Origin of the sequence: Cellulosimicrobium sp. TH-20, from assembly GCF_002105775.1 — a bacterium.
In the GTDB taxonomy this organism is placed as follows: Bacteria; Actinomycetota; Actinomycetes; order Actinomycetales; family Cellulomonadaceae; genus Cellulosimicrobium; species Cellulosimicrobium funkei.
Genome location: NZ_CP020857.1, coordinates 1022392 through 1942965, shown reverse-complemented (window position 1 = coordinate 1942965; position 920574 = coordinate 1022392). Strand labels below are relative to the sequence as shown.

The 920574-nt window shown below is 74.8% G+C and carries 793 protein-coding genes, 8 tRNA genes, 3 rRNA genes, 1 other RNA gene, 10 pseudogenes and 4 riboswitches (2 of these 819 cut by a window edge); of the genes and pseudogenes, 345 read left to right on the top strand and 470 right to left on the bottom strand.

The window, feature by feature from the left end; genetic code table 11:
* Positions 1-738 carry the 3' portion of a DNA glycosylase AlkZ-like family protein gene (locus B8281_RS08635; protein WP_232322737.1) on the top strand. It extends 480 nt beyond the left edge of the window, so only the last 738 of its 1218 coding nucleotides appear in the window; the start codon falls outside the window, past its left edge; the stop codon is at positions 736-738.
* Between the two features lie 73 nt (positions 739-811).
* Here B8281_RS08635 and B8281_RS08630 read toward each other — a convergent pair whose 3' ends face one another.
* Entirely contained in the window at positions 812-4348 is a 3537-nt protein-coding gene (locus tag B8281_RS08630; RefSeq protein ID WP_085387499.1) for a bifunctional proline dehydrogenase/L-glutamate gamma-semialdehyde dehydrogenase, read from the bottom strand.
* A gap of 53 nt (positions 4349-4401) precedes the next feature.
* Here B8281_RS08630 and B8281_RS08625 point away from each other — a divergent pair, with 53 nt between their 5' ends.
* From B8281_RS08625 to B8281_RS08615, 3 genes are all read left to right on the top strand, one after another.
* Positions 4402-5160: an AraC family transcriptional regulator gene (locus tag B8281_RS08625; RefSeq protein WP_043653362.1), complete on the top strand. Its 759-nt coding sequence runs from the start codon at positions 4402-4404 to the stop codon at positions 5158-5160.
* A 91-nt stretch (positions 5161-5251) separates the two neighbouring features.
* Complete coding sequence (locus B8281_RS08620; protein WP_085387498.1) at positions 5252-6052, top strand: aldo/keto reductase; 801 nt, start codon at positions 5252-5254, stop codon at positions 6050-6052.
* 86 nt (positions 6053-6138) lie between these two features.
* Entirely contained in the window at positions 6139-7485 is a 1347-nt protein-coding gene (locus B8281_RS08615) for a Glu/Leu/Phe/Val dehydrogenase (protein ID WP_232322736.1), read from the top strand.
* Positions 7486-7569: 84 nt separating this feature from the next.
* Here B8281_RS08615 and B8281_RS08610 read toward each other — a convergent pair whose 3' ends face one another.
* The 3 genes from B8281_RS08610 to B8281_RS08600 form a co-directional block, all read right to left on the bottom strand.
* On the bottom strand, positions 7570-8403 hold the full coding sequence (locus tag B8281_RS08610; protein ID WP_043653356.1) for a tryptophan-rich sensory protein: 834 nt from the start codon (positions 8401-8403) through the stop codon (positions 7570-7572).
* Positions 8404-8623: 220 nt separating this feature from the next.
* Positions 8624-9358: a hydrogen peroxide-dependent heme synthase gene (gene hemQ / locus B8281_RS08605; RefSeq protein WP_061267467.1), complete on the bottom strand. Its 735-nt coding sequence runs from the start codon at positions 9356-9358 to the stop codon at positions 8624-8626.
* Between the two features lie 41 nt (positions 9359-9399).
* Positions 9400-10638, bottom strand: coding sequence for a ferrochelatase (locus tag B8281_RS08600; RefSeq protein WP_085388689.1), 1239 nt, complete (start codon positions 10636-10638; stop codon positions 9400-9402).
* A 201-nt stretch (positions 10639-10839) separates the two neighbouring features.
* Here B8281_RS08600 and B8281_RS08595 point away from each other — a divergent pair, with 201 nt between their 5' ends.
* Positions 10840-11880, top strand: a complete 1041-nt coding sequence (locus B8281_RS08595) for a DUF2804 domain-containing protein (RefSeq protein WP_085387497.1) — start codon at positions 10840-10842, stop codon at positions 11878-11880.
* Positions 11881-12043: 163 nt separating this feature from the next.
* Positions 12044-13351 carry an alkaline phosphatase gene (locus tag B8281_RS08590; protein ID WP_085387496.1) on the top strand — a complete coding sequence of 436 codons (1308 nt, stop codon included), beginning with the start codon at positions 12044-12046 and terminating at the stop codon, positions 13349-13351.
* 170 nt (positions 13352-13521) lie between these two features.
* Here B8281_RS08590 and B8281_RS08585 read toward each other — a convergent pair whose 3' ends face one another.
* From B8281_RS08585 to B8281_RS08565, 5 genes are all read right to left on the bottom strand, one after another.
* Complete coding sequence (locus tag B8281_RS08585; RefSeq protein ID WP_085387495.1) at positions 13522-14595, bottom strand: carbohydrate ABC transporter permease; 1074 nt, start codon at positions 14593-14595, stop codon at positions 13522-13524.
* The gene (locus B8281_RS08580; protein WP_085388688.1) at positions 14592-15557 is read right to left on the bottom strand and encodes a carbohydrate ABC transporter permease; all 966 of its coding nucleotides are present in this window, start codon (positions 15555-15557) and stop codon (positions 14592-14594) included. The genes B8281_RS08585 and B8281_RS08580 overlap by 4 nt, the downstream gene beginning before the upstream one ends.
* 161 nt (positions 15558-15718) lie before the next feature.
* Positions 15719-17119, bottom strand: coding sequence for an ABC transporter substrate-binding protein (locus B8281_RS08575; protein ID WP_085387494.1), 1401 nt, complete (start codon positions 17117-17119; stop codon positions 15719-15721).
* A 110-nt stretch (positions 17120-17229) separates the two neighbouring features.
* Positions 17230-19002: a glycoside hydrolase family 13 protein gene (locus B8281_RS08570; RefSeq protein WP_085387493.1), complete on the bottom strand. Its 1773-nt coding sequence runs from the start codon at positions 19000-19002 to the stop codon at positions 17230-17232.
* Positions 19003-19347: 345 nt separating this feature from the next.
* Complete coding sequence (locus tag B8281_RS08565) at positions 19348-20379, bottom strand: LacI family DNA-binding transcriptional regulator (protein ID WP_085387492.1); 1032 nt, start codon at positions 20377-20379, stop codon at positions 19348-19350.
* Between the two features lie 132 nt (positions 20380-20511).
* Between B8281_RS08565 and B8281_RS08560 the strand changes: the two are divergent.
* The 7 genes and pseudogenes from B8281_RS08560 to B8281_RS08540 all read left to right on the top strand — a co-directional run.
* Positions 20512-21819: pseudogene (locus tag B8281_RS08560) on the top strand (beta-N-acetylhexosaminidase); the annotation flags it as partial.
* Positions 21705-21989: pseudogene (locus B8281_RS19965) on the top strand (hypothetical protein); the annotation flags it as partial. The pseudogenes B8281_RS08560 and B8281_RS19965, both read left to right, overlap by 115 nt.
* A gap of 42 nt (positions 21990-22031) precedes the next feature.
* Positions 22032-22292 (top strand): hypothetical protein, encoded by a 261-nt coding sequence (locus B8281_RS19845; RefSeq protein ID WP_232322827.1) that lies wholly within the window; start codon positions 22032-22034, stop codon positions 22290-22292.
* Complete coding sequence (locus B8281_RS08555) at positions 22289-23941, top strand: amidohydrolase family protein (RefSeq protein ID WP_085387491.1); 1653 nt, start codon at positions 22289-22291, stop codon at positions 23939-23941. Before B8281_RS19845 ends, B8281_RS08555 begins: the two co-directional genes overlap by 4 nt.
* 49 nt (positions 23942-23990) lie before the next feature.
* Positions 23991-25367, top strand: coding sequence for an alanine racemase (locus B8281_RS08550; protein WP_085387490.1), 1377 nt, complete (start codon positions 23991-23993; stop codon positions 25365-25367).
* A 58-nt stretch (positions 25368-25425) separates the two neighbouring features.
* Positions 25426-25833: a RidA family protein gene (locus tag B8281_RS08545; protein WP_021483739.1), complete on the top strand. Its 408-nt coding sequence runs from the start codon at positions 25426-25428 to the stop codon at positions 25831-25833.
* A gap of 98 nt (positions 25834-25931) precedes the next feature.
* Positions 25932-27140 (top strand): AAA family ATPase, encoded by a 1209-nt coding sequence (locus B8281_RS08540; RefSeq protein ID WP_085387489.1) that lies wholly within the window; start codon positions 25932-25934, stop codon positions 27138-27140.
* A 54-nt stretch (positions 27141-27194) separates the two neighbouring features.
* Here B8281_RS08540 and B8281_RS08535 read toward each other — a convergent pair whose 3' ends face one another.
* From B8281_RS08535 to B8281_RS08525, 3 genes are all read right to left on the bottom strand, one after another.
* Complete coding sequence (locus tag B8281_RS08535) at positions 27195-28397, bottom strand: glycerate kinase (RefSeq protein WP_232322735.1); 1203 nt, start codon at positions 28395-28397, stop codon at positions 27195-27197.
* Between the two features lie 136 nt (positions 28398-28533).
* The gene (locus tag B8281_RS08530) at positions 28534-29061 is read right to left on the bottom strand and encodes a MarR family winged helix-turn-helix transcriptional regulator (protein ID WP_085387488.1); all 528 of its coding nucleotides are present in this window, start codon (positions 29059-29061) and stop codon (positions 28534-28536) included.
* A gap of 59 nt (positions 29062-29120) precedes the next feature.
* A complete protein-coding gene (locus B8281_RS08525) occupies positions 29121-29882 on the bottom strand; it encodes an isoprenyl transferase (protein WP_043655243.1) in 762 nt (253 codons plus the stop codon).
* Between the two features lie 266 nt (positions 29883-30148).
* On the opposite strand from B8281_RS08525, the gene B8281_RS08520 reads away from it, so the two are divergent.
* Positions 30149-30922, top strand: a complete 774-nt coding sequence (locus tag B8281_RS08520; RefSeq protein ID WP_085387487.1) for a hemolysin III family protein — start codon at positions 30149-30151, stop codon at positions 30920-30922.
* A 42-nt stretch (positions 30923-30964) separates the two neighbouring features.
* Here B8281_RS08520 and B8281_RS08515 read toward each other — a convergent pair whose 3' ends face one another.
* The 3 genes from B8281_RS08515 to mca are packed head-to-tail and all read right to left on the bottom strand — an operon-like array spanning position 30965 to position 33125.
* On the bottom strand, positions 30965-31771 hold the full coding sequence (locus tag B8281_RS08515; protein ID WP_085387486.1) for a carbon-nitrogen hydrolase family protein: 807 nt from the start codon (positions 31769-31771) through the stop codon (positions 30965-30967).
* A gap of 2 nt (positions 31772-31773) precedes the next feature.
* Positions 31774-32187 (bottom strand): hypothetical protein, encoded by a 414-nt coding sequence (locus tag B8281_RS19520; RefSeq protein WP_085387485.1) that lies wholly within the window; start codon positions 32185-32187, stop codon positions 31774-31776.
* Entirely contained in the window at positions 32184-33125 is a 942-nt protein-coding gene (gene mca / locus B8281_RS08505) for a mycothiol conjugate amidase Mca (protein WP_051028194.1), read from the bottom strand. The genes B8281_RS19520 and mca overlap by 4 nt, the downstream gene beginning before the upstream one ends.
* A 208-nt stretch (positions 33126-33333) precedes the next feature.
* On the opposite strand from mca, the gene B8281_RS08500 reads away from it, so the two are divergent.
* Both B8281_RS08500 and greA read left to right on the top strand, forming a co-directional pair.
* Complete coding sequence (locus tag B8281_RS08500) at positions 33334-33768, top strand: DUF4307 domain-containing protein (protein ID WP_051876692.1); 435 nt, start codon at positions 33334-33336, stop codon at positions 33766-33768.
* Between the two features lie 328 nt (positions 33769-34096).
* Positions 34097-34579: a transcription elongation factor GreA gene (gene greA / locus B8281_RS08495; RefSeq protein WP_021483866.1), complete on the top strand. Its 483-nt coding sequence runs from the start codon at positions 34097-34099 to the stop codon at positions 34577-34579.
* Positions 34580-34673: 94 nt separating this feature from the next.
* Here greA and ilvA read toward each other — a convergent pair whose 3' ends face one another.
* The 3 genes from ilvA to B8281_RS08480 all read right to left on the bottom strand — a co-directional run bounded on the left by ilvA (position 34674) and on the right by B8281_RS08480 (position 38564).
* Positions 34674-35939, bottom strand: coding sequence for a threonine ammonia-lyase (gene ilvA, locus B8281_RS08490; protein WP_085387484.1), 1266 nt, complete (start codon positions 35937-35939; stop codon positions 34674-34676).
* Positions 35936-37246 (bottom strand): AI-2E family transporter, encoded by a 1311-nt coding sequence (locus tag B8281_RS08485; protein WP_081600043.1) that lies wholly within the window; start codon positions 37244-37246, stop codon positions 35936-35938. Before B8281_RS08485 ends, ilvA begins: the two co-directional genes overlap by 4 nt.
* A gap of 79 nt (positions 37247-37325) precedes the next feature.
* Positions 37326-38564, bottom strand: a complete 1239-nt coding sequence (locus tag B8281_RS08480) for a cystathionine gamma-synthase (RefSeq protein ID WP_085387483.1) — start codon at positions 38562-38564, stop codon at positions 37326-37328.
* Positions 38565-38748: 184 nt separating this feature from the next.
* Between B8281_RS08480 and B8281_RS08475 the strand changes: the two genes are divergently transcribed.
* From B8281_RS08475 to B8281_RS08460, 4 genes are all read left to right on the top strand, one after another.
* Positions 38749-39543, top strand: coding sequence for an SDR family NAD(P)-dependent oxidoreductase (locus B8281_RS08475; protein ID WP_085387482.1), 795 nt, complete (start codon positions 38749-38751; stop codon positions 39541-39543).
* Positions 39544-39689: 146 nt separating this feature from the next.
* Positions 39690-40364 (top strand): peptide-methionine (S)-S-oxide reductase MsrA, encoded by a 675-nt coding sequence (gene msrA, locus B8281_RS08470; protein ID WP_043655228.1) that lies wholly within the window; start codon positions 39690-39692, stop codon positions 40362-40364.
* Between the two features lie 136 nt (positions 40365-40500).
* Positions 40501-41337, top strand: a complete 837-nt coding sequence (locus B8281_RS08465) for an aldo/keto reductase (RefSeq protein ID WP_085387481.1) — start codon at positions 40501-40503, stop codon at positions 41335-41337.
* A 97-nt stretch (positions 41338-41434) separates the two neighbouring features.
* On the top strand, positions 41435-42262 hold the full coding sequence (locus tag B8281_RS08460; RefSeq protein WP_034653394.1) for a CPBP family intramembrane glutamic endopeptidase: 828 nt from the start codon (positions 41435-41437) through the stop codon (positions 42260-42262).
* Positions 42263-42283: 21 nt separating this feature from the next.
* On the opposite strand, the gene B8281_RS08455 is transcribed toward B8281_RS08460, so the two are convergent.
* From B8281_RS08455 to B8281_RS08440, 4 genes are all read right to left on the bottom strand, one after another.
* Positions 42284-43111 carry a phosphatase PAP2 family protein gene (locus tag B8281_RS08455; protein ID WP_144722745.1) on the bottom strand — a complete coding sequence of 276 codons (828 nt, stop codon included), beginning with the start codon at positions 43109-43111 and terminating at the stop codon, positions 42284-42286.
* 134 nt (positions 43112-43245) lie between these two features.
* The gene (locus B8281_RS08450; RefSeq protein ID WP_043660541.1) at positions 43246-43905 is read right to left on the bottom strand and encodes an SRPBCC family protein; all 660 of its coding nucleotides are present in this window, start codon (positions 43903-43905) and stop codon (positions 43246-43248) included.
* Positions 43902-44294 (bottom strand): helix-turn-helix transcriptional regulator, encoded by a 393-nt coding sequence (locus tag B8281_RS08445; protein ID WP_186381269.1) that lies wholly within the window; start codon positions 44292-44294, stop codon positions 43902-43904. The genes B8281_RS08450 and B8281_RS08445 overlap by 4 nt, the downstream gene beginning before the upstream one ends.
* Positions 44295-44903: 609 nt before the next feature.
* Positions 44904-45791: a substrate-binding domain-containing protein gene (locus B8281_RS08440; RefSeq protein ID WP_085387479.1), complete on the bottom strand. Its 888-nt coding sequence runs from the start codon at positions 45789-45791 to the stop codon at positions 44904-44906.
* 144 nt (positions 45792-45935) lie between these two features.
* Between B8281_RS08440 and B8281_RS08435 the strand changes: the two genes are divergently transcribed.
* Positions 45936-46316, top strand: a complete 381-nt coding sequence (locus B8281_RS08435; protein WP_034650386.1) for a DUF5997 family protein — start codon at positions 45936-45938, stop codon at positions 46314-46316.
* 44 nt (positions 46317-46360) lie between these two features.
* On the opposite strand, the gene B8281_RS08430 is transcribed toward B8281_RS08435, so the two are convergent.
* Together B8281_RS08430 and B8281_RS08425 are read right to left on the bottom strand one after the other, a co-directional pair.
* The gene (locus B8281_RS08430) at positions 46361-46690 is read right to left on the bottom strand and encodes a SelT/SelW/SelH family protein (protein WP_369824970.1); all 330 of its coding nucleotides are present in this window, start codon (positions 46688-46690) and stop codon (positions 46361-46363) included.
* A gap of 182 nt (positions 46691-46872) precedes the next feature.
* Positions 46873-48267, bottom strand: a complete 1395-nt coding sequence (locus B8281_RS08425; RefSeq protein WP_198163187.1) for a DUF2252 domain-containing protein — start codon at positions 48265-48267, stop codon at positions 46873-46875.
* 88 nt (positions 48268-48355) lie between these two features.
* Here B8281_RS08425 and B8281_RS08420 point away from each other — a divergent pair, with 88 nt between their 5' ends.
* Positions 48356-49537: a methyltransferase gene (locus B8281_RS08420; RefSeq protein ID WP_085387477.1), complete on the top strand. Its 1182-nt coding sequence runs from the start codon at positions 48356-48358 to the stop codon at positions 49535-49537.
* Positions 49538-49595: 58 nt separating this feature from the next.
* Here B8281_RS08420 and B8281_RS08415 read toward each other — a convergent pair whose 3' ends face one another.
* Positions 49596-50006 carry an FKBP-type peptidyl-prolyl cis-trans isomerase gene (locus B8281_RS08415; RefSeq protein ID WP_009864026.1) on the bottom strand — a complete coding sequence of 137 codons (411 nt, stop codon included), beginning with the start codon at positions 50004-50006 and terminating at the stop codon, positions 49596-49598.
* A 136-nt stretch (positions 50007-50142) separates the two neighbouring features.
* Here B8281_RS08415 and B8281_RS08410 point away from each other — a divergent pair, with 136 nt between their 5' ends.
* A complete protein-coding gene (locus B8281_RS08410; protein WP_043653849.1) occupies positions 50143-51021 on the top strand; it encodes an alpha/beta fold hydrolase in 879 nt (292 codons plus the stop codon).
* The gene (locus B8281_RS08405) at positions 51014-51613 is read left to right on the top strand and encodes a TetR/AcrR family transcriptional regulator (RefSeq protein ID WP_043653846.1); all 600 of its coding nucleotides are present in this window, start codon (positions 51014-51016) and stop codon (positions 51611-51613) included. Before B8281_RS08410 ends, B8281_RS08405 begins: the two co-directional genes overlap by 8 nt.
* 23 nt (positions 51614-51636) lie before the next feature.
* Here B8281_RS08405 and B8281_RS08400 read toward each other — a convergent pair whose 3' ends face one another.
* The gene (locus tag B8281_RS08400; RefSeq protein ID WP_021483369.1) at positions 51637-53046 is read right to left on the bottom strand and encodes a cystathionine beta-synthase; all 1410 of its coding nucleotides are present in this window, start codon (positions 53044-53046) and stop codon (positions 51637-51639) included.
* A 147-nt stretch (positions 53047-53193) separates the two neighbouring features.
* Between B8281_RS08400 and B8281_RS08395 the strand changes: the two genes are divergently transcribed.
* Entirely contained in the window at positions 53194-53910 is a 717-nt protein-coding gene (locus B8281_RS08395; RefSeq protein WP_232322734.1) for a DUF5701 family protein, read from the top strand.
* 77 nt (positions 53911-53987) lie between these two features.
* Here the strand turns inward: B8281_RS08395 and B8281_RS08390 are convergent, their stop codons facing one another.
* Both B8281_RS08390 and B8281_RS08385 read right to left on the bottom strand, forming a co-directional pair.
* On the bottom strand, positions 53988-54506 hold the full coding sequence (locus B8281_RS08390; RefSeq protein WP_232322733.1) for a hypothetical protein: 519 nt from the start codon (positions 54504-54506) through the stop codon (positions 53988-53990).
* Positions 54507-54508: 2 nt separating this feature from the next.
* Positions 54509-55423: a Bax inhibitor-1/YccA family protein gene (locus tag B8281_RS08385; RefSeq protein WP_085387475.1), complete on the bottom strand. Its 915-nt coding sequence runs from the start codon at positions 55421-55423 to the stop codon at positions 54509-54511.
* A 375-nt stretch (positions 55424-55798) separates the two neighbouring features.
* Between B8281_RS08385 and B8281_RS08380 the strand changes: the two genes are divergently transcribed.
* Genes B8281_RS08380 through B8281_RS08365 form a run of 4 tightly spaced genes read left to right on the top strand, consistent with a single transcriptional unit; the run spans position 55799 to position 59857 of the window.
* On the top strand, positions 55799-56788 hold the full coding sequence (locus B8281_RS08380; RefSeq protein ID WP_085387474.1) for an ABC transporter ATP-binding protein: 990 nt from the start codon (positions 55799-55801) through the stop codon (positions 56786-56788).
* A complete protein-coding gene (locus B8281_RS08375; RefSeq protein ID WP_034655509.1) occupies positions 56785-57654 on the top strand; it encodes an ABC transporter permease subunit in 870 nt (289 codons plus the stop codon). Before B8281_RS08380 ends, B8281_RS08375 begins: the two co-directional genes overlap by 4 nt.
* A complete protein-coding gene (locus B8281_RS08370; protein WP_085387473.1) occupies positions 57651-59159 on the top strand; it encodes a sensor histidine kinase in 1509 nt (502 codons plus the stop codon). The genes B8281_RS08375 and B8281_RS08370 overlap by 4 nt, the downstream gene beginning before the upstream one ends.
* Positions 59156-59857, top strand: coding sequence for a response regulator transcription factor (locus tag B8281_RS08365; RefSeq protein ID WP_034655510.1), 702 nt, complete (start codon positions 59156-59158; stop codon positions 59855-59857). The genes B8281_RS08370 and B8281_RS08365 overlap by 4 nt, the downstream gene beginning before the upstream one ends.
* A 159-nt stretch (positions 59858-60016) precedes the next feature.
* Here B8281_RS08365 and B8281_RS08360 read toward each other — a convergent pair whose 3' ends face one another.
* Entirely contained in the window at positions 60017-63199 is a 3183-nt protein-coding gene (locus B8281_RS08360; protein WP_085387472.1) for an efflux RND transporter permease subunit, read from the bottom strand.
* 113 nt (positions 63200-63312) lie between these two features.
* Here B8281_RS08360 and B8281_RS08355 point away from each other — a divergent pair, with 113 nt between their 5' ends.
* On the top strand, positions 63313-63849 hold the full coding sequence (locus tag B8281_RS08355; protein WP_051028023.1) for a MarR family winged helix-turn-helix transcriptional regulator: 537 nt from the start codon (positions 63313-63315) through the stop codon (positions 63847-63849).
* A 55-nt stretch (positions 63850-63904) separates the two neighbouring features.
* Here B8281_RS08355 and B8281_RS08350 read toward each other — a convergent pair whose 3' ends face one another.
* Complete coding sequence (locus B8281_RS08350) at positions 63905-65137, bottom strand: MFS transporter (protein ID WP_051028020.1); 1233 nt, start codon at positions 65135-65137, stop codon at positions 63905-63907.
* Between the two features lie 95 nt (positions 65138-65232).
* Between B8281_RS08350 and B8281_RS08345 the strand changes: the two genes are divergently transcribed.
* The gene (locus B8281_RS08345; RefSeq protein ID WP_085387471.1) at positions 65233-65754 is read left to right on the top strand and encodes a MarR family winged helix-turn-helix transcriptional regulator; all 522 of its coding nucleotides are present in this window, start codon (positions 65233-65235) and stop codon (positions 65752-65754) included.
* A 21-nt stretch (positions 65755-65775) separates the two neighbouring features.
* On the opposite strand, the gene B8281_RS08340 is transcribed toward B8281_RS08345, so the two are convergent.
* Entirely contained in the window at positions 65776-66621 is an 846-nt protein-coding gene (locus tag B8281_RS08340; protein ID WP_085388683.1) for an oxygenase MpaB family protein, read from the bottom strand.
* Positions 66622-66741: 120 nt separating this feature from the next.
* Here B8281_RS08340 and B8281_RS08335 point away from each other — a divergent pair, with 120 nt between their 5' ends.
* From B8281_RS08335 to B8281_RS08315, 5 genes are all read left to right on the top strand, one after another.
* Positions 66742-67356 (top strand): transcriptional regulator, encoded by a 615-nt coding sequence (locus B8281_RS08335; protein WP_085387470.1) that lies wholly within the window; start codon positions 66742-66744, stop codon positions 67354-67356.
* Positions 67353-67595, top strand: a complete 243-nt coding sequence (locus B8281_RS08330) for a hypothetical protein (RefSeq protein ID WP_085387469.1) — start codon at positions 67353-67355, stop codon at positions 67593-67595. The genes B8281_RS08335 and B8281_RS08330 overlap by 4 nt, the downstream gene beginning before the upstream one ends.
* A gap of 229 nt (positions 67596-67824) precedes the next feature.
* Positions 67825-73851 (top strand): Ig-like domain-containing protein, encoded by a 6027-nt coding sequence (locus B8281_RS08325; protein ID WP_232322732.1) that lies wholly within the window; start codon positions 67825-67827, stop codon positions 73849-73851.
* 86 nt (positions 73852-73937) lie between these two features.
* A complete protein-coding gene (locus B8281_RS08320; RefSeq protein WP_043659111.1) occupies positions 73938-74603 on the top strand; it encodes a ClpP family protease in 666 nt (221 codons plus the stop codon).
* A complete protein-coding gene (locus tag B8281_RS08315; protein WP_085388681.1) occupies positions 74603-75208 on the top strand; it encodes a ClpP family protease in 606 nt (201 codons plus the stop codon). The genes B8281_RS08320 and B8281_RS08315 overlap by 1 nt, the downstream gene beginning before the upstream one ends.
* A 30-nt stretch (positions 75209-75238) precedes the next feature.
* Here B8281_RS08315 and B8281_RS08310 read toward each other — a convergent pair whose 3' ends face one another.
* The 3 genes from B8281_RS08310 to B8281_RS08300 form a co-directional block, all read right to left on the bottom strand.
* Positions 75239-76201, bottom strand: a complete 963-nt coding sequence (locus B8281_RS08310; protein ID WP_085387468.1) for a DUF6882 domain-containing protein — start codon at positions 76199-76201, stop codon at positions 75239-75241.
* 67 nt (positions 76202-76268) lie between these two features.
* Positions 76269-76751: a helix-turn-helix domain-containing protein gene (locus B8281_RS20035; RefSeq protein ID WP_009866253.1), complete on the bottom strand. Its 483-nt coding sequence runs from the start codon at positions 76749-76751 to the stop codon at positions 76269-76271.
* 113 nt (positions 76752-76864) lie between these two features.
* Entirely contained in the window at positions 76865-77617 is a 753-nt protein-coding gene (locus B8281_RS08300; protein WP_021483086.1) for a TenA family protein, read from the bottom strand.
* Positions 77608-77736: riboswitch (TPP riboswitch) on the bottom strand. (Overlaps the previous gene by 10 nt.)
* A gap of 86 nt (positions 77737-77822) precedes the next feature.
* On the opposite strand from B8281_RS08300, the gene B8281_RS08295 reads away from it, so the two are divergent.
* Together B8281_RS08295 and B8281_RS08290 are read left to right on the top strand one after the other, a co-directional pair.
* The gene (locus tag B8281_RS08295) at positions 77823-78749 is read left to right on the top strand and encodes a VOC family protein (protein ID WP_061268676.1); all 927 of its coding nucleotides are present in this window, start codon (positions 77823-77825) and stop codon (positions 78747-78749) included.
* 84 nt (positions 78750-78833) lie between these two features.
* Positions 78834-79229 carry a glyoxalase/bleomycin resistance/extradiol dioxygenase family protein gene (locus tag B8281_RS08290; protein ID WP_085387467.1) on the top strand — a complete coding sequence of 132 codons (396 nt, stop codon included), beginning with the start codon at positions 78834-78836 and terminating at the stop codon, positions 79227-79229.
* A 42-nt stretch (positions 79230-79271) separates the two neighbouring features.
* On the opposite strand, the gene B8281_RS08285 is transcribed toward B8281_RS08290, so the two are convergent.
* The 10 genes from B8281_RS08285 to B8281_RS08240 form a co-directional block, all read right to left on the bottom strand.
* Positions 79272-79348 (bottom strand) — tRNA-Leu (locus tag B8281_RS08285).
* Between the two features lie 152 nt (positions 79349-79500).
* Entirely contained in the window at positions 79501-80991 is a 1491-nt protein-coding gene (locus B8281_RS08280; RefSeq protein WP_043656236.1) for an NAD(P)/FAD-dependent oxidoreductase, read from the bottom strand.
* 191 nt (positions 80992-81182) lie between these two features.
* Positions 81183-82589 carry a hypothetical protein gene (locus tag B8281_RS08275; protein WP_085387466.1) on the bottom strand — a complete coding sequence of 469 codons (1407 nt, stop codon included), beginning with the start codon at positions 82587-82589 and terminating at the stop codon, positions 81183-81185.
* Positions 82589-82921 (bottom strand): PadR family transcriptional regulator, encoded by a 333-nt coding sequence (locus B8281_RS08270; RefSeq protein ID WP_034651541.1) that lies wholly within the window; start codon positions 82919-82921, stop codon positions 82589-82591. The genes B8281_RS08275 and B8281_RS08270 overlap by 1 nt, the downstream gene beginning before the upstream one ends.
* A 210-nt stretch (positions 82922-83131) precedes the next feature.
* Complete coding sequence (locus B8281_RS08265) at positions 83132-84166, bottom strand: Ppx/GppA phosphatase family protein (RefSeq protein ID WP_081600108.1); 1035 nt, start codon at positions 84164-84166, stop codon at positions 83132-83134.
* Positions 84167-84187: 21 nt separating this feature from the next.
* Complete coding sequence (locus tag B8281_RS08260; RefSeq protein ID WP_232322731.1) at positions 84188-84715, bottom strand: DUF501 domain-containing protein; 528 nt, start codon at positions 84713-84715, stop codon at positions 84188-84190.
* A gap of 41 nt (positions 84716-84756) precedes the next feature.
* Positions 84757-85578: a septum formation initiator family protein gene (locus tag B8281_RS19830; protein WP_232322730.1), complete on the bottom strand. Its 822-nt coding sequence runs from the start codon at positions 85576-85578 to the stop codon at positions 84757-84759.
* Positions 85579-85770: 192 nt separating this feature from the next.
* Positions 85771-87057: a phosphopyruvate hydratase gene (gene eno / locus B8281_RS08250; protein ID WP_021483383.1), complete on the bottom strand. Its 1287-nt coding sequence runs from the start codon at positions 87055-87057 to the stop codon at positions 85771-85773.
* Positions 87058-87264: 207 nt separating this feature from the next.
* Positions 87265-88044, bottom strand: a complete 780-nt coding sequence (locus B8281_RS08245) for a MazG family protein (RefSeq protein WP_232322729.1) — start codon at positions 88042-88044, stop codon at positions 87265-87267.
* Between the two features lie 124 nt (positions 88045-88168).
* Positions 88169-90355, bottom strand: coding sequence for a carbohydrate-binding module family 20 domain-containing protein (locus tag B8281_RS08240; RefSeq protein ID WP_085387465.1), 2187 nt, complete (start codon positions 90353-90355; stop codon positions 88169-88171).
* A gap of 258 nt (positions 90356-90613) precedes the next feature.
* On the opposite strand from B8281_RS08240, the gene B8281_RS08235 reads away from it, so the two are divergent.
* Positions 90614-90832: a PLD nuclease N-terminal domain-containing protein gene (locus tag B8281_RS08235; protein ID WP_085387464.1), complete on the top strand. Its 219-nt coding sequence runs from the start codon at positions 90614-90616 to the stop codon at positions 90830-90832.
* Positions 90833-90844: 12 nt separating this feature from the next.
* On the opposite strand, the gene B8281_RS08230 is transcribed toward B8281_RS08235, so the two are convergent.
* Positions 90845-91285 carry an adenylyltransferase/cytidyltransferase family protein gene (locus tag B8281_RS08230; protein WP_021483197.1) on the bottom strand — a complete coding sequence of 147 codons (441 nt, stop codon included), beginning with the start codon at positions 91283-91285 and terminating at the stop codon, positions 90845-90847.
* A 255-nt stretch (positions 91286-91540) separates the two neighbouring features.
* On the opposite strand from B8281_RS08230, the gene B8281_RS08225 reads away from it, so the two are divergent.
* The gene (locus tag B8281_RS08225) at positions 91541-92245 is read left to right on the top strand and encodes a hypothetical protein (protein ID WP_085387463.1); all 705 of its coding nucleotides are present in this window, start codon (positions 91541-91543) and stop codon (positions 92243-92245) included.
* A gap of 7 nt (positions 92246-92252) precedes the next feature.
* Here B8281_RS08225 and mfd read toward each other — a convergent pair whose 3' ends face one another.
* Both mfd and B8281_RS08215 read right to left on the bottom strand, forming a co-directional pair.
* Positions 92253-96005: a transcription-repair coupling factor gene (gene mfd, locus B8281_RS08220; RefSeq protein ID WP_085387462.1), complete on the bottom strand. Its 3753-nt coding sequence runs from the start codon at positions 96003-96005 to the stop codon at positions 92253-92255.
* Between the two features lie 110 nt (positions 96006-96115).
* On the bottom strand, positions 96116-97459 hold the full coding sequence (locus tag B8281_RS08215; RefSeq protein WP_232322728.1) for an oligosaccharide flippase family protein: 1344 nt from the start codon (positions 97457-97459) through the stop codon (positions 96116-96118).
* A 209-nt stretch (positions 97460-97668) separates the two neighbouring features.
* Between B8281_RS08215 and B8281_RS08210 the strand changes: the two genes are divergently transcribed.
* Both B8281_RS08210 and B8281_RS08205 read left to right on the top strand, forming a co-directional pair.
* Complete coding sequence (locus tag B8281_RS08210; RefSeq protein ID WP_085387461.1) at positions 97669-99132, top strand: polysaccharide biosynthesis tyrosine autokinase; 1464 nt, start codon at positions 97669-97671, stop codon at positions 99130-99132.
* Positions 99133-99150: 18 nt separating this feature from the next.
* On the top strand, positions 99151-100440 hold the full coding sequence (locus B8281_RS08205) for a hypothetical protein (RefSeq protein WP_085387460.1): 1290 nt from the start codon (positions 99151-99153) through the stop codon (positions 100438-100440).
* A 61-nt stretch (positions 100441-100501) separates the two neighbouring features.
* On the opposite strand, the gene B8281_RS08200 is transcribed toward B8281_RS08205, so the two are convergent.
* The 3 genes from B8281_RS08200 to B8281_RS08190 all read right to left on the bottom strand — a co-directional run bounded on the left by B8281_RS08200 (position 100502) and on the right by B8281_RS08190 (position 106655).
* Entirely contained in the window at positions 100502-104821 is a 4320-nt protein-coding gene (locus B8281_RS08200; RefSeq protein WP_198163186.1) for a LamG-like jellyroll fold domain-containing protein, read from the bottom strand.
* A 128-nt stretch (positions 104822-104949) separates the two neighbouring features.
* Positions 104950-105678, bottom strand: a complete 729-nt coding sequence (locus tag B8281_RS08195) for a hypothetical protein (RefSeq protein ID WP_085387458.1) — start codon at positions 105676-105678, stop codon at positions 104950-104952.
* Positions 105675-106655: a glycosyltransferase gene (locus B8281_RS08190; protein ID WP_232322727.1), complete on the bottom strand. Its 981-nt coding sequence runs from the start codon at positions 106653-106655 to the stop codon at positions 105675-105677. Before B8281_RS08190 ends, B8281_RS08195 begins: the two co-directional genes overlap by 4 nt.
* Before the next feature lie 205 nt (positions 106656-106860).
* Here B8281_RS08190 and B8281_RS08185 point away from each other — a divergent pair, with 205 nt between their 5' ends.
* Genes B8281_RS08185 through B8281_RS08170 form a run of 4 tightly spaced genes read left to right on the top strand, consistent with a single transcriptional unit; the run spans position 106861 to position 110972 of the window.
* On the top strand, positions 106861-107622 hold the full coding sequence (locus B8281_RS08185; protein ID WP_085387457.1) for a CDP-alcohol phosphatidyltransferase family protein: 762 nt from the start codon (positions 106861-106863) through the stop codon (positions 107620-107622).
* Positions 107619-108659, top strand: a complete 1041-nt coding sequence (locus tag B8281_RS08180) for a glycosyl transferase (protein ID WP_232322726.1) — start codon at positions 107619-107621, stop codon at positions 108657-108659. Before B8281_RS08185 ends, B8281_RS08180 begins: the two co-directional genes overlap by 4 nt.
* On the top strand, positions 108656-109975 hold the full coding sequence (locus B8281_RS08175) for a phenylacetate--CoA ligase family protein (protein ID WP_085387455.1): 1320 nt from the start codon (positions 108656-108658) through the stop codon (positions 109973-109975). The genes B8281_RS08180 and B8281_RS08175 overlap by 4 nt, the downstream gene beginning before the upstream one ends.
* The gene (locus tag B8281_RS08170; RefSeq protein WP_085387454.1) at positions 109959-110972 is read left to right on the top strand and encodes a glycosyltransferase family 2 protein; all 1014 of its coding nucleotides are present in this window, start codon (positions 109959-109961) and stop codon (positions 110970-110972) included. Before B8281_RS08175 ends, B8281_RS08170 begins: the two co-directional genes overlap by 17 nt.
* On the opposite strand, the gene B8281_RS08165 is transcribed toward B8281_RS08170, so the two are convergent.
* From B8281_RS08165 to B8281_RS19515, 9 genes and pseudogenes are all read right to left on the bottom strand, one after another.
* Positions 110903-112036 carry a glycosyltransferase gene (locus B8281_RS08165; protein WP_085387453.1) on the bottom strand — a complete coding sequence of 378 codons (1134 nt, stop codon included), beginning with the start codon at positions 112034-112036 and terminating at the stop codon, positions 110903-110905. The genes B8281_RS08170 and B8281_RS08165 overlap by 70 nt on opposite strands.
* Positions 112033-112887: pseudogene (locus tag B8281_RS19825) on the bottom strand (glycosyltransferase); the annotation flags it as partial. The pseudogene B8281_RS19825 and the gene B8281_RS08165, both read right to left, overlap by 4 nt.
* Positions 112888-113184: 297 nt before the next feature.
* Positions 113185-114303, bottom strand: a pseudogene (locus B8281_RS19820) (DUF1972 domain-containing protein); the annotation flags it as partial.
* A 162-nt stretch (positions 114304-114465) separates the two neighbouring features.
* Complete coding sequence (gene pth, locus B8281_RS08155) at positions 114466-115068, bottom strand: aminoacyl-tRNA hydrolase (RefSeq protein ID WP_085387451.1); 603 nt, start codon at positions 115066-115068, stop codon at positions 114466-114468.
* A gap of 121 nt (positions 115069-115189) precedes the next feature.
* Entirely contained in the window at positions 115190-115816 is a 627-nt protein-coding gene (locus tag B8281_RS08150; RefSeq protein WP_061268693.1) for a 50S ribosomal protein L25/general stress protein Ctc, read from the bottom strand.
* Between the two features lie 349 nt (positions 115817-116165).
* The gene (locus B8281_RS08145) at positions 116166-117308 is read right to left on the bottom strand and encodes an acyltransferase (RefSeq protein WP_198163185.1); all 1143 of its coding nucleotides are present in this window, start codon (positions 117306-117308) and stop codon (positions 116166-116168) included.
* Between the two features lie 165 nt (positions 117309-117473).
* Positions 117474-118196, bottom strand: coding sequence for a GPP34 family phosphoprotein (locus tag B8281_RS08140; RefSeq protein WP_085387449.1), 723 nt, complete (start codon positions 118194-118196; stop codon positions 117474-117476).
* 68 nt (positions 118197-118264) lie between these two features.
* Entirely contained in the window at positions 118265-118909 is a 645-nt protein-coding gene (locus B8281_RS08135) for an SIMPL domain-containing protein (protein WP_232322725.1), read from the bottom strand.
* A 281-nt stretch (positions 118910-119190) separates the two neighbouring features.
* Positions 119191-120696 carry a hypothetical protein gene (locus tag B8281_RS19515; RefSeq protein ID WP_198163184.1) on the bottom strand — a complete coding sequence of 502 codons (1506 nt, stop codon included), beginning with the start codon at positions 120694-120696 and terminating at the stop codon, positions 119191-119193.
* 227 nt (positions 120697-120923) lie between these two features.
* Here B8281_RS19515 and B8281_RS19510 point away from each other — a divergent pair, with 227 nt between their 5' ends.
* The gene (locus B8281_RS19510) at positions 120924-121742 is read left to right on the top strand and encodes a hypothetical protein (RefSeq protein ID WP_198163183.1); all 819 of its coding nucleotides are present in this window, start codon (positions 120924-120926) and stop codon (positions 121740-121742) included.
* A gap of 3 nt (positions 121743-121745) precedes the next feature.
* Here B8281_RS19510 and B8281_RS08125 read toward each other — a convergent pair whose 3' ends face one another.
* The 3 genes from B8281_RS08125 to B8281_RS08115 all read right to left on the bottom strand — a co-directional run bounded on the left by B8281_RS08125 (position 121746) and on the right by B8281_RS08115 (position 124578).
* Complete coding sequence (locus tag B8281_RS08125; RefSeq protein ID WP_021483711.1) at positions 121746-122729, bottom strand: ribose-phosphate diphosphokinase; 984 nt, start codon at positions 122727-122729, stop codon at positions 121746-121748.
* A gap of 67 nt (positions 122730-122796) precedes the next feature.
* Positions 122797-124476 carry a bifunctional UDP-N-acetylglucosamine diphosphorylase/glucosamine-1-phosphate N-acetyltransferase GlmU gene (glmU, locus tag B8281_RS08120; RefSeq protein ID WP_085387446.1) on the bottom strand — a complete coding sequence of 560 codons (1680 nt, stop codon included), beginning with the start codon at positions 124474-124476 and terminating at the stop codon, positions 122797-122799.
* Between the two features lie 30 nt (positions 124477-124506).
* Positions 124507-124578, bottom strand: a tRNA-Gln gene (locus B8281_RS08115).
* A 317-nt stretch (positions 124579-124895) separates the two neighbouring features.
* Between B8281_RS08115 and B8281_RS08110 the strand changes: the two genes are divergently transcribed.
* From B8281_RS08110 to B8281_RS08070, 9 genes are all read left to right on the top strand, one after another.
* A complete protein-coding gene (locus B8281_RS08110; RefSeq protein WP_085387445.1) occupies positions 124896-125498 on the top strand; it encodes a TetR/AcrR family transcriptional regulator in 603 nt (200 codons plus the stop codon).
* 166 nt (positions 125499-125664) lie between these two features.
* On the top strand, positions 125665-126270 hold the full coding sequence (locus B8281_RS08105; RefSeq protein ID WP_144723075.1) for a hypothetical protein: 606 nt from the start codon (positions 125665-125667) through the stop codon (positions 126268-126270).
* A 105-nt stretch (positions 126271-126375) separates the two neighbouring features.
* Complete coding sequence (locus tag B8281_RS08100; protein WP_085387443.1) at positions 126376-127350, top strand: ABC transporter ATP-binding protein; 975 nt, start codon at positions 126376-126378, stop codon at positions 127348-127350.
* Positions 127347-128555, top strand: coding sequence for an ABC transporter permease (locus tag B8281_RS08095; RefSeq protein WP_021482857.1), 1209 nt, complete (start codon positions 127347-127349; stop codon positions 128553-128555). The genes B8281_RS08100 and B8281_RS08095 overlap by 4 nt, the downstream gene beginning before the upstream one ends.
* A gap of 428 nt (positions 128556-128983) precedes the next feature.
* The gene (locus tag B8281_RS08090; RefSeq protein WP_021482856.1) at positions 128984-129484 is read left to right on the top strand and encodes a MarR family winged helix-turn-helix transcriptional regulator; all 501 of its coding nucleotides are present in this window, start codon (positions 128984-128986) and stop codon (positions 129482-129484) included.
* Between the two features lie 63 nt (positions 129485-129547).
* Entirely contained in the window at positions 129548-130876 is a 1329-nt protein-coding gene (locus B8281_RS08085; RefSeq protein ID WP_085387442.1) for a CynX/NimT family MFS transporter, read from the top strand.
* Positions 130877-131013: 137 nt separating this feature from the next.
* On the top strand, positions 131014-131961 hold the full coding sequence (locus B8281_RS08080) for an ATP-binding cassette domain-containing protein (protein WP_085387441.1): 948 nt from the start codon (positions 131014-131016) through the stop codon (positions 131959-131961).
* Positions 131958-132779, top strand: a complete 822-nt coding sequence (locus B8281_RS08075) for an ABC transporter permease (RefSeq protein ID WP_198163182.1) — start codon at positions 131958-131960, stop codon at positions 132777-132779. The genes B8281_RS08080 and B8281_RS08075 overlap by 4 nt, the downstream gene beginning before the upstream one ends.
* A gap of 156 nt (positions 132780-132935) precedes the next feature.
* Entirely contained in the window at positions 132936-133952 is a 1017-nt protein-coding gene (locus B8281_RS08070) for a TetR/AcrR family transcriptional regulator (protein ID WP_085387440.1), read from the top strand.
* A 70-nt stretch (positions 133953-134022) separates the two neighbouring features.
* Here B8281_RS08070 and B8281_RS08065 read toward each other — a convergent pair whose 3' ends face one another.
* On the bottom strand, positions 134023-134625 hold the full coding sequence (locus B8281_RS08065; RefSeq protein WP_085387439.1) for an NADPH-dependent F420 reductase: 603 nt from the start codon (positions 134623-134625) through the stop codon (positions 134023-134025).
* Between the two features lie 119 nt (positions 134626-134744).
* On the opposite strand from B8281_RS08065, the gene B8281_RS08060 reads away from it, so the two are divergent.
* Positions 134745-135230 (top strand): MarR family winged helix-turn-helix transcriptional regulator, encoded by a 486-nt coding sequence (locus B8281_RS08060; protein ID WP_085387438.1) that lies wholly within the window; start codon positions 134745-134747, stop codon positions 135228-135230.
* 26 nt (positions 135231-135256) lie between these two features.
* Here the strand turns inward: B8281_RS08060 and B8281_RS08055 are convergent, their stop codons facing one another.
* The gene (locus B8281_RS08055; RefSeq protein ID WP_085387437.1) at positions 135257-135583 is read right to left on the bottom strand and encodes a hypothetical protein; all 327 of its coding nucleotides are present in this window, start codon (positions 135581-135583) and stop codon (positions 135257-135259) included.
* The gene (locus B8281_RS08050; RefSeq protein WP_085387436.1) at positions 135580-137433 is read right to left on the bottom strand and encodes an ABC-F family ATP-binding cassette domain-containing protein; all 1854 of its coding nucleotides are present in this window, start codon (positions 137431-137433) and stop codon (positions 135580-135582) included. The genes B8281_RS08055 and B8281_RS08050 overlap by 4 nt, the downstream gene beginning before the upstream one ends.
* 161 nt (positions 137434-137594) lie before the next feature.
* Between B8281_RS08050 and B8281_RS08045 the strand changes: the two genes are divergently transcribed.
* Complete coding sequence (locus B8281_RS08045; protein ID WP_034654669.1) at positions 137595-138770, top strand: WXG100 family type VII secretion target; 1176 nt, start codon at positions 137595-137597, stop codon at positions 138768-138770.
* A 13-nt stretch (positions 138771-138783) separates the two neighbouring features.
* Here B8281_RS08045 and B8281_RS08040 read toward each other — a convergent pair whose 3' ends face one another.
* The 6 genes from B8281_RS08040 to B8281_RS08015 form a co-directional block, all read right to left on the bottom strand.
* Complete coding sequence (locus tag B8281_RS08040; RefSeq protein WP_232322724.1) at positions 138784-139758, bottom strand: carbohydrate ABC transporter permease; 975 nt, start codon at positions 139756-139758, stop codon at positions 138784-138786.
* Positions 139748-140635: a carbohydrate ABC transporter permease gene (locus B8281_RS08035; protein ID WP_232322723.1), complete on the bottom strand. Its 888-nt coding sequence runs from the start codon at positions 140633-140635 to the stop codon at positions 139748-139750. The genes B8281_RS08040 and B8281_RS08035 overlap by 11 nt, the downstream gene beginning before the upstream one ends.
* 2 nt (positions 140636-140637) lie before the next feature.
* A complete protein-coding gene (locus B8281_RS08030) occupies positions 140638-141984 on the bottom strand; it encodes an ABC transporter substrate-binding protein (protein ID WP_051028309.1) in 1347 nt (448 codons plus the stop codon).
* 54 nt (positions 141985-142038) lie between these two features.
* Positions 142039-143670 (bottom strand): FAD-dependent oxidoreductase, encoded by a 1632-nt coding sequence (locus B8281_RS08025; RefSeq protein WP_034650647.1) that lies wholly within the window; start codon positions 143668-143670, stop codon positions 142039-142041.
* A gap of 48 nt (positions 143671-143718) precedes the next feature.
* Positions 143719-144807: a LacI family DNA-binding transcriptional regulator gene (locus tag B8281_RS08020; protein WP_034650649.1), complete on the bottom strand. Its 1089-nt coding sequence runs from the start codon at positions 144805-144807 to the stop codon at positions 143719-143721.
* A gap of 249 nt (positions 144808-145056) precedes the next feature.
* Positions 145057-147048 (bottom strand): DUF1349 domain-containing protein, encoded by a 1992-nt coding sequence (locus B8281_RS08015; protein WP_085387435.1) that lies wholly within the window; start codon positions 147046-147048, stop codon positions 145057-145059.
* A gap of 258 nt (positions 147049-147306) precedes the next feature.
* Here B8281_RS08015 and B8281_RS08010 point away from each other — a divergent pair, with 258 nt between their 5' ends.
* Entirely contained in the window at positions 147307-148335 is a 1029-nt protein-coding gene (locus tag B8281_RS08010; RefSeq protein ID WP_085387434.1) for an acetylxylan esterase, read from the top strand.
* A gap of 58 nt (positions 148336-148393) precedes the next feature.
* Here B8281_RS08010 and B8281_RS08005 read toward each other — a convergent pair whose 3' ends face one another.
* The 4 genes from B8281_RS08005 to B8281_RS07990 form a co-directional block, all read right to left on the bottom strand.
* Positions 148394-149344 carry a 4-(cytidine 5'-diphospho)-2-C-methyl-D-erythritol kinase gene (locus B8281_RS08005; RefSeq protein WP_081600140.1) on the bottom strand — a complete coding sequence of 317 codons (951 nt, stop codon included), beginning with the start codon at positions 149342-149344 and terminating at the stop codon, positions 148394-148396.
* On the bottom strand, positions 149341-150282 hold the full coding sequence (rsmA, locus tag B8281_RS08000) for a 16S rRNA (adenine(1518)-N(6)/adenine(1519)-N(6))-dimethyltransferase RsmA (RefSeq protein ID WP_085387433.1): 942 nt from the start codon (positions 150280-150282) through the stop codon (positions 149341-149343). The genes B8281_RS08005 and rsmA overlap by 4 nt, the downstream gene beginning before the upstream one ends.
* 132 nt (positions 150283-150414) lie before the next feature.
* Positions 150415-151872 (bottom strand): resuscitation-promoting factor, encoded by a 1458-nt coding sequence (locus B8281_RS20030; protein ID WP_304441670.1) that lies wholly within the window; start codon positions 151870-151872, stop codon positions 150415-150417.
* Between the two features lie 341 nt (positions 151873-152213).
* A complete protein-coding gene (locus B8281_RS07990) occupies positions 152214-153221 on the bottom strand; it encodes a YafY family protein (RefSeq protein ID WP_085388674.1) in 1008 nt (335 codons plus the stop codon).
* Between the two features lie 138 nt (positions 153222-153359).
* Here B8281_RS07990 and B8281_RS07985 point away from each other — a divergent pair, with 138 nt between their 5' ends.
* A complete protein-coding gene (locus tag B8281_RS07985) occupies positions 153360-153746 on the top strand; it encodes a VOC family protein (RefSeq protein ID WP_232322722.1) in 387 nt (128 codons plus the stop codon).
* Between the two features lie 19 nt (positions 153747-153765).
* Here B8281_RS07985 and B8281_RS07980 read toward each other — a convergent pair whose 3' ends face one another.
* The 5 genes from B8281_RS07980 to B8281_RS07960 form a co-directional block, all read right to left on the bottom strand.
* Positions 153766-154932 (bottom strand): ubiquitin-like domain-containing protein, encoded by a 1167-nt coding sequence (locus B8281_RS07980; RefSeq protein WP_031316670.1) that lies wholly within the window; start codon positions 154930-154932, stop codon positions 153766-153768.
* Between the two features lie 177 nt (positions 154933-155109).
* Positions 155110-156117, bottom strand: a complete 1008-nt coding sequence (locus B8281_RS07975) for a TatD family hydrolase (RefSeq protein WP_085387432.1) — start codon at positions 156115-156117, stop codon at positions 155110-155112.
* A gap of 2 nt (positions 156118-156119) precedes the next feature.
* Complete coding sequence (metG, locus tag B8281_RS07970) at positions 156120-157913, bottom strand: methionine--tRNA ligase (protein ID WP_085387431.1); 1794 nt, start codon at positions 157911-157913, stop codon at positions 156120-156122.
* Between the two features lie 142 nt (positions 157914-158055).
* Entirely contained in the window at positions 158056-159342 is a 1287-nt protein-coding gene (locus B8281_RS07965) for a ubiquitin-like domain-containing protein (protein WP_232322721.1), read from the bottom strand.
* Positions 159343-159623: 281 nt separating this feature from the next.
* Complete coding sequence (locus B8281_RS07960) at positions 159624-160871, bottom strand: sorbosone dehydrogenase family protein (RefSeq protein WP_171468290.1); 1248 nt, start codon at positions 160869-160871, stop codon at positions 159624-159626.
* A 213-nt stretch (positions 160872-161084) separates the two neighbouring features.
* Between B8281_RS07960 and B8281_RS07955 the strand changes: the two genes are divergently transcribed.
* Positions 161085-161894 (top strand): SDR family oxidoreductase, encoded by an 810-nt coding sequence (locus B8281_RS07955; RefSeq protein WP_085387429.1) that lies wholly within the window; start codon positions 161085-161087, stop codon positions 161892-161894.
* Here B8281_RS07955 and B8281_RS07950 read toward each other — a convergent pair.
* A complete protein-coding gene (locus tag B8281_RS07950) occupies positions 161878-163062 on the bottom strand; it encodes an aminotransferase class I/II-fold pyridoxal phosphate-dependent enzyme (protein WP_043656102.1) in 1185 nt (394 codons plus the stop codon). The two genes, B8281_RS07955 and B8281_RS07950, sit on opposite strands and share 17 nt — an antisense overlap.
* Before the next feature lie 126 nt (positions 163063-163188).
* The gene (locus B8281_RS07945; protein WP_085387428.1) at positions 163189-163653 is read right to left on the bottom strand and encodes a MarR family winged helix-turn-helix transcriptional regulator; all 465 of its coding nucleotides are present in this window, start codon (positions 163651-163653) and stop codon (positions 163189-163191) included.
* Between the two features lie 84 nt (positions 163654-163737).
* On the opposite strand from B8281_RS07945, the gene B8281_RS07940 reads away from it, so the two are divergent.
* Positions 163738-164337, top strand: coding sequence for an isochorismatase family protein (locus B8281_RS07940; RefSeq protein ID WP_085387427.1), 600 nt, complete (start codon positions 163738-163740; stop codon positions 164335-164337).
* A 48-nt stretch (positions 164338-164385) separates the two neighbouring features.
* Here the strand turns inward: B8281_RS07940 and rsmI are convergent, their stop codons facing one another.
* Positions 164386-165276: a 16S rRNA (cytidine(1402)-2'-O)-methyltransferase gene (gene rsmI / locus B8281_RS07935; protein WP_076406250.1), complete on the bottom strand. Its 891-nt coding sequence runs from the start codon at positions 165274-165276 to the stop codon at positions 164386-164388.
* Positions 165277-165311: 35 nt separating this feature from the next.
* On the opposite strand from rsmI, the gene B8281_RS07930 reads away from it, so the two are divergent.
* Complete coding sequence (locus B8281_RS07930; protein WP_085387426.1) at positions 165312-167078, top strand: phospholipid carrier-dependent glycosyltransferase; 1767 nt, start codon at positions 165312-165314, stop codon at positions 167076-167078.
* 51 nt (positions 167079-167129) lie between these two features.
* Here the strand turns inward: B8281_RS07930 and B8281_RS19505 are convergent, their stop codons facing one another.
* The 3 genes from B8281_RS19505 to B8281_RS07915 form a co-directional block, all read right to left on the bottom strand.
* Entirely contained in the window at positions 167130-168818 is a 1689-nt protein-coding gene (locus B8281_RS19505; protein ID WP_232322719.1) for a hypothetical protein, read from the bottom strand.
* Between the two features lie 94 nt (positions 168819-168912).
* Complete coding sequence (locus B8281_RS07920) at positions 168913-170400, bottom strand: family 20 glycosylhydrolase (RefSeq protein ID WP_043659147.1); 1488 nt, start codon at positions 170398-170400, stop codon at positions 168913-168915.
* 105 nt (positions 170401-170505) lie between these two features.
* Complete coding sequence (locus B8281_RS07915; RefSeq protein WP_085387425.1) at positions 170506-172134, bottom strand: hypothetical protein; 1629 nt, start codon at positions 172132-172134, stop codon at positions 170506-170508.
* 199 nt (positions 172135-172333) lie between these two features.
* On the opposite strand from B8281_RS07915, the gene B8281_RS07910 reads away from it, so the two are divergent.
* The gene (locus tag B8281_RS07910; protein WP_085387424.1) at positions 172334-172825 is read left to right on the top strand and encodes a DUF4190 domain-containing protein; all 492 of its coding nucleotides are present in this window, start codon (positions 172334-172336) and stop codon (positions 172823-172825) included.
* 91 nt (positions 172826-172916) lie between these two features.
* Here the strand turns inward: B8281_RS07910 and B8281_RS07905 are convergent, their stop codons facing one another.
* From B8281_RS07905 to B8281_RS07880, 6 genes are all read right to left on the bottom strand, one after another.
* Positions 172917-173813: a formylglycine-generating enzyme family protein gene (locus B8281_RS07905; RefSeq protein WP_157446605.1), complete on the bottom strand. Its 897-nt coding sequence runs from the start codon at positions 173811-173813 to the stop codon at positions 172917-172919.
* Positions 173814-174001: 188 nt separating this feature from the next.
* Positions 174002-174074, bottom strand: a tRNA-Ala gene (locus tag B8281_RS07900).
* Positions 174075-174138: 64 nt separating this feature from the next.
* A complete protein-coding gene (locus B8281_RS07895; protein ID WP_085387422.1) occupies positions 174139-175365 on the bottom strand; it encodes a hypothetical protein in 1227 nt (408 codons plus the stop codon).
* Positions 175366-175426: 61 nt separating this feature from the next.
* Complete coding sequence (locus B8281_RS07890; RefSeq protein ID WP_043657664.1) at positions 175427-176077, bottom strand: GNAT family N-acetyltransferase; 651 nt, start codon at positions 176075-176077, stop codon at positions 175427-175429.
* Positions 176078-176243: 166 nt separating this feature from the next.
* Complete coding sequence (locus B8281_RS07885; RefSeq protein ID WP_085387421.1) at positions 176244-178700, bottom strand: GH36-type glycosyl hydrolase domain-containing protein; 2457 nt, start codon at positions 178698-178700, stop codon at positions 176244-176246.
* Between the two features lie 74 nt (positions 178701-178774).
* A complete protein-coding gene (locus B8281_RS07880; protein WP_085387420.1) occupies positions 178775-181015 on the bottom strand; it encodes an NTP transferase domain-containing protein in 2241 nt (746 codons plus the stop codon).
* Between the two features lie 180 nt (positions 181016-181195).
* On the opposite strand from B8281_RS07880, the gene B8281_RS07875 reads away from it, so the two are divergent.
* Entirely contained in the window at positions 181196-181828 is a 633-nt protein-coding gene (locus tag B8281_RS07875) for a 5-formyltetrahydrofolate cyclo-ligase (RefSeq protein ID WP_085387419.1), read from the top strand.
* A 57-nt stretch (positions 181829-181885) separates the two neighbouring features.
* On the opposite strand, the gene B8281_RS07870 is transcribed toward B8281_RS07875, so the two are convergent.
* The gene (locus tag B8281_RS07870) at positions 181886-184429 is read right to left on the bottom strand and encodes a penicillin acylase family protein (RefSeq protein WP_369824969.1); all 2544 of its coding nucleotides are present in this window, start codon (positions 184427-184429) and stop codon (positions 181886-181888) included.
* A 289-nt stretch (positions 184430-184718) separates the two neighbouring features.
* Here B8281_RS07870 and B8281_RS07865 point away from each other — a divergent pair, with 289 nt between their 5' ends.
* The 3 genes from B8281_RS07865 to mscL all read left to right on the top strand — a co-directional run bounded on the left by B8281_RS07865 (position 184719) and on the right by mscL (position 186561).
* Positions 184719-185033 carry an FmdB family zinc ribbon protein gene (locus B8281_RS07865; protein ID WP_034654287.1) on the top strand — a complete coding sequence of 105 codons (315 nt, stop codon included), beginning with the start codon at positions 184719-184721 and terminating at the stop codon, positions 185031-185033.
* 183 nt (positions 185034-185216) lie between these two features.
* Positions 185217-185942 carry an SAF domain-containing protein gene (locus B8281_RS07860; protein WP_085388671.1) on the top strand — a complete coding sequence of 242 codons (726 nt, stop codon included), beginning with the start codon at positions 185217-185219 and terminating at the stop codon, positions 185940-185942.
* Between the two features lie 130 nt (positions 185943-186072).
* A complete protein-coding gene (gene mscL / locus B8281_RS07855; protein WP_186325306.1) occupies positions 186073-186561 on the top strand; it encodes a large conductance mechanosensitive channel protein MscL in 489 nt (162 codons plus the stop codon).
* Between the two features lie 29 nt (positions 186562-186590).
* Here the strand turns inward: mscL and B8281_RS07850 are convergent, their stop codons facing one another.
* The gene (locus tag B8281_RS07850; protein ID WP_144723056.1) at positions 186591-186851 is read right to left on the bottom strand and encodes a hypothetical protein; all 261 of its coding nucleotides are present in this window, start codon (positions 186849-186851) and stop codon (positions 186591-186593) included.
* Positions 186852-186876: 25 nt separating this feature from the next.
* Entirely contained in the window at positions 186877-190914 is a 4038-nt protein-coding gene (locus B8281_RS07845; protein ID WP_369824950.1) for a hypothetical protein, read from the bottom strand.
* Positions 190915-191685: 771 nt separating this feature from the next.
* On the opposite strand from B8281_RS07845, the gene B8281_RS07840 reads away from it, so the two are divergent.
* A complete protein-coding gene (locus B8281_RS07840) occupies positions 191686-192744 on the top strand; it encodes a hypothetical protein (RefSeq protein WP_043654257.1) in 1059 nt (352 codons plus the stop codon).
* A gap of 87 nt (positions 192745-192831) precedes the next feature.
* On the opposite strand, the gene B8281_RS07835 is transcribed toward B8281_RS07840, so the two are convergent.
* Positions 192832-193461 (bottom strand): PAS and ANTAR domain-containing protein, encoded by a 630-nt coding sequence (locus tag B8281_RS07835; RefSeq protein WP_051028106.1) that lies wholly within the window; start codon positions 193459-193461, stop codon positions 192832-192834.
* A 284-nt stretch (positions 193462-193745) separates the two neighbouring features.
* Between B8281_RS07835 and arr the strand changes: the two genes are divergently transcribed.
* Entirely contained in the window at positions 193746-194156 is a 411-nt protein-coding gene (arr, locus tag B8281_RS07830) for an NAD(+)--rifampin ADP-ribosyltransferase (RefSeq protein WP_034654306.1), read from the top strand.
* Between the two features lie 96 nt (positions 194157-194252).
* Here arr and B8281_RS07825 read toward each other — a convergent pair.
* Positions 194253-194325, bottom strand: a tRNA-Arg gene (locus tag B8281_RS07825).
* A 104-nt stretch (positions 194326-194429) separates the two neighbouring features.
* Here B8281_RS07825 and B8281_RS07820 point away from each other — a divergent pair.
* Entirely contained in the window at positions 194430-195434 is a 1005-nt protein-coding gene (locus B8281_RS07820) for a nucleoside hydrolase (RefSeq protein ID WP_081599961.1), read from the top strand.
* A gap of 17 nt (positions 195435-195451) precedes the next feature.
* Here B8281_RS07820 and ehuA read toward each other — a convergent pair whose 3' ends face one another.
* The 4 genes from ehuA to B8281_RS07800 all read right to left on the bottom strand — a co-directional run bounded on the left by ehuA (position 195452) and on the right by B8281_RS07800 (position 198635).
* Complete coding sequence (gene ehuA, locus B8281_RS07815; protein WP_034654335.1) at positions 195452-196213, bottom strand: ectoine/hydroxyectoine ABC transporter ATP-binding protein EhuA; 762 nt, start codon at positions 196211-196213, stop codon at positions 195452-195454.
* An 85-nt stretch (positions 196214-196298) separates the two neighbouring features.
* Positions 196299-196940, bottom strand: coding sequence for an ectoine/hydroxyectoine ABC transporter permease subunit EhuD (gene ehuD / locus B8281_RS07810; RefSeq protein WP_034654309.1), 642 nt, complete (start codon positions 196938-196940; stop codon positions 196299-196301).
* Positions 196937-197665 (bottom strand): ectoine/hydroxyectoine ABC transporter permease subunit EhuC, encoded by a 729-nt coding sequence (ehuC, locus tag B8281_RS07805; protein WP_085387415.1) that lies wholly within the window; start codon positions 197663-197665, stop codon positions 196937-196939. Before ehuC ends, ehuD begins: the two co-directional genes overlap by 4 nt.
* 10 nt (positions 197666-197675) lie before the next feature.
* Positions 197676-198635: a transporter substrate-binding domain-containing protein gene (locus B8281_RS07800; protein ID WP_085387414.1), complete on the bottom strand. Its 960-nt coding sequence runs from the start codon at positions 198633-198635 to the stop codon at positions 197676-197678.
* A 233-nt stretch (positions 198636-198868) separates the two neighbouring features.
* On the opposite strand from B8281_RS07800, the gene B8281_RS07795 reads away from it, so the two are divergent.
* The gene (locus B8281_RS07795; protein WP_051028107.1) at positions 198869-199633 is read left to right on the top strand and encodes a GntR family transcriptional regulator; all 765 of its coding nucleotides are present in this window, start codon (positions 198869-198871) and stop codon (positions 199631-199633) included.
* 28 nt (positions 199634-199661) lie between these two features.
* Here B8281_RS07795 and B8281_RS07790 read toward each other — a convergent pair whose 3' ends face one another.
* The gene (locus tag B8281_RS07790; RefSeq protein ID WP_198163181.1) at positions 199662-200201 is read right to left on the bottom strand and encodes a dihydrofolate reductase; all 540 of its coding nucleotides are present in this window, start codon (positions 200199-200201) and stop codon (positions 199662-199664) included.
* The gene (locus tag B8281_RS07785) at positions 200201-200995 is read right to left on the bottom strand and encodes a thymidylate synthase (RefSeq protein WP_085388668.1); all 795 of its coding nucleotides are present in this window, start codon (positions 200993-200995) and stop codon (positions 200201-200203) included. Before B8281_RS07785 ends, B8281_RS07790 begins: the two co-directional genes overlap by 1 nt.
* A 268-nt stretch (positions 200996-201263) precedes the next feature.
* Here B8281_RS07785 and B8281_RS07780 point away from each other — a divergent pair, with 268 nt between their 5' ends.
* Positions 201264-202685, top strand: coding sequence for an NAD(P)/FAD-dependent oxidoreductase (locus tag B8281_RS07780; protein WP_085387413.1), 1422 nt, complete (start codon positions 201264-201266; stop codon positions 202683-202685).
* Between the two features lie 19 nt (positions 202686-202704).
* On the opposite strand, the gene B8281_RS07775 is transcribed toward B8281_RS07780, so the two are convergent.
* Together B8281_RS07775 and B8281_RS07770 are read right to left on the bottom strand one after the other, a co-directional pair.
* Positions 202705-203613: an RNA polymerase sigma-70 factor gene (locus B8281_RS07775; protein WP_085387412.1), complete on the bottom strand. Its 909-nt coding sequence runs from the start codon at positions 203611-203613 to the stop codon at positions 202705-202707.
* Between the two features lie 53 nt (positions 203614-203666).
* On the bottom strand, positions 203667-204410 hold the full coding sequence (locus B8281_RS07770; protein WP_085387411.1) for an SDR family oxidoreductase: 744 nt from the start codon (positions 204408-204410) through the stop codon (positions 203667-203669).
* Between the two features lie 167 nt (positions 204411-204577).
* On the opposite strand from B8281_RS07770, the gene B8281_RS07765 reads away from it, so the two are divergent.
* The 3 genes from B8281_RS07765 to B8281_RS07755 are packed head-to-tail and all read left to right on the top strand — an operon-like array spanning position 204578 to position 206524.
* Positions 204578-205096 (top strand): OsmC family protein, encoded by a 519-nt coding sequence (locus tag B8281_RS07765; RefSeq protein ID WP_085387410.1) that lies wholly within the window; start codon positions 204578-204580, stop codon positions 205094-205096.
* A gap of 22 nt (positions 205097-205118) precedes the next feature.
* Positions 205119-206036, top strand: a complete 918-nt coding sequence (locus B8281_RS07760) for a hypothetical protein (protein ID WP_232322718.1) — start codon at positions 205119-205121, stop codon at positions 206034-206036.
* 11 nt (positions 206037-206047) lie between these two features.
* Positions 206048-206524, top strand: a complete 477-nt coding sequence (locus tag B8281_RS07755) for an SRPBCC family protein (protein ID WP_051028110.1) — start codon at positions 206048-206050, stop codon at positions 206522-206524.
* 108 nt (positions 206525-206632) lie between these two features.
* Here the strand turns inward: B8281_RS07755 and B8281_RS07750 are convergent, their stop codons facing one another.
* Positions 206633-207574, bottom strand: coding sequence for a PadR family transcriptional regulator (locus B8281_RS07750; protein WP_085387409.1), 942 nt, complete (start codon positions 207572-207574; stop codon positions 206633-206635).
* 309 nt (positions 207575-207883) lie between these two features.
* Between B8281_RS07750 and ddaH the strand changes: the two genes are divergently transcribed.
* From ddaH to B8281_RS07725, 5 genes are all read left to right on the top strand, one after another.
* On the top strand, positions 207884-208810 hold the full coding sequence (gene ddaH / locus B8281_RS07745) for a dimethylargininase (RefSeq protein WP_085387408.1): 927 nt from the start codon (positions 207884-207886) through the stop codon (positions 208808-208810).
* Positions 208807-210111 (top strand): ornithine--oxo-acid transaminase, encoded by a 1305-nt coding sequence (rocD, locus tag B8281_RS07740; RefSeq protein ID WP_085387407.1) that lies wholly within the window; start codon positions 208807-208809, stop codon positions 210109-210111. Before ddaH ends, rocD begins: the two co-directional genes overlap by 4 nt.
* Before the next feature lie 10 nt (positions 210112-210121).
* On the top strand, positions 210122-211405 hold the full coding sequence (locus B8281_RS07735) for an aminotransferase class I/II-fold pyridoxal phosphate-dependent enzyme (protein WP_085387406.1): 1284 nt from the start codon (positions 210122-210124) through the stop codon (positions 211403-211405).
* Positions 211406-211658: 253 nt separating this feature from the next.
* Entirely contained in the window at positions 211659-212660 is a 1002-nt protein-coding gene (locus B8281_RS07730; RefSeq protein WP_034651234.1) for a daunorubicin resistance protein DrrA family ABC transporter ATP-binding protein, read from the top strand.
* The gene (locus B8281_RS07725; protein WP_051028222.1) at positions 212660-213511 is read left to right on the top strand and encodes an ABC transporter permease; all 852 of its coding nucleotides are present in this window, start codon (positions 212660-212662) and stop codon (positions 213509-213511) included. Before B8281_RS07730 ends, B8281_RS07725 begins: the two co-directional genes overlap by 1 nt.
* Before the next feature lie 48 nt (positions 213512-213559).
* Here the strand turns inward: B8281_RS07725 and B8281_RS07720 are convergent, their stop codons facing one another.
* The 3 genes from B8281_RS07720 to B8281_RS07710 all read right to left on the bottom strand — a co-directional run bounded on the left by B8281_RS07720 (position 213560) and on the right by B8281_RS07710 (position 216552).
* On the bottom strand, positions 213560-214507 hold the full coding sequence (locus tag B8281_RS07720) for a universal stress protein (protein ID WP_085387405.1): 948 nt from the start codon (positions 214505-214507) through the stop codon (positions 213560-213562).
* A gap of 187 nt (positions 214508-214694) precedes the next feature.
* Positions 214695-215507 (bottom strand): C40 family peptidase, encoded by an 813-nt coding sequence (locus tag B8281_RS07715; RefSeq protein WP_369824948.1) that lies wholly within the window; start codon positions 215505-215507, stop codon positions 214695-214697.
* A 7-nt stretch (positions 215508-215514) separates the two neighbouring features.
* Positions 215515-215704: riboswitch (cyclic di-AMP (ydaO/yuaA leader) on the bottom strand.
* Between the two features lie 137 nt (positions 215705-215841).
* On the bottom strand, positions 215842-216552 hold the full coding sequence (locus tag B8281_RS07710) for a metal-dependent transcriptional regulator (RefSeq protein ID WP_085387404.1): 711 nt from the start codon (positions 216550-216552) through the stop codon (positions 215842-215844).
* Between the two features lie 246 nt (positions 216553-216798).
* Here B8281_RS07710 and serC point away from each other — a divergent pair, with 246 nt between their 5' ends.
* Positions 216799-217941 carry a phosphoserine transaminase gene (gene serC, locus B8281_RS07705; protein ID WP_232322717.1) on the top strand — a complete coding sequence of 381 codons (1143 nt, stop codon included), beginning with the start codon at positions 216799-216801 and terminating at the stop codon, positions 217939-217941.
* Positions 217942-218033: 92 nt separating this feature from the next.
* Here the strand turns inward: serC and B8281_RS07700 are convergent, their stop codons facing one another.
* Together B8281_RS07700 and B8281_RS07695 are read right to left on the bottom strand one after the other, a co-directional pair.
* Positions 218034-219380 (bottom strand): MFS transporter, encoded by a 1347-nt coding sequence (locus B8281_RS07700; protein ID WP_085387403.1) that lies wholly within the window; start codon positions 219378-219380, stop codon positions 218034-218036.
* Positions 219377-219835 (bottom strand): MarR family winged helix-turn-helix transcriptional regulator, encoded by a 459-nt coding sequence (locus tag B8281_RS07695; RefSeq protein WP_021483075.1) that lies wholly within the window; start codon positions 219833-219835, stop codon positions 219377-219379. Before B8281_RS07695 ends, B8281_RS07700 begins: the two co-directional genes overlap by 4 nt.
* A 107-nt stretch (positions 219836-219942) precedes the next feature.
* Here B8281_RS07695 and B8281_RS07690 point away from each other — a divergent pair, with 107 nt between their 5' ends.
* Positions 219943-220407 (top strand): hypothetical protein, encoded by a 465-nt coding sequence (locus tag B8281_RS07690; protein ID WP_157446604.1) that lies wholly within the window; start codon positions 219943-219945, stop codon positions 220405-220407.
* Positions 220408-220479: 72 nt separating this feature from the next.
* Here B8281_RS07690 and B8281_RS07685 read toward each other — a convergent pair whose 3' ends face one another.
* Complete coding sequence (locus B8281_RS07685) at positions 220480-221223, bottom strand: DUF6270 domain-containing protein (RefSeq protein WP_085387402.1); 744 nt, start codon at positions 221221-221223, stop codon at positions 220480-220482.
* 10 nt (positions 221224-221233) lie between these two features.
* Complete coding sequence (locus tag B8281_RS07680; RefSeq protein WP_232322716.1) at positions 221234-222313, bottom strand: LCP family protein; 1080 nt, start codon at positions 222311-222313, stop codon at positions 221234-221236.
* A gap of 336 nt (positions 222314-222649) precedes the next feature.
* On the opposite strand from B8281_RS07680, the gene B8281_RS07675 reads away from it, so the two are divergent.
* The 7 genes from B8281_RS07675 to B8281_RS07645 are packed head-to-tail and all read left to right on the top strand — an operon-like array spanning position 222650 to position 230842.
* Complete coding sequence (locus B8281_RS07675) at positions 222650-223849, top strand: glycosyltransferase family 4 protein (RefSeq protein ID WP_232322715.1); 1200 nt, start codon at positions 222650-222652, stop codon at positions 223847-223849.
* Positions 223846-225594: a glycosyltransferase gene (locus B8281_RS07670; RefSeq protein ID WP_085387399.1), complete on the top strand. Its 1749-nt coding sequence runs from the start codon at positions 223846-223848 to the stop codon at positions 225592-225594. The genes B8281_RS07675 and B8281_RS07670 overlap by 4 nt, the downstream gene beginning before the upstream one ends.
* Complete coding sequence (locus B8281_RS07665) at positions 225591-226586, top strand: LCP family protein (RefSeq protein ID WP_085387398.1); 996 nt, start codon at positions 225591-225593, stop codon at positions 226584-226586. The genes B8281_RS07670 and B8281_RS07665 overlap by 4 nt, the downstream gene beginning before the upstream one ends.
* Positions 226587-226595: 9 nt before the next feature.
* Positions 226596-227522 carry an ABC transporter permease gene (locus tag B8281_RS07660; protein WP_085387397.1) on the top strand — a complete coding sequence of 309 codons (927 nt, stop codon included), beginning with the start codon at positions 226596-226598 and terminating at the stop codon, positions 227520-227522.
* The gene (locus B8281_RS07655) at positions 227509-228444 is read left to right on the top strand and encodes an ABC transporter ATP-binding protein (RefSeq protein WP_051876538.1); all 936 of its coding nucleotides are present in this window, start codon (positions 227509-227511) and stop codon (positions 228442-228444) included. Before B8281_RS07660 ends, B8281_RS07655 begins: the two co-directional genes overlap by 14 nt.
* Positions 228441-229556, top strand: a complete 1116-nt coding sequence (gene wecB, locus B8281_RS07650) for a non-hydrolyzing UDP-N-acetylglucosamine 2-epimerase (RefSeq protein WP_232322714.1) — start codon at positions 228441-228443, stop codon at positions 229554-229556. Before B8281_RS07655 ends, wecB begins: the two co-directional genes overlap by 4 nt.
* A 29-nt stretch (positions 229557-229585) precedes the next feature.
* A complete protein-coding gene (locus tag B8281_RS07645) occupies positions 229586-230842 on the top strand; it encodes a hypothetical protein (RefSeq protein ID WP_034651830.1) in 1257 nt (418 codons plus the stop codon).
* A 139-nt stretch (positions 230843-230981) separates the two neighbouring features.
* Here B8281_RS07645 and B8281_RS07640 read toward each other — a convergent pair whose 3' ends face one another.
* The 9 genes from B8281_RS07640 to B8281_RS07600 form a co-directional block, all read right to left on the bottom strand.
* On the bottom strand, positions 230982-232838 hold the full coding sequence (locus B8281_RS07640) for a hypothetical protein (RefSeq protein ID WP_085387395.1): 1857 nt from the start codon (positions 232836-232838) through the stop codon (positions 230982-230984).
* Between the two features lie 22 nt (positions 232839-232860).
* A complete protein-coding gene (locus tag B8281_RS07635; protein ID WP_085387394.1) occupies positions 232861-234864 on the bottom strand; it encodes a DUF6270 domain-containing protein in 2004 nt (667 codons plus the stop codon).
* A gap of 121 nt (positions 234865-234985) precedes the next feature.
* On the bottom strand, positions 234986-238654 hold the full coding sequence (locus tag B8281_RS07630) for a glycosyltransferase (RefSeq protein WP_085387393.1): 3669 nt from the start codon (positions 238652-238654) through the stop codon (positions 234986-234988).
* Positions 238651-239901 (bottom strand): UDP-N-acetyl-D-mannosamine dehydrogenase, encoded by a 1251-nt coding sequence (wecC, locus tag B8281_RS07625; protein WP_085387392.1) that lies wholly within the window; start codon positions 239899-239901, stop codon positions 238651-238653. Before wecC ends, B8281_RS07630 begins: the two co-directional genes overlap by 4 nt.
* A gap of 8 nt (positions 239902-239909) precedes the next feature.
* On the bottom strand, positions 239910-241817 hold the full coding sequence (locus tag B8281_RS07620) for a glycosyltransferase (RefSeq protein WP_085387391.1): 1908 nt from the start codon (positions 241815-241817) through the stop codon (positions 239910-239912).
* A gap of 101 nt (positions 241818-241918) precedes the next feature.
* The gene (manA, locus tag B8281_RS07615) at positions 241919-243271 is read right to left on the bottom strand and encodes a mannose-6-phosphate isomerase, class I (protein ID WP_085387390.1); all 1353 of its coding nucleotides are present in this window, start codon (positions 243269-243271) and stop codon (positions 241919-241921) included.
* Between the two features lie 9 nt (positions 243272-243280).
* Positions 243281-244756: an NCS2 family permease gene (locus B8281_RS07610; RefSeq protein ID WP_034651820.1), complete on the bottom strand. Its 1476-nt coding sequence runs from the start codon at positions 244754-244756 to the stop codon at positions 243281-243283.
* Between the two features lie 85 nt (positions 244757-244841).
* Positions 244842-245573 (bottom strand): hypothetical protein, encoded by a 732-nt coding sequence (locus B8281_RS07605; RefSeq protein ID WP_085387389.1) that lies wholly within the window; start codon positions 245571-245573, stop codon positions 244842-244844.
* A gap of 40 nt (positions 245574-245613) precedes the next feature.
* Positions 245614-247128 carry a sugar transferase gene (locus B8281_RS07600; RefSeq protein ID WP_051028379.1) on the bottom strand — a complete coding sequence of 505 codons (1515 nt, stop codon included), beginning with the start codon at positions 247126-247128 and terminating at the stop codon, positions 245614-245616.
* A 447-nt stretch (positions 247129-247575) separates the two neighbouring features.
* Between B8281_RS07600 and B8281_RS07595 the strand changes: the two genes are divergently transcribed.
* Positions 247576-247839, top strand: coding sequence for a DUF2530 domain-containing protein (locus B8281_RS07595; RefSeq protein ID WP_085387388.1), 264 nt, complete (start codon positions 247576-247578; stop codon positions 247837-247839).
* On the opposite strand, the gene B8281_RS07590 is transcribed toward B8281_RS07595, so the two are convergent.
* The 4 genes from B8281_RS07590 to B8281_RS07575 form a co-directional block, all read right to left on the bottom strand.
* Positions 247815-251006 (bottom strand): sacsin N-terminal ATP-binding-like domain-containing protein, encoded by a 3192-nt coding sequence (locus B8281_RS07590; protein WP_085387387.1) that lies wholly within the window; start codon positions 251004-251006, stop codon positions 247815-247817. The genes B8281_RS07595 and B8281_RS07590 overlap by 25 nt on opposite strands.
* Positions 251003-252136: a DUF3027 domain-containing protein gene (locus B8281_RS07585; RefSeq protein ID WP_085387386.1), complete on the bottom strand. Its 1134-nt coding sequence runs from the start codon at positions 252134-252136 to the stop codon at positions 251003-251005. Before B8281_RS07585 ends, B8281_RS07590 begins: the two co-directional genes overlap by 4 nt.
* 2 nt (positions 252137-252138) lie before the next feature.
* Positions 252139-252522: a cold-shock protein gene (locus tag B8281_RS07580; RefSeq protein WP_034651071.1), complete on the bottom strand. Its 384-nt coding sequence runs from the start codon at positions 252520-252522 to the stop codon at positions 252139-252141.
* Positions 252523-252654: 132 nt separating this feature from the next.
* Positions 252655-253383, bottom strand: a complete 729-nt coding sequence (locus tag B8281_RS07575) for a TetR/AcrR family transcriptional regulator (protein ID WP_085388666.1) — start codon at positions 253381-253383, stop codon at positions 252655-252657.
* Between the two features lie 119 nt (positions 253384-253502).
* On the opposite strand from B8281_RS07575, the gene B8281_RS07570 reads away from it, so the two are divergent.
* The 6 genes from B8281_RS07570 to B8281_RS07545 all read left to right on the top strand — a co-directional run bounded on the left by B8281_RS07570 (position 253503) and on the right by B8281_RS07545 (position 263073).
* Positions 253503-254441: an NAD-dependent epimerase/dehydratase family protein gene (locus B8281_RS07570; RefSeq protein ID WP_085387385.1), complete on the top strand. Its 939-nt coding sequence runs from the start codon at positions 253503-253505 to the stop codon at positions 254439-254441.
* 204 nt (positions 254442-254645) lie between these two features.
* Positions 254646-255623 (top strand): hypothetical protein, encoded by a 978-nt coding sequence (locus B8281_RS07565; RefSeq protein ID WP_085387384.1) that lies wholly within the window; start codon positions 254646-254648, stop codon positions 255621-255623.
* Positions 255624-255737: 114 nt separating this feature from the next.
* Positions 255738-258170: a helicase-associated domain-containing protein gene (locus B8281_RS07560; RefSeq protein WP_232322713.1), complete on the top strand. Its 2433-nt coding sequence runs from the start codon at positions 255738-255740 to the stop codon at positions 258168-258170.
* A 129-nt stretch (positions 258171-258299) separates the two neighbouring features.
* Complete coding sequence (locus tag B8281_RS07555; protein WP_085387383.1) at positions 258300-259979, top strand: DNA repair helicase XPB; 1680 nt, start codon at positions 258300-258302, stop codon at positions 259977-259979.
* Positions 259980-260134: 155 nt separating this feature from the next.
* Positions 260135-262180, top strand: a complete 2046-nt coding sequence (locus B8281_RS19960) for a TPM domain-containing protein (protein ID WP_085387382.1) — start codon at positions 260135-260137, stop codon at positions 262178-262180.
* Positions 262181-262269: 89 nt separating this feature from the next.
* Positions 262270-263073 (top strand): PspA/IM30 family protein, encoded by an 804-nt coding sequence (locus B8281_RS07545; protein ID WP_051028097.1) that lies wholly within the window; start codon positions 262270-262272, stop codon positions 263071-263073.
* Positions 263074-263085: 12 nt separating this feature from the next.
* On the opposite strand, the gene B8281_RS07540 is transcribed toward B8281_RS07545, so the two are convergent.
* Positions 263086-263850 (bottom strand): type 1 glutamine amidotransferase, encoded by a 765-nt coding sequence (locus B8281_RS07540; protein WP_232322712.1) that lies wholly within the window; start codon positions 263848-263850, stop codon positions 263086-263088.
* 115 nt (positions 263851-263965) lie between these two features.
* On the opposite strand from B8281_RS07540, the gene B8281_RS07535 reads away from it, so the two are divergent.
* Positions 263966-264565: an NYN domain-containing protein gene (locus B8281_RS07535; RefSeq protein WP_061268040.1), complete on the top strand. Its 600-nt coding sequence runs from the start codon at positions 263966-263968 to the stop codon at positions 264563-264565.
* Between the two features lie 25 nt (positions 264566-264590).
* Here B8281_RS07535 and B8281_RS07530 read toward each other — a convergent pair whose 3' ends face one another.
* Entirely contained in the window at positions 264591-265820 is a 1230-nt protein-coding gene (locus B8281_RS07530; RefSeq protein WP_085388664.1) for a winged helix DNA-binding domain-containing protein, read from the bottom strand.
* 155 nt (positions 265821-265975) lie between these two features.
* Here B8281_RS07530 and B8281_RS07525 point away from each other — a divergent pair, with 155 nt between their 5' ends.
* From B8281_RS07525 to B8281_RS07510, 4 genes are all read left to right on the top strand, one after another.
* Complete coding sequence (locus B8281_RS07525; protein ID WP_085387381.1) at positions 265976-266713, top strand: response regulator transcription factor; 738 nt, start codon at positions 265976-265978, stop codon at positions 266711-266713.
* The gene (locus B8281_RS07520; protein ID WP_085387380.1) at positions 266710-268398 is read left to right on the top strand and encodes a cell wall metabolism sensor histidine kinase WalK; all 1689 of its coding nucleotides are present in this window, start codon (positions 266710-266712) and stop codon (positions 268396-268398) included. The genes B8281_RS07525 and B8281_RS07520 overlap by 4 nt, the downstream gene beginning before the upstream one ends.
* Positions 268399-268631: 233 nt before the next feature.
* The gene (locus B8281_RS07515) at positions 268632-269363 is read left to right on the top strand and encodes a hypothetical protein (protein ID WP_021479889.1); all 732 of its coding nucleotides are present in this window, start codon (positions 268632-268634) and stop codon (positions 269361-269363) included.
* A gap of 126 nt (positions 269364-269489) precedes the next feature.
* Complete coding sequence (locus B8281_RS07510) at positions 269490-269783, top strand: WXG100 family type VII secretion target (protein WP_085387379.1); 294 nt, start codon at positions 269490-269492, stop codon at positions 269781-269783.
* Between the two features lie 108 nt (positions 269784-269891).
* Here the strand turns inward: B8281_RS07510 and groL are convergent, their stop codons facing one another.
* A complete protein-coding gene (gene groL / locus B8281_RS07505; RefSeq protein WP_031315159.1) occupies positions 269892-271517 on the bottom strand; it encodes a chaperonin GroEL in 1626 nt (541 codons plus the stop codon).
* A gap of 289 nt (positions 271518-271806) precedes the next feature.
* Between groL and B8281_RS07500 the strand changes: the two genes are divergently transcribed.
* Positions 271807-273276, top strand: coding sequence for a glycoside hydrolase family 15 (locus tag B8281_RS07500; protein WP_232322711.1), 1470 nt, complete (start codon positions 271807-271809; stop codon positions 273274-273276).
* Between the two features lie 46 nt (positions 273277-273322).
* On the opposite strand, the gene B8281_RS07495 is transcribed toward B8281_RS07500, so the two are convergent.
* From B8281_RS07495 to B8281_RS07475, 4 genes are all read right to left on the bottom strand, one after another.
* Entirely contained in the window at positions 273323-274828 is a 1506-nt protein-coding gene (locus B8281_RS07495; RefSeq protein ID WP_085387377.1) for an NAD(P)/FAD-dependent oxidoreductase, read from the bottom strand.
* Between the two features lie 19 nt (positions 274829-274847).
* The gene (locus tag B8281_RS07490) at positions 274848-275051 is read right to left on the bottom strand and encodes a cold-shock protein (protein WP_021482750.1); all 204 of its coding nucleotides are present in this window, start codon (positions 275049-275051) and stop codon (positions 274848-274850) included.
* 191 nt (positions 275052-275242) lie between these two features.
* A complete protein-coding gene (locus B8281_RS19250) occupies positions 275243-275893 on the bottom strand; it encodes a LytR C-terminal domain-containing protein (protein WP_157446603.1) in 651 nt (216 codons plus the stop codon).
* Between the two features lie 79 nt (positions 275894-275972).
* Complete coding sequence (locus tag B8281_RS07475; RefSeq protein ID WP_021482752.1) at positions 275973-276293, bottom strand: DUF3263 domain-containing protein; 321 nt, start codon at positions 276291-276293, stop codon at positions 275973-275975.
* Between the two features lie 231 nt (positions 276294-276524).
* Here B8281_RS07475 and B8281_RS07470 point away from each other — a divergent pair, with 231 nt between their 5' ends.
* Both B8281_RS07470 and B8281_RS07465 read left to right on the top strand, forming a co-directional pair.
* Positions 276525-277181 (top strand): uracil-DNA glycosylase, encoded by a 657-nt coding sequence (locus B8281_RS07470; RefSeq protein WP_085388663.1) that lies wholly within the window; start codon positions 276525-276527, stop codon positions 277179-277181.
* Positions 277182-277322: 141 nt separating this feature from the next.
* Positions 277323-278201, top strand: a complete 879-nt coding sequence (locus B8281_RS07465; RefSeq protein WP_083711973.1) for an SGNH/GDSL hydrolase family protein — start codon at positions 277323-277325, stop codon at positions 278199-278201.
* A 141-nt stretch (positions 278202-278342) separates the two neighbouring features.
* On the opposite strand, the gene B8281_RS07460 is transcribed toward B8281_RS07465, so the two are convergent.
* From B8281_RS07460 to B8281_RS07445, 4 genes are all read right to left on the bottom strand, one after another.
* Positions 278343-278418: transfer RNA gene (locus B8281_RS07460), tRNA-Thr, on the bottom strand.
* A gap of 116 nt (positions 278419-278534) precedes the next feature.
* Positions 278535-279386, bottom strand: a complete 852-nt coding sequence (locus B8281_RS07455) for a thioredoxin domain-containing protein (RefSeq protein ID WP_085387375.1) — start codon at positions 279384-279386, stop codon at positions 278535-278537.
* A gap of 89 nt (positions 279387-279475) precedes the next feature.
* A complete protein-coding gene (locus B8281_RS07450; RefSeq protein WP_085387374.1) occupies positions 279476-280051 on the bottom strand; it encodes a hypothetical protein in 576 nt (191 codons plus the stop codon).
* 55 nt (positions 280052-280106) lie between these two features.
* Positions 280107-281846 (bottom strand): serine/threonine-protein kinase, encoded by a 1740-nt coding sequence (locus B8281_RS07445; RefSeq protein WP_085388662.1) that lies wholly within the window; start codon positions 281844-281846, stop codon positions 280107-280109.
* 216 nt (positions 281847-282062) lie between these two features.
* Here B8281_RS07445 and B8281_RS19800 point away from each other — a divergent pair, with 216 nt between their 5' ends.
* The 5 genes from B8281_RS19800 to B8281_RS07420 all read left to right on the top strand — a co-directional run bounded on the left by B8281_RS19800 (position 282063) and on the right by B8281_RS07420 (position 289019).
* Positions 282063-283541, top strand: a complete 1479-nt coding sequence (locus B8281_RS19800; protein WP_232322710.1) for a trehalose-6-phosphate synthase — start codon at positions 282063-282065, stop codon at positions 283539-283541.
* Positions 283538-284392, top strand: coding sequence for a trehalose-phosphatase (gene otsB, locus B8281_RS19795; RefSeq protein ID WP_216607998.1), 855 nt, complete (start codon positions 283538-283540; stop codon positions 284390-284392). Before B8281_RS19800 ends, otsB begins: the two co-directional genes overlap by 4 nt.
* A gap of 278 nt (positions 284393-284670) precedes the next feature.
* Positions 284671-285795 (top strand): ABC transporter ATP-binding protein, encoded by a 1125-nt coding sequence (locus B8281_RS07430; protein WP_043660349.1) that lies wholly within the window; start codon positions 284671-284673, stop codon positions 285793-285795.
* A 214-nt stretch (positions 285796-286009) separates the two neighbouring features.
* On the top strand, positions 286010-287683 hold the full coding sequence (locus tag B8281_RS19495) for a discoidin domain-containing protein (protein WP_085387373.1): 1674 nt from the start codon (positions 286010-286012) through the stop codon (positions 287681-287683).
* A gap of 70 nt (positions 287684-287753) precedes the next feature.
* Positions 287754-289019, top strand: a complete 1266-nt coding sequence (locus B8281_RS07420) for a DUF4032 domain-containing protein (RefSeq protein ID WP_044144390.1) — start codon at positions 287754-287756, stop codon at positions 289017-289019.
* A gap of 69 nt (positions 289020-289088) precedes the next feature.
* Here B8281_RS07420 and rlmB read toward each other — a convergent pair whose 3' ends face one another.
* The 3 genes from rlmB to B8281_RS07405 form a co-directional block, all read right to left on the bottom strand.
* Complete coding sequence (gene rlmB, locus B8281_RS07415; RefSeq protein WP_085387372.1) at positions 289089-290105, bottom strand: 23S rRNA (guanosine(2251)-2'-O)-methyltransferase RlmB; 1017 nt, start codon at positions 290103-290105, stop codon at positions 289089-289091.
* A gap of 249 nt (positions 290106-290354) precedes the next feature.
* The gene (gene cysS / locus B8281_RS07410; RefSeq protein WP_034654010.1) at positions 290355-291785 is read right to left on the bottom strand and encodes a cysteine--tRNA ligase; all 1431 of its coding nucleotides are present in this window, start codon (positions 291783-291785) and stop codon (positions 290355-290357) included.
* Between the two features lie 74 nt (positions 291786-291859).
* Complete coding sequence (locus B8281_RS07405; RefSeq protein ID WP_085387371.1) at positions 291860-293128, bottom strand: alanine racemase; 1269 nt, start codon at positions 293126-293128, stop codon at positions 291860-291862.
* A 44-nt stretch (positions 293129-293172) separates the two neighbouring features.
* Here B8281_RS07405 and B8281_RS07400 point away from each other — a divergent pair, with 44 nt between their 5' ends.
* Entirely contained in the window at positions 293173-294582 is a 1410-nt protein-coding gene (locus B8281_RS07400; RefSeq protein ID WP_043653411.1) for a D-arabinono-1,4-lactone oxidase, read from the top strand.
* 46 nt (positions 294583-294628) lie between these two features.
* Here B8281_RS07400 and B8281_RS19490 read toward each other — a convergent pair whose 3' ends face one another.
* Positions 294629-295267, bottom strand: coding sequence for a TetR/AcrR family transcriptional regulator (locus B8281_RS19490; RefSeq protein WP_044144577.1), 639 nt, complete (start codon positions 295265-295267; stop codon positions 294629-294631).
* Positions 295268-295424: 157 nt separating this feature from the next.
* Here B8281_RS19490 and B8281_RS07390 point away from each other — a divergent pair, with 157 nt between their 5' ends.
* Entirely contained in the window at positions 295425-295994 is a 570-nt protein-coding gene (locus B8281_RS07390; protein ID WP_170982204.1) for an LpqN/LpqT family lipoprotein, read from the top strand.
* Between the two features lie 2 nt (positions 295995-295996).
* On the opposite strand, the gene ispF is transcribed toward B8281_RS07390, so the two are convergent.
* The 3 genes from ispF to B8281_RS07375 all read right to left on the bottom strand — a co-directional run bounded on the left by ispF (position 295997) and on the right by B8281_RS07375 (position 297896).
* Positions 295997-296566: a 2-C-methyl-D-erythritol 2,4-cyclodiphosphate synthase gene (gene ispF / locus B8281_RS07385; protein WP_085387369.1), complete on the bottom strand. Its 570-nt coding sequence runs from the start codon at positions 296564-296566 to the stop codon at positions 295997-295999.
* Positions 296563-297309 (bottom strand): 2-C-methyl-D-erythritol 4-phosphate cytidylyltransferase, encoded by a 747-nt coding sequence (ispD, locus tag B8281_RS07380; protein WP_043653426.1) that lies wholly within the window; start codon positions 297307-297309, stop codon positions 296563-296565. Before ispD ends, ispF begins: the two co-directional genes overlap by 4 nt.
* A 104-nt stretch (positions 297310-297413) precedes the next feature.
* Positions 297414-297896 carry a CarD family transcriptional regulator gene (locus B8281_RS07375; protein WP_031315710.1) on the bottom strand — a complete coding sequence of 161 codons (483 nt, stop codon included), beginning with the start codon at positions 297894-297896 and terminating at the stop codon, positions 297414-297416.
* Positions 297897-298316: 420 nt separating this feature from the next.
* Between B8281_RS07375 and B8281_RS07370 the strand changes: the two genes are divergently transcribed.
* A complete protein-coding gene (locus tag B8281_RS07370; RefSeq protein WP_044144199.1) occupies positions 298317-298748 on the top strand; it encodes a hypothetical protein in 432 nt (143 codons plus the stop codon).
* Between the two features lie 107 nt (positions 298749-298855).
* Positions 298856-299383, top strand: a complete 528-nt coding sequence (locus B8281_RS07365) for a septum formation family protein (protein WP_198163180.1) — start codon at positions 298856-298858, stop codon at positions 299381-299383.
* Between the two features lie 97 nt (positions 299384-299480).
* Here B8281_RS07365 and pstB read toward each other — a convergent pair whose 3' ends face one another.
* From pstB to B8281_RS07335, 6 genes are all read right to left on the bottom strand, one after another.
* The gene (pstB, locus tag B8281_RS07360; protein ID WP_034654020.1) at positions 299481-300260 is read right to left on the bottom strand and encodes a phosphate ABC transporter ATP-binding protein PstB; all 780 of its coding nucleotides are present in this window, start codon (positions 300258-300260) and stop codon (positions 299481-299483) included.
* Between the two features lie 15 nt (positions 300261-300275).
* Positions 300276-301259 (bottom strand): phosphate ABC transporter permease PstA, encoded by a 984-nt coding sequence (gene pstA, locus B8281_RS07355; RefSeq protein ID WP_021481980.1) that lies wholly within the window; start codon positions 301257-301259, stop codon positions 300276-300278.
* Positions 301259-302284 (bottom strand): phosphate ABC transporter permease subunit PstC, encoded by a 1026-nt coding sequence (gene pstC / locus B8281_RS07350; RefSeq protein WP_085387367.1) that lies wholly within the window; start codon positions 302282-302284, stop codon positions 301259-301261. Before pstC ends, pstA begins: the two co-directional genes overlap by 1 nt.
* Before the next feature lie 99 nt (positions 302285-302383).
* Positions 302384-303523, bottom strand: coding sequence for a phosphate ABC transporter substrate-binding protein PstS (gene pstS / locus B8281_RS07345; RefSeq protein WP_232322709.1), 1140 nt, complete (start codon positions 303521-303523; stop codon positions 302384-302386).
* A gap of 277 nt (positions 303524-303800) precedes the next feature.
* Positions 303801-304505 carry a response regulator transcription factor gene (locus tag B8281_RS07340; RefSeq protein WP_076406159.1) on the bottom strand — a complete coding sequence of 235 codons (705 nt, stop codon included), beginning with the start codon at positions 304503-304505 and terminating at the stop codon, positions 303801-303803.
* A complete protein-coding gene (locus B8281_RS07335) occupies positions 304502-305809 on the bottom strand; it encodes a cell wall metabolism sensor histidine kinase WalK (RefSeq protein WP_232322708.1) in 1308 nt (435 codons plus the stop codon). Before B8281_RS07335 ends, B8281_RS07340 begins: the two co-directional genes overlap by 4 nt.
* Positions 305810-306028: 219 nt before the next feature.
* On the opposite strand from B8281_RS07335, the gene phoU reads away from it, so the two are divergent.
* Positions 306029-306712 (top strand): phosphate signaling complex protein PhoU, encoded by a 684-nt coding sequence (phoU, locus tag B8281_RS07330; protein ID WP_021482507.1) that lies wholly within the window; start codon positions 306029-306031, stop codon positions 306710-306712.
* Positions 306713-306805: 93 nt separating this feature from the next.
* Here phoU and B8281_RS07325 read toward each other — a convergent pair whose 3' ends face one another.
* Positions 306806-307543: a phosphoglyceromutase gene (locus tag B8281_RS07325; RefSeq protein WP_085387365.1), complete on the bottom strand. Its 738-nt coding sequence runs from the start codon at positions 307541-307543 to the stop codon at positions 306806-306808.
* A gap of 174 nt (positions 307544-307717) precedes the next feature.
* Here B8281_RS07325 and B8281_RS07320 point away from each other — a divergent pair, with 174 nt between their 5' ends.
* A complete protein-coding gene (locus B8281_RS07320) occupies positions 307718-308158 on the top strand; it encodes a nitroreductase family deazaflavin-dependent oxidoreductase (RefSeq protein WP_085387364.1) in 441 nt (146 codons plus the stop codon).
* A gap of 33 nt (positions 308159-308191) precedes the next feature.
* Here the strand turns inward: B8281_RS07320 and mshA are convergent, their stop codons facing one another.
* The 20 genes from mshA to B8281_RS07220 all read right to left on the bottom strand — a co-directional run bounded on the left by mshA (position 308192) and on the right by B8281_RS07220 (position 330618).
* Positions 308192-309448 (bottom strand): D-inositol-3-phosphate glycosyltransferase, encoded by a 1257-nt coding sequence (gene mshA / locus B8281_RS07315; RefSeq protein WP_085388659.1) that lies wholly within the window; start codon positions 309446-309448, stop codon positions 308192-308194.
* Between the two features lie 69 nt (positions 309449-309517).
* Positions 309518-310729, bottom strand: a complete 1212-nt coding sequence (locus tag B8281_RS07310; protein WP_085387363.1) for a beta-propeller fold lactonase family protein — start codon at positions 310727-310729, stop codon at positions 309518-309520.
* Between the two features lie 116 nt (positions 310730-310845).
* On the bottom strand, positions 310846-311187 hold the full coding sequence (locus B8281_RS07305) for an Lsr2 family protein (protein ID WP_021483784.1): 342 nt from the start codon (positions 311185-311187) through the stop codon (positions 310846-310848).
* A 172-nt stretch (positions 311188-311359) separates the two neighbouring features.
* Positions 311360-311539 carry a hypothetical protein gene (locus B8281_RS07300; protein ID WP_021483783.1) on the bottom strand — a complete coding sequence of 60 codons (180 nt, stop codon included), beginning with the start codon at positions 311537-311539 and terminating at the stop codon, positions 311360-311362.
* Between the two features lie 27 nt (positions 311540-311566).
* Positions 311567-313102, bottom strand: a complete 1536-nt coding sequence (gene lysS, locus B8281_RS07295) for a lysine--tRNA ligase (protein ID WP_051027899.1) — start codon at positions 313100-313102, stop codon at positions 311567-311569.
* Between the two features lie 102 nt (positions 313103-313204).
* Positions 313205-314134, bottom strand: coding sequence for a carboxylating nicotinate-nucleotide diphosphorylase (nadC, locus tag B8281_RS07290; RefSeq protein ID WP_085388658.1), 930 nt, complete (start codon positions 314132-314134; stop codon positions 313205-313207).
* A gap of 187 nt (positions 314135-314321) precedes the next feature.
* A complete protein-coding gene (locus tag B8281_RS07285; protein WP_085387362.1) occupies positions 314322-316013 on the bottom strand; it encodes an L-aspartate oxidase in 1692 nt (563 codons plus the stop codon).
* Positions 316010-316468: an aspartate 1-decarboxylase gene (gene panD / locus B8281_RS07280; protein ID WP_051028700.1), complete on the bottom strand. Its 459-nt coding sequence runs from the start codon at positions 316466-316468 to the stop codon at positions 316010-316012. The genes B8281_RS07285 and panD overlap by 4 nt, the downstream gene beginning before the upstream one ends.
* Positions 316469-316512: 44 nt before the next feature.
* On the bottom strand, positions 316513-317511 hold the full coding sequence (gene panC / locus B8281_RS07275; RefSeq protein ID WP_085387361.1) for a pantoate--beta-alanine ligase: 999 nt from the start codon (positions 317509-317511) through the stop codon (positions 316513-316515).
* A complete protein-coding gene (locus tag B8281_RS07270) occupies positions 317508-318551 on the bottom strand; it encodes a Rossmann-like and DUF2520 domain-containing protein (protein WP_085387360.1) in 1044 nt (347 codons plus the stop codon). Before B8281_RS07270 ends, panC begins: the two co-directional genes overlap by 4 nt.
* On the bottom strand, positions 318548-320086 hold the full coding sequence (locus B8281_RS07265) for a PH domain-containing protein (protein WP_085387359.1): 1539 nt from the start codon (positions 320084-320086) through the stop codon (positions 318548-318550). The genes B8281_RS07270 and B8281_RS07265 overlap by 4 nt, the downstream gene beginning before the upstream one ends.
* Positions 320083-320601 (bottom strand): PH domain-containing protein, encoded by a 519-nt coding sequence (locus tag B8281_RS07260; RefSeq protein ID WP_043660504.1) that lies wholly within the window; start codon positions 320599-320601, stop codon positions 320083-320085. Before B8281_RS07260 ends, B8281_RS07265 begins: the two co-directional genes overlap by 4 nt.
* 67 nt (positions 320602-320668) lie before the next feature.
* On the bottom strand, positions 320669-321187 hold the full coding sequence (locus tag B8281_RS07255) for a DUF3180 domain-containing protein (RefSeq protein ID WP_021483259.1): 519 nt from the start codon (positions 321185-321187) through the stop codon (positions 320669-320671).
* Entirely contained in the window at positions 321187-323820 is a 2634-nt protein-coding gene (gene folK, locus B8281_RS19485) for a 2-amino-4-hydroxy-6-hydroxymethyldihydropteridine diphosphokinase (protein WP_232322707.1), read from the bottom strand. Before folK ends, B8281_RS07255 begins: the two co-directional genes overlap by 1 nt.
* A 120-nt stretch (positions 323821-323940) precedes the next feature.
* The gene (gene folP / locus B8281_RS07245) at positions 323941-324828 is read right to left on the bottom strand and encodes a dihydropteroate synthase (protein WP_085388657.1); all 888 of its coding nucleotides are present in this window, start codon (positions 324826-324828) and stop codon (positions 323941-323943) included.
* Between the two features lie 64 nt (positions 324829-324892).
* Complete coding sequence (gene folE, locus B8281_RS07240) at positions 324893-325546, bottom strand: GTP cyclohydrolase I FolE (protein ID WP_051876749.1); 654 nt, start codon at positions 325544-325546, stop codon at positions 324893-324895.
* Entirely contained in the window at positions 325546-327648 is a 2103-nt protein-coding gene (gene ftsH, locus B8281_RS07235; RefSeq protein WP_043659730.1) for an ATP-dependent zinc metalloprotease FtsH, read from the bottom strand. Before ftsH ends, folE begins: the two co-directional genes overlap by 1 nt.
* A 178-nt stretch (positions 327649-327826) precedes the next feature.
* Entirely contained in the window at positions 327827-328381 is a 555-nt protein-coding gene (hpt, locus tag B8281_RS07230) for a hypoxanthine phosphoribosyltransferase (protein WP_021479810.1), read from the bottom strand.
* A 5-nt stretch (positions 328382-328386) separates the two neighbouring features.
* Positions 328387-329487, bottom strand: a complete 1101-nt coding sequence (gene tilS, locus B8281_RS07225) for a tRNA lysidine(34) synthetase TilS (protein ID WP_085387358.1) — start codon at positions 329485-329487, stop codon at positions 328387-328389.
* A gap of 3 nt (positions 329488-329490) precedes the next feature.
* Entirely contained in the window at positions 329491-330618 is a 1128-nt protein-coding gene (locus B8281_RS07220; protein WP_232322706.1) for a zinc-dependent metalloprotease, read from the bottom strand.
* 85 nt (positions 330619-330703) lie between these two features.
* Here B8281_RS07220 and vapB point away from each other — a divergent pair, with 85 nt between their 5' ends.
* Positions 330704-330937, top strand: a complete 234-nt coding sequence (gene vapB, locus B8281_RS07215; RefSeq protein WP_021482085.1) for a type II toxin-antitoxin system VapB family antitoxin — start codon at positions 330704-330706, stop codon at positions 330935-330937.
* The gene (locus B8281_RS07210) at positions 330934-331356 is read left to right on the top strand and encodes a type II toxin-antitoxin system VapC family toxin (protein ID WP_021482084.1); all 423 of its coding nucleotides are present in this window, start codon (positions 330934-330936) and stop codon (positions 331354-331356) included. The genes vapB and B8281_RS07210 overlap by 4 nt, the downstream gene beginning before the upstream one ends.
* Positions 331357-331390: 34 nt before the next feature.
* Here B8281_RS07210 and dacB read toward each other — a convergent pair whose 3' ends face one another.
* On the bottom strand, positions 331391-332803 hold the full coding sequence (gene dacB, locus B8281_RS07205) for a D-alanyl-D-alanine carboxypeptidase/D-alanyl-D-alanine-endopeptidase (RefSeq protein WP_085387356.1): 1413 nt from the start codon (positions 332801-332803) through the stop codon (positions 331391-331393).
* A 260-nt stretch (positions 332804-333063) separates the two neighbouring features.
* Here dacB and B8281_RS07200 point away from each other — a divergent pair, with 260 nt between their 5' ends.
* Positions 333064-333567: an inorganic diphosphatase gene (locus B8281_RS07200; RefSeq protein ID WP_034655165.1), complete on the top strand. Its 504-nt coding sequence runs from the start codon at positions 333064-333066 to the stop codon at positions 333565-333567.
* A gap of 69 nt (positions 333568-333636) precedes the next feature.
* Here B8281_RS07200 and B8281_RS07195 read toward each other — a convergent pair whose 3' ends face one another.
* A complete protein-coding gene (locus B8281_RS07195) occupies positions 333637-335034 on the bottom strand; it encodes a C40 family peptidase (protein ID WP_085387355.1) in 1398 nt (465 codons plus the stop codon).
* A gap of 346 nt (positions 335035-335380) precedes the next feature.
* Between B8281_RS07195 and B8281_RS07185 the strand changes: the two genes are divergently transcribed.
* The 4 genes from B8281_RS07185 to B8281_RS07170 all read left to right on the top strand — a co-directional run bounded on the left by B8281_RS07185 (position 335381) and on the right by B8281_RS07170 (position 340069).
* Entirely contained in the window at positions 335381-336718 is a 1338-nt protein-coding gene (locus tag B8281_RS07185) for a bifunctional o-acetylhomoserine/o-acetylserine sulfhydrylase (protein WP_085387353.1), read from the top strand.
* An 88-nt stretch (positions 336719-336806) separates the two neighbouring features.
* Positions 336807-338057: a homoserine O-acetyltransferase gene (locus tag B8281_RS07180; protein ID WP_232322705.1), complete on the top strand. Its 1251-nt coding sequence runs from the start codon at positions 336807-336809 to the stop codon at positions 338055-338057.
* An 84-nt stretch (positions 338058-338141) separates the two neighbouring features.
* The gene (locus tag B8281_RS07175; protein WP_043659392.1) at positions 338142-339101 is read left to right on the top strand and encodes a Zn-dependent alcohol dehydrogenase; all 960 of its coding nucleotides are present in this window, start codon (positions 338142-338144) and stop codon (positions 339099-339101) included.
* Positions 339098-340069, top strand: coding sequence for an alpha/beta hydrolase (locus B8281_RS07170; protein WP_043659390.1), 972 nt, complete (start codon positions 339098-339100; stop codon positions 340067-340069). The genes B8281_RS07175 and B8281_RS07170 overlap by 4 nt, the downstream gene beginning before the upstream one ends.
* Before the next feature lie 155 nt (positions 340070-340224).
* Here B8281_RS07170 and rrf read toward each other — a convergent pair.
* The 4 genes from rrf to B8281_RS07150 all read right to left on the bottom strand — a co-directional run bounded on the left by rrf (position 340225) and on the right by B8281_RS07150 (position 347088).
* Positions 340225-340341 (bottom strand): 5S ribosomal RNA (rrf, locus tag B8281_RS07165).
* A gap of 97 nt (positions 340342-340438) precedes the next feature.
* Positions 340439-343545: ribosomal RNA gene (locus B8281_RS07160) — 23S ribosomal RNA — on the bottom strand.
* Positions 343546-344014: 469 nt separating this feature from the next.
* Positions 344015-345536, bottom strand: a 16S ribosomal RNA gene (locus tag B8281_RS07155).
* Together the 16S, 23S and 5S rRNA genes form the textbook arrangement of a ribosomal RNA operon.
* 538 nt (positions 345537-346074) lie before the next feature.
* Entirely contained in the window at positions 346075-347088 is a 1014-nt protein-coding gene (locus B8281_RS07150) for a YafY family protein (RefSeq protein ID WP_085387351.1), read from the bottom strand.
* Positions 347089-347182: 94 nt separating this feature from the next.
* Here B8281_RS07150 and B8281_RS07145 point away from each other — a divergent pair, with 94 nt between their 5' ends.
* Together B8281_RS07145 and B8281_RS07140 are read left to right on the top strand one after the other, a co-directional pair.
* A complete protein-coding gene (locus B8281_RS07145) occupies positions 347183-348280 on the top strand; it encodes an ATP-binding cassette domain-containing protein (RefSeq protein WP_085387350.1) in 1098 nt (365 codons plus the stop codon).
* On the top strand, positions 348277-349128 hold the full coding sequence (locus tag B8281_RS07140) for an ABC transporter permease (protein WP_085387349.1): 852 nt from the start codon (positions 348277-348279) through the stop codon (positions 349126-349128). Before B8281_RS07145 ends, B8281_RS07140 begins: the two co-directional genes overlap by 4 nt.
* Positions 349129-349280: 152 nt before the next feature.
* Here B8281_RS07140 and B8281_RS07135 read toward each other — a convergent pair whose 3' ends face one another.
* Complete coding sequence (locus B8281_RS07135; RefSeq protein WP_157446602.1) at positions 349281-350735, bottom strand: hypothetical protein; 1455 nt, start codon at positions 350733-350735, stop codon at positions 349281-349283.
* Between the two features lie 149 nt (positions 350736-350884).
* Positions 350885-351205 carry an MTH1187 family thiamine-binding protein gene (locus B8281_RS07130; RefSeq protein ID WP_021483491.1) on the bottom strand — a complete coding sequence of 107 codons (321 nt, stop codon included), beginning with the start codon at positions 351203-351205 and terminating at the stop codon, positions 350885-350887.
* An 85-nt stretch (positions 351206-351290) separates the two neighbouring features.
* On the opposite strand from B8281_RS07130, the gene cofD reads away from it, so the two are divergent.
* Complete coding sequence (gene cofD, locus B8281_RS07125; protein WP_232322704.1) at positions 351291-352238, top strand: 2-phospho-L-lactate transferase; 948 nt, start codon at positions 351291-351293, stop codon at positions 352236-352238.
* Entirely contained in the window at positions 352231-353094 is an 864-nt protein-coding gene (locus B8281_RS07120) for a 2-phospho-L-lactate guanylyltransferase (protein WP_232322703.1), read from the top strand. The genes cofD and B8281_RS07120 overlap by 8 nt, the downstream gene beginning before the upstream one ends.
* 20 nt (positions 353095-353114) lie before the next feature.
* Here B8281_RS07120 and B8281_RS07115 read toward each other — a convergent pair whose 3' ends face one another.
* From B8281_RS07115 to B8281_RS07100, 4 genes are read right to left on the bottom strand one after another with little or no spacing between them, the layout of a single operon-like run.
* Entirely contained in the window at positions 353115-353867 is a 753-nt protein-coding gene (locus tag B8281_RS07115) for a hypothetical protein (protein WP_085387345.1), read from the bottom strand.
* Positions 353864-354481 carry a nitroreductase family protein gene (locus B8281_RS07110; RefSeq protein WP_085387344.1) on the bottom strand — a complete coding sequence of 206 codons (618 nt, stop codon included), beginning with the start codon at positions 354479-354481 and terminating at the stop codon, positions 353864-353866. Before B8281_RS07110 ends, B8281_RS07115 begins: the two co-directional genes overlap by 4 nt.
* A 40-nt stretch (positions 354482-354521) precedes the next feature.
* Positions 354522-355085: an N-acetyltransferase gene (locus B8281_RS07105; RefSeq protein ID WP_085387343.1), complete on the bottom strand. Its 564-nt coding sequence runs from the start codon at positions 355083-355085 to the stop codon at positions 354522-354524.
* Positions 355086-355144: 59 nt separating this feature from the next.
* Positions 355145-356128, bottom strand: a complete 984-nt coding sequence (locus tag B8281_RS07100) for an aldo/keto reductase (RefSeq protein WP_085387342.1) — start codon at positions 356126-356128, stop codon at positions 355145-355147.
* Positions 356129-356238: 110 nt separating this feature from the next.
* Between B8281_RS07100 and B8281_RS07095 the strand changes: the two genes are divergently transcribed.
* Positions 356239-357894 (top strand): PLP-dependent aminotransferase family protein, encoded by a 1656-nt coding sequence (locus tag B8281_RS07095; RefSeq protein WP_085387341.1) that lies wholly within the window; start codon positions 356239-356241, stop codon positions 357892-357894.
* Here B8281_RS07095 and B8281_RS07090 read toward each other — a convergent pair.
* The 5 genes from B8281_RS07090 to B8281_RS07070 form a co-directional block, all read right to left on the bottom strand.
* Positions 357875-358267 (bottom strand): hypothetical protein, encoded by a 393-nt coding sequence (locus B8281_RS07090; protein ID WP_085387340.1) that lies wholly within the window; start codon positions 358265-358267, stop codon positions 357875-357877. The genes B8281_RS07095 and B8281_RS07090 overlap by 20 nt on opposite strands.
* A 31-nt stretch (positions 358268-358298) precedes the next feature.
* Positions 358299-360098: an oleate hydratase gene (locus B8281_RS07085; protein ID WP_085388656.1), complete on the bottom strand. Its 1800-nt coding sequence runs from the start codon at positions 360096-360098 to the stop codon at positions 358299-358301.
* 179 nt (positions 360099-360277) lie between these two features.
* Positions 360278-363196, bottom strand: coding sequence for an FAD-binding and (Fe-S)-binding domain-containing protein (locus B8281_RS07080; RefSeq protein WP_232322773.1), 2919 nt, complete (start codon positions 363194-363196; stop codon positions 360278-360280).
* Between the two features lie 801 nt (positions 363197-363997).
* Positions 363998-366100 carry a YhgE/Pip domain-containing protein gene (locus tag B8281_RS07075; protein WP_085387339.1) on the bottom strand — a complete coding sequence of 701 codons (2103 nt, stop codon included), beginning with the start codon at positions 366098-366100 and terminating at the stop codon, positions 363998-364000.
* Positions 366097-366990, bottom strand: coding sequence for a hypothetical protein (locus B8281_RS07070; RefSeq protein WP_085387338.1), 894 nt, complete (start codon positions 366988-366990; stop codon positions 366097-366099). The genes B8281_RS07075 and B8281_RS07070 overlap by 4 nt, the downstream gene beginning before the upstream one ends.
* Positions 366991-367103: 113 nt before the next feature.
* Between B8281_RS07070 and B8281_RS07065 the strand changes: the two genes are divergently transcribed.
* Complete coding sequence (locus B8281_RS07065; protein ID WP_085387337.1) at positions 367104-367814, top strand: TetR/AcrR family transcriptional regulator; 711 nt, start codon at positions 367104-367106, stop codon at positions 367812-367814.
* A gap of 41 nt (positions 367815-367855) precedes the next feature.
* Positions 367856-368899, top strand: coding sequence for an NAD-dependent epimerase/dehydratase family protein (locus B8281_RS07060; protein ID WP_076404548.1), 1044 nt, complete (start codon positions 367856-367858; stop codon positions 368897-368899).
* A 91-nt stretch (positions 368900-368990) separates the two neighbouring features.
* Here B8281_RS07060 and B8281_RS07055 read toward each other — a convergent pair whose 3' ends face one another.
* Entirely contained in the window at positions 368991-369434 is a 444-nt protein-coding gene (locus tag B8281_RS07055; protein WP_085387336.1) for an OsmC family peroxiredoxin, read from the bottom strand.
* A 114-nt stretch (positions 369435-369548) separates the two neighbouring features.
* Entirely contained in the window at positions 369549-370265 is a 717-nt protein-coding gene (locus B8281_RS07050) for a hypothetical protein (RefSeq protein ID WP_085387335.1), read from the bottom strand.
* A 297-nt stretch (positions 370266-370562) separates the two neighbouring features.
* Between B8281_RS07050 and B8281_RS07045 the strand changes: the two genes are divergently transcribed.
* From B8281_RS07045 to B8281_RS07030, 4 genes are all read left to right on the top strand, one after another.
* Complete coding sequence (locus tag B8281_RS07045; protein ID WP_198163179.1) at positions 370563-374165, top strand: S8 family serine peptidase; 3603 nt, start codon at positions 370563-370565, stop codon at positions 374163-374165.
* A gap of 186 nt (positions 374166-374351) precedes the next feature.
* Positions 374352-375044, top strand: coding sequence for a DUF4241 domain-containing protein (locus B8281_RS07040; RefSeq protein WP_163188632.1), 693 nt, complete (start codon positions 374352-374354; stop codon positions 375042-375044).
* Positions 375045-375129: 85 nt separating this feature from the next.
* A complete protein-coding gene (locus tag B8281_RS07035; protein WP_043658818.1) occupies positions 375130-375678 on the top strand; it encodes a hypothetical protein in 549 nt (182 codons plus the stop codon).
* A gap of 127 nt (positions 375679-375805) precedes the next feature.
* The gene (locus B8281_RS07030; RefSeq protein WP_085387333.1) at positions 375806-377035 is read left to right on the top strand and encodes a S9 family peptidase; all 1230 of its coding nucleotides are present in this window, start codon (positions 375806-375808) and stop codon (positions 377033-377035) included.
* Between the two features lie 10 nt (positions 377036-377045).
* Here B8281_RS07030 and B8281_RS07025 read toward each other — a convergent pair whose 3' ends face one another.
* From B8281_RS07025 to B8281_RS06990, 9 genes are all read right to left on the bottom strand, one after another.
* Entirely contained in the window at positions 377046-378464 is a 1419-nt protein-coding gene (locus tag B8281_RS07025) for an alkaline phosphatase family protein (RefSeq protein ID WP_085387332.1), read from the bottom strand.
* Positions 378461-379729, bottom strand: coding sequence for a metabolite traffic protein EboE (gene eboE, locus B8281_RS07020; protein WP_198163178.1), 1269 nt, complete (start codon positions 379727-379729; stop codon positions 378461-378463). Before eboE ends, B8281_RS07025 begins: the two co-directional genes overlap by 4 nt.
* Positions 379730-379746: 17 nt before the next feature.
* A complete protein-coding gene (locus B8281_RS07015; RefSeq protein WP_061267969.1) occupies positions 379747-380625 on the bottom strand; it encodes a TatD family hydrolase in 879 nt (292 codons plus the stop codon).
* On the bottom strand, positions 380625-381332 hold the full coding sequence (locus tag B8281_RS19480; RefSeq protein WP_198163177.1) for an EboA domain-containing protein: 708 nt from the start codon (positions 381330-381332) through the stop codon (positions 380625-380627). The genes B8281_RS07015 and B8281_RS19480 overlap by 1 nt, the downstream gene beginning before the upstream one ends.
* Complete coding sequence (locus B8281_RS19475) at positions 381329-382243, bottom strand: sugar phosphate isomerase/epimerase (RefSeq protein ID WP_232322702.1); 915 nt, start codon at positions 382241-382243, stop codon at positions 381329-381331. Before B8281_RS19475 ends, B8281_RS19480 begins: the two co-directional genes overlap by 4 nt.
* The gene (locus B8281_RS07005; protein ID WP_198163176.1) at positions 382240-383169 is read right to left on the bottom strand and encodes an SCO3242 family prenyltransferase; all 930 of its coding nucleotides are present in this window, start codon (positions 383167-383169) and stop codon (positions 382240-382242) included. The genes B8281_RS19475 and B8281_RS07005 overlap by 4 nt, the downstream gene beginning before the upstream one ends.
* Positions 383166-384413 carry an inositol-3-phosphate synthase gene (locus B8281_RS07000; RefSeq protein WP_085388652.1) on the bottom strand — a complete coding sequence of 416 codons (1248 nt, stop codon included), beginning with the start codon at positions 384411-384413 and terminating at the stop codon, positions 383166-383168. Before B8281_RS07000 ends, B8281_RS07005 begins: the two co-directional genes overlap by 4 nt.
* A 279-nt stretch (positions 384414-384692) precedes the next feature.
* Complete coding sequence (locus tag B8281_RS06995) at positions 384693-386165, bottom strand: hypothetical protein (protein WP_085387331.1); 1473 nt, start codon at positions 386163-386165, stop codon at positions 384693-384695.
* Positions 386166-386235: 70 nt separating this feature from the next.
* On the bottom strand, positions 386236-386799 hold the full coding sequence (locus B8281_RS06990; protein ID WP_051028536.1) for an RNA polymerase sigma factor: 564 nt from the start codon (positions 386797-386799) through the stop codon (positions 386236-386238).
* A 138-nt stretch (positions 386800-386937) separates the two neighbouring features.
* Here B8281_RS06990 and B8281_RS06985 point away from each other — a divergent pair, with 138 nt between their 5' ends.
* Positions 386938-388764: a DUF4012 domain-containing protein gene (locus B8281_RS06985; RefSeq protein WP_085387330.1), complete on the top strand. Its 1827-nt coding sequence runs from the start codon at positions 386938-386940 to the stop codon at positions 388762-388764.
* Positions 388765-388971: 207 nt separating this feature from the next.
* A complete protein-coding gene (locus B8281_RS06980; RefSeq protein WP_085387329.1) occupies positions 388972-389652 on the top strand; it encodes a hypothetical protein in 681 nt (226 codons plus the stop codon).
* Positions 389653-389740: 88 nt separating this feature from the next.
* Here B8281_RS06980 and B8281_RS06975 read toward each other — a convergent pair whose 3' ends face one another.
* From B8281_RS06975 to B8281_RS19470, 3 genes are all read right to left on the bottom strand, one after another.
* Complete coding sequence (locus B8281_RS06975) at positions 389741-390352, bottom strand: hypothetical protein (RefSeq protein WP_085387328.1); 612 nt, start codon at positions 390350-390352, stop codon at positions 389741-389743.
* 256 nt (positions 390353-390608) lie between these two features.
* Entirely contained in the window at positions 390609-392516 is a 1908-nt protein-coding gene (locus B8281_RS06970) for a glycosyl hydrolase family 18 protein (RefSeq protein WP_085387327.1), read from the bottom strand.
* Positions 392517-392728: 212 nt separating this feature from the next.
* Positions 392729-394774, bottom strand: coding sequence for a helix-turn-helix transcriptional regulator (locus B8281_RS19470; protein ID WP_198163175.1), 2046 nt, complete (start codon positions 394772-394774; stop codon positions 392729-392731).
* Between the two features lie 41 nt (positions 394775-394815).
* On the opposite strand from B8281_RS19470, the gene B8281_RS06960 reads away from it, so the two are divergent.
* From B8281_RS06960 to B8281_RS06950, 3 genes are all read left to right on the top strand, one after another.
* Positions 394816-395775: a hypothetical protein gene (locus B8281_RS06960; RefSeq protein ID WP_085387326.1), complete on the top strand. Its 960-nt coding sequence runs from the start codon at positions 394816-394818 to the stop codon at positions 395773-395775.
* 508 nt (positions 395776-396283) lie between these two features.
* On the top strand, positions 396284-396499 hold the full coding sequence (locus B8281_RS06955; RefSeq protein ID WP_085387325.1) for a hypothetical protein: 216 nt from the start codon (positions 396284-396286) through the stop codon (positions 396497-396499).
* Positions 396499-397524 (top strand): CorA family divalent cation transporter, encoded by a 1026-nt coding sequence (locus B8281_RS06950; protein WP_085387324.1) that lies wholly within the window; start codon positions 396499-396501, stop codon positions 397522-397524. Before B8281_RS06955 ends, B8281_RS06950 begins: the two co-directional genes overlap by 1 nt.
* Positions 397525-397576: 52 nt before the next feature.
* Here B8281_RS06950 and B8281_RS06945 read toward each other — a convergent pair whose 3' ends face one another.
* From B8281_RS06945 to B8281_RS06905, 9 genes are all read right to left on the bottom strand, one after another.
* Positions 397577-399217 carry a glycosyl hydrolase family 18 protein gene (locus B8281_RS06945; protein ID WP_085387323.1) on the bottom strand — a complete coding sequence of 547 codons (1641 nt, stop codon included), beginning with the start codon at positions 399215-399217 and terminating at the stop codon, positions 397577-397579.
* 222 nt (positions 399218-399439) lie between these two features.
* Entirely contained in the window at positions 399440-399880 is a 441-nt protein-coding gene (gene dtd, locus B8281_RS06940; protein ID WP_076404536.1) for a D-aminoacyl-tRNA deacylase, read from the bottom strand.
* Positions 399877-400959, bottom strand: a complete 1083-nt coding sequence (locus B8281_RS06935) for an asparaginase (RefSeq protein WP_085388650.1) — start codon at positions 400957-400959, stop codon at positions 399877-399879. The genes dtd and B8281_RS06935 overlap by 4 nt, the downstream gene beginning before the upstream one ends.
* Before the next feature lie 8 nt (positions 400960-400967).
* Complete coding sequence (locus B8281_RS06930; protein ID WP_308200541.1) at positions 400968-401306, bottom strand: DUF2516 family protein; 339 nt, start codon at positions 401304-401306, stop codon at positions 400968-400970.
* 10 nt (positions 401307-401316) lie between these two features.
* The gene (locus tag B8281_RS06925; protein WP_043660314.1) at positions 401317-401754 is read right to left on the bottom strand and encodes a type II toxin-antitoxin system VapC family toxin; all 438 of its coding nucleotides are present in this window, start codon (positions 401752-401754) and stop codon (positions 401317-401319) included.
* Between the two features lie 10 nt (positions 401755-401764).
* Positions 401765-402097 carry a type II toxin-antitoxin system prevent-host-death family antitoxin gene (locus B8281_RS06920; protein WP_061267982.1) on the bottom strand — a complete coding sequence of 111 codons (333 nt, stop codon included), beginning with the start codon at positions 402095-402097 and terminating at the stop codon, positions 401765-401767.
* A gap of 64 nt (positions 402098-402161) precedes the next feature.
* A complete protein-coding gene (locus B8281_RS06915; RefSeq protein ID WP_085387322.1) occupies positions 402162-403304 on the bottom strand; it encodes an aromatic acid exporter family protein in 1143 nt (380 codons plus the stop codon).
* Entirely contained in the window at positions 403301-404443 is a 1143-nt protein-coding gene (locus B8281_RS06910; RefSeq protein ID WP_085387321.1) for a folate-binding protein YgfZ, read from the bottom strand. The genes B8281_RS06915 and B8281_RS06910 overlap by 4 nt, the downstream gene beginning before the upstream one ends.
* A 64-nt stretch (positions 404444-404507) precedes the next feature.
* The gene (locus tag B8281_RS06905) at positions 404508-405104 is read right to left on the bottom strand and encodes an FABP family protein (RefSeq protein WP_043654723.1); all 597 of its coding nucleotides are present in this window, start codon (positions 405102-405104) and stop codon (positions 404508-404510) included.
* Positions 405105-405358: 254 nt separating this feature from the next.
* Here B8281_RS06905 and B8281_RS06900 point away from each other — a divergent pair, with 254 nt between their 5' ends.
* Positions 405359-405751 carry a DsrE family protein gene (locus tag B8281_RS06900; protein ID WP_232322701.1) on the top strand — a complete coding sequence of 131 codons (393 nt, stop codon included), beginning with the start codon at positions 405359-405361 and terminating at the stop codon, positions 405749-405751.
* 51 nt (positions 405752-405802) lie between these two features.
* On the opposite strand, the gene B8281_RS06895 is transcribed toward B8281_RS06900, so the two are convergent.
* From B8281_RS06895 to B8281_RS06885, 3 genes are all read right to left on the bottom strand, one after another.
* On the bottom strand, positions 405803-406189 hold the full coding sequence (locus B8281_RS06895; protein ID WP_143311102.1) for a DUF4395 domain-containing protein: 387 nt from the start codon (positions 406187-406189) through the stop codon (positions 405803-405805).
* A 129-nt stretch (positions 406190-406318) separates the two neighbouring features.
* On the bottom strand, positions 406319-406807 hold the full coding sequence (locus B8281_RS06890; RefSeq protein ID WP_043654718.1) for a thioredoxin family protein: 489 nt from the start codon (positions 406805-406807) through the stop codon (positions 406319-406321).
* Positions 406804-407538 carry a hypothetical protein gene (locus B8281_RS06885; RefSeq protein ID WP_085387319.1) on the bottom strand — a complete coding sequence of 245 codons (735 nt, stop codon included), beginning with the start codon at positions 407536-407538 and terminating at the stop codon, positions 406804-406806. Before B8281_RS06885 ends, B8281_RS06890 begins: the two co-directional genes overlap by 4 nt.
* 358 nt (positions 407539-407896) lie before the next feature.
* Between B8281_RS06885 and B8281_RS06880 the strand changes: the two genes are divergently transcribed.
* Together B8281_RS06880 and B8281_RS06875 are read left to right on the top strand one after the other, a co-directional pair.
* Positions 407897-408679 (top strand): response regulator transcription factor, encoded by a 783-nt coding sequence (locus B8281_RS06880; protein ID WP_051028149.1) that lies wholly within the window; start codon positions 407897-407899, stop codon positions 408677-408679.
* Positions 408676-409620, top strand: a complete 945-nt coding sequence (locus tag B8281_RS06875; protein ID WP_043654714.1) for an alpha/beta fold hydrolase — start codon at positions 408676-408678, stop codon at positions 409618-409620. Before B8281_RS06880 ends, B8281_RS06875 begins: the two co-directional genes overlap by 4 nt.
* A 33-nt stretch (positions 409621-409653) precedes the next feature.
* Here the strand turns inward: B8281_RS06875 and nth are convergent, their stop codons facing one another.
* Entirely contained in the window at positions 409654-410379 is a 726-nt protein-coding gene (gene nth, locus B8281_RS06870) for an endonuclease III (protein WP_043654712.1), read from the bottom strand.
* Positions 410380-410477: 98 nt separating this feature from the next.
* On the opposite strand from nth, the gene B8281_RS06865 reads away from it, so the two are divergent.
* A complete protein-coding gene (locus tag B8281_RS06865) occupies positions 410478-411155 on the top strand; it encodes a Crp/Fnr family transcriptional regulator (protein ID WP_021481784.1) in 678 nt (225 codons plus the stop codon).
* Positions 411156-411251: 96 nt separating this feature from the next.
* Here B8281_RS06865 and B8281_RS06860 read toward each other — a convergent pair whose 3' ends face one another.
* The gene (locus B8281_RS06860; RefSeq protein WP_085387318.1) at positions 411252-411740 is read right to left on the bottom strand and encodes a RidA family protein; all 489 of its coding nucleotides are present in this window, start codon (positions 411738-411740) and stop codon (positions 411252-411254) included.
* Positions 411740-411904 (bottom strand): hypothetical protein, encoded by a 165-nt coding sequence (locus B8281_RS19465; RefSeq protein WP_021481786.1) that lies wholly within the window; start codon positions 411902-411904, stop codon positions 411740-411742. The genes B8281_RS06860 and B8281_RS19465 overlap by 1 nt, the downstream gene beginning before the upstream one ends.
* A 138-nt stretch (positions 411905-412042) precedes the next feature.
* On the opposite strand from B8281_RS19465, the gene B8281_RS06855 reads away from it, so the two are divergent.
* The 4 genes from B8281_RS06855 (at position 412043) to B8281_RS06840 (ending at position 416993) form a co-directional block, all read left to right on the top strand.
* On the top strand, positions 412043-414376 hold the full coding sequence (locus tag B8281_RS06855) for a transglycosylase domain-containing protein (protein ID WP_085387317.1): 2334 nt from the start codon (positions 412043-412045) through the stop codon (positions 414374-414376).
* Positions 414340-415320 (top strand): metallophosphoesterase, encoded by a 981-nt coding sequence (locus B8281_RS06850; RefSeq protein ID WP_369824946.1) that lies wholly within the window; start codon positions 414340-414342, stop codon positions 415318-415320. The genes B8281_RS06855 and B8281_RS06850 overlap by 37 nt, the downstream gene beginning before the upstream one ends.
* 228 nt (positions 415321-415548) lie before the next feature.
* A tRNA-Pro gene (locus tag B8281_RS06845) sits at positions 415549-415625 on the top strand.
* 132 nt (positions 415626-415757) lie between these two features.
* A complete protein-coding gene (locus B8281_RS06840) occupies positions 415758-416993 on the top strand; it encodes an NAD(P)/FAD-dependent oxidoreductase (RefSeq protein ID WP_085387316.1) in 1236 nt (411 codons plus the stop codon).
* Between the two features lie 119 nt (positions 416994-417112).
* Here B8281_RS06840 and B8281_RS06835 read toward each other — a convergent pair whose 3' ends face one another.
* From B8281_RS06835 to B8281_RS06820, 4 genes and pseudogenes are all read right to left on the bottom strand, one after another.
* Positions 417113-418246: a bifunctional 2-methylcitrate synthase/citrate synthase gene (locus B8281_RS06835; RefSeq protein ID WP_085387315.1), complete on the bottom strand. Its 1134-nt coding sequence runs from the start codon at positions 418244-418246 to the stop codon at positions 417113-417115.
* 79 nt (positions 418247-418325) lie between these two features.
* Positions 418326-419243: a methylisocitrate lyase gene (gene prpB / locus B8281_RS06830; protein ID WP_085387314.1), complete on the bottom strand. Its 918-nt coding sequence runs from the start codon at positions 419241-419243 to the stop codon at positions 418326-418328.
* 98 nt (positions 419244-419341) lie between these two features.
* Positions 419342-420856, bottom strand: a pseudogene (locus tag B8281_RS06825) (MmgE/PrpD family protein); the annotation flags it as partial.
* Between the two features lie 29 nt (positions 420857-420885).
* Positions 420886-421614, bottom strand: a complete 729-nt coding sequence (locus B8281_RS06820; protein ID WP_171468370.1) for a GntR family transcriptional regulator — start codon at positions 421612-421614, stop codon at positions 420886-420888.
* A 107-nt stretch (positions 421615-421721) separates the two neighbouring features.
* Here B8281_RS06820 and B8281_RS06815 point away from each other — a divergent pair, with 107 nt between their 5' ends.
* Complete coding sequence (locus tag B8281_RS06815; RefSeq protein WP_198163174.1) at positions 421722-422477, top strand: SDR family oxidoreductase; 756 nt, start codon at positions 421722-421724, stop codon at positions 422475-422477.
* Positions 422474-423409, top strand: a complete 936-nt coding sequence (gene sigJ / locus B8281_RS06810) for an RNA polymerase sigma factor SigJ (RefSeq protein ID WP_157446600.1) — start codon at positions 422474-422476, stop codon at positions 423407-423409. The genes B8281_RS06815 and sigJ overlap by 4 nt, the downstream gene beginning before the upstream one ends.
* A gap of 19 nt (positions 423410-423428) precedes the next feature.
* Here sigJ and B8281_RS06805 read toward each other — a convergent pair whose 3' ends face one another.
* Positions 423429-424169, bottom strand: a complete 741-nt coding sequence (locus B8281_RS06805; RefSeq protein WP_082774512.1) for a DUF2625 family protein — start codon at positions 424167-424169, stop codon at positions 423429-423431.
* A gap of 214 nt (positions 424170-424383) precedes the next feature.
* Here B8281_RS06805 and B8281_RS06800 point away from each other — a divergent pair, with 214 nt between their 5' ends.
* Positions 424384-425874, top strand: coding sequence for a DUF4232 domain-containing protein (locus B8281_RS06800; protein WP_157446599.1), 1491 nt, complete (start codon positions 424384-424386; stop codon positions 425872-425874).
* A gap of 4 nt (positions 425875-425878) precedes the next feature.
* Here B8281_RS06800 and B8281_RS06795 read toward each other — a convergent pair whose 3' ends face one another.
* From B8281_RS06795 to B8281_RS06775, 5 genes are all read right to left on the bottom strand, one after another.
* Positions 425879-427885, bottom strand: a complete 2007-nt coding sequence (locus B8281_RS06795; protein WP_157446598.1) for a cytochrome c biogenesis protein DipZ — start codon at positions 427883-427885, stop codon at positions 425879-425881.
* 157 nt (positions 427886-428042) lie between these two features.
* Entirely contained in the window at positions 428043-428744 is a 702-nt protein-coding gene (locus B8281_RS06790; RefSeq protein WP_085387309.1) for a fasciclin domain-containing protein, read from the bottom strand.
* Between the two features lie 133 nt (positions 428745-428877).
* A complete protein-coding gene (locus tag B8281_RS06785; RefSeq protein ID WP_085387308.1) occupies positions 428878-429645 on the bottom strand; it encodes an anti-sigma factor domain-containing protein in 768 nt (255 codons plus the stop codon).
* Positions 429638-430210, bottom strand: coding sequence for an ECF RNA polymerase sigma factor SigK (sigK, locus tag B8281_RS06780; RefSeq protein WP_085951324.1), 573 nt, complete (start codon positions 430208-430210; stop codon positions 429638-429640). The genes B8281_RS06785 and sigK overlap by 8 nt, the downstream gene beginning before the upstream one ends.
* A 163-nt stretch (positions 430211-430373) precedes the next feature.
* Complete coding sequence (locus tag B8281_RS06775; protein ID WP_034652063.1) at positions 430374-431456, bottom strand: 3-deoxy-7-phosphoheptulonate synthase; 1083 nt, start codon at positions 431454-431456, stop codon at positions 430374-430376.
* Positions 431457-431841: 385 nt separating this feature from the next.
* Here B8281_RS06775 and B8281_RS06770 point away from each other — a divergent pair, with 385 nt between their 5' ends.
* The gene (locus tag B8281_RS06770) at positions 431842-432339 is read left to right on the top strand and encodes an NUDIX domain-containing protein (RefSeq protein ID WP_034652029.1); all 498 of its coding nucleotides are present in this window, start codon (positions 431842-431844) and stop codon (positions 432337-432339) included.
* On the opposite strand, the gene B8281_RS06765 is transcribed toward B8281_RS06770, so the two are convergent.
* Both B8281_RS06765 and B8281_RS06760 read right to left on the bottom strand, forming a co-directional pair.
* Entirely contained in the window at positions 432313-433878 is a 1566-nt protein-coding gene (locus B8281_RS06765) for a PP2C family protein-serine/threonine phosphatase (protein ID WP_085387307.1), read from the bottom strand. The two genes, B8281_RS06770 and B8281_RS06765, sit on opposite strands and share 27 nt — an antisense overlap.
* A complete protein-coding gene (locus tag B8281_RS06760; RefSeq protein ID WP_085387306.1) occupies positions 433878-434690 on the bottom strand; it encodes an alpha/beta fold hydrolase in 813 nt (270 codons plus the stop codon). The genes B8281_RS06765 and B8281_RS06760 overlap by 1 nt, the downstream gene beginning before the upstream one ends.
* 79 nt (positions 434691-434769) lie before the next feature.
* Here B8281_RS06760 and B8281_RS06755 point away from each other — a divergent pair, with 79 nt between their 5' ends.
* Positions 434770-435228, top strand: coding sequence for an Rrf2 family transcriptional regulator (locus tag B8281_RS06755; RefSeq protein WP_034652034.1), 459 nt, complete (start codon positions 434770-434772; stop codon positions 435226-435228).
* Between the two features lie 120 nt (positions 435229-435348).
* Positions 435349-436278 (top strand): sulfite exporter TauE/SafE family protein, encoded by a 930-nt coding sequence (locus tag B8281_RS06750; RefSeq protein ID WP_085387305.1) that lies wholly within the window; start codon positions 435349-435351, stop codon positions 436276-436278.
* Positions 436279-436372: 94 nt separating this feature from the next.
* On the opposite strand, the pseudogene B8281_RS06745 reads toward B8281_RS06750, so the two are convergent.
* The 6 genes and pseudogenes from B8281_RS06745 to B8281_RS06720 form a co-directional block, all read right to left on the bottom strand.
* Positions 436373-437106, bottom strand: a pseudogene (locus B8281_RS06745) (glutamine amidotransferase).
* Between the two features lie 117 nt (positions 437107-437223).
* A complete protein-coding gene (locus B8281_RS06740) occupies positions 437224-438033 on the bottom strand; it encodes an ABC transporter permease (RefSeq protein WP_043654394.1) in 810 nt (269 codons plus the stop codon).
* Positions 438030-439112 (bottom strand): ABC transporter ATP-binding protein, encoded by a 1083-nt coding sequence (locus B8281_RS06735; RefSeq protein WP_085388647.1) that lies wholly within the window; start codon positions 439110-439112, stop codon positions 438030-438032. Before B8281_RS06735 ends, B8281_RS06740 begins: the two co-directional genes overlap by 4 nt.
* A gap of 88 nt (positions 439113-439200) precedes the next feature.
* A complete protein-coding gene (locus B8281_RS06730) occupies positions 439201-439992 on the bottom strand; it encodes a hypothetical protein (protein ID WP_085387304.1) in 792 nt (263 codons plus the stop codon).
* Positions 439989-440972 carry an ATP-binding cassette domain-containing protein gene (locus B8281_RS06725; protein WP_085387303.1) on the bottom strand — a complete coding sequence of 328 codons (984 nt, stop codon included), beginning with the start codon at positions 440970-440972 and terminating at the stop codon, positions 439989-439991. The genes B8281_RS06730 and B8281_RS06725 overlap by 4 nt, the downstream gene beginning before the upstream one ends.
* 5 nt (positions 440973-440977) lie before the next feature.
* The gene (locus B8281_RS06720; RefSeq protein WP_031316974.1) at positions 440978-441397 is read right to left on the bottom strand and encodes a GntR family transcriptional regulator; all 420 of its coding nucleotides are present in this window, start codon (positions 441395-441397) and stop codon (positions 440978-440980) included.
* A gap of 191 nt (positions 441398-441588) precedes the next feature.
* On the opposite strand from B8281_RS06720, the gene B8281_RS06715 reads away from it, so the two are divergent.
* Positions 441589-442281: a hypothetical protein gene (locus B8281_RS06715; RefSeq protein WP_085387302.1), complete on the top strand. Its 693-nt coding sequence runs from the start codon at positions 441589-441591 to the stop codon at positions 442279-442281.
* Positions 442282-442406: 125 nt separating this feature from the next.
* Positions 442407-442814, top strand: coding sequence for a VOC family protein (locus B8281_RS06710; protein WP_085387301.1), 408 nt, complete (start codon positions 442407-442409; stop codon positions 442812-442814).
* 99 nt (positions 442815-442913) lie between these two features.
* Here the strand turns inward: B8281_RS06710 and B8281_RS06705 are convergent, their stop codons facing one another.
* The 8 genes from B8281_RS06705 to B8281_RS06670 all read right to left on the bottom strand — a co-directional run bounded on the left by B8281_RS06705 (position 442914) and on the right by B8281_RS06670 (position 450479).
* Positions 442914-444032, bottom strand: a complete 1119-nt coding sequence (locus B8281_RS06705) for an aspartate-semialdehyde dehydrogenase (RefSeq protein WP_085387300.1) — start codon at positions 444030-444032, stop codon at positions 442914-442916.
* A gap of 23 nt (positions 444033-444055) precedes the next feature.
* Complete coding sequence (locus B8281_RS06700) at positions 444056-445393, bottom strand: aspartate kinase (protein WP_043654409.1); 1338 nt, start codon at positions 445391-445393, stop codon at positions 444056-444058.
* Between the two features lie 138 nt (positions 445394-445531).
* Positions 445532-446326 (bottom strand): formate/nitrite transporter family protein, encoded by a 795-nt coding sequence (locus tag B8281_RS06695; protein ID WP_034652057.1) that lies wholly within the window; start codon positions 446324-446326, stop codon positions 445532-445534.
* A gap of 167 nt (positions 446327-446493) precedes the next feature.
* Positions 446494-447258 (bottom strand): ABC transporter permease, encoded by a 765-nt coding sequence (locus B8281_RS06690; RefSeq protein ID WP_085387299.1) that lies wholly within the window; start codon positions 447256-447258, stop codon positions 446494-446496.
* On the bottom strand, positions 447255-448091 hold the full coding sequence (locus B8281_RS06685; protein ID WP_085387298.1) for an ABC transporter ATP-binding protein: 837 nt from the start codon (positions 448089-448091) through the stop codon (positions 447255-447257). The genes B8281_RS06690 and B8281_RS06685 overlap by 4 nt, the downstream gene beginning before the upstream one ends.
* A 31-nt stretch (positions 448092-448122) precedes the next feature.
* Positions 448123-448965, bottom strand: coding sequence for a DUF4097 family beta strand repeat-containing protein (locus B8281_RS06680; RefSeq protein ID WP_043654371.1), 843 nt, complete (start codon positions 448963-448965; stop codon positions 448123-448125).
* 73 nt (positions 448966-449038) lie between these two features.
* Positions 449039-449569: a histidine kinase gene (locus B8281_RS06675; RefSeq protein ID WP_085387297.1), complete on the bottom strand. Its 531-nt coding sequence runs from the start codon at positions 449567-449569 to the stop codon at positions 449039-449041.
* A gap of 94 nt (positions 449570-449663) precedes the next feature.
* The gene (locus tag B8281_RS06670; RefSeq protein WP_085387296.1) at positions 449664-450479 is read right to left on the bottom strand and encodes a TSUP family transporter; all 816 of its coding nucleotides are present in this window, start codon (positions 450477-450479) and stop codon (positions 449664-449666) included.
* Between the two features lie 114 nt (positions 450480-450593).
* Between B8281_RS06670 and B8281_RS06665 the strand changes: the two genes are divergently transcribed.
* Positions 450594-450959 (top strand): helix-turn-helix transcriptional regulator, encoded by a 366-nt coding sequence (locus B8281_RS06665; RefSeq protein WP_043659923.1) that lies wholly within the window; start codon positions 450594-450596, stop codon positions 450957-450959.
* Positions 450956-451510, top strand: a complete 555-nt coding sequence (locus B8281_RS06660) for an SRPBCC family protein (RefSeq protein WP_085387295.1) — start codon at positions 450956-450958, stop codon at positions 451508-451510. Before B8281_RS06665 ends, B8281_RS06660 begins: the two co-directional genes overlap by 4 nt.
* A 33-nt stretch (positions 451511-451543) precedes the next feature.
* Here the strand turns inward: B8281_RS06660 and B8281_RS06655 are convergent, their stop codons facing one another.
* From B8281_RS06655 to ffs, 7 genes are all read right to left on the bottom strand, one after another.
* Positions 451544-452113, bottom strand: coding sequence for a DUF5063 domain-containing protein (locus B8281_RS06655; RefSeq protein ID WP_085388646.1), 570 nt, complete (start codon positions 452111-452113; stop codon positions 451544-451546).
* Between the two features lie 15 nt (positions 452114-452128).
* On the bottom strand, positions 452129-452728 hold the full coding sequence (gene recR, locus B8281_RS06650) for a recombination mediator RecR (RefSeq protein ID WP_021483478.1): 600 nt from the start codon (positions 452726-452728) through the stop codon (positions 452129-452131).
* 121 nt (positions 452729-452849) lie between these two features.
* The gene (locus B8281_RS06645; RefSeq protein WP_085388645.1) at positions 452850-455993 is read right to left on the bottom strand and encodes a DNA polymerase III subunit gamma and tau; all 3144 of its coding nucleotides are present in this window, start codon (positions 455991-455993) and stop codon (positions 452850-452852) included.
* A 78-nt stretch (positions 455994-456071) separates the two neighbouring features.
* Entirely contained in the window at positions 456072-456734 is a 663-nt protein-coding gene (locus B8281_RS06640; protein WP_021483094.1) for a methionine ABC transporter permease, read from the bottom strand.
* On the bottom strand, positions 456734-457939 hold the full coding sequence (locus tag B8281_RS06635; RefSeq protein ID WP_167405764.1) for a methionine ABC transporter ATP-binding protein: 1206 nt from the start codon (positions 457937-457939) through the stop codon (positions 456734-456736). The genes B8281_RS06640 and B8281_RS06635 overlap by 1 nt, the downstream gene beginning before the upstream one ends.
* A 170-nt stretch (positions 457940-458109) precedes the next feature.
* Positions 458110-459012: a MetQ/NlpA family ABC transporter substrate-binding protein gene (locus tag B8281_RS06630; protein ID WP_043652304.1), complete on the bottom strand. Its 903-nt coding sequence runs from the start codon at positions 459010-459012 to the stop codon at positions 458110-458112.
* Positions 459013-459485: 473 nt separating this feature from the next.
* Positions 459486-459582: signal recognition particle sRNA small type (ffs, locus tag B8281_RS06625), an RNA gene on the bottom strand.
* 166 nt (positions 459583-459748) lie between these two features.
* On the opposite strand from ffs, the gene B8281_RS06620 reads away from it, so the two are divergent.
* From B8281_RS06620 to B8281_RS06600, 5 genes are all read left to right on the top strand, one after another.
* Positions 459749-459834, top strand: a tRNA-Ser gene (locus B8281_RS06620).
* Between the two features lie 291 nt (positions 459835-460125).
* Positions 460126-460827, top strand: coding sequence for a TetR/AcrR family transcriptional regulator (locus B8281_RS06615; protein ID WP_085387294.1), 702 nt, complete (start codon positions 460126-460128; stop codon positions 460825-460827).
* Positions 460824-461759, top strand: a complete 936-nt coding sequence (locus B8281_RS06610) for an ABC transporter ATP-binding protein (protein WP_085387293.1) — start codon at positions 460824-460826, stop codon at positions 461757-461759. The genes B8281_RS06615 and B8281_RS06610 overlap by 4 nt, the downstream gene beginning before the upstream one ends.
* Positions 461756-463420 (top strand): ABC transporter permease, encoded by a 1665-nt coding sequence (locus B8281_RS06605; RefSeq protein WP_198163173.1) that lies wholly within the window; start codon positions 461756-461758, stop codon positions 463418-463420. The genes B8281_RS06610 and B8281_RS06605 overlap by 4 nt, the downstream gene beginning before the upstream one ends.
* Before the next feature lie 64 nt (positions 463421-463484).
* Positions 463485-464312: a hypothetical protein gene (locus B8281_RS06600; RefSeq protein WP_061268970.1), complete on the top strand. Its 828-nt coding sequence runs from the start codon at positions 463485-463487 to the stop codon at positions 464310-464312.
* A gap of 28 nt (positions 464313-464340) precedes the next feature.
* Here the strand turns inward: B8281_RS06600 and B8281_RS06595 are convergent, their stop codons facing one another.
* The 8 genes from B8281_RS06595 to B8281_RS19460 form a co-directional block, all read right to left on the bottom strand.
* Positions 464341-464835, bottom strand: a complete 495-nt coding sequence (locus tag B8281_RS06595; protein WP_085387291.1) for a hypothetical protein — start codon at positions 464833-464835, stop codon at positions 464341-464343.
* A gap of 131 nt (positions 464836-464966) precedes the next feature.
* Positions 464967-465677, bottom strand: a complete 711-nt coding sequence (locus tag B8281_RS06590; RefSeq protein WP_021483553.1) for a response regulator — start codon at positions 465675-465677, stop codon at positions 464967-464969.
* Entirely contained in the window at positions 465674-468187 is a 2514-nt protein-coding gene (locus B8281_RS06585) for an ATP-binding protein (protein WP_085387290.1), read from the bottom strand. The genes B8281_RS06590 and B8281_RS06585 overlap by 4 nt, the downstream gene beginning before the upstream one ends.
* Before the next feature lie 2 nt (positions 468188-468189).
* On the bottom strand, positions 468190-468804 hold the full coding sequence (gene kdpC / locus B8281_RS06580) for a potassium-transporting ATPase subunit KdpC (RefSeq protein WP_061268974.1): 615 nt from the start codon (positions 468802-468804) through the stop codon (positions 468190-468192).
* Between the two features lie 26 nt (positions 468805-468830).
* Positions 468831-470984 (bottom strand): potassium-transporting ATPase subunit KdpB, encoded by a 2154-nt coding sequence (gene kdpB, locus B8281_RS06575; RefSeq protein WP_085387289.1) that lies wholly within the window; start codon positions 470982-470984, stop codon positions 468831-468833.
* A gap of 3 nt (positions 470985-470987) precedes the next feature.
* Positions 470988-472661, bottom strand: a complete 1674-nt coding sequence (gene kdpA / locus B8281_RS06570; RefSeq protein WP_085387288.1) for a potassium-transporting ATPase subunit KdpA — start codon at positions 472659-472661, stop codon at positions 470988-470990.
* On the bottom strand, positions 472661-472750 hold the full coding sequence (locus tag B8281_RS19225; protein ID WP_021480408.1) for a potassium-transporting ATPase subunit F: 90 nt from the start codon (positions 472748-472750) through the stop codon (positions 472661-472663). Before B8281_RS19225 ends, kdpA begins: the two co-directional genes overlap by 1 nt.
* Positions 472747-472884, bottom strand: a complete 138-nt coding sequence (locus B8281_RS19460) for a hypothetical protein (RefSeq protein WP_163188684.1) — start codon at positions 472882-472884, stop codon at positions 472747-472749. Before B8281_RS19460 ends, B8281_RS19225 begins: the two co-directional genes overlap by 4 nt.
* A 229-nt stretch (positions 472885-473113) precedes the next feature.
* Here B8281_RS19460 and B8281_RS06560 point away from each other — a divergent pair, with 229 nt between their 5' ends.
* Genes B8281_RS06560 through B8281_RS06550 form a run of 3 tightly spaced genes read left to right on the top strand, consistent with a single transcriptional unit; the run spans position 473114 to position 474745 of the window.
* Positions 473114-473410 (top strand): type II toxin-antitoxin system VapB family antitoxin, encoded by a 297-nt coding sequence (locus B8281_RS06560; RefSeq protein ID WP_021480409.1) that lies wholly within the window; start codon positions 473114-473116, stop codon positions 473408-473410.
* Between the two features lie 25 nt (positions 473411-473435).
* Positions 473436-474086: a LytR C-terminal domain-containing protein gene (locus B8281_RS06555; RefSeq protein ID WP_043652283.1), complete on the top strand. Its 651-nt coding sequence runs from the start codon at positions 473436-473438 to the stop codon at positions 474084-474086.
* Between the two features lie 50 nt (positions 474087-474136).
* Positions 474137-474745 carry an N-acetyltransferase gene (locus B8281_RS06550; RefSeq protein WP_085387287.1) on the top strand — a complete coding sequence of 203 codons (609 nt, stop codon included), beginning with the start codon at positions 474137-474139 and terminating at the stop codon, positions 474743-474745.
* A gap of 78 nt (positions 474746-474823) precedes the next feature.
* Here B8281_RS06550 and B8281_RS06545 read toward each other — a convergent pair whose 3' ends face one another.
* The 3 genes from B8281_RS06545 to B8281_RS06535 all read right to left on the bottom strand — a co-directional run bounded on the left by B8281_RS06545 (position 474824) and on the right by B8281_RS06535 (position 477636).
* A complete protein-coding gene (locus B8281_RS06545; protein WP_085387286.1) occupies positions 474824-476158 on the bottom strand; it encodes a uracil-xanthine permease family protein in 1335 nt (444 codons plus the stop codon).
* A 99-nt stretch (positions 476159-476257) separates the two neighbouring features.
* Positions 476258-477181, bottom strand: coding sequence for an LLM class F420-dependent oxidoreductase (locus tag B8281_RS06540; protein WP_031315298.1), 924 nt, complete (start codon positions 477179-477181; stop codon positions 476258-476260).
* A gap of 155 nt (positions 477182-477336) precedes the next feature.
* Entirely contained in the window at positions 477337-477636 is a 300-nt protein-coding gene (locus B8281_RS06535; RefSeq protein WP_021480414.1) for a Dabb family protein, read from the bottom strand.
* Positions 477637-477685: 49 nt separating this feature from the next.
* On the opposite strand from B8281_RS06535, the gene B8281_RS06530 reads away from it, so the two are divergent.
* The gene (locus B8281_RS06530) at positions 477686-478132 is read left to right on the top strand and encodes a hypothetical protein (RefSeq protein WP_043652274.1); all 447 of its coding nucleotides are present in this window, start codon (positions 477686-477688) and stop codon (positions 478130-478132) included.
* Positions 478133-478142: 10 nt separating this feature from the next.
* Positions 478143-479036, top strand: a complete 894-nt coding sequence (locus B8281_RS06525) for an LLM class flavin-dependent oxidoreductase (protein WP_085387285.1) — start codon at positions 478143-478145, stop codon at positions 479034-479036.
* Positions 479037-479066: 30 nt separating this feature from the next.
* Here the strand turns inward: B8281_RS06525 and B8281_RS06520 are convergent, their stop codons facing one another.
* Complete coding sequence (locus B8281_RS06520; protein ID WP_157446597.1) at positions 479067-479360, bottom strand: hypothetical protein; 294 nt, start codon at positions 479358-479360, stop codon at positions 479067-479069.
* A gap of 136 nt (positions 479361-479496) precedes the next feature.
* On the opposite strand from B8281_RS06520, the gene B8281_RS19455 reads away from it, so the two are divergent.
* Entirely contained in the window at positions 479497-479697 is a 201-nt protein-coding gene (locus B8281_RS19455; protein ID WP_021482786.1) for a DUF2510 domain-containing protein, read from the top strand.
* Between the two features lie 36 nt (positions 479698-479733).
* On the opposite strand, the gene B8281_RS06510 is transcribed toward B8281_RS19455, so the two are convergent.
* Together B8281_RS06510 and B8281_RS06505 are read right to left on the bottom strand one after the other, a co-directional pair.
* Positions 479734-480333 (bottom strand): dihydrofolate reductase family protein, encoded by a 600-nt coding sequence (locus B8281_RS06510; protein WP_085387282.1) that lies wholly within the window; start codon positions 480331-480333, stop codon positions 479734-479736.
* Between the two features lie 103 nt (positions 480334-480436).
* Complete coding sequence (locus B8281_RS06505) at positions 480437-482272, bottom strand: ABC transporter ATP-binding protein (protein ID WP_085387281.1); 1836 nt, start codon at positions 482270-482272, stop codon at positions 480437-480439.
* A 154-nt stretch (positions 482273-482426) separates the two neighbouring features.
* Here B8281_RS06505 and B8281_RS06500 point away from each other — a divergent pair, with 154 nt between their 5' ends.
* The 3 genes from B8281_RS06500 (at position 482427) to B8281_RS20025 (ending at position 483844) form a co-directional block, all read left to right on the top strand.
* The gene (locus B8281_RS06500; protein WP_157446596.1) at positions 482427-483062 is read left to right on the top strand and encodes a TetR/AcrR family transcriptional regulator; all 636 of its coding nucleotides are present in this window, start codon (positions 482427-482429) and stop codon (positions 483060-483062) included.
* Positions 483059-483346, top strand: coding sequence for a hypothetical protein (locus tag B8281_RS06495; protein WP_232322700.1), 288 nt, complete (start codon positions 483059-483061; stop codon positions 483344-483346). The genes B8281_RS06500 and B8281_RS06495 overlap by 4 nt, the downstream gene beginning before the upstream one ends.
* A 237-nt stretch (positions 483347-483583) precedes the next feature.
* Complete coding sequence (locus B8281_RS20025) at positions 483584-483844, top strand: hypothetical protein (protein WP_061268988.1); 261 nt, start codon at positions 483584-483586, stop codon at positions 483842-483844.
* A 168-nt stretch (positions 483845-484012) separates the two neighbouring features.
* Here the strand turns inward: B8281_RS20025 and B8281_RS06485 are convergent, their stop codons facing one another.
* Positions 484013-484474, bottom strand: coding sequence for an MOSC domain-containing protein (locus tag B8281_RS06485; protein ID WP_085387279.1), 462 nt, complete (start codon positions 484472-484474; stop codon positions 484013-484015).
* Between the two features lie 83 nt (positions 484475-484557).
* Between B8281_RS06485 and B8281_RS06480 the strand changes: the two genes are divergently transcribed.
* The 5 genes from B8281_RS06480 to B8281_RS19955 all read left to right on the top strand — a co-directional run bounded on the left by B8281_RS06480 (position 484558) and on the right by B8281_RS19955 (position 489558).
* Positions 484558-485316: a TetR/AcrR family transcriptional regulator gene (locus B8281_RS06480; RefSeq protein ID WP_085387278.1), complete on the top strand. Its 759-nt coding sequence runs from the start codon at positions 484558-484560 to the stop codon at positions 485314-485316.
* A 182-nt stretch (positions 485317-485498) separates the two neighbouring features.
* A riboswitch (FMN riboswitch) is annotated at positions 485499-485624 on the top strand.
* A 149-nt stretch (positions 485625-485773) separates the two neighbouring features.
* Positions 485774-486484, top strand: coding sequence for a nicotinamide riboside transporter PnuC (pnuC, locus tag B8281_RS06475; RefSeq protein ID WP_051027656.1), 711 nt, complete (start codon positions 485774-485776; stop codon positions 486482-486484).
* 166 nt (positions 486485-486650) lie between these two features.
* Positions 486651-487892 (top strand): acyl-CoA dehydrogenase family protein, encoded by a 1242-nt coding sequence (locus B8281_RS06470; protein WP_043652250.1) that lies wholly within the window; start codon positions 486651-486653, stop codon positions 487890-487892.
* Positions 487893-488022: 130 nt separating this feature from the next.
* Positions 488023-489234 carry an acetyl-CoA C-acyltransferase gene (locus B8281_RS06465; protein ID WP_085387277.1) on the top strand — a complete coding sequence of 404 codons (1212 nt, stop codon included), beginning with the start codon at positions 488023-488025 and terminating at the stop codon, positions 489232-489234.
* 195 nt (positions 489235-489429) lie between these two features.
* Entirely contained in the window at positions 489430-489558 is a 129-nt protein-coding gene (locus B8281_RS19955) for a hypothetical protein (protein WP_255179672.1), read from the top strand.
* 44 nt (positions 489559-489602) lie between these two features.
* Here B8281_RS19955 and B8281_RS06460 read toward each other — a convergent pair whose 3' ends face one another.
* A complete protein-coding gene (locus tag B8281_RS06460) occupies positions 489603-490100 on the bottom strand; it encodes an NUDIX domain-containing protein (RefSeq protein WP_085387276.1) in 498 nt (165 codons plus the stop codon).
* A 161-nt stretch (positions 490101-490261) separates the two neighbouring features.
* Between B8281_RS06460 and B8281_RS06455 the strand changes: the two genes are divergently transcribed.
* The 3 genes from B8281_RS06455 to B8281_RS06445 are packed head-to-tail and all read left to right on the top strand — an operon-like array spanning position 490262 to position 492106.
* On the top strand, positions 490262-490657 hold the full coding sequence (locus B8281_RS06455) for a RidA family protein (RefSeq protein ID WP_085387275.1): 396 nt from the start codon (positions 490262-490264) through the stop codon (positions 490655-490657).
* A 55-nt stretch (positions 490658-490712) separates the two neighbouring features.
* Complete coding sequence (locus B8281_RS06450) at positions 490713-491411, top strand: phosphatase PAP2 family protein (RefSeq protein ID WP_157446595.1); 699 nt, start codon at positions 490713-490715, stop codon at positions 491409-491411.
* The gene (locus B8281_RS06445) at positions 491411-492106 is read left to right on the top strand and encodes a phosphatase PAP2 family protein (protein ID WP_085387274.1); all 696 of its coding nucleotides are present in this window, start codon (positions 491411-491413) and stop codon (positions 492104-492106) included. Before B8281_RS06450 ends, B8281_RS06445 begins: the two co-directional genes overlap by 1 nt.
* Positions 492107-492249: 143 nt before the next feature.
* On the opposite strand, the gene B8281_RS06440 is transcribed toward B8281_RS06445, so the two are convergent.
* Positions 492250-493992, bottom strand: coding sequence for a glycosyl hydrolase family 18 protein (locus B8281_RS06440; RefSeq protein ID WP_085387273.1), 1743 nt, complete (start codon positions 493990-493992; stop codon positions 492250-492252).
* Between the two features lie 141 nt (positions 493993-494133).
* Between B8281_RS06440 and B8281_RS06435 the strand changes: the two genes are divergently transcribed.
* Positions 494134-495627, top strand: a complete 1494-nt coding sequence (locus B8281_RS06435; RefSeq protein ID WP_198163171.1) for a DNA polymerase IV — start codon at positions 494134-494136, stop codon at positions 495625-495627.
* Here B8281_RS06435 and B8281_RS06430 read toward each other — a convergent pair.
* Positions 495522-496451 (bottom strand): YbfB/YjiJ family MFS transporter, encoded by a 930-nt coding sequence (locus B8281_RS06430; protein WP_085387272.1) that lies wholly within the window; start codon positions 496449-496451, stop codon positions 495522-495524. The two genes, B8281_RS06435 and B8281_RS06430, sit on opposite strands and share 106 nt — an antisense overlap.
* Positions 496452-496573: 122 nt before the next feature.
* Positions 496574-496984 (bottom strand): annotated as a pseudogene (locus B8281_RS20100) (MFS transporter); the annotation flags it as partial.
* Positions 496985-497005: 21 nt separating this feature from the next.
* Between B8281_RS20100 and B8281_RS06425 the strand changes: the two are divergent.
* Together B8281_RS06425 and B8281_RS06420 are read left to right on the top strand one after the other, a co-directional pair.
* A complete protein-coding gene (locus tag B8281_RS06425) occupies positions 497006-497596 on the top strand; it encodes a TetR/AcrR family transcriptional regulator (protein ID WP_085387271.1) in 591 nt (196 codons plus the stop codon).
* Positions 497597-497678: 82 nt separating this feature from the next.
* Entirely contained in the window at positions 497679-499349 is a 1671-nt protein-coding gene (locus tag B8281_RS06420) for a DHA2 family efflux MFS transporter permease subunit (RefSeq protein ID WP_157446592.1), read from the top strand.
* A gap of 62 nt (positions 499350-499411) precedes the next feature.
* On the opposite strand, the gene B8281_RS06415 is transcribed toward B8281_RS06420, so the two are convergent.
* Positions 499412-500077 (bottom strand): Type 1 glutamine amidotransferase-like domain-containing protein, encoded by a 666-nt coding sequence (locus B8281_RS06415; protein WP_085388641.1) that lies wholly within the window; start codon positions 500075-500077, stop codon positions 499412-499414.
* Between the two features lie 544 nt (positions 500078-500621).
* Between B8281_RS06415 and B8281_RS06410 the strand changes: the two genes are divergently transcribed.
* Complete coding sequence (locus B8281_RS06410; RefSeq protein ID WP_043656487.1) at positions 500622-500915, top strand: hypothetical protein; 294 nt, start codon at positions 500622-500624, stop codon at positions 500913-500915.
* 215 nt (positions 500916-501130) lie between these two features.
* On the opposite strand, the gene B8281_RS06405 is transcribed toward B8281_RS06410, so the two are convergent.
* The 3 genes from B8281_RS06405 to B8281_RS06395 form a co-directional block, all read right to left on the bottom strand.
* Positions 501131-501220, bottom strand: a tRNA-Ser gene (locus B8281_RS06405).
* A 202-nt stretch (positions 501221-501422) separates the two neighbouring features.
* Complete coding sequence (locus B8281_RS06400) at positions 501423-502445, bottom strand: iron-siderophore ABC transporter substrate-binding protein (RefSeq protein WP_085387269.1); 1023 nt, start codon at positions 502443-502445, stop codon at positions 501423-501425.
* An 8-nt stretch (positions 502446-502453) separates the two neighbouring features.
* Positions 502454-503293: a siderophore-interacting protein gene (locus tag B8281_RS06395; protein WP_085387268.1), complete on the bottom strand. Its 840-nt coding sequence runs from the start codon at positions 503291-503293 to the stop codon at positions 502454-502456.
* Positions 503294-503515: 222 nt separating this feature from the next.
* On the opposite strand from B8281_RS06395, the gene B8281_RS06390 reads away from it, so the two are divergent.
* From B8281_RS06390 to B8281_RS06375, 4 genes are all read left to right on the top strand, one after another.
* A complete protein-coding gene (locus tag B8281_RS06390; protein ID WP_198163170.1) occupies positions 503516-504199 on the top strand; it encodes a DUF4956 domain-containing protein in 684 nt (227 codons plus the stop codon).
* Complete coding sequence (locus B8281_RS06385) at positions 504196-505092, top strand: polyphosphate polymerase domain-containing protein (RefSeq protein ID WP_232322699.1); 897 nt, start codon at positions 504196-504198, stop codon at positions 505090-505092. The genes B8281_RS06390 and B8281_RS06385 overlap by 4 nt, the downstream gene beginning before the upstream one ends.
* Positions 505092-507191 carry a carbohydrate-binding domain-containing protein gene (locus B8281_RS06380; RefSeq protein WP_085388640.1) on the top strand — a complete coding sequence of 700 codons (2100 nt, stop codon included), beginning with the start codon at positions 505092-505094 and terminating at the stop codon, positions 507189-507191. The genes B8281_RS06385 and B8281_RS06380 overlap by 1 nt, the downstream gene beginning before the upstream one ends.
* A 481-nt stretch (positions 507192-507672) precedes the next feature.
* Entirely contained in the window at positions 507673-508476 is an 804-nt protein-coding gene (locus B8281_RS06375) for an NAD-dependent protein deacetylase (RefSeq protein WP_114554285.1), read from the top strand.
* Between the two features lie 144 nt (positions 508477-508620).
* Here B8281_RS06375 and B8281_RS06370 read toward each other — a convergent pair whose 3' ends face one another.
* Entirely contained in the window at positions 508621-509052 is a 432-nt protein-coding gene (locus tag B8281_RS06370) for a nucleoside deaminase (RefSeq protein WP_074804208.1), read from the bottom strand.
* Positions 509053-509377: 325 nt separating this feature from the next.
* Here B8281_RS06370 and upp point away from each other — a divergent pair, with 325 nt between their 5' ends.
* The 3 genes from upp (at position 509378) to B8281_RS06355 (ending at position 511873) form a co-directional block, all read left to right on the top strand.
* On the top strand, positions 509378-510013 hold the full coding sequence (gene upp / locus B8281_RS06365) for a uracil phosphoribosyltransferase (protein WP_021482058.1): 636 nt from the start codon (positions 509378-509380) through the stop codon (positions 510011-510013).
* A gap of 314 nt (positions 510014-510327) precedes the next feature.
* On the top strand, positions 510328-511011 hold the full coding sequence (locus tag B8281_RS06360; RefSeq protein WP_061268839.1) for a winged helix-turn-helix domain-containing protein: 684 nt from the start codon (positions 510328-510330) through the stop codon (positions 511009-511011).
* A 139-nt stretch (positions 511012-511150) separates the two neighbouring features.
* A complete protein-coding gene (locus B8281_RS06355) occupies positions 511151-511873 on the top strand; it encodes an NAD(P)-binding oxidoreductase (protein ID WP_034651883.1) in 723 nt (240 codons plus the stop codon).
* Positions 511874-511904: 31 nt separating this feature from the next.
* Here the strand turns inward: B8281_RS06355 and B8281_RS06350 are convergent, their stop codons facing one another.
* Positions 511905-518117, bottom strand: coding sequence for a sigma-70 family RNA polymerase sigma factor (locus tag B8281_RS06350; RefSeq protein WP_198163169.1), 6213 nt, complete (start codon positions 518115-518117; stop codon positions 511905-511907).
* Positions 518118-518340: 223 nt separating this feature from the next.
* Here B8281_RS06350 and B8281_RS06340 point away from each other — a divergent pair, with 223 nt between their 5' ends.
* On the top strand, positions 518341-519108 hold the full coding sequence (locus B8281_RS06340; RefSeq protein ID WP_043657794.1) for a hypothetical protein: 768 nt from the start codon (positions 518341-518343) through the stop codon (positions 519106-519108).
* 107 nt (positions 519109-519215) lie between these two features.
* On the opposite strand, the gene B8281_RS06335 is transcribed toward B8281_RS06340, so the two are convergent.
* The 9 genes from B8281_RS06335 to B8281_RS06295 all read right to left on the bottom strand — a co-directional run bounded on the left by B8281_RS06335 (position 519216) and on the right by B8281_RS06295 (position 529134).
* Positions 519216-519524, bottom strand: coding sequence for a DUF1540 domain-containing protein (locus B8281_RS06335; protein ID WP_021482763.1), 309 nt, complete (start codon positions 519522-519524; stop codon positions 519216-519218).
* 158 nt (positions 519525-519682) lie between these two features.
* Entirely contained in the window at positions 519683-520084 is a 402-nt protein-coding gene (locus B8281_RS06330; RefSeq protein ID WP_051028413.1) for a heat shock protein transcriptional repressor HspR, read from the bottom strand.
* Positions 520085-520227: 143 nt separating this feature from the next.
* Positions 520228-521223 carry a DnaJ C-terminal domain-containing protein gene (locus B8281_RS06325; RefSeq protein ID WP_043657778.1) on the bottom strand — a complete coding sequence of 332 codons (996 nt, stop codon included), beginning with the start codon at positions 521221-521223 and terminating at the stop codon, positions 520228-520230.
* A gap of 153 nt (positions 521224-521376) precedes the next feature.
* Positions 521377-522039: a nucleotide exchange factor GrpE gene (grpE, locus tag B8281_RS06320; protein WP_051028412.1), complete on the bottom strand. Its 663-nt coding sequence runs from the start codon at positions 522037-522039 to the stop codon at positions 521377-521379.
* On the bottom strand, positions 522036-523919 hold the full coding sequence (gene dnaK / locus B8281_RS06315; protein WP_085387265.1) for a molecular chaperone DnaK: 1884 nt from the start codon (positions 523917-523919) through the stop codon (positions 522036-522038). Before dnaK ends, grpE begins: the two co-directional genes overlap by 4 nt.
* Positions 523920-524076: 157 nt before the next feature.
* Complete coding sequence (locus tag B8281_RS06310) at positions 524077-525471, bottom strand: alanine--tRNA ligase-related protein (RefSeq protein ID WP_085387264.1); 1395 nt, start codon at positions 525469-525471, stop codon at positions 524077-524079.
* Positions 525472-525649: 178 nt separating this feature from the next.
* Entirely contained in the window at positions 525650-526603 is a 954-nt protein-coding gene (locus B8281_RS20020) for a cold-shock protein (protein ID WP_085387263.1), read from the bottom strand.
* Positions 526604-526690: 87 nt separating this feature from the next.
* Positions 526691-526945 (bottom strand): hypothetical protein, encoded by a 255-nt coding sequence (locus B8281_RS06300; protein WP_043657787.1) that lies wholly within the window; start codon positions 526943-526945, stop codon positions 526691-526693.
* A gap of 98 nt (positions 526946-527043) precedes the next feature.
* Complete coding sequence (locus B8281_RS06295) at positions 527044-529134, bottom strand: hypothetical protein (RefSeq protein ID WP_157446590.1); 2091 nt, start codon at positions 529132-529134, stop codon at positions 527044-527046.
* 271 nt (positions 529135-529405) lie between these two features.
* Here B8281_RS06295 and B8281_RS06290 point away from each other — a divergent pair, with 271 nt between their 5' ends.
* Positions 529406-530584 carry an APC family permease gene (locus B8281_RS06290; RefSeq protein WP_157446700.1) on the top strand — a complete coding sequence of 393 codons (1179 nt, stop codon included), beginning with the start codon at positions 529406-529408 and terminating at the stop codon, positions 530582-530584.
* 7 nt (positions 530585-530591) lie between these two features.
* On the opposite strand, the gene aspA is transcribed toward B8281_RS06290, so the two are convergent.
* The 6 genes from aspA to B8281_RS06260 form a co-directional block, all read right to left on the bottom strand.
* Positions 530592-532124 (bottom strand): aspartate ammonia-lyase, encoded by a 1533-nt coding sequence (aspA, locus tag B8281_RS06285; protein WP_085387260.1) that lies wholly within the window; start codon positions 532122-532124, stop codon positions 530592-530594.
* Positions 532125-532172: 48 nt separating this feature from the next.
* The gene (locus B8281_RS06280) at positions 532173-533753 is read right to left on the bottom strand and encodes a glycoside hydrolase family 43 protein (RefSeq protein WP_085387259.1); all 1581 of its coding nucleotides are present in this window, start codon (positions 533751-533753) and stop codon (positions 532173-532175) included.
* On the bottom strand, positions 533750-536200 hold the full coding sequence (locus B8281_RS06275) for a glycoside hydrolase family 3 N-terminal domain-containing protein (RefSeq protein WP_085388637.1): 2451 nt from the start codon (positions 536198-536200) through the stop codon (positions 533750-533752). Before B8281_RS06275 ends, B8281_RS06280 begins: the two co-directional genes overlap by 4 nt.
* A 169-nt stretch (positions 536201-536369) precedes the next feature.
* Positions 536370-537263 carry a carbohydrate ABC transporter permease gene (locus tag B8281_RS06270; RefSeq protein ID WP_043657187.1) on the bottom strand — a complete coding sequence of 298 codons (894 nt, stop codon included), beginning with the start codon at positions 537261-537263 and terminating at the stop codon, positions 536370-536372.
* Positions 537263-538291: a carbohydrate ABC transporter permease gene (locus B8281_RS06265; protein WP_074803268.1), complete on the bottom strand. Its 1029-nt coding sequence runs from the start codon at positions 538289-538291 to the stop codon at positions 537263-537265. The genes B8281_RS06270 and B8281_RS06265 overlap by 1 nt, the downstream gene beginning before the upstream one ends.
* Positions 538292-538299: 8 nt before the next feature.
* Positions 538300-539589 (bottom strand): ABC transporter substrate-binding protein, encoded by a 1290-nt coding sequence (locus tag B8281_RS06260; RefSeq protein ID WP_085387258.1) that lies wholly within the window; start codon positions 539587-539589, stop codon positions 538300-538302.
* A gap of 191 nt (positions 539590-539780) precedes the next feature.
* Here B8281_RS06260 and B8281_RS06255 point away from each other — a divergent pair, with 191 nt between their 5' ends.
* The 3 genes from B8281_RS06255 to B8281_RS06245 all read left to right on the top strand — a co-directional run bounded on the left by B8281_RS06255 (position 539781) and on the right by B8281_RS06245 (position 543269).
* Complete coding sequence (locus tag B8281_RS06255; protein ID WP_085387257.1) at positions 539781-540782, top strand: LacI family DNA-binding transcriptional regulator; 1002 nt, start codon at positions 539781-539783, stop codon at positions 540780-540782.
* Positions 540783-541460: 678 nt separating this feature from the next.
* Positions 541461-541880, top strand: coding sequence for a hypothetical protein (locus tag B8281_RS06250; protein WP_034652356.1), 420 nt, complete (start codon positions 541461-541463; stop codon positions 541878-541880).
* A 105-nt stretch (positions 541881-541985) separates the two neighbouring features.
* Entirely contained in the window at positions 541986-543269 is a 1284-nt protein-coding gene (locus tag B8281_RS06245; RefSeq protein ID WP_232322698.1) for a PrsW family intramembrane metalloprotease, read from the top strand.
* Here B8281_RS06245 and B8281_RS06240 read toward each other — a convergent pair.
* A complete protein-coding gene (locus B8281_RS06240; RefSeq protein ID WP_085387256.1) occupies positions 543229-543927 on the bottom strand; it encodes a helix-turn-helix domain-containing protein in 699 nt (232 codons plus the stop codon). The genes B8281_RS06245 and B8281_RS06240 overlap by 41 nt on opposite strands.
* Before the next feature lie 83 nt (positions 543928-544010).
* On the opposite strand from B8281_RS06240, the gene B8281_RS06235 reads away from it, so the two are divergent.
* Positions 544011-545228 carry a benzoate/H(+) symporter BenE family transporter gene (locus B8281_RS06235; protein ID WP_085387255.1) on the top strand — a complete coding sequence of 406 codons (1218 nt, stop codon included), beginning with the start codon at positions 544011-544013 and terminating at the stop codon, positions 545226-545228.
* Positions 545229-545365: 137 nt separating this feature from the next.
* Here the strand turns inward: B8281_RS06235 and B8281_RS06230 are convergent, their stop codons facing one another.
* Positions 545366-547705 (bottom strand): LLM class flavin-dependent oxidoreductase, encoded by a 2340-nt coding sequence (locus tag B8281_RS06230; RefSeq protein WP_085387254.1) that lies wholly within the window; start codon positions 547703-547705, stop codon positions 545366-545368.
* Positions 547702-548649, bottom strand: coding sequence for an LLM class flavin-dependent oxidoreductase (locus tag B8281_RS06225; RefSeq protein ID WP_085387253.1), 948 nt, complete (start codon positions 548647-548649; stop codon positions 547702-547704). Before B8281_RS06225 ends, B8281_RS06230 begins: the two co-directional genes overlap by 4 nt.
* Before the next feature lie 90 nt (positions 548650-548739).
* On the opposite strand from B8281_RS06225, the gene B8281_RS06220 reads away from it, so the two are divergent.
* Positions 548740-549279 (top strand): MarR family winged helix-turn-helix transcriptional regulator, encoded by a 540-nt coding sequence (locus B8281_RS06220; protein ID WP_081895781.1) that lies wholly within the window; start codon positions 548740-548742, stop codon positions 549277-549279.
* A gap of 135 nt (positions 549280-549414) precedes the next feature.
* Here B8281_RS06220 and B8281_RS06215 read toward each other — a convergent pair whose 3' ends face one another.
* The 3 genes from B8281_RS06215 to B8281_RS06205 are packed head-to-tail and all read right to left on the bottom strand — an operon-like array spanning position 549415 to position 553003.
* The gene (locus B8281_RS06215) at positions 549415-550857 is read right to left on the bottom strand and encodes an MFS transporter (RefSeq protein ID WP_085387252.1); all 1443 of its coding nucleotides are present in this window, start codon (positions 550855-550857) and stop codon (positions 549415-549417) included.
* Positions 550854-551792 carry a polysaccharide deacetylase family protein gene (locus B8281_RS06210; RefSeq protein ID WP_232322697.1) on the bottom strand — a complete coding sequence of 313 codons (939 nt, stop codon included), beginning with the start codon at positions 551790-551792 and terminating at the stop codon, positions 550854-550856. Before B8281_RS06210 ends, B8281_RS06215 begins: the two co-directional genes overlap by 4 nt.
* Entirely contained in the window at positions 551789-553003 is a 1215-nt protein-coding gene (locus B8281_RS06205; RefSeq protein WP_085387251.1) for an ROK family transcriptional regulator, read from the bottom strand. The genes B8281_RS06210 and B8281_RS06205 overlap by 4 nt, the downstream gene beginning before the upstream one ends.
* A gap of 142 nt (positions 553004-553145) precedes the next feature.
* Here B8281_RS06205 and B8281_RS06200 point away from each other — a divergent pair, with 142 nt between their 5' ends.
* The 3 genes from B8281_RS06200 to B8281_RS06190 all read left to right on the top strand — a co-directional run bounded on the left by B8281_RS06200 (position 553146) and on the right by B8281_RS06190 (position 555836).
* Positions 553146-553727: a 1-acyl-sn-glycerol-3-phosphate acyltransferase gene (locus tag B8281_RS06200; protein ID WP_082774840.1), complete on the top strand. Its 582-nt coding sequence runs from the start codon at positions 553146-553148 to the stop codon at positions 553725-553727.
* Positions 553728-554104: 377 nt separating this feature from the next.
* On the top strand, positions 554105-554857 hold the full coding sequence (locus B8281_RS06195) for a lytic polysaccharide monooxygenase (RefSeq protein ID WP_085387250.1): 753 nt from the start codon (positions 554105-554107) through the stop codon (positions 554855-554857).
* A gap of 241 nt (positions 554858-555098) precedes the next feature.
* Positions 555099-555836: a lytic polysaccharide monooxygenase gene (locus tag B8281_RS06190; protein ID WP_021483737.1), complete on the top strand. Its 738-nt coding sequence runs from the start codon at positions 555099-555101 to the stop codon at positions 555834-555836.
* Between the two features lie 140 nt (positions 555837-555976).
* Here B8281_RS06190 and B8281_RS06185 read toward each other — a convergent pair whose 3' ends face one another.
* Positions 555977-556354, bottom strand: coding sequence for an RNA-binding S4 domain-containing protein (locus B8281_RS06185; protein ID WP_034651673.1), 378 nt, complete (start codon positions 556352-556354; stop codon positions 555977-555979).
* Between the two features lie 170 nt (positions 556355-556524).
* On the opposite strand from B8281_RS06185, the gene B8281_RS06180 reads away from it, so the two are divergent.
* From B8281_RS06180 to B8281_RS06170, 3 genes are all read left to right on the top strand, one after another.
* Positions 556525-556791: a GlsB/YeaQ/YmgE family stress response membrane protein gene (locus tag B8281_RS06180; RefSeq protein ID WP_009865881.1), complete on the top strand. Its 267-nt coding sequence runs from the start codon at positions 556525-556527 to the stop codon at positions 556789-556791.
* A gap of 126 nt (positions 556792-556917) precedes the next feature.
* Entirely contained in the window at positions 556918-558102 is a 1185-nt protein-coding gene (locus B8281_RS06175; RefSeq protein ID WP_085387249.1) for a GNAT family N-acetyltransferase, read from the top strand.
* A gap of 289 nt (positions 558103-558391) precedes the next feature.
* Entirely contained in the window at positions 558392-559267 is an 876-nt protein-coding gene (locus B8281_RS06170) for a GNAT family N-acetyltransferase (protein ID WP_085387248.1), read from the top strand.
* 27 nt (positions 559268-559294) lie between these two features.
* Here the strand turns inward: B8281_RS06170 and B8281_RS06165 are convergent, their stop codons facing one another.
* Positions 559295-559873 (bottom strand): dienelactone hydrolase family protein, encoded by a 579-nt coding sequence (locus B8281_RS06165; RefSeq protein WP_021483513.1) that lies wholly within the window; start codon positions 559871-559873, stop codon positions 559295-559297.
* 210 nt (positions 559874-560083) lie between these two features.
* Here B8281_RS06165 and pgi point away from each other — a divergent pair, with 210 nt between their 5' ends.
* The 7 genes from pgi to B8281_RS06130 all read left to right on the top strand — a co-directional run bounded on the left by pgi (position 560084) and on the right by B8281_RS06130 (position 568117).
* On the top strand, positions 560084-561811 hold the full coding sequence (gene pgi / locus B8281_RS06160) for a glucose-6-phosphate isomerase (protein ID WP_043653468.1): 1728 nt from the start codon (positions 560084-560086) through the stop codon (positions 561809-561811).
* A 269-nt stretch (positions 561812-562080) separates the two neighbouring features.
* Positions 562081-562920: an STAS domain-containing protein gene (locus B8281_RS06155; RefSeq protein WP_043653447.1), complete on the top strand. Its 840-nt coding sequence runs from the start codon at positions 562081-562083 to the stop codon at positions 562918-562920.
* Positions 562917-563321 (top strand): STAS domain-containing protein, encoded by a 405-nt coding sequence (locus B8281_RS06150; protein ID WP_021483159.1) that lies wholly within the window; start codon positions 562917-562919, stop codon positions 563319-563321. Before B8281_RS06155 ends, B8281_RS06150 begins: the two co-directional genes overlap by 4 nt.
* Positions 563318-563740 (top strand): anti-sigma regulatory factor, encoded by a 423-nt coding sequence (locus B8281_RS06145; RefSeq protein ID WP_034651654.1) that lies wholly within the window; start codon positions 563318-563320, stop codon positions 563738-563740. Before B8281_RS06150 ends, B8281_RS06145 begins: the two co-directional genes overlap by 4 nt.
* A complete protein-coding gene (locus B8281_RS06140; RefSeq protein WP_085387247.1) occupies positions 563737-564777 on the top strand; it encodes an ATP-binding SpoIIE family protein phosphatase in 1041 nt (346 codons plus the stop codon). The genes B8281_RS06145 and B8281_RS06140 overlap by 4 nt, the downstream gene beginning before the upstream one ends.
* Complete coding sequence (locus B8281_RS06135) at positions 564774-566510, top strand: ATP-binding protein (RefSeq protein WP_043653465.1); 1737 nt, start codon at positions 564774-564776, stop codon at positions 566508-566510. Before B8281_RS06140 ends, B8281_RS06135 begins: the two co-directional genes overlap by 4 nt.
* Entirely contained in the window at positions 566507-568117 is a 1611-nt protein-coding gene (locus B8281_RS06130; protein WP_051027903.1) for a fused response regulator/phosphatase, read from the top strand. The genes B8281_RS06135 and B8281_RS06130 overlap by 4 nt, the downstream gene beginning before the upstream one ends.
* Here the strand turns inward: B8281_RS06130 and B8281_RS06125 are convergent.
* Entirely contained in the window at positions 568075-568695 is a 621-nt protein-coding gene (locus B8281_RS06125) for a dihydrofolate reductase family protein (RefSeq protein WP_009863654.1), read from the bottom strand. The two genes, B8281_RS06130 and B8281_RS06125, sit on opposite strands and share 43 nt — an antisense overlap.
* A gap of 202 nt (positions 568696-568897) precedes the next feature.
* A complete protein-coding gene (locus tag B8281_RS06120; RefSeq protein WP_232322696.1) occupies positions 568898-569353 on the bottom strand; it encodes a DUF6069 family protein in 456 nt (151 codons plus the stop codon).
* 221 nt (positions 569354-569574) lie between these two features.
* Here B8281_RS06120 and B8281_RS06115 point away from each other — a divergent pair, with 221 nt between their 5' ends.
* Both B8281_RS06115 and B8281_RS06110 read left to right on the top strand, forming a co-directional pair.
* Positions 569575-570834: a sensor histidine kinase gene (locus tag B8281_RS06115; RefSeq protein ID WP_085387246.1), complete on the top strand. Its 1260-nt coding sequence runs from the start codon at positions 569575-569577 to the stop codon at positions 570832-570834.
* A 134-nt stretch (positions 570835-570968) separates the two neighbouring features.
* Positions 570969-571556: a response regulator transcription factor gene (locus B8281_RS06110; RefSeq protein WP_128957751.1), complete on the top strand. Its 588-nt coding sequence runs from the start codon at positions 570969-570971 to the stop codon at positions 571554-571556.
* Between the two features lie 3 nt (positions 571557-571559).
* On the opposite strand, the gene B8281_RS06105 is transcribed toward B8281_RS06110, so the two are convergent.
* The 4 genes from B8281_RS06105 to B8281_RS06090 all read right to left on the bottom strand — a co-directional run bounded on the left by B8281_RS06105 (position 571560) and on the right by B8281_RS06090 (position 575957).
* Complete coding sequence (locus B8281_RS06105; protein ID WP_232322695.1) at positions 571560-571784, bottom strand: DUF4235 domain-containing protein; 225 nt, start codon at positions 571782-571784, stop codon at positions 571560-571562.
* 162 nt (positions 571785-571946) lie between these two features.
* Complete coding sequence (locus B8281_RS06100) at positions 571947-573044, bottom strand: ABC transporter ATP-binding protein (RefSeq protein WP_369824968.1); 1098 nt, start codon at positions 573042-573044, stop codon at positions 571947-571949.
* Positions 573045-573046: 2 nt separating this feature from the next.
* Positions 573047-574762: an iron ABC transporter permease gene (locus tag B8281_RS06095; protein ID WP_137280810.1), complete on the bottom strand. Its 1716-nt coding sequence runs from the start codon at positions 574760-574762 to the stop codon at positions 573047-573049.
* Positions 574763-574865: 103 nt separating this feature from the next.
* Positions 574866-575957 (bottom strand): thiamine ABC transporter substrate binding subunit, encoded by a 1092-nt coding sequence (locus B8281_RS06090; RefSeq protein ID WP_085387242.1) that lies wholly within the window; start codon positions 575955-575957, stop codon positions 574866-574868.
* Between the two features lie 82 nt (positions 575958-576039).
* Positions 576040-576144, bottom strand: a riboswitch (TPP riboswitch).
* Between the two features lie 309 nt (positions 576145-576453).
* On the opposite strand from B8281_RS06090, the gene B8281_RS06085 reads away from it, so the two are divergent.
* The 4 genes from B8281_RS06085 to B8281_RS06070 all read left to right on the top strand — a co-directional run bounded on the left by B8281_RS06085 (position 576454) and on the right by B8281_RS06070 (position 581613).
* Positions 576454-577224, top strand: a complete 771-nt coding sequence (locus tag B8281_RS06085; protein ID WP_232322769.1) for an ABC transporter ATP-binding protein — start codon at positions 576454-576456, stop codon at positions 577222-577224.
* Complete coding sequence (locus B8281_RS06080) at positions 577221-579758, top strand: ABC transporter permease (RefSeq protein WP_369824944.1); 2538 nt, start codon at positions 577221-577223, stop codon at positions 579756-579758. The genes B8281_RS06085 and B8281_RS06080 overlap by 4 nt, the downstream gene beginning before the upstream one ends.
* Before the next feature lie 106 nt (positions 579759-579864).
* Entirely contained in the window at positions 579865-580140 is a 276-nt protein-coding gene (locus B8281_RS06075) for a DUF4235 domain-containing protein (protein ID WP_009861813.1), read from the top strand.
* Positions 580141-580197: 57 nt separating this feature from the next.
* Positions 580198-581613 (top strand): hypothetical protein, encoded by a 1416-nt coding sequence (locus B8281_RS06070; protein WP_085387239.1) that lies wholly within the window; start codon positions 580198-580200, stop codon positions 581611-581613.
* Here B8281_RS06070 and B8281_RS06065 read toward each other — a convergent pair.
* The 6 genes from B8281_RS06065 to B8281_RS06045 all read right to left on the bottom strand — a co-directional run bounded on the left by B8281_RS06065 (position 581602) and on the right by B8281_RS06045 (position 585728).
* On the bottom strand, positions 581602-582039 hold the full coding sequence (locus tag B8281_RS06065; protein WP_081600302.1) for a GntR family transcriptional regulator: 438 nt from the start codon (positions 582037-582039) through the stop codon (positions 581602-581604). The two genes, B8281_RS06070 and B8281_RS06065, sit on opposite strands and share 12 nt — an antisense overlap.
* The gene (locus B8281_RS06060) at positions 582036-582995 is read right to left on the bottom strand and encodes a hypothetical protein (RefSeq protein ID WP_157446589.1); all 960 of its coding nucleotides are present in this window, start codon (positions 582993-582995) and stop codon (positions 582036-582038) included. Before B8281_RS06060 ends, B8281_RS06065 begins: the two co-directional genes overlap by 4 nt.
* A gap of 85 nt (positions 582996-583080) precedes the next feature.
* Complete coding sequence (locus tag B8281_RS06055; RefSeq protein ID WP_157446588.1) at positions 583081-583638, bottom strand: hypothetical protein; 558 nt, start codon at positions 583636-583638, stop codon at positions 583081-583083.
* Positions 583635-584276: a hypothetical protein gene (locus B8281_RS19215; RefSeq protein ID WP_043659136.1), complete on the bottom strand. Its 642-nt coding sequence runs from the start codon at positions 584274-584276 to the stop codon at positions 583635-583637. The genes B8281_RS06055 and B8281_RS19215 overlap by 4 nt, the downstream gene beginning before the upstream one ends.
* Entirely contained in the window at positions 584273-584971 is a 699-nt protein-coding gene (locus B8281_RS06050; protein WP_085387236.1) for a hypothetical protein, read from the bottom strand. The genes B8281_RS19215 and B8281_RS06050 overlap by 4 nt, the downstream gene beginning before the upstream one ends.
* A 52-nt stretch (positions 584972-585023) precedes the next feature.
* Entirely contained in the window at positions 585024-585728 is a 705-nt protein-coding gene (locus B8281_RS06045) for a DUF1361 domain-containing protein (RefSeq protein WP_021482839.1), read from the bottom strand.
* A gap of 118 nt (positions 585729-585846) precedes the next feature.
* Between B8281_RS06045 and B8281_RS06040 the strand changes: the two genes are divergently transcribed.
* Entirely contained in the window at positions 585847-587094 is a 1248-nt protein-coding gene (locus B8281_RS06040; RefSeq protein WP_085387234.1) for a nitrate/nitrite transporter, read from the top strand.
* 621 nt (positions 587095-587715) lie between these two features.
* On the opposite strand, the gene B8281_RS06035 is transcribed toward B8281_RS06040, so the two are convergent.
* Positions 587716-588201 carry a DUF6328 family protein gene (locus B8281_RS06035; protein WP_085387233.1) on the bottom strand — a complete coding sequence of 162 codons (486 nt, stop codon included), beginning with the start codon at positions 588199-588201 and terminating at the stop codon, positions 587716-587718.
* 93 nt (positions 588202-588294) lie between these two features.
* On the opposite strand from B8281_RS06035, the gene B8281_RS06030 reads away from it, so the two are divergent.
* The gene (locus B8281_RS06030; RefSeq protein ID WP_085387232.1) at positions 588295-589026 is read left to right on the top strand and encodes a PAS and ANTAR domain-containing protein; all 732 of its coding nucleotides are present in this window, start codon (positions 588295-588297) and stop codon (positions 589024-589026) included.
* Positions 589027-589036: 10 nt separating this feature from the next.
* Here the strand turns inward: B8281_RS06030 and B8281_RS06025 are convergent, their stop codons facing one another.
* From B8281_RS06025 to B8281_RS06015, 3 genes are all read right to left on the bottom strand, one after another.
* Positions 589037-589828, bottom strand: coding sequence for a GAF and ANTAR domain-containing protein (locus B8281_RS06025; RefSeq protein WP_228074952.1), 792 nt, complete (start codon positions 589826-589828; stop codon positions 589037-589039).
* A gap of 265 nt (positions 589829-590093) precedes the next feature.
* Positions 590094-590954: an SDR family oxidoreductase gene (locus B8281_RS06020; RefSeq protein WP_085387231.1), complete on the bottom strand. Its 861-nt coding sequence runs from the start codon at positions 590952-590954 to the stop codon at positions 590094-590096.
* Between the two features lie 50 nt (positions 590955-591004).
* On the bottom strand, positions 591005-591754 hold the full coding sequence (locus B8281_RS06015) for a PAS and ANTAR domain-containing protein (protein ID WP_061267802.1): 750 nt from the start codon (positions 591752-591754) through the stop codon (positions 591005-591007).
* Between the two features lie 105 nt (positions 591755-591859).
* On the opposite strand from B8281_RS06015, the gene glp reads away from it, so the two are divergent.
* Complete coding sequence (gene glp, locus B8281_RS06010) at positions 591860-593188, top strand: gephyrin-like molybdotransferase Glp (RefSeq protein ID WP_085387230.1); 1329 nt, start codon at positions 591860-591862, stop codon at positions 593186-593188.
* A gap of 18 nt (positions 593189-593206) precedes the next feature.
* Here glp and B8281_RS06005 read toward each other — a convergent pair whose 3' ends face one another.
* The gene (locus tag B8281_RS06005) at positions 593207-593878 is read right to left on the bottom strand and encodes an AIM24 family protein (RefSeq protein ID WP_074803386.1); all 672 of its coding nucleotides are present in this window, start codon (positions 593876-593878) and stop codon (positions 593207-593209) included.
* Between the two features lie 97 nt (positions 593879-593975).
* On the opposite strand from B8281_RS06005, the gene moaC reads away from it, so the two are divergent.
* From moaC to B8281_RS05990, 4 genes are read left to right on the top strand one after another with little or no spacing between them, the layout of a single operon-like run.
* Positions 593976-594446: a cyclic pyranopterin monophosphate synthase MoaC gene (gene moaC, locus B8281_RS06000; RefSeq protein ID WP_085387229.1), complete on the top strand. Its 471-nt coding sequence runs from the start codon at positions 593976-593978 to the stop codon at positions 594444-594446.
* Positions 594443-595174, top strand: a complete 732-nt coding sequence (locus B8281_RS19210; protein ID WP_232322694.1) for a molybdenum cofactor guanylyltransferase — start codon at positions 594443-594445, stop codon at positions 595172-595174. The genes moaC and B8281_RS19210 overlap by 4 nt, the downstream gene beginning before the upstream one ends.
* Positions 595171-595464 (top strand): DUF6457 domain-containing protein, encoded by a 294-nt coding sequence (locus B8281_RS19205; RefSeq protein ID WP_157446587.1) that lies wholly within the window; start codon positions 595171-595173, stop codon positions 595462-595464. The genes B8281_RS19210 and B8281_RS19205 overlap by 4 nt, the downstream gene beginning before the upstream one ends.
* Before the next feature lie 3 nt (positions 595465-595467).
* Entirely contained in the window at positions 595468-595704 is a 237-nt protein-coding gene (locus B8281_RS05990; protein ID WP_085387228.1) for a MoaD/ThiS family protein, read from the top strand.
* 107 nt (positions 595705-595811) lie between these two features.
* Here B8281_RS05990 and B8281_RS05985 read toward each other — a convergent pair whose 3' ends face one another.
* Positions 595812-596321: a molybdenum cofactor biosynthesis protein B gene (locus B8281_RS05985; RefSeq protein WP_163188754.1), complete on the bottom strand. Its 510-nt coding sequence runs from the start codon at positions 596319-596321 to the stop codon at positions 595812-595814.
* A 213-nt stretch (positions 596322-596534) separates the two neighbouring features.
* Here B8281_RS05985 and B8281_RS05980 point away from each other — a divergent pair, with 213 nt between their 5' ends.
* From B8281_RS05980 to B8281_RS05960, 5 genes are all read left to right on the top strand, one after another.
* Positions 596535-600485 carry a nitrate reductase subunit alpha gene (locus B8281_RS05980; RefSeq protein ID WP_232322693.1) on the top strand — a complete coding sequence of 1317 codons (3951 nt, stop codon included), beginning with the start codon at positions 596535-596537 and terminating at the stop codon, positions 600483-600485.
* Positions 600486-600540: 55 nt separating this feature from the next.
* On the top strand, positions 600541-602391 hold the full coding sequence (gene narH, locus B8281_RS05975; RefSeq protein ID WP_081599827.1) for a nitrate reductase subunit beta: 1851 nt from the start codon (positions 600541-600543) through the stop codon (positions 602389-602391).
* On the top strand, positions 602388-603143 hold the full coding sequence (gene narJ / locus B8281_RS05970; protein ID WP_081599828.1) for a nitrate reductase molybdenum cofactor assembly chaperone: 756 nt from the start codon (positions 602388-602390) through the stop codon (positions 603141-603143). The genes narH and narJ overlap by 4 nt, the downstream gene beginning before the upstream one ends.
* Positions 603140-603898, top strand: coding sequence for a respiratory nitrate reductase subunit gamma (gene narI / locus B8281_RS05965; RefSeq protein ID WP_085951293.1), 759 nt, complete (start codon positions 603140-603142; stop codon positions 603896-603898). The genes narJ and narI overlap by 4 nt, the downstream gene beginning before the upstream one ends.
* A gap of 152 nt (positions 603899-604050) precedes the next feature.
* Complete coding sequence (locus tag B8281_RS05960) at positions 604051-604626, top strand: DoxX family membrane protein (protein WP_198163168.1); 576 nt, start codon at positions 604051-604053, stop codon at positions 604624-604626.
* 116 nt (positions 604627-604742) lie between these two features.
* Here B8281_RS05960 and B8281_RS05955 read toward each other — a convergent pair whose 3' ends face one another.
* Entirely contained in the window at positions 604743-605231 is a 489-nt protein-coding gene (locus B8281_RS05955) for a GNAT family N-acetyltransferase (RefSeq protein WP_043652481.1), read from the bottom strand.
* A gap of 352 nt (positions 605232-605583) precedes the next feature.
* On the opposite strand from B8281_RS05955, the gene B8281_RS05950 reads away from it, so the two are divergent.
* On the top strand, positions 605584-605916 hold the full coding sequence (locus tag B8281_RS05950) for a hypothetical protein (RefSeq protein WP_043652484.1): 333 nt from the start codon (positions 605584-605586) through the stop codon (positions 605914-605916).
* 121 nt (positions 605917-606037) lie between these two features.
* Here the strand turns inward: B8281_RS05950 and B8281_RS19950 are convergent, their stop codons facing one another.
* From B8281_RS19950 to B8281_RS05930, 5 genes are all read right to left on the bottom strand, one after another.
* Complete coding sequence (locus B8281_RS19950; protein ID WP_255376430.1) at positions 606038-606166, bottom strand: hypothetical protein; 129 nt, start codon at positions 606164-606166, stop codon at positions 606038-606040.
* Positions 606163-606381 carry a hypothetical protein gene (locus B8281_RS05945; protein WP_157446586.1) on the bottom strand — a complete coding sequence of 73 codons (219 nt, stop codon included), beginning with the start codon at positions 606379-606381 and terminating at the stop codon, positions 606163-606165. Before B8281_RS05945 ends, B8281_RS19950 begins: the two co-directional genes overlap by 4 nt.
* Positions 606382-606390: 9 nt before the next feature.
* Positions 606391-606744, bottom strand: coding sequence for a lipopolysaccharide assembly LapA domain-containing protein (locus B8281_RS05940; protein ID WP_081599829.1), 354 nt, complete (start codon positions 606742-606744; stop codon positions 606391-606393).
* Between the two features lie 125 nt (positions 606745-606869).
* Entirely contained in the window at positions 606870-607880 is a 1011-nt protein-coding gene (locus B8281_RS05935) for an acyl-CoA desaturase (protein ID WP_232322692.1), read from the bottom strand.
* A 70-nt stretch (positions 607881-607950) separates the two neighbouring features.
* Positions 607951-608403: a hypothetical protein gene (locus tag B8281_RS05930; protein ID WP_085387227.1), complete on the bottom strand. Its 453-nt coding sequence runs from the start codon at positions 608401-608403 to the stop codon at positions 607951-607953.
* Here B8281_RS05930 and B8281_RS20095 point away from each other — a divergent pair.
* The 4 genes from B8281_RS20095 (at position 608402) to B8281_RS05905 (ending at position 612985) form a co-directional block, all read left to right on the top strand.
* Positions 608402-609022 carry a DUF6221 family protein gene (locus B8281_RS20095; protein ID WP_369824967.1) on the top strand — a complete coding sequence of 207 codons (621 nt, stop codon included), beginning with the start codon at positions 608402-608404 and terminating at the stop codon, positions 609020-609022. The two genes, B8281_RS05930 and B8281_RS20095, sit on opposite strands and share 2 nt — an antisense overlap.
* 510 nt (positions 609023-609532) lie before the next feature.
* A complete protein-coding gene (locus B8281_RS05915) occupies positions 609533-609937 on the top strand; it encodes a molybdopterin-binding protein (RefSeq protein ID WP_085387225.1) in 405 nt (134 codons plus the stop codon).
* Entirely contained in the window at positions 609934-610785 is an 852-nt protein-coding gene (gene modA / locus B8281_RS05910; RefSeq protein ID WP_085387224.1) for a molybdate ABC transporter substrate-binding protein, read from the top strand. Before B8281_RS05915 ends, modA begins: the two co-directional genes overlap by 4 nt.
* Before the next feature lie 25 nt (positions 610786-610810).
* On the top strand, positions 610811-612985 hold the full coding sequence (locus B8281_RS05905) for an ABC transporter permease (protein ID WP_085387223.1): 2175 nt from the start codon (positions 610811-610813) through the stop codon (positions 612983-612985).
* Positions 612986-613052: 67 nt separating this feature from the next.
* On the opposite strand, the gene B8281_RS05900 is transcribed toward B8281_RS05905, so the two are convergent.
* Positions 613053-613757 carry a FadR/GntR family transcriptional regulator gene (locus B8281_RS05900; protein ID WP_034655362.1) on the bottom strand — a complete coding sequence of 235 codons (705 nt, stop codon included), beginning with the start codon at positions 613755-613757 and terminating at the stop codon, positions 613053-613055.
* A gap of 165 nt (positions 613758-613922) precedes the next feature.
* Here B8281_RS05900 and B8281_RS05895 point away from each other — a divergent pair, with 165 nt between their 5' ends.
* Both B8281_RS05895 and B8281_RS05890 read left to right on the top strand, forming a co-directional pair.
* Positions 613923-614498 carry a gluconokinase gene (locus B8281_RS05895; protein WP_081599830.1) on the top strand — a complete coding sequence of 192 codons (576 nt, stop codon included), beginning with the start codon at positions 613923-613925 and terminating at the stop codon, positions 614496-614498.
* A 130-nt stretch (positions 614499-614628) separates the two neighbouring features.
* Positions 614629-615984, top strand: a complete 1356-nt coding sequence (locus B8281_RS05890; RefSeq protein WP_232322767.1) for a GntP family permease — start codon at positions 614629-614631, stop codon at positions 615982-615984.
* A gap of 64 nt (positions 615985-616048) precedes the next feature.
* Here B8281_RS05890 and B8281_RS20015 read toward each other — a convergent pair whose 3' ends face one another.
* The 3 genes from B8281_RS20015 to B8281_RS05875 form a co-directional block, all read right to left on the bottom strand.
* Complete coding sequence (locus B8281_RS20015) at positions 616049-617737, bottom strand: hypothetical protein (RefSeq protein ID WP_085387221.1); 1689 nt, start codon at positions 617735-617737, stop codon at positions 616049-616051.
* Between the two features lie 87 nt (positions 617738-617824).
* Positions 617825-618991 carry a hypothetical protein gene (locus B8281_RS05880; RefSeq protein WP_085387220.1) on the bottom strand — a complete coding sequence of 389 codons (1167 nt, stop codon included), beginning with the start codon at positions 618989-618991 and terminating at the stop codon, positions 617825-617827.
* 106 nt (positions 618992-619097) lie between these two features.
* A complete protein-coding gene (locus B8281_RS05875; protein ID WP_085387219.1) occupies positions 619098-620264 on the bottom strand; it encodes a VIT1/CCC1 family protein in 1167 nt (388 codons plus the stop codon).
* A gap of 168 nt (positions 620265-620432) precedes the next feature.
* On the opposite strand from B8281_RS05875, the gene B8281_RS05870 reads away from it, so the two are divergent.
* A complete protein-coding gene (locus tag B8281_RS05870; protein WP_043659735.1) occupies positions 620433-620813 on the top strand; it encodes an FKBP-type peptidyl-prolyl cis-trans isomerase in 381 nt (126 codons plus the stop codon).
* 155 nt (positions 620814-620968) lie between these two features.
* On the opposite strand, the gene B8281_RS05865 is transcribed toward B8281_RS05870, so the two are convergent.
* Complete coding sequence (locus B8281_RS05865; protein ID WP_085387218.1) at positions 620969-621715, bottom strand: DedA family protein; 747 nt, start codon at positions 621713-621715, stop codon at positions 620969-620971.
* Positions 621716-621999: 284 nt separating this feature from the next.
* On the opposite strand from B8281_RS05865, the gene B8281_RS05860 reads away from it, so the two are divergent.
* Positions 622000-622587 (top strand): ribonuclease H, encoded by a 588-nt coding sequence (locus B8281_RS05860; protein WP_085387217.1) that lies wholly within the window; start codon positions 622000-622002, stop codon positions 622585-622587.
* Positions 622588-622744: 157 nt separating this feature from the next.
* Positions 622745-623827 carry a DNA-3-methyladenine glycosylase gene (locus B8281_RS05855; protein ID WP_232322691.1) on the top strand — a complete coding sequence of 361 codons (1083 nt, stop codon included), beginning with the start codon at positions 622745-622747 and terminating at the stop codon, positions 623825-623827.
* 78 nt (positions 623828-623905) lie between these two features.
* On the opposite strand, the gene B8281_RS05850 is transcribed toward B8281_RS05855, so the two are convergent.
* The 3 genes from B8281_RS05850 to B8281_RS05840 form a co-directional block, all read right to left on the bottom strand.
* Positions 623906-624085: a hypothetical protein gene (locus B8281_RS05850; RefSeq protein WP_021483013.1), complete on the bottom strand. Its 180-nt coding sequence runs from the start codon at positions 624083-624085 to the stop codon at positions 623906-623908.
* A gap of 162 nt (positions 624086-624247) precedes the next feature.
* Positions 624248-624946 (bottom strand): DsbA family protein, encoded by a 699-nt coding sequence (locus B8281_RS05845; RefSeq protein WP_085387216.1) that lies wholly within the window; start codon positions 624944-624946, stop codon positions 624248-624250.
* 48 nt (positions 624947-624994) lie between these two features.
* Complete coding sequence (locus B8281_RS05840; RefSeq protein ID WP_085387215.1) at positions 624995-625621, bottom strand: DinB family protein; 627 nt, start codon at positions 625619-625621, stop codon at positions 624995-624997.
* Between the two features lie 499 nt (positions 625622-626120).
* Here B8281_RS05840 and B8281_RS05835 point away from each other — a divergent pair, with 499 nt between their 5' ends.
* The gene (locus B8281_RS05835) at positions 626121-626768 is read left to right on the top strand and encodes a histidine phosphatase family protein (protein WP_085387214.1); all 648 of its coding nucleotides are present in this window, start codon (positions 626121-626123) and stop codon (positions 626766-626768) included.
* 22 nt (positions 626769-626790) lie between these two features.
* Complete coding sequence (locus tag B8281_RS05830; protein ID WP_043659328.1) at positions 626791-627348, top strand: PH domain-containing protein; 558 nt, start codon at positions 626791-626793, stop codon at positions 627346-627348.
* A gap of 3 nt (positions 627349-627351) precedes the next feature.
* Here the strand turns inward: B8281_RS05830 and B8281_RS05825 are convergent, their stop codons facing one another.
* Positions 627352-628092, bottom strand: coding sequence for an MOSC domain-containing protein (locus B8281_RS05825; RefSeq protein WP_081600313.1), 741 nt, complete (start codon positions 628090-628092; stop codon positions 627352-627354).
* Positions 628093-628125: 33 nt separating this feature from the next.
* Complete coding sequence (locus B8281_RS05820; protein ID WP_198163166.1) at positions 628126-629649, bottom strand: FGGY family carbohydrate kinase; 1524 nt, start codon at positions 629647-629649, stop codon at positions 628126-628128.
* A 37-nt stretch (positions 629650-629686) separates the two neighbouring features.
* Between B8281_RS05820 and B8281_RS05815 the strand changes: the two genes are divergently transcribed.
* The 12 genes from B8281_RS05815 to B8281_RS05760 all read left to right on the top strand — a co-directional run bounded on the left by B8281_RS05815 (position 629687) and on the right by B8281_RS05760 (position 640302).
* Complete coding sequence (locus B8281_RS05815) at positions 629687-630319, top strand: bifunctional 2-polyprenyl-6-hydroxyphenol methylase/3-demethylubiquinol 3-O-methyltransferase UbiG (protein ID WP_085387213.1); 633 nt, start codon at positions 629687-629689, stop codon at positions 630317-630319.
* 3 nt (positions 630320-630322) lie between these two features.
* Positions 630323-630610 carry a hypothetical protein gene (locus B8281_RS05810; RefSeq protein ID WP_009863765.1) on the top strand — a complete coding sequence of 96 codons (288 nt, stop codon included), beginning with the start codon at positions 630323-630325 and terminating at the stop codon, positions 630608-630610.
* Between the two features lie 36 nt (positions 630611-630646).
* On the top strand, positions 630647-631537 hold the full coding sequence (locus tag B8281_RS05805) for an aminoglycoside phosphotransferase family protein (protein ID WP_085387212.1): 891 nt from the start codon (positions 630647-630649) through the stop codon (positions 631535-631537).
* Positions 631538-631710: 173 nt separating this feature from the next.
* Positions 631711-632007 (top strand): lactococcin 972 family bacteriocin, encoded by a 297-nt coding sequence (locus B8281_RS05800; protein ID WP_085387211.1) that lies wholly within the window; start codon positions 631711-631713, stop codon positions 632005-632007.
* A gap of 94 nt (positions 632008-632101) precedes the next feature.
* On the top strand, positions 632102-632728 hold the full coding sequence (locus tag B8281_RS05795) for a hypothetical protein (protein ID WP_043655937.1): 627 nt from the start codon (positions 632102-632104) through the stop codon (positions 632726-632728).
* Positions 632721-633752: a peptidoglycan-binding protein gene (locus B8281_RS05790; RefSeq protein ID WP_157446584.1), complete on the top strand. Its 1032-nt coding sequence runs from the start codon at positions 632721-632723 to the stop codon at positions 633750-633752. The genes B8281_RS05795 and B8281_RS05790 overlap by 8 nt, the downstream gene beginning before the upstream one ends.
* Complete coding sequence (locus tag B8281_RS05785) at positions 633749-634351, top strand: ABC transporter ATP-binding protein (protein WP_232322690.1); 603 nt, start codon at positions 633749-633751, stop codon at positions 634349-634351. The genes B8281_RS05790 and B8281_RS05785 overlap by 4 nt, the downstream gene beginning before the upstream one ends.
* Positions 634352-634425: 74 nt before the next feature.
* On the top strand, positions 634426-635415 hold the full coding sequence (locus tag B8281_RS05780) for a hypothetical protein (protein ID WP_144722122.1): 990 nt from the start codon (positions 634426-634428) through the stop codon (positions 635413-635415).
* Positions 635412-637256: an AMP-binding protein gene (locus tag B8281_RS05775; protein WP_198163165.1), complete on the top strand. Its 1845-nt coding sequence runs from the start codon at positions 635412-635414 to the stop codon at positions 637254-637256. Before B8281_RS05780 ends, B8281_RS05775 begins: the two co-directional genes overlap by 4 nt.
* A 256-nt stretch (positions 637257-637512) precedes the next feature.
* On the top strand, positions 637513-638829 hold the full coding sequence (locus B8281_RS05770) for an NAD(P)/FAD-dependent oxidoreductase (protein ID WP_228485103.1): 1317 nt from the start codon (positions 637513-637515) through the stop codon (positions 638827-638829).
* A 123-nt stretch (positions 638830-638952) separates the two neighbouring features.
* Positions 638953-639507 carry a PASTA domain-containing protein gene (locus B8281_RS05765; RefSeq protein WP_157446583.1) on the top strand — a complete coding sequence of 185 codons (555 nt, stop codon included), beginning with the start codon at positions 638953-638955 and terminating at the stop codon, positions 639505-639507.
* A 111-nt stretch (positions 639508-639618) separates the two neighbouring features.
* Positions 639619-640302, top strand: coding sequence for an SDR family oxidoreductase (locus B8281_RS05760; protein ID WP_085387206.1), 684 nt, complete (start codon positions 639619-639621; stop codon positions 640300-640302).
* A gap of 112 nt (positions 640303-640414) precedes the next feature.
* On the opposite strand, the gene B8281_RS05755 is transcribed toward B8281_RS05760, so the two are convergent.
* The gene (locus B8281_RS05755; RefSeq protein ID WP_085387205.1) at positions 640415-642205 is read right to left on the bottom strand and encodes a M28 family peptidase; all 1791 of its coding nucleotides are present in this window, start codon (positions 642203-642205) and stop codon (positions 640415-640417) included.
* Positions 642206-642427: 222 nt separating this feature from the next.
* Here B8281_RS05755 and B8281_RS05750 point away from each other — a divergent pair, with 222 nt between their 5' ends.
* Positions 642428-643747, top strand: a complete 1320-nt coding sequence (locus tag B8281_RS05750; protein ID WP_198163164.1) for an exonuclease domain-containing protein — start codon at positions 642428-642430, stop codon at positions 643745-643747.
* 27 nt (positions 643748-643774) lie between these two features.
* On the opposite strand, the gene B8281_RS05745 is transcribed toward B8281_RS05750, so the two are convergent.
* Positions 643775-644221, bottom strand: a complete 447-nt coding sequence (locus B8281_RS05745; RefSeq protein ID WP_137280844.1) for a PASTA domain-containing protein — start codon at positions 644219-644221, stop codon at positions 643775-643777.
* Positions 644222-644357: 136 nt separating this feature from the next.
* Between B8281_RS05745 and B8281_RS05740 the strand changes: the two genes are divergently transcribed.
* The 5 genes from B8281_RS05740 (at position 644358) to B8281_RS19195 (ending at position 648713) form a co-directional block, all read left to right on the top strand.
* Positions 644358-645323, top strand: coding sequence for a hypothetical protein (locus B8281_RS05740; protein ID WP_157446582.1), 966 nt, complete (start codon positions 644358-644360; stop codon positions 645321-645323).
* 102 nt (positions 645324-645425) lie between these two features.
* Complete coding sequence (locus B8281_RS05735; protein WP_085387202.1) at positions 645426-645953, top strand: Hsp20/alpha crystallin family protein; 528 nt, start codon at positions 645426-645428, stop codon at positions 645951-645953.
* 184 nt (positions 645954-646137) lie between these two features.
* Positions 646138-646722, top strand: a complete 585-nt coding sequence (locus B8281_RS05730) for a hypothetical protein (protein WP_085387201.1) — start codon at positions 646138-646140, stop codon at positions 646720-646722.
* Complete coding sequence (locus tag B8281_RS05725) at positions 646719-647852, top strand: OmpA family protein (RefSeq protein WP_085387200.1); 1134 nt, start codon at positions 646719-646721, stop codon at positions 647850-647852. The genes B8281_RS05730 and B8281_RS05725 overlap by 4 nt, the downstream gene beginning before the upstream one ends.
* 126 nt (positions 647853-647978) lie before the next feature.
* Positions 647979-648713: an excalibur calcium-binding domain-containing protein gene (locus tag B8281_RS19195; protein ID WP_157446580.1), complete on the top strand. Its 735-nt coding sequence runs from the start codon at positions 647979-647981 to the stop codon at positions 648711-648713.
* A 4-nt stretch (positions 648714-648717) separates the two neighbouring features.
* Here B8281_RS19195 and B8281_RS05715 read toward each other — a convergent pair whose 3' ends face one another.
* Positions 648718-649215, bottom strand: a complete 498-nt coding sequence (locus B8281_RS05715; protein WP_085387199.1) for a heme-degrading domain-containing protein — start codon at positions 649213-649215, stop codon at positions 648718-648720.
* A gap of 25 nt (positions 649216-649240) precedes the next feature.
* On the opposite strand from B8281_RS05715, the gene B8281_RS05710 reads away from it, so the two are divergent.
* Positions 649241-650611, top strand: coding sequence for an ADP-ribosylglycohydrolase family protein (locus tag B8281_RS05710; protein WP_232322689.1), 1371 nt, complete (start codon positions 649241-649243; stop codon positions 650609-650611).
* 39 nt (positions 650612-650650) lie between these two features.
* Here the strand turns inward: B8281_RS05710 and B8281_RS05705 are convergent, their stop codons facing one another.
* From B8281_RS05705 to B8281_RS05675, 7 genes are all read right to left on the bottom strand, one after another.
* The gene (locus B8281_RS05705; protein ID WP_085387198.1) at positions 650651-652801 is read right to left on the bottom strand and encodes a metallophosphoesterase family protein; all 2151 of its coding nucleotides are present in this window, start codon (positions 652799-652801) and stop codon (positions 650651-650653) included.
* Between the two features lie 236 nt (positions 652802-653037).
* Positions 653038-654726: a collagen-binding domain-containing protein gene (locus B8281_RS05700; RefSeq protein WP_085387197.1), complete on the bottom strand. Its 1689-nt coding sequence runs from the start codon at positions 654724-654726 to the stop codon at positions 653038-653040.
* Between the two features lie 227 nt (positions 654727-654953).
* Entirely contained in the window at positions 654954-656150 is a 1197-nt protein-coding gene (locus B8281_RS05695) for a PaaX family transcriptional regulator C-terminal domain-containing protein (RefSeq protein WP_085387196.1), read from the bottom strand.
* Entirely contained in the window at positions 656147-657445 is a 1299-nt protein-coding gene (kynU, locus tag B8281_RS05690) for a kynureninase (protein WP_085387195.1), read from the bottom strand. Before kynU ends, B8281_RS05695 begins: the two co-directional genes overlap by 4 nt.
* Positions 657442-658488, bottom strand: coding sequence for a hypothetical protein (locus B8281_RS05685; RefSeq protein ID WP_085387194.1), 1047 nt, complete (start codon positions 658486-658488; stop codon positions 657442-657444). The genes kynU and B8281_RS05685 overlap by 4 nt, the downstream gene beginning before the upstream one ends.
* Positions 658485-659354, bottom strand: coding sequence for a tryptophan 2,3-dioxygenase (locus B8281_RS05680; protein ID WP_085387193.1), 870 nt, complete (start codon positions 659352-659354; stop codon positions 658485-658487). Before B8281_RS05680 ends, B8281_RS05685 begins: the two co-directional genes overlap by 4 nt.
* 104 nt (positions 659355-659458) lie before the next feature.
* Positions 659459-660148, bottom strand: coding sequence for a histidine phosphatase family protein (locus tag B8281_RS05675; RefSeq protein ID WP_085387192.1), 690 nt, complete (start codon positions 660146-660148; stop codon positions 659459-659461).
* 79 nt (positions 660149-660227) lie between these two features.
* Between B8281_RS05675 and B8281_RS05670 the strand changes: the two genes are divergently transcribed.
* Positions 660228-661169 (top strand): ribonuclease Z, encoded by a 942-nt coding sequence (locus B8281_RS05670; protein WP_085387191.1) that lies wholly within the window; start codon positions 660228-660230, stop codon positions 661167-661169.
* A gap of 176 nt (positions 661170-661345) precedes the next feature.
* Here B8281_RS05670 and B8281_RS05665 read toward each other — a convergent pair whose 3' ends face one another.
* Positions 661346-661771: a ChaB family protein gene (locus B8281_RS05665; protein ID WP_085387190.1), complete on the bottom strand. Its 426-nt coding sequence runs from the start codon at positions 661769-661771 to the stop codon at positions 661346-661348.
* Positions 661772-661886: 115 nt separating this feature from the next.
* On the opposite strand from B8281_RS05665, the gene B8281_RS05660 reads away from it, so the two are divergent.
* Positions 661887-662558, top strand: coding sequence for a hypothetical protein (locus tag B8281_RS05660; protein WP_085388622.1), 672 nt, complete (start codon positions 661887-661889; stop codon positions 662556-662558).
* A gap of 93 nt (positions 662559-662651) precedes the next feature.
* Here the strand turns inward: B8281_RS05660 and B8281_RS05655 are convergent, their stop codons facing one another.
* From B8281_RS05655 to B8281_RS05640, 4 genes are all read right to left on the bottom strand, one after another.
* A complete protein-coding gene (locus B8281_RS05655) occupies positions 662652-663437 on the bottom strand; it encodes a glycerophosphodiester phosphodiesterase family protein (protein WP_085387189.1) in 786 nt (261 codons plus the stop codon).
* Entirely contained in the window at positions 663434-664816 is a 1383-nt protein-coding gene (locus B8281_RS05650) for an ABC transporter substrate-binding protein (RefSeq protein ID WP_085387188.1), read from the bottom strand. Before B8281_RS05650 ends, B8281_RS05655 begins: the two co-directional genes overlap by 4 nt.
* Positions 664817-664914: 98 nt before the next feature.
* The gene (locus tag B8281_RS05645) at positions 664915-665823 is read right to left on the bottom strand and encodes a carbohydrate ABC transporter permease (protein WP_085387187.1); all 909 of its coding nucleotides are present in this window, start codon (positions 665821-665823) and stop codon (positions 664915-664917) included.
* A complete protein-coding gene (locus tag B8281_RS05640; RefSeq protein ID WP_114554379.1) occupies positions 665820-666719 on the bottom strand; it encodes a carbohydrate ABC transporter permease in 900 nt (299 codons plus the stop codon). The genes B8281_RS05645 and B8281_RS05640 overlap by 4 nt, the downstream gene beginning before the upstream one ends.
* Positions 666720-667484: 765 nt before the next feature.
* On the opposite strand from B8281_RS05640, the gene B8281_RS05635 reads away from it, so the two are divergent.
* Complete coding sequence (locus B8281_RS05635; protein ID WP_085387185.1) at positions 667485-667895, top strand: DUF6318 family protein; 411 nt, start codon at positions 667485-667487, stop codon at positions 667893-667895.
* Between the two features lie 86 nt (positions 667896-667981).
* A complete protein-coding gene (locus B8281_RS19190; protein ID WP_157446579.1) occupies positions 667982-668821 on the top strand; it encodes a hypothetical protein in 840 nt (279 codons plus the stop codon).
* A gap of 126 nt (positions 668822-668947) precedes the next feature.
* Here B8281_RS19190 and B8281_RS05625 read toward each other — a convergent pair whose 3' ends face one another.
* Positions 668948-669829: a DUF4352 domain-containing protein gene (locus tag B8281_RS05625; RefSeq protein ID WP_085387183.1), complete on the bottom strand. Its 882-nt coding sequence runs from the start codon at positions 669827-669829 to the stop codon at positions 668948-668950.
* A gap of 348 nt (positions 669830-670177) precedes the next feature.
* Between B8281_RS05625 and B8281_RS05620 the strand changes: the two genes are divergently transcribed.
* Entirely contained in the window at positions 670178-671479 is a 1302-nt protein-coding gene (locus B8281_RS05620) for a sensor histidine kinase (protein ID WP_157446578.1), read from the top strand.
* 130 nt (positions 671480-671609) lie between these two features.
* Here the strand turns inward: B8281_RS05620 and B8281_RS05615 are convergent, their stop codons facing one another.
* The 8 genes from B8281_RS05615 to B8281_RS05580 form a co-directional block, all read right to left on the bottom strand.
* The gene (locus B8281_RS05615; protein WP_085387181.1) at positions 671610-673802 is read right to left on the bottom strand and encodes a family 43 glycosylhydrolase; all 2193 of its coding nucleotides are present in this window, start codon (positions 673800-673802) and stop codon (positions 671610-671612) included.
* Between the two features lie 174 nt (positions 673803-673976).
* The gene (gene mug / locus B8281_RS05610; RefSeq protein ID WP_085387180.1) at positions 673977-674558 is read right to left on the bottom strand and encodes a G/U mismatch-specific DNA glycosylase; all 582 of its coding nucleotides are present in this window, start codon (positions 674556-674558) and stop codon (positions 673977-673979) included.
* Between the two features lie 21 nt (positions 674559-674579).
* On the bottom strand, positions 674580-675233 hold the full coding sequence (locus B8281_RS05605) for a class II aldolase/adducin family protein (protein WP_085387179.1): 654 nt from the start codon (positions 675231-675233) through the stop codon (positions 674580-674582).
* Positions 675230-676480 carry a 3-oxo-tetronate kinase gene (otnK, locus tag B8281_RS05600; RefSeq protein ID WP_085388621.1) on the bottom strand — a complete coding sequence of 417 codons (1251 nt, stop codon included), beginning with the start codon at positions 676478-676480 and terminating at the stop codon, positions 675230-675232. The genes B8281_RS05605 and otnK overlap by 4 nt, the downstream gene beginning before the upstream one ends.
* Before the next feature lie 98 nt (positions 676481-676578).
* Entirely contained in the window at positions 676579-677586 is a 1008-nt protein-coding gene (locus B8281_RS05595; RefSeq protein ID WP_021482372.1) for a TRAP transporter substrate-binding protein, read from the bottom strand.
* 95 nt (positions 677587-677681) lie between these two features.
* Positions 677682-678938: a TRAP transporter large permease gene (locus B8281_RS05590; RefSeq protein ID WP_085387177.1), complete on the bottom strand. Its 1257-nt coding sequence runs from the start codon at positions 678936-678938 to the stop codon at positions 677682-677684.
* Between the two features lie 3 nt (positions 678939-678941).
* A complete protein-coding gene (locus tag B8281_RS05585; RefSeq protein ID WP_021482370.1) occupies positions 678942-679526 on the bottom strand; it encodes a TRAP transporter small permease in 585 nt (194 codons plus the stop codon).
* Positions 679523-680521 (bottom strand): zinc-binding dehydrogenase, encoded by a 999-nt coding sequence (locus B8281_RS05580; RefSeq protein WP_085387176.1) that lies wholly within the window; start codon positions 680519-680521, stop codon positions 679523-679525. Before B8281_RS05580 ends, B8281_RS05585 begins: the two co-directional genes overlap by 4 nt.
* Positions 680522-680756: 235 nt before the next feature.
* On the opposite strand from B8281_RS05580, the gene B8281_RS05575 reads away from it, so the two are divergent.
* From B8281_RS05575 to B8281_RS05565, 3 genes are all read left to right on the top strand, one after another.
* Positions 680757-681494, top strand: coding sequence for a FadR/GntR family transcriptional regulator (locus B8281_RS05575; RefSeq protein WP_051027509.1), 738 nt, complete (start codon positions 680757-680759; stop codon positions 681492-681494).
* Between the two features lie 73 nt (positions 681495-681567).
* Positions 681568-682254, top strand: coding sequence for a response regulator transcription factor (locus B8281_RS05570; RefSeq protein WP_198163163.1), 687 nt, complete (start codon positions 681568-681570; stop codon positions 682252-682254).
* 137 nt (positions 682255-682391) lie between these two features.
* Positions 682392-684089, top strand: a complete 1698-nt coding sequence (locus B8281_RS05565; RefSeq protein WP_085387175.1) for a DUF726 domain-containing protein — start codon at positions 682392-682394, stop codon at positions 684087-684089.
* 56 nt (positions 684090-684145) lie between these two features.
* On the opposite strand, the gene B8281_RS05560 is transcribed toward B8281_RS05565, so the two are convergent.
* From B8281_RS05560 to B8281_RS05510, 12 genes are all read right to left on the bottom strand, one after another.
* On the bottom strand, positions 684146-685402 hold the full coding sequence (locus B8281_RS05560; RefSeq protein WP_085387174.1) for a DNA sulfur modification protein DndB: 1257 nt from the start codon (positions 685400-685402) through the stop codon (positions 684146-684148).
* Positions 685392-688217 (bottom strand): RNA polymerase sigma factor, encoded by a 2826-nt coding sequence (locus B8281_RS20090; RefSeq protein ID WP_085387173.1) that lies wholly within the window; start codon positions 688215-688217, stop codon positions 685392-685394. The genes B8281_RS05560 and B8281_RS20090 overlap by 11 nt, the downstream gene beginning before the upstream one ends.
* Before the next feature lie 110 nt (positions 688218-688327).
* Entirely contained in the window at positions 688328-688795 is a 468-nt protein-coding gene (locus B8281_RS05550) for a hypothetical protein (RefSeq protein ID WP_085387172.1), read from the bottom strand.
* A 9-nt stretch (positions 688796-688804) separates the two neighbouring features.
* Complete coding sequence (locus B8281_RS05545) at positions 688805-690901, bottom strand: DEAD/DEAH box helicase (RefSeq protein WP_198163162.1); 2097 nt, start codon at positions 690899-690901, stop codon at positions 688805-688807.
* A 7-nt stretch (positions 690902-690908) separates the two neighbouring features.
* On the bottom strand, positions 690909-692249 hold the full coding sequence (gene brxD / locus B8281_RS05540) for a BREX system ATP-binding protein BrxD (protein ID WP_085387170.1): 1341 nt from the start codon (positions 692247-692249) through the stop codon (positions 690909-690911).
* Complete coding sequence (locus B8281_RS05535) at positions 692246-692869, bottom strand: restriction endonuclease (RefSeq protein ID WP_085387169.1); 624 nt, start codon at positions 692867-692869, stop codon at positions 692246-692248. The genes brxD and B8281_RS05535 overlap by 4 nt, the downstream gene beginning before the upstream one ends.
* A gap of 2 nt (positions 692870-692871) precedes the next feature.
* Entirely contained in the window at positions 692872-695562 is a 2691-nt protein-coding gene (gene pglZ, locus B8281_RS05530) for a BREX-2 system phosphatase PglZ (RefSeq protein ID WP_157446577.1), read from the bottom strand.
* Positions 695563-695579: 17 nt separating this feature from the next.
* Entirely contained in the window at positions 695580-699440 is a 3861-nt protein-coding gene (locus tag B8281_RS05525; RefSeq protein WP_085387167.1) for a hypothetical protein, read from the bottom strand.
* A gap of 70 nt (positions 699441-699510) precedes the next feature.
* The gene (gene pglX, locus B8281_RS05520; protein WP_198163161.1) at positions 699511-702096 is read right to left on the bottom strand and encodes a BREX-2 system adenine-specific DNA-methyltransferase PglX; all 2586 of its coding nucleotides are present in this window, start codon (positions 702094-702096) and stop codon (positions 699511-699513) included.
* Positions 702093-703112 carry a BREX-2 system adenine-specific DNA-methyltransferase PglX gene (gene pglX / locus B8281_RS19945; protein ID WP_198163160.1) on the bottom strand — a complete coding sequence of 340 codons (1020 nt, stop codon included), beginning with the start codon at positions 703110-703112 and terminating at the stop codon, positions 702093-702095. Before pglX (B8281_RS19945) ends, pglX (B8281_RS05520) begins: the two co-directional genes overlap by 4 nt.
* Positions 703109-707362: a BREX system serine/threonine kinase PglW gene (gene pglW, locus B8281_RS05515; RefSeq protein ID WP_085387166.1), complete on the bottom strand. Its 4254-nt coding sequence runs from the start codon at positions 707360-707362 to the stop codon at positions 703109-703111. Before pglW ends, pglX (B8281_RS19945) begins: the two co-directional genes overlap by 4 nt.
* A 26-nt stretch (positions 707363-707388) precedes the next feature.
* Positions 707389-708870: a hypothetical protein gene (locus tag B8281_RS05510; RefSeq protein ID WP_157446576.1), complete on the bottom strand. Its 1482-nt coding sequence runs from the start codon at positions 708868-708870 to the stop codon at positions 707389-707391.
* A gap of 247 nt (positions 708871-709117) precedes the next feature.
* Here B8281_RS05510 and B8281_RS05505 point away from each other — a divergent pair, with 247 nt between their 5' ends.
* The 4 genes from B8281_RS05505 to B8281_RS05490 all read left to right on the top strand — a co-directional run bounded on the left by B8281_RS05505 (position 709118) and on the right by B8281_RS05490 (position 716606).
* Positions 709118-710026, top strand: coding sequence for an ImmA/IrrE family metallo-endopeptidase (locus B8281_RS05505; protein ID WP_157446575.1), 909 nt, complete (start codon positions 709118-709120; stop codon positions 710024-710026).
* 139 nt (positions 710027-710165) lie between these two features.
* Positions 710166-711443, top strand: coding sequence for a DUF6361 family protein (locus B8281_RS05500; RefSeq protein WP_085387163.1), 1278 nt, complete (start codon positions 710166-710168; stop codon positions 711441-711443).
* Positions 711443-713329 (top strand): phospholipase D family protein, encoded by a 1887-nt coding sequence (locus tag B8281_RS05495; RefSeq protein WP_085387162.1) that lies wholly within the window; start codon positions 711443-711445, stop codon positions 713327-713329. Before B8281_RS05500 ends, B8281_RS05495 begins: the two co-directional genes overlap by 1 nt.
* Positions 713319-716606 (top strand): helicase-related protein, encoded by a 3288-nt coding sequence (locus tag B8281_RS05490; RefSeq protein WP_085387161.1) that lies wholly within the window; start codon positions 713319-713321, stop codon positions 716604-716606. Before B8281_RS05495 ends, B8281_RS05490 begins: the two co-directional genes overlap by 11 nt.
* Here B8281_RS05490 and B8281_RS05485 read toward each other — a convergent pair.
* A complete protein-coding gene (locus B8281_RS05485) occupies positions 716587-719001 on the bottom strand; it encodes a DUF262 domain-containing protein (protein ID WP_085387160.1) in 2415 nt (804 codons plus the stop codon). The two genes, B8281_RS05490 and B8281_RS05485, sit on opposite strands and share 20 nt — an antisense overlap.
* Positions 719002-719223: 222 nt before the next feature.
* Here B8281_RS05485 and B8281_RS05480 point away from each other — a divergent pair, with 222 nt between their 5' ends.
* Entirely contained in the window at positions 719224-719901 is a 678-nt protein-coding gene (locus B8281_RS05480; RefSeq protein ID WP_198163159.1) for a hypothetical protein, read from the top strand.
* Entirely contained in the window at positions 719898-721562 is a 1665-nt protein-coding gene (locus tag B8281_RS05475; RefSeq protein WP_085387159.1) for an SIR2 family protein, read from the top strand. The genes B8281_RS05480 and B8281_RS05475 overlap by 4 nt, the downstream gene beginning before the upstream one ends.
* Positions 721563-721628: 66 nt before the next feature.
* Here B8281_RS05475 and B8281_RS05470 read toward each other — a convergent pair whose 3' ends face one another.
* The 5 genes from B8281_RS05470 to B8281_RS05450 form a co-directional block, all read right to left on the bottom strand.
* Complete coding sequence (locus B8281_RS05470; RefSeq protein WP_157446572.1) at positions 721629-722543, bottom strand: hypothetical protein; 915 nt, start codon at positions 722541-722543, stop codon at positions 721629-721631.
* Positions 722544-722658: 115 nt separating this feature from the next.
* Positions 722659-723198 (bottom strand): hypothetical protein, encoded by a 540-nt coding sequence (locus B8281_RS05465; protein WP_085387157.1) that lies wholly within the window; start codon positions 723196-723198, stop codon positions 722659-722661.
* A 68-nt stretch (positions 723199-723266) separates the two neighbouring features.
* Positions 723267-724355, bottom strand: a complete 1089-nt coding sequence (locus B8281_RS19435) for a VWA domain-containing protein (RefSeq protein ID WP_198163158.1) — start codon at positions 724353-724355, stop codon at positions 723267-723269.
* A 46-nt stretch (positions 724356-724401) separates the two neighbouring features.
* Complete coding sequence (locus tag B8281_RS05455) at positions 724402-724788, bottom strand: hypothetical protein (protein ID WP_085387156.1); 387 nt, start codon at positions 724786-724788, stop codon at positions 724402-724404.
* Positions 724789-724869: 81 nt separating this feature from the next.
* A complete protein-coding gene (locus B8281_RS05450; RefSeq protein ID WP_157446571.1) occupies positions 724870-725109 on the bottom strand; it encodes a hypothetical protein in 240 nt (79 codons plus the stop codon).
* 127 nt (positions 725110-725236) lie between these two features.
* Between B8281_RS05450 and B8281_RS05445 the strand changes: the two genes are divergently transcribed.
* A complete protein-coding gene (locus tag B8281_RS05445; RefSeq protein ID WP_085387154.1) occupies positions 725237-726457 on the top strand; it encodes a trans-acting enoyl reductase family protein in 1221 nt (406 codons plus the stop codon).
* A 59-nt stretch (positions 726458-726516) separates the two neighbouring features.
* On the opposite strand, the gene B8281_RS05440 is transcribed toward B8281_RS05445, so the two are convergent.
* Positions 726517-727038 (bottom strand): hypothetical protein, encoded by a 522-nt coding sequence (locus B8281_RS05440; RefSeq protein WP_085387153.1) that lies wholly within the window; start codon positions 727036-727038, stop codon positions 726517-726519.
* Between the two features lie 270 nt (positions 727039-727308).
* Between B8281_RS05440 and B8281_RS05435 the strand changes: the two genes are divergently transcribed.
* A complete protein-coding gene (locus B8281_RS05435; RefSeq protein ID WP_085387152.1) occupies positions 727309-728184 on the top strand; it encodes an SHOCT domain-containing protein in 876 nt (291 codons plus the stop codon).
* 186 nt (positions 728185-728370) lie between these two features.
* On the top strand, positions 728371-729000 hold the full coding sequence (locus B8281_RS05430) for a glycosyltransferase (protein WP_157446570.1): 630 nt from the start codon (positions 728371-728373) through the stop codon (positions 728998-729000).
* 234 nt (positions 729001-729234) lie between these two features.
* On the opposite strand, the gene B8281_RS05425 is transcribed toward B8281_RS05430, so the two are convergent.
* The 3 genes from B8281_RS05425 to B8281_RS05415 form a co-directional block, all read right to left on the bottom strand.
* Positions 729235-731712, bottom strand: coding sequence for an Ig-like domain repeat protein (locus tag B8281_RS05425; RefSeq protein WP_085387150.1), 2478 nt, complete (start codon positions 731710-731712; stop codon positions 729235-729237).
* A gap of 108 nt (positions 731713-731820) precedes the next feature.
* Positions 731821-735822 carry a ThuA domain-containing protein gene (locus B8281_RS05420; RefSeq protein WP_232322688.1) on the bottom strand — a complete coding sequence of 1334 codons (4002 nt, stop codon included), beginning with the start codon at positions 735820-735822 and terminating at the stop codon, positions 731821-731823.
* Between the two features lie 105 nt (positions 735823-735927).
* Entirely contained in the window at positions 735928-737076 is a 1149-nt protein-coding gene (locus B8281_RS05415; protein ID WP_081896028.1) for a multicopper oxidase domain-containing protein, read from the bottom strand.
* Positions 737077-737610: 534 nt separating this feature from the next.
* Between B8281_RS05415 and B8281_RS05410 the strand changes: the two genes are divergently transcribed.
* The gene (locus B8281_RS05410) at positions 737611-739932 is read left to right on the top strand and encodes a glycoside hydrolase family 65 protein (protein WP_198163157.1); all 2322 of its coding nucleotides are present in this window, start codon (positions 737611-737613) and stop codon (positions 739930-739932) included.
* A gap of 46 nt (positions 739933-739978) precedes the next feature.
* Here B8281_RS05410 and B8281_RS05405 read toward each other — a convergent pair whose 3' ends face one another.
* Positions 739979-741025 (bottom strand): GlxA family transcriptional regulator, encoded by a 1047-nt coding sequence (locus tag B8281_RS05405; RefSeq protein ID WP_085387148.1) that lies wholly within the window; start codon positions 741023-741025, stop codon positions 739979-739981.
* 150 nt (positions 741026-741175) lie between these two features.
* Between B8281_RS05405 and B8281_RS05400 the strand changes: the two genes are divergently transcribed.
* On the top strand, positions 741176-741820 hold the full coding sequence (locus tag B8281_RS05400) for a hypothetical protein (protein WP_085387147.1): 645 nt from the start codon (positions 741176-741178) through the stop codon (positions 741818-741820).
* 28 nt (positions 741821-741848) lie between these two features.
* Here the strand turns inward: B8281_RS05400 and B8281_RS05395 are convergent, their stop codons facing one another.
* Positions 741849-742727 carry an alpha/beta fold hydrolase gene (locus B8281_RS05395; protein ID WP_085387146.1) on the bottom strand — a complete coding sequence of 293 codons (879 nt, stop codon included), beginning with the start codon at positions 742725-742727 and terminating at the stop codon, positions 741849-741851.
* A 117-nt stretch (positions 742728-742844) separates the two neighbouring features.
* Here B8281_RS05395 and B8281_RS05390 point away from each other — a divergent pair, with 117 nt between their 5' ends.
* Together B8281_RS05390 and B8281_RS05385 are read left to right on the top strand one after the other, a co-directional pair.
* Positions 742845-744077 carry a hypothetical protein gene (locus tag B8281_RS05390; protein WP_157446569.1) on the top strand — a complete coding sequence of 411 codons (1233 nt, stop codon included), beginning with the start codon at positions 742845-742847 and terminating at the stop codon, positions 744075-744077.
* 121 nt (positions 744078-744198) lie between these two features.
* Positions 744199-744879, top strand: a complete 681-nt coding sequence (locus B8281_RS05385; RefSeq protein ID WP_085387144.1) for a histidine phosphatase family protein — start codon at positions 744199-744201, stop codon at positions 744877-744879.
* Positions 744880-745003: 124 nt separating this feature from the next.
* On the opposite strand, the gene B8281_RS05380 is transcribed toward B8281_RS05385, so the two are convergent.
* Positions 745004-745462: a DUF6194 family protein gene (locus B8281_RS05380; RefSeq protein WP_198163156.1), complete on the bottom strand. Its 459-nt coding sequence runs from the start codon at positions 745460-745462 to the stop codon at positions 745004-745006.
* A 43-nt stretch (positions 745463-745505) separates the two neighbouring features.
* Between B8281_RS05380 and B8281_RS20085 the strand changes: the two are divergent.
* The 3 genes and pseudogenes from B8281_RS20085 to B8281_RS05370 all read left to right on the top strand — a co-directional run.
* Positions 745506-745655 (top strand): annotated as a pseudogene (locus B8281_RS20085) (hypothetical protein); the annotation flags it as partial.
* Between the two features lie 275 nt (positions 745656-745930).
* Positions 745931-746329 (top strand): MerR family transcriptional regulator, encoded by a 399-nt coding sequence (locus B8281_RS19740; RefSeq protein WP_232322687.1) that lies wholly within the window; start codon positions 745931-745933, stop codon positions 746327-746329.
* A 135-nt stretch (positions 746330-746464) separates the two neighbouring features.
* A complete protein-coding gene (locus B8281_RS05370; protein ID WP_085387142.1) occupies positions 746465-748354 on the top strand; it encodes a glycerophosphodiester phosphodiesterase family protein in 1890 nt (629 codons plus the stop codon).
* 99 nt (positions 748355-748453) lie between these two features.
* Here B8281_RS05370 and B8281_RS05365 read toward each other — a convergent pair whose 3' ends face one another.
* Together B8281_RS05365 and B8281_RS05360 are read right to left on the bottom strand one after the other, a co-directional pair.
* Entirely contained in the window at positions 748454-749821 is a 1368-nt protein-coding gene (locus B8281_RS05365) for a hypothetical protein (RefSeq protein ID WP_085387141.1), read from the bottom strand.
* A 46-nt stretch (positions 749822-749867) separates the two neighbouring features.
* The gene (locus B8281_RS05360) at positions 749868-750701 is read right to left on the bottom strand and encodes a VOC family protein (protein ID WP_085387140.1); all 834 of its coding nucleotides are present in this window, start codon (positions 750699-750701) and stop codon (positions 749868-749870) included.
* A 156-nt stretch (positions 750702-750857) separates the two neighbouring features.
* On the opposite strand from B8281_RS05360, the gene B8281_RS05355 reads away from it, so the two are divergent.
* Both B8281_RS05355 and B8281_RS05350 read left to right on the top strand, forming a co-directional pair.
* Positions 750858-752141 carry an endonuclease/exonuclease/phosphatase family protein gene (locus B8281_RS05355; RefSeq protein WP_085387139.1) on the top strand — a complete coding sequence of 428 codons (1284 nt, stop codon included), beginning with the start codon at positions 750858-750860 and terminating at the stop codon, positions 752139-752141.
* Between the two features lie 274 nt (positions 752142-752415).
* Entirely contained in the window at positions 752416-753561 is a 1146-nt protein-coding gene (locus B8281_RS05350) for a ScyD/ScyE family protein (RefSeq protein ID WP_085387138.1), read from the top strand.
* A gap of 45 nt (positions 753562-753606) precedes the next feature.
* On the opposite strand, the gene B8281_RS05345 is transcribed toward B8281_RS05350, so the two are convergent.
* A complete protein-coding gene (locus B8281_RS05345; protein WP_085387137.1) occupies positions 753607-755067 on the bottom strand; it encodes a pyridoxal-dependent decarboxylase in 1461 nt (486 codons plus the stop codon).
* 185 nt (positions 755068-755252) lie between these two features.
* Between B8281_RS05345 and B8281_RS05340 the strand changes: the two genes are divergently transcribed.
* On the top strand, positions 755253-756872 hold the full coding sequence (locus B8281_RS05340) for an asparaginase (RefSeq protein ID WP_232322686.1): 1620 nt from the start codon (positions 755253-755255) through the stop codon (positions 756870-756872).
* Positions 756873-757088: 216 nt separating this feature from the next.
* The gene (locus B8281_RS05335; RefSeq protein WP_232322685.1) at positions 757089-757739 is read left to right on the top strand and encodes a chitinase; all 651 of its coding nucleotides are present in this window, start codon (positions 757089-757091) and stop codon (positions 757737-757739) included.
* Between the two features lie 121 nt (positions 757740-757860).
* On the opposite strand, the gene B8281_RS05330 is transcribed toward B8281_RS05335, so the two are convergent.
* The 11 genes from B8281_RS05330 to B8281_RS05280 all read right to left on the bottom strand — a co-directional run bounded on the left by B8281_RS05330 (position 757861) and on the right by B8281_RS05280 (position 772665).
* Positions 757861-760353, bottom strand: coding sequence for an alpha/beta hydrolase-fold protein (locus B8281_RS05330; protein WP_157446568.1), 2493 nt, complete (start codon positions 760351-760353; stop codon positions 757861-757863).
* 122 nt (positions 760354-760475) lie between these two features.
* A complete protein-coding gene (locus tag B8281_RS05325; RefSeq protein WP_085387135.1) occupies positions 760476-761339 on the bottom strand; it encodes a CoA ester lyase in 864 nt (287 codons plus the stop codon).
* The gene (locus tag B8281_RS05320; protein WP_043657375.1) at positions 761336-762556 is read right to left on the bottom strand and encodes a CaiB/BaiF CoA-transferase family protein; all 1221 of its coding nucleotides are present in this window, start codon (positions 762554-762556) and stop codon (positions 761336-761338) included. Before B8281_RS05320 ends, B8281_RS05325 begins: the two co-directional genes overlap by 4 nt.
* Positions 762553-764616 carry an SUMF1/EgtB/PvdO family nonheme iron enzyme gene (locus tag B8281_RS05315; protein WP_085387134.1) on the bottom strand — a complete coding sequence of 688 codons (2064 nt, stop codon included), beginning with the start codon at positions 764614-764616 and terminating at the stop codon, positions 762553-762555. The genes B8281_RS05320 and B8281_RS05315 overlap by 4 nt, the downstream gene beginning before the upstream one ends.
* A gap of 52 nt (positions 764617-764668) precedes the next feature.
* A complete protein-coding gene (locus tag B8281_RS05310; RefSeq protein WP_085387133.1) occupies positions 764669-765649 on the bottom strand; it encodes a ribokinase in 981 nt (326 codons plus the stop codon).
* Complete coding sequence (locus B8281_RS05305; RefSeq protein ID WP_085387132.1) at positions 765646-767124, bottom strand: ADP-ribosylglycohydrolase family protein; 1479 nt, start codon at positions 767122-767124, stop codon at positions 765646-765648. The genes B8281_RS05310 and B8281_RS05305 overlap by 4 nt, the downstream gene beginning before the upstream one ends.
* On the bottom strand, positions 767121-768302 hold the full coding sequence (locus B8281_RS05300; RefSeq protein ID WP_198163154.1) for an ADP-ribosylglycohydrolase family protein: 1182 nt from the start codon (positions 768300-768302) through the stop codon (positions 767121-767123). Before B8281_RS05300 ends, B8281_RS05305 begins: the two co-directional genes overlap by 4 nt.
* A 183-nt stretch (positions 768303-768485) precedes the next feature.
* A complete protein-coding gene (locus B8281_RS05295; RefSeq protein ID WP_085387130.1) occupies positions 768486-769775 on the bottom strand; it encodes an ABC transporter substrate-binding protein in 1290 nt (429 codons plus the stop codon).
* Positions 769776-769846: 71 nt separating this feature from the next.
* Entirely contained in the window at positions 769847-770674 is an 828-nt protein-coding gene (locus tag B8281_RS05290) for a carbohydrate ABC transporter permease (protein ID WP_021481799.1), read from the bottom strand.
* Between the two features lie 3 nt (positions 770675-770677).
* On the bottom strand, positions 770678-771637 hold the full coding sequence (locus tag B8281_RS05285; protein WP_021481798.1) for a carbohydrate ABC transporter permease: 960 nt from the start codon (positions 771635-771637) through the stop codon (positions 770678-770680).
* Positions 771634-772665, bottom strand: coding sequence for a LacI family DNA-binding transcriptional regulator (locus B8281_RS05280; protein ID WP_021481797.1), 1032 nt, complete (start codon positions 772663-772665; stop codon positions 771634-771636). The genes B8281_RS05285 and B8281_RS05280 overlap by 4 nt, the downstream gene beginning before the upstream one ends.
* A 356-nt stretch (positions 772666-773021) precedes the next feature.
* Between B8281_RS05280 and B8281_RS20010 the strand changes: the two genes are divergently transcribed.
* A complete protein-coding gene (locus B8281_RS20010) occupies positions 773022-774020 on the top strand; it encodes a glycoside hydrolase family 19 protein (RefSeq protein WP_085387129.1) in 999 nt (332 codons plus the stop codon).
* Positions 774021-774111: 91 nt separating this feature from the next.
* On the opposite strand, the gene B8281_RS05270 is transcribed toward B8281_RS20010, so the two are convergent.
* A complete protein-coding gene (locus B8281_RS05270; RefSeq protein ID WP_085387128.1) occupies positions 774112-776001 on the bottom strand; it encodes an FUSC family protein in 1890 nt (629 codons plus the stop codon).
* Between the two features lie 85 nt (positions 776002-776086).
* The gene (locus tag B8281_RS05265; protein WP_198163153.1) at positions 776087-776881 is read right to left on the bottom strand and encodes a DUF305 domain-containing protein; all 795 of its coding nucleotides are present in this window, start codon (positions 776879-776881) and stop codon (positions 776087-776089) included.
* 48 nt (positions 776882-776929) lie between these two features.
* Between B8281_RS05265 and B8281_RS05260 the strand changes: the two genes are divergently transcribed.
* Positions 776930-778738: a carbohydrate-binding protein gene (locus B8281_RS05260; protein ID WP_085387126.1), complete on the top strand. Its 1809-nt coding sequence runs from the start codon at positions 776930-776932 to the stop codon at positions 778736-778738.
* A gap of 90 nt (positions 778739-778828) precedes the next feature.
* On the top strand, positions 778829-779275 hold the full coding sequence (locus B8281_RS05255) for a YchJ family protein (RefSeq protein WP_034653287.1): 447 nt from the start codon (positions 778829-778831) through the stop codon (positions 779273-779275).
* A 37-nt stretch (positions 779276-779312) separates the two neighbouring features.
* Here B8281_RS05255 and B8281_RS05250 read toward each other — a convergent pair whose 3' ends face one another.
* Positions 779313-779771: a VanZ family protein gene (locus tag B8281_RS05250; RefSeq protein WP_051876684.1), complete on the bottom strand. Its 459-nt coding sequence runs from the start codon at positions 779769-779771 to the stop codon at positions 779313-779315.
* A 119-nt stretch (positions 779772-779890) separates the two neighbouring features.
* Between B8281_RS05250 and B8281_RS05245 the strand changes: the two genes are divergently transcribed.
* The gene (locus tag B8281_RS05245) at positions 779891-780883 is read left to right on the top strand and encodes a TIGR03885 family FMN-dependent LLM class oxidoreductase (protein ID WP_085387125.1); all 993 of its coding nucleotides are present in this window, start codon (positions 779891-779893) and stop codon (positions 780881-780883) included.
* On the top strand, positions 780880-782583 hold the full coding sequence (locus tag B8281_RS05240; RefSeq protein ID WP_085388617.1) for an alpha-amylase family protein: 1704 nt from the start codon (positions 780880-780882) through the stop codon (positions 782581-782583). The genes B8281_RS05245 and B8281_RS05240 overlap by 4 nt, the downstream gene beginning before the upstream one ends.
* 90 nt (positions 782584-782673) lie before the next feature.
* On the opposite strand, the gene B8281_RS05235 is transcribed toward B8281_RS05240, so the two are convergent.
* On the bottom strand, positions 782674-782901 hold the full coding sequence (locus tag B8281_RS05235; RefSeq protein ID WP_051876683.1) for a hypothetical protein: 228 nt from the start codon (positions 782899-782901) through the stop codon (positions 782674-782676).
* A 128-nt stretch (positions 782902-783029) separates the two neighbouring features.
* Between B8281_RS05235 and B8281_RS05230 the strand changes: the two genes are divergently transcribed.
* Both B8281_RS05230 and B8281_RS05225 read left to right on the top strand, forming a co-directional pair.
* Positions 783030-784166 carry a low specificity L-threonine aldolase gene (locus B8281_RS05230; protein WP_085387124.1) on the top strand — a complete coding sequence of 379 codons (1137 nt, stop codon included), beginning with the start codon at positions 783030-783032 and terminating at the stop codon, positions 784164-784166.
* A gap of 18 nt (positions 784167-784184) precedes the next feature.
* Positions 784185-784685 carry a nucleoside deaminase gene (locus B8281_RS05225; RefSeq protein ID WP_085387123.1) on the top strand — a complete coding sequence of 167 codons (501 nt, stop codon included), beginning with the start codon at positions 784185-784187 and terminating at the stop codon, positions 784683-784685.
* 58 nt (positions 784686-784743) lie between these two features.
* Here B8281_RS05225 and B8281_RS05220 read toward each other — a convergent pair whose 3' ends face one another.
* Positions 784744-785694, bottom strand: coding sequence for a hypothetical protein (locus tag B8281_RS05220; RefSeq protein ID WP_085387122.1), 951 nt, complete (start codon positions 785692-785694; stop codon positions 784744-784746).
* 83 nt (positions 785695-785777) lie between these two features.
* Here B8281_RS05220 and B8281_RS05215 point away from each other — a divergent pair, with 83 nt between their 5' ends.
* Positions 785778-786206: an SRPBCC domain-containing protein gene (locus B8281_RS05215; protein WP_232322684.1), complete on the top strand. Its 429-nt coding sequence runs from the start codon at positions 785778-785780 to the stop codon at positions 786204-786206.
* A 95-nt stretch (positions 786207-786301) separates the two neighbouring features.
* Here B8281_RS05215 and B8281_RS05210 read toward each other — a convergent pair whose 3' ends face one another.
* Complete coding sequence (locus B8281_RS05210) at positions 786302-789904, bottom strand: DUF5979 domain-containing protein (RefSeq protein WP_085387121.1); 3603 nt, start codon at positions 789902-789904, stop codon at positions 786302-786304.
* 196 nt (positions 789905-790100) lie between these two features.
* On the opposite strand from B8281_RS05210, the gene B8281_RS05205 reads away from it, so the two are divergent.
* Both B8281_RS05205 and B8281_RS05200 read left to right on the top strand, forming a co-directional pair.
* Complete coding sequence (locus B8281_RS05205; RefSeq protein ID WP_369824940.1) at positions 790101-791315, top strand: glycoside hydrolase family 3 N-terminal domain-containing protein; 1215 nt, start codon at positions 790101-790103, stop codon at positions 791313-791315.
* Positions 791316-791344: 29 nt separating this feature from the next.
* On the top strand, positions 791345-792397 hold the full coding sequence (locus B8281_RS05200; RefSeq protein WP_085387120.1) for a LacI family DNA-binding transcriptional regulator: 1053 nt from the start codon (positions 791345-791347) through the stop codon (positions 792395-792397).
* Between the two features lie 88 nt (positions 792398-792485).
* Here B8281_RS05200 and B8281_RS05195 read toward each other — a convergent pair whose 3' ends face one another.
* From B8281_RS05195 to B8281_RS05180, 4 genes are all read right to left on the bottom strand, one after another.
* Positions 792486-792764, bottom strand: a complete 279-nt coding sequence (locus B8281_RS05195) for a hypothetical protein (RefSeq protein ID WP_034654462.1) — start codon at positions 792762-792764, stop codon at positions 792486-792488.
* 23 nt (positions 792765-792787) lie between these two features.
* Positions 792788-794065, bottom strand: coding sequence for an inorganic phosphate transporter (locus B8281_RS05190; RefSeq protein ID WP_081600229.1), 1278 nt, complete (start codon positions 794063-794065; stop codon positions 792788-792790).
* A gap of 200 nt (positions 794066-794265) precedes the next feature.
* On the bottom strand, positions 794266-795960 hold the full coding sequence (locus B8281_RS05185; RefSeq protein WP_085387119.1) for a hypothetical protein: 1695 nt from the start codon (positions 795958-795960) through the stop codon (positions 794266-794268).
* Between the two features lie 99 nt (positions 795961-796059).
* Positions 796060-796908, bottom strand: a complete 849-nt coding sequence (locus tag B8281_RS05180; RefSeq protein WP_085387118.1) for an NUDIX domain-containing protein — start codon at positions 796906-796908, stop codon at positions 796060-796062.
* Between the two features lie 97 nt (positions 796909-797005).
* On the opposite strand from B8281_RS05180, the gene B8281_RS05175 reads away from it, so the two are divergent.
* From B8281_RS05175 to B8281_RS05165, 4 genes are all read left to right on the top strand, one after another.
* A complete protein-coding gene (locus B8281_RS05175) occupies positions 797006-798049 on the top strand; it encodes an SPFH domain-containing protein (protein ID WP_043658139.1) in 1044 nt (347 codons plus the stop codon).
* 2 nt (positions 798050-798051) lie between these two features.
* Positions 798052-798315, top strand: a complete 264-nt coding sequence (locus B8281_RS19730; RefSeq protein WP_228485121.1) for a hypothetical protein — start codon at positions 798052-798054, stop codon at positions 798313-798315.
* A complete protein-coding gene (locus tag B8281_RS05170; protein WP_232322681.1) occupies positions 798306-798974 on the top strand; it encodes a hypothetical protein in 669 nt (222 codons plus the stop codon). The genes B8281_RS19730 and B8281_RS05170 overlap by 10 nt, the downstream gene beginning before the upstream one ends.
* A 186-nt stretch (positions 798975-799160) precedes the next feature.
* Positions 799161-799805, top strand: a complete 645-nt coding sequence (locus B8281_RS05165) for a zinc ribbon domain-containing protein (protein ID WP_198163151.1) — start codon at positions 799161-799163, stop codon at positions 799803-799805.
* A gap of 81 nt (positions 799806-799886) precedes the next feature.
* Here the strand turns inward: B8281_RS05165 and B8281_RS05160 are convergent, their stop codons facing one another.
* From B8281_RS05160 to B8281_RS05120, 9 genes are all read right to left on the bottom strand, one after another.
* Positions 799887-800849, bottom strand: coding sequence for a hypothetical protein (locus tag B8281_RS05160; RefSeq protein ID WP_085387117.1), 963 nt, complete (start codon positions 800847-800849; stop codon positions 799887-799889).
* A 39-nt stretch (positions 800850-800888) separates the two neighbouring features.
* Positions 800889-803273: a S9 family peptidase gene (locus B8281_RS05155; protein ID WP_085387116.1), complete on the bottom strand. Its 2385-nt coding sequence runs from the start codon at positions 803271-803273 to the stop codon at positions 800889-800891.
* Between the two features lie 55 nt (positions 803274-803328).
* Positions 803329-805053, bottom strand: a complete 1725-nt coding sequence (locus B8281_RS05150) for a PQQ-binding-like beta-propeller repeat protein (RefSeq protein ID WP_085387115.1) — start codon at positions 805051-805053, stop codon at positions 803329-803331.
* 21 nt (positions 805054-805074) lie between these two features.
* Positions 805075-806961 carry a PQQ-binding-like beta-propeller repeat protein gene (locus B8281_RS05145; RefSeq protein ID WP_085387114.1) on the bottom strand — a complete coding sequence of 629 codons (1887 nt, stop codon included), beginning with the start codon at positions 806959-806961 and terminating at the stop codon, positions 805075-805077.
* Positions 806962-807110: 149 nt separating this feature from the next.
* Positions 807111-807830: an ABC transporter ATP-binding protein gene (locus B8281_RS05140; RefSeq protein ID WP_021483127.1), complete on the bottom strand. Its 720-nt coding sequence runs from the start codon at positions 807828-807830 to the stop codon at positions 807111-807113.
* The gene (locus B8281_RS05135) at positions 807817-808881 is read right to left on the bottom strand and encodes an ABC transporter ATP-binding protein (protein ID WP_021483128.1); all 1065 of its coding nucleotides are present in this window, start codon (positions 808879-808881) and stop codon (positions 807817-807819) included. The genes B8281_RS05140 and B8281_RS05135 overlap by 14 nt, the downstream gene beginning before the upstream one ends.
* Complete coding sequence (locus B8281_RS05130; protein WP_232322680.1) at positions 808878-810272, bottom strand: branched-chain amino acid ABC transporter permease; 1395 nt, start codon at positions 810270-810272, stop codon at positions 808878-808880. Before B8281_RS05130 ends, B8281_RS05135 begins: the two co-directional genes overlap by 4 nt.
* Entirely contained in the window at positions 810269-811327 is a 1059-nt protein-coding gene (locus B8281_RS05125) for a branched-chain amino acid ABC transporter permease (protein WP_043657230.1), read from the bottom strand. The genes B8281_RS05130 and B8281_RS05125 overlap by 4 nt, the downstream gene beginning before the upstream one ends.
* Before the next feature lie 114 nt (positions 811328-811441).
* Positions 811442-812695, bottom strand: a complete 1254-nt coding sequence (locus B8281_RS05120; protein WP_043657227.1) for a branched-chain amino acid ABC transporter substrate-binding protein — start codon at positions 812693-812695, stop codon at positions 811442-811444.
* Positions 812696-813347: 652 nt separating this feature from the next.
* Between B8281_RS05120 and B8281_RS05115 the strand changes: the two genes are divergently transcribed.
* Entirely contained in the window at positions 813348-813551 is a 204-nt protein-coding gene (locus tag B8281_RS05115; protein WP_009861351.1) for a cold-shock protein, read from the top strand.
* 106 nt (positions 813552-813657) lie between these two features.
* Here the strand turns inward: B8281_RS05115 and B8281_RS05110 are convergent, their stop codons facing one another.
* Together B8281_RS05110 and B8281_RS05105 are read right to left on the bottom strand one after the other, a co-directional pair.
* Positions 813658-814404 carry a hypothetical protein gene (locus B8281_RS05110; protein ID WP_085387112.1) on the bottom strand — a complete coding sequence of 249 codons (747 nt, stop codon included), beginning with the start codon at positions 814402-814404 and terminating at the stop codon, positions 813658-813660.
* A gap of 245 nt (positions 814405-814649) precedes the next feature.
* The gene (locus B8281_RS05105) at positions 814650-818459 is read right to left on the bottom strand and encodes a bifunctional RecB family nuclease/DEAD/DEAH box helicase (RefSeq protein ID WP_232322679.1); all 3810 of its coding nucleotides are present in this window, start codon (positions 818457-818459) and stop codon (positions 814650-814652) included.
* Between the two features lie 396 nt (positions 818460-818855).
* Between B8281_RS05105 and B8281_RS05100 the strand changes: the two genes are divergently transcribed.
* Both B8281_RS05100 and B8281_RS19185 read left to right on the top strand, forming a co-directional pair.
* Positions 818856-819872 (top strand): hypothetical protein, encoded by a 1017-nt coding sequence (locus B8281_RS05100; protein WP_085387111.1) that lies wholly within the window; start codon positions 818856-818858, stop codon positions 819870-819872.
* Positions 819873-819954: 82 nt separating this feature from the next.
* Positions 819955-820167, top strand: a complete 213-nt coding sequence (locus B8281_RS19185) for a hypothetical protein (protein WP_128082896.1) — start codon at positions 819955-819957, stop codon at positions 820165-820167.
* 98 nt (positions 820168-820265) lie between these two features.
* Here B8281_RS19185 and B8281_RS05095 read toward each other — a convergent pair whose 3' ends face one another.
* From B8281_RS05095 to B8281_RS05060, 8 genes are all read right to left on the bottom strand, one after another.
* Positions 820266-821030, bottom strand: coding sequence for an amino acid ABC transporter ATP-binding protein (locus B8281_RS05095; protein WP_043656078.1), 765 nt, complete (start codon positions 821028-821030; stop codon positions 820266-820268).
* Positions 821031-821104: 74 nt separating this feature from the next.
* On the bottom strand, positions 821105-822112 hold the full coding sequence (locus B8281_RS05090; RefSeq protein WP_034655424.1) for an amino acid ABC transporter permease: 1008 nt from the start codon (positions 822110-822112) through the stop codon (positions 821105-821107).
* Positions 822113-822255: 143 nt separating this feature from the next.
* A complete protein-coding gene (locus B8281_RS05085) occupies positions 822256-823206 on the bottom strand; it encodes an ABC transporter substrate-binding protein (protein WP_021483556.1) in 951 nt (316 codons plus the stop codon).
* A 236-nt stretch (positions 823207-823442) separates the two neighbouring features.
* Positions 823443-823610 carry a methionine/alanine import family NSS transporter small subunit gene (locus B8281_RS05080; protein WP_076404313.1) on the bottom strand — a complete coding sequence of 56 codons (168 nt, stop codon included), beginning with the start codon at positions 823608-823610 and terminating at the stop codon, positions 823443-823445.
* A complete protein-coding gene (locus B8281_RS05075; protein WP_085387110.1) occupies positions 823607-825253 on the bottom strand; it encodes a sodium-dependent transporter in 1647 nt (548 codons plus the stop codon). Before B8281_RS05075 ends, B8281_RS05080 begins: the two co-directional genes overlap by 4 nt.
* A 129-nt stretch (positions 825254-825382) precedes the next feature.
* Positions 825383-826675 (bottom strand): FAD-binding protein, encoded by a 1293-nt coding sequence (locus B8281_RS05070; RefSeq protein WP_085388613.1) that lies wholly within the window; start codon positions 826673-826675, stop codon positions 825383-825385.
* A 103-nt stretch (positions 826676-826778) separates the two neighbouring features.
* The gene (locus B8281_RS05065; protein ID WP_085387109.1) at positions 826779-827930 is read right to left on the bottom strand and encodes a DNA glycosylase AlkZ-like family protein; all 1152 of its coding nucleotides are present in this window, start codon (positions 827928-827930) and stop codon (positions 826779-826781) included.
* A gap of 36 nt (positions 827931-827966) precedes the next feature.
* Positions 827967-828656, bottom strand: a complete 690-nt coding sequence (locus tag B8281_RS05060; protein ID WP_076404310.1) for a DUF2993 domain-containing protein — start codon at positions 828654-828656, stop codon at positions 827967-827969.
* 117 nt (positions 828657-828773) lie between these two features.
* Between B8281_RS05060 and B8281_RS05055 the strand changes: the two genes are divergently transcribed.
* Complete coding sequence (locus tag B8281_RS05055; RefSeq protein ID WP_085387108.1) at positions 828774-829559, top strand: LLM class F420-dependent oxidoreductase; 786 nt, start codon at positions 828774-828776, stop codon at positions 829557-829559.
* Between the two features lie 108 nt (positions 829560-829667).
* On the opposite strand, the gene B8281_RS19180 is transcribed toward B8281_RS05055, so the two are convergent.
* The 3 genes from B8281_RS19180 to B8281_RS05045 form a co-directional block, all read right to left on the bottom strand.
* Positions 829668-829808, bottom strand: a complete 141-nt coding sequence (locus B8281_RS19180) for a hypothetical protein (RefSeq protein ID WP_157446567.1) — start codon at positions 829806-829808, stop codon at positions 829668-829670.
* A 51-nt stretch (positions 829809-829859) separates the two neighbouring features.
* The gene (locus B8281_RS05050) at positions 829860-830633 is read right to left on the bottom strand and encodes a DUF1266 domain-containing protein (RefSeq protein ID WP_157446566.1); all 774 of its coding nucleotides are present in this window, start codon (positions 830631-830633) and stop codon (positions 829860-829862) included.
* A 169-nt stretch (positions 830634-830802) separates the two neighbouring features.
* The gene (locus B8281_RS05045; protein ID WP_061267910.1) at positions 830803-831363 is read right to left on the bottom strand and encodes a hypothetical protein; all 561 of its coding nucleotides are present in this window, start codon (positions 831361-831363) and stop codon (positions 830803-830805) included.
* A gap of 221 nt (positions 831364-831584) precedes the next feature.
* Between B8281_RS05045 and B8281_RS05040 the strand changes: the two genes are divergently transcribed.
* From B8281_RS05040 to B8281_RS05030, 3 genes are all read left to right on the top strand, one after another.
* Positions 831585-834134 carry a tetratricopeptide repeat protein gene (locus tag B8281_RS05040; protein ID WP_157446565.1) on the top strand — a complete coding sequence of 850 codons (2550 nt, stop codon included), beginning with the start codon at positions 831585-831587 and terminating at the stop codon, positions 834132-834134.
* Positions 834135-834210: 76 nt separating this feature from the next.
* Positions 834211-835656 (top strand): multidrug effflux MFS transporter, encoded by a 1446-nt coding sequence (locus tag B8281_RS05035; protein ID WP_085387105.1) that lies wholly within the window; start codon positions 834211-834213, stop codon positions 835654-835656.
* Between the two features lie 127 nt (positions 835657-835783).
* Positions 835784-836599, top strand: coding sequence for a uracil-DNA glycosylase (locus B8281_RS05030; protein WP_157446564.1), 816 nt, complete (start codon positions 835784-835786; stop codon positions 836597-836599).
* Positions 836600-836669: 70 nt separating this feature from the next.
* Here the strand turns inward: B8281_RS05030 and B8281_RS19175 are convergent, their stop codons facing one another.
* On the bottom strand, positions 836670-836834 hold the full coding sequence (locus B8281_RS19175; protein WP_157446563.1) for a hypothetical protein: 165 nt from the start codon (positions 836832-836834) through the stop codon (positions 836670-836672).
* Between the two features lie 320 nt (positions 836835-837154).
* Positions 837155-837583 carry a VOC family protein gene (locus B8281_RS05025; RefSeq protein ID WP_085387103.1) on the bottom strand — a complete coding sequence of 143 codons (429 nt, stop codon included), beginning with the start codon at positions 837581-837583 and terminating at the stop codon, positions 837155-837157.
* An 83-nt stretch (positions 837584-837666) separates the two neighbouring features.
* Between B8281_RS05025 and B8281_RS05020 the strand changes: the two genes are divergently transcribed.
* The gene (locus B8281_RS05020) at positions 837667-838404 is read left to right on the top strand and encodes a TetR/AcrR family transcriptional regulator (RefSeq protein WP_085387102.1); all 738 of its coding nucleotides are present in this window, start codon (positions 837667-837669) and stop codon (positions 838402-838404) included.
* Between the two features lie 18 nt (positions 838405-838422).
* Here the strand turns inward: B8281_RS05020 and B8281_RS05015 are convergent, their stop codons facing one another.
* The 7 genes from B8281_RS05015 to B8281_RS04985 form a co-directional block, all read right to left on the bottom strand.
* Entirely contained in the window at positions 838423-841551 is a 3129-nt protein-coding gene (locus tag B8281_RS05015; RefSeq protein ID WP_085387101.1) for an AAA family ATPase, read from the bottom strand.
* Positions 841551-842846 carry an exonuclease SbcCD subunit D gene (locus B8281_RS05010; RefSeq protein ID WP_085387100.1) on the bottom strand — a complete coding sequence of 432 codons (1296 nt, stop codon included), beginning with the start codon at positions 842844-842846 and terminating at the stop codon, positions 841551-841553. The genes B8281_RS05015 and B8281_RS05010 overlap by 1 nt, the downstream gene beginning before the upstream one ends.
* A gap of 65 nt (positions 842847-842911) precedes the next feature.
* On the bottom strand, positions 842912-843286 hold the full coding sequence (locus B8281_RS05005) for an STAS domain-containing protein (RefSeq protein WP_021483854.1): 375 nt from the start codon (positions 843284-843286) through the stop codon (positions 842912-842914).
* Positions 843287-843623: 337 nt separating this feature from the next.
* Positions 843624-844157, bottom strand: a complete 534-nt coding sequence (locus B8281_RS05000; RefSeq protein ID WP_034650291.1) for an aminoacyl-tRNA deacylase — start codon at positions 844155-844157, stop codon at positions 843624-843626.
* 60 nt (positions 844158-844217) lie between these two features.
* Positions 844218-844751, bottom strand: a complete 534-nt coding sequence (locus tag B8281_RS19725) for a DUF2087 domain-containing protein (RefSeq protein ID WP_232322678.1) — start codon at positions 844749-844751, stop codon at positions 844218-844220.
* 126 nt (positions 844752-844877) lie between these two features.
* The gene (locus B8281_RS04990; RefSeq protein ID WP_085387099.1) at positions 844878-846617 is read right to left on the bottom strand and encodes an ABC-F family ATP-binding cassette domain-containing protein; all 1740 of its coding nucleotides are present in this window, start codon (positions 846615-846617) and stop codon (positions 844878-844880) included.
* Positions 846618-846837: 220 nt separating this feature from the next.
* Positions 846838-848901 (bottom strand): D-alanyl-D-alanine carboxypeptidase family protein, encoded by a 2064-nt coding sequence (locus tag B8281_RS04985; RefSeq protein WP_085387098.1) that lies wholly within the window; start codon positions 848899-848901, stop codon positions 846838-846840.
* A 197-nt stretch (positions 848902-849098) separates the two neighbouring features.
* Between B8281_RS04985 and B8281_RS19170 the strand changes: the two genes are divergently transcribed.
* Both B8281_RS19170 and B8281_RS04975 read left to right on the top strand, forming a co-directional pair.
* A complete protein-coding gene (locus B8281_RS19170) occupies positions 849099-849617 on the top strand; it encodes a DivIVA domain-containing protein (RefSeq protein ID WP_198163150.1) in 519 nt (172 codons plus the stop codon).
* 171 nt (positions 849618-849788) lie between these two features.
* The gene (locus B8281_RS04975; RefSeq protein ID WP_085387096.1) at positions 849789-850361 is read left to right on the top strand and encodes a hypothetical protein; all 573 of its coding nucleotides are present in this window, start codon (positions 849789-849791) and stop codon (positions 850359-850361) included.
* Between the two features lie 243 nt (positions 850362-850604).
* On the opposite strand, the gene B8281_RS04970 is transcribed toward B8281_RS04975, so the two are convergent.
* A complete protein-coding gene (locus B8281_RS04970) occupies positions 850605-851414 on the bottom strand; it encodes a lipopolysaccharide assembly protein LapB (RefSeq protein ID WP_043653690.1) in 810 nt (269 codons plus the stop codon).
* 198 nt (positions 851415-851612) lie between these two features.
* Between B8281_RS04970 and B8281_RS04965 the strand changes: the two genes are divergently transcribed.
* On the top strand, positions 851613-852788 hold the full coding sequence (locus B8281_RS04965) for a GAF domain-containing sensor histidine kinase (RefSeq protein WP_232322677.1): 1176 nt from the start codon (positions 851613-851615) through the stop codon (positions 852786-852788).
* 21 nt (positions 852789-852809) lie between these two features.
* Here the strand turns inward: B8281_RS04965 and B8281_RS04960 are convergent, their stop codons facing one another.
* The 3 genes from B8281_RS04960 to B8281_RS04950 form a co-directional block, all read right to left on the bottom strand.
* On the bottom strand, positions 852810-853325 hold the full coding sequence (locus tag B8281_RS04960; protein WP_085387095.1) for a GNAT family N-acetyltransferase: 516 nt from the start codon (positions 853323-853325) through the stop codon (positions 852810-852812).
* 28 nt (positions 853326-853353) lie between these two features.
* Positions 853354-853827, bottom strand: coding sequence for a pyridoxamine 5'-phosphate oxidase family protein (locus tag B8281_RS04955; RefSeq protein WP_081599918.1), 474 nt, complete (start codon positions 853825-853827; stop codon positions 853354-853356).
* 145 nt (positions 853828-853972) lie between these two features.
* Positions 853973-854701, bottom strand: a complete 729-nt coding sequence (locus tag B8281_RS04950; protein WP_081599919.1) for a response regulator transcription factor — start codon at positions 854699-854701, stop codon at positions 853973-853975.
* 212 nt (positions 854702-854913) lie between these two features.
* Here B8281_RS04950 and B8281_RS04945 point away from each other — a divergent pair, with 212 nt between their 5' ends.
* A complete protein-coding gene (locus B8281_RS04945) occupies positions 854914-855813 on the top strand; it encodes a universal stress protein (protein ID WP_186325251.1) in 900 nt (299 codons plus the stop codon).
* Between the two features lie 50 nt (positions 855814-855863).
* Positions 855864-856874 (top strand): arginase family protein, encoded by a 1011-nt coding sequence (locus B8281_RS04940; RefSeq protein ID WP_085387094.1) that lies wholly within the window; start codon positions 855864-855866, stop codon positions 856872-856874.
* A 106-nt stretch (positions 856875-856980) separates the two neighbouring features.
* Here the strand turns inward: B8281_RS04940 and hutI are convergent, their stop codons facing one another.
* The 7 genes and pseudogenes from hutI to B8281_RS19430 all read right to left on the bottom strand — a co-directional run.
* On the bottom strand, positions 856981-858276 hold the full coding sequence (hutI, locus tag B8281_RS04935) for an imidazolonepropionase (RefSeq protein ID WP_232322676.1): 1296 nt from the start codon (positions 858274-858276) through the stop codon (positions 856981-856983).
* Positions 858273-859979: a urocanate hydratase gene (gene hutU, locus B8281_RS04930; protein ID WP_085387093.1), complete on the bottom strand. Its 1707-nt coding sequence runs from the start codon at positions 859977-859979 to the stop codon at positions 858273-858275. The genes hutI and hutU overlap by 4 nt, the downstream gene beginning before the upstream one ends.
* A gap of 31 nt (positions 859980-860010) precedes the next feature.
* Positions 860011-861624, bottom strand: a complete 1614-nt coding sequence (hutH, locus tag B8281_RS04925) for a histidine ammonia-lyase (protein WP_085387092.1) — start codon at positions 861622-861624, stop codon at positions 860011-860013.
* 150 nt (positions 861625-861774) lie between these two features.
* Positions 861775-862758 carry an Abi family protein gene (locus B8281_RS04920; RefSeq protein ID WP_034650320.1) on the bottom strand — a complete coding sequence of 328 codons (984 nt, stop codon included), beginning with the start codon at positions 862756-862758 and terminating at the stop codon, positions 861775-861777.
* 174 nt (positions 862759-862932) lie between these two features.
* Positions 862933-865318 (bottom strand): annotated as a pseudogene (locus tag B8281_RS04915) (ATP-binding cassette domain-containing protein).
* A 238-nt stretch (positions 865319-865556) separates the two neighbouring features.
* Positions 865557-865967 carry a VOC family protein gene (locus tag B8281_RS04910; RefSeq protein WP_031316030.1) on the bottom strand — a complete coding sequence of 137 codons (411 nt, stop codon included), beginning with the start codon at positions 865965-865967 and terminating at the stop codon, positions 865557-865559.
* A gap of 238 nt (positions 865968-866205) precedes the next feature.
* Positions 866206-866598, bottom strand: a pseudogene (locus B8281_RS19430) (helix-turn-helix transcriptional regulator); the annotation flags it as partial.
* Between B8281_RS19430 and B8281_RS04900 the strand changes: the two are divergent.
* The 8 genes from B8281_RS04900 to B8281_RS04865 all read left to right on the top strand — a co-directional run bounded on the left by B8281_RS04900 (position 866597) and on the right by B8281_RS04865 (position 874363).
* Positions 866597-867379, top strand: a complete 783-nt coding sequence (locus tag B8281_RS04900) for an IclR family transcriptional regulator (RefSeq protein WP_085387089.1) — start codon at positions 866597-866599, stop codon at positions 867377-867379. The pseudogene B8281_RS19430 and the gene B8281_RS04900 sit on opposite strands and share 2 nt — an antisense overlap.
* A 203-nt stretch (positions 867380-867582) precedes the next feature.
* Positions 867583-868551, top strand: a complete 969-nt coding sequence (locus B8281_RS04895) for a metal ABC transporter substrate-binding protein (protein WP_085387088.1) — start codon at positions 867583-867585, stop codon at positions 868549-868551.
* A complete protein-coding gene (locus tag B8281_RS04890) occupies positions 868548-869312 on the top strand; it encodes a metal ABC transporter ATP-binding protein (protein WP_085387087.1) in 765 nt (254 codons plus the stop codon). Before B8281_RS04895 ends, B8281_RS04890 begins: the two co-directional genes overlap by 4 nt.
* Positions 869309-870181, top strand: a complete 873-nt coding sequence (locus tag B8281_RS04885) for a metal ABC transporter permease (RefSeq protein WP_085387086.1) — start codon at positions 869309-869311, stop codon at positions 870179-870181. The genes B8281_RS04890 and B8281_RS04885 overlap by 4 nt, the downstream gene beginning before the upstream one ends.
* 134 nt (positions 870182-870315) lie before the next feature.
* Positions 870316-870816: a hypothetical protein gene (locus tag B8281_RS04880; protein WP_074803690.1), complete on the top strand. Its 501-nt coding sequence runs from the start codon at positions 870316-870318 to the stop codon at positions 870814-870816.
* A gap of 136 nt (positions 870817-870952) precedes the next feature.
* Positions 870953-872608, top strand: coding sequence for a bifunctional phosphatase PAP2/diacylglycerol kinase family protein (locus tag B8281_RS04875; protein ID WP_085387085.1), 1656 nt, complete (start codon positions 870953-870955; stop codon positions 872606-872608).
* Positions 872609-872778: 170 nt separating this feature from the next.
* Complete coding sequence (locus tag B8281_RS04870; protein WP_085387084.1) at positions 872779-873078, top strand: hypothetical protein; 300 nt, start codon at positions 872779-872781, stop codon at positions 873076-873078.
* 193 nt (positions 873079-873271) lie between these two features.
* Positions 873272-874363: an LLM class flavin-dependent oxidoreductase gene (locus tag B8281_RS04865; protein ID WP_085387083.1), complete on the top strand. Its 1092-nt coding sequence runs from the start codon at positions 873272-873274 to the stop codon at positions 874361-874363.
* A 160-nt stretch (positions 874364-874523) separates the two neighbouring features.
* Here B8281_RS04865 and B8281_RS04860 read toward each other — a convergent pair whose 3' ends face one another.
* Entirely contained in the window at positions 874524-875579 is a 1056-nt protein-coding gene (locus B8281_RS04860; protein ID WP_085387082.1) for an NAD-dependent epimerase/dehydratase family protein, read from the bottom strand.
* Between the two features lie 149 nt (positions 875580-875728).
* On the opposite strand from B8281_RS04860, the gene B8281_RS04855 reads away from it, so the two are divergent.
* A complete protein-coding gene (locus B8281_RS04855) occupies positions 875729-875983 on the top strand; it encodes a type II toxin-antitoxin system Phd/YefM family antitoxin (RefSeq protein ID WP_034651325.1) in 255 nt (84 codons plus the stop codon).
* Entirely contained in the window at positions 875980-876372 is a 393-nt protein-coding gene (locus B8281_RS04850) for a type II toxin-antitoxin system VapC family toxin (RefSeq protein WP_051876492.1), read from the top strand. The genes B8281_RS04855 and B8281_RS04850 overlap by 4 nt, the downstream gene beginning before the upstream one ends.
* 13 nt (positions 876373-876385) lie before the next feature.
* Here B8281_RS04850 and B8281_RS04845 read toward each other — a convergent pair whose 3' ends face one another.
* Positions 876386-877249, bottom strand: coding sequence for a siderophore-interacting protein (locus B8281_RS04845; protein ID WP_198163149.1), 864 nt, complete (start codon positions 877247-877249; stop codon positions 876386-876388).
* Positions 877250-877354: 105 nt separating this feature from the next.
* Positions 877355-878494, bottom strand: a complete 1140-nt coding sequence (locus B8281_RS04840; RefSeq protein WP_085387079.1) for an epoxide hydrolase family protein — start codon at positions 878492-878494, stop codon at positions 877355-877357.
* Between the two features lie 140 nt (positions 878495-878634).
* Here B8281_RS04840 and B8281_RS04835 point away from each other — a divergent pair, with 140 nt between their 5' ends.
* Positions 878635-879585 carry a YafY family protein gene (locus B8281_RS04835; RefSeq protein ID WP_085387078.1) on the top strand — a complete coding sequence of 317 codons (951 nt, stop codon included), beginning with the start codon at positions 878635-878637 and terminating at the stop codon, positions 879583-879585.
* A gap of 29 nt (positions 879586-879614) precedes the next feature.
* Here B8281_RS04835 and B8281_RS04830 read toward each other — a convergent pair whose 3' ends face one another.
* On the bottom strand, positions 879615-880043 hold the full coding sequence (locus tag B8281_RS04830) for a type II toxin-antitoxin system VapC family toxin (RefSeq protein WP_085387077.1): 429 nt from the start codon (positions 880041-880043) through the stop codon (positions 879615-879617).
* A complete protein-coding gene (locus B8281_RS04825; protein ID WP_085388609.1) occupies positions 880040-880327 on the bottom strand; it encodes an Arc family DNA-binding protein in 288 nt (95 codons plus the stop codon). The genes B8281_RS04830 and B8281_RS04825 overlap by 4 nt, the downstream gene beginning before the upstream one ends.
* 108 nt (positions 880328-880435) lie before the next feature.
* Between B8281_RS04825 and hrpA the strand changes: the two genes are divergently transcribed.
* The 5 genes from hrpA to B8281_RS19165 all read left to right on the top strand — a co-directional run bounded on the left by hrpA (position 880436) and on the right by B8281_RS19165 (position 888718).
* Positions 880436-885298, top strand: a complete 4863-nt coding sequence (hrpA, locus tag B8281_RS04820; RefSeq protein WP_085387076.1) for an ATP-dependent RNA helicase HrpA — start codon at positions 880436-880438, stop codon at positions 885296-885298.
* Between the two features lie 111 nt (positions 885299-885409).
* Positions 885410-885613 carry a hypothetical protein gene (locus tag B8281_RS19425; RefSeq protein ID WP_137280949.1) on the top strand — a complete coding sequence of 68 codons (204 nt, stop codon included), beginning with the start codon at positions 885410-885412 and terminating at the stop codon, positions 885611-885613.
* Positions 885610-886305 (top strand): ABC transporter ATP-binding protein, encoded by a 696-nt coding sequence (locus B8281_RS04815; protein WP_198163148.1) that lies wholly within the window; start codon positions 885610-885612, stop codon positions 886303-886305. The genes B8281_RS19425 and B8281_RS04815 overlap by 4 nt, the downstream gene beginning before the upstream one ends.
* Before the next feature lie 101 nt (positions 886306-886406).
* On the top strand, positions 886407-888605 hold the full coding sequence (locus B8281_RS04810) for an ABC transporter permease (protein WP_157446560.1): 2199 nt from the start codon (positions 886407-886409) through the stop codon (positions 888603-888605).
* Positions 888606-888616: 11 nt separating this feature from the next.
* Entirely contained in the window at positions 888617-888718 is a 102-nt protein-coding gene (locus B8281_RS19165) for a DUF3418 domain-containing protein (RefSeq protein WP_157446559.1), read from the top strand.
* Between the two features lie 46 nt (positions 888719-888764).
* On the opposite strand, the gene B8281_RS04805 is transcribed toward B8281_RS19165, so the two are convergent.
* Both B8281_RS04805 and B8281_RS04800 read right to left on the bottom strand, forming a co-directional pair.
* Positions 888765-889241, bottom strand: a complete 477-nt coding sequence (locus B8281_RS04805) for a hypothetical protein (RefSeq protein WP_144722295.1) — start codon at positions 889239-889241, stop codon at positions 888765-888767.
* A 92-nt stretch (positions 889242-889333) separates the two neighbouring features.
* Positions 889334-890182 (bottom strand): endo alpha-1,4 polygalactosaminidase, encoded by an 849-nt coding sequence (locus B8281_RS04800; RefSeq protein WP_085388608.1) that lies wholly within the window; start codon positions 890180-890182, stop codon positions 889334-889336.
* 282 nt (positions 890183-890464) lie between these two features.
* On the opposite strand from B8281_RS04800, the gene B8281_RS04795 reads away from it, so the two are divergent.
* From B8281_RS04795 to B8281_RS04785, 3 genes are all read left to right on the top strand, one after another.
* Positions 890465-891670, top strand: a complete 1206-nt coding sequence (locus B8281_RS04795; protein ID WP_085387073.1) for a beta-ketoacyl synthase — start codon at positions 890465-890467, stop codon at positions 891668-891670.
* A gap of 101 nt (positions 891671-891771) precedes the next feature.
* The gene (locus tag B8281_RS04790; RefSeq protein WP_085387072.1) at positions 891772-892350 is read left to right on the top strand and encodes an O-acetyl-ADP-ribose deacetylase; all 579 of its coding nucleotides are present in this window, start codon (positions 891772-891774) and stop codon (positions 892348-892350) included.
* A 93-nt stretch (positions 892351-892443) separates the two neighbouring features.
* Positions 892444-892662, top strand: coding sequence for a PspC domain-containing protein (locus B8281_RS04785; RefSeq protein ID WP_021482897.1), 219 nt, complete (start codon positions 892444-892446; stop codon positions 892660-892662).
* Positions 892663-892760: 98 nt separating this feature from the next.
* On the opposite strand, the gene B8281_RS04780 is transcribed toward B8281_RS04785, so the two are convergent.
* The 3 genes from B8281_RS04780 to B8281_RS04770 all read right to left on the bottom strand — a co-directional run bounded on the left by B8281_RS04780 (position 892761) and on the right by B8281_RS04770 (position 895712).
* Positions 892761-893609, bottom strand: a complete 849-nt coding sequence (locus tag B8281_RS04780) for a hypothetical protein (protein WP_085387071.1) — start codon at positions 893607-893609, stop codon at positions 892761-892763.
* The gene (locus tag B8281_RS04775) at positions 893606-894574 is read right to left on the bottom strand and encodes an ABC transporter ATP-binding protein (protein WP_085387070.1); all 969 of its coding nucleotides are present in this window, start codon (positions 894572-894574) and stop codon (positions 893606-893608) included. The genes B8281_RS04780 and B8281_RS04775 overlap by 4 nt, the downstream gene beginning before the upstream one ends.
* A 157-nt stretch (positions 894575-894731) precedes the next feature.
* On the bottom strand, positions 894732-895712 hold the full coding sequence (locus B8281_RS04770; RefSeq protein WP_085387069.1) for a hypothetical protein: 981 nt from the start codon (positions 895710-895712) through the stop codon (positions 894732-894734).
* A 612-nt stretch (positions 895713-896324) separates the two neighbouring features.
* Here B8281_RS04770 and B8281_RS04760 point away from each other — a divergent pair.
* A complete protein-coding gene (locus tag B8281_RS04760) occupies positions 896325-898586 on the top strand; it encodes a hypothetical protein (RefSeq protein WP_085387067.1) in 2262 nt (753 codons plus the stop codon).
* A 134-nt stretch (positions 898587-898720) separates the two neighbouring features.
* Here the strand turns inward: B8281_RS04760 and B8281_RS04755 are convergent, their stop codons facing one another.
* The 3 genes from B8281_RS04755 to B8281_RS04745 all read right to left on the bottom strand — a co-directional run bounded on the left by B8281_RS04755 (position 898721) and on the right by B8281_RS04745 (position 902641).
* Entirely contained in the window at positions 898721-899401 is a 681-nt protein-coding gene (locus B8281_RS04755; RefSeq protein ID WP_157446558.1) for a hypothetical protein, read from the bottom strand.
* Between the two features lie 71 nt (positions 899402-899472).
* Positions 899473-901191, bottom strand: coding sequence for a tetratricopeptide repeat protein (locus B8281_RS04750; protein ID WP_085387065.1), 1719 nt, complete (start codon positions 901189-901191; stop codon positions 899473-899475).
* 19 nt (positions 901192-901210) lie between these two features.
* Positions 901211-902641 carry a 26S protease regulatory subunit gene (locus B8281_RS04745; RefSeq protein ID WP_085387064.1) on the bottom strand — a complete coding sequence of 477 codons (1431 nt, stop codon included), beginning with the start codon at positions 902639-902641 and terminating at the stop codon, positions 901211-901213.
* Positions 902642-902801: 160 nt separating this feature from the next.
* Between B8281_RS04745 and B8281_RS19720 the strand changes: the two genes are divergently transcribed.
* The 4 genes from B8281_RS19720 (at position 902802) to B8281_RS04730 (ending at position 905832) form a co-directional block, all read left to right on the top strand.
* Positions 902802-903254, top strand: a complete 453-nt coding sequence (locus tag B8281_RS19720) for a hypothetical protein (protein WP_232322675.1) — start codon at positions 902802-902804, stop codon at positions 903252-903254.
* Entirely contained in the window at positions 903251-903607 is a 357-nt protein-coding gene (locus B8281_RS19715) for a transcriptional regulator (RefSeq protein ID WP_194216422.1), read from the top strand. Before B8281_RS19720 ends, B8281_RS19715 begins: the two co-directional genes overlap by 4 nt.
* Before the next feature lie 86 nt (positions 903608-903693).
* Positions 903694-904332 carry a DNA-3-methyladenine glycosylase I gene (locus B8281_RS04735; RefSeq protein ID WP_085387063.1) on the top strand — a complete coding sequence of 213 codons (639 nt, stop codon included), beginning with the start codon at positions 903694-903696 and terminating at the stop codon, positions 904330-904332.
* Positions 904333-904389: 57 nt separating this feature from the next.
* Positions 904390-905832 (top strand): L-serine ammonia-lyase, encoded by a 1443-nt coding sequence (locus tag B8281_RS04730; RefSeq protein WP_085388606.1) that lies wholly within the window; start codon positions 904390-904392, stop codon positions 905830-905832.
* 12 nt (positions 905833-905844) lie between these two features.
* On the opposite strand, the gene B8281_RS04725 is transcribed toward B8281_RS04730, so the two are convergent.
* Together B8281_RS04725 and B8281_RS04720 are read right to left on the bottom strand one after the other, a co-directional pair.
* The gene (locus tag B8281_RS04725) at positions 905845-906387 is read right to left on the bottom strand and encodes a DapH/DapD/GlmU-related protein (RefSeq protein ID WP_085387062.1); all 543 of its coding nucleotides are present in this window, start codon (positions 906385-906387) and stop codon (positions 905845-905847) included.
* A gap of 20 nt (positions 906388-906407) precedes the next feature.
* The gene (locus tag B8281_RS04720; RefSeq protein ID WP_085387061.1) at positions 906408-907712 is read right to left on the bottom strand and encodes a glycosyltransferase; all 1305 of its coding nucleotides are present in this window, start codon (positions 907710-907712) and stop codon (positions 906408-906410) included.
* A gap of 152 nt (positions 907713-907864) precedes the next feature.
* On the opposite strand from B8281_RS04720, the gene B8281_RS04715 reads away from it, so the two are divergent.
* From B8281_RS04715 to B8281_RS04700, 4 genes are all read left to right on the top strand, one after another.
* Positions 907865-908515, top strand: coding sequence for a TetR/AcrR family transcriptional regulator (locus B8281_RS04715; protein ID WP_232322674.1), 651 nt, complete (start codon positions 907865-907867; stop codon positions 908513-908515).
* Between the two features lie 39 nt (positions 908516-908554).
* Positions 908555-909154 (top strand): sulfite oxidase-like oxidoreductase, encoded by a 600-nt coding sequence (locus tag B8281_RS04710; protein ID WP_034654951.1) that lies wholly within the window; start codon positions 908555-908557, stop codon positions 909152-909154.
* Positions 909147-910004 carry a ferredoxin reductase gene (locus tag B8281_RS04705; protein WP_085387059.1) on the top strand — a complete coding sequence of 286 codons (858 nt, stop codon included), beginning with the start codon at positions 909147-909149 and terminating at the stop codon, positions 910002-910004. Before B8281_RS04710 ends, B8281_RS04705 begins: the two co-directional genes overlap by 8 nt.
* 114 nt (positions 910005-910118) lie before the next feature.
* Positions 910119-911450 (top strand): serpin family protein, encoded by a 1332-nt coding sequence (locus B8281_RS04700; RefSeq protein WP_085387058.1) that lies wholly within the window; start codon positions 910119-910121, stop codon positions 911448-911450.
* Here the strand turns inward: B8281_RS04700 and B8281_RS04695 are convergent.
* Both B8281_RS04695 and B8281_RS04690 read right to left on the bottom strand, forming a co-directional pair.
* A complete protein-coding gene (locus tag B8281_RS04695) occupies positions 911419-912021 on the bottom strand; it encodes a pyridoxamine 5'-phosphate oxidase family protein (protein WP_085387057.1) in 603 nt (200 codons plus the stop codon). The genes B8281_RS04700 and B8281_RS04695 overlap by 32 nt on opposite strands.
* A 94-nt stretch (positions 912022-912115) precedes the next feature.
* Entirely contained in the window at positions 912116-912574 is a 459-nt protein-coding gene (locus tag B8281_RS04690; RefSeq protein WP_085387056.1) for a hypothetical protein, read from the bottom strand.
* A 159-nt stretch (positions 912575-912733) separates the two neighbouring features.
* Between B8281_RS04690 and B8281_RS04685 the strand changes: the two genes are divergently transcribed.
* Both B8281_RS04685 and B8281_RS04680 read left to right on the top strand, forming a co-directional pair.
* Complete coding sequence (locus tag B8281_RS04685) at positions 912734-913804, top strand: App1 family protein (RefSeq protein WP_085387055.1); 1071 nt, start codon at positions 912734-912736, stop codon at positions 913802-913804.
* Positions 913805-913870: 66 nt separating this feature from the next.
* On the top strand, positions 913871-914728 hold the full coding sequence (locus B8281_RS04680) for a hypothetical protein (RefSeq protein ID WP_085387054.1): 858 nt from the start codon (positions 913871-913873) through the stop codon (positions 914726-914728).
* A gap of 185 nt (positions 914729-914913) precedes the next feature.
* Here the strand turns inward: B8281_RS04680 and B8281_RS04675 are convergent, their stop codons facing one another.
* From B8281_RS04675 to B8281_RS04650, 6 genes are all read right to left on the bottom strand, one after another.
* Entirely contained in the window at positions 914914-915858 is a 945-nt protein-coding gene (locus tag B8281_RS04675) for an aldo/keto reductase (RefSeq protein WP_043658937.1), read from the bottom strand.
* A 33-nt stretch (positions 915859-915891) separates the two neighbouring features.
* A complete protein-coding gene (locus B8281_RS04670) occupies positions 915892-916308 on the bottom strand; it encodes a MerR family transcriptional regulator (protein ID WP_081600290.1) in 417 nt (138 codons plus the stop codon).
* Between the two features lie 79 nt (positions 916309-916387).
* Positions 916388-917557 carry a hypothetical protein gene (locus tag B8281_RS04665; RefSeq protein WP_198163147.1) on the bottom strand — a complete coding sequence of 390 codons (1170 nt, stop codon included), beginning with the start codon at positions 917555-917557 and terminating at the stop codon, positions 916388-916390.
* A 115-nt stretch (positions 917558-917672) separates the two neighbouring features.
* A complete protein-coding gene (locus B8281_RS04660; protein WP_085387053.1) occupies positions 917673-918122 on the bottom strand; it encodes a MauE/DoxX family redox-associated membrane protein in 450 nt (149 codons plus the stop codon).
* Positions 918123-918158: 36 nt separating this feature from the next.
* Positions 918159-918806 carry a response regulator transcription factor gene (locus B8281_RS04655; protein WP_232322673.1) on the bottom strand — a complete coding sequence of 216 codons (648 nt, stop codon included), beginning with the start codon at positions 918804-918806 and terminating at the stop codon, positions 918159-918161.
* A gap of 26 nt (positions 918807-918832) precedes the next feature.
* The gene (locus tag B8281_RS04650) at positions 918833-920128 is read right to left on the bottom strand and encodes a sensor histidine kinase (protein WP_085387051.1); all 1296 of its coding nucleotides are present in this window, start codon (positions 920126-920128) and stop codon (positions 918833-918835) included.
* 106 nt (positions 920129-920234) lie between these two features.
* On the opposite strand from B8281_RS04650, the gene B8281_RS04645 reads away from it, so the two are divergent.
* Positions 920235-920574, top strand: partial view of a ZIP family metal transporter gene (locus B8281_RS04645; RefSeq protein WP_085387050.1) — the beginning only. The gene runs 410 nt beyond the window's last position; 340 of the gene's 750 nt are visible here — the first part of the coding sequence; the start codon lies at positions 920235-920237; its stop codon lies beyond the right edge, outside the window.

Here is a 920574-nt window from a genome sequence, read left to right as displayed (position 1 = left end):
GAGCCGCACCTGCGCTGGTGCGGGCCGTGCGGCGCCACCCACAGCTACGAGCAGACGTTCCGCCTCGCGGCCCTGCAGGCCGGGCTCGAGCTCGAACCGGGCTCGTCCCCGCCCGTGCTGCGGCGCGTCCCCGGCCTCGAGCCGCCGCTCTACGGGCGCCTCGGCGGCGACGCCCTGCCGCGCCTGGACGTCGTCCGCGGCTACCTGCGCTTCTTCCCCGCCGCCAGCGTCCAGGACGTCGCCGCGTTCCTCGACGCCCCGGTGAAGGACGTCCGGGACCGGTGGCCCGACGACGCGGTCCGCGTCGAGGTCGCCGACGTCGAGCCCGGCCCGCGGCCGACCGAGCGCTGGGTGCTCGCCGAGGATCTCGGTCGCGTCACGGGCGCCGCCGCGCGCGAGCGCGACGCGCGACCCGCGCCCGGCGCCCCGGTCGTGCGCCTCGTGGGCCCCTACGACCTGTTCCTGCAGCTGCGCGACCGCGCGACGCTCGTCCCGGACGTGGCGCGTGCCAAGGACCTGTGGCGGGTCCTCGGCCGGCCCGGGGCCGTGCTCGCGGGCGGCGAGGTCGTGGGCACGTGGCGGCCCCGCGCGTCGGGCCGTCGCCTCACGGTCCTCACCGACCCCTGGGTCCCGTGGGACGCCGGGCTCGCCGACGCCGTCGCCGAGCAGGCGGAGCGCCTGCGCGCGTACCGCGACGCGGCGTCCGTGACCGTCTCGCCGGTGCCGGACGCGCGGTAGCGACCGGGGTGCCGCGCGGTCGTCGCGGGAGGGGCCCGGCGGTGGCCGAGCCTCTCCCGCGCGCCGGGAGCGGTCAGCGCTTCACGTGGCCGTACCGGTGCGTCGTGCGGCTGACGGCCTGCTCGTGGAGCACGGTGAGCAGCTCGCGGCGCCCGCTCGCGACGACGGGGTGGTCGAGCACCGTGACCTCGCCGACGCGCTCGGCCGCGGCCTCGTGCAGCCCCGGCGCGGAGCCGACGACGCGGACCCGGCCCCGGACGGCGCCCGACGCGACGCGGCGCGCGAACTCCTCGTCGCTCACCGCGGCGTCGCCCGTGCTCGGCACGACGACGGCCGGCACCCCCGCGGTGCGCGCGGCGTGGAGCACGCGCTCGACCTCGACGGGGAGCGCGTCCGCGCCGACGCGCACGGTGAGCACGTCGACCGGGCGGTAGCGGAAGACGTTCGCCTCGACGTGCAGGCCCGAGGGGTCGTGGCCCACGGAGAACTCCCGCTCCCACCAGCGCGCGTCGTCGGCCTTCGCCCACGCGAGCCACGCCTCGGGCGCGGCCTCGCGCGCGGGCGGTACCGCGTCGTGCGTGCTGTCGGTGCCCGACGCCGACGCGCTCGTCGAGGTGTCGGGCGCGTCGCTCCAGCGCCCGAGCTGCGCGACGTAGTTCGGCCCGCCCGCCTTGGCGCCCGGCCCGACGGCCGACTGCTTCCAGCCGCCGAACGACTGCCGCTGCACGATCGCGCCGGTGATGTGCCGGTTGACGTAGGCGTTGCCCACCTGGACGGCGTCGAGCCAGCGCTCGACCTCGGCGTCGTCGAGGCTGTGGATGCCTCCGGTGAGGCCGAACGGGACCGCGTTCTGCAGCGCGATCGCCTCGTCGAGGGTCGCGGCCGTCATGATCCCGAGGACCGGCCCGAAGTACTCCGTGAGGTGGAACGGCGACCCGGGCGCGACGCCCTCCTTGAGTCCCGGCGTCCAGAGGCGGCCTTCCAGGTCGGGGCCGCCGTCCAGCAGCCGCGGCCGGACGAGCCAGGACTCCCCCGGCTCCAGCGTCGTCAGGGCGTGCAGCAGCTTGCCCGACGCGGGCTCGGTGAGCGGGCCCATGGTCGTCGCGACGTCGGTCGCCGGACCGACGGCGAGCGAGCGCACCGCGTCCACGAGCTGGCGCCGCACCCGGCGTCCCGTCTCCGTCCGCGGGTCGCCCGCCGAGCCGACGAGGATCGCGAGCGACGCGGCCGAGCACTTCTGCCCCGCGTGCCCGAACGCCGACCGCACGAGGTCCGCGACCGCGAGGTCGAGGTCCGCCGACGGCGTGACGACGAGCGCGTTCTTGCCCGACGTCTCGGCGAGCACCGGGCGCGACGGCTTCCACCGCGCGAAGAGCTGCGCGGTCTCGATCGAGCCCGTGAGCACGACGCGCGCGACGTCGTCGTGCGTGACGAGGCGGGTGCCGAGCTCGTCGTCGGGCACGCGGACGTACTGCACGACGTCGGTCACCGAGCCCGCGTCCAGCCCCGGGAAGTCACCGGGTGCCGCCGCCACCGCGTCGCGCAGGCCCGCGTGGACCGCCTCGACGGCGACCTCGAGGCAGCGCGGCGTCGGCGGCGCGGGCTTGGCGAGCACGGCCGACCCGGCCGCGAGCGCCGCGAGCACCCCGCCCACGGGTATCGCGACGGGGAAGTTCCACGGCGGCGTGACGAGCGTGACGCCGTCGGGCGCGAACCGGGCGCCGGGCACGTGGTCCAGCTCCTCGGCGGAGCGCGCGTAGTAGCGCGCGAAGTCGACGGCCTCGCTCACCTCGGGGTCGGCCTCGGCGACGGTCTTGCCGGGTTCGTGCACCATCGCGGCGACGAGGTCGGTGCGCGCCTCCTCCAGGCGCCGGGCGACGGCCCGCAGGGCGGCGGCGCGGGCCGCCGGGGCGACCTGCGACCACGCGGCGGTCGCGCGCACGGCGGTCGCGACGGCGTCGTCCACCTGGGCGGTCGTGGTGAGCTCGGGCGTGCGGACGGGGACGTACCCGGAGCCGGTCCCGGTGACGTGGCGGGCCCAGTCGCGCGAGGCGGCGACGGCCGGGTCGGTGTCGGGGGCGTTCGCGAACCCGGCGTCGGTCCCGCCGCCGACGGCGGGCCGGGGCGTGCGGCGCGGCGCGGCGTCGGTCTCGGCGTAGTGCACCCCGTGGCGCACCGACGCGCGGAACGCGGCCTCCTGGCGCTCCATGGGGCTGCCCGCGGGCGACCCGTCGGGCGCGAACATGGCGTGCAGGAAGTTCTGCTCGGCGGCGTTCTCCTCGAGGCGGCGCACGAGGTAGGAGATGGCGACGTCGAAGTCCTCGTCGCGCACGACGGGCGTGTACAGCACGACGCGGCCGCCGCGGCCGGCGTGCGGGCCGCTCTCGACGCGGTCGGCCGCGACCTCGTCGCGCACGGCGCGCGCCTCGCCGGGGGCCATGCCCTGGAGCATCTCGACGTCGAGCGCGTGGCTCACGCCGCGGGCCCGGCCGAGGAGCACGGCGAGCGCGACGTGGAAGAGGTTGTGGCTCGCGACGCCGATGCGCACGGCGTCGGTCCGCGGCGCGCGCAGGGCGTGGTCGAGGAGGCGGACGTAGTTCGCGTCGACGTCGGGCTTCGTGGGGTAGGGCGCCTGCGGCCAGCCGTGCAGCTCGGCCTCGACGGCCTCCATCGCGAGGTTCGCACCCTTGACGAGACGCACCTTGATCGGCGCTCCCCCGGCGGCGACGCGCTCGGTCGCGAAGCGGGTGAGCCCGTCGAGCGCGCCGAGCGCGTCGGGCAGGTACGCCTGGAGCACGATCCCGGCCTCGAGGTCGTGCAGGTCGTCGTGCGCGAGGATCTCGCGGAAGACCGCGGTCGTGAGCGCGAGGTCCTTGTACTCCTCCATGTCGAGGTTGAGGAAGACGCCGTGGTCGCGCGCCGCCCGGTACAGCGGCAGCAGCCGCTCGACGACGCGGGCGCACGACCCGTCGAGGTCCCACGTGACGAGCTGCGACGCGACGGACGACACCTTGACCGACACGTAGTCGACGTCGGGGCGCCGCACGAGCGCGAGCGTGCGCTCGAGGCGAGCGTCCGCCTCGGCCTCGCCGAGCACGGCCTCGCCGAGGAGGTTGACGTTGAGCGCGTAGCCCTCCGCGCGGGTGCGGGCCAGGTGCGGGCCGAGGCCGCGGCCGGCGTCGGCCACGAGGTGGCCCACGAGCTGGCGCAGGCGCACGCGCGCGGCCGGCACGACGACGCGCGGCAGCACCGGCGCGACGCCCGCCCCGACGCGCAGGAGGGACCGGTCGACCGGCCCGAGGAACGACCCCGCGCTGCCCGCGAGCTCGCCGAGGCGGCCGAGCGCCCGTGCGGCGACGTGCACGTCCTGGGGGCGCGCGACGTCGTCGACGAACCGGACCGCGAGCTCGAGGCCCGTGGGGTCGGAGACGAGCGCGCCGAGCCGCTCGGCGGTCCGGCGGGCGCGCGCGTCGCCCGCTCCCTCGCTGGCGGCGAGCCAGCGGCGGGCCAGCGCGACGGCGTCCTCGACGAGGTCGTCCGGGGAGGTGAGGCTCGTGTCGCCGACGGCTCCGGGGGTGGGGAGCGGCCGGGCGGGCGCGTCGTTGCTCATCCCTCCAGGGTGCCTCGGGTCGCGGTGGCTCGTCTTGTACGATCCAGGGCGACATGGCACCCGTCCGCGACAACGCCGAGACCTCGCCGCCCGCGGCGGACCAGCTCCTCGCCGCCCTCAGCCCCGCCATGGTCGCGCTCATGGACGAGCTGCCGGACACGATGTTCTGCGCGAAGGACGTCACGGGCCGGTACGTCGCGGTCAACCCGGTGTTCGTCGCGCGGACGAACGAGCGCTCGCGCCGCGCGGTGCTGGGCCGACGCGCGCGCGACCTGTTCGTCGCACAGCTCGCCGAGCGCTACGAGCAGCAGGACGCCGAGGTGCTGCGCGGGCGCGCGCTGCGCGGCGAGCTCGAGCGCATCCGGCGGCTCGGCGGCACGTCGGGCTGGTTCCTCACGTCCAAGCTCCCCGTGCACGACGACGCCGGTCACCTCGTGGGGATCGTCTCGGTCTCGCACGACCTGCGCGCGGGCGCGGCGGACGACGCGACGATGGACTCCCTCGCCGCGCTCGTCGCCGCGGTCGAGGCGGACCTCGGGGCGCGCTGGACGACGGCGCGGCTCGCCGAGGCGGCGGGGTGCACGCCCGCGGTGCTCGACCGGCGCGTGCGGCGCGTGTACGGCGTGACGCCGCGCCAGCTCGTGCTGCGCACCCGGGTCGACCACGCGACGCGCCTGCTCGCGGGGAGCGCCGTGTCGATCGGCGACGTCGCGGCGGCGAGCGGGTTCTACGACCAGCCGTCGTTCACGCGCACGTTCGCGCGCCTCGCGGGCGAGACCCCGGCCCAGTACCGGCGCCGCACGCGGCGCTGACCCGTTCCCGCCCGCGCGACGACGGGCGGGCCCGCGGTGCCGCGCGCGCCCGCGGTGGCGAGAGACGGCGTCGGGCACGGAGACTGACGGCATGACCTCCGCAGACACCGCCCCCGTCCCCACGGTCGAGCTGCCCGGCGGCCCGATGCCCCTGCTCGGCCTCGGCACCTGGCAGTCCGAGGGCGACGACGCCTACCGCGCCGTGCGCCACGCGCTCGACGTGGGCTACCGGCACGTCGACACCGCGACGGGCTACGGCAACGAGGCGCAGGTCGGGCGCGCGCTCGCCGACTCGTCCGTGGACCGCGCCGACGTGTTCGTCACGACCAAGCTCCCGCCGGACGCCGCGGGCCGCGAGCGCGAGACGCTCGAGGCGTCGCTGCGCGACCTCGGCACGGACCACGTGGACCTGTGGCTCGTCCACTGGCCGCCGGCGGGCGAGGCGTCGCCGTGGGTGTGGGAGCGGTTCGTCGAGCTGCGCGACGAGGGCAAGGTGCGCTCGATCGGGGTGAGCAACTACTCCGTCGAGCAGGTCGACGTGCTGTCCGAGCAGGTCGGCGAGACGCCCGCCGTCGACCAGATCCCGTGGAGCCCGGCCGACTACGACCACCGGGTCGTGCACGAGCTCGCGCAGCGCGGCGTCGTGCTCGAGGGGTACAGCCCGTTCAAGCGCACCGATCTCGACGCGCCGGTGCTCGCCGAGGTCGCGGCCGCGCACGGCGTCACCCCCGCGCAGGTCGTGCTGCGCTGGCACTTCGACCACGGGTTCGTCGTCATCCCGAAGTCCGTGACGCCGGAGCGGATCGAGGCGAACTTCCGGGTCACCGGGTTCTCTCTCACCGCCGACGAGCTCGCGGCGGTCGACTCCCTGGGGCACCACCGGGGCGCGTGAGGGGCGAGCGACCGCGCCGGGGGTAGCGTGACCCTCGGTGCCGCACACCCCCGCGGCACCGAGGAGAACCTCGAACCGGAGGAACCGTGACGACGACGTCCGTGCCGCCCGCCACCACGAGCGGCGGCCCCACCCCGACCGACAGCACCGATCTCCCCCGCGGCACGCGCCGCTCCCCCGACGCGGGGGCCCCGGCGTCCGCGCTCGACACCGCGCACGCGCAGCTCGCCGGCGCGGTCCGCTTCCTCGGCTACGACGACGGCCTGCACGAGATGCTCGCGACCCCGCGCCGCGAGGTGAACGTGGCCGTGCCGCTGCGGCGCGACGACGGCCGCACCGTCCTCTTCCACGGCTACCGCGTGCAGCACAACGTGTCGCGCGGTCCGGGCAAGGGCGGCCTGCGGTACGCGCCGAGCGTCGACATCGACGAGGTCCGCGCGCTCGCCATGTGGATGACGTGGAAGTGCGCCCTCGTGGACCTGCCGTACGGCGGCGCGAAGGGCGGCGTCGCGATCGACCCGCGCTCCTACTCCGACGCGGAGCTCGAGCGCGTGACGCGCCGCTACACGTCGGAGATCATGCCGGTCATCGGGCCCGAGCGGGACATCATGGCGCCCGACATGGGCACGAGCGAGCGGACCATGGCCTGGGTCATGGACACCTACTCCGTCAACCAGGGCTACACGATCCCGGCGGTCGTGACGGGCAAGCCCATCACGGTGGGCGGGTCGCTCGGCCGCACGACGGCGACGAGCGCCGGGGTCGTGCACGTCACCGCCGCGGCGCTCGAGGAGGCGGGCGTGCCGCTGTCCGACGTGCGCGTCGCCATCCAGGGCTTCGGCAAGGTCGGGTCGCACGCGGCCGCGATCTTCGCGGCCCGCGGGGCCCGCGTCGTGGCGGTCTCCGACCAGTACGGCGGGGTGCACGCCCCGGACGGTCTCGACGTGCGCGCCCTGGTCGAGCACGTCGCCGCGACGGGGAGCGTCGTGGGCTTCGACCGGGCCGACCCGGTGGACAACGACGCGCTGCTCGCGCTCGACGTCGACGTGCTCGTCCCGGCCGCGGTAGAGGGCGTGCTCGACGGCGACACCGCTCGCACCGTGCGCGCGCGCTGGGTCGTCGAGGGCGCCAACGGCCCGACGACCGCCGAGGGCGACCGCGTGCTCGCGAAGAACGGCGTGACCGTGGTGCCGGACGTGCTCGCGAACGCGGGCGGCGTCGTCGTCTCCTACTTCGAGTGGGTCCAGGCGAACCAGGCGTACTGGTGGACCGCGGAGGAGATCGGCGACAAGCTCGAGCACCGCATGCTCCACGCCTACGAGGAGGTCGCGGGTCTCGCGCGCCGAGAGGACCTGAGCCTGCGCGACGCAGCGCTCGTCATCGGCGTCCAGCGCGTAGCAGAGGCCCACCAGATCCGAGGCCTCTACCCCTGACGGACCACGCTCGGCCCCGCCGAGCACGGGGTCCGCGACCGTCCTGGGCTCGATCCGGTCGCGGATCCCGTGCTCGGCGGGTGATCAGGGGCGTAGGTGGCGGGTTGTCGCCAGGAGCGCCGACAGGAGGGCGATCGCGGATGCTGCGACGGCGGCCCAGGCGACGGTGGGGTTCACGAGCTCGCCCTGGAACCGCCCGACGGCGATCCACGCGAGGCCCCACGACATCGCGAGGCCGATGCCGAGCACGACCGCGCGACGCCCGGCGGCGAACGCCGCCCACGCGACGGAGAGGGCGGCGGCCGCCGCGACGAGCACGACCGACCAGCCCGTCGCGCCGAGGCCGAGCTCGCCGACGCCCGCGTCGGTGAGGGCCGCGGCGACGTTGGCGAGCGTCGCGACGCTCACCCAGCCGGTGTACAGGCCCATCGTCCCGTCAAGCACGACGGCCTGCGCCGTCGACTCGGGCCGACGGCGCACGAGCCGCACGACGACCACCGCGTTGACGGCGAGCAGCGCCGCGATGACGACGACGCTCAGCGGCACCCACCCGGCCTGCACGACGCCGATCCACGCGGCGTTGAGGACCATGGACACCAGGACCCACCACGCGGTCGCGCGCAGGCGCGGGCTCGTCGCGTGCCGCGGCAGCACCTGGTAGACGGCGAACGCGAAGAGGCCGAGGTAGATCACCGACCAGATGCGGAACGCCGGGTTGTCGGGCGCGACGGGCGTCGCGGTCGAGGACAGCGCTCCCCCGGCGGTCTGCTCGACGGACGTGCCGCCGAAGGCGCCCGCGCCGTACGCGGCGGCCCCGGCCGCGACGAGCGACCCGACGAGGACGACGACCTGGCGGACCCGATCGGAGGGAGCGGGGGCGCGGACGCTTCCCGCGGGGACGGCGGCTGCGGTGGTCATACCTCCAGCCTGACATCACTCAGCATGCTGAGCACCTTGGGAGCGTCGCCGCTCCCCCGCCGAGAACGACGCTGCTCGCCGACGAGAACGACTCTGCTCCCCGCCGAGAACGACTCTGGTGTCGGTATCGCGGAGATACCGACACCAGAGTCGTTCTCGGCCGCAGGCCCGGGGCGGGGCCGGGCCTGCCGGGCGGGCGGGTGGGGTGGGCGGGGTGGGGTCAGGCCAGGGGCTGGCGGTCCGCCCAGTCGGCGAGCGTCGTGCGCGGGCCCGTGAAGAACGGGACCTCCTCGCGCACGTGGCGGCGCGCCTCGGTCGCGCGCAGCTCGCGCATGAGGTCGACGATGCGGTGCAGCTCGTCGGCCTCGAACGCGAGGATCCACTCGTAGTCGCCGAGCGCGAACGACGCGACCGTGTTGGCCCGCACGTCCGGGTAGTCCTTCGCCGCGAGGCCGTGGTCGCGCAGCATGGTGCGACGCTCGGCGTCGGGCAGGAGGTACCAGTCGTACGAGCGCACGAACGGGTAGACCGACAGGTAGTCGCGCGGCTCCTCGCCCGCGAGGAACGCAGGCACGTGCCCCCGGTTGAACTCCGCCGGGCGGTGCAGCGCCACGTTCGACCACACGGGCTCGAGGTGCGCGCCCAGGCCGCTCGCCCGCAGGTGCTGGTAGGCACGCTGCACCGACTCGACCGTCGGGCCGTGCCACCACACCATGAGGTCGGCGTCCGAGCGCAGGCCCGCGACGTCGTACCAGCCGCGCACGACGAGGTCGCCGTCCGTCGCGGACGGGTCGTCGCCGCCGCCGACGGCGGCCAGCGCGTCGGCCACGAGGCCCGCGCGCTCGTCCGCATCGGCGGGCAGGGGCGCCGCCGTGGCGAAGACGGACCACATCGCGTAGCGGATGGTGGTGTTGATCTGCTCGTGGTCCGCGGGTACGCGCGCGGCGTCGTTCATCGGGCTTCCTCTCGGGTCCGTGCGGGGGTGTCCGCCGGGGTTCAGCTGTGGATGTCCGTGCTGCACAGCGCCGGGACGCCGCTCGGCTCGCCGTCGCGGCGCAGGCAGCAGCCCGGCGCGCACACCGAGCGGAACGCGGGCAGCGCACCGACCGTGGCCTGCTCGACGTCCTCGCCGCGTGCGAGCGCCGCGCGCTCGACGAGCAGGTCCACGAGGCCGCGCACGAACGGCTCGCGCGTGCTCACGGTGCCCGCGCGGACGGCGGTCATCCCGAGCCCCGTCGCGGTCTCCATCGCCTCGGTGTCGAGGTCGTACGCGACCTCCATGTGGTCGGAGACGAAGCCGATCGGCGACAGCACGACGTCGCGGACGCCGTCCTGCGCGAGGGCCTCCAGGTGGTCGTTCACGTCGGGCTCGAGCCACGGCTGGCTCGGCGGGCCGGACCGCGAGCAGTACGCGAGGTCCCACGCGACGTCGTGGCCCAGGCGCGCCGAGACCTCCGCGGCGATGACGCGCGCGAGGTCGAGGTGCTGCTCGGAGTACGTCGCGAACGAGATGCGCGACGCCGCCTCCATGGTGTCCGGGATGGAGTGCGTGACGAACACGAGCCGCGCGGCCGCGCCGTCGCCGCCCTTGTCCGCGAGCGCCGCGTAGCCGTCGAGCACCGCGTCGACGTTCGCCTGCGCGAAGCCCGGGTGGTTGAAGTAGGAGCGCACCTTGTCGAACTGCACGCCCGTGGAGCCGTCGGGGCCGAGCTGGCCGCGCCCGTCGAGCACGACCGCGAGGTCCTCGCGGTACTGGCGGCAGCCCGAGTACGACGAGTACGCGGACGTCACGAGCGCGACGGCGTTCTTCGCGCCCAGCGCCTCGAGCTCGTCGATCGCGTCGGTCGTGTACGGCTCCCAGTTGCGGTTGCCCCACACGACGGGCAGCTCGACGCCGCGGCGCGCGAGCTCGGCCTCGATCGCCGCCTTGAGCGCGAGGTTCTGCTCGTTGATGGGGCTCTTGCCGCCGAAGCCGTAGTAGTGCTCGCCGACCTCCTCGAGGCGCGAGTCCGGGATGCCCTTGCCCGCGGTGACGTTGCGCAGGAACGGCACGACGTCCTCGGGCTTGTTGGGCCCGCCGAACGAGTACAGCAGCAGCGCGTCGTACGGGCGCAGGTCGGGCGCAGGGCCGGGGTCGACGGCGCTCGCGGGGGTGGCGGCGGGCTCGACGGGCTCGACAGGCTCGGCGGCCCGGCCCGTGTCGGCAGTGACGTCCTGGGGGGAGAACGGGGGCATGCTCCCGATCATGGCACCCGCTCCTGAGCCCGCTCGCCCGGAAGCGGGCACCTCGGACGTGACATTGACGGGACAGAGTGTCACCTCGTCCCTCGCGAGGCCGGTCGCACCCTAGACTCGGGCCGCTCGTCCCTCGGGCCGCGCCGCGGGCACCGACGCCCGCGCACGAGCCGCCCGAGCCGACCACGTGGAGGTGGAGCCGTGCCGCTCCCGGAGATCACCGAGCGCGTGCCGCTCACGCGCCCCGACGGCCGCCTCGACCGCCGGGCCGTCGGCTGGGCCCGCCAGCCGCTCGTCGGCACCGACGCGATCGGGCGCCGCGGGGCGGGCGGCCCGCGCCGGTTCGGCCGGAACAAGCGCTGGGAGTACTGGGGCGTCACCACCCCGACGCACGTCCTCGCCCTCACCGTCTCCTCGATCGACTACGCCGCGGTGCACGAGGTGTGGGTCCTGGACCGGGAGTCGGGCCGGACGTGGGGTGCCGCCGCGACCGTGGTGCCGGCGCGCGGCGTCGAGCTCCCCGGCACGCTGGGCGCCGGCCCGGCGCGCGCCCGGGCGAGGAACCTCGCGATCGACCTCGACGAGGTCGACGGCGGCACGCGTCTGCGGGCACGCACGCGCGACGTCTCGTTCGACGTCGTCGCCACGCTGCCGCCGGGTCACGAGCGGCTCGCGGTGGTGGTCCCGTGGAGCGACACGCGGTTCCAGTACACGGTCAAGGACGTGGCCCGCCCGGCGCACGGGACGCTGTGGGTCGACGGCCGGACGGTCGACGTGCCCGCCGGGTCGTCGTGGGCCGTGCTCGACCACGGCCGCGGGCGCTGGCCGTACGACGTCCGGTGGAACTGGGGCGCGGGCTCGGGCGAGAGCCACGGCCGGGTCGTCGGGATCCAGGTGGGCGGCCGCTGGACGGTCGGCACGGGATCGACCGAGAACGCGGTCCTCGTCGACGGGCGCCTCCACCACCTCCCCGACGAGCTCGTGTGGGACTACGACCTCGCCGACCCGGACCGGCCGTGGCGCGTCACCGGCGGCGGCCTCGACGCGACGTTCGTGCCCTTCCACACCAAGGTCACGCGCACGCACCTCGGGGTCGTCTCGTCGTCGACCGACCAGTGCTTCGGGCACTGGTCGGGCACGTTCACGCCGCCGGCCGCGCCGGGTGCGGGCGGCACCCCGCCCGCGCCGGTGCGGTTCGACGGGCTCGTCGGCTGGGCCGAGGAGGTCCACAACCGCTGGTGACCGCCCCGCACCCCGGTCCGGCTTGCCAGTCCCCCGCCCCTGCCTAGCGTGGGGAACGTCCCGACGGCACCGACGCCGTCGGGCGTGCCCCGCGACGACGGCGACCCCGTCCGCGGCGGCCGTGCCGGCACCGGAGCCGGCGCCGGTGGGAAAGGGGAGTCTCATGCAGGCACGACGAGGACGGTTCAGCGCGGGGACGACGGGGGTCGCGGCCGCCGCGGCGCTCGTGATGCTCCTGCCGCTCGGCGGCGGTGGCGAGCGCGGCGACGACCGGGGCGGCGACCGCGGCGGCGGCCAGGGCCACGGGAACGACCGCGCCCGCAACGTCATCTTCATCCAGGGCGACGGGCTCGGGCTCTCGCACCGCGAGCTGATCCGGCTCGCGACGGTGGGCAAGGACGGGCAGCTCGCGATGGACTCGCTCGAGCACGCCGGGTGGACCACGACGGACTCGGCCGACCCCGAGGAGGCCGTCACGGACTCCGCGGCGGGCGCCACGGCGTTCGCGTCGGGGGTCCGGACGTACAACGGGGCGGTGGGCGTCGACGTCGACGGCAACCCGGTCCCGACGCTCCTCGAGGCGGCCCGGGGCGCGGGCAAGGCCACCGGACTCGTCACGACGGCGCAGGTCACCGACGCGACACCGGCGGCGTTCGGCGCGCACGTGCCCGACCGGGGCGACCAGAGCGAGATCGCGCGCCAGCTCCTCGAGGGCTCACGGCCCGACGTCGTCCTCGGCGGCGGCGAGGACTGGTGGTACCCGGCGGGCGACCCCGGCGCGTGGGAGGACAACCCCGCGAAGGACCCGACCGAGCAGAGCAAGGGGACGAAGGGGAACCTGGTCGAGCGCGCGCAGGACCTCGGCTACACGTACGTGAGCGACGCCGAGGGGCTCGCGGACGCGCGCGGGCGCAAGCTGCTCGGCCTGTTCGCGAACGAGGAGATGTTCGAGCAGCGCAACGAGGGCGAGGGCGACCTCTACGAGCCGGAGGTGCCGCTCGTCGACATGACGGCCAAGGCGCTCGACGTGCTGTCGCGCGACCGCGACGGGTTCTTCCTGCTCGTCGAGGAGGAGGGCGTGGACGAGTTCGCGCACCGCTCCAACGCGACGCGCACGATCCAGGCCGGGCAGGCGCTCGACGAGACCGTCGCGCTGGCGCTCGACTTCCAGAAGCGGAACCGGGACACGCTCGTGCTCGTCGTGGGCGACCACGCGACGGGCGGGCTCGCGATCGAGAACGTCGACCCCGACGACGAGGGCGGCGAGGGCGCGACGGCCGAGGACGGCCCGTTCGACCTCGCGGGCTCCGACCTGCAGTTCACCGTCGACTGGACGACGGGCGGCCACACGGGCGAGGCGACGCCGATCACCGCGCAGGGCCCCGGCGCCGCACGGCTCGCGGGCGCGCAGCGCAACACCGACGTCCACGACGCCGTCCTGCGCGCGATGCAGCCCCGCGGCCGCGGCTGAGCCCCGGGGCCGCACGGCCCCGCGCCGCCGACCACGGCCCTGGCGCCGCCGAGCACGGGGTAGGCGACCGGAATCGTCTCGATCCGGTCGCCGACCCCGTGCTCGACGGAGAGGTGGGGGCGGAGAGGGGGTGCGGGGCGGGGACCGAGGGGGCAGAGCGCCAGGGGGGGTCAGCCCTTGACCGCTCCTCCGAGGCCGGCGCCCTGGAGGAACATGCGCTGGAAGGCGAGGAACAGGCCGACGGGGATGAGGGTCGAGATCGCGAGCGCGGCGAGGAAGACGCCGAGGTCGGTCGACGCCTCGATGGACGGCAGGCGCACGGACAGCGGCTGGATCGCCGGGTCCTTGAGGACGAGCAGCGGCCAGAGGAAGTCCTTCCAGGCCGCGATGACCGCGAACACCGAGACGACGCCGACGATCGGGCGCGACATCGGCAGCACGACCGACCAGAACAGCCGGTAGGGCCCGGCGCCGTCCATGCGCGCGGCCTCGAACACCTCGCGCGGCAGGCTGTCGAAGAACCGCTGGACGAGCAGCACGTTGAACGCGCTCGCGCCCGCGGGCAGCCACACGGCCCAGAAGCTGTTGATGAGCGAGCGCCCCAGCAGCGGCGGGTCGAGGATCGTCAGGTACAGCGGGACGAGCAGGACGATCGCGGGCACGAACATCGTCGACAGCACGAGCGCCTGCACGACCTTCCCGTACCGCGGCCGCAGCACGGAGAGCGCGTAGCCGCCCGTCGTCGCGACGAGTATCTGCGACGCCCACGACCCGACCGCGAGCCAGATCGTGTTGAGGAAGTACCGGCTGACCTGGACGTCGTTCCACGCCTTGTCGAGGTTGTCCCACGCGATGCCGTTCGGGAAGACGGCCATCGGCGTGCGCAGGATGTCCTGCGTCGGGGTGACGGCGTACTTGGCGAGCAACAGCATCGGCCCGAGGCCCGCGACCACGAGGATCACGAGCAGCAGCACGTGCGTGGTGCCCATCCCCCACCGGATGGACGGGCGGCGCCAGTCCGCCTCGGAGAGCGCGCCGCGGTCCTCGACGCCGTCGAGCGCCTTGCGGCGGCGCGCGCGCAGCCGTCGGCGGTCCGCCTCACGACGGGTGCGGCTCGCCTCGGCGGCGCGGCGGGCGGCGTCCGTCCCGTCCGTCGGGCCCGTCGGCGTGCCGTCGGCCGCCGCCGCGGAGTCCTGCGAGACGACGCCGATCTCGCTCGGGTTGTCGGTGGGCGAGAGGGTCATGACGTGCTCCAGGACCGGGTGAGCCGGAAGTAGAGGACCGAGAAGACGGCGAGGACGGCGGCGAGCATGATCGACAGCGCGGTCGCGGCCCCGTAGTCGCCGCCCAGGCTGTTCTGGAAGGCGTAGCGGTAGATGAGCAGCAGGATCGTCAGGGTCGCGTTGTTCGGCCCGCCCCCGGTGAAGAGGTAGGGCTCGAGGAAGACCTGCGCCGTGCCGATCACCTGGAGGATCAGGGTGATGAACAGGACGCCGCGCAGCGCGGGCAGCGTGACGTGCCAGATCTTGCGCCACAGCCCGGCGCCGTCGACCTCGGACGCGTCGTAGAGCTCGGGCGGCACGCTCGTGAGCGCCGCGAGGTAGATGATGATCGTCCCGCCCGCGCCGGCCCACGTGGCCGCGAGCACGAGCGAGGGCATCGCGGTCGAGGCGTCCTGGAGCCACGGGTACGGGCCGAGCCCGACCCAGCCGAGGATCGTGTTGAACACGCCCGTCGGGCTGCCGTTGTAGAAGAACTTCCACAGCAGCACCGCGACGACCGGCGGCACGACGACCGGCAGGTACGCGAGCGCGGAGTACAGCCCGCGCGCCCGGCGGACCTCGCGCATGAGCACCGCGGCGACGAGCGGGATCGGGTAGCCGAACAGCAGCGCGAAGAACGCGAAGTAGAGCGTGTTCTTCACGGCCTTGCCCAGGAGCGGGTCGCTCAGCACCTGGCGGAAGTTGTCGAGCCCGACGAACGTCGGGTCGCTCACGAGGTTCGTCTCCTGGAAGCTCATGATCACCGCGCGCACGATCGGGAACCACGAGAAGACGCCGAAGATCACGATCAGCGGGAGCAGGAACACGAGGTTGCTCAGGCCGCCGCCGCGGAACCACGTCACGGGGCTGCGGCGTCGGCCGCCGCGGTCGGCCCGCGCGTGCGAGGCGGGTCCCCGTCGCGGCGGGGCGGTGGTGGCGGTCACGGGCGGACGTCCTTCGGTGCGGTGGGAGGTGCCCGACGGCGCGAGGTGCGTCGCGCCGTCGGGCACCGGCGGGGTACGGGTCGGCCGGCAGGGGGTGCCGCCGGCCGACCCGGGTCTGCGGGCCGGGACGCGCGGACGGTGCCCGCGCGCCCCGACGGGCGTCAGCCCTGGTCGAGCAGGGCCTGCGCCTCGGTGTTCGCCTGCTCCAGCAGCGCGTCCACGTCGGCGTTCTCGTCGGTGAGGACGGCCTGGACGACGGGGTCGAGCAGGGCGTAGATCTCCTGCGTCTTCTGCGACGGCTCACCCACGAGCGGCAGGTCGAACATCGTGTCCGTGTAGCTCGTCATCTGGTCGAGCGGGACGTTGATGTAGTCCTTGATCCACTCCTGGTTCTGCTGGTACTGCTCCGGGGAGAACATCGGCAGGACCGGGGTGCCGACGGGCTGGTCGTTCGCGACGAGCGTCTCGGCGTCGGCGACGGCGCGCTTCTCGTCGACGAGCTTGCCGAGGTAGAAGAAGTCGATCCACTTGATCGCGGCCTCCTTCTTCGCCTCGTCCACGTCCGCCGGCATCGCGGCGAGCGTGCCGCCGGTGAGGACGCCCGCGTCGTCGCCCTCGAGCGGCAGCGCCGCGAGGCCGTAGGTGGCGGGGTCGATCGCGTTCGTCTGGACGAGCGACGTGAAGACGTCCGAGCCCGACGTGTACATGGCGACCTGGCCCGCGGCGAACGCCTGGTTCATGGTCCCCCAGTCGAGGAGGAAGTTGCTCCCGAGGGAGTTGTCCTCCCAGCGCATGGCCTGGAGCCACTCGAGCGCTTCCTTGGTGCCGTCGTTCGTGAGCGTCGACGTGGCGGTGCCGTCGTCGGCGACCTCCTGCGTCCGGCCGCCGCGCGCGAACGTGTTGACCGTGAGCTGCCAGCCGCCCGTGTTGTTCTGCGACATCTGCATGTAGCCCGCCACGCCCGGGTTGGCGTCCGCGATCTTCTTCGCGTCCTCACGGACCTCGTCCCACGTGGTCGGCGGCTGGTCGGGGTCGAGGCCGGCGGACTCGAACAGCTCCCGGTTGTAGTGCAGGCCCACGCCGTACACGTTCTTCGCGGGGATCGCGTAGACGTGGCCGTCGGAGCCCGTCCCGGCCTCGAGGATCGCCGGGTTGAACTTGTCGGCGTACGGCAGGGTCCGGAACTGCTCGTCGAGGTCGGCGAGCTGACCGTTCTCGACGAGCGTCTTGGCGTCGGTGAAGGGGATCTCGAAGACGTCGGGCAGCGTGCCGGCGGCGAGCTGTGGGGCGAACGTCGTCGCCTTCCACTCGTACTCCTCCGGCTGCACGTCGATGTCCGGGTTCGCGGCCTCGAACTCCTCGACCTGCGCGTTGAAGGCGTCGATCGCCTCCTGCTCGGAGCCCGGCAGGAGGGACACCACCTTGAGGGTGACCTTCCCGTCGCCGCCCGAGCCGCTGCTCTCGTCGTCGCTGCCCGAGCCGCCGCTCGAGCACGCGGCGAGCGTGCTGAACGCGAGCGCCCCCGCGAGGGTGAGGGCGGTCGCCTGACGTGTGGACTTCATCGTCGCTCCTGGGTTCCGGTGGTGCTGGGTGGGTTACGGGGTGCTGGGTAGCGGGTGCGGGTCGGGGGGCCGGGGCCCCGCGGCCCGGGTTCTCGTGGCGGTCGCCGCGGTCAGGCCCGGAGCCAGACGGCGGTGTCGGTGGGCAGGCGCGCCGCGCCCGGCGCGTCGCTCGCGCGGGACACGCTCCCGGGCGCGTCGCTGCGCAGGAGGACCTCGGCGTCCGCGGGGAGCGGGACGTCGTCGGGCCCGAGGTTGACGACGCACGCGACCGCGCGTCCGTCGCCGTCACCGTCGCCGGGAGCCTCGCGGGCGAAGGCGAGCACGTCGTCGCCGAGCACGACCCCGCCGAGGGAGTCGAGCCAGCGGAACCCGCCGGCCCGGAGCGCGGGCTCGGCCCGGCGGGTCGCGAGGACGCGCCGGTAGAGCGTGAGCACCGAGGTCTCGTCGCCGGTCTGCGCCTCGACGGAGAGCTCGCCCCAGCCGTGCGGCTGGGGCAGCCAGGGCGCCGCCCCGCCGTCGGGCCCGAAGCCGTGGCTCGTGCCGCCGCGCGTCCACGGGAGCGGGACGCGGCAGCCGTCGCGGCCCGGGTCGACGCCGCCGGACCGCGCGTGCATCGGGTCCTGGATCGCGTCGAGCGGGAGGTCCTCCACCTCGGGCAGCCCGAGCTCGTCCCCCTGGTAGAGGTACAGCGAGCCCGGCAGCGCGGCGGAGAGCAGCGCGGCCGCGCGGGCCCGACGCCGCCCGGTCGCCAGGTCCGTCGGCGTGCCGAACCGCTTGGTGGCGAACGCGAACGAGCTGTCCTCGCGCCCGTAGCGCGTCACGGGTCGGGTCACGTCGTGGTTCGACAGGACCCAGGTCGCGGGGGCGGCGACCGGCGCGTGCGCGTCGAGCGTGGTCTGGACCGACTCGCGCAGCGCCTTCGCGTCCCACGGGCGGGCCATGAAGTCGAAGTTGAACGCCGTGTGCATCTCGTCCGGGCGCAGGTACCGGGCGAACCGCTCCCGGTCCGCGAGCCAGACCTCGCCCACGAGCACGCGCGGCTCGTCGTACGCGTCGGCGACGGCGCGCCAGCCGCGATAGATGTCGTGGAGCTCGTCGCGGTCGACGTGCGGGTGCTCGCCGGGGCCGGGGTGGTCCGGGACCTCGGGCAGGGCCGGGTCCTTGACCAGCTGCGCCGCCGAGTCGATGCGGATGCCCGCGGCGCCGCGGTCGAACCAGAACCGCAGGATGTCCTCGTGCTCGCGGCGCACGTCGGGGTGGTCCCAGTTGAGGTCGGGTTGCTCGGGCGCGAACACGTGGAGGTACCACTCGCCGGGCGTGCCGTCGGGGTTCGTCGTGCGCGTCCACGTGCCGCCCTGGAACTCCGAGACCCAGTGGGTCGGGACCTGCGAGCCGTCCTCGCCCCGGCCCGGGTGGAACCAGAAGCGCTCGCGCTCGGGCGACCCGGGCCCGGCCGCGAGGGCCGCGCGGAACCACTCGTGCTCGGACGAGACGTGGTTCGGGACGACGTCGACGATCGTGCGGATGCCGAGCGCGCGGGCCTCCGCGATGAGCTGCTCTGCCTCGGCGAGCGTGCCGAACTGCGGGTCGATCGCGCGGTAGTCGGCGACGTCGTAGCCGCCGTCCGCGAGCGGGGACACGTACCAGGGGGTGAACCAGATCGCGTCGACGCCGAGGTCGCGCAGGTAGCCGAGGCGCTGGCGCACGCCCGCGAGGTCGCCCGTCCCGTCGCCGTTCCCGTCCGCGAAGCTGCGCACGTACACCTGGTAGATCACGGCGCTGCGCCACCAGTCGGGCGACGAGGCTGCCGGCCGTGCCGCCGCCGTGGGGGCCGCGTCGGGGGTGGGCGCGCCGTCGGCGGCTCGGGGGTGGTCGTTGCTCACCGCGTCCTCTTCCGTGAGTGCGTGGCCGGGTGGTCGGGTGGTCGGGTGGTCGCCCCGTCAGGTCGGCGCACGGCGTTCGATGCAGTCCGGGATGGTCCCGGGATGGTCCCGGGACGGCCGTCGTGCACCGGGTGCCGACCGCGCCGTCGGGCATGACAGTAACTAGTCGACATCATCCGCGCAAGAACCTGACAGCAGCGTTATCGAAACGCTATCTCGGCGCGTCCAGACCGCGACGCCTTCGGCCGGAGGTGGGAGCGGCTCCCGCCGCAGGGCAGACGACGAGGGCCCCGGCCCGGCGCGCACGAGGCGGCCGGGCCGGGACCCAGGAGGAAGAGGGTGCGGTCAGGCGACCGTCGCGTCACGACCCGTCGCGCGCGCGGCGGCCGTCGAGCCGCGCACGACGAGCTCCGGCTCGAAGAGCAGCTCGTCGCGGGAGACGTCGGCGCCCGCGATCATGCCGGCGAGCAGGTCGACGGCCGCGCGGCCCATCGGCTCGATCGGCTGGCGCACGGTCGTCAGCGCGGGGTCCGTCGAGTTCATGAGGTTCGAGTCGTCGTAGCCGACGACGGAGACGTCGGCGGGCACGTCGAGCCCCGCGCGGCGGACGGCGCGGACCGCGCCGAGCGCGAGGGGGTCGCTCGCGCACACGATCGCCGTCGCGCCGGCCTCGAGGAGCCGGTTCGCGGCGGCCTGACCGCTCTCGAGCGAGTACTGGCTGTGCACGACGAGCGCCGGGTCCAGCGCGTGGCCGTGCCGCTCGGCGAAGGCCTGCGCGGCGGCGAGCTTGCGCTCGGACGGCACATGGTCGGCCGGGCCGAGGAGCAGGCCGACCCGCTCGTGGCCGAGGGACAGCACGTGGCCCAGCGCCTGGTTCATGGCGACGAGGTCGTCGCACGAGACGCGGGGGAAGTCGAGGTCCTCGACGGACGCGTTCATCAGCACGACGGGCAGGCCGAGCTTCTCGAGCCGGCGGAAGTGCGCGTGGTCGGCCTGGCGCTCGGCGTAGAAGCCGCCCGCGAAGATCACGCCCGACACGTGCTGCCCCAGGAGCAGGTCGATGTACTCGGCCTCCGTCACGCCGCCCGCCGTGCGGGTGCACAGCACCGGGGTGAACCCCTGCTGCGCGAGCGCGCCCCCGATGACCTCGGCGAACGCCGGGAAGATGGGGTTGACGAGCTCCGGGAGCACGAGCCCCACGAGGCGGCCGCGCTCCCCGCGCAGCTTGGTCGGCCGCTCGTAGCCGAGCACGTCGAGCGCCGTGAGCACCGCGTCTCGCGTGGCCTGCGAGACGCCGGGCTTCCCGTTGAGCACGCGGCTCACGGTGGCCTCGCTGACACCGACCTTGGTGGCGACCTCCGCCAGACGTCTCGACATGCCGTCGACTATACGTCCGGCTGCAAGCGGCTTGCGTGATCCTCCCTGCGGTCGACGCACGTTTGCGGCAGCGCTGCCCGTCCGTCCACAGCCGGGTAGGACCACACGGCGCGGGCCCGATAGGCTCGTTCGGTGTCCTTCCAAAAGGTGCCCACCTCGTCCACGGCGGACCCCGCCGGGATCCTCCCCGCCCCGGTGACGCTCGAGCCCGGCGCCGGGACGACCGTCGTCGCGGACGGGACGTCCGTCGTCGCGGACCCCGCCCTGCGCCCCGCGGCGCGCTGGTGGCGGCGCGTCACCGAGGACGCGTTCGGCCTCGACCTCGTGCCCGCCCCGGCGGGCGCCGCGCCCGCCGACGGCACCCCGTCCGTGGTCTTCGCGGTCGACGACGACCTCCCGCCGTCGGGCTACCGCCTCGTCGTCGGCGACGACGGCGTCCGGGTCGGTGCGGGCGACCTCGACGGCGCGCACGCCGCGGCCCAGACCCTGCGCCAGCTCGCCGGCCCCGCCGCGTTCCGTCGTGCTCCCGCCGTGACGGGCGCGGGCGGTCGCTCCACGCTCGCGCTCCCCCACGTCGCGATCACCGACCACCCGCGGTTCGCGTGGCGCGGCGTGCTGCTCGACGTCGCGCGCCACTTCCTGCCGAAGGCCGACGTCCTGCGGTTCGTCGACCTCGCGGCGGCGCACCGGCTCAACGTGCTCCAGCTCCACCTCACCGACGACCAGGGGTGGCGCGTCGAGATCGCGCGCTACCCCCGGCTCACCGAGGTGGGCGCGTGGCGGCGCGAGTCCGGGCTCGGCACCTGGCGCGCCGGCGTCGCCGACGGCCGTCCGCACGGCGGCTTCTACACGCAGGACGACCTGCGCGAGATCGTCGCGTACGCGCGCGAGCGCGGCGTCACCGTGGTCCCGGAGATCGACGCACCGGGGCACGTGGAGGCCGCCGTCGCCGCGTACCCGGAGCTCGGCACGCGCAAGCGACCGCACGAGGTCCGCACCACGTGGGGCGTGAGCACCGAGGTGCTCGACCCGTCGGAGGAGTCCCTGACGTTCTTCCGGCACGTGCTCGACGAGGTGCTGGAGATCTTCGACGCGCCGTTCGTCGCGATCGGCGGTGACGAGGTGCCCACGACGCTGTGGCGCGAGAACCCCGCGATCGTCGCGCGCGCGGAGGCGCTCGGGCTCGACGACGTCGCCGGGCTGCACGGCTGGTTCCTCGCGCGGCTCGCGGAGCACGTCGCGTCCCGCGGTCGGCGGGCGGTCGTGTGGGACGAGGCGTTCGGCCCCGCGCTCCCGCGCGACGTCGTCGTGACGTCGTGGCGCGGCTGGGCCGTGGGCGCGGACGCGCTCGCGGCGGGCCACGACGTCGTCATGGCGCCCGAGCAGGTCGTGTACCTCGACCACCGCGGCGGCGACACCACGGACGAGCCCGTGCCGGTCGGGTTCCTCACCACGCTCGACGACGTGTACGCGTTCGAGCCCCTGCCGGCCGAGCTCGCGGGTGCCGCGCGCGGCACGGCGGGCGGTCCCGCCACGGCCCCGCGCCGGGCGCGCTGCTCGGCGGGCAGGCGGAGCTCTGGTCCGAGCACCTCGACTCCGCGCGCCGCGTCGACTACGCCGCGTTCCCGCGCCTCGCGGCGTTCGCCGAGGTCATGTGGTCCCCCGAGGCCGACCGCTCCCCCGGGTCCCCCGCGGCGCTCGCGTTCCGCGAGCGCCTCGTCGCGCACCACCTGCCGCGCCTCGACGCGGCCGGCGTGGAGTACCGGCCGCTCGACGGGCCGCACCCGTGGCAGACCCGGCCCGGGGTCGCAGGCTGGCCGCGCGACCGCGCCGAGGAGCTCGCCGCGGGCGGCCTGCGCGGCGTCGGCGGCTGGGTCGAGGGTCGCGACGAGGACGCGGGCGGCCCGGCATGAGCGCCCTCGTGGTGCGCGGGGCGCGCCTCGTCGAGCCCGACGACGGCCCCTCCGCCCCCGTCGACGTCACCGTGCGCGCGGGCCGGGTCGAGGGCGTCGCGCCCGCGGCCGGTACCGCTCCGGCGGGCGCCGACGTGCTGGACGCGGACGGCCGGCTCCTGCTGCCCGGGTTCGTCGACGCGCACGTGCACGGGGAGGCCGCCGTGCTCGACGACGACGTGCAGCTCGCCATGCTGCGCCAGGGCGTGACGAGCGTCGTCGTCGGGCAGGACGGGGTGTCCTACGCGCCCTCGCCGCGCCCGGACGCCGACGGCGGGCCTGCGGCGTCGGGCCTGCACGACGCCGCCGCCTGGGCGAGCGGGTACTTCGCGGCGATCAACGGCGAGCACCCGACGTTCCGCGGCGGGTCCGTCGCCGACCTCCTCGCCACGTACGACGGCACGACCCGCGTCAACGTGGGCTACCTCGCCCCGCACGGCACGATCCGCTACGCGGTGCTCGGCGCCGCCGCGCGCCCCGCGACGCCCGCCGAGACGGACCGGATGCTCGCACTGCTCGCCTCGGCGCTCGACGACGGCGCGCTCGGCCTGTCGACCGGCCTGGAGTACGTCCCCGCGACGTACGCCGACGAGGCCGAGCTCGTCGCGCTCGCGCGCGTGCTCGCAGCCCGCGGCGTGCCGCACGTGTCCCACATGCGCGGCTACGAGGACCGGGCCGGCCCGGCCTTCGCGGAGCTCGTGCGCGTGGCGCGCGCGTCCGGGGTCGCGACGCACGTCTCGCACTACCACGGCCCGGCCGCGGAGCTGCTGGGGTACGTCGACGACGCGCACGCCGCGGGCCTGGACGTCACGTTCGACTCGTACCCGTACCTGCGCGGCTGCTCGATCCTGTCGATGGTGTCGCTGCCGATGTGGCTCCCCATCGCGGACGTCGACGCGACCGTCGCGGCGCTCTCCGACCCCGCGGTGCTCGAGCGCCTGCACCGCGAGCACTTCCCGCACCTGGCCGACCTGTGGCCGCGCGTGACGATGGCCGCGGTCCCGACCGGCCCCCTCGCCGGGGCCGCGCCGGGCCCGGCCGAGGACCTGTCGTGGACGGAGGGCATGACGTTGCCCGACGTCGCCGCGCGCCTGGGGCTGTCCCCCGCCGAGACCGCGGTGCGGCTGCTCGTCGCGACGCGGCTGCGCGCGTCGTGCGTGTTCGCCCAGCCGCCCACGAACTCCCCCGAGTCCGTCCGCGCCCTGCTGCGCCACCGGGCGCACGTCGGCGGGTCCGACGCGATCTACGCACCGGTCGGGGGCGGCGGCCGCCCCCACCCGCGCGGCTGGGGCGCGTTCGCGCGCTTCCTCGCCGAGCACGTGCGTACGCTCGGGGACTGGACGTGGCACGACGCCGTCACGCACCTGTCCGCGCGGCCCGCCGCGCGCTTCGGGCTCGCCGGGCGCGGTGCGGTCGTCCCGGGGGCGGTCGCGGACCTCGCGCTCGTCGACCCCGACCGCGTGCGCGACGAGGCGACGTACGAGGACCCGCGCCGACCGGCGTCGGGCGTGGACGACGTGCTCGTCGCGGGCGTGCGCGTCCTGCGCGACGGCGCGCTCACCGGCGCGCTCCCGGGCCGCCCGCTGCGCCCGGGCGCCCCGGCGGCGTGAGCCGCCCCCTGCACCCGTCCACGAGAGCCCCGTCCCCGAGGAGGACCCCATGACCGGCACGACGCACGACGCCGCGCGGCCCGCACCCGACCGCCCCTGGGCGCGCGACGTCGTCGGGCCCCGGACCAAGGGGCTGCGGCTCCCGGCCGGGACCACCGTCGCGGACGTGCTCGCGGGCTCGCCGCGCGTCACCGACGACGCGTTCTCCTGGCCGCTGCTCACGCTCGACGACGCGGCGCTCGACCACAACGTCGGCACCGTCGCGCGCGTGTGCGCCGAGCGCGGGGTCGAGCACGCGCCGCACGTGAAGACGACGATGTCGCGCGCGCTCTACGCGCGCCAGGCCGCGGCCGGGGCGTGGGGCGCGACGGTCGCGACGCCGTCCCAGCTGCGCACGGTGCGCGACTGGGGCGTGCCGCGCGTGCTGCTCGCCAACGAGCTGCTCGACCCGCGCGAGATCGCGTCGCTGCGCGACGACCTGGCGCGCGCCGAGGCCGCGGGAGGCGACGACGAGGTGTGGCTGTGCGTCGACTCGCCGCACGGGGTCGACCTGCTCGCCCGCGGGTTCGCCGACGCCCCGACGGCCGTCCGCGCGCGCCTCGGCGTGCTCGTCGAGCTCGGCGTCCCCGGCGGGCGCACCGGCGTCCGCAGCACCGCCGCGGCGCTCGACCTCGCGCGCGCGGTCCGCGCGTCGGGCCTGCGCCTGCTCGGCGCGACGGGGTACGAGGGCTCGGTCGCGGGCGGCACGACCGCCGACGAGCTCGCCGCCGTCGGCGCCTGGTGCGACGGGCTGCGCGAGCTCGGCGCCGCGTTCGTGCGCGAGGGTCTCGCGGGCGTCGACGAGCCGCTCGTGCTGTCGGCGGGCGGCAGCACGTTCCTCGACGTCGTGCTCGCCGGGCTCCCCGGCCCGGTCCCCGGCGCGGACGGGCGCGAGGTCGAGGTCCGCGTCGTCGTGCGCTCGGGCGCGTACGTGACGCACGACCACGGCTTCTACTCGCGCACCGACCCGTGGAGCCGCATCCCCGGCGCGGAGCCGCTGCGCGCCGCCGCGACCGTCTGGGGCCAGGTGCTCTCCGTCCCGGAGCCCGGGCTCGCGGTCTGCGGCATCGGCCGGCGCGACGTCTCGTTCGACATCGACCTGCCCGTCGCGCTCTGGCTGCGCTCGCAGTCCGACGACGGCTGGCTCGCCCCGCGCGAGCTCGCCGGCACCCGTGTCACCGCGCTCAACGACCAGCACCTCTACCTCGCGCTGGACGCGGACGAGGCCGGCGGCGGGCAGGTCGGCGGTCCCGCCACCGCCCAGGTCCGCCCGGGCGACGTCGTCGGCTTCGGCATCTCCCACCCCTGCACGACGTTCGACCGGTGGCGCGTCGCCGCCGTCGTGCGGGGCGACGAGGTCGTGGACCTCGCGACGATCGACCTCTGACCCACCCCGACGACCCCGCACGAGACCCAGACACCCAGACGCTCCGAGAGGACCCCGCATGACCACCGAGAAGACCGCGATCTCCACCCCCGACGCCCCGGCCCCCGCGCACACGTTCCACCAGGGCGTGCGCAAGGGACCGTTCGTCCAGGTCTCGGGCCAGGGGCCCGTCGACCCGGCGACGAACGAGTACCTCTACCCCGGCGACGTCGCCGCGCAGACCACGCGCACGCTCGAGAACGTGCGGGCGATCGTCGAGGCGTCCGGCGCCACGTTCGACGACGTCGTCATGCTCCGCGTGTACCTCACGAAGCGCGAGGACTTCCCGATCATGAACGACGCGTACGGCGCGTTCGTCGCGCAGCACACCACGAAGGGCGTGCTCCCCAGCCGCACCACAGTCTTCACGGGTCTGCCGCGCGAGGAGATGCTCGTCGAGATCGACGCGTTCGCGATCACCGACTGACGCGCCACGCGGCCCGACGCCGCCTCGCCTCGCACCGCGCCGGGGCCCGCGCCGCCGCGTGGGACCCGGCGCGTAGCGTGCCGGGCGGGAGGTGACCGATGCTCGCGACGATCGCGGTGGAGGGCTACCGCTCGCTGCGGAGCCTCGTGCTGCCGCTCGGGCGGCTCACGGTCGTGACCGGGGCGAACGGGACGGGCAAGTCGAGCCTGTACCGCGCGCTGCGTCTGCTGTCCGGGTGCGCGCTCGGCGGCGCCGTCGGCGCGGTGGCCCGGGAGGGCGGCCTGCGGTCGACGCTCTGGGCCGGGCCCGAGCAGGGCGGTCGGGCCGCGCGCGCGGGCGGCGCGGTCCAGGGCACGCGCCGGACGGCGCCCGTCGCGCTGCGCCTCGGGTTCGCGGGGGCCACGCCGGACGACCTGGGCTACGCGGTGGATCTCGGCCTGCCGCAGCACCCGGGGTCGGCGTTCGCCCTCGACCCGGAGATCAAGGTCGAGACCGTCTGGTCGGGGCCCGTCCCGCGGCCCGCGACGCTCCAGGTCGAGCGGCGCGGACCGGCCGTCCGCGTGCGCGACGACGCGGGCCGCTGGCAGTCCTCGCCCGCACGCCTGCGGCCCTTCGACAGCGTGCTCACCGAGCTCGTCGACCCGGTGGGCGCGCCGGAGGTCGTCGCGGTGCGCGAGCGCCTGCGGTCGTGGCGCTTCTACGACCAGCTGCGCACCGACGCCGACGCCCCGGCGCGCTCGCCGCAGCTCGGCACCCGCACGCCCGTCCTCGCGCACGACGGCGCGGACCTCGCCGCGGCGCTGGAGACCGTGCGCGACCTGGGGCGCGGCGACGAGCTGGACGACGCCGTCGCCCGCGCCTTCCCCGGCAGCCGGCTCGCGGTGCACGCCGACGACGGCCGGTTCGAGGTCGCCTTCCACCAGGACGGGCTGCTCCGGCCGCTCACCGGCGCCGAGCTCAGCGACGGGACGCTGCGCTACCTGTTCCTCGTCGCCGCGCTGCTCTCGCCGCGACCGCCCGAGCTCCTCGTGCTCAACGAGCCGGAGACGAGCCTGCACCCCGACCTCCTGCCCGCGCTCGGCGCGCTCGTGCACGCGGCGGGCCGCGAGACGCAGGTCGTGGTCGTCACGCACGCGCCGCCGCTCGTCGAGGCGCTGCGCGACGCGGCCGCGTCGGGCCCGGCGGACCTGTCCGGCGCGGACGAGCTCGTGGAGGTCGAGCTCGTGCGGTCACCGTTCGGCGAGACGACGGTCGCCGGGCGCGAGGGGCTCCTCGACCAGCCCGCGTGGGCCTGGCCGAAGCGCTGACGGCGGCACCGTCCCCCGGGAGCCGGCCGAGGGCAGCGGCGAGGGACGCGCCGGTCAGCGCCGCGACGCGACGTGCAGGCTCGTGACGGTCGCCGCGAGGTCGACGAGGCGGGACGCCGTGCGGTCGAGCAGCTCGTCGAGCGCGATGGGCCCGGGCGCGATGCTGAACGCCGCGGCGATCCCGGCCTCGCGCGCCTGGTGGGCGGGCAGCAGCACCCGGCCCGCGAGCACGACGACCGGAGGCCGGTGCGGTGCCTCCGCCGCGAGGGCGCCCATCGCGTCCGCGACCTTCCCGTTGACGGACTGCGAGTCGAACGACCCCTCGCCCGTGACGACGAGGTCGGCAGCGCGGATGGCAGCGGGCAGCCCGACCGCCTCGGCGACGAGGCGCGCGCCCGGCTCGAGCTCGGCGCCGAGGACGCCGACCATGCCCGCGGGCACGCCGCCCGCGGCGCCCGCACCCGCGAGCTCCGCCACGTCGACGCCGGTCTCCTGCGCGAGGACTCCCGCCCAGCGCCGCAGCGCGTCGTCGAGGAACGCCACGTCCGCCGGCTGGGCGCCCTTCTGCGGTCCGAACACGTGTGCCGCGCCCCGCTCGCCGTGCAGGGGGTTGGTGACGTCGACCGCGAGGCGCCAGCGGACCTCGCGCGCCCGCGGGTGCAGGCCGGACAGGTCGAGCCGCGCGACCCGCGCGAGGCCCTCCCCGCCGTCGGGCACGGGCGCGGCGTCGGCGTCGAGGAGCCGCGCGCCGAGGCCCGTGAGGATGCCCGCGCCGCCGTCGGTGGACGCCGACCCGCCGAGGCACACGATCACCTCGTCGACCCCCGCGTCGAGCACCGCGGCCGCCGCGGCGCCCGTGCCCCGGGTGTGCGCGTGCAGGGGCTGGAGCGCGACGTCGCTCACCTGGGGCAGCCCGCTCGCCTCGGCGAGCTCGACCACGCCGAGGCGGCCGTCGGCCGAGACCCCGTAGCGCGCGGTGCGGGGACGGCCGATCGCGTCGACCGTGGAGACCTCCCGGGCCGGGACGCCCCACACGGCGAGCAGGGCCTCGAGCGTGCCCTCGCCGCCGTCGGCCATGGGGAGCTCGACGACCTCCGCGTCGGGGACGACGCTGCGCACGCCCGTCGCGACGGCGCGCGCGACGTCGGCGGCGCTCAGGCTGCCCTTGAACGAGTCGGGCGCGACGACGACGCGCAGCGGGCCGTCGGCGCGGGGCCCGGGGACGGGGTTCGGGATGGTGCTCGGCGTTGAGGACACGCTCGCATCCTAGGCAGGCCGACGTGCGACGGCCCGTAGCGGAAGGGACGGACCGGACGTGTTCCGCGCCACAGCGCCGAGCGTGCGAAGCCGGTGCTGAGGCGCCGAGGTGCCCGCCTCGTCCGTGGGCGCGCGCTCAGGCGCCCGGGGCGCCCGCCGCGCGTCCCGGCGCGGCGTCCGGGATGTCCGGCTGCGCGGCGCGCAGCCGCTCGAGCAGCTCGCCGAGCGTGGCGAGGTCGGTGTCGTCGAGCGCGCCGCCCACGTACGTCGCGATGGCCCGGGCGTGCGCGCGGCCGGTCGCGCGCTGGAGGTCCCGGCCCGCCGGGGTGAGCCGGACGAGCGTGCCCCGCGCGTCGTCCGGCGGGGTCGCCCGCTCGACGAGGCCGCGCGCCGCGAGCCGGTCCACCATGCGGCTCAGCGAGGGCTGGCTGAGCAGGATGTACGCGTTGAGGTCGCGCAGCCGCATCCCGTCCTCGGGGCCCTTCGTCAGCGAGAACAGCACGTCGTACTCGCGCAGGGTCAGGCCGTCCCAGACCGGGTCGGACTGCAGCCGCCGCATGATCGCGACCTGGGCCCGGAAGAGGGACTCCCACGTCTCGACGGCGAGGCGCGCGCTCCCGGGGCCCGGCTCGGGGCCCGCGTCGTCGGCGTGCTGCTGCGTCATGTCGCCCCCGGACGGATCGGTCGATGCATTCGCATCGACCCTACCCGCCGGGTGACCGATCAGCGGCCCAGCCGGCGTTCGCGCTGCGAGTACGCGCGCAGCGCGCGCAGGTAGTCGACGCGACGGAAGTCGGGCCAGTACGCCTCGCAGAAGTAGAACTCCGAGTGCGCGCTCTGCCACAGCAGGAAGCCGCCGAGGCGCTGCTCGCCCGACGTGCGGATGACGAGCTCCGGGTCCGGCTGGCCCTTGGTGTAGAGGTGCTCCTCGATGTGCTCGACGTCGAGGTTCTCCGCGAGGTCCTGCAGGCGCGCGCCCGCGGCGGCCTGCTCGCGCAGGTACGACCGCACGGCGTCGGCGATCTCGTGGCGCCCCCCGTAGCCGATCGCGACGTTGACCTGGAGGCCGTCGACGGCGGCCGTGCGCTGCTGGGCGTCGCGCAGCGCCGCCGTGAGCCGCTCGGGCAGCAGGTCGAGCCGACCCATGACCCGCAGGCGCCAGCGGCCCGTCTCGGCGAGGTCGCGCACGGCGTCCTCGATGATGTCGAGCAGCGCCGACAGCTCCTCCTGCGACCGCGACAGGTTGTCGGTCGAGAGCATCCACAGCGTGACGACCTCGACGCCGAGGTCCTCGCTCCAGCCCAGGAACTCCGTGATCTTGTCGGCACCCCGGCGGTGGCCGGTCGCCGTGGACTCCCCGAACGAGCGCGCCCACCGCCGGTTGCCGTCGAGGATGACCCCCACGTGGCGCGGGACGCTCTCGCGCGAGAGGGTCGCCGCGAGGCGACGCTCGTAGAGTCCGTAGACGGGGCGGGGCAGGCGCACGCTGGTTCCTCGGCGATGGGCGGACGGGGACGCCCGGCGGGCGCGCCCCGGTGCGGGGCGCTCGGGCCGAACCCGCACACGCTACCGCTCGTCCGTGCCCGGTCCGGCGGGCCCGGACCGCTCCGCGCGCCCCTGCCCAGGATCTTCACACCGCGAGGCGGGGACCGGTCGCGAACCTACGTTGGCGTAACTTACGATGGCGTAGGTTGGCGTGGGAGCCCCGCGCCGGCCTCTTCCGTGCACGGACACACCACCGAGGAGACGTCGTGGACCGACCGACCGACCGCGACCGCACCCCGAGCGCGCCGCCCGCCGACCCGGGCCCGGCGCACGCACCCGGCACCGACGCGCTCGACTCCGTCCGCGAGAACGTGGGCGACGCGGTCGCGAAGGTCGCCGAGGTCGTCAAGCCGCGCCTGCGCGGCTGGATCCACGCGGGGACGTTCCCCCTCGCGCTCGTCGCGAGCATCGTCCTCGTGCTCGTCGCGCCACCCGTCGCGGGCAAGGTCGCGTGCGCCGTCTTCGGCCTCAGCGCGTGCCTGCTGTTCGGCACGAGCGCGGTCTACCACCGCGGCACGTGGTCGCCCCGCGTCGCGGGCGTGCTCCGCCGCGCCGACCACTCGAACATCTTCCTCATCATCGCGGGCACCTACACGCCCCTCGCCGTGCTCCTGCTCCCCCAGCGGACCGCGACGATCCTGCTCGCGATCGTGTGGAGCGGGGCCCTGCTCGGCCTCCTCGCCCGGATCCTGTGGCTCGACGCCCCGCGGTGGGTGTACGTGCCCATCTACGTCGCGCTCGGGTGGGTCGCGGTGGGCTACATGCCGCAGTTCTGGACGACGACGAACGGCCCGGCGATCGTCTGGCTCGTCGCCGTCGGCGGCCTCGCCTACACGCTGGGCGCCGTCGTCTACGGCATCAAGAAGCCCAACCCCAGCCCGCGCTGGTTCGGCTTCCACGAGATCTTCCACGTGCTCACGGTCGTCGGCTACGGGTGCCACTACGCCGCGATCCTCATCGCGGCGCTCGCCGCACGCTGAGCGCCCGTCGCGCTGAGCGCCCACCCGGGCGCCCCGCGCGGCTCAGTCCTTCGGGACGACGACGTAGCGCCGGTTCGCGAGCGACGGATTGCGCTCGCGCACCGCGGCCAGCGCGGCCGGGTCGAGGTCCGCGCTGCGCAGCTCCGCGCGCTCGCCGAGCTCCAGCCCCACCTGGCCGTCGGGGCCGACGAGCAGGGAGCGCCCGGTCACGCCCCGGCCCGCCTGACCCACGGCGAGCACGACGGCGGTGTTCTCGATCGCGCGGGCCCGCGCGAGGGTGCGCCACTGGTCCGCCTTGAGCTCGCCCGCCGCCCACGCAGCCGGCACCACCAGCACGTCGGCGCCCGCGTCCACGAGGCGCCGCGCGCTCTCCGGGAAGCGCAGGTCGTAGCAGGTCATCACGCCGAACGTCAGGTCGCCGACGCGCAGCACGAGCGGCGGCGCGGCCGGGTCCCCCGCGTCGAGCCGGTCCGACTCGCGGTGACCGAAGGCGTCGTAGAGGTGCACCTTGCGGTACGTCCCCACGAGGTCGCCCGCGGCGTCCACCGCCACGACGACGTTGACCGCCCGGCCGGACGCGCTGCCCGGCACGAGGGTCCCCGCCACGACCGCGACACCGTGCTCGCGCGCGAGCCGGCGCAGCGTGCCGACGAACGGCCCGTCCAGCGGCTCCGCGTGCTCCGCGCCGGTGCCGCGCGGGTCGAACGCCGCGGCGTACTCCGGCAGCACCAGCAGGTCGGCGCGCACGCGCGCCGCCTCCCGGAACGCCGCGCCGACGGTCACGAGGTTCGCGGCGTGGTCGGCCGAGACCTCGAGCTGCCCGATCGTGACGCGAGCGCCGGTCGCCACGGTCAGCCCTGCCGCTCCGGGCCGCTCTCGTCCGGGCCGCGCCCGTCGTGGGTGCCGCCGGACGTGGAGCTGTCCGGCGCGGCGCCGTCGGACGCGGAGCCGGCGGACGCGGAGCCGGCGGGGGTCTCCGGGGCGGTCGCGTCGACCGGGCCGTCCGGGCCGATCCCCTGGGTCTCGGCGTTGTGCCGCATGCGTCGGAGCTGGCGCGAGAGCCCGAAGAACAGGGCCACGGTCGCGAGCGCCACGGCGAAGATCGCGAGGAACCCGGCGAGGCCGGGCGACACGTCGTTCGGGTCCAGGTCCTCGCGCAGCGGGTCGTCCGACGGGCTCGGCGTCGCGGTCTCCGCGACGACGTCCGCCGCCCAACCCGGGCCGCCCGCGAGCGTCGGCACGTCGAGGAAGGGTGCCGCGCTCATGAGGCCACCTCCTCGCCCGCGACGAGCTCCCGCACGCCGGCGAACAGGTCGTCCTCCGGCAGGTCCGTCGGGACGCGCGACTCCGCGAGCTCGAACTCCTCGAACGGCCACACGTCGACCTCGAGGTCGCGCGGGATCGCGAAGAAGAAGCCCTCCGGGTCGATCTGCGACGCGTGCGCGATGAGCGCCGCGTCACGCTGGGCGTAGTAGCGCGCCACGTGGACGCGCGTCGTGACCTCGCGCTCGGGGATCTCCCGCGCGGACCGCGACTCGACCCAGTCGCCGAACGGCGACTCCAGACCCGCGCCCTGCATCGCCTCGTGGAGCGTGCGGATGCGGTTCATCGAGAAGTCGTGGTTGTAGTACAGCTTGAGCGGCGACCAGGGCGCCGCGCCGCCCTCCCGGCGGTAGCGCTCCGGGTCGCCCGCGGCGTGGAACGCCTCGAACGCGACGCGGTGGCACATGACGTGGTCCGGGTGCGGATAGCCGCCCGACGGGTCGTACGTCGTGACGACGTGCGGACGGAACTCGCGCACGAGCTCGACCAGCGGCGCGGCCGCCTCCTCGAGCGGCACGAGACCGAACGAGCCCTCGGGCAGCGGCGGCAGCGGGTCCCCCTCGGGCAGCCCCGAGTCGACGAACCCGAGCCACTGCTGCCGGACGCCGAGCGCGCGCGCCGCGGCGGCCATCTCGACGCGGCGCAGGGCGCGCATGCCCTCGATGTCCGCCGGGCCCTCGCCGAAGCTCGGGTTGAGGATGTCGCCACGCTCGCCCCCGGTGCACGTGGCGACGAGCACGTCCACGCCCTCGGCCGCGTAGCGCGCCGTCGTCGCGGCGCCCTTGCTCGACTCGTCGTCGGGGTGGGCGTGCACGGCCAGGAGACGGAGCGTCTCCGGCTGCTCGCGGTGGGTGGTCGATCCGGCCGCGGGTTCGGCCACTGGTCCTCCCGGGTGCGTCGTACGTCTCCTCGCGCGGCCTGGGACGCGGCACAGGACGCCGTGGGTGCACGACGAGGGCCGGGGCTCTGCGAAGATGGGTCGAGGACATGATCCACCACCGCGCCCACACCTGACGAACCGCCGGCCACCGCCGGCACCCGCCGGGCCAGCGACCGGGGCGCGGCGGCACCGACCACGGGACCGCACCATGACGAACGAGACCACCGCCCCGCAGCCGAGCCCGAGCACGCCCCTGCGCCCTCCGGCGGGCCGGTACGGGCCCGAGCCCACCGAGCGGCGTCGGCGCCTGGCGGTCGTCGGGATCGTGCTCGTCGCGGTCGTCGGGCTCGCCGTCACGTTCGTCATCGGGCTGCGCTACGCGAACGAGCCGGTGCGCTACAAGGACTTCGGGTACACCGTCGTCAGCCCGGAGCGCGTGGACGTCACGTTCGAGGTGTACATGGACCCGGGCACGACGGCGACGTGCACCCTCGACGCGCTCGCCGAGAGCTACGCGCAGGTCGGCACGGTCGACGTCACGGTCGGTCCCGTCGAGGTCACGGAGTCGCGCTACACCGTGAGCGTCGCGACGTCGGAGCTCGCCACGACGGGGATCGTCCAGTCCTGCCGCCCGGCCCCCTGAGCCGCCCGGCCGTCGTGCGGCCCGGCCGCCGCACTCCCGTCCGTCGTGCCGCCGGACCGGCCCGCCCCGCGCCGTCGGCACCTCGTGCTTTGCTATCCTGAGGGATTCCCGCACCCGACCGCGTGCGGCCCGCGGCCGGTGCTCGTGACAGGCGACCGACCACCGGGCGACCCGGCGGTCCGGCGGGAACCAGTCCTCCGCGCTGCCACCCGGGCAGCGTCACCGACCCGGGCAGGCAGGCGCTCGCGTGAGCACGCGCCCCGGCTGCCCGTCTCTGCACGGCCGTGCCCGGCGCGACCGTCGAACCATGGAAAGGAAGGAGCGAACCGTGACCGACACCACCGTCACCTGGCTGACCCAGGAGGCGCACGACAGGCTGCAGGCCGAGCTCGCCCACCTGTCCGGCGAGGGCCGCACCGAGATCGCGGAGCGCATCGCCGCCGCCCGTGACGAGGGCGACCTCAAGGAGAACGGCGGTTACCACGCCGCCCGCGAGGAGCAGGCCAAGAACGAGGCCCGCATCCGCGAGCTCACCGAGAAGCTGCGCAACGTGCGCATCGGCACGCCGCCGGACGACGGCAAGGTCGAGGCCGGCATGGTCGTCACGGCCGTCGTCGCGGGCGACGAGATGACGTTCCTCCTCGGCTCGCGCGAGATCGCCGGCACGACGGACCTCGACGTGTACTCGCCGACGTCCCCGCTCGGTGCCGCGATCGACGGCAAGACCGTCGGCGACGAGACCAGCTACACCGCTCCGAACGGCAACGAGATCGCCGTGAAGATCACCGCCGCGAAGCCCTTCGAGGGCTGACGCGCCCCCGGCGGCCGCACGCCGCCGGGCGAGACGTGAGAAGTGGCCCCTCCGACACGTGTCGGAGGGGCCACTTCTCGCTTCTCGGGTCTCGTCAGACCCGCGGCGACCCGCCGTCGCTGCGCTCGACGCGGTAGCCCGCGGAGCGCAGGTGGGCGACGAGCTCGTCACAGTGCTCGGGGCCCTTGGTCTCGACCTGCATGCGCACCCACGCCTCGCCGATCGCGAGGCCCACGTCGGTGCGGTCGTGGTCGATGTGCATGATGTTTCCCCGCCTCGCCGCGATCGCCTCGAGCATGCGCGCGAGGGCGCCGGGGCGGTCGTCGAGCAGCACCTGGAGCTGGATGTACCGGCCTGCGGCGGCGAGGCCGTGCCGCACGACCCGCAGCAGCACGAGCGGGTCGACGTTCCCCCCGGACAGCACGACGACGACCGGTCCCTCGACCGGGTCCGCCGCGCCGGCGTCGACCGCGGCCGTCCCGGACAGGAGCGCCGCGACGCCGGTCGCGGCGGCGGGCTCCACGAGCAGCTTTGCGCGCTCGGCGACCATGAGCAGGGACCGGGAGATCTCCTCCTCGGTCACGGTGCGCACCTCGACGCCGTGGTGCGCGACGATCCCGAACGGCACCGCTCCCGGGGTCCCGACCGCGATGCCGTCGGCCATCGTCCCGGCGAGCCGGGCCGTCGTCGGCTCTCCTGCGGCGAGCGAGCCCGGGTAGGCGGCGGCGCGCTCCGCCTGCACCCCGATGACGCGCACGTGCGGCGCGGCCTGCGCGAACGCCGCGGCGAGCCCGGCGACGAGCCCGCCGCCGCCGAGCGGGGCGACGACGGTCCGGACGTCGGGCACCTGCTCGAGGATCTCGAGCGCGATGGTCGCCTGGCCTGCGACGACATCGGGGTGGTCGAACGGGTGGATGAAGACGGCGCCCGTGCGGTCGGCCTCGGCGCGCGCGGCGGCGAGCGTCTCGTCCACGTCGGCGCCGACGAGCCGGACCTCGGCACCGTACTGGCGCGTCGCCGCGACCTTGGGGAGCGCGGCGTCGACCGGCATGTACACGACGGCCCGGATGCCGAGCAGTCCCGCGGCGAACGCGACGCCCTGCGCGTGGTTGCCCGCGCTCGCCGCGACGACGCCGCGCGCCTTCTCGTCGGCGCTCAGGCGCGCCATGCGCACGTAGGCGCCGCGGACCTTGAACGACCCCGCGCGCTGGAGGTTCTCGCACTTGAGCAGGACGCGGACGCCCGCCGCCTCGCTGATGGCCCGGGTGGTGTGGACCGGCGTGCGGTACGCGACGCCGTCGAGCAGGCGGGCGGCGTCGCGGACGTCGTCGAGCGGGACGGGCACGGGACCCGAGGTCACCGCGCCTCTCCCGGCGTGCCCTCGCCCGGTGCGTCGGCGACGCCGGCGTCCTGCGTCTCGACGACCGCCGAGCCGCCGGCGTCGTGCGCCCGGCGACCGGGGCGGCGGGCGCCCGTGTCGTCGAGGTCGGACTCGGCGCGCGCGATGACGGGCGGCTGCGGGCTGCCGCGCACGACGACGCGGTCGTCGGTGCCGAGCTCGGGGAACTTGTCGTGGCCGTGCAGGTAGAGCACCACCGTGTTGAGCACCGCGGCGATCGGGACCGCGAACAGCGCGCCGACGATGCCTGCGGCGAAGCTGCCCGCCGCGACGACGAGCAGCACGGCGACGGGGTGCAGCGAGACCGCGTGCCCCATGAGGAAGGGCTGGAGGATGTGGCCCTCGATCTGCTGCACGAGCAGCACGATGCCGAGCATGACGAGCGCCTGCACCCAGCCCTGCGCGACGAGCACCACGAGCACCGCGATGGACCCGGTGACGATGGCACCGACGATCGGGATGAACGACCCGACGAAGACGAGGATGCCGAGCGGCAGCGCGAGCGACGGCACGAAGAACGCGGCGCCGACGCCGATGCCGACCGCGTCGACGGCCGCCACGAGGATCTGGGTGCGCGTGTACGCGGCGAGCGTCACGATGCCGCGACGGCCTGCCTGGTGCACGCGGTCGCGGGCGCGCAGCGGGAGCAGCCCCACGACCCACGACCAGATCGAGCGGCCGTCGAGCAGGAAGAAGAACGTGCAGAACAGGGCGATGAGGGCCCCGGCGAGCACGTGGCCGATGGTCGTCGCCGCGCCCAGCGCGCCCGAGACGATCGAGTCCTGGTTCTCGGACACCGCGGTCCCCGCCTGGTCGAGCCAGTGCGAGAGCGTGGTGGAGTCGAGGCCGAGGGGGCCGTCGGCGAGCCAGTTCGTGAACTGCTCGAAGCCCTCGACGGCCTGGTCGCGCAGGTCCTGGAAGCCGCTGACGATCTGCTGCCCCGCGATGGCGATGAGCCCCGCGACCACGACGATGAGCGCGATGAGCGCGGCGCCCGACGCGAGGCCGCGCGACATGCGCAGGTGCCGCCGGAAGAACCGCTGGACCGGCGTGAGGAGCACGGTGAGCAGCAGCGCCACCGCGATCGGCACGACGATCACCTTGAGCTGCGTCACGACCCACAGCCCGGCCGCGATCGCCGCGCCGATGAGCAGCAGGCGCCACGACCACGCGGCGGCCGAGCGCACGGCGTCGGGCACGGCCGCTGCGCCGGGACGCGCGGGAGGAAGCGGGTCGGGGGTGCGGTGCTGGTCCGTCTGCGCGCTCACAGCGCAACCCTAGGGGAGCGGCCCCCGCCGCGCGCCCCTGCGCACGGCGAGCCCGCGCGGTGTGCGCAGGATCTCCCCGTCAGGCGAGCGCCTGCCCGAGGTCGGCGAGGAGGTCCTCGACGTCCTCGATGCCGACGGACAGCCGGACGAGGTCGTCGGGGACCTCGAGCGCCGTGCCCGCGACGGAGCCGTGCGTCATGCGGCCGGGGTGCTCGACGAGCGACTCGACCCCGCCCAGCGACTCCGCGAGCGTGAAGACCCGCGTGCGCGCGCACACGTCGAGCGCCTTGGCCTCGCTGCCCACGCGGAACGAGACCATGCCGCCGAACCCGGACATCTGGCGCGCCGCGAGCTCGTGGCCCGGGTGCGACGCGAGGCCCGGGTAGATCACCTCGGTCACGGCCGGGTGCGCGTCGAGGAACTCCGCGACCGCGGCCGCGTTCGCCTGGTGGCGGTCCATGCGCACCGCGAGCGTCTTGAGCCCGCGCAGCGTGAGCCACGCGTCGAACGGTCCGGCGACGGCGCCCGACGCGTTCTGGTGGAAGCCCACCGCCCCCGCGACGTCCGTGCCGCCCGCGGGCGACGAGAGCCCGCCGGGGAGCTGCGCGCCCGTCGCCACGACGAGCGCTCCCCCGACGACGTCGCTGTGGCCCCCGACGTACTTCGTGGTCGAGTGCACGACGACGTCCGCCCCCAGCGCGAGCGGCTGCTGGAGGTAGGGGGTCGCGAAGGTGTTGTCGACGACGAGCAGCGCCCCGGCGTCGTGCGCGACGCCCGCGAGCGCCGCGACGTCGCTCACTCCGAGCAGCGGGTTCGTCGGGGTCTCGACCCAGACGACGCGCGTCTCGGGGCGCACGGCGGCGCGCACGGCCTCGACGTCCGTGAGGTCGACGGGCGTGTGCTCGACGCCCCACGGCCCGAACACGCGGGCGATGAGGCGGTAGGTGCCGCCGTACGCGTCGTCGGGCACGATCACGTGGTCCCCGGGGCGCACGACGGCCCGCAGCAGCGTGTCCTCGGCGGCGAGGCCGGACGCGAAGGCGAACCCGCGCGCGGCGGGCGAGCCGCCGTCGGGGCGCAGGCCCCCGGACTCCGCGGCCGCGAGCGCCTCCTCGAGGGCGGTGCGCGTCGGGTTCGCGGAGCGCGAGTACTCGTAGCCGCCGCGCAGCCCGCCGACGCCGTCCTGCTTGTACGTCGAGACCTGGTGGATCGGCGGCACGACGGCGCCGGTCGTCGCGTCCGGGTCCTGGCCCGCGTGGATCGCACGCGTGGAGAAGCCGGTGGTGGTCCAGTCGGGGTGCTCGCTCGAGGTGGTCACCCGACCAGCCTAGGCGCACCCCCTGCGCCGAGCAGGCGGTCCTGGTCCGTCCCGCTACCCGGACGAGCGAGGACCACCTGCTCGACGGCGGCCGTGGCGGGGGCGGTGGCGGCCGCGACCGCCGCGGGGCACGGTAGGGAGGCGGGCGGCGGCCGTCGTCCGACGACCCGGAAGGAGCCCGCGCATGAGGATCGACCTGGACGGCAGGAGGGCGCTCGTCACCGGCTCGGCGCAGGGCATCGGGCTCGCGATCGCGCGCACGCTCGCGGCGTGCGGCGCGGCGGTCGTCGTCAACGGGCGCTCCGAGGAGACGGCGCAGCGGGCCGCCGCCGACGTGCGCGAGCACGTGCCCGGGGCGGACGTGCTGGGCGTGGCCGCGGACCTCGCGACCGACGAGGGGACGGCGGCCGTGCTCGACGCCGTGCCGCACGTCGACGTGCTGGTGAACAACCTCGGCATCTTCTCGAGCGCGGACCCGCTCGCGATCGACGACGCCACGTGGCGCCGCTACTTCGAGGTGAACGTCCTCGCGGGCGTGCGGCTCACGCGCGCGTACCTGCCGGGGATGACGGAGCGCGGCTGGGGCCGGGTGCAGTTCGTCGGGAGCGACTCGGCGGTCGTGATCCCGGCCGAGATGATCCACTACGGCGTGACGAAGACGGCGCTGCTCGGCGTCTCGCGCGGGTTCGCCAAGGCCGCGGCGGGCACGGGCGTCACGGTCAACAGCGTGCTCGCCGGGCCCACGCACACGGGCGGGGTGGAGGCGTTCGCGCGCGAGCTCGTCGGCGACGACCTGCCGTGGGACGAGGCGCAGCGCGTGTTCATGCGCGAGCACCGCCCGCAGTCGCTGCTCCAGCGCCTCATCGAGCCGGAGGAGATCGCGCACATGGTCGCCTACCTCGCGTCGCCGCTGGCGTCGGCGACGACCGGCGCCGCGGTGCGCGTCGACGGCGGGTACATCGACTCGATCGTCCCGTGAGAGGCTCGGGCCGGACGCCTCCCTCGACCCCCTCGGTCGCGGCACGTCCGCGGAACACCGACCGCCCCCGCCGCGTTCTACCCCGTGCCAGGACGATGCGTCGTGGGCCAGCGCCCCGGTCGTCCGGGCACCTCAGGAGGTAAGCGATGAACTCGATCTTCGACGCGATCTTCGGCTCGTCCGGCAAGACGACGATGATCGCCCCGGAGGACGCGCTGCCCGGGCGCCAGTCGCCCGTGCTGCAGACGCCGCGTCCCCACACCGTGCTCGGCACCTCGATCACCGGCCCGTGGCCCGAGGGCACGCGCGTGCTCTACCTGGCGATGGGCTGTTTCTGGGGCGCCGAGGAGATCTTCTGGCAGGTCCCCGGGGTGGTGAGCACCGCCGTCGGCTACATGGGCGGCACGACGCCGAACCCCACCTACGAGGAGGCGTGCACCGCGCGCACCGGCCACACCGAGACGGCGCTCGTCGCGTACGACCCGACGAAGGTCTCCGAGGAGGAGCTGCTCAAGATCTTCTGGGAGCGCCACGACCCGACGCAGGGCTACCGCCAGGGCAACGACGTCGGCACCCAGTACCGGTCCGCCGTGTACTGGACGACGCCCGAGCAGGAGCGGGCCGTCCGTGAGACGGCGGCGCGCTACTCCGCGGTGCTCGAGGCCAAGGGGTACGACCCGGTGACGACGGAGATGCGCCCCGCGGCCGAGGCCGGGCCGTTCTACTACGCCGAGGACTACCACCAGCAGTACCTCGACAAGAACCCGAACGGCTACCGCTGCCACGCGACCACGGGGGTCCCGTTCCCGAGCGCCGCGTAGCACCCGCCGAGAGGTGAGAAGTGGCCCCTGGTCCCGCCGGATCAGGGTTCCACTTCTCGCGTCTCGCCCGCGCGACGTCCCGCTGGCGCGTCCCGCCGAGGTGCGGGGCCGCCGGGGTCGCCCGCACGATGGGCCCATGACGATCCCCACCCTCGCGGCGCAGGACGGCACGACGATCCCCGCGATCGGACTCGGCACCTACCGGCTCCAGGGCGAGGAGGGTGCGGACGCCGTCGCGCGCGCGATCGACGCGGGGTACCGGTTGATCGATTCCGCGTTCAGCTACGAGAACGAGGGCGCCGTGGGTGCGGCGGTGCGCCGCTCGGGCGTCGCGCGCGAGGACGTGCTCGTGACGTCGAAGCTCCCCGGGCGCCACCACGCGCACGACGACGCCGTCCGGACGGTCGAGGAGTCGGTGCTGCGCACGGGCCTGGACTACCTCGACCTGTACCTCGTGCACTGGCCCAACCCGCGCGTGGGCCGGTACGTCGAGGCGTACGAGGCGCTCGTGGAGTGCCGCGACCGGGGCCTGGTCCGGCACGTCGGCGTCTCGAACTTCCTGCCGGAGCACCTGGACGCGGTGATCGCAGCGACGGGCGTGACGCCCGTCGTGAACCAGGTCGAGCTGCACCCGTACTTCCCGCAGCCGCTCCAGCGCGCGGCCGACGCGGAGCGCGGCGTCGTCACGGAGGCGTGGAGCCCGATCGGTCGCGCGAACGACCTGCTCCGGGACCCGGTCGTCACGCAGGTCGCGGCAGCGCACGGCGTCTCCCCGGTGCAGGCGATCCTGCGCTGGCACGTGCAGCTCGGCGTCGTGCCGCTGCCGAAGGCGTCGTCGCCGGAGCGTCAGCGCGAGAACCTCGACGTGTTCTCGTTCGAGCTGACCACGCACGAGATGAACGCCCTGACCGGGCTCGCCCGGGCGGACGGGCGCACGAACGGCCAGGACCCGGCGGTGTACGAGGAGCTGTAGCGCCGGGACCGCACGGCCCGGTCCCGGCGCGGCGGCGCGCGCCCCGGCCCGCCGGTCGTGGCACCGTGTGCGCGTGACCTCCCCGGCGCTCAGCCCGCTGCCCGACGCCGCCCGCCCGCCCTGGGCGGTCGGGTCGCCCCTGCGGCTGCTCGCCGCGGTCCTCGTGTCCGGCTCCGCGGTGCTGCTCTTCGCGGTCCACGCGCGCCCGCTCGGGTACGTCCCGCTCGTCCTCGGGGTCGCGCTCGGGCTGCTCGTGGACCGGCGCCTCGGCCGCGACCTCGCGCTGGTCGGCGTCGGGATGGGGATCATCTCGACCATCTCGCTGAAGGCCGACCTGTCCGACGCCGGCATGGTGCGCTTCGCCGTCGTGCTCTCCCTCGCGGTGCTCGTCCCGTGGGCGCTGTCCCGCTTCGTCTTCCGCGAGGACGCCGTCACGTTCCCCGTCGCGACGGGGCGCCGCTGGACGCGGGGGCAGGTCGTGTACCTGGTCGTGGTCGTCGTGGCGGGCTACCTGATCCTGCCGTTCTACTTCATCGGGTCGGGCGCGTACCTCAACTGGCCGCCGATCACGGGCGGCGCGGAGATCGCGCGCCTGTTCGTCGGCGTCAACGCGGTGGGCATCTGGGACGAGCTGTTCTTCGTGTGCGTGGTCTTCGCGCTGTACCGCGAGCACTTCGGGGTGTGGACGGCGAACCTGCTCCAGGCGACGGTCTTCGTGTCGTTCCTCTGGGAGCTCGGCTACCGCGAGTGGGGCCCGCTGCTCACCGTGCCGTTCGCGCTCGTCCAGGGCTGGATCTTCTCCTGGAGCAAGTCGCTCACCTACGTCGTGGCCGTCCACCTGCTGTTCGACGTCGTGGTGTTCGCCGTGCTCGTGCACGCCCACCACCCGGAGCTGTTCGACGTCTTCGTCACCGCGCCGCGCTGACGGCGCGGCCCGCGGGCGAGGTCAGGACGGTCGGGCGAGCAGCACGCGGCGCACACCGTCGACGCGGCACGCCGCCGCGACGGCCGTCGTGGCGGGACCGGCGAGCACCGTCACCGCCGCCACGACCACGGCGACGCCCACGGCCGCGCCGGCCACGACGTCGTGCGGGAAGTGCACGCCCTGGGCGACGCGGGCCGCCGCGACCGCCACGGCCAGCAGGGCCGGCACGACGACCCACACCGCGAGGTCGCGCGTGCGGGATCGGGTCGCGTGCCGCGCCGGCACGGCGCCGGGAACCCGCACGGCCGGCGCGCCGGCGAGGACGACGGCGGTCGCGAGGGCGAACGCGATCGCGGTGTGGTTGCTCGGGAACGACCAGTCGCCCGCCGCGGGGCAGTGCGCGACCTCGACCAGCTCCCAGCAGCCGCGCGGCTGCTGCACGAGCGACTTCACGGCCTCGCTCGCGGCGTAGGCGGCGACGGCGCCCACGCCGGCGACGAGCGTCGTCGCGACCGCGGGCGGGCCGCCCCGGCGCGAGCGCCAGGCCACGAGCGCGCACCAGGCCACGAGCACGAGCACGCCGCCCTCGGCGACGAGCTCCGTCCCGGGGAGCTCGGCCGTGCGCGCCGTGACGGCGAGGTAGAGGGACTCGCTCGGCCCGCGCAGCATCCGGGCGGCGAGGACGACGAGCGCCGCCCCGACGAGCCACGACAGCGCCACGAGCGCCTGCCCCGCCAGCCCGGACGACGGCTCGGGGGCGGTGGGTCCGGCCAGCTCGCCGTCGCTCTCGTCACGCGTCGGGACGGGGTCGGGCAGGGTCGTGGTGCGGGACGAATCGGGCGAAGTCATCGGACGAGGGTATGCCGGGTGAACCACGGGTGAACATCCGCCCCGCGGCGGACGTCCGCCGCGGGGCGTCCACCCAGGGCGGTACCTCGCGGGACCGCCGGCGCGACCCGCGACCGGCGACCGCGGGGGCGGCCCTACCGGGTGCCGGAGGAGTCCTCGTCCGCGGGGACGTAGAACGCCGTCGTGGCGGCGACGCGGGCGGCGACGTCGTCCGCGTCGAGCCCGTCGGCCGCGGCGAGCGCCGCTCCCCACGCCTCGCTGCTCGCGACGTTGAACGCGCGCAGCTCAGGGCTCGCGAGTACGGCCTCGGGGTCGAGCGTCGCCCCGCCGTCGAGGTGCAGCCCGAGGCCCAGCAGCGCGCCGTCCCACCCCACGCCGACCGCCCCCGGGCCGAACTGGTCCCACATCTCCGGCGGCACGACGGCGGTGTGCTCGAGCGTGAGGGTCGTGCCGCCGTCCGGCGCGGGCGCGAGCCGGACCTCGACGACGGACGAGTCCTCCGGCGTCGGCGGACCCATGACCCACGTGAGCCGCAGGAGCCGCGGGGCCTCGCACGCGCGGATCTCCCCGCCGGCGTTGCCCTCGACCTGGTAGGTGCCGCCGACCCGCAGGTCGCCCGTCACGGGCAGGAACCAGCGCGGGATGCGCTCGGGGTCGGTGACGGCGTCCCACACGTCCTCGACGTCGGCCGGGTAGGTGCGCTCGAGGGTGATGACCCGTGCGGCACCGGCGGGCAGGTCTCCCGTCCCGACGGTGCGCCGCGCGGCCTCGAGCTCGGCGATGAAGTCCTTCATGCTGTCCTCCTCGTGGTGTCGGTGGGGCGCTCGTCGTCCTCGTCGGCGCCGGGTGCCGTCGCTCGACGGCGCTCGCGGGCACCCCGGGCGAGCTCGGTCCCGAGCGCGTCCAGCCGCTGCTCCCAGAACCGGCGCAGGCCCGCGGCCCAGTCCTCGACCTCGTCGAGGGCCGCCGGGTCGAGCGCGTAGAGGCGCCGGGTCCCGTCCGGGCGGACCGACGCGAACCCGCTGGTCCGCAGCACGCGCAGGTGCTGCGACACCGCGGGCTGGCTGATGCCGAACTCCTCCCCCACGCGCGCCGCGATCTCGCCGGCGGGCTGCTCGCCGTGCGCGAGGTGCTCGAGGATCCGACGACGCACCGGGTCGCCGAGGACGTCGAACGCTTCCATGACCCCCATCTTTCAGCCTGCGCTTATATAAGTCAATGCCTATGTTGCGAGCGCGCGTGCCATGACCCGCTGCGGCCCGGCGCTCCCCCCGAGGTACGCGCCGCGGTCGTGCAGCCCCGCGCGCGTACGCGCGCCGCCCCGCCGCGTTGCGGTCGTTGACCGTGAGGACGAGCGCCCCGTACGGCGCCGTCCGCCCGCGCAGCGCCGCGAGCGCCGCGACCGCGCCGGGAAGGTCCCGCACGACGCGCGACCCGACGCCGCCGCCCTGCGCCGCGACGTCGACGAGGAAGCCGCGGAACAGCACGACGTCGTCCGGGGCGACGCCGTCGAGCAGCGCCGCGACCTCGGCCGGGGCACCGCCGGGGTGCAGCACGCCGAGCGCGACGGGGTCGCCGCCCGGCGGCCGGGCGACCAGCAGGTGCCGGCCCGGGTCGGCGTGGGCCGCGGCGACGACGTCGGCCGCGGGCGGCACGAACTCCTCCTGCCCGGGTCCCAGCCGGAGCCGGAGCGCGGCGGCGAGCAGCCGGCCCCGCTCGTCCGGGGGCACCGCGTCGAGCAGCACGAGCTCGACCGGGCCACCCGGAGCCTGCGGCGCGGGCGGCGGAGCCGTCACCGCCGCTTCCCGCCCCGACCGCGGGCGCCCCGGCCCTTCGGCGTGCCGCGGCCCTGCGCGCCACCCCCGCCGCGCCCGCCACCCGCTCCCGCACGACCGGCGCCCGCTCCCCCGCGGCCCGCGCCACCGCGCGCGTCGCGGTCGCGGCGCTCGCGGGCGGGCGCGGCGTCCTCCGCGGGCGCCGTCGCGCGACGCCCGCGCGAGCTGTTGGCCGTGCGGCCCCGCACGATCCCGACCATCTCCTCGACGAGGTCGTCGTCGCGGTCCGCGACCCACGCGAGCGCGACGGGGGCCGACGGCGCCCCCTCCAGGCGGCGGTAGGTGACGTCCTTGCGGTGGTGCAGGCGCGCGAGCGACTGCGGCACGACGGCCACCCCGACGTTCGCGGCGACCAGCACGACCGCGTCGCCGGTCGTCGCGGGCCGCTCGTCGGCGGGCCGCCCCGGTGGCTGCGGCGCGTCGCCCTCAGCCCCGGCCTCGCCCGCCCACGGCACGACGTCGTCGAGCGGCCGCAGCAGCACGTCGTCGGCGAGGTCGTCGAGCGCGACCGGCTCCTCGGGCTCCAGGGCGGCGAGCAGGTGGTCGCGCGACACGAGCACGACCGGCGCCTCCTCGTAGAGGCGGATCGCGCTCAGCACGTCGCGGTCGACGGGCAGGCGCAGGATCGCGGCGTCGGCCTCGTCGTCGCGCAGCGCCCGCTCCGCGTCGCCGGGCTCGACGGCGACGAGCTCGAGCGGCACGTCGGGGAGGCGCTCGCGCCACGTGCGCACCCACTTGGCCGGGGTCGCGCCGGGGACGTACGCGAGCCGGAACCGGCGGCCGGCCCCGTCGTCCCCGCCGCCGTCGGTCGTTGCCTCGGGAGCCGTGCCCGCGTCGTCGTCCACCCGGACAGCCTAGGCGCGCGGTCCCGCGCGCTCCCGCGCGACGTGCACCGGGCCCGGCTCCGGTCCGTCGCAGGCCCGCCGGACGCCCGCCGCGCGCCCGACCGCGGGCCGCCGGCACCCGACCGGCCGACTACCCTGGAGCCCATGACCCCCAAGCAGTCCGCGCAGACCATGAAGCCCGCCACCGCGGCGAAGAAGCTCGGGGTGTACCTGCCCGCCACGCCGCAGGAGTTCCAGGAGGGCACCATCACCCGGGCGCAGCTCGAGGAGATGGAGAAGAACCCGCCCCAGTGGCTCGCGGACCTGCGCCGAAACGGCCCCCACCCGCGGCCCGTCGTCGCGGGCCGGCTCGGCGTCTCCATCTCTGGCCTCACGCGCGGCGGCCTCACCGAGCCGCTGACCACCGACGAGATCGACGCGCTGCGCCAGGACCCGCCGGAGTGGCTGACGGCCGAGCGCGAGGTGCAGAAGAAGGTCCGCGCCGAGGAGGAGCGGCTCGCCGCCGCGCGCGCGAAGAAGGGCTGAGCCGCGTCCTGCGGGACCGCGTCTGCCGGGCGGCCCGACCGGCCTCAGTCCGTGCGCGGCGCGTCCGTCGCGGCGTCCGTCGCAGCGTCCGTCGCGGTGGCCGCGCGGTCGGTGTGGCCGAGCGACAGGTCGGGCGCGACGGCGTCGCGCACCCGGCGCTTGAGGTCCGGGATCTCGGGGAACCCGCCGTCGACGCGGCGGTCCCACAGCAGCACCGGCCCGTCCCCGGCGTCGAGCGTGACGCGGAAGACGCCGTCCGTGCCGGGCACGAGGGCCACCTCGCCCAGGCGCGTGCGGAACGTCTGCAGGAGCTCCTGCGCGACCCACGCCGCGCGCAGCAGCCAGCGGCACTGCGTGCAGTACTCGACCGCCACGCGCGCGGTCCCGCGCGCCTCGGCGGGCGCGGTCGGAGCCTCTGCCCGCACGGAGGACTCCGCAGGCGCCTCGGCGGGCGCGGGGGCGTGCGGGCCGGGCTGAGCGGCGTCGTCCGTCATGGCGCCCAGCGTACGGGCGACGGCGGGGCGCGCGGGTGGCCGTCCACCGCCGTCGGACCGGCTCAGACGCCCCGCTCGGCCGGGAGGCGGCCGCTCGTCACGGCGGCCTCGAGCGCGGCGTAGTCGCCCTCGACGACGTCCGCGTACGCGCGCGACCACCGCGCGAGGGACTCGTCGAACACGTCGGAGCGGCCGAGGTAGCCGTGCGCCACGCGCGCGCCCGGCGACTGGCTGTGCGCGCGGGCGAGCACGCGCCCGCACAGCTCCCCGTACCGCACGAACTGCGAGGCCGAGAGCCGGCCGAGCTCGACGGACCCCTTCATGTCGCGGAACTGGCGCCAGTAGAAGTCGACGCGCGGGCGGCCTGTGCGGTCGGGCGCCTCGACGGTCGTCCACCCCAGGAACGGGTCGGACTGCGCCTGCAGGATGCGCTGGGCGGCGACCACCCGGCGGCCCTGGGCGGGCACGGCACCGGCGGGCACGAGCCCGGACGGCAGGGCGTCGACCATCCCGCCGTACGTCGCGAGGACCGACGACGTCGCCTCCTTCACCTGCAGCACGAGCGGCTCCCCCGCGGGCCCCTCGAGGAGCACGATGTAGCAGCGCGTCCCGACGCTCCCGACGCCCACGACGCGCAGCACGAAGTCCACGACCGTGAACTGGCTCAGCAGGAGCCGGGCGTCGGCGCGCAGCGGCTCGCGGTACGCCTCGAACAGCGTCGTGAGCTCGTCGACGCTCGCCGTGTCCACGTGCTGGGTGACCGGCGGCTGGTCGACGATCCGCGTGCGGCCGTCGGCGGTCCGGCTCGTGATCTTCCGCACCACCTGCTCCGACGTGCGCCGCCGCGCCTTGCGCACGGTCCGCTCGAGCTCCTCGCGCCCGCCGTCGAGCAGCAGGGGCTCGATGACCGCGGTGTCGACGAGGAACGCGTAGCGCTCGAGGGCGTCGCGCGCGAACGCCTCGGCGAGCGTCTCGCGGTACCCGCGCACCGCGCCGCGCGCGGCGTCCGCGCAGTCGTGCTCGGCCAGGCCCTTGTCCCGCCCGCCCACGTACATGCTCGCCGCGAGGCGCTTGACGTCCCACTCCCACGGGGCGTCCGACGCCTCGTCGAAGTCGTTGAGGTCGAACAGGACCCGCCGCTCGGGCGACGCGAAGAGCCCGAAGTTGGAGACGTGCGCGTCCCCGCACGCGACGACCTGGACGCCGGTCCGGGGGCCGTCGCGCAGGTCGTGGGCCATCGTCGCGGCGGTGCCGCGGTAGAACGCGAAGGGCGACTCGAGCATCCGGCCGATCCGCAGCGGGACCAGGTCCTGGAGCCGGTCGCGGTTCTGCTCCTCGACGATCGCCACCGGGTCGCGCTCCGGCAGCAGCAGCGCGCCCTGCGTGCGACGCGGCACCCGGTCGCGCAGCGCGCGCCCGACGGCACGGGACTCGACCAGGGTTCGCGGGACGTCCACGGGTGCCTCCTCGCTCTCCGCAGTCGCACAGTAGCGCTCCGCCGGGCGCGCGGCGCGGCGACCACCGGGCGTCGGGGAGACTGGGGCGGTGACGACCTCGCCCGACCTCGCCGCCCTCCTGGAGCGCCTGCGCACCCACGACGTCGGCCCGGACCGGGAGGACGCACCGGTCGCCGTCGACCCGGCCGACCGCCTGCTGCTCGACGAGGCGTCGCCCCTGCTCGCCGGCGTCGCGCCGGGGGCCGTGGCCGTCGTCGACGACCGGTACGGCGCCCTCACCCTCGGCGCGGCGCTGCTCACCGGGGCAGGACCCGCCGCGGGGCGCGTGCGCGTCCACCAGGACGCGTGCACCGCGGAGGCGGCGCTCGACGCGAACGCGCGCGCGGTGGGGACGGCGACGGCGTACGACCGCCACGGCCTCGACGCGGGGCTCCTGGCCGGGGCGCGGGTCGTGCTGCTGCGGCTCCCCCGCGGCCTCGCGGCGCTGCGCGACGTCGCGGAGCACGTCGCGCGCGAGGCCGGGCCGGACGTCGTGCTCCTCGGGAGCGCGCGCGTCAAGCACATGACGCGCGCGATGAACGACGTCCTCGCCGAGTCGTTCGGCGAGGTGCGCGCGAGCCTCGCCCGGGGCAAGTCCCGCGTGCTCGTCGCGTCGGCGCCCCGGCCGGCGCGCCCGCTGACCTACCCGGTCGTCACCGACCTGGCCGACGTCGGCCTGCGGGTCGCGGCGTTCGGCGCCGCCTTCGCGGGCGCGGGCCTGGACCTCGGCACGCGGTTCCTGCTCGACCGGCTCGGCGCCGACGACGGACCGACCCCCGGCGCGCAGGGTGCGGCGCCGCGCGACGTCGTCGACCTCGGGTGCGGGACGGGCCTGCTCGCCGCGTGGGCGGCCCGGCGCTGGCCCGACGCGCGGGTGGTCGCCGCCGACCGCTCGGACGCCGCCATCCGCTCGACAGTGCTCACGGCGCGCGAGAACGGCGTGGCCGACCGCGTGCGCACGGTGCGCGACGACGCGGGCGCGACCCTCGCGGACGCGAGCGCCGACGTCGTGCTGCTCAACCCGCCGTTCCACGACGGCGCGGCGGTGCGCACCGACGCGGCGCACCGCATGTTCGCGACCGCGGGGCGCGTGCTGCGACCGGGCGGCGAGCTGTGGTGCGTCTGGAACTCGCACCTGCGGTACCGCCCCGCGCTCGAGCGCGCGGTCGGGCCCACGACGCAGGTCGCGCGCGACCCGCGCTTCACGGTGACGCGGTCCGTGCGGCGCTGAGCGGCGGGCGCCCGTCGTGGGTGATCACCGCGACGACGGGCACCCCGCGCTCACGAGGTCACTGGACGTCGACGACGTCCACGACGAAGACGAGCGTGTCCGTGCCGCCGATGCCGGCCTGCGGCACGCCGCGCTGGCCGTAGCCGTGCTCCGGCGGGATCGAGAGCAGCACGCGGGAGCCGACGTTCTGGCCCACGAGGCCCTTGTCCCAGCCGCCGATGACGGCGCCGACGCCGATGGGGAAGGCGATGGTGTCGCCGCGGTCGTAGGAGTTGTCGAAGACGTGCCCGCCCCAGGTCTGGCCGAGGTAGTGCACGACGATGTTGCGCCCCGACGTGACGGCCGGGCCGTCGCCCTCGGTGAGCACGACCACCTGCAGACCGCTGGGCGCGTCCGTCTCGGGGAAGGTGAGCGTCGGCTTCTCGCCGAAGGATCCCGAGGCGGTGGGGAGGGTGGGCTGGTCGGTCACGAGGTTGCCTCTCGTCGGGTGCAGGAAGGCCCGCGCGGGCGCGGGTCTCCCTACCCTACGCGGGTCGCCACGACCCGGCCGGGCGCGATCGCCGGAGCTCTTGCGCTCGTTGACTAATGGCATTAGCCTTGCAGCTATGACCACGAGCCAGCACCCGACCGTGCGCCACCTCGCCCGCGCCGAGGGACGCCTCGCCTACACCGACCAGGGCTCCGGCCCGCTCGTCGTCGCCGCGCCCGGCATGGGCGACCTCCGCGCCACCTACGACGACGTCGTCCCCCACCTCGTCGCCGCGGGCCACCGCGTGGTCGTCATGGACCTGCGCGGCCACGGCGACAGCGACACGACCTTCGCGACGCACGGCGACGAGGCGACCGCGTCCGACTACGTCGCGCTCGTCGAGCACCTGGACGCCGGCCCGGCCGTCCTGCTGGGCAGCTCCATGGCGGCGTCGGCCGCCGTCGTCGCCGCGGCCCTGCGTCCCGACCTCGTGCGCGGGCTCGTCCTGCTCGACGGGTTCCTGCGCGAGCCGTCGTCCCCCGCGAGGCTCCGCGCGATGCGCGTGCTCTACCGCGTCGCGCTCGCACGACCGTGGGGCGCGGCGTTCTGGGCCTCGTTCTACGGCTCGCTGAACAAGGGCCGCACCCCCGCACGCCTCGCCGCGCACCAGGCCGCGATCCGCGCCAACCTCTCCGAGCCGGGGCGCCTGCGCTCCTTCCGGGACCTCACCCTCCAGCTCGACCACCGCGTCGTCGAGCCGCGCGTCGCCCAGGTCGAGGCGCCCGTGCTCGCGGTCTACGGCGCGCTCGACCCCGACTACGCCGACCCGGCCGCCGAGGCCGCGTGGGCCGAGCAGGCGCTCGGCGCGACCACGCTCCTGCTGCCCGACGTCGGCCACTACCCCCAGCTCCAGGCGCCCGAGGAGGTCGTGGCCGCGACCCTCGACTTCCTCTCGGGGCTGCCCGACGCCGACGCGCGCCCGGATGCCGAGCGGTCGGAGGACGCTCGTGGCTAGGGCCGGGCTGTCCCACGACGCCGTCGTCCGGATCGCGCTCGACCTCGTCGACGCCGGCGGCCCGACGGGCTTCGCCGACCTCACGCTCGCCAAGGTCGCCGCGCAGGCGGGCGTCGCGACGCCGAGCCTCTACAAGCACGTCGGCTCGCTCGCCGCGCTGCGCCGCGAGGTCGCCGTCGTCGCCGTGGAGGACTACACGCGCGCCCTCACCGACGCGACGGTCGGCCTCGCCGGGCCCGACGCCGTCGCCGCCCTCGCGCACGCGACCCGGCAGTACGCCCGGGCGCACCCCGGCCGGTACGCGGCCGTGCAGGTCGCCCCCGACCCGGACGACCCCGCGGACGCCGCGCTGTCGGCGGCCGCGGGGCGCAGCGTCCAGGTCGTCGCCGCCGTGCTGCGCGGGTTCGAACTCCCCGAGGACCGCACGGTCGACGCCGTCCGGTCCGTGCGTGCGAGCCTGCACGGCTTCGTCGCGCTCGAGCTCGGCGGCGGCTACCGCCTGCCCGACGACCTCGACCGCAGCTTCGACCTGCACGTCCGCGCGCTCCTCGCCGGGCTGGCGTCCCTCGCGCGCCCGCCGGCCGGAGCCTGAGGCGCGCGGGGGCCCGGTGGGGATCAGCGCGCGGCGACGAACCCCAGGAGGTCGTGCCGCGTGAGGACCCCGACCGGGTCGCCGTCCTCGACGACGAGCAGCGCGTCGGCGTCGTGCAGCGCGGTGCGCACCGCCTCGACGCCCTCGCCCGCGCCGATGAGCGGGAAGCGGGGCTCCATGTGCTGGTCCACGCGGTCGGCGAGCGACGCGCGGCCGGAGAAGACGGCGTCGAGCAGCGCGCGCTCGCTCACCGACCCGGCCACCTCCCCGCTCTTCACGGGCGGCTCGGCGCCGACGACGGGCATCTGCGACACCCCGTACTCGCGCAGGATCTCGATGGCGTCGCGGACCGTCTCGCTCGGGTGCGTGTGCACGAGGTCGGGCAGGCGGCCGTCCTTCGCGCGCAGCACGTCGCCCGCGGTCACGCCCTCCTCGTCGGGCAGGAACCCGTAGGACCGCATCCACGCGTCGTTGAAGATCTTGGAGAGGTAGCCGCGCCCGCTGTCCGGCAGCAGGACGACGATGACGGCCCGCGCGGCCGCCTCCGGGTCCTCCTCCTCGAGCCGGCGCGCGAGCCGCAGCGTCGCCTCGACCGCCATGCCGCACGACCCGCCGACGAGCAGGCCCTCCTCGCGCGCGAGGCGCCGGGTCATCGCGAACGAGTCCGCGTCGCTGACCGGGATGACCTCGTCGGGGACCGCCGGGTCGTAGGCGGCCGGCCAGAAGTCCTCGCCCACGCCCTCGACGAGGTACGGGCGCCCGTCGCCGCCCGAGTAGACCGAGCCCGCCGGGTCCGCGCCGACGACGCGCACGCGACCGCCGTCGGAGTCCGCGCGATCCGCGGAGACCTCCTTGAGGTACCGGCCCGTGCCGGTGATGGTGCCGCCCGTGCCGACCCCGGCGACGAAGTGCGTCACGCGACCGTCGGTGTCGGCCCAGACCTCGGGGCCGGTGGACTCGTAGTGCGACGCCGGGCCGTTCGGGTTCGCGTACTGGTTCGGCTTCCAGGCGCCCGGGATCTCGCGGACCAGCCGGTCGGAGACCGAGTAGTAGGAGTCCGGGTGGTCAGGGGCCACGGCGGTCGGCGTGACGACGACCCGCGCGCCGTACGCGCGCAGCACGTCGCGCTTGTCCTGGCTCACCTTGTCCGGGCAGACGAAGACGCAGTCGTACCCCTTGCGCTGCGCCACGAGCGCGAGGCCGACGCCCGTGTTGCCCGACGTGGGCTCCACGATCGTGCCGCCGGGCCGGAGCTCGCCCGACGCCTCCGCGGCCTCGACCATCTTCAGCGCGATGCGGTCCTTGACGGAGCCGCCGGGGTTCACGTACTCGACCTTGGCGAGGATCGTCGCGCTGAGGCCTGCGGTGACACGGGACAGCCGGACGAGCGGGGTACCGCCGACGAGCTCGGACACGTGCTCTGCGTATCTCATGCCCCGATCATCCCCGATCCGGCGCCGCGCGCGTGCTCGACCGGGCACCGTCCGGACCGACGCCCGGCATGAGGGTCGCTCGCGACGGGAATTCCCGTACGGTGTAGAGCGTTGAGGCCGCCGACATCCCCGACCGAGAGGTGACCCGTGCCCGAGCCCACGACCGCCGCCACCCGTCCCGCGTCCCCCGCAGCGGCCTCCGCGCCGCCCGCGCTCCCCCCGCTGCCCGACGTCGTCGCCCAGGCCGAGCGCCTCGTCGCGCTCGGCGTCCACGACATCGCCGGTCTCACCGCGGACGCGTTCCGCGCCGCCGCGGCCGACCTCGCGGCGACCGCCCCCGCGGGCGCGCTGCTCGTCGTCGACCCGGCGCTCGCGCCGCCGTCGGCGCTGGCTCCCCTGCTGCGGCTCCCGGCGAAGGACGGCGAGAAGGAGGGTTTCGTCGTCGTCGACATGACGGACGTGGACCGCTTCACGCCGATCGAGGGGATCGTCGTCCCGCCGGGGCCGCTCTCGCTCGTCACGGACGTCGACCGCGGCGACGACCTGGCGAGCTGGTCCCCGGACGAGGCGCTGCCGGAGCTCACGGCGCGCGGCCGGACGCCGCTCCTGCTGCACGAGGGGATCCACTGGGCGCTCCAGGCGCCGGACGTCCTCGCGCGCAACCACTGCTACATGACGGTCGGCTCACGGCTGCGCAAGCCCGACGGCCGCCTCGACACCCGCACCCCCGCGCTGTGGATCTCGAACGGCACCGGACGCGACGGGCGCGAGCGCCGCGGCGCCCCGAAGGTCGGCTGGTGCTGGGCCGGGAACCGCCACACGTGGCTCGGCTTCGCCTCGGCCGCCGGCCGCCTCCCCGCCTGACCCCCGCTGAGTGCGGGAGAGAGTCGCGGCGGAGACGCCCGACCGCGGCTCTTTCCCGCACTCACGGGGTGGGGCCGTCAGCCGACGAGACCCAGGATCGCGACGAGGACCACGACGACGCCGAGCACGACGACGAGCAGCGGGCGGTCGGAGGCCTCGGGCGCCACGAGCCGGCCGAGACCCGCGCCGACCGCGGCGGTGACCCCGACGACGGCGGCCGCACCCGCGACGAGCGCACCGCCACCGCCAGCGCCGGCGTCGGCGAGCTGCCGGGCGATCCCGCCCGCGAGCAACGACCCCCAGAGCGCTCCGGCCACGAGGCCGAGCGCCGCGAACACGAGCGCGGCGCGGCGCTCGGTGGCGCCGCGCGTGATCCGGGTGCCGAGCCAGGCGACGGCGGCACCCGCCGTCGGGACGCTGAGCAGGATGAGGAGCGCCGCGAACGACAGCCACGCGGGCGGCGCGCCCGAGACGACCATGTAGAGGACCTGGACGCCGAGCATCGCGGCCGCCGCGACGACGAGCCCGGCCAGAAACACCGGCACCCGCGGCGGGAGGTCCGCCGCGGGTGCCGGTTCACGGGTGCTGCGCGCCACCGTCAGTCGCTGCTCTGCAGGATCGCGAAGAGGCGCAGGAACTCGAGGTAGAGCCAGATCAGCGTGACCATGAGGCCGAACGCGGCCGACCACGCGAACTTGGCGGGGACACCGGCCTCGACGCCACGCTTGATCGAGTCGAAGTCGACGATGAGCGACGCGGCGGCCAGGCCGACCGCGATGAGCCCGACGACGATGCCGATCGTGCCGCCACGCATGCCCCAGCCGTCGAGGACGCCGAAGAGCACGAGGACGACGTTGACGAGCGAGAACGCGAGGTACCCGACCATCGCGATGAGCAGCCAGCGCGTGAACTTCGGGGTGACGCGCACCTTGCCGGAGCGGAACAGGAACAGCGCGGCCGCGAACGTCGCGACGGTCGCGAGGACCGCCTGGAAGACGATGTCCGTGAGGTTCCCGCCGTTGCCGACGGTCATGGTGCCGAACGCGAGGCTGATGCCACCGAGGAACAGGCCCTGGGCCACGGTGTAGGCGATGATCAGGGCCGGGCTGGGGTTCCGCTTGAACGCGTTGACCAGGCCGAGCACCAGGCCGGCGATCGCACCCAGCAGGTAGAGGAACGGCATCTGCGGCGTGAGGTACCACGACGCCGCCCCGACGACGACGAGCAGCGCGAGCAGACCGCCCGTCTTCATGATCACGTCGTCGTACGTGAGGCGCTTGGTGTCCGCCGTGGTCGCCGACGGCGCGCTGTACATCGCGTGGAGCTGCGCCGCGTCCGCGGTCTGGGCGCCGTACGCACCCCACTGCGCGCCCTGCGGGGGCGTGCCGTACGCGGGGCCCTGGCCCTGTGCGGGCGGGCTCCCGTAGGCGGGCGCGGCCTGCGTGGCCGCCCCACCGCGCCGGTTCTTCGGCTCGCCGAAGACCGCGCTGTTGTTGAAGACGGGGTTGCTCATGAGCTCCTCCTGGTCGCGGCGTCCACTACCTCTCAGCGGGCCTCGTCATCGGCGTCTCGCCTCGAGTCGGGTGTCGCTGGCCTGTGTTCATCCTAGGGAACGTGCGAGTCCCGGCCACTGTTCCCGCGGGTTTTCCGCGCCTCGCGGGCGAAGTCCCGACCAGCGGACCACGCGCCGGGACGTCGCGTACGCCGCGCGGCGTACACACTCCGGGTCACGACGGCGGCAAGATACGTCGCAAGGTGGCTGCCCGGCACCGAGCCCGTCCGTAGGCTCGAGACGTACCTCGCGGTGAGGGGCCCGGCCGGACCGGAGCGACCTTCCCGCGGTGCACCAGGACCATCCCGGACGAACGACCCTCGGAGGGGCGAAGTCATGATCGAAGCACGCGGCCTGACCAAGAGGTACGGGCCCAAGACCGCGGTGGACGGCGTCTCGTTCACCGTGCGTCCCGGGACCGTCACCGGCTTCCTGGGCCCCAACGGCGCGGGCAAGTCCACGACCATGCGCATGATCATGGGCCTGGACCGCCCCACCGCCGGGACCGTCACCGTCAACGGGCGCCCCTACGCCCAGCACCGCTCACCGCTGACCGAGGTCGGCGCGCTGCTGGACGCCAAGGCCGTGCACACCGGCCGCTCGGCCTACAACCACCTGCTCGCGATGGCCGCCACGCACGGCATCCCGACCCAGCGCGTGGACGAGGTCATCGAGATGACCGGCCTGCAGCCGGTCGCCAAGAAGCGGGTGGGCGGCTTCTCCCTCGGCATGGGCCAGCGCCTGGGCATCGCGTCCGCGCTGCTGGGCGACCCCAAGACCCTCATCCTGGACGAGCCCGTCAACGGCCTGGACCCCGAGGGCGTGCTGTGGGTGCGCAACCTCGCGCGCTACCTCGCCTCCGAGGGCCGCACCGTCTTCCTGTCGAGCCACCTCATGAGCGAGGTCGCCCTCACCGCCGACCACATCATCGTCATCGGCAAGGGCCGCATCATCGCGGACGCCCCGGTGAGCGACATCGTCAACGGCTCGCAGCAGCGCACCGTGCGCGTGCGCACCCCGCACGCCACGCAGCTCGCCGAGCTCCTCACGAGCGACGGCGCGACCGTCACGAGCGACGAGCCGAGCCTGCTCGTCGTCACGGGCGCGGACGCCCCCGGGATCGGCGAGCTCGCCGCGGCCAAGGGGTTCGTGCTGCACGAGCTCACGCCGGTCACGTCCACGCTCGAGGACGCCTACATGGCCCTCACGGCGGATTCGGTCGAGTACCAGACCGACTCCGCGCAGAACCACATCGGCCACGGTGCCGCGGGCGCGACCGCGGGCGCACCGGCCCCCACCGACTCCCTCGAAGGAGCGCAGCGATGAGCGCCACGACCCTCGCCACCGGCGCCGGCCCGACGGCGTCCCGCACCTCCCCCTACCGCCTCTCGTTCGGCCACGTGCTGCGCTCGGAGTGGATCAAGTTCCGCACCCTGCGCTCCACCTGGTGGACGCTCGGCATCACCGTCGTCGTCATGGTGGGCTTCTCGCTCATGTTCGCGGCCGTCATGTCCTCCATGCAGTCCGCGGGTGTCTCGGCCGAGGAGGCCGGCATGGGGTCGACCGACGGGGTCGGCATCACCGTGATCACCGTCGGCTACACGTTCGCGCAGCTGGCCGTGGCCGTGCTCGGGGCGCTCACCGTGACGGGCGAGTACTCGACCGGCATGATCCGCTCCACGCTCTCCGCCGTGCCGAGCCGTCTCCCCGCGCTCGCGGCGAAGATGATCGTCGTCGGCGTGGTGACCGCGGTGACGACCGTCGTGGCCGTCGGGCTGTCGTGGCTCGTGACGTACCCGATCCTGTCGGGCAAGGACATGACCGTCGACTTCTCGTCCGCGGACGACCAGCGCGCCCTGATCGGCGTCGTGCTCTACCTCACGACCGTCGCGCTCTTCTCCGTCGCGGTCGGCGTGCTGCTCCGCAGCTCCGCGGGGGCGATCTTCACGCTCGTCGCCGTGTTCTTCGTCCTGTCGATGGTCCTCGGGATCGTCATGGGCGTGACCGGTGCCGACTGGGTCCAGACGCTCTACAACTCCCTGCCCGCGTCCGCCGGCGAGCAGATCGTGCTCGGCGGCAACATGTCGGGCAGCGACACGATCGCGCCGTGGCCCGGCTACGCCGTGCTCCTCGGCTGGACCGCCGCGCTGGTCGCCGCGGCCGCGGTCGTCCTCAAGCGCCGGGACGCGTGACCACCCGGCCCACCACCCCGCCGACGCCGGACGAGCAGACCGCTCGTCCGGCGTCGGCCGTGGCGCGCCCGGAGCCGGTGGAGCCCGCCGCCCCGGGGAGCCCGGGCTCGTCGACCCACCCCCTGCGCCCCGCGCCCGCTCCCTTCACCGAGCTCGACGCGCGCCGGCTCGGCCCCGTCCGCCGGTACTTCGCGCGGCACCCGGTCGTCATGGACTGGGTCGTCGTGGCCGTCTTCGTCGTGCCCGGCGTGCTGTACGCGCTCACCGCGTCGCAGCCCCGCGGGACGACGGCGCTGTCGCTCGTGTTCTTCCTCGTCGGCGGCGTGCTCCTGTACTGGCGCCGCCGTCGGCCCGTCACGGTCGCGCTCGCGCTCACCGTGGTCGGGGTCGTCGCCATCGGCGTCACCGGCGACACGGCCGGGTTCGAGGTCGCGGCGATGTTCGCCGTCTACGCCGTCGCGGCGTCGCGGCCCTCGCGCATCGCGTGGCCCGTGCTCGCGATCACCGTCCTCGCGCTCTCCGGCGCGACCCTGCTCTGGTACGACGTGGTCACCACCCCGGAGGGGGAGGTCCTGCGCCAGAGCGTCGAGCCGGGCCGCGCGACCGTCGACCGCATCGTCGGCATGCTCGTGACCACCATCCTCTGCCTCGTCGCGCTCGCGATCGGCACGAACGTGCGCGCGCGCCGCCAGCACGTGTCCGACCTCGTCGAGCGCGCCAACTCCATCGCGCGCGACCGCGACCAGCAGGCGCAGCTCGCCGCCGCCGCCGAGCGCACCCGCATCGCGCGCGAGATGCACGACGTCGTCGCGCACTCCCTCACCGTGATGGTCGCCCTCGCGGACGGCGCCAAGGCGTCGGGCGCCAAGAACCCCGAGCTCGCGGGCCACGCGCTCGACGAGCTCACCGCGACCGGCCGCGCCGCGCTCGCCGACATGCGGCGCGTCCTCGGCGTGCTGCGCGAGCCGGGCGGCGAGCAGACCGTGCCCCTCGCGCCCGCTCACGAGACGCCCGAGCTCGAGGAGATCGTCGAGCGGTTCCGTACCGCCGGGCTGCCCGTCCGGCTCGTGCGCTCCGGCCCGCAGCCGACGCCCGGCCCCGCCCTGCGCCAGACCGCGCACCGCATCGTCCAGGAGGCCCTGACGAACGTGCTGCGCTACGCGCCCCTGTCCCCCGTGGTCCTCGTCGAGGTGTCGCGCCGCGCCGAGCCCGGCGCCGACTGGCTCGAGCTGCGCGTCGTCAACCAGGCGGGCCGTCGTCCCGGGGAGGGCGCGAGCGCCGACGAGCGCGGGCTCCCGCCGTCCGTCGCGGAGCAGCACCCGCCCGGCGTCCCCGTCGGCACCGGGCGCGGGATCATCGGGATGCGGGAGAGGGCCGCGGTCTACGGCGGTACCGTGTCCGCGGGGCCGAGCGGGACGGGCTGGGAGGTGCGGGCGAGCCTGCGCCTCGACCTCGACCCCGGCCGCCAGGCCGGCGCACGCGACGACGGACGGGAACGCACATGACGGGAACGGGGGCACCGATCCGGGTGCTGCTCGTCGACGACCAGGCCCTGCTGCGCATGGGCTTCCGCATGATCCTCGCCGCCGAGGACGACATCGAGGTCGTCGGGGAAGCCGGGGACGGCGAGACGGGCGTCGCGCAGGCGTCCGCGCTCGCGCCGGACGTCGTGCTCATGGACGTGCGCATGCCCGGCACGAACGGCATCGAGGCGACGGAGCGGATCGTCGCCGCCCAGCCCGGGTCGCGCGTCATCATCCTCACGACGTTCGACCTCGACGAGTACGCGTTCGCCGCCCTGCGCGCCGGGGCGAGCGGCTTCCTCCTCAAGGACGCCAAGCCCGGCGAGCTCGTCGGGGCGATCCGCGCCGTCGCGAGCGGCGACGCCGCCGTCTCCCCGCGCATCACGCGCCGCATGCTCGAGATGTTCTCCGGCCAGCTCCCGCAGGACGGCACCGCCGCCCCGGCCCAGGCACCGACCGGCCGGGACGACCCGCGCCTCGCCGACCTCACCGCGCGCGAGCTCGAGGTCTTCGAGGCCCTCGGTGAGGGGCTGACGAACGCCGAGATCGCCGAGCGCTTCGTGCTCTCGGAGGCGACGGTCAAGACCCATGTCGGGCGCGTCCTCGGCAAGCTCGGCCTGCGCGACCGCGTCCAGGCCGTCGTGCTCGCCTACGAGACGGGCGTCGCCCGCCCCTCCTGACTCTCCCGACCTCCGGCGCCGAGCAGGTGGTTCCGGCGCGTCCTGGACATCTGACGCGCCAGGACCACCTGCTCGGCCGCCGGGGATCGCCTGGTCGGCGGTCCCTACGGGTCCGGGGGGTCCGGGGGGTCCCGGGGGGGCCGGGGATGGTCGGGCGGTTCAGGCGTTCGCCGTCGCCTCCTCGGCGGCGGCGGCCTTGTCGGCCTCGGCCTGGGCCGCGGCCTCTTCCTTGGCCGCCTTCCTCGCTGCGCGCTTCTCGCCGCGGCGCTCGGCGAGCGTGTAGAGCACCGGGACGACGACGAGGGTAAGCAGCGTCGAGCTCAGCAGGCCGCCGATGACGACGAGCGCGAGCGGCTGGGAGATGAACGCGCCGCCGCCCGTGATCCCGATGGCCATGGGCGTGAGCGCGAAGATCGTCGCGGCGGCGGTCATGACGATGGGGCGCAGCCGCTTGCGCGACCCCTCCAGGACGGCGTCGTCGAGCGCCCGCCCGCGCTCGCGGTACTGGTTGATGAGGTCGATGAGCACGATCGCGTTCGACACCACGATGCCGACGAGCATGAGCAGGCCGATGAGGGCCGGCACACCCAGCGGCGTCCCCGTGGCGAGCAGCAGGAGCAGCGCGCCCGTCGCGGCGAACGGGATCGACACGAGCAGGATGAACGGCTGCAGGAGGCTGCGGAACGTCGCGACCATGACGAGGTAGACGATGAGGATCGCGACGAGCAGCGCGAGGCCGAGGTCGGCGAAGGCGTCGGCCTGGTCGGCGGCGACGCCCCCGACCTCGACCGTCGCGCCGCCCTCGAGCTCGAGCCCGTCGATCGCGGTCGTCAGCTCGGCGGTCAGCGCGCCCAGGTCCTGCCCCGCGGGGGTGACGGCGATCGTCGCGCTGCGCTCGCCGTCGACGCGCGTGATCGACGTGGGGACCTCGACCTCCGCGACCTCGGCGACCTGCGTGAGCGGCACGGGGCCCGCGGCGGTGGGCAGCACGACCTGCTCGAGCTCGGCGACCGTCGCCGGCGCCTCGCCCGCGACCACGCGCACCTGCACCGGGCCGTCGCCGAGGTTCACCGTGCCGACCGGGGCCGGGGACATCGCCCCCGCGACCGTCCCGGCCACCTGCGTCTCCGTGCGCCCGACGGCGGCCGCCGCCTCGCGGTCGACCGTCACCTGGACGGTGGCCTGGGCGGCGGCGAGGTTGTTCGTCACCTGCGCGGCGCCGTCGGTCCCCTCCGCGAGCTCCTGCACCTCGGCGGCCGCCGCGGCGAGGGTGTCGGTGTCGGGCGCGCGGACCACGAGGTCGACCGTGGAGCTGCCGAACGCGGCGTCGGCGCCCGCGACCTCGATGCCCTCGCTCGCGTCGCCGCCCAGTCCGGAGACGGCGTCGCGCACGTCCTCCTGGGCCGCGACGGCGTCGGCGTCCGCGTCGAGCGTGACGGCGAACGTCGCCGTCGGGGACCCGCCGCCGCCGAAGAACGCGGCCTCCGGGCCGCCCGCGGTGCCGACGGTCGTCTGGACCGTGGCGACGCCGTCGACGTCGAGGAGCGCCTGCTCGACGTCGCGCGCGGCGGCGTCCTGCGCGTCGAGCGACGTGCCCGGCGCGAACGACTCGGTGACGGTGAGCGTGTCCTGGCCGGTGTCGCCGAGGAAGTTGGTCTCGAGCCGCGGCACGAGCGCGAGCGTCCCGGCGAGGATCGCGACCGACACGCCGAGCGTGATCGCGGGGTGGCGCAGGGCCCCCCGCAGCGTCGGGAGGTACGCGCGCTGCCACAGCCCACGACGCTCCTTGGCCTCCGCGGCGGCGCGGGCGCGCTCGCCCGCGAGGCGCGCGGCCTCCGGGTCGGCCGGGACGGGCGGCGACGTGATGAACCAGTACGCGAGGACCGGGACGATCGTCAGCGCGACGAAGAGCGAGGCCAGCATCGCGATGGCGACGGTGAGCGCGAACGGCCGGAAGAGCTCGCCGACCATGCCGCCCACGAGCGCGATCGGCAGGAACACGGCGACGGTGGCGACGGTCGAGGCGGTGATCGCGCCCGCGACCTCCTTGACCGCGCCGATGATGGCGCCGACCTTCTCCTCGCCGTACGACAGGTGCCGCTTGATGTTCTCGATGACGACGATCGAGTCGTCGACCACGCGGCCGATCGCGACCGTCATCGCCCCGAGCGTGAGGATGTTGAGCGTGTAGCCCGTGGCGTTCATGACGATGAAGGTCACGAGCAGCGACAGCGGGATCGACACGGCGGAGACGAGCGTCGAGCGCAGCGACGCGAGGAACAGCAGGATCACGACGACCGCGAAGAGGAGCCCGAGCAGGCCCTCGGTCGCGAGCCCCTCGATGGACTCCTCGATGAACGGGGCCTGGTCGAACACGACCTCGACGCGCACGTCCTGGGCGTCGAGCACGCCGGAGAGGCCGTCGACCGCGTCCTGGACCGCGTGCGACACCTCGACCGTGTTGCCGGCGGGCGTCTTGGTGATGGCGACGGCGAGCGCGGGCTCGCCGTCGAGCCGGGAGAACGACGTCGCGGGCTCGGGGCCCGCGGTGACGGTCGCGACGTCGCCGAGCGCGACGGTTGGGGTGCCGGGCGCCGCGGTCGGGGACACGAGGGGCAGCGCGGCGAGCTCGTCGACGGTCGTGACGGCCGTGCCGACCTGCACGCTGAGGGTGCGGTCGCCCTCCGCGACGGTGCCCGCGGGCACCACGACACCGTTGTCCTGGAGGATCGTGGAGACCTGCTGCGGGCTGAGCCCGGCGGCGGCGAGCGCGGCGGGGTCGAGGGCGACCGTCACCTGCTGGTCGGCGACGCCGCTCACCGCGACGCTGCGGACCCCCTCGACGTCCTCGAGCGCGGGGACGAGGCTCGACGTCACGGTGTCCGCGAGCGCCGCCTCGTCCGCGCCGCCCGACACGGCGAGCTGGATGACCGGGAGGTCGTCCACGGAGCCGGTCACGACCTGCGGCTCGACGTCCTCCGGGAGCTGGGACTGCAGCCGCGTGACGGCCGTCTGGAGCTGCGAGGCCGCGGCGTCCATGTCCGTGCCGTACGCGAACTGGACGGTCGTCACCGAGAGGCCGGTCGACGACGTCGACGTGACGTCCTCGACCCCCTTGACCCCGCGCGCGGCCGTCTCGACGGGGACGGTGACCTGCTGCTCGACGATCGCCGGGGCCGAGCCCGGGTACGCGCCGACGACGGCGGCCGTGGGGATCTGCAGGCTCGGGATGAGCTCCTGCTTGAGCGATCCCATGCTGAGGACGCCGAAGATCGCGATCGCGACGGTGGCGAGCGCGACGAGCGCGCGGTTGGCCAGCGACAGCCGGGCGAGACGGGACACGGAGCCTCCAGGGGTTCCAGGTCGGGCGGGAGACGACGTCGGCGTCGCGATTTCGTTAGCGTAACGCGAAGCATCTCGGGATGGTTCCCGCGCCCACCGATAGAGTCGGCGCCGTGACCCACCCCGCCGACGACGAGCGCGCGGCGCTCGCCCGGCGCCTCGAGGACGCCCAGCGCCGGCTCGCCGACCTGCTGCTCGCGCAGCGCCTCGAGCCGCTGCTCCGCACGACCCTGACGGTCCCCCAGCTCCGCGCGCTCGCCGTGCTGCAGCTCGACGGGGAGACGAGCTCGCACCGGCTCGCGGACGTGCTCGGCATCTCCCCCGCGACGCTCTCGGGGATCGTGGACCGGCTCGAGGCGGCGGGCATGGCGTCGCGCCGCCCCGACCCGCAGGACGGTCGCGTGCGCCTCGTCGCCGCGACCCCGCGCGGCGCCGCGGCGGTGCGCCGGCTCGTCGCGCAGGAGGACGAGCCCCTCACGGACCTCCTCGACCGGCTCGACGTCGCCGACCTGCGCGCGCTGACGGCCGGGATCGAGGCCCTCACGCGGGCCGCGGAGTCGGCCGCGGCCGACCCCGACCCGGCGACCAGCGCGCCGTCGGGCACCTCGGGCGACGGCTCGGCCGACGCCGGGACCGACCCGGAGGGCTGAGGGTCCCGGGCCGCGCGGCCCAGGACCCTCTCCCCCCGTCGGTGCCGCCGGCGGCTCAGACCTCGCCGAGCGCCTCCTCGGGCGTCCCCTCGACGGTCCGGGCCGTGCGGTTCCACCGGGACCACAGGACGCGCTCGCCGAGCTCGCCCGCCATCCGGTGCCCGTACGCCACGAACACGACGACGCCGAGCACGAGGATCCCCGCCCCGAGCCAGAACGGCGCGGTCGCGGACACCGGGTGCAGGAGCCCCGCGATGACCGGGGCGGGGGCGGCGAAGCCCCAGCGCACCAGGTTGAACGCGCCGGTGGTCACGCGGCGGTCCGGGTCGCCGAGCGCGAGCGAGAGGTCCGTGAGGTTGGCGTTCGCGATGCCCATGAACACGCCGGCACCGACGAGCACGACGACGGACCAGGCCGTCCCGAGGTCGAGCGCGAGGAGCACGAGCGCGACGAGGACGCCCACGACGGCCACGCCCAGCGTCTGGACGGCGCCGACGCGGTGCGCGAGCCGGTGCCCGACGACGAGGATCCCGACCGCGAGCCCCACGCCCCACGCGGTGAAGACGAGACCGAGCGGCACGACGTCGAGCCCGAGGAACACGGGGGTGTACCCGAGCACGACGAAGAAGCAGAAGTTGTACGCGGCGGTGACCGCGGCGAGCGCGAGGAAGCCGGGCTTGCGGAACAGGCGGAAGACCTGGCCGACGCGCAGCGGCGCGGGCTTCTCGGCGGGGTCCTTGAGGCGCGTCACGGACACGAGCAGCGCCACGAGCATGAAGACGCCGCACACGAAGAAGGGCACGCGCCACGAGATGCCGCCGAGCAGCCCGCCGAGGAGCGGCCCGACGGCGAAGCCGAGGCCGACGCACGTCTCGAAGAGCTCGACGACCCACTCGCGGTCGTTCGCCAGGGAGACGAGGAGGACCATCGCCGTCGCGAAGAACATCGCGTTGCCGAGACCCCACAGGCCGCGGAGCGCGGCGAGCTGGCCGATGCTCGTGCTCAGCGCCGCGAGCACGGCCGCGACGGCCACCAGGCTGACGCCCGTGGCGAGGATCTTCTTGTAGCCGAAGCGCCCGGTCGCCATGACGGCGGGGATCATGCCGAGCGCCATGACGGCGATGTAGGCGGTGAAGAGGAGCTCGATCTGCCAGGTCGACGCCCCGATCTCCTCGCCGATCACGGGGAGGATCGGGTCGACGACGGCGATGCCGGCGATCGCGAAGAACGCGGTGAGGGCGGTCGCGTAGATGGCGGTGCGGTTCGGTTCGTTGCGTGTGGAGGCCACTCGGTCGCACTTCCTGGTGAGGGAGGCCGCCGCACGAGGGGCGGCGGCGGGAGAAGTACCTGTATCTAGCAGGTAACTATCTGTAGAATACACCCATGACGGTTGCCGAGGGAAACGATCAGCCGCAGGCGGAGGCGCGCGGGGACGCGAGCGCGCAGGACGTGCTGGGCGCGATCGAGCTCGAGGTCGCCCAGCTCCTGCGTCGCGCGGAGCGCACGCGCGCCTCGGGGAGCCCCGGGACGTCGCGCCGGGGCGGCACGCTCGACCGGTCGGGCTACCTGCTGCTCCACACGCTCGGCACCCACGGCCCGCTCCACGTCAACGCGCTCGCCGAGCGCCTCGGCCTCGACGCCTCCACCGTCACCCGCCAGGTGGTCGCGCTCGAACGGGCCGGGCACGTACGCCGGGCCCGGGACCCGCACGACGGCCGGGCGGTCGTCGTCGAGCCCACGGGCGCGGGGCTCGACGAGCTCGCCGCCCACCGCGCGGCGCGCACCGCGCTCTACGCGGACGTGCTCGGGGACTGGTCGCGCCTCGACCGGGCCCTCCTCGCCGAGCTCCTCGGCCGGCTCAACGACGACCTCGACGCCTACCGTCGCCGCCGCGACGACGCCTGACCCGCCGGGTGCGCCTCGCCGTCAGGCCCCGGGGAGCGCCCACCGCAGCAGCCTCGTGACCGCCTCCCCCGCCGGGTGCGCCCACCGCTGGGGCAGTCCTCGCACGCGCGGCATGCCCGCGCGCGCCCAGTCCGGCAGGGACGCCCGCGCGGCCACCGCGAGCCCCGCGTACACCCGACGCACCGCCCACGGCAGCGGCGGCTCGACGAGGAGGAACCGCGCGGCGTCGAGCGCTGCCGGGGTGAGTCCGAGCACCGGCCGGTACCCGGCGACGGCGTCGTCCAGCTCGCGCACCGTGACCGGCACGTCCTCGACGCCCAGGGCGCGGCCGACCACGGCCGCCTGCGCGACGTACTCGTCGCACCCGGCGGCGTCGAGCGGGCGGTGCCCGAGCTCCTGGTGCGCGACGAGGAAGCTCTGCGTCTCGGCGACGTGGACCCAGCGCAGCAGGTCCGGGTCGCTCGCGCGGTAGGGGCGGCCGTCGGGCGCGACGCCGCGGACCCGCTCGTGGACCGCCCGGACGGCCGCCACGGCGTCGGCGGCGTCGTCGGCCGTGCCGAAGGTCGTCGTGGCGATGAACGTCGAGGTCCGCTGGAGGCGCCCCCAGGGGTCGCCCCGGTAGCCCGAGTGCGCGGCGACCCCGGCCATCGCGAGCGGGTGCAGACTCTGCAGGAGCAGCGCGCGCAGCCCGCCGACGAACATCGACGCGTCGCCGTGCACCCGCTGGACCGCGGACCCCGCCGGGAACCAGCGGGGGCCGGGCGTCTCGTGGATGCGCGCCCGCGTCGCCGCGGCGTCCGGGCCCGCGACCCGCAGGAAGATGGCGCGCTCCGCCGCGCCGCGCACCCGCTCCGCCACGTGCGTCATGCGCTCGATGCTCGCACCTCCCGCACGCTCCCGCTCCCCGCGCGGGCCGTCCGACACGTGCCAACATCTCGCTGCAAAGGAAGTCTTGCAAACAGTCGTTTGCATCGCTACGGTCGTCGTATGCCCACCGACAGCGCACCGGCACCCGTCCCGGCCGAACGCCACCCCGCGCTCGGCCCCGCGCAGCTCAAGGCGCTCGCGCACCCGCTGCGGGTGCAGATCCTCGACCTGCTCTCGACGCACGGCGCGCTCACCGCGAGCCGCCTGGCCGACCTCGTGGGCGAGTCCAGCGGGTCCACGAGCTACCACCTGCGCCAGCTCGCGCGGCACGGCTTCGTCCGGGAGGTCGCGGGCCGCGGGACGGCGCGCGAGCGCTGGTGGGAGCGCCCGCCGGGCGGGTTCACGGTCGACGTCCCGCACGACGAGGAGGACGCCGCCGCCACGCTCGCGGGCGCGATGGTGAGCCGCGAGTTCGAGTCCGCGAGGGCGCGCAAGATCCAGGCGTTCCTCGAGCGCTCCCCCGAGCTGCCGACGCGGTGGCTCGACGGCAGCCGTCTGACGACGGCGAGCATGTGGCTCACCGCCGACCAGATGCTCGAGGTCGCGGAGGCGTGGGACGCGTTCGACGCGACGCTCCAGCGGTTCCAGGGCCAGGAGCAGGCGCCCGGCGCGCGGCCCGTGCAGATCCACTTCAACGTCTTCCCGACGATCGACGGCAAGGAGAACCCCTCATGAGCGCGTGCTCCCCCACCCTGCCCCGCACGGCCGAGCCCCGTGGCACGGACCGTCTGCTCGTCCTCGTGGGCTCCGCCCTGGCCGACCTCGGCCGCCGCCGCGCGGCCGCCCGGTCCCGGGTGTCGACCGCCCCGCGCGCCGCGGCGGCCGCCGTCCGCCCGGACGACGCGTCGCTCCGCACGGCCGAGGACCGCACGCGCGACCGGGCCGCCCTGTCCCGTGCGTCCCTTCTGCCCTGATCACCGGAAGATCCCACCCCCATGGGGACTCCTCCCCATGCCCTGAGCGACCCGGCCTCGGTTACCCTCGTCGGGGCGTTCTGCGGGCAGTCTGCGGGCACCGGAGCACCCGTTCCCCTCGTCACCGCCGCTCGGCGGGACCCGGAGGACGTGTGCCCCGCCCAGGCACAGAGGAGCACAGGTGGGTCTTCTCACGACCATCCGCGAGCATCGTCGTACCGTCGCGTCGGTGAGCACCGTGTCGGTGTTCTCGACGGCGCTGGTGGGCATGGCGCTGCTCTACGAGGGCGAGGCCACGGCGGACGTGGACCTCAACGACTCGGGCGTGTGGGTGACGAAGACGTCGGCCGGCCTGGTGGGGCGGTTCAACTACGAGTCCCAGGCGATGGACGGCACGCTCAACGCGGGCAGCGCGTCGTTCGACGTGCAGCAGGACGCGGGCCGCGTCCTCCTCGACGACCAGGGGACGAGCACGTCGTCCCCCGTGGACGTCGCCCACCTCAAGCTCACCGGGCAGATCCGCCTGCCGGCCGGGGCGCAGGTCGCCTCCGGCGGCGCGACGACCGCGATCCTCGACGGCGAGGAGGGCCTGCTGTGGGTCCTGCCGTTCGACGGCGCCACCTCGTTCGACGCCGAGAAGCTCGACCCGACGGCCGAGGTCGGCGGTGACGGCGCGCTGACGGTCTCCGAGGACGGGACGGTCTTCGTCGCGATCCCCTCGACCGGAGCGCTCTGGACGGTCGAGACCACGAGCAAGGGCGCCGTCTCCGGCGATCCGACGTCGACGTCCCTCCCGGTCGGGAAGGGCGCCGAGGTCGAGGTGACGGCCGTCGGTGACGAGCCCGTCGTCCTCGACCGCTCGGCCTCGCAGCTCGTGCTGCCCGGCGGCCGGACCGTCGCGGTCGAGGGCGCGGAGCAGGCGCGGCTCCAGCAGCCGTCCGCCGGGTCGGGCGACGTCGTCGTCGCGACGACCGACGCGCTCGTGACCCAGCCTCTGAAGGGCGGCGACGCCCAGCGCCGCGCCGCCCAGGGCGTCCCGGCCGCCCCGGTGCGCCTCGGGTCGTGCACGTACGGGGCGTGGGCCTCGACCGGCCAGGTCATCCGCGACTGCGAGGGCACCGACCGCGACGTCGACGAGCGCCTCGAGGGGCTCGACCCCCAGACCCGCCTGGAGTACCGGGTGAACCGGCAGGTGATCGTGCTCAACGACCTGTCGGCGGGGACGTTGTGGATGGCGGCGGACGAGTACCAGAAGGTCGACGACTGGGACGTCCAGATGCCCGAGGAGGCCGAGGGCGAGGAGGCCGACGCGGAGCTGACGAACCCCGAGCAGGTGGACCAGTTCATCGCGGACCGGTCCCAGCCGAACCGGCCGCCGCAGCCGAAGGACGACACGTTCGGGGTGCGTCCGGGGCGCACGACGATCCTGCCGGTGCTGGGCAACGACGTGGACCCGGACGGGGACGTGATGACGGCGTCGCTCGTCGGGGACTCGCCGTCGAACGCGACCGTGCAGACCATCATGGGCGGCGCCGCGCTCCAGGCCGTGGTCCCCGAGGACGCCGAGGGCACGGGGTCGTTCCGGTACTCCGTGTCCGACGGCCGCGGCGGCGTCGCCGAGGCGGGCGTCACCCTCAAGGTGTCCCCCTGGGGCGAGAACGCTCCCCCCGAGCAGACCGGGGACCCGGTCCTGCGCGTCGCCCAGGGCGGCGCCGCGACGATCAAGGTGCTGCCCTTCTTCAAGGACCCGGACGGCGACGACCTGTACCTCGCGTCGGCGGCCGCGACGGTCGCGGGCGACGACGTGCGCTCGCGCCCCGACGGCACGGTCGAGCTGCGCGACGGCGGCGGCTCGACCGGGCGCAAGATCGTGACCCTGCTCGTCTCCGACGGCGAGCTGTCCTTCGAGGGCAAGCTGCTGGTCGACGTGGTGCCCGGTCCGCAGCCGCCGGTCGCGGTGAGCGACCACGTGGTGGTCCCGGCGGGGCAGCCGGTGACGGTCGAGCCGCTGCGCAACGACACCGACCCGAACGGGGACGACCTGCGCCTGGCGTCGGTCTCGGAGTCCGCCCCGGCGCAGATCACGCCGAACTACGACGCGGGCACGTTCACGTTCCTCTCGATGGAGCCGCGCTCCTACGACCTGACGTACCAGGTGACCGACGGCCCGAACGCGACCACGGGCCTCGTCCGGGTCGACGTCCTGCCGCCGTCCGAGGCCGAGGGCGCGCCCGTCGTCGTCACCGACACCGCGCTCCTCCCGGCGGGCGGGTCCACGCTCGTGGACGTCCTCGCGAACGACACGGACCCCGCGGGCGGCGTGCTCGTCGTGCAGTCCGTGCGCGTGCCCGCCGACGCCGGGGTGTCGGTCGCGATCCTGGCCCACCAGATGCTGCGGGTGACCGAGATCCGGCGCCTGGACGCGCCGGTGACGGTGGAGTACACGGCCTCCAACGGCACCGAGACCGCGACCGGCCAGGTGCGGGTCGTGCCGGTGCCGGCGCCGACGCGGTTGCAGCCGCCGAACGCGGTCGCGGACGAGGTGACGGTGCACGCGGGGGACGTGGTGACGGTCCCGGTGCTGAAGAACGACACGCACCCGGACGGGTTGGAGCTGTTCCTGCAGCCGGAGCTGGAGCAGGACGTGGATCCGGCGCTGGGCGAGGCGTTCGTGTCGGAGGACTCGCTGCGGTTCAAGGCGGGTCCGGAGGCGGGCACGGCGTACGCGATCTACCGGGTGCGGGACGTCAACGGGCAGGAGGACTCGGCCCAGGTCACGATCCGGATCCGTGACGGTGAGGACAACGCCCCGCCGCAGCCGCGCGAGATCGAGGCCCGGGTGCTGTCCGGGTCCAGCGTGCGCATCGCGGTGCCGCTGGACGGCATCGACCCCGACGGCGACTCCGTCCAGGTCACCGGCATCGCCACCCCCGCGGGCAAGGGCACCGCCCGGGTCGTGGACGGGATGATCGAGTACGCCGCGTCGAAGAACGCGACCGGGGCGGACACGTTCACCTACTCCGTGCTCGACGCGCGCGGCGCCACCGCCACGGGCACGGTCAACGTCGGCATCGCCCGTCCCGCGGACACCAACCAGTCGCCGGTCGCGGTGGACGACGAGGTGACGGTGCGCCCGGGGCGTACGGTCTCGGTCGCGGCGCTGGCCAACGACACCGACCCCGACGGCGACCAGGTCGGCCTGGTCCCGGGCGGGATCGAGGACACCCACGACCTGGACGCCGAGGTCGTGGCCGACCGCATCGTGCTGACCTCGCCCGACCAGGACGGCTCGTACTCGTTCTACTACCAGATCCAGGACACCTACGGCGCCCGCGCGACCGGCGCGGTCACCGTGAACGTCTCGGCGAACGCGCCCCTGCTGCCCCCGGTCGCGCGCGACGACACCGTGCCCGTGGAGGACATCCTGGGCAAGACCGAGGTCACCGTCCCCGTCCTGGACAACGACGAGGACCCCGACGGCGCCGCGAGCGAGCTCACCGTCACCACCGACGCGACCACCGCGAGCGTCACCCCCGACGGCGAGCTCACCGTCACCCTCACCGAGGGCCGCCAGGTCATCACCTACACCGCGACCGACATCGACGGCCTGACCGCCAAGGCCTTCGTCAAGGTCCCCGGCCTCACCGACCAGGCCCCGACCCTCCGTCCCGGCATCACGCCCCTGGAGGTCGTGAGCGGCGAGCCGCTGCCCATCGACATCACGGACTACGTCCTGGTCGTCGAGGGCAAGACTCCCCGGCTCACCACGGAGGAGAAGGTCACCGCGCTCGAGGGCACGCGCGAGGTCCTCTCGACCACGGAGATCACCTACACGTCCGCGCCGGACTACGTCGGTCCCGCCGCCGTGACCTTCGAGGTCACCGACGGCTCCGGTCCCGACGACCGCGACGGCCACACCGCGCTGCTCACGCTGCCGATCAGCGTCGTGCCGCCGGAGAACCTGCCGCCGGAGCTGTCGACCCCGACGCTCGACGTCGCGGCGGGCGAGGAGGCCTCGATCGACCTCGCGCGCTTCGCGACCGACCCCGACGGCGACCCCCTGGCGTTCCGGGCCACCGGCCAGGCCCAGGGCGTGACCGTGTCCGTCGAGGGCACCACGCTGCGCGCCCAGGCGACCCCGGACGTGCCCAAGGGCTCGGTCGTGCAGGTACCGATCACCGTCACCGACGGCGAGCACCCCCCGGTCGAGGGCACCGCGACCCTGACCGTCGTGGCCTCGACCCGGCCCCTGCCGCGCGCCAACCCCGACACCGTCGACGACGCGCACCAGGGCAAGGCCACCACCGTGCCAGTCCTGGCCAACGACTCCAACCCCTTCCCCGACACGCCGCTCGAGATCGTGGCGGCGAGCGTCGAGACGGGCAGCGGCGACGTGTCGTACAGCGGGGGCGACGTCGTCGTGACGCCCGCCGACTCGTTCGTGGGCGTCATGGTGGTCGTCTACCGGATCCAGGACGCGACGAAGGACCCCGACCGCATGGTCGAGGGCCGCGTCCAGCTCAAGGTGCTGGGCAAGCCCGAGGCGCCCTCGACCCCGCAGGTCGTCGAGGTCCGCTCCAAGACCGTCGTGCTCACCTGGGACCCGCCGAACAACAACGGCGCCGACATCACCGGCTACACCGTGCGCTCCCAGAACGGCTACGAGAAGGCCTGCGGCACCACCACCTGCACCCTGGACGGGCTGACCAACAACGTCGAGTACACCTTCACCGTCTACGCGACCAACGCCGTCGGCGACGGACCCGCCTCCCCGGCCTCCGCCGTCGCGCGACCCGACGAGAAGCCCGACCCGCCCGCCGCACCCACCCTCGAGTTCGGCGACAAGTCCCTCACGGTCACCTGGACCAACAAGACCTACACCGACCGCTCGCCGATCGAGACGGTCGACCTCGAGATCTCCCCGGCGCCGAAGGGCGGCGCCGTCCAGGTCACGGCGCTCTCGGGCACCCAGTACGTGTGGAACGGGCTCGAGAACGGCACCGCGTACAGCGTCCGGGTCCGGGCGAACAACCTCGCCCCCGACCCCTCGGACTGGGGCGAGTACTCGGCCGAGGAGATCCCGGCGGGCCTGCCGGACGTCCCGGAGACGCCGACCGCGGCCCGCGCCGCGGACTCGCCGCTCAACGGCGGCTCGATCGACGTGTCGTGGAAGGCGCCGTTCGAGAACGGCGACGCGATCAAGGGCTACACCCTGCAGCGGTACAAGAACGGCTCCCGCGACGGCGCCGCGCTCTCCCTCACCGCGACGAGCCACAAGGCGACGGGCCTCGACAACGAGTCGTCGTACACGTTCACGGTGACGGCCGAGAACAAGGCGGGCCGGACGGCGGAGAGCGCGGCGTCCGCGGCCGTGGTCCCCTACGGGCGCCCCGAGGCTCCGCCCCGGCCGAGCGTGCAGAACGTGGGCGGCGGCGGGCAGGACAGCGGCATCCCGCGCGTGTCCTGGGGCGCCGCCGACGCGAACGGCAGCCCGATCACGAAGTACACCGTCACGGCGTCGCCCGGGGGCGCGAAGAAGGACGTCGACGGCACGTCCGTCGACTTCACGGGCCTCCCCGCCGGGAACTACACGTTCACCGTCACCGCGACGAACAAGGGCGGCACGTCCACGTCGAGCCCGGCGTCCGGGTCGATCAGCGCGTACGGCAAGCCCAGCGAGCCGGGCGTGTCCGTGTCCCGACTGAGCGCGACCTCGGGCCGCTTCTCGATCTCCGCGCCCTCGTCGAACGGCGGCAACGGCGTCTCGCGCTACAACTGGCAGATCGAGGGCGGGTCCAGCGGCTCGGGGCAGACGGTCGACGTCGGGAACGACTACGACCAGACGTTCCGCCTCCGGGCGCAGGCGTGCAACGCCGCCGGGTGCGGGCCGTGGAGCGGCTGGGCGACGCACCGCACCGACCCTCGCCCGGTCCCGCCGACCATCTGGGTCACGCGTGGGCCCGGGAAGGCCACCGGCTCGTGGGGCGACTGCCAGAACACCAGCGTCTGCACGGTCTTCCGCGTCAACGCGAACGCGACGTTCCCCTCCGGCACCTACACCTTCGCGTGCTACTACGACGGGAACCGCATCGGCAGCTTCACGTGGACCGAGCACCTCAGCGCGGGCGGCTACGTCGACCTCGGGTGCATCCTGGGCAACCCGTACGGCACGCGGGCCACGGCCAAGGTCTACGTGACGATCAGCCCTGCACCGAGCGGCATCGTGGTCGAGCACCGGGACTGGCCCATCAGATAGCCCGGCGACGGCCGATCTGCCGTCGGCGAATGTGCCGACGGCAGATCGGCCTCCTCACGGGGCCCGGCCGGGCGCAGGGTGGTCGCATGACCACGCACCTGACCGGCCGACCCGCCGTCGGCGACCACCACCGGACCCCGCGCGCGGAGGCCGCCGCCCCGGCGGCCTCGTCGTTCGACGACCAGCTCACGACGCGCCTGCTCCACCAGCGCATCGTCGTCCTCGGCACGGCCGTGGACGACGCCGTCGCGAACCGCCTGTGCGCCCAGCTCCTCCTGCTCTCGGCGGAGGACCCGCGCGCGGACGTCGCGCTCTACGTCAACTCCCCCGGCGGCTCGGTGAGCGCCGGCCTCGCGATCTACGACACGATGCGGCTCATCCCCAACGACGTGTCGACCGTCGCGATGGGCTTCGCCGCGAGCATGGGCCAGTTCCTCCTGTGCGCGGGGACGCCGGGCAAGCGGTTCGCGCTGCCGCACGCGCGGATCATGATGCACCAGCCGTCGGCCGGGATCGGGGGCACCGCCGTCGACATCGCGATCCAGGCGGAGAACCTCGTGTACACCAAGGGGCTCATGCACCGGCTGCTCGCGGAGAGCACCGGGCAGTCCGTCGAGACCATCGCCGACGACTCCGACCGCGACCGTTGGTTCACGGCGCAGCAGGCGCTCGAGTACGGGATGGTCGACCGGATCGTCGAGAGCGTCGACGACGTCCGCCCCGCCCGCGCGGCCCGGAAGGTGGGTCTGTGATGGCGAGCTACACGATCCCGACCGTGGTCGAGCGCACGCCGCTGGGCGAGCGCGCGTTCGACGTCTTCTCCCGCCTGCTGTCCGAGCGCATCGTGTTCCTGGGCACCGAGATCGACGACGGCGTCGCGAACGTCGTCATGGCGCAGCTCCTGCACCTGGAGTCGGACGCCCCGGACCAGGAGATCGGGCTGTACATCAACTCCCCGGGCGGTTCCGCGACGGCGCTCATGGCGATCTACGACACGATGCAGTTCGTCCGCTGCGACGTCTCGACCATCTGCATGGGCCAGGCGGCCTCCGCCGCGGCCGTCCTGCTCGCGGCGGGCACGCCCGGCAAGCGGTTCGTGCTGGAGCACTCGCGCGTCCTGCTGCACCAGCCGTCGGGCGGCGGGGAGGGCACGATCTCGGACCTGTCGATCCAGGCCGAGGAGATCCTCCGGATCCGGTCCGAGACGGAGGAGGTGCTGGCGCGGCACACGGGCCAGACCGTGGAGCGCCTGCGCACCGACACCGACCGCGACCTGGTGCTCACCGCGCGCCAGGCCGTGGAGTACGGCGTCGCGGACGCCGTCGTCACCTCGCGCAAGCTCGCCGCGGCGGCGTGACGCCCGACCGCGGGGGTGACCCGGGCGTCGTCAGCCGCGTCGTCGGAACCACGACCGGCGGCGCGGCTCGGGGGTCGTCGTCTCCGCGGTCGACGGCTCGGGCACGGCCGGTTCCGGCGCCGCGGCCGCAGGCTCGGGCGCGGCCGGCTCCTCCGCCGGCGGCTCCGGGACGGTGAGCGCGGGCGCCGTCGGCGCCGAGGCGGCGGGGTCTGCCGCGGCCGGCTCCGACGCCGCGGCCTCGGGCTCCGCCGCTGCGGCCTCGAGCTCGGCAGCCAGGGGCGCGGCGGTCCGCCCGGACGACGCGGAGATGCCCGCAATCCGTCCGCGCTCGTCGAACCGCACGGTCACGGTGCCGTCGGGCACGTCCAGCACGACGGCGCCGGTCCCGTCCTCGACGGCCGGCAGGCCGCGCGCGCTCGCGTAGGACGCGACGGCGCGCCGGTGGTCGACGACCGTGACGGACAACAGCCCCTCGCTCAGCGTCCGCACGACGCGCGGCACGCTCGGGGCGGGCAGGGCGAGGTCGGCGTCGTCCAGGAGGAACCACGCCCGCGTGCCGCCGCCGACGGGGGCGCTGTAGTGGGCGAACGAGCCGGTCACGGCCTTGGCCGCGAGCGCGAGCCGGTGGGCGAGGTCGTCGGCGAGCGGGAGCTCCGGCTCGGCGGCCTCGCGCAGCCCGGTCCGGCGCGTGCTCTCGGCGGCGGTGAGCACGGCGTCGGGGAAGCCGTTGACGTTCTGCCACGCCCACATCCACGTGCCCGGCCCGGGCGCGGCCGTGCCGAGGAACTGGAGGCGGCACGTCGCGGTCCCGCCGTCGGGCGCGGTGAAGGTGAAGACCCCGGTGGTCAGGTCCGCGGCCCAGGCGTCGTCGCCGTGGAGGTCCGTCAGGTGGAGCTGGTGCTCGTGGGAGAGGAACGCGGCGTCGTCGACGAGGTCCTGGAGGGCCGGGACGTCCTGGGCTGCCGTGCCGTGCGCGGTCTGCGGCTCCGTCATGGACCGACGGTAGCGGCGCGCACGGCGCCCGGCCCCCGCACGACACGCGGTGCGACGGGACCGCCGCTCAGGCCGCGAGGAGCAGGACGTCGCCGGCGCGCGCCGTCGGACGTCGGAGCGTCTCGGCGACGGGGAGGTCCCGCACGGGCTCGCCCACCGGGGCGACGTGCCGTGGCGCGGAGAGGGCACCGCGCTCTCGCGCGGAGGACAGCACGCGGACGGGCGCGAGCGGCCGCAGCTCCTCGCCCGTGCGGGCGACGAGGTCGACGAGGCGCAGGCCGAGGGCGCCGCACACGGCGGCGAGGACCTCGGACGACGCCTCCTTGCGCCCGCGCTCCACCTCGGACAGGTAGGCGGTGGAGACGCGCGCGGCGGCCGCGACGTCGACGAGCGTGCGCCCCTGCGCGAGCCGCGCCCGCCGCAGGATCCCCCCGATGACGTGGCGCAGGAGGGGCTCCGCCCGTCCGCCCGCCCGGGAGCGGGGGCTCGGCGTCACCCCGTCCGGCACCACGTCCGGCAGCGTGCCCGGCACCGCGCTCGTCGCGTCCATGCGTTCACGCTACCCGCGGCCCACCCGGGTGCCGAGGCACCCGGGTGGGTATCTGCTGCTGGCGTAAGGCCGGGCGCACGGCGCGACGCCGGCCGCGCGCCCGGCCGGACGGGTCACCAGCGCTCGAGCGACCAGGCCATCTGCCAGAAGCGGATCTCGTGGCGGCAGCTCAGCTCGAACGCGCGCTCCATGCGCGCGCGCTCCGCCTCGCCCGCGTCCGCGGCGAGCGCGTCGAGGCGGGCGCGCAGGTCCGTGAGGACGTCCTCGGTGCGCTCGGCCGCGTAGAACTGCCACCAGCCCGCGAGCGGGTGGTCGTCGCCGAGGGCGCCGGGCGTCGTCTCGCGCTCGCCGAGCCAGAAGCGCCGCGCGGACCAGATGTAGGTCCACGGGCACGGCAGCAGCGCGGCGAGCAGCACGCCGAGCGAGTCGCGGCCGGCCGCCGTCATGTGGTCGACGTAGGCCTGCGCGCTGGGCGCGAGGCGGTGCGTCTGCGCCTCCTCGTACGTCACGCCGAGGAAGTCGCACATCGCGTGGTGCGCGTGCGACTCGTCGTCGAGGAGGAAGCCGGCCTTGTCGTGGAAGTAGGCCGCCCACGACCGGTCGGGCGCGAGGGCCATGCCGAGGCCGTAGCAGCGCAGGTAGGCCGTGAGGTACTGGTGGTCCTGGCCCACGTAGTGGCGGACCGCGGCGGGCTCGACGGAGCCGTCGCGCAGCCCGGCCAGGAAGGGGTGGTCGTAGAACGTCTCGAAGAGGTCCGCGTACCGGCGGGCGAGGTCGGCGGTGAAGCCGGTCTCCTCCTGCCGGACGAGCGCGGTCGGGTCGTCCGCGAGGACAGGGTTCAGGGTGATGGCAGCAGGCGTCGTCATGCCCACGTTCCTCCGCTCGTGCTAGCGAGATCAGGTTCGACGGGTCCGGGCGGCCGTACCGCTCGTCTCAGTCCCTCGGCCCGGGCCGTGGCCCGGGCGGGACGCCCCGCGTGGTTCGCGCCGACCCTAGCAAGGACGGCGCCGGTGCGGGAGCCCTCGCCACGGTGTGGGAATATAGTTGTAGCGACAACAAGTTGGAGAAGACATGACCACGAGCACGCCGGGCGCGCCGACCGACCGCCTCCTGTCCCCGTCCACGAGCATGGACGCCGTCACGCTGCGCGTGGGCGACCTCGAGCTCATGACCTCGTACTACACGGGCGCGTTCGCCCTCGCCCCGCTCGAGGAGCGGTCGCGCGGCGCCGAGGTGCACCGTGTGCTGGGCCGCGGCCGCACGCCCATGCTGCGCCTCGTGCACACGCCCGGGCTGCCGCCCGTCGACCCGCGCCAGGCCGGCCTGTTCCACACGGCCTTCCTGTTCGACGACGGCCCGAGCCTAGCCGCGACCGTCTACCGCGCCGCGCAGGACCGCCGCGGCACCTTCGTCGGGTCGAGCGACCACCTCGTCAGCGAGGCGTTCTACTTCACCGACCCCGAGGGCAACGGCGTCGAGCTCTACACCGACCGCCCCCGCGAGACGTGGGTGCGCGAGCACGGTCAGATCCTCATGACGACGACGTTCCTCGACCCGAACGCCTACCTGCGCACGCACCTCGACCAGGAGACGTTCGACGCCGGCCCCTCGCTCGCGGGCCGCGTCGGTCACGTGCACCTGCAGGTGGGCGACGTCGCGACCGCCCACGCCTTCTACGTCGACGCCGTCGGCTTCGAGGCGACGCTCACCGGGTACAGCGGGGCGCTCTTCGCGTCCGCGGGCGGGTACCACCACCACGTCGCGATGAACGTGTGGAACAGCGCGGGCGCCGGGCCCCGCGCCGCGAGCCTCGGGCTCGGCGACGTCGCCGTCACGGTGCCGGGCCGCGAGGACCTCGACGCGCTCGTCGCGCGCCTCCGTGCCCGCGGGCTGGAGCACGCGGACGACGGCCGCTCCGTCGTCGTGCACGACCCGTGGGGCACGCGCGTGACGCTGTCCGTCCCCGGCACCACGACCGAGGAGCTGCTCGCGCGCTGAGGCGCGGCGCCCCGGGCACGGGGCGCGCGGCCGGGGCACGAGGCGCACGATGGGAGGACCCGCCGAGCGCACCGAGGAGCGACCGTGTTCCGCAGCCTCTTCCCCGTCCTCACCGTGGCCGACCTCGACCGGTCCCTCGGCTTCTACCGCGACCTGCTGCGCGGGACGGTCGAGTACGCGTTCCCCGACGACGGCCCGCCCGTCTACGTGAGCGTGCGCGTGGGCCGGTCGCCGCTCGGGCTCGGGCAGGGCGACCCGCCTCCGGCGGACACCCGCGTCGTGCTGTGGGTGGACGTCGACGACTGCGACCGCGCCGTCGAGCACCTCGCGGCCGCGGGCGTGCCCGTCCTGGAGCCGCCCGCGGACCAGCCGTGGGGCGAGCGCGTCGCGCGCGTACAGGACCCGGACGGCACCGTCGTGATCCTCGGCCAGGAGGCCGCTCTCCCGGCCAAGCCGGAGGGCCCGACGGGGCTGTCCTAGCCCGGGGAGGCCTGGCGCCTCGGAGCCGACCGCCCGTCGGCATGGTGCCCCCACCGGGACTCGAACCCGGAACACGCCGGGTTTAAGCCGGCCGCCTCTGCCAGTTGGGCCATGGGGGCGCGGGCCGAATCTACCGCGCGCGCGGCGCTCTCCGGGCCCGTCGGCACGACGGCCGCCCGCCCGGGACCTGGACGCGACGAGGGGCGAGCCGCACGCGCGGCTCGCCCCTCGTCGTCGGGCACGACGGCCGGGCCGGGGCCCGGCCGCGACCTCAGGAGGCCTTCGCCGCCGGCGTCCGGTCGTCGGCGTCGACGGTGCCCGCACCGGACTCCGCCGCGGCCGCCGAGCCCTGCGCGGTCTGCTTGACCGGGTCGCCGTCCTTCTTGGGCGGGACGGACGCGGCGCGGAACTCCGCGCGCGGGTCGTGCAGCGAGCCGAGCGACACGAGCTCGCGGCCCATGAGGAACTGGCCGATCCAGCCGATGAAGATGCGGATCTTGCGGTTCCCCGTCGGCATCGCCATGACGTGGTAGCTGCGGTGCATGAGCCACGCGAGCGTCCCGCGGAGCTTGAACACGCCGAACAGCTCCGCGACGCCCTTGTACAGGCCCAGCGACGCGACCGTACCGACGCTCTTGTGGCGGTACTCGACCGGCGGCTCGCTGTGCAGCTCGAGCGCGAGGTTGTCGGCGAGGCGCGTGGCCTCGCGGATGGCGTGCTGCGCGTTCGGCGGGCAGAACTTGCCCGGGTTCAGCACGTCCGGGACGGCGGCGCAGTCGCCCGCGGCCCACGCGTTCGGCACGACGTTGCCGTCGGCGTCCGCGACCTGGAGCGTCGGCAGCACGGTGATGCGGCCCAGCTTGTCGACGGGGAGGTCGGACGACTCCTTGAGGACCGGGTTCGCCTTGACGCCCGCGGTCCACACGATCGTGTCGGAGTCGAACTCGACCCCGGTCGACGTGACGACGTGGCCGTCCACGCACGACGACAGGAACGTGCTGAGGTGGAACTCGATGCCGCGCTTCTTGAGCTCGTCGAGCGCGTACTGCGCCATGGGCTCGCTCAGCTCGGGCAGGATGCGGCCCGCGCCCTCGATCATGACGAAGCGGAGGTCCTTCTCCTCGATCGTCGCGTAGTTGCGCGTCGCGTAGCGGGCCATGTCCTCGATCTCGGCGAGCGCCTCGATGCCCGCGAACCCGCCGCCGACGAACGTGAACGTGAGCATGCGGCGACGCAGCTTCTCGTCCCACGTGGACGACGCGACGTCCATGCGGTTGAGCACGTGGTTGCGGACCGCGATGGCCTCCTCCACGTTCTTGAAGCCGATCGCGTTCTCCGCCAGGCCCGGGATGGGCAGCGTGCGCGACACCGAGCCGAGGCCGACGATCAGGTGGTCGTACGTGACCGAGTAGTCGTCACCCTCCTCCGGGTGGATCGTCACGCGGCGGTCCGTGTGGTCGATCGAGACGACCTTGCCCTGGAGCACGTCGACGCCCTTGAGCGCACGGCGGTGCGGCGCGACGACGTCGCGGCCGTCGATCGAGCCCGCGGCCGCCTCGGGGAGGAACGGCGCGTACGTCATGTACGGGCGCGGGTCGACGACGACGATCGCCGCCTCGCGGCGACCGAGCTTCTTGCGCAGCCGGCGGGCGGCGTACAGACCCACGGAGCCGCCGCCGAGGACGACGACGCGGGGCACCTTGCGGGGCCGCGGCGAAGCGGTCTGGGCACGGCTGACCGAGGTCAGGTCATTCTGAGGCATGGTTCCAGAGTATTACCGGTTGCGGCACAGGCGAGCCGGAGCGTCCGCCTGACGGGCGTGACGCGCCCCACGCCGCGCGGACGGACGGGGGCAGAGGCGGGCACACGCGGGCAGAGGCGACATTCCGCAGGGCCCGGGACCGGGGTGGTGCGCCGCCGTCCGCCGTCGGCGCACCACCCCGGGCCTGCCGGTCAGCCGATCGCGCCGACGACGGGCGTCGGGCCGGTCGGTGCGGGCGGCACCCCGCCCGCGGGCGGGGTCGCGGGGGCCTCCTGCGACGGCGCCGGGTCACCCTCGGCCGGCTCGTCGGCCGGCGCGTCGCTGGCCCCGCCCGTGCCCGACGACGTCTCCCCCGCCCCCACGCTCGACGGCACCGCGGTCGGCGCCTGGAGGAACGGCCACGGCATGTCGCGCGTGCGCGTCCCCGTCGCCGGGACGGGGCGGCCGTCGCCCTCGGGGTACTCGACGTCCTCCTCGGCGACCGCGCGCAGCGGGTAGACGTTCCACCGCTCGCGCCCGTCCGTCGCCAGGGCGGGCTGGAAGTACCACGTGCCCTCGACGTCGGGCACCGCCCACGCCCCGGAGGCACCTTCCTCGGTGATCGTGCGGACCTGGCGGCCGCGGTCGTCGAAGACCTGGACGTCGCGGAGCGGCTCGCCCGCCGCGTCGTAGACGAAGAGGTTGGACACCTGCGCGCCGTCGACCCACACGCCCGCCGTGCCCGGGGAGTCCCCGCTCCCGAACGACACGCTGCTCACCAGGCCGCTGCTCGCGTCGCTGCGACCCTGCTCGTAGCCGCGGTCCCACGCGTACGGGCTCGACGCGCCGGCGGCCGCGGCGTGGAGGACCAGCGGTGCCGCGACGACCGCGGCCGCGACGGACAGCGGGCGCACGACCTTCGGCAGCCACGTGGTGGGCAGCCATCGGCCCCTCCCCCACTGCACGCTCACCACGACCGCCGCGAGCACCACGAACCGCGCCGACAGGTCCGGAGGCAGCATCGCGATCTCGTACCCGCCGAACATCCAGAGCAGGAGCGTCGCCACGACCCAGCCGCGCAGGATCCACCACGCGGGCGTGAGGGCGCGCAGGAACTCGGCCGTCGAGGCCCACTGCGGCGACGTGGTGACGGGCTGCCACCCCGCGCGCCAGTCCGCCGCGAGCATCGCGCCGAGCCCGGCCAGCCGACGGCGCAGCCCGGGGCGCGGGCCCCGCGCGGCGCCCGGGGCGACGGGAGGCAGGCCGGCCGCGGTGCGCAGCTCGGCGGCGTACTCGGCGGGCGGACCGAAGAACGCGACGAGGTCGAGGCCCGTGTCGTCGAGCGCCTCCGCGCCAGCCGCGCCAGCCGCGCCCGCCGCGCCGGCCGGAGCGCCGTCGGACGACGCCGAAGCGGGGGCTCGGCGCGGGAGCGCGCCGGGCGCGTCGACGACCGCCTCGGCGAGGTCGGCCTCGAGCCCGTCGGCGAGCTCCTCGACCTGGTCGGGGCGCAGGTCGGCGAGGTGCGCGCGCACCTGCTGGGCGTAGGCGTGGACGTGCCCGTAGAAGGCCCGTCCGACGGGCGCGCCGGCGGGCGGCTGCGCGGGGGTCGTCGTGCTCATCAGGCGGCCACCTCTCCGGTCCGCAGCAGCGCGGACACGGTGCCCGCGAACGTCTGCCACTCCTTGCGGTGCAGGTCGAGCATGGCCCGGCCCTGCGGGTTGATCCCGTAGTACTTGCGGTGCGGCCCGGCGTCGGACGGCACGACGTAGGTGGTCAGCGCCCCGCCCGCGTACAGGCGCCGCAGCGTCCCGTACACGGACGCGTCCCCCACGTCCTCGAGCCCCGCCGCGCGCAGGCGCCGCACGACGTCGTACCCGTACCCGTCCTCGGCCTCGACCGCGGCGAGCACCGCCGCGTCGAGCACCCCCTTGAGCAGCTGCGTGGTGTCCATCCGTCCCTCCGTCGGGCGTGGCCCCGGTCCGTCCCGGTGCTCGGCCACCGGGATCACGGGATGCACACTACCGCGCGATGCGCAGTACCGTGCACACGACACGCCCCTCGCGCGGACACGCCGGAGCCCGGGCCGCGGGCACCGGCGTGTCCGGTGCCGCGACGCCGGGCTCGGCGGTCGGGCAGGAAGGGCCGTCGGGGCGGCCCCGGGTCAGGCGAGCGACCAGGCGATGCCGTCGAGGATGTCGTGCTCACTCGTCACGACCTCGGTGAGCGACCCGCCCGCGGCGGCGACGTCGTCGCGCACGCGGCGCACGACCTCCGACCACACGAGCGCGCCCGCGCCGATGACGTCGACCCGCCCGGGGTGCATGAACCCCAGGGCGGTGCGCTCGGCGCGCGTGCGGTGCAGCAGGTCGTCGCAGGCCGCGAGCACGGTGTCGACCGGCAGCACGGACCCGTTGATCCGGTCGCGGTCGTACCGGGCGAGGCCGAGCGCGTGGGCCGTGACCGTCGTGACGGACCCGGCGAGCCCGACGAGCGTCGCCGCCTGCCCGAGCGGCACCACGCGGGCCGCGTCGTCGAGCGCGGCCCGCACGTCCGCACGGGCCGCCTCCTCCTCCGCGGGGGTCGGCGGGTCGGAGCGCAGGTGCCGCTCCGTCATGCGCACGCACCCCACGTCCATCGAGTACGCGGCGTCGGGCGTCGTCGTGCCGAGCACGAGCTCCGTCGAGCCGCCGCCGAGGTCCACCACGACGTAGGGGCCGGGGCGCACGGCCGCGACGGTCGACGTCGCCCCGCGGAACGACAGCGCCGCCTCCTCCTCGCCCGAGACGACCTCGGGCTCGACGCCGAGCGCGTCGAGGACGCCCGCGACGAACTCGTCGCGGTTCTCGGCGTCCCGCGTGGCCGACGTCGCGACGAAGCGCGTCCGCGTCGCGCCCAGGTCGGCGATCACCTGCGCGTAGCGACGCGCGGCGTCGAGCGTGCGCGCGAGCGCCTCGGGGGCGAGGCGGCCCGTGCGGTCGACGCCCTGGCCGAGCCGGACGACCTCCATGCGGCGGTCCAGGTCGACGAGCGTCCCGGCCTGCGGGTCGACGTCGGCGACGAGGAGGCGGATCGAGTTGGTGCCGCAGTCGATCGCCGCCACGCGCGAGGCGCCGGGCGGGACGGGGGCGGGCGAGGTGGCCGGCGCGGTGGTCGCGCCCGGGTCCCGGGTGAGCGGAGAGGTGGAGCCAGAGGTCATGCGTCCAAGCGTGCCACGCGGTCAGCAGGTGCAGCGGTCGGGGCGCCACACGTCGCGCACGCGCTCGAGCGCCTCGTCGCCCAGCGGGTTGACGCCCGGGCCGGCCGCGAGCGCGTGGCCCACGAGGACGTGCAGGCACTTCACGCGCGTGGGCATCCCGCCCGCCGAGATGCCGTCGATCTCCTCGACGTGGCCGAGCGCCTCGCGCTGCGCGAGGTAGTGCTCGTGCGCGCGCCGGTAGGCGGCGGCGAGCTCCTCGTCCTCGGTGAGCCGCTCCGACATCTCCTTCATGACGCCGTTCGCCTCGAGCGTCGACGCGGCCGCGACCGCGCCCGGGCTCGTGAGGTAGAAGGTCGTGGGGAACGGCGTGCCGTTCTCGAGCCGCGGCGCCGTGCGGACGACGAGCGGACGCCCGCACACGCACCGCGCGGCGATGCCGACGACACCGCGCGGCGTGCGCCCGAGCTGTTCCGCGAGCGTCTCGAGGTCGCGCTCGGAGACGACGGCGTCCGGGTCGTCGGCAGGGATGGCCAGGCGGGCGTCGGGCACGGGACTTCCTTCGGGTCGGTCGGCGGCGTCGGGACGACGCCTCACCCATTCTCCCCGCTCGGCGGAGCGTCCTCGTCGCCGGCCGGTTCCTCGCCCGCGGGCGCGGTCCCGTCGGGCGTTCCCGCGTCGTCGCCCGCGGACGCGCGCGGACCGCCCGCGACCTGCACCGACTCCCAGATGGCCTCGTACCAGGGCGTGCCCTCCTCGTACCCCCGGACGGGTCCGTCCGTGATCGTCCGCCCGGTCTGCGGGTCGGTGTCGTCGACGACCGTCTCCGGGTCGAGCACGCGCCACGGCCGCTCCCCCGGCATGACGAAGTTGAGCCGGTCCCGCGCCTCGCGCTCGACGTACGCCTGGTCGTCCCAGCGGGCGAGCTCGGCCTCGAGCTCGGTGTGCTCCGCCTGCGCCTGCTCGAGGCCGGCGCGCAGCTCGCGCAGCTCCCCCGTCTGGTTGACGTACGCGCGCAGCGTCGGCAGCAGGAGCACCGCGGCGAGGAGCACGACGACGGACAGGACCAGGGTCCGGACGGTCACCACCTCGGGCAGGAGGAAGCCGTAGCGGCTCCGACGCCGGTCCTCGGGCGCCGGGCCGGCCGCACGACGCGTCGACGTCGCGCTGCTCGGTCGGGCGGCGGGGCGGCGCGCGCCGGACGACGACGGGGTCCGGGCGGTCGAGCCGCCGCCCGGGGACTTCGCCGAGGAGCCCGACGCCGTCCGCGGGGCGCCCGTGGACGCCGGGCGCGGGCTCGCGGTCCCCGAGGACGCGGAGCGCTTCGTGGGCTTCGTCCCGGACGTGCCGCGCGCGGGCCCGGAGCCCGGCCGCGCGGGGGCACCGGGGCGCGGGGGACGACGCGAGGACGGCATGCCCCGATTGTGCTGCCGCGAGACGCGGCGCGCCGGGAGCACGCGCGGTGCGCCCGCGAACGTGAGGCGATCGACACGACTTCTTCACCCGCCCGGACGCGCCGGAGCCCGGCGGGCCGACGAGCTGCCCTCCGGGCTCCGGGTGCCGGGTCACCCCGGCGAGGTCGTGCGTGACCGACGGTCAGCCGCAGGTCAGCCCTGCACCGTCCAGCGCGGGAACGCGCCACGGCCGGCGTAGCGGGCGGCGTCGTCCAGCGCCTCCTCGATGCGCAGGAGCTGGTTGTACTTGTTGATGCGCTCGCCGCGGGCGGGGGCCCCCGTCTTGATCTGGCCGGCGTTCGTCGCGACGGACAGGTCCGCGATCGTCGTGTCCTCGGTCTCGCCCGAGCGGTGCGACACCATCGCGGTGAAGCCGTTGCGCTGCGCGAGCTCGACGGCGTCGAGCGTCTCGGTGAGCGTGCCGATCTGGTTGAGCTTCACGAGGAGCGAGTTCGCCGCCTTGAGCTCGATGCCCTTCGCGAGACGCTCCGGGTTGGTGACGAACAGGTCGTCGCCGACGATCTGCACCCGGTCGCCGACCTCGGCGACGAGCTGCGACCAGCTGTCCCACTCGTCCTCGGACAGCGGGTCCTCGATGGAGACCAGCGGGTAGTCGCGCACGAGCTGCTCGTAGTAGGCGATCATCTCGGCCGGCGTCTTCGCGCCGCCCTCGAACTGGTACGCGCCGTCCTTGAAGAACTCGGTCGACGCGACGTCGAGCGCGAGCGTCACGTCGGTGCCCGGCGCGAAGCCGGCCTTCTCGATCGCAACGAGGATGAGGTCGAGCGCCTCGCGGTTGCTCGCGAGGTTCGGCGCGAAGCCGCCCTCGTCGCCCAGGCCGGTGGCCAGGCCCTTCTCCTTGAGCACGGACTTCAGCGCGTGGTAGACCTCGGCGCCGGTGCGCAGCGCCTCGCGGAACGAGGACGCGCCGATCGGGGCGACCATGAACTCCTGGATGTCCACGTTCGAGTCCGCGTGCGACCCGCCGTTGAGGATGTTCATCATCGGCACGGGCAGGACGTGCGCGTTCGGGCCGCCGACGTAGCGGTACAGGTCGAGGCCCGCGCTCTTCGCGGCGGCCTTCGCGACGGCGAGCGAGACGCCGAGGATGGCGTTCGCGCCGAGCTTGCCCTTGTTCGGGGTGCCGTCGAGGTCGATGAGGGCGGCGTCGATGAGGCGCTGGTCCTCGGCCTCGAAGCCGATGAGCTCCGGGGCGATGTCGTCGATCACGGAGTTCACCGCGCCCTCGACACCCTTGCCCAGGTAGCGGGACTTGTCGCCGTCACGACGCTCGACGGCCTCGAACGCACCGGTCGACGCGCCCGAGGGCACTCCGGCGCGGGCGAACGTCCCGTCGTCCAGGACGACCTCGACCTCGACGGTCGGGTTTCCGCGGGAGTCGAGGATCTCGCGCGCTCCAACGGCTTCGATGCTGGCCACAGGTGCTCCTTCGGGGCAGGGCTGCGGGCGCTTCGAACGGTGGTGGCGGACCCGGGCAGGGAAACCCGGGACGCCGCGTGCGCGCCCGCGACGATGGTGGGTTTACGACCACAGCCTAGTGCCCGGTTGTGACCTGCGCCGCTGCGTCCGGTCCGTGGGCCCCGGGTCGGGGACCTGCGCGTCGACGATCGGGACGAACGTCCCGCCTCAGCCCTGCGCCGCCGGGCCGGGCTCCGCAGGCGTCCCTGCCGACGTCTCGGCCGCGACGATCCGCGCCTCGACGCGCCGCAGCTCGCCCCGCAGCGCGGCCTCCGCGTCGAGCCCGTCGGCCTCCGCGCGGGCCACGAGCGCGAGCAGCTCGTGCCCGAGCCGCTCGTCCGGCGTCGGGCCGGCGCCGTCCTCGCCGACCGCACCCGGCCCGGTGCCCGACGGCGCCGCGAGCGCCGCGCCGACGACGTCGCCGAGGCCGCCGCGCCCGGCCCGGGACAGGACCTTCTGCGCGCGGGCGAGCGCCCCCTGCGTGTGCGAGATGCCCTCGAGCACCGACGAGCGCTGCTTCTCGGCCTTCTTGATCGCGTCCCACTGCCCGTGCAGGTCGGTCGCGTCGGCGTCCGCGAACACGTGCGGGTGGCGCCGCACGAGCTTCGCCGCGAGGTCGGCGGCGACGTCGTCGACGGTGAACGGGTCCGGCTCCTCGCTCGCGATGCGCGCGTGGAACAGCACCTGCAGGAGCAGGTCGCCGAGCTCCTCGCGCATCCCGGCGCGGTCGCCGGTCTCGATGGCGTCCGCGAGCTCGTGCGCCTCCTCGAGGAGGTACCGCACGAGCGAGACGTGCGTCTGCTCGCGGTCCCACGGGCACCCGCCCGGGGAGTAGAGGCGGTCCATGACGGCGACGACGTCGCGCAGCGGGTCGGTCGCGGTGCCGGGCGCGCGGTCGTGCGTGGGCTCGTGCGGGTCCGGGGCGGCCGAGGGCTCGGGGGCGGTCACCGCCTCATCGTAGGTTCGCCGGGCGCACGGTCACCGCCGGTCGAGCGTGCCGTCGCTGCCTGCCGCCAGCACGCGGTCGTGGCCCGGGCCGGGCCACGACCGCGTGGTGGGGATGGCGGAAGCGCTACGACCGCCAGGTGTCCGACAGCGTCACGGAGCCGTCGGCGCCGACCGTCGCCGTGCGGTTGCCGCCGCTCTCCCAGACGACGTTCCCGCCGCCGTCGCGCTTGACGTACTTGTACTGGAAGGTCGTGCCGGCCGGGAGGTCGACGCGCGCGGTCCACACCGGGTAGGCCGACGACGACAGCGGGACGCCGCTCGCGGGCGCCCAGGAGCCGAGCGCCGGGATGCTGCCGACGACGTGGACCGTCTGGCCCCACGTGGTGGTCGCGGTGACGGAGAACGACGCGTCGCCCTGCCCCTCGACCGGCCCGCCCGGCGACCCGCCGCCGTCGCACGGGTCGCCCGCCGTGACCGTCCCGCCGGAGACGGCGACCGCGGCGCCGGACAGGGAGTAGTCCTTGCCGCCGTTGCTGTCCCAGGCGCCCGAGCCGTTCGTGAAGGCGGCGGTGACGGTCGCGGCCGCGCCCGTCGCCCCGCTGGGCAGGCTGATCTGCCGCGAGACCCAGCCCGTGCAGGCCGCCGTCATCGGGACCCCGGGGACGGCGGTCCAGGCGCCCGTGCCGACCTTGTAGTGGACGTTGTACGCGTTCCAGCCCTTGTCGGTCGCGTAGTAGACGGTCGTCGTGCCGGCCGGGTCGACGGGCCCGGGACCCCCGGTGCCGCCGTCGCCGCGCGCCCCGACGTGGAGCGCGAGCGCCCCGTACGCGGGCACCGTCGCCGTGAAGGTGCCCGAGCCGGAGACGGTGACGGTCTTCGAGCAGTCCTTCGACGCCACGACGTCGCAGTACGTCCCGGCGGGGAGCGAGGTCTGGTAGGTGCGCGTCACGGCGTTCGCGGAGTTGTTGATCGTCACGTAGCCCTTGGCGCCCCGCCCGTAGGCGATGTGGTTGTTCCCGTCGTCCCACCAGCCCGTCACCGGGGTCCCGGCGACCGCGTTGTGGAAGCCGACCATGCCCGCGATCTCGGTCCAGCGCTGCGTGCAGACCCACGCGCTGTCGGCACAGCTCGCGTCGGGCACGGAGGTGGCGGAGGCGCCGGGCGCACCCGCGTCCTTGTCGCTCCACGTGTAGCCCGAGTAGACGCTCGGCGCGCCGTAGGGCCACGAGAGCATGAACGCGTTGGCGAGCCGGTACTTGGCGCCCCACTTGTAGTTCATCGTCTCGCCGTTGCGCTCGGTGTCGTGGTTGTCGACGAAGACGCCCGCGCGGTCGGAGGGTAGCTTGTTGTCGCCGATCGTGCGCAGGTCCTTGATCTGGCCGTCGAACCGGGACTTGAGCTCGCGCGCGTAGAAGAACTCGTGCGAGTCGCCGGAACCGAGGTACTCCGAGGGCTGGATCGGCTCGCCGCTCGCGCCGATGACCTCGTGCACCCAGAAGACGTTCGGGTTCGTGAGTCGCGCCTTGATCGCCGCGAGGTCCGCGGCCGGGATGTGCTTCGCGGCGTCGATGCGGAAGCCCGAGACGCCGAGCGACAGGAGGTCGTTGAGGTAGCCCGCGATCTTGCCGCGCACGTAGTCGGAGCCCGTCCGCAGGTCCTGGAGCGAGACGAGGCGGCAGTTCTGGACGTTGTACCGGTCGCCGTAGTTGCTGATGTTCGACCGGCAGTCGTTGAAGTCGTTCGGCCCGTACGGGACGCCGGGGAAGCTGTCCACGGAGTAGCTCGTCCCGCCGGTCCCGGTGCCGGACCCGGTATCGGCGCCCGCCGTGTGGTTGACGACCGCGTCGACGATCACGCCCACGCCCGCCGCCTTGCACGTGCTCACCATGCGCTGGAACTCGGCGCGGGTGCCGAGCTTGGACTCGAGCTTGTAGCTGACGGGCTGGTAGGAGGTCCACCAGGCCGTGCCCTGGATGTGCTCCTGCGGCGGCGAGACCTGGACGTAGCCGAAACCGGCCGGGCCGATGGTGCTGGTGCACTCGGCGGCCACGGAGTCCCACGTCCACTGGAAGAGGTTGAGGATCACGTCGCCCCGGCCGTTCGGGGAGTCGACGACGGGCGTCGGCACGGGCGGCGCGGCCGCGGCGGGTGCGGCGAGCGGGACCGCGGCCAGCGCCGCGGTCAGCGCGAGAGCCGCCGAGGCGCCCGCCGCGAGGACGCGGCGCAGGCGGCCGCCGCGCGGGCGGGCGAGGCGTCCTGCGGGGACGGGGATGGGCGCCGGGGGTCCAGCGAGGTCGGTGGTGCGCGTCATTGCAGCTCCTTCGAGGATGCGGCCGCCCCTCGCTCGGCGTCGAGCACGGACGGGCCACGCGGTGATGACAAGCGCCCCGGGGTGGCGGGCGCGACCGGCACCTGCGGCTTTGCAGGATGTTTCCGGATGTTGCTGCAACCTTACAGAGACCGGCGCGGGCTGTCACGACCCGTGTCGACGGGTCGTGCGGACGGGTCGTGCCGGTGCGGCGGCGGCCCGGACGGCATAGCGTCGGAGGACGAACCGAGAGGAGACGCCATGGGAACCAAGCGCCGGTGGAAGGACCTGACGACGGGTCAGCGGATCGCCGTCGGGGTCGTGGGAGCCGCCCAGGTCACGCTCACCGCCGCGGCGTACCGGGACCTCGTGCGTCGGCCGGCGGAGCAGGTGAACGGGACCAAGCTCGCGTGGGGCCTCGCGCTCCTCGTCAACTGGGTCGGGCCCATCGCCTACTTCCTCGACGGCCGCAAGAGCTGACCGCGGGAGGGCTCAGCCCTCGACCGTGAGCCCGGCCGTCGGCTCCAGCAGCGTCAGCGCGCGCCGCAGCGCCGTGCTCGACGTGTGCACCGTGTAGGGGAAGTAGACGACCTCGACGCCCACCTCGGCGAAGCGACGCTCCAGCTCGGCGCCCTTCGGGGTGCCGCGCCAGTCGTCGCCCTTGAAGAACACGTCGAACGGGCGCTGGCGCCAGGTCTCGAGCTTGTCGGGCTGGGTCTCGACGAACACCTCGTCGACGAACCGGACGTGGCGGACGATCTCCGCGCGCTCCGTGACGGGGACGACCGGGCGCCGGCCCTTGGCGAGCTCGAGCATGTCGTCGTCCACGACACCCGCGACGAGGTAGTCGCACTCGCTGCGGGCGTGCCGGAGGACGTTGAGGTGCCCGACGTGGAACAGGTCCCACGCACCGGGGGCGTACCCGACCTTCATGCCCGTCCTCCCGTCCTCGGCCGCGCGCCCCGCACGGCGAGGGGGCCGCGTCCAGGCTAGGACCGGGAGGAGGCCCGCAACCACGCCCTGCGAGGGTGAAGAAGGCGGCCCACCGGGTGAATTGTGGGCTCGACGAGCGCGTGGGAGCGCACCCGCCCGCCCGCCCGGCAGGGGCCCGATCGCTGCGTGCTACCTTCGGTCGGTCGCCTTTCCGGACGACGTCCCCGCGCACCGGAGGGAGTGCCGACCTCAGTCATGCCGTCCCAGGTCCTCACCGTGTGCACCGGGAACGTCTGCCGCTCCCCCACCGCCGAGAGGCTGCTCAGCATCCGCAGCGACACGAGCGTCACGGTGTCGAGCGCCGGGACGCACGCGCTCGAGGGAGCACCGCTCGACGAGCCGATGGCGCGGCTGCTGACGGCACGCGGCCTGGAGGCGTCGACGCACACCGGGCGGCAGCTCACGGCGGCGATGATCGAGCAGGCGGACCTCGTCCTCACGATGTCCCGGGCCCAGCGGGCCGCCGTCGTCACCCTCGTCCCCCAGGCCGTCCGACGCACCTACACGCTCCTGGAGCTCGCCGCGCTGCTCTCGGCGATCGAACTGCCCGTAGACCCGGACGAGAGCGACGCCGACCGCATCGCCCGCCTCCCGGAGATCGCGAGCGCCCAGCGCGTCCGGACGATCACCCCGCGCACGCCCCTCGACATCCCGGACCCGCACGGCCGCTCCGAGCGGGCCTACCGGCAGGCGTTCACGACGATCGACACCGCGGTCGCGGCGGTCGCCCGCGTCGTGCACCCGCCCGCCGCCCGGCGCCTCGAGTGGTCCCCCACCCTCACCGAGCGGGGCGCGCGCACGCCGCCGTTCCCCGGCGGCGGCGACGGCACCGACCCCACCGGGCGCGGCGGCAGCAGCTCCCCCCGGCACGGCGGCCGGCGGAGCTGGCGCCTGCGCTGACCGCGCGTCAGCGGGCCGACGACGTCCCCACCGTCGCGGCCGCGCTCACCTCGCCGAGCACCACGGCGTCGATGAGCTGGCGCGCCCAACCGAGCACCTCCGCGCCGCGCAGCGGACGGCCGCCGATGCGTGCCGTCGTCGGGTACGGCACGAGGATCGCGCGGATCGCGGGCTTGAGCAGCGTGCCCGGGTAGAGGCGCTTGAGCCGCAGCTGCGCCGACTCGGGGAGGTCGACCGGCGCGAACCGGATGAACTTGCCCTGCGCCGTGACGTCCGTGAGCCCCGCCCGGCGGGCGTGGTTGCGGAAGTCCGCGACGTCGAACAGCGCGGACGCGACGTCCGGGAGCGCCCCGTAGCGGTCGACGAGCTCGGCCCGCACCTCGGCGAGCTCCGGCGCGTCCGCCGCGGCGGCGATCTTCTTGTACGCCTCGAGCCGCAGGCGCTCGGTCGCGATGTAGGACTCCGGCAGGTGCGCGTCGACCGGGAGCTCGATCGAGACCTCCGGCTGCTCCTCGGGCCCGTCGCCGCGGTAGTTCGCGACGGCCTCCCCCACCATGCGCACGTACAGGTCGAACCCGACGCCCGCGATGTGGCCGGACTGCTCCCCGCCGAGCAGGTTGCCCGCGCCGCGGATCTCGAGGTCCTTCATGGCGACCTGCATGCCTGCGCCGAGGTCGGTGTGGGCCGCGATCGTGGCGAGGCGGTCGTGCGCGGTCTCGGTGAGGGGCCGCTCGGGCGGGTACAGGAAGTACGCGTACGCGCGCTCGCGCCCGCGGCCCACGCGGCCGCGGAGCTGGTGGAGCTGGGACAGGCCGAGCATGTCCGCGCGCTCGAGGATCAGCGTGTTCGCGTTGGAGATGTCGAGGCCCGTCTCGATGATCGTCGTGCAGACGAGGACGTCGAGCTCCTTCTCCCAGAACGCCCGGATCACCTGGTCGAGCTGGTGCTCGTTCATCTTGCCGTGCGCGACGCCCACGCGGGCCTCGGGGACGAGCTCGCGCAGCCGCGCCGCGGTGCGCTCGATCGTCTCGACCTTGTTGTGCACGTAGAACACCTGGCCCTCGCGCAGGAGCTCGCGGCGCAGCGCCGCGGCGATCTGCTTCTCCTCGTACGCCCCGACGTACGTGAGGACGGGGTGCCGCTCCTCCGGCGGGGTCGCGAGCGTCGACATCTCGCGGATGCCCGTGACGGCCATCTCGAGCGTGCGCGGGATCGGGGTCGCGGACATGGCGAGCACGTCCACGTTGGTCCGCAACTGCTTGAGCGTCTCCTTGTGCTCGACGCCGAACCGCTGCTCCTCGTCGATGATGACGAGGCCCAGGTCCTTGAACCGCACGCTGCCCGTGATGAGGCGGTGGGTGCCGATGACGACGTCCACCGTCCCCTGGGCCAGCCCGTCCACGACCTCCTCGGACTCCTTGGGGGTCTGGAAGCGCGACAGCGCCTTGACCGTCACGGGGAAGCCCGCGTACCGCTCGGAGAACGTCTCGAGGTGCTGCTGCACGAGCAGCGTCGTGGGCACGAGCACCGCGACCTGCTTGCCGTCCTGGACCGCCTTGAACGCCGCGCGGATCGCGATCTCCGTCTTGCCGTAGCCGACGTCGCCGCACACGAGCCGGTCCATCGGGACCGTCTTCTCCATGTCGGCCTTGACCTCGTCGATCGTCGCGAGCTGGTCGGGCGTCTCGACGTACGCGAACGCGTCCTCCAGCTCGCGCTGCCACGGCGTGTCCGGGCCGAACGCGTGGCCCTGCGTGGCCATGCGCGCCGAGTACAGGCGGATGAGCTCACCCGCGATCTCCTTGACGTGCTTGCGCGCGCGGGACTTCGTCTTGGCCCAGTCCGACCCGCCCATCTTGTTGAGGCTCGGAGCCTCGCCGCCCGTGTACTTCGTGACCTGGTCGAGCTGGTCCATGGGCACGAAGAGGCGGTCGCCCGGCTGGCCACGCTTGCTCGACGCGTACTCGATCACGAGGTACTCGCGCGTCGCGGCGTTGCCGCCCGTGCCGAGCGTCCGCTGCACCAGCTCGACGAAGCGGCCCACGCCGTGCTGCTCGTGCACCACGAAGTCGCCCGCCTTGAGCTGGAGCGGGTCGACGACGTTGCGACGCCGGCTGGGCATCTTGCGCATGTCGCGCGTGCTCGTGCCGGCCCGGCCCGTGAGGTCGGCCTCGGAGAAGACGGCGAGCCGCAGCCCCGGCGCGACGAAGCCCTTGCCGACCATCGCCGGCGTGACGAGGACGATGCCGCCCTCGGGCTCGTCGTCGAGCCGCGGCACGAGGCGCGCGGGCGTGTCGGCCGCGCCGAGCTGCTCGACCATGCGCTTGGCCGGCCCGTGGCCCTCCGTCGTGAGCACGAGCCGCCAGCCCGCGTGCTGCAGCCCGCGCACGTCGTCGAGCGCGCGCGCCACGTCGCCGCGGTAGGACTCGACGTCGCGCGCGCCGAGCGTGAAGGTCGGCACGCCGTCGGCGCTCTCGCCGACGTGGGCGGCCGTCGTGCCCGCGCCGCCGCTCGACGTGGCGGCGTCCGCAGCGGCGCTCCCGTCGGCGTCCGGCGGGACGTCGAGGTCGGGGTTGTCGAGCGCGAACGACGACAGCGTCCACCAGCCCAGACCGCGGCGCTGCGCGACCGCGCGCACCTCGGAGAACGTCTCGAACGACGCCGCGGAGAGGTCAACCGGCGCCTTGCCGCCCGCCACCGCGCCCGTCCAGGCCGCGGCGAGGAACTCCTCCGTGGTCGCCACCAGGTCGTGCGCGCGACGGCGCACGCGCTCGGCGTCGTCGACGACGAGGAGCGCGTCGTCGGGCACGAGCTCGAGCACCGGGACCATGCGGTCCACGAGCACCGGCGCGAGGGACTCCATGCCCTCGACCGCGACGCCCGCCGCGAGCCGGTCGAGCATCTCGGTCGCGCCCGGCAGGTCCTCCACCAGCGCGGCGGCGCGCGCCCGCACCGAGTCCGTGAGCAGGATCTCGCGGCACGGCGGCGCCCACAGCCCGTGCTCGGCGATCTCCAGGCTGCGCTGGTCCGCGACCGCGAACCAGCGGATCTCCGACACCTCGTCGCCCCAGAACTCCACGCGCAGCGGGTGGTCCTCCGTGGGCGGGAAGATGTCGAGGATGCCGCCGCGGACCGCGAACTCGCCGCGCCGCTCGACCATGTCCACGCGCGTGTACGCCGCCGCGACGAGCCGCTCCGCGACGTCGGTGAGGTCCGCCGTCGTGCCCGCGTGCAGCTCGACCGGCTCGAGGTCCCCCAGCCCGTCCACGACGGGCTGCAGGAGCGCCCGGACCGGCATGACGAGCACCCGGACGGGACCGGACGGGCCGACCTCCGGGTCCGGGTGCGCGAGGCGGCGGAACACCGCGATGCGCTTGGCGACCGTGTCCGCGCGCGGGCTCAGGCGCTCGTGCGGCAGCGTCTCCCAGCTCGGCAGCACCGCGACGACGTCGCCCAGCTCGTCCGGCAGGTAGGCGCGCACGCTCGCGGCCAGCTCGTCCGCGTCGCGCCCCGTCGCGGTGACCACCACGAGCGGGCGCGAGCCCGCGGCCCACGCCGGGCCACCCCCGCCGCCCGACGCCGGGGCGTCGCCGTCCGGCACCGGCCCCGTCGCGCGCGCCCCCGCCATCGCCGCGAGGAGCGGCGGGCGGACGCCGGCCGGGCCGACGACGTCGGCCTCGCCGCGGGCGCGCACGTGCTCGACCGCGGCCGCCGCGGCCTGGTCGGCGAGCAGCGCGGGCAGGATGCCGGTGAGGTTCATGGAGGTCCTTCGAGGAGAGGGCACGACGACGGTCCCGACCGGGGCGGGCGATCGGGTCCGGCGTCCACACTACGCGCGTGGACCCACATCGTTCCGCGCGCGGGCGTGCGTCAGGCCCCCGCCACCGGGGCTTCCTCCGAGCGCCCCGCCGCCGCGGCCCGCCGTCGGGCGCGCAGGTCCCGGGCGACCCAGATCGAGTTCGGCACCACCTGGAAGACGAGGATCGCGACCGCCGACCCGACGACCGGCCCGGCCGCGCCCAGCGGCTCGATGAGCACCCAGGAGAGCGCCACGTTGCTCACGGTCATGAGCAGGACGGGGACGACCTGGAACCGCAGGCCGCGCTCGTCGGTCATGTACATGCCCGGCGGGTAGTTGAGCGCCTGGACCGCGACGAGCGCGCAGTAGCCCAGGACCAGCGCGAGCGGCACGGTGATCTTGCCGTCGGCGACCACGTCCTGGAGGAACGGCAGGCACAGCGCGAGCACCGTCGACAGCAGCACGCCCCCGGCGAGGAACGCGAGGGAGATCCGGAACGGGCTCATCACCTCGTCGCGCGCCCGCGCCTGCGCGAAGTAGGGCCACATGCTGACGCCCGCCGCGATGATCGCCTGCATGACGAGCCCGAAGAGCTGGGTCGCGAACGTGTACTGCGCGAGCGCCTGCGTCGTGGACAGGTGGGACAGGAGCAGCCGGTCGCTCTGCATCGCGACCGGCATCGCGACGGACTGCACGAGCATCGGCACCGCGACCGCGGCCACCGGCACCCCGGGCACCGCCCGGCGCCGCGGGACGTCGCGGAACGCCCGGCCGACCTGGGGCGCGAGCAGGCGCGCCGCGACGCTCACCGTGATCGCCGACGCGAGCCCGGCCGCGACGTAGGAGACGAGGGCGACGTAGTCGCCGCCCTGCCCCTTGCCGACAAGGACGAGCACGACGACGCCGACGAAGAAGAGCGGCGACACGACGCCCTGGAGGAACGTCTGGAGCACGTTCTGCTTGAGCCCGATGAGGACCCGGATGCCGATCCCCAGCGGGAGCGACAGCCCGAACACGACGAGGCACAGCGTCGCGACGACGTCCCCGCCCGCGACGAGGCCGTCGCCCAGCAGGAGGGGCCACCACCCGAGGAGCTGGATCGCCACGCACACGGCGGCGATGATCAGGCCCGAGACGGTGAGGACGCGCAGCGCCGTCGTCAGCGTCCGGTGGACCCGCTCCGACTCGCGCGGGGACGACGCCTCCGCGATGGCGTTGATGACGACCGCGCCGATGCCCAGGTCGGCGAACGGCAGGAGGTTGCGCAGCCCGTTGAGCAGACCGTACTGGGCGTAGGACGCGACGCCGAAGTGCTCGATGATCAGGCGGCTGGTGACGATCCCGAGGAGCCCCGCCAGGCCCATCACGGCGACCTTGGCGCCGGCCGTCCCGGTCACCGAACGCCAGAGGCCCACTCGTCCTCCTCGTGCTCCCGGTGCGTCGCCCGCAGGCCCGAGCGCCGGTCCGCTGCCCGGAATTCACGATCTTAGGACCTTCTCCACGAGATCCGACCGTCGCGGGAGGGTGAATCCCGCCCGACCTGCGGCGTCCGTCCGGTGCGCCCGACTACGGTGGACGGCAGGGCCCGTCGCCGACGGTGCCGACCGGCCGCGGAGGGCGAGAGATGACGCTGCGCGAGTACGTGACCGCGGTGCTGCGCCACTGGGTCGTGGTCGCCGTGTGCGCCGTCCTGGGGGCGGTCGCCGGGTTCGGCTACGCGCGCTCGGAACCGAAGGTGTACCAGTCGTCGGCGTCCGTGATGGTCGTCCCCGAGCAGGGCGAGAACGCCGCCGAGCTCGTGCAGGGCTCGAACTACGTGCAGAACCTCGTGGCGTCGTACGCGGTGCTCGCGCAGTCGCCGTACGTGCTCGAGCCCGTGATCGAGGACCTGGGCCTCGACACCACGCCCGCCCGCCTGGCCCGCAGCGTCAGCGTGAACACGCCGCTCAACACGGTCGTCATCGAGATCGCGGTGAGCGACACCTCGCCGGACCGCGCGCGGGAGATCGCCGACGGGATCAGCGACCAGCTCGCGCTGGCCGTCCCCGAGCTGTCGCCGCAGCTGGCCGACCGCTCGTCGGCCGTGCGGATCACGACGATCGCCCCCGCGCGCCAGCCCGTGAACCCCATCGCGCCCAACACGCGCATGCTCATGATGGTCGGCCTCGCCGCGGGGCTCGCCGTCGGCGTGACGTACGCCGTCCTGCGCGAGCTGCTCGCGCGCCGCGTCGTCAGCTCGTCGTCGATCCAGTCGATGCTCGGGGTGCCGTTCCTCGGCGAGGTGGTCAAGGTGCCGTCGCGCACGTCGCTGCCCGCCGTCGTCGCCGCCGGTCCGGGGAGCCGCCCGTCCGAGAGCGTGCGCACGCTCGTCGCCAACGTGCGCTTCGCGGACGTCGACCACGGCCGCCGCGTGCTCATGGTCTCCTCCGGCGACGCGGGCGAGGGGAAGAGCTCGATCGCGATCAGCCTCGCGCTCTCGCTCGCCGAGGACGGGAGCAGCGTGCTCCTCGTCGACGCCGACCTGCGCCGGCCCTCGATCGCGCGCGTCACCGGGCTGGAGGGGTCGGTCGGCCTGACGAACCTGCTCGTCGGCGACGTGGCCCAGGAGGACATCGTGCTCCCCTGGACGCGCCCCAACCTCTTCGTGCTGCCGAGCGGCGTCCTGCCCGCGAACCCCGGCGTGCTGCTGTCCTCCGAGCGGCTCGTCGCCGTGATCGGCGACCTGCGGACGCACTACGACTACGTCGTGATCGACACCGCGCCGATCCTCCCGCTGAGCGACCCGCTCTGGCTCTCGCGCGCCGTGGACGGCGTGCTCGTCGTCGCCCGGGCCCGCAAGACCCGCATCTCGCGGCTGCGCCAGACGGTCGACAAGTTCGAGCGGGGCGAGGCGGACGTCATCGGCATCGTGCTCAACGACGTCAAGCCGCGCGGGCGCAGCGCCTACTACGTCAACGACTCCCGGGTCGGCGTCCCCGGCGCGTTCTCGCGCGAGGCCGGGTCCCCCGACGTCAGCCCCGCCGCGACGGCCGACGACGCGGCGGCGCCGCGCGCCGTCGAGGACGCGGACCGCCGCACGACGCCGTGACGACCGGGTGACGACGCGATGACGGCGCGCGCCGGGGCCGAGCCCGGGACCGGGCCTTCGACGACCGTCCCGACGGCGGAGCCCCTCCCGGGGGTGTCCGACGTCGCGACGCGCATCGCGGCCGGCGCGGCCGCCCTCGCGTGCGGCGCCTGGATCCCGATCGTCGCGGGGATCACCCCGGCGATCGTCGTCGGGCTCGTGCTGCTCCCCGTGTGGCTCCCCGTCGTGCGCCGGTCCCGGCCCGGCCGGTGGTTCGTGGGGCTCGGCGTCCTCGCCCTGCTGAGCGGCGTCCTGCTCACCGAGCTCTCCGCCCCGGACCGCGTGCTGTCGTCGCTGGCCCTGCGAGACGGTCTCATCACGCTCTCAGCGCTCGTCCTCGGCGCCGGGGTGCTCCTGTGGTGCCGCGCCGTCCTCGAGACCTCGACCGTCGCCGTCCTCTTCGGGGTCGGCGCGCTCGTCGCGGCCGCCCTGCGCACCGGCGGCGCCGACAACCCCTGGAAGTACACGTTCGGCATGCCCGTGACCGTGCTCGTGCTCGCGCTGTGCCTCAGCACGCGGTCGCGCGGGCTGCAGGTCGTCGCCGCCCTCGCGCTCGCCGGGGTCTCCGCGGTCAACGACTCGCGCTCGGCCGCGACGACGATGCTCATGGTCGCTCTCCTCGTCGCCTGGCAGGCGATGCGCACCGGCCTGCGCGTGCGGTCCGGCGGGGTGCGCGTCGCGACGCAGCTCGGCGTGCTCGCGCTCGTCGTCTTCCTCGGGATGCAGACCCTCGTGCTCGACGGCTACCTGGGCGCGGACGCGCAGCAGCGCACGGAGATGCAGATCCAGACGTCGGGCTCCGTCTTCACGGGCGGGCGACCCGAGATGGGCGCCGCGACCGCGCTGGTGGCGGCCCGGCCCTGGGGGTACGGCGCGGGCGCCGTGCCCAACCTCCAGGACCTGCTCACCGCGAAGACCGGGATGGCACGTCTCAACTACGACCCCAACAACGGCTACGTGGAGAAGTATCTCTTCGGGTCGGGCTTCGAGGTGCACTCCGTGCTCGGCGACCAGTGGATCCGGTTCGGGCTCGTCGGCATGCTGTTCGCCGTCGCGTGCGTCGTCGTCGTCTGGCGCGGCACGCTGGCCGACCTCGGCCGCAACGCGGCGTCGGCGCTCCTGCTCTACCTCGCGCTCTCGTGCGCGTGGGACCTGCTCTTCAGCCCGTTCTACTCGGTGTCCGCCACCGTCCTCATGCTCGGCGTGGCGATCGCGACCCCGTACACGCTGCCCGACCGCGGCAGCACCGTCCCGGTCGGCTCCCCCTGAGCACGCCGGTGCCCCCGGGTCGAGGACCCGGGGGCACCGGCGGACGTGCGGGGCGGCGGGCCTACGGCTCGCGCACCACCTTGACGTCGTCGAACGACACGCGCGTCGTCGGGTTGGTGGACGCCGAGCTCACGGCCACCTTGATGCTCACCGTGCCGGGCGACTGGAGCGCCGCCGTCGTGTCGGTCGCCTCGAGGTGCCACGCCTGCGCCGGGCCGGCCGCCGTGGGCCACACCTTGGCGGAGAGCGTCGTCGGGGACGTCCCGACCGCCGAGATCGACACGGTGTACCGCGTGCCGGGTGCGTACGTCGCGGGGAGCAGCTGGTTCCCGAGGAGCGTCTCGTCCCGGAGCAGGTACAGCCGCATGAGCCCGTTGGGCTCGAGGCGGACGCGCGCGGAGTACGTGCTCGTCCCGACCTGCCGGCCGATGAGCGTGACCGACGTCGTCCCGCCCACCGACGCGACGTCCGACCAGAACGTCGTCTCGGTGCGGGCCCGCGACTCCGAGACCCCCGCCAGGCGCGCCTCGCGCGTCCAGGAGGGCGACATCGTCAACGTGCCGGCCGAGTCCGCGACCGAGAAGGCCGCGGCCCCGCCGAGCGCGGACCACGCCGCGCCCGACGTCGTCGTGCCCCAGCCGGAGGTCACCGCGCGGTCGAACGTGTCGCGCGCGACGACGTCCTCCGCCGGCGCGGTCGCCACGACGTCGTGCGACACGGAGGACGTGCCCCCGCGGTCGTCCGTCACCGTGAGCGTGACCGTGTACGTCCCGGCCTGCGCGTAGGTGTGCGAGGCCGTGGCGCCCTCCGCGGTCGCGTCGTCCCCGAAGCTCCACGCGTACGACGCGATCGTGCCGTCCGGGTCGCTCGACGACGAGCCGTCCACCGCGACGGTGAGGTCCGTCGTGGAGGCCGTGAACGCCGCCTGCGGCTTCACGTTCGGTGCGAGCACCTTCACCGAGGTCGTGGCGGTGGCCGTGGCGCCACGGTCGTCGGTCACGTCGAGCGTGATCGTGTACGTCCCCGGCGCGTCGTAGGTGTGGGTCGCCGTCGCCCCGGTGCCGGTCGCGCCGTCACCGAAGTCCCACGCGTACCCGGTCAGGGTGCCGTCCGGGTCGCTCGACCCCGAGCCGTCGACCGACACCGTGAGCCCGTCGGCCTGCGCCGTCACGACCGCCTGCGGCGGGACGTTCGGCGTGGTGCCGGAGCCCAGCTGGAAGTGCTGCTTCACCTGGGCCGGCGTGAGCACGACCGGGTAGACGGCCGCCTCGTCGAGGTAGCCCTTCCAGTAGGTGTCGCCCTCCCAGCCGTTGTCGCCGCCGAGCCGCCAGTAGCCGGTGTTGTTCTCCGGCACCGCCTTGTCGTTCGACCCGACGAGCTCGCCGTCGAGGTAGAGCCGCATGCCCGCGCTCGACTGCGTCGCCACGACGTGGTGCCAGGCGTTGTCCCGGTACGACCCGGTGGTGCTGAGCACCTGCTGCGCGCCGTCGTACGTGCCGAACTTCACCTTGCCGTCCGGCGACATGTACACGTGGCGGTCGTAGTTGGAGCTCGTGCCCGTCCGGCTGCTGCCGAACCCGATGAGCTTCCCGCCGGTCGTGGTGTCGGTCTTGAACCACGTCTCGACCGAGTACACCGTCGGGTTGGCGTAGCTGCGCTGGCTCGCGACCAGCCCGCCGTTCCAGGTGCCGAAGATGTTCTTCGTCGGCTGGAAGCGCACCGCCTTGTCCGTCACGCCCGTGAGCGCGCCGGTCTGCGACTTCGTCACGGGGCCGGAGTACGAGCCGTCGGACGCGTCGGGGCCGGAGTCCTTCGCGACCGAGCCCGAGGACTCGCCGAGCCGCCAGTAGAGCGTCGGCTCGAGCGAGTAGACCGCCTGGCCGTACGCGTCCTGCGGTGCGGCGGCCCCGGCCGCGGGACGGCCGCTCGCCGTCCAGTGGTCGGAGACCTCGCCGCGGGTGAGCGCACGGTCGTACACGGCGACGTCGGAGATGGTGCCGTTGAAGAAGTTCGAGCTCCCGCTGTTCGGCCAGCCCGACTGGCTGTCCCCACCGACGCGCCAGTAGCCCGAGTAGGACTGCGCCGACGTCGTGTCGCTGCGCTGACCCGCCTTGACGCCGTCGACCCAGAAGGTCATGCCGGAGCCGTCGAGCGTACCGACCACGTGGTGCCACGCGCCGTCGTTGTACGAGGCGGCGGTCGTGATCTCGCGGACCATCCCCGGGTGGACGCCGAACGTCAGGCGCCCCGAGTTGTTCATGTAGATGTGCCGGTCGTAGCTCGACGACGTGCCGGTCTTGGCGTTGCCGAAGCCGACGATCTTGCCGCCCGATGTCGAGGTCGTGCGGAACCAGGCCTCGACGGAGAACCGCTGCGGTCCGGTGGTCGCGGTCGGGGTGCTCCCGGAGACGCCGTTGGCGCCCGAGAAGCGCGTCGCCTTCGCGGTCGGCGGGACGTCCTTGCCGTCGACGCCGCGGGTCGTGCCGTTCGTGAGCGCGAGGTCGGACAGCGAGGCCCAGTCGGTCGCGCTGCTCCCGCTCGCCTCGTTCATCGGCCAGTAGCTCACCGGCGAGTCGCCGAGCACCGAGTCGTTGTAGGCCGTGCTCGACCCCTGCGCCGCGATCGTGACCGGCGTCCAGTTCGAGACCGTGGAGTTGCCGTCGCCGTCGATCACCTTGACGCGGTACTCGACCGTGCTGCCCGGCGCGAGGCCGGAGTCGGTGTAGCCCATGGTCGGGCGCACCCAGTACGTGGACGACGCCTTCTGCGTGGAGATCGGGGCGGTCGTGCCGCGGCGGTACAGCTCGTATGTCAGCTCGGCGTTGTCCTGGTCGATGTTCGCCGGCCAGGAGACGCGGGCGCTCCCGCTGATGAGCGACCGGGTCGAGATGGTGTACTGCCCGCCCTGGATCGTCGGGCCGATCTTCGTCGGAGCGACGTCGCGCCGCGCGAACCGGACCAGGCCCTGCTGCCGGGCCCCGGCGACGCGCGTGAACTCGCCGCCGTACACGACGTACTTGTCGTTGGCCGTGATGTCCCACCCGGCCTGCGAGATCCCGGACGCGCTGCCCGTGCTCCACGTCGGGTACCAGTGCAGCAGCTTGCCCGCCGTCTGGCCCGTGAAGCTGCGGTAGCCCCAGATGTCCGGGGTGATCTTGCGGTCCGACGGCTCCTTGGCGAAGGCCAGCGAGTGGTTCACCGTCCAGGGGTCCGTCTGCGGGAACTCGCCGATGTTGCCGCAGTAGTGCGCGTGGGTCGCGACGTAGACGGAGTCACCGGCGGGGTACACGGAGTAGGTGTCGCCGTGGCAGTCCTCCATCCAGACGAGCGACCCGTCGGACCAGCTCGCGCGGAACGAGCCCTCGAAGTCGTCCTCCGTCTTGCTGCCGCCGTAGTCGTAGCCCGACCCGTAGACGCTGTCGCCGTCGGACGCGAGCGAGTAGATCGCGGCGTTGTCGCCGCCGTTGCGGATCACGGAGTTGACGGCCCACGGGAGCACGGTGCCCGTCGTCGCGTCGAGGGCCGCCATGCCACGGCCGGGGTTCGTCGACCCGTTGGTGCTCGTGAAGGAGCCCGCGACGACCACCTTGGCGCCGTCGGGCGAGATCTCGATCGCGCGGCCGCCGTACCCGCCGGCGAGCTCCGGCGCGAAGCCGAGCAGCGCGCCCGTGGACGCGTCCAGCGCGGCGATGCGGGCGCGCGCGGTGTTGTTGACGTTGGAGAACTCACCGGTGATGTAGACCGTGGAGTTCGTCGCCTTGATGTCGTAGACCGTGGAGTTTGTGCCCGGGTTCCAGCTCGAGACGAGCGCGCCGGTCGCGGTGTCGAACGCCGCGAGGCGGTACCGCGTCTGGCCGGCGATCTCGGTGAACGCGCCCGCGACGTAGAGCCGCTTGCCGTCCGGCGACGACGAGATCGCGAGGACGCGACCGTTCGTGCCCGGGTTCCAGGACGCGTCGAGCACGCCGGTCTCGACGTCGTACCGCAGGATGTTGGCGCGCGGGGTCTCCCCCGTCCCGGCCGCCGCACCCGCGGGGCGTGCCGAGGTGAACTGGCCGCCGGCGTACGCGCGGCCGCCGACGATGGTCTGCGCCCAGACGATCCCGTCGATCTGGGTCGTGGGCAGGGGGTCGGCCGTGACCGGGACGGTCGCGTCGGCCGGGGTGGCGGCCGCGGCGACCGGCACGTCGGGCGCGACGGCGGCGGGGGCCGCGGCGGGCGCCGCGCTCTCGACCGCGCCGGCCGCCGGGGCGACGAGGGCCGTCGCGACGAGGGCGGCGACGGTCAGCCCGGCGACGCGGCCGACGACGCGTCGCCGTCCCGGCGGCGCGCCCCGAAGAGAGCCCTGGACGACCGTCCGACTCACATCATTGTTTTTCATGGGTCACTCTCTTCGTCGCGGACCCGCGGAAATGCCGGTCCATCAGCCGGACGTTGTGACTGTAGCGCCGGCGAACCGGCCGCAGAACGGCGCGAGCGGGCGAAATTTACCGCCCCTTCCCGCGCGGGTCAGGACAGATCGCCGCGAAATACCACGGTCGACGTGCCCGGCGCGTACTCCACCGCGACGGTGACGTCGTCGCGGTCGGCGTCGGGGATGGAGAACAGGACGACGCCCGTCCCGCTCTCGCCCGGGGCGAGCTCGCCCTCGAAGGGCCGGCCGCCGGGCTGCACGAGGCGCCCGGCCGGCGCGCGGTCCTCGCCCGTGTAGGCGTTGACCACGGCGTAGGAGAGGTCGAGCGGGGCGTCGGTCCCGTTCGTGACCTCGACGGTGAGGCGGACGGCCGGACCCGAGGTCTCGCCCGCGGCCACGGCCTCGCCCTCGACGTGCTCGACCTGCGCGAGCCGCACGGTGACGCCGTCGGGCGCCTGGACCGTCTGGTCGGGCGCGGCCGGCTCGAGCTCGGGGGCCACGGGCACGACGGCGGGGTCCGCCCCGTCGGTCTCGCCCGTCCCGGCGGCCGCGTCGCCGTCCGCCGCGGCGCCGCCGTCCCCGTCGCCCGCGTCGTCCGCGGTCGCGTCCGCCGAGGCGTCGCCGCTCTCCTCCGGGGAGGCGACCGGCGCGGGCGTGACCGTCCCGCCCGGGGACTCGTCGCCGTCGGACCGCCACGGCTGCAGCACGACGAGGGTGACGGCGACCGCGAGCGCGACCGCCGCCCCGATCACCGCGACGGCACGGCGGGAGGGCCGCCGCGTCGGGGTGGCGCCCTCGGGGGCGCCGTCGTTCTCCGCGTTCATCGTCCGCCTCCGGTCGTGCTCCGTGCCGGCTCGCGCCGGTCCGCCGTCGCGGCGCCCTGCCGGGCCGCCCGCCGGCCGTCGCGCAGCCCGCGCCAGGCCGCCCGCAGCGGGACGACCGGCCGCAGGAACTGGCGCCGGCCGCCGCGCCGCAGGACCGCGCGGGCGTTGCCCGGCGCGCTGCGCCGCCAGCGCCGCACGGACACCTCGTCGAGGTGCTGCGCGGCGAACAGCATCCGGTTGCGGATGTTGTAGTAGTAGTACGTCTCCGACTTGGCCTCCGGCCGCTGCCGGCCGTCGCGGTGGGTCCCGCCCTCGTCGTGGACCGCGACGGCGTCCTCGACGACGGCGACCCGGCCGCCCGCGCGCTGCAGACGGTAGGACAGGTCGACGTCCTCCCAGTAGAGGAAGTAGGCGTCGTCGAACCCGCCCGTGCGCTCCCAGACCTCCCGGGTGACGAGCAGGCACGCGCCGCTGAGCCACTCCACGCGCGCGGCGCCCGGGTGCTCGTCGCGGCGCGACGGCGCGCGGAACGTGCCGTCGTCGAGGTAGACGTCGAGGCCCCCGAACCAGCGGCGCCCGGCGGGCGTGAGGACGACCGGGGACACGAGGAGCAGGCGGTCGTCCTGGACGGCCGCCCGCAGGGTCCGGACGTCGGCCGCGGCGATCGTCGCGTCGGGGTTGAGCAGGAGCACCTCGGCGGCGCCCGCGCCGAACGCCGCGCGCATCCCCAGGTTGGCACCGCCGCCGAAACCCAGGTTCTCCGCCGGGGTCAGCAGGTCCCAGCCGCGCTCGCCCGCCAGGCGGGAGACCCGCTCGCGCTCCGGCGTCGTCGACCGGTTGTCGACGACGACCACGCGGGCCTCCCCGACCGCGCCGCGCGCGCCGAGGTTGCGCTCGAGGAGCGCGGCGGAGCCGTAGCTCACGACCACGATCGCGAGGTCGCCGGAGGCGTCCGAGACGTCGTCCACGGTCGTCACCTCCAGGTCCTGGCACGTCGGCCGTCGCGGCGATCCTAAGCCCGCCGTCGGGCCGTGACGCCGGAATTCACCCGGGCGAGATACAACCTCACCCGCTGTTCACCCGCCCCCGCCTGGATACGATTCTCGGCACGGTCGGGGGCGGGCAGACAATCCGTCGCCGCCGCTTCCCAGAAGCTCCCCCCGTCTCTTTCGCGAGGTGCCCATGTCCGAGTTCGGCGCGGCGATGACGCGACTGCACGACGCGCAGAAGTCCTCGAGCGGCGCGGCCGCGTACTCGCGCTTCGTCAACCGCCCGCTCGGCCGCCCGCTCGCCGCGGGCGCGTACGTGCTCGGCCTGACGCCGGACGCGGTGACGCTCGTCAGCGCAGCGACGACGCTCGCCGGGATCGCGACCATCGCGCTCGCCGAGCCGACGCTCGGGTCGTCGCTCGCGGCCGTCGTGCTCCTCGTCCTCGGGTACGCCCTCGACTCCGCGGACGGCCAGCTCGCGCGGCTCTCGCGGTCGGGGAGCGCGGCGGGCGAGTGGCTCGACCACTTCTTCGACGCCCTCAAGACGGTGGCCCTGCACCTCGCGGTGCTCGTCTGCTGGTTCCGGTACTACGACGTCGACGCCGGCTGGCTCGTCGTGCCCCTCGCGTTCTGCGTCGTGAGCAGCACGTTCTTCTTCGGGATCGTCGCGGTCGACCTGGTGCGCCGCGCCAAGGGCTCGCCGGGCGGGGCCGCGCACGGGACCGGGGGCCGGCTCCGCGAGCACCCGCTCTACACGCTCGCGGTGCTCCCGACCGACTACGGCTTCCTGTGCCTCTCGTTCGCGCTGCTGTGGCTCCCCTCCGCGTTCCTCGTCGTGTACACCGCGCTGGCCGTCGTGAACGCGCTCGTCCTGCCCCTCGCGGCCGTGCGGTGGTACCGGTCGCTCCAGGCCCTGGAACGCGGCGCGGCGACCACGGCGGGAGTCCCCTCGTGAGGCCCGTGCGGGTGATGCAGTCGTTCCGCGCGCCGCGGCCGACCACGAACCCGTACATCACCCAGCTCGACGCGGCCCTCGCGGCGGAGCCGTCCGTGGAGCACCTGCGCTTCGACTGGCGCACGGCGATCGTGGGCCGCTACGACGTCTTCCACTGGCACTGGCCCGAGGGCAAGCTCGAGGGCACCACGTGGTGGAAGGCCGCCGCGAAGCACGCGCTCGTCGCCGCGATCCTCGTGCGGCACCGCCTGAGCCGCGTGGTCGTCGTGCGGACGGTCCACAACGTCGAGCTGCCCGACGTCCCGCGCGTCTCGCGCTGGCTCCTGGTCCGCGTCGACCGCTCGACGGACCATCGCATCGTCCTCAACGAGACGACCGAGCTGCCCCCGGAGCAGCCGCGCACCACGATCCTCCACGGCCACTACCGCGACTGGTTCGCCCGGTACGCCCGGGACGAGCGGGTCCCGGGGCGTGCGGGCTACTTCGGCGGCGTGCGTCGCTACAAGAGCGTGGGCGACCTCGTGCGCGCCTACCGCGAGGCGCGCGCCCTGCGCGACGACCTGAGCCTGGAGATCGGCGGGCGCCCGTCGTCGGCCGAGCTCGAGACCTCGCTGCGCGCGGAGACCGCGGACCTGCCCGGCGTCGAGCTGACCCTGCGCTTCCTCCAGGACGACGAGCTCGTCGCCCTCGCCTCGCGGTCCCAGCTCGTGGTGCTGGCGTACCGGTTCATGCACAACTCCGGGAGCGTGCTCGCCGCGCTGTCGCTCGACCGCCCGGTCCTCGTGCCGCGCAACGCGGTGAACGAGGCCCTCGCGAAGGAGGTGGGCGACGAGTGGGTGCTCATGTTCGACGACCGGCTCACGGGCGAGCGCCTCGTCGGGGCGCTCGCCGAGGCGGCCGCGATCCCGGACGGCGCGCGACCGGACCTGTCGCGCCGCGAGTGGACGGACGCGGGGGCGGCGCACGCCCGCGCCTACCGCTCCGCCCTGGCGGGCCGGCGGTCGCGTCGACGCCCCGGGCAGGAGGGGGCCGCGTGATCGCCGAGGCGGCGTTCCGCGCCAAGACCGCCGTCGTGGGCCGGGACAGCACGGCGCAGCTCGACGCGTTCGTGCGGCACGACGCCCTCCCGGGGCCGGCGCTCGAGCAGCTCTCGCGCGAGCGCGCGCTGCGGCACGCCCGGTTCGCGTCCGAGCACAGCCCGTTCTACAGGGACCTCTACCGCGACGCCGGGATCACGGCCGCCGACCTCCACGACGACGCGGTGCTCGACGCGCTCCCCCTCGTCGACAAGCCCGCGCTGCGCGAGCACTTCGACACGATCCGCACCGACGAGGCGACGGACCGCACGTCCGCGACGTCGCGCACGGGCGGCAGCACGGGTCTCCCGCTGCACGTGCTGCGCGACCTGCGTTTCCCGGCGCGCGCGCTCGAGTGGCGCCTGTTCCGGTGGTGGGGCGTCGAGCCGTGGGAGGACCGCGGCATCATCACCCGGCACATGCTGGAGGGGCTCGCGCGCGTCCGCCACGACCTGCAGTGGCTCCCGAGCCGCCGCGTGCAGCTCGACGCGTTCCGCATCACGGACGAGACGGTCACCGAGTTCGCGCGCCGCTGGAACCGGCTGCGGCCGCCCTTCCTGCTCGGCTACGGCGGGGGCGTGCTCGAGCTCGTCCGGCGCACCGGGCGGCTCGGCATCGAGCTCGCGCCGCCGCGCGCGGTCGCGGTCACGGCCGCGCCGCTCGCCCCGGGCGTCCGCGCGGAGATCGCGACGGCGCTCCGGGCCCCCGTCTACGACCACTACCGCAGCGCCGAGGTGCCGTGGATCGCGGGCGAGTGCGCCGAGCAGTCGGGGATGCACGTGTTCTGGGACGTGCGCCGCGTCGAGATCCTCGACGACGACGACCGCCCCGTCCCCGACGGGCAGGAGGGCAACGTCGTCGTCACCGACCTGACGAACCGCGTGTTCCCCGTGGTGCGGTACCGCCTCGGCGACGTGAGCAGCATCCGCCGCGAGACGTGCGCGTGCGGGCGGTCCCTGCCCCGGCTCGGCGCCGTCTCCGGGCGGGCGTCCGACGCCGTCCGGCTCCCGGACGGGACGACCATCGCCGGCGCGCTGGGCCACATCTTCGACCACGCGCCGCTCTCGGTGCGCCAGTTCGAGATCGTGCAGGGCCGTGACTACGCGGTGACGCTGCGCTGCATCCCGGCGAGCGACGAGCGCGCCGACATCGAGCGGGCCCTCGCGACGCTGCGCCGCGCGACGCGCGGGCTCGTGCCGGTGACGCTCGAGCTCGTCGACCACATCCCGCAGGTGGGCGGGAAGATGAGGTTCATCCGCAGTGACGCCCCCTCCTGAGCTCCGGCTGGTCGTCGCGGTCCCGACGTTCCGGCGCCCCGCGACGCTCGCCGGGCTGCTCGCACGGCTGCCCGAGCGGGTGGCCGAGGTGGAGGGCGCCCGGGTGGAGGTGCTCGTCCTGGACAACGACCCCGCTGGGTCGGCGCGGCAGGTCGTGCGGGACGCCCCGCTGCCCGTGCGCTACGTCGTCGAGCCGCGCCCGGGCATCGCCGCCGTGCGCGACCGCGCGCTCGACGAGACGGCCGACGCCGACCTGCTCGCGTTCCTCGACGACGACGAGCGCCCGCGCGAGCGGTGGCTCGCGGCCCTCGTGGACACGTGGCGCGAGACGGGTCGCCCGGCGGCCGTCATGGGCCGCGTGATCTCCGTGTTCGCGCACGAGCCCGACCCGTGGCTGCTCGCGACGGGCGTGTTCCGCCGTCGACCGCGCCCGACCGGGATCGAGATCCCCGTCGCGGCGAGCGGGAACCTCCTGCTGGACCTGCGGCAGGTGCGGTCGCTCGGGACCCGGTTCGACGTCACGCTGGGCCTCGCCGGGGGCGAGGACACGCTCTTCTCGCGCGCGCTCGTCGCCGCGGGCGGCCGGATCGTGTGGTGCAACGAGTCCGAGGCGGAGGACCTCGTCCCGGCCGAGCGCATGACCCGGGCCTGGGCCATGCGGCGCGCGTTCAACGGCGGGAACGGCGCCGTGCAGGTCGACCTCCGCCTCGCCCGGGGCCCCGCGCGCCGGGCGCTCGTGCGGGCTCGCGCGCTCGTCGGGGGCACGGGCCGCACCGTCGCGGGCGCGGCCCGGCACGTCTGGGGCCGCTGGACGGGAGACCTGGAGAGCGACGCGCGCGGCCTGCGCACGAGCCACCGGGGCCGGGGCATGGTCGCCGGTGCGTTCGGGCACCTGCACCGGCAGTACGCCCGCGACGGCGCGACGCCTCAGGGGGCGAGGCCCGCCTCCTCGGCGACCGGCTCGAACGACGAGACCGCGGCGGGGATCTCCGCCTGAGCGACGAGCGCCCGCGTGAGCAGCACGTACCGCGCGACGTAGTCCTCCTGCCGCAGGCCCCGCGCCCGGACGTCCGCGGCGCTCGTCGCCTCCCCCGGGCCGAGCGCGTGCCGCACCGCGTCGGCGAGCGCTCCTGCGTCGTGCGGGGCGACGAGCCGGGCCCGCGTCCCCGCGACGTAGTCCCGCACCCCGCCCGCGTCCGTCACGACGAGCGCGCGGCCCGCCGCCATCGCCTCGACGCACGCCGTCGCACCGGACGCGTGCCGGTTCTCGCGCAGCGGCACGACGACGACCCGGCAGCCCTCGTAGAGCCGCGCGAGCTCGGCGCGGCCCGTCGCGGGCGCGACGTCGACCCGGCCCGGGACCGCGACCCGGGCCGCGGCCGCCGACCGCGACGCGACGCGCGCGGTCACGCCGGGCAGCAGGTCGAGCGCGGCGCGCAGCACGGCCCAGTCCCGGTCCCGGTCGTTGCCCACGGCCAGCACCTCGGGCGCGGTCCCGGGGCCGTCGGTCCCGGCGGCACTCCCCTCCCCCGTCGCGGGCGCCGTCCCGAACGGGACGAGGACGACCCGACGACCGGGCACCCGGTCCAGCGCCACGCGCCGGTTGACGTCGCTGTGCACCGCCTCGACCGCGTGCCCGCGCAGCACGGCCGCGAAGAGACGGCGGCGGGCGCGACCGAGGTCGTCCCACCGGTCCCAGAGCCACACGGACTGCGCGAGGACGGCGGGCCTGCGGCGTCGGGGCAGCGTCGCGCGCACGAGGCCGACCGCGAGGTGCTCGCGCTCGGTGTGCGTCCACACGACGTCGGCGCTCCCCAGGAGCGCGCGGTTGCGCCACGCGTGCACGACGTCGGTCCCGAGCCGCGCCGCGAGCGCGCGCCGCACGCGCGCCACGGACGGCCGCTCGCGGTGGGACACGCTCCACGCGAGGTCGACCGTGCCCGCGGCGAGGTCGTAGCCGTAGGGCGTGCGGTCCAGGGTCTCCCCCGCCGCGTACCGCGCCCGCCACGCCACCGGGTCCTGCTCGTGCGCGAGGTGCACGACGACACGGGGCCGCGTCACGGGACGAGCCCGCGGAGCCGCTCCACCACGCGGTCCCACTCGTACCGGGCGAGCAGCCGCTCGCGCAGCGCGGCGTCCGGGGTCGTCCCCCAGGCGGCGTCCAGCGCGGCCGCGACGTCGCGCGACGGCGCGTCGAGCGGGACGAAGCGCGCGAGGCCGTCGGCGAGCTCGCGGAAGACGGGGGTGTCGGCCAGCACGAGCGGCGAGCCGAAGTGCGTCGCCTCCAGCACGGGCAGCCCGAAGCCCTCGTCGCGCGACAGGAACGCCGTGACGGCGGCGCGGGAGTAGAGCCACGCGAGCTCGGCGTCGTCGATCGCGCCGAGCAGCCGCACCGCACCGCTCGCGAGGAGCGCGTCCGTGCCGGGCGGGAGGTCCGGGGCGACGCCGGAGTGCTCGGCTCCCCCGACGACCAGGAGCGGCGCCTCGGGCCCCAGCCGCGCGGACAGCGGGACGGCGCGCAGCACGGCCTCGAGGTTCTTGCGGACGTTGAGGCGCCCGACGCACAGCGCGAACGGGAGCCCCGGGTCGATCCCTGCGGGCGGGCGCGGGACGGCGTCGGTCAGGGTGCGCGGCACGCCCAGCCCCACGGGCGTGACCGGGCGGCCGGAGCGGCCCTCGATGCGGTCCGCCTCCGTGCGCGACGACGTCGCGACCGCGTCCGCCGCGCGCAAGAGCGGGATCATCGGCGCGAAGTACGCGCGCTCGGTCCGCGAGAACCACTCGGGGTGGTCGCGGAACATCACGTCGTGGACGAACGTCACCGCCGGGACCCGCCCGACCGGCGTGTAGTTGTGGGCGACGACGACGTCCGCGTGGACCGTCCGCGCGAGCCGGCCGAGCTCGACCGCGTTCGACAGCGCGTGCGGGTACAGGCGCGTCCCGATCGTCCGCGCGCCGGGCGGCAGGTCCGACGGCGCAGCACTCTCCCCGCCGCGGACGGCGAGCACGAGCTCGTCCTGCGGGAACCGCTCGTGCCAGTGGTGGATGAGCGCGCGCTGGACCGACCGGTTCGAGAACGGCCCCCGGTCCCACCAGTAGGCGTCGAACAGGACCCGGCGGGGCGGGTCACCGAGGGCCGGGTCACCGAGGGCCGGGTCACCGGCGGCTGCGGCGGGGCGAGGCGCGTCCTGCCGGTCCGCGGCAGCGGCGCGACGGCGCGCGGTCCGCCACGGCCCGGGCGTGCGCCGGGCCGAGAGGTCGCGCGCGAGCTGCTCGTACCCGTCGGCGACGTCGTCCCACGAGTAGTCCTCGGCCCGCTTGCGGTTCGCGCGGCCGCGCTCGATCGTCCCGAGCTCGTCGCGCTCGGCGTCCTCCAGGATCCCGGCGAGGTCGTGCGGGCCGCGGAAGTAGAGGCCGGGGTCGCGCACGACCTCGCGGTTGAAGTCCACGTCGAACGCGACGACGGGCGCGCCGGCGCCGATCGCGCGCAGGAGCGAGGGGTTGGTCCCCCCGACGGAGTGCCCGTGGACGTAGGTGAACGCGGACGCGTAGAGGTCGTCGAGCAGCTCCTGGTCCCACACCGCGCCGAGCAGCCGGACCCGCTCGTCCCCCTGCGCGAGCCGGTCGATCCGGTCGGTGTACTCCGCGGAGTACGGCGCCGAGCCGACGACCACGAGGGGCTTCGTCGCGGCGGACCGCACGTAGCCCTCGACGATCTCCTGCACGTGGTTCTCGGGCTCGAACCGCGCGACGACGAGGTGGTAGCCCTCGGGCTCCAGCCCGAGCTCGGCGACGCGCGCGCCGCGGTCGTCGTCGAGCAACGGGGCGCCGTACGCGATGAGCGACGACGGGACGCCGTACTCGCGCGCGTAGTAGTCCTGGATGCCCCGGGCGTCGGCGATGATCGCGTCGGAGCACCGGACGGCCGTCGTCTCGGCCGCGCGATAGTAGCGGCGGCCCGCGGGGCCCCACTTCGCGCGCCGCCACTCGAGCCCGTCCACGTGGGTCGCGACCGGGATGCGCGCCGCGCGCAGCAGCGGCAGGAACGGGGCGTTGGCCGCGTTGAAGACGAAGGCCGCGTCCGTGCGGTGCGCGACGAGGTGGGCGACGGACAGGCCCGTGTGGCTCAGCGTCTCGAGCGAGCGGCTGCGCAGCGCGCCCGCCGTGACGACCTCCATGCCGAGGTGCTCGCGGACGACGTCCTCGGTGTTCCCCGTGCGCGTGTAGACGCGGACGCGGTGCCCGCGCGCCGCGAGGCGCGAGCCGACCTCCTCGACCGCCGTCTCGAAGCCGCCGTACCTTGCCGGGACGCCGCGCGTGCCCACCATCGCGATGCTCAGCGTCGCCGCCACCGTCACTCCCGCCCTGCCGCCCTGTGCCTTCCTGCGAGGCTAGTGGTGCGCGGGGCCCGTGGGGCCGGGTTCCCGGAGCCTCACCCGGGTGATTTCCCCGGCGGCACGGGGTGGAGGGGCCGTGACGGGCGGGGCGGGTCAGGCTCGGGCGTGGTACTTGCCCTGCGCCGCGAGCAGCCCCTCGGTGAGCAGCATCTCGACCGCGTCGGCCGCGTCGTCGAGGAGGAAGGGCAGCTCCTTCGCCTCGGTGCCCTTGAAGTCCTTGAGCACGTAGTCGGCGGTGTCCATGCGGCCGGGCGGACGCCCGACGCCGCCTCGGACCCGCACGTAGTCCTTCGTGCCGAGCGCCTTGGTGATGTCGCGCAGCCCGTTGTGGCCGCCCTCGCCGCCGCCGATCTTCAGCTTGACCGCGCCGAAGGGGATGTCCACCTCGTCGTGGACCACGACCACGTGCTCGGGGTCGATCCCGTAGTACTTCGCGAGGCCCGCCACGGGCCCGCCCGAGACGTTCATGTACGTCGTGGGCTTCGCGAGCACGACGCGCGGCCCGGGGCGCCCGCCGGGCAGCATGCCGAGGCGCGCCTCCGCGACGGCGGCCTGCGCGCGCGGGTGCCGCGCGAACCGGGCGCCGGCCCGGCCCGCGAGGACGTCCAGGACCATGTGGCCGAGGTTGTGGCGGTTGCCGGCGTAGCCGGAACCCGGGTTCCCGAGCCCGACGACGAGCCACGGCTGGTCGCTCATGTGCACCGTTCCTTCGCTGACGTCCTGCACGGTCCCGGCTCCCGACGCGCACGAGGCGTCCGGCACCAGGGTGCCGGACGCCTCGACGAGAGCATGGCGCGGACGACGTCCGCGCGGGGGGTCACTCGCCCGCGGTCGCCTCGGCGGCGGCCTCGGAGCCGGCGGCCTGCTCGGCGGCCTCGGCCTCGGCGGCCTCGATGTCCGCCGAGTTGTCCTGCGGCACGGAGATCGTCACGACGACGAGCTCGGGGTCCGTCGTGAGCGTCGCGCCGGAGGGGAGCTTCACCTCGCCCGCCGTGACGGTCGTGCCGGCCTCGAGGCCCTCGATGGAGACCTCGACGGACTCGGGCAGGTGCGTCGCCTCGGCCTCGATGGCGAGGGTCTGCAGGTCGACGAGGTGGATGGTGCCGGGGGCGGACTCGCCGGTGACGGCGACCGGGACCTCGACGGCGACCTTCTCGCCCTTCTTCACGATGAGCAGGTCGACGTGCTCGATGACGTTGCGGACCGGGTCGCGCTGGACGTCCTTGGCGATGGCGAGCTGGCCCTTGCCCTCGAGCTCGATGGAGAAGAGCGCGTTCGAGTGCTTGAGCGCCAGCATCGTCTGGTGGCCCGGCAGGGTGACGTGCACCGGAGCGCTGCCGTGGCCGTAGAGGACGGCGGGGATCTTGTCGGCGCGGCGGATGCGGCGCGCGGCGCCCTTGCCGAACTCGGTGCGGGCCTCGGCGGCGAGCTTGATCTCGGACACGTGGATCACTCCTGGAAGATGCGTTGCGGGCCGGCCGCCAGTGGGGGACGGTCGGCTGTCCGGACGGTGAGAGGGCCTCCCGGACGGGCGGTTGCGTCGGCGCGGGACGTGTGACGGGCGCGCAGGAGGACGACCGCCCAGTCGATAACGGAGATCCAACAGGTCTGGCTGACACGTGCGGTCCCGCGCCGCCGGTGTGCTCACCGGTCCAGCGCTGCCGGCCGTCAGACGTCCCTCGCCGAGGCAACCTGATAACTGTACCCGGGCGCGGCGCGAGTCGGAAACCCGCTCCCCGCCGCCCAGCCCGGAGCCGCCGCCGCGAGGCGCGCGGCCGTCGACGGGAAAGGCGTCAGGGCGTCGCGTCGGCCCGGGCGGTCTCGGGACGGGGCGCGGGCCGGCCGGCGAGCCGGCGCGCGAGGCTCCGGGGCAGCTCGTACAGCCAGTAGACCGGGGTCCGGGAGACGACGGCGTGCACGCCGACCGAGGCCAGGGTCGCGACGAGCGCCAGCACGGGCGGCGCGAGCGCGGCCACCGGGGCGGGCACGGCGTCGAGCGCGTCGCCGCCGACGAGCAGGATCGCGTGGATGACGAGCATGTGCGTGAGGTAGACGGGCAGCGTCCGCGTCCCGAGCGCGCGCAGCGGCCGCAGGCCGCTCGTCGCGACGCCGAGCACGATGCCCGCGGCCACCCCGAGCACGCACACGACCCACAGCAGGACGCCCGACGCCACGTGCGCCGCGAGCACGCAGCCCGCGACCCAGAGCGCGACGACGCCCGCGCCGGTCCACAGCGTCAGGCGCTCGGTCAGCCCCAGGACGCGGTCGCGCAGGAGGAGGCCGCCCAGGAAGAAGACGAAGTACTTCGGCGCGCTGTCCCAGGCGTTGTTCGGCAGCTCGAGCGCGAACGCGAACGCCGCGAGCGACACGGCCGCCGCCCCGACGAGCTGCACGCGCGGGGACAGCCCCGAGAGCAGCTTCGCGACGACGAAGAACACCGCGAGCGCCCAGAGGAACCAGCGGATCCCTGACGGCCACACCCACGCCGAGAGCGCGGCAGTGCCGACCTGCAGGGCGGGTCCGCCGTCGTCGGCCAGGCCGGGCGGGAGCTCGAGCCCGACGAGCGCCTCGTGCACCGGGTCGGGGTCGCCCGCGACGACGGCCCCGAGGAGGTAGCCGAGCGCCCGGACGAACGGCCACAGGAGCAGGAGCCAGGCGAAGAGCGCGACCTTCGAAGCGAGCAGCGCACGCCAGGGCCCGCGGACCCACTTCCCGGCGAACAGGCCCGCGACGGCGAAGAAGAGCGGCATGCGCATCGTGCCGAGCGCCGCGTTCACGCGGTCCCACCCGGCCAGGACCGTGCCCCAGGCGCCGGAGAGGTCGAGGTCGCCGAGCGCGCGCGTCGCGTGCAGCACGACGACGAGCAGGATGGCGAGGCCGCGCGCGGCGTCGGGCCAGCGCAGGCGTACTCGCTCGGCGGTCTGCTGCCGGGGCACGTCGTCACCTCCGGACGCTGCGGGCGGGTCCGCGCGGGCGCTGCCACGACCGGACCGGGAGACCCCCGGCCGTCGGGACCGACGCGGACCGTGCGAACCTACCCTCGCCACGGCGACGGCCACGAGGGCCTCGCCGTCATTTCACCCGGGCGAGATCGCGCGCGCTCAGCCCGTCGCGGTGGTCGTCGCGACGGTCGTGGCCACGGTCGCGCCGACGAGGATCACCGCGGTGACCTCCTCGACGTACGCGCGCACGGCCTCGCTCGCCCAGCTCTCGCGCGCGATCTCGCGCGCCCGGGCATCGACGTCGCGACGCCCCGCGGGGGTGCGTCCGGGCCCGCCGTCGGCGTCGCTGCCGCCGCTCGCGAGCACCCGGCCCGCCTGGCCCGTCGCGGCGAGCAGCGCGACGATCGCCGCCGCGCGCGCGTCCGGCGCCTGCCCCTCGACGAGGACGCGTCGGAGGTCGGCCCGCACCGCGTCCTCGTGGCGGGAGTCCGCCGCGGGGAAGCGCGTCGTCGGGAAGATGCCGAGCACGCGGCCCTCCTCGCGCCGCAGGACGCCGCGCTCCGCGAGCGCCGCGACCGCGCGGGCGGCGGGCCGGAGCCTGGCGATCGGCGCGACGAGCGCCTTCGGCGTGGAGCCCTCGCGCGCCCGCACGACGTCGAGCGCCTCGTCGAGCAGCGCGTTGCCGGTCGGGGACGCGTCCCGCACGACGATGCGGCCCACCCGGCCGCCGTCGCCGTCGCCCGCGAGGTCGGCCCGCCCGAGCAGGGCGAGCTCGACGAGCAGCGCGCCCGCGGCGACCTGCTCGCGGTACGAGGCGTCGACGACGGCCTTCCCGGTCACGTCGTCGAGCGTGAGCAGCAGGTAGTCCTCGAGGATGAGCATGGGTCCACGCTAGGACCGGGCGACGGGGCCGGGCACCTGCCGTTTGTCACCGGTGCCCGGTGCAGGTCTCACGCCGTCGGCGACGCCGGGCCCCGGTCCGCCGGGTCGGCGAGCTCCCACCGGACGGTGACGGTCGCGCGGACCTCCTGGCTGCCCGGCTCGACGACGAGCGCGTCGCTCGTCGCCTTCGCCGCGAGGACGCGCGCCACCGGGGCGGGCGCGCCGTCGTCCTCCCGGATCTCGACGACCGGACCGAGCGAGCGTCCGGCGAGGCGGGCGTACTGCTCGGCGCGGGCGCGCGCGTCGGCGAACGCGGCCTCGCGCGCCGCTGCCGCGAGCGGGGCGGGGTCCCCCACCGCGAGGCTGGTCGAGTCGAGCCGGCCCGTCGGGCCGGCGGCGTCGAGCGCCGCGCGCACGACCTCGCCGCTCGCCCCCACGTCGCGCAGCGTCGCGCGCAGCGTGAGGCGGGCGGTCGTGCGGGGGCCGTCCTCGCGCTGCTCGGTCCACGTGGACGTCTGCGACGTGCGCAGGTCGGACGGCGCCACGCCGTGCGCGACGAGCGCGTCCCGCGCCGCGGCGAGCCCGGCGTTGGCGCGGTCGAGCGCGTCCTGGACGCCGGGCGCGCTCGCTTCGGCGCCGAGCTCGACGACGGCGACGTCCGGCGTGGCCGTCACCGCTCCCTGACCGGTGGTCGTCACCCCAGAGCCGTTCATGGCCGTCATGCTCGCACGGACCGCCCGGCGTCGCTCCCGTTTCACCCGGGTGAGGGCGGCACGGACGGCCCGCGGCCTGCCACTCTCGTGTCAGAGGGGCACGACGTCGTGCCCGTCACCGCACCCGGGAGGTCCGCGTGAGACGTCTCCTCGCGCTCGCCGTGCTGCTCGTCGCGCTCGCCCCGGCCCCGGGGGCGGCCGCCGCGGACGCTGCGGGCACCGACCCGGCGGCCGCCACGACGCCGCGCGCGTGCGCCGACGCGCTCGCGCTGCTCGACGACTCACGCCCCCGGGACGCGCTCGCCCTGATCGACGCCTACCGCGCGACGGCCACGTCCCCCGCGAACCCGGCGGCGCGGGCCACGGCGTGCGCCGACGTGCGGGACGCGGCGGTCGCCGCGCGGGACACCGCCGCGACGCTCGCCGCCGAGGCGGAGGCCCTCGAGCCCGGCGGGGCGCGGCCGACGTCCGGGGAGGCCGAGTCCTGGGCCGCCGCGCAGGCCCGCGCGGAGCAGGCGCTCGCGCTCGACGCGCAGGACGCGCGGGCCGCCGCCGTGGTCCGCGCGGCGCAGGAGGAGGAGACGACGGTCCCGGACCGCGCGGCGTCCGCCTGGGACGGGTTCGTCGAGGCGGTCTCCCCCCTGGGTCCGCTCCTGCTCGCGCTCCTCGTCGGCGTCCTCGTGCTCGCCGTCGTCGCGCGGCTCGTCGTCCCCGTCACGCTGCGCTGGCCCGTCCTGTCCGCGGGAGAGCGCGTGCGCGCGGGCGCCGCCGGGTGGGGCGCCCTCGTCGCCGGCGCGGCGCTCCTCGTGTGGGGTCCCGCCGCGGGCGCGAGCACATGGACGGGCTCCGGCGTCGCGGGCGTGACCCTCGCGGTCGTGGTCCTCGTGCTCGGGTTCGTCGCCGGTGTCGTGGCGGTGGCGCTCGCCCTCGGGCGGCTCGTCGCGCCGGGTGCCGGCCCCGACCGCACCCGCTGGTGGGCGTGGGCGACCGCCGTGGCCGGCGTCGCCGCGGTCGCGGCCGTCGTGCTCTCGGCCCGCGCCCTCGGGGGCCCGGGCACCGTCGCGGCAGGGCCCGTCGCGGCGGGGTCCCTCGCGGCGGGGGCCGTCCTGGCGGCGCTCGGCGTGCTCCTCGTCGCCACGGTCCTCGCGACCCGGCTGCGGCTGACGATCGAGGTGACGTCGGGCCGCTCGGGCGACCGGACGACGTCGCACGAGGGGACGGGCGGGGCGCGCCTCGTCGCGCTCCTGGGCGAGCTGGGCGCCGAGCCGCCGCGCGGCCTGGAGGTGCCCCGCGGCACGGACATCAGCGCCCTCAGCGGGTCCGCGCTGTCCGAGCTGCCCCAGGGCGCGTTCGTCAAGGCGGTCGTCAGCCTCGCCCAGGGCGTCGTCGGTTCGGTCCCCTGGCGGGTCACGGTCGAGGAGCGGGACGCCGACCACCTGGCCGTCGTCGTCACGAGGAACGGACGGGCCGCGGGCTCCGCCGCGCTCGACCGGGCGGGGCTCCTGCGGTTCGACCCCGACGACCCGGCGTCGGCCGCCGCCGCGGCGCAGGTCGACCTCTACCGCGCCGCGGCGGCCGTCGTGCTGCTGACGCTGGCACGCCACCACGCGGGCTTCGAGGGGCTGTGCGGGGCGACGTCGTGGCGCAGCCTCGCCCTCCAGTACGTCGCCCAGAGCGACCTCACCGACGCGCCGGACCGGGAGCGGGAGCTCCTCGCGCGCGCCGTCGACGTCGACCCGCGCAACGACCTGGCCCAGGTCGCCCTCGCGCACGCCGAGGGCCGGCACCACACCCTGCGCGAGGACCTCGACGCGTACGGCCGCTGGCTCGACGGTTCGTCGCCCGGACGGCGGGCCGCAGCGGGTACCGCTCGCTGCGGCTGCGGGCCCAGTACTCGCGCGCCGCGACGACGGTCAACGCATGCTTCGCCCCGGGCCGCGACGGGGACGACCCGGCGGGCAGGCTCGACGCGACCGCCGTCGACGCGGTCCGCGCGCTGCTGGAGGCGCTCGCGGTGGAGCGTGCCGCGGGGCGGGAGGACGCGCTCGTCGTCCGGCTCCAGGACGCCGTCGAGAGCCTCTACCGCCAGGCGGAGGCCGCGGCCCGGGCGCTGGAGCCCGTGGCACCGCAACGGGTGCCGACGGCACCGGGGACGGAGCCGGGCGAGCCGAGCGAGACGGCCGAGACGCCCCGGGAGCGCCTGCGGCGCGCCTACCGGGCCGCCCTGGCCCGCGACCCCGAGGGCGCGGACGCGCCGTCCCCCACGACCCCGACCGGCGAGTACAACCTGGCGTGCACGTACGCCGTCCGCACGACGCCGCTCGGTGCCGCGGACGCGCTCCGCACGACCGACCACCTGCGGCGTGCGGTCGTGCTCGCCGACCTGCGCGCGTGGCTCCACGACGACCCGATGCTGGCCGCCTACCGCGAGCGGCCGGAGTACGCCGCGGAGTTCGGGCAGGACCCGCTCGACCTGCTCGCGGTCGCCCCGTTCGCCCGGTACGCGCCGGCCCTGCGCGCGTGGGGCCTGACGACGGAGCAGCGGATCGTGGCGGCCCCCCCGCCCGACCTCGCGGCGCTCCTCGGGACGACGCCCGAGGAGGCCGCGAGGGTGCGCGCCGCCGCGCACCTCGCGGCGGACCTCCCGGCGCTCCCGGGCCGCTGCGACGTGCTCGACGTGCTGCTCGCGCACGACGTGGGCGCCCTGCCCCCGGCCGGGCAGGGCCTCCCCGACGACGTCGCCGGCGCCCTGCGGTCACGCGTCGGGCGCCTGCGGCTCACGCCGTCGGAGCGCGACCGGCTGTGCGCCGCGCTGGCCGGGTGGCTGGGCTGAGCCTCAGCTGTTGCCGTCGAACAGCGAGGTGACCGAGCCGTCGTCGAACACCTCGCGGATCGCGCGCGCGATGAGCGGCGCGATCGAGAGCACCGTGAGCTGCGGGAACTGCTTGTCCGCCGCGATGGGCAGCGTGTCCGTGATGACGACCTCGCTCGCCCCGCACTCGGACAGGCGCTGGGCCGCCGGGTCGGACAGCACGCCGTGCGTCGCGGCCACGATGACCGACCGCGCGCCCGCGGCGAGGATGACGCGCACGGCCTCGGCGATCGTGCCGCCGGTGTCGATGAGGTCGTCGACGAGCACGCAGTCGCGGCCCTCGACGTCACCCACGACGCGGTTCGCGACGGCCTGGTTCGGGCGCGTGACGTCGCGCGTCTTGTGGACGAACGCGAGCGGCCCGCCCCCGAGCTTCGCGGCCCACTGCTCGGCGACGCGGATGCGGCCCGCGTCGGGCGAGACGACCGTGACGTTCGACGTGTCGACGCGCGAGCGCACGTAGTCGGTGAGGATCGGCATCGCCCACAGGTGGTCGACCGGCCCGTCGAAGAAGCCCTGCGTCTGCGCGGCGTGCAGGTCGACGCTCATGAGACGGTCGGCGCCCGCGGCGGTGAACAGGTCGGACATGAGGCGCGCCGAGATCGGCTCGCGACCGCGGTGCTTCTTGTCCTGGCGGGCGTACCCGTAGAACGGCTGCACGACCGTGATCGTGCGGGCCGAGGCGCGCTTCGCGGCGTCGACCATGAGCAGCTGCTCCATGATCCACTGGTTGATCGGCGCGGTGTGGCTCTGGAGGATGAAGACGTCCGAGCCGCGGACCGACTCGCCGAACCGGACGTAGATCTCGCCGTTCGCGAAGTCGTACGCGGTCGTGGGCAGCAGGTCGATGCCCAGCTCCCGCGCGACGTCGTTGGCCAGCTCGGGGTGCGCGCGCCCCGAGGCGAGGACGAGGGACTTCTCCCCGTTGCCGGCGATCGTGCTGCTCATACCAGTGGGTTCCTTCGGTGGGGTTTCCGGGTGCGGGGTAGGTCTGAGGTCGGCTGGCCGGTCGCGGTCAGTCTGTCGTGGTGGCGGGGCGACCGCCACGCAGCGCCTCGAGCGTGTGCTCGAGCTCGGGCGCGGGCGGCGGCGGGGTGGGGCGGTCGGCCGTCGCGGCGGCGCTCTGGTCCGCGAGCTGGGCCTGCGCCTGTGCGCCGAGCGGGGGCGCCTCCGGGTCCGCGGCGCGCGCGGCGGCCGCGGCCTCGGCGGCGGGCGTGCCGGCGCGACGCCGCTCGACCCAGCCCTCGATGTTGCGCTGCTGGCCCCCGCTCACGCCGAGCGCGCCCGCGGGCACGTCGCGGCGGATGACGGACCCGGCGGCGGTGTACGCGCCGTCGCCGACGCTCACGGGCGCGACGAACATGTTGTCCGCGCCGGTGCGGGCGTGCGAGCCGATGACGGTGCGGTGCTTGTGCACGCCGTCGTAGTTGACCGTGACCGACGCGGCGCCGATGTTCGTGTGGTCGCCGATCGTCGCGTCGCCGACGTAGGACAGGTGCGGGATCTTCGACCCCTCGCCGATCTCCGCGTTCTTCGTCTCGACGAACGTGCCGATCTTGCCCTGCGCACCGAGCACGGTGCCGGGCCGCAGGTACGCGAACGGTCCGACGGACGTCCCCGCGCCCAGGACCGCGAGCGAGCCGTGCGTGCGGGTCACGGTCGCGCCGGCGCCGACCTCCGTGTCGGTGAGCGTGGTGTCCGGGCCGACCGTCGCGCCCTCGGCGACGACCGTCGCGCCGTGGAGCTGCGTCCCGGGGAGGAGCGTCACGTCGCGCGCGAGCTCGACGTCGACGTCGACCCACGTCGTGGCCGGGTCGACGACCGTCACGCCCGCGCGCATCCAGTCCTCGAGGATCCGGCGGTTGAGCTCGGCGCGCAGCGTCGCGAGCTGCACGCGGTCGTTGACGCCCTCGACGACCGTCGGGTCGTCCGAGACGAGCGCCCGCACGACGCCGCCCTCGGCGCGCGCCGCGGCGACGACGTCCGTCAGGTAGACCTCGCCCTGCGCGTTGTCGCGGCCGAGCGTGCCGAGCCCGCGCCGCAGGACGGCGGCGTCGAAGACGTAGATCGACGCGTTGATCTCGCGGATCGCGAGCTCGTCGGCCGACGCGTCCTTGTGCTCGACGATGCGCAGGACGTCGCCGGTCGTCTCGTCGCGGACGACGCGGCCGTAGCCCGTCGCGTCGTCGAGCTGCGTCGTCAGCATCGTCACGGCGTTGCCGTCGGCGACGTGCGCCGCGAGGAGCTGGGCGAGGGTGCCGCCGTCGAGCAGCGGGGTGTCGCCCGCGGTGACGACCACGGGGCCCTCGAGGCCGTCGCCGACGCCGCGCCCCTCCTCGCCGTCGGGCAGGCCGTGGACGAGCGCCTGCGCGTGCGCCTTCGCGTCGAGCGCGGCGAGCGCGCACTGCACGGCGCGGCCCGTCCCCGGGATCTCGTCCTGGTCCACAACGACCGCGTCCGGGTCGACCGACACGGCGTGCTCGGCGACGCGGTCGCGCTCGTGCCGCACGACCACGGCGAGCAGCGCCGGGTCGAGCGAGCGCGCGGCGACGAGCACGTGCCCGAGCAGGCTGCGGCCCGCGAGCGTGTGCAGCATCTTGGGGGTGGACGACTTCATCCGCGTGCCCTCGCCTGCGGCGAGGACGATCACGGCAGCGGGGGCGACGGTGGTGTCGGTGCCCTGCTGAGCTTCCATGGGTGTTCCCCTCGGGATCGGTGGCACGAGCTCCGCCCCCAGGACTCGAACCTGGACCAAGGGCACCAAAAACCCTTGTGCTGCCGATTACACCAAGGCGGACCGGACCCGGCGACGCCCTGCTCGTCACGTGCTCGTCACGTGCTCGCCACCTGCCCGTCGCCGCGCCCCGGTTCGACCCGGGCCGCGGCGGGCGGGCCGGGTCCGGGAACAGTCTGCCAGGTCGGTCCCCGTGCCCGACGCCGCGCGTGCCCGTCTCGCCCCATCCGCGCCGGACGCGGGGCGTGGCCCGCACCACACCCGTGCGCGCGCCCGCCCGACGACGCCCGCGCCGGCGGGCGCGGACCCTCCGGCTGCGGCGACCGCCCGCACGGCATGATGGACCTGTGGCCGACTCCAGACGCACCCCCCGATCCCGCATGACCGCGAGCCAGCGGCGCGAGCAGCTGCTCGCCGTCAGCCGCAGGCTGTTCGCCGAGAAGGGGTTCGAGGGGACGAGCGTCGAGGAGATCGCCGCGCGCGCCGAGGTGTCCAAGCCCGTCGTGTACGAGCACTTCGGCGGCAAGGAGGGCATCTACGCGGTCGTCGTGGACCGCGAGGTGCAGGCGCTCACCGCGGCGCTGTCGGGCGCGCTCGACGAGGGCGGCCACCCGAAGGTGCTGCTGGAGCGCACGGCGCTCGCGCTCCTGTCGTACATCGAGGCGTCCGAGGACGGCTTCCGGATCCTCGTGCGCGACTCCCCCGTCGCGCAGGCCACGGGCACCTTCTCGAGCCTCATCGGCGACGTCGCGACGCAGGTCGAGCACCTCCTCGCGCACCAGTTCCGCACGCGCGGCCTCGACCCGAAGGTCGCGCCCATCTACGCGCAGATGCTCGTCGGCATGGTCGCCCTCACCGGTCAGTACTGGCTCGACGCGCGCTCCCCCAAGAAGACGGAGGTCGCGGCGCACCTCGTCAACCTCGCCTGGAACGGCCTCGCGGAGATGGAAAAGCGGCCGCACCTCATCACCACGAGGTCCTGACGCAGATCCGCCCTCCGAACCCGCGTCATGACAGCGGGGTCAGCCCGTCTCTCTGGCGGCAGAGCAGAACGACGAAGCGGGGCAGCGGATGCACGGGCACGACCGGTCGGCCGACCAGGGGTACGGCGACCCACGGGACGAGATCCGTCCCACGGTCTGGGGGTACGTGACCTGGACGACCGCACGGTGTCTGCAGGGCGACGTCCCGGGCTCGCCCGCGCGCGTCGTCCAGCGCACCGACGTGCTCGTCCCGGGCCTCACCCCCCACGAGCTGGACCGGGTGCGCCGGCACGCGGAGTGGCGCGCGTCGGTCGACGTGGTGCGGATCGGCCTCGTCGCGGGCGTGACCACCGCGCTCGCCGCCCTGGTCGCCGGGCGGAACCTGGCGGCGCCCGAGACGCTGCTCCTCGCCGCCGTCCTCGGGCTCGTGGCGGCGCTCCTCACCGTCGTGCTCCTGCACCTGACGGGCCCGCGCCTCACGCGGGTCGAGCGTCGCGCGCTGCGCCGGGCCGTGGAGATCCGGCGCGTGCGGGTCGCGCCCCCGACGTCGGCCGTGATGCGCGTGCTCGTCGCGATGAGCGCCGTCGAGTCGGTGTCCGGGCGGCTCGACGAGCAGGACGCCGCGCTCGCCCGCGAGCTGCTCTGGGTCTCGCTCGACGCCGTCCGGCGCGACGACGCCGCAGCCGTCGACGAGGCGACCGGGACGATGCTGCGCCTCGCCGTGCGGGCCGCGCGGACGCTGCCCACGGTGCGCGACGAGCACCTCGGCTGACCGGCGGGGCCCGACCTCGGCAGGGGCGCATCCCCTGCCTCCGCACGGTCAGGACGTGACATCTGTCCCGTGCCGCGCGCGCTCGCGCGTGGTTGTGTGGAGCGCATGGCGACACTCGAGATCGACTCGCTGACCAAGTCCTACGGCGACGTGCGCGCCCTGCGCGGCACGTCGTTCGACGTCCGCGCCGGGGAGATCTTCGGCTTCGTCGGCTCCAACGGCGCCGGGAAGACGACGACGATGCGCATCGTCCTCGGCGTCCTCGCCGCCGACGGCGGCGAGGTCCGGTGGGAGGGCCGGCCCCTCGACCTGGCCGCCCGCCGCCGCATCGGCTACATGCCGGAGGAGCGCGGCCTCTACCCGCGCATGAAGGTCGGCGAGCAGCTCGTCTACCTCGCCCGGCTGCACGGGCTGTCCGCCGCGGCGGCGAAGGACGCGATGGAGCGCTGGACCACGACGCTCGGCGTCGAGGCGCGCCGCGGCGACGAGGTGCAGAAGCTCTCGCTCGGCAACCAGCAGCGCGTCCAGCTCGCCGCCGCGCTCACCCACGACCCCGAGCTGCTCGTGCTCGACGAGCCGTTCAGCGGGCTCGACCCCGTCGCCGTCGACGTCATGAGCGGGGTCCTGCGCGACCGCGCCCAGGCGGGCGTGCCCGTCGTGTTCTCCTCGCACCAGCTCGACCTCGTGGAACGGCTGTGCGACCGCGTCGGCATCATCAAGGACGGCGCGATGGTGGAGGTCGGCACGATCGACGAGCTCCGTCGCACCGAGCAGGAGCGCTGGGTCGTGGACGGCCCGCCCGGCGCCACGTGGATCGGTGCCGTGCCCGACGCGCGGGCCGTCAGCCTGGAGGGGTCGCGCACCGTCGTCGAGCTCGTGCCCGGTGGGTCGACCGGCGACGGGACCGGGGGCGTCCCCGGCGGGCGCGAGCAGGCCGTGCTGCGCGCGGCGCTCGCCGCCGGGCCCGTGCACGAGTTCGCGCTCGTCCGGCCGTCGCTCACCGAGCTGTACCGCGACGTCGTGAGCGCCGAGGAGAAGCCGGCCGCGACGGCCGCCGAGACCGTGGAGGTGGGGGCATGAGCACGGGGACCTCGTTGACGTCCTGGGGCGCGATCCGCCTCGTCGCGGGCCGCGAGATCATGACGCGGCTGCGCTCCAAGTCGTTCGTGTGGCTGACCGTGATCCTCGTCGGCGCCGTCGTGCTCGGCGGGGTCGTGCTCAATCTCGCGAACGGGTCGGGCCCGAGCGCCGAGCGCGTGGGGGTCACGCCGCAGACCGCGGCGCTCGCCGAGGCGATCGAGACCACGGGGAGCACGCTCGGGACCGACGTCGAGACCGTCGACGTCGCGGACGACGCCGCGGGCGAGGCCCAGGTGCGCGACGGCGACCTCGACGCGCTCGTCACCGGGAGCGTCGGCTCCCCCACGGTCGTCGTCGACACCGAGCTGTCGTCGGGCCTCACGGCCGTCTTCACCACGCTCGCCCAGCAGACCGCGCTGTCCGACGCCGTCGCGAGCCTCGGGGGCGACCCCGCCCAGGTCGCGGGCGACGTCGCGACCGCCGCGCCGGACGTGCGCACCATCGGCGAGCCGAGCGAGTTCGACCCGGCGCGCTACGTCACCGGCCTGGTCACCGGCATCCTGCTCTTCATGGCCATCATGATCAGCGGCCAGCTCATCGCGCAGGGCGTCGTCGAGGAGAAGACGAGCCGCGTCGTCGAGCTCCTGCTCTCGACCGTGCGACCGTGGCAGCTCATGGCGGGCAAGGTGCTCGGCATCGGCCTCGTCGGGCTCGGGCAGGTCGCGCTCGTCGTGCTCGCGGGCGTCGGGACCGCGCTCGGCCTCGGCCTCGTCGACACCTCGACGATCGACCTCGGGACCGCCGCGGCCTGGGCGCTCGTGTGGTTCGTCGTCGGCTTCGTCAGCTACGCGCTGCTCATGGCCGGCCTCGGCGCGCTGGTGTCGCGCCAGGAGGACGTCGGCGCGGTGACCACGCCCGTCACGTTCCTCATGATCGTGCCGTACATCGTGGGCGTCTCCGTCGCGCCGTGGGCGCCGGACAACCCGCTCGTCGTCTGGCTGTCGTACGTGCCGCTGTGCTCGCCGCTGCTCATGCCGGTCCGCATCGCGCTCGGCAGCGCCGAGACGTGGGAGGCCCTCGTCGCGCTCGGCCTCTCCGTCGCGGTCATCCCCCTCCTCGTGTGGCTCGCGGCGAAGATCTACTCCAACGCCGTCCTGCGCACCGGCGCCCGCGTCAAGCTCACGGACGCCCTGCGCACGTCCTGACGGCGGGGCACGGCCCCGCCCCGCCGAGATAGAGGCGCGGTTCGTCGAGGTAGAGGCCTGGTCCGCCGAGGTAGAGCCCAGGTTCGGCGAGGTAGAGCCCGGGTCGGACGAGGTAGAGCCGGGGTTCGGCGCGGTGGCCAGGTCCGGTGGCCGACGACGGTGGGTCGCCCCACCCTGTGCTCATGTCGCCCTGGTAGGTGCGCGCCCAGGCACGGCCCGCACGACCACGCCTCTACCTCGGCGGACAGCGGCTCTACCTCGCGGGACCACGGCTCTACCTCGCGGGACCACGGCTCTACCTCGGCGGACAGCGGCTCTACCTCGCGGGGCCAGGGCTCTACCTCGCGGCGACGGGTCTTGCGGCGCGCCGCGGTGACTCCGAGCCGTCAAGAGTCTTGACGTCGAGACACGTCGAGTACCCTCGCGTCATGGACCAGCAGCACGAGGACGAGGTCGACCGCATCGTCGCGGCGTGGCAGCGCGAGCGGCCGGACCTCGACGTCGAGCCGCTCACCGTGTTCTCCCGGGTCGACCGGCTCGCCCGGCACCTGGACCGGGCGCGGCGCACGGCGTTCGCGCGCGGGCACCTGGAGACGTGGGAGTTCGACGTCCTGTCCGCGCTGCGCCGCGCGGGCGAGCCGTACCGCCTCTCCCCCGGGGCGCTCGTCACCCAGACGCTCGTCACGAGCGGGACCATGACGAACCGCATCGACCGGCTCGAGGAGCGCGGGCTCGTCGTGCGCCGCCGCTCGCCCGACGACCGGCGCGGCGTGCTCGTCGAGCTCACGCCCGAGGGCCTGGAGCGCGTGGACACGGCGATGACCGACCTCCTCGCCGTCGAGGCCCGCATCCTCGACGCGCTCGAGCCGGGCGAGCGACCTGCGCTCGCGGCGCTCCTGCGTACAGTCGGAGGACAGTTCGACGACTGACCGACGGCCCGGACGACCGGGCGGGCGTCGCCGCACGCGCCCGCACCCGGAGGTCCCCGCCCGATGCCGTCGTCACGGCCGCCCCGCCCGAGCACGTTCCGCGGCGGGATCGACGGGGTCCTGCTCGTCGCCGTGCTGCTCGTGGCCGTCAACCTGCGGGCGCCGCTCACGGCGCTCCCGCCCGTCGTCGCGGACGTCGCGGCCGACCTCGACCTCACCGCCGCCGCGGCGGGCCTGCTCACCGGCATCCCGGTGCTGTGCTTCGCGCTCGCGACGCCCGCCGTCGCGGGCCTGCTCGGGCGGTCGTCGCTCCGGACGGCGATCGCCGTCGCGCTCACGCTGATCGTCGCGGGGACGGTCCTGCGCTCGGCGGACCTCGCGGCGCTCGGCGCGGCCGGGACGTTCGCGGGCACGGTGCTCCTCGGGCTCGGCATCACGACGGCGAACCTCGCGGTGCCGATGATCGCCCAGCGCGACTTCCCCGGCCACGTCGCGACGGTGACGGGCCTGTACACGGCGGCGATCAACGTCGGCACCGTCGCGACGACGGCGCTCACCGCGCCGCTGGCGGACGCCGTCGGGTGGCGCTGGGCGCTCGCGTCGTGGTCGGTGCTCGCGGTCGTCGCGCTCGTGTGGTGGCTGCGCGCGGTGCCGCGCGAGGCGCGCGAGCCCCGGGACGTGCCGGCGGAGACCGTGCCCGGCCCGGCGGCATCGGAGACGGAGGCCAGGGCGGCCGGGGAAGCGGCCGAGGCGGACGCGCTGGCGGCGTCCGCGGCGGAGGGCGTCACGGGCACCGACCCGACGACGGCCCGTGAGCGCCACGTGCTCGCGACGCCGTTCACGTGGTGGCTGTGCGCGATGTTCGCGCTCCAGTCGTCGAGCTTCTACGCGCTCACGGCGTGGCTGCCGCTCGTCCTCGAGGACCTCGCGGGCATCCCGCGCTCCGCGTCGGGCGGTGCGGCGTCGCTGTTCCAGGGCTTCGCGATCGTCGGCGGTCTCGCGGTGCCGCTCGCCGCGCGCCGCCTCAGCCTGCGGCAGACGTTCGTCGGGATCGCGGTGCTGTGGCTGACGCTGCCCGTGGGGCTGCTCGTCGCGCCGGGGCTCTGGGCGGTGTGGGCGTCCGCCGCGGGCGTCGCCCAGGCGGCGAACTTCGTCGTGATCTTCACGCTCGTCGCCCAGCGGTACCCGACGGTCCGGCGCGGCCGGCAGGCGTCGGCGACGGTGCAGTCGGTCGGGTACTGCCTGGCCGCCGTCGCGCCCACCGCGGCCGGGGCGCTGCAGACGGCGACGGGGACGTGGACGGTGCCGGTCGCCGTCGTGCTGGGTGCGCTCGTGGTGATGACCGGGATCGGGCTGGTCCTCACCGGCGCTCCCCGTCGTCGCGCGGGCTGAGCGCGCAGCCCTTTCCCCGTGGGGCCTCCTCGCCCTTGACCCCTTCTCGCGCACGTGTTTATGGTGTACACACAGTTTATGGCGCACACGAGCAGTGTGCGCCGCACACGAACGGCCGACGGAGAAGGAGAAGGGCGATGACCGGACCGATGATCGCCGCGCAGGGGCTGGAGAAGTCCTACGGCGACCACGCCGTGCTGCGCGGCGTCGACCTGACCGTGCGCCGCGGCGAGATCTTCGCGCTGCTGGGGCCCAACGGCGCGGGCAAGACGACGACCGTCAACATCCTCACGACCCTCGTCCGGCCCGACGGCGGCACGGCCCGCGTCGCGGGCGCCGACGTCGTGCACGACGCCGCGCGGGTGCGCGAGACCATCGCGCTCACGGGCCAGTACGCGTCGGTGGACGAGTTCCAGACGGGCCGCGAGAACCTCGTGATGATGGGCGAGCTCGCGCACCTCCCTCGCCGGGCGGTGCGCCCGCGCGCCGCCGCGCTGCTCGAGCGCTTCGACCTCATCGACGCCGCGGACCGGCGGGTCGGGACCTACTCGGGCGGCATGCGCCGCCGCCTCGACCTCGCGATCAGCCTCGTGGCCGACCCGGCGGTGCTCGTGCTCGACGAGCCGACAACGGGCCTCGACCCGGCGTCGCGCGCGCAGCTGTGGGAGGTCGTGCGGGGCCTCGCCGCCGACGGGACGACCGTCCTGCTGACGACCCAGTACCTGGAGGAGGCCGACCGCCTGGCCGACACGATCGCCGTCCTGCACGACGGCCGTGTCGCCGCGCGGGGCACGGCCGCCGAGCTCAAGGCGCTCGTCGCGGGCGACCACGTGCGCGTGGCGTTCGACGATCCGGAGAGCCTGGCCGCCGCCGTCGGGCTCGCGCCCTCGATCGGGCTGGCCCGCCCGACCGCCGATGCGAAGGACCTCTCCCTCACCGCACCGAGCGACGACCCCGTCCGCACTATCCGCGACGTGCTCGCGGCCGCCGACGCCCACGCGCTCGCGGTCGTGGGGGTCAGCGTCGTGCGGCCGACGCTCGACGACGTGTTCCTCGCCCTGACCCGGAAGGAGGGCGCCCGATGAGCGCCGCACCCACGACCACCCTGCCCCGGCCGTCCCGCACCACGCGGCCGCGCGTGCGGCAGACCCCGGCCACCGCGGCGCGCGACGTCCGCACGATGGTCGGCCGCGAGACCCGCCGCCAGCTGCGCAGCGTCGACGGGCTCGTCACGGCCTTCGCGCTGCCCGTGATGATCATGCTCGTCTTCGTCGTCATCTTCGGCGGGGCGATCGGCGGGGACGACTACATCGACTACGTCGTGCCCGGCGTGCTCGTGATGTGCCTGGGGTTCGGCTCGGCGACAGCCGCGGTCGGTGTCGCGCAGGACATGACGTCCGGCACGATCGACCGGTTCAAGACCCTGCCGATCTTCGGGCCGTCCGCCTTGTGGGGGCACGTCGTGGCGAGCGTCGTGCGCAACCTCGCGTCCGCCGTCGTCGTCGTGGGGGTCGCGCTCGCGCTCGGCTTCCGGCCCGACGCCGGGCCCGCCGACTGGGCGGGGCTCGTCGCGTTCGCGGTCCTCGCCGTGCTGACGTTCACGTGGCTGAGCGTGGCGCTCGGCCTCGTGCTGAGCGTCGAGGCGTCGCAGTCGGTGAACTTCCTCTTCCTGTTCGTGCCCTACCTCAGCTCGGGGTTCGTCCCGATCGACACGATGCCGTCGTGGCTGCACGGGTTCGCCGAGAACCAGCCGTTCACGCCGGTCATCGAGACGTTCCGCGGGCTGCTCGCGGGCGCACCCGACGCGTCGACGGCCCTCACGGCCGTCGCGTGGCTCGCCGGCTTCCTCGTCGCGAGCTGCACCGCCGGCTCCCTGCTCTACCGCCGGCGGACCGCCCGCTGACCCCCCACGCTCTTCCCCCTGGCCCTCCCGCGCGGCCGAGCAGGTGGTCCTGGTGCGTCCTGCCGACCGGACGCACCACGACCACCTGCTCGCGCCACCGGGAGGGGCTGCTCGGCACCGCTGCCCGGATGCGGCGCCGTCGGGGAGGATGAAGCCATGACGGACGCACCCGACCTCCCGCCCCGGCTCGCGCTCGCGTGGGGCGTGGCCGAACGCCCCGAGCGCGCGCCGAAGCGCGAGCTGAGCATCGAGCGGATCGTCGACGCGGCCATCGAGATCGCCGACGCCGACGGGCTCGGGGCCGTGTCCATGGCGAAGGTGGCGCAGAGCCTCGGCTTCACGACGATGTCGCTCTACCGGTACGTCACGAGCAAGGACGACCTGCTGCTCCTCATGCAGGAGGCCGCGCTCGACATCGAGTACCCGCCCGCGCACGAGCCCGCCGACTGGCGCGCCGAGCTGCGCGAGTGGGCGCAGTTCACGATGGCGGTGTTCGCGTCGCACCCGTGGTTCCTCGACATCCCGGTGACCGGCGCGCCCCTCACGCCGAACAACCTGCGCGGCGCGGACGCCGGGCTGCGCGCGCTGCGGTCCACGCCGCTCGACGACGAGGAGAAGATGTCCGTCATCCTCCTCGTCAGCGGGTACGCCCGGAACGCTGCGCGGCTGCAGACCGACCTCGCGCGCGCCGTCGCGGCGGCCGGGGGCGACGAGGCGGTCCAGGGCGGCGCGTGGGCCGACGCGCTGCGCGGGCTCGTGGACGAGGTGCGGTTCCCCTACCTGCGCCCGCTCGTCGAGGCCGGCACGTACGCGGGCGAGGGCGAGATCGACGACACCGCATGGGGCCTGGAGCGGGTGCTCGACGGCATCGCCGTCTACGTCGACGCGCGGGCCGCCGGGGCGCCCGGCGCGGGCCGCGCGCCCGGGCGGCAGGACGCCACGGTCGCGGAGCCCGCACCGGCGCCGGACCCGCGCGACGCCGTCGCGCCCGTGGAGGTCGCGGTGCACGTCAAGGACGCGCGGGTCAAGAAGGCGACGCTCCGGCGGCGCGACGCGGAGCGGCGCGTGCGCGAGGCCCAGAAGAAGGTGCGCGAGCTGGAGAAGGCCCTGCGGGACGCCCAGAAGGCGGAGCACGAGGCGGCCCGCGCGGCCGTCGAGAAGGCGCGCGGCTGACGCACCGCGCACGACGGCGGCCGGTCACCCCGCGGGGTGGCCGGCCGCCGTCGTGCGTGAGCGGGCGGGGTCACTCGGCGAGCGCGAAGCCCGTCGTCCAGGAGGTCTTCTCCCCCGCCGCGAGCGTGAGCTGCAGGAAGCCGAGGGCCTCGAGCTCGTGCGCGCGCTTCAGCGAGCCGGCGTCGACGACGCGGACCCCGGACACGGCGCCCGCGAGGGCGGCCTTCGCGTCGGCGTCGTCGCCCGCGACGAGGACCGTCGTCGGGAGCGGCCCGACCTGGCCGGTGGCGAGCGTCGCCGCGAAGTTCGTGTTGAACGCCTTGAGGACCCGCGCGCCCGGGACGCGCTCCTGGATCTGCGCCGCGGCCGACGAGCCGTCGGGCACGACGAGGGAGTCGAACGTCGCGAAGTCGAGCGGGTTGGTGATGTCGACGAGCACCTTGCCGTCGAGGTGGCCCTCGTAGGCGCCGAGGACGTCGTCGAGCGCCCCGTACGGGAGCGCGAGCACGACGACGTCGCCCGTGATCTCGTCGCCGACGGTGCCCGCCGTGACGCGCGGGTCGACCTCGGCGGCCTCGCGGGTCAGGACCTGCACTTGGCTGCCCGCGGCGAGCGCGAGACCGGCGATCGCCGAGCCCATGTTCCCGGCGCCGATGATGGTGATGCTGCTCATGGTGGCTTCCCTTCCTCCGCCGGCCCGACGGTCGGCTATTAGTTGTTGCTACAACTAACACCGTACGCCGCTAAAGTTGTACCGTCAACTATGCGGATCGCCGCACCGGAGGAGGCACGATGACGACGGAACCCCGCTGGCTCGACGACCAGCAGCTCGACGCGTGGAAGCGGCTCGTGGCGGTCGTGGAGCTGCTGCCGGGCGTCCTCGACTCCCAGCTCCGGCGCGACGCCGACCTCAGCCACTTCGAGTACTACGTGCTGGCCATGCTCTCGGAGGCTCCGCGGCGCACGCTGCGCATGACCGACCTCGCGGGCGCCACGAACGCCACGCTCCCCCGGTTGTCGCACGTCGTCGCGCGCCTCGAGAAGCGCGGCCTCGTCGAGCGCGTGCCGTGCCCCGAGGACCGCCGCGCGACGAACGCGCACCTCACCGACGCCGGCTGGGAGAAGGTCGTCGCGACGGCGCCCGGGCACGTCGCGACGGTGCGCGACCACGTGATCGACGCCCTCACCGACGAGCAGGTCGAGCAGCTCGACGCCATCGCGGGCGCCATCCTCGAGCGCGTCGACCCCGACGACCGCATGGGCTTCCTCCGGCGCTGAGCCGCGCGCCCGGACGCCCCCGGCGGTCAGCGGGTCCGCACGGGCCCCGCGAGGACGAGCCTCCCGCCCGGCGCGAGCGCGCCGAGCGCCGCGAGCGGGTCGTCCACCGCGAGCTCGACCCGCCCGGGCAGGGCGGCGAGCACGTCGTCCCACTCCGGGGCGGCGTCGTCCACCTCGACGCTGTGCCCGTTCACGAGGTCGAACGACACGTACCGGGCGGTGCCGCCCGGGGCGCCGAGCGCGAACGCGGTGACGCGGCGCACGTCCGCCCACGGCGCGAGGACGCCGCCCTGACCGTCGTCGACCTCGACGCCGCGCGCGGACACCGCGACGCGCATCCGGTCGGCCGTCACCCGGCGACCTCGGCCGCCTCGAGCCAGGCCGCCTCGAGCTCGTCCTTCTCCGCCGCGAGGGTGCGCAGCTCGGCGTCGAGCTCCGCGACCGCCGCGAAGTCGGTCGCGTTCGCCGCGATCTTCTCGTGCAGCCGGCCCTCGGCCTCCGCGATCTTGCTCAGGCGCCGCTCGATGCGGTTGATCTCCTTCTTCGCCGCCCGCACCTCGGCCGCGCTCGGGCCCGGGGCCGCCACGGCCGGCCCCGCGTCCGGTGTCGCGTCGGCGCCGCCCGTGGGCGCGAACCCGGTCGACGCCGCGCCCGCGCCCGCGAGCGCCGCGCGCCGCAGCTCGAGGTACTGCTCGACGCCGCCCGGCAGGTCGCGCACCTGGCCGTCGCCGAGCAGCGCGACCTGGCGGTCCGCGACGCGCTCCAGCAGGTAGCGGTCGTGCGAGACGACGATGAGCGTGCCGGGCCAGCCGTCGAGCAGGTCCTCGAGCGCGGCGAGCGTGTCGGTGTCGAGGTCGTTCGTCGGCTCGTCGAGCAGGAGCACGTTGGGCTCGGCGACGAGCAGGCGCAGGAGCTGGAGGCGGCGCCGCTCGCCGCCCGAGAGGTCGCGCACGAGCGTCTGCGACCGCTCGCGCGTGAAGCCGAGCCGCTCGACGAGCTGGGACGCCGAGAGCTCCTTGCCGTCGACGACGACCGAGCGCTTCTCGTCCTCGATCACCTGGATCACGCGCGCGCCGGCGATGTCGTCGAGCTCGCCGACGTCCTGCGACAGCTCCGCGACGTGGACGGTCTTGCCGCGCTTGACCCGCCCGGAGTCGGGCTCGCGCCGCCCGGCGAGGAGCGCGAGGAGCGTCGTCTTGCCGGCACCGTTGACCCCGACGACGCCGTACCGGTCGCCGGGCCCCAGGCGCCACGTGACGTCGTCGAGCAGCACGCGCTCGCCCTGGCCGTCCTGGCGCGGCACCGCGACCGTCACGTCCTCGAGGTCGAGCACGTCCTTGCCGAGGCGCTTCGTCGCGGTGCGCGTGAGCTCGAGCGTGTCGCGCGGCGGCGGGACGTCGGCGATGAGCGCGGCGGCGGCGTCGAGCCGGAACTTGGGCTTGGACGTGCGCGCGGGCGCGCCGCGCCGGAGCCACGCGAGCTCCTTGCGCAGCAGGTTGTCACGCTTCTCCGCCGCGACGACCGCGGTGCGCTGGCGCTCGGCGCGCGCGAGCACGTACGCGGCGTACCCGCCCTCGTAGCCCTCGACCTGGCCCGAGCCGTCGCCCCGCACCTCCCACATGCGCGAGCACACGGCGTCGAGGAACCAGCGGTCGTGCGTGACGACCACGAGGGCGCCCTTCGCGCCCGGGCGGGCGAAGCGGTCGCCGAGGTGCGCGGCGAGCCACGCGACGCCCTCGACGTCGAGGTGGTTCGTGGGCTCGTCGAGGAACAGCACGTCGTGGTCGGCGACGAGGAGGGCCGCGAGCGCGACGCGGCGACGCTGCCCGCCGGACAGCGTGTCCGCCGGGGCGTCGAGGTCGAGGTCGCCCAGCAGCCCCGCGTGGACGGTGCGGACGCTCGCGTCCGACGCCCACGCGTGGGTCGCGGCGTCGCCGTGCACGAGGTCGCGGATCGTCGCGCCGGTGCCGACGTCGTCGCGCTGGTCGAGCAGGCCCACCCGCAGGCCGCCCACGCGGGTGACACGGCCGCCGTCGGGCTGCTGCGTGCCCGCGAGGAGGCGCAGGAGCGTCGTCTTGCCGGCCCCGTTGGGGCCGACGATGCCGACGCGGTCGCCGTCGTCGAGGCCGAGCGAGACGTCGTCGAGCAGGGTGCGGGTGCCGACGGTCAGCGAGATGCCGTCGGCGCCGAGGAGATGAGCCACACCGTCGAGCGTAGCGACCTCGGCGGCGTCCTCGTGCAGGGCGCCGGGCGCTCAGCCCGACCGCGCGTCTCGGCCCGATGGGGACTCCTCCCCCTTGCGCCGGGCCGCGCCATGACGAAGGGTGACCGTGACAACCGTCCCCCTGCCAGCAGAGGTTCACCATGTCCTTCTACGGTGCCGACGTCGCCGCGCTGCGCGGGCTCGCCGACACGTTCCAGGGCGAGTCCGCGAAGCTCGAGGCGACGACCTCGGCGCTGCGCGCCGCCGTCACGTCGACCCCGTGGGCAGGTCCGGACGCCGAGGCGCTGCGGGCACGGTGGCACGGCGAGATGGAGGCGGCGCTGCGAGCGGCGTCGACCCTGCTCGACGACGGCGCGCAGAAGCTCCGCGTGCAGGCCGAGCAACAGGACAGCGCGAGCGCCGTCGACGGCGGCGGGAGCAGTGGCGGCGGTGCTGGCGGCGGCGGCGGTGGCGGCGGGATCCCTGGTCTGCCGGGCGATCGCACCCTGCCCGACCTGCCGCCGATGACCGAGCAGCAGGAGCCGCCGACGATCGTCGCGACGGAGCACGTGACGTACGAGCAGGGCATCGGGGCCGGCCCGGGGGAAGGGAGCGCCGGGTTCGAGTACCGCATCGACGAGCTCTCCGACGGGACGTTCCGGGTCACCCAGCTCGCCGGGGGCAGCCTGGGGGTCGGAGAGGGCACCCCGACCCCCTACGTCGAGGGGCACGTGAACGAGCACGGCGTCAACCTCGGCGCGCAGGCGGGCGCCTCGGGCGGGGCGGTGCTGAACGTCGGGAGCGAGTACACCTTCGCGAGCCAGGAGGAGGTCGACGCCTTCCTCGCTTACCAGCAGCGCCAGACGATGCACTACATGGGGCCGGAGCTCGGGTCGTACGTGCCGCCGAGGCCCGACGCCACGATCGTCGAGGCGGGCGCCTACGCGACCGGGTCCGCCGGGGGTGCGGTCGTCCCGCTCGCCGGAGGCAGGGCCGAGGTCGAGGTCGAGGGCCTGGTCGGCACCCGAGTGGACAACAACACGGGCACCACGACGGTCTACGTCCGCGGCGACGCCGGCGCAGGCATCGAGGGCACGGGGATCGTCCCGGGCAGCACGGACCTCGGCGGGCCCGGCGTGTACGCGATCACGTACGACGCGAGCGGCAACGTCGTGCCCAACCCGCCGAGCTCGCTCATCACGACGCCCCCCGGCGGGACGGTCGTGAAGGAGCAGGGTGCCGGGTTCTCCGCCGGGACGCCGCTGCCCGTGGTCGGCGGCGGGAGCGTCTCGGTCGGAGGGTCGCGCACCCGCACCGAGTACCCCGAGCAGGGCTGATCGGCGGCCTCTCCTACTTCAGTCCCGTGTGCGCCAGGCCCTGGACGAACTGCTTCTGCGCGACGAGGAACACCGCGAGGACCGGCAGCACCGTGAGCGTCGTCGCGGCGAGCTGGACGTTCCACATCGGGCCGCCGTAGGCGTCGACGTACTGCGTGAGCGCCTGCGGGAGCGTGAACCGGTCCTTGCTGGACAGGTACACGATCGGCTCGAGGTACAGGTTCCACGACTTGAGGAACGTGAAGATCGCGACGGCCGAGATCGCCGAGCGCGACAGCGGGAACGCGATCCGCCAGAAGATCCCCCACCGCCCGAGGCCGTCCATGCGCCCCGCCTCCTCGAGCTCGCCGGGGAGCCCGAGGAAGAACTGGCGCATGATGAACGTCGCGAGGACGCTCGGCGCCCCGAGGATCGGGATGACCACGAGCGGCCAGTGCGTGTCGATGAGCCCGAGCGAGTTGACCATCCGGAACAGCGGGACGATCGTCACCTCCGACGGCACGAGCAGCCCGACGAGCACGAGCAGGAACAGCGCGTTCGCCCCGGGGAACCGAATGCGCGCGAACGCGTACCCGGCCATCGAGGCCACGAGGATCGTCCCGACCGTCACGACCACGGCGATGTAGAGGCTGTTCCAGTACTGCTGCGCGAACGGCTGCAGCCGGAACACCTCGCCGTAGGCCGCGAACGACGGGTCCTGGGGCCAGAGCGTCGGCACGGCCCGCAGGATCTCGCTCATCGGCTTGAGGCTCGACGTCGCCATCCACCACGTCGGGAAGACGAACGGCACGCTGAGCACCACGAGGAGCGCCACGAGCGCCGCGCGCCCCCAGCGGCGGCGCGTGCGCGCGCTCCCCGTGCGGCGCGCGGGCCGCCCGCCGCGGGTCGCCGCGCCGTCGGCGCCGCCCGTGCCCGACGCCGCGGGCCGGGCCGGGCCGTCGTCCGCGCCCGGGAGCGTGGCCGGGCCGGGCATCACGTCAGACTTCATGGAAGACCCACCTCTTGCGCGTCTGCCACTGCACGAGTGTCAGGACGAGGACGATGACGAACAGCAGGACGGAGATCGCGCTCGCGTAGCCGAAGTCGTTGAACCGGAACGCCTGCTGGTACAGGTAGTAGACGAGCACGGTGGTCGAGTTCCCCGGCCCCCCGCCCGTGAGCACGGCGATCTGCGCGAACACCTCGAGCGAGCCGACGATCGTGAGGATCGAGACCAGCAGGACGGTCGGGCTGATGAGCGGGAGCGTGATCGACCGGAACCGGCGCCACGCGCCCGCGCCGTCGATGCGCGCGGCCTCCTGGATCTCCTCGGGCACCCCCTGCAGGGCCGCGAGGAACAGGATCATGTTGAGGCCCACGTTCTTGAAGACCTGCACGACGATCACCGAGAGCATCGCCGTCGTCTCGCCGCGCAGCCAGTTCGGGCCGTCGACGCCGAGCAGCGACAGGAACCCGTTGATGCCGCCGTCCGCCTGGAGCAGGAAGCTCCACACGATCGTCCACGCCACGAGGGACACGACGACGGGCGAGAAGAAGAACGTGCGGAACGTCGTCGTGCCGGGGAGCCGCTGGTTGAGCAGCACCGCGAGGACGAGCGCGAGGGAGATGTTGAGCACGACGAGCCCGACGGAGAACCACAGGCTCGCGAGGAGCGAGTCCCGCAGCCCGGGGTCGGCGAGCATCCGCTCGTAGTTGTCCCCGCCCGCGAACGTGAACGTGTTCGCGAGGACGTTCCACTCGTGCAGCGAGTACCAGACGACGGCGACCAGCGGCGCGACGACGAACGCGAGCGCGCCGAGCACGGCGGGCGCGACCATGGTGTAGCCCGCGGCCGCGTCCCGTCGTGCGAGTGCGGAGGACGCCACGCTCAGTCCCCGAGCAGGGGCTGGATCGCCGCGCACGTGTCGGCGAGGACGCCCTCGACGTCCGCGTCGGCGGTCCACAGCGCGTCGAGCTGGGCGCGCACCGTGTCCTGCAGCTTGGCGAAGTTCTGGTGCGACGGCTTCGTCACGGCGCCCTGGATGCCGTCGACGACGACCGCCTGGAGCTGCTCTTCGCTGAGCTTCGGGTTGGCTGCCCCGAGCGTCTCGGCGGTGAGCAGCGACTCGCGCGGCGGCGGGAAGTACGCGGCGAGCGTCTCGGCGTTCTCCGGGTTGGTGAACCACGCGAGGAAGTCGGCCGCGACGTCGGGGTGCTCCCCGGCCGCGAAGACACCGATGCCGGCCTGGCCGATGACGTTCTGCTGGCCCGCCGGGCCCGCCGGGAGCGGCACGACGTCCCACCCGAACGAGTCGTCGAGCGACGACGCGCGGCTGATCTGCGTGATCGTCATGGCGGAGTCGCCCGCGAAGAAGTCGGCCGTCGTGCCGGGACCGGGCAGCGCCTTGTCGACGAACGTCGCGTCGTGGACCCACGTGAGCGCGTCGACCATCTCGGGGTCGGTGAACGTGCACTGCGTGCCGTCCTCGCTCCACGGCGCCGCGTCCCAGCCGTCCCAGATCGTCGACAGGTTCTCCCAGACCTTGTAGTCGAAGTCGCGCACCACGAGGCCCTGCTTGCCCGACGTCGCGGCGGCCGCCGCCGCGATCTCGCGGACCTGGTCGTAGGTCCAGTCGCCCGACGCGACGAGGTCGGCCGGGTTCGGCTGGCCCGCCGCGGCGACCTGGTCGGTGTTGACGAACAGCGCGAACGGCGAGTTGGAGAACGGGTAGGCGTAGAGGCCGCCGTCCTTCTCCCACAGCGCGAGCGACGAGTCGAGCAGGTCGTCGTACGCGTACCCCTCGGTCTCCTGCAGCTTCGGGCCGACGTCGACGAGCGCGCCGCTCGCCACGAACTCGGGCGCGTAGCTCTCGAGGATCCACGCGAGGTCCGGCGCGTTGCCGCCCGCGAGCTGCGTCGTGAGGGACGTCGTGTAGTCCTCGAACGGGATGGTCTCGAACGTCACGCCGGACACGAGGTCGGGGTTCTCCGCGACGTACGCGTCGGCGATCTCCTGGAACTGCGAGAGCTGCGTCTCGTCGGCCGTCCAGACCGTCATGCGCAGCTCGACCGGCTCGCTCGGGGTGCTCGGCTCGCCCGCGACGTCGTCGCCGCCGCCGGAGCACGCGGTGAGGACGAGGGCGAGCGCGACGCCGCCGGCGGCCAGGGGTGCGCCGACGAGGCGGCGTCGGCGCGGGGCGGACCGAGGGGCCGACCGTGGGGTGAGGGGGTGCATCAGTTCTCCTTCGGACTGAGGGTGGGCGGGGGTGCCGGGCGCGGGGAGCCCGGGTCAGTAGGGGTGGGCCTCGGCGGGCCAGCGCAGCTCGACGCCCGCCCGGACGAGCTCGTCCTGGTAGTCGGCGAGGAGGTCGGCCTTCGACTGGACGGCGTGCGGCGTGCGCCCGGTCGCGAGGCAGTGGGCCGCGAGGTGGCCGGCGGCCTCGCCGACGTTCCACTCGACGGGGTGCAGGCGGTAGCACCCGTTCGTGATGTGCGTCGTGCCGATGTTCTTGTTGGCGGCGAGCAGGTTGGTCACGCGCTGCGGCAGCAGCGCGCCGAGCGGGATCTCGAACGGCGTCGACGCGACGTCGATGTACGTGTCGCCGCCCGTCGAGGGGTGCAGGTCGATCCGGTACATGCCGACGCCGACCGAGTCGTCGTAGCGCGTCGCGCCGCGGTCGCCGCGCACGGCGTACGAGACATCGTTCTCCGTCACCGTCGTCACGGCGCGCAGGCGGCGGGACTCGCGGTGGTAGGCCGCCTGGGCGAGGCCGTCGGCCGAGCCCATGACGTCGGGCCGCAGGCGCAGGCCCGGGAAGCCGGTCCCGCCGTCGGCGCGCGGCGCCTCGGTCTGCATCCAGTAGAGCATCGAGAGGCTGAGCTGCCGGGCGTCGGCGATCCGGGCCTCCTCCACGTCGCGCGGCACGTCGAGCACGGGCTCGAGGAAGTAGTCGATGCTCGGCCAGTTCACGAGGCACAGGTCGCTCGCGTAGTGGCCCGGCGCGAAGAGGTCGCGGGCCGCGATACGCCGGAACGTCCAGAGGTTCCCGTCGCCGGGGTTCTTCGACTGGTCGGCGTCGACGGCGCGCGGGTCGTCGCCCGGGTTCGGGGTGAACGACCGCACGTCCATCGCGAGCGTGCGCGGGTTGGGCGCCTCCCACGACAGCATCCGGCGCCCGTTCCACGGGCCGGGGGTGTACGTGCTCCAGAAGTCGTAGCGCTCGGGGCGGTCGATCGTGTGGTCGCCGTCCACGTGCTCGACGGCGAAGCACACGCTGAGGGCCTGCACGTTGTCGGGCTGCGCCTCGTCCGGCGCGCTCGGCTCCCCGGTCTCGCGGTTCGACTCGAACCCGGTGACGTACTCGGTGCCCGTCAGCGGCAGGAGCTCGCCCGTCTCGGTCGCGTCGACGACGAACGCCGCGTGCACCGTCACGGCCGCGCCCGCGGCGTCGGCGGTGACCGGGGTGAGCGTCACGGAGGTGACGCGGTCGCCGTCGGTGGTGGCCGCCGTCGGGCGCACGCGCTCGAGCAGGCGGATGCGGCCCGCGGACCGCCACGGGGCGAGCATCTCCTCGAGCACGCCCACCGCGACGCGGGGCTCGTGGCACAGCTTGGAGACCCAGCCCGCGCCGGGGTTGAGGGCGTCCCACGTGCGCGCGGCGTCCGTGAGCGGGTAGGAGCGGCGGTAGACGTCGCGGATGCCGTCGCGCAGCGCGCGGTAGCGCGCGGTCACGCCGAACCGCTCGACCCACGGGCTCTCGTCCGGCGGTACCGCCTGGGACGTGAGCTGGCCGCCGATCCACGGGTGCTCCTCGGTGAGGACGACGCGGGCGCCGCGCTCCGCCGCCGCGAGCGCGGCGGCCACGCCGCCGAGCCCGCCGCCGACGACGAGGACGTCTGCCTGGAGGTCTGCATGGGTCACGCTGGGGTTTCCGTTTCTCTGGTGCTCGGTGGTGCGGTCTGAGGTCGGTCAGGCGGGTGCCGCGACGCCCGACGGCGCGGCGACGGTCTCGCCGTCGACGTCCACGCACTCGAGGAGCTGGTGGAGCTCGTCCTCCGGGACGGCGACGGCGCGCGACGCGCGGCGGTCCGAGCGCCCCGAGCCGGACTCGGCCGCGACGAGGCGGGACAGCAGCACGAGGGCGCGCGCGCCCATCTCCTCGCGCGGGATGGAGAAGCCCGACCAGCGGCGCCCGCCCGGGCGCCCGTGGTGCGGCTGGCCGAGCAGGAGCACGGAGACGTCCGCCGGCACGCGCACGCCCCGGTCCTCGAGCTCGTCGACGAGCTCCTCCGGGGAGTTCTCGGGCGCCACGACGACGGCGGTGAGCCGCTGGTCGACGATCTCGGCCGCCGTCGCAGGGACGTCGTCCAGCTCGACGAACCGGACGGTCAGGCCGTGCGCCTTCATCGTCGCGCGGTAGGCGTCGACGCGGTCGAGCGTGGGCTGGTCGGTGCCGCGCGGACCGACGTACCCGATGCGCTCGTGGCCGAGCTCGACGAGCCGCTCGACCTGGCGCGCGGTGGCCGCGACGTAGTCGGCGCCGACGTAGGGCAGGCGTCCGCCGTCGCTGCCGCGCTTGCCGATGAAGACGAAGGGGTAGTTCGTGTCCAGCAGGTGCTGGAGCTCGCCGCGGTCCTCGTGCTGGCCGAGCAGCAGGCAGCCGTCGGCGATCCCGAGGCGCTGCCAGCCGTCGCGCGTGAGGCGGCGGCGCCCGTCGACGACGCGTGCGCTCGTGAACAGCAGGATGTCGATGCCGAGCTTCTCGGCCGCGTGCTCGATCCCGACGAGGAACGGCCCGTAGAAGTCGCGACCGGAGCGCGGGAACGTCGCCTCGTAGGTGAAGACGCCGAGGATCTGGTTGCGCCCGCCCGCCAGACGCTGCGCGACGGGGTTCGCCGAGTAGCCCGTGATCCGGATCGCGTCGAGCACGCGCTGGCGCGTCTCCTCGCTGATCCGCACCCCCGCGGGCGTGGAGTCGTTCAGCACGAACGAGACCGTCGCCTGGCTGACGCCCGCCATGGCGGCGACGTCGGCCTGGGTGATGCGGTGCCTCGGCATGGATCCTCCTCGATCACGTCGTCGATGACGTGGAAGGAGTCTCGCCAGGCGAGGCCCAGCCGGTCAACGAGGTAATACGCATTATTACGTCGGGACCCGCGCGGCTCCGCGGGTGGACGGGCGTCGGGTGATCCGCATAATGCCGCACGGTCGTCGCCGTGGCCGGGCGTGCGGCGCGGGACGCACGAGGGGCCCGGCGCCGCACCGTGGTGCGTCCCCGGGCCCGTCGCCCCCTGCTTGCGCCGCGCGCTACCCGCAGGTCAGCGCGCCGTAGGGCGCGGTCGTCGTGCCCCGCCCGACGCCGTCCGCCCCCACGACCTCGACCGTCGCCTCCCCCGCCGCGACCGTCGTGGCCCGCGTCGCGAACGACTGGTACGCGCTGCGCCCCGGCGCGACGTCGGCCACGGTGCGCTCGCCGAACGGCGTCGCGAGCCGGACCGCCACCGCGTCGTCGCCCACCGGGCGCGCCGTCACGGCCACGTACGCGCGGCCCGCGAGGCACCGCGTGACGGCCTCGACCTCGACGGCGGGCTCGTCGTCGTCGCACGCCGCCGCCTCCTGGGCGGTCGGCGTCCAGCGGAACCAGTCGAAGGACGCGACGATCTCCGGCGGCGTCGCCGAGCCGCGCATCGCGAACGGACCGACGCCGGTCGCCCGGAGCGCCGCCACGTCGACCGTGCGGCCCCACGGCGCGAACTCGACGCCGTCGACCGACACCGACGCCTGCACGGCGGTCCCGTCGCTCGTCAGGCGCAGCCAGAAGGTGTCGCCGAGGCCCGCAGGCGGGACGACCGAGTCGAAGCCGGTGTTGCGGTCCGTACCGTTCTGGCGCCAGATGAACTCGACCCGCGGGCCGAGCGACCCGTGCACCAGGTCGAGCTTCGCGTAGTTCGCGTCGTCGCGGTACAGCAGGAGACCGCCCTGCTGGAACCGCTCCGTCGGGGACACGGAGACGGCCGTCGTGACCTCCCACGGCCCGGCGGGCACGGCCTGGAGCGGCAGCGCGGCGCCCGCGACGCCGGTCGGGTACGCCGGGACGCGCAGCGCGCCGTCCACGAGCTCGTGCCGGGCCGTCCCCGGCCGGACCACGGTCCAGCGCGCCGGGTCGAGCGTCGTGCCGTCGAACTCGTCGGACGCCGCGCCGCTGCACCGCTCGCGCAGCGGGTCGGGGTCCTGGCCCGGCTCGGGGGGCCGCACGGCGTCGGGGTCGCGCTGCGCCCACGCGATCGTCGCGCCCAGGCGGTCGCCGGACTCGTAGAAGAGGTACGTCTCGTCGCCGTCGGTGACGATCTCGGGGGCCGCGACCCGGCCCGTGTCGTCGCCCACGCCGCTCGCGCGGTGCAGCTCCCACCGCGGGCCGACCTGCGTCATCGTCGGGTCGAGCGTGCGGGCGAACGTGATGCCCGTGGAGCCGTGGTAGATCACGTAGAGCTGACCCTCCCACTCCCACAGGTTGCCGCCGGACACGTTGGTGCCGGTCGCGGCGTCGGGCACGACGAGCGGGTCCGGCCGCACGACCCAGGTCTTGCCGTCGACCGACTCGGCCAGCTTGATCCGCCGGATGTTGTCGGTCCGGTTCTGCATGTACGTCATGGCGAACCGGTAGCCGGACGACGGGTCCGGGTGCTCGACGACGCGCGCGTACGACGTCTCCGTGGTGCCCGCGCCGCTGTCGGCGTTCGTCACGGCGACCCCGGAGTCGTCGAACGCGAGCCCGTCGGGCGACGTCGCCCAGCGCGTCGTGGAGTTCTCGCCGTGGAAGTACAGGAGCACCTGGTCCGTCGCGTCGTCCCACAGGACGTCGGGCGACGAGACGTGCGAGACGCGCTCGTAGAACGGCAGCCACTCGTCGGCGACGATCGGGTTGTGCGTGTACTCCGTCCACGGGCCCTCGAGCGAGTCGGCGTACATGACCGAGATGCCGCCCGGGGAGTCGTGCGGGGCGTAGTAGAGGTACCACTCCCCCAGCGGGTCGTCGAGGTGCGCGCCCGCGTGGAAGACGCTCGGGAAGATGAACTCGTCCGTCGGGTTGTAGAGCATCGACTCCTTGTCGGTGACCACGCCGCGGTACTCGAACACGGGCAGGTCGGACGCGGACGGGCCGTCGGTCGTCGCTCCGGTCGTCGCCCCGGTCGTGGTGGCGGCCGTGGCCGCGGGCGGCGGTCCCGCGGCGAGGGCTGTCGCGGGGACGACCGCCCCGGCGGCGAGGACCGCCGTCAGGGTGGCGACCGCCGTCGCCACGGCGCGCGGTCTGCGGCGTGGTGCTGCTGCTCGGGTTCTCACAGGGGACCTCCGTCGGTTCCTCGTCGGCGGCGTCGTCGCCGCCGGGCGCCACGTCGAGACGTGGGCTGGTGGCAGTGTCGCCGGACGGGCACGCCGCAGGTCAAAGGGATGATGCGCATTATTAGCGTGCTCACGGTGCGCCGGGCCGCGACGCTAGAGTCGTCCCGACCGCACCTGAACGTCGGACATCAGACGTATTGACCGGAGGATCGCCCCGTGCCGCTCTTCGACCTGCCCCTCGCCGAGCTCGAGACCTACGCCCCCGCGCTCGACGAGCCCGCCGACCTCGACGCCTTCTGGGCGCGGACCCTCGCGGAGTCGCGCGAGGCGGGCGGGGACCCGGCCGGGACGGTGCGGCTGGAGCGCGTGGAGACCGGCCTCGACCTGGTCGTCGTCGACGACGTGACGTTCCCCGGGTTCGCCGGCCAGCCCGTCAAGGCGTGGCTCGTGCGGCCCGCTGAGGCCGCCCGCGCCGCCGCGGCCGGCGACGGCGCCCCGCTCCCCGCGGTCGTCGAGTTCCTCGGGTACGGCGGCGGTCGCGGGCTGCCCCACGAGCACCTCGCGTGGGCGAACGCCGGGTACGCGCACCTCGTCGTCGACACGCGCGGGCAGGGCAGCCAGTGGGGCAGCGGCGGCGGCACGCCCGACCCGGCCGGGTCGGGGCCCGCCGTCCCGGGCGTCCTCACGCGCGGCATCGAGGACCCGCACGACCACTACTACCGCCGCGTCTTCACCGACGGCGTGCGCGCGGTCGACGCCGTGCGCTCGGTGCCCGGCGTCGACCCCGAGCGCGTCGCCGTGCACGGCGTGAGCCAGGGCGGCGGCATCGCCATCGCCGTCGCGGGCCTCGCCGACGGGCTCGTCGCGGCCCTCCCCGACGTCCCGTTCCTGTGCCACTACCGCCGCGCCGTCGAGATCACGGACCGCGACCCGTACCGCGAGCTCACGCGCTACCTCGCCGTCCACCGCGACGCGGAGGAGACCGTGTTCCGCACGCTGTCCTACCTCGACGGGGCGGTGCTCGGCCGCCGCGCCACCGCGCCGGCGCTGTTCTCCGTCGCGCTCATGGACCAGGTCTGCCCGCCGTCCACCGTCTACGCGGCGTACAACGGCTGGGGCGCGGCCGCCGGGGCGGCACCCGGCGCCGAGCGCGCGATCGACGTCTACCGCTACAACGAGCACGAGGGCGGCCAGGGCTACCGCTTCGCCCGTCAGCTCGCCTGGCTGCGCGAGCACATCCGGTAGCCGCCCGCGGGTACCGCTCGGACGGCGCCGGACCGGGGCCTTCCGCCAGCAGGCCGGGTCAGTGCGCGACGACGCGCGCGCCCGCCGCGGGGGCCGTGGTGCACCACACGGTGTCGCACGCGTCGTTCGCGGTCCACGAGGCCGCGATCGCGAGCGCGTGCTGGCGGCTGCGGGCCAGCGCGGCGACGGTCGGGCCGGAGCCGGACACGATCGCACCCAGCGCGCCGGCCTCCGTCGCGACGTCGATCGTCCGCTGGAGCTCGGGCCGCAGCGCGAGCGCCGGGCCCTGGAGGTCGTTGCGCAGCACCTGCCCGAGCCCGACGGCGTCGCCCGCGCGCAGGGCCTGCATGAGCGCGGTGTCCTCCGCGAGGTCCAGCTCGGCGGGCCCGCCCACGGTCTCGTCGAAGGTGCGGTAGACCTGCGCGGTCGACAGGCCCTCGGCCTGGACCGCGAACACCCAGTGGAACTCCCCGCGCGTCATCGCGGGGGTGAGCACGTCGCCGCGCCCCGTCCCGACGGCGGTGTGCCCGACGAGCCCGAACGCGACGTCGGCCCCGAGCCCCGCGGCGAGGCGGACGAGCTCGGCGCGCGGCACGCCCGCGTCCCACAGCGCGTCGCACGCGACGAGCGCGGCGGCGGCGTCGGCCGACCCGCCGGCCATGCCGCCCGCGACGGGGACCTCCTTGTGGATCTCGAGCCGCACGTCCGGGTCGAGCCCCACGTGCTCCGCGAGCGCGACGGCGGCGCGCCACGCGAGGTTCGTCTCGTCGGTCGGCACGGCGTCCGCCTGGAGGCCCGAGACGCTGAGCGAGACCCCGGAGCCGGGCGGCACCTGGTGCGCGACGACGTCCTCGCTGAGCCCGACGGCCTGGAAGATCGTCACGAGCGGGTGGTAGCCGTCGTCCTGCACCGCCCCGACGCGCAGCGAGAGGTTGACCTTGCCGGGCGCGCGCACGCGGACGGACGGGGGCGGCGCGAGGGAGATGCTCGGCGGGCGCGGGGGTGTCACGCGTCCACTGTGCCAGGTCGGCCGGTGGGCCGCCCCGCGGCGGGGGCGGCGCCGCGCGCCGGACGGTCGGCGAGTCCGACGCGACGGACGAGCTGCTCGGCGACGCGCGCGAAGGCCGCGACGTCGAGCACCTCGCCGCGCGCCTGCGGGTCGACGTCCGCGGCCTCCAGCACCTCGGCCGCGACGCTCGCCGAGCCGGCGAGGCCGGACAGCGCCGAGCGCAGCATCTTGCGGCGCTGCGCGAACGCGGCGTCCACGACGGCGAAGACCTGCTCGCGGGTCGCGGCGGTGGCGGGCGGCTCGCGGCGGTCGAGCGCGACGAGGGCCGAGTCGACGTTGGGGACGGGCCAGAACACGGAGCGCCCGATCGTGCCCGCGCGCCGCGCGTCGGCGTACCAGGCGGCCTTGACCGACGGCACGCCGTACGTGCGCGACCCGGGGGGCGCGGCGAGCCGGTCCGCGACCTCCGCCTGCACCATGACGAGCACGCGCTCGAGCGAGTCGAAGCGCTCGAGGAACGTGAGCAGCACGGGCACCGCGACGTTGTACGGGAGGTTCGCGACGAGCGCGGTGGGCGGCTCGCCGGGCAGCGACGTGACCTCGAGCGCGTCGGCGCCCACGACCTCGAGCCGGTCGCCGACGTCGGGAACGTGCGTCGCGACCGTGTCCGGGAGCTGCCGCGCGAGGACGGGGTCGATCTCGACCGCGACGACGCTCGCGCCCGCCTCGAGCAGCCCGAGGGTCAGCGAGCCGAGCCCGGGCCCGACCTCGACGACGCGCTCGCCCGGGCGGACGTCCGCCGCGCGCACGATCTTGCGGACGGTGCCGCCGTCGTGCACGAAGTTCTGGCCGAGGGTCTTGGTGGGGCGGACGCCGAGACGCCCTGCCAGGTCACGGATCTCGGCCGGACCCAGCAGGGCGCCTCGGGTATCGCTCATGGGACGCAAGCCTACCGACCCGGCGCCGACCGCCCCTCGCCGGGGACGACGAAGGGCGGGACGCCGTGCGCCCCGCCCTTCGTCGTCGTCCACCGGTCCGCCCTCAGGCGGCCGGGTGCGTGCCGTGCAGGCTCAGAGGAGCCCGAGCTTGCGCGCGCACGCGGGCCACTGGCCCCAGCCCGAACGGGCCTGGAGCGCCTGGGCACGCTGCGTCTGCTCGGCCGCCGAGGCCTCCGACGGGAGGCCGGAGCCGCCCATCGCCCGCCACGTGGACAGCGAGAACTGGTAGAGGCCGTAGTAGCCGTTACCGGTGTTCGTCGCGGGGTTGCCGCCGGACTCGCACTGCGCGAGCGCGGACCAGACCCCTGCCGGGGCCGACCCGAGGTCGGCGGCCGGGGCGGGCGCCGGGGCGGACGAACCGCCCGACGAGGAGCCGCCGCCCGACGACGAGGACGACGAGCGCTGCGGCGCCGCCGGCTTGGGCTCCGGCTTGGGGCGCTCCTTGGTGCCCTGCACGAGGATCTTGTTCACCGGCGGCGTCGTGACGCCCTCGGAGACGAGCTCGCGGGACTCCTCCACGCCGTCGACCGTCGTGACGCGGTGCACGGTCGTGTGGACGCCCTCGGCGCCCTCCTGCTTGACGACCGGGTCGAGGTCCTTGAAGCGGTCGGCGTCCTCCTCGGTGACCGTCTCGAACGGGACGGCCGCGTCGGTGGCCACCTCCTCGACCTTGACGCGCTGCACGACGAGCGAGACGGGCGCGGCGTCCGCCGCGGCCTCGGTGTCCTCGGACGTCGCGGCGGCGGCCGGCTCCTCGGTGGCGGCCGCGTCGGCGGCGGGCGCCTCCTCGGCCGGGGCCGCGGCGGCCTGGGCCGCCTCGACCTGCTCGGTCTTCTCGACGTGGACGCGGTCGAGCTCGCCGAGCTGGACGCCCTGCTGGTCGAGGATCGCGTCGATGCCGATGCTGCCGTCGGGGGCGACCTTGGTCTCGCCGTCGACGACGACGTTCACGGGGCCGTCCGCGTCGAGGCGGATCGGGAGGGAGGCGCGCTCGCCGGAGCGCGACGCCACGAGGCGCACGTCGCTGCCGCGCGAGGCGAGGGTCGTGAGCGCCTCGTCCGCGTCGAGCGACGTGAGCCACACGGAGGACTGGGAGCCGTCGACCTGCACGGGCACCTCGCGCCCGTAGCGCACGACGACGTCGCCGCCGCCGCGCAGGGCGGAGTCGACGTCCGGGACGACGAGGTCGCGGTCGCCCACGGCGACGTCCTGCTCGGCGAGCAGGCCCTCGACCGAGCCGGCGAAGGTCGTGACGGTGGTGATCTGGCCGTCGACGTCGAGCTCGACGGTCTTGCGCGCCTGGCCGTAGGCGACGGCACCGGTCGCGAGGAGCACGACGGTGGTCGCGCCGGCGACGAGCGGCCAGCGGCGGCGACGGTGCGCGGTGGTGGTCGCGGGGCTCTGGGGGCTCTCCGCGAGGGTCTCGGTGGTGTCGGGGGTGATGTCGGCGCCCTCGGGGGCGCCGGCCGCGTCAGCGGTCCGGTGGAAGGGGTTCTTCACTCGGGTCCAGTCGTCGTGCGTCCCGGGCACGGAGGCTCGACGGCGCGTGGCACCACCCGTGGCCCACGGCGGACTGACGTCCTCCGCGGCGGGCGCACACGTGCGACCACGGGTCTCGAGCGGCCGATCCGGCTGCCGGCGCCACCCTCGGCACCCCTTCCCCAGGGCCCGTCGACGGCGCACCGCTCGCGTCGGTCCGGGCACGTCCCGCCGGTCCGGGTGGACCGTCGGAGCACGCCGTTCACGCGCGAGCGACGATCGACCGTAACCGATCTGTTATCGAAGTCCAACCCCTGGGGGGATACGCTGGCGAGTTCTGTCCGGATTTCGGCGTGAATGTCGTGCGCTCTCCACGAGTCCCGCACGCCGCCTCACGCGCCCTCCCCCTCCCCGTGCCCGTCCCCGTGCCCGTCCCCGTGCCCCCGCGCGCGCCCGGCGCGCGCGGCGCGCGCCCCGAGCCGCGCCAGGACCGTCGCGAGCTCGGGCGGGTCCAGCACGGTGACGTCCACGTCCAGGCTCAGCAGGAACCCCGCGACCTGGGCGAGCGACGTGCCCCCGGTCTCGAGCACGCACGCGTCGGGGCCGTCGTCGGCGAGCGCGCCCGCGACCGGGGAGAGCCGCTCCGCCACGACGCCCGCCGGGGCGTGCAGCCGCACCCGTACAGGCCGCGCCCACGCGGCGGAGCCGACGCCCCGCACGACGTGCGCGACGGCGTCGCCGCCCGGCACGGGGCGCGGGACGAACCGCGGGCCGCCGGGCGTGCGCAGCGTCAGCCGGTCCACGCGGAAGGTGCGCCAGTCGTCCCGGTCGAGGTCGAACGCGAGCAGGTACCAGCGGCGCCCCACGTGGACGAGGCGGTGGGGCTCGACGGCGCGGGACGTCGTCGTGCCGTCGTGCGCGCGGTAGTCGAGGCGCAGCCCCGTGCGCGCGGCGACCGCCGCCGCGACGTCGGCCAGCACCTGCGCCCCGACGGCGGGACCACCGCCGGGTGCGCTCGCGACGGCGGCGCGCAGGGCGTCCGCCCGGACGCGCAGGCGGGCGGGCAGGACCGTGTCGAGCTTGACGAGCGCGCGCGCCGCGACCTCCTCGACCCCGGCGATCGACCCGGTGGCCGCGGCGCGCAGCGCGACCGCCACGACGGTCGCCTCCTCGTCGTCCAGCAGCAACGGCGGCAGCGCCGCCCCCGAGCCCAGCCGGTACCCGCCCGCCGCCCCCGGGGACGACCGCACCTCGTAGCCGAGCAGGCGCAGGCGCTCGACGTCGTTGCGCACCGTGCGGGTCGTCACGCCCAGGCGGTCGGCGAGCTCGGGCCCGGACCAGGACGCGCGCGCCGGCAGGAGCGCCAGGAGGCGCAGGAGCCGGACCGAGGTGTCGAGCACGTCCCCATCGTGCCGCACGATGCGGAACCGCACGTTCCGCAGCGGGGTCTACGGTCGACGTGTCGGCCCCGCCAGGGGCGACGGGAGGACGGGACCGGGCACCGCCCGACGACGGAGGAGACGACGATGCTGCGTGGGATGGCGACGCTGAACCTGTGGGCCGACGACCTCGAGGCCGCGGCCGCGTGGTACGCGGAGGTGCTCGGGACCGAGCCCTACTACGTGGTGCCGGGCGGGTACGTGGAGTTCCGCGTCGGCGACCGGCAGGACGAGCTGGGCATCATCGCCCGGTCGTGGTCGCCGCGCCCTCAGCCGGGCACGCCGGGTGGCGCGATCGTGAACTGGCACGTCGACGATGTGCGGGCCGCGTTCGCCCGCCTCCTCGCCCTGGGCGCGACGGAGTACGAGGGCGTCGTCGAGCGCGGGCAGGGCGAGGGCTTCGTCACCGCCTCGGTCGTGGACCCGTTCGGCAACGTCCTCGGGATCATGCAGAACCCGCACTACCTCGAGATGCTCGGGCGGTAGCGGCGCGACTGCGGAGCGGTCAGTACCAGCCCTTGGCGACGGAGTGGGACCACGCGGAGCACGGCGTGCCGTAGCGGCCCTCGATGTACCCGAGGCCCCACGTGATCTGCGTCGCCGGGTTGGTGCGCCAGTCGGAGCCCGCGCTCGCCATCTTGGAGCCGGGGAGCGCCTGCGGGATCCCGTACGCGCTCGAGCTCGGGTTGTCCGCGTCGACGCGCCAGTTGCTCTCCTTGGTCCAGAGCTTGTCGAGGCACACGAACTGGTCGTCGCCCCAGCCGCGCTGCGCGGCGAGGGAGCGGCCCACCGCGCGCGCCGAGCCCGGGTCCACCGAGACCGAGACGTCCATCGTCCCGACCTTGATGACCTCGTTGCGCGGCTCCGTCGTGACCGTGCGCGTGAGGACCGTGCGCGACACCTCGGCCCCGCCGAGCGTCTGCACCGAGTAGGTCGTGACCGCCTCGCCGACGCGACCGGACTGCACGACGACGCGGTGGCCCTGCGGGAGCGTCGGGTCCTCGCGCTCCTCCGTCTCGAACGGCAGGACCTCCGTGACCGTGTCCGCCGTGGCCGCCGCGCGGCTCACGAGCACGAGCATCCCGTCCACCGCCGCGGCGTCGAGCGGCGCGGAGGTGCCGTCGCCCTCCGCCAGCACGATGCCCGCGGTCGCGAGGACCCCGCGCACCGTGGGCTCGGCCGTCGTGATGGGCATGACGGCACCGTCCACCGCGACGTGGACCGTCTTGAGCGTCGAGACCCGGATCGGCTCGCGCCCGAGGGCCTGCGTGCGCGACACCTCGGTCACGGCACCCTCGGCGCGCGGGCCGAGGTAGGTGAGCAGCTCACCGACGGTGCGGGCCGTCGTCGGGATCGTCTGCACCTGGCCGTCGATCTCGACGGTGACGTCGTGGCTCGTGCGCACGACGATCGTGCCGCCGTCGCGCGCCGGGTCGGCGAGCGCGGGCTCGACGAGGTCCTGCTCGCCGACCGCGACGCCCTGGTAGTCGAGCACCGCGGCGACCGTGCGCCCGTACGCGGAGACCTGGTGCAGCTCGCCGTCCACGTCGAGCGTGACGTCCTTGTGGAGCGTGGCGAACGCGCCGGTGACCCCGACGAGGCTCGCGACGACGAGGCCCTGGGCCGCGAGGCGCTGCACGCGCCGCCGGCCGGTTCCGTCAGGTGCGAGCACGCGGGCGGTCCCTTCTGCGGGAGGACGCCCGCCGGCGAGCGCCGGGGGCGAGGTGCGGGACGTCGTCGGCGCGGGGCGCACGACGCACGGACCCGACCGTAGCCGAAACGTGACCTGGGGCGAAACCTCGCAGCCCTCGCGCACCGGACGCGGTCGTCCCGCCCGGGTGCGCGGTCGTCACCAGGGGCCGTACACCGCGACGGAGGTCGCGGTCAGGCGCTCGCACACGTCCGCGAGCGGTCGGTCCACGACCTCGGCGAGGGTACGGACCGTCGTCGGCAGGACGTACGGCGCGTTGGGGCGCCCCCGGTACGGGTGCGGCGTGAGGTACGGCGCGTCCGTCTCGACGAGGACCTGCCCGAGCGGGACGGCGCGCAGCGCAGCCCGCAGCTCGTCGTTCGCGCGGAACGTCACCGGGCCCGCGAACGACAGGTACCAGCCCTGCTCCGCGCAGAACTTCGCCATCGCGGCGTCGCCCGAGTAGCAGTGGAAGACCGTCCGCTCGGGGGCGCCGTCGCGCGCGAGGACGTCGAGCACCTGCGCGTGGGCGTCGCGGTCGTGGATCTGGAGCGCGAGGCCGAGCTCCTTCGCGAGCGCGACGTGCGCGCGGAACGCCTCGCGCTGGACGGCCTCGCCCCGGGCACCGGTCCGGAACAGGTCCATCCCGGTCTCGCCGATCGCGCGCACGCGGTCGTTCGCGCGCGCGATCGCCGCGATCTCCGCGACCGCGTCGTCGAGCGGCACGTCGTGGTGGGGCCGCGGGTCGGGATCGAGCCCGTCCGGCCCGACCTCCCGCACCCCGCCGTGCAGCACGGCCTCGTTCGGATGGATGGCCACGGCCCCGAGCAGCCGCCCGACCCCCGGCGCCCCCGCGCCGCCGACCAGGTGGTCCTGGCTCGTCCCCGCCTCAGCACGCGCCGGATCCGCCTGTTCGCGACCCCAGACCGCCTGGTCGCCGCGCAGGAGGGCGTCCGTCCAGCGGGCCGCAGGCAGGTCGCAGCCCACCTGCACGACCCGGTCCACGCCGACAGCCGCCGCCCGGGTGAGGTGGTCCGCGACGGTCGGGGCAGGGGTGCCCTCGGGGAGGACGTGCGCGATCGAGTCGAGGTGCGCGTGGTTGTCCACCACCGGGACCGGCAGCGGCTCCGGGTCCGGCGGCCAGCCGCGCTCGCGCTGCTTGGCCACCGTCAGGCGTCCTCGCGCAGGCGGTCGAGCTCCTCCTCGACGATCGAGTCGTCGAGCTTGGTGAACACCGGCGTCGGCTTGCCGACCGGGGTGCCCGGCACGACGGCCTTCGGCTCCCACGTCGCCAGGCCGTCGGCGCGGTAGTCGCCCGTGATGACCGGGTAGTGGCGCGAGTCGTCGTCGAGGTCGGTCACCTCGTCGATGCGCGGCTGGGCGGCGAACGTGCCCGTGCCGCCGAACGCCTCGTGCACCTGCTGCGCCGAGTGCGGCAGGAACGGCGACAGGATCGTGTTGAGGTCGCTCACGGCCTGGGTCACGGTGTGCAGCACGGTCGCGAGCCGGTCCGGGTCGGTCTTGAGCTTCCACGGCTCGGTGTCCGACACGTACTTGTTCACCTCGCCGACCGTCTTCATCGCCTCGGCGACGGCGGCGCGCTGGCGGTGCGTCGCGATGAGCTCGCCCACGCGCCCGAACGCGGTCGTCGTCGTCGCGAGGACGCCCTCGTCGATCGGCTGGCGCTGCCCCGGCTCCGGGATCGCCCCGAAGTTCTTGTGCAAGAGGTTCGCCGTGCGGTTCACGAGGTTGCCCCAGCCGGCCACGAGCTCGTCGTTCGTGCGGCGCTGGAAGTCGGCCCACGTGAAGTCGACGTCCTGCGTCTCCGGACCGGCGGACGCCACGTAGTACCGGAACGCGTCCGGCTGGTAGCGGGCCAGCATGTCGCGCACGTAGATGACGACGCCGCGCGACGACGAGAACTTCTGGCCCTCGACGTTGAGGAACTCGCTCGACACGACCTCCGTCGGGAGCTGGAGGTTCCCGTAGGCCCCCGGAGCCCCGCCCTTGCTCCCCCGGCCGTCGTAGCCGAGCAGCTCCGCCGGCCAGATCTGGGAGTGGAACGTGATGTTGTCCTTGCCCATGAAGTAGTACGACCGCGCCTCCGGGTCGTTCCAGAACGCGCGCCAAGCGTCCGGGTCGCCGCTGCGCCGCGCCCACTCGATCGACGCCGAGAGGTACCCGATCACCGCGTCGAACCACACGTAGAGGCGCTTGCTCGAGTTCTCCTCCCACCCGGGCAGCGGGACCGGGATGCCCCAGTCGATGTCGCGCGTCATGGCGCGCGGGCGCACGTCGTCGAGCAGGTTGAGCGAGAACTTCAGGACGTTCGGACGCCACGCGGTGCGCGTGCGCAGCCAGTCCCCCAGCGCGTCGACGAACGCGGGCAGGTCGAGGAAGAAGTGGTTCGACTCGACGAACTTCGGCGTCTCGCCGTTGATGCGGCTGTGCGGGTTGATGAGGTCGATCGCGTCGAGCTGGTTGCCGCAGTTGTCGCACTGGTCGCCGCGCGCGCCGTCGTAGCCGCAGATGGGGCACGTGCCCTCGATGTAGCGGTCGGGCAGCGTGCGGCCCGTGGAGGGCGAGATCGCGCCCATGGTCGTCTGCTCGACCATGTACCCGTTCTTGTGGACCGTGCGGAACATCTCCTGCACGACGGCGTAGTGGTTGCGCGTCGTGGTCCGCGTGAAGAGGTCGTACGACAGGCCGAGCTGGTGCAGGTCCTCGACGATGACGCGGTTGTACCGGTCCGCGAGCTCCTGCGGGCTCACGCCCTCCTTGTCGGCCTGGACGAGGATCGGCGTGCCGTGCTCGTCGGTGCCCGAGACCATGAGGACGTCGTGACCCGCCATCCGCATGTGCCGGCTGAAGACGTCCGACGGGACACCGAAACCTGCGACGTGGCCGATGTGGCGCGGCCCGTTGGCATACGGCCACGCCACGGCCGAGAGGATGTGGGTCATGGTGCCCGATCCTAGTCGGGCAGCGCCGCGCCCTGCGGCGGCGTCCACCGCCGGGGAACGAGCGCCGCCGAGCACGGGGTTGTCGACCTTCCTCAGCCTGGGAAGGTCGGCAACCCCGTGCTCGGCGGGAGCGCGCTCGTGCTCAGTACCAGTTGACGGCCTGCGAGTGCGACCACGCGCCGCACGGCGAGCCGTAGGAGCCGGCGATGTAGTCGAGGCCCCAGGCGATCTGCGTCGCGGGGTTGGTCGCCCAGTCGGCGCCCTTGCTCGCCATCTTCGAGCCGGGCAGCGACTGCGGGATGCCGTAGGCGCTCGACGTCGGGTTGTCCGCCGTCGGGTTCCAGTTGGACTCCTTGGTCCACAGCTTCTCGAGGCACGTCCACTGCGAGCCGGTCCAGCCACGCTCGGCGGCCATGGCCTGCCCGATCGTGCGCGGGTCCTTCGGGCGCTCCTTGGTGCCGGTCGTGACGACCTCGTCCACGGGAGCGGTCGTCACCTCCTGCGAGAGCTGCTCGCGCGACTCCTCGACGCCGTCCACGAGGGTGACCTCGAACGTCGTCGTGGTGACGCCGTCGGCACCCGCCTGGGTGACGGCCGACTCGTCCGTGTACTTGGCGTCGTCGGGCTGCTGCACGGTCCCGTGCGGCACGGGCGTCGTGGTCTGCTGCTGCTCGACGACGACGCGCTGCACGACGAGCGACACCGCCGGCGCACCCGGCTCGGGCGACTCGACGCGCTGGACGCTCACGCGGTCCAGGTCGCCGAGCTCGATGCCCTGCTGGTCGAGGATGGCGGGGACGCCGATGCTGCCGTCGGGCGCGACCTTCGTCTGCCCGTCGGCCACCACGTTCACGGGGCCGTCGGCGTCGAGGCGCAGGTCGAGCGACGCGCGCTCGCCGGACCGCGACGCGACGAGGCGGACGTCGCCGCCGCGCTCCGCGAGGGTGTCGAGCGCCTCGTCGGCGTCGAGCGCGGTGAGCCAGACGTCGGACTGCGCGCCGTCGGTCTGGACGGTGACCTTCTTGCCGAGGCGCACCACGACGTCGTCGCCGTCGCTGAGCGCGGAGCCGGGGTCGGGAGCGACCTGGTCGCGCGCGCCGACCTCGACGCCCGCGGCGTCGAGCGCGCCGCCGACGGAGCCGGCGAGCGTGCTGACGGTGGTCGTCTCGCCGTCGACGTCGATCGTCACGGTCTTGCTGGCCTCGCCGTAGGCGACGGCACCGGAGCCGACGAGCGCGACGGCGGTGGCCGCCGTGACGATCGACCAGCGGCGCCGGCGCGTGGAGCGCAGGGTCCGGGCCGCGCGGGCGGACCGACGGGTGGGGTTCTCGGGGCTCTCGGCGGTCGGCACCGCCTCGGGCGTGGTCTCGGGGGTGTGCGCCGTGACGTCGGCCGTCTCGGGCGCGCGGGAACGGAAGGGGTTGTGCACAGTGGTCCAAGTCGTCGGGGGCTCCCGGGCACGGGGGTCGACGGCGCGTACGCGCCCGCGAGGTGCTCCGCAGCGTGGCGGGCGCACCCGGTTCGACCGGCCGATCCGGCGTCCTGCGGCCACCGGCGCCCTGGGCGCCCGAGCGAGGCCGCGTCCCACGGCCGGCCAATACACCTGTCCCCGGTGAGCGGCTACGCGAGACACTCGACCGTAACCGATTCGTTATCGCACACCAAACCGCCTGGTCAGCTCGCGCGTCCGGCGCGCACACTCCCGGGCGCTCACCCCGCCGGCGTCACCGTGACCCGGAGCAGCCGGTCGTCGCCGTCGCGCGGCTCGCCCCGACCGTCGGTGTTGCTCGTCAGCACGTAGAGCACCGCGCTCCCGTCGTCGCCGGGCGGCGTCGCCGGGTCGACGAGGACCGCGCGCAGCCGCCCCCGGTCCGTGAGCACCGCGTGCGGCGCGCCGAACGCCGCGGCGTCGGTGCCGCCGTCGGGCGAGGCGAACGGCACGCGCCAGAGCCGCTCCCCGCGCAGCCCCGCGAGGTACACACCCTCACGGGTCACGGCGATCCCGCTGGGCGAGGCGTCCGACGTCGGCCACGTCGCCACCGGGTCGACGAACCCGGCGTCCGCCCCGCCCGTGCCCTCGACGTCGGGCCAGCCGTAGTTCCCGCCGGGCACGACGACGTTGAGCTCGTCGAACGTGTCCTGGCCGAACTCGGACGCGAGCATCCGGCCCGTCGCGTCCCACGCGATCCCCTGGACGTTGCGGTGCCCGAGGCTCCACACCGGCGAGACCGGGTCCGGATTGCCGGGGGCGGGGTCGCCGTCCGCCGTGACGCGCAGGATCTTGCCCGCGAGCGCACCCGGGTCCTGCGCCGCCCCGCGCTGCTGCGCGTCGCCCGTCGTGACGTAGAGGTGGCCGTCGGGTCCGAACGCGAGCCGTCCGCCGTCGTGCGTGGAGGCCGCAGGGACGCCCTCGACGACCGGCGTCAGGGCGGAGAGCTCGCGCCCCGCGAGCGTCCCCCGCAGCACCTCGTTGCCGTCCGGCGCGGTCCGGTACACGAACACCTCCCCCGCCGCGGCGCCACCTGCCGGGCCCACCGCGACGCCGAGGAGCCCCGACTCCCCGCGCGCGACCGTGCCGTCGCGCAGGTCGTCCGCCCCCGGCCCGGTCACCGGCTCGACGGCTCCCGTCGCCGGGTCGACGACGACCAGCCGGCGCTCGTCGCGCAGCGAGACGAGCAGCGTGCCGTCCGCGAGCGCCGCGAGCCCCCACGGCGCCGGGAACCCGGTCGCGACCTCCGCCACGTCGACGCGCACCTCCGGCACGACGAGCAGGCCGTCGGCGGCCGGTGCCTGCGACGAGCCCGACGCGTCGGGCGTGCCGGGGTCGGCCGGCGCGGACGTGGCGGTCGTGACCGACGGCGCGGGGGCGGGCGCGTCGTCCGGCGCCCCGCCCGAGCACGCGCCGAGCACGACGGCGAGCCCGACGGCGAGCACAGGCCCGCCGGCCCGCGCGGGCACGGGGGGACCTCGCCGGGCGGCCCGGGTTCCGTGGTGGCGTCGCACCTGCCCATCGTCACCCGGGGCGGCGGCTCGCGCCGGGTGACCGCCGGCGGGGGACGACGGACCTTCGGCCCGCGCCGCCGGTCCTTCGGCGGCCACCCGGGCCGGGACGGCGAGGCATGCTGGAGGTGTCCCCGAGGTCCGGGGACGTGGGCGAGGAGGCGTGTGCACATGTCGCGGACGTACGTGGTGACGGGATCGGCATCGGGCGTGGGGGCCTGCGTGGCCGGGTTGCTGCGCGAGCGGGGCGACCGGGTCGTCGGCGTGGACCTGCGCGACGCCGAGGTCCAGGCGGACCTCAGCACCGACGAGGGCCGCGAGCGTGCGGTCGAGGAGCTGCTCGCCGCGACGGACGGCACGGTCGACGCCGTCGTCGCGTGCGCCGGGATCTCCGCGCCCGTCCCGACGACCGTCGCGGTGAACTTTTTCGGCGTCACCCGGTTCCTCACGGGCCTCCTGCCCGCGCTCGAGCGCTCGCAGGCGCCGCGCGTCGCCGTCGTGTCGTCGATGGCGACGCTCCAGCCGGTGTCCGAGGCGATCGTGGACGCGTGCCTCGCGGACGACGAGGACGAGGCCCTGCGCGTCGCCGGCACGCTCGCCGAGCAGGGCCCGCAGGTCGGGTACCTCGCCTACCCGTCGTCCAAGCGCGCGCTGTCGCGGTGGGTGCGCCGCGAGTGCGTGACGGCGGCGTGGGCCGGGCGGGGCATCCCGCTCAACGCCGTCGCGCCCGGGACGGTGCTCACGCCCATGACGACCCAGCTCCTGTCGACCCCGGAGTCGGTCGCGATGGTCGACGCCGCGGTGCCGATGCCCCTCAACGGGCACCAGTCGCCCGAGTCGGTCGCGTCGCTCCTGCTGTGGCTCACCGACGTCGCGAACACCCACGTCACGGGGCAGACGATCTACGACGACGGCGGCGCCGACGCCGTGCTGCGCGGCGACGACGTGTGGACGGGGACGGTCCCTAGCCCAGTCGCGTGAGCCCGCGGCGCAGGCCCCGGACGGCCTGACCGATGCGGTGCTCGTTCTCGATGAGCGCGAACCGCACGAACTCGTCGCCGCCGGGGCCGAACCCGACGCCCGGGGACACCGCGACGTCGCACTCCTCGACGAGGTGCGTCGCGAACTCGATCGAGCCCATGTCGCGGTACGGCTCGGGGATGCGGGCCCACGCGAACATCGTCCCGCCGGGCTTGTGGATGTCCCAGCCGATGCGCTGCAGGCCGTCGTACAAGGCGTCGCGCCGCGACTCGTAGACGGACGAGATCTCCTGAGGAAACTCCGTCGCCTCGTTGAGCGTGACGGTCGCGGCGATCTGGATCGGCTGGAACGTGCCGTAGTCGAGGTAGCTCTTGAGCTTCGCGAGCGCCCCGACGACGTCGCGACGCCCCACGAGGAACGCGACGCGCCAGCCCGCCATGGAGAACGACTTCGTCATCGAGTACAGCTCGACCGCCACCTCGCGCGCGCCCTCGCACTCCATGATCGACGGCGGCTCGAACCCGTCGAACGTCATGTCGGCGTACGCGAGGTCGTGCACGAGCACGACGTCCTTGTCCCGCGCCCAGTCGACGAGGCGCTGGAGGTCCTCCTTGGTCGCCACGGTCGTCGTCGGGTTGTGCGGGAACGACAGCACGACGACGCGCGGCTTGGGCCAGCCGAGCTCCCACGCCTCGATGATGCGGTCGATGTACCCCGCGGCGTCGGTCCCGTCGCCGATGGGGACCTGGCGGGCGTCGGCGCCCGCGAAGTAGGGGCCCCAGATGTGGATCGGGTAGCTCGGGGTGGGGACGAGCGCGACGTCGCCCGGCTGCAGCAGCACCCACATGAGGTGGCTGAAGCCCTCCTTGGCGCCGATGGTCGAGATGATCTCGGTGTCCGGGTCGAGGCTCACGCCGAACCGGCGCTGGTACAGCCCGGCGACGGCCTCACGGAGCTTCGGGATGCCGCGCGACGCGGAGTAGCGGTGGTTGCGCGAGTTCTGCGCGGCCTCGGCGAGCTTGTCGACGGCGACCTGCGGGCTCGGGAGGTCCGGGTTGCCGAACCCGAGGTCCACGACGTCGCGCCCCGCTCGGCGTGCCTCGATCTTGAGCCCGTCGATGATCGTGAAGACGTAGGGCGGCAGACCGGGGATCCGGCGGAACTCCATCGCAGTGCTCCAGCTCTGTGCGGCGCTCCCGGGCGCGGGGGTGCGCACGGGTCGCGGGTCTCGCAGGGTACGCCTGCCGCCCGACGACGTGACACCGCGTCTCGCGACCGGCTCACCGGCCGCGGGTCAGCCGGACCAGCCGAGGTTGCGCGCCATGCGCTCGAGCGTCGCGACCGTCCGCGCGTACTCCTCGCGGCTCACGCCCTCCGCGACGCGCTCGCGCGCGACCGACACCGCGTCGAGCAGGTCGTGGTACGCATGGTTGCCCGCGACCGTCACGGACAGGCCCTGGTCGCCGCGCGCGACCCAGCCGCGGCGCACGAGGTCGTCGATCTCCGCCGTCACAGCGCTCGCGCCGCCCGCCCCGGCACCCGTGAAGGGTGACAGCACGCCGTCGACGCTCGTCTCCTCGCTCACGCCGTCACGGATGGTGTTGAGCACCTGCCAGTGCCGGCGCGTGAGGCCCGAGTGCTGGAACACGGCGTCGAGGCTCTCGTCGATGAGCCGGTCCACGAGCTTGAGCCAGTACCCGAGGGGGCGTCCGGCGTCCGTGCCGGAGGTCGTCGTGGGCGTTTCCTGGTCCTCGGTCATGGCTGCCTCCCGGTCGGATCACGGCTGGGCCCCACTCTCGCACCCGCGCTCCCCCGGTGCCCGCCGGGGTGGCAAAGTGGGCGCATGACCGAGAGCACCCCCGCGCGGCGCCGCGCGCTGATCGTCGTCGACGTCCAGCCCACGTTCTGCGAGGGCGGCGAGCTGGGCGTCGAGGGCGGGAACGCCGTCGCCGAGCGCATCGCCGAGCACGCGCGCGACCACCGCGACGCGTACGACCTCGTCGTGACGACCCAGGACTGGCACGTGGACCCGGGACAGCACTGGAGCCCCGACCCGGACTTCGTCGACACGTGGCCGCCGCACGGGATCGCGGGCACCCCGAACGCCGAGCTGCACCCCGCGCTCGCCGACCTCGCGCCCGACGCCGGGGTGAAGAAGGGCGAGTACCAGGCCGCCTACTCGGGCTTCGAGGGCGTGGACGTCGCGGGCCGACCGCTCGCGGACCTGTTGCGCGACGCCGGGATCGAGGCGGTCGACGTCGTCGGCATCGCCGAGTCCCACTGCGTGCGCGCGACCGCGCTCGACGCGCACGCGCTCGGCCTCGCGACGCGGGTCCTCACCGACCTCACCGTGCCGGTGACGCCCGAGCTCGGTGCCGCCGCGCGCGAGGAGCTCGCCGCGGCGGGCGTCACGCTCGTGGCGAGCGACGCCGTCGGGCGCTGACCACCGCGGTCGCGGTCCGGGCGACCCCGCGGGACGCCCGGACCCCGCTCACCCGCGGCGCGCGTCCAGCGCGGCGGCGTAGAGGTCACGCTTGGGCACCCCGGCGCCCTGGGCGACGTCCGCGACCACGTCCTTGAGCCGCTCCCCGCCGTCGACGCGCGCCAGGACGGCGGGCACGAGCTCGGCGAGCGGGACCGGCCCGCGCGGCGGCGCCCCACCGACGACGACGCAGATCTCCCCGCGCAGCTGCTCCTCGGCGGCGCGCTCCGCGAGCTCGGCGAGGGGGCCGCGCAGCACCTCCTCGTAGGTCTTGGTGAGCTCGCGCGCGACGGCGGCCGGCCGGTCCGGGCCGAACGCGCCTGCCATCGCGGCGAGCGTCTCGGCCACGCGGTGCGGCGCCTCGAAGAACACGAGCGTGCGCGGCTCGTCGACGAGCGCCGCGAGCGCGCGCGAGCGGTCCCCTGCCTTGCGGGGCAGGAAGCCCTCGAAGCAGAACCGGTCCGTCGGGAGCCCCGAGAGCGCGAGGGCGGTGAGCACCGCGCTCGGCCCGGGCGCCGTCGTCACCGGGAGGCCGCGCTCGACCGCGCGGCCCACGACGCGGAAGCCCGGGTCGGACACGCTCGGCATCCCCGCGTCCGACACGACCAGCACCGTGCCGCCGCCGTCGACGACGTCGAGCAGGTCGTCGGCCCGCTCCGCCTCGTTGTGCTCGTGGAAGCTCACGACCCGCCCGCCGACCTGGACGCCGAGACGGCCCGCGAGCGCGTGCAGGCGCCGCGTGTCCTCCGCCGCGACGACGTCGGCCTCCGCGAGCAGGCGGCGCAGGCGCGGGCTCGCGTCCTCCGCGTTCCCGATGGGCGTGCCGCCGAGCACGAGGTGCCCGGCCTCCCGCCGGGTCGTGGGCGCGTCGGGGCCGGGCACGTCGGTCGAGGAGGACATGGCTCCCAGGGTTCCACACGTGCGCGGCCCCTACGATGGCCAGCGTGTCCCAGCCGCCCGCCGACGCGACCCCCGGCCCCCGCCCCCCGGCCGACGCCACCGACGCGCCGCCCGGCCCGGGCGACGACGCCGAGCCCCGGCCGGCGCCCGACCTGCCGGTCGACGAGCCGGCCGCGGGTCACGACGGCGCACCGCCGTCGGACGTGACGACGGACGACGGCCCCGCGCCGAGCCACCGCGAGCGGCTCCTCCTCGCGCTGCTCGGCCCGCGGCGTCTCGCGCTCGGCGCGACCGCGCACGACCGGCTGTGGGGGTGGCTCGGCGTCGCGATCGTCGCCGTCGTCGCGGCCGTGCTGCGGCTGTGGAACCTCGGTCGGCCCGGCACGCTCGTGTTCGACGAGACATACTACGTCAAGCACGCGTGGACGCTGCTCCAGGTGGGGTACGAGGCCGACTGGCCCGAGGAGCCGAACCCGGCCTTCGAGGCCGGGGACGTGAACTCGTACCTCCCCACGGCCGACTACGTGGTCCACCCGCCGCTGGGCAAGTGGATGATCGCGCTCGGCATGAAGGCGCTCGGCGGGGCCGAGAACCCGTGGTCGTGGCGGATCGCGTCCACCGTCGTCGGGGTCGTCGCGGTCGTGCTCGTCGCGCGCATCGCGCGCCGGTTGTTCGCCTCGACGGCGATGGGGATCGTCGCGGGCGCGCTCATGGCCGTGGACGGGGAGGCGATCGCGCACTCGCGCACCGGCCTGCTCGACAACATGCTCATGCTCTGGGTACTCGTCGCGTTCGGGTGCCTCCTGCTCGACCGCGAGCAGGCCCGGCGACGCCTCGCCGAGCGCTGCGGGGCGATCCTCGACGCGGGCGGACGCATCGGCCGCTACGGCCCCGGGCTCGGGTGGCGGTGGTGGCGCTTCGCCGCGGCCGTCGCGCTCGGGCTCGCGTGCGGGGTCAAGTGGTCCGGCCTGTACTTCCTCGCGGTCCTCGCCGTCGTCTCCGTGCTCTGGGACGCGACGGCGCGGCGCACCGCGGGCGTCGGGCGCTGGTGGGAGGACGCGCTCGTGCGCGACGCGATCCCGGCCGCGCTCGTCATGCTCCCCACCGCTGCGCTCACCTACGTCGCGACGTGGACGTCGTGGTTCCGCTCGCCCGGCGCCTACATGCGCCAGTGGGCCGTCGATCACCCTGGCGAGGGCGTCCAGTGGCTGCCCCCGGCGCTGCGGTCGCTGTGGGAGTACCACCTGAAGATGTGGGACTTCCACACGGGGCTCACGTCCGAGCACACGTACGAGGCGCACCCGCTCGGCTGGATCCTCCAGTGGCGGCCCACGTCCTTCTACTGGCGCTCGTACGAGGCCGGCGAGGCGGGCTGCGAGGTCGAGCGGTGCGCGCGGGCGATCACGTCGCTCGGGAACCCCGTCCTGTGGTGGGCGGCGGCGCTCGCGATCCTCGTCGCGCTCTACGCGCTCGTGCGGCTCAAGGACTGGCGCGCGCTCGCCGTGCTCAGCGGGATCGTCGCCGGGTGGGCGCCGTGGTTCCTCTACGCCGAGCGGACGATCTTCACGTTCTACTCGATCGTGTTCCTGCCGTGGGTCGTGCTCACGCTCGTGTACGCGATCACGCTCGCGCTCGAGCGCACGGAGGGCCGGGCGGTCGCCCGGGCCCGCGTGCGCGTCGGGATCACGGTGCTGCTCACGACGATCGGCGCCGTGAGCGTGTTCTTCTACCCGATCTGGACGGCGTGGCAGGTCCCGTACTGGTTCTGGCGGATGCACATGTGGCTGCCCACGTGGATCTGACGCGCTGACCCGGCGCGCCGACCGGGCGCCCCGGAGCGAGCCGCGCCGGCGTCACTGGTAGCTGACGAAGTCCGGGGTCGGGCTGATGCCCCACGTCTGCTCGGGCGTGAGCATGGGCGCGTCCTCGTCGTAGAAGTTCTTCCAGCCCCAGAACAGCCCCGCCGGCGCGTCCTGGTGCAGCGTCGACCACGTGGCCGCCTTCGCCTCCTGGCCGCCCTGGCCGTCGGCGTGGACGACGGTCGCGAGCTCGGGGTGGGCGGTGTCGAGGCGGGCGCGGTCGGTGATCATCGACGTCCGGAACTGGTGCAGCAGGAAGACCTTCTGCGGCAGGTCGCGGTCGCGCACGAGGCCCGCGAGATAGTCGCCGACGGCGTTCACCTCGTCGACCCCGACGGAGCCGATCTGGGCGAGGTGCACCTGGTCGGGGCCGAGGCGCCACTCCGGGTCGAGCGCGACGCCGACGTGCGGCTGCGCGACGAGGTCCTCGTACGCGCGCACCTGCGTGAGGAAGTCCGTGCGGCCCGGCTGGAAGTCCAGCACGACGTACACCCCCGCCTCGCGCGCGGCGTCCACGTAGGGCCGCACGAGGTCGGCGGCGCGCTCGTTCGAGTAGTTGCCGTCGGAGCCCGCGGACCCCGACGCGACCGTCGTGATGATCTCGAGCGTCGGCACCACGGGCTCGTCCGTGAAGCCCTGGTACCAGGCCGCGTGCTCCTGGGCGCGCGCGATCGTCGCGGCGACGTCCTGCTCGCCGAGCACGCCGAGCACCGGCGCCCCCGGCGACCCGTAGAGCGCGACGTAGCGCTTGCCGGGCAGGGCGAGCTGCCCGCCGCCGGGCAGCTCCGTGCCCGTCGCGGCCGCCTCGACGCGCCACCCGAGGTCGTCGGGGCTGCCGAACGACGCCCCGAGGCCCACGGTCGCCGTCGCCTCGGCCCCCGCGACCGCCTGGACGGCCTCGGACGTGGTGCGCGGGTCGCCGCCGGGGGCGTCGACGACCGTCGCGCCCGACGCGCGGGCCGTCGCGGCCGCCGGTCGGGCCGCGGCCCCGGCGTCGGGGTCCGTCAGCGCGAGGACGCCGGTCGACGTCTCGGCGTCGCCCGACGCCGGGAGGTCCTGGACCGCGAGGTCGGCGGCGCCCGCGAGCGACTCCTCGTCGACGGCGCCGTCGGGCGCGACGGCCGCCGGGTCGACGTGCACCGTGGTCACGTCGTCGAGGCCGGGGACGCTCGTCCCCTCCGGCGCGACGACGACCGCCTCGGCGGCGTCGAGGCGGGCCAGCTCCTCGGCGAGCGCCGCGTCGTCCCCCGCGACCAGGACGGGCGCGACGACCCGCTCGGCGAGCGCCGTGGCGACGCCGACCGCGGTCGCGTCCTCGGCGGCGTCGGCCGGCACGACGACCGCGACCGGCGCGGTCGCGAAGAACGTGCGGCTCGCCGCGAGCGCGAGCGCGGCGGGGCCTTCCTCGGTGAGGGTGAGGACGCCCTCGGGCGTCGCGGCGCGGGCGCCGTCGGGTTCGGGCTCGGCCTCGGTGCCGGCGGCGGGCCCCGTGCTGCTCGCGGCGGGGTCCGGGTCGCCTCCCGTGCACGCGGCGAGCGCGGTCGCCAGGGCCAGCGTCGCGGCGAGCGCGGCCGCACGACGGCGCGGGCCGCTCCGGCGCGCACGGGAGCCGGGGCGTGGGGTCGAGGAGGGACTTCCGGACGGGTCGTCGTGGCGGGCGGCGGAGAAGGTCACGAAGGCCATCGATCGATGGTCCGTCAGCCGTCGCCCGCCTCGCGACCGCAGGACGGGTTTTCCCCGGTGACGTCCACCACCCCGCGGGCGTCGCCCGCCCGCGTCACCAGTCGACCTGCACCGAGGGATGGAAGGGGGTGCCCGAGCGGCGCCACGCGTGCGCCTCGCGGGCGACGCGTCGGCGGTAGTCGTCCCAGTCCTTGCGGTCGGGGGCCGTCCAGGCGACCTCCGCGACGGCGCTCAGGCGCGGCAGGAGCATCGTGAACAGCGCGTCGAGCGTGGGGATGCGCTCCGTCCAGACCGCGGCCTCCACGCCCTCGATCGAGTCGGCCGGGAGCCCGGGGACCACCTGCTCGGGCTCCCAGTCGTACGCGTCGCGGACCTCGACGAGGCCCGCCCACTCCTGCCCGAGCGGGAAGTCGGCCGTGTACTTCATGTCGAGGTAGACGCGGTTCGCGGGCGACATGATGACGCGCGCTCCCGCCCTGGCCGCGTCGACGAGGTACGTGAGGTCCATGGGGTGGGTGTCCCAGTACTGCACGAGGGTGCCCGGGCGCAGGGGCGCCTTCGCCGCCTCCTGCCACGCGACCGGCTTCTTGCCCGCCTCGAGGATCAGCCGCTCGCACAGCTCGACGAAGCGCGCGTACTCGGCGGGCTCCATCTTCAGCACCTCGTCGCCGCCGAGGTGCACGTGCTCGCCGTCGGTCGCGTGGGCGAGGTCCGTGAAGACGTCGCGCAGGAAGGGCTCGGTGGCCGGGAGGTCGAACGTCAGGCGCGAGAAGCCCACCTCGATGCCGTGGTAGGCGTCCGTGGGGACGCCGTCGGGCATGAGGTCGCCGTACACGTGGGTCGCCGCGTTGATGTGGCCCGGCACGTCGATCTCCGGCACGACGCGCACGAAGCGCTCGGCCGCGTGGTCCTGCAGGGCGCGGAAGTCGGCGAGGGACAGGTGGCCACCCGTCCCGCCGGACGTGTCGCCGCCCGAGGAGAGCTTGGCGAGCTCGGGCCGCGACGGCGACTCGATGCGCCAGCCCTGGTCGTCGGTGAGGTGCAGGTGCAGCACGTTGAGCTTGTACGCCGCCGCGACGTCGACCACGGCCCGCAGCGCGTCGAGCCCGAAGAACGTGCGCGCCACGTCCACGGAGAGACCGCGCCAGGGGTAGCGCGGCGCGTCGTGCACGACGACGTGCGGCACCCGCGCGGGCGCCCCCTCACCCGGCGCGACGACGAGCTGGCGCAGCGTCTGCACCGCGTGGAGCAGCCCGGCCGGCTCGGGCGCCGTCGCGGTGACGCCGGCGGCGTCGACGACGAGGCTGTAGCGCTCGGGGCTCGTGGAGCCCTCCGGCCCGGCCGCCCCGTCGACGCGCAGGACGAGCGCGGTGCGCTCCCCGTCCGCGGCGGGAACCGCGACGGCGGCGGGGTCGTCATGGGTCGCGGTGACGCCGTCGAGGCCGGAGAGGACGCTCGCGGCGAGGTCGGCGAGCCAGGGGGCGGCGCCGTCGAGACCGACCGCGTGGACCTCCAGGGCACCGACGGGCACGTGGCCCTCACCGGGCTCGACGTGCAGGGGCTGGGGGATGATCGAGACCATCAGGTACCTCGTCGTCTGGGTCTGGTCGAATCGATTCGGCTTTTGCGAGCGGCACACCCTAACCCGCGCGCACGGGACCGACCAAGTGCCCTGCGGAGCGGATCGTCAGCGCGACGGCGCCACGTAGCGCGGGCTCGGGTCGAGCGACAGGACGCCCTCGACGTCCCGCGCCGGGTCCGCCGAACCCGTGGTCCAGCCGCCCACCACGCCTGCCGGCACGTCGTCGAGCAGCGTGCCCCACTCGCGTGCGCGGGCGCCGAACCCCGCCTGCGCCGTCGGCTGCAGCACGACGGCCGCCTCGCCCGCACCCACGTCGAGCGTGGCGGCGTCGAGCACCGCGTCGGCGTCGGGTCGCTGCACGACGACGAGCTTCTGCGGCAGGCCCTGCGTGCGCACGACCTCCCCGACGGCGCCGATCGCGGCGCTGAGCTCCGCCGCGCCCACCGTGCCGGCCCGGGACCCCTCGCCCGCGCGGCGCGCGTCGACCGCGAGCGCGACGCCCACGGTCGGGCGCGCGAGCAGGTCCGCGTACTCGGCGACCTGCTCGTCGAAGCTCGCGCGGCCGGGCTCCAGGCGCAGCACGACGAGCACCCCCGCGGCCGCCGCGGTGTCGACGAGCGGGACGAGCTCCTCGGCCGGGATCTCGGTCGAGTAGTCGCGGTCCGCGCCCGGGTTCGACGACGCCCGCGTCGCCGGCACCTCGAGCACCGGGACCACCACGTCGCCCGGGGCGGCCTCGGCGTACGCCGCCGCCGCCTCCTGCGCACGCTCGACGGCCTCCGTCGCCGAGCGCTCCCCCACCGCGACGAGGCCCGACGTCACGGCGTCGGCCTCCACCGCGACGTACCGGACGCCGTCGGCCAGGACGAGCTGCGAACCGCTGGGGAGCAGGTCGCCCGCCTCGGCCGACCGCAGCCGCCACGTGAGGTCGTCGGCCGTGCCGAAGCTCGCGCCGATACCGACGACGGCGAGCGCCTTCGCCGCCGAGATCGCGTCCACGACCTCGGCGGACGCCCGCGGGTCGCCCTGCGGCACCTCGAGCGGCACGGCGCCCGCGGCGCGCGCGGTCGCGATGGCGGCGGACTGCGGTCCGCCCGGCACCGCGAGGCTGCCCGGCTCCGTGAGGGCCAGGACCTCGGTCAGCGTCTCCGGCTCGCCCCGATCGGGCAGCGCGGCGCGGACCTCGTCGAGGTCGCGCTCGTCGAGCGTCCCGTCGGGAAGGAGCGCCCCGACCTCCAGCAGGACGCGCTCGACGCCGTCGACGTCGCCCAGGGTCGCGCGCGCGGGCTCCTCGCCCGCGTCCTCCTGGCCGGGGGGCGCGGGCGGCTCGCCCACCTCGACGACGGCGACCGTGCCGAGCCGGCCCAGCTCCGTGCGCAGCCCGCCGTCCGAGATGGCGCCACCCACGAGCAGCACGGGCGCGGCGAGCTCGACGGCGGCCGCGGCCGCGGTCGCGCGCGCGGCCTCGTCGTCCGCCGTCGCGAGCACGACGACCGGCGCGTTGGTGAAGAACGCCTGGCTGCTCGTCAGCGCGAGCTCCGCCGGCTCGGTCGAGCCGAGCACGAGGACGCCGTCGCTCGGCTCGGCGGCACGGGCGACGAGCCCGGTCTCACCCGAGGACGGCCCGTCAGCCTTCGCCGTCTCCGCGGCACAGCCGCCCAGCGCCACGACGGCACCGAGCGAGAGGACGACGGGGAGGGCGACAGGGACGAATCGGACCTTCCGAGTGTTCACGCCCCCCATCATCGCGTACCCGGCGCGGCTCGCCGACCGAGGGATGTGAGGGACTCGTGATGGTCGGACCCGACCGGCCGCGGGGTGGCGTGACCCCCGCCACCCGGACCAGCCGCCGGGCGCGCCGCGGAATCACAGGGCGGGCGGCGCCTCCGACCGGCATACTGGGCAGGCCCTGACCGAACGCCGAGGAGATCGCATGTCGACCCCCGACCAGCCCGACCAGAACCCGCAGCAGCCCGGCGGGACGCCGTCCGGCCCGCCCGCCTACGGCGCGCCGCAGCCCGGCGAGCCGCAGCAGCCGCCGCAGGCCCCGCAGTACGGCGCCCCGCAGGCGCCCCAGTACGGCGCACCGCAGGCGGGCGCCCCGTCGTACTCCGCCCCGGGCCAGGACCCGGGCAAGACGATGGGGATCGTCGGCCTCGTGCTGTCGTTCCTCGGCTGCCTCTCGATCGTCGGCCTGATCCTCAGCATCGTGGCCTTCAACAAGTCCAAGAAGGCGGGCTACAAGAACGGCCTCGCGCTCGCCGGCATCATCGTCGGCGCGATCGTGCTCGTCCTGACGATCATCGGCTCGATCGTGTTCTTCAGCACCGTCGGCGCCGTGACGCAGGAGGTCCTCGACGCGTGCTCCGGCGTGCCCTCGGGCACGGTCGTCGAGGTGCGTGGCGAGCCCGTCACCTGCCCCTGACCTCGTCGCGGCCACGCCGCTCCGCGAAGGCCCTCACCGCTCGGTGGGGGCCTTCGTCGTCCCCGGGCGCCAGCGGGTCACCGACCCGCGGTCAGCGGACGTCCGCGGCGCAGCGGAACCCGAGGTGCGTCGTCGCGCTGTCGTCGGACTGCGCGGACCGCGCCGCGGGCCGGTAGCGGCGACAGTACTCGGGCGCGCACAGGTACGAGCCGCCCTTCGTCACGCGCAGGACCTCCGGCGACGTCGTGGGCGCCAGCAGGTTCGGTCGCCCACCGGCGTCCGGCCCGCGCGTGCCCGGGACGACGTGGCGCGGCGTGAACGTGTCCGCCGTCCACTCCCACGTGTTCCCGATCAGGTCCACGAGCCCGTACCCGTTCGGCTCGTACGAGCCGACGGGCGACGTCCCGCCCCAGCCCGCGTCGTCGTACGGGAACCGGCCCTGCCACGTGTTGGCCATCAGGCGTCCGCCCGGTGCGAGCTCGTCGCCCCACGCGTACTCCGCGTCGTCGAGACCACCCCGTGCGGCGCGCTCCCACTCGGCCTCGGTGGGCAGACGCCGTCCCGCCCACTCCGCGTAGGCCGAGGCGTCCTCGAACGCGACGAGCACCACCGGGTGGTCGGGCCGGTCGTCGACGCCCGACCCCGGCCCCTGCGGCGACCGCCACGACGCCCCGGGCTGCCACCGCCACCACTGCCGCCAGTCGCGCAGGTCGACCGGGCCCGCCGTCGGGGTGAACACGAGGCCCCCGGGCACCAGGTCCGCCGGGTCGGCCCCCGGGAAGTCGGCCGGGTCGAGCGGACGCTCCGCGACCGTCACGTACCCGGTGTCCGCGACGAACGCCGCGAACTGCGCGTTCGTCACCGCGTGCCGCTCCAGGAGGAACGGCTCCACCTGCCGGTCGTGGGCCGGACCCTCCTCCGGGTAGTGCCGGTCCGAGCCCATGCGGAACGTCCCGCCGGGGACCGGGACCAGCACGGTGAGGGTCACGTCGCCAGGATAGGTGCGGCGCGCACCGGCGGCGCGGCGGCCACCGCGCTCGCCTCCCTCGCGCGCCGCGGGGTCCACTCGACGTCGGCGGCAGCGCGAGGGCCGCGATCGGGGCAGGAGGCTCCGGGAAAAAGACGAGACCCTCGCCGTCTCAGGTCGTCGACCTGGTCTGGCGAGGGTCTCTCCGGTGGAGCTAGGGGGATTCGAACCCCCGACCTTCTCATTGCGAACGAGACGCGCTACCAACTGCGCCATAGCCCCTCAAGCGAGGAACAGATTAGCACCCCGAGGGCGGGGTCTCGCAAACCGGCCGCCCCCAGGGGGTCTACTGCCCTGCCGCCCGACGACGCGCCAGGATCTCGTTGAGGTCCAGGCCGAGCGTCTCCGTGGAGGGCTTGCGCTCGTCGCCCGCGGCCGGGGCCGGGGCGCCGGACCGGGTCTCGGCGGCCACCACCGGCTCGACGCGGGCCGGCACCGTGGGCGAGACGACGTCGTCGTCCGTGAGCGGGGCGGGCTCGCGACGGGGAGCCGTGGGCTTCATGGTGTACGTCGGCGGGGGCACGGGCACGGGGTCCCACGCGCGGCCCGTCGGGACGCGCTCCGCGTCGACGGCCTCGACCTCGACGACCGGGGTCGTCTCGCGAGCGGTGGTCGGGTCGTCGGCCGCTGGGGCGGGCTCCTCGGACGCGGGACCCTCGGCCGGACCGGACGCGGTGGCCCGCTCGCGGGACGACGCGCCCGTCGTGGTCGGCGCGCCGGCGTCCGCGGAGGCCGCGGCGTTCGCCCGCGCGAGGTCCTGCGGCGTGACGCGCGGGATCATCTGCGTGCTGACCTGCGACCCGTGGACAGCGCGACCCGTGACGCGCGGCCGCGCGCCCCGGGGGGCGGGCGGTGCGCCGAGCACGGCACCGCGAGCCGCGCGGGCCGCGGCACGACGCTCGGCCAGCCACGCGGCGTCGGACCGCTGGGCGGCGAGCACCGCACGACGGCCGAGCACGAGCACGAGCCCGAGGAACGCCGTCGGGACCACGCCCGTCCACCACGGGACGAGCCCGAGCGCGACGACGACCCACACCCCGAGGGTCGCGAGGAGCAGCACGACCGTGAGCGCGAGACGACGGCGCGCCGCGGCGGCGCGCCGCTCGAGGAGCTCGAGGCGCGACTGCTCGGAGGCCGGCTGACGGCGCGGCGGTGCCCCGCGCGAGGGTGACGCGCTGACGGTGCTCCCCATGGCGTGCGTTCCCTCCTCGTCGTGCGTCCGGCCCTCGGACCGGCTCTGCGTCCCGGCTGCCCCGAGCAGGGGGCGCCCTCCGGCTCCGGCGGGACCGGAGGCGATCGCCGCGACGGTCGTGACGCCGTCGAGCCGGGCGTCCCAGCGGTCGAACCCCCCGCCGCCCGGGCCGGCGACGGCCAGGACGCGCAGGGAGCCGGAGAAGCGGTCGTCCGTGCGCGCGTCCAGCAGCTGCTGCCGGTGACGCACCCGGTGCGGGACGTAGAAGCCGACCCACAGCAGGAACACCGCGAGCGCGACGATCCCCGAGGCCGATTCCACATCACGACCGTAGGCGAGGCCCGCGGCCACGCTCCGCACGCGCCCCGGCGTGTCGGGCGGCTCAGATGCTCTCGCGGCGTGTCGCCTGCCAGCGCGCGAGGAGGCCGTCCGGGACCTCCTCGCTCGTGACGGCGAACGTCCGGTGGTCGCGCCACTCCCCCTGGATGTGCAGGTAGCGCTCGCGGACCCCCTCGTCGCGCAGCCCCAGCTTCTCCACGACGCGCAGGCTCGGGCCGTTCTCCGGGCGGATGTTGATCTCGATCCGGTGCAGGCCGAGGATCGTGAAGCAGTAGTCCGTGGCCATCGCAACGGCGGTCGGGATGACGCCACGGCCCGCGACGTGCTCGCTCACCCAGTAGCCGATGCTCGCGCCGCACAGCGACCCGTACGTGATGGACGACACGGTGAGCTGGCCGACGAGCTCGTCGTCCAGCTCGACGGCGAACGGCAGCGACGACCCCGCGCGCGCCTGCGCCGAGAGGACCCGGACGTACTCCGCGAACGTGGGCGGCCCGCCCGGCGTGCCGGGGCGCGGCGACGTGCCCTCCCACCGCTCCAGCCAGTCCGCGTTGCGCGCGCGCAGCCGCATCCAGGCGTTCGCGTCCCGGCGCCGCAGCGGACGCAGGACCACGGACCCGCCCAGGGTGTCGTCCCGCAGCGTCACGGGCCACGGCTTGGCGACGGTCCAGCCGCGCGCGATCTTGTGGGTCATGCGGCGGTGTACCGTCCTCGGCCTGTCGGTGGGCTTGGCGACGAGGTCCGGCGGTGCGCCCGGCCCTCGGTGCACAGGGTGACACCACCGGGCGCCCGCGCGCCACCGACCGGTGACGCGGGCACCCGGTGGTGTCCCCGTGCTCAGACCCTGCTCAGCCCCGTCCTCAGCCCAGCGTGACGACGACCTTCGCCTCCGTGCCCGCGGGCAGCGCCGGGATCGGGGTCGCCGGGTCGTGCTCGACGCCGTCGACCGTCACCGAGCGCACGCCCTTCGACACGTGGTCCGGGTTGCGGACCTCGATGTCGTAGACGGCGCCGCGCCACTCACGACGCACCTCGAACCCGTCCCAGTCCTTCGGGATCGACGGGTCGACGACCAGGCCGTCGAGCGCGAGGCGGACGCCGAGCACGTACTTGGTCACGGCGGTGTACATCCAGCCGGCCGTGCCCGTGAGCCACGGGTTCTGCGCCTTGCCGAACCACTCGTGGTCGCGGCCGTAGAGGAACTGGACGTACGCGTACGGCTCCGCCCCGCGGACCTCGATGTTGTCGTTCTGGTGGTACGGCAGGATCGCGTCGTAGAACTGCACCGCCTCGTCGCCGCGGCCCAGCATCGCCTCGGCGATGATCGGCCACGCGTTCGGGTGGGAGAAGATGGCCGCGTTCTCCTTGATGCCCGGGTACACGCGCGTCACGAAGCCGACCGTGTCGTCGACCTTCGTGAACGCCGGCCAGTTGAGGTGGTTGCCGTACTCGGAGCCGAGGAGCTCGCGCACCGCGTCCATCGACGCCTCGCCGCGCTCCTGGCTCGTGATGCCCGCGATGACGGGCCAGGCCTGGTGCTCGAGGAAGATCTTGCCCTCGTCGTTCTGCGCCGAGCCGATCTTCACGCCGTCGCGCGTGTAGCCGCGGATCCACCAGCGCCCGTCCCAGAGCTGCGCGTCCGCGACCTTCGCGATGCGCTCGCGCTCCGCCGTGAACCGGACGACGTCCGCCTCGGCGCGCTCGTCGCCCGCCGCCGCGAGCGGCTCCGCGACCTCGAGGAACGCGCCGATCGCCCACGCGTGGAGGAAGGTCACGAGCGACGTCTCGCCGCCGCCGAGGTTGAGGCAGTCGTTCCAGTCGGCGCGCAGGCCGAGCGCGACGCCGTTCTGGCCCACCTGCTCGGCGGAGAACTCGAGCGCGCGGACGAGGTGGTCGTAGACGGTCGCGGGCGTGCCCTCGGCGAACGGGATCTCCAGGTCGAGGAACGCGCGGTCGCCCGTCTCCTTGACGTACTCCACGACCGACGGCACGAGCCACAGGTGGTCGTCGGAGCACGTGTCCTCGAGGCCGTGGATGAGGTCCTTCGGGTCGACCGTCGGGACGATCGTCGGCGACGGGACGTCGGGCAGCTTCTCCGCGTCGGGGTCGAACGCCTTGGGGTCGAACAGGTGCAGGCCGTAGCCGGCCTCCGTCTGGGCCCGCAGGAGCTCGACGATGCGCTGCCGCGTCTTCGTCGGGTTCGAGTGGATGACGCTCATGACGTCCTGCGCCGTGTCGCGGTAGCCGAGCCCGGCGCGCCCGCCCACCTCGACGAACGACGCGAACCGCGACCACACGACGCACGTCTCCGCCTGGAGCAGCGTCCACGCGTTGATCATCGTGTTCATGCCCTCGTGGGGCGTGCGGATGCGCAGCTTGTCCTGCTTGGCGCGCCAGTAGTCGCGGAGCCGCTCGCGCTCGTGGTCGACGGCCGCGACGTCCGAGTACTTCGCCTGGATCGCGCGCCCGGCCGCGTCGCGCGAGCCGTAGCCGAGCATGAAGACGAGGCGCTTGGTCTCTCCCGGCGCGAGCGTCACCTTGTGCAGCAGGGCGCCACAGTGGTTCTGCGTCGTCGCGCTCGCGTTGGAGCCCTCGCCCCGCTCGATCGCGACCGGGTTGCGCTCGGTGCGGTACGGGCCGATGAAGCTGTCGCGCAGCGAGTCGTACGACGACGGCGTCTCGCTCGACGCGAAGTAGTGGTACGTCCAGGGCTCGTAGTAGAAGTCGTACTCGATGATCCCGTCCTCGTACGAGGAGCCGGACGCGTAGAGCGACATCTGCAGGTTCTGGTTGTCGATCGTGATCGTGTGGAACGAGAACTCCACGTACGACCCGACGGTGAGCTCGCGCACCTCGTCCGTCGTGTTGGTGACGCGCACGTCCCACAGCTCGACGTCGTCGTCGAGCGGGATGAAGACCGTCTGCTCGGCGTCGATGCCCTTGTACTCGGAGCGGAAGGTCGTGTAGCTCAGGCCGTGGCGCGTGGTCCAGCGCCCCGCGCCGCCGGCCGGGTCGAGCTCCTCGTCCGGGCCGACGAACGGCTTGCCGACCGGCTGCCAGGACACCGACCAGTAGTCGCCGTCCGCGTCGTCGCGCAGGTAGACGTAGTGACCGGGGCGGTCGAGCGGCACCCCGTTCTGGCGGAAGCGCGAGATGCGCCCGTACTGCGAGCTCTTGTAGTACGAGTACCCGCCGCCGTGGTGCGACAGGACCGTGCACATGTCCCGGGTGCCGAGGTAGTTCGTCCACGAGACGGGGACGTCGGGGCGCTCGACGACGTACTCGTCGTGCGCGGTGTCGAAGTGGCCGTAGCGCATCGTTGCTCTGGTTCCTGTCCTGGGGTGGGGCTGGGGGCTGGGTGCGGCGGGGGTGCCGGGTGGGGGCGCGGGCGTCAGACGCCGGCGGTGACGAACCCCTGCAGCCACTCGAGGAGCTCGGCGGCCTTCTCGGGGGTGTCCGCCTCGACGAACATGCGCAGGACGGGCTCGGTCCCGGAGAACCGCAGGAGCGCCCAGTTGTCGTTCTCGAGGAGGATCTTGGTGCCGTCCAGGTGGGAGACCGAGACGACCGGGTACGGCCCGACGTGCGTGAGGGGCTGCGCCTCGAGCCGGCGCGGCACCTCGACGCGCATCTCCGGGGTGGCCGGCACGCCCGCCTCGAGCGTGTACAGGCGGCCGGTGATCTCGTAGAGCATCGCGCGCAGCTCGGAGATCCGCTTGCCCGTGCGCGCCAGCATCTCGGCCACGAGGGCGCACGCGAAGATGCCGTCCTTGCCGAGGATCCAGCCGCGGATCGTCAGGCCACCGGACGACTCGCCGCCGAGCACGGCGCCGATCTCCGCCATGCCCGCGGTGACGTGCTTGAACCCGACCCTGACCTCGCGCGACTCCTCGCCGAAGTGCGCCGCGAGCCGGTCGAGCAGGTGCGTCGTCGCGAGGTTGCGCACCACGCCGCCCTTCTCCCCGCGGACCTCGTGCAGGTACCAGTACAGGAGGAGGAGCAGGTCGTTCGTCGAGATGTACTCGCCCGTCTCGTCGACGATCCCGATGCGGTCCGAGTCACCGTCCGTCGCCATGCCGAGGTCGTAGCGGCCGCCGCCCTGCTGGATCATCGTCACGAGCGTGCTGAGGCGCTGGAGGTCCGGTGCCGGCGCGACGCCGCCGAACAGCGGGTTGTGCGCCGCGTGGATGAACTCCGACCGCACGCGCATGTCGGACAGGATGGTGCCGAGCGTGAGCTGGCTCGTGCCGTACATCGGGTCCACGACGACCTGCAGGTCCGAGCCGCGCACGGCCTCGACGTCGATGATCCGCTCGATCGCGTCGACGTACGGGTCCGTGAGCGACCGGTCGACGACGACGCCCGTGCGGCGGGCCACGTCGATGTCGAGCGTGATGACGTCGTCGACCGACAGCGCGTTCGCCTCGTCCTGGTAGCGGTCCGTCTCGTCGTCGAGCGGGAGCGAGCCGTCCTGGCGGAACACCTTCATGCCGTTCCACTCGGGCGGGTTGTGGCTCGAGGTGACGATGATGCCGTAGGCCGCCCCGAGGTAGGGCGCGGCGAAGGTCACGAGCGGGGTCGGCACGTCGTCGGGCAGGAGGGTCACCGCGATGTTGTTGCCCGCGAAGACCTCGGCCGCGGCGATGGCCGACTCGCGCGAGAGGAAGCGGCGGTCGCCGCCGATCACGACGCCCTTCCCGTCCAGCCCGCGGCGGATCGTCTCGTTCGCGATGGCCTGGCACAGCCGGCGCACGTTGGCGAGCGTGTAGCCCTCGCCGATGACCGCGCGCCAGCCACCGGTGCCGAACACGATCTTCGTGTCCGTGTTCTTCTTCGGCACGAACAGGCGCTTGAGGACGATGTCCGCCGCCTGGGCGAGCTCGTCCGGGGTGTTGATGCCGCGGACCTCGTCCACGTCGACGATGCGGTACGACGAGATGCGCTTGCCCGCCCCGATGACGCGGCGCGCGAGCTCGGTGAGCCGGTGCTCGCCGTCGGCCGCCATGCGCTCCAGCTCGCCGAACAGCAGGCGGGGCGCCGCGACGTACGCACCCACGTTGATCTCGGTGCGCGGCTCGGGCGCGGCGTCCGCGACCTCGGACGACTCGAGGATCGCCGTGATCTCGCCCCCGGCGCGGACGACGCGCCCGTAGCCGTCCGGGTCGTCCACGACGGCGGAGAGCAGCGACAGGTCCGCGCCCGTGAGGGTGTGGCGCGTCAGCAGCCCGAGCAGCGACTCGGAGCGCAGCAGCGGCGTGTCCGCGTAGGCGACGAGGACCGGCTCGTCGACGCCCGGCCCGAGCACCGACGCGATCGCCTCGCGCGCCGCGAGGACCGCGTCGCCCGTGCCGAGCGGCGACTCCTGCTCCACGTAGACGACGTCCTCGCCGAGCAGCTCGCGCACGGTCGGGTCGTCGGGCGACACGACCACGACGATGCGGCCCGCGTCGACGACGCGGCGGACGTTCGCGACCGCCAGCTCGACGACCGTCGCGTCACCCAGGGGCCGCGACAAGAGCTCGCGCGACGCGTCGTCATGGCCCGCGGCGAGCACGACGGCGGCACGACCGGTCCTCGGGTGGGCGCCCCCTCGCGGGGTGGTCTCGGTGGGGTTCGCGGTCGTCGCGGTCATGGCGTCCTCACTGTCGGCACCTCTGTCGGACGGCGACCCATTTGTCAGGAGTCCGAACTACTGGCTCCCTCCGATCATAGGCACCCGGGACGCGTCCGCGGAAGCCGCTCCGGGCCTCCGGGGCCGAAGGTCACCCGCGCGGCGTCGGCGCGGACGCGCGCGCCGGGTGACAATAGGGACATGAGTGGCCCGGTCCAGCCATACCCCCTGCACGGAAGCATCGAAGCCGAGGACGCGAAGGAGATCCTCCGCAAGGCCATCCGCACCCACCGTCAGGCGCGGTCGGAGCGGCTCCGCAAGGAAGCGGACGCCGCCATCGCCGACGTCGTCGAGACCATCCCCGAGGTCGCCGCCGCCAGTTGCGTCGCGACCTACGCCGCGCGCCCGGGTGAACCCGGCACGTCGGCGATGCTCGAGCGCCTCGCCGCGCGCGGCGTCCGCCTGCTGCTCCCCGTGCTCGGCGCGGGGCTCCAGCGGGACTGGGCCGTCTACGACGGCCCCGCCGACCTGCAGGTCCGCGCGCCCGGGCGGCCGCCCGAGCCCGGCACCCCCACCCTGGGTCCGGAAGCGATCGCCGAGGCCGACGTCGTCGTCGCGCCCGCGCTGGCCGTCGACTCGCGCGGCGTCCGGCTCGGCCAGGGCGGCGGGTGGTACGACCGCGCGCTCGAGCACGTGCGTCCCGGCACCAAGGTCGTGGCCGTCGTGTTCCCGGAGGAGGTCTACGACGCGAGCGACCGACCGCTGCCGGTCGAGCCGCACGACCGCACGGTCGACGCCGTCGCGACGCCCCTGGGCTGGCGCTGGCTGCCGTAGCGGGCCGCGCCGTCCGCCACCGCGCCCGCGCACGGGGCGGACGCGCCGGCGGCTCCGCTACGGCACGAGGGTGAGCTCGTCCTTGCTCGCCTCGGCGACCGCCTCGGTGGAGAACGGCCACGCGTACGTCTCGCCGCGGGACCAGGTCTTCAGCTGGTCCGCGTAGTGCTTCGACGCCGGGTGCCCGGAGGTGCCCGTGACGGTCACCCACGTCGAGCGGTCGAGGTCGCCGAGGTCGACGACCATGCGCATCGAGGGCCCGGCCGTCACGTCGAACGACCCAGACGCGGCGTCCCACGCGGTCGCGTTGACGATCGACGACCCACCGGGCATGCCGACCGGGGTCGGGTTGACGTAGTCGCGCACCGGCCCCGGGATCGACTCGCCGCCCAGCACGGGGTGCTTCAAGGCGAGCACGTGGATCTTGCCCCACGCCCAGTCCGACGGCTGCTTGCTCTGCTCGACGGTGAGGTCGAGGCGCGCGGAGACGAGCGCCTGCGTGAGCACCTCGTCGCGCGTCTCGACGACGCTGACCGTCTGGCGGTCGTCCCAGAACGGGTCGGTCGGGTTCTCGAGGAGGTTCTGCACGACGGCGAGCCAGCGGCTGCCGCCACCCGGCCGCGCCGACTCGGGCAGGTCGTCCCAGAAGGTGAGCTGGAGCAGGTTCCGCCACACGGCCGCGAAGTACGCCGCCGCGGCGGAGTCGGTGTCGGTCCGGTAGTCCCAGTCCGCGAGGAGCTGCTGGCCCTCGGCGGCGAAGTCGTCGTCGATCTCCTGCTCGAGCAGGGGCTGGACGAGCACCTCGGCGTACGGGCTGCGGTCGTCGACCTGGACCTCGTTCATCGTGTCGACGTCCACGGTGCGCCCGGCCGAGATCTCGGCCTCCAGGAGCTGGCGGATGCGCTGCGAGCGGTACCCGTAGTCCCAGTCGGTCGTGAGGAACGGCGCGACGCCGTCCGGCAGCACCGCCTGGTTGGCGGCCACGATGAAGCCCTCGGCCGGGTCCACGACGCGCGGCATCTGCTCGCTGGGGACGTAGCCCTGCCAGTCGTAGCGCTCGTCGGAGCCGTCGCGCGGCCACGTGCCGTCGGAGGGCACCTCGGCGTCGGGGACCGCCTGGCGGACCGGGATCTTCCCGGGCGCCTGGTAGCCGATGTGGCCGTCCGCCGTCGCGAAGACGATGTTCTGGGCGGGCACCTCGAAGAGCGCGGCGGCCGCCTGCATGTCCTCGGCGTCCTGCGCGAGGTTGAACGCGAAGACGGCGTCGGCGGTGCGGCCCGGCTCGAGCGCGGTCCACTGGAGCGCGACGGCGTACTCCCCCAGCCGCGTGTCCAGCGCGGGCGTGTCGACGGCCGCGTCCGTCGCCGGGATCGCCTCGGAGACGATCGGCCCGTGGAGCGTCGAGCGGACCTCGATCTCGATGTCGTCGCCCCCGGCGACGCGCAGCGTCTCGGTGCGGGACTCCAGCGGGACCCACTCGTCGCCGCGGAGGTAGGTGTCGTCGCGCACGCGCTCGACGAAGAAGTCGGTGACGTCGGCGCCCATGTTCGTCAGGCCCCAGGCGAGCTGGGCGTTGTGCCCGATGACCACGCCGGGGAAGCCGGCGAACGAGAAGCCCGCGACGTCGAACCCGCACGCCGGGGAGACCTCGTTGCAGTGCAGCCCCACCTGCGCCCAGATACCGGGTGCCCCGAGGGCGAGGTGCGGGTCGTTCGCGAGGATCGGCTTGCCCGACGCCGTGTGCTCGCCGGAGACGACCCACGAGTTCGAGCCGGTGCCCTCGCCGCGCCCGATGAGCACGGGGACGGCGCCGAGCGCGCGGTCCGCGGCCTCGAGCGCGGCCTGGAGGTGGTCGGAGCCGTACTCCGCACGGGCCTGCGGACCGAGGTCCAGCGCGACCTGCTGCGGGTTCTCCAGCTCGCCGGGGTCGAGGATCGGCGCGTTGAGCTCGGACGGGTAGGCGGGGAACAGCTCCGCCACGCGCGCCGTGTCCTGGAGCGTGCCGTAGGCCAGCGCGCGGTCGAGCTCGTCGTCGTAGTTGCCGCGCAGGTCCCAGGCCATCGCCTTGAGCCACGCGAGCGAGTCGACCGGGTCCCAGGGCTCGGGCTCGGCGACGTCGACCTGCAGCCCCAGCACCGTGTACTCGAGCGCGATCTCCGACGGGCTGCGGTCCTCCAGGTAGGCGTTCACGCCCTCCGCGTACGCCTGCAGGTACGCCTTCGTCTCGGGGGAGACGACGTCCCACTCCTCCTCCGCGACCTGGCGCCAGCCGAACGTGCGCGTCACGGTGTCGGCGGCGATCGCGTCCGGGTTGTCGCCGACGAGCTCGGCGAGCCGCCCCGACGTGACGTGCCGGCGGTAGTCCATCTCGAAGAAGCGGTCCTGCGCCTGGACGTAGCCCTGGGCGCGGAAGAGGTCCTCGGGGGTGTCGGCGTAGATCTGCGGCACGCCCTGGGCGTCGCGCAGCACGGTCACCTCGCTGCCGAGGCCGGGCACGGAGATCTCGCCGGACGCCTGCGGGAGCGGGCGCCGGACGGTGACCACGACGAACGCGGCACCTGCGACGAGCGCGACGACGAGCAGTGCCGCCACGCCGATCAGGACGCGCCGTCGCGTGGACCGGCGACGGCGCCGCGGCGGGGCCGCGGCCTCGCCCGGGGTCGCGGGGTCGGCACCGGTGGCGGGGTCACCGGCGGGGGCCTCGGCGGGTTCGTGCGCAGACACGGATGCGAGACTACCCCGGCCCTGCCCGGGCGCCGGTCCGCGTATGATTAGCACTCGGAAGTTTCGAGTGCCAGGCGGTGTTGACACCGTCGACCAGGCCGAGACCGTCCCGATCCCGACCCGCCGGTGGCCGCCTCGACGGCCGTCTCGTGAACGAGGAGAACCCGTGCCCACCTACGCCTACACCTGCACCGCCTGCGGTCACGCCTTCGACATCCACCAGTCGTTCAGCGACGACGCCCTCACGGTGTGCCCCGAGTGCTCGGGCCGCCTGCGCAAGGTGTTCTCCTCCGTGGGCGTGACGTTCAAGGGTTCCGGCTTCTACCGCACGGACTCGCGGTCCGGCGGGAAGACGTCGACGGCGCCCGCCGCCTCGACGTCCAGCACGTCCTCGTCCTCGTCGTCGTCGGCGGGGTCGTCCTCGTCGTCGGGCGGCACGGGCTCGGGCGGCGCGTCGAGCAGCTCTGCCGCGTCGTCCTGACCTGACGCGGCGCCGTCGGGTCGCTCTCCCCTGACGCGCCCGGGCTCCGTCGTGGCACCGCACCGGTGCGCGGCCGACCACAGCGGGTCGGTCGGCTCACGGTGCGCGGCCCGCGTGCCGCGTCGTCCACAGACCGCCGCGCACCGCGGCCACCGGCTCGCCGCGCGCGGCTACGGTCGCGCCATGCCTCGCTCCTCCCGCCCGCCCGACCCGTCAGCCCACCCCGGCCGCGCCGCCGCCCGACGGCGGCTGCTGCACGGCCTGTGGTGGCGGTCCCGGTTCGTGGTCGCCGCGCTGTGCTGCGGGCTCGCCGCGTCGGTCGTCGTCGGTGCGCTGCGGCCCCCACCCCCGCCGACGGCTCCCGCCGTCGTGACGGCCCGCGCCGTGCCGCCCGGCACCACGCTCGCGGCACCCGACGTGCGGGTGGACCACGTCCCGGCCTCCCTCCTGCCCGCCGGGGCACCGGCCCGGGCCGACGACGTCGTCGGACGCCGCGCGACCGTCGCCCTGCCGGAGGGCACGCTCCTCCAGGACGGCCTCGTCGGCGGAGGAGAGCTCGCCGCCGGGGCGCCCGACGGGACCGTGGTCGCCCCCGTCCGGCTCGACCCGGGCGTCGCCGCGCTCCTCGAGCCGGGCGACCGCGTCGACCTGCTGGCCGCGGGCGACCCCGCGCTCGCCCCGGCACCCACGGAACCCGCGGAGACGGGGTCCGCTCCCCCGGACGACCCGTACCTGGCCCGCGCCGCGGTCGTCGTGCCGGCACCCGAGCCCGACGACGGCGGCGGCCTGCTCGGCACCGGTGGGTCAGGCTCCGACGTCGTGACCCTCGTCGCGGTGCGCCCCGAGGAGGCCGTCCGGCTGGCGGCGCGGTCCGGGCACGCCCCGGTCACGGCCGTCCTGGTCCCGTGACGACTCCGTGAGACCGCCGACCCGCCGGGCGAAGCCGTTGCCGGTCGCCGCGCCCGTTGGCAGGATCACGCGTGCACGTGTCGTGGCGCCGCCGCCACGCGTGCCCGTCGACAGGAGAGGGAAGCAGCACATGAAGGGCGTGTTCCAAGGGTTCAAGGAGTTCGTGCTCCGCGGCAACGCGATCGACCTGGCGGTCGGCGTCGTCATCGGGGCCGCGTTCTCCGGGGTCGTCACGGCGATCGTCGAGGACTTCATCAACCCCCTCATCGGGGCGATCTTCGGCAAGCCCGACCTCACCGGCCTGTGGGACATCACGCTGCGCGCGGGGAACGAGGCGAAGGACATCCCGCCCTCCGTCATCTCCGTCGGCGGGGTCCTCAACGCGATCCTCCAGTTCCTCATCATCGCCGTCGCCCTCTACTTCGTCATCGTCCTGCCGATGAACAAGCTCGCGGAGCGCCGCAAGAAGGACGAGGAGCCCGAGCCCGAGGCACCTGCCGAGGACGTGCGCGTGCTCCAGGAGATCCGCGACCTTCTCGCCGCCCAGGCCGGCAGCGGCCCCGGCGCGGCGCCCGGCGGGACGACGCCCGGCGGGCCGACGCCCCCGCGGCACCTCTGACGCCGCTCAGCCGGTCGCCCGGCGAGCCGTCAGTGGCGCCCGTAGTGGGGCGGCACGTCGCCCAGCAGGCGGTCGTCGTTCTCGCCCGGCACGCCGCGGCGGGGGGCTGACTCGTCGCCCCAGCCCTCGGCCCGCTCGTCGGCGCTCGTGCCGGGCACCACCGTGCTCTCGGTCCCCCGCCGCACGGCCCGCCGCGGACGCCGACGGCGCCCGGCCTCGGGCTCGGGACGGTCGCGCCCGTCGTCGGGTAGGTGCGACGGGTTGGGGCTCGGGTCGGCGGTCGTGCTCACGCGTCCCATGGTCCCACCGGCGGGGTTACAGGTCCTCGTCGCCGTGCTGCTCGTCGTCGTCGAGCACCGGCACGACGACGATCCGGTCGCCCCCGCCCGTCTGCGCGACGCCGCCCGTCTCCGGGAGCCGCGCGTCGCGCACGGCCTGCACGACCCGCCGGATGCGCTCGGCCTCCTTGGCGGGGTCGAGGAACGCGGCGGCGGACCAGACCTGCGCGACCGTCCAGCCGATGCGCTCGAGCCGCTCGGCGACCTGCCGGTCGCGCACGCGGACGCTGCGCTCGGCGACGTAGGCCGCGTCGTCGGTGAGGACGGCGACGAGGAGCTCGCCGGGCAGGTCCGGGTGGCCGACGACGAGCGGGATGCGGTCGCCGTCGCCGATGCCGTAGTCGGTCTCGACGACGAGCCCCGCGCGCCAGAGCCGCTCGGCGAGGTCCAGGACGAGCCGGTCGGGGCTGCCGCCGAGGTCGACGCCGTTGCCCAGCGTGACCTGGTCGGCGGCGCCGCTGCGCTGCTCGGCCAGGTCGAGCACCTCGGCGAGCAGCCGGGCGCCCGCGCCGCGCAGTCGCTCCGGGTCGAGGTCGCCCGCCGTGAAGCACGAGACGACGTGGAGACGCCGGCGTGTCGCCCCGACGGCGTCGAGCAGCATGGCCTCGGCGCCCGGGGTGTTGAGGATGCCGAACCGGTGCAGCACGCGGCCGTGCGGGGTCTTCCCGAAGCCGACGGACAGCACGATCGTGTCGCGCACGAGCCCGGCGACGCCGGAGACGTCCGCGACGACGACCGGCTCCGCGCGGGCGCCGGAGAAGAACCCGGCGAGCGCCGGGTTCTGCCGGACCTCGACGAGGAGCGCGTCGCGGATGCGGTCGGCGTGCAGGGGCGTGACGGTGACGATCGCGAGGGACTCGTCCGGCCGGGTGAGCGCGTGCTCGATCGCGACCTCGACGACGCGGTCGACCTCGGCCTGCGTGCTCTCGACCGCGCCGGACGCCGTGTCGGGCATCCCGGCGCCGTCGACGACGTCGAGCTGGACGAGGACCTCCGCGCGCGGCAGCGGCGACGGGCGCAGGACGCCCGCGTAGCCGTGCTCGGCGAGGAACGTGGTGACGAACGGGTCGCGTCGCGAGCCGTCGGCGAGCAGCGCGACCGTGGGCAGGAGCTCGGCGAGCTCGCGCACGGTGTCCGTGGACGCCGCCCGCGGGTCGCCGACGGCGACGACCTGGCGCCCGCGCGCGAGCGCCGACAGCACGAGCTCGACGGGCGTGTGCTCGATCGCGTCGAGCACCACGAGGTCGACGGTGCGGGTCGCCGGCACGAGGTGCGGGACGAGCGTCGGCGTGGCGACGAGCACGGGGCGCAGCCGGCGCAGCACGGCCGGGTGCTGCTCCGCCGTCTCGCGCAGGCTCACGAGCCGCCCTTCGAGCAGCTCGGTGAAGAGGGCCTCCGCCTCGTCACGGTGCTCGCGCATCGCGGTCCCGAGGTGGTCGCGGACCGCCGCCCGGACGGGCGCCGCGAGGGACGCGACGTGCGCGCGGTCGAGCTCGCGGAACCGGCGCGCGAGCGCGTCGAGGCCCGCGCCGTCCTGCCCGGCGAGCGCCTGGTCCTGCGCGAGGATCTGCTCGAACACCGAGCTCCACCAGGCGAGCTCGAGCTCGGGGCCCACCTCGTCGGGCTCGACGCGGCGCGCCGCGAGGTCGGTGAGGAGCTCGCCGAGGCCGAGGTCGGTGAGCCGGTGCTGGATCGCGGTCCGCGCCGGGAGCGCGTCGAGCGCGGCGGCGTCCTCCGCGAGCGCGTCGAGGCGGGCGGCGAGCGCGTCGAGCGGCATGTCGAGCAGCCCGCCGCCCGCAGGCGTGCCCGCGAGCACCGGCTCCAGCTCCTCGGCGTCGATGCGGACGGCCTCGTGCGTGTCCTCGATGGCCGACAGCCCCTCGGGCAGCACGGGCCAGCCGCCACGGGGGCACTGCTCCTGCCAGACGGCGCGCTGCGCCTGGACCTCGACGAGCGCGGCGTGCAGGTCGGGCACGCGGACGCCCGGCCGCACCATGTCGCGCGCCTGACGACGCAACCGGCGACGCGCGAACCAGCCCATCTCGATCCCGTGCTGCTCGCGCCACTGCTTCGTCGCGGTCGCCTCCACCATGTCCTGCGCGGTGCGCTCGAAGATGAGCGGCTGGAACACGTCGAGCGTCCCGCGCATCCCGCCGAGCATCGTGAGCTGGTCGCCCCACTGGCGGAGCGTCGTCGCGGTGGTGAGCCCGGTGCGCTCCGCGACCTGCTCGACCTGCGCGCGCAGCTGCGGGAGCGTGTGGGCGCGCAGCCGCTCCACGCGCACGAGGGCGTCGTGCGCCTCCTGCGGCGTGGTGAGCGCCGCGCCGTACCAAGGGGTCGACGTCGCGCGGGCGGTGAAGGCGCCGAGCATCGCGGCCTCGCGCAGCTCGGCGGCGACCCGCTCGCGCTGCGGCCCGACGGCGAGCACGACCTCGGTCGTGAGCCGCACCCGCGTGTCCGGCGCCGGGCGCTCGGCGGTGAGCCGCGCGAGGGCCTGGAGCGCGTCGTACGCCGACACGCCCCACGGGTCGCGCACGAGGTGCAGCGCCTCGATGTACCCCGCGAGCCGGGCGCGTGCACCGAGCAGGGCGTCGCGCGTGCGCACGAGGTCGTCGTCCTCGACCGGCTCCGGCTCGGTCGCCATCGCGGCGAGCAGCCGGTGCGAGGCGGTCTCCCGCCACGTCGGCTCGGGGGCGACGTCGAGCGCGAGCCCGTCGAGGCCCAGCGCGTCGAGGCGGGCGAGGAGCGCGTCGGCGGCGCGACGGTGGCCCGGCACGTAGAGGACGTGGCGGCCCGACGCCGCGGCCTCGGCGACGACGGCGGCGAGCGTGCCCGCGACGTCGGACCCGGTGGGGGCGTCGACGAACAGGTGCGAGCCGCTCGCGAGGACGTCGACGACGTGCCGCTGGGACGGGTCGAGGTCGCCCGCGCCGCGCTCGAGCACGGGGTCGGCGTCGCCGACGCGCGGCGCCGGGAGGTCGGCCCGCAGCGCGGCGGCGGACCGCTCGTCCCCGGCGAGCGCCGCGACGACCTCGTGCCGCTCGAGCGCGGGCGCGAGCTCGTCGAGGTCGTCGACCAGCACCTGGCCCGGGTGCACGAACGTCCCGACGAGGACCCGGTGGGTGAGGTCGAAGTCGTCGAGGACCGCCTGCCCGAGGGCCGCGATCCGCCGGGTCGCGTCGCCCGGGTCGAAGCCCGCGCCGGTGAACGTGGACCGTGCCAGCGTCACGGGGTCGAGGAGCGCGCCGTGCGCCCGGAGGGTGCGCGCGAGGAGCGGGTTGATCTCGGCGGTGGGCTCGAGCGTCAGCTCGTAGTCCGTCTCGCCGTCGCCGCGGGGCGTGACGGTGAGGGGGCGCAGCAGGACGGGCGCGCGCACCGTCCGGGGCGCGAGCTCCTCGTCGAGGCCCGCCACGCCGTCGGACCGGTCGCCGGGGTGCGCGAGCGGGGCGTCCTCGGCGTCGGGTGCCGCCGCCGCGGGCTCCGGGTCCGTCGGGGCGCTCGCGTCCCCGTCGCCGGGCACCACCGTGGGCGCACGACCGGCAACGCGGGCGAGCGCGGCGACGTCGTCCTCGGCGAGAGGCGCCGTCGGGCTCTGGGTCCAGGTCGCGACGCCGATGGCGAGGTACGTGGGGGCGACGCCGTAGCGCTGCGCGTGCTCGGCGGCCCGCACGACGACGGCGCGCGCGCGGCGGCGCGCGGCGGGCAGGGAGCCGCCCTCGCGGAAGAGGTTGGACAACCGGGTCGGCCGTCCCGCGAAGAGCTGCGCGACGCCCGAGGGGTGCGCGGCGGTGAGATCGACGACGGCGTCGCCGAGGAGGGAGACGTCGGCGAGCGACGACCCCCCGGCGAGCTCGACGAGCCCGGCGCGCCAGCGGGCGACCGCCTCCTCGACGAGGTCGGACGTCGTGGGCTCGGGCACGAGCACGGGGCGCGACGGCATCACGTCGGCGGCCTCGGCGTCGGGCTGGTCGGTCCCGCCGGGAGGGGTCGAGGGCAGCCGAGCAGGATCGGCCACGCTCCGGGCGGCTGAGCTGGTGCGGGCTGCGGCATTCACCCTCCGACGCTAACCGTCCGCCTCCCGCCGCTCGACGCGGCGCGCCGGGGAGGACGCGACCCGCTGCGCCGCACGGCGCCGGGCCGCGACCACACCTGGGCGCGGGCCGGCGCGAGAACGACGAACGGCCTCGGATCACGAGAATTCGTGTTCCGAGGCCGTCGTTTCCGAGCAATTCCGAGATGTTCTCCCGGAGAAGTGTGAAACAGCGCGCACCGCGCAGGGGGCAGGCGATGCGCGCTGTCGAGAACTATCTTGCACGGCGCGCAGCCCAGGCGTCAACACGGCTCGGGGCCCTGGACGCACGACTACCCGGCGAGCCGCACAAACGCCTGAGAACGACCTGGACGGGCGTCCACCAGAAGGCGCGGCATTCCGCGGGTCTCAGGCCGCCGGCCCGCCGTCGAACCGTGTGGTGCGCATCACACGGCGCCCTGCTCGGCGGCCGCCGCACGATCATGACGACTCCCGGCAGGATACGACCCTCCCCGCCGTCCGGCGCACCAGGGGCGCTTGGGGTCCGGCGGGTGCGGCGTCCGGGGCGCTGACCGGCGGCGTCACAGGATCTTCCCGGTTCCTCTGAGGGCCGGGCACGGCCCCCGTGAGCGAGGTCCACACGGACGTCCTACCGTGGAAGGACGCCCGTGGCCCGACGCCGGTCCCTGGCGCGCGGCCGTCACGGCCGGTGGCGGCGGGCGGACCAGCCCGCCGACGACCGGAAACCAGCACCACGTGACCACGCCCTCCGAGAACCCCCGCCTCGACCGCGACGCCCCGCGCGTCCCGCGCGACGAGCCCGGCCCCGACGCCGGACACCCCGCGGGACGCACCACCGCGGAGCCGGCTCCCGAGAAGGAGCGCGAGGCCCCGGCCCGCCTCTCGCTCACCCAGGTCATCGCCAGCGCCCTCGCCGCGGTGAGCACCACCGTGCTCCTGTCCTACTTCGGGACCGCCGGGACGATCATCGGCGCCGGCATCGCCAGCGCGCTGACCGTCGTCGCGAACTACGTCTACACGCGCTCGATCCAGAAGACGCGCGAGCAGCTCGTGCCCGTCGTCGGCAAGGTCGTGCAGGCCACCGCAGGCACGGGCACCACCCGTACCCGCACCACCACGGCGGTCGCGTCGGTGCCTCGCGGGGCCGTCGAGCCCGACGCGCGGGCGGACAGCGTCGAGACGGCGGTGGCCACCGCGGTCGGCTCGGCAGGGGCCGACGGCGAGGCGGCCGGGGCGGCCGGGACGGACGACTCCGAGGGTGGGCAGAACCGCTGGCTGCGGCTCATCGACCGGTACGGGCGCGGCCGCGTGCTCACCGTGACGGCGCTCGCGCTGTTCGTCGCCGTGATGGGCGTGGTCCTCGTCGTCGAGCTCGTCCTCGGCAAGCCCCTCGCGGACGCCGTCCGCGGCGTCGAGGGGTCGGGCACGACGATCAGCCACCAGCGGACCCCGAGCACCGAGGACCCGACGACGCCGGCGCCCAGCACGCCCTCGCAGGGCCCCGCGACCGTGCCGACGCCGGGCCCGAGCCCCTCGCCGTCGACGACGCCGTCCGACGAGCCGTCCAGCACGCCCACGCCCACCCCGGAGCCGACCGTGGACCCCACCCCCGACCCGACGACGCCGGAGGAACCCGCCCCGACGCCCTCGACGGGCCCGGGCGAGGGGGCCGGGGGCACCGGCGGCGGTACCGAGTCCGAGGCGGAGACCGGCACGGGCGACGGGAGCACCGGGACCGCGCCGACGCCGTCGACGCCCGGTAGCGCGCCCGCCCCGACGCCCGCGTCGGCCTAGCCGGACCGGGGGCGACCCGACCGCGTCCGCACGCGCGAGAGCCCCGCAGTCCCGTCCGGGAGTGCGGGGCTCTACCGTCTGCGGCGCCTACCGCAGGATCGCGTCGATGCGCTCGGCGCAGTCCCCGCCGGCGCGTCCCGCCTCGTCGACGACGACGGACGCGAGCTCGCGCAGGCGGACGTTCTTGTCGTTCGAGACCTGCTTGAGGCGGGCGAACGCCTCGTCGGCGCTCACGCCGTGCGCGGCGATGAGGATGCCCTTGGCCTGCTCGATCGGGCCACGACCCTCGGCCGCCGCGGTGATGTCCCGGCGCGCACGCTCCTGCGCGCGCCCCGCGACCGTCGTCGTGATGTCGACGAAGTAGCCCAGCAGCTCGACGACCTCACCCGACTCGCGGTCCCGGCGCCCCTGCCCCACGAGGACGACGTACCGCTCGACGCCGTGGGCGTCCATGATGCGGTGCACGCTCGAGAAGGGCTCGCCCGTGGCCTCGGCGTGGTCGAGGACCGCACGGACGTGCTCGCGGTCGTCGGGATGCTTGTGCGCCAGGACGAGCTCGGTGGTCGGCACCACGTCGCCCGGCTCGAACCCGTGGACCCGGTACGTCTCCGACGACCACCACCAGGTGCCGGTCTTCAGGTCGAGGCGGTACTGGCCGATCTTCTGGCCCGTCTCGCGGGTCAGGGATGGGTCGATGGCATGGTCGTCTACGGACATGTCGGTGCTCCGTCTTCTCCAGAGGATGAGGAGCCAGGTCCAGACTCAACCCTTCGACCGTACTCCCGAACCGTGAAGTCCGACAGGTGGCGAGCACGGGGAGACGGTTCTTAGGGTGTCCTTGCGGCCGAGGTGCCGCAGGGGGCACCGGCCCGTGAAGAAGCCCGCAGCCGGTGCGCCTCTGACCGAGCAGTGCTCGGCCAGAGGCTGCCGCCCAGGCGGGCTCCGCGAGACGTCGCGCCGCAGGCACACGACCGGGCCCCCGGCCTGTCTACCTTGAGCGGGTGAACCACGTGCCGGACGAGGGACCGTTCTTCCACGGGACGAAGGCCGACCTGCGGGCAGGTGATCTGCTGACCGCGGGGTTCCGGTCGAACTACCGGCCCGAGATCGTCATGAACCACGTCTACTTCACCGCGCTCGTCGGCGGCGCCGCGCTCGCCGCCGAGCTGGCGGCCCGCGACGCCGCCCCGCGTGTCTACGAGGTCGAGCCGACCGGCCCGTTCGAGGACGACCCGAACGTCACCGACAAGAAGTTCCCGGGCAACCCCACGCGGTCCTACCGGAGCAGCGCGCCCCTGCGGGTGGTCCGTGAGGTCGCCGAGTGGCCACGCCTGAGCCCCGAGGAGCTCGCGAGCTGGCGCGCGCGCCTCGCGGCTCTGCGGACCGAGGAGCGCGGCGAGATCATCAACTGACCAGAGCGTGGTGCGGATGACGACCGGGCCGACGTCCCGCAGCACGCGCACACCTGCCAGGGTCGGTGACGGGCGTTCGACCTCTGTCCTGCTCGGTGCGCCTGGCCAGATTCGAACTGGCGACACCCGCTTTAGGAGAGCGGTGCTCTATCCCCTGAGCTACAGGCGCGTGGCCCCGGGTCAGGGCCGCAGCACAGCCTAGCCGTCACGGGCGCCCGGAGGCGAAGCGCCCTGGCGGCCGCCCCGGCCCCGGGGACGCGCGAGGATGGGTCGATGTCCGCTCACGTCCCGGCCCAGCCCGTCCCGCCGACCCCTGACTCCCGCACGACCCCGCCCCGCCGGATCGTCCTCGACTGCGACCCCGGCCACGACGACGCGATCGCGATGCTCCTCGCGCACGGGAGCCCCGCCGTCGACCTGGTCGCGGTGACCACGGTCGCCGGGAACCAGACGCTCGAGAAGGTGACGCGGAACGCGCTCGCGGTCGCGGAGCTCGCCGGGATCGACGTCCCGGTCGCGGCCGGGTGCGACCGTCCGCTCGTCCGGCCCCGGATCGTCGCGCCGGACATCCACGGCGACTCGGGCATGGACGGGCCGGTGCTGCCCGCCCCGCGGCGCGCCGTCGACGACCGGCACGCGGTGGACCTCATCATCGAGACGGTCCTGGCGGCCGAGCCGGGCGAGATCACGCTCGTGCCGACGGGCCCGCTGACGAACGTCGCGATGGCGGCGCGCAAGGAGCCGAGGATCGTGCCGCGCGTCCGCGAGGTCGTCCTCATGGGCGGCGGGTACCACGTGGGCAACCGGACGCCGGTCGCGGAGTTCAACGTCCTCGCGGACCCGGAGGCGGCGCACGTCGTGCTCACCGAGGCGTGGCCGGTGACGATGGTGGGTCTCGACCTCACGCACCAGGCCGTCGCGACGGCGGACGTGCGCGACGGCATCGCCGCGCTCGGCACCGCCCCGGCCCGATTCGTCGGCGAGCTGCTCGACTTCTACGGCACGACGTACCGCACCGCGCAGGGTTTCCCCTCCCCGCCCGTGCACGACCCGTGCGCGGTCGCGTACGTCGTCGACCCGTCGGTCATGACGACGCGCCGCGCGCCACTGGACGTCGAGCTGCACGGGGGCCTGACGACCGGCATGACCGTCGCCGACCTGCGCGGCGACGAGCCCGGCCCCGAGGAGTGCCGCACACAGGTCGCGGTCACCCTCGACCACGCCCGATTCTGGGACCTCGTGCTCGACGCGCTCGGGCGCGTCGGCGAGCCTGCCTGAGCCGGGTCGCCGACTGCTCAGGCCCCGAGGACGGCGCGGAGGAACTCCTGGGTGCGCTCGTGCCGCGGCGAGGTGAACATCGTCTCGGGGTCGGCCTCCTCGACGATGCGACCGTGGTCGAACATGAGCACCCGGTGCGAGACGTCGCGCGCGAACTGCATCTCGTGCGTGACGATGAGCATCGTGATGTCCGTCGTCTCCGCGACCTCGCGCAGGACGCCGAGCACGTCGGCGACGATCTCGGGGTCGAGAGCGGACGTCACCTCGTCAAGGAGGAGGATCTCCGGGTCCATCGCGAGCGCCCGCGCGATCGCGACACGCTGCTGCTGGCCGCCGGACAGCTGCGTGCAGCGGGCGTCGCGCTTGTCCGCGAGCCCGACCTGCTCGAGCAGCTCCTCCGCACGGACCGTCGCCTGCGCGCGGGTGAGGCCGAGCACGTGCATCGGCGCCTCGACGATGTTCTCCAGCACGGTCATGTTCGGGAAGAGGTTGAACTGCTGGAAGACCATGCCGACGCGGCGCCGGATCGGGCGCCGACGCTTCTCGGGGATCGCGACCCGCTTCCCGTTCCGCATCTCGTGCGTGTACGGGTCGCCGTCGACGAGGATGATCCCGCCGTCCGCCTCCTCGAGGGTCATGAGGAGCCGCAGGATCGTCGTCTTCCCGGACCCGGAAGGCCCGATGAGCGTGACCCGGTCGCCGCGCGCGACACGGAAGTCGAGCCCGTCGAGCACGGTGTTGTCGCCGAAGCGCTTGACGACCCCCCGGAACTCGATCATGGGGACCACGTCGGGGTCGACGGAGGCCGTCTGGGCGGGGGACGTCGCAGGGACCGGCGTGCGGGCACCCTCGGGCGCGGTGGTCTCAGGCAAGGCGATTCTCCAATCTGCGGACGAGGAGCGAGGTCGGGTAGCTCGCCAGGAGGAAGAGCAGGCCGACCATCGTGAGCGCCTCGGTGTAGACGAACGTGCGGGCCCCGAACTGCTGCGCGGCGGTGAACATCTCCACGACGCTGATCGCGAAGAGGAACGGGGTCTCCTTGAACATGGAGACGGCGTAGTTCCCCAGCCCCGGCAGCGTCTTGCGGATCGCCTGCGGCAGCACGACCGCGCGCCACACGCGCGACCGCGGCAGGTCGAGCGCCTTCGCGGCCTCCCACTGGCCGCGGGGGACGGCGTCGATCCCCGCCCGGTAGACCTCCGACATGTAGGTCGCGTAGTGCACGCCGAGCACCGCGCAGCCGACCACCAGCGCCGGGACGCCCGGCAGCATGAGATAGACGAACACGAGCTGCACGAGCAGCGGCGTCGACCGGACGAACTCCACGACGAGGCCCACGGGGGCGCTGACCCACCGCGACGGCGAGCGTCGCACCAACGCGACGAGGAGTCCGAGCACCGCGGCGATCGCCGTGCCGACGACCGTCGCGAGCAGCGTGATGCGAAAGCCCTCCAGGATCGGCGGGAGCGCCTGCGCGGCACGTTCCCAGCTCCAGACGTCGTTCACGCGGCACCTCCCCTCGCCGTGGCCGGGACCGGTGCGAGGCGGAGCACCTCACGGAGCGACGGTCCGCGGCCGAGCCGGTGCTTCGCCCGGACCTCGAGGGCGTTCATGCCGAGCGTCAGCGCGTAGGCGAGCGCGAAGTAGACGAGCAGGCCTACGGAGTAGGAGAAGAACGTGTCCTGCGTGCCGCGGCGGAGCTGCTCGATGAAGTAGTTGACGTCGTGCAGCAGGATGTAGGTGGCGAGCGCGGACCCCTTGAGGAGCTGGATCAGCAGGTTGGTCAGCAGCGGGATCATGAGCGCCCACGCCTGAGGCAGGATCACGCGGCGCAGCCGGTACACGGGACCGAGGTCGAGCGCGACCGCCGCCTCCCACTGCCCGCGCGGCACGGCGTTGATCGACCCGCGGACCACCTCGGCTCCGTACGCGCCGTAGTTGAGCCCGAGCGCGAGGATGCCGCACGCGAGGGACTCCATGCGGAAGCCGAAGACCGGCAGGACGTAGAAGAGCCAGAAGAGCTGGACGACGAGCGACGTGCCGCGGAAGAACTCCACGACGACGCGTGACGGGCCACGGACCCACAGGCGGTGCGCACGCGAGCCGAGACCGAGCAGCAGCGCCAGGACGAGAGCGAGCGCGGCACCGCCCAGCGTGAGCTGGAGGGTGACCAGCACGCCCTCGCCGAGCCGCGGCAGCGCGTCGAGCAGCGTGCTGAGGTTGTCGGACACCCGGCGTCCCTCAGGAGCCCGCGCCGAGCTCCGGGGCGAGCTCGGTGGCGAGGGCGTCGAGGTCGCCGGCGCAGAGCTTCTCCGTGGTGAGGCCCTCCACGGGACGCTCGGCCGCGGTGAAGCCGAACTCCCCCACGATCTCCAGATAGCGGTCCTCGTTGGCGACGATCTCGGCGAGCTTCTCGTTGTACGCCTCGAGCAGCGCGGTGTCGCTCGTGCGGAAGACGGTCCCGCCGGCACCGATCTGGGGGACGCCGTCGATCTCGGCGACGAACGACTCGGTGACCTCCACCGGGGCGTCGGAGCTGTCCGCGAGGTGGTTGAGCGAGATGCCGGTGAGGGCGAAGGCGTCCGCGCGCCCGGCGACGACGGCGTCGAGACCGTCCTGCGGCGAGCCGACCTCGAGGTTCTCGATGCCGAGCTCTCGGGCGTAGTCGCCCTCGATGGCACCCGTCATCGTTGCCAGCCGGACACCCGCGTCGGCGGCGGACTGCATGTCCGTCAGGCCGTCGGGGTTCCCCGCGGGCGTCATGAACGCGGTGGTGTACATGAACTCCGGCTCGCTGAAGGCGGCTTGCGCGCAACGGTCCGGGAGGATCGACATCCCGGCGCTGACGGCGTCGAACCGGTTCGCGGTGAGCCCCGGGATGAGGGAGCCGAACTCGGTGTTCACACCCTCGACCGTCTCGATCCCCAGCTCGGCGAAGATCGCGCGGTGGAGCGCGACGGTCGCCCCGGTGAGCTCCCCGCCCTCCTCGTAGCTGTAGGGGGCCTCCCCGGCGAAGCCGACGGTGATGGTGCCGCGGTCCTGGAGCGCCTCCAGCGCGCCGCCGTCCGCGGACGCGGTCCCGGGCTCGCCGGCGCCACCCCCGTCGACGCTCGTGCAGGCTGCGGTGGCGGCGAGGAGGACGACTGTGCCGGCACCCAGCAGGGCGCGGCGCCGGTGCGCGGTGGTTCGCGTGGAAGTCATGGTTCCCTTCGTGCCCGTCGACGCCGGGGCGTGACGGTCGTGGCTGGTTGGACGGTCGACCACGTTAGCCCTCTGTCGACCGTTCGACAATCGAACGGTCAGAGCGTCTGATTGTCTACAATCGATGCCCACGTGCGCGTTCGTCCGATCGAGCGTCGCCGACAGGGGATGATGTGATACCCGATCGTGACCTCGATCGACCGCACGACCACGACCTCGGAGGGAGAGAGCCGATGAGCCCGGCCTCGCGCGCACCGCTCACCGCACCGTTCCTCTCGCCGGTGACCCGACCGTCGACGGTCGACCTCATCGCGCGCGAGCTGCGCGACGCGATCTACTCTGGCGCGCTGCGCGTCGGCTCACCCATCCGCGAGGTCGAGATCGCCGGGCAGCTCGGGGTGAGCCGCGGCCCCTTCCGCGAGGCGGCCCAGCGGCTGGTCCAGGAGGGCCTGCTCACCGCGACGCCGGGACGCGGCCTGAGCGTCGTGACCATCGGGCGCGACCGCATCCCCGCGCTCTACGCCGCGCGCACCAGCGTCGAGACTGCCGCGGCGCGGCTCGCCGTCGCCCGCGCCTCCGAGACCGACGTCGCGTCCGTCCGCACCGCGTACGACGCGCTCGTCACGGCCGGAGCCTCCCAGGACCCTCGCCGCATCGGCGACGCCGACCTCAACCTGCACTGGGCGCTCGTCGCGGCGGGAGGGAACCCGTGGCTCCTGCGGTGGATGACCACCCTCATCGTCGAGGTGCGCGTCGCCAGCTTCACCGTGAGCGACGAGTACGCCGTGCGTGCCGACTCGGCGGCGTCCCACGAGGAGATCGTGACCCGCCTCGAGCAGCGGGACGCCGACGGCCTGGTCACGGCGATCACCGCCAACCTGGACGCGGCGGTCGCGCGGCTCACCGCCCCGCAGGACGCCGACGTCGAGACGCTCGAGGAGCCCCACCCCGTCCCGCCGCCGCGCCTCGACCCCATCGAACCGACCGGCCTGCTCTGAGCCGCACGCTGCGGTCGCGCGGGTCTGATCAGCGAGACACGACGACGACGCGGTACCGCGTGCCCGTCTGCGAGACCTGCCACTCCCCGACGTCGCGCACGCTGCCCGCGGGGATCTCGGGCGCGTACGTGTCACCCTCGACCACGGTGTCGATCTCGGTGACCACGCACCGGTCCGCGTCGGCGACGGTCGCGGCGTAGAGCTGGGCGCCGCCCATGACCCACACCTCGTCGGAGCCGCTCGCGCGGGCCGCGGCGCGAGCGTCCGCGAGCGCCGCGTCGACCGACCCGGCCACGCGCACGGGCGCGCCGCCCTCGCCGGCGGGGCGGCCGCCGTCGGGCACCCATGCCTCCTGGCGCGTGACGACGACGTTGAGGCGCCCCGGCAGGGGCCGGAACCGCGGCGGGAGCGAGTCCCACGTGCGGCGGCCCATGACCACGGGGTGGCCCGACGTGACGCGCCGGAAGTGCGCGAGGTCCTCGGGCAGGTGCCACGGCATGGTGCCGCCCGCGCCGATGACGGGCTGCCCGGCGGCGTCGCGCGCCTGGGCCCAGATCAGTCCGAGCATCAGACCGCGATCGGCGCCTTGATCGTCGGGTGGTGCTGGTACCCGACGACCTCGATGTCCTCGTACTCGTAGGCGTCGATCGAGTCGCGGGGCGCGAGGCGCAGGGTCGGGTACGGGTACGGGTCGCGCGTGAGCTGCTCGCGCACCTGCTCGACGTGGTTGTCGTAGATGTGCACGTCGCCGCCGGTCCAGACGAAGTCGCCGACCTCGAGGCCGGTCTGCGCGGCGACCATGTGGACGAGCAGCGCGTACGACGCGATGTTGAACGGCACGCCGAGGAAGAGGTCCGCCGAGCGCTGGTAGAGCTGGCACGACAGCTTCCCGTCGGCCACGTAGAACTGGAAGAACGCGTGGCACGGCGGCAGCGCCATGTTCTCGATCTCCCCGACGTTCCACGCGGAGACGATGTGCCGCCGCGAGTCGGGGTTCGCCTTGATCTGCTCGATCACCTGCGCGACCTGGTCGACGTGGCGGCCGTCCGGCGTCGGCCACGAGCGCCACTGCACGCCGTAGACGGGTCCGAGCTCGCCGTCGGCGTCGGCCCACTCGTCCCAGATGCGCACGCCGCGCTCCTGGAGCCAGCGCACGTTCGAGTCGCCGCGCAGGAACCACAGCAGCTCGTACGCGACGGACTTGAGGTGCACGCGCTTGGTCGTGACGAGCGGGAAGCCCTGCGCGAGGTCGAACCGGAGCTGGCGGCCGAACACGCTGCGCGTGCCGGTCCCCGTCCGGTCGCCCTTGGGCGTGCCGTGCGCGAGGACGTCGCGCAGGAGGTCCTCGTACGGGGTGGGCACGGGCCCGGGCGCGCTGCCCGACGGCGCACGCTCGCCCTCGGTCGCCACGGCAAGGGTCGAGGAGGGTGCGTCGGGGGCCACGGTCGCCAGTGTCGGTCGTCGCCACGGGGTGGGTCAAACACCGCGGCCGGCCAGTCCCCACGTCGACGGTCCGCGACCTCGCGGCCTCGCGGTCGGCGTGACGCACGTCATGTCACGCGACGACGTCCGGATCGGTCGGAGGGGTAGGGACGTCGGAGAGGCGCCCACAAGCACCGGGAGGCTCGTGATGGAACGGATCGTCGTCGTCGGCGGGGGCTACGCCGGGTTCACCGTGGCTCGGGAGCTCGAGAAGGACCTGCGGCGCGAGCTGCGGCGCGGCGAGGTCGAGCTCGTCCTGGTCGACCCCCGCCCGTACATGACCTATCAGCCGTTCCTGCCCGAGGTGGTCGCGGGCTCGGTCGAGGCACGCCACGCAGCGGTCTCGCACCGACGCCACCTGCGCCGGACGCGCCTCGTCGACGGCACGGTCACGCGCATCGACCACGCGGACCGCGCGGTCGTCGTGCAGCCCCGGTCCGGTCCGGCGTACCGGCTGCCGTACGGCACCGTGGTCGTCACCGCAGGCGCGGTGACGCGAGTCTTCCCCGTCCCGGGCGTCGCAGAGCACGCGATCGGCCTCAAGCACGTCGAGGAGGCCGTCGCCGTCCGAGACCGCCTGCTCACGTCGTTCGACCGTGCCGCGAGCCTGCCGCGGGGTCCGGAGCGCGAGCGCCTGCTCACCGTGACGTTCGTCGGCGGCGGGTTCTCCGGGGTCGAGGGCTTCGCCGAGCTCCTGTCGCTCGCGCACGACCTCCTGCACCTCTACCCCGAGATCGCGGCGCCCGAGGTGCAGTTCCACCTCGTCGAGCGGAGCCCACGGATCCTGCCCGAGGTCACCGACCGCCCCGGCCGCTGGGTGGTCGGCCGGCTCGAGGCCCGCGGGGCGCACGTCCACCTGGGCGCCGGGCTCGAGTCGGCCGAGGGCGGCGTCGTCCGGCTCTCGACCGGGGAGGAGTTCGCCTCGGGCCTCCTCGTGTGGACGGCGGGGAACGCCGCGAACCCCGTCGTCGCGACGCACACCGACCTGCCCGTGGACGCTCGGGGGTACGTCGTCACGCGAGCGGACCTCCGGGTCGGCACCGGCGACGAGCTCGTCCCGGACGCCTGGGCCGCGGGAGACGGGGCAGCCGTGCCGGATCTCTCGACCGCCCGACCGGGTGCGCTCACCGTGCCCAACGCGCAGCACGCCGTGCGGCAGGGGCGACGCCTCGCACGCAACCTGGTCGCCGTCCGGCGTGGGCGCCCGACCCACCCCTACCGGCACCGCAGCCTCGGTGTCGTGGCGACGCTCGGGATCGGGACGGGCCTGTTCGAGTACCGCGGGCTCGTCGTGCGCGGCGCGCTCGCCTGGCTCGCGCACCGCGGGTACCACGTGCTCGCGATCCCCACCTGGGAGCGGAAGGTCCGGGTCCTGGCGGTCTGGCTGACCGCGGCGGTCTTCGGACGCGACGTCGTCTCGCTCAGCGCCGTGCAGCGTCCGCGCGCCGCGTTCGTCGCCGGCGTGCCGCGGGCGGACGTCGGCTCCACCGAGGCGAGCACCGCCGGGCACGCCGACGCCGCGCCACGGGCTGCGGCGACGCACGGCGACGAGCCGGCTCGCGTCGCCTGAGGCGGTACGCGGCCGCGCGTCAGGCCGCGGCCGCGTAGCCGCCGAGCTTCTCCGGGTTCACCTGGAGATACACGTGCTCGATCCCTCGCGCCGTCACGTCGAGCGACACCAGGGCGAACGGCGCGTCGTCGACGACGACGAGGAGCGCGGGGCGACCGTTCGCCTCGACGTCGTGCACCACGGCGTCCGCCCAGTACTTGCGCCACACGTTGTCGAGGAACAGCGACACCCGCGCGAGCCCGACGAGCTCGACGCGCGACGCGCGGACCTTCCCGCCGCCGTCAGGGCGGGCGACCACGTCGTCGGCCAGGTACCGCTCGAAGCGGGCCAGGTCGCCGTCGTGCGCGGCGGCCACGAACTCGTCGAGCAGCCGACGGTGCTCTCCGGGGTCCACCGGGACCGCCGGGCGCGCGCCGAGCCGCTCCCGCGCCCGACGCGCGAGCTGTCGGGCGTTCGCCTCCGTCAGGTCGAGGATCTCCGCGACGCGCCGGTACGGGTAGTCGAACGCCTCGCGGAGCACGTAGACGGCGCGCTCGACCGGCGCGAGCCGTTCGAGGAGCACGAGGGTCGCGATCTCGAGCGCCTCGGCCCGCTCCGCGCCCAGCGCGGGGTCGTCCGAGGTGTCGACGGGCTCGGGCAGCCACGGACCCACGTACGTCTCGCGGCGCGCACGGGCGGACGTCGCGGCGTTGATCGCGAGCCGCGTCACCGTCGTCGTGAGGAACGCCGCCGGGTTCCGCACCACGGACCGGTCCGCGCCCTGCCAGCGGACCCACGCCTCCTGCACGACGTCCTCCGCCTCCGTCGCGCTGCCGAGCATGCGGTAGGCGATGCCGAAGAGCCGGGACCGGACGCTCAGGAACGCGTCGAGAGCCCCCTCGTCCTCCCGGACGACGGGGCTCTCGGGCGTTCGTGGGCCGAGACTCATGCAGCCACGCTACGACGCGGACCAGGCTCGCGCGGCCCTGCCGCACGACGACGTCACGCGACGCGCTCCGCGTGCTGCGCGAAGGTCGTGGCACCTCGCAGGGACTCCCCCCGGGGCACGAGCGCGTCCTCGACGAGCTGCGCCCCGAAGTAGGTCGCCTCCGGGTCCGCGACCACCTCCCGGTCGTCGCCCTGCGCCGCGAGCGCCTCGCGGACGAACTCGTCGAAGCGGAACCGCTCCGGCCCCGCGAGCTCGACGACGTCCGCGAGCGGCACACCCGTCGCGACGTCGGCCACGGTGCGCGCGACGTCCGCCGAGGCGACGGGCTGGAACGCGACGGGCGGGATGTGCACCACGCCGCCGACGGTCGCGCCGTCCGCGATGGAGCGCGCGAACTCGAAGAACTGCGTCGCGCGCACGACCGACCACCCGTGCCCGGAAGCACGCACGAGCCGCTCCTGGGCGACCTTGGCCCGCAGGTAGCCGGCGTCGGTCCGGTCCGTGCCGACGATCGACAGGACGACGTGGTGCCCGATCCCGGCGCGGGCCTCCGCGTCGAGGAGCGTGCGGGTGGACGTCTCGAAGAACCGCAGGACGTCGTCGTCCGCGAACGACGGCGAGTTCGACACGTCGACGACCACGTCCGCACCCGCGAGCGCCTCGTCGACACCCGCGCCGGACAACGTGTCCACGCCGGTGCTGGGCGCGGCGACGACCACCTCGTGCCCGGCGTCGCGCACGTCCTGCACGACCTGGCTCCCGATCAGCCCGGTGCCTCCGACGACGACGACTCTCATGATGTCTCCTCTCTCCGGCGCGGCGGGTGCCGCGCACCACCCTCACGACCGGACGACCGTCCCCGGTGTGACAGGCACGCGCGCGCGGGAATCGCGCGCGCCCGCCGCACGTTCCCCGGAGGGCGGACGCTCCGACGCCGCGACCCGACGAGTGCGAGGATTCACGCATGACGACGCAGCCTGCCGAGAACACCCTGAGCGCCGCCGACGAGGCCGCGCACGACGTCCCCGCGCCGTCGCCCGCCCCGGCCGACGCGCTCTGGGTCGAGCGCACGGGCACCCGCACGTACACGGGCCGGTCGGCGCGCGGCGCCGAGGTCTCGATCGGCCCGGCGAGCGAGGGTGCGGTGTTCACGCCCGGCGAGCTGCTGAAGATCGCCCTCGCCGCGTGCGCGGGCATGAGCACGGACCGCACGTTCGCCCGCCGCCTCGGCGACGACTACGCCGTGACGATCCACGTCCAGGGCGACAAGCTCCTCGAGGAGGAGCGCTACCCGAAGATCACGGGCACGTACGACATCGACCTCACGTCGCTCGACGACGACGCGCGCGACCGTCTCGTCACTGTCGCCGCGCGAGCGATCGACAAGGCGTGCACGGTAGGACGGACGGTCAAGGCCGGCGCCGAGGTCGAGTACCTGTTCCAGCCGGAGGGTGCCGGCCGCGAGGTCGAGACCCAGGCCTGACCACGGGATGACGGGAGGCGCCATGGCGCACCAGCAGGACCCCTCGAGAAGCCCCGTGCCGCGCGGCGGCGTGCCCGAGTACGGGACCCCGCCCCCGGACGCCGGGCGCAGGGACCTCTCGACGCAGGACGCGGTCGAGTGGTCCGCCTACCGGCCGACGCCGCTGCTCGACGCCGCGCTCGACAAGGCGGTGACGATCCCGTCGCACGTCATCCGGGCGCACGTCGACTCCGTGCGCCGTCGCAACCCCGAGGCGAGCCCCGCGCAGATCGTCCGGATCCTCGAGCGCGAGTACCTGCTCGTCATCCAGACGGCGGGCGGCGCCGTCGGCGCGGCAGCCGCCTTCCCCGCGGTCGGGACGGGCGTGGGGATCGCGCTGACGTCGAGCGACGTCGCGACGTTCTTCGCGTCCTCGGCGGCCTTCGCGCTCGCGGTGGCGGACGTGCACGGCATCGCGGTGGACGACGTGGGCCGCCATCGGGCGCTCCTGCTCGCGACCGTGCTCGGCGAGAAGGGCGCGCGCGACGTCGAGCGCGCGACCCAGGGGTCGGGCCTCGCGTGGGGCAAGGTGCTCCTGACGAGCATGCCCGCCGGGACGCTCGTCAAGGTCAACAAGGCGCTCGGCAACCGGTTCCTGCGCACCCAGCTCGCGAAGCAGTCCGGCCTCGCGCTCGGTCGGCTCGTGCCGTTCGGCGTCGGCGCCGTCGTGGGCGTGGCGGGGGCGCGGGCGCTCGGGCACGGCGTGATCGCCCAGTCGCGGCGCGCGTTCGGGCCGCCGCCGTCGGTGTTCGGCCGGCTCCTCGAGGTCGTGGAGTCGCCCGTGCAGGACGCACCGCCGCGGCTCGTCCCCGTCCCCGAGGACGCGGAGCCGCGCCGCCGTCGTCGGCTGCTGCCGGGGCGGGGACGGCGCGACCGCTCCCCCGCCCGCGACGCCGAGTGACGACCCGGGGCGTGCGGCGCGTCGCCGTCGCGCGCGAGCTCGACGTCGACGCGTCCGTCGCGTTCGCGTGGGTCGCGGACCCGCGGACCCACCCGCGGTTCATCCCCCTCACCGTGATGACGACCCCGGCGGGCCGGGGCCCCGAGGTGGGCGACCGGTTCACCATGGTGAGCGGCCCGCTCGTCCGGCGCACGGGCCGCGGATTCCCGGACCGCATGGTCGTCGAGTCGCTCGACCGCCCGTCCGTGGCGGCGGGCCGCCCGGGCAGCACGCGGATCCGCAAGCTGGGCCCGGCGCTGCTCGGCGACGCGGGCTTCGAGGTCGTGCCGCTCGGCACGGGCCGCTGCCGGGTCGTGTGGTGGGAGGAGGCGTACCTCGCCGGTCCCGTCCCCCGCGGGATCACGGCGCCCCTCGTCGGGGTCGCGCTGCGCGTCATGATGCACGTCTCGCTGCGCCGCCTCGACGCGCGCCTGCGCGCCCGCCGGTAGCCGCGAGCGGCCTGGCTGCCGGGCCGCGCCCCGCGCACGCGACGGACCGGGGCCCCACGGGACCGACCAGCGTCGGTACCGCGCGACCCCGGGTCCGGGGTGGTGGGTTCAGGCCGTCGGCCCGTCCTCCACCGGGGCGTCCTCCACCGAGGTGTCCTCCGTCGGGCTGCCCGACGGCGCACGGTCGCCCGCGGCGGTCGTCGTGGCACCCGGCGCAGCGCCGGGCGAGGTGCCGGGCACGGCCGGGCCCGCGAGGATCAGGTAGAGCTCGCGACGCGTGCGCTCCAGGAGCTCCGCAGCGGCCGTCGTCTGCTCGTCGGTGCCGGTGCGGGCGACCTGGTGGACCGCCGCGGCCACGGCCTCGACGCCTGCGCGCAGCTCGCGCCGCGGGCGGCCGCCGCGACCGGCGGCGTCGGCGAACGGGTCGCCCAGCTCGTCGGCGTGCTCCGCGACGTACGCGGTGCCCGCCTCGGTGAGCGTCGCGAGGCGGCGCCCGCCGTCGGCCGAGAGCTCGACGAGCCCCTCGTCCTGGAGCAGGTTCAGGGCCGGGTAGACCGCGCCGGGGCTCGGGCGCCACTGGCCCTCGCTGCGCTCCGCGATCTCCTGGATGACCTGGTACCCGTGCATGGGCTGCTCGGCGAGGAGCAGCAGGACGGCGGCGCGGACGTCGCCGCGGCCGGCACGCCCGGGGCCGCGACCGCGGCCTCCGTGCCGTCGACCGCCGTGACCGGGACCGAAGCCGGGCCCGCCCGGGCCGAACCCGGGGCCTCCCGGCCCGGGGCCGAACCCGCGACGGTCGTCGGCCGGACCGCCGGGGCCGAAGCCCCGGCCGCCGTCGGCCGGTCCGCCGAACCCGCGCCCGCCACCGCGGCGGGCTCCGCCGCGGCCGCGGGGGCCGTCGCCGCGGAACCAGGCCGCGTCGTCGGGCACGGGCGGGAAGCCGTCGCGACGACGGCGGTCCGGGCGCGGCCCGGGTCGCTCGCCGAACGGCTGGGACATGTTCTGGACGTTCTCCGGGGTCCTGCCCCGGTGCTGGTGTGCGTGGTGCATGAGAGGTGTCTCCTGTACGTGGATGCTCGAGGGCTCCGGGTGATCCGCGGAGCGTGGCGGGCCGGTCCGGCCGCGCGGTCGTCGCGAGCCGCGTCTCGGGCTCAGCGATACGGTAACGATATATCGCTAGAATATCGCTGTCAACACCCCCGCCGCTCGCGTGCCGTCCCAGGACGCGCCCACCTCCCGGACGTACGCTGACTTCCAGCAGCCAACCGGCAGCCCACCAGCAGCACCGGACGCATCCCCCGTCCGGCACCCACCCGGGCCGCACCACCCCGGCGGCCCGGCTCCCGCGAGGAGGCGGCGATGCGCCCAGGCCAGCCCCGGCACTACCTGATGTGCCGGCCGACGTACTTCACCGTCAGCTACGAGATCAACCCCTGGATGGACCGGCACACACCGGTCGACACCGCGCTCGCGGTCGCGCAGTGGGAACACCTGCGCGACACCTTCCGCGACCTCGGCCACACCGTCGAGACGATCGACCCCGTCCCCGGGCTGCCGGACATGGTCTACGCGGCCAACGGCGCGACCGTCGTCGACGGCCTCGTCTACTCCGCGCGCTTCGCCCACCCCGAGCGCGGGCCCGAGGGCCCCGCCTACCTCAAGTGGTTCGCCGACCACGGGTACGTCACCCACCTCGCGGAGCACGTCAACGAGGGCGAGGGCGACCTGCTGCTGGCCGGCGACGTCGTGCTCGCCGGCACCGGCTTCCGCACCGAGCGCGCCGCGCACGCCGAGGCCGCGGCCCTGTGGGGCCGGGAGGTCGTGACGCTCGAGCTCGTCGACCCGCGGTTCTACCACCTGGACACGGCGCTCACCGTGCTGCGCGGCAACGAGGGCACCGCCGGCGCGCACGCCGACGACGCCGCCCACCCCGACGATGCCGCCCACCCCGCGCTCACCGGCCCGCCGGCCGTCGACGTCGTCTACGTGCCCGCCGCGTTCTCCCCCGCCGCGCAGGAGGTGCTGCGCGAGCGCTACCCCGACGCGCTCCTCGCGACCGAGGAGGACGCCGCCGTGCTCGGCCTCAACGCCGTGAGCGACGGGACGCACGTCGTGCACTCGCCGCGCGCGGGCCGCCTCGCCGCGGCGCTGCGCGAACGTGGCTACGAGACGGTCGCGGTGGACACGTCGGAGCTCCTGCGCGGAGGCGGCGGGGCAAAGTGCTGCACGCTCGAGATCCGCGAGCCCGCCGTCCACGCCCCGGCGCCGACCGGGAGCGCGTCGTGACCGCCCAGGAGGTCCGCGCGTCGGACGGCGGCACGGGCGCGAGCAGCGCCACCGGCCCGCTCGACGGCGGCCGGCCCGCTGACGGCAGCGGCGGCGGCGCGCTCGCGCACAACTACCACCCGCTGCCCGTGACGGTCGCGAGCGCCGAGGGGTCGTGGGTCACCGACGTGACCGGTCGCCGCTACCTCGACCTCCTCGCGGGGTACTCGGCGCTCAACTTCGGGCACCGGCACCCCGCGCTCGTCGACGCCGCCACGCGCCAGCTCGGTCGCGTCACGCTCACGTCGCGCGCGTTCGACCACGACCTCCTGCACCCGTTCGCCGAGGCGCTCGCGGCGCTCGTCGGGCCGCTCACCGCGGGCGGGGCGGACTCCCTCGTGCTCCCGATGAACACGGGCGCGGAGGCCGTCGAGACCGCGATCAAGACGGCGCGCAAGTGGGGCTACGACGTCAAGGGCGTGCCCCAGGGCGAGGCGACGGTCGTCGTCGGCTCCGGGAACTTCCACGGCCGCACGACGACGATCGTGTCGTTCTCCGACGACCCCGACGCCCGACGCGGGTTCGACCCGTACACGCCGGGGTTCCGCCTCGTGCCGTACGGCGACGCCGACGCGGTCGCCGCCGCGATCGACGACACGACCGTCGCGGTACTCCTGGAGCCGGTGCAGGGCGAGTCGGGCGTCGTCGTGCCGCCCGACGACTACTGGCCGCGCCTGCGCGCGATCACGACCGCGCGGGACGTGCTCCTCGTGGCCGACGAGATCCAGTCCGGCCTCGGGCGCGCCGGGGCGACGCTCGCGACCGAGACGTGGGGCGTGCGGCCCGACCTCGTGACCCTCGGCAAGGCGCTCGGCGGCGGGATCGTGCCGGTCTCGGCCGTCGTCGGGCGGCGCGACGTGCTCGAGGTGCTCACGCCCGGGACGCACGGCAGCACGTTCGGCGGCAACCCGCTCGCGTGCGCGGTCGGGCTCGCGGTCGTCGAGCTGCTGCGCACGGGCGAGCCGCCGCGACGCGCGCGCGAGCTCGGCGCCGCGTTCCAGGACCGGCTCACCGGGCTCGTCGACGCGGGCCTGCTCGACGGCGTCCGCGGCCTCGGCCTGTGGGCGGGCCTCGACCTCGACCCGGCGCGCGGGACGGGCCGCGACCTCTGCGAGGCGCTGCTCGCGCGCGGCGTCCTCGCCAAGGACACGCACGGCTCGACCATCCGCCTCGCTCCCCCGCTCACCATCGCGGCCGAGGACCTCGAGACCGGGCTGTCCGCCCTGGAGGACGCCCTGACGGACCTGGCGCGGGGTCGGTAGAGTCCGGAGGGTGACCACGCCCGAGCCCACCGCACCCGGTACCACCACCCTCGCGTCGTCCCTCGACGACCTGCGTCGCGCGTACGCCGACCTGCAGGCGCTGGGGCTGAGGCTCGACCTCACGCGGGGCAAGCCCTCGGCCGAGCAGCTCGACCTCTCCGAGGCCCTGCTCGCGCTCCCGGGCGAGGGCGTGCACACGGACGCCGACGGCACGGACGTGCGCAACTACGGTGGCCTCGACGGGCTGCCCCAGCTCCGGCGCATCTTCGCCGAGCTGCTCGGCGTGCCCGTCGAGCAGCTCCTCGCGGGCGGCAACGCGAGCCTCACGCTCATGTACGACACGCTCGTGTACGCGACGCTCTTCGGCGTCCCCGGGTCCGAGCGCCCGTGGGGCCGCGAGGAGAAGGTCCGCTGGATCTGCCCCGTGCCCGGCTACGACCGCCACTTCTCCGTGTGCGAGGCGCTCGGCATCGAGATGGTCACCGTCCCCATGACGGCGGACGGCCCCGACGCCGCGGCCGTCGCCGCGCTCGTCGCCGACGACCCGACGATCAAGGGCATGTGGGTCGTGCCGACGTACGCGAACCCCGACGGCTCGGTCGTCACGGAGGAGGTCGCGCGGGCACTCGTGTCCGTGCCCGCCGCCGCCCCCGACTTCCGCATCCTCTGGGACAACGCGTACGCCCTGCACCACCTCACCGACGACGAGGTCCGCAGCGCCGACGCGATCGCGCTCGCCGCCGAGGCCGGCCACCCGGACCGCGTGCTCCTCTACGCCTCGACGTCGAAGATCACGTTCGCCGGCGCGGGCGTCGCGTTCCTCGCGTCGTCCCCCGCGAACGTCGCCTGGTACAAGAAGCACCTGTCCGCCCAGTCCATCGGCCCGGACAAGGTCAACCAGCTCCGGCACGCACTGTTCTTCGGCGACGCCGACGGCGTGCGGGCCCACATGCGCAAGCACCGCGACATCATCGCCCCCAAGTTCGACGCCGTGACGAGCATCCTCGCCGACCGCCTCGGCGGCACGGGCGTCGCGTCGTGGACCGAGCCGAAGGGCGGCTACTTCGTCAGCCTCGAGGTCGTGCCGGGCACCGCGTCGCGCGTCGTCGAGCTCGCGAAGGGCGCCGGCATCGCGCTCACGCCCGCGGGCGCCCCGTTCCCGTACGGCAAGGACCCGGAGGACAAGGTCCTCCGCCTCGCCCCGACCCTCCCCCCGATCGAGGAGGTCCGCGTCGCGATGGACGGCGTCGCGACGTGTGTCCTCCTCGCGGCCGCGGAGCACGCCGCGCGGTAGACGGCCCCGGACCCGCGAGGTAGAGCCTCCGGTCGCGACGTAGAGCCCCCCGGGTTCTCCCTCGCGGCCGGGGGCTCTACCTCGTTCCGGCGCGTCTCTTCGCTCCTGGCGCATCGCGCTGGTCAGCCTCCCCTCGTCCGGCGCACGATGGAGGAGGTGCACGACCGATGAGTTCTGCCGGCCCGGGCGGTCGGTGGGTGCGTGGGTGGCCCGGACGCTCCGGGCGGCCCGTCGGCAACGGCCAGGAGGGGACATGACCGAACCTGCACGCGGCGACCTCGCCGTCGAGGCGCGCGGCCTCGTCAAGCACTTCACGACCGGGAAGTCGGTGACCAAGGCGGTCGACGGCATCGACCTCCTCATCCCCGAGGGCACCGTGTTCGGCGTCCTCGGGCCGAACGGCGCGGGCAAGACGACCGCCGTCCGCATGCTCGCGACGCTCCTGCGCCCCGACGCGGGCACGGCGCGCGTCCTCGGCCACGACGTCGTGCACGACGCCGACAAGGTGCGTTCCGTCGTCGGGCTCACCGGGCAGTACGCGTCGGTGGACGAGGACCTCACGGGCACGGAGAACCTCGTCATGCTCGCGCGGCTGTACGGGTTCCTCGGCGGTACGGCACGCGGTCGCTCGGCGGAGCTGCTCGACGCGTTCGGGCTCGGGGACGCGGGCGACCGCCAGGTGAAGACGTACTCGGGCGGCATGCGGCGGCGCATCGACCTCGCGGCGAGCCTCGTCATGAGCCCGCGCGTCATCTTCCTCGACGAGCCGACCACCGGGCTCGACCCTCGGAGCCGCAACCAGGTGTGGGACATCGTGCGCGTGCTCGTCGCCGACGGCGCGACCGTGCTGCTCACGACCCAGTACCTCGAGGAGGCGGACCAGCTCGCCGACCGCATCGCCGTGATCGACCACGGCAAGGTCATCGCGGAGGGCACCGCGACCGAGCTCAAGCGGTCGGTGGGCGAGGGCGCGGTGCACCTGCGCCTCGCCGACGCGACGCAGCGGGGCCGGGCCGCGGAGGTCGTGGGCGCGCTGCTCGGCACGGACATCACGCTCGCGAACGACCCGTACGCGTTCACCGCGCGCGTGCCCGACGACGGCGCGGCGGACGTCGCGCGGATCCTGCCCGCCCTCGGCGACGAGGGGATCGTGGTGCCCGAGTTCACGCTGGGCCAGCCGAGCCTCGACGAGGTGTTCCTCGCGCTCACCGGCCAGCCCATGGACGACGACGAGACGATCGAGGAGGTGGCCTGATGGCCGCGGACCCCACGACCACCGCCGCGGAGCTGCGCGCCCCGGAGGCGAACGCGCTGCGCGCGGCGGTCGCGCTCGACCGGCGACCGGACCGGCCGTCGCCCGTCTCGGCGACCCTGACGTACACGTGGCGCGCGCTGCTCAAGATCAAGCACGTGCCCGAGCAGCTGTTCGACGTCACGGTCTCGCCGATCATCTTCACGCTGATGTTCACGTACCTGTTCGGCGGCGCGCTGGCCGGCGACGTGCAGAGCTACCTGCAGTTCCTGCTGCCCGGCATCCTCGTGCAGGCGGTGCTCTTCACGACGATCTACACGGGCTACACGATGAACACGGACATCAGCAAGGGCGTGTTCGACCGGTTCCGGTCGCTGCCCGTGTGGCGGCCCGCGCCGATCGTCGGCGCGCTGCTCGGCGACACCGTGCGCTACACGATCGCCTCGGTCGTGACCCTCGCGCTCGGCCTCGTGCTGGGCTTCCGCCCGCCGGGCGGCGTCGTCGGCGTGGTCCTGGGGATCGTGCTGCTGCTCGTGTTCGCGTTCGCGCTCAGCTGGGTGTTCACGGCCCTCGGGCTCGTGCTGCGCTCCCCCAACGCCGTCATGGGCACGTCGATGCTCGTGCTCATGCCGCTCACGTTCGCGTCGAACATCTTCGTCGACCCGTCGACGATGCCCGTCGTGCTGCAGCGCTTCGTCGACGTCAACCCGGTCACGCACCTCGTCACCGCGGTGCGCGGGCTCATGGCGGGCGAGCCCGCGACGGAGGGGATCGTGTGGGTCCTCGTGGCGTCCGTCGTGCTCACCGCGATCCTCGCCCCGATCACCATGCGGCTGTACCGCAACCGGAGCTGACCGCCCGCCCGGGCACCACGCGCCGTGGTGCCCCGGCGGGCCGGCGGCTCAGCCCTCCTTGGCCGCCGGCTCGTCGTCCTCGCACTTCTTGGTCACGACCATGACGGGGCACGCGGAGTGGTGCAGCACGGCCTGGCTCGTGGAGCCCAGCAGCAGGCCGCGGAAACCGCCCCGCCCGCGCGAGCCCACGACGATGAGGTCGGACGCCGTGGAGAACTCCGTGAGGAGCTCGGCACCCGTGCCGTCGAGGACGATGCGCTTGATCGTGAGCCCGGGGTGCTCCGCCTCGTGGCGGTCGATGATGACGTTCAGCCCCTCGGTGACGTCGGCCAGGACCTGCTCGTGGTCGATCGACGCGGGCAGCCACGCGAGGAGACCCGCACCGGCACCGACGGGCACACCGGCCACCGCGACGAGCTCGGCGTCCCAGGCGCGGGCCTGACGGATCGCGTGCCGCAGCGCGATCTCGGCGGACGGCGACCCGTCCACCCCGACGACGATCCGGCGCAGGTCCCGCACCGGCGGCAGCTCCTGCGCGCCACCCTCGTCGTCCTTCCCGCCCGCGCGGTACGGCACGACGACCGTCGGGCAGTGCGCGTGCGCGGGCAGCGCCGAGGAGACGGTGCCGAGCAGCCGCTCGGTGAAGCCGCCGCGCCCCCGCGTGCCGACGACGACGAGCGCGTGCTCGCGCGACATCTCGACGAGGACCCCCGCGGCGTCGCCGGTCGTGACCGTCGCCGTCGTGCGGACCCCGGCGCCCTCGGCGCGGGCGCGAGCCTCTTCCAGGACGGCGCGCGCGCCCTCCTGGATGGCCGAGTCGTCGAGGGCCGCGTAGCCGCCGTCGAGCGACGCCGCCGTGAACGACGGCAACGAGTAGGTGCACACGATGTGGAGGGGCCACCCCACGCGCAGCGCGTACGCCGCGGCCCAGTCCAGGGCGTGGAGGCTCGGCGCCGAGCCGTCGACACCGACGAGGACGGATTCCGTGCGGGTCATGAGCGACTCTCCTCTCGACGGCCCGGTGCCATCGGACGACCAACCTAGCCGAGACCAGGCCCGGCCGTCCGTCTGCCACGAGTCACGAACACGTCAAGAATGCCACGAACCCCGCCCGCTCGCGCAGAGTGCGAGCGGACGGGGTTCGTCCAGCCAGTGACCGCGGGGGTCCTGATCGGGTGAGCGATCAGGCCACGCGGATGAAGGTGGGGTTCGACTGCCAGATCTGGCGGAACTGGACCGACTTCCCGGGACGCGGGGCGTCGATCATCATGTTGTCGCCCGCGTAGATGGCGATGTGGCCCGGCGTCCAGATGAGGTCGCCCGGCTGCGCCTGGTCGCGCGACACCTTGGTGCCGACCGAACCCTGGGCGCCCGACGTGCGCGGCAGGTTGATGCCGACCTGCGCGTAGACGTAGCTGGTGAAGCCCGAGCAGTCGAAGCCGTCGGGGGTGGTGCCGCCGTAGACGTACGGGACGCCCACGTAGCGGGCCGCGATCGAGACGATCGACGAGCCGTGCGCCGACGCGGGGGCGCCGACGGACGCCTCCTGCTGGGCCGGAGCCTGCGACTCGTCGGACGACGACGACTGCGTGGACTGGCGCTCCTGCGTGCGGCTCGTCTGCGTGGTGCGGACGGGCTCGGGCTCGGGCTCCGGCTCCGGCTCGGGGGCCGGGGTCACGGTGACCGGGGCCTCCTCGATGGTGAACGCCGCGTCGGCCGCGACGGTCACGGCCGGGGCGGCCTCGAGGGCCTGGCGGGCCTGCGCGGTGAGGGCGCTGAGGTCGACGGCGTTGAGCTTGCCGGACTCGTTGTCGACCGGGGCGGCCGTCGCGGGGGCGGCGGCGCCGATCATCGAGACGATGAGGCCGGAGGACGCGGCGACGACGGCGGTACGACGACCGACGCTCGACATCTGGTCCGATGCGGCCTGGGCGATGGTGCTGAGTGGCGTCACGGGACGCCGCGCCGCGCGGTGGCGGGCGCGAGTCGTGCTCACGGTCACTGTTGCCTCTCCTGGACGCCTGCGAGGTCAGCTGTCGGGTTCGGGTGGAAGAGTCACCCGGCCTGGCGGACCGGAGTCCGTCGGGCTTCACCCCAAGGGCGCTGTCTCCAGCACCCGGAAGTGGGTCCCCCGTCCCTGTCATCGGGTCGTCGTGGGCCTCTCGCGGTGACAGGGTTAGGCGTTCCGCGCGAGGTCTCCGCCAGATGGGTATCCCGACGGAGCAGGACGACCGTACAGGACCCCTCGGCAAAAGTCACGTTCCCATCACGACGGAACGCGGCCCCGCGCATCGCCGCAGGTCACGGCGTTTCCCCCGGTGAACGGGCGGCTATCCGCGGGCGACGAAGAGGTGGCGCGCGACGTCGTCGGGCAGGTCGAGGACGACCGGCGCACCCTCTCCCTGCACGGTGACCCCGCCGGCCGGTGCCGGTCGCACGACGAGCGTGCGGCGCGGCAGCACCCCGGCCTGGGCGAACCGCGCGAGGAGCTCGACGTCGACCTGGACCGGCTCGGCGATCCGCTGGAGCACGACGCGCACCTCGCCGCCGCCGAGGCCGTGCTGGGCGAGGTGGACGGGGAGCGACACGACGCCGTCGAGGAAGTCGACCTCCTCGAGCTGCTCCCCGAGCTCCGGCAGGCCCGGGATGGGGTTGCCGTACGGGTCGAAGTGCGGGTGGTCGAGCAGCCCGAGGAGCCGCTCCTCGACGAGCTCGCTCATCACGTGCTCCCAGCGGCACGCCTCGGTGTGCACGTACTCCCAGTCGAGCTTGATGACGTCCGTGAGGAGCCGCTCGGCGAGCCGGTGCTTGCGCATGACGCGCGTCGCCTTCTCGTGGCCCACGGGCGTGAGCTCGAGGTGGCGGTCCCCCGTGACGACGACGAGCCCGTCGCGCTCCATGCGCGCGACCGTCTGCGACACCGTGGGCCCCGAGTGGCCGAGGCGCTCCGCGATGCGCGCGCGCAGCGGGACGATGCCCTCCTCCACGAGCTCGTAGATCGTCTTCAGATACATCTCGGTGGTATCGATCAGATCGGTCACGTCACGCTCCCAGTCGCTCGTCGGCTCGGGGCGCCCGGTCGTCGCTCCACGGGGCGCCTGCCCGCACCGGCGGGCCGCTGGGGGTCAGTCTATGGCGAGCCCGTGACCCGACCGCGGTGTCGTCCAGAGGCACCCGTGGTGCCTGGTGGCCCGCGCCTCCCCGCGGGCCCCGGCGCGGACCGTGCGGTGACGCACGGCCTGTGGACGAGGCTCCCGGGGCGCGCCGCGCGCGCGTAGGGTGACGCCGTGCCCGATCTCGCGAACACCTCGATCACGATCCCCTCGGACCTCCTGCCGGCCGACGGCCGCTTCGGGTCCGGGCCGTCCAAGGTCCGCGCCGCGCAGGTCCGGGCGCTGTCCGACGCCGGCACCTCGCTGCTGGGGACGTCCCACCGGCAGGCGCCCGTCCGGTCGCTCGTGCGCCGCACGCGCGAGGGCCTCGCCGCGCTGTTCGCGCTGCCCGACGGCTACGAGGTCGTGCTGGGCAACGGCGGCTCCACGACGTTCTGGGACGTCGCGACGGCGTGCCTCGTCCGCTCGAAGGCGCAGCACGCGGCGTTCGGCGAGTTCGGCGCGAAGTTCGCCGCCGCGACGACCGCCGCGCCGTTCCTCGCGCCGTCCCAGGTGATCTCGGCCCCCGCCGGGACCGTCGCGCTCCCGGAGCCCGCCGACGACGTCGACGTGCACGCGTGGCCGCACAACGAGACCTCGACCGGCGCGATGGCGCCCGTGCGCCGCGTCCCCGGCTCGCGCGAGCGCGGCGCGCTCACGCTCGTGGACGCCACGTCCGGCGCGGGCGCGATCCCCGTGGACGTCGCGGAGACCGACGTCTACTACTTCGCGCCGCAGAAGGTCTTCGGGTCGGACGGCGGCCTGTGGCTCGCGCTGTGCTCGCCCGACGCGCTCGCGCGCGCGGACGAGGTCGAGAGCAGCGGCACCCGCTGGGTCCCGGAGTCGCTGTCGCTGCGCACCGCGGCGGTGAACTCGCGCCAGGACCAGACCCTCAACACGCCCGCGATCGCGACGCTCGTCATGCTCGCCGAGCAGGTGGAGTGGCTCCTGGGCAACGGGGGCCTGGAGTGGGCGGCCGCCCGGTCCGCCGAGTCGGCCGCGCACCTCTACGGCTGGGCGGACTCGCGCGAGTGGGCGGCGCCCTTCGTCGCGAACCCGGCGGAGCGGTCGACGGTCGTCGGCACGATCGACCTGGACGACGCGATCGACGCCACGGCCGTCGTGGCGGCGCTGCGCGAGAACGGCGTGCTCGACGTCTTCCCGTACCGCAAGCTCGGCCGCAACCAGCTGCGCGTCGCGATGTTCCCGGCGATTGAGCCCGACGACGTCCGCGCCCTCACCGCGTGCGTGGACCACGTCGTCGACCACCTCGCCTGACGAGCACGAGCGAGGTCCCGTCGAGCACGAGGCCGGTGCCGCCCGGGAGACCGGGGCGGCACCGGCCTCGTCGCTCGGCGGGAGAGGCGGCGTCAGGCCGCCCGGGCGGCCTCCTGCGCGTCCTCGGTCTCGAGCCGGCGTCGCGTCTCGGCGCGCGCGGAGCGGTCGGTCGGCGTCCCGGCGTCGAGGTAGCGCACCACGAGGTGCGGGCGCTGCAGGACGCGGTAGCGGACCTCGAGGTGCCAGTTGCGCACCGCCCAGACGGCCGCACCCACGGCGACGAGCGCCGCGGTGATCGACCCGACGCCGATCGCCCAGCGCGGGCCCCATGCCTCGGCGATCCACCCGACGAGCGGGGAACCGACGGGCGTCGCACCGAGGAACACGATCATGTAGAGCGACATGACGCGCCCGCGCATGACGGGGTCCACGGACATCTGGATGGTCGAGTTGGCCGCGGTCATCATGGTGAGCGACGCGAGCCCCACGGGGATGCACGCGACGGCGAAGGTCGCGTACGTGGGCATGAGCGCCATGACCCCCGTGGCGACGGCGAACCCGAACGCGGACCCGATGACGAGCCGGACGCGCGGGCGCTCCCGGCGCGCGGCGAGCAGGGCCCCGGTGAGCGACCCGATCGCGAGGATGGACCCGAGGATCCCGTACTCCCCCGGCCCCATGCCGAACTCGACCTTCGCCATCATCGCGGACGTGAGCTGGAAGTTGAGCCCGAACGTCGACACGACGCCGACGACGACCATGATGACGATGATGTCCGTCCGTCCGCGCACGTACCGGATGCCCTCGCGGATCTGACCCTTTTCTCGCGGGGCGCTCGGCAGCACGTGAAGCTCGCGCGTGCGCATGTACAGCAGCGCGAGGATGGTCGCCCCGAAGGTGACGCCGTTGATGATGAACAGCCAGCCGGAGCCGACCGCCGCGATGAGCAGGCCCGCGACGCCCGGCCCGACGAGGCGCGCCGCGTTGAACGACGCGCTGTTGAGCCCGACGGCGTTGGAGAGCTTGTCGGCGGGCACCATCTCGGCGACGAACGTCTGGCGCACGGGGTTGTCGAACGCCGAGACGACGCCGAGCAGGCCGGCGAACACGTAGACGTGCCACAGCTCGACGTTCCCGGACAGCACGAGCGCGCCCAGGCCGAGCGCGAGCAGTCCCATCGCGCCCTGGGTGGCCATGAGGAGCCGACGGCGCGGGAGCCGGTCGGCGAGCAGGCCCGCCCATGCGGACAGGGCGAGCACGGGCGCGAACTGCAGCGCGGTGACGACGCCGACGGCGACGCCGGAGTTGTCGGTGAGGTCGCTGAGGACGAGCCAGTCCTGCGCGACGCGCTGCATCCAGGTACCGACGTTCGCGACGAGCGCGGCGCCGAACCAGACGCGGTAGTTGTAGTACTGGAGGGAGGAGAACGTGGTGCTCATCGGGCGGCGATCCGGGTCAACAGCTCACTGGCGCGGGCCAAGGTCTCTCTTTCGTCAGGGGTGAGGGAGGACAGCTGCTGCGTGAGCCACGCGTCCCGGCGGCGCCGCGTCTCCTTGACCTCGCGCACGCCGGCGTCCGTGAGGCGCACGACGACCTGACGGCGGTCGCTCGCGTGCTCCCCCTTCTCGACGAGACCCATCTCGACGAGGGCGTTGACGGCGCGGGTCATCGACGGCGGCCGGACGCGCTCGTGCTCCGCGAGCTCGCTGGGCGACATGGCGCCGTGCTTGTGCAGGACGGTGAGGACGCCGAACCGCCCCTCGGGGAGGTCCGCCTCGCCGCGCTGGGCACGCAGCCGCCGGGAGATCCGGGTGAGCGCGACCCGCAGGTCGCCGCCGAGCGTCGCGGGCCGGTACTGGTTCCGGGTGGGAGCAGTGAGGTCCGCAGCAGGCATGATAGTTACCCTAACTCATTACCTTGGGTAAGGAAAGGCCTGCGGGTGGAGATCCCCGTCACGAGCGGGCGTCCGAGACGTCCCGGACGTCCGCTATGGTGTGCGCCGTGCACCAGGAACTGACCCTCGCCGAGACGCTCCACCTGCTCGGCCTCATGGGCCGCAAGCTCCCCTCGTTCGTCACGTCCGTGTCGGGTCGCGGGGACGCGCTCGAGGTCGTCGCCGACCCGCGCCAGGTGAAGCGCCTGCCCGCGCCGCTCCGGCTCGCGACGCGTCTCGCCCCGACGGTCCGCGCCACGCTGCGCGTGGTCGACGTGCAGGACGGCGTCGCGACGATCTCCGTCGACGCGAGCGCCGGCGGCCTGCCCGCCCACAAGCTCCTCGGTCTCGCGGCGAGCCGGATCGAGTCCGTCGTCGCGGCGAAGGGCCTCCCCGCCGGGTCCGTGCGGGTGCTCCCGGACGCGCGCGTCGCCCTCGACGTCCAGCGCCTCCTCCAGGTGCGCACCCCGGGTGCACGGGTGAGCGGGGTGGCGTTCAAGGACGGCGTCGTCGTCCTCGACGGCGTCGCCTGACCCTTCCTGCGAGAGCCCGGCTCCGGGGGAGCCGCGCCCCCTCGGCGGGCCGGCGGTCCGCCGAGGACCGCGTCAGACGGCGGCGCGCGTCGCCTCGTCGAGGAGGTCGAGGAACGCGCGGTAATAGCCCTCGACGTAGTGGACCGGCGACGGTCCCCACCGGTGGGCCGGGTCGCCGACCACGAGCCGGTCCGGGACCCGGAGGAAGCGGGCCTCGGCCAGGTCCTTGCGCATGCGCGCGTAGAGATAGGTGAGCGTGCGGTTCGCCGACTCGACACGCTGCTGGTCGAACGCCCCGCCCGCCGCGTCGCCGCGCGCCCAGTACGCCTCGTGCACGACGACACGACCCAGTCGACCCTGCCGGCGCGCGGTGGCCACGAGCGCAGCCCAGCCGACCTCCCACCGGACGAGGAACTCCGGCGACCCCGACGCGACGCGACGCGACCGCACGCCGTCGCCACCGGCCCGCAGGAACTCCATGGAGCGCGTCGCCACGCCGCCGTCCGCCCCGACCACGAGGTCGTACTGCTCGTCGACGAGGTCGAGCACGACGACGTCCGCGTCCGTCGTCCCGAGCCGCGCCGCGAAGTCCTTGCCCAGGTCCCGTTCGACCATGCGGCGCTGGAACGGGGACTCGACGCGGGCGACGTCGACCCCGGAGAGCCCCTCGGACGCGAACGCGGACGCCAGCGAGCTGCGTGCGTGGTAGTCGGCGAGGCGGAACCGCGTCTCCTCCGGCAGCGCGAACGCGTCGCGGGTGACGCAGCTCCCGTGGACGAGGACACTGCGCTGCGGGCTGCTGGAGCGGTCGGTCACCGGCGCCCGATCACTTGACCGTGGGCGGCAGGACCTCGAGCGCCTCGGCGTTCTGGACGAGGTAGTCCCCGACGGAGTCGTTCGCGATCGACGCCATGAGCGGGTCGAACCGGGCACGGTCGAGCACGACGATCGACTGCCCGTCGGCGCTGCGCCCGGTCCCGGAGTTGGGCGCCGTCATGAACGTGACGTCGTTCGTGCTCAGACCGCGGGCGCTCATGTAGAGGTTCCGCATCTCGTCGATGGTCAGGCCGTCGTCGGTCGCCACCGACTCGCTCACCGCGGTGAAGAAGCGCGTCATCATCGCGACGTCGTTGCGGTTGTTGTTGATCTTGCCGAGCATCGCGCGCATCCAGTTCTGCTGGCGCTGCACGCGGCCGAAGTCGCCGTTCACCAGGCCGTGGCGCTGACGCGTGTAGGTGAGGGCCTCCTCGCCCGTCATCTGGTGCACGCCCGCCTCGAAGAACACCTTCTTGCCGTCGCCGATGTCCTCCGGGATGCGGATCTGCACGCCGCCCAGCGCGTCGGTGAGGGTCGTGAAGGACTCGAAGTCGGTCACGGCGAAGTGGTCGATCCGGACGCCGGTGAGGTCCTCGACCGTCTGGATCATGAGGGAGGGGCCGCCGTACGAGAAGGCGGCGTTGATCTTCGCCTCCCCGTGCCCGGGGATCGGGACCCACGCGTCGCGCGGGATGGAGACGACCTGCGCCGTCTGCCGGTCCGCCGGCAGGTGCACGAGCATGATCGCGTCCGTGCGCTGCGCGCCCGCCTCCCACTGGGAGGGGTCCCCGGCCGAGATGCGGCTGTCGGAGCCGAGCACCAGGAAGTTCACGGCCTCCGTCGCGACCGCCGGGTCGCTCGGCGCCGGGTCGGGGCGGTTCTCCAGGCCCTCGAACGGGTCGGCGAGCTTCTCGATGTTGCCGTCGAGCTGGCGCTGGAACCACCAGGCGCCCCCGACACCGGCCAGGACGAGCACGGCGAGGAGCGACACGAGCACGACGAGCGCCGTCCGGCCTCCACGACGACGGCGCGCGTGCCGCCGGTCGGCACGCGGCTCGGGCGAGGGGTCCGGGAACAGGGTGTCGGCCACGGCAGGCATCCTACGGCGCGCGACCTGCTTCGACGGCTGTTTCGAGCGCCTGCGCCGGCCTCTTCACCCTCGGTGCTCGGCCGTCTCACGACTTCACCACGTTCCGGAGCGGTACTCTCGTACCGCTCAGTTCCAGGAAGGCACCGGCGGAGGGCGCGCCCCGGAGAGCCGTCGATCGCAGGGGGCGACATGTCTACGAGTGCGGCACGGCACGCTCGCGCGCGCCGTCGACCGGCGCCCCGACCGCGGCGTCGGGACCAGCACGACCACCTTCTCCTGGTCACCCACCACTACGAGCCCGAGACGGGCGCGCCGCAGCGCCGCTGGGGTGCGCTCGTGCCCCGCCTGGTCGGCGCGGGCTTCCGCGTGACCGTCCTCGCCCCGCCTCCGCACTACCCGGCAGGCGTGCTCGACCCCGAGCACGCGCACCTGCGCCCCGGGCTCGTCCAGCGCGGTCGCCACGGCGAGCGGATCCTGCGCGTCCGCTATCGCGAGCACTCGTCGTCGCTCGTGTCCCGCACGGCCGACCACGTCGTCGCGGCCGCCCACTCGGTCGTCCTCGGGTGGCGGCACCTGCGCGCCCGGGCGCACCGCCCGACCGTCGTGGTCGGCACCGTGCCCGGCATCCCCAGCATGTTCGCCGCGTGGGCCCTGGCCCGGCTCTTCCGCGCCCGCTTCGTCGTCGAGATGCGCGACGCGTGGCCCGACCTCATCCGCCCGGCCGGCGTCGTCGCCGACGGGTCCGGCCGCCGGGCGCGGTCCGCGGTGGTCGCGCTCGCGCACCGCGCGATCGTCCGGCTGCAGACCCGCAGCGACCTCGTCGTGACGACGACGGAGACGTTCGCCGGGGTCGTCGAGAGCCGGGGCGCCCCGAACGTCGGGGTCGTGCGCAACGGCACCGCGTTCACCGACCGCCTCGCCGACAAGGTGGACGACGAGGTCGACGCTCTGCCCGACGACGACGCCCACCCCCTGGGCCCGGACCGGCCGCTGCGCGCCGTCTACGTGGGGACCATCGGCCGGTCGCAGGGTCTCGAGGTCGTCGTGGAGGCCGCCGCCGCGCTCGCCGCGCGGGGCGTGCCGCTCGAGGTGCACCTCGCCGGCGCGGGGGCCGACATCCCCCACCTCAAGGCCCTCGCCTCGACGCTCGGCGCACCGGTGACGTTCCTCGGTCGTGTGCCGCACACGGACGTCCCCGCGCTGTACGCGTGGGCCGACACCGTGCTCGTGTCGCTGCGCGACTGGGAGCCGTTCCAGTGGACGGTGCCCTCGAAGCTCTACGAGACGATGGCGACGCGTCGGCACGTCACGGCGTGCCTCGCGGGCGAGGCCGCGGAGCTCGTGCTCTCGCTCGAGGCGGGCGACGTCGTCCCGCCCGGGGACGTCGAGGCGCTGGCCGCGCTCTGGGCCGGCTTCGTGGCCGCGGGCTCGGTCCCGGAGATCGGTCCCGCCGCCCAGGAGTGGGTCGCGCTCAACGCGGACGACGACGCGCTCGCGGCCCGCTACGTCGAGCTGCTCGACGGGCTGCGTCGATGAGGGCGGCGGCACCGCGCGACGCCGTCCGCGCCCTCGTCCTCGCGCTGTCCTTCGGGGCGCGCGCCGTCGTCGACGACCCGGTGTGGCTCGGGATCCAGGCCGCACGGCGCGCGCCCGCCCCGGTCCGGAGCGGCGTCGTCCGCCTGCTCCTCGTGGCGCGCGACCCGTCCGCGCGCCGTGCGCTCGGCCTCTTCCTCGACGGCTCCCCCGACGACGCGGCCCGCACCGTCGCCGCGGTGCTCCGCGCGCCCGGGTCGCGGCTCGCGCGCCGCGTGGCCGCCGAGGTCGCCGTCGCGGTCGGCCACCCCGAGCTGCTCGACGGCGTCCCCCACCCCGGCCCCGCCCGACTGCGCGCGCTCTGGCAGGCGGGCGACGTGGACGCGCTCGATCGCGCGACCGTGTCGGGCCGCGGCGAGCGCCGGACCCTCCGCGCGATCCGCGCCCAGGTCGACGCGCTCCGGCCCGACCCTCCGGCCACCGGGACCTCGCAGCGCGCGGTGCGGGGCGACGTCGGGCAGCCGCGGGTGCTCCACCACCTGACGAACTCGCTCCCCCACACGCAGAGCGGGTACACGCTGCGCAGCCACGCGATCCTCCGCGCGCAGCACGAGGACGGGCTGGGCGTGGCGGCGACGACGCGCGGCGCCTACCCGGTGACGATCGGCGTGCTCGGCGCACGCGCCGCGGACGTCGTGGACGGCGTGCGGTACGAGCGGCTGCTGCCGTGGATGCTGCAGGGCGATCCGGCGCGGCGCGCCGAGGTCGAGGTCGACCTGCTGGTGCGCGCGGCGCGAAGGTTCGCGCCCGACGTCGTGCACGCCACCACCCCGCACACGACCGGCGCGACGGCGCGCGCGGCCGCCCGACGCCTCGGCGTGCCGTGGGTGTACGAGGTGCGCGGCCTGCCCGAGGAGACCTGGGCCGCGTCGCACCGCACGCCCGAGGCGCGGCGCGCCGCCGAGGCCTCGGGCCGTTACGCCCTCGTCCGGGCGAAGGAGACCGAGCTCGCGCTCGCCGCGGACCACGTGGTGACGCTCAGCGAGACCATGCGGGCCGAGCTCGTCGGCCGCGGCGTGCCGGGCTCCCGCGTCACGGTGGTCCCCAACGCCGTGCCGACGTCGCTCCTGGACGCGGCGCACCCCACGCCCGACGCCGCCCGCGAGCGCCTCGGCATCCCGGCGCGCGGGCCCGTGGTCGGCACGGTGAGCAGCGTCGTCGACTACGAGGGTCTCGACACGGTCCTGCGCACGGTCGCCGCGCTCCGGGCGGACGGCGTCGACGCGACCGCGCTCGTGGTGGGCGACGGCGTCGCCCGCCCCGGCCTCCTCCGCCTCGCCGACGAGCTCGGGCTCGGCGAGCACGCGATCCTGCCGGGGCGCGTGCCGCGCGCCCTCGCCACGACCTACCTCGCGGCGCTCGACGTCGCCCTCGTCCCGCGCCGGGACGACCGCGTGACGCGCCTCGTCACCCCGCTCAAGCCGGTCGAGGCGATGGCCGTGGGCCGGCCGGTGGTCGCGAGCGATCTCCCCGCGCTGCGCGAGGCCGTCGGTGCCGCGGGACGCCTCGTGCCCGCGGGCGACGTCGCCGCGTGGACCGCGGCCGTCGCGGACGTCCTGGGCGACGACGACGCACGTCGTGGCATGCTGACGCGCGGTCGCGAGCTCGCGGCCACCAGGACGTGGGCCGCGAACACGGCCCGGTACCGCGAGGTGTACGCCCGAGCACTGGCAGGAGGAACGCGATGAGCACCGCCCTCCTGCGTCGTCCCCTCGGTGCCCTCGTCGCGACGGCACTGCTCGCCGGCTGCACGACTGCGGCGCCGGAGCCCGCGCCGTCGGCGACGAGCGCGTCCCCCGCGCCGACGCGCTCCGCGGCTCCCAGCCCGACGCCCACGCCGACAGGACCGGCGGACCCGCTGCCCGAGGGGCCGGTGAACGCGCTCCTCGTCGGCACGGACTCACGAGACCCGGCCGACCTCACGGGCAACGCCGACACGATCCTGCTCGTCCACGTGCCCGCCGACCGGCAGAACCTGTACCTCGTGTCCTTCACACGCGACATGTGGGTCGACATCCCGGGGCTCGGCGAGGGGAAGATCAACGCGGCGTTCTCGCGCGGCGGGACGGACACGCTCGTCCAGACGGTGTCCGGCCTGCTCGGCGGTGCGGAGATCGACTACGTCGTCCAGTCGAACTTCGCGGGGTTCATCGCCCTCACGCGCGCGCTCGACGGGTTCGAGGTGGACAACCAGCACGCGAGCACGGTGACCGTGCAGAGCACGGGACGCGTCGTCGACTTCCCCGAGGGGCGCATCACGCTCTCCGGCACGGACGGCCTCATCTACGTGCGCGAGCGCAAGCGGCTTCCCCTCGGCGACCTCGACCGCACCGAGCGGCAGCGCGCCGCCGTCGTCGGGATGCTCGACAGGATCGCGGAGCGCGCCGACGATCCGGCGGTGCTCGCCGAGCTGATGCCGATGCTCGTGCGCAACGTGAAGATCACGGGCGACCTCGACGTGGACGACGCGTTCGCGCTCGTCCCGCTCGCCGCCGAGCTCGAGCGCGAGGACGTCGTCGGGCTCATGGTGCCGATCACCGGGTTCGGCGAGAGGGGCGGCGCGTCGGTCAACCTCGTGGACGCGGAGCAGACCGCCGCGCTCGGTGACGCGGTGCGCACGGACACGCTCGACGCCTACGTCGCGACGTACGGCACGGCGTACGCGCCGACGGGATCCTAGGATGCCGCGATGACCGGAGAGACGAGCACCACCGAGAACAGGTCGCCTCGCGGCGACCTGTACTCGATGCTGTTCGCGGGCCCGCCGTCGACGACGGAGGTCGTCTCCGCGGGTCGGCTCACCCGCGTCGGGGCTCGTCCGCCGCTCGGGGTGTACCTGGGGCAGCTGTGGAACCGTCGGCACTTCCTGTGGGCCGAGGCCCGCGCGAAGGTGACGAGCGGGACGCGCGAGAACCTGCTCGGCACCGTGTGGCTCGTGCTCAAGCCCGTGCTCGACGGGCTGACGTACTTCCTCATCTTCGGCCTGCTGCTGAAGTCGTCGCGCGGCATCGACAACTTCATCGGCTACCTCATCGTCGGGGTGTTCCTCTTCTCGTTCACGACGAAGGCCGTGACGGGCGGGGCCAACTCCATCAGGAACGGCCGCAACCTCATCCGGGCGTTCTCCTTCCCCCGCGCCTCCCTGCCCATCTCGGTGATCCTGCGCGGGATGCTCGACATGATCCCGGTGCTCGGTGCCATGGTGGTGCTGCTCGCCGTCATGCCCCCCGCCGAGGTGTTCACCTGGCGCGTCGTGCTCGTGCCCGGCGTCCTCGCGCTCCAGGTGCTGTTCACCACCGGCCTGGCACTGCTGCTCGCGCGGTGCGTCGCCGTCGTGCCCGACCTCAACCAGCTCATCAGCTTCGGCATGCGGCTGTGGCTCTATGGCTCCGCGGTGTTCTTCTCCTACGACCAGTTCATCGACCACCCGACGGCGCTCGCCCTCATGGAGGCGAACCCGATGTTCATGGTGCTGAGCATGGTCCGCGACTGCCTGCTCTACGGCGTGACGCCGGCGCTGTCGTCGTGGCTCGGGCTGGGCGCCTGGGCCGTCGGGACGCTCGTCGTGGGGTTCCTCTTCTTCTACCACGGGGAGGAGTCCTATGGCCGAGCTTGACCCCTTCGCGTCCGCCACCGTCGCGGTCCAGGACGTGCACGTGCGCTACCGCGTCCCGTCCACGGACGCGGCCGAGCGTCGGCGCTCGAACCGGCTCGTCCGGGCCGCCAAGACCGTGCTCGGCCAGCAGCCCATGGTGCTCGTGCGGGCGCTCTCCGGGATCTCCTTCGTCGCGCGCTCGGGCGAGCAGATCGGCCTCGTCGGCCAGAACGGCTCCGGCAAGAGCACGCTCCTGCGGATCATCGCCGGGCTCGAGCGGCCCGCGCGCGGGCGGGTGCTCGCCGAGAGCACGCCCGTCCTCATCGGGGTCAACGCCGCCCTCGTGCCCGACCTCTCGGGAGAGCAGAACGTCCGGCTCGGCTGCCTCGCCATGGGGCTCACCCCCGAGCAGACGGAGAAGGCGATTCCCGACGTCGTCGAGCTCGCCGGCCTCGGCAAGTCGATCTACCTCCCGATGAAGACGTACTCCTCGGGCATGGGTGCACGTCTGCGGTTCGCGATCGCGACCGCCGCCAACCCCCACATCATGCTCATCGACGAGGCCCTCGCCACCGGCGACGCCGCGTTCAAGGAACGCAGCGAGGCCCGCATGAACCGGCTGCGGGAGAACGCCGGCACGGTGTTCCTCGTGAGTCACGCGGCGCAGACCATCGAAGAGACGTGCACGCGCGCGATCTGGCTCAACTACGGCCGTCTCGTGCTCGACGGCCCGGCGGAGGACGTCGCGCTGCGCTACCGCAAGTGGGCCTGGGCGATCGCCAAGGAGAAGCCCGACGAGGCGAAGAAGATCATCGAGGACGCCCTCGCGGAGAAGACCGAGACGCACGTGCAGGTGGAGGAGTCCCCTGGACGCAGCTACCGCCCCCGGCACGTCCGGGGACACGGCCGGGACGCGGCCGCAGCAGAGAAGAGAGAAGCATGACCGCTCGCATCATGACCGTCTACGGCACCCGACCGGAGGCGATCAAGGTCGCTCCCGTCATCAAGGCGCTCGAGGAGAGCCCCGACTTCGAGTCGGTGACCGTCGTGACCGGCCAGCACCGCGAGATGCTCGACCAGGTGAACGAGCTCTTCGGCATCGTCCCCGACCACGACCTCGACATCATGAGCCACGGGCAGACGCTGGCGCAGATCTTCGCGCGGGTCATCGAGGGGCTCGACCCGATCCTCGAGAAGGAGAGGCCCACCGCGGTCATCGTCCAGGGCGACACCTCCACCTCGACGGCCGCCGCACTCGCCGCGTTCTACCGGCAGATCCCCGTGGTGCACCTGGAGGCAGGCCTGCGCTCCGGGAACATCCAGTCCCCGTTCCCGGAGGAGGCGAACCGGAAGATCACGACCCAGATCGCCGCCCTCCACCTCGCTCCCACCGAGACCAGCCGGGCGAACCTCCTCGCCGAGGGGGTCGACGACTCGAAGATCGTCGTCACCGGCAACACCGTCATCGATGCGCTGCTCACCACGGTCGGCAAGGAGATCCCCTTCACCGACCCGCGCCTCGAGGACCTCGCGGCGTCGGGGCGGCGCGTCCTCCTCGTGACCACACACCGCCGCGAGAACTGGGGCGGCGCGATGGAAGGCGTAGGGCGAGCGCTGGCACGCATCGCACGGTCGTTCCCCGACGTGGAGATCGTCCTCCCGGCACACCGCAACCCCGTCGTGCGGGAGGCCGTCCTCCCCCAGCTCGAGGGCATCGAGAACGTCACCGTGACCGAGCCGCTGCCCTACGGCGAGTTCGCGCGTCTGATGGCCGCGAGCATCCTCATCCTCTCGGACTCCGGCGGCGTCCAGGAAGAAGCCCCCAGCCTCGGCAAGCCGGTGCTGGTCATGCGCGAGAACACGGAGCGCCCTGAGGCGGTCGAGGCTCGGACGGTACGCCTCGTCGGGACAGACGAAGCCCGGATCGTCGACGAGGTCACCGCACTGCTCACCGACGATGACCGCTACGGCGCCATGGCACGCGCGAGAAACCCGTACGGCGACGGCGACGCGGCCGAGAAGACGCTCGCCGCGCTTCGCGACTTTCCGCTGTGAGCAGCGGCGTGACGACAAGAGACACGCCCATGCACTCCCACGGCGAGCCGGACCTCAGGCAGTGGGGCGTCCACGTCGAGGACTGGGACGAGGACGAGTTCATCACTGGCAATCCCGCCGACGGGATCCACCGGTTGCACGTCGCCGACAATGGAGTCGTGGACGTGCTGCTCCGTGGTTCACCGCTCGGCGTCTCCAGCACGGTCGCTCGAGTGCCCGTGTTCTTCGCCGGGGCGGTGACGAACCGCGCGAACCGGCCGGGCCCCTTTTTCTCCGGCCACACCATCTCTGCCTCGCAGGGCCTCCCTGCGATCCTCATCGCCGACCCCACCATCACGGACCACCCTGAGCTCTCACTCGGGTGGTACCTGGGGTGCGACCGGTTCGACGCGCTGGGAGCGATCGCCCGTCTGCTCAGGAGGCTCGCCGCACGGTACGGGTGCCGCTTCCTGCTCGTGGGCGGTTCCGGCGGAGGCTACGCGGCCCTGGCGATCGCGGAGAGGCTCGAGGGGTGCGCCAGCGTCCTGTGCTGGAACCCCCAGACCGATGTCCTCGAGTACAACCCGCGAGACGTAACCCGGTACGTCGAGTCCGCATTCGACCGTGAGAGTGGAACCGTCGACCTCGCCGAGGCACGAGATCTCCTGCGGACGGCCGACAAGCAGACGGTCGTCGGTCGAGCCGACGTCGCCCGGGACATCCTGTACCTGCAGAACTCCGGCGACTGGCACGTCGGCAAGCACGTGGCGCCGTTCGTCGATCGATTGGGCCTCTCGCTCGATGGTGGCAGGGCATACCACCCGGACGGGAGCACGGTGGTCGGGTTCGGCTCCTGGGGCGAAGGTCACGCCGTCCCGCCGCGTGACGTGATCCTGCGTGCACTGACACTGATGGCACTGGGATCGACGCCGTTCGAGTGCCTCGAGCAGCTGCAGAGAGACCATCCCGCACATTTCCCTGAGCTTCCCAGTGCGGAGGATCACGTGCCCCAGTACTTCTGGGAGCGCACGCACAGCGCGATCCGGATCTCGGCGAAGGGCCCGCACCCCCCGGGAATGACCTTCGCGTACTACGCGATGGACGGTACGCGACGTGCGAAGGTGCGCTGGTACGAGTCCGACGCCGACTTCGTCTTCGATCCTCGCGAGCTGGGCGGGGTGGACAGCGTGGCGTGCTTCGTTCGAGATCTCGCCGGCAGCCAGCGATCCACCGTCGTCACGCTGATCGACCCCGAGCAGGGCGCCACGGATCGCGACGACGTCCCCGCGTCACGACCCACCCTCTAGAAGGTCGTCGTCCCCGTCCCCGCACGATCGGCGATGTCTCGCTGACCCGGGCCGGGGACCCGCCGAGGCTGCTGCAGCACGCGGGGCCTCGCTCCTTCGCTCATCGAGCGTCCGGCCGCGGTCCGGCGCGACCGGGTCATCAGTCCTGCCGCAACCCGGGTCCTGGCACCGCGGCAAAGGGAGGTGGCGCCAGCAGCGCATCGATGGCCAGGATGCGCATCGCCAGCTGATAGCCACGGCGCGCCGAGGCGTCGAAGAGCGCATCCATCCGGCGCTGCAGGGCGGCGGCAAGCTCTTCGGACAAGCCGATCTCCTCGACGCGTTGCAGCGCGCGCGTCGCCTGCAGGTGAATCCTCCCGGCCATCTCCGCCCAGACCAGACTCTGCGGCCCCTGGCGACGACGTGACGTGTGCACATGACGACGCCGCGTGGCGTCCGACCACGCTTCGGTCGACGCAGACTCCTGGATGTTGAGCACGATCCGCTCCGGGCCGCTCCGGAGCTCCCGCTGCACCCGTCCGAAGGGGTAGCCCCCGCCGAACGGCACATCCACGAGCGCGGGGTGAAGTCGGGCGAGCACGTCGAAGATGACGCGATTGCTGGATCGCTCGCCATGGTCGAGGCTGCGCGCCGCAGCGAACAAGTTGCTGGACAACAGCGGATACCACACCGCGCGCTCGTGGACGAGGGTGAAACCGCGCATGCCACAGTGCGACCTATTTCGATGGCGCAGGTAGTGGTCCTCCACCATGTCCTCCAGCGTCTCTCCAGCACCTCTCTCGAGGTCGGCCGCGAGATCGTCGGCGACAGCATCCAGGTAGGCGTGCGAGCGCCACTCGGGCTGCGACGCCGCCGACACCAGGCGGGTGGCGAGCTCGGCAGCCGTGGCGGACGTCTGGATGTGGTCCTGGACGACCTCCGTCCAGAAACCACGGAACAGCTCGCCGCAGGCTCCCCCGACGCCCAGCTCTGTTCTGTTCGCCCCGAGCGGGCTGTGAGAGGCCGCGCCGAAGCGGTGATACTCCCCGGCGTAGTAGCTGAGCCAGAAGTCGGTGTTCCACTCGAGCGTGACGGGCCGGAGCACGCTCTCGTCGTGCCCGGTGTAGAACCGCCCTCCGACGAGGTCGACCAACGTCGACGCGATCCGCACGTCGGGGCTCGACTCGGCGCCGAGCGTGTTGAACGAGACGCGGTCCTTCCATCCCGTAGACCCGAGGAGCGCCCCCAGCACGAGACGACTGTCCTTGCCCGCGGTGACGTCGACGACCGTCTGCTCGACAGACTCGCAGGTGACGGCAGCGCGGACCGAGGAGACGATCTGCTCGACGCCGAGTTCCAGCGAGGTGCCGTAGGAGTCGCTGCTCGTCAGCAACCCGGCATCGGGGTGCTGTCGGCGGACCAGCTGCCCCGCACTCACCAGCAACGTGTCGGTCGCTTCGGAGGGGCGCACGCCCTCCACGGCTGTACGGCTCAGCGCATTCTGCTGCGCGAAGAAGCCGTGCTCGCTGAACAACGAAGCCGTCACGTAGACCCAGTCAGGCTTGGGCGGACGCCCCAGGGCAGCCAACAGGATCGAGACCATGTGCGCGCGGTTGCTGACGATGGCGACGCCGTCCCAGGCGTACTCGAAGACGGTCCCGAAGCCGAAGACGTCGGTCTGCACCGTGGCCTCGCCGTCGCGGATAACGAAGCGGCTGTACTGGCCCTGGTCAGGGCTGAGCGCTTCGATCTGCTCCGGGCGCGCCGGAGCCCGCGCCATGAAGAGACCGTCGTTGAGCATGCCGAGCCCGGACACGCCACAGGCACCGCCGGGCCACCGGTGCACGCGCGCCGGCGCAGAGGAAGCCAGCCACAGGCCGTCCTTCGCATCCCCTACCGGCTCGAGATACAACGTTCCATCGGTGAAGGGCTCCGGTGCCAGGAGACCGGCCCGGTGCGGAGCCAAGGAGATCACGGCGAAATCGAGCATCGGGGCCGCGAGCGGGACGAACGGCACCGTACGATGGCCCGCCTGTGCCTCAAGAGCGCGCAAGGTACCCCTCCGCTCTCGTGAAGGCGGAAGCGAGCGCCGATTCGAACTGCTCCCTCGAGGCCGGGACGTGCCCGGGACCGAGGTCCACGGGCACGATGCGCACTCGACGATCGACAGACTCCCCGCCCTCCGGCGACAGGCCGAACACCGCTGCGAACGGGGCGCAATGTTCCGCGACGTGGTGATGATCGTGACGGTTGATGACGTAGTCGACGAGATTCTCGGTACCAGCGCGATACCTCTCCACGGCCGATACCCGCCGGAGAACGGTCGGGTCTGACTCTACGTCCGTCGAGCCGAACACCACCCGCGCGGCACTGGCCCAGTCCTGCGTCTCATATCGCGACAGGACCGTCTGCGGGGCGAAGACGACGGCGATCGACCTCGGCATTCGCGCAGCGAGCTGGAGAGCGGCGAATCCGCCGCCGCTCCCGCCGGTGATGGCGGTCGATCGCGCCCCTGACACGGCGGCGACCTTCTCCACCACCTGCTGGATGACGTCCACCAGGTCGTGCTCCGCTGTCCCCAGGAACCAGCCAAGACTCAGCTCCGGGTCCATCGTGAGCGTGGGGTCGGAGAAGAGCACGAAGGACCACGGGCTGTCCTTTCGAGACGCCATCCGCTCGAAGTAGGGGTACTCCGTGGTGCCGCGATCGGCCGCTCCGTGAAAACCTACGGTCAGGCGCTCGCTCGTCCTGATCCCCGCGGCCGCCCACAGCGTCAGACTGTCGGCCACGACGGGGTACAGAGCAACGAGTCCGGGGATCGGGTTGAAGGCAGCAACCGACGACGTCTCAGCGATCGGCAGCTGATAGCGCGAGTGCCAACCCTCGATCCAAAGGGTCTCGCCGCTTCGGGAGGCCGTGCGCTCGGCCCGATACTCTGCGAGCTCAGCGGTCCTCACTTCCAGGACCGCCGTACTGCTGGCCGCTCGACCACTTACGTAGAACCGGACCGCATCGACGTCGCCCGTGGAGTCGATCGCGGCGTCGGGAGCCTTCAGCACCGCCCGCGGGACAGCGACACGGATCCACGTTCCCTGCTCGACGGGCGCGAGAAGGATCCGATAGTACGCGCCCTCGATCATGTACCCGAGACCAACGTAAGACACGTCAGCCCACCCAGAGAGACGAAACTCTGCGACGAGCACGTCTCCGGTCGCGTGCTCCGGCCGGACGTCGAAGACGAACCGGCGGTCCTCACCGGACCGGGCGTGGAAGGTCGCAAGGACGTCGAGGTCCGCCGACGACGAGGAGCCGAGGCTCCTGACGAGCGCCGATCGTAGATGATCGTAGAACGCGTCCTGATAGTGGAACGGTGACCTCCCCCACTTGTGGTCGCTCGCCGCTACACCGGCGTCCTTGGCACTGAACGAGACAAACTGGTCCGCGGAGATGTCCTCGCTCATCCTGCTGTAAAGGCGGTCCAAGAACTCGTTGGCCCGCCGGATGCGGTCGGGTGCGTAAATGGCCGGGAACTCTGATCCGTCGTCGAGCGTCGTGGCCCACTTCGCGGCGTTGACACGCAGGTGCGCGCGCCGACCGCGCGCGTCGAGCATGGCCAACAGGCGCACCCACCCCTGCTCCCACAGGACGTAGAACTCATCGGAGCCGGAGGGGATCGTCCGTGAGACGGGCACGTGCGCGGCTCGCGAGAGCTCGGCGGAGAGCGTGCAGACCGCACCGCTCACCGGATGGACCGCGAGGTCGAATCGTTCGTCGATGGGGTCGTAGACGACGAGGTCCGAGGTGTCCTCCGCGAGGTAGCTCGCGAGGCTCTTTCCTAGGTCTTGCTCGACCATGCGCCGTTGAAACGCCGATTCGATGCCCGTGAGGTCGACCCCCGCATACTCCACATCCGACATCGCGCTCGCGAGCCCCGAACGGGCGTAGTACGCGCTCAGCTCCCATCGTCGGTCCGAACTGAGATCGAAAGCATCCCTCGTCACGCAGCTGCCGATGATGGTGAGGCGGACGGCTCTCTGGTTCATCACGATGCCCCTGCAATCAGCCCGAGACCTCGGGGAACGACGGAGTTGACGCGCTGGATCGAGCCGCGCTCGATCCGCATCCGCGCGCTGGGACGAAGCACGGACTCGGGAGGCCGCTCCACTATCGCGCTCCGGTCTTGCCGATGAGGTTCAGCTCGGACTGCAGCACCAGCGACTTGTCGACCTGGGATCTCACCCGTTCCGCGGCACCGCGGGAGAGCCGCATGAAAAGACCCGGGTCGCGCGCCAGCCGGAGCAGTGCCGCCGCCAACGACTCTGCGCTCTCCGGATCGCACAGCATGCCCGACTCCGAGTCGACGAACTCCGGTACTGCGGCAACGCGTGACGTCACAGGTACCAGCCCAGACGACATCGCCTCGTCCCGAGACACTCCTTGGGCGTCCATGCGGGTCGGGACCAGGAAGACGCCGTACTGCCGGTGCATCCGCGCGATCTCGTCGTGCGACAGGAAGCGTCGCTCCACCCGCACGTTCGCAAGACCTCGTATCGGCTCCAGGGTCGCGTCGAACAAGGGGCCGTCACCCACGAAGCAGAAGTGCATGTTCTCGAACTCAGGCTCTCCTCGGAGGAGGTCGACCGCCGCGACGCTCAGGTCGTTCGCGTACTTGGGGGAGGCGAACGGCCGGATCGACAACACCTTGAGCCGCGCGTCCTCCTCCTTCTGCGTGAAGGCGAAGAGGTCCGTGTCGACGGGATTGTGCACGATGCTGTAGCGCGATGAACGGAGCGTCACGCCGACGTCCTCCATCACCTCGTCCGCGAAGTACTGCGACACGAAGACGAAGTGGACGTCGACCGCGGTGTCCTCGAAGACCTCGCGCCAGAACGCGATGCGCGCCTCCGACGCACGCTTCGCCGCATCGAGCTCGTGGTCGCTCTGGTAGTTGTACGACCTACGCCACCATGGCTGCACCTCAGCGCCGTGTAACCACACGACGACGCGTCGGCCCCGGTGGTGCGTGCGAACGGACTTCCACATGGCGGAGTCCAGGAAGTGGATGAGGATCACGTTGTCAGCACGCGAGCGCAAGGCCATGTCGAGGACCTCGGGGGAACCGACCGCGACGTCGACGCCCTCGTGCTCGTAAGTCCGATAGGTCTGCCCGGGTTGCACCGCTAGGACGTCGACACCGACACCGGCGCGGGCGTACGCCAGCACGCGTGAGTGCACGAACCCGTTCCGATAGCGGTCGTCTCTCGACGGGTACACATTCGTCAGCAGAAGGGCGTCGCCCCGCAGCGGCATGAAGGCCGGGGCTTCCGACCGGTGGTCGAACTCCACGCTTCGCAGCTGGGCCGTACCCTCACCCGCCACCCGGAGCGCGACCCGCAGCGTCCGCGCGCCGACGGGCGGCGTGCTGACGGCGTTCTGATTCGCGAAGTGGACCGACGAGCCGATCCTCTTCTCGGCCGCGTCGTAGTAGATCACCGCGATCTGCACGTTGAGCCCAGGCGTGCACTCTACGTACAGCTTCAGCTGGTCACCCTGAACGAGCGTCGCAGTCTCGTGCTCCGACCGAGAGAACAGATAGTCGTGCGTGCCGACCTCGAGTGTCGACTCGATCACCACGCTCGAGCCCTCGGCATCGGTGCGTACGGCGGAACGCCGGAACCCTCCGAACCCCGAGACGATGTCCTCCTCGGCGTCGACACCTCGTGACCGCGCCTCGGACTGCGCCCCCAGTGCTTCGGCCGCCGCGTAGAGCTCTGTCATCGACAGCCCTTCGTCGCTCGGCGAGGCTTCGACCGCATCCGAGACGTCCGCGCCGCGCGCGCCACGGCAGTAGCCGAACGGCTCGACGGCGAGCCCGTCCGCGACGAAGTCCCACCCCTCGACCAGGTCGGCGAACCCCATCTGATCGCTGAGTGCCGCCGTACTCACGACAGCCGCACGAAGAGCGCCTGGTCCGACGATTCGGTAGCGAGCGCCGGGCCTCTCGACGACCTCGTCGGCGACGAGCTCGAACCCGCCGTCGATACCAACCGCCTCCGCGGCGGTGTATCGATGCGCGAGAGTCAGGTCGCGGAGCAGGTGAGGACCGTGGTAGTCGCCGGGTCGCCACACCGTGACGTAGTCGAAGCGTCGTCGAAGACGGCCGATGCTCTCCGGCGCACCCGTGCGCGTACTCGCGTGCTCCTCGACGGCGCCGGGGCGAAATGGCTGCAGGTCGCTGCCCCTCCACAGGAACGCCGTCGCGTGCACGCCCTGCTGCGCGACCAGGTCCGCCGCGAGGCTCTCCGGCTCGTCTGCTCCGCGTGCATCGACGAGGACCGCCACGCTCGGCGCGTACGCCTCGAAGCGGTCACCGGTGATCCTGGAACGTAGGTAGGAGAACCTGTCTGCATAGGTGTGCTCGCCCAGGACCTTGCGCAGCGCGGCGTGGCGCTTCTTGCGGACGTCCAGCTCGCTGAGGCGATCGATCAGCTCTCTCGCGCTGCCCCCGTCGTCCACGGCGACCGTGAGGTCGCCGAACAACGTCCGTACGCCGCGCGAGTAGTTTCCCAGGACGAGCGTCCCTGAACCCATGAGCTCGAAGACGCGTCGAGCGAACATAGTCGTCGACTGCTTCACGGAATTCATGTTCAGACCGAAGCGATACCTCTTGTAGGCATCGGGGACGTCGCCCGGGGCGAGCGTGCCGCGGATGTGCTCGGCGTAGCGGTCCGGGAACCGGTAGTCCTCGAGGTCCGAGCCGAAGTTCCGGTCATAGATGTCGATGGCGTAGGCGGGCGCGAGCTCGTCGACCATCGACTCGAAATCTTGGTTCCGTTCGGGATACCTGCGGTAGAACGCCCCGGCGAACATGATGGCCGCCTGCCGCTCGACGGTGGCGACCGGGTTGTGGATCGCGGGCTGGCAGGCGAAAGGCATCAACCACACGCGGTCGTGCCCGACGGCGTGCTTGTAGGCGGGGATCGAGTCGATGTCCGTTGTGAAGATGTGATCGAAGCGCGACGCGACGTTGAGGAACGTCGAGAAGTGAACAGGGTCTTCCTTGTTCCAGAACACGGTCGGCGTGCCGTGGGTACGGCACCACTCCAGTATCCCGGCGAGCTCCCGCGGCATGTGCCCGACCTGGTTCTCCCACACGTTGTCGATCCCGCGCCACGCGGACTCGACGAAGAGGAGGTGGGGCTGCCCGCTCTCCAGCTCCTCGCGCCAGCGGTCAGGCGTCAGATGGATGGCCTCGCACTCCGGCTCGAGAGACATCCGAGTGAAGTCGTCGACGATCATGGCGACACGCGGTCGCGAGCCGCTTCTCAGCGCTCTGAGGGCGGAATTCCGAGGGAGAGCGACGTCACCGGCGTCGGGAGCTGCCTCAGCGAGCCGCGATGCTGCACGAACGGCCTCCAGCCGCTCACGGTGTGCCTCCGCGTGGCGTTGCACCTTCGCGACCGCCCGCGCAGAGTCGTCCGAGTCGCCCCGGTCCCGCAGGATCCGCAGGATCGCGACTGGCAGACCGAGGAGCGCACCGGGGCCGCGCGCGGCGTTCCGGGTGGCCCGAGCCATCTTCACCGGCCGGCTCGACCTCAGCTTCGCGAGCGCCTTCTCTGCTCTCAGCAGCTCCGAGACGACCTCACTCTCGTACTGGCGTCGTACGCGGAGCTCTTCCTCGGCACACTGCAGAGCCTGCTCGAGCTCCGCAGCCCTCCGCTTGAGCTTCTTCTCGACCTGCATCGCCCGCCGGTACTTTTCGTTGGCCGTGCGGAGCTTCGTACGAAGTCGGCGGAGCTCGGGCTCGAGCTCCGTGTCCTCGCTGCGAATCACCTCCAGACCCCCTTGGTATCGACGACGATCTTCTCCCGCAGACGAAGCGGCTTGCGGTCCGCCTGCTTGAACTCGGTGTGGTCGACGAGCACCAGGACGATGTCGGCGTCGTCGACGGCGCTGTTGAGGTTCGTCAGCCGGACGTCAGGTCGGTCCGCGAGGACGCGCGGCAGCTCAAGGATGTGCGGTTCGACCGCGTAGATCGTCGCGCCCTCGATCTCGTCGGCCAGGCGGGTCGTGATCGCGAGCGCGGGCGACTCGCGGAGGTCGTCGATGTCCGGCTTGAAGGCCAGGCCGAGCACCGCGATGCGCGGCGCCTTGAACCTGTCGGCGTGCGCCTTGACCCGGGAGATCACGTACTCGGGCTTGGCGTCGTTGACCTCGCGCGCCGTCCGGATGAGCTGGGCGCGGTCAGGCACAGCGTCGACGATGAACCAGGGGTCGACGGCGATGCAGTGCCCGCCCACGCCCGGGCCGGGCTGAAGGATGTTCACGCGCGGGTGGTGGTTGGCGAGGCGGATCAGCTCCCACACGTCGATGCCGAGGTCGGCGGAGATGAGGGAGAGCTCGTTGGCGAACGCGATGTTGACGTCGCGGTACGAGTTCTCCACGAGCTTCGCCATCTCGGCGGTGACCGCGTCGGTGAGCAGGATCTCGCCCTGGCAGAAGACCTGGTAGAGCTCCTTGGCCCGCTCGGCGGCGTCTGCCGTCAGACCACCGACGATGCGGTCGTTCGTGACGAGCTCGATCATGACCCGGCCCGGGAGCACGCGCTCGGGGCAGTGCGCCACGTGGATGCGCGCGCGTCCCTCGGAACCGTCGAGCGACAGGTCGGGGCGCGCGGCGAGGATCCACTCCGCCATCTGCTGCGTCGCCTGGGGAGGGGACGTCGACTCGAGGATCACGAGGGCCTCGGCGGACAGGTGCGGCGCGATCGCCTCGGCGGCGGCCTGGATGTAGGAGAGGTCCGGCCTGTGCCCGTCGGTGAACGGGGTCGGCACGGCGACGATGAAGACGTCGGCCGGCTCGGGCTTCGTCGTCGCACGCAGCGTGCCCTGGGTGACGGCGCCGGCGACGTAGGTCGCGAGGTCGGGCTCCACGAAGGGCACGTCGCCTCGGTTCACCGCCTCGACGGTGCGTTCGTTGATGTCGACCCCGATGACCTCCACGCCGTTCGACGCGAGGATCGCTGCGGTCGGGAGCCCGATGTACCCGAGGCCGACGACGCACACGCTGGTGCTGCTCATGTTTCCCCTTAGATCAGGGCGTGCCGGTCGGCACGCCCGTAGAACTGGACCTCACCGCTCGCGAGCAGCTCGGCGTCGGACACGTCCCACGTGTGTGCCGCGCCCGCGCGCACCTGGACGAAGTTGTACCGGTCTGCGGAGAAGACCCGCGCCCCGGCGTCGATCGCCGACCGGAGGAACCCGGTGTCCTCGCCCCGGCCGACGGACGCGAACGGCACCCGCTCGGCGAGACCGCGGGTCGCGACGATCGTCGGGCCCATGACGAAGTCCGTGTACCGGTGCTCCCGCTCGGCGAAGCGCAGCAGCGTCGCGTCGAGCGACGCCACGTACAGGTAGTGGGCCTGCTTGCCCACCACGTCGGCGTCGGAGTAGGCCAGGGCGTCGAGTTGGTCGGACAGGTAGTGCTCGCCGTACAGGTCGTCGTCGTCCATCTTCGCGACGACGTCGCCGTCCGACGCCGCGACGAGGCGGTTGAGGCACTCCCCCAGCGGCACGTCCTCACCTGCCGTGAGGAGGACGAGGTCCTCGACCCCGGCCTCCTTGGCGCGCAGCCGCACGTCCGCCTCGTCCACGGCGAACCCGTGCGTGAGGAGCGCGAGCTGCACGTCCACGTCGCGCTGCGCGCCGACGGTCCTCAGCACGTGGTCGAGCTGGCCCGGGCGGTTGGTCGAGACCAGCGCGGACACGCTCGGGCGGGCGACCGTTCCCGAGTCGGCCAGCCCGACGTCGTGCAGCACGCGCTGGACCCGCGCCCCGTACGTGTGCTCGCGCCAGATCCGCCGCTGCCCCCGGTGCGTGGCGCGGTCGCGCAGCTCGCGCGAGCGGACGAGCGCACGGATCGTCTGCGCCGCCTCGGCGCGCTCCGCGACGACGAACACCTCGTCGGGCGGGAAGAACTCGCGGATGGCCGCGCTCGGCGTCGTCACCACGGGCGTGCCGCACGCCGTGATCTCGAAGACACGGCGAGCGCACATGCTCGGCGAGTCGACGACCGAGTTCACGTTGAGGAACACCTTGTACTCGCGGTACGCGGTGAGCATCCGGTCGTAGTCGAGCGACCCGACGACGCGCGACCCGAACGGCTCCGGGAACTGGTACCGCTCGTCCCCGCCCTGGAATCGGGAGAAGATCTCGAGACCGTGCTCCATGCGCGGCGAGACGTCGACGGCCGCGCCCAGCAGCAGGTCCATCTGCGCCCGACGCTCCGGGTACTTGTGCGCGAAGTACATGCCGCCGAACGCGACGTCACCGGACGGCCCGTCTCCGTGCGCACGCACCGGGTTGTGGATCGCGGGCTGCGCCCCGAAGGCGAGCACGCCCACGCGGTCGTGGCCCAGCCGCTCGCGGTACGCGTCGATCCGCCCGACGTCGGTCGTGTACACGTGGTCGAACAGCGCCGCCGCGTCGAGGAAGTCCTCGAAGTGCGCGGGGTCCTCCTTGTTCCAGAAGACCGTGGGCACGCCGACCTCGCGGCACGCGGCGACGAGCTCGGCGAACGCGGGGCGGGGGGCCGAGGTCCCCGTGAGGTGGTACTGCCAGGCGCCCCCGTTCCCGTTCCACGCGGACTCGACGAACAGCAGGTCCAGCCCGGGGCGGCCGTCGCGGTCGCGGTCGAGCTCGTCGCGCCACGACGTCGGGGTGAGGGCGACCTGGTCCCACTCGAACCCGAAGGCGAGCCGGGAGAAGTCGTCGAGGATCACCCCGACCCGCAGACCGGGGCGGGCGGTCGCGCGCTGCGAGACCGTCCAGGGCTCGAAGGTCACCCCGTGGTCAGAGCGGATCGCCCCCGAGGAGCCCGCGGGACGCGGCACGCCACGACGGCGGAGATACGTACGGAACTGGGACAAACCACCCCGGCGAAGGTGCCAGAGGGCTCTGCGTGCGTCATCGAGGCGAGAGCCCCCCCGTGCGTCCATGCCACCATCTCGTCCGGCGTCAACCGGAGCTCACGTCGCGCCCCGGCCGCGCACATGGTACCGCTGTGCCGGTACCCCGGGAACACCGGTCCGGGCGCCGGTCACGGCACGTACGCGACGACGACCTCGCCCTCGCCACGCACGACGACGGCCCCCGTGCCGTGCGGGACGAACACGGACTCCCCCCGCACGAGCCGCGTCCCGGCCCCGGCGTCCGCGCTGGACGCGGCCGCGAGCGTCACCGCGCCGTCGAGGCACAGCACGACGCGCGGACCGGTGGCGGGCAGCGGCACCGCGCCCGTGACCCGGCCGGCCCGGAGCGCGAACTCCGCGACGGGCGGGCGGTAGGCGACGAGGCCGGTGCCGTCGTCGACGAGCCGCGGTCGCGCGGCCGGACCGGGCGTGCACGTGGCGCACTCGAGCAGGGCGTCGACGTCGACGAGCTTGCTCGTCAGCCCGGCCCGCAGGACGTTGTCGGAGCTCGCCATGATCTCGACGGCGCACCCGGACAGGTACGCGTGCACGTGCCCCGAGGGGACGAACATCGACTCCCCGGGCTCCAGGGTGACGCGGTTGAGCATGAGGGACACGACGGCGCCCGGGTCGCCCGGGTGCTGCTCCGCGAGCGCGAGGACGGTCGCGTCGGCGCGGCGCGACGTGCGTCGGCCGCCTGGCGCGGGCACCGCCGGCTCACGTTCGGCCCGGGCCCGCACGGACGCGACGGTCAGCGCGAGGTCGGCCGCGACGTCGGGCTCCGCGCGGGCGTGGAGCGCGAGGGTGAACGCCTCACGGACGCCCGCCTCGGTGGGGTGGGCGCGCAGGGTGTCGCGCATCCGTCCGGCGAGCGCACCGTCGAGCCCGTCGAGCAGCTCGAGGATGCGCGCGGGCCGGCGGAACCCGGAGAGGCCCTCGAAGCGGGAGACCGCCACGACCATCTCGGGCTTGTGCTGGTCGTCGTGGAAGCTGCGCAGCGGCGAGTCGCGCGCCACGCCCTCCCGGTTCTCGCGGTTGAACCCCTCACGGGCGCGGTGCGGGTGCGGGTGGACCTGGAGCGAGAGCGCGCGCTCGGCCGCGAGCACCTTGAGGAGGTACGGCAGCCGGGGCCCGTACTGGTCGAGCACGCGCTGGCCCAGCACCCCCGCCGGGTCCGCGCGCACCAGGTCCGCGAGCGTCGTGCCCGTCGCCGTCGCCGCGCCCGGGTCCGCCGTCCCGCCCGGGTGGGCGGCGCCGTCGGGCACGACGCGCGACGGCGCGAGCGGGTGCGCCCCCATCCACAGCTCGGCCGCCGGACGACCGTCCGGTGCCACCCCCAGGAGGTCCTGGATCGCCGACGTCGAGCCCCAGTCGTACCGCTGGACGGTGTTCTCCAGGCGGTAGAACGCGGGCGGACGAGCGCCGGGGAGGGCGTCGTCCACCGACGCCTCCCCCGACCGCTCGTCCGCCGCGCTCGTCATGGGCCGAGCCTAGAGGCCCAGGGCGTCCCGGATGGGGCCGAGGAGGAAGTACACGACGAACATCGCCGCCGCGACCCACATCAGCGGGTGGATCGCCCGGACCTTGCCGAGCGCGAGCTTGATGAGCACGAAGGCGAGGAAGCCCGCCCCGATGCCGTCCGCGATCGAGTACGTGAACGGCATGACGATGATCGTGAGGAAGGCGGGGATGCCGATCTCGACGTTCTTCCAGGAGATGCCGGCGATCTGCGTCATCATGAGGAACCCGACGAAGACGAGCGCGGGCGCCGCGGCCTCGTAGGGGACGAGCGCGACGAGCGGCGACAGGAACGTCGCGAGCAGGAACGCGACACCCGTGACGACCGACGCGAGGCCCGTGCGGGCGCCCTCGCCGGCGCCCGTCGTCGACTCGACGAAGCTCGTGTTCGACGACACGGACCCGGCACCACCGGCCGCCGCGGCGATCGAGTCGACGACGAGGATCGCGCGCGAGCGCGGCGGGACGCCCTCGGCGTCGTTGAGGCGCGCCTCGGCGCCGACGGCGACCATCGTGCCCATCGAGTCGAAGAAGTCGGCGAGCAGGAGCGAGAACACCAGCAGGATCACGGTGACGGTCGCGATGTTCTGGAACGAGCCCAGGAGCGAGAACTGGCCGAGGAGGCCGAAGTCCGGGACCTGCACGACGCCGTCGAACGTGGGCGCGTTGAGGTTGAAGCCGTCCGGGTTCGAGCCGTCGGGGGCCTTCGCGCCGATGTGGAGCGTGTTCTCCAGCACGACGGCGAGCACGGTCGCCGTGAGGATCGCGACGAGCAGCGCGCCCTTGACCTTGCGCACCCACAGCACGATCGTCAGCACGAGGCCCACGACGAACACGAGGATCGGCCACGTGCCGAGGTTGCCGAGCGCGAGGAGCGTGCCGCTGCCCGCGGTGACGAAGCCCGCGTTGACGAGGCCGATGAGCGCGATGAACAGGCCGATGCCGACGCTGATGGCGGTCTTCAGCTCGAGCGGCACGGCCCGGAAGACGGCCTCGCGGAACCCGGTGAGCACGAGCACGAGGATGATGAGGCCCTCGATGACGACGAGGCCCATCGCGTCCGCCCACGTGACCCCGGGCAGCGACGCGATCGAGTACGCGACCACCGCGTTGAGGCCGAGCCCGGCCGCGAGCCCGAGCGGGAAGTTCGCGAAGACGCCCATGGCGAGCGTCATGACGCCCGCGACGAGCGCGGTGGCCGCGGCGATCTTGCCGAAGTCCGGCTCGGCGCCCCCGCCGAGGAACTGGCCCGTGCCGTCCTGGACGGTCCCGATGATCAGCGGGTTCAGCACGATGATGTAGGCCATCGCGAAGAACGTCACGAGACCGCCGCGGATCTCGGTGCCGATCGTCGAGCCGCGCTCGGTGATCTTGAAGAAGCGGTCGATCGCGCCGCGCGCAGGCACGGGGGCGTGCTCGTCCTCACGGACGGAGGTGGGGGTGGACATGGGGAGAATGCTGCCAGAACCGTGTGACCGCGCGGTAACGCGCCGGACACGGTCGGGCATCGCCCGCCGGGGTCGTCCGTGCACGTCAGGCCGCGCCGACGGCGTCGAGCGCCGTCCGGGGTGTGCTCGACGCCACGTCAGCCGGCCCGGACGTCGCGTCGACGACGTGCTGGCAGGGCGCCCCGTGACCGTGCCCGAGGGACTCGGCCGTCGCGAGGTCGGTGACGCTGCGCGGCGCGCCCGAGGCGAGCTGGACCGCGTGGAGCCCGTCGAGGATCGCGTTCGCCCGCTCCCCGACAGGGCCCGCGGGGACGCCGTGCACGACCCGGGCCGGATGCAGGAGGTCGACGACGGCGTGGCCCGGCCGGTGCTCGTCGGGCACCCAGGCGACCGTGGCCGGGACGCCGTCCGCGGCGAGGCACGCGGCGAGCATCTCGGCGGTGCCTGCGGGGACGCGGGCGCGCCCGACGACGAGGTCGCCCGGGCCGAGGTGCGGGGCGAGGCCGTCGAGCGCGTCCCGCAGCGTCGCGACGCGCGCGGCACCGCCGGCGTCGGGCGTGGCCCCGGCGCCGACGCAGAGCAGGTGCACGCGCGCACCGGCGACGGCCGTGCGGTCGGTCGTCGGGCGCAGGCGCCCGCTCACGAGGCCGAGCGCGAGGAGCCGGGGCAGCCGTGGCTCAGCGGTCCTCGGCCCGGAGCGGAGCGCGGCGAGCGCGCGCGGGTCCGGGTCGAGGAGCACGACCTCGTGCCCGGCGGCGGCGAGGCAGGCCGCGTGCAGGACGCCGCGGCGACCGCCTCCCGAGACCGAGACCCGCACGACGCACCTCCTCCTGCCCGCCCCGACGTCCCGGCGGGCCTCAGTAGGCCCCGGAGCCGGAGAACACCGCGCGCGCCGTGCGTGCGAGGATGAGGAAGTCGCCGAACATCGTCCAGTTCTCCACGTAGTACACGTCGAGGCGGACGCTCTCCTCCCACGACAGGTCCGACCGGCCGCCGACCTGCCACAGACCCGTGAGGCCGGGCTTGACCAGGAGCCGACGGCGGACCTTCTTCTCGTACTTCTGCACCTCGCGCGGCAGCGGGGGCCGCGGGCCGACGAGGCTCATGTCGCCGCGCAGGACGTTGAAGAGCTGCGGCAGCTCGTCGAGCGAGTAGCGGCGCAGCACCCGGCCGACGGGCGTCACGCGCGGGTCGTCGCGCATCTTGAACAGGAGGCCGGAGCCGTCGTTCTGCTCCTCGAGGTGCTCGACCTCGCGGTCGGCGCCCACGCGCATCGAGCGGAACTTGTACATCGAGAACGTGCGGCCGTTGCGCCCGACGCGCTCCTGGCGGAAGAGGACGGGCCCGCGGCTCGTGAGCCGGACGGCGAGGGCGACCGCGACGAGCACGGGCAGGGCGGCGAGCGTGATGAGCGCCGCGCCCGTCCAGTCCACGACCGACTTCACGGCGAACTTGGGCCCCGTGAAGCGGGGCGCGTCCACGTGCAGGAGCGCGACGCTCTCGGCAGGCGTGATGGTGATGCGGGGGCCCGCGACGTCGGCGAGCTCCGCCGTGAGCATGAGGTCGACGCCGAACGGCTCGAGCTCCCAGCCCAGGCGGCGCACGACCTCGGCCGTGATGGCGTCCGAGCCGGAGACCGCGACGACGTCCGCGCCCACCCGGGTCGCGACCTCGCCCGCGTGCCGGAGCTCGCCGAGCACCGGGACGCCGTGGATCTCCTCGCCCGCCCCGAACCCGCCCGACGGGACGCACACGCCGACGACGCGGTAGCCCGACTCGTCGCGGGAGTTGAGGTCACGGATGAGGCGCTCGGCCTGGTCCCGGTGCCCGATCGCGAGCACCGCGGACCGCATGCCGCCGTGGGCGCGCTGACGGTGGAGCCACTGGCGCCACGCGTACCGGCCCGCGAGCAGCCCGCCGAGGCCGAGGGGGAACGCGAACGCGAGGTAGCCCCGGGTCTCCGGGAAGCGGAGCAGGAAGGCGAGGACGGCGAGCACCGCGAAGAGGCGCCACGACGCGTCGAACACGCGGTGGTACTCGGTAGGCCCGCTGCCCATGACGCGGGGGTCGCGCGTCCGGCTGGCCACGAGGGACACGGACCAGGCGACGCCCACGAGCACGGACAGGACGACGTAGGGCACGCGGGCCCGGCTCACGGGCTCGTCGATCACGGCGTCCCAGCGCAGGAAGTAGGCGACCAGCACGGCCACGACGATCACCACCGTGTCGGTGACGAGCAGCCGGCGGCGGTAGGCGACCTCCCAGCCCTGCGCGGCGAACGCGGCCCGGGCGGCGCGGATGCGCGCCGCGGGCGACGCGGTGAGAAGGGTGCGCAGACCTCGTCTCGTGTCGTCGGTGACGCTGTGGGACATGCGTCCACCTCCGGTCGGCTCCACACCCTGCATGGCGACTCATCCTAGGTTCGAGAATGTGCGATAACGAGGGTTGACGAGGGCTTTCACCCGGGTGAGAAGGCGTTCCGGACGACGGCTGTCCGGAAGGTCCTGAGCCGCAGGATCCTGCGGTTGGCGCACCGCTCGCAGGCCTCGGAGGAATTCACTGGACAGGTGTCCAGGTTCGACGTTCCCCCGCACGCGACGCAGCGTGCGGAGAAGTCACGGAGGAGTGCCCGCCCGGATTCCGGGGCGGTTCGAGCTGGACGGGCGACCACGAGCGGGAGAGCGTGGTGGGCCGCTTGCATCGTAGCGCGCGGTTGCGGGTGCTCCGGACGTGTGCTCACACCAGAGGGGAAGAGACGCAGGTCACGCCTGTGACGCGCCGTGGGGGTGAAAAAACCGACGCGTCGCTACGATGCTCGGGTGCCCTCGGTCGTGACCCTCCTCCTCCACCCCGAACGCCGGCGCCCCGACCCGGCGCCCTGGCGGGTCGACCTGCGCGTCGTCATCCTCGCCGGCATGGCGCTCTGGACGGTCGCGCTCGTCGTGTGCGCCGTCCTGCTCGCCACCGGGACGCTCGCGCCCCGCGCGGTCGCGACGTGCGCCGTCGGGCTCGCGCTCGGCGCCCTCGGGCTCGGCTGGGAGCGGCGGAACCGGACCCGCTACCGCGCGTCCGGCGACGACTGAGGGTCGTCCCAGGCCGTCCGCGCCACCGCGCCCTGCGCCCCGCGCGGGTCGCGGAGCACCTCCTCGAGCACGTGCCGCGCGCGGTAGCGCCCCGCGACGACGGCGAGCGCCGCCGCGAGCCCCGCCGGACCGGTCGCGTGCACGACGACGTCCGCTCCCCCACGACCCTCGACCCACCACGGGACCGCGACCCCGCCGACACGGAGGTCGTCGTGCCGTGCCCAGGTGCGCGGCACGGGCTCGCCGATGACGGTCCCCGCCTCGGTCGGGACGTCCTCGCGGTGCCCCGGGTCGTCCGGCGCGGGCGCGGGGCCCGTGACCGTCGCGACGTCGAGCAGGTCCGCGACCTCCTCGACCAGGCCCCGTCCGGCGGGCACGAGCGGTCGCAGTGGCGCCCACATCGGGTCCGGGGCCACCGCGACGTCGTCGGCCGCCGCGACGACGACCGTCCCGCCGTGCAGCGCGGGCACCCGCGCGGGGGCCGGGTCGAGCCGCACGCCGCTCTCCGCCAGCGTCTCCAGGGCGCGCCACAGGGCCAGCGCGGCCGCGGCGTCGACCGGTGACCCGACGGGCGACAGCCCGTCCAGCAGGTCGGCCCACTCCTCCGGGTCGAGCTCGGCGAGGTCGTGCACGCCCCCGACGGCGGCGAGCGCCGCGTCGTCGAGCCCCGCCACCTCCGGCGGTGCCGAACGCAGGAACGCAGAGGCGGGGCCGCCGTCGAGCGCGAACGGCCCGCCGAGCTCCTCGCGCACCCACCACGCCGTGTACGACCGGGCCGACGCCGCACGCCCGCCCTCCGCGCGCACGGGCGTCAGCAGTGCCTCCCGCGCCGCGGGGTCGCCCGCGAGCCGGGCGAGCACGTCGGGCCACGCGCCGTCGGCCACCGCGTCCAGGTCCGCGACGGCGAGCACGTCCCCCACGTACGCCTCGGGGCCGAGCGTCGCCGCGAGGTGCTCGAGGTACCCGGCCCAGTCGGAGAGCCAGCCCTCCGGCGCGTGCGGGTCCAGGTCGGGCTCGTCGTCGTCCGACGCGGGCGTGAGGACGTCGCGCACCCGCAGCACGGTCGGTCCCGCCGCGGCGCCCACCGCGCGCAGCGCCGGCTCGCCCCAGCGCGCGACGACCCCCGGGTCGACGACGTCGAGCCCGTCGAGCACGTCCGCCGCCCAGGTGCCCGGCAGGGCGCAGCCGCGCGCGGGCGACCAGCCGCCGTCCGTCGTCGGGACCGGGAGCTCGCCCCACCAGAACGGCAGCGCGTCGCTGGGGTCCCGAACGTCGCGCAGCGCGGCGGCGACCAGCGCGAGCAGCCGCTCGACCTCCGCCGCGGGGTCGTCGCCCGCGTCGGCGGCGTCGGCAGCGGCGAGCACGCGCTCGCGCACCGCGCCGTCGGCGAGCACCGCGCGCAGGTCCGTCGCGCGGGCGCCCAGCCGTTCGAGCAGCGGGTGCGCGGCCCGCGGGTCGACGACGCGCAGACCGAGGTCGACGGCATCCCGGGGGTCGAGCGCCCCGCCGTCCGAGCCGTCGTCCGTACCGTCGCCGATCAGCAGGAGGCCGCGGGCCCCGCGCACGACCTGACCGCCGAGGAGCGGGACCGGGAGCGCGCCCAGCGCCTCGAGCACCGACCGGTCCCCCGCGTGCGGCGCGAGCGCGTCGTACAGCGCCCGCCAGCGCCCGGGGTCGGCGACGAGCGGGAGGTCGTCCACGACGTCGGCCAGGTCCACGACCTGCGCCCCGAGCGACCGCGCGACCGCGCGCAGCGGGCCCGGCACGTCGACGAGGTGCGCCGCCCCGAGCTCGGCACGCACGCGTGCGTCGCCCACGTCCCCGGCGAGGACGCGCGCCTCGGCGGGCGCGAGGAGCCGCCGCTCGGCCCGCTGCGGCGCACCGTGCTCGTCGTGCTCGTCGTGCTCGTCGTGCTCGTCGTGCTCGTCGTGCTCGTCGAGGATCGGCGGGTCGTCCCAGGTCTCGTCCCCCGCGCGACCGGGCTGGTCGGGTGGCACGTCGAGCGGGAGGAGCGGCGTGCGGGCCAGGGCCGCCGTCGCCGCCGTGCGTACCGCCTCGTCGACCGCGCTCGCCGGCAGCCCGGTCGGGACGAGCGCGAGCACGTCGGCGCCGCGGTCGGCCGCGAGCGACCCGAGGAGCGCCGCGAACGCCCGACCCGCCTCGTGCGCGACGTGATCCGACACGGCACCGCGCGGGACGTGCCGGCGCGCGGGGTCGAGCGGGAACGTCGCCAGGAGCAGGGCCGGGAAGGTGAGCCGCTCGTCCGTCGGGGTGGGGGCGTGCAGCACGGTCGGTGCCACCGCGTCGTGGGGCAGCGCCCAGGTCACCGACCAGCGGCCCGCGCCGCGCTCCTCGACGGGACGGTCCGCGAGGAGCGCGGGGTCGAGCGTCCCCTCGCGCCGCAGCACCGTCCAGCGCTCGTCGACGTCCGCGACCCGGCGCTCCGCGACGCCGTCGCCCGCCACGACGACCTCCGTGAGCGCGGGCAGGGCGAGCAGCAGCGGGTCGCCGACGTCCGCGAGCTCGGCCCGCACGACGTCGAGCGCCGCGTCGTCGCGCAGCTCGACCTCGACCACGGTGTCGTACCCCGCCGGCACCTCGACGCGCGCCGGGAACGGGAGGCGCAGCACCGGGAGCCGGTCGCCGCGCCCCGCGACCTCGGCGGCGAGGTCCGGGCGGTCCGCCACGACGTCGTCGAGCGCGGCGCGCGTGCGGTCGAGCGAGAGCTCGACGGCGTGGTCTCCCGCGCCGACGCGCACGCGGTCCGCGACCGAGCGGACCGCCGCGAAGCCGACCCCGAACCGACCCACCGTGCGCGGGCCACCGGCTGCGCCCGCGCCCCGACCGGTAGCCGAGGCCCGCATCGCGACGAGCGACGCGACGCCCGCCGCGTCGAGCGGCTCGCCCGTGTTGGCCGCGCGCAGCACCCAGTGCCCGTCGGGGTCGGACGGCGCGTGCAGGCTCAGCCGGAGGCGACCAGGGACACCTGCGCGGACGGCGGCGTCGGCGGCGTTCTGCGCGAGCTCGACGACGACCCGCCCCCGGTACGACCCGTGGGCGTGGTCCTCCTCCGTGTTCGCGTCCTCGCGCAGGCGCGTCGGTGAGGACCGCCACGCCTCCAGGACCGCACGACGCAGCGCGGCCGTCCCGAAGACGTCCTGCGTCACTCCCGCGGCTCGTCCGGCGCGGCGTCGACGGCGGGGTCCGGCGCGGTCTCGGGCTCGTCCGGCGTGGCGTCGGGGTCAGGGGTGGTCTCCGCGTCGTCCGGCACGGCATCGACGGCGGAGTCCGGCGCGGTCTCCGCGTCGTCCGGCGCGTCGTCCGGCTCGCCTGCCACGGCCGCGGGGGCCTCCGGCGCGGTGTCGGTCGGCGTCGGGACATCGGCCACCGGCGTCGGCTGGTCCTGCGCCGCCGGAACCGTCTCGTCCGGGGCGGTCTCGTCCGCGGCAGTGTCCGTCGGCGCGGCCCCGTCCCGGGCCGCCTCCTTCCGGGCGACCGCGGACTCGAGGAGCGTGACGATCTCGACGTGCAGCTCGTCGACGAGCGGGTCCGGGTCCGGCCACTCGCTGCGCTGCGGCTCGACGTCCGTCTCCGAGTGCGCGCCGCAGCCGTGGTCGAGGCTCACGACCTTGCCGTCGTCGGGCGACCACTCGTTCGCGCACACGCCGAAGACCTGGCCGAGGCTGCCCTGGAGCGGCACGAGGAAGCCGCACGACCCGCAGTCGGCCGCGGCGGCGACGGCGCCGCGCGTCGTCGGGCCGCGCGACCCGCGATACCAGCGCTCCGCGGCCTCGTCGCGGCCCTGCGGCGACAGCACGCGGGCACGCGCGAGCGCGAGCTCCTCGATCGCGACGGCGTCCTGCTCCTCGTCGCCCGTGGGCACGTAGCCGGGCTCGAGGCGCGGGTCGTCGGCGCGGAAGGGCAGCACGTCGCCCGGGCCGACGTCGCCCGGGCGCAGGCGCTCGGACCACGGGAGCCACGACGGCGCGAGCAGCGCACCGTCACCGGGCAGGAGCTCGACCTCGCACACCGTGGCCGTCCGGCCGCGCGGCACGCGCGCGAGCGTCACGGTCCAGTGCCAGCCGCGGTAGCCGCGCATCGTGCACGCGAACCGGTGGGAGATGAGCCGGTCCGCCTCGGCGACCGTGCCGAGGTGCTCGCCCACGTCCTCCGGGCTCTCGGCCACCTCCTGCGCCGCGGCGCGCGCGAGCTCGACCGCGCCCGTGAGCACGGCGTCCCGCGCCGCGCGTGCGGAGACTCCTCGGACGCGCTCCTCTGCGGCTGCCACGGCGGACATCGTCAGGCCTCGATCTCGTCCGCGACCGCACGCAGGACCGCGGCGACCTTGGTGGCCTTGCCCTTCTCCGGGTAGCGGCCACGGCGCAGGCCGTTGCCGATCCCGTCGAGCTCCTTGATGAGGTCCTCCACGATGACCGCCATCTCGTCCGCCGAGCGACGCTTCGCCTTGACGACCGAGGGCGCCGGGTCGAGGAACGTGACGGCGAGCGCCTGCGGGCCACGGCGCCCGTCCGCGACGCCGAAGTCGACGCGAGCGCCCGGCTTCGGCGCGGGGGCGTCCGCGGGCAGCGCGGAGGCGTGCAGGAAGACCTCGCCGCCGTCGTCGTTGGCGATGAAGCCGAACCCGCGTTCGGTGTCGAACCACTTGACCTTGCCGGTGGGCACGTGGACCTCGTTCGTGCTCGTAGGAACCAGAACCCCCAGGTTACCGGCCACGCGGCGGCAAAGCCGCATCCATACCGCGGGCGAGCCCAGGGCGAGCCCGGACGACCGGCCGCGTCCCCGCCGTCGTCCCGGTCAGCGCGGGGCCGACCGCGGGACCACCCCGGCGTCCGCCCCCACCCGCAGCGCGACGGCGTCGAACCAGTCGGCGTAGTCGGCGACCGTGCGGTGGAGGTGGCCGAACAGCTCGAACGACACCGTGCCGAACAGGGTCGTCCACGCCATGAGCGTGCGCACGACGGCCTCGGGCGGGACGTCGGGCGCTGTGAGCCCGCGGGCGCTCACGTACGCGACGGCGGGGGCGACGAGCACGGCCGCGTCCCCGCCCGACGGCGGTGCGGGCGCCGGGCCCTCGCCGTCCGCCCAGGAGTCGGCGACGACCCGGACCAGGGTCCGCACGACGCGCGTCGCGGGCTCGACCGTGTCCTGCGGCGCCGCGTACCCCGGCACGGGGGTGCCGTAGAGCAGCCCGAACTCCCCGGGCCGCGCGACGCACCAGGTGCGCAGCGCGCGGCACGCGGCGAGCCAGCGGCCGGGCAGGTCGTCCCGCGCGACGGCGGCCTCCGCGGCCTCGACGGCAGCCCCGAGCTCGTCGTAGCACTCGACGAGGAGCGCGGTGAGCAGCGCGTCCCGGCTCGGGAAGTAGCGGTAGACGGCGGACGACACCATGCCGACGTCGCGCGCGACGGCCCGCAGCGAGAGCGCGGCGGGCCCGTCGGCCACGAGCCGCGTGCGGGCAGCGTCGAGGATCTCGCGCGTGAGGGTCTCGCGCGCCAGGGCGCGCGCCGTCCGAGGTGCCGTCATCCCGTCAGGGTCGCAGACGAGAGCGCCGCCCACCAACGAGAGCGGTGCTCTTGCTTTGTCGTGCCCGTCGTGCCAGGCTGCTGCCGAAACGAGAGCACTGCTCTCGGAAAGGAGCCCTCATGTCCAGCACCTCGTCCTCCGACGACCGGCATGTCGTCGTCGGCGCCGGCCCCGTCGGTCGTCACGTCGCCGCCGAGCTCGCGGCCCGCGGGTCGCACGTCACCGTCGTCACCCGCAGCGGGCGTGACACCGGGCTCGCTGGCGTCACGCACCTCGCGCTCGACGCGTCCGACGCCGACGCGCTGACCCGCGCCGCGGACGGTGCCGCCGTGCTCTACAACTGCGCCAACCCCGGCGACTACACGCAGTGGGAGAAGGTCTGGCCGCCGCTCGCCGCCGCGCTGCTCACCACGGCGGAGCGGACGGGAGCGGTCTACGCGATCACGGGCAACCTCTACCCCTACGGGCCGGTCGACGGACCTATGACCGAGGACCTGCCGGACGCCGCGACCGACCACAAGGGCGTCCTGCGGGCCCGGCTGTGGGCCGACGCCCTCGCCGCGCACCGCGCCGGCCGTGCGCGGGTCGTCGAGGTGCGCAGCTCCGACTTCGTCGGGCCCGGCGTCGGCGCCAACGGCCACGTGTCGCGCGTCGTCCCTGCTGCGCTGCGCGGCCGGGCCGTGACGATGATCGGCCGCACCGACCTGTCGCACTCGTTCACCGACGTGCAGGACGCCGCGCGCACGCTCGTCGCGGCGGCCGCGGACCCGGGCGCGCTCGGCCGCACGTGGCACACCCCGAGCAACCCGCCGCGCACCCAGCGCGAGGCGCTGACCGACGTCCTCGCGAGCGTGGGGCACCCGCCGGTCCGGGTCCGCTCGCTGCGCGGCCCCGGGCTCGCCGTCGCCGGACTGTTCTCGCCGCTGCTGCGCGAGCTGCGCGACCTCGCCTACCAGTGGGAGCACCCCTACGTCCTCGACGACACCGCGCCCCGCGACCGCTTCGGCATCGAGCCCACGCCCTGGGACGAGGTCTGCCGTCGGACCGCCCGCGGCTGACCGGTCGCGGCCCTCCGGGCGCGCGAGTCGGCACGTCGTGCGGCGTTCGGCACCCGGGGCTGCCGACGTCCCGCACGCGCTGCCGAACCGCGTCCGCCCTGCCGAAGCGTCTGACCGTCGCGCACAGGCGCCGTCGACCGGGGACCGTCCACAGGACCGGTCCGGACGACCCACGCGAGCTCCCGGACCGGGCACGCTGGCCCGGTGCACGACGACGACCCCCTCGCCCCCGGCGGCCCTCGACGACCCGCGTTGCTGCTCGCGGCGGAGCACCCGCCCCAGCTCGTGCGGCAGGCTGCGTCCTCCGGGTCCTGGGAGCGGGTGCGTCGGGGCGTCTACCGCGAGACCGGCACCACCAGGAGGATCGGGCCCGCCGACGAGCGCGACCTCGTGCTGGACCGGGCGACCGCGCTCCATCGCACCCTCCGCGCGGACCACGTCCTCAGCCACACCACCGCCGCCCTCGCCCACGGCCTGCGCCTGTGGACGGCGCCCCGTGACGTGCACGTGGTGCAGCCCTACCGGCGGTCCGGGCGCGCGGACCCCACGGTCGCGAGGCACCTCGGACTCGTCGACGCCTCCGACCGGTGCGTCGTCGGCGGTCTGCCGGTGACGACGCCCGCCCGCACCGTCGCCGACTGCCTGCGCACCCTGAGCCCGCTCGAGGGGCTGGTCGTCGCGGACGCGGCGCTCGCGCGGGGCCTCGCCCGCGAGGACGTCGCGGCCTGCCTCGCGCGACAGCCCCGGGCTGCCGGGACACCTCGCGCCCGGCACGTCCTCCGGCTCGCGGACGCCGGCGCCGAGTCGGCCTGGGAGACGTGGTTGCGGTACCTCGTCCTCCGGCTCGGCCTCCCCCGCCCGTCGACGCAGGTCCCGGTCCGCACCTCGGTCGGTCGGGTCCGCGCGGACCTCGGGTGGGAGCCGTGGCGGCTGCTGCTGGAGTTCGACGGGCTGGTGAAGTACCGCACGACGGGCGACGGCCTCGCTCCCCGTGAGGACCCGGGCCGCGTCCTCGTCGCGGAGAAGCGACGGCACGAGGCGATCGAGGCGACCGGACGTCGCGTGCTGCGGTTCACCGCGCGGGACGCGCCCGACACTGTCGGCGAACGGGTCCTGCGCTGGGTGCCGCCGGACGTCGTCGCGTCGCTGCGCCCTGACCGTCACCTTCCCCCGCTGCGCTGACCGGTCGGCACCCCGGCGGCGGTTCGGCACTCGCAGCACTCTTCGGCACCTCGAGGTGCCGACGAACGACAGGCGGTACCGAACCGTCAGCACAACCCGCGTAGCATCGGACGGATGGCCACCTCCCGGCCCGAGCGGGCTCCGACGTACAGCGAGTCGCTGCGCCAGCGCGACGACGCCGCGCTGGTCGCCCTGCTCGCGGGGCGTCCCGACCTCGCCACGCCCTCCCCCTCGACGCTGCTCTCGCTCGCCGCGCGCGCGATGAACCGCACGAGCCTCGAGCGCGCGCTCGCCGGTCTCGACGAGCTGACGCTGCACGTGCTCGAGTCGGTGCTCGTGCTCGACTCGGTGGGCACGCCCGCGACGGCGGCCGCGGTCGCGCGCGCGACGGGGGTGGACCGCGCGTCGGTCACCGCGGCGCTCGCGCGCCTCGACGAGCTCGCGCTCGTGTGGTCGCCGGGCACGCGCTCGGCCGGGTTCCGCCCGGCGCCCGGGACGACCGAGGTGCTCGGCCCGCACCCCGCAGGCCTGGGCCCGGTCTTGGGCGACGCGCGCGACGCCCCGGCACCGTCCGCCGTCCTGCCCGACGACGCACCCCCGGGCGCGCGCGCCATCCTCGACGCGCTCGCGTGGGGGCCGCCCGTGGGCGTCGCCCCGCGTTCCGACGCGTCGGCGCGCCGGGCGACCGCCTGGCTGGTCGAGCGGGGGTACCTGCGCGCGACCGACGAGCGGCACGTCGTCCTGCCGCGCGAGGTCGGGCTCGCGCTGCGCGGCGGGCGCACCCACCGCGACGTGCGCACGGCGCCGCCCGTGCCCGACGTGCTCGAGCTCCCCGCGGCGACGGTCGAGGCGGAGTCCGCGAGCGCCGGGCTGGAGGCGGTGCGCCTCGTCGCGCGCCTCGTGACGCACTGGACCGAGCACCCGCCCGGCGTCCTGCGCGCGGGGGGCCTCGGGGTGCGCGACCTGCGCCGCGCGGCCCTCGCCCTCGAGGTCGACGACGCGACGGCGGCCGCGGTCGTCGAGGTCGCCGCGGCGGCGGGCCTCGTGGCCGACGACGGCGACGACCCGCCCACGTTCGCCCCGACCCCGACGGCCGAGGACTGGCTCGACGACGACCTGGGCGACCGGTGGGCCGCGCTCGCGCGCGGGTGGTGGCGGTCGCGCCGGACACCGTGGCTCGTCGGGAGCCGTGACGAGAGGGGCGCCCTGCGCGCCGCGCTCGACCCCGAGCTGTGGCGGCCCTGGGTCCCACGGCTGCGTCGCTCGGTCCTCGACGTGCTCGCCCTCGCGCCCGACCGGCCGCTCGGCCCGGCGGACGTCGTCGCGGTCCTGCGCTGGCGCACGCCGCGCGCGGTGCCGCCGGAGCAGGCCGTCGCGGGGCTGCTGCGCGAGGCCACGCTGCTCGGCGTGACGGGCGCGGGCGCGCTCGCTCCCCCGGGCCGCGCGCTCGTCGCGGGCGACGACCCCGCGCCGTCGTCGGAGCCCGTGGACCTGGGGGCCGCGTTCGAGGCCGTGCTCCCGCCCGAGGTGGACGACCTCCTGCTGCAGGGCGACCTCACCGGCATCGTGCCGGGCCGGCCGTCGCGCACCCTCGAGCGTCTCGTGGAGGTCGCGGCCGACGTCGAGTCGCGCGGCGCCGCGACCACGGTCCGGTTCACGCCGGAGTCGGTGCTGCGCGCGCTCGACCGGGGCGCGACGGCCGACGAGCTGCTCGCCGAGCTCGCGTCGCACTCCCGGACTCCCGTGCCCCAGCCGCTGGAGTACCTGGTGCGCGACACCGCGCGACGTCACGGGCGCGTGCGGGTCGGGACGGCGTCGTCGTACGTGCGCGCCGAGGACCCGGTGCTCCTCGCGGGCATCGCGGAGGACCCTGCGCTGCGCGGCCTCGGTCTGGTGCTGCTCGCGCCGACCGTGCTCGCGTCCGGCGCACCGGCCGGGGAGCTGCAGGACGCGCTGCGGGCGCGCGGCGTGCCGTCGGTCGTGGAGGGCCCGGACGGGCGCGTGCTCGTCGCGGACCGTGCAGGCCGTCGCGACCTGCCCGACGCCGCGGGCCCGGCCCGGCGAGGACGGGCCGGGGCGGTCGTGGGCCGGCGCGGGAGCCGTGCCCGGACCGGCGTCGTGCCGGGCTCCGGGGCCCGCGTGGACGAGGCGCGGGACGGGGCCGGGCGTGGTGAGCAGCGGTTCGCCGACCTCGTCGCCCGGCTGCGCGCCGCCGACACGCGCTCGGCGGAGCAGGCCCAGGCCCGCGCGGCCGGCGGAGCACACGCCGAGGGCGACCGGTCGCGCCGGGGCGGGGGACGCCGTCGGGCAGGGCAGGACGCGGGGACGACGGCCCCGAGGGAACAAGCGACCCGGTGGCGGCGTTGGGGCTGCTGCGCGAGGCGATCGCGGACGGCGCCATGGTGTGGCTCGAGGTCGTCGGGTCGACGGGCGCGCCGGACCGCCGCCGCGTGCGGCCCCTCACGCTCGACGCCGGACGGCTGCGCGCGCAGGACCCGGCACGCGACGCCGAGCTCACGGTCGCGGTTCACCGCATCGCGTCCGTGACCCCGGACTGACCCCAGCCCGCCCCGGCACTACCCCGGACCGTCATCCGACCTACCCCGGACCACCACCGGCCCGCCCGGCGACCGACCGGACCGCACGACCCTCGGCCACCCACGGCAAGGAGAACGCATGACCGACGGACCTCTCATCGTCCAGAGCGACAAGTCGCTCCTGCTCGAGGTCGACCACCCCCGTGCCGACGACGCGCGGCGGGCCATCGCGCCGTTCGCCGAGCTCGAGCGTGCCCCGGAGCACGTCCACACCTACCGGCTCACGCCGCTCGGCCTGTGGAACGCGCGCGCGGCCGGGCACGACGCCGAGCAGGTCGTCAACACGCTCATCGAGTACTCGCGCTACCCGGTGCCGCACGCGCTGCTCATCGACGTCGCGGAGACCATGTCGCGGTACGGGCGGCTCACGCTCGCGCAGCACCCGACGCACGGGCTCGTGCTCGAGGCGACGGACCGCGCCGTCCTCGCCGAGGTGCTCAAGTCCAAGCGCACCGCGGGGCTGGTGGGCGACCGGGTCGACGACACGACCGTCGTCGTGCACCCGTCCGAGCGCGGCCACCTCAAGCAGGTCCTCGTGAAGCTCGGCTGGCCCGCCGAGGACCTCGCCGGGTACGTCGACGGCGAGAAGCACGCCATCGCGCTCAGCCCGACGACGCCGCCGCGCGCCGAGGGCGAGGAGCCGAAGCCGTGGGAGATGCGCCCGTACCAGGCGCAGGCGGTGGACGGGTTCTGGCACGGCGGGAGCGGCGTCGTCGTGCTGCCGTGCGGCGCGGGCAAGACGATCGTCGGCGCGGGTGCGATGGCGAGGTCCGGGACGACGACGCTCATCCTCGTGACGAACACGGTGAGCGCGCGCCAGTGGCGCGACGAGCTCGTGCGGCGCACGACGCTCACCGAGGACGAGATCGGCGAGTACTCCGGCGCGCGCAAGGAGATCAAGCCCGTCACGATCGCGACCTACCAGGTGCTGACGACCAAGCGGAAGGGCGTGTACACGCACCTCGAGCTGCTCGACGCCCGCGACTGGGGCCTCGTCGTGTACGACGAGGTGCACCTGCTGCCCGCGCCGATCTTCCGCATGACGGCGGACCTGCAGGCGCGCCGCCGCCTCGGGCTCACCGCGACGCTCGTGCGCGAGGACGGCCGGGAGGACGAGGTGTTCTCGCTCATCGGGCCCAAGCGGTACGACGCCCCGTGGAAGGACATCGAGGCGCAGGGCTACATCGCGCCCGCCGACTGCGTCGAGGTACGCCTCACGCTGCCGGAGTCCGACCGCATGACGTACGCCGTCGCCGAGCCCGAGGACAAGTACCGGCTCGCCGCGACCGCCACGGGCAAGAACCGGGTCGTGGAGCAGATCGTCGCGCAGCACCCGGACGACCAGGTGCTCGTGATCGGCCAGTACCTCGACCAGCTCGAGGAGCTGTCGCAGCACCTCGACGCGCCGCTCATCACGGGCGCGACGACGGTCCGCGAGCGCCAGCGCCTGTTCGACGCGTTCCGCACGGGCGAGATCTCGCGGCTCGTCGTGTCGAAGGTCGCGAACTTCTCCATCGACCTACCCGAGGCGTCCGTCGCGATCCAGGTCTCCGGGTCGTTCGGGTCGCGCCAGGAGGAGGCCCAGCGCCTCGGTCGCGTCATGCGCCCCAAGGCCGACGGCCGCACCGCGCACTTCTACGCCGTCGTCGCGCGCGACACGGTGGACCAGGACTTCGCGGCGCACCGCCAGCGGTTCCTGGCGGAGCAGGGGTACGCCTATCGCATCGTCGACGCGGAGGACCTGGGCGTCGTGCAGTGACGGGTGGGGCCCCGCCACGGAGGAGCGCAGCACCCGCCCGGCACGGAACGACGCCCAGGGCCGACCAGGAACACGAAGGACCCCGGCGCCGTGCAGTGACCGAGGGCCCCGCGGCACCGATTGCGGGTCCTGGGCGGCTGGGAAAGGATCGGCCCGTGAGCACGGCCGATCGTCCCTGGCACCCCCGCGCGGCCGGGGGCCGCGGCGCCCGCGCGTTCCTCGCCCTCGTCGTCTCGACGCTCGTCGGGCTGCTGACGTGCGTCGCCCTCGTCGCCCCGGCGGGCCTCGCGCACGCCGTCCCGCCGATGGACGTGACGGACGAGATCACCGACCCGTCCGGCGTCCTCGGGGACCGCACGGACGACGTGCGCGCGGCGCTCGACCGCCTGGCCCAGGACACGGACCTGCAGCTCTTCGTCGTGTACGTGGACGACCTCGACGGCATGGACGGCGTCGACTGGGCGAACGCGACGGCGAACCAGTCAGGGCTGGGGGTCGACGACCTGCTGCTGGCCGTCGGGACGCAGGACCGGCGGTACGGGCTGTCGTACGACAACAACGTCCCGCTGTCGGACGCCGAGCTGGACCGGATCACGTCCGCCGTGGAGGACGAGCTGCGTGCCGACGACTGGGCGGGTGCGGCCATCGCGGCGGCGGAGGTGGCGCGGGGTGCGAGCCAGGGCTCGGGCGGCGTGTCGTGGTTCTGGGTCCTGCTCGTCGGCGGCGTGCTCGTGATCGTGGTCGTGGTGGTCGCCCGAGCGGCGGGACGACGCCGCCGGTTCGCGACCGCCGTCGGGCCGGCGGGCGACCCGCTCGCGGCGCTGCCCACGGCCGAGCTGGACCGCCGCGCGAGCGCGGCCCTCGTGGCGATCGACGACGCCGTGAAGACGTCCGAGCAGGAGCTCGGCTTCGCGCAGGCGCAGTTCGGGATCGAGGCGACGCAGCAGTTTTCCGCCGCGCTCGCCGAGGGCAAGCGGCGGGTCGCGGAGGCGTTCGCGCTGCGCCAGCAGCTCGACGACGACCAGCCCGAGGCGGAGCCCCAGGCGCGGCAGATGATGGCGCGCATCGTCGCCCTGTGCGACGAGGTCGCGGACTCGCTCGACGCCCAGTCGCGCACGTTCGACGAGCTGCGCGACCTGCAGGCCCGCGCGCCGCAGGTGCTCGACGAGACCAACCAGCGCGCGACCGAGGTGTTCGCCCGCGTCGAGCCCGCGCGCGCGACGCTCGAGGCGCTCGGGCGCACGTACCCGTCGACGGCGCTCGCGTCCGTCGCGCAGAACCCCGAGCAGGCGCAGGCGCTCCTCGCGGGCGCGCGCGAGTCGGTGGCGCGCGGTCGGGAGGCGCTCGCCTCGAAGGACCGGGCGACGGCCGTCGCGCTCGCCCGGGCCGCGCAGAACGCGGTCGGGCAGGCGGTGACGCTGCTCGACGCCGTCGACCGCGCGGGCACCGACCTCGCCGAGTCCGGTCCGCGCCTCGACCGGGGCGTCGCGTCGATCACGTCCGACATCGCGGACGCGGGGCGGCTCGCCCCCGGGGACCCCGCGGTCGCGCCGGCGCTCGCGGAGGCGCAGGCCGCCGTGGCGGTCGCCGGGGCCGCGCGCGACGGCGGCGACCCGCTCGCCGCGCTCCGTCGCCTCACGGACGCGGAGGCGGCGCTCGACGCCGTCCTCGCCCCGTTCCGCGAGCGTGCCGAGCAGGCGGCGCGTGCGAACGCGCTGCTGCGCGAGACCCTCGCGCGCGTCGACTCGCAGGTCCGCGCGACGAACGACTTCATCGAGACCCGGCGCGGCGCCGTCGGCCCGGAGGCGCGGACCCGGCTCGCGGAGGCGATCCGCCTGCTCGGCGAGGCGCGCGCGCTCCAGCCGACCGACCCGGTCGCCGCGCTCCAGCGCGCGCAGCAGGCCGACGCGCAGGCGCAGTCCGCGGCCCAGCGCGCGCAGCAGGACGCGTCGAGCTGGCAGTCGTCCCAGGCTGGTGGGTTCGGCGGGGGTGGCGGCAGCAACGTCGGGGGCATGGTCCTCGGCGGGATCCTCCTCGACTCCATCCTCCGCGGCGGGGGCGGCGGCGGACGCTCGGGCGGGTTCGGCGGTGGCAGCTTCGGCGGCGGCTACGGGGGTGGCGGGTTCGGCGGCGGACGCTCCGGCGGACGGTCGGGCGGACGGTCGTCGGGCGGACGCTCCGGCCGCGGCGGACGCTTCTGAGCACGGGCGGCACCTTGACGCCCCGCACCACGGGACGACGGCACGACGGACACGACCAGCACCAGACGGCTCACCAGAGAGGGACGACCATGGCGGAGAAGCAGAGCATCTTCGGACGGATCGCGCAGCTCGCGCGCGCGAACATCAACGCGCTCCTGGACAGCGCCGAGGACCCGCAGAAGATGCTGGACCAGCTCGTGCGCGACTACACGAACAACATCGCCGAGGCGGAGCAGGCCGTCGCGCAGACCATCGGCAACCTGCGCCTCGCCGAGCAGGACTACAACGAGGACGTCGCCGCCGTCCAGGAGTGGGGCCAGAAGGCCGCGGCCGCGTCGGCGCAGGCCGACCGGTACCGCCAGCAGGGCGACGCCGCGAACGCCGACAAGTTCGACAACCTCGCGAAGATCGCGCTCGGCAAGCAGATCGCCGCCGAGAGCGAGGTCCGCCAGGCCGAGCCGCTCATCGCGTCGCAGCGCGAGTCGGTCGAGAAGCTCAAGTCCGGCCTCGCGATGATGAAGGACAAGCTCGGTCAGCTGAAGTCGAAGCGCGACTCGCTCGTGGCGCGGCAGAAGAGCGCGCAGGCGCAGCAGACCGTGCAGGGCGCGCTCAGCTCGATCAACGTGCTCGACCCGACGAGCGAGCTCTCCCGCTACGAGGAGATCGTCCGCCGCGAGGAGGCGCAGGCGCTCGGCCAGGCGGAGGTCGCCGCGTCGAGCATCGACGCCCAGTTCGCCGAGCTCGAGACGTCGGGCGAGGCCGTCGAGATCGAGGCCCGCCTCGCCGCGCTCAAGCAGGGCTCCGCCCCTGCCGCGCAGGTGTCGCCCACCCAGGTCACGCCCGCGATCGGTTCCGGGACGACCACCCAGGACGCCCCCTCGACCGACTGGTGACCTCGGTCCGGGTCAGGCGGGGACGCGTCGTCGGCTGACCCGGACCGCGGTGACGAACGACTCCGCGAGCCGGCGCCCGCCGTCGAGCAGCGCGGGGGCGTTGTCGTCGAACCCGGCGAGGGCCGCAGCGGTGTCGACGTCCTCGTACCGGTCGCACCAGGCCGCGAACCCGGCGCGCGACGCCTCGGGGTGGAACTGGACGCCGAGCGCGGACCCGAGGCGGAACGCCTGGTAGGGGTACATGTTCGACGACGCGAGCCAGACGGCGCCGTCCGGGAGCTCGACGATCGCGTCGCCGTGCATGCTCGTCACGCAGCGCACCGGGTCGTCGCCGGTCGCGAGCGGCGCCAGCACCGGGTCGGTGTCCGCCTCGGCACGCCAGAAGACGCGGGTCGCGCCGACCTCGCGCCCGGGCGGGGCGGCGACCGCCACCTGTCCCCCGCCCGCGACGGCGAGGAGCTGCGCGCCGAGGCAGATCCCGAGCGTGGGGACGCCCTGCGTCGCGGCGGCGACGAGGGTCTCGCGCAGGGCGGGCAGCCAGGGGGCGCGCGCGTCGTCGTACGCGGACACGTGGCCCCCGAGGACGACGAGGCCGTCGCCGAGCTCGTCGAGCCGGTCCGCGGCGGGGACGGGCTCACCCTCGTGCGCGCGGACGACGCGAAGCTCCGCGTCGAGGAGGTCGGCGTAGGCGTCGAGCGTGACGTCCGGGGAGTTCTCGACGACCGTGAGCCGGACGGTCCCGGTCGCGGTCGTGGCGTCGGTGTCGTGCGTGGTCACGAACCCTGACGGTACCCACTCGGGGGTGGGAGGACGCAAACACCCACGTCGTGGACAGTGCGGCGGGCGCACCGGGACGGAGCGCGGCGGGTCGCGCGCGGATAGGCTGACCGGCATGTCCGACCTCCAGACCTCCGACGGCCGAGCGCTGACGACGCCGCGCCGCACCTACCTCGTCGTCGACGGCGAGAACATCGACGCGACGCTCGGCATGAACGTCCTCGGCCACCGCCCCGCCCCGGAGGAGCGGCCGCGCTGGGACCGCATCGTGGACTTCGCGCGCCAGGCCTGGGGCCAGGACGTCACGCCCCTGTTCTTCCTCAACGCGTCGTCGGGCCAGATGCCGATGTCGTTCGTGCAGGCGCTGCTCGCGATGGGCTACCGCCCGATCCCGCTGTCGGGGTCGAGCAACGAGAAGGTCGTCGACATCGGTATCCAGCGCATGCTGGACGCGATCGCCGGCCAGCCGGGCGACGTGCTCCTCGCGAGCCACGACGGCGACTTCCTGCCCCAGGTCGAGACGCTGCTCGACGACAAGGACCGCCGCGTGGGCGTCCTCGCGTTCCGCGAGTTCGTCAACGTGCGCCTCACCGAGCTCACGGGCCGCGGTCTCGAGATCTTCGACCTCGAGGACCACGCGGGCGCGTTCACGGCCGTGCTGCCGCGCGTGCGGATCATCCCGCTCGACGAGTTCGACCCGATGCGCTACCTCTGACCGCCCGTACCGCGGGCTCCGTCGCTCACGCGTGGAGCTCGCGGTACAGCGGCGTCGGGAACGACGCCGTCACGCCGTCGCCGCCGAGGAGCCCGGCGATCCGCTCGGCCTCGGCCGCGACGGCCCGCTCGCCGTCGGCGCCGACGTCGTCGAGGAGCCGCCACGCGGGCTCGCCGCCCGGCCGCACGACCCAGGCCCCGACGATCCGGCCCTCCCACCAGACGGTCGCGCCCGCGTTGCCGATCGTGTCGAAGACGGCGGCCTTGTGCGCCCCGAGGTACCAGTCGCGCGCGGTCCAGCCCATCGTCGTCGGGTCGAGCGACGGCAGGAGCGCGACGCGGCCCTCGATCGGCACCTCGTCCGGGCCGGGCAGGTCCGTGCCCCGCAGCATGATGCCGGGGCGGGCGTCCTCGCCGCCCGCCGCACCGACCTCGACCTCCACTTCGACGACGTCGAGACCCGCGAGCGCCGCGCGCGTGTCGCGGCGGTTCCAGCCGGTCCACCACACGAGGTCCTCGACCGTCGCGGGCCCGAACACGTCGAGCCAGGCCCGCGCCAGCGCGGTGCGCGCCGCGGCCTCGTCGAGCACGGGGATGCCGCCCGGGAACCAGTCCTCGACGGGTGACCAGACGTGCCGGTTGGACGACCACGTGCCCCGCGGCTCGCCGCGCACCACCACGCCCTCGGCGGAGAGCAGCGAGAGCAGCGGGGACGTCATGGTGCGGCGCACGTCCCACGTCTTGGTGGTCGTGGGCAGGAACGCCGTGCGCAGCAGCGGCGCGGCCCGCGACAGGCTCGCGCCGTCGAGCGGGCCGTGCTCGGCGAGCGCCGCGTGCACCTGGGCCTCGACCGCGGCGAGGAAGGTCGCGGCGTCGTCGACGGGCGGGTCCGTGGGCAGGGTCGCGAGCTCCTTGAGCAGGCGCGTGCGCAGCCGTCGCGCGACGGCGAGGGCCGCCGCCGCGTGCACGACGGGCACCGTCTCGCGGCGCACGACGAACATCGTGCGTCGCATGGCGAGCACCTTGACGAGCGAGCGCCGCCGGAAGACGGCGTCCCGGACGTCGTCGAGCACGAGGCCGGGGACCCGCGCGAGCACCGACAGGTAGACGCTCGGGGCGTCGGTCGCGTGCAGCGCGAGCAGCCGGTCGACGACGTCCTCCGGGCTCCGGGCCGCCGGTCTGCCGGGCAGGTCCGCGGCGAGCGCGAGCTGCTGCGCGACGAGCCGACGCCGCCTCTGGTCCACCGTGATCCGCACGGCGGCCATCCTGCCCCGGACCACCCACGGGCGCCCGGCCGGGCGTCGCGCCCGGCCGGGCGTCGCGCCCGGCCGGGCGCCGGCGTCGCGCCCGGTGCCGCCGGGGTCGAGCACGTTCCCAGGCGTCTCCCAGACCGCGGGAGCACACTGGACGTATGAGCACCACCCCCGAGGCACGCCTCGTCGTCGTCGACGACGAGCCGAACATCCGCGAGCTGCTGGCCACGTCCCTGCGCTTCGCCGGGTTCGAGGTGCACGCCGCCGCGGACGGGCAGAGCGCCCTGCGGCTCGTGCGCGACGTCGAGCCCGACCTCGTCGTGCTCGACGTGATGCTCCCCGACATGGACGGGTTCACCGTGACCCGCCGCCTGCGCGAGAAGGGCCAGCACACGCCCGTCGTCTTCCTCACCGCGAAGGACGACACGCGCGACAAGGTCACGGGGCTCACCGTGGGCGGCGACGACTACGTGACGAAGCCCTTCAGCCTGGAGGAGGTCGTGGCGCGCATCCGGGCCGTGCTGCGCCGCACGCACGCCGAGCCGGTCGACGACGCGGTCCTGCGCTTCGCCGACCTCGAGATGGACGAGGACTCGCACGAGGTCCGCCGCGCCGGCGTCGACATCGACCTGTCCCCCACCGAGTTCAAGCTGCTGCGCTACCTCATGCTCAACGCGGGCCGCGTGCTGTCCAAGGCGCAGATCCTCGACCACGTGTGGCAGTACGACTGGGGCGGCGACGCGAACATCGTCGAGTCGTACATCTCCTACCTGCGCCGCAAGATCGACAACCTCACCGTGCCCGGCCCGGACGGCGAGCCCGTGACCCTCCCGCCGCTCATCCACACCAAGCGCGGCGTCGGCTACCTGCTGCGCCAGCCGCCCGCGGCGTCATGACGGCCGGCCCCGACCGCACGGCGGCCGGGTCCCCGCCGGTCCCGCCCCCTCCCCCGCCCCCCGGGGCGGCCTCGCAGCCCGGCCGCGCTCCGTCGGGCGAGCGCGCGACGTCCGCACCCGTCCCCGACGGCCCGACGGCGGAGCGCCCCTTCGGCCGGCCCGTCCCCACCGAGGGGTGGGGCTGGTTCGCGCGCGTGCCGCTGCGCGCGCGCCTCGTCGCGATCACCGTGCTCCTGCTCGCGGCGGGGCTCGGGCTGGCCTCGGTCGTGACGACGACGGTCGTGTCGAGCTACCTCGTCGAGCAGGTCGACCAGGACCTCCAGGGGTCGGCGACGACCGTCGCCCGCTCCTCGCTGCTCAGCAACCCCGAGACCGCGAGCCAGATCCCCAGCGAGTACTTCGTGCTGCTGCGGGAGTCGTCGGGTGCCGAGAGAGGCATCGGCTGGGGCGAGACCGTGTCGCGGTACGGGAAGCCGGACATCCCGGCGCTGTCCGACCAGGAGATCGAGCGCCTCGCGGGCGAGCCCTTCACGGTGCGGTCCGTCGGAGGGTCCGACCCGGCGCAGTGGCGCGTGGTCGGGAGGTTCCTCTTCGTGGACGGCCAGCAGGCCGGGACCGTCTTCGTCGCCCTGCCGCTCACGGGCATCCACGAGACGGTCAAGGTGCTCGGTCGCGCGCTCGCGCTGTCCGCGCTGGGCATCGCGCTGGTCGGCGGCGCGGTCGCCTACCTCGCGGTCCACCGCGCGCTGCGCCCGCTGCGCGAGATCGAGGAGACCGCCGCCGACATCGCCGCGGGCGACCTGTCGCGTCGCGTGCGCCCCGCGCCGCCGACGACGGAGGTCGGCTCGCTCGCGGCGTCGCTCAACGCGATGCTCACCCAGATCGAGGAGGCGTTCGCCGTCCAGGAGGCGTCGGAGGAACGGATGCGGCGCTTCGTCTCGGACGCGAGCCACGAGCTGCGCACGCCGCTCGCGACGATCCGCGGCTACGGCGAGCTGTACCGCATGGGCGCGCTCGACACCCCGGACAAGGTCGACGACACGATGGGCCGCATCGAGGACTCGGCGACCCGCATGGGCACGCTCGTCAACGACCTGCTCGCCCTGGCGCGGCTCGACGAGGGCCGGCCGCTGCGCCACGAGCCGGTCGACCTCGTCTCCCTCGCACGGGACTCCGCGCAGGACCTGCACGCGCTCGACCCCGCGCGCGACGTGCGGGTCGTCGGGCTCGCGCCGGGCGCGGACGCGCCGGCGTCGCTGCGCGTCGTGGGCGACGAGGACCGGCTGCGGCAGGTGCTCGCCAACCTCGTCGGGAACGTCGCGCGCCACACGCCGTCGGGCACGCCGGTGGAGATCGCGCTCGGTGCGGCGCCTGCGCCCCGGTCCGACGACGCGCCGTCGGGCGACGGCGCGGGCGGGAGCGGCGCCCCGGCCGGCGACGCCGCGCGCGACGTCGCGGTGCTCGAGGTCCGCGACCACGGCCCGGGCGTCCCGACGACCCAACGGGGCCGTCTGTTCGAGCGGTTCTACCGGGCGGACACGTCGCGCAACCGCTCGTCCGGCGGGTCCGGGCTCGGTCTGGCGATCGTCGCCGCGATCGTCGGGGCGCACCGCGGCCGCGTGTCGGTCCGTGAGACGCCGGGCGGCGGGCTCACCGTCCGCGTGGACCTCCCGCTCGGCTCCTGACGGCCCGCACCCCGCCCGACCTGCGGGTTCGTCGACGACCGTCCGCGACGTCGCGTGGGAGCCCGCCGGGGCGTCCCGACGCGCCGCCGACTGGGGCTACGATGGCGGGTCGTCCCGCGAGACCTAGGCTGAAGACGAGGCCGCGCGGCGACGCGGGGGCCTCCGCGCCGGGCAGCACGCCCGGCGACGACGACCTCCGTCCTGCTCGTCTCCGTCGAAGAAGGCTGAAGTTCATGGGCGTCAACAGCGCCGACGCACCGCAGTGGTTCCTCTCCTCGTTCGTCCGCAGCGCCCGGGGCGCCGGGGCGACCGCCCCGGACGACGAGATCCGCGCCGTCGGGCAGGGGCTCCTCGACCGCTGGGACCAGCCGGGACGCCACTTCCACAACCTGCGCCACCTGGCCGACGTCCTGGGCCGGGTCGACGAGCTCTCGCAGGAGACGCACGACCCCGACCTCGTCCGGCTCGCGGCCTGGTACCACGGCGCCATCTTCGACGCGAAGGGCCGCGCGACCTACGCCAACAAGGGCGGCGAGGACGAGACCGCGAGCGCCGCGCTCGCCGTCGCCGAGCTCACGCGGCTCGGCGTCCCCGAGCCCGCGGTGCGGCGCGTCGCGCACCTCGTCAACGCGCTCGTCCGCCACGCCCCGGACGCCTCCGACTTCGACTGCGCGGTCCTGTGCGACGCCGACCTCGCGATGCTCGCGGCCGAGCCGCAGCGCTACAAGGAGTACCTCAAGGACGTGCGCGACGAGTACGCGCACATCCCCAAGCCCGACTACGTGCGCGCCCGCATCGCGATCCTCACGAAGCTGCTCGACCGGCGCACGCTCTTCTCGAGCCCGCTCGGCGCGGCCTGGGAGGAGGCCGCGCGGCAGAACCTCGACGCGGAGCTCCAGCGCCTGCGCAAGGAGCAGGCCAAGCTCGCGGAGGCGTCGACGGCGTCCCCAGCCTCCGGCGCCTGAACCGCCGTCCACAGGCCTGACCGCCGCCCCTCCGGACCCGGGGAGGTCCGCCTACCGTCGTCGCCACGCCCCGGTGCTCACCGGGGCGAGGGACGGCCCGCGGGCCGAGGGACGACGGAGGTTCGGATGAGCCGGTACGAGGTGGACAGCGCGCGCGTCGCGCAGGCGAGCGCCGCGGTGCACGGGTCGGTCACGGCGATCCGTGCGGAGGTCGGCGCCATGATGCGGCACCTCACGGACCTGCAGACGTCGTGGCGTGGTGGGGCGGCGACGTCGTTCACGGGCGTCATGGCGCAGTGGCAGACGACGCAGACCCAGGTCGAGGTCGCGCTCGACGACATCACGGCCGCGCTCGGCGCCGCCGCGCAGACCTACGCCGACGCCGAGTCGCAGGCCACGCGCCTGTTCACGGCGCGGTAGGCCCCGCCCGGGAGCTCTCTTCAGGGCACGACGAAGGCCGCCGGCCGGGCGAACCCGGCCGACGGCCTTCGGTGTCCTACGACTCCCCGTGAGGGGAGGCGGGTCGGCTCAGAAGTCCATGCCGCCCATGCCACCGGTCGGGTCGCCCGCGGGGGCGGCCTTCTCCGGCTTGTCGGCCACGACGGCCTCGGTCGTGAGGAACAGCGCCGCGATGGAGGCGGCGTTCTGCAGCGCGGAGCGCGTGACCTTGACCGGGTCGTTCACTCCGGCGGCGAGGAGGTCCTCGTACACACCGGTCGCGGCGTTGAGGCCCTGGCCCGACGGGAGGTTGCGCACCTTCTCCGCCACGACGCCACCCTCGAGGCCCGCGTTGACCGCGATCTGCTTGAGCGGGGCGTCGATCGCGGCGCGCACGATCTGCGCACCGGTCGCCTCGTCGCCCTCGAGCTCGAGCTTCTCGAACGCCACGGCACCGGCCTGGATGAGCGCGACGCCACCACCAGCGACGATGCCCTCCTCGACGGCAGCCTTCGCGTTGCGGACGGCGTCCTCGATGCGGTGCTTGCGCTCCTTGAGCTCGACCTCCGTCGCGGCACCCGCCTTGATGACGGCCACGCCGCCGGCGAGCTTCGCGAGGCGCTCCTGGAGCTTCTCGCGGTCGTAGTCGGAGTCCGACTTCTCGATCTCGCCACGGATCTGGTTGACGCGACCCTGGATCAGGTCGGCGTCGCCCGCGCCCTCGACGATCGTGGTCTCGTCCTTCGTGACGACGACCTTGCGCGCCTGGCCGAGCAGGTCCAGCGTCGCGTTCTCGAGCTTGAGGCCCACCGTCTCGGTGATGACCTGGCCGCCGGTGAGGATCGCGATGTCCTGGAGCATGGCCTTGCGGCGGTCGCCGAAGCCCGGGGCCTTGACGGCGACGGACTTGAACGTGCCACGGATCTTGTTGAGCACCAGGGTCGCGAGCGCCTCGCCCTCGACGTCCTCGGCGATGATGAGGAGCGAGCGGCCGGCCTTCATGACCTGGTCGAGGACCGGGAGCAGGTCCTTCACGTTCGAGATCTTGGACTCGACGATGAGGACGTACGGGTCCTCGAGCACGGCCTCCTGGCGCTCGGGGTCCGTCTCGAAGTAGCGCGCGAGGAAGCCCTTGTCGAAGCGCATGCCCTCGGTGAGCTCGAGCTCGAGGCCGAACGTGTTCGACTCCTCGACCGTGATGACGCCCTCCTTGCCCACCTTGTCGAGGGCCTCGGCGATGAGCTCGCCGATCGCGGGGTCGCCGGCGGAGATGGCGGCCGTGGCGGCGATCTCCTCCTTGGTCTCGATGTCCTTCGCGGCGTTGAGCAGCTGCTCCGTCACCGCGTCGACGGCCTTCTCGATGCCGCGCTTGACGGCGATCGGGTTGGCGCCGGCCGCGACGACACGCAGGCCCTCGCGCACGAGCGCCTGGGCGAGCACGGTCGCGGTGGTCGTGCCGTCACCCGCGACGTCGTCGGTCTTCTTGGCGACCTCCTTGACGAGCTCCGCACCGATCTTCTCGTACGGGTCCTCGAGCTCGATCTCCTTGGCGATGGAGACGCCGTCGTTCGTGATGGTCGGCGCGCCCCACTTCTTGTCGAGCACGACGTTGCGGCCCTTGGGGCCGAGGGTGACCTTGACGGTGTCGGCGAGCGTGTTGAGCCCGCGCTCCATGCTCCGACGAGCCTCCTCGTCGAAGGCGATGATCTTGGCCATGGGGAATGATCCTCCGCTGGTGGCGTATGGCGGTCGGCCGGCGCCCGCGACGGACGGCCCACGACGGCGGCGTTCATGTCACGCCGCCAGGGCGGGCCTCACCTGTCGACCTGGTGGGTTGCGCCGCAGCCGCCTGAGCGGCTGCCTGCGCTGGTCACTTCTGTCACTCTCGTGACGAGAGTGCTAACGCCATTATTGGCACTCGCACGGTGCGAGTGCAAGACAGCGGCGCGCCACGCCGCCGCGTATCGCGAGGGGCGAAACCGAGCGCCGCGCGGCTCGCTCTAGGATGCGCGGTGTGATCCGCGCAACACCGTCGTGGCGCCCCCTCGCAGCCCTGGCCGGCTTCGTGCTGGTCCCTGCCCTCGGCCTGACCGCCGCGACCGCGGTCGCGGCGCCCTCGGGCGAGCACATCGACCTCTACCAGGACGGCGTCGCGGTGACGACCGGGCCCGACGGCGGCCCCGCGGTGCTGCGCCTCGCGCCCGGCGTGGGCGCGACCTACCTCGAGGGCAGCCGCGTGCTCGACCCGGCGGCGCTCGACCCCGGCGCGCTCGCCGCGGGCGTCGACCCCGCGGACGGCGAGGCGGACCGGCTCGCGCAGGTCGCCGGGGCGCGCCTCGACGCGACGGCCCTCCTCGACCCCGGTCTCGCCCACCAGACCGCCACCGCGTCGCGGGCCTGGCTCGCGTCCGGCGTCGTACCGGGGACAGGCGGGCCGTTCGCCGCGCTCGGCGAGGCGGCCCTCCTCGACCTGCGCGCGCTGACGCTCGACGACGGCGCCGCCCTCGCCGCGCCGTCGCCCAGGTGGCGCTACGTGTGGCCGCGCGACGCGTCGTTCACCGCGGCGGCGTTCGCACGCACCGGTCACGTCGACGACGCGCGCGCCGTCCTCGGCTTCCTCGCCCGGGTCCAGGAGGACGACGGCTCGTTCCACGCGCGCTACCTCCCCGACGGGTCGGGGGTCCCGGACGACCGGGGCATCCAGTCCGACGGCGTCGGCTGGGTCCTGTGGGCCACCGACGTCGTGCTGGAGGAGACGCCCGCCGCGGACCGCCCCGAGGTGGCCGCCGAGCTGCGCCCGCTGGTCGACGCCGCGACGGACCACGCGCTCGGGCTCGTCGACGGCGAGGACCCGCTGCCGCCGCCGTCGAGCGACTACTGGGAGGTCGAGCCCACGTCCCTCACGCTCGGGACCGCCGGACCGCTGCTCGCGGGCCTGGAGGCCGCGGCGGACGTGTACGCGGCCGCGGGCGAGGCGCCGCGCGCGCACGAGGCGACCCTCGCCGCCGCCCGTCTGCGCATGGCGGTCGAGCGCTCGTTCGGGTCCCAGGGCTACCCGCGCCACGTCACGGGCGGCGCGCGCGACGCCTCGACCGCGTTCGTGCTGCCGCCGTTCCAGCCGGAGCCGCTCGCCGGGGCGGACGAGGCCTGGCGCGCGTCCGTGCGCGAGATGCTGCGCCCGGCCGGCGGGCTCGCGCCGGGCGCGGGCTGGCGCGCCGACGGCATCTCGTGGACCCCCCAGACCACGCTGTACGCGCTGGCGGCGGCGTCGTCGTCCGACCCCGAGGACCGCGCCGACGCCGAGGAGTGGCTCCGCTGGGTCGACGACCACCGCACCGCGTCCGGGGCCATCCCGGAGAAGGTCCTCGCCGACGGCTCGCCCGCCGCCGTCGCGCCGCTGTCGTGGAGCTCCGCGCTCGTCGTGCTCGCGCTCGTGGAGCTCGGCAACCAGGGCACGCCGGGCGGCGCGGGCTGACGGTCCTCCTGGGCTCTCCCGGTCCGCCGCGGCCGGCGCGCCGGGGCTACCGGGTGGTCGCGCCGCTCGTCGCGACGGGCGCCAGGTCGGGCGCGTCGCGCACGTCGAACTCGCGCCTCAGCACCCGTTGCGCGGCGTACCAGCCCCCGAGGCCGTGCACGCCCGGCCCGGGCGGCGTGGACGCCGAGCACAGGTAGACGCCCTCCAGCCCGACGGCGTAGGGGTCGAACCGGGGCGTGGGCCGCGCGACCATCTGCCACATGCTCACGGCACCGCCCGCGATGTCGCCGCCCACGTAGCTCTCGTCGTGCGCCGCCATCTCCGCCGCGGGCACGCAGCGCGACGCCACGACGACGTCCCGGAAGCCCGGCGCGAACCGCTCGACCTGCGCGACGACGTCCTCCGTCACGTCGCGCGTCGACCCGGCGGGCACGTGCGCGTAGGTCCACAGCGGGCGCAGCCCGCCCGCCCCGCGCCCGGGGTCGACCACGGTCGGGTCGCTCACGAGCACCACGGGCCGGGCGGCGTGGCGACCGGCCGCGACGTCGGCCTCGCTGCGCGCCATCTCGGCGCGCGTCCCGCCGAGGTGCACGGTCCCCGCGCGCCCCACCTCCGGGTCGGCCCAGGGCACGGGCCCGGAGAGCACGAGGTCGACCTTCGCGGCGGCGTCGCCGTGCCGGAACCGGCGCAGCGCATCCTCCGCACGCGGCGGGAGCCGGTCCGCGAACACGTCCGCGACGACGCGCGGCGTCGTGTCGAACACGTAGGCACGGGCCCGCGGCAGGTCGGCGAGCGAACCGACCCGGTGGCCCGTGACGACGTCGCCCCCATGGGCGCGCAGGTCGTCCTCGAGCGCGGCGACGATCGCGCCGGAGCCGCCGCGCGGCAGCGGCCAGCCGCCCGGCGCGTGGCCGAGCGACGCCAGCAGCACCGCCGTCCCGGCCGCGGCGAGCGACGGGAGGCGCGAGATGGCGTGCGCCGCGACGCCCGTGAGGAGCGCGCCGGCCTCGTCGGTGCGGAAGCGCCGCGTCCACGCGGGGCTCCCCTGCTCCAGCACCGCCGCGCCGAACCGGGCCGTCACACCGGCGCCGCTCGGCGTGAGCACGCGCCCCGGCACCGAGCGCTTGTCACCGAGAGCGACCGCGACGACGTCGCGCCACCCCTCGGCGAGCGGGCCGAGCAAGGCGCGCCAGGCGGCGCCGTCGACCCCGAGCCGCTCGACCGTGCGCTCGAGGTCGTGATAGGCCACGCCCGCACGACCCCCGTCAAGGGGGTGTGCGTACGAGACCTCCGGCGCGAGCAGCTCCACGCCGCGCGCGCCGAGGTCGAACGCCTCGAAGAACGGCGAGGCCCACGCCATCGGGTGCACCGCCGAGCAGACGTCGTGCACGACGCCGTCGGCCAGCCCGAGGTCGAGCGTGCGGGCCCCGCCGCCCGACGTCGGCTGCGCCTCCAGCACGCGCACGGAGAGACCGGCGCGTGCGAGGGTCACGGCGGCGGCCAGGCCGTTGGGGCCCGAACCGACGACGACGGCGTCGAGATCCTCCGTCACGCGACCCTCGGAGCCGGGCTCAGAGCGGCCGCACCTGCTCGGCCTGCGGGCCCTTGCTGCCCTGGCCGAGCTCGAACTCGACCTCCTGGCCCTCGTCGAGCGTGCGGTAGCCGTCCGTCTGGATCGCGCTGAAGTGCACGAAGAGGTCCTGCCCACCCGCTGCGGGCGTGATGAACCCGTAGCCCTTCTCGGCGTTGAACCACTTCACGGTCCCCTGAGCCATGTACGTCTCCTCGTGCATCGTCGCCCGCGAGGCGACCGCCGCCCCGTGGTAGCCCGAGCCTAGCCCGCAGGCGGCGTGCACGGAAGGTCGAACGGCAGGTGGCGCTCGTCGGACTCCGGGCCGAACGAGCAGGTCACGCGGGTGCAGCGTCAGGTCGTGGTGCCACGGCCGGGGCGGCCCGGGGGTCCGGGTCAGCCGACCGGCGCCAGCTCGGACTTGATGATCACCGCGACGTCGCCCTCGCGCAGGCTGTCGACCTGGACGACGTTCTCCGCGGGGATGCCCAGCGTCGCGGCGACGGCGGCGGCGGTGTCGCTCCGCTCGGGCACGTACCAGACCGTGGTGACGTCGACCGGCGCCGGCCCGTTCGTGTAGTCCGTGGCGACGGTGTTGCTGAAGCCCTGCGCGTCGAGGGCGTCCTTGCCCTTGGCCGCCTCGCCGCCGATGCCGCTGTCGTTCAGCACGCGGACGTAGGCGCTCGGGTCGGCCGCCGCCATGAGCGTCGCGAGGTCCGGGGTCTCGGGCGTCTCCTCGGTCGCGGGCGGCTCCTCCGCGGCCGGCGGCTCCTCGGTCGCGGGCGGCTCCTCCGCCGCGGGCGGCTCCTCGGTCTCCGCGGGCGGCGGCTCCGTGGACTGCGCCTGCGGCGGGTCGTCCGTGGCACCGTTGTCGGACAGCAGCGCGACGCCCCCGTACGCGAGGCCGGCGAAGACGACGGCGACCAGCAGGAACGGCCACGTCTTGCTCCACCCGCTGCGCGGCGTGCGGTGCACCCCCACGGGCGCACCCTGCGGCGCGGGCGCGTCGAACTCGTCGGGCGCGTACGGGTAGCGGCTCTTCGTCACGGCGACAGGGTAGCCCGGTCGGGGCTCTCGGCTAAACGCCCTGTTCGCCCGGACTTCACGCGCGGCCCGTCGTCCCGGGTCAGAGACCCTCGAGCCGGCGCGCCGTGCGCGCCCGCTGCCGGGTGGACCGCATCCGCCGCAGCCGCTTGACGAGCATGGGGTCGTGCGCGAGCGCGGCCGGGGAGTCGATGAGCGCGTTGAGCACCTGGTAGTAGCGCGTCGCGGACATGTCGAACAGCTCGCGCACCGCCTGCTCCTTGGCGCCCGAGTACTTCCACCACTGCCGCTCGAACGCCAGGATCTCCTGGTCCCGCTCGCTCAGGCCCGACGCCGGCGCCTCCGAGGTTGTCGGGTCGCCGACCGCGTCGGGTCCGTCGAGCACGTACGCCGCCTCGCTCATCGTTCCCTCCCTGCACTCTCTCGTCACCGGACCTGCGCACTCCCGCGCGCGGCCGCCTCCCAGCCTACGCACGAACCACACCCGTGTCATTCGTCCTCGCCGCACGCTCCGGACGTGCCGAGGACGCCGGTTAGGCTCGGGGCCGTGGAGAGCGCACCCGCCCAGCCCGTCGCCGTCGACCCGGTCGCGACCGCCTCGACGGCCGACCCCCGCCCGGCCCTCGCGAGCATCATGGCGCCCGACTGGGCCGAGGCCCTCGCGCCCGTCGAGCCGCAGCTGCACGCGCTCGGCGACTTCCTGCGCGCCGAGGTGGCGGCCGGACGGGAGTACCTCCCCGCGCCGTCGGCCATCCTCAACGCGTTCTCGCGCCCCCTGGCCGAGGTGCGGGTGCTCGTCGTCGGGCAGGACCCGTACCCCACGCCCGGGCACCCGATGGGGCTGTCGTTCTCCGTGCAGCCGCACGTGCGCCCCGTGCCCCGCTCGCTCCAGAACATCTTCGCCGAGCTCGCGGACGACGTCGGCGCCCCGACCCCCGCGAACGGCGACCTGTCCGCGTGGAGCGACCAGGGCGTCATGCTCCTCAACCGCGTGCTCACGGTCCGTCCGGGCGAGCCCGGGTCTCACCGCGGCCAGGGCTGGGAGGCCGTCACCGAGGCGGCGATCCGGGCGCTCGTCGCGCGCGACGCCCCGCTCGTCGCGATCCTCTGGGGTCGCGACGCCGCGACCCTGCGCCCGATGCTCGGCGACACCCCCGTCGTCGCGAGCGCCCACCCGAGCCCGCTCTCCGCGCGCCGCGGCTTCTTCGGGTCGCGCCCGTTCTCGCGCGTCAACGAGCTCCTCGTCGCCCAGGGCGCCGCCCCCGTCGACTGGACCCTCCCCCCGGCGTGACCTCCGCCCGCCCCCGGCCCCCCGCCCCCGTCTCCGCCGAGCAGGTGGTCCTGGCTCGTCCGCGCCGCGTGACGCGCCAGGACCGCCTGCTCGACCCGCCAGGATCGCCGGGTCGACGGCGCACCGCCCTGCAGGAGCACAATGGGGCGGGTGACGACGCAGAACCCGACGACCACTCCCCTGGCCGGTGACACCGCCGACGCACGCCGACCCGACGACCCCGCTCCGCGCTGGACGAGCTACGTCGCGATCGGCGACTCGTTCACCGAAGGGCTGTGGGACCCGTACCCCGGCGAGGAGGACCACCAGCGCGGGTGGGCCGACCTTCTCGCCCAGCACCTCGCGACCCGCCGCGTCGCCGCCGGCGAGGACCCGCTGCGGTACGCGAACCTCGCCATCCGCGGGCGCAAGCTGCGCTCGATCCTCACGGAGCAGGTGCCGGCGGCGCTCGAACTCCGGCCGGACCTCGTGAGCGTCATCGGCGGCGGCAACGACATCCTGCGGCCGAACGCCGACGTCGACCGCCTCGCGCGCAACCTCGAGCACGCGGTCTCGCGCCTGCGCGGCGCGGGGATCGACGTGCTCATGGCGACCGGCTTCGACGCCTCGCAGTCGCCGCTCGTCGGCCTCACGCGCCCGCGCGTCGGCGTGTACAACGCCCACATCTGGTCGATCGCGCGTCGGCAGGGCGCGTACGTGCTGGACCTGTGGGGCATGCGCGCGCTCCAGGACTGGCGCGTGTGGTCGGAGGACCGCATCCACCTGACGCCCGCGGGGCACGCGCGGGTCGCCCAGGCGGCGCTCGTCGCGCTCGGCCAGGCGCCCGACGACGCCGCGTGGGACGACCCGCTGGCTCCCCTCCCGCCCGCACCAGCCCTGGACCGCGCGCGGCAGAACGCGCAGTGGGTGCGCACGCACGTCGTGCCGTGGGCGCAGCGGCGGCTGCGCGGGACGTCGTCGGGCGACGGGCGGCTCCCCAAGGCGCCCGAGCTCCTGCCCGTCCCGCTCGCCGACCGCTGAGCGCGGGCGACCTCGGCAGCACCTGCCGAGATCGGCTCGCGCCACCACCGATCCGGGCAGCGACTGCCGACCGACTGCTGACCCCGCGGTGCGCACCGGCACGACGACGCCCCCGGCTCCGTGGAGCCGGGGGCGTCGTGGTGGAGCCGCCTGTCGGATTCGAACCGACGACCGTTCGCTTACAAGGCGAGTGCTCTACCGGCTGAGCTAAGGCGGCGTTCCCGGGGCTGCCGGGCGAGCGAACAGACTACCTGCTCGACCGGCGCGCCCCGGTCGGCAGCCCGCGCCGGTAGGGCACGGGCGGCGCGGGTCAGGACACCGACGACGTGCCGGTCAGCCCTGGGCGGCGGTGACGGCCTCGGGCAGCGCGTTCGGGTCGTTCCAGTTGCCTTCCCACCGCTCGCCGTTGATCGTGATGGTCGGCGTGCCGAACCCGCGCTCGCCGTGCAGCGACGTGTCCTGGTTGACGAGGCTCGACGCCGTCGCGACCCAGTCGCCGAACGTCTCGACGGCGGTCCCGTCCTCGATGCCGGCGGCGACGTCGGCGGGCACGCCCGCCTGCTCCGCGATGTCGGCGATCTGGGCGTCGGTCAGGGTCCCGCTGCCCTCCTGGGGCTGGTTCTGGAACATCGCGGTGTTGAAGTCGTTCATCGACTCGGGCGCGCGGTCGGCGACCCAGGCCGCCGCGGCGGCGGAGCGGGTCGAGAACTGCTGCGACTGCGCGACGCGGTCGAGGATCGAGATCGGGTGCAGCACGACGGTCACGTCACCGGACTCGCGCAGCTGGTCGAGCGTCGCGCCGTTGGTCTCCTCGAACTGGCCGCAGATGGGGCACATGTAGTCGAGGTAGACCCCGACCTCGACGGCGCCCTCGTTCCGCGTCCCGGCGGCGCCGTCCGCGCCGATCGGGATGCCGCCGTCCTCGGCGTCGCTCGTGGCGGGGTTCGTGACGTCGGCGAGGTTGCCCGCCGCGACGGCGTCGATCGTCTTGTTCCGGTCGTTCATGGCCGGGATCCACACGGCGAGGAACACGCCGACGAGGACGAGGACGCCCGCGACGAGCGCTCCGATCGTGATGAGGCGGTTGCGCTTGTCGCGCTTGGCCTGCGCCTCGCGCAGCGCGAGCGCCTCTGCGCGCGCGGCCTCGCGGCGCTGGGCCTTGGTCTGGGTTTCGTTGCTGGGCATGGTCGTCCTCCGAGGGAGTGGCCGAGAGCTGGGGATGTGTCAGGGTGCGCGCCGACGGGGTCGCGCGGGCGGTGCGTCCGACGGCGTCGTCAGACGAGCGCGACCTGCGGCGGCCCGCGCCGGGTGCGTACCACCGCGTCGGCGAGGTGGTGCAGCGCGGTGGGGACGGCGTCGGGCACCGGGCGCACGACGCGGCGCGCGGCCCCGACGAGCGACCCCGCGGGGCGCAGCGCCCCCCGGAGCACGGCGCGCAGCGCACGCCCGGGACCGGTCACGACGGCGCGGGAGCGCTCGTGCGCGCGTCGCGCCCACGCGGAGAGCCCCCACGCGACGGCAGCCGCCGCCGCGTGGGCCACGACGACGGGCAGCGCGAGCGCGCCCACGACGGTGACCATGGCGGCCGGGTCGCCCCCGAGCGCGGTGCCCGACGGGCAGTCCGGCACCTCGTGGACGAGCGCGAGGTGCATCCCGGCGGCTCCCCACACCCCCGGCACCGTCACGCACTGGTGCACGACGGCGTACCCGCGGTCGGCGAGGTGCGTCACCACGGCGGCGAGGAGGGTGAGGAGCAGGAGCGCGGGGCCGAGCAGACGGCCGGCTGCGGGCACGACGGACGTGCGCGTCACGCCGCGCGACAGGGCGCGCGGCACCGTCGTCCGGAGCACGGCGCCCATCCTACGCGCGCGGCCTGGCAGCGGGCTGGGAAGGGCCGGTGCCGGCTCAGCGCAGCGACGGCGGGCCGGGGAACGGCCACCAGGTGACGCCCGGGTCGCCCCCGAGGAGCACGAGGGACACGACGGTGAGCACGAGACCCAGGCCGGCGAGCACGAGCGTCCCCGTGCGGCCGGGGGCGAGCCGCGCCAGCGCGGTCCGCGTCCCGTACCGCGTGAGGTGCGTCAGGGGCCCGACCCAGGCCAGGGTCACCGCCGCGACCGCCGCGAGGCAGAGCAGCACGGTCGTCACGACGGGCGCGTTGCCGCCGTCGGGCCCCTCGACGACGACCCAGCGGTCGGACTCGAGCAGCCACCAGCCGGCCACGACCACGAGCACCGCGGCGCACGCCGCGACCAGCAGGGACGGGAGCGCGCCGACGAGCGCGCGCACGACGTACCAGGGCGACGCCGCGACCGCGCGCACCGTGTCCCGCGACGAGACGCCGCGCCGCTCGCGCCGCGTGTGCAGCGACTCGGTCGTCACGCCGACGACGCGCGCGAGCACGACGAGCACCGACAGCACGACGAACGCCACGCCGGGGTAGGTCGCGCCGAGCAGCACGAGCGGCACGGCGAGCAGGAGCAGCGCGGTGCGCCGCGCGGCGGGCACCGGGCGCACGTAGAGCGGTTCGCCGTCCTCGCCGAGGGGCGGGGCGCCGAGGTCGTCCATGAGGTCGTGCCCGACGGGGACGGCCATCGTGCGGCCGTCGTTGACCTGCGCCTGCGACGTGGGCAGGGGCGGCGGCACGACCTGGGCCTGGCCGGTCCACGCGGACGCGCCGGTCCACGCCTGGGCCCCCGTGCCGCCCGGCACGACGGCGACGGGCGGCATCACCTGCGTCGGTCCGGTGGGCGGCGCGACCACCTGGGTCGCGGGCGCGGCGTCGCCGGTGTCGGCCGCGTGCCGCAGGGCGGCCACGACCTCGGTCGGCCCGAGGCGCTGCGCCGGGTCGGCGTGCAGCGCACGACCGATCGCGTGCGCGGTCACGGGCCCCAGGCCGGCGAGGTCGGGGCGTCCGCTGCGCGCGCGGGCGAGCACGACGTCCGTCGGGCGCACGCCGAACGGCGCCCGACCGGTCGCCGCGTAGGCGAGCAGGGCAGCCCACCCCCACCAGTCGGTGTCCACGCTGGGGGCCGCACCCTCGAGCAGCTCGGGCGCCAGGTACCCCGGGGTGCCCATGACGAGGCCCGTGGACGTGACGCGCGCGTCCTCGAGCCCCTGGGCGATGCCGAAGTCGATGAGCACCGGGCCTCGGGAGGACACCATGACGTTGCTCGGCTTGAGGTCGCGGTGCACGACGCCGGCCGCGTGCACGGCCTCGAGCGCGGCGGCGAGCTGGTCGGCGAGCTCGTAGAGGTCCCAGGCGTCGAGCGGCCCGCCCTCGGCGATCTCGTCCTCGAGGGTGGGCCCGTCGACGAGCTCGGTGACGATGAACGCGTCCGGGCCGTCGAGCTCCACGTCGAGGATTTGCGCGACGGCGGGGTGCCGCAGGCGCTGGAGGGCGCGGGCCTCGCGACGCAGCCGTTCGCGGCCCTGCGCGGCGGCGTCGAGGTCGACGTGCGCGTGCAGGAGCTTGATCGCGACGAGGTTGCCGCCGCCGTCGTGCGCGCTGTGGACGGTGCCCATGGCGCCGGACCCGAGCCGCGCACCGAGGTGGTAGCCCCCGACCTCGCTGCCGGGGGCGGGTCCGCGCGACGGCCCCCCGGCGACGTTCCGCGCCTCGACGCGCTGCGTGGGCTCCTCCATGGTGACAAGGTAGCCGCAGTGGACGGGCCGGCGCTGGAGGGTGCGGCCCCGACGGGCCCGGTGGGCGACCCGGCCCGGGGCGGCGTCCGGCATGTGACCGGCACCGGACGACCCGTCCATGCGCCCGACGAGCGGACTACCCTGGGCCGCCCAGGCGCGATTCATCGAAGCTCAAGGAGAGGTCCATTGACAGGCAAAGAGGGATTCGATCTCGTCGTGGTGGCCAACCGGCTGCCCGTGGACTTCACGGTCGGCCCCGGCGGTGAGATCGAGTGGAAGCGGTCGCCCGGAGGCCTGGTCACGGCGCTCGAGCCCGTCATGCAGGCGTCCGACGGCGCCTGGGTCGGCTGGTCCGGCGCGCCCGACCTGGCGAGCGAGCCGTTCGACGCCGACGAGATGCGCCTCGTGCCCGTGACGCTCTCGGCCGACGAGATCGAGCGGTACTACGAGGGCTTCTCGAACGACACGCTCTGGCCGCTCTACCACGACGTCATCTCGCCGCCCACGTACCACCGCACGTGGTGGGACGCGTACCGCCGCGTCAACCAGCGCTTCGCCGACGCCGCCGTCGCGCAGGCGGCGCCGGGCGCCGTCGTCTGGGTGCACGACTACCAGCTCCAGCTCGTGCCGCAGATGATCCGCGCCCAGCGCCCGGACGTGCGGATCGGGTTCTTCAACCACATCCCGTTCCCCCCGCTCGAGCTGTTCCAGCAGCTGCCGTGGCGCCGCCAGGTGATCGACGGCCTGCTGGGCGCGGACCTCGTGGGCTTCCAGCGCGCGGGCGACGCCGCGAACTTCATCCGTGCGGTGCGACGGCTGCGCGCCCACACGACGCGCGGGCCGATCATCACGGTCCCGGGCGAGGACGGGCGCGACCGCCACGTCCGCGCCGCCGCGTTCCCCATCTCGATCGACTCGCGCCGGTTCGACGAGCTCGCCCGCACGCCCGAGGTCCAGCAGCGCTCGCGCGAGATCCGCGCGGACCTCGGCGACCCGGACATCATGATGCTCGGCGTCGACCGCCTCGACTACACCAAGGGCATCCGGCACCGCATCAAGGCGTACGGCGAGCTGCTGCAGGACGGCCGCCTCGACGTCGAGCACGCCACGCTCGTCCAGGTCGCGAGCCCGAGCCGCGAGAACGTCGACGCCTACCAGGAGCTGCGCGAGCACGTCGAGGGCGCGGTCGGGCGGATCAACGGCGAGTACGCGGAGATTGGGCACGCCGCGATCCACTACCTGCACCACTCCTACCCGCCCGAGGAGATGGCCGCGCTGTACCTCGCGGCCGACGTCATGCTCGTCACGGCGCTGCGCGACGGCATGAACCTCGTCGCGAAGGAGTACGTCGCGGCCCGCTCGGACGACCGCGGGGTGCTCGTGCTCTCCGAGTTCACGGGCGCCGCCGACGAGCTCTCGTCCGGCGCGCTCCTCGTGAACCCGCACGACATCGACGGGATGAAGGACATCATCGTCGCGGCCGCGCACATGGACCACCGCGAGCAGCGCAAGCGCATGCGCCGGCTGCGTCGCAAGGTCCTCACCGACGACGTCGCACGGTGGTCGGAGTCGTTCCTCGGCGTCCTCACGGCGATGCCGTCCCGCGTGCCGCGCCGCCGCCCGGAGGACGACGAGCCGGGTGCGCCGCAGGACGCCCGCCAGGGCGCCGACGAGCCCGCGGAGCAGGGCGCGTGACCGCGACGCACCACCCCGCGCCCGTGCCCGGGCCGGTCGCCGACGCCGTGCGCGCCTTCGCGGCGGACGCGGACGGCCCACCCGCCGCGCGGCTCGTCGCGCTCGACTTCGACGGCACGCTCTCGCCGCTCGTCGACGACCCGCTCGCCGCGCGCATGGCGCCGTCCGCCCGGGCCGCCGTCGACCGGCTGGCCGCCGCGCTCGTCGGCACGACGACGCGCCTCGCCCTCGTCTCGGGCCGCAACCTCGCGGACCTCGCCGAGCGCAGCGAGCCGCCCGTCGGCACGTACCTCGTGGGCAGCCACGGCGCCGAGACCGGGCACGTGACCGAGGACGGGCTCGACGCCGTCCCGCTCGACCTCACGCCGGAGCAGGCCGACCACCTCGCCGCCCTGCGCACGGGCATGGCCGAGGCCGTCGCGGGGCGGGAGGGCGCGTGGGTGCAGGAGAAGCCGAGCGCCGCCGTCCTGCACACGCGGCTCGCCTCGGCGGCGGACACGCAGGCCGCCGAGCACCTGGCCGACGCGGTGGCCGCGCGGCTCGGGCTGCACGCGATGCACGGGAAGGACGTCGTCGAGGTCGCGGTCGTCGAGACGTCGAAGGGCGAGGCGGTGGACCGGCTGCGGGACGTCGTCGGGCAGGACGCCGGGTGCCCCGACGCGCGCACGCGCGTACTCTACGCGGGCGACGACACGACCGACGAGACGGCGTTCGCCGTGCTCGGCCCGGGCGACCTGGGCGTCAAGGTGGGCGACGGCGACACGCTCGCCGCCCAGCGCGTGCCCGACGCCGACGGGCTCGCCGCAGTGCTCGACCTCCTCGCGGACCTCCTGGAGCGCCAGGAGGCCTGACCCCGGGCAGGGTCCGCCGGGCGCGCGCCCGGCGGACCCTGCTGCCCGCACCGAACCGCTACCGGATCGTGACCGACGCTGTGACGAAGCACTCAGGACCGGGAGTAGGATCGGGTCACGATGACGTCGGGTCCCCTGCCCGTTCCGGAGGGGGTCCGACTTCTTCTGTGTCGTCGAAGACACGCTCGTCCGCCATCGCGAACAGCTACGTCGACGTGGCACGTCACTGCACAACGGATCGTCCGGCACGTACCTGCCGGTGGAGGGATGTACCAGTCATGGCTACGGTCACCTACGACCACGCAACCCGCGTCTACCCCGGGACCGAGCGTCCTGCCGTGGACCAGCTCAACCTGCACATCGAGGACGGCGAGTTCCTCGTCCTCGTCGGCCCCTCGGGCTGCGGCAAGTCGACCTCGCTCCGCATGCTCGCAGGCCTCGAGGACGTCAACGGCGGACACATCTACATCGGCGACCGCGACGTCACGGACGTCCAGCCGAAGGACCGCGACATCGCGATGGTGTTCCAGAACTACGCGCTGTACCCGCACATGTCCGTCGCGGACAACATGGGCTTCGCGCTGAAGATCGCCGGCACGCCGAAGGCGGAGATCCGCCAGCGCGTCGAGGAGGCCGCGAAGATCCTCGACCTCACCGAGTACCTCGACCGCAAGCCGAAGGCGCTCTCCGGTGGTCAGCGTCAGCGCGTCGCGATGGGCCGTGCGATCGTCCGTCAGCCGCAGGTGTTCCTCATGGACGAGCCGCTGTCGAACCTCGACGCCAAGCTCCGCGTCCAGACGCGCACCCAGATCGCGTCGCTCCAGCGCCGCCTCGGTGTCACGACGGTCTACGTCACGCACGACCAGACCGAGGCCCTCACCATGGGCGACCGCATCGCGGTCCTCAAGGACGGTCTGCTCCAGCAGGTCGGCACGCCGCGCGAGATGTACGACACGCCGGCCAACGTCTTCGTCGCGGGCTTCATCGGCTCGCCGGCGATGAACATCGGCACGTTCGCGGTCAGCAACGGCGTCGCCGAGGTCGGCCCCGCGCGCATCGCGCTCGAGCGCGAGACGGCCGCCAAGATCACCGAGGCCGACAACGGCAAGGTGACGATCGGCTTCCGTCCCGAGGCCCTCGACGTCGTGTCGCAGGCCAACGAGGCTGCGTTCCCGGTCGAGGTCAACATCGTCGAGGAGCTCGGCTCCGACGCGTTCGTCTACGGCACGCTCAAGGGTGACCTGGCCTCGCAGGCCGACGTCCACTCGGGCGCCGGCGACAACCAGGTCATCGTCCGCGTCGACCCGCGCAACGTCCCGGCCAAGGGCGAGCGCATCTACGTGACGATCCGCCCGGGTCAGTCGCACGTCTTCGGTGCCGCCTCGGGTCAGCGCATCAGCTGACACCTCGCACCACCGCCGCAGGGCGGGTCCTCCCGGTCGGGGGGCCCGCCCTGCGGCGTTCCGGGCTCGCGACGGCGAGGCACGCCCTCTCGCCGACCCGCCGGGTCCGTGCCCTTGACAGGGTCATGGGGGACCTCAAGACTGCTTTTGCACACACGACGCCAAAAGTCGTCTGTTCGTCACCCAAATCGACAACGCTGTCAATTGGAGCCTCATGCAGATCCCGACCCCCTCCCCGCGCGCCCGGCGCCTCGGCGCGGCGCTGGCCACCGGCGCGCTCGTCGCGACCGCGCTCGCCGCCGCGCCGGCCGTCGCAGCGCCCGTCGGGCCCGCGCCGTCCTCGGGTCCGTCGACCACCGCCGCCGTCACGTGCGACGCGGACGACGGCCTCCCCGACGCCAAGATCTCGATCCAGCTCTACACGCACGTGGGCGAGCTCGGCGGCTCGGGGACGCCGTCCCCCGAGACGCTCGACCGCGTGCTCGGCGAGGTGGCCGCGGCCGGGTTCACGAACGTCGAGCCGTACAACCAGCCCTACGCGATGCCCGTCGACGACTACCGGGCGATCCTCAACCGGTACGGCCTCCAGGTGTCGTCGAGCCACGGCAGCACGGACCGGGCCACGTGGCCCGAGACGGTCGCGTACGCCGTCGCGCTGGGCCAGGACTACATCGGGACCGGCGGCATGGCGGGTGGCTACGGCACCTACGACGAGGCGGTCGCCACCGCGGCGTACGTGAACGAGCTCGGGAAGTACGCGCACGAGAACGGCGCGAACAAGATCGTGCTGCACAACCACCAGAGCGAGTTCACCACGCGGTACACCCACCCGGAGACGGGCGAGACGGTCAGTGCCTGGGAGGTCATCGAGGAGAACACCGACCCGCGCTACGTCACGTTCGAGCTCGACGTCGGCTGGGCCGCCGACGCGGGCCTCGACGTCCCGGCGTGGATCGAGGAGCACGGGGACCGCATCGAGCTGCTCCACATCAAGGACGCCGTGAACGTCGACGCGCCGGGCGACATGCGGCAGGTCGCGCTCGGCCGCGGCGAGCTCGACCTCCCGGCGATCATCGCCGCGGCCGAGCCCTACGTCGAGTACTTCACCTACGAGTGGGACTGGGCATCGTCGTTCGAGACCTCCGCGGAGTCCTACCAGTACCTGCGCTGCTTCCGGTCCGACGACGGGGGCGGCGAGGAGGACGAGGACTCGCTCGCCCTGGGCCGGCCCGTGACGGCCTCCAGCATCGACGAAGCCGGCCACGAGCCCGAGAAGGCGGTCGACGGCAACGCCGGGACCCGCTGGAGCAGCGCGTGGAGCGAGCCCGAGTGGATCGCGGTGGACCTCGGCGCGAGCTACGACCTGAGCCGCGTCGTCGTCGACTGGGAGACGGCGTACGGGTCGGGCTACGAGGTCCAGACGTCCCCCGACGGCGAGACCTGGACCACGGTCCGCACCGTCACCGACGGTGACGGCGGGTTCGACGACCTGGAGATCACCGGGACGGGCCGGCACGTGCGGCTCTACCTCACCGAGCGCGCGACGCAGTGGGGCTTCTCCCTCTACGAGCTCGAGGTCTACGGCGCACCGGCCGGACAGCTCGACCTCGACGTCGAGGTGCAGGCCCGCTGCCTCGCCGGCCAGGCGTACGTCGCCGTCCGGGCGACGAACGGCGAGGACCAGCCCGTCGACGTGACGCTCGCGACGCCGTACGGCACCCGCGAGGTCGCCGACGTCGCCCCGGGCGCGAACGCGTACCAGTCGTTCGCGGTGCGCTCCACCTCCGTCGAGAACGGGTCGGTGACCGTCACCGGCACCGCGACGGTCGACGGCGGGGACGTCACGTCGACGGTCGAGGTCGACCACGACGCGGTCGCCTGCGCCTGACCTGCGGCACCTCGTCGCGGGGCGGGTCCGACCTCACGGGTCGGGCCCGCCCCGCCCGGGTCCCACGACCATGGACAATGGACCCGTGACGGTGCACAACCTGCAGATCACCGCGTCGGCCCCCGACCCGGCGCTCCTCGACCTGCCCTGGGACGTCCCGCTCGAGGAGTGGCCGGCGGAGACGCTCGCCGCCCTCCCCCGCGGTATCTCGCGGCACATCGTGCGGTTCGTCCGCCTCTCCGGGCGGGTGATCGCGATCAAGGAGATCGGCGAGACGGTCGCGTACCGCGAGTACGAGCTGCTCCGGCAGCTCCGCCGGCTCGAGGTGCCGAGCGTCGTCCCGGTGGGCGTCATCACCGGGCGCCAGGACGCGCACGGCGAGCGGCTCGAGGCCGTGCTCATCACCGAGCACCTGCAGTTCTCGCTCCCCTACCGCGCGCTGTTCAGCCAGTCGCTGCGCCCCGACACGGCCACGCGCCTCATCGACGCGCTCGCCGTCCTGCTCGTGCGCCTGCACCTCGTGGGCTTCTACTGGGGAGACGTGTCGCTGTCGAACACGCTGTTCCGGCGCGACGCCGAGACGTTCGCCGCCTTCCTCGTGGACGCCGAGACGGGCGACCTGCACCGCGAGCTCTCCCCCGGCCAGCGCTCGTACGACGTCGACCTCGCGCGCACGAACATCATCGGCGAGCTCATGGACCTCGCCGCCGGCGAGCTGCTCGACGAGGACGTGGACGAGGTCGCGATCGGCGACGCGCTCGTCGCGCGCTACGAGGAGCTGTGGGAGGCGCTGACGACGTCGGAGTCGTTCGACGCGAACGAGCGGTGGCGCGTCGCAGCCCGCATCGAGCACCTCAACAACCTCGGCTTCGACGTCGACGAGCTCGCGATCACGACCGACATCGACGGCACGACCGTGCAGATCCAGCCGAAGGTCGTGGACGCGGGGCACCACTCACGACGCCTGCTGCGGCTCACCGGACTCGACGTGCAGGAGAACCAGGCCCGCCGTCTGCTCAACGACCTGGACTCGTTCCGCGCGGCGGCCGAGCGGCAGAACGACGACGAGGAGTTCGTCGCGCACGACTGGCTGAGCGGTGTGTTCGAGCCCACGATCCAGGCCGTGCCGCGGAACCTGCGCCGCAAGCTCGAGCCGGCGCAGCTGTTCCACGAGATCCTCGACCACCGCTGGTTCATCTCGGAACGTGCCGGTCGCGACGTGCCGATGGCGGAGGCGACGCAGTCGTACGTGGAGAACGTCCTGCGCCACCGCCCGGACGAGAAGGCGATCCTCGGCCTCGCCCCCGGCGAGAAGGACCCCGAGTACTACGGCTGACGGACGAGCGTCGCCCCGCCGGTCCAGGGACCGGCGGGGCGACGCTCGTGACGGTGATGCGGCGGGCGGTCAGGCCTCGCGCCGCAGCCGCGCGACCTCGTAGAGGGAGATGCCCGTCGCGACGGCGGCGTTGAGCGACTCCGTGTCCGAGCCGATGGGGATGGACGCGACGACGTCGCACGCCTCGCGCACGAGGCGGGACAGGCCCTTGCCCTCGGAGCCCGCGACGACGACGAGCGGCTCGGTCGCGAGCTGGAGGTCGCCGATCGCCGTGGTGCCGCCCGCGTCGAGCCCGACGACGAAGCACCCCGCCTTCTTCAGCTCGCCGAGCGCGCGCACGAGGTTGGTGGCCCGGGCCACCGGGACGCGCGCGGCAGCGCCGGCCGAGACCTTCCACGCGGACGCGGTGACGCCCGCGGCGCGGCGCTCGGGCACGAGGACGCCGTGCGCGCCGAACGCGCCCGCGGAGCGGAGCACCGCGCCGAGGTTGCGCGGGTCCGTGACGCCGTCGAGCGCGACGACGAGCGGCGGCCGCCCGGACGCCTCGGCGGCGTCGAGCAGGTCGTCGACGTCCGCGTACTCGTACGGCGGCACCTTGATCGCGACGCCCTGGTGCACGGCCCCGTCGGTCAGGCGGTCGAGCTCGGGCTTGCCCACCTCGAGGAGGTCGTAGCCGCGGCCCGCGACGATGTCGACGATCTCGCGCGTGCGGTCGTCGGCGTCGAGGCGCGACGCGAGGTAGACCACCTCGACGGGGATGCGTGCGCGCAGCGCCTCCAGGACGGAGTTGCGCCCCGCGACGACCTCCTGGACCGACCCGCGGCCCTTGGGGCCGCCACCGCGCGAGGCCCCGCCGCGCGACGTGCCGGCACGCTCGGTGCCGCGCGCCGGGCCGCCGCGCCCGGTCGCGCGCTTCTCGTCGGCCACCTTGCGCTTGTGCGCCGCGTGGTAGACGCGGTCCTCGGCCTTCGGGGTCGGCCCGCGGCCCTCGAGGCCCTTGCGCCGCTGCCCGCCCGAGCCGACGGTCGCGCCCTTCTTGCTTCCGGGCTTGCGGGTCGCGCCGCGTCGTTGTGAGTTGCCAGCCATGGTGCACCGATCGTGTCGTCGTTCAGGTCAGTTCAGGTCAGTCCACGTCGGGTTCGGCGCCCGGCGTGCGTGTCTCGCTCCTGGGTCCAGTGTCCCCCAGACACCCCGCCGAGGGGGAACCGTGGTCGTCACCAGGGTTCTCCCGCGCGCTACCAGAGCTCTACCTCGCGTTACCGGAGCTCTATCTCGTGCTACCGGAGCTCTGTCTCGTGCGCCGGCGGGTGGCTCCCGGCCGTCGTCCGGTGGGCGTCAGGCGAGGGTCCAGCGCGCGCCGTCGGCCGAGTCCTCGACCGCGACGCCTGCCGCGGCGAGCCGGTCGCGGATCGCGTCGGCCGTCGCGAAGTCCCGCGACGCGCGCGCCTCGGCCCGCGCCGCGAGCTCCGCGCCCACGACGGCGTCGAGCACCGCCGCGTAGCGCGAGTCGCCGCGGTCGGCCCACTGCGCGTCGCCCGGGTCGAGCCCGAGCACGTCGAGCATCGCGCGCACCGCCACGAGGTGGTGGCGCGCGACGGCGTCCGCGGCCGTCGTCCGGTCCGCGAGCGCCGCGTTGCCCGCGCGCAGGTGCTCGTGCACGACGGCGAGCGCCGCCGGCACGTTGAGGTCGTCGTCCATCGCCGCGGTGAAGGCGGTCGGGAGCTCGGCGTCGCGCACGTCGTCGACCTCGCCCACCCGCTCGGTCGCCCGCTCGACGAAGCCCGCCAGCCGCTCCCACGTCGCCTCGGCCTCGACGACCGTGGCGGGGGTCCACTCGAGCATCGAGCGGTACTGCACGGACGCGAGCGCGTAGCGCAGCACGGCGGGGCTCGTGGTCGCGAGGACCTCGCGCACGAGCAGCCCGTTGCCGAGCGACTTGCTCATCTTGGCGCCGCCCTGCGTGACCCACGCGCTGTGCAGCCAGTGCTGGGCGAACCCGTAGCCCGCGGCGCGCGACTGGGCCTGCTCGTTCTCGTGGTGGGGGAACCGCAGGTCGAGGCCGCCCCCGTGGAGGTCGAACGTGTCGCCGAGGTAGCGGCGCGCCATCGCGGAGCACTCGAGGTGCCAGCCCGGACGGCCGCGCCCGAACGGCGTGTCCCACGACGCGGTCTCCGGCTCGCCCGGCTTCGGGGCCTTCCACAGCGCGAAGTCGCGCGGGTCGCGCTTGGCGGCGGCCTCCTCGGCGTCGGCGGGGACGTCGTCGGGCACGGGGTTGAGGTCCTCGAGGCGCTGGTTGGTGAGCGCGCCGTACTCGGGCCAGGACCGCACGTCGAACCACACGTCGCCGGGGCCCGTGGTGTAGGCGTGGCCGCGCTCGACGAGGCGCTGCATGAGCTGGACCATGTCCGGGACGTGGCCCGTCGCGCGCGGCTCGTACGTGGGGGGCAGCACGCCCAGGGCGTCGTACGCGGCGGTGAACGCGCGCTCGTACGTCGCGGCCCAGGCCCACCAGGGCTCGCCCGCGTCGGCCGACTTCGCGAGGATCTTGTCGTCGATGTCGGTGACGTTGCGGATGAGCGTCACCCGCGCGCCGCCGCGCCGGAGCCAGCGCACGAGCACGTCGAACGCGACGGCCGAGCGCATGTGCCCGATGTGGGGGGCGGCCTGGACGGTGGCACCGCACAGGTAGATGCCGACCTCGCCCGGGGTCAGGGGGACGAAGTCGCGCACGTCCCGCGTGGCGGTGTCGAACAGGCGAAGGGTCACGCCGCAAGGGTACCGGGGACGCACCGTCGCGGCCGAAGCGACGCCGGGGCGACGGCCGGCCCGTCCCCGCCGCGTCAGCCGAAGCTCTTGCCCTCCCCGCGGTACGTCGGGACGACGTCGACCACCTCGTCGCCGCGCACGAGGTGCACGCGGTCGAACCGCTCCATGGCCTCGCCGGCCTTGCCGTGGCGGAACCAGACGCGGTCCCCCACGCCCAGGTCGGGCGCCCCGGCGGCGCCGCGCGACCGGTGCAGCGGCGTCTGCACCTCGCCCGCGCCCTCGCGGCCCGTGAGCGACCAGCCCGGCGTCACGACGCGCGGCAGACGGCTGCGGGTCGCCGGGCCGGACGCGACGTACCCGCCGCCGAACGCCGTCGCCCAGCCCGGGCCCGGGACGCGCACGACGTCGAGGCCGAAGAACGCCGACGGCCGGGGCCGGAACGCGCGGTACTCGTCGAACAGGCCCGGGACGTACAGGCCCGACCCGGCCGTCACCTCGGTCACGACCGCGTCGGCGGACGACGTCTCGAGGGACCCCGTGCCGCCCGAGTTCACGAGCTCGAGGCCGTGCCCGACGACGTCCCGCACCGCCGCGACGACCTCGCCCCGGCGCTCGCCCAGCTCGAGCACCGAGAGCCGCTTGACCGCGCGGACGGCGAGGCTGGAGTCCGGCATCCCGGCGATCTGCGCCTCGTAGAACATGAGGCCCCGCAGCGCGAGACCGGGCGTCGAGACGACCCGGGCGGCGAGCGACGCGACGTCGCGCGCACCGTGCAGGGGCGAGCGGCGCGTGCCCAGGTGGACCGTCACGAGACCGAGGCCCACGCGCAGCGACGCGTCCACGTCGAGGCACACCCGCACGGGCGGCTCGTCCCCGGTGCCGGTCTCGGCGAGCGCGTGGCGCACGAGCTCCAGGTGCGCGGCGTCGTCGACCATGAGCGTGACCTCGCGCCGGCCGGCCTCGTGGCGGGCGAGCGCCGCGAGCGCCCCGCGGTCGACCGACGGGTAGCCCACGAGGACGTCGCGGACGCCCGACTCGACGAGCCACAGCGCCTCGCGCACCGAGTACGCCATGACGCCCTGGAAGCCCCGCTCGCCCGCGCGCGCGACGAGCGAGCGCACCCGCACGGACTTCGACGCGACCCGCACGGGGACGCCGCCCGCGCGCGCGAGCAGCTCGTCGGCGTTGGCGTCGAACCGGTCGAGGTCGACGACGGCGAGCGGGCCGTCGAGCGTCGCGGTCGCGCGGGTCAGGCGGGCCAGGAGCGACGGCGTCGCGCCCCGCTCGTCACCGTCCTGCGGGCCCGCGCCCTGGTCCGCCCCCGGTGCCGTGTGGGTCGTCATGGGGAGAACGTACGCCACCCGCCGGGCGTGAGACAGTACGACCTGTGAGCAGCGACGACGCCCTCTCCTGGACCAACTGGGCCCGCACGGCCTCCGCGACGCCGCGCCGTCGGGCCTCGCCGCGCGACGAGGCGGAGCTGGGCGGCCTCGTCGCCCGCGCCGCGGCGGAGGGCCTGCCCGTCCGCGCGGTGGGTGCCGGGCACTCGTTCACCCCGGCCGCGGTCACGGACGGCCTCCTGCTCGACCTCGACCGGCTCAGCCTCGTCGAGCGCATCGCGCGCGGCGGGGCGGACGGCACCGACGGCGACGCGATCCTCGTGACCGTCGGGGCGGGCATCCGCCTGCACCGGCTCAACGAGGCCCTCGCCGCCGCGGGGCTCGCGATGCGCAACCTCGGGGACATCGACCGGCAGTCGGTCGCGGGCGCGATCTCGACGGGCACCCACGGCACCGGGGCACGCCTCGGCGGTCTCGCGACGCAGGTGCGCGGCGTCCGCGTCGTGGGGGCCGACGGCGAGGTGCGCGAGGCGTCGCCCGCGCACGAGCCGGGCCTGTTCGAGGTCAGCCGGCTCGGGCTGGGGGTCACGGGCATCCTGTCCGCGGTGACGCTCGAGGTGGTCCCGGCGTTCCTCCTGCGCGCGCAGGAGGAGCCGTGGCCGCTCGACCGCGTGCTCGAACGGCTCGGCACGCCCGACGACCCCGACGGGCTCGTCGGCGGCAACGACCACTTCGAGTTCTACTGGTTCCCCCACACCCGCCGGGCGCTGACCAAGCGCAACAACCGCCTCGCGCCCGACGAGGAGGCCGTCGAGCTCGAGCGGCTGCGCACCACGGGCCCCGGGCCGGTCGCGCGGGCGCGCACGTGGGTCGACGAGGAGCTCCTGTCGAACGGCGCGTTCGAGCTCGTGAACCGGCTCGCGACCGCGGTCCCGCGCGTCACGCCGCGCCTCAACGCCGTCTCCGCGCGGGCGCTCGCGCCGCGCACGTACGTCGCGCCGTCGCACCACGTGTTCGTCACGTCGCGCCGCGTCCGGTTCCGCGAGATGGAGTACGCCGTGCCGCGCGAGCACCTCGTCGACGTGCTGTCGAGCATCGACGCGTGGCTGGACCGGTCCGGCGAGCACGTGCCGTTCCCCGTCGAGGTCCGGTTCGCGGCGCCCGACGACGTGTGGCTCTCCACGGCCCACGGTCGCGAGACCGCCTACGTCGCCGTGCACCAGTACGCGCGCCTGCCGCACGAGCGGTACTTCGACGCCGTCGAGCGCATCGTCGCCGAGGTCGGGGGCCGCCCGCACTGGGGCAAGATGCACGGCCTGGCGGCGGACCGGTTCCGGGAGCTCTACCCGCGGTTCGACGACGCCGTCGCCGTCCGCGACGCGACGGACCCCGAGGGCGTGTTCGCGAACGGCTACACCGACCGCGTGCTCGGCCCGGCCCCGGCCGCGCGGCGCTGACCGGCGACGTCCCGGACCCGTCTGGGGACGGGACGTCGTCCGTCCGTCAGGGGACGGGCTCGGGACCGTGCTCCCGCACCGGCGAGCCGTCGGGGCGCACCATCATCGACAGCACGTACTCGGCGAGCGCGTGGAAGCTGCGGACCGCCGTCTCGTCGTCCTGCTCGACGAGCCACGCGATCTCGATCCCGTCGATGTACCCCGCGACGACCCGGGACAGGAACCCCATGTCCATCGTGTAGCTGACGTTCCCCCGCTCGGCCACGTTCTCGAGGAACCCGCGCGTCATCGCCCAGGTCTGCTCGAGGTGCGTGTGCGCGACGGAGCGCAGCGCGCGGCTGCGCACGCCCGCCGTCGCGAACTCGAACGTGAGGAGCCGCATGTGACGACGCGGCGTCAGCCCGCTCCACAGGCCGTCGGCGGCGGCGTGGGCGAGCGCCACGACGTCGCCGTCGACGTCGAGCGCGGACCGGACGGGCTCGGAGGCCACGAGCGCGAGGCTGTTGCCCATCGCCTGGAGGAGCTCGTCCTTGTCCTCGAAGCAGTAGTGCACGACGCCGAGCGAGACCCCGGCCTCGGCCGCGACGCCGCGGATGGTCACGGCCTCGACGCCCTCGCGGACGGCGATGGTCATCGCGGCGTCGACGAGCTGGGCTCGGCGTTCCTCGACGGACATTCGGTTCATGTGCGATTCATCCCATGTGTCGTTCTTGGGAAAGTCAAACACATCGATGCGCTTCCAGCGATCGTAGAGGCAGGTGGCGGGCCTGGCACGCCGGACGGGAGCGGGCGAGAATGACGAGCCGGACCAGCCCCGGCCCCACCCCCGACGAAGGACTCCCGTGCCCCGACCGCGCCTGCCCCGCTCCCCCTGGACGCTCGCCCTCACGGCGGCCGTCGCGCTCGCCCTCGCGGCCTGCGGCGGGCCCGAGGACGCCGCAGGCGGCACGGAGCCGGTCGTGCACGACGTCCCCGAGATCCCGGTCCAGGTGACCGCGCCCCCGGACTGGGAGCGCGGCACGCGCGACGGCGCGTTCCTGCTGCGCGCGCCGAGCGGCACGGGTTCCGAGGACTTCCGGGCGAACGTCGTCGTCACCGGCAAGCAGTCGGCGCAGACCGTCGACGAGGCGGGCGCCGCGACGACGGCGGCGGTCGCCTCGATCCCCGGCTGGGTGCCCGATCCCGACGGGCAGGGCCCCACGACCCTCGCCGGGCTGCCCGCCTACCGCGTGGCCGGGACGTACGGCGCCGCGGGCACCGCCGTCGCGCAGGAGATCGTGGCCGTGCGGACGGGCGACGGGCCGGACGCGTGGGTCGTCGACCTCACGGCGTCGTACGCCGTCGACGACGCCGACGGCGCCGCGCAGGCGCGCGCGATCCTCGAGAGCGTCCAGGTCGCGCCCGCGGGCTGACGTCAGGCGGGCGGCGCGACCCGGACCACGAGGGCCGTGGCGACCGCCGCGACGCCCTCGCCGCGCCCGGTGAGGCCCAGCCCGTCGGTCGTGGTCGCCGTGAGGGTCACCGGGGCGCCCGCGGCCGCCCCGAGCGCCGCCTCCGCCTCCGCGCGGCGCGGTCCGAGGCGCGGCCGGTTGCCGATCACTTGGACGGCCACGTTCCCGATCGCGAACCCCGCGGCCCGCACCCGGCGCGCGGCCTCCGCGAGCAGGCTCGCACCGCTCGCGCCCGCCCACTCGGGCGCGCTCGTGCCGAAGTTCGAACCGAGATCGCCCAGGCCGGTGGCCGAGAACAGCGCGTCCGCGGCGGCGTGCGCCGCGACGTCGGCGTCGGAGTGCCCGGCGAGCCCGCGCTCGCCCGGCCAGTGCAGACCGCCCAGCCACAGCGCTCGATCCTCGCCCTCGGTCGCGAAGGCGTGGACGTCCACCCCGACGCCCGTGCGCGGGAGCGCCGGGACGGGGCCCGCGGCGGCCGGTGCGGTGGTGGGCGTCTCGGCCGGTGTCCCGGTGGAGCCTGCAGGGGTGGTCATCGGTCCTCCCGGAGCGTGAGCGCCGCGACCCGGAGGTCGTGCGCGGTGGTGATCTTGGCCGCCGCGGCGTCGCCGGGCACCACGTGGACCGGGACGCCCAGCGCCTCGACCAGCCCGGCGTCGTCGGTCGCGGCGACGGACTCGTCGTCCGCGCGGTGCGCCGCTGCCGCGTGCGCGCGGGCCAGGAGCTCGCCGTCGAACCCCTGCGGGGTCTGGACGGCGCGCAGCGCGCTCCGGTCGACCGTCTCGACGACGGGCTCCGCACCGGACGCGTCTCCCGCGCCCGCGGGCGCCACGCGCTTGATCGTGTCCGTGACGGGGAGCCCCGGCACGACGGCCCCGTGGCCCGCGCGCACGGCCTCGACGACGCGGCGGACCAGCGACGGCGGCGCGAGGGGCCGTGCGGCGTCGTGGACGAGCACGACGTCGGCGGGCACGTCGCCCTCCGAGAGGTCGCGGCCGGCCCGGAGACCGGCCGCCACGGAGGCCTGGCGGGTCCCCGCGCCCTCGACCACCCGGACCGGCCGGTCGACCGCGGGGTCGTCGGCCAGGAGCGTCGCGACGTGGTCGCGCAGCCCGGGCGGCGCGGTCACGACGAGCGCGTCCACGACCCCGGACGCGCACAGCCGTCGGGCGGCGTGCGCCACGAGCGGGAGGCCGTCGAGCTCGACGAGGGCCTTGGGCAGGTCCAGCCCGAGGCGGGTCCCGGAGCCTGCGGCGGTGAGGACGGCGAGAGTCGGCACGCGCACACGCTACCGGGCACGACGACGGGGAGGGCGCCGTCCGTACGGACGGCGCCCTCCCCGGTGGTCTGTGGCGCTGACTGCGCGGGCCGCGGCCCGGGACGTCAGGAGGCGAGCACCTCGTCGAGGATCGCCTCGGCCTTGTCCTCCTCGGTGTGCTCGGCCAGCGCGAGCTCCGAGACGAGGATCTGCCGTGCCTTCGAGAGCATGCGCTTCTCGCCGGCGGACAGACCGCGGTCGGCGTCGCGGCGGGAGAGGTCGCGCACGACCTCGGCGACCTTGATCACGTCGCCCGACGCGAGCTTCTCGAGGTTCGCCTTGTACCGGCGCGACCAGTTGGTCGGCTCCTCGGTGTAGGGTGCACGAAGCACCTCGAACACGCGGTCGAGACCCTCCTGGCCGACGACGTCACGCACGCCGACGAGGTCGACGTTCTCGGCTGGGACTTCGATGGTCAGGTCGCCCTGCGCGACCTTGAGCTTGAGGTAGATCTTGTCCTCTCCGCGGATGGTGCGCGTCTTGATCTCCTCGATCAGTGCGGCTCCGTGGTGCGGGTAGACAACGGTCTCGCCTACTGTGAACGTCATCTGCAGATGTCCCCTTTCGCGGTGGTCCACCTTACCACGCGGAAGGGCGGAAATCCGAGCCCCTGCGCCCCTTGACAAGCCCGTCACCAGCACGTTCGCCCAGGTCAGAGCCGTGTCAGCGCGCCTGACGAATCTCGGGAAGGGGCCCCTTCGGCCCCTCGGGAGCGCCCCGCGGGCCCTCTCAGGACCTTCACCTCGCCCGACGACCACCGTCCCGGCGCGCCCGGAGCCACGTGACGCCGCTCACGCCACGGTCGCGAGCCGGCCGTTCCGGCCGCCCCCGCCCTCCCGACGCACTAGGCTGGGCGCGGAATCCCGTCCCCCTTCTTGCAGCCCTGGAGTGCACGTGACCCGCATCCCGACCCCCGAGCCTCGACCCGTGCGGAGTCCCGAGCGACCGGCCGTGCGCGCGCCTGGGCCGTGCCCCTCCTGGTCGCCGGTGTGGCCCTCGCGTCCGCCTGCTCCCCCATCGAGACGAACCGCCCGTACTCCCCCTCCGACGGCCTGCGGGTCGACCTCACCAGCGAGCTGCGCGGGCTCAACCTGCTCGTCGTGAGCGCGGAGGACGGCGAGCCGGGCGCCCTCGTCGGGGCCTTCGCCAACGACTCGACGGAGGACGTGGAGTTCGACGTGACGCCCGAGGGCGGCGCGCCGGTGACGATCCCCGTCGCGGCGGGCGAGACGGTCTACCTCGGCGCCGAGGACGGCTTCGACGCGCAGATCGGCCGCGTCGACGCGGAGCCGGGTGCGATGCTGCCCGTCACCGTGAGCGCGACGACGGGCGAGGAGCAGACCCTCTCCCTCCCCGTCCTCGACGGCACCCTCGAGGAGTACGCGCACCTCCTGCCGTGACCGCGCAGGTCGCGCCGGAGATCGGCTCGGCTCGTGTCACCGCCCGGCGCTAGCCTTCGCGTGCCGCCCCACCACCCTGGTCGGGGCCTCGTACCGAAGGAACCCTGGTGACCCTCCCCCGCTCCACCCGCCGGCCGCTCGTCCTCGTCGTGAGCGCCGCCGCCCTCGCCCTGACCGCGTCGGGCTGCGGCGCGATCCTCGACGAGATCTCCGGACCCGCCGACGCCCAGCGCGACGAGCCCGGCGGCGAGGTGACCGAGGCGTCGGACGCCGACGTCTTCTCGGTCCAGGTCGGCGACTGCATCGTCTCCTCGAAGCTGGACGACGCGGACCTGGTCGAGTCCGTGCCCGTCGTGCCGTGCTCGGAGCCGCACGACGCCGAGGTCTACGCCGAGACCGAGCTCCCCGCGGGCGACTACCCCGGTGACGAGGCCGTGACCACGAGCGCCGAGGAGTTCTGCTACGGCGCGTTCGAGCCGTTCGTCGGGCTCCCCTACGAGGAGTCGGCGCACGAGTACTGGTACTTCACGCCGCGCGCGGACGGCTGGACCCGGCAGGGCGACCGCGTGGTCCAGTGCGTCCTCGACACGAACGGCACCGACGTCACGGGCTCGCTCCAGGGCAGCGCGACCTGATTCCCCTGATCCGTCCCGCACGCACGACGGCGCCCCTCCCCGCGGGGGGAGGGGCGCCGTCGCGCGTCGGGCCGGGGCCGTGACGGACGGGCTCAGGTCACCCGAAGCGGCCGGAGATGTAGTCCTCGGTGGCCTGCTGCGTGGGCGAGGAGAACATCGTCGCGGTGTCGTCCATCTCGATGAGGCGCCCGGGCTTGCCGGTGCCCGCGATGTTGAAGAACGCGGTGCGGTCGCTCACGCGCGCCGCCTGCTGCATGTTGTGCGTGACGATGACGATCGTGTACTCGTCCTTGAGCTCGGCGATGAGGTCCTCGATCGCGAGCGTGGAGATCGGGTCGAGCGCCGAGCACGGCTCGTCCATGAGGAGCACCTGGGGCTTGACGGCGATCGCGCGCGCGATGCACAGGCGCTGCTGCTGGCCGCCGGAGAGGCCCGAGCCCGGGCGGTCGAGGCGGTCCTTCACCTCGTTCCACAGGTTCGCGCCGCGCAGCGACGACTCGACGAGGTCCTCGGCGTCGGCCTTCGAGATGCGCTTGTTGTTGAGCTTCACCCCCGCGAGCACGTTCTCCTTGATGGACATCGTGGGGAACGGGTTCGGCCGCTGGAAGACCATGCCGACCTGGCGGCGGACGGCGACCGGGTCGACGTCGTCGCCGTAGAGGTCGACGCCCTCCATCGCGACGGTCCCCTCGACGCGCGCGCCGGGGATCACCTCGTGCATGCGGTTGAGCGTCCGCAGGAACGTCGACTTGCCGCAGCCGGACGGGCCGATGAAGGCCGTCACGGACTGGGGTTCGATCGTCATGCCGACGTCCTGCACCGCGAGGAAGTCGCCGTAGTAGATGTTGAGGTCCTTGACGTCGATGCGCTGTGCCATCGGGGCTGTCCTGTTCTAGCGGAGGGTCTTGGGCGCGAACCAGCGGGTGACGAGTCGCCCGACGAGGTTGAGCAGCATGACGATGAGGATCAGCGTCAGGGCGGCCGCCCAGGCCCGGTCGTAGTTGATGTCGGGGAGGCACACGGCGTCGGTGACGTTGCTGCAGGGCACCAGGCCCTGGCTGTACTGCCGGTAGACGTACACCGGGAGCGTCATCATGCGGCCCTCGAAGAGGTTGCCGTTGATCGAGTCGACGACGCCGACCGTGATGAGGAGCGGCGCCGTCTCGCCGATCACGCGCGCGACGGCGAGCATGACACCCGTCGTGATGCCGGCGATCGACGTGCGGAGCACGACCCGCACGACCGTGAGCCACTTGGGCACGCCGAGCGCGTAGGCGGCCTCGCGCAGCTCGTTCGGCACGAGCCGGAGCATCTCCTCGCACGAGCGCACGACGACCGGGATCATGAGGACGGACAGCGCGACCGAGCCGACGATGCCCATGCGCACCCCCGGCCCGAACAGCACCGCGAAGAGCGCGTACGCGAAGAGGCCCGCGACGATCGACGGGATGCCGGTCATGACGTCGACGAAGAACGTCACGGCGCGCGCGAGCGGCCCGCGCCCGTACTCGACGAGGTAGATCGCGGCGAGCAGGCCGATCGGCACCGAGATCACCGCGGCGCCGAGGGTGATGAGGAGCGTGCCGAGGATCGCGTGGTAGATGCCGCCCGCGTCCATGCCGCCGAACACGCCGCGCATGGAGTGCGTCAGGAAGTAGACGTCGAACCGCTCCATGCCGTGCACGACGACGGTCCACGCGACGGACACGAGGGGCACCATCGCGAGCGCGAACGCGCCCCACATGAGGACCGTCATGGTGCGGTCCTTGCGGCGGCGTCCGGCGTCCGCGCCGCGCAGGAGCGCGCGCACGGACGCGGTGCGCTCCGGGTCCGGTGCGGAGGCCCCGCGCGCGGGGCTGGTGCTGAGGGCGCTCATCAGTTGGCTCCCGAGAAGTCCTTGCGCCGCGCGACGATCGCGCGGGCGCCCATGTTGACGAGCAGGGTGATGACGAACAGCGCGAGGCCCGTCGCGATGAGGGCGCTCACCCCGAGCGGGTTCGCCTCGGGGAAGTCCGCCGCGATGTTCGCGGCGATCGTCTGCTGCTGCCCCGCCTGCAGGATCTTGAACGAGTAGAGGAGCCCGGGCGAGAGGATCATGAGCACGGCCATCGTCTCGCCGAGCGCGCGCCCGAGGCCGAGCATCGCGGCCGAGATGACGCCCGACCGCCCGAACGGGATGACCGCGGTGCGGATCATCTCCCAGCGCGTCGCACCGAGGGCGAGCGCGGCCTCCTCGTGGAGCTTCGGCGTCTGGAGGAACACCTCCCGGCTCACGGCCGTGATGATCGGCAGGATCATCACGGCGAGCACGAGCGCGACGGTGAGCAGCACACGACCGGTCGGCGACTCCGGGCCGGCGAAGAGCGGGAACCACCCGAGGGTGTCGGCGAGCCAGGACCACACCGGCACGACGACCGGCGGGAGGACGAGCGAGCCCCACAGGCCGTAGACGACGCTGGGGATCGCCGCGAGCAGGTCGACGACGTAGCCCAGGGTCGAGGCGAGCCGGCGGGGCGCGTAGTGGGAGATGAACAGCGCGATGCCCATCGCGACGGGCGTCGCGAGCACGAGCGAGAGCGCCGCCGCGAGCAGCGTGCCGAAGATCAGCGGCCCCACGAACGACAGGAGCGACGCGCCCTCGGGGAACCACGCCACCTGCTCGCTCAGCTCGGCCCCGCCCGCGCTGAGCGCGGGCCACGCCCGCAGCAGCAGGAAGATCGCGACCGCGGCCAGCACGGCGAGGATGAGCGCGCCGGCACCCGTCGCGGTCCAGCGGAACGCGCGGTTCACGCCCCGGTCGCTGTTGCGGGCGCGGCGGCGCGAGGTGCCCGCGCGACGCGCGGGCTCGGACGAGCCGCCCGGCGCGGGGCCCGGCGTCGTGGGTGGGGCTGTGGTGGTCACTCTCGTGCTCCCGGTGTGCTGTCCTGCGGCGTACGGTCTGGTCGCGGGTCGGGGGCGACGGGGCCCGCAGGCCCCGCCGCCCCCGGCGCCCGGCGGTCGTCAGCCGGCGGCGCCGACCGTGATGGCCTCGACGGCCGCGTGGACGTCCGTGCGCAGGTCCTCCGAGATCGGCGCGCTGCCCGCGGCCGACGCGGAGGCCGACTGGCCCTCCTCGCTCGAGACGTAGGTGAGGAACGCCTTGACGAGGTTGCCCGTCGCCTCGTCCTCGTAGTTGAGGCACGCCACCGCGTACGAGACGAGCACCAGCGGGTAGGCGCCGGCCTCGGTCGTGGTGCGGTCCAGCTCGACCGCGATGTCGTGCTCGTGCCGGCCCTCGACGCGCGGCGACGCGTCGACGACCTTGGCAGCGGCCTCCGGGGAGTAGGCGACCCACTCCTCGCCGACCTTGATCTTCGCGGTGCCGAGGTCGCCGGCCTTCGAGGCGTCGGCGTAGCCGATGGTGCCCTCGCCGCCCTGGACGGTCTGCACGACGCCGGACGTGCCCTGCGCGGACTCGCCGCCCTGCGTCGGCCAGTCGCCGCTCGGCTCGTGGCCCCACGCGTCGCCCGCGGTCGCGGCGAGGTACTCGGTGAAGTTCTCGGTGGTGCCCGACTCGTCGGAGCGGTGGACGGGCGTGATCGCCACGTCGGGGAGCGTCGCATCGGGGTTGTCGGCGGCGATCTCCGGCGCGTTCCACTGCGTGATGGTGCCGTTAAAGATGCCCGCGATCGTGGCCGGGGCGAGGTTCAGCTCGGCGACCTCCGGCAGGTTGTAGATGATCGCGATCGGGCTGACGTAGACGGGGAGGTCGATCGCGCCGTCGGGGCCGCACACGGCCTGCGACTGGGTGATCTCCTCCTCCTTGAGCACCGCGTCGGAGCCGGCGAACGCGACGCCGCCCTCGAGGAACTGGGTGCGGCCACCGCCGGAGCCGACCGGGTCGTAGTTGACCGTGACGTCGGGGTTCGCGCTCTGGAACCCGGCGCGCCACGCCTCCATGGCGGACTCCTGCGAGCTCGCGCCCGCACCGTTGAGCTCACCGCTGAGGTCGCTCGCGGTCTCGGACGAGCCCTCGGAGGAACCACCGGTGGAGCCGTCGGCGCCGCCGACGGGGTCGTCCGACCCGCACGCGGCGAGGGTCAGGGCGAGCGCGCCGACCGCGACGGCGGATCCTGCACGGGAGAATCGGCTGAGCTTCACTCTTCGTTCCATCCTGTTCACGCGTCTCGTGCCACCAGCGAGCGCCGGTGACGATCCCGACGCTAGGAGCGCCGGGTGACGCGTTCCCCGAGAGCGGGTGAACGACGGATGAACAGTGCACAGACCTTCCGTGCCGGGCTGCCGGCTCGCACGACGGGCTCCGCGGCGTCGGACGACGACGGCCCCGGTGCGTCCGCGAGGGACGCACCGGGGCCGTCGTGCCGGCACTCGCGCCGGTCGTTCGTGCCGGACGGGACCGCCGGACGGGACCGCCGGGTCAGGCCTGCCCGACGCCGTCGGCGATCTTGTAGCCGAGGCCCCGCACCGTGAGGAGGTAGCGCGGGCTCGCGGGCTCGGGCTCGATCTTCGACCGGATGCGCTTGACGTGGACGTCGAGGGTCTTGGTGTCCCCCACGTAGTCCGTGCCCCACACCCGGTCGATGAGCTGCCCGCGCGTGAGCACGCGACCGGCGTTGCGCAGGAGCAGCTCGAGGAGCTCGAACTCCTTGAGCGGGAACGGCACGACCTCGCCGTCCACGCTCACGGTGTGCCGCTCGACGTCCATGCGGACGGGACCGACCTCGAGCGCGCTCTCCGCGACCGGTTCGGCGCCGGCCTCCCCGCCCTTGCGCCGCAGCACGGCGCGCACGCGCGCGAGCAGCTCGCGGAACGAGTACGGCTTGGTCACGTAGTCGTCCGCGCCCAGCTCCAGGCCCACGACCTTGTCGATCTCCGAGTCCTTCGCCGTGAGCATGATGACGGGGACGTCGCCACGCTGGCGCAGCTCCCGGCACACCTCCGTGCCGCTCAGGCCGGGGAGCATGAGGTCGAGCAGGACGAGGTCCGCGCCGTCGGCGTCGTACCGCTCCAGCGCCTCCGTACCGGTCGCCGCCTCGACGACGTCGAAGCCCTCGCGCCGCAGCTGGTACGTCAGCGGGTCGCGGTACGACTCCTCGTCCTCCACCACCAGGATGCGCGTCACGCGCCTACCTCCTTGTTCCGTGCGCCCGCGTCCGGGGCGCCGTCGTCCGACGCGTGCTCGTGCGGCACGCGCTCGTGCTCGTCCGGTGCGCGACCCTCCGTCGCGTGCCCGTCGGGTGCCTGCTCGGCCACCCGGTCGGTCACCGTGCCGCGCGTCCGCGCGGCCGGGACGTTCGCCGCCGGGATGCGGAGCGTGAAGGTCGACCCGCGGCCCGGCTCGGACCACATCGTCACCTCGCCGCCGTGGTCGGCGGCGACGTGCTTGACGATGCTCAGCCCGAGGCCGGTGCCCCCGGTGTCGCGCGAGCGCGCCGGGTCGACGCGGTAGAACCGCTCGAAGACCCGCGCCTGCTCGTCGGCCGCGATCCCGATGCCCTGGTCCACGACGGCGATCTCGACGAGGTCGCCCGACCGCGTCACCCCGACGCCGACGCGCGTGTTCTCGCCCGAGTAGGCGACCGCGTTGTCGAGGAGGTTGCGCACCGCGGTGACGAGCAGGTTGTGGTCGCCGTAGACCGCGGCGTCCAGCTCGCCGCCCGTCGTGAGCACGATGCCCTTGCCCTGCGCGGTCGTGCGGGCGCGGTCGACGGCCTCCTCGACCACGCCGCGCACCGGCACGACCGTCACCTCCTGCAGGGCTCCCGCGACCTGGAGCCGCGACAGCTCGATGATCTCCTGCACGAGCGCGGACAGGCGCGTCGCCTCCGACTGCATGCGCGCGGCGAACCGGCGCACCGCCACCGGGTCGTCCGCGGCGTCCTGGACCGTCTCCGCGAGCAGCGCGAGCGCGCCCACCGGCGTCTTCAGCTCGTGGGACACGTTGACGACGAAGTCGCGGCGGATCGCCTCGACCCGACGCGCCTCCGTCCGGTCCTCCGCGAGCACGAGCACGTGGTGCGGGCCCACCTGGGCCACGCGCACCTGGAGCATCACCGTGCCCCGGCCGACGGGGCCGCGCGGGAGCTCGAGCTCCTCGTCGCGGATCACGCCGTCCCGGCGCACGTCGTCGATCATGTCGCGGATCGCGGCGTGCGCGATCGCGTCGCCGCGCACGACCCCCAGCGCGTACGCGGGCGGGCTGGCCCGCACGACCTCCCCCTCGCCGTCGAGCACGACGGCGGCGGACCGCAGCACGGCCAGCACCCGGACGAGTCCCTCGTCGAGCTCCGGCGCGGTCTCCTCGCGCGCGGCGCGCTGCTGCCGCTCGCTCACGCGGAACGCGATCGCGGCGATCACGCCGACGACGATGCCCACGACACCGGCGAGCAGCACGGTCACGCCCTCGATCAGACTCTCGGCTTGCACCCGTCCAGCGTACGGTCGCGCGCGCTCCCTCCCGGCCCCACCGGACCCTGGGCGGGCCCGAGCCGCCAAGAGTTCACCTGACGGCGCACTGGTGTTCACCGGCCGGTCGACCACGCCTGCGAGCGTGTCAGGAGCCGACGGCGTGCCCGGGCGCCTCCCGGCGCGTCGGGGCGCACGCCGTCACGGACCGGACCGACCGGTCACGACGAGAGGGAAGCGATGCGGGAGATCTTCGAGGCCGAGCTGAAGCAGGTCGGCGACGACCTGGCCGAGATGAGCCGGCTGGTGGAGTCGGCCGTGAACCGCGCCGGGCAGGCGCTCCTCACGGCGGACCTGCAGCTCGCGCAGTCGGTGATCGGCGACGACCACACGATCGACGCCCTCGAGCGCGAGCTCGACGAGCGCTGCGTGCTGCTGCTCGCGCAGCAGCAGCCCGTCGCGACCGACCTGCGGGTCGTCGTCAGCGCGCTGCGCATGAGCGCCACGCTGGAGCGCATGGGCGACCTCGCGCGCCACATCGCGCAGGTCGCGCGCGGCCGCTACCCGGGCCGCGCGATCGAGCCGTCGCTGCACCGCACGTTCGAGCAGATGCACGACGCCGCCGTCCGCGTCGCGCGGCGCACCACGACGCTCCTCACGACGCGCGACCTCACCGTCGCCGCGAACATCGAGCGTGACGACGACCTGCTCGACAAGCTGCACCAGGACACGTTCAGCGCGCTGCTCGACGGCACGTGGACGGGCACGCCGCAGGAGACGGTCGACGTCACGCTCGTGGGCCGCTACTACGAGCGCTTCGGCGACCACGGGGTGTCGATCGCCAAGCGCGTGACGTACCTCGTGACCGGCGAGTTCGCCGACGACCGCGGCGCCCCGGCGGGCACCACGCGCGCGACCGCCTGACCCAGCGCCGGGAGCACCCGCTCGACCGACGCAGACGACCGTGGCCCGTCCGGATCTCCGGACGGGCCACGGTCGTGCGCGGGGTGGGGCCGGTCAGCGGCCCTGGTTCGCGACCGCCGCGGCGGCCTCGGCGGCGGCCTCGGGGTCGAGGTAGCGGCCGCCCTTCGTGACGGGCTCGAGGTCCTCGTCGAGCTCGTAGAGCAGCGGGATGCCGGTCGGGATGTTGAGCGCGGCGATGTCCTCGTCGGAGATGCCGTCGAGGTGCTTGACGATCGCGCGCAGCGAGTTGCCGTGCGCGGCGACCAGGACGGTCTTGCCCGCCTTGAGGTCGGGGACGACCTCGCCGTCCCAGTACGGCAGGGCGCGCTCGAGCACGTCCTTGAGGCACTCGGTGCGCACGACGGGGGCGTCGGCGTAGCGCGGGTCCGTGTCCTGCGAGAACTCGGAGCCGAGCTCGATCTCGGGCGGCGGGACGTCGTAGGAGCGGCGCCAGAGCATGAACTGCTCCTCGCCGAACTCCTCGAGCGTCTGCTTCTTGTTCTTGCCCTGGAGCGCACCGTAGTGCCGCTCGTTGAGGCGCCAGGACCGCTTCACGGGGATCCAGTGGCGGTCGGCCGCGTCGAGCGCGAGGTTCGCCGTCGTGATGGCGCGGCGCAGGAGCGAGGTGTGCACGACGTCGGGCAGGACGCCGGCCTCCGCGAGGAGCTGACCGCCGCGCTTCGCCTCCTCGGTGCCCTTCTCCGACAGGGCGACGTCCACCCAGCCGGTGAACAGGTTCTTGGCGTTCCATTCGCTCTCGCCGTGGCGGAGCAGCACGAGGGTGTAGGTCATGCCTCCATCCTGCCGCACGGCCCGGCGCGGCGGCACGCGCGTCCCACGTGGTGGTGACCGTCGCCGCGCGGCGTGGGACGAAGGTCCGACCGTCCCGGGCCGCCCGAGCAGCGCCGCGCCACGGCCGGGGGCGCGGCCGGGAATCAGCGCGCCGTCGCGCACGTTCTCTCCCGCATGCCGATCGACGGAGAGTACGCACCGAGCCCGAGCACCTGGTCCCGCGAGCAGGCGGAGGCCTACGAGTCGTCCGGCGGGACGCGCAACACGACCCTGAACGGGATGCCCGTCGTCGTCCTCACGACGCTCGGGCGCCGCAGCGGCAAGGTCCGCAAGACCCCGCTCATGCGGGTCGAGCACGACGGCGCGTACGCGGTCGTCGCATCGCTCGGCGGCGCGCCGAAGCACCCGGTCTGGTATCTCAACGTGCTCGCGCACCCGCGGGTCGAGCTGCAGGACGGCACCGAGCGGCACGACTACGTCGCGCGCGAGGTCCACGGCGAGGAGAAGGCGCTGTGGTGGGAGCGCGCGGTCGCGGCCTACCCGCCGTACGCCGACTACCAGGAGAAGACGTCGCGGGAGATCCCCGTCCTCGTGCTGGAGCGCGCGGGCGACTGAGCCCGGCGTGACCCCGCGTACCGGTCCGCGCGGTCAGCGCGCCGCGCGGACCTTCTTCGCCTGCGCGTAGACGTCGAGCATCCGGACCGCCGCGACGTCCCACCCGAACCGCTCCCCCGCGCGTCGGGCGCCCTCGCCGAGGGTCGCGAGGCGGGCGTCGTCGGCGAGCAGGTCGGCGAGGACGCGCGCCCAGGTCGCCGGGTCGTGGTCGGGCACGAGGACGCCGGAGACCTGGTCCTCCACCACGGTCCGCAGCCCGCCGACGGCGGCCGCGACCACGGGCGTGCCGCTCGCCTCCGCCTCGGCCGCGACGAGCCCGAACGTCTCGTTGTGCGAGGGGACGGCGACGACGTCGGCCGCCCGGTACCAGCGCACGAGCTCGTCGCGCGGGACGGGCGGGCGGACGACGAGCCGGTCGCTCACGCCCACCTGGTAGGCGAGGGCCTCGAGCTCGCGGACGGCCGTCGGGCGGCCGCTGGGGCCGCCGAGCACGACGAGCGTCGGCACGGGCTCCCCGCGCGCGGCGAGGACGCCGAGCGCGCGGACGAGCACGTCCGGGCCCTTGAGCGGCTGCACGCGCCCGGCGAAGAGGACGAGGCCGCCGTCCGCCGGCAGACCCAGCTCGGCCCGCAGCGCGCGCCGCCGCTCGCGGCGCGCCCGGGCGTCGCCGGTCGCGGCGCCCGGAGCCGGGGAGAACAGCTCGAGGTCGACGCCCGGCGGCACGACGTGCACGCGCGCCGGGTCGGCCGCGTAGTCGCGCACGAGGTCCTGCGCCTCCGCGTCCGTGCTCGCGACGAGCGCGTCCGCCTCCGCGACGACCTGCTCCTCGCCGATGATGCGCCCGAGCGGCTCGGGCGCGTCGCCCGGCGCGAGCGCCGCGTTCTTCACGCGCGCGAGCGTGTGCATGGTGTGGACGAGCGGGACGTCCCAGCGGTCGGCGGCGAGCCACCCGACCTGCCCCGAGAGCCAGTAGTGCGTGTGCACGACGTCGTACCAGCCCTCGCGGTGCCGCGCCTCGGCCCGGAGCACCCCGGCCGTGAACGCGCAGAGCTGGCCCGGGAGGTCGTTCTTGTCGAGCCCTTCGAAGGGCCCGGCGGCGACGTGGCGCACCGTCACGCCGTCGGACACCTCGACCACGGGCGGCTGGCTCGACGCCGTCGCGCGCGTGAAGATCTCGACCTGCGTGCCGCGGCGCGCGAGCGCGTGCGCGAGCTCGGTGACGTACACGTTCATGCCGCCCGCGTCGCCGGTGCCCGGCTGGTCGAGCGGCGACGTGTGCACCGAGAGCATCGCGACCCGCAGCGGGTCCGACGGGTCGGGGGCGGTTCTGCCCGGCAGGTCGAGCGTCGTCACGGCGGGTCAGGCCTCCACGACGCACGCCGGGGCCGGGAGCGCGAGCACGTCGAGCACCTGGGCGGCGCCGTCCGAGCGGCGCACGCGCAGGAGCGCGACGTTCGACGTCGGGGCGTCCGGGCGGGCCACGGCGGGCCGCTCGATGAGCGGGTCGTCGTTCTGGTTCGCCACGACGACGAGGTCGTGCAGGGGCGCGTCGGCGTCCCCCTGGTCGGCCTCGGCGGCCGACTCCGCGCCGGTCGCGCCCCCGAGGATCGCGAAGTGGCGCGGCCACGCGCCGCCCACGGGCGAGTCGGCGAGGTGGCGCAGCGTCGGCACGCCGCCGTCCGGCCCCGGCTCGACCGCGTGCACCGCGAGCACGTCGGCGCCGCGCACCGCGGCGAGGACGCGCGTGCCGTCCGCCGTGACCGCGACGTGCGAGGGGTAGTTCCCGCCGTCGGCAGGAGCCGCGGCGTGCGTGACGTCGTAGCGCGCGACGACGTCGTAGGTGCGCACGCCGTCCGGCCCGTCCACCGGGGACAGCAGGAACAGCGCCGGGTCCAGCTCGCCGACGACGACGAGGTGCCCCGACGGCAGAGCCGCGAGGTGGCGCGGGCCCGTGCCGGGCGGGAAGGTCGCGACGACGCGGGCCGTCGAGCCGTCGGGCGCGGCCGGGTCGTGCCGGCGCAGCTCGTCGGTGCCGAGGTCGACGACGAGCACCGCGCCGCTGCCGTCGTCCGCCGCGCCGAGGTGCGCGAGGGGCGCGACGAAGTGCGCGTGCGGCCCCTCCTGGCGGTCGGCGACCGGGCCGGTCCCCGCGTGCCGCTGCCGGCGCGGCCCGACGTCGGACGCGGTCGCGTCGAGCGCGCCGTCGTCCGTCGTCGGCACGACCGTGAGGACGCCGTCGCCGTAGTTCGCGACGAGCACGTCACCGCTCACGGCGACGTGGCACGGGTACGAGCCGCCCGTGGCGACCGGGCCGCCCCGAGGGGCGAGGGCGCCGTCGGGCCCGACGGCGAACGCCGAGACCGAGCCGGCCTCCGTCTCCCCCACCGCGTAGAGCGTGTCGCCGTCGAGCGCCAGGAACGACGGCGACCCCGACGCGGCGGCGAGCGTGCCGCCCCCGAAGGAGCCGGTGCCCGCGGCCGGGTCGACGTCGAGCTCGACGCGCCACACGCCCTCCGCGCCGCTCGGGTGCGGGTAGGTGCCGATCCAGAGGGCGCGGGTCGCGGAGGTCATGCCCCGAGCCTAGTTCTCCGCGCGGGCGGCTCGGCACGAGCGCCCCCGGCGCACGAGAAGGGCGCCCGGCCGACGTGTCGTCGGCCGGGCGCCCCGGTGCTCGGTGAGACGACGCGTCAGTGCGCGGCGTCGTACGCGGTCTGGATCTCCTGGGAGATCCGACCACGGTCGTTGACCGTGTAGCCGTTGGCACGGGCCCACTCGCGGACCTCGGTCGCACGGGCCGAGCCGGACGAACGACCGCCGCCGCTGCGGCGGGCCGGCCGGGCCGAGCTCGTGCGGGACGAGACCTTGCGCGCGTTGCCGACCCACGAGGCAAAGGCGTCGCGCAGCTCTTGGGCATTCTTCGTGCTGAGGTCGATCTCGTAGGAGACGCCGTCGAGTGCGAACGTGACGGTCTCGTCGGCCGCACCCCCGTCGAGATCGTCGACGAGAATTACCTGGACTTTCTGGGCCACTGTGGTTTCCTCACGCTTCACAGGAATTGCTGTCGCCGTCAGGATGCCACCGCGAATGGCGAGCGTCAATTGAACACGCCGCGCCGACGGAACGTGCGCGCCGTACCCGACGGGCAATTCTTGGACGGAGGTCCATCATTTCGGGACGCCGCCCGAGGGCCTTCCGCGGAGATCAGGAGTCGTGCGCGGGAGCAGCATTCCCGCGCGCGGCGGATTCCTGTTCCGCGTCGAGACGCGCCAGCGCGGCGCGCTCGTTGCGGTCCGCGCGCACGATCGCGCGCATCGCGACATAGAAGAGCACGCCGACGCCGATCGACGGGATCAGCGCCGCGAGGGTGGGCCAGATGTCCATGCTGTCGGTCCTAGGTTCTCGGCCGCGCTACTGCGCGGGCTTCACGAGCGGGAAGAGGATGGTCTCGCGGATGCCGAGACCGGTGAGCGCCATGAGCAGGCGGTCGATGCCCAGGCCCATCCCGCCGGACGGCGGCATCGCGTACTCCATCGCGGTGAGGAAGTCCTCGTCGATGCGCATGGCCTCCTCGTCGCCGGCCGCGGCGAGCAGGGCCTGCGCCTCGAACCGCTGCCGCTGGACCACCGGGTCCACGAGCTCGGAGTACGCCGTCGCGAGCTCGACGCCGCGCACGTAGAGGTCCCACTTCTCGACCTGCCCGCGCACCGTGCGGTGGTCGCGCGTCAGCGGCGAGGTCTCGACCGGGAAGTCCCGCACGAACGTCGGTGCCACCAGGTGGTCTCCCACGAGGTGCTCCCACAGGCCTTCGACGAGCTTTCCGTGATTGACGTTCTTCGGGTCGAAGGAGAGCTCGTGCTTGTCCGCGAACGCCCGCAACGTCTCGACCGACGTCTCGGGGGTGATGTGCTCGCCCAGCGCGTCCGAGAGCGAGTCGTACATCTTCAGCTGGGTCCATTCCCCGCCGAGGTCGTACTCCGTGCCGTCGGCGAGCGTCACGAGCGTCGTGCCGAGAGCATCCTGCGCGGCGCGCTGGACGAGGTTCTGGGTGAGCACGGCCATCGTGTCGTAGTCGCCGTAGGCCTCGTACGCCTCGAGCATTGCGAATTCCGGCGAGTGCGTGGAGTCCACGCCCTCGTTGCGGAAGTTGCGGTTGATCTCGAACACCTTCTCGACGCCGCCGACGGCCGCGCGCTTGAGGAACAGCTCGGGCGCGATGCGCAGGAACAGGTCGATGTCGAACGCATTCATGTGCGTCTCGAACTGACGCGCGGCGGCACCCTCCGGACGCGTCTGGAGCATCGGGGTCTCGACCTCGACGAAACCGCGCTCCCAGAAGTTCTCGCGGATCGAGCGCACGACGGCGGCGCGCAGGCGCACGGTGTCGCGTGCGGCCGGGCGGGCGATGAGGTCGACGTAGCGCTGGCGCACGCGCGCCTCCTCCGAGAGCTCCTTGTGGAGCACCGGGAGGGGACGCAGCGCCTTCGCGGCGATCTGCCACGCGTCCGCGAACACGCTCAGCTCGCCGCGGCGCGAGCTGATGACGCGGCCGTGCGCGAACAGGTGGTCGCCGAGGTCGACGTCGGACTTGAACGCCGCGAGCGACTCCTCCCCGACCACGGCCTGGCTGAGCATGACCTGCAGGCGGTTCCCCTCGCCGTCCTGCAGCGTGGCGAAGCACAGCTTGCCGGTGTTGCGCAGGTACACCACGCGGCCGGCGACGCCGACCTCGTCCTGCGTCTCCTCGCCCGTCTCCAGGTGCGCGTACGCGGCACGGACCTCGGCGATCGTGGTCGTGCGCGGCACCGAGACGGGGTAGGGCTCGTCGCCGCGCGCGAGGATCCGCTCGCGCTTCTCGCGGCGGACCTGCATCTGCTCGGGCACGTCGTCGACGTGGTCCTCGGGCTCGGGCACGGCAGGAGAGGGAGTTCCGGCGGGGGAGGTCACCCCTGGATTCTACCGACGCTCCCGCGTCCCCGAGGTAGAGCCGTGGTCGCGCGAGGTAGAGCCGTGGTCCGCCGAGGTAGAGCCGTGGTGGTGACCGGGGCTCTACCTCGCGGGACCGGGGCTCTCCCTCGGCGGGAGGGTGGGGAGGAGGTCGAGCGCGAGGTCGAGGATCGGGGCCGAGTGGGTGAGCGCGCCGACGGACAGGTAGTCGACGCCGGTGCCCGCGACCTCGCGCGCGCGGTCCAGGGTGAGGTTGCCCGTCGCCTCGAGCTCCACCTTCGCCGGGACGCCGTCGGTCCCCTCGCGCGCCCGCACGGCCGCGACCGTGTCGGCGAGCACCGGCGTCGGCATGTTGTCCAGGAGCAGGAAGTCGGCGCCCGCCGACAGCGCCTCGAGCGCCTGCGCCGTGGTGTCGGCCTCGACCTGCACGAGCACGTCGGGGAACGCCCGGCGGATCGCCTCGATCGCGGCGCTCACCGACCCCGCGGCCACGACGTGGTTGTCCTTGACCATCGCGACGTCGTACAGGCCCATGCGCTTGTTCGTGCCGCCGCCCGCGCGGACCGCGTACTTCTCGAGCGCGCGCAGCCCGGGGGTCGTCTTGCGGGTGTCGAGCACCTGGGCGCCGGTGCCGGCGAGCTCGCGCGCCCACGCGCGCGTCGCCGTCGCGACGCCCGACGCGCGGCTCGCGAGGTTGAGCAGCGTGCGCTCCGCGGTGAGCAGCACCTGGACGGGGCCGGTCAGCGCGGCGAGGACGCGGCCGCGGCCCACGGCCTCGCCGTCGGACGCGGCGAACGTCACCTCGACGGGCGGGAGGCCGAACCGCTCCGCGACCTGTCGCGTCACCTCCTCGACCACCACGAGGCCCGCGACGACCCCGTCCGCGCGCGCCACGAGGTGCGCGGTCCCGGTGGCCGCGGCCGGCACCGTCGCCTGGGTGGTCACGTCGCGCCCGGGCACGGGGCCCAGGTCCTCGTCGAGCGCCCGGGCGACGGTCTCGGCGATCCACGCCGGGTCGAGCCCGGGCTCCACGCGGGACGGGACGGCGGACGACGCTCCGCCGTCGGCGGGACGGGCGGGCACGGGCTCGGCAGGGCTGCTCACGGTCCCCCACGCTATCCGCTCGCGTGCCCGCAGCGTGCCGCTGCCCGGCGGCTCCCGGTCGCCGCCCGCCCACGCCGTCGTGCAGGCCCGCGGTCGCCAGGTCGCGCGCCGCGCCTCAGCGGACGATCAGGGTCCCGTCCGCGCCGAGCGAGACGAGCACGCGCCGCTCCCACGCGGGGTCGCTCGCCGGGAAGTCGGTGCGGAAGTGGCCGCCGCGGCTCTCGGTGCGCAGGGCCGCCGCGACGGTGAGCGCGGTCGCGACCTGGTGCACGTTCGTCGTCTCCCACTCCGCGGCCTGCGGCTGCGCGACGACGTCGCTCGCCTCGTGCGCGTCGGTGCGGACCGCGGCGAGGCGGGCGGCGGCGGCCGCGAGCCCGTCGCCGTCGCGCAGGACGCCCGGGCCCGCGGAGGCGATCGACTGGATGCGCGAGCGCGCGGCCGCCGCCACGAGGGCCGACGGTCCGGGGCGGCCGACGGGCTCGCCTACCTCGAGCTCGCCCGCGGCCACCCGCTCCGTGATCTGCCGCGCCGCGCGGTGGGCGAACACGAGCCCCTCGAGCAGCGAGTTCGACGCGAGGCGGTTCGCGCCGTGCACGCCCGTGCACGCGACCTCGCCGATCGCGTAGAGGCCGTCGACGGTGGAGCGACCGTGCAGGTCCGTCACGACGCCGCCCGAGTGGTAGTGCTGGGCGGGCGCCACGGGGACGGGCTCCTCGGTCCAGTCGAGCCCGTTCTCGGCGAGCCGCTCGGTGATCGTCGGGAAGCGCGCGCGCAGGAACTCGGCGCCGAGGTGCCGCGCGTCGAGCAGCACGTGGTCCGAGCCGGTCGCGGACATCTGCCGCACGATCGCGTGCGCGACGACGTCGCGCGGCGCGAGCTCGGCCATGGGGTGCTGCGCGGGCATGAACCGGTGGCCGTCGGTGTCGAGGAGGATCGCGCCCTCGCCGCGCACGGCCTCGGAGATGAGCGGGAGCTGCCCCTTGGCGCCGAGGCCGAGCCACAGCACCGTGGGGTGGAACTGCACGAACTCGAGGTCGCCGAGCGTCGCGCCCGCGCGCAGCGCCGCGGCGATGCCGTCGCCCGTGGCCTGCGGCGGGTTGGTCGACGAGCGGAACACCTGCCCCACTCCCCCGGTCGCGAGCACGACGGCGCGCGCGAGGACCGCACCGACGCCGTCGCGCGAGCCCTCGCCGCGCACGTGGAGGGTCACGCCGCACGCGCGGGGAGCGCGGTCGCCGGAGCCGTCGGTCGTCAGCACGTCGAGCACGAGCGCGTTCTCGATGACCTCGATGCCCGGGTCGCGCCGCACGGCCTCGAGCTGCGCGACGAGCGCGCGCGAGATCTCCGCGCCCGTGGCGTCGCCGCCCGCGTGCGCGATCCGGTCGGCGTGGTGCCCGCCCTCGCGCGTGAGGGCGATGTCGCCGTTGGCCGCCCGGTCGAAGTTCGCGCCGCGCGCGACGAGCTCGCGCACGCGTGCGGGGCCCTCGGTGACGAGCACCTCGACGGCCGCCGGGTCGCACACGCCGGCCCCTGCGACGAGCGTGTCCGCGAGGTGCGCCTCGGGCGAGTCCTCGGGGTCGAGCGCGGCCGCGATGCCGCCCTGCGCCCAGACCGTCGACCCGGACGACAGCTCGCCCTTGGTGACGAGCAGGACGTGGGGCACGCGCGTGCGCAGCTCGAGCGCGGCGGTGAGCCCGGCGATGCCCGAGCCGACGACCACGACGTCCGCCGTCGTCGTCCACCCCGGTGCGGGGGCGGCGAGGGACCGGGCGAGGTGGGGCGCGGACGCCCCGCCGGCCCGGGTCACGCGGGGCGCACCGCGGAGGCCACGCCGCCGTCGTCGACCGCGCCGCGGAACGGGGCGAACGGCAGGCCGCTCGCCTCGAGGCCGTGGCCCGCGGGCACGAGCCCGGGCTCGTCGGAGAGCTCGACGATGCGGTTCTGCTCGTCCACGAAGACGACGTTCGGCAGGTAGGTGCGCGCGTCGGCGTCGTCGAGCATGCCGTAGGCGATGAGGATGACGACGTCGCCCGGACTCACGAGGTGCGCGGCGGCGCCGTTGATGCAGATCTGGCCCGCGCCGCGCTCGCCCGGGATGACGTACGTCGTCAGGCGCGCGCCGTTGGTGACGTCCACGACGTCGACCTGCTGGCCCGGGTAGAGGTCCGCGGCGTCGAGCAGGTCGGCGTCCACGGTGATCGAGCCGACGTAGTGCAGGTCGGCCTGCGTCACCGTCGCGCGGTGGATCTTGCCGATCATCATGGGTCGCTGCAGCGACGCCGGACGTCGCGGCGGGGTCTGCGCGGTCACGCGGTTCCTCCAGGTGCGGGGGCACGGCCCGCGGGGTCCGCCGCCCGGGTCGCGGGCGGCACGATCTCGACGGCCGTGTTGTCGATGAGACGCGTGGTGCCCACGCGTGCCGCGACCAGGAGGAGCCCGGGGCCGACGGCGCCGGGCGCCAGGTCCTCCACGGTAGCGGGATCGACGAGCACCACGTAATCGACGTCAACGCCGTCGGTGGCCTCCAGGATTCCCCGCGCGGCGGCGAGCACGGACGGCGCGTCCTCCCCCGCGGCCGCGGCGTCCCGCCCGGCGCGCAGCGAGCGGCTCAGCGCGAGCGCGTGCTCGTGCTCGGCCGGGGACAGGTACGCGTTGCGCGACGACCGCGCGAGGCCGTCCGCCTCGCGCACGGTCTCGACGGCCAGGACCTCCACGTCGAGGTCGAGGTCGGCGACCATGCGGCGCACCGCGAGGAGCTGCTGCGCGTCCTTCGCCCCGAACACGGCCACGTCCGGCCGCACGAGGTGGAGCAGCTTGAGCACGACCGTGAGCACGCCGTCGAAGTGCCCGGGCCGCGACGCGCCCTCCAGCACCGTCCCGATGCGCCCCGACGTCACCCGCACGATCGGGCCGTCGGCCGAGCCCAGGTCGGGGTAGAGCTCGTCGACGGGCGGCGCGAACACGACGTCGACCGCCGCGTCCGCGCCCGCCGCGGCGAGCAGCGCCACGTCGGCCGCGACGTCGCGCGGGTAGCGCTCGTAGTCCTCGCCGGGGCCGAACTGCAGCGGGTTGACGAAGTCCGTCACGACGACCTGGCCGTCGGGGCCCGCCTCCGCGCGCGCCCGGCGCACGAGCTCGAGGTGCCCGGCGTGCAGCGCACCCATGGTCATGACGACGACGCGGCGACCGTGCGGGTGCTCGGCGCGCCACGCGTCGAGCGCGGTGCGCAGCGCGGCGCGCGTCGTCACGACGGCCGGGGTCCCGGCTGCGGGGGGCCCGGCGTCCGGGCGGGGGGTGCTCGTCATGCTCGTCCTTCGTCGTGCGGGTCCTGCTGGTCGGGCCGGTCCTGCTGGTCGGGCCGGTCCTGCGGGTCGGGCCGGTCCTGCGGGTCAGGCGCGGGCGCGTCGAGCGCGTCGAGGAGCTCGCGGGCCGCCTGCTCGCCCAGGCGACCGCCCGCGAGCGCGCGGTGCGTCGCGGCGCGGCTCAGCGCCCGGTACGACGGCGGCACGTCCGCCGCGTCGCTCGTCGCGGCGAGCGCGTCCAGGGCGGCGAGGTGCTCGCGGACCGTGCCGACGTCGCCCCGCGCCACCGGCCCGGTGAGCCCGAGGAGCGCCCCGGCGCCCGCGCCCGTCCCCGACTCGGCGCCCGCGTCGGCGCCCCGCGTCGCGCCGTCGAGGGCGGCAGCGAGGAGCGGCGCGAGCGCGCGCCCGGGCTGGTCGACGCCCGCGGCCTCGAGCGCCTGCGCGGCCTGCGCGACGAGCACGACGAGGTGGTTCGCGCCGTGCGCGAGGGCCGCGTGGTAGAGCCCGCGCGACTCCTCCGCGACGACGACGGGCTCCCCGCCGAGCTCGACGACGAGCGCCTGCCCGATCGGCAGGACCGGGCCGGGCGCGGTGACGGCGAACGTCGTGCCCTCGAGCCGCGCGAGGTCGAGCGACGTGCCGGTGAACGTCATGGCGGGGTGCAGCGCGAGCGGGATGGCGCCGGCGGCGCGCGCGGGGTCGAGGACGGCCGTGCCGTAGCGGCCCGACGTGTGCACGACGATCTGGCCGGGCTGCCACGCCCCCGTGTCGGCGAGGCCGCGGACCAGGGCCGGGAGCGCGTCGTCGGGCACGGCGAGGAGCACGAGCTCGGCGCGCTCCACGACCTGCGGGACCTCGAGAACGGGCACCCCCGCGAGGAGGGTCTCGATGCGGTCGCGCGACGCGTCGGACACGCCGCTCGCGCCCACGACCGCGTGGCCGACGGCACGCAGGGCGCTGCCGAGGACCGCCCCGACGCGGCCGGCCCCGACGACGCCGACCCCGAGCCGCCCGGGGCGGCGACCGCCGTCCGCGGCGCTCACGCGTTCTCCTCGAGCGGGACGTCGTCGCGGCGCATCCAGAGCTCCGGTCCTGCGTGCGCGCGGGCCTCGCGGGCGCGCTCGGCCTGGGTGTCGAGGAGGCGCGCGGCATCGCCCGCGTCGAGGTGTCGCACCTGGGGCGAGACCGGACCCGGCGTCGAGTGCACGGTGAACGACGCGACCTCGAGCCGGCGCTGCAGCGGGCCCTGCTCGAGCCCGAGCGACTGGGTGCGCTCGTGGGGCACGACGACGAGGGTGCGGAACACGCGCCCGCCGCGCAGCAGGAGGGCGCGGTCGGTGACGCTGAAGCCGTTGCGCCGCCACGCGACGAGATCCAGCAGGCGCGCACGGCGCGGGGACGCGACGAAGTGCTGCCCGGCGTCGAGCCCGGACAGGCCCTCGTCGAGCAGGCCGCGGGGGTCGGGCGTGCCGAGGTCCGGCAGCACGAGCCACAGGGCCGCGAGCGCCTCGTCGCGCGTGCCGACGGGCAGGAGCACGCTCGTGCTGTCCGTCCCGTCGGTGCTGACGCCGTAGCCCGCGACGTTGACGTCGACGCGCCACCAGTCGGGCCCGCGCCAGAACGGGCCCTGCCGCAGCCGCACGGCCTGGACGCGACCGGGCGGGATCGTCTGCGAGCGGGTCTCCAGCAGGCCGTGGCGCAGGCGGATGCCGTCGGGCGAGATGGCGGACCGGAAGCCGAACTCGCCCGTGAACCGGGAGAACAGGAACCCGCCGAAGCCGAGCACGGCGGGCAGCGCGCTGAACAGGATCCCGATCTCGCGCGTGCCGACGACGACGCCCGCGATGCCGAGCACACCGAGGACGAGGCCGACCGTCGCGCCCGACCGCAGGAGCGAGGCGACGAGCCGACCCGGCCCGACGGCGGTCACGGGCTGCTCGGGCGCCTCGGCGACGAACGACGGCGCGTCCGTCGCGGGGACCGTGACCTCTCCGGCCGGCGTGCCGACGGTGCCGGGAGAGCCGGGGACCGCGGTCGCACCCGGGGCGCCCGTCGCCGTCGCGGCGGCCGGGCGCTCGCGCGCGACCCGCAGGCCCGCGGCGCGCGCGAGGAGGTCGTTGCGCAGCCGGTTCGCCTCCGCCTCCTTGAGGAAGCCGAGCTTCACGCCCGAGTCCGCTCCCCCGGCGACCTCGAGCTTGAGCTCCGCGAGCCCGAAGAACCGGGCGAGGAGCGGCTGCACGACGTCGACCGCCTGGAGCCGGTCGAGCCGCGCCTTGCGCTGCTGCCGGAACAGCACACCGGTGCGCAGGTGCACCGACTCGTCGTCGACCGCGTAGCTCGTCATGCGCCACGCGACCGCCGAGTACCCGAGCCCCACGAGCCCCACCACGAGGATGCCGAGGAGGATCATCCACCAGCGGTCGCCCTCGAGGAGGTTCTCCCCCTCGGGCAGCCCGTTGAGCGTCTGCTGGCCGACGACGACCAGGAGCACCGCGATGACAGTCCAGCCCCGCACGAGCGGGGTGACCGGGTGCACCCGGTGCCACACGAGGTCGTCGGTGGCCGGTGCGTCGTTCACAGGCCCGCCAGCCTCGCCTCGCCGCGCGACGCGAGCCGGTCGCGCAGGCGCTCCGCCTCGGCGGGCTCGAGACCGTCGATCGTCGCGTCGGTCGACGCGGACGCCGTGTGGAGCTGGACCTGGGCGATGCCGAGCTTGCGCGCGAGCGGCCCGGCCTGGACGTCGACGTACTGCATGCGGCCGTAGGGCACGACGACGAGCGTGCGGAACATGATGCCGTGGCGGATCAGGAGGTCGTCGTCACGCTCCGCGTAGCCGATCGCGCGGACCTGGCGCGGCACGAGGACGGCCGCCCACAGGCCCAGGAGCGCGAGCACGCCGAGCACGAGCCACTGCCACCAGTGCGGGAAGAGGATCGCGAGCACGACCACGGCGACGGCCGGGACCGCGAGCGTGATGCCCACGGACAGCAGGCGCGCCGTGACGAGCCGCGGCGACACGCGCGTCCACTCGATGCCGGGCGGGTCGAAGGGGCCGGTGCCGCGGGGGTCCTGGTCCCGTGCAGGGTCGGTCATGCGTCGATTCTCCCATCCCGTCCCGGTGCGGACCGGGTCGTGCACAGGCCGGGGCGGAGGGCGCGTCTCAGGCGGGCGTGCCCGCGCCCGGAGTCTCCGGGTCCTCGCGCGTCACCGAGCCCTCGCGGCCCTCCCGGCCCTCGCCGCGGTCGTCGGGCGGGAGCTGGCAGAACCGCTCGGCAACGAGCCCGACGACGGCCAGCACCACCGCGCACGCGGCGGCCACCCCGGCCGCGAGGGCCCGGTCGCGGAACGCGTCGATCGAGAGGTCGGGCAGGGCGGCGAGCACCTGCGCGCCGTACCAGCCCGTCAGGAGTGCGCCCGTCAGCGCGGCCGCCTTCGCGAGGACGAACGTGCGCGCCGCCCGGATCGCGTCGAGCGACGGACGCTTGCCCTGCTGGTACGCGCGCACGGTCCAGCCCGCCCAGAAGACGGCTGCCGCGAGCGCGAGGACGGTGACGTCCACGATCCACGGCACCGCCGGCAGGAGCGTGCCGCGGCTCTGGAGCAGGCGCACGACGAACCACCCGCCGACGGCGGTCGCGACCGCCACGAGCAGCAGGGTGCGGACAGAGGTGCGCCGCATCAGCGCTCGTCGTCGCGACCGTCGCCGGACACCGGCCCGAACGGCGGCCACGGGTCGTTCGCCGGGAGCCCCGCGTCCGCGAGCGGGCCGGGGGCGGACGCCGGTCCGCCGCCCGAGACCGGCGGGAACGGCACCGACCGGATGATGTCGTCACCGGACGACGCGGCGTCCGCGGGCGGCTGCGGGTGCGCGGGCTGCGCGACCGGCTGCTGCGGCGCCGTCGGCACGGGCTCGGGCGCGTGGACCGGCGGGAAGACCGGGTGCGCGGGTGCGCCGTGCTCGGGGAAGCGCGCCGCGTCCTGAGCCGGGGCGGGCCCGGCGTCCGGGGCGTGCCCGGCGTCGGGCGACGACGGCACGGGGTGCGACGGCGGCCGGTTCGACGGCCCGGGGAACGGGGCGACGGGGACGCCCGCGTCCTCGCGCGGGTCGAACGAGCCGTCGGGGACGATCGGCGGGGCCGCCCCCTCGGGCGCGACGCCCTCGGAGACGGGCGCGAAGACCGGCCGTGCCGGGAGCGCCTCGCTCGGCGTCACGGTCTGCGGGAGACCGGCCGGCTGCGGCACGACCGCGGGCTGCGGCGGGGCGGCCGGGGGCGCGGGCTCCGGTGCGGGCGGCTGCGGCGGCTCCGCCTGCTGGACGTGCGGCGGCTGCTGCGGGACGGGCTGCTGCGGAGCCGCGGGCTGCTGCGCGAGGGGCTCCTGCGCGAGCGGCTGCTGCGGCGCCGGGTGCGGCTCGTGCGGCGGCACGGGCTGCTGCGGTGCCGACTGCTGCGGTGCCGGGTGCTGCGGTGCCGGCGCGCCGTCGGAGGCGGGCACGCCGCCGCCGGGCGTCGCGGGACCGTCGTACGGGGCGGCGACGGGACCGGTGTGCGCCTGCTGGTAGGGGTCGGGCACGTCGACGGGCGCGGGCGGCGGCGCGGCGTCCGTGCTGCCCGTGGTGACGGGCACGGCGCCCGTCGGGTCGGGAGCAGGGTCCGTCAGCCAGTCGAGCGCGAGCCACCGGATGCCCCCGCGGTCGGGCGCGGTCGCCGCGAGGGCCGCGACGGGGCCGCCCCCGAGGCCTGGGAGCACCGCGTCCGGGTCGATCTGCGACCACGGCTCGAGCACGAACGCCCGCTCGTGCGCGCGGGGGTGCGGCAGCTCCAGGTCGTCGGCGACGGCCGTCAGCGTGCCGTAGACGATGAGGTCGACGTCGAGCGTGCGGGGGCCCCAGCGCTCGTCGCGCACCCGGCCGTGCGCCTGCTCGACCGCCTGGCACGCGTGCAGCAGGTCGCGCGCCGACAGGCGCGTGCGCGCGAGGAGGACGGTGTTGAGGTAGTCCGGCTGGTCGGGGCCACCCACGGCCTCCGTCCGGGCCAGCGGCGAGACCTCCGTGATCTCGAGACCGGAGATCCGGTCGAGGTCCGTGATCGCGTCGCGCAGCGTCTGCTGGGCGTCGCCGAGGTTCGCGCCCAGCGCGAGCACGACCTCGACGAACCCGGCGGGCACGTCGTCCATCCGGTCGTGCTCGACGGGCGCGGCCACCTCCGCGGCGTCGTGCGCCCCGCCGGGGGCCTCGTCGTGCGCCGGGACGGGCTCGGCCGCGGCGCCGTACGGCAGGGGCTCGGCCTCGGGGGCGGCGTGCTCGACGGGCGCGGCGTCGCCGGGGACGGTCTGCTGCTCGCCCGACGGCGCGCCGGGCGCGACCGGCGGCGCGTCGTGGTGCAGCACGTGCTCGGCGGGGCCGGCCGCGGGGACCGACCCCGCGACGAGCTCGTCGTACGACGCCGCCTGCTGCGGGTGCGGTGCCGCGTCGTCGTGCGCGGGCTCGCCGCGGTCGTCGTGCGCAGGCTCCGCGTACGGCGCCTCCCCGTACGGGGCCTCGCCGTGCGGTGCCTCCGCGGGGGTCTGCTGCTCGCCGCGGGCGTCGCCGGGGACGGCGGCGTCCCGGACGGCGGGAGCCTCGCGGGTCGCGTCGAGCGCGTCCTCCGGGGAGCCGGCCGCCGTCGCACCGGACTCGGCCGCGGTGCGCGCGTCCTCGACCGGGGCACCGGCCGAGCCCGGGAGGATGCTGGGCGGCATGACCTCGGGCGCGGGGGCGAGCGGGGCCCGGTCGTCGGGCGCGGGGACCTCACCGACGCCGTGGATGAGCGCGGGGGCGACCGACCCGACGGGGATCGGCCCGACGGGCTGCGCGTCGCGCGACCCCTGCTCCCCGCGGCGCGACAGCGGCGCGACGACGGGGACGACCACGCGGTCGCGGCGGATGACGACCTCGACGTCCTCGAACGGGACCGTGATCGGCGCCTGCGGCTTGTGCACCGCGACGTCGACCGCGACGACGTCGTCGTGCGTGAGGATCGTCGCGGCGATGCGCTCGGCGACGGTCTCGACGAGGTCGGCGGGCGAGCCGGCGAGGACCGCGACGACGTCCTCGGCGACGCCCGCGTAGCTGACCGTCCGGGACAGGTCGTCACCGCTCGCGGCGGCGCGCGTGTCCAGGTGGAGCACGACGTCGGCCCGGAAGAGCTGGCCCTGCGCCTTCTCGTGCTCGAAGACGCCGTGGTGGCCCGTCGCGCTCAGGCCCGTGAGGCGGATCCGGTCGAACGGCCGTCCGTCCGCGTCGAGGACCGCTCCTGCGAACGCTGTGGTCACGTCGTGCTCCCGTCCGGTGCTGCGTCGTCGCCCGCCGGGGCGGGTCGTCGTCACCGTGTCTCGTTGCGTGTGTCGTGCTGCGCCGGGCCGCCCGCGCCGCGGGGCCCCTCGCCCATCCTGCTAGGTCGTGGGCCGCGCCGTCGAGTCGCCCCCGACCCTCGGTCGGTCCGCCGGCTGCGCCGCGCCGCCGTCCGCGGGCCGCACGACCTCGTCGCGGGCCCGGCCCCAGGCGGCGGCGACCCGCACGGCGTCGGCGGACGCCCGGACCGCGTGGACCCGCACGCACCACGCGCCCGACGCCGCGGCGAGGGTCGTGACCGCGGCGGTCGCGTCGTCGCGCAGGAGCGGCGGGACGGGCCGACCGTCGGAGCGCGCGAGGAGGTGCCCGAGGAACCGCTTGCGGGACGCGCCCACGAGGACGGGCAGGCCCAGCGCCTCGAGCTCGCGCAGGCGCGCGAGCAGCGGCCAGTTCGACGACCCGGCCTTCGAGAAGCCGAGACCCGGGTCGAGCACGACCTGCTCGCGCCGTACGCCCGCCGCGAGGAGCACGTCCACGCGCGCGGCCAGCTCGTCGCGCACGTCCGTGACGACGTCGTCGTAGTCCTCGAGGTCGTCCATGACGTCCGCGTGCCCGCGCCAGTGCATGCAGACGTAGGCGACGCCCGTGCGCGCGACGACGTCGGCCATCGCCGGGTCCGCGAGACCGCCGGAGACGTCGTTGACGAGCCGGGCGCCCGCCGCGACCGCGCGCTCCGCGACGACCGCGCGCGTCGTGTCGACGCTGACGACCGCCCCCTCGGCCGCGAGCGCGGAGATCACGGGGAGCACGCGCGCGAGCTCCGCCTCGACGGGCACCCGGCCCGCCCCGGGGCGGGTCGACTCCCCGCCGACGTCGAGGATGTCGGCGCCCTCGCCCAGCAGCTCGCGCCCGTGGGCGATCGCGGCGTCCGGCTCGAACCACTCGCCGCCGTCGGAGAACGAGTCGGGCGTGACGTTGACGACGCCCATGACGAGCGTGCGTCCGACGTCCGCGAGCTCCTCGAGCCCCGCGACCACGAACCGGTCCACGGGCCTAGCGCCCCAGGATGAGGCTCATCGCCTCGGCCCGCGTCGCGCCGTCGCGCATCTGGCCCCGCACCGCCGACGTGACGGTGCGCGCGCCGGGCTTGCGCACGCCGCGCATCGACATGCACAGGTGCTCGCACTCGACGACGACGATCGCACCGCGGGGCTTGAGGTGCTCCACGAGCGCGTCCGCGACCTGGGACGTGAGCCGCTCCTGCACCTGCGGGCGGCGCGCGTACACCTCGACGAGGCGCGCGAGCTTCGACAGGCCCGTGATGCGGCCGTCCACGTTGGGGATGTACCCGACGTGCGCGACGCCGTGGAAGGGCACGAGGTGGTGCTCGCACGTCGAGTACACCTCGATGTCCTTGACGAGCACCATCTCCTCGTGGCCGAGGTCGAAGGTCGTCGTCAGGACGTCCGCGGCCTCCTGGCGCAGGCCCGCGAAGATCTCGCGGTACGCGCGCGCCACGCGGGCCGGCGTCTCGCGCAGCCCCTCGCGGTCCGGGTCCTCGCCGACGGCGAGCAGCAGCTCGCGGACGGCGGCCTCCGCGCGGTCCTGGTCGTACGGCGGGACGTCCGCGGGGGCGCGCAGGCCCTCCGCCGACCGGGCCGGGGTGATCGCGCCCGTGCCCGCCGAGGCGCCCGTGGGGGTGCCCATCAGTCCTGCCCCGGCTCGCGCACGTCCGTGACGTCCGTGGTGGTGTCGCGGCCGAGCGCGCGGTCGAGCGGGCTGTCCGCGGGCACCTCGCCGATCCGCTCCGGGGGGAGCTCGTCGTTCGCGGCCGCGGCCTCGTCCTGCGGGATCACGGGCGCGCCGTTCTGCGCCGCCTTCTCGGCGTCGGTGAGCACGGGCCCGCGCTGGGAGACGGCCCGCTGCTCGCTCGAGAGCCAGACGTCGCGCGGGGCGCGCTTCTCGACCGGGGAGAACACGCGCGCGAGCTCGGCCTGGTTCAGCGTCTCCTTCTCGAGGAGCTCGAGCACGAGGGCGTCGAGCACGTCGCGGTACTGCGTGAGCACCTCCCACGCCTCGTCGTGCGCGGCCTCGACGAGCTTGCGGACCTCGTGGTCCACCGTGCCCGCGACCGACTCCGAGTAGTCGCGCTGGTGGCCCATGTCGCGGCCGAGGAACGGCTCGCCCGAGCCGGAGCCGAGCTTGATCGCGCCGACGCGCTCGCTCATGCCGTACTCGGTGACCATCTTGCGCGCGATCGCGGTCGCCTTCTCGATGTCGTTCGAGGCGCCCGTCGTCGGGTCGTGGAAGACGAGCTCCTCGGCGACGCGACCGCCCATCGCGTACGCGAGCTGGTCGAGCAGCTCGTTGCGCGTCGTGGAGTACTTGTCCTCGGTCGGCATGACCATCGTGTACCCGAGCGCCCGGCCGCGCGGCAGGATCGTCACCTTCGTGACGGGGTCCGTGTAGCGCATGGCCGCCGCGACGAGGGCATGGCCGCCCTCGTGGTACGCGGTGATCTTCTGCTCCTTGACGTTCATGACGCGCGTGCGCTTCTGCGGACCGGCGATCACGCGGTCGATCGCCTCGTCGAGCGCCCGGTCGTCGATGAGCTGCGCCCCGCTGCGGGCGGTGAGGAGCGCCGCCTCGTTGAGCACGTTCGCGAGGTCGGCACCGGTGAAGCCGGGCGTGCGACGCGCGACGGCCGCCAGGTCGATCTCGGGGACGATCGGCTTGCCCGCCGCGTGCACCCGCAGGATCGCCTCGCGACCCTTGAGGTCGGGCGCCTCGACCGCGATCTGGCGGTCGAAGCGGCCCGGGCGCAGGAGCGCCGGGTCGAGGATGTCGGGGCGGTTGGTCGCGGCGATGAGGATGACGTTCGTCTTGACGTCGAAGCCGTCCATCTCCACGAGGAGCTGGTTGAGCGTCTGCTCGCGCTCGTCGTGGCCGCCGCCCATGCCGGCGCCACGGTGGCGGCCGACGGCGTCGATCTCGTCGACGAAGATGATCGCGGGCGAGTTCTCCTTGGCCTGGTTGAACAGGTCGCGGACACGGCTCGCGCCGACGCCGACGAACATCTCGACGAAGTCCGAGCCGGAGATCGAGTAGAACGGCACGCCCGCCTCGCCGGCGACGGCGCGGGCGAGCAGCGTCTTGCCCGTGCCGGGAGGGCCGTAGAGCAGGACGCCCTTGGGGATCTTGGCGCCGACGGCCTGGAACTTCTCCGAGTCGGAGAGGAACTCCTTGATCTCGTGGAGCTCCTCGACCGCCTCGTCGGCGCCCGCGACGTCCGCGAACGTCACCTGCGGGGTGTCCTTCGAGACGAGCTTGGCGCGCGACTTGCCGAAGCCCATGACGCGCGAGCCGCCGCCCTGCATGCGCGACAGCAGGAACCAGAACAGCACGCCGATGATGAGGAACGGGATGAGCAGCCCGAGCAGCGAGGACCAGAACGAGGGTTGCGCGACCTCGGAGTTGTACCCGTCCTTCGGCTCCGCGGCGACGACGGCGTCGACGACCGCCTCGCCCTGCGGCTGGACGTAGTAGAACTCGACGTTCTTGCCCTTGTTCTCCTCGGTGTCCGTGCCCTCGTCGGCCACGTAGTCCTCGGACAGCGTGAGACGCACGCGCTGGTCGCCGTCCACGATGAGCGCCTGCTCGACCGTGTCGCCCGAGAGCAGCTCGAGGCCCGCGGACGTGTCGATGCGCTGGACCGTGGGGCGCGACAACGTCGCGAACGCGATCCACAGGATCACGAGGCCCAGGACGATCCAGACGATCGGCCCACTGAGAATCTTCTTGATGTTCATCGGCGACGGGGCGTGCGCCCCGGATCCCTCCGCTCGCGCAAGTGTTCGGGCTCGAAACTACACTCTGGACCTTGGCGCCTGCTGGGGATCTTCCCTCTGTTCGCCCAGGGCGTGGTCCGTACTTCCTGAGCAGCTCCCTGGGCGGTCCGGGCGGGCTCGTGGCCCGCCGCCGCCCGGCTCAGCTCGAGTAGACGTGCGGCGCGAGCGTCCCGACGAACGGCAGGTTGCGGTACTTCTCCGCGTAGTCCAGGCCGTAGCCGACGACGAACTCGTTGGGGATGTCGAAGCCGACGTAGCGCACGTCGACCTCGGTCTTCGCCGCGTCGGGCTTGCGGAGCATCGCCGCGATCTCGACCGACGCCGGGCCGCGCGAGCGGAGGTTCGACAGCAGCCACGAGAGCGTGAGGCCCGAGTCGATGATGTCCTCGACGATGAGCACGTTGCGGCCGGTGAGGTCGGCGTCGAGGTCCTTGAGGATGCGCACGACGCCCGACGACTTGGTGCCGGAGCCGTACGACGACACGGCCATCCAGTCCATCTCGACGTGGCTGTGCAGGCGGCGCGCCAGGTCCGCCATGACCATGACGGCGCCCTTGAGCACACCGACGAGCAGGAGGTCCTTGCCCGCGTAGTCACGGTCGATCTGCGCGGCGATCTCGTCGAGCCGCGCACCGAGCTGGTCCTCGGTGAGCAGGATGTTCTCGAGGTCGCCTGCGACGTCCGATGCTTCCACGGGGGTCACTCCTGAGCTGGGGGGAGGGGGGAGGTGCCGGCCCGGCGCGTTGGCCCCGGGCCCAGGGAAAGCCTGCCACACGCGCGCGACGCCCTGCGGTCGCCCGGGAGGTGCACCGGCCCCTGGCCGCGCCACGCGGTGACGAGCGCGTCGAGCGCGTCGACGTGGACGGCGAACAGGTCGCTCCCCGGGCACCCCGCGCGCAGCGCCGCGGACCGCAGCGCACGACGCCGCAGCGCCGGGTGCGCGGCGGCGAGCGGGCCGACGTCGAGCACGACCGCCGGGCGGGGCGCCGCTCCCCTGCCGCGACCAGGGTCCGCGCCGGGGCCGGGGTCCGCGCCGGGGGCGGGGTCCGCGCCGGGTGGGACGAGCGCCGCCGCGAGGAGGTCGGCCGCGAGCGCGTCGAGGAGGTCGGCGTCGTCGCGCAGGAGGTCGGCGCTGCGCGCGAGCGCGGGCACCGCCCCCGGGCCGAGCACGTCGACGAGCGCCGGCACGACCCGTCCGCGGACCTGCGAGCGCAGCGGCGGGCCCGTGTTCGTGGGGTCGTCCCACCAGTCGAGCCCGAGCGTGCGGCACACCGCCTCGGTCTGCGTGCGCCGCAGGGCGAGGAACGGGCGCCGGTACGGCCCGCGCCGTGGTGCCATGCCCGCGAGCGAGCGTGCGCCCGCCCCGCGGGCGAGGCCGAGCAGCACCGTCTCGGCCTGGTCGTCGAGCGTGTGCCCCAGGAGCACCGCGCCGGCGCCGTGGGCCGCCGCGACGTCGTCGAGCGCGGCGTACCGGGCCGTCCGGGCGTGGGCCTCCGGGCCGTCGCCCGCCGTCGGGACGACGACGCGGCGTACCTCCACCGGGTCGAGCCCCAGGTCGCGGCACCGCTCGGCGGCGGCCGCCGCGACGGCGGCGCTGCCGTCCTGGAGCCCGTGGTCCACGACGACGGCGCCCGCCCGCAGCCCGAGGCGCGGCGCCACGAACGCCGTGGCGGCCGCGAGTGCCGTCGAGTCGGCGCCGCCGGAACAGGCGACGAGCACCGTCGCCCCTGCGGGAAGGTCCGCGAGCGCGCCGCGCACGGCGTGGCGCGCGGCGGCGACGACCGGCGCCGGACCGCCCACGGCTCAGCCGTGCACGCGGCGCACCCAGGCGCGCGCGTCGGCGATCTCACGGGCCGTGGGCAGGTTCTCCGGGGAGGCCCACACGGCGTTGAAGCCGTCGCGCCCGACGTCCTTCTCGACCGCGCGGACGAACGCCGCCCCGTCGCGGTACTGGGCGATCTTGGCGTCCATGCCGAGCAGGCGCCGCAGCACGACGTCGAGGCCGGAGCTGCCCTCGCCGTCGCGCCGCGCGTCGAACTTGCGCCGGATGCTGCGCACGGTGCGCACGGTGCGGGGCCCGACGGCGTCCATGGCGACGTCCGCGTGGCCTTCCAGGAGCGCCATGACGGCCGTGACGTCGGCGAGCCGGTCCTGCTCCTCGGGCGTGAGGAGGCCGTCGAGGAGGGTCGTGCCCTCGCCGCGCACCGCGTGCAGGACGGCGCGCCCCACGGCGACGAGCTTGTCGCGCAGGCGGGCCTCGGCGAGGCGTCGCGACGACGCGGAGAGCTCGGTGAGGAGGTCGCCCGCGCGCGTGCGCAGGTGGTCCGCGAGCCACGGCGCCGCCGCGAACTGGAGGGCGTGCGTCTGCTCGTGCAGGCACACCCAGAGGCGGAAGTCGGCGGGCCGCAGGTCGAGCGCGCGCTCCACCTGGAGCACGTTGGGCGCGACGAGCACGAGCCGGCCGGGGCCCGCCCCCGCGGCGGCCTGCCCGCTGTACGGGTCGAACTGTCCGAGGACCCGGCTCGAGAGGACCGCGAGGACCGACCCGACCTGCGCGGCGCCGACGAGGGCCGTCGCCTGCGGCACGCGACCGCTCTCCCCCACGAGCGCCTCGGTGACGCCCGTGGTGAGCGACGCCATGATCTCGGTGTTGGCGCGCGCCCAGCGGGGCCGGTCCACGACGTGCACCGTGCCCAGCGTCTCCGGGGTCCCCGCGACGGGCGTCATGCGGGTCACGTCGAGCACGTGCGGGACGGCCTCGCCCGCCGCGGTGCGCAGCCCCTCGACGAGGTCGGCCAGCTCGGCGCGCGACGCCTGGGGCCCCGGGCGCGCGAGGCGCCCGGCGATCTGCGCGGCGGCGGACCAGTCGACGACCGACCGGTCGCCGCGCGACGGGCCGTGGGGTCGGCCGTCCTGCTCGACGAGAGTCACCGGCCCACGGTAACCCGCTCGCCCGGCCGACGGGTTCGAGGACGACCGGAGGATATACTCTCGGGATATACGACGGGAGGTCGGCATGGTGCGCACGACGGTGTTCCGCAGCAACCGGACGCAGGCGGTCCGCCTGCCCAAGGCGGTCGCGCTGCCCGACGACGTCCGGGAGGTGGACGTCCGGGCCGTCGGCCGGTCACGGGTCATCACCCCGGCCGGCTCCGGGTGGGACGAGTGGTTCGAGCACGGCCTGCGCGTCGGTCCCGGCTTCCTCGCCGACCGTGACCAGGGCACCGCGGACGAGCGCGAGGCCCTGTGAGCACCCTCTACCTGCTGGACACGAACGTGCTCGTCGCCCTCCTCCGCGGGCACGGCGCGGCCGCGCGGCCGAGGCTGCGCGAGGCAGAGGGGCGCGTCGCGGTCTCGACCGTGAGCGAGATGGAGCTGGAGTACGGCGTGGAGCGCTCGCAGGACCCGGCCCGCAACCGGCAGGCGGTCGACGAGCTGCTGTCGCTCGTCGACGTGCTGCCCTTCGACAGCCTGGCGGCGATGCACGCCGGCAGGGTCCGGGCCGTCCTCGCGGCCCGCGGCACCCCTGTCGGCCCGTACGACGCGCTCCTCGCCGGGCACGCCCGGTCGCTCGGGCTCGTGCTGGTGACGAACAACGTGCGCGAGTTCTCCCGCGTGCCCGGCCTGGAGGTCGAGGACTGGCTGGCGGACGCGACGCACGGCCCCTGAACCGGGAGCCCTCCCCCAGACGTGGCGCGGCCCGTCAGGCGGAGCAGCCGCACTCCGCGAGCGACGCGACGAAGTCGTCGAGGATCAGGCGCGCGCCGTAGGTGCCGCCGTCCGGGACGGCGTCGGCCATGAGGGAGAACACGAGGAGGCGGTCGTCCGCGGTGACGACCGTCCCGGCGAGCGACGTGACGTTCGGCAGGCTGCCGGTCTTCGCGCGCACGACGCCGCGGCCCGCGTTGGCGAGGTAGCGCTCGTCGAGCGTCCCGGACAGCCCTGCGACGGGCAGGCCCACCGCGCCGGGCCGCAGCCGCGGGTGCGCGGGGTCGGCCAGGAGGCCCACGACCTCGTCGAGCTGCGCGGGCGTGACGACGGATCCGTCGCCGAGCCCGGACAGGTCCGCGAGCGTCGCGCCCGTGAGGTCGACGCCGAGGCCCTCGACCGCCGCCCGCACGGCCTGGGTCGCGCCGGCCCCGGACCCGGGCAGACCCGCGTCGAGCGCGACGACCCGGCCGACGACCTCGGTGATCGTGTTGTCCGAGTGCTGGAGCAGGTACGCGACGACGTCGCCGAGCGGGGCGGACTCCACCTCGCCCACCGTGCGCCCCTCGCTCGGCGCCGGGGCTCGCACGACGTCCCCGGAGACGGTGACGCCCTCCTGCGCGAGCGCGGCCACGAACGCGTCGGCCGCGGCGAGCGCCGGGTCCTCGGCGCGCGGCGCGTACTCCTCGTCGGTGAGGCGCGCGATGTTCACCGCGAGCGCCGCGACGGGCGCGACGTAGCCGTTGCGCACGCTGGCCGGGTCGACGGTCGGCGCGACCGCGGGCCCGGTGAACAGCGTGTCGTCGAGGCGCAGCGAGATCGTCGTGCGTCCCGTCAGCCGCAGCTCGCCCGCGACCTGCGCGGCCAGGTCGCCGAGCCCGGCCCGGCCGTTGACCGCCGTCGGGTCCCCGGCACCGGCCGCGAGCATCATGTCGCCCCCGCCCACGAGGTACACCGTCTCCTGCCCCTCGAGGACGGCTCGGGTGGGCAGCGTGGTGTGCGCTCCCGGCGAGGTGAGCGCCGCCGCGGCGGTGAACGTCTTGAGGGTCGACGCCGGGACGTGCCCCACGCTCTCGCCGGCGGCGCCCAGCACCTCGCCCGTCACCGCGTCGGTCACGAGGACGCCCACGCGCGGGCCGAGCCGCGTGTCCGCGACGAGCCCGTCCACGAGGGCCTGCACCGCGCCGGTCGCGGGGACGGGCGCCGCGTCGTCGAGCGCCGGCAGCTCCACCTCGAGCGGGGGCGCGGCGGCCGCGCCCGGCGCCTGCGGGAACGGCGGCGGCTCCGGGACGGGCGGCTCGAGCGTCAGCACGCCGGGGACGACGTCGTACGCGTCCGCCACGGCGTACCCGCCCGCGAGCGCGAGCACCACGCCGACGGCCACGCCCGTGCGCGTCGCCCAGCCCATACCTCTCCCTCGGTCCGCCCCGGTCACCGGGGCGCGTCGTCCGCCCGCCCGTCCCGACCGGTCGCCGGTCGTCCGACCCACCCCCGGGGCCGCGGGCACGTGCGCATTATCACTCACGGCGTCGCCCGCCCAGGGCCGTACGGACTCTTGTGGGCGGACGTCCCGTGTCACACTAGTTCCCGCACGACGGCGTCGTCCGTCGATCATCCGACACCAGCCACCGCCCGAGCGCCGCGGTGCCGGTACGACTGGAGGAAGCAGTGGAGTTCGACGTCACGATCGAGATCCCCAAGGGGCAGCGCAACAAGTACGAGGTGGACCACGCGACCGGTCGCATCCGCCTCGACCGCATGCTCTTCACCTCGACCCGCTACCCCGACGACTACGGGTTCATCGAGGGGACGCTCGGCGAGGACGGCGACCCGCTGGACGCCCTCGTGCTGCTCGAGGAGCCCACGTTCCCGGGCTGCCTGATCCGCTGCCGCGCGCTCGGCATGTTCCGCATGCGCGACGAGGCCGGCGGCGACGACAAGGTGCTGTGCGTCCCGACGGGCGACCAGCGTGCCGCGTGGCGCCAGGACATCGACGACGTGTCCGACTTCCACCGCCTGGAGATCCAGCACTTCTTCGAGGTCTACAAGGACCTCGAGCCCGGCAAGTCCGTCGAGGGCGCCCACTGGGTCGGCCGCGCCGACGCCGAGGCCGAGATCGAGCGCTCCCTGCAGCGCGCCATCGACTCCGGGTACCACACGCCGGGCCACTGACCGGCTCGTCCCCCCGTACGACGGCGGCCGTCCACCTCACGAGGTGGGCGGCCGCCGTCGTGCGTCGGGCTACGGTCGGCCCGCGTACGGCATCGCGTCGGCCCAGCGCATCGCGACCTCGTGCACGGGGCTGCCGGGCTGCCGCGCCTCGATCATCATCCCGCCGCCGGTGTACATCGCGACGTGACGGATGGTCGACGGGTTCGACGTGTCGTTGGCGTAGAAGATGAGGTCGCCCGGGCGCAGCCGGTCGTAGGAGATCTTCTGCACGCGCTGGTACTGCGAGCGCGACGTCCGGGTGATGTCGACGCCCGCGGCGGCCCACGCGCGGGACGTGAGGCCCGAGCAGTCGTAGCCCGGCCCGGTGCCGCCGAACACGTACGGCGCGCCGATCTTCGTGCGCGCCCACGCGACGGCGGCCTGGCCCTGGGCGCCGTTCCCCACGCCCGTGCCGGGCGGCGGCGTGACGACGGGCGGCGGGGCAGGAGTGGGCTGAGGCGCCGGAGCCGGGGCAGGCGCTGGGGCGGGAGCCGGCGCCGGGGCGGGAGCGGGGGCCGGGGCGGGAGCGGGGGCCGGAGCCGGCGCCGGGGCGGGAGCCGGGCTCTGCGGGACCGGGGCGGACGGCGCGGCGGGGGCGGACGGCGCCGCCGCCGGCGTCCCCGCGGCGGGCGGCGCGACCCGCTCCCGGGCCGCGCTCTCGCGCGCGCTCGCGGCCTGCGCGTCGAGCGCGTCCTGGCGCTCCCGCTCGACGTCGACGCTCGTGGCCCGGGCCTGCGCGAGCTCGGCGAGCAGCGTCTCCCGGCGTGCCGCCGACTCCTGCACGGCCTCGTCGAGCGCCCCGGAGGAGACCTGGGCGGCGGCCAGCGCGTCGCGCGCGCGGTCCTCGACCTCGGCCTGGTGCGCGAGCGCCGCGTCGGCCCGCGCGCGGGCCGTGCCGGCGACGGCGCGCGCCGTCGCGTGCGTCTCGACCGCACGTCCGGCGGTGCGGCCCGCGACGCGCTCGGCGTTCTCGCGCGCGACGACCTGCTCGACGCCGTCCGCGTCCAGGACCGTCCGCAGGGCGTCGAGCTCCGTCGAGCCCTGGCGTGACGCGCGGAAGAGGGCACCGACGGAGGCCCGCGCGTCGGACTCGCCCGACCGGGCCGTCGCGAGCGCCGCCTGGGCGTCGCGCACCTCGGCGTCGGCGGCCTCGAGCTCGCCCTGCGCCGCGGCGTACTCCTCCGCCGCCGTCTCGACGGCCGCGACCGCGGACGCGTGCCGGTCGCGCAGGGCCGCGAGCTCGCGCTCGACCGTCGCGACGTCCCGCGACGCGCCGTCGGCGGCCTCGCGCGCGGCACGCACGTCGTCGTCCGGCGGCGCGGACGACGCGGTGGGCGCGAGGCCCACGCCGAGCGCGAGCACGAGCGCTCCGGCGGCCCCCGCCGCGGCGACGCGACGGCGCGGCGCGCTCCGGGTCACGCGGTTCATCAACCCCTCCTCGGCGTGTCTCGTTGACAGCACTCGCACGAGTCTGCCCGGAAGGTCCGCTCCGCGCGATCCGAGCGACCGGGGCCTTCTCACAATGTGGTCTCGCATGGTGAGAAGGCCCTACCGGGTCGCCGACGACGCGCCTAGCCTCGGCCTCATGTCCCGTCGAATGTGTCGCTGACCCGAGCGGACGTTCGCCTGCCCGCGAGCCGTCGTCGACGACGCCCCTCGCCGCGGCATCCCGTCCCGCGTGCGCCTCTCGCCGCGGTCGACGACCCCGTCCCCGCCGCACCCGCCCCGGTGCACCCGCACGCCGCCGTCCCACCCCACCCGCAGGAGAGCAACCATGAGCACCGACACCGCCCCCGCCTGGTCCTTCGAGACGCGCCAGGTCCACGCCGGCCAGATCGCCGACCCGACGACCGGCGCCCGCGCGCTCCCGATCTACCAGACCACGTCGTTCGTCTTCCCGGACGCCTCGGTCGCGGCCGACCGGTTCGCGCTCAAGGACCTCGGCCCGATCTACACGCGCATCGGCAACCCGACGCAGGAGGTCGTGGAGAACCGCATCGCCTCGCTCGAGGGCGGCGTCGGCGCGCTGCTCCTCGCCTCCGGGCAGGCCGCGACGACGTTCGCGATCCTCAACGTCGCCGAGGCGGGCGACCACGTCGTCGCCTCCCCGAGCCTGTACGGCGGCACCTACAACCTCCTGCAGTACTCGCTCGCCAAGCTCGGGGTCGAGACGACGTTCGTCGCCGACCCGCACGACCCGCAGGCCTGGCGCGACGCCGTGCGCCCGAACACGAAGCTGTTCTTCGGCGAGACGATCCCGAACCCGCAGGCCGACGTCCTCGACATCGAGGCCGTCGCGGCGGTCGCGCACGAGGTCGGCGTCCCGCTGGTCGTCGACAACACGGTCGCCACGCCCTACCTGCTGCGCCCGCTCGAGCACGGGGCGGACGTCGTCGTGCACTCCGCGACGAAGTACCTCGGCGGCCACGGCTCCGCGATCGGCGGCGTAATCGTCGACGGCGGCACGTTCGACTACGCGGCGCACCCGGAGCGGTTCCCGAACTACAACACGCCCGACCCCTCGTACAACGGCCTCGTCTACGCGCGCGACCTCGGCGTGGGCGGCATCCTCGGCGCCAACCTCGCGTACGTGCTCAAGGCGCGCGTCCAGCTCCTGCGCGACCTGGGCTCGGCCATCTCGCCGTTCAACGCGTTCCTCATCGCACAGGGCATCGAGACGCTGTCCCTGCGCGTCGAGCGCCACGTCGCCAACGCGCAGAAGGTCGCCGAGTGGCTCGAGGCGCGCGACGACGTCCGGACCGTCCACTACGCGGGCCTGCCCTCGAGCCCGTGGCACGCGAACGCGCAGAAGTACCTGCCGCGCGGCGCGGGCGCGGTCCTCGCGTTCGAGCTCGACGGCGGCAGCGAGGCCGGGCAGGCGTTCGTCTCCGCGCTGCAGCTCCACTCGAACGTGGCGAACATCGGCGACGTCCGGTCGCTCGTCATCCACCCGGCGTCGACGACGCACGCCCAGCTCAGCCCCGAGGAGCAGGCGAAGTCCGGCGTGACGCCGGGCCTGGTCCGCCTCGCGGTGGGCATCGAGCACGTCGACGACATCCTCGCCGACCTCGAGCTCGGGTTCACCGCCGCCAAGTCCGCGCTGGGCTCCTGACCGGCCGACGACGGGCGCGACGATGACGGATCTGGACAGCCGGGGCGCCCTGGGCGCCCCGGCCGTACAGTGGCCGACGGTGACCCCGGTGAACGACGAGCTCCTCTCCCCCGCCCCCGACGCCCGCTCCGGCGCGCGGCCGGGCGACTCGTCGACGCACGGCGTGGCGCCGTCGCGCGCGCGGGTCAAGGCCCCGGTCCCGGCGACCGGGGCGTGGCGCGAGGGCGACCCGGCGGGCCGGCGACGCTTCGCCGACGTCGGCACGTTCGACCTCGAGTCCGGCGCCCGCCTGCCCGACGTCCGGGTCGCGTACGAGACGTGGGGCACGCTCGCGCCCGACGGGTCGAACGCCGTCCTCGTGCTGCACGCCCTCACCGGCGACTCGCACGTGAGCGGCCCCGCCGGCCCGGGGCACGTCACCGCGGGCTGGTGGGAGTCGCTCGTGGGGCCCGGCGCCCCGATCGACACCGACCGCTGGTTCGTCGTCGCGCCCAACGTGCTCGGCGGCTGCCAGGGCACCACGGGACCGGCCTCGACCGCGCCCGACGGCCGCCCGTGGGGCAGCCGGTTCCCGCGCGTCACGACGCGCGACCAGGTCGCGGTCGAGATCGAGCTCGCCCGGACGCTCGGCATCTCGTCGTGGGCGTTCGTCGTCGGCGCCTCGATGGGCGGGCACCGCGTGCTGGAGTGGGCGCTCCTCGGGCCCGAGGCGGGGGTCGACGTCGTCTCGCTCGCCGCGATCGCGACCGCCGCCCAGACCACGGGCGACCAGATCGCCTGGGCCCACCCGCAGCTCGGCGCCGTCCGCGCGGACCCGGGCTTCCGCGGCGGCGACTACTACGACGCCGCGGACGGCGACGGCCCGCACGTCGGGCTCGGCATCGCGCGGCAGATCGCGCACGCCACCTACCGGTCCGCGCGCGAGCTCGACGACCGCTTCGGCCGGCTGCCGCAGGGCGGCGAGGACCCGTTCACCGACGGCCGCTACGCCGTGCAGTCCTACCTCGACCACCACGGGGACAAGCTCGCGCGGCGGTTCGACGCGAACTCGTACGTCGTGCTCACCGAGTCGATGCTCACGCACGACCTCGGGCGCGACCGCGGTGGTGTCGAGGCGGCGCTCGCGCAGATCACCGCGCACGCGCTCGTCGTCGCCGTCGACACCGACCGGCTGTTCCTCCCCCCCGACTGCGCGCGCATCGCCGCCGGCATCCCCGGCGCCGAGCCCCTGCGGACGCTCACGAGCGACTTCGGGCACGACGGCTTCCTCATCGAGTTCGACCAGCTCGGACCGATCGTCGCCGACTTCCTCGGCGAGCGGGCGCGCGTGCGCGACTGACCCGCTCGTCGTCGGGGCAGGCCCTCGGGGCTCCCCCGGGCGGGCCCCGTGGTCGGAGCACGGGCCGGACCGTAGGTTGGTCCCATGCTCGCCGCCTACGCCGACCGCACCGATCCCGACGACCCCCTGGCCGGCCTCGTCGTCGGGGACCGCCCCGAGCCCGCGTCCCGCGAGCACTGGACCACGGTCGACGTGCGCGCCGCGTCGCTCAACCACCACGACCTCTGGTCGCTGCGCGGCGTCGGGCTGCCCGCCGACCGCCTGCCCATGATCCTCGGGACCGACGCCGCGGGCGTCGCCCCCGACGGCTCCGAGGTCGTCGTGCACGCGGTCGTCGGCGCGGACGGGCACGGCGTCGGGCCAGCCGAGCGTCGTTCCCTGCTGTCCGAGCGGTACCCGGGCACGCTCGCGGAGCGCGTCGCCGTCCCGACCCACAACCTCGTCCCCAAGCCGCCCGAGCTGACCTTCGTCGAGGCCGCGTGCGTCCCGACGGCGTGGCTCACCGCCTATCGCATGCTGTTCACCGCCGGTGGCGCCGCCCCCGGCGACCGTGTCCTCGTGCAGGGCGCGGGCGGCGGGGTCGCGACGGCGGCCGTCGCCCTCGGCGCCGCCGCGGGGCTCGAGACCTGGGTGACGTCTCGCTCCGCGGCGAAGCGCGCCGGAGCGGCCCGCCTCGGGGCGGCGGCGACGTTCGAACCCGGCGCCCGCCTGCCCGCGCCCGTCGACGTCGTCGTCGAGACGGTCGGGCAGGCCACGTGGAACCACTCGCTGCGGTCCGTGCGGCCGGGCGGCACCGTCGTCGTGGCGGGTGCGACGAGCGGCGACGCGTCGCCCGCCGAGCTCACGCGCGTGTTCTTCCACGAGATCCGCGTGCAGGGCGTGACCATGGGCTCGCGCGACGACCTCGCCGCGCTCCTGCGGTTCCTCGCGCGGAGCGAGGTGCGCCCCGTCGTCGACCAGGTGCTCCCCCTCGCCCGCGCGGGCGACGGCCTCGCGCGGCTCGCGGCCGGCGACCACTTCGGCAAGGTGGTGCTCACGCCGTGACGTCCCCGGCCTGGGCCCCCGACGTGCTCGGGGCAGGGTTCGAGCAGCGCACCGTCGAGCTGGAGCCCGACGACGAGGGCGACGTCGTCGTCACGGTCGTCCGGCACGTCCCGCCGACGGACGAGCCCCTGCGCCCCGCGCGCGCGGTGCTCTACCTCCACGGCTGGAGCGACTACTTCTTCCAGACCGAGCTCGCCCAGACCTGGCACGGCCTCGGCGCCGCGTTCTACGCCGTCGACCTGCGCAAGTACGGTCGCAGCCTGCGCCCGCACCAGACCCCCGGGTACGCGGACCACCTCGAGGAGTACGACGCCGACATCGCCGCCGCGCTGGACGTCGTGCGGGAGGACCTCGGAGCGCACGTCGCGATCATGCTCATGGGGCACTCGACCGGGGGTCTCGTCGCGGCGCTGTGGGCGCACCGGCACCCCGGCGTCGTGCGTGGCCTGGTGCTCAACAGCCCGTGGCTGGAGCTGCAGGGCTCGTCGGTGGCGCGGACCGTCTCCGGCCCCGCGATCCGCCAACTCGCCCGCTTCCAGCCCCGCGCCCCGCTCCCCAACGTCGATCCCGGCTACTACGCCCGGACGCTGCGGGACCGGGAGGACGGTACGTGGACCATCGACGACGCATGGCGTCCCGTTCCGTCGTTCCCCGTCCGCGCGGGATGGCTGCGCGCGATCATCTCCGGTCACGCGCGCGTCGCCGCCGGCCTGGCGATCGACTGCCCCGTGCTGGTGCTCCTCGCCGAGAGGTCGCTGTTCAGCACGCGGTGGACGGAGGACATGCGCGCCGCAGACATCGTGCTCGACGTCGAGCCGCTCGCCCGCCGGGCCTCGCACCTGGGGCGCGTCGTCACGCTGGTCCGCATCCCCGGCGGCATCCACGACCTGTCGCTCTCGGCGCCGGAGCCCCGGGCACGCTTCTTCGCGGAGATCGTCCGCTGGTCGGCGGCGTACGGCTGGTCCTGAGGGCTCCTCGGCCGCTCTCGCGTCCCGGTGCGACCGTCCGTGGGGCCGACGACGGCCCCGGACGTGCCGGCGCTAGCGCGTCCCTCGCGTGGTGTGGGGGTATGCGGAAATGCCGAAGGCCCACCCCGTGTGGGGTGGGCCTTCGGTGAAGGGTTGTCCGGCGGCGTCCTACTCTCCCACCCCGTCTCCAGGGCAGTACCATCGGCGCTGAAGGGCTTAGCTTCCGGGTTCGGTATGGGACCGGGCGTTTCCCCTTCGCTGTGACCGCCGTAACTCTGTTGAACCTCCTCGACACCGGGGCACCCCGTGTGGGGGTGTGGTGTTGGTGGTTCGGGAACCGCACAGTGGACGCGTAGCAAAGTGTGTTTGGTGTTGAAGTTGTCGGCTGATTAGTACCGGTCAGCTGCACGGGTCTTTCGTCCCCGCTTCCACGTCCGGCCTATCGACCCAGTGTTCTGCTGGGTGCCTCTCACCCCGTAGGGTATGGAAACCTCATCTTGAAGCAGGCTTCCCGCTTAGATGCTTTCAGCGGTTATCCCTTCCGAACGTAGCCAACCAGCGGTGCTCCTGGCGGAACAACTGGCACACCAGAGGTTCGTCCGTCCCGGTCCTCTCGTACTAGGGACAGCCCTTCTCAAGTTTCCTGCGCGCGCAGCGGATAGGGACCGAACTGTCTCACGACGTTCTAAACCCAGCTCGCGTACCGCTTTAATGGGCGAACAGCCCAACCCTTGGGACCTACTCCAGCCCCAGGATGCGACGAGCCGACATCGAGGTGCCAAACCATGCCGTCGATATGGACTCTTGGGCAAGATCAGCCTGTTATCCCCGGGGTACCTTTTATCCGTTGAGCGACGGCGCTTCCACAAGCCACCGCCGGATCACTAGTTCCGACTTTCGTCCCTGCTCGACCTGTCAGTCTCACAGTCAAGCTCCCTTGTGCACTTGCACTCGACACCTGATTGCCAACCAGGCTGAGGGAACCTTTGAGCGCCTCCGTTACATTTTAGGAGGCAACCGCCCCAGTTAAACTACCCACCAGGCACTGTCCCTGGTCCGGATCACGGACCGAGGTTAGACATCCGAAGCGGCCAGAGTGGTATTTCAACGTTGACTCCACCCGCACTGGCGTACGGGCTTCACAGTCTCCCACCTATCCTACACAAGCCGCACCGAACACCAATACCAAGCTATAGTAAAGGTCCCGGGGTCTTTCCGTCCTGCTGCGCGTAACGAGCATCTTTACTCGTAGTGCAATTTCGCCGAGTTCGCGGTTGAGACAGCGGAGAAGTCGTTACGCCATTCGTGCAGGTCGGAACTTACCCGACAAGGAATTTCGCTACCTTAGGATGGTTATAGTTACCACCGCCGTTTACTGGGGCTTAAATTCTGAGCTTCACCCCGAAGGGTTGACCCGTCCTCTTAACCTTCCAGCACCGGGCAGGCGTCAGTCCGTATACATCGTCTTGCGACTTCGCACGGACCTGTGTTTTTAGTAAACAGTCGCTTCTCCCTGGTCTCTGCGGCCGTCCACGCTCCCACCGCGAGGGTGTTCACGCTTCGGGCCCCCCTTCTCCCGAAGTTACGGGGGCATTTTGCCGAGTTCCTTAACCACGATTCTCTCGATCGCCTTAGTATTCTCTACCTGACCACCTGAGTCGGTTTGGGTACGGGCGGCTAGAACCTCGCGTCGAGGCTTTTCTTGGCAGCATAGGATCACCCAGTTCGCGCTTGTGCGCTCACCGTCAGCTCTCAGCCTGTGTGTCGGGCGGATTTGCCTACCCGACGGCCTACAGCCTTGGACGTGGTCTACCATCGCCACGCCGGGCTACCTTCCTGCGTCACCCCTGTTAATACGCTTACCTACTACCGGATTGGGTCCCGCGCGCCCCTGCCCGGTGACCCCGAAGGGTCGATGGGCAGGTTTGGGCGGTCAGCATCACCGGGCTCGGTATGGGCGGTTCTTCGCCGGTAGGAGAATATCAACTCCTTGTCCATCGACTACGCCTGTCGGCCTCGCCTTAGGTCCCGACTTACCCAGGGCGGATTAACCTGGCCCTGGAACCCTTGGTCATTCGGCGGACGGGTTTCTCACCCGTCTTTCGCTACTCATGCCTGCATTCTCACTCGTGTGGGCTCCACCGCTGGGTTCCCCCGCGGCTTCACCGCCCACACGACGCTCCCCTACCCACCTGCGCCTCTGGACCACGAAGGCCTGAGTTGAGCGCAGATGCCACGGCTTCGGCGGTGTACTTGAGCCCCGCTACATTGTCGGCGCGGAATCACTTGACCAGTGAGCTATTACGCACTCTTTCAAGGGTGGCTGCTTCTAAGCCAACCTCCTGGTTGTCTGTGCAACTCCACATCCTTTCCCACTTAGCACACGCTTAGGGGCCTTAGCCGGTGGTCTGGGCTGTTTCCCTCTCGACTACGGAGCTTATCCCCCGCAGTCTCACTGCCACGCTTTCACTTACCGGCATTCGGAGTTTGGCTGACGTCAGTAACCTTGTAGGGCCCATCGGCCATCCAGTAGCTCTACCTCCGGCAAGAAACACGTGACGCTGCACCTAAATGCATTTCGGGGAGAACCAGCTATCACGAAGTTTGATTGGCCTTTCACCCCTAACCACAGGTCATCCCCCAGGTTTTCAACCCTGGTGGGTTCGGTCCTCCACGCGGTCTTACCCGCGCTTCAACCTGCCCATGGCTAGATCACTTCGCTTCGGGTCTAGACCCAGCGACTATGGGCGCCCTGTTCGGACTCGCTTTCGCTACGGCTTCCCCACACGGGTTAACCTCGCCACTGAGCACTAACTCGCAGGCTCATTCTTCAAAAGGCACGCTGTCACCCCAGCCAAGGAGGCTCCAACGGATTGTAGGCACACGGTTTCAGGTACTATTTCACTCCCCTCCCGGGGTACTTTTCACCTTTCCCTCACGGTACTGGTCCGCTATCGGTCACTAGGTAGTATTTAGGCTTAGCAAGTGGTCTTGCCAGATTCACACGAGATTTCTCGGGCCCCGTGCTACTTGGGATCCCCTTCGGGAGGCCGCACCATTTCGTCTACCGGACTCGCACCGTCTATGGTCCGCCTTTCAATGCGGTTCGACTATGACACGGCTTTCTCACTCCCCGGTGGACTGTCAGATCCACCAGAAGGGTCCCACAACCCCGAACACGCAACGCCTGACAGCTTGAACACGCGCCCGGTTTGGCCTCATCCGCTTTCGCTCGCCACTACTCACGGAATATCTCTTCCTGTCGGTACTGAGATGTTTCACTTCCCGACGTTCCCTCCACACACCCTATATATTCAGGTGCGGGTCACACGACATGACTCGTGCGGGGTTCCCCCATTCGGAAACCCTCGGATCACAGCTCGTTTGCCAGCTCCCCGAGGCTTATCGCAGGCTACCACGTCCTTCTTCGGCTCCTAGTGCCAAGGCATCCACCCTGTGCCCTTAAAAACTTCAACAAAAACAACAAAACTGCAGAGAACCAAGAACCACACCCCCGAAAGGGTGCGTCTTGATCTTTACAAAGATGCTCGCGTCCACTGTGCAGTTCTCAAACAACCAACGACCCCGACCCCACCAGACCCGCCTACCCCACCCACACCCTCATACAAGAGCGCAGACGAAGCGGTTCGTGGTCCAAGGACCGGCCCGTACCAGGCACCCCACCAACCGGTGGCCGGTGACCTGAGGACCCAACAGTGTGCTCGACAAGCCCCCCAGTCTCACCCGTGATGTTCCACCACCACCCACACGCACCCCGAAGAGGCACGAGCGAGCCGGCAGGTACTGACACCAGCAAGACCAAGAAGCTCTTTCGTCAATGTTCCACCCATGAGCAACCACCCACCACACGGACGGCGATGGCGTGGCACCTGAACCACCCACCCACCAGCAAACACCAGCGGACGAGGGTTGGTAGCTCCTTAGAAAGGAGGTGATCCAGCCGCACCTTCCGGTACGGCTACCTTGTTACGACTTAGTCCCAATCGCCAGTCCCACCTTCGACCACTCCCCCCGCGAACGGTTGGGCCATGGGCTTCGGGTGTTACCGACTTTCGTGACTTGACGGGCGGTGTGTACAAGGCCCGGGAACGTATTCACCGCAGCGTTGCTGATCTGCGATTACTAGCGACTCCGACTTCATGGGGTCGAGTTGCAGACCCCAATCCGAACTGAGACCGGCTTTTTGGGATTCGCTCCACCTTACGGTATCGCAGCCCTTTGTACCGGCCATTGTAGCATGCGTGAAGCCCAAGACATAAGGGGCATGATGATTTGACGTCATCCCCACCTTCCTCCGAGTTGACCCCGGCAGTCTCCCATGAGTCCCCGGCATAACCCGCTGGCAACATGGGACGAGGGTTGCGCTCGTTGCGGGACTTAACCCAACATCTCACGACACGAGCTGACGACAACCATGCACCACCTGTGCACGAGTGTCCAAAGAGACCACCATCTCTGGTGGCTTCTCGTGCATGTCAAGCCTTGGTAAGGTTCTTCGCGTTGCATCGAATTAATCCGCATGCTCCGCCGCTTGTGCGGGCCCCCGTCAATTCCTTTGAGTTTTAGCCTTGCGGCCGTACTCCCCAGGCGGGGCACTTAATGCGTTTGCTGCGGCACGGAACTCGTGGAATGAGCCCCACACCTAGTGCCCAACGTTTACGGCATGGACTACCAGGGTATCTAATCCTGTTCGCTCCCCATGCTTTCGCTCCTCAGCGTCAGTTGCGGCCCAGAGACCTGCCTTCGCCATCGGTGTTCCTCCTGATATCTGCGCATTCCACCGCTACACCAGGAATTCCAGTCTCCCCTACCGCACTCTAGTCTGCCCGTACCCGATGCAAGCTCGAGGTTGAGCCTCGAGTTTTCACACCAGACGCGACAAACCGCCTACGAGCTCTTTACGCCCAATAATTCCGGACAACGCTTGCGCCCTACGTATTACCGCGGCTGCTGGCACGTAGTTAGCCGGCGCTTCTTCTGCAGGTACCGTCACTTGCGCTTCTTCCCTGCTGAAAGAGGTTTACAACCCGAAGGCCTTCATCCCTCACGCGGCGTCGCTGCATCAGGCTTTCGCCCATTGTGCAATATTCCCCACTGCTGCCTCCCGTAGGAGTCTGGGCCGTGTCTCAGTCCCAGTGTGGCCGGTCGCCCTCTCAGGCCGGCTACCCGTCGTCGCCTTGGTAGGCCATCACCCCACCAACAAGCTGATAGGCCGCGAGCCCATCCCTGACCGAAAAACTTTCCAACCACCCCCATGCGAAGGCGGCTCATATCCGGTATTAGCCCCGGTTTCCCGGAGTTATCCCGAAGTCAAGGGCAGGTTACTCACGTGTTACTCACCCGTTCGCCACTAATCCGCCCAGCAAGCTGGGCATCATCGTTCGACTTGCATGTGTTAAGCACGCCGCCAGCGTTCGTCCTGAGCCAGGATCAAACTCTCCGTAAATGAACAACGCCCACCACCAGGACAAAACCCAGCAGTGAACAATCCATACGAAGCAAACCCCAACAGGGTTCACAAAACTGGCATCAACACGAAAGATGACATCATCTTCCGAAATCAACCAAAGGAATCCCAGACACAACCAACCCAACCACCCGGACGGGCAACCAGGCCAGCCATGCCACAGGGACAAAAAATTTGGCATTGACTAACAAGCACACTGTTGAGTTCTCAAACAACCGACACACACCGCCTCCGACCTCGTTCCCGAGGCCCTTGCGCGGGGCGCTTCCTTCGTTCTGAATCCTACCAGACCCGGCCGTTCGTCCCGGACCGGTGAAAACCGGATTTCCGTTCAGAAATGTACCTGATCCAGACACCCTCACCGCACTCACGGGGCAGCACTGTGCTCCGAGAAATCTGGTGGGAGTTTCGCCCGGGGGACCAGCCACTTCGCATCTGCTCCGAAGAGCTGTGCCGTGGTGTCTGTTCCTCCCTGCCGGGCGACCTCGAGAACATTACGGGGTCGTGGGCCAGGAGGTCAACTCGCTCCCTCGTGACCCGGCTCACCCCTCGCCGCCGCTCGCGCGCGCTCCCCCAGCACGCGTACGGCGTCGCGCAGCTCGGGCGGCCCGACGACGTCGAACGGCACGTCGAACATCGCGCACCGGGCCGCGAGCCCGCCCCAGGACCAGGAGCCCGTCGTCAGGCGGCACCGCCCCTCCCCCGCCGGCTCGACGACCGCGTCCGCGCCTGCCCAGCGCGCCACCGTCGCGGCGTCCGCGTGGAGCTCGACGGTGCCGCGTACCGGGTAGCTGGTGGTGGCGAACCGCTCCGCAACGAACGTCGCGACGTCGGGCGCCGGCAGCGCGCGCGGCGCGAACCGTGCCCCCGTGCCCTCGCGCGGGACCATCCGGTCGACGCGGAACGTGCGCCAGTCCTCCCTGTCGAGGTCCCACGCGACGAGGTACCACCGGCCGCCCCACGTCGCGAGGTGATGGGGCTCCGCGCGCCGCGGGGCGCGGAACCCCGCGCCCTCCGGAGCCCCCGGCGCGCGCAGCACCTCGCCGGTGCCGCCGTCGTAGTCGAACCGGAGCACGCGTCGTTCGCTCGCCGCCGTCCCGACGGCGACGAGCACGTCGGGACGCACGGTGGGGAGCTCCTGCTCCCGGCGCCCCGGCACGGCGGTCACCTCCAGGGCGTCGATCCGCGTGCGCAGCCGCGCGGGCATCACCTGCCGGATGGTCGCGAGCGCCCGGGCCGCGGCGTCCTCGACCCCGGGCAGCGCGCCCGTGCGCAGGGCGACCGCGACGGCGACGGCCTGCTCGTCGTCGAACAGGAGCGGCGGCACGTCCGCCCCGGCGTCGAGCCGGTATCCGCCGTCGGGGCCCTTGGTCGCACGCACCGGGTAGCCCAGCGTGCGCAGCCGGTCGACGTCGCGCCGCACGGTGCGCGGGCTGACCTCCAGGCGCTCCGCGAGCGTGGCCCCCGGCCAGTCGCGGCGCGCCTGGAGCAGCGAGAGCAACCGCAGCAGTCGTCCTGAGGTCTCGAGCATGGCTCCAGCGTCGCACGAGGTAGAGGACCGGACCTGTCCGCTACCCGGAGCAGAGTCGTTCCCGACGCACGCACCGCACCCCAGGAGGAGCACCGTGATCCGGACCAGAGGACTGACCAAGGACTTCGCCGTCGGGCGGGACGAGAGCCGCACCGTGCACGCCGTGCGGGGCATCGACCTCGACGTCGCGCCGGGCGAGCTCGTCGCCGTCCTCGGCCCCAACGGGGCCGGCAAGACGACAACCCTGCGCATGCTCACCACGCTGACCCGGCCGACGTCGGGCACCGCCACCGTCGCGGGACGCGACGTCGTCGCCGAGCCCGACGCCGTCCGCCACCGCATTGGGTACGTCGGGCAGGGCAACGGGGCCGGGCACGCGCAGCGGGCCGTCGACGAGCTCGCGAGCCAGGGCCGCATCCACGGCCTGGACCGCCGGACCGCCCGGCGACGCGCCGACGAGCTGCTCGACTCCCTCGAGCTCACGGCGCACGGCACCCGCAAGGTGTCCGACCTCTCCGGCGGGCAGCGCCGTCGGCTCGACGTCGCCATGGGTCTCGTGCACGCGCCGTCGCTCCTCTTCCTCGACGAGCCGTCCACGGGTCTCGACCCGCACAACCGCGCGAACCTGTGGGAGCACGTCCTGCGCATGCGCGACGACGCCCGCGCGACGACGGGCGAGCCCATGACGATCGTCCTCACGACGCACTACCTCGACGAGGCCGACACCATGGCCGAGCGGGTCGTCGTCGTCGACCACGGGCGCGTCATCGCCGACGACACGGCCGCGAACCTCAAGGCCGAGCTCGCCGGGGACCGCGTCCTCGTGACGCTCGCGCCGTCGGGCGGTCGCGCGCACGACGACGCCGCCCACCTCACCGCGCTGGCCCGCCGCGTCGAGGGCTTCCGCGAGGTGGCCCGGACGCCCGAGGGCGCGGGCGCCGTCGGGCCCGACACCGGGCCGGATGCCCGGCCCGGTGGTGCACCCGCGCTCGAGGTCCGCGCCGAGCGGGGCGACGCCTACCTGCCCCGGCTGCTGCGCGCGGCGGACGCCGCCGGTATCGCCGTCGACACCGCCCAGGTGCGCCGGCCCACGCTCGACGACGTCTTCCTCGCCCTCACCGGGCGCAGCCTGCGCGAGGCGGGCGCCACCACGGGCGCCGACGCCCACCCCACCGAGAGGACCGCAGCATGAGCACCGTCACCACGAACCCGACCACGCCGCGCACGGCACCGAGCCGCGCGCACGCCCCGCGCCGCGGCCTCACCGCCTTCGCGCGCGACACCGGCATCGTGCTCGTGCGCGAGCTGCGGCCCGTGCTGCACGACCCGTTCTCCGTGCTCTTCGGGCTCGTCCAGCCGATCGTCTTCCTCGCGCTGTTCGGACCGCTCCTCGTCGGGTCGCTCGGCGGCACGACGACCGGGCAGGAGGTCCTGGGCGGCAACGTCTGGCAGTGGTTCGTGCCGTCGATCCTCGTCATGACGACGCTGTTCGGGACATCCACGACGGGCGCGAACCTCCTCGTCGAGCTGCAGACGGGGGCGCACGAGCGGATGCTCGTCGCGCCGCTGTCGCGCGCGTCGCTCCTCGTCGGGCGCGCGCTCAAGGAGATGGTCCCGATCGTCGCGCAGTCCGTCGTCGTGGTGCTCGTCATGCTGCCGTTCGGCTTCGAGCTGCACCCCGCCGGCGCCGTCGTGGGGCTGGTGCTGCTCGCCGTCTTCGGCGTGGGGATCGGCTCCCTCAGCTACGCGCTCGCGCTCGCCGTCCGCAAGCAGGACTGGATGTTCTGGGTCGTGCAGCAGACGCTCGTCTTTCCGCTCATGATCCTGTCCGGCATGCTGCTGCCGCTCGAGACCGGACCCCGCTGGATGCAGGTCGCGTCCGACGTCAACCCGCTGCGCTACGTGGTCGACGCCGAGCGGGCGCTCTTCGCGGGCGACCTCACGGCGTCCGCCGTCGCGTGGGGGTGGGTCGCCGCCGTCGTGACGGCCGCCGTCGGGCTCGCCGTCGGGATCCGGACCATGGTGCGGACGACCGACTGAGCACGGGAGCGCTTCGGCCCGGGCCTCCAGCCCCGGGGCACCCGGCGGACGACGTCGTCGCCGGGTGCGAGATGCGAGAAGTGGCCCCTGCGGCGAGTCCGCCAGGGGCCACTTCTCCCGTCTCACGCCGGGAGCGGTCCCGGCCGGCGGGCTCAGGCGGTGTGCTCGCGGAAGGCGTCGGTGAGGGTGGGGCCGTCGTCGGTGCCCAGGCGCCAGACGCTCCAGCCGTCGGCGGTGTGGGTGCCGGAGACCGCGACCGCGGCGAGGTCCGGGTGGCGGAACCGGGCGCCGTCGGACAGCTCGATGAAGCCGTCGGGCTGGAGCACCGCCTCGAAGCGCTGCCCGCGCCGGGGCCGCGACCACACGAGCTGGCGCGGGGCGCCGAACGCGCGGGCGAGCGCGACGAGGTCCGGGTCGTCCTCGGGGCCGAGCGGCAGGTCGGCCGCGGGCGGGGACGGCACCGGCGCGACGTCGCGGCTCGGCGACGGGAGGTCGGGCCCCGTGCCGAGGTCGACGGGCGGGTGGTACGACAGCGGGTCGTACGGGCGCTCCTGCGCCGGGCTGCGCTGGTCGCCGTACTCGTGCGTGAGGTACGACTCGCGCGTCCGGATCGACTCCCGGGTGCGGATCGACTCGCGCGTGAGGATCGAGGTGCGCGGGGCCGGTGCCTCGTCGGCGCTCTCGACCGGGCGGCGGTCGGCCCAGGCCGTCGGCGCGGGCTCGGGCGCCGTGCGCGCGGTGAGCGGGTCGTCCAGGGGGACGAAGTCGAGCACGGGCGGCTCGGCGCGGCGCGGCTCGCCCGTCGCGGTGAGCGGGGCGAGCTGGCCCGTCTCGTCGGCCGACGACGGCGCGACGCCGTAGGTGGTGCGGGGCTCCAGCTCGGCGGCCCGGCGGCGTTCCGCCCGGGACCTCGCGGCCTGACGCGTCACCACGGGAAACTTGCCGGTCAGGGCTCGGCCCACGGCGACGCCGTCCGCGAAGTCGGAACCGGGGGCGACGGCACGGCCCCGCGGGGGCTCGGGTACCGCGGGTGGCGCGGGGTTGTCGCGCGTCATCGCGAGCGGGGACACGTCGACGAAGCGGCGGCCGTCGGCCCCGTGGACCACGCCGAGGCGCAGCACCGCGACCGGCGAGCCGGGCTGGCGCAGGAAGTCGAGCGCGTCCTGGATGCCGGGCGCGGCGCTCGAGCAGATGACGACGAGGCGCGCGCCCGTGGCGCGCGCGGTCGCCTGCGAGCGCGTGAGGGGCACGTTGTCGTAGAACGCGGCGACGTCCTGCTGGAAGCGCGACGCGCCGCCCGTGTAGCGCGCGGCGAGCTCGGCGCGCGTGAGGCGACCGGCACGGCCCGCGTGGCTGAGCGCCGCGGTCAGGGCCTCCTCGGTGAGCTCGGCCGTGACCTCGATGACGACCGGGAGCCCCGCCGCGTCGAGCGCGAGGAGGTGCGGCTCGTCGTCGGACGTGCCCTGCGCGACCGGGAAGATCTGCTCGCCCAGCAGTCCTTCGAGGTTGCCGTCCACCACCCGCTGCGCGTCCGTCCCGAATGCTCCTGCCTGCTGGGGCGGCTGGACCAGTACGGGACGCTCGGCGTCCACCTCGAAGAGGGGCATCGGGGGTTCTCCTGCAGCAGCGGAAACGCGACCTGGGCGGGGGCGTATGCGCCATAGCCTACGGGGGCGGGTCAAGTCCCTCGAAGCGGGCGAACCGGTGTGCAAGGGCCGTCCGGCCCCGGTCTCCGGCCCGCGCGTCACCCGCCCGGTCAGGCGTGCCCGGTGTCCTCCGACTCGGCCGCGAGCCGCTCCTCGACGCGCTCGACCTTGCCCGTGAGCTCGCCCGTGCGACCCGGGCGGATGTCGGCCTTGAGGACCAGCGACACGCGGTGACCGCCTGCGCCGACGGCCTCGGTCGCACGCTGGATCACGGGCATGACGACGTCCCAGTCACCCTCGATCTCGGTGAACATCGACGTGGTGCGGTTCGGCAGGCCCGACTCGCGGACGATGCGGACGGCCTCGGCGACGGAGTCCGCGACGGACTCGCCGGCACCGAGCGGGGCGACGGAGAAGGCGAAGACGGCCATGGGTCCATCGTGGCACGGCGCCGCGCCACGGGCCGGGGCACCGGGACTCCCCGAGGGGACCGAGCTCCGACGTAGGCTCGTCGTCGTGACAGCAGAACACCGCACCGACCGCGTCACCGTGCTCGCGGGCGGGGTCGGCGGGGCCCGCCTCGCGCACGGCCTGGACCTCGCGGGGACGGACCTCACGGTCGTCGTCAACGTCGCGGACGACGTCGAGCTGCACGGGCTGTGGATCTCGCCCGACCTCGACACCGTCACGTACACGCTCGCCGGGCTCGCGGACGAGGAGCGCGGCTGGGGCGTCGTCGGGGAGACGTACGCGGCCCTGGAGGCGATGGGCCGGCTCGGCGAGGACACGTGGTTCACGCTCGGCGACCGCGACCTCGCGACGCACGTCGTGCGGACGGCCCGGCTGCGCGCGGGCGCGCCGCTGTCCGACGTCACCGCGCAGCTCACGTCCGCGCTCGGCGTCCGGGCGCGCGTGCTGCCCGTCTCCGACGACCGCGTCGCGACGCTCGTCGACACGCCCGCCGGGCGCCTGGGGTTCCAGGAGTACTTCGTGGGCCGTAGGCACGCGGACGACGTGCTCGGTCTCGCCTACGACGGCATCGACGCCGCGCGCCCGGCGCCCGGCGTGCTCGACGCGGTGACCGGCGCCGACGTCGTCGTGGTCGCGCCGTCGAACCCGTTCCTGTCGGTGGAGCCGGTGCTGGGCGTCGCGGGCGTGCGGGAGGCGCTCGTCGGGACGTCGGCGCGGCGCGTCGCGGTGAGCCCGATCGTGGGCGGTCGCGCGCTCAAGGGCCCGGCGGCGCAGATCCTTACGACCCTCGGGCACGAGGTCTCCGCGCTCGGCGTCGCGCGCCTCTACGCGGGGCTGGTCGACCTCATGGTCATCGACGACCACGACGCGCACCTCGCGGACGCCGTCCGCGCGCTCGGGATGGACGTCGTCGTGACGGACACGGTCATGGGCGGCGCCGCGGGCCGCGAGCGCCTGGCACGCACGCTCCTGTCGGGCCCCGCACGTGGCTGAGCCGCCCGACGCCGGCGCCCGCCCGGGTGCGGATGCCCGCCCGGGGCGCGTGGTCGCCGTCGTGCCGCTGCGCGACGGCTCGTCGGGGAAGTCGCGCCTCGCGCACGTGCTCGACCCCGCGTCGCGCAGCAGGCTGATCGGCGTGCTCGCGCGGCACGTCGTGGGCACGCTGCTCGCGAGCGAGGACGTGGAGCGCGTGGTCGTCGTGACGTCGGACCCGCGGTTCACGTGGCGGGCGCTGCGGGACGTCGTGGTGGACGGCGCCGCCGCGGCGACGGACGACGGCGAGGGTCTGCCCCTCCTCACCGCCGACGCCGACCGGCTGCGCATCGTGCTCCAGCCCGCGGACCGGCCCGGTCTGGACGCGGCGGTGGAGCTGGGCCGGGAGCTCGCGGCGGAGGACGCGGCGGCCCGGGGCCCGGTGCGGCTCCTCGTGGCGCACGCCGACCTCCCGGCGCTCACGACCGCGGACGTCGCGGCGCTGCTCGCCGAGGACGCCCCGGTCGTCGTCGCGACGGACCGGGTCGGGGCGGGCACGAACCTGCTCGTCCTCGACTACCCGGCCACCGCGCCGTCGAGCACGACCCTGCTGTCGGGAAGCGGCGCAGAACGCCAGGAACCTCGTGCTCGGCCCGACGGCGGTTCCGGCGGCGAGGGGTTCCGTTTTCAGTTCGGGACGGGCAGCCGCGCGGCGCACGTCGCGGAGGCCGAGCGGCTCGGGCTGCGGGCCGTCGTCGTGCAGCGGCCCGGGACCGCCGTGGACCTGGACACGCTGGACGACTGGGGCGAGCTGCCCCCGCCCGTGCGGGGCGCCGTCGGGCTGCACGTCCCGGCGCTGCGCGACCACGACGCCTGACCCGGCACCCGCCCGCCCCGCTACGACGGCCAGGTACCGAGCTCCTCGGCGGGCGCCGCGAGGCCGGCCCGCACGTCGGCGAGGAGGCGCTGCCACGCGCCCTCGTCGAGCGGCCCGGCGCAGTCCAGCGCGAGGACCACGGACTGCGTCGACGCGTCGCCCTCGAACGTCGGCACGCGCACGACGCGCGCCGCCCCGCGCACCCGCACCTCGCCGCGTGGGGTCGTCACCGTCCAGTCCTGGGCCGCGGCGTTCACCCCCTGGCGGGTCACGCCGTCGGCGAGGAGGGGCAGCAGGACGTCGCGGGGAGCCGTGAGGTCGCCGCCGTCCGCGGCGACCGTCTCCGCGAGGAGGGCGGCGGACGCGTCGCGCGGGCCCGCCGTCGGTGCCGCCGGGTCCGCCGTGGCACGTGACGACAGCACGCACGCGCCGCTCGCGCCGACGACCTGCCACCCGGACCGCGCGACGAGCGGTGTCGCGCCGGCCGCGCCGCCGAGGCTCGTGACCTCGGGGGGAGCGGCCGCGGCCGTGGCCGCCTCCCCCGGCTCGGCGGAGGTGCCCGCCGTCGGCTCGTCGGAGCCACCCGGAGGCCGCCCCGGGTCGCCCGAGGCGGTCGGGTCGTCGGCCGGGACCTCGGCGGGCGGCCGGTCCGTCCGCGTCGCGGACGCCGCGCCCGTCGGGTCCTCGGGCGTCGCGCTCCCCGTGCACGCTCCCGCGCCGAGGACGGCGAGCGCGAGCCCGACGGCGAGCGCCCCCGCCCGCGAGCGCGTCACGACCGGCCTCCCCAGCGGCCGCGGTGCACGACGTCGTCGAGCGGCTTGCGCGCGCGACGGCGCGGCGAGCCCGTGGCCGCCCGGTCGGCGGGGTGCCCGACGGCGACGACCCCCGTCGGCGCGTACGCGTCGGGGATGCCGAACGCCGCGCGCAGGCGCCCGACCTCGCCCGGCGCGACGCCGAAGAAGCACGCGCCGAGCCTTTCGTCGACGGCGGTCTGGAGCATGAGCAGCGCCGCCATCCCGGCGTCGACGTGCCAGTACGGCACGGCCCAGCGGTTCTCGTCGCGGTCCGCCCAGCCCTTGTCGTCCTCGGCGTACCGGTCGAGGTAGACGTCCTTCGACGTGAGGACCACGACGAGCACGGGCGCGGTGCGCATCCCGGCGAGCCACGTGCTCATGCTCCGCTCGGGCTGCTCGGGCGAGGTCGCGGACCAGAAGCGCGCGACGTCGTCGGGCTCCGTGAGCACGAGGAACGACCACCCCTGAGCGAACCCCGCGCTCGGCGCGCGGACGGCGTTGCGCACCAGGCGGTCGACGGCGTGCGGGTCGACCGGCTCGTCGGTGAACCGGCGCACCATGCGCCGGCGTCGGACGACGTCCTGGAACTCCACGCGGCCCCCTCGGCACGGTCCGGGATCAGGTCCCCGCACCCTATCCGGCGACGCGCCGCGTCATCCGCAGCTCGAGGAGGCGGGGGTCGCTCGGGAGGGGCTGGGTCTCGCCGGTCGGCGCGAAGCCTGCGCGCTCGTAGAGGCGGAGCGCGGGAGCGTTGGTCGCGGTGACCCAGAGCGCGAGCGTGCGCGCGCCGAGCCCGGCCGCGAGGTCGTCGGCGCGCGCCAGGAGCGACGCCGCCACACCGCTCCCCCGCGCGCCGGGCTCGACCCACACGGACACGAGCTCGGCCACGGTCGGGTCGTCGGGCGAGGGAACGACGGCCGCGACCCCGACCACGGGACCGGGCGACCGGCCGCTCCCGGGCGGGGCGCCGTCGTCGGACTTGCCGCGGTCGCCAGGCGGGCCGCCGTCGAACGTCGTCCGCGCCAGGAGCGTGCCCCCCTGCGCCGCGCGCTCTCGCCACACGTCGTCGGGGAAAGCGACCTCGCGCGCGAGGGTCGAGCCGAACGCGGACGGCGCGTCCGCGAGCGCCCGCAGGCGGACGTCCCGCAGGTCGCGCCAGTCGTCCGGCCGGGTGCGCTCGACGAGCGTGGTGGGCATCGGCCCATCGTGGCAGCCCGGCCCGACGTCGGTGCGCCGGACCGGGCCGCTCGCGCGGCTCAGGCCGCGTCGAGGCGTGCGCGCAGCTCGGGGTCGAGCTCGAGGTCGGCCGCGCCGAGGAGGTCGTCGAGCTGCTCGACCGTGCTGGGCCCGACGACCGGGATCACCGCGTGCTCGCCCCCGAGGAGCCACGCGAGCGCGACCTGGTTCGGCGTCGCGCCGAGCTCGCCCGCGACCTCGTGCAGGAGGCGGATCCGCTCGCGCGTGGTCGGGTGGTCGAACCCGTCCCAGAGCGGCTTGTCCCGGCGCACGTACGCGCCCTGGAGGATCGGCGAGTAGGCGGTGACGGCGAGCGGCGGGCGGCCCTCGACGCCCGTGGACGCCGCGTAGTCGAGCAGCTCGTACGACGCCCAGTTGTGCCGTCCCGGCTCGGGCGTCGGGTAGGCGTAGGTGTAGTTCTGCTGGACGAGCCCGTAGGGCGCGACGCCCTGGCGCAGCGCCTCCTCGCGCGCCTCGACGACGCGCCACAGCGCGACGTTCGAGATGCCCGTGATGCCGACGACGCCCTCCGCCTGGAGCTTGCCGAACGCGCCGACGGTCTCGGCGAGCGGCGTCCCGTGGTCGTCGACGTGCCCGTACAGGACGTCCAGGTGGTCGACGCCGAGGTGGCGCAGGCCCTCGTGCGCCTCGTCCGCGACGACGTCGGCGCCGAGCCCCTGGAAGTTCGTCGGCTCGACGTTCTGCAGCGGCAGGGCCGGGTCCTTCTTGGCCGCGCCCAGCTTCGTCGCGATCCGGACCTCGTCGCGGGCGCCGCGGCTCGCGAGCCAGCGGCCGAGCAGGTCCTCGCTGTCGCGGCCGTGGCCACCGGCCCAGAAGCTGTAGTTGTTCGCGGTGTCGAGGAACGTGCCGCCCGCCTCGCGGTAGCGGTCGAGGATCGCGAACGACGTGTCCTCGTCGACGAGCGTGCCCATGTTCATCGTGCCGAGGCACAGGGTCGACACCTCGAAGGAGGTGCGCCCGTCGCCGATGGTGCGGTACCGCATGGTGGTCTCCCTGGGTCTGTCGGTGGTCCGAGCGGTCCGTGGTGGACCCGTGGTCTCGGTGACGTGCTCCACGCTAGGGAGGCATCGGCACGGGTGTACGGTCCGATGCCATGGCCGTCGACCAGACCAATCTGCCGTCCGAGCGCCCCGGGCCGACGGCGGCGCTCGCCTGGGAGGCCCTGCTCGACCTGGGCGCGGGGGCGGGGTCCCGCGTCGAGCGGCTCGAGCGCGCGGTCCGCGACGCCGTGCACGCCGGCCGCGTCCCCGTCGGCGCGGCGCTCCCGCCGAGCCGACAGCTCGCCGAGTCGCTCGGGGTGTCGCGGTGGGTCGTCACCGAGGCGTACGGCCAGCTCGTCGCCGAGGGCTCCCTCGAGGCGCGCACCGGCTCCGCGACCCGCGTCTCCGCCGCAGCCGGGGCACGATCGACGAGCCCGAGGGGAACGAGCGCGCTGGGCGAGCGGCCCACGAGCCCGGCGGGAACGACGGTGCGCGCGGGTCGTGGCGGGCCTGGCGGGAGCCGCGAGGAACGAGCGGCGGACGGTAGACCCGCGCGCGCCGTCGTTCCCGCCGGGCGGACCGACACCGGCAGGATCCACGCCGCGCGCGCCCGGTTCGACCTCGCACCGGGCGTCCCCGATCTCCGGCACGTCCCGCGCGACGCGTGGCTCCGCGCGGCACGCGAGGCGCTCGGCACGTCCGGCGGGACGGCGTCGAACGACGACCTCGGGCAGCCCGCCCCCGCCGGGCACCCGCACGCGCGCGCCGTCGTCGCCGGCCACCTGCGCCGGGCGCGCGTCGTCACGGGGCCGGACGACGCCGTCGTGCTGACGCGCGGCGCGACGGACGGCATGGCGCGCGTCGCCGCCGTGCTCGTCGAGGCGGGCCACACGCACCTGCTCGTCGAGGACCCGAGCTGGTCGGTGCTGCGCGACGTCGCGGCGCGCGCCGGTCTCACCCCCGTCCCGGTCCCCGTGGACGCCGAGGGCGCGGACGTCGGCGCGCTCGTCGACGCGTCCCGGCGGACGGGCGCGCGGGCCGCGCTCCTCACGCCCGCGCACCAGTTCCCCACCGGCTCCGCGCTCGCGCCCGAGCGGCGCGAGGCCGTCCTCGCCTGGGCGCGGGACGTCGACGGCGTCGTCGTCGAGGACGACTACGACGCCGAGTTCCGCTACGACCGCCGACCCGTCGCCGCGCTCCAGCAGCTCGACCCCGACCGGGTCGTGCTGCTCGGCTCGGTGAGCAAGACGATGAGCCCCGCGTTCGGCGTCGGGTGGATGGTCGTGCCCGCCCGCTGGCGCGAGTCCGTCGCGCGCGCGGCCGCCCCGCACGGCCCGACGGCGGCCCCGTCCACCGTCGACCAGCTCACGTTCGCGCGGCTCGTCGCGTCCGGCGGCTACGACCGTCACCTGCGCGCCGCGCGCGGGCGCTACCGCCGCCGTCGCGACGCCGTGCTCGACGCCCTCGCCCGCGAGCTGCCCGGCGCCGCGGTGCGCGGCATCGCGGCGGGGATGCACGCGCTGCTGTCCCTGCCGGGCTCGCCGGACGGTCCCGCGCCCGACGCCGCGCACGTCGTGCGCGAGGCCGCGCGGCGCGAGGTGACCGTCGTCGACCTGCGCCGCTACCAGGTGCGCCCCGCCGAACAGTCGACGACCCTCGTGCTCGGGTACGGCAACCTCGCCGACGCCCGCGTCGACGACGCCGTCGCCCGGCTCGCCGACGCGGTGCGGAGCGCCCGCGGTAGCCTCGTCAGCCCTTCAGGACGGTGACGAGCGCGGGGAGCGGATCCGGGAGGTCGCGCGCCCGGCGCTCCTCCACCCACGCCCCCCGCACGACCTCGCTCCAGGTCGGCTCCGCCCGGCATCGCGCGGCGATGCGACCAGCCAGGTCGGGCCGGCCCACGATCGCCTCCTCGACGATCCCTGCCCCGAGCCGCGTGACGAGGCGCTCGTCCCCGCTCGCGACGGCCTGCGCGACGAGCGCGTCGAGCAGCGGCAACGGGTCGGCGTCGTGCTCCACAACGCTCCGTACCTCTCCCGCGACCCCGACCTCCGCCTCCGCCCGCAGACGCTCGGCCCGCGCGCCCTCGGTCAGCAGGAGCCAGCCGAGGTAGCGGCGTGCGAGGTCCTCCGGAGTCGACATGCGCCCGATGCTGCCACGCCGGGCCGCGAGGTCACTCGTCGTGGGACAGGAGGCTGAACTCGGCGAGGAGCTCGCCGATCTCGGTGGCGTCCACCTTCTTCTGGAGCCGGTCGCGCAGGATCCGCGGCCCGGGGATGTCGAGCTCCTCGCCGTCGCGCAGGGCGCTCACCGCGGCGAGCAGCTTGCGGACGTCGTACGTGCTGTTGAAGACCTCGGGCACGCCGCGCTCCAGGTCGAGCAGCTGGTAGGCCGCCTCCATGCCGGTGCGCACGGAGTACTCGGTGGTGAAGATCGTGTCCCGCGTCGTCTCGGCGAACTGGCCGATGAACGCGAAGTTGCGTGCGCCGTCGGGCACGACCTGGGGCCGGTCGCCCGCGTGCCGGGGCATGAAGAACGCCGTGACGTACGGCATCATCACGGGCACGCAGCTCGCGGCCTCGGCGGCGAGGGTCGGGATGTCGGCCTCCGGCACGCCGAGGTGGTAGAGCCACTCCTGCGTGATCTCCTCGCCCGTGCACTCCTGGAGCGACTTCTTCACGTAGTCGCCCGGGGTGTCCACGAACAGGCCGTAGACCCACACGACGATCTCGTCGGGCGACTGCGCCTTGAAGTGCGGCTGCCGGTTGACGGTCCAGCTCATCAGCCACGCCGAGTCGCGCGCGGTGACGATCCCGCCCGTGACGACCTTGCCGCTGAACGGGTCGCGCTTGCAGATGCGCTCGATGTGCTCGGGGATGCGTCGGTCGAGCGTCGTGACGGTCGCGGACTGCCACTTGGTGAGCGGGATGTCGGTGCTGAACACGTCGGGCCGGCCGAACGACGGGTCCTTGGCCGCGACGCGCCGCCACAGGTCCCACGCGGGCGCAGGCCCCGTGTCGAGGCGCGCGGGCGTGTGCTGGTCGCCGTTGTCGGAGTTCTCCGTGAGCGAGCCGATGGTCGCGATGACGAGGTCGTCCTCGCCGAGGTCGATCGTCCGCTCGACGGCGGCCCCGCCGGACTGGTGGGCCGCCGCGTGGTCCAGCAGGTGCAGCCGCGTGGCGACCTTGCGGTCCGGGGCGAGGTCGAAGTCGACGTCGGTGACCTCGACGTGGAACCGGAACGTCACGCCCCGGTCCATGAGCCAGCGCGTGAGCGGCAGCACCATCGACTCGTACTGGTTGTACTTGGTGAACTTGAGCGCCGAGAGGTCGGGCAGGCCGCCGACGTGGTGGATGAACCGGTGCAGGTAGAGCTTGAACTCGAGCGCGCTGTGCCACTCCTGGAACGCGAACATCGTGCGCCAGTAGAGCCAGAACTGGCTGTCGAGGAAGTGCCGCGACATGACGTCCTCGATCGACTTGCCCTCCATGTCCTCGCGGCGCGCGAGGAAGATCTTCGTGATCTCCTTCTGCGCCTTCTCGTCGAGGCGGAACAGGTTGTCGAAGTGCGCGTCCTTCCCGCGGTCCTCGGTGACGCGCTGGAGCGAGAAGTTCGGGTCGTCCTTGTTGAGCCAGTAGAACTCGTCGAGGACCGAGACGCCCTCGGTCTCGATCGACGGGACGGAGCGGAACAGGTCCCACAGGCACTCCATGTGGTCCTCGAGCTCGCGCCCGCCACGGATCACGAACCCGCGCCGCGGCTCCTTGATGCCGTCGAGCGCGCCGCCGGGGAGCCGGAGCCGCTCGTAGACGGTGATCTTCTCCCCCGGCACCTGGCCGTCGCGGACGAGGAAGCCCGCCGCGGAGAGCGACGCGAGGCCCGCTCCCACCAGGTGCACGGACCCGAGCCGGTCCGTCCGCTCCGGCCTGCGCGGCCGCGCGAACGCCTCGTAGTTGCCGCTGGAGTAGTACATGGCCTGCCCCTCACCGCCGACGACGTGGACGGAGCACCGCCCGCGGTGGTGCTCCCCTGCCATGCTCGCGCCGGGATCGACGGACCGCACCTCGGTGCCTGGACGCACCCCCCGGGGACGCGCGCCCGTGCGGGGCCGGGGCGGCCGTGCGCCGTCGGGCGGTCGGCCGCCCGACGGGCTCAGAGCCGCTCGGCAAGCAGCTCGACGAGCGCCTTGCCCTGCACGCCGGCGAGGTCGTCGGCCTGCGTGCGGCACGAGAAGCCGTCCGCGAGGTACACGTCGCCGGGGGCGGCGTCGCGCAGCGCGGGCAGCAGCGCGTTCTCCGCGACGGCGACCGACGTCTCGTAGTGGCCCTTCTGCATGCCGAAGTTCCCCGCGAGCCCGCAGCAGCCGGCGAGCACCTTGATCGTCGCGCCCGCGTCGCGCAGCAGCCGCTCGTCCGCGGCGAAGCCCATCACCGAGTGCTGGTGGCAGTGCGGCTGCACGACGGCCGTCACGTCCGACAGGTCGGGCACGCGCCACCCGGACTCGCGCCCGGGCGCGGTGTCGACCGACGTGAGGAGCTCGGCGAGCGTGCGCGTCGCGGCGGAGACCGCCTGGGCGCGCGGGTCGTCGGGGAACAGGTCCACGAGGTCGGAGCGCAGCACGGCCGTGCACGACGGCTCGAGGCCCATGATCGGGATGCCGTTCACGGCGTACGGGCCGAGCACGGACAGCAGGTTCTCCAGGCGCTTGCGCGCGCCGTCGAGCTGGCCCGTGCTGATCCACGTGAGGCCGCAGCACGCCTGCTCGTCGGGCACGACGACGTCGTACCCGGCCGCCGTGAGCACCTTGACGGCCGCCTGCGGCACCCCCGGCGACATGTTGTCGCTGAACGAGTCGGTCCACAGGACGACCTTCGGGCGCTCGTCGCGCACGGGGCGGCCGGGCCGCTGCCCGATGCGCAGGCCGGGCACGCCCTGGGTCGCGCCGCCGCGCCTCCACCACGTGCGGAACGGCACCTCGGCGAACTCTGTCATGGAGCGGCGCGTGTCCATGCCGCCCGCCCACAGGACCGCCTTCGCGAGCGGCCGGAACCCGAGCAGCTTGTTGGCCAGGCGCGGCATGCCCGTCGCGAGGCGCGCCCAGACCGGGAGCCAGCCCAGCGAGTAGTGGTCGACGGGGCGCAGCCTGCCGCGGTACGTCCGGTACAGCACCTCGGACTTGTACTGCGCCATGTCGACGCCCGCGGGGCAGTCGCTCGAGCACGCCTTGCAGGACAGGCACAGGTCGAGCGACTCGCGCACCTCGGGCGCCGCGAGACCGCCGACGAGCGTGCCGTTCACCGCCTCCTGGAGCACGCGGGCGCGGGCGCGCGTGACGTCCTTCTCGTCCTTCGTTGCCTGGTACGACGGGCACATGAAGCCGCCCGCGGCGCTGGTGTCGGCGCGGCACTTGCCGACGCCGACGCACCGGTGCACGGCCTGGGTCATGTCGCCGTGGTCGTGCGCGAACGAGAAGCCCTGGTAGCCGGCGCGACGCGAGATCTTCGTGACCTTCGCGGGCGCGGCCGTGCTCGTCCCGGGTGTCCCCGGCGCGCCGACCTTCGACAGCAGCGGGTGCGCGTGCGGGCGGCGCAGGTCGTCGTCGACGGCGCTCGGGCGCACCACGACGCCCGGGTTCATGACGTCCTGCGGGTCGAACAGTGCCTTGAACCGCTCCATGAGCGCGATCGCCTCGGGGCTGTACATGACCGGCAGCAGCTCCGAGCGCGCGCGGCCGTCGCCGTGCTCTCCCGAGAGCGAGCCGCCGTACTTCGCGACGAGCTCGGCCGCCTCCAGCATGAACGTGCGCAGCACCGACCCCGACGCCTCGAGCGGGATGTCGATGCGCAGGTGCACGCACCCGTCGCCGAAGTGCCCGTACGGCAGGCCGTCGACGCCGTAGCGCGCCATGAGCGCGTCGAGGTCGCGCAGGTAGTCGCCCAGCTTCTCCGGCGGGACGGCGGAGTCCTCCCAGCCCGGCCACGCCTGCTCGCCCGCGGGCGTGCGCCCGGCGAGCCCCGCGCCGTCGGCCCGGATCTGCCACATCTTGGTCGCCTCGGGGCCCGCGGGCAGGATCATCGTGGCCTCGCTGCCCGACGCCGCGACGATCGCCTCCGCGTTCGCCATCGCCTCCTCGGGGGTCGCGCCGCCGACCTCGACCATGAGCCAGCCGGCGCCCGGGGGCAGCGGCGGCACGGACGCGTCGCCCTTGGCGCGGCGCACGACGTCGACGAGCCGCGCGTCGAGACCCTCGACCGCGAGGGGGCTGAGGCCGAGGAAGGTCGGGACGTCGTCGGCCGCCGACGGCATGTCCGGGTAGCCCAGCACGACGAGGGTCGGCTTGGACGGCACCGGCACCAGGCGCACCGTGGCCTCGAGGATCGTCACGAGCGTGCCCTCGGTGCCGACGAGCGCCTTCGCGAGGTCCGACCCGTTCTCCGGCAGCAGGTGCTCGAGCGAGTAGCCCGACACCTGGCGCCCGAACCGCCCGAACTCCGTGCGGATGAGCGCGAGGTTCTCGCGGACGAGCTCCGCCAGTCCGGGGACCGCCGCGAACGTCGGGTCGCCCTTGCCGGCCGTGAAGCGGCGCCCGCGGCCGTCGACGACGTCGAGCGCGACGACGTTGTCGACCGTGCGCCCGTACGCGACGGCGTGCGGCCCGCACGCGTTGTTGCCGATCATGCCGCCGAGCGTCGCGCGGTTCTGCGTCGAGGGGTCCGGGCCGAACCGCAGCCCGTGCGGCGCCGCCTCCTGCTGGAGCGTCGACATGACGACGCCCGGCTCGATGCGCGCCGTGCGCGCCTCCGGGTCGACGTCGAGCACGCGGTTCACGTGCCGCGTGAAGTCCAGGACCACGCCCGGCCCGATCGAGTTCCCCGCGACCGACGTCCCCGCCCCGCGCGCCGTGACCGGCACCTCGAGCTCGCGCAGCACGTCCAGCGCGGCGACGACGTCGTCCGCGTCCTGCGGGTAGACCACGGCCTCGGGCACCACGCGGTAGTTCGACGCGTCGGTCGAGTACTCCGCGCGGCGTCGCGTCGCGGTGTCGACCGTGCCGCGCACGACCGTCCGCAGCGCGTCCGCGAGCGCCGTGCGCGCGGCGTCGGCCGCCCGTTCCGCCTCGCGGACGGCAGCGGCGCGCTCAGCCTCCGGCGACGTCGTCGCGCGGGAGCCGGACCGCCGCGAGCCGTTCCCGTGCTGCGAGGCGGGGGTCGTGGTGGCGTCGATCTCAGCGGACACGTCGCGATTGTCGCACTCCCTGCCCCCGACCCTCCGCCCCGTCCGCCCCCTGACCCCCGATCTGCCGAGGTAGAGCCCTGGTCTGCCGAGGTAGAGGCGTGGTCCGTCGAGGTAGAAGGGTGGTCCGCCGACGTAGAGGCCTGGTCATGCCAGACGGCGCGGGGTCACCGATCACGGCCGAGGTTGCGGCCGGCATGGGCACCTGATGCCCGACGGCGGCCGGTCGCCCACGGCGGGCGGGTCGCCGCTGCCCGACGTGAGCGAACGACGCCGCGGGTGGTTCGCCCAGGTGAGCGAAGACCACGGCGAGACGACGCCGGGCGGGGTGGGTGGTGGTGCCGCGTCGTGGCGGCCCTGGAACGAGGGATCGTCCGGAGTGAGCTTGCGAACGCAGGACGATCCCGACCGAGAAGGCGGGAGCGACGCGAGGAACGAGCGGCGCGGATGGTAGACGCGGCACCACCACCCACCCCGACCACCCGACGCAACCACACGCCGTCGGGCACGAGAACCACGGCTCTACCTCGGCAAACCACAGCTCTACCTCGGCAGACCACAGCTCTACCTCGGCAGACCACGGCTCTACCTCGGCAGACCAGGGCTCTATCTCGGCAGACCTGGGCTCTATCCCGTGAGTCAGAGGACGAGCTCCGGCTGGAGCTTCTTGATGGTCCAGACGCGCTGCTTGCGGGCGGCGACCGTCGTCAGGGCGAGGGCGGCGACCAGCACGACGACGAGCACCGTGACGTCGCGCGTGACCGTCGCCATGTTGCCGCCGTAGAGGAGCTGGCGCAGGCCCTCGACCGCGTACGTCATGGGCAGGAACCGGTGCATGGAGCGCAGCGGCTCGGGGATCGTCTGCCAGGGGAACGTGCCGCCCGCGGTGACGAGCTGGACGAGCATGAGCACGAGCCCGAGGAACTGGCCCGCGGCGCCGAGCCAGACGTTGAGCGCCTGGAGGATCGCGACGAACGTCGCCGACACCAGCACGAGGAACAGCGCGGTCCCGACGCCGTGGACCGGATCGATGTCGAGCGCGAACTTCGTCACCGTGAACATCGCGGCGACCTGCACGACGCCGATCGCGGCCGGGGTGAGCCACCCGCCCAGGGCGGTGGCCAGGCCCGACCTCCCGGCGGCGAGGGCCCGCGACGACAGCGGGCGCACGAGCAGGAAGAGCACGTAGGCGCCGATCCACGTCGCGAGCGACAGGAAGAACGGCGCGAGGCCGCCGCCGTACGTGCCCGCGGACGACAGCGCGTCGCTCTTCACGGACACGGGGTTGCCGATGGTCTCGGCGGTGTCCTGGCGGGTCTGCTCGTCGAGGTCCGGCACCTGGCCGAGACCCTCGGCGAGCCCGTCGCGGAGCTGCGTGACGCCGTCGACGAGCTCGCCCGAGCCGTCGCGCAGCTGCGACGTGCCGTCCGCGAGAGAGGTCGCGCCGTCGGAGACCTGGCGCGTGCCGTCGGCGAGCTGCGAGACGCCGTCCACGAGCTGCGGGGTCGCGGCGGCGAGCTGTCCGGTGCCGTCGGCGAGGCGGTCCGCGCCGTCGGCGGCGCTCGCGATGCCGGAGGTCAGCTGCGGCGTCGCGCCCGCGAGCCGGGCCGCGCCGTCGGACACCTGGCGCGACCCGTCGGCGAGCTGGTCGAGCTTCCCGGACGCGGCGGTCACCTGGTCGACGGCGCCCTGCACCTGCTCGCGCTGCTGGTCGAGCACGGGCCCGACCTGCGCCCGCACCTGGTCCGCGGTCGCCTCGTCGATGACGCCGTCGGCGACGAGCTGGTCGAGCCGGGCGTCGACGTCGCCGCGGATCGTGTCGAGCGTCGGGAGCACCTCGCCCGCGGCTGCGGCCGCCTGCTGCCCGTACTGCGCGACCTGCGCGTTCCCGTCCGCGACCTGCGCGGCGCCGTCGGCGAGCTGCTGGGTCTGGGCCGGCAGGGACGCCGTCGCGCCCCGGAGCGTGCCGAGCCCGGACGCGAGCGCCTCCGCGCCGTCGTCGAGCTGCCCGACGGCGTCCGCGAGCGTCCCGGTGCTCGCGTCGAGACGCTCGGCGCCGTCGGCGGCCTGGCCCGCGCCCTCGGCGAGGGTGTGCGCGCCGTCGTCCGCGGTGACGAGGCCGTCGCGGAGCTGCGTCGACCCGTCGAGGAGCTGGTCCGCGCCGTCCACGGCGTCGGCGAGGTTGGTGTGGATGGACGCGAAGCCGCGCAGGAACGTGTCCGCCGCCTCCGTGCCCACCTGCTCGGCGATCGAGTCGCGCACCTTGCCGACGATCTGGTCCGCGATCGTGCGCGCGAGGTAGTTGTTCGCGTCGTTGGTGATGAGCGTGAGGCTCGCCTGCTGCGGCTCGAACTCGCCCGCGGACGCGAGGTCCGCCGAGAAGGTCGGGCCGATGACGAGCGCGGCGTCGTACCGCCCGGACCGGACCCCGTACTCGGCGTCGACCTGACTGGTCTCGACCCAGCCGAAGCCGCCGTCGTCGAGCAGCTGGTCGGCGACGTCGCGCCCGAAGTCGCGCCGCGTCGTCGCGCCCGTCTGGGCGTCGGTGGTCGTCGTGCCCTCGTCGAGCACGACGAGCGCGGCGGGGATCTCGTCGAGCTTGTCGTACGGGTCGTGGTTCGCGAACAGGTAGAGGCCCGCGTAGAGCGTGGGGATGAGCGCCATCGCGAGGATCGCGAGGCGGGGCAGCGTGCCCGCGGCGAGGCGGCGCAGCTCGGACAGCCCGAGGCGGATCGCGGTCATCGGTCCTCCTCGGGGTCGTGCGGGGCGGCGGGTTCGTCGGTCGTGATGGGCGCGGCGGCGGGGACGGGCTGCTCGGGAGCCGGGTCCGGCTCGGGCGCGGGGTCCGGCCCCGGCGTGGGGTCGGGGTCCGACGCGAGGTCCGGGTCCGGCGCGAGGTCCGGGTCCGGGTCCGGCGCGGGGTCCGGGTCGCGCGGCGGCTCGGGGCGCGTGCGCAGCACGACGGCCGGCGGCTGGTGGATCGACGCGCCGCGCGCGGGCGGGAGGTCCACGCCGAGGTCGCGGGCCGAGGCGCGCGTGCACTGCACGAGCACGCCGTACCCGGCGCCGGCGAGGCTCTGCGCGACCTCCCACCAGCCCGACGGCTCTCCCCCGTGCCGGTCGGGGAGCGTGAGCACGAGGAACCGGACGTCCGGGTCCTCGGCCGCGAGCGCCGCGAGCAGCGCGGTGCGCACGACCCCCGGCACCTGGTCGAGGCGCCGCGCGCGGTCGGTGGTGAGGGAGTGGTCGGCGAGCCAGCGGGTCACGTCGGTGGGCAGCGAGCGGCGGCCGGCGAGCGCGAGACCCTCGGCGACGACGTCGGCCACGGTGAGCGCGTCGTCGGGTTCGCTAATGCCGGGCACGTCGACGACGGCGGTCACGTCCCGCAGGGTCGCGGCGGCGCCGCGCGCGGGGCGGCCGGAGCGGTGCGACGGCGTGCTCGCCGGGGTGAGGCGGACCTCGCCCGCGGACGGGTCGAAGCGGCCCGTCGCGACGAGGGCGAGCGCGGTGTGCCCGTGCCCGGGCTCCCCGGCGACGAGCACGCACTCGCCCGTGGACCAGGCGAGGTCCATCGGCTCGAGCATGGGCTCGCGCCGCCCGTCGACGCGCACGTCCGTCAGCGTGATCTGCATCCGGTTCTTCCCCTCCGTGGCGTCCCGGGCCTGCCCCGGGGCGCCGTTGACTCACGGTCAACAACGCTACGCCTCTTGTTGACTCGTGGTCAACAACAGCGTAGAACGGTGTCATGCCTCGCACGCCCACCCCCGCCGGACCCCTCGGCGCCGACGGCTCCGTGCGCGCCCGGCCGGGCGGCGCCCGCCGGCGGCGCGAGCCCGCCGACCGACGGCGCGAGCTGCTCGACGCGGCCGCGCGCCACGCCGACGAGCACGGCCTCGACGCCCTGACCCCGGCGGCCGTCGCGGCCCGCTCGGGGGCGTCGAAGGCGCTCGTCTTCCACTACTTCGCGTCCACGGCCGGGCTGCGCCGGGCCGTCGCGCTGGAGGCCGTGGCGGAGCTCGAGGCGGCGACGGTCGCACCGGACGATCGTCCCCTCGTCGAGCGCCCGGCGCTCGCCGTCGCCTCCTACCTCGACGCCGTCGAGGCGCGCCGGCTCGTCTGGCAGGACCTGTGGCGCGGGGTGCTCGCCGAGGACGACGCCACCCAGGAGGCGCTCGCGCGCGTCCGCGACAGCCTCGTCGCGCGCCTGACCTCGACCGTGAGCGCCACCACGACGGACGCGCTGCCCACGACGCCCCGCCTCCGGCTGCTCGCCGCGGGCTGGGTCGCGCTCGTGGAGAACGTCACGGCCGCGTGGCTCGGCGGCGGGGACCTGAGCCGCGCGGACATCGAGAGCCTCGTGCTCGCGAGCGCCGTCGTGCTCGTGCCCGAGCTCCCCGAGCCCGCGCGCGGCGCCGTCCTGGCCATCGCCCGGGCGAACTCGCCCGCGGCGGGCTAGCGTCGGGGCGACGGGCAGCGGACGAGGTCGGGAGGCAGCGCATGCGCGTGGTGGTCGTCGGAGCGAGCGGGAACGTCGGCACGGCGGTCCTGCGCCGGCTCGCGGAGGAGCCGGTCGTGACGTCCGTCGTGGCGGTCGCTCGGCGCGTGCCGCGCGCCGACGGGTCGAGCACGGTGCGCTTCCCGCACGACGTCGCGACCTGGCGGTACGCGGACGTCGCGGCCTCCGACGCGGACCAGCGGCTCGACGCCGCGTTCGCGGGGGCGGACGTCGTCGTGCACCTCGCGTGGGCGATCCAGCCCAGCCACGACCGCAAGCGGCTGCGGCGCGTCAACGTCGAGGGCACGCGCCGCGTCGTCGAGGCGGCGCAGCGGGCGGGCGTCGCGCACGTCGTCGTGGCGTCGTCCGTCGGCGCCTACTCCCCCGCCCCGTACGCGGGCGACGCGCGCGACACCCCGGTGAACGAGGGCTGGCCCGTCGAGGGCGTCCCGGGCTCGTCGTACTCGGAGGACAAGGCCGCCGTCGAGACGCTGCTCGACGACCTCGACCGGGAGACGGGGATCGTCGTCTCGCGCGTCCGCTCGGCGCTCGTGTTCCAGCGCGACGCGGGCTCCGAGATCGCGCGGTACTTCCTCGGCCCGCTGGGCACGCGCGTGCTGCGTCGCGACCCGCTCCCGGCGGTCCCGCTGCCCGACGGCCTGCGGCTCCAGGTCGTGCACGCCGACGACCTCGCGGACGCGTACGCGCGGATCGTCGTGGGCCGGCACCCCGGGCCGTTCAACGTCGCCCACCCCACGGTGCTCACGGCGCAGGACGTGGCCGACGTCGTCGCGGACGGCTCGCTGCGCACCGTGCCCTACGCGACGGCCCGGACCGCCGTCGCCGTCGCGTGGCGCGCGCGCCTCGCGCCCGTCGGCGAGGGCTGGCTCGACATGGCGATGCGCGTGCCCGTGCTCGACACCGAGCTCGCGACGGAGCTGCTGCGCTGGCGCCCCGTGCACGGCGCGAAGGACACGCTCGCCGAGCTCGTCGACGGCATCCGGGCGGGCGCCGGGACGTCCTCGCCCCCGCTCCTCCCCCGCTGAGCGGACCCGCTCGGGGCCTCCCGACACGACGGACCCCGGGTCGCGCGCCGTCCAGCGGTGCGCGGCCCGGGGTCCGTCGTGGGTGCCGGGGTCAGCTCTCGAGCGTGGCGTCCAGGGTGATCGTCGGCACGCCCGCGAGCGCCTTCGAGACGGGGCACGTGGCCTTGGCCGCCTCCGCCGCCTGCTGGAAGCCGGCGGCGTCGATGCCCTCGACCTCGCCGCGGACGATCAGCGCGATCTCCGGGATCTGGAAGCCGCCCGCCGGGTCCGGCGCGAGGGTGACCTCCGCCGTGACCTCGAGCGAGACGGGCGTCGCGCCGGCCTCGCCGAGCAGCGCGGAGAACTGCATCGCGTAGCAGGACGAGTGCGCGGCGGCGATGAGCTCCTCGGGGCTCGTGACCCCGCCCGCGTCGTCGGCGGCGCGACGCGGGAAGGACACGTCGTACGTCCCGACCTTCGAGCTCGTGAGCTCGACCTGGCCCTGGCCGTCCTGGAGGCCGCCGTTCCAGGCGGTGCGTGCGATACGGGTGGGCATGCGAGATCTCCTTCGACGTCGTGGGTCCCGGGCAGGACCCGGTGCCCCGACCGTAACCCGCCGCGCCGCGCCCCGCCGGGACGGGGTGCGTGAGGTCTGCGTCACGCGGCGCGCTCAGCCGAGCGTGCCCGCCGGGCGGTAGACGACCGACGACGCGCGGTCGTCGAACGAGCCCAGGGTCGCGCAGTGCGGCGTGCAGTTCTTCTTCGTCCCCGCGTAGGAGTAGGAGTCGTAGAGCGTCACCCAGCACCCGGCGTACGTCGACGCCGAGGAGACGACGTTGTTCATGAGGAGGTTCGCGAGGTTCGGGAACCCGTACGTCGACCCGGTGTGGCACCCGTTCGTACCCGACCCGTAGAGCACCTTCGACGCGCCCTTGTAGCTCGGGTCCCGCCACAGCACGCCGAGCACGATCGAGCCGGCCGCGGCCGTCGTCGCCCGCTCCGCCGCGGCCCGCGGGCCCGCCGTCGTGGTCGCGTTGAGCTCACCGACGAGGCCGTCGACGTCGGCCCGCGTGGCGCGCGCGAGGCGCGACGGCGCCACCTCGTCCCCGGACACGAACTCGAGCGCCTCCTCCAACGAGCCGAAGCACACCTCGGGTGCGGCGGGCAGCGCGGCAGGGTCCTCGCCGGGGAGGAGAGGCTGGGCCTCGACGGCGCAGCTCTCGCCGGTCGCGACGGGCTGGTCGGCGAGCGGGACCGCAGCGAGGTCGTCCCCCGGGGCGGCCCGGACGCCCGACGGCGAGGCGAGCGCCGGGCCGGCGACGGCGCCCACCAGCACGAGACCGGCGACGAGGCCTGCGGACAGGGCGCGGAGCGGAGTGCTGGTCATGGTTCTCCTTCTGCGTGGGCCACGCCCCCGGGTTCGCACCCCGTGGACCTGACGCGGGAAGGGGACTCCCACAGGACGGCCACGTCCCGTGACCCCGCCCGCATCCTAGGGCGGACGGTCCCCCGGGGCCCGGCAGAGGTCCCCTGCCGCTGGGCAGGTCGGGCGGTCGTTGGTTACCGTGCTCGGGTGGCCTCGGTCCCACCCGGGCGAGACCGCTGGGAAGGACCCATCCACGAACCCTTCGCCGAACCGGCACTGCCGGGGAGATGAGTGTCGATGAAGCACCGTTCTCTACCCGTGTCACTGACGGCCGCCGCCGCGAGCCTCGCGGTCGTCGCGGCCGCCGCCGCGCCCGCCGCCGCGGACCCGCCGCCCGACCCCGGCAACGCCTTCGGCGTGCAGTCGGGCGCGTCCCTCGAGCCGACCGAGAAGGTCGCGCCGTCGCTCGCCAAGGCGACCGGCACGGTCACCGCGTTCGTCGAGCTCGACGCGCCGTCGGCGGTCGACCTCACGGCGCAGGGCGCGAGCCCCGACGAGGTCGAGGCCAACGCGCAGGAGGTCGCGCAGCTCGCGGACGACGTCGTCCCGCAGCAGGCGACCGCCCGCAGCGCGGGCGCGCGCAACCCGCAGCAGGTGTCGGTCACGAGCACGCTCGTCGCGGGCGTCGTCGTCACGGGCGACGCGGCCCGCGTGCGCGACCTCGCGCGCGACGCCTCGGTCCGCACGGTCTACCGGATCATCCCCAAGAAGCCCGCGAACAAGGGCACGGACGTGTTCACGCGCGCGCTCGAGACGTGGCAGAGCACCGGCCTCACCGGCGAGGGCGTGCGCATCGGCATCATCGACACTGGCGTCGACTACACCCACAAGGCGTTCGGCGGCCCCGGCACGCAGGAGGCGTTCGACGAGGCCTACGGCGACCGCGGTACCGGCCCGGTCCCCGAGGGCACGTACGACGAGCTGAAGTTCCTCGGCGGCCACGACTTCGCCGGGTACGACTACGACGCGAGCGGCACCGTCCCCGGCACGACGCTCGTGCCGACGCCCGACGAGAACCCCATCGACTCGCTCGACTCGGTCGGCTCGGGCCACGGCTCGCACGTGGCCGGCACGACGGCGGCGTACGGCGTCACGGCCGACGGCGAGACGTTCGACGGCGACTACTCGACGCTCACGGACATCTCCGACTGGCAGGTCGGCCCGGGCTCCGCGCCCGAGGCGGGCATCTACGCGCTCAAGGTGTTCGGCGACCTCGGCGGCTCGACGGGCGTCGTCGTCGACGCGCTCGAGTGGGCGGCCGACCCGAACGGCGACGGCGACCTGTCCGACCGCCTCGACATCGTCAACCTCTCCCTCGGCTCCGACGGCTCGCCCGCGGACGACCCGGAGAACCTCTTCATCGACCAGCTCTCGCGCCTGGGCACGCTGTCCGTCATCGCGTCGGGCAACGCGGGCGACGTGACCGACGTCGGCGGCTCGCCCGGCAACGCGCGCACCGCGCTGACGGTCGCGAACTCGGTCGGCGACACGCAGACGTTCGACGCGGTCCGCGTCGAGGCGCCGGAGTCCCTCGTCGGCACGTACCCGGCGCAGAACTCCCAGGCGTACGCGGGCACCGCGGACGTCACGGCCCCGGTCGCGTTCGTCGCGGACGACTTCTCCGGCTGCGACCCGTTCACGCCCGAGCAGGCGGCGGCCGTCGCGGGCAAGATCGCGTTCCTCTACTGGGACGACGACGACGCGACCCGTGCGTGCGGCAGCGCCGCACGCTTCAACAACGCGGAGGCCGCGGGCGCCGTCGGCGTGCTGCTGTCCTCCGAGCTGTCGTCGTTCGTCGCGGGCATCGCGGGCAACCCCGGCATCCCCGGCGCGCAGCTCACGGGCCCGAGCCACGCCGCGCTGCGCCCGGCGATCGAGGCCGGCGAGGTCACGCTGACCGTCGGCCCGTCGCTCGCGCTGTCGTCGTTCGTCTCGATCCCGGAGATCGGCGACACGCTGAACAGCGGCTCGTCGCGCGGCGTGCACGGCTCGCTCGGCGTCGCCAAGCCCGACGTCGCGGCACCCGGCACCGGCATCGCGTCCGTCGCGTCCGGCCGCCTGGTCGGCGCGAGCATCAAGTCCGGCACCTCGATGGCCACCCCGCACGTCGCGGGCATCGCGGCCCTCGTCAAGCAGGCCCACCCGGGCTGGGCTCCGGCCGAGGTCAAGGCGTCGGTCATGAACACCGCGACGCACGACGTCTTCACCGGCCCGTCGGGCACGGGCACCGCGTACGGCCCCGAGCGCGTGGGCTCCGGCCGGGTCGACGCCGTCGACGCCGCCACGAACACGACCCTCGCCTACGCGTCGCAGGACTCCGACCAGGTGTCCGTCGCGTTCGGCGTCGTGCCCGTGGGCGCGGACCCGGTCACGGTCCGCAAGACCGTGACGGTGCAGAACACCGGCGACACCCCGAAGACGTACTCGACCGGCTTCACGCAGTCGAGCACGGCCGGCGGCGCCACCGTCTCTGTCGCGCCCGCGTCGATCACCGTCCCCGCCGGCCAGCGCACCGTCGTCACCGTGACCCTCACGGCCGACCCGGCGACGCTCGCCAAGGAGCTCGACCCGACGTCGTCGGCCGACTCCGGGGTCGGCGTGCCGCGCGACTTCGTGTCCTCGGTGAGCGGCCGCGTGGTCCTCACCCCGACGGACGGCGGCAGCGAGCTGCGCGTCCCCGTGCAGGCGTCGCCGCGGCTCGTGAGCGACCTCTCCGGCAAGCCCGTCGCCTTCCCGGGCACCGCGACGACCGCCGAGCTCGACCTCGACGGCCGCGGCGTCGACTCCGGCGGCTGGACGTCGCTCGTCGCGCCGTTCGAGCTCAAGACGACGAGCCCCCGCCTCGAGGCGGACGCGGCGGTGGGCGCCTCGGCGTCGGCCATCGCGGCGGCCGACGTGCGCGCGGTCGGATTCGCGTCCACGGCGCCGCAGGAGGCCGCAGCCGGGGGCGACCCGGCCGACGGCTTCATGGGCATCGGCGTCGCGATGGACGGGGAGTGGGCGAGCCTCGGCTCCGTCTCGATCCCCGCGGTCGAGGTCGACGTCGACTCCGACGGCTCGGCCGACTTCGAGGTCGCGGTGGTGAAGTTCGACACGGAGATCGACGTCACGCTGGCCGTGACGTACACGCTCAAGGACTGGACCGGCCCCGACGGCAAGGAGCGCAAGGCCGGAGCCGTCATCGACCAGCAGCCGGTCAACACCGTCTGGGGCGACGTCGACACCTCGGTGTTCGACAACAACGTCGTCGTCATCCCGGTCGGCATCGGGTCGCTCGGCATCGAGGAGGGCGACGTGCCGACCTTCCAGGTCCTCACGTACTCGCCGTACTCGCAGGCCGCCGACCAGCTCGTCGACGCGAGCGAGACGTTCACGGCCGACCCGTACGACCCGGCCTACTGGTTCGGGGGCGAGGGCGAGCTCGTGTACGCCGGGGCCGACGACGCGCCGATCACCGTGCACCGCTCGGAGTCGGCGGTCGAGGCCGGCAGCGGGAAGCTCCTGCTGCTGCACCTGCACAACGCGACCCCGACCTCGCGCTGGCAGACCGTGGACGTCACGACGTCCGCCGTCGTCGACGCGACCGTCACGGTCGAGGCCCGCTGCCTCGGCGGGAAGGCCCACGTCGCGGTGCGCGTGCTCAACGAGTCGGGCGCGACGGCCGACGTCGTCGTGACCACGCCGTACGGCGAGAAGACGTTCCCGAACGTCAAGGACGGCAAGAACGCCTACCGGTCGTTCTCGTCGCGCGCCGCGTCGTTCGACGCGGGCTCGGTGACGGCCACGCTCACCGCCGAGATCGACGGCGAAGAGGTCACCACGACCTACGACGCCGACTACGAGGCGCTGAGCTGCTCGTGAGGCCCGCCGCCTGAGCGCTCCTCGCGGACGCTCGAGCGACACCCCCCGACGGCGCCCGGTCCCCACGGACCGGGCGCCGTCGGCGTGTCCGGGGCCGCGTCGTGGTTCCCGCCGCCGCCGGGGTATGCCGGCCGCCGCGCGGTGGCCCCGCCGTCCGCGTGGGCGCGGCCCGCTACGCTCGCGGGCGTGAGCGACTTCCCCTCCCCCGACACGTTCTTCGCCCTGCGCCCCGGCCCCGCCGTCGGCACGGGCGCAGCCGACGGCCCCGACTACACCCTCACGGTCCACGACCTGGGCGAGCTCGTGCTCCCCAGCGGGCGCCTGGAGGCGTCCGACCCGTTCACGCTGCTCGGCCACGGGCTCGTCGTGCCGGTCGAGCCGGGGCGGTACCCGGTGCGCGTCACCGTCGCCGACGTCTCCGACGAGCAGGACGGCTCCCACCTGCGCGAGGCGTACCTGAGCGTCGTGCTCGCCGAGGGCGAGGTCGCCGCCGTCGAGCCCGTGGTCCCCGAGGGTGCGGACGGCCCGCCGGAGGCCGGCGCCGCCTACGGCGTGCCGGTGGACGCCGGGACGGTCGCGTTCGCCGACGCCGACGCCGTCGCCCGGCTCATGCCGGAGGGCGACTGGTACGACGAGGTGTTCGACGACGGCACCGACACGAGCTGGTTCGCGCTCACGGACTCCCCCGACCACCTGCGCGAGGGGTCGGCGAACATCCTGCTGCCCGGCGCGCAGGACGGCGAGAACGTCGTGCTCGCACACTCCGGCTGGGGCGACGGCTTCTACCCGCTCGTGCGGACCGTCGCCGCGGACGGCACGGTGCTCGGGCTGCACCTCGACCTGCTCGTCGCGCTGCCCGACGACGAGGACGACGACTAGGCGGGCACCGCTCCCCATGGAGCGGTGGCGCGCGGGCGGCTAGCGTTCCGGGGCAGGTGACGACCCGCGACGAAGGAGGGGCCGAATGGCCTGGTGGGAAGACGAGAAGCCGTCCGCGAGCCGGCTCGCGGACCAGCTCGCGGACTCGAGCCGTCCGGCGCAGCCCGCCTCGCCGTACGCCGACGACCGCTCGGGCTCCTGGGCCGTCCTGCCCCTGTGGCTGCTCCTCGGGGCGGCGCTCACCGCCGGCGGGGTGGCCCTGCTGGTGTCGATGCGGTCCGCGACGGGCGTCTGCCTCGGGACGACGGTGCTCGCGCTGGGCCTGTTCTACCTCAGCCAGTACGGCGTCCTCGCGGGGTACGTGCTGCAGGTCGGTCGCCTGCGCCGCCGTCGCGTCGAGGCGGCGCTCGCGCACCAGCCGCCGCCGGCGCTGACCGACCACGACGTCCGTCAGTTCCACGTGCCGATCCGGCCCTCGTACGCCGGGTCGGCGTTCGTCGGGTTCCTCGACCCGGGCGACGCGCCGGCCCCCGCAGGGCTGCGCGCAGCGCGGGTCGTGGGCGGCGTGTGCACCGCCGTCTTCGTGCTGGGCGTCGTCGCGACGCTCGTCGTGGGTGCCGTCACCCGCGCCTGACCCGCCGTCCTGCACCCCCGCACCGACCGCGCACGACCACGCGCGTCCGTCCCTCGCCGCGCGCCAGCGCCCGACCGCTCCTAGCCTGGGTGGGGTTCCGTACCTCCCAGGACGGCAGGGGCACCCCATGACCGGGCACGGCACACACCGGAGCAGCCTTTCCGGACGCTTCTCCCACGACCCCGACCTCGACTTCGAGATCCGCACGGTCCTCGGCGCCGCGTTCAGCGGCGCCGCCGACGTCGGCGAGGTGCTCGCGGCCGTGGCCGACGTCGGCACGGACCACCGCGCGTGGTTCCGCGCCTGGGACGCGCTCGGCGACCGCCTGGCCGCGACCGGCGAGTCGTGCGCGGCGCGCGGGCACCGCGTGAGCGCCGCCTCCGCGTACCTGCGTGCGGCGACCTACCTCGGCGTCGCGGTGAACGCGGTGTCCGGGCTCGAGGACGACGCGCCGCTGCTGCCGACGTTCCGCAAGCACCGTGCGGCGTGGGACCGCTGGGTCGACCTCGTGGACCTCGACGTCGAGCGCCTCCCGATCCCCTACGAGGGCACGACGCTCCCGGGGTACTTGTTCCGCGCCCCGGGCGTCGACCCCGGGGTGCGCGGGCCCGTCGTCGTCGCGGTGAACGGCTCGGACGGCTCGCTGCCGTCGCTGTGGTCGGCCGTCGTGTCCGGGGCGGTGCGCCGCGGGTACCACGCGCTCGTGTTCGACGGCCCGGGCCAGCAGTCGGTGCTCTTCGAGCACGGGGTCCCGTTCCGTCCCGACTTCGAGGCGGTCCTCACGCCCGTGCTCGACGCGGTCGTCGCGCGGGCCGACGTCGACCCCGGCCGCGTCGCGGTCTACGGGATCAGCCAGGGCGGCTACTGGGTCACGCGCGCGCTCGCGTTCGAGCACCGCCCGGCCGCGGCCGTCGTCGACCCAGGGGTGGTCGACGTGGCCACCTCGTGGGAGCGCGAGGTGCCGAAGAGCCTCCTCAAGCTCCTGGACAAGGGCGACGACCACGCGTTCGACCGCGACATGGCGCTCGGCCTGCGCCTGTCGAAGGGCGCCGCCCGCACGTGGCGCTTCCGCGCGCGCCCGTACGGCGAGCAGGGGTATGCCGCGACGCTGCGCGAGGTCCGCCGGTACGACGCCTCCGACGTCGCCGCTCAGGTCACGACGCCGCTGCTCGTCACGAGCCCGGAGGACGAGCAGTTCTGGCCCGGCCAGCCGGAGCGGGTGGCCGGGCTCGTCCCCGGGGCGACGCTCGTCACCTTCAGCGACGACGAGGGCGCAAGCGGGCACTGCGAGCCCCTCGGGCGGGCGCTCGTCGAGCAGCGCGTTCTCGACTGGCTCGACGAGCGCCTCGCCCGGTAGCGATCGCTCGTCAGACCCGGACGCCGAGGCCCTGCAGCTCGAGCACCAGGCCCTTGATCGCGGCGGCCGGGACCTGCCCGGACCCGCTCTCCACCACACCCGCGACCGACGCCGGCACCTCCGCGTCCGAGCAGATCACGAGCGGCGTGTCGGCGGAGGAGTCGGGGAGCCGCCCGTGCGAGCCCTTCACGTACGACGCGTCGAGCGGCACGGTGCTCATCGCGTACCGCAGGCCCACCTTCTTCTTCACGAGGTTGAGGCCGGCCTTCGCCTTCGCGAGCCGGTCCGCCGGGTCGAAGAACAGCTCGGCGGGGTCGTAGCCGGGCTTGCGGTGGATGTCGACGCCGCGCGCGTACTCGGGCGCGCGGGCGTCGTCGAGCCAGAAGTAGTACGTGAACCACGCGCCGGGCTCCGCGACGACGACGAGGTCGCCCGACCGCTCGTGGTCGAGCCCGTACCGCGCCTGCGCCTCGCGGTCGAGCACCTCGTCGACACCGGGGACGCCGCGCAGCAGGTCCGTGACGCGCCGCCGGAGCGCCGGGTCCTGCTGGTCGCCGAGGTACACGTGCGCGACCTGGTGGTCCGCGACCGCGAACGCGCGCGAGGTCCAGGGATCGAGCTGCTCCTTGCCGTCCTGCACGTAGACCTCGAGGAGGCCCTCCCGGCGCAGGATGCGGTTGAGGTGCACGGGCCGGTCGGCGTCCGCGATGCCGTACTCGGAGACCACGAGCACGGTGACGCCCTGGTTCGCGGCGTCGTCGAGCAGCGGCGCGAGCGTCGCGTCGAGCTCGGCCGCCGCGGCGTCGGCCTGCGGCGACGTGGGCCCGAACCGCTGCAGGTCGTAGTCGAGGTGCGGGACGTACGCCATCGTGAGGTCGGGCGCGTGCGTGCGCAGCACGTGCCGCGTCGCGTCGACGATCCACCGCGACGACGTGATGTCCGCCGTCGGGCCCCAGTAGGTGAACAGCGGGAACTCGCCGAACCGGCCGACGAGGTCGTCGTGGAGCGCCGCCGGGCGCACGTAGGCGTCCGGGGACTTGCGGCCGTCCGCGTGGTAGATCGGGCGCGGCGTGACGGTGACGTCCGTCGTCATGCCCATCGCGTACCACCAGCAGACGTTCGCCGACGAGTACTCGCCGTGCGCCCGGCGCGCGGCCTCCCAGAGCTTCTCCCCCTCGACGAGGCGGTTGTGCTGGCGCCACAGGTAGACGTCGCCGAGCTCGCGGAAGTACCAGCCGTTGCCCACGATCCCGTGCTCGGCGGGGCTGAGCCCCGTGAGCATCGTCGACTGGACGCTGCACGTCACGGCGGGCAGCACCGTCGCGAGCTCGGACTGCCAGCCGCTCGCGGCGAGCTGGCGCAGTCGCGGCATGTGGGCGAGCGCGGTCGAGGTGAGCCCGACGACGTCGAGCAGCAGCACGGGCTTCATGCGGTCCTCCTGGTCGTGCCCGGGGCGGCCGCGGCGTCGTCCGCGGTCGCCCCCGAGAGCGGTTCGGTGTGCGCCGTCGCTGCGGCAGCGACGGCGTGCGTCCCGGCGAGGTGGGTCGCGGCGAGGTGGGTCGTCGCCCAGCGCAGCTCGGCCGCGATGCCGGCGACGAGCGAGTCGGTCGCGGCCCCCTCGGGCAGCACGGCCCACGTGTACGTCTCGACGTCGAGGTGGGCCTCGTCCCCGTGCGGCGCCGCGCGGACGGCGTCGACCGCCGCGCGCAGCACGTCCGTCGTCGCGGCGAGCGGCGCGGCGGGCTCGTGGTGCAGGGGCACGTGGAAGTGCACGCGCCACGGTCCCTCCGCGGGCAGCGCGCCGCCCAGGGCGTCGGGCAGGTCGTCGGCGGCGAGCACGTCGCCCGCCGCGGTGAGCTCGCGCACCTGGTGGATGTACCGCTGCTCGGCGAACGCGCCGACGGCGGCGCGCGCCGCGTCGTCGGCCGGGTCCGCGACGTGCAGCGCGGCCGACGCCTGCACCTTGACGACCCGCAGGCCCGCGTCGGTGATGCGGCGCACCGTCGCGGCCGTCCCCGCGCGGCGGTCCGCGAAGGACACCGCGAGGTGGCACGTGTCGAGGCACACGCCCACGTGCTCGGGGTCGGTGCGCCGGTCCGCCGGCACGTCCGGCCCGGTGCGCGCCGCGAGCCACGCCACGACGTCGTCCACCGTGTCGAGCACGCAGCCCGGCTCGGGCTCGACCGCGACGCGCACCACCTTGCCCGTGCGCTCGCGCAGGTCGCGCAGGCCCTCCCCCAGCGCGGCGAACGCGCGCGTCGCGGCGTCGTCGTCGGCGTCCGTCCACGGCTCGCGCCACGCGAGCGGCAGCGTCGAGATCGACCCGGCGACGCCGTCGGGCAGGAGCTCCGCGAGCACCTCGGCGCACTCGAGCGTGTACGCGAGCCGCTCCGGGTCGGCCCACGTCGGCGTGTAGACGTCGAGCTTGACGACGTCGGCGTGGAAGCCGCCGTACGGGAACGCGTTGAGCGTGTGGACCTGGAGACCGTGCTCGTCGAGCACGGCGCGCAGGCGCACGCGGTCGTCGGGCGAGCCCGCGAGGCGGTGCGCGAGCACGGCCGGCATCCACAGCCCGACGCCGAGCACGTCGAGCCCCGCGGCCTCGCGCACGGGCGCGGCGTAGCGCACGAGCTGGTCGAGCACGCCGTCGAGGTGCTCGGCCGGGTGGACGTTGGTGCAGTACGACAGCAGCATGGTCGAGCCTTCCCGCGCTACGCCCGCGCGCCGCGCAGCACGGAGGAGCCCTCGAACTCCACGCCCGGGGTGGGGAGGTCGCCCTCGACGAACCCGGGGACCGGGTCCAGCACGAGGTTGCCCGACTGCCCGTAGAACTCGACCGGGTTGCGCCACAGCACCTGGTCGACGTCGTCCTCGGTGAAACCCGCGGCGAGCATCGCCTGCCCCGTCTTGAGCGTCTTGAGCGGGTCGGAGCGGCCCCAGTCGGCGGCGGAGTTCACGATCATCCGCTCGGTGCCGTGCTCCTGGAGGATCGCGACCATGCGGTCCTCGTCCATCTTCGTGTCCGGGTAGATCGAGAACCCCGCCCACGCGCCCGCGTCGAGCACGAGCGCGACGTTGGTCTCGTTGAGGTGGTCCACGAGCACGTGCTCGGGTGCGATCCCCGACTCGCGCACGACGTCCAGCGTGCGCCGCGTCCCCGACAGCTTGTCGCGGTGCGGCGTGTGCACGAGCACGGGCAGCGCCGCGTCGCGGGCCATCTGGAGCTGGCGCGAGAAGACCTCGTCCTCCTCGGGAGTCATCGAGTCGTACCCGACCTCGCCGACGGCGACGACGCCGTCCTTGAGCAGGTAGCGCGGGATCTCGTCGAGCACCTCGCGGCACCGCGCGTCGTTCGCCTCCTTGGGGTTGAGGGCGATCGTCGCGTGGTGCCGGATGCCGAACTGCGCGGCCCGGAACCGCTCCCAGCCCAGGAGCGCGTCGAAGTAGTCGAGGAACGACCCCACGTTCGTGCGCGGCTGGCCCAGCCAGAACGCCGGCTCGACGAGCGCGCGCACACCCGCGGCGTACAGGGCCTCGTAGTCGTCGGTCGTGCGGCTGGTCATGTGGATGTGGGGGTCGAAGATGCGCATCAGGCGGTCCTCCCGGTGGTGACGTCAGGGGCGAGGCGGGCGACGTCGTCGGGCACGACGCGGCCCGCGGCGCGGCGCTCGGCGGCGAAGTCGCGGGCCATGCGGGCGAGCTCGTCGTCCGCGCGGTCGTCGAGACCGGCGACGGCGTCGAGGCTCACGCCCATGAAGACGAGCTTGAGCACGGCGTGGCGCCACGCGTGCGGGTCGAGGTGCGCGGCCGCGAACGGCCCGACGGCCGCCGCGACGAGGCTCTGGTCGTTCGTGCGGAGCGCGTCCGCGGCGAGGTCCCGGCCCACCGCGACGACCGACGGCGCGGCGTCCTCCGCGAGCGCACCGCGCGCCGTGAGGGCGTCGAGACCGCGCAGGACGCCCCGCCGCTCGGCGGTGTCGCCGTGCTGGTAGAGGTCCGCGAGCCGCGCCGCGAGGGCGGCCTCGCCGTCGGCCCCGCCGCGACCCGCCCCCTCGGCGAGCGCGACCACGAGGTCGGCGCGGGCGGCGTCGTCGACCGTCCCGTGCACGACCCCCGCGGGGTCGGTGTCCGGGCGGACGGGCGCGCGGCCCACCTGGCGGCCCGCGAGCGCGAACGCGCGCGTCACGGCTGCGGGGTCCTGCGCGACGGCGGCGCGCGCCTCGGCGAGCCAGCGCTCGCCCGGGGCGGTCCCGTCCGCCGTGCGGGCGTTGGCGTCGGGGCGGGTGGTCTCGGTCATGGCACCTCCTGGGGGTGGTGGGGGCGGTCGTCCCACGCGCGGTGCAGCGCTGTCATGCTGCGGTGCGCGAGGCCGGGGGCGTCGTACGAGTGGCGGGGCAGCTCGACCGCCGCGACGCCCGCGTACCCGACGTCGGCGAGCGTGCCGAGCACGAGCGGGAGGTCGATCTCGCCCTCGCCGAACGGGCGGTGCTCGTGGTGGGTGCGCGGCATGTCGTCGAGCTGCACGTTGGCGAGGTACGGCGCGGCCGCGCGCAGCGCGCCCACCACGCCGTCGGGCTCGACGACGAGGCAGTGCCCGACGTCGACCGTGACCCCGAGGTCCGCGAGGTCGCCGCCGTCGCCGCCCAGCTCGTCGCGCAGCCGCAGCGCGTCGCCCACCGTCTCCACGAGCATCCCGGGCTCGGGCTCGAGCGAGAGCCGCACGCCGTGGTCGCGCGCGTGCTCGACGAGCGCGGGCAGGCGCTCGCGCAGGAGCGTCCAGCCCTCGGCGGGGGTCACGTCGTCGGGCAGGACCCCCGAGAAGAAGGACACGCACTCCGCGTCCAGCACGGCGGCGATCTCGACCGCGCGCCGCAGGAACCGCAGCCGCGCGTCGGCCTCGACGTCCACGAGCGTGGGGCGGTGCTTGCGGAACGGGTCCAGGAGGAACCGCGTGCCCGTCTCGACGACGACGCGCATCCCCGCACCGTCGTGCGCCGCGTCGAGCCGTGCGCGCAGCGCCGCGGCCTCGTCCTCCCAGCGGTCCGCGAAGGGGTCGAGGTGCGGGAAGCCGAGCGTGAGCGCGACCGCCCCGTACCCCTCGTGGGCGAGGACGTCGAGCGCGACGTCGAGCGGGTGGTCGGTGAAGCCGTTGGTGCCGTACCCGAGCGTGAAGGGCATCGCGCCCCCGGCGGTGCCGGGCGCGCTCACGTCTCGCTCATCTCGGCGCGGCCCGGGGCCCGCCCCGCGCGGCGCAGCAGCCGGCCCGCGACCTCGACGCCCGCGAGCACCCCCACCGACGCCAGGCTCCCCCCGCGCGCGGACCACGCCGCCTGCAGCGGCAGCATCGCGCGGATCCCGGCCTTGGTCGCGGCGAACGCGTTCTGGGCGGACGGCGTGATCGCGGCGTCGACCTGCCGGGGCAGGCACGTCCCGAGGTAGGCGCCCGCGGCCGCGACCCCGGCGACCGCCGTCGCGACGCGCGCCCGGCCGCTCGCGCCGCCGTCGGCCGCCCGCGCGCGGCGCACCGCGCCGGAACCGACGACCGCCCCGCCCACCGCGGTGGCGGCGGCCACGCCCGCGGCGAGGGACGACGTCGTGCCGTGCACCTCGCCGCGCGACAGGTACGTGACGCCCGCGGTGTGCACGGCCATCCCCGCGGCGGCCGGCAGCGCGGCGCGCAGGTGCCCGACGCCGGCCCCGAGCAGCACGTCGAGCCCGCGGCACGCGGCCATGACGAGCGGACCGGCCGCGCGCTCCTTGGCGACCGTGTCGTACGTCCACACGCTCGCGGCGAGCGGGACGGCGACGGCGAGCGCGCGCGCTCCCCCGCCCGCGGCGGCGAGACCGACGCCCGCGGCCGTGAGACCGACGGCGACCTGGAGGGCCCGGCGCTTCGTCACACGGCCCGACGGGATCGGCCGCTCGGGCCGCTCGACCGCGTCGAGGTGCCGGTCCGCGTAGTCGTTGAGCGCCATGCCGCCCGCGTACAGGCACGCCGAGGCGAGGGGCAGGAGCGCGCGGCGCGGCGTGAGCGCGTGCCCGGCCGCCGCCGCGCCCGCGAGCGTGTCACCGACCACCGAGAGGACCGCGGGGGCGCGGACGAGGTCCAGGTGGTCGTGGAGGGAGCCCGTCACGACCGGTCGGCCGCGGCGGTCGCGTCGCCGCCCACCTGGGCGGTCGCCTCGCGGACCCAGTCGGACAGCGCGACGGTCTGCGCGGCGAAGTCGTGCACGCCGCTGCCCCAGGGGTCCTTGAAGAAGAACCCGAGCTCCGGGACGGGGCCCGCGTACCCGGCCGCGTCCGCGAGCGCGAGCAGGCGCGCCAGGTCGAGCACGAGCGGCGCGGCGAGCATCGAGTCGTACGCCGACCACGTGGTCTGCAGCGTGAGCCGCGAGCCGAGGAAGCCCTCGACGTGCACGTGGTCCCACGCGACCTTGATGTCCCCGAGGTCGGGCACGTTGTCGATGTGCAGAGGCGTGACGTCGCTGCCCGTGAGGTCCTGGAGCCCGCGCGACTTGGACACGAGCTTGCTCTGCACCGCCTGCGGGTCGGCGAGCGTGGCGCCGTCCCCGCCGCCGAGCAGGTTGGCCCCCGCCCACGACAGGACGCGCAGCCCGCGGGCCCCGAACGCCGGGGCGAGGATCGTGCGCAGCCACGTCTGGCCGGTCTTGCCGTCCTGGCCCGCGACGGGCACTCCGCGCTCCTCGGCGAGCTCGAGCAGCACCGGCAGGTGCATGCTCGCCGACGGCGTGAACTCGGCGAACGGGGCGCCCGCGAGCAGCGCGGCGTACGCGGTGACCGAGCTCGGCGGCAGCACCGCGCGCTCCGGGTCCGCGAGCGCCGCGCGCAGCAGGTCGCGGTCGGCGAGCTCGGGCGCGGGCTCGGGCAGCGGCTCGGTCGACACGAGGTCGACGACGACGACGCGCGCGAGGCCGTGGCGCTCGCGGAAGTCCACGATGTCCGCGGCGAGGCGCTCCGCGGCGGCCTGCTGGGACTCGCGCGCGGCGCCCTCGGCGGGGTGGGCCGAGTAGCCGGGGCGCACCTCGGCGTCGGCCCGCTCGAGCGCGGCGTGCGCGGCGGTGAGCAGGCGCGGCGCGATCATGCCGGCCTCGACGAGCAGCTCGGCGCGCTTGACCATCGACACGTCGGAGATGTCGTGGCCGCCCACGACGAGGTCGCCGAACGCGGGCAGCGGGGCGGAGGCGAAGGGCTCGCCCGCGGTGACGCACCCGGTCGGCTCCGCGCGCCCGTCGGCGATCACCGCGAGGCCGAGGGCGGCGGTGGTGGCGACCGAGCCGCGGGCGCCGACGAGCCACAGCCCGGTGCGCGCGTCCGGGGCGGGGCGGTCCGACGATCCGTCAGGGGCGAAGTGGTGCATCGTTGCTCCCGTTCCGACGGCGGACGCCGCGGCGCCGCCGATCACGACGACGATGGCCTCCCTGCCACCGTCGGACCGCACGCCCCGGGAGAGGGTCGCTCTGCTCGCTCTCCGACCCGGTGGCGCTCGGTCTGCTGCGACCCTAACCACACTTTTGTCGGTGGTCAATCAAAAGCGTGGCCACTTTCGCGACCTCGGATGCTTGCAACGTGCAAAAGCGCGCAGGCGAAGCCGACCTGGCGGTCGGTATCACGATACCGACCGCCGGGTCGTGCTCGGTCACCCGACCGAGGGCGTGAAGTCGAGCTGGTCGTCCACCACCGCCACGACCGACCAGACGTTCCCGTCCGCGTCGGACAGCTCGTACGCGGGCAGCAGGACGGCCGCGCCGTCCGGCTGGTACTGCACCGCCAGGCCCAGGCGCGCGTCCGTGATCGTCACGTCCGTGACGGGCCAGGCGAACCGCGCCCCCTCCCCCACGGTGGGCGGGACCGTCGGGGCCTCGGGCTCGGACGCGGTCTCCGGGAGGGACTGCACGTCCTCGCGGGCCCACGCGATCATCCCGCCCCCGCCGAACCGCGGGTCGCCGAGCCGCTCGACCGCCTCGGCCGGGCTGACGACGTCGTACGCGCCGATCGCGACGCGCGGCGCGAGGCTCCCGTAGAGCGACGCGAGCCCCGCACCCGAGTACGTCGCGCTCCACTGCGTCCCGGTGCGCTGCCCGTCGACCACCTCGGCCGCCGTCACCGTCGTCGCGCGCGGGGCGCCCTGGTCCACGGGCTGCTCCTCCGCGACGATCTCGTAGCCGTCGGGATCGAGGCCGAGGGACCCCAGCACCTCGCGCAGCCGGTCGCCGGCCTCGGCGCCGCTCGGCGGGGCGCCGTGGTCGGCCTCCTCGCACGTGCCCGGCTCGGCCGACGGACCGGCCCCGTCGCCCTCCTCGGCGGGCATCGGCGTCACGACGACGCAGCCCCACGGGTCCTTGGCCGGGTCGTTGAAGCTCACGCTCGCGAGACCGTCCGGCTGGAGCGAGACCGTCGGTCCCGTCCAGTCGGCCGGGCCGACCGCGTACGACCCATACTCCTCGCGCACCTCGCCCGTGACCCCGAGGACGTCGGCGACGCGGCGCGCCGTCTCCTGCGAGAACACGCCCGCCGCGTCGTAGGCCCACGCGTCCGCGCGCGCACCGTCCGACGACAGCCCCTCGGCGTGGAAGACGGTGCGCCCGCCCCAGCCGCCGGGGTAGGCCATGTCCGTGGTCGCGCGGGAGCTGGTGGAGCTCTCCTCGGTGGCCGTAGCCCCCGCGAGCGCGTCCGCCAACGCGGGCGCGTCCGCGCTGCCGAGGCGGATCGGGGCGAGCGCCGTGCTCTCCGCGGCGGAGTCGCCCGCCGTGGTCCCCCACTCGCCGGCGCCGAGCGCGTAGCCGCCCGTCCCGATGACGAGCGCGCCCACCACGGCCGCCGCCACCTGGAGCGGCGCCCGACGGCGCAGCCGGCGCGCGCGGCGCTCGGCGAGCTCGTCGACGAGCGCGGCCGTCGGGCCGTCCGCCCCGGCGAGGCCGGCCGCGGCCGGGAGCTCCGCGGGAGCGGCGCCCGGGCCGGTCGCCGCGGGGCGGGCGAACGCCTCGGGGACGCGGTCGCGCACCGCGGCCTCCAGGGCCGTGGCGTCCGGGGTCGCGTCCGCGGCCGGGTCGGCGGCGCGCAGGCGCTCCAGGTCCGCGTCGTCGGGCTGCTCGGGGGTTCGGGTGGTCATGTCGCCCTCCAGGTACCGCAGGGGCCGTACCGCGCAGGTGCGGCCGGTCGGGTCTACCCGTGATGTGTGCTCAGGCGCCGGTCTCTTGCGCGAGCGCCGACTGCTCCGCCCACGCCGTGCGCAGGCGCGCGCGGGCCCGGGACAGCGCGGCGTCCGCGCCCCCGCGCGACGTGCCGAGGACGGCGGCCAGGTCCGCCCCGCCGAGCCCCTCCCACGCGTGCAGGAGCAGGATGCGCCGGTCGCGGTCGGACAGCGCGGAGAGCGCGCGGCGCACCTCGTCGTCCTGCACGACGACGTGCTCGACGTCGGCCCCGTCGTCCGGGCGCTCGGGCACCTCGGCCACGGGCAGGGCCCGCGCCTTGCGGCGGTGGTTGGCGAGGAGGAACCCCGCCGTGCGGTACAGCCAGGGCAGCTCGGCGCCGTCGGGCACGTCGTCGCGACGCCGCCACGCGGTCGCGAGGACCTCGGCCGTCAGGTCGTCGGCGTCGGGGGCGACGCCCCCGACGGCGCTCGGCAGGCGCCGGCGGAAGTAGCGGTACAGCGGTGTCGCGTGCGCGGCGAAGAGCGCGGCGAACCAGGCCTCGTCGTGGACGGCGGCCTCGGTGGTCTCGTCACTGCCCTCGTCGGTCGTCACGGCGGCTCCTCGTCGGCGGGGCGGGCTGTCAACCGCTCTGTGTCCCGGGGCGCGCGTTCCTTGCACGCCCCGCGGTTCACCCGAACCTCACCCGCGACGGCCCCGATCCTGCCATCCCCGGCCCCTACGCTGAGAGGCATGACGACGACGGAGCGGGACGCCCCGCCGCGCCACCCCCGCCGTCGGCGGAGCCGGGCGGCCTGGCTGGGCTGGGGTCTCATCCTGCTCGCGGTCGCGCTCGTCGTGTGCGCCGGGCTCCTCGCCCGGGACGCGCTCGCCGCGCGCGACGCCCTGACGCGCGCGCTGGACGAGGTCCCCGCCGCCGAGGAGGCGCTCCGGGACGGCGACGTCGCGGCCGCCGACGCCGCGCTCGATCGGGTCCAGCCCCTCACCGCTTCCGCACGGGCGCACACCGACGGACCTCTGTGGTCCCTGGCCGCGCACCTGCCGGTCTACGGGCAGGACGTGCGGGCCTTCTCCGTGGCCGCCGCGACGGCCGACGACCTCGCCGCCGTCGTGCTGCCGTCCCTCACGCAGACCCTCGGCAGCGTCGAGGGCGACGGGCTCGCGCTCACGGGCGACGGCGTCGACCTCGCACCGCTCGTCGCGGCCGCCCCGACGGTCGCGCGCGCCGCCGACGCGTTCGACGCGATCGACGCGCGCCTCGCCACCGTCGACCGCGACGCGCTGCACGCGGAGGTCGCCGACCCGTACGCCGCGCTCGTCGCGCGCACCGACGACCTGCGCACGGTGGTCCGCACCGCCGACCGGCTCACGGCGCTCGCGCCCGCGATGCTCGGCGCCGACGGCCCGCGCCGCTACCTCGTCCTCGCGCTGAACAACGCCGAGCTGCGCGCCGGCGGCGGGATCCCCGGCGCGCTCGCGGTGATCTCGGCGGACCAGGGCAGGGTGACGCTGGAGCGGCAGGCCTCGACGGTCGGCTTCCCGTCCTTCGACGAGCCGGTGCTGCCCCTCGACCCCGGGGTCGAGGAGCTCTTCACGGACCGCGTGGGCCGCTACCTCCAGGACACCCCGCTGACGCCGGACTTCCCCACGACCGCCGCGCTCGCGTCGACGATGTGGGAGCGCGCGCAGGGCGAGCAGGTCGACGGCGTGGTCGCGACCGACCCCGTCGCGCTCTCCTACCTGCTCGAGGCCACGGGCCCGGTGACCGTCCCGGTCGACGGCGGCGCGGTCGACCTCGACGCGGGCAACGTCGTGCAGACCCTCCTCTCCGACGCGTACGCCGAGCTCGAGCCCGGCGAGCAGACGGACACGTTCTTCGCGGCGGTCGCGGCCCAGGTCCTGGAGGAGTTCCTCGCGGGCGGGGCCGACCCGGCCGTCGCGCGGGACGCGCTCGTGCGCGGCGCGGACGAGCACCGCGTGCTGCTGTGGTCGGCGCGCGAGGCGGAGCAGGTGCGTCTCGCGGGCACGGTCGTGGCGGGCGACATCGACACCGCCGACCAGGCTGCCGGCTCCGTCGGCGTGTTCCTCAACGACGGCACCGGCGGCAAGATGGGCGTCTACCTCGGCAGCGACGTGCGCCTCGCGGGCAGCACGTGCACGGCCGCGGGCCGCGTGGACACGTTCGAGGTCGACCTCGCGTCGTCCGCCCCGGCCGACGCCGCGACGAGCCTGCCCTGGTACGTCACCGGCGGCGGCACGGCGGGCGTCGAGCCGGGCGTCACGCGCACGTTCGTCGTGCTCTACCCGCCGCGCGACGGGCAGGTCTCGGGCCTGCGCCGCGACGACGCCCCGCTCCCGGCGCAGCCCGGCGACGTCGCGGGCCGCGGCGCGCTCTCCGCGATGGTCGACCTCGCGCCCGGCCAGTCGACGACCCTGTCGTTCACGACGACGACGCCGCGGGACGCGGGGACCGCCGCCGCGACCTCGCTCGACGTGTGGAGCACGCCCACGACCACCCAGCCGGGCCTGCGCACGGTGGACGTCGCGCCCTGCGGCTGAGCCGCGGCGGGTCGCGTCACGGCGCGGTCACGATCCGGCGCACCGCCCCTTTTTCACCCTGGACAAGCGTCCAACTCGGGCGCCCGCCTCGCTAGCCTGGCAGGACGGAAACACCTCGCGCGCGTGTGGCACCTGCACGTATCAGGGACCTCGGGGCACGGCTCCCTCTCCACGAACAGCCTTTCCCGCCCACGGACAGGAATCACCATGAAGACGTCGGGAGGACGCCGCGCCGGGAGCCGCGCGCTGGCCGTCACCGCTACAGCCGCGACGGCGGTGCTGCTCACCGCACCGGTCGCGGGAGCCGCCGAGGACGACACGTACGTGCCGGAGCCGACGATCGAGCTCACCACCCTGTCCCCCGTCTGCGACGGGGACGTCCCGTACCTCGAGTACGCCATCGCCGTCACCGGCACGGACAACGACACCGCAACGATCACGTGGCTCAACCCGGGGGGCGCGGACGTCGTCCAGTCCGGCCTCCCCCTGCAGGGCCGCGTGCTGTGGCCCGGCGCCGTCGTCGGGGCGGACGGCCGCGGCGCCGACTGGCCCGGCTGGAGCCTGGTCGACGGGCAGTGGGTCGAGGGCGACGAGTTCGACTGGGTGCGCCCCAGCGTCCAGGTGCTCTTCCAGGTCAACCCCGAGACGGTCGTCAGCGTGGACTACCCGCCGTCGTCGCCGAACTGCGCGACGAACCCGCCGGGACAGGGGAACCCCACGACGACCACGACGGCGTCCCAGGTCTCGCGCACCGTCGCGACCGGCTCGTCGTCCTCGTCGCTCGCGACGACGGGCGCGACCGTGGGCCTGTACGCCGCCGTCGCCGCGGGGCTCGCCGCCGTGGGCGCCGCGGTCGTGCTGCTGACGCGCCGCACGCGCAAGAGCTGACCCGGCCGCCGGCACGGCCGGGTGCACGACGACGGCCTCGCACCCTCCCGGGTGCGAGGCCGTCGTGGTCGGTGCGGGCCGGGGTCCGTCAGGCGGACGCCCAGCCTCCCGCGGCGAGGCGCGACTCGAGCCCCTCGAACGCCCAGCGGTCGACGACGAGCACCGCACCGCCGGGGGCGTCGGGCACGTACCACTGGAGCTGCTCGACGGTCCGCACCTCGGTCCCGGCGGCGTCGACGCACGAGAGCGTCCAGCGCGCGAGCGTCGCGGGCGTGCCGGCGACCTCGACGTCCGACTCGGCGGGGTCGCCGACCGCGCGGGCCGCGAGCGCGTCCGTCCCGGGGCACGTGGCGCCGTCGGGCAGGAGCGCCGACGCGGGGTCGACGCCGTCGAGCGCCGCACCGGTCAGCACCTCGAAGCTCGGGCACGCCGCGTCCTCGGGGCACCCGCCCGCCCGGACCTGCGTGACGCCGTCGGCCGGCTGGAGCACCGACCAGTAGTCGGCGCCGGGGAGCTGGAGGGGGCCGACGGGCACCTTGCCCGCGTCGGCGTGGTCGCCGTGCGAGCCGTGGTCCTCGGCCTGGGCGGGTCCCGACCCGCCGTCGACGGCCGCCCCGGCGTCGGCGGAGCCGCTCGTGCAGCCCGCGAGGAGCGCGGCGCCGAGCACGGCCGTCAGGGCCACGGGCAGGGCGGAGGCCACGGAGGGCGGGAGGGGACGGGAGGTGCGGGGTCGGGTCGTTCGGTGACGCACGGGCACGCTGACCGCCTTTCACGGTCGGAGGAGCCCCGCAACCCACTGGGGAGGGCTGCGGAGGTCCTCGTCGGCCCCTTCACGCTAACGAGCGCGAGGGCTGGTCGAGATGCGGGAGAACCACACGATGGCGGCCCGCGGGTACGGGATTCCCCGTACCCGCGGGCCGCCCCGGTGGTCCCCCGTCAGGAGGGGCGGCAGGGCGTCAGCACGCGCCGAGGGCCTGCCACGGGCCGTACTGCTCCGCGCCCGGGACGTTGTTCTGCGTCCACCACTTCGCGCGGTACGACTGGCCCTGGTAGGAGACCGTCGCACCCCCGGTGTAGGCCACCGTCGCGGACCACGCCGGCGCGGTGCACGTGCCCGGCGTCGTGGGCGGCGTGGTCGGGGGGTTCGTGGGCGGCGTCGTCGGCGGGGTCGTCGGGGTGGTCCCGCCGCACGCGCCCGTCGCCTCCCAGGGGCCGCCCGCGCTCGGACGGTCGCCCTGGGTCCACCACTTCGCGCGGTAGTTCTTGCCCTCGAACGACGCCGTCGCCCCGCCCGTGTAGACCGTCGCGGCCGACCACGCGGCCACGCAGGCCGTCGGGTCCGTCGGCGGGTTGGTGGGCGGGTTCGTCGGGGGGTTCGTCGGCGGGTTGGTGGGCGGGTTCGTCGGACCGCTCGCGCCGTCGACGGGACCGGCCGGCAGCGTGCGGACCTTGTCCGTGAAGCCGCCGAGCAGCGTGCCGTCGTGGTTGCCGGACAGGTCCCACCACATGGCGCCTCCCAGGTTCAGCCGGTCGATGTACTCGGCCTTGGCCGCCACCGACCGGGCGTTGTCGTAGCTCCACCACTGGTCGCCGTCGTACCGCCAGGCGGAGACGGTCGTCGGGTCGTAGTAGTCCTGGCCCCGCGTGCGGAGCTTGTCGTAGTCCTCGTTGCCCGCCTCCCACGTGCCGGGGGCCGCCCCGTTCGCGGCCGACCACGGCTGCGACGACGTGACGCCCTTCCAGCCGCGGCCGTACATGGCGAGGCCGAGGCCGAGCTGGCTCGGGGCGACGCCGGCGCGGAGGTACTCCTGGACGGCCTTGTCCGCGCTGAACTGGCGGCTCGCGGCCCGCGGGTCGGCCGGGTCGTCGTAGAGGTTGCCCTGGTGGCCGGCCAGCGCCGGGTCCCAGGCGCCGTGGAGGTCGTAGCCCTGCACGTTGCCGTAGTCGAGGGACTGGAAGATGCGCGGGTCGTTCCAGCCGCCGGCCGCGATGTCGGCCGGGTTGGCGGGCAGGAACGCCGAGAGCAGGTAGTGCTTGCCGGTCTGCGCGCCGTATGCGTCGAGCTGCTTGCGGAACTCGGCGAGCAGGAGCCGGAAGTTCTCGCGGTCGTTCACGGGGTCGACCGAGTTGCCGACCTCACCGTTGTTCGAGCCCGGCCACTCCCAGTCGATGTCGATGCCGTCGAACACGCCGGCGGCCGCACCCGGCCCGCCGCGGCCGTCGATCACGGGCAGGTTGCCCTTGATGTAGAGGTCGATGCACGACGACACGAGCTTCTCGCGGGACGCCTGCGTCGCCGCCGCGCGGGAGAAGTTCTTCGACCAGGTCCAGCCGCCGATCGAGATGAGGGCGCGCAGCTGCGGGTTCTTCGCCTTGAGCTGCTTGAGCTGGTTGAACGAGCCCGCGAGCGGCTGGTCCCACGCGTCGGCGACGCCGCCGACGGAGTTCGCGGCCGTGTAGCCCATGCCGAAGTCGGCCCACGCGTCGCCCGCGCCGTCGGAGCCGTTGGGCCCGGTGCCCTGCGCCTTGTTCGCGATGAAGCACGTGAGGTTCTGGTGGTGGATGTTGCCGAACGAGTAGTTGATGTGGGTGAGGTCCGCGGCCGCGCCGGAGTCCTGCACCTTCTTGAGCGGGAAGGCGCGGCCGTACACGCCCCACTGGGTGAAGTAGCCGACGTTGCGGTAGCCGTTGACGTCGCTGTCGCCGGGGTTGCCGACCGCCGTCGTGGCGGTCGGCGCCGCCTGCGCCGGCGCGACGCCCGCGAGGAGGCCGCCGACGAGGGCGGCCGCCGTCGCGAGCGCCGCGAGGCGCGCGCCGCGCCGCCGGGCCGGGCGCGGTGGTCGGGTGGAGAGGGACACGTCCATGGGTCCTGCCTCGTGCTCGTACGGGGAGCTGCGGCGGCACGGTGCTCCGGGCCGCCCTGCCCTCAGGTCACCCCGAACGTAGCCACGCCGGACCCCGCGCGTGATCCGCGCTTCCCGCAGTGTTCGCGGCTCCTCCGCGCGGTCGGCGTAGGGGAAGACCCGTAGGACAAAAGCGGACAGATGCTGACGAACAACCCGGAATCGACCCCGCCTCAGCGGCCCACGCGGTGCGCCAGGACCGTGAGCTCGACGCGCGAGCGCACGCCGAGCTTGCGGAACACGCGCCCGAGGTGGACCTCCACGGTGCGCACGGACAGGTACAGCTGGTCCGCCGCCTCCCGGTTCGAGGCCCCCTGGACGACGAGGAGCGCGACGTCGAGCTCGCGCTCCGTGAGCTCGTCCGCCCACCGGCCCCGCAGCTCCGCGAGCGCCTCGTCCGTCACGTCGCTCTCGCGCACCGCGAGCCGGCACGCGTCCGGCGGGGCGGGCCGCAGCGCGGCCTGCGCCTCGACGCCGGCGCGCGCGACCCCGAGGGCGGCGTGCATGCTCCCGGCCCGCGGGGCCGCGGGCCACGTGCCGCCCGGGACGACGGCCCCGCCGCCGAGGACGCCGGGCACCCCCGGCACGACCGCGGTCAGGTCCTCGGGCACCGGGCCCCCGAGGAGGCGGACCACCTCGGCGTGCTCGTCGAGCGCGATCGTCGTCCAGGCGTCCGCGCCCGCGTCGTCGAACAGCTCGATCGCGGACAGGAACAGGCCGTGGGCGCGCTGCAGCTCGCCCGCGCGCACGAGGGCGCGCGCGGCGCACAGGTCGGTCCGCGCGTGCTCGTAGGGCGACGCGGTCGTGCGGTTCACGCGCGTGGCCCGCTCGAGCGGCGCGGTGAGGTCCTCGGGCGCGGCGAGCGAGACGTCGGCCCGCACGAGCGTCGCCGACCGCAGCGACGGCGGGAGCTCCTTGGCGTCCACCCGGCGCCGCGCGAGCGCACGCTGCGCCGCGTCGTGGCGCCCGGCGACGACCCACGCCTCGACGTCGTCCAGCCCGGGCAGCGGCAGCATGCGTGCGCTGTCGGGACGCTCGCGCTCCGCGGCGAGCTCGAGCAGCGTCGCGGCCTGGGTCACGTGGTGGGCGAACGCCGCACCCATGGCGCGGTCCACGAGCAGGCCGAGGCGCACGGGCCGCGACGTCGGGCTCGCGCACGTCTCCTCGAGCGCCGTCGCGACGGGCCCGACGACGCCCCGGGTCATCATGTCGAGGCGGCGCGCGGCGGCCACGCCCATCCCCGCGAACGGCAGGCCGAGCGGCAGGCGGAACGCGGCCTCCGCGAGCTCGTCCGCGGCTCGCGTGAGGGTGCCGCGCCACAGGTGCACGAGCGCCTGCGCGAGCCGGACGTGCGCCTCGGCGAGCGGCGTGAGGGCGGCGTCCGGGCCGTCGAACCACCGGCCGCCGTCGCGCACCGGGGCCAGGGAGGCGACGACGCTCGCGAGCGTCTGCGCGGCGTCGTCCAGCCGGTCGTCGGCGGCGAGCCCGAGCGCCCGGCTCACCTGGAGCGCGGCCTCGTGGTCCGGGCCCAGGTCGACGTCGGGCACGACGCCGCGCTCCCCCACCCCGAACACCGCGGCCCAGGAGCGGGCGAGCGCGAGACGGGCCGGGGTCGCGTCGTCCTCGCACCACGACGCGAGGAACGTCGCGGTGTCGAGGAGCTGGGAGGTGCTCACGCCGTCGCCCCGCTCGGCGTGCAGCCGCGCCGCCGTGAGCACGCCCGTCACGACCCCGGCGACGGCGTCCGGGGGGAGGCCGTCCGGCCGGCCCCCGCGCAGGTAGGGCGACAGGACGTCGTCGGGCACCTGGCCCTCGGCGAGCGTGAGCGCCGCGACGAGCGGGCCGAGCGTGCACGCGCGCAGCGCGTCGTCCCCGCTCCGCGAGGCCTTGCGCAGCCAGTCGGCGGCGTCCTGCACGTGGCCCGAGCGCAGGGCCGCGACCCCGGCGATCGCGAACGCCTCGGCGCGGTGCTCGGCACCCGCCTGGCTCGCCGCCTCGCGCGCGACCTCGTGCGCCCAGACGACGTCGCCGCGGTCGAGGTGGCGGCGCGCGATGCGCAGGAGGCCCGGGACGAGCGCCGGGTCGCCCACGAGGGTCGCGAGCGCCGAGTGCCACACCGCGACGTCCTCCTCCCCCGCCCGCCGGTGCGCCTCGGCGAGTGCGACGTGCGCCGCCGTGCGCTCGGCCAGGCGGGCGTCGGCGTGGACGAGCGAGCGCATGCGCGGGTCGACGAACGCGAAGCGGCCCCCGCGAGGACGAGGTGCTCCGCGAGCGGGCCGTCGAGGACCTGCTCCATCGCGAGCCCCGTCGCGGACAGCACGAGCTCGGTGCGGTCGACGACGGCGACCGCCGCGACGAGCAGCGCCTGGCGCTCCGCCTCGCTGAGCGCGGCGAGCCGGTCGGCGAAGAGCGACCGGACGGCGGGGACGGCGGGCAGCGGGTCGGGCAGGATCGACCCGCCCGAGAGCTGCTCGGGGGTGAGGAGCGCCGCCGTCTGCGTGATGGCCGCGGCGTTGCCGCCGAGGAGGTGCGCGAGCCGCGCCGCGACGTGCGGGGCGACGGCGAGCCGCCGCTCGACGAGCAGGAGGTGGAGCGCGTCGGCCGGCGCGAGCGGCGGGACGGCGCGCAGCTCGAACGGGCCGGCGGACGGGTCGAGCGCGCCCGCGGGCGCCGTCCCCAGCAGGACGACGGGCGCGTGCCGCTGCGCCACGAGGCTCGCGAGGACCGACCGGCTCAGCTCGTCCTGGAGGTGCAGGTCGTCGGCGACGAGGACGACGGTCGCGCCGTCGAACGTCGCGACGAGGAGCTCGGCGAGCGCGACCGCCGCCACCTCGGGGAGGTGGCCGAAGCCCGGGTCGACCGGCTCGAGGACCCGCGTGAGCCGCTCGGGGACCACGCCGCCCGCGAGCTGCGACACCTGCGACACGACGGAGACGACGGCCGACCCGGGAGCGGGGACGCCCGCGGGCGGGCGACAGCGGAGCGTGACGGTCGGCTGCGCGAACTCGTGCGTCGCGACGGCCTCGCACACGAGCTCGAGCGTCGCGCTCGCGCCCATGCCGTGCTCGGCGGTCCACACGAGACCGCCCTTGCCCTCGCTCACGGCGGCGAGCGCGCGGTCGACCTCCTGCGCGCGGGACGAGAGCCGCTCGAGCCGTCGCGCGAACCGCGAGTCCGCGCGACGGACCGGCTCGGGAACCATGTAGTCCTGCTGTTCTGACATGTCGGGACCCTCCGTCCGGGGGCTTCGTCGCCCGTCGACCGGATGAAATGTTAACAACCCTCCGTAAACAAGGGATCACCTCATCGTTTCCCGCTCGTCACACGGCCGCCACCTGGGCCGACGCCCGCACCTCGACGGTTGCTGCCCGCTGCCCGGAGGACTAGCCTGGCCTCGATCCCCGTCGCGGCCACGACCCTCGTGCGCCCCGACCCGGGTGCGGCGCCCGCGGCGCCGCCGCCACGAGAGCGAGGTGAGCCCCATGCCTGACGGCAGCAGTCATAGATCCGTGCACTGCGCGCTCACCCCCCGTGGCTCGCGACCCGACGCCTGAGCCCGGCCGACGCAGGTCCCTGCGTCCCCGGCCGTCGTCCGTCCCGCGCGGGGAGGTCGCCAGTGCGCTCCGCGCGCGCCTCGCGCGCGCCGCCGGACCTCCCCCGCCGACGCACCCGCGCCGCCCGCCCGTGGCCGCGCCCGTGCCGTCCGCCCGCCGGAAAGGACGACCACCATGACGCAGCGCTCCCCTGCGACCACGCCGACCACCACCCCCGCCGCCCCGGTGCGGACCCGCCCCGCCCGGACGCCCCTGCGCGCCCCGCGCGAGGAGCGGCGCCGCACGCGCCGGCCGAACCTCGAACGGCAGTCGATCTCCTTCACCGTGGGGCTCTACCTGTTCATCTGCGCCGCGCTCCTCACCGCGCACTTCACGGCCGGCGGTGCGTGATGACGACGATGCTGCCCGAGACCCCGGGCCTCGCCCCCGGGACGGAGACCCGCCTGCCCGCCCCGGCGCGCGGCGGGCTCGACCTGCACGCCCGCGCGCACGGCGACGGCTCGCCCCGGTTCGACCCGCGCGTCCTGCGCTCGCGCTGGGTGCAGGTCGCGGTCGGCGACCCCGACTCCGCGGCCCGCGCGGCCGAGCACGGCGTCGACTTCGCGGCCGCCGGAGGGCGCGTCTGGGAGACGGACGCGCACGTCTACCTGCCGGTGACGGCGACCCGGCGCGACGGCGACCGGGTGGTGGACGAGCGCATCGTGCTCGCCCTGTCCGCCGACGTCGTCGTGACGGCCCAGCCGCAGCGGCACTACGCCGTCTTCGACAAGGCGATCGCCCGCATGCGCCGCACGCCGTGGCTCATCCGCTCGTCGTACGGCGTCGCGTACGCGCTGCTCTACGCGCTCAACGAGGCGGCCGACCGCGTCGTGTCCTACGCGAGCGACCTGCTCGAGGACATGTCCGACGAGATCGACGAGGCCACGCGCGGCGTCGACTCGCGCGGCCGGGAGATCGGGGTGAGCGACATGCAGGACACGATCACGCGCATGAACCGCGCCGAGGAGATCGTGTCGCGCGCCCAGGAGTCCCAGCTCTCGCTCGCGCGCGCCGCGCGGCACCTGCGCAGCGAGATCGCGGACTCGGACCCCGTGCTCGCGGGGCTCGTCGAGACGCTCGTCGCGGACGTCGACGGCGTGAAGCAGCACGCCGGGTTCGAGCACGACAAGGTGCGCTACCTGCAGCAGGCGATCATGACGTCGCTCGACGTCAAGCAGGCGCAGATCGTCAAGGTCTTCACCATCATCACCGCGGTGTTCCTGCCCCCGACGCTCATCGCGTCGTTCTACGGCATGAACTTCACGCACATGCCCGAGCTCGACCGGCCGTACGGGTTCACGCTCACGGTCCTGGTGACGCTCGTCGCCGCCGTCATCCCGCTCGCGTACATCAAGCGCCGCGGCTGGCTGCGCTGAGCGACGGACGGTGCGGTGCGCGGCCGAGGCCGCGCACCGCACCGTCAGGTCGTCAGGCGCAGGTGCCGACGACGCGCCAGGCCGGGTACCACTTCTCCGTGCCCGGGACGTTCGTGCGGACCCACCACGCGGCGCGGTAGTTCACGCCCTCGTGCGAGACGACGCGCCCCCCGACGTACGAGGTGCTGCGGTCCCAACCCGGGAAGCACGAGCCGGGCGCGGTCGGGTCGACCGGACCGGCCGGGGCCGCGCGGTAGACGTCGGCCGCCGTGCCGACGAGCTCGTCCTCGTCGTCGCCCGCGAGGTCCCAGAACATCGAGCCGCCGAGGCCCTTCTCCGTGATCCACGACGCCTTGAACTCGACGGCGCGCGGCGTGTCGACGCTCCACCACTGGTCGCCGTCGTAGCGCCACGAGGCCCCGCTGACCTCGTCGAAGTACTCGGTCCCGTGGTCGCGCAGCTCGAAGTACTGCTTGTTCCCGGCCTCGTAGGTGCCGGGGGCGACGCCCGCGGCGGGCTGCCAGGCGCCGTTCGAGTCGCCGGCCCCGACGCCGGACCAGCCGCGGCCGAACGCCGGGATGCCGAGCGTGAGCTGGGCGGGGTCGACGCCGCGCGACAGGTAGAGGTCGATGCCGTCCTCGAGCGAGATCGTGCCGGGCTGCGAGGTGTCGTGCAGGTTCGCCTGGTGCCCGGCGAGGTTCGGCGACCAGCCACCGTGCAGGTCGTAGCCCTGCATGTTGCCGTAGTCGAGGTAGTCGAAGATCGTCGGGGCGTCCCAGCCGGCGTTCACCACGGTGGGGCTCACCGGGATGTAGGCGGAGAGCAGGTAGTCCTTGCCCTGCGCGGCACCGCGCTCGTCGAGCTGCTTGCGGAACTCGGCGAGGAGGGCGGTGAAGTTCGCCTTGTCGTTGACCGGGTCGACGTGGTTCTCGGGGTGCTGCGACCAGTCGGGGGCCCCGGGCCACTCCCAGTCGACGTCGATGCCGTCGAACAGGCCCGCGGCCGCGCCGGGGCCGCCGCGGCCGTCGATCACGGGCAGGTTGCCGTCGATGTAGAGGTCGATGCACGACGCGACGAACTTCGCGCGGCTCTCGGGCGTCGCCGCGGCCTTCGAGAAGAACTTGGACCAGGTCCAGCCGCCGAGCGACATGAGGACCTTGGTGTCGGGGTGCTCCTCCTTGAGCTTGCGGAGCTGGTTGAAGTTCCCCGCGAGCGCCTGGCCCGGCTCGTCCGCGACGCCGTCCACCGAGTCCTCGGCGGAGACGGCTCGCACGAAGTCGGCCTGCGCGTCGCCGGCGCCGTCGTTGCCGCCCGGCTCGGGCGTGCCCGGGGCGTCCGCGAGGAAGCACGTGAGGTCGGTCGGGTGGATGTTGCCGAACGCGTAGTTCACGTGGGTGATCTGCTCGGCCTGGCCCGACTCGACGAAGTCGCGCACGGTGTAGCCGTAGTTCTCCGGGGCCCAGGACATGAAGTAGCCGACGTTGCGGTACCCGTTGAGGGCGGCGTCGCCGTTCGGGGAGTCGGGCGTCGGGATGGTGGCCGCCGTCGTGGCGGTCAGGTGGGCGGTCGGCGCGGCGGCGGCGGTCGTCGCGGCGGCGACGGCCCCGCTCGCGGCGAGCGCGAGGGCGGTGAGGCCGGCGGCCGCGCGCGTGGCGCGGGCGCGGCGCGGGGCGGACGGGCGAGGACGGTGCATCGAGAGGACCTCTCGTCGACGAGGTCGGTCGCCGACCCGCGCGGACGCGCGGCGGTGCGGCCTCCTGCGGGGCCTGAGCGACCGGCTGACGTGAGCGACCGTAGCCGTGGGCGGGGCCCGCGGGACTACGTGCTTCCCACACTCTTCGCGTCACGCGCGCCGCGCGGGGTACGCGGTCCTCCGTACGCAGGCCCCGTACGGGACAGCCCGTACGACGCCGCGTCAGGCCTCGAGGATCAGCGTGACCGGGCCGTCGTTGACGAGGTCGACCGCCATGTGCGCGCCGAACCGCCCGGTCGCCACCTCGACCCCGCGGGCGCGCAGCGCCTCGACGACCGCGTCGACGAGCGGCTCCGCGACAGGACCGGGCGCCGCGCCGTTCCACGACGGCCGACGGCCCTTGCGCGTGTCCGCGTAGAGCGTGAACTGGGAGACGACGAGCACGGGCGCGCCGTCGTCGAGCACGGACCGCTCCCCCGCGAGGATCCTCAGCTCGGCGATCTTGCGCGCGATCGTCTCCACCTGCGCGTCGCCGTCGTCGTGCGTGACGCCGACGAGCGCGAGCAGGCCCGGTCGGTCGATCGCGCCGACGACCTCCGCCGTCCCGTCGTCGGCCACGACGCTCACGCTCGCGCGCGTCACGCGCTGCACGACGGCCCTCACGGCCGTCCCCCGTCGTCGCGCCGCGCGGCGGCGGACGAGAGGCCCTGCGAGGCATCGTGCGCCGCGTCCGTCCCGGGCTCGTCGAGCACGGCGCGCACGGTGCCCACCGGCTGCCCGGCACCGAGCACGGGCACGTCGCCGAGCGCGTCGAGCGCCGACCCGTCCGTTCCCTCGACGTCGAGCGCGCCGAGACGGCGCAGCGCCGCGGCGAGCACCGCCGGGCGGGGCCGGGACGCGCCGTCGAGCACCTTGAGGGCGAGGGCACGGCCGTCGGGCAGCCCGGCCCCGTACACCCCGTCGGCCCCGTCCTTGGCGACCAGGCCCGGGACGGCGCGCATCGCGAGGGTCGCGTCGCGTCCCGTGCCGCCCACCATCTCGGGGAACGCCGCCATGGCGCGCGCGACCTCGGCCTCGGCCGAACCCGGGTCGTGCTGCGGGGCCGCGGCGAGGCGCCCGAACGCGCGGGCGAGCCCGCGCACGGTCGTCGAGAAGAGCGGCGCGCCGCAGCCGTCGACCGTCACGTGCTCGACGGCGACGCCCGTCGCCTCCGCGACGGTCTCGCGCACCGCGACCTGCAGCGGATGGTCGTGCTCCAGGTACGTGCGCGGGTCCCAGCCCGCGACGACGCACGTCGCGAGCATCGCCGCGTGCTTGCCGGAGCAGTTCTGGGTGATCGACGACGGGCCGTTCCCCGCCTCCTGCCACGCGAGCGCGGCCGGCGGGTGCAGCGGGAGGTCCGGGGTGTTGCGCAGCGCGGACTCGTCGAGCCCGACGCCCGCCAGGATCTCGCGCACCCCCGCGAGGTGCTCGGGCTCGCCGTTGTGGCTCGCGGCGGCGAGGGCCAGGAGGCGCGGCGGCAGGCGCAGGCCGTGCCGCAGCATCGCGACGGCCTGGAACGGCTTGACGCTCGAGCGCGGCCAGACGACCGTGCCGGCGTCGCCGCGCTCGAGGAGCGTGCCGCCGTCGGGCTCCAGCAGCACGAGGTGCCCCGTGTGGACGGACTCCACGAGGTCGCCGCGCACGACCTCGGCCAGCGGGACGGCGGCGCGCGCGACCCCGGTGCGGACGTCGTCGGTCACCGCGGCGCTCACCAGCCGCCGGGCCGGCCGGACGACCCGTTGCCGCGCCCGTTCCCGTACGGCTGGAGGCGGGGACGCACGTCGACGAGGTACACGATCGCCGCGACGACCGCGATGATCCCGATGAAGCCGAGGTTGATCCCGCCGCCGAGCGGGATGGAGAGGAAGCCGAGCGCCGCGGCGACGCCGAGGATCGCGAGCCAGATCGGCTTGCTCAGCTTGCCCTCGGCTGTGAACGCGCTCGCGGGCCGCCGGATCGCGTCGACGAGCGCGAAGAGCTGCGTCCCGAACACGACCAGCGACAGGAGGAGGTAGACGATCCACTGCAGCGACCCGAAGATTCCCACGGGCACGAGCCTACGGTCTGGCGAGCGGCCACGGCACCACGCGCAGCCCGGCGGCACGCGCCGCGGTCACGACGTGCGGGTCCCACGCGGCCACGACCGTGTCGTCGTGCGCGACGGCGAGCGCGCTCGCCACGTGCACCGCGTCGTTGCTGCGCAGCGACCCCGCGGCGACGAGGCGCGACGCGCGGTCGGTGACGGCGCCGGACACCTCGACCACGTGCAGCGCGGGTCGCAGCGTGTCCCACGTGCCGAGCGCGCGGGCGTGCGCCGGGCCGTCGATGACCCCGCCGCGGGCCCCCGCGGCGAGCGCGGCGCGGACCTCGACGTCGGCGAGGCGGCTCGTGACGACGACGTCCGCACGGTTCCACAGGCGGCTCGCCAGCGCGGAGCCGGCCTCGGGGACGCACAGCTTCACGAGCGCGCTCGCGTCGAAGTAGACGAGGGCCACCGCGGGCCCCTCAGCGCCGGATCCGGCGCACGAGCGCCGCGACCCCGCCGCCGCGGGCGGCCCGGGCGCCGTCGGACGGGCGCGGGCCGTCGGGACCCGCCGGACGTGCCCCGTCCGTCGCCGCGACGAGCGCCGGCGCGGGCACCGCGTGCACGGGGCGCTCCCCCGCCGGGGGCACCAGGACGCCGTCGCGCACGAGCTCGGTGACGAGGTCCGCCGTCGCGACGCCGGTCAGCCGGGCGACGGGGACGCCGCGCTCGGTGATGACGACCTCCTCACCGTCCCTGGCCCGCTCGATCCACGACTTGAGCTCGGCACGCAGCGCGCTGACAGGGACCTCCATGCCCCGACCGTACCGGCCCGCGGTACCGCTGTGCAGGGGTCGGTCGTCCCGGGTGCGAACGCTCTCAGAGCTCGGGGAGCGCGTCGCGCGCCTGCTCGGGCGTCGCGCCCGCCGCCTCCAGGGCGTCGACGATCGGCGACCGCACGAGCATCACGAGCGACTGCACCTGCCAGTCGCCGTCGCCGAGCGCGTGGGGGTCGGCGCTGCGGGCCACCTCGAGGAGGACCTCGCGCGCGACCGCCGGGTCGCGCCCCGCGCCGACGGCCTCGGCGAGCACGTGCACCCCGGCGCCGAACCGGGCGACGAGGTCCGCCACGGCGTCGAGCTCGTGGTGGTCCGGGCCGCTCGCGACCGGCCGCGCACGCCGCGCCAGGACGCGCACGCTGCGCATCGCGCGGTCGACGAGCACCGCCTGCCGCTCGAGCCCGCCCAGCTCGTCCCGGTGCCGCAGCCCGGCGGCGCTCACGCGCGCGAGCTCGCGCGCGGAGGTCGCGGACGACTGCCACTCCTCGAGCGCGCCCTCGGACGCCCGGCCCTTGACCAGCGCCGCGTCGAGGTCCGCGGGGTCGCGCGCTCGCAGACCGCGCGCGAGCACGTCGAGCACGCCCGCGAGCTCCGACGTCGCCTCCGCCCCGAGGAGACGGGGGCGCCGCCGCGGGTCGCCCGGGGTGAGCGCCGCGACGGCGAGCGCGACGGCGCCGCCCACGAGCGCGTCCGTCCACCGCCCGAGCGGGCCGCCCGCCTGCGCGGCCGGGAGCCCGACGATGACGATGGCCTGCACGCCCGCCTGCGTCGTGAGCATCGCGCCCCGGTCGATGAAGCGTGCGGCGAGGGCCGAGACCGCGAGAACGACGGCGACCTGCCACCAGCCCGACCCGATCGCATGGACCACGAGGTCCCCCAGGCCGACGCCGATCGCGACGCCCACCGCGAGCTCGAGCACGCGGCGGAGCTGACGGTCCTGGCTGAAGCCGAGGCAGATCCACGCGGAGACCGGCGCGAAGAAGGGGGCCGTGTGCCCGAGCCCGTACCGGGCGATGCCGAACGCGAGACCGGCGGCCGCCGACGCCTGGAGGATGGGCCACAGCGCCACGCGCACGCGCGACGCGCCCTGCCGGACCCGGGCCCGCAGGAGGAGCCGGCGCCACGCCGTCCGGGCGACGTCGACCGCCCCCGGGGACTGCCCGCGCGCCGGCCCCGACGTCACAGCATGCTCGTGGGTGCGCCCTCGCCGCGCGGCGTGACGCCGCGCCCGACGGGACCGCGCGCGGCCGGACGGTCGACGGAGACGCCCTCGCCGGGCACCACGACCTCCTGCGCCGCGGAGATCGCGCCGCCGTCGCAGTCGACGAGGAGCTCGGCGTCGACCGGCGCGCTCCGCTTGAGGACCGCGAGCGCGATCGGCCCGAGCTCGTGGTGACGCGCGACCGACGTGACGGCCCCGACGGCGCGGCCGTCGAGCGTGATTTCGGCACCCGGGGCGGGCAGCAGGTGGCCCGAGCCGTCGAGGTGCAGCATGACGACGCGCCGCGGCGGACGCCCGAGGTTGTGCACGCGCGCGATGGTCTCCTGCCCGCGGTAGCAGCCCTTGTGCAGGTGGACGGCGGTGCGCAACCAGTCGGTCTCGTGCGGGATCGACCGGTGGTCGACCTCCGTCGCGAGGCGTGGGCGCCAGGCCTCGACGCGCGCGGCCTCGCTCGCCCACGTGCCCACGAGGCGCCACCCGGCGGCCTCGCGCGCCGCGACGGCGTCGGCCAGCTCCGCGCGCGGGACGAGCACGAGCCGCCACGGGCGCTCGCGTCCCGGGTGCTCGTCCTCGGGCGGGCCGTACCGCGTGCCGCCCGCGAGGACGCGCGGCCACGGGTCGCGCCACGTCACGGGCTCGTCCTCGGCGCCCTCGGCGTCGACCGGCTCGCCGAGCGCGGCCCACTCGTCCGTGGCGTCGGCGATCTCGACGCGGAGCATGAACTTCATGCGGTCCAGCCACGCGGCGAGGTCGGCCGCGTGCGAGCGCTCGGTGACGAGCCAGGTCGTGGTGCCGTCGTCGACGACCGACGCGGCGTGCTCGACGTGGCCCTGCGGCGAGAGCACGAGCAGCTCCGTCGAGGTGCGCGGCGCGAGGTCCGTGAGGTCCTGGGACGTGATGGAGTGCAGCCAGCTCAGCCGGTCCGGGCCCGTGACCGTGACGACGCCCAGGTGCGACTGGTCGACGACGGCGCCGCCCGTGCGCAGCGCGCGCTGCTCCCCGGTCGGGTCGCCGTAGTGCCAGGCGACGCCCTCGTCGGGGCCCGTCGCGGGCACGGCGCCGTGGCGGGACAGGAGCGGGCTGGTGTAACCGGTGGTCACGGGTGGTCCTCCTTCGTCGACGCGTCCGGACCGGGCGGGCCCTCGGGCCGCCCGGTGGCCTGCGTCAGGCCGACGGGCGCCGGGTCAGCTTCGCGGACGCGTACGACTGCAACGGCTGACCGAAGGCCGCCAATTCCCACACCCACAGGAGCTGGCCCTCGACGAACCCGTAGAGCCGCTTCGAGGCCGTGACCTCGGACGCGGTGGACGTGCGCGCGATGAGGTCGCTCGCCAGGTCCACGCGGCCGTTGCCGACGGCGCCCAGGTACACCGACACGCGGCCCGCCGGGTCGGCGACGAGTACCTCGAGGGGGTGGCGGTCGTCCTCCAGGCCCTCGGGCCGGTCGGTCGACACGCGCCAGTAGCCGGTCTCCGTGGACCAGACGGGCGACGCGGCGGCCGCGGCGTCGAGGGTGGCCTCGTCACGCTCCGGCCACTCGCCCTCCGCGGGCACCGTCTCGGGGACCGCGGCGTCGAGGACGCGCAGCGTCGACTCGTAGCGCAGGTAGGGGCCGCCGTCGTGGTCGAACACGACGTCGTGGACGAACGGCGTCTCCTCGATGCCCGGGTACTTGACGACGCCCTCGCCGCGCCAGCTCCCGACGAGCCAGGCGAGCGGGTACACCTCGGGAGCGAGGCCTTCGGGGAACTCGAACGGCATCAGCGACCACCTCTCGGAGTCGGGCGGCGCGCGGCGCCCGCGCGGGGACGGGCCCCGCGCGGCGACGTCAGCGCTGGCCCTTGAAGAGCTTGTAGACGACGTACCCGGCGAACCACGTGATGGTCACCGTCGCCGCGAGGAGCAGGCCGAGGAAGATCAGCTCGAGAGTGTGCGGGCTCATGCGGGCGATCCTACCGGCCGGACGGCGCCCGCACGCCGTGGCCGTGGTCACCCGCGGGGCTACGCTCGGCCGCGTGACCGACTCCTCGCTCCCTGCCCCCGCCCGCTCCCGCTCGCTCGTCGTCAAGACGACCTCCGGGCTCGACCGGCCCGAGTCCGCGAACCAGGCCTTCACGGTCGCCGCCGCCGCGGTCGCGGCGGGCGTCGAGGTGAGCGTGTGGCTCACGGGCGAGGCGGCGTGGTTCGGGGTGCCGGGCCGCGCGGCGGAGCTCGAGCTCGAGCACGCGGCGCGGCTGCCCGACCTGCTCGACGCGGTCCTCGCCGCGGGCACGCTGACCGTCTGCACGCAGTGCGCGGCGCGCCGCGGGATCACCGCCGACGACGTCCTGCCCGGCGTGCGCATCGCGGGGGCGGCGGTGTTCGTCGAGGAGGCGCTGCGCGAGGGTGCCCAGGCGCTCGTCTACTGAGCGAGCCGCGCCCGCGGGCGCTCGCCTGCCGGGCGGGCGCGCGCCGGGCCGTCAGCGGGCCGGCGCGACCCGGCGCAGCAGCAGGTACAGCTCGCACCCGAGGCACAGGCCGAACGCGGCGTTGAGGACGGCGGCCACGAGCGCGAGCGCCGCCGCGGCCGGCACGGCGCCCGCGACGCCGATCAGCCCGAGCACGACTCCGGCACCGGTGATCACGAGGCCCACCGCCTGCGCGAACCGCGGCGGCCTCGGGTCCTCGCGCTCCGTCGTCGGGCCGATGCGCGGGAGCAGGACCAGCCGATAGACGGCCGCCTGCCACGTGCCCTGCGCGCCGCGGACGGTGCCGAGCAGGAAGCTCGCCGCGACGACCGCGAGCAGCACGAGCGCCGCGGGCGACGTCCAGAGCAGGATCACCACGGCGAGCAGGACGGCCGTCATGCCCGCCCCCGCGCGCGGCCCGCGCGGGTCGATGCCGGCGGGCGCGCCGCCCGGCTCGGTGACGGTGGCCTCCGGGCCTGCCTGGTCGCTCACTCGGGTCTCCTCCGGTCGGGCCGTCGGAGACGGCGGTCAGCTGCCTGGCACGCTCGCGGGCCGCGCGCCCGGGTCCGCGACGGCGAGCGCCGCGAGCGCCTGGGCGCGGTTCATGCCCCCGCTCGCGCGGGCGACCTCCCGGCCCTCCGCGTCGAGCACGAGGACGGTCGGCGTGCGCAGTATGCCGAATGCTCGCACCAGGTCGAGGTGGTCGTCGACGTCCATCTCACGATGCGTCACGTCCGGGTGCGCGGCGCTCACGTCGCGCAGGACCCGGGCGGTGGCGCGGCACGGCGCGCAGAGCTCGGCGGAGAACTGGACGAACGTGCGGCGCTCCGCGAGCGCGACGCCGTGCGCCGACCAGTCCACGGGCGCGGGCCCGGCGACGGCGGCCGCGGGCGACGCGGACCCTCTCCCCCGCGCGGCCCGCACGACGCCCTGACGGCGCTGCCACCACACGCCGAGCGCGGCCGTCGCGACGAGGGTCACGACGAGCAGCACGACGGCGAGCGGCGACGGGGTCACCCGACGATCACCCGGCCGACGACGAAGATCAGGGTCCCGCCGACGGCGACGGGCAGGGCGGTCGCCGAGAACGCGCCCAGACGACCGCGCAGCTCGGGAAGCTGGTCGAAGAGCGCGTGCAGTGACGCGACGAGCAGGCCCGCGACGACGCCCGCCCAGACGCCGCCCAGCAGCTCGAGGTCGGGCATGACGTAGCCGACGGCACCGCCCGCGAGCACCGCGAGGCCGAGCGTCAGCGCGGCGTTGAGCCAGCCGCCGAGCGGCAGCGCGGACACCGCGGACGCCACGGCGAGCGCGACCGCCGTCGTGACGACGAGGGACTCGCCGGCGTCGGTGCGGCCCGCGGCGATCCAGCCCGCGCTCGACGTCGCCACGACGATCCCGCTCACCGTGCCGATGAGCGACTCGACGAGACGCGGGCGGCCGTCGCGCCGCAGGAGCTCGGCGACGAACGCGAGGACGACGGAGAGCGCGAGCACGACGGGCAGGTGGCGCAGCGCGGGCTCCCCGCGCGTCGCGGCGGTCGCGGCCACGGCGCCGAGCCCGGCGATCGCGATGACGACCCGGGTCCCGCCGTGGACGGGGATGTCGAGCAGCCGCGGCCAGCCGATCGCGACGCTCAGCGCCAGCGCGCCCGACGCGATCGTGAGCGGCAGCGGGCCGAAGAACGCGGCGACGGCCACGACCGCCGCCAGGCATGCCGTCACGACGGCACGGGTCGAGAGGTCCACGCGGTCAGCGCCCCGTTCGGGGGTCGCGGGAGGGCGTCGGGTCGTGCAGCACGCCTCAGAGTGTCGCAGAGACTCGCCGCGGGCCGCTCACCGGCTGCCCGTCGGCGGCCGGGCGGCGGTCTCGCGAGCGAGCCGCGGCGTCGCTGCCGGGCAGCGCTGTCACCGGCCGGGGAGTGCGGACGCGCGCGATGTGAGACACGCACCGTGCGCGCGGCCGGCACGCGATACGGTAACCGTCCACGGACCGCGGACGTGGCCGACGACGTGGCGTGCCCCGTAGAGGTCCGTCCCGCCCGGTCGCCACGCGTCGACGCCCGGGGGCGCCGCCCGCGCCCCGCGACCCGGAAGGAGGTGCCGGATGGCCGACCTGCTCATCCTCACCCCCGCCACTGGCGGTTCCGTCGAGGTGCTGCCCGCGCTCGGCCTGCTCTCGCACCGCATCCGGGTCCTGCCCATGGAGCCGTCGGCGCTCGTCGACGCACCGGACTCGGACGTCGTGCTGCTGGACGCGCGTCGCGACCTCGTCGCCGCCCGCACCACGTGCCGGCTCCTGCACGCCACGGGCCTGACGGTCCCGCTCGTGCTCGTGCTCACCGAGGGCGGGCTCACCGTGGTGACCGCCGAGTGGGGTGCCGACGACCTCCTCCTGGAGGGCGCAGGACCGGCCGAGGTCGAGGCCCGGCTCCGGCTCGTCATCGAGCGCTCCGCGCGGGGACCGGCCGAGGACGGCCCGCAGGAGATCGCGGCGGGCGAGCTCGCGATCGACGCGAGCGGCTACACCGCCCGGCTGCGCGGCCGCCCGATCGACCTCACGTACAAGGAGTTCGAGCTCCTCAAGTACCTCGTCCAGCACCCGGGCCGCGTGTTCACGCGCGCGCAGCTCCTCCAGGAGGTCTGGGGCTACGACTACTACGGGGGCACGCGCACCGTCGACGTCCACGTGCGCCGTCTGCGCGCCAAGCTCGGGCCGGAGCACGAGCAGCTCATCGGCACGGTGCGCAACGTCGGCTACCGGTTCGACCCGCCGAAGGACCGCCGTCCCGCGGCGGCCGCGGAGGCGTCCGGAGCGGACGCCGCCGGTGCCGACTCCGGGTCGTCGGCCGACAGCGGGTCCGGGACGCCGGTAGGTTCGTCCGGGTGACGCCCGACCCCTCCGACTTCACGTCCGCCCTCCTCGACGGCCCCTGGCGCCACGAGTTCGTGCCGGCCAACGGGGCCCGCTTCCACGTGGCGCTCGCCGGTCCCGAGGACCGTGGCGTGCGGGACCCCGGCCCGCCGCTCGTCGTGCTGCTCCACTCGTTCCCCCAGTTCTGGTGGGCGTGGCGGCACCAGCTCGAGCCGCTGGCCGCCGCGGGCTACCGCGTCGCCGCGATGGACGTGCGGGGCGTCGGGGCGTCCGACAAGCCGCCGATCGGCTACGACGCCCCGACGCGCACGCGCGACATCGCCGGCGTGATCCGCTCGCTCGGGTCGGGGCGCGCGGTCGTCGTGGGCCACGGCACCGGCGGCAGCCTCGCCTGGGCGATGGCCGCGCTCCAGCCCGCCGTGACGGCCGGGGTCGCCGCGTTCTCCGCCCCGCACCCCGCACGCCTGCACACGTCGGCCCGGCGGCTGCTCACGCCCGCGGCGCAGCGCCAGCTCGCGTTCTACCAGGTGCCCACGCTGCCCGAGCGCGCGCTCGTCCGCGGCGACCTCGTGGCCGACGTGCTCGCGACGGGCGCCGCGCAGCCCTTCGCGCCCGACGTCGTCGACACGTACCGCACCGTCATGCGCATCCCGTTCGCGGCGCACACCGCGATGGAGTCGCTGCGCTGGGCCGTGCGCTCCACCCCCCGGCCCGACGGGCGCCGCTTCCTCGCCGCGCTCCGCCACCCCGTCGAGGTCCCCGCCCTCCAGGTGCACGCGGCGCGCGACGGGCTGCTGCGCCGCGACCTCGCGGACGCCGACGGCGCCGCGCTCGCCCGGGACTTCCGGTTCGAGGTCGTGGACGACGCCGGGCACTTCCTCCCCGAGGAGGCCCCGGGCACCGTGACGGACCTGCTCCTGGACTGGCTCCCCACGACGCAGCGGCCCGCGGGCTGACCGCGCCCTCGCCCGGCCGTCCGCGCGAGACCCTCAGCTCGTCTTGACGAGCGCGGCCGCCTTGACCGGGTCGACCTCGCCGACGCCGAACGACGGGCACCACCGCGCGATCGTGCACGCGCCGCACGCCGGCTTGCGCGCGAAGCACACCCGCCGGCCGTGGAAGATCAGCCGGTGGGAGAGCATCGTCCACTCCGACTTCTCGATGAGCCCGCCGACGACCTGCTCGACCTTGACCGGGTCCTCCTCCGTGGTCCACCCCAGGCGGCGCACGAGGCGGCCGAAGTGCGTGTCCACGGTGAGCCCCGGCACGCCGAACGCGTTCCCGAGCACGACGTTCGCCGTCTTGCGCCCCACGCCGGGCAGGGTGACGAGGTCCTCCAGGCGGGCGGGCACCTCGCCGTCGAACCGCTCGACGAGCGCCTGGCCGATCCCGATGACCGACTGCGCCTTGGCCCGGAAGAAGCCCGTGGGCCGCAGGATCTCCTCGAGCTCGGCGCGGTCCGCCGCCGCGTAGGCCGCGGCGTCCGGGTAGCGCGCGAAGAGCGCGGGCGTCGTGAGGTTCACGCGCTTGTCCGTCGTCTGGGCCGAGAGGACCGTCGCGACGAGCAGCTCGAGCGGCGTGGTGAAGTCGAGCTCGCAGTGCGCGTCCGGGTAGGTGACCGCGAGCTCACGGTTGGTGCGGCGCGCGCGCCGCACGAGCGCGAGGTGCGACTCGGGCTTCGGGGCCCGCGCGCGGGCCTGCTCGGTGGTGGTCACGAAACCCACCGTAGCCGCCGCCCCTGACACCCGAGTTGCAGCCGTAGGGCAGACTTGTCCTGGAACATTTCCGAGGACGAGACGATAGGACACCCCGCGTGGACGACGACGTTGTGCTCTCCGCCCCCCTGTTCGCGACGATGGACGCGGACGAGACGCGCACCCTCTTCGAGTCGATGCAGCAGATCGAGCTCTCGCGCGGAGACGTGCTGTTCCGCGAGGGCGAGCCGGGCGACCGCCTCTACGTGATCGCGAGCGGCAAGATCAAGCTGGGGCGCCGCTCCAACGACGGCCGCGAGAACCTCCTGTCGATCCTCGGCCCCGGCGAGATGTTCGGCGAGCTCTCGCTCTTCGACCCGGGCCCCCGCACCGCCACCGCGAGCTCCGTCGCCGACTCCGTGATCTACGAGCTCGGCCACGACCAGCTCGTCGAGTGGATCGAGAAGCACCCGAGCGTCGCCAAGCACCTGCTCAACGCCCTCGCGCGCCGCCTGCGCCGCACGAACGAGACGCTGGCCGACCTCGTGTTCTCCGACGTGCCGGGCCGTGTCGCCAAGGCGCTCCTCGACCTGTCGACCCGCTTCGGCGAGGAGACGGACGAGGGCATCCGCGTCGCGCACGACCTCACGCAGGAGGAGCTCGCGCAGCTCGTCGGCGCGTCGCGCGAGACCGTGAACAAGGCGCTCGCCGACTTCGCGACGCGCGGCTGGGTCCGCCGCGAGGGCCGGGCCGTCGTCCTGCTCGACATGGACCGCCTGGAGCGCCGCGCGCGCTGACCGGCCACGCCGGCCGAGATGCCGACGAGAACGGGGTCGGCGACCGGATCCTCACGGACCCGGTCGCCGACCCCGTTCTCGTGCGGGCGTCGCGGGCTAGTCCGCCAGCTCGACGACGAGCTCGACCTCGACCGGGGCGTCGAGCGGCAGGACCGCGACGCCGACGGCGCTGCGCGCGTGCACCCCGGCCTCGCCGAAGATCTCGCCGAGGACGGTGCTCGCACCGTTCACGACGCCGGGCTGGCCCGTGAACGACGGGTCGCTCGCCACGAACCCGACCACCTTGACGACCCGGACGACGTCGTCGAGGTTCCCGACGACGTCGTGCACGGCCGCGAGCGCGTTGAGCGCGCACACGCGCGCGAGGTCCGCGGCGTCGGCGGGCGCGACGAGGCCCTCGCCGTCGCCCACCTTGCCCGTCGCGAGCAGCGCGCCGTCGACGAACGGGAGCTGGCCCGAGGTGTGGACGTAGCGGCCGGTGCGCACCGCGGGGACGTAGGCGGCGACCGGCGCCGCCACCCGCGGCAGGGTGATCCCGAGCTCCGCGAGGCGCGCGGCGACCGTCCCGGCGGGGACGCCCGCCACTACTTCTCCCCGGTGGGGCGCTTGAGGTAGGCGACGAGGCCGTTGCCGTCCGGGCCGGTCACGACCTGGACGAGCTCCCAGCCGTCGGAGCCCCACTGGTCGAGGACGGCCTTCGTGTTGTGGATGATGAGGGGGATGGTCGCGTACTCCCACGTGGTTGCCATGGGGCGAGCGTAGTCGGACGGCGCGGGCCGCGGCGCGGCCGGACGGGCGCGCCGTCCCGGGATGCTTACACAACCCGCACACCCGGGAGAGGCGGCTCTCCGGGCCTCTCCTGGGGTTGCTCCCGTAGGGTTGGCACCATGGCTTCCCCTGTGCGTCCTCGCGGCCGGCAGATCAACGCGTACCAGCTCGTCGCCCTCTTCCTGGCGTTCGTGCTGGTCTCCGGCGTCGGCGGCGTGCTCGCGGCCGGGCTCCTCGTGCCGCTGGCCGCCGGGGCGAACACGGCGACGGACACCGCGGTCGAGGTGTTCGACGAGCTGCCGGCCGACCTCGAGCCGGGCCCGCTGTCCGAGCAGTCGCGCATCTACGCGAACGACGGCACGACGCGGCTCGCGACGTTCTACACGGAGAACCGCATCGTCGTCCCGCTGGACCAGGTCTCCGAGCCCATGAAGAACGCGGTCATCGCGATCGAGGACAAGCGCTTCTGGGAGCACGGCGGGGTCGACGTCGAGGGCATCCCGCGCGCGTTCGTCAACAACCTCACGGGCGGCTCGACGCAGGGCGCCTCGACGCTGACGCAGCAGTACGTGAAGAACGTCCTCATCGAGCAGGCCGTGCGCGACGGCGACGTCATGGCGCAGCACGAGGCCAAGGCCGACACGCTCGGGCGCAAGGCGCGCGAGGCGAAGCTCGCCATCTCGCTCGAGAAGAAGATGGGCAAGGAGGAGATCCTCCAGGGCTACCTCAACATCGCGCAGTTCGGGCGCTCCGTGTACGGCGTCGAGACGGCGGCACGGCACTACTTCGGCGTCTCGGCGAAGGACCTGAACTACCTCCAGGCGGCCACGATCGCCGGGATCACCAAGGCGCCGTCCACGTACGACCCGACGGCCGACCCGGAGAAGGCCCAGAACCGCCGCAACGTCGTCCTCAACACGATGTACCAGCAGGGGTACATCACCAAGGAGGAGTACGACGCCGGGCTGGCCACCCCCATCTCGGACACGCTCGCCATCCAGCCGCTCGAGGCGGGCTGCCAGGCGTCCGGCGGCTCCGCGTTCTTCTGCGACTACGTCACGAAGGTCATCATGTCGGACCCGGTGTTCGGCGAGACGAAGGCCGAGCGCGAGGCGCTGCTGTACCGCGGCGGGCTGGACATCTACACGACGCTCGACCCGAACATGCAGGCGGCCGCGGAGCAGCACGCGGCGGCTGCGGTCCCGGCGGACGACCCGAGCCAGATCGAGGACGCGATCGTGTCGATCGAGCCGGGGACGGGCAAGATCCTCGCGATGGCGCAGAACCGCGCGTTCGACAACACGCAGGACCCCGCCCCCAACACGACGGCCGTGAACTACAGCACCGACGAGGCGCACGGCGGATCGCGCGGGTTCTCGCCCGGCTCCACCTGGAAGCCGTTCGTCCTCGCCGAGTGGCTCAAGGAGGGGCACTCGCTCTACGACACGGTCAACGCGAACAAGCGCACCTGGATCGGCAGCCGGGACTTCCACGCGAGCTGCAAGCGTCTCGGCAACGACCCGTGGACGCCCGCGAACTCCGACGGCCCGGGCAGCGGCTCGATGACGGTGCTCAAGGCGACCTACAACTCGGTCAACACCGCCTACACGACCATCGCCTCCCAGCTCGACCTCTGCGGCGTCGCGAACACCGCGAAGGCGGCCGGTTTCACGCCGTCGTCGAAGGACAAGACCGACATCGAGATCGTGCCGTCGATGATCCTCGGCACCCAGAACTCGTCGCCGATGCACATGGCCGCCGCGTACGCGACGTTCGCCGCGGGCGGCACGTACTGCCAGCCGATCGCGATCACGAAGGTGGTCGCGGGCGACGGCGAGGAGCTGCCCGTCCCGTCGGCGAACTGCCAGCCCGGGGCCATCGACCCCGCGGTCGCCAACACGGTCACGTACGCGCTCCAGCAGGTGCTCACCCAGGGCTCGGGCCGCGGCAACGCGCTCGCCGACGGCCGTCCGGCCGCGGGCAAGACCGGTACCGCGAACCTCAACAAGCACACGTGGTTCATCGGCTACACGCCGCAGGTCGCCACGGCCGTGTGGATCGGCAACGCCGAGAACGACGTCGAGATGAACGGCCGCTTCACCATCAACGGCAAGACGCGTCCGTACTGGTACGGGTCGAGCCTCGCCGCCCCGACGTGGCGCGACTACATGAACCAGATCCTCGCCGGTCAGCCCGCCCCCGGGTTCGCCGAGCCGGACTGGGGCCGCGTCAACGCCCCCAAGCCCCCGCCGCGCACCCCGTCGACGCCCGAGGGCGGCCAGGACGGCGGTGACCAGGGCGGTCAGCAGCCGGGTGGCGACGAGCCCGACGACGACCAGCCCGACAGCGAGGCCGACGGCCGGGGCGACCGCGGCGACCGCAGCAACGGCGCGGGCCGCGAGAGCGACCTCGGCGCGTGGCTGGAGGGCCTCGGCGGCGGGGGGAACGGCTGAGCGCCGACGGGGCGCGCCGGGCCCTGCGCGGGCTCGGGGCGCTGGCCGCCGTCGGCGTGGCGGGCGTCGCGTACGCGCACGTGGAGACGAAGCTCTTCACGCTCCGCGAGGCGACCGTCCCCGTCCTGCCGCCCGGCTCGCGCGACCTGCGGGTGCTGCACGTCTCCGACCTGCACCTCGTCCCGACCCAGCAGCGCAAGATCGAGTGGGTGCGCTCGCTCGCCGAGCTCGAGCCCGACCTCGTCGTCGACACCGGGGACAACCTCGCGCACGTCGACGCGCTCGAGCCGCTGCTCGACGCGCTCGCCCCGCTCCTGGCGGTGCCCGGCGCGTTCGTCCTGGGCTCGAACGACTACTTCGCGCCGGTCCCGAAGAACCCGGCGCGCTACCTCCTGCCCGACGCGCGGCTGCCGTTCGCGTCGCAGCCCCGCCTCCTGCCCGCGGCCGAGATGGCCGGCGCGATGCGCGGCGCCGGGTGGGTCGACCTCACGAACCGTCGTGACGTCCTCGACGTCGGCGGCGTCCGCCTCGACCTCGTGGGCGTCGACGACCCGCACCTCGACCGCGACGTCTTCCCCGCGCCCGCGTCGCAGGCCCCGGCCGCTCCGCCGGAGGGCGGCGTGCTCCGGCTCGGGGTCACGCACGCGCCGTACCGGCGGGTCCTGGACCGGATGCACGACGACGGCGCGGAGCTCGTGCTCGCCGGCCACACCCACGGCGGGCAGCTCTGCGTCCCCGGGTTCGGCGCGCTCGTGACCAACTGCGACATCGACCGCAAGCGGGCCAAGGGCCTGCACGGCTGGCCGGGCCCCCGCCCCGACGGCGCGGGCGGCCAGGACTCGACGTGGCTGCACGTCTCCGCCGGCGCTGGGACGTCGCCCTACGCGCCGGTCCGGTTCGCGTGCCGCCCCGAGGCGACGCTGCTCACCCTGACGTCGCGCTGACGGCTCCCCCTTTCCCCACCGCTCCGCCGAGCACGGGGTCAGCGACCGCGATCCCGAGTTTCCGGTCGCCGACCCCGTGCTCGACGGGCGCGGGTCGGGGTGTCGAGGGGGGTGTCGTCGGGGTGGCAGGGATCGGGTTTCGTGGCACGGCACTTCGTCGGCTATTCTGGGCAGGCTTCCTGCGGGGAAGACGAGGTTTCCTCGTCGACCGTCACGTAGGCCAGCAACCGGGGTGTGGCGCAGCTTGGTAGCGCGCTTCGTTCGGGACGAAGAGGTCGCAGGTTCAAATCCTGTCACCCCGACCAGCCGAGAGGCCCGGGATCCGCGAGGATCCCGGGCCTCTCGTCGTTCTCGCGCCCGCCGCTCCCCCGGCGGTGCGACCCGGTTCGCGCGAGACTGAGGCCGTCCCGCTGTCCCGAACCACCGCGGAGGTCGCCATGAGCGCTGGACGTCACGTCGTCGTCGGAGGAGGGCTCGCCGCGGCGAAGGCCGTCGAGACGCTGCGCGCAGAAGGCTACGACGGCGGGATCACCGTCGTCGCGCGCGAGCCGCACCGCCCGTACGAGCGGCCGCCGCTGTCCAAGGACTACCTGCGCGGCGAGGCCGAGCGCGAGGCGGTGTTCCCGCTCGCGACCGACTGGTACGCCGAGCACGACGTCGAGCTCCTCACCGGGACCCAGGCGACCGCGCTCGACCTCGCCGGACGGAGCGTGACGCTCGACGACGGCCGCGCGCTGTCGTACGAGAAGCTGCTGCTCGCGACCGGCTCGGACCCGCGCCGGATCCCCCTGCCCGGCGGCGACCTGGCCGGGGTGCACGAGCTGCGGACGCTCGACGACAGCGACGCCCTGGCCGCGGCGCTGCGCGCGGCCCGGGGAGACGGGGTCGGGCGGCTGGCGGTCGTCGGCGACGGCTGGATCGGGCTGGAGGTCGCGGCGTCCGCCCGCACGCTCGGCCTGGACGTCACGGTGATCGGGCTCGGGACCCACCCGCTCGAGCGCGTGCTGGGGCCCGAGATGGGTGAGCTGTACGGGCAGGTCCACGCCGACCACGGGGTGCACCTCCACCGCCGCGCGCAGGTCACGGGCGTCTCCGGCGACGGTCGTCGGGCCACGGGGGTGGACCTCGCCGACGGCACCCACGTCGACGCGGACTTCGTGCTCGTCGCCGTGGGCGCGGTCCCGAACGTCGGGCTCGCGCGGGACGCCGGGCTCGCCCTCGACTCCGCGACGGGTGGCGTCGTCGCGTCGGCGACGCTCCAGACCACCGACCCCGACGTCTTCGTCGCGGGTGACGTCGCGAGCGTGCCGTCGGCGCGCTACGGGCGGTCGCTGCGCGTCGAGCACTGGGCGACCGCCCTCCACCAGGGCCCGCACGCCGCGCGCGCGATGCTCGGCGCGACCGACCCCTACCCCGAGCTGCCCTACTTCTTCTCCGACCAGTACGACGTCGGCATGGAGTACCTCGGCTTCGTCGCCGGCCCGGACGCCTACGACGAGGTCGTGGTCTCCGGCTCCGTCCCGGACCGCGAGCTCGTCGCGTTCTGGCTCCAGGACGGCCGCGTCGAGGCCGGCATGGCCGTCAACGTCTGGGACCGCATGGAGGAGATCAAGGCCCTCATCCACCGCGACGGCCCGCCCGACCGCGCCGAGCTGGAGTCGTTCGTCGGCTGACCCCCTCCGTCGGCCGACCAGGCGATCCCGGCGGTCCGAGCAGGTGGTCCCGGTTCGTCCGGGGGACGGGACGCGCCAGGACCACCTGTTCGACGCAGGGCCGGGAGTAAGGGGCAGGGTCAGGGGAGGTCGCGCTGCTCCGGGCCGACGTACTGGCTGAGCGGGCGGATGAGGGCGTTGGCGGCGCGCTGCTCCATGACGTGCGCGGTCCAGCCCACCACGCGCGACGCGACGAACAGCGGCGTGAACATCGGGGTGTCGAAGCCCATGAGGTGGTACGCCGGGCCGGCCGGGTAGTCGAGGTTCGGCAGGATGTTCTTGCGCTCGGTCATCGCGCTCTCGAGCGCGGTGTAGAGCTCGAGGAGGTCCGGGCGGCCGTAGTGGTCGACGAGGTCGTCGAGCGTCGCGCGCATGGTGGGGACGCGCGAGTCGCCGTGCTTGTAGACGCGGTGCCCGAAGCCCATGATCTTGCGCTTGTGGGCGAGCGCGTCGTCGAGCCACGCGGCGGCGCGGTCGGCGGTGCCGATCTCGGCGAACGTCGCCATGACGGCCTCGTTCGCGCCGCCGTGGAGCGGGCCCTTGAGCGCGCCGACGGCGCCCGTCACGGCGGAGTGCAGGTCGGACAGCGTGGACGTGATGACGCGCGCCGTGAACGTGGACGCGTTGAACGAGTGCTCGGCGTACAGCACCATCGACACCTCGAACGCGCGCACGACGGCGGGCTCGGGCTCCTCGCCGAACGTCATCCACAGGAAGTTCTCGGCGTAGGAGAGGTCGTCGCGCGGCTCGACGAGCTGGAGGCCGCGACGACGACGCTGGTCGAGCGCGACGGCGGCCGGCAGCACGGCCCACAGGCGGACCGCCTTGGCCTGCTCGGCCTCGGGCGAGGAGTCCTCGGCGTCGGGGTCGTGCGCGCCGAGCTGGGAGATCGCGGTGCGGACGACGTCCATGGGGTGGCACGTCGTCGGGAGCTCGAGGATCGCGTTGCGCACGTGGCCGGGCAGCGCGCGGTGCGCCCGCTCGACGGCGGTCTGCTCGGCGAGCTGCTCCGGCGTGGGCAGCTCGCCGTGCCACAGGAGGTACGCGACCTCCTCGAAGCTGCGGCGCGCGGCGAGGTCCTGCACCGGGTAGCCGCGGTACAGGAGCGAGTTCGTCTCGGGGTTGACCTTCGAGATCGCGGTGACGTCGACGACGACGCCCGCGAGGCCCTTGCGGATCTCGGGCGCGTCGGTGGTCGGTGCGGTGGTGGTCATGCGGTCACTCCTTCGTGCAGCACGGGTCGCGGGGAGATACCGGTGCCGCGGCCGACGGGCGCGCGGCACCGGCCGGTCGTCAGGGCCGGTAGGTGAAGATGCCCTCGTCGAAGGTGTTGTAGGCGGCGTAGTCGAGCAGCTCGTAGAGGCGCGCGCGCGTCTGCATGCCCTCGACCTGCCCCGCCTGGGTGCCGGTCGCGGCGATCTCGTCGAGCGCGCGCTCGGCGGCGCCCATCGCGACTCGCAGGAGCGTGACGGGGTAGATGATCAGCCGCACGCCGGCGTCGCCGAGCTGACGGCGCGTGAAGAGCTCGGACTTGCCGAACTCGGTCATGTTGGCGAGCACGGGCACGTCCACGGCCGACGCCACGGCCTCGAACTCCGACAGGTCCTTCATCGCCTCGGGGAAGATCGCGTCGGCCCCCGCGTCGACGAGCGCCTTCGCGCGGTCGATCGCGGCGCGCAGCCCGGCGTCGCCGGGGATCGTGCCGCGGACGTCGGTGCGCGCCATGATCAGGAAGCCGGGGTCGCGGCGCGCGTCGGCGGCCGCCCGCACGCGCTTCGCCGCCTCGTCGAGCCCGACGACCTCCTTGCCGTCGAGGTGGCCGCACCGCTTGGGGTTGACCTGGTCCTCGACGTGCGCGCCCGCCACGCCCGCGTCCTCGAGCGCCTGGACGGTGCGCGCGACGTTCATCGGCTCGCCGAAGCCGGTGTCGGCGTCGACGAGCGCGGGCAGGTCCGTGACGCGCGCGATCTGCTGCGATCGCCCCGCGACCTCGGTGAGGGTCGTGAGGCCGATGTCGGGCAGGCCGAGGTCGGCCGACAGCACGGCCCCCGATACGTACACGCCCTCGAAGCCCTTGTCCTGGATCAGGCGCGCGGACAGCGGGTTGAACGCGCCCGGGAGCCGCAGCGGCTCCCCCGTGGTCGCCGCGGCGTCGAGCGCCGCGCGGAACGCGCGCCGCTTGTCCGACGGCGTCACCTGGCTGTACAGCATCAGCGCGCCTCTCCCTCGGTGGTCGCGTCGGCCTCGTGCATGGTGAACCCGTCGCCTTCGACCTCGGGGTGCGCGGGGGCGTCGTCGCGACCGAGCTCGAACAGGCCGGTCGGCGTCGGGACGGAGTCGAGGAGCCCGGGCCGCCCCACGATCGTCAGCTCGCGCACCTCCGCGGGCGTGAGCTCCGGGAGCCGCTGCGCGAGGTCGAGGAAGCGCTCGATCTCGGCGTCCTCGAGGACGCCCGCGGCGAGCGTGCGGAACTTGTGCACGTACTGCTCGCGCCCGAACGGCCGCGCGCCGAGCGGGTGCGCGTCGGCGACGGCGATCTCGCGGACGAGGCGGCCGCCGTCGGCCAGCTCGATCTCCACGCGCCCGCCGAACGCCTTCTCCGCCGGGTCGGTCGAGTGGTAGCGGCGCGTCCACTCGGGGTCCTCGGCCGTCGTGACCTTGGCCCACAGCGCGACGGTGTCGGGGCGGCCCGCGCGCTCGGGGGCGTACGAGTCGGCGTGGTGCCAGCCGCCGTCCTGCAGCGCGACCGCGAAGATGTAGGGGATCGAGTGGTCGAGCGTCTCGCGCGACGCCGTCGGGTCGTACTTCTGCGGGTCGTTCGCGCCGGAGCCGATGACGTAGTGGGTGTGGTGGCTCGTGTGGATGACGATCGACGTGACGTTCTCGGGGTCGGCGAGCCACGGGTGCTCGTCGTGCAGCGCGCGGGCGAGGTCGATGAGCGCCTGCGACTGGTACTCCGCGGAGTGCTCCTTGGTGTAGGTGTCGAGGATCGCGGTCTTCGGCTCGCCGGGGGCCGGGAGCACGACGTCGTACGCCGCGTCCGGGCCGTCGAGCAGCCACGCGACGACGCCGTCCTCGCCCTCGTAGATCGGCTCGGGCGACGTCTGGCCGCGCATCGCGCGGTCGACGGCCTCGACCGCGACCTTGCCCGCGAACGCCGGGGCGTGCGCCTTCCACGTGGAGATCTGGCCCTTGCGCGACTGGCGGGTGGCCGTCGTCGTGTGCAGGGCCTGACCGATCGCCTGGAACACCGTCTCGGTGTCGAGGCCGAGCAGCGTCCCGATGCCCGCGGCGGCCGACGGCCCGAGGTGCGCGACGTGGTCGATCTTGTGCCGGTGCAGGCTGATCGCGCGCACGAGGTCGACCTGGATCTCGTAGCCGGTCGCGATCGCCCGGACGACGGCGGCGCCGTCGGACCCGGCGTGCTGCGCGACGGCGAGGATCGGCGGGATGTTGTCGCCCGGGTGGGAGTACTCCGCGGCGAGGAACGTGTCGTGGAAGTCGAGCTCGCGCACCGCGACGCCGTTCGCCCACGCCGCCCACTCGGGGCTCGTGCGGGTCTCGAGGCCGCAGCCGAACACCGTCGACCCCGGGGTGTACGGGTGCGCGAGCGCCTGGCCGCGCGCCGCCACGGCGGGGCCGCGCGTGAGGCTGGCCGCGGCGACGGCCGCGTTGTCGATGACCCGGTTGACGACCATGTCGACGACCTCGGGCGTGACCTCGACCGGGTCGGTCGCGAGCTCGGCGAGCTTCCACGCGAGCTGGTCGGTGCGGTCGAGCGGCTCCGCGCTGGGGTAGACGCGCAGGTGGTGGGTGTACGGCATCGGTGTCTCCGTCGTGCGGTGGGCGGTGGTCAGGGGAGGTCGTCGGTCGCCGACCCCGCGCCGCGCAGCGACTGCTCGGCGAGGGCGGCGCTGCGCTCGATGTGGGCGCGCATCGCCGCCTCGGCGGCGGCGGCGTCGCGGCTCGCGATGGCGTCGGCGACGGCGCGGTGCTCGTCGACGTGGTCGGTGGTGCCGACACGGCGGCGCGCGGCGAGCGCGCGGTACCGGTCGACGTGGCCGCGGATCTGGCGCAGGAGCGCCGACCCCCAGCGGTTGTCGGCGAGCGCCTCGATCTCGCCGTGGAACTGGGCGCCGATGCGCAGCACCTCGTCCTCGTGGTCGCGCACCGCGTCCATGAGCGTCACGAGGCGCGCGAGCCGCGCGACGTCGTCGGGCGTGGCGCGCTCGCACGCGTCCCGGGCGAGGAGGCCCTCGAGGCGGGCGCGCACGTCGTAGACGCGCCGCGCGTCGGCGAGGTCGAGCGGCGCGACGCGCACTCCCCCGGTGGGCAGCTCGACGACGAGCGCCTCGGCCTGGAGCAGCCGCAGCGCCTCGCGCACCGGGGTCCGCGAGACGCCGAGCTCGGCGGAGAGCACGGGCTCGGTGAGCCGCGCGTCGGGCGCGAGGGAGCCGTCGATGATGCGGCCGCGCAGCAGGTCGTAGACCGCGCGGGCCCCGGACTGGCGGCGCGCGAGGCCCGCGTCGCCGGGCGCCGAGGACGGCCCGACGGCGGTGCGCAGCTCGGGCGTCGTCGTCACCCGGCCATCGTGCCACACGTCCTGCGCACTTGTATACAACTCTCGACGCGGCTGGGATGTCACATCGGCGGGCGCCGCGTCGTCGTCCGGGTATGAGGATCGCTGTGGTGGGTGGGACGGGGACCGTCGGTCGGCACGTCGTGGCAGGGCTGGCCGCGCGCGGCCACGAGGTGCGGGCGCTGAGCAGGCACGCGCGGGAGCATCCCGTCGACCTCACGACGGGCGCAGGGCTCGCGGCGGCGCTCGACGGCGTCGACGTCGTGGTCGACGCGAGCAACACCGCGACGTCGCTGCGGCACGTGCGCGCGGCGGTCGTCGACGGCACGCGGCGCCTGCTCGCCGCCGAGCGCGCCGCGGAGGTGCGGCACCACGTGCTCGTGTCGGTGGTGGGGTGCCACGATGTGCCGATGACCTACTACGCCGCCAAGGTCGCGCAGGAGCGCGAGGTCGCGGACGGGCGCGTGCCGTGGACGGTCGTCGCCGCGACCCAGTTCCACGAGCTCGTCGCCGGGGCGCTCGGGGCCGCGGCGCGCCGGGGCGTCGTGCCGCTGCTGCGCGCCCCGGTCCAGCCGGTCGCGGCCGCCGAGGTAGGCGCCGCCGTCGCCGACGCCGCCGTGCGCGACCCGCGCGGCGGCACCACGACCGTCGCGGGTCCCGAGGTGGTCGACCTGCGGGACGCGGCGCGCGCCTGGCGCGACGTCACCGGCTCGCGCGCCGTCCCCGTCCGGGTGCCGCTCCCCGGCGCGCTCGGCCGCGCGCTGCGCGCCGGCGGCCTCACCGACGCACAGCCCGACGTGCGCGGCACCACGACGTTCCGCGACTGGCTCGCCGCGCAGCGCGCCGAGCGGGCGGCGGCCCGGTGACCGGCCCGGCCGCCGACGACCTCGCGCGCGCGTTCGAGGCCGAGCGCCCCCGCCTCCTGCGGCTCGCGTACACGACGACCGGCTCCTGGTCCGACGCCGAGGACTGCGTCCAGGACGCGTGGCTGCGGCTGCGCACCCAGGACGCGGGCTCGATCCGCAACCTCGCGGCCTGGCTGACGACGACGGTCGGGCGGCTCGCGCTCGACGTGCTCGGGAGCGCGCGGGCGCGCCGCGAGCGCTACGTCGGGACGTGGCTGCCGGAGCCGGTCGTGACGACCCCGGGCGCCGCGTCGCCGGTCGCCGCGGGCGCCGTCGACGCGACGGACCCGGCCGACCGCGTGACGCTCGACGAGGAGGTGAGCATGGCCCTCCTCGTCGTGCTCGAGCGCCTCTCCCCCGCGCAGCGCGTCGCGTTCGTGCTCCACGACGTGTTCGGGCTGCCGTTCGACGAGGTGGGCGACGTCGTCGGGCGCTCGCCCGCCGCCGTCCGCCAGCTCGCGGCGCGAGCCCGCAAGGACGTGGAGGCGGGGCGGCCGCGCGGGACCGCGACGCGCGCCGAGCAGGCGCGCGCCGTCGAGGCGTTCGTCGCGGCCTGCTCGGACGCCGACCTGCCGGCCCTGCTCGCGGTGCTCGACCCCGACGTGGTGCTGCGGGCCGACGGCGGCGGCAAGGTCCGGGCGCTGCGGCACACCGTGCGCGGGGCGGGGACGGCAGGTCCCGTGCTGCTCAGCTACCTGCGCCGGCCGCCCGAGGCCGTGCGCGCGGTCGACGTCAACGGCGCGCCCGGGCTGCTCCTGCGCGACGGGACCGGGGTGCTCACGGTGATCGCGTTCACGGTCGTCGGGGGGCGGGTCGCGGCGCTCGACTTCGTGCGCAACCCCGACAAGCTGAGGACGGTGCGCGCCGACCTCCTCGACGCGGACCCGGCATGACCCAGGGCGTGACCGGGGCTCAGGGGCGGTAGCCGTCGGTGGGCCAGGCGCCGTAGCCGTCGAGGTGCTCGTCGGCGTCGCGCACGTAGTCGTCGACCGGGGCCATGCGCTCCGCCATCTCGAAGTGCCAGTCCACGAGCTCGCCGAGCGGCACCGGGGTGCGCGACGACCGGGCGACGTCGCGCCCCTCCTCCGACCACAGGGGCGGGTAGACGCTCAGGCCCTCGTCGAGGCGCACGGAGCCGATCTCGTCGTACCAGCCGGGCCAGCGCACGGGCGCGTAGAACTCGGCGGTCCCCCCGCTCACGGACCACTCGAGGAACGCCGCCTGGCCGAACCCGAGGTCGAGCCAGGAGAGCGAGCCGGGCGCGAAGTAGTGGACGTTGCCGAGCGGGCCGGGGAGCCCGCCGCCGTTGATCGCGAACGTGCCGCCGAGCACGTCGTACGCGACGACGAGGACGGACGGCGCGACGCTGTCCTCGCCCGGCTCGCCGAGGCCGTTGACGGTCGCGAGGTCCGGCAGCCCGGCCCCGCCCCCGCCGATGATCCGGAGCCAGCCGCCGTCGACGAGGACCCCGCCGGTGTGCAGGGCGAGCGCGCCCAGGGTCGAGCGGACGGTGACCTGGAGCCGGTAGAGGACCTCGAGCGACCAGGCGGGCGCGGGCACGACCTCGACGCCGCCGCGACCCAGCATGCGCGAGAGCGTCGGCCACGCCGGGTCGTCGACCGCAGCGAGCTCCGCAGCCGTCCGCACTGTCATGGCCGGATCATGCCAGATGTTGCCCGTCAGCAGGAGTCCTGGTAAAAGCGCGGGGTCCCTGTGCGCCCGGCTCGTCCGGCGATGCGCCGAAAAGACCGGTTCCCCCTCGCGTCGGCCCGGGTAGACCCTGGCACGGTGAAGACGACGGGCGGACCCTGGGGAGGACGTCGGCGCGCCACCCCGCGCGGTGGCGGCGACCGGTACGGTCACGGCCGTGGACGACGACGGCACACCCTCCCCCGAGCCCGCCACCGACCCCGGCGCCGGGACGGCCCCGCCACGGGCACGACGGCGCAGCCCCCTCGTCGCGGTGGCCGCCGCGGGCGTGGGCGGCGTCCTCGCGGTGGTCGCCGCCGTCGTCGGGCCGGCGGCGCTGCGCACCGCGGCCGAGCAGCCCGCCCCGGCCACCTCGTCGGTGGCCCCGACGACCCCCGCTCCCGGTGCGACGCCCGCGCCGACCTCCCCCGAGAGCGATCGCGAGGCCGTCGCGGCGCGGCTGCGCGCACTGCCCGGCGTCGCGGCCGTGGAGGCCCTGGGGACCGCGGGCGAGTCCGCGCGCGTCACGCTGGTCGGCCCGCTGCCGACACCCGAGGAGGCGCAGCGCACCGCCGACGACGCGAGCGCGATCGTCGCCGCCGTGCCCGGCGGTGGTGCCTGGTCGCTCCGCGTCGAGGGCACGGGTGGGGCCGGCGGGACGTTCGCCGTCGCGCACGGCCCCGGCGCGGACACCGACCGCGGCGTCGACCCGGCCACCGGGGAGCCACGCCCCGAGCTCCTCGGGGCCGACGCCGTCGCCGACGCCGTGCGCCTCGTCGCCCACGACCCCGTGCGCCGCGTGTTCCTGTCGCCGGGGTCCGCGTCGGTCGACGTCGGCACGGCCGACGACCTCGTCGGCGTCGCCGCGCTCGTCCGTGCCGAGGGCCGGGGGCTGACGAGCCTCGGCGTCGAGGGCTCCGGCGTCGGCACCTACGACGGCGACGGGCTCACCGTCCCCGACGACGCCCTGCTCACGCTCCTGGCCGACGTCGCCGCGGAACCCGGCGTGACGCAGGTCGTGCACGAAGCCGCCCGCGACACGTTCCAGCAGGACCCCCTGCTCACGGTGATCACCTCGGGCGACGCGGCCGTCGTCGCGCGCACGCTCGACGGCGCGGCCTACCCCGGCCCCGTGCTCGCGTACCAGGTCCACGGCTCGACCGACGGCGGCGCGTCCGCGACGCGCTCCGGGTTCGTCGCGGGAGCCGCCGCACCGACGACCGGGACGCGCCCCGCGGGCGCGTGCGCCCCCGGCGACCTCACGCTCGGAGCCCTCGGGTTCGACGCCGCGGCGGGGCGCCGGTTCCTGACCGTCACGGCTCGCAACGACGGCACCGCGGAGTGCGTCCTCGCGGGCGCGCCCGCGGTCCGCTTCGTCGCCGACGACGGCTCGGAGACGGACGTGCTCCTCGAGCCGGACGACGACGGCCTCGCCCCGATCACCCTCGCGCCGGGCGCCACCGCCTGGGCCGCGCTCTCGTGGCGCGGCGGGTCGACGGCCGACGACCCGCCGCTCGTCACGACGCTGCTCGTGGCCCCGCACCCGGGCGACCCCGAGTCGGTCGTCGGGCTCGCGGGGATCCCCGGCGTCGGGGACGGCCTCGACCTGCTCGGCGGCGGGACCGCGACGATCGGGTCGTGGACGCCCGCGCGGGAGCTCGCGAGCTGACGCGTCACCCGAACGTCGCGGTGAACACCTGGACGCCGGGCGGGACGTCGAGCTCGACGAGACCCTCCGTCGGGCCGTCGCCCTCCAGGACGGGGTAGAGCGTCGGACTGCCGGACACGTCGATCTCGCGGGTCGTGGTCCGCCCGTCCGTCGTGACACGGGCCATGACGGTGCCCTCGCCGCCGAGCACCGTGAACACGTCGGTCGAGCGGTACGCGAGACGCACGCGCGCGTCGTCGGACACGGCGGTCGCGCCCTGGAAGTCGACGTCCCACGTGCCGCCGAGCGAGAACGTGTCCTGCCGCTGGTCGTCGGCGAGCGTGAAGTCCTGCTGCCCCGCGGCGTAGCGCGGCTCGCCGGCGTAGTTCACGACGCGCTTGATGGAGAAGTAGGTCTCGGGCGTCGTCTCGTCCTGCGGGGTGGTGTCGCCGACGGTGGTGGGCTCGGGCAGCTCGACGCCCGGGTTCGCGTCCTCGAGGAGCTCGCGCACCAGACGCTCGGTGTCCTCGTACCCGCCCTCCCCGAAGCGGATGTGGCGCACGGTCCCGTCGGCGTCGACGAGGTACTGCGCGGGCCAGTAACGGTTCCGGTAGGCCGTCCAGGTCGCGTACGCGTTGTCCTGGGCCACGGGGTAGGTGACGCCGAGGTCCTGCGCGCCGGCGACGACGTTGCGCGTCTCGCGCTCGAACGCGAACTCGGGCGTGTGGACCCCGACGACCTCGAACCCCGCGCCGACGTCGCGGTAGCGGTCGTACCAGGCGTTGACGTGCGGGATCGCGCGCTGGCAGTTGATGCAGGAGTAGGTCCAGAAGTCGACGAGCACGACCTTGCCGCGCAGCCCCTCGAGCGTCAGCGCCTCGCCGTCCGGGGTGTTGAGCCACGTGTCGATGCCGCGCAGCTCCGGGGCGGTGCCGCAGTCCTCCAGCACGGGCGCGCCGTTCGAGCAGTTCGACAGCTCGCGGTTCTCGTCGGTGACGAGCCCGCCGAGGTCGAGCGCCTCGCGCACGGCGTCGTTCTCGTCGACCCGCTGCTGGAGCGCACCCGTGTAGTCGGGCAGGGCGCGCTGGAGCGCGGCGGGGAGGTTCAGCGCGAGCGCGCCGGCGAGCGCGATCATCACGACGCCGCCCGCGACGCGGATGCCGCGCGTGTGCCGCTGGAACCCGCGGACCCGCTCCGCGACGCGGCGCCCCGCGAGCGCGAAGACCAGGAGCGGGATCGCCGCACCGACCGCGAACGACACCGTGAGGGCGACGGTGCCTGGGCCGATGTTCCCCGTCGCCCCGGCCACGGTGATCGCCGCGAGGACCGGCCCGGCGCACGGCACGTACAGCACGCCGAGGCCGAGGCCGAGCACGAACGCCCCGCGGTCCTGGCGGGCGGCGCCGCGCCGTGCCCCGAGCGCCGCGACCCGCCGGAACGGCCGCTCCAGGACCTCCTCGACGCGCGGCACGATCATCCCGACGCCGATCGCGACGAGGAGCACGATGCCCGCCCAGCGCAGCAGGTCCTGCGGGAGCCCGAGCGCGGTCAGCAGGAGAGAGCCGAGGAGCGTGAAGACGCTGAAGCTGAGGACCAGGCCCGCGATGACGAGGTAGGGGCGCCACGAGCGGCGCGTGGTCCGCCGCGTCGCGCGGCTACCGGGGCCACCGTCGGCCGGGGCGGCGGGCTCCGCCGCGTCCCCCGTCGGCAGGTCGAGGGCGAGCGTCCCGCCGCGCGTCGGACGCGCCGCGACCTCCCGCGACCCGGCGGCCTCCGGCGCGCCGACCGGGCCACCCCGGCCACGCAGCCCCGCGGCCGGGCGACCGCCGACGCGGACCGCGTCCGGGACGCCCGCGAACAGCCCCGGGGAGACGCCGCCCGTCCCGGTCTCCGCGGTGCCCGACGGCGTCGCCCCCGTGCGCGCGCCCTGCACGCCGCCCGCGAAGAAGATGACGGGCAGCATGGGCAGGATGCACGGCGAGATCCCCGTGATGAGTCCGCCGAGCAGGCCGATGACGATGAGCGTCTCCATGCCCGGGGTTCGGACCGGCGGCCCTCGCGGATGGGTCCGCCGCGCGCCGAGGGGACGTCGCCGGGCGCACGACGACGGCCCCGACCGTCCGGTCGGGGCCGTCGGGACCCGCTCTCGCGGGTCCACCGCGCGCCCGCTTCTGGACGCGCAGGGAGGATCACATCGTCGGCATGAGCACCGTGTCCACGAGGTACACGGTCGCGTTCTGCGTCATCACGCCACCGCACACGACGGCCGCGTCGTTGACCATGAGCTCGTCGCCCGATCCGGTGACCTCGACCGTGCCGCCCTCGACGGTCTCGTGCTCGCCGGCGACCTGGTCGGGCGTGAGCTGGCCGGGCACCACGTGGTACGTGAGGATCTTCGTCAGCGTGTCGGAGTCCGTCTTCAGCGAGTCGAGCGTCGCGGCGTCGATCTTGGCGAACGCGTCGTCGACGGGGGCGAACACGGTGAACTCGCCGCCGTTGAGCGTGTCGACGAGGTCGACGTCCGGGTTGAGCTCACCCGAGACGGCCGCGGTGAGCGTCGTGAGCAGCGGGTTGTTCGACGCCGCCACGGCGACGGGGTCCGTCGACATCCCGGTGATCGACCCGGCGCCGTCGGGCACCTGCTCCGCGTAGGCGGCACAGCCGGGGCCCACGAGGTTCGCGGCGGGGTCGGCCGCCATGTCGTCCGAGCCCTCGGTCGAGTCGTCGGTCATGTCGTCGGACGTCGAGTCGTCCGTCATGGTGTCGGACTGGGAGTCGGTCGTCGTCGAGTCGGACCCCGTGTCCGAGTCCGAGCTGCACGCGGACAGGCCGAGCACGGCGAGCGTGGCGATGCCGGCGACGGCGTACGACGTGCGGGTGCGAACGTTCATCGGTCTCTCCTCGGGTCGTCGCCCCGCCGGTGCGGGGCGTCATGCCGAGGGTTCGGAGCGCCGCCCCGGGTGGATGGGTCGGGATCGGCACGAGTTTTCCCGCGCGCGTCCCGACCCCTCCGGGCCGCGGCGCTCAGCCGACGAGCGCGACCACCGGGTCCGTCGTGGGCTGCTCCGAGCCGCCCGCCGGCTCGACCGTCACGGCCATGCCGACGCCCGGCTCGCCCTGGACGAGCCGCGACGTGCTGCCGTCCTGGACGTCGAGGACGCCCGCCGAGACGACGGCGCCGTCGGGCTCGACCACCCAGAGCTGGTAGTCCCGGTCGTCGCCCGCGTCCGGCAGGTCGGACGCGCGGAAGTACATGTCGTCGCCCGCCGCGAGGACGGACGCCTGCCCGCCGCCCGCCACGTCGCCGTGCAGGATCGTCGCGTCGGGGTCGGCGAGCATGCGCTCGATCGCGTCCGCCCGCGCCTCCAGGCGGGACTGCTCCTGCGTCGCGCGGACCGCGACCGTGGTCGGGACGGCCACCGCGACCACCGCGGCCACCGCCGCCGCGAGCCCGGTCCAGCGCCGACGGCGGGCGCGGCGCGCGGCCGCGAGGTCGACGACGACGCCCCCCGTCCTCTCCCCGGCGGGCGGGAGCGTGGCCTCGGACGCGGCCACCCGGGCCAGGACGGTGTCGCGCAGCGCGGGCGGCGGGGCGCTCTCGACGGTGAACGCCGCCACGACGTCGCGGTACTCGTCGAGCTCGCGCCGCGCGTCGGGGTCGGCCGCGAGCAGGCGCTCGACGGCGCGCCGCTCGACGTCGTCCACCGCGTCGAGCGCGTAGGCGGGGAGCAGGTCGCGGACGTCCGGACGGTCGTGCGCGCCGTCGCCGCGGGGCGTGGTCGGGTCAGCCACGACGCACCCCCAGGCAGTCGCGGAGCCGCAGGAGCCCGTCCCGGATGCGGGACTTCACGGTCGGCAGCGCGGCGTCGAGCCGCTCGGCGACCTCCCGGTAGGTGAGCCCGCCGTAGTACGCCTGCACGACCGCCTCCCGCTGCGTCGCCGTGAGCGAGTCCAGGCACCGCCGCACGGCCGCGCCCTCGAGACGTCGCTCGACGTCCTCCACCACCACGTCCCGCGGTGCCGCGGCCGTCGAGGCGTCCACGTCGCGCTGGTCGCGGTCACGGCGCGCCTGCTCGGCCCGCACGCGGTCCACCGCGCGCCGCCGGGCGAGCGTGGCGACCCAGGTTCGCGCCGAGCCGCGGGTCGCGTCGTAGCGCGCCGCCGTCTGCCACACCTCCACCATCACCTCCTGCACGACCTCCGCCGCGTGGTCCGGGTCCCGCAGGACCCCCAGGCACGTGCCGTACGCGACCGGCGCGAGCGCGTCGTAGACGGGCGCGAACGCGGCGGGGTCGCCGCCGGCGCACGCCGCGAGGGCGGCGTCGACCGCCGGGTTCGTCGTCACGGGAGGTGGCACCCGGTCAGTGTGCAGCACGGGCGCCTCCCGCACGCGCTGCGGCGCGTCGACCACGGCTCTCGGCACCCGACCTCCCGTCGCCAGCGCCGTCCCGGTCCGTCCGGGACACCCTGGGTTCGGCGCCGACGCGCGGACGGATGGGTCCTCGTCCCGCGGGCACCGCTCAGAGCGCGCGCCGGGCGCGGACCGCCGCCGCGAGCTCCTGCAGGAGGTCGGCCGTCGTGTCCCAGTCGATGCACGCGTCCGTGACGGACTGCCCGTAGACGAGGCCGCTCGGCGCGGGCTTCTGCGCACCCGCCACGAGGAAGCTCTCCATCATGAGGCCCGTGATGCCCTGCTCGCCCTCGGCCAGCCGCGCGGAGACCTCGCGCACGACCTCCGCCTGGCGCACGTGGCTCTTGCCGGAGTTGCCGTGCGACGCGTCGACGACGAGCCCGTGCTCCGTGACCCCGCCGCGACCCGAGGTGCGCGCGACCGCGAGCGCCGCCGCGACGTCGTCGGCCCCGTAGTTGGGACCCGAGCGCCCGCCGCGCAGGATGACGTGGCAGTCGGGGTTGCCCGCGGTCTCCACGGCGGCGGCCCGGCCGAGCGAGTCCATGCCGAAGAACGTGTGCTCGCTCGCCGCGGTGATGCAGCCGTCGACCGCGATCTGCACGTCGCCGTCGGTCGCGTTCTTGAACCCGACGGGCATGGACAGCCCCGAGGCGAGCTGGCGGTGCACCTGCGACTCGGCGTTGCGCGCGCCGATCGCGCCCCACGACACCGCGTCGGCGATGTACTGCGGGCTCGTCGGCTCGAGGAACTCGCACGCGGCCGGGACGCCGGCGTCGAGGACGCCGAGCAGCACCTCGCGCGCGAGCCGCAGGCCGTGGTGCACGTCGTGCGAGCCGTCGAGGTGCGGGTCGTTGATGAGGCCCTTCCAGCCCACGGTCGTGCGCGGCTTCTCGAAGTAGACGCGCATGACGACCATGAGGTCGTCCGCGAGCTCGTGCGCGACGGCGGCCAGGCGCCCCGCGTACTCGAGCGCGGCCTCGGGGTCGTGCACCGAGCAGGGGCCGACGATGACGAGGAGGCGGTCGTCGTCGCCCGCGAGGACGTCACGGACCTCGCGGCGCGACGTCGTCACGAGGTCGCTGCGCGTCGCGCCGAGGGGCAGGTCGGCGAGCATGGCGCGCGGCGCGGGGAGGGCGTCGAGCGCGCGGACCCGCAGGTCGCTCGTGCGGGCCTGGAGCTCGGGGCTGTCCACGGGGTCGACGGTACTCGTCGCGCCGTCGGTCGTCGCGGTCTCGGGCGAGGTGGTGGTGCTGGTCACGGGGGGCTCCTGGTCTGTGCGGCGGGGTCTGGGGAACGCCGTGAGTCGGGATGCCCAGCGGCGCTCCACCGGCCTGCTGCCGCCCGTGGTCCCGGAGCGGCCCGTCTCACGACGAAGGGCCCGGACGCGGTCCGCGTCCAAGGCCCTGTGCTGGCTCCGGGTGGTGATCTGTGGTCAGGCTGACGCCCGCACGGCCCCACCGGGAGCCTGCGTAAAGCGCCAATACCACTGAGAAGTCACGAGCCGACCGTAGCACAGCGGCTCCGAGGGGCGGACGGCCCGTCTCACGGGCCGGTCGGGCAGCGCCTACGCTCGGGGCATGCCGATCCCCGACTTCGTCGCCGCCCTCCGCTCCCGTGTCGGGACCGACCTGCTGTGGATGCCGGGGGTGTCGGGCGTCGTCGTGGACGACGCCGGCCGCGTGCTGCTCGGGCAGCGCGCCGACTCCGGCCAGTGGGCCGTGATCAGCGGGATCCTCGAGCCGGGCGAGGACCCGGCGGTCGGGCTCGCGCGCGAGGTGCTCGAGGAGACGGGCGTCGAGGTCGTGGTGGACGCGCTCGTCGCGGTGACGGTCACCGAGCCGATGGAGTACCCGAACGGCGACCGGTCGCAGTACCTCGACCTGGCGTTCCTGTGCCGCCCGGTGTCGCCGGCGGCCGCCGCGGCGGCGCACGTCGCGGACGACGAGTCCCTCGCCGTCGCGTGGTTCGCCCCGGACGCCCTGCCCGACGACGTCGCGCGCTCGTCGACCGAGCGCCTCGACCACGCCCTCGCGCGGCTCGCCGACCCCTCAGCCGCCCCGTTCTTCGTCCGCTGACGCGGCGGCCGGAGCGTCGGGCACCGCCCGTCCGTCCTCGGCGGGACCGAGCCAGCGCACCGCGAGCAGGCACGCGTCGTCGTCCTCGGGCGCGCGCGAGACGACGGCCTCCAGCAGCCGGTCGTCGCGCAGGCCGACGTCGAGGGCGCGCGTGACGACGTCCGCGAGCTCGTCGAGCGCCAGCGCGAGCGGCCGGTCGCGGCGCTCGACCACGCCGTCCGTGAAGAGCAGCAGGAGGTCGCCCGGGGCGAGCCGCACCGCCTTGGCGACGCGCGGCGTCGTGCCCCGCACGCCAAGCGGCGTCGACCGCGCCTCCCACAGGTACGCCGCGGAGCCGCCGGCCCGCACGAGCAGGGGCGGCAGGTGGCCCGCGCACGTGTAGCGCAGCACCCCGGCGCGCAGGTCGAGCTCCCCGTAGACCAGGCTCGCCATGAAGCCCGTGCCCGTCCGGTCGACGAAGCGGTCGACGCGCTCGACCACCTCCTCGGGCGGCAGCCCCGTGTCGGACGCCGCCCGGACGGCGGTGCGCAGCTGCCCCATCGACGTCGCCGCCTTGAGCCCGCGGCCGACGACGTCCCCCACGCTGAGCGCGACGACGTCGGGCGCGACCCGGAAGGTGTCGTACCAGTCGCCGCCGACCTGGAGGTCGTGGACGCCCGGGCGGTAGCACGCCGAGACCTCGACCTGCGGGTCGGCGACGATCCCGTCCGAGAGCATCGCGCCCTGGAGCTCGCTCGCGACCGAGACGCTCTGCTCGTGGACCCGCGCGCGCGAGAGCGCGAGCGCCGCGAGCTGGCCCGCGGCGGCGGCGGTGCCCAGGTCGACGGGGTCGGAACCCGCGGCGCGACGTGGTTCGAGCGCGAGCACGCCGAGCAGCGCGCCCGCGGTGCGCAGCGGCACGACGACCGTCCCGTCGTCCCGCACCGTCGCCTCGGTGAGCTCGTCGATCGACGGCGCCAGGACGCCGACGGCGCCGCCCCACCGCCGCAGCGGGCCGCGCTCCTGCGCCGTCCACAGCGCGGCGTCGCCCGCGCCCAGCATCGTGACGGCCGCGCGGAGCAGGACCCACGCGACGCCGTCGAGACCGGCGACGCTCGCGAGGTCGGCCGCGACGCCGTGCAGCAGCCGCACCCGGCGCTCCGCCTCCTCCGCCGCGCGGCGCGCCTCGACGAGCTCGTGCTCGAACCGCGACCGCTCGCGCGCGCCCAGCATCGCGACCTCGATCAGCCGCTCGCCGCGCGCCTCGCGCTCGATCGCCGTGAGCAGCACGGGCTCGCGACCCCCGGGCGTGCGGAGCTCGACCGCGACCTCGTCCACGCGGCCCTCGATGTGCAGGCGCGGGCCGACGTGCGTCTCCCAGAAGATGCGCCCGCCCACCGTGAGCAGGTCCGCCAGCCGGCGGCCCGCGACCGCCTCGACGTCCGGGACCTCGATCGTCCGCAGGAACTCGTCGTTGGCGTCGAGGACGCGCGCCTCGGTGTCGAGGAGGAGCAGCGCGACGGGGGCGAGCGCCCAGCGCTCGGCCCGGGACATCGCCATCAGGCGGCGCCCAGCCAGTCGCGCATCGCGCGCACGAGGAGGTCCGGGTGCGAGAGGTTCGGGCAGTGCCCCACCGAGTCGATGACGACGAGGTCGCTGCCGGGCAGGTGCTCGTGCACGTAGCGCCCGACCTCGGGCGGCGCGATGACGTCCTCCCGGCTCTGCACCACGAGGCTCCGCGTGCGCACGCGCGCCAGGTCGGCCCGGTTGTCGCCGAGGAACGTCGCCCGCGCGAACTGGCGCGCGATCGCGGGGTCGTTGCGCCGGAACACCGCAGCGAGCTCGTCGCCGAGCGCCGGGCGGTCCGGGTTCCCGGCGATCACGGGCGCCATGACCTGCGTCCAGCCGAGGTAGTTCGCGTCCATCGTCTCCAGGAGCTCGTCGATCTCCTCGGCCGTGCACCCGCCGCGGTAGCCGTCGTCGTCGACGTACCGCGGGCTCGGGCCCACGAGCACCAGCCGGTCGAACAGGTCCGGGCGGTCGGCCGCCGCGAGCAGCGCGATCACGGCGCTCACCGAGTGGCCGACGAGCACCACGGGGCCGCGCCCGTCCCCGGGTCCAACGGCCTCGACGATCTCCACCACGTCCGCGGCGTAGCCCGCGAGGTCGGCGTGCCGGACGGCGTCGTGCGCGGTCGGGTGCGACGCCCCGCACCCCGAGTGGTCGAACAGCACGACCCGGTGGTCCGTCGCGAAAGCGGGCGCGACGAAGCGCCACATCGACTGGTCGCAGCCGAAACCGTGCGCGAAGACCATCGTCGGGCCGTCCTGCGCCCCCATGACCCGCACGTTGTTGCGCTCGTGCACGTCCACGCGTCACAGCGTAGGGGGGAAGGGGTCGCGAGGGGCAGCGGCGCCCCGGGGTGAGACCCGCGCACGGCACAATGTCCTCATGCGTGTCTCGGCGAAGGCGGACTATGCGGTGCGGGCGTGCGCCGAGCTCGCGGCGTCGCCGCACGGCGACCCGGTGCGGGCGGAGGACCTCGCGACGGGTCAGGGCCTCCCGGTGAGCTTCCTCGAACGGATCCTCGGCGACCTGCGCCGGGCCGGGATCGTCGCGAGCGTCCGCGGGCGCTCCGGCGGCCACCGCCTCGCGCGCCCGGCGTCCGAGGTGACGCTCGCCGACGTCTTCCGCGCGGTCGACGGCCCCCTCGTCACGGTCCGCGACGAGCGCCCCCCGAGCCTCGAGTACGACGGCTCCGCGGCGGGCCTGCTCGAGGTGTGGATCGCCCTGCGCGCGAGCGTCCGCGACGTGCTGGACCGCGTGACGATCGACGACGTCGTGCGCCGCGACCTGCCCGACGACGTGCACGCGCTCGCGGCCCGCGCCGACGCGTGGGAGAACCCCTGACGGGACGCTCCCGTTAACACTGGCCCACGATGCGGTCGGCGCTTCACATAGTGGACCCGTCCGGTCAACCTTGTCAGGACACGTCGGGACCCTCCCGACGGCCCGAGCAAGGAGGCCCCGGTGCGGACCCTCGTCCTGCTGGCCCTCGTGGGCCTCGGTGCCCAGCTCGTCGACGGCAGCCTCGGCATGGCGTACGGCGTGACGTCCACGACGCTCCTGCTCGCGATCGGGACCAACCCCGCGGCGGCGTCGGCGACGATCCACCTCGCGGAGATCGGGACGACGCTCGCGTCCGGCGCGGCGCACTGGCGGTTCGGGAACGTCGACTGGAAGGTCGTGCTGCGCATCGGCGTGCCGGGCGCGCTCGGGGCGTTCGCGGGCGCGACGTTCCTCGCGAACCTGTCGACCGAGGTCGCCGCCCCCGTCATGTCGCTGCTGCTCCTCGCGCTCGGCGTCTACGTGCTCTCACGCTTCACGTTCGCCGGGCTGCCGACGGGTCGCCTCGGGCTGCCGCTGCGCAAGCGGTTCCTCGCGCCGCTCGGCCTCGTGGCCGGCTTCGTCGACGCCACGGGCGGCGGCGGCTGGGGCCCGGTGGGCACGCCCGCCCTGCTCGCGTCGGGCCGGATCGAGCCCCGCAAGGTCATCGGGTCCGTCGACACGAGCGAGTTCCTCGTCGCGGTCGCCGCGTCGCTCGGGTTCCTCTGGTCGCTCGGCTCGCAGGGGATCGACCTGACGTGGGTCGTGGCGCTCCTCCTCGGCGGGCTCGTCGCCGCGCCGATCGCGGCGTGGCTCGTGCGGATGCTCCCGCCCCGGATCCTCGGCTCGGCCGTGGGCGGCGTCATCGTGCTCACCAACGTCCGCACGCTGCTGCGCTCCGACTGGGTGGACGCGAGCAGCGCGGTCCAGGGCGTCGTGCTGGCGCTCGTCGCGGTCGTCTGGGCCGCGGCCGTCGTCTGGTCGGTGCGGGCGCACCGCCGCGCCGTAGCGGCGGAGGCAGCGGCCGACCCGACACCCGCCGACGCCCCCCACCCGGCGCCCGCCACCCGCTGACACGCTCCGCCGAGCAGGTGGTCGTGGTCCGTCCTGGCGGCAGGACGGACCACGACCACCTGCTCGACCTGCGGGGAGCGGGACCGGCTCGGTCTCAGTCGGTTGCGTAGCGGCGGACGAAAGTGGCGAGGATGCGGTGGGGCTCCCGGACGTCGCCGCGCCGGACGGCCGCCTCGACGTCGCCCGCAGCCTCGGGCGGGAAGTAGCCGTAGTCCCGGTAGACGCCGATGCGCGTGAGGATGCCCTCCAGGTCGAGCTCCGGGTGGAACTGCGTCGCGTAGAGGTTCTCCTTGACGCGGAACATCTGCACCGGGCACGCGTCCGACGTGGCGAGCAGCACCGCGTGCGGCGGCAGCTCCCGCACCGCCTCCTTGTGGCCCACGTACGCCTCGAACGCGTCGGGCAGGCCCGCGAGCAGCGGGTCGGCCCGGCCCTCCGGGGTGAGCCGGATCGTCACGGGCGAGATGGGCTCGGCGTACGTGTCGTCCAGCACCGCGCCCTCGTGCAGGCCGAGGGTCCCGACGCCGTAGCACGCCCCGAGGAAGGGGACGTCGCGCTCGACGATCTCGTCCAGGAGCGGCGCGAGCTCGCGCTCGACCCGGCGCTGCGTCGCCGACTTCTCCGCCTCGGGCCGCGACGAGTCGAACGGGCTGCCGCCGACGATCACCCCGAGTACGCGTCGAGGTCGATCGCCGGCAGCGGGCCCGCCTCCATCCGCACGCGGTGCAGCTCGTGCGGCGCGAGGCCGGAGTGACGCAGCACCGCCGCGTGCTCGCCGTCCGCGGCCGGGTCCTCCGCCCGGGACGCCAGCAGCAGGAAGGGCTTCATGCCGGTCAGGCTAGGGGCGCTCCGGCGGCCACGCCCGCGGGGCCGGGCCGCCACCCGGACGAGGCCGAGCGGTGGCGCGGACGGGGCCGAGGGCCCGGCTCCGCGGTCGGTCCCGCCTCAGCTCCAGCGGAAGAGCCGGATGCCGAGCGGCAGGAGCACGGCCGTCCACACGACCATGACGACCACCTGCACCGTGGGGAAGCCCTCCTCGAACCACCCCGCCGTCATCGCCTGCGACGCGGCGCCGAGCGGCGTGAACCTGCCGACCTGCGCCACGGCCTCCGGCATCATCGGCCCCGGCGTCCACAGCCCGGAGAGGAACAGGAGCGGGAAGTAGATCAGCGTCCCGATCGCGGACGCCGTGCTCGCCTTGGGTGCGCGCGCCGCGACGAGGGTGCCGAGCGCGTACATCGACGCGACGCCGAGGACGAACGCCAGCACGACCGTCGCCGCGTTCTGCGGCGCCGGCAGGCCGAACACGAGCTGCCCGACGACGAGCGCGACGGCCGACGCGACCACGACGGCCACGAGGTTGATGACGAGGTGCGCGACGACGATCCCCTGCGGGCGCATGGGCGTCGTCGACAGCCGCCGCAGCAGGCCCTTCTCGCGGAACGTGGCGAAGTAGACCGGCATGGTCGTCAGGGCCGGGGTCGCGATCGCGGCGGCGAGCACCACGGGCGCGTAGAGCGCGACGGGCGTGAGCCCGCCCCACGGCGGGGGCGCGTCCTCGATCGGCACGCGCATCCCGGGGATGGCGAACCCGACCCCGACGAGCAGGACGGTCGGGAACACGAGCGCGAAGAACACCGTCCCCGGGTCGCGCAGCCAGAGCCGCGCCTCCGTGGCGAGCAGGACGCCGAACCCGCGCCAGCCGCTGCTGCGGCGGACGGGCACGGCGGACGGGGTCAGGGTCGTGGCGGTCATCGGGACTCCCCTCGGGTCGGCCGGGCGTCGGTCGCGTCCGAGACGTCGGTCGCGTCCGGGTCGTAGGTGCGGCCGGTCACGGCCACGAAGACGTCCTCGAGCGTGCGGGAGACGGTCCGGACGTCGTCGGGCACGACCTCCTGCTCGGCGAGCGCGAGCACGACGGCGGGCAGCACCCGCCGGGAGCCCGTGACCTCGATCTCGCGCCCGCCGCTCGGCGACGCCTCGACGCGCTCGACGTCCGCGAGCCCCGCGATCGTGTGCAGCGCGAGGTCGTGGTCCGCGGGCGGCACGCGCAGGCGCACGGTGCGCGACGTGTCGACGGAGTCGACGAGCTCCGCGGGCGTGCCCTGCGCGACGACCCGGCCGCGGTCGATGATGACGAGCCGGTCGCACAGGCGCTCCGCCTCGTCCATGAAGTGCGTGACGAGCAGGATCGTCACGCCGCGGTCGCGCACGCGCTCGACGAGCTCCCACGTCGCGCGGCGGGCCGCCGGGTCCAGCCCGGTGGTCAGCTCGTCGAGGATCGCGACGCGCGGGTTCCCCACGAGCGCGAGCGCGATCGACAGGCGCTGCTTCTGCCCGCCCGAGAGCTTGGCGAACGCGACGCGCCGGTGCGCGGCGAGGTCGAGCAGGTCGAGGAGCTCCTCCACGTCGCCGGGCGACGCGTAGAACGACGCGAAGAGCCGCATCGCCTCCTCGACCGTGATCTTCTCGTTGAGCGCGGCCTCCTGGAGCTGGACGCCGACGACGTCGCGCACCGCGGCGGGGTCGGCCTGCGGGTCGACGCCGAGCACGCGCACCGTGCCGCCGTCGGCCTGGCGCAGCCCGGCGAGGCACTCGACGGTCGTCGTCTTGCCGGCCCCGTTGGGCCCGAGGATGCCGAAGATCTCGCCCTGCCGGACGGTGAGGCTCACGTCCTCGACCGCGACGGTGCGCGTGCCGGAACCCTGCGGTCCCGGGTACGTCTTGCGCAGGTTCCGGATCTCGACGACCGGGGCGGGCCCGGCCGTGCGGCCGGTGGGCGGGGCGGGCGACGTCGCCGTCGTGCCGCCCGGGGGCGGTGCTGCGGTGCTCATGGTGACCTCCAGGAGGGTGTGCGGCACCCACGGACGGCGCCGTGCGCCGCCCGGACGGGTGGGGATGCGGTCGGGAGGGTGCTGCCGGTCAGGCGCTCGCGGTGCCCGCGAACTCGACCGGACGGATCGCGACGCCCCGCAGGACGACGCGCAGGAGCAGTGCGGCGAGCACGACCCCGGCGAGCCCGCCGAGCACGGCGAGCCAGACGGGGGTGCCGTCGAGACCGACGACGCGCGAGAGCGCGTGGCCGAAGAACCCGGAGCGGAGGAACACCTCGCTCACCACGACGGTCGCGAGCGACGCGACGACGAGGAGCACGCCGCGCAGGAACCCGAAGCCGTAGAAGCCCGCGGCGACGACCATGCCCGCGAGGTAGTAGACGACGCAGAACGTGCCCTCGACGAGGATCATGAGCCCGACCTCGGACCCGTCCGCGTAGAGCTGCGTGAGGTCCTGCTCCGTCGGCCAGCCGGCCCGGCGGAACAGCGCCCACTCCGCCCACCGCACGAGCGCGGTCGCGATCCCGAACGTGAGCCCGGAGACGGCGGCGCCGATCCACAGCCCGTGCGTGTACGACCGCCGCGTGCCGCCGGCGGCGACGTGCAGCGCGATCGACATGAGCGGCAGGAGGATGCCCATGACGAAGAGGAAGAATTTTGCCGAGCCCGCGACGCCGCCCACGCCCTCGATGCTCACGTCGTCGTTGCGCAGCATGATCCACAGGACGAGGGCCCCGATGGCGAGCGCGATGAGCCAGAACCACACGCCGACGTACCAGGTACCGCCGATGAAGTACCAGGCGACGGCGCGGACGCCGCGCCGGTGGGCGGCCTTCTCGAGCGCGCGGCGCTCCGCGGCGCGCGGGGTCGTGGCGGTCATCGTGCCTCCTGAGTGCGGGTGCGGGCGAGCGCGCCGTCCTCGGTGCGGTCGTTGCGCGTGAGGTGGACGAACAGGTCCTGGACGGGCACCGCCCCGACCTCGAGCCCGGCCGCGGCGGCCGCGGCCCGCTCGTCGGGGGCGAACGCGCCGAAGAGGGTGACCTGGGCCGTGCTGCCCAGCCGCTGCCGGGCGAGCACCTCCCGGCCCGCGGTGTGGCGCTCGACCACGTCCGCCGGCCCGGTGAGGCTGACGCCGCGCGCGCGGACGTCGTCGGCGTTCTCGGCGAGCAGGACCCGCCCGCGGTCGATGATCACGACGTCCTCGAAGAGCCGCTCGACCTCGGCGATCAGGTGGCTCGAGAGCAGGATCGTGCGCGGGTGCTCGGCGTAGTCCGCGACGAGCGCGTCGTAGAACGCGTAGCGGCTCGGGGCGTCCATGCCGAGGTAGACCTCGTCGAAGATCGTCAGGGGCGCGCGGGCGGCGAGCCCGACGACCGCGCCGAGCGCCGAGCGCTTGCCGCGCGAGAGCTCGTTCGGCTTCTTGCGGACGTCCACCTCGAACGTGTCGAGGAGGCGCCCGGCGAGGTCGGCGTCCCAGTGCGGGCGCACGTCGGCGTAGTACTCGAGCGTGTCGCGCGCCTTGTCGGACTCCCCCACGTCGCCGCTCTCGCGCACGAGCTGGGTGTGCATCGTCGCCCAGACGTTCTCGAACGGGTCCTCGAGCTCGCCGTCCAGGCCGACGCGGACCGTGCCCGACGTCGGGCGCCGGAACGCGGCGAGCAGGGCGGCGAGCGTCGTCTTGCCGGCGCCGTTGCGGCCCAGGAGGCCGGTGATGACGCCGGGCCGGATCGTCAGGGTCGCGCCGTCGAGCGCGGGGTCGTCGCCGCGGGAGTACCGCACGACGACGTCGCGCACCTCGGCGCCGAAGGGCGCGGTCGCGGCGGGGAGGTCGGTGGGGTGGCTGGTGGGCCGGGCGGTCACGGGTCTCACCTCGGGGTGGGGTCGGTGTCGGGGCCGGTACGGGGTGCGTCGCCGGTCCCGGGACCGGCGGGCCGCGGGCGGCCGAGGACGTGCTCGACGATCTCGGCGGCCGGGATGTCCAGGAGGTCCGCCTGCGCCAGCGCGGGGTCGAGGACCTCGTCGAAGAACCGCGCGCGGTGCTCGGCGAGCAGCCGTTCGCGCGCGCCGGGTGCGACGAACATGCCGAGCCCGCGCCGCTTGTAGAGGACGCCCTCGTCGACGAGGCCGGCGAACGCCTTGGCTGCCGTCGCCGGGTTGATCCGGAACGTCGTCGCGAACTGCGTCGTGGACATGACCTGCTCCTCCTCCGCGAGCTCCCCCGCGAGCACCTGCGCACGGATCATCTGCGCGATCTGGAGGTAGATGGGTTCAGGTCCGTCGAACATGGGTCCCATCCTCTCCCGCCTCGCGCGTTCTGTGGTTCATTACTTGAGTAATGAACCACAGATGGGCTGCCCGGCGCAACCCCTCGTCCGGACGCGCGGCGACCGACGCCGGGCGGAACGATGGGGGATGTCAGTGGCAGGGCCGGTGCCGGTCGGGCCCGTCCGGCGGACCGCGAGGCGGAGGAGGCGGGGTGGGCGGAGCGTGCGAGCTCGCGGGCGGGACGCCCTGGGCCGAGCCGCTGAGCACGTGGACGAGCCTCGCGTTCGTCCTGGCCGGCGCGGCCGTCGTGGTGGCGGCGCGGCGGTCCGGAACCAGGACGCACCCAGCCCCGGGCGTGGCCGACGCCGTGGGTGCGGCGTCGCGCCTGCGCGTGGCCTTCGGGGTGCTGGTCGCCCTCATCGGGGTGGGCTCCGTGGTGCAGCACGGGCCGTCGCCGTCGTGGAACCCCGTCGCGCACGACCCGCCGCTGCTCGGCGCGCTCGCGCTCGTCGCCGCCGACGCCGTCGCGGACCTCACCGGGCGTCGCCTGCGGACGTGGTGGTGGCTCGCGCCGACCCTGCTCGGGGTCGTGCTCGCGACTTTCCCGGTGCCGGCGTCCACCGCCGCCCAGGTGGTCGCGGCGGGCGTCGCCGTGGCCGCGAGCGCCGCGCGCGCGTGGCGACGGCCCGCCGTCCGACGCCGTACGGTCGTCGCGCTCGTGCTGCTCGCCGTCGGCGGCACCGTGGGGACCCTGACCCGACCGGGCTGGCCGCTGTGCGACGCCGACGGCGCGCTCGGCCTCGCGCTCCCGGGGCACGCCGTCTGGCACGTGCTCGCCGCCACGGCCCTGTGGGTGCTCGCACCGACGCTCGGGACCCGCCCCGCGCCCGCACGCTCGCCCTGACCCGCTCCCTTCACCCGCCCCGGGCGGTACCCACGGCGGACCGGCGGTGGGACGCTGGGAGGATCCGGCGTCCGCGGCGGGCCCCGCCCTCCGGCCGCCGGCGGTCCCGAAGGAGTGAGGCAACGATGGTCACCATCAGGCGCGGGTTCTCCAGCTTCTCGGCGGACGACCTCGACGCGGCGCGCGCGTTCTACGGGGACACCCTCGGGCTCCCCGTCACGGCACTCGACGGCGGGAACGGTCTGGTGCTCCACCTCGGCGGCGGCTCGGACGTGTTCGTCTACCCGAAGGAGGACCATCGGCCGGCCGCCTTCACGGTCATGCACCTCACCGTCGACGACGTGGACCAGGTCGTCGACGAGCTCACCGCGAAGGGCGTGACGTTCGAGCGCTACGAAGGGTTCGACCAGGACGAGAAGGGGATCGCACGCGGCTTCATGGAGGGCGGCGACGGCGCCTGGTTCACCGACCCGGCCGGCAACATCGTGGGCCTCGCGGACGGGGACGACATGGCCCGGCTCGTCGAGGGCTGAGCGCACCCCGCTGACACCCCCTGCTCGCGAGGTAGAGCCCTGGTCACGACCAGGGCTCTACCTCGGCGGACCAGGGCTCTACCTCGCGGGACCGGGGCTCTACCTCGCGAGGGCGGGGGCGAACGCGGCGCGGACGCCGTCCAGGTCCTGCGCGACGAGCTCGGCGAGCTGCACCGCGTTGAGCGCGGCGCCCTTGCGGAGGTTGTCGTTCGAGACGAACAGCACGAGGCCGCGTCCGCCGGGGACGGACTGGTCGGTGCGGACGCGACCGACGAACGACGGGTCCTTGCCGGCCGCCTCCAGCGGGTTCGGGACGTCCGCGAGCGCGACGCCGGGAGCAGCAGCGAGGATCTCGCGTGCTCGGTCGGGCGTGATCGGGGCGCCGAACTCGGCGTGGATCGCGAGCGAGTGCCCGGTGAACACGGGGACGCGCACGCACGTGCCCGCGACGGCGAGCTCGGGCAGCCCGAGGATCTTGCGGGACTCGTTGCGGAGCTTCTTCTCCTCGTCCGTCTCCTCCTGCCCGTCGTCGACGATCGACCCGGCGAGCGGGACGACGTTGAACGCGACGTTGCGCGGGAAGACGGTGGGCTCGGGGAGGGCGACCGCGCCGCCGTCGTGCACGAGCCCGACGAGCCCGGCACCCGTGCCCTCGGCCGCCGCGCCCGCGACGGCCTGGGCGCGCAGCTCCTCCGCGCCGGCGAGCCCGGCCCCGGAGACGGCCTGGTACGTCGCGACGACCAGGCGCTCCAGCCCGGCCTCGTCCGCGAGCGGCTTGAGGACGGGCATCGCGGCCATCGTCGTGCAGTTGGGGTTGGCGATGATGCCCTTGCGCGCCTCGCGCAGCGCGCCCGGGTTCACCTCCGAGACGACGAGCGGGACGTCGGGGTCCATGCGCCACGCGGAGGAGTTGTCGATGACGACGGCGCCCGCGGCGGCGAACCGCTCGGCCTGCGCCTTCGACGTCGCGCCGCCCGCGGAGAAGAGCGCGACGTCGATCCCGCGCAGGTCCTCGGTCGAGGTCGCGGCGACGTCCTCCACGACGACGTCGGTCCCGCGCCACGGGAGCGTCGACCCGGCGGAGCGCGCCGACGCGAAGTAGCGGACGCTCGCGACGGGCAGGTCGCGCTCCTCGAGGAGGCGGCGCATGACCGCGCCGACCTGGCCGGTCGCGCCGACGACGGCGAGGTGTAGACCGGGGGTGCTCTGGGTGCTCATGGTGGGTCCTCTCCTGCGTCGGGTCAGCGGCCGGTGCCGGCGTAGACGACGGCCTCGCCGTCGGCGGCGTCGAGCTCGAAGGCGGTGTGCACGGCGCGCACCGCGTCGTCGAGCGAGTCCTCGCGCGTGACGACGGAGATGCGGATCTCCGAGGTGGAGATCATCTCGATGTTGATGCCCGCGTCGCGCAGCGCGCCGAACAGCTTCGCGGAGACGCCGGGGTGCGACTTCATGCCCGCGCCGACGAGCGAGAGCTTGCCGATCTGGTCGTCGAACTGGAGCGAGTCGAACCCGATCTCGGCCTGCAGCGCCGAGAGGGCGGACATCGCGGCCGGGCCGTCGCCCTCGGGCAGGGAGAACGAGATGTCGGTGAGGCCCGTGCGGGCCGCCGACACGTTCTGCACGATCATGTCGATGTTCACGCCCGAGCCCGCGACGACCTCGAAGATCCGCGCGGCCGTGCCCGGGACGTCGGGCACGCCGACGACGGTGATCTTGGCCTCGCTGCGGTCGTGCGCGACGCCGGAGATGATCGGGTCTTCCATGACGGTCTCCTCGGGAAGGTCTGCGGTGCTGCCGGCGGTGCCGGCCGGGGAGGCGGCGCTCGCGCCGGGGCGCGCGGTGTACGCGTCCGCGCTGACGAAGGTGCCGTCCTTGCCGCTGAAGGACGAGCGCACGTGGATGGGGACGCCGTACCGGCGGCCGTACTCGACGCAGCGCAGCGCGAGGACCTTCGCGCCGCTCGCCGCCATCTCGAGCATCTCCTCGTACGTGATGCGGTCGATCTTGCGCGCGGACGGCACGATGCGCGGGTCGGCCGTGAACACGCCGTCCACGTCGGTGTAGATCTCGCACACGTCGGCGTCGAGACCGGCCGCGAGCGCGACGGCGGTCGTGTCCGACCCGCCGCGACCGAGCGTCGTCACGTCGTTCGTCGACTGCGTCACGCCCTGGAACCCCGCGACGATCGCGACCTGGCCGCGGTCGAGGGTCTCGCGCACGCGCGTCGGGACGACGTCGACGATGCGCGCCTTGCCGTGCACCGCGTCGGTGATGAGACCGGCCTGCTGCCCGGTGAACGACTTCGCCTTCACGCCGAGGCTGGTGATCGCCATCGCGAGCAGCGACATCGAGATGCGCTCGCCCGCGGTGAGGAGGATGTCCATCTCGCGCTGCGGAGGGAGGGGGCTGACCTGCTGGGCGAGGTCGATGAGCTCGTCGGTCGTGTCGCCCATCGCCGAGACCACGACGACGACGTCGTTCCCGGCCCGCTTCGCCTCGGCGATGCGCTTGGCCACCCGCTTGATGCTCTCGGCGTCCGAGACGGACGAACCGCCGTACTTCTGCACGACAAGTGCCACGTGCTGCTCCATCTGTCGCCGGCCTCCGTCTCTCTCAACGGCCCGCCGGGTGCTTGTGGGTCGGTCGATGATAGGCACGCGTCCCACGCCCCGGCCAAGCCCGTCCCGCCCTGCGGACCGTGACGACCGACGCCGGGGTCACACCTCCGGCAGCACGCGCGCCCGCGGACCGGCCACGACGACGTACGCCAGCCCGACGACGACGGCCCCGCCGACGAGGTTGCCGAGGCCCACCCAGGTGAGGTTGCGGCCGAAGTCGGCCCACGTCGTCGGGCCGAGGTCGCCGAAGAGCCCGAGGGAGAACGTCGTCATGTTGGCGACGACGTGCTCGAACCCGGACGCGATGAACGCGAGGATCCCCCAGAACAGGATGACCGCCTTGCCCGCCTCCGAGCGCAGGCGCCCGCAGGCCCAGATCGCGGCGCACACGAGGACGTTGCACAGCACGCCGCGGAAGAACAGCTCTCCCCCGGTCTCGTGCGCCTTGGCCCGCAGCATCGAGGCGACCATCTCGCCCGCGGCCGCGTTCGAGCGCAGCACCCCCGCCTGCGTGACGGCCCAGGCGAAGAGCATCGACCCGGCCAGGTTGCCGACGAGGCACAGGCCCAGCGTGGCGACGGCGTCGCGCACCCGGACGGCGCGCGTGGCGACGCCCTGGGTGAGGACCATCATCGCGGACGTGGCGAGCTCGGCCCCGGCGAAGACGACGAGGGTGAGGGCCGCGGCGAACACGCCGCCGGCGACGAGCCGCTCGCCCGGCGCCCCGGCGGCGAGGAACGGGCCCGCCGTCGCGACCATGAGCACGACGCCGACGCCGATGTACGCGCCCGCGAGCATCGCCGCGACGAGGTAGCGCCCGGGGCGTCTGGCGAGGAGCACCTTCTCCCGGGCCGCCTCCGACTGGGTGGTCACCGCCTGGGCGAGGGTCTGCACGCCCTCGATCCTCGCGGCCGGGCGGCGTCCCGGACAGGGCCGGTGGTCGCGACGGGGCGGGACCGAAGGTCCGCCCGCCGGCTCCGGGCCGCACGGTGCGGGAACGCCCGAGGGGCCGCGCGCGGTCTCCCGCTCGCGGCCCCTCGGGCGTCGGTCCCGGTCGGTCGTCAGCCGACGCGGCGCCGGTAGATCGCCGTCGCCCACGCATAGGCAAGGACGAGGATGCCGACGAGCCACGCGAGCGCGACCCAGATGTCGCTCCCGACGGGCTGGCCGGCGAAGAGGGACCGCAGGGTGTCGACGATCGCGGTGACGGGCTGGTTCTCGGCGAACCACGCGACCGGCCCCGGCATGCTGTCCGTCGGGACGAACGCCGAGCTGACGAACGGCAGGAAGATCAGCGGGTAGCTGAAGGCCGACGCGCCGTCGACCGTCTTGGCCGAGAGCCCGGCGACGACCGCGAGCCAGGTCAGCGCGAGGACGAACAGGACGAGGATGCCGAGCACGGCCAGCCACGATCCCACCGACGCGCTCGTGCGGAACCCCAGGAGGAGCGCGACCCCGACGACGAGCGTCACGGAGACGAGGTTGGCCACGAGCGAGGTGAGCACGTGCGCCCACAGGACGCTGGACCGGGCGACGGGCATCGACCGGAAGCGCTCGACGATGCCGCCCTGCAGGTCCAGGAACAGCCGGTAGGACGTGTACGCGACGCCCGACGCGACGGTGATGAGCAGGATGCCGGGCAGCAGGTAGTCGACGTACGACCCGCCGCTCCCGGTGTCGATCGCGCCCCCGAGCACGTAGACGAACAGGAGCATGAGCGCGATCGGGGTCACGGCGGTCGTGATGATCGTGTCGGGGCTGCGCAGCACGTGGCGCAGCGAGCGGCCCGTGAGGGCTCGGGTGTCGGCCAGGGCGTGGGTGGTCATCGGGCTTCCTCTCCTGCCGGGCGGGCGCCGTCGACGCTCGTCCGGTCCGCGGTGGGGGCGCTGTCGCCGGCGTCGCCGACGAGCGCGAGGAACACGTCCTCGAGGGAGGGCTGCTTCTCGACGTACTCGACGGTCGCCGGGGGCAGCAGGGCCTTGAGCTCGGCCAGGGTGCCGTTCTGGATGATCGTCCCGCGGTGCAGGATCGCGATCCGGTCGGCGAGCTGCTCGGCCTCGTCGAGGTACTGGGTGGTGAGCAGCACCGTGGTGCCGCCCCGGGCCAGCTCGCGCACCGTGGCCCAGACCTCGTTGCGGGCCTGCGGGTCGAGGCCCGTCGTCGGCTCGTCGAGGAAGATGACGGACGGGTCGCCGACGAGGCTCATGGCGATGTCCAGCCGGCGCCGCATCCCGCCCGAGTAGGTCCCGGCGCGGCGGGCCCCGGCGTCGGTGAGGGCGAACCGGGCGAGCAGGTCGTCCGCGACGCGGCCCGGGTCGGCCAGGTGCCGCAGGCGGGCGACGAGCACCAGATTCTCCCGCCCGGTGAGCACCTCGTCGACCGCGGCGAACTGCCCCGTCAGCGAGATGGACTCGCGCACCTGCCCGGGCTGGGCGACGACGTCGTGCCCGTCGACGGCCGCGGTCCCCGCGTCCGGCGCGAGCAGGGTGGACAGGATCCGCACGAGCGTCGTCTTGCCCGCACCGTTGGACCCGAGCAGCGCGACGATGCTCCCGCGCGCCACCTCGAGGTCGACACCGCGCAGCACGCGCAGGTCGCCGTACGACTTCTCGATGCCTCGCACCCGGACGGCCGGGGCGAGGGTCTGGTCAGCAGACATCTGCGGATCTCCGATCCTGAGGTTGGTGGGTTCAGGGCCGGCGGACGACGACGTCGCCGAACCCGGTGCTGGCGTGGATCTCCGCGGTGGCCTCGTCCTCGACGGGGCCCTCCGTGGGCGTGAGGTGGTTGCGCACGCTGCCGTGCTCGGAGCTCGCGTCGAGGAACGCGGCGGTGCCCTCGGGCACGCCCACCTCGATCGAGCCGTACGACGTCGCGAGGGTGACGCTCCCGGAGTCCAGGCGCTCGACCCGGATGCCGGCGTGCGCGGACTTGGCCGTGAGCGTGCCGCTCACGCGCGCCACCGCGATGTCGCCGTGCGCGCCGTGCACGGCGAGCGAGCCGGTGACGGCGCCGACCGTCGTCGTGCCGTTGGTCGCCTTGATGGTGCCCTCGCCACGGACCTCCTCGACGCGGACCGACCCGGCGCTGACGCGGGCGTCCAGCGAGCCCCGCACGCGGCGCGCCGCCACGGAGCCCGCCGAGGCCTTGACGTCGAGCCGGTCGACGTCCTCGACGCGGGCGTCCCCGGCGGAGAGCGCCATCTCGACGGTGCCGAGCCTGCCCTCGGCGTAGAGCGAGCCCGCCTTGCCGCGCACGTCGGAGCCCGCGGGCAGCTCGACGGTGATGTCGGCGGTGCCGGACGCGAACGGCAGCACGTACTGCTTCCACGACCCGGGGTAGGAGATCGTCAGGGCGCTGCCGTCGCCGTCGACGCGGACCGCCTCGGCGGCGCGGACGCTGCCGGACTTCGCGGGGTCGGTCGGCAGGACCGTGACGACGACGTCGTCGCGGTCCCCGGCGACCACGTGCAGCTGGGCGAACGGCACGTCGACGACGACGGGCAGGGGCTGAGGGGCAGGAAAAGTGGGCATGACGAAGCTCCAGGAGTGGTGTCGTGGTGGTGTCAGGTGCGGTCGGAGGAGGCGGGGGCGGGGACCGTGGGGGTCAGCGCACCCAGCCGGTGACGCGGGCGGAGCCGCGTTGCTGCGGGCGGGCCTGCGCGGCGGGGCGCCCGGTGGACTGCTCGAGCGCCGCGGCGACCGCGCGCACGAGCCACGTGTTGACGGAGACGCCGTCGCGCGCGGCGGCGGTCTCGGCCTGCGTCTTGAGGTGGTCGGGCAGGCGCAGGGTCGTGCGGGTCGTGGCCCCCGCCTCGACGTCGGCCGCCGCGGGGCCGGCCGGCGCGGTCGGGGCGCTCGCCGGGACGAGCGCCTCGGGCGGGGCGGGCGCGACGGCGGGGACGGCGACCACGAACTCGGGGGCACCGCCGCGCAGCCGCACGTCCACCGACCCGGGGGCGAGCTCCGCGGAGATCTCCCCCGCCGCGGCGGAGAGCGCGTCGAGGAGGACGAGGCGCACGGCCGCGTCCAGCGGAGCGGTCAGGCGCTCGGCGAGCCGACGGCCGTCGTCACCGGCGGCGTCCGCGGCAGCGGCGAGGCGGTCCTGGAGGTCGTCGACGTACGGGGTGAGGTCCATGACGCCATCATGGCACCACTCGTGGTGTCACCGCAACCCCTTGATGACAACACGTTGACACCACGGATGACACCGGCCGCGATGCGCCGAGATCTCAGGCCGTGAAGTCGTGGACGACGTCGTACCCGAGCTTGACGATGAGCGCGCCGACGACGACCACGAACACCACGCGCACGAACGCGCTGCCCTTGGCGACCGCCATCCGGGCGCCCACGTACGCCCCGAGCAGGTTGGCCGCGCCCATGACGAGGCCCAGCCCCCACAGCACCGCGCCGTACGGCACGAAGAAGATCAGCGCGCCGGCGTTCGTGGCGAAGTTCGCGATCTTCGCGAGCGCCGACGCCGGCAGGAACGCGTACCCGAGGATGCTCACGAGCGCGATGACGAAGAACGTCCCCGTGCCCGGGCCGAGCAGGCCGTCGTAGGTGCCGATGACGAGGCCGATCCCGGCCGCGGCCCAGCGGTGGCCGTTGCCCTCCCAGCGCAGGTTCGTCGTGTGCCCGAGCTTCGGCTTCGCGATCGTGTAGGCCGCGACGCCGACGAGCACCACGAGGATGATCGGCTTGAACAGGTCGGCCGGGATGCGCGACGCGAGCGCCGCTCCCCCGACGGCGCCCACGAGCGCCGCGAGCGCCATGGGCCCCGCGGTGCGCAGGTCCGGCCCGACGCGCCGGTAGTACGTCGCGGCGCTCACCGACGTCCCCATGATGCTCGCGAGCTTGTTCGTCGCGAGCGCCTGGACGGGGCTGATGCCCGGGACCAGGAGGAGCGCCGGGAGCTGGACGAGCCCGCCCCCGCCCACGACGGCGTCGATCCACCCCGCCGTGAGCGCGGCGAGGACGAGCAGGAGGACGGTCACGCCGTCGATCTCGAGCCCGCCGGAGACCGGGAGGGAGAGGGCGGGAAGCACCCCCCAGTGGTACCACGCCCACGGGGCGCGCCCGGGCCGGGTCCACGTCCGGTTCGCGGCACGGAGGACGCCACGACCCTTCCCTATGCGTAACCGTGCGGTTACGCTTGACGGATGGACGTATTCGAGGCCGTCGCCGACGACGTGCGCCGCGACCTGCTCCGCGCGCTGCGGGCGGGGTCGCTCAGCGCGGGCGACCTCGCGCGCGTGCGCGACGACGTCTCCCGCCCGGCCGTGAGCCGCCACCTGCGCGTGCTGCGCGAGGCGGGGCTCGTGGAGGCCGTCGTCGCGGGACGCCGTCGCGTCTACTCGCTGCGGCCCGCCGCGCTCGACCCCCTCGCCGCGTTCGTCGCGGCGCTCACCAGACCCGCCCCGCCCGTCCCGGCGCGGGCGCTCGACGGCCTCGACCTCGAGGTCCGCCGCACGACCCGAGAACGTCGTGCCGAGCGCGGCACGACCCGGCACGAGGAGAGCGCATGAGCGACCCGACGACCCCATCGGCAGCGCCCGTCCCGCCAGCACCCGGTCTGCCGACACCCGGCGGGACGGTGGAGCGCGGCCCCGCGGGCGACGAGCTCGTCGTCACGCGGACGTTCCGCGCGCCGGCCGACGACGTGTGGGCGAGCCTCACGGAGCCCGGCCGGCTCGCGCGGTGGATCGGCTACTGGGAGGGCGACCCCGCGACCGGCCGCGTCGAGTTCTTCATGACGGCCGAGAGCGACGACCCCGATCCCGAGGAGTACCGCATCACCCGGTGCGAGCCGCCGCACCGCTTCGCCGGGGTGACGTCCTCGGGCGACCAGACGTGGCACCTGTCCTTCGAGCTCACCGAGCAGGACGGCGTCACGACGCTGACCTTCCGCCAGCTCCTCGGCCCCGGCGACGACGCGCGGAACGTGGGGCCCGGGTGGGAGTACTACCTCGACCGGCTCGTCGCCGTGCGCGAGGGGCGCGACGCCGCCACCGTGCCGTGGGAGCCGTACCTCGCCGGGCTGGCGGACCACTACGGCCGGGCGGCCGGCGCCGTCTGACCGCGGGACGCCCGCGGCGCCGGGACCGACGGCTCAAGACTGAAGGGCGTCGTACTCCGCCTCGGTCGCGACGTCGTCCTCGACGTCGAGACGCAGGTGCGCGAGCGCGAGCTGCAGGACGCGCAGCGCGCTCGCGGCGCGCTCCCCCCACAGTGAGACGTAGGAGAACTGCCACCACCACAGGCCCTCGAGCTCACGGCCGCCGTCGTAGTGCTGCAGGCCCTTCGCGAGGCACTCGGCCACGCACGCCAGGTCGCCCGAGAGCGACGCCGCGCCGACCTCGGCACCGACGAGCGGGTCGGTGATCTCGGCGTAGTCGTCGAACCCGTCGAAGAGCCGCGCGAGCGCCGTCCGCAGCGGGTCCACGTCCGTGTCGCGGCCGGCGTCGGGCTCGAAGCGCTCCACCGGTACGACGTCGCCCACGGCCCCCAGGCGGGCGCCCGCGGCGAGCGCGTCGGACAGCGCGAGGAGCAGGAGCGGCAGCACCGCGCCGGGGGCCGCGCCGGACGCGACCTGCGTCGTCGTGGTGAGGTAGGCGCGGGCCTGCTCCGCCATGCCCTCGGCGATGTCCCGCAGGTCGGGGTCGTTGTGGATCTCCCCCATGCTCGTCACCTCCCGTCAGCCGCCGACGAGGCGGCGGCCCTCGAACGCCCGGCCGAGCGTCACCTCGTCCGCGTACTCCAAGTCTCCACCGACCGGGAGGCCCGACGCGAGGCGGGTCACGCGCAGGCCCATGGGGCCGAGCATGCGCGCGAGGTAGGTCGCGGTGGCCTCGCCCTCGACGTTCGGGTCGGTCGCGAGGATCACCTCGGTCACCTGACCGTCCGCGAGCCGGCTCATGAGCTCCGCGATCCGCAGGTCGCCCGGCCCGACGTTCTCGATCGGGTTGATGGCGCCGCCGAGCACGTGGTACCGGCCGCGGAACTCGCGCGTGCGCTCGATCGCGACGACATCCTTGGGCTCCTCGACGACGCAGATCACCTCGGGCGAGCGGCGCGGGTCCGCGCAGATGCGGCACTGCTCCGACTCCGCGACGTTGCCGCACGTCTCGCAGAAGCGGACGCGCGCCTTGACCTCGGTGAGCGCGTCGGCGAGCCGGCGCACGTCCACCGCGTCGGCGGCGAGCAGGTGGAACGCGATGCGCTGCGCGCTCTTGGGCCCGACGCCGGGGAGTCGGCCGAGCTCGTCGATCAGGTCCTGGACAGCGCCTTCGTACACACCCCCAGCCTACGGGGCGCGGCCCACACGGCGGACCCGGCCCGCCGCCGTCGCGGCCGGGGCCGCCGATCGTCGCCGGGTCGCAGACCTCCCCGGCCACCAGGCCCTGTCTCGGGGGGCGTCAGCCCTGGTCCTGGATCTCCTCGATGATCTTGCCGTCGAGCAGGCTCACCACGAGCGCGGTCCCGACGAGGCCTGTCGAGACGATGTCGGGGTCGTCGGCGGACGGGAGGTCGTCCATGGGGTCGGCCGTGGACGGTTCGCCCCGCCGGGCGGGTTCCTCGGCGGGCCGCGGGACGCGGGCCGCCGCGATCGCCGCGCGCGCGGCGGAGACGCCGCGCAGCGGTGCGGCCGACGTGCCTGCGGACGCCGGTGCGGCGGGGGCCGCCGCGCGGGCGGGCGCCCCCTGCGGCGAGGCCGCGGGCGACGCGGCGGGCGGCCGTCCCGGCGCCGTCGGCGCGGGGGCGGCGGACGGCGCAGTGCGGGCGGGGGCCTGCGTGGGGGTCGGGGTGGTCGGCGGGGCCGGTTCGAGCACGGGCTCCGGCTCGGGGCCGTCGTCGAGGTCGGCGGGCGGCTCCGCGGGCAGCCCCGCGAGCCACGCCTCGTCCGCGCTGTCCACGCGCGGCTCTGGCGCCGGTGCGGACGCCGGGACAGACGCCCCGGCGAGCCACGCCTCGTCGGCGGCGTCCACCACGGTCGAGCGGGCCGGCGGCGCGGCAGGTGCGATCTCGGTGCTCGGTCGCTCCTGGAGCGCGACGGCGGCGCGCGGGGTCTCGTGCGCCTCCGCGGCCTCGTCCGCCGGGCGGGAGGCGCTCGCGGAGCGGGCGGCGCCGGGCGCGCTCGGCGCCGCGACGGTCGCGACCGGCACTCCTGGCTGCGCGCCGCCCGAGCCGTGGAGTGCGGCAGCCCCGGCGCTCGCCGAGGCGGACCCCGCGGGGCCGGACGCGGCGGGAGCCGCTGCCGTCGGGGCGCTCGCCGCCGGGCCGGACGACGTGGCGACGGGCGACGCAGGGCCCGACGGCGCGGGGCCGGCGGACGGCACGGGCGAGACCGGTGCAGGGCCGGACGACGGTGCCGAGCCGCCGCCCGCCTGGCCACCCTCGTCGAGGCGCGGCTCGACGCGGACCTGGAGCCCGAGCGTCTGGTAGACGACGTCCTGGACCGCGCTCGTGTGCCGGGACGACGAGAACGTGCGGGCCAGCCCGGGCGACGGGAAGGCGAGGTAGAGCACGTCGGCACCGAGCTCCGCGACCTGCGCGTTGGCGCTCACCAGCGACCACGTCACGGGGCTCGCGCGCAGGTTCTCGAGGACCTCCGGCCAGCGTCGCCGCAGCTCCTCCGTCGTCAGGGCAGGGCTCACGCCACCCGCCGCCGGAGCAGACGACGCAGCCGCCTCCTGCCGGGGAGCCGCCTCGCGCGGCGTCGACGGCCGCGGGGTCTCCTCGCGCGGCGCCTCCTCGCGGGACGTCTCGTGGCGCGAGGCCTCGTGGTGCGGTGCCTCGGGGGCGTGGGAGGGAGCGTCCGCCGAGGCAGCAGAGGCAGCGGTCTCGCGGGCGCGGTCGTCCGGGGCGTCGGACTCCGCGACGGACGTCGTGCCGGACACGGCGCCCGACGTCGCGTCGGACGCGGTGCGGGGCGGAGCGCTCGCCGCACCGGACACGGGACCGGTCCGCTCGGGGGCGGACGCCTCGGCGGGCGCGGTCTCCTCGCCCGGCGCGGACGAGTCCGTGGGAGCGGACGACCCGACGGCCGACCCGGCGCCGTCGGCCGCGCGCGACGCGGCAGCAGGTGATGCGGCAGAGGGTGATGCGGCGGCAGGAGACGCGGAGGCGTCGCCGGACGGGCGCTCCTGCTCCGGCGCGGCGGGAGCCGCGACGTGCCCGACCGGCGTCGGGTCCTGCGCGGCCGGCGCGCTTGCAGGTGCCGCGGCGGGCTGGCCCGGTCGCGCGGGCCGGAGCGCCGCGCGGACGGCAGCGGCACCGGTGAGGCCCGAGGAGGGCGCGCCGGCCGGAGCAGCAGCCGGGGCCGTCGCGGTGGCCGTGGCGCCGTCGCCCGGGGCGGGCGTCCCCGTGGCCGGCGGGACCACGACGTTGCCCAGGCCCCCGCGCTCGAGCCGGTCGAGGCGCGCCGCGAACCCAGCCGCGCCGTCGTCCGCCCCGGGCAGGAGCAGGCGGGCCATGAGGAGCTCGAGGTGCAGGCGGGGCGACGTCGCGCCCGTCATCTCGGTGAGCGCGGCGTTAACGAGGTCGGCGGCCCGGGACAGCTCGGCCACCCCGAGGTGCTGCGCCTGCGTGCGCATGCGCTCGAGCTGGTCGGCGGGCTGGTCGCGCAGGACGGCCTGCGCCTCGTCGCCCGAGACCGCGATGACGATGAGGTCGCGCAGGCGCTCGAGCACGTCCTCGACGAAGCGCCGCGGCTCGTGCCCCGTCGCGATGACGTGGTCCACCACCCGGAAGATGCTCGCGCCGTCGCGCGCGGCGAGCGCGTCCACGACGTCGTCGAGCAGGGTCGCGTGCGTGAAGCCGAGGAGCGCGACCGCGCGCTCGTACTCGACGGCGCCGTCCTCGGCACCCGCGATGAGCTGGTCCATGACGGACAGCGAGTCGCGGACCGAGCCGCCGCCCGCGCGCGTGACGAGCGGGACCACGCCGCTGCCGATCGACACGCCCTCGGCCGCGCACAGCTCCTCGAGGTAGGGGCCGAGCACGTCCGGCGGGACGAGGCGGAAGGGGTAGTGGTGCGTGCGCGAGCGGATGGTGCCGATGACTTTGTCCGGCTCCGTCGTCGCGAACACGAACTTCACGTGCTCCGGCGGCTCCTCGACGAGCTTGAGCAGGGCGTTGAAGCCCTGCGGCGTCACCATGTGCGCCTCGTCGAGGATGAAGATCTTGTACCGGTCGCGCGCGGGGGCGAACGCGGCGCGCTCGCGCAGCTCGCGCGCGTCGTCCACGCCGTTGTGCGACGCCGCGTCGATCTCGACCACGTCGAGGCTGCCCGGGCCGCCGCGCGCGAGCTCGACGCACGACGGGCACTGCCCGCACGGCGTGTCGAGCGGGCTCTCGGGGGTGTTGCGCTCGCAGTTGAGCGTGCGCGCGAGGATGCGCGCGCTCGTCGTCTTGCCGCACCCCCGGGGCCCGGAGAACAGGTAGGCGTGGTTCACCCGACCGCTGCGCAACGCCTGCATGAGCGGTGCGGTCACGTGGTCCTGACCGATCACCTCGGCGAAGGTCTCGGGCCGGTAGCGGCGGTACAGGGCGGTGCTCACCCCGGTCACTCTAGACGTCGCGACCCACACGCACGAGGTCGCTCCGCCGTCGGTCCCGCCGGTCCCGGCCCGGCCACCTCAGCGGTGCAGCGCCTTGCGCGCGAGCCAGTTGCCCAGCAGCTGCGCGACCTGCACGATCGCGATGATGACGAGCACCGTCACGACCACGACCCCCCAGTTGTAGCGCTGGTAGCCGTAGACGATCGCGAAGTTCCCCAGCCCACCGCCGCCGATGATGCCGGCGATCGCCGACATGTCGAGCACCGCGATGAAGAGGAACGTGTAGCCGAGGATGAGCGGCGCGAGCGCCTCGGGCACGAGCACCGTCGTGATGATGCGCCACGACGACGCGCCCATGGCGCGCGCCGCCTCGATCACGCCCGGGTCGATGCCCACGAGGTTCTGCTCGACGATGCGGCTCGTGCCGAACGCCGTCATCACCGACAGCGGGAAGATGAACGCCTCCGTGCCGAGCGTCGTCCCGACCACCTGGAGCGTCACCGGCCCGAGCAGCGTGACGAAGATGATGAACGGGATCGGCCGCACGATGTTGACGAGCACGTTGAGCACGCCGAACACCCAGCGGTTGGCGAGCAGGTTGCCGCGCCGCGTCACGTAGAGCGCGATGCCGAGCGCGAGGCCCGCGACGCCGCCCGTGAGCAGGGCGACGGACACCATCTGGAGCGTCTGGCCGAACGACTCGACGAGGATCGGCCACAGCTGGGACCAGTCGCGGTTCATCAGCGGCCTCCGAGGTTGCCGTGGCGGAAGAGGGTGTCGCGGGCGAGACCGTACGGGTCGCCCGGGTCGTCGTCGGGGTCGGGGGCGTCCTCGTCGGCCGGAGCCGCGGCGAGGCGCGCGACGCGCGGGTCGTCGAGCGGGTGCTCCGCCGTCCCGAGGTCGACGACGTCGGCGCGCTCGCCCAGCGCGAGGAGGAACGGCGCGATGCGGTCCTCGGGCGCGTCGAGCTCGACGGTGAGCGACCCGAACGGCCGCTCCCCCACCTCGGAGATGCCGCCGTAGACGACGGACCCGTCGACGTCGTGCTCGCGCAGCAGGCGGAACAGGTCCGTCCCGGTGCTCGCGCCCTCTCGCACGCCGACCGTCACGAGGCGGCCCGGGTGGCGCTCGCGCAGGCGGGCGAGCGTCTCGCGCGACGGCCGGTCGTGCAGCGCGGTGCCGACGAACCGCTGCGCGGCGTCGGCGCGCGGCGCGGAGAAGACGTCGTACACGTCGCCCGTCTCGACGACCCGCCCGTGCTCCATCACGGCGACGCGGTGGCACGTCGAGCGCACGACCTCCATCTCGTGCGTGATGACGACGATGGTGATGCCGAGCTCGGCGTTGACGCGCCGCAGGAGCGCGAGGACCTCGCGCGTCGTCTCGGGGTCGAGCGCGGAGGTCGCCTCGTCGGCGAGGAGGATCGTGGGCTGCGCCGCGAGCGCGCGGGCGATCCCGACGCGCTGCTTCTGCCCGCCCGAGAGCTGGCGCGGGTACGCCTTCGCCTTGTCGGCGAGCCCGACGAACGCGAGAAGCTCCGCGACGCGCGCCGCGCGCTTCTCGCGCGACCAGCCCGCCACCTTGAGCGGGTAGGCCACGTTCCCCGCGACGGTGCGCGACGAGAGCAGGTTGAACTGCTGGAACACCATCCCGATGCGCGAGCGCACCTCGCGCACGCGGCGCTCGGACAGGCCCGTGATGACCTGCCCGTCGACGACGACCTCGCCGCTCGTCACCGTCTCCAGCGCGTTGACGAGCCGCACGAGCGTCGACTTCCCGGCGCCGGAGTAGCCGATGACGCCGAAGATCTCGCCGCGGCGGATGGACAGCGAGACGTCGTCGACCGCGTGCACGGCACCGTCGCCCTCGCCGAAGGTCTTGCTCACGTGGCGCAGCTCGATCGCGGGCTGCTCGTCACCACCCGGGTCGCGGGGGACGTCGGTCACGTCGGAATCCTCTCGTCGGAGGCCGGGCCGCAGGGCCGGCCGCCTGGCGCGGTCGGGCGCCCGCCGTCGGGCGAGCCGTCCGCCTGCCATCGTCTCTCCCCGGCACGACGGCGCGCGAGGGCGGGCGCGTCGTGCGCGCCCGCCCTCCCGTCGCCCGGGACGTGCCGGGGTCAGCCGCGGATGTCGTCCTCGATGCCCGCGAGGATCTCCTGGAGCTCCGCCGGGGAGTTCTCCTTGATGACGGCGGTGCCGCCCGACGCCTTCTTCTCGGCCTCGACGACCTCCGGCGAGTGCGAGAGCTCGGCGAGCTTGAGCAGCGTCTCGTCGTCCTTGTCCTCGGCGCGCGCGACCCACACGTTGATGTAGGGCTTGGCGGCGTCGGAGTCGGGGTCGTCCTGGAAGAGGGCCTCGTCGGGCGAGAGGCCCGCGTCCTCGACGAAGTCGTTGTTGATGATCGACGCGTCGACCGACTGGAGCTGGATCGGCGTCTGCGCGGCGTCGACGGGCGTGACGGTCACCTTCGAGCTGGGCAGCACGTCGGCCTCGGTGGAGATGGAGCTCCCGCCGTCCTTGAGCTCGACGAGGCCGGCCTCCTGCAGCACGAGGAGCGCGCGGGCGAGGTTCGTCGGGTCGTTGGGCACGGCGACCTGGCCGCCGTCGGGGATCTGCTCGAGCGACGTGTGCTTCGTCGAGTACAGGCCGAGCGGGTAGACGGCGGTCGCGCCGATGGGCTGCAGGTCGTCGTTCGCGTCCACGTTGTAGCCCGCGAGGAACTGCAGGTGCTGGAACTGGTTCACGTCGAGCTCGCCCTGGGACAGCGCGGGGTTCGCCTGCGTGTAGTCCTGGAGGTCGACGAGCTCGACGTCGATGCCCTCGGCCTCGGCCTGCTCCTGGAAGACGGCCCACTTGTCGTCGGACGCGCCGACGACGCCGACGCGGATCGGGCCCTCGTCGCCGCTCTCGCCGGAGGCGCCGCCCGAGGAGTCGCCGCCACCGCACGCGGTGAGGGTCAGGGCGGCCGTCGCGGCGATCGCGGTCCAGGTCAGGCGCTTGCGGGTGGTGGAGAACGACATGGGGGTTCCTTCCGATGACGGCGGCGCGGTCACGGGTGGCGACCGGCACGGCCGGGGGTGCAGGGGGTCCCTGCGAGGCGGTGGGGTTCGGGGTGCTTCCGGCGGGCCATCAGCCACGCGGCGAGCGGGGGCCGGTCGTCGTCGAGGACGACGCGGCGGGTGCGGCGCAGGTCTCCCTGCGGGTCACGACGGCGTCAGCAGCCGCACATTCGCCCGGTGCGCACGCGGCGACAGCACGACGAGCCGGCGCAGGCTGCTGCGCGCGGGATCGTGGTCACGACGTGCTGACGGGTCATGCCGACATCATGGGCACGACGACGGCCCGCACGCCAATCTCCGACCGCGAAAGTCCACGATGTGGACCGGAAAGTGATCGCATGCCGGGAACGGAAGCGTCTCGACCGGGTTAAAAGGGGCGAATGCCGCAGGGTGGAGGCGACTCGGCCCGACGGCGGAGCGGGCGGTCCGGGGACACAAAGGACCCCTCGCACACCCACCAGAGCTCACCTACCCTTGCTGCCTTCCGGCCCTGGGGGAGTTCGGCGAGATGATGCCGCACGAGGGGTCTGCACCCACCCTAGCCCAGGTCGGCGCCGCGCTCGAAACCCGCTCCACCGCGCGCCGCACCGCGCGCCCCGGCACAGGCTCCCCGGAGGCGATTCGGCCGGGGCGCCGCCGTCCGGTATCCTCGTTGCGCTGCTGTCGGTGCGCATCCGTGCGTCGCCGACCGTCGCCAGGAGGATTCGCCTAGTGGCCTATGGCGCACGCTTGGAAAGCGTGTTGGGTTAACAGCCCTCGGGGGTTCGAATCCCCCATCCTCCGCGGACCGAAGGGCCCGCCGCACTCGCGGCGGGCCCTTCGTCGTCGTGGTGCGGGCGCACACCGAAAAGGCCCGTCGCACAGGTGCGACGGGCCTCTCGACGTCCCGACGGTCCGACGCGCCGGGACGTGGCGCCGGCGGTGCCGCCGACGGCTCCCCCCAGCCTACGGGTGTCCGGCCCGGAACGGCAGGGGTGGAGAGCCCCGGAGTCCCGGATCTTCGCCACATCCACCCACCCTGGGAGCACCCTGGACCCCTGGACAGGCGTTGAACGCGTGTTTAGTCTATTGAACATGCGTTCAGAGCAGCCTCCGCGGGCCGGTCGGGCCACGCCCGCGCCGTCGGGCACCGACGACCTCACGACCCGTGCCCGCATCCGGGACGCCGCGATCTCGCGGTTCGCGCGCGACGGGTTCGGCGCGCCGCTGCGCACCATCGCGGCGGACGCGGGCGTGAGCGCGGCGCTCGTCGTGCACCACTTCGGATCCAAGGACGGGCTGCGCCGGGCGTGCGACGCGTACGTGTTCGACGCCGTCCGCGCCGCGAAGACCGACGCGATCTCGCCGCAGGACCCGGCGGCCGGGCCCATGGCGCTGTTCACGCAGCTCGCCGGGATCGAGGACTACGCGCCCGTGTTCGAGTACACGCTGCGCAGCCTCCAGGCGGGCGGCGACCTCGCACGGTCGTTCGTCGAGCACCTCACGCAGGTCACGCTCGAGTACATGGAGGACGGCGTCGCCGCCGGGGTGATCCGCCCGAGCCGCGACGAGCCCGCCCGCGCGCGGTACCTCGTCTCGCTCTCCCTCGGCTCGCTCCTCGTCGACGGCGCGCTGCGCGACCGGACCGAGCCGCGCGAACCCGAGACCGACCTCCGCGAGTACGTCGAGCGCGTGATGCTGCCCGCGCTCGAGGTCTTCACCGAGGGGCTCTTCGTCGAGCCGACGCTGCTCGACGCGTACGTCCGGCACACCACCCACCAGGAGGAGACGCGATGACGAGCACGACCCCCGCCGTCGAGGTGCACGACCTGCGCAAGGCGTTCGGCCACGTGCAGGCGCTCGACGGCCTCGACCTGACCGTCCGCACGGGCGAGGTCGCCGGGTTCCTCGGGCCCAACGGCGCCGGCAAGTCGACCACGATCCGGGTGCTGCTCGGGCTGCTGCGTGCCGACTCGGGGACCACCCGGCTGCTCGGCGGGGACCCGTGGCGCGACGCCGTCGACCTGCACCGCCGCCTCGCGTACGTGCCGGGCGACGTGAGCCTGTGGCCGAACCTCACCGGCGGCGAGGCGATCGACCTGCTCACCCGGCTGCGCGGGCGCGTCGACCCGCGCCGCAAGGCGCTCCTGCTCGAACGCTTCGAGCTCGACCCGTCGAAGAAGGCGCGCACGTACTCCAAGGGGAACCGGCAGAAGGTCGCGCTCGTCGCGGCGTTCGCGTCCGACGTCGAGCTGCTCGTGCTCGACGAGCCGACGTCCGGCCTCGACCCCCTCATGGAGTCGGTGTTCACGCAGTGCGTGCGCGAGGTCACGGCGGAGGGCCGGTCGGTGCTGCTCTCGAGCCACATCCTCGCGGAGGTCGAGAAGCTGTGCGACACCGTGACGATCATCCGGGCCGGCCGCACCGTCCAGTCCGGCACGCTCGCCGAGCTGCGGCACCTCACGCGGTCGTCGGTCACCGCGGTGACCGACCGCGACCCCGCCGCCCTCGACGCGCTCGACGGCGTGCACGACCTCCTCGTCGAGCCCGGCGCCGACGGGACGCGGGCGCGTTTCGACGTCGACAACGACCACGTGGAGCCCGTGCTGCGCGCGCTCACCGACCTCGGGCTGCGGTCCGTCACGGTCACCCCGCCGTCGCTCGAGGAGCTGTTCCTGCGCCACTACGGCGACGAGCTCGCCCAGCTCGACGGGGCCGGTGCGCTGTGAGCGCCCCCACCGCGACCCCGCCCCGCGGACGAGGCGCCGCCGTCGCTCCCGAGCCCCCGGGTCCCGGCCGCGCGGCGACGGGCTGGCTCACCCTGCTGCGCTTCGTCCTGCGCCGCGACCGCGTCCGCATCCCCGTGTGGACGGCGTCCGTCGCGCTCCTCTTCGGGTACGCGGCGGTCGCCCTCGACACGCTCTACCCGACGGCGGCCGACCACCAGGTGCGCGCGGCGCTCGTCTCGAGCCCGGCCGGGATCATGCTGTCCGGGCCGCAGTACGGCATCGAGGACTACACGCTCGGCGCGATGATCGCCAACGAGATGGCGCTCACCGTCATGGTCGCGGTCGCGATCATGAGCATCTTCCTCGTCGTGCGGCACACGCGCGCCGAGGAGGAGACCGGCCGGGCCGAGCTCGTCCGGGCGGGCGTCGTGGGGCGGCACGCGCCCGCGACCGCGGCGTTCGTGGCGGCGGTCGTCGCGAACGCGGCCATCGCGCTCGCGACCGGCGTCGTGCTCGTCGCGACCGGGCTCGACGCCGTGGACTCCCTCGCGCTCGGCGCCGCCGTCGGGGTCACGGGCCTCGTGTTCGCCGCCGTCGCCGTCGTGACGAGCCAGGTCACCGAGCACGCGCGCGGCGCGAGCGGGCTCGCGCTCGCCGTGCTCGGCGTCGCGTTCCTGCTCCGCGCCGTCGGCGACGTGCAGGAGGAGCACGGGAGCTGGGTCTCGTGGCTCTCCCCCATCGGGTGGGCGCAGCAGATCCGGGCGTTCGTCGACCTGCGCTGGTGGCCCCTCGGCCTGTCCGTCGCGCTCGTGGTACTGCTCCTCGCCCTGGGCGCGGCGCTCGCCGCCCGGCGCGACCTCGGCGCCGGGCTCGTGCCGCCCCGCGCGGGCCGGCCCGACGCCGCCCGCTGGCTCGCGAGCCCGCTCGCCCTCGCGTGGCGTCAGCAGCGCGCGTCCGTGCTCGCGTGGGCGATCGGGATCGGCGTCACGGCGCTCGCGTGCGGGACGTTCGTCGACTCGGTGGGCGACATGGTCGCGGCCAACCCCGAGGTCGCCCAGATGATCGGCGACGCGTCCGACCTCGTGGCCGGCTTCGTCGCCGTCATGGCGCTCTTCCTCGGGCTCGGCGCGGGCGGGTTCGCCGTCGCCTCGGCCCAGCGTGCGCGGGGCGAGGAGACCGCGGGGCGGCTCGAGCCGGTGCTCGCGACGGGTGTCGGGCGCGTGCGGTGGCTCGCGGGCCAGCTCGTCGTGACGCTGGTCGGGACGTGCGTGCTGCTGGCCGTGAGCGCCGTCGGGCTGTGGCTCGGCGCCCTGAGCGTCGGGGAGGACGCGTTCGGCCTCGGTGACCACCTCGCCGCGTCGTTCGCGTACCTGCCCGCGGTCGCGGTCGTCGCGGGGGTCGCGGTGGCGGCGTTCGGGTCGCGCCCGGGCCTCGCGGCGCTCGCGTGGGCGCTCCTCGCCTACTCGTTCGTCGTGACGATGTTCGGCGCCCTGCTCGACCTGCCGTCGTGGGCGAGCGGGCTCTCGCCCTTCTGGCACGTGCCCCAGCTCCCCGGGGCCGACGCCGAGCCGTGGCCCTTCGTGTGGCTCACGCTCCTCGCCGTCGTGCTCGTCGCGCTGGGCCTCGCGGGCTTCCGCCGCCGCGACGTCCCGCGCCCCTGACGCGTGGCCGTCGTGGGCTCCGGCTAGGCTCGATCCACCTTTTCCGACCACGGAGGTGACGGTCATGTCCACGCCCGACCGGAGCGACGCGACGCGCTCGGCCAGGGCCACCCTGCACGAGTGGGTCGACGCGATCCCCACGCGGGAGCCGACCGAGGGTGCCGGAGCGCGCGAGCCGCGCACGTGGGTCGCGGCCCTCGCGCTCGAGGGCACGTGGCTGGGCCTGTACCAGGACGCGTACCGGTTCACCGAGACGGAGTGGGACGAGCTCGTCGACGACCTCTCCCGGTACGCCGACGTCCGGCCGCCCGCGCGCGCCGTCGTGTTCCGCGACGTCGAGCTCGACGAGGACCCGTTCCGCGACGACGAGCGCCCGCTCGTGGACGCGGTGCTGCGGGTCGCGCTCGAGGAGGGGGTCGAGAACGTCACCTTCGCCGCGGTCGCGCGGCGGTGCGACCGCAGCGAGTCGACCCTGCGGTCGATGTTCGGGGACGCGGAGACGCTGGTCGACGACGTCGCGATCGAGGTCGTGCAGTCCGGGTTCGACGACCTCTCGCCGCTGCGGCTCGACCCGTCGCGCGCCGCGGTCGCGGCGTCGGTCGCGGCGCTCGACGACTCGCGCAAGGCGGCGGCGCTCCTGCGCCTCTACGCCCTCGGCGGGGTGGCGCGCGACGACGTGCCCGAGGGCCAGCACACCGTCCACGCGGACGTGCTGCGCGCGTGGCGGGAGGAGGGCGCGCCGTCGTCCCTCGTGCTCGCGGCGCTCGCGTGCGACGGCTGGCGGGCGGGCGAGCGGCAGCGCGCGCTGCTCTTCCCTCCGGCCCTGCCGGGTGCGGTCGTGCGCGAGCTCGCGCGCCTCGTCGACGACGCCGCGGGCCCCGTGACACCGTAGCGGTCCCCTCACGGCCCGCGGCTCCCGCTCAGCGCCGGAGCTCGCGCTCGTGGACGACGCCGGGGCACGGGACCGCGACGACGTCACCACGCCGCAGGTCCTCGGGGAGCCGCGCGACGCCCCCGGCGCGACCGGGTGCGGGGTGCACGGTGAAACGGCGCAGGGGCGTCGCCGAGACGCGGCCGACGAGCCGGGCCTCCTCGACCACCGCGCCGCACGCGTCGAGGTCGGCGTCGAGCCACACCTGCCGGTGGTGGCCCCCGAGGCGCGGGACGACGTCCTCCACCCCGGCGAGCACGACGCACCGCGGCGACGCCTCCCACAGCCGCCCGACGCGGCCCGGGTCGGCGCTCGCGGGCACGTGGACGGTCGGGGTCGCGCGCAGCCGGGCGCAGGCGGCGAGGCTCGTCCCGTCGACGAGCACGTCGTGCGGGGCGAGGACGGTGCCGCCCGGCCAGGCCGACGAGGGAGCGCCGCGCAGCGCGGCGAGCCGGGCGGAGAACGCGGTGTGCACGAGAGTCATGACTCCGGTCTACCGCGCGCGGCGGGGGCGGGAACCGGGCCTGACGGAACGCACACGGCCCGCGCCCGGATCCTCACGGCCTCCCGACGGGCGTGGTCGCCGCCCGTCGGGAAGCCGCCCGCGGACGGCCCTCAGGACGCCGCGGTCGGCGCCCCGGGGTCCGGCTCGAAGCGGTAGCCCATGCCCGCCTCGGTGAGCAGGTAGCGCGGGGCCGCCGGCTCCGGCTCGAGCTTCTTGCGGAGCTGCGCGACGTACAGGCGCAGGTAGCCCGTGTCGCTCACGTGCTGGGAGCCCCAGATCTCCGTGAGCAGCGTCTGCCGCGTGACGAGCTTGCCCGGGTTGCGGACGAGCCGCTCCAGCACCTGCCACTCCGTCGGGGTGAGCCGCACCTGCTCGGTCTGGCCGTCGCGCACGCGCACGACGCTGTGGGCCGACAGGTCGACCGTCACGTCGCCCAGCACGACGACCGGCGCGGAGTCCTCGTGCGCGACGCGGCGCGTGAGCGCGCGGATGCGGGCGAGCAGCTCCTCGATGGAGAACGGCTTCGTGACGTAGTCGTCGGCTCCCGCGTCGAGGGCCTCGACCTTGTCGGCGGCGCCCGTGCGCCCGGACACCACGAGGATCGGGGCGTCCGACCAGCCCCGGACGGCGTGGATCACGTCGAGGCCGTCGAGCTCGGGCATGCCGAGGTCGAGCATGAGGACGTCGGGCCGGTGGTCGATCGCGCGTGCGATCGCCTGCGAGCCCGAGGTCGCCGTGATGATCTCGTAGCCCTGCGCGGTGAGGGTGATGCGCAGGGCGCGCAGGATCTGCGGGTCGTCGTCGGCGATGAGGATCTTCATGGCGCGCTGGTCTCCGGTGCGTCGGGGTGGGGCGTCGGGCCCGCGGCGGGCAGGGCCACGACCATGGTGAGCCCTCCGCCGGGGGTGTCCTCGGGGGTGAGCGTGCCGCCCATGCCCTCGACGAACCCCTTCGACAGCGCGAGGCCGAGCCCGAGGCCGGTCGTGTTGTCGGTGTCGCCGAGGCGCTGGAACGGCACGAACACGTCCTCGCGCCGCTCGGGCGGGATGCCCGGGCCGTGGTCGACGACGCGGATCTCGACCGACCCCCCGAACGCGCTCGTCGAGATCCGCACGCGCTCGTCCCGCGGCGAGTGCCGCGTCGCGTTGGCGAGCAGGTTGACCAGCACGCGCTGGAGCAGCACGGGGTCGGCGACGACCGCGGGGACGTCGAGCTCGAGGTCGAGCTCCACCTGGGCGGGCCCCAGGCCGAGCTCGTCGAGCGCGGGCAGCACGACGTCGGCCGGCTCGACCTCGGTGCGCGACACCCCGAGGACGCCCGCCTCCAGCCGGCTGACGTCGAGCAGGTCGGTGATGAGCGTGCCGAGCGCGCCGAGGCTCTCGTCGGCGGTCGCGAGCAGCTCGTCCCGGTCGGCAGGGCTGAGCGCGCCGCGCGTCGAGCGCAGGCCGCTCACGGCGGCGGTCGCGGCGCTCAGCGGACGGCGCAGGTCGTGGCTCAGCGCCGACAGCAGCGCGCTGCGCACGCGGTCGGACTCGGCGAGCTGGTCCATCTCGCTCGCGACCTCGGCGAGGTCGCTGTGCTCGAGCGCGGCCTCGAGCTGGACCGCGATGACGTTGAGCAGGCGCCGCTCGGACGCGGCGAGGTCCGGCCCGAACAGCTCGAGGTCCGCCCGGTCGTCCACGCGCACCGTGGTGCTGGGCGCGCCAGCCCCCGGGTCGCCGTCGGCCGCGAGCTCCGTCCCGGAGACGACGAGCCGCGCCCCCACCATGCCGAACGCCTCGCGCGCCCGGCTCACGAGGGCCTGCACGGCGTCCTGCCCGCGCAGGACGCTGCCCGCGACCGTGGCGAGCACCTCGGACTCCGCGGCCGCCCGCCGGGCCGCGCGCGTCGTGCGCGCCGCGCGGTCGACGACGACGCTCACGAGCACGGCGATGACGACGTACAGGACGAGGGCCACGAGGTGGAACCGCTCGCCCACGGTGATCGTGTGCAGGGGTTCGACGAAGAAGTAGTCGAGCGTGACGCCCGACAGGACCGCGGCGTAGACCGCGGGCCAGACGCCCCCGACGAGCGCGACGACGACGACGAGCAGCTGGTACGCCAGGACGTCGGTCACGAGCGTGTCCTCGTCGCGCGCCGTGACGAGGAGCCAGGTGAGCAGCGGTCCGCCGACGAGCGCGAGGACGAACCCCGCGACGCGACGCCGCAGGGTGAGCGCGCCGCCCGAGCGGGGCAGGCGTGCCCCTCCCCCGGCGGCGGCGTGGTTGACGATGTGGACGTCGATGTTGCCCGCCTCGCGCGTGACCGTCGCGCCGATGCCGGGGCCGCTGAGGGCCGACGCGAGCCTGCCCCGGCGCGAGACCCCGATGACGAGCTGCGTGGCGTTGACGCCCTTGGCGAACTCGACGAGCGCGGTGGGGACGTCGTCGCCCACGACCTGGTGGTACGTCCCGCCGAGCTGCTCGACGAGCGCGCGCTGGTGCGCGAGCGCGCCGGGGGCCGCGTCGCGCAGGCCGTCCTGCGTCGTGACGTGCACCGCGAGGAGCTGGCCGCCCGCCGACCGCGCGGCGATCCGGGCGCCGCGCCGCACGAGCGTCTCCCCCTCCGGGCCGCCCGTGAGCGTCACGACGACGCGCTCCCGCGCCTCCCAGGTGCTGTCGATCCCGTGCTCGGTCCGGTAGAGCCGGAGCGCCGCGTCGACCTCGTCGGCGAGCCAGAGCAGCGCGAGCTCGCGCAGCGCGGTGAGATTGCCGAGGCGGAAGTAGTTCGACAGCGCCGCGTCGACGCGCTCGGCCGGGTACACGTACCCGCCCGCGAGGCGGTCGCGCAGCGCCTGGGGCGCGAGGTCGACGACCTCGATCTGGTCGGCGCCGCGCAGGACGGCGTCGGGGATCGTCTCGCGCTGCACGGCGCCCGTGATCTTCTCGACCACGTCGTTGAGCGACTCGATGTGCTGGATGTTGACGGTCGAGATGACGTCGATCCCGGCGTCGAGCAGCCGGTCGACGTCCTGCCAGCGCTTCTCGTGGGCGAGGCCCGGCGCGTTCGTGTGCGCGAGCTCGTCGACGAGCGCGACGTCCGGGCGCCGCGCGAGGACGGCGTCCAGGTCGAGGTCCGTGAGCGCGACGCCCCGGTGGGTCACGCGGACGCGCGGCACCACCTCGAGGCCCTCCGCCATGGCCGCCGTCGCGGCGCGGCCGTGGGTCTCCACGACCGCGACCACGACGTCCCGGCCCTCGTCGCGCAGACGGCGGCCCTCCTCGAGCATGGCGTAGGTCTTCCCGACGCCGGGCGCCGCGCCGAGGAGGACCCGCAGCCGTCCGCGCGCCATGCTCAGCCTCCGATCCGGTCCAGGTCGACGTTGAGCTCGAGCACGTTCACCGTCGGCTCGCCGAGGTACCCCAGCGCACGCCCCCCAGTGTGCCGCGCGACGAGCTCCTCGACCTGCGCGGTGGTCAGACCGCGCGCCGCCGCGACGCGGTCGACCTGGACGGCGGCGTAGGCCGGGCTGATGTGAGGGTCGAGCCCGGAGCCCGAGGCCGTGAGCGCGTCCACGGGGACGTCGGCCGGGTCGATGCCCTCGAGCTCCGCGACCTGGGCGCGCCGCTCCGTGATCGCGGCGACGAGGTCCTCGTTCTCGGGACCGAGGTTCGAGCCCGACGACGCCGCGGCGTCGTACCCGTCGCCCGCGGCCGACGGCCGGGGCTGGAAGTACTCGGGCAGGGGGTCGCCGTCGGCGTCGGTGAACGCCTGCCCGAGCAGGGCCGACCCGACGACCCGGCCCGCGCCGTCGTGCACGAGCGAGCCGTCGGCGCGCGCGGGCAGGACGAGCTGCCCGACGCCCGTGACGACGAGCGTGTACCCGACGCCGAGGAGGAGGGTGAGGACGAGCATCGCCCGGGTCGCGACCCAGACGACCCGCCCGGTGCTGCGTGCCGTGGTGTTCATGGGGGTTCTCCTGGTCGTCGTACGGGTCAGTAGCCGGGAAGGAGGCGCACGACGAGGTCGATGAGCCAGATGCCGACGAACGGGGCCACGAGGCCGCCGACGCCGTAGACGAGCAGGTTCCGCCCGAGGATCGTCGAGGCGTCGGCGGGCCGGTACCGCACGCCGCGCAGCGCGAGCGGGATGAGCAGCACGATGACGATCGCGTTGAAGACGATCGCCGACAGCACCGCCGACGACGGCGAGCTGAGGCCCATGACGTTGAGCACCTCGAGGCCGGGGAACACGCCCATGAACATCGCGGGGATGATCGCGAAGTACTTCGCGACGTCGTTGGCGATCGAGAACGTGGTGAGCGCCCCGCGCGTGATGAGGAGCTGCTTGCCGATGCGCACGACGTCGATGAGCTTCGTCGGGTCGGAGTCGAGGTCGACCATGTTGCCGGCCTCCTTCGCGGCCGACGTGCCGGAGTTCATCGCGACGCCCACGTCGGCCTGCGCCAGGGCGGGCGCGTCGTTCGTGCCGTCGCCCGTCATGGCGACGAGATTGCCGCCCTCCTGCTCGGCGCGGATGAGCGCGAGCTTGTCCTCGGGCGTGGCCTCGGCCAGGAAGTCGTCGACGCCGGCCTCCTGCGCGATCGCGGCGGCGGTGAGCGGGTTGTCGCCCGTGATCATCACGGTGCGGATGCCCATCGACCGCAGCTCGGCGAAGCGGTCCGCGATGCCCTCCTTGACGACGTCCTTGAGGTGGACGACGCCGAGCACGCGGCTCACGCCGTCCGGCGTCCGCACCGCGACGACGAGCGGCGTGCCGCCCGACTGCGCGACCTCCTCCACGACGTCGTCGAGCTCCGCGAGCACGCTCGACGCCGCCCGCTCGCCGCCCTGCTCGACCCACGCCGTCACGGCGGAGCCGGCGCCCTTGCGGATCTGGGTCCCGTCCGGCTCGTCGAGCCCCGACATCCGGGTCTGCGCCGTGAACGGCACGATCTCGCCCGGCGCGGTCGGCCCGACGTCGAGGCCCCCGCGGCGCGCGAGCTCGACGATCGACGTGCCCTCCGGCGTCGGGTCCGCGAGCGAGGACAGCGCGGCGGCCCGGACGAGCTCGCGCTCGTCGACGTCGCGCAGCGCGACGAACCGCGCGGCCTGCCGGTTGCCGTAGGTGATGGTGCCCGTCTTGTCGAGCAGGAGGGTCGTGACGTCGCCCGCCGCCTCGACCGCGCGGCCGGACATCGCGAGCACGTTGCGCTGCACGAGGCGGTCCATCCCCGCGATGCCGATCGCCGAGAGCAGCGCGCCGATCGTCGTCGGGATGAGGCAGACGAGGAGCGCGACCAGCACCGCGACGCTCACCGGGCTCGCCGCGTACGACGCGACGGGGTTGAGCGTGAAGGCGACCACGACGAACACGATCGACAGCGACGCGAGGAGGATGCTCAGCGCGATCTCGTTCGGCGTGCGCTGCCGGCTCGCGCCCTCGACGAGCGCGATCATCCGGTCGACGAACGTCTCGCCCGGCATCGAGGTGACGCGCACGACGATGCGGTCCGACAGGACGCGCGTGCCGCCGGTGACGGCGGACCGGTCGCCGCCCGACTCGCGGATCACCGGTGCGGACTCGCCCGTGATCGCGGACTCGTCGACCGACGCGATGCCCCAGACGATCTCGCCGTCGCCGGGGACCAGCTCCCCCGCCTCGACGACGACGACGTCCCCCAGCCGCAGGTCGGCCGAGGACACCTCGACCGCGCGGGCGCGCAGGGCGCCGGGGTCGCCCGTCTCGTCGTACGCGGCGACCCGGTGCGCGACGGTCGCGGTGCGGGTCCGGCGCAACGAGTCGGCCTGGGCCTTGCCGCGGCCCTCGGCGACCGACTCCGCGAGGTTGGCGAACAGGACCGTGAGCCAGAGGAACACGGCGATGACCGCCGTGAAGGACCCGGGGACGGGCGTGCCGCCCGACTCCTCCGGGCCGCCGAGGAACGGCTCGACGACCGCGATCACGGTGGTGAGGGCGGCCCCGACCCAGACGAGGAACATCACGGGGTTGCGCCACATCTGGCGCGGGTCGAGCTTGCGGAACGCGCCGGGCAGCGCCTGGCGCACCTGCGACCAGGTGAACAGGCCGCCGGTGGTCGCGGCCGGCTGGCGCACGGCGCGCGGGGAGGGGTGGGTGAGCGTGGACATGGGTTACAGCAGCCCTTCAGCCAGGGGACCCAGCGCGAGAACGGGGAAGTACGTGAGCGCGGTGAGGAGGACCACCACGCCGATCAGGAGCCCCACGAACTGGGGGCGGTGGGTCGGCAGCGTGCCGACGGTGGCGGGCACCTTGTCCTGCTGCGCGAGCGAGCCCGCGAGCGCGAGGACGAGGACGATCGGCACGAACCGGCCGAGCAGGATCGCGACGCCGAGCGCGGTGTTGAGCCACGGGGTGTTCGCGGTGAGCCCGGCGAACGCCGACCCGTTGTTGTTGGCCGCGGACGTGAAGGCGTACAGCACCTCGGTCGTGCCGTGCACGCCGGGGTTCCAGATCGACACCGTCTCGACGCTCTCGCACACGGGCGGGATCGCGAAGCTCAGGGCCGTGCCGGCGAGCACGAGCGTCGGCGTCACGAGGATGTAGAGGCTCGCGAGCTTGATCTCGCGCGGCCCGATCTTCTTCCCCAGGTACTCCGGCGTGCGACCGACCAGCAGGCCCGCGATGAAGACCGCGATGACGGCGAGCACGAGCATCCCGTACAGCCCGGAGCCGACGCCGCCCGGGGCGACCTCGCCGAGCATCATGTTGAGCAGCGGGAGCATCCCGCCCAGCGCCGTGTAGGAGTCGTGCATCGAGTTGACCGCGCCGGTCGACGTCGTGGTGCTCGTGGTGGCGAAGAGGGTCGAGCCGATGATCCCGAACCGCGCCTCCTTGCCCTCCATCGCACCCCCGGCGAGCTGCGGCGCGGTGCCGTTCCCGGCGGACTCCAGCGCGGTGAGCGCGACGAACGACGCCACGAAGAGCACGCCCATCGTCGCGAGGATCGCGTAGCCCTGGCGGTCGTCGCCGACCATGCGGCCGAACGTGCGCGGCAGGGAGAACGGGATGACGAGCATGAGCAGGACCTCGACGACGTTCGTCCACGCCGACGGGTTCTCGAACGGGTGCGCCGAGTTCGCGTTGAAGAACCCGCCGCCGTTCGTGCCGAGCAGCTTGACGACCTCCTGCGAGGCCACCGGCCCGCCCGGCACGCTCTGGGTGCCGCCCGCGAGCGTCGTGACCTGCGTGAAGCCGTCGAAGTTCTGGACGACGCCGCCGACCAGCAGCACGACCGCGCCGACGAGGGAGATCGGGAGCAGGATGCGCAGGCACCCGCGCACGAGGTCCACCCAGAAGTTGCCGATCGTGCCGACCCGGCGGTACGCGAAGCCCCGCACGAGCGCGACGGCGACCGCCATGCCGACCGCCGCGGACACGAAGTTCTGCACCGCGAGCCCGGCGAGCTGCACGGTGTAGCCGAGCGTCTGCTCCGGCGAGTACGACTGCCAGTTCGTGTTGCCCACGAACGACGCGGCCGTGTTGAAGGCGAGGTGCTCCGACGGCGCGGGCAGCCCGAGCGAGTACGGGAGCCACTGCTGCGTGCGCTGGAGCAGGTAGAGCAGCACGAGACCCACGGCCGAGAACGCGAGGATGCTGCGCAGGTAGGCGGGCCACGTCTGCTCGGAGCGGGGGTCGACGCCCAGGACGCGGTACAGGCCCCGCTCGACCCGCCAGTCCTTCGGCGAGGAGTAGACCCGCGCCATGTGGTCGCCCAGCGGGCGGTAGAGCGCCGCGAGGACCAGGGCGACGGTCCCGAGCGCGAGGAGCGCGAAGATCCAGGTCATCAGAAGCGCTCCGGTCTCACGAGCGCCACCACGAGATACACGATCGCCGCCGCACCGAGAGCCACGGCGAGGAGCTCGAGCACGATCACAGCTTCTCCACCGCCTTCCCGATTCCGGCGACCAGCACGAACACGGCGATCACGCCGAGCACGTAGACGATGTCGAGCACGAGACGTCCCCAGGTCGAGACCGACGGCCCCCGGTCGGGGGGCCGGGCGCCCACCGGACGGGGCGCCGACGACGATCGAACACCCGCTCCGGCGCGGCGGAGCCCGTCCTCACGGGACCCATACGGGTGGGGGCGCGACGCTAACGATCTCCTGACGCCCGGCCGCCGGTCCGGGCGGTCGCGGACGAGCCCGTCGGTTCCCGTGGGGAGTTCGTGACGAGTGCGTGACCGGCGCCCCGCCATCGGGGGCGGTGCGCGCCGTCGGGCACCTAGGATGTCCCGCATGATCTTCAAGGCCGTCGGCGACGGGCGCCCCTACCCGGACCACGGCCGGGTCACCGCCCGCGACTGGGCTGAGGTGCCCCCGCGTCAGGTGCGCCTCGACGAGCTCGTCACCACCAAGCGCACGCTCGACCTCGACGCGCTCCTCGCCGAGGACTCCACGTTCTTCGGCGACCTCTTCGCGCACGTGGTCGAGTTCGACGGCGTCCTCTACCTGGAGGACGGCCTGCACCGCGCCGTCCGCGCCGCGCTGCAGCAGCGGGCGATCCTGCACGCGCGCGTGCTGACGCTGCGATGAGCGGCCGGTCCGGTAGGTTGCTGGCGTGACACTCCGCCCCGACACCGCGCGCGCCGTCCGCCGCCGGCGCATGCACGAGCGCCAGGCAGTCGTGTTCGGGCTGCTCATCGCGGCGCTCGCCGTCGTCGGGATCGGCGCCCTCGCCGTGTACACCGGCGCGATCGAGGCGCCGTTCGACCGGGAGCTGTCCTCCCCCGAGGCCGTCGACGACCTCGCGGACGTCAAGGTCCCCTGCCTCGCGGACGGCACCCTGCCCGTCGCCACGGGCGACATCCAGGTCAACGTCTACAACGCGTCCGGCAAGGACGACCCGTTGGGCCGGCTCAACCAGGACATCCTCACGTCGCGCGGGTTCGCGGTGCTCTCGACGGGCAACGCCCCGGACCTCGACGGCGACGGGAAGTCCGACGTCGTGTCGCGCACGCAGATCCACTTCGGTGCCGCGGGCGTCGCGCAGGCGTACACCCTCGCCGCGCACTACGAGAACCCGGGTCTCGTGCTCGACGCGCGCGAGGACGCGACCGTCGACCTCTACGTGGGCGCCGACTTCGAGAACATCGTGGACCCGGAGCTCGTCGGCCTGTCCGGCGACGTCCCGCTCGAGAGCCGTGCAGGGTGCGTCCCGATCGAGGAGATCACGCCCCGCCCGCTGCCCGTGCCCCCCGCCGAGGGCTAGCACGTCCCGGCCCGGCGCCCGCCGGGCACCCTGACCGCCGAACGGTACCCATGAGCACCCTGCCCCTCCGGCCCGCCCGGACCACCGACCCCGCCGAGGTCGACCGCCTGTACGAGATCTGCCTGCGGACCGGTGCGTCCGGCGCCGACGCGAGCGGGCTCTACACCGACCAGCGCCTGCTCGGCGAGGTCTACCTCGGCGCGTACCTCGCGCTCGAGCCGGGCCTGGCGTCCGTCGTCGAGGCCGACGGCGTCGCCGCCGGCTACGTGCTCGGCGCCCGCGACACCGCCGCGTTCGAGGACCGGTGCGAGCGCGAGTGGTGGCCGCCGCTCCGGGAACGCTACCCCCTCGGGAGCTTCCCCGCGGGGTCGCGCGACGAGGCGCTCGTCGAGCAGATCCACCGCCCGCACCGCACGGACCCGTCCGTGCTCGGCGACTACCCGTCGCACCTGCACGTCGACCTGCTGCCGTCGGCCCAGGGCGGCGGCAACGGCCGCCGCCTCATGGAGGTCCTCTTCGACGCGCTGCGCGCCGCCGGGTCGCCCGGGGTGCACCTCGGCGTGGCGGAGGACAACGCGTCCGCGATCGGCTTCTACGAGCACCTCGGCTTCACCCGGCTCGACGTCGCCGAGGGCCTCGTCCTGGGCCTGCGCCTCTAGCCGACGGCCCGGCAGGCTCGCGCCTGCCGGGCCGTCGTCTCCGTGGAGCCTCCGAGGAGGCCGCTCCCGCGCGTCGCGTCAGCGGGCGTCCTCGACCGTCTCGTGGACGGCGGGCTCGTCGCCCCCGGGGGCCGACGCCGGGCTCGCAGGCTCCTGCGTCGTGCCGCGCCACCGCGAGAGGTTCCGCATCACGTGGTAGATCACGAGCGCCGCGGCGGTGCCCAGCGCGATCCCCTCGAACGTCAGGTCGCCCACGGCCCACGTGAAGTTGGCGATGCCGACGACGAGCGGCACGGCCGCGGTCGTGAGGTTGACCGGGTCGGAGAAGTCGACCTTGTTCTGCACCCAGATGCGCGCACCGAGGATGCCGATCATGCCGTAGAGCATCGTCGCGGCACCGCCCAGGACGCCAACCGGGATCGTCGCGATGAGCGCGCCGAACTTCGGCGACAGGGAGAGCACCAGCGCGGTCGCCGCCGCGACCCAGTACGCCGCGGTCGAGTACACGCGCGTGGCGGCCATGACCCCGATGTTCTCGGCGTACGTCGTCGTGCCCGAGCCGCCGCCGACCCCCGCGAACGTCGTCGCGAGGCCGTCGGCGAAGAGCGCGCGACCGGTGAGGTCGTCGAGGTTCTTGCCCGTCATCGCGGCGACCGACTTCACGTGCCCGACGTTCTCCGCGATGAGCACGAGCACGACCGGGACGAACAGGCCGAGCACGGCGACGTCGAACGTCGGCGTGACGAACTCCGGGAGCCCGACCCAGGCAGCCTTCCGCACCTCGTCGAACGACACCTCGCCCTGGATCACGGCCACGATGTAGCCGACGACCACGCCGACGAGGATCGACAGCCGCCCGAGGATCCCCTTGAACAGGACGCTCACGAGGATGATCGCGGCGAGCGTGACGACGGCCGTGACCGGCGCCTGCTGGAAGTTGCCCCACGCCGCCGGGGCGAGGTTGAGCCCGATGAGCGCGACGATCGTGCCCGTGACGATCGGCGGCATGACGACGTCGATCCACCGCGCGCCCGCGACGTGGACCAGGAGACCGACGGCCGCGAGCACGAGGCCCGTGACGAGGATCCCGCCGACCGCGACCGACTGACCCTGGGACGCGGTCGCCGCGCCGATCGGCGCGATGAACGCGAAGCTCGACCCGAGGTAGCTCGGGAGGCGGTTCCGCGTGATGAGCAGGAACCCGACCGTGCCGATCGCCGAGAAGAACAGCGTCGTCGCGGGCGAGAAGCCCGTGAGGAGCGGCACGAGGAACGTCGCGCCGAACATGGCGACGACGTGCTGCATCCCGATCCCGATGGTCCGCGGCCAGGTCAGACGCTCGTCCGGGTCGACGACGTCCCCCGGTCGGACCGTCTTCCCGTCACCGTGCAACCGCCACCCGATGGCGCTCATGTCTCTCCCGTCCGTGAAGCCCGTGTGAAAAAACCCCCGGTGCAGGGTAGTGGCCCGACGTCACGGCGGTGTTTCCGGGGCGACCCGTGGGCGCCGACGTCACGGCAGCTGCGGCACGACCTCGCTCGCGACGAGCTCCAGGTGGTCGAGGTCGTGCAGGTCGAGCACCTGGAGGTAGAAGCGCGTCGCGCCCTGCTCCGCGGCGGCCGCGATCTTGTCCGCGACCTCGCCGACCGTGCCGGCCAGGCCGTTGCGGCGGACCTCGTCGGGCTCGCGCCCGATCGCGTCGGCCCGACGGCGGAACTCCGCCTCGTCCTTGCCCACCGCGACGACGAACGCCGCCGAGTACACGAGCGAGTCGGGGTCGCGGTCGGCGTCGAGGCACGCGGCGCGCACGTTCTCGAACCGGTCGGGCAGGACGCCCGGGTCGGGGAACGCCGCGTTGAACTCGCTGGCGTACCGGGCCGCGAGCGCCGGGGTGCGCCGGGGCCCGTGTCCGCCGACGATCACCGGGACGCGCTCCTGGGCGGGCTTCGGCAGGGCCGGGGAGTCCGTGAGCGTGTAGTGCTCGCCGCTGAACGAGAACGTCTCGCCGACCGGCGTCTCCCACAGCCCGGTGATCACCGCGAGCTGCTCCTCGAGGATCCCGAACCGCTTCTCCGGGAACGGGATGCCGTACGCCTCGTGCTCACGGGCGTACCAGCCCGCGCCGAGGCCGAGCTCGACGCGGCCGCCCGACATCTGGTCGACCTGCGCGACCTGGATCGCGAGCACGCCGGGGTGGCGGAACGTCGCCGACGACACGAGCGTGCCGAGCCGGATGCGGCTCGTCTCGCGGGCGAGGCCGGCGAGCGTCGTCCAGGCGTCGGTCGGGCCGGGCAGCCCGTCGCCGTCGCCCATGACGAGGTAGTGGTCGGAGCGGAAGAAGGCGTCGAAACCGAGGTCCTCGGTGGCCTTCGCGACAGCGAGGAGGTCGTCGTACGACGCGCCCTGCTGGGGCTCGGTGAAGATGCGCAGGTCGATCTGGGTCATGCCGTCACCCTGCCACACCGCGCGCCCGCCCCCGCCCGCACGACGCCCTTCCGCGAGGTAGGACGTGCGGTCGCGAACGAGGACGCGCAGAGCTCTACCTCGCGCCCGGACGTCCTACCTCGCTGGTCACGGCGGACGCGGTGCGGTCAGTCCGCCAGAGGGACGAGGTCGAGCTCCTGGAACTCCGCGACCTCGGGGATCCACCGCTCAGCGACGAAGCGGCGGTGGTCCGGGTGGGCGTCGTACGCGGCGTACGCGGCGTCGTCGTCGAACACCATGGAGAACTGGAACGTCAGCGGGCTCTTCGGGCTCACCTGGCGCGAGACGGTGAAGTCCCGGACGCCCGGGACCCCGGTGAGCGTCGTGCGGGCGGTGCCGAGGAACTCGGCCTCCTCCGCGCTGCCGGCGGGGTGGACGAGGCGGAAGGCAACGGTGTGCTGGATCACCTCGCCACGGTAGACGGGGCACGTGACCGGCGCCCGCTAGTCTCGCCGCGTGCGCATCCTCTGGCGTGACCTCGCGAGGTCCTTCGACGAGAGCGTCGAGGGGCGCCTGCCGGACGGGTTCGTGCGCGGCAGCCGGGCGTCCGACGGCGCGCGGCTCGTCGAGCGGTACCGCGCGCTCGGCTGGTCCGTCGAGCGGGACGGCCGGCCGTGGGACGGTGGCGCACTCCACCGCGCCGCGGACCACGCGCTCCCGACGGCCTTCGTCCGCCTCGCCCCCGGCGTCTCCGTCAACCTGTTCCTGTGGCCCGACGACGAGATCGCCTTCGACGTCGACGCCCGGGAGATCCACGACCAGCACACCCTCGACGCGGTCTGCCGCTTCCTCGCGCAGACGGGCCGGGCGCTCGCCACGGACGTCGACCTGTGCCCGGAGGGGACGACCACGCCGTTCCTGCGATACACCCGGCAGGCGGACAGCGTGGGCCGCTGTCCCTAGGCTGGCGACCATGCGCGTGAGCACCGTGATCCTGCCGATCTACCCGTGGCGCGAGGGCCGGGACGTGTGGCGGTCCGCCGACGACCTCGGGTTCCACGCTGCCTACACGTACGACCACCTGTCGTGGCGGTCGTTCCGCGACGGCCCGTGGTTCGGCGCGGTCCCGACGCTCGCCGCCGCGGCGGGCGTCACCGAGCGGGTGCGGCTGGGCACGCTCGTGTCCTCGCCGAACTTCCGCGAGCCGGTGACGTTCGCGAAGGACGTCATGACGCTCGACGACCTGTCGGGCGGGCGCGTGACCGTCGGCCTGGGCGCGGGGACGACGGGCTTCGACGCGACGGTCCTCGGCGGCGAGCCGTGGTCGGCCCGGGAGCGCGCCGACCGGCTGCGCGACTTCACGATCCTGCTCGACCGCCTGCTCACCGAGCCCGCCGTCACGCACGACGAGGGTCACTACCGGGCGCACGAGGCGCGGACCATCCCCGGCCCGGTCCAGTCGCCCCGGGTGCCCTTCGCGATCGCCGCGACCGGCCCGCGCGGGCTGCGGCTCGCCGCGCGCTACGGGCAGGCGTGGGTGACGACGGGCGACGGCCGCCTCGGGGACGACGCGACCCCGGCGCAGTCGCGTGCCGCCGTCCGCGACCAGGTGGAGCGGCTCGACGCCGCCTGCCGCGACGCCGGTCGCGACCCGGCGTCGGTGGAGCGCATCCTGCTCACGGGCTTCACGCCCGACCCCGCGCTGGAGTCGGTCGACGCGTTCGTCGAGACGGCGCACGGGTACGCGGAGGCCGGCATCACGGAGATCGTCGTCCACCGGCCCATCCCGGGCACCCAGTTCGCGGCCGACGAGCGCGTGTTCGAGCAGATCGCGACCGACGGCGCCGCGCAGGTCGCCCAGCTGTAGGGCGCGGGCCGTCACGCCTCGGGTGACGGGCTAGAACAGGACGTCGAGCACGAACCGGACCGGGGCCGTCACCGTCTCCCACAGCACACGCCCGGCCGACCTCTGCTCGAGGCGCGCCAGGCGCGCGGAGAAGACGGCGGCGGCGATCCCCCCGAGGACCGCGGCACCCAGGCAGACGCCCACGAGCCACGGCGGCAGGTCGACCAGGTAGCCGACGAGCGACAGCACGGCGGCGACCCCGCCCAGCACGAGGCTGACCACGAGGCCCCACGCCCCGACCGGGTCGAGCTCGGGGCCGCTGCGCGCCTCCGGGGTGTCCTCCACGCGCACAGTGTGCCGCACCTCCTCCCCGTCCTCCCGCTCGGGTGGAACCTCTCGGGGCGTCGCTGCGTGTCAGAGACAGAGGGCCCGCGACACATGTCGTGCGAGGGCTCACCGGACCGGGACGCGAGGAGGCGACGTGCGCAAGGCACCGGCGGGGTGGTACGCGGACGCACCGGGCTCGGGGAGCGAGCGCTGGTACGACGGCGCGGCGTGGACCGACCGGACGCGCGAGCGCCGGGCGCGGGACGACGTCGGCCCGTGGCGGCGGGTCGTCGTGCTCGGATCGGTGGTCGTGCTGGTCGTCGCGGCGCCGCTCCTCCTCGCCGTGCTCGGCTGAGTCCCCTGCCGGGACAGCCGCCCGCCGGGAGACGCGTCAGCCGAGCGGCCCCCGCACGCGGTAGGTCACGTGGGTCACCTGGGACGCCGCCCGCACGGCGACGGTCTCGAGCGCGAGGGGCGGGACGCCGTCGAGCACGCGGTCGCCGTGGCCGAGGACCTGGGGCACGACGTGCAGCCGGAGCTCGTCGAGCAGCCCCGCCGCGATCACCTGGTTGATGGTCGCGGCCCCGCCCGCGATCGCGACGTCCCGGTCCCCCGCGGCCTCCCGCGCCTGCGCGACGGCTGACGCGACGCCGTCGGTGACGAAGAAGAACGTCGTCCCGCCCTCCAGGACGAGCGGCTCGCGCGGGTGGTGCGTGAGCACGAACACCGGCGCGTGGTACGGCGGCTCCGGGCCCCACCAGCCCTGCCAGTCCGGGTCCCACTCCCCTCGCCCGGGCGTGAACATGTTCCTGCCCATGACGAACGCCCCCGCGTCGACGATCGCGGCGATCTCCGCCGCGTTCTCGTCGGCGGTCTCGACCATCCACCGATGCAGGTCCACGCCCGCGCCGAACGGGTGCTCCAGCGTCTGGTCGGGGCGCGAGGAGTACCCGTCCACCGACACCGCCACGTCGCACGTCACGTTCCCCATGCCGCCCTCACCCTCCGCGGCCCGCGTGCGCCGCGGCCGCCGTCGTCCGTCCTGACGACACGTCCGACCGCGGGCGGGCGCGGAACTCATCGCCGCACCCGGGTCAGCGCGGTGCGGGGGCCTCCTCGGTGGCGATGCGGAGGGCGGCGACGAGCTCGCGGTAGAGCTCGTCGGTCGCGAGGAGCTGGGGGTGCGTGCCGCGCGCGCGGACGCGGCCGTCCTCCATGACGAGGATGACGTCGGCGTCGATGACCGTGGACAGGCGGTGCGCGATGGTCACGACGGCGCGGTCGCGGGCCAGGTCCTCGATGACGGCGTGCACGGCCGCCTCGGTGAGCCCGTCGACCTGGGCGGTGGCCTCGTCGAGGAGCAGCACGTCGGGCGCGTGCAGGACGGCGCGCGCGAGGGCGACGCGCTGGCGCTCGCCACCCGAGACGGTCGTCCCGACGAGCGACGTGTCGAGGCCGTCGGGCAGCGAGCGCACCTTGGCGTCGAGACGCACCTGCGCGAGCGCCGCCCACATCGCCTTCTCGGTCGCGGCGGGGTCGGAGAGGCGCAGGTTCTCGCGGATGGTGCCCGGCACGACGGGGGTCTCCTGCTCGACGTACGCGAAGCGGCGCCGCACGTCGTCGAACGTGAGGTCGTCGTAGGGCACGCCGTCGAGGAGGATCCGCCCCGACTCGGGCTGCAGGAAGCGCAGCAGGAGCGAGAAGGTCGTGGTCTTGCCCGCCCCGGACGGGCCGACGATCGCGACCTGCCCGCGCGCGGGCACGTCGAGGTCGAGGTCGCGCACCACGGGCTCGCCGCCCGGCAGGTAGCGCGCGGTGACGCCGCGCAGCGACAGCCGCGGCGCGTCGTGCGGGGCCGCCGTGCCCGACGCCGCGCCCACCCCGGCCGGACGACGCGCGGCGGGGTCGTCGTCCTCCTCCGGCTCGATGGCCTGGACCTCGCGGATCCGCCCCGCGGCCGCGATGCCGGCCTGGAGCTGGGTGACGTTCATGGTCAGGCCCGTGACAGGCTCGACGATCTGGAACGCGTAGAGCAGGAACGCGACGAGGCTCGACACGGCCAGGAGCCCCTGGTCCACGCGCCAGGCGCCGAGCGCGAGGATGACGATGATCGCGAGCTGGATGCCGCCCCCGGCGATGCTCCAGGCGACCGCCTCGGTCCGCACGGCCCGCACGCTGTGGCGCGCGGAGTCCTGCGCGTCGTCGAGCACGCGGTCGATCTGGCGGCCCTCCGCGCGGCTCGCCTTGATGGTGCGGATCGCGCGCAGCCCGCCCTCGAGCGTGCCGCCCAGGCTGCCGAGCGACTCCTGCGCCTTCTCCTGCGCCTTCGCGATGCGGGGCATGAGGGCGCCCACGAGGACGCCGATGGCGACGATCGCCCCGAGGGTCGTGCCGAGCAGGACGAGGTCGAGCACGCCCATGAGGACGACCGTCCCGACCAGGGACACCGCCAGGTTCACGAGGTTGACCAGGCTCGACGACGCCGCCTCGCGCAGTAGCACCGTGTCGGACGTGACGCGCGTGACGAGCTCGCCCGTCGGACGGCCGGTGAGCGCGCCGATCCGCGCGCGGAAGAAGCGCCGCACCATGGACGACCGCGCGTCGAGCACCACGCGCTCGGCGAGCGTGCCGAGCAGGACCCACTGCCACAGCCCGAGCACGAGCCCGACGACGAGCAGCCCGACGAGCGTGAGCACGGCCGGGGTCAGCGACTCCCCCGTGCCGAGCGTGTCGAGCACCCACTTGGTGACCATCGGCGTCGCGAGGGTCGCGGCCGTCGTCCCGAGACCGAGCACGAGGCCGAGCAGCAGGGTCCGGCGGTGCGGGCGGACGAACTGCCACAGCACCGCGAGGCGCGGGAGGAACGGGCCCCGAGGGGTGGCGTCGCGAGGAGCGGGTGGGGCCTCGGGCGTGGTGGAGGTCGGGGACATGTCGTCAACCATGGTTGACATCCTCTCTCGCGTCAACCGTCGTTGACGCGGCGCGGGAGGTCGTGCGCCGGGGCGCTCGACGCCCCTAGTGGAACATGGGTGTTCCATCCGTGACAAGCGGCGTTCCGTCACGGCGCGGGCTATCGTGGGCCGCGTGACGGCACGAACGAGCGCGCGGAGCACCCCCGCGGCCACGCCCTCCCGAGCGGCTCCCGACGCGCCGCCCACGAGCGGCACCCGCACCCGGACCCGCCGCGCGATCCTCGACGCGGCCGTCTCGGTGCTCAGCACGGACAAGTCCGCGTCGCTCGGCGACGTCGCGCAGGCCGCCCAGGTGGGCCGCACGACCCTGCACCGCTACTTCCCCGAGCGTGCCGACCTCGTCGAGGCGATCGGTGCCGAGACCGTCGAGCGCACGCGCGCGGCGATCGCCGCCGCGCGGCTCGACGACGGACCCCCGGCCTCCGCGCTGCGCCGCCTCGCCTTCGAGTACTTCGACCTCGGCCCCTGGTACATGGTGCTGTTCACCGAGCTCGCCGACGCCGAGTCCGCGTTCTGGGCCGAGTCCGAGCAGGCCGAGGAGCCGGTGCGGGAGATGCTGCGCCGCGGGCAGGAGGCCGGCGTCGTCGACGACCAGCTCAGCGTGGCGTGGATCGTCCGCACCCTGTGGTGGATGCTCTTCAACGCGTGGTCCATGGCCGACGACGGCGAGATCTCGCGCGCCGACGCGCTCCGCATGGCCGTCCGCAGCATCGAGGGCGTCGCCCTCACGCGCGAGGCCCGCGCATGAGCGTCAGCCCGGGGCCGGCACCCCGCCCCGGCCTCGGCGAGCGGCTGCGCCGCTGGTGGCAGCGGGCCGACGACGTCCGGAGCGGCGTGCGCTGGGCGAGCGTCGCGACCGTGCTCGGCGGGATCGTCGTCGCGGTCGTGTGCCTCGTGCTCGTGCTGCGCGGCCGCGTCTGGGCGTGGGTCCCGCTGGTGGTCGCCGCGGCCGTCGCGCTGCGCGAGGTCCGCTACCTGCAGCGCGCCGCCCGGGGCGGCCGGCCCCGGTACCAGGAGAACGCCCCGCGCTGACCGCCGGGCGGTCGCTCGTCCGGGCCGCCGTGCGGTCGGCCGTGGGGTCGCCCGTGCGGCCGGCGGTGCGAGAGCGTGCACCTCGCGGGCCACGAGGACCACGCACTCGTCATCCGGAGGTCGCACCCCGGCGGGCCGCAGGATCCACCGGACGGGCGACGCGCCCGGGGTGCGCCGCGGGACAGACTGTCGGTACGGCGCCGGTCAGCGGCGCCGGCCAACCTCCGGAGGCGCACCGTGACCCCCACCCCCGCCCGGGACACCGCGTTCCCCGCCCACGACGGCGCACCCGAGCAGCCGTCCGCCCGCGCGGCCGCGCGCGGCCTGCGCTTCACCGCGCGCCGCGCGTCCCGGGCCCGACGGCGGGGCGCGGCCCCCGCGCGTCGGCCTGCCGTCCCCCCGGTCGAGCGGGCGAACGGCTGGGTCGTCGCGCTGGCCGTGGCCGCAGGAGCCGTGCTCTTCTCGACCCTCGCGATGAAGGCGTTCCTCGGCGGCTGACCCTCGGTCCGGCGCCCGCGGCCCGCGCACCAGGGATCTCGCCGACGCCCGCGGTCTCACCCGCCCCAGCCGTCGACGCGGGGCCACCACGGGTCTACCGTCGAAGCACGGGCGCCGCTGCCGACGGCACGCGCCCGGCCACCGTAGGGCCGGAGGCCGCCCCGGGGCTCAGGCCCCGCCGGCGGCCGCCTCGTCCCACACCACGACGTCGCCCGCCCGGACCGTGCCGGACGACAGCAGCCGGCACACGACGCCGCCCCGCGCGTGCATCGCGCGCATCGCGCCGGGCGCGATCCAGTCGTCGAGCAGCCGGCACGGCGCGGCGATCCGGAGCACCTGGAGCTCGACGTCCCCGATCCGCAGGAACGACCCCGGCTTCGTGGGCAGGTCGCCGTGGGTGAGCGTGACGTTGCGCCGGGTGAGACCGGGGTCGATCTCCTGCCCGAGGTCCGCGGAGGCCGCCGCGAGGTCGGTGAGCGTCTGGATCGTCACGTGCCGGTGCTTCGACCCGTGGTACCGGTCGCCGACGAGGCCCTTGCCCTCCTCCGCCTCGACCGACGCGACGACCCGCGTCGGCAGCCGACGGGCCTTCGCGACGTGGATCGCGTGCACGCGAGGCTGGTCCGGCATGGCCCCAGCCTCGCACCCGGCGCCGCCCCAGGGCCACCGCCCCGGGCCGGGCGAGCGCCGGGTACCGGTGTACCGTCCGGTGCATGACCGACGTCCGCAGCCGCACCCATGCCCAGGCCGTCGACGCAGCGATCGAGCTCTTCACCCGCAAGGGGTACGAGCAGACGACCGTCGAGGAGATCGCCGACGCCGCCCAGGTCAGCCGCGCCACCTTCTTCCGCCGCTACGGGTCCAAGGAGGACGTGGTCTTCGCGGACCACGAGCTCCTGCTCGACGAGGTCGTCGTCATGCTCGCCGCGACGCGGCCCGTGCCCGACGCCGAGGGGCACCTCACGCCCGACCCGACGGTCGACCCGTACCTCGAGGTGTGCCGCGCGGCGCGGCTGGTGTTCGACCACCACGTCGGTCAGCGCAAGACGTCCCTGGCCCGCTGGCAGCTCCTCCAGCAGGTGCCGGCGCTGCGCGACCGCGAGCTCGTCACGACCCACCGCTACGAGCGCGCGTTCACCGCGTACCTGCGCGACGCGCTCCCGCCGGACGAGCGCCGCTCGACGGCGTCCATCGCGTTCGCGGCGTCCGTCGTCGCCGTGCACAACGCGCTCCTGCGCCGGTGGTTGCGCTCCCCCGAGCAGGACCTGCGCCCCCAGCTCGAGGAGGCGTTCGCGGACCTGCGCCGTGCCGCCGTCGGCCGGTACGCCGCGCCAGACGCCGCCGCCCAGGAGCGCAGCGGGGACGGCGTGCCCGCGGCGCGCCGCGTCGTCGTGACCGTGGTGGACGCGGACGCGGACGCGCAGGGCGTCGCGGACGACGTCGCGCGCGCCGTCCGCGACGCCCTGGCCTGACCCCTCCCGCCCCGCCCCGCCGAGCAGGTGGTCCTGGTTCGTCTGCGCCCGCGGACGGACCAGGACCACCTGCTCGGCGGCGCAGGGTCGCATCGTGTTTCAGTCCGTGGGACGGTGCGGTGCGAGTCCCGTGCCCGGGGAATGCGCGAGTAGCATCGGCGGTTGCAGAACGCAGTACGCACGAACGTGCTCCGGGGTCGGTGCAATTCCGAGCCGGCGGTGACAGTCCGCGACCCGCGCCCACGCGCGGTTGACCTGGTGGAACTCCAGGACCGACGGTGACAGTCCGGATGGGAGGAAGCACGTGCGGCGCGGCCGTCCTCGGCCGGGCTCTCGCGAGCCCGCGCGACGGGGCGCGGTCTCGCCGTGGTGAGCGACGCCGTCGGGCCCTCGTGGCCCGGCCCGGCCGCCCGCCCTCACCCCGGAGCGCCCGTGCCCGGGAGGACGAGGACATCCGATGGACCTGATCCACGCGCTGTTCGACGCGCAGCTGACGATCGGCGACCAGCATCTGCTGTGGCGCGAGATCGTGGGCAACGGGTTCGGCCTGGCGTCGGCGCTGGGCGGCATGCGGCGCAAGGTGTGGGCGTGGCCCGTGGGCATCGTCGGCAACCTGCTGCTGCTCACGGTGTTCCTCGGCGCGGTGTTCGCGACGCCCAACCCCGTCAACCTGCTCGGCCAGGCGGGCCGCCAGGTGATGTTCGTCGTCGTGTCGGTCTACGGGTGGGTGCAGTGGCGCAAGACCCAGGCGCGGCTCGGTGACGCCGACGCGGACAGCCACGGCGTCGCCGTCGTGCCGCGCTGGGCGTCGTGGCGCCAGCGCGTGTTCCTCGTCGTCGCGCTCGTCGGCGGCACAGCCCTCCTGACCCCGGTCTTCCGCGCGCTCGAGTCGTACGAGCCCGTCTGGGCCGACGCGTGGATCTTCATGGGCTCGCTGCTCGCGACGTACGGCATGGCGAAGGGCTGGGTCGAGTTCTGGCTCATCTGGGTCGCCGTGGACGTCGTGGGCGTGCCCCTGCTGATCTCGGCCGGCTTCTACGCGTCCGCGTTCATGTACGTGTTCTACGGCGCGTTCACGCTCGTCGGGTTCTTCGTGTGGTGGCGCGTCAACCGCCGCGCGGCCGCCGCTGCCGAGGCGGACGCCGCGGCGGCGGGCGCGCCCGCCTGACCCGCCGGTCACCCGACCCAACCCAACACCGATACCCCGTCTCGATTGACTGAGACGGGGTATCGCTGCACTATGGGAGGGACCGCCGCCGACGCCGGGCCCGCACCCCGGGCAACCGCGTCGAGGACGGTCGACCGACCGCAGCCGCCCTCCCAGGGGAGCACCGATGCCCACCACCCCGATCATGCCCGGCGTCACCGAGCCCACCTACGACCTCGCGACCCCGCTCGACCTCGACTACGCCGGCGCGTTCGCCGACGCGACCGAGGAGGACCGCGCCCACCTGCAGCGCGTCCGGCAGTTCGTCCAGGACGAGGTGCTGCCCGTCATCGACGACTACTGGGAGCGCGCCGAGGTCCCGTTCGACCTCGTCAAGCGCATGGGCGAGCTCGACCTGCTGCGTGACGGCGTCGACGTCGACGGTCGTCCGCACGTGAGCCAGCTCGCCGCCGGCCTCGCCGCCATGGAGATGTCGCGGGGCGACGGCTCCGTCGCGACGATCTGCGGCGTCCAGGGCGGTCTCGCGCTGCGCAGCATCCAGATGCTCGGCTCCGACGAGCAGCGGGCGAAGTACGCCGAGCCCATGGCGCGCGGGGAGATCCTCGGCGCGTTCGCGCTCACCGAGCCCACCCACGGCTCGGACTCCGTCTCGCTCGAGACGACGGCGCGCAAGGAGACGCGCGACGGCGTCGAGGGCTACGTGCTGAACGGCGAGAAGAAGTGGATCGGCAACGGGTCGTCGGGCCACGTCACGGTCGTGTGGGCGCGCCTCGTCGGCGACGACGGCGACGGCCAGGTCCACGGGTTCGTCGTGCCGCAGGACACCCCGGGCTACACGGGCACGACCATCACCGGCAAGGTGTCGCTCCGCGCGATCTGGCAGGCGCACGTCGTGCTCGACGACGTGTTCGTCCCCGCCGAGAACGCCCTGCCGGGCGCGCGGTCGTTCAAGGACACCTCGCGCGTGCTCTTCGCGACGCGCCTCGGGGTGGCGTGGGCCGCCGTCGGGCACGCGGTCGCGTGCTACGAGGCCGCGGTCGCGTACGCGAAGCAGCGCGTCCAGTTCGGGCGCCCGCTCGCCGCGAACCAGATGGTGCAGGAGCGCCTCACGCGGATGCTCTCGACGATCACGCAGCTCCAGCTCCTCGTCGCGCAGATGACGCGGCTCGACGAGGCGGGGACGCTCACCGGCCCGCAGGCGTCGCTCGCGAAGTACACGTGCACCCGCGGGGCGCGCGAGGTCGCGGCGAGCGCGCGCGACCTGCTCGGCGGCAACGGGATCCTGCTCCAGAACCGCGTCGCGCGGCACTTCGCCGACATCGAGGCCCTGCACACGTACGAGGGCACCGAATCGGTCCAGGCGCTCATCGTCGGGCGCGACATCACGGGCGTCTCCGCGTTCGTCTGACGGTCCCGAGGGCGCATGCCCTCCCCCGCTCCCCGGCGCCGCTCGCCCCTCCTCGCGGCGCCGGGGCTCCTGTTCGCCCCGTCTCCTCGCCCTCCCGGATCGGAGTCCCATGAGCACCGACGCCAGCCCCATGCCCGACGCCGCCGCCGTCACCCCCGAGGACGAGGTCACCCCGGTCCTCCTGCACGGCGCGCGCACCCCGTTCGCGCGCTTCCGCGGCGCGCTCGCCTCGCTCTCGGCGGCCGAGCTCGGCGCGCACGCGATCCGCGGCGCGCTCGCGGCCGCGGGCGTCGCGCCGGAGCAGGTCGACACGGTGATCGTCGGGCAGGTCGTGCAGGCGGGCGCCAAGCAGGGCCCCGCGCGCCAGGCCGCGATCCTCGCGGGCCTCGGCTGGGACGTGCCCACCGTGACGATCAACAAGCTGTGCCTCTCGGGCCTCACCGCGATCATCGACGCGGCCCGGCTGGTCCGCACGGGCGAGGCGAGCGTCGTCGTCGCGGGTGGCCAGGAGTCCATGACGAACGCGCCGCACCTCGTCGTCGGGTCGCGCTCCGGGTTCGCGTTCGGGGACGTGACGATGGCCGACTCGCTCACGCACGACGGGCTGAACGACCCGTTCAGCGGCGAGGTCATGGGCGAGCTCACCGACCGCGGCTGCGCGACGCGCGGCATCGGCCGCCCCGAGCAGGACGCGTTCGCGCTGCGCTCGCACCAGCGGGCCGCCGCGGCGCGCGACGCCGGGCGGCTCGCCGAGGAGATCGCCCCCGTCGAGGTGCCGCAGCGGCGGGGCGAGCCGGTCGTCGTCGAGCACGACGAGGGCGTGCGCGCCGACACGACGCTCGAGGCCCTGGAGCGCCTGCGCCCGGCCTTCGTGCGGGACGGGACCATCACCGCCGGGTCGAGCTCGCCCCTGTCCGACGGCGCGGCGGCGGTCGTCGTCGCGAGCCGCGCCTTCGCGAAGCGCAACGGCCTGCCGTGGCTCGCCGAGATCGGCGCGGCGGGCCAGGTCGCGGGGCCCGACAACTCGCTGCACTCCCAGCCGGCGCGAGCCATCGAGGCCGCTGTGAAGCGCGAGGGGATCGCCGCGGCGGACCTCGACCTCGTGGAGATCAACGAGGCGTTCGCCGCCGTCGCGCTGCAGTCGGTCGCGGACCTCGGCATCGACGCGGACGTGGTCAACGCCGACGGCGGCGCCATCGCGCTCGGCCACCCGGTCGGCGCGTCGGGCGCTCGGCTCGCGCTGCACCTCGCGCTCGCGCTCCGTCGCCGCGGGGGCGGCGTCGGCGCGGCGGCGCTGTGCGGCGGCGGCGGTCAGGGGGACGCGCTCGTCCTGCGCGTCTGACCCTCCGGGCGGGCCCCCGTCGGGGCTCCGCCGCGCGAGCCGACCAACCCTGGTGCACGATGCTGCACCAGGGTTGGCGCGTTTCGGCCGCCGCGGTGTGACGCAGATCGCGCCACGACGGCCGGGTTTCGCGTCATGGATCGCGTCTGACGTGGTCCCTCTCCCTGGAACCGCCCCCCCCACGAGAGGACCGTCATGACCACCGTGACCGACGCAGCCCGCCGTACCGCGAGCCGTGCGCGCCGCTCGCACCTGTCCGCCGTCGCCGTCGCGCTCGTCGGGCTCGCCGCAGGCTTCGCCGCGGCGCCCTACCTGCTCGGCTGACGCCTCCCGCTCGACGAGCCCGGGACCGCGGTCCCGGGCTCTCGTCATGCCCTGGTCGCCTCGTTCGCCGCGGGCTCGCGCGCGAGCAGCTCCTCCAGCCGGTCGAGCAGCGGGACCTGGCCCGCGACCACGAGCCCGCGGGCGCGCGCGAGCGCGAACCAGCCGGCCCGGTCGAGCTCCGGGAACTCCTGCATGCGTCCCGAGCGCGGCGGCCACTCCAGCGCGAACGTGTTGCTCGCGATCGTCGTGACGTCGAGGTCCGCCTCCCGCGCCCACGCCGCGACGAGCTTGCCCGCGCGCTGGCGCACCGTGCCGAGGTCGAGGTCCGGTGCCGCGCCGGCGGGAGCCGGGACGCCGAGCTCCTCGGCGAACTCGCGCAGCGCCGCCGCGTGCTCGTCCTCCCCCGGCTCCACCTCGCCCTTGGGGATCGTCCACCCGCCCGCGTCCTTGCGCGCCCACAGCGGGCCCCCCATGTGCCCGAGGAGCACCTCGACGACGTCGGCACGGAACCGGTAGAGCACGAGCCCTGCTGACTGCTTCACCCCTCCTTCCTACACAGCCGACGCCGGACCGGCCCGTCGGGGCCGCGCGGACCACCCGCCGAGGGCGTCTCGGGGTCGTGTCCGGGGGCCTGTCGGGGGTCTGTCGGCGGCACGGCGTAGCGTCGGCAGCACCAGGACCGGGACCGCAGAAGGGGACGACCATGGCCACGCAGAGCGTCACGCACCTCAACCCGCCCGGGCTGCACCGCAACCCCGCGTTCTCGCAGGGCACCATCGTCGAGACGAGCCGCACGCTCTACGTCGGCGGGCAGAACGGCACGGACGCCGCGGGCGCGATCGTCGAGGGCGGCATCGCGGCCCAGACGGCGCAGGCGCTGCGCAACGTCCTCGCCGTGCTGGCCGAGGCAGGCGCCGGGCCAGAGGACGTCGCGCGGCTCGCCGTCTACCTCGACCCCGAGGCCGACCTCATGGAGGGCTTCGCCGCCGTCGGCGAGGTCTGGGGCCCGCACCCCGCCGCCGTGACCGTCCTGCGGGTCGGGATCGGGCGGCCGGGCGCGCTCGTCGAGATCGAGGCGGTCGCGGCGCTCCCCGCCTGACGCGAGGCACCCGCTCCCGCGCGCGACGTCACGGGGGTGCCGCTACTGTCCGGGGGTGCCAGCCGACCGGACCCCGTACCGCGCCCTGTGGCGGGCGGCGGCGTACGGGGTCGCGGCCTCGCTCCCCGTGCTCGCGCTCGCCTGGCTCGTGCGCGCGGAGTCGGGGGTCGTCGTCGACGCCGACCGCGCCGCCGTCGCCGCGGCGACGCGGTTCGCCGGCGAGCGCCCCGCGCTCGAGCGCGCGCTCCTCGTGGGGCAGGAGGCGCTCGCCGCGCGGTGGATGAACCTCGCCGCGATGGGCGTGTGCGTCTGGGCGTGGCGACGCCACGGGCTCGGGTCGCGCGCGGCCTGGGCGGCCGGGACGATCTGGGGCGCGTGGGCTCTCGGCCTCGGCGCGAAGGAGGTCGTCGGCCGCGCGCGGCCCGTCCTCGAGGACGCCGTGTCGACCGTGCCGGGCGCGAGCTTCCCCTCCGGGCACGCGATGAACGCGGCGGCCGTCGGGGTGACGCTCAGCGTGCTCGTCTGGCCGCTGCTCGGGCGGCGAGGCCGCGTCGCGGTGGTCGGCGGTGCGACGGCGCTCGCCCTCGTCACCGCGGCCGACCGCGTGCTGCTCGGCGCGCACTACCCGTCCGACGTCGTCGGCGGGATCCTCCTCGGCGGCGCGGTCGCGGGGGCGTCCGCCGTCGGCTACCACGGGTGGACCGCCGCGCGGTCCGGCCGTCCCTCCGGTGACACTCCCAGGAACGAGGTCTGATGCAACCCTTCGTGCACCGCTACGAGCTGGACACGACCCGCCCCACGGCGAAGGAGGTGCTGCGCGACGTCGGTCTGCGGGCGTTCCTCCCGGGGGCGGTGCTGTGGGTGGTCATCGTCGCGACGGGCTTCCTCGTCACCGGACCGCTCGGCGACCTGCCGGGCGAGGTCGCGGTCAACCGGTGGTTCGAGCAACGGCGCACGCCGTTCTGGGACACCGTCACCGACGTGCTCTCCCTCATCGGCACGACCGAGTTCATCATCGGCGGCACGCTGCTCACCGTCGCGCTCGTGTGGTGGCGCACCCGGCAGTGGTGGTTCGCCCTCGTGCCCGCGCTCGCCGTCGCACTGCAGGCGCTGATCTTCCTCACGTCGTCGATCGTCGTGGGGCGCGAGCGGCCCGACGTCTCGCGGCTCGACGAGGCGCCCCCGACGTCCAGCTTCCCCTCGGGGCACACGGGCGCGTCGGCGGCGTTCTACCTGACGCTCGCCCTGCTCGCGCAGCGCATCACGAACCCGGTCCTGCGCGTCGTCGTGACGGTGCTGTGCTGCCTCGTGCCGCTCGGCGTGGGGCTCTCGCGGCTCTACCGCGGCGCCCACGGGCCGGCGGACGTCGTCGTGGGGCTCCTCAACGGCATCGTGTGCTGCGTCCTCGCGTGGCACTATCTGCGCCGCGACCTGCGTTCGAAGCGCTGAGACCCCGGGGGGACGCGCTCCCGGCACCCCGTCGGCGCCGCTCTCCCCCACCACGACGACGGCGGGCCCGGTCCGAAGACCGGGCCCGCCGTCGTCGTGCGGGGGCGGTCCGGGCGCGCGCGGCACCCGGACCAGCCGTCAGCTCAGGCGCACAGACCCACCGGGTCCCACGAGCCCCACGTCACGGAACCGGGGAGCTCGCCCTTCGTCCACCACTGGGCCGTGTAGTTCACGCCGGCGCGGGACACGGTCTGGCCGCCGGTGTAGACGGCCTCGCGCGACCAGGCCGGGGCGCAGACCGCCGCCTCGACCTCGGGCGCGGTGCCGCAGGGGCCGATCTTCTTCCAGGCGTTGCTGGCACCCGGCTCCTGGTTGCGGGTCCACCACTGGGCCTTGTACTCCGAGCCCTCGTGCGAGACGACCTCACCACCGGTGTAGACGCCGGTGCCGTACCAGGGCACCGCGCACTCCTCGGCCACGCCGGGACCGGGGGTCGCCGCGCGCAGCGTCGAGCCCAGGGCGTCGCCGAGCTCGTTGCGGTAGTCGCCGGAGAGGTCCCACCACATCGCGCCGCCGTAGCCCTGCGTCGCGACGAACTCGGCCTTCGCCGTCACGGACGCCGGGTCGTCGTAGCTCCACCACTGGTCGCCGTTGTACAGCCAGCTCGCGCCGATCTTCGGGTCGAAGAACTTCTTCCCGCCGAACGAGCGCAGCTCGGCGTACGTCTTCGTGCCGACGTACCCGGCGGCGGGCTGCCAGCCCTTCGTGCCGTCCTTGACGCCGTACCAGCCGTGGCCGTAGGCCGCGAGGCCCGCGTTGATCTGCGACGGGTCCGCGCCCGCCTTCACGTACATGCCGAGCGCGCCGTCGAGGCCGAGGCCCCAGTTCTCCGCGCCGTCGGGGTGCAGGTTGCCCTGGTGGCCCGTCTTGTTCGGGACCCAGCCGCCGTGGAAGTCGTAGCCCTGGACGTTGAGGAAGTCCACGACCGCGAACAGGCGCGGGTCGAGCCAGCCGCCCTGGCCGGCGTTCCAGCCGCCCGCGGGCGCGAACGCCGTCAGCAGGTAGTCCTGGCCCGTCGTCGCGCCGCGCGCGTCGAGCTCGGCACGGAACTCCTCCATGAGGAGCAGGAAGTTCTCCTTGTCCTCCGGGCGGACGTTCGCCGTCTCGCCACCGGTGACCGGCCACTCCCAGTCGATGTCGATGCCGTCGAAGATGCCGGCCGCGACGCCGGGGCCGCCCTTGCCGTCGACGACCGGCAGGTTGCCGTCGATGTAGAGGTCGAGGCACGAGTCGACGAGCCGCGTACGACCCTCGGCCGTGGACGCCGCCTCGGAGAAGTTGTCCGACCAGGTCCAGCCGCCGAGGGAGACGAGGATCTTCGTCTCCGGGCTGACGGCCTTGAGCTTCTTGAGCTGGTTGAAGTTGCCGGCGAGCTTCTGGCCCGGCTTGTCGGCCTTGCCATCGACGGAGTCCGCGGCGGGCACCTCCGCGACGAAGTCGTTGAGGGGGTCGCCCTCGCCGGGGACGTCGGCGATGTCGCACACCAGGTCGGTCGTGACGTTGCCGAACGCGTAGTTGATGTGGGTGAGGTCCTCGATCGCTCCGGTGCGCACGAGGTCGGCCACGTGGAAGTCGCGGGTGACGCGCGAGTCGGCCATGACGTAGCCGACGCTGCGGAACCCGTTGATGTCCGACGGCCCGGCGACGGAGGCCGCCGGCTTGGCCGTGGGCTGGGGCGCCGCCGCGGCGGGCGACGCGAAGGTGGCGGCCGTGAGGGCGAGCGCCCCGACGACGGCGGAGGCCGCGACCACGCGCGAGCGCGCTGGCGAGGTCCTGGCGAGCGAGCGGCCGGGGGCAGCCGCGCTGGGTGTCGATCGATCGGTCATGAAGGCCTCGTTGCTCTTCGGCCCGGGCTGGGGATCCCGGGATTTGTTCGGTCTCCTGCAAGATACCCGCGCGCGTCCCCGTCACGCCAGGGTCCGAACGAAACTCTTACCGCTGTCGGTGGCAGGGCGCAGAGTAGGGCGGTGAGCTTCGACCGTGCGCCGCACGCCCCCGTGCTGCGCGCCCGTCCGACGATCGCGCACCTCGACGCCGACGCGTTCTTCGCCGCGGTCGAGCAGCACCAGCGCCCGTCGCTGCGCGGGCGCCCGGTGCTCGTCGGCGGCGTGGGGCCGCGCAGCGTCGTCGCGACGGCGTCGTACGAGGCCCGGCAGTACGGCGCCCGCTCGGCGATGCCGATGGAGCAGGCGCGGCGGCTGTGCCCGCCGTCGACGGTCGTCGTCGTGCCGCGGTTCGCCGCGTACTCCGCCTACTCGGCCCGCATCATGGCGGCGCTGCGCGAGGTGACAGACCTCGTCGAGCCCGTGAGCATCGACGAGGCGTTCGCCGACGTCGCCGCGGCCGTCGGGCCGGAGACCGACCTCGAGGCGCTCGCCACGGGGATCCGCGAGCGGGCGCGCGAGCTGAGCGGCCTGCCCGTCTCGCTCGGGCTCGGGCGGTCCAAGCTCGTCGCGAAGCTCGCCTCGGAGGCCGCGAAGCCGGGCGGCGTCCGGGTCGTCGGGGCCGACGACGAGGACCCGTTCCTGCTCGACCTGCCCGTGCGAGCGCTCTGGGGCGTCGGCCCGGTGTCGGCCGCGCGGCTCGACGAGCTCGGGGTGCGCACGGTCGCCGACCTGCGCCGTCAGCCGCTCGACACCCTGCTCCTCGTCGCGGGCGAGGCGGGCGGCACCAACCTCTACCGGATCGCGCGCGGCTGGGACGACCGCCCGGTCTCCACGGTCCGTGAGCGCAAGTCCGCGGGCGCGGAGCACACGTTCGACACCGACCTCCACGGCCGGTCCGCGATCGCCGCGGCGCTCGATCCCGTGGTCGACGCCGCGCTCGCCCGCCTCGAGCGGCACGCCGTCGCGGCACGCACCGTCGTGGTCAAGGTGCGCCTCGCGTCGTTCACGACCCTCACCCGCTCGGTCACGCTGTCTCGCCCGACGACCGACGAGGGCGCCCTCCGCGACGCGGCCCACCGCGCGCTGCGCCTCGCGGACGTCACCGAGCCCGTCCGCCTGCTCGGGGTCGCGTTCCACGCGCTGTCCGAGCACGCGCAGCTCATGCTGCCGCTCGGCGCGGACGCGGCGGAGGACCCCGCCGTTCCGATCGCCGCGGAGGTGGTGGGCGCCGAGGCGGCGGGCGATGAGGCGGTCGGCCCCGGGGCGGTCGGTGCAGAGTCGGTGGGTGCAGAGTCGGTGGGTGCCGAGGCGCCCGGCGCCGCCGCGACAGGACCCGTCCAGGCGACGGCCGCCCTCCTCGCCCCCGGCCTCGACGTCGCCACCCCGGCTGACGGGCGCGGGTGGGTCGTGCGCGTCGGCGACGACGGCCGCGTCGCCGTCCGCTTCGAGACGGCGCGGACCGGCCCGGGCTACCAGCGCTGGGTCGACCCGGAGGCGGAGGCGCTCGCGCTCGTCGAGCCGCTCGGCCCCGACGGTGAGCCCGTGCGCGCCTCGCCCGCCGACGACGACGTGTAGCCGCGAGCCGCCGCGCCCGCGCGTGTGTCGTCCGTGCTCGTCCCGTCCGCGCTCGTCTCGCCCGCGCTCGTCTCGCCCGCGCTCGTCTCGCCCGCGCTCGTCGCGCCTCTGTTCGTCCCGTCCGTGCTCGCCCTGTCCGCGCTCGTCCCCTCCGTCCCGGCCCTGCCCGACGACGGGCGGTCGGCGCGCTCCCGACCGGGCCCCGCGCCGTCGGGCACGCGCGGGACGACCCCGGCCGCGACGAGGAGGAACGCCGCGCCCACCCAGAACGCGGCCTGCGGCCCGACGACGTCGCTCAGCCCGCCCGTCGCGAGCGCGCCGACCGCCTGCCCGGCCGTGAGCGTGACGAAGAGCGCGGCGGTCGCGCGTCCGGCGGCGTGCGGGCGCAGCACGGTGCCCCACGCGATGAGCACGCCGCTGAGGGCGGTGTAGGCGCCGCCGAAGAGCGCGCCCGCCACCGCGACGACGGGCACGCTGCCCGGGGCGAGGGCCAGGGCGGCGGTGCCGACCGCCGTCGCGACGGCCGTCACGACCCAGGCGCCGCGCAGACCGAGCACGCGGACGGCGTCGCCGCTGAGGGCACCGAGGACCGCCGCCGCGCCGAGGAGGCACCAGAGGGCCGCCGTCGTGCGGCCGGGGAGGCCACCGGTCACGGTGACGAGGTCGCGCCCGAACGTCCAGACCGCAGCGCTGCCGATCCCGGCCACCGCGGCCGCGAACCCGGCGCGCCCGAGCGACCGCCCGCCCGCGCCGCCGGACGCGGGCGGCGACTCGGGGGCCGCGGGCCAGCGCGCGCTCCGGTCGGCGACCGCCGCCGTGACCACCGCCCCGACCGCGGCGGCGCACCACACGGGACGCCAGACGTCCGGCGCGACGAGCGTCGCCGCCCCACGAGCGCCACGCCGACGCCCGTCCCGGAGTTCACGACGGCCTGCATGCGCCCGGCCCGGCGGCCGTCGGCCGTCGCGCCGACCGCGGCGACGAGCGCGGGCGACGCCGCACCGGCGGCGCTGCCCGCGACGAGCACGCCCGCCGCGAGGCTCGCGGACGACCACGACAGCCCGACCAGGACCGCCCCTGCCGCGGCGAGCGCCGCTGCGGCCCAGACGACCGCGCGCGGGGAGCGTCGGGCCATCGCGCGCTGCGCCCCGAGCGCGGCGGCGCAGTACGCGGCGAAGCTGCCCGCGGCGATCGCGCCCGCGGCGGCGGACGAGAGGCCGAGCTCGGTCGTGAGCGTCGGGAGCTGGAGACCGTACCCGTAGCGGACGACGCCGTACGTCACCGCGACGAGGCCGGTGCCCGCGGCGACCACGCGGCCGGGGGCTGGTGCGGCGGGGTGTAACGATCGTTTCAGCATAGTGATCGTTACGCTATCCCCATGCCCCGGACCGACGCACGCCGACCGGCCCGCGACCGCCTGCTCGATGCCGCGGAGGCGCTGTTCGTCGAGCACGGGATCGCGGCGACCGGCGTCGACGCCGTGCTCCGCCGCGCTGAGGTCTCCCCCGCGACCCTGTACGCGCACTTCGCCGGCAAGGACCACCTCGTCGCGGCCTACCTGGAGCGGCGGCACGAGCGCTGGCGGGCCGCGTGGGACGTGGCGCTGGATCGCTGCGGGGACGACGCGGACGCACGGGCGCTCGCCGTCTTCGACGCGCTCGACGGCTTCCCCACCGCGACGAGCACCCGCGGCTGCGCGTTCCTCGCCGCCGCGGTCGAGGTCACCGACCCCGAGCACCCCGCGTACCAATGGCTCGCCGCCGACACCCGGCTGCTCGTCGACCGGCTGCGCGACCTCGCCGCCGCGACCGGCGCCGCAGACCCCGGCGCCCTCGCGGCCGAGCTCCTCGCGCTCTACGACGGCGCGCTCGCCTCCCGCACGCGCCGCGCCGTCGCGGGCGACGACGGCCCGGCGTCCCTCCCGTGGCGCGACCTCGCGGCGGGAGCGGTCGCGCGCTACCGCGCCTGAACTGCCCGGCGCTGCTGATGCGCTCCCCCGCGTGCGCGGCGATCCTGGACGCAGGGCCGCGTCACGACACCAGGGAGGCCCCGTGGAGTCCGTGCAGGGGAACGCGCCGCAGACCGAACCACCCGAGGACGACGAACCCGCGGTCGACCCGCGGGCCCACGCCAACCGGTGGCGCGCGCTCGTCGTCCTGGCGGTCGCGCTGTCGATGGTCGTCATCGACGGGACGATCGTCGCCGTCGCCGTCCCGGACATCGTCGCCGACCTGAACCTCGGGCTGAGCGAGGCGCAGTGGATCAGCGCCTCGTACGCCGTCGTGCTGGCCGCGCTGCTGCTCTCGTCGGGGCGTCTCGGCGACCGGCTCGGGCGACGGCGGCTCCTCGTGGTGGGCGTCGTCGTCTTCCTCGCCGGGTCGCTGCTCGCCGCCGCGGCCGACGACGGCGGCTCGCTCATCGTCGGGCGGCTCGCCCAGGGCCTCGGCGCGGCCGCGATCCTGCCCTCGACGCTGTCGACCGTGAACGCGACGTTCCGCGGCAAGGACCGGGCCGCGGCGTTCGGGGTGTGGGGCGCTGTCATCTCCGGCGCCGCCGCGGTCGGCCCGCTCGCGGGCGGGTGGATCACGACGTCGTTCACCTGGCCGTGGATCTTCCTCGTCAATGTCCCCGTCGGCGCGCTCGTCGTGGTCGGCGCCTACCTCTGGGTGCCCGAGACCCGGGCGCACGCGTTCGCCCCCGGGCTCGACCTCGTCGGGCTCCTGCTGTCCGCGCTCGGGTTCGGCGCGCTCGTGTTCGGGCTCATCGAGGGCCAGACGTTCGGCTGGTGGAGCCCGAAGGGTGACGTCGAGCTGCTCGGGGCGACCTGGCCGGCGTCCGCGCCCGTCTCGCCGACCCCGGTCTTCCTCGCCGCCGGGCTGCTCCTGCTCGTGCTCTTCGTCGTGTGGGAACGGCACCGCGCGCGCGTGCGGCGGTCCGCGCTGCTCGACCTCACGCTCTTCCGCATCCCGACGTTCCGGTGGGGCAACGTCGCCGCGACGACCGTCGCCGTCGGCGAGTTCGGCATCATCTTCGTCCTGCCGCTCTTCCTCGTGAACGTGCTCGCGCTGTCCACCATGGGCGCCGGGCTCGTGCTCGCGGCGATGGCACTCGGCGCGTTCCTCTCCGGCGCGTCGGCGCGTCACCTCGCCGCCGCCGTCGGCGCCCCGCTCGTCGTGGTCATCGGCCTCGCGCTCGAGATCGTGGGGGTCGCCGCCGTCGCGCTCACGGTCACCGCGACCGTCTCGCCGTGGCTGCTCGCGGTCCTGCTCGTCGTCTACGGCGTCGGACTGGGGCTGGCGTCGGCACAGCTCACCAGCACGACCCTCGTGCAGGTCCCCGCCGAGGAGTCCGGCCAGGGCTCCGCCACGCAGTCGACGGCGCGGCAGGTCGGCTCCGCGCTCGGGACCGCGCTCGTCGGGACCGCGCTCGCCGTCCTGCTCGCGAGCGCCGTGCCCGCGGCCCTCGACGGCGAGGGCCTGCCCGACGCCGAGGTCACGCGCCTCGCCGACGCGACGAGCGGCTCCGCCGGCGACGTCATCGCGAAGCTGCGCGCGGAGGGCACGCACGGCGAGCTCGGGCCGCAGGAACCCGAGGTCGTCGACGCGCTCGCGTCCGGGTTCGCCGACGCGACGCGCGGGTCACTGCTCGTCGCCGGAGCGTTCCTCGTGCTCGGCCTCGCGTCCGCGACGGCCGTCGTGCGGGCGTCGCGCCGGTCGGGGTGAGGGTCGGGCCCGACGCCGGAGCGGGTCGAGCCGGGCCCAGGGACGGGTTGCGCCGGCGCGGGTTACGCCAGGCGGTGCCAGACGCCCTCGGACACGACCTCGACCGCGCCGTCGACCACGAACGCGGTCTCGTCGTCGACCGCGTAGGCCGGCCCGCCCAGGGCGGCGACCCACCGCCGTGCGGCCGCCTCCGTGTTGTCGGGCAGGTCCGGGTGGCCCAGGTGGGGGAACATCGAGAAGTCGACGAGCCCCAGCGTCGTCGCGTCCTCGCCGTCGGGCGGCTCCCACCCCACGAACTCCTCGCCGATGCGCGGCGTCAGGGCCATGCTGCCGCCGCTCATCCCGACGTAGACCGTGTCGGTGAGCGACGGCACGAGGTCCGCGAACCCGGACCGCCGCATCCAGTACGCCAGGTAGCCCGCGTCACCGCCCGCAGCCAGCAGCACGTCCGTCTCCCGGACGAGCGGCACCCAGCGGTCCGCCGGGATGCTCGGCAGCGCCGTCAGCTCCAGCACGCCGACCGACCCCCACCCCAGGCCCGCCATGTGGTCCGACTCCCCCGTGATGAAGTCCCGGGCGTTCTTCCCCGGCCCCACCCACGGGTGGCCGTACAACGCCGTCGGGATGCACAGCGCCGAGCACTCACCGATCGGCCGGCCCAGCAGCCCGACGAGCGCCCCCTCGATGGTCGGGTTCGTGCCTCCCTCTGACGTGAGCAACAGCTTCATCGCGTCCTCCTCGGCTCCGGTGGTCTGCACGACAGACCTCCGTGCGGGCGGGAACTCATCGCGCCACGTCGGCGGCGCGCGTCTCAGCACGACCGAGTGACAATGAAGGGCCCGACAGCCGCAGGTTCCGCGAATGGGACCCTCCGGGCTGGTAGCGGTGGCTTGGATGGTCGCCTGTCATGCCCTCGGTCGAGACTGCATGGGATCGCCGCTGACCCGCACCGACGCGCGGCCTCACAAGAGTTCCGCGGAGATCCGGGTCAAGGGTGGCCGCAGGCCATCGCGCAGCGACCGCGCAGGCGCCCTTGACGCAAGCCGGAGCTGGCCGGATGCTCGGCTGTCGGTTCGGGGCCGGACAGTGACGGATGGACGCAGCTCCTTCCGCGCCCCTACGATCGCGGCATGCACACCTCCACGAAGGGACATGCCGCGTAGGCGTCCTTCCCAGCTGCGCGCGGAGGCGCAGTTGATCGCGCGAGCGACGACTCCGCTCCGAAGACCGAAGGTCGGTGGCGGCAGCCTGTCCGGGTCAGCCCGAGCGGCGGTGCTCCAGTACGAGCATCGGGCAGGCCTGATGCGCGGATCGCTCCTCGTCGCGTTGTCGGTCTGGACACGCGCCGATGCCGTGGTCGAACCGACCGTGACCAGCTGCGGCATCTGGGAGTGCTGCGGCTTCCACAGGCCCCTCGCTGAGACACGCGACATCATCGAGTCCCTGATGCGTCAGTCATCGTCGGGCGCCGGGCGAGAGCTGCGGCGGCTCGTGCGCGACTCCGATGTTCGGATGGTCGGCGATCTCGACGGCTACTGGTGGCGGGACCCTCGCTACTGGACGTGAGCGCGGCTGTGTGACGACGAGGCGGTCTCGGAACGACTCCTGGGCCCCTCCGCAATGTGAGCCGCCGGACGATGGGGTGCGCGAAGCGAGCGCAGCGGGCGGAGCGCGGGGCCCCGCCGGGAGGCGGTCAGCAGGGCAAGACGGAGTGAAACCGGAGGGCGGCGTACGACGAAGGGCCCCACCGCCGCAGAACTCTGCGGGTGGGGCCCTTCGGGTGGCGGTAGCGGTGGGATTTGAACCCACGGTGGACTTTCACCCACACACGCTTTCGAGGCGTGCTCCTTAGGCCGCTCGGACACGCTACCTCGCCGGGATACCCGGCCCAGGAAGGATACCTGGTCCCACCCCCGGACACCGAATCGGCCGGTCAGCCGGTCCTGCGCCGGGTCACTCACGCCCCGCTCGACGCCCGCGCGGAGCCGGACCACCCGGCCCGCCCCACGCCGTCGGGCATCACCCGCCGCCGGACCGCGCGGGCATCACGAACCCCGCCAAAAGGCACGGGCGTCACTTCCCGGCGAGCGCCTCGGCGAACAGCGGGGTGACGTTGTCGATCGCGTAGATCACGGCCGTGGGCGTGCCGAGCGAGAAGGCGTTGGAGAGGTCCCTGTCGTCGAACACGACGTAGCGGCCGTCGGCGACGGACGGCACGGTCTGGAAGATGGGGAGGGCCTCGACGTCGGCGGCGGTGAAGCCGATGGGCTGGATGACGGTGAGGTCGGCGTCGAGCAGGTCGACGTTCTCGGTGCCGAGGGTGGCGGAGAACTCCTCGCCGGCGGCCTCGTCGATCTCGGGCTTGGTGTCGAACCCGAGGCCCTGCATGAACTCGCCGCGGCTGGAGGTCGAGACGTAGGCGCCGAAGCCCTCGGCCCAGTAGGACCCGATGACGGCGGTCTTGCCCGCGAACTCGGGGTGCTCGTCGCGCGCGGCGGCGAACGCGTCGTCGACCTCGGCGAGCAGCTCGTCGCCGGCCTCGCTGCGCCCGAGGGCGGCGGCGATCATGCCGACCTGGTCCTCCATGGGCGTGAGGTAGGCCTCGCCGCCCTCGGGAATGGCGACGGTCGGGGCGATCTCGGAGAGCCGCTGGTACCGCTCGGGGTCGCCGGACGACTTCACGTCGAGGATGACGTCGGGGTCGAGCACGGCGATCTGCTCGTACGACGGCTCGAGGGTGCCGATGATCTCGGGCGACTCGTCGTACGCGTCGGCGAGCCACGGGCCGACGCCGTCGCCGCCGAACGCGAGCCAGTCGCTCGCACCGACGGGCTGGGCGCCGAGCGCGAGGGCGGTCTCGGCGTCGCCCCACCCGAGCGCGACGACACGCTCCGGCTCCTCGGGGATCTCGACGTCGCCGAACGCGGTGGGGATGGTCACCGGGAAGGTGTCGGCGGCGCCGTCGGCGGTGGTGCTGCCGGAGGGCGTGGGGTCCCCGGAGCCGTCGCCGGACGAGCACGCGGCGAGCGCGAGGACGGCGAGCGCGGACACGGCCGCGAGCGCGCGGCGGGGGCGGGTGGTGCTGGTGCGGTGCATGGGACTCCTCAGTCCTCGAAGATCTGGCCGACGGGCTCGCGCTTCTCCGCCTGGAAGCGGTCCTCCGCGCGGCCGTAGGCCCAGTAGCCGGAGAGCGACAGGTCGGAGCGGGGCACGCCGCGCTCGGTGAAGACGCGGCGCAGGGCCTTCATGGCGCCGCGCTCGCCGTGCGCGAAGACGTGGACGCGGCCCTCGCGCCACGGGAGGTCGGCGACGGCGTCGGGCAGGAGCGTCGTCGTCCCGGCCGGCGCGTCGCCGCGCAGCACCCAGGTGACCTCGACGCCGTCGGGCGCCTCGAGCGGCAGGCGGTCCGCCTCGGTCCCGACCTCGAGCACGGCGTGCCCGACGGCGTCGCGCGGCATGGCCTCGAGCGCGGCGGCGATCGCGGGGAGCGCGGAGTCGTCGCCGGCGAGCAGGTGCCAGTCGGCGGCCGGGTCGGGCAGGTACCCGCCGCCCGGGCCGGAGAGGACGAGGCGGTCGCCGGGCTTCGCGCGCGCGGCCCACGGCCCGGCGAGGCCCTCGTCGCCGTGCACGACGAAGTCGATCGCGAGCCGCTGCGCCGCCTCGTCGACCCAGCGCACGGTGTACGTGCGGGTGACGGGCACGTCCTCGGGCGCGAGCGTGTCGCGCAGCGCCGCGACGTCGTAGGGCGGCTCGAGGCCGAGCTCGGGCGTGGCGAAGTAGATCTTGACGTACTTGTCGGTGTGCTCGTTCGTCGTGAACGCGGCGAACCCGTCGCCCCCGGCGACGACGCGCACGAGGTGCGGGGAGAGCCACGCGGTCTCGAGGACCTCGAGGACCGTCTGGGGGCGGGCGCGCCGCGGGGCGGGCGCGGTGGTGGTCGACATGACAACCTCTCGTCGGTGACTTAGGTGAGGCTAACATCACCGCCTGGGCGCGGGGTCGTGACGCCGGTCACCGCCCTGCGGAGCAGCGCGAGTCGCGCGCTCGTGGGCCCGAGGGAACTCATACACGCACCCTGTGCCCTCCACAGCGACCGCACAGGCTCGCCCGGCGGAATGGGGACTTCCTCGACCACGGCGCCCAGCGCCCCGGCACCCGGAGGCCTCGTGTCCCAGCCCGTCCTGTACCTCGTCGACCTCGTCGCGGTCACCGTCCTCGCGTTCGGCCTCTACTTCCCCCGGCACCGCCGCCGTGACCTCGTCGTCGCGTACCTCGGCGTCAACGTGGGGGTGCTCGCGGTCGCGGCGACGCTCGCGACGAGCAGCGTCGGCGCCGGTCTGGGGCTCGGGCTCTTCGGCGTCCTGTCGATCATCCGCCTCCGCTCGACCGAGCTCTCGCAGACCGAGGTCGCCTACTACTTCGCGGCCCTCGCGCTGGGCCTCCTCGGCGGCCTCGGCGCGACCACCGGCTGGCTGTCCCTCGCGGGCATGGCACTCGTCGTCGGGGTGATGGCCGTCGTCGACCACCCGCGCGTCCTGCGCCGCGCGCAGAGCCAGACCGTCGTCGTCGACCGCGCCCTCGCCGACCCGGCCGAGCTCACGCGCTACCTGGAGGAGCTGCTCGGCGCCGAGGTCCGCGGGGTGAGCGTGCAGCGGCTCGACCTCGTCAACGACACGACCTGGGTCGACGTCCGCTGGACCGCCCCACGGACGCCGCGTCGGGGCGCGCGCCCGGCCCGTCCGGCCGTCCTGCCCGACGACGTCCCCCCGCTCGCGGCCGACGCCGCGCCGCTCCGCGTGGCCGCCACGGCCCCGGACGGTCTCCCCGCCCGGACGGGGGTGCGCGCGTGAGCCCGCAGACCCTCCCGGCCGACGACCGCGTGCGCGCCGCCCTGCAGCCGCTCGCCGGGGTGGACCTCGACGAGCTCGTCGGGACCGCCGCACTGCTGACCCGGGTCGACCGCAAGTACGTCCTGCCGGTGGACGACGCGGTCGCCGTGCTCGACGCCCTCGCCCGCACGACCGCCGCGCGCGTCCTGGAGATCGACGGCGCGCGCAGCGCGGCCTACGAGTCGGTGTACTTCGACACGCCCGACCTCGCGTCGTTCCGCCTCACGGCGACGCGCCGCCGTCGGCGGTTCAAGGTCCGCACGCGCACGTACCTCGACTCCGGGACGAGCTTCCTCGAGGTCAAGACGCGCGCCGCGCGTGGCACGACGCTCAAGCAGCGCGTCGCGCACGAGTGCCCGACGACGCTCGACGGCGGGCAGGAGTTCGTCCACCGGACGCTCGCCGCCGAGGGCATCGACGGCGTGCCGGAGCACGCGCTGGCACCCGGCCTCGTGTCGCGGTACCGCCGCACGACGCTCCTGCTCCCCCGGCCCGACGGCGCCGCGCGCGCCACCGTGGACACCGGGCTCACGTGGGAGCTCGACCGGCCCGACGGCGCCCGGCCCCTCTCCTGGCCCGTCACCCACCTGGCGGTCGTCGAGACGAAGGGCGGCTCGACGCCGTCGGACCTCGACCGGCTGCTGTGGCGGCACGGGCACCGCCCCGAGCGGATCTCGAAGTACGGCACCGGGCTGGCGCTGCTGCGCCCCGACCTGCCCGACGGCCCCTGGCGGCGCGTGATCCGCCGCCACCTCACCCCCTCCCCGGGCGGCACGACGTCCGGCCGGACTCCCGGCCACGACCTCGCCCGACACCCCGCCCGCACCCCCGGGCACGACGACAGGAGCCTGTGATGCGCATCCGACGACCCCTCACGTACCTCACCGCGGCCGCGGCGGCCGCCGTCCTCGCCGGCTGCTCGGTCCTGGGCAGCGACGCCGCCACGGACGACACGTCCGCGAGCGCGAGCACCACCGGCTCGACCGCCGCGTCCGACGCCGTCGCCGGCCTCACCCCCGAGGAGGCGCGCGCCGACAACGCCGAGGTGACGGTGGACGACGCCGACCTCGCGGTCGACGAGGCGTCGGCGACGACCGTCGCGCTCGACGGCGGCACCGCCACCGTGGACGGCGACGGCGTGACCGTCGACGGCGCGACCGTCACCGTGACCGCCCCCGGCACGTACGTGCTGAGCGGCACGCTGGAGGGCCAGGTCGTCGTCGACACCGCCGAGGACGGCCTCGTCCAGCTCGTGCTCGACGACGCCGACATCACCTCGACGACCAACTCCGCCGTGAACGTCCAGGACGCGGAGAAGGTCGCGGTGGTCCTCGCCGACGGCTCGACGAACAGCCTCACCGACGCCGAGGAGCCCTCCGAGCTGGACGCCGACGGCGAGCCCGACGGCGCGCTGTTCTCGACGGCCGACCTCGTGATCGGCGGCGACGGCGCGCTCACCGTCACGTCGCACGCGAACGACGGCATCGTCTCGAAGGACGGCCTCGTCGTCGCGGGCGGCGACCTCACCGTGGACGCGGGCGACGACGGCCTGCGCGGGAAGGACTACCTCGTCGTCACAGGCGGGACGCTCGACGTCACCGCCGCGCAGGACGGGCTGAAGTCCACCGAGGACGGCGACGCGGCCCTCGGGTTCGTCGACGTGCGCGGCGGGGACGTCACCGTCACGTCGGGCGACGACGGCGTGCAGGCGGTGACGGACGTCGTCGTCTCCGGCGGCACGCTGACCGTCACCGCGGCCGGCGGCAGGGGCGCCGACGTGAGCGAGGACGCCTCCGCGAAGGGCCTCAAGGGCGACGTGGGCGTCGTGGTCGGCGACGACGCGACGGTCACCGTCGACGCCGCCGACGACGCGCTGCACTCGGACGGCGCCGTGTCCGTCTCGGGCGGGACCGTCGAGCTGTCGTCCGGCGACGACGGCGTGCACGCCGACGGCGACGTCACCGTCTCCGGCGGTGACCTCACGGTCACGACGTCCGTCGAGGGCATCGAGGGCGCGACCCTCACGATCTCCGGTGGTGACGTCGACGTGACGGCGAGCGACGACGGCCTCAACGCGACGGTCGGGTCGACGACCGGCACCGGCGAGGGCGACGCGGCAGCAGGCGACACGGCCGCAGGCGGCTCGGCAGCGGGCGGCTCGGCGGGCGGCTCGGCCGCCGGCACCATGCCGGAGCCGCCGGACGGTGCGCCGGGCGGGACGACGGGCGGCACCCCGCCGGAGATGCCGGCCGACGGCGAGATGCCCGAGCCCCCGCAGGGCGGCGACCTGCCCGACGGTGTCGAGCCCCCCGACGGCGCCGACCTGCCGCAGGGCGGCCCCGGCGGCGGAGCGGGCGGCATGGCGGGCGGCGGCATGGACGCCGACGACGGCTCGTCGCTGACGATCTCCGGCGGCACGCTCACGATCGACGCCGGCGGCGACGGGATCGACTCGAACGGGTCGCTCACGGTCACGGGCGGCGAGACGGTCGTCCAGGGCCCGACGAACGACGGCAACGGCGCGCTCGACGTGAACGGCACGTTCACCGTCTCCGGCGGCTCGCTCGTCGCGGCGGGCAGCGCGGGGATGGTCGTCGTCCCGGCCACCGACTCCGAGCAGGGCTGGCTCGCCGCCGACGTCTCCGCGAGCGCCGGCGACACCGTCACCGTCACGGCGGCCGACGGCACCGTCGTCGCCGAGCTCACCGTCACCAAGGAGACGGCGAACGTCGTTGTCTCCTCCCCCGACGTGACGACCGGCGAGACCTACACGGTGACCGCGCCGTCCGGCTCGGTGACCGCCGTCGCGGGCGAGTGGTCGGGCACCGCAGGCCCGGGCGGCGCCGCGCGTCGGCCCGGCACGGCAGGGGACGGCGCTGCGGAAGACGGCGCTGCGGAGGACGGCGCGACGACGGAGGGCAGCACGACCTCCGGCACGATCACCGAATCCTGACCGCATGTCGCCCCGGCCGGAATCCCGGCACGCGCGTTCCACCGAGGTAGAGCCCAACCATGGCTCTACCTCGCGTGACCTGGGCTCTACCTCGCCCAACCACGGCTCTACCTCGCGTGGACCACGCCTCTACCTCGCCCAACCACGGCTCTACCTCGCGTGGACCACGCCTCTACCTCGCCCGACCACGGCTCTACCTCGCGGGACCTCGGGGCTCCCTCGGGGTGACCAGGGCTACCTCGGCCGGCCGGGGTTCTGCCCCCGCTCTCGTCGTACCGTGGGAGACGTGCCCACCGACCCGACCGCGCCGTCCCCGACCGACCCGACCGAACCGACGACCGCCTCCCCCGCGCACGTGGCGACGTCGGCCGCCGACCTGCCGTCCGCCGTCCCGACCCTGTCGTCGCGGCTCGCGTGGCGGCCGAGCCAGCCGCCGGCGGGCGCGGAGCCCGCGCCGCGGACGGGGACGGTCGAGGACGCGGTGGAGCTGCTGCGCGGGCTGCGGGTCACGGCGCTCACGGGCGCGGGCGTGTCGACGGACTCGGGGATCCCGGACTACCGCGGCCCGGACTCGCCGCCGCGCAACCCGATGACGTACCAGCAGTTCGTGCAGGACGAGGCGTTCCGCCGCCACTACTGGGCGCGCAACCACGTCGGGTGGCAGCACGTGCACCGCACGCACCCGAACGCGGGCCACCGGGCGCTGGCGCGGCTGGAGGACGCGGGCGTGCTCGTCGGGCTCATCACGCAGAACGTGGACCTGCTGCACGAGGACGCGGGCAGCCGCAACGTCATCGACCTGCACGGCCGCTACGACCGCGTGATCTGCCTGCAGTGCGGGCGCGTCATCTCGCGCGAGCACCTGGCCGAGCGCCTGACCGCGCTCAACCCGGGGTTCCTGGAGAGCATCGGCGACGTGGGCGACGTGGAGATCGCGCCGGACGCGGACGCGGTGATCGAGCAGACGTCGCACTTCCGGCCCGCACCGTGCGAGTTCTGCGGCGGGGTGCTCAAGCCGGAGATCGTGTACTTCGGGGAGAACGTGCCGCGCGAACGGGTCGACCGCGCGTTCGCGATGGTCGACGAGGGCGACGCGCTCCTCGTCGCCGGGTCGTCGCTCACGGTGCTGAGCGGGCTGCGGTTCGTGCGGCACGCGGCGAAGGACGGCAAGCCGGTCGTCATCGTCAACCGCGGCTGGACGCGCGGCGACCCGCTCGCGACGCTCAAGATCGAGGCCGGCACCACGGAGACCCTGACCGCCCTCGCCGAGGCGCTCGCGCGCTGAGGCGACCGACCCACGAGCGGTGGGGAGGAAGGACGGCGCCGGGTCGTGGCGGGCCTGGCGGGAGGCGCCGAGGGACGAGGCGCCGGATGGTAGACCCGGCGCCGTCCTTCCTCCCCTCCGCGACCGCGACGACAGGGGGTGCGCTCAGCGCTGCGCGCCGAAGAAGTCGCGGAGCAGCCGTGCGCACTCGTCCTCGCGCACGCCGCCGACGACCTCGACGGCGTGGTTCGCGCGCTGGTCGCGCACGAGGTCCCACACCGAGCCGGTCGCGCCGGCCTTCGGGTCCCACGCCCCGAGCACGAGCCGCTCGACGCGCGCCAGCACGAGCGCGCCCGCGCACATGACGCACGGCTCGAGCGTGACGACGAGCGTGCAGCCCTCGAGGCGCCACTCCCCCCACGTCGCGGCGGCCTGGCGCAGCGCGAGCACCTCGGCGTGCGCGGTCGGGTCGCCCGTCTCCTCGCGCCGGTTGCGCCCCACGCCGAGCAGCCGCCCGTCGGGCCCGACGACGACCGCCCCCACGGGCACGTCGGCGCTCGCGAGCGCGTGGGTCGCCTCGTGCAGCGCGAGGCCCATGAGGGCGTCCCACGTCCGACGGCGCCCCGCGACCGTGGCGGGCGGGAACGCGCCCTCCGTGGCAGGGATCGCGAGCCCGCGCGGCACGGTGCCCGACGCCGTCCCCTCCTCCGGGTGCGCGATGTCGCCCCGGTGCGCGGGGTCGCCCGAGCGGGCGGGGCAGCCCGGGTGGGCCGGCTCGCCGGGGTGGGCGGCGTCGTCGGGCACGGGACCTCCGGTCGGTAGGAGCGGGCCGCACCAGGCTAGCGACCGGGCGCCCACCCCGTGCACGGATCGGTTACCGGCCGGTACGGCGGACGGCCCGCGGTCCGATACCGTTGTCACCATGCGCCTGCACGTCGCCGACCACCCGCTCGTGGCCCACAAGCTGACCGTCCTGCGGAACAAGGAGACGACGTCCTCGACGTTCCGGCTCCTCGTCGACGAGCTGGTCACCCTCCTCGCCTACGAGGCGACGCGGGACGTGCGCGTCGAGCCGCACGAGATCGAGACGCCCGTGACCAGGACGGTCGGCGTCCGGCTCGCGGAGCCGCGCCCCCTCGTCGTGCCGATCCTGCGCGCGGGCCTCGGCATGCTCGAGGGCATGACGCGGCTCCTGCCCACGGCGGAGGTCGGGTTCCTCGGGATGCAGCGCGACGAGGAGACGCTCGAGGCGGTCACCTACGCGAACCGCCTCCCCGACGACCTCACGGGCCGGCACGTGTTCCTGCTGGACCCGATGCTCGCGACCGGCGGCACGCTCGTCGCGGCGATCGACTACGTCTTCGCGCGCGGGGCGCGCGACGTCACGGCCGTGTGCCTGCTCGCCGCGCCGGAGGGCATCCAGGTGCTGGAGAAGGCGGTCGGCGAGCGCGTGGACGTCCAGCTCGTGGTCGCCGCGGTCGACGAGCGCCTCGACGAGAAGGCGTACATCGTGCCCGGCCTGGGCGACGCGGGCGACCGCCTGTACGGCGTCGTCTGACCCCCCACCTGCACGAACACCCGCCGGGACGCCCCGGCGCCCGCTCGGCACGCCCGGAACGCGAGATCGCCGCGGTCCGCATGCTGAGAACTTCCACGGCTCCTCTTGGCGTGCCGTGCGCTCCGCTGCCATGCTCGCTCCCGTGAGCACCTCGACCCGTCCCGTCAGCGCGCCGTCCGGCGTGCTCCCGGGCGCGGTCGTGTGCGTCTGTTGTCAGGCCTGAACCCTCTCCCGCACCTCGGTTCAGCCCTCGACCCCTGCCGACCCGCCGGACTCCCGGCGTCGCCGTCGGCCCGACGCACCCGGAGCCACCCATGACGCTCACCGCTACCCGCACCGCACGCCGCACGCCGTCGGCCCGCGTCCCCGCCGCCCGGGCGACGACGCCGCGCCCCACCGCACCGCGGCCCGCCCCCGCACCCCGCGCGGCGGCGCCCGAGCCCGCCGCCCCGCGGCGCAACCCCGGCTTCGTGCTCTACGTCGGCGTCGACGCCGCACCGGGCGAGCAGCCGCAGGCGCAGCTCGTCGAGCTCGCCGAGGCCCTGGGCGAGCTCGCGCGCGACTGGCTGCCGAGCGCCGAGACGTACACGGCGCTCGCGCTCGCCGAGCCCACGACCGCGACGACGTCGCCCGTCCAGGACATCGCCGCGTTCCGCGAGCGGCTCGCGACCCTCTCGCCCGTGCCGCGCGTCGTCATCGACCCCGCGGGGCGCACGGTCACCGTGGAGGGCCGCTCGGCGCGCCTGACCTTCCGCGAGCTCGAGCTGCTGTCGTACCTCGCGCGCACGGCGCACCGGGTCGTGACGCGCGCCGAACTGCTGGAGACCGTGTGGGCCGACCACGAGGTCGCGAGCGGCAGCCGCACCATCGACGTCCACGTGCGACGCCTGCGCGAGAAGCTCGGGCTGGAGCACGTCATCACCACGGTCCGCGGGCTCGGCTACCGGTTCGACCCGCAGACCCCTGTCGTCCTCGGCGGCTCGGGGGACGCCGCCTGAGGACCGCGCTGCCGGGCCGCGGTCGACGTGGGGGTACGTGGGGGACCACGCGCCCGGCAGCGCAACCCCCTCCTGTGACGACCCTCGCACGCCGCCCGCTCGCCGGGCGCGGACGCGCGTGCGGCGATACGTTCGGCCCATGCGCACAGTCATCGCGGGAGGTCACGGCCAGGTGGGCCGTCGCCTGGCCCGGACGCTGGTGGAGCGCGGGGACGACGTCGTCGCCTTCGTGCGGTCCGCCGCGCAGATCACGGATCTCACGGAGCTCGGCGCGCACGTCGCGCTCGTCGACCTCGAGAAGGACGACGCCGTCGCCGTGTCCTTCGAGCTCGAGGGCGCGGACGCCGTCGTGTTCGCCGCGGGCGCCGGACCCGGCAGCGGGGCGCCGCGCAAGGACGCGGTCGACCGCGCGGGCGCGGCCCTCCTCGCCGACGCCGCCGAGCGCGCCGGGGTGGGGCGCTACGTCCTCGTCTCGTCGCGGGGCGTCGAGGCGGCCCGCGCCGACGAGCGCCCCGACGGCGTCGACGACGTGTTCTGGGCCTACCTGCGCGCGAAGGCCGCCGCGGAGGACGACCTGCGCGCCCGCACGGACCTGCAGTGGACGATCGTCCGGCCCGGCCGTCTCACCGACGACCCGGGCGTCGGGCTCGTGGCCCTCGCCCCCGTGGGCGACGGCGACAAGCCGCGCGGCAAGCGGCGCAAGCCCGGCGCCGCCGTGGGCGAGCGGTCCGACGTGACGCGCGACGACGTCGCGCTCGTGCTCGCGGCGGTGCTCCACGAGCCCCGCTCGGCCGGACTCGTGCTCGACCTCGTGGGCGGCGACCGCCCCGTCGAGGACGCGCTCGCCGACGTCCTGCCCTGACCGCCCGGCCCGGCGACGGACGTCGGGCGCGTCAGCCCTCGCAGCGGGCCTCGCGGTGCCAGATCACCCCGAGCGGGTCACGGTCGGGCCGGATGAGGACGTTCGCGATCCGCGCCGTGTAGTTCCAGCCGCCGTAGGACACCTCGTCGCCGAAGCCGTACCACTCCCCCGCTTCCCACGCGGCGTAGCACGCGGGCGCCGCGCTGAAGGGGTCGACCACGAGCTGCTCGGACCACGACCCCGCGTGCAGGACGTACTTCGCCCCGGACCCGGAGGCCTCGCCCAGCGCCACCGTGCGGCGCTCGCCCGCCGCGAGGTCCCACTGCCCCTTCGCCTGCCCGGTGACCCGGAAGGTCAGCGGGACGTTGGAGCCCGCGTTGTCGAGGAGCACGGACACCGTGCGGAACGAGTCACCACGCTTCGCGTCGTAGTACGGGTCGCCGAGGACGAGGCTCCCGCCCGGCGCCACGACCGCGCAGTCGAGCGCGTCGAACCGGGCCGTCACCGTCTCCGCGAACGGGGTGCCGAGGACCGTGCGCGAGAGCTCGAACGTGACCGCACCGGACCGCACCGCGAGGGCACCCGCGGGCAGGTCGACGCTCGCGCTCGCACCCGGCGCGACCTCGCCGAGGTCGCGCGTGCCGAACGGGGTGCGGACGACGACGCGGGTCGGCTCGTCGGCGTCGTTCCGCAGACCGGTCGTGAGCACCACCCCGCCCCCGCCGGACGCGCACTGCGTCGTCGCCGTGAGCGTCGCCGCCCAGTCGGGCACGTACGCCGCGCCCCGGTAGGTCGCCGCGAGGGCGGAGTCCTGGAAGCCCTTCCCGAGCACCCAGCGGTACTGGCGGAAGGTCACCTTCCCGGCCTTGACGTCGAGCGCGCCCGTGTCGATCGTGAAGGTCGCCGTCTCCCCCGGCTTGATGCCGCTCACCGGGGCGGAGTCCCCGAGCGCTCCGCCGAGCATCCGGGCGTCGAGCGTCTCCGCCGTGTCGTTCGTCAGGGTGCCGACGAGCCGGATCGAGCCGTCCTGCCAGCGCGCCTCGACCGTCGCCGTGCGCGCCCACGACGGCGCGTAGGTCGTCGCGGCGTACGCCGCGGTCAGCGTGCTCCCCGCCAGGCCGGGGGCGTGGGCCCGCTCGACCGCGAACGTGGCCGTTCCCGCCGGGACGTCGCGCAGGCGGGTGTCGACGGCGAGCGTCGCGGTCGCGCCCGGGGCGACCTCCACGGGCGCGGCGACCCCGTACGGCGTCGTCATCGTGACCCGCAGCGTCGTCGCCCGGTACGGGTTGTGGAACGTCCCGCGCACGACCGTCGAGCCGGCGCCCGCGCCCTTCGGCACGACCCACGTGGCGGTCGCCGACGCGGAGCCGTCCGCGACGGACCAGTCGAAGCAGTCGACGCCCGGGACCTCGTGGCTCGCGAGGGCCGCGCTGTCGGCGAGCACGTCGAGCGTCAGCGACGCCTCCCCGACACCGCCGGGCAGGTCGACGACGGCGTCCCGGCCGCCGTCGACCGTGCGCGTCAGGTCGTCGCGACCGGCGACGGCGAACACCACGGGGACGGTCGAGCGCGTGTTGTCGTAGCGCAGCGCGACCGGGGCGGACGACCGCTCGGTCGCCGGGTCGAGCCGGCACGCCCCGACGGTCGGCGAGTCCACCGCGGGCGCGTGCCGTACGGCGTCGTACGCGGCGGTCACGACGTGCGACCGGCCCGAGCCGTCGAGCCGGGAGACGCGGAACGCGACCTCGCCCGCGGCGACCTGCCGGGAACCGGTGTCGAGGGTCAGCACGGCCTCCGCGCCGGGTGCGACGTCGACCGCGCGCGTCGTGCCGAGCTCTCCGCCGTCCAGGGCCACGCGCAGCGTCGCCGCCGCGTGGTCGTTGCGGAAGGTCCCGCTCACCACCACGGAGCCGCCGCCCTCGGCGGGCGACCACTCCGCCGTCGCCGAGCCCTCGACGCGCCACTCGAAGCAGTCGACGCCGTCGACCACGTGGCGCGCGACGGTCTCCCCGCCCGCGACGACCGCGAACGTCGCGCCCTGCGCACCGACACCACCGGGCACGACGACGTCACGCGTCTCGCCACCCTCGAGCGTCGCCGTCAGGTCGTCCCGGCCGACGACCGAGAACGTCACCGGCACCGTCGACGCCGCGTTGTCCAGGTGCAGCGTCACCGGCGCGGACGACGTGTCCGTCGCCGGGTCGAACACGCACGCGCCCACCGTGGGCTGCCGCGACGCCGACGGCGCGTGCCGCGCCGCGTCGAACGACGCCCGCACCTGGTGCGGCTCCGCACCGGGCGCACCGACGCGCGCCACCCGGAACGTCGCGGACCCCGCCGGAACGTCCCGCGAACCCGTGTCGACGGCGAACGACGCCTCCGCGCCCGGCGCGACCTCCACGGCCTCCGCGGCGCCGTGCCGACCCGCGGACATCGAGACGCTCAGCGCCGCCACCGCGTGGTCGTTGCGGAACGTGCCCTCGACGACGAACGAACCGGTCTCCGGCGACCAGCGCGTCGTCGCCGAACCCTCGACGTCCCACGCGAAGCAGTCGACGCCGTCGACCACGTGCCGCGCAACGGTCTCCCCGTCCGCGACGACCGCGAACGTCGCGCCCTGCGCACCGACACCACCGGGCACGACGACGTCACGCATCTCGCCACCCGCGAGCGTCGCGGTCAGGTCGTCACGGCCGGCGACCGAGAACGTCACCGGCACCGTCGACGCCGCGTTGTCCAGGTGCAGCGTCACCGGCGCGGACGACGTGTCCGTCGCCGGGTCGAACACGCACGTGCCGACCGTGGGCTCGCGCGACGCCGACGGCGCGTGCCGCGCAGCGTCGTAGGACGCCCGCACCTGGTGCGGCTCCGCACCGGGCGCACCGACGCGCGCCACCCGGAACGTCACCGACCCCGCCGCGACGTCCCGCGAACCCGTGTCCACGGTGAACGACGCCTCCGCGCCCGGCGCGACCTCCACGGCCTCCGCGGCGCCGTGCCGACCCGCAGACAGGGCGACGCTCAGCGCCGCCACCGCGTGGTCGTTGCGGAACGTGCCCTCGACGACGAACGAACCGGTCTCCGGCGACCAGCGCGTCGTCGCCGAGCCCTCGACGTCCCACTCGAAGCAGTCGACCGCGCCGACCGTGCGCGAGACGAGCGCGTCGCCGTCGGCCCGCAGCGCGTACGTCGCAGGCGCGGCTCCCGCCGGAGGAAGCTCGACCTCGGCACGGGCCCGCGCCGGGACCGTCTGCGCGAGGCCCGGGTGCCCGTCGACCGAGAACTCGACCGGGAGGGTGGAGGCCGAGTTGTCGAAGGCCAGCGTCGCGGCGGCTGACGACGTGTCCGTCTCGGGGTCGAACACGCACTGCGCGACCGCAGCGTCCGGGACGACCGGCGCGATCGTCTGGCCGTCGAGCGCGAGCGCGACGTCGCTCGGCGGCCGCGAGACGACCGCCTCGCCGCCCGGCCCGACGAGCAGCCGCTCCTGCGAGAGCACGAGCATGCTCGCGGGCACCGCGGGCGCGTTGACGTCGACGACCAGCGAGGCGTTCTCACCGACGCTCGTGCGCGCGGGGAGGTCGGCCGCGTGCCACGCGGGCGTGTCGGGCGCGGCGAGGCCGACCGTGACGGGCGCGCCCGTCCGGTTCGCGACGTCGGCGGTGTACCGCACCGTGCCGTCCGCGTTCTCCGCGCGGACCTGGACGCCGTCGGCCCCGAGCCACGCGAGCGGCACCGCCGCGCTCAGGGTGCGGCTCGCCGTGACCGCCTGGTCGTCGGCTCCGGCCCGCACCTCGACGGGGACGTCGGCGGGGAGCACGCGGAGCGCGCCGTCGTCGCGCTGCTGGATTTCGGGCACGAACGCACCGTTCGCGCGCAGCTCGACCGCCAGCTCGACCGACCGTCCCGCGGACGCACCCCGGGCCGGCGCGGGCAGCACGGTGTCGCTCGCGCACTCGAGCGCGGCGCCCCGCGCGGGGGTGGTGCAGGTCCAGCCGTCGTCGACAGGTCGGAGGGACAGCCCCTTCGGCAGCTCGGGCACGGTGAAGCGGACGCCCTGGGCATCACGGTCGCCGGTGTTGGCGGCCGTGAGCGTGAGCGTCGCGGACCCGGGGTTCGCCGCGAGCGTCACGCGCTCGTCGTCGAGCCGGACCTCCGCGCCGACGTACTTCAGGGGCGGCGGCGTGAGGTTGCGCTCCACCGTGCGCAGGCCCTCCGCCTTCACGCGCGCCGGGAACTCGTAGACGCCGCCGCCCCGGGCCGTGACCGTGACGACGAGGTCACGCGCCTCGCCGGGCGCGAGCACGCCCACCGCGCACGCGAGCGTCCCGCCCGCGGCGGCAGGCCCGCACGGGAGCGCAGCCGTGCGCAGCGCGGGGGCGACCGACGCGCCGCGCGCGACGACCGACGACGTGACGGCCTCGACGCCGGCCGGCAGGTCGACCTCGACCGTGACGTCCTGCGCCGCCCTCCCGCCCGAGTTCGACACCGTCAGGCGCACGTCGGCGGGCTTGCGCGCCTCCATCTCGATGCCGGTCCCGAGCGCAACGTCGAGCGCGGCCGGAGCCGGCTCGGGCGGCGGGTCGACGGGCGTCGGCTCGCCGGTCCCCGGGTCGACGGGGGTCGAGCCGCCGGGAGCCGGGTCGGTGGGCGTCGAGCCGACCGGGGTCGTCCCGCCGGGCGCGCCCCCATCCGCAGGTGGAGCCGTCGTCGCGTCGGGGGTGGCGGAGTCCGTCGGCGCCGGCGGGATGTTGGTGGGGGACGTCGGGTCCGTCGTGGGGTCGGGCGTCGGGGCGGTCGTGCCCGAGCTCGGCGAGGGCGACGGAGACGGAGAGGGGGACGAGCCGGACGGCGCCGGGGACGACTGCGAGGTCGGTGACGGCGTGGGCTCGGGAGTGAAGGCCCCGAGCGCGCCCGCGACGCCCAGCCCGGCGACCGCGAGCACGCCCACGGTGACCGCCGCCGCGGCGATCGGCGCGGACGCGACCAGCGCGAGCAGGCCTCCGGCCCCGGCCGCGGCCAGGGCACCGCCGCCCGCTGCCGCACCGCCGACGGCCGCTGCTCCACCCACTGCGGCGACCCCCGCACCCGCGCCCGCACCGGCCGCTCCCCCGGCGACGCTGCCCGCGGCACCGACGGCTCCCGCCGCCGCACCGGCCCCGCCGATCACCCCGGTCCCGGCGGCACCCGCACCGGCGCCGCCGCCGACGCCCGCACCGGCCCCGGCACCGGTCGCCGCACCGGATCCGCCCGCCGCGCCAGACCCGCCGGCAGCACCCGAACCGCCCGCCGCGCCAGACCCACCGGCGCCCGATCCTCCGGCGCTCGACCCACCGGCGCTCGACCCGCCCGCGCCGCCCGACCCACCGGCGCCCGAACCGCTCGCCGTCCCGCTGCCGGACGCGCCCTGGAGCGCGGCCACGAGCCCGCCGGCGACCGCCGCGCCACCCGTGGTGGGCAGCGCCGTCCCGACGAGACCGAGCGCGCCCACGCCGAGCACGAGCGGGGCGATGACGGCGCGCATGCCGTGGGAGACGTCGCCCAGCTCGAGCACGAGCCCGCGGCAGTCGTCGCAGCCCTCGAGGTGCGACTCGACGCGTGCCGTCTCGCGCTTGGCGAGGCCCCCGCGCACGTACGACCCGAGGAGCGCGTTGACCGTGCGGCACTCCTCAGCGGGCACGGACGTGAGGTGCTGCTGGAGGTACGCCTGGCGCAGCCCCTCGCGGGCGCGGTACGCGAGCGCGGAGACGCCGTTCGCGGTGAGGCCCAGCAGCGGGGCGATCTCGGCCGGGGACAGGTTCTCGACCTCGGTGTACCAGAGCACGGCACGCCACCGCTCCGGCAGGTCCTGGTAGGCGCGCGTGACCGTCGAGCGCTCGAAGCCCTCGAGCGTCGGGTCCTCCGTCGAGGCCATCGGGCCGAACGCGGACTCGAACGTGCGCTCGTCGTCGGTCGGCTGCGTGCGCCGCGCCCCGCTGACGAGGTCGTACGACAGACGGCGCACGACCGTGAAGAGGTAGGCGCGGAACGTGACGTCCGGGCCGCCGCCGTTCTGCAGCACGGAGAGCGTGCGGGCGAACGCGTCGGACACGACGTCGTCGGCGTCGGCGCCCGAGCGGACGTACTGGCGCGCGACCGTGCGCGCGGCCCCGGCGTGCCGCTCGTAGAGCACCCCGTAGGCGCTCGTGTCCCCTGCACGTACGGCGGTGATGAGCTCGGCGTCGCTGAACGCCTCGCTGTCCACCCGTTGTGCCTGCGTCATCGTCACCCGCCCCGGAGACCGCCCCGAACCGAGGCTACGGTGGCCATAGTAGACGCCCGTCCATCTCACGGGCAGAGGGTTCCCGCCACCGGAACAGGAACGACGGTGCTTTCTGGCTTTCGTCCCCTTTCACCCGGGACGTGAGGTCCTGGAAACTTCTCGCCGTTCCCGCGTCATGGACGGCTCGTCCGGACGTCTCATCTACATGGACCACCTCCCGGGGTACGCCGTGCCCGCGACCGACGCCGTGCGCGAGCGGTGGCGGCGCGCCAGCGCCGACAGCGTCTGGCTACGGCCGGGCGACTGGTACCACCCTGCCGTCGACGCGCTCGTCGAGGCGTTGTGCGAGGAGCGGGACACGACGCCCGCCGCCGAGCGGCTCGGCCGCGTCCGCGCGGAGGCCGGGGTCGGGATCGGCGAGGCCATCGACGACGTCGTCTGCCTGTACCGCGCCCACGACCGCGAGCCGGTCGTCGACCTGGTCCGCGGCGTGGCGGTCGGCTGGTCCGAGGGGTACGAGGCCAGCCCCGTGACACCCGAGGTCCTGGACCCGGAGTCCGGCCTCGCGACGACGCAGTACCTGGTGCACCGGCTCCGCGAGACGTACGGCGCGGCCGAGCGCGCGGGCCTGGACGCGACCCAGACCCACGGGCTGCTCGTCGTCGACGTCGCGCTCGACGACCTGACGGGATGGCAGCGGTTCGCGCGCTCGGCGGCGATGGGCCGCGCGCTCACCCACACGTTCGGCGAGGGCCACCCCATGGCCTCGATCGGCAACGGGCTCTTCGTCGTGCTCGGCGAGCGGGACGCGGACGACGCGATGGTGCGCACCGTGCTCCGCCACAACATCGAGCGCACCGGTCTCGCGCTGGGCGTCACGGCCATCCTGCGCCGGCCGCCGCGCGTCTGGCTCGAACCGCTCCCCCGCACCCACACGGCGGCCGTCCAGCTCCTCGACACGCTCCAGCGCTGACACGACGACGCCCCGTCCCACGCGGGCGAGCACGTGGTCCGGGGCGTCCGGGGGCGTCTGCGGCCGGCGGGTGACCGACCGCCCGCGAGCAAGGCGGCGACCGCGCGTCAGCGCGGCGTGAAGGTGAGGCAGTCGGCCCGGTCCTCGCCGGACGCGCCCGCCCCGACGCGGATCGACGGCGCGGAGCACTCGAGCGAGGCGTTGTGGACGCACTCCGTGCGCTGGCAGGCCCCGACGTGCGCGAGCACCTTCTCCAGCCCGCCCTTCGTGCCCAGCGGGATGAAGGTCGCGCACTCGGCGTCGCCCGTGTGACCGGCGATGGTCACGGCGCCCGCGTGGCACCCGTGGTCGTGGTTGTAGCCGCAGCCGTCGATGGAACACTCGACGACCTGGGGCATCTCCGTGAGGCTGCTCATCGCGATCTCCTGTCTCCGAGGACCCGCCGTGGGTCGGTCTCCGCGTTCCACGGTATTCCCGGAATTCCTCGGTGTATAGCAAGGAAGGCCTTGCTTAGAAATGCAGGAATGCGCAGCAATTAGCGCACGGCATTCTTGCGGAAATGCCGCGTCGCAGGTCAGTTGTCGGTGCCGTCGGCCCGGGGCCGCCAGATGACGAGCGCGCGCGCCTCGCCGTGCTCGACGAGCGTCTCGCGCAGGGCCTCCTCCACCCCGCGCCGCACGCTGCGCCCGCGCGGCACGACGACGACGTCGCCGCTCGCCGCGGCGGCGAACACGCGGCCGCCCGGCTCGACGCGCGCCGAGAGCGCCTCGATGCGCCGCTCGAGCCGCTCGACCTGGGACTCGAGGGCGAGGATCCGCTGGATGCCCGCGAGGTTGATGCCCTCGTCGTGGCTGAGGCGCTGCACCTCGAGCAGCTTCGCGACGTCGCGCAGCGAGTACCGCCGCCCCCGGCCCGCGGTGCGGCGGGGCACCACGAGGCCGAGGCGGTCGTACTGGCGCAGCGTCTGCGGGTGCATGCCCGCGAGCGCGGCCGCCTGCGAGATGACGAGGACGGGCGCGTCCTGGTCGACGTCGCTCGCGGGAGCGCGTCCGACGCCGCCCGAGTCCCCACCGATCGAGAGATGATGAGTTTCCTGCTGGAGCATCATGGTCGCCCCCCTCACTCCGCGGCCTGGCGGACCAGGTCGGCGCGCACGTCCTGGCCGGCGGTCTCGGCGGCGAACGTCTCGACGGCCTCGCGCGCGGCCTTCGAGAGCTTCTGCGGCACGGCGACCTGGACCGTGACGAGCAGGTCGCCGGTCGACTTCGCGGTCTTCACGCCGCGGCCGCGGACGCGCAGCGTGCGCCCCGAGGGCGTGCCGGCCGGCACCTTGACCTTGACGGTCGAGCCGTCGAGCGTCGGGACGGCGATGGTGGCGCCGAGCGCGGCCTCGGGGAACGTCACCGGGACCGTGATCCGCAGGTTGTTCCCGTCGAGCGAGAACACCGGGTGCGGGGTGACGTGCACGGTGACGACGAGGTCGCCGTCGGGCCCGCCCGCCGTGCCGGGGCGGCCCTTGCCGCGCAGCCGGATCTTCTGGCCGTCGCGGACGCCCGGCGGGATGCGCGTGGTGACCGTGCGGCCGTCGACGGTGAACGTCACGGTCGACCCCTCGACCGCCTGCCGGAACGGCAGGGTCGTGGCGGCCGCGAGGTCGGCGCCCGCACGGGGGCGGGGGCCGCCGAACTGCTGGCCCGCCGCGCCGCCGCCGAACATCGAGCCGAGGATGTCCTCGAACCCGCCCGCGCCCTGGCCGCCGGTCGAGTAGCGCACCCGGGTGCCGCCCGGGCCCCCGCCGCCGCCGAACATGCCGCCGAAGACGTCCTCGAAGCCCGCTCCCCCGGCACCGCCGGGGCCCGCGGAGAAGCGCGCGCCGCCGCCCGCCATCGCCCGGATCGCGTCGTACTGCTCGCGCTCCTTGGGGTCCGACAGCACGGCGTACGCCTCGCCGATCTCCTTGAACTTGGCCTCGGCGCTCGCGTCACCCTGGTTCTGGTCAGGGTGGTACTTGCGGGCGAGCTTGCGGTAGGCCTTCTTGATCGCGGCGTCGTCGGCGTCCTTGGGGACGCCGAGCGCGGCGTAGAAGTCCTTCTCCATCCAGTCCTGTCCGGTCACGGCGCCTCCCTCCTGTCGGTGGTCGTGGTCCTGGTCCTTCGTTCCGTGGCTGCTGCCGGTGGGTCTGCTGCTGGTGATCCTCGCGTGCCCGACGGCGGAGCGCACCTCCGCGCGGGAGGTGCGCCCGCGCCGTCGGGCACGAGGAAGGGGTGGCTACTGCGGGCCGACGACCGAGACGCGCGCGGCGCGCACGACCCGCTCCCCGATCCGGTAGCCCGGCTCGATGACGAGGTTCACCGTGGTGGCGGTGGCCTCGGGGTCGGGCTGGTGCATGAGCGCCTCGTGGACGGTGGGGTCGAACTCGTCCCCGACCGCGCCGTAGCGCTCGATCCCGAACTTCTCGAGCGACGCGTCGAGCTTGTCGGCGATGGCCGCGAACGGCCCCGTCAGCTCGCCGTGCTGCCGCGCGCGGTCGATGTCGTCGAGGACCGGCAGGAGCGCGGTGAGCACGTCCTCGATCCCCTTCGTGCGCGCGGCCTCCTGGTCGCGCAGCGACCGGTTGCGGTAGTTCGTGAAGCTGGCCCGCTCGCGCTGGAGCGCGTCGAGGTGCTCCGCGGCCTCGGCCTTCGCCGCGAGGACCGCGGCGTCGACCCCGGCCTCGTCGGACGGCTCGAAGTCGAGGCCCGCGAGCGGGTCCGTCTCCGCGTCGTCGCCCGCGGAGCCGCCGGCCTCGCCCTCGGGGCGGGGCCGACCGCTCTCCGGGTCGACCTTACGCTTGTCCGTGAACTGGAAGGGCTTGTCGTCGGAGCCCTGGCCGGGCTCGCGCCCGGCCTGCTCCTCGGGGCCCTGCGGGTCGGTCGGTCCGTCGGCCGTCACTTGCGCTCGTCCTCCTCGTCCACGATCTCGGCGTCGACGACGTCCTCGTCCGGGGCGGACGTCGCGCCCGCCGCGGCGGTGGCGTCGTCCTGCGCGGCGCCGGGGTTGCCGGCGGCCTGCTCCCGCTCGGCCGAGGCGTAGAGCGCCTGGCCGATCTTCTGCGAGGACGCGACGAGCTTCTCGTGCGCGGTCTTCACGGCGTCGGCGTCCTCGCCCTCGAGCGCGGACTTGACCGACGCGATGTCGGCCTCGACCTCGGTGACGACGTCGGCGGGGAGCTTCTCCTTGTTCTCGGAGACGAGCTTCTCGGTCGAGTAGACGAACGCCTCGGCCTGGTTGCGGGTCTCCGCGTCCTCGCGACGCTTCTTGTCCTCGGCCGCGTGCTCCTCGGCCTCCTTGACCATGCGGTCGATGTCCTCCTTGGGCAGCGCCGAGCCGCCCGTGATGGTCATCTTCTGCTCCTTGCCGGTGCCGCGGTCCTTCGCGCCGACGTGGACGATGCCGTTCGCGTCGATGTCGAAGGTGACCTCGATCTGCGGCACGCCGCGCGGGGCCGGCGCGATGCCGGTCAGCTCGAACGTGCCGAGCGGCTTGTTGTCGCGCGCGAACTCGCGCTCGCCCTGGAACACCTGGATGAGCACCGACGGCTGGTTGTCCTCGGCCGTCGAGAAGATCTCGCTGCGCTTGGTCGGGATGGCCGTGTTGCGCTCGATGAGCTTGGTCATCACGCCGCCCTTGGTCTCGATGCCGAGGGACAGCGGGGTCACGTCGATGAGCAGGACGTCCTTGCGGTCACCGGAGATGACGCCGGCCTGCAGGGCCGCGCCGACGGCGACGACCTCGTCCGGGTTGACGCCCTTGTTCGGCTCCTTGCCGCCCGTGAGCTCCTTGACGACGTCGGTCACGGCCGGCATGCGGGTGGAGCCACCCACGAGCACGACGTGGTCGATGTCGGAGACGGAGACGCCCGCGTCGGAGATGACCTTGTGGAACGGGGCCTTGGTCCGGTCGAGGAGGTCCTGCGTCATCTGCTGGAACTGGGCGCGCGTGAGCTTCTCGTCCAGGTGGATGGGGCCGTTCTCGCTCATCGAGAGGTACTGCATCGAGATGGTGGTGCTCGTCGCGGACGAGAGCTCCTTCTTCGCCTGCTCGGCGGCCTCGCGCAGACGCTGGAGCGCGATCTTGTCCTTCGACAGGTCGACGCCCGAGCTGTTCTTCACCTGCTTGATGAGGTGCTCGACGATGCGGTTGTCCCAGTCGTCGCCACCGAGGCGGTTGTCGCCCGAGGTCGCGCGGACCTGGATCGTGGAGAAGTCGTCCTCGTCCTTGCCGACCTCGAGGAGCGAGACGTCGAACGTGCCGCCGCCCAGGTCGAAGACGAGGATGAGCTCGTCCTCCTTGCCCTTCTCCAGGCCGTAGGCGAGCGCGGCCGCGGTGGGCTCGTTGACGATGCGGGTCACGTTGAGGCCCGCGATCTGCCCGGCGTCCTTGGTCGCCTGGCGCTCGGCGTCGTTGAAGTACGCCGGGACGGTGACGACCGCGTCCGTGACGGGCTCGCCCAGGTACTCCTCGGCGTCTCGCTTGAGCTTGCCCAGGATGCGCGCGGAGATCTCCTGCGCGGTGTACTTCTTGTCGTCGATCTCCACCGACCAGTCGGTGCCCATGTGGCGCTTCACCGAGCTGATGGTGCGGTCGACGTTCGTGACCGCCTGGCGCTTGGCGACCTCGCCGACGAGGACCTCGCCGGTCTTGGAGAAGGCGACCACCGACGGCGTCGTGCGCGACCCCTCGGCGTTCGCGATGACCGTGGGCTCTCCGCCCTCGAGGACGGCGACCACCGAGTTGGTGGTGCCGAGGTCGATCCCGACTGCTCGTGCCATGTGTGTGCCTCCGTCGTTCTGGGTGCCCGACGGCGCTGCTGCGCCTCGGCACACCGGGTTGAGTCTGCTTCACTCAAGGTAGATCCGTGGTCGGTGCTCGCGCAACCTCACCCGGCTCAACTTGAGTCCATCAGGCTCAACCTTCACGCGACCCGCACTATTCCCCGCTCGCGGCCGCCCGGGACCGCGCCTGCTGGCGTGCACGCTGCTCCGCGTAGCCCTCCTGCCAGTCCGCGGCGAGAGGCATGTCGCGGCGGCGGACCTCGTCGACCGCCAGCTCGACGGGGAAGCCCCAGGTGTCGGCGAGCACGAACAGGTGGTCGCCCGTGACGGTCGTGCCATGGAGCCTCTCGAGCTCTCGGAGGCCCCGGTGCACCGTGCGCCGGAAGCGCGACTCCTCGTCCCGGAGCACGGCACTCAGGTCCTCGCGCCGCTCGACCAGGTTCGGGTAGGCGTCGCGGTACGACTCGGCCACGACGGCGACGAGGTCGTCGACGAACCGGTCCTCCAGCCCGAGCCGGAGCGCGTGCACCACGGCCCGGCGCACGAGCCGCCGCAGCACGTACCCGTGCGCCTTGTTGCTCGGCCGCACGCCGTCGGCGGCGAGGAACGTCGCGGCGCGCACGTGGTCCGCGATCACACGGAACGGGCGCGGGTCGTCCTCGTAGGTGCGACCGCTCAGGTCCTCGAGACGGTCGACCAGGGGGCGCAGCAGGCTCACGTCGAACACGTCGGGGGTCGCCGTCGCGGCGGCGGCGATGCGCTCCAGCCCGCCCCCGAAGTCGATGCTCGGCTCGTCGAGGAGGACGAAGCCCTCGCTCGTGCGGCGGTAGCGCATGAACACCTGGTTGCCGATCTCGACGAACCGTCCTCCCTCGCTCGCCGGGTGGGGTTCCCCGGTCGACGGGTCGTGGAGCTCCGGTCCGAGGTCGTAGAAGACCTCCGAGTCCGGTCCGCAGGGGTCGCCGACGGGCGTGCCCTCCAGACCACCTCCCCGGCTCCACCAGTTCTCCTCGGCGTCGTAGAGGAAGACCCGGCCGCCGCGCATGCCGTCGCGGTCCCCGTCCGCACACGACCCGACGTCCACGACCGACGCCTCGATGCCGTGCTCGGCGAACACCGTGACCCAGGCCTGGGCCGCCACCTCGTCCCGGGGGATCCCGTGCTCGACCGACCCGCGGAAGCACGTGACGTAGAGGCGCGAGAGGTCGACGCCGACGAGCGCGAGGAAGTCGGCGAACCACCGGACCTGCCGCTCGACGTCGGCCGACCCCAGGCTCCAGTTGCCCAGCATCTCGAAGAAGGTCGTGTGCCGTGGGTCGCCGACCTCGTCGATGTCCTGCGACCGCAGGCACGGCTGCGAGTCGACCAGGAGCCGCCCGGCGGCGTGCGGGCGCACGCCCAGCAGGTAGGGCATCAGCGGCTGCATGCCCGCGCCCGTGAACAGGGTCGTCGGGTCCTCGCGCAGGACCAGGGGCGCTCGCTCGATCACGGCGTGCCCCCGGGAGGCGAAGAAGTCGAGGTAGGCCGAGCGGATCTCCTGAGCGTCCATCCGTCGACCCTAGGGACGGGGACCACCGACTTCCAGGGCAATCCCCGCAGCCCCCGGCGAGGAGGACCGCGCCCCGCCGCGGTGGGGGGCACCGGGGCGGGGCGGGCAGGGTGGCGCGGGGCGGCAGGTGGGGCACACCGGGGCGGGGTGGCTCGGCGGGAGCCGCGCCGCCCCTCGCTCAGATGAGTTCGACGCCGTCGGCCTGCGGCCCGCGGTCGCTCTGCCGGATCTTGAACCGGACCCGGTCACCCTCCTCGAGCTCCTCCCCGCCGCGCACGACGGACACGTGCACGAACAGGTCCTCGCCCCCGGCGTCGGGCGTGATGAAGCCGAAGCCGCGGTCCGCGTCGTAGCGCGCGACCGTGCCCTCGCCGCCGCGGACGCGACCGCCGGACGCCGGACGACCGCGGTCCGCGCCCGGGCGGCCACGGTCGGCGCCCGGTCGGCCGCGGTCCGAGCCCGGGCGCCCGGAGCCGCCCACGAGCTGCACGTTCCGGGCGTTGGGGCCCTTGTCGCCCTCGACGACGTCGTACGTCACGCGCGCGCCCTCGGCGAGCTCGGTGAGCCCGCGGCCCAGGGCGCTGACGTGCACGAACACGTCGTCGCCGCCGCCGTCGGGAGCGACGAAGCCGAAGCCCTTGACGTCGTCGTACCAGGACACGGTGCCGTCGGCGCCGTCCGCCGCGGGCTGCGCGGCCTGCGCGCCGAGCGGCAGCAGGTGGTCCGCCTGCGGGCCCTTCTCGCCCTCGACGACGAGGAACGCCACGCGCTGCCCCTCCGTGACGACGCCGCCCCCGACGATGGCCGAGCTGTGCAGGAAGATCTCGTCGCTGCGCCCGTCGGGCGTGACGAAGCCGTAGCCCTTGGCCGGCTCGTACCAGACGACGGTGCCGAGCACGCCCAGGGGCGCGTCGGCGGCGCGGTCGCCCGTCACGCGGACGCGCCGTGCCTGCGGGCCCCGGTCGCCGGTGCCCATCTCGAACTCGACGACCTGCCCCTCGCGGAGCTGCTTCGGGCCGTCGTCACCGACGATCTCGGACGCGTGCACGAACAGGTCCTCGGCCTCGTTCCCGAGGTCGATGAAGCCGAACCCTCGGTCGGCGTCGAACCATCGGACTGTTCCCTGGGGCACCTAGGACTCCTTGCATCGACAGACAGTGCTGCTCCTAGTGTCCCCGACGCCGCCGCGCCCCGGCGCCGCGGGACCGCTCGGCCGGCCTCAGCGGCCGGTGCCCGACGCGCCGGCGCCCGGCTCCGCGCCCGGGTCGTCGACGTCGTCGCCGCTCCAGCTCCGCTCGTCGCCCGGGTCGACGTCGGTGGGGACCTCGGGGTCCTTCGGCAGCGAGTCGTTGGCGAGCGCGGGGAACGCGCCCGCGGTGCCGATGTCCGGCTCGCCGCGGGCCGGTTCCTGCTCGTCCCGCCAGTCCTGCTCGTCGCCGGTGCCCCGGCGGTCCTGCGGCTGCGACGCGGTCATGAGCGGGCCCTCCTGGTCTCCGGCCCGGCCGCCTGGTCGACCGGGCGCACTCCCTCGACCGTACGTCGCCCCGCCGGGCTCACCACCCGGGCCGCGGGCTACGGCGCCGCGGCGGGGACGGCGGGCTTCCCCTCGTCCGCGGGGTCGTCCGTCTCGTCGACCGCCGAGTCCCGCTCGACCGCCGGGTCCGCGTCCGGCGCGACGGGCGCGGCGGCGGCAGGTGCGGCGGAGGCCGCCGCACGACGGCGGCGCACCACGAGCACGACCGCACCGGCGAGCGCCGCCACGACGAGCAGCACCGCACCGATCCCGACCCACGGCGCGACGGCGGCGCGCGACGACGCGTCGTCGGCCGCGGCGGCGGCCTCGTCGAGGCGCCCGGCGTCGAGCGCGGCGCGGGCGTCGGCGGTCGAGCCGCCGACGTCCAGCAGGAGGCGGCCGAGGTCGGCGAACGGCCCGCCGCCAGCGCTCGCGGCGACGGCGTCGCCGACCGTCCCGACGACCTCGACCGTGCGCGGCAGCACGGTCGCGAGCGCCGCGTACTCCTCGGCGGTGCGGGCGCTCTCGTACTGCGTGCGCACGGCGGCCGGGTCGGGCAGGCCCGCGTCGTCGGCGGCCTCCTGGACCTGGCCGGCGGCCGCGGCGGCGTCGGGCCCGATCGCCTCCCGGGCCGCGTCGGCGTCCGTGAACGCCCAGTCCGTCATCGCGGTGCGCAGCCCCGCGGGCGGCAGCCACGCGCCGTCGGCCGCGTCGAGGGCGACGTAGGCCTCGCGGGCCGGGCCCCGCGCGTCGAGCAGGGCGGTCTCGTCGGCGTCGGCGACCCACGTGCGGTAGGCCGCCTGGGCGTCGGCGACCTCGCCGCGCACCTCGACGAGGTCGAGGAAGCGACGCCCGTCGGTCAGGCCGGGGCGGCCCGGCTCGCCGGGGGCGTCGTAGGCGCTCTCCCCCGCGTACGCGGCGGCGACGAGCGACCCGAGCGCCTCGTCGTCGAGCCCGCCGACGAGCGCGGACACGGCCGTCCACGCGGCGGCGTACGCGTACTCCTCGGTGGCGTCGGCGCCGTCCTGCACGTCGACGTCCGCCCAGGCGACGAGCGGGAGCGCCTCGGCCGCGTCGCGCGCGGGGGCCGGGAACGTCTCGGTCGGGCCGCCCGTCTGCGCCGCGACGCGCTCCCCCACGACCTCGGCCAGGCCCTCGGACACCCACCGGTCCGCGAACCGGTCCCCGGCGAGCCACGCGTGCGAGAGCTCGTGGAAGAGCAGCCCGGCGTCGAGGTCCTCGGGGATGACGATCTCGCCGGAGCCGCGGTCGAACCACGCGTACCCCAGCACCTCGGGCGACACGTCCTCGCGGATGCGCTCGAGGTTCCCCGGCCACGGCATCCCGACGACGCGCTCGAGCGTGGGCAGCCCGGCGGCGACCTGCTCCGCGACGAAGGCGCTCCACTCCGCGTCGCCCGGGAAGCTCTCGAGCACGAGCTCCGTCCCCGCGGCGTCGACCGTCGTCGTGTCGACCTGCGCCGGGTCCCGGAGCGAGACGAACGACCACGTGCCGAGGTCGTCGGTGCTCTCCGTCGCGCGGTGCGTCCGGGTCGTGCCCTCGAGGATCGGGGTGAACCCGTCCCACGTGCTGTCGAAGTCCATCGACGTCGGGGTGACGATCTCGACGGTCACCTGCCCCGGGTCGCCGGCCGCGTTGACGGCGAACGTCGCGTACCCGGGCCCGACGCGCGTGTACCCCTCCGAGCGGATGGGCTCGCCCGGGATCGTGTAGGCCCACTCCACGGTCCGCTCGCGCCCGTAGTTGAGGGGCGAGAACGAGACCCGCGCGGCGCTCGTGGCCGGGTCCTCCGTCGGCTCCAGCGTGACGGGGAGGCTGGCGCCGCCGCTCGTCGCGGTGACGTCCGTCGCGCCCGCCGGCACGGGGATGCCGTAGGCGTCCCAGTAGTAGAAGTACTGGCCGCTGTCGGGCTGCTCGTTGCGCAGCGTCGTCGTCACCCGGACCCGGACCGGGCCGGTGCCGTCCACCTCGTAGCGGACGTGCGACGTCTCCGACAGCCCGTCATCCGGGTCCGCGCTCGCGACCCCCGGCGCCCCCACCACGACCGCGCCCGCGAGCACCCCCGCGAGCACTGCGCGCGACGCCGTCCGCCCCGCGCGCCGCCCGTCGCCGGACCCTCCTGAGACCACCCCTGCACCGCCGTCCTCGCCGAAGCGCACAGCCCGTCGCCCCCCGCTCGTCGGGACCGGTCGACGACGACCGGGACGGGACACCGGCGGGAACTGTACCGGCTCCCGGGGACGCTCCGGACCACGCCCCGGGGCGGGTGGCGGGGCCGCCGTCGGACACCTCGTGGACACCTGGTCCTGGCACGCTGTGCGGGTGACCACCGCACCCGGCCAGCCGTCGCTCGCCCGCCGCCTCGGCACGACGGACGCCGTCGTCGTCGGGCTCGCGTCCATGGTCGGCGCGGGCGTGTTCTCGGCGTTCGCCCCGGCGGCGGCCGCGGCGGGGACGGGCCTGCTCGTCGGCCTCGCGCTGGCCGCCGTCGTGGCGTACGCGAACGCGACGTCGTCGGCCCAGCTCGCCGCGCAGCACCCGACGTCGGGCGGCACGTACGTGTACGGGCGCGAGCACCTCGGCCCCTGGTGGGGCTACGTCGCGGGGTGGGGCTTCGTCGTCGGGAAGACGGCGAGCTGCGCCGCCATGGCGCTCGTCCTCGCCGCGTACGCCGCACCGCCCGGGTGGGAGCGTCCCGTCGCCGCCGCGGCGGTCGTCGTGCTCACCGCGGTCGGCTACCGCGGCGTGACGCGCACGGCCCGCCTCGCGCGCGGGATCGTCGCGGTCGCGCTGCTCGCGATCGCGACGGCGGTCGTCGCGAGCCTCGCGGGGACGACGCCGCGATGGTCCGTCGTCCTCGACGCCGACGGCGCGCACGGCGGCTGGTACGGCGTCCTCCAGGCCGCAGGGCTGCTGTTCTTCGCGTTCGCCGGGTACGCGCGCGTCGCGACGCTCGGCGAGGAGGTGCGCGACCCGCGCCGCACCATCCCGCGCGCGGTCCTCGTGTCGCTCGGGACGGTCGTCGTGCTCTACGCCGTCGTGGCGGTCACGCTCCTCGCCGTGCTCGGGCCCGCCCGGCTCGCGACGTCCGCCGCGCCGCTCGCCGACGCCGTCGCCGCCGGATCGTGGTCGTGGGCGGGACCGGTCGTGAGCGTCGGCGCGGTCGCCGCGAGCGCCGGCGCGCTCCTCGCCCTCCTGGCCGGGGTGAGCCGCACGGGGCTCGCGATGGCCCGCACCGGCGACCTGCCGGGCTGGTTCGCCGCGGTGCACCCCGTGCACCGGGTGCCGCACCGCGCGGAGCTCGCTGTCGGGGCGGCGGTCGTGCTGCTCGTGCTCACGACGGGCCTGCGCGGCGCGATCGGGTTCTCGTCGTTCGGGGTGCTCGTCTACTACCTCGTCGCGAACCTCTCGGCGCTGCGCCAGACCGCGCCGCACCGCCTCTACCCGCGAGTCCTCCCGGTGCTCGGCGCGCTCGGGTGCGTCGCGCTGGTCGTCACGCTGCCCGTCCCGAGCGTGGTCGCGGGGGTCGCCGTGCTCGCGGTCGGCGTCGTGCTGCGGGCGGTGCGCGTCCGGTCGTAGCCGCGGGTCAGGACGCCTCGGGCTCGGGCTCCGGGGGCGCGCCCGTGGCGTCGTCGGACTCGACGACGCGTGACGACTCGCCCTCCTCGCCCGCGGGCGGCAGGCCGCGCTCGTCGGGCTCGTAGTAGCGGCCGGTGTAGCGGGGACGCAGGAAGTTCTCGGTCGTCAGCACGGCGTCGACCTCCTCGGCCGTGAGCAGGCCGCGCGCGACCACGACGTCGCGCACGGAGGCCCCGGTGCGGGCGGCCTCCGCGCCCACGAGGTCGCCGTTGCGGTGGCCGATGATCTCGTTGAGGTACGTGACGATGCCGATGGAGTCGAGCACGTGGCGGCGGCAGACCTCGACGTTCGCCGTGATGCCCGTGACGCACTTGGTGCGCAGCGCGACGCACGCGTTGGTCAGCAGGTGCAGCGACTCGAACATCGACTGCGCGAGCCCGGGCTCCATGACGTTGAGCTGGAGCTGCCCGGCCTCGGCGGCGTGGGTGATCGTCACGTCGTTGCCCATGACCTTGAAGCAGACCTGGTTGACGACCTCGGGGATGACGGGGTTCACCTTGGCGGGCATGATCGACGACCCGGCCTGGAGCTCGGGCAGGTTGATCTCGCCGAGGCCCGCGCGCGGCCCCGACGACAGCAGCCGCAGGTCGTTGCAGATCTTCGACAGCTTGGCTGCGAGCCGCTTGAGCGCCGAGTGGACGGCGAGGTAGGCGCCGTTGTCGTAGGTCGCCTCGACGAGGTTCTCGGCCGGGACGGTGTGCAGGCCGCTCACCTCGGCGAGCCGGCGCGTCGCGACCTTCGGGTAGCCGGGCGGGGTGTTGAGCCCGGTGCCGATCGCGGTCGCGCCGAGGTTGACCTCGAGCAGCAGCTCGCCCGCGACCTCGAGCCGGCGGATCTCCTCCCCGACGTTCACGGCGAACCCGGCGAACTCCTGGCCGAGGCTCATGGGGACCGCGTCCTGGAGCTGCGTGCGCCCCATCTTCAGGACGTCCGCGAACTCGGACGCCTTCTCGTCGAACGCGCGCTCGAGCCGCCGCACCTCGTCCTGGAGCCGCGCGACGAGCTCGTGGACCGCGAGGCGGAAACCCGTGGGGTAGGCGTCGTTCGTGGACTGCGAGCGGTTGACGTGGTCGTTGGGGTTGATGACGTCGTAGCGGCCCTTCTCGAACCCGGCGAGCTCGAGCGCGAGGTTCGCGACGACCTCGTTGGTGTTCATGTTGACGCTCGTCCCGGCCCCGCCCTGGAACACGTCGACCGGGAACTGGTCGAGGCACCGCCCGTGGCGCAGGATCTCGTCGCACGCGGCGACGATCGCGTCGGCGACGTCGCGCTGGATGGTGCGCAGCTCACGGTTCGCGAGCGCCGACGCCTTCTTGACCATCACCATGCCGCGCACCATCTCGGGGACGTCGCTCACCGTCGTCCCCGAGATGCGGAAGTTCTCCATGGCGCGGACCGTGTGGACGCCGTAGTAGGCGTCCGCCGGGACCTCCTTCGGCCCCAGCAGGTCCACCTCGGTGCGTGTCCGTTCGCTCGACATGCCCCGACCGTAGCCCGGCCGCACGCTCCCGCACGCCCGGGCGACGCGTCAGGCCACCGGCTCGTACACGAAGCGCTCGACGCGCACGACGGACGCGCTCGGGCGGCCCTCGCTCGTCGCGTGCACGCCGAGCCAGAGCCCGAGGAACCCGCCCGCGGCGGCGCTGTCGAGCGTGCGCCCGTCGACCGTCGCGACGTCCACGACCGGCCCGTCGGCGGGCCCGGCGACGAGCCCGTAGTCCTGCCCGCGCACGCGCAGCCCGACGACGACCGGCTCCACGGGGGCGGCGGTCACCGTCGTCTCCCCGACCACCGCGTCCGTGCCGCCGCGCCGGTGCACGGCGACGACGCGCCGCTCGTCGCCCGGGCCGCCGTCGACGAGGAGCCGCACGTGGTCGTCCTCGGACTGGCGCACGACGACGCCCGCGCGCTCCCCCGCCGCGGCCGGGACCTGCACGGTGACCGTCACGTCGACGTCGCGGTGCTGCTGGCGCACGCCGAGGAACGCGGGCGCGCCCGGCTCGGCGAGCGTCGTCGGGCGGACCGGGAGGTCCCAGCCCTCGCCCGCCGGGGTCGCGACGTCGCGCGGCAGGGCGCGCACCGCCGTCCAGCGCGGGTCGTCCGGGCGGACGACGCCGCTCGCCCCGCCCTGGACCGCCGTCCGGGGCGCCGGGCTCGCGAAGGGGACCTCGACGGCGTCGGGCACGCGGCCCTCGCCGGGCGCGAGGACGGGCCAGCCGTCCTCCCACACGACAGGGACGAGGAAAGTCTCGCGGCCGAGCGGGTAGTGGTAGCCGCCGTAGACACGCATCGCGAGCAGCACGGCCCACCACGAGCCGTCGGGCGCCTCGACGAGGTCGGCGTGGCCCACGCCGACGACGTCCACCCCGCGCCCGAGGTGCCGGTGCGTGAGCACGGGGTTGGCCTTGTTGCCCTCGTACGGCCCCGTGACCGACGACGCGCGCGCCACGGACACCGCGTGGTGGAAGTCCGTCCCGCCCTCGGCCGCGAGCAGGTAGTACGTGCCGTCGACCTTGTACAGGTGCGGACCCTCGGCCCACACGGCACCGCGCACGGCCCCCGTCCACACGACGTGCTCGGGGCCCACGAGCGTGCACGTCGCGGGATCGAGCTCGCGCACCCACACCTCGGTCTGGTGGAACCACTCCGGCTCGGGCGCGAGGCGCGTGCCGTGCAGCCAGACGCGACCGTCGTCGTCGAAGAAGATCGACGGGTCGATCCCCGCGACCCGCTCGCCGTCCTCGTCGCGCAGCCACACCGGGTCGGACCACGGCCCGGCCGGGTCGGTCGCCGTCATGACGAAGTTGCCGCCGCGGGAGTCGTCGTCCGGGTCCACGAGCGTGCACACGAGCCAGAACGTGCCGTCGTGGTGGCGCAGCGTCGGGGCGAACAGGCCGCCCGACGACCGGATGCCGTCGTAGTCGAGCTGCCCCGACCGGTCGACGACGTCCCCCACGTGCTCCCACGTCGCGAGGTCGCGGCTGCGCAGCACCGGCAGGCCGGGCAGGTACTCGAACGTCGAGGTGACGAGGTAGAAGTCGTCACCGACGCGGCACACCGACGGGTCGGGGTGGCACCCGGGCAGCACGGGGTTCTGGACGCGCGTCATGCGCGCTCCCCCGCCTCGACGCGTGCGGACACCTCGACGGCGACGAGCCGCTCGTCCGCGGCCGTGACCTCGTGCAGGGGGCCGGTGACGGCCAGGGTCGCGCGCGCGGTCGCCGCGCCCGGCACCACGTGCCGCGCGGCCGGCGCGGACTCGTTGACGATCGCGCCGCCGGTCGTCGACCCGAGGTCGCCCGCTCCGGGGGCGGAGTCGACGGCCGCCGCGTGCGCGCCGACCCACACCTCGACGTCGCCCGGCTCGACCACGCGCACGAGGCGGCGGTCGGAGAACGCGAGGCGCGTCGTCGGGACGCGGAACGTCACGCGGCGCGACTCGCCCGCGGCGAGGTCGACGCGCGCGTACCCGAGGAGCTGCGCGACGGGCCGCGGCACGGAGCCCACGACGTCGCGCGCGTACAGCTGCACGACGTCCGCCCCGGCCACCGCGCCCGTGTTGGTCACGGTGACCGCGGCGCGGAACGTCCCGCCCGCCGCCACGGCCGCGTCGACCTCGAGGTCCGCGTACGCGAACTGCGTGTACGACAGCCCGAAGCCGAACGGCCGCACCGGCGTCGGGTCGGTGGACGTGACGTCGGACGGCCCGCCGAGCACCGGATGGAGGTAGGAGTAGGGCTGCGCGCCGCCCGCGCGGGGCAGCGACACGGGCAGGCGGCCCGAGGGGTTCACCGCGCCGACGAGCACGTCCGCGACGGCGCGCCCGCCCTCCTCCCCGGGGAAGAAGCCCTGCACGACGGCGGCCGGGACGCCGCCGCGCGACGACCCCGCGTCGAGGGCCCAGCCGATCGCGTAGGGGCGGCCGGTGAGCAGCACGAGCACGACCGGCGTGCCCGTCGCGACGACCTCCTCGACGAGCCGTCGCTGCACACCGGGCAGCTCGAGCGACTCGACGTCGTTGCCCTCGCCGACGGTGCCGCGCCCGAACAGCCCGGCCTCGTCGCCCACGACGACGACCGCGACGTCCGCGTCCCGCGCGGCGTCGACCGCGGCCGGGATCTCCGTGACGTCGTCGCCCTCGACCGCGCACCCGCGCACGTACGTGAGGTCGGTGCCCGCCCCGGCGAGCGCGTCGCGCAGCGACTCGAGCACCGTCGGCAGCTCGATGCCCGCGGGGGTGCCCGGGTGGTGCGCGAGCACGTGGTTGACGAACGAGTAGCAGCCCATGAGCGCCTCGGCCGAGTCGGCGTCCGGGCCGACGACGGCGACGCGCCGCGGGGCGGCCGGCGCGCCGTCGGCCCCGGGCCGCACGAGCGGGAGCACGCCGTCGTTCGCGAGCAGCACGAGCGACTCCTGCGCGAGGCGGCGCGCGGTCGCGCGCTGGCGCGGGGTGTCGAGGTCGACGGCGGTCGGCGGCTCGTCGGCGTAGGCGCCGGGGTCGAGCAGGCCGAGCTCCTCCTTCTGGGTGAGCAGGCGCAGCACGGCGCGGTCGACCCACGCCTCGTCGAGCGCTCCCGACCGCACGCGCTCGGCGAGCGGCGCGAGGTAGGCGTCGCCCGTCGGCAGCTCGACGTCCAGGCCCGCCCGGAGCGCCTGCGCCGCCGCCTCGCCGCGGTCGGCCGCGACGCGGTGCATCACCTCGAGGAACGCGACGCCGAAGTAGTCGGCGACGACGACGCCGTCGAACCCCCAGCGCTCACGCAGCACCTCGGTGAGGTGCTCGGTGCTCGCGTGCAGCGGCACGCCGTCGACGTCGACGTACGACGCCATGACGGACCGGGCGCCGCCGTCGCGCACCGCCATCTCGAACGGCGGGAGGTAGACGTCGGCGAGCTCGCGCGGCCCCGCGCTGACGGGCGCGTGGTTGCGCCCCGCGCGGGAGCCCGAGTACCCGACGAAGTGCTTGAGCGTCGCGTGCACGCCCGCGTCCTGGAGGCCGCGCACGTACGCCGTGCCGACCGTGCCCACGAGGTACGGGTCCTCGCCGACGCACTCGTCGACGCGGCCCCAGCGCGGGTCGCGCACGACGTCGAGCACGGGCGCCAGGCCCTGGTGGACGCCGAGCGTGCGCATCGACTCCCCCACCTCGCGCGCCATCTCCTCGACGAGGTCCGGGTCGAACGACGCGCCCCACGCGAGCGGCGTCGGGTACGTCGCGGCCTGCCACGCGGCGAGGCCCGTGAGGCACTCCTCGTGCACGATCGCCGGGATCCCCAGCCGCGTCCCGGTCCGCAGCCGCCGCTGCTCCGCCCACAGCCACGCCGCGCGCTCCGCCGGGTCGACGGGGCGCGTGCCGTACACGCGCGTGTAGTGCCCGATCCCGTGCTGCGTGATCTCCGCGAGCCGGCCGCCGTCGGCCTGGCCGGCCGTCATCTCCGACTGCATCGGGGCGACGGTGCCGTTCTGGTCGAGCCAGTAGCCGACGAGCTGCGCGAGCTTCTCATCGAGGGTCATGCGCGCGTGGAGCGTGCGCACGCGCTCGGAGACCGTGGGCATCTGCGGGGGTGCGGGGCGGGGGGTCGGCGCGGGGCCGGCGCCCGGGGCCGGGCTGCCGAGGGGTGCCGTCGGGACGGCAGGGACGACGTCGGTCACGGGACCGTTCTCCTTCGGTGGTGGCCCCGTCCCGCGCGCGGCGCGGGACGGGGCAGGGTGCGGACGGGCGTGGTCAGCCCTTCACGGCGCCGGTGAGGCCCCCGACGATGCGCCGCTCGAACAGCGAGAAGAAGACGAGCGCGGGGATCATCGACAGGGAGGTGAAGGCGAGCACGCGGGCGGTGTCCACGGAGTACTGCGACGCGAACGCCTGCACGCCCAGCGGGAGCGTGTACGACGTCTCGTCGTTGAGGATGAAGAGCGGGAGCATGTAGCTGTTCCAGCTCGCGACGAACGCGAGGATCCCCACGGTGATGACGCCCGGCAGGGACAGCGGCACGACCATCCGGAAGAAGAAGCCGAGGCGGCTCGCGCCGTCGATCGACGCGGCCTCCTCGATCTCGCGCGGGATGGCGCGCAGGAACGGCACGAGGATGATGACGGTCGTCGGGAGGGCGAACGCGATCTGCGGGAGCACGAGGCCGCCCACGGAGTTCATCAGCCCGAGCGAGCGGATCATGATGTACAGCGGCGTGATCGCGACCGTCATGGGGAACATCAGGCCCGCCGCGAACAGCGCGTAGAGCGCGCCGCGGCCCACGAACGAGTAGCGGGCGATGACGTAGCTCGCCATGAGGCCGAGCACCACGACGCCGAGCGTCGTGAGGAGCGCCGCGACGAGCGAGTTCCCGAGCTGCTGCCAGAACAGCGAGCTCGACAGGACCTCGACGTAGTTGACGACCTGCCACGGGTCGGGCAGGCCCGACGGGTCGGCCGTGATCTGCGCGTTGGTGCGGAACCCGCCGACGACGATGTACGCGATCGGCGCGAGGCACACGCCCACGAGCAGCCACGCGACCACGTAGGTCAGCGGGCCGCCCCGGCCGATGCCGGAGCCGCGGGGCTCCTTCGGGGTCTTGACGCCGGCGGGACGCTCGGGCGCGGGTACGGCGGTGACGGTGGCCATCACTTCTTCCCTTCCGTGATCGCGCCCTCGGTGTCACGGCGCAGGACGTACCGCTGGTACACGAGCGCCACCGCGAGGGAGATGAGGAACAGCACGACCGCGACCGCGCTGCCGTACCCGTAGTTCCCCGCGTTGCGGCCGTTCGCGACCATGTAGGTCGCCATGGTCGACGTGCCCGCCGTCGAGGCCACGTACTGGCCCCAGATGATGTAGACGAGGTCGAACAGCTGGAGCGAGCCGATGATCGACAGGAACGCCCAGATGCGGACCGTCGGGCCCAGCAGCGGGAGCGTGACGTAGCGCTGCGCCTTCCAGTAGGACGCGCCGTCGATCGCGGCGGCCTCGCCCAGCTCGTCGGGGATGCCCTGGAGGCCCGCGAGGAAGAGGATCACGGCGAAGCCGATGTACTTCCACGTGATGATGAGCAGCAGGGTCCAGATCGCGACGTCGGGGTCGGCGAGCCAGTCGACCGCGAGGAACCCGAGGCCGATCTTCTCCAGCAGGTCGTTCACGGCGCCGGTCGTCGAGAGCATGAGGCTGAACCCCGTGCCGACGATCACCTCGGACACCACGTACGGCACGAACACGAGCACGCGGACCACCGAGCGGCCGCGCATGCGCCGGTTGAGCATGAGCGCGACGACCACCGCGACCGGGCCCTGGAGCACGAGCGACATGAGCACGATGAACCCGTTGTGCCGCAGCGCCGCGAGGAACTCGGGGTCCCGGAAGATCGTGAGGTAGTTCTCGAACCCCACGAAGTCCGTCGGCGGGCCGAAGCCCTTCCACTTGAAGAACCCGTAGTACGCCGCCATCAGCACGGGGACGATGACGAACGTGAGGAAGACGACGAGCGCCGGCCCGGCGAGCACCGCGATCTCGGCTCGCTGGCCCCAGCGGCCGCGGCGCGGGCGGCGGGCCCGCGCCGCGGCGGCCGGGGGCGGCCCTGCCACGGCGCCAGCGCCGCCCCCGGCCCGGTCCTCGGGCGTCGTCGTGCTCGGCGAGGTCTCGCCCTGGGACACGGTCATGGCTCCGGCTACTCCTTGGCCGCTGCGGCGTTCGTCGTGTCGACGATGTCCTGCGGCGTGCCCTTGCCGGCGAGCAGGTTGACCACGGAGGTGTTGAGCGCGTTGCCGACGTTCTGCCCGAACAGCGTGTCCAGCCAGACGGTGACGTACGGCGCCTCGTTGTAGGCCTCGAGGATCGAGACGAGCGCGGGCTCCGTCACGACGCCCTGCGCCTCCTTGCTCGCGGGCAGGGTGTGGAACGCGGTGGCGTACGCCTCCTGCGACTCCTTCGACATGATGAAGTTGAGGAACTCCGCGCACTCGGCGGGGGCCTGGGCCGAGCAGGAGAAGCCGTCGACGCCGCCCATCATGGCGCCGGGCTCGCCGTCACCGCCCTCGACCGCCGGGAACGGGAACCACTGCAGGTCCGCGAGCGGCTTCTCGTCCGGCGTGAGCGACGCGATGACGCCGGGGTTCCACGCGCCCATGAGCTCCATGGCCGCCTGGTGGTTCGCGATGAGGCCCGCGGACGAGCCCGCGCCCTGCTGCGCGGAGGTCGTGAGGAAGCCCTGGTTGAAGGGCTCCGTCTCGGCGAAGGCCTGGAGGTCCTCGCCGGCCTTGAGCCAGCACGGGTCGTCGAAGCTGCGCTCGCTCGCCGCCGTGTTGATGGTGTCCTGCGAGCACTCGCGCAGGGCGAAGAAGTAGTACCAGTGCGCAGCCGGCCACGCGTCCTTCGCGCCGAGCGCGATCGGCGCGACGCCCGCGGTCTTGAGCTGGTCGACGACGCCCTCGAGCTCGTCGATCGTCGTCGGGTTCGCCGTCACGCCGGCCTGCTCGAACAGGTCCTCGCTGTAGTAGACGCCGCCCGGGAGGATCGAGACCGGCATCCCGTAGACCTTGCCGTCGACCGTGAAGGCGCTGAGCGCCGCGTCGCCCACGGCCTCGCGCGTGGTGTCGTCGATCGCGTCGGTGAGGTCCATCGCCTGGCCGGCCTCCACGACGTCGGCCAGCTTGCCGCCGCCGCGCGCCATGAAGATGTCGGGCGCGTCGCCCGAGTTGAGGGCCGTCTGGAGCTTGCCGTCCATGTCCTCGTTCTGGATGGCCTGGATCTCGATCGTGACGCCGGGGTTCGCCTCCTCGAACGCCGCGACCGTCTCCTCCCAGTAGGCCTTGCCCTCACCGGTCGTGGAGTTGTGCCAGAAGGTCATCGAGACCGAGCCGTCGTCCGAGCCGGAGTCGCCTCCGCCTCCGCAGGCCGTGAGCACGAGCGTGCCCGCCAGGGCGACGGCGGTCGCCGTCAGGAGCTTCCGAGACTTCATCGTTCCGTCCTCTTCGTCGAGTCGCACCGGGGCGCACGCTGCCTCGAGCGCGCCGGGCCGCCACCGCTGTGGGGCCGCCGGTAGCGACTCTGGCAGGCGCGACCCGGTCGTGTCAATCGATATCGATAACGTTTTACACACGACGTGGCGCGGGCCGCCGGACGCCCTCGCCAGGGGCTACTGTCATCCCCATGCGCTCCACGGGAAGAGTCACGATCGGCGACGTCGCGCGCACCGCCGGCGTCTCCGTCGCGACCGTCTCCAAGGTGATCAACGGTCGCTACGGCGTCGCGCCCGAGACCTCCCGCCACGTCCAGCAGGTCATCGACGACCTCGGGTACGAGTCGTCGATCGTCGCGAGGAGCCTGCGGAGCAGCAAGACCAACGTCATCGGGATCCTCGTCGCCGAGTTCGAGCCGTTCTCGACCGAGCTGCTCAAGGGCATCTCCGAGGCCGTCGACGGGACCGGGTACGAGCTCCTCGCCTACTCCGGCGGCCTGCGCCGCGACGACCGCGTCGGCTGGGAGCAGCGCTCCCTGTCCCGCCTCGGCGGCACCCTCATCGACGGCGCCATCCTCGTCACGCCCACCGTCGTCGCGCGCGGCAGCTCGATCCCGGTCGTCGCCGTCGACCCGCACCGCGGCCCCTCCGACCCCCCGACCGTCGACTCCGACAACCTCGCCGGCGGCCGCACCGCGACGCAGCACCTCCTCGACCTCGGCCACCGCCGCATCGGCTTCCTCGCCGGCCGCCCCGACCTCGAGTCCGCGCGCCTGCGCGAGCAGGGGTACCGCGAGGCGCTCGCCGACGCGGGCATCGCCTTCGACCCCGACCTCGTGCGCGTCGGCGGCTACCGCCCCGACCTCGCGGACTCCCCCGCGCACGAGCTCCTCTCGCTCCCCGAGCGCCCCACCGCGATCTTCGCCGCCAACGACCTCTCCGCGATCCGCACCATGGAGGTCGCCGCCGAGCTCGGCCTCCGCGTGCCCGACGACGTCTCCGTCATCGGCTTCGACAACGTGCCCGAGTCCGCGCTCACCACCCCGCCCCTGACGACCGTCGACCAGCCCATCCACCGCATGGGCACCGAGGCCCTGCGCCTCATCGTCGACCTCGTCGAGGGCCGGACGCGCGACCCCCACGTCCGCCTCCCCACGACCCTCGTCGTCCGCGGCACCACCCGCACCGTCTGACCGCCCCCCGCCGCGAGGAGGTGCCGCCGTCGCGAGGTAGAGCCGTGGTCCCGCGAGGTAGAGCCCTGGTCGGCCGAGGTAGAGGCGAGGTCCCGCCGAGGTAGAGGCGAGGTCCCACCGAGGTAGATCCGTGGTCCCACGGGGTGGAGCCCTGGTCGGCCGAGGTAGAGCCCTGGCTCCGCGGGGTAGAGCCCTGGTCGGCCGAGGTAGAGCCGTAGTCGGCCGAGGTAGAGCCGAGGTCACACCCGACGCCGCGGCCTCGCCGCGGCGTCCAGGCTGACCGTGCCCGACGTCGGCCAGGCACCCGGGGCGGCCAGGTCGCCCGTCGGGACCGGGGGCGGGCCGACCAGGCCATCCGGGCAGCGCGAGCAGGCGATTCCGGCGCGTCCGTCGGCCCGGACGTGCCGGAACCACCTGCTCGACACGACGGCGGTCGGTCCGCGCCCGGCGACCGTGGCGCCGCCGCGGGAGGTCGCCCGGGCGGTTCTCGCCTGCGGGGCACGAAAGGCGGGGCGACCTCCGCCGTCGGCCCGGCGACCAGGGCTCTACCTCGCGGGACCGCGGCTCTACCCCGCGGGACCAGGGCTCTACCTCGGAGGGGTGACGGCGTCGGAATCCTGGGCGCCTCGTCGTCGTTATGTCACCAGTACCACTGTCGACAGACCTTGAGGAGGTCAGGTGGCCCGCCTCGCACGCCGCGTCCAGGTCGAGAACGACTTCGGCGAGATCATGCACTACGACCGTCACACCGGCGGCGGCTTCGTGTCGCCCCACGCCCGCGTCCCCGAGTCCGTGCCCGTCGGGTGGGGCACCTACGTCGAGAAGGGCGCCGTGGTGGGCCACGGCTGCCGGCTCGGCGACGGCACCTGGATCGACCGGGACGTCGTCCTCGGCCGCGACGTCCGCGTCGGCGACAACGTCCGCATCGCCCCCGAGGCGCGCGTCGGCGACCGCGCCCGCGTGGGCAGCGGCGCGCGCGTCGGGCGCCGGGTGCTCGTGGAGGCCGGCGCCGTCGTCCCGCCGGACGAGATCGTGCCCGACGACGCGACCGTCCGCCGCCGGGGCGGCCTGCGCTCCGGGTACGACGTCGCGGCGTAGCCCCACCCCCCGGCCACCGCGCGGCGCGACCTCCCCCGGCCCCCGCGCGGCGCGCCGGGCGGACGCCTTCCCGCGTCGCCCACCGGGTGCGTAGCCTTACCGCCCGTGACCTTCCCGCCGCACGGCCCGGCCGTCCCCCCGCCCCAGCAGCCGCCGCACCCGTTCGGCCCGGCGGGTGCCGCCGTCCCGCTCGACCCGCGCGCGGTGCTCGAGGGCCGGCCGCCGGGCCGCGCGCGCGTCGGCGTCATCGTGACGATCGCCGTCGCGAGCCTGTGCCTCCTCGTGGGCCTCGTGCTCGCGGCACTGTCCGGGGTGGGCACGTTCACGGTCGGGCTGCTGCTCGCGCTCGTGCCGCTGGGCATCTGGGTGCCGGTCGTGCTCGCGCTCGACCGCCTCGAGCCCGAGCCGCCGAGCGCGCTCGTCGTCGCGTTCCTGTGGGGCGCGGGGATCGCGACGCTCGTCGCGGGGATCCTCAACACGCTCGGCCTGGAGCTGCTCACCGCGCCGCTGTTCGGCGAGGAGGTCGGCTGGTACGTCGTCGCGTCGTTCGGGGCGCCGTTCGTGGAGGAGATCCTCAAGGGCGCGGTGCTGTTCGGGATGCTCTGGTTCCGGCGCCACGAGATCGACGGCTGGACCGACGGCGTGATCTACGCCGCGATGGTCGCCCTCGGGTTCGCCGCGGTCGAGAACGTCACGTACTTCATCATGGCCGCGCAGGACGGCACGCTCGGCCCGACGTTCGTGCTGCGAGCCATCGTCACCCCCCTGCTGCACCCGCTGTGCACGGCGCTCACGGGCCTCGGCGTCGCGAGCGCGGCCACGAGCCCGCCCGGGCCGCGCCGCGTGCTCGCGCCGCTCGGCGGTCTCGCCGCGGCGATCGCCCTGCACATGCTGTGGAACGCCTCGACCGGCTTCGGCCCGCTCGCGCTCGGGGTCGCGTACCTCGCCGGGCTCGGGGTGCTGGTCACGCTCGTCGTCCTGCTCGTCCGGGACCGACGCCGCACGGTCGCGACGATCCAGCGCCAGCTCGTGCCGTACGTCCCGACGGGCCTCGTCACGCCCGCCGACCTCGCGATGCTGTCGACGCTCGCCGCGCGCCGCCAGGCGCGCGACTGGGCCCGCCGCACCGGCGGCGCGGGGGCCGCGCACGCGATGCGCGACTACCAGCAGGCCGCGACCGAGCTCGCGCTGCTCCACGACAGGGTCGAGCGCGGCGCGGTCGAGGCGTGGCGCGTCGAGGGGCAGCGGCGCGCGCTGCTGCAGCTCATGCTCACGGCGCGCCAGGCGTTCCTCGTCCGGGCCCCGCAGCCGCCGCCGGCCCCGTGGTCGCCGGGAGCGCCGTCGGGGTTCACGTCCGGCGCGTGGGCACCGGGACCGGGCCTGCGGTAGCGGGCCGCTCGCCGCGTCGCGGGGGCGTGCGGATGACGAGCACCGCGTCGACGGGTGCCCCGTCGAGCGCCCGGTAGGAGTGCTCGGCGTCCGACACCCAGCGCAGCTCGTCGCCCACGGTCACCACGGCCTCCGCGCCACGACGCCCCGCGCGCAGGCGGCCGGACGTCACGAGCAGGTGCTCGACGACGCCCGGCCCGTGCGGCGGCGACGTGCGGTCCGCGGAGGGCTCGAGGTGCAGGTGGTAGACCTCGACGGCGGTGCCGTCGGGCAGGTGGTGGGCGTCGAGGAGGCGGGCCCGGACGCCCTCGGACGACACCTCCGACCCCGGCCGCTCGGCGAGGAGCGTCGCGAGCGGGACGCCGAGCGCCCCGGCGAGCGCGTAGAGCGTCGCGAGCGTGGGGTTGCGCGCGCCGTGCTCGATCTCGGAGAGCGAGCCCTTCCCGACGCCCGCCGCCGCCGCGAGCGCCGACAGCGACAGCCCGCGCTCGGCCCGCAGCGCCCGGATCTGGGCGGCGACCGCGGCGAGCGTCTCGTCCCCGCGGCGGTCCGACGGCGCGGGGGCACCACCACCCGGGGCGTCGTCCGGCCCTGCGCTCGCCCCTGTGCCCGCTCCTGTGCCCGCTCCTGCGCTCGCCTGCGCTCCCCCGTCGCTCACGCGCGGCAGCCTACCGGCCGTGACCCAGGCCACTCTGGTAGCGTTCCGCAAACAGAACGGCTCGGCACGTCCGCTGGAGCAGCATGGAACCCGACCCGGAGCGCCTGCGCCCCGTCCTCGCCGGGCTCGTCACGGCCCTCGTCGGCTTCACGAGCTCGTTCGCCGTCGTGCTTGCCGGCCTGCGCGCCGTCGGCGCCACGCCCGACCAGGCCGCGTCCGGGCTCCTCGCCCTGTGCGTGACGCAGGCCGTCGGCATCCTCTGGCTGACGACGCGCCACCGCACCCCGCTCACGCTCGCCTGGTCCACGCCCGGGGCCGCGCTGCTCGTCAGCACGGGCGCGGTCGCGGGCGGCTGGCCCGCCGCGGTCGGCGCGTTCTGCGTCGTCGGCGGGCTCGTGCTGCTCACCGCGCTCTGGCCGCGCCTCGGCGACCTCGTCGCCGCGATCCCCACCCCGATCGCCCAGGCGATGCTCGCGGGCGTGCTGCTCACGCTGTGCCTCGCGCCCGTCCGGGCGTTCGTCACGACGCCGCTGCTCGTCGCGCCCGTCGTGCTCACGTGGCTCGTGCTGCTGCGGTTCGCGCCGCGCTGGGCCGCGCCGGCGGCGCTCGCGGTCACGCTCGCGATCGTCGGGTACGAGGCCGTGGGGAGCGGCACCCTCGCCTGGGCCGACGCCGTCCCCCGCCTCGACCTCACCGTCCCGACGCTGTCGTGGCAGGCGGTCGTCGGGCTCGCCGTGCCGCTCTACGTCGTGACGATGGCGTCGCAGAACGTCCCGGGCGTCGCGGTGATGGCCTCGTTCGGCTACCGCGTGCCGTGGCGCGAGACCATGACCGTCACCGGCCTCGCAACGCTCGCGGGCGCCACCGCCGGCGGGCACGCGATCAACCTCGCGGCGATCTCCGCCGCGCTCGCCGCGGGACCCGAGGCGCACCCCGACCTCCGACGGCGCTGGGTCGCCGCCCACACCGCGGGGTGGGCCTACCTGGCGCTCGCCGTGGGCTCGGCCGGGCTCGCCGCGCTGGTCGCGGCCGCGCCCGCCGGGCTCGTCGAGGCGGCCGCCGGGCTCGCGCTCGTCGGGACGCTCGGGGCCGCCGTCGCGGGGGCGGTCGCCGAGCCGCGGGGCCGCGAGGCGGCCGTCGTGACGTTCCTCGTCGCCGCGAGCGGGACGGTCGTCGCGGGCATCGGCGCCGCGTTCTGGGCCGTGCTCGCGGGCCTCGCCGTCCACGCGGTGCTCACGCTGCGCCGTCGGGCACCCACCCCGGGGCAGAGCCCCGGTAGCCCCCAGGTAGAGCCCCGGTAGCGCGAGGTAGAGCCCTGGTAGCGCGAGGTAGAGGCGTGGTCGTGACCACGCCTCTACCTCGGCGGACCGGAGCTCTACCTCGGCGGACCGGAGCTCTACCTCGGCGGACCGGGGCTCTACCCCGGCGGACCCGGGCTCTACCTCGGCGGGACGACGGCGGGCTCGGGCTCGTCCGTCGGGTGCGGCCCGAGGACGGGCAGGTTGTCGCGGAAGACGTTCGTCGGGTCCACGCGGCGCTTGACCTCCCGCAGCCGCTCCAGGGTCGCGGGCGGGAAGGCGTCCGTCACGCGCTCGGTGCGCAGGTCCGTGTCGAAGCTGAGGTACATACCGTCGAACACGTCGGCGAGCGCGTCCCACCGCGCGTCGAGACGAGACCGGCTCGCCCCCATCGCGACGACCGAGAAGTTCGCGGACCGGTGCGCGTACGCCGTGGCGTCGGCGGGGACGTCCGACGCCGCACCGCCCGTCGAGCGGATCTGGAAGAAGTACGTGTCCCCGCTCGCGACGAGGCCCGCGAGACGCGCCGACGCCTCCGGCGTGAGGTGCTCCAGCAACCCGGACCGCGACACGGGCTCGCCCTGCCCCCCGTGCGGGCCGGGCGGGGGCGCCGAGACGACGGCGTCGTACGGCACGATCTGCGCCGTCGCTCGGGCGAGCAGCGGGGAGATCGCCGCGAACGGCTGGAGCCGCGCGAGGACGGTGTCCGGGTCGTCGGAGTCGACCATCGTCATGGACTGCGCGACGAGGGGCTGCCCGGGCCGCGGCCGCCCCACGATCAGGAAGCTCGTCGTGTCCCGCGGCGAGGCCTCCACCGTGGCGCCCCAGCGCTCGAGGAACCCGGCGAGGTCCGACGCGTCGTGCACCATCTGGGCGAACCCCACCGCGGACACCTCGTCCGCGACGAGCTCGAACGACGTGACGATCCCGACCTGCGCCCCGGCGCCGCGCACGGCCCAGAACAGGTCCGTGTTCTCGTCGTCGCTCGCGCGCACGACCGAGCCGTCCGCGAGGACGACCTCGACCGCGCGCACGTGGTCGATCGTCAGGCCGTGCGCCCGGCCGAGGAAGCCGATGCCGCCCGCGGTCGCGAGACCGCCCACCCCGACGCCGCCGGAGTCGCCCGACGTGATCGCCCAGCCGCGCGGGGCGAGCGCCGCCGCGACGCCGCCCCACCGCGCGCCGGGGCCGACGCGCACGAGGCGCGCGGCGTCGTCGAGCACCTCCACCTGGTCGAGCGCGGCGAGGTCGAGGACGATGCCGCCGTCGTTCGTCGAGCGCCCGCTGATCCCGTGCCCGCCCGAGCGGACGGACAGCGGCACCCGGCGCGTCACCGGCTGGGCGCGCGCGAAGGCGAGCGCCTCGACGACCTCCGCGGTGTCGCGCGGGCGCAGCACGAGGCCCGGCGAGCCGCCGCGCAGGTAGTTCGAGCGCACGCCCGCGTACGCGGCGTCGCCCGGCTCGACGGCGCGCTCTGCGAGCGAGGCGGGGACGTCGTCGTAGGCGATGCCGTCGCGACGCGCGGCCCGCACGGCGAGCGGCACGACGCGCGACGTGTCGGTGCCCCGCTCCGCGCGCGCGGCGTCGACGGCGTCGCGCAGGGCGGGCGCGACCTCGTCCGCGAACCGGCGGGTGCTGCGCTCGTCGTCGGTCGCGAGGATCAGCGTGGAGACGCCCTCGTCGAGGACGAGCGGCAGGAGCCGCTCGACCCAGGCCTCGGGCGGCCCGGAGAGGTCGGGGGCGCCCCCGAGGCCGGACGCTCCGGCGTCCGCCTCGAACGTGCCCGACACGTTGAGCAGCCGCGTCACCTCGCGCGGGTCGCGCCCGACGGCGGCCGCCGCCTCGTCGATGCGCGCGTTGCCCGCGCGCAGCCCGTCCAGGCCGACGCGACCCAGCGACGGGAGCCAGCCGTCCGCCTTCTCCCCCACGAGGCGCAGCATCCGCGGGCCGAGCGCGCCCAGCCACAGCGGGATGCGGCGCGTGGTGCCCGGGCCGGGCGTCGCGCCGTCGAGCCGGTGGTGGCGGCCGGGCACGAACAGCTCGCCGTCGCCGTCCTCGCCCCAGATCGCACGGATCACCTCGATCGCCTCGGCGAGCGCGTCGACGGACTCCCCCGGCGCGAGCCGACGCGTGCCCATCGCCGCCATCGCGTCCCAGAAGGCCCCCGCCCCGAGGGCGAGCTCGACGCGCCCGTCGGAGAGCAGGTCGAGGCTCGCCGCCGCGCGCGCCAGGACGGCGGGCGGGCGCATCGGGACGTTGACCACGTCGGGCGCGACGTGGATGCGCTCCGTCGCGGACGCGACGTACGACAGCAGCGTCCACGTGTCGAGGAAGCGCGGCTGGTACGGGTGGTCCTGGAACGTCACGAGGTCGTAGCCGGCGTCCTCCGCGACGCGCGCGAGCCCGACCGTCGCCTCCGGGTCCTGCGCCGACGGCGTGACGAACGTGCCGAACCGGAGCGGGTGGCCGTAGTCGGTCATGCGCGGGCCCCGCCGTCGGACGGTGCGACCGGTGCCGGGCCGTCGGTCGTGCCGCGCGCCGCCGCGACGAGCTCGCGCGCGGCGGGCGCGACCTCCTGCCCCACGACGGCGAGCGTCGTCGGGTCGTCCCCGCCGACGATCCACGTGGACACGCCGTGCTCGAGCGTCACCTCGGCGACCTGCTCGGCCCACTGCCGGGGCGACCCCTGGAGGAACCCGGCGCCGCCGTCGGCGGTGAACCGGCCGCCGACGTTGAGCAGGCGACGCACCGCGCGCGGGTCGCGGCCCGCCTCCTGGGCGGCGGCGTCGATCGTCGCGTTGCCCTGCGCGAGCGCCTCGAAGCTCTGCAGGTACGCGAGCGACGGGAGCCAGCCGTCGGCCTGCGCGCCGACGAGGCGCAGCATGCGGGGCTTGAGCGCCCCGACCCAGATCTCGACGTCGTGCGCGGGGGCGGGGCCTCGCTTGGCGCCGTCGACGTGGTGGTACGTGCCGCCCACCTCCAGGCGTTCGCGCGTCGTCGTGTCCCACAGCCCGCGGATGACGTCGATGCCCTCGGAGAGCGCGTCGACGGACTGCCCCGCCGTGAGGCGCTCGCCGCCCATCGCGACGATCGGGTCCCAGAACCCGCCCGCGCCGAGGCCGAGCTCGACGCGCCCGCCCGAGAGCCGGTCGAGGCTCGCGACGGCGCGCGCCAGCACGGCCGGCGGGCGCAGCGGCAGGTTGAGCACGTTGCCCGCGAGGCGGATGCGCTCGGTGCGCGCCGCGACCCACGACAGCAGGGTCCAGGTGTCGAGGAACGCCGCCTGGTACGGGTGGTCCTGGAAGGTCACGAGGTCCAGGCCGACCTCCTCGGACAGCTGCGCGAGCGCGACCGCCTGCTGGGGCGCCGCGGCGGTAGGCGTGACGAAGGACCCGAAGCGCAGGTCGTGGCCGTAGTCGGGCATAGCTCCTCGCGATCTCAAGATACGTTGTTAGACAGAACATATCGAGAACAGATAGGTGGTGCAACCGCATTCCCGCGGTACCCTGAGCGGATGAGCACGAGCGCGACGACCGCCGCACCCACCGGCCCGGCCGAGCTCCCCGGCCGCCTCGAGGACCTCGGCTGGCACCTCGGCGTCCTGCTGCGCGCCTACCGCGCGACCGTCGAGCAGGCGCTCGACGACGTCCCGCACGGCACGCGCGGCTACCAGGTCCTCGTGACCGTCGCGCAGGGCGACCACCCCACGCAGCTCGCGCTCGCCGAGCACCACGGCATCGACCGCACCGTCATGACGTACCTCGTCGACGACCTCGTCGCGTCCGGCCTCGTCGAGCGGCAGCAGAACCCGGCCGACCGGCGCGCGCGCCGCGTCGTCGCGACGCCCGAGGGCCGCCGTCGTCTCGCCGGGTGGGCCGCCGCCGTGCACGACGCCGAGGAGGAGCTCCTCGACATGCTCTCGCCCGACGAGCGCGGCACCTTCCGCACCCTCATGCGCCGCGTCGCGTGCGACCTCCGGGACATCGACGCCAGCACCGACCCGTGCGCCGTCGCCGAGCACACCCTCCGCGGCACCACCACCCCGCCCAGGTAGAGGCAGGGTCCGCCGAGGTAGAGCCAGGGTCAGCCGAGGTAGAGCCGTGTGCGCCTCGCGCGCGACCACGGCTCTACCTCGCGCAACCGGGCCTCTACCTCGCGCGACTCCGGCTCTACCTCGCGGGGCGGGGGGCTACCTCGGGAGGGGGTCCGCGGCGGTCGGTGACGCGTCGGCGTCGGCGAGGGCGGCGTCGGTGCCCTCGGGGTCACGGCCGCGCAGCGGGTAGAGCCAGAAGCACACGAAGGCCAGGGCGGCGATGAGGACGGGGACGCCGCCGAGCAGGAGGCGCACGCCCGTCGCGACGCCATCGGGCTGCACGACGTCGCCCGCGCCCTCGACATACCCGCTCGCGGAGAGCACGGCCGCGACGAGGACGGCCTGCACGATCACGGACCCGCGCACGACGAACCCGTTCGCCCCGAAGTACATGCCCTCGCGGCGCAGGCCGGTGCGGCGCTCGTCGTCGTCGATGACCTGCGCGAGCGCGACCTCGAGCACCTGCATGAGCCCGGCCACGCCGACGCCGACGGCGAGGCCCGCGAGCGCGGCGCCGAGCACGGTGGTCGGCACGAGGTAGAGGCACGTCGCGAGCCCGTACACGGCGACGACCCACAGCATCGTGGAGCGCGGGCCGATGCGGCGCACGACCCACGACCATCCGACGATCGCCGGGATGGCCGCGACGAAGATCGGCGCGAGGAGGAACGTCGCGTCGGCCTCCGCCCCGCCGAGCACGTAGCGCACGTAGAACGGCACGGCGGCGAGCACGATCGCGGTGGTGCTCTGCAGCAGCAGCGAGCCGAGCACGTAGGTGACGAACGCCCGGTTCGCGAACGTGTAGCGCAGCTGGGCGCCGAGCCCGACGGCGGCCTCGCGCTCGCGCACCGCCGCGACGTCGACGGGGCGCTCGACCATGCCGGCGAGGGACCACGCGAAGAACCCGAGGCTCACGACGGCGAGGAGCAGCGCCATCCACGTCCACCCGAGCGTCCCGTACAACAGCGGGGCGCCGGCGGTGCCGAGGATCATGCCGACGAGGCCGAACATCTGGCGCGGCGCGTTCCCGCGGGCGCGCTCCGCCGTCGTGCGGAAGATCTCGGGGAACAGCGCCGAGACGTTGAGCACGACGACGACGTACGCGACGTCGTACACGGCGACGACGACGAGGAACCACACCACGAGCCCGGTGGGGCTCAGCGCGGGCGGCATCCACACGAGCGCGAACGCGACGACGAGCGGCACGACGCCGAGCCCGATCCACGGCACGCGACGGCCCCAGCGGGTGCGCCGCCGGTCGGAGGCCGCGCCGACGAGCGGGTTGAGCACCGCGTTGAGGACGCCGTGCGCGACCATGGCGCCCGCGACCCAGCCGGCGGGCACGCCGAGGTGGTCGACGTAGAAGTAGACGACGAACGCGGAGAACGTCTGGAGCAGCAGGTTCGCGGGGAACGCAGACGCGCCGTAGGCGACGGTCTGCGCGCGCGTGGCCGCGCCGACGAGGCGGCGGTCGCGCACGCGGGCGAGCAGCCCCCCGCTCGGCACCGTGCCCGATGGCGTCCCGGACGGCGCGCTCATCGCTCGCCCCGCTGGACCGCGCGCAGGTCGCGCCAGCCGACGCGGACGAGGCCCTCCTCGGCGACCACGGCCGCGACGGCCGGGTCGGCGAGGAGGCGGTGCTCGAACCCGCGCTTCGGCGCGGCGTAGTCGGCGACGTCGCCGAGCTCGTCGTCGTCGAGCATGGGGTGCAGGTAGATCTCGGTGACGCCGGCCGGCACGCGGCGCAGCAGGTCGAGGAAGCCGTCGCGGACGTCCTCGTAGCCCTCCGCGTCGTCCGTGCCCTCGCCCGCGAGCTCGAACGGGTGCGTCCACAGGCGGTCGACGAGCACGACGCCGAGCGCGTCGGCCGCCGCGGTCGCCTGGTCGAGGAGCGGCTGGAAGTCGCCGGGCGGCAGGAGCATCCCGTCGGTCGTGCGCGGCAGGCGGAACGGCAGCCCGTGCCGGGCCGCGAGCTCGAACACCTGCGGCAGGAACGAGCGCCCCGTCTCGAGCCCGTAGACCGAGCCCATGTGGTTGTCCAGGTGCGAGACGTCGACCCCCGCGGCGAGCGCCGCGTCGAGCTGCGCCGCGAGCTCGACCGCGACGTCCTCGGCGCGCGCCTGCTGCTCGACGGTGCGCACGTCGCGCGGGAAGTACCCCGCGTCGTCGACGAGCGACGTCCCCGTCCCCGTGAGGGGCCGCCACCGGTAGCGCGTCCACTCGCTCGTGAGCACGAGGTGGACGCCGACGTCGACGGGGTGGGCCGCGGCGAACGCGAGCGCGTCCGGCGCCCAGCCGCACGGCACCATGACGGTCGCGGAGTCGAGGTGCCCGGCGAGGAGCAGCTCCGAGATCGCGCGGTTCGCGGCCCGGCACATGCCGTAGTCGTCGGCGTTGAGGATCACGGCGCGCGCGTCGTCCGCGAGGCCCAGCCGGGACACCAGGTCCGACGGCGGGCCGCCCGGCTCGGTCACGACGCGGCCTCCGCGCGCTCGTCGTCGGCGTCGCCGCCCTCGCCCGGCGCGGAGTGGGCCGCGGCGGCGCGGAACACCTCGTCACGCAGCGCGTCGCTCGCGGACCGGGCCGCACCCACGACGACGGCGTCGCTCGTGAGCTCGGACGGGACGACCCGCACGGGCAGCACGGCCAGCTTCTCGCCGAGGAAGCGCTGCACGCGCTCGGCGATCGGCGGGCGTGCGGCGTGGTTGGTGAGCACGAAGAGCTCCGGCTCGACGACGAGCGCGACCGCCGCCGCGACGACGCCGATGCGCTCCGCGACCTCGTCGAGCACGTCGCACGACGCGCCGTCGCCGTGCTCGGCGCGGTCCACGAGGTCCTTGACGGCGATGTCGTCCGGGAGGCCGTTCTCCTTCGCGATGGCCGCGATCGACGACGCCCCGAGCGTCTCCGAGCCGAGCGACCGCCCCGGGTGCGGGAGGAAGGACACCTCGCCCGCACCGCCCGCCGCACCTCGGTGGAGGCGACCGTCGAGGACGAGTCCGGCCCCGAAGCCGTCGCCGAGCCCCAGCACGACGAAGGTCCGGACCCCCGCCGCGACGCCGTCGCGCTGCTCCGCGAGCGCCGCGAGGTTGAGGTCGTTCTCGAGCGTCACCGGGCAGCCGAGCGCGTCGACGAGCGCGTCGTGGAGGTCCGTGCCGCCCTTCTCGAAGCCCGGCACCCGGCGGATCGTCGCGTGGTCCGGGCTGACGATCGACGGCACCGCCGCGACGGCGCGCGTCACCTCGACGCGCGCGCCCTCGGGCAGCCGGGCCTCGACGTCGGTCACGCACGCGCGGGCCAGCTCGGCGGCGGCGCGGGCGCGCGCCGTCGGGGTCGGCCTGACGTCGCGCCGCTCGGCGCGGGCACGGATCGCTCCCGTGACGTCGACGAGCGCGACCCGCACGCGGTCGCGCGCGACGTCGATCCCCAGCCCGAACGCGTAGTCCGGGTCGACCCGGTACAGCGTCGCGGCCGGGCCGCGACGGTCCCGGTCGAGCCCTGCCTCCGTGACGACGCCCGTCGCCTCGAGCGCGCGCAGGGTCTGCGCGACGGTCGTCTTCGACAGGCCGGTCGCCGCGACGACGTCGGGTCGGGCGACCTGCGCGCCGGTGCCGAGGACGTCGAGCACGGCGCGCGCGTTGAGGGTGCGCAGGAGGGCGGGGGTTCCGGCGGGAGTGGTGTCCATCTGGTCTCCGTCGAGCAGTGGGTGGTCGAGCAGACATGTCCGGGCCGAGCAGGTAGGGCGGGAAGTTCCCTACCCGCCGGAGACTAACCGCGCTGCCTGTGGTTGTCGACGGCGGCCCCGCGCTCCCACCCTGTACCGTGACGTGGTGATCCGCCGAGCCCTCGCCCGCGCCTTCTGGGCGACCAGCCGGTGGCGGCTGCGCTCGCAGCCGTACGACACGAGCCGGCCCACGCTCCTCGTCGGCGCCCCGCACACGTCGAACTGGGACTTCGTGCTCATGCTCGCGATCGCCTGGAGCACCGGCATCCACGTGCGCTGGCTGGGCAAGCACACGCTGTTCGCCGGTCCCGCGGGCCCGGTCATGCGCGCGCTGGGCGGCATCCCCGTCGACCGGCGCGACCCGAGCCGGGTCGTGGCGGACGTCGTCGGCCGCCTCCAGGCGGGCGAGGTCTTCTCGCTCGTCGTCACGCCCGAGGGCACGCGCGGCGCCGGGTCGTACTGGAAGTCGGGCTTCTACCGGATCGCGCGCGAGGCGCACCTGCCGGTCACGCTCGGCTACGTGGACCGCACCACGATGACGACGGGCCTCGGCCCGACGATCGACCTCACCGGTGACGTCCGCGCCGACATGGACGTCGTGCGCGCGTTCTACGCCGACAAGTCCGGCCTCCGGCCCGCGCTGCGCACCGAGCCGCGGCTGCGCGAGGAGGACGCGCCCGCCTGACGGGCCGCGGACCCGAACGCGCCTCGGACGCGTTCCCGCGCAGGGGCGCACCGGGCCGTCCGACGCCCTCGTTCCCAGACGCTCGTCCAGCTCGGGCCGCCGTCTCGTCCGGCGTCCCGGCGCCCTACGTAGTCCCCACACTTTTCACCCGCCGGACGGATGCCCGAGGCACGTCGCGAGGGGGTCGCGGACCCCGGTCCAGCCGCACGAAGACGCCCTCCGCAGGTCGTCGCGTACGGGACATCCCGTACTCCGGAGCGGCCCTGCGTAGGCGTTGGAGCCTCGTCCTCCACCTGCTTACGGTCCCCCTCGTCACGGTCGACGGTGCGGGCTCCGCACGACGTCGGCCCTCCCCGACCTAGGAAGCGAGTCCCCCGATGAAGCGACTCCGCGCGGCGCTCCTCGCCGCCGTCGTGGGCGCGACCGCGATCATCGCCCCGATCGCGATCGCCCCCAGCGCCTCGGCGCACGGCTGGATCACCTCTCCCCCCAGCCGGCAGGACAACTGCGCGAAGGGCACCACGTCCTTCGACTGCGGTTCCATCAAGTACGAGCCCCAGTCCGTCGAGGCCCCCAAGGGCTCGATGAAGTGCTCCGGCGGCAGCGGCTACGCGATCCTCGACGACGCGAGCAAGCCCTGGCCCCGCACGACCACGGGCCGCGACGTGACGTTCCAGTGGAACCTCACGGCGAACCACGCCACGAGCGTGTGGGAGTACTTCGTCGACGGCCAGCTCTTCGCGACGTTCGACGGCGGCGGCGTCCAGCCCCCCAAGAACATCTCGCACACCCTCAAGGGCCTGCCGCTCGGCAACCACACGATCCTCGCGCGCTGGAACGTGTCGAACACGGTCAACGCGTTCTACAACTGCGTCGACCTGACCGTCACGGCCGACGGCACCAACCCCGGCGGGGGCACCCCCGGCGGTGGCACGCCCGGTGAGGGCGGCACCCCCGGCGGCGGCACGCCGGGCACCTGCGCGGACCCGGCGTGGGCCGCGACGTCGACCTACACGGGCGGCGCGAAGGTCTCCTACGCGGGCAACGTGTACGAGGCGAAGTGGTGGACGCAGAACAACGTCCCGGGCTCCGAGGCATGGGGGCCGTGGACGCTGATCGGCGCCTGCTGACCTGCTGAACCCCGCGACGGCGGGTGGTCTCGTCCCACGGGCGAGACCACCCGCCGTCGTGCGTCGCCGACCCGGCGACGAGGGCGCGCCCGGCGCGCGTACGCGGAAGCACGTACGGGCTTTGCCCAATTGTCCGGCTCTCCGCCCGTTTCGTAGCGTCGAGGTGCCCGATCCGAGAGGCGGCCCGCGAGGAAGCGCGCCGCAGGACCCATGCACCACCGGATGGAGAGCGAGACATCTCATGCGAAGACTGAGAGCGGTACTCCTGGCAGCCGTCGTCGGCGCGGTCGCGATCATCGCGCCCGTGGCCGTCGCGCCGAGCGCGAGCGCCCACGGCTGGATCACGTCGCCGCCGAGCCGGCAGGACCACTGCGCGAAGGGCACGACGTCCTTCGACTGCGGCTCGATCAAGTACGAGCCCCAGTCCGTCGAGGCGCCCAAGGGCTCGATGCAGTGTTCGGGCGGCAGCGGCTTCAGCATCCTCGACGACTCGAGCAAGCCCTGGCCGCGCACGCAGACCGGCACGTCGGTCACGTTCCAGTGGAAGCTCACCGCGGCGCACAACACGAGCACGTGGGAGTACTTCGTCGACGGCGTGCTGTTCAAGACGTTCAACCAGAACGGCGCGCAGCCGCCCAGCAACATCTCCCACACCCTGACGGGCCTGCCCGAGGGCAACCACACGATCCTCGCGCGCTGGAACGTGTCGAACACGGTCAACGCGTTCTACAACTGCGTCGACCTGAAGATCGGCAGCGGCGGGACCGACCCGGGCAACCCCGGGAACCCCGGCAACCCCGGGAACCCGGGCAACCCCGGCACGTGCACGGCTCCCGCCTGGTCGGCGAGCGCCGCCTACGTCGGCGGGGCGAACGTCTCCTACTCCGGCCGCAACTACCAGGCCAAGTGGTGGACGACGGGCGAGAACCCGTCGCAGAGCGGCCAGTGGGGCGTCTGGAAGGACCTCGGAGCCTGCTGACCTGTTGATCCCGGGAGCGATCCCGACAGCACTGCCGACGGCCGGCGGACGCGTGCTCGCACGCGACCGTCGGCCGTCCTGCGCGTCGGGCGTGCGGGGCCGCACGGGGCGCGGTCGCGCGGGTCGGCGGCTGCGGGAGGTCAGCCCCGGCCCCGCAGCCGGTCGAGGTCGCGGCGCTCGCGCTTCGTGGGGCGCCCGGCACCACGGTCGCGGACGGCGACGCGCACGGTGAGCTCGCGCGGCGGCGGGGGCGGGCTCTGGTCGTCGACGGCCGTCGCGGCGAGGGTCGCGGACACCCGCTTCACGAGCACCTTCTCGACGACGAGGATCCGCTCGACCGGACCGCCCCGCACGACGACGCGGTCCTTCACCTTCACGCTCGTCGCGGGCTTCGCGCGCTCGCCGTTGACGCGCACGTGCCCCGCCTTCACGGCGGCGGTCGCCTGCGAGCGGCTCTTGAACACGCGGACGGCCCACAGCCAGCTGTCGACGCGCGCGCTCGTCGCCTCGGTCGTCACCACCCTCCGAGCCTACGAGACCGCGCAGTGCGCGGTGCCGGCGGGGCCGCCCGCCCCGGCAGACCGCCGTCGACGTGCGAGGACCGGGCGCCCGTGCCACGGTGGTGTCAGGTCATTCGGGGCAAGAGTCCTTTTGGCCGGATCTGTCCCTACGGGAAACGGAGCGTGACATGGGCATCATCGGCTGGATCCTCATCGGCCTCATCATGGGTGCCATCGCCCGCGCGATCGTGCCGGGCAAGCAGAAGGGCGGCTGGATCGTCACCCTTCTGCTGGGCATCGTGGGCGCCCTGCTCGGCGGGTTCATCGCCTCGGCGGTGTTCGGCACCGACGTCAACGAGGAGTTCTTCGACCTCGGCACGTGGGGCTTCGCGCTCATCGGCTCCATCATCGTGGTGTTCATCTGGTCCTGGTTCACCAACCGCAAGCGCGCCTGACGGCGTCGGCCGCACCGGCGGCCCGCTTCCCCGGACGGCCCGGTCCCCTCAGGGGGACCGGGCCGTCCGTGCGTCCCGGGCGTATTGCCGTGGACGCGCCGCCCGTGCGCCGGACACGCTGGACCCATGAGCGCCGTCGCCCCTCCCGTCCCGGACGTCTCCCTCCCGCGCGGGTACACGCTCGTCGAGGCCCCGCACCCCGCGTCGCTCGACGCGCCCGAGGCGTGGGCCTACCTCGCCGTCGCGGACGTCGGACGCGAGCACGAGCTCGAGGTGCACGGCTACGACGACCTCGCGCTGCCGCCCCGCGAGATCTTCACGGGCATGGCCCACCAGGAGTACTCCACGAAGCGCCGGTTCGTCGTCGTGCGCTCCGCCGCGGCGTCCGCGTGGCACGAGCAGGGCGTCCCGCCCGCGGTGGCGGACGTCGTCGCGCACCTCTTCGTGACCCGCCCGGTCACGAGCAACGAGCACCTGGGCGAGTCCTACGCCGTCGTGCGTCCCGCCGAGCGGGGCCGCGGCATCGGGGGCGCGCTGCTCGCGCTCGGCGAGCGGCTGAACCTCGACGCGGGGCGCACCGTGCTCTTCTCGGACACGAACCACGGCGAGGAGCCGCCGCCCGGGCCCGGCGCGCTCGAAGCCACGACGGGCGCGGGCCGGGTCCCCGCGGACGCACCCGGACCGCGCTTCCTGCGCGCGCACGGGTACGTGCTCGAGCAGGTCGAGCGGCACTCGGTGCTCGACCTCCCGGTCGCGCCCGCGGTCCTCGACGCGCACCGCGAGGACGCCCGGGCCGCGGCGGGCAGCGACTACCGCCTGCACACCTGGACCGACGAGGTCCCGGAGGCCTGGGCCGACCAGGTGGCGGTCCTCTTCACGCGCATGAGCACAGACGCGCCCACGGGCGGCGTCGACTACGGCGAGGACCCGTGGGACGCGCGGCGCGTGCGGACGTGGGTGCAGCAGCAGGCGGAGAACGACGACGCGTTCCTCGTGTGCGCCGCCGAGCACGTGCCGTCGGGCACGCTCGCGGCGTTCACCGTGCTCGTCCACCCGCGCGGCCGCGAGGACTTCGCGATCCAGGAGGACACGCTCGTGCTGCGCGAGCACCGCGGGCGCCGCCTCGGGATGCTCGTCAAGGTCGCCAACCTCGACGCGCTCGCGGCACAGCGCCCGGGCGCCCGACGCGTCCACACGTGGAACGCGCAGGAGAACGACCACATGCTCGCGATCAACGTCGCCCTCGGCTTCCGCCCCGCGGGCGTGTGGGCCGCGTGGCAGCGCCGGACGACGCCGGGGGGCGCCGAGTGAGCGCAGGACCGACCACCCCCACGACCCGCGACGGGCGCGTGCGCATCGAGCCCGTCCCCGGCCGCCTCGACGCGCCCGACGCGTGGGCCGTCCACGGCACGGTCCTCGTGGGCGACGCGATCGACCGCGCGATCCACGGCCACACCGACCTCGCGCTCGACGCCGCCACGGTCGCGTCCACCGTCGCCAGCGCTGGCTACCGCCGCGTGCTGCGGTGGGTCGCGGTGCTCGACGACGCCCCCCCCCGCGGGGCACGACGCCCCGGCCCGAGGACGTCGTCGGCCGGTCGATGGTGGCGCTCCCGCAGCAGGGCAACACGCACACGGCGCTCGTCTACGTCGGCGTGGACCCGGCGCGCCGGCGCCGCGGCGTCGGCACGGCGCTGTGGGAGGCGGCGCTCGACGTCGTGCGCGCGGAGGGGCGACGCGTGGTCCAGTCCGACTCGTCCTTCGCGCCGGAGCCGCCGCCCGGCCCGGGTGCGATCGAGGCGCCCACGGGCAGCGGACGCGTCCCGGCGCACGACGACGCCACGACCTTCGCGCTGCACCGCGGCTTCACGCTCGAGCAGGTGATGCGGCACTCCGTGCTCGCGCTCCCGGTGCCGCCCGCCGTGCTCGACCCGCTGCGAGAAGCGGCGACGGCGCGGGCGGCCGGGTACCGCGTGCACGTGTGGACGGACGACGTCCCCGAGGAGTGGCTCGCGCAGCTCGCGGTGCTCGAGACGCGCATGAGCACCGACGCCCCGAGCGGGGGACTCGACCTCGCGGAGGACCCGTGGGACGCGGAGCGCGTCCGGACCTTCTCCCGGGAGATCCGCGACCGGGGCCGCGGCTACGTCGTCGCCGCGGCGGAGGACACGGCGACGGGCACGCTCGCCGCGTTCTCGATGGTCGCGTACCCCCGCGACCGGCCCGAGGTCGTGTTCCAGGAGGACACGCTCGTGCTGCGCGAGCACCGCGGGCGCAGCCTGGGCCTGCTCGTCAAGGTCGCCGTGCTCGACGAGCTGGCGCGCGCCCGGCCGTCGTCGCGCCGTGTGCACACGTGGAACGCCGAGGAGAACCGGCACATGCTCGCGATCAACGTCGCGCTGGGCTTCGCGCCCACGGGCGTCGAGGCGGAGTGGCAGCTCGTCCTCGACGCACCGGACCCCGGCAGCGCGCCCTGACCCCGGGGGCCGCCGCGGCCCGACCGCTCAGCGGATGCCGTCGAGGAAGCGGATCACCCGCTCGGTGACGAGCGCGGCGGCCTCCGGCTCGTACGACGGCAGGCTCGGGTCCGTGAAGAGGTGACGGTCGCCGGGGTAGACGAACAGCTCGGCGTCGGGCGTGGACTCCACGAGCTCGCGCGCCGCGTCGAGGTCGCCCTCGCCCGCGAACGACGGGTCCGCGTCCATGCCGTGCACCTGGACGGGCACGGCGTCGGGCCAGGCGTCACCGAACTCGGAGACGGGCACGCACGCCTCGAGGAGCACCGCGCCCTTGGCGCCCGGCTGCGTCTGGGCGAGCATCTGGGCCGGGAGGACGCCGAGGGAGACCCCGGCGTACACGACGCCGAGGTCGTAGCCGTCCACGGCCCCCCGGGCGCGCTCCAGCACGGTCCCGAAACCGAGCTCCTGCACGTGGGCCATGCCCTCGTCGAGGGTCGCGAACGTGCGCCCCTCGAAGAGGTCCGGCGTGTGCACCACGTTCCCCGCGCCGCGCAGGGTCTCCGCGAGCGTCCGCACGCCCTCCGTCAGTCCCTGCACGTGGTGGAACAGCACGACCTCCGCCATGGTCCCTCCTCCGATCGTCGCTCGTGGGCCGTGCGACGGCACCGCCGCCCGGTGCGCGCCCGACGGCGCACGACCCCCATCGTCGCGCGACCCGCCCACGCACGCCCGGGGTCCAGGGACCTGCGGCGGCCGTTCGTCAGGCCGCCGGACCATGGACCGCGGGACGGTCGGGGTGGGCGAGGGCCGACGTCGGTCAGTAGTTTGGTGGTCATGACCTCGCAGCCCGTGCCGCCCCCGATCGACCCCACCTCCACGCCGTCCTGGACCGCGCTGACCGTGCACCGCGACACCGTGGAGCCGGACCTGCGCACCTGGTTCGCGGCCGACCCGGACCGCGCGCGCCGCCTCACGCACCAGGCGGCCGACCTCACGGTCGACCTGTCGAAGAACCTGGTCACCGACGAGACGCTCGAGCTGCTCGTGCGCCTCGCCGAGGAGGTCCACCTCGACGACCGCCTCGAGGCGATGTTCACGGGCGAGCACATCAACGTCACGGAGGACCGCGCCGTCCTGCACACCGCCCTGCGCCGGCCGACCCCGCTGGGCGACGACGAGCACCTCGTCGTCGACGGGCAGGACGTCGACGCGGACGTGCACGCCGAGCTCGCGAAGGTCTACGCGTTCGCGGACAAGGTCCGCTCGGGCGAGTGGACGGGCGTCACGGGCGAGCGCGTCCGCACGGTCGTGAACATCGGCATCGGCGGCTCCGACCTCGGACCGGTCATGGCGTACGAGGCGCTGCTGCCGTACAAGCACCAGGACATCGAGGTCCGGTTCGTCTCGAACATCGACCCGACGGACGTCGCGGAGAAGACGGCGGGCCTCGACCCGCGCACCACGCTGTTCATCGTCGCGTCGAAGACGTTCGGCACGCTCGAGACGCTGACCAACGCGCGCCTCGCGCGCGACTGGCTGTGGACGGAGCTCGCGGCGGTCGGCGCGATCGAGGACACGGACGAGTCCCGGCAGGCCGCCGTCGCGCAGCACTTCGTCGCGGTCTCGACCGCGCTCGACAAGGTCGCGGCGTTCGGGATCGACCCGGCGAACGCGTTCGGGTTCTGGGACTGGGTCGGCGGGCGCTACTCGGTCGACTCCGCGATCGGCACGTCGCTCGCGATCGCGATCGGCCCTGACCGGTTCGCCGAGCTGCTCGCGGGCTTCCACGCGATCGACGAGCACGTGCGCCGCACGCCGTTCGAGCGCAACGTCCCGGTCCTCATGGGGCTGCTCAACGTCTGGTACGTGAACTTCCTCGACGCGCACACGCACGCCGTGCTCCCGTACGCGCAGTACCTGCACCGCTTCCCGGCCTACCTCCAGCAGCTCACCATGGAGTCCAACGGCAAGCGCGTGCGCTGGGACGGCTCCCCCGTGACGACGGAGACCGGCGAGATCTTCTGGGGCGAGCCGGGCACGAACGGCCAGCACGCGTTCTACCAGCTCATCCACCAGGGCACCCGCCTCATCCCGGCCGACTTCATCGCGGTCGCGAACCCCGCGCACCCGCTCGTCGACGCGGTGGGCGACGGCGGCGCGGTCCAGCCGGGCGCCGACGTGCACGGCCTGTTCCTCGCGAACTTCTTCGCCCAGACCAAGGCGCTCGCGTTCGGCAAGACGGCGGACGAGGTCCGGGCCGAGGGCACCGCGGAGCACCTCGTGAGCGCCCGCACGTTCCCGGGCAACCGCCCGACGACGTCGATCCTCGCTCCCGCGCTCACGCCGTCGGTCCTGGGCCAGCTCATCGCGCTCTACGAGCACATCACGTTCGTGCAGGGCGTCGTGTGGGGCATCGACAGCTTCGACCAGTGGGGCGTCGAGCTCGGCAAGAAGCTCGCGCTCGAGATCGCGCCGGCCGTCGCGGGCGACGAGGACGCCCTCGCGGCGCAGGACCCGAGCACCGCGGCCCTCATCGACCGTTACCTCGACCTGCGCAGCTAGCCCGCGCCCCGCCCGGGCACGGGGACGACCGTGCTCGGGCGGCTCGCGGGGGGCGGTCGTGCGCACGGGGACGGGCCGAGCGCCTCCGCGGACCGCGTCCCGCGGTGTGTCCTCCGCCTCACGGCGGGGACGTGTCGCGCGGTCGCGGCGCTGTGCGCGCGACCGCGCGTCCACAGCCGCGCTGCGAGCGCCCGCGCCCTGCGTACACTGGCGGGCGCGCGACCGCCGCGAGCCCGTTCGGCGTCGCTCTCACCGTGGAAGGAACCCCGATGGCCGACGCCGCCACCCCCGAGACTCTCGCTCGGACCCTGATCGAGCACGCGGACGCCGTGCGCAGCGCGTGGCTGGAGGCTGCAGCGAACGAGCTCCACGGCCGCACCTCGCGGGGCGAGCTCGAGCGCGAGCAGGGCGAGATCCTCGACGCGCTCCTCGAGGGCCTGCGCGCCGGCGGCGTGTCGCTCGCCGAGCCGGCGTTCGACCAGCTCCGGGGCATCCTCGCGGACGTGTCGTCCGCACGCGCGCGCCTCGGCTTCACGCCGCGCGAGACCGCGATCGGCGTCTTCGCCCTCAAGGAGGGCCTGTACCGGCTCGACTCCGCGACCGGTGCCGACACGGACGTCACCCCGCTGCTGCGCCTCGTCGACCAGCTCGGGCTCTTCACGTTCGAGACGTTCGCTGCCGCGCGCGAGGCGATCATCGCCGAGCAGGCCGAGCAGCTGCTCGAGCTCTCCACACCCGTGGTCAAGCTCTGGGAGGGCATCGTCGCGGTGCCGCTCGTGGGGACGCTCGACTCCGCGCGCACCCAGGTCGTCATGGAGAAGCTGCTCAACACGCTCGTCGACACGGGCAGCGAGCACGCGATCATCGACATCACGGGCGTGCCCGCGGTGGACACCCAGGTCGCGCAGCACCTGCTCAAGACGGTCGTCGCGGCGCGCCTCATGGGCGCCGAGTGCACGATCAGCGGCATCCGCCCGCAGATCGCGCAGACGATCGTCGCGCTCGGCATCGAGTTCGGCGACATCCGCACGCGCGCGACCCTCGCCGACGCCCTCGTCGACGCGCTGCGCGCGAGCCGCGACACCCGGCAGGCCGGGCTCCCCGCATGACCGACGGCGTCCCCATCCTCAAGATCGGCTCGACGCTCCTCGTCTCGATCCAGATCGACCTCCAGGACGACACGGCGCTGCAGCTCCAGGAGGACCTCGCCCAGCGGATCACCGACACCGGTGCGCGCGGCGTGATCATCGACATCTCCGGGCTGGAGATCGTCGACTCGTTCATCGGCCGCATGCTCGCGTCGGTCGCCGGGATCTCGCACGTGCTCGACGCGACGACGGTGGTCGTGGGCATGCGCCCGGCCGTCGCCATCACCATGGTCGAGCTCGGCCTGTCGCTCGGCGACGTCCGCACCGCGCTGGACGTCGAGCGCGGCCTCGCGCTCCTCGCCCCCGAGGAGCGGTCCGCCGAGGACGTGCTCCTCGCCGCCGCCGAGCGCGAGGAGAGGTGAGCACGACCACCCCGCCGCCGACGACCGCGGAGCGCGTGCCGGTCCGCACGGACTCCGACGTCGTCAAGGTGCGCCAGCTCGTGCGGTCGCTCGCGCAGCAGGCACGCCTCTCGCTCGTCGACCAGACGAAGCTCGTGACGGCGGCGAGCGAGCTCGCGCGCAACACCCTCGTGTACGGGGGCGGTGGCGAGGCCGAGGTGCAGCTCGTCACGGAGGGGGCGCGGACGGGCGTCCGCGCCGTCTTCTCGGACGAGGGGCCGGGCATCCCCGACCTCGACCTCGCGCTCACCGACGGCTGGACCAGCGGCGGCGGGCTCGGGCTCGGGCTCTCGGGGTCACGACGCCTCGTCCAGCACTTCGCGATCGACACCGCGCCGGGCGTGGGCACGCGCGTCGAGATCGCGACCTGGTCCCGATGACCTCGGCGGAGCCGGACCGCCCGGACGACCGCCGCACGCTCGTCGAGGACGGGACCTGGTACACCGTGGACCACCCGTCCGCGGTCGGCAGCGTGCGGCGCGGCGCGAGCACCGCCGCGCGGAACCTCGGGCTCGACGACGAGCGCGCGGCGGAGGTCGGCCTCGTCGTCTCCGAGCTCGCGACCAACCAGTGCCGCCACGCCGGGGGTGGCTCGGTGCTCGTCCGCGTCCGGCGCACCGGCGCCGAGGCCGCGCTCGACGTGCTCGCCGTCGACGCCGGGCCCGGTATGCGGGACATCACCGCGGCGATGCGCGACGGCGTCTCGAGCCGCGGCACGCTCGGCATCGGCCTCGGCACCCTCCCCCGCCTCGCGTCGGCGTGGGACGCATGGACGTCGCCCGGGCAGGGGACGGTCATCGCTGCGACGTTCGTCGCGCACGGCGCGGCCACCGACCTGGCAGCACCCACGGGCGTGACCCGCCCCATGACCGGGCAGGACGTGTGCGGCGACGCCCTCGCGGTGCGCCACGACGACGGCGCGCCCAGCCTCCTCGTCGCCGACGGGCTCGGCCACGGCCCGCTCGCCGCGGTGGCCTCCGGCGCTGCCGTGCGGGCCTTCCTCGACGCGCCGCCCGGGAGCGCGGTCGCGCTCCTGGAGCGTGTGCACGGCGCCCTCGGCGGCACGCGCGGCGCAGCCGTCTCGGTGGTCCAGGCGTCGGGCGGCGTGCTGCGGCACGCAGGCCTCGGCAACATCGCCGGGACCGTCCACGGGGCGCGCTCGCGCGGGCTCGTGAGCCACCCCGGCATCGCCGGGACGCGCGGCCGGCCGCTGCGCGAGACGACGTACCCCGTCGAGCCGGGCGACGTCGTCGTGCTGCACAGCGACGGGCTGACGGCCCGGTGGTCGCTCGCCGACTATCCGGGCCTCGCCGTCCGCTCCCCCCTCGTCGTCGCGGGCGTCCTGCTCCGTGACCACGCCGTGCGCCGCGACGACTCGTGCGTGGCGGTGCTGCCGATCCCCCGGGAGGCCGCGTGAGCACCACCCTCCTCATCACCCAGCTGCGCTCGGACTCCGACGTGCTCGCGCTGCGCCGGGCGGGGCGGGAGATCTGCCGCCTGCTCGGCCTCGACACGCAGGACCAGGTGCGCGTCGCGACGGCGCTGTCCGAGATCGGGCGGTCCGCGGTCGGTTCCGGCACGGCCGACGTCGTCGTGGGCGTCCTGCCCGGGCTGCCGCAGGCCACGCTGCGCGCCGAGATCGTGGCGGGGACGCCGTTCCTCGTCGAGGGCGACTCGAGCGACGGCGGCGTCCCCGCCGCCCGGCGGCTCGTCCCCGGCCTGCAGGTCGACCCGACCGGTACGCGCGTGCTGCTCACCAAGGCCCTGCCGGCGACCGCGCGCACGGACGAGGCGACGCTCGCGGGCGTGCGCCGCTCCACCGCAGCCGCGCACGTCGCCGACGCGAGCGACGAGGTGCGCGTGCAGAACGCCGAGCTCGTGCGGACGCTCGACGAGCTGACGCGCCAGCAGGACGAGCTCCGGCGCTTCAACGAGGAGCTGGAGGAGACGAACCGCGGCGTCCTCGCGATGTACGACCAGCTCTCGGCGGAGCTCGAGGAGACCAACACCGGCGTCGTCGCGCTGTACGCCGAGCTCGACGAGCGCGGCCGCGAGCTCGCCGCCGCGAACGAGGCGAAGACCCGCTTCCTGCGGAACGTCAGCCACGAGCTGCGCTCGCCCGTGAACTCGATCATCGGCCTCACCTCGCTCCTGTCGGACTCCCACCTCGACGCCGACCAGACGCAGCAGGTCGGGTTCCTGCGCGAGAGCGCGACGACGCTGCTCACGCTCGTCGACGAGCTGCTCGACCTCGCGCGCGCCGAGGCGGGCCACGACGACGTCGAGCCCACGCCCGTCGACCTCGGGGCGCTGCTCGACGAGCTGCGCGGCACGACCCTGCCGCTCGTGCGGTCCGGCGTCTCCCTGCGGGTCGCGGCCGAGCCGGGCCTCACGCTCGTCACCGACCGCCGGCTGCTGTCCCGCGTGCTGCGCAACCTGCTGACGAACGCGGTGAAGTTCACGGACGAGGGCGAGGTCGTGCTGCGGGCGGCGGCCGACGGCGACGTCGTGCGGTTCGACGTGCGCGACACGGGTCTCGGGATCCCGGCCGACCAGCTCGAGGCCGTGTTCGAGGAGTTCGTCCAGGTGCCCAACCGCCTCCAGCCGACCGTCCGCGGCACGGGCCTCGGCCTGCCGTACGCCCGCCGCACCTCCGAGGCGCTGGGCGGCACGCTCGTCGCGACGTCGCGCCCGGGCGCCGGGAGCGTGTTCACGCTGCGCCTCCCGTCCCTCTCCGCGGTGCCCGAGGACGCCCCCGCCGCGCGCCCGGAGCCCGAGGAGGCCCCCGGCCGCGACACCCCGCTCGGGCACGTGCTCGTCGTCGACGACGACCGGGCCTACGCGTCGGTCGTCGCCTCGATGCTCCGCGACGCCGCGGCGCGCGTCAGCGTCGCGCACGACGCCACGCACGCGCTCGCCCTCCTGCACGACGGCCCGGCCGACGTCGCGCTCCTCGACGTGTGCCTGCCCGGCACGGACGGCCTCGCGCTGCGGTCGCGGATCCGCGACGTCCACCCGGCCACGGCCGCCGTGCTCATGTCGAGCGCGCCACCGCCGCCCGGCATCGGCGACGTGCCGTTCCTCGCCAAGTCCGAGATCGACCGCGACCGCCTGGTGGCGGCCCTCGGGCGCGAGGTGCGGAGCCGATGAACGCCGACCGCACCGTGCTCGTCGTCGACGACACGCCCGCGCACCGGTACGTCATGGCGAGCTGGCTGCGGCGGGCCGGGTTCGGCGTCGTCGAGGCCGGGACCGGCCGTGACGCGCTCGCGCACGCCACGACCCCGGTCGACGCCGTCGTGCTCGACGTGAACCTGCCGGATCTCTCGGGCCGCGAGGTGTGCCGGATCCTCAAGAGCGACCCCGCGACCGCGCACCTCCCCGTGCTGCACGTCTCCGCGACCGACGTCGACGCCGCCGCCCGCACCGCCGGGCTGGAGGGCGGCGCGGACGCCTACCTGCCCGAGCCGCTCGACCGCGACGAGTTCCTCGCGACGATCAGCGCGCTGTGCCGGCGCGTCGACGCCCAGCGTGGTGCCGGGCGCACCGCCCGCCGCCTGGAGGCGCTCACCGACGCGCTCGTCCCCCTGCACGAGGCGCGCTCCCCCGAGGCCGTCGCCGACCACGCCGCCCGGGGCGCGTGCGCCGTCCTCGGTCGCGCCGTGATCTCGATGGTCGTCGCGGACGCCGGGGTCGTGCTGCGCTCCGTCTGCGTCGCGGAGGGCGCCGCGCTCGTGCGCGGTCGCGGCCCGACGGCGGTCCTCCCGCCGACCGGGGTGTCGACCGCCGTGTTCGGCCCGGACGAGGTCCCCCTCCCCTGGCGGCCGCTCTTCGACGAGGCGGGCGTCGGGCCGTCGGCGTGGTTCACGCACTGGCTCGTCGACGCGTCGGGGGCGCTCGTCGGCGGCCTGGGCATCGAGGTCGGCGACGAGCCGCTGTCCGACGAGGAGCAGGAGGCCGCCGCGCGCTTCACGGAGGCCGCGACGGTCGCGCTGTCGAACCTGCGCACGTTCACCGAGGAGCACCGGATCGCCCTCGCGCTCCAGCGCGCGCTCCTGCCGTCGGGGCTGCAGGTGAGCGGCGGCGTCGAGGTCGTCGCGCGCTACGAGGCGTCGGACGACCGGCTGGACGTCGGCGGCGACTTCTACGACGCGTTCGACCTGCCGGACGGGCGCGTGGCCGTCGTCATCGGCGACGTCCAGGGGCACTCGCTGCGCGCGGCGACCGTGATGGCGGAGGTGCGGGTCACGCTGCGCGCCTACCTGCGCGAGGGCCACGACGCGGCGTCCGCCCTGGACCTGCTCAACGCGGCGCTGCGCGAGGACCACCCCGAGTTCGCGACCGTGTGCGTGTGCGTGCTCGACCCCCGGACCGGTGCCCTCGAGCTGACGGACGCCGGCCACCTGCCCGCGCTCCTCGTGCGCGCCGACGGCACGGTCGACCGGGCCAAGGCGGGCTCGCGCCTGCTGGGCGTACCCAGCCCGCGGTCCCGCCCCGCGCACCACGACGTGCTCGCCCCCGGCGACCTCCTCGTGCTCGTGACCGACGGTCTCGTCGAGCGCCGCGGGGCGTCGCTCGTGGACGCGCTGGACCGGCTGGCCGAGGTCGCCGGGCGGAGCGCCGGCGCGAGCCCGGCGCTCCTGTGCGAGCGCGTCGTCGCGGCGTTCGACGACCCGGGCCGCGAGGACGACGTCGCGGTGGTCGCCGTCGCGCGTCACGCGTCGCCGGACGGCACCTTGTCCTTGACGTCGTCGTAGCCGACGTCCCCGGGGATCTCGCCCGGGGCGTAGACGAGCCGCACGACGCCCGTGGGGAACGTCTCCGAGCGCAGGAGCGTCAGCGGGTAGACGGGCTCGCCCTCGTCGAACAGCCGCTCGCCCGTGCGCGCCGCGACGGGGTGGACGAGCAGGCGCAGCTCGTCGAGCAGCCCCGCCGCGAGGAGCTGGCGCACGACCGAGATCGACCCGGCGACGAGCACCTTGCCGAGTCCCGGCTCCTCCTTGAGGGCGCGGACCGCGTCGACGAGGTCGCCGTCGACCCGCTCGACGTGCCGCCACCCGAGGTCCTGGTCGCCGCGCGTCGCGACGATCTTGCGCAGGTTCCCGAGGCGCGCGGCAAACTCGGCGTCCTCCTCCCCGGCGGTCTCCCGCTCGGGCCACGCGCCGGCGAAGCTGTCGTACGTGACGCGCCCGAGGAGGAGCGCGTCGACGTCCCGGTAGTCCTCGTCCACCGCCGCGGCCATGTGGTCGTCGAAGTAGGGGAAGTGCCACGCCGGGTCGATCTCGGCGACGCCGTCGAGCGAGAGGAACAGGGTGGACACGAGCGTCGCGGTCATGGTGGGCCTTCCGGTCGGGAGGGATCGACGAGAAACAGACCGTAGCCGCAGCGGAATCTCATCGTCCCCGGCCGAACACGCCCCCAATCCCCCGTCGAACACGGGGTCAGCGACCAGATCCGGCGGATAACGGTCGCCGACCCCGTGTTCGACGGGTGGGGCGGGGCGGGGGGCGGGCGGGGCGGCGAGGTGGGGGCGGGGGTCAGCGGCGCAGGCCCAGGGCCAGGGTCGCGCCCACCGTCAGGTGCTCGACGACGAGCAGGGCCACCGCACCGGGCGTCACCGCACCGAGCGGGCCGAGCAGGGAGACGAGCAGCACGACGCCGCACGTCACGAGCCAGGGCCGTCGGCCGCCCGAGGACAGGCGGCCGAGCAGCGCGCGCACGCCCCACCCGGCGTACCCGACGACGAGCGTCACGACGACCGCCGCCATGACGCCGACCATCTGCGTCCCGGTCGCGGTGCGCACCGCGGGGTCGACGCCGAGCGCCGTCCCGACGAGCAGCACGACGGCGGCGACGACCGCCGCGGCGGGCGGGACGAGCCAGCGCGGGCCGCGCCGCGTCGTCCGCCCGTCCGGCACGGACGCGCGGGGGTGGCCCGGGACGTGCGAGGTGGCGTCCGAGGCGCTGCTCGACGTGCTCCGTGTCGTGGACATGACGTTCCTCCTTCGTCGCGCGGCGGGGCCGCCTCTCGTGCGGCCTGGGCCGCGGCCGGCGGGTGCCGACGTCCCCACGCTCGCGGCCCGAGCGCCTGCCTCGCGTCGGCCGGAGGGCGGCGGCCCGGCCGACCGGCGTCGGGCCTCGACCCTCCTGCCGGACGGCGACCCCCGACCTTGGTCGGTGGTCGGGCGCGCACCGGCCGCCTAGCGTCCGGAGCATGACCACCACCGACTGCCCTCCCCTCGCCGGGCGCCCCGTCCTCGCGACGGCCGCCGCGCGCCGCGCCGGCACGCGCCCGCTCGTCCCCGGGTGGGTGGTCGCGCTGGCCTGGCTCGCCGTCGCGGTGCTCACGGCGCTCGCGACCGCCGGGGTCGTCGCGCAGGACGACGCCGGCGCAGCCCCGTGGCTCGACGTCGCCGTCGCGGTCCTCGCCCTCGCGGCGCTGCCCCTGCTGTGGTCGCGGACCCCGCGCGACGCCCCGGTGGTCGGCGCGCTGGTCCTCGCCTCGCTCGCGGCGTACTCGGGCGCCGCGACCCCGGCCTCGACCGTCGCGACCCTGCAGGTCGCGCGCTGGTACCCGCTGCGCACCGCGCTCCCGGTCGCGGTCGCCGGGTTCGTGGGTCACGCCGTGCAGGCGCTGTGGCGGCCGCAGGCGCTGCCGCTCGGCTGGTGGCTCCTGTGCGACCTCGCCGTGCACGCCGCCCTGCTCGGCTGGGGCCAGTACGCGCGGGCGCGCGACCAGCTGCTGTGGTCGCTGCGGGACCGCGCGCGGCGCGCCGAGCGCGAGCAGGAGCGCCGTGTGGCCGAGGCGCGCGTCGCGGAGCGCACCCGGATCGCGCGCGAGATGCACGACACCCTCGCGCACCGGCTCTCGCTCCTCGCCGCCACGGCGGGCGCGCTCGAGTACCGGCCGGACGCCGACCCGGAGCGGCTCGCCCGCGCCGCGGGCCTGGTGCGTGCGGGGGTGAGCTCCGCGCTCGACGACCTGCGCGACGTCGTGCGGGTGCTGCGCGCCGAGCCCGGGCCCGGCGGGGTCGACGCGCTGTCGCCGCAGCCGACGCTCGACGACGTCGAGCGGCTCGTCGTCGAGGCGCGGGACGCGGGCGGCGACGTGACGTACGAGCGGACGGGGCCCGTCGACGTCCCGCCGACGGTCGCGGTCGCGGCCTTCCGCGTCGCGCAGGAGGGGCTGACGAACGCCCGGCGGCACGCGCCGGGCGGTCCGGTGACGCTCCGCGTCGTGGCCCGGGCGGGCGAGGTCCGGGTCACGGTGTCCGACGGCGGCCCGCGTCGCGTCCCCGTCGGCGCCTGCGGCGGTGTCGGCCCGGAAGGTGGCGGCGTCGGTGACCGAGCGGGCGGCACCGGCACCGGGCTGGTCGGGCTGCGGGAGCGCGTCGACCTGCTCGGCGGGACCCTCGACGCCGGGGCGCGGGACGCGGGGTTCGTGCTCGACGTCCGGCTACCGTGGGACGCGTGACGGAGCAGGGTGGGCGCGGGGACGCCCCGCGCGGGAGCGACCACCACGACGACGGGCAGGCCCTCCCGGACACCGCGCGCACCCGCCTGGTGATCGTCGACGACGACGCGCTGGTCCGCGCCGGGCTGCACCTCATGCTCGACGGCGCGCACGGCATCGAGGTCGTCGGCGAGGCCGCCGACGGCGCGGAGGTGACGGCCGTGCTCGACGCCCACCCGACCGACGTCGTGCTCATGGACCTGCGCATGCCGCGCGTCGACGGGATCGAGGCCACGCGGCGCGTGCGGGCGCGGCCGGACGCGCCGGCCGTCGTCGTGCTCACGACGTTCGACACGGACGAGGAGGTCGTCGGCGCCCTGCACGCCGGCGCGTCCGGCTACCTGCTCAAGGACATGCCGCCGGAGCGGATCGTCGCCGCCGTGCGCGCGGCCGCGACGGGCGAGCCCGTGCTGTCACCGGAGATTGCGCGGCGTCTCATGACGTCGGTCGCCGACGCGGGCGGCCAGCGCGAGCGGGCCCGGGCCGCGCTCGACGCGCTCACCGGGCGCGAGCGCGACGTCGCGGTCGAGCTCGGCCGCGGCGCGACGAACGCGGACATCGCCGCGCGCCTGTTCCTCAGCGTCCCGACGGTCAAGGCCCACGTGTCGAGCGTGCTGCTCAAGCTCGGGCTGGAGAACCGCACCCAGGTCGCGCTGCTCGTCCACGCCGCGGGCCTCGACTGACCGTCAGTCGCCGGGCCACTCCCCCGTCCAGCGCTCGAACGCGCGCGCCCCGCCGCGGTCGATGAGCGCCTTCACCACCGCGTAGATCGCGCCCTGCAGGAGCGCCGCGAGCACGATCTCCTTGAGCGGGTACTCCGACTGCAGGGGTGTCGGGGCGTCCTTGCGGTGGCCGGGCGAGACCCGCTTGTAGATCTGCTTGAACACCTGCCCGGCGACGAGCCCGCCCACGACGGAGCTGACGATGCCGACGGGGCGGTACAGGATCTTCGCGGACTTGCTGCCGTTCTTCTCCGGGGGTGGTCACCGGTCGTCACGTCGTCCATCCCCCGACGCTAGGTCGGCTGCGGCGCTCTCGCTCGTCGCACGGCCCCGGGCGGCCCGCCCGGGACGTCAGTCCGGCACGACGGCGCACCCGGCCGGGTCGACGACGACCCGCACCCGGTCGCCCGGCTCGACGACCGCCGCGGCACCCGCGAGCGCCACGAGCCGCGCGGGCGCACCGCCGGAGCGCCCGGGCAGGTCGACGTCGACGGTCACCTCGACCGCGCCGCGGCGGAACACGCTCCCGACGACGGTCCCGTCCCACGCGTCGTCCGACACCGGCACGCCCTCGGCCGCGAGCCGCAGGCCGCGCGGACCGACCGCGAGCAGGCTCCCCGGCCCGTGCGGCACGAACGCCTGGTAGCCGAGGAACTCCGCGACGCGGCGCGACCCGGGCGCGCGCCAGAGGTCCTCGGGCGGCGCGACCTGGAGGAGCCGGCCCGCGTCCATGACGGCGACGCGGTCGGCGACGGTGAACGCCTCGTCGTGGTCGTGGGTGACGAAGACGGCCGTCGTGCCGGTGGCGCGCAGGGCCTCGCGCAGGTCGAGCGCGAGGCGCTCGCGCAGCCCCCGGTCGAGCGCGGAGAGGGGCTCGTCGAGCAGGAGCAGCCGGGGGCGCGGCGCGAGCGACCGCGCGAGCGCGACGCGCTGGCGCTCGCCGCCGCTGAGCGTCGCGACCGCGCGCCGCTCGTACCCGGCGAGCCCGACGACGTCGAGCAGCTCGGCCACGCGCGCGTCGCGCTCGGCGCGCGGCAGCCCCGCGATCCCGTAGGCGACGTTGCCCGCGACGTCGCGGTGCGGGAAGAGCTGGCCCTCCTGGAACATGAGCCCGAACCCGCGGCGGTGCACGGGGACGCCCGTGAGGTCGCGGCCGTCCCACGCCACGGAGCCCGCGGCGACCGGCTCGAGCCCCGCGACGGCGCGCAGCAGGCTCGACTTGCCGCAGCCGCTCGGCCCGAGCAGGGCGAGCACCTCGCCGGGCGCGACGTCGAGCGTGACGCTCGCGACCGCCGTCGTGCCGGGGTCCGTGCGCGCTCCCCCGGCGCCGCGCCCGCCGTACCGCACGACGACGTCGCGCACCGCGAGCCCGGCGGCCTCCCCGGTGCCGGGGCCCGAGCGCGACGGCTCCGGCGTGCCCGCGCGCGCGGGGGCGGGGTCGGTCTGCACCATCAGAACTCTCCTCCGGGTCGGTCGCCGCGCAACCGCTCGGCGAGCAGCATCACGGTCGCGGTGAGCAGCGCGAGCACCACGCTCGCCGCGAGCGCCATGCCGTAGTTCTCGGCGCCCGGGCGCCCGATGAGCCGGAAGATCACGACCGGCAGGGTCGCGCTGTCCGGGCGGGCGAGGAACGACGTCGCGCCGAACTCCCCGAGCGAGACGGCGAACGCGAACCCGACGGCGAGGCCGAGCGACCGGGCGGCGATCGGGCCGTCGACCGTGCGGAACACGCGCCCGGGCGCGGCGCCGAGGGTCGCGGCGGCCTCGCGCAGGCGCGGGTCGATGGCGCGCAGCGTCGGCAGGACCGTGCGCACGACGAGCGGGGTCGCGACGACCGCCTGCGCGATCGGCACCAGCAGCCCCGACGTGCGCAGGTCGACGTCGAGGCCGAGCGGCCGGTCGAGCGTGATCAGGAAGCCGAAGCCGACCGTCACCGCGGAGACCCCGAGCGGGAGCATGAACACCGAGTCGAGCACCGAGATCGCGCGCCGCCCGCCGCGCGAGCGCGGGCGCCGGGACACGACGAGCGCCACGAGACCCCCGATCACGACGGCGAGCACGGTCGCGAGCGCGGCGGTGCGCAGCGAGTTGCCCGCCGCCTCCCACACGGTGACGGACAGCGCGTTGCGCCCGCCCGTGGTGCCGAGGTTCGCGTAGTTGTCGAGTCCCCAGCCGCCGCCCGGGACGCGGAACGAGCGCACGACGAGCGTGCCGAGCGGCAGCCCGACGAGCACGACGACCACGGCCGCGGTGAGCGCAGCGGGCGCGAGGTCGCCCGTCGGGCGGCCGTCGCGCCACAGGCGCAGCGGGTGGGCGGACGACGCCGACGACGACAGGTTGAGGGCGCGCTCGCGCCGGGCCCGCGTGCGGTTCGCGACCGTGAGCGCCGCCGCGACGACCACGAGCTGCACGACCGACAGCACCGCGGCGGTGCGCAGGTCGAGGAACTGCGTGGTCTGGATCCAGATCTCCGTCTCGATCGTCCCGTAGCGGATGCCGCCGAGCACGAGCACGACGCCGAACGCCGTCGCGCAGAAGAGGAAGACGATCGACGCGGCGCTCGCGATCGCGGGCGTGAGCGCCGGGAGCGTCACGGTGCGGAACGCGCGCCACGGCGTCGCGCCGAGGGCGCGCGCCGCCTGCTCGGCGCGCGGGTCGAGGTGCTCCCAGAGGCCGCCGACCGTGCGCACCACGACGGAGTAGTTGAAGAACACGAGCGCGACGACGATCGCGGCGAACGTCTCGTCGAGCCGCAGGAACCCGAGCGGGCCGCCCTGCACGAGCAACGACCGGAACGCGACGCCGACGACGACGGTCGGGAGCACGAACGGCACCGTGACGAGCGCGCGCACGACCCGGCGCCCGGGGAACCGGCACCGGTACAGCACGTACGCGCCGGGCACGCCGAGCAGCAGCGACAGCGCCGTGCCGAGCACGGCCTGCCAGAGCGTGAGGCCGACGATCCGCCACGTGCGGGGCTCGGAGAAGACCTCCGCGAACCCCGAGAGGTCGAGGCCGCCGTCGTCCCCGACGAACCCGCGCGCCACGAGCGTGACGACCGGCCACGCGAAGAACACCCCGAGGAACGCGAGCGGCACCGCCGCCGCCAGACCCCACAGCACCCCGCGCCCGACGCCGCCCCGCCGGACCTCCCGACCCCTCACCACGGCTCTCCCCCGCGCAACCACGGCTCTACCCCGCGCGACCACGGCTCTACCCCGCGAGGGAGAGCCGTGGTCGTTCGTGGACCGGGGGTTCGGGGACCGGGGGTCAGTCGACGACCGTCGCCGTCCATGCCTTGATCCACTCGTCGCGGTGCGCCGCGACGTCGGCGGGCGCGACCTCGAAGGGCTCGTCGGCGAGCGGCGCGAACTCGGCCCAGCCGTCGGGCAGCGCGACGGAGTCGTCGGCCGGGTACATGTACATCTGGTCGGCGACGTCGGCCTGGAACGTCTCGCTCACGAGGAAGTCGAGGAGCTGCTGCGCGCCCTCGGGGTTCTTCGCGTTCGCGAGCACGCCTGCGTACTCGACCTGGCGGAAGCACGTGTCGAGCAGCGCACCCGTGGTCGACGCGGAGCCGTCCTCGGTGAGCGTGAACGCGGGCGACGTCGAGTACGACAGCACGAGCGGGCGCGGCCCCGCGCCCTCCGAGCCGGAGAAGTCGACGTAGTACGCGTCGGACCAGCCGTCGACGACCTTCACGCCGTTGGCGCGCAGGTCCGCCCAGTAGTCCTCCCAGCCGTCCTCGCCGAACGCCCCGACGGTCGCGAGGAGGAACGCGAGGCCCGGCGACGACGTCGCGGGGTTGGTCACGACGAGGAGGTCCCGGTACTCGGGCTTCGCCAGGTCCTCGAGCGTCACGGGCTCGGGGATCCCCGCGTCGGCGAACCACGCGTGGTCCACGTTGACGCACACGTCCCCGAGGTCGACGGCGGTGAGCTCGCCGCCGTCGCCGACCGCGTACGACGCGGCGGACTCCGAGACGTCGGCGGGCGTGTACGGCTCGAGGACGCCCTCGTCGATCGCGCGCGACGCGAAGGTGTTGTCGATCCCGAACACGACGTCGCCGAGGGGCGAGTCCTTCGTGAGGATCAGCTGGTTGACCAGCGCGCCGCCGTCGCCGGGCGCGACCTGCTCGACGGTGAGCCCGCTCTCCTCCTCGAACGCGGCGAGCACGTCGTCGCTCACCGCGAAGGAGTCGTGGGTCACCAGGGTGACCGTGCCCCCGCTGCCCGACGACGCGTCGTCGCCCCCGGCGCCGTCACCACCCGAGCAGGCCGCAAGGGCGAGGAGCGCGAGCGTCGCGCCCACGCCGGTCGCGAGGGCCCGGCCGCGGCGGGCGAGGGTGGTCGTGTGCTGCATGTGTCCTCCCTGGACGTTCAGGAGGGGTCCACCGGCCCGACGAGCCACGCGCCGGGTGGGCGCGACGGACCGCGCGAGCAGGTGATCGAGATTCCCGACTTCCTCCACCGGTGCTAACCGGATCAGGTTCGAGGGTCTGCGGTGGTCCGCACTCTCAGCTCCTCCAGGAGCTCCCCTGTCGTTCACCGCGAGCCTACACCGGCCCCTCGCCCGGAGAGTCCCCTGAGAGAACCCTGAGCGCCGGCGCCCGCGGACCAGGGACGGTTCGGGGCCCGCCCCCGATGCCGCGGGCAGGCGCGCCGCGGGAGGGTCGGTACGGCCGCCGGGAGCCCCGGCGGCCACCACAGGACGACGCCGCCCGGCGAGCCACGACGCTCCCGCGCAGCGGCACGACGAGAGGACGGACGAGGACGTGACGACGACAGGTGCGGCACAGCGGAGCACCCCGCGCGAGGGCCCGCCCGCCGAGGGCGCTGAGGGCGCTGCGCGACCCGCGATCGCGACCGCGCGCGGGCTGGTGAGGACGTACGGGCGCGGCGAGGCCGCGGTGCGTGCGCTCGACGGCGTGGACGTCGACCTCGAGCGGGGGCGCCTGACCGCGATCATGGGCCCGTCCGGCTCGGGCAAGTCGACACTCATGCACTGCCTCGCGGGGCTCGACTCCCCCACGGCGGGGACCGTCGTCGTCGACGGTGAGACGGTCTCCGCGATGAGCGAGCGCCGGCTGACGCGTCTGCGGCGCACGCGCCTGGGGTTCGTCTTCCAGTCGTTCAACCTCGTGCCGACGCTCACGGCGGAGGAGAACATCGTGCTGCCGCTCGCGATCGCCCGGCGGCCCGTCGACCAGGAGTGGTTCGACCGCGTGGTCGACGCCGTGGGCCTGCGCCCCCGGCTGGGGCACCGACCCGCCGAGCTGTCGGGCGGGCAGCAGCAGCGGGTCGCGTGCGCGCGGGCGCTGGTGTCGCGACCCGCGATCGTGCTCGCGGACGAGCCGACGGGGAACCTCGACTCGCGCGCCGCCGCGGAGGTCCTGGGCTTCCTGCGCGCGTCCGTGGACGACCTCGGTCAGTCCGTCGCGATGGTCACGCACGACCCGACCGCGGCGTCGTACGCCCACCGGGTGCTCTTCCTCGCGGACGGCCGCCTCGTGACCGAGCTCCACGACCCCACGCCGCAGGCGGTCCTCGACACGCTGGGCTCCCTCACGCCCGCCGCGCCGACCCCGGCGCACGCCGCCCCGGCGCCGACGACGGCGGCCGCCCGATGATGGGCCGGATCGCGCTGCGCGGCGTGCGCGCGCACGGCGCGCAGCTCGTCCTCTCGGTGCTCGCCGTGACGATCGGCGTCGCGTTCGTGACCGGCACGTTCGCGCTGCGCGCGATGCTCGCGACCACGTTCGACGGCATCGTCGCCTCGTCGGTCCAGGCGGACGCGTACGTGCGCGGCGCGTCGTCGGCCGGGGACGCGCTGATGTCGACGTCGGCCCAGGTAGGCGGTGCGCGCAGCCTCGTCCCGGCGGACCTGGCGCGCGACCTCGGCGCGCGCGACGACGTCGCGCTCGCGCTCCCCGAGGTGAGCGGTCCCGCGGTGCTCGTGGGCGCGGACGGGACCGCGGTCCTCGGCAGCCAGGCGCCGAGCATCGGCGTCGCCTACGACCCCCGCGACCCCGGTCCCCAGGTGGTCGACGGCCGCGCACCCCGCGACGGCAGCGAGGTCGCGCTCGAGTCGGCGACGCTCGCGGCGTCGGGCCTCGCGGTGGGCGACACGACCGACGTCGTGCTGGGCGACGCCGTGCGGCCGGTGCGCGTGGTCGGCGAGCTCTCGCTGTCCGCGCCGATGGCGGGCGCGACGATCGTCCTGCTCGACGCCGGGACCGCCGCCGCGACGTACGCGCCCGACGGCCTCGTCCCGTCGGTCGCGCTGTACGCGGCCGACGGCGTCTCCCCCGAGGCGCTGCGCGACGCCGTCGCGACCGCGCTCCCCGCGGGCGCCGAGGCGCTGACGGGCGCGGAGCTGCGCGCGGAGTCGAGCGAGGCGATCACCGACCAGCTCGGGTTCGTCTCGACGTTCCTGCTGGTGTTCGCCGCGCTCGCGCTGTTCGTCGGCACGTTCATCATCACCACCACGTTCTCGATGCACGTCCGACGCCGCACGCGCGAGCTCGCGCTCCTGCGCGCGGTGGGCGCGTCGCCCGGGCAGGTGTTCGGTTCGGTGGTGGGGCAGGCGGCGGTCGTCGGGGCCGTGGGCGCGCTGCTCGGCGTCGGGGCCGGGTTCGGCCTCGCGCAGCTCGCCCGCAGCGGGCTCGGCGCCGTCGGCATGGAGCTCTCCGGCTCGCTGCCCGTCACGGCCACGGGGGTCGCCGTCCCGCTCGTGGTCGGCGTCGTCGTGTCGGTGCTCGCCGCCGCCCTGCCCGCGCGGCACGCCGCGCTCGTGCGCCCGGTGGAGGCGATGCGCGCCGACGTCGTCCGGCCCACCGGAGCCGGGCGGGCCCGTGCCGTCGCCGGGACCGTCGCGCTGCTCGCGGGCGTAGGGCTCGTCGTCGCGGCGGCCGTGGTCGGCAGCGGGGGCGCGCCCCTCCTCGGCCTCGGCGCGGCCGGCGTCGTCGCGGGCGTGCTCCTCCTCGCCCCGCTCGCGGTCGGCCCGGTGCTGACCGTCCTCGCCGCGCCGTTCGTCGCGCTGGTCCGCCCGCTCGGCGGTCTCGCGCGCGGCAACGTCACGCGCCAGCCGCGGCGGACCGCGGCCACGGCGGGCGCGCTCGTCGTCGGGATGGCGCTCGTCTCGACGACGTCCGTCCTCGCGCTGTCCACCCGCGTCTCCGTGCAGGACATCGTCGACCAGGAGACCGCGGCCGACCTCGTCGTCCGCTCGGCGATGCCGTACCTCCCCGACGGGGTCCCGGACGACGTCCGCGCCGTGCCCGGCGTCGCGGCGGTCGACGTCACGACGTACGGGCAGGTCGTCGTCGACGGCGAGCCGCAGCTCGTCGTCGGGTTCCCCGCCGAGGGCTTCGGCCGCTCCGTGCGCACGACCGCGACCGAGGGGGACCTCGACGCGTACGCGCGGGGCGAGGCCGCCGTCATGGCGGACGCGCTCGACGAGCACGGCTGGGCCCTGGGCGACGTCCTGACGCTCGCCGACCCGGCACGGCCCGACCTCCCGGCCCGGGAGGTGCGCATCGGCGCGGTGGTCGACTCGCACGCGTTCTCCGTCGACCTGCTCCTGCCGCCCGACGTGGCCGCCGCGGTCGGCGCGACGACGACGGAGATGCTGTTCCTCGACACCGAGCCCGGCGCGGACCTCGCGGCCGTCCGCGCCGACGTGACCGACGCCGTCGCGCCGTACGTCGTGGCGTCCGTGCTCGACGCCGACGAGTTCGCCGCGGACGTCGCCGGCCAGGTCGAGTCGGTCCTCGCGATCGTCTACGCCCTGCTGGGGCTCTCCGTCCTCGTCGCCGTGCTGGGCATCGTCAACACGCTCGCGCTGTCCGTCGCGGAGCGGACGCGCGAGATCGGGCTGCTGCGGGCCGTCGGGCTCGGGCGGGCCCAGCTCGCGACGACGATCGTCATCGAGTCCGTGCTCGTCGCGGTGTTCGGCACGGCCGTCGGGCTCGCCGTGGGGACCGGCCTCGCCGCCGCGCTCCCGTCGGTGCTCGCGGACCAGGGCTTCACGACCCTCGCCGTGCCGTGGGCCCAGCTCGGCGCCATGCTCGTGCTCGCCGGCGTCGTGGGCGTCGTCGCCGCGGTGTGGCCTGCGGTGCGCGCCGCGCGCCTGCCCGTCCTGGACGCGGTGAGCCACGACTGAGCCGGGTGCGCGCGCCGGGCGACGCGTGGGCGGCGACTTCGCACTACGGTGGTCGTGCGAGCACGCCCGGCGCCGCCCGGCGCCCCGACCGACGGAGGAACCCCTCGTGGCCGACACGAACGAGAACGAGCAGACCCTGGCCCTCAAGGTCGGGACCGTCGCCCTGACCTTCGCCGCGGGCTGGGCCGCGCAGAAGCTCGTCACGTTCGTCTGGGCCAAGGTCACCGGGCACGACGCCCCGAAGGACCTCGACGACGAGGAGGTCGGCGTCGTCCAGGCCGTGACCTTCGCCGCCGTCGCCGCGGGCGTCGGCGTCCTCGCCCGCCGCTTCGCGGGCAAGGAGGCGAAGCGCGTCGTCGCCCGCCTCGCGTCGCGCGCCTGACGCTCGGCCCGCTCCGTCCGCGCGAGGGAGGCCGGGCCGCCGGGTAGCCTGGCGCGCGTGACCGCCCCGCCGGCGAGCCCGACGACGCCCCCTCAGGACTCGATCCTGCGCGCCGGCCTGCGCGTCCTCGCCGACGCCGGCCGGCTCCTGGCCCGGCACTGGCCCGCGCTCGTCGCGGTCGCCGTCCTCGCGCAGGTGCTGCACGAGCTCGCGCTGCGGGCCGCGCTCGCCGTCGCGCCGTCGTCCGGGGTGCTCGGCCTGCTCGTGCTGTGCTTCTCGCCGCTCGCGACGGTCGTCGGGATCGTCGTCATGCTGCACGTCCTGCGCCGGGAGCCGCGCACCGAGCGCGACCGGCTCGAGGTCCGGGCGCTGCTCGGCTCGATCGCCTCGGTCCTCGTGCCCTACCTCGTCATCTACGAGTTCTACGGCGGGCTGTCGTCCGACTGGCAGGCGTACATCGACTCCGCCGCGCTCGACCACGCGTTCGCCGCGGGCGCGGGGATCGAGACCGCGAGCCCCGTCCCCGAGGGCTTCGGGCTCACCGTCGTGCTCGTCGTCGCGGGCGCGCTGCTCGCCCGCACTCTGCTGGAACGGCTCGCGCGGCGCCTCGACCGCGGCGTCCCCGCGCGCGACGGCGACGCCCGGCACAGCGCCCGCTCCGCCGCGGTGCGCATCGCCGCGGGCTACTGCGAGGTCGTCTGGATCGTCGTCGGCGCGTTCACCGTCACGGCCCTCGTCGGGCGCGTGCGCGAGTGGTGGTCGACACGCGTCGTCGTCGTCGAGGTGACGACCTGGTGGGACGGCGTGGTCGCGCGCGTGGACGCGCTCAAGCCGCTCGTCGACGCCGTGGGCCCGACGACGTCCCTCCTCGTCGCGGGCGTCGTCACCGGGCTCGTGGTCCCGCTCGCGTGGCTCACGCTCGGGACGATCGTGTACGGCGTCGAGGCGATCGACGTCGTCGACCCTGCCCACGCGGTGCCGGGCGACGGCGGGGCGACCGGCCGCACGGCCCGCGCCGTCGACCGGTTCAATCGGACGCTCGGCGAGAGCGGCGCCCAGCGGGCGTGGGCGCTCATGCTCGACCCGGGCCGGCGGTTCGGCGGCCTCGTCGGCGCCCTCGGGATGCTGTGGCGCAGCCGCTGGGGCGCGGTGCTGCTCTTCTGCGTCGCGTTCGCGCTCCTCACGCTCGCCGAGCAGGTCGTGCTCACCGCCGCGCAGGCGGTCGTCGGCCAGCCGGGGATCGTCGCGTGGCGCGCGCTCGTCGGCCCGCTGGAGACGGTCGCGACCGTCGTCGTGCAGGTGCTCACGACCGTCCTGCTCGCCGCCGCGGCCGACGCGCTCCTCGCGAGCCTGGGCCTGCCGTCCGCCCTGCGCACGCGGCGGGCGGCGCGGCGGGCCGGGGAGCCGGACACCGGCGCCGGCACCGGGGCGCCGAGCACGCCGACCACGGTCGGCGCGGCCTCAGCTCCCTGACGTGACGGGGTGCTCGACCTCGGTCCGAGCGGTGGCGTCGCCCGCCTTCTCCTCGCGCCGGTCCCCCAGCAGCGCTGCCGCGACGACGTCGCGGATCTCCCCGTCCGTGAACGCGTGGTCCCGCGCCAGCCGGACGAAGCGCGCGGCCGCCTCCGTGACGGCGGCCCGGTCGAGCGTCGCAGGCGGCGCCGTGACGAGCGTCCCGACGCGGCGGCGGGTGGTGACCAGGCCCGCGGCCTCGAGGTCGCGGTAGGTGCGCGCGACCGTGCCCGGCGCGATGCCGAGGTCGTTGGCGAGCGCGCGGACGGTCGGGAGCCGCTGCCCGTCCACGAGGTCGCCCGCCGTGACGAGCGCGGCGAGCTGCGCGCGGAGCTGTTCGTAGTGCGGGGTCGTGGAGTCGAGGTCGATCCGGACGGCGAGGCTCACGCGGCGACCGCCTCGGGAGCGAACGGCGCCCGCGCGGCGGGTGCCGGGTCGCGCGCGGGCCACACCGACGCCACGAGGACGACGAGGACGAGGCACGCCGCGACGGCGAGGAGGACGTTCCCGGCGACGATCTCCCCTGCGCTCGGCCCGGGCCCGAGCCGGGCGCCGTCCCCGTTCCCCAGGCCGAGCCAGCGCAGCGAGAGGCCCGCGAACGCGACGAGCCCTCCCAGCGTGAGACCCAGCACGAGCTGGGTCGCACGCTCGACACGGCGGGCGACCCGCCGCCGCAGCCACATGTCCCACTCCTCGCCGACGTCCTCCACCGCGGGACGCGAGCGGACGAGGCGCAGCACCGCTTCGGAAGCGACCAGGGCCACCGCGGCCACGACGAGCACGGGCCCCGTCCACAGCCAGCCGGGGAACGGGGTGACGGTGTACGCCTCGGCCGGCCCGACGACGCGCGAGACCGCGCGCGGCCCCGACGCCACGAGCCCGAACGCGACCGCGGCGACCACGAGCAGGGCCGTCCACGCCCAGGCGAGGCGGCGTGTGAGGGTGGGAGCGACGTCCGCGACCGACCGGACGGCGAGGCGCGCCTCGCGCTGCCGGTGCCGTGGACGAGGCCACGTCAGCTCGCCCACCGCGTGGACGGCCAGGGCGCCGAGGAGCGCGACGAGGGGCAGCACCGCCGTCCCGCGCGCGCCGAGCGTCGCGACGCCCAGCACGAGGTAGGCCGGGGGCAGCAGGAGCCCCGCCGCGACGACCAGACCCGCCCCGGCGCTCGTGAGGGCGGCGTGCCGCACGGCACGACGCCCCGCCGAGCCGGTGACCACCGCCCGACGGCCGTCGGACCACACCAGCCCCACCGCGACGACCAGCGCGAGCAGCGCGAGGTCCGCCCCGAGCGCGACCGGCAACGGCAACGGGTTCCCCAGCATCCACGACACCACGCCCACGGCGACCACCTCCGTCGAAGTTTATTGATCATGAACTATGATCATTAAACCGTGGAATGTCAACCGGTCGGGCCGACGGCGGCGGTCAGCCGACGTCCGCGACGGGGAGCGCCCAGTACGCCGGCAGGAGGCTCGGCTCGACGAGACGCACCTCGGCGGGCTCGGCGTCGTCCGGGGTCAGGAAGTGCTGCGTGCTCCGGCTGGAGACGGCGCCCGTGCAGACCGGCGCCTCGGGGTACGGCATCCCGGGGAGCGCCGCGGCGCCCGCCGCGTACTCCCGCCCGGCCGTGTCCCGGAGCAGCACCGCGCACGACGAGAAGGTCTTCTCCGCGCCCTCCGGGGCGGGCGGCGCGTCGGAGCGGAACGACACGTCGGCCGCCCAGAGCGTGTAGCCGTCGGGCACCTCGATCCGGCCGCCGTACCCGTCGTCGAGCCCGTCGACCGCTTCGACGCCCAGCAGCCGGGCCCGCACGTCACCGACCTGGGCCCAGCCGTCGGCGTCCGGCGCGTGCGCGACGCGCGGTTCGCCCGACCACCAGGCCTGCACGTCGTCCGACCGCCAGGTCAGCCAGCCCAGGGCGCCGAGCGCCACGACCAGCACGGGCAGCCACCAGCGGTTGGTCCGCCACCAGCCGGCGCTCACGCGTCCCACCCGCCCGGGACGAGCGCGGGCCGCACCGTCTCCAGGGAGTCCCCCGCGGCGGGCGGCGCGACGCGGCCGAGGTCGACCTCGGCGATCGCCTGGGGACGGTCGAGGTCCGCGTCCTGGTGCTCCGTGAGCACGCGCAGCACGAGGTCGCCCTCCAGCGCCCGCGCGGGCACCTCGACGGCGACGGTCCCCGCCTCCGGGACGTCCGGGTCCGCGAACGTGCTGAGGACCTGGTTGCCCACGCGGCGCGACGCCTCGTGGTCCCGCCCGGCGGCGTCGCGCAGCTCGACCACCTCGACGCTCGCCTCGCCCGTCGTCCCGGACACCGCGAGGTCCACGACGACCCAGACGCCGTCGGTCGTCAGCGGGCCGGACCCGTCGTCGAGCGTCGTTCCGGTGCGGACGTCGTCGACCCGCACGCGCACCGGGCCGGCGGTCACGACCTCGCCCACGGTGCCGCGCGACGTCGTCGGCGTGAGCGTGGGCCACCACGTGTCGACGCGCGACACCGCGGCCCCCGCCCCCACGGCGAGGACGAGCAGCACCACGGTCACGGCCCGGCCGGTCCGCCGCGGGCGCCCGTCCGGCGCCTCGGGCCCGTCCGGCGCCACGGCGGTCGCTTCCTCGGTCACCAGCCGTCCTCCGTCTCGGGCGGGTCGACGATCTCGGGCGGGACGGCCCCCGCCGGGACGTCCACGAGCGTGACCGCGCCCGTCTCGGCCCACCGCCGGCCACCGCCGACCGTCATGTCGCGGTACCGGAACGTCGGGACGGTCACGGTCAGCGGCTCGTCGGGGGTGCTCACCGCGCCGCCCTCCCCCGGTACCGACACGGGCCACAGGAGCGCGACGTCGTCGGCGAGGCCCGGCGAGAGCACGGGGTACGACGACGCGTCGCGCACGAGGAGCGTGGGGTCCGGGCGGTCCGGCTCCGCGTCGCCCGCGAGCGCCAGGCCGCCGGGCAGCTCGTCGGGGAGCGTCACCGCGGTGCGGTCGAGCCGGCGCGACTCGCGGTCCGTGTCGAGCGCGCCGACGACCACGACGAGCCACGCGTCCGCCCCGGAGTCCTCGAGCGCCGAGACCTGCACGGCGTCCGTCACGGACCACGAGCGCACAGTGAGGTCGAAGGGTCCCGTGGCGACCGGCTCCCCCGCGGCGGCCCGGGCCGGGCCCGCGTCGGCGGCGTCGTGCCGGGCGAGGCCGCCGGCCGCCGTCGTGCCGACGACGGCCCCCAGGACGACGGCGAACGCCACGCGGCGCGGCCACGTGCCCACGACGGCGCGGAGCAGCGGCACGCCCCGAGCGGCCTTCGGCGCGGTCGACGTCACGGCGCGCATCCTACGGGGCCGTCACGGGCCGTCGCCGGAACCTCACGGGCCGTCACGCCCCGCGCACGAGGAGCGTCGTGACCGGCCCCATGACGATCGCGTACATGACCGCGAAGAACAGCGTGTGCAGGAGCACGAAGAGCAGCGCGTCCAGCACGGCGCCGCGCGCCCGGAAGTGGCGCACGAGCTTGCGCACGAACTGGACCGGGTGGGCGAGGTCCCAGCTGTTGAACCGCACGTACCGGCCGAGGTAGATCCCGACGGAGACGAGCGCCAGCACGACGAGCACCACGACCCACGACACGGGACGGCGGAACGGGGCGTCGTCGTCCGGGTAGAGCACGATCGCGAGCAGCGCCTGCGCGAGGAACACGTTGACGAGCGTGTTCATCACCCCGGACAGGGCGAGCGTGAGCACGGCCACGATGTCGTACCAGAGCGGGACCTCCTCGCCCTCCTGCCGGTGGCTGTAGTTCAGCTCGGTGACGAGGTAGCCCGCGTTCGGCAGGAGCAGCAGCCAGACGCCGAACCCGACGACGGCGCACGTCACGACCGCCCACGACGGGGCGCCGCCCGCGATGAGCACGGCGTCGACGAGGACGACGAGCCCGAGCACGATCACCGGCGCTATCGAGAGCCCGATGTTGAGGAGCATCGGCCGGTACACGCGCGTGCGGTACAGCGGCGCGCGCAGCACCACGAGGGCGAGCGCGTACACGTTGAGCAGGGCCACGCCCCCGAAGAGCCAGTCGAGCACGACCCCACGGTACGGGGGGTTCCCCGCGCGCGGCGCGGGGAGCGTCGTTAGCGTGGAGGTGCTCGACGCAACGATCTCCCCCCGTGCCCGACGACGGGCACCTCCCCCAGGAGTCGCCATGGCGCAGCAGGACGCGGGCAGGGCCGCCGGGCCCGCCGCGACGACGACGACGACGTCCACCTCCCCGACCCTCATGCTCGTCCTCGCGACCATCGGGTTCGCGGTGAACTTCTGGGCTTGGGCGCTCATCAGCCCGCTCGGCGCGGCGTACGGGCAGCAGTACGACCTCACCGACGTGCAGGTGTCCGTGCTGGTGGCCGTCCCGGTCGTCGTCGGGTCGCTCGGCCGCATCCCGGTAGGGGCACTCACGGACCGGTACGGCGCCCGCATCATGTTCCCCCTGGTCAGCGCGCTGACGATCCTGCCCGTGCTGTTCGTCGGGCTCGTCGCGGACAGCTTCGCCTGGCTGATCGTCGGCGGGTTCTTCCTCGGTCTCGGCGGCACCGCGTTCGCCGTCGGGGTTCCGTTCGTCAACGCGTGGTATCCGCCCGCGCGGCGCGGCACCGCCGTCGGGATCTTCGGCATGGGCATGGGCGGCACCGCGATCTCCGCGTTCACCACCGTCCGCATCCGCGACGCGTGGGGCGACGCCGCCCCGTTCCTCCTCGTCGCCGCCGTCCTCGCGGTGTTCGCCGTCGTGTCGTGGCTGCTGCTGCGCGTCCCGCCCGGCCGGGCGACCGCCCCCGCCGGCGGGTTCTGGTCCCGCACCTGGGCGACGTTCCGCCTCCCCGCCACCCTGCAGCTCTCGTGGCTGTACGCCGTCGGGTTCGGCGGGTTCGTCGCGTTCTCCGTCTACCTGCCGACGTTCCTCGTCAACGCGTACGACCTCACCGCGTCCGACGCCGCGGCCCGCACCGCCGGGTTCGTCGTGCTCGCCGTCGTCATGCGGCCCGTCGGGGGCGCGCTGTCCGACCGGTTCGGCGGCGTGCCGGTGTCCGTCGCGTGCTTCGCCGTCGTCACGGCGCTCGCCGCCGTCGTCGCGTTCCAGCCGTCGCTCGTGCCGGTCGGGACGATCGCGTTCCTCGGCCTCGCCGCCGCGCTCGGTGCGTCGTCGGGCGCGACGTTCGCCCTCGTCTCGAAGGTCGCGCCGGTCGAGAAGGTCGGGGCGGTCACGGGCCTCGTCGGCGCGGCGGGCGGACTCGGCGGGTTCATCCCGCCGCTGCTCATGGGCGCCGTCTACCAGCTGGAGGGCACCTACGGCCTGGGCTTCGGGCTGCTCGCCCTCACCGCCCTGCTGACCCTGCTGTTCACCCTCGGTCCCGTCCGTCGGGGCGTCCAGGCCCGCGCCGCCGCTTCGTCGTCCTGACCCACCCGGGAGAAGTCCCGCGCTCGCGAAGTAGAGCCGTGGTCACGCGAGGTAGAGCCGGGGTCACGCGAGGTAGAGCCGTGGTCATGCCCGACGGCGCGTGGTCGCCCTGGGTGGGCGGGTGGGTGGTGGTGCCGCGTCTACCATCCGCCGCTCGTTCCTCGCGGCTCCCGCCAGGCCCGCCACGACGCGGCACCACCACTCACCCCGCCCGGCGTCGTCTCACCTCTGGGTCTCCCCTGCCCGAGCGACTGCCTGCGGGGTCAGGTGCGCTCGCACCGCACCGCCCACCGGGTCACCGCGGTCGCGCCGGAACTCGGCGGCGAGCAGGTGATCTGGGCTCGTCGTGGTCGGCTGACGGGCCACAATCACCTGCTCGCCGGAGGCCGCGGCCTATGGTGGACAGGGGGTGTCGCTCGACCCTCCGGCCCGGCGCGGGGCGGCCGGGGAGGGTGGTGCCTGGTTCCACCATGGTCTTCGCCATTGACCACGGCTCTACTTCGCGTGACCACAGCTCTACCTCGGCGAGCCACGGCTCTACCTCGCATGACCACGGCTCTACCTCGCGTGACCACGGCTCTACCTCGCTACCTCGTGTGGCGAGAGGTCTTGATCGCGAGGTCAGTCCGACGCCGCGGTGCCGCGGGCGACGAGGCGCGGGAGGACGAACCAGAGGCCGACGAGCAGCACGAGCGCGCTGCCGCTCGACCACAGGGCGGCGGTGCGGTTCACGACGACGTCGACCACGAGCAGCACGGTCCCCGTGACGACGAACGCGAGGACGAGCACGCCGAACCGTGCGATCCGGTCGCTCAGGGTCACGAGCGTCGTCTTGCGGTGCCGGCGGAAGAGCGTCCGGTGGAGGCTCACGGGCGTCACGAACAGGCCGGTCGACAGCACGGCCAGCGCGACGAGCGCGAGGTAGACGTCGGTCTGGAAGGTGTCGAGGTCCCCGAAGCGCTGCTGGAACGGCAGCGTGAGGAGGAACCCCGTGAGGATCTGCACGCCCATCTGCATGACGCGCAGCTCCTGGAGCAGCTCTGCCCAGTTCCGGTCGGACCGTTCCTCGGCCGACTCGTCCCGCCCGTCGCTGACCTGGGTGGTCACGGTTTCCTCCCTCGCGCCGACGCTGGGATAATCTTCAGTCTGCTGGGGTCAGGAATCGGCTCCGTCCTGCTCGATCTCCGGGGACCCCCATCGATGGACGCTGCCCTGCCCTCCGACGCCACCGAGCCCGACGACGTCGTCCCGCCCGCTCTCGCCGACCTCCTCGCCGCCCTCGGCCCGGGTGACCCCCAGCCGGTCGGCCGCTTCCGCGTGGACATCGCGACCGACTCGTGGTGGTGGTCCGACGAGGTGTACGAGATGCACGGTTTCGCGCCGGGCGAGGTCGTGCCGACGACCGCCCTCGTCCTGTCGCACAAGCACCCCGAGGACCGCGAGCGCGTCGCGAGCGAGCTCGCGCAGGCCGCGCGGACCGGGGAGCCGTTCGGGTCCATGCACCGCATCGTGGACGCGACGGGCGCTACTCGCACGCTCGCCGTCGCGGCGCAGGGGAAGAACCCGGGCGCGGAGCTGCCCTGGGCGCACGTGGTGGGCTACTTCGTCGACCTGACGACGGCGCACGCCGAGGCCGCGCGGCGCGAGGCGACCGCGTCGATCCGGGCCGCGGACGCGTCGCGCTCGGTGATCGAGCAGGCGAAGGGCGTGCTCATGGCGGCGCTGCGCACGGGACCCGACGACGCGTTCGAGGTGCTGCGCCGGCGCTCGAACGACGTGAACGTCCCCGTCCGCGAGCTCGCCCGTCGCCTCGTGGAGGGCGTGGTCGGCGGCGCCGAGCCGGCCGGGCCGCTGCTCGACGAGTCGGTCCGACGCCGGGTCGACGCGCTGCTCGAGGCGCCGTGCGCCGACGAGCCGGCCACCGGCGGCTGAGCGCCGGGGCTCAGTCCCCCGCGGGCGCGCCGACGCCGGGGATGCGGCGGGTCTCGACGATCTCGCGGGCGACGTCGACGAGCTTGATGTTCGCGTCCTGGGACACGCGGCTCATCACGGCGAACGCGCGGCCGGGCGTCAGGGAGTACCGCTCCATGATGATGCCCTGCGCCTGCCCGATGAGCGTGCGGGTCTGGACGGCGGACTGCAGCTGCTCCTCGGTCCGCGCGGCCGAGATGGCCGCGGCGGCGACGGCCGCGAACGTCGAGGCGAGGTGGTGGGAGTCCGGGCCGAACGCGTCGCGCGAGCCGGAGTACATGTTGAGCGCGCCGTGCGCGTTCTCGGACGTGTAGAGCTGGACGCACAGCATGGAGCCGACGCCGAGCTCGCCCGCCGCGCGCGGCGCCCACCGCGGCCAGCGCGGGTCCGCAGCGACGTCCCCGGACTCCACGAGCGCGTGCTCGCGGATGGCATCGAGGCACGGGCCCTCGTCGAGCTCGTACTGGAGCGCGTCCCCGCGCGCCACGACCGGGTCCGACACGGCCGCGCTCTCGATGCGGCGGCGGGTCACGAGCGAGATGCCGGCCTCGTCGCAGCCGTCGACCATCGCCACCGCGAGCTCGACCACCCGGTCGAGCGTCTGCTGGAGGGTGGGCTCGTCGGCGAGCGCGCGGGCGGCGTCCGCCACGAGGCCCGCCACCGTCGCCTCCTCCGCCATCAGGTCGACGACGGGGACCTCGGTCAGCGGTGCTCCGGACCCTCCCGGGGTCGGCTCGCCGCTCGTTCCGCGATCGGTGCTCATGGTGCTCTCCTTGTCTCCGCCGCAAGCCTACGTCGCGGCGAGCCGGAGCACGTACGGCGTCGGAGGCCCCGCCCGGGCGTCACCGGGGCGGGGCGGGGGCGGCGGCCGTCTCGCCCGCACAAGGCGTGGCGGCTGTGACCCTCTCACGGGCGCCGTCGCTCTCGCGGCGGTCCCGCCCCCGGGCGGGCGCGGACGCCCACCCTCCGACCCTCCCGGGCGAGCCGCGGTCTCACCGTCCGCGGCTCCCCCGGCGAGGAGGGGCCCGTCAGAACACGGGCTTGCCTCCCGTGACACCGAGGACGGTGCCGGACACGTAGCTCGCGTCCGTCGGGGAGGCGAGGAAGACGAACGCCGGCGCGACCTCCGCGGGCTGGCCCGCGCGCCCCAGCGGGGTGTCCTTCCCGAACTGCTCGATCTTCTCCTCGGGCTGGGTGGCCGGCTGGAGCGGCGTCCAGATCGGTCCCGGCGCGACGGCGTTCACGCGGATGCCGCGCGGGCCGAGCTCGGCCGCGAGGTTCACCGTGAGGTTGTTGATCGCCGCCTTCGTCGACGCGTAGTCGAGCAGGGACGTCGACGGCTGGAAGGCCTGGATGGACGAGTTGTTGACGATCGCCGCGCCCTCGCCCAGGTGCTCGAGCGCCGACTGCGTGATCCACAGCAGCGCGTAGAGGTTCGTCTTGAGCACCCGGTCGATCTCGTCGGTGGTGACGTCCTCGATCGACTCGCGCCGCGCCATCTGGAAGCCGGCGTTGTTGACGAGCACGTCGAGCCCGCCGAGCTCGTCCGCGGCGCGTCCGGGCAGGGCCCGTGCCGTCGCCTCGTCGGTGACGTCGCCGGGCAGGAGGGCGCACGTGCGGCCCGCCTCGCGGACCCAGCGCGCCGTCTCCTCGGCGTCCTCCTGCTCCTGGGGCAGGTAGCCGATGGCGACGTCGGCGCCCTCGCGCGCGAACGCGATGGCGACGGCGCGACCGATGCCCGAGTCACCGCCCGTGATCAGCGCCCGACGGCCCTCGAGCCGCCCGGTGCCGCGGTAGGACTGCTCGCCGTGGTCGGGCACCGGTTCCATGCGTCCGGTGAGGCCCGGGGGTTCCTGCTGCTGGGCCGGGAAGGTGGTCTCGTCGGTCATGTCGTTCCTCCTTCTCGTCGTGCGCCTCGTCGTGCGCGGGGCCGCCCGGCTCAGGAGCGGGCCGGCTCGCGACGGCGTGCGAGCTGCGCCTCGTGGGCGCGGGGCCGTGCGACCGGACGGACGGCGGCGAACGCGCCCGCGACCGTGGCCTCGGCCGTCGGGCCGACCCCGCCGGCCTTGCTCAGCGCGCGCATGACCTGCGCGGCGGTCTCCTGGACGGGCACGCCGGCCTCGCCGGCCGCCTCCGCGAGGAGCTGGCCCGCCGCGACGTCGTCGACGCCGTGCACGGCCATGAGCACGCCCTTGACCTGCTCGACGGCGGCCTGCGCGACGAACGCGCGCGTGACGGCGCGCTGCGACTCGCGCTCCAGCGCCTCCTTGTGCGTCGGGGTGACGTCGACGACGTACCCCGCGATCTCGACGACGCGACCGCGCGCGTCCCGTCGGCCCTGTCCCGTCACGACGACGGACCGGGCCTTGCCGTGCCCGTCGACGATCCGGTGGGCGCACGAGAACGGGCGACCGGAACGGATCGCCTCCGTGGCGGCGCGCACCACGCGGGCGCGGTCGTCCGGGTGCTTGCGCGAACGCAGCGCGTCGAGGCTGGGCTGGACGTCCCCCGGCGCCCAGCCGTGCATGGTGTACACCTCGTCCGACCACCACCACGTCCCGGTGCCGAGCTCGACGCGGTACTGCCCCACGAGGAGGTGCGTGCCCACGGCGAGCACCTCCGCAAGCGCTGCGGGGCGCACGGGCGCCGTCTGGTCGGGGCTGAGGGTGGTCACGGGGATCGAGGCCATGTCGTCCTCCCAAGGTTCGGGGGGCTTCGGGCCGCTTCATGACTCCGGTGCCCAACGTAGCCCACCCTCCCGAGGTCGGCACCCGGGCTCGGCTACGGTGCGGGCATGACGCGCGACCCGAGTCGGACGATCGTCCAGCACACCGCGGAGGCGCTCGCGCTCGTCCGCCCGACGCCGCCTGCGGACACCCCGCTCGAGGACGCCGTGGGCGCCGTCCTGGCCGCCGACGTCGTGTCCGTCCTGGACGCCCCCGCGTTCGACGCGTCCGCGATGGACGGGTACGCGGTGCGCGCGCAGGACGTGGCGGGGGCGACGCCGTCGGCCCCCGTGGTGCTGCGCGTCGTGGGCGACGTCGCGGCCGGGGACGCGGGTCCGGCCGGGCTCGACGCCGGCCTGGGACCGGGCGAGGCGGTCCGGATCATGACGGGCGCGCCCGTGCCGCCGGGGGCGGACTCCGTCGTGCCCGTCGAGCGCACGTCGACCGGTCGCTTCACGCCGGGCGCGGCCGGGAGCGGGCCGACGACGGTCGCGGTCCACGACGCGTCGCGCACCCACGTGCGGCCCCGCGGGGAGGACGTGCGCCAAGGCGACGTCGTCGTCGCGGCGGGCACCGTGCTCACCGCGCGGCACGTCTCGGTCGCGGCGTCCGCCGGGCACGCGGCCGTGCGCGTGCACCGCGCGCCGCGCGTGGCGGTGCTCTCCACGGGCAGCGAGCTCGTGGCCCCCGGCACCACGCCGGGGCCGGGGCGGATCCCGGACTCCAACTCGGTCCTGCTCGCCGCGTCCGCGCGGGCCGCGGGCGCGCGCGTGGTCCGGCGCGGGGCCGTGGGCGACTCCGCGGCCGCGCTCGTCGCGACGTTGGACGGGCTCCTCGACGCGTTCGACGGCGCCCCGCCCGACCTGCTCGTCAGCACCGGCGGGGTGAGCGCGGGCGCGTTCGACGTCGTGCGCGAGGTGCTCGACCCCGCGACCCGCGCGGGCACGCCGTGGCAGGACGCGGTCACCGACGCCCGGCTCGTCGCGGTCGGCATGCAGCCCGGCCGCCCGCAGGGTCTCGGACGCTGGCGGGGTGTGCCGTGGCTCGCGCTGCCGGGCAACCCCGTGAGCGCGTACGTGTCGTTCGAGCTGTTCGTGCGGCCCGTCGTGGACCGGCTGCGCGGCGTGCCCGGCACGGGCCGCCCGCTCGTCCGGCGCGTCGCCGCCGCGGGGTGGTCCTCGCCGCCTGGGCGCGAGCAGCTCGTCCTCGTGCGCCACACCGAGCCCGACGGCGCGCACGTCGTCCCCGCGGGCCGTCACCCCGACGAGCGCACGACGGCGCGCGGCTCCGGCTCGCACCGCGTGAGCGCGCTCGCGCACGCCGACGCGCTCGCCGTCGTCGGCGCCGACGTCACGGCCGTGGCACCGGGCGACCCCGTGCAGGTGCTGCTGCTCTGAGCCCGAGGTCGGCCTCGATCACTTCGCCGCGGGCGGCGGGTGCCCCTCCGACGCCTGCACGACGACGATCCCGCGCCCCGAGAGCGCGAGCTGGTACGCCTCGCCGGACCCGCGCCCGATCGCGGCCCCGAGCTTCGCCGTCTTGCGGATCGAGGACTGCAGCGACGTCGACCACAGCACCGCGGCCTGCATGTCGACGAAGGTGGGGACGTCGACGTCGAGCACGACGGGCGTGCCGAACGCGGTGACGGCCAGCGCCCCGGTCCCGGTGAACGTCGTGTTGAACAGGCCGCCGCTGAGCATCGACGCGCCCTCGACCCGGTTGATGTCCCACGCGAGCGAGCTCTCGAACGCGAGCACGTTCGCGCCGTTGACCGTCACGCCCTCGTCCTCCAGGTGGAGCACGAAGACCTGGTCCGCGTCCTGCGCGAGGAACACGTCGCCGCTGCCCGAGACCTTCATGAGCGACATGCCCTCGCCCGTGAACGCCTTCTTGAACATCTTGCCGAGCCCGCCGCTGCCCTCGTACGCGAAGTCGACGTCGCCCTGGTAGGCGACCATCGAGCCCTGCTTCGCGAAGAAGAACCCGCCCGTGCCGCGGAGGTCGACCTTGAGCATGCGGTCGTTCTGGAGCTGGAAGCTGCCGGGCTCGACGGAGCGCTCGGCGTGGTCGAGGAGTGAGCTGCGCATGGGTCGATCCTCGCGGTCGCGGGCCGCGAGCGCACCCGAGCCCGCGGCCGACCCCGGGCGTGGCGCCGCGCGCTGCCCCGCGTGCGAGAGTGGCGGCATGAGCTTCACGCACCTCGACGAGCGCGGGCGCGCGCGCATGGTCGACGTCACCGCCAAGCAGCCCACCGTCCGCTCCGCGACGGCGACCGGGACCGTGCGGTGCTCCCCCGACATCGTCGCCGCGCTGCGCGACGGGACCGTCCCCAAGGGCGACGTGCTCGCCGTCGCGCGCGTCGCCGGGATCGCGGGCGCCAAGCGGACGGCCGAGCTCCTGCCGCTCGCGCACGTCATCGGGGTCCACGGGGCGGTCGTCGACCTCGTCGTGGGCGACCACGGCGTCGACGTCACCGCGACCGTCCGGACCGCGGACCGCACCGGCGTCGAGATGGAGGCGCTGACGGCCGTCGCCGTCGCGGGCCTCGCTGTCGTCGACATGGTCAAGGGCCTCGACAAGTCCGTCGAGCTCACGGACGTGCGGCTGGTCGCGAAGACCGGTGGCAAGTCCGGCGACTGGCACCGCGAGCCGTGACGGCCCACCCCGACGACGGGTCGGCACCCGACGCGCCGGGTCGGCACCTCGAGCTGCCGATCCCCGCGCGGGGTGCCGAACCGTCCCTCGCGTTCGACGCCGTCGTGCTGGCCGGGGGCCGGGCGGAGCGGCTCGGGACGCCCAAGCCCGGGCTCGTCGTCGGGGGTCGGCCGCTGCTGGAGCACGCGCTCGCGGCGACGGCGGGCGCGGGGCGGACGGTCGTCGTCGGGCCGGCGGAGCTCGCCGCCCCGGGGCGCTACGTCCGCACGCGCGAGGACCCGCCGTTCGGGGGGCCCGTCGCCGGGATCGCGGCCGGGCTCGCCGCCCTGCCCGACGACGGCCGTGCCCCCTGGGTGCTCGTGCTCGCGTGCGACGTCCCGCGGGCCGCGGAGGCGGTGCCCGCGCTGCTCGCCGCCGCCCGCCGCCGGAGCGGCGAGGTCGCCGTGCACGCGGTGCGCGACGGACGGGAGCAGTGGCTCGTCGGCCTGTACGAGCGCGCGGCGCTCGACGCCGCGCTCGCCGCGCTGCCGACCGTGCACGGCGCGTCGGTGCGGCGCCTGCTCGCCGGCCTGCCCGCGATCGGCGTCCCCGACGACACGGGTGCCACCGACGACGTGGACACGTGGGAGGATGCCCGCGAGCAGGAGCGCCGCCTGGCCGCAGGCGCGCCCGCGGTGCCCGGCGCCCCGCCCGCCGGCACCCCCGACGACGGCCGGAGGCCACGATGACGAACCTCGAACGCTGGGTCGACGCGCTCGCGCAGGACCTCGACCTCGACCCGGAGGTCGTCGACATCGGCGCGGTCCTCGACCTCGCGCGCGACGCCGCGCACGGCATCGAGCGCCCCGCGGCGCCCCTCACCACGTTCGTCGCGGGCTACGTCGCCGGGCTCGCCGCGCACGACGGGTCGGGCCGCAGCGTGCAGGACGTGCTCGACCGGGCGACCGAGCTCGCGCTCGCGTGGACGCCCGAGCCCGAGCTGCCCGGCACCGCGGCCCCGGCCGAGACGCAGGACTGAGAGATGGCCACCGTCCGCTACTTCGCCGGCGCGCGCGACGCCGCCGGCACCGAGTCCGAGACCGTCGACGCGACGACGGTCGGCGAGCTGCACGCCGCAGTCGTCGCCCGGCACGCGGCGCTCGCCGACGTGCTCCCGCGCTGCTCGCTCCTCGTGGGAGGCGTCCGCGCGGCGGACGACGACACCCGGATCGCCGAGGACGAGACGGTCGACGTCCTCCCCCCATTCGCCGGCGGCTGACTGACCCACCCCGCTGCCCCGCCCCGTGCCGAGCAGGCGATCCTGGCTCGTCAGGGCCCCAGGACCCGCCACGACCGCCTGGTCGGCCCGCCGGGAGGGCCTGGTCGTCAGTGGTCGCCGCCGTCGAGCTGGGCGAGGACGTGCGGCAGGAGCGGCTCCAGGACGGCCCAGCCGTCGCGCACCCCGCCCGTGGAACCGGGGAGGTTGACCACGAGCGCGCGCCCGTGCGGGCCGGGCGCGACCCCCGCGACGCCGCGCGACAGCACCGCCGCGGGGACGTGCTCCGCGCCCCGGCGGCGCAGCTCCTCCGCGATGCCCGGGACCTCCTGCGCCAGCACCTCGCGGGTGCCCTCGGGCGTGAGGTCGCGCGGCCCGACGCCGGTCCCCCCGGTCGTGAGCACGACGCGCGCTCCCCCGGCGACCGCCCGGGCGACCGCGTCGCGGACGGGGGCGACGCCGTCGGGCACGAGGTCGGTGACGACCGCCCAGCCTGCCGCCGCGAGCAGCCCCGCGAGGAGCGGTCCCGAGCGGTCCTCCGCCTCGCCGCGCGAGCAGCGGTCGGACACGGTGACGACGGCGACGGTCACGTCCGCGGGCCGTCCGGTGGGTGCGGTCATGGCGCCACGGTAGCGAGCCGGGCGGGGCGGGACCGCGGCGTGCGCTCGCCGCGCGCGATCCGGACGGTCTGGGCATAGTGGCTGTGGACCGACCGCCGCACCTGTTCGCCCAGGAGGCCTCATGTCGTACCTGTCCGTGCCGTCGTCGCTGCCGGCGCGCCGCCCCGGGTGGCGCCCGGTGGTCGCTGCCGCTCCGAGCGACGGGAGCGCCGCATGACGACGACGTCGGAGGGACCGGTCGAGGACGCGCTGCTGCGGCTCGGCAAGCACCTCAAGCGCGGGACGGTGTCCGACGACCTGCGGCAGGTGTTCCTCACGGGCGGTCGCCAGGGCGACGTGTTCTACCGCGACCGCTGGTCCCACGACAAGGTCGTGCGCTCGACGCACGGCGTGAACTGCACCGGGTCGTGCTCGTGGAAGGTGTACGTCAAGGACGGCATCATCACGTGGGAGACGCAGCAGACCGACTACCCCTCCGTGGGGCCGGACTCGCCCGAGTACGAGCCGCGCGGCTGCCCGCGCGGCGCCGCGTTCTCCTGGTACACCTACTCCCCCACGCGCGTGCGCTACCCCTACGTGCGCGGCGCGCTGCTCGACGCCTACCGCGCGGCCCGGGCCGCGACGGGCGACCCGGTGCTCGCGTGGCGCAAGGTCACGACCGACCCGGAGACCGCCCGCGCCTACAAGGCGGCGCGCGGCAAGGGCGGCCTCGTGCGCGCCACGTGGGACGAGGCGGCGGAGATCGTCGCCGCCGCGCACGTGCACACCATCGCGGCGTACGGGCCCGACCGCATCGCGGGGTTCTCGCCGATCCCGGCCATGTCGATGGTCTCCCACGGGGTCGGTGCGCGGTTCGTCCAGCTGCTCGGCGGCACCATGCTGTCGTTCTACGACTGGTACGCCGACCTGCCCGTCGCGTCCCCGCAGGTGTTCGGCGACCAGACCGACGTCCCGGAGTCCGCGGACTGGTGGAACTCGACGTACTGCATCATGTGGGGCTCGAACGTCCCCGTGACCCGCACGCCCGACGCCCACTTCATGACCGAGGCGCGCTACCGCGGTCAGAAGGTGATCGTCGTGTCGCCCGACTACGCGGACAACACGAAGTTCGCCGACGAGTGGCTCGCCCCGCACCCGGGCACCGACGGCGCGCTCGCCCAGGCCATGGGCCACGTGATCCTCACGGAGCACTACGCGCAGCGCCGCACCCCGCAGTTCGCGCAGTACGCGGCCCGCTTCACGGACCTCCCCCACCTCGTCGTGCTCGAGGAGCACGACGACGGCTCGGGCACGACGTACGTGCCCGGGAAGTTCCTCACCGCGGCGGACCTGCCCGACGGCGTCGGGCGCCCCGGCGACGACGACGCCGGTTCGGCGAACGCGCGCTTCAAGACCGTCGTGCTCGACGCGGACGGCACCCCGCGCGTCCCGCACGGCAGCCTCGGCCACCGCTACGGCGAGGCCGACGCCGGGCGGTGGAACCTCGACCTCGGCGACATCGACCCGCTGCTCTCGGTCGCCGACCCGCACGGCGTCTTCTGGGGCTCCCCCCAGACGCCTCCCAGCCGCGACACCGTCCCCGAGCGCCCGCTGTCGCCCGACCAGGGCTCTACCCCGGCGGACCGCGGCTCTACCCCGGCAGACCAGGGCTCTACCCCGGCGGACCAGGGCTCTACCCCGGTCGGGCTCTCGTACGAGACGGTCGCCGTCGGGCTGCCGCGGTTCGACCTCGACCCGGCCCCGGGCGACGACGCGGGCGCGCACCTGGGCGGTGCGGGCGTCGTCGTGCGCGGCGTGCCGGCGCGGCGCGTCGGCGGGCGGCTCGTCACGACGGTGCTCGACCTGCTGCTCGCGCAGTACGGCGTGAACCGGCCGGAGCTCGGCCTGCCGGGCGAGTGGCCCGCCGGCTACGACGACGACGCGACGCCCGCCACCCCGGCGTGGCAGGAACGGTTCACGGGCGTCCCGGCCGCGGCCGCCGCGCGCATCGGGCGGGAGTTCGCGCAGAACGCGCTCGACTCGGGCGGGCGCTCGATGATCATCATGGGCGCGGGCACCAACCACTGGTTCCACTCCGACACGATCTACCGCGCGATGCTCGCGCTGACCACCCTCACGGGCTGCCAGGGCGTGAACGGGGGCGGGTGGGCGCACTACGTGGGGCAGGAGAAGTGCCGTCCCGTCACGGGGTGGGCCCAGTACGCGGGCGGCCTCGACTGGTCACGACCGCCGCGCCAGATGATCGGCACCGCGTTCTGGTACCTCGCGACGGACCAGTGGCGCTACGACGGCCTGCCCGCGGACGCGCTCGCGTCGCCGCTCGCGCAGGGCCAGTTCTCCGGGCGCACGACGGCGGACACGCTCGTCGAGTCCGCGCAGCGCGGCTGGATGCCGAGCTACCCGACGTTCGACCGCAACCCGCTCGACCTCGTGGACGAGGCCCGCGCGGCGGGCAAGGAGCCGGCGCAGCACGTCGTCGACGAGCTCAAGGCCGGGAACCTCCGGTTCGCGTGCGAGGACCCCGACGACCCGGCGAACTTCCCGCGCGTCGTCACGGTGTGGCGCGCGAACATCCTCGGGTCGTCGGGCAAGGGCAACGAGTACTTCCTCCAGCACCTCCTGGGGACGGACGCCGCGGTCAACGCCGCGGAGTCCGGCCCCGAGCGGCGCCCGCGGTCGATGACGTGGCGCGAGGAGGCGCCGCGCGGCAAGCTCGACCTGCTCGTCACGCTCGACTTCCGGATGACGTCGACGACGCTGTTCTCGGACGTCGTGCTCCCCGCCGCGACCTGGTACGAGAAGCACGACCTGTCCTCGACGGACATGCACCCGTTCGTGCACTCGTTCAACCCGGCGATCGACCCGCCGTGGCAGACGCGCACGGACTTCGACATCTTCCACACCGTCGCGGCGAAGGTCTCCGAGCTCGCGGTGACGCACCTCGGGGTGCGGGAGGACCTCGTCGCCGCCCCGCTCGCGCACGACACCCCGGACGAGATGGCCGTCCCGCACGGCGCGCTCACCGACTCGGGGCAGCCCGTGACCGAGCGCGAGCTCGTGCCGGGCGTGACGATGCCGAAGCTCGTGGTCGTCGAGCGCGACTACCCGGCGTTCGCCGCGCGCATGGCCGCGCTCGGCCCCCTCACCGAGAAGGCGGGCATGGCGACCAAGGGCGTGCAGTTCTCGCCCGGGCCGGAGGTCGCGGACCTCGGCCGGCGCAACGGCCTCGTGCCCGACGGCCCCGCCGCCGGACGTCCGCGCCTCGACCGCGACACGCACGCGTGCGAGATGATCCTCGCCCTCTCGGGCACGACGAACGGTCGCCTCGCCGTGCAGGGCTTCGAGCACGTCGAGCGCCGCACGGGAACGCCCCTGGCGGACCTCGCCCGGGGCGAGCAGGGCAAGCGCGTGACGTTCCCGGACGTCCAGTCCCGCCCGACGCCGGTCATCACCTCGCCCGAGTGGTCGGGCTCGGAGCACGGCGGGCGCCGGTACTCGGCGTTCGTCGTCAACGTGGAGCGGCTCAAGCCGTGGCACACCCTCACGGGTCGGCAGCACTTCTACCTCGACCACGACTGGATGATCGAGCTCGGCGAGCACCTGCCGGTCTTCCGGCCGCCGCTCGACATGCACCGGCTGTTCGGCGACTCGCCCGTCGTGGGCGACACCTCGCCGTCGGGCTACCCGGGGTCCGCCGGGCACGCGGAGGTCGCGGTGCGGTACCTGACCCCGCACAACAAGTGGGCGATCCACTCGGAGTACCAGGACAACCTCTTCATGCTGTCGCTCTCGCGCGGCGGGCCGGGCATCTGGATGAGCCCGGCCGACGCGGCCAAGATCGGCGTCGTGGACAACGAGTGGATCGAGGCCTACAACCGCAACGGCGTCGTGGTGGCGCGCGCGATCGTCAGCCACCGGATGCCCGAGGGCACGGTCTACATGTTCCACGCGACCGACCGCACGATCGACGTCCCGCTCGCCGAGACGTCGGGCCTGCGCGGCGGGATCCACAACTCGCTCACTCGCATCCTGCTCAAGCCGACGCACCTCGCGGGCGGGTACGCCCAGCTGTCGTACGCGTTCAACTACCTCGGGCCGACCGGGAACCAGCGCGACGAGATGACGGTCGTCCGGCGCCGGAGCCAGGAGGTGCGGTACTCGTGACGCGGACGGACGCAGCAGGCGGCCTCGGGCCGGCCGGCCGGGAGGGGGTGACGTCGTGCGGGTGATGGCGCAGATGTCGATGGTCATGAACCTCGACAAGTGCATCGGGTGCCACACGTGCTCGGTGACGTGCAAGCAGGCGTGGACGAACCGCACGGGCGTGGAGTACGTGTGGTTCAACAACGTCGAGACGCGTCCCGGGCTCGGGTACCCGCGCACCTACCAGGACCAGGAGCGCTGGCAGGGCGGCTGGGTGCGGACGAAGAAGGGCCGGCTCAAGCTCCGCGCCGGCGGCCGCCTGAAGAAGCTCGCGACGATCTTCTCCAACCCGAAGCTCCCCTCGATCCACGACTACTACGAGCCGTGGACCTACGAGTACGACATGCTGCTCTCGTCGCCGCAGGGGCAGCACACGCCCGTCGCCCGGCCGAAGTCGCTGCTCACGGGCGGTGACATCAACATCTCGTGGTCCGCGAACTGGGACGACGACCTCGGCGGCTCGACCGCGACCATGCAGGACGACCCCGTGCTCCAGCACATGTCGGAGCACGTCGCCACCGAGCTCGACAAGACGTTCATGTTCTACCTGCCGCGCATCTGCGAGCACTGCCTCAACCCGGCGTGCGTCGCCTCGTGCCCCTCGGGCGCCATGTACAAGCGGGCCGAGGACGGCATCGTGCTGGTCGACCAGGACCAGTGCCGGGGCTGGCGCATGTGCGTCACCGGGTGCCCGTACAAGAAGGTCTACTTCAACCACAAGACCGGCAAGGCCGAGAAGTGCACGCTCTGCTACCCGCGCATCGAGGTCGGCCTGCCGACCGTGTGCTCCGAGACCTGCGTCGGACGCCTGCGCTACCTCGGCCTCGTCCTCTACGACGCCGACAAGGTCACCGAGGCCGCGAGCGTCGAGGACGAGCACGAGCTCCTCGCCTCGCAGCGCGCCGTCTTCCTCGACCCGAACGACCCCGAGGTCGTGGCCGCCGCGCGTGCCGAGGGCATCCCCGACGACTGGATCACGGCCGCCCAGCGCTCGCCGATCTGGGACCTCATCTCGCGCTACGAGGTCGCGCTGCCCCTGCACCCCGAGTACCGCACGCTGCCGATGGTCTGGTACATCCCGCCGCTGTCCCCCGTCGTCGACGTCGTCGCCGCCTCCGGGAACGACGGCGAGGACGGGCGCACGCTGTTCGCCGCGATCTCGAAGATGCGCATCCCGCTCGAGTACCTCGCCGGACTGTTCACGGCGGGCGACACCGCCCCGGTGGAGCGCGTGCTGCGCCGTCTGGCCGCCATGCGGTCGTACATGCGCGACATCAACCTCGGCCGCGAGGCCGACGAGCGGACCGCGGCCGCGGTCGGCATGACCGGTGCCCAGGTCGAGGAGATGTACCGCCTGCTCGCCGTCGCGAAGTACGAGGACCGGTACGTCATCCCGACCGCGCACACCGAGATCGCGCGCGAGCTCGACGAGCTGTCCTGTTCCCTCGACTACGACGGCGGCCCCGGCATGGGCGGCATGGGCCTCACGGGCGGCGGCCCGTTCGGCGAGACGTCGGGGAGCCCGGTGCCGGTCGCGGTCGAGAACTTCCACGTGCTCCAGGCGCGGCAGACGGCGGACTCGCCCTACGGGCCGTCGACCCCCGGCCGCGTCAACCTCCTCAACTGGGACGGGAACGGCCGACCGCCCGGCCTCTTCCCGCCGGGCGAGGGGCCCGAGCCGGGCGACGTGTCGGGCGCACCCGGCGGCGTCACGCCGGGCGGCCCGGGCTCGCTGCCGGGCGGGCGCCAGGACGCGCGGCACGACACGATCCCCGGTCCCCCGCCGCCCGGTGGACCTGCGCCGGGCGGTCGGGCGGGTGGTCCGGCGGGTGGTCCCGGCGTCGAGCCTGACGGGGGCACCCGATGAGGGCGCGCTCCCTGCTCCCGACCCCCGCGCTGCGGCCCGGGGCACGACCTCGGGGGCCGCAGCCCGACCACCTGGCCCCGGTCGCGACGTCGGCCGCCCAGCGCCGCACCGCCCACATGGCCGCGTCGCTGCTGCTGGCCTACCCGGACGAGGACGTGCTCGCCGCGGTCGACGCCGTCCGCGCGTCCGCCCCGAGCCTGCCCAGCCCCGTCCGCGAGCGCCTGGAGGACTTCTGCGACGTGCTCACGACGCCGGGCGGGCCGGGCCTGCGCGAGCTCCAGGCGCGGTACGTCGCGACGTTCGACCTCAAGCGGAAGTGCTCGATGTACCTCTCGTACTACGCGGCGGGCGACACCCGCCGGCGCGGGACGGCGCTCGTCGCGTTCGTCGAGGCGTACCGCGCGGCCGGGTGGGAGGTCACGGGATCGGAGCTCCCCGACTACCTGCCGACGGTGCTCGAGTTCTCGGCCCGGACCACGGGCGACGACGCGACGATCGCGGCCGGTCTGCTCGCGTCCCACCGCGACGGCATCGAGGTGCTGCGCACGGCGCTCGAGAGCGCGCGCAGCCCTTGGACCGGGGTCGTCGAGGCCGTGTGCCTCACGCTGCCGCCGCTCGACGAGCGCACGCAGCAGCGGTACGTCGAGCTCGTGACGGCGGGGCCGCCCGCCGAGCTCGTGGGCATGGAGCCCTTCGCGCTCGAGCCGTACGGCACGGGCGCGCCCGACCGGACGGGAGGTGCGGTGCGATGAGCGGGGTGAGCACCGGAGAGGTCCTGCTGTGGGTCGTGTTCCCGTACGTGACGTTCGCGGTGTTCGTCGTGGGCTCGGTCTGGCGGTACCGGTACGACAAGTTCGGGTGGACGACGCGATCGAGCGAGCTCTACGAGAAGCGGCTGCTGCGCCTCGGCTCGCCGCTCTTCCACTTCGGCCTGCTGTTCGTGATCCTCGGGCACCTGATGGGGCTCGTGGTCCCGGAGTCGTGGACGGAGGCGGTGGGGATCCAGGAGGTCGCGTACCACTTCGTCGCGACGTACATGGGGTCGGTCGCGGCCGTCGTGCTCGTCGCGGGCCTGCTCATCCTCATCTACCGCCGCCGCACGTCCGGGCCCGTCTTCCGCGCGACGACGCGCATGGACAAGACGATGTACGTGTTCCTCGCGGCGTCGATCCTGCTCGGGTCGTGGGCCACGGTGCAGACGCAGCTCCTCGCCGACGGGCTCGGGTACGACTACCGCCAGACCATCTCGCCGTGGTTCCGCTCGCTCTGGTACCTCCAGCCGCAGCCCGAGCTCATGGCGGGCGTCCCGGCGGCGTTCCAGCTCCACATCGTCGCGGCGAACCTGCTGTTCGTCCTCTGGCCGTTTACGCGGCTCGTGCACGCGTTCTCCGCCCCGGTGCCGTACCTGTTCCGCCCGTACGTCGTGTACCGCTCGCGCGACGCGTCGGTCGCCGCGCGCGCCCCGCGCCCGGGCTGGGACCCCTCGGAGCGCCCGCGCTCGCGCTGACCTTCGGGGTCCCGTTCGGCCGGTCCGGCTGGCCCGGGTCGGCGCCCGTCGGCGGGTGAATTCGGCCCGACGCCGTCCCCAGGACCCCCTGCGACGCCCTCCCTCCCGGGGCGGTCACCCCGACCGCGACCGTCTCCGGAAGAGGTTCCCGCATGTCCACCACCGCCCCGACGACCGCCGGTCGTCCCCGCGCCACCCGCCCGTCCGCGCCGTCGGCGGCGGACGCCACGCCCGCCCGCCGCCGTCGCGCCGCCCTCGTGCCCGCACGTCTCGCGGGCCGGGCGGACGCCGCCGTCGCCGCGACCGCGCGCGTCCTCACCCGCTGGTCCGTGCCCGCCCTGCGCGTCGCCCTCGGCCTCGTGTTCCTCGGCTTCGGCGTCCTCAAGTTCTTCCCCGGCGCGAGCCCGGCGGAGACGATCGCCGCCCGGACCGTCGAGACGCTCACGCTCGGCCTCGTGGGCGGGACCACGGCCGTGGTGCTCACCGCGGTCCTGGAGACGTTCATCGGCCTGACGCTCCTCACCGGCCGGCTGCTCCGCGCGGGGCTGCTCGCGCTCGCCGTCGCGATGGCCGGGATCCTCTCGCCGATCGTGCTGTTCGCGGGCGAGCTGTTCGGCCACGGCATGACCCTCATGGGCCAGTACGTGCTCAAGGACCTCGTCCTCGTGGCCGGCGCGGCCGTCGTCGCCGCCGTCGCGCTCGGGGCGCGCCTGCGCCTCGAGGCTTGAGGCGTGGCGCTCCCCCGCCACCGCACGGTCGCGAGGTAGAGCCCCCGGTCGTGACGTAGAGCGCGGCGGGCTCTACCTCGCGATCGGAGGTTCTACCCCGGTGCAGGGCGGCCGCGTCAGGCGAGCGAGAGCGTCAGGTAGGTGCTGTTCGGGTCGTCGGTGTAGTCGGCGAACGGCTCGCACGGCACGAACCCGTGGCGCGCGTAGAGCCGTCGCGCCGCCGCGAAGTAGTCCTCGGTGCCCGTCTCCAGGCTCACGCGGTCCAGGCCGCGGTCGCGTGCGGCGTCGAGCAGGTGCGCGAGGACCGTGGCGGCGACGCCCCGGCCTCGCGCGGCCGCCGTCGTGCGCATGGACTTGAGCTCACCGAGCGTCGCGTCGTGCTGCTTGAGCGCGCCGCACCCGAGGAGGCCGCCGTCCGCGGACCGCGCGGTGACGAACGTGATGTCCGGTGCACGCAGGCGCTCGACGTCGAGCGCGTGCACGCTCTCGGGCGGCGACGTCGCGTGCATGTCGTCCAGGTGCTCCTGGAGCAGCGCCAGCACGTCGGGGGTCGTCGGGTCCTCCACGACGACGCGGACGTCGTCCCGGGTGGTCGTCTCGCTCACGCGCCGAGCGTGCCACACCCGGCGCAGGAGACGTTCCGCGCGTCCGGGTCGGGCGCCGTGGGCGGCGTCGGAGCGGGAGACGGGTTCGTGGTGGCTGGCGAGCCGTCTGCGATCATGGGCCGCGCGTCGTGAGGCGGCGGCGCGGGCGTTCGAGGGCTCGCCGTCGTCGATGGGGTCGGGCGTACCCGCACCGCCACGGTGCCTCGAGTCGGAACACGATCGGGCAACCGAGGCGCGCACTGACGACGGCTGCTGGACCTGGTGACCGACCACCGCCGAAGCGGCGAGTGTGAGAGGTTGGAAGCCGACAGTGTTCCCGCGTCGGCCGGCCTCAACGGAAAAAGGCACCCGCATGGCTCACGAGAGCGACCCGGCCACCTATCCCCCCGTCCCGTTGCACGGAGGCCTGCGATCCAGCCCCGACTCGTGGGAGCTGTGGGGCGAGATCGACTACGCCGTCGTCGAGTCCGCGCAACCTCGCCCGAGCCCGGCCCATGGGGCGCTGCACATCGATGCCTCGCGCGTCACGTTCCTGGACTCCGCCGGTGTCAGCCTCCTCCTGCTCGCCGCCAGCGCCCCTCTGCGGCCGATCATCCTGGGCTGCAGCGACTACGCCCGAGACGTGCTCGAGCTCGCAGGAGCGTCGGACCTCTTCGTGTGGAGCACCACGCGACCCTCCGCGTAGCCGATCGACCATGCCACGCCCGACCAGCGTCGCCCAGCCGTGAGTCCTGACGACGGCACGTCCCGTGATCGCCCTTCGCCCGACGACCCGCTGCTCGATACCGCGAGGAACGACGGCGGTCTCACCCACGCTGCACCGCCCAGCGCTGCGAGGACCGACGGTCGGGCGCGCTCCCCCGGTTGTCGCCTTCGCGACCGACGTGCTCCACCTGGAGCTCGAGCACCAGGCGGTGCGTCAGGCTCGCGGTCACCGAGATGGTGGCTGGGTGGCTCCCACGCGCTGGTTCCATGCGGCGACGGCCGTGTCGAGGCGCGCGCGTGCGGCGACGTAGAGGACGAGCTCGACGGGCGCCCCCTGGTCGACGACCGAGATGACGTCTTCCATCTCGCGCTGGGAGGCGTCGATCTCGCCCACGAGGTCGACGGGTCGGTGGATCGAGGTCTCTCGGTCGTCGGTCATCGGCACACCGCGGTGCTAGACCTGGCGTGCGAGGCGTCGGCGGAGCTGGTGGATGCGCAGGGTACCGACGACGAGGGCGACGATCCCGACGCCGATGCCTGCGATGAGCAGGGCCAGGGCGAGCGGGACGGAACCTTGCCAGCCGAGGAAGGAGACGATCACGAGCTGGGTGTTCTGGAGCATGAACACGATGAGTGCGACCAGGACGAGGGCGGCGACGCACAGGCCGACCCAGGTGGCTCCGGTGCGGGTTCGGGGAGTTCTTGTCGGGTTGCCCGACGTGCGGGACACGCGTGAGTCGGGACGGCTGCCTGACACGGCGGCGGTGGGCTGTCCGTTCGTCGCGGAGCTGAGCGGGGTGGTGGCCATGGTGGCCTCCTTGCGGTTCCGGGCCCGCGCACCTCATATGGGGCACGTTCGCCGCGGATAGCCCGACCCTACGCCCTCAACCTGGGAACGAACCTGGGAGCGGCTGTACGCGCGGCCCGGTGTCCCTAGCGGCCGAGGCTGGCGGCCAGGGGGCAGGAGAACGGATCGCGGGCGCGTCCGGGGACGTCGTTGAGGTACTGGACGACGATCCGGTAGGAGGTAAAGAACCCGACCTCGGTGTAGGTCACGCCGAGCTGGGAGCAGTACTCGCGCACGAGGGTCTGGACGCGCTTGAGGTTCGGGCGGGGCATGCTCGGGAACAGGTGGTGCTCCACCTGGCGGTTGAGGCCGCCCATGAAGAAGTCGACGACCGGGCCGCCGCGGATGTTGCGGGACATGAGGACCTGGCGGCGCAGGAAGTCGACGTCCGCAGTCGCCGGGACGATCGGCATGCCCTTATGGTTCGGTGCGAACGCGCCGCCGAGCAGGATGCCGAAGACCGCGAGCTGCACGGCGAGGAACGCCGCCGCGAGGGTCGGGGGAAGCAGGAAGCCGAGCACCACCAGGTAGAGCGCGAGCCGTAGGAGCAGGACCGGGACCTCCACGCCACGGTGCGGCACGGGCCGACGGCCGAGCACCCGGCGCACGCTCGCGACGTGCAGGTTGAGGCCCTCCAGGGCGAGCAGGGGGAAGAAGTACCAGCCCTGCCGACGTGCCAGCCACCCTCGCCAGCCGTGACGGCTCGCGATGACGGCGGGCGTGAACGCGATCACGCCCGGTGAGATGTCAGGGTCGTGGCCCTCCTGGTTCGGGGCTGCGTGGTGGGCGTCGTGCTTCATCGTCCACCAGGCGTGGCTGAGCCCGACGAGCGCGTTCGCGAGGATGCGAGCGGTCCAGTCGTTCCAGGCCCGCGACCGGAACACCTGCCGGTGGGAGCTGTCGTGGCCCAGGAACGCGAGCTGGGCGAGAACGAGTGCGAGCACCACGGCCAGCAGGAGCTGCCACCAGGAGTCACCCACGAGGACGATCCCGGCCCAGACGGCACCGAACGCGGCGACCGTCACGACGAGCCGGGTCCAGTAGTAGCCGTACCGCCGACGCAGCAGCCCCGACTCGCGCACGATCTTCGCCAGCACCGAGTAGTCCCGAGCCGTCGCCCGCGCCGCAGGCAGCCCGCGGCCCGCCAACGCCAGGGGCTGCGGTGTCTCACTCGAAGCGGACACGGTCGGCCTCGGCCTTCACGCTCGCGGCACGCACGGCCTCGGCCGCGCGCCAGGCCTCGAGCTCGTCCGCCCGCCTGGTCCGTTCCGTCGCGATCGCCTCCTGGGTGTCCCGGATCACCGTCGCGATCTCGTGGGCGAGCCCGCCGGAGAGCATGGCGAGGTTCGTGTTCTCGATGAGCAGGCGCCGGTCCTCCACCCGCAGCCTGACCCCCGCATAGCCGTGATCGGCGAGCAACGTCGTGACGGCGGGCAGCTCGAGCAACGCTTGCTCCGGGCCCGACACGCGGCGGGAGAACACGGCGGTCACGGTGTAGAGGGGGGGCTCCGCGTCGGTGCCGAGCTCGCGCGGCAGCGCAGTGTCCAGGACGCCCCGCAGCTGCAGTGCGGTGTCCTGCACCCGGCCGAAGGACGTGGCAGTAGGGGTGGTGGTGCTCATGGTGACGTCCGATGCTCGGAACCGGCGGGCCGGCTCGCATCCGCTGCCGTCGCGGCAGTCGGTGAGGCGTCAGGCGCCCCACTCAAGGAGATCGGTGCGTCCTCCAGGTCGGGTTCATAACCCCCGTCGTCGTCCCACCGCGCGCCCGAGGTGTCCTCGTCCGGGGCATCCATCTCGCCCGGCGTCCGAGAGCCTTCTCGATCGGCGTCGCGTGGGCCGATCCGGCGATCAACCACACTTCGACACTACACCTGGACGGGTTGCTCGCTGTGTCCACGAGAGACTTTCCAGCCGTCAGTGGGAGGATGAGCAGATGGCCTTGACGGAGTTCCTCCTCGCTCGGATCGACGAGGACGAAGCAGCGTGCGCGACCCTCGAGGACGGGCCAGGACCTCCAGCGCCGTGGTCATGCTCACGCATCCTGACGGAGTGCGCGATGAAACGACGCATCATCACCCTCGCCTACGAGGCCACGGGGTACGACATGACCGCCGACCTGGAGCGCGACACCGACGAGCGCGCCCAGAGCGGCATCGCCTTCGTCGGTGACCGCATCCTGCGAGCACTCGCCACGCCCTACGCCGAGCACCCGGACTTCGACCCCACCTGGCGCACCTGATGACTCGCCTCACCAGGTGTGGCGAGCGGGCCACGGAGGGCGCATCGTGAGAGACGCGTCCACGTGTCGCGGGGAATGCCGGTCGTGAAGCAGCCCGCTGCCGGCGGACCTCCCGGGCCACGACGGCGTACTGCAACCATCAGGGTCGCGAAGACTGCGCCGAGAACGTGAGCCGCCATGAGCGTCATCGAGAAGTGGATCGCCGTGGACTGTCCGGGCTGCGGTGGCCCAGCCCGTGCCCGCGTCCTGCACATCATCGCCTGGGGCTCGATCCCCGGCTCCCGCGTCCCGCACCGAGTCAGCATCCTGTGCCCGCATCATTGCTCGATCACTCGCGACGAAGCGGCCTCGGCCGTACTCGTGTGCCCCGAGTGCCAGCTGCACGTCGCCTAGCCGCACGCCAGGGGCGTGCTCGGGGAAGCGGGAAGACTGCACTTCGCCAGCCGGGCCGCGAAGCCCAGCGCATCCCCGCCGGTGACAGTCCGCAGATGCGGGCCTACGGTTGCATTCATGCCGCACTTTCGGATCCGCGAGGCCGCGAACCTGCTCGGGGTCAGCGACGACACCGTCCGCCGCTGGGTCGACGCCGGGGACCTCGCCGCGAGCGCCGACGACGCCGGGCGCAAGGTCGTCGACGGCGCGGAGCTCGCGCGCTTCGCCGTCGCGCAGTCGCACCCGACGCCCGACCCGTCGGGCGTCGCCCGCTCGGCCCGCAACCGGTTCGTGGGGATCGTGACGGACGTCGTGAGCGACACCGTCATGTCCCAGGTCGAGATGCTCTGCGGCGGCCAGCGCGTCGTGTCCCTCATGAGCACGGAGGCCGTGCGCGAGCTGCGGCTCGAGCCCGGCAGCCTGGCCGTCGCGGTGGTCAAGGCGACGACCGTCATCGTCGAGACCCCCGGAGGAGCCGCGTGAGCGCGCCCGCCCGCACGACCACCCGCCGCGCCACCGGGGGCCCTCTCGCGGCGCTCGGGGCGGCGGCCCTGGTCGCCGGCCTCGCCGCGTGCGCCACGGACGCGGGGACCGACGACGGCGCCGCCCCGGACGCCGCGCGCACGACGGCCGCGGACCGCACCCTCACCGTGCTCGCCGCGGCCTCGCTGCGCGACGTGTTCACCGACCTCGCGACGGACTTCGAGGACGAGCACGACGGCGTGACCGTCGCCCTGTCGTTCGCCGGGTCGTCCGACCTGGGCGACCAGATCCTCGCCGGCGCGCCGGCCGACGTCTTCGCGTCCGCGGACGAGCGCTCCATGACGCGCGTCGTGGACGCGGGGGACGCCGCCGACCCCGTCGCGTTCGCGACGAACACGCTGACGATCGTCACGCCGCCCGGCAACCCCGCGGGTGTCGAGACGTTCGCCGACCTCGCGGGGGACGACGTCAAGGTCGTCGTGTGCGCGCCGCAGGTGCCGTGCGGCAGCGCGACCGACACCGTCGCCGAGGCCGCGGGCGTGACCCTCCACCGCGTGAGCGAGGAGGCCAGCGTCACCGACGTGCTCGGCAAGGTGACGGCGGGCGAGGCCGACGCGGGGCTCGTCTACGTCACCGACGCGACGCTCGCGGGCGACGACGTCGAGGTCGTGGACGTGCCCGAGACGAGCGCCGCGCTCAACGTCTACCCGATCGCGCTCGTCGCGGCGGCCGAGGACGCCGGCCCGGAGCAGGTCGCGCTCGCGCAGGCGTGGGTGGACCTCGTGACCGGCGACGCCGGGCAGGCCGCGCTCGCCGCCGCGGGCTTCGGCACGCCCGACGCACCGTGACCCCCGTGCCTCCCGGCGGCTCCTGATGCGCGGCCTGCCCCGCTGGGTCCTCGTCCCCGCGCTGCTGGGCGCGCTGTTCGTCGTCGTGCCCGTGGTGGCGATGGTCGGGCGCGTGGAGCTCACGCCGGGGCCGGACGGGACCGGCGGCTTCTGGGCGCTCGTGACCTCTCCGGCGGCTCTCGACGCGCTCGGCCTGTCGCTGCGCACGGCGCTCGCCGCGACGGCGTGCTGCGTGGTGCTCGGCGCGCCCATGGCTCTCGTCCTCGCGCGCACCACGTTCCCGGGGCAGCGCGTCGCACGCGCCCTCGTGCTCCTGCCGCTCGTGCTGCCGCCCGTCGTCGGCGGCATCGCGCTGCTGCACACGTTCGGGCGGCGGGGCCTGATCGGCCGGCACCTCGAGGTGCTGGGGATCGAGGTCGCGTTCACGACGACGGCCGTCGTGCTGGCGCAGACCTTCGTCGCGCTGCCGTTCCTCGTGCTCAGCCTGGAGGGCGCGCTGCGCAGCCAGGACACGCGCCTCGAGGACGTCGCCGCGACGCTCGGCGCTCGGCCCACGACCGTCCTGCGCCGGGTCACGCTCCCCCGCGTCCTGCCGGGGCTGCTGTCGGGCGCCGTGCTCGCGTTCGCGCGCGCCCTCGGCGAGTTCGGGGCGACCCTGACGTTCGCGGGCGCGCTGCAGGGCGTCACGCAGACCCTGCCGCTCGAGATCTACCTCCAGCGCAGCGCGGACCCGGACAGCGCGGTCGCGCTGTCGTTCGTGCTCGTCGTGGTGGCGGTCCTCATCACCGCGGTCGTCCACGGGCCGCGCGTGCTCGGGGCCTCGTGCCCGCGGCGGGGCGTCGAGGGCTCCCTGCCCGACGGCGGCCCCCGCCCCCGCGCCGTCGTCTCCCCTGCCCCGCAGGCCGGCCCGCCGGCCGACCGGGCCCCGGCACCCGCCGGGCCTGCGGCCCCGACGCCCCCCGCCGCGCTGACCGTGCGCGCGGTCGTGCCGGAGCGCGGGCTCGACGTGGAGCTCACCGTCGCGCCGGGCGAGGTCGTGGCGGTGCTCGGCGAGAACGGCGCGGGCAAGTCCACGCTCGTGCAGGTCGTCGCGGGCCTGCTCACGCCCGGCGAGGCCCCGGGTGCGCGCGTCGCCGTCGGGCACGACGACGTCTCGCGCCTCCCGCCGCGCCGTCGCCACCTCGCGTGGCTGAGCCAGCGCCCGCTGCTGTTCGAGCACCTGTCGGTCGAGGACGACGTCGCGTTCGGCCTCCGGTCCCGGGGCGTGCCCCGCGCTCGTGCCCGCGAGGAGGCCCGGGACGCGCTCGCCCGCGTCGGCGCGGCGGACCTCGCGCGGCGCCGCTCGACCGACCTCTCGGGCGGGCAGGCGCAGCGCGTCGCGATCGCCCGGGCGCTCGTGACCGACCCGCGCGTGCTCCTGCTCGACGAGCCGCTCGCGTCGCTCGACGTCGGCGTCGCGCAGCACGTCAGGACCGTGCTGCACCACGCGCAGCGCGAGCACCCGCGCACGACCCTGCTCGTGACCCACGACCTGCTCGACGTGCTGCTCCTCGCGGACCGCGTCGTCGTGCTGGGGGGCGGCCGCGTCGTCGAGGACGGCCCGGTCGACGCGGTGCTCACACGGCCGCGGTCCCGGTTCGCCGCGCGCCTCGCGGGCGTCAACCTGCTCGCGGGGAGCGTCGCGCACGTCGCCGTCCCGGAGCCGGCGCGGACGGCGGGCGGTGGTGCGTCGGAGACAGCGGGCGGGACCGCGGACGGGACGGACCTGGTCGAGGTCGCGGCGGACGGCCCGGGCGCGGAGACCATCGCGCGCGAGGTGACCGTCGCCGTCGACGGCGCGGAGGTCCGCGTGCACGGGACGGCGGACGAGCCGCTCGCGGTCGGGGGCGGCGCCGTGGCGGTGTTCGAGCCGCGCGCGGTCGCCGTGCACCGCACGACGCCCGAGGGCAGCCCGCGCAACGCGTACCGGGTCGTCGTGACGAGCGTCGAGCCGCACGGGCCGCTCCTGCGCGTGTGGGGACGCGCGGTGGACGACGACCCGGGCGACCCGACCGCGGGGGCGACGACCGCCGTCGGGCACGACGCGCCGCGCCTGGCCGCGGACCTCACGCCGCGCGCGGTCGCCGAGCTCGGCCTGGTGCCGGGCGAGCGCGTCTGGTTCGTCGTCAAGGCGGCCGAGGTCCGCGTGCACCCGCGCTGAGCCCGCGGGACCTGCCAGCCCCGACGGGACCGGGACGCGCCGCTCAGGCGGGGCCGGGGCGTGCCGCTCAGGCGGGAGCAGGCGGGACCCCGTCGAGCGCGGTGCGGACCTCGCCGACGATCGCGGCCATCGCGGCCTCGGCGGCCTCCGGGTCGCCGTCCGCGACCGCGCGCGCGACCGCCTCGTGCTGGTCGAGGGCCTCGGGGACGGGCGAGGCGGGCATGAGGCCCAGGTGCGTCCGGCCGCTGAGGACGGCCGCGACGACCCCCGCGAGCGCGCCGAACATCTCGTTGCCGCTCGCGCGGAGCAGGATCTCGTGGAACCGGACGTCGAGGGCGAGGAACTCCTCGAGGTCGCCCGCCTCCCCGAGCAGGCGCATGCGACCGGCCGCGGCGACGAGCTCGGCGCGCTCGGCGGGCGTGGCGTGGAGCGCGGCCCCGGCGGCGGCCAGCGGCTCGACGGCGTGCCGCAGCTCGGTGAGCGTGCGGAGCTGCGGGTCACGGCCGGGGCCCTCGAGACGCCAGCGGATGACGCGCGGGTCGAGCACGTTCCAGTCCTCGATGCCGAGCACGACGATCCCGACGCGGCGCCTCGACCGCACGAGCCCGAGCCCTTCGAGGAGCCGCATGACCTCGCGCGCGACGGTGCGCGACACCCCGAACTCGGAGCCGATCGACTCCAGGGTCAGCGGCGTGCCCGCGGGGACGTCGCCGCTGGTGATGCGACGTCCGAGAGTGTCGAGCACGGTGGTGTGCAGGACCGTCGTCGCCATGTCTCGCAGCCTAGTGGCGGCCAATGGTGCTATCAATCACTTGCCAAAGGTGCTACCAATGCCCCACAGTGGAGGCCGAGGACGACCACGACGGTCGCCACCGGGACGGCCGGGCCCCAGGCACCGCCCCGACCGGACGCCCCCACCCGACACGGAAGTCGACACATGGACACGGACGTCAGCTCCACCGACCGGCCCGACGACGCCGGGAACCACCCCCTGCCCCAGCACCTCGTCGTGATGGGCGTGGCCGGCTCGGGCAAGACCACCGTCGCGACGCTGCTCGCGCAGCGCCTCGGCACCGAGTACGCGGAGGCCGACCGCTTCCACCCGCAGGCCAACATCGACAAGATGAGCGCCGGGACGCCGCTCACCGACGACGACCGGTGGCCCTGGCTCGAGGCGATCCGCGACTGGCTGAGCAGCGAGGCGGAGGCCGGCCGGTCCGGCGTCGTCACGTGCTCCGCGCTCAAGCGCACCTACCGCGACCTGCTGCGCACGGCCCGCGGCGAGGTGTGCTTCGTCCACCTCGACGGCACCCCCGAGCTCCTCGCCGAGCGCATGCAGCACCGCAGCGGGCACTTCATGCCCACGTCGCTCCTGCCGTCGCAGCTCGCCACGCTCGAGCCCCTGGCCGACGACGAGCCCGGCTTCACGCTCGACGTCTCCGCCACGCCCGAGCAGGTCGTGGAGGAGATCCTCGCCCGGACCCGCCTGAGCGACGCCTCGGGCACGCGCTGAGCGACGCCTCGGGCGAGCGCTGAGCCGCGCCGCCCTCCCTGACCCTCACCCCTGCACCACGCACCACGCACCACGCACCCGACCCGACCGTCGACGGAGACACCATGCCCCCGAGGACTGGACCCAGACCCTGACCGCCGGACCGCTGCTCGCCATCGCCGCCGGCGCGATCGCGATCCTGCTGTTCCTCATCATCAAGCTCAAGCTGCACGCCTTCGTGGCGCTCATCCTCGTCAGCCTGCTCACCGCGGTGGTCGCCGGCATCCCGACGGGGTCGATCGTCGAGGTGCTCACCGCCGGGTTCGGCTCGACGCTCGCGACCGTCGCGCTCCTCGTCGGGCTCGGCGCCATGCTCGGCAGGCTCGTCGAGACGAGCGGCGGCGCCAAGGTCATGGCCGACTTCCTCATCGAGAAGTTCGGGGAGAAGCGGGCGCCGTTCGCGCTCGGTCTCGCCTCCCTCATCTTCGGCTTCCCCATCTTCTTCGACGCCGGTCTCGTCGTCATGCTGCCGATCGTCTTCTCCGTCGGGCGTCGGCTGGGCGGCTCGCTCCTCCTCTACGGCCTGCCCGTCGCGGGTGCGTTCTCCGTCATGCACATCTACGTGCCGCCGCACCCCGGCCCCGTCGCCGCGACAGAGTTCCTCGGCGCGAACATCGGCATCGTCATCCTGCTCGGCCTCGTCGTCGCCATCCCGACGTGGTACGTCACGAGCTACCTGTTCGGCCGCTTCGCCGGACGCCGCATCGAGCTACCCATCCCCGCGATCCTCGGCGAGGCCGACGAGGACCAGCTCGAGAACCCGCCGAAGTTCGGCACCGTCGTCGCGATCCTCCTGCTCCCGCTCGTGCTCATCTTCGCCAACACGGGCCTCGACGCGCTGCGCGCGGCCGGAGCCGTCGACGGGGACAACCCCGCCGTGCAGACGCTGCGCGCCATCGGCGCGACGCCCGTCGCGCTGCTCATCACCGTGCTCGTCGCCGCCTGGGTCCTGGGCCGCCGCCGCGGCGTCTCCGGGACGGCGCTGGAGAAGACCCTCGACTCGGCGCTCGGCCCGGTGTGCTCGGTCATCCTCATCACCGGCGCGGGCGGCATGTTCGGTGGCGTCCTGCGTGCGACCGGGATCGGCGACGCGCTCGCCGACGTGCTCGGCGACCTCGGCCTGCCCGTCATCGTGGCCGGGTTCCTCATCGCGGCGATCCTCCGCGTGGCGCAGGGTTCCGCGACCGTCGCGCTGACCACCGCGGCAGGGCTCATCGCCCCGGCGGTGGAGGCCGGCGGGTTCAACGCGATCGAGCTCGCCGCGGTCGTCGTGGCCGTCGCAGCGGGCTCGGTGGTGCTCAGTCATGTGAACGACTCCGGGTTCTGGCTCGTGGGCCGGTTCTTCGACATGGACGTCAAGACGACCCTCCGCACGTGGACGGTGATGGAGACGGCCATCGGCGTCATGGGCTTCGCCATCGCGGCCCTCGTCTTCGCCGTCGCGTAGCGCGCGACGAGCGCGGCCAGGACCGCCCGGGCAGCTGCCCGGGCGGTCCTGGCGTCTCTGGACGTCAGCTCCGGTCGGTGAAGACCGGGGTGTAGGCGTCCGGGTCCGCGACCCAGGACTTCCGGCGGAAGCGCTGGAGCGACAGACCGAGCAGCGTCAGCAGCCCGGCCATGACGAGCAGACCCAGGTCACCGCCCGCGCCCGTCGTGGCGAGGGCGGTCGGGCCCGACGCCGTGACGGCACCGGACGCGGCGGTCACCGCACCGGTCGCGGCACCGGCCGAGGTGCCCGTCCCCGTGCTCACCGGGTTGAGCACCCGGGTCACCGAACCGCCGGTCGTCCCCGGGTCCGCCGGGCCGGTCGGGCCCGTGGGGCCCGTGGGGTCGGTGGGGTCGGTGGGGTCGGTGGGGTCCGTCGGGTCGGTCGGGTCCGTGGGGTCCGTCGGGTCGGTCGGGTCCGTCGGCACGACGGCGGACGTCGGGCACCCCGCCGAGGCGTCGCCCAGGAGGCCCACACCCACGCCGCAGACCGTCACGGGCACGGTCACCGGCAGGTCGACGTCCAGGTCGGGCAGCGCCCCGAGGACGCCGTCCTCACCGAGCACGCCGTCCAGCACGCCGCCGTCGCCCAGCAGCCCGTCCTCGCCCAGCACGCCGTCGAGCAGACCGTCGCCCGACGAGCCGCCGAGCAGGTCGTCCACGAGACCGTCCTCGCCGAGCACGCCGTCCAGCAGGCCGTCGCCCTCACCGAGCAGACCGCCCCCGAGGAGCCCGTCGCCCAGCAGGTCGTCGACGAGGCCGTCCTCGCCGAGGACGCCGTCGAGCAGGCCCGAGCCGTCGGTGCCGGTCGAGCCGGTCCCGTCGCCCGAACCCTCGCCGGCCGTCCCGCCGCCGACCGTGGCGTCACCGCCCACACCGACGGCGACACCCGACACGTCCACCGGGACGGTCACCGGCACGTCGAGGTCCACGCCGGACGCCTCCTCGCCGGTCGAGCCGTCGGCGCCACCACCGGCCGCGGGAGCCGACGGCTGCGCCGGAGCCGGCGTCACCTCCGCGTCGCCCAGGACACCGGCAGCGACCCCCGACACGTTCACCGGGACCGCCACCGGCACGTCGACGTCCACCCCGGACGCCTCCTCGCCGGTGGAGCCCTCGGCCCCACCACCGGTCGCCGGAGCCGACGGCTGCGCCGCCGGAGCCGGGGCCACCGTGGCGTCCCCCAGGACACCGGCAGCGACCCCCGACACGTTCACCGGAACCGTCACCGGCACGTCGAGGTCGACGTCCGCCGGGTCCGCCCCCGTGGCAGGAGCAGGCTCCGGCGCGGGCGCCGGCTCGGCCGGTGCCTGGGTCACCGCGGCGTCACCGAGGACACCGGCAGCGACACCCGACACGTCCACCGGGATCGTCACGGGTACGTCCACGTCCACGTCCGCGGGAGCCGCCGGGGCGGGCTCCCTCGTGGGCGCGGGCGCGGGAGCCGGAGCGGGCTCCGGCGCGGACGTGACGGCGGCGTCGCCCAGGGCGCCCACCGCGACGTCGGACACGGTCACGGGGACGTGCACGGGCACGTCGACCGCGACGTCGGGCAGGACCTCGGTCACTTGGCTCAGCGGAGCCTCGACCGACACGTCCAGTCCGAGATCGCCGAGGAGGTCGCCCTCGGCTGCGTGGGCCGCTCCGGCCCCGACGACCACGAGGCCGCCTGTGACGAGCGCTGTGCGCAGCGCGCGCCGGACGAAGGTGTGCATGGTCGTTTCTCTTTCCTGCTCAGAAGTGGCTGGCGCACGACGGCGCCGGGTCGCGTCTGCCGCGCTCGGGGCGCGACGCGAGCCACGTCAGGCAGGAGAGACGGGGACCTCGAAGAAGGTCGAGGGGTGCATCGACCGCGCGTCGTCCACGACGGCGGTCCAGGAGGAGAGCGCGGGAGCGTCGGCACCGCTGCCGACCGCCGCGAGCTCGCCGCCCGCCCCGGCGCGCTGCGCGCTGCCGGAGGGCGAGGGAGTGGTGCCGGGGCCGCCGTCGGAGGGGACGCCCCCGGGGCCGGCCGGCCCGTCGGAGGGCAGCGCCGCGCCCGGCGGCGCGCCGTTCGGTGCGACGTCGACCGCCGCCGTCCGGGCGCGCGCGTCCCTCGCGGCGACATCCTCGGGGCCGTCGCGGCCCGTCGTGGTGGCGCTGGGCTCGGCGGCCGCCGGTGCGGCGGGCGGGAGCGAGGGGACGGCGGTCACCGACGGCGCGGCCACGGCGCCGCCCGGGTCGACCGTGCCCGGCGTCGACGGGACGCCGACCGGCGGGTCGTCCGCGCCGGGGGTGCCCGTGCCAGGGGTCCCGGGGAGCAGCGGCGTCAGCGGGTCCAGCGGAGCGAGCGGGCTCGTGATCGGGCCGAGCACCGGGTCGGTCACGGGGGCCAGGACGTCGAGGACCGGCGTCAGCGCCTCCAGGACCGGGGTCACCGGGTCGAGCGCGGGCGAGACCGTCTCGAGCACGGGGTTCACCACGGGGGCGACCGCCTCGACGACGGGCGTCGCGGCCGGCACGACGGCGTCGAGCACCGGCGTCGTCACGGGCGCGACGGCGTCGGTCACCGGCTGCACGACGGGCGCCACCGGCTCCACGACCTGCTCGACCACGGGGGCGACCGGCTGGACGACCTGCTCGACCACCGGCGCGACGGGCCGCGCGACCTCCTCGACCACCGGGGCGGCGGGGGTGACGACCTTCTCCACGACCGGGGCGACGGGCTGGACCACGGGGGCGACGACGTCGCGCACGACGGGCTTGACCACGTCCTGGACGACCGGGTCGACGACGGTCTGCACCGTGGACGTCACGGGCGAGAGGGCCTTGCCGAGTCCGAGCGGGTCGTCCGCGGCGGACGCGCCGCCCGCGGTCGCGACGGCGAACGCGAGGCCGGCACCGAGACCGCCACCGGCGACGAGCGCGCGCACGAGCCAGCGACGGGCGGCCGGTGCGCGCCTGCCCTGCGCGTCGTGAGTCGCGTCCATCGTGTGCCCCGTGGGTCGTCGGTGCAGCGAAGGGGCGGGCCGTGGGGCCCGTCCGAGGTCACGGTAGGCACGGGAGTGTGACGCTCACCACTCGACGCGCCGGATTTCACCCGACGGTTGCCCCGAACACCAGGCCGAGCGCGTACGTGGCCGCGGCCGCGCCGAACCCGATGGCGATCTGGCGCAGGGCCCGCGTGAGCGGGGACGTCCCCGAGAGGAGGCCCACGGTCGCGCCCGTCGCGAGCAGCGCGATCCCGACGAGGAGCGCCGCGACCCCGACCGCGAGGAAGCCCGTCATCCCGAGGAGGTACGGCACGACCGGGATGAGCGCACCCGACGCGAAGAAGAGGAACGACGAGACCGCCGCCCCCATCGCGGTCCCGTGCGTCTCGTGCTCGTCGATGCCGGGCGGCGGCGCGATCACGGTCTGCTGCGTGTACGTCGCGAGGACGTCGGCCGCGTGCTCCTCGGCCTCGGCGGGCGCCATGCCGCGCGCCCGGTAGACGAGCGCGAGCTCGTTCGCGTCCACGTCGAGGTCGGGCAGCGCCGCCGACGCCTGCGGGCTCGGCGTCGACGCGTCGAGGAGCTCGCGCTGCGAGCGCACGGACACGTACTCCCCCGCGCCCATCGAGAGGGCCCCCGCGAGCAGGCCCGCGAGGCCCGAGAGCAGCACCGTGCTGTTCGACGCACCCGAGGCGCCGATGCCGAGGATCAGCGCGAGGTTCGACACGAGGCCGTCGTTCGCGCCGAACACCGCCGCGCGGAACGTCCCGGACATGCGGTTGCGCCCGCGCGTCGCGAGGCCGCGCACGACCTCCTCGTGGATCCGCTCGTCGGCGGCCATCCGGGGCGTCGCGTCGGCGTCGGTCGCGTACGTCGAGCGCGCCTCGGCCCGCTGGGCGAGCGCGAGCACGAACACGCCGCCGAAGCGCCGCGCGAGCCACCCGAGCGTGCGGGTGCGCCAGTCGCCGCGCAGCGGCCGTCCCGTGTCCTCGCCGAGCAGGTCGAGCCAGTGCTGCTCGTGACGGCGCTCCGCCTCCGCGAGCGCCAGCAGGATGTCCCGCTCCTCGCCCGTCCGGCGGCTCGCGAGGTCCCGGTACACCGCGGCCTCGGCGCGCTCGTCGGCCAGGAAGCGGCGCCACCGCCGCACCTCCTGCGGGGAGGGCCGGTGCCCGACGGCGGTCGGCGGCACCGCCGTCGGCGGCACCTCGGGTGCGCCCGGGCGCGCGGGGTCGGCGGGCACGCCGGAGGGCGGCTCAGGTGTGGTGGGCATGCCTCCATGATGGCGATTTTCGGGCTCGCGGTGTTGCGCGTCGCCGAACGGGACGTGCGGGGCGCCCCCGACCGGGGTTGCGGACGACCCCAACCTCGACCCCGCGCCGGAGCGCCGTCCGGCTCCGCACGCCGGACCGGGCGCCCGCCGCCGTGGTTGGATCGGAGCATGACCACTGGAGAGAACGGACTGTCCCGTCCCGAGGTCGACGCCCCGGAGGGTCCCGCGCCCACCGAGCTCGTCGTCGAGGACATCACCGTGGGCGACGGCCCCGAGGCCACGCCCGGCGCGACCGTGAACGTGCACTACCTCGGCGTCGAGTACGAGACGGGCGAGGAGTTCGACGCGTCGTGGAACCGCGGCGAGTCGATCAACTTCCCGCTGCGCAGCCTCATCGCGGGCTGGCAGCAGGGCATCCCGGGCATGAAGGTCGGCGGGCGCCGCAAGCTCGTCGTGCCGCCGGAGCTCGCGTACGGCCCGGCGGGCGGCGGGCACCGCCTGTCCGGCAAGACGCTGATCTTCGTCATCGACCTGCTCGGCGTGTCCTGACCGACGCGTCCAAGAGCGAGCGGGGGGCCCCGGCCGTCGGCCGGGGCCCTCGTGCGTCCCGGCCCGTCCGGGGCGTCTCGGGCGTCACGGGACGGGTCGACCGTCACAGGGCGGGGCGGGGCGGGTCGGCCGTCCCGGGGCGGGTCTGGCGGGCCCTAGCTCCCGGCGCCGGGGCACGGGACGAGGGCAGGGTCCGTCTCCTCGGGCGCGCCGCCCGGCCCCGCGAGCGCCGCGACGGCTGCCGGGATCGGGACCGGTCCGGTCACCGGGGCGAGGGCCCGCTCGCGCCGCGCCGCGCGGAGCCGGACGACGGTGTCGACGAGGACGCCCAGCAGGATGCCCCCGACGACGCCCACCACGACGGCGAGCAGCGGGCTGTCGCCGACCCACGCGGCGGCGAGCGTCCCGATGACCACGGAGTACGTCGCCCACGTCGCAGAGGCGACGGCGGAGAGCGCCATGAACCGCCGCCGCGAGAACCCGACCGCGCCGGCGGTCACGTTGACGGCCGTGCGCCCGACGGGGACGAACCGCGCCCCGAGCACGACGGACGCGCCACGCCGGTCGAGGGACCGCGTGGCCCACTCGACCGCGCGCCGCCCGCGCGCGCCCCGCAGGGCGGGCAGGGCACGGGTGCCGAGCGCGCGCCCCAGGGCGTAGGCGAGCTGGTCGCCGCACCAGGCGCCGAGCGCGGCGACCGCGAGCACGATCCCCCACGCGACCCCGCCGCCCGACTGGGCCGCGACGGCGAGCATGACGATCACCGTCTCGCCCGGGATCGGCGGGAAGAACCCGTCGCCGGCGGTCGTCGCGAAGAGCACGGGGAGCGCCCACGCCGAGTCCACGAGCGCGAGCAGCCACGACTCGACCTGTCCCCACAGCTCCACGACCCACGCGACCATGCGTCCCAGCCTCGACGGCGCCGCCCCGCCGCACCATGGGGTATCCCCCGGTTCTCCCCTGAGGCGACCCCGAGCGACGACGAAGGACCGGGACCGCCGGAGTTCCCGTACGTCGTCCCGGGACGCCCCGGAACGGCCCGCGGGGGGGTGGGCCGCGCGCCTCCCGGAGGGGCGTCGTCGGACACGTGCACCACGACCCTCCCGGGCGGGGGACAATGGCGCCGACGCATTCGCCTCCCCGCGCCGCAGCCGGCGGGCGGGATCGTCCGTGATCGAGGAGCGCTGTGATCACTGTCAGCACCGACGGCTCGTGCCTGAGCAACCCGGGCGGAGCCATCGGGTGGGCGTGGATCAACCACGACGGCACGTTCGACTCCGGCGGCGCCGTGAGCGGGACCAACCAGGTCGCCGAGCTCACCGCGCTGCTCCAGGCGGTGCGCGCCCACCCGGGCGCAGAGCCGCTGCTCATCGAGTCCGACTCGCAGTACGCGATCAAGTGCGCGTCCGAGTGGGTGGTCGCCTGGAAGCGCAAGGGGTGGCGGACGGCGGGCGGCCAGCCCGTGAAGAACCTCGAGCTCGTCCAGGCGATCGACCGGGTCATCGCCGAGCGCGCGGGGCCCGTCCGGTTCCGCTGGGTGCGCGGCCACGTGGGCGACCCGTTCAACGAGCGCGCGGACCAGCTCGCGGGCCTCGCCGCCCAGGACTGGGCCGCGGGCCGCGGGGACCTCGACGGCACGCTCGTGCCCGAGCTCGGCGACCCGACCCGGTCGCCGGGCCGCGTGCCCGCACCGGCCGCCGCCGACCGGGGTGCACCCGCGGCCCGGCAGGCCGCGCCCGAGCCGGCGTGGGACATGGACACCCTCTTCGACTGACCCCTCCCGCCGAGCACGACCCTGCTCCGGGTCGAGCACGACCCTGCTGTCGCGAACGGGCCGATACCGCCAGCAACGTCGTGCTCGACGGCCGGGCGGTGAAGAGCGGTGAGGGCGGCGGGGTCGGGGCGTCGGCGGCGGGTGCGACCATGGACGGGTGACCGTCCTGCCGAGCACGGGCCGCGCGCCCGCCGAGCGCACGGTCGGCGACCTCGCGCAGCCCGGGCCGACGGCGCAGGCTGGCCCGACGACGCAGGCTGGCCCTCACGCGCCGGCTGGGCTTCCGGCGCGACCCGGTGCGAGCGCGCAGTCCGGCGCGCCGCTCGCGCGTCGCTTCCGGTCGGGGCGGCCGCTCGACCTGCACCTCACGCTCGACCGGCTCGCGCGGGGCCCCTACGACCCGACGTTCCGCCGCACGCCGTCCGGCGACGTGTGGCGCACGACCCGCGCGGAGAGCGGGCCCGCCGCCTACCGGCTGGTGCAGACCGGGCCGTGCGACGTCGTCGGGCACGCGTGGGGGCCGGGCGCCGCGGAGGTGCTCGACGGCCTGCCCCGCCTGCTCGGCGAGGACGACGACGACACGGGCTTCGCCCCGCCCGCGGTGCTGCGCGACGCCCACCGCCGCAGCCCCGGCCTGCGGATCCCGCGCACGGGGCGCGTGCTGGAGGCGCTCGTGCCGGCGATCCTCGAGCAGCGCGTGCAGTCCGTCGCGGCGTGGCGCTCGTGGAGCTGGCTCCTGCGTCGGCACGGCGAGCGCGCCCCGGGGCCCGCGGGCGACGCCGGGATGCTCGTCGTGCCCGACGCGGCCACCTGGGCGCGCGTCCCCACGTGGGACTGGCACCGCGCGAACGTCGACCCTGGCCGCGCGCGGACGGTCGTCGCGGCGGCGCGCGTCGCCCGGCGCCTCGAGGAGTGCGACCGCCTGCGCGACGTCCAGGGCGCGCCGGCCGCGCAGGCGCGGCTGCAGGCCGTGCCCGGCGTGGGCGTGTGGACGGCGGCCGAGGTCGCGCAGCGGGCGCTGGGCGACCCGGACGCCGTGTCCGTGGGCGACTACCACCTGGCCAAGGCGGTCGGGTGGGCGCTCGTGGGCGAGCGCGTCGACGACGAGCGCATGCTCGAGCTGCTCGCGCCGTACGCGCCGCACCGCTACCGCGTGGTGCGGCTCCTCGAGGTCTCCGGCCGGGCGCAGGCCCCGCGGCGCGGCCCGCGCCTGTCGATCCAGGACCACCGCCGCAACTGACCGGCCCCCGCCCCTCGCCGGGTGCAGGAAAGAGCCGCCGGAACGAGGCGTTCCGGCGGCTCTCTCAGGCACTCACGGTTACTCGGGGAGCGCGCACGACCCGTCGACGCACACCGCGGCGTCGTCGGCGCCCACGAGCGTGAGGCCCGGCGCGGGCTCACGGTGCGGGGCGGCGGCGTCCGCGGCGCTCACGGTCATGAGCGTCGTGCGGCGCGGGTTCGCGATCGAGTGGTAGAGGTTCGTGGTCGTGTCCGTCATCTGAGGCCTCCTCGTGGGATTCACGGGCGCCGGTGCACGTGTGGGCCGGCGTCGGTGCGGGCTGCGTCCAGTCTGGGTGATACCGAGTCGCAGTTCCACCGCACCGGGTGTGAGATGCGTCGCTTCCACGCCGCATCCCGATGTCGTCCGGGACGCCGCGGCTCAGGCCGCGTCACGCTCCGCGACGGCCTGCTGCAGCACCTGGACGAACACGGCCGGGTCCTGCGCACCCGAGACGCCGTACCGCCCGTCGACCACGAAGAACGGCACGCCGTTGATCCCGTAGGCGCGCGCCTGGTCGATGTCGGCCTGGACGTCGTCGGCCCAGCGCCCGTCCTCGAGCGCCGCGACGACCTCCGCGCGGTCGAGCCCGACCTCCGCCGCGAGGTCCGCGAGCTCCGCGACCCGGCCGACGTGACGGCCCTCCTCGAAGTACGCCTTGAGCAGCCGCTCCTTCATCTCGACCTGCTTGCCGTGCGCCTTCGCGTGGTGCAGCAGCTCGTGGGCCGTGAGCGTCTTGGTGTGCTGGAGCGCGTCGAAGTCGTAGCGCAGCCCCTCGGCCGCGGCGAGCTGCGTCATCTGCCCGAGCATCTGCTCGACCTGAGCGCGCGGCATCCCCTTGTGCCCGGCGAGGAAGTCCACCTCGGTGCCGTCGAAGTCGACGGGCGTGTCGGGCGCGAGCTCGAACGAGTGGTACTCGATGTCGACCTGCGGCCCGTCACCCGACTCCGCGAGGCGGCCGAGCGCCGTCTCGAGGCGTCGCTTGCCGACGTAGCACCAGGGGCACGCGACGTCGGACCAGATGTCGATCTTCACCGTAGGGGCGGCGGCGTCCGTCGGCGCCGGGCTGTTCGTGGTCATGTGACGCTTCAACCATCTGGGCGGCCGCGCGATTCCCGCGGCGGGCGGTCAGTGGGTGCCGTGCGCCGCGCGGTACAGGTCCTGGAGCACCATGATCTCGGCGCCGTGGTGCACGAGCTCGCGGTTCATGTGCGCGACGAGGTGGGCGAACGGCGCCTGCGCGTCGATCTCCGTCGCCTGGCTGAGCCCGACCGTGAATGCTCCGTCCTCGGGCAGGCCGTCGACGCCCGCGCGCCACCGCTCGACCTCGTGCCGCAGCCCGTCGACGGCGGGCCCGACCTCCCCCGAGAAGGTCACCGCGTCCCGGCGCCGCTCGTGCGGCCCGAACGTCCACTCCCAGCGCTCGAAGAACGCCTCGGTGAGGTGCGCGACGAGCCACGCCACCGTGCGCGGCTGCGGCGAGTCCGGGCCCTCCGGCCACTCCATCACCCACTCGCCCGCGCCGAGCGTGCGCGGCGTGCGCTCCGACCCCCGCCGCACGACCCGCAGCGCGTCCGGGCCCGGCTCCCACTCGAGCTCCGCCTGCGTCAGCGTCGCGAGCCGGTCGCTCAGCTCGAGCCACGAGAAGCCGAGCTGCCCCCGCACGACGGCGAGCGCCGTCGGCACCGTGAGGATGGACCAGTCGAACTCCGGGCTGCCGTACGCGGTCTGCCCGTCCGCCGTCTCGTGCACCATCGCGGTTCCTCCCCCGGACCGGCACGTCGGCGTCCCGCCGCGGCGCGGTCGCCGACGTCCTCGTCCGCGCGGTCTTTCCGACCACGCGTCCGGCCACCCTGCCGGGCCTCGCGGGGCGTGTCAACGCGGGCCGCACCCCGACGGCCGCACCCTGGCCCACCCCGGCCGGCCGCACCCCGGCGCACCCCGGCACGCAGCACCCACGGACCGCACCGCCGCGGCGCTGCGCGAGAATGGGGAGGTCCGCCCGTCCCCCAGGCCCGGAGTCCTCGTGCGCGTCCGCCCCCGTACCGTCCTGCTCGTCGCGACCGGGTTCGCCGTCGTCCTGCTCGGCGCTCTCGTCGTCTTCCTCGCCGTCAACGGCCTCGACGGCATCCCCGGCTGACCCCGGCCGCGCCCGTCGACCGAGGTCCCGGCACCACCCGGCAGGGCCGTCGCCGCGCGCCGTCCGCGCGCCGGGGTGATCCTGCTGAGGAACCCCGCGCAGGAAGGCCGCCCCGTGACCCCGACCGCCCCCTCCCCCGACCCGCAGCTCGTCCTCGTCCGCCACGGCGAGACGGAGTGGAGCGCGAGCGGGCGCCACACGGGCCGCTCGGACGTCCCGCTCACCGTCGCCGGCGAGCAGCAGGCGGTCGCGGCCGGCGTGTGGCTCCAGGGGTGGGCCGACCGCCGGGGGCGACGGCCCGCCGTCGTGCTCACGAGCCCCCGGGAGCGGGCGCGCCGGACCGCCGACCTCGCGGGCTTCCCCGCCGCCACGACCGACGACGACCTCGCCGAGTGGGACTACGGGCCCGTCGAGGGGCGCACGTCGGTCGCGGTCGGCGAGCAGCTCGGGCGCGAGTGGCTGCTCTTCCGCGACGGCGTGAACGTCCTCGCGGCGCCGGACGGGCACCGCGGCGAGGAGCTCGACCAGGTGGCGGCGCGGGCCGCCCGGGTGCTCGGGCGCGTCGAGCCGACGCTCCAGGACGGCGACGACGTGGTGCTGTTCGCGCACGGCCATCTGCTCCGCGTCCTCGCGACGGTCTGGCTGGGGCTCGACCCGACCCTGGGTGCGCGGTTCGAGCTCGGTACCGCGGCGATCTGCCTCCTCGGCTACGGGCACGGGCTGCGCACGGTCGAGGGCTGGAACCTGGCCGCGCAGGGGTAGCGCGGGTGGCACGATGCTGCCCATGGGACTGAGCGAGAAGCACCTCACCGAGGGCGAGCACGTCGTCATGGAGCTCAAGGAGCACGCCAAGGCGCTGTTCTGGCCGTTCGTGCTGCTGCTCGTGCTGGTCGCCGCCGTCGTGGTCACGGTCCTGCTCGTCCCGAACGACGTCGTCCGGTGGGTCGTGGCGGGTCTCGCGCTGGTCGCGGCGGTGGTCTGGGTGTTCGTGCCGTGGCTGCGCTGGCGCACCACGGAGTACACGGTGACGAACAAGCGCATCGCCATGCGCTCGGGGATCATCACGCGCACCGGCCGCGACATCCCGCTCTACCGGATCAACGACGTCAACTACGAGAAGGGTCCGATCGACCGGATCTTCGGCTGCGGCACCCTCGTCATCTCGGACGCGACCGACAAGCCCGGGCTGAACCTCCACGACGTGCCGGACGTCGAGAACGTCCAGGTGCGCCTGCACGACCTGCTCTTCACCGCCGACGACGGCTCCGACGACGGCGAGTGGCCGCCGAACGAGCCGCCCCGCGGCCGGCGCGGCCCGCGCATCCCCCGCGCGGAGCGCTGACGCTCAGTCCTCGATCCGGCGTCCGGCCGCGATCTCGGCGCGGGCGCGCAGCTCGTCCGTGAGCGTGACGTCGCCCTCGAGGTGGGCGGCGAGGAGGCGGCGCGCGAGCCCGGCCGCGCGCTCGGGGTCCGCGCCGCGCCCGTTCCAGGCGCCGAACCAGTCGGCGAGCGTCACCCCGTGCTCGGGCCGGTAGCAGACCGTCACCGCGTCGCCCGCGCGCAGCTCGCCGTGCTGCACGACGCGCAGGTACGCGCCGGTGCGGTTCGCGACCGTGAACCGCTTGACCCACCGGTCCTCGCCGAGGCGGCGCGCGAACGTCGAGCAGGGCGTGCGCGGCTGGGTGACCTCGAGGAGCGCGGTGCCCACGGCCCAGCGCTCGCCGACGACGGCCTCCGTGACCGGGATGCCCTCCACGCGCAGGTTCTCGCCGAACAGGCCCGGCGGGACGTCGCGACCGAGCTCGCCGGCCCACCAGTCCGCGTCGTCCTGCCCGTACGCGTACACCGCCTGCTCCTCGCCGCCGTGGTTCGCGCGGTCCGCCTGCAGGTCCGCGTAGAGCCCGAGCCGGCGCACCTTCACCGGTCCGGTGACGGGGCGCTTGTCGATCGCCGTGACGCCGACGGGCCCCGCGTCCGGCAGCAGGGCGTGCACGCGGCACACCGCGAGGATCTCGCCCGTGGGGGCGCTGGAGGCGAGGTCCGTGACGGGTGCGGTCCCGGTGGTCACGGCGGCTGCGGTGGACATCCCTCGATTCTCGCAGGGTCGGCCCCGGGTGCGTCACGCGAGGGCCGCGGCGGCCTCCCGCCAGCGCGCGAGGTGGTCGACGACGTCCGCCCGGCCCGGGCCCGGGAGCTCCGGCTCGTCCGCGGCGACGACCGGCTCGACCGGGTCGCCCGTGCCGCGCGCGGCGAGCAGCGCCGCGCCGACCGCGGTCGCGCTGCGGAGCCCGACGCGGTGGACGGGCCGGCCGAGCGCGTCGGCGAGGAGCCGGCGCACGAGCGGGTCGCGCGACCCGCCGCCCGTCACGACCACCGCACCTGGCTCGCCCTCCGGACGGCTCACGGGCGGTCCCGCGACGGGCGCCACGACCGGGGCCGCGGGCGCCGCGTCGAGCAGGTCGACCGCCGCCGCGACCGCGAACACCATGCCCTCGACGGCGGCGCGCACGAGCTCGGGCCGCCCCGTGTCCTCGCGCAGCCCGGTCCACGCCCCGCGTGCGTCGGGACCGGCGACCCCGCCGCGCTCCCCGGTGAGGAACGGCAGGAACGACACGCCGCCCGCGCCGTCGGGCACGGTCCGCGCGAGCGCGAGGCCGTCGGACCACCCCAGCCCGAGGACCCGCAGCGCCCAGCCGAGCGCGAGACCCGCGTTCTGCACCGCCGCGAGGCGGTACCACCGCGCGGCGGGGCCCGCGCCCGTGTCCGCGAAGGTGTGCACGAGGGGGTCGAGCACGGGCTCGGGCCGGTCGAGCGCGGCCATGACCTGTGCCCCCGTGCCGAGGTTGACGTGCAGCCCGGGCGCCCCGACGGCGAGCCGCGCGGCCGGGGTGTCCCCGCCGCCCACCACGACGGGCACCGCGCTCCCGCTCGCCGGGAACCACCGCGCGAGCCGGGCGGTCGTCCCGGCCACGGCGTCCGACGGCGCCACGCCCGGCAGGAGCCGGGCCGGCAGGTCGAGGTGCGCGACGACGTCGGCCGCCCAGGCGTCGCGGGGCACGTCCCACAGGAGCGTGCCCGCGGCGTCGGACCGGTCGGTCGTGGCGACGGGGAGTGCAGCGTCGTCGACGAGCCACGCGCGCACGACGTCCTTGGGCAGCAGCACGTGCGCCGCGCGGTCGAGCGTCGCGGGGTCGTGCGCGGCGAACCAGTCGAGCACGGGCCCGGTCATCCCGGGCACGAGGGGGTTGGCGAGCGGGGCTCGCACGGTGTCGGGCAGCGCGCGCCAGCGGTCGAGCCGGTCGGCCGCGCGCGCGTCCGTCCACAGGACGGCAGGCACGACGGCGTCCCCCGCCGCGTCCACGAGCACCGCGGCGTGCATCTGGCCGGCGACGCCGACCGCGCGCACCGCGACCTCGCCGAGCCCGGCCGCGCGGGCGGCGAGGTCGTCGAGGGCGGTGCCGAGCGCCGTCGTCCAGGTCGCCGGGGCCGACTCGGAGCGGCCGGGGCGCGGGTGCTCGACGTCGTACGCCGCCTCGGCCTCCGCGACGACCGACCCGTCCCGGCCGAGGAGGACGAGCTTGAGCCCGCTCGTCCCGAGGTCGATGCCGAGGGTGGTGCCGAGGGTGGTGGGGACCAAGGTCACGGGACCGACTCTCCCACGCCCGGGTAGCGTCGGCGGCATGAGCGCCACCCGTCCCTCGCGCTGGGAGCAGAAGACCGCCGCCGACCCCTCGCACTCCACCTGGTACGTCGAACGCTTCCGGGCCATGGCCGCCCGGGGCGCCGACCTCGCGGGCGAGGCCCGCCTGGTCGACGCCATGCTGCCGCGCGGCTCCCGGGTCCTCGACGCGGGCTGCGGGCCGGGGCGCGTGGGCGCCGAGCTGTTCGCGCGCGGGCACGCCGTCATGGGCGTCGACGTGGACCCCGTCCTGATCGACGCCGCGCGCACCGACCACCCAGGCCCCGACTGGCGCGTGGGCGACCTCGCGGAGCTCGACCTGCCCGCGGAGGGCGTCACCGAGCCGTTCGACCTGATCGTGTGCGCGGGCAACGTCGTGACGTTCCTCGCGCCGGGCACCGAGGTGGAGGTGCTGCGCCGCTTCCGCGCCCACCTCGCGCCCGGCGGTCGCGCCGTCGTGGGCTTCGGCACCGGTCGCGGGTACCCGCCCGAGCAGTTCCTCGCCGACGCCACGGAGGCGGGCCTGCACCTCGACCTCGCGCTCGCCACGTGGGACCTGCGCCCCTGGACCCCGGACGCCGACTTCCTCGTCGCCGTGCTCAGCGACGCGGCGCCCCGGCCGGGCGTGGCCTGAGCCGTGCCGTCCTACCGCGTGACCCTCGCCGTCGGACTCCTGCACCCGGGCGCCGACCCCGAGGCCGTGCTGCCCGCGGCCGCCGCCGCGGCGCGCGCCCTCACGACCGTCGAGGCGTACGACGTCGGCGTCGTCCGCGGCGAGGCGCGCGTCACCGTGCGCTTCCTCGCCGACACGGACGCGTCCGCGCACGGCGTCGCGGACGCCGTGGAGGCGGGCGTGCGGGCCCACGCGGCGACGTCGGGCGGACGCCTGACCCGCCGCTGGGGAGCGCGCTGGCACCCCGCCTGAGCAGCGGCCGACGGCGCGTCGGTACCGTGGGCGCGCATGAGCGCCCCCGAGACCGCGATCACCGCCGACCTCGTCCGCGAGGCCCTCGCGGAGCAGCACCCCGACCTCGCCGGGCTGCCGCTCCGCGAGGTCGCGGGCGGCTGGGGGAACCAGATGTGGCGGCTCGGCGACGACCTGGCCGTGCGGGTGCAGCGCATGGACCCGACGCCGGAGCTCCAGCTCAAGGAACGGCGGTGGCTGCCCGCGCTCGCGCCGCGCCTGCCGCTCCCCGTGCCGACGCCGGTGCGGCACGGCGAGCCGGGCGCGCGTCTCCCGCGGCACTGGACGGTCATGACCTGGATCCCCGGCGAGCCGCTGGACCACGGGACGATCACCCGGGGCGAGCACGCCGCCGACGCGCTGGCGGGCTTCCTCCGGGCGCTGCACGTCGCAGCACCCGCCGACGCGCCGTCGTCCACGGACCGGGGCGCTCACCCCCGCGACGTCACGGACGGCTTCGAGGGCTTCCTGCGCGCCGTCTCCCCCGCGGACTCCGCCGCCGTCCGGTCCGTCTGGGCCGACGCCGTCGCTGCCCCCGCGTGGGAGGGTCCGCCCGTGTGGGTGCACGGGGACCTTCACCCCGCAAACGTCGTCGTCGCGGACGGGACGCTCGCGGGCGTCGTCGACTTCGGCGACCTGTTCGCGGGCGACCCGGCCTGGGACCTCGCCGCCGCCTGGGTGCTGCTGCCCGCTGGCACCGCGGCGCGGTTCTTCGACGCCTACGCGCCGGCCGACGACGCGGCGGTCCGGCGTGCCCGCGGTCTGGCCGCGCTGAAGGCCCTCTTCCTCCTGCTCATGGGGCAGAACGGCGACCGTGGGCTGCCCGGCGGCAAGGCCCACTGGGGTCCCGTGGGGCGCGCGGCGCTCGACCGCGTCCTGGCGGGCTGACGCGTCACCGGAGGTGACAGGGCTTCGGTCGGAGCGAGCCGCGCCGCACGCTCGGCAAGATGGCGACCTCCCGTGGTGACCACCTCGGCTCGTCCATATAACGGACATATCTCACCACTCCTGCCATCCGCACGATACTTCCTCGGACGGTTATCGCTTCAAGGGGGAATCTCGTGCGAAAGATCATGACGGCGGTCATCACCGCCACGCTCGTCGCTGGTGTCGCGCTCGGAGCCGCTGGCCCTGCCAGCGCGGCGATCAGCTACCCGTCCGTGGGCGGCACGTGGGACCACGGCGCCGACGCCAAGGACGTCTGGTCGCTCTACCACCACGGCTCCAGGGTCCACAAGGCCTCGACGTACGGGGACAACGGCCTCCGGAGCAGCGGCTGGGTTGCCGCGGGACTGTGGGCGAGACAGTGGGACGCGGTCCGCTTGTTCGGGAACAAGGCGTACTACGACGTCAAGTAGAACAGCTCGCGCGCTGCCGGTCGTCACGCTGACGCGACGACCGGCGGAGCGCGGGTCCGCTCGATCCCGACGAACGCCCAGCCACCGGAGAATCATGTCTCGATGCAAGGCGCCGCGGCTCTTCGCCGCGGCAGCACTCGCCGCGTTCTCGCCCCTCCTCGTCGCGTGCGGCACCTCGCAGTCCGCGGGGTCGAGCGCGGCCGAGGGTGCGGGGGCGGAGGTTCCCCTGTTCGACGGGCCCTACGCCGCCGAGTTCGCCGCGTTCTACGCCGACGCTGAGTCCGAGTTCGCCCGCCAGGCGATCGCCGACGAGGAGATCACCGACGCCGAGTACGCCGAGATGGAGGAGAAGTTCCGTACGTGCCTCGACGGCGAGGGCGTGACGTTCTCGGGCTTCGAGCCCGACGGCTCGTATGAGGCCTCACACCTGCCGGACGGAGGCGATCCCTACGAGGTGGTGAAGGTGTGCGAGCGCGAGTCGGGGGCAGACACGGTCGGGGCGCTGCACGACATCATGGCGTCGAACCCGGCCAACCTCGACGTCCCGACCATCATGGCGGAGTGCCTCGTCGGCAAGGGGGTCGTCCCTGCCGCCTACTCCGCAGACGACTATGTCACGGACACGGAGGGCCGCTTCTCCGACCTCGCTGCTCTCACGACCGAGCTCCGGGACGCCCTGATGACGTGCTCGGACGACCCCCTGGGCCTGGCCGGTGGCTGAGCGCAGCCCTGCGAAGGCCGGACTGTGGGTGCTCGGGGGGCTGACTCTCGTCGCCGTCGGGATCGCCCTCGGTGCCGCGTGGGCCTCCCCGGCCGTCCCTTCGGCCCTGCGACCGCCCGCTCCCCTCACCACCTTCACCGTCCAGGCAGCCACGTTCGACGACGTCCGCTCCGTGCGGCTCGCCGTCGCCCGCGGCGAGGATTCAGGGCTGGTATCGCCCGGTAGCGGTCTCGTCACACGCTTCGACTGCCGTCCCGGCTCGGCCATCGAGTCCGGGACCGCGCCGCTCTGGCTCGACGACGCGCCGATCGTCGCGCTCGCGACGACGCTCCCCCTCTGGCGGGACCTTCCGGTCGGCGCCGAGGGCAACGACGTGCGGGCGCTGCAGGAGGAGCTGACGCGCCTGGGGCACCCCGTGGAGATCACCGGGACGCTCGGCAGGAAGACGCTCCGGGCGGTCAACACGCTCCTCGACGACCTCGGTGCCCCCTCGGCACTCACCTCCGTCCCGCGATCCCGCATCCTGTGGATCCCCGGACCGTCGGTCACCCTCTCGGAGTGCTCGGCCACGATAGGGAGCCGACTCGAAGCCGGAGCAGAGCTCGCCGTCACGCCCGGCACGCTGGCCGAAGTCACGCTGCGCGACGGTGCGCCGTCCGACCTCGTCGCCGGCGCGCGCACGCTCCGCGTGGACGGGATCGACGTCGCGGTCGAGCCGCAGGCCCCCGTCACCGACCCATCGCTGCTCGCACGGCTCGACGCTGCGCCCTCGCTCCAGCAAGGAGGTACGGGCGACGAGGCCCCGGTCGGCCAACTGCGGTTGTCAGAACCGGTGGACGTGTCGGTCGTCCCACCGTCAGCGGTGATCACCGCACCGGACGGGACCAGCTGCGTGACCACAGGCGCCGTCCCGCACGCGGTGCGGGTCGTGGGATCCGAGCTCGGCCAGACGTTCGTGCTGTTCGACGGCATCCCGCCGACCGTCGTCGAGACGTCGCCCCGACAGGACACCCCGTGCGCGTGACCGTCTCCGGCCTCGGGCACCGCTTCCCCGGGCGACCGTGGCTATTCCGCGGGCTCGACCTCGACCTGCGGCCGGGACACGCCTACGCGCTGACCGGCCCGTCGGGGTCGGGCAAGAGCACCCTCCTCGGCCTGCTCGCCGGGTGGGAGGCGCCCAGCGAGGGCGTTGTCGCGCGAGAGGGCGTCGGGCGCACCGGGTGGGTGTTCCAGAACCCGCACGGGACGCCGCGGCGCTCAGCACACGACCACGTCGCGCTCCCGCTGCTCGTGCGGGGGCTGCACCCCCGGGAGGCGGATCGGCGAGCCGCTGACCTCCTCGGCAGGTTCGGGCTCGGTGGTGTCGCGCAGCAGCAGTTCCGACGCCTCTCGGGTGGGGAGGCGCAGCGCCTGATGCTGGCGCGAGCGATCGCATCGGAACCAGGACTCCTCCTCGTGGACGAGCCGACCGCCCAGCTCGACCTGCCGACCGCCCGCACCGTCAACGAGTCGCTCGATGCGCTGCGCTCACCCGGGACGATCATCGTCGTCGCGACGCACGACGCCGCGACCCGTGACGCGTGCTCGAATCACGTCGACCTGACGCTGCACGCCGCCGCATGAGACTGCGCTCGGTCCTCCGCGAGGCGTGGCGCAACGCTTCCACAGGTACGGCACGCTGCGGCACGCTGGCACTGGTGCTGATGGTCCTGGTCCTCACCACGCTGGGAGCTGAGATCTCGACCGTGGCCGCGGCCGAGAGGCAGGCCACGGAGTTCCGCGCCGCTGGTGCGTCGATTCTCACGATCTCGGCACCGGGCCGGGTCGACGCCGCGCGGTGCGAGTCGTTGCGCGATCTGCCCGGAGTGCACACGGCGGGTGCGCTCACCGTCCGACCGGACGAGTCCGTCGCCGCCGTCGCCCTTACCGGCGCCCCCATGCCTGCCGCGGACGCGAGCCCGGGGTTCCCTGCCGTCGTCGGTGCCACGACCGACGGGGGGCCGGGTCTGATCCTGACCGACGACGCCGCCGCGACGCTCGGCCTCGGGCTCGGCGACCGGCTCTCCGCGACGACCGGGTCGTCTCGCCTCGCGGGCACCTACACCTACCCCCGCGACGGCCGGCGGGACGGGTACGGCTATCTGGCGGTGAGCGTCACCGGGTACCGCGCACCGTTCGACGAGTGCTGGGTCGAGGCGTGGCCGATGACCACGGACCTGAACCCGCTGCTCTTCACCGTGCTCCGGCCGGGTGGTGGCGTCGACGACGTCCCCCAGGTGCAGCAGCTCAACTCCACGCTGGGTTCGGGGCTCGACGGCTTTGGGCTGTTCCACGAGCGCGCCACCCGGTTCGGCGGGCTCCTCGTCGGGCTGGTCGCCGTCGTCGTCGCCTTCGTCGCCGTGCGCGCTCGCCGAGTGGAGCTCGCCACGGCCCTTCACGACGGGATGCGACGACGTGACCTGTGGACGATCGTGCTGCTGGAGTCGGCTCTGTGGGCCGCTCCGGCGGTAGCGGTCGGGACGGCGTTCTCGCTCACGTGGTTCGGCCGGGACGGTGACCTGCTGGTCGGCACGGTCCTCGGTGCGCGCGTGGTCCTGTCCGTGCTGGCAGGTAGCGCGACAGGCGTCGCCGTCGCCCTGGCGACGACGCACGAGAAAGACCTGTTCGCCTACGCGAAGGACCGATGACAACACCGCTGCCGCACACAACCTACGCAACCGTAGGTTACGGTGGCGTAGTGAACACTCTGGCGACGAGGCCGTGGACCGACCGTTACGCCCCCGGCGTCCCGACGGACGTCGAGGTCCCCGACGAGCCGGTCACGGCCGCCCTCTACCGCGCGGCCGAGCGCTGGCCGGACCGCGTCGCGGTCGACTTCTTCGGCGCGACCACCACGTACGCGCAGCTCGTCGCGCAGGTGGAGCGCGCCGCGAGCGCCCTGCACGACCTCGGCGTCCGGCACGGCGACCGCGTCGCGCTCGTGCTGCCCAACGCGACGTCGCACGTCGTCGCGTTCTACGCCGTCGAGCGGCTGGGCGGCGTCGTGGTCGAGCACAACCCGACGTACACGGCCGACGAGCTCGCCCACCAGCTCGCCGACTCCGGCGCGAGCGTCGCGGTCGTGTGGACCAAGACGGTCCCGGCCGTGCTCGAGGCCCGCGCCCACGTGCCCGGGCTGCGGCGCGTCGTCGGGCTCGACATCGCGCGCGACCTGCCGCGCGGAAGCCGTCTCGCGCTGCGCCTGCCCGTCGCCCGGGCCCGCGCGCAGCGCGAGGCACTGCGCACGCCGCTCCCGGCCGGCGTGCCCGACTGGCACGACCTCGTCCGGCGCGCGCGGGCCCTCCCCCCGGCGCTGCCGCACCCCGCCGCCGACGACGTCGCCCTCCTGCAGTACACCGGCGGCACGACCGGCACCCCGAAGGGCGCGGTCCTCACGCACCGCAACCTCGTCGCCAACGTGGTCCAGGGCCAGGCGTGGGCGTCGTTCGAGGAGGGCGCCGAGACCGTCTACGGCGTGCTGCCCTTCTTCCACGCGTTCGGCCTGACGTTCTGCCTCACCCTGCCCGCGCGCGTCGGCGCGACCCTCGTCGCGTTCCCCAAGTTCGACCCGCAGGCGTTCGTCGCCGCCCAGGCGCGGCGGCCCGCGACGTTCCTGCCCGGCGTCGCGCCCATGTTCGACCGCATCGTCACCGCCGCGGCCGACGCCCCGGGCGCGGGCTCCGACCTCACCTCGATCCGCCTGGCCTTCGCCGGCGCGATGCCCATCACCGCGGAGACGGCGCAGCGCTGGGAGGACGCGACGGGCGGCCTGCTCATCGAGGGCTACGGCATGACCGAGACGTCGCCGATCTCGCTCGGCAACCCGTGCTCCGACGACCGCCGCCCCGGCACGCTCGGGCTCCCGTTCCCCAGCACCGAGATCCGCGTCGTCGACGCCGACGCGCTCGACGCCGGCGACCTGCGCGACGCCGAGCCGTCCGAGCCGTCCGACGACGGCGTGCGCACCGTGCGCGGCGAGCTGCTCGTCCGCGGCCCGCAGGTGTTCCGCGGCTACTGGAACCGTCCCGAGGAGACCGCCCACCAGCTGCTCGACGACGGGTGGCTCCGCACGGGCGACGTCGTGCGCGTGGCCCTCGACGGCCCCGACGCCGGCCTCGTCACGCTCGTCGACCGCATCAAGGAGATGATCGTCACCGGCGGGTTCAAGGTGTACCCGTCGCAGGTCGAGGAGCACCTGCGCGGGATGCCCGGCGTGCGGGACGTCGCCGTCGTGGGCGTGCCGGGCTCCGGGTCCGACGAGCACGTCGCCGCCGTCGTCGTGCTCGACGACGCGGACGCCGCCTCGCCCCCGCGCGTCGACCTCGCCGCCGTGCGCGAGTGGGGCGAGAAGCGCCTCGCCCGGTACGCCCTGCCCCGCACGTTCGCCGTCGTGCCGGAGCTGCCGCGCTCGCAGATCGGCAAGGTGCTGCGCCGTGTCGTCCGCGAGGACCTCCTGGGCCGCGACGACGTCGAGCACCACGGCTCCTGACTGCGACGCACACCCACACGCCGAACGCGCGAGGTAGAGCCCCGGTCCGCCGAGGTAGAGGCATGGTCGCGACCACGCCTCTACCTCGCGCGACCAGGGGTCTACCTCGCGGGACCGGGGCTCGCCCTCGGGGGCCGGGCGCCTGTTCGGCGTGGGGGCGGGGTTCGCCGTAACCTGGCACACGTCGTCGGCGACGTCCGCGACGCAGTCGGGCGGGCACCGGCGCTCTCCCACCCCGTCGCCCCGAGGAGGCCACGTGCCCGAGCCCGTCACCGCTGCCCCCGCACCGGCAGCCGCCGCCCCCCTGCCGCACGTCGTGGTGGTCGGCGCCGGGTTCGCCGGGCTCGCCGTCGTCAAGGGGCTCGCGAAGGCGCCCGTGCGCGTGACGCTCGTGGACCGCCGCGTCTACAACACGTTCCAGCCGCTGCTCTACCAGGTCGCGACGGGCGGCCTGAACCCGGGCGACGTCACCTACTTCCTGCGCGGGCTGCGGCTCAAGCAGAAGAACGTGCGGGTCGTGCACGAGCACCTCGTCGGCATCGACCACGAGGCGCGCCGCATCCGCCTCCTCAACGACGAGTGGGTCGACTACGACTACCTCGTCGTCGCCAACGGCGTCACGGCCAACTTCTTCGGCACCCCGGGCGCCAAGGAGAACTCGTTCCCCATGTACTCGCGGTCCCAGGCCATGAAGATCCGGGACACGCTCTTCATCCGCCTCGAGAAGGCCGCGGCGAACCCCGGCAAGGACGAGGGGCTGCGGGTCGTCGTCGTCGGCGGCGGCGCGACGGGCGTCGAGGTCGCGGGGGCGCTCGCGGAGCTCCGCACCGCGGGCCTGCGACCCGCCTACCCGGAGATCCACGGCGACGCGTTCGAGGTGAAGATCGTCCAGCGCGGCGGCGAGGTGCTCAAGTCGTTCCACCCGAAGCTGCGCCGGTACGCGGCGGAGGAGCTGCGCCGTCGCGGCGTCGGCCTGCACCTGGGTGCCGGGGTCGCGGAGGTGCTGCCCGACGCCGTCGTCCTCACCGACGGCACGCGCATCCGCTCCGACCTCACGGTGTGGTCGGCGGGGGTCCACCCCCACGAGGAGGTCGACGACTGGGGCCTGCCGCGCGGCGAGGGCGGGCGCGTCGTCGTCGGCGACGACCTCCAGGTCGAGGGCCTGCCGGGCGTGTTCGCGGCGGGTGACATCGCGATCTCGCCCGCCGGGCTGCCGCAGCTCGCGCAGCCCGCGATCCAGTCGGGCGAGCAGGTCGCGCGGAACATCGAGGCGCTCCTCGCCGGGCGCCCGACGACGTCCCTGCGGTACTTCGACAAGGGCACGATGGCGGTCATCGGCCGGCGCGCGGCGATCGCCGAGGTCGTGGGGAGGCTGCGGCTCACGCGCGGCGTCGCGTGGCTCGCGTGGCTGTTCGTCCACATCATGGGGCTCATCGGGCCGCGCAACCGCCTCACGACGCTCGCCGGTCTGGTCACGCGCTACGGCTTCCCGTTCCACCGTCGGCCCATCCCGATCGTCGGCGACGTGCCGACCGTCCGGCCGCCGAAGCGCACCGGCACCGGGCGCCCCTGACGCCCGACGGCAGCCCGCGCGCGGGCCAACCGGGCACCCGTCGCGTACCCTCGATCACGCAAGCAGTTTCAGGGGGCAACCGGGGGCGGTGCAGTGGCAGGACGTATGACGGACCCGTCGGCGATGACGGACCGGACGAGCACCAGGAAGCACGACGACGGGACGCGCGACGCCGCGCGGCCGCGGGTCGTGGGAGCACCGCGACGCGCACGGGCGGTCGTGCTCGCCGTCGTGGCCGTGACCGCGCTCGCCGGGTGCCGCGTGGACGGGCTGCCGGGCGGCCCGGGGAGCCCGTCGCCGTCGCCCACGTCGCAGCCGACGACGACCCCCACCTCCGAGCCGACCGTCGAGCCGACGCCGGACCCGACCGGGGAGCCGACGGGCGGCCCCGGTGAGCCGGGCAGCTCGGACGGGGTCGAGGTCTCGGTCGAGATCGAGCCGGCGTTCTCCATGCCCAACCTCGTCGAGACGCGGCTCAAGCAGGCGCGTGCCGACCTGGAGAAGCGCGGGGCGGTGACGGTCGTCGTCGTCGACGCGCGCGACGCACGGGCCGGCGCCCTGCCCGGTGCGGCCAACGGCTGGACGGTGTGCGCGCAGGACCCGGAGGGCGGGGACCTCGTGCGCGCGTCGCAGACCGTGACGCTCAACGCCGCCCCGAACGCGAAGCAGTGCCCGTGACGCGCTCCTGACCGAGACCCGGCGCACCCGGGCCCGGGCCGCCCCGGGTGGCGGCGCGGACGGCGGCGGAGGACGGTGGACTCCCACTCTCCACAGACAGGAGTCCGCCGCATGAAGATCGCCCTCGTCGGTGCCCACGGCAAGGTGGGCCGGCTGCTCGTCCCGATCCTCGTCGACCACGACGCGACCGTCACGGGGATCGTGCGCGCCGAGGAACAGCTCCCGCTCGTCCGCCGGCTGGGCGGCGAGCCGCTCCTGCTCGACGTCGAGCACGCCTCGACCGAGGAGATCGCCGCCGCGCTCGACGGGTTCGACGCCGTCGTATGGTCCGCCGGGGCGGGCGGCGGGAACCCGGAGCGCACCTACGCCGTCGACCGCGACGCCGCCAGTCGCACCATGGACGCGGCCGTCGCGGCCGGGGTGCCGCGCTACGTCATGGTGTCGTGGATCGGGTCGGTGCCCGACCACGGCGTCGACCCCGACTCGAGCTTCTTCGCCTACGCCGACGCGAAGCTCGCCGCCGACGACCACCTGCGCGGCACCGACCTCGACTGGACCGTCCTCGGGCCGGGCACGCTCACCGACGACGACCCGACCGGGGCGATCCGCGTCGTCGGCGACGGCCCGGACGGCCTCGACGGCGCGGACGACGTGCCCGACGGCGCGGCCTCCCGCGTCTCGCGCGCGGACGTCGCGATGGTGGTCGCCCAGGCGCTGCGCACGCCCTCGACCGTGGGCCGGTTCATCCGCTTCACCGCGGGCGACACCCCGGTGCTCGAGGCGCTCGAGCGCTGACCGACCGCCCGCGCACCGCGCACGACGGGGCCGGGACCGCCCTCGCAGGAGGACGGTCCCGGCCCCGTGGGTGCACCGGCCGGTCAGGGCGCCGGCCGCAGCGTGCAGCGCGTCAGCCGCAGTCGATCGCGTCGTACGACACGTCGTACCGCTGGTACACCGGGTCGCCGCCGCGCCACTGGTAGGCCGCGACCGTCGCGGTGCCCGCCGCGACGGACGACGCGCGCGTGCTGAACGACTGGTACGCGTTCTTGTCCGGCGCGAGGGCGCTGAACTTCTTCTCGCCGAACGGCGTGATGAGCCGGACGTCCGCGGGGGCGTCCTCGCCGTTGGCGCCGCGCACGGCGACGTACGCCGTGCCGTTGAGGCACCGCGCCTGCGCCTCGACGGCGTCGATGCGCGGGTTGCCCACGCCGTTGATCGCGAACGTGTCCTCGGACAGCGCGGCGACGGCGTGCCCGACGGCGCGCGACATGATGTCGAGCGCGGTCGCGTCGACGTTGTCGATCGTGTCCGCCGGCGAGTGGTAGTTCGGGTCGTAGAAGATGCCCTCGGTGCCGCCGAACATCGCGACCTCCTCGGCCGTCTTCGAGCCGTCCGCACCGGTGAACAGGCCCGACGCCGGGACGCCGTTCTCGATGAACGCCTGGTAGTCGGAGCGGCCCGAGAACTCGGTGTCGACCCACGGCTGGTCGATGCCGTCGAAGTAGTCGGTGAACACCGCCTCCGTCTCGGCCGAGCCCGGCGGGACCTCGACCGGGGCCGGGTACGTCGACTCGTTCGCGTCGTACACGCCGATGATGTAGTTCGGCGAGCCGACCATGTCGAAGTTGAGGTACGTCGCGATGTCGTCGAGCGCCGCCGGGTCGTTCGCGGCGAGGTCGCTCACGTAGTGGGTCGAGCCGCGCAGGCCGACCTCCTCGGCGCCCCACCACGCGAACCGGACGGCGTTCTCGACGTCCTGCCCGCCGTCGGTCGCGGCCGCGAGCTGGACCGCCACCTCGAGGATCGCGGCGGAGCCGGAGCCGTTGTCGTTGATGCCCGGGCCGTCCTCGACGCCGTCGAGGTGCGCGCCGACCATGACGACGTTGTGGTCACGCCCGCCCGGGGTCTGGGCGAGCACGTTGAACGTCTCGAACTCCTCGACGTGGGTCTGCAGGTCGTACGTCGCGACCGGCTCCGCGCCGCCCGCGATCGCGGCGAGGATCTGCTGGCCCGCGGCCTGCGTGATGCCCACCGTCGGGACCCAGGCGTCGTTCTCGGCACCGAGGGTCGGGCTCAGCGCGCCGTCGGTGTTGTTGTACAGGATCACGGCCGCCGCACCGGCCTGCGCCGCGTACAGCGCCTTGTCGGCGAACGGGCACGAGCCGCGGCTGATCAGCGCGACCGCGCCGCTCACGGCGACCCCGTCCCACGTCTCCGGGGTGCAGCCCTGGACGAGCGCGTCGGCGGGCTGCACGATCGGGCCCGTGACGCCGTCGTCCGGGGTGTCGGGCGCGAACTCGGCCGGGTAGACGTCCGACGTCACCTCGACGCCGGCCGCCGTGAGGGACAGCTCGTCGGTCTCCAGGTCCTCGAACGTGAAGTACTGGCGCTCGGGCTCGTAGCCCGCGGCCCGCAGGGCGTCCTCGACGTAGACGGCGCTCGCCTCGTAGCCGGGCGTCTCCAGCGCGCGGTTGCCGCCGTTGGCGTCCGCGATGTCCTGGAAGTCCTGGAGCCTCTGCATGACCGCGTCGCCGGTGACGAGGTCCTCGAGCGGGGGCGGGGCCGCGGCGGCCCGCAGGCTGCCGGCGGCCGTGCCGGACGCGGCGCCGAGAGGCTCGGCGCCGACGGGAACTGCGGTCAGCGCCGCGAGCACGAGGCCCGCTACCGCTGCGGACGGGACGATCGTTCGTGGTCTCACGCATCCTCCTCGACAGTGGCCCCCGCGGACCACCCCCGGTCGTGTCGGGGTGCGGCCGAGTCGCACACGAGACGCGACGCTGCGGAGGCTCGTGTGCTCGCGAGCGTATGCCTCCCGGGCCCCGCGCGGAACCCCCGGGCGGCACGAGCGTCAGGAGTTCACACGACCGTAACGGCCGTGGCGCCGGGGCAGGCCGTGGGCGACGTCGGGCAGACTGTGCCCGTGCCCGGATTCGCCGTCGTCGACCTCGAGACCACGGGGTTCTCCCCCCGCCTCGGCGACCGCGTCGCCGAGGTCGCGGTCGTCCTCGTGGACGACGCCGGTCGCGTCGAGGACGAGTGGTCCACCCTGGTCAACCCCGAGCGGGACCTCGGGCCGCAGCACGTGCACGGCATCGCCGCGGCGGACGTCGCGCTCGCCCCGACGTTCGACCGCGTCGCACCAGCGCTCCTGCGCCTGCTCGCCGGGCGCGTGCTCGTCGCCCACAACGCGGCGTTCGACACGCGCTTCCTGCGCGCCGAGATCGGGCGCGCCGGGATCGCCGCGGCCATCGACCCCGTCGCGTGCCTGTGCACGCAGCAGCTCGCGAGCCGCTACCTCACGGGCTCGCGGGCGCTGTCCGCGTGCTGCGCGGCCGTGGGCGTCGTGCACGACGGCGTCCACTCGGCCCTGGGCGACGCGCGCGCCACCGCGGGGCTGCTCGGGTACTACCTCGACGTCGCGGCCGACGACGAGCGCTGGGCCGTCGCGCGCGCCGCGGCGGACGGCGTCCGCTGGTCGCTGCCCGCCGCCCTGCCCGGCGCGGAGCCGGTGCTGCGCGGCGCGAGCCGCGCCCGCGGGCACTGGCTCGCGGCGCTCGCCGACCCTCCCGCCGTTCCGGACCCGTCCCCGTCCGGCGCCCCGGGAGCGGACGCGCGGCGCGACGTGAGCACGTACCTGCGCCTGCTCGACGAGGCGCTCCTCGACCGCTACGTCTCGCACGCCGAGCGGACCGCGCTGCTCGCGGAGGCCCGGCACGCCGGGCTCGACCGCGCGACGGTCGAGACCCTGCACCGCGACTACCTGGCCGCGCTGGCCCGGGCCGAGCTCGACGCGCTCGACGGGACGACCGCCACGGGCGACCGGGACGAGGGCGCCGCGCTGCGCGACGACCCGGCGCTGCACGAGGTCGCCGGACAGCTCGGCCTCGACGCCGACGACGTCGTGGGCACCGTCGAGGCGGCGCTCGGGACGCGCCTGGTCGAGACGGTCGCGGGCGCTGATGGAGCGGTCCCGCTCCGTCCCGCGTTCGTGCTGGCCGCGGGCGACGAGGTCGTGCTGACCGGCTCGATGTCGCGGACGCGCGAGGCCTGGGAGCGCGACGTCCGCGCCGCGGGCCTCTCCCCCTGGCCGTACGTCACGCGCCGCACGCGGCTCCTCGTCGCCGCCGACCCCGACTCCCTCTCGACGAAGGCCCGCACCGCGCGCCGCTACGGCGTCCCGGTCGTCACCGAGGCGGCGTTCGCGCGCCTGCTCGCCGTTTCGGGTGCACAGGCAGCATGATCTCCGACCGGTCGCCCGCGGCCGGTCTCACGGGCACGTCTCGTCGAGCTTGACCGCCGCGAGCGTCACGACCGTCGAGATAGGCACTACCGCACCCGGCGCAGGGTCCTGAGCGCAGACCGTCCAGTTCGAGTCATCGATCGCCAGACGCTCAAGACCCGTCGCGTCCTGCTGATCCATCAGGTACGAGTCCATGGTCTGCAGCAGATCCTGGGCATCCTGGAGATTCTGGCCGACCACCGCCGGCATGGTGAAGGTCTCCTCAGCGGCGTCGGTCGCACCAGAGCCCGTATCAGCCGCCGTGGGCTGCTCCGAAACGCTGTCCTCGTTCGGGGTGGGCTCTGGTTCCGCGCTCTGCGTGTCCGCCTCGGCCGTCTCCGTCACCGTCACCGTCGCGGGTTCCGCCGGGCTTCCTGTGCAGGCCGCGAGCAACACCGTCGCCACCCCGACAAGACCCCAGAATCGTCGTTTCATCATTCCCCCTTTGCAAGCCTGACCTCCAGAGTCGCAAGCCTTCGCCACCGCGGGCAGGGGCCGCGCGGGTGAATTGGTGCTCGGCCCCCCGACGTGGCCGGAGCGAGGCGGCCCCCGGGGTGCGACTCTGAGCGTCATGAGCACGCGCAGCATGACGGGCGCCACGGCCGAGGAGCCCGGCGACGAGGCGGCCGACGTCGACGCGCTCGTCGACGACCTCTTCGCCCTGCCGCTCGAGCAGTTCGTCGTCGCGCGCACGGCCGCCGCCAAGCGGGTCAAGGCGTCGGGCGACGCGGTCGGTGCGGAGCGCGTCGGCCGGCTCACGAAGCCGACGGTGGCGGCGTGGGTCGTGAACCAGGTGGCGCGCGAGCGGCCGGACGACGTCGCCGCGCTCGTGAGCCTCGGGGACGAGCTGCGCGACGCGACGGCCGACCGCGACCGCACCCGCCTGCGCACGCTCGACCGGCTGCGGCGCGAGCGGGTGGAGCGCGTCGTCGGGGAGGTGCGCGACGCGGGCGAGATCGCGGGCCGGGCGGTGTCCGGGACGGTGGTCGACCGGCTCGCGGAGACCCTCACGGCAGCGGTCATGGACCCGGACGCGGGCGCGCTCGTCCGGGCCGGCCGGTTGTCGCAGGCGCTCCAGCACGTCGGGTTCGGGATCGTCGACGAGGGTGGCGAGCCGGCCGACGTCGTCGAGCTGCGCGCGCGCACGGGCGCCGCCGCGGACGGCGGCGGGACGGCCGACGGCGACGAGGAGCCCTCGGCCGGCGCCGAGGAGGACGCCGAGGCGGCGGCCGAGCGCGAGGTCGAGGAGAGCGCGGCCGAGGTCGACCGGCTGGAGGCCGAGCGCGACGACGCCGACGCCCGCGCGCGCGAGGCGGGGGACGCCGTCGGGCAGGTGGAGGACGAGCTCGCCCGCGTCGAGGACGAGCTCGCGCGGCTCGCCGACGAGCGCGAGGCGCTGCGCGCCCGCCTGAGCGACGCGCGGGACGCGGAGTCCGCCGCGCGGGAGGCGCTCGACGCGGTCGACGAGCGGCTCGACGCCGCCGAGGAGCGCGCCGCGGCCGCGCGCAAGGCCCGCCGGGCGGCGCGCCGCCGCTGAGGCCGTTCGTCGTGCGCGAACTCGGGACTGAGCGGGGCACGCTCAAGGTTGCACAGGTCAGACGCCACGGCCCCCGTGGCACGACCGACCTGGAGGACCACCATGATCAGCACCTACACCGTGGCGCCGTTCCGTCCGCTCCCCACCGAGCGGCTCGTGCGCCAGCTCTGGACGCGCCCGTCCGGCGCGGGCGTCGCCCCGACGGGCTTCGCGCCCGCCGCCGACGTCTACCGCGAGGGCGACGACCTCGTCGCCCGCTTCGACCTGCCGGGCGTCGACCCGGAGCGCGACGTCACCGTCGAGCTCGAGGGTCGCCGGCTCGTCGTCCGTGGCGAGCGTCGTGACCAGCGCGTCGTCGAGGCCCCGGCGGACGAGGCGGCCGACGACGCCGAGCAGGCCGAGGGCGAGCAGCCCGCGACGAGCACCGACGAGGCGGCCGAGGTCGCCCCGGCCGCGCGCCGCGTCCGCGAGGTCCGGTTCGGCGAGTTCCGCCGCACCGTCACCCTGCCGAAGACGGCGGAGGCCGACGCCGTCCGCGCGTCCTACGACGCGGGCGTGCTCACCGTGACCGTCGCCGGCGTGTTCGCCGGCCGCGCTCCCCAGCGCATCGAGGTCACGCGCGCGGCCTGACGCCGCACCGCCGGCGCGACGCCCGACGTCGCGCCGGCCCTCCGACCCGGCCGCGCACGCCCCTGCGCGGTCGGACGGCGGGGCCGGCACCCTCGTGGTGCCGGCCCCGACCGACCTCCGGATGGGGACCTCTCCCCCTGTCCGGTGGCCGACGGGAGCCGCGCGTTCGGCTAACCTCCGTGCCATGACGAGCCTCCGGAGACCGCGCTCGACCCTGCCTCGCACGCGGTGGTCGACGCTGCGACGCCGCGCCCTCGTCGGCGCCCTCGGCCTCACCGCCGCCCTCAGCCTGGGCGCGTGCACGGGAGAGGCCGAGGACGGGCCCACTCCTGTCGTGGTGGGTGCCGCCGAGTACGAGCCGATCCTCGAGACGCGCCTGCCGGTCCCGGGGTCGGCGGAGGACGAGGTCACGCTCGGCCTCGTGTCCCTCGTCGCGGACGGCTCGACGGTGGAGCTCCGCGTCCTCATGACCCCGCACTTCACGGGCGACGACTCCGCCGAGACGTACTCGGTGTACGACATGCTCGGCAAGGACCACAACCCGCGGATCGTCGACGTCGGTGCGCTGACGCAGTACGACGTCGTCTCCGCGTCCGGGCAGAAGCTCTCGACGGACCCCGCCACCGCGGACACCGTCAACGGCAGGCCGCTGCTCTATCAGGCATGGTTCCCCCGCCCGGAGGGAGAGCCGCGCACCGTGGACGTCCGTCTCCACGACGCCTGGCCCGCCTTCGAGGACGTGCCCGTGACCTGGGAGAGCGAGGAGTGAGGCGCCGTCACGCGACGGCGGCCGGTGCCCTGGCGGTCGCGCTCGTGCTGGGCCTGCTGTCCGGCACCCCGGCCGCGGCGAGCGAGGACGGGCAGGGCTTCGACCCGGGCGTCGACCCGCTCACCCTCGACGACCTCGGCGGCGCGCCCGCCCGGGAGGACCTCGACCGTGCGACGACCCGGTTCGACCCGGGGGTCGCGACGACGTTCGAGCTCGCCGGTGCCGTCACGTCGCTCGAGTACGTCGAGGTCGAGGCGGACGAGGTCGTCGTCACGCTCGAGACCGACGTCCTGTTCGACGTCGGCTCGGCCGAGCTCTCCCAGGCCGCCGTCGAGCGCGTGCAGGAGATCGCCGCCGAGCTGCCCGACGGTGTGACGGCGAGCGTCGCCGGGCACACCGACTCGGTGGGCGAGGAGGCGGACAACATGGACCTCTCGCAGCGGCGCGCGCAGGCCGTCGTCGACGCTGCCGCGACGGTACGACCCGACGTCACGTTCGAGGCGCAGGGGCACGGGGAGACGCGCCTCAAGGTCGAGGAGGGCGGTGACGACGTCGCGGACGACCGTGCCCAGAACCGCCGTGTCGAGCTCCGCTACTCCGGGACGACCCCGGGCGAGCGCGGCCTCGAGGTCGAGGAGCACGAGCTCGATCCCGTCACCGCGGAGCTCGTGCCGGGCGACCGCCCGCGCGTGGAGCCCGTGACGGACACGGAGCCCGTCGTCGAGAAGACGGTCGTCGTCCCGAACGAGGACGGCCGCCAGGAGGAGGTCCGCGTCGGCATCGAGCCGATCGTGGTCCGCGGATCTCTCATGCGCCTGCGCCTCCAGCTCACGCCGCTCGGCCCTGTGGACGGTGACGAGGAACGCATCAGCGTGTACGCCATGACGGGCGCAGGAGAGCTGCACCCGTCGGCCGTCGACCCCCGCGCGCTGGTCTCGTACGCACCGGTCCGCGGCAGCGGGGCACGCGAGCTCGAGACCGAGCCGCTGTTCGCGCGTACGAGCGTCGGACGCACGGTGGGCTACGAGGTGTACCTGCCGCGCCCGCTCGACGCGTCGCTCGAGTCGCTGTACGTGAACGTCGTCCCGACGTGGCCGACGTTCGAGGACGTCCCGATCCGCTGGGACTGACGTCCCTTTCACCCCGTCAGGCCCTCCCCGAGGCGGCTGACCGCGCGTTAGCGTTCACCTCACGCCCCCCGGGGTTCGGTCCTGCCCGTCGACGTCGACGCGGTGACCGCGAGACGAGGACGACGCATGGCCCTGAGATTCAACGCCCCTCCCGGCTGGCCCGTGGCCCCCGGGGACTGGCGCCCCGAGCCGGGCTGGACCCCGGACCCTGCCTGGCCGTCCGCGCCGGAGGGTTGGACGTTCTGGGTCGAGGACACCACCACCGCACCGTCGTCCGGGGCCACGCGGCCTCGACGCGGGCGCCGGGCGGCCCTGCTGACCGCAGCGGGCGTCGCTCTGTTCGTCGTCGGGCTGCTGGTCGGACAGGGCAACTCGGGCCGGGCGCTCGACGAGGCCAGGACCCTCGTCGCGCAGGCGGCCGACGAGCAGGACGCGGTCGAGGGCGAGCGCGCCAAGCTGGACGCCGAGCGGACCGCGCTCGAGGAGCAGACGGCCGCCGCGCAGGCGGCCCAGACCGAGCTGGACGAGCGGGCGACGGCGCTCCAGTCGTCGGAAGCCGACGTCGCGGCGCGCGAGGGTGCGGTCGCGACCGTCGAGGCCGACCTGGCGACCCGGGTGTCCGACGTCGAGGGCCGCGAGGCGGCCGTCGCCCAGGCGGAGGCGGCCGCCGCCGCGGCCCGCTCGACCCAGCAGTCCCGGCCCAGCGCCCCGGCCGGGGTCGCGGACACCGGGGGCAGCACGTCGACGTACTACCAGAACTGCGACGCGGTGCGGGCCGCCGGCGCGGCCCCGCTGCTCCGCGGCGAGCCGGGCTACGCCCCCAAGCTCGACCGCGACGGCGACGGCGTGGCCTGCGAGTAGGTGGTCAGCCCTCGGCCGCGCCCGCGCGGCCGAGGAACGACCGCAGGGCCTCGGTGACGAGCGCGTGGTCGTCACCCTGGGCGAGCCCGGACACGGTGACGACGCCGACGATCCCGACGCCCTCCACGCGGACGGGGAACGCGCCGCCGTGCGCGGCGTACTCCTGGAGCGGGAGGTCGTGCTTCTCGTTGAACGACGTCCCCGTCGCCCGGGCCCGCAGGCTCACGAGGTACGACGACGCCCCGAACCGCTCGACGACCCGCACCTTGCGCTCGACCCAGGTGTCGTTGTCGGGTGTCGTGCCCGCGCGTGCGGCGTGGAACACCTGCTGCGGCCCCTTGCGGACGTCGATCGTCACGGGCAGGTCGCGCTCGTCGGCGAGTTCGACGAGGAGGCAGCCGAGCCGCCACGCGTCGTCGTGCGTGAACGTGCGGAGCACGAGGTCGCGCTCGTCCGCCTCGACGGAGGCGACGAGGGCGGCGAGGTCGTCGGGCGTCGTCATGCGGTCATCGTGGCACGATCGCGACGTGACGACGACGCCCGTTCCCCGCCCGGCACCCCTCGACCCGCTCGACCACGGCCTGCTCGACCGCGCGTCGGGCGTGCTGCTCGCGCAGGCGGCGGGCGACGCGCTCGGTGTGCCGTACGAGTTCGCGCAGCCGCCCGGGCCCGGGCACCGGGACGAGGTCGCGGTCATGCGCGGGGGCGGGCTCGGACCGTACGCGCCGGGCGAGTGGAGCGACGACACGCAGATGTCGGTGTGCGTCGCGCGCGTGACGGCGGCGCACGACGTCCTCTCCCCCGTGCCCGACGCGTTCGGGGCGACGCCGCTCGACGACGTCGCCGCCGCGTTCGAGGCGTGGCGCACCGGGGGCGCGTCCGACGTCGGGACGCAGACGGCCGCGGTCCTGCGCGACGCCGCCGCCCGCCGGGGTCCCGCCGCCGCACGGCTGCGCGAGGCGTCCGCGGCGCTGCACGCGGCGACCGGCCGCACGGCGGGGAACGGCGCGCTGATGCGGACGGGCGTCGTCGGTCTCGTCGCGCTCGGCGACCGGGACGCGACCGCCCGCGCGGCGCGCGCCGTCGCGTCGCTCACGCACACCGACCCGCTCGCCGCCGAGTCGTGCGTGCTGTGGTCCGAGGCGGTACGCGTCGCGGTGACGGAGCAGCGGCTCGACGTGCGGGCCGGTCTCGACCTGCTCGACCCGGAGTCCGCGGCGCGCTGGTCGGCGCGGATCGCGGACGCGGAGTCCGCCCGGCCCGAGGCCGACCTCCGGCAGAACGGTTTCACGGTGACCGCGCTCCAGGCGGCGTGGCGCGCGATCGCGACGACGTCCCCGCCCGAGCGCTCGCGGTTCGCGGGCCGGGACCACCTGGCGGCGGCGCTCCAGGCCGCGGTCGCCGTCGGCGGCGACACCGACACCGTCGCGGCGATCGCCGGGAGCCTGCTCGGCGCGCGGTACGGCGCCCGCGCGGTGCCCGACGAGTGGGCGACCGCCGTCCACGGCTGGCCCGGGATCGACCGCCGCGTGCTCACGGCGCTGGCGCGCCGCACCGCCCAGGACGGCCTCGTGCGCTCCGAGGCGCTCGTCCTGCCCGACGGCGACGCGCGCCCCGTGCAGCACTGCCCGCTGTGCGGGACGCTGCTCCGCGAGAACCCGCGCTACCCGCGGCACGTGTGCGGGTGGTGCGCGCAGGACGTCACCGACGAGGAGGGTCGTCCCGTCGTGCTGGCGAACGCGACCATCACGGGCGGGTACACCGCGCAGCGCCCGGACGGATCGCCCGCGTCGGCCGACGTGCTCGCGGGGCGGGTCTGGATCGACGGCGTCGCGCTCCGCGCGCAGGAGGCGCGGTTCGGCGGGGTCGTCGTGCAGCCGCTCGACGACCCCGCCTGAGCCGGCAGCGCGTTCGCGCCACCGGAAGGACGAGCGGCCTCAGCCGCAGGAGACCGCCGGGAAGGCGACGTCCTGGGCGGAGGAGGCGCCGCCGTCGGGCAGGGTGCCCGTGACGGTGACGGACCCGGCGTCGGCCGCGACCGCCCGCGTCGAGAACGACTGGTACGCGGCCTTGCCGGGCGCGACCGCCGCGACCGTGCGCGTGCCGAACGGCGTCGCGAGGGTGACGTCGGCCGGGATGTCACCGGTGTTCGTCGCGCGGACCGCGACGTACGCCGTGCCCGCGAGGCAGCGGGCGCTGGTCTCGACGGCGAGCGCGGGGCCCGCCTCGTCCTCGCGCTGGAGCGTCACCCGGTCGACCACGCGCTGCGACCCGGTCGCGTACGTGGTGACGGTGAGCGACGTGGGCGTGACGTCGAGGTCGGAGTAGCTGGCCTCGCGCGACTGCTCCCAGCGCGCCGTCCACGGCTTGGCGCCGTCGAAGTCGTAGAACTTCGAGCCCGACGACGAGTTGCCCGTGAGGTAGAGGACCTGGTCCTCCTCCGGGGTGAGCACGTCGCCCTCGGCCGGCGCCGCGGCCGGGACGACCGGCGTCGCGCCCTCCATGAGGTACGAGCGGGTGTAGATGTGGTCGTGGCCCGCGAGGACGAGGTCGACGCCGAGGTCGCTGAAGACGGGCGAGAGCGCCTCGCGCATGCGCACCACGTCCGTGTCGCGCGAGTGGAACGCCTGGCTGTAGAGCGAGTGGTGGAACGTCACGACGACCCAGTCGTACTCGTCGCCGTGCGTGCCGACCACGTCGCGCAGGAACGCCTGGTGCCCCGCGATCTGCGTCGCGGACGAGTCGTTCGAGTCGATCGCGACGACGAGCACGTTGTTGTACGCGTACCAGTAGTCGCGGCGCTGCTCGGCCGAGAGGTTCGGCATCGCGTAGTGCTGGTCGTAGAGCGCCGACGCGGTGTCGTGGTTGCCGTCCTGGACGGCGAAGCGCAGCTCGCGCATCTGGCGCGGCGCGAGGAAGCCCGCGTACTGCTGGCTGCTGCCCGCGTTCTCCACCTGGTCGCCCGCGGAGATGAGGAACGCCGTGTCCGGGTGTCGCTCGGTCATGGTGTCGAGGTTGGCGGCCCAGCGTGCCGCGTCGTTCGCGGCGTTGCCGCTCGCACCGATCTGCGCGTCGCCGACGAACAGCGCGGAGAACTCGTCCCCGAACGTCCCCGTCGTGAAGGTCGACGGCGCGGACCAGCCGGTCGCCGCGCTGCCCACGCGGTACGCGTACGCCGCGTCCTCCACGAGCCCGGTGATCGTGGCGTGGTGGTACGTCGCGCCGTCCGCGGCCGCGCCGTTCCGGGACGACGACGTCGCCGCCGTCCGCCAGTCGACCTCGCCGCCCGTCTCGTCGGCCCGGGTCCACTGCACTTCGCCCGCGCCGGGCAGCGTCGAGAACCACGCGACGTTGGCCTGCGTCTCGTCCGCGCCGACGTTCAGGGCGACGTCGCGGACCTCGCCGTGCGTCGGGACGAGCGAGCGGACGTCGAGGTAGATGTCCGAGCTCGTCGGCGCGTCCTGGTAGAGCGCGACGGAGATCGTGTTCTCGCCGGGCTCGAACGCGTCGGCCGGGACGACGAACGTGCCCGTCACCGGGTCCGTGCGGCCGTTGCCGTGGTACTGGAGGTTCTCGGTGATCTTCCGGTCGTCGTCGCCGAGGCGCACGACCTCCTCGCCGTTCACGTAGACGATCGCGGCGTCGTCGTAGACGATCTCGCCCTCGAACGCCGGGACGCCGTCGAGGTCGGCCGCGGTGAGCTCCACGTCGGTGCGGAAGAAGAACGTGGGGACGTCCGTCGTCGTGCCCTCGATGTACTGGGTGAGGAGCGTCGTGATCGGGAAGGCGGCGCCGATACCCGTCGCTGCGCCGCGCTTCGCGCCGAACGCGCCCGTCGCGGACTTCCACGCGGAGTCGTCGAAGGCGGTGGTCGTCCACACGCGCTGGTCCGCGGCGGATCCCGCCGGGTTCGTGTTGTCGTCGAGGTAGCGCCAGGTCGTGCCGGACGTCGAGAGCAGGGACTCGTCGGCGGCGGCCGTCGAGGTCGCGGTCGCGGCGACGAGCGCCGTGCCGACGAGCGAGACGGCGAGCGCCGACGCCGCCGCGCGCGCGAGCGCGCCGGGCAGCCGGGAGGCGTGCGGGTTCATGGGTTCCTTCGCAGGTCAGGGGTCCGCGCGGCGACGACCGTCGGACCACCGTGGCGGCGTCGGACCCGTGGTGGGAAGCGCTGTCACAGTAGGGAGCGGGGATGGCTCCCACGCGTCGTCGCGGTGAACGCGCGGCGGCGGCCAGATGGCCGTCCTCCGCCCGGCCCGGGAGACGCACGACGCCGCGCCCCCCGGAAGGGACGCGGCGTCGAGGCCTGCGACGAGGGGAAGGCGGCTCAGGCGCCCCGGCGCCGCCGGAGGACGAGGACGCCCGTGCCGAGCGCGACGAGCAGGAGCGCGGCGATCGCGACACCGGCGGCCTGCACGCCGGTCGTCGCGAGACCACCCGTGCCACCGTCGGCCGGTGCTCCCGGCCCGTCGGGCGTGCCCGGCACGTCGGGCGTCGTGGGCACGGTCGGGTCCGTGGGCACGGTCGGGGTCGTCGGAGTCGTCGGAGTCGGCGCGGGCGTGGGCTCGAGCGGCCGGTCGGCGGTGTTGGTCAGCGTCACGGCGACGTCCGCGGCCACGGCGACCTCCAGCCGCACCGTCCCGTCGTCGCCCGGCTCGACCGCGCCGCCGTCGACCTGCCAGGTCGGCTCGCCCCACTCCACACCCTCGACCGCCGGGAAGCCGGGCTCCCCGAGCACGACCTCCGCCCCGACGGGAAGGTCGTCGAGCGTCGCCGATCCGCCCACCGGGACCGTCAGCTCGCCGGCAGCCCCGTCGATGGCGTACGCGACGGTGAACGCGGTGCCCGCGGGGACGACCGACGCGGCGTCGCCCACCACCCGCTTGGTCACGGTGAGGCTGCCGCTCTCGGCGGGCACGGTGCCGCACGGGATCGACCCGGCGAACAGGTAGGCGTGCGCCTCCCCGCCGAGCAGCGTGAGGTCGCGCGCCACGACCTGCCCGTCGAGCGGGGACGCCTCGACGGTGAGGTCGGCGGTCGGCGCGTACACCGACCCGTCCAGGCGCGCCCCGCCGGCACCGAGCGTGATCGGGCCGTCGAGCCGCGACAGGTCCCACATGACGAACGAGGCCGCCTTGCCGGCTTCGCCGAACACGGAGCCCTGGAGGTCGGTCGTCCCGGCCGGGACGGAGACGATCAGCGGGGCGTCGGCCGACGGGAGCACGCCGTCGGCGAACTGCACGGTGTACGCGTCCGCGATCGCCGCGTAGTCGACGACGTTCGGCCGCCCGGCCTCGAGCGCGGAGAGGACGACGCGGTCGCCGACGTCCTCCGTCACGGAGAGCACGTGCGCTGCGCCGCTCGGCACGAGGTCGGCGAGGCACCGGCGGACCTCGGCGGCCCCCGTGGCACCCGTCTCGACGTACGCCGCCACGGAGCCGCGCTCCGTCGCCACCGTCGCGGCGCCGTCGGGCCACTTCTGGTTCGTGGCGTCGACGGCGGGCGAGTCGTCGAGCGACGTGCGGTACCGCACCCAGTCGGCGCGCTGGTACGTGCCGAACGCCGGGTCGTCACCCACGACCTTGAGGTAGCCCTGGAGCGCTGCACCCCGGTCCGCGGGCGCACCGCCGTTCGTGATCTGGACCGTCCCCGACGTCGGTGCGTAGCCGCCCACGAGGAGACGGGTGGGGTCGCCGTCGACGGTGGGGATCGTGTAGTCGGCAGTCCCGGCCGCCTGGTGGAGGATCGCGTACATGCCCCCGTCGGCACGGACGGACAGCTCGCCGCCGACCGCGACCGAGCCCTCCGTCTCGTGGTTGCCGAGGTGGGCGTCCTCGCGGGCGTAGACGCTGAACCCCCCGGCCAGGTCGAACGGGTTCACCGGTGCGTCGGCGGCGACGGCGCCCGACGCGGGCAGCACGAGCGCGGCGCCGGCCAGCGCGACGACGGCTGCGGCAGCGGTGCGGCGCCGGCCGGAACGAGTGGTTGACTGCGGCAACAGACGTGAGGGCAGCATCGAGCGGACAGCTCCATCGGGTGGGGTAGGGGTCGGTCCCGACGGACCGGGACCGGCCCGTCCCTCTCACCGTAGGCCGGACTGGACGGGCGTCCAGAACGCGTGGCGGGTGAAGTCGCTCCGGTGTGATCGACCCCACCTCACCCGTGCGCACGAGCGGCCGGACCTGTCGGTCATGTCGGGCTGCCGACCATCCGCGAGAGGCTGCGCGTGCGCGGGGCCCCAGGTCAGGAGATGACGAGGCTCGCGATCAGCCCGTCGCGCAGGCGGACGGTGAACGTGCCCGGCCCGTTGTACCCGTCCCCCGAGACCGTGAGGTCGAGCAGCACCTCGTCGGGTGTCGCCCCCGGCCGCAGCCCGGAGACCTCGAAGTGCGAGCGCTTGCCGATGTTGTCCGTCCGGTCCCAGCTCGCGAGCTCGGTGCGGCCGCGGAAGCGGCGGCCCCAGTCGTCGAGGATGGCGTCCTCGGTGAACGCGGTCAGGAACCGGGCGGTGTCGCCTGCGTTCGTCGCCTCGACGAGGGTCCGCACCGCGGCCGGAAGGTCGTGCGTCACGTCGCTCATCCCCTCACTGTGCTCCCCTCGGTGCCCGACGACGACCCGGACGTGGTGCGACGCGGCGTCCGCGAGCCCGTGCCCGAGCCGGCCGAAGAGCGCGACGCTCGCCGTCCCGGGCCAGTCGGCGGGCAGCGCGACCGACGGCAGCCCGGGGTCGGCGTACGGGATCGGCCGCCAGTCGTCCACGGCCCGCACCCAGCGCGCGAACGCGTCGCGCGGCTCGTCCGCTCGAGCGGACGGGGCGCCGTCGGCCCCCGCGTTGTCGTGCCGGGCGAGGAAGGTGCGGTGCAGCGCCGCGACCCGGTCGAGGTCCCACCAGCGCGCCGCCGCGTCCGCGAACGACCCCGCGACGCGCGGCGCCCCCGCGAGGAACACCGTCGCGGCGTCCCGGACCTCCAGCGCCACGAGGATCTCCTCGACCTCGTCCACGAGGTGACCGGGCGTGATCCACAGCCCGTCCGCGACGCTCCCCGCACCGATCCACGCGAGGTGCCGGCGCAGCTGGTGCCGCGCGTCGCGCCGTTCCTCCGGCAACGAGTACGACACGAGGCACCACGGGTCGTCGTCGCCCTGCTGCCGGTACCCGAAGATGCGCCGGTCGCCGCGCGCGAGCATCGGCCCGGCGTCGGGCGCGAGCCGGTACCCGGCGCGGCCGTCGTCGAGCGTCTCGGGCACGAGCAGGCCCTTGGCCTTGACGCGCGAGACCGCGCTGCGCGCCCCCGCGGGCGGCACGCCGAGCGCGCCGAGCAGGTCGACCAGGTCCGCCACCGCGACCGCACCGCCCAGGTCCCGGACGTACAGCCCGACGACGGTGCGCAGCAACGACGTCGTGCTCCCGGGCCGGGAGTCGAGGTCGTCGAGGATCACGCGGGCCCGGCCGCGCCCGGCACCGTCGGCCCGCTCGGCCGGCCGCCGAGGACCTCGGCCAGGGCGTCGCGCACCGCCTCGACGCCGACGCGCACCTCGTCGAAGCTCGTCGAGAGCGGGGACAGGCCGAGGCGCAGTCCGTTCGGGCGGCGGAAGTCGGGGATCACGCCGCGCTCCCAGAGCAGCGGGAGCGTGGCCTCGAACGCGTCGTGGTCGACGGTCACGTGGCTCCCCCGGCGCTCGGGGTCGCGCGGCGACGCGTACCGGACGCCGAGCGGGAGCAGCAGGTCGTCCACGAGAGCGGTCGCGTGCTCGGTGAGCGCGACGGACTTGGCGCGGACCGCCGCCATCCCGGCCGCGTCGACGAGGTCGAGCATGTCCTGCATCGCGAGCATCCCGACGATCGTGGGCGTCCCCGAGAGGAAGCGCCGGACGCCGTCGTGCGGCGCGTACGCCGGACCCATCTCGAACGGCGCCGCGCTCCCCATCCAGCCCTGGATCGGCTGCGTGAGCGCGCCCTGGAGGTCGGCGCGCACGTAGCCGAACGCGGGCGCGCCGGGACCCCCGTTGAGGTACTTGTACGTGCAGCCCGCCGCGAGGTCGACGCCCCACGCGTCGAGCTCGACCGGGACCGCGCCCGCGGAGTGGCACAGGTCCCACAGGACGAGCGCCCCGGCGTCGTGCGCGAGCGTCGTGATCGCGGCGGCGTCGCTCACGTACCCCGACCGGTACGCGACGTGGCTGAGCAGCACGAGCGCGGTGCGGTCGGAGAGGACCTCCGCCACCTGCTCCGGGGTCACGCCGCCGTCGTGGTCGGGCGTGATCCACCGCAGCGTCGCGCCGTGCTCGCGCGCGACGCCCTCGAGCACGTACCGGTCCGTCGGGAAGTTCCCGGCGTCGAGCACGATCTCGTCGCGGCCCGCGACCTGCGGCGCCGAGAGCGCGGCGCGCACGAGCTTGTAGAGGATCACGGTCGTCGAGTCCCCGACGAACGTCTGGCCCGCCGCCGCGCCGAGCGTCACCGCGCCGATCCGATCGCCCAGCGTCAGCGGGAGCTCGTACCACTCCTCGTCCCAGCCGCGGATGAGCCGCGCTCCCCAGACGTCGGTCGCGAACCGCGCGAGCCGTTCCGCCGACGCGCGCGTCGGCCGGCCGAGCGAGTTCCCGTCCAGGTAGGCGGTCACCTCGTCGGACGCGACGAACGCGTCGCGGAACCGCGCGAGCGGGTCCGCCGCGTCGAGCTCGGCCGACCGCGCGGCGTGGTCGATGGTCGTGCCGTCGGTCGTGTCGGTCATCGCGGGTCCTCCGGGGTGCGGGGTGCGCGCGGCGCACCGTGGGGCTCAGGTCGCGCCACGACGACGGCGCGCGCGAACCACGCGGCCACGTCGTCGGGGTCGTCGAGGTCGGGCGGGTCGCCGGGGACCCAGGTCGCGACGCCGTCCGGGTCGGGCGCGGCGCCGTCGTGCGCGATCGCGCCCAGGAGGGCGCGCGCGTCGAGGCCGGCCTCCGCGAGCGCCCGCAGCTCGCGGGCGTTGACGCCGGGCGGGAGCGGGCCGTTGCCGAGGTCGGTGCCGTAGACGACCGTCCCGCCGAGCGCGACGAACCGCCGCACGTTGTCGATCGCGACGTCCTGCTCGGCCGTCGGGCTCCCCCACCCGTGCACGTCGAGCGTGCTCACCCAGCTCACCCGGCTCACCCCCGCTCCGCCGAGCACGAGGTTACGGTCGCCATCCGGCTCATCTCGCCCGTCACCCCGTGCTCGAGCGCGTGGAGGGTCGTGGTCGGCGGAGCGGGGGCGGGCCATCGCCGCCAGGAGGTCGTCGGGCAGGCGCTCGCTGAACGGGGCGTGCGCCAGCCGGTCGACGCCCGCCTCGAACGCGCGGGCCGCCATGCCGCGCCCCTCCACGTGCGCGACGACGTCCCGGCCCCGCGCGTGGGCGTGGCCGACGAGCGCGGCGAGGGTGACGTCGTCGGGCACCGGGCCGGCGCCGGAGTGCAGGGCGACCTTGACGAACGACGCCCCCGCGGCGACCTGGCGGTCGACGGCGGCGACGGCCGCCTCGGGCGAGCCGACCTCCTCGACGGACCCGGCGGGCGCCCACGACCGGTCCGACGGGTAGCCGCCGGGGGCGGTGAGGAATGCGCCCGCGAACGCGACCGCCGGGAAGCCGGGCCGTCCGGGCCAGGTGCGCGCGACGTCGGGCACCCACCCGAGGTCGTGCACGACCGCGATCCCGCCGCGGCGCACCGCGACCGGGTCGACGAGGCCGAGGTGCACGTGCGCGTCCGCGAGCGGCGGGAGCCAGGTGCCGCCGTCGCCCGCCCGGCCGAGGCTCACGACCGCCCGATCTCGGTGCGGACCGCGAACAGCTCGGGGAAGAACGTGAGGTCGAGGGCGCGCTGGAGGAAGCCGACGCCGCTCGACCCGCCCGTGCCGCGCTTGGTCCCGATGATGCGCAGCACCGTCTTCATGTGGCGGAACCGCCAGAGCTGGAAGTTGTCCTCGAGGTCGACGAGCTCCTCGCACGTCTCGTACGCGGACCAGTACGTCTCCGGGTCGTCGTAGATGCGCCGGAAGACCTCGACGAGGTCGTCGTCGAGCGTGTGCGCGACCGTGACGTCGCGGTCCAGGACGCGCTGCGGGACGTCGTGGCCGTGCCGCGCGAGGTGGCGCAGGAACTCGTCGTAGACGCTCGGCTCGGCGAGCAGGCGGGCGAGCTCGGCGCGCGCGTCCGGCTCGGCGTCGAACACGTCGAGCATGCGCGCGTTCTTGTTGCCGAGCAGGAACTCGACCGCGCGGTACTGCCACGACTGGAAGCCCGACGCGTGCCCGAGGAACCCGCGGAACTGCGCGTACTCGCTCGGCGTGAGGGTCGCGAGCACGGACCACTGCTCGGTGAGCGTGCGCTGCACGTGCTTGACGCGCGCGACGCGCTTGAGCGCGGCGCCCAGCTCGTCGGCGGCGAGCAGGTCGCGCGCGGACAGGAGCTCGTGCAGCACGAGCTTGAGCCAGAGCTCCGTCGTCTGGTGCTGCACGATGAACAGCATCTCGTCGTGGTGCTTCGGGTCGCTCACGGGCTCCTGCGCGGCGAGCAGCGTGTCGAGGTGCAGGTACGACCCGTACGTCATCTGCTCGCGCAGGTCCGTGACGATGTCGGACTCCAGCGCGCGCTCGTTCGGCGCGGGCAGCGGTGCGTCGGCCATCCGTCGAGCGTATGTCACGAACGTGACGACCGCCAGATCCGTGCGATGCATCGGAATGACACAATGATCGAATCACTACGTCATTCCGACCGGGTGGTAGGGGTTCAGTCGTCCGCCGCGGCGCGGCGCTCCTCCTCGTCGACGGACTCTCCCGTCGGGTCCTCCGCGACGAGGTCGTCGAGGAACGCGCCGCCCAGCGGCCCGTCGCTCAGTCCGACGAACCGCCAGCCCGACGCGGGGTCCCCCTCGACCTCGACGAGCCCGGTGTTCGCGAGCGGGGTCCACGCGAGCCGGTCGACGTCGACACCCGCGGCGCGCGCGCACGCCCACGCGCGGATCGCCGCGCCGTGCGACACGACGACGGCGGTCTCCCACCCGGTCCGCGCGACGGCGGCGAGGGCGTCGTCGTACCGGTCGAGGAACTCGGTGCCGTCGGGGCCGCCGGGCACCCGCCGGTCGGGCTCGCCGCGGCCCCAGGCGAAGACCGTCTCCAGGTAGAGGGCGTGGTCGTCGTGGTCGGCGGACATCTCCAGGTCGCCCGCGTCGACCTCGCGCAGGCCGTCGAGCTCGAGCGGCTCCAGACCGTGGCGCTCGACGAGCGGCGCCGCGGTGAGGTGCGTGCGCACGAGCGTGGACACCGCGACGCCGTCGACCACGCGGCCCGAGAGCGCGTCCGGGATCGCTGCCGCCTGGCGCGCCCCGAGGGCGGTGAGGCCCGGCCCGGGCAGGGCGGTGTCGAGCAGGCCGGCGACGTTGGACGGGGTCTGTCCGTGACGGACGAGGAGCAGGCGCATGGTTCTCCGGTTCTCGGGTGCGAGGGTCTCCTGCCACCCTACGAGCCCGGCAGCGAGCGCGGCGTGGCACGCTGGGCGCATGTCCCGCCGCGAGCTCGTCGTCCTGGGGACGGCCAGCATGGTCCCGACCCGCACGCGCAACCACAACGGGTACGTCCTGCTCTGGAACGACGAGGCGATCCTCTTCGACCCCGGCGAGGGCACCCAGCGGCAGATGACGTTCGCCGGGGTGTCGGCGACCGACCTCACCCGCATCGCGATCACGCACCTGCACGGCGACCACAGCCTCGGGCTCGCGGGCGTCTCCCAGCGCATCAGCGGTGACGGGGTGCGGCACACGATCGGGGTGACCTACCCGGCGTCGGGCCAGCGGTGGGTGAACCACCTGCTCGACGCGAGCGCCCACTACCGCCGTGGCCACCTGGAGCTCCAGCCGGTCACGACGGACGGTGTGGTCCCGCCCGTCCCCGGCCGCCCCGAGCCGGGCTTCACGCTCCGCGCCGAGCGTCTCGACCACACGATCGAGGCCGTGGGCTACCGCCTCGACGAGCCCGACGGCCGCTCGCTCGACCCCGCGCTCCTCGCCCGCCACGGGCTCGCGGGGCCGGTCGTGGGCGAGCTGCAGCGCGCGGGCCGCGTCACGACGCCCGACGGCCGGACCGTGACCCTCGACGACGTGAGCGGCCCCCGGCCCGGCCAGTCGTTCGCGTTCGTCATGGACACGCGCCTGTGCGACGCCGTGCACCGGCTCGCGGACGGCGTCGACCTGCTCGTCATCGAGTCGACGTTCCTCGACCGCGACCATGAGCAGGCCGAGCGCTGGGGCCACCTCACGGCCCGGCAGGCGGCGACGGTCGCGGCCGAGGCGGGCGTCCGGTCGCTCGTCCTCACGCACTTCTCCCAGCGCTACCCCGACCCGACGGAGTTCTGGCGCGAGGCCCGCGAGGTGTTCGACGGCGAGCTCACCGTCGCGCAGGACCTCGACCGCGTGCGGGTCCCCCACCGCCGTCGGCCCGCCTGACGCCGACGAGCCGACCGCCCGAGGACCACGGCTCTACCTCGCGGGACCGGAGCTCTACCTCGCGGGACCGGAGCTCTACCTCGCGAACCGGAGCTCTACCTCGCGGAACCGGGGCTCTACCTCGGCGAGGTAGAGGCGTGGTCGCGCGAGGTCGAGGCGTGGTCGCGGGGTGGGGGTCAGTCGCCGCGAGCGCGGCGGGTCGCGCGGTCGTTGGCGCGCTGGATCGCCTCGACGAGCTCGTCCTTGGTCATGGTCGACCGGCCGTCGACGTCGAGCCGGCGGGCGACGTCGAGCAGGTGCTCCTTGGTCGCGTTCGCGTCGACGCCGCCCGCGGTGTCGGTGCTCGCGTCGAGCCCGCCCTCCGCGGCGCGCTCGTCGGACGGGCCGGGCTCGTCCTTCGGCTCCCAGTGGTCGCCGATCTTCTCGTGCGTGTGCTTGAGCGCGGCGAACGCCACGCGCCGCGCGCGCTCCTCGGAGCCGTACTGCTCCCTCGCGGCGTCGTAGGCCTTCGCGAACGTACGCTGCGCCTTCTCGTCCGAGCGCTGCAGCGTGCTGGGGATCTCGGACTGCTTCGCGTCGCCGTCGCGCGTCGTCTTCGGCACGGGTCACCTCCTGCTGCCCGACGGCGGTCGCCGCCTCCCCCGAGCGTCCCGCCCCCGGCGACGGCTCGCGCGCCGAACGGGGGCGGGCGCGCCGGGCGCGGCCTACGCTGCCGGGATGTCGAGCGTCCTGCGGTTCCGCGGCCGCATCGCGGGCTGGGGCACGGCGTCCGGGACGCGGGTCGTCGTCGGGCGCTGGGACGCGTCGCCGTTCGGCGCGTTCGCCGACGTCATGGTCGAGCGGCCCGACGGCGAGCGCCTCCTCCTCGCGCCGTCGCGCCCCGTCGCGGAGCTCGTCGCCTCGACCTACCGCTTCGACCGGGTCGTCCTGGTGCCGGTCGCCGTCACGGACGAGCCGGCCCACGCCGTGCCCGCTGCCACCCGCGACCACGGGGCGAGTGCGCGACCGGGCCGCGGCCGCCGGCCGGACTGGCACGTGGTGGCCGGGCCGCTCGAGGCGCGGCTCGCCGTCGGGCCGCGCACCGCCTTGGGTCATGTGCTGCGCGTGGTGCCGCACCGCGTCGCGACGTCGCGGCACGCGACCGTGCTCACCGACCCCGTCGCGCGCGTGCTGCTGCGCGGGGTCCGGACGCGGGGCAGCGCGGGGCCGGGGCGCACCGAGCACTACGGCGCGACCGACGTCCGCGCGCTCGTCGCCGCGCAGACGTGCTGGGACGGGACGTCGTTGGGCGACCTGCGCGACGTCGTCCCACCGGTCCGGTTCGGCTTCGGGTCGACGCCGCCCCGGCCGAGCGTGACCGACGTCGTCACGACCATCGTCGTGCGCTGACCCCGGGAGGCGTCCGCGGCGGGACGCGAGACCGGGGCCGCGCGCCGGACGACGAGCGTCCGGCGCGCGACCCCGGTGGGACCGGTCCGGGCCTCAGACCCCGCGGGCCGCGAGCCAGCCCGCGAGCCGGTCGGGACGGTCGGTGATGATCGCGTCCACCCCGAGGTCGACCGCGGCGGCCCAGTGCGCGGGCTCGTTGAGCGTCCAGACCGCGACCTCGAGACCGGCGTCGTGCAGGCGCTGCACCAGGCCCGGGTCCTCGAGGAGGAGCGCGCCCATCGGGTTGCACGTCACGACGTCGAGCTCGGCGCACCGGGCGAGCACGTCGTCGTCGAGCGCCACGACGAGCAGCCCACGGCGCAGGCCCGGGTCTGCCTCGCGCAACGCGGCGACCGTCTCGGGCCAGAAGCTCTGCGCCACGACCCGGTCGGCGATGCCCGCGAAGCGGATCGGCCCGGTGACGCGCCGCACCTGCTCGACCGTCCACGACCCCTTGAGCTCGAGCAGCAGGTCGGTGCCCGGCCGCCGCACGAGGAGGTCGACGACCTCGGCGAACGTCGGCACGCGCTGGCCGCCGAACGCCGGGGAGAACCACGACCCGGCGTCGAGCGCCCGGATCGCCGCGCGGTCGAGCCGCGCGACCGTGCCGCTGCCGGACGTCGTCGCGTCCACGGTGTCGTCGTGGATGACGACGGGCTCGCCGTCGGCCGTGAGCTGCACGTCGATCTCGATGCTGTGCGCGCCGGCCCGCCACGCCGCCTCGAACGCGGCGAGCGTGTTCTGCGGGGCGACGGAGCTGTTGCCGCGGTGCGCGATCACGCGCGGGCGCGCGGCCCGCTCCGGCACCGCGCCCGTGGGCGCGAGGGCGGTCGCCGTCACAGGTACGGCTCCACGTTCTCGCTGTACGCCGTCTCGATGCGCGGCGCGACGGACTCGAACGCGGCCGCCGGGTCGGCGCCCTCGATGACGATCTGCTCGATCGCCTCGTTGAGCAGCGCGTCGGCGCCCGGGATGAAGACGCGCGCGTCGTCCTGCGGGCGCGCCTTGTCGGCGAGCTGGTCGACGGCCGTGCGGAACTGCGGCGTCGCCTCGTAGATGGCCTTCATGGTGTCGGACTCGACGGCCGACGTGCGCACCGGCATGTAGCCCGTGTTCTGCGAGAAGTACGCGGTGTTCTCCGTGTCCGTGAGGAACGCGAGGAACATCGCCGCGGCGAGCTGCTGCTCGGGCGACTTCGACGCCGGGATGGCGAGCCCGGTGCCGCCGGTCGGGGTGCCGCCGCCGTCGGGGCCGTCGGGCAGGTACGCCGTGCCGACCTCGAACGACGCCGCGTCGAGCGCGCCCTTGAGCGAGCCCGTCGAGCCGATGGTCGAGGCGATGAGACCCGACGAGAAGTCGACCATCGCGTCGTCCGCGGAGAGCGTCGCGACGCCCTTCTCGTGGAAGAGGTCGTGCAGGAACTGGCCGCCGGCGACCGACTCCTCGGAGTCGAGCGTGAGGTCGAACCCGTCGGAGTACGCGCCGCCCTGGCCCCAGATCATGTTCTCGAACCACCACGCGCCCCACGACGGCCCGGTGGAGAGGCCGAGCGTCGAGCCGCCCGACGGGACGAGCGGCTTGAGCGACGCGTCCCACTCCTCGAGCTCCGCCCACGTCTCGGGGCCGCGGTCGGGCAGGCCGGCCGCCGTCCACAGGTCCTTGTTGTAGTAGAAGAGCGGCGTCGAGCGCGCGTAGGGCACGGCCCAGTGCTGGTCGTCGTACTCGTAGTCCGCGTAGAGCGCGGGCTGGAAGTCGTCCGCGTCGGCGTCGACGAACTCGAGCACGTCGTCGAGCGGCAGGATCTGGTCGTTGAGGTGGTAGCGGAACCACCACACGTCGGACGCGATGACGACGTCGGGCAGCTCGTCGGTCTGCGAGGCGGCCTGGAAGCGCTGCGCGACCTCGTCGTAGTTGGCGCCCGCAGTCACGAGGTTGACCGTGATGCCGGACTCCTCCTCGAACCGGTCGATGAGCTCCTGCTCGATCTCCTGCGACGTGCCGGGGTGGTTGCTCCACCACGTGATCTCGGACGCGGGCTCGACGGCGGACCAGTCGACGGCCTCGGCCGCCGACTCGTCGCCCGCGGTGCCGGCGCCGTCGGCCCCGGCCACGCTCGGGCCGGCGCACGCGGTGAGCGCGAGGGCGGTGACCGCCGTGAGTGCGGTGGCGGCGGCGCGGGCCCGACGGCGGCGCGCGCCGGGTGCGGTGCGGTGGGACACAGGTGCTCCTTCAGGTCGTGCACCGGGTGTCGGTGCGCTTCGGGGAACCCGGACCGCTGTGGGCGGGCCGGGGAGTCCGGTGGTCGGACGGGTGCGCGTCAGCCGGTGACGGCGCCCGCGGTGAGGCCCGCGACGAGGCGACGCTGCAGGACGAGGAAGACGACGAGGATCGGCAGCGTCACGACCACGGTCGCGGCGAGCAGGACGCCCCAGTTCGTCATGCCGTCGGTGTTCTGCAGCAGCGTGAGGCCGACGGGGAGCGTCATCTTGTCCGGGCGGTCGATGACGAGGAACGGCCACAGGTAGTCGTTCCACTCCGTCACGACGGACACGAGCGCGACGGCCGCGAGCGTCGGCGTGCTCATCGGCACGACGAACCGCCAGAGCTTGCGCCAGTGCCCCGCGCCGTCGAGCTCGGCGGCCTCGAGGATCGAGCGCGGCAGCGTGAGGAAGTGCTGCCGGAACAGGAACGTCCCGAACGCGCTCGCCAGGCCCGGCACGAGGATGCCCTGGTAGGTGTTGAGCCACCCGAGGCTCGCGACGAGCGTGTAGTTGGGGATGATCGTGATCTGCGGCGGGATCATGAGCGTCGCGATGACGAGCCCGAACACGACCTTCTTGAACGGGAAGTCGAGGAACACCAGCGCGTACGCGCACGTGAGGCCCAGCGCGACCTTGAGGCCCGCGCCCACGACCGTGATCCCGACGCTGTTGAGCAGCAGGCGCCCCAGCGGGATCGAGTCTGCGGCCTGCGCGTAGTTGTCGAGGTTCACGCTGCCCGGGAGCCACTGCAGCGGGACGGTGTACAGCTCGGCGGGCGTCTTCATGCTCGCGAGCACCATCCAGACCAGCGGCGCGCCGAGCACGACGGTCGCGAGGACCAGGGCGAGGTACCCGCCCGGCTGGAGGGCCCGGCGTCGGGCACGGGGTGCGCCCGACGCGCGGGGCGCGAGGGCGGCCGGCGTGGCGGGCGCCGTCTCGGGACGGGCGGGCGCGACGGCGCTCATGCGTAGTGGACCTTCCGCTGGACGAACCGCATCTGCACCGCGGTCACCGCGAGCAGCACGAGGAACAGGACCGTGGCGACCGCCGACGCGTACCCGGCGCGCCCGTTGACGAAGCTCTCCTCGTAGATCGAGTACATGAGCGTCGTCGTCGAGCCGAGCGGGCCGCCCTGCGTCATCGCCTTGATGATGTCGAAGGACTGGAGCGACGCGAGGAGCATCGTCACGACGAGGAAGAACGTCGTCGGGGTGAGGAGCGGCAGGACGATCGAGCGCAGCGTCCGGGCCGACGACGCGCCGTCGAGCGCGGCCGCGTCCTTGAGGTCCTGCGGCACGGACTGGAGGCCCGCCAGGTAGATGAGGGCGACGTACCCGAGGTTCTTCCACAGGTAGACGACGACGATCATCACGAGCGGCCACGGGCGCTGCGTGTACCACTGCGGCGACGCGACGCCGACCCAGCCGAGCACCTCCTGGACCAGCCCGTAGCGCGGGTCGAACATGAACAGCCACAGGATCCCGACCGCGAACCCCGACAGCACGTACGGCGCGAACGCGACGGTCCGGGCGACGCCGCGGCCCTTGAGGCGGCGGTTGAGGAGCAGCGCCAAGCCCAGGCCGAGGACCATCGCGCCGCCGACGGTCGCGAGCGTGAAGACGAGCGTCGTCGTGACGATGCGGCCCGTCGTCGGCGCCGTGAACCACTCGACGTAGTTGCCCAGCCCGACCGGCCGCGCGACCGGCGACCCGAGGTTCCACTGGAGCGTCGAGAGGTAGAAGCTCTGCAGCAGCGGCCGGTAGACGAACACCAGCAGCAGCAGGACGTTCGGGCCCGCGAGCAGCAGGGCCCACAGCAGGTTCCGCCGACGGCGGCGCGCGCCCAGGCGGCTGCGGTGCAGCGTCTGGACCTCGCGGTCGGTGCCCGACGACGTCGGACCGGCCGGCGATCCCGGCGCGCCCGGGCGGGTCGCGCCCGGGCCCGTGGCCGGGGAGGTGGGGCCCGGCGCGGCGCCGCGTGGCGCGCCCGGGGAGCCCGGGGACTCCGGGGTGAGAACGGTGGTCACAGCACAGGTCCGCTCGTCCGAGGGTGCAGGTCACGGCCGGCGCGGCACCCGTCCTGCGGGTGGGCGGCCACTCGGAGCATAGGAAGCGGCGGCGCCGGTTTTGTCCGGAAATGGGCGGGTGCGGGGACGGGCGTCGGGCAACGTTCACCGAGCCGTGCCCGCCGCGCCACCCGCACCTGTGGAGCGGTCACGTGGTGGACACCTCATGACGCGTCGTCCACAGGGCGGGACGGACGGTTCCGCGTCGCGCGGCGTTTCGCTAGGTTCGTGGCGTTCGCGCGGTGCCGCCCGGTCCGGGCCGCGCCGCCCGGTTCGCGGGCAGGGGGTCTGGTGAGTCGTACGCGTCATGCGCCGGTCGGAGGACGACCGGCAGGAACGGTGGGGAGCGCCCGAGCGCTCCGGTCGAGGAGCAACGCCCGACGGCGAACGCTCGCCCTGGGCGTCGTCGTGACGGCCGGGTGCCTGGTCGCCGGGTGCACCGGCGGGGGTGAACCCGCACCGTCACCTCCGGTCGAGACATCGGCCGAGCCGTCCGTCACGGAGACACCCGAACCCGAGCCGACCCCGACCGGGCCCCCGAAGCCCGAACGACCCGCGGCCATGGAGCGCGACGACGCCGAGGGTGCTGCTGCGGCGGCGGAGTACTTCCTCGAGCTCTACCCGTACGTCATGGCGACAGGTGACACGGCCGATTGGGAAGCGATGTCGCATTCGCAGTGCGACACCTGCTCAGATTTCCTCGAGCAAGCTCGCACGATCTCTCTCCGGGACGACGTATTCAGCGGGGGCACAGTCGCGGCAACAGTCGACGAACCTGGACGCTACGTGCGAGACGAGGCAACCGGGCTCCAACCACTCGACCTCACGTTCGAGCAAGAGCCCATATCGATCGTGGATAGGGACGGGGCGGAGGTCTTCTCTACGTCCATGGAGTCGGACACCCGGCGTGTCGAGATGGGGACCCTTGACGGCGAGTGGATCGTCGTCACGATCGGAGAGATTCCGTCATGACGGGTCTACCCCGTCGCAAGGCGCTTGTCGCGGGACATGTCGCGCTCGCGCTACTGCCCTCCGCGGGTGTCACTCTGGCCCCCAGCGTGCCCGCACCGGACTACGCGAGCGTGCGGGGCGCTTCGACAGGCAACAAGTTCATCGCGGAGGCAGAGTCCGCGACCCGCGGTGGCGGCACATACGAGACTGCTGGCGGGGAAGGAGACGTTGCGACGGAGCGGTACTACCGGTCTTCGCAGACAACCTGCGCGGTGTTCAACGGCCTCGACGACCCGACGTCCGATCTGTCTGGCCGCTGCGCCGAGTGGGAGCGGCTCGTCACCGAAGGGCTCGAGTGTGACGCGAACTCCTACTACCTGGGCGCGTTGTACCGGCAGACCCGTGAGATCGCCTCTGACGGCACCCCTGGCGAGTGGTCGACAGCAGGCGCACCCGTGGCCGACCAGTCGTGCGTGACGCCTGCTGATCTTGCTGACGAGGCAGCGCGAGCGCTCGCCACCCTGACGCTCGCGCCGTCGCCCGTCGTCGTGCAGCCGCCGGACGGCTGGACCGTGGTCAACGTGCCGACGATCACCTACACGGAGCCCGCGGAGCAGGTGCTCGACACGACGCTGCTGGGCATCCCGGTTCAGATCCGCGCGACCCCGCGGTCCTTCACCTGGGACTACGGCGACGGGAGCGGTCCGGTGACGACGACCGACCCGGGCGCCGCGTACCCGCACCACACCGTCGCGCACACGTACGGCCAGCCGGCGGACCGGGTGACGATCACGCTGACCACGACGTGGTCCGGGCAGTTCCGGATCACCGGCACTCCCGACTGGACCGACGTCACGGGCACCGCGACGACGACGACCGCAGCCGACCCGCTCCAGGTCTACGAGGCCAGGTCGCGCCTGGTCACCGACGACCTCCCGGGCGGTTGACGCGCACCGCCGCGCACCCCTGCCCCCGGCGTGCGGGTGCGGGGTGCGCGGCGGTGCAGCGAGCGCGGGACCGTGTCCGTCCGTGGCTCCGGCCCGTCGCGGCGGCGCGGGAGGGGGCGCCTGCGCTCAGCCGAGCGACACCTCGACCCCACCGGAGAAGAAGGAGTCGTGCAGCGTCACGCTCGCGGGGACCGCGTCGGCGGGGACGTCGAACACCACGGTGCCCTCGACGCTGTTGCCCGGGTTGATGTCGGTGAGGAACGAGTTGGCGTCGCCGAGGTAGATCGCCGCGCTGGTGTCGGCGGAGTGCTCGCGCCCGGCGGTGTCGACGAGCTTCTGGCTGCTGCCGTCGAACATCTGCGCCTGGTCACCGATGTTCGTCACCGTCACGTGCACGAGCACGAACTGGCCCTGCGCCTGCGCGTTGAGGAACTCGTCCCCGACGGTGGGGACCCCCGTCTCCACGGACGTCACGGTGAACTCGAACTTGCCGTCGCGCACCGGCGTGCCGACCGCGGCCGCCGCGGGTTCCGGAGCGGGCTCCTCGTCCGGTGCCTCGGGGGCGGGCTCGGCGGGATCCTGGGGAGCGCTCGACCCCGCGACCGGTACCGGCGCCTCGGGCTCGTCCTCTCCCCCGCCGCCGAGCGCGGCCCCGATCACGGCGAGGATCACGACCACCCCGAGGCCCGTGAGGATCTTGTGCCGCGCGAACCAGCTCTTGCGCGGCGGGACGCCCGGCGCCTGCCCCACGAACTCTGCCGCACCCGGCTGACCCGGCTGTCCCGGAAAGCCCGGCTGCCCGGGGATGCCGGGCTGGCCCGGCTGACCCGGCTGACCGGCCCAGCCCGCCTGACCGGGGTGGGCGGCGTGCGGCGTCGGGCCGGCTGCTCCGGGGGCGCCCGGCCCCAGGGGCGACGAGTAGGGCTGGCCCGGGGGCGGCGTCGGGCCGGGCTGGGCCGGGTACGCGCCCGGCTGGTCGGGGCGCTGGCCCTCGTGGGGTGCGGACATCGTGGTCTCCTCGGTGCGTCGTGGTCGCTGCGTTCGAGGACGATCGTGGCCGCGCGGCACCGTCCGGCGGATCGCCCGACCGGCTCGTCCGGGCCGTCCGACCGGAGGAGATCCGGGCCGGTCGCGCGAGCCGGTCGGCGGAGGCCGGGCGTCGGCGCCCGTGCGTATGCTCGCCGCATGTACCCCCCGCCGCAGCAGCCGGGCGGCCCCGCGGTGCCGCCGGGCTCCGCGCCTCCACCGGGCTACCCGGCGCCCGGCCACCCGGGTGCCCCGCCACCCGGGTATCCCGGGCCCACACGGCCGGCTGCGCCGACCGCCCCGGCCGCCGCTGGCACTCCCATCGGCCACGTGCCGCCGCACCCCGTCGGCGGCGCGCGCCCGACGGCGGCCCCCGCCCCCGGGCGGGCCCGGCGGTTCTGGTCGGTCGCCGGGACCGTGGGCGCGGTCGCCGCGACCTTCGGCGTCGGGATGATCAGCGCCACGTTCTCCTCGATGCGGCACGGCGACGCCATCACCGGGGCACAGCTCGCCTTCTACTTCCTCTGCCTGTTCGTGCTCTCCGGGGTGTGCGCAGCGGTGGTCTGGCGTGCGCGCTACCCGGTCGTCGTCTGCCTCGCCACGGCCGCGGCCGGGATCCTGACGGCCGTTGGTGCTCTCGCGCCTCTGCTTGCGCTGCCGTTCGTGCTCGCCCGCGAGCACCGGCGTCGGGTCGTCGCCGGGTGCGTGGCCGCGACCGTCCTCGCCGTCACGGCGTCGCTGTGGCGGGACGCTGCCCGCGACGGCGACGCCGTGATCTTCGCCGCGACGTCGCTCGAGGACGGCAGCAGGTCGTACCTCGGGGCGGTCGGCTACGTGGTCATCGGCGTCCTGGCGATCGCGGCGTCGCTCGGCGCGGGGCTGGTGCGACGCTACGCCGGGCAGGCGCACGTCGCCCAGCAGACCGCCGCGGTAGAGACCCGTCGCGCCGAGACGTTGCGCACGCACGCGGAGGACCTGCGCAGCCAGACCGACCACCTGCGCACCGAGCTGTCGCGACAGGACGAGCGCGAGCTCATCGCGCGCGAGATGCACGACACCGTCGCGCACAACCTGTCGGTCATGTCGTTGCAGGCGTCGGCGCTCGAGGTGACGACCGAGGACCCGGAGGTGGCCGACGCCGCCCGGACCATGCGCTCGTCCGCTCACCGCGCGCTCGAGGAGATGCGGGCGCTCATCACGTCGCTGCGCGACGGCGCGGAGCAGTACACGGGCTCCGCCCCGGCGCTCGGCGACCTCGCCGCGCTGCTCGACGAGGCGCGCTCGTCGGGCGTCGACCTCGCCGCGACGGTGTTCGTCACGGACGCGGACTCCGCGCCGCCGGCGCTCACGCGCGCGGTGTACCGGGTGGTGCAGGAGGCGCTGACGAACGTGATGAAGCACGCCCCGGACGCCCGCGCGGACGTCGACGTGCGCGCCCGGCCCGGCGACGGCGTCGACCTCACGGTCCGCAACGCGCTCACCGCGGACGCCCTGGGCGTCCCCGGCAGCGGCACCGGGATCGTCGGGATGCGCGAACGCTGCGAGGCGCTCGCCGGGACGTTCTCGGCGGGCGTCGAGGACGGCCGGTTCGTCGTCCGGGCCCACCTGCCGTGGGACCGTCCCCGGGCCTGACCGCCGCACGATCCCCGCCCCGACCCGGTGGCGCAGCCCTGGGCGCGCGAAACCGTCTCCCGGCCCGGACGCACGACCGCGGTGCCGCCCATCGGCCGGGCGGCACCGCGGTCTGCTGGTCAGGAGGCGGCTACGCGCAGGTGAGCGCGTCGTACGCGGCCGTCACCTCCGTCGTCGTGCCGGCGACGTCGGTGACCGCGACGAGCGCCTCGCCCGCCTCGAGCGTCCCGCCGCGCACCTTGAACGACTGGTACGCGCTCTTGCCCGGGGCCACCTGGGCGAACGCCCGCTCGCCGTGCGGGGTGGTGAGGGCGACGGCGACGGTCTCGTCGCCGTCGTTCGTCGCGCGGACGGCGAGATAAGGCGTGCCGCCGAGGCAGCGGGGCTGCGCGGTGACGGTGACCTGCGGGTCGACGGGCGGCACCTCGGCCGGGAAGACGTCGAGCGCGTCGAGCTCGGTGTACCAGGTGAGCTTGGTCAGCGCGACGGTGTTCCACCCCTGCTGGAGCTCGACCTGGTGCGTGACGGACTGCCAGTTGCCCCACGTGGTGTGCGGGAAGGTGACGACCCCGGCGTCGGCGCCGTTCACCGTGACGGTGCTCGACGACGGCAGCGTGTAGCCGCCGCGCTCGGAGCCGTTCGCGAACCGCACGCCGAGCGTGTACGACCCGGCCTCGTCGGCGTGGACCTGGAGGGCGACGGAGCTGTCGAGGAAGTCGAGGCCGCCGACCTTCTGCCCGCCCGACGCCCCGGCGGCGCTCCCGACGGAGCCGCGCGTGATGACGCCGTCCTCGAACTCGTACCGCGTCGCGTCGGACGGGATGACCGGCGGGGCCGACGGGCGCGGGTCGCGCGTCGCGGGGTAGACGTCGAACGCGTCGAGCTCGGTGTAGAACGTCGCGCGCGTCAGCGTGATCGTGTTGGTCCCGGCGACGAGGTCGACGAGGTGCTCGGACGTCTGCCAGTTGCCCCACGTGGTGTGCGGGAAGACGACGGTCTCCGTCACCGCGCCGTTCACGGCCAGCGTCCCGGTGGACGGGACGCGCGTCGAGCCGTCCTGCGAGCCGTTCGCGAACCGGATGCCGAGCAGCGCCGGCCCGGCCGCGTCGGCGTGCACCTCGACCGTCACCGACGAGTCCGCGAAGTCCAGGCCGCCGACCTTCGCCCCGCCCGACGCCCCGCCGTCGGCCACGACGCGCGCGTTCGTCACGACGCCGTCCTCGGCCTCGTAGCGGTCGGACGACTGCGGGACGGACGGGACGCCGTCGGCCGACCACTCGAGGTCCGCGACGTACATGGCGCGGTACGTGAACGCCGCGTTCCAGCCGTGGAAGACGATCGCGTCCGAGCCGTCCGGCGCGGTGACGACGTCCTGGCCGCCCGGGCCGCGCACGTCACCCTGGAAGCGGTCGCTCGTCATGAGCTCCGTCGTCGCCTTGGTCCACGGGCCGGCCAGGCTCGGCGCCGTCGCGTACGACGTGCGGTAGGCACCGCCGTAGAAGTCGTTCGCGGAGTAGAAGAGGTAGTAGGTGCCGTCGCGCTCGACGACGGTCGGCGCCTCGACGACGCGGCCCTCGTACGCCGTGTCGACGCGGATCAGCTCGGTGGCCGGCCCGGTGAGGGTGGTGCCGTCGGGCGACAGCGGCTGGGCGAAGATGATCGCCGTCTTGCCGGTGCAGCAGTTCCCGTCGGCCTTCCACAGCAGGTAGAGCTGGTCGCCGTCGACGAACGTCCCGGCGTCGATCGCTCCCCCGAGGTCCTCGGTGCCGTCCTCGCCGTTGGGGCAGACGAACGGGTCGTCGCCGACGGGCTCGAACGGCCCCTCGGGCGAGTCGGAGAGCGAGAGGCCGATGCACTGGCGCGGCGACGTCGCGTCGCGCGCCGTGTAGTAGAGGGCGTACCCGCCCTCGACCGCGGCGACCTCGGGCGCCCACACGCAGCGGTCGGTCGCGCCGCCCGGCGAGAACGTGCACGCCTCGCTGACCCACGCGCCGAGGTCGGGCGCGACGTCGGTCGGGGCGCTCCACGTGACCAGGTCCGTCGAGGTGCGGTGCTGCACGTTCCGGCCCTGGTCGTTGGTCGCGTAGGCGTGGTAGACGCCGTCGACGAGCAGGATGTCCGGGTCGGGGAAGTTGGCGTCGACGACCGGGGCGATCGTCGGGGCGACGGCGGCAGAGGCTGCGGCGGGTGCAGCGGGTGCAGCGGGCGCCGCCGACGGGGCGGCGGTCGCGGCGGCAGCGCCCGAGACCACCAGCCCGAGCGCGACCAGCGCACCCGTGACAGCGGTGGCACGCGTGCGCGCCCGGGACAGGGAGAGCTTCATGGGGTGTCTCCTCGACGGTGAGGGGGCAAGAACCCGGGACGGCGTCGACCTCGGGACCTCGAGTCTCCCGGGCCGATTCACACAAGTCAACAACTTCTCGCAAGAGTCAACAAGCAAGATGTCACGGCCGAGGCGCGCACGGGCGGCGACAGCTCGGCTCTCCCCGCGCGGCGCTCAGGTCCGACGGCGGTCCGGCAGCCCCGCGGCGACGCGCAGCTCTGCGTACGCCGCGCCGAGCGTCGCGACCGTGTGGTGCGCGTTGAGACCGCTCGGGTTCGGGAGCAGCCACGCCCGCGCGGGGCCGACGCGACGCTCCAGCGGGCCGGTCGCGGCGCGACGGTCCGCGAAGGCCGTGCGGTACGCGCCGAGGCCGAGCACCGCGACCCACCGCGGCCGGTACGTCTCCGCCGTCTCGACGAGGCGGCGTCCGCCCGCGACGATCTCCTCCGGCGTCAGCTCGTCGGCGCGGGCCGTGGCCCGGCGCACGACGTTCGTCATCCCCAGGCCAGCGTCGAGGAACGCGTCGCGCTCCCACGGCCCGAGCACCCGGTCGGTGAACCCCGCCTCGTGCATCGCCTTCCAGAACCGCGTCCCCGGGTTCGCGAAGGGCAGCCCGACCGCCGCCGAGTACAGCCCGGGGTTGATCCCGCAGAACAGCACGTCGAGGTCCGGCCGCAGCCAGTCCTCGATCTCACGGCCGCGCGCGGCGGCGAGGTCGTCGGCGGTCGGGCGCGCGTACGGCGGGTCGGTCGGCACCGGACCATCCTCGCCCGGACGTCAGCCCCAGGGCTGCCCGTACGCCTCGACGAGCTCGCGCACCTCGTCGTCGGTGAGGAGCCGCGCGTCGAGCCGGTCCCCGAGCAGCAGCCGGACGCGCGCCGCCTCCTCGATCTCGACCGCGCGGTCGACGGCCTCCGCGACCGTGCGCCCGGCAGCGATCGACCCGTGGTTCTGGAGCAGGGCGCCGTGGAAGCGCAGCGCGCTCCCCCGCACGCGCTCGGCCTGCGCCGGGTCACCCGGCGCGGCGTACCGCACGAGCGGCACGTTGCCCACGCGCATGACGACGTACGGCGTGACCGGCGCGAACGCCGTGTGCTCGCGCCACGGAGCGAGGCACGACGCCGCGACGGCGCTCGGCGAGTGGAGGTGCACGACGCAGCGGTACTCCGGGTCGCGCGCGTACATCGCGAGGTGCAGCGGCCACTCCTTGGTGGGCCGCGGCGTCGGGCCGTCGCCCTCGGTGATCGGGGTGCCGTCGAGCGTCGTGCGGGCCATCTGCTCGGCGGTGAGGGTCGCGAGGGACGTGCCGCTCGCGCTCATGCGCACCTCGTCGCCGACGCGCACGGACACGTTGCCCGACGTCCCGGGCGACATCCCGCTCGCGGCAAGGCCGCGCCCGGCGGCGAGCAGCTGCTCGACCAGGTCGCTCATGCGAGCTCCTCCCACGCGGTGACGAAGAGGTCCTCGGTGCCGAAGTTGCCCGACTTGAGGACGAGGTTGACGTCGTCGGCCCCGCGGCGGCGACCGCGCAGCCAGGACACGCCCGGGCTCAGGAGCTGCCCGACCTCGAGCACGTGCACCCCGAGCCCCTGGACGACGCTGCCCGACGTCTCGCCGCCCGCCACGACGAGCTGCGTCGCGCCCGCCTCCGCGAGCCGCGGCGCGAGCGCGGAGAACAGCCGCTCGACCACGGCGGGGGCGTCGGCGGTCACCGCACGCCCGTGCGCGACGTCGTCGGGCTCGCCCACGGAGTACACGAGCACCGGCCGGTCGGGCTGCTCCGCCCAGCGCTCGCGCGCCCAGGCGAGGAGCCGCTCGACCTCCGCGCCCGGGTCCGCGAGCGCCGCCGCGACGTCGACCTTCTGGTGCGGCAGGTGCGGCAGGGCTGCCCGGACCTGCGCCTGGGTGGCGCGCGAGGCGCTGCCCGCGAGCACCGCGCGTCGGCCCGGGACGGCGGCGATGTCGCCGAGCGTCGCACCCGTCGGGTCGAGGCCGAGCGCGAGCCCGGAGCCACCCGTGACGAGCGGGGCGTCGGACGTCGCGCGGGCGATGACGGCGAGGTCGTCGTTGTCGATGCTGTCGACGACGACGTACCGCGCGCCCTGCGCCTCGGCCGCGACGATCGCGCCCCGCAGCGCCTGCTCGCCGGCGCGCACGACGCCGACCGGCACCTCGGCGACCGGGTGCGCGGTCTGCGCCGCGAGGAGGTTCGCGACGCGCGAGTCCCACATGGGGTTGAGCGGGTGGTCCTTCATGGGGCTGCGGTCGAGCGGGTCGTCCCCCACGAACAGGTGGCCGCGGAAGACGGTGCGGCCCGCGTCGGGGAAGCCCGGGACGACGACGGCGCTGCGCGCGCCGGTCTCCTCCAGCAGCGCGTCCGCGACGGGCCCGATGTTGCCCTCGGGCGTGGAGTCGAACGTCGAGCAGTACTTGTCGTAGACCTGCGTGACGCCGAGCGCGGCGAGCGCGCGGTAGGCCGCGCGCGCCTGCTCCACGGCCTGGGGGGCGGGCACGGAGCGGATCTTCAGCGCGACCACGACGGCGTCGTGGTCGGCGAGGTCCGCGAGGTCGTCCGGGCCCGGGACGCCCAGCACGACGGCGGTCCGCAGACCGCGGGCCCTCCAGTTGCCGGCGAGGTCGGTGGCCCCGGTGAAGTCGTCGGCGATCGCGCCGCGCATCGGTGTCTCCTCTGGTCGGTCGGGTCGTCGGTCGGGTCGTCGGTCGTCGCGGGCGGCACGGTCGACGCGCCGGGACGGCTCGGGGCCGCGGTACGGCGTCACGCGTCGCCCGAGCGGATGCGCTCGGCCCACTCCACGACCTGGGGGTCGACGTGGTCGAGCACCTCGGACGAGGCCTCCGCCCACTCGGCGCGGTCGATCTCGTGCAGCTCGACGCCGCGCTCGACCAGGAAGTCGACGTTCTCCTGCCGCTCGGCGATCGACGTCTCGCGGTACCAGGAGGAGACGTCGTCGATCTCGGCATCGACGATCGCGCGGAGATCGTCGGGCCAGCCCTCGTAGGCGTCGGCCCAGACCTGGAAGTGGAAGTTGCCGAACACGTGCTCGGTGAGCGTGACGTGCGGCGCGACCTCGTAGAACGAGTTGAACCGCACGACGTCGATCGGGTTCTCCTGGCCCTCGACCGCGCCCTGCTCGATCGCGGGGAAGACCTCGCTGAGCGCGAGCGGCATGGGGCTCGCGCCGAGCGCGTGCCACGTGTCGAGGTAGGTCTGCTGGGTCGGGACGCGCAGCTTGAGGCCGCGCGCGTCGGCGAGCTCGGTGACGGGACGCTGCGTGTTGAGCACGCGCCCGCCGCGGTACATCTGGCCGAGCAGCAGGAACCCGGAGTCCTCCCGGATGGCCTCGATGATCTCGTCGCCGAGCGGGCCGTCCCAGACCTCGAGGAACTGGTCCTCGTCCTCGTAGAGGAACGGCACGCCCTCGATCGCGGCGAGGTCGGTGTAGCGCTCGAGCGAGCCGACGGACTCGACGACGATGTCCACGGCCCCGAACTCCAGGCCCTCCTGCATGTCCTCCCAGCTCCCGAGCTGGGAGGCGGGGTAGACCTCGATCGTCACGCGGCCGTCGGAGGCGTCGGCGACCTGCTCGGACAGCCGGTTCGCGGCGCGGTCCTGCAGGCTCCCGGCGCCGTACGAGTGGCCGAGGCGGAGCAGCAGGTCGGGCTCGGGGTCCGTCGTCGTGGCCGTGCAGCCGCCGAGGGCGAGCGCGCTCGCGACGACCAGGGCGGCGACGCGACGGTGCGGCGCGGTGGTTCTCTTCCCCACGGGAAGCTCCTTCGTGTGCGGGGCGGGCGAGGGCGAGGGACGCCCTCGCCCGCCGGGGTGCTGGTGCCGGTGGCGGGTGTCGACCGTCGCGCCGGCTAGTACATGCCGGTGAGGACGGGGACGTACGTGACGAGGAACAGCAGGGCGATCGAGACGCCGAGCCACGGGAGCATGTCGCGCAGCGCCCGTTCCGCCGAGATCCCGGCGATCCGGCTCGTGATGAGCAGGTTGATCCCGACGGGCGGCGTGATGAGCCCGATCGCGAGGTTGATGACGACGATGAGCCCGAAGTGGACCGGGTCGACGCCCGCGGCCGTGACGATCGGCAGGAGGATCGGCGTGAAGATGATGATCGCCGCGTTGCCCTCGACGACCGTGCCGATGAGCAGCAGGATCACGTTGGCGACGAAGAGGATGAGCAGCACGTTGTCCGTGAGCCCGAGCACGGCGTCGGCGACGATCTGTGGCGTGCCGCCGGTCACGAGCGCCCAGGAGTAGGCCTGCGCCATCGCGATGATGAGCATGATCGCGGCGACGAGCATCGTCGTCTCGCGCATCGCCTTGACGACCCGCTGCCAGGACAGCTCGCGGTAGACGACGACCCCGAGGATCACCGCGATGAGGACCGCGACCGCGCCGCCCTCCGTCGCCGTGAAGACGCCGAGCCGGATGCCGCCCAGCACGACGACCGGGATGAGCAGGGCCGGGAGCGCCTTGGCGGCGGTGCGCACGAGCTCGCGCGCGCCCACGCCGCGCTCGGCGGGGTAGCCCTTCTTGCGGGCGACGAGCCAGCCCGTGACCAGGTACACGAGGCCGAACCCGAGGCCGATGTAGAGGCCGTGGAAGAACAGCGCGCTGATCGAGACCTCGGCGGCGACGCCGTAGATGATCATCGTGATGCTCGGCGGGAGCACGAGCGCGACGATCGACGCCGTCGCGGTGACCGACGCCGCGTCGCCGGGCGCGTAGCCGCGGCGCAGCATCTGCGGGATGAGGAGGCGGCCGACCGACGACGCGTCCGCGACCGCCGAGCCGGACATGCCGCCGAACGTGATGTTCGTGAGCACGTTGACGGCCGAGAGCCCGCCGCGGACGCGGCCGACGATCGCGTAGGCGAAGTCGATGAGGCGCTGGGTCACGCCGCCCGCGTTCATGAGCGAGCCGGCGAGCACGAAGAGCGGGATCGCGAGGAGCGGGAAGGAGCGCATCCCGGCGACGAACCGCTGGGCGCCGACCTCGGGCGGCACGCCCTCGGCGGCGAGGCTCGCGAACGAGGCGAGGCCGACGGCGACGCCCACCGGGGCGCCGATGACGAGGATGAGGAGGAGGAGCCCTCCGAGGATGAGGGGCATGGGTCAGACGTCCTTGTCCTGGGAGGTGGGCGCGACGAGCTGCTCCGCCTCGGCGATGTTCGCCTCCACGGCGTCGTCGGGGGTGTCGAAGTCGCCGCGGAGCGCCTCGACGAGCTTCTCGACCGCGTAGACGCAGGAGAAGCCCATGCCGATCGGCACGACGACGTACATGGCGAGCAGCGTGATGTCCGTGCCCGTCGCGATGGTCAGGCCGGTCATGAGCTGGCGCGCGCCCGTCGGGAGCATCATCGCGGCGTAGACGGCGACGAGGCCGAACAGGCCCGCGGAGAGCGCGTAGCCGAGCGCGACGAACGCGCGGCGCACCTTCCCGCGCAGGCGGTCGAGGAGCAGCGTCACCGCGATGTGCTCGCTGCGGCGCACCGCGACGGGGATCGCCGTCATGACGCACCAGACGAACGCGAGCGTCGCGAACTCCTCGGACCACACGGTCGGGCTGTTGAGCACGTACCGCATGAAGACCTGGAGCACGAGGACGGCGCTCACGAGCGTGATCGCGACGCCCGAGACCACGAACAGCGCGCGCTCGGCGCCGGACAGGACGCCGCGGACGGCGCGGCCCGCGCTCACGGGACCATCACCAGCTTGACGATGTCGCCCGGCCCCTCGGCGGCCATGGTCGTCGTGATGGCGGCGCCCTCCTCCAAGGAGGTCGTGCGGGACACGAGCACGTCGGCGAGCCCGGGGTGGCGCGCGAGGACGTCGAGCGCGGTGCGGAAGTCGTCCTTCGTGTACATGGCCGTGCCGAGCAGGGCGATCTCGCGCACCTGGAGCTGCCCCACCGGGACCGGCACGGCCTGGTTGAACACCGCCACCTGGACGATCGCGCCGCCGGGCGCGACGGCCTCGAACGCGCGCTCGACGAGCGCGGGCACGCCCGCGGCGACGAAGACGGCGTCGTACGAGCCGGGCTCGAGCGCGGCGTCGGGCCGGTGGACGCCCGTCGCGCCGACCGCGCGCAGCACCTCGTGGACGTGCTCGCGCGGCTCGACGACGTCGACCACGGTGCTGCCGCCGTCGGCGAGGACGCGCGCGACGAGCGCGCCGATCGTGCCGCCGCCCAGCACGAGCGCGCGCTCGCGACGCCGCTCCCCCAGCTGCGCGACGGCGTGGGCCGCGACCGCGACCGGCTCGGCGAGCGCGAGGTGCTCGTCCGCGACGCCGTCGGGCGCGGGGACCAGCGTGTACGCGGGCACGACGACGTGCTCGGCGAACGAGCCGTCCCACTCGGCGACGCCGAGCATCTGCTTGCTCGCGCACAGGTGGTAGCCGCCCGTCGTGCACAGGTCGCACGTGCCGCACGGGCGCTGCGGGTCGACGACGACGCGGTCGCCGACGGCCACGTCGGCGACGTCCGGGCCGACCTCGGCGACGCGGCCACCGGCCTCGTGGCCGGAGATCAGCGGCGGGACGCGGAACGGGTGGGTGCCGCGGAGGGCGGCCAGGTCGGAGCCGCACACCCCCGTGGAGGTGACGGCGAGGAGGACCTCGCCGGGGCCGGGGACCGGGCGCGGGATGTCCACCACGTGGGCGGTCCCGGACGTCTCGAATCTGATGGCGCGCATCGTGGAACAGCTCTTTCCCCGCGACTGGGAAGCCGCGTTGCTCTGCGTGCGGGTGAGGGGAGACCTGCCGGCACGGGCGCCCGACGTCGGACGCTCGGCTCAGCAGGTTGAGTGACTGTATCCTGTCATACCAGTTGAGCCAACCCCGTCTCACGACCGTGAGCAGGGACCGCGTCCGGGCAGGTCGCGGCCCCCGTGAGGCAGAATGGCGCGGTCGTCACCCCGAGGAGGAACGGTGCCCGAGCCCGATGCGACGCTGCCGACGAGCGGCATCGTGCGACAGCGCCGACTGTCCGACCAGGTCGCCGACGCGATCCGCGACGACATCCTCGCGCGCGAGCTCCAGCCCGGCGACCGGCTGCCCTCCGAGCGCGAGCTCTGCGAGTCCTACGGCGTCTCCCGCACCGTCGTGCGCGAGGCCGTCCGCGCCCTCACCGCCAAGGGCATCGTCACCGCCACGCCCGGCTCCGGCCTGAGCGTCGGGCGCACCAGCATCGACGACGTCGGCCAGATGCTCCAGATGTTCCTCCACCACGGCCCCAACGTGCCCTACCTCCAGCTCCACGAGGTCCGCGCGACGCTCGAGGTCGCCGTCGCCGGCATCGCCGCCGAACGCATCGACGACGCCGCGCTCACCGGCCTCGCCGACCTCGTCGACCAGCTCCCCGGGCACGCCGACGACATCGTCGCCGCGTCCAAGAACGACTACGCCTTCCACCGCGGGCTCGCCGTCGCGACCGGCAACGACTTCTTCGTCATGCTCTACGACGTGCTCGGCGAAGGGCTCATGGAGACGCGCGTCGCCACGTTCTCCTACGACCCGCGCCGCATCGACGTCGTCACGCGCGCGCACCGCGCGATCGTCGACAACCTCGACGCGCACCGCGCCGACGGCGCCCGCGCCGCGATGCTCGACCACCTCACCGAGGTCCGCGAGACGTGGGTGCGCCACCAGGACGGCGCGCCGGCCTGACGGCGGTCGCGGCGACGAGCGGTGCGGCGGTCGCGACGGACGCGCCGTGGGCGCGCGCCGCTAGGGTCAGGGCGTGATCAAGGTGCTCGTGGTCGACGACGACCCGATGGTGCGACGGCTGCTGCGGACCATCCTGCGGCCCGACGACATCGAGGTCGTCGCGGAGGCCGCCGACGGCGACGAGGTCGTGACAGCCGTGCAGGCGCACCACCCCGACGTCGTGCTCCTGGACCTGCGCATGCCCCGCGTCGACGGCGTGACGGCGACGCGCGCCGTGCGGGCACTCCCCGACCCGCCCGGCGTCATCGCCATGACGTCGTTCGACACCGAGTCCAGCATCCTCGACGCCGTCCACGCCGGGGCGTCCGGGTTCCTCGCCAAGGACGCGTCACCCGACGAGATCGTCTCCGCCGTCCGCGCCGTCGCAGCCGGCGACGGCGCGCTGTCGCCCCGTGCGGCACGCGTCGTCATGGCGCAGGTCACCGCCGCGCCCGGCGCGGCGGGGCGCAGGGAGGCCGCCGAGCGGGTCTCGACCCTCACCGAGCGCGAGCTCGACGTCGCGCGACTCGTCGCGCAGGGCCTGTCCAACCCCGAGATCGCGCAGCGGCTGTACGTCAGCGAAGCGACGGTCAAGACCCACCTCTCCGCGGCGAGCGCGAAGCTCGGGGTCACGAACCGCGTGCAGCTCGCGGTGCTGGTGTCGCAGTCCGTCGACGGCGGCCCGACCGCACCGCCGTCGAATCTCTCGACCTCCTCCTAACCAGCGCGATCGGCGTCGGCCACGCCATGTACGACGCGGTTATCCCCAGATGCACTCACCGTATCGTCGACGCTTGCACTGGCGATTTCACCCGCTCGGGACCTCTGCGCAGGGTTCGGCCGTGACATCATCCGGCCATGCCAGGATCGATTCACGCGCACGTCGTCGGAGGAACTCGCCTCAAGGTTGAGGTGGTCTCAGACCAGGGCGCGCGGCTTGTGCTCGAGGGCGACGTCGTCGACGTCGAGCCGACGGTCGACAGCGGCGGCGTCCTCGCGGACAACCCCGCACTGGTGAGCAACCTGTGGGCCTTCGCGAAATCCTGGTACGAGGCGCGCACCACGTCATACGCCGATGCGCTCGCCGCAACCGATCGCGAGAGCCAGAAGGCCGCGCACAAGCAGGCCGAGGCGAACAAGAGGACCGCGCAGAAGCGAGCCGACGCCTACGCGAAGGTCGCGCAGTGGATCGCCGACGTCGCCGACGACGTCTCTCCCTACCAGCCGAAGTCCGGCTGGTGCTCTTCCTGCTTCACGAAGACCGAGCACCGGAAGTCGAACCGTCCCAACGGCCAGATGCCCGTGTACGTCTGCCAGTCCTGCGGGGCGCCGACCCTGCCGTGCGTCGCGCCGGGCTGCGAGAACATGGCCGTCCGCGAGCGTGGCGCGATCCGCGTCCCCCAGTACTGCGCCGAGCACCGGCACGACATCCCCGGTTTCGAGAAGGCACAAGGCAGCTTCGGTGAGCTGCACGACTACGAGGACTTCCTGAAGTACGAGAAGCCCGACCTGGGCAAGGCCTCCAAGATCGCTGCCGTCAGCGTTGTCGGCGTCGCCGCAGCCGCCCCGATGGCGCTCCTCGCAGCGCCGGCCATCGGCGGGGCCATCGGCTCGCTCGGCATGTTCGGCGGACTCTCGGGCGCCGCTGCGACGTCGCACGGCTTGGCCCTTCTCGGCGGAGGCACCCTGGCCGCCGGCGGACTCGGAATGGCCGGCGGCACCGCCGTCGTCACTGCGGTCGGTGCCGCGGTCGGGGGCACCCTGGGTGCGTCCGTGTCGAACGCCTACGTTCGAGAGGACAAGTCGTTCCGTATCGAGCTCCTGCGCCCCGGCAAGGGAGGCGTACCGGTCCTTGTGGCCAACGGGTTCCTCACCGAGGGCGATCAGGAGAAGTGGGGCGGCTGGAAGAAGATCGTCGACGACCGGTATCCCGACTCCCCCGTGTACCGGGTGCGCTGGGGAGCCAAGGAGCTCAAGGACTTCGGTGCGATGGGTATCGGACTCGCGGGGAGGGCCGGTGCTTCCACCGCAGTGCGCGGTGCCGCTGCCGCTGCCAACAAGGCGGGAGCCAAGCTCTTCGGCAGCACGTTCACCCCGGCGTTCATCGCCTCCGACCTCGCCAAGAATCCGTGGCACGTCGCGAAGAACCGCGCCGACAAGACGGGTGTCATCGTTGCCGACCTCCTCGCCCGCACCGACGCGGACGCCTACGTGCTCATCGGCCACAGCCTCGGCGCCCGGGTGATGGCCGTGGCCACCGAGACGCTCGGCACGCGATCCGGCCCGCCGCGCATCCAGGCAGTGCACCTGCTCGGCGCGGCCATCGGTGCGAAGAGCAACTGGGGCCCCCTGACCGCCGCGGTCGAAGAAGCCGTGTACGGCTACCACTCGACGAACGACGCCGTCTTGAAGTACGTCTACAGGGTCGCCCAGGCGGGCCAGACCGCAGCCGGCCTGACCGGCTTCTCCCCCGCCTCGCACAAGCTCGTGAACGTCGACGTCACCGATCAGGTGAGCACCCACTTCGAGTACCAGGGCAACGTCGTGCTGGCGTGAGGGGCAATCGGACCACGGGCCGGCCTCGAGCGCCCCGGCCGGCCCGCGGAAGGTCCTCAGTCAGAAAACGCCTCAGCACGCCGCGCCCATCGCGTGACGTCTCCGGCGAGCTGCTTCAATTCCTGCGTCTTCGAGCCCGGAGCCCTGCTCGTGCGCTCCGGAAACAGCCCGGTCGCGAACCACCCGTCGGCCACAGGGAAGTCCATGGACGCGGCTAGTTGACGGAACAGTCCGCGCATCCGTGCATCACCGTTGGGAATCGACACCGGCGAGCCGGTCCTCGAACCATCAACGGCGACAGCGTGATAAGCGCCGGCGAATGCTCGAAGGATGGTGGGCGAGCCGAGCAGGCTCGTCTCCCGCAGTTGGCGCGGGTCGAGATCGCCGTCCGCCAGGCGGCGGAGGTCCTCGAACTCGTCGTGGAGCGCGTCGAAGAAGCGCTCCACGACCGCGAGCATCGGTCCGTCCTTGAGGAGCTTCTTCCGCTGGGCGGTCAGGGTGACCCCGGTGCCGAGTGTCAGCGTCGTGACGATGTCCGTGAGGTTCTTGTTCGAGATCCAGTTCGGGTTCTGCCCGCGTACCGTGTCCGTCTCCTGATCCACGCGCTCCTTGAGCAACGGGTGGGAATTGGCGACGTCCATCGCCACGCGGTTGATCGCACTCCGACGATCGAACGAGGCCGTCACGGACTTGGTGATCCCCTTCGCATTGGTCGCGATGTCGTGGAAGAACTGCTTGTGCTCATCGAGTGTGATGCCCTCGAGGATCTCGACGGTGACGTACTCGTCACGAAGTCTCCGCTGCAGCGCGGTCAGTCCGTCGAGTGACCGGCGGGCCAGGTCGGCATCCGCAGGGCCACGACGCTCGGCGACCGCCGCCTCGTTGCGCGCCCGCTTGACCTCCTCCGCGAGCTTTCGTGATGTGAGCGTCCACCCGAGGATGCGGTGCTGGCCGTCCAGAATCTGTAGCTCACTCTCCGAGTTGTACGGAAGGCGGAGCACACCGAAGTCCACGCCCGCGACGTTCGCGTGCGGCTCGAACTCCTCGGAGAGCGGATACAGCGTGTCCAGCAGGAGGGGCGGAGTCGCCCATTTGACGTTCTCGCGCCAGTACTGGCCGAAGGCCGTTGCACGCGCGACGTTCACCGTCCGGTTGCCCTCGAACGGCTGATCCGGGTCCGGCTCCGGCAGGTGCGTCTGGATGAGGTGCAGCGGCATGGCGATGACGAAAAGGCTCTTCCCGGCGCGCTCGTACCGTTGCGCAAGTAGCTCCCTCCTGTCTTCGTAGCCGCTCAAGCTGAACTCAGTGGCCACTCGGCACCATCCCCGTCTCGATCACTTCGTGGTCTTCGAACATCATCTCGGCAGTGCTGGAAGGCTTCGGCGCTTCCTGCTGTGACTCGGCGACCGATTCGTCGCCGCGCGGGTGACTTGCGTCGAGGTACTCCCGCAACACCGCATAGCGACTCGGGTGACGCAGCTTGTCCATCGTCTTCTTCTCGATCTGACGGATACGCTCGCGCGTCACGCCGTAGACCTTGCCGATCTCGTCGAGGGTCTTGGTCTGCCCGTCGGAGAGGCCGAACCGCATCGAGACGACGCGCGCCTCGCGCTCGCTGAGGGTGTCCAGCACCTGGTGCAGCTGCTCCTGCAGGAGCGTGAAGCTCACCACCTGCTCGGGCGTGATCTCGTCGACGTCCACGATGCGCCACGCGAGTGGAACCACCCAACCGCGCTCGGTTCGCTCGGCGATGCCGTACTCGTCAGGTTCGGCCGGGACCAGCAGGTCAAGAGAGATGGGTGCGCGGCCGTACTTCCGGACCTCGACGACCTTCTCGGGGGTCATGTCGAGCTCCTTGGCGAGCTCCTCGGGCGTGGGCTCACGACCCAGGTCCTGCAGCATCTGACGCTGCACGCGCGCGAGCTTGTTGATGACCTCGACCATGTGCACCGGGATACGGATGGTGCGCGCCTGGTCCGCCATCGCGCGCGTGATCGCCTGCCGGATCCACCACGTCGCGTACGTCGAGAACTTGTAGCCCTTGGTGTAGTCGAACTTCTCCACCGCACGGATCAGACCGAGGTTGCCCTCCTGGATCAGGTCCAGGAACAGCATGCCGCGACCCGTGTACCGCTTGGCCAGCGACACCACCAGACGCAGGTTCGCCTCCAGCAGGTGGTTCTTCGCCCGCTTGCCGTCGTGCGCGATCCACTGCAGCTCACGCTTGAGCTTGCGGTCCAGGTCGTCGCCCTCGGCCGCGAGCTTCTCCTCCGCGAACAGACCGGCCTCGATCCGCTTCGCGAGCTCGACCTCCTGCTCCGCGTTCAGCAGCGCGACCTTGCCGATCTGCTTGAGGTAGTACTTGACCGGGTCGGCCGTCGCACCCGCGGTCACGACCTGCTGGACCGGGGCGTCGTCCTCGTCCGCCTCCGCATCCGCATCCGCATCCGCATCCGCATCCGCATCCGCATCCGACACGATTACATCGAGGCCGACAGGGTCGACAGGATCGACACCCGACTCCAAGTCGCCCAGGGAAGGACCCACGTCGTCGGGGCCTGGGGTCACGTAACTGGCGTTCGTCTCGATCTCGCCGAACCTGTCCGGCGGGCCGCTAGTCGTATCGGCCGGAGGTCGTGCCCGGGCGACAGCTTCCGTCCGCGCCGCTTCGGCATTCCGACGATCGTCCTCGACGACTCGGACGCGCGCGCGGACGAGAGTGCGCAGCACGGCACGATGATCATCCGGATCATTGCGCCCATGCTCGCGACACCATGCTCGAATTTCGGCGCCCGAGATCGTGCGAGCCGCGACAGCGTCCCGCACGAACGCATCCAGAGGGTCCGCCTCGGGCTCCTCCTGCGTACCGACTCCGATTGGAGCCGTGGCGGCATCCTGATCGCGGCTGACGTGAGCACCCCGACGGGTGAGCTCCGCGAGGATTCCGGAGACCACGGCAGCGAACTCCTGGCGCCGTGCGCGCGGGCTCCGGCTGCTTCGAGTGTCAAAGCTCCCCGTCTGCCACAGCCAGTCCGGCATGTCACCGACCATGTCGTCGGCGATCTGCTGGAAGAAGTCCACGATGCTGTCGAGCAAGGTCTCGTCGATGCGGAAGCGGCCGGCCTCGACCGAGATCACCACCTTGTGGAACACACCGGCGAGCGCTCGAAGGAACGTCACTGACCCGAGCAGGCTGCGTTCGCGGATCTCAGCCCCGGTGACACCGCTCTCGAGCACGCCCTGCAGTTCGTCGAACCCGTTGAAGAGCGCGTCAAGGGCCGCCGACGCCACCTCCTTGACCGCCGGCACGGTGAGCGCATCGGAGTGTCCACGACGGACCCAGCCGTCCGGCCCGAGGACCGCGACTTCCACGAGCGCGAGGAGCTGCGAAACAGAGAACAGCGCCGCCGCGTCTCGCCCGACACGGTCCGCTTCCCGCTCGACGAGTGCCGCGAGTCCTTCGTACTCGTCGATGAGCTCTACGGTCGCCCGCTTGATCGAGTCTCGTTGATCGAACGCGGCTGTGAGCGACTTGGTGATGCCCTTGGCGTTCGCGGCGATGTCGAAGAACGACTGTTTGTGGGCGTTCAGATCGATGCGATCGAGCACCTCCACCGTGACGTGGTCCGCCATGAGTCGTTCACTCGTCGCCACGACGCGGTCGACCTCTGCCAGTGCCGATTCGACGACGGACCGGTTGCCCGAACTCCGTCCGCGAGCGAGACGTTCCTGGAGCTCGGCTGCACGCTCGTTCAGGGAGCGGCGGACGTCGAACCACCCGAAGACGCGGTGCTGGCCATCCAGGATGCGCAGCGTCGTCCCGGCACCGGTGTCGAGCGTCAGACGGCCCGCCTCGAGCGAGCCCATCGGGAAGTCGCAGACGAATCGTCGGTTCAAATCCTCGACGGTATCGAGGAGGAGTGGCGGAGCAGCCCACCGGACGTTCTCGGTCCAGTAGCGCGCGAAGTCCCGCGCGTGGCGGAGGTTCAGCAGCCGGTTGCCCTCGGCGCGCTGGGTGACACTCGGTACGGGCACGACATCGGGCACGCGAGACAGCGGAAGAGCGAACACGTAGAGGTGCCCGGACGCGCGTGGCGTGCGCTGCGCGATGACTTCGAACGACCCCACTGCACCCTGCCTCGACCGGCGCCCTCGGTGGCGCTAGCCCGAAGCTTAGAAGGAAGGTGCGACAAACAGTGACGTTCGCCCACCTTTTCACCCACGGCAGCCTCCCAGGATCAATAGCGGACGAGCACGACCGCCTGGAGATCGAGGCGAACACCGTGCGCCACGGCCAGGTCCCGCAGCTGCTTCTCGACCGCGTCGCCCGTAGCGGAGTTCTTGTACCGCTCGGGCACGAGCAGGACGAGCCAGTCCACCTCCTCGCAGGATGCCGCAGCGAGTGTTGCCAGGAGTCCGCCGTTGTTCGTCGCGGCCCGACCTGCCTGGATGCTGAGCGCGGCCAAAAGAGAGTCCGACATGTAGTCCAGCTCTCGCGGGCTCAGGGTCGCGTCCGAGCCTGCTCGAAAGCCCTGAGCGCGGAGCAGCGGGTCAATCTCCTGCGCGACGTCTCGCCGATTGATCCCACCATCGGCGGTAAATGTCGCACGAATCGCTCCACGGCGGACCTCGAGCGCATCGACAACAGCAATCAGGCTTCCGGAGACAACGGGCGACGTTGGCGAGAAGGAGATCAGTACGCTCACGCGCGGAGCTTAACCCCAGTCTCGTCCCTGACTGATCAACTCGGAGACGTGCACCGCGCGCGCGCCGTCGCGGTCGGCGAATCGCTCGGCGAGAGTGGTTCGCGCAAGTTCCGGGGGTAGCGCCACCGAGAACTTCAGCGCCTCGATCTGCCGCGGATCGACGTAGGGCACGGCGGTACCCATGTCTCCACCCCGCAGCTCCCTCGCCGAGACGTCACCGGGAAGGCCGACGCTCTCATTCGTCAGGTTCTCCACAGGAAGACCAACTCCAGCTAAGAACGTCGCGTTGGCGCGCAGCCCTGCCCAGGTCCACAGCGTCGCACCCTTCACACCATGAGACAGCACAAGGCCTGCTGGATCGACCTCCGACAAGTACTCGTCTCGCATCAGAGGCATTCGACTCTGAGCACGCTTCGACAGCTCGACGTCGGGATCTTCACCGAGCAAGACATCCCGACGTGCCCTCATCACCTCGAACGAGAAGGCGATGTCATCCGACTGCCAGCGCACGTCACCGCGTTCTCGCATCGGTGAGACGATCACCACGAAGCGCTCCCAGTCCACGTCCTCGACGAGCCACGCGCGCCCACCGAGCACGATCGGCTTCTGCACCCGGTCGTCGGGGTGCGGCAACGAGAGCGGAGAGACGAACCCGACCTCCTTGGTGCCGGTGATAACACGGAGTTCCTTCTCGGCGAGGAACGACGAGAGTAGTTCCATAAAGTGGCGCCGGCCGAACTCCTTCTCCGCGCGAGGTCCGATCATCAGCAATCCGGTGTCCTCGACGAGGAACTCCTCGTCCACCAAGAACTCGAGGACTTCAGGTGCGTCGTCCATCAGGCTCAGCGAACCCCACCAGTCTCGCCACGACACTCGGCTGAACGCTCCCTCCTGGAGCGCGAGGGCCAGCAGTTGCTGAGCGGCAAGGTGTCGCGGGTGCGGGGGCGGCTGTACCGCCTCGACGAATCCCCGGCGCCACAGCACCAGGACCCCGGCGATCTCCAGCAGGTCCTGGCTGTCGAGCGCGAGGAACATCGTGTTGCGCGCAGTCCCGGGGCGCCGGCCCGTACGTCCCAGTCGTTGCAGGAAGGATGACACCGTCCTCGTCGCCCCGACCTGGATGACACGATCGAGGTCGCCGATGTCGATGCCAAGCTCGAGCGTGGACGTCGCCACGATGACGCAGTCGCGGGCTTCCGCGAACGCTCGCTCGCTGAAGCGGCGTTCCTCCGCTGCGAGCGAGGAGTGCGACACATAGGTCTCGACCGACAGCTCGCGCAGTTCGTAGGCGAGCTTCTCAGCCAGCCTCCGAGACTCGGTGAACACGAGCCGCTTCTCGCCGCGGTGCATTGCCGCGATGATGCGCGCGGCATTGATCTCGGAGCCGACGTAGTCGACGAGTACCAGTGGCTCTGGCGCATCCGGTGCCGGTTCCTCGACGACGACTTGAACCGGTGGCCGATGTCCAGCCCCGGAGCCCTGGAGCCAGTGGCCGACCTCCTCGGGATTGCCGATCGTGGCGGACAGTCCGACTCGCTGCACGTCCCGTCGCGCAAGACGCTGGACGCGCTCGAGGACCGCGAGGAGGTGCCACCCGCGATCCTGGGCGGCGAACGAATGCAGCTCATCGACGACGATGGCCCGGACGTTCGAGAAGAACGCGCGGTGGTCAACGGCCCGGGAGACCAGCATCGACTCGATCGACTCGGGTGTCGTGAGCAGCACGTCAGGCCGTTCCGCGAGGATGCGGCGGCGTTCGCTCTGCCCGACGTCCCCGTGCCACAAACCCACGGTTCGCCCGAGCCATGCGGCGTACGTCTGGATGCGGGGGTAGAGGTTGTTCAGCAAGGCGCGGAGCGGTGTGACGTAGAGGATCGTTGTCCCGTGCCAGTCGCCGCGGGTCATCTCTGAAAGCAGCGGGAAGAGTGCCGCCTCCGTCTTGCCACCAGCGGTCGGTGCGACGAGGACGCAGTCGTCCCCCGACCGCACGGGCTCGACGGCCGCTGCCTGCAGCGGCCGCAGTCCTCGCCATCCCAGCGAGTTGATGACGTGGTACTCGATGGCGGGGTCGAGCCCCGTGCCTGCGCTGTTCACCGCTCCGGTCACCCGTCGCCTACAGGTCGAGCTCGATGTCATCGACGCTCCGCGCCGCGCGGACGTCGCCGAGGGTCGTCGCGGCACGCTCCGCCTCGGTGAGCTCGTCGCGCGCGACCTTGAGGTGGTAGTCGCGACGGGGGTCGAACTCTGCGTGCAGTTCGACCCGGTCGAGCACGTCGACGAGCTTCTTGAGGAAGAGTCGCGGCGCGACCCCCACCTTCCCCCCGAGATCCCCGGCCACGGCGTCGGCGAGCCCTGCGACGTACCGGTCGTCGATCACACGGCGCACGCGGTCGGACTCCGGAACCCCTTGCACGAAGATGTCGCGGACCCGGGAACCCAGCTCGAGCAACGAGTCGTGGGAGAACCCCGTGAGCCGGATCTGCGGCGCCCGAGGGTTGTCGTAGCGCGGGTCCATGGAGAAGTCGACGTCGAGGCGCTGAGCCAACGGCGGAAGTCGCTTCACACCTTGCGGACCGTCGAAGAACGCGGGCGTCCCCGTCATGACGAGGTAGAGCCCGGGGAATCGGCCGCCATCGATCTCGTCGGCGAGCTGTCGCAGGGCGTTGAGCGACTTCTCCCGCACGTCGGACCGCACCCGCTGCAAAGTCTCCACCTCGTCGAGGACGACGACGAGCCCCTTGTAGTCGGAGTCACGCAACACGGTGAGGAGACCCTGGAGGAACCCGAGCGCGCCGAAGTGGTCGAGCTCCCCGCGCACGCCGGCAGCACGTCGGATAGTGGCCGCGACATGAGGCTGCCCGCCCAGCCAGGCGAGGAGTCCGTCGGCCTGGGCGCGGTCGTCGTGCAGGACGGCGTGGCGGTACCCGCGCAACGCCGCCGCGAACGCCGGGGCGTTGTCCGTCACGCTGGCCAGCCGCTTCTCCAGGAGGTCGGACGTCGCGCGCTCCACCGCGCTCACGTCCCGCGGGTCGACTCCAGCCGCCTCGGCATCCGACTGCAGCACGTGGAACCAGTTATCGATGACGTCGCCGAACGCACCGCTCAGGGACTCGGACGTCGCCAAGCTCTCCGTGATGCGGCGGTAGACCGTCTCGAGCTTGTGCAGCGGCGTCTCGGTCTCAGAGATCTGGATCTCGGCGGTGGCGAAGCTCGCCTTCTTCGCCCGCTCGGTGAGCCACCGCGAGAAGAACGTCTTTCCGGACCCGTACTCGCCGCGTACCGCCTTGAAGTGGGCTCCGCCGTCGCCGACCGATCCGAGCTCCTCGTCGATCGCGTTCTCGAACCGGCGCAGGCCCACCGCCATCACGTCGAGGCCACGCTGTGGCACCGTCCCACGCCGCAGCGCGTCGATGATGTCGCGCCGCCGGCGTGGGCTGATCGCTGGTGCGTTCACGACGCCCCTTCCTCGTCATAGGAGCGGTTCTCTGCCCGCGTGATATCCTCCTCGGAGATCAGCCAGAGGTCGTGCACTGCCGCTCGCTCCTCCGCGGTGCGAGTGAATGCCGGGGCGACGAGCATGCCGCGCTGAGCTCCCGAGCCTTCCACAGCGTTCCCGAACGCCTGCACCTCGTCCGCGCTCACCGTGCCCCGCACGTGGCGCACGAGCCACACCTCGTGCAGGAGCGGTCTCGTGTCTGCCGCGAGGGTCTGCGACCAACCAATGCCCTCGGCGCGCAGCCCCGTGTCGTCGAGGCGTGCCAGTGTCACCGCACGCTGGAGCACGTCGCCGCCGACCCTGAGTCCCTCCCCCTCGCCCGCACCGATCGCATCGCCGCCAGTCGGCCCGAAGAGCCGCCCGATGATGCGAGCAAGCTCGCGTGACGCATCGGCGGAGAGCTGGATCGTCTGGCTCACCTTCGGCTTGCTCTGGCGCTGGTCGGATCCGAGCGTCGCGAGCTGCAGCACGCGGCCGCCACCCTCGTCCAGAAAGTCGAACCAGAGGCAATCGACCTCGGTCGGGTGTCGCGTCGCGTGGCCCTTGAGCTCACGCCGGAACGAGCGGATGACTGCCATCGCTACACCTCGACGCCGAACTGGTCCGTCAGCAGAGCTCGGTCGAGCACGACGGTCACCCGGTCGGCATCGACGGACAGGACCTCGTAGCCGTCGACGTTCACCACTCGACGGATCGCAGCGAGCGTAGGTGACAACGTCGCGGCCGGAATCCCCGCCGCGGAGGCCACCGTGTCCTGGTGTGCCCGGCCGCCATGCTCGACGAGCGTGCGCAGTACGGCCGCGACGATGTCGTCCTGCACGGCGCGGCGCCCGGCCCGCTCCCGTTGTTCCACGTAGACGCCGCTGGCGAGCAGCGCATCGATACCGTCCGTGCCCGACGACGCGGTCGCAGCCCCTGCCTCAGCCACCGGAACCGCGGTGACCTCGAACAGCGCGCCCTGCTCGGTGCCGTCGTCGAAGGACAGGTGGACGGTGCTCTTCTTTTGCCGTCGCTTGCGCAGCTCGACAGGTGCAGCGGCCGCGAGGTCAGTGCTCACGCGCACCGGGTCGTTCCACCACGACGGAGCCTGTGGCGCCGCCTCGATCCACCCGTCGATACCGGACTGCCCGCGTCGCTGGAGCACGATCACCGGCACGGTGATCTCCGCGAGCGATGCCCCGCCGTGATACCCGGTCTGCTTGCGTCCGTAGCGCAGCGCCTCGTCCCAGAGGAGGACGGCGTCGCTGCCGGGCGACAGGACGCGCCGGCCGGACACGCGCACCTCACCGTCACGCACCTCACCGGTTCCAGGAAGTCGCCAACGTCCGTCGGCGCCGTCCGCCGGAAGAGTCTGCGTTCCGCGCTCGACGACGTGCCCGTGGTCCGAGGTGAGGATGACAGTGCGGCCGCTCTCGACCGCTGCGGCGAGCAGCTCGCCGAGGGGGCGCAGCTCGGACGGGTCCCACCGACGACCAGAGACGTCCTGCTTGTGCAGCGTGTCATCGATCTCGTTGATCACCACGGCGACCACGGGCGCCTGCTCGTCGCGGATCGCCTGGGTCACGGAGTCCGGCAGCCGCGAGCCTGCCGGCGCGCGCAGGTCGTCCTTGTGGAAGACGACGGAGCGCGGGATCGCGCGCGTCAGTCCCGTCCGCTCCTCAGCGGCGTTGCCGTCCGTGAGCCTGCCAGTGAGCAGCGACGTCCGGGAGTACCCCGTGAGCGTAGGAAGCACGGCCAGCGCGGGGAGGCGCCGCTTCGTCGCGGACGGGACCCACTCCGTGACGAGTCCCTGGGCCGCGGCCTGGGCGATCTCCGCTGCGATCGACGCACTCATGCCGTCGAGAACGACGAGGAGCGTGCGCCGCTGCGCCCCGGTGCTCCACGGGAGGACGACGTCACGCAGCAGGTCCTCGACGGGCACCGCTCCGACGGGTGTCTCGTCTCGTTGCGTCGCCTCGGCGAGCTGATGCGCGGCACCGGCATCCCGGCGACGACGCCGCTCGACGACCTGCGACGTGAGCTCCCGGTAGGCCGCGGCCACCGTGGCGTTGGTCGTCGCGTTCCACAGCGTCCCGACGGCGAGGTCCGCCCAGGCCCCGTCGTCGACGTGACGGCGGAGCGAGTCCGAGAGGGTCCGAGCTTCCTGCTCCGGTGAGCGCAGCCACCGCCAGAGCCGGACGGCCATGCGAGCGCCGCGAACATCAGGCGCGTCGGGACGCGCCGCGTGATGCCGCAGCACCGTCCGCAACGCGCCCTCGACCGACGAAGCATCGTCTCCGGACAGCGCCGCCGCGAGCCCCTCGAGCCGGGCGTCGAGACCGGCCCGCAGGACGGCGGAACGCCGGGCCCCTTCGGGCCACCCGACGTCGCCGAGCAGGGCGTCGGCCTGGCTGAGGATGACCGGCAGGGTGGTGTCGTCGTCGAGCGCCATGCGCCCGACGACGGCGCGTGCCGTCGCCGCGGCGCGTTGCGCGACGAGCGGAAGGATCGGTTTGCGGTCGACGTAGGCCTCGATGCGTGCGCGCGCACCGACCTGCAGCTCGTCGAGGCGGGGTTCGTGTCCGTCGCTGTCCGGCCAGAGCACGTCGACGACGAGCGCGACGGCGAGCGGGCTCACCGCTCGTCCGCTCCCGCCGACGCGCAGCGCGAACGCCACGTCCTCGCCCAGGGCATCTCCCGCCCAGGTCGTGAGTCGACGACGCAGCTCGGGCTCGACGCCATTCCACGCCGCTCGCCCGTCCTCGGTGCTGAGACGGGACAGGACGACGGGTCCGTCCAGGTCCGTGGGGACGGGAAGGCCGAGGAGGTGCGTGAGGAGCGAGCTCAGAGCGAGCGTGCTGGTCAGCGAGGGGGTCGGCGACGTCGGCCAACCACCGGTCGGCTGGTGGTCGAGCAGCGCGGTGGCGACCCAGTCCCCGACGCGACGCAGCTCGGTGTCGACGTCGCGCGCCCCGCGGAAGAGCGCCGGGACCGCGTCCCACTCCTTGACGTACTCCACGCGCTGCCGCCAGGCCTGGAGGATGACCGCGTCCCCGAGATCCGCGTCGGCGCGGTCCGTCAGCACCAGGAGCCGCTCATCGTCACGGCGCCGTGCATAGGCGTCGAGGATCGCGAGCGCCGAGAACCCCTCGACGACCCGCACCGGCGAACCGTCGATGTCGAGCACGCGTTCGCCCGACCACTCGGGCCTCGCCCGGAGCAGGAGCACCGGAGTGTCGCCCTCGCGGACGAGGCTCGTGGCTCGCTGCCGGACGTAGCCGGGTTGAGCCATGACGGCCCGGACGGTGGTCACTCCCACCGCCAGGTGACCCGAAGCGACTTGCCCTCGGCGGGTTCTGCCAGCACCTCAAGCAGGCGAGTCGTGACCTCCTCGAGGTCACGAGCGTGGGCCACCGTGACGGTCGCCTCCGCAGCACGTCGGCGGCGAGCCACCTCGGCAGCCTCCTCGGCGGCCCGACGACGCTCGGCCTCTTCCCGCTGCCGGCGGCGCTCTGCCTCGAGCTGCTCCTCGGCCTCCCGAGCGCGGCGCTCCGCCTCGGCAGCCTTGGCTTCGGCGTCTTGTCGCGCCTGCCGGTCCGCGGCCTCGCGCTCGCGCCGCTCCGCCTCGGCTCTGATCCGCTCCTCCTCGCGACGACGTTGCTCGGCGTCGTCCGGACGCGGCGGCGCCGGGCGTCGCTCGACGAGCAGGGTGGTCATCCGCTCGGCCGCGGTCCGCAGGGCCGGCTCGAGCGCGCTGTGCAGCTCGTCGCGCGTCGCCGCACCGCGCAGGTCGTCCAGGATCGCCGCATCGGGGCCGTCGTCCAGGGTCCCGATCTGGTCGAGGATCTGCCAGTTGGCGCCCTGCAGCGCTGCACCGACGGAACGCGCGCTCGAGATCGACCGGGCGAGCGGCGCCGTCTCGCTCGGCAGGTCGAACGCGGCGAGCTCGGTGATGAGGTCGTTCGCGTCGCGTCGCGCCGAGAGCAGGTCGACGAGGTCGCGCGCGCGGTAGGCGGTCGCGAGACGCCCTGCCGGCGCGTCCGGGTCGGCACCGAGCACCCGGGCGTGCGCACCGAGCAGGCGTGGCAGCGCGTCGACGTGCTCGCGGACCGGGTCGACCGCGTCCTTGATCCCGCGCGCCACGCGCTGCACGGCCGCCGAGTTGCGGTACAGCTCGCCAGAGCCGACGCCGAAGAGCGCCTGCGCGCGGCGAACCGCCTCCTCCCAGTCCCCCGCGTCGGGAAGCGTGGGTTCCTTGAACGACGTCTGCGCGCGCACCTCGCCGACGCCGGGGGGCGGGGTGACGATCGCGCCGTAACTGCGGATCTCCCGGTCCGCGAGAGCCGCCCACACCAGGATGAGCAGGTCCTCGAGCTCAGGGCTCAGCCCGTACTCGCTCAGGGACTCCCGGAGGACCTGGGCGCTGGTCTCCTGCTCGCCAGCGGTCCACTTGGTGAACCGGTCCCACCAGCCGAAGGTGGAGCGGTCGAGGACGTAGACGTTCTCGCGCAGCTCGCCCAGCCGGAGCCCTTGCACGACGCGCCGCACGGACTGGACCCGCGTGCGGTCCACGCCCTCGACGCGCCCCCCGCCCGACGCCGCACGGCGAGCAAGCTCGAGCGCCGCGGCGAGCTCGGACTTCTTCAGCTCGCTGTCGCCCTGGGATATCTGCGGGTGATCCGGGAACTGGTGCGTCAGCGCCTGCTGGAGCACGTCGGTCAGGCCGGCGGTGAGCGTGGGTGCGATGGGCATGCGGAGCTGGAGCCCGGTAGAGGTCAGCGTGACGAAGCTATTCCCCGGCGGGACCTCCGTCCCGATGTGCTCCGGGGTCGGGGCCTGCACGGCGTAGGCCTGGCGCAGCGCGGTCTGGAGCTGCTCGCGCAGGCTCTCGCGTCGCGCCTGGAGGGCCCTGCGTGCGGGCTCGCGGTCGTTGACGGCGAGGCGCCCCGCGTTCTCGTCGAAGTGCTGCCCGGTAAGCAGGTACTCGAGCTGGACGAGGGCGCCGAGGTCCTCCATGCGCTGCGTCGTGAGGAAGTGCGGCACCCAGATGATGGTGTCGCTCACGAGCCCGTCGGTGCGCAGTCGTTCGATGCGCGCGAGGTCCGACGCGGGACCGTGCGTGGCGTCGTCGTCGAACGGGAAGTCGACGACGACCTTCCACCGTCCCTCGGCAGCCATGAAGGCGCCGTCGTGCAGCGTGGCGTCGTCGCGGACGTTGCCGAAGACGAGGTCGGCCTCCCACCGCTGCCCCTGCCACACGTGACGGAACGTGTATTCGTAGACGAGACCGCCCGGGGCGGAGACGCCGAGCTCGCCGAGGATGAGCTCGCGCAGGAGGCGGCGCCGCGCCTCGCTCGTGTCCTCGCCCTGGACGTTGTCGAGGACCGCGTCGTAGTCGACGCCCGAGAGCTGGATCGAGACGACCGGGTCGTTGCCGCTGCCGAGGCTGATCTCGCCGAACTCGGACCGCCACTGGTTGACGAGCGTGATGACCTGGCTCGCCTCCTGCCCGGGGACGAACGACGTGACGCTCCCGTAGTTCAGCGCGGCGAGCTTCGACGCCGTGAGGGAGCGCAGCGACCGCGCTCCGGGGGCAATCTCCCCGACCAGCAGGGTCTTGAGCAGGCGGTCCTCCGTGCGGAACGCGTGCTTGCGGGGCAGCGCCCGCGCGGCCTCCTCGGTCAGCCCGTGCTTGTCGAGCAGGTAGGGCCGCACCTTCTGACGGTAAAACGTCGCCGCGATCTCGAAGAGCTTGGTCATGTCTTCGGTCAGCGGCTTGGTGTCCCCGAGGACGACGACATCGAACACGTCCCCGACGGGGATGACATCGCCCACGGTGAGGTCGTCTCGCCCCTCCGAGAGCAGCTCGCTCATGATCTTCAGCGCGGTGCGCTCGCGCTGGAGGATCGTCGACAGCGCGACCATCGCGTCCACGAGCGCCGGGGAGAACGGGTAGATCTTGGCGAAGTCGTCGCCGCTGGACCCGACCTCGTCGTCGAGGAGGTACCGCATCGCGGTCTGGTTGCCGCCGACCCTTCGGGCCGCCGCGGCAAGGGCCGCCGCACCGCGCTCGTCCTTCGGCTCGAGGAGACGGCGGTGCACGATGTCCGGCAGGTCGGCCGCCTCGAGCACGATCTTGTCGAACCGGTCCTCCCAGTGCCGGAACGAGTCGCCGATGGTGACCTGCTCCGCCCCGGTGGAGCTGCCGCTGAGAAAGCCCTTGAGCTCTCGCTGCCGCGCGACGAACGAGATGATCGGCACGGCCAGGCCTGCGTCGGTCTCGACGAGCTTGGTGACCTTGGACGTCTCGCTCTGGATGAACGTCGAGTTGCCGAGGTGCTGCCCGAGCCACAGAACGAGCTCGTCGAGGAAGAGCACGAGGCCGTCGTAGCCGAGGCTCTTCACATGGTCGGTCATGACCCGCAGCCCGTCCTGGATGCCGAGCCACTCGCCGGTGCGCGTCGCGCTCGTGAAGAACGTCGCGACGAGGTCGCTCACCAGGCGCTGGCGATCCGATGCGGTCGGGGGCAGACGCCGCGCCGCGTCGTAGGTCTCGGCCGTCCAGCCACCCGCCTGGTCGCCCCAGCCGGCCTCCTCCGGGGCGGTTCCCCCAAGCTTCGCGAAGAACGTGTCGTCGCCGAACTGCTCGCGCAGGTGGTCGGCGTCGTCGAGCAGGCCGTCCGAGGTGTGCAGCACGGGAGCCGGCTCGTCGGGGTGGCGGCGCGCGACGGCGGCGACGTACCCGGAGAAGAGCGCCTGCTCGAGGCTCTCGCTCCCGAGCAGGTGGTAGTCGACGGCGAACAGGCGGGCGCTGAGCGCGCGCTCGTGCTTTGCGACCGTGGCCTGCAGACCGGTGAGCGCCCGGGCGTGCGCGTTGCCCGAGAGCATGAGGTCGAGCACGGCCATGAAGTGGGACTTACCGGCACCGAACGAACCATGGATGAACGCGCCACGGCTCGCGTGCCGGTCGAGGGCCGACTCGACGAGACCGAGCGCCTCGCCAAAGGAGCGCGTGATCGACGGCGTGACGACGTAGTCATCGAGCGTGCGCTCCGCGCCCTCGTTCACCCCGTCCGCGAGGCGCAGCACGAAGTCGGCGGCGTGGACGGTCTCAGGGATGTCGATGACGTCGCGCAGCGGGAGCGTCAGGTCTCCGGTCGGCGTGCTCATCGGGCGATTCTCCCTCGTCGAGTCGTTCTCGTGCTGGTGGGTCCGTGCGTGCGCATCGAAGTGCGGGCGGTCAGGACGCTCGGGGGCGCCGACCCCGTGCAGCCGGTGCCGGTCGCCAGGCGTCGAGGTCGGCTCGCGTCGTCCCGAGCTGCTGCAGCATCCCATCCACGAGCCCGCCGATGGCGGCCGCCGGGCTCATACCGAACTCCGGCACGACGTCCCCGTGCCACTGGCGCAGCCACGGCTCGAGCTCGACCAGACCGGCGAGGAGCGGCACCAGATCGGCCGACTCAGCGCCCTGCGCCTGGAGCGTGGTGAGCTCGCGCGCGAGCGCCTGCGCCTGCTGGGCGTGGTCCCATCCCGCCCAGCCGACGACGGCGGTCCGGTCACCCGCGCGCCCGACACCCGGGTAAGCGACGAAGCGCTCCTTGGGCACGTCGAGCTTGCCGCGCGCCTTCCAGAACGCCGGCTTGCGGAAGTCGGCGGACGTGTACTTGGGCGGGACCGCGATGGTCACATCCTCGCCCGCGTCCTCGCGACGCTGCAGGTTCCACGTCTCCTGCCACGCCCGGTACTTCTCGATCCCGGAGTCCTTGTACCGGTGCGCGGCGAGGTAAGGCACGGCCTCGTCGGCGATGAGCGGCGTGAGCACGGCCGTGAGGTCGTGCTCGGTGGTGCCGGTGAGGATCGTCGCGAGGTCGCGGACGAACGCGTCGTGGCGCAGCGCTGACGCGAGCTCGCCGACGGAACGGGCCAGAGGCCCGTTGCCATCGGCCCACAGCTCCGGCACCTCCAGGCGGTCGAGCAGGGCATCGCGCGCTGCTTCTCGAAGGTCAGTATCCCATCCAGCTTGGCCCCATGTTCGCTTGTAGTCAGGGCGCTCCAGCAGGCGAATCACAGGATTCTCGTCAATCTCGCGCAATCGACGCTCCACAAGCTCGCGATAGTCAGCGGGCCAAGTCGAACTCGGACGAACGGCGTGCACGTCACCGAACTCACGGAACCACCGCGTGTTCTCGGCCCCATCCTCTACCCGCCGCGCGAGCGCGATCTCGAATGCGCGATCACCAGTACGAATCTGGTCGATGGCATCGCCGGAATACGTCAGGTCCTCGTCGATCAGCCCGTACAGGCGGTATACCTCCCAGTCGAGCTCTTCCTGCTCGAAGATCATCCTCGCCCGCAGCCGGTCCCACTCGGCGTGCGCATCGCGAACGCGTTCGATCGGCCCGCACCCAGCAGTGCCCGCGTCGCGCAGGGCCGATCGCGGAGAAGACTCAGACCGCCGTCGTGCCAGCTCGTCGAGAACTGCTCCCCGCGCGCCCGGAAGCCTCGCAGGGAGCGGGAACTCCTGCAGCTTTGTGCCGGTAAACTCGTAAAAATCACGCCACTTCTCATCCTTCGAACTTCCGCCGCCCGGCCCGCCCTTGTTGTGACTGACTTGCTTGAGCCAGAAGCACGCGGTGGAGCTGTTGAGCACGCCGAGCAGGTCGACGTGGTCCTGCTCCGTCGCCGACTCCGGCAGCTTGATCACCGGCGCGGAACGGTTGAACACCTTCCCGCCCCTGTCCAGCACGAAGTGGTTGTGCGTCGCCACAAACGCGAGTGTGAGCGACCACTCGTGCGCACCCGGGTCCTTGGGCAACTGATGCCACTCGTACCAGGGGCGGCCCTGCTCGAAGTACGTGTTCTTCTGGAACGTCGCCCGGTTCCCGAGTTCGGTCCGCAGCGGCCAGACCCGTCGAGTCACAGCCGGGAAGTCAGTCAGCGGTCGGAGCTCGTGCTTGTCGGTGTAGGGAAAGAATGTCGGCTCAGCTCCTCTTACAAGAAAGTCGCGAACGATGTCTCCGACGACCAGAGGTCGGTAGGCGTCTCCATCGCCTATGCGCCTGGGAACGGCCTGTGGAGCCATGAATGCGTCGTCCGCACCCATGATCCCGAACACACCGATGCGGTAGGCGATGTCGCCAGGGGTGTGATTCTTGGCCTCGTCGAGTCGCTCCATCAGACCAGCCGCACCGCCCCCACTCAGGGACCACGGGTGCGTTGACACCGCTTCGCGGTCGAGGTCGGTCACCGTGACATAGGCGCCGTCGTAACCGGACGTCTCCAGATTCTCAACGATCTCGGTCCACACGAGACCCTTCGAGGCATCGGCCGGCTGGCCCGGTTCGCCGCGCACGCCCAAGACGCCACGAACCGTTCCCGACTGAGGCCGGCGACGACGCCCGACGAGGATGACGGTTGGCGTTCCATGCCCAGGGATGTAGGCGCCGCTGGTGTCGATGACCGCAGTGAGGTCGACGGAAGTCCGCAGATCCTGTCCGCTGAGGAACTGCTCGATGAGCTTGCTGCCGAACTCACGCTTCATGAACGAGTTCGACGTGATCTGGCCTACGAAGCCTGCCCCCTCACCGCGCCCGCCAGCAACGGCGAGGCGGAAGAACAGCTCCATGAAGGGCACCGAGAGCGCGTACTTCCCCTTGCACGTCGGGTAGAGCTCCCGGTAGCGCTGGTTGAGGGTCTTGTCCTTCACCGTGATGTACGGCGGGTTCCCCACCACCACGTGGTACTGGCCCGTGTCGAGGATGCCGCGGTACTCGCTCACGTCCTCCGTGGCGTACTCGAAGACCTCGTCCTCCCCGGAGAGGTTCAAGGCGCCCTGCACGCCCCCGCCCCGAGGAGCGAGTCCCCCACCGCCAGGTGGAACGGCATCTTCGACATATCGACGAGGGACCGGTCACCGGTGGCCTTCAGCGCCGCGACGGTGAGCCGGAACCGCGCGATCGACACGGCGAACGGGTTGAGGTCCACGCCGTGGATCGAGTCCATCGCGCGGCGCACGCGCTCGCGGACGTCGAGCACCGGCGCCTCGTCGAGCCACTTCTGCTGCAGTCGCGCGAACGCGCCGAGCAGGAAGTGACCAGACCCGCAGGTTGGGTCGATGACCTTGAGGCCGGGCACGCCGAACTCGCGCACCGCGGGCTCGAGCGTCTGGTCGAGGATGAACTCTTCGACGAACACCGGCGTCTGCAGCAGTGCGTAGGTCTTCTTCGCGTGCTCGGACAGGTCCTGGTACAGGTCGCCGAGGAAGCGAGTGTCCAGCGTCTCGTCGGTGAAGTCGTGCACCGGGTTGCCCGCGCCGTCGTCGGCGCGCCAGAAGTCGACGAGCCGGTCCGCGGCGTCGGCAGAGATGAGCGCCGTCCACACGGGGTTGTGGTCGGGGTCCACCAGGCCACGGCCGGCAGGCTGCGCAGCGAGCACGCGGAACGCCTCGTGCAGCCAGTCGCGACGGTTCGCAAGCGGGTTCGCGCGGAAGAACTCCGTCTGGTTCTCCACGGCGCGGTCGGTGCGGCCGTCCGGCCCGGCGATCCACAGGGTGGGGACGAGCCGGTTGTCTGGGCCGCGTGCACCGCCGAGCAGGTGGTTGTCCTCGCAGAAGCGGACGAACGTCGTCGCGACGATCCACGCCACGGCCGCCTGGTCGATCTCGTTGTCGCGCCACGCGACCCACGACAACCCGGTCCGCCCCCGCTCGAGCGCGATCCGGTGCGCCTCACGCAGGTTGGCCGCCCACGGGTTGTCCGGCTCCTCCGTCCGGTCCCGCAGGTCAGCGACGAGCAGCTTGAGCTGCTGGGTGAGGTCCTTGAGCAGGCGGGCAGAGTCGATCACAGACGTGCTCCAGCGTCGGGCGCGGTCGTGGCGCCGGTGGGCTCGGCCGGACGGCCGAGAAGTTCAGCGGGGTGCGGCAGGTCGAGCCAGCGGTCCGGCCCGAGCGGGACGGGCTGCCCGTCGAGCAGCGGCACGGCCCGGGAGCCGTCGCGCGGCACGAGCAGCCAGCGCGCGGCCGGGCGCGGCGTCGCGACGTCGAGCAGCTCGGAGAGCAGGCCGGACAGCCCGTAGCGGACCAGCGGGCCGGCGTTGAACAGCAGCAACGGCTCGGGCTTGGCCATGAGCTCTGCCCAGCGCGGATCCTCGGCGCGGGTGAGCGCGTCCCGCACGAGCCGCGTCAGGTGGCCCCACCCCGGACCGGTGCGGTCGCCGTCGGCCCGCAGGGCGACCGACCACGTGATCCGGCGTTGCTGCGCCAGGTCGCGGGCGGCGTCGAGCACGAACGTGGCGACGTCGATCGGATGCACGTCGTACCGCCCCGCGAGCGCAGAGATCGTCGCCGCGTGGCGGGAGGGCGGCACGCACAGCGTGAGCGCCGACCGGCGGCGCAACGACTCCCGCAGATGCGTGTCCGCCGCGGAGCCGGTGACGGCCTGGACCGTCGTGCTGCGCAGGCTGGTCGCAGCGCGGGTCAGGCTGTCCGCCGGAGCGTAGACCCCGGTCTGGTTGCCCGCCGTCGGCGGCTGCCACACGAGGTTGCCGAACACCTCGCGCACAAGGTCGTCCAAGCGCGGCCGTGCAGGGACCGCGGCGTTCAGCTCGGGGAAGCGTGAGGTCACGCGGCGCCGGATCCACTCCTCAGAGATCGACCGACCAGGACGCCCGCGCAGGGCGACCGCGAGCGCCGTCTCGATCGGGAGATCACGCGAGTAGACCTCACCGAGCCCGGAGAGTGCGGCACGGGCGGAGGCCCCCGAAGCGAGCCGCACGAGCGCATCCCTCGACCACTGCCCCAGCATGTCGTCCGCTGCGTCGTCGTCCGAGCGGGCTACCGCGTCGCGGAGACGATCGCGGAGCCGCTCCGCGGCCTCGGACGCGGGTGCGACGCGGTCGCCCGTCACGAGCTCGTCGGCCGCGCTGCCGAGCGCGACCGCCAGGTCGAACAGGTCGTCCGCAGGAGGGAAGGAGTCGTCGGTCGCGTCCGGGTCCGCGCCCTCCGTCAACGCGACGAGCGGCGCCGCGCCGGAGCCACGCCGTCGGACCGTGAGCCGTGGGTCCTCGAGCTGCGACTCGACCTCGACCACGGCCCGCACGAGGGCGCCACCCAGCGCCGCCCTCTCCTCGCCGCTCTTCGTCGAGCCGCGCTCCGCCGCCAGGAGCGACGCCAGGTGCGGGACGGTGAGCACACGCCCCTCCCGGGCGAGCACCGTGAGCACCTCGTCCGTGAGCTGGGCGAGGTCGCGCCTCCCCGACCACTCACCCACGGCACGATCGGTGGCCTGGACCACGCGCTCACGCGTGACGCCCGTCGCCTTGGCGACCTCGCCGGACGTGGGCCATGCCGACGTCGCCAGCGAACCCACACCGAGCAACATCCGGACCGCCGGAGCATCCGCGGCCGGGACGTCGTCGAGAAGTGACTCCACGACCCCCTCGACGCTGCGGCGCGCCACAGCCGGCTCCGTCACCTCCGCAGACGACCCCAGGCGGTCGCGCCACGCGCGGACGCGGCCCTGGATCTCCTTGCGGTACTTCTCCCCCAGGCCACGGATCTTGTTGATCTTGAAGGCGGGGACCGCGAGCAGGTCCCCGACCGTGTGGATGTCGAGCCGCGACAGACCTGAGAGGGCTCGCGCACTGAGCCCGGACTGCTCCAGGAGAGTGTCGCGGTCGGCCGAAGCCGCGGCCTCGTCGTCGCCCGTCGCAGCCGCGGCGCCGTCGTCCAGGCCCTCGAACACGGCATGCCACGCCACCGCGAGCTCGTCGACGCCACCAAAGCGATCCCTCGCCACCGGGGTGAGGGCCCGCGTGAAGAACTCCGCGAGTGCCGGTGCGACAGCCTGCTCAAAGCTCTCAGGAGCGATCACCGGTGCGTCGGTCGCGTGCGCGGGCCCGGAGCCACCGCTCTGCCACCACGGCATCTCGCCCGTCGCCATCTCGAACAGCGTGGCGCTCACCGACCACAGCTCGGCGGCACGGTCGAACCGCCGCCGCTTCCCGCCCAGGTACGGGTCGAGGTACCCGAGCGTGCCCGAGCCGATGTTCTCGATCGGCTCGCGCGAGAGAGACAGGTCGAAGAGCGTCAGGCGAGGGGTCTTGGTGCTCGGGTCCGGGGCGATGCCGAGGTTCGCCGGCTTGATGTCGCGGTGGAACACCCCCTGCTGGTCGAGGTACCGGACCGCCTCGATGAGATCGGACCCGTACTGCTCGAGCTGCGTGAGCGTGGCGCGACCTTCGGTCGCGATGCGCGAAGCGAGCGTCTCCTTGCCGGCGTCGGACATGAGCAGCGCCGTCCGGCCATCGACCTCGACCACGCCCTCACCGACGAGCCGGACCACGCGCGGATGGTCCAGAATCCGCAGCGTCTCCGCTTCGGCTACGAGGCGCGGTCCTGCGGCGTCGGTCCGGGCGACCTTGAGGATGAGCTCGCGCTCGGAGTCGGACTCCATGTCGACCACGACGAACGCGGTCCCCGTCGACCCCTCTCCGCGCCGTTCCTGGACGAGGAAGCGGTCGCCGACGAGGTCGTCCTTCCGAGCCTCGAGGGGATCGGCGGCTGGCGTCGGCCCGGCGGGGGCTTCATCCTCGCTGCCCTTGCGGGCCTTCGCCCACGCGTCCTCGACCAGACCGAGGACGTCCTCGACGGACTGCGCGCGCTCGGGCTCCGCGACAGCGGTCGCGAGCTCGAGCGCCGCCACGACGTCGTCGGGAAGCCCCGAGCTCGCACCCGCATCGAGGTAGCCGTGCTCCTGCTGGACCCGCTGCAGCTCCGCGAGGTTCGCTGCGGGAGGGCGGCCCGTGAGGATGCGGAAGGCCACGGCGCCGAAGCCGTAGACGTCGAGCGGGATGCTGGGAAGGTCTGCGGAGCCATGGAGCGCTTCGGGCGCGAGGTAGAGCCAGTCGTCCGCGCCGACCGCCTGACCGATGTCCGAGACGCCCGCCGAGATCGTCGTGAGCTGCCCGCGCGTCGAGGCACGGTCCTTCTGTCCCGCGTACCAATCACGGATCGTGAGCTGCGGCATCTCGCCCGGGCGGATCCACACGTGCCGCGGGGCAAGGGCACGGTGCACGAGGCGGCGCTGATGTGCGAACCGCAGGCGCTCGCCGAGCTGGCGCACCAGCGTGACGCGGTCCTCGAGCGTGAGCTGCGCGGCGTTCTCGTCGAGATACGCCTCGAGGGGCACCTCGGTCTCGTCGTACGGGAAGACGAGCGCCGGCCCGGAGTCCGTGGCGATCATGTCCGACGGCACCGTGATGCCCTCGTTGATGATGCCCTGCGTGAGCCGGAACTCGCGCTCAGCCTCCTGTTCGATGCGCAGCCGTTCGTCCGCCGAGGCGCCAGGCGGAAGATCGTAGATGCGCAGGCGGCGTCGGACCTTCGTCGCCGGATGATCGACAACGAAGTCCTGCCAGGTCGGTCCCTCGGCGATCGGCTCCGTGTCCGCGACGACGAAGTGGCCCACCGAGCGCTGCTTGGGGGTCGGCTTGAAATCCGCGCGCTGGCACGCCGCGCGGACCAAGGTGGCGCGGTGGTGATCGATGAAGTCGCGTGCGTCGTTCGGCTCCTGCGCGACGAAGCTCCGCAGCGTGCCGACCTTTTGGCTCTTCGGACTGCGGACGTCGTAACCGTCGAGGGTCAGGATCCCGGTACGGGCACGAGCATCGTCGAGCTCGACACGTGATCCCTCGCCGTGCAGGACGACCAGGGCACCGACGAACGGCAGCGACGCCTTGGCGCGGTCGTTCGGGGCGTAGTCCTTGAGGAGCGTCGAGAGCCGCTTCGCCTTGCGGTCCGTGAGGAGCAGCGGGTTCTCCATCTGGCGCGTGGTCCGACCCGTCACCGTCCACCACTGGCTCGATCCACGGATCATCCCGTGCCAGCCCTTGAGTTCCACGACGAAGAACCCGCGCTTCGTCAGGAGCAGGACGTCCACCTCGGCGGTCCGGCCGTTGTGGTCGATGAAGGTGAGGTTGGCCCACGCAGTGGTGATCCCGTCGTCGGGCAGGATCTCCCGAACCTGGCGCAGAGCCGCGGCTTCCGCCGGCGTCGCCGGCTCACCCATCTCGAACCAGTGCGAGTCAGGGAGCATCGACGCAAGCCTTCAGAGACGGACGGTCAGGACTGGACATATGGTGGCACGCCGGTCCCGGTTCCCGCTGCGGACGAACGGCCCGCGAGGGTGAATTGCGCCCGGAGAAGATCCTCGTCGAGCGCGACGCTGCCGTCGTCGTCGTCAAAGCGGACGATCTCGTAGCCATCGACGTTGAGGATCCGCCGCAGGTTGGCGACCCGAACCCGCACGCTCGCGGGCGTCGTCAGGAGTCGCAGTGCCAGGAGATCTAGCGTCACCCTCCCCTCGTGCGCCAGCGCCGCGCGGACGATCGTCGTGACGCTGTCGTCGTCGAGCGCGCCCCGCCCCGCGCGCATGCGCTGTGCCAGGAACATGGGACTGCGCACGAGCTGGTCGGCGAGATCGAGCTCGGGTGGGTCCTGGGTGCGAGCGGGCTCGCCCCCCGGGGCAGGGTCTGCGTTCCGAGACTGAGACGAGAACGGGCCGTCGTCGATGAGTCCGTGCACGGCGTCAAAGTTGAAGCGCGCGTCGCTGGGAGCGGGCGCGACGACGTCAACGACAGGGCGTGCTTCCACAGAGTCGATCGTCGAGCTCGGCTGCACCACGACGTCCGGCATGTGTCTCGGCACATCCTGGATGCCGATCCCCGAGAGCTCCACGAGCTGCAGGCCGCCACGTGCGGCGAATCCGCGGGCCTCCTCCGTGAAGCGCTCTGCCACGACGATCCCGCGGATCGCGTCGAGGTCGTCGACCGTCCACAGGACTGCCCGCAGGTCGTGCACAGTGACGGCGGCGTCACCTGCCTCGCCGATCTGCAGGACATACCGCCCTCCGACGATCGGTCGAGGATCCTCGACCACCCAGTGCGTCGCACCGCCGTCGTGCAGCCGCTCACCCGTAGGGCGCAGTCCTGCCGCCCGGCACACGCGGTCGAGCAAGCTCAGCGGCTCGGGCTCGGGCTCGGGCTCGGGCTCGGGCTCGGGCTCGGGCTCGGGCTCGGAACCAGGCGACTCGATCTTGCTCGGAACCGCCACAGGCTCCCGCTCGACCGACGACCGTCGCGTGAGATTCTCCACGGCCAGGTCGCGTACAACGGCGACGTCGTGTCGGGCAAGTTCCCGGAGCTCTGCGTCCGACGTGCCCTCGGCCTTGGCCCGCCGCGTCGCGTTGACCACCTCAGCACGACGGATCTCCGCCCGCGCTGACAGCATTCTCCGCGAATCACTGTCCAGCGGATACGGAAGATCGACGACCGCGACCCCCGCGAGGGCAGCGAGCGCCGCGGACTCGCCTGACCGTGCGGGTTGCTCAAGAACCCACTCGGTTGCCGCTCGTGTTCGAGGATCGTTCCGGAACGCGTCATCGAGACCTGACAGCTCAAGCTGCCCGAGCACGAGCACGCGCGCCTCGACGGGCAGATGCGGCCAGTGCTTGGCGAGCGCGTCGACCGTGACGACGGAGAGCGAGGAACACGTCGGGCATCGCAGCACCATGTGGGACCCATTGATGATGATGATCCGAGACATCGCCCACCGCGGAAGCGTCGACGACCCGCGTCCGTCAGCCTCACCGAGCATTGGGATCCCCTTCTCTTCCTGGGACATGCCCAGAGATGCGTACCGATTCTCGCACCTGGACATCGACCGGAAGCGCTGGGCGTCGGAGACCCAGGCAGCCCGATGCCCGTATTCTCCGCCCATGCCACCTTCGCTCGGGCAGAGTCAGCTGGACCTGGACGGTCACGGTGCCGATCTTCTGGACATCCTGGACCGCATGGAAGCGCACGACCCGGTGCCGGGACCCAGCATGAACGAAGCGCAGGCTTCGGTGGACGCGCTCGTCCGCGATGGCTTCCGGTATCGGCGCAGTTCCGAGTTCGCCGAGCTCATCGACTTCATCCGGTCGTTCCGGGTGTACTCGCCCTACAACGCGATGCTCGTTCATCTCCAGGACCCCGGGGCCCGCTACGTGGCAACGCCTGCCCGATGGAAGGAACTGGGTCGGCGACTCGCCCCCGATGCGCGGCCCTTGGTCATCCTTCGTCCCCGGGGCCCTGTGATGATCGTCTTCGATGTGCGCTACACGGAGTCACTCTCGCAGAAGAGCCCGCCGCTCCCTCATGGCATCTCGTCGCCGATGGCGATCGCAACCGGACTCACTGATGGTGAAGCCCTCCGCGTTTGGGATCTTCTCGAGGACAACGCCAAGCGCGACGGGATTCGCGTCACGCTCGCCGACACGGGAAAGCACCTGGGCGGTACTGCTTCAACGTCGAGGGGCCTTTCGCTCCAACGACGCCCCGTGAAGGAGGGGCAACCCGGCGACTCTCACGGGCTCCGGTACGACGTCACCGTCAACCGCAACGACGCGCCACAGGACCGCCTCGCTTCGCTGCTCCATGAGCTCGGGCACGTCTATTGCGGCCACCTCGGGACACACAACCCCAAGCACTGGGCTGCCCGAACTTTTGTCGATGACATGGCGGGTGAGCTTGAAGCCGAGACCGTCGCACACATCGTTCTTTCGCGCCTCGACCCACACCTCGAAATGGGCAGGTACATCGAGAGTCAACTTCCTCCAGACAGGGGGGAAGTGCCGCCAATCAGTCTCCAAACGGTGCTGACCGTCGCGGGGCTCGTCCTCCAGATGACGCACCGCCGCCTACCACGGCGCAAGGCATGAGACGGAGATGACTTCTGCCGGCCGGCGAGGACGCGGGACCGCATCAAGTGCACCCCGCGCTCCGATTTCACCCGGCTTTTGGTTCACCGCGGCGGGACAGGCTCCTAGGCTTCGGTCAGCCGCCGTCAAAGGAGGACCTGTGGCGTCATCGTTCGGCTGGCTCGACACCGACCATGCGCAGCGCCGCCGCATGCTCGAGGTCGTCGACCTGTTCAAGGAGCAGGGCACGGTTGACGAGCTAGGGATCGGCTCGATCCGGGACACGTTCTCCGACGCGCTGTTCCCCGGGACGTCGACGCTGCTCACGCGACTGCGGTACGTGCTGTTCGTCCCCTGGCTCGTGGACCGTTCCGTCCGCAGCACCTCGACCGTCGACGACGCCGTGCGCCGTCTGCGCGCCGACGAGGTGCGGCTCATCGAGTCGCTGCTCGAGGGCTACCGCGAGGAGGAGCGCGGCCGGAACCAGGGCATCCTGGGCCAGACTGCCCGTGCGAAGCTCAAGCGCATGCCGAGCGAGGTGTACTGGGGACCCCTCGGTCGCTGGCAGCTGCGTACGTGGGACACGAGCGTCGTCGGGCACCTGCGCCGCGGTTCCGCTCTCCGTGGCGCGGGCCGTGGCCGGACCGAGACGGACGACCTTGGCGCTCGTGACAGGGTCCTGGACACCGGCTTCGACCTCGCCGGCCTCGAACCTCCCGAGGAGCTGCTGAGGTCGACGACCTTCGACCTGCGTCCCGAGGAGGCCGAGGTCCTCCTCGAACGGCTGCGCACGACGACCCACGGTTCGCTGCTCGGATGGCTCCTCGAGCATCACGACGCCGTCGATCTCGACGCCGCCTCGGCCGCGGAGCTCTCGCTGGTCGGCGCGCCGAGCGACCTTCGAACGGTCGTCGACCACGCGACGCGGTTCGGCCTCGCGATGCACGGTGCCGCGCTCCTGTACAACCTCCTCGTCGCCGAGTCTGCTGCCATCCCGGACGTCGTCGACCACTACCGCGAGCGCCTCGACGACTGGCACGAGGAGCTCGTCGAGACGCGCACCCTCGACGGCTGGGACCGCGGCGAGCTGTGGAGCGTCTTGACGGCACGCAACGAGCGGATCCCGCTGCCGACCCGCAGGTTCACCGACGCGTGGCTCGACGTCCTGCTCGACGGCGACCGCGTCGAGGACTCGTCGCGAGCACGCGACCTCGTCGCCCAGCGGGAGCGTGGCCTCAAGGGCGGACGCGCACGACTCACGAACAGATCGGCCCGCGAGGCGTGGAAGGGTGAGTCCGGCACCGGACTGCTCGACTACCGGTGGGGCGTGACCCGGCGGCTCCTCGACGACCTCCTGTCCGCTCTGCCCGACCGCCCGAGCACCATTCGACGTGGGCAGCCGGCCGACGCGCTCCTCACCGCAAGGACCACCGCCTGATGCTCACCCCGGACACCCGCGTCCTGCTCACCGACGCGCTCCGCCCGCCCGCCGGCCTGCGCGTCGACGCCGCGATCGCCACGACGTTCTCGCTCGACCTCACCGCGCTGCTGCTGGGTCCCGTGACCTTCGCGACGCTCGACGCGACCGCCCAGGTCGACGGCGACGACCTCGCCGCGACCGATCCCATCGGCCTGCTCGAGGCCGTCCAGCGCTACAGCGAGCTCACCACGGTCTTCTGCCAGGCCGGCGGGATCAGCGTGCCGGCGTCGTACCGCTCGGTGCTCACCTTCGTCGAGGGCGCCGTGCACCAGGTCATGGCCCCGGCACGGGGTCGGTTGTTCCATCCGAAGTCGTGGACCCTGCGGTTCGTCGACGACGACGGCGCGTACCGCCACCGGTTCGTCGTGCTCAGCCGCAACCTGACGTTCGACCTGTCCTGGGACACCGTGCTCGTCCTGGACGAGGACGAGTCGGTGGCCGAGCCGGTCGAGCCCGCCCCGATCAGCGCGTTCCTCCGCGCTCTCCCCCAGCTGGCGACGTCCCCGCTCCCCGAGGACCGTACCGCGCAGGTGGAGTCCGTCGCCGCGTCGGTCGCGGACGCGCGGCTCACCCCGCCCGCACCGTTCCGGAACGCCGAGGTCCTGCCCCTCGGGCTCGACGGCGTCACGGCGCCATGGCCGTTCCCCGACGCCGCGGACCGCGTCCTCGCGGTGAGCCCCTTCCTCGACGCCGGCCTGCTCCGCAGGCTCCCCGACGCAGACGACCGCACCCTCGTCTCCCGTGCGGGGACGTTCGACCGCCTGGGCACGGTCCCGCTCGACCACTGGACGACCCGAACTCTGTCGTCAGCGGCCGAGCGTGACCCGTCCTCTGACGAGAACGCCGCCTCACCGGGCGACCCCCGCTCGACCACCGGTCCCGTCCGCGAGACGGATCGCGTCCGCGACGGTCTGCATGCCAAGACGGTCGTCGTGGACTCTGGTCGGGACAGCACGACGGTCACCGGAAGCGCGAACCTCACCACGGCGGCGTGGGGCGGGAACGTCGAGCTGGCGGTTGCCCTGCACGGCCGCACCGCCGACGTCGGCGTGCGCGCGACGCTCGACGGCGCCAAGGACGTCCCCGGCCTGGAGAAGGTGCTGGACCCGTTCGCGCCACGTTCGCCCGAGCCGGTCGTCGACCCCGCAGAGTCCACCGTCCTCGACATCGACGACTTCCACCGGCGGCTCGCGGCATCCAGCCTGCGCGCCACTCTCACCACGGACATCGATGACACGGACCTCGCCGACGGCGACTCCACGGCGAGCCTCGTCGTCGGGACGCAGGGTCTTCCCGAGCCGGTCTCCGGTGCCACCACGGTCACGTGGCCGGTGACCCTTCACTCCCACCTGCACGCACGCGAGCTCCATGAGGGAGCCGACGTCGCGTGGCAGGACCTGAGCCTCCGCGCCGTTACGCCGTTCCTTGCCGTCGAGACGACGGCCGGGTCGGGAGACGAGCGCGCGACACGGCGCTGCGTCGTCGTCCTCGGCCTGGACGGCGACGTCCCCGAGCGACGGCACTCCGCCGTCCGCGACGCGCTGCGCAGCCGGGACGACGTCGCGCGCTACCTCGCGTTGCTCCTCGCCGACCCTGCCGCGGCGTCCCCGTTCGCCGTCGGCCCCTCGAACGGCCCCACCGGAGCCTCGTGGTCGGCGCAGGGCGGCACCATGCCTGATCTGTTCGAGCCGCTCGTGCGCGCGGTCGCGCACGGCGACGAAGCGCTCGACCGCGTCGCACAGCTCGTCGACCGGTTGGCGGAGATGCCCGACGGCGACGACCTCGTCCCCGAGGGGTTCGCCGAGCTGTGGACCGTCGTCGAGGAGGCGCGCCGTGCCCGCTGACCCCCACTCGCAGGAGCGGCCGGACGTCGACGACGTCCTGCGCCACCTCAAGGACTTCCAGCGACGCACCGTCGACCACGTGCACGCGCGACTGTGGGACGACGCCGACCCGAGCCACCGCTTCCTCGTCGCCGACGAGGTGGGGCTCGGCAAGACGCTGGTCGCGAAGGGCGTCATCGCCAAGGCCGTCGACCAGCTGTGGGACACGGTCGACCGGATCGACGTCGTGTACATCTGCTCCAACCAGCAGATCGCCCGCCAGAACCTCGCCCGCCTCACCCTCCGCGGGCACGAGCCTCTCCACGCGGAGCGCCTCACGCTCATGCCGCTCGTCACGGGCGAGCTCGCGGGCAAGAAGCTCAACTTCGTCTCGTTCACCCCCGGGACGTCGCTCCAGGTGACGAGCGGGGGCGGGCGGGCCCTCGAGCGCGTCGTCATGTACTGGATGCTCGCGCGCGGGTCGCAGGACCTCGACGTGCGGCCCCGACGCTGGCTCCAGTTCTTCCGCGACTCCTCCAGCCTCAAGAACTTCACCGCGGACGTCGAGCGCTTCCGACGCCACCGGATGCACGAGCTCGACCTGGACTTCGCTGCCGAGTTCGCCGAGCAGCTCTCGCGCGACCGGGGGCCGCGCGGCGGGAAGCTCCTCGACGAGCTGGTCGAGTGCGTCCAGGAGTTCAACTACCTGCGCGGGAACCCGGCGAAGGACCTCTCGCGCCGACGGTCGAGGATCATCGGCGCGATGCGCGCCACCGTCGCACGGCTCGCCATCGAGCGGCTCGAGCCCGACCTCGTGGTCATGGACGAGTTCCAGCGCTTCAGCGAGCTCATGCGGTCCGACGCCGAGAGCGAGGCCGCAGAGCTGCTGCACTCCCTCGTCAGGTACGCGGGCACGGACGGTACCGCCGTGCGCACCCTCCTGCTGTCCGCGACGCCGTACAAGATGTACACGCTGCCCGACGAGCCCAACGGCGAGGACCACTACCGCGACTTCGTCAGCACGGTCGAGTTCCTCGCCGGTGCCGACCGCGCGGCGACGGTGCGGGCAGGGCTCGCGACGATGCGCGAGGGGATGCTCGCGCCGACGGACGAGTCCGCCGTCGCGCGGGCGATCACTGCGCGCGACGCCGTGGAGCATGAGCTGCGGCGCGTGATCTGCAGGACGGAACGACTCGCCGCGACGCGCGAGAAGGACGGCATGCTGCGCGAGGTCCCGCTCCCCGGGGTCGAGGTCACCGCGGGCGACCTCCTGGACCACGCGTCGCTCGACGACGTCGCCCGAGCCGTGCACGCGGCGTCGGGCGCACAGCGCCAGGACATGCTCGAGTTCTGGCGCTCGACCCCGTACACGCTCAACCTCATGGACCGACGCACGTACAAGGTGAAGACGCTGTTCGACGACGCCGTCGCCGCACACGCGCCGGCCGTCACCTCGGCGCTCGCGAGCGCACGCGGGCTGCTGCCGTACGACGTCGTCGACGCGTACGAGCGCCTCGACCCGGGCAACGCCAAGATGCGCGGCCTGGTCACTGACGTGCTCGACCGCGACGCATGGCGGCTGGCCTGGCTCCCGCCGTCGCTCCCCTACTACGAGCCCGCGGGCCCGTTCGCCGACCCGGGGCTCGCGCGCTTCACCAAGCGGCTCGCGTTCTCGGCCTGGAACGTCGCGCCCAAGGCGATCTCCGTCGTTGTCAGCTACGAGGCGGAGCGACGTGCGACCACTGCGGCGAGCGGCGGCCGGCGCCGGTACGGCGACCTGGCGCCCACGCCGCGCCTGCAGTACCGGATCTCCGAGGGCCGGCTCGACGGCATGCCGACGTTCCTCCTCTCCTACCCGTCCGTCGCGCTCGCCGATGCAGGCGACCCGTTGCGGCACGCGCGAGCCGCAGGACGTCGCCTGACCCGTGGTGAGGTCGACGCGGCCGTGCGCACCGACGTCGAGTCGATGCTCGCCTCCCTGCCACCCGGCGACCCCTCGCTGCGTCCGGGTGCCGATCAGCGCTGGTACTGGGCGGCGCCGCTCCTGCTCGACGCCGCACGCGGGGCCGACCAGGACGGCTTCTTCGACGTCCTCGGCCACGACGGGGACGCTGATGAGCCGGACGGCGCCGGGCACGCACGGGCGTTCAAGCGGCACGTCGCGGCGGCCCAAGGGATCCGTGCGGACGAGCTCGGGGCGCGACCCCACGACCTCGTCGACGTGCTTACCGTCGCGGCGCTCGCCGCTCCTGGGACCTGCGCGCTGCGCGCACTCGGGCGGGCTGTCGGTTCCGCCTCGGACGCCACCCCCGCCGGCTGGTGGGCGTCGGACGCCGACGTCCGGGAGATCGCCTTCGGGATCGGCGGCGGGTTCCGCTCCCTCTTCAACCGCCCTGAGACGCAGGCACTCGTGGACGCGGAACGAGCCGACGCCACCCGCGACGACACCGCGTACTGGCGCTCCGTGCTGGACTACTGCGCGGACGGTGGGCTCCAGGCCGTGCTCGACGAGTACACCCACACCCTCGTGGAGTCCGAGGGTCTCGTGGGCAAGACGGTGCACGAGCGCGCCGCGCGGATCGGGGAGGTGCTGCGCGGCGCACTGCAGCTGCGGACGCCGACGTCGGCCGTCGACGACATCCGGGTCGCCGACGGGCAGGTGCGCGTCGAGGACCGGCGGGTGCGCACGCACTTCGCCGCGCGATTCGGGCGCGGCACCACGGACGAGGGCGCCGAGGTCCGCGAGGAGCACGTCCGCACGGCCTTCAACTCACCGTTCTGGCCGTTCGTGCTGGCGTCCACGTCCGTCGGGCAGGAAGGGCTGGACTTCCACACGTACTCGCACGCCGTCGTGCACTGGAACCTGCCAGGCAACCCCGTCGACCTCGAGCAGCGCGAGGGACGGGTCCACCGGTACAAGGGCCACGCCGTGCGCAAGAACGTCGCGCAGCTGTACGGCGACGCCGCCTTCACCTCGACCGACGCCGACCCCTGGGCCGCCGCGTTCGACGCCGCCGCCCAGGACCGCCCCGACAGAGCGACGGAGATCTTCCCCTCATGGGTGTGCACCGCGCCGGACGGAGCCGCGATCGAGCGCTACGTCCCCGCGCTGCCCCTGTCGAAGGAGGCGTCGCGCTACCGACGACTGCGCCGCACGGTCGGGGCGTACCGCAGCGTCATCGGCCAGGCCCGGCAGGAGGACCTGCTCCGGCTTGCCGGCGACGCCGACCTGTCATGGGCGCACATCGATCTGTCGCCCGACACACCGCCACCCGTGGTCAGTCCCCCTGTCGTGTGAGCTGGTCGCGGAGGACGCTCAGCGGAACACGATCGGCGTCTCGATCGACGCGCCAGTACGTCCACCCGTTGATGGCGTGCCCTGCGACGGCGGAGCCCGCTGCCGACGGACTCTCGTACCGCTCGTCACCGAGGCGGATGAGTCCATCGGCGCCGACGCTGGCGATCGAGGATCCTCCTCGCGCGTAGAGCCTGTCGCCAGGGGCGATGAGCTCCGCCTCGAGGAGATCGGCGATGGCGACCCGCCTGCCACCACGACGCCGTCGCACATCACGCGAAACCGTGGCGTCCGGCAGTGCGCCCTCGTGGACTTCCTCCTCGACGATCTCGACGTCGTCCGTACGTGCTTCGTCGTCGTTCCAGCCCAGGAGCGACGCGATCTCTTCGGCGCTGATGCGCTGTGACGGGTCGGCACGGCCGGCCGCGTCGAAGCGAACGCCCTCGGCCTCCAGGAGCGCTCGGGGAGCGACGGTCGTGTCGCCGGACGACCACCGGAAGCCCGGAGACACGGTCCCCCCTGCCTGGAGCACCCGGTACGCGTACGGTTCTTCGCCGGCCGAGAGACGTGTGCCGAGCGGCACAGGCGCGGTGCCCGCGAGAGCGGCGACATCACCGTAGGAGGTCCATCTGCCCGCGGGGACCTCCGCGAGGATCTCGCTGAGGCGTCGCCAGATGGCGGCCGCTCGTTCTCGACCGTCCGTCACTTCGACAGTGTCTTCGTCGGGTCCGGGCCAGAGCTCGATGATCCGTTCCGCGAGCGTGTCGGCTCGTCGACGGATGCTGGAGAGGTCCCAGGACGGCAGGGAAGCGAGAGCCCTGTTCATCGCGAGACCGCTCTCGCTCAGGAGCATCCTCTTGCGCTCCCACGGGTGATTGCTGAGCTCTGAGTTGTATGCGGTCAGCGTCAAGTTCCCCAGCGTGTGCAAGGTTGCCTCGACCTCCGGGTCGACGCCGGAGCCGGTGATGTCGAGCGCCGCCCTCCACTCTACGGTCAACGACTGGGGAAGGATGTGCTCGATCGTCAGGCCCATCGGGTCCACCATCTCCTTGCCTGCGAAGGACTCCTCGATCCAGAGCAGGACGAGGTTCTTCTGCGCCTTCCGCCCTTGCCAGTAGAAGGGCACCGTGTGGACCGCCTCCCGCACCTGCGCGTTCGTTCCCCAGTGCTTGCGTCCGGTCGAGAGAGACGACCTCAGGGCGGCGACGACGTCCTCACCCTTCGCGACGTCGGACACGGCACCCAGCAGGGCACGGTTGAGGTTCGCGGTGGCTCTTCCGATCACGACGCGCCTCACCAGGTAGCTCTCCAGGAGGAGGAGCGCGTTCGCGACGTCCGTGCTGCTGGCCGATCCCTCCGCTCGTCGCGCGAGGAGCTGGAGCACGACCGGGTAGACCGTCGTGGTCCCCCACGCACGTAGTCGGGCCAGACGCCTCCGGACGTCGTGATCGACCTCTCGCGTCGGCTCGAGCGCGATCGCGAGCAAGGAGCCGAGACCTGCGATCCGACGGACTTCCGCCTCGATCTCGGCTTCGCTCGTGAGCCGGTCGAGACGGGTCTGCTGGCCGACATAGGTGTCGCTCTGTTTCGCGCTCTCGTCCCGCTGGACGAGGTCGAGCCAGAACAAGAGCTCGAGCCTGTCAGGTGACAGTGTGTCTTGCAGAGGTAACCAGACGGAGTCGTAGACCGCTTCTGCGCGCGACGGCAGTCGCATGAAGAGATAGTTCCGCAGGAGGTCACCCTGGGTGAGCCGAAGACCCGTGTTGTTGAGCGACTCGAAGATGCGGTGCGCGTTGTCGCCCGGCTGTGCGGTCACGACCACCAGCGCCAGCCCGCGGAGCACTGCCTCCTCGATCCGGTCGAGGTCGAGAGGGTCTTCGAGATCGCCGACCGTGGTCAGGCGTGAGCGGAAGAACCGGTACGCGACTCCGACGTTGTCCTCGCCCCCTGCGGCCGGCATGCCTCGGATCGCCGCGAGATAGGCGGCTCGGTCCTTCTGGGTCGGCAAGAGCTTGGTGGGCTGGCCGGTCTCGTAGCGGTTCACCAAGTACTGGTCGTCGATCCGCGCACGGTGGCCGTCTCCCTCGACCGCGACCCGGTGGTCGCGGAGCGCCGCGAGAAGGATCGTCAGGGTCGTGAGCCGTTGCTGCCCGTCCACCACGAGATAACGCTGCACCCCCACGGGCCCCGCGTCCGGGCTCGACGCGAGGACCAGGGACCCGACGAAGTGCGTCGCCGCGCGGTTCGTCGCCCGATCCGAGGCGAGCTGGATGATGTCGCGCCAGAGCTGGTCAAGCTGTCGCTGGCCCCAGGAATAGACGCGCTGGTAGAGCGGAACCTGGTACTGCCTCTTGCCCTCGAGCACGCCCTCGAGATCGGTCTCCTTGGCGCTGACCACGTATCGCTCCGTTCGTGCCGACTCCGCCCGGTACGGGCGCCGCTGCTCTCACGTGCACCGTACCGACCTCTCAAAGGACGTAGGCGCCTCGCGGCGCCCAGCGCACGGCGACACGCTCCCAGGGCCGGAACTTCACCCGCTGCGTACGCCGCGCGCCCTGGGCGCCCCCCTTTCTCCGCCCTAGGGTCGCCAGGGAGTCGACGTCCCATGAAGGAGATCGCTGTGCCACTGCCCTCCACCCTCGTCGCCGCGGCCGAGGAGCTCGACATCCAGCCTCGACAGCGACGCTGGACCAGCGTCACGTACTGCGTCCTCGACGCGGTCTGGTCGATCGGCATCAGCTACGAGAGGTATGTCGTGCCGGCCGTCCGCCGAGTTGCGACCGCGGCCGGCGACGAGAGCCCGGCCGTCGCGACCGACGCCGCGCCGCCGCACGACCCCCTGCCGCTGAGCACGTTCCGTGCGATATACCCGGCCCCCGAGCAGCTGGTCGCCGTGACGTCGTCGCACCGGACGTCGTCGCGCAGCGGCATCCTCAAGGCCGAGGCGGCGCTGCGCTACGCGGACGTCCTGACCGGCTTCGGGATCGACACGCTGGCCGACGCGTCGAAGGCCCTCACGGACACGGACCGCGTGGACGAGATCAGCGCGGAGCTGCGCCGGATCCCCGGTGACGGGGTGCGCACCGGGTACTTCTGGATGCTCGTCGGTGACGACGACACGGTGAAGCCGGACCGCATGATCCTGCGCTTCCTCGACCGTCACGGCGCGCCGACCGACGTCCTCGGCGCCAAGACGATCCTCCGCGAGCTTGCCGAGCACCTGACGACCCCGGGACGACCCGTCACGCCATGGATGGTCGATCACGCGATCTGGCGTGCGGAGAGCTCGCGCCGATGACGCCGGGCCACGTCTTCGTCGTCAACGGGCGCCTGGAGAAGCTCGGGTGGGACGCGGTCGTCATCCCCACGGACGCGCCCTTCAGCGTCCGCAGCCAGTGGCGTGCCGCGGCCGGGCTCTCCGAGAGTGACGACTGGCGCGCGCTGCGACCCGACGGGTGGGGCCGGGGATCAGTCGGCGTTGCCGCGCGGAGGAACCTGCCGCGCGCCGAGGTCTGGTTCGTCGACGTCGTCGCGCACTCCCCGCACGACGCCGCACGTGCTGCGCGGCGCGCGGTGGAGAGTGTCGCGCGCCACGCTCCTGAGCGGCTGCGTGCGAACGCGCACGACGCCGGACGCGACCTTCCGCTGGTCGCCGTTCCGGTCCTGGGAACCGGTGGCGGTGGGCACGGTGCGTCGCGCAGCGCCCTCCTGCACTCCCTCGTCGCGGAGCTCGGCACCGCCGCCGAGAACGAGTCGGTCGACGTCGCGATCGTCGCCGTCTCCCGGTCGGACTACTCGGCGCTGCAACAGGTTCGTCGAGATGCCGGGGTCGCTCCTGCTCTTCCTCGCGACCTCGCCCAACGGGCACGACAGCTCGCGGCGCCGGCCGCACGCGGCGAGCTCGCGCTCTTCCTCGGCGCCGGGGTGAGCATGGGTGCCGGCCTGCCCTCGTGGGCCGGCCTCTTGACGAGCCTCACCGCCGTCCCCGAGGTTCAGGCGACCCTCGGCGGCATCGACCCCGGCGGACTCTCCTCGTTGGAGCAGGCGGAGCTGCTCCAGGTCGTCCTCGACGAGCACCACGATCCGCGCGCCCTCGGTCGCCACGTCGCCAGGATCATCGAGGCGGCGGATGCTCGTCCCTCTCTCACTCATGCGCTGCTCGCCGGCCTGTGCGTCCGTGAGGCGGTGACCACGAACTACGACCGCCTCTACGAGGACGCGGTCCGCGCGGCGGCTCCCGCACCGGACAGCGGTGACCCGCACGACGTCCTGTCCGTCCTACCGTGGGGTCGCGTCCAGGGCGACCGCCCGTGGCTCCTCAAGATGCACGGCGACGTGCACTACCCGGAGACCATCGTGCTGTCGCGGAGCTCGTTCGTCGGCTATGACTCTCGTTGGAAGCCCGTCGGCTCGATCCTCCAGTCGCTCATGATGACGCGGCACCTCCTCGTCGTCGGCGCGTCCATGACGGACGAGAACGTCCTGCGTTTCGCCTACGAGGTCGCCGGACTGCGCGAGGAGCTCGCGCGCCAGGTGCCGGCCCATCGTCAGGCGGGAGTCCTCGGGACGGTCCTCTCGCTCGAGCACGCTCCCGCGTTCGAGCGGCTGTGGCAGGGGCGTTTCAGCGTCGTCCCGACGGCTCCCGACGAGGACCGCCGCCCGCTCACCGACGAGGCGAGCGAGGAGGAGAAGGACGCCCGCCGCCGTCGGGCGGCCCGCTCGCTCGCTCTGTTCCTCGACACACTCGCCCTGCACGCCGAAGGGGAGGCGGAGCACCTCCTCGACGGCCGCTACGCCCCTGCCCGCGGCGGCGACCAGGCCGTGCTGATCGAGCGGCTGCGCGGCGCGGCTGCGGACGCGAGACGGCTCGCGACCCACGACCCGGCGTGGCAACCCGTGTCGGACTCGCTGGCACGGTTCGGAGCGTTCGAAGGTCCGGCAGAGCACGCGCGCCGATGACGTCGGCGGTGTGACGCCATGTTCCTGGATCTCGCTGTCGACGTCACGCCCGGAGGTGCGGTGCGATCAGCGTCCGATCACGAGCGGCGCGAGTCCCGGATGCTCCCGGAGCGCGTTCTCGCCGTGCGTGCGGTAGAGCGTCATCACCGCCGCGAACGGTGCGTGGTCACCCGTGAGGAGCAGCGGCTCCGTGGACGAGAACTGGCAGACGAGCCCCCAGCTCGCGGGCTCGGGAAACACTGCCGTCATCGCCGCGTAGTCGAACGAGAGCCATCGACCGCCCACCTGGACGAGCAGCCGGAGGTTGCTCACCACCAGCCGCGCGACGCAGTGCTCGCGCCACTGGGCTCGTGCCATGTTCTGGGCCGCGCTGCGCTGGGCCGCGTTCGACACCGCCGTGACCGCAAGGCCGGTGAGCACGAAGGACGGCCGCCCGTAGAAGAAGCCCGAGGTCTGCGTGTAGCTGACGTCCATGCCGTAGTACCGGGCGTAGCGGATCGGGACGTCGCAGAAGAACTCTTCGTTCGGGTACCGGACGACGTCCCACACCGCCAGCGTCGGCGGAACCTCACGCTCGAGCAGCCGCCGATGAAGCTGTTGAGCATCGCTCCACGCCTGGGCAGACGTGTCTCGGCGCTGTATCTCCGCGACCTCGGACGAGCTGAACCTGCCCTTGCTCCGACGGTGGTCTCGGTAGGTGGCACTGCCCTTCACGATCGACACGACGACGAGGACGATCGGCGCGACGAAGAGACCGACGAACAGCGCCATGGCGGCGAGGATCCACCAACCCTCGAAGCTCTCGCGCTCGCTCAGGCGCGAGAGCCCGAGGGCGCACGCGTAGAACGCGATCGGCGCCAGGAGCAACGGCACGATCCACCGTGCGTGCCGCCTGAACGGAGCCGCCTTGGCCATCCCGCGCGGATCATCCATCGAAGCCCCCTGCTTCAGTCGAGGATTGCTCCCCTGTGCGTCGGACACGCGCAGGCTAACCGAGCGCTCACCGGCGTCGCCTCGGCCATCCACAACGCGATCCCGCAGTCCCGTGGTTTCTCGTCCTTGCCCGCCGGCCTACCGAACCAGGTGCGCTACCCGGTCAGGCGCAGTCGTCGCAGACGCCGTTCCCCGGCAGCTGCATGAAGCATGTCGGACACACGACGGCCAGACGCTCCGCGGCACCTCCGCGAACTGCACCGCCGGCTGATCGCGCGAAGGTCGGCATCTCGTACCGCTGGTACCCGCCCTCGTCGAGGCGCACGTCGACGAACCCGCGGTTGAAGTATGCGGCGGACGGTCGGCCGTCGAGGTGCCCTACCCCGACGTAGGACTGCGACTGCGGGGCCCAGACCTTGGTGAAGTCGACCGGCCCCGCGATGTCTCGCATGAGCGGGCGGTTCTCGACGGGGAACTGCAGCGCCTCGAACGCGGCATCGAGGGACGGGTACTCGACCCGGCCGATCCCGTGGATCTCCTTGTCGCACTCGTTGCACAGCGCCAGCTCGGCGCGGTCGCGGTCGTCGGCGTCGACGAGATCACTCGTGTCAGCAAGATGACTGCACCCGCGGATGTGGAGCTTTCCGCGTCCCTTCGTCCGGACCAGTTCCGCGCGCGCCACCAGCTCGTCCTGCTCGTCCATGTCTCTCCTCGATCAAAGTCCGAGCGGGGCGGACCGCTCTCCGCGACCCGCCCCGCGTCGTCGGGCACTCAGCGTGCGGCGGGAACCCCGCCCAGCGGCCCGGCCGCGGGCTGGACCTCGCTCGTGTAGCAGTAGAAGCCGCGCACGCGCCGACCGGACCGGAAGGTCACCTTGTTGAGCTGTCCCGTGCGGTTGGCGATGACGTTCCACGGGAGCGGGCCGTCGGCGGCCGCGTCGACGAGCTGCTGCAGCGCCCCGCGCTTCGTGTCTGCGTTGAGGTACACCGGCACGCCCCGCACGGTCGCCCAGACCACCGCGCGTCCGCCGTACGTGCCCACGTCCGCGAGCGTCGGTGACCCCGACGCGAGCACCGACCGCAAGTGCTGCAGCAGCGCGGTCTCGTCGAACGGGTCGTCCTTCGTCCCGCGCGATGCGCGAACGGGGGGTATCGGCGCGGAGCCGGCCCACGGGGCGGCGGCACGGGGCCGGCGCGTCGGCCCGGGCCCTCCGGCCGCGGCGCGGTCCGCCTCCGTGTACACCGCGTGCTGGTCACGCGCCGCAGCGGGCGGCGCGCCCGCGGCCATGGCCGTGCGCATGCCGGCCATGCTGCGCGACGTCGCGGCGTACGCCTGGTCGACGTTCGCCGTGTCGTACGTGAGCGACCGCTCGCGCTTCACGCCGAGAGACGCGCCGACCTCGATCGCGTCCTGGTTGGCGCCCATGTAGAGGAACGTCCAGCCGAACTGCTCCTCGCGCTCGGTGACGAGCGCCTTGATCGCGGCGTGCGTGTACTCCTTCGACGCGTTCTCGAGGCCGTCGGTCATGATCCCGACGATCACCGCGCCGGGCCGCTGCTCCTCGGGGAGCTGGGCGATGCGCAGCGCGGTCGTCTGGACGTGGCGTCCGATCGAGTCGAGCAGCGCCGTCATGCCGCGCGGCCGCAGGTCGAGCGGCGGGACCTCGCGCACGTCGAGGTCGGTGTAGACCTCCTCGTACTCGTTGTCGAACTGCGCGAGCGTGACCGTGCAGCGGCCGGGCGCCTCTCGCTGCTCGGCGAGGAACAGGTCGAAGCCCTGCTCGGTGGCCTGCTTGATGGTCTGCATGGACCCGGACCGGTCGAGCAGCATGGCGAGGTGCGTGAGGGTCTGGTCGGGCATGGCGGTTCCCTTCGTCGTGCTGCTGGACGGACGGTGCTGTGGACGGTTAGGTGCGGCGGCGGAACCTCAGCGGTTCGACGGCGGTCGTCGGCTCGGGCGGCGGGGTTCCCCGCTCGCGGTCGTAGCGGGCGCGCGTGACGCCCTCGGCGGAGACGCGGCCGTCGGGACCGGAGTAGCCCGCGAGCGCCGGGGTCCGCGCAAGGCGCGGAGGCACGGTGTTCGGGGCGACACCCGCTGCCTCGGCGACGGACCGCATCGACGAACCCGCGAGCAGCGCCTCCGCCATCGCCTCGTCGAGCGCGACGTCGAGCAGGGCCCGGGCGCGGGCGAGCGGCTCGACGGCGGTGCCCGGGTCAGCGGCGGCCGCCTCGTCGAGCGCTGTGCGCGCCGCGTCCAGACGGGGTCGCGAGGGTCGCTGCGGGTCGGAGGTCATACGCCAAAGACTATGCGCAGTAACTGCACATGCGCAATGCTCTCGATCGCTCATTTCATGCACATGCCCCTGCGAGCGCGATCAACGGCCGTCGAGCATGCCCATCGCCACACCGATCACGAGCACCGCCACGATCACGACGACGCACCACAGCACGCCCACCAGCCCAGGCCGGGGCGCGCCGGCCTGCCCGGCGCCGTCGGACCGCCCCTCCCCCTCAGGCGACCCGCGGCGGCCGGACCGGCCTTCGCCCTCGGGCGACACGCCCCCGTGGGGCGACCCGCCCGAGGACCGTGCTTCGTCGTCGGGCTCTGAGTCCATACCGCCAGGACACCACGCGGACCGACGGGGAGCACGGGCAGGGAGCGGGCGGCCCACCGCCGACGCGCGAGCCACGGAACCGCTCCGTAGTCTCGCGAGATCCCTGGTTCCGACGAGAGGCGACCCCATGACCGACGCCCCGACCTCCCCGACGTCGACGGGCCGCATCGTGCTCCTCGGCGCGACGGGCTACACGGGCACGCTCGTCGCGCACGAACTCGTGGCGCGTGGAGCACGGCCGGTCCTCGCGGGGCGGTCCCAGGACCGCCTCGACGCGCTCGCCGCCGACCTCGCCGCGAGCGCACCGTCGGCGGCACCCCGTCACCGCGCCGAGCCCATGGGCACCCCTGGTGCCGGGCGTCCGACGTCGGACTCCCCCGCCCCACCGCCGCTCGAGACCGCGGTCGCGGACGTCGACGACCCGCGGACCGTGCGGGCGCTGATCGAACCGGGCGACGTGCTCGTGTCGACGGTGGGCCCGTTCGTCCGGCACGGCGGATCGGCGGTCGAGGCCGCGATCGACGCGCGCGCCGTCTACCTCGACTCGACGGGCGAGCCGGCGTTCATCCGGCGCGTGTTCGACGAGCTCGGCCCGCGCGCCGGGCGCACGGGCGCGGCGCTGCTCACGGCGTTCGGCCACGACTGGGTGCCGGGCAACCTCGCCGGCGCGCTCGCGCTCCAGGACGAGGGAGCGGACGCCGCGCGCCTGGAGATCGGCTACTTCCCCACCGGCGGCGGCGTGAGCGGCGGGACCCGCGCGAGCGCGCTCGAGACCGTGCTGGAACCCTCGTACGCCTGGCGCGACGGACACCTGCGGGCCGAGCGCGTCGCGGCTCGCGTCGTCGCGTTCGACCTCGGCGCGGGGCGCCGCGTGCGGGGCATCACGGCCGGCGGCACCGAGCCGTTCACGCTGCCGCCTCTCGCGCCTGGTCTGCGCGACGTCGAGGTCGCGCTGGGCGTGACCAGCCCCGCGGTGCGGTTCGCGCCCGTGGCGACCGCGATCGCGACCGGCGCTCTGCGCGTCCCCGGGCTGGGCGGCGCGCTGCGCCGGTTCGCACGGTCGCGCGCCGGCTCGGGCGGCGGCCCGGACGCGGCGGCCCGCGCGACGTCGCGCACCCACGTCCTCGCGGTCGCGCGCGATGCGTCCGGGAAGGTCCTGCGTCGCGTCCGGCTCGACGGACCCGACGCCTACGACCTCACCGCGCACTTCCTCGCGTGGGGCGCCGCCCGCGCCGCACTGGGAGATGCCCGCGGCACCGGAGCGCTCGGCCCGGTGCAGGCGTTCGGCGTCGACGCGCTGCTCGCGACAGCCCGCGAGGCAAGCATCACCGTGACGATCGCTCGCTGAGACCCGCGCTCGGACAGCCGAGGGCGACGCGCGAGCCCTCCCGCAGGCACCACGGCCGGTCAGCGCGCCGCGAGCACCTCGCGCAGGATCCGTACGGCACGTGGCCCGACCCCGTGCAGGGCGAGCAGCTTCCGATCACTGAGCGGCGCGACGTCGGACAACGAGACGATGCCCGCACCGGCGAGCGCACGCGTCGCCGGGCGGCCGATGGCAGCGGGGAGGTCGCCGACGGACCCCGGCTCCGCGGAATCCGCGGCGACGAGAGCAGCCCCGAGCCGTTGCGGCGCACGGGCGAACCATGCGCGCCGCACCCAGTGGTTGGCCTGCTGACCGTCGAGGTCGGCGAGCGGCACGCTCGCGCCGAGCAGATGGTCGCCGCGCGTCCACCTGCGCGCGGTGAGGTGCTCGGCGAGCACGCGCGCGACGTCGTCGTCCGCGAGGCGGAGCTGCACGACGGCGTCCCGCGTCGCCGCCGCGAACCGTCGCCCGCGCACCACGAAGGACACGGTCCCGGCGGCCGCGTCCTCTGCCACCTCGGGCAGGGCGAGCGCGGCCGCGCGGACCTGCGCGAGCGTCGTCATGCCGCCACCCTGCCACGCATCGTGACGGTGCTCGAGGGCGGGCACGCCGTCATTGACCGCTGGCAGGGTGTCCTCGGCCGGGTCCGGTGCCAGACGGTCGGCAGCCCCATGGTCGGCGGGAGGCAGACAGCGGTCGCTCGTAGGATCGGGATGATGTCTGACCACACTACGAGGGCGTCCTTTCCGGACCCCCGGCACGACGAACCGCCCCTCCCGCCGTCCGCCGCTCTCGCGCGCAAGGCCGCCGACCCGAGAGCCATCCTGCGGCTGGTGGGCAACGACGAGTCCGTCGACGACCTGCCGCGCACGCCCGACGGCCTCCTGGACCCGCCGTCGAGCGTCGGGAGGAAGATCCGCAACGGCGTGCTGCTCGTGCTGCTGTCCGGGGGCTTCGTCTGGCTCGTCACGGTCAACGCGTGGGACCACGACGGCTTCTTCCCGTGGTTCTGGAACGTCGTGTGGACGATCTTCCCGTGGGTGTTCCTCGGCCCGCTGTGGGCGGGGTACGCGCGCTCGCTGCGGCGGTCGCGCGACGACGCCCCGCTCTACGCCCAGTACCACCGTGACCGGAAGGCCGCCGTCCGCGAGGCAGGGGCCGTCACGGCGTCGGTCACCGACCGCACGGACTCGGGCGGGGTCGCGCAGTGCGTGGTCCGTGTGCGGCACGGGGCGCTCACGACGACGGTCACGCGCCTCGCGCCGGTGACGAACCTGCTCCCGTCGGAGGTCCCGCAGCCCGGCGACCCGGTGGTCGTGTGGCGCCTGCCCGGGGAGCGGGTCGTGGTGCAGGCGCGCCGCGACCGCACGCGCGCCCTGCACGACGCCGCACGGGCCGCCGCGTCCGCCACCGTCACCGACACGTCCGTCACCAACTCCGCGGTCGCCGACTCCGCGAGCACGGGGACCCCGACCACCCCTGGGGACGCGCCGGTCTGGGGCTCACCCACGCCGGGCACGGCGTCCTCGACGTCGTCGACCACCACGACCACCACGACGAGGACGACCCGCGGCGGGGGCACTCCCGAGGTCACCGTGCAGCACGGGATCGCGGCGGCGCTCTCGGAGCTCGCGGACCTGCACGCGTCCGGCGCCCTGACCGACGACGAGTTCGCCGCGGCGAAGCGGATGCTGCTCGGCGGGTCCTGACCGACCGGACGACCCGGCGACGGCGACGCAGCCAGCCGACCGGGCGCGCGTCGTCGGGCCCGCCCCTGCCGCGCCGTCGAGCACGACGCCGCGCGCCGTCGAGCACGACATCCGTGTCGTTCTGAGCCCGAGAACGACACCGACGTCGTGTTCGGCACCGGTCCGGGGGCCCGGCAGACTGTCCCCGTGAGCAGCCGTCCGCCCCGTCCCCCGCATCGGCCGAGCATGGTGTGGACCGCGGTGCGCGGCGGGGTGCGGGGGCGCGAGCGCCTGACGCCTGTCGTCGACTACCTGGCCGTCCTGCTCATCCTGGTCGTGCTGTTCGGCGGGTCGGTGTGGTTCGTCGTCTGGCTGCTGCTCCAGGAGGAGGGGGTCGCGGCGGTGGTCTCCTGCTTCATGGTCCTCGGCTTCGGCACCGGGCTGGTGATGTACGTGCGCGGGCCGTCGAAGCAGTCGGTCGTCCTGCGCCCGCACGAGATCGAGCTGCCCGTGGGGCCGGAGCCGGCACGCGTCGTCGTGCGGTGGGACGACGTCGCGGGGGTGCGGGTACTGGAGGGCGAGCGGCGCCCGGCTCTGCGGGTCGAGCTGCGCGACGGCGCGCGGGCCCGGCACGCCGAGGGCGAGGACCTGCTCCAGGTCCGCCCGGCGAACGGGCCGGACCCGGACACGGTCGACGTCGCGGACGCCGAGGCGGTCGCCCGCGTCCTGCGGCACCTACTGGACCACCCCGAGGACCGCGCCCGCCTCGCGCAGCGCGGCGGGGTGGGCATCGTCCTCGCGTTCGCGCGCCCGGTCTACGGCGACGCGCCCGCCTGACCCGACCGCCGATGTCGGCAGCCAGCCCTCGAACACGACCTCACCACCCGTCGAGCACGACATGAAGGTCGCCAGACGGCCGATAACGACCCTCATGTCGTGTTCGGCGCGAAGGGGGTGGGCGGGCGGCGGCCCCGGGTGGGCCGAGCACGACGACGGCCCGGCCCGCACCTGGAGGGCGCGGGTCCGGGCCGTCGTCGATCGGACTGGTCAGGTCGGACCGTCAGGTGGCGGTCAGCGGCGGCCGATGTCGGACAGCTCGGCCGCGGCGATGACGAGGTCCCGCTCGGCGTCGTCGAGGACGCCGTCGAGGACGAGGTCCTCGGTCACGAGGCTCACGTGGTCGACGAACTCGCGGTGCGTCGCGTACTCGTCGTTCTCGGCGACGTGGTCGTTGACCGTGCAGCCGGTGCCGTCGTCGTAGTTCTGCACCGTGCTGTCGTGGCCGTCGATGATCACGGTCGGGCGGATGTCCGAGCCGACGCAGCGGTCCCGCACGAGCTTGAGGACCGTGAAGGTCACCTCGCCGCTCGTGACGTTCCCGACGCCGTCGACCGCGCGGTACCGGACCACGTGCTGGCCGTCGGCCGCGAACGCGACCGGGGCCGCGTAGCGCTGCCACGCGCCGTCGTTGGCCTGGAACTCGATGCGGTCCACGCCCGACTCCTCGTCGACCGCCGTGAGCGTGACGCGCGCGCTCGCGACGAAGTCGCCGTCGCGCGTGCGGCTGCCGCTGACGCCCGCCGTGACGACGGGGCCGTCGGTGTCGCCGCCGGGCTCCTCGCCGCCCGCGATGACGAACGTGACCGTCTTCGGGGCGGACACGTTGCCCGCGACGTCCGTCGCGCGGTAGGTCACCGTGTGCGACCCGGGGGTGCGCACGGAGATCTGCTTGGCGTACGGGGTCCACTCGCCGCCGTCGAGCTGGTACTCGACCGACGCGACGCCGGAGTCCGCGTCCTTGGCAAGGAGGCGCACGAACACGTTGTCGAGGTACTCGCCGGCCTCGTTCTTGTCGCCGCCCATGACGCGGTGGTCGACGGTCGGGGCGACGGTGTCGCCGCCCTGGCCCGCGACGACGTCGAACGTGACGGTCGCCGGCTCGCTGACGTTCCCCGCGACGTCGGTCGCGCGGTAGGCGAGCGTGTGGCGGCCGGGCTCGTCGACGACGACGGCCCCGGTGTACTCGGTCCAGCCCGCACCGTCGAGGTCGTACTCGACGGTCGCGACGCCCGAGCCGTCGTCCGTGGCGGTGATCAGCACGGACGCGGAGCCGACGTAGGCCCCGTCCTCGTCCTGCTGGCCGCTGAGCTCGGTCGCGACGACCGGGGCCGTGGTGTCCTCCTCGGCCTCCGCGACGACGACGAACTCGGTGACGGTCTCCTCGGAGACGTTGCCCGCGACGTCGGTGGCCCGGTAGACGAGCGTGTGCTCGCCGGGCTCGTCGACGACGACCGGCTCGGTGTACGGCTGCCAGCCGGCGCCGTCGAGGTCGTACTCGACGCTCTCCACGCCGGACGCGTCGTCCGTCGCGGTGAGCGTCGCCGTGGCGGACCCGACGAACGCGCCGTTGCCGTCCTGCGTGCCGGTGACCTCGGCGGTGACGGTCGGGGCGGTCGTGTCGTCCTCGCCGCCGCCGGCGACGACGGTGAACGTCACGGAGCCGACCTCGGACACGTTGCCCGCGACGTCGGTCGCCCGGAACGACACGGTGTGCTCGCCGACCTCGGTGAACGGCACCGTGGTCGTGTACGGGAGCCACGCGCCGCCGTCGACCTGGTACTCGACGGACGCGACGCCCGAGCCCTCGTCCGTGGCGTGGAGCATGAACGCGGCCGTGCCGACGTAGGCGCCGTCCTCGTCCTGCTGCCCCATGACCATGGGCTCGACGACCGGGGCGGTGGTGTCCTCCTCGACGTCGCCCTCGACGACGGTGAAGGTCGCGGACTGCGCCTCGGACGTGTTGCCCGCGGCGTCGGTCGCGCGGAACTGGAGCGTGTGCGTGCCGACGGCGTCGACGACGAACGGCTCCGTGTAGGCCTGCCAGCCCGCGCCGTCGAGGTCGTACTCGACCCCGGCCACGCCGGAGTCGTCGTCGGTCGCGTCGAGCGTCACGGTCGCGCCGCCCACGTAGGCGCCGTCGCCGTCCTGCTCGCCCGTGACGAGCGCGGTCACGGACGGGGCCGTGGTGTCCTCGCCGCCGGTGCCGCCGTCGGTCACGACGAGCTCGCCCCACATCTCGCCGTGCCCAGGGATGGCGCAGAAGTAGCGGTACTTGCCCGGGGTGAAGGTGACCTGGGCCTCGTGCCGCCCGCCGTTCGCGTCGAACGGGCTCGCGAGGATGTTGAGGTTCACGTCGTGGTTGTAGCCGGGCGACGACGTGTCGAACGTGAGCGTGTGGCTCATGCCGAACGTGCTGCCGGTCGCCATGCTGTTCTCGAACACGATCGTGGCGGGACCCGCCTCGGCCGTGGCGGGGAAGGCCTTGTAGTCGGTCACGCTGTTGTCCGCGGTCCACGTGAGGACCTGCTCGGCCGCGACGGTGGCGTCGGCGACGGAGAAGACGGACGACGGCGCTGCCGTCCCTGCGGGGGACGCGGACGCCGGCGCGACGGTGAGGACCGTCGTCGCGGTGAGCCCGGCGACCGTGGCGGCGAGGAACCGCCGCGCGCCGCGGCGGCGGACGCCGCCGGGACTGGTACGTCGTTCCATGAGGGTGCACTCCTCGGGGGGTGTCTCGGGAAGGTTCTGGGGGTGGTTCTGGGGGCTCTGCCGGGTACGGGCGGGGACGGCCTGGCCGGCCACCCCCGCCCGGCGGTGCTACAGGTCCGCGACCCGGATGTCGCGGAACTCGATGAGGTCCGCGTTCCCGTGGTTCTGGAGCCCGATGAACCCGCTGTCGAACTGGCGCAGGTCGGTCGGCGGGTCACCGGCACGGGACGACTGCTGTCCCGGGGTGTTCTCCCACTCGTTGATGACGACGCCGTTGCGGATGATCGTGTACTGCTGGCCGACCACCCGGATCTCGTACTCGTTCCACTCGCCCTTCGGCTTCTCGCCGCCGGTGTTCAGGCCGAGCGGGTCGAAGTTGTAGACCGAGCCGGTCTTCTGCGGCTCGCCCGTCGGACCGTCGTAGATCTGGATCTCGTGACCGCACGAGATCGCGACCCACGCGGGCGACTGGTTGGCCGCGCACGGCACGTCGCCCGGGTCGTTCGGGTTCGGGAACCGGGTGAACACGCCCGTGTTGGCGTAGTGGTCACCCTCGGAGACGTCGCGGTACAGGAGCTTCACGGAGAAGTCCCCGAGCTCCTCGCCCGCGTACCAGAGCATCCCGAGGCCGCCGCTCGACTTCAGCGAACCGCCCGGCTCGAGCGTGAACTTGCCGCTCGGTGCCTGGAACCAGTCGTACAGCGACTCCTGCGTGCCGTCGAAGATCGTGCGGTACCCGCCCGGGTCCACGCCGATCTGGGACCGCGCCGCGGCGTCGACGAGGCGAGCACGCTCGCGCTCGTCGATGCGGCTGTCGTCGTACAGGCTCTTCGCGACCGACTCGACGTGCGCCAGGAACCGGGCGTGGGTGCGCCACTCCTTCTCGTCCTGGAACAGGTCGTTCATCGTGCAGGCGCCGAGGTCGAGGTTCTCGACCGTGGAGTCGACGTCGCCGAAGAACACGGTCTCGCGCTCGTCGGGCAGGGTGCACGACGGCGAGCCGTCGGTCGTGACGGTGGCCGTCGAGCCGTCCGCGTACGTGACGGTGAGCTTGGCCTCGTAGGTCCCGATGCGGGGGTACTTGTGCTTCGGGTTGGCCTGGCGCGAGGTCTTGCCGTCGCCGAACTCCCACAGGTAGGAGACGCCGCCGGACCGCGCACCCGTGAACTGCACCGTGAGCGGGTCGCCCTGGATGCTCGTCGCGGACGCGGCCGGGGCCGGGGTCGGGGCCCCGCCCTGGTACGTGATCCGCATGAGCTTCTGGTTCGGGTCGAGGCTGAAGAAGCCGCCCGCGTAGTCGACCAGGTACAGCGCGCCGTCCGGACCGAACTTCGCGTCCATCCAGCTCTGGAGCAGCCCGTCACCGCGGCCGCCCGGGATGATCTGGCGGAGGTCCTCCATGAACACGGGGGCGTCCAGGTTCTCCGGGTCGACCGTCACCGCGACGCGGTTGTTCGAGTTCGACTGGTCGCCGATGAACCACTTGCCCTCCCAGTACGACGGCCACGCGACGTCGGACTCGGGGTCGACCTGCGACTGGCGGTACGTCGGACCGGACATGACGGCCTGGCCGCCGCCCCGTAGCCACGGGATGGTGTAGGTCGCCTCGTCGTCCTCGTACGTCGGGATGCCGTTGCCGCGGTCCGGGAAGACCGGCCCGCCGCCCGAGGGCGAGTACCAGATCATGTTGTTCCGTACCGGCGGGAGGTCCACGAGGCCCGTGTTGCGGGGCGACGTGTTCTTCGGGTTGTCGCAGTCGTACCAGCCGGTGAGGACGCTCGCGTCCTCGTTGCTCCGGTCACGATACGGCTGCTTGTTGCCCATGCAGTAGGGCCAGCCCTGGTTGCCCGCGGACGTGATGATCGTCGCGGTCTCGTACTTCGCCGGGCCGAGCTCGGGGCTCGGGCTGCCGGCGTCCGGGCCCACCCAGGCCGCGGTCAGCCAGTCGGTGTCCGGGTCGATCTGGAGGCGCGAGATGTTGCGCACGCCCATGACGTAGATCTCCGGGCGCGTCTTGTCCGCGGGGTACTCGCCCACCGGGAACAGGTTGTCGTCCGGGATCGTGTACGTGCCGTCGTCCTCGGGGTGGATCCGCAGGATCTTGCCGTTGAGGTCGTTCGTGTTGCCCGACGTGCGGCGCGCGTCCTGGAAGCTGATGCCCGCGAACTCCTGCGTCCAGTTGTTGCCGGAGTACCCGTTCGACCCGCCGGACGAGTTGTTGTCGCCCGAGCCGACGTAGAGGTTGCCCTCGCTGTCGAACGCCATGCCGCCGCCCGCGTGGCAGCAGCTGTGGATCTGCGTCTCCCACTCGAGCAGGTCGACGCGCGTGCTCTGGTCGATCGTCGGCGTCTCGGGGTCGTAGGTGAACCGCGAGACGGTCCGGTAGCCGACGCGACGCTCCCGGTCGATGTTCTCGTGCGGCATCCAGTACACGTAGAGCCAGTGGTTCGTCGCGAAGTCGGGGTCGGGCACGATGCCGAGCAGCCCTTCCTCGTTCTTCACGAGCTCGTCGCCGCTGCCGCGGTTGCCCATGACGTCGAGCGTCGTGAGCAGCTTCGCCTCACCCGTCTCCGGGTCCCACTGGTGGATCGTGCCGCAGCCGAGGCCCACGTTCGGGTCGCTCCACGGGACGATCGGGCCGGTCGGGCAGGCGCCGCGGCCGATGTAGAAGACCGTGCCGTCGGGCGCGATCGTCAGGCCGTGCTGCTCGCCGTTCTGGTCGAGCGTGCCGGCCGTGTTCACCTGGGACAGCCGCTCGGCCTTGTAGTTCGACGCGATGGTCGCCTGGCAGTCGCCGCGCACCACGCCCGTCGTCCACTGGAGCGCACCGAGCAGGTGCTCGCGGAACGTCGCGTCCGCCCAGCTCTCGGGCGTGCCGCCCATGCCGGTGAAGAACGACCGGCCGCCGTCGTAGTCGCGGCACCACGAGACGGGCTGGAACGGGTTCGTCGTCGGGCCGGCGTCGGGGCCGGGCTCGAGCGTCGCGACCGTGTGCACGTCACCGGTCGGGTCGTCGGCCCAGTCGAGCCACCGGTCCTCGCGGTCCCACGTGAGCGGGAGGTCCGCCGTCGCGGGGTGCTGGCGGTCGACCAGGTCGACCGTGCGCTCCTCGAGCGGGATCTCCGGGTCGGGCTGCTCGACGGAGTCGGGGCCGTAGATCGAGAGCTCCGCGAGCTGGACCTCGGCGTCGCCGGAGTTCGCGGTGACGTCCAGCCGGTACCAGCCGTACGCGGTCTCGTTCGCGACGTCGAACGTGCGCGGCTGGAAGCGCTGCGGGAAGTCCTCGTCGGCGCGCGTGTCGAGGTCGACCCACGTCTGCCCGTCGGTCGAGCCCTGGAGCTTCCAGTTCTTCGGGTCGCGGCCCGCGGAGTCGTTCGCCGACGTGATGCCGTACTTCACCACCGCGACGGGCTGCTCCATGCGCAGCGTGAGCTGGCCCGTGCGGGCGAACGTCAGCCACTTGGTGTTGGGGTCGCCGTCGACGGCCTTGGCCGGCGTCTCGGCGGCCGGGCTGCGGCCGGTGCCGGTCGCCTCGGCGACCTTCTCCGCCGTCATCGTCGCGCCCTTGATCCGGGCGCCGACGAGACCCTCGAACCACTTCGAGGCCTCCTGCGAGCGCGCGGCGTCGCGCACGCCGAGGAAGCCGCCGCCGCCGTTGATGTACGCCTGGAGCGCGGCCTCCTGCTCGCCGCTCAGCTCGATGCCCTCCGCGGAGAGCATGACGACGCCGCGGTACTCGCCGAGCGTCGCCGCGCTGATCATCTCCGGGTCGGACGTCGCCTCGACCTCGAAGCCGTTGGCGGCCCCGATCTCGGTGAGCGCCGCCGTCGCGTCGACGACGGGGTCGGTCTGCTCGTCGGGCGCGCCGTGGAACACGAGCACGCGCACGGGCGCGGCTGCGGCGGCCGGCGCGGCGGCGACGGACCCCGCCGCGAGGGACCCGCCCGCGCTGACCGCGGTGGTCGGTGCGGTGGCGCCGGTCTGGGCCGCCGCCGGGAGGACGGCGGCGCTCGCGACGAGCGCGACGCCCGTCAGGCCGACGGTCAGGGCCCGTAGTGCCCCCGGTCGGGAGCGCCCCCTCGTGGGGGGTGTCGATCGTCTGGAAAGCACTCTCCAACTCCTTCGTCATCGGTGCGACGCTCCCGGACGGGCCGGGAGCGGGTCCTGCCGGGTGCGGGACGGGCCGGCGGCCCGCCCCACCTCACCGGCGGACGGTCAGTGGCCGGCGTGGCCCGTGAGGTCGACGACGGCCGGCCCGGAGCCACCGGCGGCCGGACCGCCGGGGGCGGTGGCCGGGGCGCTCGTCGTCGCGGCGGCGCCGGACGGCGCGGCCCCGGACGGGGCCGACATGGTGTGGCTGCCGTGACCCTGGAAGCGGTCGATCGACTCCTGGGCGCCCGGCGGCATCGAGCCGTCGGCGTTGCGCACGAGGAAGATGCCCGCCATGCCGCCGTCGGAGTGGAACTGGACGTGGCAGTGGTACATCCACGCACCCGGCCCGACGCCGAGCCCGGCGACGACCTGGAACCCGAACGCGTCGCCCGGGTTGAGGTCCCGGTTGTCGACGACCTGGCTCGGGTCGTACTGGTCCGCGAGCAGGCCGGTGCGGTTGTTCGCCCAGCGGTGCGCGTGGAGGTGGAAGGTGTGGAGCTGGTTGCCGTGGCCGATGCAGATGAACTCGACGCGCTCGCCGAGCTTCGCCTCGAACATCGGCGTGTCCGGCGCGACCTTGTTGTTGATGGTCATGTCGTTGAAGACCATCGTGAACTGCTTCTGCGGCAGCACGTCGCCGACCCGGCGCACGACGAGCGCGCCGTAGAGGCCCGCGGCGAGGCCCTGCGTCCCGTGCTCGCCCCACGCGTGGTCGTGGTAGTGCCAGTACCCCGCGCTGCCGGGCATCCAGATGCCGCGGTCGCGCGCCATCTTGACCGTCGACCACGTGTACGTCCGCGTCTCGCCCGGCTCGTTGAACGAGTTGTTGAACGTGCTGCCGTCGCTGTTGACGTCGTAGTTCACACCGTGCGGGTGGATCGACAGGCGCTTGTCCGTCGTGTTGACGAGCGTGATCTCGAGGGTCTCGCCCTCCCACATCTCGAGGATGGGCCCGGGGACGGTCGCCTTGCCGCGCTCGAGCCCGTAGCCGACGAGGGTGTCGGAGATCCGCTCGGCGTACATGGTGATCTTGCGGACGCCGGTGGCTGCGGTGACGGTCGTCGCGGCGGCGGCGGGGGGCGCCGCGGCGACGCTGCCGCCGGCTCCGAGCAGGAGCGCGGCGGCGGGGCTGGCAGCGACGACGCCGGCCCCGGCGAGCAGGGCCCGCCTCGAGAGCGGCCTCGGCGCCGTCTCGGTCGTCGGGTCGGGCATGGGGGACTCCTTCCGGGCGTACGGGGTCGTCCGGGCGGTCCGTGGCGCGCCGGACCGGCGGGACGGCGGTCGCCGCCCCGCGTGCCGGCGCGCTCGGGCGCGCGGAGGTTCCCCGAGGTGGTGCGGGGGGACTCTGAGCAGCAGGACTGGGTGGTGCGGGGGTGTCCCGCGGTCGCAGAGGGTCGAGAGGGTGCTCGGTCGTGCGGGGCTCGACCCGGGCCGGTGGGAGACCGGCCGTGGGCGAGGTCCGGGGCCGTCGTGGCCCCGCCGGGGTGCGCGTCGGTGCGTACCGCTCGGCTGTCGGTCCGGACGACGGGCTCCCCTGCGCCGACGTCCGGCCCCCTGGTCGGTTCCAGGGGCAACGAGGTTCATGACACCGCAGTCAGTGCATGGATGTCAACAGGTAGGCGAAAGTTGTGTCGACAACAAGCAAAAGTCCACGGCCGATCGACACTTGTCTCCGGAGCGGCCCTGGACGGGGCTCGAGCACGCCCCGGACGGGTGTGCGACACGGCGTCGTGGTGGAGTGACCGCGTGACTCGCGACCTCCCCGCGTGGTCCGTCCGGGAGTCGGCCCTCGACGTCGACGACCCGGCCACGGCCGCGTCCCTCCTGTCCCTCGCCAACGGGTACGTCGGCGTCCGCGGCACGCTCGACGAGGCGGACCCCGACGACGACCCCTCGACCCTCGTCGCCTCCGTCCACGAGGAGTTCGAGCAGACCTACGCGGAGCGCGCGTACGCCTACCCCGAGGTCGAGGAGCGCCTCGTGCCGGTCGTCGACGCGTGGCGGGTCGGCTGGTCCGTCGACGGCGAGCCGGTCGACGTCCGGACCGACGACCCCGCCGGTCCCGACGGGACGGTCGAGGCGCACGAGCGCGTGCTCGACCTGCGCCGGGGCGTGCTGCGGCGCGAGCTGCGCTGGACCGCGCCGTCGGGCGGGAGCGTCACCCTGCACAACGAGCGGCTCGTCCCGCTCACCCGGCGCGAGGTCGTCGCGTCGCGCTGGCGCGTGCACGCGCACGGCGACGTCACCGTCACCCTGCGCCCGGTGCCCGGCTGCGCCCACGGCGGGCAGGACCCCGGCCGCGAGGCGCCCGGGCTGGTCACCGTCTCGTGCCGGCACGACGCCGAGGGGTCGTCCGTGCGGCAGCGCACCGTGCGCTCGGAGCGCGGCGTCGCCGTCGAGACCGCGCACCTCGTCGACGCGGCGGACGGCGTCCGCCCGCGCTGGCACCACCGCGGCGGCGCCGCCGTCCTCACCGTCGACCTGCGCACCGACGAGTGGCTGGAGGTCGTCGTCCTCGCCGCCTACGCGGGCGGCGCCGACGCCGACGCGCTCCCCGCGCACGCGCACACCGTGCTCGCCGCGGCCGTCGACGCGGGCTGGGACGCGCTCGAGCGCGAGCAGGCCGACGCCCTCGCCACGGTCTGGGACCGGGGCGACGTCGAGCTCGACGGCGACGACGAGATGCAGCAGGCCCTGCGGCACAGCCTGTTCCAGGTGGTCCAGGCGTCGGCGCGGGTCGAGGGCGTGGGCGTGCGGGCCAAGGGCCTCACGGGCACCGGCTACGCGGGCCACGCCTTCTGGGACTCGGACACCTTCGTGCTCCCCGTGCTGGACCACGTGCTGCCCGACGCCGCGGCCGCGCACCTGCGCTGGCGGCACACCACCCTCCCCCACGCGTGCGAGCGGGCCGCCGAGCTCGGCCTGCCCGGCGCGGCGTTCCCGTGGCGCACGATCAGCGGCCGCGAGTCGTCGGGCTACTGGCCCGCGAGCACCGCCGCGTTCCACGTCTCGTCGGCCGTCGCGCTCGCCGCCGTGCGGCACGTCGCCGCCACGCACGACGACGAGCTCGCCCGGGACGTCGTCGTCGACCTCGTGGTGCAGACCGCGCGGCTGTGGGCCGGGCGCGGCCACCACACCGCCGCCGGCTTCCGCATCGACGGCGTGACCGGGCCCGACGAGTACACCGCCGTCGTGGACAACAACACGTACACGAACCTCATGGCGCGCAAGAACCTGCGCGCGGCCGACGAGCTGTGCGAGCGGTTCCCGGAGCAGGCGGCGCGGCTGGACGTGACCCCGGACGAGCGCGCGGAGTGGCGGCGCGCGGCGGACCGGATGGTCGTCCCGTACAACGCGCAGCTCGGCGTGACGGAGCAGTCGCAGGACTTCACGCGGCACGCCCCCTGGGACTTCGAGTCGCGGGGCACCGCGCGGTTCCCGCTCGACGACCACGTGCACTACGTCGAGCTGTACCGGCGGCAGGTCGTCAAGCAGGCCGACCTCGTGCTCGCCCTGCACGCCGCGCCCGAGGAGTTCACGCCCGAGCAGCGCCGCCGCGACTTCGACTACTACGAGCCGCTGACCGTCCGCGACTCGTCGCTCTCGGCGCCCGTGCAGGCGGTCGTCGCCGCGGAGATCGGCTACGTCGACCTCGCGTACGACTACGCGCGCGAGAGCGCGCTCCTCGACCTGTGCGACCTGCGCGCCTCGACCGACGGCGGGCTGCACGTCGCGTCGCTCGCGGGCGCCTGGACCGCCGTCGTCACGGGCATCGTGGGGCTGCGGCACGACGACGACGGGCTCCGCCTCGCCCCCCGGCTCCCGTCCCGGCTCACGCGGCTCGCGCTCGCGGTCCACCACGGCGACGCCCGGGCGCGCGTCGAGGTCCGGCCCGACGGCGTCACGTACCGCCTCGAGTCCGGCGAGCGGCTGCGGGTCGTGCACGGCGAGGAGCCGTTCGAGCTCACGCCCGAGCACGCGGTCCTCGAGCGGCCGCTGCTCGCCGGGATCCAGGACCCGCCGCCCGCGCAGCCGCCCGGCCGCGCGCCGCTCTTCGCCGCCTCGTAGGTGGACGTACCCGCGGCGGGCCCGCTGGGCCGTACGCGGAGGTCCGCTACGTCGGCAGCCGCTCCTGCTCGCCGCGCGCGCCGCGGAACCCGGCGGCACCCGGACCGGTCCCGCCAGGCGAGGCGAGGCGCCCGGCACGCCGGTGCGCGGCCCGGTACTGCGAGGGCGCGAGGCCGTACTCCGCGGCGAACGCCTGCCGCAGCGCCTCCGCGGACCTCAGCCCGCACTCGCGGGCGACGGTGGTGACCGGGCGGTCGGTCGACGCGAGCAGATGGGCCGCCGCCTCGGTCCGGGCTCGCCGGACGTACCGCGCCGGCGTGCGGCCGAGGTGCCGGACGAACAGGCGCGTGAGCTGGCGCTGGCTCACGCCGGCGTGGGCGGCGAGGGCGGGGAGCGAGAGGTCTCCGTCGAGCCGCGCGGCGACGAGGTCGACCACGGCCCGGACGCATGCGTCCCGCACCTGAGGGGCCGCCGTGAAGACGCTCATCTGGGCCTGGTTCCCCGGACGCTGGAGGTACGTCACGAGCGCGCGGGCCACCCTGCGGGCGAGCTCCGGACCGTTGTCCTCCTCGACCAGCGCGAGCGTGAGGTCGAGCGCGCTCGTCACGCCCGCCGACGTGTAGACGTTGTCGTCGCGCACGTAGATGGGCGCCGGGTCGACGCGGACGGCGGGGTACTCCTGCGCGAGCCGGTCGGCGTAGCGCCAGTGCGTGGTGGCACGACGCCCGTCGAGGAGACCCGTCGCCGCGAGGACGGTCGCGCCCGTGCAGACCGACGCGACCCTGCGGCTCAGGGCGGCCACCCGGCGCACGTGCGCGACGACGAGCGGGTCGGCACCGGCCTCCTCGTGGCCGAGCCCTCCGGTCACGACGACCGTGTCGACCGGCTCGACCCACCGCTGGAGGGAGCCGTGGCTCGCGAGCGTGAGGCCCGAGTCGCACGCGACGGGTCGCCCGCCCGGGGTCAGCAGCACCACCCGGTAGGGCGGTGCAGCGCCCACACGGTTCGCGAGGACGAGCGTCGAGGTCACGCACGCGATGTCCAGGAGCTCCGCGCCGGCGTAGCCGACGACCGCCACCAACCGCTCCGCCATGAGCCGTCACCCCCGGGTTCCCGACGTCCGGTCCACAGATCCGGACACCGTCCACGATACCCCCGGGGAGTACCGCGGCCCAGGGTGAGACTGTTCCTCCCAGGAGAGCGCGGTCGCCCGACCGCGACCGCCACGAGAGACGAGGACGTCATGAGCACTCCACGCACCGCCCGGCAGACCACCGGACCGCGCTCCGGAACCGCGCGGGGGACGAGCACCCAGACGAGCACCGGGACGAGCACGGGGACGAGCAGCGGGACGAGCGCCGCCCGGGCCGTCGTGGCCCGCTGGCCCGCCGCGCTCGGCCTCGGCGTCGCCGTCCTGCTGCTCGCGATCGGCGTGGCCGACCGCACCACCCTGGCGATCGGCGTGAGCGCGGCCGCGCTCTGCTACGTGGCCGCAGCAGCGCTCGGACGCCCCTGGGTCGCCTGGGTGAGCATCCTCGGCGCCTCGCTCGTCGTGGTCGCGAGCGAGGTGGCGGGCATCCCCTGGTGGGCCGGCATCGGGCTCAGCGCGCTCGTGCTGCTCGGGATCGGCGTCGCGCGCGGCGCGGCACGACCGACGCTCCCCCAGGCTGCCGCACTTCTCGGCTACGGGTCCGTCGCTGTGGTGGCGCTCGCCGTCGACCCGGGCATCGGTCTCGTCCTGGCAGGGCTGACCCTGGCCGGCCACGCCGCGTGGGACGTCGTCCACCACCGGCGCGGCGAGGTCGTCCCCCGGCCGATGGCGGAGGCGTGCCTGTACTTCGACGTCGTCCTCGGCCTGGGCTGCCTCGCCCTCGCCGCCCTCCACTGAGACCCGGGGGCGTGTCTGGGTCGCGTCGTCAGCCCGCGAGCGCCTCGCGCAGGGTCGTCGCGAACGCGGCCGGGTCGTTCGCGGGCGACCACTCGTTGACCATGAAGCCGCCGTGGTCGCCCGGGAACGTCACCGGCTCGACGCCCAGGAGGGCGGCGAGGGCCGCGCCGCCGCGCCACGCGAGCGTGCCCTCGCCCGCGGCGCTCACGGCCGGGACGATGCGCGTCGTCGCCGCGCGCAGGGCGTCGCCGTCGGGCGCCCACGACGGCATGGTGGCCAGGTTGAGGCCGAGGAGCAGGTCGTCGCGCGACCCGTTGTCCTCCGTCGGGAAGCCGAACATCGCCGGGTCGGGCGCCGGGCGGTCGAGGTAGTCCGCGGGCAGCGGCCCGACGTGGCTGACGAGCGCGACGAACTTCGCCATCGCGGGCCCGAAGCCCTCGCGGCGGTACGTCTCCACGATGTCCGCCTGCACCGCCGTCGCGGTCGCGGCGTCCTCCAGGAGCGGCGTGATCGGCGGCTCGTGCGCGACGAACGTCCGCACCTCGCCCGGGTGCCGCTCGATCCACGAGAGCCCGACGACGCCGCCCCCGCTCGACCCGAACACGTCCACCGGCCCGAGCCCGAGGGCGGCCACGACCTCGTGCAGGTCGTCCGCGTGCCGCTCGACCGACACCTCGCCGTCGGCGGCGAGCGTGCTGCGCTCCGTGCCGCGCGGGTCGTACGTGACGACCACCCGGTCGTCGATCAGGTCCACGAGCTGCCCGAACCCCGACGCCGCCATGGGCGAGCCCATGACGACGAGCGGCGGCAGGTCGCCCGGCGCCGCGGGGGTCCGGACGTCGTAGGCCAGGACGGCTCCCGGCACGTCCAGGGTGTGGCTCGTGGTGCGGGTCGTGGTCTCGCTCATGGCGTCCTCCGTGTCGTCGTCCCGCCGCGCGGCGCGGCAGGTCCCGTGCGTAGAGACGGCGCCCGTCGCCGGAACTGAGCGGTCCGCGGGGCCCCGCGTTGCCGCTACCCTCGCAGGATGCCGTCATCGAGGACCGTGCCCGCCGTCGTCGCCGCGGGGACGCTCACCGCGGTGCTCTGGGTCGTCACCGGGCGGGTCGCGGACTGGCTCGCCGGGGCGGCGCACGCCCTGCCCGCCGGGCTCGTCCGGACGCTCCTGCCCCACCCGACCGGCGTCGTCACGGGCGGTCAGGAGGTGTCGGGCAGCACGGTGCTCACGGCCGCCCTCGCGGGCGGGCTCGTCGCCCTCGGCACGCACCTCGTGCTGCGGCGCCTGCCCGCGGGCGAGGGTCGCTGGGCCGCGTTCCTCGCCGTGTGGGGCGCGGCCGTGCTCGCGTCCGCGCTCGCCGGGACGGCGGCCTGGTTCGCGGGCGTCACGCTCGCCTGGCGCGCGGACACCGTCACCCGGTTCGTGGCGACCGCGCTCGGCGGCTGGTGGGGGTTCGTCAACGGCCCGCTCGTGGCCGTGACGGTCGCCGTCGCGCGCGCCCTCACCGACCGCCACGACGACCCGGCCGGCACCCGGCACACCCGGACGCCGACGCGCGTGCGCGCGTGGCCCGCCGCGCTCGCCGCGGGCACGGCGACGGGCGTGCTGTGGGCGGCCGCGGGCGTCGGGCGCACGACGCTCCCCGGCGCCGCGGACCCGCAGTCGCCGTGGGGCGTGGCGCGCGACGTCGTGCTGCTGCCCTCCGCCCGGATCGCCGTCGACCGCGCGGCGCTCCTCGCCGACCCCGTGCACCTGCTGCTGCCCGTCGGCGTCGGGCTCGCGGTCGGCCTGCTCACGGCGCTCGCCGCGCGACGCCTGCCGCCGGTCGAGGGCCGCGCGGCGCTGCTGCTCGGGGTGTGGCTCGCGTGCGCCGGAGGTGCGGCCCTCGCCGCGGCGGTGCCCGTCGTCGCCTCCACGCTCGCCGCGGGCGGCGTGCTGCCCGACGCCGGCCGCACCCTCCCCGTGCTCGAGGCGGGCCTCTCCTGGGGGATGGTGTGCGGGGTGCTCGTGGCGCCCCTCGCGGTGGTCGTGCACCGGCACGCGGGCGCGCGACCGCACGCGGGGTCGGCCGTCGCCGACGAGCCGTGGCCCGCACCCGTCGCTCCCGAGCAGCCCGAGGAGCGCGCGCCCGAGCAGCCGGAGGCCCGCGGCGCCGAGCAGGCGGAGGCACCCGACGGCGAGCAGGCGGGTCCGCGCGACGCCGATGACGCTCCCGGGCCCGACGACGCCCGGCACCGCGACGAGGTCACCGCGCGCTCCTGAGGGACGGCGTTCCGGCACCCGCCACCCCGGCGTCACCCAGCGGTCGTCGTGCCGACACCCGGGCCCCCTAGCGTCGACAGTGACCGGCAGACCGGGACGCACCGGAGAGGGCACAGCGACGATGACCCTGACGATCACGCTCGTACGCCACGGGCAGACCTACCTCAACGCACGACGCCACCTGCAGGGGGCGTGCGACTCCCCCCTCACCCGCACGGGACGTGCGGGCGTGCGCGTCACGGCGCAGCACCTCGCGCGGCACGACTTCGCGGCCGCGTACTCCTCGCCGCAGGGCCGCGCGGTCCTCACGGCGATGGAGATCCTGCGGCACCACCCCGACCTCCCGCTCGCGGTCGACCCCGACCTGCGCGAGCTGTCGTTCGGCTCCTACGAGCGACGGCCGGAGTCGCAGCTCGACGCCGTCGAGCCGTGGGCCGAGCTCGTGCCGCGCATGCTCGCGGGCACCCACCCGGGCGTCGGCGGCGGGGAGCCGGGCCGGGACTTCATGGCGCGCGTGCGCGCGGTGTTCACGCGCGTCGTCGCCGCGCACGACGACGCGTCCCGCCCGGGCGCGACGCGGGACCGGCACGTGCTCGTCGTCGGGCACGGCCTGACGCTCGGCGCGTGGCTCGCGACGCTCTCGCCCTCCGGCCTCGTCGCGCTGCCCAACGCGTCCGTCTCGACCGTCGAGGTGACCGACGGCGTCCCCCGCCTCCTCGCGGCCGGGGTCGACGTCGCCGGCCACGGCCACGTCGCCGCCCGCCCCGCCCCTGCTCGCGCGAGCACCCCGCTCCCCGCCTGACCCCTCCCCCGACCCCCCGGCGGAGAGACCTCCGCCGAACACGAGGTTGTGGTCGTTCTCCGGCGGAACACGCCGCCAACCCCGTGCTCGGCGGGGATCAACCCCGTGGTCGAGGGCGGGCTCGCTATCGGGTGGTGCGGCGGGCGGTGCGGGCGCGGGCGTCGTCGTGGGCCGCGCGCAGCAGGTCGAGGACGAGCGCGGTCGTGCGCTCGCCCGGCACCACGACCGCCACCCAGCCGAGCGCGCCGTAGACCGGGTGCGGCACGACGACGTCGGTCTCCGCCACCTCCGACGCCTCGCCGTCGCGCGGGTCGGTGCCGAGGAGCGTCCGGAACCGGTCGCGCCCGACGTGCACGTTGACCCTCCAGCGCCCCTCCGCACCCAGGCGCGACGCGGTGTCGTCGGGGTAGTCCTTCGTGACGACCGTGCCGTACGGCTGCCCGGGCGGGACGACGCCGTCGGGGGCGTGGTAGAAGAAGTGGTCGCCCCACGCGAGCGCGGGGAACGCGCTGCCCGGCCCCGGGGAGAGCACGAGGGCGCCGTCGAGCGACCGGACCGTGGTGAGGATCTGCTCCATACTCATGGTTCCAGTGTGAGGTTGACGTGCTTCCGGAGGGTTGGGCGACGTGGGTGCACGAGCGCGGGGGTCGGGCGGCGGTCCCGGCGCGCCCCGGGTGCTGCGCACGTCCGACGTCGCGCGCGCGACCGGCTGGTCCGTCCAGCAGGTGCGCGACCTCGAGGCGCTCGGCGTGCTGCCGCCCACGGGCCGGTCGCCGAACGGCTACCGCACGTTCGGCGACGAGCACGTGCTGGCGCTGCGCGCGTACCGGGGGCTGGCGACGGCGGTCGGCCCGGTCGTCGCGCGCGCGGTGCTGCGCGAGGTCCGCACGCTCCCCCTGCCCGACGCCGCAGCGCGCGTGGGGGCGCTGCACGTGACGCTCGCGCGCGAGCGGGACGAGGCGCTCGTCGCCCGCCGCGCGCTGCTCGCGATCCGCGCGGGGGCGGGCCCACCGGCGAGACCGGACCCGACGAGGGCGGCCCGTCCGCGAACGTGCACGCGGGCGCGGCCGGCGACGAGGACGACGTCCTCACCATCACCGGGCTCGCCGCGGCGCTCGGCGTGCGGGCCTCGACGTTGCGCCACTGGGAGCGCGAAGGGCTCGTCGCCCCCGAGCGCGTCGCGACGCGCGCCGGGACCCACGGTGCGCGCGCCTACCCGCCCGCCGCCGTCCGGGAGGCGCGGATCACCGCGGCGCTGCGGTCGGCCGGGTACCCGGTCCCGGCGGTTCGCGAGACGATCGCGGCGCTGCGCCGGCTCGACGACGTCGCCCCGACCCTCGCGGCCCTCGACGCCCGGCTCGACGCGATCGCTCGCCGCACCGTCGCGCTGCTCGCCGCGGGGTCCGACGTCGCACGGCTCCTGACGGGCGCGACGGAGCAGCCCGAGTGAGGCTCGGGGGGATGCCGAGGGGGCGGCGGCGTCCCGACACCTGACCGTCCCCGGGGCGTCGCCCGGCGTCCACCGGAGCGCAACGCCGCGTTCCTAGGGTCGCCGGGGCAACCGACCCGACGCTCGGAGGACCCGATGACGACCACCCGACGCCGCGCCGTGCGCGGCACCGCCGCCGCACTGGCGGGGACCCTGCTCGCGACGACCCTCGTCGCCGCCACGGCCACGACCGCGACCGTGCCGTTCGCGGCCCCGGCCGCCGCCGCACCCGGCGACGTGCTGCTCGCCGAGTCGTTCGACGGCGACGGCCTCCCCGAGGGCTGGACGCCCGTGCTCGGCGACTGGCAGGTGCGCGACGGCCGCCTCGTCGGCGACGCGCCCGACGGCTCGTCGCCCGCGCGGATCGTGTTCGGCCGCTCCGCCGAGAACTACCGGCTCGACGCGACGCTCCGGTTCGAGAGCGTCGACAACGCGTCCCGCTGGGCGGGCGCGATCCTCGACGTCGCCCCCGACGGCACGACCCCGTGGTGGCAGGCCGTGCTGCGCAGCACGACGACCGCGTCCAACGGCGTCGAGATCGCCCAGCGCACCGCCGCGGACGCGTGGAACGTCCCGTACACCGGCTCCGCGTCGGCCGACGCCGCGACCGGGCGCGACGTGCACCTGTCCGTCGAGGTGCAGGGCGCGGCCGTCACGTACGCGCTCGACGGTCGGACCGTGCTGGAGGGGCGGATCGACCGGTCGCGCGACGGCGCGCTCGGCTTCGTCACCGCCGGGGCGACCGTGAGCGTCGACGACGTGACCGTCACGGAGATCGAGCCCGCGTCGTACGTCGGCGGCGACGGCGAGCTGCCCGTCACCGTCGCGCACCGCGGCTACTCGTCGGTGGCTCCCGAGAACACGCTCGCCGCCGTCGCAGCCGGGATGCGCACGGGGGCGGAGTACGTCGAGGTCGACGTGCACACCACGGCCGACGGCGTCCCCGTCGTGCTGCACGACCAGACGGTCGACCGCACGACCGACGGCACGGGCGACGTCGCCGTCCTGGCGGGCGAGCAGGTCACCGCGCTCGACGCCGGGTCCTGGTTCTCGCCCGCGTTCACCGGGCAGCGGCTGCCGTCGTTCGCGCAGCTGCTCGACCTGCTCGAGACCGGGTCGTCGACCCTGCTCCTGGAGATCAAGGGGCCCGAGACGTCCGCGGAGGTCGAGCGCGTCGTCGACATGGTCGTCGAGGCCGGGCTCGAGGACCGCGTGGTGCTCCAGTCGTTCGACGTCGACGCGCTGCGCGCCGCGCGCGAGCACGCCCCGCAGATCCCGCGCGGGCTGCTCCGCGGCGCGCTCGACGCCGACCCCGTCACCGTGGCGCAGGACCTCGGGGCGGTCATGTACAACCCGTCAGCGAGCGCGCTGCTCGCGCGTCCGGGCGTCGTCGCCGACCTCAACGCGGCGGGCGTCGCCGTCATGCCGTACACGGTGAACTCCGCCGCCGACTGGGCGCGCCTCACCGAGATCGGGGTCGACGGCATCATCACCGACCGCGCGGGGGCGTTCGTCGGGTGGAAGCAGGCGCGCGAGCAGGAGGCGCCCGCTCCCGGCGCGCCGACGGTCACGATCGTCAGCCCCGCGGAGGGCACCGAGGTCGAGCGGGGCGGCACGCTCGTCGTCGCGGCGAGCACGACGGACGCGGACGAGGTGGTCGTGACGCTCGACGGCGAGCCCGTGGACAACGGGGCGGTCGTCCCGGCCGCGGACCTCGCGCTCGGCGAGCACACGGTGGCCGCGACCGCGCGGGGCGCGGGCGGCGAGGCGACCGCGGAGACGACCGTCGTCGTGACCGTCACGCCGGAGGGGCTGCGTTCGCGCCTCGCGGCGCTCGACCTCCCGCCCGGCCAGCTGACGAAGGCGCTCGACGCCGTCGAGGCCGGGCGGTGGGCGTCGGTGCGGAAGGTCGTGGAGAAGTTCGTGCGCGACACGGCCACGCGCGAGCGTCTGCTCGAGGAGGTCGACCACCTCGACGGCCGCTGACCGGGCGGCCTGACGGGGCGCCTGACATCGACCGGGCCGCTGCGCGCAGCGGCCCCGTAGGTCGCCCGTCCCCGGTCGGAGCCGACCGGGGACGGGCGCTCACGCGTCGGCGAGGAAGCGCCGCCGCTCCCCGCGGGCGGACCCGGCCCGCGCCCAGCCGGTGAGGACGAGGGCGCCGCCCGCGACCCACGGGACGACGTCCCACCCGGGCGGTCCGTCCGACCCGACGACGGCGCCGTCCGTCGCGAGGATCGCCGCCCCGAGGCCGAGCAGCGCGAGGCCCAGCACCAGCAGGACGACGTCCCACGTCGCGCTCCCCGCGCCCCGCCGGGGCGCGCGGGCGACGAGGGCCGCCTTCTCGGTCGCGGTGAGCGGCGTCGTCGGGCCGAGGGGCTGGACGCGCTCGGCGCCGTGCCGGAACCGCGCCGGGTCCTCGACGGCCTCGACGAGCGCGGCGGGCAGCCCGAGGAGGTAGGCGAGCTCGGCGACGGGGTCGCCCGGCCAGGTCGACGCGGCGAGCAGCGCGCGCAGCCGGCCCGGGTCGCGCGGCGCGCCGAACGCCTCGGCCAAGGCCTCGTACGCGCCCTCGGGGCCGGACGTCGAGAGGTCCGTCCAGGTGTCGTTCCAGCTTCCGAAGACCCACGGGCGCCCCGGCGTGCTGAGCGTCCAGGCGACGCCGCCGCCGGTCCGTTCCAGGCTCACGACGACCTCCCCGGCCCGCAGGCCGCGCTCGATCGTGGACCGTGCACGGAACTCGCCCGAGAGGGCCGACCGGAACGCCTCCTGCTCCGCCTCGTCCGCCGCGCCGAACCTCGGCACCTCGGGGCGTGCGGCGCTCCAGACGACGGTGCGCTCGTCGGTGGCGCGCACCCACGCCGTGCCCGCCCGGCGCACGGCGGCGCGGACGAACGCAGCGTCGGCGCGGACGAGCTGCACGACGGCGTCGGGCGCCGCCGAGTCCGTCGCGGGCAGGTCCGCGACCGCCGCGAACGCCTCGAGGAGGTCGTCGGGGTGCTCGAGCGCGCGCAGCCGGTCCGCGGCCGTCGTCGCGTCGCGCAGCCCGACGAGCGCGCCGACGGCCGCGAGCACGGCGCCCGGGTCGCCGTCGAGGCGCATCGTGTGGTCGGTGCTCGAGCCGGGCTGTGCGGGGGCCCACGTGACGACGACCGGCGGCGCGACGGCGTCCGGGCGGGCGGCGAGGATCGCGCTCACGCCCTCGGGCAGGAGGTCCGAGCCCGCGTCGAGCTGCACGACCCACGGCGCCGGCACGAGCGCGTCGACCCGCGCGAGCGACTCGGCGACCGACGCGGGGACGTCCGCCGCGTCGGTCGCCGTGCCGTCCTCGGTGTCGACCTCGGCGAAGGTCCAGCCGCGGTCGTCCGTCGGGCCGACGCGCCCGTACTCGAGGTCCGCGGCGCGGAGACGGTCGACGACCTGGGCGTGCGGGCTGCGCGTGACGACGTTCACGGCGTCATGATGCCGCACCCGCCGCGGCCCGGCGGTCGCCGTCCCGTCAGAAACCCTCGGGAGGCGTGAACTGCGAGAGCGTGAGCACCGCGCCCTGCGGGTCGCGGACCTCCGCCTCGCGCGTCCACCCCGTGTCGACCGACGACAGCACCACCGCACCGGCGCGCTCGGCCGCCGAAGCCGCGGCGTCCCGGTCCGCGACGGCGAACGTCACGGTGTGGCGTGCGGGTCCGGGCTCCTCCAGGACGCCCGCCACGACGTCCCGGAAGCCGGGCGGCGCGCCCGCCTGGTTCGCGTCGATCTCCGGGTTGACGGTCCGCGCGAGGTGGTCGCCGTAGCCCTCGACGCGCGCCATGCCCGCTCCGAGGTCCGGGCTCACCTCCCAGCCGAGCAGCGGGCCGTAGAAGTGCAGGGCCCGCGCGACGTCGGGCGTGCGCAGCACGCTGAAGTTCCACGTGCCCGGCTCGTTGACGCGCTGCGCGCCGAGCCGCGCGCCGGGCTCCCACAGCCGGAACGTCGCGCCCTGGGGGTCGCGCACGGTCGCCATGCGCCCCGGCGGGCCGACCGTCGTCGGGCCGTCGAGGACCTCGCCCCCGAGGTCCGGGACGCCGCGCGCGGAGGCGTCCACGTCGTCGACCGCGACGTACGTGATCCACCCGGGCTCGCCGCGGCCCGTCGCGACGGCCGCGACGTCCTGCCCGCCGAGCGAGGCGACGACGTACCGCTCCCCCGCGCCGGGCGGGAGCCGGTCCTCGAACTCCCACCCGAAGAGGGCGCCGTAGAACGCGAGGGCGGCGTCGACGTCGGGCTGCTCGGTGTCCACCCAGCAGGGCACGCCGTGCGGGTAGGTGCGGACGGGTCGGGACGGCGAGGTGTCCATGTCTCACGGTCCCACCGGGCACCCACATCGTCACCCCGGCCCGGCGCCGGGTGTTCGCCCGCGCGACACCTTCCCGACCTTCCGGGCGTGGGCACCCGTGCGTACGGTGGCGGGGAACCTCTCGACGACCACCGTCCCCGACGACGAGGAGCCACCGTGTCCACGAGACCGTCCAGCCCGAGCGCGCGCCGCACCCGACCGCGCACCGCGCTCCTCCCCGCCCTCGCGGCCGCCGCGGCCCTCGCCGTCGCGGGCGCGGGCGCCGTCGCCGCCCCCGCCGCCGCGCACGGCGACCGCCACGGCCACGACCGCGGGACGCTCCGCGTCGCGACGTACAACGCGAGCCTCAACCGCGCCGCCGCGGGCGAGCTCGAGGCCGACCTCTCGACCCCCGACGACCCGCAGGCCGCGACGATCGCCGAGGTGCTCCAGCGCACGCGGCCCGACGTCGTGCTGCTCAACGAGTTCGACTACGTGCCGGGCGAGCGCGCCGTCGATCTGTTCCGCGAGAACTACCTCGAGGTCCCCCAGGGCGGCGCCGAGCCGATCGAGTACCGCTACGCGTACGTCGCGCCGTCGAACACCGGCGTGCCGAGCGGGTTCGACCTCAACGGCGACGGCGTGGTCGGCGGAGGCGACGACGCGTTCGGCTTCGGCGCGTTCGAGGGGCAGTACGGCATGGTCGTGCTGTCGCGGTACCCGATCGACACGCGCGGCGTCCGCACGTTCCAGCACTTCCTGTGGAAGGACATGCCGGGAGCGCTCCTCCCGGACGACCCCGCGACGCCCGCGCCCGCCGACTGGTTCACGCCCGAGGAGCTCGACGTCGTGCGGCTGTCGAGCAAGTCGCACTGGGACGTCCCGGTCCGCGTGGGGCGGCAGACCGTCCACGTGCTCGCGTCCCACCCGACCCCGCCCACGTTCGACGGCCCCGAGGACCGCAACGGCCGCCGCAACCACGACGAGATCCGGTTCTGGGCGGACTACGTGACGCCCGGCACGGCGTCACGCTACGTGTACGACGACGCGGGCCGGCGCGGCGGGCTGCGCCCGGGCGCGAGCTTCGTCGTCCTGGGCGACCAGAACGCCGACCCGCTCGACGGCGACTCCGTGGACGCCGCGATCGACCAGCTCCTCGACCACCGGCGGGTCCAGGACCCGGCGCCCCGGTCCGCCGGCGCGGTCGAGGCCGCGACGCTCCAGGGCGGGGCGAACGCGACCCACCGGGGCGACCCCGCGCTCGACACCGCCGACTTCGCCGACACCGCGCCCGGGAACCTCCGCGCGGACTACGTGCTGCCGTCGCGCGACCTGCGGGTCCGCGACGCGGGCGTGTTCTGGCCCGTCCAGGCCGACCCGCTCTCGCGGCTCACCGGCGTCTTCCCGTTCCCGAGCAGCGACCACCGGCTCGTCTGGGTGGACCTGGCCGTCCGCGGCTGACCCACCGGCCCCGACGTCGCCCCGGGTGCTCGTCGCCCGGGGCGACGATGGTGGACCGGCGCCGCCCGCGGGTGCACACTCGGAGGTCTGTGCTCACCGCCGACGCACAGCAGACTCCCGGCCGGCGCCTCGCCGGTCGCACGGCACGCCCCCGGCGCGCCACGTCGTCCGGCCCGACGACCACCTCACCCTCGTCCCCGGGGCGACGCCCGCGCCGACAGCAGCGCGCGCCGGCTCCCCTCGCCCCCGCGGGACCGCCGGACCAGGAGCACCCATGAGAAGACTCCGCACCGCCCTGCCCGCCGCCGTCGCCGCCGCGACCGCCGCCCTCGTGCTCGTCGCGGGGCCCGCCGTCGCGCACGGCGGCAAGCCCTCGCCGCGCCCGCCGACCGTGACCGACGTCGCGACCGGCCTCGTCACGCCGCTCAGCCTCGCGGTCGGGCCGCGCGGCACCACCTACGTCACCCAGAACTTCCCCGGGCTGCTCACGGCCGTCGGCCGCGACGGCACCCCGACCGTCCTCTACGCGTCGCCCGACGGCGGCGAGGTGGGCGGCGTCTCCTACGACGGCCGTCGGATCACCTTCACCGAGACGCAGCTCGGCGAGGAGGGTCCGGTCGCGTCGGAGGTGTCGACGCTGCGGACCGACCGGCGGGGCAACCCGACGGGCGCGCCCGTCGTGCTCGCGGACACGTTCGCGTACGAGCAGGCGAACAACCCCGACGGCGGCGTGACCTACGGCCTGCGCGACACCGACCCGGCGTGCGTCGCCCAGGTCCCCGCGTCGCCCGTCCCGCCCCGGTACACGGGGATCGCGGACTCCCACCCGTACGCCACGACGTCGTCCCGCGGGACCACGTACGTCGCCGACGCGGGCGCCAACGCGATCCTGTCGGTGAGCGACCGCGGCCGGGTCCGGACGGTGGCCGTGCTGCCCGCGCAGCCCGCGGTCGTCACCGCCGAGGCGGCGGCGGGCCTCGGGTGGCCCGCGTGCGTCGTCGGGCAGACGTACTGGTTCGAGCCCGTCCCGACGGACGTCGAGGTGGGCCCGCGCGGCGTGCTCTACGTGACGACGCTCCCCGGCGGGCCCGAGGACGCGAGCCTCGGGGCGCGCGGCGCGGTGTACACGGTCGATCCCTGGCGCGGCGCGGTGCGCCGGCTCGCCACCGGGTTCCTCGGAGCGACCAACCTCGCCGTGTCCGGCGACGGCACGGTCTACGTCGCCGAGCTGTTCGGCGGGAAGGTCTCGCAGGTCGGCAAGCGCGGGCCGAGCACCCTCGTCGAGGTCCCGCTCCCCGCGGGCCTCGAGTGGGACGGCAAGGGCCTGCTCGCGACGACGAACGCCCTCCCGGCGGACGAGACGACGCCGCCCGACGGGCACCTCGTGCGCATCGACCTCGGCCGGCACGGCGGGCGCTGACGCACCGCCGACCCCGGGCGTCGCCTCGGCGCCCGGGGTCGGTCGTCAGGCGCGGGTCGCGGCGACCGCCCGGCCGAGCGCGTCGACGCTCACCGCGACGTCGGCGTCCGTCGTCGCCCAGGAGCTCACGGAGACGCGGAGCACGGCGCGGTCGTGCCAGCGCGAGCCGGACATCCACGCGGTCCCGTCGTCGAGCACGCGCCGCACGACGTCCTGCGTCCGCGCGTCGTCGCCGAACGCCGCGCACACCTGGGTGAACACGACGTCGTGCAGCACCTCGCCGTCGAGCGCGCGCACCGCGTCGGCGAACGTCGCCGCGTGGCGGCAGAACCCGTCCACGAGGTCGGCGACGCCCGAGCGGCCGAGCGCCCGCAGCACCGCCCAGACGGGGAACGCGCGACCGCGCCGCGAGAGCTCGGGCACCTTGTCGAGCGGGTCGCCCGCCTCGCTCTGGATGAGGTAGTCGCCGTGCATGCCCATCGCGGCGCGCAGCGGCGCCGGGTCCGCGACGATCGCGAGCCCGCAGTCGTACGGGACGTTGAGCGTCTTGTGCGCGTCGGTCGCCCACGAGTCGGCGCCCTCGTACCCCGCGACGAGGTGGCGGTACGTCGGCGACGCGGCGGCGAAGAGCCCGAACGCGCCGTCGACGTGCACCCACGCGCCGTGCCGGTGCGCGACGTCGACCGCCGGGCCGAACGGGTCGAACGCCCCGGAGTGCACGTTGCCCGCCTGCAGCACCACGATCGTGGGCGCCGACGTAGAGCCACGGTCCCCCGAGGTAGAGGCCAGGTCCCGCGAGGTAGAGCTCTGGTCCCGCGAGGTAGAGCCCCGGTCGTCCGAGGGAGAGGCCGGGTCGGCCAGCGCCTCCTCGAGCGCGGCGACCGAGACCCGGCCCTGGTCGTCCGCGGCGACGACCTCGGGCGCCCCGAGCCCGAGGTACGACAGCGCGAGGTCGACCGACTCGTGCCGCTCGGCACCGACGAGCACGCGCACGCGCGGCGCACCCGTGAGGCCGTCGCGCCGCACGTCCCACCCCGCGCGGCGCAGCACCTCGCCGCGCGCGGCGGCGAGCGCCGTGAAGTTCGCGGTCGTGGCGCCGGTGACGAACCCGACCGCGCCCGACGCGGGCAGGCCCAGCAGCTCGAGCAGCCACGCGCTCGTCACGTCCTCGACGGCCGTGTGGGCCGGGGTGACCGTGCGCAGCGCGGAGTTCTGGTCCCACGCGCTCGTGAGCCAGTCGGCCGCGAGCGCCGCCGGGTGGCTGCCGCCGATGACCATGCCGTAGAAGCGGCCCGACGGCATCGCGGTGAGGCCCGGCCCGCACGCCGTGGCGAGCAGGTCGACGACGTCGGCCGCCGGGCTGGGACCGTCCGGCAGGTCCGTGCCGAGCGCGGCGACGACGTCGGCGACGCCCGCCCGGGGCGGGACCGGGCGCGTCGCGAGGGAGTCGAGCCACGCGGCGGCGTGCTCGTGCGCCCGTAGGAGGGCGGCGTCGCGATCGTCCATGACCGCTCCTGACCGGGCCGGACCGACGCCGGCCCTCCCGCCAGGCTGGACCCGTGGGGAGCGCGGGTCAACCGCTCCGGCGGCAACCGGCACGTCCGTACTTCTTACGCCCAGGCAATCCCCAGGCAACACGCGGTCCCTAGCGTCGGGCGGGCCAGATGTTCCCCCCGACGGAAGGCCCCCTGTTGAGAACGTTCACCCTGACCCTGTCCGGCCGCGCCGTCGCGGCCGTCGTCGCGCTCGTGCTCGCGTGCGCCGCCCTCGCCGCGACGGTCGCGTACACCGTCGCCGACTCCCGGGCGTCGGCCGCCGCCGCGCGCGCCGAGGGTGCCGCGGCACCGGTGCTCGCGGCCGGTACCGCACCGGCCAACCCGCTCGGCATCACGTCCGCGCAGTACGCGACCGCGACGGCGACCGCCGCGGCGGAGAAGCCGAAGGTCGTCGTCGTCGCGACCGGCGGCACGATGGCCGGCAAGGCGACCGGCCGCGACACGTTCACGAGCTACCGCGCCGGCACGTACCGCATGGAGGACATGCTGAACACGCTGCGGCCCGAGCTCGACGCGGTCGCCGACGTCACCGCCGTCCAGTTCGGCAACGCCGGCTCGTCCGGCTACTCGATGGAGCAGTTCCACGCGCTCACGCTCGAGGTGGAGAAGCAGCTCGAGACGGCGGACGCCGTCGTCGTCACGACCGGCACGGACACGCAGGAGGAGTTCGCGTACTGGCTCGACCTCACCGTGCGGTCGCGCAAGCCCGTCGTCACGTCCGGCTCGATGCGCCCGTGGGGGTCGGGCGCCGGGCCGGACTCGAGCCTCGTGTTCGGCACGGACGCGCCCGCGAACCTCTACAACGCGATCAAGGTCGCCGCGTCCCAGCAGACGTTCTGCTTCGGCACGGTGCTGATGCTCAACGACGAGATCCAGGCGGCCCGCGAGGTCACGAAGTCGAACTCGTACCGCACCGACACGTTCCAGACGCGCGAGTACGGCGTGCTCGGCTGGATCGACGGCGACAACGTCACGCTCGGCCGCGCCCCGGCGCGCGTGCTCGCGTGCGACACCGAGGAGTGGTTCACGCCGTTCGACCTCGCGAAGGTCGACGCGAAGACGCTCCCGCGCGTCGAGATCCTCATGTCCTACCAGCAGGCCGGCGGCGAGGCCGTGACGGCGTTCGCGAACGCGGGCGTCCAGGGCATCGTCACCGCGGGGACGGGTGCGGGGGGCATCTCGTCCGCGATGAGCCAGGCCCGCACCGCCGCCGTCCGCGACAAGGGCGTCTGGTTCGTCTCGACGACGCGCACCGGGTCGGGGTCGTCGTACGGGGGCGGCAACGGCATCATCGCCGGCGGCGACCTCACGGCCGTCAAGGCGCGGCTCCTGCTGCTCCTGTCGCGGGCCTTCACCGACGACTTCGCGACCGCCCAGGGCTGGTTCACGACCTTCGGCAACGCGTCGTTCGACCAGTCCGCGACGGCGGCCACGGTCGGCGCCGAGCCGGGCTCGACGACGGTCCGCTTCTCCGGCACCGCGACGCCGTCGTGCAAGGCAGCGGGCAAGCAGCTCTGGCTGACGGCGTCCGTGACGAACGAGGACACGGTGCCGATCGACGTGTCCGTGCAGACCCCCGCGGGCGAGCACACCTTCTCGGCGGTCCCCGCCGGGGAGTCGGCCGAGAAGACGCTCGCCGTGAAGGCCAAGACGCTCGACGCGGGCGAGATCACGCTCGTCGCGACGAAGGACGTCGACGGGCGGGCCGTGCAGACGGAGACGACCGCCGCCTACCCGGAGACGACCTGCCGCTGACATCCCCTGACCCCCACCCGTCGAGCACGGGGACGGCGACCGGATCCGCACCCATCCGGTCGCCGACCCCGTGCTCGGCAGCGTCGTGGGGGTCTCGGTGGGCGACCCGGTGGCTTGATCGAGGGGCTGGTTCACCGGTTACGCAGGTGTCCTCACGAATCCCGTAGGGTGGGCGCGGTCGCGGCGTCGCGGCCGCCGCCGACGAAGGGGGACCCCGTGACCGACCCGACGACCACCACCGCACCGACGACGTTCGTGGTGACCGAGCAGCAGTTCGACGCGATGTTCCCGGAGCGGAACCCGTTCTACACGTACGCCGGGCTCGTCGCGGCGACGGTCGCGTACCCCGCGTTCGCGACGTCGGGCGGCGACCGTGTGGCCCGGCGCGAGGCCGCGGCGTTCCTCGCGCAGGTGAGCCACGAGACGCACGGGCTGGAGCACGTCGTCGAGGTCAACACCGCGAACTACCCGCACTACTGCGACCCCGCGCAGCCGTACGGGTGCCCCGCCGGGCAGGACGCCTACTACGGCCGCGGCCCGCTCCAGCTGAGCTGGAACTTCAACTACCGGGCGGCCGGGGAGGCTCTGGGGATCGACCTCCTCGCCGACCCGTGGCTCGTCGAGCAGGACCCGACCGTCGCGTGGCAGACGGCGCTCTGGTACTGGAACACCCAGCCCGGCACGGCCTCGATGACGTGCCACGACGCGATCGTCGGCGAGCACGGCTTCGCCGAGACCATCCGCTCGATCAACGGCCCGCTCGAGTGCGAGGGCGGCAACCCCCGCCAGATGAACAACCGCGTCCGCCTCTTCCGGCACTACGTCGAGATCGTCGGCACGACCACGGGCGACCACCTCACCTGCTGACCGCGCCTCCCCGACACCACCGCCCGCCGAGCACGGGGTCAACGACCGAAATCCCGAAGAAACGGTCGCCGACCCCGTGCTCGGCTGCGTGCGGGGGGCGGCGGCAGCGTAAGGGTCGGGGTCAGGGGCAGGTGAGGGCGGCGTACGGGACGACGACGGCGCGGCCGTCCACCGTCGCGGTCGCCTCGCCCGCGGGGACGGTCGTGGCGCGGACGGCGAACGACCGGTAGGCCGACGCGCCCGGGGCGACGTCCGGGACGACGTGCGTGCCGTACGGCGTCGCGAGCGTGACGTCGACGGGCGCGTCGCCGGTGCTCGTCGCGCGCACGGCGACGTAGGCCTTCCCGGCCAGGCACCGCGCCTCGGCGGTGACGTCGAGCGCCGGGCCGGTGGCCCCGGCGTCGGGCACGACGGCGTCCCACGGCGTCCGGGCCACGAACACGTCGGCGGCGCCCGCGTTCGTCGCGCCCGCGGGCGCGCCGTACGTGAGCCCGGTGAGCAGCGCGGCGCCGTCGCGGCCGTCCGCGGCGGGTGCGGGGGCCGCGAACAGGTTCGCGTCGTCCCACTCGTCGGCGCCGTCGCGCTCGCGCGACCCGGTCTGCGTCGCCTCGCCCGGGGTGCCGTCGGCCGCGACGGGGAACGTCACGACGTCGACCCCGCCGACGGCCGTGCCCAGCGCGCCGTACGTCGTGCCGACCACGAGCACCGCGTCGTCGGCGCCGAGCACGCCCGTCACGCCGCGGTCGTCGGTCGACGTCCCGACCTGCGTCGTCCACAGGACCTCGCCCGCGGTGTCGAGGGCGCGCACGACGACGTCGTTGTCCCCGAGGTTGCCGCCCTCGCCGAGCGCCCCGCGCGTGTGCCCGACGGCGACGACCGACCCGTCCGAGCGCGCCACGAGGCCGTTGACCTGGTCGTTCTCGCCCGTCGCGACGGCGCGCAGCCACTCCTGCTCGCCGTCCGCACCGTAGCGCGCGACCCAGCCGTCGTTCGCGCCCGCACGCTCGGCCCCGGGCATCCCGCCGCCCGACACCCCGCCCACGTACACCGCGCCGTCGGGCGAGGCCGCGACCGCGAGCGCCTTGTCCTCGCCGGGCCCGCCCACCTGGTGCAACCACAGCAGCTCGCCCGCCGCGGAGACCCGCCCGACCAGCGCGTCCTTGTCCCCGGCGCTCGGCGCGTCGCCCACGGCACCGCTCGTGTACCCGGCGACGTAGGCGCCGCCCGCGCCGTCGGGCGCGACGGCGTAGAAGCGGTCGGCCGCGCCGGGGTCGCCGGTCTGCAGCGTCCAGGCGCGCTCGCCGTCGGAAGTGACGGCCGCGACGAACCCGTCGTCGCGCGTCGTGCCCGCGTGGGCGCCGTCGAGGTCGCCCTTCGTGTACCCGGCGACGAGCACGCCGCCGTCGGCGCCCGGCACGACGCCGTACGCGCGGTCGTCCGCGGCCGTCGCGACCGCGTGCCGCCAGACCTCGGCGCCGTCGGCGTCGCGCCGCACGACGACCGTGTCGAGCCCGCCCGCGGGCTCGTACCCGTCCCACGGGCCGGCGAGGTTGAGCGCGACGGCGGTGCCGCCGTCGGGCAGGGCCGCGACCCCGCCCGCGCGGTCGTCGCCCGCGGAGCCGAGGAGCTCGGCGTCCCACGGCGCGGCGGGCGTGGTGCGCAGGCGCGCCGAGACGTCGACGACCCCCTCGCGGAACGCGGGCCGCCAGACGTCCCAGTCGTGGCCGCCGTCGAGCACGCGCAGCTCGGCCGTCACGCCCGGGACGCGGCGCGCCTGGTTGTAGAGGCGCGCGGACTCGAAGTCGATGTCGTGCGTGGCCTCGGCGGGGTCGGGGTTGGCCCACTCGTCGTCGCCGACGGCGACGAACAGGTGCACCGGGAGCGCCGGGTCGAGCGCCGCGAGCGCCGTCGGGTAGGACAGCTCCGTGTACCGGTCGGCGTCGAACGGCGCGGTCCCGACGCCGTAGCCGCCGTGGTCGCGGGCCGAGGAGTCGGCCGGCGGCTGCGGCACGTAGACGGCGGGGCTCAGCACGATGCCCGCGGAGAACGTGTCCTGGTGGGCGAGCGTGAACCGCAGCGCGCCCGCGCCGCCCATGGAGTAGCCGCCGACGGCGCGCGCCTCGCGGTCCTCGACGGTGCGGTACGTCGCGTCGACGTGCGCGACGAGGTCGCGCGTGAACGCCGTCTCGACGGCGGTGCCGGCCCCGGCGCCCGTCGCGTCCCCGATGTAGAGCGAGTCCGTGTACCAGGAGCCGCGGTCGTTCCACGGCGCGTCGGGCATGACGACGACCATCGGCTGGATCTCGCCCGCCCCGATCAGCTCGTCGAGGTCGCCCGTGACCTGCTGCCACGCGGCCTGCGTGTCGCCGCGGCCGTGCAGCAGGTAGAGCGTCGGGTACTCCTGCGCGGCGTCGTCGTAGCCGGGCGGCAGGTAGACCGTGTAGTCGATCGGCCCGGCCGCGGAGTCCGCGACCCGCCCCGTCTCGACCGTGCCCTGCTCCGCGGCGGTCGCGGGCAGCGCGAGCGCCGACCCGCCGATCGTCGCGCTCACCGCCAGCGCGGCGAGCGCCGCCGTCCTCCCGGGCCGCCGGTGCGGCCGTCGTGCTGCGTCCATGGTCTCTCCTCGTCGAGATCCGGTGATGACTGCCCCCTATCCCCCTACCCCCCACCCGCTGACCACGGGGTTGGCGACCGTCCTCGGGGGAATCCGGTCGCAGATCCCGTGCTCGGCGGTCGTCAGTGGCGTGGGCGGCGATCCGCCAGCGCCAGCACCGTGCTCGCGCGCTCGACCATCGCGACGTCGAGGAACGTGCCGTCGGCGAGCGCCACGACGCCCGTGCCCGACGCCGCCGCGTCGCCGACGCGCTCGACGACCTCGCGCGCGCGGTCCACCTCGGCCGGGGTCGGGAGGAACGCGTCGCGGATGGTGTCGAGCTGCGCGGGGTGGATCGCGGTGCGGCCGCAGAACCCGAGGGACCGCCCGGCGCGGCACGACGCCGCGAGCCCCTCGAGGTCGCGCACGTGCGTGAACGCGGACATCGCGGGCGACGGCAGCCCTGCCGCCCGGGCCGCGACGACGACCCGGCTGCGCGCCCACGCGAGCCCGGCCTCGTCGTCGACCCGCAGGTCGGACCGCAGGTCGGCCTCGCCGAGCCCGAGCGACGCGACCTGCGGCGACGCCGCCGCGAGCTCGAACGCGCGCTCGACGCCGAGCGCCGACTCGACCAGCAGGTGCAGCGCGCGCCCGGGCAGCGCCGCGGCGAGCGCGCGCACCTCGTCGGCGGACTCGACCTTGGGCGCGCGCGCCCCGACGGCGAGCGGCAGGCCCGCGAGGGCTGCGACGTCGTCGGCGTGCCACGGCGTCGCGGGGTGGTTGATCCGTACCTGGACCCCGCGCGCGGCGGCCGTGTCGTCGAGCAGCGCGACGGCGTGCGCCCGCGCCTCGTCCTTGCGCGCCGGGGCGACGGCGTCCTCGAGGTCGACGAGCACGACGTCGGCCGCGGACCCGAGCGCCTTCGCGACCCGGTCGGGCCGGTCCGCGGGGACGTACAGCAGCGTCAGCGGCGGCGCGGCGCCCGGCCGGTCGCCCCGGCCCGTCACACCGCCCCCTCGGCCCGGAGCTCGGCGACGCGCTCGGGCGAGAAGCCCAGCTCGCCCAGCACGGCGTCGGTGTCGGCGCCGTGCGCGCGGCCGGTGAAGCGGATGACGCCGTCGTTCTCGGACATCCGGAACAGCGGGCCCTGCATGAGCATCGGGCCGAGCTCGGGATCCTCGATCTCGTGGATCGTGCCGAGCGCGCGGAACTGCGGGTCGTCGACGATGTCCTGGGCGTCGTAGATCGGCGCGACGGCGGCCTGCGCCTCCTCGAACGCGGCGACGACCTCGTCGCGCGTGCGCTGCGCGATCCAGCCGCCGACGGCCTCGTCGAGCAGGTCGGCGTGCTGCGCGCGCTCGACGCCGCTCGCGAACCACGGCTCGTCGACGATCTCGGGGCGCCCGACGAGACGCATGACGCGCTCGGCGATGGACTGCGCCGACGTCGACACCGCGACCCACTGCCCGTCGCGCGTGCGGTAGGTGTTGCGCGGCGCGTTGTTCGCGGACCGGTTGCCGGTGCGCGGCTGCACGGTGCGGAGCTGGTCCCAGCGCGTGATCTGCGGCCCGAGCATCGCGAGGATGGGCTCGATGATCGCCGTGTCGACGACCTGCCCGTGCCCGGTGCGCTCGCGCGTCGACAGCGCGACCATGACGGCGAACGCGGTCGCGAGCGACGCGACGCCGTCGGCGAGGCCGAACGGCGGGAGGGTCGGCGGGCCGTCGGGCTCGCCGGTCATCGCGGCGAACCCGCTCATCGCCTCGGCGAGCGTGCCGAACCCGGGGCGGGTGCGGTACGGCCCGACCTGCCCGAACCCGCTCACGCGCGCGAGCACGAGCCGCGGGTTGCGCGCGGACAGCTCGTCGTAGCCGAGGCCCCAGCGCTCGAGCGTGCCGGGCCGGAAGTTCTCGACGACGACGTCCGCGTCGGCGACGAGCGCGAGGAACACCTCGCGGCCGCCGTCGCTCCCGAGGTTCGCGGTGACGGTGCGCTTGTTGCGCCCGAGCGTCTTCCACCACAGGTTCACGCCGTCCTTCGCGGCGCCGTGCGTCCGCGACGGGTCGGGCTTCGTGGGGTGCTCGACCTTGACGACGTCGGCGCCCAGGTCACCGAGGTGCATCGCCGCCATGGGCCCGGCGAACAGCGTCGACGCGTCGACGACGCGCAGGCCCGCGAGCGCGCCGGCGGCGGGGTCGCGCGAGACGCGCGGTGCGTCCGTCATGCCGTCACCTCCGTCGCGTCGTCGGCGAGGTCCCACGCGCAGCGGAACCCGACGGTCGCGCCGCGCGCGAGCCCCAGGCCGGGGACGAGGAGCTTGACCGCGTAGTCCGGCGCGTGGCGCCCGCCCTCGACGTACCAGTCGGAGCCCTCGGCGCGGTGGTCGCTCCCGCCCTTGAGCATGACGAACCGGGTCCGGCCGTCGGAGTGCTCGGAGCCCGTCCAGCTCCACACGGCGGGCTCGCCGCGCGTCCAGCCGGGCTGCTCGGCCGCGAGCTGCCACTCGTCCTCGGTGGGCAGGCGCCCACCGCGCCACGCGCAGTACGCCTGCGCGTCGTCGAGGTCGACGAAGGTCACGGGCTCGTCCTCCGTGCCGGGCGCGGGACGGCCGTCGACCCAGTGCGCGAGGAAGCGGTGCGCGACGGCGGGCACGTACCCGGTGGCCGTGAGGAACTCCGCGAACTCCGCGTTCGTCACGTCGCGGCCCACCGCCACCGGGGCGGCGAGCTCGCCGTCGCGCTGGAGGGTCCGTGCGTCGTGCAGGCGCGGCGGGAGCGGCTTCCACTCGTCCACGTACGGCGCGCCCTGGTACATCCCGGTCTCGCGCGCGCGGTACCGGACGGTCAGCACGTACGGCCCCGCGGGCACGACGACGGCGCCCGCCCCGGGCGCGCCCGTCGCCCGGGCGGCGTCCTGCCCGACGACGGCCCCCGGCCCGGCCGGTTCCGTCCCCCCGGTCGGCGCGGACGTGGGGACAGAGGCGTCGAGACGCCGCGCGAGCCGGTGCGGGAAGCGCGCGTCGGGGTCGTGCGGCGCGGTCTCGTCGAGCGAGGCGACCACGTCGCGCAGGTGCGGCAGCCACGCAGGCTCCGCCGCGCCGTCGGCCACGTGCAGCGCCGCGGCGATCCCTCGGCCGGGCACGCGCACGTCCGCGCCGTCCCCGCCGCCCGCGAGCAGCGGGCCCGCGTAGTCGGCGTCACCGCGGTTGACGAGCGTCCACAGGGTCACGCCGTCGAGCTCCCAGCGCGACGCGTACACCCCGGCGGCCTCGGCCTCGGGCGCGAGCTCGGCGAGCGGCGTCCACTCGCCGTCGAGCAGCAGCGGCCGCGCCGCGCGCTGGACCGTGACCAGGCGCGTCACGGTCGCGGCGTCGCGCCGCGACCAGCCGACCCACACGCCGAACACGACCTCCCACACCATGACGCCCACGCCGTTGAGCCACGCGGACTGGAGCTCCTCGGAGTGGTCGCGGTGCCAGCGGCGCACGTGGTGCTGCATGTGCCGGCGCTCGTACCAGTGCGCGCGCAGCACGCCGGGCACGGGCGAGTCGGCGAAGAACTGCGCCCAGGAGGACGAGTGGTCCTCGATGCGCTCGACCGGGAGCTTGGACTCGCCCTCCAGGACGATGCCCGGGCGCGCGGCCTCGAGCCGCGCGACGAGCTCCGGCTCGGCCTTCTTCAGCGTGTCGAGGAAGACGCCGTCGGCGCCGAGGTCGCGCACGACGGCGGCGAGCTCGGTGAGGTCGTCGTCGCCGCGGCGCGTGCCGACGTCCCACGGGTTGTAGTCGACGAACACGTGCAGGCCCGCGTCGTGGAAGGTCCGCACGAGGTCAACGATCCCCGGGACGTCGCGGTAGAAGTCCCACTGGTTGCGGTCGTCGATCCCGATGACGGGGTACGCGTGCCACAGCACGACGGCGTCGAGGCCGCCGAACCGCTCGCGCGCGTCGGCGAGGAACCGCTCGGGCGTGAACCGGTGCTCCTCGAACGAGTACAGCAGCTCGTCCCACAGCCACACCTGCGCGACCGTCGAGCACCCCGCGGCCCACGCCGCGTCCGGGCGGTCGTACGCCGCGCCCGTGTACCCGTGGCGACGGCGTGCGTCGTCGCGCCACGCGGCGAGGCGCTCGCGCCAGGCCGGGCGGTCGGCGGGGTCGGCCGGGCCGACGAAGATCTTCGCCTCGTCGAGCGCGAGGGACTGCTCGGGCGTGAGCGCCCCGTCGAGCGCGACCTCGGTCGGCAGGTCGATCGGGCGCGGGACGAGCGGGTCGAACGTGTAGGTCATGGTGCCTTTCCTCGGCGGGCCGGGCCCGCGGCCGGACGTGCTGCGGACGGGCTCAGGTCGGTCGGGCAGGGTTCTCGGCGCGCTCGGCGAGCGCGACGACGTCCGCCGCGTCGGGCACGGCGTCCTGCGCCCCGGGGCGGGTCACCGCGAGCGCACCCGCGGCGGCGGCCAGCCGCGCGGCGTCGGGCAGGTCCGCGCCGCGCGCGAGCGCCGCGGCGAGGACGCCGCAGAACGTGTCGCCCGCGCCGGTCGTGTCGACCGCCTCGACGGCGATCGCGGGGACGGTCGTGAGCAGGGGCCCGGCCGGGCGGCGCTCCGCCACGAGGCTGCCCTCTCCGCCGAGCGTCACGACGACGGCCGGCACGCGCTCCAGCAGCAGCCCGGCGAGCGCGCTCGGGTCGGCGTCGCCGGCGGCGCCCGCCAGGTCCGCCGCCTCGTGCTCGTTGACGACGAGCACGTCGAGCGCGGCCCAGACGTCGTCGGGCAGGTCGCGCGACGGCGCCGCGTTGAGGACCAGCAGCGCGCCCGGGCGGCGCGCCGCGGCGGCGTCGCGCACGACGTCGAGCGGGATCTCGAGCTGCGCGAGCACGACGTCCGCCGCGGCGATCCGCTCCGCCTGCGCCGCGCCGACGGTCACGTGCGAGTTCGCGCCGGGCGCGACGACGATCGCGTTCTCGCCGTCGGGCGAGACGGTAATGAGCGCGGTGCCCGTCGCGGCGTCCACGCGCTCGACGAGGTCGGTCCGCACGCCGCCGCGGTGAAGCGACGCGAGCAGCAGGTCGGCCGCGTCGTCGTGCCCGAGCGCGCCGACGAACGTCGTGTCGGCGCCGCCCGCACGCGCCGCGCCGACCGCCTGGTTCGCGCCCTTGCCGCCGGGGTTGCGCCGCAGCTCGCCGCCGAGGATGGTCTCGCCGCCGCCGGGGTGGCGCGGCACGTCGACGACGAGGTCGACGTTCGCCGACCCGACCACCACGACCCGTCCCGACCCGCCCGGGACCGTGGCGCCCTGCTCCCCGTCCGCCGTCGTGCTCATGCCTGCGCCTCCTCCGTGGGACCCTGCACGGCTCCCCCGGCCACCACGACCGGGACCGTCGCGAGCGCGACCGTCCGCGCCGCGAGGTCCACGATCCTCTGCTCCCCGCCGGGCAGCGAGGTCGCGATGTGGCCGTCGAGCGGGCGCGTCCACCGCTGGCCGATGCCCTCGACGCCCTGCAGCGCACCCACCACGCCGCCGACCGTCGCCCCCGCGGAATCGGTGTCCCAGCCCGCGGTGACGGCGATCGCGACGCTCGCGCCGAAGTCGCCGCGGCCGTCCGCGCCGCGCCCCGCGGTGAGCGCGTAGGCGATCACCGCGGCGTTGTTGAGCACGTGCACCCAGTGCAGGTCGCCGTACGCCGCGTGGATCGTGTCGAGCCCGGCGCGCACGCCCGCCTCGGACGCGTCGCCGTCGCGGCCCGCGTCCCGCCCGAGCCGGATCGCCGCGGCCAGGCGGCTGCCTGGCGGCACGACGGCGTCCGCCGCGTCGAGCACCTCGTCCACCGTCTCGCAGACCATCGCCGCCGACGCGAGCGCGGCCGCCCACATCGCGCCGTACACGCCGTTGCGCGTGTGGCTCAGGCGCGCGTCCGTCCACGCGAGGCGCGCGGCCTCGCGCACGTCGCCGGGCGAGACCCAGCCGAGCACGTCCGTGCGGATGAGCGCGCCGATCCACTCCCGGAACGGGTTGTGGTGCGTCGCCGTCTCCGGCACCGGCCGCGCGTCGAGGATGTTGCGGTACGCGGCGCGCTCGGCCGTGAACACGCGGCCCGCGGGCAGCGCGTCGAGCCAGAGCTGCGCGACGTCGTCCGTCGTGAAGCCGCGCCCGTGCCGCTCCAGCAGGGCGAGCGCGAGGATCGGGTAGTTGAGGTCGTCGTCCTCGGGCATCCCGTCGATGTTCTCCTCGAGCGACGTCGGGGCGCTGCGCCGGTTCCACGGCCAGCGCGCGGCGACGTCGTCGGGCAGCCCGACGGCGGTGAACCAGCGGTCCAGCGGCCACCGGCCCGTGGCGCGCAGGATCTCCTCGATCCCGGCGCGCGGGATCTTCTCCACCGGCTTGCCGAGCAGGCAGCCCGCCGCGCGCCCGGTCCACGCGCCGAGCACGCGGTCCGCGTACGCGGCGTCGGCGGTGCCGGTCCCCGTGCCGGCGGAGGACCCGACGGCGCCCGGGCGGGTGGGCAGGCCGGGCGCCGCCGGGAGCGTGGTGAGGATCGCGCCCCAGTCGTCGGGCTCGTGCGGCGCGGGCGCCGCGGGCAGTGTGTCGAGCTCCACGAGCAGGTCGCGCGCGAGCGCGCGCAGCTCCGGGGTCGCGGGGACGGGACCGGCCCCGCTCACCGCGGGGACGGGGTCCCCGCCCGCGGCGGCCCAGCGCTCGCGCACGTCCGCGAGCGCCGCGGGGTCCTTGCCCTCCGCCGCGGCCTGGACGAGCTCGTGCGCGAGCAGGTCCTCGGGCTGGGCCCAGGTCAGCCTCACGCCGGGTCACCCGCCCGCGCGGCGAGGGCCCCGCCGTCGACGGGCGCGTTGCCGAGCTCGGCGAGCGCGCGCAGGCGGGCGGTCGCGCGCTCGCGGTCGGCCCGCAGGATGTCCTGCGCGGCGGACGCCATGAGCCGCCCGGTCTCCCGGACGTCCATGCGGCTCGCCTCCTCGATCGCGTCGAGCCACTCGTCCGGCACGACGGCGGTCCCGCCGAGGCCCGCGCACACCGCGCCGGCCATGACGGCGATCGAGTCGGCGTCGCGCCCGTAGTTCACGGCGCCGAGGACCGCGCCGCGGAAGTCGCCGCGGTGCCCGAGCACGAAGCCGAGCGCCGCGGGCAGCTCCTCGATGGACTTGGTGCGCGACGGGCGCCGCGCGTCCATCGACATCTGCCGGTACGCGGGCCCGACGGAGTCGAACGGCGCGACCGTGTCGCGGATCAGCCGCGCGAGGGCGCGCTCCTCCTCGTCGGTGGTGGGCGCCGTCGTCCAGCCGTCGAACGCCTCGACGACGGCCTGGAGCGCGGCGGCCGTGCCGTCGTGCGCGACGTCGAGCGCGGCGTGCACGACGTCGTCGACCGTAGCCCCCGGCGCGACGGACGCGGCGACCATGGCCGCGAACACGCCCGCGGCCTCGCGGCCGTAGCTCGACTGGTGCGCGCCGGTGAGGTCGATCGCCTCGGCGTACGCGCCGCGCGGGTCGCCCGCGTTCGCGAGGCCGACGGGCGCGACGTACATCGCGGCGCCGCAGTTGACGACGTTCCCGACCCCGGCCTCGCGCGGGTCGACGTGCCCGTAGTGCAGGCGCGCGACGATCCACTTCTCCGCGAGGAACACGCGCTGGAGCAGCAGGGCCGTGGACTCGAGCTCGGGGATCCAGCGCGGCTCGCCGATCATGAGGGGCACGAGGTCCTCGGCCATCGCGTACGCGTCGAGGTGCTCGCGGCGCTTCGCGTACACCTCCACGAGCGCGCGCGTCATGAGGGTGTCGTCCGTGATGTGCCCGTCACCCTTGTGGTAGGGCGCGATCGGACGCGCGTCCTGCCAGTTCGGGTACCAGGGCTCCACGATCCCCGTCACGCGGCCGCCGTGGCGCTCCTCGATCTGCTCGGGCGTCCAGCCCTCCGTGGCGCCTCCCAGCGCGTCCCCCACCGCCGCTCCGGTGATCACTGCCACCGCTCGGTCGTCCAGCCAGGTCACGATCCACTCCCTGTCGATCCGTCTCGGCGCCCTCGCGCCGGTGCGACCCGTGCGGGTCGCGGTTCCCGGCCGGGCGGTCGCGTGCGCGGCCGCCCGGCCGCTGCTGCTCGGTGCTCGCCGCGACCCGTGTCGCGGTGCCGCGGCGAGCGACCGAGAGTGCTACTTGGTGATCTCGGCCCAGCCCGACTCGAGCTCGGTCGCGAGCTGGTCGGCGTCGATCTCCTGGGCGAGGAACTTCTGGTACGCGGGCGTCGCGACGGTGTCCTTCCACTGCGCGTACGCGTCGACGAACAGGTACGGCGCCGAGGTGAGGTACTGGCCGGAGGAGAGGATCGTCGACCAGCCGTTCTCGTCGCCGAGCGACTCCGCCATGGCCTCCTGGGCCGACGTCGTCGCGGGGATGAGCGCGTCCGCCTCGTTGAGCGCGGCGAGGTTCTCCGTCTGCGTGAAGAACTCGATGAACTCCGCGGACTCCTCGACGTGCTCGGAGTCGATGTTCACCGAGAGCGTCTGCGGGTTCGCGGCCTGCTCGGCGCCGTCGGGGCCCTCGAGCGGGGGCAGCACGACCCAGTCGAAGCCCTCGGGCGCGTCGTTCGCGATGTTCGCGGCCTGGAACGAGCCCTGGATCGTCATCGCGACGTCGCCGGCGTAGAACGACGCGAGCGTCTCCGACCCGGACTGCGTGAGGGTCACCGGCAGCACCGTGCTGTCGGTGTGCGCCATCGTGTCCACGAGCTCCGGCAGGGCCATCTCGCCCTCGCCGATGGTGATGCTCGCGTCCGCGCCCGTGCCCTCGAAGTACTCGCCGCCGAAGCCGGGGGCCATCGCCATGAACGCGGCCGTCGGGCTCGCGAGCCCCCACCCGAGCCCGTACGCGCCGTCCTTCGTCGTGGCCTGCGCGATCTGCCGCAGCTCGTCCCACGTCATCGTCTCGCCCGTGGGGATCTCGACGCCGGCCGCGTCGAGCATCGTCTTGTTGGCGAAGACCATGTACGACTGCAGCTCGGTCGGGTACGCGATGACCTGGTCGTCGACCGTCACGGCGTCGAGGATGCCCTCGGGGATGTCGTCCCGGCGCTCGTCGGACATGTACTCCGAGAGGTCCGCGAGGTACCCGTCGACCGCGAACGGCACGATGCTCGCGGCCTCGTAGTGGATGATGTCCGGCGCGGCGCCGCCGTTGAACTGGGTGATGAGCTTGTCGTAGATGCCGTCCCAGCCGGCGGGCACGATCTCGACCTGGACGTCGGGGTTCGCCTCGTTCCAGTCGGCGACGATCTTCTCGGTCGCCTCGATCGCGGCGGGCTGGTCGGACAGCGACTGGAACTTCAGCGTCACCGTGCCGCCGTCGGCGCCGTCGTCCCCGCTGCCGCCCCCGCTGGAGCAGGACGCGACGAGCAGGGTCGTGATCGTGAGGCATGCGGCGATGGACGCACCACGAGTCTTCATGGTTCTACCTTTCGGGTGGGGGTGGGGTCGAGAGAGCCTGGGGGCGGGACCGGGCGTGGAGGGGGTCACGGTCAGCCCTTCACCGCGCCCGAGAGCAGGCCGCCGGTGAGCTTCTTCTGCATGATCGAGAAGAAGACGATGCTGGGGATGGCCGCGAGCACGGAGCCCGCGGCGAGGGGGCCGAGCGCCACCTTGCCCTCGCCGCCGATGAACATCTTCAGCGTGATGGGCAGCGTGTAGTTCTCGGGCGACTGGAGCAGCACGAGCGCGAAGAAGAACTCGTTCCACGAGGACACGAAGCTGAACATCGCGGTCGCGACGATCCCGGGCATGAGCAGCGGGAAGACGATGGTGCGCAGGACCGTGAGCCGGCTCGCGCCGTCCATGGAGCCCGCCTCCTCGAGGTCCACCGGGATGGCGCTCACGTAGCCCTGCATCATCCACAGCGCGAACGGCAGCGTGTACGTGGTGTGGACGAGCGTGAGGCCGACGAGCGAGTCCGTGAGCCCGATGGTCCGCAGGATGAGGAACAGCGGCAGGATGATGAGGATCACCGGGAAGACCTGGCTCACGAGGATCCAGCCGACGCCCGCCGCGCGGATCTTCCCCCGCAGCCGGGCGAGCACGTACGACGCCGGCAGCGCGATGACGATGACGAGCAGCGTGGACACGACCGCGACGATCGCGCTGTTCCAGGCCGAGCGGACGAGGCCCTGCCGCGCCAGCGCCTGGGAGTAGTTCTCCCAGTGCCAGTCCTGCGGGATCAGGCTCACGGTGAGCGAGTTGAGCTCGCCCGAGGACTTGAGCGAGGCGGAGATCAGCCAGAGCAGCGGGAAGCCGAGGAACAGGATGTAGAACCCCAGGGCCGCGTACTGGGCGGGGCGGACGAGTGCGCGCACGGGTCAGCTCTCCTTCTCGGAGCGGAACTGCGACCGCAGGTAGATCGCGAGCAGGAGGACGACCACGACGACGAGGACGACGCCCATCGCGGCGGCGTAGCCGATGTTGCGGTTCTTGAACGCCTCGAGGTACGTGAAGAGCATCGGGAGCATGGTCCGGCCGCCCGGCCCGCCCTCGGTGAGCACGTAGACCAGCGAGAACGAGTTGAAGTTCCAGATGAAGTTCAGCGACGTGATCGAGGTGATGATCGGGCGCAGGCTCGGGAGCGTCACCGCGGTGAAGCGGCGCCACGCGCCTGCGCCGTCCATCGCGGCGGCCTCGTGGAGCTCGTCCGGGATCTGCTGGAGCCCCGCGAGCAGCGTCACGGTGGTCTGCGGCATGCCGACCCACACCCCGACGACGATCACCGCGGGCAGGGCGGTCGAGAAGTCCGCGAGCCAGTTGATGTCGTCCGGCAGGCCCAGGGCGCCGAGGAACGCGTTGAGCGGCCCCGCGTTGGGCGAGTAGATCATCTGCCACATGATCGCCACGACGACCGGCGGCATGGCCCACGGGATGAGTGCGAGCACGCGCGTCAGGCCCTGGAGCCGGAGCCCCGAGTTGAGCAGGAGCGCGAGGCCCATCGCCGCGACGAGCTGGAGCAGCGTCACCGAGACGGCCCAGATCATGCCGATGCGGAACGAGTCCCAGAAGAACGAGTTGTCCGCGAGGCGCACGAAGTTGTCGACGCCGACGAACTGGTAGTCCGGCTGGCGCACGAGCCGCGCGTCGGTGAACGCGAGGGCGACGCCCATGACGAGCGGCGCGACGCTGAGCACGAGGATCGGCAGGAGCGACGGCATGACGAGCGCGATCGCCTCGCGCCGCTTGGCGCGGGCCATGCCGCCGGTCCGGCGCACCGGGCCGCGGTCGGGGCGCAGGGCCGAGCGACGGGGGTCGCCCGCGAGGGTCGGTGCGCTCACCGGGAACCACCCCCGGGGGCGGTCGACTCGCGCACGACGAGGCGCGGCCCGACGGCGGTGTGCCGACCGGGCTCCGCGTCGCCGTCGACGAGGTCCACGACGAGCTGCGCGGCGACGCGCCCACGCTCCGTCGAGCCGAGCGAGACGCTCGTCAGGCTCGGCTGGAACACGCGGCCGATCTCCGTGTCGTCCATGCCGGTCACCGCGACGTCCTCGGGGACCGAGAGCCCGCGCTCGCGCACGGCCCGGATGGCGCCGATGGCGAGGAGGTCGTTGGCCGCGACGATCGCGTCCGGGCGGGCGTCGTCGTCCGTGGCGTCGAGCAGCGCGCGCGTCGTCGCGAGGCCCGCGGCGACGGTGAAGTCGAGGGCGGGCGCGACCTCGACCCGCTCGGCGTCGAAGTCGGCGGCGCGCGTCGCGGCGTCGAAGCCGCGCTGGCGCGCCTCACCGGGGGTCGTGTCGAGGGGGCCGTTGAGGAACGCGATCCGGCGACGGCCGAGGCCGAGCAGGTGCCGCACCGCCTCGCCGATCCCGCCCGCGGAGTCCGTGGACACCGAGTCGATGCCGCGGTCCGCGAGCGTGCGGCCGATGACGACGACGGGCACGGGCGCCTCGCGGATCTCCTCGACGAGCTCGTCGTCGGTGCGCAGCGGGCTCAGGATCATGGCGTCGACGAAGCCGCTCGACAGGCTGCGCACGAGCTCGACGGTGGACCGCGTGGTGTCCCCCGTCGTCATGACGACGACGCGGTAGCCGTGCGGCGCGAGCACCTCGTGGATCGCCGTCATCATCTCGACGTAGACAGGGTTGCCGATGTCCGCGACGGCGAACGCCACCTGGAACGTCTTCTTGAGGCGCAGCGAGCGCCCGATGGCGTCCGGGCTGTACCCCAGCTCGGTGGCCGCGGCGCGCACGCGCTCGACCATCGCGGGGCTCGCGCCCGTCCCGTGCAGCGCACGGGAGGTCGAGGCCAGGGAGACCCCGGCCCGCTGTGCCACCTGGATCAGCGTGGCGCGTGATGACGTCACTGTCGTCCACCTCGTCGTCGAAGGACCGTCGTTCTGGAAACGTTTCCAGACTGACGACCTCGACAGTCCTGGAAACGTTTCCGGGTTGGCGGACACTCTCGCACCCGCCCCACCCGGACGTCAACCCCGCCGCCCCCGCGACGCTCGTCCCCCACCACGAGGTAGAGCCCTGGTCCCGCGAGGTAGAGCCCCGGTCCGCCGAGGTAGAGCCGTGGTCCGGACCTCGGCTCTACCTCGGCAGACCGGGGCTCTACCTCGGGCTCCCACGGGTACGGGGTTCCGCGTAGGGGGGTTGTCCACGACGCAGGGCCCCGGTCAGGCTCGAAGCGACCCGACCACCGACGAAAGGTGCACCGATGCACACGCGAGCCCCGGCGTCGTCCTCCCCCGCGGCGCCCACGACGGCCGCCGCCCGGCCGACCTCCCGCCCTCTCGCCCTGCTCCTCAGCCTCGTCCTCGCGCTCGCGGGAGCGCTCTCGTGGTCCGTCGCAGGCCCGGCGCAGCAGGCGCACGCCGCGACGTGCGCCGCCCCCTGGAGCGCGAGCGCCGTCTACACGGGCGGCGCCGTCGTCTCCCACGGCGGCCAGAACTGGAAGGCCGGCTGGTGGACCCAGGGCGACACGCCCGGCACCACCGGCGAGTGGGGCGTCTGGCGCAGCCAGGGCGCCTGCGGCGGCGGCACGAACCCCGGCAACCCCGGGAACCCCGGGAACCCCGGGAACCCCGGCAACCCGACCGGGTTCGTCGTCTCCGAGGCGCAGTTCAACCAGATGTTCCCCAACCGGAACCCGTTCTACACGTACCAGGGCCTCGTCGACGCGCTGTCCGCCTACCCGGGCTTCGCGACGACGGGCGGCGCCGAGGTCGCCAAGCGCGAGGCCGCGGCGTTCCTCGCCAACGTCAACCACGAGACCGGCGGCCTCGTGTACGTCAAGGAGATCAACACCGCGAACTACCCGCACTACTGCGACACCTCGAAGCCGTACGGCTGCCCGGCGGGCCAGTCCGCCTACTACGGCAAGGGCCCGATCCAGCTGAGCTGGAACTACAACTACAAGGCCGCGGGCGACGCGCTCGGCATCGACCTGCTCAACAACCCGTACCTCGTCGAGCAGAACTCCGCCGTCGCGTGGAAGACCGGCCTGTGGTTCTGGAACACGCAGTCGGGCGCGGGTTCGATGTCCGGGCACCAGGCGATCGTGTCGGGCGCCGGCTTCGGCGAGTCCATCCGCTCGATCAACGGCACGATGGAGTGCAACGGCGGGAACCCGGCGCAGGTGCAGTCGCGCATCGCCGCGTTCCAGCGGTTCGCCCAGATCCTCGGCACGACGACGGGCAACAACCTGTCCTGCTGACCCGTCCCGCACGCCCGACGGCGGCCCGCCCCTCCCGGGGTCGGGCCGCCGTCGCGCGTCCGGGGACCGGCTCGCGGGTCGTGGGTACCGCTCAGGACGGGGCGGGGAGGGTCGTCAGCAGGTAGCGCTTGGCCGACGCCGCGCGGCGGGCGAGGTCCAGCAGTGTCGAGGCCCCCGCACCGGGCGCCTCCCCCGCGTCGGGCCCGTCCCCCGCGCTCGGCGCGCCCCGGGTCGGGCCGTCGTCCGACGGCGTCGCCCCGTCCGGGCTCAGCGTCCGCAGGACCGCGGCGCGCTCGTCGTCGTCGATCTGCGTCGCGTTCGCGAGGACGATCACGTCACGCAGCGCGGCGCGCAGGTCGTCGAGCTCCTCGGCCTGCCGGTTGTCGAGGTGCTCGCGGTCGGGGACCAGCTCGTCCTGCTCGTACACGGCCTCCCGGACGAGCGCGACGTCCTCCGCACGCGGCGCCGGCCCCACGCCGACCGCCCCGGCGCGGAGGGCGGCGGCGGTGGCCGCCGTCGCGGTCTCGACCCGCTGCCGCAACGGTGGTGGGCGGAAGCTCGGGACCACGACGAACCCGAGGACGACCCCGACCACGACCGCGCACACCGTGAGGCCGACGTACTGCGCGAGCAGGGCGACCGGGTCGAGATCGCGCGTGACGGAGTTGAAGCCGACGCTGACGACCACCATGAAGGCGGCCCCCAGGGCCGGGCGCGCGGCGATGAACCACAGGCCCAGGCACAGCGCGACGACGGCGACGAGCGTGAGGTACCGCTGCGGCACGACGAGCAGCACCACCGCGACGCCGATCGAGCCCGAGACGAGGCCGAGGATCTTGTTCCGCGCCTTGGTGACGGTGTCGCGCCAGCTCGCCTGGACGATGCTGAAGGTGGTCAGCAGCACGGTGGAGACGAGCGGGTCCCCCCGCTCCAGGCCGGACGTGACGAGGAGCATCACCAGCAGCGCGAGCGCGGTGCGGAACGCGTGCCGGACCTGCACGGACCGCAGCCGCCCGGACGGGTGCTGGACGGCGTCGAGGAACTGGTGGCGCGGGCCGCGCCCCAGCCGGACCGCGGACGTGTCGTGGCGTGTCAGCGCCTGCTCGACCGCGTCCAGCGCACGGGCCGCGTCGCCGGCGGGGCCGACGGCGGTCGACGACGCGGGGTCGGGTGCCGGCGAAGGCGCCGGGCCCGCGGCGCGCCGCGGCCGGGCGCGCACGCGCGCGGCCAGGTCCTCGGCGCGCCGCTCCAGGGCGGCGAGGTCGTCCGGGGACGCGTCCCCGGTCAGCCGGGCGGTGTGCCGCGCCAGCCGGTAGCGCGAGGCCCCGTCGAGCACGCCGGCGAGCCAGCGCTTGCGACCGTCGACGAGCCAGGTGCGGAACGCGGTCGCCGTCGCGGCGGTGGGGTCCGCGGCGTCGAGCACCGCGGCGACCTGCTCCCGCGTGGTCTTCGACGGGTCGGGCAGGCCCATGACGACCCGCAGCAGCACCGCCACGACCACGCCGGCGACGGCCGCCAGCACGACCTGCCGGTGGTCGGCCCCGCCCTGGGGGGCGTAACCGTAGCCGAAGACGGTGGTCATGCCCAGGCCGAGGCCGACGGTCGCGTAGCGCTCGCCGAGCAGGGGGAACAGCGCGGCCACGAACCCGAGCACGACGACGAGCGCGACCGCCGCGGGGCGCGACGTCTCCGCCAGGAGCCGCGGGACCGCCGCGGCGACCACGAGCAGCGGTCCCAGCACGGCGACGACCCGCAGGTCGGCCCGGAGCGGACCGCCCATGAACGCGACGAGCGAGAACAGCCCGGTCAGGCCGCCGATGATCCCGACCGCCCCCGCCCCCCACGAGTCGGCCAGGAGGACCGACGGGAGGACCACGATGATCATGAGCACGATGAGCATCGGGCTGCCCCGTGGACGGGCCGGTGACTGCTTCCGCTCGGGGCTCTCTCCGGGCGCCGTCGTGCCGTCGGAGCGCTCCACGGGGCCTCCTCGCCGTCGGGTGGCAGCACGCGTACGTCCCGACCGTACGGCGGCGGCTCGGGGGCCGCGACCCGGGCGCCCGCGGTCAGAGCGCGGCGAGGAGGTCCCGCATGCGGTCGATCTCGCCGCCCTGGCCGGCTGCCGTCTCGGCCGCCATCTCGTTCGCGAAGAGGTCCTCCCCCTCGACGAGCACGACGTCGACCATCGCGAGCGCGCCCTCGTGGTGCTGGATCATCCCCTCGAGGAACAGGCGGTCGAACTCCGGCCCGCTCGCGGCCTCGAGCGCCGCGAGCTGCTCGTCCGAGAGCATCCCGGCGGTGCCGTCGCCGTGGTCGTGGCCACCGTCGGGCGCGCGCGGGCCGGTCCCGCCCGCGTCCTGCGCGCCCTCGGGCACGGCGAGGTCGCGGGCCCGCAGCCACGACGCGAGCGCGTGCACCTCGGGGCCCTGCGCGGCGGTAACGCGCTCCGCGAACGACCGCACGGCGTCGGACCCGGCGCGGTCGGGTGCGAGCGCGGCGATCTCGAGCGCCTGGAGGTGGTGCTCGATCATGCCCGTGACGAACGCGGCGTCCGCCTGGTTCCACGAGCCCTCGTCGGGCGCGCCCGCGTAGTCCTCGGGGGCGACGGTCGTGGCGTCCTCGCCCGGCCGCCCGGGCTGCACGACGACGCTCGACGGCGTCGACGTCGGCTGCGGGTCGGGCGTGCACGCGGCGAGACCGAGCGCGGCGCCGAGCGCGAGGCCGGTCGCGGTGACGCCGCAGGTCAGGGCACGCGCGGCGCTGCGCCGCGCTGTGTTACGGCTGGGAAAAATCTGCACCCGCGCTGTTCCCTCCGTGTAAAAGATCGTCGCGAACCGCCCGGTTTGAGTGGTCCAGATCACATTTGCCCGCCAGAATTTGCAGCACCCTACCAAGGAGGTGTTTCCCTCGTGCATCGAAGAACGCACCGGCAGACGCACCGGCACCGGAGCCGGGTCCTGCTCGCCTCGTCCCTGGCGGCGACCCTCGCCGTCTCGACCCTCGCGGTCGCCACGACCGCCGCCGCGGAGCCGTCCGACGGCTCCCCCGAGGCGGTGGCGGCGCTCACCGACCAGGCCGCCGCCTCGCTCGCAGACCTCCCCGCACAGCGCCTCGCCCCCCTCGCCCAGGCCACCGACGTCCTGGCGCCCGGGGAGACGGCCGGCAGCCCCAACCTCGCGCACGTCGCCAACATCCCGAAGAACGGCGGCTTCGCGCCCGAGGGCCAGTACAGCACCGACCTCGCGTTCCAGGGCCGGTACGCGTTCGCCGGGAACTACGGCGGCTTCACCGTGTACGACGTCGCGAACCCGACCGCCCCGCAGCAGGTCGCCCAGGTCGTCTGCCCCGGGTCCCAGAACGACATCTCCGTCTACGGCGACCTGCTCGTCCTCAGCACCGACTCCTCGCGCAGCAACGACTCGTGCGAGAACGTCGCCCGGAGCGCCGCGATCAAGGAGTCGTGGGAGGGCATCAAGGTCTTCGACATCTCCGAGCCGACGGCGCCCGAGTACGTGGCGTCCGTCGAGACGCAGTGCGGCTCCCACACGCACTCCCTCGCGCCGTCGCAGGACGGCGAGGAGCTGTTCGTCTACGTCTCGTCGTACAGCCCGAACGCGGCGTTCCCCGACTGCCAGCCCCCGCACGACCTCATCTCGGTCGTGCAGATCCCGCTCGACGACCCCGCCGCGGCGGAGCTCGTCTCGACGCCCGTCCTCTTCCCCGACGGCGGCAACCCGGGCGGCAACGGCTCGAGCACGACGTCGGGCTGCCACGACATCACGACCTACCCGTCGAAGGACCTCGCGGCGGGCGCGTGCATGGGCGACGGCATCCTGCTCGACATCTCCGACCGCGCGCACCCGGTGGTGACCGAGGTCGTCCGGGACACGACGAACTTCGCGTTCTGGCACTCGGCGACGTTCAACAACGCCGGCACCAAGGTCGTCTTCACGGACGAGCTCGGCGGGGGCGGGGCGCCGACGTGCAACCCGACCGTCGGGCCCGAGAAGGGCGCGGACGCCATCTACGACATCGTGGGCGGCGAGCTCGTGTTCAAGAGCTACTACAAGATCGAGCGCGAGCAGGCCGCGACGGAGAACTGCGTCGCGCACAACGGCTCGCTCATCCCCGTCCCGGGCCGCGACATCATGGTCCAGGCCTGGTACCAGGGCGGCATCTCGGTGTGGGACTTCACGGACTCGGCGAACCCCGTCGAGATCGCGTGGTTCGACCGCGGCCCGCTGTCCGCGGAGCGGCTGATCCTCGGCGGCTCGTGGTCGGCGTACTGGTACAACGGCGCGATCATCTCGAACGACATCCAGCAGGGCCTCGACGTCCTGCTGCTCGACGACCCGGTGACGAACGCCGCGAAGTCGGTCGTGACGGACGAGTTCAACCCGCAGGCCCAGCCGACGTACACCGAGCCGCCGGCCTGGTCGAAGGGCACCGCGTACGCGGGCGGCACCACGGTCACCTACGGCGGCGCCGTGTGGCGCGCGCAGTGGTGGACGAAGGGCCAGACGCCCGGTGCCGACGCGTGGGGCCCGTGGGAGGAGATCGCGGGGGTCGACTCCGCCGGGGTCGGCGCGTGGAAGCCGAGCCGCGTCTACGTCAAGGGCGACAGCGTGACGTACGAGGGCACGACGTACACCGCGAAGTGGTGGACCCGGAACCAGGCGCCCGGCGACCGCTGGGGCCCCTGGGACCCGCAGGACTGACGCGCACGACGGCGCCCGCTCACCGGTCGGTGGGCGGGCGCCGTCGTGCGCGGCCCGCCTCCGCACGTCCCGCCCGTAGGATGCGGCCGCATGACCGGGAACCCCCTCGACGACGACGCACGCTGCCCGTGCCTCTCCGGCGACACCTACGGGTCGTGCTGCGGCCGGTACCACGCCGGGCTGCGCCCCGGCCCGGACGGCGCCGCCCCGGGCCCGCACGCACCGACCGCCGAGGCGCTCATGCGCTCGCGCTACAGCGCGTTCGCCGTCGGCGACGCCGACTACCTGCGCGCGACCTGGCACCCCTCCACCCGGCCCGCCGACCTCGACCTCGACCTCGACGACGACGTCGAGTGGCGTCGCCTCGACGTCGTGCGCACCGAGGCGGGCGGCCCGTTCGACACGACCGGGGTCGTCGAGTTCGTCGCGCACCACCGCTCGCGCACCGACCCGGCCGACCGCGGCCGGCTCCACGAGGTCAGCCGGTTCGTCCGGGAGGGCGACCGCTGGTCCTACGTCGACGGCACGATCGCCTGACGGCGCCGCCGCGGCGCACAGGAGTGCTCGGGAGCGCTCAGCGGCGGGGCGCGGCCGTGCGGCGCGCCGCCCCGACCGCGAGCACCGCGGCCACGAGCACGGCGCCCAGGAGCGCGCCGGCCGTGTTCAGGACGACGTCCTGGACCGTCGGGACGCGGCCGGGCAGGAGGTTCTGGGTGAGCTCGATCGCGACCGAGAGGGCGCAGCCCGCGAGCGTCACGAGCCCGACGGCGCGCCACACGCCCGGGACGGCGCGACCCCGGCGGGCGGCCGCGCCCCGCAGGAGGGGCACGCCGAGCACGCCGAACGGCCCGAACATCACGACGTTGGCGAGCGCCTCGAGCACCGGCAGCGTGATCGGGATCCCGAGGCCCTGGAGGAAGCCGAGCGTGGACGTCGCCCAGCCGGGCGCGTCGGTGGACTGCGGCGACGGCCAGAGCGTCACGACCAGGACGGCGGCGAGGTAGACGGCGAACGTCCAGGTCAGCAGGCGCATCCCGTCAGCGTACGGGCGCGAGTCCCGGGCGCGCCGGGCCCCGCGGCGCGGCCACGGAGCCTCCACCGTTCCCCCTCCTCGCCGAGCGTGGCACGGCGAGGGTCGGTTCACTGGGCGCCATGGTCACCGTCGGCTTCCACGCCTCCCACGAGCAGATCCCGCCCGGCCCCCTCCTCGCCGCGGCCCGCCGCGCCGAGCAGGTCGGCTTCGACGCCGCCATGTGCTCCGACCACCTGGCCCCCTGGAGCGAGCGCCAGGGCGAGTCCGGGTTCGCGTGGTCGTGGCTCGGCGCCGCGCTCGCGACGACCGCGCTGCCGTTCGGCGTCGTCACCGCCCCCGGCCAGCGCTACCACCCGGCGATCGCCGCGCAGGCGATCGCGACGCTCGGCGCGATGTTCCCGGGCCGCTTCTGGGCCGCGCTCGGCTCGGGCGAGGCGATGAACGAGCACGTCACGGGCGAGCGCTGGCCCACGAAGGCCGAGCGCGACGCCCGCCTGCGCGAGTGCGTCGACGTCATCCGGGCCCTCCTCGCGGGCGAGGAGGTCACGCACCACGGGCACGTCACGGTGGACCGGGCACGCGTGTGGTCGCTGCCCGACGTCGCGCCGCGGCTCGTCGGTCCGGCCGTCACCCCCGCCACGGCGCGCCGCCACGCCGACTGGGCCGACGGCCTCGTCACCGTGAACCAGCCCGTCGAGTCGCTGCGCCAGGTCGTCGGCGAGTACCGCGACGCCGGGGGCCGCGGGCCGCTCGCGCTCCAGGTGCACGTCGCGTGGGGCACGGACGACGAGGCGGCGTTCGCCGTCGCGCACGACCAGTGGCGCTCGAACCTCCTCCCGCCCAGCGTGAACTGGCACCTCGAGACCCCGGAGCAGTACGACGCGGTGGCGGAGCTCGTGCGCCCGGAGGAGGTGCGCGGCACGGTGCTCGTCGAGCACGACCCCCAGCGCCTGGCGGACCGCGTCGCCGAGCTGGTCGCGTGCGGGTTCGACGAGGTGTACCTGCACCACGTGGGGCAGCAGCAGGACGCGTTCCTCGACGCGGCGGGCGAGGCCCTCCTGCCCCGGCTGCGCGAGGCGTGCGCCGCCACGACCGACGGGGGTGCGGCGTGAGGATCCGCGACACCGGCGACCTGTGGTGGAAGAACGCGGTCGTCTACTGCCTCGACGTCGAGACCTTCATGGACTGGGACGACGACGGGATCGGCGACTTCCCCGGCCTGGTCCAGCGGATCGACCACCTGGCCGACCTCGGGGTGACGTGCCTGTGGCTCATGCCGTTCTACCCGACGGCCGACCGCGACGACGGCTACGACATCACCGACTTCCTCGGCGTCGACCCGCGCCTGGGCGACCTGGGCGACGTGGTCGAGCTCGTGCGGACCGCGCGCGACCGGGGCATCCGCGTGATCGTGGACCTCGTCGTCAACCACACGTCCGACCGTCACCCGTGGTTCCGCGCCGCGCGGCGGTCCACCACGTCCCCGTTCCGGGACTACTACGTCTGGCGGTCCGACGAGCCGCCGTCGACCAAGGACCAGGTGGTCTTCCCCGACCAGGAGGAGGGCATCTGGACCCTCGACGAGGCGTCCGGCGAGTGGTACCGGCACCGCTTCTACCGGCACCAGCCCGACCTCAACACCGCGAACCCGCAGGTGCGGGACGCGATCGCCAAGACGATCGGGTTCTGGCTGGAGCTCGGCATCTCGGGCTTCCGGGTCGACGCCGTCCCCTACGCGCTGACCGACGCGGCCGCGAACCCGGGCGACGAGATCGACGACCCCCACGACCTGCTGCGCGTGCTGCGCGCGTTCGTCGGGCGGCGGTCGGGCGACGCGATCCTCATGGGCGAGGTCAACCTGCCGTACGAGGAGCAGGCGCGCTACTTCGGGGACGGCGACCCGACCGACGGCGACCCGGGCGGGGTGACGAGCAACGAGCTGACGCTCCAGTTCGACTTCAACGCGATGCAGGCGCTGTACCTGGCGCTCGCCCGGCACGACGCGACCCCGCTCGCCGGGTCGCTCGCGGCCCGTCCGCCCATCCCCCGCGACACCCAGTGGGCGACGTTCGTGCGCAACCACGACGAGCTCACGCTCGACAAGCTCACGGACGACGAGCGCGCCGAGGTCTTCGCCGCGTTCGGGCCCGAGGAGGACATGCAGCTCTACGGGCGGGGGCTGCGACGGCGGCTGCCCCCGATGTTGGGCGGCGACCCGCGCCGGCTGCGGATGGTGTACTCGCTGCTCTTCTCGCTGCCGGGCACGCCCGTGCTGTTCTACGGCGAGGAGATCGGCATGGGCGAAAACCTGGACGTGCCGGGGCGCCTCGCCGTGCGGACGCCCATGCAGTGGACGTCGGGGCCGAACGGCGGGTTCTCCCGCGCTCCCGCGCGCCGGCTCGCGGCGCCGCTGCCGGGCGACGGGTACGCGCCCGAGCATGTCAACGTCGCCGACCAGCGCCGGGACCCGGAGTCGCTGCTCACGTTCGTGCGGATGCTCGCGCACCGCTACCGCGAGTGCCCCGAGCTGGGCTGGGGCGACGCGCAGGTGCTCGACTCGCCCGAGCCGTCCGTGCTGGCGCTGCGCACCACCTGGCAGGACGCCTCGATGGTGACGCTGCACAACCTGTCGCCGGACCCGGTCGTCGTGCGGGTGCCCCTGGGCGACCTGCCGGAGGACGCACGCCTCGTCGACGTCCTCGACGCGGACGACGTCGAGCCCGCGCCCGACGGGACCGCCGAGGTGCGGCTCGACGGCTACGGGTTCCGCTGGCTGCGCGTCACGCCGCCCGGGTCGCGCCGGCTCCTCTGAGCCGGCGCGGCTGGGGCGTGCGCGGGTCGGTCGGCCGGGTGCCGACCGGGCGTCAGCCAGGGCGTGAGCCCGGGGAGTGAGCCCGAGGCGTCAGCCGTGGGTCGGCTCGTCGGGGCCGACGGGCCGGCCCGGCGACGACGGCCGGTCGGGGACGTCGGGCGACGGGTCGGCCGGTCCGCCGGGGACCGGGTCGGTGTGGCTCGGGTCGTGCGGCGGCTCCGAGGGGTCCGGGGGCGGGCCGGGCGACTTGGGCGGCTCCACCGTCGGCTCCGCCGGGGAGCCCGGGCCCGTGCCGGGCTGGTCGGGGTTCGTGGTCATCGCTGCACCTCCGTGCTTCGCGCGCTGCGCGCGGTCCTCGGGACGCGCACCGCGTCCCTCCTCGACGCTAGGCGCGCCCCGGCCCGCTCGCGCGCGGCCGGGCCGCCCCGCCGACCTACGCTGGGCACGTGACCTCGTTCGCCTCGGACAACTACTCCCCCGCCCACCCCGACGTCCTCGCCGCGCTCGCCGCCGCGAGCGCCGGGCACGAGATCTCGTACGGCGAGGACCCGTGGACCGCGCGCCTGCAGGACGCCGTCCGCGCGCGGTTCGGGCCCGACGCCACCGCGTACCCCGTGCTCACGGGCACGGGCGCGAACGTCGTCGCGCTCATGGCGACGCTCCCCCGCTGGGGCGCCGTCGTGGCGTCCGAGCACGCGCACCTCAACACGGACGAGAACGGCGCCCCCGAGCGGGTGGGCGGCGTCAAGGTGCTCACGGTGCCGGCGCCCGACGGGAAGCTCATGCCCGCGGCGGTCGAGCGGTTCGCGGGCGACCTCGGCGACCCGCACCGCGCGCAGCCGCTCGTCGTGTCGCTCACGCAGTCCACCGAGCTCGGCACCCTCTACACGGCCGACGAGATCCGGGCGGTGGCCGACGCCGCGCACGCCCGCGGCATGCGGGTGCACCTCGACGGGTCGCGGCTCGCGAACGCCGCCGCGGCGCTCGGCGTCCCGCTGCGCGCCCTGACGACCGACGCGGGCGTGGACGTGCTGTCGTTCGGCGGCACCAAGAACGGGCTCGCGCTCGGCGAGGCGGTCGTCGTGCTCGACCCGTCCGCGGTCGACGGCGTGGAGTTCGTGCGCAAGTCGACGATGCAGCTCGCGTCGAAGATGCGCTACGTCTCCGCGCAGCTCCTCGCGCTCTTCGAGCCGGTCGGCGACGTCGTCGCCGAGGTGGACGAGGTGGCCGACGCCGACGAGCTCTGGCTCCGCAACGCCCGCCACGCGAACGCGATGGCCGCGCGGCTGCGCGCGGGGCTCGCGGACGTCGTCGTGCCGGCCGCCGTCGGGCCCGACGACGCCGCCCCGGGCCCGGCGTCGGGCCTCGCCTTCACCCAGCCCACGCTCGTCAACGCGGTGTTCGCGACGCTCCCGCGCACGGCGGTCGCGCGCCTGCGCGAGCGGCACCGGTTCTACGACTGGGGGTCGGGCGAGACGCCCGACCGCGTCGAGGTGCGGTGGATGTGCGCGTGGGACACGACCCCGGGCGACGTGGACGGGTTCGTCGCGGACGTGCGAGCCGCCCTCGCGGTCGCGTCGTGACCGGGCGAGGATGACGCCATGAGCGACCAGAGCCTGCCCCAGCCGACCGCCGACGACCTCGTGCACCTGCGCCGCTGCGTCGAGCTGGCCCGCGAGGCGCTCGACGACGGCGACGAGCCGTTCGGCTCCCTCCTCGTCGACCGGGACGGGGTCGTGCGGTTCGAGGACCGCAACCGCGTCAAGGACGGCGACGCGACCCGGCACCCCGAGCTCGAGATCGCCCGCTGGGCCGCCGCGCACCTCACCCCCGAGGAGCGGCGCGACGCAGTCGTCTACACGTCCGGCGAGCACTGCGCGATGTGCAGCGCGGCGCACGCGTGGGTCGGCCTCGGCCCGGTCGTCTACGCCGCGAGCACGACACAGCTCGTCGGGTGGCTGGAGGAGTGGGGCGTCGCGCCGGGCCCGGTGCGCCCGCTCGCGATCGGCGACGTCGCGCCCGGGGTCGCCGTGCGTGGCCCCGCGTACGAGCTCGAGGTGGAGGTCCGCGCGCTGCACGCGCGTCTGCACGGCGTCTCCTGACCGGGGGCCCGCCCGGCGTCGTGCACCCGGGCCGCCCCCGCCCGCGGGGACGACGCTCTCAGGAGTCGAGCGCGTCCGCGACGGTGCGCGCGACCTCGGGGACGGCGAGGTAGCCGGCGGGCCGCCCGCCGTCGAGCACGACGGCCGCCGCGTGGTGGCCCGGCGCGGCGTTCGCGACGACGAGCTCCTCGATCCCCGGCGACGCCGGGTCGAGCGGGAACGCCGCCGGCCCGAGGCCGTGCAGCGCGAGCGCGTCCCGGGGGTCGCGCGCCGCGACCCACCGCCGCACGGGGGCCGGCACGCGCAGCGGGGCGCGCGCGGCCAGGACGTCCCGGATCGCCCGGGCGGCGAGCGGGGACCCGAGCGTGAGCAGGAGCGGCACGTCCCAGCGCGCGGCGTCGGGGTGCTCGCGCAGCACGGCGTAGGCGACGACCGACCCGAGCGAGTGCGCGACGACGACGGCGGGCCCGTCCGTCGGGATCGCGGCGGCGAGCGCGTCGTCGATCGTCGTGCGGACGGCGTCGTCGTGCAGGTACGCCCAGACGTCGCGCGCGAGCAGCGCGACGACGGCGCCGCTCAGGCCCGGCACGGACCGGTCGAGCGCGGACAGCAGCAGGTTGAGCCACGCGCCGACGTCTCCCTCCACGCCACCGGGCCCGGCACCCTCCGGGCGCACCGGCACCGTCGCGCCCGCGGCGCGCAGCACCTCCTCGGCGACGGCCGCCACGAACGCGGCCTCGTCCGCGGCCTCGGCCGCGGACAGAAGGGCGTCCCCGTCGCGCGGCGCGCCGACCGCGTGCACGGTGACCGGCGGCGGCGTCGCGGCACCGCCGACGAGCGCGGCGAGCGTGTCGCCGTAGTAGACGAACGCCGTGTCCGCGTCGCGCACGACGACGCCCGAGCCCGCCGCCGCGAGGCCCGCGTCGAGGACCTCGGTCCACGTGCGGTCGAGCTGCTCGGCGTCGAGCCCCTGGTTGTCGCGGCCGTGGACGAGCACGAGTCGGGTCACGCGCCGAACCTACCGGCTGCCGGTGCCCCCCGGAGGGTCTACCGTCGGGCCCAGGAGCCAGCCCCCAGCCCCCGGAGACACCCGTGAACGACCACACCCTGACCGAGCACAGCACGACCGTCGAGACCCACGTCGCCCGCCCCCCGCAGGTCGTCTGGGCCGAGCTCATGCACCCGAGCGCCCGCTGGATGCTCGGCATGAACATCGAGACCGACTTCCGGCCCGGGAGCCCCGTGACGTTCGAGGGCCACTACATGGGCCGCGAGTTCGCCGACTGGGGCACCGTCGTGGCCGTCGAGCGCCCCCGCCTGCTGCACTTCACGCACTTCTCGCCCACCATGGGCCTGCCCGACGTGCCGCAGAGCTACCACGACATCGCGATCACGCTCGAGCCCGACGACTCCGGGACGCTCGTGCGCGTCGTCGAGCGCAACATCGAGACGGCCGAGCGCGCCGAGCGCGCCCACGCCCTGTGGACGAAGGCGCTCGCGACGCTCGCGGGCCACGACTGACGCGTCCCGCCCCGCACGACGACGGGCCGGTCACCCCCGCGAGGAGGTGACCGGCCCGTCGTCCGTCCGGCACCGGCCCGACGACGCCCCGCGCGTCAGGCGGTGCGGCGGCGGCGAGCGCGGACCGCGAGGAGCGCGGCGCCCGTGCCGACGAGCAGCAGCGCGAGCGTCGTCACGGCGACGACGTCCCCGCCCGTGATCGCGAGGCCGCCGGCCGACGACGCGGTGTTCGTCAGCGTCACGACGACCGGCGCGCCCGCACCGACCGTCACCTCGGTCACCCGCTCGTCACCGACGGTGAGCACCGGCGTGCCCCAGTCGACGCCGCGGACCGTCGGCAGGTCGGTCTCGGTGAGCCGCACGACGGTCCCCACGGGAAGGTCCTGCGGCCCGTCGACGACCTGGCCGTCGGCCCGCACCGTGAGCGTGCCGGTGACGGGCTCGCCGTCGCGGTCGAACGCGTAGCGGACGGTGAACTCGGTGCTCGCCGGCACCGAGCCCGCCGCGGCCCCCACGACCTCCTTCACGACGGAGAAACCGCCCACGGCCTGGTCGGCCGTGTTCGTCACCGTGACCAGCGCGTCCGTCCCGTCGCCGACGACGAGCGTCGGCGGGCTGAAGACGGGCGTGCCCCACTCGACGCCGTCGACCGCGGGCAGGTCCGTCTCGCCGAACGTCACGACCGTCCCGGCCGGGAGGTTCTGCGGCCCTGCGACGACCGTGCCGTCGGCCGGGACCTCGACGGAGCCGCCCACGGGCGTGCCCTCGAGCTCGTACGCGTACGTGACCGTGAATGTCGTCCCCGCGGGGACGAGGTCCGCGCGGTCGCCCACGACCTCCTTCGCGACGGAGAACCCGCCGACCGCGGCCACGTCCTGCGTCGTGTTGGTCAGCGTGACGAGCGTGTCCTCGCCGTCACCGACCGTGACGGACGCGGGCGAGAACACCGGCGCGCCCCAGACGACGTCGCCCACCTCGGGCAGGTCGGTCTCCGTGAACGTCACGACCGTCCCGACCGGGAGGTCCTGCGGGCCGTCGACGGCCGTCCCGTCGGCGCGCACCGTGAGCGTCCCGGCGACCGGGCCGTCGTGGGTGAACCCGGCGGGCAGCGCCGCGGACCACGCGACCGAGAACTCCGTGCCCGGGGGCACGCTCCCGGCGAGGTCGCCCGTGACGGTCTTCGCGACGGAGAAGCCCCCGACGAGCGCGTCGGCCTGGTTGGTCAGCGCGACGCCGGCGACGGCGTCGCCGTCGCCGATGGTCACCGTCGCGGGCGAGAACACCGGCTCGCCCCACGTAACCCCGGGGACCGTCGGCAGCGGCTGCCGCTCGGCGAAGCGCACGACGGTCCCCGCCGGGAGGTCCTGCGGCCCCGCGTCGACCGTGCCGTCGGCGCGGACGGTGAGCGTGCCCTGCGTCTCCCCCGCGTGCTCGGCCCCCTCGGGGAGCTCCGCCGTCCAGTCGACGACGAACTCCGTGCCGCCCGGGACGGCGCCGGCCGCGCCGCCCGCGACGGTCTTCTGGACGGCGAACCCGCCGACCTCCTGCACCGCCTCCGCGGTGTTCGTCAGCGTGACCTCGACGGCCGCGCCCTCGACCACCGTCACCGACGGCCCCGGGTCGAACGACGGGACGCCCCACACGACGCCGTCGACCGCGGGCAGCGGCTGCTGCTCCGCGAGCGTCACGACCGTGCCGACCGGCAGGTCCGCCGGACCGCTCACGAGCGTGCCGTCGGCGCGCACCGTGAGCGTGCCCGTGGTCGGGCCGTCGTAGGCGACGTCCGTGGGGACGGTCGCGGTCCAGTCGACGAGGAACGCGGTGCCCGCCGGGACGTCGCCCGCGGCGGAGCCCTCGACGGCCTTGCGGACCGCGAACCCGCCGACGACGGGATCCGCGACGTTGGTGACCGTCACCGCGACGCCCGTCGCGCCCTCGACGACCGTCACCGGCCCGGCCGGGCTCACGACCGGGTCGCCCCACGCGACGCCGTCGACCACCGGGAGCGGCAGCCGCTCGGTGAACGTCACCGTCGTGCCGACCGGCAGGTCGGCGGGCCCGGCCACCACGGCGCCGTCCGCGAGCACGGTCAGGGTGCCGGTAAGGTCGCCGTCGTACGTCGCGCCCTGCGGCAGCGTGGCCTCCCACTCGACGAGGAACGCGGTGTCCGCCGGGACGAGGCCGAGGGCGTCCCCGGCGAGGACCTTCGCCACCGTGAAGCCGCCCACGGCGGTGGTCCCGCCGCCGGCGTTCGCCGTGTTCACCACGGTGACCGTGACCGTGCGGCCCGCGGCGACGGTGAACTGCGCCGGGTCGCCGAGCGGCTCGCCGTCCACGCGGATCACCGGCGTGCCCCACTCGACGCCCGCCACCGACGGCAGGTTCGTCTCGCGGACCGTGACGACCGTGCCCTCCGGCAGGGTCGGCCCGTTCAGCAGAGCTCCGCTGATCGGGACCGTGAGCGTGTCGCCCCCGGTGACGCCGTCGGGCTGCTCGTAGGTGTACTCCACCTGGAACGTCGTGCCCGCGGGCACGTCCGCGGCCGCCTCGCCCGTCACGGTCTTCTGCACGGCGAAGCTCGCGCCCCCGGTGCAGTCGAACGGGCCGGGCCCGATCCACGGATAGCTGTGCATCTCGAGCCCGCCGGTCACGCTCGGGTCGCCGAACGTGAGGTTCCCGCCCACGAGGACGCGGCCGTTCGTGCTCGTCGTGATCGTCGCGTCCGCGACCGGCGCGACGATCGTGCCGAGGAACTGGTCGGCCCGGCCGAGCGCGAGGTCCGGCGTGGACGCGAAGTTCCACAGGATGCGCGCGGCCCAGTTGCCGAAGCCCGGGTTGGAGTTGAAGTCGTTGATGAACGGCGAGCCGTTGCCCTCCCAGTAGTTGGGGCTCATGCTCACCGGAGCGTCACCGGTCACGTTGATCGCGATCGCGACGTCGTCCGGCACGTTCGCGAAGACGACCTCGCGGACGCCCGCGAGCTGCGCGGCGTCGACGGTGAACACCTGCGGGTCGGCGGTGCCGGAGCCGGTGAAGGTCACCCGGGTCCCCGACACGACGCCCGCCGCGGTCGCGGGCCACCCGGCGATCGTCGCCGACGCGTCGGCGACGACGGCACCGTACCCGGCCCACTCGCCGAGGGCCGCCGCACCCATGCCCTGCGTGACCGGGGCGTCCGCGCCCGGCGTCGTCCCGGCGGTCGAGAGCGACCCGCCGCCCGTGACCGCGGCACCGACGTTCACGGCGCCGCCGGTCGGCAGCGTCGAGCCGACGGTGACGCTCGTCTCCGGCCCGATCTCCAGGCCGCCCCCGACGGCGAGCATCACCGCACCGTCCGGCGGCGTGATCTGCGAGCCCGCTCCGACCGCGCCGATGCTGAAGTTCCCGGGGCCGTCGATCGTCGCCTCCCCCGCGACGACGAGCAGCCCCTCCGACTCCGCGGCGCTCGCCGTGGCGAGGTAGTCGCCCCCGGTCCACACCGTGACGTTCGTGTCCGTGAACAGCGGCGGCGTCTGGCCGACGTTCGGCATGTCCCCCGGCGCGGGGCAGGACCCGACCGCGGCGGACGCCGGGCGCGCCTGCGGCCCCGAGACGAGGACGACGGCGCCGGCCAGGGCGAGCACGGCGGCGACGAGCGCCGCGACCGCTCTGCGCAGGCGTCCGGGTGCGACGCGGAGGGAGGGTGGGCGAGGGGTCATTGCCGGGCTCCAGGTTCGGGGGGTGCGCCCCGCGGCCGCGAGGCCAGGACGCCATGTCACCCAGGAGACGCGCCGGGACGCCGATCATGACGCGAACCCGGTGGTGGCGTCGGTCATACCCCCCGGGGGTCGCGGGATCGCCCGGGACGGCCCCCTCCGCGGCCGTCGGGCTACCGTGGCGTCGGAGGTGTCGCCTGTGACCGCTCGTGCCCGGACCACCTGGATCGTCGTCGCCGTCGTGACCGCGCTCGCCGCCGTGGCGGCCGTCGCCTGGTACCTCACGCGGCCCGCCCCCGCGCCGCAGGCCCCGCCGTCGGGCACGCCGTCCGCCCCGGCCGACCCGACGCCGTCGGGCACGTCGCCGACGCCGTCCACCCCGCCCGAGGACCCCCTGGCCGGGTGGACGCTCGAGCAGAAGGTGGGGCAGCTCTTCATGGTCGGGGTCGACGTTCGGGACCCGCAGCAGGTGAGCTACGACGCCGTCTCGCGCCTGCACGTGGGCAACGTGTTCCTCGCGGGCCGCTCGCAGGCCGGGACCGGCCCGACGGCGGACCTCGTCGCGGGCTTCACGGCGCTCGTCTCCCCGGAGACGACGAACGGCACCCCGCTGTTCGTCGCGACGGACCAGGAGGGCGGGAAGGTCCAGGTGCTGCGCGGGCCCGGGTTCTCGCAGATCCCGGCGGCGACCGACCAGGCCCGGCTCGACCCGGCGACGCTCCAGGCCGACGCGACCACGTGGGGCGCCGAGCTCGCCGCGGCAGGCGTGAACCTCAACCTCGCGCCCGTGATGGACCTCGTGCCCGAGGGGACGGCCGCGCAGAACCCGCCGATCGGGGCCTTCCAGCGCAGCTACGGGTTCACGCCGGACTCGGTCACGTCGCACGCGAACGCGTTCAGCGCCGGGATGGAGGCGTCGGGCGTGGACGTGACGATCAAGCACTTCCCCGGGCTCGGCCGCGTCACCGAGAACACCGACACCGACGCCGGGGTCACCGACGACGTGACGACGCGCGACGACGCGTCGGTCGCCGTCTTCGCGTCGGGCATCGAGGCCGGCGCGGCGTTCGTCATGACCTCCACGGCCGTCTACCCGCAGATCGACGGGACGCTCCCCGCGGCCTTCTCGCCCGTCGTCGTGGACGGGATGCTGCGGGGCGACCTGGGGTTCGACGGCGTCGTCCTCACCGACGACGTGTCCGCCGCGCAGCAGGTGCAGGCCTGGTCGCCCGCGGACCGCGCCGTCCTGACGATCGCCGCGGGCGGCGACATGGTGCTGGCGTCCGCGGACCCGAGCGTCGTCGAGCCCATGGTGGCGGCCGTCGTCGAGCGCGCGTCGAGCGACGACGCGTTCGCCGCGCAGGTCGACGCGGCCGTGCTGCGCGTGCTCGCGGCGAAGGAGCGGCTGCGCTGAGCGCACGGCCCGGCGGTATAACTGACCGCATGGCTGCCCGTCGCCCCGCTCCCCGCCCGACGCTCGAGGCCGTCGCGGCCGTCGCGGGCGTCTCCCGCGCCACGGTGTCCCGCGTGATCAACGGCGTGCCGACGGTGGACCCGGCGATCGTGGCGGTCGTCGAGCGGGCGATCGACGAGACGGGCTACGTCCCCAACCTCGCCGCCCGGACGCTCGTCACCCGGCGCACGGGGTCGGTCGCGCTCGTCGTGTCCGAGCCGTCGGAGCAGCGCTCCCCGAGCCCGTTCCTTGAGCGGCTGTTCACCGACCCGTACATCGGGCGCGTGACCGCGGGCGCGCAGCAGGTGCTGCGCCCGCGCGACATCCACCTCGCGATCCTGCCCGCGGACCCGCCCGCGCACGACCAGGTCGTGCGCTACGTGCGGCAGGGGCACGTCGACGGCGTCCTGCTCATCACGTCGAGCGCGAGCGACCCGCTGCCGGCACGGTTCGCCGCGCTCACCGTGCCGGTCGTGCTGTCGACGCACCTCGACGGGGTCGACGAGGCGGCCGGCGTGAGCTGGGTCGACCTCGACCAGGCGGCCGGCGGCCGGATCGCCGCCGAGCGTCTGATCGCGGACGGCCGCACGCGCCTCGCGACCGTCGCCGGCCCGTCGGACGTGCCGTTCGCGCGGGGACGCCGCGACGGCTTCCTCGCGGCGGTACGGGCCGCCGGGCTCGCGGAGCCGTTCGTCGTGGAGGGCGACTTCACCCGCGCGGGCGGGGAGGCCGCGGCGCGCGAGCTGCTCGCCGCGCGACCGGACGTCGACGGCGTGTTCGGCGCGAGCGACCTCATGGCCGACGGCGCGTCGCTCGTCCTGCAGGAGGCGGGCCGCCGCGTCCCGCAGGACGTGGCCGTCGTCGGCTTCGACGACTCGACGGTCGCGCGCCAGGCCCACCCGCCGCTCACGACGGTCCGGCAGCCTGTCGAGGAGATGGCGGCCGAGATGGCGCGGCTCCTGCTCGCCGCGATCGACGACCCGGACGCCGACGCGCGCTCGGTCCTGTTCGAGCCGCACCTCGTGGTCCGCGACTCCGCCTGACCCCCACCCGCCGGGCGCAGCAAGACGTCGCGGCCGGAACGTCCGACCGCGACTTCTTCCTGCACTCAGCGGAGCGTGTGGTCCCGGGTCAGTGGCCCCCGCCCGCGACGAACGCGATGCCGACGGCGATCGCGACGACCACGACGGCGAAGCACACGACGGCGCCGACCTGACGGGGGCGGGTCGCGCGCTCGACGCGCACCGTGCGGCCGTCGGACGTGAAGCGGCCGTCCGGGGTGCCGACCTCGACGGGCACGGCGCGCCCGGCGGCGAGCCGGACCCCCAGGGCGAACAGGGCGGGCAGGCCCGCGCCGACCACGAGGCCGGCGACGACGACCTTGAGCAGCGAGTCGATCTCGACGAACACGGTTCTCTCCTCCGGGCTGCCGGTCAGACGCCCGCGCGCTGGCGCGAGGCGGGCGTGGTCGGGGTGGTCGGCGCCGGGGCGGGCGCGGCATCGGTGAACGGGTCGGCGACGTCGAGACGACGCTCGAGCGCGGCCTCGCGCGCCTCGACGACCTCGGACTCGAGCCCGGCGTCCACCGCGCCCTCCTCCCAGGCGTCGTTGACGTTCGTGTGGTCGACGGGCTTGCGGCGCGAGGCGATCCAGATGGCCAGCGAGGAGCCGACGAGGATCGCGAACACGACGACCGTCCCGGCGGTGCCCCCGATGCCGTGCTGGATGCCGTAGCAGGCCGCGCCGACGAGACCGGCGGCCGGGAGCGTGAGGCCCCACGCGGCGAGCATGCGGCCCGCGACGCCCCAGCGGACCTTCGCGCCGGGCATCCCGACGCCCGAGCCGAGGATCGAACCGGTGGCGACGTGCGTCGTCGAGAGCGAGTAGCCGAAGAGGCCCGACATGAGGATGACCGCGGCGGACGACGTCTCGGCCGCCATGCCCTGGCGGGTGTCGATCTCGACGAGGCCCTTGCCGAGCGTGCGGATGATCCGCCAGCCGCCCAGGTAGGTGCCGAGGGCCATGAAGAACGCGCAGGACAGGATGACCCAGAACGGCACGCTCGAGTCGGCCGGGACGGCGCCCGCCGCGATGAGCGCGAGCAGGATGATGCCCATCGACTTCTGCGCGTCGTTGGTGCCGTGCGCGAGCGAGACGAGCGACGCGGAGCCGACCTGGCCCCAGCGGAACGCCCGCGTGGAGACGTCCTCGGGGACGTCGCGCGTGAGGCGGGCCACGGCCCACGTGCCGACGCTCGCGACGCCGACCGCGATGAGCGGGGCGAGCAGCGCGGGGATGAGCACCTTGGCGGCGACGCCGCTCCAGATGACGCCCTGCGTGCCGACTGCCGCGAGCACGGAGCCCACGACGCCGCCGATGAGGGCGTGCGACGAGCTCGACGGGATGCCGAGCAACCAGGTCAGGAGGTTCCAGGTGATGCCGCCCACGAGTCCCGCGAGGACGACCTCGAGGGTGATGACGTCGGCGTCGACCAGACCCTTCGCGATGGTCGCCGCGACGGCCAGGGAGAGGAACGCCCCGACCATGTTGAGGACGGCGGAGAGGGCGACGGCGGTCTTGGGCTTGAGGGCCTTGGTGGCGATGGACGTGGCCATCGCGTTGCCCGTGTCGTGGAAGCCGTTGGTGAAGTCGAAGGCCAGTGCGGTCACGACGACGAGCACCAGCAGGAGCGTCTCGGTCACGTCGTCCATGGTGCGGTCACGACCGCCGCGCGCTCGACCATCCTGTGGATTCTTCCGCCACTGTTCACCGACAGTTCATCCGGCGTTCGAAGCCCTCGTTCGAACGCCGGAGGGGCCCGTCCGCTCCCGGGCCGGACGGCCCGGGAGCGGGGGCGGACGGCCCCTGGCGCGGCCGCATCGGGCGGGCCCGGCGCGGCCGTCCGCCCGCGTCAGGCCGGGGTTCGGGCGGCGAGCTCGGCGAGGGTGTCGTCGAGGTCCGCGACGACGGTCGCGACGGCCTCGCGCTGGGTCCGCGCGCGCTCCGCGGACGCGGCCACGGCGGTGCGCGCCTCGGCGAGGTCGGCGTCGAACCGGTCCGCGCGGGCCTGCGCCTCGGCGCGCTGGTCGCGTGCCCGCCGCTCCCCCGCGAACCACTGCCACGCGGCGAGGCCGGCCGCGACGACGGCCACCGTGAACCACGCCGGCGAGGCGGCGAGGCCGAGCACGACGCCGAGCGCCGCGACCGCGGCGGTCCCGCCGACGGCGCCCCACGACACGCCGTCCACCGGTTGCGCGAGGAGCTCCGCGCGGGCCGTCGCGGCCGGTGCGGCGCCGTCCTCGGTCGGCGTGACCGTCACGGTGCGACCCCCGAGGCGCAGCTCGCGCGACGGGGCGGGCGCCGCCGCGAGCTCCGCGGCCCGCGCGTGGGTCGCGGCCCGCAGCTCCTCGGCGACGAGCGGGCCCGCGAGCGCCGCACGCCCGGGGTCGGTCCCGCGGGCGTCCTCGACGAGCAGGTCGACGAGCGTCCCCGCCGGGGCGTCCCACCCGGGCCCGTCCTCGCGGGGCGCTCGCCCCACGCGCTCGTCGAGCAGCGCCGCCCGGTCCAGGAGCTCGCGCTCCACGGGCGCCCCCTCGTCCACGAGCGACGCGACGACGTGGAGCAGCGCCGCGCCGGGCGCCTCGGGGGTCCCGGCCGGGAGGGGTCCGGGGTCCGGCGCGGGCACCGCGACCTCCCCCGCCACGAGCGCGCGCGACCACGCCGTCCACGACCGCAGGAGCGGGAGCGCGTCGGGGGCGGCGGCCCGACGGCGCGCCCCCGCCACGTCCCCCGCGGCCTCGGGGCTGCCCCAGGCCGCGCCGTCGGCGGGCGGCTCGGGCAGCGACGGCGCCGCCTCCAGGAGCCGGGCCCGCCAGCGGGCGCGCGCGTCGTCGTCGAGCAGCGCGACCCGCTCCGCGAGCGCGCGACGCACGACCTCGACCCCGTCACCGCCGAGGTGACCGGCCGCCGCCGCGACCCACAGCGCGCGCTCGGCCCCGGTGACGCCCACCTCGTCCGGCCCCTCGCCCGCGCCCGGCGACGGCTCGGGGGCGCCGTCGGCGCTCCCCCAGCCCGCGGCGGGCAGGACGGGCGCGTCGAGCACCCCCGGCACCCACTCGCGCGCGAGTCCCGGCTGCCCGACGAGCGCGCACACCGCGACGAGGTACGTCGCGGCACGACGGCGGTCGCGCAGCAGGGCCTCCTCGGCGGCCTCCCGGTCGAGCCGCCCGGCGGGGAGCTCGGCGACCGCGAGCGCGGCGGGCACGAGCCAGTAGCCGAGCACGTCCACGAGGTCCGGGGAGCGCCGCAGGTGCGACACGTCGCCCTCCCCCGTGACGACGGCGCTCGTGAGGGCGCGCGCCGCGTCGCGGGCGCGGCGCGCGGGCGTGAAGAGCGCGAGCTCCTCGCGGACCTCGCCGAGCTCGATGAGCGCGTTGACGAGGCGGGTCAGCACCTCGACGCGGCTCGACAGGTCGCCCTCGAGCGACCGCAGGCGGCGGTGGAGCGACGCCTCGCGGGACCGCGCCATCGCGGCCTGGGCGGCGAGCTCGTCGGACAGGGCCCGCATGTTGCCCTGGTCGCTGCGCCAGGAGCTGTACGTCGACATGCGCGCGAGCGTACTCAGCGGGGCGGCGCTGTCGAGGGGGAGAACTCCCCCGGCGTGGGCCGTCGGCGCGGGACACCGATGCCGGGCCGGGCCGCGCGGTCAGCGGCGCGGGCGCATGAGGGGCGGGTCGAGCACCGCGGGCACGCTCGCCGGGGCGTCGTCCGGGTCGGGTGCGACGGTCTCGGCCGCGGCGGCGTCGGTCGCGGCGGCGTCGGCCGCGGCGGCGTCGGGTCCGGCGCCCGGTTGCGGGCCCGGCGCCGGGCGCGCCGCCCGGTAGAGCGCCGCGGGCCGCCCGGTCCCGCCCGACGTCGTGCGGCCCGTGTCCTCGAGGAAGCCCGCGGTCGTCGTGGCCTTGCGGGAGAAGTTCCGCGGGTCCAGCCGCACGCCCCAGACGGCCTCGTAGACGCGCCGCAGGTCGGCGACGGTGAACTCGGGCGGGCAGAACGCCGTCGCGAGCGCGGAGTACTCGAGCTTGGCGCGGGCCCGCTCGACGCCGTCGGCGAGGATCCGCGCGTGGTCGAACGCGAGGCCGGTCCCCGGCCCGTCCCCGAGCAGGGGCTCGACGGGGTGCCAGGCCGCTCCCCCGGCGTCGGACCCGGCGTGCACGACGCCGAACTCGGGCGCGAGCAGGAGGTACGCGACCGAGAGGACCGGGCCGCGCGGGTCGCGGTCGAGCGGGCCGTAGGTACGGAGCTGCTCCAGGTGCCCGGGCGGCCGGACGCCCGTCTCCTCGGCGAGCTCGCGGCGCGCCGCGCGGGCGAGCCGCTCGCCCGGCAGCACGAACCCGCCGGGGAGCGCGAGCGCGCCGCGGTACGGCTCGACGCCGCGCTCGACGAGGAGCACGTGCAGCGCGTCGTCGCGCACGGTGAGCGCGACGACGTCGACCGTGACGGGCAGCAGGGCCGCGCCGGGCGGGACGTCGGGGGCCGGTGCGGCGGGTGCGGTCATGGGCCCATCGTCGCACATTAGCGTCAGGTTGACGAGAACCTCCGCAGCGGCCTACGCTCGTTATCGTCAGGTTGACGAAAACAGATCGGAGACGACCATGGCCACCATCCGCACCTACCCGTGGACGCGGCACTTCCTCGGGAGCCCCACCGGGCACGTCGTGCACCTGCGCCGCGGGCGGGTTGCCCACGAGGGCGTCGGTCAGGCGTTCTGGTTCCGGCCCACGACGTCGGTCCTCTCCGAGGTCCCCGTCGACGACCAGGAGCTCCCCGTCTTCTTCCACGCCGTGACCGCCGACCACCAGGACGTCACCGTGCAGGCCGGCGTGACGTACCGGTTCGCCGACCCGGTGACCGTCTCGCAGCGCCTCGACTTCGCGGTCGACCCCGGCAGCGGCGAGACGAGCACCGCGGGGCGCGACCAGGTGACGAGCATCGTCGGGCGCCTCGCGCAGAGCCGGGCCACCGACGCGCTCGCCGCGATGCCCCTCGCCGACGCCCTGACGACCGGCGTGCCGCGCGTGCGCGACGTCCTCACCGAGGCGCTGACCACCGACCCGCGCCTCACCACGACGGGCATCGTCGTCATCGGCGTCCAGGTGCTCGCCGTCCGGCCGGAGAAGGACGTCGAGCGCGCGCTCCAGACGCCCGCGCGCGAGCACGTGCAGGCCGAGGCCGACCGCGCGACCTACGAGCGCCGGGCCCTCGCCGTCGAGCGCGAGCGGGCGATCGCGGAGAACGAGCTCGCGAGCAGGATCGAGCTCGCGACCCGGCGCGAGCGCCTCGTGGCCCAGGAGGGCGCGAACGCGAGGCGCGAGGCCGAGGAGAAGGCGGCCGCCGCCCTCGTCGACGCCCGCGCGACCGCCGAGCGCGCCCAGCTCGCGACCGACGCGAAGGCGGAGCAGGTGCGGGTCGTCGGCGCGGCCGAGGCCGCCGCCGAGCAGGCCCGCATGGACGTGTACGCGAGCGCCGGGCAGGGCACGCTCCTCGCGCTCGCGCTGCGCGAGGCCGCCGGGTCGCTGCCGGACGTGCAGAACCTCACCATCACGCCCGACCTGCTCACCGGGGTGCTGTCGACCCTGGCGCGCGGGCTCGGCCCCGACGGCGGGTCGCCCGCCACGGCGACCGGGAAGGCGGCCTGACGATGCTCCGACGACGCGCCGTCGTCGTGCACCGGCGGACCGAGCTCGACGACCTGCTGGACCGGCACGGGACGCGCGGCCAGGCGGAGTTCTTCCTCCGGTCGCGCGGCCGGTCGCTGGCCGAGGTGCAGGCGCGGCACGACGCCCTCGCGGCCGCGCGCGACGCCGTCGTGGCCGCCCTGCCCCGGGCTGGGCGCGCGCCGACGTCGAGCGGGCGGACCTGTCGCGGTTCCTCGTCGCGCCCGAGGACGTGGTGGTGGTCGTAGGGCAGGACGGCCTCGTCGCGAACGTCGCGAAGTACCTGCACGGCCAGCCGGTCCTCGGCGTCGACCCGGAGCCCGGCGTGAACGCGGGCGTGCTCGTGCGGCACCCGGTCGCGGCGGCGACGGCCCTCCTGCGCGGGCTCGGGGCCGACACCGAGGCGCCGGGCGGCGCGCCCGACCGGGTGGCGCTCCTGCCCGTCGACGCGCTCACCATGGTCCGCGCCGACCTCGACGACGGCCAGCACCTCACCGCGCTCAACGAGGTGTTCGTCGGTCACCCCAGCCACCAGAGCGCGCGCTACACGCTGCGCTGCGGCGCAGGTGAGGAGCGGCAGTCGTCGTCGGGCGTGCTCGTCGCGACGGGCACGGGCGCGACCGGCTGGTGGGCGTCGCTCGCGCACGACCGCGGCGGACGGCGGGCCCCGGGGCGCACCGAGCACCGGCTCGGCTGGTTCGTCCGCGAGGCGTGGCCGTCGCCCGCGACGGGCGTCTCGCTCACCGAGGGCGTCGTCGAGGAGGGGGCCGACGTCGCGCTCACCGTCGCCTCGGACCGGCTCGTCGTGTTCGGCGACGGCGTGGAGGACGACCGCCTCGTCGCCTCGTGGGGCCAGACCGTGACGGTCCGCACCGCCGACGCCCCGCTCCGCCTCGTCCGCCCCTGATCCCCCGCCCGCCGCCCGCTCGGCGTTCGGCGGCCAGCGGTCGGACCGATTTCACCCGGGTGATCCGTCAGGACGGCGAGGGTCGGTGGGTAGCATCGCAGCGGTCACGGGATCCCCATGACTCCCCCCTCCCGCGGGCCTGGCCTGCGGGGACGCCGACCCCACGAGCCCACCGAGGTCCCCGCCATGAGCACGCCCATCGCCTTCACCGACAACGTCCGCGACCTGTCGAACGCCGGGGGCTACCAGTTCGAGTTCCGGTGCGAGCGCTGCGGCAACGGCTACCGCTCCGCCTACCGGACGGACGTCGTCGCGAAGGGCAGCAGCCTCGTCCAGGCGGCGGGCCGGTTCTTCGGGGGCAAGGTCGCCGACCTCTCCTACGCGGCGGGGTCGTGGGCCGCGGACCGCCAGACCAACTCGTCGGCGAAGGACAAGGCGCTCGACGCCGCCGTCGGCGAGGTGCGCGACGCGTTCCGCCAGTGCCACGGGTGCGGCGACTGGATGTGCCACGAGGTCTGCTGGAACGACGCCGTGGGGCAGTGCGTGCGCTGCTCGCCCAAGCAGGTGGAAGAGCTCGCCCAGCTCCAGGCCGAGGCCCGCCGGAACCAGGTCCAGGAGCAGCTCCGCACGACCGACCTCGTCGGCGGCGCGGACCTGCGGACGGCCGCCGTCACGCGGTGCCCGGCGTGCGGCGCGAAGGTCGACGGCGGCAAGTTCTGCCCCGAGTGCGGCGAGCGCCTGGCGCAGGTGGCCGCGTGCCGCGAGTGCGGCACCCAGAACGCCGCGGCCGCGCGCTACTGCGCGGAGTGCGGCAGCCCGCAGTCCGTCTGACCCCCCGCCGCCGAGCATGCGGTCGCAGCCCGTCCCCGACGCCGGACGGGCAACGACCCCATGCTCGGCGGCCTCGCGAGGTCAGTCTCCTCGTGGGGGGTCGTTCTGGTGCTGCTCGCGTTCGCGGCGGGCGCGGAGCACCGCCTCGCGGCGCTCGCCGATCGCGTCGCTCGTCAGGCTCGTGAGGCGGTCCTGCTCGGCGCGGGCCGCGGCGCGCTCCGCCTCCACGCGCTCCCGGTGCTCGGCCGACTGCGGGCGCGACCGGACGACGCGCGGGCCGTCGCGCATCACGTACCCGTCGGCGTGGCGCTCGAGCCACCGCTCGCGCCGCGCCGCGCGCACGCGCTCGCGGTGGAACCGCCAGACCCACCGGCGCCGCAGGGCCACCTCGGACCACGCGGCGAACGGGACCGCGGCCACGACGAGCACGACCCGCCAGCCGGGCGGCAGCGCCGTCGATGCCCCCGCGCTCGCGAGCACCCACGCGACGCCGGCCGGCACCGCGGCCCCGGCCTCGCGGCGGTCGGGGTGCCAGCCGCAGACGGCGAAGCGCACGAGGGTGTCCGTGAGCCGCGAGCGCCGCTGCGGCTGAAGGGGCACGGGGAGCGGCCCGGGCACGGGCGGCCCGAGCATCGTGCCCGGCGCGACCCGGCTCGTGAACGACAGCCGGTCGTCCCGGGACGACGCCCGCAGCGCCCGCCCGGCGTGCACGAACGCCAGCGCGGCGAGCGGCCAGACGGCGCACGACAAGTACCACGCGACCGGGCCGGCGAGCGCCACGGCGACCGGCGCGACGACCGCGAGCCGCCCGAGCTCGGCACCGGGCGACGCGACGAGCTCGGCCCAGGGCTCCTGGTCCGCCGGCGGCGCGAGCACCCCGTACGCCGCGGGCGCGAGGTACAGGCCCAGGAGGGCGATCCCGACGGCCGTCCCCACGAGCCCGACGGCGAGGTACCCGACCGGGCGCAGGAGCAGCACGGCCCTCCCGGGCGGCGTCGCGTCGCGGGCCGTCCGCGGGTCGGGCGTCACGGTCTCGTCGGTCATCGCTCCCCCTCCGTCTGCGGCCTCACGCCCGCGGGCACGTCACCGGTCGGCCAGCCCGAGCACGTCGAGCACCCACGCGTCCTCGTACGCGACCTCGCGCCAGCCCTCGTAGCGGCCCGAGACCCCGCCGTGCCCGGCGTGCATCTCGATCTTCAGCAGCGCGGGCGCCCCCGCGGCGCGCAGGCGCGCGACCCACTTCGCGGGCTCGACGTACAGCACGCGCGTGTCGTGGAACGACGTCACGGCGAGGATCCGCGGGTAGTGCGACGCGTCGTCGGGCACGTTCTCGTACGGCGTGTACGTGCGCATGTACCGGTAGACGTCGGGGTCGTGCAGCGGGTCGCCCCACTCGTCCCACTCGACGACCGTGAGCGGGAGCGACGGGTCGAGGATCGAGGTGAGCGCGTCGACGAACGGCACCTGCGCGAGCACGCCCGCGAAGAGCTCGGGCGCGAGGTTCGTCACCGCGCCCATGAGCAGGCCGCCCGCCGAGCCGCCCTGCGCGACGAGCCGCTCGGGGCTCGTCCAGCCGGCGTCGACGAGGTGCCGCGCGACCGCGACGAAGTCCGTGAACGTGGTGCGCTTGGCGAGCGTCTTGCCCTCGTCGTACCAGCGGCGCCCCATCTCGCCCCCGCCGCGCACGTGCGCGACGGCGAACACGACCCCGCGGTCGAGCAGCGACAGGCGCGAGATGGAGAACCCCGGGTCGATGCTGATCTCGTACGACCCGTAGCCGTACAGCAGGAGCGGCGCCGGCTCGGCACCCGTGCCCGTCGCGTCCAGCCCGACGGCGTCGCGCCGCCACACGAGCGACACCGGCACCTGCGTGCCGTCCTCGGCCGTGGCCCACTCGCGGCGCTGCACGTAGTCCGCGGCGTCGTAGCCGCCGAGCACGGGCTGCTGCTTGAGGAGCGTGAGCTCGTCGGTCTCGACCCGCAGGTCGTACACGGTCGACGGCGTGACGAAGCTCGTGTAGCTCAGCCGGACGTTCGGCTGGTCCCACTCGGGGTTCGCACCGAGCGCGGCGGTGTACAGCGGCTCGTCGAACGCGACCTCGTGCACGTGCCAGAGGTCGGTCGCGGGCCCCGGTGTGTCTCCTGTGCGGATCGGGGTGGGCAGGCCCGCGGGCCGCGGCGGCTCGGGGCTCGCGAGGTCGATCACGCCGACCCGCGACAGCGCGTCCCGCCGGTAGGAGACGACGAGGTGCCCGGCGAACGCGTCCACGGCCTCGAGCCGGGTCGCGGGGTCGTGCGGCACGACGACGGTCGCGTCGCCCGGCCCGGCCGAGACGTCGGCGGCACCGGTGACGACGAGCTCGAAGTTCTCAGCGCCGTCGTTGTGCAGGACGAGCAGGACGTCGCGCCCTTCCCCCGCGCTCCGCTCCCCCAACCCGCCGAGCACGGGGTCGGCGACCGGATTCTCGTCAGGACGGTCGCCGACCGCGTGCTCGGCGGTCGGGAACCACGTGCTCGGCAGGACGGCGTGCTCGACCGTGTACTCGACGCCCTCGCGACGCGGCCAGACCACTCGCGCCTCGCCCGTCGGGTCGTCGGCGTCGATCAGCCACGTCTCGGACGTGATCTTCGAGCCCACGTCGATCTGCACGAACCGCTGCGAGCGCGAGACGCCCACCCCGACCCAGAACCGCTCGTCGGGCTCCTCGAAGACGACGACGTCCTGCGTCGCGGGCGTGCCCACCTCGTGGCGCCACACGCGCCAGGGCCGCCACGCGTCGTCGACCGTCGGGTAGAACACGTACCGCCCGTCCGGGGAGAAGACGGCGCCGGGGAACGTGCCCGGGACCTCGTCCACGAGGTCGGTGCCCGACTCCAGGTCGCGGATCCGCAGCGTGTAGCGCTCGTCGCCCACGACGTCGACCGCGTACGCGAGCCGCGTCCCGTCGGCCGAGACGTCGAACGACCCGAGCGAGAAGAACTCGTGGCCCTCGGCCTCGACGTTGTCGTCGAGGAGCACCTGCTCGCCCGGCACGGGCACGCCCGGCTCCAGCACGGGCGGCACCCAGGCCGACGGCGCGTCGCTGCCGAGGCTCGCGTCGATCGGGGCGCGGGCCCGGATCGGGTACTGCGACCCCTCGACCGTGCGCGCGTAGTACCAGTGCGCGCCCTGGCGCACCGGGACGGACAGGTCCGTCTCGAGCGTGCGGGCCTTGATCTCCTCGAAGATCCGCTCGCGCAGCGGCTCGAGGTGCGCGAGGCGCGCCTCGGTGTACGCGTTCTCGGCCTCGAGGTGCGCGACGACCTCGGGCGACTCCTTGTCCCGCAGCCACTCGTAGTCGTCGTCGACCGTCTCGCCGTGGTGCGTCCGCGGCGACGGGCGGCGGGGCGCGACGGGCGCCTGCGGCGCCTCGGCCACCTCGGGCTCGGGAGGAGACGGCATGGCGGGCTGGGTGCGGTCGTCGGGCATCTCGCCAGGGTAGTGCCGCGGCCCGGCGGCACCAGCGCACCGGCGTCCGGGAGCATCAGCCGAGGAGGGCGACCGACCGCCCGTCCCAGCGCAGGAGCCGGCCCTGCGCCGGGAGGAGCCCGCCCCAGCCGCCGTCGAGGTCCTCGGACCACAGGACCGCGCCCGACGACAGCTCGAGCGCGACGACGCGCGAGCTCGCCCCCGTCGCGGGGTCGAGCAGCACGAGGAACGCGCACCGCCCGTCGGTGAACGCCTGCGTCACCACGGCGCCGTGACCGCGCTCGCCCGCGAGGTCGTCCACGAACCGCGACCACGTCTGCTCGCCCGACAGCGCGTCCAGACCCAGGACCGTGCTGGCCGTCCCGACGACGGCCGTGCCCTCCGCGACGACGTACACGGCCTCGGGCACGCGCGCGCCGTCGAACGTCCACAGGCGCGCGCCCTGCTCGTCGTAGGCGCGCAGGGCGATGACGTCGCGCACGAGGAGGACGCCCGGAGCGGGGTCGTCGGTCGCCTGGGGGTCGAGCACCTCGCCGGGCACGTCGAGGAGCGGCGTCCCGTCCGGGTCGAGCACGCGGTCGGCGCGCAGGGCGCCGTCCGACCCCTGCCGGTCCGCGTCCAGGAGGAGCCGCCCGCCCGCGAGCGGGACGACGCCGTCGGTCGGGACGTCCGGGTCGTCGAGCCGCTCGCCGTCCGGCAGGAACGCGGCCGCGACGCCGCAGCCGCCCACGTCGACCAGCGTCTCCGTCGCGACGACCAGCAGCCGCTCCGGGTCGACCTCCTCGCCGCCGGTCTCGGCGTCCCACGACGTGCACGACCACGGGACGTCCTGGAACGGCAGCTCGTGCCGCCAGCGCACCGCCCCCGTCGCGGCGTCCTCGACCGTCACGACGACGTCCCGCCCCGCGACGCCGTCGACGGACTCGCCCGCGCCGGGGTCGACGGCGACCGGCGCGCCGCGCGGCTCGCCCGGCTCGCCCACGCGCTCGGCGCGCACGAGGCCGCCGTCCGGGCCGGGGACGAGCAGCGCCCCCGCGATCTCCGCCTGCCGCTGCCCCACGACCCGCCCGCCGCCGTCGATCACCGTGACGGTCGCGGTGCCAGCGCCCGGCCGGGGCGGCGGGCTGACGTCGTACCAGGACGGCGTGACCCCCGACCCGGCGACGCACACCACCGTGCGCGACGGCACCCCCGACCGCTCCCACGGGCTCCACGACCCGCACACGGCCTCGTCGCCGCCGACCGGCACGCGCCACGCCTCGGCGCCGCTGTCGAGGTCGAGCGCGATCGCCTCGTCGCCGTCCACGGTGACGAGGAGGCCGGGGAGGAAGGCCGTCCCGCGGTCCGCGGCGGCGGGAGCGCGCCAGCGCTCGGTCGGGGCCGCGTCGAGCACGCGGACCGCGCCGCGCGCCGTCTCCAGCCGCTCCTGCGCGTCCCGGCCGGTCACGGCGTCGACGACGAGCATCCCGCCGACGACGAGCACGACCACGCCCGTCGCGACCGCGGCGGCCACGACCCGACGGCGGCGGCCGGGCGCGCGCGGCGGCGCCCCTGGCGGTCCGGGCGGAGCCCCGGGCGGGAGCGCCCCCGGGCCCGACGCCTCGGGCGCCGACGCTCCGGGAGGCGGTGGGAAGGCCGTGCCGCGCGGCACGGCGCGCGGGCCGGCGAGCAGCACCGGGTGCGGCGCGTCGAGGAGGTCGAGGTCGTCGTCGACCCCGGCCGTGTCGACGAGCTCGAACGTCCGGCGGTCGTCACCGCCGTCTCCCCGTCGGAGCGGCACCCCCTCAGCGTAGGCCGGTCGTCAACCGAGCCGGACGACCTCCGACGGCCCGACCCGCAGGAGCCGGCCCTGGAGAGGGACGGGCCAGGAACCGTCGTCCGACCCGCCCTCGGCGGACCACGCGACGTGACCGTCGGCGAGGTCGACCGCGAGGAGGTCCGTCCGCCCGTCGTCCTGGTAGGCGAGCAGGATCGCGCGCCGCCCGTCCGTGTAGGCGGTGTCCATCCAGCTGACGCTCCCGCCGGCCGCGGCCTCGACCGTCTCGCGGTCGAGGGACCAGCGTTCGCGCCCCGTGGCCGCGTCGAGCCCGTCCAGGGCGCCGTCGCCGTAGCCCGAGGAGACGACCACCGTGTCGCTCGCGGCGACGAGCACGGAATCGGCGCCGCCGGACTTCTCCGCACCGCGCCACAGCTCGCGCCCCGTGCTGTCGAACGCGACGAGGTCCAGCCCGTCCCGGGCGAGGAGCGGCGCGTCCGAGCCGTCGGTCGCGCGCGGCACGAGGACCGGGCCGGGCGGCTCCCAGCGCACGGCTCCGTCCGCCCCGAGGATCGCGTGCCTCGCATCGCCCGGATCGCCCGGTGGCGTGAAGCCCCAGCCGTTCCCGTTGCCTCTCGGGTCGCGGTAGTACGTGCCGTCGGCGAGCGCCACGACACCGTCCAGCGGGTCGCCGACCTCGTCGAGGCGTTCGCCGTCGGGCGTGAACCAGGCCGTGACGCCGCAGCCGTCGACACGGACGAGGTGCGTCTCCGTCAGCGCCCAGAGGCTCTCGAGCCGCGCGCGGATCGTCTCCGTGCCGCCGGTCTCGGACCACTCGACGCACTGCCCGGCCCCCGCGACGAACGGCACCTCCGCCTCCCACCGGGCGTCCCCCGTGAGCGCGTCCTCGACGCGGACGACGGCGGGGCGCCCCGGGGGAAGGTCGACCGGCTCCCCGGTGGCCACGTCCTGCTCGACGACCGCGCCGTCGCCCGCCGGCACCTCGCCGACGCGCTCGGCCCGGAGGATCGTGCCGCCGGGCCCGGGTGCGGGCGTGCCGCCGTCGGACGTCGTGTCGCGGCGCCCGAGCACCTCGCCGTCCGCGGCGAGCACCGTGACCGCCCAGTCCGACGCGAGGACGCGGCCGGTCGCGGGATCGAACTGCAGGTCGGTCTCGCCGCCGAGGCCGACGGCGTCCGACACCGGCGCCACGCAGGCGAGCGTCGAGGCTGGCTCGCCGAAGGGCAGCGACCAGAAGAACAGTCCCCCGCAGGACGCGTACGCGCCGACGTCGACGCGCCAGCGCTCCCCCCCGTCGTCGAGCGAGCGGGCGACGGCGGTCCCGTCCTCGACCGTCACGACCGCCCCGGGCAGGAGCGCGAGCCCGCTGGAGACCTCGACGTCGGCCGTCCAGCGCTCGACGGGCGCGTCGGGCAGCGGCTCCAGGCCGCCGGGCGCGGCCCGCAGCCGCTCCACGTCGGCACGGCCCTGCCACGCGTCGACCGCGAGCATGCCGCCGAGCACGAGCGCAACCCCCGCCGCGACCCCCGCGACGACCGCCGCAAGCCGTCCCCGCCGGGGCGGTCCACCCTCGGCCGGTCCACCCTCGGCCGGGTCGCTCTCCGCCGGGTCGCTCTCCGCCGGGTCGCGCTCTGCCGGGTCGTTCTCGGCCGGGTCGTCGTCGACCGACGCACGCCCGGGCGGGCCGTCGGGTCCCGCGGGACCGTCCGTCGCCCCGAGGGCGGCACGGACGCCCGCCGTCGCGCCCGGCGTCCAGGTCGTGCCCCCCGTCGCGCCGGACGGCACGCCGCGCGGCCCGCCCGGCGAGGCCAGGCCCGGGCCGCCGAGGGCGTCGTCGTCCGCGTCGACGTCGTCGGACTCGACCAGCTCGAAGGTCAGTCGGTCCCGGGCGTCACGTCGTCGGAGCGGCACGCGGCCAGCCTAGGGCAGCGCGCCCGGCGGCGGACCCGCCCCCGGCCGGGCCCGCCCCTGGGCGCGCCTAACCAGGCCGGACCGCCCCCGGCCGCGCCCGACCCGGGCGGACCCGCCCGGAGGCGCGTCCGGCCGGGACGGCGTGCCCGTCACGCGACGCCGAGGTACGCCTCCTTGATGCTCGAGTCCGCGAGCAGCTCGCGCCCGCCGCCGCTGCGCACGACCTCACCCGTCTCGAGCACGTACGCGCGGTGCGAGCGCGACAGCGCCTGCTGCGCGTTCTGCTCGACGAGCAGCACCGTCGTCCCCTGCGCGTTGATCTCCGACACGATGCGGAAGATCTGCTGGATGACCATGGGCGCGAGCCCCATCGACGGCTCGTCGAGGAGCAGCAGCCGCGGCCGGGCCATGAGCGCGCGCCCGATCGCGAGCATCTGCTGCTCGCCGCCCGACATGGTGCCGCCCACCTGCTCCTTGCGCTCCGCGAGCCGGGGGAAGAGGTCGAAGACGCGCTCGACCGTCTCGTCGTGCTCGGCCTTCGACGCGAACGTGCGCGCGTACGCGCCCATCTCCAGGTTCTCGACGACCGTCATCCCGGGGAAGATGCCGCGGCCCTCGGGCGCCTGCACGATGCCCTCGAGCACGCGCAGGTGCGCCTTCATCTTCGTGATGTCCTTGCCGTCGAAGAGCACCTTGCCGCGCGCCACCGGGCGGATGCCCGAGATGGCGCGCATCGTCGTGGTCTTCCCGGCGCCGTTGGCCCCGATGAGGGTGACGAGCTCGCCCTCCTCGACGGTGATCGAGATGCCGCGCACGGCCTCGATGCGCCCGTAGGCGACCGTCATGTCCTGCAGCTCAAGCAGGGGCATGGCCGCTGCCTCCTTCGGTGGTGGGGGCCGCGGGCCCGACGCCGTCCGGGCCGGCCAGCTCCTCGTCGGGCACGCCGAGGTACGCCGCGACGACCTTGGGGTCGTTCGTGACCTCGTCCGGCGTGCCGTCCGCGATGACGCGCCCGAACTCGAGCACGACGATCCGGTCGGTCACCCCGCGCACGAGGCGCATGTCGTGCTCGATGAGCAGCACGGTGTACCCGTCGTCGCGGATGTGGCGGATGAGGTCCATGAGGGACTCCTTCTCCGCCGGGTTGAAGCCGGCCGCCGGCTCGTCGAGGCACAGCAGCTTCGGCTCGGTCGCCAGCGCCCGCGCGATCTCGAGCCGACGCTGGTCGCCGTACGAGAGGTTGCGCGCCTTCTCCGTCGCCCGCCCGCCGACGCCCACGAACTCGAGCAGCGCGAGCGCCCGGTCGATCGCGTCCCGCTCCTCGCGCCGGTGCCGCGGCGTGCGCAGCAGCGCGCCGGGGACCGACGTGCGGTGCCGCGCGTCCGACCCGACGACGACGTTCTCCAGCGCCGTCATCTCGTTGAACAGGCGGATGTTCTGGAACGTGCGGGCGATGCCGCGCTGCGTGATCCGGTAGCGCTTGAGCTTGCCCACCGGGGAGCCGTCGAAGACGACCTGCCCCTGGGTGGGCCGGTAGACGCCCGTCATCGCGTTGAACGCGGTCGTCTTGCCCGCGCCGTTCGGGCCGATGAGCCCGAGGATCTCGCCGCGCCGGATGTCGAACGTCACGTCGTCGAGCGCGACGAGGCCGCCGAACTGGACCGTGACGTTCTGCATCTGGAGCAGCGGCTCGCCGACGCGCGCGTGGACCGTGCGGTCGGGCGCGACCATCGCGTCGACGAGCTCGGGGTTGGCGAGCTCGGGGCGCACGTCTGCGACGTCGACGACCGCCGGCTCCTCGAGGACGGCTCCGGGCATGTACAGGTCGGCACGCGAGGAGTCGGCGCGGCCCGACGACGCGAGGTGCTCGTCGCCGTGCTCGCCGCCCGCGCCGATGCCGCCGGGGTCGTGGGTGCTCATCGGGTCTCCTCCCCGGTCGTGGTGCCGTCTGCGCCGGTCCCGGTCGTCGTGCCCGTCGCGCGCGACGCGCGGGAGCCGCCCGACGCCGTGGCGACCGCCGGGGAGCCCGGGCGGGCGCCGTCGTCGGACCCGCCCCGCGTGACGGCCTGCGCCGCGCGTCGCGCGGCGACGTAGAGCTCGCGCCCGTAGGCGAGGAGCTTCTGCCGGACGGGGAGGAGCCCTTGCGGACGGAAGATCATGAGCACGACCAGCGCGATCCCGAAGAACAGGTACCGGTAGCTCGCGATCTCGTTGCCGTTGATCGGGATGCCGAACAGCTCCGTGCGGCCGAGGAAGAAGTTCGGCAGGTACACGATGATGAACGCGCCGAGGATCACCCCGAGCTTGTTCCCCTGGCCGCCGAGCACGACGGCGCACAGGAAGAGCACGGAGTTGATGACGTTGAAGTTCGTCGGGATGACGAACTGGACCTGCCCGGCGTAGAGCGCGCCCGCGACACCGCCGATCGACGCACCGATGACGAACGCCCACAGCTTGAAGCGGAACGTGGGGACGCCCATGATCTCGGCCGCGTCCTCGTCCTCGCGGATCGCGACCCAGGCGCGCCCGACGCGCGAGCGCTCCAGGTTCCCCACGAGCAGCAGCGAGATGACGATGAACACGAGGCTCAGCCAGTACCACCACACGCCCGAGTTGAGCGTGCCCGCGGCGTTCCCCGCGGAGAAGACGCCGTTGGGCAGCTCCTCCGTGACGCCCACCCGGGGGTAGGCGACGCCGCGCAGGCCCTGGCCGCCGCCCGTCAGCTCGTCGAGGTTGTCTGCGAGGAGGCGGACGATCTCGCCGAAGCCGAGCGTGACGATGGCGAGGTAGTCGCCGCGCAGGCGCAGCGTCGGCGAGCCGAGGATCAGCCCGGACAACGACGTGATCGCGACCGCGATCGGCAGCGCCGCGAGCCACGCCCAGTCCTTCGACAGCCACTCGTCGGTCTGGTTCCACGGGCTGTCGGGGCTCGTGAGGATCGCGACCGTGTACGCGCCGATGGCGTAGAAGCCGACGTAGCCGAGGTCGAGCAGGCCGGCCTGGCCCACCACGACGTTGAGGCCGATGGCGATGAGCGCGATCATGCCGAACTGCGCCATCACCCCGCCGAAGTTGGTGCCCACCGTGGTGAGCACCGGGATGTTGAGGATCGGCACGAGCGCCAGGAAGATCAGGAACGGGACGCCGATCGCCCACTGCGTGGGCCGGGCCTGGGCGTCCCACCACAGGCGCAGCCGGTCGCCGACGCCGCTGTGCGGCCGGTCCTTCGTCGCGACGCGGCCGGCGGGCGGCATCGCGGTGGGGCGACCGCCGTCGGGCGCGGGGCCGGGTGCAGGTGTCGAGGTGCTCATGCGCGGGCCCTCCCCAGCGACTCCCCGAGGATGCCCGTCGGGCGGAACATCAGGACGATGATGAGGAGCGCGAACGCGACCACGTCGCGCCACTCCGTGCCGAACACGACCTGGCCGTAGTTCTCCATGACGCCGAGCAGCAGGCCACCGAGCAGCGCGCCGCGCAGGTTGCCGATGCCGCCGAGCACCGCGGCGCAGAACGCCTTGATGCCGAGGATGAAGCCGCCGGAGTAGATGATCCCGTTCGGCACGCGCAGCGTGTAGAGCAGCGCGGCCGCACCGGCGAGGATGCCGCCGATGAGGAACGTCAGCATGATGACGCGCTCGCGCGAGACGCCCATGAGGGTCGCGGTCACCGGGTCCTGCGCGACGGCGCGGATGCCGCGGCCGAACTTCGTCCGGTTGATGAACATGTCCGTCGCGAGCGCGAGGACCAGCGCCGACAGGATGATGACGAGCGTGATGTTCGTGACCGGCGCGCCGCCGATCGTGAACTGCACCTCGGGCTGGACGAGCCGGATCGGCTGCTGCGCGTTGACGCCGCCGAGCGTGCCGCCCGTGAGCTTCGGCAGCACGAAGTGCACGAACTCCTGGATGATGAACGACATCCCGATCGCGGTGATGAGGAAGACGAGCGCCGGTGCGCCGCGCCGTCGCAGCGGCCGGTACGCCACGCGTTCCAGCCCGACGGCGGCACCGCCCGCGACGAGCATCCCGCCGAGCATCGCGATGCCGAGGTAGAGCACCGTCAGGGCGATGCCCTTGTCGTACGCGTTCCCGCTCGGGTAGAAGCCGAGCAGCATGAGCGTCGCGTACTGCCCGAACATGCCGAGCATGAAGACCTCGGAGTGGGCGAAGTTGATGAGCCGCAGCACGCCGTAGACGAGCGTGTAGCCGACGGCGACGAGCGCGTAGATCGCGCCGTAGGTGAGGCCTTCGATGGTGAGGCCCCAGAAGTTCCGGGCGAGGCCCGCGATGTTGAAGTCGATGAGGGACTGGTGGACGAGGGGGCCGGCGGTCGCGCTGTGCATCAGCGCGTCAGCAAGAGCGGGCATGACGCTCCCTGGTTCGTTCTCTGGGGTACGAGGTCGTGGTCCACGACGGGCGCCCCGCCGACCGGTCCCCGCGCGGGGCGGGGACGTCGGGGCGGGGCGCCCGTCGTCGTCGGACTACTGGACCTCGTAGATCCAGATGAGCGCCGAGGCGAGCTCGCCCGTGTCGTCCCACTCGTAGGCGCGGGCCAGGCCCTCACCGGAGTAGTTCGCCACGTAGTCGATCAGGCCCGCACGGTCGGTCACGCCCGAGGCGATGCCCGTGAGCATGATCGTCGCGAGGTCGTAGCCCTCGACCGAGTACACGCCCGGCGCCTGGCCGTTCGTCTCCTCGTAGGTGGCCGCGAAGTCCTCCGGGGCCGGGCCGCACGGGCAGGAGAGGATCGCGCCCTTCGACGCGGCACCCGCCTGCGAGACGAACTGCGGGTCGTTCGTGCCGTCCGCCGAGACGAACGGGATGTCGACGCCGCCGTCGCGCAGGCCCTGCACGAACGGCGCGGCCTCCGCGTAGTAGCCGGCGTAGAAGACGGCGTCCGCGTCGGCGCCGGAGATGATCTGGACGGCGGCCGAGAAGTCCTTGTCGCCGGTCTTCACCTCGGCGGCGCAGTCCTCGTTCGCGGCGTCGCCCAGGCCCTCGGTGATCTGCTGGGCGAGGCCGATGCCGTAGTCCGAGTTGTCGGAGACGACGCAGACGCTGCCGAAGTCCTTCGTGTTGACGAGGTACTTCGCGACCGACGGGCCCTGGACGGCGTCGTTGGCGAGACCGCGGAAGAAGTTCGTCCAGCCGTTCGTCGTGAGGTCGGGGTTGGTCGCCGACGCCGTGAGCGACAGCAGGCCCGCCTGGTTGAACACGTCGCCCGTGGCGGCCGTCTCGCCCGAGAACGCGGGGCCGAGCAGACCGAGCACGCTCGCGTCGCCGACGATCTGCGGCGCGACCTGGGTCGCCTTCTGCGGGTCGCCCTCGGTGTCGAACGGCTTGAGCGTGACCTGGCAGCCCGGGTTCGCCTCGTTGAACGCGTCCACGGCGACCTGGGCGCCGTACTGGATGTTGAGGCCGAGCGCGGCGTTCGGGCCCGTCAGAGCTCCGGCGACCGCGATCGAGGTGCCCTCGGCGCACTCGGCGCTGCCGTCACCGGCGGGGTCCGCCGGGTTGCCGGCCGCGGTGGCCTCGACCTCGGCGCCGTCGATGTCGATCTGGACCGACGGGACGATGCTCAGGTCGGCCGAGCCGCCGCCGTCGTCGGTCTCGGTCGACGTCCCGGTCGTCTCGTCGCCGCCGCCCTGGGACTGGGGACCGCAGGCGGTGAGGACGAGGGTGGCCGCGAGGAGCAGGGCGGCACCCCCGCTCGCCCGTCGTGCTGTGCGATGCATGCCAACCTCCGTGGTCCTGATCCCCGCGGAGGCAGCCAAGCCGCCTCTCTCCGCGGTCGATCGCTGAATTCAACACTGAATTGCGTGCTGAATAGTGACACAGGTCACCCGGGGACGAAACCTCCCCGCGGTCGCGCCGTCCGGAGCCCTCCGCGGCATCTCGGAGGGCTCCGGACCCACGAATCCGCGGGAGGGGGCGCCTCCGCGTTCCTGGGTGACGCGAACGTAGGCGGATCGGGTTTCGTGGGACGCAGGGAGTTGTTACCGACTCGTAACGCAAGGGTCTCGTTTCGTTCCGTGAACGGTACGAACGTCCCGTTCTGAGCCCTCGACGCGCTCCCCGGCGACGCTCTCCGGGCACCTCACGGGGAGCGCCCGGGGACCTTCCGGGCGCCTCCCCGCGCGCTCCCGGCACCCGCCACCGCGGACGCCGCGGGGGTCGGCACAACAGCTCGCGGCAACCCATGGCCAAGAGGGGGCCTACCATGTACGGTTGTCTCCGAGATTGCAGTGCCTCGCTTGTCCTCGCGTCGACGTGACCGCCACCCGGCGGGTGCCCGGCGGACCTTGTTACCCAAGAGTTGACGACGAACACCGTGATGTACTCCCCTGCGCCCGCGGGGGGTGTTTCCACACTCTTGAAGGAGTAACAATGGCTACCGGAACCGTGAAGTGGTTCAACAGCGAGAAGGGCTACGGCTTCATCGCCCCCGAGGACGGCTCGGCCGACGTGTTCGCGCACTACTCCGCGATCCAGTCGCAGGGCTTCCGCACGCTGGAGGAGAACCAGCGCGTCGAGTTCGACGTGACGCAGGGCCCGAAGGGCCCGCAGGCGGAGAACATCCGCCCCGTCTGACCCGATCTCCTCGGTAGCGGCTCGCCGCACCGATCGATCGTTCCTCGAGTGCCCCCGACCCTCCGGTCGGGGGCACTCGTGCGTTCCGGGCAGCGAGGCGGGGGCCTCAGAACTCGCCGAAGCCGCCGAAGTCGTCGAAGCCGCCGCCGTCGAAGCCGCCGTCGGTACCGCCCGCGGGGTCCCCGCCCGACGCCTCGACGGCGCCGCCGTCAGCGCCACCCTCGGCGGCGCCCGGGTCTTCGCCGGCGCCCGGGTCCTCGCCGGCGGCCGCGTCCTCGGCCACGGGCTGGCTCGGGTCGGCGAACGCGGGCCCGAACAGGGCGTTCGCGACGGCGGACCCGATGACGACGCCCGCGATCGTGCCCAGCAGGCTGGACCCGACCATCGCGCCGAACCCGGGGCCCGTCTGGCCCCGGCCCGCGAACGTGCGCTCCAGCGTCCCGGGCTGCCGCATCTCGGCCCGCGTCGCCATGCGTGCGAGGTCCTGCGGGGCGTCCGACGTCGCCCGCTCGCCCGCCGGGACCTGCTCACCGAGCTCGGCGAGCACCTGCCGGCGCTGCTCCGGCGTGAGCCGCGCGAAGGCCTCGGCGTGCGCCTGCTCGACGGCGTCCGGCGGGGCGGTGCGCAGCAGGTAGCGGTAGCGGTCGATCGCCACCTGGTCCGGCGTACGCTGCCCGGCCGCGGGCCGAGCGTCCTGCGGGGCGCTGCCGTACGCGGGCTGCTGGGCCGGGTACTGCGTCGGGTAGGGGTTCGCGGGCTGCGTCGGGGGCTGGGCGCCGTAGGGGCCCGTGTGCTGCGGCGCGCCGCCGTCGTCTCGCGGCTCGCGGCCGAGGAGCCGGTCCAGGAATCCCATGGGTCGTCCTCCGGGGGTGGGGGCGCCGAGCGGTGCGCTCGCGCCGGGGTCGTGGCCGGGTACGGCTCACTCCCCGACCAACGACGCGCACCGGCCCGTGGTTCCGGCGGGTGCTTCCGGTGCGGACGGTTCCGGCCGGAGGCTCCGGCGGGTGCTTCCGGTGTGCACGGTTCCGGCCGGATGCTCCGGCGAGGGCTTCCGGTGTGCACGGTTCCGGTGGCCCCGCGGCCGGGCACCGCCGCCCGTCAGGACGTGAGGGCCAGGAAGGCGCCGAGCTCCTCCAGACCGCGGGCCGAGCGGGGCAGCGTGTCGGTGAGCCCGGGCGAGCGCACGACGACCGCGCTCCACTGGGCGCGCGACACCGCGACGTTGAGGCGGTTCCGGGACAGCAGGAACCCGAGCCCGCGCGACGCCTCGTGCCCGGACGACGCCGCGAGCGTGAGGATGACGACCGGAGCCTCCTTGCCCTGGAACCGGTCGACCGTCCCGACCTCGACGTCCGGGTAGCCCGCGTCGCGCAGGGCACCACGCACCGCCCACACCTGCGCGTTGTACGGGGCGACGACGAGCACGTCGCCCTGCCCGAGCGGACGCTCGTGCGCGACGCCGTCGACCGTCGTCGTCCAGGACCGGCCGAGGACGTCCGCGACCTGGCGCACGACCTCGGCCGCCTCCTCCGTCGAGCGCACGGTGCTGCCCGCGTGCTCCACGAGCACCTGCCGCACGCCGGGCGCGACGCCGTCGAGGCGGCGGGCCGCGGCGAGCGGGTGCGCGCGCAGCCGGTCCTCGTAGGAGAGCGTCGAGACCGCCGCGGCGAGGTCCGGGTGCAGGCGCCACGTGGTGGCGAGGAAGTAGCCGCGCTCGGGGGGCAGCACGCCGTGGCCGTCGGCGAGCCAGGCGAGCGCCGAGCGGTCGACGGGCTCGGGGTGGCGGCCCTTGCTGACCTGCGGGAGCTGCTGCGGGTCGCCGAGCAGGAGCAGGCGGCGGGCCGCCCGCGCGACCGCGACCGTGCTCGCGAGCGAGAACTGGCCCGCCTCGTCGACGACGAGCAGGTCGAGCGTGCCCGCGGGCAGCCGTTCGGCGGCGAAGTCCCACGCGGTGCCGCCGACGACCCGCGGCCCCGGCTCGGTCGCGAACGCGGCGAGGTGGGCGCCGTCGAGCTCGGCGTACACGGCGCGCGGCGACGGCCCGTCCGTCGCGAGCTTCTTCGCGACGAGCTCGCGCGGCACCCCCGCGCCGAGCACGACCGCGCGCAGCAGGTTCTCGACCACGGCGTGGGACTGCGCGACGACGCCGACGCGCCACCCCTGCGCGACGAGCCGCGCCACGACCCGCGCACCGACGTACGTCTTGCCCGTCCCGGGCGGGCCCTGCACCGCGAGGTACGAGTCGTCGAGCCGCTCGACGGCCGCCGTGACCGCGTCGACGACGTCGTCCGCGACGGGCGGCAGCGCGCCGCCCGTCACGCTGCCGACGCCGTCGGCTGCGGCGGCTCCGCCCGGGGCGACGTCGGGTGCGGCCGGACCGGCGGGCACGAGGCGCGGCGGCCGGCGCAGCAGCAGGTCGGTCGCGGCGTCCTGCGGGAGCGAGCCCGTGGCCCGCCACGTGGCGAGGGCGCGGCGCGCGGCCTCCTCGGTCGCGGCCTCGAGCGGCTTCGTGCCCAGCCCCGGCGACGGGGTGAGCGCGACCGGGGTCGCGTCGAACGGTTCCGCGCTCGTCGGGAGCTGCTCGCGCACCACCAGCACGTCGCGCTCGCCCGCCGGCGTCGCGCGGCGCCCGGCGTCGAGGATCACCCCGCCGGTGAGCCAGCCCCGCACGCCGTCGACGGCCGTGCGGGCGCACGGCGGCAGGGGCGGGTCGTAGAGCACGAACGGGGCGACGCCCACGCGCAGGTCGCTGCCCTCGGGCAGCCGTCCGACGAGCGCGAGGCGCCGGGACCACGTGCGCCGCCCCGGCTCGACCTCCCACCCCGAGACGACCTCGGCCTGCTCGACGAGGAACGCGTTCCGCCGCCCCAGCCACTCGTCGGGCGGGAGCGCGAGGCGGGAGTAGTGCTCGTGCCAGAACGGCTTGGCCTCGCGCCGGTGGTACCCGGCCGCCGCCCCGTACATCGCGAGAGCCTGCTCGTCCGCCGTGCGCCGCGCGCGGTCCTCGCCGACGGCCTGCCGGATCTCCTCCTCCAGCAGCACCGCGGAGGACCGCTCGCGCTCCCCGGCCCCGGTCTCGGTCTCGGTCTCGGCGAGCGCACCGGTCGTGGCAGCCGCGGCGCTCGCGGCGCCCGGGCCCGCCGCCACGCCGGTCGTCGTGGCCGTGCCAGCCGTCGTGGCCGCGGCATCGGCGTCGCGACCCGCGGTCCCGGCGACCGCCGCGGCCGCCTCGCGCAGCCACGCGGCGAGGCGCAGCGTCGACACGCAGTCGTACCGGTTGTAGTCCGCGATCCCCTGCAGGAGCTCGGCCGCCTCCTCGCTGCGGCCCGCGTCGCGCAGGGCGGTGTACTCGGCGTACGCGACGACGGACGCGGCGCCCGTGGTCACGTCGCCGGTGCGCAGCTCGTCGCCCATGTAGAGCGGCTCGAGCTTCTTGATGGACCGCGAGCGGTCGGACACGTGCAGCGCCTGCCGCACGACGGCGTACAGGTCGACGAGGACGCCGTCGCGCAGGAGGTCGTCGACCTCCTCCTCGTAGACGCCGTGCCGCGCGGCGATCGCGAGCAGGTGCGCGCGCTCGTAGTCGGCGTAGTGGTAGACGTGCAGGTCGGGGTGGACGCGGCGGCGCGCGTTGACGTGGTCGACGAACGCGACGAGCGCGTCCCGCTCCGCCGCGAGGTCGTGCGCCCACAGGGCGTGGAACGGCGGCCGGTCCTCGGGCGTCGCCGGGCGCTCGACCCACCCGAACAGGTAGTCGATCCCCCAGCTCGTGCCGCCGGCGTCCGTCCACAGCGGGTCGCCCTCGAAGTCGAAGAAGAGGTCGCCCGGGCTCGGCTCCGGCAGGGCGAGCACGGGCGCCGGGTCGTCGATGCGCCACGACAGCTCGCGGGGCCCGGACGCGTCGGCCCACACGACCGTGCCGTCGGACGGGCCGGTGCCGAGCTGGAGCCCGGCCTGGCGCCGCACGCGCGCGAAGGTCGACCGACTCATCCCGGCCGGGACCGGCGTCTCGTCGGTCGCGGCGGCGAGCTCGTCGATCGTCCGGATCCCCGCCGCGTGCAGGGCCGCGCGCTGCGACTCGTACACGCCACCGACGAGGAGCACGTCCCGGCGCGCCTCCACCTGGGCGCGGCAGTCGGCGCAGCGCCCGCACGCGCGGACCGCCGGGTCGTCCCAGGGGGCACGCCCCTCGCGCGCGACGTGCTCGGTCGTCAGGCGCACGAGCCGCTCGCGCCGGTCCCGGTAGACGGGCAGCAGGTCGGCCAGGCGGTGCGACGTGCGCTCGCGCGTGCCGAGGACGAGCGAGACGTCCGGGTCCACGGGGACGCCCGCGGCGAGGAGCTGGTCGCCGTAGGCCGCGAGCTGGAGCAGGGCGGGGACCTTGGCCCGGCGCGCGAGCTTGGCGTCCACGACGGCGTAGCGCGCCGCGCCCGCGTCGTCCGTGCCGGTGCGCACGAGGAAGTCGGCCCGGCCGTGGAACGCGCCGTCGAAGAAGGCGGCCTGGTGCACGACGTCCGCCCCCGCCTCGACCGCGGCGAGCGTGCGCGCCTGCGCGGCGACGAGCTCGTCCCACGAGGTGCCGCGCGGCGGCTCGACGTGCACGACGCCGCGGCCGGTCGCCGGGTCGAACGGGCCGTGCTCGGCCTCGTAGCCCGCGAGCACCGCGCGCTCGTGCCGGGCGCCGAGCTCGGCCGTGCGGGCGAGCATCGCGTCGTCGCCCTCGTCGCGGCGGGGCGTCCGCCCGAGCTGCTCGTCGAGCCAGCACAGGAGCCGGTACTCGCAGTCCGCGGCGACGACGAGGTCGCTCGCGGACAGCACGAGCGCCTGCTCGCGGGGTGGCGCCGCGCCGGCACCGGCCCGGTCGGCCACGGTCGCGGCCCGCAGCACCGGCTCGTCGACGAGGAACACGCACACCTCCGGTTCGGGACGGCCGCCGACGGCCGTCGCCGCCGACCGTCCGTCGGTCTGCGTCCGTTCTACCAGCGGCCACCCACGCGTCCGCGCCACCCCTCCGCACCACCCACCCGCACCGCCGCACCCACCGACGACCCACCGGCCCCCCGCCGACCACACTCCACCGCCCGCCCGCCCGCCCCCGGCGGCCCCGCCCGCCGCTCCCCGGCCGACCCGTGCCCGGGATGCGGCGATTCGTGCCGACGGGCGGGGCTCCCCTACTGTTCCCGTCGGACGTCCCGCCCGGACGTCGTCGTCGGACGTCGCCGCGGCACGTCCACGCCGGACCGGGAGCCCCGCGGCTCCCGGCGCCCCCGCCCCCGCGCGGCGGGCGCCACCGAAGGAGGACCCATGGCCGTGCGCTTCGTCCCGCCGCCGGGGTGGCCCGTGCCCGCGGGCTTCACCCCGACGACCGAGTGGCACCCGGACCCGTCCTGGCCGCCGCCCCCGCCCGGGTGGGTGTTCTGGGCCGACGACGCCGCTCCCGCGCCCGGGCCCGTGCCGCCCCCGGAGGCGCCCGTCCTGCGCAGCACCGAGCCGCTGCCCGTCGGGTCCGGCGCGCCGACCCGACGGTCGTTGCGCGCCCGCTCGTCGGGCGCGACCCCGGCGGTCGGTCCCGAGGCCGACGCGACGCGCGTCGCGGCCGCCGTCCCGGCCGCCCCGCCAATCCCGGGCGCCGTGGAGGACCACCCCGTGGCGAGCTCGACGATGATCCTGCCCGCGCTCGGCGGGATGCTCGACGACCCGGCCGCGCGCCCGTCGCCCGGCCCGGCCGCCCGCCCGGCGACGCCTGCGCCCGCCGCGCGCCCGACGCCGTCCGCCACCCCGGGTGCAGCCCCGACGGTCCCGGCCCGGGCCGGGCGGTCCGGCGTCGTCCCGGTGGGGCCGCTCGCCCTGCCCGCGGCCGACGACGACGGCGACCACGCGCCGGAGCGGGGGCGGCGCTGGCTCGTCCCGACGGCGGTCGGCCTCGCGGGCGTCGCGGTCGGCCTGCTCGTCGGCATCGGCCTCACGCTCTCGGCGCAGGGCGAGGCGCAGCGCGAGCGGGCCGAGGCGCAGCGCGTGCAGAGCGAGGTCGCGGCGGAGCGCGAGCAGCTCGAGTCCGAGCGGGCCGACCTCGACGCCCAGCGCGCCGAGCTCGACGCCGCGACGGCCCAGCTCACGGAGCGCGAGGAGGCCGTCGCGCAGGCCGAGGAGGACGCGTCGAAGCGCTCGCAGGAGCTCGACGACCGCCAGAAGGAGCAGGACGAGCGCGAGCAGGAGGAGCGTCCGGGGAACGGACCCGGGAACGGCGGCGGCAACGGGAACGACGGCGGTGACGGGGACGGCGGCGGGGGCGGCTGGGACTGGGGCGACTGGGGCTGGTGACCCGGCGGTCTCCACGAACGCCTCACGGACACGTCACCGCTTCCGGTCGCGGAACACACGTCCCTCACCGACAGTGGGAGGCGTGCTGACGCGATCTTCCTCTCCCACCCCCGACAGCGAGACCCCGATCTACGACGCCCTCGTGGTCGAGCACGAGAACATGCTGCCGCTCGTGCACCTCGGCCGGGCGCTCAGCGGGGAGATGGTCACGGTCGCCCGCCCCACGGGGCTCTCGCCCCGCCTCGCGCCCGCGCACGGGGCGCCCGCGCTCCCGCGCCGCCGCCGCGCCGGCTGAGCGCGAGACCGACCCGCCTGCCCGCGGTCGACCCGTCGAGGGTCCGCCCAGGCGCCGGGCCGGTCTCGCGAGGCTCCCTCGCCGGTGCCGGACGCCGTCTACAGCACGTGGGCGAGGAACGACCGCGTGCGCTCGTGCTGCGGGTCCCCGAGCACCTGCTCCGGGCTGCCCTGCTCGACGATGACGCCCTCGTCCATGAAGACCACGGTGTCGGCGACCTCGCGCGCGAACCCGATCTCGTGCGTCACGACCATCATCGTCATGCCGGACCGCGCGAGGTCGCGCATGACGGCCAGCACCTCGCCGACGAGCTCGGGGTCGAGGGCCGACGTCGGCTCGTCGAACAGCATGAGCTCGGGGTCCATGGCGAGGGCCCGCGCGATGGCCACGCGCTGCTGCTGCCCGCCGGAGAGCTGCGCCGGGTAGTGGTCGGCACGGTCGGCGAGGCCCACGCGGTCCAGGAGCTCGGACGCGCGCGCCCGCGCCTGCGCCTTGCTCAGCCCGCGCACCTGGACGGGCGCCTCTGCGACGTTCTCGAGCGCCGTCATGTGCGGGAACAGGTTGAAGCGCTGGAACACCATGCCGATGCGCGAGCGCTGCCGCGCGACGACCTTGGGGTGCAGGCGGTGCAGGCGAGTGCGGCCGTCCTTGGTGACCTCGCGGTAGCCCATGAGCTCGCCGTCGACCCGGACGCGGCCGCCCGTGATCTCCTCGAGCTCGTTGACGCAGCGCAGCAGCGTCGACTTGCCCGAGCCCGACGGGCCGAGCACGACGCACACCGAGCCGCGCGCGACCTCGAGGTCCACGCCCTTGAGGACGTGCAGGTCGCCGAACATCTTGTGCAGGCCCTCGACCTGCACCATCGGGGTGGCGTCGGTGGAGCGGCCCGCCTCCGGGGAGGTCCGGGGCGCCGCGGATGCCGTGTCGTGCGTCCCGCTCACGGGGTCACCTCCAGGAAGGGGTCGTCCTTCGTCGTGCCGGACGCGGCGATGAGGTCCTGCCGGTTCGGCTTGCGCCCGCGCCCGCCCGGGCCGCGCCCGCGGCGCCGCGTCGGCGTCTGCGTCCCGAACCCGCGGCCGTAGTACCGCTCCACGTAGTGCTGGCCGACCATGAGGACGCTCGTGATGAGCAGGTACCAGATGGCGGCGACCATGAGCAGCGGGATCGGCAGGAAGAGGCGGTTGCCGATCGCGTTCGTCGAGTACTGCAGGTCGAGCGTGAACGGCACCGCGAGGACGAGCGACGTCGTCTTGAGCATGGAGATCGTCTCGTTGCCCGTGGGCGGCACGATCACGCGCATGGCCTGGGGCAGCACGATGCGCGTGAGGATCTTGCCGTCCTTCATGCCGAGCGCCTTCGCGGCCTCGGTCTGGCCCGGGTCGACCGACCCGAGGCCCGCGCGCACGATCTCCGCGAGGTACGCCGCCTCGTTGAGCGAGAGCCCGATGAGCGCGCACACGAACGCGGTGAACAGGTCCGCCGTGCGGAACTCGAAGAACTCCGGCCCGAACGGGATGCCGAGGCTCAGGCGCGGGTAGAGCACCGAGATGAGGCCCCAGAACACGAGCTGCGTGTAGATCGGGGTGCCGCGGAAGAACCAGATGTAGCCCCAGCTCACCGACCGCATGACGGGGTTGTCCGAGCGCCGCATGATCGCGAGGAGCACGGCGAGGACGATCGCGATGAGCATCGAGCCGAACGTCAGCACGAGCGTCCAGCCGACGCCGCGCACGACCGTCACGTCGCGGAAGTACAGCCAGACGACGTCCCACCGGAACTTCTCGTTCGTCAGCAGGGCGTTGGCCGCCATCGCGGCGAGCACGAGCAGCAGGGCGGCGGAGATCCACCGCCCGGGCCGGGGGACGGGGACGGCGTGGATGCGGTCGGGGACCGGGTCGTCGGCCGGTCCGGCGGCGGCGCCGCGGGGGGAGCTACCGGTCGTCATGGTGCACCTCGGGGGGTCGGGGCTCGGGGGACGAGCCGGGCCGCGCGGTCGTCGTCGTCCGCGCGGTCGTCCCGGCCGCCGGCCGCGGGCGCCGGGTGGGCGCCCGCGGGGCGGCGGGACGGACGGGGCTGGCGAGGGGGTCGTCAGCCGACGGACGGGTTGAGCTCGGCGGTCTCCAGGGCCGCGTCGCCGCTGCCCCAGGCCCCGAGGATCTCCTCGAGCTGGCCGCTGTCCATGAGCGACTGCAGGGCTGCCTGGATCGCGGCGGCGAGCTCCGTGTCGTCCTTCGCGACGACGACGCCCTGCGGCGCGCTGTCGAACACGTCGCCGAGCTGCTCGAGCTGGCCGCCCGTCTGCTCGACGGCGTAGCCGATCACCGGCGAGTCGGCGTAGAGGACCTGCGCCTTGCCGCCCGCGACGTTCGTCGTGGCGTCGGACTGCGAGTCGTACTGGAGGATGTCGATCTTCTCCTCGCCGGCGTCGGTGCACGCCTGGCTCTGCACGGCGATGTCCTCGTCCTGGACCGTGCCCGTCTGCACGGCGACGGTCACGCCGCACAGGCTCTCGGGGTCGATGTCGTCCGGGTTGCCCGACGCGACCGCGTAGGCGGAGCCCGCGTTGAGGAAGGCGATCATGTTCGCCTCCTGCATGCGCTCCTCCGTGATGGTGAACGAGGAGATCCCGGCGTCGTACTTGGTGCCGAGCGCGGGGATGATCGCCGGGAAGTCGGCCGACTGGACCTCGACGTCGAGCCCGAGCGTCGCGCCGACGGCCTTGATGACGTCGATGTCGAACCCGATGGGCGTCTTGCCGTCGGCGTCGATGAACTCGGCGGGCGCGTACTCGGTGTTCGAGCCGACGACGAGCGTCCCCGCGGACGCGACGTCCTCGGGCAGGAGCGCGGCGGCCGCGTCGTCGACCTCGACGGTCGACGGGTCGAACGAGGGCGCTGCCGACGTCTCGTCACCGGAACCCGACGTGCTGCCGTCCGTCCCGGTCTGGGACGCGTCGGTGCACGCGGCGAGCAGGAGGGTGCTCGTCGCGGCGAGCGCGACGAGACCGGTGAGGGGGAGCTTGCGCGGGGTCGTACGCATGGTGTCTCCGATCGGTGGGGGCCGGGCAGGGGCAGCGTAGACACCGATCGTCTCCGTCGTGTTACGTCAGCACCCGGCCCGTGAGGGCAGAGGAACGTACGGGGAACAGAGGACCCGGCGGTGCGCGGCACCTGCGCACGAGTGTGGGGCCGTTCGGCCCCGCTCACCAAACCGGCGGAGACATCGAGGCCGAACCGTGACGAACCGCACCCGCCCTCGGCGCGGACCGGCGCGGGCTACGTGTCGCGTGCGGCGGGCGCCTCGTCCTCGCGGTGGTCGTCCTCGTCCCCGGGCGGGTAGTCCGCCCGCTCGGGCTGGGCGCGCAGTCGCAGGATCGCGACGAGCAGCCCGCCCCACACGACGACGATCGCGAGCACGAGCAGGATCACGGCCGAGGTGGTCATCGGGTCTCCTCCCCGTCGGCACCGGCCGGGGCAGTCGTGCGGCCGGCCGTCCCGCGGCCCGACGGCGCCCGGCCCGGTCCTGCAGAGGCGTCACCCGGCGGGTACGGCGGCCAGGGGACGAAGTCGTCGGGGCTGCGGCGCCAGCGCATCGCCGTGAGCACGAGCGCGGCGAGCACCATGAACGCGATCGCGCCCCACCCGACGAGCGCGAGGTACCACGCGGGGTACCCCTCGTAGCCGTCGACGACGAGCGTGACGATCCTGGACACGAGCATGTAGCCGAGCACGAGCGGTGCCAGCACGGCGACGAGCACCTGCCACCAGGGGCCGAGGCGGAACGTCGAGACGGCGTTGAGGTGGTAGCGCAGCTCCGGTCCGCGCCGCAGCACCCACAGCACGAGGACGGTCATGAGCACGGCGGACCCCACGATGCCGACGTTGTTGGCCCACTGGTCGGCGGTGTCGAGGGCGACGAGGCCGGTGGTGGTGGAGAAGAGCAGGACCGAGATGACCGCGCTCACGACGCCGAGGCGCACGGACGCCTGCCGCGGCGTCCAGCCGAACTTCTCCTGGAACCCCGCGGACACGACCTGGAGGATGGACAGGAGCGACGTGAACCCCGCCATGGCGAGGGACCCGAAGAACAGCGCACCGAAGATCGGGCCGCCCGGCATCTGCGACACGATCGCGGGGAACGTGACGAACGAGAGGATCGGCCCGCTGATGCCCTCGAGCTCCCCCACGCCGACCCCCTGCTCGTGCGCGAGGAAGCCCAGCGTCGCGAAGACGCCGATGCCGGCGAGGATCTCGAACGAGGAGTTGGAGAACGCGACGACGAGCCCCGGCGTCGTGAGGTTGGACCGGCGCCGGCGGTAGGACGCGTACGTGACCATGATCCCGAACGCGATCGACAGCGAGAAGAAGATCTGGCTGTAGGCGGCGATCCACACGTTGGCGTCGCCGAGCGCCGACCAGTCCGGCGTGAACAGCGCGTTCAGCCCGTCCGCCGCGCCTTCGAGGAACAGCGAGCGCACCACGAGCACCGCGAACGCCACGACGAGCAGCGGCAGGAACACGGTGTTCGCGCGCTGCACGCCCTTCGCCACGCCGAGCGCGAGGACGACGATCGTCACGACCCAGACCGCGACCAGCGGCACGAGCACCGCCGGGACGAACTCGAGGCTCACGCCCGGGTCGGCGAGCCGGAGGTAGTCGCCCGTGAAGAACGCGGCCGGGTCGTCGCCCCAGCGCAGGTCGAACGAGAAGACGAAGAAGCTCACGGCCCACGCGATGACCGCGGTGTAGTAGAGCGCGATGACGAAGCAGATCATCACCTGGAACCAGCCCAGGCCCTCGAGCCACCGCGCGATCCGCCGGAACGCCGTCGGGGCCGAGCCGCGGAAGCGGTGCCCGATCGCGTAGTCGAGGAACAGGATGGGGATGCCCGCGGTGAGCAGGGCGACGAGGTACGGCACGAGGAACGCCCCGCCCCCGTTCTCGTACGCCACGCCGGGGAACCGCCAGATGTTCCCCAGCCCGACCGCCGAGCCGATGGCCGCGATGATGAAGCCGACCTGCCCGGTCCACTCCTCGCGCGGCTTCTGCGTCGCGGGCTCCCCGCCCGCCGTGCCGGTCGCTGCCACAGTTCTCCTCGGTACCTCTGTCGTGCCGTGCCCGCGCGGGCGCCGTGCGGATCGGCGCGGCGGCGAGCCTCTCGGTGCTCGGACGACCGTAGCGACCGGTCGCGCACCGTGCGAGCCGGGGCGCGGCGCTCAGCCCGCGAGCAGACGCTCGACGTACCCGCCGAGGAAGCGGCTCTGCGAGTCGTAGCGCTGCGCGAGCGCGCCGAAGTCGTCGACGCGCGGGTAGAGCGCCGCGACGGAGCCCGGGTCGTGGACGAGCGCGTGCGAGAGCTTGCCCCAGTGCGGGCGCGCGCCCAGCGGGAGCAGCGCGGCCTCGACGTCGGGCAGGACGCGCGCGACGTCGTCGGGCAGGGGCTTCCACGTGAGGTGCACGCCGACGGTCGGGCCGTCGAACGGGCTGAGCCACAGCGGCTCGGGGTCGGGCGCGACCGTGCGGATCTCCCCCACCTGGAGCAGCGGGGTGACGCGCGGGCCGAGGTCGCGCATCGCGGCGAACGCCTCCTGGGCCCGGGCGCGCGGCACGAGGTACTCCGACTGCAGCTCGGCGCCGTTGCTCGGCGTGAAGTCGAGCCGGAAGTGCGGCAGCCGCTCGTTCCACGGGCCGGGCTCGCCGAGCTGCGGCGTGCAGTGCACGGGGTCGATGCCGGGCAGGGGGTGCAGCATCGTCGTGGCGGGTGTCGCCCCGAAGAGGTCCGCCCGCGCCGCGCCGGCCTCCCCCGGGGTGAGGCGCGACTTGCGCCAGACCTGCTGGACGCCGTCGGGCCCCCAGTCCGTGAAGAGGCTCACCGAGTACGCCGACGCGGTGATCTCGTCGTAGTGCGCCGTCACCGCGTCCCACGGCAGCCCGACGTGCACGTCCTGGCGCACGTCGAACGTCGGGACCGTCTCCAGCTCGACGCGCGTCACGACGCCCAGCGCCCCCAGCGCGACGACCGCGCCGGGAAGGTCCGCGTCACCGCGCCGCAGCGTCCGGCGCTCGCCGTCGCCCGTGACGAGCTCCAGCCCGACGACGGCGCTCGCCAGCGAGCCGACCGCGTCGCCCGAGCCGTGGGTCGCCGTCGCGACCGACCCCGCGACCGAGATGTGCGGGAGCGACGCGAGGTTCGCGAGCGCCCGCCCCGCCGCCTGGACGTGCCGCGTCACGTCGCCGTACCGCAGGCCCGCCGCGACCGACACCACGCCCGAGGCGGGGTCGACCTCGACGGGGGCGCGGCCGTCGTCGTACCGGTCGAGGACGACGTGCGTGCCCGTCGTGTCCGCGACGTCCCCGAACGAGTGCCGCGACCCCAGGGCCTTGACGCGCGCCGACCGCCGCACGACGTCGGCCAGCTCCTCCGGGTTCGCGGGGTGCGCGACCCCGGAGGACCCGTAGGTGAGGTTCCCGGCCCAGTTCGCGAGACGCGGAGCGCCAAAGTCCGTCACGCCCACCACCTTGCCACCCTCTAGCCCGCCCGCCCCCGTCGAGCACGGGGTCGGCGACCGTCTCGGGGCCGATCCGGTCGCGGATCCCGTGCTCGGCGGCTCGTCACGCGAGGAGCGTGCCCCAGTGGGCGCGGACCGCGTCCACCTGGGCGACGAACGCCGCCTCCTCCGCGGGCGACGGCGCGCGGCGCCACTGCGGCTCGACGACGACGTCACGTGTCCCGACGACCCAGCGCCACCGCCCGACGACGACGCCGTCGACCGCGACGGCATGGATGAAGGACCCGAGCCGGTCGCCGAGGTCGACGCCGTCGGCCACGACGATCCTGCGCGACTCGCCGAAGGACTGGAAGAGCTCGTCGTAGCTCTGCAGCAGGTCGACGACCGGCCGGGCGGGGTCACCGTCGGGCGCGAGCGCACCGACGAGCGGCGCGGGGTCGAGCACCCGGTCGCCGGGGTCCGCGAGCCGCCAGAGCGTCAGCCCGTCGAGCGCACCCGCCCCGGGCACGGCCACGACCTCGTCGTCGAGCAGGTCGAGCGCGCGCCGCACGTCGGTGAGCGTGAAGCCCGACCACTGCGCGACGTCCTTGACCGTCGCGTACGCGCGGCTCGCGAGGTAGCGGCGCAGCAGCTCGACGAGCGCGGCGTCCCGGTCGAACCGCTCGCCGAGCGGCCCGTAGCCGGGCGGGACGCGGTCGTCGAACGGGGCGTACGTCTGCTGCCGGCCGTCGAGCGGCCCGCTGACCAGCAGCCGGTCGAGCTCGGCGCGCATGAGCACGTAGCCGAGCGCGATGCCCTCGAGCGGGCGGCCGTGCGCGGCGAGCAGTCCCGCGAGCTCGCGGCGCGTGCGGGGCCGCTCCTGCACGGCCTCGACGACGAGGTCGGTCTCCGCCCCGTGCCCGGCGGTCCCCACCTGCCGGTACAGCGTCCCGTTGGCCTGGTGGACGCGGGGCGCGCTGAGCTCGAGGAGCCAGCGCGCGTCGTCGGGCCGGACGAGGTGCCACGTGGGCCGCAGCACGTGCGTGCGCAGCACCTCCCCGCGGTCGCAGGCGGCGACCGCGCCCGCGGCACCCGGCCGCGCGTCCGCGCGCAGCCGCCGCGTGAGGCCCCACAGGGCGGGGTGGAACTCCTGGCCTTGCACCGCGACGTGGTGCCCGACGGCGGTCGGCACGTCAGGCAGGTCGGGCGAGCGGAGCCGCTGCGCGGCGAGGCGCGCCGCGAGGACGCGGCGACCGTCGACCGCCCCGGTGCTCACGACCCCGCCCCGGTCACGACGGCCACGCCGCCCGGGTCACGAGGCCACCAGGTCCGCGGCGACGACGTCGGTCCCGGTCACCGCGACGCGCACCCCGCCCTCGACGGCGGACACGGAGTCGAGCGCGACGCCGTCGGGCAGGTCGAGCGGGACGCGCAGGTCGGACAGCGCGCCCGAGAGCCCGGACGGCAGGTCGTCGACCGAGACCGTGCCGAGGCCGGTGCGGACGGCGACGACGTCGACGGCGAGCTCGGCCGGTCCGGACACGCGCGGCGTCACGTCGACGGTGATCGTGGTGCCCAGCAGCTCGAAGCCCAGGGACAGCACGCCGCCGGTCGCGGTGACGTCGACGTCGAGACCGCTCTGCTCGGCGACCACCTGCTGCAGCGACTCCGCCGCGATGACGCCCGACGCCGTGCCGGACGCGATCCGGTACGGCTCCGACGTGCTCACGCCGTCGGCCTCGACCTGGAGGTCGGAGATCGCGTAGCCGCCGAACGACGCGGAGTCCGCGGAGCCCGTGACGTGTGTCAGCGAGCCGCGCACGAGCTGCGTGAGGAACGGGAAGCCGGTGATGTCGATCTGGGCGCCGGACACGTCGTCGGCCTGCTGCTCGAACGCCGTGACCGCGCCGCGCTCGGTGGCGCGCACCGCCACCCGGTCGGCCACGACGGCGACCGCCACGAGCACCACGAGCGTCACGAGCAGGCCCACCAGTCGCTTCATGCGCCCACCCTAGGTCCGCCGACCACGACCTTGCCGTCGTTCTGACGCTCGTGGCGCCGACGAGGTCGTGCTCGACGCGGGGTGTCGTCGTTCTCGGCCCGGACGTAGATTCCGAGCATGACCTCTCCTCGGCACCCCTTCCGCATCGGCGTCCAGCTCCAGCCGCAGCACGCCGACTACGCCCAGATCCGCGACGCCGTGCTGCGCGCGGAGGACCTGGGCGTCGACGTCATCTTCAACTGGGACCACTTCTTCCCGCTCACGGGCGACCCCGACGGCAAGCACTTCGAGTGCTGGACCATGCTCGGGGCGTGGGCCGAGCAGACCGAGCGCGTCCAGATCGGCGCACTCGTCACGTGCAACAGCTACCGCAACCCGGACCTCCTCGCCGACATGGCGCGGACGGTCGACCACATCAGCGGCGGTCGTCTGATCCTCGGGATCGGGGCGGGCTGGTTCGAGAAGGACTACGACCGGTTCGGGTACGAGTTCGGCACCGCAGGCGGCCGCATCGCCGACCTCGCCGCGGCGCTCCCGCGCATCAAGGCCCGCTGGGCGGCGTCGAACCCGACGCCGACGCGCGACATCCCGGTGCTCGTCGGCGGAGGTGGGGAGCGCAAGACGCTGCGCGTCGTCGCGGAGCACGCGGACGTCTGGCACTCGTTCGGCGACGCGGAGACGCTCGCGCGCAAGAGCGCGATCCTCGACGAGCACGGCACGGCCGTGGGCCGCGACACCGCCGCGCTCGTCGAGCGCTCGGTCGCCGTGTCCCGGCCGCCGGCGGAGTCCGCGGACGCGCTCGTCGCCGCGGGCGCGACCCTGTTCACCGTCGGCACGAGCGGGCCCGACTACGACCTGTCCCTCGTGCGCGAGTGGATCACCTGGCGCGACGCCCAGGGCTGACCGCGGCGCTGCCCCGGGCGCCGGCGCCGCCCACGGTGCCGAGCACGAGGTTGCTGTCGCTCTGACGCCCAGGACGACAGCAACCCCGTGCTCGGCGGGACGGTCTGGTCAGAACAGCGCCCGCGCCAGGTTCGACAGGGCCGCGTGGACCTCCGAGCGCAGGCCGTCGTCGGCCGCGACCACCGCCACGCCGACACCGACCACGACGAGCAGGAGCCCTGCGCGCCACCACCACGCCGATCGGTGCACCGTCCGCCCTCCCGTCCTGTCGCTCTCGTCCCGTCGCTCTCGTCCCCGCCGTCAGTACGACAGTGTGCGCCAGGGCGACGACTCGGTGTCGAGCAACCGCCGGACCGCGCGCTTGAAGTCGGGCAGGTCCTGGTCGACCGGGGTGCGGTTGCCCGCGGACCAGAACGCCCGCCCCGCGAGGAACCCGTCGCCGAACTGCTCCCACGACGCGTAGGCGGGGCGCGACATCGCGACGGCCTCCTCGATCGCGGCCCACGCCCGCTCCGGGGTGACGAACCCCGCGTCGACCGCGAGCCGGCTCACGTGCACGACCCGCGCCGCGTCCCACGCCGCGATCGACGGCGGCAGCGGGTCGGCCAGCTCGCCGTGCCCACCCATCTGGGCCGACGCGCTCCACCCCTGGTAGAACGCGACGGCGCGCTCGGGGTCGAGACCCCGCGCGATCGCCTCCTGCCGCGCCTGGGCGACGTGCTGGTCCGCCGCGCCCTTCGCGTCGCGACGGCTCAGGCGGCCCGAGTACAGCTCCTCGACCTTCGGCATCGCGATCGCGTAGTAGCCCCGGTGACCCTGGGTGAGGAGGAACTCATAGGTGCGCTCGACGTCGTCGGCGCCCCGCACGTCCCACCCGGCCGCGAGCGGCTTCGCAGCCGTGCGCGCGTCGGCCTCGGCGGTCAGCGCGTTGATCGGCAGCACGCCCTCGACGGCGTAGACCGCACCGAGCGCGAGCCCGCGCTGCTGCGCCGGCGTGAGCGCGGGGGCGTCCTCCTTCGCGTAGAGGTCCGCCGTCGTCGAGAACATCTCCTTGAGCTTGTCGAACAGCCCCACCGGTCGCTCCTTCGTCCCGCCGCGCCCCGCGCGGACCCTCGCGCCGCGGTCGTCGCGGCCTGCGGAGAGCCTGACGACGTCGCACGCCCGCGGCACGCATCCCGAACGATCCCGAACGTTGCAGTGCCAGACCGGTCACGGCGCACGACCGGCAGGCCGAGCGCCGGCGCTATCGCGAGGCGGAAACCAGGAGTCCGAGCACGGAGCCTGCGGCGCCGCAGACCCAAGGCGCGACCAGGGGGACGACTCCCGAGGCCTTCCGTCCCGTCGCTCGAGGCATCGGGCACGCTCCGGAGTGTCCGGTTCGGCGGTCGCGGTCGCGCAAGGGCTCCGACCTGTCGGCACCTCGAAGCCGGTCGGTGAGCGCATTCTCCAGCGCGAGCAACCAGATCGTCTCGCCGGTCTTCAGGCCTGCCCTCGGGACGGCACCGCTCTCGATCGAGGCGACCTGGGACCGATCGAAGCGCCAGGTGTAGAGCGGATTGACGACGACGATCCGGCCGTCCATGCCGACGATGACGCGCAACCGGGCGAAGGTAACGCCGACGCTCGCGACGAGGCAGAGGGAGGCGGTGGCCAGGGCGGACTGCTCGCTCGTCATCCGGTCAGAGGGCGGCAGGTCCTCGTACTGCCACAGCATCCACGGGTCCGCCCCGGCGAACAAGGCGATGCTCATCGCCACGAGCGCGAGGCCGGCAAGCTGGTTCGACCTGTTCCGCAGCACCGTCACCGACTCACTATCCCAGGAAGAGGACGGCTGTCGGCTCGATCGACGCACCGACGTCATCGCAGTCCACGACCCTCGGTCTGAGACCGGCAGCCGCGGACCCGACGGGGCCTCGTCGAGCTCCCTGTCAGTCGCTGACGCGGAGCCGGAGATGCGCCTCGCTGGTCCGGACGTCTCGCCGGGCACGCCGCGCAGCGGTGGACGGCCGTCGCTAGCCTGGCGCCGTGCCCCCCGACCCGCCGCCGTCCCCCGTGGGCGCAGGGTCGGTGGACGAGCTTGCCGCCCGGCTGCGGGCGCTGCGAGCGTGGGCAGGAGAGCCCTCGTACACCGAGATCGCGCGGCGCGTCGGCGCGCTCCGCACGGCCCGGGGCGTCCCCACCGCGGAGGCGCGCCCCGGCCGCGTCACCGTCTACGACGTCTTCCGGGCGGGCCGCTCGCGGCTCGACGTCGACCTGCTCGCGGACGTCGCGCACGTCCTCGGCGACCGGCAGCCTGCGGCGTGGCGCGCCGCGTACCGGACGGCGACCGCCGCCCTGCCCGCTCCGGTGCCCGTGGCCGCTCCTGCGCCGACGGTCCGGCTGGGGCCGTTCGCGCCCGACGGGCCGCTCGTCGGCCGGGCCGACGAGGTCGCGCGGCTCGTGGCGACGCTCACTGCCCCGCCCCAGGAGCCCTCGCGGGAGCGACCGCGCGTCGTGACGGTCACGGGCCTGCCCGGGTCGGGCACGACGAGCGTCGCGCTCGCCGCGGCCCGCGAGGTCCCCGCGGACGTCGTCGCGCTCGTCGACCTGCACGGGGAGGCGGACGGCCCGCGCCCGGCCGCCGTCGTGCTCGACGCGCTGCTCCAGGCGCTCGGCGCACCCCCGCCCGACGCGCAGGCGCGCGACCTCCCCGCCCTCGCCGCCGCGCTCGCGACCGCGCTCGACGGGCGGCGCGCGACGATCGTCCTCGACGACGTGACCGACGGCGCCCAGGCCGCCGACGTCGTCGCGCACCTGCCGGGCACCGCGCGCGTGGTCGTCGCGGCGCACCAGGTCGCCGGGCTCCCCGGCGAGACCGCCACGACCCTCGCACCGCTCGGCGAGGACGACGCCCGTGCGCTGCTCGCGGCACGCGTCGGCCAGGACCGCACCGCCGCGGAGCCGGAGGCCGCCGCGCGGCTGGTGCGCGCGTCCGGAGGCCTCCCCGCGGCGCTGGCACAGATCGCCGACGACGTCCGCGCGCGGCCCGGCTGGTCGCTCGCCGACCAGGTCCGCCGGGTCGAGGACCTCCCCGGACCGTTCCTCCACCCCGCGCTCGCCGTCGTGCACCGCCGTCTGCCCGCCGACCACGCCCGCGCCCTGCGCCTGCTCGCCCTCGTCCCGGTGCCGCTCGACGCCAGCGAGGTCCCCGTGCTCCTCGGCGTCTCGACGAGCGAGAGCCGCGACGCGCTCGCCGCCCTGGGCCGCGCGCACCTCGTCGCGGCCGGGCCGCGCGGGGAGGTCGTCGTGCCCGACGCCGTGCGCGCCCTCGCCGCCGACCTCGCCCGCACGGACGACCCGTTCTCGGCGCGTGCCGCCGCCGTCGGGCGGCTCGCCGCGCGGCTACTCGACGACGCCCGGCCCGCCGTGCGCGCGACGTCGCCCCACCACGACGCGGCCGCGCCGGGCGTTGGAGCGGGCGGAGCACCGGGCAAGCCGCCTCCCGGTCGCACGGCGGACGCCGCGGTCGCGTGGCTCGACGCGCACCGCGACCTGCTCGTCGCGACGTCGGCGCTCGCCGCGGAGCACGAGCTGGCCGACGCCGTGACCGACCTCTCCGCGCTCCTCGCCCCGTACCTGGACTCGGCGGGGCACGGGGGCGACGCGGTCGCGGTGCACACGGCCGCCGTCGAGCACGGACGGCCGTCGGGCCGGTCCCAGGCGGGCCGGGACCTCGGCCGGGCGCTCGAACGGCTCGGCCGGTACGACGAGGCGCTCGCGCAGCTCGTCCGCTCGCTCGAGCGCGGCGACGACCCCCGGCCCGGCCAAACGCTCAACCGCGTCGGCAACGTGTACAAGCGCCTCGGCCGGTTCGACGAGGCCGAGGCCGCGTACCGTGACGCCGCCGTCGGGGCGCGGACCGCGGGCGACCCGGTGAGCGAGGGCCGCGCCGTCGGGAACCTCGCGGACGTGCACCGCATCCTCGGCCGGCACGACGACGCGCGCGCCGGCTACGACCGCGCGCTGGCGCTGTCGCGCCGGGTCGGTGACGTCCTCAACTTCGCCATCGTGTCGAGCAACGCCGCGATCCTCTCGGAGGCGGAGGGCGGGCTCGACCGCGCGCTCGCGCTCCACCGGGACGCGCTCGCGAGCGCGACGTCGCTCCGGGATGCGGGCCTCGCGACGCGCAGCCGGGTGCACGTGGGGCGGCTCCTCGCGCGCACGGGCGAGGCCGCCGCGGGCGTCGCGGAGCTGCGGGCCGCCGTGGCGGCGGCCGTCGACCTCGGCGACCCCGACGCCGAGGCCGAGGCCCGCAGCGCGCTCGGCACCGCGCTGCTCGCCGCGGGCGAGGTCACGGCCGCGGTCGCCGCGGGCGAGGAGGCGCTCATGCTGGCCCGGCGGGTCCGGGCCCGGCTCGTCGAGGCCGAGGCGCTCAACGCGCTCGGGGAGGCGGTCCGCGCGGCGGGCGACGCCGAGCGCGCCGCACACCTGCACGACGCCGCGCTCACCCTCGCCGACGAGCTCGACGACCGGCTGGAGCACGCGCGGGCCCTGCGCGGGCTGGCCGCCGCCCGGGCCGACGTCGGCCGCGCCTGACCCGCCGCACGTCTCAGCATCCGATCACGTACGCCGTGCGGGAACACGCGGCGCACCACCGGTGGTTGCCGCTGTCATGGCCTCCACCCCACCCGCGACCCCGGCGCCGACCGCGCCCGTCGCCGCCCGCCCGGGCACCGCCCCCTCGCCGAGCCCCGCGGCCCGCACCGGGCGCATCAGCGCCGGTCTCGTCCTGCTGCTCTCCGCGCTCACCGCCGTCGGGCCGCTGACGATCGACCTCTACCTCTCCGCGTTCCCGCGCATCGTGGACGAGCTCGGTACGACCGAGTCCCGCGTCCAGCTCACCCTCACCGCGACCCTCGCGGGCCTCGCCCTCGGCCAGCTCCTCATCGGGTCGGTCTCGGACGCGGTCGGCCGCCGCGCTCCCCTGCTGGTGTCCCTCGCGGTGTACGTGGCGGCGTCCGTCGGGATCGTCTTCGCCGGCTCCGTCGCCGCGCTCACGGGCCTGCGGTTCGTCCAGGGCCTCTCCGCGGCCGCCGGGATGGTGCTGTCCATGGCGATCGTGCGCGACTCGTTCGAGGGCTACCAGATCGGCAAGGTCATCGCGCGGCTCATGCTCGTCGTGGGCGTCGCGCCCATCCTCGCGCCGACCATCGGCGCGCAGTTCCTGCGCCTCGGGTCGTGGCGCGGCATGTTCGTCGCGCTCGCCGTCGTGGGGGCCGTGCTCTTCGTGCTCGTGCTCCTGCGGCTGCGCGAGACGCTGCCCGTCGAACGCCGCCGCAGCGGCGGGACGGTCGCGGCCCTGCGCTCGTACGGCTCGCTCCTCGGGGACTGGTCGTTCATCGGCCTCGCGCTCATCGCCGGCTTCTACATGGCCGCGATGTTCACCTACATCTCCGCGTCGACGTTCGTGTTCCAGGACTTCTACGGGATGTCCGCGCAGCAGTACGCGATCGTCTTCGGCGTGGGCGCGGTGGCCGTGACGGCGGGCAGCCAGATCAACGGCGCGCTCGTCGGGCGCGTCACGCCCGAACGCATCCTCCAGGCCGCGGTCGCAGCCGGGTTCGTGCTGTCGGGCGGGCTCCTCGTCGCCGCGCTCGCGGGTGGCGGGCTCGCGTGGCTCGTCCCGCTCATCGTGCTCACGCTGGGCACCGCGGGCTTCGTCATGCCGTCCGTCCCGGCCATCGCGCTCGAGCGCAACGCGCACCGCGCCGGCAGCGCCGCGGCCCTCATCGGCGCGTTCCAGTTCGGCGTCGGGGCGGTCGTCGCGCCGGTGACCGGCCTGCTCGGCGGGTCTCCGCCGGTGACCATGGCCGCGGTGATGTTCGGCGTCGTCGTGGTCGCGGGCGTCGTGCTGCTCGGCCTGCGGCACACGTTCGGCGCACCGCTCCCGGCCGACGCCACTGGCTCCCTCGGCGTTTCTGACCCCGCCGTCGGCGTCCCCGCCGCGGCCACCGTCCTCCCGGACGCGGCCGTCGAGGCCACCCTCCCCTCCGCCGACGCGCCCCACGACGCTGCGGCGCTCGCCGGCGCGACGGCGCCGACGAACCGGCAGGCCTGACGGCCGACCACGGCCCTGCCGCCCGCTGAACACGGGATCGGCGACCGGATCTCGCGGATGTCGGTCGCCAGTCCCGTGCTCGGCGGACGGGGGCGCGGGCGGGTGGGGGTCCGGGCAGGATGGGCGGGTGACGCCCGACGACCCCGACTACCCGCTCGCGGCCCGGACGGCGCCGACGCTCGCCGCGCTGGACGCCCACCTCGTCGAGTGCCGGGCGTGCCCACGGCTCGTGGCCTGGCGCGAGCACGTCGCCGACGTCAAGCGGGCATCGTTCCGCGACGAAGACTACTGGGCCCGCCCCGTCCCCGGGTTCGGTGACGAGCAGGCGGGGATCGTCGTCGTCGGGCTCGCGCCCGCCGCGCACGGGGCCAACCGCACAGGACGCATGTTCACGGGCGATCGCAGCGGCGACTTCCTCTTCGCCGCCATGCACCGCACGGGCCTGGCCAACCAGGCGACGTCGGTCTCCGCCGACGACGGCCTCCGCCTCACCGGGATCCGCGTCACCGCGCCGGTGCGGTGCGCGCCCCCGGACAACAAGCCGACTCCGGAGGAACGCCGCCGCTGCGGCCCGTACCTCGCGCGCGAGGTCGAGCTGCTGGGCGCGACGGTGCGGGTCGCCGTCGTCCTCGGCGGCTTCGGGTGGCAGGCGCTGCTCTCGACGCTCGCCGAGCAGGGCTGGGCCGTGCCGCGTCCGCGGCCCCGGTTCGCGCACGGTGCGGAGGTGACGCTGCGCCGGGCCACCCCTCGCCCCACTCCGGGGGCGTCCCTCCCCGGCGTCGTGCCCGACGGCGGCCCCCCGCCCCCGGAGCAGACCCTCACCCTGCTGGGGTGCTTCCACGTGAGCCAGCAGAACACGTTCACCGGCCGGCTCACCCCGCAGATGCTCGACGACGTGCTGCTCCGGGCGCGCGAGCTCGCGGGCCTCGGCGCACCGGCCTGACGTGCGCGCGCTCGCGACCGCGCACGGTGGCGAGCCGCCGGACTCTCCGGGCCGCGAGCCCCGACCGCCGCTAGCGGGCGGCGGTGGCCGGGGACTGGCGGCGCGGTGCGTCGGCCCAGCGGCGGCGCTCCGCCACGCGCGGGGCGACGCGGCCGACGAGACGGAGCTGCTCCCGGCGCGCGATGACCTCCATGCGCCGCAGCTCGCGCTCGAGCGGGGACGATGCTGCTGACATTGCTGCTCTCCTTCGACGGCTCCCGGACGACGCCGCCGGACGCGGCCGTTCCCGGGAGAGGACGCGACGACCGGCCCGTCGCTCTGCTCCTCGAGGAGGGACGGACACGCGGCCGGTTCGTGACATCCCGACTCCTGGGGTGATGTCACGGCCTCCGTGGTGGTGCGCCCGGCCACGCCTCGTCCGGCCGAGCTGTGAGCAGCAGCCCTGCACCCCGGGCCTGGGGTCCTGAGCCCCAGCCCCGAACCGTGAGCCCGGAGCCCGGAGCCCGGAGCCCGGAGCCCGGAGCCCGGAGCAACCCTCGGGAACCCACGCGCCGGCTACGCCGTCGGGAGGGCGGACTCCTCGTACTGCTCGACGAACTCCCCCGTCGGCGGGATGGGCGTGATGACGTCCAGGAGCACCCCGTTCGGGTCGGCCGTGATGAAGTGCCGCTGCCCGAACGCCTCGTCGCGCAACGAGCGCAGGATCGGCAGTCCCGCGGCGACGAGGCGCGCGTGCACGGCATCGACGTCCTCGACCTCGAGGTTGAGCAGGAGCCCGCCCGCGCGACCCCGGCCGCTCTCCGGGATCGTCTCGTGGTCGCCGTCGAGCACGGCGAGGTTCACCGACGCGTCGTGCGCGGACTGGAGGTGGACGTACCAGTCGCTCGTGAAGAGCGGCCGGAAGTCCAGGTGGTCGCGGTAGAACGCGACGGTCCCTGCGACGTCGCCGGTCATGAGCACCGGGTACCAGCTCGTGATGCGCACGGTCTTCTCCTCGTCGTCGGCGACCGGGTGGTCGCAGAAACCAACAGGCTGTATGTATCGAGGATGGCCTACAGTCTGTCGGTATGCAAGAGCGCCGCCGGACCAACGCCGAACGCACCCACGCGACCCGCGCGGCCCTGGTCGCGGCCGCGCGCGACCTCTTCGTCCGCGCCGGGTACGCCGCGACGTCGACGCCCCAGATCGCCGCCGCCGCGCACGTCACGCGCGGCGCGCTGTACCACCACTACGCCGACAAGCAGGACCTCTTCCGCGCCGTCGCCGAGGCCGAGGCGGAAGCGGTCGCCCGGGAGATCGAGGAGCGCACCGCCGCGGATCCCGGCACGGCAGCCGCGGAACGACCGGACACGCCGGACACCCCATACGGCCCGGACGCCCCGGACGCCCCGGACGCCCGCGCGATGCTCGTGGAGGGTGCGCGCGCCTACCTCGACGCGATGGGTGAACCCGGCCGCACGCGGCTCCTCCTCGTCGATGCACCCGCCGTGCTCGGCCCCGCAGAGGCCGACGCGCTCGACGCCCGCCACGCGCGCCGCACCCTGCGGGAAGGGCTCGGCGCGGCGCTCGGCGCCCAGCCCGGCGGGGGCAGCGCGAGCAATGGCTCCGGCGCGGGCGACGACGTCGCACGAGACCTCGCGGACGAGGAACGTCTCGACGCGCTGACGCTCCTGCTGTCCGCGGCGTTCGACCGCGCCGCCCTCGCGCTCGACGCGGGCGCGCCGCCGGGACCGTTGCGGGCTGCCGTGACCGAGCTCGTCGACCGCGTGTGCGCGCCGTCACCAGGACCGCGCCCTCGGTCCTGACGGACGGCGCAGCCCTGGTCAGGCCCGCACGCTGAGCGTGCTGCCGCCGCCGGGGAGGCGGCGGACCTCGACGCGCTCCGCGACGGACTGCTTGAGCGCCTCGACGTGGGAGACGACGCCCACGACGCGCCCGCCCGCGCGGAGCCGGCCGAGCGCCGCGAGGACGGCCTCCAGCGTCTCCGGGTCGAGGCTGCCGAAGCCCTCGTCGACGAACAGCGTCCCGAGCTCGATGCCGCCCGCCTCGGCCGTGACGACGTCCGCCAGCCCGAGGGCGAGACACAGCGACACGTAGAACGTCTCCCCGCCGGACAACGTGCGCGGGTCGCGCTCGCGCTCCGTCACGTGGTCGAGCACCTTCATCGCGAGGCCGCGCTTGTGCGCCCGCACGTCCTCCCGCGTCGCGCTGCGCACGAGCTCGTACCGCCCCGACGACATCTCGGCGAGGCGCTCGTTCGCCGCCGCGACCACGTCCTCGAACCGCTGCACGAGCACGAACGTCGCGAGCGAGAGCGCGTGCGCGTTGTCGCCCGTGCCCGACGCGAGCGCGGCCATGCGCGCGACCGGTCCCGCCGCGTCCCGCGCCGCGGTCCAGCCGTCGACCGCCGCCCCGACGGCCTCGGCCGCCGTCCGGGCCGCCTCGGCCCGGCGGGCGACGAGCTCGTGCTGCCGCGCCGCGGCTCCGGCGACGGCCTCTGCCTCCTCGACGGCGGCGCGCGCGCCCGCCACGTCGGCCCGCGCGTCCTCGGGCAGGTCGGCGAGCGCCGGGTCCGCAAGACCGGTCGCCGTCGCGGTCCGCGCGGCGTCGTGCTCCGCGACGCGCTGAGAGAGCGTGTGCAGCTCGGCGTCGTCGAGCACCGCGGCGAGCGCCTCGGCCGCGTCCGCGAAACCGGACCGTGCGACGAGCGCGGCGACGTCGGCCGCACGCTCCTCGCACGCCCGCTGCGCGGCGGCAACGGCGCTGCCCGCGTCCGCGAGCGCGTCGATCGTGCGCACCCGGCCCTCCAGCGCGGCCGCGAGCACGGCGACGGGGTTGCGCGCGCCGCCCTCGCCGGCGAGCGGGTCGGGCAGGTCCACGAGCTCCACGAGCGGGCCCGCCGCGTCGAGCTCGGCGCGGATCTCGGCGCGGTCGCGCGCGAGGGCCGCCTCGATCTCCTCGAGCCGCGCGGCCGTGCCCGCGACCGCCTCGGCGAGCCCGGCCGCCCGGGCCTCCAGCGCACGCGTCTCCGCGTCCAGCTCTTCGAGCTCGCGCTCGGCCTCGGCGCGCTCGCGCTCCGCGGCGCGCGCGGCGGCCACCAGCTCCTCCGCGTCCGCGACCCGCTGCCCGGCCTCCTGCGGGGTCAGGCCGTCGGCGTCCCGACGACGAGCCTCGCACCGCTCGGCGAGCACCTGCGCCCGGGCCGAGACGTCGTGCAGCAGGCGCTCGGCGTCCGCGCGCTCCCGCTCGGCGCGCTCGACGTCCTCGACCGCCGGGTGGTCCTCGGCGAGCGGCGCCGGGTGCGGGTGCTCGGCCCCGCCGCACACCGGGCACGGCTCGCCGACGGCGAGGCCCGCGGCGAGCTCCCCGGCCAGACCTGCGATGCGCGCGGCCCGCAGCCGGGCCTCGTGCTCCACCGCCTCGTGCGCCCGGGCCGCGGCCCGCGCCCGCTCGGCGTGCGCCTCGGCCGCCTCGGTCGCGAGCGCCGCCGTCTGGCGCGCCGCCTCCTCGACCGCCCGGGCGCGGTCCGCCCGCTCGCGGAGCACCCCGAGCTCGCCCGCGGCCGCGGCGAGGGACGCGACGCGCGCGCGCACGGCGTCGCGGCGCGCCGGACGCGCGTCGAGCTCGGCCAGCACGCGACCGCGCTCCTCCGTCGCCTGCGCGACCTCCTTGCGCCCGTCGGCGAGCTCGCGGTCGCGCCCGGGCAGCGACGCCCCCACCGGGACGAGCCGCGCCACGCGGACGGCCGCCGTCGCGACGTCGGCGCGCAGCGCCTCGAGCGTCGTCGGGTCGGCGTCGGCGAGGACGGCGGGCGCCCCGGTGCGCGCGAGCGCGAGCCGGTCGAGCGCGGCGCGCAGGGTCTGCTCGGCGCGCGCGAGGCCCTGGGCGGCCGGAGCGACGACCGCGGCACGTGCCGCCGCGTCCGCCCGACGGCGACACTCGGCCACCGCCGCCTCCTCCCCGTCGAGGCGTGCCGCGTCGGCCCGCAGCCGGGCTCGCCGCTCCAGCGCGTCGTGCCGGGCGCGCTCGTGCTCGAACCGCTCACGCGCGGCGGCGAGCGTCGCGTCGGCCCCCGCCGCACCCTCGGCCAGCGCCGTGGCCTCGGTGTCGAGGCGCCCGACGTGCGCGACGGCGAGCGCGTGCACGCCCGGCGCCGCCTCCGCAGCGGCCGGGGCGTCGTCGTCCGCCCTCCGCAGCCGGTCGTCGTCGTCCGCCGCCTCGCGCAGCCGCCGCGCGTCGTCGGGCCCGAGCCCGGCGGCCCCCGCGAACCGCTCCGCCGCGCCCACGACGCCCTGCCGCGCGGCGTCCGTGCGCGAGCGCGCCGCGCGCGCGAGCTCCGCCAGGCGCGCCGCGGCGCGGTGGTAGAGCTCCGTGCCGAAGACCTTCTGGAGCAGCACGGCCCGGTCCTCGGGCTTCGCGCGCAGGAACGTCGCGAACTCGCCCTGCGGCAGCACGACCGTCTGCACGAGCTGGCGCCGGTCGAGGCCCACGAGCCGGCGGATCTCGTCGCTCGCCTCGTCGAGCCGTGCGGAGAGCAGCTCGCCCGCGGCGTCCTCGACCGCGTCCGGCGCGTCGGTGGGCGGCACCTCGGCGAGCCGCCAGAGCCGCACCGAGGCCTGCTGCGTCGTGGTGCCGGTGCCGCGCTTCTTGGGGCGGCGGTACTCGGGCGTGCGCCGGACGCGGAAGACCCCCGCCGGGACCTCCAGCACGAGGTCGACGTACGACTCGACGTCCGGTCCCGCGAACGCCGAACGGAGACGGTCGTCGCTCGCGGCGTCGGAGGCGACCTTGCCGTAGAGCGCGAACACGATCGCGTCGATGATCGTGGACTTGCCCGCGCCCGTCGGCCCCTCGAGGAGGTAGATCCCGGACGCGCCGAGCGCCGCGAGGTCGACGTGGTGGCGGCCCGCGAACGGGCCGATCGCCTGGAAGGTCAGGGAGTGCAGGTGCATCAGGCGCTGCGCTCCTCGGCGAGCGCGAGCTCGAACGCCTCGCGCAGCACGACGACCTCCGCGTCGCTGGGGGCGTGGCCGGAGACGTGCTCGACGAAGTCGCGCGCGACGTCCAGCGGGTCGCGCCCCGGCCCGACGGCGGTCACGACCTCCCGCTCGGCGACGCGCGGCGGGCGGTGCGTCACCTGGAGCGCGTGCGGGAACCGGGACCGGACGCGGGCGTACAGCTCGGCGGGCCGGACCGGGTCCGTCACGACGACGCGCAGCCAGTCGTCGACGTGCGGCTCGCCCGCCTCCCCGAGCAGCTCGTCGAGCGGGCCGGTCACCTCCGCGAGGCGGCGCGGCACGGGAGCGGGGACGAGCTCGACCGCCGCGTCGGCGTCCGTGCGGAGCCGGTCGACGTCGACGAGCGCGGTGGACTTGCGCTGGTGCAGCTCCGAGAAGGAGAACGCGAGGGGCGAGCCCGAGTAGCGGGCGACGGTCGCCACGCCGCCCCCGGGCTCCCCGCCGCCGACCTCCGGGACGGTGACCCGCTGCGGCCCGTGGAGGTGGCCGAGCGCCACGTAGTCCACCCCGCGGCCCGCGAACGCGGCGGCCGGGACGGCGTCGACGCCGCCGACGCGGATGTCGCGCTCGGAGTCCGACGCCAGGCCACCCACGACGAACGCGTGCCCCACGACGACCGCCCGCACCCCCGGGTCCGCGGCGCGGCGCCGCGCGAGGTCGGCGCCTACCCGGCGCAGGGCCGCCCCCATGACGGCCTCGTGGGACCGCGCGAGCGGCCGCGGCCTCACCGGGTCGCCGCCCACACTTTCGGCGCCCGGAGCGTCGGCGTCCGGCGCGTCCGCGGCGTCCGCGAGGACGTGGCGGGCCGTGTCCGGGTCCAGGTACGGGAGCGCGTAGACGAGCAGCGGGGAGCCGTCACCGTCTGTCGAACCGGGGCGCGGGCCCAGGACGACGGGCGCACCGACGTCGGCCAGGCGCGCCCGCACGTGGACGCCCGGGCGCAGGAGGCGGTCGCCGAACCCGAGCCGGACGGCGGAGTCGTGGTTGCCCGGCGTGACGACGACGTGCGCGTGCTCGGCGAGCCGCGTCACCGCGTCCGAGAGGAGGGAGACGGCGTCGACCGGCGGGATCGCGCGGTCGTAGACGTCACCCGCGACGACGACCGCGTCGACCGCCTCGGAGCGGGTCAGCTCGACGAGGTGGTCGAGGTGCGCGGCCTGGTGCTCCAGCAGGTCGACCCCGTGCAAGGTGCGCCCGAGGTGCCAGTCGGAGGTGTGCAGGATGCGCATGCCCGCACCGTACCGGCCGGTTCCCACAGCCCCGGGGACCCGGGGCGGCGGCGGGGGCGCGGGTGTCAGACGGCGCCGACGACCTCGATCGGACCGGTCGAGGCACCGCTGCGCTCGACGGGGATGCGCCCGCCCATGCCGATCATGTCGAGCAGCTCGACGATGCTCGGCGACGGGTCGCGGAGCACGACCTCGCGGCCGTCCTCCTCGCCGAGCATGTAGAGCTGGATGATGAACGCAATGCCCGAGGAGTCGATGAAGGTGACGTCGGCGACGTCCACCACGACGCGCCCGCGGGTGTCGAGCACGTAGGACATCGCCTCGCTCGCGCGGTCGCGCAGCGCCGCGTCGACCTCGCCCCACATCGTCACGACCACGCCGCCGTCCGCCGGGGCGTAGACGATCCCGCTCGTCCGGTCGATCGCGCTGCCTGTGTCCACGGTTCCCGCTTCTCTCGAGTCGTCCTGCTGCTGTCGGCCGCCCCTCCGGACAACGTCCGGCGGTGGTGGCCTGTTCCCTGCGCCTGCCTCACGGCTCCGTCCGGCCGCTCGCCGTGACCGTCGGGCGGTGGGTCGGACCAGGCGACCGTGACCGGAGCACCCCAGAGTCTGCACCCGGCGCGGGGCGCACACCAGCCCGCGCGACGGTCGACCGCGACCTTCCTCCGAACCCTCACAACCCGGACCGCGCCGGTGCCTGCGCGCGCCTCCCGGAGCCCCGTGACCGCCACGCTGAGGCGCAGCCCGGGCGGCGCCGCAGGGCTCGTTCCCGGACCCGCTACAGGGGCTCGGTGACGTCGGCGACCTGGGCGCCGAGGGCCGCCACGAGGGCCTGCCCGTCGACCGTCGCGGCCACGCCGTGCTCGCCGGCGCCGATCGAGACGAGGTGGTCGCCGTCGCCCGGGGTCTCCGGGGTGGCCGCCTCGCCCGCGACGTCCACCTCGTCCTCGCCGCGCACGGCGACCACGCGCACGTCCGCCACGACGGGCCACGCGTGCGTGGCGCCGAACGGCGTGATGGTGCCGCGCTCGTACCCCGTGACGTCGCGCGCGACCTCCTTGTCCGGCATGGACAGGCGCGACACCCCGAGCAGCGCGCGCAGCTTGGGCCACGAGATCTGCCGGTCGCCCGGGACGAGCACGAACAGGTAGTCGTCCTCCGCGCGCCGCACGACGATCGTCTTGAGGACGCGCGCCGGGTGCACGCCGCGCGCGGCGGCGGCCTCCTCCAGCGACCCCACCCGGCCGTGCCGGGTGAGGGTGAAGTCGATGCCCGACGCCTCCAGCGCCGCCACGGCGCGCTCGCTGCTCATGAGAACCGACCCTAGCCCTCGCCCCCGACGCACGGGCTGCCGTAGCGAGGCCGCCGCCCGTCAGACGTCGTCGAACTCCGTCACGACGGTGCGCCAGTACTCGGCGCCGTCGCGCGTGCGGTGCACGAGGCCCGCGTCGACCATCGCGCGCCGCAGCGACACGGGGTCCGCCGCGCGCGCCGCGAGCCGCCTGGTCAGCGTGAGCTCGGTGACGGGCTCCTCCAGCGGGAGCACCTGCGCCGCGAGGTACCGCACGACGAGCTCGCGGTCGCGCCACCGCTTCGGCATGCGCAGCAGGCGTCCGTCCGTGAGGAAGCGGTCGGGGCCCGTGGGGCGCGGCGTGGGCACGGTCGCGAGCAGGGCCGCGAACCGCTCGGGCGCCGCCCGCAGGAAGCCCGTCTCCTCGCGCACCACGACGCCCGCGGCGAGGAGCGGCGCGAGCCGACGGCGCTCGTCGGCCGACAGCACCGCCTCCGCGGGCCCCTCGGTCACGACGCGCGCGAGCACCTCGAGCCGTCCCGCGTCGGCGAGCGACGCGACCACCTGCTTCCACGCGTTGTCGGGCACCGGGGCGCCCGTCCGGTCGTCGTCCACCGCCCGACCCTACGCACGCCGCGCCGCGCACGGCCACCGCGTTCCCGGACCCCGCACCCCGTGCTCCACCTCCCGGGTCCGCCCGCGCCCCACCCCGCGGCCGGACCGACGAGCGCGGCGGGGACGTCAGGCGAGGTGCACGGCGTCGCCCTGCCAGCGGCGCCGCAGCCACCGGTCGTGCGACGCCACGACTACGGCGCCCGGCCACTCCTCCACGGCCTCCATGAGCTCGCCCGCGAGCGTGAGCGACACGTGGTTCGTCGGCTCGTCGAGGAGCAGCACGTCGGGTGCCTGCGTGACGAGCATCGCGAGCACCACGCGCCGGCGCTGCCCCACGGAGAGCTCCGCGAGCCGTCGCCCCAGGTCGCGCGGCGCGAGGAGGCCGTGCGCGTCCACGGCCGCGTCGCGCGCGTCCGCCGGGTCCACGCCCTGCGCGAGGGCGAGCAGCTCGCGCGGGGTGCGGTCGTCGTCGTGCAGGTGCACGTCCTGCTCGAGCAGCCCCACCCGGACCCCGCGCGCCCGGCCCACGGTGCCGGCGTCGGGCACGAGGTCGCCCGCGAGCACGTGCAGCAGCGTGGACTTCCCGGCGCCGTTGGCCCCGGTGACGAGCAGCCGGCTCCCCCGCGCGACCTCGATCGACGGGACGCCCGACGCCGCCATGTCGAGCCGGTCCGGCCGCTCGCCCGGGGCGGCCCCGGGCCCTCCGCGCCCGGGCCGGTGCACGACGACGCCCCGCGCCCACGCGACCACGTCGCCACCGCCCGGGGCGAGACGGGTCCCCCCGCTCGGCGGTGCGAAGCGCAGGGGCGGGGGCGGCTTGCGGACCTGGTCGCGCTCGAGCGCGTCGAGCCGCTGCTGCGCGTTGCGCACGCGCCGCGCGACCTGGCCCTGCACGCGCTCGCCCTTGAAGTCGTAGAGGATCTTCGCCTGGTTGCCCCGCTCACGGTTCTTCGCGACGTCCCGGGCTGTCACCGCGACGCCGCGCCGCAGCTCCGCGAGCTCGGCCTGCTCCGCCTCGAAGCGCTGCTCCCAGCGCTCGCGCTCGACGCGCTTGGCCTCGAGGTAGTCGCCGTACGTGCCGCCGTAGAGGGTCCCCGCTCCCCCGCCGCGTGCCGCGTCCCCGCCGCCCGCGCCGCGGAGCGGCTCCGCGACCGGGTCGAGGTCGAGGATCTCGGTGCACACCTCGTCGAGGAACACGCGGTCGTGGCTCGCGAGCACCACGGCGCCCGGGAGCGCGCGCAGCGCCACGGCGAGGAACTCCGCCGCGGCGTCGTCGAGGTGGTTCGTCGGCTCGTCGAGCAGCATCGCGCCGGGCTGGCGCACGAGCAGCGCGGCGAGGCCGAGCCGCGTGCGCTGGCCACCGGACAGCGCCCCGACCTCGCGGCCGGCGACCCCGTCGACGTCGAGCCCGAGACCCGCGAGCGTGCGTGCGGCCCGCGCGTCGGCGTCCCAGACGTCGGCGAGCTCGGCGCGCGCGAGGGCGCGCGCGTACGCCTCCTCGGCACCGGGTACGGGTTCGCCGCCCGGGTCGCCGGCGAGGGCGAGCGCCGCCTCCTCGAGCTCGCGCTCGATCCCGCGGACGCGCGCGAGCGCGTCGTCGACGACCGCGCGGACCGTCGTCGTCGGCGGGTACGGGAACTCCTGGTGCAGGAACCCGAGGTCGGCGGGCCGGCTCACCGTGCCGTCGTCGGGCGCGAGCGTGCCCGCGAGCACCCGCAGGAGCGTGGACTTGCCGACGCCGTTCTCGCCGACGAGACCCGTGCGGTGGCCGGGGTCGACGGCGAGGTCGACGCCGCGCAGGACCGCGCGGCCCGTGAAGGACACGCGGACGTCGGACGCGCGCAGGACAGGGGTGGGACGTGCCATGGGTGATCACCTACCAGGTGCCCGGGTGGCGCGCGCACGCCGCGGAGAGCGGCGGGGGCCACGGCGACGGGCTCGACGGGACGGAGCGGCCGGGGCGGGTGAGGATCACATCGCGCCCGACGCTACGCCGTCGGCACGGGAGACGCACGGCATTTTCCCGGCGCTGCCCTCGCGCCGGGCGCGCGCACGGTTCCACCGAGGCCCGACGACGCCCCTCGGCTCAGGGGGTGGTCGGCTCTGTCCCGGGGGCCGTCGGGGCCTGGGTCGGCGCGACCGTGGGCTCGGGTGCCGGGTCCGTCGGCTCGGGTGACGGCTCGGGCTCGGGCTCGGGCGGCGGCCCGGACGAGACGACGATCGCGACCGTGCTTCCCGGCGCGACCTGGGTGCCGGAGCCCGGCGCGACGGACAGCACGGTCCCGGGCGCGGCCTCGTCGACCTTCGTCGTGACGCTGACCTTCAGCCCGGCGCCCTGGAGCGCTGTCTCCACGGCGGCCTGCTGCTTGCCGACGAGGTTCGCCGGGACGGCGACGGTCGTGGGCGGCGGCGGGTCCGTGGGCTTCGTCGGCGGAGGTTCCGTCGGCGTCGGCGTCGGCGTGGGCGTCGGTGCCGGGGGCTGCGGCGCGGGCGGGGTCGTCGGCTTCGGCGCGGGCGCGCTCGGCCCCGTCGGCTTCTGCGGCGTGGACGGCGCGCTGCTCTCGGCAGGCGTGTACCGCGTCGGCATCTTGCCCGCCGCGAAGAACTCGAAGTGCCACGGCTCCGGCTTGGAGCCGTTGGGCCGCGCCCACGCGGGGTTGTCCCAGCCGTAGTCCGGGCCGTGCGTGCGGAGCCAGACGTACTCGAGCGACGTCCCCGACGGCACGTTCCCGCCGACGTCGATCGCGAGCCCCCACCCGTGCTGCGACGTGCCGGGCACGGCCGCGAGGTAGGGCTTGACCGCCTTGAGGCGCACCTGCTCGTCGTACGGGCGGTACGCGTCGGTGATCTTCAGCGCGTACCCGAACTCCTTCTCGAACTCGGCGGCGAGGGCCTCGAGCTGCTCCGCGGCGTCGCAGCGCAGGGTCTTGCCCGGCGCGAAGTCGAGAGCGCACAGCGCCTCCGGCGGGATGCGGCCGTTCTGGTACTGCGCCGTCGAGCCCGCGTACCGCTCGACGACCTCGGCGAGCCGCTCCGCGAGGGTCGTGCCCGCGAGCGCCGTCGCCCCGGCGGCCGGGACGACCCCGACCGGCACGAGGTCGGTGCCGAGCAGCTCGGCGAGCGTCGTCGCGGAGGCGAGGACGTCCTCCAGCGTCACGTCGCCGTGCGCGTGGTCGTCGCCCTCGGCGTGGTCGCCGTCACCGCTGTCAGCCGAGCCGTCGGCCGGGTCCTGGGAACCGTCGATCTCGCCGGGTGCCACCCCGTCGGGCGCGGGCACCTCGTCCTCGGGCAGCGTCCGGTCGCCCGGGGACCCCGGGCCTCCCGGGGATCCCGTGCCGCCGGGGGCGGACGGGTCCAGGGGCGTGCTCGTGCCGGGCGCCGGGCTCGGCGCGCCGCCGGGGCTCGGGGTGACGCTCGGCGAGGGGTCGGTGGACGCGCCGGGGGACGGGCTGCTCGTCGGGCTCGGCGAGGGCGCGGTGGGCGTCGCCGCGGTGCGGACCGCATCCGCCGCCGCGTCCCCGGCGGCGTCGACCGTCGCGGGCTGCTGCGCCGGGCGGTCGGTCGCGGGGTCCGCGGTCTCGCCGTCCGTGCCCGTCGTGGTGTCGTCGTCACCAGCGCCGGCGCCTGCGCCCGTACCCGGGCCGAGCGGCTCCGGCAGCTCGGGGACCTGCGCGCCGTCGAGCGACTCGTCCAGGTCGAGGTCGCCGTCGGGCACGAGGGGCGCGGGGACGCGGCGGGCCGCGTCCTGCTGCGCGAGGTAGGTGGCCAGGAGCATGCCGAGCTCGGCGCGGGCCTGCTCGACGGGCGGGGAGACGTGGCCGTCGTCGAGCGCGTTGGCCGTCGCGAGGACCTCGATGGCGCCGTCGAGCTGCTGGCCCTCGTCGAGGCCGGCCCCGAGCGTGCTCGAGAGCGCCGCGACCTGGGTCGCCGTGGTCGCCTCCTGCGCGAAGAACGACGCGCCCGGGCGGGGTTGGGCGCTGCCGGCGAGGGCCGCGGCGAGCGTGATGGCGAGCGCCGACGAGATGAGGACGTGCGACACGGTCCGCGCGCGCCGTCCGAACGACTCCGGGCCCACCGCGGCGGCGGCGGGCGCGGGCTCGAGCGTCACGGGCGCGTCGTCCGCGCCCTCGTGCTCCGCCGTGGTGCTCACCGCTCACTCCCGTGCTTCGTGCCCTGCCACGGGCCTGCGGTCCCGCACGCCGGATGTGCGCGTCGTCGCGCCCGACGTCACGGCTGCGCGCGCACACGATCGGTGTGCTGCACGCCACAGTGCCCTCGTCCGCCTACCGTACACCGCCTCCACGAGGCTCTCACCCCGGTCTCATGTTCGCGGTGGACAATCGCCCCATGAGTTCACCGACACGTCACCGCAGGTCAACGTCCCGCGCCCTCGCGCTCGGGGCAGCCGTCGCCGCGACCGTCGCGCTGGGCGGGTGCGCCGAGGACGGCTCGGTGAGCGTGCCGGAATTCACCCTGACAGGCGACCAGGTCCAGCAGTTCCTCGACGACGCGGGCGCGCAGGTCGAGACGATCGGCGAGGACGTCCGGTCGCTCACGGACGACCTGGGCACCCTCCCGGACGACACGCGCACCCGCGCCGAGGAGGCTGTCGCGTCCGCGCAGGAGGCCGCCGACGAGGCCCGCGCCGCGGCGGACGAGGCGGCGTCCGCCACGGACGAGACGCGCGCCCAGGCCGAGGAGCGCCTGGCCGACGCCGAGGCCGCGCTCGAGGACGCGTCCGCCGAGCTGGGCGACGTCGCGGGCTCGCTCTCCGGTGCCGACGCCGCGGTGCGCGACGGGATCGAGAGCCTGCGCACCCGGGTCGACGAGCTCCGCACCGACCTCGAGGACGCCTCGGGCTCCTGACCGGGCGGGCCCAGCGCGGCCCGTGGCCGGTATCCCCGGGCCCTCGTCCGCACCGGGGACCTAGGTCCCCGGGCCCGGCGACTTTTGCCTGACGTCCACCCTTCCTTCACAGGGGTTTGCTTGGTCTCAGGAGCCCGACCGCACCGGACGGGTCGATGAGAGGGGACAGTGATGAAGGGGACGATCGAGCGGAACGCCAACGCGCCGCTCCCTACGGTCGAAGGCACCGAGCCGGAGACCCTCAGCCTCGCGGAGCGCGCCACGCGGCCCACCCAGGTGGTCCTCGGCGTCCTGCGGATCACGATCGGGTTCTACTTCCTCTGGGCCTTCCTCGACAAGACGTTCGGGCTCGGGTTCGCCACCCCCGCCGAGCGGTCGTGGCTCAACGGGAACAGCCCGACCACCGGCTTCCTGTCGAACCTCGAGGGCACGTTCTCGGGCTTCTTCAGCGGCCTCGCGGGGAACGCGTTCATCGACGTGCTCTTCATGGTCGGCCTGCTCGGCATCGGGCTCGCCCTGATCCTGGGCATCGGGATGCGGATCGCCGCGGTGAGCGGCACGCTCCTGCTCCTGCTCATGTACCTGGCCGAGCTCCCGCTCGTGACCAACCCGATCATCGACGACCACATCACCATGTCGCTCACGATCATCGCTCTCACCCTCCTCGGGGCGGGCAGCGTGCTCGGGCTCGGCAAGACGTGGAAGAAGATCCCGTTCGTCCAGCGCAACGCCTGGCTGGTCTGACGGTTCGACCGCCCGCCGTGTGCGGCGGGCCACGGGGCGACCGATACCGCGCGACGATCTGAGGCCGTCGCTGCAGGGAGTCGCTCCCGGGGGAAGAGGGGCGTGCGGGCGGTGGGGAGACCACCCGCACGTCCCGCCCTCCGCGCCCGGCAGGGCGACCGACAGCTCGACGGAGCCGGTCGCCCGCCGGGCGCCTTTCTGCGTGCCCGGCCCGCGGCCGCCCGGACCGGTGCGACCCCGGCGTCAGCCGAAGCGGGCCAGCAGCTCCGCCGCCTGGGGATCGCCCTGGGCGGCCGCCTCGTGCCACAGGGCCATCGCCTCGGCGACGCGGCCCGCCCGGAGGCGGAGCACCCCGAGGCTCGTGCGCGCCGTCGGCTCGCCGGCGAGCGCCGCCTGCTCGAGCAGGTCCTCGGCGTCCGGCCCGCGACCCGCGCGCACGTAGAGGTCCGCGAGGGCCGCCGCGACGCGCGCCTCGCCCGCCCCGGCCCACCCCTCGAGCAGCGCGACGGCGGCGTCCGGGGCGAGCGCGCCGCTGCGCACGAGCTCGACCGCCGCCTCCCAGCTCTCGCCCGACGTCGCCGCGAGGACGTCGTCGGCCGCGTCGCGCTCCCCCAGCTCGGCGAGCACCTGCGCGAGCCGCACGGCCGCGCCCTCGACACCCTGCGCGAGCTCGTACCAGCGGCGGGCCGCGTGCAGGTCGCCGCGCTCCGCCGCGACCTGCGCGGCCATGAACGCCCCCAGCGCGTCGCCCGCCAGACCGGCGAGCTCGAAGCAGCGGAACGCCTCCGCGGCGTCGCCCGCCTCGTGGTGCGCGACGCCCAGCCGGTACACGGCCCCGGGCACGCCCTGCTCGACGGCCGCCTCGTAGAACGGGACCGCGGCGGCCGGGCTGCCGAGCGCGCGCAGGTCGTCGGCGATCGCGACGAGCTCGGCCGGGTCGTCGGGGTGCAGGTGCCCGACGGCGGACCGCAGGTCCGCGAGGGCGCTCGCCGCGGCCTCGGCGGGCGCCCCGGAGTGCGGGGCGACGTCCGCGCCCTGGTCGGTGGTCGGCATGCGGCACCGCGTCCCTTCGGCCCCCTGCGTCGACGGCCCGGTGGTCCGGGACCTGCACGACGGCGACGTGCGGCCGGCGGCAGGACGGCGTCGGACGTCCCGAGATGTGGACGCACGATAGCGCGGCGGTGTCGCCCACGTCACACCCCGGGCGAGACGGGTGCCGCCCGACCGCCGGGGTCTGGGAGACTGCATCGGGTGAGCGGAACGACCGACCTGCCGGCCAGCGCCGGGCAACGCGTGCTGGACGCCGTCGTGGCGGTGACGAGCGACCTCGACCTGCCGCAGGTGCTGCGGCGCATCGTCGACGCGGCGATGGAGCTCACGGGCGCCCGGTACGGCGCGCTCGGGGTGCTCGACGCCTCGGGGCGCGAGCGCCTCGCGCAGTTCATCCCCCTGGGCCTCTCGGACGACGAGGTCGCCGAGATCGACCACTGGCCGCACGGCGAGGGTCTGCTGGGCGAGCTCATCGACCACCCGGCGCCCATCCGCGTCCCGGAGATCGCCGACGACGTGCGCTCGGCCGGCTTCCCCGAGGGCCACCCGCCCATGCACACGTTCCTCGGCGTGCCGGTGCGGGTGCGCGACACGGTGTTCGGCAACCTCTACCTCACCGACAAGCAGGTCCCCGGGGGCGGGTGCGAGGAGTTCACCGCGGAGGACGAGGCGGCCGTGGTCGCGCTCGCCGCCGCCGCGGGCGTCGCCATCGAGAACGCGCGGCTCTACGGCCGGGCGAAGCAGGTCGGCGTCCTGGAGGACCGCGACCGGATCGCGCGCGACCTGCACGACGTCGTCATCCAGCGCCTCTTCGCGTCGGCCATGACGCTCATGAGCGTGCAGCCGCTCGTCAGCGACCCGAACGCGCGCACGCGCATCGAGGAGACCGTCTCCGACCTCGACGAGACGATCCGGCAGATCCGGTCCACGATCTTCGCGCTGCACACGGCCACGGACCCGGACGCGCCCTCGATCGAGGACCGGTTCCGCGCGCAGGCCGAGGCCGCGACGACCGTGCTCGGGTTCGCGCCCGAGGTCGACGTCGAGGTGGCGGCCGAGGGGTCGGGCGCGGGCGTGACCGACGGCGGCCCCAGCCTGCCGGCCGAGGTCGCCGACCAGCTCGTCGTCGTGCTCGGCGAGGCCCTGACCAACGTCGCCCGGCACGCGCAGGCGAGCCGCGTCGTCGTGCACCTGGCCGTCACGGCGCACGAGGCGCGCCTCACCGTCACCGACGACGGCGTGGGCATCCAGCCCGGCGGCCGGCGCTCCGGCCTGCGGAACATGCAGGCGCGCGCCGCCGCGCTCGGCGGGTCGAGCACCGCGACCGCCCGGCCCGACGGCGGCACGCGCCTCGAGTGGTGGGTGCCGCTCGGCTGACGCGCCCGCGGGGCAGGGTGCTCAGAGCGCCCGGTGCATGACGTGCATGCCGACGAGCCCGTGCACCGGGTGGTCGAACGCCTCGGGGACGGTCGCGAGGATCGTGAACCCCAGCGACTCCCAGAGCCGGACCGCGCGCTCGTTCGTCTCCACGACCGCGTTGAACTGCATCGCCCGGTAGCCGTCTGCGCGCGCACCGTCGAGCACGGCGCGCGCGAGCGCCCGGCCGACGCCACGCCCGGCTCCGTCGGGCCCGACGACGAAGCTCGCGTTCGCGACGTGCGCCCCGGCACCGGGGTGGTTGGGCAGGTACTTCGCCGTGCCGAGCACGGTGCCGCGGGCGCCGTCCTCCGCCGGGACGGCCACGAGGACGCGCGCCCCTGGGGCGTCGAGCCACGCGGCCCGAGCGTCGGCCTCGGTGATGTCGCGCGGATACGTGTACGTCTCCCCCGCGCGGAACACGGGCTTGAGCGCCCGCCAGATGCCCGGCCAGTCCGCGGGCGTCGCGGTGCGCACCTCGGTCGTCGTCGGGGTCACCCAGCGAGCGTAGTGCGCGCACCCGGCGTCAGCGCAGTATCCGCCGCCCCGTAACGATGCGCGGCACGACCTTGATGACGCGGTCGCGCACGCCGGGCACGAAGGTCACGAGCGGCAGCGCGAGCAGCCGCGCGCGCTCCACCGGCTCCGTGACCTCGAACGTGCGGCCGACGAGCACGACGGACCACCCGGAGCGGGCGTCGGCGTCGAACGAGTCGACCTCGAACGCCACGACGGCGCGGCTGGCGGCCACCGCGAGCTTCGAGCCCTCCGCGGTCCGGAACACGACGTCCGGGCCGTCGAGCACGAAGTTCACCGGCTGGATCGCCGGCAGCGCGTGGTCGGTGTAGACGATCCTGCCCACGGGGACGGTCGCGAGGAGCGCGTAGCTCTCCTCCGGCGTGAGCTCCGCGAGCCCTGCCGAGGCGCGCGGGCGCTCGGCCGTCGCGAGCCCCCCGCTCCCCACCGGTGCCCCTGTCCCGGTCCGCTCGACTGTGTCCATCTCCACATCGTCGCGCCGCGGTGTCAGATCCGGGAGTGCCGAAGGTCCCGACGCCGCGCGGTCGCCCGGTCCGTGGGCGTCGGTCCCCGGACCGTGCGCGGGCGAGCCCTCGGGCCCCGTCCCGCCCTGCGGGTCGGGCCCGCCGTCAGGGACGCTGCGCCGGGCCACCGTGCTGCCGGTCCCCCGTGGGACCGCCCGCGCCCGGAGCGCCCTGGCGGGACGCCTCCTCCTGGCGCATCTCGGTCGCGAGGACCGCGACCTGGGTGCGGCGCTGCAGGCCGAGCGTCGCGAGGACGTGGGAGACGTAGTTCTTGACCGTCTTCTCCGCGAGGTAGAGGCGCTTGCCGATCTCGCGGTTCGTCAGGCCCTCGCCGATGAGCGCGACGATCTGGCGCTCCTGCTGGGACAGGCCCTCGAGGCGGTCCGGCGTCTCGTCCGCGGCGTGCCGCAGGCGCTCCAGCACGCGCGCGGTGCTCGCCGGGTCGAGCAGCGACCCGCCCGCCGCGACCGTGCGGACCGCGCCGACGAGGTCGGACCCGTGGATCTGCTTGAGGACGTACCCCGACGCCCCGGCGAGGACGGCCTGGAACAGCGCCTCGTCGTCGGCGAAGGACGTGAGCATGAGGCAGCCGACCTCGGGCAGCTCGGAGCGCACCTCGCGGCACACCTCGACGCCCGAGCCGTCGGGCAGGCGCACGTCGAGGATCGCGACGTCGGGGCGCGTCGCCTTGATGCGGGCGAGCGCGGAGGCGGCGGTGCCGGCCTCGCCGACGACGGTGATGTCACCGGCGGCCTCGAGCAGAGCGGCGACGCCGCGGCGGACCACCTCGTGGTCGTCGAGCAGGAACACGCGGATCGGGTGGGGAGAGCCCATGCCCTCAACGTAGCCGGTCGGAGGGGGATTCTCGCGCGCGCCCGCCCGTGGCGCCGCGGGTGCGGGACCTTCGTCCCGGTGGGTCGTGCCGAGCGTCCCGCGCGTCGGGGGCGGTCGCCGGGTGCGGCGGACCGCCCGCGCGGGGTATCCAGGAGGTGTGGCAGGTGGCGGGACGACCGCCACGAAGGGGACGACGGACCGAGGTGGTCATGGTGAGCGGATCGACGCAGCAGGTCGTGCTGGTCGGTGTGGACGGCAGCACGACGAGCGGCAAGGCCCTGGACTGGGCGGTGCACGAGGCGGCACGTCGGGGCGCGGAGCTGCGCGTGCTGCACGTCGCGTACGTGCCCGTCGTCGCGACGCCGTTCGTCGGCGGCGCCTACTACCCGAGCGTCGAGGAGCTCGGCGAGATCGCCGGCCCCATCCTCTCGGCCGCCGCCGAGCGCGCGGCGCACGTGGACGCGTCGGTGCCCGTGCGGACGCTGCTGCGCTCCGGCCCGCCCTCGGAGGCGCTGCTCGACGAGGCCAAGGACGCCGACCTCGTCGTCGTGGGGTCGCGCGGGCTCGGGTCCGTCGGGTCGATGTTCTTCGGGTCCGTGGGGACCCGGCTGGCCGCCCGCGCGCCCGTGCCGGTCGTCGTGGTGCCGCCGTCCGTGGACCACGTGGAGCGCACGACCGACGTCGTGGTCGGCGTCGACGGGTCCGTGCACGGCGACGCCGCGCTGCGGTTCGCCCTCGACGAGGCCGCGCGCACCCGCTCCCGCGTCGTCGCGGTGTGCGCTTGGCGGCTGCCCGCCGGGCCGCTCTGGGAGGAGAACCCCGCGTTCTACACCGCCGCCGAGCGGGACGCGCGCGCCGAGGCGTCGCGCACCGTGGAGGCCGCGCTCGGGCGCGTGCGCACCGCGGAGCACGACGACGTCCTCGTCGAGACGTTCGTCGTCGACCGCGAGCCGTCGGTCGCCCTCCGGGAGGCCGCGGCGGGCGCCGCGCTGACCGTCGTCGGGTCGCGCGGCCGCGGCGACCTGCGCGGCATGCTCCTCGGCTCCGTGAGCCAGGAGGTGCTGCACCACGCGACGCACCCGGTCGCCGTCGTGCACGCGGCGCGCGACTAGGTGCCGCCCGCGCGGGGCGGGGCCGCCGTCGGGCCGCTAGCGTCGGGACCGTGAGCGACGACGCGCAGGCCCTCCCGCACGACCCCTCGTGGCCCCGGGCGGGCGACTGGCCCTGGCCGACGGGTGACGCCGTCGACGTCGCGCTGCTCGGCGTCCCGGCCTGGCGCACGTCGCTCTCGCCGACCGGCGCGCACGCGACGCCCGCAGCGGTGCGCGCCGCGCTGCGAAGGTTCAGCCCCGCGCTCGTCCCCGACCGCCCGCTGCCCGACGGCGGCCCCACCGCCCGCGTGCGACCCGTCGCCTCGGGCGGTCCCGCGGAGCGGACCGGCCCCGTCGACCTCGCCGAGCTCACGTTCGCCGACCTCGGCGACGTCGACGAGCCCGACGGCGCGCAGGGCGAGGCCCGGACGGGCGCGGCGGCCCGCGCGGCGCTGGAGCGCGCACGGCTGCTCGTCGCGCTGGGCGGCGACAACTCCGTGACCGTCGCGACCGCGCTCGGCGCGTGGGGCGACGACCTTGCCACCGCGGGCCTCGTCACGCTCGACGCCCACCACGACCTGCGCGACGGCGTGTCCAACGGGTCGCCGGTGCGACGGCTCATCGAGGCGGGGCTGGACCCGCGGCGTGTCGTGCAGATCGGCGTCGCGGACTTCGCGAACTCCGCCGAGTACGCGCGCCGCGCAGTCGAGCTGGGGATCACCGTCGTGCACGTCGACGAGCTGCGCCGGCGCGGGCCCCAGGACGTGATGCGGGCGGCCATGGAGGTCGCGGGCGCCGCGGGCGGGCCGGTGCACCTCGACGTGGACGTCGACGTGTGCGACCGCTCCGTCGCCCCGGGCTGCCCCGCGAGCGTCCCGGGCGGGATCGCGGCGTGGGAGCTGCGCGCCCTCGTCCGGGCCGCGGCGCTCGACGGCCGGCTCCGCTCCGCCGACGTCGTCGAGGTCGACGCGACGGCCGACGCCCCCGACGGCCGCACGGTCCGCCTCGCCGCCCTCTGCGTCCTGGAGCTCGCGGCCGGCCTCTCCCTCCACCCGCCGACCGCGGAACCGGCACTGACGTAGCCCCCCCCCCCCCCGCCGAGCAGGCGGTTCCGGCGGGTCCACCAGGTGGTCCTGGCACGACACGCGACCCGGACGCACCAGGACGACCTGTTCGACGCCGGGCGGGTCAGGGGTGGGGGTGGCCAGACCTCCACGTCTTCGCTATCAGCGGGACGCCGGGGCGGTAGGCGAGGTGGGTGCGGCTCGGGGCGTCGAGCAGCACGACGTCGGCCCGGGCGCCGGGGGCGAGGTGGCCGACGTCGTCCCGCCGCAGCGCGAGCGCGCCGCCCGCGGTCGCGGACCACACGGCCTCGGCGACGGTCATCCGCATCTCGCGGACCGCGAGTGCCACGCACAGCGGCATCGACGACGTGTAGCTCGACCCGGGGTTGCAGTCGCTCGCGAGCGCGACGACGGCCCCCGCGTCGAGGAGGCGTCGCGCGTCGGGGTAGGGCTGGCGCGTGGAGAACTCGACGCCCGGGAGCAGGGTCGCGACGGTCCCGGCGACCGCTCCCGACGTCCCGTCCGGCCGCGTCCCGCTGTCGGTCCACGAGCCCGCGAGCGCCGCGACGTCGTCGTCGGTGAGGTACGTGCAGTGGTCCACCGCGGCGGCGCCCAGCCCGACGGCGAGGCGCACCCCATCCCCCGGGGCGAGCTGGTTCGCGTGCACGCGCACGCCGAGCCCGGCGGCGGCCCCGGCCTCGAGCACGCGGCGCGACTGCTCGGGCGTGAACGCGCCGGTCTCGCAGAACACGTCGACCCACCGGGCGTGCGGCGCGCACATGGCGAGCATCTCCCCGCACACGAGGTCGACGTACGCGTCGGCCCGGCCCGCGTACTCCACCGGCACGACGTGCGCCCCGAGGAACGTCACCTCGGGCGTCACCTCGCGCGCGAGCCGCACGGACCGCTCCTCGTCCGCGACGGTGAGGCCGTAGCCGCCCTTCACCTCGACCGTCGTCGTGCCCTGGCGGGCCGCCTCGTCGAGGTGCCGGGCCAGCCCGGCGCGGAGCACGTCGTCGGACGCGGCGCGCGTCGCGGCGACGGTCGACCGGATGCCGCCCGCCTCGTACGGGCGCCCGGCCATGCGCGCCTCGAACTCGGCGGCGCGGTCGCCCGCGAACACGAGGTGGGTGTGCGAGTCGACGAACCCGGGGAGCACCGCGCGCCCGCCCGCGTCGACGGTCACGTCCGGCTCCCGTCCGTCCAGCGCGTGCCCGACGGCGTCCCGCGCCTCCCGGGCCGGGCCCGCCCAGGCGACCCGGCCGCCGTCGAGCAGCACGACGGCGTCCGTCACCAGGCCGGTCGGGTCGCCGTCGCGCGTGCCGGGACCGCCCGGGGCGTTGGTCGTCAGCTCCCCGATGCCGGTGACGAGGGTCGACCCGGGCACCGAGGACGTGCCCGCCGCGCGGCGACCCGTCACGGCGTCTCCCGCGCGGGGACGCGGAGCCCGCCGCGCTCGGCGGCGACGACCGCGTCGTCGTACCCGGCGTCGACGTGGCGCAGCACCCCGAGGCCCGGGTCGTTCGAGAGCACGCGCGCGAGCTTGGCCGCGGCGAGCGGCGTGCCGTCGGCGACGGACACCTGGCCCGCGTGGATCGAGCGGCCCATGCCGACGCCGCCGCCCTGGTGGATCGAGACCCACGTCGCGCCCGACGACGCGGCCGTGAGCGCGTTGAGCAGCGGCCAGTCGGCGATCGCGTCGGAGCCGTCGGCCATGGCCTCCGTCTCGCGGTACGGGGACGCGACCGACCCGGCGTCGAGATGGTCGCGGCCGATGACGACCGGAGCGCGCACCACGCCCGAGGCGACGAGGTCGTTGAACGCGAGGCCCGCGCGGTCGCGCTCGCCGTGCCCGAGCCAGCAGATGCGCGCGGGCAGGCCCTGGAACGCGACGCGCTCCTGGGCGGCGCGGATCCAGCGGTGGAGGTGGTCGTCGTCGAACAGGTCGAGCACGGCGGCGTCGGTCGCGGCGATGTCGCGCGGGTCGCCCGAGAGCGCGGCCCACCGGAACGGGCCCTTGCCCTGCGCGAACAGCGGCCGGATGTACGCGGGCACGAACCCCGGGAAGTCGAACGCGCGGTCGTAGCCGCCGCGGCGCGCCTCGTCGCGGATCGAGTTGCCGTAGTCGAACACCTCGGCGCCCGCGTCGAGGAACCCGACCATGCCCTCCACGTGCCGGGCCATGGACTCGCGCGCGCGGTCGGTGAGCTCGTCGGGCTTCGCGGCGGCGTAGTCGGCCCAGTCCGCGAGGTCCACCCCGACCGGCAGGTACGACAACGGGTCGTGCGCCGACGTCTGGTCCGTGACGACGTCGACCTCGACCCCGCGTCGCAGCAGCTCCGGCACGACCGTCGCGCTGTTCCCCTCGACCCCCACCGACAGCGCCCGGCGCTCGCGCCGCGCGTCCTCGACGAGCCGGACCGCGGCGTCGAGGTCGTCGGCGACGACGTCGAGGTACCGCTCGCGCACGCGTCGGTCGAGCCGCGACCGGTCGACGTCGACCACGAGGCACGCGCCGCCGTTGAGCGTCACCGCGAGCGGCTGCGCGCCGCCCATCCCGCCGCACCCGCCGGTGAGCGTGAGCGTCCCGGCGAGGGTCCCGCCACTGAGCCCCTGCCCGCCCTGGCGGGCGGCGAGCTTCGCGGCGACCGCGGCGAGCGTCTCGTACGTGCCCTGGAGGATGCCCTGCGCGCCGATGTAGATCCACGACCCTGCCGTCATCTGCCCGTACATCGTCAGGCCCGTCGCCTCGAGCCGCCGGAACTCGGGCCACGTCGCCCAGTCCCCCACGAGGTTGCTGTTCGCGAGGAGCACGCGCGGCGCCCACTCGTGCGTCCGCAGCACCCCGACGGGCTTGCCCGACTGCACGAGGAGCGTCTCGTCGTCCGCGAGCGTCGTGAGCGTGCGGACGATCGCGTGGAAGCTCGGCCAGTCGCGTGCCGCCCGGCCGGTGCCGCCGTAGACGACGAGGTCGTCGGGCCGCTCCGCGACCTCGGGGTCGAGGTTGTTCATGAGCATCCGCAGCGGCGCCTCGGTCTGCCAGGACCGCGCGGTGAGGGTCGTGCCGCGCGGGGCGCGGACGGAGACGGGCGTGCCGAGGCGGTGGGTCGGCTCGTGGGCCATGGTCGTCTCGCTCCTTCGGGTCGGGTGGGTCTCAGGCCAGGTGCCCGACGGCGGCGCTCGCCGCCGCGGTCACGGCACCCGTCGCGACGAGGTGGGTCACGGCCTCGATCTCGGGCGCGAGGTAGCGGTCCGGTCCGGGTCCCGCGGCGGCCGTGCGCACGAGGTCGCGCACGGCGCCGGCCCCCCGCGCGGGGTGCAGGGACCCGGCGTCGCAGCGGAGGTCGAGGGCGCGCGTCGCGGTGAGCAGCTCGATCGCGAGGACGCGGCCCAGCCCGTCGACGGCGCGGCGGAGCTTGCGCGCCCCGGCCCAGCCCATGGACACGTGGTCCTCCTGCATGGCCGACGACGGGATCGAGTCGACGCTCGACGGCACCGCGAGCCGCTTGAGCTCCGAGACGATCCCCGCCGCCGTGTACTGCGCGATCATCAGCCCGGAGTCGACGCCCGGGTCGTCGGCGAGGAACGGCGGCAGGCCCTCGTTGCGGGCCTTGTCGAGGAACCGGTCCGTGCGGCGCTCGCTCATGCTCGCGACGTCGGCCGCGGCGATCGCGAGGAAGTCGAGCACGTACGCGACCGGGGCCCCGTGGAAGTTGCCGTTCGACTCGACGCGCCCGTCCACGGTGACGACCGGGTTGTCGATCGCCGCCGCGAGCTCCCGGCGCGCGACGGCGGTCGCGTGGTCGAGCGTGTCGCGCGCGGCGCCGTGCACCTGGGGCGCGCACCGCAGCGAGTACGCGTCCTGCACCCGCGTGCACTCGGGCCGGCCGTCGGCGTCGAGCGTGCGGTGGCTCGCCACGACGGGCGAGCCGTCGAGCAGCGCGCGCAGGTTCGCGGCCGACGCCGCCTGGCCGGGGTGCGGCCGCATCGCCACGAGGTCGGCCGCGAACGGCGCGTCCGAGCCGAGCAGCGCCTCGACGCTCGCCGCGGCCGCGACGTCGGCCGTCGTGAGCAGGGACCGCAGGTCGTGCAGCGCGAGCGCGAGCATGCCGAGCATGCCGTCCGTGCCGTTGATGAGCGCGAGGCCCTCCTTCTCCCGCAGCGCGAGCGGCGCGATCCCGGCCGCGGCGAGCGCGTCGGCAGCGGGCACGACGGCTCCCGTCGCGTCCCGGACCTCGCCCTCGCCGAGCGCCGCGAGCGCCACGTGGGCCAGCGGCGCGAGGTCGCCCGAACAGCCGAGCGAGCCAAACTCCCGCACCACCGGGGTGATCCCGGCGTCGAGCATCGCGGCGTACGTCTGCGCGACGACGGGGCGCGCCCCGGTCCGCCCGGTCGCCAGGGTCGCGAGCCGCAGGAGCTGGAGCGCCCGCACGACCTCGCGCTCGACCTCCGGCCCCGATCCCGCCGCGTGCGACCGCACGAGGCTCAGCTGGAGCTGCGCGCGCCGCTCGACCGGGATGTGCCGCCGCGCGAGCGCCCCGAACCCGGTCGAGACGCCGTAGTGCGGGCGGTCGTCGTCCGCGAGCCCCTCGACGACGGCGCGGCTCGCCGCCATCGCCTCGACCGCCGCGTCGGCGAGCCGGACGCGCGCGCCGTGCCGCGCGACGTCGACCACGTCGTCGATCGTCAGCGGGCCGTCGCCCACGACGACGACGCGTGCGGCGCGGGCCTGGTCGGAGACGGCCGGGGAGTGCGTCGTCGCTGCCATGCACCCAGAACACACCGCACCCCGCTATGACGGGAGCCCGAGCGGATCGGTTTCGTCTGGGATCCCAGACTGTGGCCGCACGCGAGCGCACCAAGAGGCGTCCCGGGACACCCGAGGTACCGGAGCGTGCCCTCGCGCGTCAGACGCCGGTCAGCTCAGTCGCGCACGCCAGTCGTCCGGGAGCCCCATGTCGCTCAGAGACACGACGCCGTCGGCGGGGAACTCGTCGAGCAACCTGACGAGCCGGGACGACCAGTCGTCTCCGGGCGCGACTGTTGCGAGGAGGTGCCGGATGATCGCCAAGGCGGGGTAGAGGCGTGCTTGGTCGCGGGGGTCGAGTCCAGCGATGTGTGCCAGGTCAGGTATCCCGGCGAGAGCACTGGCTCGCACCTGGTCCGTGAAGTTCCGGTTCCAGAGGCGGGCGTGGTGAGCGCATGTGTTCCGGGTGAAGTTCAGGACGCGCAACCAGTTCGCCAGCGCCTCCCCGTTCCCGGCGCCGCTCTCGTCCGTGACGGAGTGCTTCCTGGCGATCACGTCACGAGTCGGCCGCCGCGTGTGCTCGTAGAGGATCGACATCATCCCGAAGTCGGTGACCTCGACGGCCACCCAGATGGGCAGATCGCCGTCGTACTTGTCCTTGAAGTGCGCGACGAAGTCCTCCTTCGACCGCGTTTGGAGCTGTGCGAGCTTGCGCAGCCACTCGTCGTGCGCAGACTCCTGCTGCCGCCTCCGGGGGCGGGGCCTGCTGAAACGCCCGTCGAACGCCCGCGGATCCCTGTGGACGTAGGGGTCGCGCGCTCCGAGCGTGTAGGCGAGCTCGACCCGGAGGGCGATCTCGATCCGCTCGATCGCGTCCATGACCAGGAGCTTGAGGCGCCTGTCGAAGTCGTAGAGCGCGACGACCTGGTCCAACCGGGTTCCCGGGACCACCTCGCTGGCTCGAACCGGCCGTCCCCGAGCAGCGCTCTCTGCGGAGTCGATGCGGCGATAGGGATACCAATACCCGCTGAGCCGGTAGTACCCGACGCGCTCCACCGCGTGCAGTGCTCGAGCTCGGTCCACCAGAAGACCACGTTGCTCAAGCAGGTCGACCTGCTGCTCGAGCGTCAGATATGGCTTGGAGTAGGTGACCACGCGCCCCCCTGACGCAATGAAAACCAGCCCGTGACCGACGAAGTCGGGCAGAGGGGCTGGCCGTGTTGATGACAACCTACATCAGGGAGCCGACATTCCCGACGGGCCGCTCGTCGAGCACGGGGTTGCTGTCGTGATGGGCGCGTTCACGACAGCAACCTCGTGTTCGGCGCGTCAGGCGTTCACGTAGGCCGCGAGGTGCTCGGCCGTGAGGGTGGACCTCGCCGCGACGAGGTCGGCCGGGGTGCCCTCGAAGACGACGCGACCGCCGTCGTGCCCGGCGCCGGGGCCGAGGTCGATGATCCAGTCCGCGTGCGCCATGACCGCCTGGTGGTGCTCGATGACGATGACGGACTTGCCTGCGTCGACGATCCGGTCGAGCAGCCCGAGGAGGTTCTGCACGTCGGCGAGGTGCAGGCCCGTCGTCGGCTCGTCGAGCACGATCACGCCGCCCTTGTCGCCCAGGTGGGTCGCGAGCTTGAGGCGCTGGCGCTCGCCGCCGGACAGCGTCGTGAGCGGCTGGCCGAGGCTCACGTACCCGAGGCCGACGTCGTCGAGGCGCTCGAGGATCGCCGCGGCGGCCGGCACCTTGCCCTCGCCGGACGAGAAGAACGCGCGCGCCTTCGCGACCGGGAGGTCGAGCACGTCGGCGATGTTCAGCCCGCCGAGCGTGTAGTCGAGCACCGCGGCCTGGAACCGGCGTCCGCCGCAGTCCTCGCACGGGGTCGAGACGGTCTCCATGAAGCCGAGCTCGGTGTAGATGACGCCCGCACCCTTGCACTCGGGGCACGCGCCCTCGGAGTTCGCGCTGAACAGGGCCGGCTTGACGCCGTTGGCCTTGGCGAACGCCTTGCGGATCGGCTCCAGCAGGCCCGTGTACGTCGCGGGGTTGCTGCGGCGCGACCCCCGCACCGCGCTCTGGTCGATCGTCACGACGCCCTCGCGCCGCGACACCGACCCCTCGACGAGCGAGCTCTTGCCCGACCCGGCCACCCCGGTCAGGACGACGAGCACCCCGAGCGGGACGTCGACGTCCACGTCCTGGAGGTTGTGCGCGTCCGCGCCGCGGATCTCCAGCACGCCCGACGGCGAGCGCACCTCCTCCTTGAGCGTCGCGCGGTCGTCGAGGTGGCGGCCGGTGACGGTGTCGCTCCCCCGCAGCCCGTCGACCGTGCCCTCGAACGCCACCCGGCCACCGGCCGTGCCCGCACCCGGGCCGAGGTCGACGACGTGGTCCGCGATCACGATCGTCTCCGGCTTGTGCTCGACGACGAGGACCGTGTTGCCCTTGTCGCGCAGCTGGAGCAGGAGGCCGTTCATGCGGTCGATGTCGTGCGGGTGCAGACCGATGGTCGGCTCGTCGAACACGTACGTGACGTCGGTGAGCGACGACCCGAGGTGGCGCAGCATCTTGATGCGCTGCGACTCGCCGCCCGACAGCGTGCCCGACGGCCGGTCGAGGCTGAGGTAGCCCAGCCCGAGCTCGACGAACGACGCGAGGTTCTCGCCGAGGGCGTTGACGACGGGCGCCATGTGCGGGTCGTCGAGGTCGCGGATCCACGCGGCGAGGTCGGTGATCTGCATCGCGCACAGGTCCGCGATGTTGACGCCGCGGATCTTCGAGGAGCGCGCCGACTCCGACAGGCGCGTGCCGCCGCACTCGGGGCACGGTGCGAACGTCGCCGCACGCTCGACGAACGCACGGACGTGCGGCTGGAGCGAGTCGACGTCCTTGGAGAACATCGACTTCTGGATCTTGGGGATGAGCCCCTCGTAGGTGACGTTGATCCCCATCGCCTTGATCTTGGTGGGCTCCTTGTAGAGGAAGTCCTCGAGCTGCTGCTCCGTGAACTCCCGGATCGGCCGATCGGCCGGGAAGAACCCCGACTCGGCGAACCCGCGCACCATCCACCCGTCGGCGGTGTACCCCGGGACCTTGATCGCGCCGTCGAGCAGGGACTTCGAGTCGTCGAAGATCTCGGTGAGGTCGAGGTCCGAGACCGCGCCGCGCCCCTCGCACCGCGGGCACATGCCGCCGTGGTAGATCGCGTTGCGGACGATCGTCTTCTCCCCGGTGGCGGACGTCATGATGCCGCTCGCCTTGCGCGCGGGGATGTTGAAGGAGAACGCCGTGGGCGGCCCCACCTGCGGCTCGCCGAACCGGCTGAACAGCACCCGCAGGATCGCGTTCGCGTCGGTCACCGTGCCCACCGTGGACCGCGGGTTGGCGCCCAGGCGCTCCTGGTCCACGACGATCGCCGTCGTGAGCCCCTCGAGGACGTCGACGTCGGGGCGGTCCAGCGTGGGCATGAAGCCCTGGAGGAACGCCGGGTACGTCTCGTTGATGAGGCGCTGCGACTCGGCCGCGACGGTGTCGAACACGAGCGAGCTCTTGCCCGACCCGGAGACACCCGTGAACACCGTGAGGCGCCGCTTGGGGATCTCGACGCTCACGTCCTGGAGGTTGTTCGCCCGCGCCCCCTTGGACCCGGATGACGTCGTGCGCGTCGGGGTCCTGGCGCTCCGAGGTCGAGGTTCCCGTCGTCGTGGCCGTGCTCATGCGTGTCTCCTCGTCGTCGAGCCTCGTCGCGCGGTCGGGCGACCGGTCGACGGCGCCGACCGCCCGCTCCCGGCAGCTCGGTGAGAGTCTGCCGGAGAGCCGGACGGTCGGCGCGTGGATGGGTGTGGTGCGTGGACGTCCCGGGGGTGAGGACCGGCCGCGCGGTCGGGACTCATCGCGTCGTGCACGACGGCGGCGCGACGCCGGGTGGTCAGGGCGGGCGTGCTGCGTGCGGAGGTCAGGAGCGCTGCTGGATGCGGATCTCGTTGCCCGCCGGGTCGCGGAACGCGCAGTCGCGCACGCCGTAGGGCTGGTCGATCGGCTCCTGCACGACCTCCGCCCCCGCGGCCTCGATCCGGGCGAACGTCTCGTCGACGTCGGGCGTCGCGAGGTTGACGCCGAAGTACGCGCCCTTGGCCACGATCTCCAGGAGGGCGCGCTTGTCGTCGTCGTTGAGGCCCGGCGTCGCGGCCGGCGGGTGCAGCACGATCGCGGTGTCCGGCTGGTCGGCCGGGCCCACGGTGATCCACCGCATCCCCTCGTAGCCGACGTCGTTGCGGACCTCGAAGCCGAGCACGTCGCGGTAGAACGCGAGCGACGCGTCGGGGTCGGTCTGGGGCAGGAAGCTGGAGTTGATGGTGAGGTTCATGAGAACGACGCTAGGACCGTCGTCCGGCCTGCGCTTCTCGATTCCTGACCGGTCGCGTGACGCGTCGCGCGACGCACGCCGGCATCCCGTCCAGCCGCTCCCCGCCGGGGAAGGCGCCCGCGTCGGTGCCCGGCGTGGTCTCCGGCGAGGCGCCCGGCGATGTGCCCGGCGCAGCGCCGCGCACGGTGCCCGCCGCCGCGGCCGCCCGCGACTCCGCGGCAGCCGGGGAGCCCGCGTCGGACTCGGCCGCGCGCCGTCGGTACACGCTCGGCGGCACGCCGACGAGCTCGGTGAAGCGCGTGCTGAACGTCCCCAGGGACGAGCACCCCACCGCGAAGCACACGTCCGTGACGCTCAGGTCCCCGCGGCGCAGCAGCGCCTTGGCGCGCTCGATGCGCCGCGTCATGAGGTACGCGTACACCGACTCCCCGTAGGCGGCCTTGAACTCGCGGCTCAGGTGCCCGGCGGACACGTGCACGCCGGACGCGAGCGCCGTGACGTCGAGCGGCTGCGCGTACTCCCGGTCGATCCGGTCGCGCACGCGCCGCAGGCGCGCGAGGTCGCGCAGGCGCTGGTCGTCGGGCGTCGTCGTCACGCCTCGATCGTGCCACGGGCCTACCGTGGCCTCCATGCCGAGCGACGTCCCCGCCGCGCGCCAGGCCGTGCGCGTGCTCACGTTCCTCGCCGCGCAGGCGGGCCCGTCGCCCGCGGCCGCCGTCGCGCAGGGCCTCGGGCTGCCCCGCTCGACCGTCTACCACCTGCTGTCCGTCCTCGTCGACGAGGGGTTCGTGACCCACCTCCCCGAGGAGCACCGCTACGGGCTCGGGACGGCGTCGCTCGCGCTCGGGTCGGCGTACGCGCGGCAGGCGCCCCTCGCGCGGCTCGCGCGGCCGGTGGTCGCGCGCCTCGTCGAGTCGACGGGCGAGAGCGCGCACCTCGCCGTGCTCAACGGGCGCGAGGTCCTCTACCTCGTCGAGCAGCGCGCGCCGCGCCGCCCCACGCTCGTGACCGACGTCGACGTGCGCCTCCCCGCGCACCTCACCGCGAGCGGGCGCGCCGTCCTCGCCGGCCTCCCCGCGGCCCAGGTCCGCGCCCTCTTCCCCGGCGCCGCGGCGTTCGCCGACCGCACCGGCGTCGGGCCGCAGACCCTCGGTGCCCTGCGCGAGGTGCTGCGCGGCGTCCGACGGCGCGGCTGGGCCGAGGAGGACGGCGAGGTCACCCCGGGCCTCGCGTCCGTCGCGCACGCGGCCGTCGACCACACCGGGCTCCCCGTCGCCGGCATCGCCCTCACCTTCTGGGCCGACGACGCCCCGCCCGCCCGACGCGCGGAGCTCGCCGCCGCCGTCGGGCGCGCCGCCGCCGAGGTGAGCCGCCGCCTGGGCGCCCGCACCACTCCGACCACCCCGAGGTAGAGCCCCGGTACGCCGAGGTAGAGCTCTGGTCTGCCGAGGTAGAGCCCCGGTCTGCCGAGGTAGAGCCCTGGTCTTCCCCCTCGCTGAACCAGGGCTCTACCTCGCGGGACCTGGGCTCTACCTCGCGGGACCTGGGCTCTACCTCGGCGACCGGGATGGAAGCGGCGTTGCGTGCGGCCGACGCGCCGGCTAGATTTTTCGGTATGCCGAACTTTTCGACGCGGAAGTCCGCATCCCGCGCTGCCGCAGCCGTCGCGGTCCTCGCCGCAGCGACGCTGAGCGGCTGCTCGAGCGCCACGGACGCGGGGGCGACCCCGCCCGACGACGGCCGGCCCGTCGTGCTCACGACGTTCACCGTGCTCGCCGACATGGCGGAGAACGTGGCGGGCGACCACCTGCGCGTCGAGTCGATCACCAAGGTCGGGGCGGAGATCCACGGCTACGAGCCGACGCCCGGCGACGTCCGCAGGGCCGCGGACGCCGACCTCATCCTCGACAACGGCATGGGGCTCGAGGCGTGGTTCGGGCGGTTCGTCGACGGGCTCGACGTGCCGCACGTCGTCGTGAGCGAGGGCGTCGAGCCCATCGCGCTCGGCGACGACACCGCCGAGGAGTACCAGGGCAAGGAGAACCCGCACGCCTGGATGTCGCCGGTGAACGCGCAGGTCTACGTGCAGAACATGGCCGACGCGTTCGCGGAGCTGGACCCGGCCCACGCCGACGACTACGCGGCGAACGCCGCGGCCTACTCCGCCGAGCTCGCGGCCGTGCACGACGAGCTCACGACGGCGCTCGACGCGCTGCCCGAGGGCCACCGCGCACTCGTTACCTGCGAGGGCGCGTTCCCCTACCTCGCGCGCGACGCCGGGCTCGCGGAGAAGTACCTGTGGGCGGTCAACGCCGAGCAGCAGGCGACGCCGCAGTCGGTCGTCGGCGCGATCGAGTTCGTCGAGCAGCACGACGTCCCGGCCGTGTTCTGCGAGTCCACCGTCTCCGACGACGCGATGCAGCAGGTCGCGCGCGAGTCCGGCGCGGCGTTCGGCGGGACGCTCTACGTCGACTCCCTCTCCGCGCCCGACGGCCCCGTGCCGACCTATCTCGACCTCCTGCGCCACGACACCGAGACCATCGTCGCGGGCCTCACCGGCACCACCGCGGGCGGTGACGCGTGAGCGGGGGCGGGCGGGCGCCGTCGGGCACGCCCGCGATCGACGTGCGCGACCTCACCGTCCACTACGGCGACGTCCTCGCGCTCGACGGCGCGACGCTCACGCTCGGGGCGTCGAGCGGGCGCGGGACGGTGTGCGGGCTCGTCGGCATGAACGGCTCGGGCAAGTCGACGCTGTTCAAGGCGGTCATGGGCATGGTCCGGCCGGACCGCGGCACCGTCCTGGTCGACGGCGCACCCCCCGCGCGCGCCCGGCGCGCCCAGGCGGTGGGGTACGTGCCGCAGAGCGAGGACGTCGACTGGGCGTTCCCGCTGAGCGTGCGCGACGTCGTCATGACGGGCCGCTACGGCTACCAGGGCTTCACGCGGCGCACGCGGCCCGCCGACCGGGAGGCGGTCGAGCACGCGCTCGCGCGCGTCGAGCTCACCGACCTGGCCGACCGGCAGATCGGCGCGCTCTCGGGCGGGCAGCGCAAGCGCGCGTTCGTCGCCCGGGGGCTCGCGCAGGGCGCGACGATCCTCCTGCTCGACGAGCCGTTCGCCGGTGTGGACAAGCGCACGGAGGCGACCATCACCACGCTGCTGCGCGAGCTCGCGGCCGGCGGGGCGACCGTCCTCGTCTCGACCCACGACCTGCACGCGCTGCCCGAGCTCGCCGACGAGGCGGTGCTGCTCCACCGCCGCGTCCTGCTGCACTCGACGCCCGCGGAGGTCCTGCGGCCCGAGAACCTCGCGCTCGCGTTCGGCGTGGAGGTGGCCCCGTGACCGACCTCCTCGCCATCCTCCTCGAGCCCCTGTCGTTCGAGTTCCTGCGCACCGCGCTCGCCGTCACGGTGACCGCCGGGATCGTGTGCGGCGTGCTGTCGTGCTGGCTCGTGCTCGTGGGCTGGTCCCTCATGGGCGACGCCGTCTCGCACGCCGTGCTGCCCGGCGTCGTGCTCGCGTACGTGGTGGGGGCGCCGTTCGCGCTCGGCGCGCTCGTCTTCGGGCTGCTCGCGGTGCTCCTCATCGGCGCGGTGCGCGACACGTCCCGCGTCAAGGAGGACGCCGCGATCGGGGTCGTGTTCACGACGCTGTTCGCGCTCGGCCTCGTCCTCATCTCCGTGACGCCGAGCCAGACGGATCTCAACCACATCCTCTTCGGCAACCTGCTCGGGGTGTCGCGCGCGGACCTGCTCCAGGTGCTGGCGCTCGGCGCGGTGACGCTCGCGGTCGTCGTGCTCAAGCGGCGCGACCTCACGCTCTACGCGTTCGACCCGACGCACGCGCACGCGATCGGGCTCTCGCCCCGGCGGCTCGGCGCGCTGCTGCTCGGCCTGCTCGCGCTGACGGTCGTCGTCGCGCTCCAGGCCGTCGGCGTGGTCCTCGTCGTCGCGCTGCTCATCACGCCGGGCGCGACGGCGTACCTCCTCACCGACCGCTTCTCGCGGATGCTGTGGATCTCGCCGCTCGTCGCGGCGGTGTGCGGGGTCGTGGGCATCTACGTCAGCTACTACCTCGACACGGCGTCGGGCGGGACGGTCGTCGTCGCGCTGGGCGTGGCGTTCGCGCTCGCGTACCTGTTCAGCCCGCGGCACGGGCTCGTCGGGACGCGCGTCGCGGCGGCCCGACGCCGTCGGCTCGCGCGCGTCTGATCGTCCGCGCTCGGCGGCCCGGACCCGGTGCGGGCCGCCGGACCACGTCTCCTGCGTGCGCTGTGTGCGAAATCTCCATGAATTCGCCCTCGATTCCCTGGTGCTTCTCAGGTTCGCCCGGGAGACTTGTCGCCATGTCAGCGAGGACGAGCGAGCCCACGACGCCGCAGCGCACGCGCACGTCTGCCCGGTTCGCCGCGGCGAGCCTGCTCGCGCTGTCCATGATGCTGCCGATGTGCTCGACGGCGAGCGCCGCCGAGGTCCAGCAGCTCATCGCCGACGCGCAGGTCCAGACGGAGACCATCGGGAACGACCTCGACCGCGTGCACGCCCAGCTCCCCGCCCTGCACCCCGTGCTCCGCAACGACGTGCTCGACGCCGTCGAGTCGGTCCAGGCCGCGACGGACGAGGCCCGCTCCGCGCTCGAGCGTGCGACCGACGACGACGAGGCGGCCGACGGTCGCGCGGCCGTCGCGCTCGCCGACGCCCAGGTCGCGCTCGACGCGGCGTCCGCCCAGCTCCGCCACGTGACGGACCTCGCGCACGACGCGGGCGAGGGCGTCGCCGTCGCGCTGGAGCGCCTGCAGGCGCACATCGACACGCTCCGCGGCGAGACGAGCCGCGCGGGGGCCTGAGTCCCGATCACGAGGTCGACCCGCACGGTCGAGATCGACCTTCGGAGGGCCGACGTCGCGGCTCACGGGTCGATCTCAGGGGGTCGCGAGGCGCCGTCGCCGCGCGGTCCCCGACCGCCCTTCCTACGATGGCGAGATGCCTCGTGTCACCGGGATCGTCAAGCCGCACGAGGCGCTCCCCGGCGTCGCCCGCCTCGACCGCGCGGTGAACCGCTGGACGAACCGCCGCGCGCTGGGGGCCGCGGCCGACACCGCGCTCTCCCGGCTCTCGACGTGGGCCGACCACAGCGTGCTGTGGGCCGGGGCCGCCGTCGGGATCGCCGCCACCGGGCGGCGCGGGCGCGACGCCGCCCTGCGCGGCTACGGCTCGCTGCTCGTGTCGAGCGTCCTCGCGAACGTCGTCGGCAAGACCGTGTTCGGGGGCGTGCGCCCGTCGCTCGACGGCCTCCCGCTGTGGCGGCGCGTGGCGGACCCCCCGACGTCGCCCTCGTTCCCGTCGGGCCACTCGGCGTCGGCCGCCGCGTTCGTCACGGGCGTCGCCATCGAGTGGCCGACGGTCGGGCTGGCGCTCACGCCGCTCGCCGGGGCGGTCCTGTACTCACGCCTGCACACGGGCTCGCACTGGTTCTCGGACGTCGCCGCGGGCGCGGCGCTGGGCGTCGGGGTCGCGCTCGCGGGTCGGGTGCTCGTCCCCGGCCGTGCCGAGCAGCGCCCCGACGTCCCGGCGGGGCCGCCCGCGGACGTCCCCGCGCTCGACGACGGCGCGGGCCTCTTCGTCGTCGTCAACCCGGCGGCGGGCTCGGGCCGGCTGCTCAAGGAGGACCCGCTCGCGGCGGTCCGCGACGGACTTCCCCGCGCCGACCTCCACGTGCTCGCCGAGGGCGACGACCTGCGCCGCCTGTACGACGACGCCGTCGCGCGGGGCGCCCGTGCGCTCGGCATCAGCGGCGGCGACGGCACGGTGTCGACCGCGGCCGCGGCGGCGCGCGCGCACGACCTCCCGCTCGCCGTGCTCCCCGGCGGCACCCTCAACCACTTCGCGCGCGCGGCCGACCTCACGTCGATGCGCGCGACGATCGAGGCGGTGCGGACGGGATCGGGCGTGACGATCGACGTCGCGGACCTCGAGGTCGACGGGGTCGACGGACCGCCCCGCACCGTGCTCAACACCTTCTCGGCCGGTGTCTACCCGGAGCTCGTCACCGAGCGCGAGAAGCACGAGCACCGGCTCGGCAAGTGGCCGGCGGCCGTCCTCGCGGCGGCGCGCGTGCTGCGGCGCGCGCACCGGGTGCGCATGGAGGTGGACGGGCACGAGGGCGAGTACTGGTCGCTGTTCGCGGGAGTCAACCGCTACTACCCGCAGAGCCTCGCACCGGTCGAGCGGCACCGCCTCGACGACGGCGTGCTCGACGTCCGCACGGCCCGGGCCGAGCGGCGCGCGAGCCGGCTGCGCACGTTCCTCGAGGTCGCGGCGGGCGACGCGGGGACGCGCGTCGCGCGGCGCGTGCCCGGGGTGCGGGGGCACCTCGTCGTGGACGCGACGTCCGTCCCGGCCCTGGAGCTCCGCTTCCCCGCGCGCGGCGCGGTCGTCGGGCCCGACGGCGAGGCCGTCACGACGGACCGCTCCCCCGACGCCGAGCCCGGGCGCCCCGGGCCGCCCGTGGTGCTCGCGCACGACGGCGAGACGCTCTCGCTCGACGACGTCGCCCCCACCGGGCCGGTCACCGTCCGTCTCACCATGCGGCGCGGAGCGCTGCGTCTCTACGCCCCGAGCGACCCGACGGCGGGCTGATCCGCCCGGCCTGTCCTGTATGTCCTGTGTTCACGTCACCCGGGGAGAACTCCCCCTGTTCACGCACAGGCGTCATGCCCCACAATGAGCCCCGCAGTCGCGCGGACGGCACCCCGTCCGCGCCCCGTCCGGACTCGACCACGTCGGCCCCACCAGAAAGCAGAAGAACCATGGCCCAGCAGTACCCCGCCGCTCCGCAGGCCCCCGCCGGCTACTCGGCCCCGATCGAGGACCCGGGCAAGACCCTCGGCATCGTCGGCTTCGTCCTCGCGTTCGTCTTCGCGATCGCGGGCATCGTCGTCAGCGCGATCGCGCGCAAGAAGAGCAAGGAGGCGGGCTTCGACAACCAGCTCGCCAAGTGGGGCCTCATCCTCAGCATCGTCTTCACCGTGCTCGGCGCCATCGGCTTCATCATCTACATCGTCGCCATCGCGGCGCTCGTCGCGAGCGGCGACGTCGCGACGTACTGACGTCCCCGCCGGTCCGCCGGCGCGGCACCGACGGCCGCCGTCCCACCCGGGGCGGCGGCCGTCGTCGTCCCTGCCGGCCGCCCGCGGACGGGTCGCGGAAGATCCGCGGACCGGGCACGGTTGAGACGCGCACGACCGCGCCACCGGTGAGAGCACCGGCCCCCCGACGGTCGCCCGACCGCAGGAGCAGATCATGACCGACGAGACGACCTCCCCGATCCCCACCGAGAGCGCGACGGCCGCACCGGACCCCGCGACCGTCGAGCTCGGGCTCGACACCTTCGGCGACGTGACCGCAGGGCCGGACGGCGTGCTGCTCAGCGGGGCGCGCACGATCCGCGACGTCGTCGAGGAGGCGGAGCTCGCGGACCAGGTCGGCGTCGACTTCTTCGGCGTCGGGGAGCACCACCGCGCGGACTTCGCCATCAGCGCGCCCGAGGTGGTGCTCGCCGGGATCGCGACGCGGACGTCGCGCATCCGCCTCGGCTCCGCGGTGACCGTGCTCAGCTCCGACGACCCGGTGCGCGTCTTCGAGCGGTTCTCGACGCTCGACGCGCTGTCCGGCGGGCGCGCGGAGGTCATCCTGGGGCGCGGGTCGTTCATCGAGTCGTTCCCGCTGTTCGGCTACGACCTCGCCGACTACGAGGTGCTGTTCGAGGAGAAGCTCGACCTGTTCGTCCACCTGCTCGACGAGGGCCCGGTCACGTGGTCGGGCACGACGCGCGCCGGGCTCGCCGACCAGGAGGTCTGGCCCAAGACCGAGAGCGGGCGCCTGCGCACGTGGGTCGGGGTCGGCGGCTCGCCCGAGTCGGTCGTGCGGACCGCGCGGCACGGTCTGGGCCTCATGCTCGCGATCATCGGGGGCGAGCCCGAGCGGTTCCGCCCCTACGTGGACCTCTACCACCGCGCGGTCGAGGAGCTCGGCACGCCGGCGCTGCCGATCGGCGTGCACTCGCCCGGCCACGTCGCCGACACCGACGAGCAGGCGCAGGAAGAGGTCTACGAGCACTTCGCGGCGATGAACAACCGGATCGGGCGCGAGCGCGGCTGGCCCGCGTACCACCGCGGGCGGTTCGCCCACGACGTGCGCGACGGCTCGCTCTACGTCGGCTCGCCCGAGACCGTGGCCCGCAAGATCGCCCGCACCGTCCGCCTCCTCGGCGCGGGCCGGTTCGACCTCAAGTACTCGACCGGCACGCTCCCCCATTCGACGATGCTGCGCAGCATCGAGCTCTACGGCACCCAGGTCATCCCCCGCGTCCGCGAGCTCCTCGCGGAGCGCTGACCCCCACCGATCGCCTGCGCGGCCAGCCCCCTCGCCGAGCACGACGTTGCCGTCGCCATCGGGGCGAGAACGACAGCAACGTCGTGCTCGACGAAGGGCAGGTTCGGCTCGACGGCGGGTGGTCGGCGGGCGGCGGGCGGCGGGCCAGCGCGCCGGCGGGTCAGCCGCGGCCGGCGGCGCGCAGCGCGGCGGCCTCGAGGTCCGGCGGGAGCCCGACGGCGGGGCGGTCCGCGCGCTGCGGCGTCGTCTCTCCCGTGGCGTCGAGGGCGCGGAGCCATGCCCACGTGTCGCGCACCGTCTCGCGCACGTCGCGCGTGCGCAGGCCGAGCGCCGCCGCGCGCGACGTGTCGGAGCCGTGGAGCGCGTCGTGCAGCTCGCCCGGCGGCAACCAGACCGGGAGCTGGGTCCACGGCTCGATCCCGGCCGCGAGGACGGCCTCCGGCTCGACCCATACGAGCTCGGCGGGCGGGTCGCCCGCCGCTGCCGCGTCGTCGGCGGTCGCCTCGACGCACGCGGCGAGCAGCTCGCCCATGGTCGTGTGCCCGGGCGCGCTGACGACGTCGACCGGCCCGGACGCACCCGCGAGCGCCACGTCGAGCGCGAACGCCGCGAGGTCGCGCGCGTCGACGTACTGCAGCGGCAGGTCGGCGGGCCCGGGGGCGAGCACCGGACCGCCGCGCGCGACGCGACGCAGCCACCACGGCAGGCGGCCGACGTTCTCCCGCGGCCCGAGGATGAGGCCCGCGCGCAGCAGGATCGCCCGGTCTCCGAGCGCGTCGGTCACGGCGATCTCCGCGCCGCGCTTCGCGCGGGCGTAGTCGTCGGAGGTCGTGTCGTCCGGGTCGCCGTCGACGAGCTCCGACGTCTCGTCGGCCCCGCGCGGCCGCGGGAACGGGTACACCGAGCGCGACGACACGTAGACGTACCGGTTGTCGCCCGGCACCCGGCCGGCGAGGAGCCGGGCGGCGTCGCGCGCCGCTGCGGGCGCCCAGGACCACGTGTCGACGACGACGTCCCACTTCTGCGGGACGTCGTCCGCGCGCAGCGCGTCCAGGCCGTCGGGCCGGGTGCGGTCGCCCACGAGCTGCCGGACGCCGTCGGGCACGGGGGCGGTGCCCCGGTTGAGGACGGTGACGTCCCAGCCGCGGGCGAGGGCGTCGTCGACGACGGCGCGCCCCACGAAGTCGGAACCGCCGAGGACGAGGAGTCGGGTCATGGGCCCACTGTGGCGCGCCGTCGGTCCGCTTGCAGCCCGTTACGCCGCCCGCAGACGGCCGCGGGAGGGGACCTCACGACCCTCCCGGGCCTTCCGCGGAGCACACTGGCCAGATATCCTGGCCAGGAAACCCCACCCGAGGAGCGGCGATGCAGGTCAACGTGCTCGAGGCCAAGAACAACCTCTCCCAGCTCGTCAGCCGTGCCGCGGCCGGCGAGGACGTGGTCATCGCGCGTCGCGGTGTCCCGCTCGTGCGGCTCGTGCCGGTCCGGGCCGACCTCGCGCACGGGACCGGGGCGGCCATCGTCGAGTGGCTCGACGACCACCCGCCGTCGCGACGGACCGCCCGCTCGGCGAGCCAGATCGACGCCGACATCGAGGCTGCGCGCGAGGGCTGGGAGTGATCTACCTCGACACCTGCCTCGTCATCTACCTGGTCGAGGACGCCGAGCGTGGCCCGCACGTGCGTGAGCTGCTGGCCCGGCACGGGCACGAGGAGTTCGCGATCAGCCCGCTCGTCCGGCTGGAGTGCCTCGTGGGACCGCTGCGGTCCGGGGACCCGGAGCTCGAGGACCGGTACCGGGGCGTGCTCGACCTGTTCGTCGAACTTCCCCTCGATGCCACGGCCTTCGAGCGGGCGGCACGCCTGCGCGCCTCCTCGTCGCTCCGGACGCCCGACGCGCTGCACCTCGCCGCCGCGCAGGTCCACGGGTGCTCCGCCCTGTGGACGAACGACTCGCGGCTCGCCGTCGCCGGGCGCGGGCTCGCCGTCGACGTCCTGCACGGCGGCTGACCCGGGCGAGGGGTCAGTCGGGGTCGGTCGGGTCCAGGGGTGCCTCGGGGTCGAGGTTGACGACGCCGCGACGCCAGTAGCCGTGGACGGCGAGCTGGTCGGGCCGCGCGCCGGAGCCGCGCAGCGCCCGGCGGACCGCGACGAGGTCGGTCGCCTCGCCCGCGGCGAACACGTACTCGTCGGCGTCGAGCGGGCCGAGCGCGCGGACGGCCTCGACGAGCTGCCCCGGCCCGTCGGTGCGGTAGAGGAGCTCGGTCGTCGCGCGCCCGAGCTCGTCCTCGACGAACGCCTCGTCGACGTCGTCACCGATCTCCACGATCGCGGTCACGGGCACGTCGGCCCCGACCGCCTCGACCCAGCGCGCGAGCGCCGGCAGGCCCGTCTCGTCCCCGACGAGCAGGAGCCGCCCGACGCCGTCCGGCACGGCGCGGCTCGTCGTCGGGCCGGCGAGGACGACCTCGTCACCCACCGCCGCCCGTGCGGCCCACGCCGACGCCGGGCCACCCTCGCCGGTGGGCGGCGCACCCGGGTCGGTGCCGCCGTGGAGCACCCAGTCGACGTCGACCTCGGGAACCCCGTCGACGGTCCGCGTCGCCCGGACGGTCAGCTCGCGCGAGATCGACACGACGCCCGTCGGGCGCTGGAGGGCGCCGTCGTCGGTGAGCGTCGGGGCGTGCAGGACGCCGGTGGCCGGGTCCGGGAGGAACACCTTGACGTGGTCGTCGGGGCCGGGTACGCGCAGCGTCGCGAGCGAGGCCCCGCCCGGGGCGGCGTCCCGGAAGGTGAGGCGGCGCAGCGCGCCGGACGTCTCCCGGACGGCGTGCACGCGGACGCGGCGCGGGACGAGGTCGAGGCGGGTCACGGGTCGGGAGGACACCGCCCCATTCTGCGCCGAGCACGACGACGCCGTCGTCATCGGCCGGATGACGACGGCGACGTCGTGGTCGAGCGTGCGGTACCCCGTTCTCGACGGTCGCGGGCGTCAGGCGAAGAAGACCCGGAGGTCGGCGACGACGTCGAGCGGGACCTCGAGCGCCGCGTAGTGACCACCGCGCGGGTGCTCGGACCAGTGCTCGATCCGGGAGTTGTCGCGCTCGGCGAACGCGCGGATCGTCTGGAAGTCGTCGGCGAAGACGGCCACGCCGATCCGACCCCGGCTCACGACCGGCTCGGCGCCCGAGCGCTGCTCCGCGTAGTGGTAGCGCGCGGCGGTCGCGTAGGAGTTGGTCAGCCAGTAGAGCGTCGCCTGAGCGAGCACCTGGTCGGCGCTCACGAGGCTCGTCCCGTTGCCGAAGCTCTCGAACAGCTCGTGGTAGGCGAGGACGGCGACGGGCGAGTCGGCGAGCCCCGCGGCCATCGTCTGCGGCCGCGACGCGTTCATCGTGTTGTAGGCACCCACGGACTGGAACCACTGGAGGTGCCCGAGCGCGGCGAGCTCCTTCTCGCCGAAGCCGTCCATCTCGCCGGGAGCGCCCGACGGGAAGGAGAAGAGCTGGAGCACGTGGGCGCCGAGGAAACCCTCGGGGTCGAGGACCGCGAGCTCGCGGCCGACCATGGCGCCGCCGTCGCTGCCGTGGATCCCGTAGGAGTCGTACCCGAGGTCGCGCATGAGGACGTCGTAGGCGCGGGCGACGCGCGCCATCGTCCAGTCCGTGTCCCCGACCACCGGGGTGGAGAACCCGAAGCCCGGCATGGAGGGGATGACGAGGTGGAACGCATCCTCGGGGCGGCCGCCGTGCGCGACGGGGTCGACGAGCGGGTCGATCATGTCGAGGAAGTCGAGGAACGAGCCCGGGTAGGTGTGCGCGAGCAGCAGGGGCGTCGCGGCGTCGTGCCGGGAGCGCACGTGGAGGTAGTGGATCGGCTGGCCGTCGATCTCGGTGCGGAAGCCCGGGTACGTGTTGGCCCGGTCCTCGACGGCCCTCCAGTCGAACGCCGTCCAGCGCCCGACCATGTCGCGCAGGTAGGACTCGGGCGTCCCGTAGTCCCAGGAGTCCCCGGGGGCGGCGGGCGCGAACCGGGTCCGTTCGAGGCGCGACCGGAGGTCGTCGAGGTCGGCCTGCGGGACGGCGACGGAGAACGGGCGGTGCTCGAGGGACGGGGAGCGGTGCGACGCGGTCATGGTGGTCTCCTCGGTCGGGCGGGGCCTCGTGCCCTGCTCTGCTCCCGACTCTAGGAAGGGTTCAGGAACGCTTCCTTCCGTTATTCTGGCGGTGCTCTGAGGAGTTCTCCCGCGTCGTCCGTCGACCCCAGGAGGGACCCGTGGCTTCCACCTCGGCCCGCATGCTCGCGCTGCTCGGCCTGCTCCAGTCGCGCCCCGACTGGTCGGGCGCCGAGCTCGCCGAGCGCCTCGACGTCAGCGACCGCACGGTCCGCAACGACGTCGCCCGCCTGCGCGAGCTCGGCTACCCCGTCGACGCGGTGCGCGGCCCGGGCGGCCGGTACCGGCTCGGCGCCGGGGCGCGGCTGCCCCCGCTCCTGCTCGACGACGCCGAGGCCGTCGCGGTCGCCGTCGGGCTGCGGGCCGCGACCGGCACGGCCGGCTTCGAGGAGTCCGGGGCGTCCGCGCTCGCCAAGCTGGAGCAGGTCATGCCGGACCGCCTGCGCCGTCGTCTCGCCGCGCTCCGGTCCGCGAGCGCCGCCGGCCCCGCGAACACGGACTCGAACGTCGAGGACCCGGTCGTCGACCCGGACACGCTCACCGCGCTGGCCGACGCCGTGCGCGACCACCAGGGCCTGCGCTGCTTCTACCGCGACCAGCCGCTCGAGCTGGAGCCGTACCGCCTCGTCGCGTGGCAGCGCCGCTGGTTCCTCGTGGCCCGCGACCCGGCGACGGGCGCGTGGGCTCCCTACCGCGTCGACTGGCTCGTGCTGCGCGTGCCAGGCGGGCGGCGGTTCGCGCCGGTGGACTTCCCCGGCGACCTGACCGACTTCGTCGTGCGCGAGGTCGCGCGCGCCGGCTGGGCCGTGCACGCCCGGATCGTCGTCGACGCGCCCGCCGACGAGGTCCTGCGACGCATCAACCCGACGGTCGGCACGGTCGAACCGCTCGCCGACGACCGCTGCGTCCTCGTCACCGGCGGCGACAGCGTCGAGGTCGTCGCGGTGTGGATCGGCATGTTGGGCCTGGACTTCCACGTGACGGAACCGCAGGCTCTCGTCGACCACGTGCGCACCCTGGCCACCCGCTACGCCCGCGCGACCCCGCCGTGACCCGAACCGGTCGCGGGCTCCCGCGTCAGTCAGGTCGTGCCGGGGTCCCACGGGTCGACGACGTCCACTCCGGTAGCGGCGAAGTCACGGACGTTGCGCGTCGCGAGCGTCGCGTCGTGCACGCGGCAGATCGCGGCGATCTGCGCGTCGGCCAGGCTCATCGGCCGCCCCGCTCGCTCGCGGAGCGCCAGGAGGGTGCCCCCGACGCGCGCGGCGTCGGCGTCGTACGGGAGCACCAGGCCCGCGAAGGTCGTGGTGACGTGCTCCTCGACGAGCGCGGCGAGGCGGTCACGGCGCCGCCCTTCGGGGAGCCGCGCCACCCCGTGGACGATCTCGCCGACGGTGACCGCCGTGATCGACAGCGCCTGCGGAGCCTGCGCGTCGAGCCAGCGGAGCACGCGCGCCTCGGGCACCGGGCGGATCACCTCGGACACCACGTTCGTGTCGAGGACGATCACGTGTCCGCGGTCTCCCGGTCCGGCGTGCCCGGTTCGTCGGAGAGGTCGACGACCCGGCCGTGCTCTGAGCGCGCGGGGAGGTCGAGCTCGACCGCCAGACCGGCGTCGGCGAACGACCTGTGGATGAAGGTGCCCAGCCCCCGTTCCAGCCCGCTGGGGGCTGTCACCGCGGAGGTGAGGATCTCGCGCACCTCCGCCTCCATGGACCGCCCGTGCTCCGCCGCCCGCGCCCGCAGCCGTTCGCGCACGTCGTCGTCGAGCCCTCGGATCGTCAGCGTCGCCACCTGGACCACCTCCCACGTACGACGCTAGCAAAATGACAGCACGATGCGCCAGGGTCGGCCCCTCCTCGAGAGCAATGAAGTTGCGAGAGGTTGAGAGAATGGACCGTCGTGAGTACCGAGCCCGCAGCGAACCAACCTGACGCGCGCCCTCCCCAGCGGGACGGCGCCGCCGAGGGCACCCCGCGCGAGGGTCGCCGACGCCGCGGGAACCGCCGCGGGCGCGGGCGAGGCGAGCGGACGGCGTCGGGCACCTCGACGACCACGGAGCCGACGCGTCGCGGGCGGGGCGAGCGGACGACGTCGGGCCCGCGGCAGGTGAGCCGCGCGCAGCTCGACCGGGCCGCGCAGGCGCGCGCTAACGTGACGGTCCCGCCCATCACGTACCCCGAGCAGCTTCCGGTCAGCGCCCGACGCGCGGACATCGCCGCCGCGATCCGCGACCACCAGGTCGTCATCGTGGCGGGCGAGACGGGCTCCGGGAAGACGACGCAGCTCCCCAAGATCGCGCTCGAGCTCGGCCGAGGCCGCTCGGGTCAGGTCGGGCACACGCAGCCCCGCCGCATCGCCGCGCGCACGGTCGCCGAGCGCATCGCGGAGGAGCTCGGCACGGAGCTGGGCGGCGTCGTCGGGTACCAGGTGCGGTTCACCGACACGTCCAGCGAGGACACGCTCGTCAAGGTCATGACGGACGGCATCCTGCTCGCGCAGATCCAGCGCGACCCGGAGCTCCTCGCGTACGACACGATCATCGTCGACGAGGCGCACGAGCGGTCCCTCAACATCGACTTCCTGCTCGGCTACCTCGCGCGGCTCCTGCCGCGCCGCCCCGACCTCAAGCTGATCATCACGTCGGCGACGATCGACTCCGAGCGCTTCGCGCAGCACTTCTCCCCCGCGCACCTCGCCCAGCTCGGCGGCGCGCCGGAGTACGTGGTCGACGCGCTGCCCGACGCCGCGCCCGTCGTCGAGGTGTCCGGCCGCACCTACCCGGTCGAGATCCGGTACCGGCCGCTGTCCCCGGACGTCGACCCCGGCAGCGGCACGAAGGCGAAGGGCCGCGCGGGCGCCGAGGAGAAGGACCTCGTGACCGGCATCGTCGACGCGTGCGACGAGCTCATGCGCGAGGGACCGGGCGACATCCTCGTGTTCCTCTCCGGCGAGCGCGAGATCCACGACGCCGCCGACGCGCTCACCGGCCACCTCAAGGACCGCATCACCGACCCGAAGCACCCGCAGCGCGTCGAGATCCTGCCGCTGTACGCGCGGCTGTCGTCGGCCGAGCAGCACCGCGTGTTCCAGGCGCACTCCTCGCGGCGCATCGTGCTCGCGACGAACGTCGCCGAGACGTCGCTCACCGTGCCCGGGATCCACTACGTCGTCGACCCTGGCACGGCCCGCATCTCGCGCTACTCCAAGGCGACGAAGGTCCAGCGCCTGCCCATCGAGCCCGTCTCGCAGGCGAGCGCGAACCAGCGCTCCGGCCGCTCCGGCCGCGTCGCCGACGGCATCGCGGTGCGCCTCTACTCCGAGGACGACTTCCTCGCCCGGCCCGAGTTCACCGAGCCGGAGATCCTGCGCACCTCCCTCGCGTCCGTGTTGCTCCAGATGATCTCCGTCGGCGTCGTCGAGACCCCCGACGAGGTCGCGCGCTTCCCGTTCGTCGAGCCCCCGGACACGCGCGCCGTGCGCGACGGCGTGCAGCTCCTCACCGAGCTCGGCGCCCTCGCCACGTCCGACGGCGTCACGCGCCTCACCGAGGTCGGGCGCGTCCTCGCGCAGCTCCCCATGGACCCGCGCCTCGCCCGCATGATCTGGGAGGGCTCGAGGCTCGGCGTCGCGCGCGAGGTCGCGATCATCGCCGCCGTCATGTCGATCCAGGACCCGCGCGAGCGCCCCGCCGAGGTCCGTGCCCAAGCCGACCAGGCGCACGCGCGCTTCACCGACCCGCACTCCGACTTCCTCACCTACCTCAACGTCTGGGAGTACGTCCGCGAGCAGCAGCACGAGCTCTCGTCGTCGGCCTTCCGCCGCCTGTGCAAGGCCGAGTACCTCAACTTCCTGCGCATCCGCGAGTGGCAGGACGTCGTCGCCCAGCTCCGCGAGATGTCCAAGCCCCTCGGCATCGACATGTCGTACAAGCCGCGCGCACGCGGCGCGGCCGGTGACGACGGGCGGCGAGGTCCAGGGCGAGCGGCGGCTGCGCCCGAGGATGCGAAGGGCGTGGCGGGCCTGGCGGGAGCGACGCGAGGAACGAGCGGCGCGGATGGTAGCCCGAGCACCTCGGGGGCAGCCGCCGCGGACCCGACCACCGCCCCCGACGCAACCCCCGACACCCAGGCCTACAAGCGCGCCTGGGACGGGGACACGATCCACAAGGCGCTCCTGTCCGGCCTGCTGTCGCAGATCGGGATGCAGGACACGGGCGAGGTGAAGGCGTCGTCGGTCGCGCACCTCAAGGGCGAGGCCCGCGCCAAGGCGCTGCGGCGGGCGCAGAAGCAGGCCCGCAACGAGTACACCGGCGCGCGCGGCGCGCGGTTCGCGATCTTCCCCGGCTCGCCGCTGAGCAAGAAGCCGCCGGCCTGGATCATGGCGGGAGAGCTCGTCGAGACGTCGCGGCTGTGGGCGCGCGACGTCGCCCGCATCCAGCCCGAGTGGGCCGAGGACCTCGCGGGCGACCTCGCGCGGCGCACGTACTCCGAGCCGCACTGGTCGACCAAGCGCGGCGCGGCGATCGCGACCGAGAAGGTGCTGCTGTACGGCGTGCCGATCGTCGCGGACCGCAAGGTCCTCTACGCGAAGGTCGACCCCGAGGCCGCGCGCGAGATGTTCGTGCGGCACGCGCTCGTGCAGGGCGAGTGGACGACCCACCACCGGTTCTTCCACGACAACCGCAAGCTCCTCGCCGAGGCGGAGGAGCTCGAGGCGCGCTCGCGCCAGCGCGGGCTCGTCGTCGACGACGACGTGCTGTTCGACTTCTACGACGAGCGCGTGCCCGACGACGTCGTGTCCGCCGCGCACTTCGACCGCTGGTGGAAGACGGCGCAGCGCCGCGACCCCGACCTGCTCACCTTCACGCTCGAACAGCTCGTGCCCGACGCCGAGCAGGTCGACACGTCGCAGTTCCCCGAGACCTGGCCTCAGGGCGAGCTGACGCTCCCGCTCACCTACCAGTTCCAGCCCGGGACCGAGGCCGACGGCGTGACCGTGCACGTCCCGATCTCCGTGCTCAACCGCGTCGTCCCCGACGGGTTCGACTGGATGGTGCCGGGCCTGCTCGACGAGCTCGCCACGGCGACGATCCGCTCGCTGCCCAAGCCGGTCCGTGTCCAGCTCGTGCCGGCACCGGACGTCGCGCGCGACGTCGTCGCCTGGCTCCGCGAGCACACGCCCGCCTGGGAGGACATGGCCCGCGCGGGCGACATGGCCGAGCCGTTCCACGTCGCGTTCACGCGCGCCGTCCGGGCGCTGCGCGACGTCGTCATCCCCGACGACGCATGGGGCCCCGAGCAGGAGGCGCGCCTGCCTGCGCACCTGCGCATGACGTTCCGCGTCGAGGACACCCGCGGGCGCGGCGGCTCCGTCGTGCTCGACGAGTCGAAGGACCTCCTCGCGCTCCAGCGCCGTCTCGCCGCGCAGAACCAGGCCGCCGTCCGCGCGGCGGTCAAGGGAGCGGTGGGTGCTGCTCTTCGTGAGGCCGCTTCAGGATCGGTTCCCGGGTCGGGTGCGTCGGTCTCGGGGTCGGGTGCGTCGGTCCCGGGGTCGGGTCCGGCGGCGGAGGGGGCGTCGGTGCTCGGGCTACCATCCGCGCCGCTCGTTCCTCACGGCGCTCCCGCCAGGCCCGCCACGCCCTTCGCATCCGACGCCCCCTCCCCCGCCTCCGCGTCCGGCTCACCCGGGCGAGGTGCAGGACGAGCGGGCGGCGCGTCGTCGGGCGCGACGGGCGTCGAGGCCGCGCGCGGACATGGACGGCCGACCGCACCAAGTCACGGCGCGGCCGGCCCGAGCATCGACGGCACACCGCCCGCGGGCTCGACCACGAGCCTGGTGAGCGAGCGCACCGACCTGACCACCTGGCCCGACGACCTCACCGACGGGCGGCTGCCCGCGACGGTGTCGACCGACCTCGGGGGTGGGGTCGTGGTGCGGGGGTACCCGGCGGTCGTCGAGGAGCAGGACGCGAAGGGGAAGCCGGTCGTCGCGCTGCGCGTGCTGGCCGACGCGACCGCGCAGGCGCGGGAGCACGCGCGGGGTGTGCGGCGTCTGCTGCTGACCGAGACGGCGCTGCAGACCGGGCGCATCACGAGCCGGTGGAACGGGACGCAGTCGCTCACGTTGGCGGCCAGCCCCTACCGGAACACGGACGCGCTCGTCGCGGACCTGCAGCTCGCCGCGGTGATCGCGCTGACGAGCGGCGGCAGCGGGCAGCCCGACGCGGCCACGATCAGAGACGCCGAGGCCTACGCGGCCGCGCGCACGTTCGTCCGCGCGCACCTGGAGGAGCACGTGCACCAGGTGGTCGGGCACGTGGTCGCCGCGCTCACCGCGTCGCGGAACCTCGACGCGGAGATCCGCGCGTCGAACAGCCTCGCGCTGCTCAACACGCTCACCGACCTGCGCGACCAGGCCGCGGGCCTGATCCACGACGGCTTCGTCTCGCAGACCCCGCCCCGACGCCTGCCGCACCTGACTCGCTACCTGCGGGCGGCGTCGTACCGGCTGGAGAAGGCGCAGTCGAACCCGAACCGCGACGCCGAGCTCGCGTGGCGCGTGCACGACGTCGAGGACGCCTACCAGCGCGCCCGTGCCGCGTACGCCCAGGGCCCGGCCGACCCGGTCCGCGCCGCCGACCTGGCCGAGGTGCGGTGGCTGATCGAGGAGCTGCGCGTGTCGCTGTTCGCGCAGCAGCTCGGCACCGACGGCCCGGTGAGCGAGAAGCGCATCCGCAAGCTCCTCACACCTGACGGCTGGTGACGCGCGGCGGGAACGCGATCCACGACGCGCCTCGTCCTTGACGCCACGGACGAGGTTCGTTAGCGTCCCGATCGAATCGCCGGTGTGGGGCGCATCTCGCCAGGGGGAAAGATGAAGGGACGTCGTTCACGGTTGGCCGGCGAGGGCTACGGGTACAACCCCTCCTACGCACCGGTCGACGCCGACAAGTACCTGAACCAGTACATCTGGGCGGCGCCTCAGCTGTACGTGACGAGGGCGCGCGCCAAGGTGTGCCGAGACCGCGGCACGCTCCTCCCGGACAACTGCTCGGCGGAGAAGACCTACACCCGGTGACCGAGCGCACGGTCGCCGTCGAGGCGCGCGCGATCTCTTTCGCCTTTCCCCTCGAGCAGCCGATTCTCGACCACGTCGATCTGACCGTCGGCCGTGAGGCCGTCGCGTTGACGGGCACGAGCGGCACCGGCAAGACGACGCTCCTGCACTGCCTGTCCGGAATCCTCGTCCCGTCCTCCGGGGCGGTGGCCGTGACCGGGCACGTCATCACGGGAATGACCACGGAGGAGCGGAGCGCGATCCGCAGGCGGCACGTGGGAATGGTCTTTCAGTTCTCGGAGCTCATCGCCGAGCTCACGCTCCTGGAGAACGTCTCGCTCCCGCTCGAGCTGCTCGGGTCACCGCGGCGAGTCGCGACACGCACGGCGCGTGATCTGCTGGGCGAGCTGGGCATATCCCAGCTCGCCCAGCGGTACCCGGCTCAGGTCTCGGGCGGGCAGGCCCAGAGGGCTGCCGTTGCCCGAGCGCTGATCCATGAACCCTCGGTCGTGCTCGCCGACGAACCCACCGGGGCCCTCGATGCAGCGACCGGAGGGCGCGTCCTGGAGCTCTTGCTCGACGCGGCACGGAGCCGCGGCGCTGCGGTCGTCCTCGCCACGCACGACGCGGCCGTCGCGGCCCTGGCGGACCGGGTCGTCGACATGGCCGAGATCGGGGCGCCACACGGCGCACGCCCGCACCCGGTCGCATGAACCGTCGTAGCGCGACGCTCCTCGGGCTTCGTCTTCTCCGATCGAGCGGGCACCGCCGGTGGTGGTCGCGAGCGCTCGTCGTCGGCGGCGTGTGCATGGCCATGGTCGGCACACTCCTCTGCATCGCTGCCGCGACCGTCGTCTCGGCGCAGGCGGACCGCACGTGGGAACGCTCCTTCACGTCGGCGGTCGACGACGCGCACTCCCAGGCTCGCGTGACGGTGTCACGCATCGCCTACGGGGAGCGGATGCTGCTTCGCGTGGACGTCGATCCGCTCGACGGCGAGCTCCCGTTGCCCCCGGGCCTCGGCCGATGGCCCGCCTCCGGCGAGGTCATCCTGTCCCCGGCTGCGGAAGAGCTACGTTCGACCGCGGCGTTCCGGGCCTTGGCCCCGGGGAGGGTCGCCGGGACCGTCGGGGACGCCGGGCTCCGCAGCCCGGACGAGCTCGTCATCTACCGGGGGGTGCCGGCGTCAGAGCAACCTCGTGGTGGTGAGGGTGTCGTCGCGCCGGGGGCGACGGGCGCGGGCGCGCACGACCGAGACACCCCGGACATCCCTCCTGGACAGGTCGCCGCGCTCGTCACCGTCCTCGCGGTTCTCGTGGGACTACCGGTCGCGGCGTTCCTCGGGGTTGCGACCAGGCTCTCCGCGGCGACCCGAGCACGGCGGCTCGCAGTCCTCCAGTTCCTCGGTGCGTCGACCTCGACGATCCGTAGCGTCAACATGCTCGAGGTGACGACGCTCTCGTTCATCGGGTGGCTCGGTGGAGTCGCAGTCTTTCCCGTCGTCAACCGGGTCGTCGCTCGGTCCGGGCTGCTGGGCACGACCTGGTTCGCCTCCGACACAGAGCTCACGGCGGCGACGGCGATCCTCCCCGGGGTCCTGCTTCTCACGCTGGCGGTCGTCATCGGTCGACGGATCGAGACCGGGACGGGAACACGGGCGGAGATCCGGCAGGCGGACCCCGCGCGCACCGTCTCCGCGTGGAGACTGGTTCCTCTCGCGTGCGGCCTGACGTCTCTCTCCGCTCAGGTCGTCACGGGGGCGCTTCGTCCCCCCGGGGTGACGCCCGTGCGCCTCGACCTCCTCATGTCCACGGCCGTCGTCGTGACGGCGGCCGGGCTCGCCGTCGCGATGCCCTCCGTCATCCGTTGGTCGGGCCGTGTCCTCGCGGTCCACGGGAAGACGGTCTCGGCACGGCTCGGCGGAGCGCGAGCCGCCTTCGACCCACGTGACGGCGCACGTCTGGTCGTCGCGCTCGCGCTCCTCGTCATGGCCGCAGGCGTGACCATCGGTCAGACACGGGACGCCCGTGCCGTGAGCGTCCCCACCGCCGCGGTCGTCCCGGTCGCCGTCGACGTCTCCGAGCTTCCGGACGGCGGAGCGGCCACGCTGCTCGACGAGCTGCCCACCGCGGCGATCGGGTTGGCGGCGAGCGATCCCGCGTCGCCGGAGATGCGCCTGGCCGCCATCGCGCCGTGCGATCGCGTGGACGCCTTCCTCCGCGCCGTCGGTGGGGCGTCGGTTCCCGGCTGCGTCGACGGCGCGGTGCTGACCTCGTCGATCGACGAGGACCCGTCGTCCGTCCGGGTCGACGACGTCCCGGCGATCGCGTCGCTCGCGGAGAACCTCCCGCATCGCGGAGTGCTCCCCGAGAACGTCGCCGGTCTCCTCGCCGAGTCAGGTGTCGATCTGCTCGTCACCATCGATCCGGCTGCCGTCCTCGATGCCGTAGCTCGTGGCCCCGTCGTCACCGAGGCCGGTGGGACCGCATACGCGACGAACGTCCAGCTCGTGACGGCTGTTCCGTCGGCCGACGTCGCCGCGACGCTCGCCAGCATCTACCGGACGGCCCCATACAGTCAGCCCACCGCGACAGGACTCGACCCTGACAGTGGACGCAACATCGCGATGATCAACGGGTTCGTCCGGCTCGGCCTCCTCCTGGGGACGGTGATGACGGTGCTCGCCCTCGCTGTCGCGTTGGCGGATCGTGCGACGACGCGACGCCGCCCCGACATGAGTCTGCTGGCCGCAGGTGTCGACGCATCCACCCTGCGAGCGGCTCACCGCTGGGAGTCGCTGACGACCCTCGGGACAGGAGCGTCGCTCGCCCTGCTCTGCGGGGTCCTCGGCGGCCTGGCCTGGCAGTACGCGGGCGGTCTCGTCCGGGAACCGGACTGGGCGTCGATCGCCGTCCTTGCGGCTCTCACCGTCGCCGCCGTGGTCGGCGTGGCCGTGACCACCGCAGCCATGGCACCGCGTGACGTCGACATCGAGTCCCTGCGTACGACGTGAAGGGCTGAGCAGTGCCTGAGCTGCGCGTGTCGCTGCTCGCGCAGCAGCGCGGCACCGACGGCCCGGTGAGCGAGAAGCGCATCCGCACGCTCCTCACGCCCGACGGCTGGTGACGGCTCGATCGCCGGCACGGCCTCGACGAGCAGACGGAGGGGCACGCTAGAGCCTGGGGAAGTCGCGTACCTCTCGCCGAAGTCGGCGCCGTCGCACGCGCCAGAGAATCTCGGCGGTCTGCCGCTCCATCCAGATGCCGTCGCTGCGCTCGTCGGGCGAGTCGGGTGCGAGCACGAGCTCGCTCCGTGTCTGCGTGGAGCCGGCAAAGGTCAGGACGAGGCGGCTGGGTCCGCGGACCGCGGCGACCGCGGTGGCCAGCCGATCACGAAGCTCATTCGGCTTCTCGTCCTGCTCGTACTCGAACGTCACCCCGAAGTGGGAATCGAGCTGCAGCGCGAAGACCTCCTCGCCGCGGTGGACGAGCACGCGCGCGACACGCTCAGGCGCTCTGACCGGCCTCATCACGACGCAGAGGGCGTCGGACACGTCGTCGTCGAACTGCCACACGATGTCGTCGTAGCCGGCCATCAGCTCCGGGACGAGTGCCCGGAGAGCCGCCCCGGTCGGGGTCTGTGCGCTCACACCGGACAGTGCACCAGAGTGCCGGGGCGACCGCCACGGCTCGTCGGCCGCCTGCAGCCGTCGCTGCCGGCCGACACTCGTCGACACCGCGGTCAGCACGACGCGTAGACGTAGCCCGGCTCGTCCGGGCCGACGAGGTCGCGGTCGCGCAGGACGGTGAGCGGGGCGCGGTCGTCGCGGGCGCAGACGTCGTCGAAGGTCAGGCCCGCGTCGGCGAGCGCGTCGGGGTACTCGACCTGGAGCACGTGGTCGCCGTAGACGTCGGTGTACGCGGCGCACTCGTCGAAGACCGCGCACTCCTCGGTGACGGCGAGGTCGAAGCCGAGGTCGTCGTGCGCGACGGTCGCGATCTCCGCCGCGTTCTTCTGCGCGACGGCGAGCCCGGCGTCGTGCGCGAGGTCGACGTACGCGCGGGCGAGGGCGTGGGCGCCGTCCTCGTCGATGGCGTCGAACCGCGTCCAGGTGTCGAGGTTGTCGAGCTCGACGGCGTCGAAGCCGTCGTCGGCGCAGCCCGTGACGACGGGCCCGAGGATCGCGAGGATGCCGTCGCGCTGCTCGGGCGTGGAGGGGTCGAGGACGTGCTCGTCCGGCCAGTCGGGGTCGACGACGAGCGTCCCGTCGGCGTCGTGCAGGAGCAGGTCCTCGTGGCCGTCGAGCCACCGGTCGGTCTCTCCCGGCTGGGTCTGGAAGCCGTTGACGTAGCAGACCGAGTACACGCCCGGCAGCGGTGCGGCGGTCGCGTCCCGCACGACGACGTCCGGCCGCACGGGCCCGTCCCCCGCGTCGACCTCGTCGTACGCGGCGCCGAGCTGGTAGTCGAGCACGCCGTCCGTGGGCGGCAGGGCGGGTGTCTCCGCCCGGGCAGAGGCCGCGGGCGCCGGGGACGCGGGGGCGGTGCACGACCCGGTCCCGAGCACGACGACGCCCACGGCGACCGCCACCACGGCCCGGTGCGCGCGCCGTCGGGCAGCAGGCCCTCGCGTCCCCGCACGGTGCACCGCGGCTCCCCCGCCCTCGTCCAGCGGCCTCCCCGACGGCGGCCGCTGTGCCGACCGTACGCGGCCGGCGGGCGCTCGCGGCAGTCGTCCGCCGCTCCTGCCGGGATGCGGGCGTGCGCACCGTCACACCTGCGAGGGCGACAAAGGCCGCCGCGATGACTTGGAATAAGACCCATCGACCACACCCGTCGCCGTTCTCGGCGGCTCGGCTGCAAGGGGCACACCATGACACGAGTCGTCGTCAGCGGGTACGGGGCGGTGACCCCGGTCGGGCGCACCGCCCCCGACACGTGGGAGGCGCTGCTGCGCGGGGAGCCGGGCGTGCAGGCGATCGACGACGACTGGGCGGCCGAGCTGCCCGTGCGCATCGCCGCGCGCGTCGACGACGCCTTCGCCGAGGCGCTCTCCGTCCGGGAGCGGCGCCGCACGGACCGTGCGGAGCAGCTCACGCTCGTCGCGGGCCGCGAGGCGTGGGCGTCCGCCGGGTCGCCCGACGTCGACCCGACGCGTCTCGCCGTCGTCGTCGGCTCCGCGAACGGCGGGATCGCGACGACGCTCGACCAGTCGCGCGTCCTGCACGAGCAGGGCCACCGGCGTGTCTCCCCGCACACCGTGACGATGCTCATGGCCAACGGCCCGGCCGCGTGGCTGTCGATCGACCTCGGCGCCAAGGCCGGCGCGCGCGCCCCGATCAGCGCGTGCGCGGCGGGCTCGGAGGCGATCACGATGGGCCGCGAGATGATCCTCGCCGGCTCGGCAGACGTCGTCGTGTGCGGGGGCGTCGAGGCGGGCGTCCAGCCGTTCTCGCTCGCGGCCTTCGCCGCGGCCCGCGCGATGTCGACCCGCAACGACGAGCCGGAGCGCGCGTCCCGGCCGTTCGACGTGGACCGGGACGGGTTCGTCATGGGCGAGGGCTCGACGCTCCTCGTGCTCGAGCGCGAGGACCACGCCCGGGCCCGCGGGGCGGTCGTGCACGGCGTCGTCTCGGGTGCGGCCCTGACGTCGGACGCGTACGACATCGTCGGCGGCGACCCCGAGAACCAGGCCCGCACGATCACGATGGCGCTGCGCTCGGCGTGCCTCTCCCCCGAGGACGTCGGGCTCGTCCACGCGCATGCGACGGCGACCCCCGTCGGGGACGTCAACGAGGCGGACGCGCTGCGCGCCGCCCTCGGGATGCCGCCGCCCGTCACGAGCACGAAGGGCGCGACGGGCCACCTCCTCGGCGCGTCGGGCGCGCTGGGCGTCCTCGTCGCGCTCCTCGCCCTGCGCGACGGCCGCGTGCCGCCCACGCTCAACGTCGACACGCTCGACCCCGCGATCGACCTCGACGTCGTCCGGGAGGCGGCCACGACGTCGGCCCGGCACGCGCTCGTCGACGCGTTCGGGTTCGGCGGTCACAGCTCGAGCGTCGTGGTCTCGCGCGACTGACCGGGGTCGCCGAGCACGAGGTCGCCGTCGGGAAGGCGGCCAGGACGCCACGGACCCCGTGGTCGACGGCGAGCAACCCCGTCCCCGGGCACGATGGAGCGATGGACCTCGACGCACGCCTCGCCGACATCACGACGCTCGACGTCGACGCGATCGTCAACGCCGCGAACTCGTCCCTCCTGGGCGGCGGCGGGGTGGACGGCGCGATCCACGCCGCGGCCGGGCCGCGGCTCCTGGAGGAGTGCCGTCGGCTCCGGCGCACGACCCTCCCCGACGGCCTGCCCGTGGGCGACGCCGTCGCCACCGACGCCTACGACCTCCCCGCCCGCTGGGTCGTGCACACCGTCGGGCCGAACCGCTACCGCGGCGAGACGGACCCCGCGCTCCTCGCGTCGTGCTTCGCCCGCTCGCTCGACGTCGCGGACGACCTCGGCGCCACGACCGTCGCCTTCCCCGCGATCAGCGCGGGCGCGTACGGCTGGGACGTCGAGGAGGTCGCCCGCGTGGCGGTGGACGCCGTCCGCGGCTGGTCCGCACCCGACCTCTTCGACGAGCCCGCCGACCCGGCGGCAGCCCGGGACCGGGACGGATCGCGCCCCGGGCCGGGCGTCGCGGCCGTGACGTTCGCCCTCGCGACGCCGCGGGCGCTCGCGGCGTTCCAGGCCGCCCTCGCCCGCTGAGCCCCGACCCTCGGGGTCACCGCCCCGAGGATCAGGGTCGGGTCGGGGGACCTCCGGATACCGGGGCGCCCGGGACGCTCGTACCGTCGAGGCATGAGCACCTCAGACGCCTCCACCGCCGCGTACCGCCCGACGCTGTCCCGACCGCGCCACGGCCGGATGATCGCCGGCGTGTGCGCCGGGATCGCCCGCCGGTTCGGCTGGGACCCGACCGTCGTCCGCATCGTCGCCGCGGTCTCGATCCTGCTCCCGGGCCCCCAGGTCATCGCGTACCTGGTCCTGTGGGCCCTCATGCCGAACGACCGCGACTGACCCGGCCGACGCCGGTCAGCCGCGACGCCGGTCGGACGCGACGCCGGTCGGACGCGACGCCGGTCGGACGCGACGCCGGTCAGACGTCGCGACGCCGCTCAGACGTCGCGACGCCGCAGGAGCAGGGCCGCCACGGCGAGCGGCACCACGGTCCAGGCCCCCAGGGCGAGGGCAGCGGCACCGGGCGTCAGGACCTCGACCCGGCCGGCGTCCGCCGCGGTGACGGCCATCATGGCGGTGCCGAGGTTCATGGGCAGGAACCGGACGACGTCCTGGACCCCGTCGTGGGGCACGAACTCCGTGATCATCGGCACCACGAAGAGCAGCGTGGCGAGCGTGAAGATGGTGCCCGCCGGGTGCCGCAGGATCGCCCCCACCGCGACGGCCAGGACCGCGACGCACGTGAGGTAGCCCGCGCACGCGAGCAGCACCCGCTGCACGACCCGGTCGCCGAGGTCGGGCACGAGGTCGTTGCCCGCCAGCAGGGGCGCGGTCACCAGGTAGGACGCCGCCAGCCCGACGACCGCCACGACGAGCGACGCCGCCGCCACGACGACGACCTTGGCCCAGAACGCCGGGAGCCGTGCGGGGACGGCGCTGAAGGTCGACCGGATCATGCCCGTGGAGTACTCGGTGGTCATGCTCAGCGCACCCAGCACCGCGAGCGCGAGCTGCGCGAAGATGTAGCCGAGCACGAGCGTCTGCACCGTCGAGACGCTGCCGAGCGCGCCCGCCTCCTCGGGCCGGGTGGCGGCGAAGTTCAGGGACGCGGCCATGACGACGCCGAACAGCATCATGACGACCACGGTCGAGCCCATCGTCCACCAGGTGGAGCGCACGGAGCGGAACTTGACCCATTCCGACCGCAGCACGCGGCCGAACGAGAGGCGGGCCGTCGTGCGGAGGGTCGTCGCGGGAGCCGGGGCGGAGAACGTGGCCGTGGTCATCGTCGGGCTCCTTCGAGAGCGGTGGGACGAACCGTGTCGTCGGGGTCGGCCGCGGCGGCCGCGGGCTCGGTGCGGTACTCGACCGCGTCGGCGGTGAGCCGCATGTACGCCTCCTCGAGCGTGGACGTCTCCGGCGTGAGCTCGTGGAGCACGACGCCCGACGCCGCGGCGAGCTCTCCGATCCCCGGCGCCTCGGCACCCTCCACCTGGAGCAGGCCGGGTTCGTCCGAGGTGACCGTCGCGCCGTCCTGCGTCAACAGCTCGGCGAGCCGCGTGGCGTGCGGGGTACGGACCCGGACGCTGCGCCGGGTGCCGCCGTCGACGACGTCCTCGACGGCGGCGTCCGCGATGATGCGGCCCTTGCCGATGACGATGATGTGGTCGGCGGTGAGGGCGACCTCGCTCATGAGGTGGCTCGACAGGAAGACGGTGCGGCCCTCGGAGGCGAGGTAGCGCGCGAGGTTGCGCACCCACAGCACGCCCTCGGGGTCCAGGCCGTTGACGGGCTCGTCCAGGATGAGGGTCTTGGGGTCGCCCAGCAGCGCGGACGCGATGCCCAGGCGCTGGCCCATGCCGAGGGAGAAGCCGCCCACCCGCTTCTTGGCGACCGGCTGCAGGCCGGTCATCTCGATGACCTCGTCCACGCGCTGGGTCGGGATGCCGTGGGTGGCGGCCATCGCGAGCAGGTGGTTGTAGGCCGAGCGGCCGGTGTGCACGGCCTTGGCGTCCAGCAGCGCGCCGACCTCGGTCAGCGGTGAGCGGTGCTGGGCGTAGGGGCGCCCGTTGACGGTGACGGTCCCGGCGGTGGGGCGGTCCAGGCCCATGATCATGCGCATGGTCGTGGACTTGCCCGCGCCGTTGGGGCCCAGGAAGCCGGTCACGGTCCCGGGACGCACGGTGAACGAGATGCCGTCCACCGCGGTCTTGGGCCCGTACCTCTTGGTCAGGCCGCGTGCTTCGATCATGCTCCCCCCTCGGGGTCGGTGACGATGACGCCACCGAACCTAGGGAGACCCGGGTGCCGGGCGATGCCCTCTCCTGGCCGATCTTCCGTCGGCACGTACACCGCTCGGGCGAAGCCCCCGTCCGCCGTTCGACCGACCCCCCGGCGGGAGGGACGCCTCAGTCGAGCTCGACGACGACGGCGCCGGACGGGTCACGCAGCACCGTGCCCTCGACCCTCACGGTGACCTCCAGCGGGCCCTGCGGCCATCGAGCACTCACCGTGTACGGGGCGGACGCGCGCAACTCCTCCCCGGTCACGAGGTCGAGCGGCTCGTCCTGGGCCCAGACGGCGGACGCCACGTCCACCCCTGCGTACCCGCGGAAGATCCCGTCCGCGACGCTCTGCGGGCAGGCGTCGCCCGTGAGCCCGGCGGCGGTGCACGAGGCGAGCAGCTCGTCGATGCGCGCCTCGGCCTCGGTGGCCACCTCGGCGCGGAGCACCAGGTCGACGTGCAGCATCTGCGAGCGCAGCTCCGCTCCCGGAGGAGGCTGGATCGCGTCGGGGTCCACGGGGAACTCCACCGTGAACGGCTCGCTGTCGCCGCCGTCGGGATCGATCGTCGTGAGGTCCTGCGGCCCGGCGAGCTCGAGGTCGTAGATCCCGGGAAGCAGCCGCAGGGGCCCCGACGTCGCGAGGTCGAACGCGCCCGACCCCTCGACCACGATCTCCACCGGGACGCCCGGATGGACGACCGGGAGCCCGTGGTCGGACCAGAGCGCGACCCTCGGCTCCCCTCCGACGGTCTCCGTGCCGACCACGAGGGTGCGCGTCTCCTCCTCGCCGTCGAGCCGGTACTCGACGTCCACCGAGGACTCCGGGCCGGACCCGGTCACGGAGGTGACGCGGGCCTCGACGGGGCGCACCGCCTCGGCGTAGACCGCGTCGTCGAGCGCGACCGGGCTGAGGACCGACGGATCGCTCAGCAGCTCGCCCGCTCCCGTGGCGTCGCCGTCGACGAGGCGGTCGAAGAAGGTCGTGACCACCTGCTCCGCGGCCCCCTCCTCGGAGCTCTGGAACGAGCACCCCGCCCCCGTCAGCGGGACGACCACGGTCGTGAGGCCGGCGGCCCACCGCGCCGCGCGTGACGACGCCCTCACCGGATCACCGCACCTGCTCGCGGACGGGCTCCGGAGCCGTCGACGGTGGTCCCGGGCTCGGCGTCGGTCTTCCGCGCCGTGCCCGGGCAGGACGACACGCCGGTCGGCGTACTGCGCTCCGTGCTGTTCCTCTTCCCCTTCTGCCAGACCCCCGCTCCGCCCCGGTCCCAGCAGCCGTCCGGAGCGTCACCGTCGAGCCGCACCGGAGCCCGCGCGTCGGGCGCGTCGTCGAGCACCGCCCTACCTTCGCCGATGAGCGCCGAGATCGCCTCATGAGCGGCGCGGCTCCGACTCCGGACGGCAGCGCTCGGGCTCCTCTCCGGCGCCCCGGGCGGGCGGCCGTTGCTCCGAGCGACGGTCTCGCGCACGGAGTACCTGATACTTCGGGCCCGTGACCGAATCGTGACGGCGAAAGTACCTAGTACTCGCTGTCCGTGGTGTCCGGGGCGTTGCTAGCGTCGCTGGGGATCTACCTGCTACTCCACGTCCCGCCAACGGTGGTGGGCGCACCGGCGCACTCCCGCGCCGAGCAGACCGGTACCCGCCTCTCCCGCAGCTCTCCCCTCGTGCCGACCGCCCCGCGACGACGCCGGGCGTGAGGAAGGACGACAGATGACGCAGCACGCTCTCCGACCGTCACGCACGCACACGGTCCTCACCTCCGTCGCGCTCGCCGTGCTGGCCCTCGCGGTCGCCGGCCTGGTCGCGTTCCTCCTCGTGTACAACGGCAAGGTCGCCGACGGCGCGACCCGCCTCGACGACGGCGCCGCCGAGCTCGACGCGGGCGCCGCGACCCTCGCCGACGGCACGACCGAGGCCCAGGCCGGCGCGCAGCGTCTCGCCGACGGGGCGGACGACCTCGAGGCCGGCGCGGGCGACCTCTCCGCCGGCGCGCGGAAGGCGTCCGACGGCGCCACCCAGCTCGCCACGGGCGGCGCCACCGCGCTGGACGGCGCGACCGAGCTCGCCGCCGGGGCGGACGAGCTCAACGCCGGGGCGGCACGCCTCGCCGCCGGGGCGGGCGACGCCGCGAGCGGCGCGGCCCGCCTCGCCGCGGGCAGCAAGGACCTCGACTCCGGGGCGGCACGCCTCGCCGCGGGGAACGCCCGTGCCGCCGACGGCGCGTCCCAGATCGCGTCGGGTGCGGGCACCCTGAAGGACGGCGCGGCCGAGCTCTTCGCCGGGAACGCGACGGCCGCGCAGGGTGCCGGGCTGCTCGCCGAGGGCACCTCGGCGCTCGCCAGCGGCGCGTCCGACCTCGCCGACGGCACGGCACGGCTCGCCGTCGGGGCGAGCACCGTCGCGGACGGCGCGTCGACGGTCACCACGGGCCTCACCGGCGCCGCGTCCGGCGCACGCGATCTCGCGACCGGGGCGAGCAGCGTCTCGGCGGGCGCGTCGACCCTGCGCGACGGCGTCGCCGCCACCGCCCGGGGCGCCGGCTCGCTCGCGCCGGGCGCGGCGACGGTCGCGGCGGGCGCCGAGCAGCTGTCCGCCGGAGCGAGCTCGTTGCAGGCCGGCACGGCGCTCCTGGCGCCGGGCGCGCAGCAGGTCGCGGCGGCGTCCGCCCAGCTCCGGGACGGCGCGACCGGACTCGCGGCAGGTCTGTCCACGGCTCGCGACGGCGCCGTCCGCCTGGCCGACGGGACGCGTTCGGTGGCCGAGGGTGCCGACCAGGTCCACGCGGGCGCGGACTCCCTCGCCGCACAGCTCCAGGGGCTGGCCGCGGCGACCGACGACCCGGCCCTCAAGGCGAAGCTCGACGCGCTCGCGGGTGCGGCGGGCTCGGTGCGCGACGGCGCGGCGCGGGTCGACGCCGGCGCAGGAGGGCTCGTCGCCGGCGCGTCCGCCCTGCGCGACGGGCTCGCGGGCGACTCCGGCGCCGCAGCGGGCGCGGCCCGGCTCGAGGCGGGTCTTCGGGACCTCAGCACCGGAGCCGCACGGGTGTCCACCGGCGCCCAGGAGGCGGACGCGGGCGCGACGCGGCTCGCGGAGGGTGCGGCCGGGCTCGCCTCCGGCGCCGCCGCGGTCTCCGGCGGGGCACAGAGCCTCGCCGCCGGGACGGCGCAGCTCTCCGGAGGGGCCGACGCCCTCGCCGCCGGTGCGAGCACGGTCTCGGCCGGCAACGCCTCGCTCGCCGGGGCGACCCGCGCCCTCGCCGACGGCGCCGCCAAGGTGTCGGGCGGCGCGACGACCCTGGCCGCCGGGAACGCGGCGTCGGCAGACGGCGCCGCCCGTCTCGCCGCCGGGAACACCGACGCGGCCGCCGCCTCGGCAGCGCTCGCCGAGGGCACGGCTCGCCTGGCCGACGGCGCCTCCCGGGTCGCGGGCGGCAACGCCCAGCTCGCCACCAAGACCTCCGAGCTCGCCGCAGGCGCGTCGGAGCTCGCGTCCGGCGCCGCCGACCTCAAGGCGGGGATGGCGAAGGCCGCGACCGGCGCGAGCGACCTCTCCGCCGGCACGGTGCGGCTGCGCACGGGCGCGGGCGACCTGTTCGGCGGGACCACGCGGCTGGAGGACGGGACGCTGCGCCTGCAGAACGGGCTCACGACCCTCTCGACGGGCGCGACGACCCTCGCCGCGGGCAACGCGGCGCTGGCCGAGGGCTCCGCGACGCTGCACGCCGGCACGACGACCCTGGCCGACGGCGCGTCCGACCTGCACGACGGCAGCACCCGCATCGCCGACGGCGCGGCCGCGCTCGCGGACGGCACGGGCACCCTCTCCGACGGCACGACGGAGCTCAAGGACAGCGTCGAGAACAGCCCCGTCGGACGGGTGTCGCTCGGTATGTCGGCGCTGGTCGGCGGGTCCGTGCTCGCGGGCGTCGCGGGCGTCGGGCTCGGGCTGCGCCGTCGGCTCGCGGCGGTCTGACGGACCGGCGCGCACGGCCGGGCGGCGTCCTCGCCGCCCGGCCCTCGGCTCGGGGGCGGCCTCACGTCGACGGTGCCGCCCTCGCGGGCGGCGGTCCCGGTGGACAGGACTCCGGGGTCGCCGCCCTTCTCTCGCTACCGGGCTGCAGGCCCGCCGCCACGGCGCGCGGCCGCGTAGCCGCGAGCGCGCAGCGCGTCCTCCCAGCCGTACGTGCCGAGGTGGCGCGGCGCGTGACCGGTGGGGTCGAAACGGACCTCGGGGTCGTCGCCGTCGTGCGCGGAACCCGTCTCGGGGCCGTGCAGCTCGATCGCGCCGAACCGGTGCCAGGCGCCGAGCGGGGTCGCCTCGAGCACCTCGAGCACCGGCGTGCCGACGACCCGCGCCGCGTCGTGGTCCGGCCGCAGGGCGAGCACGCGGGGACCGTGCGGCGACCGCAGCGGCATGAGCGTCGACAGCCAGCCGCCCAGCAGCGCGCGGCGCGGCACGAGGAGGAAGCGCGTGAGCCGCCCCCTCCCCGAGGAGGCGAACAGGACGTCCTGGGGCGCGCCGTCGTCGGTCCAGCGCACGGCGATCCCGACGACGTCCGGGAGCCCGCGGGGGAGGCCTGCCCCGAGGGACACGCGCACCGTGACGGGCGTGCGGCCCTGCGGGACGCTGACCGCGCCCGCCTCGTCCTCCGCGACGACGAGCGTGCCGCGGAGCAGCACGCCGCGCGCGTGCATCGGGCGGCCGCCGCGCACGCGCGCGACCGTGCCGGTCACGGCCGCGAGCGCCGCGCCGACGGGTCGAGAGAGCGTCTCCACGAGTCCTGCCACGCGGCCACGGTCGCACCGCCCCGCGTCACCCGCACGGCCGCGGGCTCGTCACCCGCCCGGGGTGCCCGGGATCAGGGAGTCTGCTGCCCCGTGGAGCCCGGCGTCTGGAGATCCGAGAGATCCGGGAGGTCCGGCACGTCGAACGTGGGGACGTCGATCGTCGGGACGTCGAGCTCGCCCATCCGCTCCTGGAGCTCCTCCTGGCGGACCCGGTCGTTCTCCTGGAGGCACGCGAGGCGCGCGGCGGGGCGCCCGGTGCACTCCTGCACCGCCGAGCCCGGGTCGCGCGGGGCGCGCTCCTCCTGGACGTAGCGACCGTCGGCGTCGTGCTCGTCGGGGGCGACGGGCAGCGCGGCGAGCGCGGCCGCCTCGGCGAGCAGCAGCAGGACCGTGGCGAGGACGAGGACGGCGCCGCCCAGCCCCGCGCGGACCGCGGCGGCCGTGCTCACGGGCGGGCGCTCGTCGGACACCGCGCGCTGCCGGGCCGCGACGCGCCACGCGGCCCACGTCCCGACGACGAGCGGCAGCACGTACGCCACCGCGGCCAGCGCCGCCACGGGCCGGGCGTCCTCGCGCGCGACCGCGCCCGGGCCGATGCTCCCGACGACGACCGCGACGATCCCGAGGACGACGACGCGGCGCACGACCGCGCCCCGCAGGCTCGCGCGCAGGGCCGCGATCCGCGCGGCTCCCGCCGTCCCGGGCGGCAGGTACCCGAGCTCGCGCGCCTGCGTGAACATCGCCGCGTGCAGGACGGCCGAGGTGACGGTCACCAGGGCGAGCACCGTCCCGAGCCCGACGAGGAACCAGCGGACGGCGACGGCGTCGCGCACGACGTAGAGCAGGGCGAGGCCCGCGAGGACGCCCGCCCACCCGACGGCGATCGCCACGACGGTGCCGCCGCGGAACGGGGTCCGGCGCAGGGTGCGGCGCAGCAGCCCGCGCGGGACCTGGAGCAGGACGGGCAGGACGCGCAGCGCGGTCACGCCCGTCCACAGGAGCACGACGACCCCCCAGACCGGCACGCTGCCCACGTGGGCGTCGCTCATCGCGAAGGCGACGACGAGGGCGACCGCCCCGACGAGCAGGACCGGCATCTCGACGAGCCGCAGCACCTGCTGCCACACGCTGAGGTGCAGCAGGTACCCGGCCTCGGCGTGCTCGGGGTTCATGGCGAGGACGCCGCTGTACCCCTGGGCGCTGCGGCTCGCGTCGAGCGCGAGGGCCGCGTCGAGGTAGAGGAGGTCCTCGTGCTCCGGCGCAACGGCGAGCCCCTGCCGCACGAGGGCGCGCGCCCGGTCGTCGTCCCCGAGGCGCGACCAGAGCCGGGCCGCCTGCGCGAGCCGGTCCGGGGCCTCGGGGGCGAGCTCGAGCGCCGAGGCGATGCGCTCGCGCGCGAGCCGCCGGTCGGCGCCGCGCACGCGCCCCGAGAGGAGGGCGTCGGCGAGCTGGAGGTGGTACCGCGCGTCGTCGGGGTCGAGCTCGAGCGCGCGGCGTGCGGCGTCGCGCGCGCCCGGGACGTCACCGGTGTTCTGGCGCGCGACCGACAGCAGGTAGAGCGCGCCGTCGGCCGCGGGCTGGGCGGCGACCACCTGCTCCAGGAGGGGCAGCGCGTCGGCGGAGCGCTGGAGGTGCAGCCGCACCCACGCGGCGGCGAGGAGGAGCCGCGGGTCGTCGGGGACGGTCGCGAGCGCCTCGTCGACCTCGTCGAGCGCGCGCTCGGGCCGCCCCATCTGGACGAGCATCTCGACGCGCGCGCCGACGGCGCGCGGGTCGGTGGTCGTGGTCACCGTCGGCTGCCTCGCCCTCTCAGAGCATGCGCCGCGCGCGCAGGTACGCGGCGAGCTCGTCGTAGCGGCCGTCGTTGTTCGCGAACGTCACGACGTTGCGCGCGGACTGGAGCCACGCCGTCGTGGACGGCCGCACGTCCGCGAGCGCCGACTCCATGTCGGCCATCGTGACGGGTCGCACCTGGCCGGACGCGATCGAGTCCATCATCGCCTTCTCGGCTGCCGTGGCCGCCAGGTGCTCCAGGTCCGCGCCGGAGAACCCTTCGGTGCGCCGCACGACGGCGCCCAGGTCGATCCCGGCGACGGGCCGCCCCGCGAGGTGGTGGCGCAGGATGGCCTCGCGCGCGGGCTCGTCGGGCGGCAGGACGAGCACGACGCGGTCGAACCGGCCCGGGCGCAGGAGCGCGGTGTCGACGTCCCACGGGTGATTGGTCGCGCCGAGCACGAACAGGCCGTCGTTGTCGGAGCCGATGCCGTCCATCTCCTGGAGGAGCTGGTTGACGACCGTCCGCATGCCCGACGAGCCGGAGTACTGCGCGCGCCTGCCGCCGATCGCGTCGACCTCGTCGAGGAACAGGACGGCCGGCGCGAGCTGCCGCGCCCGCTGGAACAGGGCGTGGAGGTTCTGCTCGCTCTCCCCGATGTACTTGTCGAGGATGTCCGCGAGCGTCACCGTGAGGAACCGCGCGCCGAGCTCGCCCGCGACCGCGCGCGCCATGTACGTCTTGCCGGTGCCGGGCGGCCCGTAGAGCAGCAGGCCGCCGCGCAGCGACTTGCCGAACGCCTGCGCGATGGCCTGGTGGCGCATCGGCTCCAGGAACGCCTCGCGGATGCGCTTCTTCACCGGCTCCAGTCCGCCGACGTCGGCGAGCGTCACCGTCTCGCGCGAGACCTCGAGCAGGCCCGACCCGTCGTCGGGAGCGTCGTCGCGCGCGGGCACGAGGAACGGCTGCCCGCCCCCGGGTGCGGGGGCGGTGTGGCCCTGCTCGGGTGCCGGGCTCGGGTCGGCGGGGGCGGGGCCCGTGGGGCCGACCGCAGGCTCCTCGACGAAGGGCGGCGGGACGCGCACGTCGAGCTCGTCCTCCAGCCGGTCCCAGTCGATGCCCCACGCCGGGCTCCCCGGCCCGGCGGGAGCGCGCTGCCCGGGGTGGTCGGACGGCGCAGGGTCGCCGGACGGCGCAGGGTCGCCGGACGGCGCGGGGTCGCCCGGCGCCTGCCCGGGCGCGGCGCCCGCCGGTCGCGACGCCGCCGCGGCGGACGCGGCCGCCTCCTGCACGAGCCGCAGCGCCTCGCCGTCGGCGGGGTCGATCCGCAGCCCGGCGCTCGCCTGCTCGAGCGCCTCGACGGGACGCCCCGCGGCGAGCAGGAGGCTCGCGTAGTGCACGCGCAGGGGCGCGCTCGTGGGCGCTGCCGCGACGGCGGTGGCGAGCGCGGCCAGGGCGTCGGACATGGGTGCTCCTCGGGGACGGCGTTCGGGACGACGGCGTCGTGCGGCCCGGGGCGGGGCACGGCCGGGACCAGTGTGCACGGGACCGGTGACGTGCACGATAGGGAGAGGTCCCCATGGAAACCACTTGCCATGATGGAAAGTAGATGCTTCGATGGCATCCATGAGCACCGACGACACGACCCGCACCGCACCCCTCGACGCGGCAGCCGCTCTCGACCGTGCCGACCGCCTCGCCGGCGCCACCCGGGCGCGCGGGTGGCGGTGGGTCCGGCTCTACCTGACGGGGTGGGCCGTCGCGAGCGTCGGGCTGGTGCTCGCGATCGGGCTGGGCGGCCGCGTCGGCTTCGTCGTCGGCATGGCGGCCTGGGTCGCGATCGTCACCGTCGGCGCCACGTGGGCGGGGCGGCAGGGCGCCCTGGCCGTCGGCACGCGACGCCGGATCGCCGTCGGCGCCGTGTCCTGGGCCGTGGTCTACGGGGCCGTGCTCGTCGCCGGGCTGGTGGTGTGGCCCGGCTCCGTGGCGTACTGGGTGCCCGCGGCTTTCGTGAGCGCCGTCCCGCTGCTCGTCGCGGCGTGGCGGCCCGCCCCGCGGGACGCGGCGGTGACGGCGTGACGACGCACCGTCCCACCGCGGGCGACGGCTCCGCCGTCGACCACCACCCGCGCCACACGCTCGACGAGGTGATCCACTCCCCCGTGCGCCTCTCCGTCGTCGCCGCGCTCTCGGGCGTCGAGAAGGCGGACTTCCGGACCCTGCGCGACACCATCGAGCTGTCCGACTCGACCCTGTCGAAGCAGCTCACGGTGCTCGAGGACGCCGGGTACGTCGAGATCAGCAAGGAGCGTGCCGGACGACGCACGCGCACCTGGGTGCGCCTCACGCCCGCCGGCGCCGCCGCCCTGCGCGCGCACCTCGACGCGCTGCGCGCGATCGCGGAGGTCGCGCTGCCCCCGGCCGACGCCTGACCACAGGATCCTCGGCGCGCGCGTCCGGACGCGCGCCGTCCACAGGGACCTCGTGGGTGTCGGCGGGAGGCGGCAGAGTGGGGCGCATGACGACCGAGACCGACGCGTCCACCCCGCTCGCCGTGCCCGACGACGCGCCGCCCGCGCCGCGCCCCGGCGCCCGCTGCTTCGGCGACGGCGACCCGCTCTACGAGGAGTACCACGACACCGAGTGGGGGGTGCCGGTGCACGGCGACACCGCGCTGTTCGAGCGCCTGGTCCTCGAGGGCTTCCAGTCCGGGCTGTCCTGGATCACGGTGCTGCGGAAGCGACCGGCCTTCCGCGAGGTGTTCGCGGGGTTCAACCCCGAGGCGGTCGCGGCGTTCGACGAGCCCGACGTCGAGCGGCTCCTGACGGACGCCCGCATCATCCGCAACCGCCAGAAGATCACGGCGACGATCGACAACGCGCGGGCGCTCCTCGCCCTCCAGGCCGGCGGCGGCTCGCTCGACGAGCTGGTGTGGTCGTTCGCGCCGCCCGCGCGCTCCGGCCGGCCCGCCACGTGGGGCGACGTCCCGAGCACGAGCCCGGAGTCGGTCGCCCTGTCGAAGGCGCTCAAGAAGCACGGCTTCCGGTTCGTCGGGCCCACCACGGCGTACGCGGCCATGCAGGCGTGCGGCCTCGTGGACGACCACCTCGCGACGTGCCCCGTCGTGCTGGGCCGGTCCGCCTCCGCACGGTCGTGACCGATCCGCTATAGCAAAATCCGCCCGCATCGTGGACGAGGTGCGACCATGGTGGGCATGAGCGCCTACGTCTCGGTCCTCGACCTGTTCTCCGTCGGCGTCGGCCCGTCGAGCTCGCACACCGTCGGGCCGATGCGCGCGGCGAAGGCGTTCGTCACGACCCTGGCCGCGGACGACACGCTCGGCAGCGTGGCCGGGCTGCGGGTCGTGCTGTGCGGCTCGCTCGGCGCGACGGGCGTCGGCCACGGGACCCCGGACGCCGTCGTCGCTGGCCTGCTCGGCCTCGACCCCGAGACGTGCGACCCGGCGCGCGTGCCCGGGTCGTGGGAGAAGCTCGGCGATGGCGCGCCCGTCACGCTCCTGGGTCGCCACCGCATCACCATGACCAGCGACGACGTGCGCCTCGCGCCGCTGACGCGCATGCCCGGTCACCCCAACGGGATGCGCTTCACCGCGCTCGACGCCGACGGCGCGACGGTCGCCGAGGAGGCGTACTACTCCGTCGGCGGCGGGTTCGTCCTCACCGCGGCCGAGCTCGAGGCAGCCGCCGCGAACGAGGCCGCCCAGGTCGGGGCCGAGCTCGCGGGCGAGGCGATCGACCCGCGGACCGAACCGGCCGGCGTGCCGTTCCCGTTCGCCAACGCGGCCGAGCTCCTCGCGGTGTGCGAGCGCGAGCGGACGTCCATCGCCGCGGTCGCGTGGGCCAACGAGACCGCCCTGCGCCCGGTCGCCGAGGTCGAGGCGGGCGTCGACCGCATCTGGGACACGATGAGCGCGTGCGTCGACGCCGGGCTGGAGCGCGACGGCGTCCTGCCCGGGCGGCTCAAGGTCCGGCGTCGGGCCCGCGCGCAGCGCGAGCGCCTCGAGCTGGCCGACGAGCGCGGCGCCGACACGACGATCGAGTGGCTCCAGGCCTTCGCGATGGCCGTCAACGAGGAGAACGCCGACGGGCGGCGCGTCGTGACCGCCCCGACGAACGGCGCCGCCGGGATCATCCCGGCCGTCGGGCGGCACTTCCTGCGCACGCACCCGGACGTCGCCGCCGACCCGGCCCGCCGTCGTCGGGCGATGCGCACGTACCTGCTCACCGCCGCCGCCATCGGCGCGCTGTACAAGCGCAACGCGTCCATCTCCGGCGCGGAGGCCGGGTGCCAGGGCGAGGTCGGGTCGGCCTGCTCCATGGCCGCCGGCGCCGTCTGCGCGGTGCTCGGCGGGACGCCCGCCCAGGTCGAGAACGCGGCCGAGATCGCGATGGAGCACAACCTCGGCCTCACGTGCGACCCCGTCGGGGGGCTCGTCCAGGTCCCGTGCATCGAGCGCAACGCCATCGCCGCGTGCACCGCCGTCTCCGCCGCGCGCCTCGCGCTCCAGGGCGACGGCTCGCACGTCGTCTCGCTGGACACCGTCATCGAGACCATGCGCCAGACGGGCGTCGACATGTCGACCAAGTACAAGGAGACCTCGACGGGTGGCCTTGCGGTCAACGTCGTCGAGTGCTGAGCCGGCGGCCCCTCACCAGGTGCGGCGGACGTCCGCCCGCGGCCCGGCCACGAGGCTGCGCGGCGGGACGTCGTCGGTGACGACGGCGCCCGCGGCGACGACGGCGTCGCGACCGATGGTCACGCCGGGCAGGATGGTCGCGCCCGCGCCGATCCACACGTTCTCGTGGACGTCGATCGGGCCGCCGGTGAGCCAGACCTTGCGGTCGTCGGTGTCGACGGGGTGCCCGACGGTGATGAACGTGACCCGCGGTGCGACCAGCACGCGGTCGGCGAGCCGGATGCCGGCGTAGTCGAGGAACGTGCAGTTCTGGTTGACGAAGACCCGCTCACCGAGGTCGAGGTGCAGGCCGTGGTCGGTGAAGAACGGCGGGTAGATCGTCGTGCGCGGGGGCAGCGGCCGCCCGAGGATCTGCTCGAGGAGCCGGGCCCTGCCGTCCTCGTCGTCGAACGGGAGCACGTTGAGCCGCGAGGTGAGCGCGGTCGCCTCCAGCACGCGCTCGGACATGGCGCGGAACTCGGGACCGTGGATGCGCATGAGCAGGTCGCTGGGCATCCCCCGATCCTCCTCCCCCGTCAGCGTGCGGCACGGGGCGCGGCGCGCCGGGCGACGACCTCCTCCACGACCGCGACGACGCCGTCCTCCCCCGGCGCGACGGCGATGCGCTCGCCGAGGCGCGCGGCGGCCCGGGTGTACGCGGGGTCGTCGAGCAGGCGGCGCACCGCGCGTCGTATCTGGGCGGGTCGCGGCGTGCTGGTCCGCAGCCGTACGCCCGTCCCGGTCCACGCGACGCGGGCCGCGACCTCCGCCTTGTCCTCCGTCTTCCCGGCGACGACGACGGGCACGCCGTGCCGCAGCGCGTGGTGCACGCCCCCGTAGCCGCCGTTCGTCACGAGGACCGACGTGCGCGGGAGCAGCACGTCGTACGGGAGGTACTCGGCGGCGCGCGCGTTGGCGGGCAGCGTGCCGAGCGTCTCGACGGGCCGCCCGCCGGTGGCGGCGACGACGAGCACGTCCTCGTCCGCGAGCGCGCGCAGGGTCGGGACGAGGAGCTGGTGCGGGTCCTCGTTCGCGACCGTGCCCTGCGTGACGTGGACGACGGGGCGGCGCGTGCCGAGGTCGTCCCACCAGGCGGGGAGGTCGCCGTGCGCGGCGACGGGTCGCGGCGGGCCGACGAACCGGACGGGCGTGACGACGTCGGGCCGCGGGTACTCGAGCTCGGGGACGGTGAGCTGCACGACGGCGTCCGCGTCGGCGGGCCAGCCCAGGAAGAAGGTGTCGCTGGGGGTGGCGCCGGTCGCGCGCACCATCTCCTGCGCGGCGCGCTGCGGCGCGGCGAACGCGACCCCCTCGACGAACCGGTGCAGCGCTCGGTTGCGCAGCACCCCGAGCGGCCCGCGCGCGGGCAGCACGCCGAGGCCGAACGGTGCGGTGAGGTCGCTCTTCAGCCCGAGCGGGAAGATGCCCAGCGCGAGCACGGGAGGGCGCCGGTCGGCCGGGGTGGCGACGAGCGCCATCGCGCCGAGGAACAGGGGCTCGACGAGCACGACGTCGGCCGGGCGCGCGGAGAGGGCGTCGACGACGGCGCGGTGCTGCGCGGCGCCCGGCCGGACGAAGATCTCGAGCATGTCGTGCCGGATCGCGTCGAGACCGGTGCGGCCCGCGCGGCCCGGGAAGGCGGCCGCGAGGTCGCGGTCGTCGAAGTCGGCGGCGGCGGGCAGCGGCACGTGCTCGGCGCCGGCCGCCTCCACGGCCGCGGCGAAGCGTGCGCCGGTGAGAAACCGGACCTCGTGGCCGTGCGCGACGAGCGCGCGCGTGACCGCGAGCAGAGGGGTGACGTGCGCGTGCACGGGGGTGGAGCAGAGCAGGACGGTGGCCATCGGTGTGCCTCTCTCGGGCGGCGCGGGACGCGCCGGTCGGACGGGAAGGGCGCGGGACCGGGCCGTCCGCGCGAGGACGCCGAGGGGGAGGCGGCGTGTGAGAAGATCGGTAACCGTCAGGAGTATTCATCACCCTAGAGAGGTAGTCAATAGTGGTACCCCGCGCCTACACGTCCGACCTCCGCGCCGAGCAGGCCGCGCGCACCCGCGAGCGCGTCGTGCGCGCGGCGGCCGAGGAGCTCGCCGAGCGCGGCTACGAGCGCACGACCCTCGCGCGCGTCGCCGAGCGGGCGGGCGTGTCGCTCGAGACCGTCAAGGCGCACGGGCCCAAGCGCGCCCTGCTCCTCGCGGCCTTCGAGGTGACGTTCGCGGGGTCCGAGGGTCAGGAGTCGCTCGCCGCTCGGCCCGAGGGCCGCGCCGTCGCCGGGACCACCGACCCCGAGGCCTTCCTCGACGGGCTCGTCGCGCTCGTGGCGGCGGCGAACGAACGCGTCGCGGCCCTGTGGTCGGCGTTCACGTCGGCGGCCCGCTCCGACGAGGCCGTCGCCGTCGAGCTCGCGGCGCTCCTCGACCGCCGTCGCGCGGACCTGCGCGCGAGCGTCGACGTGCTCGCGGACCACGGGTTCCGGCTGCGCGCGCCGCGGGACGAGGCCGCCGAGACCCTGTCCTACCTCCTCGCGCCGGAGGGCTGGACGCACTTCGCGGCCGGTGCGGGCTGGTCGCGCGAGCGGTACCGCGCGTGGCTGCGCGACGCCGTCGTGCGACTCGTCGCCGCACCGCCGCCAGGCGACGCGGACGCCTGACCCCTGGCGCGGCCTGGCGGGCCGCGCCTACCGTGAGCCATGAGCACCCTCACCCCCGGCTTCCAGGGCCGGCCACGCCCGCAGGGCGTGGCGCTCCCGCCGGGCCAGTACGTCGAGACCGGGTTCCCCGTGCTCTCGGCAGGGCCCACACCGCGCGTCGACACCGCGACCTGGCGCTTCGACGTCACCACCGAGACCGGCGCGACCCGCTCCTGGTCGTGGGCCGAGCTCCTGGCGCTCCCCCAGGACGAGCCGACCGTCGACATCCACTGCGTCACCCGCTGGTCGAAGTTCGGCACGTCCTGGCGCGGCGTCTCGCTCGACACGCTCCTCGGCGAGGTCGAGTCCACGGCCGACTTCGCGATGGTCGGCTGCTACGGCGGCTACACGACGAACCTCCCGGTCGCCGAGCTGCTCGGCGGCAAGGCGTGGGTCGTGCACACGTTCGACGGCGCCCCGCTGCACCCCGTGCACGGCGGCCCCGCGCGGCTCCTCGTGCCGCACCTGTACTTCTGGAAGTCGGCGAAGTGGGTCAACAGCATCACCCTCATGCCCATGGACCGGCAGGGCTTCTGGGAGCGGCTCGGCTACCACGACCTCGGCGACCCGTGGCGCGAGCAGAGGTACCAGGGTGACTGAGGCGCCTGTCCGCCTCGGCGCGCGGTACGCGACGCCGTCGCGCTGGCAGGTCGCGACGCTCGTCGACGCGTGGGCCGAGAGCCCGTCCGCGCGGACGCTCGTCCTCGAGGTCCCCGCGTGGCCCGGCCACCTCGCCGGCCAGCACGTCGACCTGCGCCTCACCGCGCCCGACGGCTACACCGCCGAGCGCAGCTACTCGATCGGCAGCGCCGCGACGCGCACCCCCCTGCCCGACGACGACCCCTCCCCGGGCGACCCGCCCGCCGTCCCGCACGGCGCGGCGCCCGACGGCGTCGCCCCCGCGCGCGTCGAGGTCACCGTCCAGCGGGTCCCCGGCGGCGAGGTCTCGACCTACCTCACCGACGTGTTCGCGGTGGGCGACGCGATCGAGCTGCGCGGGCCCGTCGGCGGGTGGTTCGTCTGGTCGCCGGAGCGCGACGCCGGGACGCCCGTGCTGCTCGCGGCCGGCGGCTCGGGCCTCGTCCCGCTCATGGCGATGCTCCGCACCCGGCGCGACGCCGGCGACCGCACGCCGTTCCGGCTCGTGTACTCGGTGCGCCGCCCCGAGGACGCGCTGTACGTCGAGGACCTCGACCGCCTCGCCGCCGCGCACGACGGGCTCGACGTCCACGTGGTCCACACCCGTTCGACCCCACTCGGCTCGATGCGCGGGCCCGGCCGCGTCGAGCGGCGTGAGCTCGCCGGGTGGGGCTGGCCGCCCGAGATCGAGCCCGCGTGCTTCGTGTGCGGGCCGACGGGGTTCGTCGAGGCCGTCGCACGGCAGCTCGTGGCGCTCGGCCACGACCCGGCGCGGATCAAGACCGAGCGCTTCGGGCCCGCGGTCGACTGACCGGGGCGGAGCGCGTCAGAGCCGCAGCGGTACCGCTGCGCAAGGACCGCGCTCCCGCCGACACGGTCGGAGAGAGGGCGGCGAGCGCGCCGCCCCCGACGGCCGGGGGGATCGATGACGACGACGACCGCAGGACCGCACCGGGAGCCGAGCCCGCCGCGGCGCACGCTGACCGCCCTGGCGACGACGGCGGCGCTGGCCGCGCTCACGGCGTGCGCAGGCGGCGCGCCGGCGGGCCCGGGCCTGCCCGTCGCCACCGCCGACACCGCGCGGGACGTCGTGCGCGTGGCCGACGCCGGTGCCACGCCGCGCGTGGTCGACGCGACCGAGCGGCTCGGCCTGACGATGCTCGCCGCGGCACCGCCCGAGGGGAACGTGGTGGTGTCGCCCGCGAGCGCCGTGGTCGCGCTCTCGATGCTGGCCGAGGGCGCGCGGGGCGACATAGCGCTCGCCCTCGACGACGCGCTCGGCGCGTCCGGCCAGGAGCGGACGGACGCGGTCAACGCCCTCCTCGCGTCGCTCGAGGCCTACGACGGCGACCCGGCGCAGGTCCGGGCGGACGATCTGCCGGAGAAGCCGCTCGTGCACGTCGCGAACCAGATCGTGCTCGACGACGAGGCCGAGGTCCACGAGCCCTACCTCGAGTCGCTCGCGGCCGGGTACGGCGCCGGGGTGCTGCACACGGACCTCGGGACGTCGTCGGGCATCGTGCCGCTCAGCGAGTGGCTCCGGTTCCACACGGGCGGGCTGATCGAGGAGAGCGCCATCGAGCCCGACATCTACCTGCGCCTCGTGCTCCAGAACGCGGTCCTGTTCGCCGCCCGGTGGAAGGCACCGTTCGACGTGAGCGACACGGCGCCGTCGCCCTTCACGCTCCGGGGCGGCGACACGGTGGACGTGGAGTCGCTGCGGCTCACGGAGACGTGGGCGTACGCCGAGGACGACGGGTGGCGCGCGGTCCGGCTGCCGTACGTCGAGGGGTTCCACGCCGACGTCGTGCTGCCGCCCGAGGGAGTCGATCCGGCGTCCGTCGCGCCGGAGCAGCTCCTCGCGCTGCGGGAGGCGCTGGCCGCGGCACCCGGGCAGACGGTCGCGCTGACCCTGCCCACGCTCGACGTCCCCGCCGACGACCCGCTGGACTTCCGGCCCGCGCTCTCCGCCGCCGGGCTGGGCGGGCTCCTCGACTCGGTCACGCCGCCGAACCTCCGCGGCATCAGCGACGACAAGCTCTACGTCTCGCAGGCGTGGCAGCAGGCGCTCCTCCAGGTCGACGCCGAGGGCACCGTCGCGGCGGCCGTCACCGAGATCGGTGTGGCCGAGGACGCGGCGTCTGGCGTGGCGGAGAGCATCTCCTTCCGCGTGGACCGGCCCTACGTCTTCTCGGTGTCCGCCGACGACACCGGCTGGCCGCTCTTCACCGCGGCGATCCGGGATCCTCGCCACTGACGGCGTGCACCGCCCGGCCGTCGCTCGCGTCGAACCGCCACCGCATCGCCGCGTGCTCGGACGTGCGCTCGTACGCGAACACAACCTCGGGCCGCACGGCGAAGACGAGTGCCGGGTCGCCGTCGTGGAAGAACACGCCGTCCCCGACGTCGAACGCCCAGTCGTCGCCGTACTTGCAGCGCCACCGCTCGGCGAGGCGGTGCAGCGCGGCGTCGTCGGTGACGCGTGCGGCGGTGCCCTCGACGACGACGTCGAGCGCGTCCTCGTAGGCGTTCGTCCCGGTCGTGAGGACGACGCGTGCGTTCTCGGCGAGGTTGCGGGCCTTGCGCTCGTCGGGCCCGGTGGTCACGTGGAGGCGGCCGTCGGCGACGACCGTCATGAGCGGCGTGACGTGCGGGCGCCCGTCGGGGCGCACGGTCGAGATCCACGAGATCTCGGCCCGTTCGAGCGCGCCGCGCACCGTCTCCCACGGGACGGGGCTCGCGCCGGGAGAGCTGAAGCCGGGGACGAGCGTGCCCTGCGGTGCGTCGGGGTCGGCGGGTCGGGCGGCCGGCTGGTCGGCGGTGGTCATGGCGGTCCTCTCGTCGGTCCTGCCCCTGGGACCGACGAGCGCGCCCGGACTCATCGGTGGCGCCAGCAGGGGACCTGCGCCGACCGGCGGGGCGTCACCGCACGTCGTCGGGGTCGGCCTCGTGGCCGGGACGGCCCACCGTGCGCCGGTCCTGCTTCATCCTGGCCTCGAAGAGGTGCCGCGCGCCGCCCGCGAGCTCGTCGCGCGCGGCGCGCTCGTGCTCGCGGAACGCCGACCAGTAGCCGTCGTCGTACTCCTCGACGAGCTGGAACGTCCAACGGCCGGGGACGACGTTGCGCCCCACGAGGTCCGCCTCGATCCGGTCCGCGACCTCCGCGTGCCCCGCGGCGCGCAGCTTCTCGACCGCGTCGCCGAGCGCGAGGTCCGCCTCGCCGGTGAGCTGGTGGAACGTGTAGAGGTGCCCGCGCGCGCGTTCCGTCGTCTCGAGCGCCTCGCTCAGGGCCCCGAGCGCGTCGACGGTCGCGTCGGTCACGCCGTCGGGCACGGGACGGCCGGGCAGGTCCGCAAGGTTCCGGGAGGTCTCGTCGCTCACGCGGCCACGCTAGGCACGGCCCGCCGGGCCCGCACGCGCTCGTCGGCGACGGCCGCCGTCCAGAGCGACGACCGCCGCCCCGAGCGACACCCCGCGCTCGTGGGCAGGCTGTGACAGGGTTGGACCCGCCACCCCCGACCGAGGACAGCGCCCCGAGCCATGCCACAGACCGCACCCGTACCGACCGTCACGAGCGAGCCGACCCCGAGCCAGCGCCCCCACCGGGCCGCGCGGCTCGAGGACCGGTGGCGCGCCGTCGTCTCCCGCTTCCAGAAGGCCCGCGGGTGGCGCCCGCGCGTCGAGCCGTTCGCCGGCTACGGGAGCCCGCGCCGCGTGCGCGTGCTGGGCCGGGTGCTGCTCGCGAGCCCCGCGTTCGACCCGGCGCTGCACGAGCGCGAGTCCGCGGACCGCCGCGGCTGGCGCTACTTCTTCACCGCCCCGGCCCCGCGCGAGGAGGTCCGCGTGCGGGTGGGCAGCACAACGGTCGACCTCGTGTCCGACCGCGGCGGCTACCTCGACCGGGTGATCGACGTCGACCTCGCGCCGGGCTGGCACGACGTCTCGTTCCGGACGTCGGCGGGCGCGACGGCGACCGGCAGGGTGTTCGTCGTGGCCGACGGGCGCCGGCTCGGCGTCGTCTCGGACATCGACGACACCGCGATGGTGACCGCCGTCCCGCGCCCGTTCATCGCGGCGTGGAACACGTTCGTGCGGCACTCGAGCGCCCGTGTGCCGGTGCCGGGCATGGCGGCGCTGTACCGCGGCATCGCGACGTCGCGGCCCGGCACCCCGTTCGTCTACGTGTCGACGGGCGCGTGGAACACCGCCGCCAACCTGCGACGCTTCCTCCAGCGCCACGGCTTCCCGCCCGGCCCGCTGCTGCTCACCGACTGGGGCCCCACCAACACGGGCTGGTTCCGCAGCGGCCCGGAGCACAAGGACACGTCGCTCGACCGGCTGTTCCGCGAGCTGCCCGACGTCGACTGGCTGCTGATCGGCGACGACGGCCAGCACGACCCCGACATCTACGCGCGCGCCGCGCGGCGCCACCCGGGCCACGTCGCGGCCGTCGCGATCCGCGAGCTGACGCCCGCGCAGCAGGTCCTCGCGCACGGCTCGCCGCTGCCCGCGCCGGGCAGCCTGCCGGGCGACGTCGGGGGCGTCCCGACGGCGCACGGGCCCGACGGCGACGCGCTCACCCGCTCGCTCGCCCAGGTCCTGCGTCGCTGAGACCGGTGCCGTCGGTCCTCCGCGGTTCCGGATGCCGCGCCCCGGCGGGAGTGGTTGCCTGAGGACATGACCACGCCCGGAGGCCCGTTCCCCACGCCCGACCCCGAGCCCGCGCCGACGCGCCGCACGTGGCCGTGGATCGTCGTCACGGTCGTCGCGGTGCTGGTGATCGCGCTCGTCGTGTGGCTGGTCAACCGCCCGACCGACGAGGGCCCCGCCGTCGAGACGCCCGCGCCGTCGACCAGCGCTCCCGCGAGCCCGTCCCCCACCGACGCGGCGTCGCCCACCGACGGCGCCTCGACCCCCGCCGCCGAGGGGTGCCCCGCGACCGGCGACGGCGTCCCCGCCGGGGCGGGCACGCACGAGATCGTCGACGTCGACGGCGACGGCCGCCCGGACACGGCGTGGCTCACCGGCGGCGCGGACCGCACGTTCGGCATCACGACGGCGTCCGGCGCCACGTTCTCCGCACCCGTCGAGTCGGCGAGCCCGCAGCCCGCGAGCGCGATCGTCCAGGTCGTCGCGGCGGGCGACGGGACCGCGCCGATCGCGCTCGTCGACACCGGCCGCGAGGTCCTGCTGCTCTCGGCCGCCGACTGCGCCCTGACGCCGACGCAGAACGCGCAGGACGAGCCCTACACGTTCGACAAGGGCTTCACGGGCTTCGGCACGGGCGTCGGCTGCACCGAGGTCGACGGCGCGCTGCGCCTCGCGGGCTTGAACGCCGTGCCCGACGACGGCTCCACCTTCACGGTGTCGCGCACCTTCGTCGACCTCGACACGGGCGCGAAGGTCGCGACGAACGGCGAGGAGGAGACGGTCGCGCAGGGCGCCGCCGCCGACGACCCGGTCGTCACGACAGCCCAGGAGACGAGCTGCGGCGACCTCGTGGCCGGCCAGGACGGCCCCGTCGAGCCGCAGTAGCCCCGCCGAGCCGCAACAGCCCGGCCGAGCCGCAGCAGCCCCGCCGAGCACGACCTTGCTGTCGTCATCAGGCCGATGCCGACAGCAACGTCGTGCTCGACGGGGAGCAGGCTCGGGGTCGTCACCGTTCCGGGGGTGTCGGCCGCGGCGGTCAGCGGGCGTGAGCGGTCAGCGGGCGTGAGCGGTCAGCGGGCGTCGGCGAAGCGGTCCAGCTGGCTCGGCGACAGCGTGACGTCGCGCGCGGCCATCGCCTCGTCGACCTGCTCGATCCTGCTCGCCCCGACGATGGGCGAGATCCCCTGGCTCATGAGCCAGGCCAGGACGACCTGGTTCGGCGTCGCACCGGTCTCCCGGGCGACCTCGTCGAGCACGCGGAGCACGCGCTCGGTCCCGGGGTGGGCGTAGCCCGCGGAGAACGGACGGTCCGCGCGGGTGTACCCGCCCATCATCAGGGGCGTGTAGCACCACAGGTCGAGCCCTTCCGTGCGGGCGTGGTCGAGGTCGTCGGGCGCCAGGAGCTTGTGGCCCGCCTCCGGGACCGTGGTCCCCGGGCGGGGCTGCACGAGGGAGTGCCGGAGCTGCAGCGCCGACCACTCGGCCACGCCCTGCCGACGCGCGAGGTCACGCGCCTGCTGCACCCGCCACGACGCGTGGTTGGCCGCGCCGATCCGGGTGGCACGCCCCTCGGCCACCGCCTCCCCGAACGCGGCGACGGTCTCGCCGAGGTCGACCGTGCGGTCCTCCGCGTGCGCCCACAGCAGGTCGACGTGGTCGACGCCGAGGCGCTCGAGGCTCCCGTCGAGCCCGGCCCGGACGGCGGACGCGGAGAGCCCCTCCGCGCTCTCGGGCCACGCGTGCGCGACGAGCGGGTCCTGACGGACCTTGGTCGCGAGCCCGACGGCCGAGCGCGCCCCCGGGTTCGCCCGCAGCCACGCACCGAGCACGCGCTCGCTGGCGCCGCCCAGCCCGCTCGGGTCGGTCCAGAAGGCGTAGCAGTTGGCGGTGTCGAGCCAGTGGCCGCCGGCCTCGACGAAGCGGTCGAGCAGCCGGAACGCGGTGGTCTGCTCCACGCGCGTGCCGTGGTCCATGGTCCCGAGGACGATCTGGGGGGCGTTCTGCTGTGCGGTCATGCCCCGATGCTCGATGCTGGAGCGCGCTCCAGGTCAAGCGGTGCGCGACGGCGGAGCCGGGTCCCCCTCGACGCTCGGCCCCGGGGCCTCTCCCGCCTGCTCGCGGTAGTACGCGATCTTCTCGTCGAGCACGCCGAGCGCGAGGTCGATCCGCGCCCTGCGCTCGTGCAGCTCCCGCCGATGGCCCTGGAGGAACGCGACGCGGTCCGCGGGGCTCCCCTCGCGGCGCAGGAGCGACGTGAACTCGCGCAGCTCGGAGATCCCCAGCCCGGCGTCGCGGAGGCACGTCACCAGCCCGATCCAGAACAGGTCGTCCCCGTCGTAGGCCCGGTGCCCGCCGGCCGTCCGGGCGATCGGCCCGATGAGCCCCTCCCGCTCGTAGTAGCGGAGCGTGTCGAGGCTGACGCCTGCTCGGGCGGCGGCCGCCTGCGGCGTGAGCGTGTCGGACATGAGGAGCCTCTCTCTGCGCTGTCGGTACGCGCTCCCGATTCTGGGTCCTGGTGCGTGCTCCAGGCCAACGCCGTCCGGCTCAGCCGCGCCCGCACACCCGGCACGCGCCACGGCGGCGGAGCCAGTAGGCGTAGGTCGCCGCGCCGAGCGCGAGCGACCAGACCGGCCACAGGAGCGTCGGCCCGACGGCGCCCCACGAGTCCGCCGTCAGGGCCAGCCGGCTCTCGCCGAACCCGAGGACGATGAGCGAGAGCCCCGCGGGGAGCACCGCGACCGCGACGACCGTCGCGGGGACCACCGCGAGCCCGACCGGCACGCGGCGGCCCGCGAGCCCGACCGCCCAGCGCGGGAAGACCTCGCCCCAGCGCTGGAACAGGCCGAGCGTGAGCACCGCGCCGACGAGCGCGAAGCCGCCCAGGCCGAGCGCCGCGACCCAGCCGTCGTCCCCGGCGAGCTGCGCGACGTCGTCGGGCGAGAAGCCGAGCGGGATGCCGAGCACCCAGGCGATGCGCGTCACCGCGTAGAAGGTGGGGATCGCGGCGGCGACGAGCGCGGCGGTCCGGCCCCAGCGCGCCGCGGCGGCGGGCGTGGTCCACGCCGGGTCGTGCCCGTCGTGGCGCCGCCCGCAGGACGCGCACGCCCCGGCCCCGCGGCGCACGAACCGCCACGTCGAGGCGACGAGCAGGGCGCCGCCGCCGAGGAGCGCGAGCTGCGTGAGCGGCCCGGCGCCGAGGAAGTCCTCGAACGCGGCGCGGATCACGGGGTCGAACGGCGCCATGACGAGCGTGACCGGGAGGTACCCGAGCCGGGCGAGGATCGACGCGTCGGTGAGGGCGAGCACCCCGGCCGAGACGACCGCGGTCGCCGCGACGGTCACCGCGCGGTCGGTCCGGGCGACGGGACCGCGCCGGGCTCCGAGCCACACGCGCAGCGCGGTGGCCGCGCCGACGAGGGCGAGGACCGCGACCCACGGCGTGAGGGTCGCGCCCGGGACCCTGCTCAGGGCGCCGAACGACAGGTCGTTCGCGGCGCCGACCGCGAGCGTGCCGCCGGTCAGCGTGACGACGAGCGCGACGAGGCCGCCGAGCGCCCACCACGCGGCCGCGGCGGGGGCGATCCAGCGTCCTCGGGACGCGCGCCCGGGAGGGGCGGGCGGCCGGCCGCGGGTCGACGGTCCACGGTCGCGACCCGACGGCGCGGGTGCCGGCGTGCGGTCGGACAGGGGCGGGTGCGGTGTCGAGGTGCTCATGCCTCGACGCTCCCGGACCCCGCCCGGCGGCGGATCCCCCGGCACGGCGAGCCCGCTCCCCCGCGCGGGTGACCACGCTCCGGCGCGGATGACCGCGCTCCGGCGCGGCAGCCGGTCAGTCGCGCGGGCGCGGCGCCCGACGCAGCGCCCGGAGGGCGCCCGTGGACCACAGCGCCCACGCCACGAGCACGGGCTGGAAGAACAGGCGCCCGAACCGCTTGGCGTCGGTGTCGAGGCCGAACCCGTCCTGGTGCTCGAGCCACTGCCCGACGTTCCCCGGGAAGATCACCACGAAGAACGCGGCAGCGACGAGCCCCACGGCGACGCGCCACCGGGACAGCACGACGAGCGACCCGCCGAGCGCGATCTCGACGGCGCCCGACGCGAGCACCGTCACGTCGTCGTCCACGGGGAACCAGGACGGGACCTGCGCCTGGAACTCCTCGCGCGCGACCGTGAGGTGGCTGATCCCGGCCCCGACCAGGGCGAGCCCCAGCGCGACGCGTGCGACCGTCGCGACGGGCGGCACGGGCGGGGCGGGGCGGGTGAGCACGGAGAGGTCCATGGCGCGATCGTCGCACCGGGGCGGTCGGCGCGCGCGTCAGCCCGCCCGCACGAACCCCGACTCGTAGGCGCGCACCACGGCCTGCGTGCGGTCGCGCACGCCCAGCTTGGCGAGGACGTTGCCCACGTGCGTGCGCACCGTCTCGACGCCGAGGTAGAGCTCGGCCGCGATCTCCGCGTTCGACAGCCCCTGCGCGACGAGCCGCAGCACCTCCCCCTCCCGCTCGGTCAGGCGCGCGCCGCGCAGCGCGTCGCCCGTGGGCGGGTGCGCCGTCGCGAGGCGTCGCACGGCGTCGGGGAAGAGCAGCGACTCGCCGCGCGCGACGACGCGCACCGCCTGCGCGACCTCCTCCGGGCGAGCGCGCTTGAGCAGAAACCCGTGCGCCCCGGCCCGGAGCGCGTCGAGCACGTGGTCGTCGTTCTCGAAGGTCGTGAGCACGAGGACGCGTGGTGCGCCGTCGCGCGCGAGCAGCGCCCGCGTCGCCGCGATCCCGTCGACGCGCGGCATCCGCACGTCCATGAGCACGACGTCGGGCCGCGCCCGCGCGACGACGCCCGGCACCTCCGCGCCGTCCCCCGCCTCGCCGACGACCTCCAGGTCCGGCTCCGCGTCGAGGATGACGCGCAGCCCCGCGCGCACGAGCGGCTCGTCGTCGACGAGCACCACGCGGACCGTCCCCGTCACGGGACCGCTCCTGCCCGGGCCCGCGCTCATCGCGACGACCCCGCGCGCGGGAACGTCGCGCGCACGACCCAGGCGCCGCCGTCGGGCGCGGGACCGGCCGCGACCTCCCCGCGCAGCAGGTGGGCCCGTTCGCGCATGCCCGCGAGGCCGCGGTGCTCGCGCGCGGCGCCGTCGGGTGCCCGACGCCGCGCGCCCGCCCCGAGCGGGTTGCGCACCTCGACGACCAGCGCGTCACCGGGACCGGGCGCCACCTCGACGGCGACGGGCTCGCCGGGCGCGTGGCGCAGCGCGTTGGTCAGCGCCTCCTGCACGACCCGGTACGCCTCCTGCGACACGGCGCGCGGGACGTCAGGCAGCGCGGCGCCGTCCCGCGCGAGCCGCACGTCGGCGCCCGTGCCGCGCGCGTCGTCGAGCAGGGCGTCGAGGTCGGCGAGCGTGCGGGCCGGGGCGCGGGGCGGCGCCCCCGGGACGTCCGCGCGCAGGAGGCCGAGCACGTGGTCGAGGTCCGCCATCGCGCTGCGGCCCGTCTCCTCGATCGCGGCGAGCGCACGGCGCGCCGCGGGCGGGTCGGAGTCCAGCAGGCGTGCCGCCGCGGCCGCCTGGAGCGTCGTGACGGTCAGGGCGTGGCCGACCGAGTCGTGCAGCTCGCGCGCGAGCCGGCCCCGCTCCGCCGCACGGTCAGCGGCCGCCTCCAGCTCCGCGATCTGCTCCGTCTGGTCCGGGCCGAGCAGCGGCAGGGCCGCCTGGCGCAGCACGGCGCGCGCGAGCACCACGACGTACGGGACGGCGAGCAGCACGAGCACCGCGGTGAGCAGCCACGTCCACGCGGGCAGCGCCTCCCACGGTCGCCAGTCGGCGAGCAGCACCGGCTCGACGCCCGTCGCGGACAGCACGAGCTGCGTCGCGACCGGGACCCCGAACAGCACCACGACCACGACCGCGGCACCGAGCGACAGGTGCAGCGCGTACCAGGCCGCGGCCCGCCAGCGCGTCGCCGCGCCCGGCGGGGCGGCGCCGGCCGCGGGGAGCGGCACGTCGACGTCGAGGAACGTCCGCGCCGCCGCGATCTCGAGCGTCCGCACGGGCGCGAGGAACGGGGGCGTGCTCGCGAGGACCGCCGTCACGAGCGCCAGGACGACCGTCGCGACGCGCGGCGTCTGGAGGGACGCGAACATCTGCGCGAACCCCGCGACGAGCACCACGTACGCCCCGGCGACGACGCCGCCGACCACGAGGAGCACCCCGGCGCGCACGGTGGCCGTGCTGCGCAGCGGGGCGAGCACCCGTCCCCACCCTCGCGGCGGGCGCGCGTCGGTCGTCATGGCCCCCAGTCTCACCGCGCCGCCCGCGCGGCACATCCCCTCGACGGGGGAACCGCGACGTGCGCGACGCCGCGCGCCCCGGCACGCCCGCTGGTCCAATGGGAGCGTGATCGGGTTCTGGTGGGGCCTCGTCGGGGCGTCGTCGCTGCTCCTCGGGGCCGCGCTCGTCTTCTGGCGCCCGCCGGGCCAGCGGCTCGTCGGGCTCGTCATGGCGTTCGGCTCGGGCGTGCTCATCAGCGCGGTCGCCTACGACCTCGTGGAGGACGCGTCGACCCGCGCGAGCGGGCTCGTCCTGCTCGCGGGTCTCGCGGGCGGGGCGCTGACGTTCTTCGTCGGCGACCGGATCATCGACCGGATGGGCGGCGAGGGCCGCAAGCGCTCCACGGGCGTGCAGAAGGAGTCGGTCCAGGCCGCGGGCGGGACCGGCGGCGCGGCGATCGCGCTCG

What these genes read in the sequence shown, in the direction of transcription:
- B8281_RS08630 (WP_085387499.1), bottom strand. Translation starts at nt 4,348, where the DNA reads ATGAGCAACGACGCGCCCGCCCGGCCGCTCCCCACCCCCGGAGCCGTC.
- B8281_RS08625 (WP_043653362.1), top strand. Translation starts at nt 4,402, where the DNA reads ATGGCACCCGTCCGCGACAACGCCGAGACCTCGCCGCCCGCGGCGGAC.
- B8281_RS08620 (WP_085387498.1), top strand. Translation starts at nt 5,252, where the DNA reads ATGACCTCCGCAGACACCGCCCCCGTCCCCACGGTCGAGCTGCCCGGC.
- B8281_RS08610 (WP_043653356.1), bottom strand. Translation starts at nt 8,403, where the DNA reads ATGACCACCGCAGCCGCCGTCCCCGCGGGAAGCGTCCGCGCCCCCGCT.
- hemQ (WP_061267467.1), bottom strand. Translation starts at nt 9,358, where the DNA reads ATGAACGACGCCGCGCGCGTACCCGCGGACCACGAGCAGATCAACACC.
- B8281_RS08600 (WP_085388689.1), bottom strand. Translation starts at nt 10,638, where the DNA reads ATGCCCCCGTTCTCCCCCCAGGACGTCACTGCCGACACGGGCCGGGCC.
- B8281_RS08590 (WP_085387496.1), top strand. Translation starts at nt 12,044, where the DNA reads ATGCAGGCACGACGAGGACGGTTCAGCGCGGGGACGACGGGGGTCGCG.
- B8281_RS08585 (WP_085387495.1), bottom strand. Translation starts at nt 14,595, where the DNA reads ATGACCCTCTCGCCCACCGACAACCCGAGCGAGATCGGCGTCGTCTCG.
- B8281_RS08575 (WP_085387494.1), bottom strand. Translation starts at nt 17,119, where the DNA reads ATGAAGTCCACACGTCAGGCGACCGCCCTCACCCTCGCGGGGGCGCTC.
- B8281_RS08565 (WP_085387492.1), bottom strand. Translation starts at nt 20,379, where the DNA reads ATGTCGAGACGTCTGGCGGAGGTCGCCACCAAGGTCGGTGTCAGCGAG.
- B8281_RS19845 (WP_232322827.1), top strand. Translation starts at nt 22,032, where the DNA reads ATGTGGTCCCCCGAGGCCGACCGCTCCCCCGGGTCCCCCGCGGCGCTC.
- B8281_RS08555 (WP_085387491.1), top strand. Translation starts at nt 22,289, where the DNA reads ATGAGCGCCCTCGTGGTGCGCGGGGCGCGCCTCGTCGAGCCCGACGAC.
- B8281_RS08550 (WP_085387490.1), top strand. Translation starts at nt 23,991, where the DNA reads ATGACCGGCACGACGCACGACGCCGCGCGGCCCGCACCCGACCGCCCC.
- B8281_RS08545 (WP_021483739.1), top strand. Translation starts at nt 25,426, where the DNA reads ATGACCACCGAGAAGACCGCGATCTCCACCCCCGACGCCCCGGCCCCC.
- B8281_RS08540 (WP_085387489.1), top strand. Translation starts at nt 25,932, where the DNA reads ATGCTCGCGACGATCGCGGTGGAGGGCTACCGCTCGCTGCGGAGCCTC.
- B8281_RS08530 (WP_085387488.1), bottom strand. Translation starts at nt 29,061, where the DNA reads ATGACGCAGCAGCACGCCGACGACGCGGGCCCCGAGCCGGGCCCCGGG.
- B8281_RS19520 (WP_085387485.1), bottom strand. Translation starts at nt 32,187, where the DNA reads ATGAGCGCGGCACCCTTCCTCGACGTGCCGACGCTCGCGGGCGGCCCG.
- B8281_RS08500 (WP_051876692.1), top strand. Translation starts at nt 33,334, where the DNA reads ATGACGAACGAGACCACCGCCCCGCAGCCGAGCCCGAGCACGCCCCTG.
- B8281_RS08475 (WP_085387482.1), top strand. Translation starts at nt 38,749, where the DNA reads ATGAGGATCGACCTGGACGGCAGGAGGGCGCTCGTCACCGGCTCGGCG.
- msrA (WP_043655228.1), top strand. Translation starts at nt 39,690, where the DNA reads ATGAACTCGATCTTCGACGCGATCTTCGGCTCGTCCGGCAAGACGACG.
- B8281_RS08465 (WP_085387481.1), top strand. Translation starts at nt 40,501, where the DNA reads ATGACGATCCCCACCCTCGCGGCGCAGGACGGCACGACGATCCCCGCG.
- B8281_RS08455 (WP_144722745.1), bottom strand. Translation starts at nt 43,111, where the DNA reads ATGACTTCGCCCGATTCGTCCCGCACCACGACCCTGCCCGACCCCGTC.
- B8281_RS08450 (WP_043660541.1), bottom strand. Translation starts at nt 43,905, where the DNA reads ATGAAGGACTTCATCGCCGAGCTCGAGGCCGCGCGGCGCACCGTCGGG.
- B8281_RS08445 (WP_186381269.1), bottom strand. Translation starts at nt 44,294, where the DNA reads ATGGAAGCGTTCGACGTCCTCGGCGACCCGGTGCGTCGTCGGATCCTC.
- B8281_RS08435 (WP_034650386.1), top strand. Translation starts at nt 45,936, where the DNA reads ATGACCCCCAAGCAGTCCGCGCAGACCATGAAGCCCGCCACCGCGGCG.
- B8281_RS08410 (WP_043653849.1), top strand. Translation starts at nt 50,143, where the DNA reads ATGACCACGAGCCAGCACCCGACCGTGCGCCACCTCGCCCGCGCCGAG.
- B8281_RS08400 (WP_021483369.1), bottom strand. Translation starts at nt 53,046, where the DNA reads ATGAGATACGCAGAGCACGTGTCCGAGCTCGTCGGCGGTACCCCGCTC.
- B8281_RS08385 (WP_085387475.1), bottom strand. Translation starts at nt 55,423, where the DNA reads ATGAGCAACCCCGTCTTCAACAACAGCGCGGTCTTCGGCGAGCCGAAG.
- B8281_RS08380 (WP_085387474.1), top strand. Translation starts at nt 55,799, where the DNA reads ATGATCGAAGCACGCGGCCTGACCAAGAGGTACGGGCCCAAGACCGCG.
- B8281_RS08375 (WP_034655509.1), top strand. Translation starts at nt 56,785, where the DNA reads ATGAGCGCCACGACCCTCGCCACCGGCGCCGGCCCGACGGCGTCCCGC.
- B8281_RS08365 (WP_034655510.1), top strand. Translation starts at nt 59,156, where the DNA reads ATGACGGGAACGGGGGCACCGATCCGGGTGCTGCTCGTCGACGACCAG.
- B8281_RS08345 (WP_085387471.1), top strand. Translation starts at nt 65,233, where the DNA reads ATGACGGTTGCCGAGGGAAACGATCAGCCGCAGGCGGAGGCGCGCGGG.
- B8281_RS08340 (WP_085388683.1), bottom strand. Translation starts at nt 66,621, where the DNA reads ATGACGCACGTGGCGGAGCGGGTGCGCGGCGCGGCGGAGCGCGCCATC.
- B8281_RS08335 (WP_085387470.1), top strand. Translation starts at nt 66,742, where the DNA reads ATGCCCACCGACAGCGCACCGGCACCCGTCCCGGCCGAACGCCACCCC.
- B8281_RS08330 (WP_085387469.1), top strand. Translation starts at nt 67,353, where the DNA reads ATGAGCGCGTGCTCCCCCACCCTGCCCCGCACGGCCGAGCCCCGTGGC.
- B8281_RS08320 (WP_043659111.1), top strand. Translation starts at nt 73,938, where the DNA reads ATGACCACGCACCTGACCGGCCGACCCGCCGTCGGCGACCACCACCGG.
- B8281_RS08315 (WP_085388681.1), top strand. Translation starts at nt 74,603, where the DNA reads ATGGCGAGCTACACGATCCCGACCGTGGTCGAGCGCACGCCGCTGGGC.
- B8281_RS08310 (WP_085387468.1), bottom strand. Translation starts at nt 76,201, where the DNA reads ATGACGGAGCCGCAGACCGCGCACGGCACGGCAGCCCAGGACGTCCCG.
- B8281_RS20035 (WP_009866253.1), bottom strand. Translation starts at nt 76,751, where the DNA reads ATGGACGCGACGAGCGCGGTGCCGGGCACGCTGCCGGACGTGGTGCCG.
- B8281_RS08300 (WP_021483086.1), bottom strand. Translation starts at nt 77,617, where the DNA reads ATGACGACGCCTGCTGCCATCACCCTGAACCCTGTCCTCGCGGACGAC.
- B8281_RS08295 (WP_061268676.1), top strand. Translation starts at nt 77,823, where the DNA reads ATGACCACGAGCACGCCGGGCGCGCCGACCGACCGCCTCCTGTCCCCG.
- B8281_RS08280 (WP_043656236.1), bottom strand. Translation starts at nt 80,991, where the DNA reads ATGCCTCAGAATGACCTGACCTCGGTCAGCCGTGCCCAGACCGCTTCG.
- B8281_RS08275 (WP_085387466.1), bottom strand. Translation starts at nt 82,589, where the DNA reads ATGAGCACGACGACCCCCGCGCAGCCGCCCGCCGGCGCGCCCGTCGGA.
- B8281_RS08270 (WP_034651541.1), bottom strand. Translation starts at nt 82,921, where the DNA reads ATGGACACCACGCAGCTGCTCAAGGGGGTGCTCGACGCGGCGGTGCTC.
- B8281_RS08265 (WP_081600108.1), bottom strand. Translation starts at nt 84,166, where the DNA reads ATGACCTCTGGCTCCACCTCTCCGCTCACCCGGGACCCGGGCGCGACC.
- B8281_RS19830 (WP_232322730.1), bottom strand. Translation starts at nt 85,578, where the DNA reads ATGCCGTCCTCGCGTCGTCCCCCGCGCCCCGGTGCCCCCGCGCGGCCG.
- B8281_RS08240 (WP_085387465.1), bottom strand. Translation starts at nt 90,355, where the DNA reads ATGACGCGCACCACCGACCTCGCTGGACCCCCGGCGCCCATCCCCGTC.
- B8281_RS08235 (WP_085387464.1), top strand. Translation starts at nt 90,614, where the DNA reads ATGGGAACCAAGCGCCGGTGGAAGGACCTGACGACGGGTCAGCGGATC.
- B8281_RS08230 (WP_021483197.1), bottom strand. Translation starts at nt 91,285, where the DNA reads ATGAAGGTCGGGTACGCCCCCGGTGCGTGGGACCTGTTCCACGTCGGG.
- B8281_RS08225 (WP_085387463.1), top strand. Translation starts at nt 91,541, where the DNA reads ATGCCGTCCCAGGTCCTCACCGTGTGCACCGGGAACGTCTGCCGCTCC.
- mfd (WP_085387462.1), bottom strand. Translation starts at nt 96,005, where the DNA reads ATGAACCTCACCGGCATCCTGCCCGCGCTGCTCGCCGACCAGGCCGCG.
- B8281_RS08210 (WP_085387461.1), top strand. Translation starts at nt 97,669, where the DNA reads ATGACGCTGCGCGAGTACGTGACCGCGGTGCTGCGCCACTGGGTCGTG.
- B8281_RS08205 (WP_085387460.1), top strand. Translation starts at nt 99,151, where the DNA reads ATGACGGCGCGCGCCGGGGCCGAGCCCGGGACCGGGCCTTCGACGACC.
- B8281_RS08200 (WP_198163186.1), bottom strand. Translation starts at nt 104,821, where the DNA reads ATGAAAAACAATGATGTGAGTCGGACGGTCGTCCAGGGCTCTCTTCGG.
- B8281_RS08195 (WP_085387458.1), bottom strand. Translation starts at nt 105,678, where the DNA reads ATGAACGCGGAGAACGACGGCGCCCCCGAGGGCGCCACCCCGACGCGG.
- B8281_RS08185 (WP_085387457.1), top strand. Translation starts at nt 106,861, where the DNA reads ATGTCCGAGTTCGGCGCGGCGATGACGCGACTGCACGACGCGCAGAAG.
- pth (WP_085387451.1), bottom strand. Translation starts at nt 115,068, where the DNA reads ATGAGCGACCAGCCGTGGCTCGTCGTCGGGCTCGGGAACCCGGGTTCC.
- B8281_RS08140 (WP_085387449.1), bottom strand. Translation starts at nt 118,196, where the DNA reads ATGCTCATCCTCGAGGACTACCTGCTGCTCACGCTCGACGACGTGACC.
- B8281_RS08135 (WP_232322725.1), bottom strand. Translation starts at nt 118,909, where the DNA reads ATGAACGGCTCTGGGGTGACGACCACCGGTCAGGGAGCGGTGACGGCC.
- B8281_RS08125 (WP_021483711.1), bottom strand. Translation starts at nt 122,729, where the DNA reads ATGAGCAGCACGATCGCCGGCAACGGGGAGAAGTCCCTCGTCCTCGCC.
- glmU (WP_085387446.1), bottom strand. Translation starts at nt 124,476, where the DNA reads ATGGAAGCTCAGCAGGGCACCGACACCACCGTCGCCCCCGCTGCCGTG.
- B8281_RS08110 (WP_085387445.1), top strand. Translation starts at nt 124,896, where the DNA reads ATGACCGCGAGCCAGCGGCGCGAGCAGCTGCTCGCCGTCAGCCGCAGG.
- B8281_RS08100 (WP_085387443.1), top strand. Translation starts at nt 126,376, where the DNA reads ATGGCGACACTCGAGATCGACTCGCTGACCAAGTCCTACGGCGACGTG.
- B8281_RS08095 (WP_021482857.1), top strand. Translation starts at nt 127,347, where the DNA reads ATGAGCACGGGGACCTCGTTGACGTCCTGGGGCGCGATCCGCCTCGTC.
- B8281_RS08090 (WP_021482856.1), top strand. Translation starts at nt 128,984, where the DNA reads ATGGACCAGCAGCACGAGGACGAGGTCGACCGCATCGTCGCGGCGTGG.
- B8281_RS08085 (WP_085387442.1), top strand. Translation starts at nt 129,548, where the DNA reads ATGCCGTCGTCACGGCCGCCCCGCCCGAGCACGTTCCGCGGCGGGATC.
- B8281_RS08080 (WP_085387441.1), top strand. Translation starts at nt 131,014, where the DNA reads ATGACCGGACCGATGATCGCCGCGCAGGGGCTGGAGAAGTCCTACGGC.
- B8281_RS08075 (WP_198163182.1), top strand. Translation starts at nt 131,958, where the DNA reads ATGAGCGCCGCACCCACGACCACCCTGCCCCGGCCGTCCCGCACCACG.
- B8281_RS08070 (WP_085387440.1), top strand. Translation starts at nt 132,936, where the DNA reads ATGACGGACGCACCCGACCTCCCGCCCCGGCTCGCGCTCGCGTGGGGC.
- B8281_RS08065 (WP_085387439.1), bottom strand. Translation starts at nt 134,625, where the DNA reads ATGAGCAGCATCACCATCATCGGCGCCGGGAACATGGGCTCGGCGATC.
- B8281_RS08060 (WP_085387438.1), top strand. Translation starts at nt 134,745, where the DNA reads ATGACGACGGAACCCCGCTGGCTCGACGACCAGCAGCTCGACGCGTGG.
- B8281_RS08045 (WP_034654669.1), top strand. Translation starts at nt 137,595, where the DNA reads ATGTCCTTCTACGGTGCCGACGTCGCCGCGCTGCGCGGGCTCGCCGAC.
- B8281_RS08040 (WP_232322724.1), bottom strand. Translation starts at nt 139,758, where the DNA reads ATGAAGTCTGACGTGATGCCCGGCCCGGCCACGCTCCCGGGCGCGGAC.
- B8281_RS08030 (WP_051028309.1), bottom strand. Translation starts at nt 141,984, where the DNA reads ATGCACCCCCTCACCCCACGGTCGGCCCCTCGGTCCGCCCCGCGCCGA.
- B8281_RS08020 (WP_034650649.1), bottom strand. Translation starts at nt 144,807, where the DNA reads ATGCCGAGGCACCGCATCACCCAGGCCGACGTCGCCGCCATGGCGGGC.
- rsmA (WP_085387433.1), bottom strand. Translation starts at nt 150,282, where the DNA reads ATGAGCGATACCCGAGGCGCCCTGCTGGGTCCGGCCGAGATCCGTGAC.
- B8281_RS07985 (WP_232322722.1), top strand. Translation starts at nt 153,360, where the DNA reads ATGGCGACGCTGAACCTGTGGGCCGACGACCTCGAGGCCGCGGCCGCG.
- metG (WP_085387431.1), bottom strand. Translation starts at nt 157,913, where the DNA reads ATGACCCACATCCTCTCGGCCGTGGCGTGGCCGTATGCCAACGGGCCG.
- B8281_RS07955 (WP_085387429.1), top strand. Translation starts at nt 161,085, where the DNA reads ATGTCGCGGACGTACGTGGTGACGGGATCGGCATCGGGCGTGGGGGCC.
- B8281_RS07950 (WP_043656102.1), bottom strand. Translation starts at nt 163,062, where the DNA reads ATGGAGTTCCGCCGGATCCCCGGTCTGCCGCCCTACGTCTTCACGATC.
- B8281_RS07945 (WP_085387428.1), bottom strand. Translation starts at nt 163,653, where the DNA reads ATGACCGAGGACCAGGAAACGCCCACGACGACCTCCGGCACGGACGCC.
- B8281_RS07940 (WP_085387427.1), top strand. Translation starts at nt 163,738, where the DNA reads ATGACCGAGAGCACCCCCGCGCGGCGCCGCGCGCTGATCGTCGTCGAC.
- rsmI (WP_076406250.1), bottom strand. Translation starts at nt 165,276, where the DNA reads ATGTCCTCCTCGACCGACGTGCCCGGCCCCGACGCGCCCACGACCCGG.
- B8281_RS07930 (WP_085387426.1), top strand. Translation starts at nt 165,312, where the DNA reads ATGGCCAGCGTGTCCCAGCCGCCCGCCGACGCGACCCCCGGCCCCCGC.
- B8281_RS19505 (WP_232322719.1), bottom strand. Translation starts at nt 168,818, where the DNA reads ATGGCCTTCGTGACCTTCTCCGCCGCCCGCCACGACGACCCGTCCGGA.
- B8281_RS07920 (WP_043659147.1), bottom strand. Translation starts at nt 170,400, where the DNA reads ATGGTCTCGATCATCCCCCAGCCCCTGCACGTCGAGCCCGGTGAGGGC.
- B8281_RS07910 (WP_085387424.1), top strand. Translation starts at nt 172,334, where the DNA reads ATGTCGACCCCCGACCAGCCCGACCAGAACCCGCAGCAGCCCGGCGGG.
- B8281_RS07890 (WP_043657664.1), bottom strand. Translation starts at nt 176,077, where the DNA reads ATGACCCACAAGATCGCGCGCGGCTGGACCGTCGCCAAGCCGTGGCCC.
- B8281_RS07885 (WP_085387421.1), bottom strand. Translation starts at nt 178,700, where the DNA reads ATGCGCTACGGCCACTTCGACACCGCGCACGACGAGTACGTCGTCGAG.
- B8281_RS07880 (WP_085387420.1), bottom strand. Translation starts at nt 181,015, where the DNA reads ATGACCGCGACGACCGCGAACCCCACCGAGACCACCCCGCGAGGGGGC.
- B8281_RS07875 (WP_085387419.1), top strand. Translation starts at nt 181,196, where the DNA reads ATGAGTGGCCCGGTCCAGCCATACCCCCTGCACGGAAGCATCGAAGCC.
- B8281_RS07860 (WP_085388671.1), top strand. Translation starts at nt 185,217, where the DNA reads ATGCCTCGCTCCTCCCGCCCGCCCGACCCGTCAGCCCACCCCGGCCGC.
- mscL (WP_186325306.1), top strand. Translation starts at nt 186,073, where the DNA reads ATGAAGGGCGTGTTCCAAGGGTTCAAGGAGTTCGTGCTCCGCGGCAAC.
- B8281_RS07835 (WP_051028106.1), bottom strand. Translation starts at nt 193,461, where the DNA reads ATGTCCGTAGACGACCATGCCATCGACCCATCCCTGACCCGCGAGACG.
- B8281_RS07820 (WP_081599961.1), top strand. Translation starts at nt 194,430, where the DNA reads ATGTCCGCTCACGTCCCGGCCCAGCCCGTCCCGCCGACCCCTGACTCC.
- ehuA (WP_034654335.1), bottom strand. Translation starts at nt 196,213, where the DNA reads ATGATCGAGTTCCGGGGGGTCGTCAAGCGCTTCGGCGACAACACCGTG.
- B8281_RS07800 (WP_085387414.1), bottom strand. Translation starts at nt 198,635, where the DNA reads ATGACTTCCACGCGAACCACCGCGCACCGGCGCCGCGCCCTGCTGGGT.
- B8281_RS07795 (WP_051028107.1), top strand. Translation starts at nt 198,869, where the DNA reads ATGAGCCCGGCCTCGCGCGCACCGCTCACCGCACCGTTCCTCTCGCCG.
- B8281_RS07790 (WP_198163181.1), bottom strand. Translation starts at nt 200,201, where the DNA reads ATGCTCGGACTGATCTGGGCCCAGGCGCGCGACGCCGCCGGGCAGCCC.
- B8281_RS07780 (WP_085387413.1), top strand. Translation starts at nt 201,264, where the DNA reads ATGGAACGGATCGTCGTCGTCGGCGGGGGCTACGCCGGGTTCACCGTG.
- B8281_RS07775 (WP_085387412.1), bottom strand. Translation starts at nt 203,613, where the DNA reads ATGAGTCTCGGCCCACGAACGCCCGAGAGCCCCGTCGTCCGGGAGGAC.
- B8281_RS07770 (WP_085387411.1), bottom strand. Translation starts at nt 204,410, where the DNA reads ATGAGAGTCGTCGTCGTCGGAGGCACCGGGCTGATCGGGAGCCAGGTC.
- B8281_RS07765 (WP_085387410.1), top strand. Translation starts at nt 204,578, where the DNA reads ATGACGACGCAGCCTGCCGAGAACACCCTGAGCGCCGCCGACGAGGCC.
- B8281_RS07760 (WP_232322718.1), top strand. Translation starts at nt 205,119, where the DNA reads ATGGCGCACCAGCAGGACCCCTCGAGAAGCCCCGTGCCGCGCGGCGGC.
- B8281_RS07750 (WP_085387409.1), bottom strand. Translation starts at nt 207,574, where the DNA reads ATGCACCACGCACACCAGCACCGGGGCAGGACCCCGGAGAACGTCCAG.
- ddaH (WP_085387408.1), top strand. Translation starts at nt 207,884, where the DNA reads ATGCGCCCAGGCCAGCCCCGGCACTACCTGATGTGCCGGCCGACGTAC.
- B8281_RS07730 (WP_034651234.1), top strand. Translation starts at nt 211,659, where the DNA reads ATGACCGAACCTGCACGCGGCGACCTCGCCGTCGAGGCGCGCGGCCTC.
- B8281_RS07725 (WP_051028222.1), top strand. Translation starts at nt 212,660, where the DNA reads ATGGCCGCGGACCCCACGACCACCGCCGCGGAGCTGCGCGCCCCGGAG.
- B8281_RS07720 (WP_085387405.1), bottom strand. Translation starts at nt 214,507, where the DNA reads ATGACCCGCACGGAATCCGTCCTCGTCGGTGTCGACGGCTCGGCGCCG.
- B8281_RS07700 (WP_085387403.1), bottom strand. Translation starts at nt 219,380, where the DNA reads ATGAGCACCACGTTCTCCTCCCTCCAGTACTACAACTACCGCGTCTGG.
- B8281_RS07695 (WP_021483075.1), bottom strand. Translation starts at nt 219,835, where the DNA reads ATGCCTGCTGCGGACCTCACTGCTCCCACCCGGAACCAGTACCGGCCC.
- B8281_RS07670 (WP_085387399.1), top strand. Translation starts at nt 223,846, where the DNA reads ATGAGGGCGGCGGCACCGCGCGACGCCGTCCGCGCCCTCGTCCTCGCG.
- B8281_RS07665 (WP_085387398.1), top strand. Translation starts at nt 225,591, where the DNA reads ATGAGCACCGCCCTCCTGCGTCGTCCCCTCGGTGCCCTCGTCGCGACG.
- B8281_RS07660 (WP_085387397.1), top strand. Translation starts at nt 226,596, where the DNA reads ATGACCGGAGAGACGAGCACCACCGAGAACAGGTCGCCTCGCGGCGAC.
- B8281_RS07655 (WP_051876538.1), top strand. Translation starts at nt 227,509, where the DNA reads ATGGCCGAGCTTGACCCCTTCGCGTCCGCCACCGTCGCGGTCCAGGAC.
- wecB (WP_232322714.1), top strand. Translation starts at nt 228,441, where the DNA reads ATGACCGCTCGCATCATGACCGTCTACGGCACCCGACCGGAGGCGATC.
- B8281_RS07645 (WP_034651830.1), top strand. Translation starts at nt 229,586, where the DNA reads ATGCACTCCCACGGCGAGCCGGACCTCAGGCAGTGGGGCGTCCACGTC.
- B8281_RS07635 (WP_085387394.1), bottom strand. Translation starts at nt 234,864, where the DNA reads ATGAACCAGAGAGCCGTCCGCCTCACCATCATCGGCAGCTGCGTGACG.
- wecC (WP_085387392.1), bottom strand. Translation starts at nt 239,901, where the DNA reads ATGAGCAGCACCAGCGTGTGCGTCGTCGGCCTCGGGTACATCGGGCTC.
- B8281_RS07620 (WP_085387391.1), bottom strand. Translation starts at nt 241,817, where the DNA reads ATGGACGCACGGGGGGGCTCTCGCCTCGATGACGCACGCAGAGCCCTC.
- manA (WP_085387390.1), bottom strand. Translation starts at nt 243,271, where the DNA reads ATGACGAGCGCGGCGGACGAGCGGTCGGGGGAGGCGTCGGTGGACGAC.
- B8281_RS07610 (WP_034651820.1), bottom strand. Translation starts at nt 244,756, where the DNA reads ATGTCCACCCCCACCTCCGTCCGTGAGGACGAGCACGCCCCCGTGCCT.
- B8281_RS07600 (WP_051028379.1), bottom strand. Translation starts at nt 247,128, where the DNA reads ATGTCCCACAGCGTCACCGACGACACGAGACGAGGTCTGCGCACCCTT.
- B8281_RS07585 (WP_085387386.1), bottom strand. Translation starts at nt 252,136, where the DNA reads ATGTCCGCCGTGGCAGCCGCAGAGGAGCGCGTCCGAGGAGTCTCCGCA.
- B8281_RS07575 (WP_085388666.1), bottom strand. Translation starts at nt 253,383, where the DNA reads ATGACGGCACCTCGGACGGCGCGCGCCCTGGCGCGCGAGACCCTCACG.
- B8281_RS07570 (WP_085387385.1), top strand. Translation starts at nt 253,503, where the DNA reads ATGTCCAGCACCTCGTCCTCCGACGACCGGCATGTCGTCGTCGGCGCC.
- B8281_RS07560 (WP_232322713.1), top strand. Translation starts at nt 255,738, where the DNA reads ATGGCCACCTCCCGGCCCGAGCGGGCTCCGACGTACAGCGAGTCGCTG.
- B8281_RS07555 (WP_085387383.1), top strand. Translation starts at nt 258,300, where the DNA reads ATGACCGACGGACCTCTCATCGTCCAGAGCGACAAGTCGCTCCTGCTC.
- B8281_RS07545 (WP_051028097.1), top strand. Translation starts at nt 262,270, where the DNA reads ATGGCGGAGAAGCAGAGCATCTTCGGACGGATCGCGCAGCTCGCGCGC.
- B8281_RS07535 (WP_061268040.1), top strand. Translation starts at nt 263,966, where the DNA reads ATGTCCGACCTCCAGACCTCCGACGGCCGAGCGCTGACGACGCCGCGC.
- B8281_RS07525 (WP_085387381.1), top strand. Translation starts at nt 265,976, where the DNA reads ATGAGCACCACCCCCGAGGCACGCCTCGTCGTCGTCGACGACGAGCCG.
- B8281_RS07520 (WP_085387380.1), top strand. Translation starts at nt 266,710, where the DNA reads ATGACGGCCGGCCCCGACCGCACGGCGGCCGGGTCCCCGCCGGTCCCG.
- B8281_RS07515 (WP_021479889.1), top strand. Translation starts at nt 268,632, where the DNA reads ATGGGCGTCAACAGCGCCGACGCACCGCAGTGGTTCCTCTCCTCGTTC.
- B8281_RS07510 (WP_085387379.1), top strand. Translation starts at nt 269,490, where the DNA reads ATGAGCCGGTACGAGGTGGACAGCGCGCGCGTCGCGCAGGCGAGCGCC.
- groL (WP_031315159.1), bottom strand. Translation starts at nt 271,517, where the DNA reads ATGGCCAAGATCATCGCCTTCGACGAGGAGGCTCGTCGGAGCATGGAG.
- B8281_RS07500 (WP_232322711.1), top strand. Translation starts at nt 271,807, where the DNA reads ATGCGCGGTGTGATCCGCGCAACACCGTCGTGGCGCCCCCTCGCAGCC.
- B8281_RS07490 (WP_021482750.1), bottom strand. Translation starts at nt 275,051, where the DNA reads ATGGCTCAGGGGACCGTGAAGTGGTTCAACGCCGAGAAGGGCTACGGG.
- B8281_RS07475 (WP_021482752.1), bottom strand. Translation starts at nt 276,293, where the DNA reads ATGAGCGAGGCGGCGTACGTGCTCGACGGACCCGACGCGGTCGGCGAC.
- B8281_RS07470 (WP_085388663.1), top strand. Translation starts at nt 276,525, where the DNA reads ATGGCGCCCGACTGGGCCGAGGCCCTCGCGCCCGTCGAGCCGCAGCTG.
- B8281_RS07465 (WP_083711973.1), top strand. Translation starts at nt 277,323, where the DNA reads ATGGGGCGGGTGACGACGCAGAACCCGACGACCACTCCCCTGGCCGGT.
- B8281_RS07455 (WP_085387375.1), bottom strand. Translation starts at nt 279,386, where the DNA reads ATGCCCAGCAACGAAACCCAGACCAAGGCCCAGCGCCGCGAGGCCGCG.
- B8281_RS07445 (WP_085388662.1), bottom strand. Translation starts at nt 281,846, where the DNA reads ATGGAGGAGCCCACGCAGCGCGTCGAGGCGCGGAACGTCGCCGGGGGG.
- B8281_RS07430 (WP_043660349.1), top strand. Translation starts at nt 284,671, where the DNA reads ATGGCTACGGTCACCTACGACCACGCAACCCGCGTCTACCCCGGGACC.
- B8281_RS19495 (WP_085387373.1), top strand. Translation starts at nt 286,010, where the DNA reads ATGCAGATCCCGACCCCCTCCCCGCGCGCCCGGCGCCTCGGCGCGGCG.
- B8281_RS07420 (WP_044144390.1), top strand. Translation starts at nt 287,754, where the DNA reads ATGGACAATGGACCCGTGACGGTGCACAACCTGCAGATCACCGCGTCG.
- rlmB (WP_085387372.1), bottom strand. Translation starts at nt 290,105, where the DNA reads ATGGCTGGCAACTCACAACGACGCGGCGCGACCCGCAAGCCCGGAAGC.
- B8281_RS07405 (WP_085387371.1), bottom strand. Translation starts at nt 293,128, where the DNA reads ATGACGACCCACACGGCACCGGGGGCGGACCAGGGCGCGGGCCCGCAG.
- B8281_RS19490 (WP_044144577.1), bottom strand. Translation starts at nt 295,267, where the DNA reads ATGAACCGAATGTCCGTCGAGGAACGCCGAGCCCAGCTCGTCGACGCC.
- ispF (WP_085387369.1), bottom strand. Translation starts at nt 296,566, where the DNA reads ATGACCACCCCTGCAGGCTCCACCGGGACACCGGCCGAGACGCCCACC.
- B8281_RS07375 (WP_031315710.1), bottom strand. Translation starts at nt 297,896, where the DNA reads ATGACGTTCACAGTAGGCGAGACCGTTGTCTACCCGCACCACGGAGCC.
- pstB (WP_034654020.1), bottom strand. Translation starts at nt 300,260, where the DNA reads ATGGCACAGCGCATCGACGTCAAGGACCTCAACATCTACTACGGCGAC.
- pstA (WP_021481980.1), bottom strand. Translation starts at nt 301,259, where the DNA reads ATGAGCGCCCTCAGCACCAGCCCCGCGCGCGGGGCCTCCGCACCGGAC.
- phoU (WP_021482507.1), top strand. Translation starts at nt 306,029, where the DNA reads ATGCGGGAGATCTTCGAGGCCGAGCTGAAGCAGGTCGGCGACGACCTG.
- B8281_RS07325 (WP_085387365.1), bottom strand. Translation starts at nt 307,543, where the DNA reads ATGACCTACACCCTCGTGCTGCTCCGCCACGGCGAGAGCGAATGGAAC.
- B8281_RS07320 (WP_085387364.1), top strand. Translation starts at nt 307,718, where the DNA reads ATGCCGATCGACGGAGAGTACGCACCGAGCCCGAGCACCTGGTCCCGC.
- mshA (WP_085388659.1), bottom strand. Translation starts at nt 309,448, where the DNA reads ATGCTCTCGGTGCACACGTCGCCGCTCGACCAGCCGGGCACCGGCGAC.
- B8281_RS07310 (WP_085387363.1), bottom strand. Translation starts at nt 310,729, where the DNA reads ATGACCTCCGCGACCCGCGCCCTCTGGATCGGCACCTACCCGCACCCG.
- B8281_RS07300 (WP_021483783.1), bottom strand. Translation starts at nt 311,539, where the DNA reads ATGGACATCTGGCCCACCCTCGCGGCGCTGATCCCGTCGATCGGCGTC.
- panD (WP_051028700.1), bottom strand. Translation starts at nt 316,468, where the DNA reads ATGATGATCGGCAAGATCCACCGCGCGACGGTGACGCAGGCCGACCTG.
- panC (WP_085387361.1), bottom strand. Translation starts at nt 317,511, where the DNA reads ATGACGAGCACCCCCCGCCCGGACGCCGGGCCCCCCGCAGCCGGGACC.
- B8281_RS07260 (WP_043660504.1), bottom strand. Translation starts at nt 320,601, where the DNA reads ATGACCGACCCTGCACGGGACCAGGACCCCCGCGGCACCGGCCCCTTC.
- B8281_RS07255 (WP_021483259.1), bottom strand. Translation starts at nt 321,187, where the DNA reads ATGCGGCGCACCTCTGTCCGCACCCTGCTGCTCGTGGCGGTCGCGACC.
- folP (WP_085388657.1), bottom strand. Translation starts at nt 324,828, where the DNA reads ATGGGCGTCGTCAACGTCACGCCCGACTCGTTCTCCGACGGCGGCGAG.
- folE (WP_051876749.1), bottom strand. Translation starts at nt 325,546, where the DNA reads ATGGGCACCCCCACGGGCGCCTCGGCGGGCACGGGCGCGATCACCCCG.
- ftsH (WP_043659730.1), bottom strand. Translation starts at nt 327,648, where the DNA reads ATGAACATCAAGAAGATTCTCAGTGGGCCGATCGTCTGGATCGTCCTG.
- vapB (WP_021482085.1), top strand. Translation starts at nt 330,704, where the DNA reads ATGGTGCGCACGACGGTGTTCCGCAGCAACCGGACGCAGGCGGTCCGC.
- dacB (WP_085387356.1), bottom strand. Translation starts at nt 332,803, where the DNA reads ATGGGCTGGGCGACGCGCACGGGCGTGGCCGTCGGCGTGGTGCTCGCG.
- B8281_RS07195 (WP_085387355.1), bottom strand. Translation starts at nt 335,034, where the DNA reads ATGAACCGCGTGACCCGGAGCGCGCCGCGCCGTCGCGTCGCCGCGGCG.
- B8281_RS07185 (WP_085387353.1), top strand. Translation starts at nt 335,381, where the DNA reads ATGAGCACCGACACCGCCCCCGCCTGGTCCTTCGAGACGCGCCAGGTC.
- B8281_RS07175 (WP_043659392.1), top strand. Translation starts at nt 338,142, where the DNA reads ATGCTCGCCGCCTACGCCGACCGCACCGATCCCGACGACCCCCTGGCC.
- B8281_RS07150 (WP_085387351.1), bottom strand. Translation starts at nt 347,088, where the DNA reads ATGCTCGAGACCTCAGGACGACTGCTGCGGTTGCTCTCGCTGCTCCAG.
- B8281_RS07140 (WP_085387349.1), top strand. Translation starts at nt 348,277, where the DNA reads ATGAGCACCGTCACCACGAACCCGACCACGCCGCGCACGGCACCGAGC.
- B8281_RS07135 (WP_157446602.1), bottom strand. Translation starts at nt 350,735, where the DNA reads ATGCCCCTCTTCGAGGTGGACGCCGAGCGTCCCGTACTGGTCCAGCCG.
- B8281_RS07130 (WP_021483491.1), bottom strand. Translation starts at nt 351,205, where the DNA reads ATGGCCGTCTTCGCCTTCTCCGTCGCCCCGCTCGGTGCCGGCGAGTCC.
- B8281_RS07105 (WP_085387343.1), bottom strand. Translation starts at nt 355,085, where the DNA reads ATGCCCACCACGCTCGTCGAGCGCACCCGGCCGGACGACTGGCGCGAC.
- B8281_RS07100 (WP_085387342.1), bottom strand. Translation starts at nt 356,128, where the DNA reads ATGCGGTACCGCACCATCGGCGACGGGCGCACCTCCTTCGAGGTGTCG.
- B8281_RS07095 (WP_085387341.1), top strand. Translation starts at nt 356,239, where the DNA reads ATGGCCGTCGACCAGACCAATCTGCCGTCCGAGCGCCCCGGGCCGACG.
- B8281_RS07090 (WP_085387340.1), bottom strand. Translation starts at nt 358,267, where the DNA reads ATGTCGACTCCGGAGGACCTCGCACGCCGCTACCTCGGCTGGCTCCTG.
- B8281_RS07085 (WP_085388656.1), bottom strand. Translation starts at nt 360,098, where the DNA reads ATGTACTACTCCAGCGGCAACTACGAGGCGTTCGCGCGGCCGCGCAGG.
- B8281_RS07075 (WP_085387339.1), bottom strand. Translation starts at nt 366,100, where the DNA reads ATGACCGCGATCCGCCTCGGGCTGTCCGAGCTGCGCCGCCTCGCCGCG.
- B8281_RS07070 (WP_085387338.1), bottom strand. Translation starts at nt 366,990, where the DNA reads ATGCAGATCACGCTGACGGACGTGCGCGTCGACGGGCGGCGCGAGCCC.
- B8281_RS07065 (WP_085387337.1), top strand. Translation starts at nt 367,104, where the DNA reads ATGCCTCGCACGCCCACCCCCGCCGGACCCCTCGGCGCCGACGGCTCC.
- B8281_RS07060 (WP_076404548.1), top strand. Translation starts at nt 367,856, where the DNA reads ATGCGCGTGGTGGTCGTCGGAGCGAGCGGGAACGTCGGCACGGCGGTC.
- B8281_RS07055 (WP_085387336.1), bottom strand. Translation starts at nt 369,434, where the DNA reads ATGCCCACCCGTATCGCACGCACCGCCTGGAACGGCGGCCTCCAGGAC.
- B8281_RS07050 (WP_085387335.1), bottom strand. Translation starts at nt 370,265, where the DNA reads ATGACCAGCACTCCGCTCCGCGCCCTGTCCGCAGGCCTCGTCGCCGGT.
- B8281_RS07035 (WP_043658818.1), top strand. Translation starts at nt 375,130, where the DNA reads ATGGCCTGGTGGGAAGACGAGAAGCCGTCCGCGAGCCGGCTCGCGGAC.
- B8281_RS07030 (WP_085387333.1), top strand. Translation starts at nt 375,806, where the DNA reads ATGACCGGGCACGGCACACACCGGAGCAGCCTTTCCGGACGCTTCTCC.
- B8281_RS07025 (WP_085387332.1), bottom strand. Translation starts at nt 378,464, where the DNA reads ATGAAGCCCGTGCTGCTGCTCGACGTCGTCGGGCTCACCTCGACCGCG.
- eboE (WP_198163178.1), bottom strand. Translation starts at nt 379,729, where the DNA reads ATGCTGCTGTCGTACTGCACCAACGTCCACCCGGCCGAGCACCTCGAC.
- B8281_RS07015 (WP_061267969.1), bottom strand. Translation starts at nt 380,625, where the DNA reads ATGCGCATCTTCGACCCCCACATCCACATGACCAGCCGCACGACCGAC.
- B8281_RS19480 (WP_198163177.1), bottom strand. Translation starts at nt 381,332, where the DNA reads ATGACCGAGACCACCCGCCCCGACGCCAACGCCCGCACGGCGGACGGG.
- B8281_RS07000 (WP_085388652.1), bottom strand. Translation starts at nt 384,413, where the DNA reads ATGCACCACTTCGCCCCTGACGGATCGTCGGACCGCCCCGCCCCGGAC.
- B8281_RS06995 (WP_085387331.1), bottom strand. Translation starts at nt 386,165, where the DNA reads ATGACCACCCGAACCCCCGAGCAGCCCGACGACGCGGACCTGGAGCGC.
- B8281_RS06985 (WP_085387330.1), top strand. Translation starts at nt 386,938, where the DNA reads ATGACGACGACGGAGCGGGACGCCCCGCCGCGCCACCCCCGCCGTCGG.
- B8281_RS06980 (WP_085387329.1), top strand. Translation starts at nt 388,972, where the DNA reads ATGAAGACGTCGGGAGGACGCCGCGCCGGGAGCCGCGCGCTGGCCGTC.
- B8281_RS06970 (WP_085387327.1), bottom strand. Translation starts at nt 392,516, where the DNA reads ATGGACGTGTCCCTCTCCACCCGACCACCGCGCCCGGCCCGGCGGCGC.
- B8281_RS19470 (WP_198163175.1), bottom strand. Translation starts at nt 394,774, where the DNA reads ATGCGCTCGCTCGTCCACGCCGACGCCCGCCTGGCCGAGCGCACGGCG.
- B8281_RS06955 (WP_085387325.1), top strand. Translation starts at nt 396,284, where the DNA reads ATGACGCAGCGCTCCCCTGCGACCACGCCGACCACCACCCCCGCCGCC.
- B8281_RS06950 (WP_085387324.1), top strand. Translation starts at nt 396,499, where the DNA reads ATGACGACGATGCTGCCCGAGACCCCGGGCCTCGCCCCCGGGACGGAG.
- B8281_RS06945 (WP_085387323.1), bottom strand. Translation starts at nt 399,217, where the DNA reads ATGCACCGTCCTCGCCCGTCCGCCCCGCGCCGCGCCCGCGCCACGCGC.
- B8281_RS06920 (WP_061267982.1), bottom strand. Translation starts at nt 402,097, where the DNA reads ATGGAGGTCCCTGTCAGCGCGCTGCGTGCCGAGCTCAAGTCGTGGATC.
- B8281_RS06905 (WP_043654723.1), bottom strand. Translation starts at nt 405,104, where the DNA reads ATGCCGTTCGAGTTCCCCGAAGGCCTCGCTCCCGAGGTGTACCCGCTC.
- B8281_RS06895 (WP_143311102.1), bottom strand. Translation starts at nt 406,189, where the DNA reads ATGACGGCCGTCCTGCTCGCCGTGGTGATCCTGCTCTGGACGTCGCCC.
- B8281_RS06880 (WP_051028149.1), top strand. Translation starts at nt 407,897, where the DNA reads ATGGCCGACCTGCTCATCCTCACCCCCGCCACTGGCGGTTCCGTCGAG.
- B8281_RS19465 (WP_021481786.1), bottom strand. Translation starts at nt 411,904, where the DNA reads ATGGCAACCACGTGGGAGTACGCGACCATCCCCCTCATCATCCACAAC.
- B8281_RS06855 (WP_085387317.1), top strand. Translation starts at nt 412,043, where the DNA reads ATGGCTTCCCCTGTGCGTCCTCGCGGCCGGCAGATCAACGCGTACCAG.
- B8281_RS06840 (WP_085387316.1), top strand. Translation starts at nt 415,758, where the DNA reads ATGAGCGCTGGACGTCACGTCGTCGTCGGAGGAGGGCTCGCCGCGGCG.
- B8281_RS06835 (WP_085387315.1), bottom strand. Translation starts at nt 418,246, where the DNA reads ATGACCACCACCGCACCGACCACCGACGCGCCCGAGATCCGCAAGGGC.
- prpB (WP_085387314.1), bottom strand. Translation starts at nt 419,243, where the DNA reads ATGCTGTACAGCCAGGTGACGCCGTCGGACAAGCGGCGCGCGTTCCGC.
- B8281_RS06805 (WP_082774512.1), bottom strand. Translation starts at nt 424,169, where the DNA reads ATGACAGTGCGGACGGCTGCGGAGCTCGCTGCGGTCGACGACCCGGCG.
- B8281_RS06795 (WP_157446598.1), bottom strand. Translation starts at nt 427,885, where the DNA reads ATGGAGACGCTCATCGTCATCGGCCTGCTCGGCGGACTCATCACGGGG.
- B8281_RS06790 (WP_085387309.1), bottom strand. Translation starts at nt 428,744, where the DNA reads ATGAACGTTCGCACCCGCACGTCGTACGCCGTCGCCGGCATCGCCACG.
- B8281_RS06770 (WP_034652029.1), top strand. Translation starts at nt 431,842, where the DNA reads ATGCCGATCCCCGACTTCGTCGCCGCCCTCCGCTCCCGTGTCGGGACC.
- B8281_RS06765 (WP_085387307.1), bottom strand. Translation starts at nt 433,878, where the DNA reads ATGGCGATGTCCCGGGCCGAGCGCTGGGCGCTCGCCCCCGTCGCGCTG.
- B8281_RS06755 (WP_034652034.1), top strand. Translation starts at nt 434,770, where the DNA reads ATGCGTGTCTCGGCGAAGGCGGACTATGCGGTGCGGGCGTGCGCCGAG.
- B8281_RS06740 (WP_043654394.1), bottom strand. Translation starts at nt 438,033, where the DNA reads ATGACCGCCACGACCCTGACCCCGTCCGCCGTGCCCGTCCGCCGCAGC.
- B8281_RS06735 (WP_085388647.1), bottom strand. Translation starts at nt 439,112, where the DNA reads ATGAGCACCGCAGCACCGCCCCCGGGCGGCACGACGGCGACGTCGCCC.
- B8281_RS06730 (WP_085387304.1), bottom strand. Translation starts at nt 439,992, where the DNA reads ATGACCGCCACGACCCCGCGCGCCGCGGAGCGCCGCGCGCTCGAGAAG.
- B8281_RS06720 (WP_031316974.1), bottom strand. Translation starts at nt 441,397, where the DNA reads ATGTTCGACGGACCTGAACCCATCTACCTCCAGATCGCGCAGATGATC.
- B8281_RS06710 (WP_085387301.1), top strand. Translation starts at nt 442,407, where the DNA reads ATGGTCACCATCAGGCGCGGGTTCTCCAGCTTCTCGGCGGACGACCTC.
- B8281_RS06705 (WP_085387300.1), bottom strand. Translation starts at nt 444,032, where the DNA reads ATGAGCACCCAGAGCACCCCCGGTCTACACCTCGCCGTCGTCGGCGCG.
- B8281_RS06690 (WP_085387299.1), bottom strand. Translation starts at nt 447,258, where the DNA reads ATGACCACCCACGCCCTGGCCGACACCCGAGCCCTCACGGGCCGCTCG.
- B8281_RS06685 (WP_085387298.1), bottom strand. Translation starts at nt 448,091, where the DNA reads ATGTCTGCTGACCAGACCCTCGCCCCGGCCGTCCGGGTGCGAGGCATC.
- B8281_RS06680 (WP_043654371.1), bottom strand. Translation starts at nt 448,965, where the DNA reads ATGCCCACTTTTCCTGCCCCTCAGCCCCTGCCCGTCGTCGTCGACGTG.
- B8281_RS06675 (WP_085387297.1), bottom strand. Translation starts at nt 449,569, where the DNA reads ATGGACCTCACCCCGTACGTCGACGACCTCCAGGACCGCCTCGCCGCT.
- B8281_RS06665 (WP_043659923.1), top strand. Translation starts at nt 450,594, where the DNA reads ATGGACGTATTCGAGGCCGTCGCCGACGACGTGCGCCGCGACCTGCTC.
- B8281_RS06660 (WP_085387295.1), top strand. Translation starts at nt 450,956, where the DNA reads ATGAGCGACCCGACGACCCCATCGGCAGCGCCCGTCCCGCCAGCACCC.
- B8281_RS06655 (WP_085388646.1), bottom strand. Translation starts at nt 452,113, where the DNA reads ATGGGGGAGATCCACAACGACCCCGACCTGCGGGACATCGCCGAGGGC.
- B8281_RS06640 (WP_021483094.1), bottom strand. Translation starts at nt 456,734, where the DNA reads ATGAACCGCGACTGGTCCCAGCTGTGGCCGATCCTCGTCGAGTCGTTC.
- B8281_RS06630 (WP_043652304.1), bottom strand. Translation starts at nt 459,012, where the DNA reads ATGTCGTTCTCCACCACCCGCAAGCGCCTGACCTGGACCGCGATCGCC.
- B8281_RS06615 (WP_085387294.1), top strand. Translation starts at nt 460,126, where the DNA reads ATGCGTTCAGAGCAGCCTCCGCGGGCCGGTCGGGCCACGCCCGCGCCG.
- B8281_RS06610 (WP_085387293.1), top strand. Translation starts at nt 460,824, where the DNA reads ATGACGAGCACGACCCCCGCCGTCGAGGTGCACGACCTGCGCAAGGCG.
- B8281_RS06600 (WP_061268970.1), top strand. Translation starts at nt 463,485, where the DNA reads ATGTCCACGCCCGACCGGAGCGACGCGACGCGCTCGGCCAGGGCCACC.
- B8281_RS06595 (WP_085387291.1), bottom strand. Translation starts at nt 464,835, where the DNA reads ATGACTCTCGTGCACACCGCGTTCTCCGCCCGGCTCGCCGCGCTGCGC.
- B8281_RS06590 (WP_021483553.1), bottom strand. Translation starts at nt 465,677, where the DNA reads ATGAAGATCCTCATCGCCGACGACGACCCGCAGATCCTGCGCGCCCTG.
- B8281_RS06585 (WP_085387290.1), bottom strand. Translation starts at nt 468,187, where the DNA reads ATGGCGCGCGGACGGCTGCGGGTCCTCCTCGGCGCGGCGCCCGGCGTC.
- kdpC (WP_061268974.1), bottom strand. Translation starts at nt 468,804, where the DNA reads ATGAACACCACGGCACGCAGCACCGGGCGGGTCGTCTGGGTCGCGACC.
- kdpB (WP_085387289.1), bottom strand. Translation starts at nt 470,984, where the DNA reads ATGTCCACGCTCACCCACCCCTCCCCGCGCGCCGTGCGCCAGCCGGCC.
- kdpA (WP_085387288.1), bottom strand. Translation starts at nt 472,661, where the DNA reads ATGACCTGGATCTTCGCGCTCCTCGCGCTCGGGACCGTCGCCCTGGTC.
- B8281_RS06560 (WP_021480409.1), top strand. Translation starts at nt 473,114, where the DNA reads ATGATCTTCAAGGCCGTCGGCGACGGGCGCCCCTACCCGGACCACGGC.
- B8281_RS06550 (WP_085387287.1), top strand. Translation starts at nt 474,137, where the DNA reads ATGAGCACCCTGCCCCTCCGGCCCGCCCGGACCACCGACCCCGCCGAG.
- B8281_RS06545 (WP_085387286.1), bottom strand. Translation starts at nt 476,158, where the DNA reads ATGAGCGCCATCGGGTGGCGGTTGCACGGTGACGGGAAGACGGTCCGA.
- B8281_RS06525 (WP_085387285.1), top strand. Translation starts at nt 478,143, where the DNA reads ATGCGCGTGAGCACCGTGATCCTGCCGATCTACCCGTGGCGCGAGGGC.
- B8281_RS06510 (WP_085387282.1), bottom strand. Translation starts at nt 480,333, where the DNA reads ATGGGGAACGTGACGTGCGACGTGGCGGTGTCGGTGGACGGGTACTCC.
- B8281_RS06505 (WP_085387281.1), bottom strand. Translation starts at nt 482,272, where the DNA reads ATGTCCCCGACCTCCACCACGCCCGAGGCCCCACCCGCTCCTCGCGAC.
- B8281_RS06495 (WP_232322700.1), top strand. Translation starts at nt 483,059, where the DNA reads ATGAGCGTCAGCCCGGGGCCGGCACCCCGCCCCGGCCTCGGCGAGCGG.
- B8281_RS06485 (WP_085387279.1), bottom strand. Translation starts at nt 484,474, where the DNA reads ATGCCGGACCAGCCTCGCGTGCACGCGATCCACGTCGCGAAGGCCCGT.
- B8281_RS06480 (WP_085387278.1), top strand. Translation starts at nt 484,558, where the DNA reads ATGACCGACGTCCGCAGCCGCACCCATGCCCAGGCCGTCGACGCAGCG.
- pnuC (WP_051027656.1), top strand. Translation starts at nt 485,774, where the DNA reads ATGGACCTGATCCACGCGCTGTTCGACGCGCAGCTGACGATCGGCGAC.
- B8281_RS06470 (WP_043652250.1), top strand. Translation starts at nt 486,651, where the DNA reads ATGCCCACCACCCCGATCATGCCCGGCGTCACCGAGCCCACCTACGAC.
- B8281_RS06465 (WP_085387277.1), top strand. Translation starts at nt 488,023, where the DNA reads ATGCCCGACGCCGCCGCCGTCACCCCCGAGGACGAGGTCACCCCGGTC.
- B8281_RS19955 (WP_255179672.1), top strand. Translation starts at nt 489,430, where the DNA reads ATGACCACCGTGACCGACGCAGCCCGCCGTACCGCGAGCCGTGCGCGC.
- B8281_RS06455 (WP_085387275.1), top strand. Translation starts at nt 490,262, where the DNA reads ATGGCCACGCAGAGCGTCACGCACCTCAACCCGCCCGGGCTGCACCGC.
- B8281_RS06445 (WP_085387274.1), top strand. Translation starts at nt 491,411, where the DNA reads ATGCAACCCTTCGTGCACCGCTACGAGCTGGACACGACCCGCCCCACG.
- B8281_RS06440 (WP_085387273.1), bottom strand. Translation starts at nt 493,992, where the DNA reads ATGACCGATCGATCGACACCCAGCGCGGCTGCCCCCGGCCGCTCGCTC.
- B8281_RS06425 (WP_085387271.1), top strand. Translation starts at nt 497,006, where the DNA reads ATGCCCCGGACCGACGCACGCCGACCGGCCCGCGACCGCCTGCTCGAT.
- B8281_RS06415 (WP_085388641.1), bottom strand. Translation starts at nt 500,077, where the DNA reads ATGAAGCTGTTGCTCACGTCAGAGGGAGGCACGAACCCGACCATCGAG.
- B8281_RS06400 (WP_085387269.1), bottom strand. Translation starts at nt 502,445, where the DNA reads ATGCACCGCACCAGCACCACCCGCCCCCGCCGCGCGCTCGCGGCCGTG.
- B8281_RS06395 (WP_085387268.1), bottom strand. Translation starts at nt 503,293, where the DNA reads ATGTCGACCACCACCGCGCCCGCCCCGCGGCGCGCCCGCCCCCAGACG.
- B8281_RS06380 (WP_085388640.1), top strand. Translation starts at nt 505,092, where the DNA reads ATGCGCATCCGACGACCCCTCACGTACCTCACCGCGGCCGCGGCGGCC.
- B8281_RS06370 (WP_074804208.1), bottom strand. Translation starts at nt 509,052, where the DNA reads ATGGGCCTCGCGCTGCACGAGGCGACCCACGCGCTCGCGAGCGCCGAC.
- upp (WP_021482058.1), top strand. Translation starts at nt 509,378, where the DNA reads ATGCGCCTGCACGTCGCCGACCACCCGCTCGTGGCCCACAAGCTGACC.
- B8281_RS06360 (WP_061268839.1), top strand. Translation starts at nt 510,328, where the DNA reads ATGACGCTCACCGCTACCCGCACCGCACGCCGCACGCCGTCGGCCCGC.
- B8281_RS06355 (WP_034651883.1), top strand. Translation starts at nt 511,151, where the DNA reads ATGCGCACAGTCATCGCGGGAGGTCACGGCCAGGTGGGCCGTCGCCTG.
- B8281_RS06340 (WP_043657794.1), top strand. Translation starts at nt 518,341, where the DNA reads ATGGACCACCTCCCGGGGTACGCCGTGCCCGCGACCGACGCCGTGCGC.
- B8281_RS06335 (WP_021482763.1), bottom strand. Translation starts at nt 519,524, where the DNA reads ATGAGCAGCCTCACGGAGATGCCCCAGGTCGTCGAGTGTTCCATCGAC.
- B8281_RS06330 (WP_051028413.1), bottom strand. Translation starts at nt 520,084, where the DNA reads ATGCACCCGCAGACGCTGCGCCAGTACGACCGCCTCGGCCTCGTGGTG.
- dnaK (WP_085387265.1), bottom strand. Translation starts at nt 523,919, where the DNA reads ATGGCACGAGCAGTCGGGATCGACCTCGGCACCACCAACTCGGTGGTC.
- B8281_RS06310 (WP_085387264.1), bottom strand. Translation starts at nt 525,471, where the DNA reads ATGGACGCTCAGGAGATCCGCTCGGCCTACCTCGACTTCTTCGCCTCC.
- B8281_RS06300 (WP_043657787.1), bottom strand. Translation starts at nt 526,945, where the DNA reads ATGACCGCGTCGCAGCCGCAGGACCGCCGGGGCACCGGCGACGAGCAG.
- B8281_RS06290 (WP_157446700.1), top strand. Translation starts at nt 529,406, where the DNA reads ATGGTCGGCGCGGGCGTGTTCTCGGCGTTCGCCCCGGCGGCGGCCGCG.
- aspA (WP_085387260.1), bottom strand. Translation starts at nt 532,124, where the DNA reads ATGTCGAGCGAACGGACACGCACCGAGGTGGACCTGCTGGGGCCGAAG.
- B8281_RS06280 (WP_085387259.1), bottom strand. Translation starts at nt 533,753, where the DNA reads ATGACGCGCGTCCAGAACCCCGTGCTGCCCGGGTGCCACCCCGACCCG.
- B8281_RS06275 (WP_085388637.1), bottom strand. Translation starts at nt 536,200, where the DNA reads ATGCCCACGGTCTCCGAGCGCGTGCGCACGCTCCACGCGCGCATGACC.
- B8281_RS06270 (WP_043657187.1), bottom strand. Translation starts at nt 537,263, where the DNA reads ATGGCCACCGTCACCGCCGTACCCGCGCCCGAGCGTCCCGCCGGCGTC.
- B8281_RS06265 (WP_074803268.1), bottom strand. Translation starts at nt 538,291, where the DNA reads ATGACCGTGTCCCAGGGCGAGACCTCGCCGAGCACGACGACGCCCGAG.
- B8281_RS06260 (WP_085387258.1), bottom strand. Translation starts at nt 539,589, where the DNA reads ATGAAGTCTCGGAAGCTCCTGACGGCGACCGCCGTCGCCCTGGCGGGC.
- B8281_RS06255 (WP_085387257.1), top strand. Translation starts at nt 539,781, where the DNA reads ATGCGCTCCACGGGAAGAGTCACGATCGGCGACGTCGCGCGCACCGCC.
- B8281_RS06235 (WP_085387255.1), top strand. Translation starts at nt 544,011, where the DNA reads ATGGAACCCGACCCGGAGCGCCTGCGCCCCGTCCTCGCCGGGCTCGTC.
- B8281_RS06230 (WP_085387254.1), bottom strand. Translation starts at nt 547,705, where the DNA reads ATGACCGACTACGGCCACCCGCTCCGGTTCGGCACGTTCGTCACGCCG.
- B8281_RS06225 (WP_085387253.1), bottom strand. Translation starts at nt 548,649, where the DNA reads ATGCCCGACTACGGCCACGACCTGCGCTTCGGGTCCTTCGTCACGCCT.
- B8281_RS06220 (WP_081895781.1), top strand. Translation starts at nt 548,740, where the DNA reads ATGAGCACGAGCGCGACGACCGCCGCACCCACCGGCCCGGCCGAGCTC.
- B8281_RS06215 (WP_085387252.1), bottom strand. Translation starts at nt 550,857, where the DNA reads ATGAGCGCGCCGTCCGGGACGCCATCGGGCACGGTGCCGAGCGGGGGG.
- B8281_RS06205 (WP_085387251.1), bottom strand. Translation starts at nt 553,003, where the DNA reads ATGGACACCACTCCCGCCGGAACCCCCGCCCTCCTGCGCACCCTCAAC.
- B8281_RS06195 (WP_085387250.1), top strand. Translation starts at nt 554,105, where the DNA reads ATGAAGCGACTCCGCGCGGCGCTCCTCGCCGCCGTCGTGGGCGCGACC.
- B8281_RS06190 (WP_021483737.1), top strand. Translation starts at nt 555,099, where the DNA reads ATGCGAAGACTGAGAGCGGTACTCCTGGCAGCCGTCGTCGGCGCGGTC.
- B8281_RS06180 (WP_009865881.1), top strand. Translation starts at nt 556,525, where the DNA reads ATGGGCATCATCGGCTGGATCCTCATCGGCCTCATCATGGGTGCCATC.
- B8281_RS06175 (WP_085387249.1), top strand. Translation starts at nt 556,918, where the DNA reads ATGAGCGCCGTCGCCCCTCCCGTCCCGGACGTCTCCCTCCCGCGCGGG.
- B8281_RS06170 (WP_085387248.1), top strand. Translation starts at nt 558,392, where the DNA reads ATGGTGGCGCTCCCGCAGCAGGGCAACACGCACACGGCGCTCGTCTAC.
- B8281_RS06165 (WP_021483513.1), bottom strand. Translation starts at nt 559,873, where the DNA reads ATGGCGGAGGTCGTGCTGTTCCACCACGTGCAGGGACTGACGGAGGGC.
- pgi (WP_043653468.1), top strand. Translation starts at nt 560,084, where the DNA reads ATGACCTCGCAGCCCGTGCCGCCCCCGATCGACCCCACCTCCACGCCG.
- B8281_RS06155 (WP_043653447.1), top strand. Translation starts at nt 562,081, where the DNA reads ATGGCCGACGCCGCCACCCCCGAGACTCTCGCTCGGACCCTGATCGAG.
- B8281_RS06150 (WP_021483159.1), top strand. Translation starts at nt 562,917, where the DNA reads ATGACCGACGGCGTCCCCATCCTCAAGATCGGCTCGACGCTCCTCGTC.
- B8281_RS06140 (WP_085387247.1), top strand. Translation starts at nt 563,737, where the DNA reads ATGACCTCGGCGGAGCCGGACCGCCCGGACGACCGCCGCACGCTCGTC.
- B8281_RS06130 (WP_051027903.1), top strand. Translation starts at nt 566,507, where the DNA reads ATGAACGCCGACCGCACCGTGCTCGTCGTCGACGACACGCCCGCGCAC.
- B8281_RS06125 (WP_009863654.1), bottom strand. Translation starts at nt 568,695, where the DNA reads ATGACCGCGACGCTCGTGTCCACCCTGTTCCTCTCGCTCGACGGCGTC.
- B8281_RS06120 (WP_232322696.1), bottom strand. Translation starts at nt 569,353, where the DNA reads ATGTCCACGACACGGAGCACGTCGAGCAGCGCCTCGGACGCCACCTCG.
- B8281_RS06115 (WP_085387246.1), top strand. Translation starts at nt 569,575, where the DNA reads ATGACCACCACCGACTGCCCTCCCCTCGCCGGGCGCCCCGTCCTCGCG.
- B8281_RS06110 (WP_128957751.1), top strand. Translation starts at nt 570,969, where the DNA reads ATGCTCGACGGCGCGCACGGCATCGAGGTCGTCGGCGAGGCCGCCGAC.
- B8281_RS06090 (WP_085387242.1), bottom strand. Translation starts at nt 575,957, where the DNA reads ATGCAGCACACGACCACCCTCGCCCGCCGCGGCCGGGCCCTCGCGACC.
- B8281_RS06080 (WP_369824944.1), top strand. Translation starts at nt 577,221, where the DNA reads ATGATGGGCCGGATCGCGCTGCGCGGCGTGCGCGCGCACGGCGCGCAG.
- B8281_RS06040 (WP_085387234.1), top strand. Translation starts at nt 585,847, where the DNA reads ATGGCGCAGCAGGACGCGGGCAGGGCCGCCGGGCCCGCCGCGACGACG.
- B8281_RS06030 (WP_085387232.1), top strand. Translation starts at nt 588,295, where the DNA reads ATGGACGCTGCCCTGCCCTCCGACGCCACCGAGCCCGACGACGTCGTC.
- B8281_RS06025 (WP_228074952.1), bottom strand. Translation starts at nt 589,828, where the DNA reads ATGAGCACCGATCGCGGAACGAGCGGCGAGCCGACCCCGGGAGGGTCC.
- B8281_RS06020 (WP_085387231.1), bottom strand. Translation starts at nt 590,954, where the DNA reads ATGACCGACGAGACCACCTTCCCGGCCCAGCAGCAGGAACCCCCGGGC.
- B8281_RS06015 (WP_061267802.1), bottom strand. Translation starts at nt 591,754, where the DNA reads ATGGCCTCGATCCCCGTGACCACCCTCAGCCCCGACCAGACGGCGCCC.
- glp (WP_085387230.1), top strand. Translation starts at nt 591,860, where the DNA reads ATGACGCGCGACCCGAGTCGGACGATCGTCCAGCACACCGCGGAGGCG.
- B8281_RS06005 (WP_074803386.1), bottom strand. Translation starts at nt 593,878, where the DNA reads ATGCGCAGCTCACTCCTCGACCACGCCGAGCGCTCCGTCGAGCCCGGC.
- moaC (WP_085387229.1), top strand. Translation starts at nt 593,976, where the DNA reads ATGAGCTTCACGCACCTCGACGAGCGCGGGCGCGCGCGCATGGTCGAC.
- B8281_RS19205 (WP_157446587.1), top strand. Translation starts at nt 595,171, where the DNA reads ATGACGAACCTCGAACGCTGGGTCGACGCGCTCGCGCAGGACCTCGAC.
- B8281_RS05990 (WP_085387228.1), top strand. Translation starts at nt 595,468, where the DNA reads ATGGCCACCGTCCGCTACTTCGCCGGCGCGCGCGACGCCGCCGGCACC.
- B8281_RS05985 (WP_163188754.1), bottom strand. Translation starts at nt 596,321, where the DNA reads ATGACCGCACCCACCGGACGGCCCGCGGACGTGACCGTCGCCGTCGTC.
- B8281_RS05980 (WP_232322693.1), top strand. Translation starts at nt 596,535, where the DNA reads ATGACGACGACGTCGGAGGGACCGGTCGAGGACGCGCTGCTGCGGCTC.
- narJ (WP_081599828.1), top strand. Translation starts at nt 602,388, where the DNA reads ATGAGGGCGCGCTCCCTGCTCCCGACCCCCGCGCTGCGGCCCGGGGCA.
- narI (WP_085951293.1), top strand. Translation starts at nt 603,140, where the DNA reads ATGAGCGGGGTGAGCACCGGAGAGGTCCTGCTGTGGGTCGTGTTCCCG.
- B8281_RS05960 (WP_198163168.1), top strand. Translation starts at nt 604,051, where the DNA reads ATGTCCACCACCGCCCCGACGACCGCCGGTCGTCCCCGCGCCACCCGC.
- B8281_RS05950 (WP_043652484.1), top strand. Translation starts at nt 605,584, where the DNA reads ATGGCTCACGAGAGCGACCCGGCCACCTATCCCCCCGTCCCGTTGCAC.
- B8281_RS05940 (WP_081599829.1), bottom strand. Translation starts at nt 606,744, where the DNA reads ATGGCCACCACCCCGCTCAGCTCCGCGACGAACGGACAGCCCACCGCC.
- B8281_RS20095 (WP_369824967.1), top strand. Translation starts at nt 608,402, where the DNA reads ATGGTGACGTCCGATGCTCGGAACCGGCGGGCCGGCTCGCATCCGCTG.
- B8281_RS05930 (WP_085387227.1), bottom strand. Translation starts at nt 608,403, where the DNA reads ATGAGCACCACCACCCCTACTGCCACGTCCTTCGGCCGGGTGCAGGAC.
- B8281_RS05915 (WP_085387225.1), top strand. Translation starts at nt 609,533, where the DNA reads ATGCCGCACTTTCGGATCCGCGAGGCCGCGAACCTGCTCGGGGTCAGC.
- B8281_RS05905 (WP_085387223.1), top strand. Translation starts at nt 610,811, where the DNA reads ATGCGCGGCCTGCCCCGCTGGGTCCTCGTCCCCGCGCTGCTGGGCGCG.
- B8281_RS05900 (WP_034655362.1), bottom strand. Translation starts at nt 613,757, where the DNA reads ATGGCGACGACGGTCCTGCACACCACCGTGCTCGACACTCTCGGACGT.
- B8281_RS05895 (WP_081599830.1), top strand. Translation starts at nt 613,923, where the DNA reads ATGGACACGGACGTCAGCTCCACCGACCGGCCCGACGACGCCGGGAAC.
- B8281_RS20015 (WP_085387221.1), bottom strand. Translation starts at nt 617,737, where the DNA reads ATGCACACCTTCGTCCGGCGCGCGCTGCGCACAGCGCTCGTCACAGGC.
- B8281_RS05880 (WP_085387220.1), bottom strand. Translation starts at nt 618,991, where the DNA reads ATGGACGCGACTCACGACGCGCAGGGCAGGCGCGCACCGGCCGCCCGT.
- B8281_RS05875 (WP_085387219.1), bottom strand. Translation starts at nt 620,264, where the DNA reads ATGCCCACCACACCTGAGCCGCCCTCCGGCGTGCCCGCCGACCCCGCG.
- B8281_RS05870 (WP_043659735.1), top strand. Translation starts at nt 620,433, where the DNA reads ATGACCACTGGAGAGAACGGACTGTCCCGTCCCGAGGTCGACGCCCCG.
- B8281_RS05865 (WP_085387218.1), bottom strand. Translation starts at nt 621,715, where the DNA reads ATGGTCGCGTGGGTCGTGGAGCTGTGGGGACAGGTCGAGTCGTGGCTG.
- B8281_RS05850 (WP_021483013.1), bottom strand. Translation starts at nt 624,085, where the DNA reads ATGACGGACACGACCACGAACCTCTACCACTCGATCGCGAACCCGCGC.
- B8281_RS05845 (WP_085387216.1), bottom strand. Translation starts at nt 624,946, where the DNA reads ATGACCACGAACAGCCCGGCGCCGACGGACGCCGCCGCCCCTACGGTG.
- B8281_RS05840 (WP_085387215.1), bottom strand. Translation starts at nt 625,621, where the DNA reads ATGGTGCACGAGACGGCGGACGGGCAGACCGCGTACGGCAGCCCGGAG.
- B8281_RS05830 (WP_043659328.1), top strand. Translation starts at nt 626,791, where the DNA reads ATGGGACTGAGCGAGAAGCACCTCACCGAGGGCGAGCACGTCGTCATG.
- B8281_RS05825 (WP_081600313.1), bottom strand. Translation starts at nt 628,092, where the DNA reads ATGTCCACCGCAGCCGCCGTGACCACCGGGACCGCACCCGTCACGGAC.
- B8281_RS05815 (WP_085387213.1), top strand. Translation starts at nt 629,687, where the DNA reads ATGAGCGCCACCCGTCCCTCGCGCTGGGAGCAGAAGACCGCCGCCGAC.
- B8281_RS05805 (WP_085387212.1), top strand. Translation starts at nt 630,647, where the DNA reads ATGAGCGCCCCCGAGACCGCGATCACCGCCGACCTCGTCCGCGAGGCC.
- B8281_RS05795 (WP_043655937.1), top strand. Translation starts at nt 632,102, where the DNA reads ATGTCTCGATGCAAGGCGCCGCGGCTCTTCGCCGCGGCAGCACTCGCC.
- B8281_RS05775 (WP_198163165.1), top strand. Translation starts at nt 635,412, where the DNA reads ATGACAACACCGCTGCCGCACACAACCTACGCAACCGTAGGTTACGGT.
- B8281_RS05765 (WP_157446583.1), top strand. Translation starts at nt 638,953, where the DNA reads ATGACGGACCGGACGAGCACCAGGAAGCACGACGACGGGACGCGCGAC.
- B8281_RS05760 (WP_085387206.1), top strand. Translation starts at nt 639,619, where the DNA reads ATGAAGATCGCCCTCGTCGGTGCCCACGGCAAGGTGGGCCGGCTGCTC.
- B8281_RS05745 (WP_137280844.1), bottom strand. Translation starts at nt 644,221, where the DNA reads ATGAAACGACGATTCTGGGGTCTTGTCGGGGTGGCGACGGTGTTGCTC.
- B8281_RS05740 (WP_157446582.1), top strand. Translation starts at nt 644,358, where the DNA reads ATGAGCACGCGCAGCATGACGGGCGCCACGGCCGAGGAGCCCGGCGAC.
- B8281_RS05735 (WP_085387202.1), top strand. Translation starts at nt 645,426, where the DNA reads ATGATCAGCACCTACACCGTGGCGCCGTTCCGTCCGCTCCCCACCGAG.
- B8281_RS05730 (WP_085387201.1), top strand. Translation starts at nt 646,138, where the DNA reads ATGACGAGCCTCCGGAGACCGCGCTCGACCCTGCCTCGCACGCGGTGG.
- B8281_RS19195 (WP_157446580.1), top strand. Translation starts at nt 647,979, where the DNA reads ATGGCCCTGAGATTCAACGCCCCTCCCGGCTGGCCCGTGGCCCCCGGG.
- B8281_RS05715 (WP_085387199.1), bottom strand. Translation starts at nt 649,215, where the DNA reads ATGACGACGCCCGACGACCTCGCCGCCCTCGTCGCCTCCGTCGAGGCG.
- B8281_RS05705 (WP_085387198.1), bottom strand. Translation starts at nt 652,801, where the DNA reads ATGAACCCGCACGCCTCCCGGCTGCCCGGCGCGCTCGCGCGCGCGGCG.
- B8281_RS05700 (WP_085387197.1), bottom strand. Translation starts at nt 654,726, where the DNA reads ATGCTGCCCTCACGTCTGTTGCCGCAGTCAACCACTCGTTCCGGCCGG.
- kynU (WP_085387195.1), bottom strand. Translation starts at nt 657,445, where the DNA reads ATGACCGACACGACCGACGGCACGACCATCGACCACGCCGCGCGGTCG.
- B8281_RS05680 (WP_085387193.1), bottom strand. Translation starts at nt 659,354, where the DNA reads ATGGCCGACGCACCGCTGCCCGCGCCGAACGAGCGCGCGCTGGAGTCC.
- B8281_RS05675 (WP_085387192.1), bottom strand. Translation starts at nt 660,148, where the DNA reads ATGCGCCTGCTCCTCGTCCGTCACGGACAGACCCCGTCCAACGTCGCC.
- B8281_RS05670 (WP_085387191.1), top strand. Translation starts at nt 660,228, where the DNA reads ATGTCCCGCCGCGAGCTCGTCGTCCTGGGGACGGCCAGCATGGTCCCG.
- B8281_RS05660 (WP_085388622.1), top strand. Translation starts at nt 661,887, where the DNA reads ATGTCGAGCGTCCTGCGGTTCCGCGGCCGCATCGCGGGCTGGGGCACG.
- B8281_RS05645 (WP_085387187.1), bottom strand. Translation starts at nt 665,823, where the DNA reads ATGAGCGCCGTCGCGCCCGCCCGTCCCGAGACGGCGCCCGCCACGCCG.
- B8281_RS05635 (WP_085387185.1), top strand. Translation starts at nt 667,485, where the DNA reads ATGGAGCGCGACGACGCCGAGGGTGCTGCTGCGGCGGCGGAGTACTTC.
- B8281_RS05625 (WP_085387183.1), bottom strand. Translation starts at nt 669,829, where the DNA reads ATGTCCGCACCCCACGAGGGCCAGCGCCCCGACCAGCCGGGCGCGTAC.
- B8281_RS05615 (WP_085387181.1), bottom strand. Translation starts at nt 673,802, where the DNA reads ATGAAGCTCTCCCTGTCCCGGGCGCGCACGCGTGCCACCGCTGTCACG.
- B8281_RS05605 (WP_085387179.1), bottom strand. Translation starts at nt 675,233, where the DNA reads ATGAGCGACCTGGTCGAGCAGCTGCTCGCCGCCGGGCGCGGCCTTGCC.
- otnK (WP_085388621.1), bottom strand. Translation starts at nt 676,480, where the DNA reads ATGCGCGGCGCGATCGCCGACGACTTCACCGGGGCCACCGACCTCGCC.
- B8281_RS05590 (WP_085387177.1), bottom strand. Translation starts at nt 678,938, where the DNA reads ATGCCCCTCATCCTCGGAGGGCTCCTCCTCCTCATCCTCGTCATCGGC.
- B8281_RS05580 (WP_085387176.1), bottom strand. Translation starts at nt 680,521, where the DNA reads ATGCGCGCCATCAGATTCGAGACGTCCGGGACCGCCCACGTGGTGGAC.
- B8281_RS05565 (WP_085387175.1), top strand. Translation starts at nt 682,392, where the DNA reads ATGCCAGGATCGATTCACGCGCACGTCGTCGGAGGAACTCGCCTCAAG.
- B8281_RS05535 (WP_085387169.1), bottom strand. Translation starts at nt 692,869, where the DNA reads ATGGCAGTCATCCGCTCGTTCCGGCGTGAGCTCAAGGGCCACGCGACG.
- pglZ (WP_157446577.1), bottom strand. Translation starts at nt 695,562, where the DNA reads ATGGCTCAACCCGGCTACGTCCGGCAGCGAGCCACGAGCCTCGTCCGC.
- B8281_RS05525 (WP_085387167.1), bottom strand. Translation starts at nt 699,440, where the DNA reads ATGAGCACGCCGACCGGAGACCTGACGCTCCCGCTGCGCGACGTCATC.
- pglW (WP_085387166.1), bottom strand. Translation starts at nt 707,362, where the DNA reads ATGCTCCCTGACTCGCACTGGTTCGAGATGGGTGAGCCGGCGACGCCG.
- B8281_RS05510 (WP_157446576.1), bottom strand. Translation starts at nt 708,870, where the DNA reads ATGTCTCGGATCATCATCATCAATGGGTCCCACATGGTGCTGCGATGC.
- B8281_RS05505 (WP_157446575.1), top strand. Translation starts at nt 709,118, where the DNA reads ATGGAAGCGCACGACCCGGTGCCGGGACCCAGCATGAACGAAGCGCAG.
- B8281_RS05495 (WP_085387162.1), top strand. Translation starts at nt 711,443, where the DNA reads ATGCTCACCCCGGACACCCGCGTCCTGCTCACCGACGCGCTCCGCCCG.
- B8281_RS05475 (WP_085387159.1), top strand. Translation starts at nt 719,898, where the DNA reads ATGACGCCGGGCCACGTCTTCGTCGTCAACGGGCGCCTGGAGAAGCTC.
- B8281_RS05465 (WP_085387157.1), bottom strand. Translation starts at nt 723,198, where the DNA reads ATGGACGAGCAGGACGAGCTGGTGGCGCGCGCGGAACTGGTCCGGACG.
- B8281_RS19435 (WP_198163158.1), bottom strand. Translation starts at nt 724,355, where the DNA reads ATGCCCGACCAGACCCTCACGCACCTCGCCATGCTGCTCGACCGGTCC.
- B8281_RS05455 (WP_085387156.1), bottom strand. Translation starts at nt 724,788, where the DNA reads ATGACCTCCGACCCGCAGCGACCCTCGCGACCCCGTCTGGACGCGGCG.
- B8281_RS05450 (WP_157446571.1), bottom strand. Translation starts at nt 725,109, where the DNA reads ATGGACTCAGAGCCCGACGACGAAGCACGGTCCTCGGGCGGGTCGCCC.
- B8281_RS05445 (WP_085387154.1), top strand. Translation starts at nt 725,237, where the DNA reads ATGACCGACGCCCCGACCTCCCCGACGTCGACGGGCCGCATCGTGCTC.
- B8281_RS05440 (WP_085387153.1), bottom strand. Translation starts at nt 727,038, where the DNA reads ATGACGACGCTCGCGCAGGTCCGCGCGGCCGCGCTCGCCCTGCCCGAG.
- B8281_RS05425 (WP_085387150.1), bottom strand. Translation starts at nt 731,712, where the DNA reads ATGGAACGACGTACCAGTCCCGGCGGCGTCCGCCGCCGCGGCGCGCGG.
- B8281_RS05415 (WP_081896028.1), bottom strand. Translation starts at nt 737,076, where the DNA reads ATGCCCGACCCGACGACCGAGACGGCGCCGAGGCCGCTCTCGAGGCGG.
- B8281_RS05405 (WP_085387148.1), bottom strand. Translation starts at nt 741,025, where the DNA reads ATGGCGGAGCGGTTGGTGGCGGTCGTCGGCTACGCCGGCGCGGAGCTC.
- B8281_RS05400 (WP_085387147.1), top strand. Translation starts at nt 741,176, where the DNA reads ATGAGCACTCCACGCACCGCCCGGCAGACCACCGGACCGCGCTCCGGA.
- B8281_RS05395 (WP_085387146.1), bottom strand. Translation starts at nt 742,727, where the DNA reads ATGAGCGAGACCACGACCCGCACCACGAGCCACACCCTGGACGTGCCG.
- B8281_RS05390 (WP_157446569.1), top strand. Translation starts at nt 742,845, where the DNA reads ATGCCGTCATCGAGGACCGTGCCCGCCGTCGTCGCCGCGGGGACGCTC.
- B8281_RS05385 (WP_085387144.1), top strand. Translation starts at nt 744,199, where the DNA reads ATGACCCTGACGATCACGCTCGTACGCCACGGGCAGACCTACCTCAAC.
- B8281_RS05380 (WP_198163156.1), bottom strand. Translation starts at nt 745,462, where the DNA reads ATGAGTATGGAGCAGATCCTCACCACGGTCCGGTCGCTCGACGGCGCC.
- B8281_RS05370 (WP_085387142.1), top strand. Translation starts at nt 746,465, where the DNA reads ATGACGACCACCCGACGCCGCGCCGTGCGCGGCACCGCCGCCGCACTG.
- B8281_RS05360 (WP_085387140.1), bottom strand. Translation starts at nt 750,701, where the DNA reads ATGGACACCTCGCCGTCCCGACCCGTCCGCACCTACCCGCACGGCGTG.
- B8281_RS05350 (WP_085387138.1), top strand. Translation starts at nt 752,416, where the DNA reads ATGAGAAGACTCCGCACCGCCCTGCCCGCCGCCGTCGCCGCCGCGACC.
- B8281_RS05345 (WP_085387137.1), bottom strand. Translation starts at nt 755,067, where the DNA reads ATGGACGATCGCGACGCCGCCCTCCTACGGGCGCACGAGCACGCCGCC.
- B8281_RS05330 (WP_157446568.1), bottom strand. Translation starts at nt 760,353, where the DNA reads ATGGACGCAGCACGACGGCCGCACCGGCGGCCCGGGAGGACGGCGGCG.
- B8281_RS05320 (WP_043657375.1), bottom strand. Translation starts at nt 762,556, where the DNA reads ATGACGGACGCACCGCGCGTCTCGCGCGACCCCGCCGCCGGCGCGCTC.
- B8281_RS05315 (WP_085387134.1), bottom strand. Translation starts at nt 764,616, where the DNA reads ATGACCTACACGTTCGACCCGCTCGTCCCGCGCCCGATCGACCTGCCG.
- B8281_RS05310 (WP_085387133.1), bottom strand. Translation starts at nt 765,649, where the DNA reads ATGAGCACGACGGCGGACGGGGAGCAGGGCGCCACGGTCCCGGGCGGG.
- B8281_RS05295 (WP_085387130.1), bottom strand. Translation starts at nt 769,775, where the DNA reads ATGAAGACTCGTGGTGCGTCCATCGCCGCATGCCTCACGATCACGACC.
- B8281_RS20010 (WP_085387129.1), top strand. Translation starts at nt 773,022, where the DNA reads ATGCACACGCGAGCCCCGGCGTCGTCCTCCCCCGCGGCGCCCACGACG.
- B8281_RS05255 (WP_034653287.1), top strand. Translation starts at nt 778,829, where the DNA reads ATGACCGGGAACCCCCTCGACGACGACGCACGCTGCCCGTGCCTCTCC.
- B8281_RS05250 (WP_051876684.1), bottom strand. Translation starts at nt 779,771, where the DNA reads ATGCGCCTGCTGACCTGGACGTTCGCCGTCTACCTCGCCGCCGTCCTG.
- B8281_RS05245 (WP_085387125.1), top strand. Translation starts at nt 779,891, where the DNA reads ATGGTCACCGTCGGCTTCCACGCCTCCCACGAGCAGATCCCGCCCGGC.
- B8281_RS05235 (WP_051876683.1), bottom strand. Translation starts at nt 782,901, where the DNA reads ATGACCACGAACCCCGACCAGCCCGGCACGGGCCCGGGCTCCCCGGCG.
- B8281_RS05225 (WP_085387123.1), top strand. Translation starts at nt 784,185, where the DNA reads ATGAGCGACCAGAGCCTGCCCCAGCCGACCGCCGACGACCTCGTGCAC.
- B8281_RS05210 (WP_085387121.1), bottom strand. Translation starts at nt 789,904, where the DNA reads ATGACCCCTCGCCCACCCTCCCTCCGCGTCGCACCCGGACGCCTGCGC.
- B8281_RS05200 (WP_085387120.1), top strand. Translation starts at nt 791,345, where the DNA reads ATGGCTGCCCGTCGCCCCGCTCCCCGCCCGACGCTCGAGGCCGTCGCG.
- B8281_RS05190 (WP_081600229.1), bottom strand. Translation starts at nt 794,065, where the DNA reads ATGGACGACGTGACCGAGACGCTCCTGCTGGTGCTCGTCGTCGTGACC.
- B8281_RS05185 (WP_085387119.1), bottom strand. Translation starts at nt 795,960, where the DNA reads ATGTCGACGTACAGCTCCTGGCGCAGCGACCAGGGCAACATGCGGGCC.
- B8281_RS05180 (WP_085387118.1), bottom strand. Translation starts at nt 796,908, where the DNA reads ATGACCGCACCCGCCGCACCGGCCCCCGACGTCCCGCCCGGCGCGGCC.
- B8281_RS05175 (WP_043658139.1), top strand. Translation starts at nt 797,006, where the DNA reads ATGGCCACCATCCGCACCTACCCGTGGACGCGGCACTTCCTCGGGAGC.
- B8281_RS19730 (WP_228485121.1), top strand. Translation starts at nt 798,052, where the DNA reads ATGCTCCGACGACGCGCCGTCGTCGTGCACCGGCGGACCGAGCTCGAC.
- B8281_RS05165 (WP_198163151.1), top strand. Translation starts at nt 799,161, where the DNA reads ATGAGCACGCCCATCGCCTTCACCGACAACGTCCGCGACCTGTCGAAC.
- B8281_RS05160 (WP_085387117.1), bottom strand. Translation starts at nt 800,849, where the DNA reads ATGACCGACGAGACCGTGACGCCCGACCCGCGGACGGCCCGCGACGCG.
- B8281_RS05155 (WP_085387116.1), bottom strand. Translation starts at nt 803,273, where the DNA reads ATGCCCGACGACCGCACCCAGCCCGCCATGCCGTCTCCTCCCGAGCCC.
- B8281_RS05140 (WP_021483127.1), bottom strand. Translation starts at nt 807,830, where the DNA reads ATGCCCCTGCTTGAGCTGCAGGACATGACGGTCGCCTACGGGCGCATC.
- B8281_RS05135 (WP_021483128.1), bottom strand. Translation starts at nt 808,881, where the DNA reads ATGAGCACCCACGACCCCGGCGGCATCGGCGCGGGCGGCGAGCACGGC.
- B8281_RS05130 (WP_232322680.1), bottom strand. Translation starts at nt 810,272, where the DNA reads ATGAGCACCTCGACACCTGCACCCGGCCCCGCGCCCGACGGCGGTCGC.
- B8281_RS05125 (WP_043657230.1), bottom strand. Translation starts at nt 811,327, where the DNA reads ATGCCCGCTCTTGCTGACGCGCTGATGCACAGCGCGACCGCCGGCCCC.
- B8281_RS05120 (WP_043657227.1), bottom strand. Translation starts at nt 812,695, where the DNA reads ATGCATCGCACAGCACGACGGGCGAGCGGGGGTGCCGCCCTGCTCCTC.
- B8281_RS05115 (WP_009861351.1), top strand. Translation starts at nt 813,348, where the DNA reads ATGGCTACCGGAACCGTGAAGTGGTTCAACAGCGAGAAGGGCTACGGC.
- B8281_RS05110 (WP_085387112.1), bottom strand. Translation starts at nt 814,404, where the DNA reads ATGGGATTCCTGGACCGGCTCCTCGGCCGCGAGCCGCGAGACGACGGC.
- B8281_RS05100 (WP_085387111.1), top strand. Translation starts at nt 818,856, where the DNA reads ATGGCCGTGCGCTTCGTCCCGCCGCCGGGGTGGCCCGTGCCCGCGGGC.
- B8281_RS05095 (WP_043656078.1), bottom strand. Translation starts at nt 821,030, where the DNA reads ATGGTGCAGGTCGAGGGCCTGCACAAGATGTTCGGCGACCTGCACGTC.
- B8281_RS05090 (WP_034655424.1), bottom strand. Translation starts at nt 822,112, where the DNA reads ATGACGACCGGTAGCTCCCCCCGCGGCGCCGCCGCCGGACCGGCCGAC.
- B8281_RS05085 (WP_021483556.1), bottom strand. Translation starts at nt 823,206, where the DNA reads ATGCGTACGACCCCGCGCAAGCTCCCCCTCACCGGTCTCGTCGCGCTC.
- B8281_RS05080 (WP_076404313.1), bottom strand. Translation starts at nt 823,610, where the DNA reads ATGACCACCTCGGCCGTGATCCTGCTCGTGCTCGCGATCGTCGTCGTG.
- B8281_RS05060 (WP_076404310.1), bottom strand. Translation starts at nt 828,656, where the DNA reads ATGAAGCGACTGGTGGGCCTGCTCGTGACGCTCGTGGTGCTCGTGGCG.
- B8281_RS05055 (WP_085387108.1), top strand. Translation starts at nt 828,774, where the DNA reads ATGACCTCTCCTCGGCACCCCTTCCGCATCGGCGTCCAGCTCCAGCCG.
- B8281_RS05035 (WP_085387105.1), top strand. Translation starts at nt 834,211, where the DNA reads ATGGCCTCCACCCCACCCGCGACCCCGGCGCCGACCGCGCCCGTCGCC.
- B8281_RS19175 (WP_157446563.1), bottom strand. Translation starts at nt 836,834, where the DNA reads ATGTCAGCAGCATCGTCCCCGCTCGAGCGCGAGCTGCGGCGCATGGAG.
- B8281_RS05020 (WP_085387102.1), top strand. Translation starts at nt 837,667, where the DNA reads ATGCAAGAGCGCCGCCGGACCAACGCCGAACGCACCCACGCGACCCGC.
- B8281_RS05015 (WP_085387101.1), bottom strand. Translation starts at nt 841,551, where the DNA reads ATGCACCTGCACTCCCTGACCTTCCAGGCGATCGGCCCGTTCGCGGGC.
- B8281_RS05010 (WP_085387100.1), bottom strand. Translation starts at nt 842,846, where the DNA reads ATGCGCATCCTGCACACCTCCGACTGGCACCTCGGGCGCACCTTGCAC.
- B8281_RS05000 (WP_034650291.1), bottom strand. Translation starts at nt 844,157, where the DNA reads ATGAGCAGCGAGCGCGCCGTGGCGGCGCTGGAGGCGTCGGGCATCGAC.
- B8281_RS04990 (WP_085387099.1), bottom strand. Translation starts at nt 846,617, where the DNA reads ATGGCACGTCCCACCCCTGTCCTGCGCGCGTCCGACGTCCGCGTGTCC.
- B8281_RS19170 (WP_198163150.1), top strand. Translation starts at nt 849,099, where the DNA reads ATGAGTTCACCGACACGTCACCGCAGGTCAACGTCCCGCGCCCTCGCG.
- B8281_RS04975 (WP_085387096.1), top strand. Translation starts at nt 849,789, where the DNA reads ATGAAGGGGACGATCGAGCGGAACGCCAACGCGCCGCTCCCTACGGTC.
- B8281_RS04970 (WP_043653690.1), bottom strand. Translation starts at nt 851,414, where the DNA reads ATGCCGACCACCGACCAGGGCGCGGACGTCGCCCCGCACTCCGGGGCG.
- B8281_RS04955 (WP_081599918.1), bottom strand. Translation starts at nt 853,827, where the DNA reads ATGGACACAGTCGAGCGGACCGGGACAGGGGCACCGGTGGGGAGCGGG.
- B8281_RS04950 (WP_081599919.1), bottom strand. Translation starts at nt 854,701, where the DNA reads ATGGGCTCTCCCCACCCGATCCGCGTGTTCCTGCTCGACGACCACGAG.
- hutU (WP_085387093.1), bottom strand. Translation starts at nt 859,979, where the DNA reads ATGGCCCACGAGCCGACCCACCGCCTCGGCACGCCCGTCTCCGTCCGC.
- hutH (WP_085387092.1), bottom strand. Translation starts at nt 861,624, where the DNA reads ATGGCAGCGACGACGCACTCCCCGGCCGTCTCCGACCAGGCCCGCGCC.
- B8281_RS04910 (WP_031316030.1), bottom strand. Translation starts at nt 865,967, where the DNA reads ATGAACCTCACCATCAACTCCAGCTTCCTGCCCCAGACCGACCCCGAC.
- B8281_RS04900 (WP_085387089.1), top strand. Translation starts at nt 866,597, where the DNA reads ATGCCGAGCGACGTCCCCGCCGCGCGCCAGGCCGTGCGCGTGCTCACG.
- B8281_RS04895 (WP_085387088.1), top strand. Translation starts at nt 867,583, where the DNA reads ATGCCGAACTTTTCGACGCGGAAGTCCGCATCCCGCGCTGCCGCAGCC.
- B8281_RS04880 (WP_074803690.1), top strand. Translation starts at nt 870,316, where the DNA reads ATGTCAGCGAGGACGAGCGAGCCCACGACGCCGCAGCGCACGCGCACG.
- B8281_RS04875 (WP_085387085.1), top strand. Translation starts at nt 870,953, where the DNA reads ATGCCTCGTGTCACCGGGATCGTCAAGCCGCACGAGGCGCTCCCCGGC.
- B8281_RS04870 (WP_085387084.1), top strand. Translation starts at nt 872,779, where the DNA reads ATGGCCCAGCAGTACCCCGCCGCTCCGCAGGCCCCCGCCGGCTACTCG.
- B8281_RS04865 (WP_085387083.1), top strand. Translation starts at nt 873,272, where the DNA reads ATGACCGACGAGACGACCTCCCCGATCCCCACCGAGAGCGCGACGGCC.
- B8281_RS04860 (WP_085387082.1), bottom strand. Translation starts at nt 875,579, where the DNA reads ATGACCCGACTCCTCGTCCTCGGCGGTTCCGACTTCGTGGGGCGCGCC.
- B8281_RS04855 (WP_034651325.1), top strand. Translation starts at nt 875,729, where the DNA reads ATGCAGGTCAACGTGCTCGAGGCCAAGAACAACCTCTCCCAGCTCGTC.
- B8281_RS04840 (WP_085387079.1), bottom strand. Translation starts at nt 878,494, where the DNA reads ATGACCGCGTCGCACCGCTCCCCGTCCCTCGAGCACCGCCCGTTCTCC.
- B8281_RS19425 (WP_137280949.1), top strand. Translation starts at nt 885,410, where the DNA reads ATGAAGGGACGTCGTTCACGGTTGGCCGGCGAGGGCTACGGGTACAAC.
- B8281_RS04810 (WP_157446560.1), top strand. Translation starts at nt 886,407, where the DNA reads ATGGTCGGCACACTCCTCTGCATCGCTGCCGCGACCGTCGTCTCGGCG.
- B8281_RS04795 (WP_085387073.1), top strand. Translation starts at nt 890,465, where the DNA reads ATGACACGAGTCGTCGTCAGCGGGTACGGGGCGGTGACCCCGGTCGGG.
- B8281_RS04790 (WP_085387072.1), top strand. Translation starts at nt 891,772, where the DNA reads ATGGACCTCGACGCACGCCTCGCCGACATCACGACGCTCGACGTCGAC.
- B8281_RS04785 (WP_021482897.1), top strand. Translation starts at nt 892,444, where the DNA reads ATGAGCACCTCAGACGCCTCCACCGCCGCGTACCGCCCGACGCTGTCC.
- B8281_RS04780 (WP_085387071.1), bottom strand. Translation starts at nt 893,609, where the DNA reads ATGACCACGGCCACGTTCTCCGCCCCGGCTCCCGCGACGACCCTCCGC.
- B8281_RS04775 (WP_085387070.1), bottom strand. Translation starts at nt 894,574, where the DNA reads ATGATCGAAGCACGCGGCCTGACCAAGAGGTACGGGCCCAAGACCGCG.
- B8281_RS04760 (WP_085387067.1), top strand. Translation starts at nt 896,325, where the DNA reads ATGACGCAGCACGCTCTCCGACCGTCACGCACGCACACGGTCCTCACC.
- B8281_RS04745 (WP_085387064.1), bottom strand. Translation starts at nt 902,641, where the DNA reads ATGTCCGACGCCCTGGCCGCGCTCGCCACCGCCGTCGCGGCAGCGCCC.
- B8281_RS19720 (WP_232322675.1), top strand. Translation starts at nt 902,802, where the DNA reads ATGAGCACCGACGACACGACCCGCACCGCACCCCTCGACGCGGCAGCC.
- B8281_RS04735 (WP_085387063.1), top strand. Translation starts at nt 903,694, where the DNA reads ATGACGACCGAGACCGACGCGTCCACCCCGCTCGCCGTGCCCGACGAC.
- B8281_RS04730 (WP_085388606.1), top strand. Translation starts at nt 904,390, where the DNA reads ATGAGCGCCTACGTCTCGGTCCTCGACCTGTTCTCCGTCGGCGTCGGC.
- B8281_RS04725 (WP_085387062.1), bottom strand. Translation starts at nt 906,387, where the DNA reads ATGCCCAGCGACCTGCTCATGCGCATCCACGGTCCCGAGTTCCGCGCC.
- B8281_RS04720 (WP_085387061.1), bottom strand. Translation starts at nt 907,712, where the DNA reads ATGGCCACCGTCCTGCTCTGCTCCACCCCCGTGCACGCGCACGTCACC.
- B8281_RS04710 (WP_034654951.1), top strand. Translation starts at nt 908,555, where the DNA reads ATGAGCACCCTCACCCCCGGCTTCCAGGGCCGGCCACGCCCGCAGGGC.
- B8281_RS04700 (WP_085387058.1), top strand. Translation starts at nt 910,119, where the DNA reads ATGACGACGACGACCGCAGGACCGCACCGGGAGCCGAGCCCGCCGCGG.
- B8281_RS04695 (WP_085387057.1), bottom strand. Translation starts at nt 912,021, where the DNA reads ATGACCACCGCCGACCAGCCGGCCGCCCGACCCGCCGACCCCGACGCA.
- B8281_RS04685 (WP_085387055.1), top strand. Translation starts at nt 912,734, where the DNA reads ATGCCACAGACCGCACCCGTACCGACCGTCACGAGCGAGCCGACCCCG.
- B8281_RS04680 (WP_085387054.1), top strand. Translation starts at nt 913,871, where the DNA reads ATGACCACGCCCGGAGGCCCGTTCCCCACGCCCGACCCCGAGCCCGCG.
- B8281_RS04675 (WP_043658937.1), bottom strand. Translation starts at nt 915,858, where the DNA reads ATGACCGCACAGCAGAACGCCCCCCAGATCGTCCTCGGGACCATGGAC.
- B8281_RS04670 (WP_081600290.1), bottom strand. Translation starts at nt 916,308, where the DNA reads ATGTCCGACACGCTCACGCCGCAGGCGGCCGCCGCCCGAGCAGGCGTC.
- B8281_RS04665 (WP_198163147.1), bottom strand. Translation starts at nt 917,557, where the DNA reads ATGAGCACCTCGACACCGCACCCGCCCCTGTCCGACCGCACGCCGGCA.
- B8281_RS04660 (WP_085387053.1), bottom strand. Translation starts at nt 918,122, where the DNA reads ATGGACCTCTCCGTGCTCACCCGCCCCGCCCCGCCCGTGCCGCCCGTC.
- B8281_RS04650 (WP_085387051.1), bottom strand. Translation starts at nt 920,128, where the DNA reads ATGACGACCGACGCGCGCCCGCCGCGAGGGTGGGGACGGGTGCTCGCC.